We start from the raw sequence: 922,746 nt of genomic DNA, 5'->3' as shown, positions 1-922,746 counted from the left end.
CTATCTGCCAATTATGCCCGTACCTTGTCGGATAAACTTTTCTTTATGTCTTTCAAGACCATCCGGCAAAAGATAGCATCCTATCTGCTCCGGCTGCACAAACAACAGCAACAGCTGCAGATCACCCTCGACCGTTCGCAACAGGAGTTGAGCGATTACTTCGGTGTCTCCCGTCCCTCTCTGGCACGTGAGCTGTCACACATGCAGGATGACGGCCTGATCACAGCCGACCGCAAACAGATCACTATTTTACAGAAAGAACAGCTGATCCGGCTGATTCAATAACCAAGAATTTACTCCGGTTTCATTATAGCTAATCTAGTTTTCATTATAGCTAATCGGAATATGATTATAGCTAAAATAATTTAGCTCATAGCATCTGATTTTTTTTCGGCCAATGTAACATTGGTTACAAACTTACCTCAAACTTTCCCCCTACTTTTGCGTTCATATTCAAGAATACTAATTAAAAACGTAAAAGTTATGAGTATGTTCTGTTATCAATGTCAAGAGACCGCAATGGGTACAGGTTGTACCTTAAAAGGAGTATGCGGAAAAACATCCGAAGTGGCTAACCTGCAAGATCTTTTGCTCTTTGTAGTACGGGGAATTGCTGTGTACAACGAACATCTGCGTCAGGAAGGACAACCTTCCGAACAGGCAGACAAATTTATCTATGATGCCCTGTTTATCACTATCACCAACGCCAATTTTGATAAAACGGCTATCATCAGGAAAATAAAAGAAGGATTGCTGCTGAAAAAAGAACTTGGCAGCAAAGTAACCATTGCCAATGCTCCCGACGAATGCCTATGGGATGGAAGTGAAGATGAGTTCGAAGAAAAAGCCAAGACAGTAGGAGTACTTCGCACACCCAACGAAGATATCCGCTCTCTGAAAGAACTTGTACATTACGGACTGAAAGGAATGGCAGCTTACGTTGAGCATGCGCATAATCTGGGACACGAATCATCAGAAATCTTTGCCTTTATGCAGCACGCATTAGCCGAACTCACCCGCAATGATATTACGATGGAAGAACTGGTTCAACTTACACTGACCACAGGTAAACACGGAGTTTCCGCAATGGCTCTGCTGGATGCAGCCAACACAAGCAGCTACGGAAATCCGGAAATATCAGAAGTTAATCTCGGTGTGCGCAACAATCCGGGTATCCTTATCAGCGGCCATGACCTGAAGGATCTCGAAGAATTGCTGGAACAGACCGAAGGAACAGGGATAGACATCTATACCCACAGCGAAATGCTTCCGGCGCATTATTACCCTCAACTAAAAAAATACAAACATCTGGCAGGAAACTACGGAAACGCGTGGTGGAAACAGAAAGAAGAATTTGAAAGCTTCAACGGACCGATTTTGTTTACCAGCAACTGTATCGTTCCTCCACGTGCCAACGCTACTTACAAAGACCGTATCTATGTCACCGGAGCCTGCGGACTGGATGGTGCACACTATATCCCCGAACGTAAAGACGGAAAACCGAAAGATTTCTCCGCACTGATCGCACACGCCAAGCAATGTCAGCCGCCAACAGCGATTGAGAACGGAACACTGATCGGAGGATTTGCCCATGCACAAGTAGTAGCTCTGGCAGATAAGGTGGTAGAAGCCGTCAAAAGTGGAGCAATCCGCAAATTCTTCGTAATGGCAGGATGCGACGGACGCATGAAGAGCCGTGAATATTACACCGAATTTGCAGAGAAACTTCCGAAAGATACAGTGATCCTGACTGCCGGTTGCGCCAAATACAGATATAACAAACTGGCTTTAGGTGACATCAACGGCATCCCCCGTGTACTGGATGCAGGACAATGTAATGATAGCTATTCGTTGGCTGTCATCGCCTTGAAACTGAAAGAAATATTCGGATTGGACGACGTTAACAAACTTCCTATCGTATATAACATCGCTTGGTACGAGCAGAAAGCAGTAATCGTTTTGTTGGCATTGCTGGCACTGGGAGTGAAGAATATTCATCTGGGCCCTACTCTTCCAGCCTTCCTTTCACCGAACGTGAAAAATGTATTGGTCGAACAATTCGGAATCGGTGGTATCAGTACTGTGGACGAAGATATCATGAAGTTCTTGTCATAAATGCAAGATTTACCAGCTAAACCTTAACTATTAAATATAAAAAGGCGCGAATTGCATCATCTGTGTAATCCGCGCCTAATAATTATTAATTAAAAGGCAGCATCAATCATCTTTCGGCAATATCAAATTGAGAAGAACTCCGACCAAAGCAGCCAGTCCGATACCGGACAATGAAAAGTCTCCCCAAGTGAGGACAGCCCCACCGATACCGACGGTCAGCGTCAGAGAAACAATGATAATATTCCTTGTACGACTCAAATCAATGCAGTTATTGACCAGATTACCAATTCCGGCACAGGCGATTGTTCCGAAAAGCAAAAGCATTATTCCTCCCAATACTGCACTCGGAATTGATTTCAGCAACGCACTGATTTTGCCGATGACGGAGAACAAGATAGCGGATATGGCTGCAATCCGGATAACTTGCGGATTCGTAATTTTCGTTAATGACATGGCTCCCGTTACTTCCGAATAAGTCGTCACCGGAGGACCACCCACCAATCCGGCAAAAAGGCAAGCCAGCCCATCCCCCAATAAAGTACGATGCAGACCGGGGTCTTTCACAAAATCCTTTCCCGTAACCGTATTTACCACATATACATCTCCAATATGTTCTATCACCGGAGCAATGGCTACCGGAATCATAAACAAGATCGGCTCCCATGAGAACTTGGGAAATACAAACTGCGGTAACCCGATCCAGGCCGCATCTCTGACACCGGACAAATCCAGATCATAGAAAAGCCATGCCGCCAGATAGCCGACAATAATACCGCAAAAGATAGGAATCAACTTCAAAAGCCCTTTTGCCTTCATCGAAACGACAACCGCAGTAACCAGCGATAACAAAGCCAGCACCCAGTTTTCCTTCGCCATCTCCACTCCCGTACCGGCAAGCGACAAACCGATCAGAATAATAACCGGACCAATGACTACCGGAGGAAACAAACGTTCAACCACCCTCACCCCTTGCCATTTGACCAGCGCACTCATTGCGAAATAAACCAGTGCGACACCCAGCATTCCGGATAAAGTACCCGCCAGACCATAAAGTTCTGTCGCCTTTATTATCGGAGCAATAAATGCGAAACTACTTCCCAAAAAGATGGGGACTTTCCCCCGCGTGACCGCATGAAAGATAAGTGTACCAATACCGGCTGTAAACAAAGCGGTGGAAGGGTCTAGCCCCACTAATAACGGTACAAGCACCGTAGCTCCGAAAGCTACAAACAAGAATTGTACCCCTACCACCCCTTTCCGTAAAGGAGTAAGATTGTTTGAATCCATAAGTATGATGTAGATTAATTGAGTGCAAAATTAATCTTTTTAGACAATTTAACTACCTTTTTTCACCAAAAAACATCCAAAAAGACTCTTTATTTGTTTTAAATAATGTGTAACTTCGCACAGTGAGAGCTCATACGACATTTTTTATAACTTAACAATAGATTGCCTATGATATTTACAGCAGAAAACACCCTACTTATTGGTTCTATCTTACTTTTCGTTAGTATCGTTGTCGGAAAAACCGGATATCGCTTCGGAGTCCCCACTTTATTACTGTTCCTCGTCGTGGGAATGTTGTTCGGAAGTGACGGACTCGGACTCCAGTTTCATGACGCCAAAGATGCACAATTCATCGGTATGGTCGCCCTGAGCATCATTCTGTTTTCGGGAGGTATGGATACAAAATTCAGAGAAATCAAACCCATTTTAGGTCCAGGTATCGTGCTTTCTACCGTCGGAGTGCTACTAACCGCTCTTTTTACCGGATTATTTATCTGGTGGTTGTCCGGAATGAGCTGGACGAATATCTATCTGCCTATCACTACTTCATTGTTACTGGCAGCCACCATGTCATCTACGGACTCTGCTTCGGTATTTGCCATCCTGCGTTCACAGAAAATGAATCTGAAACATAACCTCCGCCCCATGCTGGAATTGGAAAGTGGAAGTAATGACCCGATGGCTTACATGCTTACCATTGTCCTGATACAGTTTATCCAATCGGCAGGTATGGGAGTCGGGGCTATCGCCGCTTCTTTCATTATTCAGTTTATAGTCGGCGCGGCTGCCGGATATGTGCTCGGAAAGTTGGCTATCCGCATGCTGAACAAGCTCAACATTGACAATCAGGCATTGTACCCTATCCTGTTGCTGGCTTTTGTTTTCTTCACCTTTTCCATCACTGATTTGCTAAAAGGTAACGGTTACCTTGCCGTATACATCGCAGGTATCATGGTGGGAAACAATAAGATCATGCACCGCAAAGACATTTATACGTTTATGGATGGACTTACCTGGTTGTTTCAGATCATCATGTTCCTTTGCCTCGGTCTTCTCGTCAACCCTCACGAAATGCTGGAAGTTGCAGCAGTAGCTTTGTTGATCGGTGTCTTTATGATTGTGATCGGTCGTCCGCTAAGTGTATTCCTTTGTTTGCTTCCCTTCCGGAAAATAACCATGAAATCACGGCTGTTCGTATCTTGGGTAGGATTGCGTGGAGCAGTTCCCATCATCTTCGCTACTTATCCGGTAGTTGCGGGAGTCGAAGGTTCGAATATAATCTTTAATATCGTATTCTTTATCACAATCGTCTCACTGGTTGTGCAGGGAACGACCGTTTCTTTCGTTGCCCGCCTGCTGAATTTATCCAAACCGCTGGAGAAAACGGGCAATGACTTCGGAGTGGAACTTCCGGAAGAGATTGATACAGACCTCAGGGATATGACTATCACACAGGAAATGCTGGAAGAAGCAGATACACTGAAAGATATGAATCTCCCCAAAGGCACATTGGTGATGATTGTGAAACGCGGAGATGAATTTCTGATTCCTAACGGAACACTGAAACTACATGTGAATGATAAATTGCTGCTTATTTCCGAAAAGTCTAAAGAAGAGGAAGAAAATAGCAGTGAATCCTGATATTTATTATGGTGACACTATCGTATCCGGATAGTATCACTATATGCAACAGATGGTGTCACTATACTGACGGTATAGTGACACCATAATTTTGTATATCAGCCCCTTCCGGAAAAGAGAACTCGCCTCCTCCATTGCCTCCAACCGGAATCTCCATCCATAACGGGAAAATAATTGAAAAAAGAAGTTCAACCCTCCCCCGTTAATTAACCGTAAAACTTGATTGTAAACTTCGGTTTTCGTTAATGAAGTGTTATTTTTGCGCAATTTTAAATCAAATGTGCAAAATTCGAATGGAACAAGAACATCAGTTCATTGATTATATTGAACAAAGCATCATCAAAAACTGGGATAAAGATGCATTGACAGACTACAAAGGAATCACGCTTCAATATAAGGATGTAGCGCGTAAGATAGCCAAGTTTCACATTGTTCTGGAAAGTGCCGGTATTCAGCCGGGTGATAAAATAGCTGTCTGTGGACGAAACAGTGCCCATTGGGCGGTTACCTTCTTAGCTACCATTACGTATGGAGCCGTCATTGTTCCTATTCTACATGAGTTCAAAGCGGATAATATTCATAATATCGTCAACCACTCCGAGGCTAAGCTACTCTTTGTCGGCGACCAGGCATGGGAAAATCTGAATGAAGATGCAATGCCGTTGCTGGAAGGGATCGCTTCCCTCACCGATTTCTCCGCATTGGTATCACGCAACGAAAAGCTGACTTATGCCTTCGAACACCGAAACGCTATTTACGGCCAGCGTTATCCAAAGAATTTCCGTCCCGAACATATCTGTTATCGGAAAGACCGTCCGGAGGAACTGGCTATCATCAATTATACTTCCGGCACTACCGGATATTCTAAAGGCGTCATGCTCCCCTATCGCAGCATCTGGTCGAACGTAGCGTACTGTTTCGAAATGCTCCCTGTGAAACCGGGAGATCACATCGTCTCCATGCTTCCGATGGGGCATGTTTTCGGCATGGTATACGACTTTTTATATGGTTTCTCTGCCGGTGCACACATCTATTTCCTGACGCGCATGCCGTCTCCGAAGATCATTGCGCAATCTTTTTCGGAAATAAGACCCAGAGTAATCTCCTGTGTACCCCTGATTGTAGAAAAGATTATCAAAAAGGATATTCTGCCAAAGGTAGACAGCAAAATCGGAAAACTATTGCTCAAAGTACCCATTGTAAACGATAAAATCAAATCGTTGGCCCGACAGGCTGCTATGGAAATTTTCGGTGGGAACTTCGATGAAATCATCATTGGCGGTGCTCCTTTTAATGCCGAGGTAGAAGCCTTCCTCAAAAAGATAGGTTTCCCCTACACCATCGCTTATGGTATGACTGAATGTGGTCCGATTATTTGTTCCAGCCGTTGGGAGACACTGAAACTGGCTTCCTGTGGAAAAGCGACTACCCGGATGGAAGTCCGCATCGACTCACCGGACCCTAAAACACACGCCGGAGAAATCGTATGCAGAGGAACGAATATGATGCTGGGATATTATAAAAATCCGGAAGCTACATCACAGATTATCGATGCAAACGGATGGCTTCACACAGGCGATTTAGGAACAATCGACGACGAAGGCTATGTGACTGTTCGGGGCCGCAGCAAAAATCTGCTCCTGACTTCCAGTGGACAGAACATTTATCCGGAAGAGATAGAAAGTAAACTGAACAATATGCCTTATGTAGCGGAGTCACTGATCGTTTTACAGCATGATAAACTGGTAGCGCTGATTTATCCGGACTTTGACGACGCTTTTGCTCATGGCCTGCAACAGACTGATATCGTAAAAGTAATGGAAGCCAACCGTATTGAACTGAATCAGCAGCTGCCCAATTACTCTCAGATAAGCAAAGTAAAAATCCACTTCGAAGAATTTGAAAAGACTGCGAAGAAATCAATCAAACGCTTTATGTATCAGGAAGCGAAAGGATAACATCTCCTTTGAACAAGACAAATTGCATTTGAACATACAACAAGAATCAAAAACGGTGAACAGGCCCAAAGCTCTGTCCACCGTTTTCTCTTTCTAACCTAACCAACTTTATTTTCAACCTGCTATCCTTCAACAATCTTCACCTCGTTTCCTCTAAAGCGGTATAAACGAAACAGCCTTTTCGCCATCGGCATAGATAATACAGTTCAGAAAGAAGAAACACTTAAATGTATGCCATTTTTCTTTCTTCAGATGCAAAGAAAAAGTATCTTTGCATCTAAACAATGTAGATTTATGGCAAAGATACTATTAGCAGAAGATGAAGTCAATATCGCCTCCTTTATCGAACGGGGACTAAAAGAATTCGGACATTCGGTAACTGTCTGTCACAATGGAAATACGGGATGGAAAGTCCTTCAGGAAGAACCTTTCGATCTCGTTATTCTGGATATTATCATGCCGAAAATAAACGGACTCGAACTTTGCCATCTTTACCGCCAGAGGTTCGGTTATCAGACACCGGTCATTATGCTGACAGCTTTGGGAACGACGGAAGATATTGTAAAGGGACTGGATGCAGGAGCAGATGATTATCTCGTCAAGCCTTTCAGCTTTCAAGAACTGGAGGCACGTATCAAGGCTTTGCTGCGACGAAATAAAGAGACGGTAGCCAACCAGCTGACTTGCGACAATCTGGTATTGGACTGTAACATTAGGCGGGCAAAAAGAGGAGACGTGGATATCGATCTCACTGTAAAAGAATACCGCCTGCTCGAATATTTCATGACGCATCAGGGAGTAGCGCTATCACGCATTACACTGCTCAAAGACGTATGGGACAAGAACTTTGATACGAATACCAACATTGTAGACGTATACGTCAATTATCTACGGGTGAAGATAGATCGCGACTTCGATAAAAAGCTGATTCATACAGTAGTAGGATTAGGATATATCATGAACGCCTGAACATTATCCACTCTATCAATCCGGACATGAAAATAGGTTCTAAAATAGCTCTCTTCTATACGTTGCTCAGTGTACTGACGACTATCATCATTATTGCCGTATTCTATCTTTTCAGTACGCAGTTTATCAATAAGCTCTACGCCTCCTATCTCCGCGAGAAAGCATATCTGACTGCACAAAAGCATTGGGAAAAAGATGAAGTAGACGAACAGAGCTATCAGATTATCCAACGCAAATATGACGAACTCCTGCCCGAAGCCCATGAGATTCTTTTAAACATGGACAGCCTCTCCGAAGTGCGGGACACGCTGAATAAATATCTTACTCAACATCAGCAGGCACTCCTCATAGCCGGTGAAGACAGCATACCTTTTTCTTTTAAATACAAAGATCAGTTGGGAGCTGCCCTTTATTATCCCGATAATGAGGGAAATTTCATCGTTCTCGTTATGTCTCGAAATGTATACGGAGCGGAAATTAAAGAACACTTGCTGCTCCTTTCCATCTTTCTGGTCTTATTCAGTTCCATCTTGATTTATCTAGTCGGAAAAATCTATTCCGGTCGTATCCTTGTTCCCTTGCAGCATATACTGAAAGAATTGAAGAGGATACGGGCTAACAGCCTGAACCGCCGGTTAAGAACAACCGGTAATAACGATGAACTGGAAGACATGATAAAAACCCTGAATAGCATGCTCGACCGTCTGGATAGCGCTTTCAAAGCCGAGAAGTCCTTTGTCAGCCATGCCTCCCATGAACTGAACAATCCGATAACCGCCATACAGGGAGAATGCGAAATCAGCCTGCTGAAAGAAAGAAGTACCGGAGAATATATGGAAGCTCTGCAACGAATTTCGTCAGAAAGCAAGCGGCTCTCCAACTTAATCCGCCATCTTCTTTTCCTTTCACGTCAGGACGAGGAACTTCTAAAAAGCAATATAGAAGAACTGTCTCTGCCGGATATGTTGAAAGGCCTGACAGGAACTAACGAAAGAATCCGGCTCCATGACGGAGAAATGAATAAAGCTGCCACTGTAAAAGCAAATCCCTATCTGCTAAAGATAGCTTTGAAAAATATCATTGATAACGCCTGCAAATATTCTGAAAAAGAAGTAGACATCACTCTCCGACAGGAAGACCGGCACCTCGTTCTTGAAGTAAAAGATCAGGGTATCGGCATTCCCCCGGAAGAAATAGAACATATATTCCAGTCTTTCTATCGGGGCAGCAATACCCATGACTACGCAGGTCAGGGCATCGGCCTTAGTCTGACTCAGAAAATAATATCAGCTTACAATGCCAGGCTGGAAATATCTTCGGAAATAGAAAAAGGAACAAAAGTACGGGTGATCTTCTGATTCAACCTACTTTTGTCCCTTCCTCACTTCTACCTACTGAAAACAAAATTAAAATTTAATTTATGACCGTTTTTCTCATAGAAAGAATAGAAAATGAATTAGATACGTCTTTGCAATAATTTTCCATTCTTATCATACAGCATTCGTTCGTATACCACTTCCACAATCAGCGGAAAGATAAACAAGGCGAAGAAGGTCGCCCCTATCAATCCTCCGATAATGACAATCGCCAGCGGACGCTGTGATTCCGAACCGATGCCATGGCTCATAGCCGCCGGCATCAGGCCGATAGCTGCCATAGCCGCCGTCATAATCACGGGACGGATGCGTGAACGGACTCCTTCTTTGGTAGCATCGGGCAAGGGGGAACCTAATTTCAGATTTGCCTTGATATCGGAAATCATGATAACTCCATTCTGTATACAGATACCGAACAGGGCAATAAAACCGATACCTGCCGATATAGAAAAATTGAACCCTGTTATCAGAAGGGCTACGATACCTCCCACAGCAGCAAACGGCACATTGAGCAATACCAGTCCCGCATCCCTCGCATTAGAGAAGAGAATAAACAGGATAATAAAAATAATGGCGATACTGATAGGGACTACTTGTGCCAAACGTTTCGTTGCACGCTGCTGATTCTCAAAGTCACCCGTCCATTTCAACGAATATCCTGCCGGCAAATGTACGGAAGCATTTACTTTTTTCTGCGCTTCGGCAACCGCCGTACCCATGTCACGTCCTCTCACCGAGAACTTGACGGCACAGAAACGGGCATGATTATCACGGAAAATCAACAATGGTCCTGTAATCGTCGTGATATCTGCCAACTCTTTGATAGGCACCATCGTTCCGTCCATCGCAGGAACCAGTATTTTACCGATTTCCTCTTCATTCTGACGAAACTCTTCGCTATATCTTACCACGATATTAAATTTCCGTTCATCCTCATACAACAGCGAAGCTGACTTTCCGCCAATAGCCATTTCAATGATGGACTGAACATCTTCCTTAGCAACTCCATAACGTGCCAACTGTCGTTCATTCAACTCAATACGAAGTTCCGGCTGACCGATATTCCGGATCACTCCGAGATCTTCTATTCCTTGAACCGTAGCCAGAATCTTATCAATCTGAACAGCGAACTTCTCCGATTCGTAAAGATCTTTACCAAACACTTTCACCGCAATAGAACCTTTCACACCGGAGGCCGCTTCTTCCACATTATCTGTAATCGGCTGTGAGAAGTTAAAGTCAATTCCCGGATAAATGGATAAGTCATCCTGCATTTTATCAATCAGTTCCAACTTGGTGAGTTTGCTCTCCCAGTCTTTTTCGGGATAAATATCGACGTGGAATTCTATATTATAGAATCCGGTTGCATCCGTACCATCATTCGGGCGTCCGGTTTGCGACAATACTTGTCTGACTTCGGGAAAAGTCAGTAATTTATGTCTCATCTTATTTGCAAGAGTGACAGATTCATCCAGTGATATGCTCTGCGGAAGAGTGGCACGGATATAAATAGAACCTTCGTTCAACTGCGGCAGGAACTCCGTTCCAAGAAAGGGAAAAAGCCACAGACCTCCCCCTGCTATGACAGTTGCCAGCCCGACTGTTAGTTTCCGATGGGCATAAAAAGTGTCGAAAAGGGCTGTACACCCGGTATTGATAAAATGGACAAAACGATTGTTTTTTTCCCGTACATTCTTCTTCAGCAACATGGAGGACATGACCGGTACCAATGTCAACGTGAAAATAAGCGCTCCCAGCAAAGCAAAACCCAACGTATATGCCAAAGGTGAAAACATTTTTCCTTCTACTTTCTGAAAAGAGAAAATAGGAATCAAGGCGGTAATAATAATCAGTTTGGAGAAGAACACCGCTTTCGCCTTATCTTTGGCGGTATGCCGGATCAATCCCATTTTGGACATTACGTTAAAAGCCGGCATTCCTACTTGTCGGGCTTTCTTGTCCAAGGCGACAAATACCCCTTCTACCATCACTACTGCCCCGTCAATGATTATACCAAAGTCAATGGCACCCATAGAAAGCAGATTGGCGGACATTCCCATTACACGCAAGCAGATAAACGCGAATAACAGGGATAATGGGATAATCACCGCAACAATCACGGTCGTCCGCCAATCTGCCATGAAAATTAAAACAATAAACGTAACCAGTAATATACCTTCAATCAAGTTATGTGTTACTGTTTTCACAGCCAGGTTTACCAAGTCCTCACGATCGTAAAACGGTACGATCTGTACATCTTTCGGCAGTACGTTCTGATTCAAATCAGCTATCTTATCTTTCAGATTCGCAATCACTTCTCCCGGATTCTCTCCCTTTCTCATCACCACAATGCCTTGAACAACATCATTCTCATCCATTCGCCCCACTTGTCCGAGACGGGGCAGGCAGGATTCATGAACTTCCGCCAGGTTCTTTACCAGAATCGGAGTTCCATTGATATTCTTAACCACGATATTTCTCAGCTCATCCAAGTCATTAATCAGACCGATGCCACGAACCACATAGGCTTGCGAGCTTTTCGTGATCACATCTCCGCCAACATTAATATTACTTTTGGCTATCGCATCATACAGTTCAAGGGAAGTAATTCCATAATTAATCAACTGGTGAGGATTTACACTTACCTCAAAGGTCTTCACCTCGCCACCGAAGCTCACAATATCGGCAACACCCGATACCGAACGGAGATTCCTTTCAATCACCCAGTCCTGAATCGTTTTTAATTCACGGACACTGCGTTTATCGCTGCGCAATGTATAACGGTAAATTTCTCCCGTAGGCCCGTACAAAGGTTGCACTTCCGGAGTTACTCCTTCGGGCAGATCAGCATCGTTCAGTAAGTTATAGACTTGCTGACGGGCAGTAAAGTCGTCCACACGGTCTTCGAACATCACATTGATTACAGAAAGCCCGAAAAGGGTGGTCGAACGAATATCCGTTTTCTTCTGTACGGGATTCATGGCGATCTCAATGGGAATTGTGATAAACTTCTCCACTTCTTCCGCGCTGCGTCCCGCCCATTGAGTAATGATTGTGACTTTCGTATTTGTCACGTCCGGAAAAGCGTCTATCGGAGTATGTTTGAAAGAGACAGCTCCGGCTATCACGGCTATTACTGTACAGAAGAAAATAAAAAACTTATTCTTCAGCGAGAAAGCTACTATATTATCGATGAATTTATGCATACTTTTCTCTTGTTTTAATCTACATTCAAGGCATTATATACCAACAATACATTCTTATTCAACACCTTGTCGCCTTCGGAAAGACCGGAGCGGATATAACATTCCTTACTTAGTTGCTTATAGACATCTACTTCTTTTATTTGCAGATGCTGGTCCGGTTCTACCACCACTACATAGTTCTTTCCTCCCTCAAACACCAGTGCATGAGAGTCAATGCGCGGCATGGAAGTATCTTCCGCTTTACATTTTACTGTTACATTTGTAAACATACCCGGCTTCAGCAAATAACCTTCATTTTTTAGTTTGATACGTACCCCCATCGTTTTGCTTTCACTGTCCAGCAGGTGATAAACTTTATCAATGCTACCCGTAAAGGTCTTTTCAGGATAAGCCAGTGTAGAGATACGCACTGAAGCTCCTTCGGACACTTTACTGATATCACTCTCATACACATCCGCCATAACCCATACATCCGACAGACCGGAAATCGTAAACAACGCGTCGCCTTGATCGGGGCGCAACTGCATATCCCTGCTGATCTGCTTCTCAACAATAAAGCCCGACACGGGAGACTTAAGCTGATAAAAAGCATCTCCGGAGAAGTGATAAATGGAGAATATTTCCTTGATTCGCCTCTCTTCCGCTTCGGCACTCGTCAGTTCCTGTTTTGCCTGAAGCACATCTTTATCTGATGCCATGCCGGACGTGTACATATCCTGTGTAGCATTCATATTTCTGCGGGCCAGCAAAAGCTGCTGTTCCGCTTCTTTCAACTGTTTCTCATAATCTGCCACTTCCCCGCTACGGATGACCGCTAATACTTCTCCTTTATGCACAAAGTCTCCTATTTCAGCATGCAGCTCCGTCACGGTTCCTCCGAACATCGGATACACATTTGCCACCTGATCCTGATTAAAAGTAACCCGTCCATTCAATGTCAGTTCATCAATCACATCCCGCACATGTACGGTGTCGACGGATACGATTCTCAGTAAACTATCCGTCAGGCAGAGTGTGATCGGTTCTACATTCGGTTGTTCTCCTTTTCCGGAGCATGCTCCCAGGAGACTGCTAAGCAATATGCAAGGAAGGAATTTATTCCAGTTCATAGTCTTTGATAATTTATGGATTATAATCTTTAATCGTCTATTAGTAGTTTAATATATTTTGTCCGACAACTGTATTCAGGTTTTCCATAGCAAGAAATACGTTTTTCCTGATCTCATACAGTTGGATACAAGTTTCTTTATAGCTGTCATAATAGTCTATAAATTCAAGCAGGCTGATATTCTTTTTAGTAAAATTCTCATTGACTCCTGTTATCAGCTTCTCGAAGTTACGTTCCAAGTCCATATTAGTGGACTGATAGAGCTGAATGGCTTTTTCCAGTGAGGTATAAGCAGTAAAAAGTTCCATATCGGCACGATTGGCAGCGTGTTCCTGCTCTACTCCCGCCTGCTGGATACTGAAACGTGCAGCTTTGATATTTCCCTGATTACGGTTGAAGATAGGTACGGACAGACTGACCCCTATTGCGAAATAGTCATTAATAAAGTTTCCGGCACGATCATAATTTCCTTTCACTGAGAACTCCGGAAAAGCCATTGACTTTTGCAGTTTCAGATTTGCCCGGGAGGCATTTACGGTGCTGCAGGCTATCTTCTGGTCAGGGCGTTCATTGATTATAGCTTTCAGATCTGCAAATGACAATTGAGACAGATCCAGCTGTTGCAGTACTTCTTCATCCAACAAGAGTTGAACCTGTGTATCCCCCGGAAGGTTCAGCAGCAAATTCAGTTCGCCCCTGGTAGTCAGTAAATCATTCTCCTGCTCATTCTTCTCCTTCTTTAAGGAGAAGAGCATGGATTCCAAACGGGAAATCTCCATCAAGGAGATGTTACCCTTTTCCTGCTGAATTTTCATTCCGGCCAGAAGGGTTTGCAGGGAGTTTACTTCCCTTTCATAAATGCCAATGGATTTGGAGAGAAAATAGACTTCTACAAACTTTTCATTGAGTTCCTGACGGAGCGTACGCATTACTTCCTCAAACTGGTATTCGGCTATTTCTTTATTGATTTTTTCCAGCCTGACCTGCTTGTTCCGTTGTCCGGCAAGATGAATCACTTGTTCTATTTCGACAACAGCTTCCCCTTCTTTTCCAAAGTCAAAATACTTTCCGTTCAATCGGTTATAGACATTCTGTTCCAACGAAATGACCGGATTATCAAATAATTTGGCTTGTAATACCTGCGCCTGTGCCATGTCGATATTATACCGCTCGGCTATCAGCGATAAATTGCGTTCTAAAAAACGTTGCTCTGCTTCTTTCAGTGTCAATGTGCCTGCCACTTGTTGCGCACACATCCTCCCTGACAAGAGAAGAAAGAGTAAAATAAAAAATGCTCTGTTCATCACAATCTCTTTGTTACCTTAATTTTGTTTCGCGACAAAAGTACAATTCTGCAACGGGAGAGCCGGATAAAAGCGATTATAAGGCTCTCATTTCAGATTAGAAATTGATTAGAAAATATCAGGAAAGGAAAAATTGTAAACACAACAGGAAGAATAGCTATCCCCCTTTCTCTACAATCCCCCTATCTTTGCAAAGTAGAAAGAATAAATGAATCATTAAAAACAGAAAATATGAAAATTATAAATTTAACCAAAGAAAGTTTTGTTGAAAAAGTTGCTGATTATCAATCTTATCCGGATAATTGGGAATTCAAAGGGGATAAACCTTGTTTAGTCGATTTTCATGCTCCGTGGTGTGGTTATTGCAAGTCATTATCGCCCATATTAGACCAATTAGCAGAAGAATATAAAGACAAACTGGATATTTATAAGGTAGACGTAGATCAGGAAGAAGAACTGGAAAGCGCATTCAAGATTCGAACAATTCCCAACCTTTTACTTTGTCCGGTGAATGGCAAACCGATAATGAAACTCGGCACAATGAATAAGGTTCAATTGAAAGAACTGATAGAAGCAACTCTATTTTCATGATAAAATAGAATATAGAGTACTCACATAACTACTTTTCTTACTGAAAAAGTCCGAATCCCAATTGCTTTTTGCAATTTAAAGATTCGGACTTTCTTTTTTTAAATAGGACATCAGGTACAATTAATACAAAATAAAGCCCTGGAACAGTTAGAAGGTATGATATTTCAATTCCATGCGATGTCCTATAATCAGAATATCATACAGATAACACTTGTCATTTATGCAGCAGCTTATCAGTCCCCGGAACAACTTTTCCCATCGACCAGACACACCGCACATTCAATTCCTTATCAAGTATCACAATATCAGCATCCTTACCTTTAGACAATGCCCCTTTCCGGTCATTTACCCCAATCAGACGAGCAGGAGTTTCGGAAGCCATACGCACGGAATCTTCCAAAGGAATACTCGCCTTCTTCACCATGGTGCGAACCAGCACATCCATAGTCGCCAAACTACCAGCTAATGCAGAATGATCCGCCATCTTGCATACTCCGTCCTCAATGATATAACGCGGATCAATCGGCTCATTCCCTTCATCAGCAGCATAGGCCAACGCATCAGTCACCAGACAGGTATTCTCTACTCCTTTCAGTTTATAAACCAGTTTCAGAATAGTAGCAGGCAGATGAATACCGTCTGCAATAACTTCTACCGTCATTCCATCTGTCAGATATACACTCTCTACCGTACCTTCATATTTGTATTCACGACGCTTGTGAAAACCGGGCATCGCATTATAGAAATGAGCAGCATGCGAGAATCCTACCGCATACGCCGCCTTAATCTCATCATATTCAGCTTCCGTATGAGTAACAGCTGTCATAATCCCTTTTGAACGAGTATATTTCGCAAAATCATGCGCACCATGCAGTTCGGGACTGATATCCCAACGCTTGATACAAGAAGTATGCTCCAACAACGGAATATATTCATTCTCATCAGGAGTTTTCAGAAAGCCGTCATACTGGCTTCCTGCCATCTTCGGATTCAGATAAGGGCCTTCGATATGCAGGCCGAGAATCGGTGACTCCGGTTCCTTCATCAGTTTTTCGCAAACGTCGACCGCCTGATATATCTTCTCAAACGAGGTAGATGACAAAGTAGGAAATATACCGGTAGCCCCATGTTTTAAATGAGCAGTTGCTGCAATACGAAAAGCTTCTTCCGTCGCTTCGGTAAAATCATGACCACCGCCACCGTGCGCATGCATACTGACAAATCCCGGTACAATCGTCATACCTCTGGCATCAATCACCGTTGCACCGATAACTGCCAGATCACTATTGGTTACTTCCAATATTTTTCCATCACAAATCAAAACAGAGCCGTCTTTCAGCCAGCCTTGCGGAGTAAGTATTCTTCCGTTGATTATTTGAGTTAACATCGTTTTCTTTTTTTAGTCGTTAAAACAGCTTGTTTGTACCTTCTACCAATTGTCCCATCGCCCAGACTGCCCTTACATTCAGATCTCTGTCCAGGGCAATAATATCTGCGTCTTTGCCACGCTCCAGCGTACCTTTGCGGTCGAGTACCCCCATGATACGAGCCGGAGTTTCTGAAGCCATCCTCACAGCATCCGCCAGAGGAATCTCAGCTTTCTGTACCATCGTACGAATCAGACGGTCCATTGTCGCTACACTTCCTGCCAAGGCAGAACGGTCGGCCAGTTTACACACACCGTCTTCGATAATTACACGCGGATCAAAAGCCGTCTGACTATCACTTGCCGCACAAGCCAGCGCATCAGTAATCAGACACGTACGCTCTACTCCTTTTATCTTATAGACCAGACGAAGAATGGTAGGAGGCACATGAATGCCATCAGCTACGACTTCCACTGTCATATCATCAATCAAATAAATACTTTCTACTGTACCTTCATACTTATATTCCTTCCGTTTGTGAAAGCCCGGCATCGCATTGTAGAAATGGGTAGCATGCGTATATCCTGCCTCATACGCAGTCTGGATATCTTCAAACTCAGCCTGCGTATGTCCCACAGATGCCAATACACCTTTTGCAGTGATATACTTTCCGAACTGCATGGCACCCGGAAGTTCCGGTGCCGCATCCCAACGCCTGATACAATGAGTTTCTTCCAGTAAAGGGATATATTCTTCCGGATCGGGATCTTTGATATTCTCCGGAATCTGTCCGCCGGCCATTTCCATATTGAAGTAATGCCCTTCCAGATGTAGTCCGAGTACGGGACTGTCCGGTTCTGCCATCATTTTCTCGGTAGTCTCTGCAGCTGCGCGGATCATAGGAATAGTAGAAGAAGAGAGAGTTGGAAAAATACTGGTAGTTCCGTGTTGCATGTGAGCTTTAATTGCTGTCCGGAAAGCCTCTTCGGTCCCTTCCATAAAGTCCCTTCCACCACCTCCATGAACATGAATTTCCACTCCTCCCGGAACGATATACATGCCCTTGGCATCAATCAGTTTTGCTCCGATAACTGCCAGATCGCAGTTGGTCACTTCCAGAATTTTATTATCACGAATAAGTACCGACCCATCCTTTAACCAACCTTGAGGGGTCAGGATGCGTGCATTAATGATTTGTGTTAACATATCACAAGTTCTTAAATTAATTATAGGTCTGTGTGAGTCGATGACACTCTTTTTGGGGGAAGTACGTCGACTTTTGTGATTGCAAAATTACGCTTTTCTATCCAAACTATTGATAAAATAGTCCGGTAAACTTCCAATAAAATTCAAAAGATACCTGTCGGACAACAACGGGAGTTTATCCTTGGAATTTCCTCAAGAACAGGGATCAGAAAGAAAGTGCAGAAACAAAAAAAAGGTTGCCAGTCTTATCGACCGACAACCTCTTTATCTTGAGCGGAAAACGAGACTCGAACTCGCGACCCTAACCTTGGCAAGGTTATGCTCTACCAACTGAGCTATTTCCGCAAACTAAATTTTCTCCATTCAGAAATCTGAAAGATTGGTGCCCAGAACAGGACTCGAACCTGCATGCCTCTCGACACACGCACCTGAAACGTGCGCGTCTACCAATTCCGCCACCTGGGCAAAACTTAGTTCCATTACTTCAAAGAAACAAGAGCGGAAAACGAGACTCGAACTCGCGACCCTAACCTTGGCAAGGTTATGCTCTACCAACTGAGCTATTTCCGCAAATAACTTTAATGACTGTGAAGAGAAGGAGACTCGAACTCCCACGACATAACTGTCACTACCCCCTCAAAGTAGCGCGTCTACCAATTCCGCCACCTCTCCAGAACTTTAAAGTTAATCTCTGTGCCCAGAACAGGACTCGAACCTGCATGCCTCTCGACACACGCACCTGAAACGTGCGCGTCTACCAATTCCGCCACCTGGGCAAAGATTATATTTCCAACATTTCAAAGAAACATGAGCGGAAAACGAGACTCGAACTCGCGACCCTAACCTTGGCAAGGTTATGCTCTACCAACTGAGCTATTTCCGCATTTTTTCGTTTGCGGTTGCAAAGGTAGGGATTTTCCGTAATTCTGCAAACATTCTGCATTTTTTTTTCACAAGAATCTGCACACTTTGTTTCCGCAAACAAACAATCGTTTTGATAATCAACTCATTCGGTCTCGATAGTCTTCGTAAGAAAATTGCCTGTATATTTCAGCTTTACCTTCTTTTGTCCACAAAGCGATGGCCGGATGGTGTATTCCGTTAAACATATTTGTCTTGACCATGGTATAATGAATCATATCTTCGAACACAATCCTTTCTCCGATTTGCAATTCATGATCGAAGCTCCACCATCCCATATAGTCACCACTCAAACAGGAATTTCCTCCCAAACGATAAATGAACTCCCCTTCGTTCCCCATTTCCGCACCACGAACGGCAGGCTGATAAGGCATTTCCAGACAGTCGGGCATGTGACAAGTGAAACTGACGTTCAGAATGGCTGTCTTGATGCCGCGGCTTTCAACGATATCGACTACTTCCGAAGTCAGGACGCCTGTCTGCCATGTAAATGCCGAACCGGGTTCAAGAATGATCTGCAAATGGGGATATCGCACTTTCAAGTCCTGCAACAGTTTAATCAGATGCTCCGTATCATAATCCTTTCGGGTCATCAGGTGTCCGCCTCCCAGGTTCAGCCATTTTATTTGTGGAAACCAGCGGGAGAATTTCTCTTCCAGATGCTGCAAAGTACGTTCCAATTCGTAAGAAGATGATTCGCAGTGGCAATGACAATGGAAACCTTCGATTCCCTGTGGCAATGTATCCGGCAATAAGTCTGCAGTAATACCGAAACGGGTACCGGGGGCACACGGATTATAAAGTTCTGTTTCTACTTCCGAATATTCGGGATTCACACGGATACCGCAGGAGATTCCGCTTCCTTCGGCTACTGTCATCGGATAGAAACGATGGAACTGTGCCATCGAATTAAAGGTGATATGGCTACTGCAACGCATGATCTCCGGAAAATCCTGCTCGGTATATGCAGGCGAATAAGTATGTGCCTTACTGCCGAATTCTTCCAATGCCAGACGTGCCTCATACACGGAACTTGCCGTAGAATGGTCTACATATTCGCGGAATATCGGGAAAGAGCGCCACATGGCGAATGACTTGAAAGCGAGAATAATCTCCACTCCTGCCCTGTCGGCCACACTTTTTATCAAACACAGGTTCTTTCGCAAGAGCTCTTCTTCCATGATATAGCAAGGAGAAGGAAATTGGGTAAAATCTATCATATACAAATTTATTATCTAAAGTCACGCCTTACGGACGCGACTGCAAAAATACAAATTCAAAAGCAAAGAGAGATTCTTTTATTTTTAATTAAGACATTGAATTTCGAGAACTTTTTCTTATTTTTAGACCTTTATTTCATATAAGTAGTTATTTCATCCTAAATACCCGATTGATTATGAATAAAGATTTAAGAAAAGTAGTGATTCTCCTGGCGCATCCCAACATGAAAGAATCACAAGCAAACAAAGCATTGATTGAGGCAGTGAGTGACATCGAAGGTGTAGCGGTATTCAATCTTTACGACCAGCAAGATGCTGCTTTTGATGTCGATGAGTGGAGCAAAATCATTTCCGACGCTTCCGCACTTATTTATCAATTTCCTTTTCATTGGATGGCTGCACCGTCACTACTCAAAAGATGGCAGGACGAAGTCTTTACTTTTCTCTCCAAAACCCCGGCAGTAGCAGGAAAGCCATTGACTATAGTGACCACCACAGGTTCCGAATACGAAGCATACCGCAGTGGAGGCAGGAACCGCTTCACAACAGACGAGCTTCTACGCCCTTATCAAGTGAGCGCCATTCATTCGGGGATGTCCTGGCAAACACCTATTGTTGTTTATGGAATGGGAACCGCAGATGCGGGAAAGAACATCGCCGAAGGAGCTAATCAGTATAAACAACGGATAGAAATGCTTATCGGCAGCAGTAATGCAGGAAATAACTGGTAAATGAGATCTCCCCTATAGCTTATTTCAATTAGCTATTAGCAAAAACAAATTAGCTAATAGCTAATTTGTTTTTGCTAATAGGATATATTATCCTCTATATGTTATTGCAATAACTTATCCAAACAGGCTTTTACCTCCTCGGCTGTTGGCTGGATAAGCAGAATTTTCCCTTCTTTATCAACCAGGAAAGTTCCTCCTCCGGCATTGCCGATTCCATATTTTTCCCATATCTTTCCTGCGTCATTCAATTCTATAAGATTCAGCCAGGGATATTTATCTTTGGCTACAGCTTTTTTCATATCGTCTGCCTGACGTTCACGGGCAACACCGACAACAGTAAAACCTTTATCTTTATAAGCTTCATAAACAGGAATCATGCTGATAGACGACCGCCGACAAGGGCCACACCAGGAAGCTCATAAATCAATCAACGCTACTTTTCCTTCTATTTCCTTGGATAATGTATGAGGAAGTCCTTCTGCATCAGGAGCTGTAAAGTCGATATACTTGCCACCCAGCTTTATTTCCCGGCTTGCAATCCAAAGTTTCATATAGTCCGTCATAGGATTATCAGCAAACTTGCCTGCATATCCTGTCTTATATATATGCATGATATCAGAGGCTTCTTCAGTGTCATGCATCCTTCTGATTTGTTGCTTCAACAGATACAATCCTACGATTGTAGGGTTCGACCGGATATATTCCTTTTCATAATTTTTGTATTTGCCATTAACTTCCTGACTCTTTTTTTCCAATACCTTATAATCTTCTGTATAAGCCTTACCGTCATCATCTAACTGGCGCATCTTTTGAAAGATTTCCTTCCTTTCCTCTTCATTCTGAGCTTTTTCTACCTCTGCCTGCAAAGCAAGCGCTGCAGGAGTCAATATTTTATTCTCTTTTTCTAATTTTTCCCTTTCTTCCCGAAGTGAGTCAAAGAATAGCTTATCAGTTTCCTGTTTGAAACGGAGCAATTCTTTGGTCAATGGTGCGTCCGAGTAAACTTCAGGTGCCTGGGACGAATGCAGGATAATTTCAATTTTCCCGTTCTCTGAAAAGAAAGAAGTCGGATACCAAGCCCCCTGCAGGTTATCACTCCAGGCATACAGTTCATAGGGTTCTTCCCTATCAGTATACAAGTCATACGAGAATTTCCCGTCACGTACCGGAATGGAAATCCATCCCTGCACACGTGGATCGGTTCCTTCCGGCATTAACATCAAGCGGCTGTATGCCGGACAGTTGGCTACCGTCCCTTCAATACGGCAATGAATTTTCTTATTTATCTGCTTATTTTCCAAGCAAATATCATTTACCCGAAAACCATTCCCTTCCGGAATCATTTCATCATAATCAACCATTCTGTCCCGTTTATCTACCGGCTCGAACTGCAACGAAAACGAGCGATTCCAAGACTCGGGCATATACTCTTCGTGATCCAGTTTGATCCCCGTAGCACGTATCAAACGGTAGACTTTTCCCGTTTCTTTCCCTTTCAATACAGAAGAAGAAGCTATCCGGACCCAATAGTTAGGGCGGCTATACATATCTCCTCTAAGGATAACTGCCGTATCCGAAACTTCCGCCTGATAAAACTCCAATGCATCAGTAGTACGTTGTCCCATTACCGGATAATCAATGACTCTCGTCTGTGCTGTGGCATACATGCCTATGAAGGCAAGCCCAACCGTTAATAATATGCTTTTCATCTTTCAATAGTTTTATCAGATCTTACAATTTTGTGAGTTTTTTTAAAGTCAGCACCGGCAAGAAAACAAACACTCCGATCACGGACATCACCAATCCTCCGATAGTACCTGCTGCCAAAGGAAACCAGAAGCCTTCTTTTTCTGCTCCCACCATGAAAGGGATAAAACCTAAAATAGTAGAAACGACTGTCAGGAAAATAGGAATCACTTTCGTATTCCATGCCTTCACATAAGCACGGAGAAGTGAAAGGCGGGTAAAACGTTTACGAATCGCATTATACTCGTTCAGAATATAAATACTGGCATTCACAGTAATACCGCAAAGCAAGATGAACGAAGCGAAACCGCCCTGGTCAAAATTCAGTTTGAACCAGTAGAACGTCAGAAATACGCCGATATAAGATATCGGAATGACGAAAATAATCGCTAACGGCTGCTTCAACGAATTGAACAGAATACTTGTAATAAAGAAAATGATAGCAATCACAATCAGGAGCAAACGATACTGTTTGTTGGCACCCCCGCCCCATGACCAGTTATCACTTTCCGCTTCCGCCTTATATCCCAGCGGGAGAAGTTTATTAAAACCTTCCAAGTCTTTTTTCAGCAACTTATGTCCCTGTTCCGACGCACCGATATACTCATATTGCAGGCACAGACGATATTGCTGATTCTCCTTTGCCACTTCCTGTGGCATCTGTCCCTTCTCCACTTTAGCCAGTTCTGCCAGTTTATACTCTTTTTCGCCTACACTGAAAGGATCATACTGCATAGCCCATATATCCCGTTGCCCCGATTGCCGGGAAGAGAGTTTGATTCTTTCCGTGCCGTCTTCAGTGACCACAGAACCAATCTCCTGATTCCGTCCATATATCGGTCGGATGGCTGCAAAGAGTTCTCCGGCTCCGACCCCTGCTCCAATCATCCGTCGCTTATCCAGATCAAAATAAAATTCCTGATAATCATCCTTCCACCACGAGAAATTGGAGCCGATCGTCACCTCCCTGATACGACGATGAGACAACAATACCTCTTTTAGTTTGGTAGCCCAGCTATAAAGTTCATCATAATTATATCCGTACATTTTCACCCGGAATGATCCCGCATTCTCGCGCACATTGTTACTGAATCCCTGATCCTGCAATCCATAAATACTCCAGTCTCCTCCTCCCAGTTGGAGTGCCTTGCTGATCATGTTAGCTTTCAGCGTATACGGAAACCCGCTTTTCTGATTTTCCTTGGTGAAATGGATGCTGATAGATGCCCGGCGGGCACTTTCCACCGATGTCTGAAACTGCTTGATCTCCTTGAACTCGCTCAGATAAGTTTCCATCCGCTTGATCAGCGTATTCATCTGTTCAAGCGTACTGCCATTCGGCAAATTGGCGTTGGCATAAAGTACTACCTCCTCATTCCGGGTAAAGTAGCTGCCCTCATATACTTTTTGCACAAACAATCTCAGGCTTCCTCCCAACGCTTTATCCACTATCGGTTTCACCTTTTCCTTATAGGTGGGAGTGCCCAGTGTCTTATTATAAATCTCTGCCCATTTGCCATCCCCATCCACCTTTTCCGGCAACAGAAAGACCGGTAATCCGAATGCCAGCAACAGTAGCAGGCAAACCGCCACTCTCCAGCGGCAAAGCCTCTGTATCAGCCACCTGTAGAAACGACTAAAGTAGACCGGTCCCCTTCGCATCTTCGAACGCAGCCATCTAAAGAAACGGGTATTCCCCATTTTCCATTTTCTCTTCACTCCGGTCAGAGAAGACTTCCTGCGTCGTTTCAACCCGATTTTGTCAATCAAAGAAGGTACAAAGAACAGAGCAACCAATAATGAAACTCCCAGATTAATCATCACCACTGCGGCAAAATCCTGCAGATTCAGACGAATCCTCTCGTCCAGAAAGAAGATGATGACCAACGCTCCCATTGTTGTCAGTGTAGCCGCCAATACAGACATGAACGCCTTCCGGTTTTTACATCGAAGATAATGATCACTCATCACAATCGTATTATCAATCACCAGGTTCAGTGAAACCGTGATACCCGCCAAAGAATATAACTGCATTTCCAGTCCGAAGACATAGTAAAAGATAACGGCTATTGCCATATTCACGGTCAGACTGGTGACAATCAAAAACAGATATTTGGGGCTGAAAGTAATCAGCAGTACAAACAAGAGCAGGATAGCCACCGTCACTCCCGTGCGCAAATAAATCTTGTTCAGCTCGTCATGTATAAACTCTGTAGTATCATAACTGGTATGAATCTCGTATCCTGCCGGAAGCGACAGTCTGATGTCATCCATGCACGCCTGTACCTTTTTGCTCAGTTCCAGCTGATTAGCTGCCTCTTCAGCGACAACAGACAGATAAATCGAATTCAACCCATTGATCCGGTAATAACTCTGAGGCTGCTCTTCCATACGGACGACCTTCACCAGTTCGTCCAAGCGGATGATTCTCCCATCCTTCACTTTCACCTGTATCTGCCCGGCGTCAAACTCCCGGTTATCATGTTCGGGCATCAGCACCAACCGAATCCACTCCTTGCCCGAAGCCGCCTGTTCCACATCATAAGTCCCCAGAAACTCTTTCTGATAATGCAGACCGACTGCCTGACTAATTTCATCCGTACTCACCCCCAACGCACGCAACTGCTCATAATCATACTCCAGACGCCATTCCATCGGTGTGGCTCCGCTGACGTTTATCTTATAGATTCCCGGAAGCTGCGCAAGGCGTGTCTTTATATGTTCCTCCGCATACTTCTGAATCAGACTGGGAGTGGCAGGCGCATTAATCGTGAATGCGATAAAAGGTCCCTGACTTTTCTGCTCCGGACTTGCCATCTGAATGTACGGGTAACTAACTCCCGCCGGCAATTCCGGCCAAGTCTGACGAATGATGGTCGAAGCCTCAAAACGTGCGACAGCCGCATCTGCATGCTTGTCCAGACTCACATTTATACTTCCCCAGCCATTGCCGGAAGTCGAAGATATGCTTTGTATTCCCTTGACACGGGCAAGCATCGCCTCCAGTTTGCTGGTAGCCGTCATCTCCACGACACGCGCCGAAGTCCCTCCCATGCCGAACCATACAGAAAATCCGGGTAAGGTCCGTGACGGATTCAGCTTCACCGGCAGCAACGGAACAAGTGCCAGCCCGACCAACGCCACGCTGATAAAAGCGACAATGAGCGTAAAAGCGGAAGCCTTTGATGACTTTTTAATTTCAGAACCTATATCTTGCATGATTCATTTGTCTATATCCCAAAAGAAATTACTATCTGATCAGTCTCCCTCCATTAAAGTCGAAACGATCCGAAAGAGAAAGCTTCGTAGCAAAATCGAATAAAGTCAGACGACGTATTTTATAATAATTCAGCCAGTAGTTCTGCAAGGCAGAAATGTAGTTGCGCTGCGCCTCCTGCTGCCTGTTGAGCGAAAGCGTCAGACTATTAATATCCGCTTTACCGATAATAAAACGTTGCCTTGTCTCATTATAAGCCAGTATCGCCAGGTCCAGCGCTTCTTCCGCACTGGCAATCAACTGCTGCTGGATATTAAAATCACTCACCGTCATGATGACTTCCTCCTCAATACTGATCTCATCCTGACGTGCCGAAATCTTCACTACATTCAGATTATTCCGTGCCATGTTGTATTTGCCCTTACGAACGCCCCAGTCCAGCAGCGGAATAGATACGCTGACCGCTACCAAGTCCTGCTGCATCGGTTTATGATACACATCTCCGAAGTTTTCCGCCACCTGGTTGAAACCGATACTGGCATTCACGCTGGCATTGAAACGGGATTCCTTCTTTGTTCTGTCCACATTCCGCTCCGCTTCCAGTACATTCTGCTTCAGTTCCAGCAACTGCGGATTATTGCTCCTTCCCCATCTCAAAGCCTCATCCACCGGAATCTCCATCATACTTGGGCGTGAAGGAAGCTCCAGTTCGATCTGGGTATTCTTATCCAGATTCAGAAAAGATGCCAGTGAGAACATTGCCCGTTTCAAGGCGCTTGCCCTATTCTGCAATGTATTCTGTGCATTCACTTTATCCAGCTTTAAAGTCAACAGGTCCGCCTGTGAAATAGCGGCGATCCGGTGCCGTTGCTGTCCGATGCGGTACAAAGTATCCGTAGATGCGAGGTTCTCCTTTGCCAGTTTGTATTCCGCCTGCGCCATCGCCAGCGAAAAGAAATAATTCGTCGCCGTTTCCGAAACCTTTTCCACATTATAAAGAAATTCCTTTTTCACACGCTCGTATTTCAGCGGTTCGATCTTCCGGTCCCATTTGAAAGGATTATACCCGACCAGGCTCTGCGAATAACCGAGCCGTATCGGGACGCTGGTAAACTGCGTCGCACTATTATCCCCGAAATTACGCATATAGGCAAGGTTCGACTCCAGATAGAACGTACCTCCGGTCAAGTCCAGATTTTGACGGACACTTAATCCTCCATAGGCATAATATGACTGTTGCGTACGGTAGACATCCAGGTCCTGTCCCGAATCATAACGTTTCGTGATATCCCGGTTATATTGTGCCGGGGTAAGGTCCATTGTCAGACTCGGCAAACGGTTTGCCCGGTACGTCCGGTATTCCCAATAACCGGACAGATACATATTTTGTGTGCGGAATGACTCCAGCGAACTGTCGTTAGCTAAAGCGATAGTCTGGTTCAAGTCCAGCACCAGACGTTTCTGGGCATATACTGAAGAGAAACATATCCCCGATGCTGCCATCAATACAAAAAGAACGGATGATTTCTTCATAATTCAACATGTTTTTCATTTGGTTTGTGATTCCCGCTTTTTCCCCGATAGATAAACCAGTAAAGCAGCGGTATGATAAAGAGGCTGACCGCCGTACCGATGGACATCGTGCCTATCATGGCGATAGACAACGGCTTTTGCAGTTCCGATCCCATATCCGAGGAGAACAGCAACGGCACCATGGCAAAGATGGTCGTCAGCGAAGTCATGATAATCGGACGCAGACGCCTGCGGCCTGCTTCATGAATAGCTTCCAGCAAAGGAACGCCTGCCTTGCGCAGTTCATTGATCGCATCCAGTTTCAGGATAGAGTCATTGATTACAATACCACAGGTCACAATCAGACCGATGGCAGACATCAGATTCAGCGTATGCCCGCATATCCAGAGCAAGAGTAAAGCAAATGCCACATCAATCGGGATTTCCGCCAGTACCAGCAACGGCTGCAGAAAACTCTCGAACTGTGCGGCAAGAATGAAATACATCAGCAGCAGTGAGATCAACAGGATCACGACCAGTTCATCCAGCATCTCCTTGTTGGAGAAGATACTGCCGGAGAAGCCCGTATCCCAGTCCCCTGTTTCCTCCGCCACCTGTTTCACTTCACGCATCAGCCGGTTCGCATCCTGCACGCCGTAAAAGTCGAACGGGACATACTCGCCATTACGTCCGGAAGTAATACTTTTCAAGTCTTCGGCGGGAGCTACGTTGATCAATTCCCGAAGCGGGATAAAATCGACATTCCCACGGTTGTCCGGTTGCGTCTGCACCAGTGTTTCCTGCAACACCTCGTTCACAGTCTTTTCATCCCCGGCAATGTTGATCGGCAAATATTGCTGATAAGAGTGCAGCATCGTCACACTGTTTTCCCGGAAAGCCGTTTTCAATACCCGATACAGTTCGTTGTAGGAAACACGGTAGAGCAAGAGTTTCTCTTTACTGATACTCAGATTCAACTGGTTTTCGAAGGCGATACCTGTCGGATTGATTCCGGTTTTTCGTCCCAGTTCCTGTTCCACGCTGCGGATTGCTTCCGCTTTGGGGGCTTCCGCTTTATTACGGGTGTAAAATTCCGCCACCACATCCGGTTCACCCGTCACAAAGAGTTTCTCAAAGACCGTTTCCGTCGGAGAGAAAGAGATGACAGACAGCGGATAACGCTCCTTCAGTTTCCTGTATACCGTCTGTTCCAAAGGAGCAATAGCGTCGGAAGTCTCCGTACGGAAATAAAGTTCCGCTTCGGAAGAAGACAGTTCCCTTTCCCGATTGAGGATGAAATCCTGTCTGCCAATAGAGGCTGTTTGCTCCAGTACTTCATCTTTCAGTTCCTTGAAAAGTTCATCCACCCGTCGTTTGTTTTCATCCACATGGATATTCTCATTCCATTCTATCCGGGCGATCAGTTCATTTTCCTCGATATCGGGCATCCGTTCTTTGTCTATAAAGAAAAAGAAGAATACACAAAGCGGAATGGAAATCACACAGAACAGTACACTGAACGTTTTATGGCGGAATACCCAGTCAACACCCGCATCATAGAAGCGGTCCAGCGTGTGATCCTTGATCGGGTTATTAAATTTGAAAGAAAGCCACTTCCATTTCCGGGTGCGGACACCTGTCCGGTAAACCAGCAGATAAAGCACGGGAAGCAGCATGATACCGGTGAGATAAGACACCATTAGTCCTACAGTGACAGAAAAAGCCTGATCAAAGAAAATAGCGCCTGCAATACCGCTCATAAAAATCAGTGGGGCAAAGACAGCAATAGTCGTCAGAGAAGAACTCAGCATGGGGGTGACCACTTCACTGGTTCCCGTCACACAGGCACGGCGCAAGGAGTATCCCCGTTCACGGTATTGCGATATATTCTCGGTCACAATAATCGAACTGTCAATCATCATTCCCAATGCCAGGATCAATCCGGCAAGTGAAATGATATTGAGAGACATATTGCAAAGGTAGAAAAAGACAAAGCTGATCACGATGGATACCACCATACTAAGTCCGATAACCAGCGGAGACTTTACATCTCCCAGAAACAGAACCGCTACCAGACAAATAAAGAGAAAACCAAGAGAGAGATTCTGCTGCAGATTAGAGATGGTATAGTCCAGCAGTTCCGTCTGATTACGGCTGATGCTGAAATCAATCTCCGGGTATACTAACTGAAAATAGGTCATCGTGCCTACCAGCGCCTGCTTCATCTTATCCATGTTCTCATCCGCCTGTTTGATGACGGCAAGGCTCACCGCTCGCTTTCCATTGGACAGGGATACTCCTTTTTCCTTTACGGGTACGACGCTTACTTTGCAGAAGTCTTTTAACTGTACGATGCGGTCGCCCTTACGCAGATAGATATTTTCCACATCCTCCGCCGTACGCAGCAATGTCGAGAATTTAATATTGTATTCATAATACCCGTCTCGCACTGTCATGCTGCCCGGTTCCACATTATTAGAGGATAAAGCCGATTCGATATCTCCAATGGAGAGTCCCATCATGGCGAGCTTGTCCTTGTCGGGCACAATCTGTACCTGCCGTTCCAAAATTCCGGTCACGTCCACCATGGCAACTTCTTCAAGCTGCTCTATCCGGCGCTTAATGACAGACTCGGCAAACTCACACAATTCAAGGAAGGAGTGCTGTTCCGTAGCTCCGTAAGCACTGTCATTCTTCAGTGTCAGATTCAGATAGAATACGGGAATATCCGTTGCACTCGCTTTGATTACCTTCGGACGTTCCGCCTCTTTCGGAAGATAGTTCATGGCGGCATCTATCTTCTCATTTACCTCGATAAAGGCAAGGTCGGTATTCGTTCCATATTCAAATGACAAGCGGATAATGCCCGCCCCATCTCTCGATTCACTATGAATATCCTTCAGGGTAGAAACTTGAATCAATTGCCCCCTCAAAGGTTTGACAATCGTATTTTCCAATTCCCGGGCAGAGGTATTGGCAGAAGATACCTGTACCGTAATTTCAGGAATAGCGATATCGGGAAGCAGCGATATAGGCAGCGTAGAGTACGTCACTACCCCGATAATGAAACAGGCGGTAAAGGCCATCAATACGGCAATAGGACGCTGTATTAAGAATTTTATCATAGATTCATTATTTAATTCTTAATTATTCATTTTACATCAACTTCCGCTTCATGCGCCAAATTCAAGTTTCCGGTGACGATAACCGTATCTCCTTCCAGCAGACCATCCTCAATACCTTTCTGCGACCTATCGGAGACCACACACTCCGTTGCATTCTCCAATCCTGTATTTACATAATTCCACATAGCCTTGCCCTCTTTCAGGGTAAATACCACTTGTTTGCCGGAACGCAATACGACGGCTGTTTTGGGAATAACCAATTGCTCTCCCAATGAACGGCGGACACTTACCTTTACATTCATACCGCTAAACAGCTTTCCTCCCGCATTTACCGCAGCCTTGACTTTCACCATACCATTGGCATCCACCAACGGATTAATCTCAGAGACACTTCCTTCAAATGCTCCCCCACCGGCATAAGGAGTAATTACCACTTTATCTCCTACCTTGATAAAAGCAAGTTCATTTTCCAGCACCGTGAAATCAGCTTCCATTCCTTTGGAATCAATAATAGTACAGAATGCTTCAGAAGTATTTGCCGGATTATAGGGCTTTGAAAATAAATTGGCTACCACGCCGTCAAAAGGAGCAATCAATGTAGCATGTTCCATCTCTCTTTTCGCCAGTTCATATTGGGATTTAGATTGCTCATAACCACTTTTTACTTTGGCTATTTTCATCGTTTCGACAGGAACTTTATTAAAATCGTCAGGAGAATACCCCTGTCCGATCAGTACGTCTTTCAATTCCAGTTCGGCTTTCAATAAAGCATCTTCAGACTGAGACAATTTCTGCTCCAGACGGAATTTATCCAAATCAGCCAGCTTCTGCCCTTTCTGTACACGATCGCCATTCTTCACATAGATATGGGCGATGACTTCACTGGTTTCAAAGCGTAGATCGGCTTTGCCACGGGCACTGATCTTGCCGTTACTCATTAGTTCGTGATTAAATGCCTTTCTTTTCAGTATTTCTACAGTCACCTCATTTTTAGACATAGGAAGAACGGTGGAAACACCCTTTTCCGATTCATCCTCCATATTTTTCTTGCCGCTACAAGCTGTCATCATAATCAATGCAGAAGACAGACAGATCCATGCTAACTTGTGTTTGTTCATTTTTTATTTTGTTAGTTACACACTCAAAAATACATATTTCTTTCTAAATAAAAAGAGATACAGGATGATTATTTAAATAATACTGCGAAAACAGTAAATCACTCCACAAAATCAAATTCTGATATTTAGAAAACATTATCATTATCAAATTATTTCTTTATAAGTTTCTTCACTTCTTCTCTCATCTCCTTTATTGCAGTAGATTGCACTTTCGGTTCCTTCGTCAATACAATCTGAACCGCCTGTTTTAATTTCTCCAGATGTCGATATTCCGGTTCCACATAAAGTTTCGCTAACAAGTAATACGGATAAATCCGTCCCGGAAGCCGATGAGTAGATCGTATGAAATATTCTTCGGCTTTCTCATATTCTCCTGTAGCCTGATAATTCTTTCCTATTATATTCAGAATCATAGGATCACAACTATGCATCATTGCTTCTTTCAGAACTTCCGTAGAATGATCATATTCTTTCAACTTATGTAAAGAATGACCATACTCAAACAAAAAATCTCCCCGGTCATTCAATTCCGGATAAATTTTCTCATACCCCTCTTTGGCTAAACGAAATGCACCTATATTATAATACATTTTACATCTAAGCCATTCTTCACAGGCATTATACTGATTATATTTCCAATAGTAACTTCCCAACAGAGCAATCATTACAGTAAAAAGATAAATATGTATTCGTGACTTTCCTACCACACAAGCAGCCAGCAAAAAATAAAATGCTATCGCAAATCCGGGTATTTGCATCGGATAAGACGAAAATGCAAAAACTAAAACAGAAATCAAACCTGCACACGCACTTATTTTTTTTTCAGTTATCCCTTTCCAAAGGCAAAAGCTAATAATCAACAACACAACCAATAGAAATAAAACTCCATATTCTACAGCTATTTGCAGATATTCATTAAAAGCATATTCAGGACTTCCGGCTACCTGTTCCTCTGTAGCTGTAAACTCTGTTCTAGCAAAATAATTTTCCTGAGCCATTCCATAAGCCGATGCAAAGTTTCCAATACCATGTCCTAAAAATGGCTTTTCCGCAACAGTCATAGCGCTCACTTTCCAAATTAACAGACGGCCATTAGCCGAACCTACTTTTAATTGAAAAAGAGCATAACTAATTATTATCAGCACTATTCCTGCTGTTATCATAGCCAGAAATACCCTTTTCTTATACCTCTTACCTATCTTTCTTAAACGAGTTCCCCATGAACAGTGTATACCATATACCCATATTCCAGAAACCGCAACGGCTATCCATGCCGAACGGCTCATACCTGCCGGTAAAACACAAAGAATTAACAACAATACTCCTAAGGCCATATAATATTTACCCCGCTCTACCCAAGTATGTTTCTCTACTTTTCTCAAATTCAACCATTCACTCAAACAAATCGGAAATACCATCGCTAAATATCCAGAATAAGGTCCCGGATTGTAAAAGGAGCCTGTAAGCGCATATAATGAATGATTGGAAACAGCTAAACCGTATATCTGCCATAATCCCCAAACAGCCTCAACTCCACCTAATAGAATAAGAGACCAAACGACTGATAAATAAAATGTATTTCCTCCTCTTTTGTCTAAACATAAAGAAATAAGACTACATATTACAAACACAATAGCCATACGCCCCCAATATAGCTTCTGATAAGCCATATCTCCGACCGCAATAGTATAAGACGAAACAGTTACCACGCTCAAAATCGCAATGACTCCGAACAGCATCAATAAATGAACGTTATATTTATTCTGTAATAACATTTTCTGTTATCTCCTATTTTATTTGATCTTCATTAAAATCCGCTCCCAACGTACCTGATCAGTATACTTTTCTTTTGAATTCCAAATACGGGTAGCTTTGCCTACAATATATTCTTCCGGCAACATTCCCCAATATCTGGAATCTTGCGAATTAGCCATATTGTCCCCCGATACAAAATAATAGTTCTTTTTAAAGCAATACTGATGAATAAGACTATCTCCCATAAATACCTGCTCTTCTTTTAAGTGTATTTTTTTCTTTTGCTCCCAAGCAATCAACTGCCTGTATAATAAATAATTAGTACGGTTCATTACTACTATCTGCTCTTTTTGCGGGATAGGTAATGGTCCGAACTCCCGAATATTCCACCCTAAGCTTCCATCATAAGGAAATGTTCCCACTACGATTCCTTGTTTTTCCGGTTGCTGTAGTTTGGCAAGATATTGCTGAGCTTTATAATTTCCCAACTGTTCGTGACATCCACGCACTTTATAAAATCCTCCTCTGATTTCCAATGTATCCCCAGGCAAAGCTATACAACGCTTCACATAATACTGCATTACGTTCATCCGGATGCTATCCCACCGATTCATCTGATAAGGGAAATTAAAAACCAGTACATCATTTCTCTTAAAACTACCTAACCCCGGTATCCGGAAAATAGTAACGTCTTTGTTATCCAAAGCAGCGAACACGTTAAATAATCTGGCCCCCTTTATCATTTTATTAACTAATATTCTATCTCCATCTTTTAATGCAGGTTCCATAGAATCCGATGGAATTTTAAACGAGGTAAAACAGAATAGCTGTATCAAAAATAGAATTACTATAATACAGAATAGTAAGAATAGTAAATTCTCTATTATCGCTAGAATTTTCTTCACCCTACTCATACGCATCTTTTAGTTGAATCAATTTACGATAAGCCATCAATCCCAGTACACACTTTACGTGTTCGTCATTTCCATCCAATAATTCAATAGAAGGAGAAGCATTTTCTGCCATCCTCTCTTTCAGATAATTTGCCCATAAACACAAGTGTTCCCAATGCAATTCAGCATAACTGAAATTTTGTTCTGCCTCTACAATGGCTAACATCATCATTAACATATTAGCAGCAGCTTCCTCTGCACAATTATCTGTTTTTACTTGTTTACTTGCAACCGGATATAAGCCTATATCATAAGGTGGATATTTCCTTTTCCAACGCTCATCTTCACAATATTCGAATATCGGATTTAATAAACTTTTCATCCAATCAACACGATTAAAAAATAACAAGACAGGAAAATTCTTATATATTTCTCTGACATTACCCAAAGTATCTCCAAAACAGAATGACTTATGATCCGAAGATAACACAAACCTATGGGAAGATATAAAATTACGGTAAGAAGGAAGAATCTGTTCAGCAAATGTCTTATCACTCACTTGAAATGCCTTATTATTCCACAGTTTATCCAATTTATCACATTCTTCCCTTAGTTTCTGATACTTGTTTCCAACAGCCATCATTAATTCTTTAACCTCTCCAGTTCTATTGCTATTCCAAAGAGGTTGTAAACGCTCACCAACATATTGTATCCTCTGTCCTTCTCCACATCCTATTAACAATATGCCTTTATTTCCATTTTCTGCACACAGTTTTTGAGACAAAACAACATGACTATCATCGCATGAAAACGTTGTTTCATCCGCCGTCATACCTAAATATAAACTATCAGACTTGACAAACCGCCACTCTTGTTCAACCCAACTGTCAATCTTCCTCTTGCCAAACATCCATTCCATATCCACATCGAACAAAATTTCTACCGTATGCTCCTTTTTATCTTCTGTACGAACTTGATAGGAAAGGAAACCGACAGGCCACCCTGTCATATTCCACATCTCCGACAAAGAAGGTGAAACAAAATCAATCTGAAGTTCTACATCCCCGCATTGAAATACATAGTGAGTTTGAGTAGCTTGTATATCTATTTGTTTCAATAGGACCGTATCTGCTTCACTGTAAGTTTTATTTTCAATATACAGACCAAAATCCAACAATGCGGGGCCTCCTGTGTTACGTCCATAAGCTGCCAAAACATTTGTTCCATTACAAATATGAGCAATAGCTTCATCTGTTAAACGTTCACATTGTGTTTGATATGTTATTCCTTTTTCAGAGAAAAAATCTCCATTCCAAAAAAGTTTTATCTGATCATCGCAAATATAACAGACATAAATTTTATGCCCTTCTAAAGTATCTTTATTGTCAATCTTAATATGCCTGCGGACATATATATTTTCCGCTCCCCATGCGGTACGAATATTTGAATTACCTTTTACAGGTCCAAAAGCACCATTTCCTTCTTTCCAAAAAGAATCATCATATTCCTTTTGCTCCCACCCTTTTCCAGGAAACAAATAAGAATATTTCCCCGACCATCCGACACTGTCATTTGCAAGAGGAGCTATAGGAGATATACGTAAAGAATCTCCTCCCATAAAACGATAAGTCCTACCATCTATCCGTAAAATTCCTATCACTGGAAATAGCTTTCCAGACTTCAATCGCAGATAATGTTTATTCAATGCATCTCCCGCCATTTTTATAGAGAAATCAGGAGTAATAGCCAGCAACATATGTTCATCAGGAACAATACCAATAGAAGGTACAGCCTCCTTCTCCGAATGGAAACAAGCAGATAGCAAGACAATTATTCCTAATAAAATGATTGTTTTCCACAATATAACAAGTTTAATTGTAAGTCTTATTTCCATAGTTGCTCTCCCTTTTCATAAACAAAAACTCTTTCATCTACGCCACGCGTATGATTACGTAAGAACAAAAGTGCATTTCGAGGAATTCCTCTATATACTAATGAATCAACTGTAGCCTTGATTCTTCCGGCGGATTTCCAGTATCGGTCACAATAATACAACTCGTAGATATCACCAGGACGAATATAATTATCCCTGTTGCGGGGAGTATAGACAATACGGTCTATCTGCACCTTCCTACCCAAATCAAGTCCTGCCCATCCTCCGGTAAATTTGAAATAATCAAAAGAAGTCCACGTTTTTCCATCAAACACATTTGTATATTCATGCGTTCCATCATGCTGATAGCATCCGGGAGTCCCTATTATTTTTCCAAACAAGGCTGCAGAATCATTTTTTTCATAAAATGCGACTTCAGCCACATTACATAATCCTCCGGGAGGACCTACATATCTGATATAACGATATTCTTTATTTGTCGAACTTCTTACTGTCGTATTCAAACGATCAGGCTTACTTTGTATGATAAATAAAGTATCCCTTATTGCAAAATTCGATTGATTACTGCCTTCAAAAACACCCCCTATCATTCGATCACGAAATATATTTTCTCCATCTATATTACATTTAGCATACAATACCACATCTTGTGTATCTCCTTCGACAGAGAAATAATGCTGTTCATTCTTCTGCTTATCCACATAAAAAGGATCAGTCAAAAAGTTCAAAGTACCATTCTCATAAGTAGCCACCCTCATTAGCGTACCTTTTCGTACATTTCGGAAAACCAGATGTCCCGCATCGTATTCAGTCCAATCAATCGGTATCCAGTTATTTCTATTAGTAACACATAGATAAGCTATTCTCCCACTACTCTTATTCCTATAAAGTTTTTCCAATGGAATGACTAATTCTTTTTCAAAAGAATAAGCATATTCATAAGTAACATCCCTAAATTTCGGTAAACTCCAAAATGGATATACCTTTTCATTATATTTCGCCATTTGCTCATATAATTCTTTGTTTATATCAAAAGTATATCGATACACTTTTGGACTATCATCCCAACGATACCACCAGTTTTTGCGAACCATTCCCAGATTCTCCGGGAAATTAGCCATATATGCTTCACCTGTTTTATCCCAGGCTACCAACCAAAAATGCCCGGCATTAACATAGCTACGTACAGGAACAAAATCAATTGTACAAGGAATTCCCAAGGCTCGAAATAAATATACAGTAAAATCAGTCACTTCCCGACAGGTTCCTGACAGGCATTGTACATATTCAGGTCCGATATGCCCGAAAGAGTAAGGAGTAGTTGAAGTATAATAATGCCACTTATCAGGTAATGTATTTATTAAGTAATTTGCAGCTACTACCGGATCTTCCATATCTAACGAATCAGACGTCTTTAATGAATCCAACAGCTGATTATATTTATCATAATACATTTCACGCCAATAGGCTAATACCTCATCATCAATACGATAAGGCAACAAATACTCACAAAACATTTCGAAAGATATATTCTTTCCCCACGGTTGTTCACGCCAAACTTTAAAAGCCCACTCAATATTATTGCACAAATAAGCTGAATCGACTTCCAGCAAATCATATTTTTTATCTAACTGTCCAATTGGACCAAATGTTTTTTTCACAGAGTCCGCTACTTCTTCAGGAGTTTTTCCATGACTATCCTTCAGCCACGCATAATACTTTTTGTATTTTTCCAATTGTTCTCCATGTGTATAGGAGTGATATGGCATATTTTCTATCAAAAAACATGCAGCCTTATATTTCAGGCTATCAGTAGCATCCTGCTGATAATAATAAAGTACTTTCTCAAGTTCTGTGCGATTACCTTTTGCTATACGCAAAGCAAGTTCCAAAGAAGATATAGACTCTTCCTTGGAAAACACTTTGCCTACAATAAAGCATCCTAGTTCTATAATCAATACTACTATAACAACATGTTGAATATATTTCCAAAATTTGGCCATATCTCTTCAATACTATTTATTCAGCATTTCCACTTATCTTCAATCGAAGCGGTGCATCCTTTATATTACAATATATAGTGATTGTCTTATCAAAATGTTCAGGATGTTCAGCTTTATATTTTATTTTCATACTTAAAACCTTATTAGACTGAATCGGTTCCTTAGAATATTCTACCGAAATACAACCACAAGAAGTTATCACATCATTCATCACTAATGTATTTTTCCCCACATTAGAAATCTGTATCTCGACTTCTTGTGCATCATTCCAAGAAAAAGTACCTAAGTCTATTTTTGTTTTTGATATGGATACATCAGTTAAAAGCTGCTTATCATAAGATGATAATACCGTTTTTCCCGAAATAATATCTAAATACATTTTCTTTACATTATAGTTAAGTATTGGATTTCCAATTGCTATAATTTTATCATTTTTATCGAGAAGAAATGTACATAAATGCTCTTCATGTAAGAAATTATTCATTCTGTTTAAAGAATCCATTTCATCTATAAACACAAAGCGATCAAAATGGTTATCTCTTAAATGTTTAATAAACTTTCTTTTCCCCTTTGGATAGAATACCATTAAACAGTTCACCTTATTGGGGTAAACAGAATCTATTTCTTCTAACATCTCTTTCCATCTTGGTAATTGCAACTTACAGCTCATACAACCAATTGTATCCACATAATTCAATATAGTATAAGGGAGTTTTTCTCTTTCATATTTCATTATAACTGTATCATTAGCATAAGACGTTAGGCACATATTATCAGGAAATCGAATCGCCTTTCCACTCCACTCATTAACTAAACGTGTTATTTTATCTACCCTCGACTCCTTGCATGAAGTTAGTAATATAGTTACAAACAACAAACTTATTAAACGTATCATTTTTTTAAATAATATTTTACTATTACAGGATTATCATCTTCTGTCAATTGCTCCATCTTTTGTATTTCGTCAGGTGCCATTAATTTACGAACTACAACTTCAGATATCCTATCAGGTTGACAAATAGAAAGTAATACATTATCAACTATCCCAAAACAAGGATACATTATGAAAGGCTTGCCATCTTTTACTAGAAAACCTTCTTTTATTTTTCTGTTATAAATAAAATGACTTCCATATCCTCTATCGGTCGTTGTTAAATAAACATACACATAATCATTATTGAAAAATTTAAGTACCGGCAAAAGCTTCTGTGAAGAATATTTCAAAAATAAATATCTCTCTGTAGCCTCTTTTGTAATTTCTCTTTTTTCTTCATCAGAACTATTCCTCTTTCCTACTGCCCGTCCAGGTAAACCATCAGCCTTGACTTCAGCATCTCCCATATCAAGATATATAATCGGGGTAAGTTTCTTTTCTTTCGCATCTATTTGATAAAAATAATAATTTACTCCAAATGGTACAAAATAAAAATGCTCACCTATACGATAAAAACAATCATTACTCATTGTGTTTCCAGAAATAGTTCCTTCATAATTAGCATTGACTGATTGCTGCGTTTTTAAGTCAATAAACGATACTTCTTGATTTGTCCATACAAAAGGATGATTGAAAATATAATTATCTGAATCTAGCGCCATCAGATAATCTACAGGAAACTCTGGTTTAAATTGTCTCTTAGATAAAAGTCCAAATGTCGGACTATAAGTATATACTGTTCCATATGGATTGAGCATATCAATCCCTTTTAAATAAGGATTAAAATTAATGTCTAATACCATATTGTATTCTTTAGGACCCTGACCATTCATTCTCTTCGAATTATCAATGTATTTTCCATTACCAGAAAAAGTAAAAACAAATTGATCACTAGTATAAAGAGCATACATATCCATACTTTTATTATAAATGATTTTATTACATTTATGAAAGATAGATGAGTCGTTGGTCTCTAGAGGAACAATCTCTATTTTTTCTAAAAAAGATGAAGCATCTTTAGAAACTTTATGCACATCTACGGGTACTATTTCAACTCCATCTGGTACGTTTTTATTACTTGCAGTACACGCAACAATAACAATTGCCAAGATTATTACACTTATTTTTTTCATTGTATCACATTTTTATATAGGAACTGACTAGAAAGTCCAATAATTCTGATTTACAGACAAAAGTAAAAAGTAGAATTATCAAAAGCTCTTCTTTCTAGTCAGTCTCACAAAATCTATACTTCTACTCGCAAGGAGTAAGACAAGTATCACTCATACTACCAGAAAATCGGCAATCTTCAGGATGATGAAACCACCCTAAATCACAATCATCATACTGATGCCAGCATCTACCAGGAGGAGTATTTTTTTTCCCATTACAAGTAATTTCAACATCAGGAGATTCATATTCAGCTAACGCTTCCACATTAGCTAAGACCAGATCAGACAACTTCACATTATTCTGTGAAGAGTAAACTGTATATCCTCCAATTAAAATAATAACAAACAATGAGATTACAGCTACTAATTTCTTTTTCATAATAAACATTTTACTTTATAAATTAAGACTCACATTTCTAAAACAATAGCAAAAACTTATTTGCTAAAAATCATATTATTCTTACCTTTGCCTCACCTCCTTTTTTTGTGGAGTTTAAGGAGCAGATGATGTTCGATAATCCGGCAAGATTTAGCAATTCATCATCTTGCTCCTTTTTAATCAAATTAATTATCTCATCCCTAACCATAATAGAACTTAACTATTGGCTGATCATTATTTACATCCGTATCTAAAGCCTCTACATACACAGCTATCTTTTTCATATTATTTTTGTTTAATAGATTAATTATGGAAGCAAAGGTAAAAAACAAGGTATGAGTTGCCAAAAAAAAGAGCTGACCATTTCGGACCAACTCTAAATTCCCCATTTCATCGACATTTTGGGGTATTCATTATTTACTCAAGACTCCTTCAGAGAAACGATTGATAAGTTTCGTTCCCTCTTATAATATCTATTGATTTGTTCATTTCCTGAAGTAAAAGACGTAAACGCCCTATCGTTTTATGAATTCGGTATGTTGTACCTGTTTTATCCGGTCACAAATTTACCATATTATAATTATCCTTTAAAATGTATCCGTTTTCCTTTTCTTTTAAAAAGAGCCATAATAAATGACTAGGCTGAGTTGGAATTTTCTTTCTTACACCATCTACTTCTATCATCTTTTGTTCCGCATGAAATACAATATTTTCATACAATATATAAGAATGAATGGGAGTGCCATTTATTTCTTATACAACTTTTATTATTGATATTTGTTTCACTATTAGTACCTCTATGAAATATAGATGAGTCGTTCGTTTCCAAAGACACAATCGTAACTATTCAGTCTAATATTCTGTAATTTTGCTCAAATTTTATATGTTTTAGCAGTAAAATGCAGCAAATTAAACGAATTACAAGCAATACAAAAGAAAGCATACGCATTGTTACACATTTGCCAGCAAGATATATTGCTCAAATTACTGATAATCAATTAATATTTTGGCTGAATAGTTTCTAATTCTTAAAAAATAGACTTCCATATAGCACATTAGCAGAGTAGCGCATTCACTCAATTAATTATATATACAAAAATAAGCAATGATAAGAACATTCCCAAAGACAAAATCTGACCATTTCGGACCAACTAGAAGCATACCAGTTTTTCCATATATATGCATAATAATCCATGCATATTTATATCAAGATTCACTACATTTGCAGCAATTATTTTACTATAAGTTATCATATTATGAAAAAACAAATTCTATCCTTGATACTATTTTTGCTAATATATATCTATATTGTTACATGTACCGCATGTTCCAACCGTTCTCCATCGACCGATCACATAGAAGCACTATTTAAAGAATATGGAATCAGAAAATACAACTATTTTATAACAGATGACAATAAAACTCTGACTAAAAATAATTTTAATGAAACAACTAATCTTGGAGAGAAATGGATAGAAACTTTATCTCTACCACTAATTCTAACAAAAGAAATAAGAAATGAACATATAAATGAAGATTCACTTTTACGTTGTTACATGTCTATACGAAGTATAAACAAAGAAAAACTCTTGGTAAAAGATATTATACATATTCCCGAGAACCAGCCTTCAATACTCCCTCTATATAATGAAAATATATCATTTTATATGAAACATTTGATTCATAGGCAATTCCCCGAAGCTTATAACGATTTCTACAAAAATACATTAAAGATAGAAGAGAAGCATTCATGGAATACAAAAAACATATTGACTACGACTAAATACATTTCTTCGTATTTTGACGAGCAGAATATTACAGAATACATGCCGATAGGTAAAGATATTCCCAATCTTTTTCCTACATGGTATGTAGAAAACATATACCAATTGGCAGGCTGGTATACATTTAGGCTAAACAAGCATGTAGTACTGTGGAGTTCTATGTCTGACGAAAGCCAGACACTTCTATGCATTAAATTCATCGATTTAAGAAAAACTATCGCTATCATATATCCTAATAAAGAAGGATTATCTCCTTTTGATTCTAACGGAAATCCAGATTTACTACTATCTCCTATTGCATTGGATATATTGAAGAACACCTTTGAACCAAATTATTGTAAAATAGACTTCAATCAGTCTAAAGAAAAACTTTGTTTACAGCTAAAAGAGAAAAGAAAATCACCATACATAGCATTATATATAAAAGAATTACAATCGCATATCAGACTAGCAAGCAGAATAAACAACCATAATGAATACCAAAAACTAAAAGAAGTTTATGATACATTGTTCCCTCATTCGCTTCCCTGTGATTATCTAAAAGCATCTCCATTAACAGCTATCAACTATGTATCCGACAGAATGAATGCTTCACGATATTTTATACTAAATGAAGAATCCAATATTACAATTTTTCATTCAAATCAGCGACGTAAATACATAGCCAAAGATAAAAGTACAAATGATTCTATTGTTTTTGCCGACAAATGCTGGATAATAAAGGAACAATCACAAGAGATAATTTGGAAACCTGCCATGACAAACAATATCCCTGTACAAATTATTGGAGTTGAAAAATATGACACAATATTAGCCCCTGGCAAATATATTGTACGCTATGAGTCGGATGGAAAGCACTCTTTTGAATCTTGGCTTAGTTTCCCTCCACTCATTGATGACTATGGTATACGTATTTATAAAAAATAAGAAAAAAAATCATGAGAAAATATATATTGAATATAATCTGCATACTGATCTACGGCATGAATACCACCTCCTGCACTGATTCATACCAACAGATGTTACAACAAACTCTGGAACAGGCCGAAGACCGTAAAAGAGAACTGGAAAAAGCTTTATCTTACTACAGTCAAGAGAAAGACAGCCTTAAACAAAAAGCAATGTTCTTCCTAATCAAAGATATGTATGCTCATTATGCATACCATAGCCCACAAATGGACACGATGAATCGTGCTTTTAATATAATAGATACTGTATTAACTCAACAGACCAATCCAGGAATGACAAGATATCCCGATTATGATCTATTTTCATCAATCATGGACTCCATCTGCGAAAAGACACAGCGACAAGAAAAAACTGAGATAAAGTGGGATAGTCGTACTGTTACGGCAAACTTCTTAATACAAAATGTAGAATTTGCCTATCGTGCATGGAAAACAAATCCATGGGCAAAAGGGATTGACTTTGATACTTTTTGTGAATATATTCTACCTTATCGTTTAGGGAATGAACAAATAGAGCACTGGCGACCGCAATTTTACAATGAATATTCAAAAAGGGCAGGTAAATATTTAAATATTACTGATATTAATAGGGTAAGTAGCAGACAAGCAATCTCACTGCGCACGCAAAGGGGGATAGAATCACTTTATCCATATTCTATGAACATGTCAGCTGTTAATCTCATGCAAATGGGACGGTGCTATGATATAGTACGTTACAGAGCCATGCTTCTTCGCTCTATAGGAATCCCTGCTACTATGGACTATGTACCCCATTGGGGAAACTACACCGGTAAGCACGGTATAGTAAAAGTTGTCACTATTAAACAAGAAGAATTATTGGAAAACGATAATAGTTCAAAAAACACAAGTGTTTTATTCGGTAGTGCTTCCTTTCTACAAGGCAAAACACTTGATATAAAAAAAGGAGATCTCCCCGAAGGTATAGAAGTTCAATACTCAAAAACGATTCCCAAAGTATATAGACATACTTGGTCCGTACAACCTGACAGAAAACACATACTGGAAATAGCTAATGTAGGAGAAATAGTCCCAGAATTCTCTCTCTGTATAAAAGATGTAACAGACGAATATATTATCTGTTCGGATGTCCGAATAGAAATGGATACCCAAGAACATAATGTCGGATACTTATGTGTATCTGAACAGGGCGAATGGATACCAATCGCATGCTCAGAAATCAAACAGAATAAAGAGGCACTCTTTCAAAATATGGGAAGAAATATCATGTATTTGCCTGCAATATATGAAAACAGACACATGATAGCAGCAGGAAAACCATTTTATTTGGATGAAAAAGGGGATGTACACTATATATATACAGATAAAACAGAAAAAAACAATATCTATTTATCAGCCAAATATACTTACTACTCTTATACTGCAACACATGCTGTTAAATTAAAAGGCGGATATTTTGAAGCTTCTAACCAAAAGGACTTTAAAAAAGCAGATAGTCTTACAGCAATAAATGGTATACCATATTATAGACAAAAAATCACTATTAACACCCAAAAAAAATATCGTTATATACGTTTTATTGCTCCTGAAGAAAAAGACTGTTGTCTTGCTGAATTATCTTTCATAGGATTGGATGAAAATAAGGATACAACATTATTAAAACCCATTCAATTGTATGACGGAATGGTAAACAACCCTAGTCTTGAAATGCTACAAGACGGAAAATATAATAAATATTACACAATGTCTACTAATCAGTTAACAGTCGACCTAGGAAGTCCACAACAACTAACTCATATAGAACTAATCCCACGTAGTAATACTAATGGCATTATTCCAGGTTATCAATATGAACTATTTTATTGGACAGAAAAAGAGGGATGGAAATCACTTGGCAAACAGACGGCGGCAAATTGGTATTTAGAATATAAACAAGTACCTGCTAACGCATTATTATGGTTGAAATGCCATAACAGTGGAAAAGAAGAAAGAATATTCACCTACGAAAACGGAAGACAGAGGTGGTGGTAATCTCCTTAAAGTGGATGGGTAGAGCTTATTTTAGCTAATAGCTGTCAAGAATAAACTCTACCTACCACAACCAATGAAATATATCCTCCTCATTTGAAATGATACTTAATAATAGGTTGGTCACTATTTACATCTGTTGCAATGATCATTTTAGTTGTTTCATTTACTGAAATACCACACACATAATGATCAAGTACATATTTACATCGTGGTTCACCATCCAAATCAAAGACATATATATACTTTCCTCCATCGGGCAAACGGCCACTTTGTTGAGCAATATCTTTGAATGAAGTACCGTGAAACACTGTATAAATAGCGCTATCCGTAACTTGCACATCACTAAATCCCATAATTCCTGTCGGTATCCCATAGCCATCAGCTACTTTAAATTCTGGTTCTCCATTTTCACCAATGCGAACAACATACGTACTATCTTTTAGATTATATACTTCAAGCACTTCACCTAATTGCGTTACCATTGCTAACACATTATTATGCGAATTGTAATCAAGAAAGCTTCGCCATGCTTGCGCTAAAGCTGGACGGGCATTTTGTAATGCTTTCTTTTTTACTGATGGAATAGTACCAATCTTGCTCATAGAGATTCCATTACGGTTTACCCAACATAAACGACTATCACCTGAATAATCTGGAATAATAAAGGAAGTATCATTATATATAGCAAAATCAAGCGGTCTTAAAATATCTTCACCCAATGTTACCACTTCGTCACGGAGTAGTAAATCATCGGATGAAGAAAAACCTAACCTTATTAATTCTCTTTTATTAGCATCTAATGTCCATATATTATGATTGTAAAAACGAATATTTTCTATTGACAGCATTTCTGCAGGTGAATCGCCACGCCTTCCAAAAGAAGATAAATATCGAAAACTAGGATATTGAAACAGATGCGCATAATAATCAATACCGTGCAAATCCATCACAATGACCTTATCTCCTTCTACACGTACGCGAAATGGATAGCGAAAAAAAATAGAATCCAACTCTATAATCTCTCCTTTTAACTCTTTTTCTTGTGGAAATTGAGAATAAAAGAACACATTATCTGGATATTCCACCTGCTTCGTACCACAAGAAATAAGGAGCAAAAGAGGCAAAAGCCTAATATAACCCCTCAAGACTATATCCTCCAAAAACATATTCAACCTTCCTATGAGATTTAGGACAATCCACCGAACCTTTTCCAAAACACTGAGTAATAGCAACATGCTCATCATCAGCTAAAGCTTCTATATTATAGAGAAGCAAAGCACTTTGCACATTTTTATCAGAACCTAAATGTTGAACAAGCAAAATCGCTACTATACAAAACAAAAAAACAACCAATTTTTTCATACTATTTATATACTAAATGATTAATTAAAAGTGCAAAAATAGTACTGAGACAAAAAATAAGCAAAAAATAGATATGACCATTTCGGACCTAACCATATTTTCTTTATAAACAATCAAACAAGAATTCAAATTATCTCCATTTCATCGACATTTTTATTATTTGCCTGTTCAAAAAGGTTTTCCCAAAAAATTAGTTGATATGCACTATTTTTCCTCTGTATGTTTATAGAAAGATCATTTTCTTTAAATAATGCACGTAAACGATCTACCGCTTTATGCATTCGTAAAGTATTACCTGATCCGTCAGGCCATAGTTTATCCATTATTACACTGTATTCCAACATATATTTATGATCTTTTTCTTCTAAAAATAATTCTAATATTCGACAAGTCTGAGGCTGAATCTTTTTCTCAACCCCATCAACTACTAGAATATTCCGTTCCGAATAAAATATAGAACGTTCATTCAATTTATATGAATGTATAGTGGCATCTATATTCTGCACTACCTTAATTACCGGTACTTCAACAGGAACTTCTTTTATAACCTCTATTTCTATTATTTCTTTATTAGGTAACGAATACAACTTACGACGAAGAACTATAAAAGATTTATAAAATCCATACACCAAAACTATATATAATAATAGATAGAGAAAGATTTCCTTATACATTATACTCCACACTGAATAACACAAATATCCTATTATCTCTATCTCACAAGCATAACCTATATAAGAAGTAAAAACCAAATTTGAAGAATTACACCATTCGTTCCAACATGTATTTTGTGATTTTATACTTCCATCTATATTTATTAATGAAACACACAAAGCTGATTCAAGAAAAATATTTGACTTTCGTAATTGCTCGTTCCATACGGCATTCAAAGAATCAGCAAGAAGCTCTTTTTTTCCAAAAGCAAAAGAGTGCAAAGCGCGTAATGTAGAATTATTCGTAATATTCATACGATTCTTCTTGGGATCTAACCGATACCAACGTTTCCCTGTTTCATCTTCAAAATATACAGAATCTGGAATTTCAGCACTCATAGCCGCTTTTGCATCCAAATTAAATGAACAATCTCCATCAACACTCCGGTTTCTTAGTTCTTGATCAACCGCCCCAATAAAAGCGTTTCGCGCTTTCTCCTTAAGCTTAACTACTTTAAAATCATAGGTATATTTGCATACAAAAAAGAATATAACTCCTCCGACACAAGCTATAACAAACAACAGTATTATTCTTTTAGGTCTCATTTTGCTTTATTTTAGTTCGTTTTGTACTACAAAGATAACATATTTCACAACTATCAATAGCTTTTCCTCTAAAAAGATATTATTTAGTCTACTAAAATTAGAGCAAAAGCCATTTTGTGAAAAGATTAATGTCCATAATATAAATGTCGTCACATCTTTATCATCACTTTCAGAGCCTATTTGACTGAATAATTTACTATTTTAGAAGAGTAAAATCTCATCTTCATAAACAATTGATTATCAACACCATAGAAAACGACAGTTTTCCTTTAAAACCAAAGTATCGTTCCTTTAAAACCAAGACCCCGTTTCTTTAAAACCAACACCTCTTTGGTTTTAAAGAAACACGCCATATATAAATGAACAAAAAGAATTTGTTTAAAATATTCACTTAACATAATTCCATTCAAATAACACTAATATATTTCACCTATCCGACCTACAATTCACCAATTTAGCTTCATCGTTTCAAATAACATTTCAATATAACAGGATTATCATCTTCTTTCAAAGCCTCCATTTTACGAATTTCCTCAGACGGCATCAACTTACGATCTACCACTCTATGAACAAAATCAGGTTTGCAAATTGAGAGCAAAGCATTATCAACTATGCCAAAACAGAGATACATAATAAAAGGCTCCCCTTCTTTGATCAAAAAAACTTTCTTCTGCTTTCTGTTATACGTAAAATGACTTCCATATCCTCTATCTGTCTTTACCAAATAAACATAACATAATCATCATTGAAAAATTTAAGTAATGGGAGCAGTATATTACTCGATTTCTTCAAATATTGATATCTTTTTGTAGCATCTTCTGTTATTTCTCTTCTTTCTTCACCGGAATCGGTTCTCTTCCCTCCGGCTGTCTAAGCAAACCTTCAACTTTCACCTCCGCATCTCCAAAATCCAGATACATGCTTTTCATCAATACAAACTGGATATCCAAATTGGTCACGTTCCCAAATAGCAATCATTTCTTTTGTATTTTTAGAATGTAAAAAGAAAAAACAGGCATTGACAATTTCGATCGTAATTCTATTAAAAGCATTTTTTTACAAGAGAATTCAACAAACAATGTTATAATCAAATTCCATATTTTTCAATTAATATATCTATAGCATTTTTCTTGAAGTAATATTGATACACGACAGGGTTATCATCTTCTAATAAATTTCCAACCAATTTAGCTAGAGATCTATCATTGCCTTTCAATATAAGCTCCTTGTTAGCACAAAGAAAATCTGCAGAATAAAAACCTAAATGTTCATCTGATACTCCACCAGATAAAAGTAAATCAGAATAAAGTTTCAAATCAGGATCATAAATATCAGATATTTGAATTGATCTTTTTTTATCCCATATCAACGTACTTTTATTGCTAATTGACATAAATAAATAATCAGAAGAAGACTCAATGGCAGTGATTCCCAAACCTATATTACTTTTTTTCAATGTTTCAACTAATTCAAAAAAATTCAAGTCTTTATGTTCTTCTATAAAATCCTCACTTGGCTCATTCTCTGGTATATTTACGTAATATCCAGGCATTATTTGACCTCCCTCATATACAAAAAGCTCATTCGACAATACCGATATAAAAAAATATTGATTATCTAATAATGCTATTTGATAATGTAGAAAAGGATAATGTATATTTTGAGTCCCTATTTCTTTTGCTTTTAACAGCGTTTCACCAATTAATGAGTCATTCTTGATTCTGCACACACTGTATTCACTTTGGTTTTGAGAATAATTATTTGGTAACGGATAATACGCAATAAGCTCTCCTTCACCACACATCATGGCATACTCAATGTTAGCATCTTCGGTATCTAATTGAATTGTATTAGAATAAGCTCCCAAATAAGTATATTGTAAAATTTTCTCTCAGAATTACAGATAAGACATACCAATTTATTATCACGATCTAAATAAAAATTGTCCGAATACACATATTCACCCAGCCCTATACCTCTATGACCTACTTCATTAATAAAATATCCTTCTTCATCAAATACAAATACCCCTCTTGAATCTTTGACAAAATAGAATTTCCCATCATTCTTTATGCATTCAATCTCACTTAATAAACATTCACCTGTTCCCAATGGAACGTATTTGACACTATCCACAATATCGTATAGATTGATTTCTATAGGATGATTTCTATTCAAGACATCAATAATTTCAATATCACCTTTATGACATGAAACCTGTCGTTGACAGGATGACATAGTTAGAAAAAGTATCATAATAATTTTTCCCACATACACTACTTCTATCAACGAGCTATTTTTTCTACTAGTCATTACTATTTAAATATAATTTTCAGCATCTAAAGCCATCAAATATTCCAATGGAAATTCCGGTTTAAACTTTCTCTTGGCTAGCAGTTCGAATGTCGGACTATAAGTATATATTGTCCCATAAGGATTTAGCAAGTCTATGCCTTTTAAATAAGGATTAAAATTAATATCCAATACCATTACATAGTCTTCCGGCCCCTGTCCTTTCATTTTCTTCGAATTTGCTATATATTGCCCATTTCCCGAAAACGTGAAAACAATTTGATCACTGGTATAAATTGCAAATAGATCCGAACTTTGATCGTAGATGACTTTATTACATCTATGAAAGATAGATGAGTCGTTCGTTTCCAAAGGCACAATCTCTATTTTCTCTAAAAATGATGAGGCATCCTGCGAGACTTCATCTATTTCTACGGGTATTACCTCAATTCCATCAGGAAGATTCTTGTTATTGACAGAGCATGCACAAATAAGGATAGACAGTGTTATCAGACTTACAGTTCTCATTATGTTTTTTTATTTATGGTTCCACGTCACGTGAATAAGGTGTATCTTTACTAAATATAGAAGGCAACAGAGAAGCAGCATAACGTAATTTTTCATCAGTATGACCATAAATTTCAAAGTAGTATTTATACTGATCACAAGTCAATTCATAAAATTCGCTTTCTTCTGGCACATAGCCTAGTTTAAAAATCATTCTAACAGCATCACCAGTTCCAAAAAAAAGATCAAGAGGATTCATTGTTATCTGTTTTATTTGTTATGTAACAAAGATACAGCATAATAATTTAAAATGCAAACATCATTTTGTTGTCACTGTCTCATTAACATTGTCTAAAGATTAGCGTCTGCCATTCATTATAAATGAGAAGTTCTATGTTTTTTTACGCATTTACAATGAGCAATTTTTCCTAATTTTACTCGTTTATAATGAGAAGTTTTATATCTTTGCAAATAAAAGCGCCCATTATTATGAAAGAACTATTAAAGCATATCATATTCGATCAACGCGAAAAAGATATATCACAAATGATAGAAAGGGATATTGATATAAGTTTAGTAAACAGTCCCGAAGTGTTAGTTATATCAGGTATACGAAGATGTGGGAAATCCGTACTTTTGCAGCAAATACGTTCGCAGCAAACAGAACAAGACTATTACATGAATTTTGATGACGAGCGGCTCATCAATTTCAAGGTCGATGATTTTCAAACATTGTATGAAGCCTTTATTGAGTTATTCGGAGAACAGAAGACTTTCTATTTTGATGAGATACAGAATATTCCCGGTTGGGAAAGGTTTGTACGGAGACTGCATGACAGTGGATGCAAAGTCTTTGTAACAGGCTCTAATGCCAATATGTTAAGCAGAGAATTGGGAACACATCTTACCGGACGTTATTGCCAAATAGAATTATATCCTTTCTCTTTTCCTGAGTTTCTAAAAATAAAAGAAGTATATCCGCAACAAAAAGACTTTTATACTACCACAGGAAAAAGTATACTGAAAAGATACTTTGATGAATATGTAAAAACAGGCGGTTTTCCCCGTTATATCAAAGACCCAAACACTAATTACCTATCCACACTCTATGAAAACATCATTTATAAGGATGTTGTCACCCGAAACAAATTAAATGGTGAAAGGGAGTTGCTGGAAATGGTTTATTACTTGGCTAGTAATGCAACCAAACGCTTTTCTTATACTTCATTAGCAAAAACGATAGGTATCAAGCATACGGAAACGGTTAAAAATTATCTGGAATATCTTGAAAATACTTATCTATTGTTTCAAGTGATGAAATTCGACTGGTCTGTAAAGAAGCAGATGAATAATCAAAAGAAAGTTTATTTCATTGATAATGCGATTATCGGCAAAGTGGGCTTCAATGCTACTGATAATATCGGGCAATTACTTGAAAATTTAGTGTTTATTGAGATAAAACGCCAGAGAAAAGATGTTTATTATCATGATGACGGAATAGAATGTGATTTCATCATGCGTGAAAACGGACATATTGTATCCGCCTGTCAAGTCACCCGTTCGATGAAAGATGAAAAAACAAGGCAGCGTGAAATAAATGGATTAGTTTCTGCACTCAATGCATATAATCTCACCGAAGGCATGGTTCTGACCGATGACGAAACCGAAGAAATAACTATCGACAACAAAAAAATACATATAATCCCTATATGGAGATGGCTATTAAAAGATAGTGTCACTATCCCATTAACATAGTGACACTATGTACCAAGGATGGTGTCACTATCCCGAGCACATAGTGTCACCATGTTAAATCAACTATTTCGAGCTATTCTTATCCTAGTCCGCGCGCTGTGTAGGCAGCGTAAACTCTTGAGAATCACAGATTACCCCATTCTCATCGGATACCGCTACACGGAAGGTCACTTCGCCATCCTTCAGTTTGCTTCCTGCATAAACAGTGGCTGTATAGCGAATGCCCTCACCCGGAAGAATCTCTTCTATCATCACGGTAGGAGAAATACCAATGTGTTTCACTTTTCCGACCGTCTCTACGACAGGAACCACATCATAGACAGGTTTCTTTCCTTCGTTCATGATTTCAAAGATGATCTTGCTGCTTTCTCCGCCATCTATCGCATGATTCCGGTTATCATCAATAAAGCGAATTTTGCGCAGCTTCAACTGGGCCATCTGCTGCTGAACCTGTGTACGAGGTTTGTATCTGGAATGAGATTGCCCTTGCCTGACTTCCGGAACATAGGCATACTCCTCTATCGGGTCCGGTTTAGGAGCAGTCAGCGCATTCCCTATCGCTGCACCGGCAATGGTTCCAACAATATTTCCAATGGCAGAGCCACGATATCCGCCTCTCCAGCCATGATTATTATCTCCGATAAGTCCGCCGATCGAACTTCCCAGACTTCCCCCAATTGCAGCACCACCTACAATTGCTCCGGGATTTCCCATACGTCCCGATGCACATCCGCCCAACATCAGAGCAGAAAGCAGAATGACAGTTAGTTGTTTTCTCATCATCTCTAAATTTACTATGATTACTCTATCACCTTAAAACGTGCAAAACGCAACAATAGTTGCTTGTCCCCTGCATTTTTAAAATGAATCGTTGCTTTTGCATTATCACCCGTTCCTTCTACTTTGATCACTTCACCCAAGCCGAAACGTTCGTGCTCTATCATCTGTCCTGCCTGCACCCCTGTAACAGATGCCGAACCGGCAGAAGCCGGCTTCGCATTACTGCCACTCACCGCACTAACCTTCTTCAGATTCTTCGGCACACTGGGAGCAATCACCTGAGCTCTCGGACGTTCACGGTCGGAGAAATTACTTCCATAAGGTGTACGTGAAGGGGATGCCGTACGTGCAAACCCGCCTTCGATCTCCCTGCGGAAACGTCCTGCACCTTCGTCCACCGCACGACTGACTCCGACTTCATGCGGCAACTGCAAATAATTCACATCAATGTCACGCAAAAAACGACTGGGACTTCCAAACTCCATCTTTCCATAACGGAAACGGGTCTTGGCAAAGGAAATATAGCAATGTTCTTCCGCACGGGTAATAGCCACGTAGAACAAACGGCGCTCTTCTTCCAACGCACGGGGAGAATCGCCCGCCATGCCACTGGGGAAAAGGTTTTCTTCCAGCCCCACTACAAATACGTTTTTAAATTCCAGCCCTTTGGCCGAATGAACGGTCATCAGCGTGATCTTTTCTCCATCATCAGCCTTGTCCGAATCCTGATCGGTAAGCAAAGCGATCTCCGAAAGAAAATCTGTCAGAGAAATATTCGGATTTCCTTCTTCCTGCCGCAAAGCGCAGAAGTCATTCATTCCATTCACCAGTTCCTCTATGTTTTCCTTACGGCTCAGATTCTCCGGTGAAGTATCCTGGCAAACATCATTGATGATGCCGGACTGACGGATGATGTCCGTTCCTATCTCATAGGCATTCTTGTCAGCCTGACCGGCCATAAAGCCTTCTATCAGTTCACGGAAACCTTGCAGCTTGCCATGCGTCCCTTTGTTGATATTCAGCCCGTAGCTCAATGGCTCACAGAGCGCTGCCCAAAGGCTGACACCATTTTCCGTGGCTGCCGATATTATTTTTCCAACCGTCGTATCACCGATACCACGGGCAGGATAATTAATGATCCGCTTGAATGCTTCTTCATCATTCGGATTCACTACCAAGCGGAAATAAGCTATAACATCCTTAATCTCCTTACGCTGGTAGAACGAAAGCCCGCCATAGATTTTATAAGGCATGCTCCGTTTCCGAAGAGCCTCTTCGAAAACACGGCTCTGCGCATTCGTACGATATAATATCGCAAAATCAGCATAACCATAACTATGTTCCCGACGCAGTTCAGCTATCTTATTGGCTACGATATCCCCTTCTTCCACATCACTGTAAGCCTGGAATACACCAATGGGTTCACCTCTTTCCTTTTCAGAAAATACTTCTTTTCGAATCTGGCGTTCATTCTTTTCGATCAGACTGTTGGCAGCGCAGACAATGGTTTGCGTAGAACGATAATTCTGCTCCAGTTTGAACACTTTTGTGTTAGGGTAAACCTTCGTGAAATAGAGAATATTATCGATATCCGCTCCACGGAAAGAGTAGATACTCTGCGCATCATCCCCTACCACACAAACACGCTGATTCTCTTTCGTCAGTTGGAGTACGATGCTGTGCTGCGCATAGTTCGTATCCTGATACTCATCCACCAATACATAACGGAACTGCTCCCGGTAACGGACCAGCACCTCCGGAAAGTCACGGAACAGAATATAAGTATACACCAGCAAATCGTCGAAATCCATCGCTCCCGCCTGCCGGCACCTTTCCCAGTAACGGGTATATATATCACGGAGAGCTGGCACTTTGGCTGCCATGTCCCCTTCATAAGCTTCTTTATTGGCGGCATATCCCGTAGGAGAAACCAGATGATTCTTGGCACTCGAAATGCGTGCCTGTACCATCCCCGGTTTATAAGTCTTTTCGTCCAGCCCCATCTCCTTGATGATGGAGCGGATCAGGCTTTTGCTATCCGCCGAGTCATAAATGGTGAATTGGGAGGTGAATCCGATGTGTTGTGCTTCGGCACGGAGAATGCGGGAAAAGACGGAATGGAAAGTGCCCATCCACAGATAGCGCGCCCGCTCCATACCTACCTGGCGGGCTATACGTTCCTTCATCTCACGCGCTGCCTTATTGGTAAAGGTCAGTGCCAGGATGTTCCACGGTTGATAGCCGTTCTCCAGCAGATAGGCAATTTTATAAGTCAAGACACGTGTCTTTCCCGAACCTGCACCGGCTATCACCAGCGAAGGACCGTCGTTATAAGTCACTGCTGCACACTGACTCTCATTTAATTCCTCTATATAGTTGGTATTCATAACAGCATTATAAAAACAATGAGGATTTTTAACAAACCCTTGGCATTCAAATTTGTTTCAATACGACAAAAGTATAACATTCATTTGACAATGAAGATATTTTTATGATTTTTCATCACTAACTATTTAACCTAACCACTCAAAGCAATGAAAAAGAGTATATTTTTATCATTTATTTTATGCTTGTGCCTCGTCGCCTGTATACCACAGCAGGCAATGGCGCAAAAGCAAAGCCGCATGGAAAAGCTGCTAAGGTATCTGAACGACAACGACGCCGACAAATGGCAGAAGAACCGGGAAAAACTGGATGACGAAACAAAGGCATATTATGCCGAAGAGTTATCATTAATGGATGTGCTCAACGATCTCTGGAACAAACAAAGCGAGCAGGCAGCCACCCTCTACTTCGGCTGCTACGAGAAAGCCGCCCAAAGCTATTTTCCGGGAATCTGTGAAGGGGAAAAGATACAGCTTTCCAACATACGGGAAAAGGCGGATCAGTCAATCATCAGCTTGCTGGAAGCCTCAAAAGACAAGATTCCTTTCAGCCGGGCACTGCTGGACAGCATTCACGCCACCGAATATCCGGCTGATTCCTCCATGTTGCAAAGGCTACAGAACCTCCGTGAGGTAGCACTGCTGGAAGGAATGCTCAAAACTCCTTCGCCTGCCATCTACCGGACTTATGTCAAGGAGTATCCCGACGGAAAATTCATCGCACAAGTCAACGCCTCCGAAAACGTACGGCTCTACCAACTGGTGAAAGCCGCACCGACTCCTGCCAACTTCAAAGCTTTCTTTGAGGACCCCGAAATGCAGAAATATTATCAAACGAGAGGTCCACGCCCCTACCTTGCCGAAGTCCGTACCTTATACGACGACTTCCTGTTTCAACGCATCGACAGCCTGAAAAAAGAAGGAAATGCCACCGCCATCCGGCAGATTATTGATGACTATAAAAATACACCTTATCTGGCCACCGGCACCCGGACTCACCTGAACGATCTTGAATATCTCAGTGAAAAGGCGGACTTTGAGCTCTTGAAGCCGGCAATAGTCAACTCTGAATCGCTCGGTTTACTGCAAGAGTTTCTCAAAACGCACAAATACAAGGAGTTTCGTGACCAAGCCAACGCACTGCGAGCACCATTCGTTCTGCAAGCAATTGTATCGACCCCTACTGCCGTGAAATATTACACGCAGGGAAGATTGACGAAATGCTGCGAAACCGACAGCACCGGCAACATTACAACGAGCTACATCTATAACGATAAGGGGCAGCTTACCACCGTATTATCCGTGACCGAAAAGAACGGGCAGCCTGCCAACGAAGTACAAACCAGCAGGCTATACGACCCGCAAGGCCACTGCATCTTCGAAGTGAAGACAAACCCCAAAACCAAAACGGATTTCTACCGCCGGACACGCCGCATCGGTATCGACGGAAGCATCGAAAGTGACTCCCTCAAATACATGGACGGCAGATATACCGTCAGTAGCTATAACAAACAGGGATTGCTGACGGAATGCAAAGAGTACAACAAGAACGGGGAACTGGAAGGATACACAGTCAACAAATATGATGATAACGGCAAAATGACCGAATCACAGCACCAGAATATACTCTTTGTCAATTCGCCCAACCAGCTCCTTTCGCAAAAAGAACTGTATGAATATGACAAATACGGTTATCTCACCCGAATCGTCTACCAACGTATCTTCGGCAACAGCCAGAAAACGTCCGGATGCCTGACTTGCCTCTATGATGAGTACGGCAACCGGATCGACGGGGACTCTTATTATGAATATGACAATACCGGGCAGTGGGTATGCCGGACGAACCATGACAACCCGCAACAAGTGGAGCGCATACAGTACATTTATAAATAAAAATAAAATACCGTGAACCTTTTACGGCTCACGGCTGTTACTATAGTATAACAAAACCAATTAAAGTTTTGACAATATGAATACTATATTAATGTCTTTAATAATTATGACCATGACTTACGAAATGCCAAAACTTCCTTACGCAAACAATGCGCTGGAACCTGTAATCAGTCAGCAAACTATAGATTTCCATTACGGAAAACATCTGCAAACATATGTAAATAATCTGAATAGCCTTGTTCCCGGAACAGAATATGAAGGTAAAACGGTAGAAGAAATCGTTGCCATTGCCCCGGACGGAGCTATCTTCAACAACGCCGGACAAGTGTTGAATCACAATTTATATTTCCTCCAATTCGCTCCGAAACCTTCGAAAAAGGAACCGGCAGGCAAACTGGGAGAAGCTATCAAACGTGATTTCGGCAGCTTTGAAAACTTCAAGAAAGAATTCAATGCAGCAGCAGTCGGATTATTCGGGTCAGGATGGGCTTGGCTCTCAGTAGACAAGAACGGTAAACTGCATATTACCAAAGAAGGAAACGGCAGTAATCCCGTACGCGCCGGACTGAAACCACTTCTGGGATTTGATGTGTGGGAACACTCCTACTATCTGGATTACCAGAACCGCCGTGCCGACCACGTGAACGCCCTGTGGAATATCATCGACTGGGACGTGGTAGAAAAAAGAATGTAACCGGACTCATTAAAATTAAACTAAGCTATACTATCGGAAAGGTCGTTGTGAATTTCACAGCGACCTTTTTTCCGGCACAAAACCTAAACATTCTATTGTATTTCAAAGGTATAAGTTGTATTTTTGCAACAGCCGAACCCAAAACAGACAATTATGACACTTCAGCAGAAAAATAAAAAATGGCGCATTGTCGATGTTATTTTCTTACTTTTGCTCCCCTTCTTCAGCAATGCGGCTACTCCGGAAGAATCGAAGGAGGAGATACTTTTTGTCACGTCCTACAATTCTGATACCAAATATACTTACGATAATATCAACACATTTGTAGAAACGTACCGTCTGCTGGGCGGAAAGTATTCCACCATCGTAGAAAACATGAATGCTACCGACCTCAATCAAGCCAGGGAGTGGAAAAAAACGCTCACCAATATTCTGGATAAACACCCGAATGCGAAACTGGTCATCCTGCTGGGAGGCGAAGCGTGGAGCAGCTTCCTGCATCTCGAAGATGAGAAGTACAAACAGCTTCCCGTATTTTGTGCTATGGCAACCCGCAACGGTATCCGCATACCGGAAGATTCCATCCATATACAGACTTATGATCCTCCAAGCATCGACTTAACGGAAAGGATGAAAGAGTACAATGTAATATATTGTAATACATATGAATATGACATTGACAGAGATATCGAAATGATGCGAAGTTTCTATCCGGACATGGAGCATCTGGTGTTCATCTCGGACAATACTTACAACGGACTTGCCGAGCAAGCTTGGGTGAAAAAGAACATGGTACGTTACCCTGAATTGTCGACTACCTACATTGATGGCCGTACGCACACCCTCGATGCAGCCGTCAACCAATTGCGCAAAGTACCGAAGAATTCTGTGATGCTGCTAGGTATCTGGAGAATTGACAGCCGGGGTATCACGTATATGAATAACTCCGTATATGCTTTCTCCAAAGCCAATCCTTCACTTCCCGTATTCAGTATGACTGCCACCGCAATCGGTTACTGGGCTATCGGCGGATATGTGCCTCAATATGCCGGAATAGGGCAAAACATGGCTGAACAGGCTTATCTATTTCTGGACAAGGGAGAAGAAAACATCAGTAATATCTATTTATTGCCCAACAAATATAAGTTTGATGCCAACAAACTGAAAGAATGGGGATTCCATGACAAGAAACTACCGTTCAATTCACTTGTCATCAACCAGCCGATACCTTTCTTCCAGGCGTATCGCACGGAAGTTCAGTTTATTCTGCTTACATTTCTTGTGCTGATAGGCGGACTGTTCATCTCATTGTATTATTATTACCGGACAAAGATTCTGAAGAACCACCTCGAAAAGACAACAGCACAATTGAGGGAAGATAAAAAGAAACTGGAATTATCAGAAAACGCGCTTCGTCACGCCAAAGAGCGTGCCGAAGAAGCCAATCAGCTGAAAAGTGCCTTCGTTTCGAACATGAGTCACGAAATACGGACACCTCTGAACGCTATTGTCGGCTTTTCCAGCCTGCTGATTGATACCGTAGAGACAACAGAGGAGCAAAAAGAGTATGCGGACATCATTCAGACCAATTCGGAGTTATTATTGCAACTGATCAGTGATGTACTGGACGTATCGCGTCTGGAATCCGGCAAACTGCTGTTCAAGTATGAATGGTGCGAACTGGTCAATCATTGTCAGAACATGATTACGCTGACCAGAAAGAACAGGACAAAGGATATAGATATCAGACTCCGGATGCCGAAAGAACCTTATATGCTCTACACCGATCCGTTACGCTTGCAGCAGGTCATTACCAACTTGCTGAACAACGCACTGAAGTTTACTCCTGACGGCGGAAGCATTACGCTGGATTATGAAATAGATGAGGAAGACCAGTGTATGCTGTTTTCCGTGACCGATACAGGCTCGGGAATTCCCGAGGACAAACAGGAACTGGTATTCCAGCGTTTTGAGAAGCTCAACGAATTTGTGCAGGGAACAGGCCTGGGACTGGCGATCTGCAAACTGACCATACAACGTATGGGAGGCGATATCTGGATCGATAAGAATTATAAGAACGGGGCACGGTTTGTCTTTTCCCATCCTATCAAAAAGCAGGAATCGGAAGAAAAATGAAAAAAAATCGGATGATTTGGTGTTTATCTGTTTCTTTTTCGCTTACTTTGCTCCCGTAAAGACAAAGGGGTGCCCCAAGAGGGGCTGAGATTATACCCTAGGAACCTGAGGCAGTTAGCACTGACGTAGGGATTGTGTTTCTTCTTATCGCCTTTCCATATAAGCACGCTCTTTGTATTTACTTTCAACTTATTAACTCTGATAGGACAATGAAAGTACAAGTAAACAACAAAGAGGTGGAAATGACTCCCGCTTCTACCCTTACACAATTGGCAGCCCAACTGGGACTTCCGGTACAAGGCATCGCGATTGCCGTAAACAACAAAATGATTCCGCGCACCGAATGGGAAAAGTTTTCGTTGCAGGAGAATGACAACCTGGTGATCATCAAAGCGGCTTGTGGAGGGTAAAAGCATGGTCAGTCTACAATTTATCACTCACCAGACCGATCGGTATACCTGTTTCGAATCGGCACTCATGGCACTCGAAGGGGGATGCAAGTGGATACAGCTACGCATGAAGGAAGCTCCGTGCGAAGAAGTGGAAGCGGTTGCCCTCCAGCTAAAACCGCTCTGCAAAGAGAAGGAAGCGATCTTAATTCTGGATGACCACGTCGAACTTGCCAGAAAGCTGGAAGTGGACGGTGTGCATCTGGGCAAAAAAGACATGCCTATCGATGAGGCACGGCAACTGCTTGGAGAATCATTTATCATCGGTGGTACGGCAAATACATTCGAAGACGTCGTACAACATTATCGTGCCGGAGCAGATTATCTCGGCATCGGTCCTTTCCGGTTCACTACTACAAAGAAAAACCTGAGCCCTGTTCTGGGGCTGGAAGGCTATACCGCTATTTTATCTCAGATGAAGGAGGCGAATATCGAACTCCCGGTAGTAGCTATCGGAGGAATCACCTATGAGGATATACCCGCCATACTCGAAACCGGAGTAAACGGAATCGCACTTTCCGGAACGATTCTCCGGGCGGAAGATCCGGCAGAGGAGACACGCAGAATTTTGGAGAGTTATTAATTACGTCAAATGTATAATCAAATAAAAGAAGAGAAAAGTGGAAAAGTTAGTAATTGCAGGCCGTGAGTTTGACTCCCGCCTTTTCCTGGGTACAGGAAAGTTCAATTCCAATGAAGTAATGGAACAAGCTATTCTGGCATCGGGCACAGAAATGGTAACTGTAGCTATGAAACGCATCGACATGGATGACAAAGAAGACGATATGCTGAAACATATTATTCATCCGAATATTCAGCTACTGCCCAATACATCGGGGGTACGCGATGCAGAAGAAGCTGTTTTTGCCGCACAGATGGCACGCGAAGCATTCGGAACCAACTGGCTGAAACTGGAAATTCATCCTGATCCCCGCTATCTGCTCCCCGACTCTATCGAGACATTAAAAGCTACCGAACAGCTTGTCAAACTGGGATTTATAGTACTGCCCTACTGTCAGGCCGACCCCGTACTCTGCAAACGGTTGGAAGAAGCCGGCGCAGCTACTGTAATGCCGCTTGGTGCCCCCATCGGTACCAACAAAGGATTGCAGACTAAAGAATTCCTGCAAATTATTATCGAACAGGCAGGCATCCCTGTTGTGGTAGATGCCGGCATCGGTGCGCCCAGTCATGCCGCCGAAGCAATGGAACTGGGAGCATCCGCCGTACTGGTGAACACAGCTATCGCCGTAGCAGGCAATCCGGTAGAAATGGCGCTGGCTTTCAAAGCGGCTACCGAGGCCGGAAGGCGGGCATACGAAGCAGGTCTGGGCATGCAGGCCGACAACTTTGTTGCAGAAGCGAGTTCGCCTTTAACCGCATTTCTGAATGAATAAGTAATAAGCAATGAGTAATGTCTAATTGACTACTTTTTTATCATACTAGAATAAAAAATTCATGGAACAAAAAATAAAATTCCCCCGCTCTCAGAAAGTATATCTGCCGGGCAAGCTCTATCCGAATATCCGTGTAGCCATGCGGAAAGTAGAACAAGTGCCCAGCACCAGCTTCGAAGGAGACGAAAAAATAGTGACTCCAAATCCGGAAGTATATGTATATGATACCAGCGGACCGTTCAGCGATTCATCAATGAGCATCGACCTTAAAAAAGGACTTCCACGCTTACGTGAAGAGTGGATTGTGTCACGTGGCGATGTGGAACAACTCCCCGAAATCACTTCGGAATACGGGCAAATGCGACGGGACGACAAGAGTCTGGACCATCTTCGTTTTGAGCACATCGCCCTTCCCTACCGTGCCCGAAAAGGAGAAGCCATCACCCAAATGGCATATGCCAAACGAGGCATTATCACTCCGGAAATGGAATATGTGGCTATCCGGGAAAATATGAACTGTGAAGAGCTCGGAATCGAGACTCATATCACTCCCGAATTTGTCCGTAAGGAAATAGCAGAAGGCCGTGCGGTACTCCCGGCCAATATCAATCATCCGGAAGCTGAACCAATGATTATCGGTCGTAACTTCCTGGTGAAAATCAATACGAACATCGGAAATTCGGCTACGACTTCCAGCATTGATGAGGAAGTGGAAAAGGCTTTGTGGAGCTGTAAATGGGGAGGTGACACGCTGATGGACCTTTCCACCGGAGAGAATATCCATGAGACGCGTGAGTGGATTATCCGTAACTGTCCGGTGCCGGTGGGTACTGTACCTATTTATCAGGCACTTGAAAAAGTGAACGGCGTAGTCGAGGATCTTAGTTGGGAAATCTATCGGGATACGTTGATAGAACAGTGCGAACAGGGAGTGGATTACTTCACGATTCATGCAGGTATTCGTCGCCACAATGTGCATCTTGCCGACGAGCGTCTGTGCGGTATCGTCAGCCGTGGAGGAAGTATCATGAGCAAATGGTGTCTGGTACACAATCAGGAAAGTTTCCTGTATGAGCACTTTGATGATATTTGTGATATTCTGGCTCAATATGACGTTGCCGTATCATTGGGAGACGGATTGCGTCCGGGGTCCATCCACGATGCCAACGACAAAGCACAATTTGCGGAACTGGATACCATGGGCGAGCTGGTGCTTCGTGCCTGGAAAAAGAATGTACAGGCGTTCATCGAAGGTCCTGGGCATGTACCGATGCATAAAATCAAAGAAAACATGGAGCGCCAGATCGAGAAATGTCATGATGCGCCGTTTTATACGCTCGGTCCTTTGGTCACCGACATTGCTCCGGGATACGATCATATTACCTCCGCTATCGGAGCGGCTCAGATTGGTTGGCTGGGCACGGCCATGCTTTGCTATGTCACTCCGAAAGAGCATCTTGCCTTGCCGGATAAAGAAGATGTGCGTGTAGGCGTCATCACATACAAGATTGCCGCCCATGCCGCCGATCTCGCCAAAGGCCATCCGGGAGCACAGGTTCGCGACAATGCATTGAGCAAAGCCCGCTACGAGTTCCGCTGGAAAGACCAGTTCGACTTGTCTCTCGATCCGGAACGGGCACAAGGATATTTCCGTGCGGGACATCACATCGACGGAGAATACTGTACGATGTGCGGACCTAATTTCTGTGCCATGAGATTGTCTCGTGACTTGAAGAAAAACGCCCATAATGACAAACAGTAAGTGGTGAAAAACTTAAAACCAATTTACAACTAACTTATAACTTAAAAAAAATGTTCTCAGACGAATTAGAAAAAATATCCTGGGAAGAGACGACAAAAGCCATCTATTCCAAGACAGATGCCGATGTGCGCCGTGCATTGGGTAAAAAAGAGCATCTGGACGTCAACGACTTTATGGCATTGATCTCACCTGCCGCCACTCCATATCTGGAAGTGATGGCTCGCCTCAGCCAGAAATATACGATGGAACGGTTCGGCAAAACAATCTCTATGTTCGTACCGCTCTACATCACCAATTCATGTACCAACTCCTGTGTTTACTGTGGTTTCCACATCAGCAATCCGATGAAAAGAACGATTCTGACCGAAGAGGAAATCATCAACGAATATAAAGCCATCAAACGGCTGGCTCCTTTCGAGAATCTGTTACTCGTGACCGGTGAAAATCCGGCAGCGGCAGGAGTGCCTTACATCGCCCGTGCACTGGACTTGGCCAAACCTTATTTCAGCAATCTTCAAATTGAAGTGATGCCCCTCAAAGCGGAAGAATATAAAGAGCTCACTCATCACGGACTGAACGGAGTCATCTGTTTTCAGGAAACCTACAACAAGGCGAACTATAAAAAGTATCACCCGAGAGGCATGAAGTCCAAATTCGAATGGCGTGTCAATGGTTTCGACCGTATGGGACAAGCCGGTGTCCACAAGATAGGAATGGGTGTTCTGATCGGTCTGGAAGAGTGGCGGACCGATGTGACAATGATGGCTTACCACCTCCGCTACTTGCAGAAACATTATTGGAAAACCAAGTACAGCGTCAACTTCCCCCGTATGCGTCCATCCGAAAACGATGGTTTCCAACCCAACGTCATCATGAACGACCGGGAACTTGCACAGCTTACATTCGCCATGCGTATCTTCGACCATGATGTAGATATCTCTTATTCTACCCGCGAAAGTGCCGAGATACGAAATCACATGGCAACTCTGGGGGTAACTACCATGAGTGCTGAAAGCAAGACTGAACCGGGTGGATATTACAGCTATCCGCAAACGCTGGAACAGTTTCATGTGAGCGACGAACGGAAAGCGATAGAAGTAGAACGTGATTTGAGAAAACTGGGACGTGAACCGGTCTGGAAAGACTGGGACCAGTCTTTTGACTTTAAAAGATAAAACGATGCGATACGACAGGCAAATGATCCTTCCCGAAATCGGAGAAGAGGGACAGCGGAAACTGAAGCAAGCAAAGGTTCTTATTGTAGGCGTAGGAGGGTTAGGCTCTCCCATCGCCCTCTATCTGGCCGGAGCAGGAGTAGGTTGTATAGGACTGGTAGACGACGATGTGGTCAGTATCAGCAATCTGCAAAGACAGGTGCTCTATTCAGAAAAAGAATTAGGTAAACCGAAAGCAATATGTGCCGCTGAACGGCTTTCCGCACTCAACAGCGAGACAACTTCCCAGCCTTATCCTACCCGTCTAACAGAAGAAAACGCACAAGAAATCATCAGTCAGTATGATATTGTAGTAGATGGCTGCGACAACTTCCCTACCCGTTATCTGATCAATGACATCTGTGCAAAAACGGGGAAAGTCTATGTCTATGGAGCCATCTGCGGCTTCGAAGGCCAGGTATCTGTTTTCCATTACGGAGAAGAGAAAAAAGACTATCGGGACCTATACCCCGACGAAGAGGAAATGAAACGAATGCCCCCGCCTCCCAAGGGTGTAATGGGCATCACTCCCGCTGTGACAGGGAGCATCGAGGCAACAGAAGTGCTGAAGATTATATGCGGCTTTGGAGAAGTATTGTCGGGCAAACTATGGACTATTGACTTGCGGACATTGCAATCTAACAAATTTTCACTATAAACGTTGGTTTCTGAAATAGTTAATTAGTAACTTTGCTAAAGTTTACAACTTAACAAAGGAAATGAAACTAATTGTAGTTACCACCCCTACTTTCTTCGTTGAAGAAGATAAGATTATTACCGCTCTTTTCGAAGAGGGACTGGATATTCTACATCTCAGAAAACCTGAGACACCAGCCATGTATTCCGAACGATTGCTGACACTGATTCCTGAAAAATATCATCGCCGCATCGTGACACACGAGCACTTCTATCTGAAAGAAGAATTCAACCTGATGGGTATTCACCTGAATGCACGCAATCCGAGCGAACCGCATGATTACGCCGGACATGTCAGTTGTTCCTGTCATTCCGTAGAGGAGGTAAAAAACAGAAAGCATTTCTATGATTATGTTTTCATGAGCCCTATTTACGATAGTATTTCGAAGGTCAATTATTATTCTACTTATACGGCAGAAGAGTTACGTGAAGCACAGAAAGCCAAAATCATTGACTCCAAAGTGATGGCACTCGGGGGGATTAATGAAGATAATCTACTGGAGATAAAGGATTTCGGATTCGGAGGAGCTGTTGTACTGGGAGATCTCTGGAATCGGTTTGATGCTTGCCTGGACCAGAATTATCTGGCAGTGATCGAGCATTTCAAGAAGTTGAAGAAATTAGCGGACTAAGAACATTGATTCGAGAAACAAATATAAAAAAAACGCTGTAAATAATACTCCACAGCGGTTTTCTTTTTTACAAGTATTTACTTATCAGAACTTATATCCTAATACTATAGAGAAGTTCATATTTTTAGGATTACCAACTTTTTGTACATCTACCAAACCAAATTGGCCATCTAATCCTACAATAATCTGACCTAATTCCAATGCAACACCAACACCTAATCCTGCATCAAAACGCTTCAAACCACCATCACCAAAAGTATTCTCCTTATACTCCACATTGCCCATATCCACTTTTGACTTACCTGCAATACCACATGCTAAATAGGGTCCCGCATTAATAACCACATTTGTATTATTAGCAACATCAAAACGCGCAGCAGCCATTACCGGCAATTCTAAATAATAAGCATTAATTGTGAGTTCATCTTGCTTTGCACCTTTGCTGCTTACAAACAATGATGGTTGCAATGACCAAGTATTATCAAAAGCATATTCAAAACCTCCTCCAAGCTTAAAGCCAATTTTTGCATTCATATCAGCATCACCTGTGTAATTACTAATATTCATTCCTACTTTGGCATTCCAACCTGTAATCTGCGAGAAACCGACTACTGAAACTAATGCGAATAAAATAAATAAAATACTCTTTTTCATAATTCTAAAGTTTTTAATTAATTACTATAGTTAAATCATCTGTTTAATCAATGACACAAATGTATAACCGAAATTTATATTTAACAACATTTTCTTCAATAAACGTGTAAAATATAGAGATAATACATAAAGAAAGGGAATTCCCTATTTTAAAGAATCCCCTTTCCTGTTTTTTTATTATCTACTACTCGATTAGAAATTGTAGTGGAAACCAATAGAAAGATCTTCGCTAGTCAACATCAGACCAAAAGAGTCTCCGGAAGTGTTCACATTTCTACGATATCCCAAGAAGCCATACTTAGCTACAAAAGAGAAATGATCGTTCAGTTTAACAGCAATACCCGGTCTCAAACCAATCTGGCCTGCTTTAGTAGTATCACCATCTTTAATTTTCACGAAACCAATAGCAGCAGTTCCATCCAGGAACAGACGCACAGCATCGTTTTGATAGTAAGACCAACGGATATACGGAGCAACAGTAACTGTATTTGCAGTCACCTGCTTCACATACTCGTGTGAATAGTTCAGTTCAGCACCCAATGCCCATGTTTCATTAAAATTGTAGCCGATTTCCGGAGCAACTTTAAAAGAGGTAGTGTTGCCTGTGCTATTACGCCATACATTCAAAGATCCGCCTACGTAAATGTCCTGTGCTTTTACAGCGATAGTTGCTAACATGACAACTACCAATAATAAACCCTTTTTCATCTTCTTTCTTTTTAAATTATAAAATAAAAATACGTTTTGTTTTCGAGGGCAAAATTAAGCTACTTCTTTATCTTAAACAAATATTTAGTTAGTTTTTTATAATAATCACCAAATGTATCCTTATTAAAAGCTGATTATCAGCACCTAACGAGCATAAATAAAAATAACATCATCTAACAAAACAGGCTGTAATCGTCTCGTAAGAGAATGATTACAGCCCAATTATCAGAAAGTTAACTTTCTAACCAGTTTATCTCTCTATCCTTCAATTGCTGCCTGCGCCGCTGCCAATCTGGCGATAGGCACCCGGAACGGAGAGCAACTAACGTAATTCAAACCTACTCTATGGCAGAACTTCACAGAAGACGGTTCACCACCATGTTCACCACAGATACCGCATTTCAAATCCGGACGGATAGCACGGCCTTTCTCTGTAGCCATACGTACCAACTGACCCACACCATTCTGATCGAGAACCTGGAACGGATCTACTTTCAGAATCTTCTTTTCCAGATAAACCGGAAGGAAAGAAGCGATATCGTCGCGAGAATAGCCGAAGGTCATCTGAGTCAAGTCATTCGTACCGAATGAGAAGAATTCAGCAGATGAAGCGATACGGTCAGCAGTCAAGGCTGCACGCGGAATTTCGATCATAGTACCTACTTTGAAGTCAATGCTGTCGCCAACTTCTTTAAATAACTTCGCAGCTTCTTCGCGGATCACTTTCTCTTGTTCCTTGAACTCGTACAAGATACCGGTCAGCGGAACCATGATTTCCGGATGTGTCTCTACACCTTCTTTCTTCAGTTCAAGAGCCGCACCCAAGATAGCACGTGTCTGCATCTGAGTGATTTCAGGATATGTATTTCCCAGACGGCAACCACGGTGGCCCAACATTGGATTGTGCTCACACAATGATTCTACACGCTGCTGGATATATTGCAGGCTTACCCCCATCGTGTCAGCCATTTCCTGCTGGCCCTTCGTATCGTGAGGAACGAATTCATGCAAAGGAGGATCGAGCAAACGAACAGTCACCGGACAACCAGCCATTGCTTTAAAGATACCCTTAAAGTCAGCTTGTTGATATGGAAGGATCTTAGCCAATGCCTTGCGACGGCCTTCAGCATCTTCCGACAGGATCATTTCGCGCATTGCTTTAATCTTTTCACCTTCGAAGAACATATGCTCTGTACGGCAAAGACCGATGCCTACCGCACCGAAGTTACGTGCTACTTCCGCATCATGAGGAGTATCCGCATTGGTACGTACCTGCAGACGGGTATATTTATCCGAGAGTTTCATCAAATCGGCAAAGTCACCGGAAAGTTCGGCAGCCTGTGTTTCTACTTTACCATTATACACTTCTCCTGTACTACCGTTCAATGAGATATAATCACCTTCTTTTAAGACAATACCGTCAATTTCCACCGTACGGTTTTTATAGTCGATATTCAATGCACCTGCACCGGACACACAGCATTTACCCATACCGCGAGCCACCACAGCTGCATGAGAAGTCATACCACCACGAGCTGTCAGAATACCTTCGGCAACCGCCATACCAGCCAGGTCTTCCGGAGAGGTTTCGATACGAACCATTACCACTTTCTTTCCACCGGCAGCCCATTCGGCAGCATCATCAGCGAAGAACACAATCTGCCCTGTTGCAGCACCCGGAGAAGCCGGAAGACCACGAGTCAGTACTTTAGCCTGTTTCAAAGCTGATTTATCGAATACCGGATGAAGAAGTTCGTCCAGTTTATTGGGTTCTACACGCATCAAAGCAGTCTTTTCATCAATCATGCCCTGACGGAGCAAGTCCATTGCAATTTTCACCATAGCCGCACCGGTACGTTTACCGTTACGAGTCTGCAGGAACCATAATTTACCTTCCTGCACAGTGAATTCCATGTCTTGCATATCTTTATAATGGTTCTCCAATTTTGTTTGCAAAGCATCCAGTTCCTTGTAGATTTCCGGCATTGCCTCTTCCATAGAAGGGAATTTCGATGCACGGATATCTTCAGTAACACCTGCCAATACAGCCCAGCGCTGAGAACCGACTTTAGTAATCTGTTGCGGAGTACGAATACCGGCTACCACATCTTCACCTTGTGCATTGATCAGGTATTCACCGTTGAAAAGGTCTTCACCTGTACCGGCATCACGGGAGAAGCAAACACCCGTTGCAGATGTATCACCCATATTACCGAATACCATAGCTTGTACGTTTACAGCAGTTCCCCATTCATCAGGTATACTTTCCATCTTACGATAAAGGATAGCACGCTCGTTCATCCATGAATCAAATACGGCGCAGATGGCCCCCCAAAGCTGTTCGTAAGCACAAGTCGGGAAATCTTTTCCGGTCTGCTCCTTCACAGCTGCCTTGAATTTCTTTACGAGTTCTTTCAGATCTTCCACTTCCAGCTCGTTGTCAAGTTTCACTCCTTTTGATTCTTTTACTTCTTCGATGATTGCTTCGAACGGGTCAATATCTTCTTTGTTTGTCGGCTTCATGCCCAGAACAACGTCACCGTACATCTGCACAAAACGACGATAGGAGTCCCATGCAAAACGAGCATTACCAGTCTTCCGGATGATACCTTCCACTACCTCATCATTCAGACCCAGGTTCAGAATAGTATCCATCATACCCGGCATAGACGCACGGGCACCCGAACGAACAGAAACCAACAATGGATTTTCGATATCACCGAATTTAGATTTCATTAATTCTTCTACACGGGCAATGGCTTTTACTACTTCATCTTTCAGCAACTCAACCACTTTATCACGTCCTAACGTATTATACTCCGTGCAAACTTCTGTAGTTATGGTGAATCCGGGAGGGACGGGAATTCCTATTAAATTCATTTCGGCAAGATTGGCACCTTTACCACCCAACAAATTCTTCATGTCAGCCTTTCCTTCTGCCTGACCATTTCCAAAGGTATAAACTCTTTTTTTATCCATAATATTGTGTTTAAAGTTACATTATGATTTTTTTCTGTTCGCAAATCTAAGTATATTTCGCAAACCAGAAAACTTTTTGAGAAAAAACTTTCTATTAAAATGCAATTTCGACATTACAATCTGGAATATTTTCATAGACACGAAAGTTTTCCAAAAAAAATACCTACTTTTGCATCATAATTATTAGATTGGTGTAAAAGTGGCAAGAAAGAGAAAAGAACTTCCCCTGCTGGAGAAGGTAACAATAACGGATGTGGCTGCCGAAGGAAAAGCCATCGCAAAAGTAAACGACCTGGTGATTTTTGTTCCTTATGTAGTGCCAGGCGATGTTGTAGACCTGCAAATCAAGCGCAAAAAGAACAAATACGCCGAAGCTGAGGCCGTGAAATTTCACGAGCTGTCGCCAGTACGTGCCGTCCCTTTCTGCCAACACTATGGCGTATGCGGTGGTTGCAAATGGCAGGTACTCCCCTATTCGGAGCAAATCAAGTATAAGCAGAAACAGGTGGAGGACAATCTGAAGCGTATCGGTAAGATTGAACTTCCGGAAATTTCACCGATTCTGGGTTCTGCCAAAACAGAGTTCTACCGGAATAAACTGGAGTTCACTTTTTCCAACAAACGCTGGCTCACTAACGATGAAGTTCGCCAGGATGTGAAATACGATCAGATGAATGCGGTAGGTTTCCATATTCCCGGAGCTTTCGACAAAGTGCTGGCTATTGAAAAATGCTGGTTGCAGGATGACATTTCCAATCGTATCCGCAATGCCGTACGCGACTATGCTTATGAGCATGATTATTCGTTTATCAACCTGCGTTCACAGGAAGGTATGTTGCGGAATATGATTATCCGTACTTCATCTACGGGAGAACTGATGGTGATTGTTATCTGTAAGATCACAGAAGATCATGAAATGGAGCTGTTCAAACAACTGCTGCAGTTTATTGCCGACTCATTCCCCGAAATCACTTCTCTCCTATACATTATTAATAATAAGTGTAACGATACGATTAATGATTTGGATGTGCATGTATTCAAGGGGAAAGACCACATCTTCGAAGAAATGGAAGGACTGCGCTTCAAGGTCGGCCCGAAATCATTCTATCAGACTAACTCCGAACAGGCCTACAATCTATATAAGATAGCCCGCGAATTTGCCGGCCTGACCGGAAATGAACTGGTATATGACTTATATACCGGAACCGGAACGATTGCCAACTTTGTATCACGCCAGGCACGCCAGGTGATTGGTATTGAGTATGTGCCGGAAGCTATCGAGGATGCAAAGGTAAACGCCGAAATTAATGAGATAAAGAATACCTTGTTCTATGCCGGAGACATGAAAGACATGCTGACTCAGGAATTTATCAACCAGCATGGACGTCCGGACGTGATTATTACCGATCCTCCACGTGCAGGTATGCATCAGGATGTTGTGGATGTTATTTTGTTTGCCGAACCGAAGCGGATTGTATATGTAAGTTGTAACCCGGCTACGCAGGCACGCGACTTACAACTGCTCGACGGCAAATACAAAGTGAAAGCCGTACAGCCTGTAGACATGTTCCCCCATACACATCATGTGGAAAATGTGGTATTGCTGGAACTTCGATAATACGTTAGTTGAACTGTTCGCAAAAGAAAAAAGAAATGGAAAAAAGACCGAGAAGAACTCCTGCTGAGAAAGCACGTGCACAATATACAAACTATGCCGTCAAGGAACCCATGGAACTGATGGAGTTTCTGGCTGCTAAAATGCCGGATGCAAGCCGCACAAAGTTGAAATCTTTATTAAGTAAACGAGTGGTATTAGTGGATAACGTTATCACAACTCAATTCAACTTTCCGCTGCAAGCCGGAATGAAAGTACAAATCAGCAAGGAAAAGGGAAAGAAGGAATTTCATAACAGATTGCTGAAAATTGTATATGAAGATGCATATATTATTGTGGTAGAAAAGATGCAAGGACTCTTGTCCGTTAACACGGAGCGGCAAAAAGAACGTACTGCTTATACTATTCTGAATGAATATGTACAGCGTTCGGGCAGACAGCACCGGATCTTCATCGTACACCGTCTGGATAGGGATACATCAGGATTGATGATGTTTGCGAAAGACGAAAAGACACAACGGACATTGCGTGACAACTGGCATGAAATAGTGACCGACCGCCGTTATGTGGCTGTCGTGGAAGGAACAATGGAGAAGGATTACGACACGGTAGTTTCTTGGCTGACAGACAAGACCCTCTACGTAAGCTCCAGCGAATATGATGATGGCGGTTCGAAGTCTATCACACACTATAGAACCATCAAACGTGCTAACGGATATTCATTGCTGGAACTTGATCTGGAAACAGGACGAAAGAATCAGATTCGTGTGCACATGCAGGATTTAGGACATCCGATCATAGGGGATGGAAGATATGGAGGCGAAGACTCGCCCAACCCGATCGGAAGACTGGCACTCCATGCCTTCAAACTTTGTTTTTATCATCCGGTGACGGGAGATTTGATGGAATTTGAAACACCTTATCCGGGAGAGTTTAAGAAGTTGTTCTTGAAAAAATAAAAAGGATATAAAAAAAGAAGAGATTGAATAATTCAACCTCTTCTTTTTTATATTATCTCCTCTTGCCAATTAATAGTCTTCTTCAAGAAAGCTCAATACATTAACCGTTATTGCATGTACAATTCCACATCGCCATAATAGAATCCATTAATATATAAAGTTCCCGTCATACGTCCATGACTAACATATACATTACGCAGTTCACGCGGAGGAGCAACATTACCATAATCAATATAAAGGGTACCATTTCCCACACTCCATTGCAGTCTTAGCGGTTTTCCATAATACTCACCATTATCATAATAGCATAGCTGGTCCTCTCCAAACCCATCCACACCTAAGTAGATACCACTTTCCAAAGGATCATGATGACGGTCAGATTCAAATCCTAAATCACCAATCCACGTACGTCCTACAATTCTATCGAATATTGTTTCATCGTCTTCGCACGAAGTAAAGCCGACCAATAAGGACAGCAGCATCAGAACACCTACGTATTTTTTCAAATTCTTCATAATTATCTAGTCTATTGCATTAATTATTGCAAAATTAACGTTTTTATTTTACTATACACCTTAAGACGCAAGTTTTTTGTACCTTTGCCCCAGTAACAGTAACATTTCCGTATGAAACTTCTTTGGCTTGATTTAAATAGCTCCTACGCGCACTCTTCGCTGGCATTGCCGGCATTACATGCACAAATAGCAGACGATACTACTATTGAATGGTGTACAGTATCAGCAACCATCAACGAGAACACCGGAATGGTTGTCAATCAAATCTACCGTCATCAACCCGACATTATCGCCGCTACCAACTGGCTATTTAATCATGAGCAACTGTTACATATCGTTTCACGCGCTAAAGCTTTGCTTCCCCATTGCTGTATTGTTCTCGGAGGTCCGGAGTTTCTGGGAGATAACGAAGCCTTCTTAAGAAAGAACAAATTTGTCAGCGGAGTGTTTCGTGGAGAAGGCGAAGAAGTGTTTCCTATCTGGTTAAAAGTATGGAATCATCCAGTAAGTGAGTGGAATCAGGTATCCGGTCTTTGTTACTTAGATGAATCTGACCGATATCAAGATAATGGTATCGCCCGTGTCATGAACTTCTCCCAACTCGTCTCACCGGAAAAAAGCAGCTTCTTCAACTGGAGCAAACCTTTCGTACAACTGGAAACCACCCGAGGCTGCTTCAATACCTGTGCATTTTGCGTCAGCGGAGGTGAGAAACCTGTCCGCACCATTTCTTTGGAGGCAATCCGCGAACGATTGAATGTTATTCATCAACATGGAATCAAAAATGTGCGCGTACTCGACCGTACTTTTAACTACAATAATAAGCGAGCCAAAGAACTTCTGCATCTTTTCCGTGAATATGCACCGGATATCTGTTTCCATCTGGAAATTCATCCGGCACTTCTCTCCGAAGAGTTGAAAGAGGAACTCGCTGTTTTACCTAGCGGTCTGCTACACCTTGAAGCCGGTATTCAAAGTCTTCGGGAACCGGTATTGGAGAAAAGCCGACGCATCGGAAAATTATCTGATGCCCTCCAAGGTCTGAAATATCTTTGCTCTCTTAAGAACATGGAGACTCATGCCGACTTAATAGCCGGACTTCCTCTCTATCATCTGTCCGAGATATTCGAAGACGTCCGTACACTTGCCGAATATGGCGCAGGAGAAATCCAACTGGAATCATTAAAACTACTTCCCGGCACAGAAATGCGAAGAAGAGCGGAAGAGTTAGGAATCCAATACTCCCCTCTGCCTCCATACGAAGTCCTGAGAACCAAAGAGATTTCTGTAGAAGAACTACAAACAGCCCACTACCTCTCCCGCCTTTTAGACGGATTTTATAATACTCCCACTTGGCGGAGTATCACCCGAACCCTTATTTTAGAGAATCCGCAATTCTTACATGAGTTACTCGACCATTTAGTACAAACAGATGTAATTGACACTCCTTTAAGCTTGGAGAAAAGGGGACTTATCATCTATGATTTCTGCAAGAATCATTATCCAGACTATGTGACACAGGTCAGTATTGCATGGATAGAAGCAGGTATGTCGTTAAAGAAAATCCCCGCTGAAAGAGTTAAAACAAAACGGCAGGTTCCTCCCGATAATTGGGAAATTATATACGGCGCATACCGTGAGAATCTACGATTATGTTTTCTCCCTGTTGACGAAGAAGGGCATGGTTATTGGTTCGGATTTGAATCGGAAATTCAGAAGATAAAACCTGTGTTCAAGGCAAAAAGATTACCTTAACAGGAGCACAAAAGTTGTGTTGGTTTTGTATCATCTATAGATGCGGCAACAAAAAAAGAAAAGTATTCTCATATTATGTGAAATAAATACTATTTATTCATTACACAAAGCAGCATTTCCCATTTTTCACCGTCCATACAATAAACTTTACTAGCACATTGTATGGACATTTGTAAATATCAGTTAGGTACTCTTTGTCTATTATTGCTTCCTTTATCTGTGGCAGGACAAGAGTGGAGCAAACAGGACTCATTGAGATTACAGCAGTTATTGAAATCCGATCAGGAAATTAATATAAACAGAAAGTTCGTTGAGAAAACAGAACAGAATATGTTGTATCATACAAAATCGTTTGTTGACTTTGATCCAACACTGCCGGCTTTAAAATCACCGATTATGTCTCCGAAATTGTCCCTATATACTCATCATGTTTTCCGACGCACTAATTCTGTCTTCTTGCCCACTTATTCTTGGTTTAAAATACACAAGAATATTACTTTGCACAGTAAAAGTAACTTTGGAGAAAATCCGGACCATTTTCATGTTGAAGTTCAGATGGATTATAGCATCTCTAAAAAATGGTCTCTCAGCATATATGGTGAACAAAATCTGGATGCCCGAAGATATCGGGGACTTTCATCTGAAGTGATACCAACTACTTTGGGCAGCAACATTATCCTTAAAATAAATAAAGGCTGGAAATTGAAGACCGATGTGCGGTATCAATACAACACCATACGAAAGAAATGGGAATGGGTACCTCAGGTAAGTATTTCTTATGAGTGGTAAAAATGGATCATCTTCATTATTACGCAAACTATAATAACAGAATAATAAAAAGCCAAAACTACTATTCATCTAGTAATTACACAAAACAATATTCCCACAATCAATAAAGGCCTACAACTGTATTAATATGTGTACCTTGCAGATTCAAAACGTAATTTGAACCATATATAAGAGAAAAGTCTTATATATTATTAACAATTGAAATATGTCTCAAATTTTGCTAGGTACAATTAATACCGGATTTGGGTGTATATTTCAGCGGGAAAAGCAGGTTTCAATTCCGCTAGGTACAATTAATACAGCGGTTGACAATTTACCTACTAGCGTTGCAGGAGTGTTTCAATTCCACTAGGTACAATTAATACAACAAAGGTTCATTGACGCCGGCTACTTCGAGATGAGTCTCAATTCCACTAGGTACAATTAATACTGTTATATGTGTGTCTCTCTTCTTAGCTGAAGGAAGTTTCAATTCCACTCAATTAATACTGAGTTTGAGAACATGGGCGAACGTGATGGTAACGACGTTTCAATTCCACTAGGTACAATTAATACGGAACATTATTCACTATTGCAAATTCTTTTTCAACGTTTCAATTCCACTAGGTACAATTAATACCGGTACATGGTTCGTGAGAATAGTGTACCTTTTTTAATGTTTCAATTCCACTAGGTACAATTAATACCATACGGAGGTCTGATACCTTACGGGAAAGAAGAAAGTTTCAATTCCACTAGGTACAATTAATACCTTCCGGAAGGACATATACTCTCTCGGATACTCTTGTTTCAATTCCACTAGGTACAATTAATACGACAGTGCTGGAGTCGAACCAGCCTCACGGATTATGTTTCAATTCCACTAGGTACAATTAATACTTTTTACTTGCTAAAAATTGCGAATCGTTTAGGCGTTTCAATTCCACTAGGTACAATTAATACTATCCATCAGTTCCTTTATAGATTAGACTTAACATGTTTCAATTCCACTAGGTACAATTAATACTGAGGATGATAGAGAAAAAACACATAAGCTATACAAGTGTTTCAATTCCACTAGGTACAATTAATACAGTGATCTTTTTGGATAATAATGCATTGAAATCATGTTTCAATTCCACTAGGTACAATTAATACCAGGAATGGCTGGCTCCTACGGGATGCATAGCCAGTTTCAATTCCACTAGGTACAATTAATACGATAATGAAAAAATGGACTGACTTTTCTTATATAGTTTCAATTCCACTAGGTACAATTAATACTTCGAGTCTGATTTATCTTTCTCTGCATTAGTCGAGTTTCAATTCCACTAGGTACAATTAATACTAATAATGGTACTGGCGCGGGAACTAATCCTTTTTATGTTTCAATTCCACTAGGTACAATTAATACACCAGAGCACATCTTCCCAGTATGCTTCATTGGTGTTTCAATTCCACTAGGTACAATTAATACGCTTCCTGTCCAGGCATGTTCGTTGTCCATGTGATGTTTCAATTCCACTAGGTACAATTAATACCATTCTCATATCTCGCTACTGCATTGCCTATCGTGTTTCAATTCCACTAGGTACAATTAATACCGGTACATGGTTCGTGAGAATAGTGTACCTTTTTTAATGTTTCAATTCCACTAGGTACAATTAATACCATACGGAGGTCTGATACCTTACGGGAAAGAAGAAGGTTTCAATTCCACTAGGTACAATTAATACCTTCCGGAAGGACATATACTCTCTCGGATACTCTTGTTTCAATTCCACTAGGTACAATTAATACGACAGTGCTGGAGTCGAACCAGCCTCACGGATTATGTTTCAATTCCACTAGGTACAATTAATACTTTTTACTTGCTAAAAATTGCGAATCGTTTAGGCGTTTCAATTCCACTAGGTACAATTAATACTATCCATCAGTTCCTTTATAGATTAGACTTAACATGTTTCAATTCCACTAGGTACAATTAATACTGAGGATGATAGAGAAAAAACACATAAGCTATACAAGTGTTTCAATTCCACTAGGTACAATTAATACAGTGATCTTTTTGGATAATAATGCATTGAAATCATGTTTCAATTCCACTAGGTACAATTAATACCAGGAATGGCTGGCTCCTACGGGATGCATAGCCAGTTTCAATTCCACTAGGTACAATTAATACGATAATGAAAAAATGGACTGACTTTTCTTATATAGTTTCAATTCCACTAGGTACAATTAATACTTCGAGTCTGATTTATCTTTCTCTGCATTAGTCGAGTTTCAATTCCACTAGGTACAATTAATACTAATAATGGTACTGGCGCGGGAACTAATCCTTTTTATGTTTCAATTCCACTAGGTACAATTAATACACCAGAGCACATCTTCCCAGTATGCTTCATTGGTGTTTCAATTCCACTAGGTACAATTAATACGCTTCCTGTCCAGGCATGTTCGTTGTCCATGTGATGTTTCAATTCCACTAGGTACAATTAATACCATTCTCATATCTCGCTACTGCATTGCCTATCGTGTTTCAATTCCACTAGGTACAATTAATACTTGTCAACCGCATAAAGCTCCATGGCATATTGGTTTCAATTCCACTAGGTACAATTAATACTTTGTAGGAGGTCACAACATTCAATTGAATAACATGTTTCAATTCCACTAGGTACAATTAATACTTTCACCGCGGTAGTAGTCTCAACTCTTAATCCCGTTTCAATTCCACTAGGTACAATTAATACGTATCGGTATGTATGAGGTCTGTCTTGAAACCATGTTTCAATTCCACTAGGTACAATTAATACTGATTTGATTTCACAGGCCGACGACCGGTATCACTGTTTCAATTCCACTAGGTACAATTAATACCACATACGCAGACAAAGGTGTTACTCCCTTTATTATGTTTCAATTCCACTAGGTACAATTAATACTTTTTGCTGTTATCACTGTATTTCGTAAGAAATTGTTTCAATTCCACTAGGTACAATTAATACCGTATCATCTAACGCCATCAGCGACATATCCATCTCGTTTCAATTCCACTAGGTACAATTAATACGCAAATGCCTGTCTCTTGCCTATCTGGGAGATGGTAGGTTTCAATTCCACTAGGTACAATTAATACACAGAAAAGACCATTGGGCTGTTGAGCTATAAATGAGTTTCAATTCCACTAGGTACAATTAATACAAATGGGCATAACATTCAGCTAAACAATATCGGCGTTTCAATTCCACTAGGTACAATTAATACTTTGTCTTAAAGAATAAAGTTGTATAAGTTCTGATGTTTCAATTCCACTAGGTACAATTAATACACCAGAGCACATCTTCCCAGTATGTTTCATTAGTGTTTCAATTCCACTAGGTACAATTAATACCGAAAAGTCGTGGGGAGTCATTGCGCAAGGGATAGAGTTTCAATTCCACTAGGTACAATTAATACTCTACCATCAATCCCCCAAAGACCACTTAAAATGAATGAGTTACAATCCCCCAAAAGATATTTAAAGGTCAAAAATAGTGTCGATCCCTAAAAGTACAAAAAGTGCTGGAGATCGACACCACACTTATATTGCTGTAAATCAACAAGTCAAAGAACTCTTAAGAAGAATTTTCCTTAAAAAGGAAACATTACTAAAGTCTCCGACAACTAAATTACAGAAAATTATCTATACTACACCGTTCTTTTCCCACTACTTCTTTTTCCAAAGAGCTATGATTAGGTCCTTTGAAAATAATAATACTATCTTCAGATTCATCCATAAATTCTTTAGCTGAATATAGAAGTTTTTTTAGGCGTACTTCAGATATTTCACCCTCAAAAACAGAATTCTGTATCCAATTTAAATATTTACGACACAGTTTCAACATTTTAGCCACCCTTCTTTCACCACAATCATATACTAAAATGACATACATACTCTACCAATACATCTTAAAAGGTTTATACTCTTCAATTTCCAATAAGTGTTTTGCCAACTTATAACACTCCAATTTTATCAAGTGCCGATAACTAACATTACGATTCAACGTCCGATGTTTTATCGTTTCTAATAATTTATCTTCTATAGCTTTCACAAATATCTTTTTTCCTGAGTGATTAAGCAGACATTTATTCAACTTTTTATCAAAATGTTTTTCCTGAATTTCTCTCTTATTCAGTACTTTAAAAATAACTCTGTCAATAATTACAGGTTTAAAAACTTCCGCAATATCCAATGCCAAGGAATAACGTCGCTCACCCGGAGTGTGCAAAAAACTAATGGTCGGATTCAACTGAGTTTGATGAATAGCCCTCAAGCACAAAGTATAACACATCATATTTCCAAAAGATATCAGTGCATTCACTTCATTTTGAGGAGGCTGTTTTGTGCGGTTACCCATTTCGAAATCATTTAAGATCAAGTTAAAAGCATCATAATAGGTCTGTCGAATCATACCTTCAGTCCCCATTAGCTCGTCTACAGAAACTGTTTCCCGAAGTTTTGCTGCATATCCTTTTATTATATCGATTATATCTTCCATATCCTTCCCCCGACGATTATAATATTGCAGATTTTTAATCATATTATAAGCGGCGGATTCTATGAATTTCTGAGCAATCAAAAGTCGTTTTTTCTTATTCTGAAAAGCAGATGTTTGTGCAAGAAGCATTCTACCACTCAACAAGGAATCTTTAGGCATAAAGGATCCGGTATAATTCTCATAATAATCGAAAAAATGTACAGCAATATCTTTCTGTCCTAAAAAATTAAATAGCGAACTATTAGCTCGCAAAGAACCGAAAACATAAAACTCATTAATATCCTCGACAGGTAAGTATCGCGGTGCCCCGACAGACTCTTCGCCATTACCATCTTCAACGACCGGAGTAAATTTCAGAGTATTATCTTTTCGTTCTAATTGTCCCGGATTAAATAAATAATATGTTTTCTTCATTCTTCTTCCTCTCCACTATAACAAAAATCTATGTAACTACAATTTTTACATACCCTCTTCTTTTCCAACGATGGACAAGAATCCGATTCTATTATCTGCAAAATATCATGTTCCATTTCGCAAATCATTTCACGGTCAATATCACTAAGATATATCAGATCTTTTTTGCGTAAAACCGGATATTCTAATATTCCGGTTACTCCTTCCATTCCATTCCGCTCAAATATGTATATATAATATTTCAACTGCCATTCATGAGCCCGTTCTATCTTGTCTGACTTTTTGATCTCATGAATTATCTTATTTCCGGTATCATAATAATCAACTTTAATGCCATCTATCTCAACTTCTTCATACTTGGCCGAACGTTGTGGATATGATTCTTCATGAATCAATTTCCCCTCATAGACTAAATCTGAAGTATGCTCCATTGTTATACCATTAGCAAACAACCAAAGTTTACGTTTACAAACTTGATAATAATTAAAATGAGTACCAGTTATTTTCATCTTCTACCTATATTTTGAAAAATCAGGCAGAGTAAAATGCTCTGCCTGAAAAATAAAGAGTATTATTTTTGATTCTCATAATCAAAAGCAGATAGTAATTCTATCAAGCGTTCTTCCGCCCTTTGTAATGCATCTGCAGATTCAGTTTCAGTCACCATATATCCGGAACACGGTAAAGTAACAAATAACTCAGCCCCAGCCGTTTCATCCACTATTGGCTTGGCTTTTGCTTTTTCCGAATCGTCAATTAATTTAGCACGTATAGCTCCAGCCAAAGAATTCGCATTATCACTAATTGCAATGGCTAATGTTTCCATCAGGCTAAACGTTCTTGATTGATTACTGGAAATCCGCCAATTGATTAAGGCCTTTGCTATAGCTAGTATTGCTTTATCACGATGCTCTTTAGGCATAATCAAACACTCTCCAAATACATTTCGGGAACTTATCCATCCTTTCTCTTTCAATTCTTCAACTTTCTCCTTTGTCAATTCCGGTTCCATTTGATTGACAGAAACGGCAAACAAGGTTCGTAAATCAATGGCTACATCATAAACAAACAATCCGGTAGCTCTTGCGTTATCAGGAATCCATTTACGATATAAGCTCCTGTCTGTACCTGCCAATAATTCTTCTATCGCCTCTTCAGACATCGGTTTACCGGATGCGTCTCTTACAACTACTTTATGAATCTCCGGTCTGTCACTCCGATCAAAAGTAGCATTCTCTGAAAATCGTCCGCCTAACAAAGGATGAAGCAGGCGCATTGCAGAAATAGAAAATGGACTTCTTCTTTTAAGAGTTCTCTCTTTCCCTCCCTTGGCAGCTTTCATCCAACCTCCAAGAAGTTGGTCATAGTATTGAGGATCACAAAGCGAAAGAACTTCTCCTTCTCCCAAAGCTCCCTTATTGTTCACATCAAAAACAAAAGTTACCGAAGAAGGATCTACCAGCAATTCACTGTTAATAGTATCCAAGATACTTCTTTTCACTTGTTGACCACTAGAGAAAGGCACCTGCACTTTGAATACAGGATCCCAATATGATTTTTGACCACTCTCTACACAAAATACGGATAGGTCTATATGACGCAATCCCCTCAAATAAATGTAAGGTTTCATAGTAATAATATTTTTATTTATTCAGTAATGCATATTGAAATCTAATGAGCGTATTAAAATACGGAAAATTATCCTTTGGCATCATATTTACCATTTTCCCCATATTTTCATATCCAGTTCTTTCTTCTTCATCTTTTACAATAGGTATAAGATTCAAAAGAAACTGTTTTGTCGAAACAGATTCAAGCAGTTGATTAACATTATTTGTTCTATCCTTTCTGCCCTTTCCGGCACCTGCTTCATATTTTAAAAGCATTTCTGCAAATTCACGGGACATATCCCATAGCTTTTCGTTGTTCAACATGGCTAATATCCAAATTAAGTAAGTATTAAACGTTATTTCTTGTTCCTCGTCACCTTTATATGAAATCTTTTTCATGCCTTTCTCTGTCGGGAAAAAAGCTCTAAGTCCTTTAGGTTCCATAGCAGGTATCCCGATACATCCGGCTTGGCACGCTGCCCTAAGCCCTATGGCAGTTCCATATAATGCCTCTACCTTCTTCCGGTTTTGAATCCAGACAGATTCACCAAATACCTTCGCATATAACTGACTGGGGCGTATTATATCTTGAAGTTTAAAAGGAATAAAACCAACGGTAGTATTTGTCTGTCCGATACTATACAGATACCCCACTATATTTGACGTCGGATTATTTCGGGCAATCCCTGCAATTACTTCAGCCCAGGGAACCGTCTGCAAATTGAACAATCCATCGCTCATCGGCACCAAAGGATTAAAGTTCATCAACGGATCATCCAAATCATATTCTCTATCATAACGATGTGAAATCCAACGTCCATTCCATGTATTTATCTGATTACCTTTCAGTAAAGGGTATCTCTCCAAATATTGTCGATAATAATGCCAACCTTCAAATATATCCAATAGCAATTGTTCATGATTAAAGAGAATGGTTAATCCACCTACAACCCCAATTCCTAGCCCTGCACCAATCCATGAGAGATAAATATCTTCCTTATTATCAGGAAATGCAATACTTGAAATTTGTCCGGTGGTAGCAGCAGTGGCATCAACAACTCCATATCCAATAGCAATGCTGGCATCAGCTTTCTCTGTTTCTATCTTATGAATCATTTTACTGATTCTCTCTTGTCTACGCTCTGGAGTCTCAAAAGGCTTTTTCCCCTTAATCATATCATCCCAACTTAACTTGGGATTCTCCAGTGGAGAATTACCGGCAGTCATCATATATTTATGATGGTCAAAAAATAACGGCACAAACATGTCTTCAAAAAAAGACCTTGCCGTATATTCTGTTTTAAACTTACAATTATAAGCTTTTAAAAATGTGCGTCCTATAGTTGTTGCATACATAAGCTACCATATTTGATAATTAGTATCGTAATTTTCTGCTCCGGTTTTAGCTAAATCCAATCCTCTCTCCGAAGAATATGCAATATCCGGAACGACAAATGGATGAGCACCAATATCCAATTGTTTCAATCTTTTCCATCGTAAAGAACTATATCTGACCGGAATTTCCATTAAAATTCGTTCTTCCTTATCAGCCTCTCTATACTTACCACTCTCATCATCTTCCTGTGTAATACATACTACAGAATCGATATCAAGTTTTTCAATCAGTGCAGACTTGGGAAGATGCCAAAGCTCTTTTAATCTCCATTTACCATCTACAAATACGGCATCCAAATCAATATTAAGCATCTCTACTTTAGGATATACCTGATTTATTAATGACTGTAGTTCTGTCTCTCTCAAAAGCTCACCACCATCTGGCAATACCTTAAAGCTATCCCTTAATATTTTAGGATTATAAGGCAAACAGTCAGGATCTTTTTGGGGTGGTGCTATTATGTAAATCGGTTTGTACTTTCCAATGGTTTCAGCAGTACGTTTCCTGTTTATTCTTCCAAAACGCTGAATTAATGCATCAATAGGAGCAGTTTCTGTTATCATCAAATCAAAACTTATATCCAGACTAACTTCAACGACCTGTGTAGCAACTACAATACAAGCATACGGACTCACATTGTATTCATTCTTCAATTCTTTTTCAAGACGATTTCTATCGCCCCGTTTGAAGCGGCTATGGATCAGCATCTTTTTTGTTTTAGGATAGAGTTCTTCTATTTGTTCAAAAATGACTTGTGCATTAGCAACCCGATTGCATACTATTAAAATTTTCTTCTCCTGTTCCACAGCTTGTTGAAGAACAGGAAGTAAATCAGTAAATGCTTCTGCCTTATATATTTCGTGTCGATTGAACAAAGTCAATACCTCATCTGATAATTGCACATATTGCACTTGCTCTTTTCCTAAAATCTCAAGAATTTCTTTCTCCAAAGCAGAAGGTATTGTGGCAGTTCCTACATGAATCCGGCAACCTACATGATTCAACACTTCAATCATCTTCAAAACAATAGCCTGCATTATATCCGAATAAGTATGAATCTCATCCAGTATAATATCACACCCTTGCAAATCAAATAAAACAGACTCATATCCCCTTATACCAAAAGCAATGGAAGCAAGTTGATGCGGAGTCAGCACTTTTATCGATGCACCAAATTTATCCTGTATCACTTTTTCTGTAATACGTTCCTCACCGATAAGAAGTTGTGATATAGAATGCAGCAAACGAATATCCTCCACATGATCTCCCAAATCATGAAGAATACGTTCATACATGGCATTGATAGAAGCCTGAAAAGGCAATGTATAAAAGATACGCCCTCGACAACGCTTGATAAGAAAGTCTGTTTTCCCTGCCCCTGTAGGTGCTTTCACAAAAGTATGCTTCTTAGTTCCATCCGAATCAATAAGCGATAACGGATACAACTCACCCTTTCTATTATAAAAACTGACATCAGGATCGGCAAACAATGCCGGCACCTTCTCTTTAAAGTCTCCGACAGCGGAAGCTATATGATCAGCCCCCATCAGCAAGCCTTTCCATTGAGACCATCCCTTTTGTCTTTTCCTGCAATGATCCAAAGCAAAATAATAAGCTTCACGTGCATCCTCTTCAGTAATCACTGTTTCATGAGTAACTCCGGGAAATTTTAATTCCGCCAAAATTCCTATAGCTTCAGAAGCCCATAACGAAAAGTCAGATAGATGAAACTGAAGAATATCCTCTTCATATTCATTTTCCAAATCTATAATTCCTGTCCCCGAAACATCTTTGTAGATCGATTTGTGGTGGGCTACGATCATATCTATCATAAAAGGTTGCAAATCAGGAGACACGAGTTTCAAAAAAAACAAGGAAGCTATTTCGTGCCGGAAAGGTAATTCTAATGGAGACGGTTTACTTCTCAATCTCTTTTGAAACACAACACTAGCTTTACCAATATCGTGCAACAATGCACCCTGAAGGGCAACCTCAGTATCCATTCCGGCATAACGGGCTGCTACAACTGCAAAATCAGCAACAGACTCCAAATGTGATTCCAAAGTAGTAGCTCCGTTTTCTACACTCTTGGCTAAAATATGATTATAATTGTTCATACCTTTCTTTTTGGACAGGATTGCCGACTATTTCAATATACCCCACCATTTCTTCATTTTCTTTGAATCGGTTATATCCGACAAGAAATGAATCTGAATTTGTCTCAAAACGAAGTTCATATCCGTCCAGCCGATCAAATTCCTCTTGAGTCATCTCCTTAATTGAAGCATCCGGTAAAAGCACATCTTCATTTCTACATAAACAAATATGTTGTAGTGCTGCTCTTTCAGCATCATCCGAGTACTCAAAAGCTAGATATAAACTAGGGTAAAGCATTACGCCACGCTTAAGAATAGAACGTTCTTTTATATATTGTTTTCCCTTTTTACTCCAAGCTTTAGCTTGAACTACTTCTTGTTGTACATCGATACCGGCATAGATTAACCTATGCCTTAATATACTTTTCACTTCAAGTTTTTGCCTGATCCCTTCTACTATGGAAGGAGTCAGAAATTGCTGAGAATAAGTTTCACCACCACTTGCATCCCTAACTGCGGTCCAAGGCTTGATAAAGCCAAAAGGACCTGTAAATTTAACTACATAGTATTTCATAACAGATAGTTTTATAACAAAGAACCGAATGAAGAACCTGTTGAATTTCCAAGACCTACTGTCCATGCAAATAGTTTACTTTGCGGACTTCCGTGAATAATGACAGGACACATACTGGCTTTACTTTTGATACCATGTATTGTCACCATTTTAACTTGCTTCTTAGGATAAGTTAAGTCAAATTCTACTTTCAGAGTTTCATCTTCAGGCAATCCAGCCTCTTGCATCTTATGCCTTAGCGTTTCCGTCATTAGCATATTACTGTCCACATCATCATACAAGTAGAATTTATAATTCTGAATCCCATCTTGAAATCGCTTAATAAAAACAGGAGAAGCGAGTCTGAAAGATTGTGCATCTTCTGAAAATAATGGTTGATTGACCACAGTTATATCTCGTACTTCAAGTCCACAAAACATTTCCGGATCAGACAGAATAGTTCTTATTAATATCTTAAGATATTCTTCTTCATAAAAACTAACAAAAAAATTTGCGCCTTCAGAAAAAGTAAACCCTTGATTTTTAATCATTTTTCCACCTAATAGCCAAGAAAAAGAATACAAAGAAATCTTATCATGTATCTCATTATTTCCTAACCATTTATGAATGGTTCCTATGAGCTTCTGTTGATAATCAAAAGGAAGTACAGAAGAATTTGGAGTGGTTCGTATGTATATTCTCATATTCGTTTTATTTTTACGTTGCAAGTAAAAGATTTTATTTTAAAATCCAGTATATTTATTCCTCTTTTTTTAGATATATGTTCAGAAACATAAAAGGAAAACCAATATCACAAAGTAAAAAATTACGTATCCTATTTATAAAGATAACAAAGTTTTAGAAAGCCGGAAAGAGTATCTTCCATTTATTCTCGTACCTTTGTAGTACGATTAAAAAACATCCTATAATAATGAAGAACTTTATCAAGGGATTCCGGTTTACTCCCTCCAATTATCCGGCTGAAGTAGAAGCGAAAATACAGAAATACAGAAAACAAGGTTACAAGCTCCCACCGCGTAAAGTGCTGCGTACACCCGAGCAACTGGAAGGAATCCGTGAGAGTGCGAAGATCAATACTGCCTTATTAAATTATATTTCGGAAAATATCCGCGAAGGAATGTCTACTGAAGAGATTGACGTTATGGTATATGACTTCACCACAAAGCATGGTGCTATCCCTGCCCCTCTCAACTACGAAGGATTTCCTAAAAGTGTCTGTACCAGCATTAACGATGTAGTGTGCCACGGCATTCCCAGCAAAACGGAAATACTACAAAGCGGAGATATAATCAATGTAGATGTTTCCACCATTTACAAAGGATATTTCTCCGACGCATCCCGCATGTTCATGATTGGTGACGTGAGTCCCGAAATGCGTAAACTGGTTCAGGTAACTAAAGAATGCATGGAAATAGGCATAGCTGCTGCACAGCCATGGAAACAACTAGGAGACGTAGGCGCTGTTATTCAGGAACATGCAGAAAAGAATGGATTCAGCGTAGTACGCGATCTTTGCGGGCATGGCGTAGGTATGCAATTTCACGAAGCACCGGATGTGGAACACTTCGGACGTCGTGGAACGGGAATGATGATTGTTCCGGGTATGACCTTTACCATTGAACCGATGATAAATATGGGCACTTACGAAGTGTTCGTTGACGAAGCTGACGGATGGACGGTATGTACAGATGACGGACTACCCTCTGCCCAATGGGAAAACATGATTCTGATTACTGAAACCGGAAACGAAATTCTGACTTATTGATGGAGCTGATTCTACTTATTGTTATTGCCGTATTAGCAGTAATCTCGATTGTACTATCACTGGTAAAAGGAAATAACCATGCCCAAGCAGAGCAATTGCAAACAGCCTTGCGCCAACAAATGCAAGAAAACCGTGAAGAACTAAACCGCAGCATACGGGAACTCCGCATGGAAATGACCCAAACACTGAATCAGAATATGCAACAACTGCAAGACGTGCTGCATAAGAATATGATGACGAGCGGAGAACTGCAACGCCAAAAGTTCGACACGATGGCACGCCAACAAGAGGTTCTGATAAAATCGACTGAAAAGCGTTTGGATGACATGCGGCTGATGGTGGAAGAGAAACTGCAGAAAACCTTGAATGAACGCATTGGCCAGTCCTTTGAAATCGTCCGCTCACAATTGGAAAATGTACAGAAGGGACTGGGAGAAATGAAGTCTCTCGCACAAGATGTCGGTGGACTGAAGAAAGTATTGAGCAACGTGAAAATGCGCGGTACATTCGGAGAGGTTCAGTTGGGAGCACTGCTGGAACAGATGATGAGTCCGGAACAATATGACGCTAATGTAAAAACCAAGAAAAGCGGAACCGAATTCGTGGAATTTGCCATTAAGCTTCCTGGCAAGGATGATACGAACAGCACTGTATACCTGCCTATCGATGCCAAATTTCCGAAAGACATATACGAGCAGTATTACGACGCTTTCGAAGCCGGAGATACCTCATTGATAGAGTCATCCGGCAAGCAGTTGGAAGTAACAATCAAAAAGATGGCGAAAGATATTCACGACAAATATGTAGACCCGCCTTTTACGACAGACTTTGCGATTATGTTCCTGCCTTTCGAAAGTATTTATGCGGAAGTGATCCGAAGAACAAGTTTGGTAGAGACGCTGCAAAAAGAATATAAGATTGTTGTGACGGGACCGACTACTCTTGGAGCTATTCTGAACAGTCTTCAAATGGGATTCCGCACACTGGCTATTCAAAAGCGTACCGGAGAAGTATGGACTGTATTAGGAGCAGTCAAAACAGAATTCAGCAAATTCGGAGGTCTGCTCGAAAAAGTACAGAAGAACCTGCAAAGTGCCGGTGACCAATTGGAAGAAGTAATGGGAAAAAGGACTCGCGCCATTGAACGGAAACTACGCCAAGTAGAACAATTACCGCATGAGGAGAGTCAAAAGATTCTACCGATAGCAGATGATGGGGATGACGAATAAAATAGCCATTATCAAACTTTTAAAATGGTGTCACTATCCGGTCGGGATAGTGTAACTATGCAGATTGGATGGGGCTGTGTCAAAACTAAGGCACATCCCCTTCTTTTTTTAATATAAAATAGTCGTTCCTCTTTTTTGTCTATGCGACTATTTTTTCAGTAATTAGGTAATAAGGCTTAATATTCGTCGTATTTTGAGTCACACGTGGTCTGATAAAGATAAATATAGTGTGTGTACTCCTTCTCTTTCCTGCTTTTAGTAGTTTTGTACACATCTTTTTGATATTAAAAGCTATAGCAAAGAAGGCAAAGTCCATTGTAACCTTGTCTTCTCCCACATGCCGGAACCTTTTGTATGCCATGTTGTGTTTCATTTGTCCAAAAACTGCTTCCGGTTCTATACATCGCCTTCCCCTATGCCTGATGCCTTCTTCCGAGAGTAACCTTTCCCGTGCCTGCCGTTTGTATTGGTTTAACCGGTGGTTGACTTCTATCATACGGTTCCCCCGAGCTTTAAAGCAACTGCCACACAAAGGACACCCTTCACATCTTTGTGCTTTATATAGGGCACTTTCGGTGATGTATCCGCTTGCTGTTTTGTCACGTCTAGTTCCTATACGGTTCATGTGCTGCCCCATAGGACAAACGTAATAATCCTCCCCCGCATTGTAATGGAGACTCTCCGCATGGAATGGATTGGGGGTATAACGGGGACGCTGTTCTTTATGGAAGTAGTTGTACTTGACAAAGGCTTCTATCCCATTATCTTGCATGAACCGATAATTTTCTTCCGAGCCGTAACCGGAGTCTGCCACACCGACAGTTGGTAAGCGGTTATAGCGTTGCTCAAAGGAGTGGAAGAAAGGTATGAGGGTCAGTGTGTCGGTTGGGTTGGGAAACAGTCGGAAGTCTATGAGGAATTGGTTCTCGGTACCTATTTGCAGATTATATCCGGGTTGGGTCTGTCCGTTTCTCATGGCGTCTTCTTTCATGCGCATGAAGGTGGCATCAGGATCGGTCTTGGAGTAGGAGTTGCGTTCTCCAAGAGTATCAAGATGGTTGTCGTATTCTATCAACTTGTCACGGTACTCCTCAAGTTCCCGGACCTGTTTCTTCTTTTCCCGGATGACCTTCTTTTGTTCCTTGTCCTTTGTTACAGGATGGTGTTCCAGCACCTCTTTAAGTTCATTCACTATATCTGAGAGCATGGCGGGAGTGAACTCTACGGGTGTATCTTTCATGGAGTTCTCTTGGGCTATGACTTCATCCACCTGCTCCAGGAGAATGCGGATCTTATCCATCAGCTTTGTACGGTTCTTTTCGACTGTCTTGCGCCAGACAAAAGTATATTTGTTGGCTTTGGACTCAATCTTGGTACCGTCGATATACTCTACGTCAAGGCTGATGAAACCTTTGTCGGCAAGGACAAGAACCAACTGCGTGAATACGGTATTTATTTCCTCTTTTACACGGTTTCGAAAACGGTTGATGGTAATAAAATCCGGATGTTCATTACCGGAAAGCCAGATATAATGAATATCACGTAGGAGAAGATTCTCTATTTTGCGGCACGAATAGATATTGTTCATGTAGGCGTAGATAATCACCTTAAGCATCATTTTAGGATGATAAGGACAACGACCGGTTGCTTTATAAAGCTTCTTGAAATTGTCAAGATTGAGATTATCAACAACAGTATTAACTATGCGAACCGGATCGTTCGCTGCTATGTTTTCATCAATTCTTCCGGGAAAAAGAACGGTTTGGTTGGGAAGGTAAGGACGAAAATGTAACTTTGCCATAACGAAAAACTTTATGCCTAAAGATACAAAAACTTTGGGTAATAACAAAGCCCGGGCTTGTGAAAGTCTGGGCTTTGTGCATAAAAAAAGGTTGTGCCAGCGTTTTGACACAACCTCATATCAAAATTTATCAGCCATCAGTTGAGCTATATGTTATCTTGAGAGCACTAGCTTCCCGCAGTACTTGCTTGACATCTGTCACGAATCCTATCTTGCACTCCTTCTCTATCTTGAGGCCAACAACCAAACTTTCCGGATCAGTTTGCTTCGCACGTGCAGCAGTGACTTTCTGTTTCAACTCTGTTAAAGTAAAATCCTTAACTACTTCCTGTCCTTCCGAAGTGTGAATCGTTACCACAATGCCACTGATTCTTTCCTCCACTGGAAGTTCCTTTAATCCATATTTTTTCGGAGCCCCTTCTATTAAAAGAATCGGAAACAAGCGGTCAAGATGCTCTTTACTCTTATCTGTTGATGTAACTGACAGATCAGCACGTATTTGCTCAAATGCCCCTTTCGCTTCTTTGAGGATAGTGGTAATTGCAGCAATTTCAGTTCCGCGATCATACTGAAAGAAAACAACCTGAGCATCTTGCCTGCTACTTTCCTCCCATGACTTCAACAAGTTCTTTATAATAGCAGACTTCAACTCATCCATCGAGGTAAATTTGCCATCGAACAACACCTTATTATCGGCATTAACCAAAAGCTGGTGAGCCTGCTTCTCCTTTACCCAGGAAGGTGGATTCGATCCATTGACCAGTTTACTATACTTCTCTTCTTCCTTTCTGAAGAAAATCATCAAAGACACATAATCATCCGCTTTATCCTGCTGAATTTCAGTCTGAATCTGCTGCGGTATTTCTTTCACTTCCGGCTGTGCGAACACATAAAGTGCGCCAGCCATTACAGGCACGGCAAGCAATAGCTTCAATCGTGCCCAACGATTGGTTCTTTCTTTTAACATCATAGTGATACGTTTTTTTAAGTTTAGAGTGATTAAAGCCATTAGCCATAGAGTAGAGCCTTGTGCCAACAGCTTTTTTCACCAGTAATAATTGATATTTAGTTGCATCGACGCCTGTATTAATTACGCCATTATCGGCTTCAAATTCATGTATTTCCTGCAACTCCCGTTTGAGTAGCCATATAACAGGATTAAACCAATGAACAAGCAGGAAAATCTGCATAAACAATAAATCCAATGTGTGATGATTTCGTAAATGCATCATTTCATGGAGGAGTACTTCTTCGGACTGCCGGGAATAATCAGATGCTGAAACAACAATGTATCTGCCCCAACTAAACGAAGCAATCGGCTGCCGGGGAATCACCAATATATAGTTTCCATACCGTTTTTTCTCTGACATGCGAATTAACTGAGCCAAACGGCAGGTAGATACAGACAACCAGACAAATGTCAACAAAGTTCCTGCTCCATATATAGTCCCCAAAGTTACAGGAATCCAATTCAAAGATGAGATTTCCGTATTCTTTTCAGACAGGAGAATCTCGTTTCCCGGCTCTTCCGGATTTGACATGACCTGCTCCGTACTTTGCAAAATCTCGTGAATGGCATACAGAGGGGTATGCAAAAATGTCTCTTCAGTAGTTGTCAGCTCTATAAGTGGAAGCAAAGTACATCCTGACAATCCGACTAACAAAGTAATACGATTGAAACGGAAAAAAGTACTCCGACTCATCATCAGCTTAAAGAAAATATAAAAGATCACCAAGCAACATCCGGATTTCAGCAGATAGAATAAAAAGGCTCCCATTGTGTTTTCAGATTAAAAGTTATTTGTCTATAGAATAAAATCCGTATCTGTCTGACAGACTACAGAGAGATTAATTCTTCTTTTTGCCTTGCTCTATATACTCTATCAATGCTTTAAGTTCATCAACCGACATGCCTTCTTCTTCAATAAAAGAAGACACTACATTGATATAGGAGTTATTATAATATTGGGAAACAACTTCTTTGAGTGCCGAACTTTTATACTCCTTTTCTGAAATAAGCGCATAATACTGGTAGGTATTTCCATAGGCTTTATATCCTACAAAGCCCTTCTCTTCCAGCCCCCGCACAAGGGTAGAAACAGTATTGTAATGCGGTTTCGGCTCATCATAGAATGATAGAAGCTCACGAACAAACATAGGTCCATGTTCCCAGAATATACGCATAATCTCTTCCTCTTTCGTGGTCAATCGTTTCATCTGTTTCATAGTTGAATATATTATTTAGTTCTTACAATGGCACAAATATAATACTATTATTCGAACAAACAACTAATCATATTAGTTAATCTACTAATTAATGTAGTTGTTTAACTAATATTATTAGTAGATATCTTTTTCACCTTATTATATATACAATAAAAAAGGCATATCATCTGATAAATATCCGATATGCCTAATTCTATTATTTTTGAATTATTATTTCCGCCTTCGGGCAGGTAATACTATCCATAGAACAATATACCCCAATAAGCCTGAGAGAATAGTTCCTGACAGCACTCCGAACTTAGCCTGATTCAATAGAATAGGAAAGTTTGCTCCAAAAGAAAGATTGGCAATAAAAAGTGACACCGTAAAACCAATCCCTCCCAAAAGAGCGATACCGGAAAGATTCGTCCAAGTCATACCCGGCGGCATCGGAGTCAGTTTTATCTTTATAGCCAACCAAGTAAAGAAGTAAATTCCTGCAAACTTTCCGAACAATAAGCCTGCTGCTACTGCAATACCTACATCTCCTACCAACTCGCCGCCACCACTAAAGACGACGCCGGCATTGACAAAGGCAAACAACGGAAGGATCAAATAATTGACAGCTCCATGCAAATTATCTTCAAAAGACTGAAGGGGGCTAATAACACGGTCGGAAGCTGATTCAACCTCTTTCAGTTTGGCAATCTGCTCATTAGTTAACACAATACTTCCCGATTCCATCACTGGGAAACCTGCGATTGTATGACGAATATGCTCAATGTATTTCCCTACATCCAGACGAGGCTTCGCCGGAATAACAAAAGCCAGAATAACTCCCGAAATAGTACTATGGATACCCGATTGCAAAAATAAATACCATATAACGACACCAATCACTAAAAAGAAAATCTTATTCGTCGCACCACGCTTACCTATAAAATAAAGTAGAATGTAAAGTAAGACAGCTACCAGAATGTATCCATACGACACATGCGAACTATAGAAAATAGCAATTACGAGAATACCTCCAATATCATCAACCACTGCAAAAGCCGTCAGAAATATCTTCAGACTCAACGGAACGCGACTTCCCAACAAACTCAAGACTCCTAACGAGAAAGCAATATCCGTCGCCATTGGAATAGCCAGCCCCTGCCCTCCCTCACTACCCGGAGGACAAATTGACATAAAAACGAGCACCGGCAGCAGCATCCCCCCACAAGCAGCAATAAAGGGAAGCGCTGCTTTGCGGAAAGAAGAAAGTTCACCCACTAATAACTCCCGCTTAATCTCCAACCCTACCAATAAGAAAAATATAGTCATCAGTCCATCATTGATGAACTCAATCATCCGCAGATTCTCTCCACCATGCGAAAGCAGATTAAAATCACCAATCTGCAAATGAAGCTCATGCAAGAGGAACTCCTGATAAACCGGAGCTACCGGAGAATTAGCGATAATAGCAGCTGCAATTGCCGCTACAAACAAGAGGATACTCGCCGCAATATTCATTGACGAGAAATTTCGCATAGTACGCAAAATTGTCATAATGAAAAGTGTTTATAGTATTAGATTCGCAATATACGGATTTTCTCAATCATTATAGCTCCTTAAAGCCAGGTTTTTCACCCAAAGAACAAATATGCCCGTCAAAATAAGGTTCAATACCAATGTAAGCACAGAGATTACCAATGCCGGACCTCCGAGATTATAACCTAATGCAATAAATATAATTCCGGCACCTACCTCTCCACGAGTGAACATACCAATAGAAAGAGCCAGTCGTTCGCTCAACTTCCGGTCACGATAGAAGAACATCGGACAAAGTTTTCCTATATTCGACAAGAAAGAGACTATGACAACATGGAACAAAATCATCCCCCATGACATCATTTCCTGCGAACCTGTCACCGAATGAGTACCTGCATGAGTTTCCGCAAAGTTGACTCCGATAAAATGAGGCATACTCATTCCTACCAGGAACATAAACAGGAAGGAAATTCCGGTAGAGACTTTCCGTTCCACAGGGGTGTCATGCTCTTCGTGCTTCATGATCATACCCAATACAAATGCCGGTAACAGTACTTCGATATGGATGCTTCCTTCCTCTCCGTACAGTTCTTTACTGCCAAGATAAAGTATCTGCGTAGCCAGAAATATGATAACGGAGTAGAAAAGAATAGCCTTCCAGTCCTGCCGCCAATTATATTTATTCAACTGCCGCCAACCGACAGACAGCAACATAAATACAATGACCACTACAATAATCAATTGCCAGCGCAAACCAATCATCATTATCTGAAGGGGGATCATCAGAATAATCGTATCCAAGTCGTCAAAAATAGCCAAAACCTGAATCTTCTTATATATCCAGCTCGACTTCAAACCGATAGCCGCCAACATCGTAAATAAAATGCCGGCTGACGTAGGCGCAGCAAAACGGCTTAACAACAGGTTTTCTTTCCAAGCCTCCCAACTGTTCCAGTAATCAGGCGGAAGAAGTACGAATACGTAATAGATAGCAATCATAAACCAAGGTAAGGCGGCTGTAGCCATCGCTATAAAGTAATCCTCGGCATAACTTTTCCAGCGGACTTTGTCGAGCACAAATTCCCGCCCCACATTAATCATTATAAAACTAAGACATACATAAAGTAGTATATTCGACAGGACCTTAACGGCTCCATATCCTTCTCCCGCTATCATCGGAAGGAATTGTGAAATGACGAGCCCCAACATCAGGAAGCCCGAAAAAGACAGAACTTTTCTCATATTTATAGTTGTTTGTTTCAAAAAAGACGATTGCCAAGGAAAGCTCTGCAGACAGAAGGCAATCACCTGGTGTATTAAAAAACTAACCGCAAGCCGATTTGTTCAGAATATCTCTCTGAAAAATCGCTTGCGGTTCGTCTTTTAATCCAGCTTCAGTACAGCGAGGAAGGCTTTCTGCGGCACTTCCACGTTACCGATTTGTTTCATTCGTTTTTTACCTTTTTTCTGCTTTTCAAGCAGTTTACGTTTACGGCTTACGTCACCGCCATAACATTTTGCAGTTACATCCTTACGAACTGCCTTAATGGTTTCACGAGCTATAATCTTAGCCCCGATAGCTGCCTGAATAGCGATTTCAAACTGCTGGCGAGGAATTAATTCTTTCAGTTTCTCACACATCCGGCGTCCCATATCGTATGCGTTATCAAAGTGAATCAGCGTAGAAAGCGCATCAACCGGTTCACCATTCAACATGATATCCAATTTTACCAACTTGGAAGGACGGAAACCATTGGGATGATAGTCGAACGACGCATATCCTTTTGAAATACTCTTCAAACGGTCATAGAAGTCAATCACAATTTCTCCCAAAGGCATGTTATAATATATTTCCACACGATTGCCTGAAATATACTCTTGTTTGAGGAGTTCCCCACGTTTACCCAGACAGAGGGTCATGATCGGACCAATATAATCGGTAGTCGTGATAATGGACGCTTTGATATAAGGTTCTTCAATATGATCGATCAAAGTCGGATCAGGCATACCACCGGGATTATGCACTTCTCTCATATTGCCTTGCTTATCATATATATTATAAGATACGTTAGGCACGGTAGTAATCACATTCATATCAAATTCACGGTCGAGACGTTCCTGCACAATTTCCATATGAAGCAATCCGAGGAATCCGCAACGGAAACCGAAGCCCAGCGCCAGTGAAGATTCCGGCTGGAAAGTCAGGGAAGCATCATTCAACTGCAATTTCTCCAAAGAAGCACGCAGATCTTCAAAATCTTCCGCCTCAATCGGATAGACTCCGGCAAATACCATCGGCTTTACTTCCTCAAAACCTGCGATAGCTTTATCACACGGACGGGCTACATGGGTAATGGTATCTCCCACTTTCACCTCTTTCGAAGTCTTGATACCCGATATAATGTAACCTACATCTCCCGTACGAAGTTCGTTACGTGGAACCAGCTCCATTTTCAGTACGCCTACTTCATCTGCATCATACTCTTTTCCGGTATTGAAGAACTTTACTTTATCACCTTTGCGGATCACTCCGTTTTCAATCTTGAAATAAGCGATGATACCACGGAAAGAATTAAATACAGAGTCGAAAATCAATGCCTGCAACGGAGCTTCCTCATCACCTTCGGGATGCGGGATACGTTCGATCACAGCAGAAAGGATTTCTTCTACCCCCATTCCTGTCTTGCCGGATGCACGGATAATCTCATCACGTTTGCAGCCCAGCAATTCTACGATTTCATCCTCTACTTCCTCGGGCATGGCACTTGCCATATCGCATTTATTGATAATAGGGATAATTTCGAGATCATGCTCGATAGCCATATACAGATTGGAGATAGTCTGTGCCTGTACTCCCTGCGATGCGTCTACAATAAGCAGCGCACCTTCGCAAGCGGCAATGGAACGGGATACCTCATACGAAAAGTCCACGTGTCCCGGAGTGTCAATCAGGTTAAGGATATATTTTTCACCCTTATAGTTGTATTCCATCTGGATAGCATGGCTCTTGATGGTAATACCTCTTTCCTTCTCCAAATCCATATCATCAAGCATCTGCCCGTTAGTCACCTGAATAGTGTTGGTAAACTCCAACAAGCGGTCTGCCAAGGTCGATTTACCATGGTCAATGTGGGCAATAATGCAGAAGTTGCGTATATTCTTCATTCTGAATTCTTATTATTTTTATCTTTTTGGTGTGCAAAGATACGTAAATGACGGAATATAAAAAAATGCGTTGATAACATTATAACAATGTACCAACGCATTTTTTTATTGCTTAAGTGAGTTACTCGCTTAGATCAATTTGATGAAGAGTTCACCTTCTACTTCTTCAGCAGAAACTTTATCTTCTCTCAATAACCAGCCAAGGCCGAGGAACAAATCTTTGTCAACCAATTTAGTTGCTTTTTTCAGTTGCTTGGCAGTCATTCCTTCTGTTTCATTCAGTGCATTCCAGATATTACCTGCAATTACACCTGCTTTTTCTTTCAACATTTGCTTTTGAAATTATAGTTAGACATGCTTTAAAAATCATCCGGCCCGAAAGCTTTCAGATTTTATTTCGGGGACAAAGATAGTTATTTTTATGTTATATAACACTTTATTGAGTATTTTTTTACTGATTTTGTAATAAAAAAGCATTTTCCCCCTTATTTAGGGTGTTTTTCGAGGTATTCTACCCAAATTCTTGCCGCTTCTTCTACCATTTTAGCACACGGGCGTTTGCTATAATATTGAGTATTACGTTCTTCGGGAATAGTAGAAATCGGATCTTTTTTCTTCAATCCCAACAATTCTCCACAAATCAGCGACCCGTTACGTTTTTTAAATTCGGCAGCCAGTTCCTGCACTACTGCATAATTGGCAGCTTTTCCCTCACGATCTGTCGCCTCGGTAGCCCCGGTTTCCAGCCCGGCTACCAGGAAGAGGCCGCAAGCAGCTCCACAAGTCTCGCGCATCCGCCCGATACCTCCGCCAAAAGAGGCAGACATGCGTACCGCCTGTTCTTGAGTGAAACCATACATATCGGCAAATGCAGCTACTACAGACTGCGAGCAGTTATATCCACTCTTAAAAAGCTCTACAGCTTTTTGTATTCTATCTTCCATGCTATTTTCTGTTTTTATTTTCATGCAAAAGTATAAAAAAGTATCTTTGCAGCCGTTTTATTAACCAAAGAAAGTTATGGCTACAACATTTGATATTCAACTACCGCATTACTCACGCGGATTTCATCTGATCACGCGTGACATCGTTTCCCAACTGCCGGCACTTCCCGAAAGTGGTCTGCTGGTGGTCTTTATCAAACATACTTCGGCGGGACTGACTATCAATGAGAACGCAGATCCAGATGTTCGCCACGATTTCCAGACTTTCTTCAATAAACTGGTTCCCGACGGTGCTCCCTACTTCATTCATACGCTTGAAGGGCCGGACGACATGAGCGCTCACATCAAGGCTTCTCTGGTGGGTAGTTCCGTCACGATCCCCATTAAAAATCACCGTCTGAACCTCGGAACATGGCAAGGTGTCTACCTCTGCGAGTTTCGCGATGGAGGAGACACCCGCAAATTGAGTATTACTATCCTGTAATATTTCCAATAAAAATTGCGTTACCGTCCCGTCTTTAAGGAAAATCAGCGTTCTATTTCCAAAGCCATCGGACAATGATCTGAATGAACAGCCCCATTCAGTATGCTTGCGCTTTTCAGCAACGGACGTACCGGCTCACTGGTCATGCAATAATCAATCCGCCAGCCTTTATTCTTGGCGCGCGAATTAAAACGATAGCTCCACCAGGTATATTCCTGCTTTTCCGGATAAAGCAGACGGAAAGAATCAATAAATCCTGCTGATAGGAAGCGGGTCATCCATTCCCGTTCTTCCGGTAAAAAGCCACTGTTTGTTGCGTTACGGACAGGATCATGGATATCAATCGGCTCATGACAAATATTATAGTCACCGCAGAGGATGAGGTTGGGACGAGTCTTGCGCAGTTCTGTCACATATTTCTGAAAGTCTTCCAGCCACACCATTTTAAATGCCTGCCGTTCGTCTCCACTCGTTCCCGAAGGGTGGTAAACACTGACTACAGACAAGTCACCAAAATCTGCACGGATGAAGCGCCCTTCATTATCATACGCTTCTATTCCCATACCATATTCCACATGGTCGGGCTCCTGCTTTGTGAGGATTGCCACACCGCTATATCCCTTCTTCTGCGCAGAATAGAGATAAGACTTATAGCCCAAAGCTTCAAACACTTCTGCCGGATATTGGTCCGGTTGCAGTTTTGTCTCTTGCAGACAAAGAACATCCGGATTCTCCTGTACCAGCCATTCCGGCAAACCTTTAGAAACAGCAGCACGAAGCCCATTCACATTATAAGTAATAATCTTCATCATCTTATATTTATAGATTCATGTTCGTTTTATGAAAATAGCAGCATGATATTCAATACCGAAACAATAACTGCAATAGCATACAACACAAAAGTGCTCCAACGACTATTGACATAATTTCCCATTACTTTTCGGGATGAAGTCAGCCCTACCTGCAGGAATACCGTAAAAGGCAACTGGATACTCAATATCATCTGCGAGATCAATAATCCCTTGAAAGGATCGCCAATAAAGAAAATCAGTAACAGCGCAATTCCCAGCGACAGGATTACCCCCACCTGCGAGTGGCTGTCTTTGATGTGATAGGATTCTCCGAAGATACCGGCAAAGATAGAACCTGCTGCCATTCCACTTGTTATGGTAGACGAAATACCTGCCATCAACAGAGCCAATGCAAATACGATTGCAGCATTACTGCCCAGCAAAGGTTCGAGCAATGATTTAGCCTGTTGCAATTCTTCCACCTGGATACCACTTTTAAAGAAGGTGGCAGCAGCCAGCAGAATCATAGCACTATTAATTGCCCAGCCGACAATCATAGAGAAAAGAGTATCGAACAACTCATATTTCAAAACTTTCTTGATGGACGCGTCATCTTTCTTATTATACTCATGACTCTGGATTACCTCCGAATGCAGGAACAGATTATGGGGCATCACAACCGCTCCCAGCACACTCATTATAATCAGCATACTTCCCTTTGGAAAAGAAGGTGTCACCCAACCCATCGTTGCAGCCGGCCAGTCTATTTCTACCAAAAACAACTCATAAATGAACGAGAGACCAATCACTGAAACAAAAGCAATGATAGAACGCTCTATTTTTTTATAGGAATTGGTAAAAAGCATGATGGAAACAAAAAGAGTGGTCAGCACCGCCCCCCACATTATAGGCATATCAAATAACATCTCCAATGCGATGGCCCCTCCCAGAATCTCAGCCAGCGAAGTAGAGATAGAAGCCAATACTGCTGTACCCAGAATAGGACGGGACACCCATTTAGGAGTATATTTAGTAGCAGCTTCCGAAAGGCAAAGCCCTGTGACAATGCCTAAGTGAGCCACATTATGTTGGAGGACAATCAGCATGATGGTGGATAATGTAACCACCCAAAGGAGTGAGTACCCGAATTCGGAACCCGCAGCAAAATTAGATGCCCAGTTTCCCGGATCAATAAATCCGACAGTTACCAAAAGTCCGGGACCAATATATTTAAAAACATCCAGTCCGCCTAAATAGCGTTTATGATCTTTCCGTTTTAAATCTTGAAAAATATTCTTCATCATTGCATAATAGTTTATTCAGCACAAATATACTTATAAATAACGACCGAGGATTGATTTTGGTTCAAAATACCGACAAATAGGGAAAGGCACGGCAAACAAAAAAAGCCTCCGACAAAATGAATTGCCGGAGGCCAGTGTATATCTTATAAAGGAAAACTTCCGTTAATACCCCATTTCATGCAGTGCATGACACAACTGATCGGGGCAAGACGTCGGTCTGCCACTGCAACGTACTCCTTCAAGCTTTTTGATCACATCTTCCACTTTCATACCTTTTACCAGACGTGAAAGCCCCTGAAGATTTCCGTTACATCCTCCCCAAAAGGCAACTTCCTTCACAACTCCATCTTCTACATTCAGTTCGATGTTTGTGCTGCAAGTACCTTGGGTCCTATAAACATATTCCATAATCCGCTTATTCTTCGCCTTCTTCCGGCTTCATGTTTGTATAAACAGTCTGCACGTCATCAAATTCTTCAAGACGTTCGATCATCTTGTCCAAAGTTTCGCGTTGTTCCGGAGTTACCTCTTTCAGATCGTTTGGGATATAAGTAAAGTCACCGCCGACATCCTCGAAACCACATTCTTCAAGATGTTTCTGAATAGCGGCATAGCTCTTAGGATCACCGTAGATAGTGATTGTTCCTTCTTCGTCATCCTGTTCGTACTCATCTTCTACGTCGTAATCGATCAGATCGAGAATCAGTTCTTCCATATCCATGCCATCCTTTATCTTGAAAGTAAACATGCATTTATGGTCGAAAAGGAAAGCCAATGATCCCATTGTTCCAAGATTGCCACCGAATTTATTGAATACAGAGCGTACATCGGCTACCGTACGAGTGGTATTATCAGTCAATGTATCCACAAAGACAGCAATCCCGTGAGGACCGTATCCTTCGTAAGTCATGCTCTTGTAGTCGCTCTGGTCTTTACCCATTGCGTTCTTAATTGCACGTTCGATATTGTCCTTCGGCATATTCTCACGCTTACAAGTAGCGATGACCGAACGCAATGTAGGGTTATTTTCCGGTTCCGGACCACCAGCCTTCACGGCAATAGCAATCTGCTTACCCAGTCTTGTAAATGTTTTAGCCATGTGCCCCCATCTTTTCAGCTTAGCGGCTTTTCTATATTCAAATGCTCTTCCCATTGGTTTGTATTAATTTTGAATTGTGAATTTTAAAGTTATCTCAATTTCGCACCCAGTTTGTCTTCCAGATTCTTCACCAACTTAGACATGATCTTATCGATCATCTTATCGTTCAGCGTCTGAGTTTCATCCTGAAGGAGGAAGCTGACTGCATACGATTTCTTGCCTGCTTCAAGGTTCTTGCCTTCATATACATCGAAGAGTTCTACTTCTTTCAGCAGTTTCTTCTCTGTCTCATAGGCGATCTTTTCAATTTCGGCAAACTGTATATTCTTGTCAAGCAACAATGCCAAGTCACGTTTCACAGCCGGGAATTTGGAAATTTCCTTGTAGCTGATCTTCACAGAACGGATAGCCTTCATCAGTTCTTTCCAGTTCAGGTCGGCATAATATACTTCATTGTCGATATCAAACGCTTTCAGCAGTTTCTTTGTCACAACACCAAAAGAAGCAAGACGTTTGCCGCCTTTAGTATGAACAGAAAGTGCAGCAGCGAAAATATCGTCAGTCAGATTGCCAACTACCAGATTGTGCAAATTCAGTCCCAGACGCTTCAGTATATTTTCTACATAAGCCTTCAATTCGTATACCGAGCTGTTCTCATCCGGATGTGCCCATGAATTAGCAACTTTCTTTCCGGTTACCCACAACCCGAGGTGATAATCTTCCGAATAGGTAGCCAGTACTTTTTCAGGGTTCTTCTTGTCCGCATCGAAGTAATAGCAGTTACCGAATTCGAAGAATTTCAAATCAGCATTCTTACGGTTGGCATTGTGAGCAATGCTTTCCAGTCCGCCAAACAGCAATGTCTGACGCATACAGTTCAAATCGGCACTCAACGGATTCAACAGCATCACCAGATGGTTGGACGGATAGTTCTCCAAGCCATCGTAATAAGCCGCACGAGTCAGAGAGTTGTTCAATATTTCGTTGAAACCACAGCCAACCAATTGTTCTGCAACCAAATTCTGTAATTTATTTGATTTGTCATGTTCACCTTTGGTAGTCAGACTAGAATTCAGTGTAGTCGGGATTTCTACATTATTGTATCCGTAGATACGGAGAATATCCTCGATGACGTCGCAGTCACGCTGTACATCCACCCGATAAGGAGGAACAGCCAATGTCAGTCCTTCAGCTGTCTCATTCGTGATTTTCATTTCCAGACTGGTAACAATACTCTTGATCGTTTCCACCGGAATAACTTTACCAATCAACGAATTTACCTTCTCATAAGACAAGTCTACCACGAAGTCCTGTGGAGCAGCAGCACATACATCCTTAATTTCGGATGAGATAGTACCACCAGCCAGTTCTTTCACCATCAAGGCAGCCAGTTTCAGACAATAAATCACACCATTCGGATCGATACCACGTTCGAAACGGAAAGAAGCATCCGTATTCAGACCATGACGGCGGGCAGTCTTGCGCACCCATGTAGGATGGAAATAAGCACTTTCGATGAATACATCTGTCGTAGCTTCCGTAGAACCGGAATCCAGTCCGCCGAACACACCGGCAATACACATCGCTTCTTCTTTGTTGCAGATCATCAGATCGCGTTCGTTCAGCTTACGTTCCACTTCATCCAATGTGACGAATGGAGTTCCTTCTGCCAATGTCTTTACAATGACTTCATTGCCTTTGATCTTTCCGGCATCGAAGCAATGTAACGGCTGGCCGAAAGCATGAACGATATAATTAGTAATATCAACTACATTATTGATAGGACGCACACCGATCAGGCGCAATTTATTCTGCAGCCATTCGGGACTTTCCTTCACCGTAACGTCTTTCACCGTAACACCGGCATAGTGAGGACAGGCTTCGCTGTTTTCCACTATTACTTCGATGTCCAGATCGTGGTTTTCTACTTTAAACCCGTCTACTGACGGACGCTGTAAAGTAGCCTGTTTACCATTCTGGATCAGGTAAGCATACAAGTCACGGGCTACACCATAGTGTGAACAAGCGTCTGCACGGTTAGGAGTAATATCTACTTCGAGCACGTAGTCACTCTTGATATTATAATAGTCTTTGGCGAGAGTACCCGGCACAGCTTCAGCCGGCAACACAATGATTCCTGCATGATCGGTACCGATACCGATTTCATCTTCTGCACAAATCATACCTGTAGATTCTACACCACGGATTTTTGACTTCTTGATAGTAAAGCATTCATCACCGTCATAAAGTTTGGTACCCAAGGTGGCAACCACTACTTTCTGTCCGGCAGCTACATTCGGAGCCCCACATACAATCTGCACAGGTTCTCCGTCTCCCAGATTGACGGTAGTGATATGCAAATGGTCGGAATTCGGGTGTTCTTCGCAAGTCAGTACTTCACCGATCACGAGTCCTTCCAAACCACCCTTAATGGTTTGCACTTCTTCTACACCACCTGTTTCCAAGCCGATTGAGGTCAGCGCTGCAGCCGTTTCATCGGGTGTCAAATCAAAGTTGACATACTCTTTCAGCCAGTTATAAGAGATATTCATATAATTAAATTTTTATTGTTTCTCAAAAAGTTTCGCAAAGTTAATAAGATTTTTCGGTTGACATAGAACGATTTGAGAGAAAAATGTAAAGAGAAGCTAAACTAACAGGGTACCAGACTGTATTATTCTTCAATAAATTCAGGATTAGTGACGGTAGTGACAAAAATAGAGGGAGATATTACAGTATATATAGGAAAATAATTAATTCGAATTTTTATTTTTCATTTTACTAATTATTTATTTTCCTTTATATACTCTCAAACCTGATATTTTCCGTCATTACCGTCACTAACCGGTATCAGAATACTCTCAATCCCTGATACATAAAAAAAGACCGACCGCTCGATTGGAATCAATCAAGCGGTCGGTTTTATCTGTTCAACCGTATCTTTCATTATAAAAGAGCGGTCGATCTTCCCCAATCAAACGGTCGTTTTCGTCCGATCAAGCAGTTGTTTCTATTCCATTATACGATCGTTTTAGAAAGGCAATGGTCCTTCCGTTGCACCGAACGGATTATTCCCCTGCGGAACAAAATCGGGTTCCGGCGGAGGCGGGGGCACAGAGCCTGCATTAAGTTTAGACCCCAGCATAGCACCTGTAGGTTCACCCGGCATCGGTATCACCATATCATCCTCCGGATTAGAGAATCGCGTAAACTCACCTTTAAATCGGAGTAAGACTTCGCCTACCGCACCATTACGATGCTTGGCTATCACAATTTCCGCCATACCGCGAAGGTCGTTACCGCGATCATCCTGATAAATCTTATAATATTCCGGACGGTGAATAAAGCACACCATATCGGCATCCTGCTCGATGGCACCGGATTCACGAAGGTCGCTCAACTGAGGACGTTTACCATCGATACCTTCACGACTTTCCACACCACGATTCAACTGTGACAAGGCTATAATCGGAATATTCAACTCTTTCGCCAATCCCTTCAACGAACGGGAGATCGTACTAACCTCTTCCTGGCGGCTGCCAAATGCCATACCACTCGCATTCATCAACTGAAGGTAGTCAATAATGATGATTCTCACCCCATGTTCACGTACCAGACGACGCGCCTTAGTTCGAAGTTCAAACACAGACAAAGACGGAGTATCGTCCACATAAAGCGGGGCATCCAGCAGGTCTTTCAGTTTGTAGTCCAACTGTTGCCATTCATAGCTTGCCAATTGTCCGCTCTTGATCTTCTCACTCGGAATCTCACAAACATTAGTGATAAGACGGTTGACCAACTGGACATTACTCATTTCGAGAGAGAACAACGCTACCGGATTCCGATAATCAACAGCAATATTCTTGGCCATGGAAAGTACGAAAGCCGTCTTACCCATAGCAGGACGGGCGGCGATTACGATAAGGTCGGAATTCTGCCAACCGGAAGTCATCTTATCCAGTTTCGTAAATCCACTCTCAAGACCACTTAAACCGTCCGTTCGGGCAGCTGCTTTCTGAATCAGTTTATACGCCTCGTCAATCACCGGATTAATCTGCGTATAGTCTTTCTTCATATTCTGCTGGGAAATCTCAAACAGCCTACCTTCTGCCTCCTGCATCAAGTCGTCCACATCCAGCGTCTCATCAAAAGCCTTGCTTTGAATATTACTTGTAAATGTGATCAATTCGCGCGCCAACGATTTTTGCGCAATAATACGGGCATGATATTCGATATGCGCGGAAGAAGCAACCTTGCTACTCAACTGAGTTATATAAAAGGGGCCTCCGACCTCTTCCAGATCACCTCTTTTGCTTAACTGTTCTTTTACCGTCAGGATATCCACCGGCTTCTGATTAACGGCAAGATCAGTAATGGCGGCATAAATCAATTGATGACGATGTTCATAAAATGACTCCGGGCGAAGAATCTCACTCACCAACGAATAAGCATCCTTCTCAATCATTAAAGCACCCAACACCGCCTCTTCCAACTCCGGCGCCTGAGGTTGAATACGACCATAATCATTCACCGGTTGTACTTTAGTTGATTTTGTGTTACGGGAATTTCTTCTTTGTTCAGCCATCTGCCTATATACGATTTTATGATTTACAATTTATAATCCCCGGCCTTCAGACATAGCCAAAGCCGAAAGGGATGACAAAGATAGAATATTATAATGAAGAAAGGATAAGGAAAAATGAAGATTTTAGTAACTTTGTCACCAATAGTATAAATTTGCGACCTATAATTTAAAATTCAAAAATAATAATTCAGAACTTATATGATCACTTTCCCCAACGCCAAAATAAACCTGGGACTCTCTATTACAGAGAAGCGCCCGGACGGATATCACAATCTTGAAACCGTATTCTACCCTGTAGCTCTCGAAGATGCGCTGGAAATCCGGACCTGCCCCCAAGCAGACAACAAGTTCTCTCTCCATCAGTACGGGATGGAGATATCCGGCAATCCGGAAGAGAATTTAGTGGTAAAGGCCTATCTGCTGTTGGATAAGGAATTTCACCTCTCTCCCATCGAAATTCACCTCTACAAGCATATTCCTTCAGGTGCCGGACTGGGAGGAGGATCATCGGATGCGGCCTTTATGCTGAAACTGCTCAACGAACACTTTCAACTGAATCTATCTGACGATCAGCTGGAAGTGTATGCCGCGACTTTGGGAGCCGACTGTGCCTTCTTCATCAGAAACGCCCCGACCTTTGCCGAAGGTATCGGTAATATATTCTCTCCCATTTCACTATCTTTAAAAGGATACCAGATTCTGATTATCAAACCGGATGTATTCGTATCAACCCGGGAGGCTTTCGCCAATATTCATCCTCACCATCCCGAATACTCCATCAAAGAGGCGATCAAACGCCCGATCAATGAATGGAAAGAGATATTGATCAATGATTTTGAGAACAGTGTATTCCCCCAACATCCGGTGATCGGAGAAATAAAAGCTGAATTATACAATCAGGGGGCTGTCTATGCTTCCATGAGTGGTTCCGGTTCTTCCGTATACGGCTTATTCGAACCGGGATGTACGTTGCCGGAGGCGGACTGGGGAAGTAACGCATTCAGTTATAAAGGCAAGCTGTAGGAGCAACAAAAAAACGGTACCACGACTCCCGTCGTAGTACCGTCACAACACAAACACAAAATAAAACACGACAAAACTACTATGCAATCATACCTGTCTATGCCGGAGAGGCATAAGTACCGTTTACTCATATTCACATACTCACAAACAGTTCAAGCTGATTAGCATCTAATAAACAAATCGCATGAACGATTTGTTTAAACTTTTATGTTAATTAAAACAAATATCTTTTCACTGAATACCTCTTTCACGGAGTTTCAGCTGCCAGTTCCATGCAGAGCGTAAAGTATCTTCCAAGGTTTCTACCGCTTTCCATCCCAGTTCCTGATTAGCAAAATCGGGATTAGCCCATACCTTTTCAATATCACCTGCACGACGGCCTACAATCTGATAATTCAATTTAACGCCGGTTGCTTTTTCAAATCCGTGGATCAGTTCCAATACAGAAACACCACGTCCCGTACCAATATTGAATACTTCTACTTTTTCTTTCTGTTTCTGCTCCAAAATGCGGCGGATTGCAATCACGTGTGCTTTAGCCAAGTCAACAACGTTGATAAAGTCACGGATACAAGAACCGTCAGGAGTATCATAATCGTCACCGAATACACTTAGTTTTTCACGGATACCCATCGCTGTCTGAGTCAGATAAGGAATCAAGTTTTGAGGAACGCCATTCGGAAGTTCGCCCAGCAATGCTGTAGGATGCGCGCCAATCGGATTGAAATAACGCAGCAGAATAGCATTGATCGGAGCACCGGAAGCTATTGTATCACGGATAATTTCTTCATTAATCTGTTTTGTATTTCCATAAGGAGATTCCGCTTTCTTAATCGGAGCCTTTTCCGTTACAGGCAACTCATCCGGCTGACCATATACTGTACAGGAAGAAGAGAACACGATGCCTTCTACTCCATGTTTAGGCATTAACTCCAAAAGGTTAATTAAAGAAACCAGGTTGTTACGATAATAAAGCAACGGTTTCTCTACCGACTCTCCTACTGCTTTGCTTGCTGCAAAATGAATAATCGCTTTAATTCCTTTATATTTAGCAAATACGGCATCAAGGCCTGCAAAATCAAGACAATCCAATTTTTCAAAAGCCGGACGGATACCGGATACCTTCTCTATATTGTCAACAACGTCAGCACTCGAGTTTGATAAATTATCGATAATGATTACTTCGTATCCATTGTTTTGCAGTTCTACGACGGTGTGAGACCCAATATAGCCCGTTCCTCCCGTTACTAAAATTCTTTCTTTCATATAATTTTAAAATATGGTTAGTTTTTCGGTTTTCAGTTTGTTTGAAGTACAAATGTATGGAAATAAAATGAAAATGCAATAAACTATTTCAATTTTCTTCGCAGGAAGATGCTTAAGGGATGATCTGCGGGCGATTTGGTATGATGGAAATCCAATCTGGTATAAACCCGGTATAAAGAAAAAAGCCGGAAACGAACTGTCTGCGTATTACCACATGACAGAGTTTCCGGCCCTTTATCTTAATTATCAACTCAGTCTTTTACACGACGCCTGAGAAACCCATGAATGCCATAGCCAGCAAACCTGCGGTAATCAAAGCAATCGGAGTGCCTTGCATCCCTTTCGGTACCTTCACAAGACTCATCTGCTCGCGTAATCCGGCAAACAGTACCAGCGCCAGACCGAAGCCGATAGCAGTGGAGAACGCATACACCACTCCTGTCAGCAAGTCAAAGTCTTTCTGGATAACCAGGATTGCCACACCCAGAATACAACAGTTGGTTGTAATCAGCGGCAGGAACACGCCCAATGCCTGATACAAAGAAGGAGAAACTTTCTTCAGAATGATTTCCACCATCTGCACCAGTCCAGCAATGACCAGGATAAAAGTGATTGTCTGCAAGTATCCCAATCCGAAAGCATCCAACACAAACTTCTGAATCAGGAATGTAACGATGGTAGCGATAGTCAGTACGAAAGCAACGGCTGCGCTCATACCCATCGCTGTTTCCACCTTCTTGGAAACACCCAGGAACGGACAGATTCCCAGGAACTGCGACAACACAATGTTGTTTACAAAGATTGCCGAAATAAAGATCAATATATATTCCATATTCTTTTCTTATTTAATTGAGTTAGGCTTTCTTCAGGCTATTAATGATTGCAATCAGGTAACCCAAAGCGATAAAAGCACCCGGAGCCAAAACAAAGATCAGCATTCCGTATTCTTCCGGCAGAATAGTCAGGTCGAAAATCTTACCTGTTCCGAGGAATTCACGAACAGCACCCAGCAGAGTCAGGGCAATGGTAAAACCAAGTCCCATACCGATACCGTCAAACATAGAAGCTAACGGGTTGTTTTTAGCGGCAAAAGCTTCCGCACGTCCCAATACGATACAGTTTACCACGATCAGCGGAATGAAAAGTCCCAGTGTAGCATACAGGTCAGGAACATAAGCCTGCATCACCATCTGAAGCAGTGTCACGAAAGATGCAATCACGACGATAAACGACGGGATACGTACCATATCCGGAATCAAATTTTTGATAGATGAAATGACCACATTCGAACAAATCAGTACGAACATCGTAGCCAGCCCCATACCCATACCATTGATAGCAGATGAAGTAGTACCCAACGTAGGACACATACCCAGCAGGAGCACGAAAGTAGGATTTTCTTTGATAATCCCGTTCATCATTACTTTAAAGTTATTCATATCTGTCTCCTCCTTTCTTAGTTGTTAGTGTCATCAGCAGCAGCTTCACTTGCCGGAGCGGTAGCCGGTTCATTTTTCCGGGAAGCACCGCTGGTTGTATCGGCAGTACCGCCTTTATATGCCTGATAAGCAGCATTCACCGCGTTCAGGAAAGCACGTGAGGTAATAGTGGAAGCAGTGATAGCATCTACCTGTCCATTCATATCTTTTGTCACGGCCAACGGAGCATCTCCCGGATTCATACCCAGGATAGACTTCGCACTTTGCTCGTGAGATACAGCCTGCTCGCCTTTAGCCGGATCATAAGCACCAAACCACTTATCCGCTTTGGAACCCAGTCCCGGAGTTTCGGCATGTGCCAATAAAGAGTAGTTATAGATCTTGCCTTCGGCATCAAAGCCTACCAGCACTTTCAGTTCACCACCGAATCCCATTGACGTAGCCTCTACAGCAGAACCGACCCATTGTTCACCGTTCTTAGCCGGATAGATAATGAAATCTACGATTTTCTTTCCGTCCTTCTCGCTGAACACCGTATCGCTTTCAGCTACCGGATTATTGGTAAATTCAGGAAGCACCTTTTTCAAAGCCTCGTTCAGCGTTTTCGCATTCGCTTCGGCAATCGGTCCTTTCGTCAATTCATTTACATATGCCAGCAACGCTACAGAGACAGCAGTGACTCCTGTAAGCACCAGCAACATATTCTTTAAAGATGATTGTAACTTTTTCATTTCTTCTTCGCTACCTCCCCAAAGCGTTTAGGTTTACAATAGGTGTTAATCAGCGGAGTAAACGCATTCATTATCAGGATGGCAAATGACATACCTTCGGGATATGCACCGAACAGACGGATAACGACCGTCAGCAGACCGATACAAACTCCGTAAATCAGCATACCTTTCTTACTCATCGGAGAAGTCACATAGTCGGTTGCCATAAATACGGCTCCCAGCATCAGACCTCCGGAGAGTAACTGCAATACCGGAGAAACATACTTTTCAGGATCTACCAGGTGCATAATGCCTGCAAATACAAACACAGTCACAATAATAGAAACCGGGATATGCCAGGTGATAATCTTTTTCCAAAGCATATAAGCCAGTCCGAGCAGCAGTGCCAGCGCACTTACTTCACCGATACATCCGCCGTTCTGTCCGATAAACAGATTCAGCGCATCGGGTATCTGGCTCAAAGCGCTTGTATCGCCATGAATAGCCTGTTTCATCAATGCCAGCGGAGTAGCACCGGTGGTAGCGTCCATATAAGAAGTCAGCTGCCCCACTACCGGCCATGTTGTCATCTGCACCGGGAAAGAAAGCAGCAGGAATACACGTCCCGCCAATGCCGGGTTGAAAGGGTTGCATCCCAGACCACCGAAAGACATCTTGCCTACACCGATTGCGAACAGTGCGCCCAGAATGATAATCCAGACAGGTAGGTTGGAAGGTAAGTTGAATGCCAGCAACACACCTGTAATAACAGCAGAGCCGTCGCAGATAGTTGTAGCAGGTTTCTTCATTAAGAATTTAACGATCGCCCATTCGAAGAATAAACAGGCTGCTACTGAAGTAGCCGTGACAATCAGAGCCCCCAGCCCGAAGAAATAAAGAGACACCAGAAAAGCCGGAATCAGTGCGATCAGCACGCCATACATATTCTTCTGTACGCTGTCTCCGCCATGAACGTGGGGGGATAGTGATACGATTAATTTATTTTCCATACTTCGTTATTTTTTAGCTTGACGTGCACGAATCATAGCTCCTACCTTGCCTTTACCCAGGCGGCAGTAATCAAGCAACGGACGGTTGGCAGGACAAGTGAACTGACAGGAACCGCACTCGATACAATCCATGATTCTTTCTTTTTCCATTGTTTCAAAGTCTCCGTTTTCGGACAAAGCTCCGAGCAAGTACGGCTCCAGTCCCATCGGACAAGCGCTCACGCACTTCGCGCAACGGATACAGGTTTGTGCTTCACCACGTTTAGCTTCCTTCTGATTCATGATCAGGATACCCGAACTGCCTTTGGCCGTAGGAACTTCGATATTCACCAAAGCCTTCCCCATCATCGGACCGCCGCCGATCACTTTTCCCGTATCCTCCGGCAGACCACCGCAAGCATCAATCAACTGCTTCATCGGTGTACCGATACGAGCCAGGAAGTTGGAAGGTTTAGCCACAGATTTACCAGTCACGGTAATCACCCGTTCAAACAATGGTTTATTCTTCTGAACAGCTTCGTAGACAGCGAATGCCGTACCCACATTCTGCACAACAGCTCCTGTAGAGATAGGCAGCGCACCACTCGCCACCTGACGTTTGGTTATCGCATCAATCAACTGCTTTTCACCGCCCTGAGGATATTTCACCTTCAAAGGAACGACTTCGATGCCTGCATAACTGGAAGCGACTTTCGTCATCAGTTCAATAGCATCCGGCTTGTTATTTTCGATTCCAATAAATGCTTTATTTACCTTCACGGCTTTCATCAGAATAGAAACACCTACCATGACTTCCTCCGCATGTTCCAGCATCAGCTGATGGTCGGCAGTCAAGTATGGTTCACACTCTACCGCATTGATAATCACACATTCTGCTTTGAATGAAGGCGGCGGACAGAGTTTCACCTGTGTAGGGAAACAAGCCCCACCCAGACCTACGATACCGGCATCAGCAATCTTCTTTACGATTTCTTCAGCCGAGTATTCACATTCTTTTACCAATGTCTTGCTACGGTCAATGGTTTCTTCCCATTCATCCCCTTCTACATCAATAAAAATAGCAGGTTTTGCATAACCGCTCGCATCGACCACTGTATCGATCTTCGCCACTTTTCCACTGACTGAAGAATGAATCGCTGCCGAAACGAAGCCGGCAGGTTCGGCAATCTTCGTGCCTACCTTCACCATATCACCCTTTGCCACTACCGGTTTGGCAGGTGCGCCAATGTGCTGGCCCAACAGAATAACTGCCTTCGCAGGAACTTCTGCCGTGATGATAGGTTGATGTGCCGACAATTTATTTTCGTGTGGATGAACTCCACCAATTGAAAATGTCTTTAACATACAATTCTGTATTTTATTCTGTTATTATTCTGTAACTTTAGGAGCTTCTGTCGCAACAGTTTTCGGAGTTTCTGCAGCAACCGGCTTTGAAGTTTCCTCTGTTTTCGGCTTGGGTGCTTCTTCTGCCTTCGGTTTGCGCGGAGGGAAGTTCAGCTCGATAATCGTGTTCTGCGGACAAACTTCTACGCACTTGCGGCATGATTTACACTTGTTCGGATCGATATAAGCCAGGTTGTTCTCCAGCGTGATAGCTTCGAACGGACAAGTCTTGACACACTTACCGCAGCCGATGCAGCTCACCGTACAAGCCTTGCGTGCTACAGCTCCCTTGTCCTTGTTCACACAAGAGATGTATACACGGCGTGACTTCTTACCTTGCGGGCGAATCTCAATAATCGCCTTCGGGCAAGCCTTCACACAAGCGCCACAAGCTGTACATTTTGCTTCGTCCACTTCCGGAAGTCCCGTTTCAGGATTCATGTGGATGGCGTCGAACTGGCAGGCAGCCACACAGTCGCCACATCCGAGGCATCCGTAGCTACAGCCTGTTTCTCCACCATACAATGAAGCGGCAATAGCACAACTCTTGGCACCGTCGTATTGATTGATACGCGGACGGTTGGCACAGCTTCCGTTACATCTCACCACTGCTACCATCGGCTCAGCTTCAGTAGCTGCCAGTCCGAGAATATCAGCAATTTGTGCCATGACAGGCTGACCGCCTACAGGGCAGAATTTACCATCCAGCGAACCGGCTTTGACGCAAGCATCGGCAAATCCGCTACAACCAGGATAGCCACATCCACCACAGTTTGCCTGGGGCAACACTTCCCCCACCTGGGCAATCCGCGGGTCTTCATACACGGCAAATTTCTTGGAAGCTACATAAAGAATAGCGGCCAGCACGAGCGCTATAGCTCCCAATGAAATCACTGCAATCAGAATCAAATTCATAATGTTCTAGTTATTTATTGGTTTTATAGTAAATGAAAAATGTTGTTTCATTCGCGTTTTATTGAGCCATAAAATGAAATAATAAGGTATAAGAACGGCCAGAGAAAGAAGAGCCGCATACAGTTCATTCCCTATCAACGCCATCAAGACGAATAGAGAAACAATCAGAAGTACAAAAGGAATTATGAATGCCAATGCTACAGCCATCATGCCCATCGACGTTTCGCCGATCACCATCACCCGCTCTCCTGTCTGATAGGAATCAGCCGCAGCATCTGTTATATCTATGATTTTGTCTTTACTATCCGCCGAAGAACAGTGACCTTTTGCGCTACAAGCCGCACAAGCCGACGTCTGAACGATCCTCACCGACAGATGAGAACCCTGTATGTTTTCCACAATACCCAGATGCTTTATAGTATTATTCGTCATTTTGCAAACTCAACATTACAAATCGCGGCAAATTTAATCATTATTTGTGAACTACGAAGCATTCCCTCACTTTTTTCTACATAATAAAATGTTATTTTTTGTGTTTTCGTTATCGCACACGAAAAAGTAACGCCAACTATTTGATATTTTAGCATACAACAAAGCAGGCGGAAAAGTTCTTCCCGCCTGCCTGTCTTATCTAACCAATTACTTTATTTACTGAATGCTGCTTACAATGATGCAGCCTGTACTCCCAGTACTCCGGCAATCGCACCGGCTACAGCAATGATTACTTTCAAAACTACACTCCAAGTTTTCTTCATAGATTTTTCCTCCTTTCTTTTTTAAGCTTTTCAGATTATACAGTCGGATCCGGGGCTTCCTCGTCTCCTCCTCCTTCATTTCCACCACCGCCATTTTCACCATCATCCGGATTATCCGGTGTCACAGAGGCATTCAACTTCTTCAGATATTCATCCAGACTGATCAGATCCAATTTTTCATCCGCACGGGTAGCTGTCTTCGTGATACGCAGTTCTTTATTTGCTTGAAAGAAGATGCGTACACTGTCCACACTTTTAGCCGTAACATCTTTCGCTGTGTCTGTACCTTTCGAACAGGCAGTCAGCATAAATACACCCAAGCCTTCGATATTCACTGACTTACCTTCCAGAAGTTGCTCCTTCATCTTCTCCACAAAATTCTGAATCACACTCTTGATATCACCAATGGACAAGGAAGAATAACCCTGCATTTTCTGCGCAATATATTTTAGATTGACAGACTGACCTAAGGTGATCAGTTGCGGATAATATTTCTTAGGAGAATTAGGAACACGCGGGTCAGATGGTCGCGTTACGACTTTGTAAATTACACTCATAATACGTTTTTTAAAAGATTCAAATTCAAGTTATTTATTCACGTTTCGTTGATCAACAATGCAAAGGTGAAGCTTTTATTTCATATAGCAAAAAGAAAAGCCCCTTGCGGGGCTCTTTTTCTCAGAAAAGTTATAATTCATAGATATTCAGACATTTATCTTTTAGCATCTTGACCATATCCATAGCCGTAACCATAGCGTTTGCCATAGCCGTAGTGCTTACCATACTTGCCGTAGCCGTAGTAATAACCGTATTTTCTCTTTTTCAAGTCCACACCGTTGATTACGGTACAAAGATTAGGAAGCTTCTTCTCAATAGACAACTCATTAATCAATGTATATTCGGCTTTATGAGTATAGTCGGCACGGCATACGTAGACGGACAAGTCAGCTACACGGCCTATCAATAAGGTATCGGTTACCATACCGATAGGGGCAGTATCCATTATTACATAGTCGAAGTGCTTCTTCAAGGTTTCTATGGCCTTGTCCAGTCCGTTACGAGCCAGCAGTTCGGTCGGATTAGGAGGAACAGTGCCACCCAAAAGGATATATAGGTTCTTATTGATATCCGAAGGCTGTACCAGTTCCATCAAATCCGTTTCAGGATTGGAAAGATATTGGGTAATACCTTTTTCCCTGTTCGAAAGCTGGAATACCTTATTCAGCCCGGGCTTACGAATATCAAGGCCGACAATCACCACTTTCTTTCCCAAAAGAGAAAGACTGATAGCCAGGTTTGCCGAAACAAACGATTTTCCTTCTCCACTGACGGTTGAGGTCACAAGGATTACCTTCTGGTCACTATTGAGCATAAACTGAAGATTAGTTCGAATATTACGGAAAACCTCACTCATCAGATTGTTCTTATTCTCAAATACCGCAATAGAGCCATTCTTATCATTTTTTTCGTCTGTCAATGGAATATCACCGACAACAGGGACAGTCGTTAGTTTCTCTACATCGGCACGACCTTCGATTTTGAATTTCGTCAGGTCAATCAGGTAGATGATGCCAACAGGGATTCCAATACCTAACACCAATGCAATCAAATAGATCATAGATCGCTTGGGAGACACTGGAATATCATCAGCTATCGCTTCATCAATAATCTTTGCATTATTCGCTGTAGCAGCTAGCGCGATCGCATTCTCTTCGCGTTTCTGTAACAACATCAGATACAATCCTGCTTTAATCTCTTGCTGGCGGGCAATACTTACATAAGCCCGTTCCTGCCCCGGAGCATTACTGATACGACGGGAATAACGACTTGCTTCACGGTCAAGGTTTGATTTAGTTATCATCAGTCCCTGCAAAGTCCCCTCAAGGGTAGCCTGTACATTGGCTTTCATAGCACGGATGCTCGTATCCAGATTCACAATAGCAGGGTTATTCTCTGTTGATGTACGTAACAGACGTTTACGTTCCACCAACATTTCATTATAACGTTCAATCGCACCAATCAAAGCGGCATCCTGTAAACCAACATTGCTCGGCAATACTTCGTATTCATTACCTCGCAGATACTTGCGCAAGTCATTCACTAGGCTGATTTGAGTACGGTTCTCCACACTCTTCTTTTCATATTCAGCATTACCGGCCAAGGCGATCTGAGCTTCACTCGACAAATCCGTGATACCGGCATCACGCTTGAAAGTTTCTAAATCCGCTTCCGTACTTCCCAATTCTTTTGAAATAATACTAATACGTTCATCAATAAACTCAGCTGTTTTCTGAGCAATTTCATTTTTATCATTATTCGTATTGCGGTTATACATTTCAAGCAACTGGTTGATAAAATCCTGCCCACGCTGCAAACTGGAATTTTTTAATGAAATCACAGCCACAGAAGTAGTTTTAGAAGTAGGTGCAATAGACAGACTGTTACAATATCCTTTTGCCACTCTCATCGGTTTGTTGATAGTAGCAGTTATATGACGTACATTCTTCTCCATCCGAGGAATCTTTGTTCCATCCTGCAGAGTTACTGAATCAACTTCCTGAAAGAAAGCCAATGTTCCCTCATCAGTCGGGAAGATAGCAGGCAGTTTCTCAAAATGCTTCTGATATTCCTTCTCACCTATAGTCACGTTCACATCCATACTACCTTTAGGCTGTAGTGTCATTTCCACTACCATCGGAGAGCTTAGTTTTTCAGCCTCCTGAGGTGTCAAACTTACTTGTACCGGAGATGTCTTATACAAACCTTTAGCCGGAAATTCATCTTCATCTGCATAAGTTATATACAGCCCCAATTGATTAACCACCTCTTTAACGAGCGTTTTCGAACGCAAAACTTCCAACTCATTATCAATATTTTTGGAGGAAGTCATCAGACCGCTTAATCCCATATCCTCCAACTCCGAAGAGAGTCCTGCACCTCCACCCTTCTTCTCATCTTTCATAAGCACGGTGGCTGAAATATTATAAATAGGCGTAGCCCAATGCAGATAAAACCACGCACCAACCAAACATAGCAACACCGCCCCTACAAACCAAGGCCAGTGAATAATATATTTAAAAAGCAGTGCCCGGAAATCGATCTGTTCCTCAGCTATTTCACGTTCCTTACTGTTTTGATTTGCTTCTTTCATAACTCTTTCTTTTATTTCAGGATATTAAACAACAAACTGGCAATAGAAACAAGGATCGAAGTAGCAGAGAACCATAAGCTTGTACTATTTCCCACGTCTGAATTTCGGGCTTTTGCCTTATTGGGAGTCACATAGATAATATCATTCTGCTGCAAATAGTAATAAGGAGAAAGAATAGTCTCCGCCTTATTCAGATCCAAAGGGATAATTTCCTGTTTACCATTAGCATTCTCCCGTATCAGCTTAACATCATCACGCAAACCATATACAGTCATGTCTCCTGCCATGGCCAAAGCTTCCAAAACATTCACCTTCTCATTGGAAATCGTGAATGTACCGGGACGGGCAACTTCACCAATCACGGAAATCTTATAATTCACCATACGTACCGTTACAATAGGCATCTCTGTTATATAAGGTTTCAGTTTTTCCACAATCATCTGTTCAGTCGCCTTCTTGGTCAATCCGCCCACATGAAGTTCGCCCAATACCGGAAAGTTTATATTACCTTCATTATCCACCAGATATTGCTGCAGAACCGGTTGGGTAGTTGTATAATTCAAAACAGCATTATTCTGCGTAGCTACCGTCAAATTGAAAGGCGCTGCCAATTCTGGACTAGTACACGAAACCACAATGGTTAACAAATCCTTCGGCATAATCTTTGCATCATACAGTTGTTCATTTTGGGTACTATACAGCACCACTTCCGCATCCTGCAAGTAAGGTACTTTTTTATAAGACTGGCAGGCTGTTAACATAAAAACGGCTAATACGCAATAGCCTAATTGTTTCATTCTCTTCATATATTTCTTTCTATTGTTTTTTTATTCTATCTTTATTGCAAATCAATCATTTTTATCGACCATCTCCCATATACGCCCCATCTTTTGCTTCAAATATGACAGAAGGTTCTATTATATTTATAGTATGCCATACCCCTGCAGGTATTTGAATACCGAATTTACCTTCTACAGGAGATAGTATTTGACGTGAAACTTCTTTAAAACTTTTTTGTCTTATCACATCATTACAACAGGAAGTTGTCTCATGAACGTATTCATTCACTTCTTCATAGATAATTTCTTCTAATTTACCTACAAGACATATTACAGTTTCTGATGTTTTTTCATGTCGATGAATAGGCACCTCTGTTTGTGGTTGCAAAGCATTGAGCATGCGTTGACTGGTGTCGGCAGATGAAGTGCGCAAGTCGAAATTCTGACGCAAACGTGGATTTTCTTTTGCCTTCACCAAGAGGTTTTCAAGGAATTCTTTATTTATTTCCATATTGTACATTCAATTATTGAACATTCACATCGCTCTTCTAGAAACAAAGATGTAGGTGCAAACGCTTATAAACCTTTCAAATATTTTATATACAGAATATTAATAGCGTCTTAGCACCACTTGGAACGCCTCTGCATAGCTGCATCCCCACTGACTGCCTCGCATTGCAGCCAAACCCAAAATATATTCATTGCTGCGAGGATGAGGATATGGACGCATGACACCACGGTACATAGCCAATGCCTTGCACTTGACTTCCACACCTTCTTTACCCACTTCAACATAGCAGTTGGGACGGAATAAATTCATGGCATCATTGATTGCCCACTCACTACATGAAGGCACTTCCATATACCAAAATTCCTTCACTGGCTTTACACTTGGCTGGCGCTGGAATAAGCGAATAGCCTCCTGGCAAGCCATTGATGTCTGAAGATGGTCATTGTTTGTGTCTGCAGGATGATGAGTGATAATAATATCAGGCTCGCTTTCTCTGATAGCACCCTCTATGAACTGCACTAATTTCAGATGTGGTACAGTATTCATCTCGATATTCGGGAACGTTCCCTCATACTTTTTCTTCACTCCAAGGAAAGACACGGCAGCATCCGTATCTCCCTCTAATTCTTTGTCAGAAGGACGGAATGCACGGGCCTTCGCCTCCGTACACATAATTGCCACGTCAATTGTATTGCCTTCATGTGACCATTTCCACATGGATGCACCAGCCCCGAGGACTTCGTCATCGGGATGTGCTACTACTAATAAATATTTCATTGCATTTGTCTTTATTTTATTTTCCTCTGCTTACACTAAACTCTAACACCATTGATCATAATTCATCTGACCGGTACTATATTCGTTCATTTGTTCATTGTCTTCTTTGCATCCTCGACAAACTCATTCAGTATCCAAGTGCATTCTTTACCATACACAGCATAGAGTATGCAAATGACAGTATATACTATCATCTTTAAATCGTAGAATATGCCAGCTTTTTGGACATACGTATATTCCAGTTCACGACGTGTAGGATATACCTTTACCATATACTCTTTCTCATCTGTAATTTGGTCACCATAGATAAAGTCATAAAGTGCTGCCGGTCCACTCAACCCTACCGGTACTTTTGCCGCCTCATTCCATTTTCCATAACGAAACATATCAAATTGGTCTTGTGCTACCGGACGTGGCCCAATTATCGACATAGTGCCATTCAAAATATTCAGCAACTGCGGTAACTCGTCAATCTTCACCTTGCGGATAAAATATCCGAACGGAAATATACGATCTTCGTCAGGTCTTAAAGAAGCCTCTGTAGCAGCCTTCGCCACTCGCATAGAGCGAAATTTATACATTCTGAATGGTTTGTTATTCTTACCTATACGATGAGCTGTATAGAATATCGGTCCCCAATCGGAAATCAAGATTCCGATAATGCCAACTATCCATAAAGGTGATGTACCAATGATCCCTATCAAGGCACAGATGAAATCAAAGATTCGCTTGATTACTTTATAAAACATTATTCCATTCAATTTATATATCTTTGTTATATTTAATAAGTTAAAGCACTCAGCTGCAAGCACTGTAAGTAGTCGCTTTAGGCCCGTACCAGCACCAAAGCACTTGTTCTTATAGTGATTTAATAGATTATTCATGCATTTGCTCACACAACAGTGTTTTGCGGTTGCCATTTATGGGGAAGGAGATATACAAACCATCCTCCACAGTATTCTTTATCCGGCGGAAAATATCACACAGATACTGTTGTAAATCGAGTTTATGATTGCATATATTGACAAACACCGATTACAGACGGGTAAAACGCCTGCCCGATTCCAGACTCCCGACAAAGAAGTGGAACACGATCTAAAGTGACTGCTTACCTTTGATTCAGAACAAAGGTAGAGCATATTTTGCATCCCAACCATACGGCCTAAAATGACTGCTTATAAAGTAATTGTCATTGCACTTCTCTATAAAGCGCGGCCCAATCCTCGTCAGTCACTCTGCGAGAGAAGCCATCTCTTTTCCCTAACGATATTAGTATGAGTTCGTGAAATCAATCCGTCAATGCATCGTCTTTCTTATTTCCAATCCTTTCAGCGACTCTTCAAACGATATTACCTGATAGTCAAAGTCCATCTTGCTCATTTCCTGTACATAATAAGAGTCGGAAAACATCTTGGGAATTGCAGGTAAGAACTTCGCTCCTAACCATACCAACGGATTAAACAGTCGGCTAATCCATACCTTATGCCCATGCTCCTTGGCAAACAAACGGACTATCTCCACCGTGTCAGCATATTCTGCATTCTGCGGGAAGAACGTACCCGACATTTCTCTTACAGTAATCTGCTTCACAAACTCTGCCAGATTTACAACGTGCAGCATCGAACGTTTGTTATGCCAAGCAGGGAAAACAGGAGTCTTCTGTGCCAACCATCCCAATCTTGGCAGATTGCCTTTATTGCCGGGACCATAAATCATCGGCGGACGGATTATTGCCACCTTAAATGTATTGCACTGCAGCCCTTTCAATCCCTTCTCTGCTTGCAGTTTCGAGTCACCATAAAAGTCGTTCGGATCAGGCTTGGTGTCCTTTCTCACCCAGTCACCCTTCAACGACTTACTGGCATGATACACAATCTTAGAACTCATGTAGATGAACTGCTTCACCCCATGCTCCTTCGCCCAATTCGCTATCTCAATAGTGAGGTCACGGTTCACTTTATAATATAAGGGCGCCATCTCTAGCTTCGGATTCACATGGGCAATGCCTGCCACATGAAACACCACGTCATACTTTGTGAAATCTGCCTTCTTCCAAGCCTCATTCATCGTGTCAACCGTGTCCACCTGAAATTGCTCAGGCTCACGTATCAACCACTTCTCTATGTTTGTGCCCACAAAACTGTTGGCACCAGTAATCAATATTCGTTTCATTATAGTATAATGTATTACCCTTTCAATTTTGCTTTTCTAAAATTCGGATCAAGATACTTAACTACTCCTTGCAGACTACCAGCAATCATCGGCATCGGGTCTCGCCAAGTGCCATCGTGATAACTCACGTTCTTGCCCCAAAACTTAAACCAACTTGGCCTGAACGAGAACCTCTGCGGGCTCATCAGAAACCACATCACATCTAGTCCAAACCAACGCACCTGCTGCCCAGTCTTGTACTTCCTCATGTCAAACACCTCAGCGCCATTGCCTAAGTACTCATCCACAAAAATCTTTGCGAAATTCACACCGGCAGCAAAGCTTGCCTGAAGACTCGAAGGCACACGAGGATTAATCTCGATAATCTTTAGTTCACCAGTTCGCTTATCCTCCAGCACATCGAAGTCCGCAAACCCATGCCAGTTCAACTTATCCAAACAACGCTCACATTGCTCTAACAGGAACGGATGCTCCACCGTCTCACTATAGCAACTTGTTCCACCTTTCAACGGGAAGTAGCGCATAATCTTTATGACAGTTGAAGCTGCAATCTCTCCATCTCGTTTGCGGAACAACATCACATTATAGTAATAGTCCGGTTGCTCCACATACTGCTGTAGCGTACAAGCCCCGAAAACCTCAGCAATAGGAGGATATTGTTCTTCCAGTTCCTCCATATTTTCCACTTTCGTAATCCCCTTTGCACCAGCCGACAGGTTCGGTTTGATCATAGCTGGAAATTCCACATATTCAGCCACAGATTTCAAGCTCTCTCGAAATTCTAAGCGGACTATATCTTGAGCATTATCGAAAGAAGCATTAACCTCAGGCAGTGCCCTCGTATACGGATGCACAATATCATACTTCTCGCACACCTCCATCAGTTTCTGCTTATCGTTAGCCAGTTCAAAAGTTGAATACGTCTCCACAGCACACTGCATTTTATACAGTTGTTCCACCGTTTCTTTCTCTCGACTCAAAAAATAAGCCGACTCATCACCCATAGGAATAATCAAGTCATACTGATGTGGCTTCAGATGCTTATAGAAATACGCTCTGAAAGCCTCAGTCTCCAGACGCACGTTGGGCGACTTGTATTTGTGATGTAGGTACTTAGTAGCATATCCGCTACTCACCTTTTGCGCACAGAGAGCAGTCAACTCATGCCCGAGTTTGCTCAACTCCCGGGCCATGCACACCACCTGTACCCCTTCGCCATCAAGCAACAATATTTTGCTCATTTATCTAATTCTTATTTTATAGAATTAACAACACTTACCACCTTTTTCAGTTCCTGATCAGTCATGTTATAATAAAATGGCAAGTTCAATACTTTTCCTGCAATATCATGCTCTCGCTCAAACTCCACTGGACAACCTATGCTACAATGGCTGAAATCCATATCAACTCCTTTCGCCACACATTTATTGTAGAAAGCCTTTCGTTCATTAACCAATACTTCTCTGCGCCTCCTAGTTTGATAGTAGGTATCAGAATTGCTATTTTCATTTTGCTCTGTCTTTAATATAACGTGTAGAATTACCAGCCCAAACCCGATAGGGGGAAATGTCTTTAGTAACCACACTTCCTGCTCCAATAATGGTTCCCTTGCCAATAGTAACCGAACTACAGATACACACATTCAGTCCTATAAAAACATCATCTCCCTTGCTCACTACTCCATAAAGAAGATTGAGGTTACCTTTGTTTCCAGGACCGTGAATCATACAAGGGCGTATAATGTACACCTTCTTCCCTTTTATAATAGAGTCGCCATCATCAAAATTGTGATAAGGACGTTCGAGAGCTTCAGGTGCGAAATGCCCGATTATATAATCTTCCGCTTTAATTTTACTCTCTCCATAAGGACCTACGGGAGTGGGAACACATTCTTCTGTGAGGCACTTTCCTTCCACTTTGTCGGAAGCACTCTTTACTGTAGAGAAAAATATAAATATTTTTTACAGATTCATTGAAAAGATACCAATCAAAAATACGTTGAGTAAGCCCTGTATTTACTTTGAAATACACATCCGCCGCACTCTTGTTGCGAGTATCATGGGCCTTACCCGCAAGATGAATAACAGCATCAATCTGTGGGAAATCAATATTACCCAGATCGTTCCATAAAAAAGTCTTTACTATACCTTCCTTCTCAGGCGCCACAATGTCCAGACCATATATTGTATTCTCAGGCGCGAGTGCCTTCACAAAATTAGAGCCGACGAAACCGTGGACTCCGGTGATAAGGATGTTCATAACTAAAACTCTTTAACTAATTCCAGATATCGGTCACATATCTGTGGCCATGTATAATTATCTTCGACGATTTGACGTGCAGTTTTACCTTGAACTTTCAGTGTGTTAAAATCCTTTTCAATCGCTATCATATTAGCGATAACTTCCTCCACATTATTCACAGTACTCCAAAGCCCAATCTTATATTTTTCAAGTACCTCTTGAATTGATGGAATACGTGTGACGACAGGAATTTTACCATATGACATTCCTTCCAACAATGCTATCGGAAGGCCCTCTGACGAAGACACAAGGCAATACGCCATACAATTCTTAAGCAATGCCATTTTAGCATCTCCATATACAATACCAGGAAAAATAATATTTTTACAACCCTCTGCACGTTCAACAATGGTACGACCGTAAGCACTGTTAACATCTCCACCGATAACCAACTGATAATCTGCATGATTATGCTGTTTAAATGCGTCAATCAGAACCTCATAGTTTTTAATCGGATCAATGCGACCAATAGTCAGAAAGAATTTACTAACTTGTATTCCATTCTTTTCAAGAATATCCGTATTCAATTCTCTATCTACAGGCAGGAATACCCCACAAGGAAGAACCTTACAACTTTTGTGATACCTGTTGTACACCTCTTTTGCTTTAGTACAGCTAACGGTAACCACATTTTTAGTGAAAGCCAAAGCCAACCTCATTGAAGCCATAAGAAGTTTCTTCATCATCTTTCCATGTTTCGGGCTATCTTCCGCAAGGCTATGAATAATAGCACTTGATTTCATACCAAACAAACGTACAATCAGTGAAGGAATTACTGAGAATGTAACCGTTTGATACATTACCATATCTATTTCCTTCCTATGCTTGATCAAATATGGTAATGATTTTAGATACAAAACAGGAATGCTGGTCATCGTATTTCCCCAAGTCCTATACTGCTTAATTTTCACCCCTTTGTAATCAGTTACCTTATTGCACGATCCAAAACTCATCACAAACGACTCAAAGCCTCTTTTCTTCAGTTCAAGAGCCAAATTATAAGTATATGAGTTCACTCCGTTCGGTTCCTCATGTGCACCTATGAATATTGTTCTCATCTATTATTTTCCCTCTATCAAATCCAAATATCGTTTCTCAAAAATCTCCATAGAATAGTTCTCGCGAAGATTCTGATTGCTCCTCACTCCCATTGTATTCCTGAGTTCTACTGAATCAAGCAACTTACATAAAGAAGTAGTTAGTCCCGTAACATCACCAATTGGATGCAAGTAACCATTCACACCATCAATTACTAAATGATCATTATCTCCAACGTTAGTAGCAACCACTGGCAAACTCCAATTCAAAGCTTCCATAATACTATTGCTTGTACCCTCAAATAGACTAGTAGATATATATATGTCGGCATTACGTTCAAGTTCTGATACATTATTCGGTTTGATATGGATATCAGTTCTATCCTTGATACCATACAGTTCAACCCATTCACGAATCTGCGCTTCAAGCACTCCATAGCCAACAATACAGAGACGATAATCTTTCCTATCAAGCAATGAAATACTTTTAATAAGAGTTTCGTAATCTTTTTGAGGATCGAAGCGACCAACTGTAATGATTGTCCTTTGAGAATGATTGTCTCTTATAATTGGTTCGGCAATATCCGGGAAGCAATTAGGAATGACAATATTCTTGTCTTTCCGAAAACCTAACTTCTCAAAATAATCAGCCCCAGAATAACAGTTGTAAATGGTCGCTGTAGCCCAATGATTATGAGCCCATTTCTCCATCAACATCTTACTCTTTGGAAGCCTTGAGTTACGTATACCATTATATACACTAATTCTTAATCTCTTGCCTAGAAATGAACCAAGAAAATCTGGCATTGTCAGATAGTTGAGAAGCACATCAGTATGAGATTCCTTCAAAAGTTCTCTAATCCGTATAGTCTTTAAAAGCATGCTGCCGTTCAGTCGATGAACCTTAACTGAGCTCTCGGCTAACAAATCCACATTTCCTTTATATTCAGTGTGACCGCCATTAAGCACAATCAGATTCACATCCGTATGTTTTGAAAGCTGAATCGCAAGCAATACAGCCTGCTTCTCTGCCCCTCCAGAATCTATTGTCGAAACTAATATGGAGACCTTCTTCATTATCATTTATTTTATTAATGTTCACGATCTTTAATGTACCTTGCAGGATTCCCAGCCCATACCTGATAAGGCGGAATGTCTTTTGTCACTATACTTCCTGCACCTATTATTGCTCCCTTGCCAATAGTTACAGAATTACAAATGATAACATTTACACCTATGAACACATCATCTTCAATATGAACTTCACCGATACGAAACATTCTTCCTAAACGCGATGGATCAAGATAGTGGGTTAAAGCAGTAATGGGAACATTGTTACCAATAAATATTTTATTTGGTGCAACAGTATCAATGCCTACACTACCATATATCAGTTCATCATTTCTCTTGCGAGAATAGTCTTACTGAAATTCTTAACATACTCCCCTTATCCACTTATTACTTTGGTAAACAGAAGCTGTGTTTGTTATAATTCTTCCACCATTAATGATATAACTCTTAGTAATTAAGCAATAATTACAATTACCCTATCTAATTTTTCTTCAAAGCCTTCTCACAAAATCTATTCACCCAATAAGCCAACGCTGTTCCAACAATGATAACCAAAGCATAGTGTAAATAGCAACCTTTATTCACTGGCGATTCATAAATCCAAGGTAAGTATACAATAATCCAAGAACCCACGATTCCATTAAACAAATAAGATTCTAAAGATATTTTACCAAAAAAACTAAGTATATTCATAAAAGTCTTTCCACTGTAGCAAAACAATCTGCAAAGTAAAGGGACAAATGAAAATACCAAAAAGCCAGGCCAATACCCAAAATGCAAATACTTCATCATAATAACAAGAAATAGTGGAACAACTATCATCCACAAAAACGAAATACACTTTTCCTCTTTAGCCATAGGAGCCAACATAAAACCAATGAAAAATGCAGGAAGATGAACAAGCACATGTCTTACATTTTCTATAAATTGTGCTAGGCCCACATTTGGGCATTCAAAGTGCAAACTCGAAATGCCCACTATTATAATAACAATAACCAGCGTGTAATATACCGGATTTTTTATCTTTTTACATATCGCATCGTGAACCGGGGTAATAGCATACAACGGTATAAGCATTGCAATATACCAAGCTCCTTTATGTTCAAGCCAATAACTGATTGTGGATATATTAAGTACAGCTTCCGCAATAGTTCTGCCTCTCATCACAGCAAGAATATTTCCGATGCCTGCAATGATAAAATACGGGACCAAAACACGCCTATATCTTCTTATATACCAGCACTTTACCCCCCCCCACGAATTTGCTTCATTATCAATACTTTTTAATGAATACCAAAGGCCCAAGCCACTCACAAGAAGGAAAATATCCACTCCTACGGAGGCAAGCCCGCAGAGCGACTCCATCCACCTTGGCATCACAACACCATTGCCAACAGAATGACCAAATATCACTAAAAGCGTGGCAATCCCCATTAGTTGGGTACGGTATCTACTAATATCGTTTACGTTAAATTGAGACATTGTTTACAAATACACTATATTTAAATTACTATGATATTTGAAGCTGGTCTACTACATGCTCCGCAAACAACTTCCTTGCATTTATACCAATGCGATATTTTTGATAATTTTGCTGACCATTTATTGCAACATAGTCATACTTACCTATTTGAACCTCTTTGATAATATTCTCGAAATCTGAAAAATCCCAATTTATCGGAATATAGGTTTCAAATGGTTTGTATAAGTCAGGATAGGTAACGCAATGCTCCATAGAAGGCTTCAACAGAATTGCCCTATTGTAAAACGCTTCAAAATCTCTCAGACAACACTCTCCCCATCCGAATGGAGATGCAATCGACTTAGAGTGTTTAAGTTCCTCCAAATACTCTTCTCTTGATATTTTCTTATATACATCAGGATGTGTGATGTCCCTAAGATTCATTATCAATTCAAGCATTTTTTTACGTTGGTAACCAACTACATCGCCATACACTTTTGGGTTTGACCCTCCGTAATGAACATCAATAGTCCGTTCTGAATCACTCTCAATAACATTAGGGTCTGCAAACTTAAAAGGATGCTTATATATCCAAGTCTTTCCACCCATTCTGTCATAAAAAGCAACATTCCATGAAACACGCAATTTGTGAAGATATTCTTTTAGAGCTGTATGATAATGAATCGAAGCAAGAGATTCATCTGTTAATCCCAACTTTTGGTGGTAATAATCAGAATAGAGACGGGCACAATAAAACTCATTTGTATAAAGATTGGTATCCTTCAGCAGTTGTTTTTTGAAATACAAATCCACATAAGGTAGAACATCAAAAAGACATGTTCCTGTACTATCTGCTGTATCTAGCCAACACAACAATTTGCATTTCTGTTTTAAGGATTTTACGAGAGCTATTCTTTTTTCAGAATTTTGGCCAATAATGGATTGAGAATGATGAAAAGCCAGAAAAACTATATCAAAACGCCCTATTGTATCCCACTTCAACTTTATTCCCTCATAAGGAACTTTTGTAGATTTAGGGTAAGGAACATAGTCAAAAATGCTGGCATATTTTATCTTATATCCTAAATCGTGAAATTCATTGCGAGCCCACATCATGGCTTTCAGCCAACGATAGGTATTGAACGTACCATCATAAATGAGCGTTATTGTTCTCATAAGTTTTACTTCGCTTTTTCTAGATACTCCTTCAAACTCATCAGATTCTTGTCCTTCTCAGAGATAATCAAGTTATCGATGCCACCGATCTTCTCGAAAGGCCATTCGATGGCCATATCAGGATCGTTGTACATGATGCCAGCATCTCCCTCGCTATAAAACACTTCTCCACACTTGTAGCTGACTACAGAGTCCTCAAGTACGAGATAGCCATGACCGAAGAACTGAGGAATGTAGAGAGTCTTCTGATTCTCACCGGTAAGGTCGAAACTTTGCCACTTACCAAAGGTAGGAGAGTCTAGTCGGAGATCGATGATTACATCATACACATGTCCGCTGATGCATCGGACAAGCTTTGCCTGCTGCTTCACAAACTGAAAGTGCATTGCGCGGATCACACACTTCTTAGAGATAGTGTAGAATACTTCCTTCAACTCATGCTCAATGCCGTTAGCCTTGAACATATCAATATTATAATCCTTGACAAAGCCACCACGTTCGTCGGTAACGTAGAAGGGAGTTATTTCGTAGGCTCCCTTCATTTCAAGCTCCTTGAATTCAAATTTCTGAATCATTCTTGTAAAAGTTTAATAGGGTAAAAGGTTAAAGAGTCTTCAACCAATCAATGGTCTTGTTGATACCATTATCAAAATCAGTAGAGACATACTCGCCAACAGTTGCCACAAGGTCACTATTGTCAAACATCTCCATCGAGTACTTGATGCCATCGTCTGGACGGATGCCCACACCTACCTTGTCTGCACAACCAGCAAGTTCACCAATGCGAAGGAGATATTCTTTTAGGATGCGAGGGCTACCAGAACCGATATAGTAGAATGCCTTATTGGTATCGTTGGCACTAAGACGATATACTGCCTCAATGAGATCATCCACATAAATGAAGTCATATGGCTGAAGAGCAGGTCCAAAAGTTGCTTCCTTACCTGCCATCAACTCACCCAAAGTATAGCTCACAAGGTTTCCGGTCTTGTTGCCTACGCCATAGATATTCGAGAACTGCATCCATACAAACTGCTGTCCGATGTTTTTGCAGTAGTCCTCAAGGATGAGTCGGCAAGCATGCTTTGCCACACCATACATCATACCGCCAGAGGTTTTCTCCAAATTAGAGAGGCTGAAGGTTGCATTCTCTGCTACGGTACCTGCACAAAGATATTTTTTCACATTGAGTTGCTTGCTGATGTTGACACAATCCACTGCCATCTGAATATTTGCAAGTTGAACGGTAGGATCTGCCTTATCGGCACCATTCACACCTCTCCAAGCCAGATGATAGAAAGCATCATACTCGCCAGCTGGTATCTTCTTAGCAAGTGAAACGTCTACTCCAGACTCAATCTTTGTAATGAACTCCAACTCAGGCAAACGGTCGCCTGCAAAAGTTATATCTACAGCAACCACATTAACGCCATTCGCCACCAACTTCTTGATGAGCGAACTGCCGATAAAGCCATTGCCGCCTGTCACTATTACGTTCTTCATGTTCATTTACGCATTTAGGAATTCTGCAATCTGCTTATCCATACAAGCACGTACATCGCCACCTGCAAGCCAGATTTTACTCCACTCAACAATTTTCTCCATTGCCTCATCAAGGTTCCAACGTGGAGTCCAACCGAAAGTAGCCTTCAGTTTTGAGCAGTCAAGTTTGAGGAAGTTTGCTTCATGAGGACCACCATCGTACTTGTTCACCCACTTCATACCTTCGCCCCACTTGCTGACAAAGAGATCAACGAGCGCTCCTGTTTGGAAACAATCGACATCATCAGGACCTACATTGTAGTAGTCAGCATACTTGCTATCGTCATACTGTTTCATAACAATCACAAGGTAAGCATAGAGAGGCTCCAATACATGCTGATAAGGACGAGTAGAATAAGGATTGCGAACAACAATATCCTCATGTTTTGCAGCCGCACGAATACTATCAGGAATGATGCGGTCTGTGGCGAAGTCGCCACCACCAATCACGTTGCCTGCACGAGCAGTAGAGATAGGGATAATTGGCAATCCGTCCTTATCGGTGAAGAATGAGCGCTTGTAGGAATGGGTAACAAGCTCTGAGCATGACTTAGAATTTGAGTAAGGATCATAGCCATCCAACTCCTCGTTTTCACGATAGCCCCAGCTCCACTCCTTGTTGAAATACACCTTATCGGTAGTCACATTGAGGAAAGACTTCACACAATTACTTTGTCGCACACATTCAAGGATGTTGACTGTACCCATCACGTTGGTTCCGTAAGTGTAAGCAGGATCTTTGTATGAATCACGTACGATAGGTTGAGCTGCAAGGTGAAGTACAATCTCAGGTTGTGCTTCATTGAAAGCCTTCTTGAGTGCTGCCATATCGCGAATGTCGCCAATCACAGAATGCACATCACCCTCGATATTGGCAATCTTGAAGAGCGAAGGCTCTGTAGGTGCTTCCAACGAATAGCCTGTTACGATAGCACCAGCATTAGCAAGCACCTTACACATCCAAGAGCCCTTGAAACCAGTGTGACCTGTCAGAAACACACGCTTGCCTTTATAGAATTCGTATATATTTTCCATTGTTAAATGTTAACTTATTAACTACTACCTTTGCTTTATTTTGCATAATCAGGGATGTCTGGAACAGAACGATCCCAACGCTTCCAAGGAGCCTTGTCTTCTGCAAGAAGTTTCTCAAGAAATGACTTCTCGCGAATGTTATCCATACATTGCCAGAAGCCAGTGTGAACGTATGACATCAGTTCGCCCATTTCTGCCAATTTCACAAGAACGGTCTTCTCAAAGACGCAAGTGTCCCCCCCCTCAAGCATATCGAACACCAAAGGTTCGAGAATCATATAACCAGCATTAATAGGAGCACCATCTGCAGCATTCTTCTCACGGAACGCACGTACAGCCTGATCCTTGGTGATATCCAGTATGCCCTTATCCTGCGCCATCTTGACTGCAGTAAGGGTAGCGAGCTTACCATGGCTCTTGTGGAACTCGATGAGCTTGTCAATCTCCACATCACACACACCATCGCCATAGGTCATGAAGAAAGGTTCATTGCCAACATACTTCTGGATGCGCTTAATACGCCCACCGGTCATGGTGTTGTATCCCGTATCGACCACAGTCACCTTCCATGGCTCCATATTGGTCTGGTGAACGGTCATCTCGTTCTTACCATTACGGTAATCGAAGGTGACATCGGAGTTGTGCAGGAAGTAGTTAGCGAACCACTCCTTGATATACTCCTGCTTATAGCCAGCGCAGATAATAAACTCAGTATGCCCATAGTAAGCATACTCTTTCATGATGTGCCAAAGGATAGGCATGCCACCTATCTCAATCATTGGCTTTGGTTTGAATTGAGATTCCTCAGAGATGCGGGAACCGAAGCCTCCGGCGAGAAGAACGACTTTCATAATATATTCATTATTTATACATCAAATTAATAATCTTCAATACTTCTGTTGAACTATTGAACTCCTTCATAGCTACCTCTTTTCCTGCAATGGCAACAGAATCGTTTTTTTCCAGATTTGCAGATACTTCCATCATCTTATCAGAAATACAATTAATATCTCCCGGTTTAGCAATGAAGGCGCTGACGCCATCTTTTAGGAAGTCTGTGATATTACCAACGTCAGTAAGTACAACAGGTCTGCCTGATAGTAAGTATTCACCCAATTTAGTGGGGAAACCGTACTTAGCTTGAATATTGTCTGGACGAGCAAGAACAAGCATTTCTGCATCCACGAAATACTGCGGAATAGTGGTAGGAGATACAGAATCTGTAAATACCACACTATCCAAAGCTTTGTATAGTCTCAGATACTCTTCATACTCCTGCTTTTGTTCCTGCGAAACGATTGGTCCAATGATATAGAGTTTTCTATCACTATACTTCTCATGATATCTGACAAAAGAAGCAATCAAGTCACCTACACCATCCTTGCTATCCTTGTTTACATTTCCACAATACGCTATGTACTTCTCTACATTAGGGTTACGTTGAACGCCTTCAAAGCGCTTTGGATCCACTATCATATTGATGACATGAACCTTATCCGGACTGACCCCATAACCAACAAAATACTGCTTCAAATTACTTGAGATAACGAAAACTCCATTCAATTGTTTCCACAGTCTCTTGTAGTATCTCCACGGATAAGTCCTCGGCTTAAACAAATCAGGACATTCTGTCACTTCAAAATAGGTCTGCTTACGTCTGAACCACACTAGGAAAGGCAGATATTCAACTGCACCATACAATAGCAATTTATCTTCTTTCTTCACATCTGCAAGCAAGAACCAGATCGTGGTGAAGAAAGATAAAAGTTTTGAGAGAACTTTACTCTCCACTTTACAAGGTCTGAGTCCTCTAATAGTTACACCATTTCTGGGTTGACAATTATTTAGGTCAAGCCTCAAGAACGCTACAATTTCGACTTCATATCCCTGTTCTGCAGCACTATTAGCGTATGCCAGTAATCTATTACTACTAGCAGAGCCATAACTGAAAATCCAGTTTAATATGTAGAATTTTCCTTTTCTATTCATTTATTCAATTCCCATTTTGATTTTGAGATTCTCTATCGCATTGACTCTTCGTTTGCTCTCACCTTTGAGCAATGAATAGTTATCTGATCGGTCTGCCTTCTTTACCGCAGGCATGCCGACTTACAAAACATTACCTTCTGGGAAAGACTTTGTGACAACCGAATTGGCAGCAACAACGATATGATCACCCAACACTTCACCACCAGTAATCTTTGCGCCCGTAGAAAGGAGCAGACCTTTACCAATTCTTCTACCTGTATCAGTAATGCAAGTAGATGTGTGTAATGTTGCGTATGACTCTATTCTATTGGTGTTTCCCACAACTATGGTTTCATAGTGTGGAATGACCAATCCGTAATCACAAGCATCATATCCGATACTGAATCCGAGTTTACGGGACAGCCTAAAAAATCATAACCTGTTTATTAGAGAGTAATATTGTACCTTTCTCATTGTCTTAAGGAACTCCATGATGTAATCTAGAGCCACAAGATGCAACAACTTCTTCTTGGGAGGTTCTTTGAAGTGCCCTCTATTCATCATCATGTCTGCCTGAAGATAGAAGTGGAGGTAGTTGCGAGATGTGATCATAATACTAAATTTGTTTTAATGCTTCATTAATACTGACATTGTTTGTTTGGCTATGTTATGCCAATCATACTCATCACCATTGCCATATTGTCTTGCTCCGTGTTTTAACAATGACATCAGGTTCTGGTCTGTAATAAGAGATTGCATTGCGTCGGCAAATGAAACCGCATCTTCTGCATTAACTAGAATACCATTCTTCCCATCTTGGATGGATTCTACCAAAGCTCCCACCTTTGTAGCAATAATTGGATTACCAAAAATAAACGAAGTAGGAATAATTCCACTTTGAGAGGCAGTCTTATATGGTAGAAGAACAACATCAGATATATCATTCAGGTACATCATTTCGTCATCATAAAGGATTCTATTAATAACGACACAATTCTTCTTTGTTGAATAGAATGGTAAGGTTGGATCATCACCACTTCCTGCTACGATTAAATTGAAATCAACTTTTCTGTCGTTTAGAATCTCACAAACCCGCTTTAAGAGATCTAGCCCTTTATATGGTTTGATAAATCCATAAAATAAGAATATTGGAGAATCATTATTGAATTGAATCTTAAGTTCTGTAGGTTTCCTATACAACATTAACGTTTCGAACTTACCAAATGGAATATATTCTGATAAACAATAACCATTCTTGTCCAATGTTCTAAACCTATCTAATGTTGATTTTGAAGGCAAGATAACCTTTGATTTATCGCGTATTACGGTTTCCATTAATGGTGTTGATAGTTCTCCTTTAAAATGACTACCAACTTCATGAAATGTGTGTGTTAAATTTTCATCTTTAAGTTCATTATGTATGATTTCAACCCATGGCCATTGTCCAACAATGTTAATGGCATCATATTTTGCAGATTTGATTTTATTTAAAACAATTTTGAATACAATTTTATTAAGAAGCGTTAATCGTCTTGAAAACGATACCAGACGGAACAAGAATAAATTCACGGGAAGTCCTTCATAGTAACCACAAATCTCAGGAGCATTGACAGAGGTCAATCTTATTAATCCTGGATATTTGGGGGCTTTATGATAATCTATGCCAGGAACAGTGCCTTTATCGTGAAACATATCGATTATTGCAAAGTAGTCAACTGTTACCCCTTGTTCTGCAATTGATTTTGCTAAACACAATGAAGACTCATAATGAAAATATGAGATGATTGCTATTTTTTGCATAATTCAAACTCTTTATCATTTAAACATATACCAAATGTGTAACATAGTATAAGAGAAATCCAAAACAAATCAAATCTTTGGTAAGCATACAATATTAAGAATACCAAATATAATAAAGCATACCTGCGATCCCTTGACTTTAATGTAATATAGAAATATGGCAGAAGATATAATATTATTCCTAATATACCAATATTCAATACTTGACTATAAAAACCAGCTCCTGCACCGAATTGCTCGTTTACAAAGGAAATTGTAGCCTTATCGTAGCCAAGCCACAAAATACTAGGATTTTCAAACATAAAGTAAAAGAATTCCAGTTTTTGTGTACTGATCCTACCATTCGTATTGTCTATAGCCAATTCATCATCTTGAAGTCTTGATAGAATTGAATGATTAATGTAATTGTCACCGCCATTATAGTATGTACCAAAAGCTATTACAGCAGAAAACACCAATACACCTAATAATAGCTTTTGGGAAGAGAACTTATTCTTTGTCATCATTATTGCAGAATATCCAAATAATGCCAAAAGATAACCTGCAAGAGAGAACGTTAGGATTAGCGAACCCAAAACAGCCCAAAGGTATTTGAATCGTTTAAAATCAAACTTAGTTGCATATAAAAGAAAAGCCGAAACACATCCTAAATCACCTGGTTCTATCAGAGGTCCGTTAAAACGAAACATTCCAGTTACTCCAGCTGTAATTGGTTTTAAATAGAACAAATAATTGTAACATGGTTCTCCATAAAAATCACCTCCATAGTGTGTCTGGATGATACCCAAGCTTGGAAGATTTATAAAGAATGAACATATGTATATAATCATTCCAGGAATCAATATCATCCCCAACCACTTTGTAATATAATACAGTAACAATTCTTTTTGGGAATCTTGTAAGCAAAGAAGAAGATAAGTCGTTACGGGAAGAACCGCTTGATTCGCCATCCCAATAATCTCAAATGTCCCTCTCGCACGATACATAGTGTATACATTAGCTATATATATGAGGAAGGCAAACATAGCATATTTAGACTGATTTCTTATCTCATATGCCCCTATAGAAATCAGCATAAACAGTACAATTGGAAGACAGTAGAAAAACAATGTATTCCTTCCTTCAAAACCGATCCAGCATCTAGATGACATTAGAAAAGCAATGAAAACTAGGAAATACGCAAAGTTTGATGAGGTTCTATTATATGGAGCGATCATAGGGAATATTACATTTTCATAAAAAGCCCAGCAAAGCAACCTTTGAAAGAATACAAAGAGCATACAAATGACTCTCTTCCTTTAAAATGATGTACACAAGACATTAATTCAATTAAGGATAATTTAAAACGACTCCCAAAAGCTCCCCAAATGACAGAAACTCCATAGTATTTGCGAGCTAAATAAATTGGATTTCTCGACATAAAATAACTTGCAGAACAGCTCCTTTGATTTCTACCTGATGGAAAAATATGTTGATGCCAAGATTTCACTAATTTAGTGGATAACAGTTTATATCCTTTGTTTGCACACTTTATACCCGTATCGACTTCATCAGAGTACATATTAATTCTTTCGTCTTGAAGACCAATGTTTTCATAGACTACACGCTTCGTAAGAAAACAGCCTCCTGGTAGTCCAGTTCTAAATGCGATGTCTGGTTTTACGTCTTTATAATGAACATTCCTGTCTATATGACGGAAGAGCATATTAGAGAAATCAATCTCTGCACCATAGTTTTCAACAATTTCAGAATCCTTCTTCAATAAAATCGGGCTAATCATTCCGTATTGCTGTTCTCTAAAGAGAATCTCATGAATTTGGGCAAGCCCACCCTTTTCAATTCGAAGATCATTTGTAATCTGAAGAATCGAGTCTGCATCAGTTTTTTCAAGAACGTATTTAATTGCCAAATTATAAGAAGCTATCATATTTGACGTTTTTGAAAATAAGACAACTGCATCTGGGAAAGCAGATTTTAAGGGTATTGTATCTTCAGGATTACCATTATTTACAATGATCTGAAGATAGATATCATCCTTGTATTCAGAAAAATACTGAACCCAATGATTTAGTCTAAAACCTTCATTACAGAATAATGTGACACTTGCAATTTTCATTAGCGTATTTGTTTTTTTATTTCTGCAAAAAAATCTCTCACAATAGGAAGCTTTAATACAAACAAACCTTCAACCCCAAAGTAAAATCCACATATTAACAATGCAATAAACAGGGTTGCAATATTGTTTAGGTTAAGACATTTTCCAGTAGTATAGCATATTGCGATATATGGGATTGATGAAATTATTCGCTTAACAATAAAACGCCAAGGAAGGGTGAACACCTTTTTTTTGATTGCATACCCAAAAGCAAATATATCAGAACATATTTCTGAACAGAGTAAAACTAAAGCAGAGCCTATCGCACCCAACTGCCCAACGAACATGATATTAAACAAAACTGCAGTTACTGCTCCAATAACAGAAGCTAACAATACTGCCTTATCTTTCTTTAACGGTATCAAAGCTTGCATAATGCAAACTTGTGCTGCTCCCGTTAAGACAACAACTGGCATAATAATCTGCATAGGAAGAATTGCCCCTTCATAACCAGGACCAGCCAAAACATCGATTATCTGAGGAGACAACAACATGCCTCCTATGCATATCGGAAGAGATACTGAGAAGATAAGTGAAAAAGATTTTGAAATATTGTCATTAATTTTTTCTACATTATTATTTGCAGCCAAAGAAGCCATTCTTGGTAATATCACACTTGTGAAGGCTGATATGACACCTAAAAGAATCGTAAATAATTTATTCGCTGTTGAATAAAAACCAACTTCAATATCATTGCATGCTAATCCCAAAAACATTACATTAAATGTTGTGTACATTGAGATAAGTATCTTATTTACACCATACATGCCCACAGGTTTCAGATATTTTTTGAATTCAACATTCTTAAACGAGAAATGAACATAAGTTCTAGAATATACAAGATTTATAAAGCCATTAACTACGACTATTCCAACCGTTAGGATATAATAAATAAGATAGTCTTCTTTATCATGAACAAATAGGAAGATACTGATGCAATATAAAATCCTAATAAGGATTGTACGTTTGGCAATGTAGTCAAATTTTTCAATTCCTTGATAGAGCCATTCTATCTGAAGACTTGTAAATACTAACGAAAAAGAACCAATAAGCAACAATATTCTATATTCTTGAAACTGAGATATCAAAAATATGGAAACCGACATAAGAATGAGACTTATCCCTGTCAGAACTCCAATAACAGCCATTACGCTACTAAATACTTTTGAACATTTCTCAAAATTCCCATTGCATATTGCTATTTCGCGAGTGCCTACAGTTGCTGCCCCCAACAATGCAAAGAGACTAAAATATGCAATCACATTTGTCGCAAAACTTGTTTTTCCCATTAGTTCTACACCTAAACAACGAGAGACATAGGGAAATACGATTAAAGCAGCTATATAGTTGGCTAAAGTAATAGATATATTATATAGAAAGTTTTTCTTTAATGATGCCATATACATAATCGATTATATTCTTCGCTGCTATAAATCTCAATGTTCAAAATTCAAAACGAAAGTATATCTTTCAAAATTGAACCCTAATTTGAATACTTACTTTAGAACTTACGCCACACCATTTTATTGACAATGCCCACATATGATTGCACAATTTTCACGACCTTGGTTGACACATTCTCATCAGAATAGTCAGGTACAGGGATACCATGCTGACCATTTTGGCAGAGTTCAACTGCTGTATCTACAGCTTGAAGCAGTGACTTTTCATCAATACCTGCAATAATAAAGTCACCTTTATCAATTGCTTCCGGACGCTCAGTAGAGGTACGGATGCAGATAGCAGGGAATGGATGACCAACACTTGTGAAGAAACTTGATTCTTCAGGTAACGTTCCGCTATCACTGACTACTGCAAAAGCATTCATTTGAAGACAGTTATAATCATGGAAACCAAGAGGTTCATGCTGGATAACTCGTGGATCGAGTTGGAAGCCGCTTGCAGCAAGTCGATTACGTGAGCGAGGATGGCAACTATAGAGAATTGGCATATCGTACTTTTCGGCCATCTTATTGATAGCCAAAAAGAGGGATATAAAATTTTTCTCTGTATCAATGTTTTCCTCACGGTGAGCAGAGAGGAGAATATAATTACCTTTCTCCAAGCCAAGTCTTTGGTGAACATCACTTGCCCCAATTTCAGTAAGATTATTGTGGAGTACCTCGGCCATTGGAGAACCAGTAACGTAAGTACGTTCTTTAGGGAATCCACAGTCAGCCAGATATCGGCGAGCATGCTCAGAGTAGGCCATGTTGACATCAGAGATAATATCTACGATGCGTCGGTTGGTCTCCTCTGGAAGACATTCATCTTTACAACGGTTTCCAGCTTCCATGTGAAAGATAGGAATGTGCAAACGCTTGGCTCCTATAACACTGAGACACGAATTAGTATCGCCTAGCACAAGCACACCATCAGGCTTTGTCTGTACAAAGAGTTTGTAAGAACAGTTAATAATGTTGCCACAAGTAGCTCCCAAATCATCGCCCACAGCATCCATATATACTTCAGGCTCTGCCAGTTTCAAATCTTTGAAAAAGATTCCATTTAAGTTATAGTCATAGTTCTGACCTGTATGGGCAAGAATCACATCAAAATACTGACGACATTTGGTGATGACGGCTGCCAAACGGATAATCTCGGGACGAGTACCCACTACGATGATAAGCTTCAACTTACCATTATCCTTGAACTTTATATCTGAATAATCGAATTTGGGTTGTTTTTCCATGATCATTTTTTCACTTTATCAAAGTATGTATCCGGTTTATCCGGGTTGAATATCTCATTGCAGTACATAACCGTTACCAGGTCTTCCGTATCGGAAAGATTGATGATGTTATGGGTATATCCGGGAAGCATGATAACGGATTGTATTTTGTCACCACTTACCTCGTAGTTCAGTACTTCGTCTGTACCTTCCTTGCGGAGTTGGATGAGCCCATGACCGCTGACAACAATAAACTGTTCCCATTTGGTATTGTGCCAATGTTCACCCTTAGTAACCCCCGGTTTGGAGATATTTATGCTTACCTGGCCACAGTTCAAGGTATGTACAAGTTCTGTAAATGAACCACGCTGATCTACATTCATCTTCAGATCAAAAATTGCTTTTTCTTTGGGCAAATAACTCAGATAAGTGCTATACAATCTTTTGGCAAACGAGTCTGCCGGGATTTCAGGGATCATCAGCGTCTTTGGCATTTCTGCAAACTGATGCAGCAAATCAACTATTTCACCTAATGTAACCTTATGGGTAACCGGACAATAACAGTATCTGCCATCCACCAATGGATGTACATCAAGACCTTCAAACTCGCAACGATGTTCCTCGCCTTTCAAGGCATGAATCATCTCGTCTACGAGATCGTCAATGTAAAGCAGCTCCAGTTCTACACGTGGGTCATTGACTTGTATCGGAAGGTCGTTAGCGATGTTGTTGCAGAATGTAGCGACAGCACTGTTGTAGTTGGGACGACACCATTTGCCGTAAAGGTTCGGAAAACGATAAACCAGCACTTTGGCTCCCGTATCTTTACCGTACTGTAGAAATAAATCTTCACCAGCCTTTTTGCTGCGACCGTATTCGCTGTTGCCAAAACGACCTGTCAGAGAAGCTTGTGCACTGGAAGAGAGCATGACAGGACAAGTATTATGATGTTTCTTCAGTGTATCAAGCAATGTGCCTGCAAAACCGAAATTACCTTTCATGAACTCCTCATTGTCTTTGGGACGGTTCACTCCGGCAAGGTTGAACACAAAGCCGGCTTTCTGACACCAGACATCTAATTGTTCGGAAGTGGAATCGAGATCGTACTCAAAGACTTCATCAATCTTCAGATCACCATAACAACGAGCCTTTCCGTTTTTGATATTATTAAGTTGGGCACAAAGATTTCTACCAACAAAACCTCTGGCACCGGTAACTAAAATATTCATAACTCTATTATTGTACGAAATTACCCTCGCCACTCAATTCCTTTTTGATATAATCAAGGGCGGCTATTTTAGCCTTGGTCTCTTCTACATTCAATATATAAGTATTATTAGAATTAAACTCCGTAAGTGTATTACGTTCCGTTTCACCTTCTTTGAAGAATTTATCATAGTTCAATCCACGATTATCTGCAGGAACGCGATAGAAATTGCCCATATCTTCAGCCTTGGCACATTCCTCATTGGTAAGCAATGTCTCATACATCTTCTCACCATGACGGATACCGATAACCTTGATATCTTCTTTCTTGCCTCCAAATAATTCACAAACAGCCTCCGCCTGAGTCTGAATTGTACAAGCCGGAGCTTTCTGTACGAGGATGTCACCGTTCTGCCCATGTTCGAATGCGAACAATACAAGGTCTACCGCCTCTTCCAACGACATGATAAAGCGAGTCATCGTAGGCTCAGTCAAAGTGACAGGATTGCCACTGCGAATTTGCTCTATCCACAGAGGGATTACAGAACCACGAGAACACATCACATTGCCATAACGCGTACAGCAAATCTTGGTGTTGCCTGAGTAGCGGCTCTTAGCTACAGCAATCTTCTCCTCAACAGCTTTCGTGATACCCATAGCATTGATAGGATAGGCAGCCTTATCCGTAGATAGACATATCACAGCACCGACGCCAGCCTCAATAGCAGCTGTCAAAACGTTATCAGTACCGATTACATTGGTTTTCACTGCCTCCATGGGGAAAAACTCACAACTTGGAACCTGCTTTAAAGCCGCAGCATGAAAGATATAGTCAACTCCAGGCATTGCGTTCTTACATGACTGCAAATTACGTACATCGCCAATAAAGAACTTGATTTTGTGCGCCACATCAGGATACTTTACCTGATATTCGTGACGCATATCATCCTGCTTCTTCTCATCCCGTGAAAAAATACGGATTTCGCCGATGTCGGTACGGAGGAAACGATTCAAAACTGCATTGCCGAAGGAACCTGTTCCACCAGTAATCATAAGGGTTTTACCTGCAAAAATGCTCATAATGATTTTATCTTTTTATTTTTATATAATCGATTTATGGATGTTATTTAAATGTGCCATAATACTTAGCATACCAACCCGCAAACTTTCGCAATCCCTCACGTAGTGATGTTGACGGTTTAAATCCAAAATCTTGTTCCAGAGGAATAGTATCAGCATATGTCACAGGTACATCTCCAGGTTGCATCGGTACTAGTTCTTTGTGGGATTCAAAGTCATAGTCGTTGGGAAGTACACCTGCACGGATAAGTTCATCCTGAAGGATGGTTACAAAGTCTAAAAGATTTTCCGGAGAGTTATTGCCGATATTATATACTTTATAAGCAGGAATGGGCAATCCATCATCGCCATTTTTCTTTTCAGGAGCATGCTGCATAATACGGACAACGCCCTCTACGATATCATCAATGTAGGTGAAGTCGCGTTTGCAATTACCATAATTAAAAATCTGAATGGTCTCACCCTTCAAAAGTTTGTTGGTAAAGCTAAAGTAAGCCATATCGGGACGACCACAGGGACCATAAACGGTAAAGAACCGCAAACCTGTACTTGGTATGTTATAGAGCTTACTGTAAGCATGAGCCATTAGTTCATTACTTTTTTTAGTAGCAGCATAGAGTGATACAGGATTATCCACCTTATCATCGGTACTATAAGGCACTTTCTTATTACTTCCATATACGCTACTGGAAGAAGCATATACCAAGTGCTCCACACCATAATGACGACAGGCTTCTAAAATATTATAAAATCCAATAAGGTTACTTTCAATATATGCATCGGGATTAGTGATGCTATAACGCACACCGGCTTGAGCAGCAAGATTCACGACTACCTGTGGGTGGTGGTCAGTGAAGATGGAGTCAACAACTCCCTTTTTAGCAATGCTGTCTTTAATGAAAACAAATCTGTCACCATAAGCAGACAATTCTTGCAAGCGTTCATATTTTAAACGTACATCATAATATTCGGTAATACTATCAATACTGACAACCTTCACGCTATCAAATTCATTCAGCAAGCGTTTTACCAAATTGGCTCCGATAAAACCGGCTGCACCCGTCACCAAAACCACTTTGTTCTCTAAACTAACATTGTATGTTACCATAAAGTTAATCTCTTTGGAAAATGTCACGAGTATATACCTTGTCTTTCACATCATCCAGACAAGAATCGTAGCGGTTGGCGATGATGGCCTGACTTATTTCCTTGAATTTGATCAAGTTATTGACCACTTGGCTACCAAAGAATGTTTCACCATCCTGCATAGCAGGCTCGTAAATTACAATAGTAGCGCCCTTCGCCTTGATACGTTTCATAATCCCCTGAATGGCACTTTGACGGAAGTTGTCAGAATTGGACTTCATGGTCAGACGATATACACCAATGGTTATTTTTTGCTCTTTCTGGGCATCCCATGAACAGGAGGCAGTATAATACCCCGCTTTACGCAGCACTTGATCTGCTATGAAGTCTTTTCTTGTACGGTTACTTTCGACAATAGCACTCATCATGTTCTGAGGTACATCCTGATAGTTAGCCAAGAGTTGTTTCGTGTCTTTAGGCAGACAATAACCGCCATAACCAAACGATGGATTATTATAATGTGTTCCAATACGAGGATCAAGACCAACACCCTGTATGATTGACTGAGAATCCAGACCTTTTATCTCTGCGTAAGTATCCAATTCATTAAAATAACTGACACGCAAAGCGAGATAGGTACTAGCAAACAGTTTGACAGCTTCCGCCTCCTTTATTCCCATAAAAAGTGTAGGAATATCTTCCTTGATTGCACCTTCCTGAAGCAATGCTGCGAAAGTATGCGCAGCTTTCCCTAGGGCGGGAACATCAGCAATGGACTTAATAGCTTCGTTTTCCTCGTCAAACTGCTCGCCATCAATCAGTTTTGGATAGCCAACAATGATACGACTTGGATATAAGTTATCATAAAGAGCCATACTCTCACGAAGAAACTCCGGAGAAAAAAGCAGGTTAAGCTTCCTGACTCCCTTACGGGCATACTTCAAATAAAGTCCCCGGCAATATCCAACAGGAATAGTAGACTTGATTACCATTACCGCATCAGGATTGACACTTAAAACCAGGTCAATGACATCCTCTATATGATGGGTATCGAAATAATTCTTCACAGGATCATAGTTAGTAGGAGCCGCAATGACCACAAAATCAGCGTCACTGTATGCCTTGGCACCGTCAAGCGTGGCGGTCAGGTTCAATGTCTTTTCAGACAAATACTTCTCTATATACTCATCCTGAATAGGTGATTGTTTACGATTGAGCATATCTACTTTCTCAGGAATCACATCGACTGCCGTCACCTGGTGATGTTGCGACAAAAGCGTTGCTATGCTAAGACCAACATAGCCGGTACCTGCAACAGCAATCTTCAAATCTTTTGTATCCATTGTTGATTTATGTTAGTGTTATAGATTATTCCGGTTGCTTATCCAGAACTTCAAATCGAGGTGAATTCTTGGATTTAAACTCAGGTACCACTTTCTTCATCAGCTTCACTGTATCCATGATCTTTACCGTACGGGATAGCTTCTCAAACTCTGTATAAGTATCAAGGATATCAGCATATTCATAGTGACGTACCTTCGCTATCATTATCTTCTTATTCTCGGTAGGAATCGTATTCTCCTTATCACTCAGGACTTCTTCATAAAGCTTCTCACCGGGACGCAAGCCCGTAAACTTGATCTCAATATCTTCACCGGGACGATAACCGGCAAGTTCAATCATACGGGTAGCCAGGTCGACAATCTTCACGGCCTTGCCCATCTCAAAAACAAAAATCTCATTGCCTTCACCCATCGTAGCAGCCTCCATCACCAGGCGACAAGCTTCGGGAATAGTCATAAAGAAACGGATGATATCAGGATGAGTCACTGTGACGGGACCACCATTCTCGATCTGCTCTTTAAAACGGGGAATGACAGAGCCGTTACTACCCAATACATTGCCAAAGCGGGTAGTGATAAATTTGGTATGGCCTTTCACTTTGCCCTCACGGATAGCGCAGCCCAGGCTCTGCACATAGATTTCAGCTAAACGTTTCGAGCATCCCATGACATTAGTCGGATTCACCGCCTTATCGGTAGAAACCATGATCATCTTCTCAGCTCCGTATTCCACTGCCATATCGGCAACCTGACGGGAACCGACAACATTGACCAATACAGCTTCACAGGGATTTTCCTCCATTAACGGAACATGCTTATATGCAGCGGCATGAAAGATTATCTGAGGCTGATAGATATCGAACACCATACGAAGACGTTCTTTCACACGGACATCTCCAATGACAGGAACAAAATCAAGACCGGGATAATTCTTCTCAAATTCCAGACGGACATTATGCAGAGGAGACTCAGCGGAGTCAAACATAATCAGTTTCCTGATGTTCATCTGAGCCAGTTGCCGGCAAAGCTCGCTACCAATACTACCGGCAGCTCCCGTTACCAACACGACCTTGCCACAGAACTCGGTCATCACTTCCTCCATATTGATATGAATCTCTGAACGGCCTAGTAAATCCTCAATTTTGATAGGACGTACCCATTGATGGAAACTTCCGTTCTCATCGGCCTCACTAATACTTGGAGATATTAGTGTCTTCAATCCGCTTCTTTTGCAATACTGGAGCAGACGGTCTTCCTCTTCACGGGTATTTTCATAGCGGGCAAACAGGATGCCTCCGATACATTTCTTATGAATCAGTTTGTTGAAACATTCTTCATCCTTAAAAGAATAAACGGGAAGGTCAGCCACACGCCGGATAGAATCTCCTGTTCCATAAATGCAAAAACCTACAACTTTATAGTGGGAGCTATTCATTAGACGGACTTTCAATGCCACACTCTTATCATCAATACCATAGATCAGAATATGCATATTCTTCTTATTCAGCAGATTCAGCAAGAACTCATAAACCAGAATCAACTGGATACGGAACCCTACCATGACAATAAAAGTAAGCATGCCATCGAACAGTACAAAGACTATTTTCTGACTATTGTGCAAGCCCGTTTGAGACAGGAGGAACCAGATGGCAATTGCTAAGCAGACGGCCTTTATCAGTGCACTCCCCGCCAGTCGCCACAATTCCTTCAACTGGGAAAAACGGATCGTATTGCGATAGGTATGAAATAAAACGGAACCTAAAATACTGGATACAACTGAAATTGCCAGAATATAAAATAACGCGGTAATTTCCTTGGGAGTTTCCGTAATATAATGAATGCCGATAAATGACACCCAGGTACAAACCAAAGCTATGAATGTATCAATTCCCAATACAATCCAATAGCTAAAGTAGTTTTTCTGCAAATATTGAACTAAACGGTCAAATGCGTGTTTCATAATTTAATACCCCAATAAATTATAAAGTCTTTTATAGAACATAATTCATAGACTTGCTATGACAATAGTTTATCGTAGATTGTGTGTAACTGAATTTTCAATGGTGAAGGCAACCGTTTTTTCATAATCTCTTGCGAACGCCTCAGAACAGCTCTTTTCTTTACCTCATCCTCCGAATTGGCATAGACAGACACGCTATATCCCATCAGAAGAGACAGACACAAAGCAGCTTCCTGCTCGGCTGTCGTACCGTGACAAGGATACAGATCATTGATCTGTTCATGAATTTCTTTGTTCAGTCGTGCAATATCATCAATATAGACACACTCCATACTATGACTTTTATGGAGCAGAGCATGAACAGTATTTTGAAGTTTATCGATTTTCTCTTGTAGACTGGAACCCGTCATCACTTACTTAGTTTTTTTCGCCAACAGGCTCAACATAACCAATCGGCATGTCTACACAGGCGCAACCAAGCATGTTCAGTCGAACAGCAATCTTACTTTTACCATCTACATTGACAAGCTCACCCACAAGCCCCTGCAGAGGTCCTTTAATTACTTGAACTTTCTCACCACGTGCCAAAGGAGAGCTATTCATACAGACTGTTTCATCCGAATAATCAAGCATGAAGCGGAAACGGGCCATCTGGTCGTCAGGAATAACAGCAGGACTGCTCTCACCGCGCATCACCATATAGCGGCTCACTGTTGTAAAATTCAGGACTTCCATACGTTCCCTCGGATCAGCGTGCACAAACACCATCATTGGAAGCAGTACGGATTCAACTAATTTACGGCGGTCACTCCATTGATGTATTTCTTTCTGAACAGGCACAAAATTTTCAATCCCAACCTTGTTCAAATACTCCGAAACCTTCTTTTCATGATGCATACGGACCAATGCTACATACCAGCGTTTTGAGTGTGCTACGCCTTCCCCTGTCCCATGAATAGGCCCAGCATTAATTGATTTTTCTTTTGTTAAAATCATCTTTTATTACCCCATGTTTGTCCGTTACTTCTTAGGTAACGGAAAAAATCATAACTATACTGTACCAAAAGAGAAAAGTTAAAAACAAAGACAAATAAATGAATGAGGGCGTGTACACCCTAAGAGAAGGGGTATATTCCAGTGGAAATTAGGTATATAAGTGGCTGGACATAAAAATAAGCATTTTTCATGTCACAATATATTTTTGCTTTATATTTCGGATAAAACTAAAAAAAATGTGGTTTTATTTGTTCTCTATTTATGTTTTTGTCTATCTTTGCGTCAAAATCAATTCCGTTACCTAAGAAGTAACATACATACTTTAGTGTTGATTATTAAAATTTTGAATATTTACACCCGAGAATTCGGAGCACTCCTCACGTAATATAAATTCATTCGATTTACTTCCGTGCGCTCCCGCAGTTCAAAACCCTTCAAGTAGATTTGTGTCGTCTTTATTGATTTATGCCCCAACAACTCGCTAATCATTTCAATGGAAACTCCCCGATATTTTGCCGTAGTAGCCCAAGAATGACGAAGCGTATAAGAAGTCACGGGAGAAGTAAGGCGCAAGGCCTTCGCAAGCCCTTTCAGCCGATTATTAAATCGACGGAGAGCAGACTGATATTCGCGGTAGCCACTCTCATCTTTACGCTTCTTATCTCCCGAGAGGATATTAAATAGGTAGTCGGGACAATTCGGATGAGGAGGCTGACGATTGCGAAGCTGATTAATCATATCTTTAGCTGTATCCAGGATTTCTACGCTTATAGGCGTTTTGGTCTTGACGCGATTGTATCGAATGACATTCTGTTCTAAAGATGATTTCTCCAGATGAGCCAGATCGGCAAAAGACATTCCGCAAAACTGAAACATCAAAGCAGCAATCATTTGCGTATTCCGCAGATAATCTGACTTGGGATCTTCATAGAGAAGTCTGCGAAGCTCACCTACAGGCAATGCCTTCTTCTGACGAACATCCACACCCGTATACACCTCATGAAACAAACGGTGCACATATGGAGCACTACCGGCTTCCACCCCCCGATTGTAAATGCTCCGAAGCATACGCATATAGGTAGAAACGGTGTTGGGCTTTAAACCGGCTTCATAAAGATACTCCCCATAACGCCGCAAACGCTCGCGGGTGATGTATCTGAAAGCTATACTTTTTGTGTCACAAAACTTGGTAAAAGAGAAAAGGGCATTCTTGTAAACATGGGCAGTAGAATAGCGCCCTTCTTTTCGTAAACGACCGATATACAACTCTGCACAACGGCTAAATCCATTTTTATTCATCTTATATAATCACTAGTAATTTTATACAAGTATAAGACGAAAAAAGCGATTTAACAACAGATTTTTAAACCTTTCCAAAAAATATCAAAAATAAAGTGGAGGTAAAATCCGGCTAATACCATAAAATAGCAAACTAAGGAAGTGCATAATGCTTTTCATTAATCTGTTTGATGGCTTCTTCAGCACACCTTTCTTTCTATAACGCAAAGCAGGCGAGAAAGTTTTTCTCGCCTGCCCGGTCTATACTTTTATCAATAATATTGTCTATTATTTATACGTATGTTTCCAGCAATTTTACGTTTCCAGCTTCCGGAGTAATTGTTACATCCTGTGTGGTAGCAGGAAGCAGAATAGATTCTCCGGCACCTACTTTCAGTTCATTACCTTCATTGTCTTTTATCCTGCATGCACCTTCCATACAAATGAAGATCACGAATGAATCGAGTTCTGAATAATCACAGCTGATTTCTTCGGTCATATCATACACGGAAGTAGTGAAGTACGGACAAGCCACAAGTTCCACCGGCTCATCTTTCACTGCCTCGTATTTGGTACGGTAATCATCCAGCACCTCGTAATTGATGGCCTCACGCGCCAGGTCGGTATGCAATTCACGAGTCTTTCCGTTTGCATCCTTACGGTTGAAGTCATAGATACGGTAAGTGATGTCCGAAGTCTGCTGAATTTCGGCAATAAACGCACCGGCACCAATACTGTGAACACGTCCGGCAGGAAGGAAGAATACATCTCCCGGCTTAATCTCATACTCCTGCAACACATCGGTGATCGTATTGTTCAACACACGCTCTTTATATTCTTTCGGGGTGATTTGCTCGGAAAAGCCAGAACGCAGCTTCGCTCCTTTATCAGCATCCACTACATACCACATTTCCGTTTTACCCATTGAGTTGTGTCTCTTCTTTGCCAGATCATCCGCCGGATGCACCTGGATAGACAGATCCTGCTTCGCATCGATGAATTTAATAAGCAACGGGAATTTGTTACCAAAACGAGCATAATTCGCTTCGCCAACCAGTTCCTCGCGATATTTTCTCACCATATCAGCCAAGGTTAAACCTTTGTCCGGGCCATTAGCCACAACAGATTCATTGTCCTCTACGCCGGAAATCTCCCAGCTTTCTCCTACTCCTTTCAAGTCTGAGTTCAAATGCTTGAACGGAATAATTTTGTCGCCCCCCCAAAGCGTCTGCTTCAGAATAGGTTCGAATTTTAATGGATACATTTTTGTTTTTCTTGTTAATAAACTTAGATTAAATTCTCCCGGATTATTATAATCCGGGAACAAACATACGAAAAAATGTTCACTTTAAAAGAAAAGAAGGATGAAAAATACAGAAACCTAAGTGAGAACGCTAAACTTTCCTAAACTACCCACTATATTTAGCCGGAATAATTTGTGAGTAACAAAGAATTTACCTTTATTTGCAAGAAAATTTTAAGAATACCAGACATGAATAACACATTCCCAACAGAAGGGAATCTATCAGGGCTCAGCCGGAAAGATTTCCAAAAGGAGATAAATGATAAAGAAACTGATTTATTTATCCTCAAAAACAAAAAGGGAATGGAAGTCGCCGTAACTAACTACGGATGCGCCATTCTCGCTATCATGGTACCGGATAAAAATGGAAAATATGCAAACGTTGTCCTCGGACACGACAGCATAGACCACGTTGTCAACAGCCCGGAACCATTCCTCAGCACTACTATCGGACGCTACGGCAACCGTATCGCCAAAGGAAAATTCACTTTGTATGGAGAAGAGCATGAGCTCACTATCAATAACGGACCCAACTCCCTGCACGGAGGACCCACCGGTTTTCACGCCCGCGTCTGGGATGCCGATCAACTGGCTGAAAATATAATCCAATTCAATTATATCTCAGCCGACGGCGAAGAAGGTTTCCCGGGCAACCTGGAGGTTGAAATGGTTTATCGCCTGGAAGAAGAAGAAAATGCATTGGTTATCGAATATCGTGCCACAACGGACAAAGCTACTGTAGTCAACCTGACTAATCACGGTTTCTTCAATTTGGCTGGTATCAGCAATCCTACTCCTACTATCGAAAACAACATTGTTACTATCAACGCTAATTTCTATACGCCTATTGATGAGGTTTCCATCCCGACTGGAGAAATTGCCAAAGTAGAAGGTACTCCGATGGACTTCACCACTCCGCATGCCGTAGGTGAACGCATCAACGATAAATTCCAACAACTGATTTACGGTGCCGGATATGACCACTGCTATGTACTGAACAAAATCGAAACAGGTTCACTGGATCTGGCTGCTACTTGTTTCGAGCCGAATAGCGGTCGTACCATGGAAGTATATACTACCGAAGCCGGCGTACAGCTTTACACCGGTAACTGGCTGAACGGATTCGAAGGTGCTCACGGAGCAACATTCCCTGCAAGAAGCGCTATCTGCTTCGAAGCACAATGTTTCCCCGACACTCCGAACAAACCGCATTTCCCCTCGGCTACTTTATTGCCGGGTGACGAATACCAGCAGGTGACTATCTACAAATTCGGTGTGGAAAAATAAAAGATGAAAAAATAACTAACCTAATTTTATAAACTAACATTTTTAATAGAACCATGACACAAGAAAAAAAGAATGGAAAAATCATTGCCATTATCACGATGATTTTCCTTTTCGGTATGATTTCATTCGTTACTAACCTCGCAGCTCCTATGGGTATTGTGCTGAAGAATCAATTCGACGTATCCAATGCCTTGGGTATGCTGGGAAACTTCGGTAACTTTATAGCTTACGCAGTAATGGGTATCCCGAGCGGTATCTTGTTGCAACGTGTAGGATATAAGAAAACAGCCCTCATTGCAGTAGCTATCGGTTTTATCGGCGTAGGTATCCAATTCCTGTCCGGTCATTCAAGCCCGGAAATGGCTTTTGCCGTTTATTTGATTGGTGCATTCGTAGCAGGTTTCTCTATGTGTTTGCTTAACACTGTAGTAAACCCGATGTTGAACAAACTGGGTGGCGAAGGTAACAAAGGTAACCAGCTTATCCAGGTGGGCGGCTCTTTCAACTCAGTAATGGCTACCATTACTCCGATGTTCGTTGGTATCTTGATCGCCGGATCTATCGAAAAAGCTACTATTTCTCAGATTTTCCCTGTAATGTACACTGCAATGGCTGTGTTCGCTTTCGCTTTCTTCGTACTTTTGTTTGTACGTATTCCGGAACCAAACGCTGCTACTACAACTGAACCGATCAGCACACTGATGAAAGGTGCTTTGAAGTTCCGTCACTTTGTATTAGGTGCTATCGCTATCTTTGTATATGTAGGTATTGAAGTAGGTGTACCGGGTACTCTGAACCTGTTCCTTACTGACCCTGTAGAAAAAGGCGGTGCCGGTATCGCTTCTACTATCTCCGGTTTCGTAGTAGGAACTTATTGGTTCCTGATGTTGATCGGTCGTCTGGCCGGTGCTTCACTCGGTGCAAAAGTTTCCAGTAAAGCGATGCTTACATTTACATCTGGACTGGGATTGATTTTAGTATTCCTTGCCATCTTCTCTTCTACAGGAACATTGGTTAATCTGCCTGTACTTCAACAAAGTGCAACCGGCGGTTTGTCATTCGGTTTTGCAGAAGTGCCCATCAACGCTATGTACTTAGTATTAGTCGGTTTCTGTACTTCTATCATGTGGGGTGGTATCTTCAACCTTGCTGTAGAAGGATTGGGTAAATATCTTGCTGCTGCTTCCGGTCTGTTTATGGTACTGGTATGTGGTGGAGGTATCCTGCCTGTTATCCAGGGATGGGTAGCTGACGTTGCCGGTTTCATGCCAAGTTACTGGGTAATCATCATTGCTCTGGCATACTTGCTGTACTACGGTCTGGTAGGTTGCAAAAATGTAAATAAAGATATTCCAGTAGAATAAAACTCTGAATTTAATTTATTCACCTTATAAAATTGATTTATCATGGATATAGAACACGTAAGAAGTCGCTTCATTAAGCATTTTGATGGAACTACAGGATTTATATATGCCTCTCCGGGTCGCATCAACCTGATTGGCGAACATACTGACTACAACGGTGGATTCGTATTCCCCGGAGCTGTGGACAAAGGTATGCTTGCTGAAATCAAACCGAACGGCACTGACAAAGTAAGAGCTTATTCTATCGACCTGAAAGATTATGTAGAATTTGGCCTGAACGAAGAGGATGCTCCCCGCGCAAGCTGGGCAAGATACATTTTCGGTGTATGCCGTGAAATGATCAAACGTGGCGTAGACGTGAAAGGATTCAATACTGCTTTCTCCGGCGATGTGCCTCTGGGTGCCGGTATGTCTTCTTCAGCTGCTTTGGAAAGTACATATGCTTTCGCTCTGAACGAACTGTTCGGTGAAGGTAAGATCGATAAATTTGAATTGGCTAAAGTGGGTCAGGCTACTGAACACAACTATTGCGGTGTAAACTGCGGTATCATGGACCAGTTCGCTTCTGTATTCGGTAAAGCAGGCAGCTTGATCCGTCTGGACTGCCGTTCACTGGAATACCAGTATTTCCCATTCCATCCGGAAGGTTATCGCCTGGTATTGATGGATTCAGTAGTGAAACACGAACTGGCTTCTTCTGCTTACAACAAGCGTCGTCAGAGCTGCGAAGCTGCTGTTGCTGCTATCCAGAAAAAACATCCGCACGTAGAATTCCTGCGTGACTGTACAATGGATATGCTGGAAGAAGCTAAGGCTGACATCAGTGCTGAAGATTATATGCGTGCCGAATATGTAATCGAAGAAATCCAACGCGTACTTGACGTTTGCGACGCGCTGGAAAAAGACGATTACGAAACAGTAGGTCAGAAGATGTACGAAACTCACCACGGTATGAGTAAATTGTACGAAGTGAGCTGCGAAGAACTTGACTTCCTGAACGATTGCGCTAAAGAATATGGTGTAACCGGTTCACGCGTAATGGGTGGCGGCTTCGGTGGTTGTACTATCAACCTTGTCAAGAACGAACTGTATGACAACTTCGTTGAAAAGACAAAAGAAGCTTTCAAAGCTAAATTCGGCAGAAGTCCGAAAGTATACGATGTGGTAATCGGTGACGGTTCTCGCAGAGTAGAATAAGCTATTATTCATCAGAATAAATAAGAAGGGCGTCTTTCCGGAATGGAAGGACGCCCTTACTTTTCAATTAACAAAAAAGCTAAAACCTATTATCTAACCTAACCCTATAATTTACTGTTTATTGTACGCCTTCCGTTGTCATCTGAATGCGTTTCATGGTACCATCCTCGTTATAATACAAGCGGTCGATGCAGACAGAACGACGGAAACTGCCTCCGGCTGTATTGATGCTTCCATTATGATAAATGAAATACCAGTCGCCCTTGAACTCGATAATAGCCTGATGATTGGTATTGGAATTGCCGGCTATCTCATTAAGGATGCCTTTGTATTCCCAAGGTCCGGTAATGCTACGGCTCATGGCGTAACATATCTTTTCCGGAAATTCAGAAGCATATGAAAGGTAGTACCACTCTCCACGCTTATGTATCCACGGAGCTTCCGTATATCGGGGCAGATGAACCGGTACGATAGGACCATCCAGCTCAATCATATTCTTTTTCAGTTTGACATAGTAGCATTGGGTATTCCCCCAATAAAGATATGCCTGTCCGTCGTCGTCAATAAAAACAGTCGGGTCGATATCTTCCCAGGAGATCTTGGTAAATTCGGTCGTCATATCATTGGTGATCAGTGCGGAACCACGGGCATCCACAAAAGGACCGACAGGCGAATCAGATACGGCTACGCCTATGGATTTTCCGTGAATAGTGCCATGTTCCACTGTCACATACCAATAGAACTTTCCGTCACGTTCTATCACCTGACTAGCCCATGCTTCCCCTTTTGCCCAACTGAAATCTTTGGCTTTCAAAGGAACTGGATGCTCCGTCCATGTCTTCATATCGGGAGACGAGAATACACACCATTCATTCAACTGGTAATGTTCTCTGGGAGGAGGACATTCGTCATGTCCGGCATAAATGTACACCTTACCGTCATGCACCATAGCACCCGGATCGGCTGTATATTTATATTTTATGATGGGATTGCCATTGGCTACAAAAGTAGTGTCATTCTGCGCAGACAGCCCGGAAAAGGCTGCCAATGCGCATGAAATCATAACTAGTTTAACGCTATTCATTTTATTTCTTCGTGAATTTATAAACTGCAAATGTGTTCGGTCCGAGTTCGGTGGTTAACGCATGACCATTGATCGTTACCGGTGTCTCCTGCGGAGTGATGGCAAACGGTTGTTCAAGCGTATTATCTTTGTCCTGATCGAGTGAGCTAAGAGTGATGCAACGTCCTTCGGACAATACATCCTGCTTTTTCAGACCTTCGAAAGTCAAGGATACAGGCTGTGTCTTATCGGAAGTATTAGCTACTTTGACAATCAGTTCGTTCTTATCCTTATCATAAACTGCACTGGCAAAAAGTCCGTTTTGTCCTTCCGCCCCCGTTACCGGTTTCTTGTTCATAGTGAGAGGCAGTACATTCGTTCCTTTGTTCTGTGCGTACAGCTGCTGCACATAGTAACTTACGGTACGCACCGAGTTGAGATTATCAAACCAGATCATGTCCGGACGCCATTGCCATCCCTCTACATGAGCGAAAAGCGGCGCATAAGTAGCCATATGTACGATATCGGCATTGCGTTCCAATCCGGTCATGAAGGCTGCTTCGAGCAAGGCAGCATGGAAGTGGTTCCATTTCTTTCCTTTTCCGTGGCAAGCATATTCGCCGGCAAATACTTTCGGTCCTTTGCGGTCATAGTTATCATAGCGTGCTCCCTGACTGAGGAACCAGCTTTCGGGACGGTAGAAATGTTCGTCTACCAGATCTGCTTTCAGACGCTTCATTTCAGGCCACAGGTAATCGAATTCTTTTCCTTCGGAGTTCGGACCGGAACTACCTACAATCATAATTTCCGGATGTGCCTTGCGAAGAGCCTTGATAAACGGTTCGAGACGTTCGGGATACTCTTTTCCCCACTGTTCGTTACCGATGCCCAGATATTTCAGATTGAAAGGTGCCGGATGTCCCATATCGGCACGTACTTTCCCCCAAGTCGTGTTCACGTCTCCGTTGGCAAATTCGATCAGATCAAGTGCATCCTGAATATAGCTGTCCAGATCGCAAACTGCTACGTGAGCTTTTTCTTCATTGTTCTGATACTGACAGGCAAGCCCGCAGTTCAGGATCGGAAGCGGTGCCGCTCCCATTTCTTCAGAAAGAAGGAAATACTCATAGAATCCCAGTCCGTAGCTTTGATAATAATCCGGATAGAAACGATGGGTAAAAGTATATTGCCAGCGATTTTCGTTCAATGGACGGTTTTCTACCGGGCCCACGGATTTCTTCCAGTCATAACGGGTTTCGAGATCCGTACCTTCAACGATGCAACCACCGGGAAAACGGAAAACTCCCGGATGAATATCCGCCAAAGCCTGCGCAAGGTCTTTGCGAAGACCGTTCTCATGCCCCTTCCAAGTATCGACAGGGAAAAGAGAAATATGCTCCAAGTCTACCGTACCCTGGGAAGCAAGGAAAATACGAAGCGTTGCTTTGGGATTGGTAACACCCGCTTTTAAGATTACCTGATATTTCTTCCAGTCTTTGGAATCAATGGTCAGTGTCTGAGAGGCAAAAGCCTGATGTTCGCCCATAGACTTGGTATCTACAAGTTCCACACGTATCTTTTCACCTGTACCTCCGTGCGGCAGACGTGCCCATACGGAGAAGCGGTATTCTTCACCTTGCTTAACCCCGATGCCGAAGAAGCCTTCATTATCCAGTCCGGTATGCTTGTGGGCATGTCCCGGATTATCAAGACGCACATAATGCGGATTGCGTTCAAAAGGACCGTCATCCTGCAAAGTCACCTTTCCATAAGTCTTCCATCCCATCAGACGCTGGGGAAATTCGAATGAACGGTTCTTTACCAGTTCGGCATAAAGTCCGCCATCGGCAGCATAATTGATGTCTTCAAAAAAGAGTCCGTACATTGTCGGCTGGATTTCAGCACCCAACTTCTTAGCCTGGATCACCATTTCATTGGTTTGTGCATGAAGTGCCATGCCGGTAGATAAGGCTAATGCAGCCAGTAATTCTGTGTATCTTCTCATGGTTTTCAATAAAATTATATATAGTTATTTGATTCTTTTTCCCCAGACAGAACGTCCCCGGCTATCGAGTCCGGTAAAGAGAATTGTTTCGGTTTCGTTCTCCCAATCGTGTCCTGCAAAGATAACCAGATTCTCAATCTTCTCCGAGTTCAAATCTACCATTAATAGATGTTTTTCGGTCAAAAAGGACCATTTTCCATTCATTTGAACTATATTCCATTCGTTATCGGTCATCTGCCCTTTGCACGTGCCGTCTTTTGCCAAAGTCATTCGGGTGGACAGGTTCCACTCCTTCTCTTTCAGTTCTCCTTCTCCCCATAAAATCTGTCCGGCTTCCAGCTGACGTTCGTATGCCGGTTCCTGCACTCGTATGATTTCCCATTCACCGACCAGATCTTCTTTGCTGAATTGACGCGAAGCAGTCCCTGCATATCTCTCGGGAGAAGCGACTGGCCAGCCTTCGGGAGTGAAGAACAACTGCCGTATATGCAACACCATTAACTGATTTTGCGGTGACAGACGTCCCTGATGCGCCATAAAATAGTTTCCCTCATTATCTGAAAAGACAGCACAATGTGCAGTACCCGCCCATCCGGTATGATTCTCAAAACGGTATGGTGCGGTCAGTATCGGAAAATTATTGGTTGTATCCTTCACTGCCTTACCGAAATAGTCCGTAAACGGACCTTCGGCGGCATCCGAACGGCTGACACGTACATTATAAGTCGTCATCAGCGGATCATAGGAAGTGAAAAGATAATATTGTTTCAGCTCCGGATGATAGATAATTTCCGGTGCTTCGAGATTATCCTTCCGATAGTTGGCACGTCGTGCTACAAGGTGGCCCCAATCGCCTTCGTTTAAAACCAATCCGGTTTCCGGATTCAGTTCGACGCAATACAGACCACCGAAGAAGGAGCCGTAGTGCATCCACCATTTACCGGTACTCTCGTCGGCTATAACACTTGGATCGATGGCATTCATCGCGGTAGAATCATCTGTTTTAACGATACAGCCCTTCTGCGTCCACGGCCCTTCGGGAGAAGTTGATTCGGCAAGTCCGATATAGGATGTCTTACGTCCGAATGCGGATACGCAATAGTAGAGGCGGTATTTATCTTTATAAGGAATGATATATGGTGCCCAGATATTAGTTGCTCCCTGCCCATTCGCATGAGATTGTACCCATTGGACAGCTTCTTCCGGTATTTCCGGAAATGCCCATCCCAGAAACTCCCAGTGTACCAGATCCTTGGAACGGCGCATCTGGATAAATCCCAACGGCACGCCTTTCTCTCTCGCCTCTTTCCGGTTTTCACCGAAAATTGCATCTGTAGAATACATATAGTAATAGTCGCCCAACTTCCGGCAGGACGGATCGTGTACATTGTATGTTCCCCATTGACGGTAATCTTCCATTTTGGCTACTGATAAATAATTATCATCCCAAGGATTAGCAGAAGGAGTCGGAGTAAACACGGCAGAAGTGCAACTTGCAAAGAAGCTGCCTGCTACTAAAAGAACTGGCAAAAACAAGTTTTTCATAATATCTGTGTATTCGTTCATCAATTATGCTACAAAAATACGTCCCGTTTCCCCTATGGAAGGTGGACATACGAACACGATTGGTGGACAATCCGATAATCTGCTGAAAAGAAGTTCTTCTCATTTTTGTGATTGAAGAGATTCTTCTAACTTTGCCCTTATTAATACGTACATATATGAAAAAACACCTACTTATATACCTAATAATATATAGTATCTGTTCACTGGCCGGGCAGGTTCGGGCACAGGAACGTTTTGCCGACCGCTATAATATTACGTATGTGACCATGAACGAGGGGCTTCCACATAATTTTATCGACGATCTGTACAAAGACAGCCGGGGATTTATGTGGATTTCGACTGCCGGAGGCGGGCTTTCCCGTTATGATGGCTATGAGTTTGTAAACTACACTCCCAATAATCACCAATGCAAACTAAAAAGCAACTTTATACGCAATGTCTGTGAAGACGCCTTCCAACGCCTTTGGATCGTCTCCGAAGGGGGAACGGATATTATTGACTTATCCACTTTAAAACCGATTATCCCCCGTGACCCGAAAGGGATACTTCCAAAGATACTGGAACTACCGGCTACCCGTATCATGAAAGATACGCAAGGCTGTATCTGGCTTCATTGCGACAATGCCCTTCACCGTATCGAATTCAATGACAAAGGAGAAGTGCAAATCCTGTCTACCCTCAGTCCCGTCTATCTGAATGGTCCGGACATTGCTCTGAAAGACATTGACGAGGATGGAAAAATATGGATGGGAAACAATGGAGAAATACGAAAAGTGGCATTAAGTCCGCAAAAGAGACTGATAACCATCCCCATAGCCGACTGCCTGAAGTTCGAAACGGGAACTTATATTTCGGATTTCCTCTGCAAAGAGAATGAAGTCTGGATCTCCAGTGACCGCGGACTATTCCGTTATAATAAAAGCGGCAATGTGATAAAACGATATGAGCATGATTCCGGCAATTCCTATTCGCTATCGCAAAATTACCTGACAAGTTTAGCTATCACCAGCGACAAACAGTTAATCGTCGCGACGCTACGTGGCATTAATATCTACAACCCGATGACGGATAATTTTGAACGTATAGCCTGTGACCTTCCGAATGGCGGTACCAATCTGCTGAACAGCAACTTTATTAATTGCATATTGACTGATGGAGAGCATATCTGGTTCGGTACGGAAACCGGAGGTATCAATCTGTTAAATCCACGACAACTATCGATACGGAGCTACCGACATGACAAGGAAAACCCGTCAAGTCTATCCTATAATCCTGTCAATGCAATTTATGAAGATGCATACGGAACCTTATGGGTAGGGACAGTGGAAGGCGGACTGAACAGAAAAGAACGGAACAGCGAAGATTTTACCCATTATACACGTGAACACGGAGGACTGAGTCACAATTCCGTCAGTGCCCTGACTTCCGATGCCGACAACCACCTATGGATTGGCACATGGGGAGGAGGTCTCAACCTGCTTGATCTGAAAGCTCCCCGACAAATACTGGAGGTAATTTCCTCACAGACCGGCGGAGGCTTTCCGATTAACTTTATCGGAGTATTGAATTATGACCCTATTAATGAAGGTATATGGATAGGCGCCAATCAAGGACTCTATTTTTATGATCCGGTAAAAAAGGAAATAACTGCTCCGTTACCGGATAAGGCTGCTGAAAATATTCATGGCTGTATCGGTTCCATTATTGATAAGGAGGGTAAACTTTGGGTCGGTTGTCTGGAAGGGGTTTATATCATCGATCTGCATTCCCGTTCCTCTAAAGGAGAATTCCAGTACAGGCACCTGAACTACAAACTGGACGATCCGTCCTCCCGCCTGATTGAGAAAATAACCTGCTTTTATCAAGGTAAGGACGGTACTTTATGGCTGGGCAGTAACGGATATGGCATTTATCAACGAAAAATCGATGCTCAAGGAAAAGAACAGTTTATCTCTTATAGCACAGCGCAAGGACTACCGAACAACAGTGTTCGGGGAATACTGGAAGATAACAACGGTAACTTATGGATCAGCACCAATAATGGACTCTCCTGTTATCATCAGGCAGAGAATCGCTTCATTAACTATACCATACAGGATGGTCTGATTGACACACAGTTTTATTGGAACGCCTCATGCGGTTCTTCTCATGACTTACTCTATTTCGGCAGTGTAGGCGGATTGGTTGCAATCGAAAGCAATCGTCCGGCGGCGTCTCTTCCGGCTGCCAAAGTCCGTTTCACCCGCCTGCGGATAGGTAATGAAGAAATATTGCCGGGCAGCGAATACCTGTCGGAAGACATTGCCATAACGACGGAACTGAGGCTGCATGAAAAAGAAAAATCTTTCTCACTCGAATTTGCAGCGCTCAACTTTGAGTCAAACAATACAGCCATATACAGTTATCGTCTGGTCGGCTTTGACGATAAATGGGTACAGATTCCGGGCAACCGTCGTTTCGCCAGTTATACGAATTTACCTCCCGGTTCATATACTCTACAGGTCAGATACACTCCTGATGGTGAGAACGAGGGAGAAAACATAACGGAACTGAAGATTACGATTGTACCTTATTTCTATAAGACTGTATGGTTCATTCTACTCACCATCGCATTGTTGTCTGTCAGTGTATGGCAATTCTATCAATGGCGCATCCGCAATCTGAAACGGCAGAAAGAATATCTGCACCGCACGGTAGAAGAGCGCACTCATGAACTGGAACAGCAGAAGCATCTGTTAGAGAATCAAACGGAAGAACTGTCGCGCCAAAATCAGATGCTGATTCAGCAGAATGAGAAAATCACGAGGCAGAAGGCACAACTGATTCGTATGTCCCGCAAAGTGCAGGAATTGACGCTTGACAAGATTTCATTCTTTACGAATATTACCCACGAATTCCGCACGCCGATTACTCTCATTATCGGTCCTATCGAACGTGCATTGAAATTAAGCTACAATCCGCAAGTCATTGAGCAATTAAACTTCGTAGAACGCAATTCCAAATATCTATTGTCTCTCGTCAATCAGTTGATGGATTTCCGGAAGGTAGAGTCCGGCAAACTGGAGATTGTGAAGACTCGGGGAAATTTTCTGAAATTTATCGATTCACTGATCACTCCGTTTGAAGTATTCGCCCAAGAGCGGAACATTGTGCTCAAACGCTATTACCGGATGGAGATGCCGGAGATTTTGTACGATGAGGAAGCAATGCGTAAGGTGGTCACCAATCTGTTGAGTAACGCTATCAAGTTTACTCCGAACGGGGGAACTGTGTCTCTCTACCTATCTGCTCTTTTCGCCAAAGACAGTAAAAAAGAGACTCTGTATATTTGTGTCAAAGACAGTGGTTCGGGCATCCCTGAAGAAGACCTCAACCGAATTTTCAACCGTTTCTACCAGTCGCAGAATCAAGTGAAATATCCGGTATACGGACAAGCAGGAACAGGCATCGGTTTATACCTCTGCAAACGGATTGTACAAATGCACGGCGGAGAGATCAAAGCATTCAATAACCGTCATGCAGGATGCTCTTTCCGCATCCTCCTCCCCTTGCAACGGGAAGAAGGAAAAGACGAAAAGACAATCATTATTGATCACAACGATTCGTCCTCAATCCCTGTTCAGGATTACGGCTCTCCCAAAGAGAAAGAAGCTTTAAATATGCTGGTTGTGGAGGATAATGCTGATATGCGGGGATATATCCGCTCTATTCTTCGTGAACAGTATCATGTGCTGGAAGCTGCAAATGGCGAAGAAGCGCTACATATACTTAACAGTAATCCAATAGACTTTATTATCAGTGACTTGATGATGCCTGTCATGGACGGAATCGAGCTGTCCCGAAAGGTAAAGGAAACATTTGCCATTTCGCATATTCCTTTCCTGATGCTGACCGCCAAGACCTCACAAGAAGCCCGACTGGAAAGCTATCGTATGGGAGTGGACGAATATCTGCTGAAACCTTTTGATGAAACATTATTATTGACCCGTATTCAGAATATTCTGGAGAACCGGAAACGATATCAGCGTAAATTTACACTTGATATGGATGTGGACATACTCAATATGGAAGAAGAATCCGGTGATAAGAAGTTCCTCAATCAGATAATGGAGGTTATCAAAGAGAACTACAAGAACTCGTATTTCGAAGTCAGTGATTTTTGTGAAGCCGTCGGGGTAAGCAAAAGCCTGCTGAACAAAAAACTGCAAAACTTAATCGGTCAGTCCGCCGGACAGTTCATCCGGAATTACAGACTGAACATCGCACGGGAATTGATTCTGAAGAATCGGGAAACAAAGAATATGAATATAGCGGAAGTTGCCTACGAAGTAGGATTCAATGATCCCAAATATTTTACAAGATGCTTCACGAAACATTTCAATGTGACACCAAGCGCACTGCTGAATAACGAAGAATAACTGATATAAGGGTTGCTATTATGAAACAATGATAGCAGCCCTTCGTCTTAAAATGAGCTCATTTTAAGAGACATCCGTCCAAGATTATACTCAAAGTGTAAAAAAGACACTTATATAACCGTTTATCCACCTCGAAAATTCATTTGTCCACCTTTAATATACTCATCGGTTGTATTTTTGCGACACTACAACGAGTAGAATTATTGTTGAACCATTAATATCAATATCTATGAAGACAAGGAAATGGCCGTTACTACTTATGGCAATTCTTACCGTTCTCAGCATGAGTTCTTGTCAGGATTGGGGAGAAGCCGATCCACCGGCAGGAAATCAAAAACTTCCGGCAAAGCCGGATACCTCCGCTAAATTAATAGCTGAATTTACATTTGACGAGGATTTCAACTCTACTGCCACCGAAGGCGAAACACCTATATCGGGGGAAGGTTTTGCATACAGTGCAGATCAAGAGATTCCGGAAATCGTACAGGATGATGAAAGAGAAAGTGGAGTTATGCACGCCAACGGCGGATACCTCCGCATTCCCAACCCTCTTATCGGTGCAGATATCCAGACAGGAGTCTCATTCAGTTTCTTCGTAAAACCGACTAAAACAGACCATACAGGTGCACTGATCTCTTTCAGTGATGGAACGAACAAACTGTATTTCACTGCAAATGCTTTTCTGAGCTATACCGGCACAGGAGGCTATCTGGACGTAAATGATCCGGAAGTCAGTGTAACGAACGCAATGCCTTACGGGACATGGCATTATGTTGCCTTGACTTTCACAGAGAAAGGATACGCCATTTATATCGATGGCACCAAGAAATACGACACCAACAACCATGCCAGCATCAGTTCCGGAAAGACAAGGGCTGTGAGCGTAGGTGACTTCGATTATTCCAATATGATCGATTTATTGTCATCTGCCACCTATATATATGTAGGCTATGGTTCGGATACGGAAACTGCTGAAGCCTATTATGATGATCTGAAGATCTGGACAAATACCTTCTCGGACAGCGACGCTCAGGGACCGAATATCGGTGGCGGAGTATACGTGCCGGATCCTGTTTATCAAGCTACTTTCGAAACGACTACCGGACTACAGATTATTGGCGGTGGCAGCTTTGTTACGGATGATAATAGCGCCTTCGGAACTGTATTCAAGAATATCCCCGGAGGAATGCGTCAGAATTACTTGTTGCTTCCGGAAGATGTTATGTCACATTCTGCCGAAACGAAGGAAATGTCTATCGGTATGTGGGTGAATGCGAAGGATGCCGGAATCTCATCCACTTATATGTGGTCACCATTATTCAGCGCTCACGGACAGGCACCGGGCATAGCAGGTACTGCCAATACAGACAACTGGCCTATGTTTGCATTGTATGTAAGAGGAACATTACAACTGAATAATGCCGGATGGTGCAACTTTGATGATGCACAGAATGTAAATGGTACCAATGCTCTATATCATGACGCCACTGACTGGTTAGCCGATCATGGGTGGCATTACTATACAGTAACTCTCACCGCTACTTCCGCCAAAGTATATATGGATGGCGAACTGAAGAACGAATGGCAGGTGGCAGGTACCGGAGATAACAATACAATTGAAGGTGCATTCATTTATGGTGCCAACTACAAATACATCACTTTAGGCGGAAATCAGGCGTTCGACTGGGGCGATCCCGATCCGGGATTCATGTTTGACGACTTCGCAGTCTATAACAAAGAATTGTCTCCGGAACAGATCAAGCAGATTATGGAAGACAAGACATTGGCTCTGCCGACTCCCGTCTACATCAATACCTTTGAAGAAGGAGCCGGAGATGCAAAAATCGTAGGTTCGGGCAAAATAGTTTCAGTGGAAGACAAAGGTTTCGGACAAATATTCCAGAACGTAGCCGGCTCTAAAGGCACTAATTATCTGATGTTGCCTCAGGATGCTCTTTCCCACTCCGTAGAATCTCAGGAAGTGAGTATCAGTGTATGGGTGAATGCCAAGAATGCCGGAGGGTCGGATGATTACCGTTATTCACCGCTGTTCACAGCGTACGGAAATGAGCCGTCAGCAGGATCAGAGAATATATGGCCATTGTTTGTCCTGCAATCCCGCGGACTCGCCCAAATAAACTGTAACGGATGGACAGACTTCACCGCCGCACAGAACGAGAAAGGTGTCAACACCGTTTATTGTTCGGAATATGCAGCAGATGGAATCGTTTGTGAGGAAGACTGGCTGAAGGATCATGAATGGCATCTTTACACGGCTGTTCTCACGACTACCACCTGCAAAATCTACCTCGACGGAGAAGTCGCTAATTCATGGACAGTATCAGGCAGCGGTGACGGCAATACCATCTCCGGAATATTCACCAACGGTGCAGACTTGAAATACATCTCATTGGGCGGAAATCAGGCATGGACATGGGGCGATCCGGATCCCGGATTTATGTTCGACGACATCGCTATCTACAACAAAGCACTGACAATCGATGAGATACAGGCTATTATGAAAAAGAAAAAGAATTAAACCTTAAAGTTTAGTATACATGAAGAATTTTATACTGATACTCTGCCTCGCCACATTCAGCCAATGGGTGTATGCGCAGAACAAGCAGATCACCGGACGGGTAGTTGATACCAAAGGCGAAGCCGCCATTGGTGCAAGCATACTTGAAAAAGGAACTACGAACGGAACCATTACCGACTTTGACGGTAACTTCAAACTGACGGTCGGACCGAAAGCCGTGTTACAAATCAGTTATATCGGCTATAAGACACAGGAAATTCCTGTAGCCAACAAGACGAAACTGAATATCACTATGGAGGAAGACACGGAAGTGCTGGATGAAGTCGTAGTAGTCGGCTACGGTGCACAGAAGAAAGAGAGTGTGGTAGGTGCCATCTCGCAGGTTTCTTCCAAAGAACTGTTGAAATCTCCGGCAGCCAATATTTCACAGGCGATTGCCGGTAAGATTTCGGGTGTAATCACTTCTCAGACTTCCGGTGCGCCGGGGGCTGACGATATGAAGATTTATATCCGTGGCCGTGCTTCTTTCGCAGGAGACAACCAACCGTTGATTCTGGTAGACGGCGTAGAACGCGAGTTCTCACAGATTGCTCCGGATGATATCGAATCGATCTCTACGTTGAAAGATGCTTCCGCTACTGCCGTATATGGTGTACGTGGTGCAAACGGTGTGATGCTGATTACAACGAAGCGTGGTAAGGAACAGAAACCAACTGTCAGCCTGACCGCCAACTGGCAAATACAGTCCCCTACCCGCCAGGATACTTACCTGGATTCTTACAATTCGGTTGTATTATTGGAAGAAGCGCTGGCTAATGACGGACTACCTTCTCAATATTCGGCATCCGATATCGAAATGTATAAAAGAGCCTCAGCCGGACAACTTAGCGGAATCGATGCCCTCCTCTACCCGAATGTAGACTGGTATGACACCGTTTTGCGCAACAGTGCACCGGCACAACGCTACAATGTCAACATACAGGGCGGTACCAAACGTATGCGTTACTTTACTTCTGCCGAATATTACAACCAACAGGGATTGTTCAAGGAATTCAGTCAGGACGAATACGGAAACAAGTCGAACTCAAGCTTCAAGCGTTTCGCTTTCCGTGCCAATCTCGACTTTCTGATGACCAAAGACCTGACTCTTTCAGTCAACTTCGGAACACGTTTCGAAGAACGCAGAGGCCCGAACTCGAATGAAGCGAGGGACGGATCCTACAGTCAGGCTTTTTACGAAATGAATCATACTCCGGGATGGTTGTTCCCGGTATCCTACACCGTGGGTGAAGGCGAAGACCAAAAGACATTATACAGCGGCAGCTCACAATATCAGAATAATATCGTAGCACGTTTAGCCAAAGCCGGTTTCTACCGCTCCACCAATACGATCAATGAAACAAATTTCATTGTGGATTATAAGATGGACTGGCTCACCAAAGGGCTGGCAGCAAAAGGAATGGTATCTTTCGACTACGACGCTTACTATATGCGTGCTTTCAATGCCGACTTTGCCACTTATGAGCTGAATGACCGTACTAATTATAATTCAATAGACGCTTATACCCAGTTCAATACAGATACGGAACTTGCTTATCTGGGCAATAACCAGACTACTACTTATAAACTTTATATGGAATTCCAGCTGAACTGGGCACGCAAATTCGGGAAACATGATATCACCGCCATGGCACTGTACAACCAGAATGACTACCGTTATCAGGCAGACCTTGCCGAACGCTACCAAGGACTGGTAGGGCGTGCCACATACGGCTACGACGACCGTTACCTGGCAGAAGTCAACTTCGGCTATAACGGTTCGGAAAACTTCATGCGAGGCAGACGCTTCGGTTTCTTCCCTTCTTTCTCCGTAGGATGGAGAATCAGCAACGAAGCTTTCATGAAAGGAACGGAAGACTGGCTGAACAATCTGAAAATCCGTGCATCCTATGGTGAAGTAGGTAACGATGTATACAAAGTGAATGGCGTAAAACAACGTTTCCTGTATCAGGCAGTGTGGACACAGATAGCCAACGACTATCACTTCGGAACAACCGGATATACCGGTATCTATGAAAGCCAGTACCCTAACTATGCAGTGACTTGGGAGCGTGCTCACAAATACAACCTGGGACTGGAATTTGGTTTATGGAACGGACTGTTGAACGGTAATATCGACGTATTCTACGAAAAGAGAAACGATATCCTGACTCCTTACCTCACCCGTCCGCAATGGGTAGGCGTCAATATGGCTGCCGGCAATCTGGGAGAGACCAACAACAAGGGCTTCGAAATCGAACTGAAACATGCGAACCATATCGGAAAGGACTTTACCTATAATGCAAGTCTGACTTTCTCACACGCCCGCAATGAAATCCGGAACATGGACGAACCCGCCACAAAGACAGCATATCGCAAACAGGAAGGTCATCCGATCAACCAATACTTCGGTCTGGTATGCGATGGTTTTGTGACCCAAGCCGACCTGAACAATCCCGATTTTCCGGTTTCTACTTTCGGCAACGTACAGGCAGGCGACCTGAAATACCGTGATATGAACGGAGACGGATTTATCGACAGCCGTGATGAAACATTTATCGGCTATAGCGATGTTCCCGAAAACACTTACGCCTTGTCTCTGGGATGCGAATACAAAGGCATCGGATTCAGCATCATGTTTCAGGGAGTAGATCATGTTTCCAGATATTATGATGCAGAGGCAATGTACGCTTTCGTGAATGGCGGTAAGGTAAAAGAACATCATCTGAACCGCTGGAATCCCAACCAGTCGGAAGCATACAACCTTGCCAATGCCAGCTATCCGCTGCTCCATTATGACAGCTACGGTGACCATAACCAGCGTAAAAACTCGTTCTTCCTGAAAAACGGTAACTTCCTCCGTCTGAAGAATATCGAACTAAGCTACTCGCTTCCGGCCCGATGGATCAGAAAAGTAGCCATGAACGAATGCCGCGTCTATATGAATGCAAACAATCTCATCACATGGGATAAACTGGATGGTCTTTGCGATCCGGAAAGTGAAGGTTCCAACCGTTACCCGATTATGAAGACGGTGAACTTTGGTGTAAACATTAAATTCTAACAGATATAAGACATGAAAAAGACAATCATATATACCGCCTTTTGGTTGGCAACCGCCGGAATCGCCCTGACTTCCTGTGAAGATATATTCGGTGGTTTTCTGGACAAACAGCCCAGCAACGAACTGACAGAAGAAGAGGTATTCAGCCAGTGGACTACTACCCGCGAGTTCCATTTCGATACTTACAACTTCCTGCGCCACGGTGCCTGCCGCATCAACAACTCATGGATGGATGCAGCCACCGACTTAGCCGAAACCAGCTACGCCAGCGGCGGCACGCGTACAAGTTTCAACATCGGTAACTATTATGCCAGCAGTGCCGCCACTGAACTCACCGACACATGGGAACACTATTACCGGGGTATCCGCAAATGCAATATGCTGTTAAAGAATATCGACAACGTACCCAAAGCTACGGACGACTCGGAAGAAGCACACGCTACCTATGTGAAACAATACAAGGCGGAAGCTCATTTCCTCCGCGCTTATTTCTACTGGGAAATGTTTCTCCGCTACGGCCCCGTCCCTCTGGTGACAGATGTACTCGATCCGGACGGGGACTTGCTGAGCAACTATACCACCCGCCCTTCCCTGAAAGAATATGTAGTTGACTTCATTCTGAAAGAACTGAAAGATTGCGAAGAAGGATTGATGGATAAAGCTACTTCTGCCGAATCGGGCAACCCCGGACGTATCAGCCAGCCAATGGCTCGTGCACTGTATTCCCGCATTATGCTTTACATGGCAAGCGACCGTTTCAGAAGCGAATCGGGTATCAGCTGGCAGCAAGCCGCCGATGCAGCGCAAAGCTTCATGACGGATTACGGAACGCTCTACGGACTTTACACGACCGACACCGATCCGAAGACCTGCTACACCAATGCTATTCTGAAGAACGCACATGACGAGAAAAATAACGAAACGATTTTCTGGCGTAATGATGTGGCTGTAGGATGGGGAGCGATCTATAACGATACGCCGGTAGGCGAAGGCGGCAACGGAGGTTTGTGCCCGTCACAGAATTTAGTGGATATGTACGATATGGCAAACGGGCAGTCTCCTTTCAGCAGTTATGATGAAACCGGTGCCCCTGTTTATAATGGAACAGCCACTCCCGCCATCAACAACACCAGCGGATACAAGAGCAATGATCCTTACAGCAACCGCGACCCGCGTCTGGCGGCTACCGTACTCTACAACGGTGTGAATTGGGGTAATGGTATAATTAATGTACTCAAAGGACAACGGGATAACCCGCAAGGAAATGCAAATGCAACGCCGACCGGATACTATACCCGCAAGTATATTCCGGAAGTGATCCTGAACAATAACCATACCGGCAGCAACTATCGTAACTGGATTATCATCCGCTATGCGGAAATCTTATTGAACTACGCAGAAGCCTTGAATGAAGCCGGCGGGTCACGTACGGACGTACTGAATGCCATCCAGCCTCTCCGTGACCGTGTAGGGATGACTGCCAAACTCACAGACCGCAGCGATCTTCAGACCATAGCCGACCGCCGTAACTTCATCCGCAAGGAACGTACCGTCGAACTCGCTTTTGAAGATCATCGTGCATGGGACGTACGTCGCTGGAATGTAGCGGAAAAAGCATTGGCACGTCCTATCTACGGAATGGAGATTACCAAGGAAAACGGAAAGTTTGTCTATACACGTAAAGTTGCCCAGAACCGGGTATTTACAGAGAAAATGTATCTCTACCCGATACCGGAAGGAGAAGTATGGAAAACGAATATCGAAAACAACCCGGGTTGGAACAATTAACTGAATGAATATGCAACCGATGAAATTAAATAACATACAGACAGGATTCAAAAGAATCCTGCTCACCGTAGCCACAGTTTTCATGCTGGGCAACGGATGGGCGCAAGATGCTAAAGTACTGAAAGGACGAATCGTAAATGCAGAGGGTGAACCTATCGCAGGTGCGGTGGTCAACGTAGCGGAAGCAAGCCGCATCGCACTCTCGGACAAGGACGGTTTCTTCACTTTGAAGAATGTAAAACCTGCCGACGAGCTTTATGTAAGCAGCGTAGGTTATCTGCCGACAACGGCCATTGCCGACTTCGAAGAGAATTTCAAGATTGTCATGGATGCCGACCTGGATGAATATGCTCATACAACTCCGCTTCCTTTCAACCGCAAACCCAAGAAGTTTGTGACAGAGTCCACCTCCATCGTCACCGGAGAAGAACTGGAAAAACATCCGGTAACCGTTTTGCAGAATGCGTTTACCTCCACTGTCACCGGTGTAGAGACGTATGAAGCGCAATCCGAACCGGGATGGAGTGAAACGGCTATGTATATCCGTGGCATCCGTACCATGAATGCCAGCGCACGCAGTCCGCTGATCATCGTCGACAATGTGGAACGTGACCTCTCATTCCTCGATGCCTACCCTATTGAATCGATTACGATATTGAAGGATGCTGCCGCCACCGCTATCTATGGAATGCGTGGAGCCAACGGCGCAGTACTCGTAACGACCAAACGTGGAGAAACCGGTAAGACTAAAATCAACTTCACACAAGAAGTCGGCTTCCAGACTATTGCCGGAATCCCCGAAAGCCAGAATTCTTATAACTATGCGCTGAGCCGTAATCAGGCACGATACCTGGACGGATTAAGTCCCGAATATTCCGATGAAGACTTGGAATACTACCGTCGTGTCTGCAACGGTGAGCAGTTGGAAGGAATGGCCAAATACAAATACTTCAATACGAATTGGCACGACACCATGCTGCGGGATGCAGCTCCGCAATACCGTACCAACCTGTCTGTCAGCGGCGGTAACGCACGTGCACGCTACTATGTCTCCTTCTCTTATCTCCGTCAGGAAGGTTTGTTCGACACCAAATGGACGGAATGGAACGAAGGCTACAGCACACAGGAAGTATTGAACCGCTATAACCTGCGTTCGAACATCGACATCGATGTAAACAAGTTCCTGAATGTATCGATGGACTTGGGCGGACGTATCGACAATATCTCCCAACCGGGCATTGACGTATGGAACCTCTTTACCTGGGGAGCCGGCGAAAACCTTCCGGTGTATCCCGTATTCTGCCCGAACGGTGAATTCTTTATGCCGACCAGCAGCGACAGTAAAAACGGTGCCGCACAAATCGCCGGACGTGGTGTGGAACAGAACCGCCGCCGTAACCTCTATACAACCGTAACGGCTACCGGAAACCTGGATGCCCTCGTTCCCGGACTGAAAGCCAAGATGACGTTCAGTTTCGACTCTTACGAAACATTCCAGAAGGTGCAGCAAGCCGATATCAATGTCTACTACTATAACTATATGGCTGATGTCAACGACCCGTCGGAATATACATACCAACGCATGAGAACGTACAAAGCATTGCCCAATGCCACCACTTCTCCACGTGACTATTACTATAATCTCAATATGAACGGCGGACTGGCATACGAACATACATTCGGCAAACATGCCGTCAATGCCCAGGCTTTTATCCGTACTTATCAGAATGTAGTACGCGGACAGGAATCATCCAACCGCTACCTCTCTTATAATGCACAGGCTACCTATGTATATAACAACCGGTATATCCTTTCCGGTAATATCTCCCGCATGGGCAGTGATAATTATGCCGACGGCGAACGCTTCGGAACATTCCCCGGCGGTTCCGTGGGATGGGTACTTTCCGAAGAATCATGGCTGAAGAACTCGTTCGTGAATCTCCTGAAACTCCGTGCTTCTTACGGACGGGCGGGACAAGCTGTGACAGGCGTCAGCCGCTACCCGTACCAAGGTACATTCACCGAAGGAGGCGGATATAATTTCGGTACTTCCCAATCTTACACGGAAGGTGTATATGAATCGACAGCCAGCAACAAGAATATCAAATGGGAAATCTCGGATATGGCAAACTTCGGCGTTGACTTCGACTTATGGAACAAGAAAATCTACGGTTCTGTGGACTTCTTCAAGGAATGGCGTTCCAATATTCTGGTATCCCGTTCCACCGTGCCCGGCTTATTCGGTGTAAACGCTCCGCAAGACTCTTACGGCAAGGCCGAAACGAAAGGTTTTGAGATCACTTTAGGACATAGCAACCGGATCGGTGATTTTGAATACTATATCGACGGTATGCTGACTTTCAACACCAACAAGATCACCGAAATGGATGAACTGACTCCCGATTACGCTTATCAGGCAAGAACCGGCAACCGTATCGACCAAAGCCAGCTCCTGATCTGGAAACAATGGGCCAGTAATCCCGACCTGATTCCGGAGTCGTATGAAGATGCCGTTGCCAATCCTCAGAAATATCCGTGGAACGCTGCCGGTAAATACAAGCTCGGCAATGCCGTATTCCAGGATACGAACGGCGACCGTAAAATAGACAGCTACGACAAAGTACCGACCGGATACACGAATATACCGGAATTAATCCCGACCATCCGTTTAGGTTTTAGCTGGAAAGGGTTTGATGCACGTGCCGTACTGACGGCTTATCTGAACCGCACCGTTCCCTGTCGCGAGAATATGGACTATGGTTTCGGCTGGGGAGGTACTTCCACTCACGAAATCACCAATACATGGGGATATTATACCGATGATCCGACAGACCCACGCAATATCAACGCCAAATATCCGCGTTTGTCTACTTCCTTCAGTGACCTCGACCGGAACTATCCATACAATGAGTCTACCATCTGGGTAGTCAACGGAGACTTCCTTTCATTGCGCAATGTGGAAGTCGGCTACTCGCTTCCTGCACGATTGATTTCTAAAGTCAATATGACGAAATGCCGTCTTTACTTCAGCGGCTACAACCTGTGCAACTGGAGCCATCTGCCTAAAGGCTTTGATCCGGAAAACCCGACCAACTATATCTGGGCATATCCCAAGACACGTTCATTTACGTTCGGTGTGAATATCGGATTCTAATCATTCAATAAAACAACAAAGAATTATGAAAAGAATATCAACTTATATAGTTACTCTGGTCCTCGCACTCGCAGGCAGTTCGTGCAGCGACTACCTCGACAAAGAGTACGATGCCTCCTTGTCTGAAAAGAAAGTGTTCAATAACCAGAACCTGACACGCGAGTTCCTCGCCAACATCTACACGAATCTGCCGGACGGACTGGCGCCACTGTCGGACGACCAGTTCACAGGTGCTTCACGTGACTGTATGACGGATAATGCAGTGACCTGCTGGGGACTTCATTATTATACAAAGATCGGCAGCGACGGATACACCGCCGGCGACCATCCCCTGCTGGGCTTCTGGAACACCGACTTATACGGGATTCGGAAATGTAATATGTTTCTGAAGAACGCCAAGGCATCCGTAGTAGGAAATACGGAGAAGGACGGCGACGACAACCGCCTTTACGACCGTTACTGCGCAGAAGCCAGACTGCTTCGCGCTATCTTCCATTTCGACTTAATCTGCTGGTTCGGCGCTGCCCCTGTCATTGCGGAAGATGAATCCGGCGAACCGATCATCTTCGACTTGTCCGATCCTTCGGCAATGAACATGTCCCGTACTCCCGCTGCCGAAGCACTTGAATGGGTAGCCGACCAATGCGACCAGATCAAAAACCAGCTTCCCTTCCGCTACAGCGATGAAGCATCCAACTGGGGACGTGTCAACGGAGCCGCCGCTTATGCTTTAAAGGCAAGAGCCCTGCTCTACCGTGCTTCCAAACTGAACAATCCGGACGGCAACACCGCATACTGGGCGAATGCGGCACAGGCAGCAGCCGACTTCATCACTCAGAATAACAAGCAAAGTTATCCTTACCGACTGTACAATACGGGAAATCCGGAGAATGACTATTACGAATGTTTCACGACCAATCCGGTATACAACAATGAAATTATCCTTGCACGCTCCGTATGGAATACCAATCAGGTAGAAAAAGTATTCCTGCCGGTAGGCTTTACCGGTTCTTTCTCCGGAAACGGACGTACCAACCCGACACAGAATCTGGTGGACGCTTACGAAATGAGCAACGGCAAACGGATCGATGAGAACGGCAGTACCTACGATGCCGCCAATCCGTATAAAGACCGTGACCCGCGTCTGGCACAAACCATCTTCTATCAAGGCATGATGTGGGGACGTGCCGACAAAGAAGAAAGACGCGCCATCGATGTACGCTACAACTCGGATGCGGACAAAGGAGTGGATTACACCTCAGCCATGGGAGGCACCTACACCGGATACTATCTGAAAAAGTTCGTGAATAACATTTCCTGCAAAGAACCGGCCACCTATCCTCACGCATGGATGATTTTCCGTTATGGCGAAATTCTGCTGAATGCCGCCGAAGCCTATAATGAAGCGGAAGGACCTGCCAAGGCATACAGTTATATCAATGAGGTACGCGCCCGTGCCGGTATGCCGGCCTATGCAGATATGTCGCAAAGTGAACTCCGCGAACGTATCCGCAACGAAAGACGCATCGAACTGGCTTTCGAAGATCATCGTTTCTTCGATGTACGCCGCTGGAAACTATATGACAATGTTACTTCTACGGGAGAAACCGGAAAGCCCCGTTACAACCAGTTGCTGAATCTTTATGGAGTGAAAGTCACCGGCAGCGCAGATACTCCCTCCTATACCTTCGGACTGGCAGAAACGGTCAATTCACGCACGTTTGTCAATCCCAAGAGTTACTACTTCCCGATACCTGCCAACGAAGTGAAACGGGCACCCAATCTGGGACAGAATCCGGGATGGGACACCGGAAGCGCTTCTAACGAATAAACATCAAAACAATCTAAAAAAAGAAAGACTGAGATATGAAATACTTAAAGACCATCTATCTTCTACTCTGTTGCACGCTCGCTCTGGCAGCGTGCAGTGACGATGATGAAAACTCCGCATCAGGAGCTTTAAGCATCACAACGCCGGCATATACGAATGTGGGGTACAACAAAGCAACCTTATCCGCCAATATCAGCGGAACGGAAGGAATGAATATCGTCAAACGGGGATTCTGTTATGGCACGGCATCCCATCCGGACATTTATGACACGACCTCCGAAGTCAGAGGATCGGAAATCAGTACGACCCTGACCGGCCTGACTCCACAGACGACGTATTACGTAAGAGCCTTTGTCACCCTTTACAACGAAGAGCCCAGATACTCGGAGGAAACTTCTTTCACGACTCCCGCCGAGACACTGAGCGATGAACTGGCAGCGTACGAAGCACCCACGTATGTAGACGACTACACAAGTTTCTCAGCCTGGAGCAACCGTTATGACTGGAACCTTGCCAACGTACACGACCCTACGGTAATGAAAGCCGATGACGGATATTACTATATGTATCAGACAGACGCTTCTTACGGAAACGCGCACAGCGGAAACGGACACTTCCACGCAAGGCGTTCCAAAGACCTCGTAAACTGGGAGTACCTGGGAGCAACCATGAGTGAAACACCCCCGACATGGATCAAAGAAAAGCTGAATGCCTACCGTCAAGAGATGGGACTGGAACCGATTGACAATCCGTCTTACGGATACTGGGCACCTGTTGCACGAAAAGTATCGAACGGAAAATACCGTATGTATTATTCCATCGTAATCACGAACTACATCCAAACCGGAAAACCGGAAATTGAGAACAACGGCAACTTTGACGGTTCATGGACCGAACGCGCGTTTATCGGACTGATGGAAACTTCCGATCCGGCAAGTAATATATGGGAAGACAAAGGATTCGTTGTCTGCTCTGCCAGCGATAAGGGAAAGACGGATTATGGGCGCAGCAGCATCAATGACTGGGAAGGGTATTTTAAAATCAATGCGATCGACCCTACTTATATAATAACGGAAAATGGCGAACACTGGCTGATCTATGGTTCATGGCACAGCGGTATCGCTGCCCTACAGGTAAATCCGGAAGACGGCAAACCGCTGAATGCTTTGGGAAATCCCTGGGACATCACAGGGGAAGACAATTCGGGTTATGGAAAGATAATCGCCACACGTGGCACCAGCCGCTGGCAGGCATCCGAAGGTCCCGAAGTGATCTATCGTGACGGTTATTACTATCTGTTCCTGGCTTACGGTTCACTGTCGGTAGAATATAATACACGTGTCTGCCGTTCCAGAAACATTGACGGCCCTTATGTAGACATACACGGAAATTCCGCTATGGGAAGCGCGCAACTATATCCGATACTGACTGCTCCTTACCGGTTCGACAACAGCTACGGCTGGGTAGGAATTTCCCATTGCGGCATCTTCGATGACGGAGCCGGCAACTGGTTCTATACTTCACAAGGACGTTTCCCCGTGAACGTAGGCGGCAATGAATACTCCAACGCCATCATGATGGGACATGTACGCAGCATCCGCTGGGATGCCAACGGATGGCCTCTCGTTATGCCCGAACGTTACGGAGCCGTTCCGCAAGCACCTATCACGGAAAATGAAATAGCGGGAGACTGGGAACATCTGGCATTGACCAACAATACAGGCACCCAACGGACTTCCGAAACGATGACCTATGATCTCGACACGCATAAGATAACTTCCGGCAGCTGGAAAAATGCTACATGGACATTTGATGCAGCGACTCAAACCATCACGACAAGCGCCGGAGTAGTACTCTATCTGCAACGCGAAGTCGACTGGGAAGCCAGTCCGCGGACACATACGATTGTGTATGCGGCCCAGGGTAATCAAAAGACATATTGGGGGAAGAAACTCCAATAACTCTCTATAGAAAAATAAATATGTGTTTTGCTGTCACCGTCACAAAACAGAGCATAACTCGCTTATAATGAAGAAGTAAAGCTGTGACAGCAACCAGTGACAGCACTGTGATGGCAATTTTTGCCGTCACAGTGCTGCTATATCTACCGGACTTTGCCGACAGGTCATGCGTAGGTCCATTCGTTTCCATATGCCGGAACCAACGGTTCCAAGCGGATGAAACTCTAGTTTCAAGCAGAGGAAACTTTAGTTTCAAGCTGAAGAAACTCTGGTTCCAAGCCCTAGAAACTATCCAGCTCTATATAGAAAGAGAAAATGCAATACAACGATCCCGCTCCGAAGATGGGAACATGCGATAGTTTTATACGTAACAGTAAAGTTCTTATCCTTTTATGTTGCACAACATATACAAGTGTATTTGATACACCAAACAAAAGTGTTACTTTTACACCCAAAATAAGATAAGCATCTCATTTACATTAAAAATAAAACCATGAAAAAACATTTTCTACTTGCAGGAATTGCCGCGCTGATGCTTGCCGCGTGCAATAACAAGCCGGCTTCCGAGCTGACTTTATCCGGTCTTGACCCGGCAAAATTTCAAACAGAAGTGAACAATGCCCAAACAGCTCTTTATACCTTAAAGAATAAGGCGGGTATGGAAGTATGCATCACTAACTTCGGCGGACGCATCGTGTCCATCATGGTGCCCGACAAGAACGGCAAGATGCAGGATGTAGTTTTAGGTTTTGACAGCATTGCTGATTATATTAATGTACCCAGTGATTTCGGTGCTTCTATCGGCCGTTACGCCAACCGCATCAACCAAGGGCGTTTTGTACTGGACGGAGATACCATCCAACTGCCGCAAAACAACTTTGGCCACTGTCTGCACGGAGGTCCGAAAGGATGGCAATACCAAGTATACGAAGCCAACCTTATCGATCCGGCAACATTGGAACTGACTCTTATCTCTCCGGACGGTGACGCGAATTTCCCCGGAAATGTGACTGCTAAAGTAACCTATCAACTGACAGATGACAATGCCATCGATATCAAATACAGCGCTACTACCGACAAAAAGACAATCATCAACATGACCAACCACTCTTACTTCAATCTGGCTGGTGATCCGTCAAAAACATCGACAGACAACATCATGTATGTAAATGCAGATTACTATACTCCGGTAGACAGCACCTTCATGACAACCGGCGAAATCGCTCCGGTCAAAGATACTCCGATGGACTTCACTACTCCGAAAGCGGTAGGCAAAGATATCAACAACTACGACTTCGTCCAACTGAAGAACGGCAACGGATACGACCACAACTGGGTGCTCAACACCAAGGGTGACATCTCTCAGGTAGCTGCCAGACTGACGTCTCCCGAAACCGGAATCACACTGGAAGTATATACCAACGAACCGGGTATTCAGGTATACACAGGTAACTTCCTCGACGGAACCGTAAGCGGAAAGAAAGGTATCGTTTACAACCAACGTGCTTCTGTCTGCCTCGAAACACAACACTACCCCGACAGCCCCAACAAAGCCGACTGGCCGTCCGTTGTGTTGGAACCGGGACAAACGTACAACAGCGAATGTATCTTTAAATTCTCGATAGAGAAATAATATTAACTTATAAATCAAATTTATTGTGGAAGCATTAGATTGGCTAGTAATTGGAGTCTTCTTTTTGGCTCTGATAGGTATTATTGTTTGGGTAGTCAGACAAAAACAAAATGACTCGGCAGATTATTTCTTAGGCGGACGTGACGCAACATGGCTTGCGATCGGTGCCTCTATCTTCGCATCAAACATCGGTTCGGAACACTTGATCGGCCTGGCGGGAGCAGGAGCTTCAAGCGGTATGGCGATGGCTCACTGGGAAATTCAGGGATGGATGATCCTGATTCTGGGATGGGTATTCGTACCTTTCTATTCACGAAGCATGGTATACACGATGCCGGAATTTCTGGAACGCCGTTACAATCCTCAGTCACGTACCATCTTATCGGTCATTTCTCTGGTAAGTTACGTATTGACCAAAGTAGCGGTTACAGTATATGCCGGAGGTCTGGTATTCCAGCAAGTATTCGGTATCAAAGAACTCTGGGGAATTGACTTCTTTTGGATTGCTGCCATCGGACTGGTAGTTCTCACTGCCCTATATACAATCTTCGGTGGTATGAAATCGGTACTTTATACTTCTGTACTTCAGACTCCGATTCTTCTGTTAGGTTCGTTGATTATCCTTGTGCTCGGTTTCAAAGAACTGGGAGGCTGGGACGAAATGATGAGAGTGTGCGGTGCTGTGACGGTAAACGATTATGGTGACACCATGACCAATCTGATCCGCAGCAACGATGATGCGAACTTCCCTTGGCTGGGTGCACTTATCGGTTCTGCCATTATCGGTTTCTGGTACTGGTGTACTGACCAGTTCATCGTACAACGTGTACTTTCCGGAAAGAATGAAAAAGAGGCTCGTCGTGGTACTATCTTCGGCGCTTACCTGAAGCTGTTGCCTGTATTCCTGTTCCTGATTCCGGGTATGATTGCTTTCGCATTACATCAGAAATATATCGGTGCCGGTGGCGAAGGTTTCCTCCCGATGCTTGCCAATGGTACTGCCAACGCTGACGCCGCCTTCCCTACTCTGGTAGCTAAATTGCTTCCTGCCGGTGTGAAAGGTCTGGTAGTATGCGGTATCCTCGCTGCCTTGATGAGTTCGCTGGCTTCACTGTTCAACTCATCTGCCATGTTGTTTACAATCGATTTCTACAAACGCTTCCGTCCGGAGACTCCGGAAAAGAAACTGGTAGGTATCGGTCAGATAGCAACTGTAGTGATCGTAATCCTCGGTATTCTCTGGATTCCTATCATGCGTAGCGTAGGTGACGTACTTTATACTTATTTGCAGGATGTTCAGTCTGTATTGGCTCCGGGTATTGCCGCTGCCTTCCTGCTGGGTATCTGCTGGAAACGTACTTCTGCCCAAGGTGGTATGTGGGGATTGATCGCCGGTATGGTCATCGGTCTGACTCGTCTGGGTGCCAAAGTATATTACAGTAACGCAGGTGAAGTGGCAGATTCTACCTTCAAATATTTATTCTACGATATGAACTGGCTGTTCTTCTGCGGATGGATGTTCCTGTTCTGTATCATCGTAGTTATTGTAGTCAGCCTTGCCACGGAAGCTCCGACAGCGGAAAAGATTCAGGGACTGGTATTCGGCACAGCTACTAAAGAACAAAAAGCAGCTACCCGTGCAAGCTGGGATCACTGGGATATTATTCATACAGCAATCATCCTTGCTATCACTGCTGCTTTCTACTGGTATTTCTGGTAATTAAATAAATTCATTCAAACGATGAAAAACTATTATAGTTCGAATCCTACCTTCTATCTCGGTATCGACTGCATCATCTTCGGTTTTAATGAAGGCGAAATAAGCCTGCTACTGCTGAAGAGAAACTTCGAACCGGCAATGGGCGAATGGTCACTGATGGGAGGATTCGTGCAAAAAGACGAAAGCGTGGACGATGCTGCCAAACGTGTACTAGCTGAACTTACAGGTTTGGAAAACGTATACATGGAACAGGTGGGAGCCTTCGGCGCCATCGACCGCGATCCGGGCGAAAGGGTAGTTTCGATTGCCTACTATGCGCTGATCAACATCAATGAGTACGACCGCGAACTGGTTCAGAAGCACAATGCTTACTGGGTAAACATCAACGAACTCCCCGCACTGATTTTCGACCATCCGGAGATGGTCGATAAAGCACGGGAGATGATGAAACAGAAAGCATCTGTCGAGCCTATCGGATTCAACCTGTTGCCGAAACTGTTCACACTGTCCCAACTGCAAAGTCTCTACGAAGCTATTTACGGCGAACCGATGGACAAACGGAATTTCCGCAAGCGTGTCGCAGAAATGGACTTTATCGAAAAGACGGATAAAATAGATAAACTGGGTTCCAAACGGGGTGCAGCCTTGTATAAATTCAACGGCAAAGCCTACCGCAAGGACCCGAAATTTAAATTATAATCAATATGCTGGAAGAACTGAAAGAAAAAGTATTTCATGCCAATCTCGAATTGGTGAAGCATGGATTAGTCATCTTCACATGGGGAAATGTTTCTGCCATCGACCGCGAGACGGGACTGGTAGTCATCAAACCCAGTGGAGTCAGTTATGATGATATGAAAGCGGAAGATATGGTAGTAGTGGACCTGGATGGCAAAGTCGTCGAAGGACGGCTGAAGCCATCCTCAGATACTCCTACTCACGTGGTACTCTACAAAGCATTCCCCGAAATCGGCGGAGTGGTACACACCCACTCTACTTATGCTACCGCATGGGCGCAAGCCGGTTGTGACATTCCTAATATCGGAACAACTCACGCTGATTATTTCCATGATGCCATCCCTTGCACAGCGGACATGACGGAAGCTGAAGTAAAAGGTGCCTATGAACTGGAAACCGGAAACGTGATCGTAAAACGTTTCGAAGGCCTGAACCCTGTACATACACCGGGAGTATTGGTCAAGAATCATGGGCCTTTCTCCTGGGGAAAAGACGCACATGATGCAGTACACAATGCAGTAGTGATGGAACAAGTTGCCAAAATGGCAAGTATTGCCTATGCTGTAAATCCGAATTTAACAATGAACCCGCTGCTGATAGAGAAACACTTCAGCCGCAAGCATGGTCCGAACGCTTACTACGGACAATAAAATAATTGACAATTGACAGTTGACAATTGACAATTAATGCGAGAGGACATGAAGGATAATGTAGTAAAAGATAAAAGTTTGGAGTTCGCTGTTCGGATTGTGAATTTATATAAGTTTTTAGTAAATGAACAAAAGGAGTTTGTGATGAGTAAGCAAATATTGCGATCCGGGACCAGTATTGGTGCCAATATTCGTGAGGCTGAGCAAGCACAAAGTCGGGCTGATTTTATTAATAAGTTGAATATAGCACTTAAGGAAGCGAACGAAACAGAGTATTGGCTGGAATTATTGATTAGAACAGAGTATATCACTCGGGAACAATATGAGAGCATCAATAATGACAGCACAGAAATAAACAAATTATTAATATCTATAATTAAAACAACAAAAAACTATTAATAATAACCCGCAATTGCCATTTGACTTTCGACATTCTCTCATTGTCAATTGTCAATTGTCAATTGTCAATTCAATAAATTATGAATAACGTATTTGATCAGTATGAAGTATGGTTCGTAACAGGAGCACAGCTCTTGTACGGAGGTGATGCAGTAATCGCAGTAGACGCACACTCTAACGAAATGGTTAACGGTCTGAATGAATCGGGCAAACTTCCTGTTAAAGTAGTATACAAAGGAACGGCCAACTCTTCTAAAGAGGTGGAAGCTGTATTCAAAGCAGCCAACAACGATGACAAATGTGTAGGCGTCATCACTTGGATGCATACTTTCTCTCCTGCTAAAATGTGGATTCATGGTCTGCAACAATTAAAGAAACCATTGCTGCACCTGCATACTCAGTTCAACAAGGAAATTCCTTGGGATACAATGGATATGGACTTTATGAATCTGAACCAGTCAGCTCACGGCGACCGCGAGTTCGGACATATCTGTACCCGTATGCGCATCCGTCGCAAAGTAGTGGTAGGCTACTGGAAAGAAGAAGAAACATTGCATAAGATTGCTGTCTGGATGCGTGTTTGCGCAGGTTGGGCTGACTCTCAGGATATGCTGATCATCCGTTTCGGCGATCAGATGAATAATGTAGCCGTAACCGATGGTGACAAGGTAGAAGCAGAACAACGCATGGGCTATCACGTGGATTACTGTCCGGCAAGCGAACTGATGGAATATCACAAAGAAATCAAAGATGCTGATGTAGATGCTTTGGTAGCTACTTACTTCAATGATTACGATCACGACGCTTCTCTGGAAGACAAATCAACCGAAGCTTATCAGAAAGTATGGAATGCTGCCAAAGCCGAACTGGCTCTCCGTGCTATCCTCAAAGCGAAAGGCGCCAAAGGATTCACTACCAACTTTGACGATCTGGGTCAGACTGACGGTAGCTATTTCGATCAGATTCCGGGACTGGCTTCTCAACGCCTGATGGCAGAAGGCTACGGATTCGGTGCTGAAGGCGACTGGAAATCGGCTGCTCTTTATCGTACTGTATGGGTAATGAATCAAGGACTTCCGAAAGGCTGTTCATTCCTCGAAGACTATACACTGAACTTTGATGGTGCCAACAGTTCTATCCTACAGTCACATATGTTGGAGATCTGTCCGCTTATCGCAGCTAACAAGCCTCGTCTGGAAGTACACTTCCTCGGCATAGGTATCCGTAAGAGCCAGACTGCCCGTCTTGTGTTCACTTCAAAGACAGGAACAGGCTGCACCGCAACTGTAGTGGATATGGGTAACCGTTTCCGTCTGATCGTAAACGATGTAGAATGTATCGAACCGAAACCACTTCCGAAATTGCCGGTTGCTTCCGCACTCTGGATTCCGATGCCTAACCTCGAAGTAGGTGCAGGCGCATGGATTCTGGCCGGTGGAACTCACCACTCTTGCTTCTCATACGACCTGACAGCAGAATACTGGGAAGATTATGCAGAAATCGCAGGCATCGAAATGGTACATATCAATAAAGATACGACTATCAGCTGCTTCAAGAAAGAACTTCGCATGAATGAAGTATATTACATGCTGAACAAAGCGCTTTGCTAAAAACCAATCACTGAGTCCACTTAAAAAAATCGGTACCATCTCCATTGGTACCGACTTTTTAGTCACACACAGTATGGATACTGGCGACTTTTAATTCAACCCGAGTTAAAGACACTTCCGCCTTTTGAAAGCAGACTCAGTTTTTGTTCTCCACACTTATTGTTATACCTTAAAATATCGGTTTCAACATGAAATTAGATGCAAAATCAACCATAGAGACAGGTAAAGCCATCCTTGGCATAGAACTCGGTTCTACACGAATAAAAGCTGTTCTGATTGACCAGGAAAACAAACCTATCGCTCAAGGCAGCCACACATGGGAAAATCAACTGGTCAACGGACTTTGGACTTACAGCATTGATGCCATCTGGTCCGGACTGCAAGATTGCTACGCCGACCTCCGCTCCAACGTGAAGAAATTATACGACACAGAGATCGAAACTCTGGCAGCCATCGGTGTCAGCGCCATGATGCATGGTTACATGCCTTTCAATGAAAAAGAAGAAATCCTCGTGCCTTTCCGCACTTGGAGAAATACCAATACAGGCCGTGCTGCGGCAGAATTATCCGAATTATTTGTCTATAACATCCCTTTGAGATGGAGCATTTCTCATTTGTACCAGGCTATTCTGGACAACGAAGCGCACGTCAAAGACATCAAGTTCCTGACAACTCTTGCAGGTTATGTACATTGGCAGATAACAGGCGAAAAGGTGTTGGGCATTGGTGACGCATCGGGTATGCTCCCCATAGATCCGACTACCAACAACTATTCCGCCGAAATGGTGGCCAAATTCGACAATCTGATTGCTTCGAAAGAATACAGTTGGAAACTGGAAGACATTCTGCCCAAAGTATTGTCGGCTGGTGAAAATGCCGGTGTCCTCACACCGGAAGGCTGTAAAAAGCTTGATGCATCCGGTCATCTGAAGGCAGGAATACCGGTCTGCCCGCCGGAAGGAGACGCAGGCACCGGCATGGTAGCAACCAACGCCGTCAAGCAACGCACCGGCAACGTATCGGCAGGTACTTCTTCTTTCTCTATGATCGTATTGGAAAAAGAATTGTCGAAGCCATACGAAATGATCGACATGGTCACCACTCCCGACGGAAGCCTCGTAGCCATGGTACATTGCAACAACTGTACTTCGGATCTTAACGCATGGGTCAACCTGTTCAAAGAATACCAGGAACTTCTGGGTATACCTGTAGATATGGATGAACTCTACGGCAAACTTTATAACATTGCCCTCACCGGTGATACCGATTGCGGTGGTCTCCTCTCCTACAACTACATTTCAGGTGAACCTGTAACGGGACTTGCCGAAGGAAGACCTTTGTTCGTACGTTCGGCCAATGACAAGTTCAACCTCGCAAACTTTATGCGGGCTCATTTGTACGCCTCAGTCGGAGTTCTCAAGATTGGCAACGACATCTTGTTCAACGAAGAAAAGATCAAAGTCGACAGAATCACAGGCCACGGAGGATTGTTCAGAACCAAAGGAGTCGGTCAAAGAGTACTTGCAGCAGCCATCAACTCGCCCATATCTGTTATGGAAACAGCCGGTGAAGGCGGTGCATGGGGAATTGCCCTGCTGGGTTCTTACCTGGTAAACAATAAAAAGGGTCAATCTCTTGCCGATTTCCTGGATGAAAGTGTATTTGTCAGCGATGCTGGTGTCGAGGTATCACCCACCCCCGAAGATGTAGCCGGCTTCAACACATACATCGAAAGCTACAAGGCAGGTTTGCCTATAGAAGAAGCAGCCGTCAAATTCAAATAAGCGGCTTCACGGAGACCTTTCTCCCCCTTTCCCTGAATTTAGTATTAACATAAATATCCTCATTCCCTCTCCTTTTTGGAGGGGGTCAGGGGGAAGCTATTATCATGAAAACCACCTCGTTCATACTTGCCCTTATTATATCCATCTCCATCGGAAAAGCCCAGACGAACCATCAGGTCTCTTACTTTTCCCTTCAAGATGTGAAGTTATTAAGCAGTCCTTTTCTGCAAGCTCAACAGACTGATTTACATTATATCTTAGCTCTCGATCCGGACAGATTATCGGCTCCTTTCCTTCGCGAAGCCGGACTGACACCCAAAGCCCCAAGCTATACCAACTGGGAGAATACAGGACTGGACGGCCACATCGGCGGACATTACCTTTCCGCACTTTCCATGATGTATGCCGCCACCGGAGATACGGCGATATACCACCGTCTCAACTATATGCTCAACGAACTACACCGTGCACAGCAAGCTGTCGGCACAGGATTTATCGGAGGAACACCCGGTAGCCTCCAACTTTGGAAAGAAATCAAAGCGGGTGACATTCGTGCCGGAGGCTTCAGCTTAAACGGCAAATGGGTACCCCTCTATAATATACACAAAACGTATGCCGGACTGCGGGACGCTTACCTGTATGCCCACAGCGATCTGGCACGTCAGATGCTGATTGATCTCACCGACTGGATGATTGATATTACTTCCGGTCTTAGCGACAGCCAAATGCAGGATATGCTCCGCAGTGAACACGGCGGCTTAAATGAAACGTTTGCGGATGTAGCGGAAATAACAGGCGATAAGAAATACCTGGAACTGGCACGCCGTTTCTCTCATAAAGTCATTCTCGACCCGCTTATCAAAGACGAAGACAGGTTAAACGGAATGCATGCTAACACACAAATTCCTAAAGTAATCGGATACAAACGGGTAGCCGAAGTTTCAAAGGATGACAAAGACTGGAATCATGCAGCAGAATGGGATCATGCAGCCCGTTTCTTTTGGAATACCGTAGTCAATCACCGTTCCGTGTGTATCGGCGGGAATAGCGTACGCGAACATTTTCATCCATCGGACAACTTTACGTCTATGCTGAATGACGTTCAGGGACCGGAGACTTGCAATACTTACAACATGCTCCGGCTGACCAAAATGCTTTATCAGAACTCCGGAGACGTTGACAACTCCAACAAACCGGACCCACGTTATGTAGATTATTATGAACGTGCACTCTACAATCATATCCTGTCATCACAAGAACCGGATAAAGGCGGATTCGTCTACTTTACTCCAATGCGTCCCGGGCATTACCGGGTCTATTCGCAACCGGAAACATCGATGTGGTGCTGTGTAGGATCAGGTCTGGAAAATCACACTAAGTATGGTGAGTTTATTTATGCACATCGGCAAGATACACTTTACGTCAATCTTTTTATTCCTTCACAACTGAACTGGAAAGAACAGGGTGTGACATTAACACAGGAAACCCTCTTTCCCGATGATGGAAAAGTAACCTTACGAATAGATAAAGCATCTAAAAAGAAACTGACATTAATGATTCGTATACCAGGATGGGCAGGAAGTTCTAAAGATTATGCAATCACGATCAACGGTCAGAAAAAGAAGTATGCCATACGTCCGGGAGTCAGTACTTACCTACCCATCCATCGTAAATGGAAAAAAGGAGATGTGATCACCTTCAATCTGCCGATGGAGGTCAGCCTGGAACAAATTCCGGACAAGAAAGATTACTATGCTTTCCTGTATGGCCCCATCGTTCTGGCAGCTTCTACAGGAACGGAACATCTTGACGGCATCTATGCAGACGACAGCCGTGGCGGCCATATTGCTCACGGCAAACAGATTCCTTTGCAAGAGGTTCCGATGTTGATTGGAAATCCCGTCTCTATCCGTACTTCTCTTCATAAACTGAACGGAAACAAATTAGCTTTCAGCTATGATGGTAATATTTACCCGGCACAGATGGGTAAACCATTAGAACTTGTTCCATTCTTCCGCCTGCATAATTCCCGTTATGCTGTTTATTTCCGCCAAACCAGTGAAGAGCAATTCAAGGCGATTCAGGAAGAAATGGCTACAGCCGAGCGAAAGGCGACAGAATTGGCTAACCAGACAGTCGACTTAATCTTCCCCGGTGAACAGCAACCGGAATCCGATCATGGGATTCAATATGAAGAATCTGAGACCGGAACCCATAAAGACCGCCATTTCCGTCGTGCTAAAAAGTGGTTCAGCTACAATCTGAAAGTAAAAAAAGAAGCAAGTCAATTAATGCTGACCATACGAAAAGAGGATCGGAATAAGACAATGATCTTACTGAATAACGAGAGACTAACCCTTACTCCGACTATCAGCAAAGCTGACAAAGACGGCTTTATCACGCTCAACTATCTTCTGCCTCAAAAATTAAAAGCAGGAAGTTGTGAGATTCTTTTGAAGCCGGATGGTACAGAGTGGACCTCTGCCATTTACGAAGTACGTCTGTTGAAATAAGCGTAAGAATGAGAAAATGACCATTATAAAAATCAAACATCTATATAACCATTTAAACAAATTCCATTTATGAAAGCAAAACTATTAGTCAGCACGGCCTTTCTGGCAGCCTCCGTATCTCTTTCTGCACAAAAGAATGCTACCATCACTGTACATGCCGACCAAGGCAAAGAAATCATCCCGAAGGAAATCTACGGTCAATTTGCCGAACACCTGGGCTCATGTATCTACGGTGGTCTTTGGGTAGGCGAAAATTCGGATATTCCTAATATCAAAGGATACCGGACAGACGTATTCAATGCATTAAAAGAGTTGTCCGTTCCTGTTCTTCGCTGGCCGGGCGGCTGCTTCGCCGATGAATATCACTGGATGGACGGAATCGGTCCCAAAGAAAATCGCCCGAAGATGGTGAACAACAACTGGGGAGGCACGATTGAAGATAACAGTTTCGGAACACACGAGTTCCTGAATCTTTGTGAAATGCTGGGCTGTGAACCATATATCAGTGGAAACGTAGGTAGCGGTACGGTAGAAGAGCTTGCTAAATGGGTGGAATACATGACTTCCGACGGTGACTCTCCGATGGCAAACCTGCGCCGTAAGAATGGTCGTGACAAGGCATGGAAAGTAAAATATCTCGGCGTAGGAAATGAAAGCTGGGGATGTGGCGGTAGTATGCGCCCTGAATATTATGCCGATCTGTATCGCCGTTATTCTACTTATTGCCGTAACTATGACGGTAATCATCTGTTTAAGATAGCCAGTGGTGCCAGTGATTACGACTATAACTGGACGGATGTACTGATGAATCGTGTCGGTCACCGGATGCAAGGTCTATCCTTACACTACTATACAGTTACAGGATGGAGCGGCAGCAAAGGCGCGGCAACCCAATTCAACAAAGACGATTATTACTGGACTATGGGCAAATGTCTTGAAGTGGAAGATGTACTCAAAAAACATTGTGCCATCATGGACAAATATGATAAAGACAAGAAGATTGCCCTTTTGCTTGACGAATGGGGCACATGGTGGGACGAAGAACCAGGAACGGTCAGAGGTCATCTGTATCAGCAAAACACATTGCGTGATGCTTTTGTTGCTTCTTTAAGTCTCGATGTATTCCACAAATATACCGACCGTCTGAAAATGGCGAACATCGCTCAGATAGTCAACGTTCTGCAATCTATGATCCTGACTAAAGACAAAGATATGGTACTTACTCCTACTTATTATGTATTTAAGATGTACAAAGTGCATCAGGATGCAACCTATCTTCCACTCGACCTGACTTGCGAGAAAATGAACGTACGCGATAACCGTACAGTTCCTATGGTCAGCGCAACAGCTTCTAAGGACAAGAACGGAGTGATCCATATTTCTCTCTCCAACGTGGATGCAGACAACGCACAGGAAATCACAGTCAATCTTCCGGACGTAAATGCCAAAAAGGCGATTGGAGAAATCCTGACTTCTGCTAATCTGACCGATTACAACTCTTTCGAAAAATCTAATATTGTAAAACCGGCTTCCTTCAAAGAGGTAAAAATCAATAAAGGAATTATGAAGGTAAAACTACCGGCTAAGTCAATTGTTACTTTAGAGTTACAGTAATCTAATAGTAAATACTTACTGTATTGTAAACAAGAAGTCTGTTAAAAAGCCTACAAAAAAGATAGCTCTTTTGGATGGTTAATTACACATAAAGAGCTATCTTTGCCAACATTATGAGAAATATGCCAAGTAATTGGCACATTGACAGACTAGCAAATCTATTAATTATTAAAGATATGAACGATAATAAACTTATGAATCGTGCAGCGGATAACATCCGTATTCTTGCTGCTTCAATGGTTGAGAAAGCCAATTCCGGTCACCCGGGTGGCGCCATGGGTGGTGCTGACTTTGTAAATGTACTCTTCTCTGAGTTTCTAGTATACGATCCTGAAAATCCGCGTTGGGAAGGTCGTGACCGTTTCTTCCTTGATCCGGGTCATATGTCTCCGATGCTCTATTCAACTTTGGCATTGACCGGTAAATTCACTCTGGACGAACTGAAAGAATTCCGCCAATGGGGAAGCCCTACTCCGGGACATCCGGAAGTAGACATCATGCGTGGCATTGAAAATACTTCCGGTCCGCTGGGACAGGGACATACTTTCGCTGTAGGTGCCGCTATCGCAGCTAAATTCCTGAAAGCTCGTTTCAACGAGGTAATGAATCAGACGATTTATGCATACATCTCCGACGGTGGTATTCAGGAAGAAATCTCTCAGGGTTCCGGACGTATTGCCGGTGCATTGGGACTCGACAACCTGATTATGTTCTACGACTCCAACGATATTCAGCTTTCTACAGAAACGAAAGATGTAACGGTTGAAGATACCGCCATGAAATATGAAGCATGGGGATGGAATGTACTCAGCATCAATGGTAATGATCCGGACGAAATCCGTGCAGCTATCAAAGAAGCGCAGGCTGAAAAAGAACGTCCGACACTGATTATCGGTAAAACGGTAATGGGCAAAGGCGCACGCAAGGCAGACGGCAGCAGCTATGAAGCTAACTGTGCTACTCACGGTGCTCCGCTCGGTGGCGACGCTTATGTAAATACAATCAAGAACTTGGGCGGTGATCCTACCAATCCGTTCGTAATTTTCCCGGAAGTTGCCGAACTGTATGCTAAACGCGCGGCAGAATTAAAAGAAATCGTAGCTGAAAGATATGCAGCAAAAGCCGAATGGGCTAAAGCCAATCCGGAACAGGCCGCTAAGCTGGAATTATTCTTCTCAGGCAAAGCTCCGAAAATAGACTGGACTGCTATCGAACAAAAAGCAGGTACTGCTACTCGTGCTGCTTCTGCAACCGTTCTGGGAGCTCTTGCCACACAAGTAGAAAATATGATCGTTGCTTCTGCCGACCTTTCCAACTCTGACAAGACTGACGGTTTCCTTAAGAAAACTCATTCTTTCAAGAAAGGTGATTTCAGCGGTGCATTCTTCCAAGCCGGTGTATCCGAATTATCGATGGCTTGTATCTGCATCGGTATGTCACTCCACGGTGGTGTGATCGCTGCTTGCGGTACTTTCTTCGTATTCTCCGATTATATGAAACCTGCTATACGTATGGCTGCCTTGATGGAACAACCTGTGAAATTTATCTGGACTCACGACGCATTCCGCGTAGGTGAAGATGGTCCTACTCATGAACCGGTAGAACAGGAAGCTCAAATCCGCCTGATGGAAAAGCTGAAAAATCATAAGGGACACAACTCTATGCTGGTACTTCGTCCGGCTGATGCAGAAGAAACAACTATTGCATGGAAACTTGCAATGGAAAATATGTCTACCCCTACAGGCTTGATCTTCTCTCGTCAGAATATCGCCAACCTGCCGGTTGGAACTGATTACGAACAAGCAGCTAAGGGCGCTTATATCGTAGCCGGTTCTGATGAAAATCCGGATGTGATCCTGGTAGCTTCAGGTTCCGAAGTATCTACTTTGGTTGCCGGCACGGAACTGCTCCGCAAAGATGGTGTGAAAGTTCGTATCGTATCTGCTCCATCAGAAGGTCTGTTCCGCAGCCAGTCTAAAGAATATCAGGAATCTATTCTTCCGGCTGACGCTAAGATTTTCGGTCTTACTGCCGGTCTGCCTGTTACTCTTCAAGGTTTGGTAGGTTGCCACGGTAAAATTTGGGGATTGGAGTCTTTCGGTTTCTCTGCTCCTTACACAGTATTGGATGAAAAACTTGGTTTTACTGCCGAGAACGTATATAACCAGGTAAAAGCAATGATTTAATGAAAACAATCGGATTAGCATGCGACCATGCCGGTTTTGAACTGAAGGAATATGTTCGCGGCTGGCTGGAAGTAAAAGGCTGGGCTTACAAAGATTTCGGAACTAATTCTACCGCAAGTGTAGATTATCCGGATTATGCTCATCCGCTGGCTATCGCAGTAGAATCGGGCGAATGTTATCCCGGTATTGCAATCTGCGGCAGTGGAAACGGAATCAACATGACTCTGAACAAGCATCAGGGAATACGTGCTGCTCTTTGCTGGAATGCAGAGATTGCACACTTGGCCCGTCAACATAATGACGCCAATATTCTTGTGATGCCGGGACGCTTTATCAGCACAGAAGAAGCGGACATGATACTGACTGAATTCTTCTCGACACAGTTTGAAGGAGGTCGTCATCAGAATCGTATTGATAAGATTCCTGTTAAATAAAGCCTAATAACAATTTAAATATAGATAAAGCTGTTCTTCTTTCTCGGAGAACAGCTTTATTTGTAGATACTGATTACAAAAGAGCGATTGCATCGTCTTATTATATGACGAAGTTAAAAACAGAAGTTATGGGCAAACTGAATATGAAAGACTGGATCGACCAAACGATCCAGAATAAAAAAACGATCGCAATTCCTATCATGACACATCCGGGCATTGAGCTTATCGGAAAGAGTGTCCATGATGCAGTAACAAACGGACAAGTCCATTATGAAGCGATTAAGGCACTCTGTGATAAATATCCTACCGCTGCTGCAACAGTTATCATGGATTTAACAGTGGAAGCAGAGGCATTCGGAGCGGAAATCGTATTTCCGGAGAATGAAGTTCCAAGTGTATCCGGTCGATTGCTGACAGACGAAACAGCTATTGAGGCATTGGAAATACCGGCACTGAATAAAGGACGCATCGCACAATACCTTAAAGCGAATATGCTGACTGCAAGAAATATAACAGATCGTCCGGTATTTGCAGGCTGCATCGGTCCTTATTCATTAGCGGGACGATTGTATGATATGTCCGAAATCATGATGCTGATTTATATCAATCCCGAAGCAGCCAATACTTTACTACGAAAATGTACCGATTTCATTATCCGTTATTGCATGGCTCTGAAAGCAACCGGAGTAAACGGAGTTGTGATGGCGGAACCTGCCGCCGGATTGTTATCCAACGAAGATTGCCTGCAATATTCTTCTGTATTCGTTAAAGAGATAGTAGAGAAAGTACAGGATGATCATTTCACCGTTGTACTTCATAATTGCGGAAATACCGGAAATTGTACGCAAGCTATGGTATATACCGATGCTGCAGCCTATCATTTCGGTAATAAAATCAAAATGGAGGAAGCATTAAAAGAAGTTCCTGTTCATGCTCTTGCAATGGGCAATCTTGACCCGGTCAGTCTCTTCAAGATGTCAAGTCCCGAGGAAATGAGACAAGCAACTCTTCAACTTCTGGAAGCTACCAGCGCACATCCAAACTTCGTCTTGTCGAGTGGTTGCGATGTGCCACCCTATACACCATTAGCCAATATAGACGCCTTTTATGCTGCATTGGAAGAATTCAATGCAATGCGGAATTAGCCTATAATCCGGCTAATGCTATTTAACGATGTTTGAACAAGAACTCACTTATCAAGACTTACATATCCCATCGTCCGAAATTTATGAAGCGATGGGATACAAAGATTCTATACCGGACCCAATGGTGATAGAAGAAACTCATACGTTGCTAAAACGCGTCATCCCCCGGCTTCGTCCACGATACACTTTCTTTCTTACGGAAGGTACGGTTGATACAGAGAAAGAATCCCTGCATACGCATGATACCGTTTTCTCTATCGGTAAAACCATCGCCCGTCAATTAAGAGGTTCAGAAGCTTTTGCTTTTTTTGCAGCTACTGCCGGAATAGAGTTTGAGGAATTCCAGCATACTTTGCAACAAGAAGGAGATATGGTCAAAATATACATCGCGGATTCATTAGGAAGCGTCATCGCAGAAAAGACAGCTGATTGTATGGAAGTCGCTTTAGCGGAATATATACAGAGCAAGAACTGGAAACACACCAACCGATATAGTCCGGGCTACTGTGGATGGCACGTTTCGGAACAACAAAAACTGTTTCCATTGTTTCCCGTCACTTCTCCTTGCGGCATTCGGTTAACAGATTCCAGCCTCATGATACCTATCAAATCTGTCAGCGGTGTAATCGGTGTAGGTACTGATGTCCGCAAGCTTGAGTATACTTGCGGACTGTGTACCTACGAAAACTGCTATCGCAAAAGAAAACACCAATAAAGCTATTATTCTTTACCGAATGATTCATCTTTTACCGGAGAATTCTTCTTTAATGACCATTAAAAAAGATATAAAGCCCTATCATAGTCACGATAAGCAATGCCCATAAGACAAGTACTATCCGGGCAGGCTTTGCTTCTATCTTCTCCATATTCAATATCTCAGCCTGAGGGGTTTTATCCAATAGACTGATAACCATCATTCCTATCCCGATAATAACAAACAGATAGAAAGACAATAACATAAAATGAGGCCACGCAGTATACTGGTCGGCAGGAAATACCCATAGATACAACACACCTACTCCGATACTGAATACCGTACCAACTGTGAGGGCTGCATTAGCAGCCAAAGTAGTCGTACGCTTCCAGAAAACACCAAAAAGGAAAACCGCTGCCATCGGAGGTGCAATGAACCCCAATACAGACTGGAAAACATTAAATAAATTCAATCCATGAATGCTGTCAATGGCTATCGTTATAATCACCGATATCAGCGCACCGGCTACCGTCACTATCTGGCCGACCCGAATGGTCTCCTTTTGCCCGGCCTGTGGTCTGATCTTCTTCACATAAATATCCATCGTAAACACAGTACTCAAAGCATTCAGTGCCGACCCGATAGTACTGACAAGGGCAGCTGTCAATACAGCCAATACCAACCCGACCATTCCAACAGGGAATAAATGAGTTACCATAGTCATATACGCCTCATCGGGATTCTCTAACTGCGGAAACAAAGCCAGACAGATGATACCCGGAAGAATATAAAGAGGAACATCCAATATTTTCAGCCAACCGGTAAAGTTCGTTCCCAACTGTCCTTCCTTCAAATTCTTAGCAGCCAATACCGGCTGTACCATTGACTGATCCGTGCACCAAAACCATACTCCCATCACAGGATATCCCAGAATAATCGGCAGCCACGGGAAAGCGGGATCATCATTCGGCCTGAAAAGATTCCAGAAGTCTGCCGGAACAGCATCTGTCAAGGCAGAGATACCTCCAACCTTACAGATTCCTACGATAGCCAGTGTAGCTGAAACAAGAATCAACAGAATCATCTGATAGACATTCGTGTAGGCAACAGCCTTCAATCCTCCGAGCATTGTGAAGAATGCCGAAATAATCAATAAGATCAAAGCGGACTGCCACATCGGTATATCGAATACCTGACGAATCAGAACACCACCTGCGAATAAAGTCAATGCTAACCAGGAAATCAATATCGTAACAATTGTATACCATGCCAGAATATTGCGGGTAGACTGCCCGAACCGCTTTCCCATAAACTCCGGCAGAGTCGAAACACGGGTTCCCAAATAACGGGGAGCAAAAACAAAGGCAAGCAGACATATAAAGACAAACGCATACCAAGCATAATTGCCCGAGACAATACCGGTAGTAAAACCGGCACTGGCAGATGCAATCAGCATGGAAGGTCCCACGTTCGTTCCCCACATAGAGAATCCGATGTGGTGCCATCGCAAAGAACGTTCCGCCAAAAAGAGACTGCTCCCTTTTTTTCGTTTGGAACTTGCCCAAACACCTATGGCGATAAGAATCAGAAAATAGGCAATCAGAATACCCCAATCCAATGTATCCAGAAATTTCACATGCATAATTCAAGTATTAAATAAGTAACGTAAGTTCAACTATAGTTCTCTTTCAGGCACAGATTACACTGATTTCACGGTTTTAATAAACTATATAGTTAAAAACCAGGTAATCCATGCCTGTTATTTTTTATTTCCCATCAACTCTTTAGCTACTGCCACGGCTGTATTAGCATTATCACTATATCCGTCCGCGCCAATCTCATCGGCAAATCCCTGACTGACGGGAGCCCCTCCGATCATCACTTTCACCTGACTGCGGATGCCTGCATCTTCCAATGCCTGAATCACATCTTTCATATAAGTCATGGTAGTAGTCAGCAGGGCACTCATACACAAAATATCAGCATTGTTTTCCTTGACTGCCTCAACGAACTTGTCACAGGTAACATCAATGCCGATATTGATCACTTCAAAGCCACAGCCTTCCAGCATGGAAGCTACGAGATTCTTTCCAATATCATGCAGATCCCCCTTTACAGTACCGATTACAATTTTTCCGATTGTGGTTGACGCATTACCAGCCAGCAAAGGTTTCAGAAGTTCCAAAGCCCCTTTCATGGCACGCCCTGCCATTAAAAGTTGCGGTACAAAGGCCTTGCCGTCCTGAAAACGTTGCCCGACTTCTCCCATAGCTGTTATCATATATCCATTGATGATATCCTGCGGTACTACTCCGTCAGCGATAGCTTTCCTGGTGACTTCAACTGCCGGTTCCAGTTTTCCGGCTACGATAGCATCATACAAAGGTTTCAGCTGGTCCTTTTCCCGATCCTTTTCTTCTCTGACCCGAATACTTTCCTGCACATTACTTTGTCCTGTCTCTTGTTGGATTCCATCCGTATCCGCCGGCACAGGTACAGAAGAACCGGTATATTCCTCTATAATCCTCATCGCCTGCTCCACTTCTCTTTCATTATGGAAGTCCATTTCCAGATGCACCCCGTCCGCTCCGATATTATCCAATAAAGGTTTCAACTCATCCAGAGTCACCCAGCAAGCCATGACGCTCTTACCTCCTGCCAGTATCTTCTTATACAAATCATACCATTTTGGAGAACCTCCCTGCGGCTCACCAACACCGGGCGTCCACTGGATCGCATTCAACTCTTCAATTTCAAGCAGGGCAGGAAGATGATGCATCGCTCCTACTCCATCCAGATGATAAAGTGTATAGTCTATCTTCCGGCACTGTTCGCGAATAAACGGCTGTACAAAACGACGATAATCATCCTGACTGATCATGGTAGAAATATCGCTCTGCAACTTACTCATTTTACCCGGAGCCCATGAGGAGAAATAGCAGAATGCCATTTCATCTCCTTCGCGGATAATGTCGTAGAGTTCATCAAATACTTTAAAATAGATATCATTGATTTGCTGCATCTGCTGCTCCAGTACTTCGGGCTGCATGACCGTATCCAGCAATACCATATCAGTCCCCTTCAAAGCAGCCAGCACATCCAGTCCTTCCATCAGGTCGGGCATACCGACAAAATAATTCCCGTTGGCTTTAGCCTTGCAGGCTTTCAGAAGTTCCTTATGCAAAATCCAGTTGGGATGCTCCGGGTTGAATACAATCTCATCATTAAAGTCCGGGTCGGGATGTATCCAGATCGTATCTTCACCTCCTTCAAAAACTCCGCCCAGGATTGCAGCCAAAGAGCCGGGTCCCAGCTGAGTATTTGCAACAGGGAGCATATCCGCCATCAGACTACTGTGAGCGACATACCAATCCAGATATTCCGCCCGCCACTGAGGATCAAACCACTTCTGCGCCAGGTCTTTTGCCGGGGCAGGCGGAGCAATGTCCGCATGCGGTTTCACACCTTCCTGAAAGTGTTCCCACATAGAGAGAATAATTCCTTTATGATTCCACCAGTTTATATAACGTTGTTGAGTCTCTTCTAAATTCGTTTTCCAAGTTTTCATACTCTGCCAGTCTTTTTTAATTGTTCAATTTCATATCTTCCAAAATCCCTTGTAATCCTGATCAATGTGCAAAACAACACTTTTGCTTAAATCCATTTCGTCCGTACAATCCACTTCTTCCGGATAAATCGGGATCACGGCATTCTCGCGCACATATACCGGCATTTCTTCCAATGGCACATATATATCTTTCAGCCAGCATCCACCTTGCAGACGTTCTCCGGTAAAGAAATTCACCCATTGCCCTTCGGGAAGATAAACGTCACGACGGTTCTCACTATTCATCACCGGAGCCACCAGAAACTCATTGCCGAAGTAATACTCATCGTCGATATGCCAGCAGATCTTATCCTCCGGATGATGCAGGATCAGTGCCTGCAACAACGGACTGCCGCTCTCTATTGCCAGTTTGCTTTGCTCTAAGATATAGGGAATCAGCGAATAACGCAGTTTCCACCATTGCTTCACCAGCGGGGCGATAGCCGGATAATGCCAAGGCTCCCGCTTGTTGGTTCCATGATAACGGATGTGTGATGTGAATACTCCAAACTGTGTCCAGCGCATATAGACATCATCCGATACGATTGAGTTCATGAAGTTGGGCAAGGTATGGAATCCGGGGACATCATGACTCCAGAAAGCAAACCCCGACAGACCAAAATGCAAACCTCCTTTGAGCGAACCCGCCATGCCGTCCCATGAACTGCAAGAGTCCCCTCCCCAATGCAAAGGATAACGCTGGCAACCTGCCCAGGCTGCACGTGCCCAGACAATGCCATCTCCAGTCACCTCTTTCGTTATTTCATAAGCCGCTTTCTGATAGAGCAAGGCATACAGATTGTTCAACAGTTCCGGTTTCATACCTTTGTAGACAGCATCCATGTGGATATTTTCTCCGAAATCAGTTTTAATACAAGTGACTCCCATATCCAGAAGTTGCTTCAACAGTCCTTTATACCATTCTGTTGCCTTCGGATAAGTAAAGTCGATAGTCCCCGCGTAGTCCAAAGCTGAAAAATTAGAGCCGTCCGTGTCCTGCTGCCTGGTCAGCGGAGCTATATAATCATTCGCTTTTGCTTCCCCGATCTGTTCTGCATTTTCGGCAACATAGGGCAACTGCCATAGAGATACACGGTAACCATTCTTTTTCAACCGCTGTATGAATCCTTTCGGATCGGGAAAACGTTCCTCGTTAAACTTCCATTCGCACAGCCAGTCGGTTCTGAACCAACCGGTATCCAGATGAATGACATCACAAGGATAATGTCCGGAGCGCATACGGTCGCAGATCTCATTTACTTCATCGGCACTGAAATAAGTCATCCGGCTCATCCACACTCCGAAGCTCCAGAGAGGAGGCATCGAAGGATATCCGGTCAGGTCACGATAGCCACGAAGTATCTCCTCCATCGTATCACCCGCTATGATGAATACATCCAGCATAGCCTGATCACTCAGGAACTGTACGGAACGGGTGGAATGTCCTGCCAGCGAAAGTTTGCTGTGGGCACACGTATGATAGAAAGTCCCGTACATCCGGCTGGAGAGATAGAAAGGTATATTCTTATAGGTACGCCGGTTGTTTACTCCCTGCCCATCCTGATTTTTCAGAAAAAGTGTCTGTCCGCTTAAGTCCATCTTGAAGAAACGTTCTCCGGTCCCTGCAAAACACTCATCCGGTTTGCTCTCAAAAGAGAGGGTGGCACGTTCCTTTTTCCCCATCCGTTTGCAGAAGGCAATGGGCAGTCCGTCGTAGCGGGGAGGTGAGAAATGGTCATAAGCTGCCAGACGGATTTCCCGCTTTCCGTCAGGATATAAAGTAATGTCCAGTGTTTCCTGAGGGTCGGGCAATAACTCACTCCACCGGTCCAGGACCGGTGGTTCCACATTGATAACGGCACGCTTCGTTCCGTCTTCGGTCGAAAGAACCCATTTACCTTCCTGCTTCTCCACAGACAAAGGAACTTTCCGGATTCGCTCACTGAATTGCAACATTTCCGACCGGTCCGTCAGTTCATATTCACCAAACCCAAGAAACAAACGGGTAATGCCTGTACTATACTGACGTATTATTAATGTATATTCCTCTTGGGGGGCAGTGGTATCCGCCGCCATATCATTGGCAAGTTGCTGTTTCTGAAAAGGGACTGTCACACAGACATCCCCGCCCTTTTCATAAACGGCTGTCGGTTTATATGCTTTCCAGAGCGACTCATCCCTTGATAACTCAGTATCAAAATCAAGGAAATCAAACAAATGGTAATTAGTAGGTTTCATCTGCAATCTATCTTATTAATTTATGATCTATCTCAGTTACTTGATCGATTCAAGTGCTATTTCATTCTTCCGGCACTATTTTTTATCTCATCCGCCACCTGCGGACCATTTTTTCTCCATACATTCCTGTTACCGGGGCGATTCGAGTCGAAGCGTTCAGCCGGACACCAGTTGTTTTCAATCGTATATCCATCAGTAGCTTCGTCCAGATAGATATAAAAAGCCCTGTCGTTGGTGGCATAAGGTGCTTCTTCCAAATGTTCGATCCGGTTATTCCGCATCACAGAGCCCGGTTGGCTGGAAAGTGTATAAAGTCCTCCGGCATCATACAGCCGACGGGCAAAATGATGTACATAGTTAGCTTCTATCCGGTTATTTTTCATTCCGCTTTGCAGCGAGGTCCATCCCCACCCTACACAAATGCCCGAATAGTTCAAGTGGCAGACTTCATTATGGGAAATATCGATACCGCTCACGTATCCCGCACCGATACCCACACACCCCCAATCTTCATTAGTCACATCCGTTATCAGGTTATTTTTAATAGTGATATCCGTGCATAAATCACGTTGGTCCAAAGGGATAAAAGGTACATGTGTCTCGAAACCTCCGTCTGGAAATGCACCCACCAGTATGCCTGTACCTCCGACATCCGAAAAAACACAATTCTCTACGCCGGAGGACGAAACCGCCCATTCATAATCCAGTCCGGTAGACGCCAGATGTTGAAACGTACAGCGATTGAACGTAAAATACTCGGCTCCCCTGACACGTATTGCTGTTTCGGGACGGGTAATCCATGCCTGATTTTCCAGTTCCGCTTTTTCCGGTAGTCCCGGTTCATGCAGTTTATAAGCATCCAATAGCGGAAATCCCCCTTGCAAAGTAACATGTCCCTGATACGAAGGACGCATCCACGAGGTATGGGCAAAGGTGATTCCTTCCAGGTGGATATGCCGTATCGGACGTTCCAACGTACCGTCCGCAATCATCAATGTTTCCAGAACCGGAATGATAACTTCAGCCGTTTCCATGTCTTCCCCCGAACGGGGATAATAATAGATTGTTCCCGACGGATATTCCTGAAACCACTCTCCCGGCTGGTCCAGCAGTTCCAAAGCATTTGTCAGGCAAAACGAGGAATTTCCTTTTTCTTCTCCGATGACAGGTTGGGGCCAGGGATGGGCAAATTCCAGATGACTCTCCGGCTGATGAAAACAAACAACGGACTGTTCCCCTCTGACGTCTATACTCTTCACACGCAGAATGGCAATTGCCCAACGCTGATGGACTATCATTTCCAGTTGCCCGGCATTTTGCAACTTCTCTATCTGATGGGTAGGAATCGTAATCGTCTGTTCTTCCGGATTAAAGTCAATCATTCGTTCCATCATTCCATCGGGGAACTGTGACGCCCGCCGGGCTTTATTGCCATTCACCCACATCTGGCGGGTTTCTACCATTCTATTTCCGACAAGAGGTGCCTTTGCCACCCAAACTTTTGATCTTAATTCCCTGGCAATCCGCAGATCTTCGCTTCCCCGCTTCCATCCCGTAACTGCAACTCCGCCACTGATTAACGGGTGCGCATTCTCCACTGCACTTATGAGTGTCGGCGAATCGGGCCGACCGCTATCTTCCGGCCTGATAAACAAAGGAGTGGACTGTACATAGATCCCGTCTTCCAACCGGATAGAAATTCCTCCGGCTACTTCGGGAGCATTCAGCCTTCTCCATTCACGAGCCTGCTTGAGGGCATGGTTCAAGGTAAGATAAGGAGCTTCTTTTGTACCTGCATTCTTGTCATTTCCACGAGGAGATACGTAAATCTCCCCAGCAAAAAGAATAGAAAACATACTCAAAGAAGCCATCAAAACAAAAACAGTAAAAGTCTTTTTCATGGTACTATCTCAATGTGCTATTATAGTTAGGACGGGCACACATCCATTTAGTACTCTGTCTGACTTACAAAAAACAGATCGATATCCAAAAATTATTCACCGTTACTCATGCAAAAAGTGACTGTTCTTATTGTCACTTATCACTTTTCGCCATTAACACATTGACCTGCAACACAATAAAGGTGATAATAGGAAGTGACAATAGAGTGACAATAAGAAAAATCCACCCGTTTATTGTCACTTTAAGTTTGCCCATTTAGCGGAGATATACACGCCCGATTTATAGTACCTATAGGAAAAGAACGAAACAAGTAGTTCCAAGATCAGTTTCATCGGTTGAAACAAAGTGTTCCAAGCTTTGAAACAATGTGTTTCAAGCAATGAAACAAAGTGTTTCACCGTACGAAACAAAGTGTTTCAAGCGCTTGAAACTTTTTGAAACTACTATCAAACTGTCTTGAAGTAGCTTTCAAATGACTTTTAATAAAAGGTAGATTGTTAGTGATCCAAAGGTAATCACCGAAGAAAGCCCATTATAAACTGGTAACAGAAATAACCGCAAACGACAAACTTCAATAAGGTTCCCAACATAAAGCCGATTAATGAACCGACTCCCGACTTAAGAGCCTGAGAAAATTCCTTGTTTCCAATCAGTTCACCTATCACTGCCCCCAGAAACGGACCGAAAATAACTCCCCATGGCAAGAAAAGAAGGCCAACAAGCGTCCCAATGATACAGCCCCAGTTACCCCATTTACTGCCGCCACTATATTTACTGCCGAGCATGGGGGTAAAATAATCCAATATTTGTATGACGACAACAATCAACAGCCAGACGATCAGCTGCGTTGTGGAATATTGCACCTTATCCGTGAAATGAAGGAAAATCAGTCCCAGATATGCGACAGGAGGACCGGGCAGAAATGGAAGAACACACCCCATCAATCCCGTCATAAGGCACAGCACACCTAGTATAATCAAAATAATATCTAACATAGTTACTCTATTAGAAGTAATACGTATCCTTGCTTCATCAGTTTACATCTCATACTATCGAACAGCAAGAACCTCTATTCCGGCAGCAATTTAAGCAAATAAACCGAATCCTCCAAAAACTGTCAATAACGGCGAGAAGGAGTATAATCGATCCTATATATACGATCGAAGAAAGGCATCCATTCATTCTCCGCAATTCCAAGCTGCAATCCGTAGAAATGTGTATCCACTTTTCTATATTCCAGCATTTGGTCAGTCAGTTCCGGCACAGACAACGGAATTTTAAAATCACTGATCCACAATACATCCGCATTCATATATTCCTTTTTTGACTGGAGCAACCGGAATGTAGCTTTCAGCATTCGGGTAGCATCCGTGTCACCACAGGAAGTGGTCGAGAAGAATTCAAGCAGCCGTGCCCTCTCTCTCCGGACATCAATCGGATTGATGGAAACAGAAAAAGCAATCAGAAAACAGTCCCGACGTTGCCTGTCGGCTATTTCCAATATTTTAATCAACAGTGAATATGCAATCTTTTCCGGTTTCCCTACCATACTGCCGGAAGTATCGAGACAGACAATCATCGGTCCTTTCTGCGTGGCAGGCTTTATTTCCAATCGCCGGGCAGGTTGCATAATCTCAGATTTATAACGGAAAGTCTGGAGTTTCCGGGTAATATACTTATAGACAAATAAATCTTCCAGTTCATCATCGGCACAATGCGCCAGTTCCGTAGGAAGCAATGCGTTCAGGTCATTCCCTGTCGTAATACCCAGAATATCGCTTTTAGATGAATGCTCCATCTTATACACATCTCCCTGCGCAACATGCAACTGATCTTTTCCTTCATCGTCTGCCATACGTCCCATCTTGTTGGCTACCTTGACTACTTCCGGATATTCTTTCTGAATACGGACTATTTTGCGTATCCGTTCAAAGTCTATGGTATTCCACATACCGCTCATCAATCCCCATGCCTGATAGAACTCGTCTTTCTCTATATTATTCTGCCGGATATATTCGGGAATATTCCTGAGATTAGCATGGAGCCTGCGTTCAAAATCATCCTTGCGCTGTTCTACTTCTTTCTCCTTTTGTTCCTGCAAATCCCGTTGGAAAGCCTCTTTCCAGTCGTCCACCATCCTTTCCCAGACTTCATCATCGGCATATTTCCCTTCATTACCGAATTGCCCCTGATAAAACGCACGGTCGAAGCCATTGCCTCCATATTTGTCGGAAACTTGCTGAAGCAAAGCCTGCCATCCGTCTTTCCGTTTGACCTCCGACCATTCCAGGGCAAGTTCCATTCCTTGCTGTTCCGACTGGCTTTTCTGCATATTGTATCTTTGTTTCTCCAGGTTCAGCCGGATAAACTGACTCATCGCATCGTAGAAAATTCGGGCACAGACCTCATCACTCAAAACCTGTATCCTTATCATCGGATCGTTCATGACGGAAAGCAGATAGGCATACAACGGTTCATTGTCCGCTTCCGCACACTCTCCGGTCGCTACATACCTATCCAACACCTGCACATAAAATGCAGCATCATATCTAAGACTCATCGCCGTATCTCAGTTTACGGACATCCACGCGTGCCCAGGCAATCTCTTTGCGGATGGTCGCCACATATTGTGCAACCCCTTTCTTGTCTTCTTCAGAAACGAAAATATTCTCAGACAAATCTTTTACTAATTTCTCTATCCTACCGTGGGCCGTCTCCAGTTCCGTTTCATAATCCCGGTCGGTGAGAGTCATATTGCCCAGCCACAACTGCTGTTGTTCTCCCCTTTTCAGTCTCCGCATCGCAAAACGGACACCATTGATATAAAGATTCTTTTCATCTCTGTAAAGAGTCACCCTTTCGGCACCTTGTTCCTTCATTTTGGAGGCATCGGAGAAAGTGCGTATAATCGTCCGCTTCGGATTCAGCGGATCAGCATACATGACTCCTGTCGCAGGAGCATCCTTCGGACTATATTCTTTCAGATTCTTATAGTCCACAATAAAGATATAGGTATTCCCCGTACCGTGATTTTCTATCTGATAATAAAAATGGTCGATGATCATCAAATCATCGTCCCTGCGATCCCCTTTCTGCCGGGCCTTCTCCAATGCTTCACGCACGCGGCTTACTTTCAGATCCGACTTTAACGATAAGTTGATAGCTGCAATCTCCTTTACGCAGGGTACAAATAGTGCACGGACAACAATCTGCCGGATATCTGCACACTCGTCCGGCTCATTCCACAAGCAATGATAAATGGGTAATAAATCTGTCAGACAAGCTTCCTTCCGTCCGTGAACAAAAGCAGAAGCCTTCAGCAGTTTCACGATATTCTTCCAGCGACGGTCGCTTACATAGACATTCCGATGTATTTCCGAACCTTGGATCCCGACTTTCTCCAGATTTCTGCGAATTTCCGTGATGCAGGACAGAACTTCGGCAGCTACCGTGATCTGTCTTATCTCTTTCTGCCACCCGGCATATTCCTCATCCGAAATCTGCCACTGGCACGTTTCCTGTTCTTCTTCATCACCATCGTCCAGCAACATCTGATAGAACGCCTCCTCCTGCTTCACACAAGTACTGATCATACGAATCAAAAAGCGGTCCCACAAGGCTTCCAGCCCTTCTCCCTGCGTAGGCAGCTCATTACTGGCGGCTACCAGCAGTTTCAACGGAAGCTTTAACTCCGTATCTCCGTTCCGAAACAACTTTTCATTGATCACCGTCAACAACGTATTCTGAATGGCCGGCCCCGCTTTCCATATTTCATCCAGAAAGACGACATCCGCTGTAGGCAGATACCCGTTCACAGCACGCTCATACTTATCCGACTCCTTCAAACGACTAATGCTCACCGGTCCAAATATTTCATCAGGTGTAGAAAAACGGGACATCAGATACTCAAATGCCCTCGCATCAACAAAAGCTCTCTTCAACCGCCGTGCCACCATCGACTTCGCCACTCCCGGAGGACCCAGCAATAAAATACTTTCGCCCGCCAAAGCAGCCAGCAAAGACAAGCCGATTTCAGCCTCCTTCTCATACACTCCCCTGTTCATTTCGGACAGCAGCAACTGTATACGTTCTTTTATTTCCATATTATTCTTTGATTCAGCACATAAAAAAGATGTAATTCATCTTGCCTGCTATACATTGTTTATCAACAAACGGCTTGCAAATATACGTTTTTACCGGTTATTAATATGATTACTTCCCTCTCAATTCTGTCATTCATCCTCAAGAATTATCTTAAGGCATATTTATTATTGACTATTTATTCACCCAATATGCAATAAAAACAAAAGGACGCAAATTTCCTTCCGCATTTACCCCCATTTACACAAATAAAAACTATCTTTGCGTCTCAGAATCCCGAAAGACGAAAGAAAATGGAGCAAATAGACAACCTAAAAGAGCTTATCAATCAAGGGGATGTGGACACAGCGATTAAGCAACTGGACCAACTTCTCCAAGACGATTCTGTCGAGAAAGATAAAGATATGCTCTACTATTTACGGGGAAATGCCTACCGAAAAAAAGGAGATTGGAAGCAAGCGCTGGATAACTACCAGTATGCTATTGATCTCAATCCCGACAGTCCCGCTGTTCAGGCAAGAACAATGGCAATAGATATCCTGAATTTCTACCACAAAGATATGTTCAATCAATAATCGAATTCAAAGATAACGTAATAAAATAGAGATTATGGCAAAAATTAAAGGAGCAATCGTAGTCGACACGGAGCGTTGCAAAGGGTGTAACCTGTGTGTAGTAGCGTGTCCGCTCGATGTAATCGCCCTCAATAAAGAGGTAAATATGAAAGGCTATAACTATGCCTGGCAAGTAAAAGAAGATACCTGTAACGGATGTAGCTCGTGCGCAACAGTTTGTCCCGACGGATGTATCTCAGTGTATAAAGTAAAAGTAGAATAAAAGAAAAAGAATATGGCAGAAGAAGTTGTATTAATGAAAGGGAACGAAGCCATCGCCCACGCAGCCATCCGTTGCGGTGCGGACGGATACTTCGGTTACCCTATTACTCCCCAATCGGAAGTGCTGGAAACGCTGGCCGAACTGAAACCGTGGGAAACAACCGGCATGGTAGTACTCCAGGCAGAAAGTGAAGTAGCAGCTATCAATATGGTATACGGAGGCGCAGGTAGCGGAAAGATGGTATTAACCTCTTCCTCAAGCCCGGGCGTGAGCTTGAAACAGGAAGGTATCTCCTATATCGCAGGTGCCGAACTTCCTTGTTTGATCGTAAACGTAATGCGTGGCGGTCCCGGACTGGGAACAATCCAGCCGAGCCAGGCAGACTACTTTCAGACTGTAAAAGGTGGTGGCCACGGTGACTACAGACTGATCGCACTTGCCCCGGCATCCGTACAGGAAATGGCGGACTTCGTTGCATTAGGTTTCGAGTTGGCATTCAAATATCGTAATCCTGCTATCATTCTTGCCGATGGTGTAATCGGACAGATGATGGAGAAAGTTGTTCTCCCAGCACAGAAACCACGTCGCACTGACGAGGAAATCATCAAACAATGCCCGTGGGCTACTACCGGAAGAACCCAAGGCCGTAAACCGAACATTATCACTTCTCTGGAACTGAAACCGGAAGCGATGGAAATAAACAATCTCCGCTTCCAGGCTAAATACCGCGAAATTGAAAAAAACGAAGTACGCTTTGAGGAAATCAACTGCGAAGATGCAGAATATCTGATCATTGCTTTCGGTTCAATGGCACGTATCGGCCAGAAAGCAATGGAAATGGCCCGTGAAAAAGGTATCAAAGTCGGTATTCTCCGTCCTATTACTCTGTGGCCGTTCCCGACCCAAGCAATTGCAGCCTATGCTGACAAAGTAAAAGGTATGCTCGTTACAGAATTAAATGCCGGACAGATGATTGAAGATGTCCGCCTGGCTGTTAATGGTAAAATAAAGGTAGAACACTTCGGACGCCTCGGTGGTATTGTTCCCGATCCCGACGAGATTGTTACTGCTTTGGAAGAAAAAATAATCAAATAACGAAAGACGATGAATCCCGATAAAATAAGGAACGTACTGAACATCCTTTTCATGATATTGGCACTTGCCGCCATCATCACTTACTTCGTAGCAGGAAAGGAAGATTTTAGAATGTTTATCTACATATGCGGCGCGGCAATCTTTGTCAAGCTGATGGAGTTTTTTATACGGTTCACCAACAGATAAGGAGAAGAAGTTATGACTAAAGAAGAAATAATCAAACCCGAGAATCTGGTTTACAAGAAACCGACTCTGATGAACGATAATGCCATGCACTACTGTCCGGGTTGCAGTCACGGTGTGGTACACAAGCTCATCGCCGAAGTGATAGAAGAGATGGGCATGGAAGATAAAACGGTGGGAATCTCTCCGGTAGGATGTGCAGTTTTCGCCTACAACTATTTGGATATTGACTGGCAAGAAGCAGCACACGGACGTGCTCCTGCTGTAGCAACTGCCGTCAAACGCCTATGGCCGGACCGTCTCGTGTTCACTTACCAAGGTGATGGCGACCTGGCTTGTATCGGTACTGCCGAAACAATTCACGCACTGAACCGCGGCGAAAATATTACCATTATCTTTATCAATAACGCTATCTACGGTATGACCGGCGGCCAGATGGCTCCGACTACACTGGTAGGCATGAAGAGTTCTACCTGTCCTTACGGACGTGATGTAGAACTGCACGGCTATCCATTGAAAATGACCGAGATTGCCGCCCAACTGGAAGGAACGGCTTACGTAACCCGTCAGTCGGTACAATCAGTACCTGCCATCCGCAAAGCCAAGAAAGCGATACGCAAGGCATTCGAGAATTCGATGAACGGCAAAGGTTCCAACCTCGTTGAAATCGTATCTACTTGCAGCTCCGGCTGGAAGATGACTCCGGAAAAATCAAATAAATGGATGGAGGAACATATGTTCCCATTCTATCCGCTGGGTGATTTAAAAGATAAAGAATAACGCAAAAGTCAACAGAACAATGAAAGAAGAAATAATTATTGCAGGATTCGGTGGACAAGGCGTATTGTCTATGGGTAAAATTCTGGCCTATTCCGGACTGATGGAAGGAAAAGAAGTAAGCTGGATGCCGGCATATGGTCCTGAACAACGAGGCGGAACAGCCAATGTGACAGTGATTGTAAGCGATGACAAGATATCTTCACCGATCCTGAGCAAATATGATACGGCGATCATACTGAACCAACCTTCACTGGAGAAATTTGAAAGCAAGGTAAAACCGGGCGGTATCCTGATCTACGACGGATATGGAATTATCAACCCGCCTACCCGCAAGGATATCAAAGTATATCGCATCGACGCAATGGATGCTGCCAACGAAATGAATAACGCGAAAGCCTTCAACATGATCGTACTCGGCGGACTGCTGCAACTCCGTCCTATCGTGACACTGGAAAATGTCATCAAAGGACTGAAGAAAACTCTTCCGGAACGCCATCACCACTTGATTCCCATGAACGAGGAAGCGATCAAAAAAGGGATGGAATTAATCCACGAAGTCTAAATAATTGACAATTGACAGTTGACAATTGATAATTAGAGATACTAATTGACAATTTACAATCGGCATAAATTGGCAAAATAACGCATATAGACGTTAATTGTCAATTGCCAATTGTCAATTGTCAATTTTTCATGTATCTTTGCCTCCAATTATGAGACGAATCTTACTATTATATATATTATTTTCCGTTGTAGGATTGAGTGCTATTCATGCGCAGCTCAACCCTGCCCGCCAACAAATCGACGAAAACGGACGCGACCAATATGGTAATCAGGTAGACCCTGCCATGATTCCGGATAAACTGGACAGTGCTAATGTTGAAGTACAGGGATTGCCGCCTACGCTATATATGTGGCGTATCAAGAACCAATTAGGCGACCGGACAATGATTCCGGCAGATACGACTTATCATCATTTCCAAAACACAAACCTTACAGACGGAATTACCGGACATTATAATTACCTGGCCAATTTAGGTTCTCCGCGTCTGTCGCGTATCTTCTTTGAACGCAATTATCCGGAACCGACCATCTTTATGGAGCCTTTCTCCAGCTTTTTCATTCGTCCGACGGAGTTCAACTTTACAAACAGTAATGTACCTTATACCAACCTGACCTATCACAAGGCGGGTAATAAGCAAAATGGAGAAGAACGTTTCAAATCCTATTTCTCAGTCAATGTAAACAAGAAGCTGGCTTTCGGCTTTAATATCGACTATCTGTATGGCCGGGGCTACTATAACAATCAAAATACTTCTTATTTTAATGCTGCACTTTTCGGTAGTTACATTGGCGACCGCTATCAGATTCAAGGAATATACAGCAACAATTATCTGAAAACAAACGAGAACGGTGGTATCACTGACGACCGCTACATTACCGCACCGGAAGAAATGGCAGAAGGAAGAAAGGAATATGAATCGGTCAATATTCCTACCGTACTCAACGCCAGTGCGAACCGTAACCACGACTTCTACGTATTTCTGACCCAACGCTATAATCTGGGATTTCAGCGGGATATTCCACAAGCGGAAAATGATACGATGCCTGCCAAACAAGAGTTCGTTCCGGTCACCAGCTTTATACACACCATTCAGGTAGAACGCTCACGCCATAATTTCCGTTCGGACGATAACGTAAAGGATTATTATAGTGATACCCATCTCGACAAAGAAAACACATTCGTCAGGGACAGTACCGTTTATGTCGGAATAAAGAATACAATAGGTATCGCCCTCCTCGAAGGCTTCAATAAATATGCAAAAGCAGGACTGACAGCCTTTGCCTCCCATAAGCTGAGCAAATATTCGCTGATGAGCCTGGACCCGCTAAGACAGGATAAATACAACGAGACGGAAATCTATATAGGCGGTGAACTGACTAAAAAGCAAGGAAACGTTCTTCATTATCACGCGATTGGTGAAGTGGGCATGGCAGGAAAAGCGATTGGTCAGTTTAATGTAAAAGGAGATATCGACTTAAATATCCCTTTATGGAAAGATACAGTGAGTGTAATTGCACGCGGAGAAATCAGTAATAAACTTGCGCCATTCTACATGCGCCATTATCATTCCAAACATTTTTGGTGGGACGATGATATGGATAAAGAATTCCGCACCCGCATCGAAGGTGAACTAAACATAGCCAATTGGGGGACACGCCTGAGAGCCGGAGTTGAAAATATAAAGAACTATACTTACTTCAACCAGCAGGCTTTGCCGACACAGAAAGGCGGTAGTTTGCAAGTTTTGTCGGCTTGCTTCAATCAGGATTTCAAGGTGGGAATCTTTCATCTGGACAATGAAGTAATCTGGCAGAAATCCAGTGACCAGGCTGTACTGCCATTGCCGGAACTCTCACTGTATCATAATTTCTATATGCAGTTTAAACTGGCGAAGAAAGTATTGAGCGTACAGTTAGGTGCCGATGTACGTTATTTCACCAAGTATGACGCTCCTGCCTATATGCCTGCTACACAGCAGTTCTACCTGCAACCGGAAGAAGGCAAAGTAGAGATAGGCGGCTATCCGATAGTGAATGTTTATGCTAACCTACACTTGAAACGTACCCGTTTTTATGTGATGATGTATCACGTCAACCAGGGAATGAGCAAACCCAATTATTTTCTGGCTCCTCATTACCCCATCAATCCACGTGTGCTGAAATTCGGACTTTCATGGAACTTCTATGATTAACAAAATCTCTATGGCTTATGAAAACGCGCCCGAAATTGAGACTATTCAGATATCTGTTGCCGGTAGTCATTGTATTGGCACTCATCTTCTCTGTCCGCTATTGCGGTAAGCAGGAAAAGCCTTCGGGACATCCGCGCGATTATGCAGCTATTGCCAAAGAAGGTATCTTACGTGTAGCTACCGAATATAATTCAATCAGTTTCTATGTAGACAGTGATACTGTGTCCGGATTCCACTATGAACTGATAGAAGCGTTCGCACGTGATAAGGGACTAAAAACTGAAATCACTCCTGTCATGAGTTTCGACGAACGGCTGGAAGGATTGAGCGACGGACGTTACGACGTGATAGCTTACGGAATACTGGCAACCAGTGAGCTGAAGGATTCACTGCTCCTCACCTCTCCCATTATACTCAACAAGCAGGTATTGGTACAGCGAAAAGCGAACGGAGAAAATGATTCACTTTATATCCGGAGCCAATTAGACCTTGCCAAGAAGACACTTCATGTGGTAAAAGGCTCACCTTCTATTCTGCGTATTCATAATCTGGGTAATGAAATCGGAGATACCATTTATATAAAGGAAATAGAAAAATACGGTTCAGAGCAACTGATTTCGTTAGTTGCTCACGGAGATATCGATTATGCGGTCTGCGACGAAAGCATAGCCCGCGCAGTGACTGATTCATTGCCACAGCTGGACATCAATACTGCAATCAGCTTTACCCAGTTCTATTCATGGGCAGTCAGCAAACAATCACCCGCATTGCTCGATAGCCTGAATACATGGCTGGACAAATTCCAGAAAGAAAAAGAGTATCAAAAAATTTACCGGAAATACTATACTAAATAAGTGAAGATCCCCCCCGAGGACTTGACTTTCGTATTTGAATGTAGTATGCTTTATTCTCTATAAACAGAAGCTCTGTCCCCCAAAGAGTTAACAATCAATAAAGTTACTCTTGACAAAAAATTGCTCTACTTTTGAAAAAAATCTCTTTTTGATGTCACGTTTTTAATCTGGCACCGTCTTATCAGTGTAAATGGAACTGAAACAATTTAAAATAACCGTTGTGCCCCTTCGAGATAAGCTACTGAACTATGCCCGGAGGATGACTGATGATCCTTCGGATGCGGAAGATGCCGTACAGGAAGTCATGCTGAAGCTATGGAATCTGCGTCAGAAACTGGACGAGTACAGAAGCATCGAAGCTGTAGCCATGACCATGACGCATCATCTTTGCATGGACTTGTGGCGTGCCAAGCGACCGGACACTTTATCACTCGACCGGGTACAGGCTCCCACCCCTTCGGCTACTCCGGAGCGATTGCTGGAAGAGAAAGATGAGTTCAGACTGATGCGGGAGATTATCGACTCCTTGCCTACGCTGCAACGAACAATCATCCGCATGAAAGACATCGAAGAGTACGAAACGGAAGAAATTGCCGAAATCACCGGATGCAATGCAGAAGCCATTCGCAGCAATCTGTCAAGAGCCCGCAAGAAAGTAAGAGAAGTCTATTTGCAAACAATACAAGAACGAAAAAGGAGGAACAAAGCATGAAAGATATAGAAACCTTGCTCAACAAATATTTCGAGGGAGAAACCACCTGCGAGGAAGAACGCAGACTACGACGTTTCTTTGCCGAAGGCCTTGTACCGGAACACCTGGAGGTATATCGCCCGATGTTTGCCTTCTTCGAAGCAGAGCAGGAGGAACTTACGGAAGTCTCCGGTCAATGTAATGCCGGCGAAATGCCTGAACTTGCCATATTCGAGAAAAAGACAAAAACGGTCAGAAAGTATCTGACTTACAGCCTCGGTGCTGCCGCTGCCGCCCTCCTGTTATTACTGGGCATATCGGGCATCTACCGCCATATATCCCCCGCACCGGCAAACTATGTGATCATTGACGGCAAGGAATATACGGACGTTCATTTGATCCGCGAACAGGCGATGGTCGCTTTCCGTGACGTCAGCCTCAGCGAGGAAGAAATATTCGCTACTTTATTTGATGAATAATATAAAAACAGCATATAATTATGATGAATAAAATCATTCGTACCACACTAATCGCCCTGTTACTTACATTCGCTGCCCATGCAGCCGCCCAACAGGGACTACAGATTGCCACCATCTTTCAGAAGTACGGAAAGCAAAAAGGGGTGACTATGGTAGAGCTATCCAATGAAATGCTGGAAACTTACCAGATGACTCTCTATAAAAGTCTGGTTTTCAAGGATGTCAACAATGCACTTCCCACTATTCTCCGTTGCCTGGAAGCCGATAAGAAGAAAGCGAAGAAAGTGAAAGAAGTTGTTTCCAACGGGCAAATCAAATCCGGTTATTACCAGCTTCCCCAACTTAAGGAGGATGTGAACCGGTTTATCCTCTTCAAAACCGGAAAGAAAGATTCGGCTACCCTGATCTATATCGAAGGGGAACTGGATGCCGACGACCTGATTACCATGCTATTCATGAAGAAAGAATAAAAACAGATTAAGAAATACAAATATGAAAAAACTATTATTACTATGGCTCATGATGGCTCCAATGAGCGGCATGGCACAAAATGAAAGCACTCCGCAGGATACAACACTTTACGTCAACGGACGAAAGATCGTTATCAAGGAACAAGGTGACAAGATCAAAGTGAAACTCTACGAACGCGCATCCGGCGGAGATACGATAACGAACGCGCAAATCTTCGAAGGAGTCTACCTGAACGGACAGAGTACGGAAAGCCGCACCGTACTGAGCGCCCTCCCCTTCTCCAAAAAGAACAACAAGAAAAACAGATTTGAACCTCATGCCGGCGGATTCTATATCGGCTACACCCGACTGTCCAATGACTTTCTCTCATTCAATCCGTCGAGTGGTGCCGATCTCAATTCCAGCCATTCGTGGGAAATAGGCGGTAATCTGTTTACCGGTTCGCACGCCTTTGCGCCTACCTATAACTGGGGAATTACCATCGGATTGGGATGGGGATACCGCAGTATGCGTCTGGATGGCAATTATGCATTCCGTGAAATAGACGGAGTGACCGAAATCTATTCCGGGGAAGAGGCAGAAGAACCTACAGAGTACAGTAAAAGTCGTCTGCGTTATTTCTACTTCCGTATTCCGCTCTCTATCGAGTGGCAAACCCGGCTCAATGGCAAAGGCCCTCTGTTCTTTGCTGTAGGTCCCGAAGCTGAAATCCGTCACGGATTCAGATCGAAAGCAAAAGTTAACGGGTCAAAGAAGACGATTGACAAGGGACTGAACGGACGTCCATTGGGTATCAATTTACTTGCGCAAGCCGGTTATGCAGATCTGGGTGTATATATGCGTTACTCTACATACGGGCTTTTTGAGAAGAACAAAGGTCCCGAACTTTATCCCTTCTCTTTCGGAGTATGCTGGTACTGGTAAAGTAAAACTCATCCCCTTACCTATTTCTGACAGTTAACAATCAATAAAGTTGTTCTTCATAAAAAATAGCTTTATCTTTGGGAGTTGTTAAAACAAGCACAATAGGTATATTATGAATGAAAAGATGATTAAATGGGGCTTCATCGGTTGCGGAGAAGTAACCAAAACCAAAAGTGGCCCCGCCTTTCAAAAGGTAGAACATTCTGAAGTAGTAGCTGTAATGAGCCGCGACGGCGCCAAAGCAAAGGCTTATGCGAAAGAAAGAGGAATCAAGAAATGGTATGATGACGCCCAGGAACTGATTGACGATCCGGAAGTAAACGCCATTTATATCGCTACTCCTCCTTCTTCACACGCTACCTACGCCATTATGGCAATGAAAGCAGGAAAACCTGCCTATATTGAAAAACCAATGGCTGTCACTTATGAGGAGTGTACACGCATCAACCGTATTTCTCAGGAAACAGGGGTTCCCTGCTTCGTAGCCTATTACCGCCGCTATCTTCCCTACTTCCAGAAAGTGAAAGAAATGGTGGAGAATGGCTCTATCGGTAATGTCATCAACGTACAAGTCCGTTTTGCCCAGCCGCCACGTGATTTGGATTACAACCGTGAAAACCTCCCCTGGCGCGTACAGGCTGATATTGCAGGAGGCGGTTACTTTTATGATCTTGCCCCGCACCAGATTGATTTGCTGCAAGACATGTTCGGCTGCATCCTCGAAGCCAGCGGATATAAAAGCAACCGCGGAGGGCTTTACCCCGCCGAAGATACACTGAGCGCTTGCTTTCAGTTTGATAACGGATTGGTTGGCAGCGGCTCCTGGTGCTTTGTTGCCCATGATTCTGCCCGTGAGGACCGTATCGAAATCATCGGAGATAAAGGAATGATCTGCTTCTCTGTGTTTACTTACGAACCGATCGGTCTGCACACCGAACGAGGACGTGAAGAAATTTGCATCGGCAATCCCGAACATGTACAACAGCCACTTATACAGGCAGTAGTAGATCATCTGCTGGGTAAGTCCGTTTGTTCCTGCAACGGAGAAAGTGCTACCTTGACTAACTGGGTAATGGACAAAATATTAGGGAAGCTTTAAGAAGAAGCCTGCCCTTGTTTGTTTCTTAAAATAATTTAATCACTATATTCTATCGTTAGTTTTCTTTATATTTGCGAAAGGTAGCAATAAAAGCAAAACTAACGATATTATTTTTTATAACTATGACCAAAGAAGAACTAATGAGGAAAGCAATCGAGCTTTCCAAAGAAAACGTTGCTAATGGTGGAGGCCCGTTCGGAGCCGTCATTGCAACCAAAGAAGGGGAAATTATAGCTACAGGAGTCAACAGAGTAACCTCTTCGTGTGACCCCACCGCTCATGCCGAGGTAAGTGCCATACGTGCCGCAGCCGCCAAATTGGGGACATTCAACCTCAGCGGATACGAAATCTATACTTCATGCGAACCTTGCCCCATGTGTCTGGGTGCCATTTACTGGGCAAGACTGGACAAAATGTATTATGGTAATAATAAGACGGATGCAAAGAACATCGGTTTCGACGATTCCTTTATTTATGATGAACTGGCTCTAAAGCCTGCCGACAGAAAACTTCCCTCCGAAGTGCTGCTGCATAACGAAGCCATTACTGCCTTCGAAGCCTGGATGTCTAAAGAAGACAAAGTAGAATATTAGCACCAAATCTCACTTAAACTCACTAATACTTAGTAAAATGAAAAGAAAAAACTTTTTAGTTCTTTTAGCCGCAGGATGTTTGTTCAGTTGCCAGCAACAGGATGAACTGCAAGAAACAAGTAAAGAAGCAACCAACTTCTCAATCTCTATCGACGACGCTCTTTCTGACCCGCTTACCCGCACCAGCAGTGATCTGTTTCCTGCCAAAAACAGCATCACCACAGGAGAAGTTATCTCTATGGCTGCTTCCGGTCAGAACTATACCCCATTCATTGTCGGCCAAGATAGCCGTACTTGGAGTGAAATAAGTGCTACAACAAGCACAGTTACATTCTACGCCCATTATCCTGCACTGACGGATGGAGCCGCTACCAGATCAAGTGGCAACAAACGCCTGTTAAAAGGAGGACAAGAACATTTGTTCGGAACAGCAGAAGCCGTTCCGGGTAGTCGGAATGTATCCCTAAAATTCAAACGAATGACCGTACCGGTTATTATACTGGATGAAAATGATAATCCGTATGAAGGGGAAGCTAAAGTCGAACTTAGCCTGAAGAACGAAGGTACACAGGATTTATTGAACGGTATTATTGAAGTCAACGAGAATGCTTTATCAGAGAATATCGAAGTAAAGAAAGTATCCGAAGGTGCTGTTACCAATGTGCTTCCGCAAAAGATCAATGCCGGAGAAGAAATCGGTACTATCACTATCGGAGGAGTAGTTCAGAAAATCAGTGCGGTAGAAGATTTGGATTTAAAAGCAGGAAGTACACTTTCTGTCAGACTGTCAAGAAGAATCGGGGGCGGTATTATCGATGGTAATGTTCCATTGTACAGATAACATTAATGAAATCTTTCTGATTATATTCATAAAAGAACGGGACTCATCACGAATCCCGTTTTCTTGTTTATACCTAAAAACTATACAATAAGCCAGCTAGTTCAAGGCGAACCGGCTGGCTTATATATTACATTTTATTGTTTATCCCACCATACGCGTGATGTCATCTTATCCCCTCCGCTAAGTCTCTTTACGGCATCGTTGTAATTAACAGGGTTAGCTGTTATTTCACTTGTCGGATAAATGAAACGACGAGGAATCTCTCCATTTGTCACATTATTAGGATAGCTGGCTGCATTTTGGGACGGAGTCAGCTTAGGATATCCGGTACGACGCCAGTTTGCAAAGGCTTCATACTCATTACAGAATGTGTGGATATAATATTCCGTATTAATCTGTTCCAAAGCCTTCTCCGTATCAGCGTTCAATGGATTAGCATCCAGATAGGCGGCTATCTCAGCATCCGTAATTGTAGTAGTGGCTTTTTCATAATAAGAGAATTGCTTCATGGCGGCAGTCACCCCCTCTTTATAAAGGTTTTCTGCATCTCCTGTATATAATCCACGTTTCACCGCATCTGCCAATAACAACAGATTGCCGGCATGAGTGACAAGCATAGATGGTGAATCCGGACGTGCATATACTGTGCGATTAGGAACAGAATAAGTTTTTCTCCAATCATCACCCGGATAGCCAGGAGCTTTACTGATATCCCAGTCTCCTCCTTTTGAATCATATCCAACCGGCATACCTTTCTGTTTATCAGAAGCATTATCTCCCAAATCAAAATCAGCATCACCCCATCCTGGCTTCGGGTCTTTAGTACAAACCGTAGCAATCAAAGGAAGGCGAGGATCGTCTTTCAATATTTCTATAAAAGTTTCACTGATAAAAAATGCCTGAGTATCCAGACTGGAAAATACTTTTCCATAAGGTTCTGCAGAGTCATCACTCGGCGAACCATTGGCATGTCTGACAATTGCATTATCATCGTTACTTACAAACAAACCATTCGCTACTGCTTTAGCCACCCATGTCTTCGCTTTATCAGGGGCAACTTTGGTCAAACGCATTGCTACCCGAAGCATCAGTGAGTTCGCAAACTTCTTCCACTTTGTAGCATCACCTCCGTAGATAACGTCCGCAGCTCCTATTGTATTACTGGCAGAGGTGCTCAATGCGGCTTGTGCCTCATCAAGTTCTTTCAGCAAATCATTATAGATTGATTCTTGCGTGTCATATTTAGGATACGGAATCGGATTTGTAGAATATCCCTGACCTGCTTCAGAATAAGGAACATCACCGTAAAGATCGGTCATATTCTGGAACATATATGCTTTCATAATACGGCACATCTGATACTCATTTTCATAAGCGGGATTTCCTTCCCAATTATTCATCACATCTATTATATTACGAATAGCCGCACGACCACCGGAATAGAATCCTGTCCAATAAGCACCACTATACTGATCACTCCATGTATAAAAAGATCCATACACCCAGTCCACCGTAGCTGTATGCTGTATCATATTGGCTGTGTAGATACAGCCATTACGCCACACATCCCAGTCGGAACCACATATCTGCGCCTGTACTTGAGTAAACTCCATCTTATAATCCACTACTCCGGGATTCAGGTTCATAGGGTCATTATTCACATCCCCAAAATCATTACAGCTCGTCGTCAATCCCATCAGACTGAAAGCTGTCAAAATATATAAGGTAAACTTTTTCATTGTTACAGTATTTAAGATGTTAGAACTTAACATTTACATTGAATCCCACATTTCTCGTAGCCGGATATCCGTTCAATTCCAAACCTTGAGCATTACCGTTATTATAAGCAGATTCCGGATCAATATTATCTGTATGCTTCAAAATAGTCCAAAGGTTACGACCTACTAAAGAAAGAGTCACACCTTTTATAAGTGTCTGCTTATTCAACCATGCCTGCGGCAAAGTATATCCGATTGAAAGTTCACGCAGTTTTATGAAACTTGCATTATAAACAAACTCTTCAGCAATATTCTGATTGGTAATAGCCTGCCAATAGTCTTGTGCAGAAACAGCTACAGTATTCTTCACATATCCGCCTTTACCGTCAGACATTACACCATCGCCTACCATTGTTCCCTTACCGTCAGCGCCACGTCCCTGCAAAGTATTCTTATGCAAACCATTGCTATAGAGAGACAAATTAGTTCCGGAGAATAATTTAGCACCTGCCTTGAAGTCAATCAAGAAAGCAAGAGTTATATTCTTGTAAGTAAATTCATTGCGCCATCCACCGGTTACTTTATAAACACCGTTTCCTAATACCTGAACTTCATCAGAATGTACGGGAAGACCGTTTTCAAAAATAACTTGACCGTCCGGAGTACGCTTGTACTCATAACCTACTAATTCACCATAAGGATGTCCCAATATATTCTGAACAGAAACATTTCCTAAACGTGAGGTAGCTCCATCAAGTGTCAGTCTCTTTATGTTTTCTCCCGTTCCGTCTTTTCCCAAGTATTTTACATCACTGCTGTTATAAGCTATATTGAATGTAGAATTCCAGTTGAAGTCTTTCGTATGAATAGGAACAGCATTCACCATCACTTCCACACCACTATTTCTGATTTCTCCAACGTTCTGAATCGCTGATTCAAATCCGGAAGCACCACTGGTGGTCACCTGTACGATATCATCTTTGGTTGTCTTCTTATAATAAGCAGCATCCAATGATAAACGGTTGTCCAGGAAAGAAAGATTCAAACCAATTTCCCATTCGGAGATTTGAACAGGTTTCAAGCCTTTATTGGGTACGGTAGAGTTATTGATCGTCACCACAGGCTGTCCGTTAGACTGGTAGTTATCTACTTTATAGGTAAGAAGGTTCTGATATGCTTTTGTTCCGTTAGATGCAGCAGCATAAGATGCCCGAATCTTTCCGAAAGTAAACCAGTCGGGAGTCTTGAATGTATCGCTAAATACCCATGACATACCAATAGAAGGATAGAAATAATGATTATTATCCGGGTCCAGAGTGGAGAACCAGTCATTACGTCCTGTTAAGTTCAAGAAAACCTGATTCTTGTAACCAAGATCTGCGGTACCATAAATTGAATTTACCCGGTATTCTGTATATTCCTTCTTGTACAGATGCTTCGCTGTGTTACTGCTTGAATAGAAATCTGGAACAAAGAAGGAAGATGCCTTATCGTCCAGACCATATTTCTTTGTAATGTTCCTCTGACGGTTTCCACCAAAAGTAGCACCGACACTCCAGTCGCCAAATGTCTTATTGAATCCGATCAAATAGTTCAGGTTCATTTCAGAGAAGTTCTGAGTATATTCCTTTATATAACCACGCGGGTCTTCCGGAGAAGCAGAACCGATTGGCTTCACTTCAGAATATTCCAGATTATAACCGTCACGTGTTACGGCACCCTGGATGTATAACCAATCAAAGATATCATACTTCAAAGTCATACCACCAGTCAGACGATTACGGTTTGTTTCATTGGTAACTCTATACTGCAACCAATACGGGTTATTGAAATAACCGTTTGTACCACCTAACAGTTCTTTACCGTCAGCACCGGTACCCCAGTCACAATCCGGATTTTCGCGTTCCAACCAACGGATATCAAAAGAATTAGCATGATAAAGAAGTGCGGCATTTGTATTACTGTTACCATCAGACAAATTTGAACGACCTTTATTCTTGTCAAATACATAATTAGCATTCACCATCAAATGAACTTTCGAGGAAATGTCATAAGTCGTATTCATATTGATACCTTGCTGACTGATACTGGAATTAGGAAGTATACCCTTTACCGCCATATTGGAAACACCAAAACGATAGGATATCTTATCGGAAGCACCGCTCACAGCCAAGGTTGTCGTATTGTTAATCCCTGTACGATAAAAGTTCTTCCAGTTATCAACAGGAGAATAAGCATATTCCTTGCCCAAGAAGTTTACAGCCTTTCCTCCATCCATTATTTCACCCCAGCTGGATGTTTCAGTTGATTTTGCCACATCCGCAGAAAGCGGGCGATTGCCCTGCGTTCCTTGCCCGTAGGTATCCTGGAAATCACGGTAATCATAAATCACATCAAAAGCCAGGTTATTATTGAATTCAACAGAAACCGGTTTCCCTTTCTGACCCGATTTAGTGGTAATCAAGATAGCACCGTTACCACCGCGATATCCATAAAGCGCAGATGCAGCAGCACCTTTCAGCACCTGAATATCAGCAATATCATCCGGATTGATGCTTGACAAACCGTCACCCATATCTTTACCGCCCCACTGACCGGCACTACCGATATTGGTATTATCAAACGGAACGCCATCAATAACATAGAGTGGCTGGTTGTTTCCTGTCAATGAAGCATTACCACGAATAACGACACGGCTACTACCACCCGGACCGGTTGCATTTCCGGAAACGGAAACACCGGCAATCTTACCGGAAAGGGCATTACCAATGTTAGTAGTACGGGCTTCGGTGAAGTCTTTTCCTCCTACTGTCGTAGTAGAATAACCGAGAGACCTTTTCTGACGTTTAATACCCAAAGCTGTTACTACAACTTCATCGAGTGTCTGCGTATCTTCCTGTAAGATAATGTCTAAAGGTTTGCCCGTATATTTAACTTCTTGGGGGCTATAACCTACATAAGAGATTTGAATAACTGCCCCATCAGGAACATTGGATAGAACAAAATTACCGTCAAGATCGGTAATTACACCATTTGTAGTACCTTTGACTACAACTGAAGCTCCGATAACCGCTTCACCTGTTTTGTCTTTTACTACACCTTTACACGTACCGTTTTGCTGTGTGACATTCACACTTGTTGCTCCATTGTCAGAGGCTGCATAGGAAATTGCTGCCGGCATGGCACACAAGAGCAACAGCACACTTACTGATCTGAGTGGTTTAAACATAATACTGCTCTTTTAAGGTTAATAAAAATAAGTTTGTGTGTAGAGAGGACGTCAATATTTCATAGTTTGGTTCTGACTACAAATACAAAAATATGAAATTATTTTAAATAACAAGAAAATAAGTAGTTTTTTTTCTTTAAACAAAAAGAATAATTATATCCACTGAGAATATTACGATATACGAAACATCGACAATCTGTTTTGTCAGCAAATAAAAAATAAAAAAAGAAATCCCTGGAACCGCTGTAGACACTCAGCATTCCAGGGACTCTAACACACAAAAGTTATTATTGAAATTGAAAACAGTTTCTAATTAAAAGCGGAAACCTAAAGTCATCAGTACTTGACTACGTGTATTGGTTACTTTGGTTGCCTGTGGCGTTACTAAAGCCCATTCGCCAGACTTAGCATCCTGAAATTCATTAAAGAAAGGATAGAAGTCTTCTTTATATGCAGAAAACTTATATGCTAAATCCGCATAAAATATACTTCCCCTATACCCTATACCCAATGTAAATACATTCTGTGACATTTTATTAGAGAAATCAGTATCAGTCATAATAGAATTGGAAGGAAGATATTTCACAGCCTCATCTTTAAAAGCTGATGACGTATAGTTATATCCTAAACGGAATGCAAATTGAGGAATTACTTTATATTCGGCTCCTAAACGGAATGTATGTGTACCTTTCAGACAGTTCTTAGCTTCAGCTGTCTCAAATTCCATATCTCCTCCTCCTTCATTACCGGGATACTTAAACTTCATTGTAGAATAATCTTCATATTCATATTCTGCACCCAAAGCTAAAGAATTTCCAACTGTATATCCCATATTTACATTAAATGTCCATGGAGTATTCAAGCGGTAATCCCGTTCCATATCGCCTACATAATCATAAGTATCTACGATTATACGATCCCAATCACCTGTTGACGCTTTGTAATCAGTAGTCATACGAGCACTTGTTGCATAAGTCAACTTATAAAAAGTCGGTGTATGTACGGCAAAACCAACTCGGAAAGAAGAATTCTCAAAGGGACGAATGATCGCTCCCAGCTTTATATCAAATCCCGATCCTTTGATCTTGCTATAGCTATCCAGTAAATAACCTTCATCATTATCATACGATTCATCATAGCCTGAGTACTTTTTATAATTAACGTCATAGGCTCCGACAGTCACACCTAAATAAACACGATCACTAATATTAAAAGCAATATTAAAATCATATTCTCCAACTCCGCCTTGTTCTCTAGAATTGAAAACTGAATAAGGTTCTCCATAATTTAACGGATGATATAAATTTTCATCTTTACTATCCTTCTCTATCATTCCACCTTGAAATCCTATTGCTCCTAGCCATCCCGCTTCATTATCACTATAGATATTTCTGTTACTATAGTCCAGAGGTTCTCTATATGAATCCCAAACATACTTTGCAGCGTCAGTAGCCTGTTGCGCCATGTAGTTAGCCTGTGATACAGGTCTATCACCATATACGCCCATAAATCCAGCCATTGACATATTCTTATACAATGACTTCGAACGTTTGTAATTGAAACCAAAATTCACATAACGCAATGGAGTTTCATTACCAACTTTGGTAGAGAAAACAAAGCCAATGTTATCAAACGACCACCGATTCTTATCATTATTAAAAGTTTCTCTGTCATATTTACTTTCTGCACCATAAGCAGAGAAACTAAATGAAGTCATCACATCGTTACTTCTATATATACCAATACCGGCAGGATTTGTCCCCATTGTAGTAATGTCACCTCCTAAGGCTCCCATTGCTCCGCCCATTCCTACGAAACGGGCAGTACCATTCAAATCCTTTTCAGCTAACTTTGCAGCATCATATATAGATTGCGCACTAGCACCTATTATACAAGATAGAGCACATGCTAATGTTATTATCTTTTTCATAATCTTAAATTATTCATTTGAATATTACTCAACTTTATCGTCTGCTACTTCTGCTGGAAGACCCGCCACCGCCACTACTTCCACTACTAGAACGAGATGAACTACCACCAGAAGAATAGCTACCGCCACTGGAACGGGAAGAAGAACTTCCTGATGAATAGCTACCACTTGAGCGAGAACTGCTACTACTGCTAGGAGTATAGCTACGAGTAGATGAAGAACTACTACGTGTACTGCTTCCTCCTGAATAAGTACGTGAAGGTGATGTAGAACTTCCTCTATTATAAGTAGAAGAACTAGTTCTTCTCGATGAAGAAGAAGGAGAATATGTAGACGAACTACGTGTACTGCTACTTCCTCGTGTACTATTATAGGTAGAACTACTCCGAGTACTACTTGGGCGTGTATAGGTACTCCTTCTTGAAGAAGATGCGTCTGAGCGAGTACTTACTCCTGAACGTACGGCAGACTCTCTTCTTGAAACTACCCGTCCTGTCGTACTGGTACGATTGCCCGAAGTTACACTTGTTGCTCTACGAGTCTGTGAACGGTTATAATCTGAACGACGAGAGGTAGAGATTGATCTGTTAGGAGCATAAGAACGACGATTTGTATATGAGTTGCCAGCCCAATGGCTGCCGCCTCCACCGCCCCAGCCCCAGCTAGGACCACCACCCCAGTGGTGATGATGTCCCCAATAGCCACCGCCGCCATAGAAGCCACCCCAGTAGCCACCCCAGTAGCCACCATACCAGCCGCCCCATGAACCCGGGTAATATCCCCAGCCATAGTAAGGACGATTCCATCCCCAACCATAGTTCCATCCCCAACCGTAAGAGTTGTAACGCCAATCCCACCAAAGAGGATTACTGAATGTCGGGAAAGCATAAGCATACATGCCATCAGTATATACATTCCAGTCCCATGAATTAGGTCCGTAAACTACATCCCAATATAGAGGACTGCTAATGCTGATAGCAAAACGCGGATTACGGAAACGGATTATGCGTTCGGCATATTCATAGTCATCCTGTGTACCATTGAATTCACCAGTTACCCATTCTCCATCCAAATCCGGCTGATCTTTCTCTTTTATGTATAAGGTATCGTTATCCAATACGAATTCATTATCCTTTGCATCATAACGACGGTTATATTCATCTACATCCCGTGTGTTTCCCTTACGGTCCTGAACAACAACAGTAGTGCCCGGTGATGTATAGATGTTGGTCGTGACTTGCTTTTTCGGTTCCTTCTTCACTGGAGTCGTTTCTTTCTTCTCCTGCTTGTCTTTAGAAGGTACGAAATAAAGGTCGTCATCAACGCTTTGTGCCATCAAGCCTATAGGGAGGCATAAAGCAATTAGCAAGAAATAAACAATCTTTTTCATATCATCTCGGTTTATGTAATTACTTAAACTTATTCACATTACAAAGATAAGGAAGAGATTTACCACTTAGGGGAGATTTTCCCCAAACGATTATAGGGAAATCCCTATTTTCACGACTTTTATGAAGGGGAAAGATTATTTTGTTATATCAAGACTGCCGCAATCAGTCTATCAAACAAATGGAATAGTAAACTGTACATATTCCTCATTTACAATCCAGGCTCCTCCGAAATGCTCCACAAGCATACGATTCATTTCACTTTGAATCACAATGTTCTGTACAGGAGAAGTGGTGATAAAAATAGAATTATATACAGTAACCATAATCTCATTCTTAACCATATTCGTTTCTATCAGAATTCTCAATGGCTCACGTGGTACCTCATCAACTGGAATAAACACTGTCTTCATAAGTCTGAACAACCAGTTTCCATCATAACGAATCAAGTAATTAACACCTTGTTCCAATTTATTATTTATCTGTAACTCTTTATTAACAGAAGCCGTCCCGATAGCTTCTTCCAGATAAGTATTAAAATACAACTCCGCTGTCTGAAACTTCATCATACCTGCTTCTAAACGGGATAGATCGAGTATATCATTTATTAATTGAGATAATTCTGTAGCCGTTTTAGATATAACACCTGCGGCGCGGTTCTTCTGCTCATCAGTGAATTCTTTATCAGAAGCCAATGCCAGAGAGCAGTCCACAACTTCCGTCAACGGTTCCCGTATCGCATTATTCATATTAGAAATAAATGATTCCTTTACCTTATTTACCTTTTCTACTTCCTGGGCTATTCGTCGCATTTTTCTTTCTGACTTGCGCAGTTCTCTGTTGATACGATATTTAAGAATGGAAAAAATTAATAAAACAATAATGATCACCGCCATCAAAATTAATACGGACATGCTTATATAATAACGGAAACGTAAAGTCTGCAACTGGATTTTCTCTGTAGCATGGGTATTCCGAATAAAATTGACCTGCTTGTTGTATATCGAAACAGAAATTGAATCATTAGCCTTTAATGCCTTTTCATACAGCGGCAAGGCACGTTCGTAATCTTCCATATCCAGAAAAATATCAGCTTTATCGAGTAATGCATTATTATAATAAGAATAGTCAACTTTTCGATAACCGATAATAAGAGAATCCACACAGGCTATCGCCTCATCCCATTGCTCCGTTGCCGCATAATAGGCTTTATTTATCTCGTAGTATCTCAATTTATTAACAAAATATCTGTCAGAATAATATTTATCGGTCAACTGAATATACTTCTTTGCATTTGGCAAATCTCCCATTGCAAAATAATATTCGGCATAAGATACATATAAATAAAAAAAATCAAGATGCAACATTTGCTCCATATCCGGTTGCCTGCGAATCTCATTCTGAATGATTCTCTCCCGTTCCTGTATGCATTTCAACAGACCGGGATAATCTTTAAGCAGTTTATATACCATTATCAGGCTATTATTTATATCAGCAGATATTGTATAATCATTAAATTCCAGAGATTGAGCATAAGCCTTTTCCAGCATATCACCAGCTTGTTTCACTCTACCGGTCACACGATAAGCTCATGCTATACTTTGGTATGCCAATACAATGCCTTTATTATTCTTCAATGCCTGAGCTTCGTGCAACATATCCGTAGCTCGGTCTTCAAGCTCTTCAAAACTCTCATTCAATACTAATAAATCAATGTCACATTGTTCTCCCAAAAAGACTAAATCGTAATACTTTTCTTTCTTAGCTAAAGGCACCAATAAATCAAGCCACTTTCGAAGTTCTTCCCGATTATTCTCATTGAAGCATATATAAATATGATATAGGTAGGCACGACATTTATAAAGATTATCCTTTTGAGACTCGGCTTCTTTCAATAGTTCGTCAACATATTGTTTTCTAACGATTGGTTCCGGTTTGCAAACATCAACCAGTTCGCATAACGTTTTCAATCGTAAAGTATCATGTCCCGTTGATTCCAACTTTTGCATCAATATTTCTTTCGCACTGCTATCACCTGCGTATACATACGCCACCCCCCCAAGGAACATCCAAGATAACAATAATATTATTTTATTCATTCTCATGGCTATCATTTTCTAACGGATGTGTAAATACAAATCTTGCACCGGAGGTATATTTCGGATCAATCCAGATTTTCCCTTTCAGGTGTTCCACAATAAACCGACAAAGAGAAAGTCCGATTCCACTACCCTGAATTCCCTCATGTAACTTCTCAAAACGAGAAAAGATAGCAGGCTGCTTATCCAAAGGAATACCACACCCCGTATCCTCCACAGTAAAGACAGCCTCTTGCTTTTCGGTATCGATATCAAGCAAAAGGGCAATGGTCCCTTCGGAGTAAATTTCGTAGCATTAATCAACAGATTAATCAGAACTTGCTGCAAACGGGTACTATCTGTTTTTAAAACCAATTCATTCAACGATGTATGAAATACAATTTCTGCTGAAGTCCGCTTTACTTTTTCAATCGTTTCTATGGTTCTTTGACATAAGGCTACAACTTCGTGCCGTTCTAAGTTAAATGACATATTGTTCTCCTCTTGTTCGGACAATTCCATCACATCATTGATTAGTTTATGCAATAATTGTGCATTTTGCCTGATACTATCTCCACACATTTGCCTTGTCTCATCATCAATTGCATCTCCCATAGACGAAAGAACTTCCGAAAACCCGACAATAGCATTCAACGGTGTCCGGATTTCATGCGTCATGTTTGAGAGGAACATACTTTTAGATAAAATAGACCGCTTAGCTCTCTCATTTGCTTCAGACAATCTTACGCGTGACTTGTCTAATTCCTTATTATTTCTTTTAATCACTACAATTAATATTCCGATGATAACAAGCACAATGAGAGTATAACATATGATCCGTGCCAACAGCCCGTCATATACCTCCGCATTCTCCAATTTCATACGATCGGCTATATACGTTGAACGTATGGAATCCAAAGCTTCTGCAAAACGTTCCGTTTCTAAAGAGCGATTCAACTCCTTCACCTCATGATAAAGCACAGCGGCCTGTTGCAAGTCTTCTAAAATATGCAACAAAGCTCCTTTCGACTGCAAAGCATTCTTATATTCATATAGATTCCCTCTTTCTTTTGTAGCTACAATCAGGGAATCATATAAAGTAACTGCCTTCGTATAGTTTTTCTGAAAAAGATAATAGCTGATATATAAATCCAGTGATAATTCGGACAAGTACTCATTTGTTCTTTGCAAGTTCGTCGCCTTTTCCCAATATTTCTCAACCAATTCTTTATTTCCAACCTGAATATATCCTAGTGTGCGATACGACTGGATATAGAATTCAAAGTCTTCTTTCCCTATTAAATTTTGAGGGAGAAGCCTCTCGGCTATATCCAGATACTCCATTGCCTTCTCCACCTCATTCATTTTCAAATAAGCATAAATCTGCTGAATAACTAAGCGAAGCTTTATAAAGGCATCATTATTATTTTGTAATTCTGCTTCGGCTGACAGAAACGTCTCAACTGCCAATGCATAAAGCCCTGTATGCATATAAGTATCCCCAATAGCCTGCAATGACAAGGCTCTTCCCCGTGATGAATTTAACAGTTTAGCCTTTTCATACATCTCCTGCGCCTGAACAATCGCCTCGCCTGTTCCTCCTTTCAGACAGGTAGCATTGACTTTTATCTGTGCCGCCAGGAATGCAGTATTCCAATCTTCTGACTCCCAAGCTTCCTGTTCTACCTCCGCACATAATGCCAAGATAGAATCTTTCCATACGGAAGTAGTGGAATAAATCAGATTACGATTTGAGAGAGATAATAAATGAGGTAGTTTATGAATGGATTGGGCATTGACAGCATTCCCTAAACCCGTAAATAAATACGTAGCCAAGCCCAATAATAATACGAATGTTCTTTTGTTCATGTTTCTTTATCAAACAGGTTCTGCCTATCGACCGTTCACACAAAGATACAAAAAAACAATAGCAGCATATACTTAACACAATTACTTAGCTAATAATTCGTTTTTTGAGTATCTTTGCACATTATTCAGAATAAAGAAAGATTATGAAATACTTTGAATTTGTATTCCGTACACATCCCTGCACCGAAACGGTGAACGATGTATTGGCAGCCGTCCTTGGTGAAGCCGGATTTGAGAGTTTTATGGAATGTGAAGGCGGACTTACCGCATATATTCAACAATCCTTGTGTGACGAAACAAGTATTAAAAATGCTATCGCAGACTTTCCACTGCCCGATACAGAAATCACCTATACTTACACTGAGGCAGAAGACAAGGACTGGAATGAAGAATGGGAAAAGAATTTCTTCCAACCGATTGTTATCGGAGACCGGTGTGTAATTCACAGTACATTCCACCATGATGTTCCGAAAGCAGAATATGATATTGTAATAAACCCGCAAATGGCTTTCGGCACAGGACATCATGAAACGACAAGCCTCATCATCGAAGAGTTGCTGGACAGCGAACTAAAAGACAAATCCCTGCTGGACATGGGTTGCGGAACTTCGATCCTTGCCATACTTGCACGCATGAGAGGTGCCCGTCCCTGTACTGCCATCGATATTGATGAATGGTGTGTACGCAACTCTATTGAAAACATCGAACTGAACGGTGTAAACGAAATTGCAGTTTCGCAAGGAGATGCTTCATCACTTGTCGGTAAAGGTCCTTTTGATGTGATTATCGCTAACATTAACCGGAACATTCTGCTGAACGACATGAGACACTACATTGCCTGTATGCATCCGGGGTCCGAACTCTATATGAGTGGGTTCTACATAGATGATATTCATGCTATCCGAGAAGAGGCAGAAAAAAATGGGCTGGTTTTCGTCCATTATAAGGAGAAAAATCGCTGGGCAGAGGTTAAGTTCGTCTGCAAAGGTTAGCTATTTGCAATTTATCTTTAAGACATTTTTATCAGTCTCAGACTATAAAATACAGGAGATGCTGATTTTGTACAGTACCACATACCCATCTTGTCACACAAGAGATGTTCATCTGATACTGCACGAGATCAGCATCTCTTGCAATATGTCCCTCAATACTAAAAAAGGAGTATAGCGATATCACCGCAGCTATCTTATTATTTTTTCAATCACATAGCACAGGCAACATCATTCAAATTCCTTCTTTACCTGTTCACACCATTCCCTGATTCTCTTTTCCGCCTGCTCAGACTGATTATCCAGATCTACCACCAAGCCACACCACCGATCTCCGCGCAGTGCCCGGGAACGTTCAAAAGTATATCCTTCGGAAGAAGTAAAACCGACCAATGTGGCCCCATCTCCTTCAAATACCTCGGCAAGCAGTCCGATGCCATCTGCAAAGTTTTCGGGATAACGTATCTGATCACCCAATCCGAAGATGGCAACTTTTTTCCCTTTTAGATTCAGCGTCCTAAGTTCCGGCAAGAGTTCATCCCAATAGGTTGGGAGTTCCCCATCAAACCAGGTAGAAGCGCCTACTATAAAACAATCATATGCTGTAAAATCATTCTGCCACGCCTGTTCTATAGCAACAACCTCTAGCTTATCTTTTCCAAATTCTTTCTGAATCTTCTCTGCCACCCAAGTAGTCTTATCAGCTTTGGTGGCATAAAACAAACCAATCTTTTTCATAAACTATACCTCCATTTTATTCGATTAATATTCCAGCACCTTTTTGGCAGCTTCATATATTTTCGCTTCATCCGGCAAAATTTCTTTCTCCAGAATAGGATTAAAGCCAACCGGAGTGAAAGTAGAACCGACACGTTGTACCGGACCATCCAAATACCGGAACATTTCCGAACCAATCATGGCTGCCAGCTCTGCCCCAAAGCCTGAAAACACTTTATCTTCGTGAACAACCAATGCCTTGCTAGTCTTCTTCACTGATTCAAAAATCGCCTCTTTATCTAATGGCATCAACGAACGGATATCGATGACTTCAACTTTCCATCCTCCTTCTTTTTCCAGCCGTTCAGCCGCATGTAGACAAAAATGAGTAGTATTACCATAAGTTATAATACTCAAATCTGTTCCTTCACGGCGAACACGTGCCTTTCCGAAAGGAACTTCAAAATCCTCGGGAACAACGGCAGCTGCTTCTACCGAATTATATAATGCCTTCGGTTCCAAAAACAGCGTAAATCCTTTAGAACGCATACTGGTACGCAACAGTCCGGCTGCATCATCAGCAAAAGAAGGACAAACGATACGTGCACCTGGCAAGGTAGTCAGTGCACCTTCTATATTTTGAGAATGATATAATCCACCACCGATATATCCTCCGGAAGCCAGTCGCAAAGTAATATTCGGTGCAAACTTACCATTGCTGCGCCAATATTCATGTGTACACTCTACATATTGTTCTACAGCAGGCCAGAAGTAGTCGGCAAATTCCGCCCCTTCTATCACCACGTGAATTTTAGGGTCGAAGCGACTCATTCCGTTGGCCGTACCTACAATATAATCTTCGGCAATAGGTGCACTGAACACACGTGCTTCACCGAACTCCTGCTGCATCCCTTTGGTCACATTAAAAACTCCCCCTTTTTCTCTGTTTGCTACGTCCTGTCCCCAAATAAAGGTATCCGGATTATGTCGGAACTCAGCTTTTAAAGTTTCATTAATAGCATTTACAAGGAAAGTTTTCTCCCCTTCTTCCTGATGAGTCCCCTCTTTATACTTCTGAGGTTGATAAGGTTCGGGCATCACAAAGTCATAAATACTCTTAGGATCGGGATCAGGAGCTGCCAACGCTTTACGATTGGCAGCAGACAGTTCTTTTTTAGCCTCGACTTCAATTTGTTGCAATTCCTCTTCCGTCAAACGTTTGTAACGTAATAACATCCGTCGGAATTTCATCAAAGGATCTGCCTCTTTCACATATTCCAGTTCATCTTCATCCCTGTATAAGGTATGTTTATCTGAATTGGAGTGAGAACCGATACGAACACAATTGGCTTGTACTATCACTGGATTACGGGTGTTGATCGCATATTCACGAGCTTCGCTCATAGCATTCATAGAATCAAAAACATCTTTTCCGTTGCAGTAGATGATTTTCAAATTCTTAAAGCCGGAAAAGTTTTCGGCAACTTTACGGTTGGCAGTTTGTTCCGATTTAGGTACGGAAATGCCATATCCGTTATCCTGAATAACAAAGATCACCGGAAGACGTTCCAGACTGGCTCCATTAATAGCTTCGTAAACAAATCCTTCGGAAGTGGCGGATTCGCCGTGTGAAGTTATTGCCACTCCTTTGTGACCATAATATACCATTGCTCTCGCTACACCAGCTGCATGCAGGTCATGTGTGCCGGTAGCAGAAGAAATGTTCTCAATATGCCACTCCGGTTTGGCAAAGTGATTGGACATATGGCGACCGCCACTACCCGGATCAGTCGCTTTTGAAATACCGTTCAATATGACCTCTTCGGCTGTCATTCCGGCAGAAAGTACAGTCAGCATATCACGGTAATAAGGAAACAGAAAGTCCTCTCCAAGTGTGAAAACCTGACCAATAGCCAGCTGGATTCCATCATGCCCGGCATAAGGAGCATGGTAAGACCAGCCTAGTGATTGTAACAGATAAGATGGTGCCTTTTCGTCCAAAGCACGCCCTAGTGTCATCAGATGATACCATTTTTTCAGGGTTTCTACATCTGTTGTCTTTATATCATATTTCTTTTTCATGGTTAATGCAATTCTTAATGAATAAAATAATCAAGTATCAACCTTCCCAGTTCTCCAGATAATCGGCGATAAAATGCAGGAAGTTGCCCCCCAGCATACCATCTACCACACGGTGATCGTAAGAAAGAGACAGGTACATTTTATGACGGATGGCAATTGTATCTCCTTCCGGTGTCTCTATGACAGCCGGTTTCTTCTCAATGTATCCCACTCCCAAGATAGCTACCTGAGGCTGATTTATGATCGGTGTGCCGAAAAGGCTCTTAAAAGTACCGAAATTGGTAATAGTAAATGTACCTCCATCAATATCTTCAGGCATTAATTTGTTGTCACGCGCTTTGATTGCCAATGAATCGATGGCAACAGCCAATCCGTTAAGATTCAAATGATCGGCATCATGTACCACAGGAACAATCAAGTTACCATCATTCAAAGAAACAGCAATGCCCACATTAATATGCTTCTTAAACAGGATATTGTAGCCGTCGACCGATACATTTACCTGAGGATAGGTGGACAGTGCTTTTGCTACAGCCTCTGTTATTACAGGCATATATGTCAACTTCACTCCTTCGCGGCGGAAGAAAGCATCTTTATTCTTTTCACGCCAGCGAACCAGTTTAGTAACATCGACCTCCACAACATTGGTTACGTGCGGAGATACTTTCTTTGACATAACCATATGATCTGCAATGATACGGCGAACCCGGTCCATTTCTTTCACCTCCACTCCCGGAATGTTGGACGCCGCGAATGATACAACAGCAGCGGGTGCTGTTGTTACAGGTGCAACACTTGCAGATACAGCAGGTGCACTGCCTACCGGTGATGCCGTTTTTGGAGACGATGCAGAGGGCACAGACGGTGCAGGCTCCGGCGTTCCGGAAAGTCCTCTTTTCTTTCTATCAATATAATCTTTGATATCTTTCTTACTCAACCGCCCTTCGTATCCTGTACCTTGTATGGAATCCAGTTCCTCTTTCGGAATTTTAGCTTCCCGTGCCAACTGAATGACAACAGGAGAATACCAGCGTTCCTCTTTTGTCTCAATAGATTCCTGATTTCCCTTCTGAATCTCAGACTCTGCAAATACTTTTTCATGAGAATCACTAACATTCTCCTGAGAAGAATCATCTTCCTCTCCTCCCATATCCACAACAGCAACCACAGTACCAACAGCAACCGTATCACCTTCTTTAAATAGAATTTCCACTACTTTCCCGGCTACCGGAGAAGGAATTTCCGCACTGACTTTTGCAGTATTTACTTCGAAGAGAACATCGTCTTCCTGAATGATATCCCCCACTTTTACAGACCAAGAAACAATAGTCCCTTCGGTTATACTCTCGCCCAACTTGGGCATTTTTATTTCGAATCTTGACATAGACAGTAAATTTATTATTCAACCTTGATATATTAAAACAACCCGCTGAAATAGAAAGTTTTAAGTTAAAGTATTTTTAACCGGACTTCAGCGGCTGAATATCCATTCGTCCCGGATATATTTTTCTTTCCGAAGTTTGTCAATAACCCCTAGCTCCCATTCATTGAAAGCAACAGCCGATTGCCCCTTACTAAAATATTGGAAAACAGTCTTTTTGAAATCCTCAATCGTCTCCATAGGCAAGTAGTTGGAAATATTAGTGACCGCACTTCGGACAGAAGGAACGGCATATACAGGCACTGATTCTTTTTCTTCTATTTTTCCTTCCGGATTTAAAACCTTATTCAATATGGTCATATCCGTATCATAGAGTAAAGTACAATGATACAGAACTCTATTTTTATATACACATTGAGCACTCCCCGATATCTTCAAGCCATGCAGATAGATGCCCAGTCGTTCATCTCCTTCGGCAGTTAAGCCAATTGAAACGAAAAATTCCAATACGCGATGAAGATATGTCTTGAAATCAGGCAGACGGGACACTGTCTCAATAAAAGTCAAATTGACATTGCCCAAATCATGATATACCGTTCCTCCTCCCGAAAATCGACGGGCAATATGAATCTGTTGCAGTTCCGCCCACTCCCGGTCCACTTCCGACTGTACACGTTGATGTTTGCCCATCACCACAGAAGGCGTATCCTGCCAAAGCATAAAAACATCATCAGCTCCCTGCTTCAACAGATATTCTTCTGCCGCCAAATGGAAGTAAATATCGGTGAAAGGACTATGAATACAACGAACCATAATGTATACTCCTTATTCTTTCAAAAGAATTACTTATGAGAAGAGTAGCTCATGGTAAATCTCCCCAACCGTAGGATGTGGAAATACACTCTTCTGGAATTCTTCGATTGTATATCCCTTCTGGATAGCAATACCGGCTATAACAATCAGTTCTGATGCAGGATTCCCGATTATATGACAACCTATGATATGCCCTTCCTCATCCTGAATCAACTTGCAGATACCATTCCCCTGTTCATTCTCCGCAACAAACCGGCCGGAATATGCCATCGGTAGTTTAGTAACCCGATAAGGTAGCCCCAATTGAATCAATTCCTCTTCCGTCTTACCCACTCCGGCTACTTCCGGATTTGTATAAACGACTCCCGGAACACAATGATAGTTCATCTGATCTTCCACTCCTAAAATGTGGTTGACAGCTACTTCCGCTTCACGAATTGCCGTATGTGCCAGCAAGGAATACCCCGTAATATCTCCACAAGCGTATACCCTCGGGTGAGAAGTCAATAAATGTTCATCAACTTTTACCCCATTCCGATAAAGTTCTATATTCAGTTTATCCAGTCCGACTTTGTCCAAATTTGCCTTACGCCCTACGCTAAGCAATATCTTTTCCGCTTCAATCGTTGAGGACTTTCCTTCTTTTTCAATCACAACTCCACCAAGCTTCACTTCCACCACTTTAGTATTCAAATAGAAAGTGACTCCGCGCTTTGCATATTCCGAGCGAAGCATACCGCTGGTTTCCTTATCCATTACACCCAAAATCTCCGGCATCATTTCAACGACATGTACCTTCACCCCCATACTGTTAAAGAATGAGGCAAACTCCATACCGATTACTCCGCCACCAATAATCACCAATGTTTTGGGAAGTTCTTTTATCTCCAGTGCCTCTCGGGAAGTCCAGTAACTAACCTCTGACAATCCGGGTATCGGAGGAATTACTGTATCAGAACCGGTGCAAACCAATAAATATTTGACCTCGTACTTTTCTCCATCGCAAGCAATCCGAATCAGTCCGCCGGATTCTCCTTCTATCACCGCTTCTTTTTCTACAATCGTCACACCATAAGAATTAACAGTCATCTTCACTCCACCTGTCAACATCTTCACTGTTTTATCTTTCCGGCTCATGATTTTGGATAAGTCAAAGGAAGGAGACTCCGCTGAGATTCCATATTTGGAAGCAGTCTTAATGCTATCCAGTATTTTAGCAGAATATAGCAATGTTTTAGTAGGAATACATCCTTCATTCAGACACACTCCTCCTATTGCCTTTTTTTCAAACAAAACGGCTTTTAGTCCGTTAGCTCCCGCCCTTTCGGCAGCTGTATAACCAGCAGGGCCACCACCAATAATAGCTATATCAAATTTCATAATCGTATCTTTTTAGTAATAATACGATTATAACAAATGAAAGAAGAGATTAGTTGTATGACAAGAAACGTACCCGCTACTTAATTGTCAACTTTTTGAGTTCCTCTAAGGTCCCGTTGAATACATTGAGGTCTACATCCTCTTTAATACCCGGTACGTTTCCAACGTCCGTATGTTGCCAGAAATGCCATTTACCCTGATATTTCACTGAATCGACATAATAGTGGGCAATCCAGTAAGGATAAGCATTAAAAATAGAATCGTCCAGATAACGGGTCTTGAATTTATAAGAAGTATAAAGAATGGGCTTCACTCCATAATGGGATTCTATACGATCCAGCCAACGCTTAATGCCTTGCTGCAATTCTTTTTTCTCTTTTCGTCCGGTCACTTCCACATCGAGTACCGGGGGCAGGTCACCGGAATCCAGTTTAACTGTGCGGATAAAGAAATCCGCTTGTTTCAAAGCATCTGTACCGGGAATATAGAAATGATAAGCGCCACGAATAAAACCATGATTACGTGCGTTTACAAAATTGGCTTCGAATGTAGTATCGTTATGATCTCCTCCTTCAGTCGCTTTCATAAAGATGAAATGCAAAGGAGTAGCCGTCTGCTTATTTTGTAAAAGTCTTCCCCAGTCTATTTTTCCTTGATAATGAGAAATGTCAATCCCATGAATGTCATATCCGGAAGGAATGCAGACTCCGTATTCCTTCATGCCATTGCAAGGTTTCCACCGATAGGCATAAGGACGAAGAAAGAAATAATAGAAAATGACGGAGAAACAACCGATAATCACCACAGCCAATAAATTGCGAAGCCAGCCGGACATCGAATAACCATGCTTCATCGGTGCCTTTTTCTGGGCACGGGAAGGTTTGGAAGAAGAAACGGTCCCCTTTTTTCTGGTAGTGGCAACTGTTCTTTTCTTTTGGACAGCAGAAATCGGATTATTACGTGACGACATTTGTTTTGATGAATAAATATATGAAAGATAGGCACGGATTACACGGATTACACAGTTTTAGCATACTATTTCTTAAAACCGTGTTAATCTGCGTAATCCGTGCCTGAATAACTCTTCATCACAACGTTGCTTGATACAACAACTCTGTGAAGTTTACTTATTTAGCTTGTTCCAGTTGCAAAGTTTTAGTTGCCTGGTCGCAAACTTCCGTAGGACCAAAGTACTGGATCGGACCCGGATATACATAATCCGTTTCAACAGCCCAACGGTCACGTTGTGCAGCGAATGCTTTAAAAGGAGCACCATCCAGTTTCACCAATGCCTTCTGGATAACCGGTTTCATTTCACCGTGACGGCGTTCCATATTCATCATCATCGTGATAGGCACACCACCGGCAATCCATTCAGCAGCAGGAGCAGTTGTGTTACGTACAGAAGACATATAGCCAGTCTTACCGTCGGCAATCAACATAGAAGCTGTGTAACCCAAAGAATAGCAGTAATCAGCATCGAAGTTTGACGGAGCGGCGCAACGTCCTTCGTAACCGAAGAAGTGGTGCTGAGCAGCAAACTTACCTACGTATTTGCCATCTTCTTTCCATGCAGCCAATTTGGTAGCTACCATTTCAGACAACAGTTTTTCTGTTTCGATCAGTGATACCTGAACGTTTCCGTGCGGGTCACGATCCAGTGTCAACTGGCGAGCTACACCTTCCGGCAGACTTGCATAGATAGCAGAGTTTTCCGGAGACAACTTACGGATGATATAATCACGCTGGTGAGACTTCTTAATCTGAGAGAACTCTTCTGCATTAGCAGCCAGGAAGTCGTTCAACTCAGCAATCAGACGCTTCATTGCCGGAATAAATTCAACCAATCCTTCCGGGATCAGCACTGTACCGAAGTTATTTCCCTGTGCAGCACGGTCGGCCACCACTTTAGCGATAGATGTCACTACATCATCCAGAGACATATCTTTTGCTTCTACTTCTTCAGAAACAATACATACGTTAGGCTGTACCTGCAAAGCACATTCCAATGCGATGTGAGAAGCCGAGCGACCCATCAACTTAATAAAGTGCCAGTATTTACGAGCTGAGTTACAGTCACGTTGAATGTTACCAATCACTTCCGCATAAGTCTTGCAAGCTGTATCAAAACCGAAGGAAGTTTCAATCATATCGTTCTTCAAGTCACCGTCGATCGTTTTCGGACAACCGATTACCTGCACACCGTACTTTTTAGCAGCGTAATACTCAGCCAATACGCAGGCATTTGTATTAGAGTCATCACCACCGATGATTACCAATGCTTTGATGCCCAGTTCCTTGATAATCTCCAATCCCTTTTCAAATTGAGCTTCAGTTTCCAGCTTTGTACGTCCCGAACCAATGATATCGAAACCACCTGTATTACGGTATTCGTCGATGATGTCGGCAGTCAGTTCCATATAGTTGTGGTCTACCAGACCGCCGGGTCCCAAAATAAAGCCGTACAGCTTATTTTCCGGATTCAGTTTTTTGATACCGTCGAACAAACCAGAGATTACATTGTGTCCGCCCGGAGCCTGTCCACCGGAAAGGATTACACCTACGTTCATGGCAGGAAGTTGAACAGCTTCACCTGCTTCGAATGTAATCAACGGCATTCCGTACGTGTTAGGGAATAATGCTTTGATAGCTTCCTGATCGGCTACAGATTGAGTAGCAGAACCTGCTACAGCTTTAACGGCTCCTGTTGCCAATGCTTTCGGAAGTTTGGGCTGATAAGCAGCCCTTGCGATTTGCAATGCACTTTTAGTCATTTTCTTTATTTTTATTTAAAGGTGTTAGTAAGTTTCTTGTCAAACTTGAAAAGCGTTGCAAATTTCGCATTTTTCCTCGAATTATGAAAGAGAAGCTCTCATTTTATTTCGTGACACCGGTACAGATGCTATTGCTTCCAGCCACCACCCAGTGCTTTATAAAGCTGCACTACGGTTATCAATTCATCACGAATAGCGTTACTCAGACCAATTTGTGCATCAAAATAACCACGCTGGGCATCCAGAACATCCAAATAATTGATTACTCCATTAATGTATTGCAACTGAGCCAAGTCCATATAACTCTTAGCCGAACGTTCCAGATTGGCACGAAGAGCATACACCTCTTTTATCTTATTAAAGTTGACAATCGCATTACGTGTTTCCTTGAAAGCAGTTAAAACTGATTTCTCATAACTATGTAGTTCCGCCTCATAAGCTGCCTTTTTGCCTTTCAATGCAGCACGGTTCTTTCCCCAGCCAAAAATAGGAGTCAATAAAGCCCCTTCCATAACAGCATAAGGAGATTTTAAAAGTTCGGACAAAGACGTACTCTCAGTACCGAAACCACCTGTCAGGGCGAGACGAGGAAACATATTCGTATAAGCTACCCCTACTTTGGCATTGGCAGCAATCAACTTCTGCTCTGCCTGACGTATGTCGGGACGGCGTTCCAACAAAGTAGATGGCATCCCTATCGGAAGTGTTTCCGGAAAATTGAATTCCTGAAGCAGTCGGGAACGGGCGATGCGATTAGGGTATTCTCCGGCCAGAAAAGCAATGTCATTCTCTTTCAGCGAGATTTTACGTTCTAAATCAGGAACCAAAGTGGCTGTACGTGCCAGCTCCACCTGAGCCTGACGATAAGAAGTCTCCGAAGTCAATCCTCCTTCAAAACGGATACGTGCCAGGCGCACCCCTTCTTCACGGGCTTTTAAAGTCTGCTTGACAATATCCAGTTCCGTATCCAGCGCAACCAGTTCATAATAAGCCTGTGCCACTTCCGCCACAATCGTCATCCGAAGTGCACGTTGCGCCTCTACCGACTGCAAATATTCGGCAATACTGGCCGAACGCGCCCATCGCAGATTTCCCCAAAGATCGAGTTCCCATGAAACAAGGAACTGAGCTTCAAAGGTTTCCGATTTCTTAAAAGCATCTCCCCCGTGATTCTCAAGTTCACGTTCAGCAGTCACTTTTCCTTTGATATCAGGAAGCAGTGCAGCGGTGGAGATACGTTTCTGAGCCGCCATTTCTTTGATTCGGGCAGCCGCTATCAACATGTCTTTATTGTGATCCAACGCACGGTCTATCAGACTGCGAAGTGTAGAATCCGTATAGATTTCTTCCCAATCCTTATCTCCAAAGCTGACCGTATCCTGATGTTGGGCCAGACTATCGGGCAAATGAAGGTCAGGACGTACGTAGCTCTTGCCTACTTTGCAGGAAGTCAGTATTCCTGCAAACAATAGTATAGCAATATATAGTTTATTCAGTTTCATTATTTCTTATGTTTTAAGATTTTCGACTTTGTTTTATATACCATCACAAAGAAGAACGGCACGAGAATAATACCAAACACGATAGCAAATATCATCCCGAAGAATACCCCCGTACCAATTGCCTGACGGCTTGCCGAGCCCGGACCACTTGCCAATACCATTGGAAGCATACCCAGTACAAATGCTAAAGAAGTCATCAGAATAGGACGGAAACGTAATTTTGCCGCATAAATGGCAGACTGTATCAAGTCCTCTCCTTTATCTACCTGTACTTTAGCAAACTCTACAATCAGAATAGCATTCTTAGCGGCAAGCCCGACAAGCATCACCAGTCCGATCTGGAAATAGACATCGTTCTCCAGTCCGCATACCCAGACTCCCAGGTAGGCTCCTAAAGCCGCTACAGGCAAAGACAGCAATACGGCAATCGGCACTGTCCAACTTTCATATTGTGCGGCAAGGAAGAGAAAGACAAACAAGAATACCAATGCCATGACCATACCGGTCTGACCGCCCGCCTGCTTTTCCTGATAAGAAAGTCCGCTCCATTCCAATCCGATATTATCTGGAAGATGATCACGGGCGATCTGTTCCATAATCTCCATTGCCTGACCGGAACTATATCCCTGTGCGGCAGTCCCCCGAATGACAGCAGTAGTAAACATATTGAAACGTTTGATACTTCCCGGACCTGTTGTATAAGAAGCATTACCTAAAGAAGTCAGCGGTACCATAGCTCCATTGGAGGCTTTTACAAAGAACAGGTTGATATTGTCTTTATGCTCACGATAAGGAGCTTCCGCCTGAATGTATACCTTATAAATACGGTTGAACATATTGAAGTCATTCACATACACCGAACCTGTATAAGCTTTCATCGTAGAAAACACATCTGCCAAAGGTACTCCCAGCATCTTTACTTTATCTCTGTCCACATCAAAGTAAAGTTGAGGAATCTCCGACTGCAAAGAAGAAGACAAACCTGTCAGTTCCTTGTGCTTGGAAGCATAATACATCAACGTATCTGCTGCATCCACCAAGTTGTCGAAAGTAGCCTCTCCACGAGCTTCCAGCTGCATTTCAAAACCACCGGAACTACCCAATCCCGGTATGACCGGAGGAGTAGACAGATAGACTTTACATTCCGGGTATTCCTTCAAATGTTTTTCTACCGTATCCATGATTTTCTCAATACTGGTACTCTTTCTCTCTTCCCAAGGTTTCAAGATGACAGTCAGTTCGGCACGCCCCTGATTACTGCCCACACGCGGACTGCTTCCCGTCACATTCTGTACATATTCTATGTAGGGGTTCTTATCCAGATAAGCAATCGCACGCTCTGTTACAGCACGGGTACGTTCCAATGTAGCTCCTTCCGGCAATTCTAGTTCAATCTTAAAATATCCCTGATCTTCTACCGGAAGAAAACTGGTCGGAATGATCCGGTGAATCAACAGAATAGCAATCAATACCATACCAAAAGCACTTAACACCCGACGCGGATGTTTGATAGTACGAGTGACAGCAGCTACATATTTATTGCTTCCAATTCCCAACCATTCATTGATCTTTCTGAATACTATATTTTTCTTCTTCCCACTATCCGGTTTTAAAATAAGCGAGCACATCACGGGACTCAGCGTCAGGGCAACGACGGTAGAAATAAGTACAGATACTACAATGGTCACCGTAAACTGACGGTACAACTGTCCCGTAATTCCACTCAAAAAACTTACCGGAACAAACACAGCCGCCAATACCAGTGAAGTAGCGATCAACGCGCTTGATAATCCGTTCATTGCTTTCTTAGTCGCTTCATAAGGACTTAGCTTCTCCGTTTCCATAATATGCTCTACTCCTTCCACCACCACTATCGCATCATCGACCACGATACCAATGGCAAGAATCAAGCCAAGCAAAGTCAATATATTGATAGAGAAGCCAAAAATCAACATGAATCCAAAAGTACCAATCAAAGAAATAGGCACCGCTACTACCGGGATCAATGTAGCACGCCAACTCTGCAAAGACAGATACACGACCAATACAACCAGTACCAATGCTTCAAACAGTGTTTTATATACCTCATGAATAGACTCGGAGATATACGTCGTCATATCAAACGGAATTTCATAGCTCAATCCTTCAGGAAAGTTCCCGCTGATCTCTTCCATCGCCTTTTTTACATTCTCGGCCACTTCCATCGCATTGGCACCCGGCAACATATAAATACCAAGTACAGCGGCATTCTCACCATTAATACCACTTTCAGTATTGTAAGAAGAAGCCTCCAAAGATACACGTGCCACATCCTTTAATCGAATGATAGAACCATTGGCATTCGCACGCACTACAATATCCTCAAACTGTCCTACCGTAGAAAGACGTCCCTGAGTAGTAATAGGGATCGTTATATCCAGTCCCTGTACCGGCTGCTGTCCTAACACACCGGCTGCCGACTCACGGTTCTGGTCTTTTAAGGCATTCTGCAAGTCTTGTACGGTTAATCCGAAGTTAGCCAGCTTATCCGGCTCTACCCATATCTGCATAGCATAGTAACGGCTACCGATATTTGAAACACGTCCCACACCCGGAATACGGCGGATTACATCAAGCACATTAATAGTAGCAAAGTTACTTAAGTAAATTTCATCAAACTTAGGATCGGTAGAAGTCAGACAGAGTGTCATTAACTGACTGGGTGCCTGTTTTTCCACGGAAATGCCATTTTGAATCACTTCCGCCGGAAGACGGGATTCAGCCAGTTTCACACGATTTTGAATTTCTACTGCAGCTAAATCCGGATCGGCAGATACATCAAAGGTAACCGTTGCCGAGAAACCACCGGAGTTAGAACTGTTTGATTCCATATAAAGCATACCGGGGGTACCATTGATTTCCTGCTCAATCGGAGTAGCTACCGCCTGCGACACAGTTAATGCGCTCGCGCCCGGATATGACGCACTGATCTTTACCACTGGAGGTGTAATCTGCGGGTATTGATCTACCGGAAGCATGGTCAGCCCGATAATCCCGACAATCACAATCACGATAGAGATAACAGCCGAAAATACCGGCCTATCTATAAAAAAACTAACTTTCATTGATTATTCTCCTTTTGCGTTATCCAGCCGACTTGCCCGTACTTTCATACCCGGTGTCAACTTATGGAAACCTTCCACAACAATTGTCTCTCCTACAGCGAGTCCTCTTTCCACTACCACGTTATTCCCTACTTCCGGTCCTAACTCAATAAAGCGTTTCTCTACTGTATCATCTTTACGCATCGTATAAATATAAGCGCCTCCTTTTTCAATGGTAACGGCTTTCATCGGAACAACGATGGCTCCTTCACGCACGTCCAATAGCAATTTTACTTTGGTAAACTGTCCCGGAAGCAATACCTGTTTCGGATTAGGCATTTCTGCACGTACGGAGAAAGTACCCGTTTGAGGATCGACTTGCGGCTCGGCAAAATCAACATATCCTTTATAGGGGTATACGGTATTATCTGCTAAAGTAATAGTAATATTTGGCTGCCAGGAACGAGTAGAATCCTGTTGTCCGAGGTTAATATTCCGTTCTTTACTTTTCAGATAATCGAGTGCCGTCATACTGAAATCGACCAATACGGTATCACTCTTTACAACTGTAGCCAGCAACGATTTTCCTCCGGGACCAACCAACGTTCCCAAATCCACATTTCTTTCACTGATATGACCGGCAAGAGGTGAACGAACGATAGTATAGCCTAACTCGAGTTCAGCCTGCGCCAAGTCCGCCTCACTCATCGCTACTGTCGCAACAGCGCTTTCATAAGCTGCTTCCGCATTATCCAGATCCAGCTGGCTAGCGGCATTTTGTTCGTACAACGGACGGATACGTTTCAAGTCACGTTCAGCTTTCAATGCCTGTGCTTCGTCCTTTTTCAACTGAGCCCGCGCTTTGTCGGCTTTCGCACGATATTGATCCTGATTGATCACAAACAGGACCTGATTCTTATTTACATAAGTGCCTTCGGCAAAAAGCATGTTTTCCAGATAGCCTTCTACCCTGGCACGTACTTCGACAAATTGCTGGGCACGGATACGCCCCACATATTCTCCGAATATTTCTACATCGTCTTTTATAACCGGTTCAACAATCACTGTCGGCATTTCCGGTGCAGCCTTCTGAGGTCGTGTCAGTATCCAATACACTCCCAACACAATTACCATACATACTACAGCAGCAATGGTTCTCTTTCTCCTCAGTTTCAACTCATGTTTCGAAAAGAATAATCTCATATCGAATCTTATTATTTAATTTAACTTATGTTTGTTCTACACTCTATTATGCAATACACATACCAAAATATCCTGTTTTATCTTATCTGTTTATTATCAACGTATTACGTTTTTCCCCTTGAAGACAGAAGTGTGGAAAACATCCTTAAAGTGTAGAAATTATCCACATTTCCGACTTTTAGAACATTTTTTATAGTTCTTGTTTCATCAACTAAACAATTTATCCCCTACATTTGTAGTTATATTGTACATCAACACAATAACATGTCCTAATGAAAAAACAAATCTTTTCAACATTAGTTTTTGCAATGTACCTGATATTACCTTTTTCTGTTTATTCTCAAGAACAACGGAAGAAGGTCGGCGTTGTCCTCAGTGGCGGTGGTGCCAAAGGAGTGGCACATATCAAAGCACTGAAAGTCATCGAGGAAGCAGGCATTCCGATCGATTATATAGTAGGCACCAGTATGGGATCTATAGTCGGTGGACTTTACGCCATCGGTTATACTCCGGAACAACTGGACAGTATGGTACGCAAGCAAGACTGGACTTTCCTTTTGAGCGATCGTATCAAACGCAGTGCCATGTCGCTCACCGAACGCGAACGCTCTGCAAAATACATTGTTTCGCTTCCTTTTACAAAGAACCCGAAAGCTGCCATGTCCGGAGGAATTATCAAAGGACAGAATCTTGCCAATCTGTTCTCTGATCTGACAATGGGCTACCATGACTCGATCAATTTTAATAAGTTACCGATCCCCTTCGCCTGTGTATCGGCCAATGTAGTCAATGGAGACCAGATCGTATTCCATGATGGCGTACTCTCTACTGCCATGCGTGCCAGTATGGCCATCCCCGGTGTATTCACACCGGTACGCAAAGACAGTATGATATTGGTAGACGGTGGAATTGTCAATAATTATCCGGCAGATGTGGCCAAAGCAATGGGAGCCGATATTATTATCGGAGTCGATGTTCAGAATGCGCTGAAAAGTGCCGACAAGCTCAACAGCGCTCCGGACATATTGGGGCAGATTGTTGATCTCACTTGCCAAACCAATCATGAAAAGAATGTAGAACTCACTGATACCTATATCAAGGTAAATGTAGACGGATTTTCTTCCGCCAGCTTCACTCCGGCAGCCATCGATTCTCTGATGCGTCGGGGCGAAGAAGCCGCACGTGCACAGTGGAATTCCCTGATTGCCTTAAAAAAAGAAATCGGTATACCGGACAATTATGTCCCCAAACAACATGGACCGTACTCTTCTCTTTCCAATTCACGGACAGTATATGTCACAGATATATCGTTCTCCGGCGTAGAGGCTGATGACAAAAAATGGCTGATGAAGAAGTGTAATCTCAAAGAGAACAGTAACATTACCACTCAGCAGATAGAACAAGCTGTGTATCAGTTGCGTGGCAGTCATTCTTACTCAAGCGCCAGCTACACACTTACCGACACTCCCGAAGGGTACCACCTTAATTTCTTGTTAGAAGAAAAATATGAGAAAAGAATCAATCTGGGCATCCGTTTCGACTCGGAAGAAATAGCATCCCTGCTGATTAATGCCACAGCGGATCTCAAAACTCATGTTCCTTCCCGATTATCCCTGACCGGCCGATTAGGAAAGCGATATGCCGCACGCATCGATTACACTCTCGAACCGATGCAGCAACGCAATTTCAATTTCTCATATATGTTTCAATATAATGACATCAACATCTATGATGAAGGTGAACGTGCCTATAACACTACTTACAAGTATCATTTAGCTGAATTTGGCTTTTCGGATGTCTGGTACAAAAACCTCCGCTTCGGACTCGGACTTCGTTTCGAATATTATAAATACAAAGATTTTCTTTTCAAGAAACCGGAACTCATTGGACTGGATGTAGAATCCGAACATTTCCTGAGTTATTTCGCTCAGGTACACTATAGTACATTCGACAAGGGATATTTCCCTTCCAAAGGAACTGAATTCAAAGCTGCCTATTCACTCTACACCGATAATATGGCTCAGTATAATGATCACGCCCCGTTCTCCGCACTGAGCGGTTCATGGGCCAGCGTAGTTCCCGTAACCCGACGTTTTTCTATCATTCCATCCATCTATGGTCGTGTTCTGATTGGAAAAGACATCGCCTATCCCTTGCAAAATGCCATTGGCGGCGAAGTATACGGACTCTACATTCCACAGCAACTGCCGTTTGCCGGTGTGACCAATATGGAACTGATGAACAATTCTATCATGATTGCATCCGTGAAACTCAGACAACGGATGGGAAGCATTCATTATCTCACTCTGACAGGTAATTATGGCTTGACGGACAGTCACTTCTTCGAAATACTGAAAGGGAAACAACTGTTTGGTATCAGTGCCGGATATGGTATGGACAGTATTTTCGGTCCATTGGAGATTACGTTCGGATATTCCAATCAGACTGATAAAGGAAGCTGTTATGTGAATCTGGGATACTACTTCTGATTCCCTATTTCCGTTCCCGCATATATAGGACTATACTTACCATGATGAGAAAAAATTCTCACTGCGATGAGACTTTTTTCTCATCATAGTGAGAATTTTTTCTCATCGCAGCAAGAACACTTGAGAATATTCAGCATCCTAATCTGCTGTTATACAAACCTTTCCCTTTTCTGCAGATAAAGTAATCCGACCATCATCCAGACTAAACTGGCGGATAAAAGGAAAATGCGGTTTTTGATAAGGATTCCCTCCCAAATGATCGGATGAACATTATCGGGAACACGAAAAGGATTCAGCAGAACGTTCCAGAAAGAATCCGGCTTACCTAAGAACATCAATGCAATGCCTATAATAATCATAAATACGGCAGTTCCGTTTCCACTCCGCGTAATGGTAGACAGCATAAAAGCCATATTTCCAAAAAAGAGTATCGGGAACATCAACTGTAATGCCATCTCAAACGGATTGACCGGATACAGCAATAAAATGGCTATGTATGAAAAGATAATCAGAATAACAAAAATTGCCACATAAATCATCAATAACCGCACGCCCCAAACCTTATACTTATAGTCGGGGATTCCAAAAAGAATCTCCAATATCCGGCTATCTTCATCATTCTGAATGCCAAATACAGCCGGGTAGAAAATAAGCAACATAGACGGAAACATCAGGATGCTATAGATGAGTCCCTCGTTAATCTCCTCCCGTTTCCAGGCATTCTGAAACATGAAAAGAGCAAAAAAGCCAAATGCAGCCAACAGAAACCAGAAAAACTTCCCGGCAAATATAATCTTCAGGTTATACCTGACTACTTTAGGCAACAGTTGTATCAATTGTTTGAATGTCATATCCTTCTTTTCTTTTTAATTCATATTCTTCAGCAGACAGAGATAAGCGTCTTCCAAATTAGCTTCTACCTCTACAGCCCCTTCATAAGGCTGTCCGACAGAAAGATAGCGCACCCGAATCGTATCGCCTTCCTGAATATGATGTATTACCAACGATTTGTCCAGTACTTTTTCAAATTCTGTCTTATCTATATTAAACTGCCATACTTTCCCGTTAGCCATTTCCACCATGTCCGAAGGATCACCGAAATATTTCAGTTCACCCTTATTGATCACCACTACCTGATTACAGGAACTGGATATATCCTCAATGATATGAGTGGAGAAAATAACGATACGGTCCTTACTCAACTCTACCAGCAGATTACGGAAACGGATACGTTCGCGAGGGTCGAGTCCCGCTGTAGGCTCATCCACAACCAGGATACGCGGTAAATGAAGCAGAATAAGCGCAATACCAATACGCTGTTTCATACCTCCCGAGAAAGAACCTATCTTTTCGTCTTTCCGCTCGTACATATGTACCGCTTTCAGTACATAATCCAGACGCTCCTTTCGTAACTCACCGTCTACAATCCCTTTCAGTATAGCCTGATAATCCAGAAACTCCCACGAAGTCATATTCTCATAAGTTCCGAATTCCTGTGGAAGGAAACCTATCAGACTCTGTAGCTCTTCTCTGTAGATACGTGTATCCAGACCATTGATCCAGATACTACCATAGCTCTGCTCAAAGATACCACAGATGACACGCATCAAGGTCGATTTACCTGCCCCATTGGGTCCCAGTAGTCCGAACATACCTGTCTGAATCTCGAATGACACCCCACGCAATGCTTTGAAAGGTTTGCGTCGTTTTCCAATCATAGGAACACTCTTCGCCATGCGGAAATAGGAACGGCGAAGCCCTGCAAATCGTCCGGTGACACGCTCAATATTTACATCATGATCATACAGATACTGGGAAGTGACATAGATGGCAATACCCACAAGCCATAACAATCCGATCATGATGACCAGCCCCTTATTATCCAGTTTCCGGAATAACTGAAACAGGATAAGGGGAGGAAGACTCCAGAATATCACCCGGTTTACGATCTTTGTTACCCGATTATCTCCGTATCGATAATATAAATAGGAACGTACCTTTCTCCACAAATACAGTATCGCTGCATAAATAGCGAACGAGAACAGGAATATCCAAAGCCTGTTATGAATGAAGAAATAGGTGAAATAAATGGCAAACAGTAAGATACCAAACTGCCATAGCACATTGATAAAGTCCTTCAGAGAATGGTATTCATTGCTCAATCCCAGACGTTTGCGTAATTGCAAACCACTGTTCCACTGACGGCTGATGTGTCCAGGCCAATCGTAGATCTTAACCAGATTGCGGACAGAAATACGAATTTCTTCATCCGGATTGATAACCTCCGCCTTAGCTCTCCGAAGACTGGTTTGCGCAAAGTATGTCATCCCCGGTATGCCTGCAATCAGTACTACCAGATAGATTGACTGCCAAAGGATTCCGTCAGTGTATAGCCAGATACAGATTACACCGGACACAAAAAGAATCAGGTGAATGGTCCATAGTTTACGGGATAACGAACGATACCACTGAAGCACATTTTCCAGTCCCATACAAACTGTCGGAATTAAAATCAGCGTCAGCATGGCGGAAAAGAAAAGTCCGCCTATCACTGTAATGGCAAAAGGTGCACCGATAGCCCCTGCATACTCCGTATCTCCCATAGCCAACGGAAGCATGGCAGCAATTGTGGTGATGGAAGTAATCAGAATGGGACGAATACGTGACATACCGGCAGTCATCAACGCCCTGTTCCGGCGGTATCCCCGTTTACGCAAAATGTTGGCGTAATCTATCAGAATGATTCCGTTATTGACAACTACTCCCAACAGAATAAGGAACCCTGTCAGTGTATTCGCATTCATCAGACTGTTGCTCGAAAGCAATAATGCCAGCAAAGAACCGATAGCAGCCAACGGAATGGTAAAAAGCAACACAAAAGGCGTCACTACAGATTCGAAGACTGAAGCAAGGATCATAAATATCAAAAGAAAAGCTGCCAGAATAAGGAATTTGAAATCCCCGAATTCATCCTCCTCATGGAATACCTGCACAGCGACTCCGGACGGAAGATTATAACTGGCAATCAACTGGTCGATATCGGAACGATATCCTCCCAATAAATCTTTCGAAGACTGAACATCTCTCGGAAAAGCATAGTATACCTCAATCTGCTTATCTTGATTGACACGGATGATGCGCGAACGCCCACGTCCATAATTCAGAGACGATATATCTTCTAGATTGTGCATACCGCCATTGGCATTTTCTATCCGGATAGCACGCAAGTCATCCACAGTTTTCTCTTTCTGAGCTTTTTCCTGTGCCTCTTCTTCAATTTCCTTTTCCGGTATTTCGTCACGGATAATAATATCATAAATATCCTCTCCCACCTTGAAAGTAGCTTCGGAAGAGTATTCATTATTAAGCGCAGTTAATCCGGTGGTAATATTGCCACGGTTAATATCATAGGCAGTCAGCAGAATAGGGTCAAAGTTCAGACTTATTTCCGCCTGACGGGGAGTATACGAAACATGAGTATGCTGTACAAAATCCTGTTCGTCCAACAAATAACGCACTTCCTCTGCCACCATCTGCATCATTTCGAAATCAGATCCCCTGATCACCACCCGTTCACTGTTGTCACCTATGCCCAACAAACGCATGAATCCGCCCAGACTGCTCAGAGCCGAGTTATCTCCTCCGCCTCCCATAGCATCAGAAACATAGATTTCCGCACCATTGATATTGGCAACTTTAGTCTGCACATCCGCTTTTATATCAGCTATTTTCCGTTTGGCGATCTTTGTGTAATCTTCCTGCAAAACGAGTGTCAGAGTCGCCTCTTTTTCCCGAATACGGCAAATCAGATCTTTCTTTTCCGGAAAATCCTCCAGACGTTCTTCCAGTACCTTTACAATCTTATCCGTATTTTCAAGCGTACTTCCGGTAGGCATCACGACACTGATGTTGAACCGGTCTGAAGCAACTTCTTTCATCTGTTGCACATTCAAGGTCAATGACAAAATCAACGTTGCAAAAAGCAAGATCACAGCTCCAAAGACTGTCACTCCCGGATTACGCATACAAGTCTTCAATAAGACCAGATAGACCTGCATCGGACGCTGAACGATCGATACTTTTTCATAAACGACACTGTTCCCACTCTTACTCTTCAAAAGAAGGTAAGTAATCATCGGTATAAAAAGTAAAGCTACAAACAGCGAGATCGTCAAAGTTGATATAATGGATACTCCGATATGGTGCCCGATCAGTTTTATCAGGAAATTATCAGAAAAAACGAACGGCAGGAATACAGTAATGGTAGTCAGGGTAGCCGCCACAATGGAGCGCCACACTTCTTTTGTTCCCTGCGTTACCGAACGTTCGGGCGTATAGCCGTTTCCCGACAAACGATAAATATTCTCAAGCACCACGACACTATTATCCAGCAGCATTCCGATGGCCAACGCCATTCCTACCAAGGTAAGACTATTGATAGTAATACCAAAAGCGTAGAAGAAGTTGAAAGCCGTATAGACAGAAATCGGTATGGAAAGTGCGATAAAAAACACCAGCCGCATATTCTTCAGGAAAAGCCAAAGAACAAACACAGCCAATAATCCCCCTACCAATGCCAGATTAATAATCTGGTTGATATTATTTTCCATGGTTTCAGCCTTGTTCTCCTGAATGACAATTTCCAGTTCGAGCGGAGCCAGTTTCTCATTCAGCTTTTCAATCACATCGGATACACGGTGTGAAAGTTCAATCAGATTAGCCTGTGAATCATTGATCAAAGCAACCGAGACGGCTTCTTTTCCATTCACACGACTATAAGTGGTTTCATCTTTCAAGTCAAAAAAGACGGTTGCCACGTCTTTCAGCAGAATAGGACCGGGAGCGACAACTATATTCTCCAAATCAGAGACTTTGGTATACATCGCATTGACATGGACAAAATTCTTGCTGTCGGGTTCATCTGCGAAGCCTACAAATGTCTTTTCCTGGGTATTCTGCGAAAGCAAACCGCTTATTTTGGAAGCTGTGAGGTTCAGAGCTTTGCAAGCCTCCGGATTCAGACGCACTTCAATGGCTTTCTGCCGTCCTCCGTAGATATTGACGGAAGCTACTCCATCTATGTTCTCCAGATCAGAACGAACATCCTCGTCTACCAGACTCCGGACACGGTCAGTTCCTCCCGTACCACGCACTTGAAGCACCATGAAGTTATTATTCATCTGAGCAATATCCACTTTCTGTACCTGTACAGTAAAACCGGTCGGCAGGGAGGCTGCGATTTCATTCACTTTCTCCTGCAGTTTAAGACTGGTCATCTTGAAGTTGATATTCTTTTTAAAGTCAATCTGTATGCTGGACTGCCTCCTGTCAATGTAGGATTGCAGTTTGTCTACTCCACCTATCGCACTGACCGCTCCTTCGAGTGGAATAATCACTTCCGACTCTACATACGAAGGGTCCATATCCTGCTGTGACGACACCTGGACAAACAGAACCGGAAGTTCTGCGTTGGGCAGCAACTCCACCGGAAGTTGTTTATACGACACATAGCCCAGCAGGCTGAGTGCAATAAACAGCATACAAATCGTTATTCTCCTATTTAGTAAAAAGTTCATCTTCAGCTGTTTTTAGTTCGGCGATTTATACGTCTTTTGATATTCTCCAAGACATAATAGACACAAGGAATAACCATCAAACTCATCAGAGTAGAAGTTATCAATCCTCCGATCACAGCTATAGCCATTGGTGAACGTAAAGAAGCACCTTCACCAAAACTGAATGTCATCGGAAGCATGGCCAGAATCGTAGTCAAAGTAGTCATGATGATCGGACGGATACGCTGTTGCCCTGCTTCTACAATGGCATCAGTCAACTCCATTCCCGCCTGACTAAGCTGATTGATACGGTCTACCAGAATGATAGAGTTATTGACGGCAATACCTCCCAGCATGACAATACCGATGACTCCCATCATATTGATAGTGGTTCCAGTAATGAAGAAAAGTAAGATAGCACCTACTACAGCCAGAGGAATAGTCAGCAAGATCGTAAACGGATGCAGCAAGGATTCAAACTGGGAAGCCATCACCATATAGACAAGTACAACAGAAAGCATCAGAGCAAACAACAGACTGTTCATTGATTCTTGTCGTTTTTCTTCTTCTCCTGTCACTGTGATACTGTAGTTAGCAGGCAATTCAATACCTTTCACCGTTTCACGCACTTCGGCTGCTACTTTATCCAGTGATTTACTCGCATCCATATTAGCCATCACCTTACCGATACGGCTTTGATTGCGGCGCAGAATCTCCTTGGGCGCTTGTCCGTGAGTAATGGTAGCAATCTCTTGTAATACAAATTCCTGTGTTCCACTTTTGATGACAAGAGCACCAAGAGAACTCAACGGGATATCCGGCACCTTTATGACGATATCACGCATCTCACCGCGATATTCCATTTTACCGACTTCCTTACCGCTTAATTGCTGCTTCAATTGTTCGATTACCATAGCCACACTCAGATTATTGATACCGGCTATCGTACGGTCAATCGAGATCACAACTTCCGGAGCACCGTCTTCCACGGAAGTAATAACATCATAGATTCCATTTACGCCAATCATCCGTTCCTTCACCTCTTCAGTCAACTGAGCAATCTCATCCAACTCCTCTCCTTTGACCTCCACAACAATAGGAGCCCCTTCGCTTCCTAACAGTGAACTCAGAGAATTCTCATCCTGCTGAATCGTCAGTTCCAGTCCGTCAGGATTCTTGGCCGATTCCACGAAAGACGCAATCACCTTTTCCGGTGAAAGTGTACATTCCGGTGAAAGGATCACTTTCATCATTGCTGTATTTTCTCCTTCAAATATCGCATTTTCCGAACCACTTCCCTCTCCGATATGGCTGTATACCGTACATAAAGAATCACTGCCAACAATGGTATATAACAATTCTTCCAAATTGCCTACAGCAGCGGAAGTACGTTCCATCTGTGTACCTTCGGGCATTTTGACTACAGCCGTAAACGTCTTGCTTTCCGCACGGGGCATAAACTCAGTTCCGATAAACGGAGTCAGTAACCCAGTCACGATAAGAAGCAACACTGCCATACCGACCACCAGCCAACGTCGCTGAATCAGCCTGCGAAGCACTCTGCTATATCCCGCAATACGAATGGACTTCACTTCTTCCAGCTTAATCTTCTTGCCGGAAAGCTGGATATATAACATCGGAATCACCAGGATAGCCACAAACAAAGAAGAGACCAGTGAGAAAGTTACCGTCCATGCCTGATCTTTAAACAGTTCGCCCGAAGCTCCGTGAAGATAAACAATCGGCAGGAAGACGACAATAGTAGTCAGAGTAGAAGCAATTACCGCATTGGCAACTTCTGCTGTCCCGTTAATAGCAGCCTCTTTGATACTCAATCCTTTTTCCTGATTTCGGAAGATACTTTCTATGACGACAATCGCATTATCCACCAGCATACCCGCCCCGAGCGCCAGTCCTCCTAATGTCATAATATTCAGCGTCAGCCCATTAAAGAACATCAGATTGAAAGTAGCTACAATGGAGATTGGAATAGCAAGGCTGACAATCAGTGTTGTCCCCATCCGGCGAAGGAATACAAACAAGACTACAATAGCGAGGATAACACCCAAAACAGCACTGCTCTTTACTTCTCCGATCGCACTTTTTATAAAAGTACCCTGATTCGAAATCACCTGAAAATGATAACCGGGCAATGCATTCTCTATCACTGCCAATTGGCGGGTTACCTCATCCACCACTTTTACAGTATTAAAACGCATCTCCTTATAAATAGACAGTCCGATACTACGCTTCCCGTTAATCCGTACAATGTTCTCCGGACGAGCGTTCAAAAACTGCACAGTAGCCACTTCCTTCAAAAAAACAGGAGCTTTATTACTGTTGGCGGTTGCTGTACCCGTAGCATTGTTTCCAGATGCTTCCTCTTGTTGTATCGCTTTGTATCCGACAATCAGATTCTCAAAATCATCTTCTGAAGCAAACAAGCTCGAACTTTTCACCAGATATTGTAATCCCAGTTCACTGACCCGTCCCCCAGATATGCTTTGATTGTTCGATTCGATGCGCGAAGCGATATCTTCTATTTTCAGTTGAAAAGCATCCAGTTTATAAGGATCAGTCTGAATGGTAAGAGTGCTGACTTCTTCTCCCGAAAGCGTAACTTCAGCCACACCTTCCAGACGAATCAACTCATTACGGATATAGCTTTCAGCAATTTTCCTCAATTCCGCCATATCTGTAATACTCTGATGAGACATTCCCACCAAAACTACCGGAGACAAGTTCGCATCATGCTGCGTAATCTTCAGTTCAGTGATATCCTTGTTCTGGGCAAACGGATTCATGGCTTTCTGCAAATCAAGAAAAGCCTCATCCATGTCCTTTGTCCAGGTATACTCTACAGTAATTCGTGCCGTCCCGGCTTTAATCACAGAAGAGACCTGAGTAACATCACTCTGCCGGATCGCCATAGACTCCATATTTTTAACGAATTGCTTTTCGATCTCCTCGGGAGGGCGTTCACCCGCCTTTAATTCAATAAACAGGCGGGGATTATTCAGATCGGGCAATAAATCCACACTCAACTGATCGTATGATACTTTTCCCAGCAATAAGAGGGCAAATACTACCATACAAATCGTAACCGGATTGCCTACTGCAAATTTGATTATATTCTTCATAAGTATTTCCTATTTTCAAAAGATGCGGTCATATATCGCATCCATGATTTACTTTTGGATTTTGACTTTGGCGTCTTCTTTCAGTGTTTCAAAACCCTTCACTACCAAATTGTCATTTACATTAAGTCCGGATAGAATTTCGATATTATATTCATCCTCCAGACCTGTTTGCAGATTGCGTATCTTTGCCGTATTCTTTTCGACGATATATACGTATTTCCGGCGACGATTGGACAAGATTACGTCTTTAGGTATAATGATAGAACTATCAGCTCTGTCAACGATAATATCTGCTTTGGCGAACATACCCGGACGCAACTTCAGTTGGTCATTATCAATCAGAATCTTTCCTTTAAAAGTACGTGTCTCCGTACTGATTGCAGGAGACAACTCACCGACTCTCGCTTTTAAAGTATCCCCGGGGATGGTATAATGAGTAATATATACTGGTTGCGCTTCCTTGACATAACGAATGCTGCTTTCCGGCAGATTGATATCCATATACATTTTATCATAAGCCATCAGACTCACCATAGCCTTTCCCTGTTCCACTCTTGTATCGGCCGTATAGTGAGGCAAATCAACAATCACACCATCAAACGGAGCTTTCACTTTCATCTTCTCCAGATTGAGTTTTGCGTTTTCATAATCGTAACGGGCATTCGTTACTTTTACTTCCGTATTCCGCATTTCACTCATCGTCACCCCTCCTTTTTCATAGAGAGCTTTCTGCTTTGACTGTTCCTGTTCGGCAATTTCAAGACTTAGTTTTTTAGCGTCAATAGCGATTCCGTTTTCATACTCCTTGTCTTCCAGACGGATTATCAGTTCCCCCTTACTTACCCTGTCTCCCATTTTGAAAGGTTTTCCGGTTCTCGGATTAGTCTGAAGTTTATAAAATCCGCTCATTTCCGCATTCTGAGATGCACCGTAAGTCGGCTGCACTGTTCCTGTTGTATTTATTAATTTACTGATAGAACCTTTCTTCAGCTCCACGACAGATACCGGAGTTGCAATATTATTGGGTGCGTTTTGTGGTTTGTTGCCACAGCCGGTTAACAATAAGGTTGTTAACAAAGAAGATGCAATAAAAATTTGATACTGTTTCATGGTCTGCTTATTTTTTATCAATAATGTCTTTCATAGGAACAAGAGGGATATTCTTGTCGAAATCATACAATGAAAGGATTTTAAGATTAAGTAATTCTATTCTGTAATTAATCAACGCCTGCGTATAAGTAATCTTCTTATTCGAAAGCTGAGTCTGGAACTGGCTCATTTCCATACCGGTTATGTCACCTTCCCGATAACGAGTCTGATTCAGATCATAGGTCAACTGTGCATTCTGTACATTTTGCTCGGCGATTTTAATCTGAGTCCGGAGGTTTTCGAGGTTACGCCATACCTGACGAATATTCAGCTCGATATCCACTTTATCCTCTTGAAACTCGAGTTCATTAATCCGTTGGGCCATCTTTTGTGCTTTAATCCTTGCTTTCTTTTCACCCCAGTCGAAAATAGGAACAGCAAAGCTGATAGAAACCCTCGGATTCTGTGTCGGATTATTATAAACTTTATTCAGGTGGCTATTATCTCCTATCAATCCGAAAGAGATAGATACATCTCCTTTAAACTCGTTCAGCGCTTTTGTCTTAATCATATCGAACTCAAGTTCCTTGCTCTCTATTTCACGTTGACGAAGTTCCAGACGCGAACCCAATCCATGCGATATGGCCTGGTCCAGATTTACCTGAATCGGTTTAATCTCCACTTCCGCAAATACGAGAATATCTTCATCCAGCCTCATTCCGAGAGTCTGTTTGAGTTTGTCTTTCGCATTCTCCAGATTCACCTGACTTTCGTCTACAGACGAACGAGCCGTAGCAAGATTCAGTTCGGCCTGAAAGAGTTCGTCTTTAGCTGCCAAATCCGCTTCTACTTTATTTTTTATAATATCATAACTCTGCTGGGCATTGACCAATTCTTCGCGACTGATTTCCAGGTTACTTTGTGCCATATAAACCGAATAAAACTGATCGGTTATACTTTTTTCCGTATTCAGCTGTTGTAAAGCATAACTAATATTGGCATTTTCATAATCATACTCTATCTGCTTCAATTCCATTTTACGCTTGTTGTAAGTGAAAATAGGCTGAGTCAACTGCAGATAAAGGTCATTGCTGAATGCACGGTTACTGGTCTTATCGCCTTCTATGATGGAACTATTGTCCTGCCATCCGAAACGATTTATTAAAGAAATAGTACCGTCTGTCCATAAAATAGGCTGATCAACCTGAAAAGTTCCACTGGTGTTGAATGTTTCGTTCGTGTACCATTGTGACAAACGATTATCAAAACGCCTGTTCTTGTTATAGTCCACCGGATTCAAATTTAATGAAAATCGAGATTTTAAAGAAGCCTTCTGCGCCAGCAGATTCTGCTTATATCTCTCCAGATTCATATAGGAACGGCGAAGAGAAGGACTATTCTCCTGCGCAATCTCCATTGCCTTGTCAATCGTCAAGGGAATTTGCCCCTGCGATGTCAGGGCAATCCCGGTAAAAGTTACGATTGTCAGCAGCACTCTTTTAAATAGTAGTAAGTCACTTTGCATATAGTTTGCTGTTTTAATAATTATCGTTTCACTATTTTCACTGCATCAGCCGTCACAGACCGCAGTTTACATTCATCTGTCAATACGACACGAACCGTATCGGCACTAAAATAATAAGTACCAAGCTGTTCCCAACCTTCATTGGCTTTTCTCAGGTTGATATAGGCATCTTCTACCTCACTGTCATACGCCACCCTGAAATGATATTCACCTTGAAGGCGGTCATTCCATCTCAGCTCATCGTTCTTGAATACATAATAATAGAGTTCGTACTGACCGGCTTCCGGCACAGGTATTTTCCATGTAGCCGTCTGACTACCGTCTCCACTCTTTATCACATAAGCCGAACGGATATATTTACCATAATATTTAGCATTGGTAGTAGCCGTCCATTGTAAAGGCGCACGCCACCAGGATATACCCGAATATTTAAAAGGAGTTTCCTCTACTTCATCCAGCCATTTAGGAAGAAGCCCTACAACAGGAGGAGTAGAAAGTACAAAGAGAGTAGAATCTTCATTATCCACAATAATCTCTCCCGGCATTTCTAATGACGACTCCGGTAGTGTATAGATACTGTCCTTGACTATTTTATTTCGTTCTTGTTTTACGTTGCCTATGGATTGCCGGATCATATAAGGAAGATTTCCGGAAATCATCGTGTTGACCTCTACCTCACGGATTTGTTCTTCCCAGACAGATACAAACTCTTTAGTTGTATGGGCAGCTATCTCAACCTTTTTTCTGGCTCTGGGATCTTCCAGAGGTTGGTACCACCAGCCATTCTGAAGAACATTCATCTGTATTATTCCGTCGTAATCAGAGTTATTGCTCACCAGCACTTTCAATACAAAGAATTCTTCTCCCCCCTTATTGACAACTTTGGTCAACTCGGGCTCTCCGATCGAATAAAAAGGAAGAGGAGTCAGTTGTTCCCATTCTTTCAAAGAGGAATAGATATCCGTGCGACTCATTTGTCCTAGCGTATCCAGCATATTTTCGAACTTAATATTCAGAAAAGTATTACGCTTCAGCATCGCATACAATGAATCTCTGAAAGCATCGACCCCCATATTGATTTCTGATCGGGCGAAAATACGGCTCGCCTCCAGTCCTACGATATTATTTTGCAGATTACGCTGTTCCACATCAGCCAGCAACTCCTTGAATGTATGTTTTTCCAGCAGAAGATTGGCCTTCTCGTTATTACTAAGTCCATTTATCTGGCGCTCCCATCCTTCATTTTCTGACTTCTTTTGCAGATACAACTCAATGGCACGATTGGCTACAGGCCATTCCGAGGAATAAATATTGTACCGGAAATTATAAATCTGCGGGAAAAGGAAATAAGGATTTGCCACAGACGAAAGATTTCCCCGTCCCCTACTACCTGTTGAAAAGTTATAATCACCTTCTGTCCGCATAAACATCCAGGCAAAATTACTAAATGTACGCATCTGGGCTTCCTGTACAGTGATCTCATTCTCTCCCGACCACCGGATCTGATTCTTAACCTGCCTTTTTACATCCAGTTCCCAGAATATGGCTCCTTTTTCAGGGAACAATACCATTTCCGGCTGAACCGTTTCCTGGGCCTGAGACCAGGCACGTTCATAGCTGGCAAACTGTACCGGAACTTCTATGATAGAGAATCGCTTAAAAGGATAATCCAGTTTATATTGCCGTGCCAACTGATCTTTAACATTACGTATAAGCCAGGGAATAGTATCGTGAATGGAATCGAACGACGCTGTAAAATAGTCGTGATCCTTCAGGTGCCACACACTATAAAGAATACTGTCCGCATAGACACTTTTTTGCTGATAATCACCTATTAATAAAGATAATGTCTGAGACGGAAAATCTCCTTTAAACGAATAAACTCCTTCCTCATCACATTTTCCTTCACCTTGGGAAATAGGCACTAATCCCGGAAGAGGCTTGACTTTCAACCGATAATTACTGAAATAAGTTTGTTGCCAATCAGGATTTTTGTCACTATAGCTTGTTCCTGCACGGGGATACCAATAAGTCTCAGGAGTAAGCATCAGATAATCTTTTGTCTGAAAACTATACTGTTTGTCTATGTTAAACAGAAACTTCTTATTGGAGGCTTGCAATACTTCGGGGGGAATATCCAGATAGCAGAATGAATTATCTATTTGCCCGTCATACCTGAAGGTTACAGAAACCGTATCTCCTTTGGCAAGGTTTGTTCCGAAATCCACTAACACAATTTGCTTGTCACGTTTAAAATTGAGCGGTTGTTCTCCCGACCGGACGGAATGCACGGTTAATCCCGGATTCAAACAGAAAGTGAATACGGCAGATGAATCCAATGCCACGCCTTTTACTGTTACTTCCGACAGAAAATCATCTGAATGCTGTTCTACTGAAAGATCATATTCATGAATGAACATCTTCGGAGTAGAAACATATTGATTGTTGATCTTCGTATATGTAGCCCGTATATCACTCTGATACAAAATTGAATGTATATGCCAGTAACCACATACGAAGGCTAACATAAGAGTACAGAAAGAGAGAACTAACCACGGATAATTACTACGCGATGAGTTCGGAAGGCGCCGAAACAGAGAAATAGTGAAAAAGACAAACGCTAATCCGGCAAGTAAGTAAATGCCACGATGATTCAAGATCACTTCCCAGTTGGAAAAGCCGACAATACTGGACTTTACCAAAGGAAGACTATAGGCCATATAATCGAAAAGATAATAAAACTTATCTTCAATATAGAAAACCGTCAAGCCGATATATCCCAGCAGCAATACAAATGTCAATGCCTGATTTTTAAGCACCAGCATCAAAAAGATAGCCAATCCGATGATAAAAATCAACGTAGGTACACTGATCAGGAAAAAATAAAGCAGATAAGCCACCCAGTCTACTTCTCCCAATGTCAGGTTGAATGCTGCCGTAATAGCCATAATAATAAGATTCAGCAGCAAAAAGACACGCAGGTTTCCCCATATTTTACCTATGACATATTCAGCATTGCTCAACGGACGGACATAAAAGACTTCCGATGTATCCAGTTTTTTATCTCTTTTCAGAAAGTCGGAGGCCAGAAAAATAGCTATAACTGCCTGTCCTGTATTAAGCAATAACAAGATTAGATAAGGAATATTGGATGGAATGGCTGTTGCAATCCAAATACCTCCGCTATCCTCCGATACGAATAACATGAAATTAAAAAAAGTAATGATAGCTACGGCGAGCACCGTGAATACTCTGAAGAACCAGCTTCTTATTAATAATTTGCTTTCATATTTTGCTACCGATTGTATATTAGATATAAAGGTCATATCAGCATATCGTGTTTAGTCGTTTGTCCAAAGGTTTAATTGATTCTCCATGTAATATACATAGGCGTGTTCCAGATTAGGAGGAAATGGTTCCGCTTCGTATCCCTCCACTTTATCGGCAACCACTTGTACCTCCCAGATTGTCCCCGATGGAATAGTAGAGATTACCGGATATTTTTTATCGATTTCATGTAACTGGTCACCGGCAGCCCTGATTCTCCACACCTTACCTTCGGCTAATTTCAACATATCCTGGGGAGAACCGTTGAAGGAAACTTGTCCCCTATTCATTAACGCCATATTGTTACAGGTACTGGAAATATCACCGACAATGTGAGTAGACAAAATAATAGTCACATCATTCTCGCTGACCTCCGAAAGAAGGTTGCGGAAACGGATACGTTCCTCGGGGTCAAGTCCGGTAGTAGGTTCATCAACAATGATTACTTTAGGATGATGTATCAGCGCTTGTGCGATTCCTAACCGCCGCTTCATACCTCCCGATAATTTATTGGCATATCGTTCACGAACATCAAACAAGCCAACGTTTTCGAGCATTTCATCTACCGCCTGTTTCCTCTGCCTGCTATGAGTCATTCCGGATAAGCGTGCCGCATAATCAAGAAACTCATACGTTTTGTATTTGGCAAAGAAACGAAAGTCCTGAGGGAGATACCCCAGAATACCGCGTATTTCTTTCCGCTGTTTCATCAAATCATAACCGCAAATTTCTACTTGCCCGGAAGTTGGTTCCATGAGGGCTACTAGAATACGCATCAAAGTAGATTTGCCGGCGCCATTGGGTCCTAATAAGCCAAACATCCCTGCAGGAATCTCCAGATTGATATCTTTCAAAGCATGATTTCCGTTGGGATAAATCTTATTAAGGTTCTTAATAATTATGCTCATGACATTTTATTTGTCCTATGTTGTATTGGGTGATAAAGATAGGCTTTATTTACATGAAACAAATCATAATTATAAACATTAACTTATATTAGTAGAATTCTGTCTAAAAAGAACGCTCTTCAAACATCCATAGACATGAAAACGAAAAGGAGAAAACCACTTCACAGTGACTTCCTCCTCCTCATATCCCATATGATTATCACCCAACAGGGTTTATAAAAAAGGGTTTTATTAAAAAAGGGTTATTTTTATGATCTGAATTATTTATTAGTTACTTCCACCCTTACCACCACTATGAGTAGGATTAGTAGTAACTGTCTTATACTGATGATCAGTTCCGGTATAGCGTGTTGCTGTTACTGAGATTTTCACATCTTTACCATTATACTTCACTGTAGTTGACAATGTAGTAGTACGAGTCTTGGCATAGCAAGTATAATTCATTGTTGTATAACCGTTTACGTTTACGGTATTATAAGTACGGGTTGTTTCTGTAATACCAGATGCAGATCCCATCAACGAGTACAAACGAGTTTTGAAAAAAGCTACCATAGCATTCACTGTCTCATTTTTTGCACCCGACAAGGCTTTAGTTACAGCTGCTTTAATATCAGCATCTTTACATTCCCAACCAGCCTTTTCTTTATAAGTCAGCGCAATACCGGTCACAGCTTTAGGGTTTTCGCTATTGTCACGACTAGCCTGTCCCAGAATCTCACTCTTCACCACAGTTTCAGAGCTAACTTTGCTAGTCACTTTATTTTCCATTGCATAAGAAGAGAAGTGTTTAACCTTAGTCGTGTAGCTACCTGATTTTTCATCGTAAACAACTTTGTTTATGTCCTCTGTTTGTGGAACCCACTTTCCATCTTTCAGATAAGTAAGTTCTATATCCTGAGCAAAAGTTACACCCGGAATAGGATTAGGAATAGAAATAGTCACAGGTTCTGTAAATTGCAAACCACTAGGTTCAAAATGGGCAGCTGCCAAAGGAATCGTTTTTTCAACTTCCTTATTTTCTTCTTCTTTCTTCACTTCCGTAGTTACCTCTTCAGGAGCAGGAACATAGGTCGTTACACTGACTTCAGCATTACCGTCTTTTAAAACATCTTCATTGCCTTCTGTCTGAATCGCTCCAGCCGGAATATCCAATTCAGGTGTTACAAGAGGAAGATCTTCCTTCACATCCTCCGGTTCAACTGTACCCGGGTCCTTAACGTCCTGATTTGAAGTACTCTTATCCTCTACTTTTACATCTTCCTTATTACCCTCTTCGCCAACTTCCACTTTTTTCGGTTCACTTTGCTTTGTCAGAGCCACAGCCACTGTTACCACACTACGGTTCTCCGCATTAGCAGCAATTTCCACAGATGTATTCTGAGCAAGATAACCTTTAGGGGCAACTTCAACTGAGTACTTGCCTGTATTCTTCTCAGTTACAGAAAACTTACCATCTTTGTCTGTTTTAATTGTTTCAGAACCAATTTTCACATCCACATTAGACAGTCCTTTACCAGCATCTGTCACAGTACCCATAATATAGTACTCAACAACCGGATCGGGAGTTACGATTTCTTCACCCGGTTCCTGTTTGGGTTCATCGTCATCATCATGACATGAAACTGCAGTGAAAGACAGCACACCGAAGGCTATCGCCAAAGAGCATGCATACAACCATTTTAAATTTCTCATAATTGTTCATTTTTTGTTTAAATTACTAATATCAACTCTTATTTAAATTTTGTCTTATCATTGGTACGAATCAAATAATAACGAATATAATCCGGTTGCCAGAAACGGCTATTCTCGGCTGATTTCGGTTCTGTTCTATAGCTGACTCCCAAAGCACGGCGGGCAAACTCATTCCCGCTACGCATATCATACTGAAAAGCAAAATGATCCGGAAGCATTACACGTACTGCATGACGGTTGCGCTTCTTGCCCGGCAAAGGAATCGAGAAATGAAATCCGGCATTTGTTTCCCCATCTGTGTACATACCATAAAGCCCTACAATATATTCACCGAAATAGCGGGAAAGAGTTCCGCATACTCCATAATCTCCATATATAAACCGGCCTCCACTGACCTTTAACTGTGTATTCATTTGTGGAATATAATACCCCACACTAAACTGTCCATTGACTCTCTTCCATTTACTCATTCTCCAGTCTCTGCCATATAAATGAGAGGAACCGGTTATACCGCCTTCTCCTTCCACTGTCCAACGACCGTCAGATGAGAAATAACCGATACCGGCAGCAAGCCCCTGGCGATCATCCGAGAAATTCCCACCAGTCAAGTATCCTTTCCAATGATTATCCAAGCGAAATTCCTGTCGCAATGTCAAATACCCCGGTCGGATACAATCCCATTTACCCGGCTCATTGTTAATGACAGGCAAGCAAACTTGTAACCTTAATGAAGCACCCTTCCAAAGTTGCATTTCTACCGCCGGTTGCAATTCAAAAGCAGCCTTATATAGTTTGTAAGTAACATTATTAACCAACATCACCCCCGGATAAACGACTAAATCCACCTTACCAAAAGTAGTAGACTCACGTTTTATCCCTTTCAAGTCATCCATTGCAGTTTGGGTAGAAGTAGTCATCTGCATAGTACGATACACCTCATTCAAATCACACTTTCCCGATTGATAATCCTCGATCAGTTTTGCAGGTAAGGTGATACAAAGTTGGGGCAGCGCATTATCCAATATAACTAACTGCAATGTAGAATTCTCCGAAACAGCTATCAAATGACGTATTGCGATACCTATACCATTATAAGATCCCCTATATACGGAAGTTTCAAATGCCGCCGTAATCGTATCCTGCTTCTGTATTACAGAGATATTTTCCATTTGCAAATCTTTCAAGACTCCAGATACCCGTACAGCCTGTGCATTTACACTTTCCAATGTGCAGCAACAGATAATATATAATATACTAAATACTCTTTTCATCTTCTTAATGTATTAAAGTACATTCATAACGCAAGCCCGCAGAAACACAAGTAAATTCGCGGGTAAACACATGGATAGACAAATGTTTCCAAAGGCGTATTGCTCCTCCAAGATTCCAGCCATGAGTATCATATTCTGCCATAAGCTTTAACTCACGGCAAAAAGCGGGAGTATAACGGATACCACCAAAAGGTCCTTTATTGAATGCAGGCTGATTGCCTTGATGAAAATACCAGCCTGCCGTAACAGCCAACTGATGTCCTTTACAGAAACCGAATGTCTTAGTTAATACACCATAATAATCTCCCCAATACTGAGTCGCCTTTTCTGTAAAAAGGTCATCGGCACCAATAACCACAGCAGGGAAATAACGGCTTTCTTTCAATGGACGGATACGGATAGTATTAGAGCGATCTTGATTATGATAACCAACTCTGCCATTATACGTTCGCATCTTGAGTAATGTCATACGGTAAGTCAGTTCTACAAAAGAGAATAATGACATATCAACAGAATAGTTCATGGTAGGATAATTAAATTTATGGGGTGTAACCTCTTCAGGAAGGAAGTTTGCACTTCCCATAAAGGTTCCTGTTTCCTGCATCTCGGCTGTAGGTATCATCATCTGCCCAGTTGCCCCAAGAGCATATTGTGCATGAATCTGGCTTGTTGTCAAGATTAGAATCAGAATTAATACAACACCCTTTAACGGAATAAATAGCATATCCCCCAAAATTGCTTCAATTTGTTTCATTTTTTATCTATGTGTATTCCTAAATAGAGATCTTACCCCAATTTAATTCATAAATCCTCTATTTTTACCATTCTTTTTTCTGTTACTTCTTAGGTAACGGAAAAAGCAGGGAAAGGGGAAAAATCTCTAAAAACACGAAAAAAAGGACATATCTGACTACCAAAGAAGGCTCAGCCTAGGTGTAGGGTGAAATTTCTTTGATTATAGGACGTAAATATCTTAGAATATGAAAAAAGAGTTCTTTCATATTCCGGACTATTTTTATCTTATTTTTTAATCAAAAAAGAAAAAAAGGATAGTTTACTTGCTTGTTATTTATTTTTTTGTCTATCTTTGCGTCATTATTATTTCCGTTACCTAAGAAGTAACTCCTACTTACACACACTGGTTATCAGTACTTTGTATCATTACTCCGTTTTGCAAAGCAATTCTTTACGTAAGATAAATTCATTTTATTAACTTCAGTACGTTCTTTCAAAGCAAAGCCTTTAAGGTAGATTTGTGTTGTTTTGATTGATTTGTGCCCTAACGATTCGCTGATCATTTCAATAGGAACTCCGCGATATTTCGCAGTAGTAGCCCATGAATGGCGAATCGTATACGAAGTGACAGGAGAGGTCAGGTGCAAAGCTTTTGCAAGTCCTCTCAACTGGTTATTGAATTTTCGGAGAGCAGACTGATATTCGCGATAAGCATCTTCATCCTTCCGTTTTTTATCACCACTCAAGATACCAAACAGATAATCAGGACAGTCCCGCAGCGAAGGTTGCCTGTTCCGGAGCTGATAAATCATATCTTTAGCGGTATCCAATACTTCTACGCTCATTGGAGTCTTCGTCTTGATACGATTATAATAAATAACATTCCGGTCTAAGGATGACTTCTCCAAATGTGCCAAATCAGCGAACGACATACCGCAGAATTGAAACATCAAAGCAGCAATAGCCTGCGTACGCCGCAAATGATCCGATTTCGGATCTTCGTATAGAAGCCTGTGCAACTCTGTTACCGGCAAAGCTTTCTTTTGGCGGACATCCACTCCCGTATACACCTCATGGAACAATCGGTGAACATAAGGTGCCCTTCCCGACTCCACTCCCCGATTATAAATACTACGTAGCATACGCATATACGTAGACACCGTATTAGGCTTTAAACCACGTTCATAAAGATACTGCCCATAACACCGTAAGTGTTCGCGAGTTATTTGTCCGAATGACACAGTAGAGGTACCACAAAACCCTCTGAAAGAAAAAAGTGCATTTTCATACACATGCGCTGTTGAATAGCGCCCCTCTTTTCGTAAACGACCGATGTACATTTCAGCACACCGGCTAAACCCATTTTTTTTCATCATTTGCACACTAGTTAATTATATAAATCACCTTCTCAGATGAGAGAACAAATATAACCACTATCAGGGTTTTAGTTACTATAAAATAATTTAATTGCGAACAAAACTAAAAGAGTGACCTTCACTCACGTGAAAGCCACTCTCTATTTCATAATTTAATGAACAATATAATTAACCTTTTACCCTATAAATTATAAATACACACTATATCTGTTATTCTACATTCATTTCCTTTTAAAGCTTAAAGGGATTCTTCTTTATATATACCCGATAATCTTTGATCATTCCGGTCTTACCCGCCTCGGCACGTGGGAGATAGGAGAATCCGGTCACCACCTTATCTTCACCCAGATTAATCACAATCTGATGGGGGAACTTCTGTTTGGCAGTCGAATAATTTGTATGCCAGAAAGTAGATTCCTGCAAATCAAATACATTAGTTGCTATATTGTTAGCTTCTTCCGTTTCTTCACTATCGGCATAAACCACTTTCCAATGCTGACGTGACAATGGCTTACCGTCCGTTCCCAATAGTTCCAGTTCGGCAATAGCCGCATAATCTTTGCCATCATAAGCATTCAAAGCCTCCATACAGAAATAACGGGTAGGCACCTCCTTATCAAACTTCACATGTTGCCAACCATTTCCCGGCTTGAAGGTTCCTTCATAAACAGGAGTTTCTTCTGTCAAATCCAGATTTTCCCCAACTTTACGATGAGCATATGCAGCACCATGTACTCGTAAATTATCCAGTATCGGTTGTTCCAATCCTTCCGTTTCAGCTTTTACAGGACCAGCCATATCCAATATAACAGCCTCATTATCACCTTCTTTCAACCAACATCCCGGAACATACAATGTCTGCTGAGGTCCGATTTCCCAATAACGGCCCACTGCATGGCCATTGATCCAGACCATCCCCTTACTCCAGTTCATCATATTCAGGAAGGTATCGCCCACTTTATCCAAAGTAAATGTTCCGCGATAATATGCAGGATATTTTTCTGTATTATCCCGTTTCTCATATTTTTTATTTTGTGCAAATGAATAATCAACCGGGATGTTATATACCTGCCAGTCTTTCAAAGATGTAATATTCCCATCATTCGATTGCAATTCTACCTTTTCGGTAATACCTTTCCAGTCATAAATTCCTTTACCGAAGTTCATACGTCCCATTGCTTCTACCAGAATATCCAGTCGGGCCTCTTCTTTCATCGGAGGAAGTATCACTGTACCTTCACCCTTCAAGCGACTTAACGTAGCCAGCTTCTTTCCATTCAGGAAAACCTGTGCCCAGTCATGGGCTTCAGTTATAATTAAAGTTTGTTCTTCTTTAGAGGCCGGAAGAGTGGTACGATATAAAATACTACCCCATCCCTGGTCAAACGCTTCCATCGACTTGATATCTTTGCTAATCTTCGGTTCCGGCAAATTATCAAATAAGACGGCTACTTCATCCAACTTAAATTCAGGAACAGCTATTGTCGGAATAGAATCCGGTATAGGCGCCAGTTCTTCACCTTCCGGCAAATACTGTTTCAGCAAATCACGGACTTCTAAGAATTTAGGAGTAACTTTCCCCGATTCATTAATCGGTGCATCATAATCATAAGAAGTACAAGTCGGTGAGAAATTTGGAAAATTCGCTCCGCCCCAATGTCCGAAGCTAGTACCTCCGTGGGTCATATATAAACTGAACGAAATATTACGGTCGAGCATCTCTTTCATCCCCTTCACCAATTCTTCCGCACTGCGTGTCTCGTGCTTGGCTCCCCAATGGTCGAACCATCCGGACCAGAACTCACTGCACATTAACGGAGTATTGGGGCGAAGTTCCTTCAAACGTTCAAACTGCTGATCGATATTAGCCCCTGTACCGAAATTAACTGTCCAAAGTAAATCATCCAATGCATTATTTTCAAAATTAGAATTCCAGTCACATTGGAATAAAGGAACTCCCGTGAAACCGGCCTGTTTCACCATATCCCTTATGGCAGCAATATATGGTTTGTCTATACCAAACGAACCATATTCATTCTCCACTTGTACCATAATAATATTACCACCTTTACTAATCTGGAGGTCAGCCAGTTGTTTGCCTACTTCGTTCATAAACAATTTTACACGTTCCATATAATAAGGGTCCTGTTCACGAAGTTTGATATCTTCTTTTTTCAGCAACCACCAAGGTAGTCCGCCCATTTCCCATTCTGCGCAAACGTAAGGTCCGGGACGTACAATGACGTACATTCCGTTTTCTTGTGCCATGCGGCAAAATGCAGCGATATCCTTCTGACCGGTAAAGTCGTATTTTCCTTCTTCCGGTTCATGAAAGTTCCAGAACACATAAAGACAAATGGTATTCATGCCTAAAGCTTTAGACATTTTGATACGATGCTCCCAATATTCTTTAGGAATACGAGGATAATGAATTTCCGCAGCTTTCACTACAAACGGCTCTCCATTGAGCAGGAAAGTCTTATCTCCTACCTCAAAAGTCCCTTTGGAAGATTGGGTACAGGAAGTGCTAAAAACAGCAACCAATAAAACAAGTAAATACAATAAAGGCTTTTTCATTTTCAATCTATTGTTTTCATGATACATTAAAATTCTCAAGAAATTCTCTGCCGGTCAATGTTTCCATTAAGACCGACAGAGAATTTAAAAACTAATCCTGGTTGTTACCCTAAAATCAAAACTATTACCTATTGAAAACTTCATCCGTTGCAAAGATGAGACATTATTATTATACAAAGGTCCTCAAATCAGTCAAAACAGAACAATTATCATTCAATTTGCAAGAATCCGGCATTTTGAACTATTTTTAAACCATTGTGGTCAAAATTCAAACTTTATTTATCTCTTAAAAAACTTACTTTACAAAAAAAATTAAGACCTTTGTGACCGATACCATAAACACTAAAACGCCTCATAATGGGTAACCTTATGAACGAAAAGACTTACATACTACTATTCATACTATTTATATCATGTATAGATGTTGCTTTTGTTCAAGCGCAAACTAAACATGTCACTATTCAGGGGACTATTCTGGAAGAAGATACTCAGCTCCCTATCGGACAAGCTACCATACAGTTATTATCTCTGCCCGACAGTAATTATGTAAAAGGAGTTTCCAGCCTGGAACAAGGTAATTTTACACTTACAGCTCCTCCCGGACATTTTCTGATTAAGTTGTCGTTTATCGGATTCACTACTGAATTTAAAACCCTGCAAATAAACAATACAACTAAGCCAATCATCCAACTTGGCAAAATTGAACTGAAACCCGATGCTATACTTCTAAAAGAAACTGTTATCGTAGCACAAGCTCCCCCGGTAGTGGTTGCAGGTGACACAACCGCCTATAATGCCTCTGCATACCGTGTCAATGAAGGAGCAGCACTGGAAGAATTAGTCAAGAAATTATCCGGAGCAGAAATTAACGAAGACGGCAAGCTAACCATCAACGGAGAAGAAATAAAAAATTATCGGCAGGAATCAGATATCAAAAATCTGAACATTCTATCAAAAAGGATAACCAACGGGAAACATTTGATTATACATTCGGAGCGGAAGCTAATTTAAACTTACCTTGGGATATCAAAATTTCATCTAATATTGATTGCAGGTTAAAAAGAGGATATGGAGGTAAAAATGACACTAACCGTACCCTATGGAATGCCCAAATTTCAAAAAGCTTCCTCAAAAAGAAAAAAGCAACCATCCGATTTCACCTATATGATATCCTCCGTGAGAACGAAAGTTCGGAACGTTCCATTTCCGAAAATTCAATCACCGATAGAGAATCCAGTACTTATAACGTATACTTTATGGCATATATTGCCTATCGGTTCAACACCTTCGGCAACAAAGGAAAGCGTCAGTCAACACGGAGCAAGGATTATTAATGACAGAGAGTTTAGTTACTTTTGACCCCTCCTTTCAAACATTCTGAATAGCACTGAAAGAAATCACACTGTAAGATACTAGAAATTCGCAAAAGAAGTTCGGTATCAACACTTGATTTCTCAAAGATTTTGTATACGTTGGTTCGCGAACAACAAAGCTGTTCAGCAAACCAACTCACGGATAATCCCCGCTTATGCAATTCATCTTCTATACGCCGACCAATATGTACCATGACATCATTCTTGTGGAATAATTAAGAAACTGAAACCACACGCTCCTCCTCCACCATTTTCCAATCGAACAAGAATACGGTTCCATCCCTGTCGAAACTGGAAAGGAGCAATATGTTCATCAATGTTGTACCAACTGGTCCCATAATCACGCCATACATCCTTACCGTTTATCCATACCCGGCCACTATCGTCCGTGCCAATGGCAACCAGCATTGTAGTAGCCTCATCAAAGTAGAGTTCAGTATAAGCGTAATAAGTAGAATGTCCGGTAGTGACAGGAACCGTATTATGCATTGATTCACTTTGCATAAACTTCCATCGCAGCGTACCATCCAAATACACTTCTTCCCCTATGACCTTTATCGGATGAGAATCCGTTTCCATCACCCCTGTACCTACTTGTCCGTCAGTATATACCGCATCAAAGTCCACAGATATCTCAGGCGGATGGACAATCGAAAAGTCCTCTCGCCCAAAGCTTTCCCATGGTCCTATCATATACCATGTGTTAATATATAACCACCCTTTACGATCCGCGCTTTTTGAGAAACGCCGTCCGGGCAATGCTTGAGCTTTTACCATTTCCTGATTAAGCCGGGGACCTGCATAAGCATTCATCGGACGTCTGTTTCCACTGCCCTGAGCTGCCTCCCCCATGCCACCGAAACCGTTCCCATTGCCACTGCCTTCACCTCCGCCCGGCTGACCATTGCCAATTCCAAAGCCGCCACCGGGCTTTCCGACCTGCTTCACTACTCCAAAGAGATTTTCCAACCGAGATTGAGCAAGTCCGGCTTGTCGGGTCGCTTGTCCCAACAGACCACGGTAATTGTTCAAGTCTGCCGTACTTTTTATTTCCAGACCTGCGCTGGCATTACTTCCCGCTGAAGTAGCCCATTCCCCTCCTTTAGTCTGCATTCGAATCAGTTCATCAAAACTTGGCATACGGGAAGAACCTGTCTTCAGAGAACTATAAACCTCGGGAAACGAAAGTCCCTTGGAAAGCGCCTGTTTAGCTGCATTGGCAGCCAAATGGTTCTGCTGTATTTCAGCCTCATATTCTCTTAAAAGAGCATACATATCATCTACCGACGGATTCGCAGATAACTTGCCCGCCTGCGGAATATTCCTTGCTTTCGAAGTATCATTAGCATCATCCGGTGCCGTACGTGGTAACTTTCTTTGCTCTACTTTAGTCAACAATTCATTTTTCCGCTGCCTCATCTTCTTAGCCATTTCCTGAAATTTGCGAAGCTGATCTTCCAAATTTTTCTTGACCAATACTTCCGACTGCTTCACTAATTGCTCAGAATAATTAGCGGGAAGCTCCCGCTGAGCCTGCTCCTGCTTTATTTTATCACTGATACTTTTCGGAGATTTCTGTTTTTTCGCTTGCAAGTCAATAGCTCCCTGTCCTGGTGATGGCATCAGCCAGATAAACAACGCTCCTCCTACCAGACAGACCAGCGCAATAACCCATGATAGGATAACCGTCAGACGGCTACTCCCTGTTGTAGTTTTCGTCATATGTTCGTATTCCTATATTCGTTAAATTATAAAACTGACAAGCATCCATTACTTCCACAAAACGTCCGAATGGAGTGTTTTTATCCATATCAATGCGGATACGCTGACCCGGATCAGAGATACAGGTCTCCCGCAATTGTTCCATCATAAAATTAGTCGAACAAGGTTGTCCGTCCCAATAGAAGTTACCTTCAGCATCCAGTCCTACAATAGCCTGTTTATCATCCGGTTTCAGTTTTATAGCTGATTCCGAAGTCGGCAGATCCACTGAAATATCCCTGTTTTTCACCTTCGTCATTGTAGAGACAAGAAAGAAGATCAATAGCAGAAACACACAGTCGATCAAGGGCGACATAGACACTTCCGGTTCATCTTCATTATTAAATAGTGATAGTCTCATAAGCTTAATAAGGTTTACTACCCAAACGGACACGCGTACGCGTGAATCCTTGTATTTGACATTGATCGAATATCTCTATTACCGTATTTACGGGTACAGTCCGGTAAGCCGCCACATCAATAGCAATTTCCGTACCTTCACTGTTGCGGAGTTCTGTAAGGAAAGTATTCAGATCAGAAATCGGCACATAGTGGTTCTCACCAGTATACGCATCATGTCCTACTACCTGATACATATTTTTCTCCTCATCCACTGCTATGATAACAGCTTCCTCTCCGGCGCGGGTGGTAGACAAGCTGGAAGTCATTGAAGGAAGTGATAAAGGTATTTGCATTTCCCACTTCTTCATCATAGTAGTCACAAGGAAGAAGATCAGTAGCAGAAAGACGCAGTCTATCAAGGGCGACATCTGCACCTCTACTTTGTCTTCTTCATCATAGTTTAGTCTCATGCTTCTCCTCCTTACTCCCCGGTGTGTTCATATCCGTCGAATCTCCTTCCAGATAGAGAGTAGTAATTACATTTTCAACTTCTACTTCCACCAAAGAAGCCAATTTCATAATACGATTTTTAATAATGAAATACAAAGCAATGGCAGGAGCTGCGATGATCAAACCGGCAGCAGTCGTAATCAAAGCTTTTGAAATAGAATCGGACAATATAGAAGCGCCGCCTTCGTCACCATACAATGCTACCAGACCAAATGCTTCGATCATACCGACAACTGTTCCCAGCAAACCGATAAGGGGCGACAGGGAAGCTATGACTGACAAAGGATATATGCGTGACAAATGTGTACGGATATCACGTGCGGCCATATCACCAGCTGTCTGGCTGACAGCTTCTCTTCCGGCTTTCACATGCTCGAAAATAAAACGCAGCGAATTTCCTAATGTGGAAGGGTATTTATCACAGGCTGCAATCGCACCTTTCAAATCTCCTTGTGCAAGGCATTCGCTGACTGTTTTACGCAGTCCTTTGGGTGCCAATCTTCCTTCTCTTGAAGTTAGCAAGCGTTGCAAAGCTATTACTAAGGCAAGCAATCCAAGCAAATACAACGGATACATCATGAATCCTCCCGCTTTAATCTGTGCAGCCCAGTCAATCTGTACTCCTTGCGGTTGTTCATCCTCATTAGTTGTTCCCTCTTCATATACCAGCCCTTCCTCTTCTCCATCAACGGGTACCGGAGTTGCAATTTCGCTCGGAAGTACTTTCGGAGCATTCTTTATATCATCCTGTGTCTTAGCGAGAAAGATTTCATCAAATCCCGCATCACGCCTCTCCGGGCAGATAAAAGAAATACCGGTCAACGTAATATTACCAAAATCTTTCCATAAGTCCCTGGTCATCACCATCCAGTGTCCCGGTAGCTCACCGAGATTAAGACCTTCCATCGGATTTATCAAATCCTTGGATTTGCCGGCTATATAAGTAAAATCATATTTCTTGCCTTTTTGATTTGCAGACTTTTCGGAAACATGAAATTTCATTCCAATTTGATCACCTCCCCATTTTACCCAGGCAAAAGTGATATAGCGAAACTCACCCGGTCCCGGATTCTCGCGAATAGGAATGGATAGCCCGGTCAACTCTGCCGGACTTTTAGAGGCTCCTACATATATATAATTTTCTGATTTTTTAGAGTATCCCCCATCACGGACAAATTTATTATCCTGAGCTTTCCACTGCGCCCCGTCCGGTATTTTAGTACTAAAGATTTCATATAATCCTTTACCGGATCTACTATTTGTTTGGGCTGAAAGCGGATAAACAGAAAGTGTTATTATCCCCCCAAGGAGTATACCTAACATACCTTTCCCAAAAAGATTCTTCATTTTTGTGCCATTCATGTCTATTCTATTTTTATAAAATTTAAAATCATCGTAGAAATTGATGGTGGCAAAGTTGATAAAAATAGAAAAGAAATGAGTACTCAAATCATTCAAAATACTCCAATTCCTTAAAATGAGACAGAATAAAGAGTTCAAAAATCGCTCAATAGGTTTAAAAATAATCCATTACCAGAAATTTCCAACTATTTTTTATCTGCTATATCAGGTTTTGTATCTATTTTCCTGACACTACCATCCTGACATATTGTGGAGGTAAATAATTATATATAGAGCCATTTTTAAAAGAGGCAGTTTCTAAGGTGGGGGTTCTAAAGTTTATAGTTTCAGCATGGTATCCTTTAGGAACAATCAATTTTAAATACAAAGCAGATATGTATCCATTTTTCACACCCCTCTCTCTTCTATCATAGAAATCACACATAATTAGCTTCACTTTTGTCTGAGACAAGTCCAGTACTTGCAATGGACAATTTAAAATATTCAACGAATACAAGTTGACATTTGAATGTAAATCAAGCTGAGATATAGCATTACTACTACAATCCAAAACCTCCAAATATATATTTGCACTAAGATCAATTGTTTTTAGTCTGTTATCAGCACAATTTAATTCTTTTAAATAAGGGTAGTCACTAAAAACCGGAATTGCTTCTTCTGATATTTCTTTAATAGAAAGTTTACGCAGCGAAACTCCTTCCACATTCTCTTTTTGCTCAGGGAGTATCAATTTCTTCAATAAACGATAATCATTCCCTTCTTGGCGTATCCACTCATATCCCTGCAATCCGCAAGTTAAAAATTCCATCTTTAGGTTAGCACTAAAATCCAACTCTCCAATATAATTTGCTTCACAATTTAGTTCCCGCAATTCTTGATTATGTGATGTTTCAAGTGCTTTTAGCTTATTCCAACTACAATTTATTTTTCTAAGATGCGGTGATCGACTAATATCCAATTTCTCCAGATTATTATCCGAACATTCAAGTATACTTATTCCTTCTGTATTCGATCGGTTATCCGGAAGAATCAACTTAGATAATATCCCGGCACGACCTCCTTCCGAAAGTAATCCTTTATTTCTTTGAGATTTAACAATAACCGTTCGAAGTTGTTTATTATGACTAAGATCCAATTCTGTCAGTCGGTTATAAGTACAATCTAAAGTTCTTAATTGAATATTCTTTTTCAAGTCTATCGTATTCAAATCACAACTTCTACAACTTAAAGTCGTGAGATTTTTACAACCACTTATATCCAGTTTCGGAAGGTAGATTTGTATAATTTCCAACTCACGAAGTTCTTTAAATCTAGAAAAATCAGGAATACACTCCAATGTATCAGTCCGATTTCCCACCAATTTTAACCGACGTAGAGAAGAAAAATACTCAAGGCCTTTTAATGAGGTAATTTCATGCCTCGTAGTTTTCGCTCTATTCACTTCATTATCAATCCATAAACTGGTTTTCAGCTCCAAATCCTCCACGTAATCAATATCCGATAATAAAATAGAGCTGGTATCAGCTATAATCTTCATTTGGAACAACGCTGCTTTAAGCATCGGATCAAATTTATCTGCCACATTCTTATTATCAGAAGAGTTCAATATGTCTGCCCGACTACTCACACCCATCAATAATAAACTTACTATTAAAATAATGTTTTTCATTTTCTATTAAATTTTATGTTGTCCATAATCAAACATCTCTCTACTTCACCTTTTTACATGAGATGAATTATCATTCGCAAGATAAGAAGAAAAAACGAAAAAGAAAAGGAAAGAGTGTCCCCAAAAAGGATACAATTTTTCATCCCAAATAAGCAAATCCCCTTTCCTCCCTTCACCCTTCACAACTCCCTCTGGCACGACGATTGCGGGTGAAGGTCTCTTGTTCACCATCCGCTTCACCTCCCATCAGACGGAGACTACCCGATACACATTCCCAAACTTGGTATGCTTACGTTCTATCCCCACTGCTATCAGTATTTGTGCCAAACTCGCCGGATTTGCCCCACGCATAGCTGCCGGATTTTTCTTCTTCAACCGCTGAAAGATATCAGCAGACGAAAGCAGTTCACACTCTTCCCCTTTTTCTGCCGCCCGATAACAGGAACGCAAAACGTCTTCCACAGGTCCCTGACGATAGAACATCATGTTACTTTGCTGCAATTCCGTCTCTTCCTCTTTGGTAAACCAATAATGTTCACCGGCCAAAATCTCCGCTTTCAATTGAGCATAAAGTTGCGCATAGTCAATCCCCTCACAATCGATAGGATATTCTACCAGCACACAAATAAACCTGCGGCTACCGGTCGGGTCAGTCAACAAATCTTTTCGATTCGATGTCCCGATGAAAGATGCTATACGAGGTAGCGAGCGATAATTTTTCTGATAAGCTTTGCACAGGCTTAATGAAGCCATCTGCATCAGATTCTTCAATAACGGCATTTTCGTCGGAGCATATTTATCAAACTCATCCAGATTGAGAAGTCCCATCTCCGCCAATCTCCGTTCTATATGCCCTTGACTGGTTAAATCCACCTTATCCATATAATAACGCTGAAGCGCAGGAGGAAGTAGCGATTTGCAAAAAGTAGACTTGAAATATCCTTGCTCCGTACTGATAAGCAAAGGCGCCACACTATTGGCATGACTTCCCGTAACCCCCATCCATTGTGCTGTCATACCCCGCATCCATATATGGAATTCTTTCACCCACAATTGGTCTCTCGAAACTCTGCGTGCCAAAGCCGCCAAGCGATCCACTCCATCCCATACCGGCAATTCTTCCAAATAAAGTTTGAAAGGATGATACTCTGCAATACGGGTGGAGAAAATACAGCGTGAAAGATCACGATCCCAACAAGAAATACCTGATTCGTGAGCTTCCAGGCAGAATGTATTTAAGACACGCTGACTCACAGGTGCAAATCCTTCCTCCATTCGTTCCAACAAACGATATTCCGTTTCTTCTGTCAGCACATTGTAGCGGAAATCATAGCGGGATTTTAAAAAAGTATCTACGCTCTCAGTTAGTGACTTCACTTTCGATGAGTCTTTTTCTTTAGACGATGATACCTCCTTAATCGACTGAATAATAGTATTGACAGGTGCTACACTTTTTGTATCCCCTACTCCCGTTTCATCTTGTTTTGAAAGACACTTCATCAATTTTTGCCAAAAGGCAAACCAACCATTTTTTTGTTCCATTTTCTTCTTTTTTATAATTAATGGATGCGAATATAATATCAAAAAAAAGCCATTTGCAACTTTCTTTCCTATTCATTTTTTGAAAACCAGACTTATCATTATTATCCTGTCATTTCTTGTTTATCATACTATTAAACCTTATCTTTGTTACCGACAAATTATACTTATCACAGATGTGATGAGATATTATCACTTTTATGATAAAATAGCGTCATTATTATGATAAGATCTTATCATAGCAATGATAAGTATAAGATATCAGCACTAAAAACAAGAAATCATTTAAAGATAAAGCAGAAATGGCAGTACAATTTGAATTATACAAGACTCCGATGCCAAAGGAGAAAAAGAACAAGACGCGTTATCATGCCCGTCCGGTAAGTTTTGAAACTGTCAATACCGAGAAACTGGCTTATCGCATCCATGATCGCTCCACATTAAGAGTATCGGACATTATTTCAACCTTGGAAGAACTGAAAAATGAAGTAGCCCAGTGCCTTCTGGAAGGTAAAAAGGTGCATGTCGACGGATTAGGATTCTTTCAGGTCACTCTTTCCTGCGAAGAAGAAATACGTAACCCGAAAGACAAACGTGTGCACCGGGTAAAATTGAAAGCTATAAAGTTTAAAGCTGATAAAGAATTGAAAGGGGAATTGTGTCACATGAAATTCCAGCGTTCTAAAATAAGACCACACTCCGCCAATTTATCAGAAGTAGAAATTGACATGAAACTGACTGAATATTTTGCTGAAAACCAGATTATCACCCGGAAAGACTTTCAATACCTCTGCGGAATGACGCAAATCACTGCATATCGCCATATCAAGAGGTTAATGGCAGAAAAGAAATTGCAAAATAAAGGGACGATCTATCAACCGATTTATACTCCGGTTCCGGGTAATTACAGGGTATCGGTAGATTTAAAATACAAAGAACGATGAAAGAGCGATGAAACAGGAAGCCCTTCACCCGTTCTCTCCCATTTGATAAGAGATGTAGAGAGAAGGTGAAGGGCTGATTAATTATGCACAATTAGTTCGTATTAACTATGGTTTCAAATAATTTTCCAATGGCTCCATAGATAATTCATCTTGATTTGCTCCCCAACAATAATAAGGCTTTTTATCCTTAAAGAAACATATATGAGGATAAGTATTTTCGCGAGTCAAAATAAAAAATGTCCCATCATCAGAATGTTCTCTAGCATATTCAAACTTCTTTGTTCCATTTTTTTGCGGTGTAAACGGCATAATTTCCCATCTTTCCGCTTCTGTCCTCTTTATGCTACTTTCTACCATCTTGTCCGCAGCTTCCTTCCCAAACACTTCAACATATCCTTGGTAATAACTTTTCGGATTAGCATCTTTCATAAAGTTTTCAGCATGATATATAGCATAAAAATAGATTGTTTCCCCATTATCATTCTGCCCATAAAAACAAGCAAACTTTTCTGGAATTCTAAATACCTTTTCGGAATCGTCCACTAAATATAATCTTGAAGGCGAATCAATAACCGGTACAAACTTTATAGTGGACTTCATCAAAGTTAAGGACAAGGATGAATCATGCCATCTCCCTGCAATATTCATGTTTAGCCGTTCAAGTATGGTATCCTGAACATTTTTATTAATTTCCCTTGCAAGCAGTTTGTTTTTGGGTGTCAGTTGACTGATAGCCTGAGTAATCATCTTATCTCTTTTTATAACTTGCTTGGAAGTACCATCGACATACACTTGTTCGCTACATGAAAGAAATAGGATCTGGACAAGAAACAGGATTGATAATTTAATTGCTTTCATAAAAGATTCTTTTACATCCAACAAAATCAACAAGTAACTAAATATCTGTGGATTAAAGTCTTATCCAAGGAGAAGGAGTACCGACACAAATATTTGATATTTAATCGGTCCTCCTCCATTCATTCCACCATCGGACAAGAGTTTTCTTATTTTCGTCAGATTATTCCGTATCCACCTCTTCGCGCCATTCTTCTGAAAGCGCGTAGTTATTGATAAACACGTATCCATCTAATGTGGATGGCGCCGAGATGCCTAACCAATAGAGAATTTGCGGTACTATCAGCGTATTCTCAACACAGATTCTTTCAGCATTGACATTGGTAGGCAAGGTATTTGCAAACATGGCAGAGGCTTTCTGTTCGATATCCGGAGAACTGCTGGTTTTATCTTTAATATAATACATATTCAGTCCACCCTGTATCTGATTTTTAATTACTAATGTATCCTCCTCTAATTTCTCAAGTTGCTCTGTTGGCTTAAATTTCCAATAGCCGAGCATATCACCTGAAGGTTCAATATCAATTTCTCCCGATAGTTGCAAAAATTCTCTTTCAGCAAGATCCTTTTTCCATAGACGTACTTCCGATATATAATAGGAAGTTGGTACAGAATAACCACCTATCGCAAAAAGACTTGAATCCGGAGCCAATCCCTGGGTATCCGTGGTTCCCGATCCCTGTAACTTACCATCTAAAGTGATGAGCCACTTTCTCCTTCCGGAGGCAGCAGAACTTATGCTAACACCATAGTGATGCCATTTAGAATCATTGTATCCGGTAATAGCTTGCTCAAGAGCAGGACCTTCCTTAGGATTTGTTCTCATGGATACAGTTCCTCTCTGCCTATATAGTCCCCAGCCGGCTTTTCCAAGTATGCGATCCCAATTGTTACCATTATATGTGCCGTCCTGCCTAGGAACCATACGCATTATGATCTCCATTGAAAATGCATCCATACCTAAAGAATAATATTTACCTATACTATCAAAAACGACAGCCTTGTATTCATTCTGAGAATCAAAATATGCGCCGTATAGTCTATTACCATTCAAATGTTTTTCCGTATAATGATTGTAGTAAAACAGACCAAACGTATTACGCTCCACTTCCGAAGCGCCACCATAACGACCGTCAGCCGATCCACCGTGATTGGAAGTTACAACAATAAGCCAGTCTTCGTAAAATGCATTCTCACGGGCATCAATCGCCGACAAAAATTCACCAATGTATCCGTCTATAGTTTTAAGTGCACTGACATAAGAGGCGTTGTCCGCTTTGAATCCCCCACTCTTCCCGGCCTCCAACATTCCTGAGAAATCGGCCAAAATGAATGTGTAATCTTCATTCACAATATGATTAAGAACCACATCCCGGGTTTGAACGTCATTTTCTGAAGTAATGGTAGTCTTAGCATTATTAAGCATATTTTTGTTCAGTTTCGCCCAAGGTGTCACACATAATGAAAGCATATTCACGTCATTATTCGAAATATAACTAATTACATTTTGATAATGAATGACCTTTTCATTCGGATTGTTCGGATTGTACTCCACATTAGCAGTATAAGAATCATCTGTTATACTGTGTTTTTCGGGTATGACCCCAGTGAGCATGGTTGCCCACGTTACAGGGTCTTCGTTCCTTTCGACAGACAGGGTACGATTGTCACTCACTCCCGCCCACGAATATTTACTATTTTTCAGCATCTTAGCGATGGCACCGTCGGCAGGAAGGGAGTTCTTCACCACTTCACCAACCGCACCATCTATATTTATCCACAATACTTTACGATGGATTTTGGTAGATATGCCGGTATCTATAGTTCCATCGTCTGCTATTTCAGCAGGTGTATCGTATTCCGTGCAAGCGTAGTTAAATGCCAGGACACAAACAACAAGCAAGCTGTATGTGAAAATATGTGATAGTTTATTCATCTGATATAAATTTACGGTTTATAATAAAATGTCCCAAACTCGGTAAACGAATGCTGTCTGAACTTGAAGCGAGACATGTCCGTTTCATTCCAGTTATCATTGCGATTAGGATCAGGAAGTTTAATACGCAGGTACCTCACTTGTTCTTTCGATGGAAAATCATAGAAACCTTCATTTTTAGTATATGGCAGTTCGGGATATGCAATGGAGTCTACCTGCATAATCTCCCTCCAAGCTATGTTATCATCAAGTGGGTTCTCAATTATTTCTCCCTGATTTACCGGAGTCTCAATAATCAGCTTAGTTGCTGCCAAGTCAGAATTGTTGCCTGTCAGAAATACACCATTCACATCTGTCGTCTCTTTCATATCAATAAACAAATAATACGGAAGTGGCGGAGTACTTGTATCATTGTTGTAATATGAAGTCCATCCTGTTGATTTGTCGCTGTCCAGCAATCGGTCCGGCGACTGCCCGGAATTAAAGTTATCGCTTCCGTTTGCATCCAGTGCATAAATCTCCCAGTCAGTCCGATTATGACGGTAGTGATATCCGTTACTTGGGAAATCAACCACACCACTTGATGGATTTTCTGCCAGAGGCGAGTATTTCCATATTGCTTTATCCATCAGCGGATATTTCGATGCATAACCACGGGCTTCGTCTGTCAGCGAATAGCCCCAATGCTCAAAGAATGGTGAAAAATCTTCCTTAAAATAGTCACATAAAGCCTTAAAGAAATAGGTAGAAGTAGAATGATCTACGGAAATTTTATCTTTAATCATACGGTTCAACTCTATATAAAAGGCCCAATCATCATTTTTGTAGTTAGCTAATTGGACAAGGCTTGCCAATGCGTATGTCGGCCGTACTTCCGACTTTATATCAGATACAAACCAGCGGCTACTATCGGTATCTGCATATGCCAATGCTTTAGGGAATTGCTCCGCAATGCTGCTGCCTTCTTCCGGGAAAATCGGCCCCATCGGATACCCATCCTCTCTTAACCCTTTCTCAGCCATGCGATATAGGGGAATTGCTTTTACTGCATCAGATACTTCGCTCCACCATGGTGATTTTATATCTCTGAAAGAATAATTTCTATATAACGCATTAAAAATAGCAATAGAATTACCGGATTTCAACGTTTGATAGCTAGCCAGCTCATTCAACAGATAATTTGTATTCAATGCCACTACACCATAATCGGCATTACGAATATACAGATTGTCCAACAACTCCACATCCAGCACCACACGCTCAGGAAAATCGGGAGCACGCATTGAAAAATCCTGTGCCCCAACCTGCAAACTGTAATAGTTATAATAATAGGTCTCGACAGCATTGTCCCATGCTTCCAGTGTGTTCGGCATCTTTTCAGCTATAGAAGGATCATCATTTATCATATCCAATAATCGTTCACGCTGAACGGAAAAAGCGACATGCCGGCCACGCAACTCGAGCCACGGTACAGTCGTTGTACGCAGCTGCTCAACCCACGCTGTTACATCAGTAGAACCGACAATAAAATCAGGCGAACGATAAGCCCCGTTAATCTCCATTACAAAATCCGCACTGCCATTCACATCCTTGCTTTTTTCGATCCATATCATACCTCCCAAAGGATTACGAATCGTGTTTTTTCCCGGGAACAGTTGCTTCGAAGTAGTAACTACCGGCAAACGCAAGTAGGGAGAAATATCCGTCAAATCGTCTAAATGAGAACCGATGATAACCGTCAACCCCATAGTGTTGTCATTAATGGTTATGGTAATCAGTTCACCTGCTCCGGCATAAAGCCCGGTACTGTATATCGGACGAGGAACTTGTTGCACGTCAAGATCGTATGCAGGAATGTATCTCTTGCTTAAATCAAGCGCAAGCAGTGTATTGACAGTATTATCGACTAAAGTATCTACCAAACCCGGAAAAACACGGGCACTTTCATACATACTGACATCGATTCCTTCACCTGTTACTATGGTTACATTGGTAGAATCGGCGGTATCATCTTCTGTCCCGCTTTCGATATCATATTGATAAGCAATGTTGCAGCTTCCCATAAAAAACATACAGGAAATGAATGACAGCAAAACTGCATAATCGGCTTTTAGTTTATTAAAGCATTTCATATTGCATTCTAATTTAATTATTTAAAGAAACGTAATCTAATGCCCAGCCTTCACCATCGAAATTCCAGGAAGAATCAACCGGCTCTCCAAACCATTGAAAAATCTGATAGGATAAATCGACTGTATTAAGAACCGTTTTATAGTAGGAATCGTCTATAAGTGGGCATACCTTATCCGTTACAATACTCTCCTGCCTGCGCGTTACATAATCATCGGTAGGCGTAAACGTACCAACCGGTTTATTGAAGTATAATCTTTTATCTTTTGATGTATATTTCGAATAATCTTCCAAATAAGATAATCCGATATCATCTTCGCGATCGTTGGGGTAATAACCCACCAGATTATTCCAATACGGATATAATTCACCCAAAAGGTCCAGTTTTGTAGTACAATGATACTCCGCAATAATATCAGCAGGTAGAGCAACATTGTAAAACTGGAGATCGTTTATATATAGATTTGCCTGACTAGGTCTGTCCGGAGAAAACGTATGTCCGATGGCAAGAGGCGCATCTGTCCACATATCTTTACTGCCGTCTATCTTACATCCCATCTGATACTTACCGTCAAGATAAAATAAGATGGAGTCACCTTTCTGGGTATCATCAACCTCTTTTATAACTAGCGTATAAGAATGCCATGATCCGTCACGTCTCGTAGATGGTAAGCGGAAAACCGAAGAACCCTCTTTAAAATTTGCTGCAAATTCGACTTGAGTATTATTAGAAAACATTAGCTGCCAGCCTGTACCTGCTTTTTGATATCTTTTCGATATTATATTTCTATTACCCCAGGGGTCGCCGTGCTTATCAAACATTTTAAACTGAATGGTATATCCACTTTTATCCACCTCTTCATCTGGATTGGAACTCCATCGTTTACCCATATTAAAAAACTCGGTATTTCCAGTCATAACGGCATTTGTTGTCGCTTTTTGTCCGGGACCGACGAAATAAGGACTATAGAATTTGTATTGTAGTTCATCCGAGCCCGGCCTTTGCAACAATTTGGATGCAAACCGACTGTTATAGAGCATCATGAAAGAATTGAGACGCGGATCATCATACAATGATGCCGGAGTTACATTACCTTCATAAACACCACCATAGGAAGATGTAATAACTACAAGCCAGTTTTCCTGAACGTAACGCGGACGCGCTTCAAGTGCTTTCATTATTTTACCGATGAAAGCATCTACATCATAGATTGCATCAATAACCTCATTAGTAGGGGTTGTCTCATTGCTCCAGAATCCATATTGCTCACCAATCTGTTGAACACCGCCGAACTGTGCAACTACGATATCCGAGATTGTTTCACCATTGATTTCAGTAATAAGAGCATCAGCGGTTTCACTGTCGGCCGAAGTCTTTCTTTTAGTATCGGCAACACTCCCGAAAGCTCCGAAAAACTCCGTATCAGAAGAATAAAAGCTGACTTTCAGATTTTCATCCGCCTCTTTCAATCGTTGAAGAAAAGAAGGCGTTTCGAGTTCGTCAATTCCTTGATTGACATCAAGCCCGTTTTTTGTTGTTCCGGTCAGCAAATTTGCCCATCCACGTTCTTTACTTACCCCTTCTTCATTGTCGGCAAGTCCGTAAAAAGTAAACAAAGATCTATCCGTCATGGAGCGGATAACTGGAGCCTTTCGTGTATTGTACGCCTCATTAACGGCTATTCCGGATGCACCGTCGATAACCACCATCAATACGTGTCCCGTAGTATATTCAGTACCCGACTCCGGATAATCATCAGTCAAAAGCCGTTCCATCTCCTCATTGCACGAGAATGCAAATACAGCAAACAGGCAAAGCATTATATTTTTTATCAACTTTTCCATTGTATTTCATAATAAGTTATTCATAATCAACTTCTATCATCATCGCATTGCGAACCATATTACCATCAAAACGGCTGAAATCACCAAGCAGCAGCAATCCGTTTGAATTGGTCGAAGTACGAGTTTCAATTACTTTGTAGAGTTCACCCTGGAAGATGCCCGGTACATTAAATTGTTGCAGCGCCTTTCCATCACGACCCAATATAAGGAAACCACGGCGAGTCACACCATCGTATTTCGTAAACGCACCTGAAACAACAATATTATCATTATCAAGCAGACAGGCAAAATTGGCCAATCCTCCTTCCATTTTTCCGATTTTGAAAATTTCATCACGTGTGCCATCATCATTCAACATAACTACACTCTGTGCAGGAATACCGTTGAACTCAGAAAACTCCCCAGTTATAAGGATTTTCTTTTTGTTTTTATTGTACCGGATTTTAGTAATACTTCCATTTGCGCCCGTACCGATGTTTCTCATAAAAGTTTCATCAAGGGTACCTTCGGCATTCAACTTCACGATGTTCTTCACAGGCTGTCCATCGAAACTGCTGAATGTCCCTACTATGACAATACCGTCATTCTCGACCATACAAGCATCCAAAATCTGTCCGACAACTCCTTCTGCATCCCTGCGATAGTTATCATCAAGTTCTCCAGTCCTTGACATACGCAACACACTTGCAACCTTCGAATAATCCAAAACCATACTTTCAGCATAGGATTTTTCGGTATTAATACGACAGTAGTTAGTAATATTTCCTACTGCTACTACCTTCTCATTGGAAGTTATAAATGTACGTACAGGCGCTTCAAGGGTTCCCCCGTTGAAGACCGGTATCTTACAATTTATGCTTGTATTATTCTTTTTCGAAGGCAGCGCCACAGTTTTATAATACGAGGCTACTTCATTAGTAGCTATCGTGATGTTATTGACCGGCAACTTATCCCAGCCGTATTCTGAAAATTTACCCGACAGAAGAACCCTGTGGTCACTAGGAAAATAAGTAAATGAATTAAGGTAACATTCAATATCTGTCACTCCCGGATTGGCCAGATCAATGCCGGCTCCCTGACCAGGATCAAGTTTGAAGTCAGTTACCCATTTTCCCGATACAGAGCCGTCTGTCAAAACCATAGATATACAAGAAAAACTCTGCGAACGATTTTCATTGTAGTAGGCCTGCATATAGTCACCAACAGGATAATATACCCGTGCTTTTGAATAGTGCTCCGCACAATCGTAAATAGGCCCCGAAGTGCCTTTAAAGCCATATGAGTGATCTATTTTAATATTTCCTAATACAGTGAGACGAGGTCCATAGAAAACCTGTTCTTTCAATACAATATAAGCCGTACCCGAACTAAGATTTCCAGGTACTTTCACGGTGATTGTCGTGTCGGTAGCAGTTACAATTTTGGTTTCTTCATCAGAAATATAGAACTTGAAATCGTAACGTCCTGATTGCGGATCACACCAGTTCAACATCCCTTTTGCTTTGAATACAACCGTATCATTGGGATAAGCACTTTCCGGAGAAGGAGATTCAGCCAGCAAACCGATTCCGAGCGGAGCTTTTCCTCCACTGTACGGATCATCTTTAATATTGCTGTTCAGATCACTGTTACAGGATGTTGCCAATAACGAAGTGAATACGGAGCAAACAATCATTAACGAATAAATGGTAATATGTTTCATTGTACTATCTTTATTTATAGTTAATTATCCGGTTCTGTTTCTATTGTTGCATTTATAGCTTTGGTAGCGAAAAGATATGGTTCAAAACCAAATGCATGATCGGTTAACCTGAGTACATGTACCACTCCGTTGGTCGGTTGTATATCAGATGTTGCTACATAAGCGTTTTTCATATCTCCTATAGTGAAATCATAGACATAAGAGTATATGATTTGTCTTGCACCGGCATATTTCACATTGTTTGCATCATAATAAACAACGCCCATATTCATAGGCTGCTGACCATAAGATAGAAATGCCTGTCCCGGATAAGCTGCTATGGCAGTCGTATCAATTTGAGGAATATCTTTCAGCAAATATTTATCTTTTACGATGTACATAGACAGCATTTCACGCCAGACTTCCGGTTTTATCTGATTAAAACTCTTAATGCTGTCATGGCCCATACGATACCAAACACGGTTCAGATAATTAAAACTACCACGGATTGACCAATCAGTAGGTGCAAAAAAGGTAATTTCTTCGTTTTCAAAAACATCTTCCATACCGGACAGCCGGATGACTTCCACCAAATCTTTAAAATAATCAGGTCTTGATTCCAAATATTGCATCATATTCCCATTATAATAAGGGTTCGCTTTTCCACCATCAATTAAATAACTATCATCGGCACAATTGTACATGAGTACTGCCAACAGGCAGCATCCGACAATTTTCTTCCATAATTTGATATTATTTTTCATATCTATACATTTTAAGTTTATCAGAGTTACTCCCAAAATAAATTCAATCCAATCAGTGTATTGTTCTTCAACGCATTACGATGAATAGGCCATGTCCATGCCCCCACATTGAAATTAGTACGCGTCATCGGATTCATGCAATAGTTTCTGTTATACACCTTTCCTGTACGAACCAAATCATAATAGTAATGTCCTTCACCGATAAGCTCTCTGCAGCGTTCCCAGAAAATAGCATCCATCAGTTCACTACCCGAGGTATTAATTTCGGAAGCATGTGCCCTATTGCGGACCCGGTTGAGTAATTCGCAGGCTTTTGTATCGTTAGTCCCCAAAGCGGCAAGAGCTTCAGCATACAACAAAAGTGCACCTGCATAACGGAATACTATTTGATTGCCGGAGTTGGACGTAATTGTTCCGTTTCCATAAGTATCAATATTCCAAAACTTCTTGATTTCCTTAGGAGCAGAACTTGAAACCGAAGTAGAATATATCTTTTCGTCAAACCATAGTTCCTTCCTCGCATCGTCTTCATACATAGGGAACAGCGTCATAAGATAATCTCCTGAATAACAGAATAGCGGCATTGACTTATTCAAACAAGAATAGGAAACATTATCAGAAAACTTTGCATTCATCATAAATATCTCATTGAAATTTATATTTTGTGCAATCTCAAACAAACCTTCGTCTGACCCTCCAGCAAAGATGACGGAACTTCTATTTATATCAAGCAGTGAATAAGCTCCATTGTTACGTTCCAGTTCCTCGCCTAACGAAACAACATTCCTATAATATTGCTCTTTATTTTGTGCATCAAACTGTACAAGCCACAAGTTTATATGCATCATTAGCGCAATAACAGAACCTCTGGAGGCTCTAATCCCTTTGCTCGAATAAGATGAATATGACCATGGTAGTACTTCCGCTCCCGGATCATCGTCAAGCAAAGGTTGTAAGTCGGCAAGGCAATTTTGCAAAACTATAACCATATTGGTTCTTGGCAAGGGAGCTTCATTATAGGCATTTGTATAATAAGGCACATCTCCAAAGGCCCTTACGATGAAAAAATAAGACAAGCTACGCATGAAAATAGCTTCTGCCTTAAAACGACTCCGTTTCAATTCATCCATGCCGGGCACTTTGTCTATTTCAGCAAGCAGAATATTGGCATCCTGTATGGCAGTATAAAACACATCCCATTGCATAATTAAACCGCCATTAGCATCATCGGGATACGTATTACGCAATTCACCCATATCGTTGTTAGCTAAATAAGCTACATATTTATCCCAAGTGCTGTAGGCTGTTATTGGAGCGCACCGCATATCTCCGCTATACGTGAGGAAAGGACGTTGTGACATTGTTGCATTCCGAAACGAATTGTATATGCTCAACAAAAATGCTTCCGCATTCGTCTCATTTCCCTGCGCCCAAAAATCATCACCCGATAGTTTGTCTTCACTCTTATTTGCAAGCGAATCACAACCGGCAAACAGGCAAGATACTATCAAAGTCATTATTAAAACTATATTTTTCATATTCTTCTATATTTAATCGTTCATCTAAAAATCCATTGAGACACCAAATGTCACAGTACGACCGTTGGGATAACCACCGGATGTGTCATATCCCAAATTGTTTACATTTTCGGGATTGATGCCTGAATATTTGGAGAAAGTATAAATATTGTTCATACTAAAATTAAGCTGACATCGGCTGATCCTAAAAAAATCCAGCATTTTCTTTGGAATAGTATAAGCCACAGATATACCGTTAATTTTAAAATAAGAGCCATCTTCCATAAACAGTGTCTGGTCGTACCTGAAAGGCTGAATAATACTTGAACGGGTATAATCAAACGGATTAGGATATTGGGCATAGATATTATCTTCTGTCCAGAAATTATAGGCTTCAATAGGTGTTAAAGCTCCCCTACCCGTAAGGTCCACCTTACCTGCTACAGGTGTTCCATAAGCCCTAAAACGGTCTGCCAAAGCCTTGTTGATAATATCACGTCTCAACGTAAACGAGCAGTTAGTGTTGATAGAAAACGCTTTATAGCGAAGATTGATACTGATACCACCGGTCATCCTCGGCTGTGAATTACCTACAATCACCTTGTCTTTTTCATCGATGATATAATCACCATTTACATCCACCCAAATAGGGTCTCCCGCCTTAAAGTATGCTTGAGTAGAAGTATTCCCTCCCATCCGCAAGCGTTCTCCGGTCAGCGGATTAACAGGGACGTCTTCGTCAGTCGCATATACACCTTTATACACATAAAGATAATTACCCATCGCGTTAGAACCTAATTTATTCACCACTTCCGCATCACTGTTAATAATCTGCCGCACCTCGTTAGGCAGCTTTGCGATCACGTCTTTATTAATTGCCAGTGAAGTTGCCACATTCAAATCCCAATTGCTTTGCCTTGATAACGGACGGACGTTCAACGAAAACTCCAATCCATAGTTAACCAGACTCGTTTTCGTACTTCTTACGGAATTAAAAGCATTGTGGTTAGCCAACTCTATCGAACTTAGCTGATTGTCTATTTGTTTATAATACGCCTCGGCAACGAACATAATTTTATTATTAAGGAATGATAAGTCTGTCCCAAAATTCCATGATGTTGACGTTATCGGCTTCAAATCCGGATTCGGCATAGCGTTTTTATCAATTGGAATAATAGAAACTCCGTTGTAAGTATCTTTACTCAGATTGTAACTTCCCCATATATCATAAATACTAGCTTTATAAGTAGTACTACGTCCCCAAGTTACACGAAGAGCTCCGGCATCCAGAAACTTCCATTTTTTAGCAAAAGATTCACGGCTGAAGTTCCAGCGAAATCCCAATGAAGGATTTATTGCCCATTTCGCCTGCGACCCATAAGATGAATTTATTTCAGGACGAATATTGGGAGTGAATACGTACTTCCCACCAGGTAGCGAGAGTCGAGGATCTATAATAAGTGCAAACGTATTCTTTTTATCTGAAAGATTCGACCTTCCCCCAGCCATGGACGGCATACCGGATGACCATATATGGTCACTTGCCAATCCATTCAGCGTAATAAAGTTACCGCTATATTTTTCGGATGAAAGTTCAAAACCTCCCTGTAAATCAAAATTCACAATTCCCAAATTTACTGCTCTTGACAACAATGAACGAACATACATATTATAACTATATTCACTACCGTTATTCCAAACAGCCCTATTGGCATTCAAAATACCCGGTGTAAATTTCTCATTCTCGACAGTTCCGTATTTATATCCTAAAGTACTTCTCCATCTTATATCAAATGGCAACAGATACATGATATTCATACTTGCGTCATATACTACATTCTGATTATCTGCCTGGACGGAAAAAACAGACAATGCAGAATTGGAAGCTGTATACATAGACGGTGGAGGCAACAAGGAAGAAGCTGCCGAACCTGCGGCTACACCGGATTGTGAGAAGGCATTTCCGCTACCATTACTATTTCGGGTTAATGTAGTGGCAAGGTTTAGATCCAAATGAAATCTATCATTAGGCTTATATCCTACTGCTGCCCTGATACCGTATCGGTTAAAGTCCGTGTTTTTCACAATTCCTTTTTCCGTATAATAGTTTGCATTGATCTTATAGTCAAATTTCTCATTGGGTTTACCAGAGAAACTAAGATTATGAGTTTGATTGTAAGTCGTCTGATAAAAGACACCTTGCCAATCCGTATTATTATTGTAATAAGGATTCAAGCTGTCTGACAGTGCCTGCAATTTATGGATTTCATTATATCCGTGATAGGCGGATGTATCATTTCCCAAAATTTGCATAATTCTGAGCGCTCTCTCCGCCCCGCCTGCAAGTACATCTCTCAACCTCGGTGGTGTTTTCACTACAAAGTTAGCCGAATAAGAAACTTTCGGTTTGGCTGTTTCTCCTCTTTTAGTCTCTATAAGAATTACTCCGTAAGCACCTTTTGAACCATACAGGGAAGTTGCAGCTGCATCTTTCAATACTTGGATATTCGCAATATCTTCAAGTGGAATCATAGCCAACGGACTAACTGTTGCACCTGACAGCAAACCAGCTGCATCATAGCCCGTTACGTCTTCCTGCGGTATACCGTCAACAACAAACAAAGGAGGAGTCAGCCCCATCATAAACTCACCATCACCGGAAGATTGAACGGAAATATCCGAAACACCTCGAATTGAAAAACTTGGAAGACCTCCGGGAGTACCATTATTCATCTGAATATTTAATCCGGGAACACGTCCTTGTAGCAACTCCATCGGATTGGCAACAGGAGTATTGACCAAGTCTTCTGCTTTAATTACCGTAACCGATGCTGTTACCGCAGCTTTGCTAACTCTTTTAAATCCGACTACAACTGTTTCATCAAGCATATTCTCTGTCGGACTCAGATATATTTGCATGCGTTCTGAAGGTTTAGTAACTTTGACCGAAAGACTGTCGAACGCCAGGAAAGAGAATACAAGTCGGTAACCACTCTTAACTTTTGTAGAGAATCGTCCGTTATCGTCAGTTGTGGTTGAAAGCTGAGGCACAGTTTTCCCACTTTCATTTTTAACAATAACAGAAGCATAAGGCAATGTAGAATTATTGCTTTTATCTTTGACTACACCACTGACAGGAATATCCTGAGCCCGAACACCAACCGAGGTGACGGCAATCGCCATAGCCAACAAGCCATATTTAAATATATTTCTCATATTAGAATCATGGTATTAATTAGTTATTTTCCATCTTCAAACAAGGGGGCTCCTGCTGTAAATACAACTATTATCTCCCAATGAGCTTCCCTGTATATCGCAAATTCAAATGACATAGTGGATGTCATACGATAACCACTTGCTGTAATACGGTCGTATAAAAAATTGACATTTATTCTATTACCATCTTTATTGGTATATTTTGACTTCATTTCAACCAATGGCATCGGATAAACTACATCGTACTTTACATATTCATCTGTTTTCTCCATATTGAAACCATGAATCAGATTAGCCCAGTCTGTCTGATTAAAAGATGAAGGAGAGATCGGTGTATAATCCGGCCCATAAAAACGAAAAGTCAAACTTTTTACATCATCGTCATTATCCTGATTCTCACGAAAATAAATATGTACATCTTCAGGAAACATATAGTCTCCACTTTCTGTTTGAAAAAGGGTTAACGAATTTGGTGTAACATAGTCCTGTCCCTGCACCAATCCTGTTTCCGGATCGTATATACTCGGTTCGTAATCACTTTCTCTGACAGGTATAAGCTGCATGTCAGTAAAAGTTTTATATCCTCCCGAGTTTTTCACCAGCACATCAAAAATATAACCGTCACTTGGAGCACACTGCACAAAAGAAGATTCGGCATTAGACCACATCATAAATTCTCCGGAATGCTTTTTAACCTGAAAAAGAGTACGATATTCTATTTCTCTTTTAGCTTCTATTTCTTCTATAGACTTTTCGGTACCCATATATGGAGTTTTCCAAACTTTTACCGGAAAATATTCCGTCAATTCAGGTGCAGGGCTTCCATCGGCCCTCACGATTCGTGATATCTCGAAAGTAAGAGGAAGCGTTGAATTACCCGATGAAAAGTTGTCGGACATCAAAGTGTTTTTTCCTAGCTGAGGACGATATAGTTTTGTAGTAAAATTGACGTCTCTGTCGAAAGCATCCAAACTATCCGGCAAATATTTATCGACACACGACATGCTTAATAATACGCAGGAAAACAGCAGCGCAATATTTTTACTTCTTATATTCATTGCCATAATTATTAAATACGTAAATAAATTCATCAAAACCGAAACTGTGTTGTGGAGAAAGGATGTGAATGATACCATTATTTGTATAAACATCATTCCATACTGTAGAAACTCTGTTCCAGTTATCTTTTACCTGAGAGTTTTTCATATCACTGAAAATAAGCTGTTTGACTCCTCCACCCACAAATCCGGATGCCGGTTTGCGAAAACATTCTATATTCATTTGATAATTGTACTTCAAAGAATTTAAGGAGGCATTTCCTTCATTGGCAAGAATATTATCGGTATCGTAACTACCTTTAATAATGTACTTGCATAACATTCGCTCAAGGTCAGCTCTATAATCGTAATGATATTCGTTAATGATCGTATCATTTAAAGTCGGTGTTATAACATTCACGACCGTATCTTTAACAACAAACGGTTCAATTAATAAATCACTCAAATAAATCGCTTCACCCAACTCCTTTTGTTTACGGTACTCGTTAAGTTGCGCCAACGAGGAACGGATACATGCATCCGGTATGGCAAAAACTGTATATTGCACATCCGTCTGTTTCATCTGTTGTATGAAACCGGGAATATTGTTGACAAGAACCATCATAGAATCAAATTTCAAATTCAGCCTTTCATTCCCTGTGGACAAATAATCCAAAACAGTTCCATTAAATACTTCGGTTTCATTTTCCTCAGGATATGAAGCCACTTCGTAATCTGTACAAGACAGCATCCAAAGGGAAGCCGAAGTCAGACATAAAATAAATAGTATCTTATTCATTGTCGTTTTCTTTTTATTTCCAAAACTCATTTTGTTCAATCTGTGAATTAGCAGTAATGATATCTTCCGATACCGGCCAGTAGATTCCACCGCTGTTGATCAGTTGCAAGAATGTCTCATTATCTTTCATCAGCTTTTGCCGACGGACAAGATCATACCACCTCCAGCCTTCTCCCATAAGCTCTCTGCGACGCTCTTCAAATATCTCGGCAATTAAGTTTTCGCGATTATTCCCAAAATCCTTTTTAAAAGATACTTCTCTCAATCCACGATTTGTTCGGATCATATTCAGGTAGGATACAGCTTCTGTGCTTCTGTTTAGTGCGCATAATGCTTCAGCCCGTAGCAAGGTGATATCTTCAAGACGAGTGAAAACAATTGACGAGCCAAAGACTCCAAAATCATTGTCTTTTGCCGATCCATCCTGAATAATCTTTATTTTACTGAACACCGGAATTTCTTCATTCAAATTCTGAACATAATAGGATGAATATTTGATGGTGTCCATGATTCCAAACCGCAAGTCATCGAAATTGGCAAAAATCGAAAATAAGCTGTCCTTTGAAATGTATATTTCAGGATACGATTTTTGTACCAACGGATAAGCTAAAGTCAGCTGTTCAAGATGTCCGCTTTGAGTTGCTTCATTATCATTGTGAGCAAAATTAAATCCCAAAATTCTTGAACCTTTTACACTTGTATTCGAGTAAAACAGCCCTGTTTCTGAAGTCAAATCGGCAATGGAAGTATATTTTGCATTGATCTCAGATGCATGATCTATTATAAATGCAGAATATGTCTCTGCTTCTGCATAATTTCCCTGCCAAGCACAAATGTGAGCTAATACGGAGTATGCAGATAACTTATTGAACAATTTTCCCTGCCATTGAGCCCCATATGAACCATAATATAAATTCGTTTGAGTACCATATTGATAGGGTAAATCCTTTATAGCTGTCAACAGTTCTGCCTTAGCATAACTCAGCACCGTTTGAGCGTCTGTACGGGGCATAGACGGAAAAGTTCCGTTATCATAAGAATAGGTGACTAACGGCACATCTCCCCAAATTCTTACCATATAAAAATAAGCAAATGCCCTCAAAGCGCGTACTTGAGCAATGTCATATTTCAAATTTTGTTCAGAATACGACCGGTCAAGTTCGACAGTTCGTGGAGCTTTTTCCATAAAAACAGATGCCGCATTGATAACAGCATAAAATCTTCTCCAGTTAGATACTTTCTTCAACAAGTCGTATGGCTTGTTCAATTCATTATCAGACACAGCTTGTAAGTCACTACGCTTATAAACCGTAAAATCCCCCTTCCGCAAATCACCACATATCCAATGAGTATTGTTATCGGCTAAGGCTGCGCGTGTCAAGCCATATACTCCCATCAATGCTGATCGAGTATCTTCAAGGGTCTTCCATTGTTGGGTTTCCGAAGCTGCATGTTTGGGATCTACATCCAAAAAATCATTGCAGGACTGCAGAAATAGACAGGCAAGTGCGAAGAAAAGAGCTAATCGCAATTTTTTCATATTGTTTTTCATATTGTTTTTCATTTTTTATCATCTCCGATATTTTTAGAACTTAAATCTCAGTCCCAAAGAAATGGAACGAGGAATGGGAAGCGAATATCCATCATAGGTACCATTGAAGTTTACTAATTCCGGATCACCTGCTGAAAAATTACTGAAAGATAACAGATTAGATCCTGTCAGATAGAAATACAAACTTTTAGGTATATTACTACCAACTTTCTTTATAGGAAGTGTGTAACCAACAGTTATATTTCTCAGTTTCAGGTAAGACAGCTTTTCAAGGAACAAGTCCTGTTCGGCACGGTAAGGATGAACACTGCTTTGCGGATTGTATATAGGATAATCGTCACGCTGATTAGTATTTTGCCAAAAGAAAATCTCTTTAACAGACTGCAAGGACTGAATATTATCCAAAGTCGCAAAATCGTAACGTTGCTGATCGCGCAGATTTAAAGCACTATGTCCCAAAGCAAAGAAAAGATTGAAGCTGAAATCGAATCCTTTATAAGCAAACTGATTAGTCAATCCTCCTGTATAGGGTGGAATGGCATGTCCGGTCAGCACACGGTCATTGTCGTTAATCTGATTGTTTCCGTCAACGTCTGTCCAAACAGGATCTCCTGCTTTAAAAGGAACTCCATTTATGTTCAGTGGTTTCCCATTCATAACAGGAACTTCTGAGTCGTTTGTATAAATGCCTTTATTTTGATACACCCAAAAGGCATCAACTGACTGACCTACTTGTAGTTTATGGTCGCCTATCACAGTTGCCTCCCGGTTTTCGGGAAGTTTCTCTAGTTTGTTCTTATTATAACTTGCATTGAAAGACAAATCCCACTTCAACGGAGTGTTCTTCAGAATGGATGCTGAAAGATTTAATTCCAATCCCTGATTACTGATATCCATTCCACTGGCCAGTTTATACTCATATCCCATTTCTTGAGTGACAGGCAAATATGTTAATAAATTCTTTTCATAATTCTTATACAGAATTATTTCCGCGATAATGCGATTGTCGAAAAAAGAACCTTTCAAAGCAAGCTCCATTTTATCAGAATAGGGAAGCTTTAAATCATAACCTACCCAGCCCGATGCATACGGACGAGTGATTGTTGCAAATCCATTAGCTGAGGAGAGTAACGGTTCTCCACTCCATGTGATACTTGTTGCCAAGTACTGAGGACCTAATTCATACCTGTCGGACTGAACCGATTTGGCAATTCGTGCATAAGACGCACGCAATGATAATCCAGACAATGCTGTACTACCTGCAAAGAATTGATTCTTCAAATTCCATTCAGCAGAGGCAGCGGGTGTAAACATCCATCTGTGATCCGACTGGATAGCAGAATTTCCGTCGTACCTTGCCAATAATCCCACATTAAGCAAATTCTTATACTTATAATCTAAAGCTATTGAAGTCGATACCCACCTATTCTCCAAACGATCAACATAACGATACTGCTTAAAGTTCCCGGTACTTGTTGTCGGCTTCATATCATCATCACCATCATAGGCACGAGTATAATTATAGTGGTACAAATCGCTGATTATAGAGCCATTCCACTGAATATTCAACTTATGAATATCAGCTAAAGGTAACCAATAACTCGCTGAAGTTTCACCTATAATCCGTTGATTGTATCCAGAATAGTTAGAGACAAAGTTGACGGACTCCAACAAAGCCATAGGCCAAAAAGCGCGACGAACATTTGTTGTATAATCAAGTTTGATGCTGGCTGTAGCATTGAATCTTTGCTTAGTATAGCTCAAAGCCAACAAACCATTCAGTAAATTGTTATAATTATCGTCTTTGGTCAAATCATTGGATATTAAAAAGTCATTATACAAATTGCCGGCAGGTGCAAGCGGAGTTGAAAAATCAACCATGTACTCCATCTCAGCAAACCTGTCTCTGAAATTCCGATTCCTGACACGGTCTATCTTAGCAGCATTAATAATTGTACTAACATTCAAACCATCCAAAGGAACCATATTCAAGGCAAAGCCAATATTATATTTCGTATAAGAAGTATTGTCTGCTACTCCCGCATCTTTTGTCGTTGCGAGCGTAAATACATAATTCGCATTTTTTGAACCACCACCGATGGAAGCATTTACATTATATAAGAGTGATGACTGATAATAATCGTCTGCCCAGTCCGGTTTACCAAAATAACGTACATCTCTTGTATCCATAAGATAGTCGGGTTGTTTACCCGGTGTAAGAGAATACGCATCATAGAAACGTTGACGAAATGCCTTTTCGTATGATCCATTTGTCATACGAACCGAAGACGGAGCAAAGGCCATTCCTGCCGAAACACCGATTGAGACATTCTCCCCACCATAATAACCGTCTTTGGTCGTTATCCAGATGGCACCATTGGCAGCTAAAGGGCCTAATTTGGCAAGTTGAAGCGGGTCTTTGATGATTTCAACAGACTCTATAGAAGATATATCCAATCCAGCCAACATATTCGCAGCAGCTCCTATCGGATTAATATCAAATTGTTTGATATCATATATATAGCTATTCTCCTGCATCAAAGGAATCCCATTCAAATAGACCGTTGGCTGAACACCTGATACATCCTTATTGGAAAAAACAGGCGAAGACAAACCACGAACCAGCATACTTTGGATAGTACCAGGCTCTCCATTATTTTCCTGTACATATACACCTGTTACATTTCCTTTCAGTAATTGCTGAACAGATAAAAATTGAGAGCGTTGAAGCTTCTTGATATCAACGGTATCATTCCCTCCAGCAGAGCCTATACTCCTATTAACAGCCCAACGAGATCCTTCGTTAAAAGAAAACTTCTTTTTAATGGAAGTTCCCACAGAATCGATATTCTCGGACATAGTTGATTGGGACGCTATCGTCCCGCTGAATCCTAAAAAGCCTATGACAGTAAGTAAACGACAAACAGGCTTTTGCAAAGAGAAATTAGGTAAATTTATCACCATACGATTAGATTTATGAGTTATTTAGATCATAAGTATTAGTTATGCATTAAATGCGTTACAAAAGTGCGAGTTATCCAGTAGAAAGAAGTTCTCTAATCATTCAAAAACTTCCAAAATTGGACCATAATTACTATTAACCATAATAGGTTTAAAAATCATTCAATATAGGTTCAGAAATCATTCAGAGGGGATAGATTATTGATATATAGAAAAGTACGCATCTTAATGGAAGATGCGTACCTGGCTACTTTAGATTCATTTTTATTTTTTATCCTAGCAATTTTTTTGATACTCTTTAGGGGTTACACCAAATTCTTCTTTAAAACAGGTCGCAAAATACTTAGGATTAGAAAATCCACACTCATAAGCCACCTCTGCTACTGAGATCGATCTATCTTTCAATAATTGACTACCATGTTTTAACCTTATATTTCGAATAAACTCAATTGGTGACAGGCCTGTTGCTATTTTCATTTTCCTATAAAGAGAAGACTTAGACACGGCTAAAGCATCTGCTAACTGAACAACATCAAAGTCCCCTTCTGACATATTAGATTTTATAACAGAAATTACTTTATCCAAAAATTCTTTATCGATAGAAGAAGTCTCCAGAGAATCTATATTAACTTCTACGTTGGTACGAAATTCTTCTTGCTTGTTTTTCTTATGCATTATAAAATTATTAATACGGGCCTCCAATATTTTTAATTCAAATGGTTTGGATATATATCCGTCTGCTCCCGCATTGTAGCACTCGATGCGATCTTCTGCCGTATTTTTAGCTGTCAGTAGAATTATAGGAATATGACTAGTCTCCAAATTAGATTTCAAAGTTCGACATAATTCCAAACCGTCCATCTCAGGCATCATCACATCGCTTATAATAATATCTATTTCATTATCTTTTATAATATCTAAAGCTTCCAATCCATCTTTTGCAATGAGCACATGATAATGTCTGGATAAAATTCTTTCCATCAAATACAACAGTTCCTCATTATCTTCCACCAACAGCAAATGATTATCCGCTGTTCGCAAATTTTCTACAGTCTCCGAATCTGTTAATTCTTCATTCTCCAAAATGACATCCGCCTTTACATTATTTGCCGAAAGTTCTCCTTCCATCAGTTCATACTCTTCATAACTATCTTTATCAATAGGTAAATCAACAGTAAAAGTACTCCCTTTACCCAATTCACTTTCAACTCCAATAGTACCATGATGCAACTCCACTAAATCTTTTGTTAATGATAATCCAATCCCATTAGATTCACTTTCATCCCTGTTATTCGCCGTATAAAACCTTTTGAAAATATTCTCTAAATCAGCAGGAGCAATACCTTCTCCGGTATCAATTACCTGTATCCGTAACTGACGATGCCCAAATTCGAAAAGGAGTTCCATAAGCAATTTTATATCTCCGCCATCTTTCGTATATTTACAGGCGTTGGATAATAGATTAGACACTATCTTATCTAACTTGTCTCTATCAAAATAGCCTGTCAGATGCTTATCTTTAGCCATAAATGTAAAAGTCTGATTTTTCTTCCTCATTAACGGAGCAAAATTAACTCTACATACATCATCCACAAATGATATAACATCACCTTTTGATACAGCTAATTTCATATTTCCACTTTCCACTTTACGGAAATCAAGAATCTGCTGTAATAAGCGCCGCAACTTATTTACGTTAGAACGAATCATACTTAATTGTGAGATCCGGTTATTACTCGTCATTTCCGCATCATCAATCAAGCAAGTTATAATCGTAAGTGGGGTCAATAAATCGTGTGAGATATTTGTGAAATAACGCAATTTGGTTTGAACCAGCTCTTCAGATTTCTCTTTATCAATCTGTGCTATTCTTAGTTCATGACGTAATTGCATACGTCTCTTCATTCTTCGATAAAAGAGATACAGACATAAAAGTACAAATATAACATAAGATACATAAGCCCACAAGGTCTCATAAAATGCCGGTTGCTTAAAAACCTGTACCTCTGCCACATAATTACTCCACAGCCCATTTACATCGGTCGTCTTTAAATAAAAGGTACGTTTACCCTTAGGCAATTGATTATAAAAAGCAAATTGACGATCTCCCCTGACGTATACCCAATCGTCATCAACTCCATCCATTTTATATGCATATTTAATCTTATCTGGAAATGCATAATTCAAAGAGGAAAAGTCTATCTCAATATTCTTATCTCCTGCCTCTAATGATATCGTTTGACTTCTCAAGTTGAAACGCTGATTATTTTTCTCCAAAAGACTAGAAGTACCATCTATTTTCACATCAGCCACCATCGTTTTTATTCTGCGTGGTTCGTCAGATAAATGCTCATATGGAGTAAATACCGAAATGCCTCTATTACCTCCATATAGTATTTTCCCAGAACTACTTTTAAAATAAGAATTAGGCATAAAAGAATTTACCGTTACATCACCCATGGTTGAATAGTCCATAATGCCACCATTTTTAGGATCGTATTCAACTACCCGTTTATTGGTAGAAATCCAAATATGTCCTAATTGGTCCATTATAATATTATAAATGCCTTCTTCAAGCATATCAAACATATTGGATAAATTTTCCACCTTTTTCGTTTGAGGATCATAAGTAAAAACATCTCCCTCTTGACTTCCCATCCATACCAAACCACTATCATCTACACAAATAGCTCCTATATTATCATTGATTAATCCATCTGTCTGAGCTGTCAAGTTTCTTATTTTCTTCTCTTCAAAGGTTAAACCTGGAGAAACAATAACATTATATACCCCTTGTTTTCTTGTACTAATCCATAAGGTGCCATCTTTACCTTCCTTAATGCCCGTTATATCCATAAGTGGGAAATTAGTATCCTGAAGTTGTTTTTCATCTGCCGGTTTAACCAGTATTTTTTTAGTGGTTACTACCCAAAGATTATGCTTACTATCCTCATAAAAGAAACGTGGAAATCCGGGATTTTCTACAAAATCACTTAACTTCAAGGTTCCTAAGAATTCTATCCTATCTTTATTTTTCTTCAATCTACATATTTCCGAATAATATTCAGAACCTAACCATATTTCATCAATCGATGAAACAGAAGTGATGCAACTTATATTTTTCAAGTTGTTTATATTCTTCAGAGAAGGAATATCTGTACAGAATAAAAGCTTGTTTGATTTCGGAATAAAGATTCCTACGCCCCATCGATTCTGATCGATCCATAAATCACCATCTTTATCTTCATAGATATTTTTTATATTCGTCACAAAACCTGTTTTCTCACGAATAGAAGGAAAGGAATAATTTTGTATTAAAGGTCTATTTAAATCAATCATAGATAGCCCTTCGTTAAAAGCTGCAATCCATAAATTGCCAGACTTATCCTTCACTATCTCACTAAAAATATTATTCAATTTAGAAGATATATGAGATATATCGACACTATTTATCACACTACCCGGACGCTTTTGAAGTGCATAAAGACCTTGAGTCGATACAATCCATATATAACCATACTTATCATCCTGAGCGATACTAAAACAGCCACTTTCATCCCAATGCTCATCACTCTCTATGTTCACATGGCTATACATCAATTCTTGCTTTTCTTCCGGATAAAATAAAAAAATCCCACTGTCCCAAGTTAATATCCAATGCTGTTTTTTATCATCTTGAAAAACCTTGAAGGGGTTATTCAAAGTTCCTATCTGAGGCATTGCCATAAATATATCTTTCTTCGAATCATATCGATGCAATCCCCTTTCCCATAAAGTCACCCAAATATTCTTATCAGCATCTTCATATAGAATTCACACTAGTCACAGGCAGAGAAGAATCATACCTTTTACAAGAAGAAAAGTCTGCAGAACAACGAAATACAGATGTTAAGGTTCCGACCCAAACCCATCCCTCACTGTCTACAATCATCGTTCTAATTTCTTGATCCTTTAAATCGCTGTGTTCAACCGGAGTTATCTGGTAAGTCCTCTTATTCAGAATATTGATTCCCTTTTTAGTACCTATAAATAGATAACCATTCCGGTTCTCTGTGATACAGGTTATTTCATTATTTGTTAAAAGGTCCGGAGTCTTTAATCCTGAACGAAAAACAAGTATCCGATAGCCATCATAACGACACAACCCGTCTTTTGTTCCTAACCACAAAAAACCTTCACGATCGCAATGTACCCGCAAAATAGTACTAGAAGGCAGATAATTATTTAAAGGAAGAGTGGTTACCGACATTTGTTGTGCAAAAGCACAGGAAAGTGTCTGAATAAAAAAAAGTATTATATAAAGTTTTATTTTATGTTTCATAGCAGCTTTGAATATATAGATGTATTTTATATGCAATATTAGAATAAACTAACAATTGCATAGGCATAAAACTCTTAAAATATACTAAATACAACTTAGAAAAAATACATATGGTCGATTTTTGAACCTTTCTGAATGATTTTTATTCTTCCACGAATAGATAATTCAATTTTAAACGCATTTGAATCATTATAGTACTCCTATTTAAATATGTTTCCGCAAATTTGCAATCAAATGATAATCGACATATATTTTGAACAAGATTTAGTCATTAAAATATTTAAAAATAGAAGTTGATTATTAACTCGACTATTAAACAATTAATTTATATAACATTTCTGTAGTATGAAAAAGAAATATGTAAAAATCATGTTCATGTCAGCAGTATTGCTAGCCGGCAATGTAGCAGATGCTAATGCAACTCTTCCCAAAGATGACCCAAAAGAGGCCGTACAAGCACCAACAGACGATCATCTTCCATTACTAATGATTAATGGAACTAATAAATCTGTATCGTTCATTGTCAGTTCTGAAGCTCTACCTGGAAAAGATATTAAAATCACTGCTCCGCATGGATTTACGGTATCACCAGTTATGATACCGGCCAATACAGGAAAACATAAAGTTACAGTGACTTTAAATAGTACCAAGACACTAACAGAAGGGAAAATCGTATTAAGAAGTGGAGATATCCGTTCTTATGTAAAAGTAAAAGGGTATGGAACAGCGCTTCCGGTGAAAGATATTGCATCTTCTCCTGTATACAAAGGAGGAAATGACATGGAATACACAAAGGCTTTTACTCCCGGAACTAAAGGATTCACGATTGAGTTCAGAGTAAAGACAGACGATTCAGAAAAATGTTTTTATCCTTATTTCGTAACAGAAAAAGGCCACGGTTTCAAAGCATATATCACTGCCAACGCTATTGGATTATATAATACCTATCAAAAAGAAATTTCTAATCCAGCCACTAGTAGTAAAGAAGGAGGAAAAGGTAAATTCTACAACAATGATGGACAAGCACATACATATCGCTTTGCTATAACGCCTGATAACCGGGCCTTTATATATAGAGATGGGATTCCCGTAGATTCCGTACGTATCATCGATTATGCACCTCAAACAAATTTCGCAAAGGGAGTGGGCGAACCAGTAGAGAATCTTTTAAAGAATCCTGATTTCGAAGGAGAATTTGATGTAAATCCTGATACAAAATTGGCGACTCGTATCGAAGGATGGGATATCGTTATCAGCGATCGATGGAACTCGGAGCAACAAATTATCCCGGAAGAAATAGATAATAATCAAGATATAAACAACCATGTTTTTGAAATCAGACCTTACAAATGGGCCACAGGCTGGAGCGACGGAATTCTAAGCCAGGTTATAGACGTTGCTCCCAACGAAACTTATACACTATCAGCCCTTCTGAAAGGTGGTATTGCAGAAAAAGAAGGCAAACTTACCGGAAAAATGATAATTGAAGAAATCCAAGATCCGGAGAAGAAAGCCATTACTGAAATAGCCAGTAAGGATTGGGAAACCTATTCAATGGATTATACCACCTCTGCCAACTGTAAGCAAATACGCGTATCTTTCACTGTAGGACGTGGAGGATGGGGAAACGATATAGGTGCCATCCGTGTAGATAATGCCAAACTAACAGGTGTATCATGTACTTATTCACCTAAATTCGGTTTTGTAGAAAATACCGCTGATGTAGAATACTTCACAATTGACGAATCTGGTGCTTATGCCCCTGCACAACCCGAAATCTTTATTAACATAAAGGACTAATAATGAAAAATATGAAGATTATTCTATATATCTGCCTTATATTCTCATTCACTCCAGCTTTTTCACAAAACACTCAAATTAATCCGGGTGTTTTGTGGAATGACATAGATGGAAATCCCATTAATGCACATGGAGGATGCGTTATTTTTGAAAATGGGACTTATTATTGGTTTGGAGAAGATCGTACCGGATTCGTTTCAAACGGAGTCAGTTGTTATCAATCCACAGACTTATATAACTGGAAACGGCTCGGCCTTTCTCTAAAAACCAGTGGAGAACCCCAAGAAGACTTGAATGACATTTCACACGGACGTCTATTCGAACGCCCCAAAGTAATCTATAACCCCAAAACCAAGAAATGGATAATGTGGAGTCACTGGGAAATTAATAATGGTGACTATAGCGCAGCACGAGTTTGTGTAGCAACCAGCGACAAGATAGAAGGTCCTTACAGATTATACAAAACTTTCCGTCCTAATAAAAACGAATCACGAGATCAAACCTTGTTCGTTGATACGGATGGCAAAGCATATCATTTCTGCTCAACGGATATGAATACTAATATGAACATATCTTTGCTCAGAGAGGATTTTCTGGAACCGACTTCTACTGAAACTAAAATACTAAAAGAGTTAAAATATGAAGCACCAGCCATTTTTAAAACAGGAGACATTTACTATGGATTATTTTCCGGCTGTACAGGATGGGACCCGAACCCAGGAAGAACAGCCTATACTACTAATATACTAGGCGAATGGACCACAGGAGCGAATTTTGCAGTTGACAAACTAAAACAGGTAACTTATAATTCACAAAGTTGCTATGTTTTTCAGGTAGAAGGCAAAGAAAAAGCATACATCTACATGGGAGATCGCTGGAACAAGAACGATCCCGGAAGTTCACACCACATTTGGTTACCTATAAGTATGCGTTCCGGCTATCCTGTTGTGAAATGGTACGATAGCTGGGATTTGAGTGTCTTTGACAATATGTACCGCTATAAAAGAGCTGAGAAGATCACTGCCGGTAACATTTATTCGTTACTGGAAAAAGTATCTGACCGTATCGTGTCTAAACCTATCAATGGTTTCAGCATAGCTGACGATAATGACGAGATTAATCTGAGCATAGAGTTTATCAGCACCGACACTCCCAATGTATACAGACTGAAAGATATTAAAACCGGAAAGTTTATAGAATCAATGTTCGGCACATTACGCCTGAACCCTGAAAAAAAGGAGGACACACAATGTTGGACATTTAATTTGCAGGAAGACGGCTATTACCAGATTCAAAATGTGAAAGACAAAAAATATATATCCGTTTCAGGATCAAATACCTTCAATGGAACAAACTTATACCTCGCAGAGAAATCAAAGAAATTAATGCAGGATTTCGCTGTATATTTTGATTCCAGTAAATATAAATATAAAGAAGCCGATATTTTTTCTGCTACTTACAGAAAGAACAACATAAAACTCATTGAGAACAAATAACTTTTCGTGATAACAAGTTCAAATGTTTGTTGTATTTGCAAAGGGAGATGTCAAAGTCTCCCTTTATTTTTTTCCCGTATTATTCGCTAGAATCAAAGAAAGTATCTATCTTTACCCAAATATTTTTTATTATTCACCATCAAATGTAAATATTATGGCAAGTAGAAGAGAACTCAAAAAGAATGTAAACTATATCGCAGGAGAATTGTTCACCGAGTGTTTAATCAACAGTATGTTTATCCCCGGCACTGACAAAGCCAAAGCCGACGAGCTGATGGCAGAAGTGCTGAAGATGCAGGATGAATTTCTAAGTCGCATCAGCCATACAGAACCGGGAAATGTGAAAGGTTTTTATAAGAAATTCCGAGCTGATTTTAATGCAAAGATTAACGAGATAATTGACGGTATCGGAAAATTGAACTAAAAGACAGAATGAAGAAAGCAATTTATGGCTTTATCTATTACCGCCTGTTAGGGTGGAAGACAAACGTTACGGTACCCAATTATGATAAATGCGTGATATGTGCCGCGCCACACACAACGAACTTTGACTTATTTATTGGAAAACTGTTTTATGGAGCATTAGGTCGTAAAACAAGTTTCATGATGAAAAAAGACTGGTTCTTTTTTCCACTTGGAATTCTCTTTAAAGCAGTAGGCGGAATTCCGGTAGACCGCAGTCGGAAAACTTCATTAGTCGACCAGATGGTCCAGCATTTTGCTAAATGCAAAAAGTTTCATCTGGCAATTACACCCGAAGGAACCCGTAAAGCGAATCCGAACTGGAAAAAAGGATTTTATTATATCGCCCTTAAAGCTCAGGTCCCTATTGTTCTGATCGGCATCGATTACAGCAAGAAGACCATAACGTCAACAAAAGCAGTTATGCCATCGGGAGATATAAAAGAAGATATGCGCGAGATCAAACTGTATTTTAAAGATTTCAAGGGAAAACATCCTGAGAATTTTGCTCTTGGAGAACTTTAACAATAGGAATTAAGTGTTAAGTATTAAGTATTAACCGTAGTTACCGATATGGTACTTCGCATGGTATAATATTTAATATCTAACACTTAAGACCTAATACTTAATACCTCTTTTTTATGGATTCGATTCGGATTTCTATTATACAAACCGATATCGTTTGGGAAAATAAACAAGAAAATCTCCGTCTGCTCCACGAAAAGCTGCAAAGCCTCCGTGGAACAACGGAGATTGTTGTTTTACCGGAGATGTTTTCTACAGGGTTCAGCATGCAAAGCCAACTACTGGCAGAACCAAATTCCGGTGAAACCATAACCATTTTGAAACAATGGGCTTCTCGATACGGAATAGCCATCTGCGGAAGCTATATTGCAATAGATAACGGACAGTTTTACAATCGTGCCTTCTTTCTCGCACCGGAAGGGACGGAATTTTATTATGATAAACGCCATCTATTTCGCATGGGACGCGAAGCCGAGCATTTTTCTGCCGGTGACAAACGCCTCGTTGTCTCCTATCATGGATGGAATATCTGCTTACTAGTCTGCTATGACCTTCGTTTTCCGGTATGGAGCCGTAATGTAAACAACGAATATGACCTATTAATATATGTAGCAAACTGGCCCATCCCCCGCCGTCTGGTTTGGGACACTCTGCTTCGTGCACGCGCGTTAGAAAATCAGTGCTATGTATGTGGTGTCAACAGAGTAGGTATTGACGGATATCAGCAGAAATACAATGGAGGCAGTGTCATCTATTCGGCTTTCGGAGAAGAAAAGGCCTCCTTACCCGATGATACAGAAGGAATAACGACTGCTACACTTACTCTGAGCAGCCTTCGGCAATTCAGAGAGAAGTTCCCGGTATGGAAAGATGCAGACGAATTTCATCTATAGCATTTGCTATCAAACAAATGTTAAAAACGATTTGAAGCTGCAACAATACCTAGAAGTTAGTAGTTAATTATATAGACTTCTTTTGTATCTTTGTCGTGAAAATACAGTCGTAAGGACTCTAATCTTACATAACTTAATTAACAACTTTATGAAAACAAATCTTAGTTCTCAAATCACTCTCCACAGGGTCTCCCCCAGATACTACAGACCGGAGAATGCATTTGAAAAGTCGGTCTTGACAAGACTCGAAAAAATTCCTACAGACATCTACGAGTCTGTAGAAGAAGGGGCTAACTACATTGCTTGCGAAATAGCACAAACCATCCGCGAAAAACAAAAAGCAGGACGTTTCTGCGTATTGGCACTACCCGGAGGAAACTCACCCAGTCATGTATATTCGGAGTTGATCCGTATGCACAAGGAAGAAGGACTCAGCTTCCGCAACGTGATCGTATTTAATATGTATGAATACTATCCGTTGTCTTCTGATGCTATCAACAGCAACTTCAACGCTTTGAAGGAAATGTTGCTGGATCATGTCGATATTGACAAACAGAATATCTTCACACCGGACGGTTCCATCGCCAAAGATACAATCTTTGAGTACTGCCGTCTGTATGAGCAACGTATCGAAAGTTTCGGGGGCATTGATATTGCGTTGCTGGGGATTGGTCGTGTAGGTAATATCGCATTCAACGAACCGGGTTCTCGTCTGAACTCTACCACTCGTCTGATTTTGCTGGATAATGCATCACGTAACGAAGCATCCAAGATTTTCGGAACGATAGAAAATACTCCGATCAGTTCTATTACAATGGGAGTATCTACTATTCTTAGCGCTAAGAAAGTATATCTGTTGGCATGGGGTGAAAACAAGGCAGCAATGATTAAAGAATGTGTGGAAGGTCCGATAACTGACACGATTCCTGCATCTTACCTGCAGACTCACAACAATGCTCATGTAGCAATCGACCTTTCGGCTTCGATGAACTTAACACGTATCCAGCGTCCATGGTTGGTAACTTCCTGCGAATGGAATGACAAACTGATCCGTAGCGCTATCGTATGGCTGTGTCAGTTGACAGGCAAACCAATTCTGAAGTTGACTAACAAGGATTATAACGAAAACGGTTTGAGCGAACTTTTGGCATTATTCGGTTCTGCATATAATGTAAATATTAAGATTTTCAATGATTTGCAGCATACGATCACCGGATGGCCGGGTGGCAAGCCAAACGCTGACGACACTTATCGTCCGGAGCGTGCCAAACCATATCCGAAGCGTGTCGTAATCTTCTCCCCACACCCGGATGATGACGTAATCTCTATGGGTGGAACTCTCCGCCGTCTGGTAGAGCAGAAACATGAGGTACACGTAGCTTACGAAACTTCCGGAAATATCGCCGTGGGTGACGAAGAAGTAGTTCGTTTCATGCACTTTATCAACGGATTCAACCAAATTTTCAATAACAGTGAAGATTTGGTAATCAGCGAAAAGTATGCAGAAATACGCAAATTCCTGAAAGAAAAGAAGGACGGTGACATGGACAGCCGCGACATCCTGACCATCAAAGGGCTGATTCGTCGTGGTGAGGCTCGTACAGCTTCTTCTTACAACAATATTCCATTAGATCGGGTACACTTCCTTGACTTGCCATTCTACGAAACCGGTAAGATTCAGAAAAACCCAATCAGCGAGGCAGATGTAGAAATCGTGCGCAACTTACTCCGTGAGGTGAAACCTCATCAGATTTTCGTAGCCGGAGACTTAGCTGACCCGCACGGTACACACCGTGTATGTACGGATGCTGTATTTGCCGCTGTCGATCTTGAAAAAGAAGAAGGTGCTAAATGGTTGAAAGACTGTCGTATCTGGATGTACCGTGGTGCATGGGCAGAATGGGAAATTGAAAACATCGAAATGGCCGTTCCTATCAGCCCGGAAGAGCTTCGCGCAAAACGTAACTCTATCCTGAAACACCAGTCACAGATGGAAAGTGCTCCGTTCCTGGGCAATGACGAACGTTTGTTCTGGCAACGTAGTGAAGACCGCAACCGTGGCACTGCAACGCTGTACGACCAGTTAGGACTGGCTTCGTATGAAGCAATGGAGGCCTTTGTAGAATACATACCTCTATAAGAAAGAAGATTCTTAATTAATAGAATATAAAACAATCAAAGAAGAGTGGGCAGTTCGATACTTCCCACTCTTTTTTTGTTTATTTTTGCAGGAGATTTTGCCACAATATATCATGAACTTAGAAGTATTATCAAAGGGGGAAAGTGGCAGATAAATAAAAAGCACCTTATTCATAGGATAAAAACCTAAAGAGTGGAACGATGAAAAAAATAATAGTCTTTCTTCTGTGCCTGACAATGGGCATCAACCTTCTCTTCGCTCAGGATATTGAGAGAAATATAAAAGAGCGTTTAACGGATTACTTTGCCAAATATACAGCAACAGCCAAAATCAGTACACCTAAACTGAACAGTTTCGATATTGATTATGACCGCAGGACAATTCAGATTTACGCTTCAGAAAGTTTCGCTTACCAGCCATTTCTGCCAGAAACAGTAGAAACGATCTACAATCAGATGAAGGAACTCCTCCCCGGTCCGGTGAATTATTTTCAGATCACCATTTATGCAGATGGAAAGCCTATCGAAGACTTAGTTCCCAACTTGTACAGGAGCAAGAAAAAAGATAAGGAACGTATGTCTTTGAACATAGAATACAAAGGTGCTCCATGGGTGAAAAAGATTTCCCGTCCTAACGAAATATCCCGTGGATTGCAAGACCGACACATCGCTCTTTGGCAAAGTCATGGGATTTATTACAAGAATGATAAAGGCAAATGGGGATGGCAACGCCCCCGATTGTTCTGTACAACAGAAGACATGTTCACTCAATCTTTTATTCTTCCATACGTCATTCCAATGTTGGAAAATGCAGGCGCCATTGTTTATACTCCTCGCGAACGGGATACACAAAAAAATGAAATCATCGTTGACAACGATACTCCGAATGCCTCCCTCTATCTGGAAGTAAACAGTAAAAAGGCACGTTGGGCAACTACTTCCGTGAAGGGATTCGCTCAGAAAAAAGCAATTTACAAGGATGGGGAAAATCCTTTCATAGACGGTACCAGCCGATATATTCAGACAGAAAAGAAAAAAAAGAAAAACAAAGATCAGGCATTTGCCGAATGGGTACCTACCCTGCCGGCAACCGGAAAATATGCGGTTTATGTATCTTACCAGACATTACCCAATAGTGTGAGTGATGCCAAATACCTTGTTTTTCATAATGGAGGCGTCACTGAGTTTAAAGTCAACCAGCAAATAGGCGGAGGCACTTGGGTATATCTCGGAACTTTTGAGTTTGACAAAGGAAATAATGACTACGGCATGGTCGTACTCAGCAATGAAAGTAGCGAACATGGCGTAGTATGTGCAGACGCTGTACGTTTCGGAGGCGGAATGGGCAATATTTCACGCGGAGGAAAAATAAGCGGACTACCTCGTTATCTGGAAGGAGCACGGTATTCATCCCAATGGAACGGAATGCCTTATGATGTATATGCCGGACGTAAAGGAGAAAATGACTATACAGACGATATCAATACACGCTCCAATACAATCAACTATTTGTCCGGAAGCTCTGTCTATAACCCCAATCAACCGGGGCTGGGTGTACCTTTGGAAATGACTATGGCACTTCACAGTGACGCAGGATGCAGTAAGAATGATGAAATCATCGGTTCGCTCGGCATTTATACTACCGATTTTAATAATGGCAAACTAAATTCGGGAATAGACAGATATGCTTCACGCGACCTTGCAGATATCCTGCTGACCCAAATTCAGAAAGACATTCGTTTAAACTACCAATCACCATGGACACGCCGTAGTATGTGGAACCGGAACTACAGTGAAACACGACTTCCCGCTATCCCTTCCACTATTATCGAATTGCTCTCTCATCAGAACTTTGCGGATATGCAGCTCGGACATGATCCGAATTTCAAATTTACCGTAGGACGTGCCATCTACAAAGGTATCCTACAGTTTATGAATAGCCAGCATGGTAAAGATTATATAGTACAGCCCCTGCCGGTCAGCAACTTCGCTATCCATTTCGGGAAAAAGAAAAATACACTGGAGCTTACCTGGAAAGGAGAAGATGATCCTTTGGAACCGACAGCCCGTCCACGGGAATATATTGTATATACACGTATCGGTTACGGAGGCTTTGACAACGGGACTCTGGTCAGTAAGCCCTATTATAGTGTAAAAGTAGAACCAGGATTAGTCTATTCATTCAAAGTAACAGCCGTAAACCGGGGAGGAGAAAGCTTCCCTTCTGAAATTCTTTCGGCTTATAAGGCAAAACGTGAGCGTGAAAGAATATTGATTGTCAATGGATTCGACAGAATCAGTGGCCCGGCTGTCATTAATACCCCGGACAGAGCCGGATTTGATCTGGAACAAGATCCGGGAGTACCGTATTTATCAAACATCTCTTTTTGTGGGGCACAAAGCGGATTCAACCGTACACAAGCCGGCAAAGAAGGAGAAGGCAGTCTGGGACACAGTGGCAATGAACTGGAAGGAATGGAGATAGCAGGGAATACGTTTGACTATTCTTTCATTCATGGAAAAGCGATTCAGGCTGCAGGAAAATACAGTTTTGTTTCGTGCAGTGACGAAGCGGTGGAGAATGGAATCGTCACTTTGGAAGACTACCCGATTGTAGACTATATACTGGGACTTGAGAAGGAAGATCCTGCAACCAAAGCTTATTACAAAACCTTCTCTTCACCGATGCAAAGACTGATTACAAGTTACTGCCAATCAGGCGGTAATCTGTTTGTCAGCGGTGCATATGTGGGAAGTGACATGAGCGGAACACAAGGGAACCGGGAGTTTACAGAGAAAGTTCTGAAATACGGTTATCAGAATAGCCTGACAGACAAGACTTCCGGTCAGATCAACGGATTAGGCCGCAGTATTACGATTCCCCGCCTGCCCAATGAGAACAGTTATGCTGTAACAGCACCGGATTGTATTGTTCCGGTAGCTCCTGCATTTCCTGTATTCACTTATGCACGCGGTAATCAGCCGGCAGGTATTGCATACAAAGGAGCGGACTATCGTACTTTCGTACTTGGCTTTCCTTTCGAAAGCATCCAATCGGAAACAGACCGTGCCAGCATTATGGCAGGCATACTAGGTTTCTTTACTCAGAAATAATATCCATTTCGCAAGACTGAATATATGAAATTATAATTAAAGCGAATCAGTAGTTGATTTTTGTTCATTTCCGAAAGGAAATAGAATTGGCTCCATAGTAATTGGATAGCTGTTTTGCTCTCATGCTCTAACTATTCTTCTGCATCTCTTTATTCATCGCTGTTTAAGGTGTGGTAGCAAGTGTGATGGCAAGTATGAGAGCAAGCGGTTGCTCTCACTTTATCACATAGAACAATCGATTATTTTAGAATATCATTATCTGATTTACAGGATGTTAACATCTGATGCGACAATTATTAAGGGCTGACACTTCAGCTATTAATAATTGAAAAATCAGGTAGTAATGCCTAATAATTCATGCATTATTGATTCATAAATGATTCAATGCTTTTCAAAGGACAGGTTGATTGAAACAACTGATACGGTCAAGCCAATCAAATCGTATAGTCAAGTCAATCAAACCTACCGTATCCTCAAGGAGTTTCAACCGCTTGAAACTTTTAGTTTCATACTTTGGAACAAATGGTTTCAAGCAATGAAACTTCTAGTTTCAAGGCATGAAACAAATGGTTTCAACGGTTGAAACAGCTATTGGAGCTAGGGTTTATTGTATAAAATATTAAATATGAGATTTGGTTTACAAACAAGCAGTTCCTCTTCAGTCTTTTATCAAAAATAAAAATAATTTCTAAAAAACATTGTTTCTGCTTAGTCGATATCGCTCTTAAACTGTATTATTATAAAATAAGATACAGTTCTTATTAAATTAACATCATTGTGCATGAACAATATTTAACGCACAATTAAGCTATGAAACACGCTATTCCTTATTTGATATTCCTGTTCATTTTTTTGCAATCCAGCTGCAAAGAAGACAATACTTCTTCAATAGAAGAAATATATGTGGAAACCACTTTCCAATTAAAGGGAGAACTACCCGATATTCTTTTATCTTCATCAGCACCAAATAGCGAAAAACGAGATTTATATGGCATAGATGTTCTTTATGCAGATATGGATGAAACACCATATGCTTATGGACTATTTGATGACTTAAGTCTGGCTAAAGTCAAATTACAAAAAGGTAAGAAATATCTCTTTCGAGTAATGGTAGTACCTAATGGAAAAGAATTATGCTATGACCATTTGTATGGAGATTATATAGATATATTCCGCCGATTAGTTGAAAATTTAGGAATTAGTGCTGGTGAAGCTTGTCCTTTAAACAATGAATTCTATTATCACAAGGAGGTTCATTTCTGGAAATTCAACAATCCTATAATATCGTATTATTACAAAATATATACAGGTTACTTATCTGACTATTTAGCAGAAACAGACAATACCGTTGACATTGACATGAAGGGTATGTTTGGGAATATAAAATTGGAAGCTAAGAATTTGCTCCATGGGCAACTAGAGTTTCAGTTTCTAACTGATTTCGAAATTCCAATCAGTCGATCAGAAACAGACTATAATGAACCCTTGATTTATACTCTTACACCTAATAAAATGGATACAAACTTTATTTATTCACTAAGGTTTTGGGGAAATGGTAATAGAGAAATGCCTGACGACTATTCTTTCACTTCTAATTATATGGTCAGATGGATCGATGATAATGGTAAATCTACAGACTTAGGCGTCTATCCTGTCAAAGTACAAAGAGGACAAGAAACTATTATAAAATTAGATTTGTCTGAACTACTTAAGAAATAATACATTGTTAAACCATATATCTATTAAATTATGAAAATAGCTAGTATAACCGGAGAATTAAAACCAAAATCCGGATATGAATATGATTATCAGATAAAATTTGATGTTACTACAACCAAGTCAAAGTCTTTTCATCTGACTACATTACCGTCAGCTGCTTTTTTTAAAACTTACTGATGGAAGTTGAAGTAACATGATTAATAAGACATGCCCTGCGAAAACTAATTCATTTACAGTTAGACTTCAATGGACAGAAGAGAAATCCGATGTTTTATTAATGGTAAGTGATAATTCAGGTGAAGAGAGTTCTGTTTCACAGCATGTTTAATGGAGAAATAAATTTGCTACCGGGAAAATATTATTTGGTATTCAACGGAGTTAAAATGACAAACGGAGGATTGAGAAATGGACTAATCAACGTAAATATAATTGGGACGGTTCTTTAAAGACATTGTCCATTGATATTAAATAAAGATTCAAAGCCCGGATGAAAATATCCGGGCTTTTTTAATTCGTTTTTCATTTTAAATTCTATCTTTGCTCCTAGTAATAACCCTTAAAACTAAAAAACAATGTATACTATACAAGCAAACCCTAGCGGTACACGCAGCATAGAGGTGTCCAGCGAAAATCTGAAAACAATCGAAAAATATGCCTTGTTCCGTCATCTTATCGATAGTACCGGAATTGTAGACGAACCCGTATTGGATAAACTGAAACTAAATATCCGTTCCCTGATTGCCAGTCAGGAGGAAGACAGCAAAGAACTGCTGGATCTTTGCATCGATGTTATTTATCACAATAACATGAAGGCATTCGGTCTGCAGCAGCTCATCAAACTCTATCTCACCTGGCTTTCTACTCAGGATGCGGAAGAGGAGGAAGAATAATGATTACGGTAGATACCTGTGGAACAACCGCTTATAATCCTTTGATTCCTGCAATCAAAGCTATATGTGAGGCTCCTTTCGGTGAAACGCTCGAAATTATCATGAATCATGCAGATGCTTTCCAAGATTTAAAGGAATATCTTTCTGAGCAAAGCATCGGTTTTCGTGAGATTTATGACGGAGAGCAAATGACATTGCAATTTACAATCAATGAGAAGTTTTGAAAAAAGATGTAGCGTCTTTTGAAAAAACATCTAAATGATTACGGTTAAACATCCCAATGAATAAAAAAATCATTGGGATGTTTTTTATTATCCGTATCTTTGCGGCATGAAAGAATATCGATTGACCGACTGGTTACCTACCACCAAGAAAGAAGTGGAACTCCGCGGATGGAATGAGCTGGATGTCATTCTCTTCAGTGGAGATGCATACGTGGACCACCCCTCCTTCGGACCTGCCGTTATCGGGAGAATCCTCGAGGCGGAAGGCTTGAAAGTTGCTATCATCCCCCAACCCAACTGGCGTGATGACCTACGCGACTTCAAGAAACTCGGACGTCCCCGGTTATTCTTCGGAATCTCTGCCGGATGCATGGATTCGATGGTAAACAAATACACAGCCAATAAACGTCTGCGCAGCGAGGATGCATATACACCGGACGGTCGCCCGGATATGCGCCCCGAATATCCTTCTATCGTATATAGTCAGATACTGAAGAAGCTTTATCCGGATGTACCCGTTGTGCTGGGAAGTATAGAAGCCAGCATGAGACGCCTGAGTCATTATGATTATTGGCAAGACAAAGTACAAAAGAGCATATTGTGTGATAGCGGTGCCGATATGCTGATATACGGTATGGGAGAAAAACCGATTGTGGAATTGGTTCAGCAAATGAAAAATCAACTTTCCACAAAAGAATCACCATTGACCGGTAATGAGCTTAAAAAAATAGCTGCAGGCATACCACAAATAGCATATCTCAGTCGCGCATCCGAGTGGACACCCGCTGAGGATGACATCCAGCTCTATTCACATGAAGAGTGTCTGGCAGATAAAAAAAAGCAAGCCAGCAATTTTCGTCACATTGAAGAAGAATCGAATAAATATGCTGCTTCCCGTATCACTCAGGCAGTAGATAATAAAATCGTAGTGGTAAACCCGCCTTATCCTCCGATGAGTCAGGAAGAACTCGACCATGCATTTGATTTGCCTTACACCCGTCTGCCTCATCCCAAATACAAAGGCAAACGGATTCCCGCATATGATATGATTAAGTTTTCCATCAATCTTCATCGGGGATGTTTCGGAGGATGTGCATTCTGTACAATCTCTGCGCATCAGGGAAAGTTTATCGTCAGCCGCAGCAAGAAATCGATTCTGAATGAGGTGAAAGAAGTAATACAGCTACCCGATTTTAAGGGATACTTGAGCGATTTGGGCGGTCCGTCCGCTAACATGTATCAGATGAAGGGAAAAGACGAATCGATCTGTAAAAAGTGCAAGCGTCCATCCTGTATCCATCCTAAAATATGTCCGAACCTAAACTCGGACCATCGTCCCTTGCTGGATATATACAAGGCCGTAGATGCCTTGCCCGGCATAAAAAAATCATTTATCGGTAGTGGGGTGCGTTACGATTTATTGCTGCACCAAAGCAAAGATGCTGCCATCAACCGCAGTACCAACGAATATACCCGTGAATTGATCGTCAATCATGTAAGTGGCCGATTGAAAGTCGCGCCTGAACACACCAGCGACCGAGTTTTATCCATTATGCGTAAACCATCTTTCGATCTGTTTGAAACTTTCAAAAAAATATTCGACCGTATCAACCGGGAAGAGAATCTACGTCAACAGCTCATACCGTACTTTATCTCTTCACACCCCGGCTGCAAAGAAGAAGATATGGCGGAACTGGCTGTCATCACCAAACGACTGGACTTTCATCTGGAGCAAGTACAGGACTTTACCCCTACTCCGATGACCGTAGCCACCGAAGCATGGTATACCGGATTCCATCCATATACATTAGAACCTATATTCAGCGCCAAAACTCAACGGGAAAAACTGGCTCAACGACAGTTCTTCTTCTGGTATAAACCGGAAGAACGGAAGAATATTCTGAACGAGTTGAGGCGTATCGGACGGCAGGATCTGATAGATAAGTTGTACGGGAAGAAGAAGTAAACGAGAACTTTAAAACAGCCTCCCTATTGACTTTCCCTTTTAAATTTCGTATATTTGTAGAAATGAATAAGGAATTAAAAGTATGGAGCGTACAAAAGTAAAGACATAAAGATATAGTTTACATGCGCATGAGTGCATGAGAAGAAATAGGAATGGGGTGAATTCTGCAAAGATTTCGCCCCTTTTTGTTTAATTTATTCCTCTATTTTTAAAGAAAATCATCCAATAGAGTTTATAATAAACTTGGGACCCGTTTATTATAAACGTCATCACTATTTATTATAAACTCAATCCTGATTTATGAAGTGAGTTGTACAAGAAAGAGAAATAGAAAATCCTGTATTACAGAGGTATGGTATCAAACACCAATATATTCATACAAATTATTAATATGACATACTTTTACTAATGCCTTCTATTCTTTCACCGGCAACGCCACAATCTCTTGCAACACACTAACCGCAGTTTCCACATTGGTCACATCCTTAATCAACATACTCCGCCTTCCGTTCTGTTCACGCAAGTCACAGCGACGAGTATATTTCATCATGTAGTCTATCATTTTACCAAACGCCTGACTTTGATAGAATGGACTATCTGCATTCGAAACAAAGAATAGCGTCATACGCCCGCCCTTCAAAAAAACTTTTTCCACTCCCAGACGTGTTGCCAACCGACGAAGGGGAACGATGCGAAGCAATTCCTGTGTTTCCGGCGGAACAGGTCCGAAACGGTCTTCCAACCGGAAACGGAAATCATCCACGTCTTTATCCAGCGTCAGCCCGTCCAGTTCGCGATAAAGCAACATACGCTCGCTGCTACCCGTCACATAAGTTGCCGGCAACAGAAGTTCAAGATCACTTTCTATCTGACATTCGTCAACGAATCCTTCTCCACTAATCTGACCTTCTCCCTTTATCTCATCCGCATACAGTTCAGCAAACTCATCGTTCCTCAGCTCATGGACTGCCTCAGCAAGTATTTTCTGGTACGTTTCATACCCCAAATCGGCGATAAAGCCACTTTGCTCCGCTCCGAGCAGGTTTCCGGCTCCACGTATATCCAAATCCTGCATAGCGATATGGATGCCACTGCCCAAATCACTAAAATTCTCGATCGCCTGCAAACGCCGTTTTCCTTCTGCTGTCAGACTGCTCAACGGAGGAGCCAGCAGATAACAGAAAGCCTTTTTATTACTACGCCCTACCCGACCACGCATCTGATGAAGGTCACTCAACCCAAAGTTCTGTGCCTGATTGATAATGATCGTATTCGCATTCGGGATATCAATGCCACTCTCTATAATTGTAGTCGCCAAAAGCACGTCATAGTCATAATTGACAAAATCAAAGATGATCTGTTCCAACTGTGCGGGCTCCATCTGTCCATGACCGATGGCAACACGGCAGTCGGGAATATGACGTTCGATCATTGCTTTAAGTTCCGGTAGGTTCGCAATCCGGTTATTGACAAAGAAAACCTGCCCGTTACGGCTCATCTCAAAATTAATCGCATCTGTAATCACTTCCTCATTGAAGGTATGTACCTCCGTTTGAATCGGATAGCGATTAGGCGGAGGCGTAGAAATGACACTCAAGTCACGGGCTCCCATCAATGAGAACTGAAGTGTACGGGGAATTGGAGTAGCCGTCATAGTCAATGTATCAACATTCACCTTTAATTGCCGTAGTTTCTCCTTAACGGAAACGCCGAATTTCTGCTCTTCATCAATAATCAGTAAGCCTAAATCCTTAAACTGAACATCTTTCCCCAGAATACGATGAGTTCCGATAAGAATATTGACTTCTCCTTCCCTCAGTCCTTTCAATACGGCTTTGGATTGAGCTGCCGTACGGGCACGACTCAAATATTCCACCCTACAGGGCAAATTCTTCAAACGTTCGCGGAATGTCTGGAAATGCTGATAGGCAAGAACGGTTGTCGGCACTAAAACAGCTACCTGCTTATTATCGGCTACGGCTTTGAAAGCTGCACGAATAGCTACTTCCGTCTTCCCAAAGCCAACATCTCCGCATACCAGACGATCCATCGGACGTTCACTTTCCATATCTGCCTTTACATCCATAGTTGCCTTGCTTTGATCGGGAGTGTCTTCATAAATGAAAGAGGCTTCCAGCTCACGCTGCAAAAAACTGTCGGGACTATAAGAAAAGCCTTTTTCCTGACGGCGCTGCGAATACAATTTAATAAGGTCACGGGCAATATCCTTAATTTTAGCCTTTGTACGGTCTTTCAGTTTCTCCCATGCACCCGTACCCAGTTTGTTCAATCGCGGAGCTTCCCCGTCCTTTCCTTTATATTTCGAAACTTTGTGCAAAGAATGAATGGAAACGAATACGACATCCTCATTCTGAAAGACAAGCTTCAACACTTCTTGCGTAGTATCTCCATTCGGAATGCGTACCAAACCGGAAAACCGACCGATACCATGATCTGTATGAACCACATAGTCACCCGGAGTAAACTGATTCAACTCTTTGAGAGACAGAGCTACTTTGCCCGAACGAGCCTTATCACTTTTCAAGTTATACTTATGAAAACGGTCGAACAGCTGATGGTCCGTAAAAACACAAAGATGCAGCGTATGATCCACAAAACCTTCATGTATCGTACGTTCTACCGGAGTAAACTGAATCTTATCTCCCCTATCTTCAAAGATTGCCTTGATACGGTCGGTCTGTTTAGTGCTGTCACTACAGATATAAAGCGAATATCCCTGCTCCAGATAGTCTTTGAAAGAACCGGCTACCAAATCAAAGTTTTTATGAAAAATAGGCTGTACGGCGGTGCTGAAAGTAATGCTGGCATCCGGTGTACCGGTTGGCTTATTTCCAAACTCCATCCGACGAAAATCAAGGGCGCGCACTGTAAATTCACTGCCGTCTATCAGTTTACCTTCCAACGTGATACCACCATTTTCCTCAGCTTCCTGCACGGCAATAGCCTGTGGAGTCAAAGCCTCATCATGTACTACTTGAATACGCTCGCGCAACCAAAGGAAATCACGCATAGCCAAAATAGTTTCCTTTGGAATAAAATCAAGAAAAGAGGTTGTTACCTCTCCGGTCACAGCCAGATCAGGAACAATAGCTACTCCCTCCTTTTTCTCACGGGACAACTGCGACTCTACTTCAAATGTACGGATACTTTCTACTTCATCTCCGAAAAAGTCAATACGGTAAGGATATTCCGAGGCAAAAGAAAAGACATCAATAATACTGCCCCGAACAGCATATTGTCCGGGCTCGTACACATAATCTACATATTCAAAACCGTAACTATGCAATACGTCTGTGATAAAAGTCGTATCCAGCTTCTCGCCAACATTCAGTTTCAATGTTTTGTCACTCAACTCTTTGCGTGATACCACTTTTTCTGCCAACGCATCCGGATAGGTAACAATACACAAACCTTCTTCTCCTTTCTGCAAACGGCTCAGCACCTCTGTACGCAATATTTCGTTAGCTGCATCCTTTTGGCCGTATTTAATGGAACGGCGGAATGAAGAAGGAAAGAAAAGCACTTTCTCGGTTCCCAGTATTTGCGTCAGGTCATGATAGAAATATCCCGCTTCCTCCAGATCGCCAAGCACAAAGACAAATGGACACACATCCTGTTTCACCAATACGGAAGAAAATAAGGAAGCGGAAGAAGCACACAGCCCCCCGCAAAAAATAGTTTGAACAGACACATCCTTCAACAGTCGCTCCATGACTGCAGTATTAGGATGAGCGGCATATCGTTGTTGTAGCTCGGTTATCGTCATAAATATCCACATTAATTCACCACCAATTGCACGGATTCACACAAAACAGAAACTGCTTGTGTCAACCAGTGTAATAATGGTGTAAATTCCGCCACAAAAGTACTAAATAATCCTTAGTTTTATTCATAACTAAAGGAAAAGCGCTACATTTGTCTTAAAAATAGGACTTCTATGCAATTATCAGATAGCATCGTTATTATCCCGACCTATAATGAACGGGAGAATATAGAAAATATTATCCGTGCCGTTTTCGGATTAGACAAGGTATTCCATATTCTGGTAATAGAAGATGGATCTCCGGACGGCACCGCAAGCATCGTGAAAACGTTGCAACAGGAATTTCCCGAACGTCTCTTTATGATCGAACGTAAAGGAAAATTAGGACTGGGCACTGCCTACATTGCAGGATTCAAATGGGCATTGGAGCACGCCTACGAATATATCTTCGAGATGGATGCCGATTTCAGCCACAATCCGAATGATTTGCCCCGTTTGTATGCAGCTTGCGCAGAAGAAGGAGGGGATGTATCCGTCGGCTCCCGTTATGTAAGTGGTGTGAATGTGGTCAACTGGCCGATGGGCCGGGTGTTGATGTCCTATTTTGCATCCAAGTATGTCCGCTTCATTACCGGCATTCCGGTACATGATACGACTGCCGGATTTGTATGTTATCGCCGTCAGGTACTGGAAACGATAGATTTGGATCATGTCCGTTTCAAAGGATATGCTTTTCAGATCGAAATGAAATTCACAGCATATAAATGCGGATTCAAGATCATAGAAGTTCCCGTCATCTTTATTAATCGCGAACTGGGGACCTCCAAGATGAATAGCAGCATCTTCGGGGAAGCCATATTCGGAGTGATCAAGTTAAAAATAAATAGTTGGTTCCATAAATTCCCGCAAAAGAAATGAAACGTATACTGATAGAAAACGCCGTAATTGTCAACGAAGGAAGAAAAGTTCCCGGAAGTGTTGTTATTGAAGGTGAAAAGATTGCCGAAATCTTAGTTAACGGCCAAACAGTTGCTATGCCTTGTGACGAAACGATTGACGCGTCCGGCTGCTATCTTCTGCCGGGAGCTATTGACGAACACGTGCATTTCCGTGATCCGGGATTGACCCATAAAGCAGATATCACTACGGAAAGTCATGCTGCGGCAGCCGGAGGAGTTACTTCGATAATGGACATGCCGAACACGAATCCACAGACCACAACTCTGGAAGCACTGGACGAAAAGCTGGCTTTATTGGCAGAAAAATCATCAGTCAATTTCTCCTGCTACTTCGGAGCGACCAACAATAACTATCCATTATTCAGCCAATTGAATAAAAGCCGGGTATGTGGTGTGAAGTTATTTATGGGTTCCAGCACAGGAAATATGCTGGTAGACCGGATGGCAAGTCTGCGAAATATCTTCGGAGGTACAGACTTACTGATTGCAGCGCATTGCGAGGATCAGGGAATCATTAAAGAAAATACGGATAAATATAAAAAAGAATATGGTGATGATGTCCCTCTGGCACTTCATCCGATCATCCGTTCGGAAGAAGCATGTTATCGTTCTTCTGCACTAGCAGTGCAACTGGCACGCGAGACCAACGCACGTCTGCATATCATGCACATCTCTACTGCCAAAGAACTGAGTTTATTTTCTAAGGCTCCTTTGGCAGAAAAGCGTATTACCGCTGAAGCCTGTGTTTCTCATTTAATCTTTACCGAAGAGGACTATCAGACTCTGGGCGCACGAATCAAATGTAATCCCGCCATCAAAACAGCAGAAGACCGGAAGGCTTTGCAGGAAGCAGTCAATAGCGGTCTGATTGACGCTATTGCAACCGACCACGCCCCACATTTACTAAGCGAGAAAGAAGGAGGAGCATTAAAGGCCATGTCCGGAATGCCAACTATACAATTCTCCTTAGTCAGCATGCTCGAATTGGTAGATAAGGGTGCTTTTAGTATCGAAAAGGTAGTAGAAAAAATGTCGCATGCCCCCGCACAAATGTATGAGATACAAAATCGTGGATTTATCCGGAAAGGGTATCAGGCAGATTTAGTTCTAGTCCGTCCCGACAGTGAGTGGACTGTTACTACAGACTGCATCCTGAGCAAATGTAAATGGAGCCCGCTGGAAGGCCATACATTCAACTGGAAAGTAGAAAAAACATTTGCGAACGGTCACCTGTTATATGATAACGAAACCATTGACGAGAATTACCGTGGACAAGAATTGTTTTTCAAACGGTAAATAACAAGTCAACGTTATATATGTAATTTCAGGCACGGATGACACGGATCAACGCGTTTTTTAATAGCCTAATTTCTTCAAACCGTGAAATCCGTGTCATCCGTGCCTAGTTTTTATTCATCACATACTTATGATATGATTTTATCTTATAAGATACATAATGTTGCTCCCTATATTAATTGGATTTACTTTTTCCATGCATGGGGATTCCAACCTCGTTTTGCAGCCATCGCCAATATTCACGGATGTGACGTTTGCCGCGCCTCATGGCTGACCACTTCCCCGGAAGAAGACCGCAGCAAAGCTTCTGAGGCTATGCAACTGTTTAAAGAGGCCAACCGGATGCTGGATTCGCTTGACAAGGATTATGAAGTAAAAACGATCTTCAAGCTCTGCAAGGCAAATTCGGACGGAGATAATCTGGTGATTGAGAAAGGGACCAATCAATCCATTATTTTCCCTTTGCTCCGCCAGCAGACACCCAAACGGGACGGTAGTCCGTTCCTTTGCCTGAGCGACTTTATCCGCCCACTCTCTTCCGGTATTCCGGACACAATAGGCGCCTTTGCCTCTTCCATTGATGCAGATATGGAAGGTCTGTATCAGCAGGACCCTTACAAGCATTTACTTGTCCAAACCCTTTCCGACCGTTTGGCAGAAGCCGCTACGGAGAAAATGCATGAGTATGTACGCAAAGAAGCATGGGGATATGCCAAAGATGAAAGCCTGTCCATGTCCGATTTATTGGTTGAAAAATACCAAGGAATTCGCCCTGCAGTAGGCTACCCATCCCTCCCCGACCAATCCATCAATTTCTTGTTGGATGAACTGCTGGATATGAAACAGATAGGAATCACGCTGACTGAAAACGGCGCCATGTACCCACATGCTTCCGTTTGCGGGCTTATGTTCGCCCATCCGGCTTCCGAATACTTTTCTGTCGGAAAGATAGGTGAAGATCAACTGGAAGATTATGCCCGTCGCCGGGGAAAAAGTATGGAGGAAATGCGAAAATTCCTGGCTGCCAATCTGCAATAAATTTCGTTTACTTGTGATTTTTCTCCTTTTCACACGACTAACTAACCAGAAAAGTAACCCATTTAATTCATGAGAGAACGAACAACAGAGGCAACTAATCCCATTGAGCAGGAGTTCTTATCGGTCATCCGCGAATATGAGCGGGTGATTTACAAGGTATGCTACTTATACACTAACCCTAACGCCCCGCTCAATGATCTTTACCAGGATGTGATACTTAACCTCTGGAAAGCCTACCCCAAGTTCAGGAAAGAATGCAAAATATCCACATGGATTTACCGTATTGCCCTGAATACGTGTATCAGCTTTTTCCGCAAAGAAAAGAATGTACCGGAAATCGTTACTCTCACCTACGAAACTGACTGGGTAATAGAAGAACATGATCCGATCCACGAAATGCTGAGGCAACTTTATCAAATGATTAATCAGCTGGGACAACTCGACAAATCAATCATTCTGCTTTATCTTGAAGACAAAAGTTATGAAGACATTGCAGAAATCACCGGACTAACGGTAACAAATGTAGCTACCAAACTGAGCCGTATCAAAGACAAACTAAAAAAAATGAAAAAGGAGTAATCATATATGGAATTGGAAGAACTGAAAAAATCATGGAATGCCTTGGATGAGCACTTAAAAGACAAAGAGCTGATCAAAGAGGAAGAACTTGGCAAACTGATAGGACATGCAGACAAAAGTATCCATGCCATTGCCCGGCTGAATATCAAACTGATTTTGATTTCTTTACCGGTTTTGGTCTTATTCCTGCTGGAAGTCCTGTTGCATGGCAGACTGAACCCAATCTATATTATCATCATTCTGTCGTGGATTCCCGCACTCTACTGGGACATCATTACTACACGTTTTCTACAACAAACGAAAGTAGATGAGATGCCGCTGATAGAAGTGATCAGCCGTGTCAACCGCATTCACCGATGGATGATCCGGGAACGTTTAATCGCAACAGCTTTCCTCCTTATATTGGCAGTACTTTCATTTATCTATTGGCAGATATGGCAATATGGAATAGGAATAATACTGTTTTTTATTTTGCTATGGGGAGCTGGTCTTGGTCTGATCTTATGGATTTATCGCAAGAAATTCCTAAATCGTATTCAGGAAATCAAGAAGAATCTGGACGAACTTAAAATCATTGACAATTAAATGACTCATCAAAGCTCTTCGCCTGCTTTAATTAAGAATTTTTGATCCGTGCTGTTATGTTACAACGCTTATTTATATTTTTACTGATTTTCCTTATTTTACCGGACATTTATCTGTATCTCAGATTTATCGTCCATCTTACAGCGAGACGATGGTTGAAAATCCTCTACTGGCTGCCTACTTTCCTGCTATCCACAGGATTGCTTTACCTGGTTTATTTCTCCAACAATGCCTTTGCCGAACGCCATACACAGGATATCGGATGGTTTTCCATCTTTTTCTTCCTGTTCACAGCTCCCAAATTACTGCTTTTTCTCTGTACGGTCATCGGAATCCCTTTTCATAAATGGTTGCGCTGGCCGCGAACTCCTTTTATATGTACCGGACTGACACTGGCCGTAGTTTCTATCGTAATGATTATCTACGGGTCTTTTATCGGGCGTACGCAGTTTGACGTCAAAGAAGTAACCTACTCCTCGTCTAAACTCCCATCATCTTTCGATGGTTACCGCATCGTTCAATTGTCAGACATCCATATCGGAAGCTGGCAGGGAAATGCCTCGGCTATCCAGAATTTAGTAAATCTGGTCAACGAACAACACCCTGATCTTATTGTCTTTACCGGAGATCTGGTTAATCATCGTGCAATCGAACTCAATGATTTTCAACATATACTGGCTGGTCTGAAAGCAAAAGACGGGGTATACTCCATTTTGGGGAATCATGATTACGGTCCTTATTTCCGCTGGAAAAATAAACAAGAGCAAGATGATAACTTGAGCGACCTTCAACAAAGACAAGCCGCTATGGGCTGGAAATTATTGAATAATTCTCATACCATTCTGATTCAAGGTAACGACAGTATCGCCCTTATCGGGGTTGAAAACGAAGGAGAGCCTCCTTTCTCACAATATGCTGACCTGCCCAAAGCGATGCAAGGTACTGAAGGAATGTTTCAGATACTTTTAAGTCATAATCCTACCCACTGGAGACGGGAGGTACTTCCGGAATCAGACATAGACTTAATGCTGGCAGGGCATACCCACGCCATGCAGTTAAAGCTAGGGAATTATTCTCCTTCTTCCTATATCTATCCCGAATGGAGCGGGATGTACCTGGAAGGAACACGTGGATTATACGTAAATGTAGGCATCGGTTATGTCGGATTACCATTCCGCTTCGGTGCATGGCCGGAAATAACAGTGCTTACCCTACGACGGTAAGCACGCTTTTTCCATTGATTTTCTTATGTACCTGTACCTGAACAGAAATACGTTCACTCATCTCCTGTACATGAGAGATAACTCCGATTTTTCGCCCTTGCATCTGTAATTGTTCCAAAGCTTCCATAGCTGTTCGCAGACTATCAGCATCCAACGATCCAAATCCTTCGTCAATAAACAAAGATTCTACTTTCAGGTTATTGCTGGAAAGTGATGATAACCCCAGTGCAAGCGCCAGTGAAATCAGAAAAGATTCGCCGCCCGAAAGCGAGTATACCGTACGTATCTCATCGCACATATCACAATCAATCACCTGAAGCGCCAGCGTATCGGGAACTTGCTGCAATTTATATCGCTTGGACAAATAAGACAAATGTTTGTTGGCATGAAGCAATAGCAGATTCAAAGTGTAACTTTGAGCTATTACTTTAAATTTTGTACCGTCGGCACTCCCTATCAATTTATTCAATTTAGCCCAACGTCCGGCAACCTCCTGCTTTTCAGTTAGTTCCTTAGTTATCTGATCAACGATGGTTTTATTCTTTGTCTGCTGTAACAAACGAGCCTCTACAGTCGACAGAGCACGTTCCGTATTCAAATTATCTTCCTGCTGTTTGGCTATGGTCTGAGGAAGCAGATCCGGATATTCGATATTTTTCTGTTGTTCTCGTAGTTCTTCTATAGTAACAGCCAACTGCTTCATCTCTCCCTGCAAGCCGGAAAGACGGTTTTTCACTCCTTCCACTTGTTTGCGGGCTGTTTCCAAAGCGTCATTCAACTCTTTTTCTTTTCGGGCTACAGCAACCTCAGCTTCATCCGCACTCTTTCCTTTTAATAATAAAGAACGTTCCTGACGAAGTGTATCCAACGCTTTAGCAATCACATCAAATCTTTGTTGTTCACCAGCAACCGCTTTCTGTAAAATAGTTAATTGCTCCTTAACAGCTGCTACCTTTTGCGCAGCCAAACGGCACTGAGCGACATTCTCACGCAAGGCATCACAATGTGCACGTAACTTTTTTATTTTCTCATCACTTTGCTGCCATTCCGCATACAGGTTCCGATAGGCTAAAATACGCTCTGCCAACTCATTCAACCGGCTCCGTATCTGCTCTTCATTTCCTACAGAATCTTCCTCTTGCTGCAAAGCAGACAATTGTTCTTTTATCTGTGCCTCCGTTGCCTTTTGATGAGTCAAATCGCGTTGCAGGGTGATATTGCGATTATTTATCTGCTGATAAGCGGACAATGCTGTATTATATTCCTGTTCCATCCTCCGATAAAGAGTATCTACTATTTCTTGTTCCCGATGATAAGGATGCATCGTACTCCCACAAACCGGACAAGCCTCACCTTCCTGCAACTGCTGACGCAATGCTTTCACATCCTTCCCTACTGCCATACGAGCACTCTCATAAAGTCGATGGAGAGCTTTAACGACAGAATCCTGTTCTGCCAATTGCCGCGTACAAACAACCACCTCCTTTTCCAGTTTCTCTATCTCCTGCTTCGCCTTCAATTGTCCTTCTGTCAATTGCTTCATATTTTGTAGCCGCACCAGTTCCTTTTGGATTTTACTTTGCTCATCTACCAAAGAAGGATAACTAAAAGAATTCAACTGGATAAGACGTTCTTCATTCGCCTTTGTCCATGTTTCCAATCTCTCTTTTTCCTCGTTGAGGATTAATTCAATCTGTTCCGGTTGAAGTGCCTCCACATCTGTACGATTCAGCAAATGGTTCAGAGAGTGATAGGATATCTGCAACTGCCCCATAGCAGATATCAATTTCTTCTCCTGATCTGCCACCTGCTGACGGGCAGCCTGCAAAATCTGCTGAGACTGCATATATCCTGCCTGTTGCGATTGTATTTGCACGTCCAACTGACGTGCCTTTTTCAAATCCGGCTGTATCGCTTCCCATTGTGCTCTAAAATGAAGCAATCCCTCTTCCTGAACAACCAAAGCAGTCTGCAAATTCTTTTGATTAACCAGTTCTCCCTGCTCTTCCTGCTGTTTTTTCATCCAGAGAGTTTCCTGTATCTTTAATGAACGGACAACATTCAATTGTGCATTCAGCTCTGCCAGTAACTTAATTCCTGCAGCACGTTTCTCAGTCAGCAGTTCTTTCTCTTTCTGCAAACTAAGAAATTCGTCCTCCGGCAACAATTCAATCACGCTCATTTTATTGTGTATCATCGCTACCTCTTCTTGTACAGCCTTATTTCGGGCAAAAATTTCCTGAGAAATACGAGAATAAACACCTGTTCCTGTCAGCTTTTCCAATAATTCCGCTTTCGCCGCTCCCCTGGACTTCAAGAAAGTAGCAAAATCATTTTGCGCCAACAATACGGTACGAGTAAATTGTTCGTATGTCAAACCGACCAAATCCACCAACTGCGCCAACAGTTCTTTCTTCGTCCCCTGAAATTCTTTTTCCGTATCTAAATCTTTCACCTCTAACACTTGAGGTTGTAAAGAACCACTCGCCTTATTTCTTGTCCTTCTGACCGACCATCGGGAACGATATCTATGTCCGTCAACTCCTTGAAAATCTACTTCCGCATACCCATCACTTGTTCCACGGCGAAGCAGATTCCTTACATCCGACTGATTTATCTGATTATCTCCCACATCTGCCAGATTGATACTCTCTACCGAGGTCGCAAAACGGGGAGCTTTATCATATAATGCAAGACACAGAGCATCCAGCAGAGTCGACTTGCCAGCTCCTGTAGCCCCGGAAATTGCGAATATACCAGCCGAACATAACGGTTCCACTGTAAAATCAATTTCAACACTGCCTTCTATCGAAGTCAGATTCTTTAATCTTATAGCGATAATTTTCATTCTCCTTCCTCCTCTTCTTTACGAGTTGCAGAAATATATGCTTCCTGAAACAAGTCTGTCAACTCAGCAGACATCTCCGTCTGGTAAACCTTCTCAAAAGCAGATTGCGCGATCTGTAACGGAGACATTTCCTGCAATCCCCTTTTCCAGTCATCAACTTCTTTTTCTACCCTTCCTTCCTGACGATAGGCAGAAATAATTCGTGCCAAACGATATTTTTTACCTACCAATGCATCTTCTATCTCCTGACGAAGCATCGGTTCCGGTTCTTCAAGCAACACCTTGATTTCCAAATACGGTGCTTCTCCCTCCACCTCGGGTAAATCTCTTAACATTTCTATTATTTTTTCCGGTGAGGCAGGGTCTCCGACCGGTACACTGACAAGAGAAATCAGTTGTGGACACTCTATTCTTCTGATATCAACAGCACAACCTTCATCTAAAGTCACCATTACCACACCATGATGATAATGCTTTTCAGCAAAAGACATAGGAATCGGGCTTCCGGCATATCTTACGTTCTCCCTGCCGGATACTCGTTGCGCTTTATGAATATGCCCCAAAGCCGTATACGCAATCTTCTCTGAAAAAGTATCAGGTGATACACACTCCAGACCACCAATTACAGTCCGCTCACTATAATCTTTTTCTGCAATTTCTGATCCGGTAGCCTGCAAATGTCCAATAGCAAGAATAGCCTGATTCGTTTTCCGGCGTGCCCATAATCTTTGCAGAAGTTGCGTATAAAGTTCGCGAACCCCTTCCATATAGGGATTGCCTTCTGTCTCAACTACCGGATAATCTCCCTGACGTAAAAAAGGAACAGCCATACAAAGTACTTCTACTTCCCCTTCCCGGTTTTTCAGCTCTACCGCCAAATGATCATAATCAATCTCTCCCTCGTTCAATTTACGCACTACCCCTCTGACTTCCGTCCGCATAGCTTGCAGCAAAGGCAGGGGAGCCTCCAAACGTGCAGCAGAATCATGATTACCGGCAACAATCACAATTTGCAGTCCCGGGTTTTCTGCAGTCACCCGATAAATAAATTCATAGTACATGCGCTGGGACGCGGCTGAAGGATTGGAGACATCGAACACATCTCCAGCTATAATCAATGCGTCAATCTCATTTTTCCGGATTTCTCTCAATAGCCAATCAAGAAAGGCTTCATGTTCTTTGGTACGGTCATAACCAAAAAATGTCTGTCCTAAATGCCAATCAGCGGTATGTAGTATACGTATCATATCATTATCTCTATATAACAGCAGACAAAAATAGCACAAACGCAAAGATTATGTTGTATCTTACTGCTTTTTTTACCAATAATCATGTATCTTTGCATATATATAAAAAATAAATTCCTAATGAAGATACTATATTATATTTATCAAATTTGCATTGCTTTACCTATCCTATTGGTATTGACTATTCTAACAGCAATTGTGACCATTATAGGCTCTTTACTTGGAGGAGCTCATTTTTGGGGATATTATCCAGGCAAAATATGGTCGCAGCTAATCTGTCTGTTCCTGTTGATTCCTGTCAAGATTCACGGTCGTGAGAAATTACACGGAAAAACCTCTTATATCTTTGTGCCGAATCATCAAGGTTCATTCGATATTTTCCTTATTTACGGATTCATCGGAAGAAACTTCAAATGGATGATGAAGAAAAGCCTGCGTAAGCTACCATTTGTGGGTAAGGCATGTGAAAGCGCAGGACATATTTTTGTAGACCGTTCTGGTCCGAAAAAAGTACTGGAGACCATTCGGCAAGCAAAAGATTCTCTGAAAGACGGAGTGTCTTTGGTGGTCTTTCCCGAAGGGGCACGTACCTTCACTGGACATATGGGATATTTTAAAAAAGGAGCGTTTCAATTGGCAGATGACCTACAGTTAGCAGTTGTTCCCGTAACGATTGATGGTTCTTTTGAAATCCTTCCACGTACAGGCAAATGGATACATCGCCATCGTATGATTCTGACTATTCATGATCCTATTCCTCCTAAAGGGAAAGGTATGGAAAATATAAAAGCTACTATGGCAGAAGCTTATGCTGCTGTCGAGAGTGCACTTCCTGAAAAGTATAAAGGAATGATCAAAAATGAAGATCAGGATCGATAAGAACGAAATACGGGGATACTCACGTACCCCCGTATACCTAACCAGTCTTTATGCATTAATCTATTAAATCAAAAAGTCTATATATTATGTAGAAATCTTATTGTCTGGTTAGACATCATCTGCAATTCTTGGAATGTCAAAGTAAATCCTCTCTTTATTTCCTCTTCTAATCGTTCTAGAGAGAAGTACTCTTCTTTTATCCCATTGATTTTGCCTTTAAAATAATTACTGCATTGTTCGTGCAATGTATCCGGAGTAACCAAGCCTCCAAATCCATATTCCCCCACTACAATAACCGGTTTTCGTTGCAATATCCCTTCATGGGCCATCCCCCTTGCTCCGATGATAAGACCAGCTTTATTAACAGCTTCACTTATCTCTTCATCAGAAGAGATATATCTCACCTGATACTCTTGTATCGTATCTAATAGAATACTCACTCTCAATTTTGCACGGGGACAATCTATCCCTACTGCAATACAAGAATTATATTCTATAAGTTGCTGTTTGTCACCTCCCCAAGTGCCAATAGCAACTATATGATGACTTTTCATGATTATATAATAGCTAAGGTTTAGTTCCTTGTTATTCTATCACCAGTTCTCCGTATACGTATCCGCCTCCGGCTACTTTAAATTCTAGTTTATAAATGCCCGGAGCCCATCCTTCTATAGAGAAGGAAGTTGTCTGTCCAGGAGTTGTTACCTGACATACTTCCTGTACTTGTTCATCCACTAATATTTTCACTTCACCAAGAGAAGCAGTGAAAACAATTTCTACAAGATTATTATCTGTAGAAATAGATGCATCAATAGGAATCACAGGAAGAGAACGACTAGTTGTAGTTGGAACTTCACCTTTTAACACGATAGGTAATTTTCTCTCTACCCGATCTGTACTCTCAATAGCGATCATATTCCCTGCAATAAATAATGCAGCCAGAAAAGATAAAATAAAACGTACTTTCATAACTATATTGCTTTTTTGTTTCGCCAAAAGTACAGCATGTATTCGAAAAAACAAAAAAAACGACCCAGACAAATTACGAGGGATAAGTAATGGATATTCCACTATATATCAACATGTTATCAATTTCAGAATTAACATTTACCCGGACAATTCATTTTTTATTTCTTAGAATTCTTTTAAAAAAGCATCTAAATCATCCTGTGTAGAAATACCTAATCGACCTTTCAACCTACTTTTTGCTCGAGTTACAGAATCAGGAGTCGTGTGAAAAATACAACTCAGCTCTTCATGAGTCAAACCAAATTTAAGAAAACAACAAATCTCAAGATCATGTTTAGTAAGAGTTGGGGCTCTATCCAACAGACGACTAACATAATTCCAGTAAATTAGATCAAATAAGCTAAATAATTTCTGTCGCTCTTCATTTGAGAGTTTTCCTCTTAACGTTCCCTCTTTTATAGCCAATAAAAGCCGAAATGCATGAATAAATGGACCTGAAGATATACCAACATTCAATTCACCTCCCCGTTCTTTAAGGTGTTCTGACAAAATTTTATTCTGCATAGTCAAGAGAACAATCTTTCCATTAAGCTCTCCTACTTTAGTACGATTTTCTTCTAACATCAGATTCTCCTTTACCACCTGATCTTTTGAAATTTGAATATCCTCAATCTCCTGTCGATATCGTTCTATTTCTTCCTCATTATCTCTAATCTGCAACTCTATTTCAGCTATTTTCTTCTTATTATTTCTATTTTTATAATAATAATAGCACATACAGGCAACGACAGATAAAAAGGCAATCGTACCCCATAAAATAAAATTCGTATATCGTACTTTCATTTGCAAGTTATCATTCTGAAGTTTTTCATTCTCATATTTCTTCTGTAAACTTGCTATTAACTCGCGGGAATTAAGCTCCTCCATAGAATTAGTTATGGAATCAGCTAATTCATGATAAACTATTGCTTCTTCAAAATTATCAATATCTTTCTCCAAGAAATACAAACAGTCATATGCACTAATCTGTGTATATGCCTTGGAAGAATTAGCACTCATTTTTAAATATTTTCTAGCATTTTCAGTCTGCCCCATTTGCATATATAAATATCCTAAAGATAAACATTCCATATATTTCTTTTCTTCATCTGTTTCTTTTTCATAAGCAGCTAAAAAATAGCGCTCCGCTTCGGGCAAGTTCTGCATGGAACGATATAAAATTCCTAATTCATGCAATATTGTAATTTCAGATAAATAATTCTTCTGTACTGCTATTTCTAAGGCATTATTATAATATAGGGAACAGCTATCCCATTCAGACTTAAACAAATAAACTCTAGCAATATTTAGACTAGCACTGATAACCGAAAGAGAATCCTTCAACTGTTTATATGTAGTAAGTGCCTCTCTAAAATTCGTCAAAGCATCATCATACAAGTCTTGCTTCCGATTAATCATACCTATCTCTTCCGCAATGAGAGCCAACATTTTAAGATTCTGATTTCTCTCATAAATATCTTTTGCAGCAAGAAAAGACTTTAAAGCTTCCTCCTCCTTATCCAATTCCAGCATGACTCTTCCATGATAAAATAGAGTCTTTGCATACATTATAGGTTTATTCTGAGTTATGGCATAATAATTCAAAGCTATAGTAATCAAGGAATCCGAACTGAATTTCATATAATTCTTATCCATTGTCTGCGTCATCAAAAGAGCATAAGTGGCTTGCGACTCACCCCGCAGTTTTTCAGGATCAGGAATACCTTTCAAGATGTTTAGAGCACTGTCCGGACAGAGATCCATGCACTTTTCCACTTTTGAGAAAGTCATTTGAAGTACATCCGAATCTCTATGACAGGAAACTGCCAGAATAGATATAAAAAAGAAAAAAGCAATACGAATAGAAAGGGGCGTTTTCATCTTATCTTGAGTTTTATGCAAAAATACGCAAAAAACTCAAGAATTATTTCTTTGAACCTACATTTTGTTGCATTCGTTGATGTTCCTCTATCAACTGCATGTTTTCTTTAGCCTTCGTCAGAAACTCTCTCACCATCTTATTACTCTTAAAAGAATAGGGAGCATCCTTTATGATATCGTCTATTTGCGGAGTCATTATAGGATATGGCAAAGAACTACAAAGCATTATAAACACATTGGGACCTAATACGTTTTCATAATTATCTGAAATGAAAGTCTTAACATACTGATTCATAGCTTTCATCAGCGAATCTCCTTCTGCAAGCAACTGCTCGTGAACTTCTTCCAAATCAGCACCATCCATCACCATACGTGTTTCTTTTCTTTCCAGTTCACCGATACTTTCCTCCATTGCATTCTTCTTTGCAATAAAATCATACAACGCTGTATTCAAAGGGGTTCCGACTGCTTTAAGATCGGTATTGCTAATAGTAATAACAATCTTACCGCTTTCCAACACAATCGGCATAACACTCTCGTCATCCATATAAAGTGTTGTCATCTGTACAGAGTCTATCTTTCCCTTCATTGAAAATGATCCATGTACTACTTCAGCCGAATCCAGTTTCGCCCATTCTCCATCCTTCATAGTCTTCAGGTATAACATTTTTCCATCAAGACCATTCACAGAAGATGTTCCTTCTATCTTATACTTATTAGTACACGAAGCCAAGAAGGGTAGCAAAAGCACAAAAGGCAAAATCTTATTCACGTTCATTGTTTCATTAAATTCTGGATGCAAAGGTACAACTGATTCGGACTTAAAAGAAACATTTTATCAATATTTAAAACTTGTAAGACTCTTTTCTTTAATAATCCTTATAAACAGAGGTAGGAGATCATTTTTTTCATTTAGTTTATCTAAATTTGCAGTCATGAAAGCAACAACTTATGCACCTTTTGCCAAACCGCTTTATGTCATGGTAAAGCCCGTAGGAGCCGTATGTAATCTCGCATGCGAATACTGCTATTATTTGGAAAAGGCGAATCTATACAAAGAAAATCCAAAACATGTAATGAGCGATGAACTGCTGGAAAAGTTCATCGACGAGTATATCAACTCACAAACCATGCCACAAGTGCTTTTCACCTGGCACGGTGGAGAAACACTGATGCGTCCCCTTTCCTTTTATAAAAAGGCAATAGAACTGCAAAAGAAATATGCCCGTGGACGTACTATTGACAACTGTATTCAAACTAACGGAACCATGCTCACAGATGAGTGGTGTGAGTTCTTTCATGAAAACAACTGGTTGGTAGGGGTTTCCATTGACGGGCCACAGGAGTTTCATGATGAGTATCGTAAAAATAAGATGGGAAAGCCTTCTTTCGTCAAAGTAATGCAAGGCATCAATCTTTTGAAAAAACATGGAGTAGAATGGAATGCAATGGCGGTTGTGAACGACTTTAACGCCGACTATCCATTAGACTTTTATAATTTCTTCAAGGAAATAGATTGCCATTATATTCAATTCGCTCCTATCGTCGAACGTATCGTTTCACACCAGGACGGACGTCATCTAGCCTCTCTGGCAGAAGATAAAGAAGGAGCATTAGCCGATTTTTCGGTAAGCCCGGAGCAATGGGGTAACTTTCTCTGTACCATTTTTGATGAATGGGTAAAAGAGGATGTGGGCAATTACTTCATACAGATATTCGACTCTACACTGGCAAACTGGATGGGAGAACAACCGGGTGTATGTACGATGGCGAAACATTGCGGACATGCCGGAGTCATGGAGTTCAACGGGGATGTGTACTCTTGTGACCATTTTGTATTCCCGGAATATAAATTAGGAAATATCTACAGCCAGACTCTGGTGGAGATGATGCACAGCGAACGACAGCATAATTTCGGAACGATGAAATATCAATCGCTCCCGACTCAATGCAAGGAATGCGATTTTCTATTTGCATGCAATGGAGAATGCCCGAAAAACCGTTTCAGCCGAACAGCAGATGGAGAAACCGGTCTGAACTATCTATGCAAAGGATATTATCAATACTTTCAGCACGTAGCTCCATATATGGACTTCATGAAAAATGAATTGATGAACCAGCGGCCTCCTGCCAATATTATGAAAGCCTTAAAAGATGGAAGTTTAAAAATATAATATTAACATCATAATTTATAATTGTTATCATAAAGTAATGAACAGACTAAGACTTTATTTATTAGCGCTGACAGCGCTGCTTGTATGTTCCGCAAAAGCGGATGAAGGTATGTGGTTATTGCAACTAATGCAACAGCAACATTCCATCGATATGATGAAAAAACAAGGATTGAAACTGGAAGCTCAGGATTTATATAATCCCAATGGGGTCTCTTTAAAAGATGCAGTCGGTATATTTGGAGGAGGATGTACCGGAGAAATCATCTCACCGGAAGGCTTGATTCTGACCAATCACCATTGCGGCTATGCTTCTATCCAACAGCACAGTAGCGTGGAACACGATTATCTGACAGACGGGTTCTGGGCAACCTCCAGAGATCAGGAACTTCCTACTCCGGGACTAAAATTCACATTTATCGAACGTATCGAAGATATAACAGATATTGTGAATGCTAAAATCGCTGCAAAAGAGATTACAGAATCTCAGTCATTCACCGGTGGTTTTCTCGAAAGTCTGGCAAAAGAATTATATGAAAAAAGTGACCTGAAAGACAAAAAAGGCATTGTACCACAAGCCCTTCCTTTCTACGCAGGAAATAAATTCTACTTGTTCTACAAGAAGATATATCCGGATGTACGTATGGTTGCCGCCCCTCCTTCTTCTGTTGGTAAGTTTGGTGGTGAAACCGATAACTGGATGTGGCCCCGCCATACAGGGGACTTCTCAATGTTCCGTATCTATGCAGATGCCAATGGGGAACCGGCTGAATACAATGCAAGCAACACTCCTCTGAAAACTAAAAAGCATCTGGCAATCTCCATCAAAGGTTTGAAAGAAGGAGACTACGCAATGATTATGGGATTCCCCGGAAGAACCAGCCGTTATCTGACCGTATCTGAAGTAAAAGAACGTATGGAATCAACAAATGAGCCACGTATTCGTATTCGTGGTGCACGTCTGGCTGTATTGAAAGAAGTAATGAACGCCAGCGACAAAATCCGTATTCAATATGCAAACAAATACGCAGGTTCCAGCAACTACTGGAAAAATTCCATCGGAATGAACAAAGCAATCATCGACAACAATGTCTTAGGTACCAAAGCTGAACAGGAAGCCAAATTTGCAGAATTTGCGAAAGCACAAAACAATGCCGAATATGCTGGTGTTGTGAAAAAGATCGATGATCTGGTTGCCCAGACAGCTCCTCTTAATTATCAACTGACTTGTCTGACTGAAGTCTTTTTCGGTGCAATCGAATATGGAAGCACAATGTTGACCAAAACACGGGAAGCATTGGAAGAAAAGAATGATTCTCTGATCAAAGTTCGTCTGGAGGCTCTGAAAGAAAGCTATAAAAATATTCATAATAAAGACTATGATCACGAAGTAGACCGTAAAGTTGCCAAAGTATTATTGCCTCTCTATGCCGAAATGATTCCGGTTGACCAACGACCTGCTATCTACAAAGTGATTGAACAGAAGTATAAAGGAGACTATGACAAGTTTGTAGACGACATGTACGATAAATCGATTTTTGCTAATCAGACTAACTTTGAGAAGTTCCTTAAAAAGCCAACAGTAAAAGCGATTGATGAAGATCTTGCATTACAATACGCCCAATCGAAGTATGATCAATACAGCAATCTTCTCGGTCAATTAAAAGAGCTCGACAAAGAACTTACTTTGCTGCACAAAACCTACATTCGCGGTTTAGGGGAAATGAAACTGCCTGTCCCTTCTTATCCGGACGCTAATTTCACCATTCGTCTGACTTATGGTAATGTAAAACCATACGATCCAAAAGATGGGGTACACTATAACTATTACACAACGACAAAGGGTATTCTTGAAAAAGAGAATCCTGAAGACCGTGAATTTGTCGTACCGGCCAAATTGAAAGAATTAATCGAAAAGAAAGATTACGGTCGTTATGCATTACCCAACGGCGATATGCCTGTTTGTTTCCTGTCAACCAATGATATTACCGGTGGTAACTCCGGTAGCCCCGTACTGAACGAGAATGGAGAACTGATCGGCTGCGCATTCGACGGAAACTGGGAATCATTGAGTGGCGACATCAATTTCGACAATAACTTACAACGCTGTATCAATCTTGATATCCGCTACGTTCTATTCATCCTTGAAAAACTAGGAAACTGTGGCCATCTGATTAATGAAATGACTATCGTAGAATAAATGAGAAAACAAATCATATTTGCTATTTTTTCACTGGCAACTCTTAGCATCCACGCCGACGAAGGCATGTGGGTGCTAACTGACCTGAAAGCGCAAAATGCAGTTGCCATGCGGGAACTCGGACTTGAGATTCCTATTGAGGAAGTATATAATGCCAATAGCATTTCTCTGAAAGATGCCGTCGTACACTTCGGTGGTGGATGCACCGGAGAAGTCATTTCTTCCGAAGGTCTGGTACTCACTAACCATCATTGCGGTTATGGAGCCATTCAGCAGCATAGTAACGTAGAGCATGATTATCTGACAGAAGGATTCTGGGCGATGAACCGTGACGCGGAACTTCCCACACCGGGCCTAACCGTTACTTTCATAGATCGTATCCTCGACGTGACCAGCTATGTAAATGATCAACTGAAAAAGGATGAAGATCCGAACGGAACAAATTATCTGTCGCCTGCCTACCTGAATAAAGTAGCAGAACGATTTGCCAAAGACGAAAACATAGAAGTCACCCCTGCTACAAAACTGGAACTCAAAGCCTTTTACGGAGGAAATAAATATTATATGTTTATAAAAACCGTATATAGCGATATTCGCATGGTAGGTGCTCCTCCCTCTTCTATCGGTAAATTTGGAGCTGACACCGATAACTGGATGTGGCCCCGGCATACTGGAGACTTCTCGCTCTTCCGTATCTACGCAGATAAAAATGGAAAACCTGCAGCATATTCAAAAGACAATGTTCCTTTGCAGGTAAAGAAACATTTGAAAATCAGTATTGCCGGAGTACAAGAAGGTGATTTCACCTTTGTCATGGGATTCCCGGGACGTAACTGGAGATACATGATTTCCGATGAAGTCGAAGAAAGAATGCAGACCACTAACTTCATGCGCCAACATGTACGTGGAGCCCGCCAAAAAGTCTTAATGGAACAGATGCTTAAAGATCCCGCCATACGGATTCATTACGCAAGTAAGTATGCATCTTCAGCCAACTACTGGAAAAATGCGATTGGCATGAACGAAGGATTGGTACGTCTCAAAGTGTTGGATACCAAACGTAAACAACAAGAAGAACTTTTGGCTCGTGGCCGTGAAAAAGGCGATGATTCTTATCAGAAAGCCTTTGACGAGATACGTTCTATCGTAGCTCATCGCCGTGATGCACTGTATCATCAGCAAGCCTTAAATGAAGCACTTGTCACAGCACTTGATTTTATGCGTCTTCCCTCTACTACAGAGATGGTCACTGCTCTCAAGTCAAAAGACAAAGAACAAATAAAAGTTGCTACTCAAAATCTGAAACAAGCCGGTGAAAAATACTTCGCATCAGTCCCTTTTCCGGAAGTAGAACGAATGGTTGCCAAAGCTATGCTACAAACGTATGCCAACTATATTCCGGCGGAACAACGAATCAATATCTTCGAGATTATAAATTCACGTTTCAAAGGAAACATTGATGCTTTTGTAGATGCTTGTTTCGAGTATTCAATCTTTGGTAATCCCAAAAACTTTGATAAGTTTATCAAAAAGCCAAGCTTGTATAAGATCGGACATGATTGGATGATATTATTCAAATATTCCATAACGGACGGAATTTTGAAAACAGCAATTGCCATGAAAGAAGCCAATCAAAATTATGACGCAGCTCATAAAGTATGGGTAAAAGGAATGATGGATATGAGACAGGAAAAAGGAACACCGATCTATCCGGATGCGAATTCAACCTTACGGCTCACTTACGGGCAGGTACTATCATACGAACCTGCTGATGGAGTAATTTATGACGCACATACTACCCTCAAAGGAGTGATGGAGAAAGAAGATCCGGGAAATTGGGAATTTGTAGTCCCCCAGAAGTTGAAGGAACTCTATAAAGCCAAAGATTATGGACGCTATGGTAAAGATGGTGAAATGCCCGTATGCTTTATCGTCAATACCGATAACACAGGAGGAAATTCCGGTAGCCCTGTATTCAATGGCAAAGGACAACTGGTAGGAACTGCTTTCGACCGCAATTATGAAGGTCTGACCGGTGACATAGCTTTCCGCCCTTCATCGCAGCGCGCAGCCTGTGTAGATATCCGCTATATCTTATTTATCATCGATAAATATGCAGGAGCTTCTCACATTATTGATGAACTGAGCATTGAATAAATGAAGAACTAAAAATGAAGAATGAAGAAATTTCAAGCAGCATAGCGCAGCTGATTCTTCATTCTTCATTTTTAGTTCTTCATTAAATAAACTCTTCCACCATATACATCTCATCAATCATTTCATTCATTGTTTCCTGCAAATTCAGTACAGCCTCTTCAGGAGATTCTCCATAAGCATTGCATTGCATGTTTACAGTCAACCAGGCATAGTAACCGCCGTCTGACGCACGTTCAAGCACATAATCTGTCTTATTCAATTTCATATCGGTAAATAATTAGTAAATGTTGGTATTGAATTTACTGCTGATTGTGATGCAGCAAGTTTTTCCAGTTCGATAATAATGCGACGTTCACTACTACGTACCCAACGAACAAAATTACGATTCGGAGAGTACGAACCGGCAAAACGAAGCAGGGATTTCAAATTGAAAGAATCACTGACTATACCTGCTCCTGCTTTCATTGCGTCATATGCGTTGCAATCCTGTTCGATATGTGCTGGAACCATTAGTACAGGTTTACCCAGATACATCGCTTCACAAATTGATTCAAATCCGGCAGTAGTGGCATAAGCACGGCACCCGGCCATCCCATTTAGAAATTTCAGATCATCTATCTGATGATAACTCAGCGTTTCATCAATCCGGGTCACCTCCTCCGCATCCGCCTTATCCCAGAAAAACTTCAAAGGTACTTCCGGATACATTGCATGAAACTGCTCCACACTATCGGAAAAACCAGCATTCACCATATATCCATGGATGTAGTTTCCTTCTTCTGCCTGGATTGCCGTCACTTCCTGACGAATCAAGGGAGGAACCGCTACAATATGTTGTTCATCATCCTGGTCCATTTCTTTGAAAGAGAGAGCCAGTTTCTTCGAGGATCTCAAAGCTGTCATCCTGGTAAAGAAACGCAGCATCCATAATTGAATGGAACTTTTATCCGGGAAGTCAAAATCCTGATGTAAAAACAAGTATTGATGTCCAATGCAAACATACGGAATGGAGGGACGAAAGAGTGCATAGGTAAGTCCCGTCAGAAGCTCGTAGAAGTTGATCACTACTTCCGCCCCCGTCTCCTTAATCCGCTGATTAATATAGCACATACTACGAAAATATTCCGGAAAACGTAGTAAATTATAAGCAAAACTTTTCTTTAGATCAGCCCGTTTGTTATCTGCTGTAGGCTGAAAATTCGGACTGATAAAGCGTTTGACCGGTGCATGAATGTTCCGGTTGAAGAATCCGGGCAGCGTACGTGATGAACTCTTGCCAACTAATACCTCCACCACTTCATGTCCATTGCGCAACAACATTTCTTCAAGAGTGATAGCTTGCGTCAAATGTCCCCTACCTTCACCTTGTACAATAAATAAAAATTTCATGAGGCTATTGTTATTAGTTTATTTCTTATTCATTTGTTTTTTGTTACGCAAAGTTCCTTTTTCCAGATTACATTAAGATGACTCTGCAATTACTATTTTATGAACAAAAACCGCATTTTCACGTTATATTATTAAAATAGAAATTATATTTGCAGTCTTCAAAGACTGATATTTAAATTTAAGAAAGGAAAGATTATGGAAAAGTTTGAAGATTTAATACAGTCACCGGTACCAGTTTTAGTTGATTTTTTTGCAGAATGGTGTGGCCCCTGTAAAGCGATGAAACCAGTTTTAGAAGAACTGAAAACAATGGTAGGTGATAAAGCCCGTATAGTAAAGATAGACGTTGACCAACATGAGGATTTGGCCACTAAATATCGTATACAGGCAGTTCCGACTTTTATTTTGTTCAAAAATGGAGAACCCGTGTGGAGACATTCCGGAGTTATTCACAGCAGCGAATTAAAAGGAGTCATCGAACAAAATTATGCATAAAAAAGAAAACAGCGAATGAAGAAAGTATTAGCAATGGTAGCTTTTGTCATGTTGAGCGTTATCGTATACGCTTTCAATGACAAACCAGATACCAATCAAGGCAAACAAGAAGTAACAGGTAACGGTGAAGTTGTCGTCATGAACAAGGAAATGTTTCTGAAAGACGTCTTCGATTATGAGAAATCCAAAGAATGGAAATACAAAGGTGATAAACCCGCCATTATAGATTTATATGCTGATTGGTGTGGTCCCTGTCGTCAAACAGCCCCGATCATGAAAGAATTGGCAAAGGAATATGCAGGGAAGATCACAATCTACAAAGTAAATGTAGATAAACAGAAAGAATTAGCTGCCCTGTTTAACGCAACAAGTATTCCTTTGTTTGTATTCATTCCTATGAAAGGAGATCCACAGCTTTTCCGAGGAGCCGCAGACAAAGCGACTTATAAGAAAGCGATCGATGAATTTCTACTGAAATAAAGAAAAAAGATGGTGACGCTATCCGGTCAGGATAGTGACACCATCATAAGCACATAGTGACGCTATCCGGTCGGGATAGCGTCACTATTTTTAGATACCAGATAAGTGTCATTTATAGTATCCTACGGGATGATTCATCAAAGGAATCTGACTCTCTTTCAGTTTCAAAACTTTCTTCAATTGAGCAGCATCCATTGATGCACGCGGAACGGTAGCCAATTTAGCAGCTGAACAAAATATAGAAATATTCTGCGAAACAATGCCTGCATCTACAGCTCCCATCAATTGAGTCTGTGCTTTCCGGGCATCACCCAAACGAGAAACATCACTAATTAATACCAAAGATACCGGAGCCACTTTCACAAAAGCCTGCCCTCCTGCCACTGCTCCACGATGATCACCTTCAGCAACCAAATTCAGCTGATGATTCTTTGCGTCATACAGATAGCTACCTTCCTGCAAGATCACATATACATCCACATCCTGCTTATTCATAGCTGACGGGGCAGTCCGCTTTCCTGAGTCCGGACGATTGATGCCGTTAGCAGCCCATAACAAATCCGACAAGTCAGCAAGACTCAATGCCTTCGAAGCATATTCCCGAGCGGAGTGACGTTCGGACAATGCCTTCATGACAGTACCTGCACGATTCAAATTCGGCTTTGGCAATTTAATTACTTTATCAGCAGCAAAAGCAGTAGCCGACAATACTAGACAAATTAAAAATAGTTGTACTTTTCTCATAACTGTGGTATTTAAATGTTAATAGGCAAATATAAACAAAAAAGGTCTGCATTCACTTTAGAATACAGACCTTTTAAAAGTTATTTATAAGGCTTTATTATTTCTTATCTCCGAAATAACGGTTGTAAAGTCCTTCAAAACCTTTACCGTGACGAGCTTCGTCCTTGCACATTTCGTGTACAGTATCGTGGATAGCATCCAGATTCAAAGCCTTAGCACGAGTTGCGATACGTTTCTTATCTTCACATGCACCTTGCTCAGCATCTTTACGTTTTTGTAGGTTAGTTTTTGTATCCCAAACACAGTCACCCAGCAATTCTGCAAATTTAGCTGCGTGTTCTGCTTCTTCCCAAGCATAACGTTTAAAAGCTTCAGCAACTTCAGGATAACCTTCGCGGTCTGCCTGACGGCTCATAGCCAAATACATACCTACTTCAGTACATTCACCCATGAAGTGATTGTTCAGATCCTTGATCATTTCTTCGTCACAACCTTTTGCAACACCGATAACGTGTTCGTCAGCAAAAGACAATGCACCACCTTCTACTTCAACAACTTCTACGAACTTGCTTGCAGGAGCTTTACACAATGGACACTTCTCAGGAGCTGCGTCACCTTCATAAACGTAACCGCATACAGTACATCTAAATTTTTTCATTTTCTTCTCAATTTTAAATTAATTAGTCAATACGTGTTTCTTTATCTTTTCTTAAGCAATTCTTACATATACCTTTATAATAATAATGAACTTCCGTTACTTGATGACCATCCATTTCCAAACTTTCAACTTTCTTCACCGCCTCCGGACATTTTAAGTCGTAAATATGTCCGCAACGTCTGCATAGAAAATGAGAATGAACAGAAGTATCTGCATCAAAATTTGTATTTTTCTCGTCAATCGTAAGCATCAGAGCAGCCCCCTGTTCCGAAAACAACTTCAGAGTATTGTAAACCGTTGTCTTCGAAAGCGTCGGCATGGAAGGAGATAACGCTGTATAGATATCATCAGCCGATGGATGAATCGGATGATTCATTAAATATTCCATAATCGCTATGCGCTGCATAGAAGGCTTTATATTATGCTCTAACAATCGTTCATATGGTTTCATAAGTTCTCCTTCTTTTTCAAAGTTGTATTCATTACAATTATAAATCTGATGCAAATATAGAAAGTCCCAATATCATTTCCAAATAAATTCAATACTTTTTTGCAGATATATATTACAAAATTCATTCAAACAATAAAGGCCATCTTTCGAAAGATGACCTTTATACATTAATATATTCCTGCTTCCACCTTAATCTTTATCTGCCTTAGCTTCTTCTATTATTGATTCAGGAACTTTCTCACAACGAGCATATTTACTCACATCGTTGTCATCGTCTTTTGCAGTCCAAATCATAGAACCGGATTCCAACAAATCGGTGACAATATAATCGTGATTCCAGTCCCCATTACCAAAATCATATTCTCCACTGATAACATATCCCAAATAAGGATCATTTTCAAGACTGAAACTACCAGTAATATAGCGTGCATACATGCTATCGAACTTTTGGTACATCTCAAAGGTTAGCTCCCTACGATTAAACGTTATATAGCAATATGTACCTTCTGTCATAGGCTGTCCATTCCATTCAGCAAGTTGCCAAGTTCCATTCAAGTTGGCAGCAGTGACCGGTAATGTAGGAATCTCTGCCTTCTCATCGTCATCACAAGATACACAACAAAGCACGAATGCGAATAGAGCCATTAAATTAAGAATATTCTTCATGTCTTCTTTTTATTTTTATCATTACTTAATATAGTTTACTTTAATATTCAATGTTCGGTCAGTCTGTTGACCATCCACTCCTTCTATTATAATAGGAAAGGTAAACGAACCAACCTTTTCTGCAGGAATCAAAGAGGTATCTATCGTGACCACTATGTCAGCTTCACTACCCGGGCTGATAACTTCCGGTTCCGTGCGAAAAGCAGCAAATGCAGGAAGGCCGAGGGCCGTCAAATGCAATGATTGATCTCCGCTGTTACCACACAGGACTCGTTCCGAAGCATGTTTTCCAAACGCTATCTCCCTAAATTCAATCCGGTTCTGCTTCAGCCTCAGTTTCCCCATCACGTAGGGATAACGTCCCCATTCATCCGCTCCGGGCAACACATTACCTGTCAAAGTGAGGCGTGCCACAGGCATTTTGTCCGAAAGAGACAAATAAACGAAAGCATTCGTATCTATCGTCCCGGGATGGTTTTTCGGATTGTAAGTCAGTGCAATAACGCCCGATTCACCAGGAAGTATTTCTCCGGTGTGAACATCTGCCACTGTACATCCACAGGTTGTTCTTACATGAATCAGATTGATCGTTTTATCACTTACGTTAGTATATGTGAAATGATAAATCTTTGGAGCATCATCCTCAGTCATTGTCCCAATATTCAGCACAGTCTTATCAAAACGCAGGATTTGTTCCCCCTGCTTCATCAACGGCGGATTTATCAGCGTATCAGTTTTCTCCTGTAGCATGGAACGGACATCCCGGGCTTCAACCACCCGGAATGATCCGACGACCACACAGAATAAAAACAACCGTATCCAAGTAATTGGTTTCATCGAATATCAAAGTTACATCCAACCGTTATCATTGGCCTTCTTACGAACAGTGACGGTTATGGTCTGTTCGCTTCCGTTGCTTACCTTCACTACAATACGAGCCGCACCAGTTTTTACACCGGACACCTTCATCAGCGTACCGCTTACAGTTACTGTAGCAATAGCAGGATCACTTGATGTACAAGTATAGGTTAATGTTTCACCATTTACAAAGTAGTAGGCAAGATCGAGAGTCGATGTTGCACTTTCTGCCACATATATATTCGGCACTACCATGTCTGATCCACTGCCTTCTATATTATTCAGTAACATTCCGGCATCAACCAGTCCGGCCCCCATTTTACCTATGTATTTCGACAACTCCACTCTTGTGGGAGACGCTCCGGCAGACAGATGATTACGATAATACGTTTTCACTTTACCATTACCATACCAGCTATCCAGCGATTTTGTAGATGCCTTCAACAGTTCAATAAATTCACTTGCTTTAAAGTGACGGCGTTGTTTAACAGCATACGACAATCCCAATGCCGCAACTCCTGACACATGTGGACAAGCCATGGACGTACCATCCATAAATCCATAAGCAGCAGTACCGTTTTGTATCCACGTAGAAAGAATTGAACCGGAATATATACCATCTATCCAGCTTTCCGGATCATCTTTTCCTACCGGATTATAATATTCCGTATCGCCACCGGGAGCAGAAATAGTCACTTCTTTCCCATAATCGGTATAAGAAGCCGGAGTAAAATCGGCTGCTACCGCACTTACCGATACACATTTGGAATAAGCACCTGGAAAGGCAGGCATTCCTGCATATTCGTTGCCAGAAGCAAAAATAACCAGCCCTCCGTCAATTACCCCATTGGGAGAACCGGCATTATTAATAAAATAGTCCAATGCTTCTTTTTCCAACGGATAAAGACTCTCCCACTCTTCTTCTGACCCCGGGCCAGGAGTATATCCTTCAATTATACTAGCCAGGGAAGAATTGTACCCCCAGCTACATTGTAGAATTACAGCACCATTATCAGCCGCATACTTGATGGCTCTAGCCTCAGCATCCAACGTAACCCCTGCATCACCTGAAAACACCTGACATGACATCAGCTTCACACCAGAGTTTTCAGAACCATCACCACCGGCTATTCCACAAACACCTATACCGTTACCATTCATAGCGGCAATAGTTCCGGCAACGTGTGTTCCATGTCCCGTATCACTTGCTTCCGTCCATGAAATAATTCCTGTATTACTTACGAAATTATAGCCGTACTTATCATCCTTATATCCGTTACCATCAGCATCAGTATCGGCATAAAGTTCTTCTCCTTCATTCACCCAAATATTACCTGCCAAGTCTGGATGAGTATTCATGACACCTTCATCCAGCACAGCAACAATAATAGACGGATCGCCTGTACACTTTTTCCAAGCCTCCATACAACCGACATCACATCCTATTTCCGAACCGTTTCCTAATTCATTTTGATAATCAAAAAGATTACTTCCACTATTGGCATAATGCCATTGAGTAGCAAGCCCCGGATCTGAAAAAGAATTTCCTGCCATTACAACACGCGAAGCTACTTTCTGTTGTAAAGCACTCTCGCTAATATAGCTCCGGTAATTTTGTTTTTTATAAGCACGTTGAATGTGCCCATTCCCCTGTACTTTTGATATTTCACCCAGTTTACCAAGACGATTAGCAGCCTCCCGTAAATCTGTGTTTTCATCAAACTTTACACGATACCACAAATGCAGACCGGCAGCACGAGTGCGCTCCTCATTCTTTGCATCTACCGGAAATATACGTTCAAAATGATATGTTCCCAGAATATCCAGTACCTCATCAGTAGATGGAATCCCGGAACGAGTCATAGCTCCACCACTTCTGGTTGCAACTTTGAGAGTCCGGTCGAGGATTTCGCTCATTGCAGGATCGAATTTAATCAGCAATTCACCGGAAGTGACATCAGTCGGAAGCTGAACCTCCGTCCCCCCTATAGGGGTAGACGGTTGTTCAGTAAGTTCTTGTTCCGAACACGCAGCCAGCATCAAGGCAAACAGTGCTGTATATAAGAATTTTTTCTTCATTGTTCCTTTTTAAAATTATTCTTGTTAATGATATTCGTTTCACGCTATCTTAATTTGTAGTCTCCGATAATACAAATTTTCTGTAATACAATGGATAGGCCACACCGTCGACTTTTTGATCTGTACCCGGATCTTTCTTTCCATAATAATAAGAATAATCATAGTTCACGAGGTCTACATTATTAAATCCAACTGTCTTTCCTGCTGTATTTTTACCCCCTTCTTGCTGATTAAAAACCAAACTTATCGGATTCCAATATGCAAAATAAGGATGGAATAAAATCCAGTTCGGTATTTCACCAGTCAGGAAGTTCAGATTAAGACGAACTTCACGGGCAAATGGTAATACACGTGGAATATCCTGTCCTCTCACTGGAGATTGCTCCAGATATGTAACCGGATTGTCAGTCGTTAACAACCATTGGCAAGTATCACTTGATATCTTATCAAGGAAAACAGACGGAGTAGCAGCTAATTCTTCTTCACTAAAGAAATCATCATTCTGATAAGATACAGGTTTTCCTGCAGCCATCAATGCAGCTGTAACCTCTGCATCCGTTGGAAGTTCTCCTTCAATGAAATTATAAGCCAATTCCAACGAAATCAATTTATCCCATGTCAGCAATTTCAAGAATGCTGTCCTTTGTTCTTGACCTTGAGAAATGTCCACATGCAAGCCAATATTTCTACCGTTATATTGATTGTTTCCATCAACCAAACTCAAATCTCTCAATGTTTCCGTAGCACGACATCCGGTTAATGATAAGTATCTCAGATTCGGGAAATTATCTTCGTTCACAATATTTGTAACCACCGATAACGTCGGGAAGTTGTTACTTGTCAGATCCAGATTTTCCAACTTCTTGCCTAATTTAATAAAGCTCTCCGGAAGGGTATTTATACCAACAGAGAATATCGTTAGATTTTTCAAGTATTCTAATCCACAGATTTCCTCTCCCAAAGAAATAGTACGTAGCTGCCTATTACCATTACTCTGAACCGAGAATGACTCCAGATATTTCAAATGACGAATTTCTCTTGGCAATGATTCACCATCCTGCAAATCAATCATAGCGTAACTAACAGAACGTACACGTCCAATAGCTTCAGCAGGAAGCTCACCACTCTTTATTTCTTTATCTGTTGATTCCCAAAGCGTCACAAAATCCCAGTTCAGCATGCTTTCACTAGTATCAAAAGACATCATAGACTGAAGTTTGCTATTGATAGTGATAATTGCCAATGAGTCCCCCGCACGATTATCTTCAATTTTCATAGCCTTTTCTTGCGTTACAGTCAACACTACCGCATCTATTTTATTGCCATTATCATCTACCAGTTTGTCTTCAGAATTAACTGGAACCAAATTTATTTTTGCCACACGGGTATAAGGAGCTACGTTCATCCCCCAACGAAAATCCACTTTTATAGTACGTGGGCGTGCTCCCCTATCGAAGTCCATCTCCAAATCTTTATCTTTCGGCAATGTCAACCAATCACTACGCTCACCCTTTACCTCCTCTTTTTCCTCATCACTCATGTTCGCTTCTTCAGCAAAAAAATAATCCACACTGCCGATTTTGAATGCAATATTAGTAGAGATAATGGCCTCGAAATGACGCTTATTATAAGTATCTGAACTAAGGATTTTCACCTCCGGTTCCCTCACCAAGATTTGCTTGCCAAAACCGAACTGTGTAACCGTGACCAATTTGGATTCCCGTCCATCTGCAGAAAAACGTATCTGCGCAGTACGTGCTGTATTCATCAGGGTAGAATCTATAGCAAGATCACATACCGCTGAACCGATACCATTTGCCGGAGAAATGGCAATCCAAGGCTCCGATGCACGTGTCACCCATTGAGTATTGGACGAAACAGCAATCTTCTCCGTTCCTCCTTCGGCACCAATAGTAATTTCTTCTTTATCTACCGTAATACCATCGATTCCCGGTTCATCGTCATCTTTGCACGAGGTTACAAACCCCGCACAAAGCACCAGTCCTAATGTTATTTTTATAATATATTTCATTAATAGAATCTTTTATAATTATCGTTCAATACCCAAAGCATCACAACCACGAATATCCTGCGTAGTGTCATAGATCAGCACATACATGCCTGCCTCAATATAAGGACATACGCTAGTCACGTCAATAGATATATTCGGATTATCTCCGATATCCAATATATAAAGTTGCGGTGTCAACTTTTCATCTACTTTACGGATGTCATTCGAGCCTATTTGTAACTGGATCAAACTCGGACAAGTAGTAATGCCTGTCGGCCATTCACGCAAAATACGATTTCCTTCCGCATCACGTTGGTGACGAATCCCAAAAGCTTTCAATTGACTACTATTCAACGGTTGTGTCGGGAACTTGGAGAAGCAATTGTAACTAACGTCCATATTACTTAAATAAGGCAAAGTCGTTGCCCGGAAATCATCGGACAGACTTGTCAATTTATTGAACCGTAAGTCGATAATAGTCAGCAGATACGTATTCTTATAGTTTCCATTTTTCGGTTTAAGCGAGTTTTCCGGAATCGATGTCATTAGGTTGTTACTCAAGTCAATAGTTGAAATAGGAGAACCAGACGCAAACAATTCTGTAGGGAACTTCTTTATTTTATTGTATGACAAAGTTACCGTACTGGCATTAATTCCTTTATATTGGTCCATCGAGCATTTTATGTTACTACCTTCCGAACCTATTTCATTATATGAGAAATCTACAGATCCCATAACATATACCGAATTCGCATTGAAAATATTCGGAATATATTTCAACTTATTATGAGAAAAGCCTAAGCCTTCAACCTGATCTGTAAATGCACAAAACTCATCCGGAATCTCCTCAATCTGATTATAACTCAACATTAAGTCAGACAATTTAACATCTGTGCCGAAAGCTTCCAGGTGATTTACATTATTATGCACACAATCAAGCAAACCAAGTTTTACCATCTTTCGTAAAGACTCAGATTCCGGGAATTTTTCCAGATTATTATAGCCTAAATAAAGAATCTGAACCTTAGGGCCTGTATCCTCATCATCAGCTAATCTCTTCCAGTCAGCAGTCAATTGATCAGCACTAATCCCCTTATTACAAGCAACATTCAATAATTGCAGCTCCGGCAAATCATATACAAATTCAGGAATCTGTGTCAACTTCGGACAATTATACAACTCTACATCTGTCAGATCTTTCAGATTGCTCCAACTCAACTCTTCATCTGCATACTGTTTAGCATATTCTGAAGTAGCATCTTCCCAATCGGTCGCAATATTATCGTAAGTAATAGGCGAATTAGCCAAATAAAGGTTCTGTAACTTAGTCAATCGTTGAACAGCCTTTGAAATAAATGTGATACGATTAGTAAGGCCACCAATTTGTGTATCCTTCAATGTTATACGGTTATCTTTCTTTATCGGTTGCAATTTCGGATGGCGATTTATGCCATCTTGAAGTAGCTCTGACATGTTCAGACGAGGATCGTAATCAAGGAACATTCTTTTGTAATGCATACGTATTCTCTGCTTCTGTTCTTCAGTCATATCCGGAGCCAACTTATCTTCACCGAATAGTCTTCCACTCAACGTCTCACCATGAGTACCGAAGGCAAGTGTTTTCAATTCTGTCAGTTGCCCAATCGCATCAGGCACTCTACCTTTGGCACCAAATCCTGCAAGTGAAAGTCCTGTAACACGTCCATTAGCATCCAAGTCAACACCTGGCTGGTCTCCCCACATGTCTAATTCTTTGTTAAAGTTCCAGTTCGAAGGGTGAACAGTGTTATCCACTATACCACTATTGTATTTCCAATTCTTGCCATCTAATGCTTCCCAGATAGCTTTCAAAGCCTTATAGTCTTTTATATACTCTGCGGTTTCTTTCAATTGAATAGGAACATTGGCATCTTCGGTCAATTTATTATCTTCTACGATAAAGGGTTCTCCTCTTACAGACTGCGTTTCCAATTCCGGTTTTGTGCTACCACTCTGTGAATAAGTAGTATATGCCACTACCTGATAAGTACCGGCAGGAAGCCATACAGCAGAGTCACATGTTGCTACACCTATATCCATATACTTATCATTGACATTATCAGGATTCTGATTTTCTTTAGAATCTTCTTCGTAAGTGACTTTCATGCCCTTGAGTCCCGTAGTTACACGAGTGAAAGTATTCATCACTGTAACGTCAATAAAACGAATATTGCTGAACAGATATTCACCGGCAGCACGTGTACTTAGTCCTTCTTTGGTCAATTTAAAAGTAACAGTTCCACGTGATACGGCATCTACAGTCAGCGTTTGTTCTTGAAGCCCGCCACTGACAACAGTAAATTCATTATCTTCTCCAGCAGGTCCGGCTAGTAAAACTTTGTCGAGTTTGTCATACAGATAATAACCGATAATCTTATAAGTACCGGCCAGTAACTGCAATTTATCACTACGCAGACCATATTCCGCATTGTTCGCATTGTATGCGTTCAAAGGCAAAGTCTGTGAAACGGTTGTACCGTTATGCGTCATCACAACCATTATCTTCTGTGCACTGGACAATGATTCCAGTTTATCTGTCACACTACGGGTAACTGTCCCTTTATCAAAAGAGGTACTCTTGTAGAGTTTAAACTGCACATAGCCATATTGACTTTGCAGTGCCTCATCATCATCGGAACATCCTGTCGCTACCACTATTGTCAGTAAACTGATAATAAGAGGTAGGAAGAATATTGAATATAATTTATGTAAATTCATTTACTTGACTATCTAAATTAATTAATAGGCAGGAGTAATCACCAAAGCTTTCTTAAAGAGCATATCAGTGCCTTTAAAAACAACAATTAAATCTTCCTCAAAAGAATTAGGCAATGTGATTCCAAAATACATTCCGTCCCCATCCATTGACACTTCTGTATTTACAGTTACATTTTCATCTCTAGTATTAATGACATAGGCTGTACCACTCCATTCGCTTTCTGATAATAGTGGATAAATCGAGAAATATTCCCCTGCATTAGCAGATATTGAATAAACATCATCAATGTAATAGTTTCCTTTGAGTAATTCCAGAATAGACTGGTCGGTCGTTTTACTAGGTGTAACATCTTCCCATCCGCCTTTTTTTATTTTAAAACTTTTATCTTCAGTCTCTTCTTTCACTTCTTTCTGTATAAAAGCAATTAAAAGATTTCTCTGTTCATATTTGTAGGCTATTTCTCCATTTTCAACGATAGTTTCTTCCAAATTATCTTTGATATCTTCATATTCAGCACGTGAGAATGCAAGAACATAGCCAGTTCTAGACTCAGGTTCTCCCCAAGATGTATTAGGACTATATTCATCAATCATAAGATTTATCTTACCTTTCTCACCATCACATTGCATCCATAACATAGAGGCATCTATTTCCGAAATATTTTTATTACCTCCCATATCTTCCCATCCTTCCATATAAACAAGCACATAATCGTCATTCAAAGTTTTGATGGTAAACGGCATTCTTTTTTGAATAGTTGCATCACCTGTACTACCTCCTGTACTTTTTTGAGTAAACGTCTTTCCGTCCATTGATACAATCCAATTAGTCGCATAACTTGTTGGAGTTTGGATATCAATTTTTTCAGGAGTCATACCATTATAAAAAACAGGAAAAGAATAGAACGCTTTTCCACTTTCATCTGAAAATGTAATTACATTTTGCTCACTAGCCTTAACTGGATACTTTTCTCGGTTCTCATCTTCTATAATTTTTAGACCGCCCTTTATTTCTTGATCAACTGCCCCCACAAGTGCATTTCCTTCCAGATCGACCCATCCCGGTAAATTAGTGGCAGCAAAACGGAAGTTAGCTTTTACTTTAAATGAAGCATAAGTTTGATATCCCACATTAAGTTCTTGAATCTCATTACCTTCCTCATCATATATTTTCAGTTCATATCCCACAGCCGAACGAGTCACTTCTCCAATTACAATTGTCTGAGCCCCCATTGTTAACTCCAATTTGGCCACGCTTATGTTATCCACTTTCTGATTGTCATCAGTAGCTATAATTGTTACCGTTTGTGTTCCGGCAGTTCCAGATACAATATATTCTTCTGTATCATTGGTTTGAAACTTACACCAAATAGCAGAAGATGCCAAACTCCAGTTAGTATTAGCTGTAAAAGTGAATTCTTTTTTCTCACCGGCATTACAGACGATATTCTGCTTTTCAGGGAATACCGGAGCTACCGTATCATCATCGTCATCCGAACATGCCGTCAGGCTAAAAGTCATGAGCAAGCCAATAAAGAAGCAACTCTTGCATAATACCTTCATGCCGGAATCTCCCAGTGGTTTTAAACTAAACTTTTTCATATCTATTTATATTACTTATTTTTTTAATATCCTTGTTCTTTTAATTTTTCTGCTTCCGCTTTGCTTATCCATTCAATAATATTAATGAATGTGCCCACTACACCATATAATGAACCGTCCTTATTGTTCACACTTAGCGTAGCATATTGGAAGACAAAATTCTCGTTAGTACTATAGAAAGAAGTATAAGCAGTAGGCTGACTAATCCGTAGCTTACCATCACCATGAATCGTATTGAAAGCCTCTCCCGTTGTAGCGCAAACTTGATCTTTCTCCATTTCAACCAATGGTTCCAAAACATCATCCCGATTAAAACTGATTTCCGTATCATAACCGTCAAAGTACAGGCCATGTATAGCAATCGTATTTTCTTTGCCTTCTACAATATCAGAAGTAATCAAACGCAAGTCCACTTTCTTCGGATAGTAGTCCGAAGACAAATAAGTAGAGGTGACTTTGCAAAATCCGGTAAAGTTTTTGATATCAAATGGACAAACTTTCTGCATCACCACTTTTGTCTCACTTCCATACATACTCCACTGTTCGGTTTCGGGAATCACAAGCTGCAAAGCAAAACCCAGCGAATCAGTAATGCCTATATTCTTATAAATACCTTGTACTTCTACATTAGTACTCATTTCACCAGCTTTGATGGTAACGGTATTCGATAAAATCTTGTAATGTTTACCTTCAACAGCGTTACTTTCCCGGTCTATTACCTCAACAGCAAAAGTACGGTCGTAGTCAACGGATTTAGTAGCAGAGACAGGAACTTTAAATATCTCATTCGTTTCTTGCACGGCATAAGTATAAAGCGTGTCAGAAAACATAAGATAACTGGACCCGTTGTATAACACCTTGTCCTGATCGCATCCGGAAAGAGCTATCAGAGCAGCAATGGCTGCCATACATCCTATTAATAATTTCTTCATTATCGTATGCTTTTAATCTTATTTATTACTTTCATTGGGTTGGATTTGCGAACCCGGAGCGTCCAATTCGTGCTGCGGTATAGGCCATACAAACAAAGGATCGTCAGCCTCTACTTTCAAGCTACTACCGTTTGCCAATGACTGGTCTTGTGGCTTACGCTCGAATCCCTTATGCCAACGTTTTAAATCGTGAAGACGAAAACCCTCCATATAGAGTTCTTTTACGCGTTCAGCCTCGATGACATCCATCGCATTGGAAGCCGTCAGAGATGTGGAGCCACCATAAGTTGAATACCGTGCCGTACGTAAAGCAGTAATATCTTTTCCGGCACGACCATAATCAGGTTGCGCCTGTTGTACATAAGCTTCAGCACGTATTAAATACTGTTCTGATAGACGAAGCACTTTCGGCATAGAAACATGAAGAATTTTAGTGTCATAGAATGTTTCATTACCAAAATACTTTATCAGCAAAGCCCAGGAAAGACCATGACTATAACCGGTAGTGTATGTCTGAAAGAAAGTGGACACACGTAAGTCATTATTATCATACGAATTAATAACCCAAGCTGCTGGTACATAATCGGGACGGAAAGTGCTGTAGTCATAATTAAAGAAGATCTGCCCTAAAGCACCACCATAAGAATTGACAGTGAAACCAACTTTAAAAATGACTTCAGTAGCAAGATCGTTAGTCCACATATACTTATAATAGCTGACACCACTAGAAATATTTTTTGTACAACTGGACAAAAGAAAATAATCACTGTCTATTACTTTACTAGAGTACTTAATAGCTTCATCCCACTTTCTCATATAGAGAGCTACACGTGCACGCAGAGCGTAAACAGTGTATTCATTGAAATAGATAGCACTATTAAACAATGCACCATCAGTAGACGGATTGTAGTTCTTGTCCAACGCCAACAACTCAGCAGCACGATCAAGATCTTCAAGAATAAACTGATAAGAATCTTTCAATGAAGCACGCCTCATTTCTTCATCTCCCAAATAATGTTTGGTCAAGATAACTCCCAACTGATTGGCTGCGTCCTCATCACTCTCATATGCCTTACAAAAGAGTTTTACCAATTCCGAGTAAGCAAGTGCACGGGCAAAATAAGTTTCACCACAACATTGGTCAATCTGATCCAAGTCGTCATCATCAGTAGTATTTCTTCTGACTCTGTCTACACGATCGAGCAGAAAATTACAACGATTGATAACATTATATAATGCGGCATAAACCGCCTCAATACTTGTATTGGTAGCAAGGATATCTTTCCACCGCCAGATATCTCCGTAAGTATTCGTATTTCCATTTACCCCATACACAAAATCAGTCTGTAGATCAGGCAACAACGTAAGATTTCCAGAGTATAAGGCACTACTTTTGAATGTATCATAGATACCTATCACTGCCAGATTCACATCATCTACCGTCCGGATAGACTCATCAAAAGGAATTGAGTCATCAGGCATTTTATCCAAACAAGAAACGGTGGAAAATGCCACGGCAACCAACAGGATATATAATTTAAATTTCTTAATCATCTTTCTTTAGTATACTATTTAGAATGAAACTTCAACACCTAAAGTAAATTGACGTGAAGCCGGATATTGAGCTCTATAAACATTAGTTGCAACTTCCGGGTCAAGTCCTGTAAAACCAGTCCAAGTCAGCAAATTCTGTCCTTGTAAGTAGACACGTGCTGCTGCGAAAAAATTACTTTTCTTCAGCAACGACTGCGGAAGTGAATAAGCCACTGTCAAATTTTTCAAACGAAGAAATGAAGTGTTTTCAAGAAAACGATCATCAAGTTGTGCTGGTACATCATAGCGAGGAATATCCGTAATATCACCAGGCTTTTTCCAACGATTATACAATAGTCGCTTAGACTGATTGTAAGTACTATATATTCCATTGCTTTCTTCGAAAAAGCGATCATTATTCATCACATAACGCTTAGCCATCCAACTGAACTGTGCCGACAAGGAAATACCCTTCCAAATGAAAGTAGTTCCAAAACCACCAGCCCACGGAGATTCATAAGTCTTGCCAGTCATCACTTTATCATCTTCGCGAAATTCCGTTGTCAGCTCTCCGTCAGCAGTGTACCATAGAGCATCGCCATTAGCCGGATTCACACCAGCATAACGATTCAAGAAATACTCAGTCACAGAATGCCCGACCATATACTTCAAACCTGTCGTTGAGTTTACATACTCTTCTACCCCATTGTAGAGTTCCAGCAATTTATTCTTATTATATGAGAAATTAGCGCTAAGATTCCAAGTAAAATCATTCATACGGATTATATCACCATCTATCGCTACTTCAATACCCCTATTCATCATAGCACCAATATTTTCCCAACGATTGCCTTCACCTGTTACAGCGTATGATTGGGGAACAGACATTAATATATTGGTAGTTTTCTTATGATAAAAATCGATATTTACATTAGCACGATTAAAGAGTCCTAAACTCAGGCCCACATTATTTGCCCAAGTCTGCTCCCAGCCTAAGTCTTCGTTTCCACTCTGCATAGGGTAAATACCAGCTTGATCGTAATAATTGGCATTTCCCGAAACAAGCGCAAGATGATCGTAATCAGGGATAGTTGAGTTACCAGAAGTACCGGTGCTCAATTTTATCTGTGCATTGGTCAACCATTCCACATCTTTCAGAAAAACTTCATTTTTGATATTCCACATAAACCCTAACGACCAAAAAGCACCCCAACGATGGTCTTTACCAAAACGGGAAGAAGCATCCGTACGTGCTGCAACTTCCGCATAATACAAATCCTTATAATTGTATTCTCCACGGAAGAAAAGTGATAAATAAGAATAGGCAGTACTGGCATCTTGCCACGAAGATGCCCGAGTACCAGAAGCTATATTGGTTAATCGGTCAATGGTCTGTCCTCTCGTAACCACCTGAAATCCGGCAGAACGATAATCTACACCTTCTTGTCCCAATAAAAAATTAAAAGAATGATCATCATTCAATGCCCAACGATAATTTGCCGTAAGAGTTTCAGTCAAATTAAGCATATCAGACGTGCTTCGTCCTGCACGACCTGACTTATTATTTATAAGATAGCTTGGATAAGATTGCATGAAAGATGTAGAATGCGCATAATCAACACCAAACTGCGCGTGAATCGTCAAATTTTTCAGAGGAGTAACATCTGCAAAAACAGTTGACAATAACTTGTATTTTTCATGTTTTACAGGATTATTCGCCATCCATTCAATAGGATTCTGCCCTATTCCTTTCCAAGTTCCATTATTTTCAGAAGCTAAAGAACCATCCGCATTATAAGGATTCCAGTAAGGCAACATAAAGCGTGAACCGGAAATAGGAGAAAAAAGCGCCATATCTCCTTCTTCAGCCTGCGACACTTCTTCATAAGCCATCATTGTATTAGTTCCTATCTTCAACCAGTTACTAGCTTTCACCTCCGCATTGGTGCGCATGTTATAACGGCGAAAAGTTGAACTTTGAGCAATACCATCCTGATCGTAAAATCCCCCTGAAACGTAGTAGTTCAGACGATCAGTTGCACGATTTACAGATAATTCATAGCTCTGCAACGGAGCACGATCATTGAATACTTTATCCAACCAATTGACATCAGTACGAGAAAGTAAGTTATAGTCTTTTCCTGCGTCCAAACCTATTTCTTTCTCAAATTGAATACGTTCCGGAGTATTCATCATCATCCAGTTATCATCCGACGCCAATTGTGAAAATCCCCATTGCCCACGCAAGGTCACTTTCGCCTTATCCATTGCCAATCCACGTTTAGAAGTGATAACAACTACACCATTTGCAGCACGGGCACCATAAATAGAAGTTGAAGAAGCATCCTTCAACACCGAAATAGACTCTATATCTCCCGGACTAATTGTATTAAAATCAGCACTGGAAATTGGTACGCCATCCAAAATAAATAACGGAGCCGTACCCGAATTGATAGAGTTAGTGCCTCGAATCTGGAAAACAGCCGCTTTGCTAGGTTCTCCCGAGTTGGAAATTACAGATAAGCCCGGTGTCTGTCCCTGTAATGACTGATCGAAGCCTGCTGCCGGTACATTTTCCATTTTTTCCGCTTTCACGGTAGCTACGGCACCGGCAATCGTTCCTTTTTTGCGAGTTCCATACGCCACTACCACTACTTCATCTATTAATGCGGCGTCCGAAACTAAACGAACATTCAGTGTGCCTGTTCGGGCATTGACTTCATGTTGCTGAGATTGCATACCGATGTAAGAAAACGACAAGGTAGTACTTGCTGTCCCCTTAATCTCAAGAGTGTAATTACCATTAATATCGGTAATCACACCATTTGTAGTACCCTTCTGCAATATAGACACACCAATCATCGGCTCGTTATCTTCCGCCGAAACGACATGTCCTGTTACCTTATATCCACCTTGTGCAAATAGCATAAGAGGAATATTCAGTAGAGCAAAGAGTACAAACAAGAGAATTGATTTTCTCATCTTTGATACTTGAATTTAAATTAATGAAATTGATTTATTTTTATAGAATGATCTACAAACAAGAATTCGGTACATTATCTTCACGCATGAAGTAATAATACACCCGTCCCTCGAGATGATTTGAAGGCATACCTTTTCCACCACCTCAGAATAGGCTATTTTATTAATCTCTAATAAATTAGGATAGGATAAGTTAACTCGGCTGGTTCTTAATATTACGCCAAATGTCTAAATAGATTTTTTGTGTTGTTGCTGCGTCAATGCTAAATAAGTGTCTATCCATCTCTCTTATGTTATAAAATATTAGTGCTTATCGTTTGTTTAGGTGTTATTAACCTATAAAATTGCTTTATATCGGTTACAAATATAATTATAAAAGTTAAATGAAAGAAACTAAAAGTCGCATTTTTTATACTAAATTTCCTCTATATATCCTTTTATCGTTTATTTAACCAAATATTATCGAAAATTCACGTGTAACAAAGAATATATATCAAAATAGGCATAAAATAGATTTCAAATTGTCAGATCAATTAATTGTCTAAACAACAGTTAGCAAAACTATCTATAAGAGTGATTTTTAAGGATTCACTACTGAAAAGACAAAATTCCAATTATATTTCCTATTTTTGCACCCACTATATATAAATAAGGTACAAGATGAATTACGGATTCGTAAAAGTAGCTGCGGCTGTGCCACACGTTAAAGTGGCTGACTGCAAATTCAATGTAGAGAAAATAGAGAGTCTGATTGCAATAGCCGAAGGCAAAGGAGTGCAAGTCATTGTATTTCCGGAAATGAGCATTACCGGATATACCTGTGGAGACCTGTTCGGACAGCAAATTTTGCTTGAAGAAGCAGAAATGGGATTAATGCAGATTTTAAACAACACCCGTCAATTAGATATTATTTCTATCGTCGGTATGCCTGTTATCGCAAACTCAACAGTGATAAATGCTGCTGTCGTAATTCAAAGAGGAAAAGTGTTAGGTGTTGCAGCTAAAACTTATCTGCCTAATTACAAAGAGTTTTACGAACAACGATGGTTTACTTCCGCACTTCAGTTGACAGAAAATACCGTACGTCTATGCGGACAAATAATTCCAATAGGAGCCAATTTAATTTTCGAGACTTCAGATACAACTTTTGGAGTTGAAATCTGTGAAGACCTGTGGGCGACCATTCCCCCCAGTTCCTCACTAGCCCTGCAAGGAGCTGAAATTATCTTTAACATGTCTGCTGACAATGAAGGTATTGGAAAGAATCATTATCTCTGTTCACTGATCAGCCAGCAATCTGCCCGCTGCATAGCAGGTTATGTTTTTTCATCCTGTGGATTCGGGGAGTCTACTACAGACGTCGTTTTTGCAGGAAACGGATTAATCTATGAGAATGGTACACTCTTGGCACGTAGCGAACGTTTCAGCATGCAGGAGCAGTTGATTATCAGTGAGATCGATGTGGAACGTATACGAGCTGAGCGTAGAATTAATACGACCTTTGCTGCTAATCAGGGAAATCTTGGAGATAAAAAGAAAATTTCTATTGCAACAGAATTTGTTAATAGCAAAGAGCTGGTTTTAACGCGTAAATTCAATCCACATCCTTTTGTACCACAAGGGAAAGAGCTAAATGAACGTTGTGAAGAGGTATTCTCTATTCAGATAGCCGGTCTGGCACAACGCCTGGTACACACCGGAGCAAAAACAGCTGTAGTCGGAATTTCCGGAGGACTAGACTCTACGCTGGCATTATTAGTTTGCGTCAAGACCTTTGATAAACTAGGATTATCCCGAAAAGATATTTTAGGAATTACCATGCCTGGCTTCGGCACTACCGACCGTACCTATAATAATGCATTGGACTTAATGAAATCTTTAGGTATCTCCATTCGTGAAATCAGTATTAAAGAAGCATGTATCCAGCATTTCAAGGACATTAACCATGATATAAATGTACACGATGTCACCTACGAAAATTCTCAGGCACGCGAACGTACACAAATACTGATGGATATTGCCAACCAGACATGGGGTATGGTCGTAGGCACCGGCGATTTATCGGAACTGGCATTGGGATGGGCTACATACAATGGTGACCATATGTCAATGTATGGCGTCAATGCAAGCATTCCTAAAACATTAGTGAAATACCTCGTACAATGGGTGGCAGAAAATGGAGTGGATGATACTTCCAAAGCGACTTTACTGGACATTGTGGATACGCCAATCAGTCCGGAACTGATTCCTGCGGATGAAAACGGCGAGATCAAGCAAAAGACTGAAGACTTGGTAGGCCCCTATGAATTGCATGATTTTTTCCTTTATTATTTTATGCGGTTTGGATTCCGTCCTTCGAAAATTTTCTATTTAGCTAATGTTGCTTTCAAAGGAGTATATGATGAAGAAACGATCAAGAAATGGTTGTCCACTTTCTTCCGACGCTTCTTCAATCAGCAGTTCAAGCGTTCTTGTCTGCCCGACGGTCCCAAAGTGGGTAGTATTTCTATAAGTCCGAGAGGCGACTGGCGGATGCCAAGTGACGCAAGTTCAGCGATTTGGCTCAAAGAAATTGAGAATTTATAATCACTCATATTCTTTCTTCTGTGACATTTTTGTATTTATTCTAAGTATTATACGGGGAAAATCAAAAATGTCACAAGATTATAATACTTCTCTTTTGATACGTTCTATATCAGCCTTCTCAATGGTACGAATGATATTCTTATAAATGCGATGAAAACCGAAGCCTCCTTCGGTCATTTCCTGAATAGCCTTTTGCTTGGATACTCCTTGAAATACGATACGATACATAGCGCACACCGCCCCTGTCCTATCGGAACCGTGATGACAATGAAAAACGATCGGGCCTTTGCGGTTCCTGATAATGCGCAACGCTTTTATCAGTTGTTCTTCATTGACTGAATGCGCTTTCATTTTTAGCCGATGAAGTTTTATCTTTGTTTCTGCCGCCTCATCATCGTCACTATGCCGGTTGCGGAGATTCAGCACTTCACGAATACCATATTTCTCCAAAGCCTTAAAGTCTGTATCCGACGGTTGTTCCGAACGATATACGCCCGAGTCTATCTTATATAAATTATCCAGTTTACTACCGGGAACAGCTATCTTTTCAGCAGTCATATTCTGACCAAAAGCCGAAAAAGAAACCACTATCCCGATAAATAAACTAAGCCAGATTCGTTTATTATTGACTATCATACAGCAATCTCATAAGATAGTTATAATACTCCTTTACTCGACGGGAGCTCAAAATGATAAATATCTCTTTTCAATGCCATTTTCAAGGCACGTGCAAGCGCTTTAAAGATTCCTTCTATCTTATGATGCTCATTCTGTCCTTCTGCTTTGATATTCAGATTCATTTTTGCAGCATCACTAAGCGATTTAAAGAAATGAAGAAACATCTCCGTGGGCATCTCCCCTATTTTCTCACGTTTAAATTCCGCATCCCATACCAGCCAAGGGCGACCTCCAAAGTCCAGACATACCTGACACAGACAATCATCCATAGGTAATGCGTAACCATAGCGTTCTATTCCACGCTTACTTCCCAAAGCCTGATAGATACAATCCCCCAAAGCAATAGCAGTATCTTCAATGGTATGATGTTCGTCTACTTCCAAATCTCCTTTTACCTGAATAGTCAGATCCATACCAGAATGCTTGCCTATCTGTTCAAGCATATGATCAAAGAAACCAAGTCCGGTAGCAATGTTGCAATTTCCATTTCCGTCCAGATTCAGAGCCACGTAAATATCTGTTTCTTTAGTAGTACGACGAACTTCCGCTTTCCGTTCTCCCGCAAAGAGGAATTCAGCAATCCGATCCCAGTCCGTAGTAGCAAGTGTGCATACCTCTTCCAATCCTTTTTCTTGCAAACCAGCCACTGAATCTTGCAAATAGATAGCACGACAACCTAAATTTTTCGCTAATTCGACATCGGTAGGGCGGTCACCAATTACAAAACTTCCTGCCAAATCATATTCCGGATTATCGATGTACTTCGTCAACATTCCGGTACGCGGTTTACGAGTCGGTGCATGATCTTCCGGAAAACTGCGGTCGATCAGAATATCATCAAAGGTAATCCCTTCTCCTGCTAATGTTTTCAACATTAAATTGTGAGCAGACCAGAAGGTCTCTTCCGGAAAAGAAGAGGTTCCCAATCCATCCTGATTAGTCACCATCACAAACTCAAAATCCAATTTGCTACGGACAAATCCCAGATTACGAAAAACCTTCGGATAAAACTCTAATTTCTCCAACGAATCGAGTTGATAGTCTACAGGCGGTTCTATGACTAAGGTACCATCTCTATCTATAAATAAGACTTTCTTCTTCATAAGTTATACTTGGTATTTCTTGAGAGTAGCGATAAGATTATAATTCTCGACGCGTGTACCTACCGTTACACGCAGGCAATTACAGCAAAGGGAAATAGAATGGCGATTTCTCACAATAATTCCTTCCCCAACCAAATAATTGTAGATTTTCACAGCATCTGTCACTTTCACCAAAAAGAAATTTGCATCGGAAGGGAACATTTTGACAGTGCAAGGCAACTTTGAAAATTCTTCTTCCAAATAATCACGCTCTTCTTTCAATGTTTTTACCCAACGTTCTATCTCATAATATTTATGCAGCATGGCTATTGCTTGCTGTTGCGTGAGCTGATTGACATTATAAGGATATTTGATCTTACTCAGAATACCGATAATATCTACAGACGCAAATGCCATTCCCAGACGGATAGCAGCACATCCCCAAGCTTTAGAGAAGGTTTGAAATACAATCAGGTTCGGATATTTATCCAACTCTTCCAAGAAAGACGGTGCTTCCGAAAAATCATTATAAGCCTCATCCAAAATAACCAGCCCCTCAAATTCTTTCAGAAGCTTTTCTATTTCAGACCGGAGCAAATCATTGCCTGTCGGATTATTAGGCGAACAAAGGAAAATCATTTTAGTATGATCATCTGCAGCTGCCAATAACTGATCTGCCGAAAACTGAAAGTTATCATCCAATAAGACTTTCCTATATTCCACATTATTCACATCCGCACAAACCTGATACATACCATAAGTAGGATCAATAGCAACGACATTATCTATTCCCGGCTCACAAAAAGCACGAAAAACCAGATCAATGGCTTCATCACTTCCATTGCCTAGAAAGATATGTTCGGGTGCCACTTTCTTTATTTTTGCCAACAGTTTTTTCAGATCCCATTGCATAGGATCAGGGTAACGATTGTGAGGCATATTATATGGATTTTCGTTTGCATCCAGAAAAATAGAGGCTGTCACTCCTTTATATTCATCGCGTGCCGAAGAGTAAGGCTTTAACTTCCAGATATTCGGACGAGTCAGTTCTTGTAATGTTTTCATATATGATTTCTTTTATTACGGTCACTACTTGATCATTTTATTTCAAGGAACTCAGACGAACAGTAACGGCATTCTTATGTGCATCCAACAACTCGTTTGCCGCCATCTCTTCAATAGCCGGTCCAATCGCCTTCATTCCTTCCGGAAGAATCTCCTGGAAAGTGATTTTTCGAATGAAGCTATCCAGACTTACTCCGCTATATGCTTTTGCATAGCCATTTGTCGGCAGAGTATGGTTGGTTCCGGACGCATAATCACCGGCACTTTCAGGAGTCAAGGAACCTAAGAAAACAGAACCGGCATTCGTTACTCTCTCAGCAACTTCCATATAATTTTCGGTCTCTACAATCAAATGTTCGGGAGCATATGCATTTGTCAGCTCCAATGCCTCGTCCATGTCTTTTACAAGAATCAGCTTACTATTTTCCAAAGACTTCGCTGCAATTTCCCGACGGGGCAATTTTGCCAGTTGCCGCTCTACTTCTTCCATCACTTCCATCTGAAGTTTCTCAGAAGTAGTTATCAGCATAGCCTGGCTGTCAATTCCGTGCTCAGCCTGCGAAAGCAAATCTGCAGCGACAAAAACAGGACTGGCAGATGCATCGGCCAGTACTTCAACTTCAGAAGGACCGGCAGGCATATCGATCGCTACATCACGCAAACTTACCAACTGCTTGGCAGCCGTCACATATTGATTTCCCGGACCAAAGATTTTATAGACTTTGGGAACACTTTCCGTTCCATATGCCATTGCAGCAATGGCTTGCACACCTCCTGCTTTGAAGATTTTACTAACTCCCGCCAACTGTGCAGCGAAAAGAATAGCCGGATGGATATTTCCATTCTTATCCGGAGGAGTGCAAAGTACAATTTCCTTGCATCCTGCAATTTTAGCGGGAACAGCTAACATCAGTACTGTTGAAAAGAGCGGTGCTGTTCCTCCCGGAATGTAAAGACCTACCTTTTCAATACCCACTGCTTTTTGCCAGCAGGTCACTCCATTCATTGTTTCTACCTTTTTACCTACAAAACGCTGGGAAGAGTGAAAAGTTTCAATATTTCTTTTAGCCAGAGATATAGCAGCCTTCAGTTCGTCACTCACCAGTTCGTCAGCTTTCTTTATTTCTTCGGTAGTCACTGCGAGAGAAGATAAAGTCACTTTATCAAAAGCAGCTTCATATTCCAGAACAGCCTTATCCCCTTCTGCCCTCACCTTATTTATAATGGCACGAACCGTATCAAACAGATTCTCGGTATTCAATGCCGGACGTTTCAGGAGTTCTGCCCACTGTTCTTTGGATGGATATTTAATTAATTTCATCGGTCAAATTAGAATTCAGAGTTCATAATAATTAAACGATCATTTTTTCAATGGGCAATACCAAAATACCTTCTGCTCCAAGCCCTTTCAATTTTCCTATAATTTCCCAGAAACGTTTCTCGTCCAATACCGTATGAACAGAGCACCAGCCTTCCTGTGCCAACGGCATAACGGTAGGACTCTTCATACCCGGTAATACAGCGATAATCTCTTCCAGTTTGTCTTTCGGTGCATTCATCAATACATATTTCTTATCTTCAGCAGTCTTCACAGCATCCATACGGAACAGAAGTTCTTCTAACACCGCTTTCTTCTCATCAGTCATGTTCTTGTTACCAATCAACAGCGCCTCAGATTTCATCACGACTTCCACCTCTTTCAGACGATTGCTGACCAATGTAGAACCGGAACTTACAATATCAAAAATAGCATCAGCCAGTCCGATGCCCGGAGATACTTCTACCGAACCTGTTATAACATGTATTTCCGCATTTACACCGTTCTTTTTCAGAAAGTTTTTCAGAATAACCGGATAAGACGTTGCTATTTTCTTACCATTGAACCAAGACAATCCCGGATACTCAATGTCTTTGGGCATAGCCAGTGACAAACGACACTTACTGAATCCCAATCGCTTTATGATTGCTGCATCCTCTTCTTTCTCCATAAACTCATTCTCACCGACAATTCCCAAATCAGCTACACCGGTAGCTACTGTTTGCGGGATATCATCGTCACGAAGAAATAAAACTTCGATAGGAAAATTAGAAGACTGCACCAACAAGGTGCGCTTCGTTGTACTGATTTTAATATCCGACTCTCCTAAAAGTGCCATAGTCTCTTCGAAGAGACGTCCTTTGGCTTGTACTGCGATTCTTAACATGATTTTATTTATTATTTTATGATTTACAATTCGAACAATTCAGAAATAAAAAAAGGCTTACCGTATTCGGTAAGCCTTCGTTATCTTTATAGAGTTATACACACTATCAATCACGCCCACCGAGTTATTCGTTAGGAAAATGATGATGATGATGTGCAACTGTATATTTCATATTTCTTTTATTTAATGCGACAAAAGTAAAGCATTCGTTTGATACTTCCAAACATTTATCACAAAAAGTTCAGTTTTTATTTCAAATTAAAGATAATATCTCTTCCGGCTCTACATCACACTTATCAAAGTGCATTTCATCTTTCGACTTTTCGTGCGAAAACGTAAAGTACGTACAAACCGCTTCGGTACATACTTCGCCATCCTTATTATATAACTTAGCTTCAATAATCACAATATTCCGCTTGACTTCCTTAATAGAAGCACGCAACACAATATGGGAATCAGTAGTACTGACCGACTTGCGGTAACGAGTCTCCATTTTTGAAGTTACTCCCGTTGTCTGCAATTTACGAAGTATCACCCAAGCGCAGATTTCATCCATGAGAACAGCCTGAATACCACCATGCAAGGTATTGATCCATCCCTGATACTCAGGACGGGGTTTCCAGATACTTACCACTTCGTCGCCATCTTCATAAAACTCCATCTTTATTCCGGCTTCATTATTAGGGGCGCAACCAAAGCAATTGTACCCTTCCAGCCCTTTCCAGGGATTTATTATTTTCTTCATAATCTATGACTTCTATTTAAGTTTCACTTCCCAAATATAAGCAAAATATAAAAAAGAAGAACAATTTTCCACGATTTACTTTCGGATACAACGGATGGCGTAAGCTTTATCCAACCCGGTGTTTCCCTCTGCTATTTCGTTTTTATCACTTCTCAACAAGAATATTTTCTCATCCGCATCTGTCCCTGCTTCATTCAAAGTCCAATAAGAAAGATATTTTCCTTCATAGGCAGACTGAAACTTGCCGGCATACATTCCTACCGGATATCCATCAAAACCCGTGAGATTGGTAGCAGTTCCTACTATTGCACCGGCACCGGTGCTTATTGCTTTCCATGTCCCGGTTTTCAACAAAGAGGCATCATTGCTCAAATAAGTTTTCAGCATATTCCAATCATTCCAATCAGGCATATTCCACCCCACAGGAAGCAGCTTATTACTGACAATTGTTCCAAAACTATAAAAATAATAACTCTTATCTGTTTGAGACAATAGATAACCTGTCGCTCCGGCATTCATAATCTCCAGTTTCGGAATTTCTTCTCCATCTATATATAATGATGTTTTCAGATTACTTCCCATCCAATACTGCGTACCAATTTTCACTATCGGGTAATTGTGAATACTACTCCCACGCACATCACGCATTATATCTTTCATGGCCAATACGGGCAACATTTCTTCAGGCATAGACAATGCAATTTGTCCGTCAGGCAAAATATACATCTTACTTCGAGCAGCCTGATTTCCAGGAGTATATTTCAATGAATGTTCTTTCAAATCCCACGCTACAGTTCCGCCGTGCACTTTATCTGCATGTCCGACCAATTGTACTACCGTTCCCTTGGATAAGTCAACCGCATGGTTATCTTTCATCGGATAAACGACAATTGCCTGTGAAGAAAAATCAGGGGTCACCAGATATTCTTTACATATTTCTGCTACCTGCTGCCCAGCACTCAACACTTTATACACCTTCGAATCATCAAATACCAATTTTGACACATCCACATAATTATGGAAGACTTCGGACCCGGACTGCCCTGTATTTCCATCTTCCCAACTATTGATTTCTCCTTCGACTTTACTTATCAAAACATCTTCGGTCGGGATGAAGGAAATCGCCAGCTCACTCTGCTTACCACTCTGCAACTGCAATGAAGAGGGCAATGGGCTGGTATATATCTTACCTCCAACATCCAATACGATATATTGATAGCCCAAAGTGGTTTCCTGCGGAATAAGGATTACTTCTTTTCCGCTCAACCGATCTCCCTGTATCTCCCATTTTCCGGCAGGAGTAATGCTTTTCTCATTAGAAAAAGCGGAATAAGTTTCTTTTTGGAAATCATAAATCGCCTTAGTATAAAAACCACAAACAGAAAGTTTTGGGTCAGCATCCAGTATACCCTGCAATTCTTCACCTTCCTTTCCTACCAAAGCGATTTTTAATTTGAAAAATTTGTGATCATAGTGCAGGGCGATGGCTCCTTTAGGAGCTGATTGCAGATTTTGAGAAGCAACCAGAAAATCAGAGCAGAAATAGCCGGCAGAAAGATTTTGATCTGTTTCTACCGCCACCGACATCGTACTTTCTCCCATATTCACTCCCTCTTCCTGATAAGGATAATAACTGATCAAACGTAATGTTACCTCATCATCAGGATAATAAATCGGCTCACTGGACTCAAAAACTTTTTCGGAAGTACGAAAGAAACGCAAATTATCCGCATAACGTTCTTCCTTCATGGTGGAGGACCCTACAAGGGCAAATACTCCCACTTCATCATTCTCTTCAAAGCCATTGCCAGCAACACGTGTATATGTCGCTTCATGAATATCAGCAGTAAATTTCAATGGAATATCTCCATTGCTGACTGCAGCTTTCTCTCCCGGAATATGATTTACACATGCTAATACAAAAAAAGAAGAAAAAAGACATACAGCGATTCCTTTTTCCATTCTAAACAAAATATTCATGTCCTCTTTATTTAAATATAAATAATAAGAAATCTTTGATTGGGCAGAAAGAAGGACATAAGAGGAAGTATTCACTTTCAGTTATGAGATTCCACACAACACGTCTGTTGCGACTGGAGAATCATCAACTCCAACATTTCATTCTGAAATGTCAAAAGCAAAAGTATAAATCATAAATCAACCAATACTTCATTTTCTTAAATAATATTTATATTCATTCATAAGTATCAAATTAGTAGCACTTTATGAATCAGGGATATTTCAAAACCAAATAGGCTTACACATTATTATATTAGTAATCTAACATTTTCAAAAAGAATAGCCTATTTCTACCCCGGCAATATGTTTACCTTTTGGAGACTCATACTGATAACAATAAAAAACATCTAACACCCATCGTTTAGCCAAAGCTATCTCTACTCCAGGCCGATAACGCATACGATCTGCTCTCCAAAAAGGAGCATCATCCAAACTTTGATAAATTTCAATTGAGAAGTAGGGGGAAACGATTCCTTTTTCAGGTGCATAAGCTAATTTTAAGCGGGAACGAAGGCGAGCTTTTGAATCACCACGGTCAAAAGTTTGCTGAAACCTTTCTCTCAAAGCAATTTTCAACCACTGATATTGAAAACTTGCAGTTGCTCCAAAGTTATAACGGTGTCTGAATTTCCATTCCGAATCTCCCAAATTCCGGAAATGAGTTTCATATCCGGCTTCCAGCTTCAAAAATGAATAAGCCCGATACTCGCCTCCAATGGTCAATCCCAAACGGTCCATTCTACCTACGTCATCCTTTGTCCGAAACTCCAGATTGCTTAAAAGTGAAAATCGGGGATCGATCTTATAGTTCACTTTGAATTTAGTCCATGTAGTGAAATCATCGCTTTGTGCAAATGCAGTGGAAGTCATTCCAGCCAATAGCGCAAACAGCAGTATTTTATTAATTGCAAATATTCTACTCATCGATTACCGGGTTAAAAGTACAAAGATAATAAATCTCCCGCAAAGAAAAATTATGATACTGAAATAATTCTGAAATATCAAGGCTCATTCCTTTAAAAGAAACACCCCGTTAGTTTTAAAGGAACAGGTCGTTGGTTTTAAACCAAGAGCCCGTTCCTTTAAAAGAAAAAGTACCTATTTTATACTCCACTGATAATCAATGCTTTATTTTTGCTTCGCATTCCACACCCATAAAGCGAAAAATACCGACAATATAGCCGATCCGATCCAAAACCAATTGATATAAGTAAAGTCGTAAACCTCTACCCCATTCCGGATCGTTTTATGTCCTTCAATCAAAACTCCGCTCATGACATCTTGCAGCCCGGCTCCGATATAACTGGCAATCCCAACAACTCCCAAAGCAGCTCCCGAAGCATTGCGAGGAGCAATATCAACAGCCATCAGCCCACCTAAGAAACAAATCAGTACTCCGATGCCCAGTCCAAAGAGGATCATTGCCACAGCATCGAGCCAAAAGTGTACCCCTGGCACTAATAAGAACAAACATAATGCTAAAACATTCGTCAGTCCGAAAATCAAAGCCGGAACATTACGCCGGCCACCAAACAGTTTATCAGAAATTACACCGGAAAACATGGTGCCGATAATCCCACAAACAGAACTAATGGAAATAATAAAACTGGCATCCAAAGTGGAATATCCTTTCTGTGCTTCCAAATAAAAAACTCCCCAACTGTTTACCGCATATCGGCTGATATACATAAATGCGCTTGATAAAGCAAGTATCCAGATAGCAGGCATTGTCAGAACCTGCCGTTGAGCTTTATTAAAATCTGCCGTTTCAGAAGCACTCATCGTTTTCTTTTCTTTCGAAACATTGACCGGAGGAAAGCCCTTACTTTCGGGACTATCATGAAAAAAACGCCATACGATTAATGCCCCCAGCAATCCTACCATACCTGCCTCAAAGAAACCATAACGCCAGCCACAAACACTAACAATAGATGCTACAATTATAAATGTCAGTGCTTCACCAATATTATGACTGGCGGACCAAAAGCCATAATAAGAGCCACGTTCTTTATCCGTGAACCAACGGGAAAGTCCGACTACACACGAAGCAGCCCCCATAGACTGAAACCAGCCGCTGACTCCCCAAAGAACAGCAAACAAAATAAATGAATGGGTGAAACCGAGACAAAGATTAATCAATGCGGTAACAAGCAGGCCGGTAGTCATAAAACGATTTATATTACTTCGATCTGCCAGAAATCCATTCGTAAATTTACCCACCGCATACGTAAAGAACAGCACCGAACCGATTATTCCGAGTTCCGTTTCAGAAAAGATTCCCTCGTCTACAATCGGTTTCTTTACTACATTCAAGCTCAACCGGCAAACATAATACATACCGTATCCGAAAGTTGCCGAAAGAAAGGTAGACCATTGCAGATATTTCAACCGACGCTTGCCGGATGAAGACATAACGTCTTCGTTACAAGGTCCCAGTGAAGAGACCTTGTAAAAATTTATAAGATGTTTCAACATGAAGGAATATCTTTAGTCGTGCAGTTTCTTTTTACGCAAATATTCGAGTAATAATGCCGGGCGGTCTGTTTGAATCAGCTTAGCCCCCTGATTCAAAATCCATCCCCAGCTATCATCCGGTTGGTGTAGTTCTACCGCGCGATCGTCATCGTGACCTCCACAAAGTTCAGGCCACAAAGAATTAATGAAAAGCTTGGCACCACTATCACGTACTTTCCTGATCAAGCGAAGCATTTCTTCATTATCATCATTAAATACCAGTTCATAAGCAGTTGGTTTCATGTGCAACTGATAATCATTGATTATCTTTTCCGCTCCTTCTTTGTGCAGATTCACAATAGGCATAAAAATAACCTTATCAAGTACATCACCATTTTCTGCTTTCACTCGTTCATAGGGGAGTCCTGCTTTAATTACACAATGGTCAATTGTTCCTGTTTTTTCAAGTACAGCATAAGCTTCCTGAAAATAATCGTAACCTTTATCGATATTCACCATTATCTTCCCTTTGCAAAGTAACATAACTTCTTCGAGAGTAGGAATCTGATGTCTGGTTTTACAGCCTGCTCCATTTTTAAGTCGCATTGCTTTCAGTTCTGCCAGTGTATAATCCTCAGCGTTTCCTTTTCCCGTCATTGTACGGTTAATTGTCTTATCATGCATGACGACCAAGTGACCATCTTTGGTCTTCTTCAAATCTATTTCTACCATATCCACTCCCATATCAATGCAATTCTGTATTCCTTGCAATGAATTTTCGGGAGCATTTCGCCAGTCGGCACGATGAGAAACGACCAACACTCTATCGGAATAATTTCCTAACAGGTTTTCTCTGATTTCCGCAATCCTATTTTGGGCAACAGCCAGTTGCACCAGGCATAAAAGCAATATAAAGTTATAAATTCGTTTCATAAATTCAAATATTAAAATTATTAGTTCAGCTTACCGTTCTTCCAGACCATCTTTTCTCCCCACATAGGCACATAGGTCTGGTCACAGTTAATCTTGGACGCCCGTTCTAATGCCATGTCCAATGACCATCTGGATGCATCAACACCTGCATGAGCCATTTCCAGAATATGAGATAACAGAACATAATCCGGCTGTACCTGTCCCGCTCCGGTACCTAAAATATTATTCTCAGTCAGCGCATTAGGAGCATAGCGGGGAATCAAGACATTGACATGTGGCGCAATGTTTGTATATTGTTCCGGTTTAAAATTGGAATCACCGACATGCATAAAGACGAAATTTCCAGCATCATCTCCACAGTCTATCTGGAAGATAGTTACGAAATTGGATAATCCGGAATTATTATGATCGGTAATACAAGTACGGATTTTAAATTTACCTATTTCATAATCTTTATCTCCCTTTGCCGTGTAGGGATAAGTGGTGTCTTTCAAATAATTGGATAATACCGGCTTACCCAAATCAAACATCGCCTGAATCAAATCTGTACTATAATGATCAGAATGCTTATGCGTCACACAAAGGAAGTCGATATAGGGTGCAAGTTCCTTCGCCCAGCGATGAGAAATATCAATAGCAAAACATCCGGAAGGAGTCTTAACTATATATCCCATGTTATAAAGCAACCAGATTTCTGCTGTGCCATTCTCTACTTTGGAGTTTTTAATTCCGTCCATCACCCGGTCAAAAGCACTCCGGTAATAGTATAAGATCGGTTCACTCTTCTCCATACTCATACTTGCCTGATCAAAACCATTCAGAAAACTGATAAAATAGTCATCCAGACATTTATCGGCATATCCCTGAATAGTGCTCAAAGCATCGGCACGTTCAGTATTTACAATTAATGGAGAAGTTCCCCATAACTGTTGGGTAGTGGCATCTACCTTTGCTGCCAGTTCCGTAAGAATTCCTTCGTACCCGGTCTTCTTATCATTATTATCATCGTCACTACAACTTGCAAGTCCTATTGCCAGCAGGCAAAACAGGAAATATTGTATTCTTCTTATATTATTCATATTATTTCAGTGTTTTATAGTCATCAATTATTTTATCGAAGGTCTCTGCAATCCGTTCAAGAGCAGGTCTCACATTATTATTTTCGTGATCCTTCGTCGCTTCATACATGAAAACGCCTTTATATCCGGTCTTCTCCAAATCGTGCATCAACTTTCCCCATTTTATATTTCCCTGTGTAGGAAGCCAGTGGCATTCGTTCACCAAATCAAAATCTGAAGCATGTATAGTGCCGATACGGCTACCTACTATTGCCACAAAGTGCTCTGTCGTGCCTTTGGTATAGTGATTTGTATCAAAGCACACTTTTACGTCCGGGATATCTCCGACAATCCTCATAAGTTCCTCCGGAGTATTTCCCAAACAGGTTCTGGGCAGATTCTCTATACAAAGTTGAGCGCCAATCCTATCAGCATATTTCTTCAGATAAGCAATAGACTCCGAAGCATTGGCAATCCGTTGCGCCCGAATACTATCGGCTATCGGTTCCGAACTTGGATGCAAAACCAGGCAAGTCGGTTGAAACATGGCACACAATTCTATCATCTCTGCCATAAAATCTACATTTTCCTTCCTTAACCGATCATCCAGAACTGAGATATCCAACGTTCGGGAGAAAGGAAGATGAATAGACCAGACTTCGATATCCGCACTGTCTATCTTCGCTTTCATTTCCTTTATACGTGGAATCACTTCATCGACAGGAACTCCCCTATAACATTGATTAAAGGCCACCTCGACATACTTCACACCAGTCGCTTTTGCATGAAGGAAATCGGCAGCAGCAGGTGCTTTCCACACTGCTGTCGTAGTACCTACTTCATATTTCTGTGCATATCCACAAACAGACATCACCATAAATGCGATAAAAATCAATTTTCTCATCACCGTTTATTTTTGTCGGTTTGTACCTTGAATATCTCCACCCCGTATACTCCAGGAATCTGTTTCCAACGTTTTATTAATGTCAAACGCTTTTATAGAACCTATATTGCTCGCTCCAATAGTACCACAATAAAGACGCTTGTCCGGACCAATCGAAACGGACGCCATTACCTGTTGACCCACAGATTCTTCATAAACAGTACTTCCATCTGCCGTATTAAGTCCGAAAATCTTATTATTTGACTGCGTTCCGATATAAAGAACACCATCTGTACTCAACGCAGCACCACTGTAGTTCAGGTTATTATTTACCTTCTTCACCCATACTTTTGAACCGTCAGCGTCTACGGCGTAAACTGTTTGCGAGCCTTTTTCAGTAAAGTAAACAACACCTTTCTTATCTACGACAGGGAAATAAGCATCACCGCCTGTTGTCGGATAGGTCCATTTTTTGGTTCCGTTCGTGATATCAACAGCAACAAGTCCAGCCTTTGACTTCAAAGTTGCGTAAAGCGTGTTGCCATTCAAAGCAAAAGTTCCCTGCTCCGTCACATTGACACCACTGAGTTTCCAAAGTTCTTCCTTATTTGCGCTGAAAGCATAAATAGCTTCACTGGTACCTGCATAGATATTTCCGTTTCTATCAATAGCCACTGCACTGCCTGTTGTCCCATCAAGAGATTGTTGCCATTTAATCGCACCATTCGCAACATCGAGTGCATATAACGTACTTTTATTAGTCAAACAATAGAGTACACCATCAGCAGACAAAGCAGGGAACGCACCTATCGGTCCGTCTAATTGCAATGACCATTTCTGAGTACCATTCGGATTTATGGCATACACATTCTTGATAGAAGCATCTCTCACGCACTGATAGATAGTACCGTCAGACCCCACTAATGCACCGCCGCCATAAGTTATTTTATCAATGGCAAATACCCATTTGAATTCGCCGCTGACTACATCTAAGGCAAACAAATGCCCGGCAGGCGTTGAAGTCGGAATATACATCGTCTTTCCATCTGGGGAGAATACAGGATTGGACGTCTTGACATATCCTGTTAATCCGTTAAAATTCAGATTCAGACTATCCCATTTATATCCGACAACATTAATTTCCACACTTCCTGACTCCGTCGTATTATTCGTATATGTTACTGTAATAGTAACTGTATAAGTTCCAGTAGCAGCAAAAGCATGCGATGGAGTCGCTTCAGCAGAAGCAGTACCATCACCAAAATCCCAGCTGACGGATTTAACATTGCCACCAGTAAAATACATATCGTTATAAGCAAAGACAGCAGACTCCCAGACAACCAATTCCGTATTGACTGCTACCGGATAAATAATTCCCGGAGTAGCCACCGCTTCCGCCGAAACAGAATTCCCCATCGGATAAATACAAACAACATCAAACTTATACTCCTGATCATTAGTCAACCCTTCAACCATATATTCTTCCAATGTTGTGTCATCCAATTTGATAACCTGATTGCCGGGACTTACGGTAATCTGATAATTCGTAAACCGTTCGCTGGCAGGCTTCTTCCATCTCAGCCGGACTTTCTTGTCTCCCGCTGACGCAGTCAGACCAGTCACCGGATATCTTGCATTCTTTGGCGTACAAGAAGCAGATCGCTTACTCGCCAGTCCTCCGGTATAGCGAGGTTGTACGGAGAATGTATAAGCAACATCATTGACAAGATCACTGACAGTTGCACCGGAAGCCTCAGCCTCCACAGTCATTTGCCCTCCTTCCGCTTCCGAAGAGCCCGAAGTCCAGCTAATAAGATATTCATCAGGACGGGCGTCCGGATATGCTTCCCAGGAAAGTGCCACATTCATATCTCCGGCCGTTGCCGTAAGCGTCTTTAATTCATATAAATCAAAACTTGCTTTTGGCAGTTCTTCGTCACAAGCTGCACAAACTGCCGTAATGACAAACAACAAGCTATATATTATTTTTTTCATCGTCTGAATTCTTTAAGTTTAACCATATTAATACCCCGGATTCTGCCACAACAACTCAGTATTGTTGATTCTTTCCAATTCCGTTTTAGGAATAGGATACAGAAACTGGAAATCCTGAATTGTATGTCCCTCCGCTTTCATAGCTTCCTTGGCACCTCCCATGCGAACAAGGTCAAACCAACGGTGTCCCTCATAAGGAAATTCCTGTTGGCGTTCCAGCATAATGGCTTTACGGAAACTATCCTGATCTGCCAGTTCCGTAATCTGAACCGGAGATAAGCCGGCACGGGTATGTACCGCATTCAAAGCAACCATTGCATCAGAAGTCTGAGAGTTGCTATAGCTGATTTCGTTCAGTGCTTCGGCATACATTAACAGTACATCGGCATAACGAAGAATAATCTGATCGTTACCGACGGTATTGTATGTCGCACTTTTCAAATCCTTGAATTTATTCATTACGCAGACTTTATCTTCTACTTTCACATAAGTGATCAGGTCTTTGCGTTTATCACCGTCTTTATAGCACTCCTTCAAAGCCTTTGTCTGGTTAGTATCATCTGTCAGGTTGATAATTGAAAACCAATAGCCATGTCCTTCACCCTCAACGTCCTTATTAAAGCGCACTGCGAAAATGATTTCATCGTTCATTTTATTATCGACATCAAATACTTTATCCGGTGTGGGCATCAAAGAATATCTGCCTATCAGTTGCGAAAGAACATTGCGTGCCTCTGTCCACTTATGGAAAGTCAGATAAATCTTTCCCAGCAATGCCATTGCAGCACCGGAGGTCGCACGTCCCGTATCAGTACCCGTATAAGAAGAAGGCAGCATATTCTCATTGATAACCTGATTCAAATCGCCGGTAAGAAAATCAAAGACCTGCTGCTCTGAGCTTCTTCCGATTTTAAGAGCTTCAGCCACCGTCACCACTTTATCAGTCATCGGAATTCCACCCCACAAGCGATACATATTAAAATAAGTAAGAGCACGCACGAAAAGCGCTTCCCCTTTATATTGTTTCTTCAACGTAGCATCAAAGTCAGCTGCGTCTATTTTGTCCAATACCAAATTACAGCGATATACTCCGTTATTAAAATTCGCCCAGGCGGATTCCAATATTCCATTAGAGGCTTTATCCGCAAACTGATCTATATCATAACGGTCTTGTGTTCCGGCAGTAGGAGCACTCAACGACAGGTTGTCACTCCGATATTCGCAGCATTCCGTGAAGTAGGAAACCTGTCCCTGCAATTTAGAATAACAGCCGATCACTGCTACATTAAAATCGTCTGCTGTCTTGTATACTTTATCTGTAGGCACACTGCTACTTGGCTCCAAGTCGAAAAAGCTATCTGTACAGGCCACTGATACAAAAGCAGTTGCCAAGAATAGGATTTGTCTATATATTTTCATATACCGTATATTTTTTAAGGATGACTAAAGTGTTATATTTAATCCAAACAAGAAAGTTTTCGCCAGCGGATATGTTCCGTAATCCTCACCCGGCGAAAGTGAATTGCTCGGACGTGCATTTACTTCCGGATTGTATCCACCGTAGTTGGTAGATGTCCAAAGGTTCTGTCCGGAGACATAGACTCTCAACTTCTCCACAAAGAAACGACGTGTCAGATTCTGAGGCAAAGTATATCCTAACGTTACATTCTGCAATCTCAAATAAGAACCATCTTCCAGATGCCAGGTTGAAGTACGGCCATTATAACCTTTCGATTTGCGGTTGGCACGGTTCACCTGACCATTTCCGGGGTTATCCGCACTTTTCCAGCGATTCAGGGCAATCGTGGTACCATTGGTGTTTCCTTCCAGATTATCAATATAGCGACGATTCAGATTCAGAATCTCATTACCGTAAACTCCCTGGAAGTTAAAGTCAAGATCAATGCCTTTATACCATACTTTACCACCAAATCCATAGGTGAAGTCGGGCATATAGTTACCTACTATTGTACGGTCTTTGTCCAAGTCCATCACACCGTCTCCATCCACATCTACAAAACGGAAGTCTCCCGGCTGAGTATTGCTGAAATGAGGATATTTCTTCAATTCTTCTTCGTTGGAAAAGATACCGTCCTGCACCAGCAAATAGTAACATCCGATCGGTTCGCCTACTTTTGTGATATAATAAGCATGATCTACGCTTCCGGTAGAGATAATGGGAGCATTTCCCGGACCAAGAGCTTTTACTTCATTGGTATTCGTAGCATAGTTGGCATTAAAAGAATACCCAAAGTCTTTGGTGAAATTTTTCTGAGATGTCAAGGCTATTTCCCAACCACGGTTATTTACTTTTCCAATATTCATCAGGGCAGTGCTGTATCCGGTCAGATGAGGAACAGGAACATTCAGCAACATATTGGAGGTATTGGTATTATAGTAATCAACTGTTATCCCCAATAATCCTTTGAACATTTGCAGGTCCACACCGACATTGACCATTGCATTCTTTTCTCAGCTTAAATCATCATTCTTAATAGTATTGGGTTTATAGCCTTGTACCAGTTGCCCGTTACCCGTACCCAGTATATAATTATCAAGAGCCATCAATGATAGATGATCGTAGTTGCCTATCTGAAAGTTACCTGTAACACCATAACTGGTTCTGATTTTCAAGTCATCTACAAAGGAGAGAAATTTCGCCTTCGTGAAGAAATCCTCCCCGCTAACTCTCCATGCCAATGATGCGGACGGGAAATATCCCCAGCGGTTATTTTTTCCGAAACGGGAAGAACCATCCGCACGAATAGCTCCGGAAGCCATATATTTACCTTTATAACTATATTGCACACGAGCCAGATAGGAAGCAATCGACCATTGGGTCTTATCAGACGCCCCCTTTATAACTGTTCCACCGGAGATCGTCTGTATATAATCATTCGGAAAATCGGTAGCCGTCACATTATCTCCTTTATAAGTTTCTTTTTGTGCAGATTGCACCAGAACCGCATTAATCGAATGATCTTCATTAATCACTGTATTATAATTAATCTTATTCTCAATCAGCCAATTGAAATAAAAACCGGAGGAGCTGTATGCAGTAGGGTTCGACTTGATATCATAATATTTCTGGCCCAGTAAGGGTAGTTCTGACGAACGATACTGATCATTATGAGAACCATAATAATCACCACCGAAAGAAATATTATAAGTAAGTCCCTTGAAAAGTTCCAGTTCGGCAAAGACTTTCCCTACAATTGCCATACGGTCTACTACGTCCGATTGCAGATTGGCCATTGCCACAGGGTTTAATACCGCATTGTGCTGATAGTCATTGCCAATTCTCCAATAGCCATTTCCCTGATAGTTATAACTACCGTCGGAATTATATACCGGCCACACAGGAGGCATCATCAAGGCCGACTGAACAATACCATTCGATCCGGAAGCATCCACCCGATTGGAAGTCGAATAAGAAGGAGAGAAATTAAGACCGAATTTCAGTCTTTTATATTTTCCGTCCAGATTCATACGCATGCTATATTTCTTGAAATCAGAATTGATGATAATACCTTCTTTATCATAATAATTAGCAGAAATAAAATAACCAACGGTCTTTCCTCTGCCGGAGATAGAAATATTATGGCTGGTTGTAGCCGCACTACGGAAAATTGCATCCTGCCAGTCTGTGTCCGTTAATCCCTGATCGCCGTTCAGATAAGGAAAAAGTTCTGTAGGAATCCGTTCCCATGAATTCGGACGCATACCATTAGGGTCATTGGGCGAACCATCGGGATTAGCATCCAGATAAGAATTATCATGCCCGTCTTTGGCAAACTCCGCAAACTGATAAGCATTCAACATCGGAAGTTTTTTCGAAACACTCTGGATACCATAATATCCATCATATTGTACTTTCATTTTTTCCGACTGCCCTTGTTTGGTAGTGATAATAATTACACCATTTGATCCGCGGCTACCATAAATCGCAGCAGACGAAGCATCTTTAAGTACCTCTACCGACTCGACATCATTATTATTCAGATTGGCAAAGCCACGCTCCACAGGTACACCGTCAATGATATAGAGAGGATCACTCCCCGCATTGACTGTACTGATACCACGAACACGGATACTGACACTTCCTTCCGGGTCACCGCTCGGCTGAGTCACCTGCACTCCCGGCATCTTTCCAGCTAATGCCTGACGAAAGTCGGAAGCAGAAACCTCCGCAATCTGCTCGGCTTTCACGGAAGAGATGGAAGTAGACACATCCCGTTTCCGCTGTACACCATATCCTACCACTACTACTTCATCGATCATCTTGCTGTCTTCGGTCAACGTAATCTTAGCCGTATTCTTATCTTTTGCAGAAAGGCTGACGGTCTTATAGCCAATATAGGAAATTGTCAATGTAGCCGATTCCGGTACATTCATCAACGAATATCGTCCGTCCATATCGGTAATCGTACCACTGCCCTCTCCTTTGATCTGGACACTGGCACCAATAACTGGCTCTCCCTTATCATCTACGACTACTCCCTGAACGGTACGTGTACGTTGAGCGCTTTCTTCTTTAAGCGGCTGTTTACTGACAGCAATTGTATTATCGGTCCTATTGAAATAAAGTTTTGACTGAGTAGTTATCACTCCCAGAATTTGTTTAAGCGTAGCGTTTTTTACATCAAAAGAAACATGCGGAGCGTTATTTACCGTTTCCTGATCGTAGATAAATTTAAAGTTGGTCTGTTCACTGATTTTATTGAAAACATTTTCTACCGGCTCGTTTTGTACACGGAGCGTAATGTTGTGCTCTTTCAATGTCTGAGCAGCAGTCGGAGCAACTAAAAGGAAGGTGAATAGTAAAAAAGCTAAAAACGAGCAGCTATTTCTACTTTTTCCTTTACAAATAAGAAGATTATTCATAAATTTGTGCGTTTTAGTAATTGACTAAAGTTATTAAAAACAAGCAACGTGCGATACGTTATTCATTTGGGTCGAAGCGAATGAATATCCGTCCGGGTTGCGGATAGAGGCATTCCTTAGGAGTGCTTCTATCTTTTTAGGGAGTTTCTATGAGGGTGATGCTTTCATTCTGTCCTTATTAACGGGTTAAACATTGATCTATTTTTTAATTCTCATTTTTTATAAAGAAGTATATTCCTGCCTTCTTTCTTATAATTGATATCACTGATAAATTCGATGGATTTAAGTACGGACTCCAGACTCTTATTGTCATGTTCACCGGTAATCAGATTATCAAATTCCTGTCCGGAAGCAAAGGTTATCTGACAATTATAAACACGTTCCAGTTCTTTTGCCACATCCCGGATCGGAGTACTGTTAAAACGCAGGCTTCCCTTGATCCAGACTGCTACCCCACGTTCTTCCTTCTTCTTACTATATTCACCGGAAACGGTATTTATCAGAACTTGTTCTTTTGCAGTCAATCGCATCATTGCTTCCGGCAGATCAACCTGTACTTTGCCACTCTCTACACTTACCGATACGATTTCATCCGTAGAGTAAGATTTTACATCAAACCGGGTTCCCAAAACACGAACATCCAGTCGCTTCGTCTGTACAATAAACGGCATATCTTCATTATGGGCAACCCTGAAATATCCTTCTCCTTCCAGTTCCACTTTCCGGATATCCCCTTGAAAAGAATCAGGATAACGTACTTGTGAACAAGAGTTCAACACTAATATAGTCCCGTCCGGTAATTCCACCCGTTTCTTCTCTCCAAAAGAGGTTGAGATTTCAGCGAAAGTTATCTGCTGCTCACTCATATACCGGAAATAACTGATACTTCCTGTCACGATGGCTATTACAGCCGCCACACTGGCTGCAATCGTCATTACCCGACGGAACCAGGTACGTTTCTTATGTTCAATATGTTTCAGCAACTGGCGAGCCTCCTTTTTATACTTCTCACGCTCCAAGTCAGTAACAGGCTGCTGGCTGACGGATTCCTCCCAGACTTCGGCAGACAACTCATCCAATATATCTTTATGGTCAGCATCTCTCATACTTTCCAGTAACTGCGATGCTTCCTCCCGGATGTACATATCATCCAGATAGCGACGTAATTTATTTTTTTCTGTCTTCGTATCTTTCATCATATATTCAAATAAGGGTGCTGATTTCTCCCCTTCGTATTAGTAATACACAAAGGCAGGAAACAGCTAGGGTGTGATTAACATTTATTATAAATTCAGACAAAGTAGAATCAGCAGTATGTCAGCAGAAGTACCCGAATATTTAGTCAAGTAGGCACGAATCACTTTCAACGAAACAGAAATATGCTCCTGTACGGTATTGACAGAGACTCCCAGCGCTTCCGCAATTTCTTTATGGGACATCTGCAAATCGCGGCTCATATTAAAGACTTCACGCTGACGGGGAGTCAATTGTTCCAGTGCGCGGCTAACGACATCCTTCAAATCATCGAACAATATTTTATTATTCGTTTCATTGGCCGAATCAACCGCATGAGAAAGGATATACTCTTTCAGCTTATCTTCATTCGCCATATCCCGTATCTGATTAAGAATACGATTGCGTACAATCGTATATAAGTAGGAGGGGAAAGACGCATCCGGATTGATAAAACGCCTGCTTTGCCATACAACCGTAAACGCGTCCTGAAAAATATCTTCGGCAAACTCACGAGATTTGACGAACTTCATCGCAAAATACAGCAAGCGATTCTTATAGGCGGCATAGAGTTCGCAAAAGGCATCCTCATCGCCGTCTATCAGACGGAGAACTAACTCCCGTTCGTCCATAAGCGTGTCTGTTGCGTACATATTTTCTTTACTTTTGGGCACAAAGGTATTGTTATGATGTTACAAACGTATGTATTTTTTCTGAAATAAAAAAATAACCTTCTTTCTTATTGAGTTTCCGGCCGAGAACTTTGTGTACTCTTTAATTGTTATCCTATTATAAAAGTGCGAACAAAGCACACAACAAAGTTCTATAAAAAAGAAAGGAAGATTATGAAAAAAGTAATCGACAGAGCTTCATCAAGAGGCTATTTTAATCATGGCTGGCTCAAAACCCACCACACATTCAGTTTTGCCAACTATTACAATCCGGAAAGAATCCATTTCGGAGCCTTGCGAGTGCTGAATGATGACAGTGTAGACCCGTCGATGGGATTTGATACTCATCCACATAAAAATATGGAAGTAATTTCCATTCCGTTGAAAGGGTATCTGAGACATGGCGACAGTGTACAAAATACGAAAACGATTACTCCCGGTGATATCCAAGTGATGAGTACGGGCAGTGGTATCTATCATAGTGAGTATAACGACAGCGATGAGGAACAATTGGAATTCCTGCAAATATGGGTATTCCCCCGAATCGAGAATACGAAACCCGAATATAACAATTTCGATATACGTCCGCTGCTGAAACCGAACGAGTTATCTCTGATCATTTCACCGAACGGCAAGACACCGGCCTCCATCAAACAGGATGCCTGGTTCTCTATGGGAGACTTCGATACGGAAAGAAGCATCGAATATTGTATGCATCAGGAAGGTAACGGAGCTTATCTGTTTGTGATAGAAGGAGAGATCAGCGTGGCCGATGAACATCTGGCCAAACGTGACGGCATCGGAATATGGGATACCAAAAGTTTCTCTATCCGCGCTACCAAAGGAACCAAACTTCTGGTAATGGAAGTACCCATGTAAAAAATATTATTTCTAGTTTTATTCTATTCTATTTAAATGAAGCGGTCCCACTCTACAGAGTGAGACCGTTTCTCATTGATAGTTATATCTTCGGATTATTTTTCCTTCCGATAATTCTCCAGTCCAGTTTGCAGGAATTCAATATATTTGGGAATGTCTTTATCGTAAGCATAAGACTTATTCAAAGGACTTCCCTGATTATCCAGCAATACATAGAAAGGCTGGGCATTAGCTCCGAATTTCACACGTTGCAGATAACTCCATTTGTCACCGACAGTACGCAAGGTACGTTCTGTTCCGTTCTCGACAATCTTCACAGGTTCGGTCAGCGGAGTTTTATTATCTACATACAGAGTAATCAGCACATAATCATTATTAATCAGATCACTCACTTTCGGGTCCGTCCATACATCGGCTTCCATCTTACGACAGTTCACGCATCCATAGCCTGTAAAGTCAAGCATCACTGGTTTGCCATTCAGACGTGCATACTCCATACCCAGATCGTAGTCATCGAATTTCGCATGTACTTCATTCTTATACAGATTAAAGTCTTGCGTATGCATAGGAGGAGCAAAAGCACTCACGGCTTTTAACGGAGCTCCCCACAAACCGGGAACCATATATACGGCAAACGCCAGAGAGATAAGCGCCATAAAGAAACGAGTCACTCCCACCTTATTGTCATCATCGTCATGCGGAAACTTGATTTTACCAAGCAAATAGAAACCCAGCAATGCAAAAATGACAATCCACAGAGCGAGGAAGGTTTCACGGTCGAGTAACCTCCAGCCATAAGCCAGATCGGCAACCGACAGGAATTTAAGCGCAAATGCCAGTTCCAGAAATCCTAACGTCACTTTGATCACATTCATCCATCCGCCCGACTTCGGCATAGACTTCAGCCATGACGGGAACAGAGCAAAGAGTGTGAACGGCAATGCCAATGCAATGGCAAAACCCAACATACCGATAGCCGGAGCCACCACGCTTCCTGTAGTAGAAACCTGTACAAGCAGGAATCCGATAATCGGACCTGTACAAGAGAAAGATACCAGTGAAAGTGTAAATGCCATCAGGAAGATACTCAGCAGACCGGTAGTCGATTCCGCTTTACTATCTACCGCATTGCCCCACTTTGACGGTAATCTAATCTCAAACGCTCCAAAAAATGAAGCGGAAAAGATTACCAGCATCAGGAAGAAAAGGATATTAAAGACAGCATTCGTCGATAAAGCATTGAGCGCACTGGCACCAAATATCAGTGTGATAGCCAATCCTAATGCCACATAAATAACGACAATGGAAGCACCATAAGTCCACGCATCACGAATACCTTTCTTCTTATCTTTGCTACGTTTCAGAAAGAAACTGACTGTCATCGGGATAATAGGCCATACACAAGGAGTGAACAGAGCCAGCAATCCACCCAGGAAACCTGTCACGAAAATATAAATCCAGGACATATCTCCCTGAGTATGTTCCTCGCCCAGTGCCTGCAATTCACTGATTACCGGACGCCAAAGGTCACCGGAAGCTACAGCTGGTTGAATATCGGCATTTGCATCCGTAGCAGAAGCAGGAACCAGTTCCATCATCGCAGCAGAGTCTTTGGACGCAGCAGGAGCAGTTACTTCTTCCGCCTCTTTTGTCTCCGGCTTATCAGCTTTGGCTACAGGAGCAGCCGTAGTTCCGGCCTTTGCTTCACCCGAAAACTTAAAAGGAACTTCTGTCGGAGGCAGACAACTCTCATCGTCGCAGGCTCCATATTCCAAATAACCTTCTATCGCATAAGCTCCACCAGTCAGCTTCACTTTCTGCACGAATTTGGCAGTATTCTCGAAATAGCGCACTTTCATTTCGAACAGTTTGTCGAAAGTAGCTATTTCCTCGCCGACAGGCTTCAATTTACCTACCAGTTCTACACCAGACTTCTTCTCCACATTAAATGTGGCAGAAATAGGTCCTCCGTCTCCAAGATCGGTAGAATAAACATGCCACCCTTTGTCAATGGCAGCCGTAAACACGATCTCCGCTTCTGTATCAGAAAGAGAGTTCAGTTCTGTTTTAAACTTTACCGGATCTTTAATCTGCGCCTGCAATGTATAGGCTACAAAGCTTAAAAGCAGAAAAGAAATTAATTTTCTCATTTTCATTATTGGGGGTTATAATTCATAATCCACGCATGCACGACTGTCCTTTGCTTCAGCTATAATCTTTCCGGCTGCCACATGATCAGGGTGTGTTGCATAGAACTTCACATCCTCCAGCGTGTCAAATTCGCTATAGAGAGCTATATGCCAAGCCTCTCCCGGATTCATATTCAGTCCGACTTCAATCTTACGGATCACTGAAATCTTAGCGGGGAGCGCTTCGATAGCTTCCTTAAATTTATTCATCACTACGAGTTTCTCCGCTTCGGGAACTTCGTCTTTTAACTTAAATAATACAATGTGTTTCACCATTACGTTGTTATTTTAATGAATTGTTTCTATATTTGTCTTGTCAATGCATTACATTACTAATGCAAAATTACTCTATTTGGTTCAAATAACACTATAAAGAGATGTTAATAATAGGAATAGCAGGTGGAACGGGCTCCGGAAAAACCACCGTCGTACGAAAAATAATAGAAAGCCTCCCCGTTGGAGAAGTAGTACTATTACCTCAGGATTCATACTACAAAGACAGTAGTCACGTGCCGGTTGAAGAACGTCAGAATATCAACTTTGACCATCCGGATGCTTTTGAATGGAGCTTGCTTTCCAAACATGTGATGATGCTGAAAGAAGGAAAAAGCATCGAGCAGCCGACCTATTCTTATCTGACTTGTACCCGCCAACCGGAAACCATCCACATCGAGCCTCGTGAAGTCGTCATTATTGAAGGTATCCTTGCCTTGTGCGACAAGAAGCTACGCAATATGATGGATCTAAAGATATTTGTAGATGCCGATCCCGATGAACGCCTGATACGTGTCATCCAAAGGGATGTCATCGAAAGAGGACGGACAGCGGAAGCTGTCATGGAACGCTATACCCGTGTTCTGAAACCGATGCACCTGCAATTCATAGAACCCTGCAAACGCTATGCGGACCTTATCGTTCCAGAAGGCGGCAGCAATGCAGTAGCTATCGATATATTAACAATGTATATCAAGAAACATTTGAAAAATGAAGAATGAAAGATAAAGAGTTCAGAATGAGTGCCAAGACACTGATCCTCCCCTTGTTTCTTATACTTTTGTGCTGTGTATTCGGATGCCGGAACAAACATCATACCGAAAAGAATGAAACAGCACACGATCTTCCACAGATTAAAGACAGTGGAGAACTGGTTGTGCTGACACTCTATAGCTCTACTTCATATTTCATTTATCGCGGACAGGAAATGGGATTCCAATACGAACTCAGTGAACAGTTCGCTAAAAGTCTGGGACTGAAACTCAGAATCGAGGTAGCCAGAAATGTCCGTGAATTGATTCAGAAATTACAGTCAGGCGAAGGAGATATGATCGCCTACAACCTGCCGATTACCAAAGAATGGAAAGACAGCCTTTTGTATTGCGGAGAAGACATAATCACCCATCAGGTTATCGTCCAGCAAGGAAATGGAAAGCGTAAACCACTGAAAGATGTAACGGAACTTATCGGCAAAGATATATATGTCAAACCAGGCAAATATTACGATCGCCTCGTGAATCTGAACAACGAACTGGGAGGTGGTATCCATATTCATAAGATAACGGGAGATAGCGTTACCGCGGAAGACTTAATCACCCAGGTAGCACAAGGTAAGATTCCCTATACCGTAGCCGATAATGATTTAGCCAAACTGAATAAAACTTACTATCCCAATCTGAATATCGATCTTTCTATCAGTTTTGACCAGCGTTCTTCATGGGCTGTACGAAAAGACAGTCCCGAACTGGCAGCCGCCGCCACAAACTGGCATAAAGAAAATATGACCTCTCCTGCCTATACGGCAAGTATGAAGCGTTACTTCGAGAATAGTAAAATGATGCCACACTCCCCCATCCTTTCACTTAAAGAAGGAAAAATATCACATTACGACGATTTATTCAAGAAATACGCCCAAGAGATCGGATGGGACTGGCGAATGCTGGCATCCCTCGCCTATACAGAATCAAACTTTGACACAACAGCCGTATCTTGGGCAGGAGCCAAAGGATTGATGCAATTGATGCCTGCCACTGCACGCGCAATGGGCGTACCCGCAGGTAAAGAACAAAACCCGGAAGAAAGTATAAAAGCAGCCGTTAAATACATTGCCGCCACAGACCGAAGTTTCAATATGATCCCTGACAAACAGGAACGGCTCAACTTCATACTGGCTTCTTACAATGCCGGCCTAGGACATATTTACGATGCCATGGCACTAGCGAAAAAATACGGAAAAAATAACCTCGTATGGAAAGATAATGTCGAAAACTTCATTCTGCTCAAAAGTAATGAGGAATACTTCACCGACCCTGTTTGTAAAAATGGATATTTCCGTGGCATAGAAACGTTCAACTTCGTACGTGATATTCAGTCCCGGTTCGAATCGTACAAAAAAAAGATAAAATAGGTAATAAGTATTAAGTATTAAGCCATGCGGATCAACAGTTGTGCTGCTACGACTAATACTTAATACCTATTACTTGTTTCTGCCCGTCAAAAGGCTAATCACAACAATAGCCAGTATAGACAATGGTAATGCAAAGAGAATAGGGTCAATTACCGGAAACGGATATGTCTCAATCAATACATCCTTGCCAAACAGGAATTTACATATTCCCATTGCGGCAGCTTCTTTCTGATGAAGGAATATTAATGCAAAAGCACTGCCTAAAGTTCCTACCCAGAGACTTGCCATAACTCCCTGTTTCGTCGCTTTCTTCCAGTACAATGCACAAAAGTAGGCAGGAAGAAATGCAGCAGCACAGATACCCATGAAAATAGAAGTTCCGCGAGCGATAATATCGTGAGGCAGCATATAACAAATAATATAGCTGACCAAAATAGAGAAAAGTACTCCCAAACGAATCACATTTGTCAATTTGCCACGAGAACGGGGCTTATAAGTACCATAAATGTCAGAACCAACCGATGCTCCCATTGTGTGGAACTGAGAACTAAGCGTAGACATACTTGCAGAAAGGATACAGAGCATAAACAAAGCGGCAAACCAGTCCGGCATAGCTTTATTGATGAAATAAGGAATGATTTTATCAATATCCTGTATCACTTCCGTAGCAACGGCTCCTTCTGTCTTCAAGAAGAAAAGATTGCTTAATGCACCGGCATGATAGATAGCTCCTACCGTTATAATCAGGAAAAAACAACCGATAAATACGCCACGATTCAACTGTTTGCTACTTTCTACCGTCATAAAACGTACCACCAACTGAGGCTGTGCAAGGCAACCGATTCCTACTCCCAAAATAAGAGAGGTAACCAATGAGTACCACTGCGGAGAACCTGTCACAGGCATTGCGGTCCATCCCTGATGCCCCAATGCCTTGAACTTTTCCGGAACCAGAGGGGCTATATTTGTCAATTCCTTGTTTGCTTCCGTAAAACCCATGCCAAGCACCTGATACAAAGAGAACAACAGGAACAACATACAGCCAAACATGATAACTGCCTGTAAAGCATCCGTATACATCACCCCCTTCATTCCTCCCGCAATCACATACGCAGCAATGACTAACGTAAATATCAGCAGAGATATATTAAAATCAATCTGAAAAATCTGTTCAATAAATACAGCGCCCCCTTTCATTACCACAGCAGCGTACAGCGGCATACCTATAAATATGACGGCTGCAATGAACACCTGTATATTACGGGAACGAAAATGACGGCCTAATAACTGCGGAAAAGTGCTGACATTCAGTTTTGCTCCCATGCGCCGCGTACGCAAACCGAAGAATATGAAGGCGATAACTACCCCGACAAACATATTGAGGAAACACAGCCACTGAATACCCATACCGAAAGCAGCCGCTACTCCGCCAAAACCAACTATAGCAGACGCAGAGATAAACGTAGCACCATAAGAAAGCGCCATCACTATCGGATTCATCTGACGTCCGCCAACCAGATAATCACTGGTATTCGTAGTCTTCTTATATCCTAAAAAACCGAGGTAGGCCAATGACAGCAGATAAGCTATCACAATCAAGCCAAGAGTAAATGTATTCATCGCGTTTCGTCTTTATCGTCGTCCTTATTCCAATATTTCAGCCCAAACCAGGCAGCAAAAATCACACATATCACTGAGAGGATATATGGCAAGACTATAAAAGGGTCATCTATTCCAAACATTTGCGTATCAGATTTTAATCAATTAAGCCGCAAATGTAAGGAATTTATTGAAAAGACAAAACTTTTGTTTACTAATACTGATTATAATGTATCTTTTTCTCGTCATATTTCTGTTTCGGCTGCTCTTTTGTTGCAGGATAGCCGAAAGGAATGACACAAAGAGGAAGAATATTCTCGGGCAGGTGGGTATATTTGCGAACGACTTCCATACGATCTTCATACGGATAAGCAGCTGTCCATACAGCACCCAGCCCCATACTTTCAGCAGCCAGCAAAATATTCTGTGCTGCAGCAGAACAGTCTAAATACCAATAAAAAGAACGGGCAGAATCACCACAGACAATAATCGCATTACGGGCTTGTGTCAACATTTTGGCATAAGGAAGATCCGCCGCCATCGAATCCAGTTTCGCACGGTCGGAAACAACCACAAACTCCCAGGGACGAACATCCTTTCCCGATGGAGCAGACATCCCTGCACGAAGCATTAAATCAATTTTCTCTTTCTCTACCCCTTTATTCAAGTAAGTACGCACGCTCTTACGCTCAAAGATATTATCCAAAGCGACATTTCCGGTGCCGGTTGTTCCTTTTTCCTCTTTTGAGGAAGAACACGAGATCATAGCAGTCATTGCCATGAGCATACACAAGAAAGAAAAAATCTTTTTCATTGTGACAAGTCTTTAAAATAGGTTTAACTTATTTTTCTGGGCTTCTTCCAACGATACTGTTTCACGGCGTAATAGTCCGCTCTTCTCACGAAGTGCCTGATATTCTGCATCTAACTCATTAATCAGTTCGGCTTTCATCTGCGAATTCAACAGCCGGGAAGCAACACTGGCATTCTGAGAAGCATCTTTCAGATGTACAACCGGCGCATGATATACAGGTGCGATTTTCAGTGCCGTATGCATCTTTGAAGTAGTGGCTCCGCCAATCAACAGAGGAATATCCAGTCCGGCTTTCTCCAGTTCGGCAGCCACATGAGTCATTTCTTCCAGAGAAGGTGTGATCAAGCCACTCAAACCGATCATATCGACTTTTTCTTCGATGGCACGCTGAACAATGGTTTCTGCCGGAACCATCACTCCCAAGTCAACTATATCATAACCGTTGCACGCCATTACGACGGCAACTATATTTTTTCCGATGTCGTGCACATCCCCTTTTACGGTGGCAAGCAGAACTTTTCCGGCAGAAGATGATCCTTCCACTTTTTCTGATTCAATGATCGGTTGCAGTATAGCTACGGCTTTCTTCATAGTACGGGCAGTCTTCACGACCTGAGGCAGGAACATTTTTCCTGCGCCAAAAAGCTCGCCGACATAATTCATTCCATCCATCAACGGACCTTCAATTACATCTACAGCTTTATCATATAAAGGTAAAGCTTCCGCTAAATCCTGTTCCAGATAATCACCGATTCCCTTCATCAAAGCATATTTCAAACGCTCTTGTACGGATTCTTCTCTCCATGCATCCTGCCTCACAGCTGCCTGACCGGAAGTACCGCCCATCGTTTCTTTCAATGCTTCCGCCAGTTCTATCAGACGCTCGGCAGCATCGGGACGACGATTCAATACAACGTCCTCTATCTTTTCCAGCGTATCTGCAGGAATATCACTGTAGAGTACGGAAGTTCCCGGATTGACGATTCCCATATCCATCCCTTGCTGGATGGCATGATAAAGGAATACCGCATGCATTGCTTCACGAATATAATTATTGCCACGGAAAGAGAAAGAAAGATTACTCACTCCGCCGCTGACGTGTGCACCGGGAAGATTCTTCCTGATCCATCCGGTAGCTTCTATAAAGTCTACGGCGTAATTGTTATGCTCTTCGATTCCTGTAGCCACCGCAAGCACATTCGGGTCGAAAATAATATCATGAGGATTGAATCCAACTTTATCAACCAGCAGATGATATGCACGTTCGCACACTTCTATCTTGCGGGCAGCAGTATCCGCCTGTCCTTTTTCATCAAAAGCCATCACGACAGTTGCCGCTCCATATTGCTTGATGATCCGGGCATGCTCCAGAAATACTACCTCCCCTTCCTTCAGAGAGATCGAGTTTACGATTGATTTGCCTTGCAGGCATTTCAATCCGGCTTCGATCACTTCCCATTTGGAAGAGTCGATCATAACAGGTACACGGGCTATTTCCGGTTCGGACATGATGAGATTCAGAAAAGTAGTCATCTCAGTCCGGGCATCCAGCAGACCATCATCCATATTAACGTCAATAACCAAAGCTCCGTCTTCTACTTGCTGACGAGCTATGGAAAGGGCTTCATCATATTTCTTTTCATTAACCAGACGAAGAAACTTGCGTGAGCCTGCTACGTTGCAACGCTCACCTATATTCACAAAGTTGATTTCCGGTTTCACTTCCAGCAGTTCGAGTCCGGAAAGCCACATACAATCCGGTTTGGGTGCCGGAACATGAGGTTTGGCACCTGCTATCAGTGTCTGATATTCTGCAATGTAGGCATCTGTCGTACCACAACAACCACCGATAATATTAACCAATCCTTCCTGAATATACTCCTTCACTTCATGAGCCATATCTGCGGGAGTCTGATCATATTTCCCCAGACTATTCGGAAGGCCCGCATTAGGATAAGCACTGATATAATAAGGTGCACGCGAAGCCAACTGTTCAAGAAAAGGCTTCAACTGACGGGCACCAAAGGAGCAATTCAATCCGACTGAAAATATATTGGCATGCTGCACAGAAGCAAGGAAAGCTTCCAAAGTCTGTCCGGACAATGTACGTCCGCCGATATCGGATACCGTCACAGACAACATAACAGGAACTTCTATTCCTGTCACCTTCATAGCCTGTCCGGCTGCAAAAATGGCAGCTTTCGCATTCAGCGTATCAAATATGGTTTCGATAAGAATGGCATCCACCCCACCTTCCAGCATGGCTTCCATTTGCTGCTGGTAAGAGGCAGCCAGTTCGTCATAAGACAAGGCACGAAACGCCGGATTGTTCACATCCGGGCTCATAGAACAGGTTTTATTAGTAGGTCCAACGGAGCCTGCAACAAAACGCGGTTTATCCGGACTCTTTGCCGTATATTCGTCCGCCAGTTCACGTGCCAGTCTGGTAGCGGCAAGATTGATTTCGCGCACATATTCTTCTACATGATAATCCGCCATTGAGACAGTTGTAGAACTGAATGTATTGGTCTCGATAATATCCGCACCTGCTTCCAGGTATTTACGATGGATATCTTGAATGACATCGGGGCGAGTCAGACACAACAAATCATTATTCCCCTTCAACTGACCGGGAATATGCGCAAAACGTTCACCACGAAAATCTTCTTCTTTAAGATTATATTGTTGGATCATTGTGCCCATTGCGCCATCCAGAATCAGAATACGCTCGGATACAATCTGAGAAATTGTCTTTTTCATTCTTACCTTATTACATTAACACCTAATTGTCACTCTGCCTATCTTAGACCTATCACGATCTTATCTTACTATTACGCTATAAAGCCATCTTATCGCTTAAACATTCGGGCCATGTCTCTGCGGTCATCTTTTTCTTTAATTGATTCCCGTTTATCGTACTGTTTTTTACCTTTCGCCAAAGCAACGACCAGTTTCGCCAAACCTTTTTCGTTGATAAACAAACGCACAGGAACGGTAGTAAAACCGGGGTCTTTCATTCCCCGTTGAATTTTCTCCAATTCTTTCTTATTAAGCAACAACTTTCTGTCTCTACGAGCTGTATGATTATTGTACGAACCATAGAAGTACTCGGCGATATGCATATTCTTTACCCATAATTCGCCTTTCGCAAAATAACAAAACGTATCCACCAGACTTGCTTTTCCTAAACGAATGGATTTAATTTCCGTGCCTGTCAATACGATACCTGCCGTGTAGGTATCCATCAACTCATAGTCAAATGTAGCACGTTTATTCTTGATATTTACAGAAGGTTGTTTCATCTTTACACATTAATTAAGTATGGCTATCAACTTACTAAATACAATTTGAATCACCGTCGGACATAGTATTAACAAAACTGATGAGAAAAGGGTGTATTTCAATCGTACTTTTTCCTCCACTTGCATCAATATGGGAGCTCCTTCCCATACTACATAGACAATGTAGAACTGAAATAGCCAGGCAATAATTCTAAAATCAGGTAAAAGTCCGGTCACAATCTGAAGCAAGAAGGGAACAACAAGTGCGTATCCGGCAAACTGTTGTGTCAACGGAGCATTGGCAGGCATCCCAAACATTCTTACTCCCATTTCGTTAATTGCATAGGCCGCCAGAAAGTAACCACCAAACAATGCCACAGCTACGGCACAACAATTGGTCATCGCTATTTGAAAACTTTGCGGTCCTCCCCATCCATTCGTCAGCAAAGAGCCGATAAAGACGGACAAACCGCATAAACCAATCATAGGATAGACAAAAGCCATAAAAACTTTTCGCCTATCCTCTTCCATAGAAATTTCCTCCCAGGCCTTGGCCGGAGAGGAAATCAATTTCATTGCTATATTAAATAATTCTTTGTAGTTCAATTTGTTTTAAGTGTTTCACTCCACGTTGAATTTGCGGCACCATCCAAAGAATTCTTTGAGGAGTTGGTCTTTGCATTTACTTTTATTTTAGTTGGTTCTACTCCAGTAGCTTGTTTGAATGCATAAATAACACTAGACAGATTATATGCCTTATAAGTAGAAGTATACTTATCACGAGTCACAGTTTCCTCTGAACCATCTTTAATCACATGATTAAGATTCAAGACAAGTTCAGTTGACCCTGATGCCAATTCATCAAAATCATATGTGAGTATAAAAGAATGCTTATTAAGTTCTTCTTTCTGCTTTTCGTCTGTACTCTCTACTTTTACCCAATACATAATAGGAATTACAAGATATTGATCAAAAAGTATTCCCGGCTGAGTTGATGTATCGCTATTAAAAGTATATAAAGGTGCAGTAGCTTCGTTATAATCTGCCGCTTTCTCTGGTCCTTCAGTAGATTTTGCACTAATAGAAGTCGGAGTACTTCCTGCATAAAGTGTTACATCAAGAGTCTGAGAATTCCCTGGCTGTTGCGCTGTGTCAAACTGATAGTAAAAGAAATAGATTTCTCCTATATTCAAGTTAGGCATTGACAATTCATTCACAACTAATTTCTGCCCATTAGCCAATTCAAATGTAGCAGGAAAATAGTTTGTACATTTAGCGAACGCAGGTCCGGTATATATCGTATTATCATCCCCATTCATACAAGAAGTAACAGACATCCCCATTAAAACCGTCATTAAAGCTACTAATAAAAATTTCATTTGTTTCATAAACATATTTTTTAGAGTTTGCAAAGATATAAATTCTAATTCACAATTAATAAATGCAGATACTTAAAAAATACTGCATCGTTTACTTTATTATTTTTGCAAAAAGTTCCAGATGATTATCTACATAGCTGGCAACCAGTGTTGTCACTTGTTCCTCCATATCTAAATATGCCTCTTCCAAATCATCAAAAGCCTCATATTGCTCATACATCGCCATGAATTCATCATCCGTCCGTTCTTTTTCAAGATCCTTCCGGTTGGCATCATATATCTTCTTGGCTTTATATACCAATTTAGAGAACTCTTCCACCCCCCACAGGCGCATCACTTTTGCAAAAGGATTATCAAAGATATATCCGCCATAACCGTTCTGAATCAACTGACAGAATCCGCCGAACATTATTTCATCACGAAAAATCTGATAAGCCAGCAATGAATGCTGTTCACCTGTCAACAACGGCATCGTGTCAGCAGTCAATTCACCACCGATTACTTCCTTATATTTATCAGTAAATACCTGGATAAATTCATCCATTCCTTCGCCCGCAGCTTTCTGTAAAGCGGACTCCATAACTTCTATCATAGCTTTGTTCAATAAATTATTCAGCAAAGCTACTAATTTTATTCTATATCTATCTAGTAATACCGCTACATTCTCACTAAAACATACCTGTTGGCGGAATTAATTTAATTCAAACCCATGAAAACAGGATATCTCATTCTGCTTTCCGATATCCGCCAGATAATTGCATGCCGATATACTTTCCCTTTCCCGGAAAAGCCTTTAAGCACATTTCTTTTACCGTTCAATAGTATGCAAACAACCCTATAATAACCTGCTTTACAACTATTATTGTCGCATTTTCAAAGGGAGTTCTTCATCGTTCCACCCAGGTGAACAAGCATGTCCACCTAGGTGCGCAGACCTGTTTACAAGGGTACAACGATCGGTTCACCCGGGTGGAACGATGAAGATGTCGGTAAAATAACACACGAATAAAGGCATCAAATGCCATAGAGATAAGTAACATAATATATAAACAACAAGTAAACAGCAACCAAGATGCTAGATGCATTCGGCAACTACTTACGCAAAGGGCAAAGAAATGAAATGAGAGATACCCCCAAAAAGAGTGAGAGATAGACTGAAATGAAGCGATTCTAGGGAGAAAATGATGAGAGATACCTATTTGAAAAATATCTCTCATTCTGTAATATACTAATTATATGCAGATTACACAAAAACAGTGAGACCGTGAGACTAAAATATTTTTTTTCTTTGCATAGGATAGCTGAAAGAAGGAACTCTTTTAAGTCTATCTAATGCAAAAACATATAATTATTTATGCATGTAAATGCATTCCTATAGCCATACCTATTAAATAAGGTATTAACCAAATGCACCAAACGACGATACTAAAACGATTAAAATGCCTTTTCGCCTCGGCAGATCCCTTCACATAAGTCCATATCGCCCATGAAGCATGTACAAACATCAGAAGAATGGCAATCGTCCCCGTTACCGTGTGGATTTCATCATGCAAATGCGTTAATTCGGCAATATGCTCCATCAGGCTGGTCCCGACTGCATCGGACACCAATCCTAAAAGAAAGAAAATAATATGCCATAACTTCAGTTTCTTTTGCAGCCTTTCTCCCCATACACCGATAGTATAAAATACCAATGCAGATGAAATAACGCAGATTGCCGCTATCAAATAATGTATATCAACCTGATTGAGTTCCATAAAATTTATATTTCAGATAACAACAAAGCAACGAATAGATAGTTCGACGCATAGTAATCTTTCACAAATGCAATCCCGACTTAGCAAACGAAGAAAAAACGTAAATGGATTTGTCACTTTTCACAAAAAAGTAAGATATGGCGATTTGCAGAAACAAATAAATCGACTACCTTTGTGGGCGATTTAGAGAATCGTGACTACGTATTTTTAATTATATCACTAAAAAAAGAGCTAATTATGACTTATTCACACGAAGTGGAACACATGTGTGTTGTAAAGAAGGGTCCTAACCACGGACCGGCTCCCATACCCGAAGAAGGCAAATGGGTAAAATCTAAAGAAATCGTTGATATTTCAGGTTTGACACACGGTATCGGTTGGTGTGCTCCTCAGCAGGGTGCTTGTAAACTGACACTGAATGTTAAAGAAGGCGTTATCCAGGAAGCTTTAGTTGAGACTATCGGATGTTCCGGTATGACTCACTCAGCTGCTATGGCGGCTGAAATCCTTCCGGGTAAAACAATCCTCGAAGCACTGAACACTGACCTTGTTTGCGACGCAATCAACACAGCTATGCGCGAACTCTTCCTGCAAATCGTTTACGGACGCACTCAGTCTGCTTTCTCTGAAGGTGGTTTGATTATCGGTGCAGGTCTGGAAGACTTAGGTAAAGGTCTGCGCAGCCAGGTAGGTACCCTTTATGGTACTTTGGCTAAAGGTCCTCGTTACCTTGAAATGGCTGAAGGTTACATCAAAAATATCTTCTTGGATAAGAATGATGAAATCTGTGGATACGAATTCGTTCACATGGGTAAATTCATGGATGAAATCAAGAAGGGAACTGATGCTAACGAAGCATTGAAGAAAGTTACAGGTACTTATGGTCGTGTAACAGCAGAACAGGGAGCAGTTAAACACATTGATCCACGTCACGAATAATATAAGGAGGAAAGAAACTATGATTAGAGAAGTAAAATTCGAAAGCCAAGACCGTCGTATCAAAGGTATCATTGAAGCCTTGAACGCTAACGGCATCAAAGACATCGAAGAAGCTAACGCAATCTGCGAAGCTGCCGGACTTGATCCTTATAAAACGTGTGAAGAAACTCAGCCTATCTGTTTTGAAAACGCAAAATGGGCTTATGTGGTAGGTACTGCAATTGCTCTTAAGAAGAACTGCACAAACGCTGCTGAAGCTGCTGAAGCTATCGGTATCGGTTTGCAGGCATTCTGTATCCCGGGTTCTGTAGCTGACGACCGTAAGGTTGGTATCGGTCATGGTAACCTGGCTGCTATGTTGCTTCGCGAAGAAACTAAATGTTTCGCATTCCTTGCAGGTCACGAATCTTTCGCTGCTGCTGAAGGTGCTATCAAAATCGCTGCAAAAGCAGACAAAGTACGTAAAGAGCCATTGCGTTGCATCCTGAACGGTCTTGGAAAAGACGCTGCTCAGATCATCTCTCGTATCAATGGTTTTACTTATGTTCAGACTCAGTTTGATTATTTCACTGGTGAGCTGAAAGTAGTTCGCGAAATCGCTTACTCTGACGGTCCTCGTGCAAAAGTAAAATGCTACGGTGCTGACGATGTTCGCGAAGGTGTAGCTATCATGTGGAAAGAAGGCGTAGACGTATCTATCACAGGTAACTCTACTAACCCGACTCGTTTCCAACACCCGGTTGCCGGTACTTATAAGAAAGAACGTGTATTGGCTGGTAAGCCATACTTCTCAGTTGCTTCCGGTGGTGGTACAGGCCGTACTCTTCACCCCGATAACATGGCAGCTGGTCCGGCTTCTTATGGTATGACCGACACAATGGGACGTATGCACTCAGACGCTCAATTCGCTGGTTCTTCATCAGTTCCTGCTCACGTAGAAATGATGGGATTCTTGGGAATTGGTAACAACCCTATGGTAGGTTGTACAGTGGCTTGTGCGGTTGACGTAGCTCAGGCTTTGAGCAAGTAATTATAACAATTACAACATATTAAATCCCTGTAACTGATAAGGTTATGGGGATTTTTATTTTCAGTATGTTCGTAGGTTGAACAGCTGATTTACCTCTTCTTCGACCTTTCTAAATCAATCAAGAATATTGCAAATAATTGGCTGAAATTACTGTAAGAAATTGACTCTTTAGGTCGTAAATGGGTTGCACAATTAAGAGTTGATTTAGGGTAAATTTGAGCTAAAATGGCAATTATCTTGCGACTTATTCGCGACCATTTTTCTATTTTCTTACAAGTGGTCGCAAAACATAGGATAACTACCTACATTACAAATAGATATAGCATATTTAAAGAACTTCCAAATATCTAATTTTAATTGATTAAACCATGGAAAGAAGTTCATTTTCAATTCTCTTCTCAATAAGAGAAAGTAAAGCAAGAAAAAATGGTAATACTCCTATTGAGGTTACAATCACAGTCAATGGAGAAAGATGTTCATTCTCAACAGGAAAACAAATTAAAGTTACCAGTTGGGATAAGAACAGACAATTAGTAAAGGGGAAAGATGAGGAAGCTACAAGCCTCAACAACTACCTTAAATCAGTCAGAGCTAAGTTATATGAGAAAGAAGCTGAATTATTAGACAGAGGGTTCATTATTACAGCCCAACTTTTATATGATGCTTACTTTGACAAAGTAGAGTGTTTAAAAGAAAGAAGCCTATTAAGTGTACTGGAAGAGCATAACACAGAGCGTAAAGCAATGGTAGGTAAAACTGTTGCACCTGCTACTTATTGGATATTTGAATATACAGGCAGATTACTCAGAGAGTTCATTCTAAAGAAATATAACAGAGAGGATTTGTATCTAAGAGAATTGAACATTGGTTTTATTCAAGGTTTTCACTCATTCCTATTAAGTGAAAAGAAGATGGGGCAAAACTCCTGCACTAAGCATTTAAAGTTCTTAAAGAAGTTGCTAAATTTAGCTGTCGCCAACTCTTATATATCCTACAATCCTGTAAACGCTTATAAAGTAGAACGCGAACCCGTAGAAGTGGATTTCTTGGATGAAGAAGAATTGAGGAAAATTATCAACTTTGATACTCCTATCCCACGTTTTGAAAAAGCTAGAGATTTCTTTCTCTTTGGGTGTTTCACCGGATTAAGCTACATTGATATTAAAACATTAGCACCAGAACACTTTGAGAAAGACAGTGCAGGCAGAATATGGATTAAGAAGCGTAGAATCAAAACAGGTATACTTTCAAGAATCCCCCTACTTCCTATCGCCAAATTGATATTGGATAAGTACAAGGGTGGAGAGAAACTACTCCCTATTCAAGACCCTGCGGACATCAACAAATATCTAAAGGATATAGCTATACTTTGTGGAATTAATAAGCGAATCTGCTTCCACACAAGTAGGCACACGTTTGCAAGTACCGTTACTTTAGCCAATAACATATCTTTAGAAGTCGTTTCTAAAATGTTGGGGCATACTAACACAAGAATGACTGCCCACTATGCAAAGCTAATAGACAAATGCATAGGCGAGCAGATGGATAAACTCATGGATACGTTTACAGGAGATTCTGATTACTAAAGCATATCCTATCCACAAATTCCTCACTTGCAGCAAATGCAGGTGAGGATTATTTTTAAAGTAACTCGTATGGGGAAAATTAATCTATCATTATTAACAGAGAATACCTAGTTGATAATAAATATATCGATTATCAAGAACACGCAGAGTACTTCTTTCCTATCCTTCATTGTAAACGAGTCATTACACCATAAAGTTACCATTTTAATAATAGTGCTATAATAATAGCATTCCCCTATTCTCTTATCAAAAAAGTCTGTTTCGCTGTTGAAATCCCCCGAAAGCTTGATATATGTATGAAAACAAATATAATATTGTCAAGTAAGAACGATAGCTCAATACTAGACCGTCAGGTACGGGATTGTCCTGATGTCATCGAAAAAACAGTTCCGCAGAGAATACCCAGAAGATACAGGGAGGATATCAAAAGGTTACAGGAGAAATACGATCTACATGAAGGCTTGGTCATTAATGTGTCTCTCAAAGAGTTCAGGGGCATATGTGAAAGGGATTATCCAAAGATTGAAGCTTACTTGGGATTAAAGAAATACCTGTTGCGTACTTTCGGAGTAACCCTAAATATCCACTCACAAAAGACTAAGGGTGGTTCGGATAAAACGATAGATGAACCATAAATTTTGTATAACCGGGGTTAGCCGGAGGCAAAGAGTAAGTGAACGGAGTGAGTGATGATTACATAACTCCTGGAAGGAGATAAAAGTGTTATAAAAAAGTGTGCAAATCGTGTACATTTTATAATAGAAGTACATTTTTTGTAGTATATTTTATAACATCTACATTATCCTACCGGTTATGTATTACATACTCTCTACTATCGTATGCCCTCTGTCTCCGACTTACCCCATTCATCTTAAAACAAAAACATGCATAAAATTACATTAAATGTCCCCGATGGGATCAGATACCTTTCAGACTGGCACAATTTATGGAATACCCTGCTACCGGAAGGACAACATTACATTCTAAACAAACGTATATGCGGATGCGGAGCTACTGAAGCTTATCTAAGATCAGGCAGGAAAGTCATATTAGCCAGCCCCAGAAAACATCTGCTCTATAACAAGTATTCCCAGCATCTCTCCGACAACCTGCACCTGTACCGTTACCTGGGGGATAAGAAGAGGTATTTTGAGAATACGGGCAATACAGAAAAGGATATTCTTGCCTTTAATAACGAACTGGGCAGATACATAACACAAAAACAATAGATACACAGATGAATGCAATAGTAATTAAGAAATCGGAACTCATAGAACAGATCAGAGAGGATTTTAAACTTTGGGAAGAAATGTCACCGGATATCGACAAAGGCTATTTTGACGAAGAGGACGTACAGTCTTATCTGAATTTCCTGATAGAAAGATATCATGACGAATGGATTGTCATAGATGACACACAGGAAGGAGGTGATGCATGAAAGAGCTTTTCAATATAATTCCCAATTCGACAGGTGAGGGATTCAGGATGCAACTCAGTACGGGAGTTATCGATATTCCGGATGATAACGGAGGTTATATCATTTCCTCCGGCTGTGGTAGCGGTAAGACTGAAAGCATAAAGAGCCTGATCCGGCAGAAATACAACTCGGGGATTCTGTACTGTGTCGATACCCGTGACGAACTGGGCAAGATGTATGACTGGATTCTGGCTAACTTGGTGAACAGGGAATTGGGGTATGGTGATATATTGAGAGAAAGTGATGTTATGATCATATCCAGTGACAAGGAGCGTTCATCCTTTCTGAATCAATACAGGGACAATCCCGAGATTCTTATGGAGAAAAAGATTATCCTGATCACACATGTACGTTTCTGGACTGACCTGATCAATTATTTCCTCATTTACCGTCCCCAAGTACCCGTAGATTCATTTGACGGGGATTTCAGGAAACTAATGGTACGACCGGATCTTAGACGGTATATCCTGTTTGACGAGACTCCCACCTTTATCAGACCTTTCGTGGAATTCGACCGGACGATACTGGGAGTATTCAGTAAAACCGATGATACGGGCAATATAGTCTGTATGTCACCGGAAGAAATCGGGATTTATTACGACCATTTCATCAGGAATACCAGGAATGACCTTTTCAACCAGTCTTACCGGATTAACCGTATCAAGCGTGATGTGGCATTAAACCTGATTCCGCAGTATTATGACTCATGGATGCTCTCGGAGAGTGACAAGGCAGGCATCACATTCTATCCCGTTGACCTGTGTCCTTTGGGAGTCTACATAAATACGCATGTACTGATCTTCGAAGGTGCAGGGGATCTTTTGTTCAAGGACTCCAGGAACTTCAGGCTTCTTGATGTGGACCGGAAATATAACTGTGTGACTGAATTCCGGAAAATAGACTTCGGACTGTTCAGAAGAAATCTCAATCCCCGACGTTTTGACGAGTTTACCACACGTATCGCCATGCTTATAAACAAACCTACCCTGGTCGTATGCTGGAAGGATATCAACGGGGGTGACGACGGTCCGGGTAAATCAGAATATGCAGAACAACTCAGTGAGGCTTTACTACTAAAGGGTGTCCCCAAGGAACTGTTCACTGTTACCTATTATGGGTCTTCAGATAACAAGAGTACCAATAACTACCGGGATATAGATCAGATTGTAATGTGCGGTGACTGGACCTTACCGAATATAGAATCAGCCAGAATACGTCGGGCTTATGGAACCACTACCGATACACAGAATCAGAAAGACTGGTTCTTTAGTCAGTTAATTACAAGAATAGGCATAAGAAAACACGACGGTGGTACTTATACGGTATATTATACGGATGACTTCAAGTATGATTTCATAGGCAGGATGTATGCGTACTTCAATGAGAACAGGGTAATCAGTTCGTCACATAGCCGGGAATCATCTGACTGGAAAAACAGGTTGGATAGAATGAATATCCGGAGTAACCTAAAGAATGAGATTGTACAACTGGCTATAGCTGATGAGGATATGAGGAATGCTATCGGTATGGATCGGGAATACACCAAAGAGGTCAGCTTTGATTATCTGGAGAATTTGGGGATAAAGAGGAGTGCAAGGGAAAGACGTAGGTACAATAAACTGATAAGGGTATTAGAGAAAATCAAAATAACCTTACTTATCGAGTAGGTAAAAAAGGATTGGGTATGATGTTCTAGTCTGCCCTTCCTTCTCTAAAACCATACTATACCTTACCCGCTTTTTTTCGATGGGCTAGTTAAATTATATAAGAAGTAAAAAAAAGCGGGTAGATAGAAATAATAAATAAAATTGAAAATAGAAATAGTAGATAGAAATGAATAACAATTGTAAGTTACCCGCTCTTTTTCAATAAACCAGTTAAATTATATAAGGATCAAAAAAAGTAAGTAGATAGTTGGTAAATATAATTGGTAGATAGAAATTAATAACATTATAAGTTACCCGCTTTTTTTCGATAAACTAGTTAAATTATATAAGAAGTAAAAAAAAGGGGGTAGATAAATAATAATAGAATTGATAGATAGAAACAATAAATATGATAAATCATAGATATACAAGTTTTATAGATTAAATAAGAAAGACCGCTACGCTGTCTCTCAAAGTGATACAGAGAAAAACTTAAAACATTTTATCTCCCTTCTCTTATCACTAAAGGAAGAGCACGAAGTGGTCTCTCTCTTGTTTATTCAATTATTTATTTACATTACTTTTATTCCAGTCTATTACCATAAATACTGAACATAGCACCTCCAATGAAAAAGAGTGGTTATGTGTAGAGAGAGTGACAATAATAAAAATCCTAAATATGATGATTAACAAAACAGTCAGTTACTACAACAATGCGGATGATTCCAAGAGTAAAAGATTCTATAACCTTGATTATGTCCTGGGTATGATCAGGGATAATCAAGAACTGTTCCAGCAAACGGTAAGACTCAGATCTATGCCGACAGAAGAAGAATACAAGCAGGCGAAGAAGTTGTTACCAATGATTGCTCCCTCGGGCGTATTTGATTACCGGAATGATGATCCGGAAAATCTCAGGGAGTATTCCAATGTGTTGGTTCTGGATTTTGACCATTTTCAAAGCCACCTTGATGCCGGAGAATTCAAAAGAAACCTAATTGATAATGCAGACCATCTCCATATCTATGCACTTTGGTTTTCACCGAGTGGATTAGGAGTAAAAGTGGCAATGATTCATGATAACACAAACCCTATGTATCATAATGAACTTTTCAGATGTATTAGAGAGCAACTCTACCCAGGAATACCAGAGTTTGATGATAAATGCGGTAATCTTAGTCGGACATTTTTCTTAAGTTCGGATCCGGAGATTTATATTAATCCGCAACGAGATTCTCTTACCCCTTATCATTTTGAGCATTCCCCGTCAGTGAGGGCAACTCCTACGAAAAGCTATAATCAGGGCTACATAAGCAATTGTTTCACTCATACCTCGACAGAAATAATCCAGAATAATTGTTTTCAGATACAATGGAAAGACAAAACACTGATCAATTACATAGATAAGAAGTGGCGCCTGGAATATCCTGAATCCTACGAGGACGGTCACAGGCATCAGTCTATCCTGTCAAGAGCTAAATGGTTATGCAGGTATGGTGTGCTCTATGAAAATGCATTAGCGTATCTCACCGGGACATTTGGGTTACATGGGATTGATAAAGCTGATATAGAAGCTATGGTTATCAATAACTATAATGCCAACAGGGGAGACTTCGGAAAGGACAGAATGAGGTTGTACCTGAAAAAAGAATCCGGCAGGAAGTATAGGAACCAGAAGCTGAAAGGGGAATAAAATATTCGGTCGTAGTTTCTCCTCCGTCCCCAATCACCCCATACCTTATTAGGGAAGAAATAATACTCACATATGAAGAGTATCTGAAACCAAAAGTATCCTGCTACAACTTGAACGAACACAGATCAAGAAGCAAAGGAAATACAACGGTGGAAGGTACTCTTTATTTTTTCTTCTCAATTAAAGTCGTACCCAATATCAGGCAGAAAGAGAATGTATAAAAAATAAGAAATCGTTTTCTCTGTTTTAATGCCATTTTCCATGTATCTTTACGCCTAGAAAGCTCCTATTCTCTTATGTATGAAGAAAGAATACTCATATAAGAGCGTTACATTGAACAAAAATACGTATATTTGCAAAGGCTGACCGGAGAAATGGTCAGAGATATAGAAAGCGTTTTTTGCTTTATCCTAAGATCAAAGTCTGGACAATTTTGGTACTTAGAAGGATGAGGACAATGTAACGCTCATTCTGTTTTGTATATGTACCTGATACAGCCAATGTTGTATCTATACATAACATCATGGCGTGAGTATTGTTTCTTCATATTCATTTCTAAGTAGGTATTCCAGACACCAGATCTTGATGAATAACAGAACAAGTCCTCACGCTTTTCTTGTATAGTCAAATTAATGCTGACTTCGAAGGACTTATAGGCAATAAAGTTTAAGGAGGGTATTTTATGCCACTATTCAGAGTAACAGTAAAGAGAATGAAAAACACCAATGGTATTCGTCTTGAACCAGGAATGACTGTAGACATTCCTTCCAACTCTTTCAGCAATCCTGTCACAACTAACGGTGGACAAGTAGTTATCGATGCTTTTTATCGTATTTATGGAGTAGATATAAAAAAAGCAGGAGCATTGAATATGTCTGACCTAGACGTACAACAAATCCGCTAAAAATGTCTTTTTTATCAAAAACATGGAACTGGCTCTCACTATGTTTGCTTAGTTCCATGTTCAGTTTAATGTTTTAATGGAAACTCATCATGAAGAATCGATTTATAGCAGCACTATTAGCCATCTTTTTGGGAGGATTTGGAGTACATAAATTCTATTTAGGCAAATGGAACGGAATATTCTATCTTCTTCTATGCTGGACTTATATTCCGGTTATCATTGCATTTATAGAAGGAGTTTTATACCTCGTTAACGGAGAAGAGGCCTTTGATAAGAAGTACAACAAGGTACAAATCTCACAAGAAAACACCTACAACAACTGTAGTGTCCACATTCCAAAGGAAGGAAATCTCTCGGACACCGGAACGTCTCTGTTCAAAGTATGTCCTAAATGTGGACAGAGAAACGAACCAGACAGTAATTTTTGTGAGTTTTGTGGTAAAAAGCTGTAATTTTAACACGAAGAAATATGTATTGTAAGAACTGTGGTAAAAAATTAAATAATAGTGCGAATGTTTGTCCAAACTGTGGTACAAACGTAAATACTTCCAAAAATATACAGTCCATTTTCAAAGCAAGCATCTGGTCAAAAGAAGGAGAAATAAACGATACAGATTGCTGCTGCAATTGGATACAGGAAAACATCAAGAGCGAAATTCGACAGAATTTCGGCATAGGTTATAATGAGAGAATCCTGTTTGTTCGTGATACATCTTTTTGGAATTCCCGCAATCAAGGTTTAGCATTGACCGATGCAGGAGTCTATTGCATTCCGGACAATGATAAGATGGATGAAAAAATCAGCTTCTCATGGAGTGCAGTGCAACGTGTGGAATACAAGGATTTGGTGTTGTACTTTTGGGGGTATAGTGACAACGATGATGACTACTGTCCCATCCACATTTCTTACTTCATGAAGTCGGACGATAACGGTAAAGCACGTCGCATGGGAATTGCCATTGCCCAAAACTTGACAGAAATGGCACAAACTATAGAACCTGAAAAAGATGCGTTTGACGTAGCAATAAAACATTACGATGAACTGAATGCGGCAGGAAAAACGGAAGAAGCATTTCAGTTTGCTTTATCTTGCAAAGATCAAGAAGGCTTAGAAGTCTTTTATATGCCGGCTGTCAGAGGGTATCTTATTAAAGAAGAGTATGCCAAAGCAATTTCGTTATGTGATGAAGGATTGAGACATTGTGAATCGACCAGTCCGATGGAGTACCAATTATTGTATGCTAAATATTCAGCCTATCATGGCTTAAAAAATGACTTTGAGGCGAGAAAGTATGCTTTACCTGTTGCTCTCAATGCTCCGGATGATCTAAAATATCTTACAGGAAATGATACACTGATTAAAGAGGATGCAAAAAAAGATTTTGATTTTTGTGAAAATGAATATGTTACCCATTATTTGGAACAACCCTATAATAAACGGAAAACACTATTAGCAGTCAATGAATATTCAGACTTATGCCAGGAACGTTTGTCGGTAATTAATATAAATACACTACCTAACACAAACATTGAATTTCCCATAGGCCATCCAGTAGCCTATCAACTTTATATTGGTCATCCTTACATAGCTCAAAAATACATTCCTTTCGAGAGCTATGAATTGGAATTAATAGAAGACAAAATCCGCGAATTTTGTCAGATTATGCAGAGTCTGGGGGCAATGGAGATTACAATAGAATGTCTCAACAGTTCGACAAATGATACAGAAAAACATTCTGACAGGAATTTATCCGGAGATGTTTCTTATCGGGTTGTTTCCGGTTCTGGATATAGCCAGGAACAAGGCAGTCGGCATTTGATTGATGAAATCAGCCAATCTGTTAATTTGCATCAGAAATTTGTACCCAAAGGTGTTCCAAAATTACCTGAAGTTTTAGTTTGGTATCCTAATGAGCCTTCATGGCAAAGATTGTATGAGCAACGAATGAAAGGTACTTTGTTACAACATGAAGAACGGATCGAAACACGTAAAAACAGAGTACTTGAAAGTGATGAACTATATTCTATAGAGGGGGAGTTCAAAAGTCTGTTCATAGAAGCTAAAGGACATTGGGATAAAAAGAATGAAGAAAAGTTCGCTTTGCAAGAAAACGCAATCTTATCTATTCAAGTCTGTTTTGCTTCCTTGGAAGAATTACAAGATACAAATATCACTCAACAATCTAATAATCATGTTCTCACAGACAATGAGAATGAATATGTGGAAGAACTAAAAATATGCATGAAAGAGAGTGGTGGAATTTCACCCGGTGAACGCCGTTTGCTTGAAAAAATTCGTATTAAATTAGGTATCAGTGAGATCCGCGCTAAAGAATTGGAAGAAGAGATCTTTCCTCAACTAACAGAAGCAGAATTAGAATACCTAGAAGAATATAAAGCTTGCTTGAAAGAGGATGAGGGAATAAGCCCTAAAGAGCGAAGATTACTTGATAAATTAAGGGCTTCTTTGAGTATAACAGAAGAAAGAGGCAAAGAATTAGAACAATCACTTTGATTCAAAAAATTATGATGCAGAAATGTTTCTATGTTCAGAGGAAAAAGTATTTTCAGATGTACCGAATGTGGCAAAATTTTCATTGGAAAGAACATTGAGTATCATGCTACCATCTATTCTTGTCCTCAGCCTTGTAAACGTTGTGGTGGAATAAGAACTTTGCCGGTTTTGCATACCATATTCATTTCTGTTTATGAAAAGCTCTGGGAAGACATGAAAAAAAAGAATTAGATACACATTCTTAAGATATTCATAAGCCATAAACAAAAAAAGCAATAATACTCACACAAAAAGAGTACCTGAAACCAAAAGTATCCTGCTACTTGAATTACCATATATCAAGAAGTAAAGGGAATACAATGGCGGAAGGTACTTTTTATTTTTTCTTCTCACCTTAAAAAATGACAAAACGCTCTTAGGATCCCGCCAATTTCTAACTAATGATGAAAAAACAGCATATCTGCTATGTGGAGTATTATGAATTTATTCTTTGGTGGTCCTCCTGAGGAATCACTGAAGCGTCAGGTTGGAGAAAAGGCTTCTGGTCCTGATGTTAGCGAAAAAACAGGAAGCAGGCACAATGAGAAGTACGAACAGGATATTACAGCACTCAAGGAGAGGTTCGGAAACTCTTTTATAACCGGACTCTGTATCAAGATTACACTAAAGGAAGCACTGGGGATGATGCCACGTAACCGAAAAAGGGTTGACGCATATTATGGGCTGACCAGGTATCTACAAGAAGAGTTCGGAATTACACTAACCATTTATTCACAAAAAACTAAACCAAACGACCATGAAAAAGATAATTTATAAAGGTACGATAGAAGAGAATGACTATAACCGTGTGAAAGACATAGACAGTGAGAACTATATAACCCCGAACGGAAAAACGATCCTGCCGAAATTAACACAGATGCCGTTACGGGATCTCGCTATCCTAAATTTCACCAGTGAGAACGAACTGAAGAAATACTATACGGGCAATGAGGAGTACTTTTCATATTCCGTTGTAGAACTGATGCTTGATACAAGGATACAGGCCAGAAACTTGAGCAGACACAAAGTCAGCAGTTTTGAGGATGCATTGTATCTGCTTTATACCTATTCAGAGGAGATACCACAAGCAGACGATCCCAAATATCTGTCCATTCTTATTGCAGCCGACATATTGAATGTAGAGGAGGAGGATATCATAGAAGAGGCAAGAAGGGATAATAAGTTGTATTCGGACGAAGACAAGAACCTGTTTGTACCGGTCCGGTGGATTGGGGACTGGTATAATGATGCTCTGGCTACTTTGGGGGTATCGAGTGTCATCTATATACAAACTGGGGAAACGGGGAAAGTTAAAATATTAATTGAAAGAGACCTGGAGTAATATGAAGAAGAAAGTATTTATAACGGGCAAGGTGTATGATTTGGGTACACTGGGAGTCAATGAGGTTGAAAATGCTGTTCAGGCGGATCTGGATAAGTTTTTTAATGCTGGTGGAGTTAAATTTAAACTTAGAGAAGTATCGGAGAAAACATTGGAACTGACATTTCTCCGTAAGTACAGGAAGGGGGAAATAGACTGGCTGAATTATGATCCAAAGTTGATCTATAATATTGATGCCAACATAATCACCAGGCATAGTTTTAATGGTTTCAAAGTACCGGATTACTGGGGAGGCGTTCCTTTCGGGTACACGTTTTCCATGCCGAAGAGAGAATTTATAAAGTGCTATAGAAATTCGGCTATACTACTTGGGGCGGATCAGGTAAAGAAAGTTAAGATCACAGCACAACCGGAGAAGGTGATTATAAAGTTGATGTTTTAAGAGAAAGAGAGAAGATAGTTAGGGATAGCTGTCTTCTCTCTTTATTTTTTGTTTTTATAAAGGTACTAAGAAATGTAAAATTATCAACAAATATACCGTGGCAAATAGCAAACCCTTAAAAGTCATAGTGGCAGCTTTCATAACAGTTTATGACTAGAAATAAATTAAATCAACCTTAAATTCTCTTTATTGCAAATGAAATATTTCAAAATAGAAATTTAAATAATAAACTAGCAGAAATGAGTATTACAACTTTTTCTTAACTTCAATATATTTACTAATTTTGTATAGACTGTAAATATTATGTATACTGGTATATAGTGTTATGGAAAAATGCACAATAACAGGATACATCGTTTTTATGAACTTTATCCATGTAGGTATAACTTTGCAACATAATAAGGAACGTAAATATGACAGAAAAAAGAACTATTGGAAAACTTATCGAAAAAGAGGTTCGCAAGCAACAACTTTCAATTGTTGAATTTGCAGATAGAATTTGCTGTAAAAGGAATAACGTGTATAATTTGTTCACTCGTAATAATATGGATATTCAACAACTTGCATTAATATCCAAAGTATTAGGACGTAATTTTTTCAAAGAATTATCTGAAGACTTAGAGTTTGCCAATGAGACGGATGAGTCAGAAGAAGATATTCAAAACAGAAAAGCCGTCTCTCAGTTTATGGAAGTAGCCCCAAGAGTATTACGAAAATTGAATGCCTCCCCCATCATTGTATTTAGTGTCAGTGAGAATGGAAAATACGAAGGATGTCCCGTCCCAGACTTTATGCTTCCCGATTATGCTATCTCTTTTACAATTGGAGAGACCTTTCAAGAACGTGCAAAAGATTTCTATCATCCAAGACTTATCTCTATTGAAAGTTTCCAAAACAAAGAAGGCATTGCAATTGAGATCTCGACAAATCATCTGCATGACTCCCGTATCATAAATATAAAGTTAGACTATAAATCAGAAGATGAATGGTATGATACTTTAAAATTCGCTCTTGAAGTCTATAATTCATTTAGAAAATAAAGTTAGAACCGTTATGAAAGTAGATATTGATATATACACAGAGGTCAAAGATTGTACCTATAAAGATGAACTCTATTCTGTTCGTGATAATGGAGCAGTCTTTCGTCACGCCAAAGATGGACACAAGCCAAGGAAACTGGATGAACAATGGCTCTTTGGTACTAAGAATGAAAAAACAGGATATATGACTATAGGAGGGCATCGAGTCCACATAATTGTTGCAACAGCGTTCCATGGTAGTCATGATTCAAAAAGAGACATAGTAGACCATATTGATACTAACAGATGTAACAACCGACCAGAAAATTTGAGATGGCTCACAAGGTTAGAGAATGCATTGAACAACCCCGCTACACGAAAAAAAATAGAATACCTATGTGGCGGTGATATTCAAAAATTCATCGATAATCCAAGTTGCTTGAGAGATCTTACAGGTACAAATCAAGATGTAATGTGGATGAGAACGGTTACACAGGAAGAGGCCAAAGCAGCTTATGAACGGGTTATGAAATGGGCTGAAAAACCGAGCAAGCCGTATTCCAGTGCAGGTAATATGGGAGAATGGATATTTGCCCAACCTGATTCTCCGATAATTCAAGATACATATAGGCAAGTTCTGTTCCCCGCTCTTTCACCTGATACAGCCTTGCAACGTGAATGGAAAACACCCACTGAATTCCCACTTTGCCCTATCCAAATCAGTGAGACTCCACTTACTTCATATATTGATAACCTTTGTGTTGGGAAAGTTATAACGAGAAATCAATATACTACTCAAATTATAGATGATTTTGCTCTATGTAATGAAAATCTAATAATGGTAATATGTCATAGCCTGTCAGAGGATATAAAGAAATACACCTCTGTTTCTATAACTTTTGAGGATGGTAAATATATCCATGAAGGGCGTACATATTTTGAAGAACGTGGAGCACAAAAGGCTCTCACAATAGCCAAAGGCTTGGAGTGGGATGGACCGGACGGAATTGACGATTATTGCTAATATTTATTGTATACATTATGATTGTACCATCAATGACGGAGCAAGAAATCCGTGAAGAACTATTGAAAGATTTAGCAGACTTAGATAAACCAATGGAACGATTTCGTAAGAATTTCAGATCTAAAGTTTTGAAGTCTTATAAGTTTCCAGTAAAAACTTCGTATGACTGTAAGAGTGTCAAAAGAAAAAATCTTTTTGTCGTAACTTTTACCGCTGATAAAAGAGGACAGCATGATAATCCCAACATAAGTATGTACTGTATATATGAACGTAAGGAAGGGAAATACGCAGCTGTTTATCAACCTATGACACATAAAATAACAATATATGCCCCCCATTTCTTCAAAAGCTACCAAGAGCGTATCCTTAAAGATTATAATTTACCAATGCTTGAAATTATCAAAGAATACTTCAGAAACTGTTGGGGATTAACCAGTGTTGAGATTGATGAGAATTTGGAAACAACCTACCAATGTTTTGAAGGACATTACAATGATGAAGTGATTGATTTTGTATCAGTAACGGCAGGAGGTTACTGTTTTGGAGAGAAGCATGGAAATGTCTCTATTATAAAGACTATTATTTCGGAAGAGATGCTATCTGAAAAACAAAAGACATTTTTCTATGACTTAAAAAAACTATGTGATAATATTCAGATAGATTACAGTAGCAAAGGAATAAAGTATACAATATCTCCAATTGATAAATGAAATCACTATGGTTGGAAGGAGATAGTTGCAGTAGGTAATTCTATAAGTAACTGGATTTTAATAGAATACGTGCATAAAATTCCTCTGCTTAGTGGTAGAGGATTATTTATTGATACTAACATCATAACTGGGCATGGATTCGATGGTTTTAAAGTTCCCGTCTATTGGGGAGGAGTCTCATACGGTTATCCATTCTTTATGCCAAAGGAGGAATTTATTGATTGCTATAAGAAGTCAGCGATTAAACTTGGAGGAAGCAGGTTGAAGTTTGCAGAAGTTGGAATAATGCCAGATAAAATCATATTGGGGTTGGCATTTTAAGTGAATGAAGAAAGGAGGATAGTTTAAAAGCTATCTTTCTTTTTTTATCTTTGTAGGCAGTACTATATGTAGTTTTCAATAATGAGAATAATAACAGTACTATTCAACAGACAATACAATATAACAATATGAATACCGATAGATTGATACCGATGGATTATATTGAGTTGCAGTTTAATCAGTATCTAAAATTATCCAATAACAAAAGAATTATATTTTCAGGTAGAAATCCTCATATTTATTGTAGAAAAACTATTATCGAATAAAAAGTTGCATAAAGAAAAAATCACATATTTAATGGTTTACACGAATAATTAGTCACTCCACACAGGACGAATAGGGTTTAATGAATAAGCACCTCCATGACAATGGGCAAATGAACAATAATCATTAGCAAAACTAAACCATATAGCCATGTTGCTACCTTTGTCAGAAATATCTCCAGTCCAATAAAATCCTATCGGTTCTTCAATATATATTACCTTATTATTTAGCGCACAATAATGACTGGATTCTGTATAAGGCAAAAAGATACTGTTACCATTAGCCCCGGTAAACAGCATACCATAAACACCATTTTTTATAATTTCCTTTCGGGTACATTTATGCTCCAATTCACTTACTTCAGCATCTGTTGGCATACGCCAATGCCCTCCTTTTCTCACAGTAGCAGCATCATAAGACGTTCCACTTATATGTTGAAGTGGAAGATTATTGTCATATATATAATCAAATATATCATAATGTTCGGGATTACGTGGAGCTGTTTCTGCCCATGCAAAAAAGTCACCTATTTCTTCCGGAACTGATGCTCCTAAATTCTGTGGTGCCCACTTCACACTTAATCCTAAATCCACAGCATCATTACCGCCCCAAACAGCCTCTTTGATAACTTTACCTGCCTCATTATATAAAACAGCTTTCAACATATCATTATCCATCGACGGTGTCCATGTTACTGTTACTATTCCGTTCTCTGCTATCCCGTATTTTGATGATAACCTACCTTCTGACTCAAAAGTCACAAACTGCGGCAATATCGTTGGAGAAGACTTACCTAACAAATAATCAGTATCATATACTTCAAACGAAACAGTAATGGGACAGTCTTTCACAATTTCATTAGAACTGGCTTTATATATATGAATATCAGTAGGAGAACAAAACAGGTCTTTCTCAAAAACATTAAGAGAACCGGTCGTTAAATGTTCCACTTCATAATTCATAAACATTAAACTAAGCCCGGATTCAATATCCATTCCCGTAAAATTTCTCAATGCCCATGCACAATAATCGTTTGAAGGATCAAGCAGTGTCTTTCTGAAACCTCCTTTCAATTGGCTTCCAATGTAAGGTTTTATGTCGAATGAAGGACCAAGCAAATCATATAAGGTAACGTGAATTCTCGGATAAAGCCATGCCTTTGCCGTAATACTTCCTTTTCCTTCAATAGTTGGATAAATGGCTTTTTCATCGGATGTTATCTCTTTAACAGGTGAAATCCCATCGTTCTGTGACCATTTAATGCCTACATTTGCAGTGGCTGTATTTTGTACTCCCATATAAGCTGATATTTCCCCATTGGCTTCAATAGAAGCCCCTCTATATAAATCCGCACTAAGAGTTACGCAAATCGGTACACCATTGACATTGAACCATACAAGAATCGGGCGAAACACATTATGCTTACATAATTCATCTTCGTTTTCTTGATATTGGATCTTACCAGCAATATCTGCGCGAAGTATAAAATTAGAATAAACATTTCCTTCTACCATTGCACTGACTTCAAGAGCTTTACTTTTATATTGTTTACAAGCATTATTTACTACTTCATTGACAGTCCGTCCACCAAAACTCAAATACATTGTCAAATCTATATTAACACCATAATTTGCTTTCTGCATATATACTTTTGAATTTTCGTCTTTATAAAATGTCATTCCGTCAAAATCTTTTTCCCAATCCCATAAATCGCCAGTTATATGACTTCCCTCACGTGAGACTGTGCGTGTTTGTGCCTTTCCATTTTCGTCACGATATACTATTTTAACCGGAGTATATACATTGTTTGAGGGGTATGCCCTGCTCTTTCCATGGTCAGATGTGGTCAATACAAAATCTGTATTAGCAAATATATCACACATGCTTCCAGGAGTAGCTGTTATAGAAATGTTTTCTCCCTTTTTTTCTACACTTTGAACTATAACTATGTATCCGATAGTATCCGCATCAACAGTCAGAATACTTCCCGGGCGTATTTTTTCTGTAGACATATTTGAGGTGAATGTATACCTTCCCTTATCGGGATCACACTCTACAAGTCGGGTTGTTTCCTGATCAATATTAACATAATCAGGATTTACCAATTCTGTTTCATACTCTTCTTCTGAAGGTAGTGACATATTATCAGGCAAATTATCCTCTTCACTACACGCTATAAACAATATAATTAATAATGTATAGTATACTTTTTTCATATAAATATCGATTAAAATCAAATAAACTACATCTGAATAATCAACATGACAAAATTGAAAACCGTGCCAAGTTATCAAAATAATTTTTATTTTGCAAGAAATTATTTAAGATATTCCACGACTTCATTTAAGAAATCTTGTTCATTGCTTGTTATTGCATTAAAAATTCTTATATTCTTGTCAGCTCCCCAATACTTCAAATGCAGCTTTACTAATTAATTAGCTGTTTCTTGCCATGCTTCCTTAGAACTATCTGAGCTCAATTCATTTCCACACAGATATTGTTCAAATAAGAGGATTTTGAGAGGTTCAACATTATTAGCAAGGTATAAAATAGGATTAGGAACAGGAAAACCGTCCTTTTTTAATAGTTCTAAAATTGAGTATTCTGTTCTATTAGTAATCTTTGCAACCATAATATCTTTATCTCGCTCTACTTTAAAGCACTGATAATCGCTTACAAAAATCATTCCTTGAAATTGAGATATACGAAAACTATTTTTTTCAACTGAACTTTCATCATCCCATTCTGTTCCAATTATAATTATAGCCTATGTAAGTTAATGTATTCATAATCATCCTCCTTTATTTAATAAATCCAGTTTCTTTCAAATCATTATACACTTGTTTCATTGCGTAACCTTTGATGATATTTCCCGGATGTGGTTTATGTATCATAATAGGACGACCCAATTGATTTTTGAATATGACCCTTGATCCGGAAGTTTTACTCTAATTGGATCTTTCATAACCGAAATAACCAAGCAACTTTTCCATGAGGTATAGTAAAATATGATACATTTATTACATACATTAATTATCACTAGTTATTAATAAACCATTTTGAATTGCATTTTCCAAAATGTCACTTTCTCTTCTACTTTTGTCTCCTAAAATATTTTCAATATATTTCCCACGTGTTATTGCTACATACATCTTATTATGCCAAGTATAATTGGAGAAAAGAAAAGAATCTATACTTTCTGAAGATGCGGGAACTCTTCCTTTATCAACTCCTATTATTATTACTGCATCAAATTCTAATCCCCTACGAAATCAATTAAACTTAGAACAAAACGCCCATTTCTAGTTGCTTGTTTTACAATTGAAGTATCTCCTCTACTTTTTAAAATTTCAATTGGCTTATTTGATTCATTCGCAGAACGTTGTATACTAGTTAATAAACGCTCATTACTAGCTATTAATAATATTTTGGATCGCTGTATATTATGTTTTGATAAATACTTTCAGCTTTATAGAAAGCGTAGGAGCTCATCTCAGAGTCATTCTCTTTTAAAATATAATGTGGGACGACACATTTCTTTTCTTCTTGTTCAGTAAAATTAAATTTAGCATCAATTAATGGATTATCGAATGTAGTAAATAATGTCGCACCAGAAGATAGGATGTTAAATGCCAAATTTACAATATCAGGCGAACTTCTGAAAACAGTATTTAATTTATGTGAGTCTTTTATAGAATCAGCGTCTAATTCAAATGCAATACTTAAAGCTGTGTCATTTAATCCCCTATCACCTAATGCCTGTGACTTATCAATAGCAAAAATTATATTTTGCTTACATTTTTCTTTATTTAAAAAATGGAAAATCGATAATTCATTTAAGTTAACCATATGAGTTTCATCTATAAATAAAGCATTGTAGCCTTCTTTATTTCTTCGTCTTCGCCAAATAGGAGTATTAAGTTGCCCTAGAGCCGTTAAAATGATATCATCAGAATCAAATTGTCCTGTTTCTTGTAGACTCTTTTGATAATATTGAAAAATTAAAAACAAAAAAGCCAAATCTCCTTCCTTACTACACGGAATAGAATATTGCAATCTTGGTAATTGTTTATAGCAGTCTAAATTTTCATTAGCACGTCCTTTAATCGTCACTGCTATTTCATGTTGAAGCATTTCAAATAAATTATTTATAGACGTTTTTTCTATGAATGAAATGAACTTGTCAGAACAAATAGATTTATATGATTTAAAATCTGTACTAATTGCGTGTGAATAAGCTTGCTCAATATATAAAAGTTGAAGCTCTTTTGATTCCATTGCATCACGATCTAGGTATTCATTTGAAGATAAAGAACCACCCAAGTATTGTATACACCATTCCTGTAAAGTAATAATGGATAAAGAGATATTAGAATAGTCTTTATCTAAATATTTATCAATATCACTACAATTAGCTTTAAAAATATTAAGAATCTGTTCTTTAGTTGATATTGTATGAGTAATGAATGCAATATGAAATTCTTCATTTTGTTTATCTTTTAACTTTAATGTATTGATACATCTAAGTATCATAGTTAAAGTTTTACCAGTACCTGCAGCTCCCTCTAAACGTTCAGCTCCATTTATATTTGAATTTATAAATTCTTTTTGCTTTTTAGTTAAAAAATAATTCCATTTTTCTATACCAATAGTCGAATCTATTGACAAGTCTATATCTGTCAATTCCGTAATTGATATAGTTTCTATCGAAGTTACATTAGTGTTAACCGGAGAATGAAATACAGTACTGGAAAGCCAGACTACTGCCCGCCGTAGCATATAACGGTATATTTTCAGAAATTGACAGTACGCATCTGATATCGTATTCAAATGTGACGACAATGGATTTTGACCATATAGGGACACAGATTAAGATAGCGAAAGAAAAAAAGAGAATCAAGCCTAACAAAGTCAATGAATCTATCAAGCTAAAATAAACTTTCTTCATCACAAGCGGCAAGGAGGTAGACCAATATATTGGTATCCTTTTACACTGCTGTTAGAAGACCAAGATATAGGTGTTCATTAGGTGGAAAACACATATACATAATAGGGAAACGGCACACAATTTTATATAGCCTCTCTTTAGTTAAATCTAAAAACAAAAAAATGTAATGAGAATGTTTTGAGTAAAATATATTATCTCTATATAAAGAAAAACTCAAATTAAAACCACCGCTAAATATATTTTTTGATAACAACAAAATATCTTGATTAACATTTATATATTTTTGGACAGGACAAACCGTTTTCGTCTCCGAAGAAGGCTTCAATCTGCACCATTTTTTATACCTTTGCATTCGTAAATTCCTCTTTTACGTGAAGATGACCCAATGATGAAAATAGACAGTTATACAGACCAAGAAATTGTAAGGGCGATTTTGAACAGGAACACTTACATTACAAAAGAGTTTCTGTACAAGAAGTGCTATCCTATGTTTAAAGCCATTCATTGCAGGTACTATACTGACTGTGAGACCACAATTGATTTTATATCGGAAATATACATACACATCCTATCTATTCATCCGAAAACCGGCACTTGTAAGTTAGCCGGATTTAAATTCATGTCGTCACTATACTCTTGGCTGAAAGTCGTATCGCTTAATTACTGTCACTGCCTTTACGCCAAAAGAGTGGATATAAACGAAAACTTCAATATGAACGATGATAGAATTTCGTTGGAAAATCTATCTATTGATTTGGATGTTACAAGGTTGAATAAATCCGATGTTCGAACATTGCTCATGCAGATGCCGAATGCCCGGTATCGCAAACTCATCGAATTACGCTATGTGCAAGAGAAAACAAATGAAGAGGTTGCGGTAGCTTTGGATATGACTATGCAAAATTACTATAATAAACATAAATTGGCAAAGACTCAGTTCTATGCCATATTAAAGAAGGAGGGCTTGCTATGATTGATTTTGATGATATAAAAGAACTCCCTGTTTCCGAGGAATGGATAGCCGCCTATATGGATGGCAAGCTGGATGCTGCAACATCAGCTTTTGTGGAATCTAATCTGATTGACTCCCCCGGACACGCGGACTTTGTCGAATCATTGAAAGAAACATGGAATATGCCGGGGATTTCCATGGTTGATTTCGGTTCTTCTGAAATAAGTTCGTCTGAAGCATCGGCAATTGACAACATGAATTTACCGTCAATAAATACAAATGATTTATTCAACGGCTTTGATGTCTTCAATGATCTTGTTTTCTCTGATACCACCAATCTTTTCCCTTCCATTTCTCCCTATGGAGATGATTTTACACAAGATAATATTGCCGAATGGGAAGTTCTTGAAGAAAATAACGATATTTTCTCTCATGGCACTGATATTTTTTCAGACGATAATCAATCTATAAATATAGACACCCCAGACGAGATGGATGGTTTGCCTGATGATTTATAGTTTGTAGAAAGTAATGAAGCACATAAGATGACAGAATTTGAATATGAACATACTGGTGATGTTCAACTAGATTCTCTTTTGCATGAAACGCAAGAGATGATACAGGGGAATAACGACTTCATTTTACCTGATGAGATGGTTTCATGTGCCATTCATCGGGCTTGTGATTTCTTTAACCTGCCTAATGTCCCTTTTGTTGGAGATACATCTGTATGTGTGTGGCCCAAGGATACCGATACAATATATGATGATGTCTTTGGATTCAGTCGACAACAAATGATGGAAATGGGTATCAGTGGAAAAGATTCGCTGACTCTTGTGTACACACATGAATGTGCGCACCGTGTATTACAAGACAACAGTGTTCTAACGGGAAAAGAACAAGAACTGGCTTGCGATTTCTTTGCCGGAATCCATGCAGGCATCGAGGACATTGATGCACAACCTTTGATGGATGCCCTCGGCGATACTGTGGAAAACGATTCTCATCCATCCGGTGAAATAAGAGCTGCCGTAATCGACTTTGGAAAAGAGACGGCAGAAGAGATGCTGGAACAAGGCGTTCCTCTGACGTTTGATAACTGTATGGAACGTTTCGAGAATTTTTTGAAGGAACATGACTTATCCGACTCTTGGGTAGTTTCCGCTTCTTCACACAACTTGACGCATGGGGAAAAAATTTCCTTCGGTTCCGGGTGGAGTGCAGATGAATATGTGGAGAAAGCCAACAACTGTTATAAGGAAGCCGACTACTACGAGAAAAAGGCGGCTCGTTGCGAAGATCCCGATGACATCCGACACAATTTGAATGAGGCAAAAAAATGGAGACAACGGGGCGATGAGTATATGCAAAAAGCAAAATATGCGGATAGATAATTATAAAAAATAGAATTAAGATGGATTTATTATCAATATTAGGTTTAGGTAGTATAGGAGGTGGCATTGTTGCTTCCAAGTTGATAGATTATGTTGTACCTTTCAAACATACCCCACAAGGCAAGTTGTTCCAGGAACAAAAGAAATGGCAACAGGAGATGGAAGAACAACGCATGGATTTTCAGGAACGTTTGGAAATGAAGCGAATGCATTTCCAAGAGAATTTAGAGAATCAAAGGGAAGAATTGCAGAAATACCTTACAGAGAAGAATATTAAAAACACTCGTGAGATTGCACTTTTTCAGGCTCAGGCGGCAAGGCAGACACAAATATTGGTGGCACAGGAGAACGCACGGAATATGTTGGAAGACCATTTGGTGCAAGATGCCTTGAAGAACTATCCTCTGAATGTGTCTCCTTTAGTATTGTTAAGGAATCGTTCTGCCAATATGATATCTTTACTCCGCTTTACAGAAAAAGATGGAGGACAAAAAACTTCCATTGAGAAGGTTTTTGAGGATGTGAAAGGGGCAATGGCACATCCCGAAGCTTTAAATATATTTGTGGCACCCGTACATGTTGATTCAAAAATCCGTAACCGAAAAGTGCTGAGTGACCAGATATGGGACACTGTTTATCAACGAATTGAAAGTTTCTTTACCCAGCATTATAACCGTAGCAGTAACCATCCGGTCGTGTTCTTCCCCACGGCTTGGAGTGACAAGTCCAATCCCGGTATGCACGCCAGCGAAACCTTGCATTTCTTTTTGAAAGACATACCTTGTGTCGTGATAGAGCCTCGTTTCGACGGAACGACTTTTCGCTTGATGTTCTCTTCCTGGGGCATCGGCTATAACTCTACGGAACATCATCGGACGGAACTTAGTTTCCCCATCAACATTGACGTGGCTTTGGCTTGTTCCGTGTACGACCGTTCACTGAAGGCACTGGATGCCATTGCGGAGATTGACAACCTGATGGATTCGGACGCATTGGGATTCAGAGAGAAAAAGAAGATACTGAAGAGGAACATAGACCTCTATCAGGCACTTCACATCGAGCAACGCATTCAGGAGAACCGTTTGGACGAGATAGAGGCGTTAGGCATTTACAACATATTTGCCATTGAACCATTGCAGGATTTATCACCGCTGGCAGATTGTTTTTCCGCACAAATAGGTCTGAACCTAGCAGCATTGGCGGACATTCATCATCTCCGTTCTGTAGATGCGGAACCTTTGCTTCCCAATCTGTTTAAGACTTATTTCCCCACGCTCTACAAGAATAAGGAGTTGCGGCAACAACTTGCAGACGAATACGAGCGTTCCTATCGTTTCTTGCGGCAAGAAGAAATAGAGCTGAAAGCCATTGAAGGCATTCGGGATGCACAGCTTGAAGCGGTCAAAAAGCAATTGGAGTTATCGGAGGCTTCTTCTACGGAAGTCGTAGAGAAATTGTGGCGTGAATATGCGCAGAAGCATTATCAAATAGTAGCGGATGATTTCAACGACATTGTAGAGGAGTGTCTGTATGGCGACTGTATGACAGCAGAAGATATTCCGTTCTTTGAAAGCTTACTTAAAAATATGGATGCCACTAATACACAACTGTATGCTAAGTTAAGCCAGAAACTATTTGAACTGCAACAATCAAGATAAAACTGTATGGGAAAGATTTTATATATACGTCTGGATTCATCGCCACTTCCTGAAGCATGTGATGAGATTATAGTGAAAGACTTCAACTTGGAAAGTTATTTCTGTACTTTGCTGGGGAAGAGATTGCTGGAAGAAGCAGGGCTAGCAGGAACTATGCTTTATCCTGGCAAGTTGATTGCTGATTTTGAGGAATTAGATAAAGAGGCATATAGAGAGATTATACAACAATGGGAAGGAATATTAGCGTCTTTAATCCTTTCTCAACAAGACGAAAACAGGGAATATGAGATTAAGTTTCCCGTTTTATATTGTCAATGGTTAGACAGCAATGAATTCCCTGAATACTTTAAAATAAGCGCTTTCCTAAAAGTTTCACGAAAAGCTATTCTAAGTTCCCAAGTAATATATGAGATTATCTACTCTGTTCTGTTAAAGAAACTATCATACTTCTTACAAAAGAATGTAGCGATTGTAAAATGTATTGTTTTTAGTATTGATGGTATAGGAGAACAATCATACATACGACATTTAATTGACATTTATAATATCGAGGTCAAAACTTTGCAACAATCTTGTGTTTTTCTTCCCTATGACAAGGTTGAGACCAATAATATTTCTGCCATTCTAAAAAGAGAAGGAACAAATAAAGTATTTATTTATGGAAAGAAGATGCTTGAATGTGTCTATAATGAATGTTCGTCTTTGGTTCACGGATATGCTAATGTTCGAAAACTAAATAAATGGGGAACTATCAACGAGGATGGTGTTGAAATCATACCATGTGTATATGATTGTATTTCTACATTCTACAAAGAATCATCTTCAAAAAAGTTAACAGCTTACGCACGTATAGGAAATAAAATGGGATGTATTGGTATTGATAATGAGGTCATTATTCCTTTCGGAAATTATGAAGATATCTGTTATTTTCAAGGAGAATACGCATGGGCAAAATTAAATGGGAAATGGGGAACAATTGATATAAATAACAAAATAAGAATACCTTTTGTATATGAAAACCCTGGGTTTAGTGGCTATGGATTTGATGATTATTATTTCATAACGTTAAACTCTAAAAAAGGTATTATAAAAAACGATGGCAGCGTATATTTACCTTGTATCTTTGATAGGATTGATAGTGATTCCGAATTCCACATTATAGTATATAAAGATGGACGTCAAGATGTTGCAACCTTCTATAAACGATATGGTTATTTGAGATATAAAAAAGTCTATAATTTTTGTAACGAAATGGCTATAGTTAGATCTGCTCATAATGGTAAATATGGTTTTATTAATGAATCTGGAGATGAAGTCATAAATACCCAATACGACTCTAAACCAGATAATTTTAATAAGGCAGGAATTGCATGTGTTCGTAAGAATGGGAGATATGGAATGATAAATAAACTAGGGAAAGAAATGGTTCCTTTTATTTATGAATACATATCGGGTATTGGTGATTTGATGCTTGCAAAAAAACAAGGAAAATATGGCTATCTCAATAATAAGAGTGAAGAAGTCATACCTTTTATATACGATGATGCTGGTCTCTTTGATAGGGAGGGAGTGGCAAGAGTTACATATAATGGAAAAAAGATGCATATAGATGAAAAAGGGAATATTCTGTTCTATAATCTTTCCTATGATAGCATTGGTGATTTCTGTAATGGGGTTGCAGTGGCACATAAAGATGGAAAAATCGGGCTTATAGATAGGCAAGGTAAAGAAATTTGGCCATGTAGTTACAATTGTGACAGCTATGTAAATAGGATATATTCAAAAGATTTATTGATTGTATCAAGAGGAAAGAAATATGGCATTCTTAATTTGGATGGGAAAGAATTAATTCCTTGTATCTTAGATGATGTTTCTCCTTTTAGCGGCGAAGGCAATAACTACCGAAGATATGGAGTTATCAAGCGAAATAACAAGTATGCACTAATAGAAATAACAACAGACAGAAAAGGAATTACCATATTATAACGATGAAAAAAATATTATGTATTCGCATAGATTCTTCTCCCATTCCTAAAGAAGCAAATGAAGTAGTCTGTTTAGATTGTAATTTGGAATATTACTTTTGTAGCTTCTTGGGAAGGGTTTTATTGAAAACAACAAGTTCTGTTGGAGACTTCAAATATCCGGGAGAATTGTTGACAGATTTTGCCAAGTACAATAAAGAGGATTACCGTAGTATTATTAAACAATGGGAAAAGGTTATATCACACTTAATAAACAAAGTATATAATGAAGATGATAATTTGACAATCCTATTACCTTCATCGTTTTGTAATTGGCTCTATCAGCATGAGAACGTTTGTTTTCAAGAAATTGGTAGGAATTTGAATGCGTATCTTTCTATCCTATGCGATATGGAATCCCTATACAATGAAATCATAGTCAATTTCTTGATAAAAAAGGTGACGTTCTTTCTGAAAAAGAACAGAGAAGAGATAGAATATATCTCATTACCATTTCCACTTTATTCTGGTAATTGCATAGAAGATATTTGTTTGCAGTTCGAAACACCGTACATCGGAATTAGAAATGGTTGGAACAAAAATGTTTTTAATGGATTAGGTAATGCAAAATATGATTTCCATGATGGTTTTACCCGATACGACAGTGGTGGTTGGTTAACCTTTATAGATAATCAAGGTAAATTCTGCCAACATAGTCTTTCTGAACTTTTTTTTGATGCACATGACTATTCTGAGGGATTAGCTGCTGTCCAACACGGGAATAAATGGGGATTTATTGATGATAAGGGAAGAAATATCATCCCATGTAAATATGAGGAGGTCGGTGACTTTTTGAATGGAATGGCTCGTGTGAAGTCCAATGGAAAATGGGGATTTGTGAACAAACAAGGAAGAGAAAAGATAGAGTGCAAATATGACTTTGCTGCTGATTTTTCAGGGTATCCTGCCCCATTAGAATTGGCACTTGTAGAAGAAGATTCCGACTTATATTTTATTGATAAAGACGATAATATCCATGTCTTATGCGATTCTCATGAAAGTTATTTTTCTTTTCATGAAGGACTTGCTGGAGTTGAAAAGAATAACAAGTACGGATTTATCAATATGTTTGGAGAAGAACAAATACCCTGTAAATATGAGGAAACAAGCTATTTCTCGGAAGGAATAGTCTGTGTAAAATATATGAATAAGTGGGGTTATATTGATAAAGATGGTCAAGTGGTTACGCCATGTATTTATGATGAAGCATATCCACTAACTGAAGCTATTGCTCTGGTTTGTAGACAAGGTAAATATGGATATATTAATAGAAAAGGAGAGATAACGATACCTTTTATTTATGAAGATGCCTGTTCCTATTCTGACGGATTGGCTTGTGTGAAAAAAGGAGACAAGTGGGGATATATTGATAAATACAATAATGAAATAATTCCTTTTATCTATAACGATGCATTTCCCTTCTCTGACGGTATGGCTCGTGTGCAACTACATTCAGAAGCTGAGTATGACTATATAAATAAACATTGGTTTGTAAAATGAGTGAAAAGAAGATTTTATATATACGCTTGGATTCATCTCCACTGCCTGAAGCATGTGATGAGATTATCGTGAAAGACTTCAACTTAGAGAGTTATTTTTGTACTCTCCTGGGAAAAAGGCTATTGGGAGAATGTTCAATAACCCAATCTGTTCCTTTTCCGGGGAAGATAGTATCCGATTTTAAAGGTTCTTCTCCTGAAATCTATAGCGCAATTACAACCCAGAGGGAAAATATCCTTACAGATCTACTGGCTATAGATGATATGCAAGGCCAACGCTTTGAAATCAATATCCCTTTTGCTTATTTTGATTGGTTGTCTCATCATGAGAATCCTATTTATAGGGAGCTGGGGAAGATTTCATCTCAACATCTGTTTTTTATGGAGAAACTTCTTTATGAAGACATGATAGCTTGTGTTCTAATGAAACGTTTGCGTTTTACGTTGAGTAAAATAACTGACAGCATAGATCATATAGTAGTTAGTCTTCCTATAGTAAAAAGTGGGACACCGTTCATCAGTTATATCATGCAGTTAAATGACAAGTTTAACGGTTCAGATATTATTGACCGTCAAATGTTCATAGATACTTATGTTACGCCAAAAAGAATTGCAGAAAAGAAAAAGGCTCTCGAAATTATATATGAGTTATCTTCACTCCGTGAAGGGAGAATCAGAGTACGTGATAAGAAAACGAAAAAATACGGGTTCGTTAACGAACAAATGGAATTGGTTGTACCTTGCGAGTATGATTTTTGTGGTCATTTTGTAGAAGGTTTGGCTTTTGCTTATGATAAAAATAAAAAAGCGTATCAAATTGATAAATCAGGCAATATCCAAGATTTGCCAAGCTATGATTATCACGAAATATCATCATCTGGATTTTCAGATGGACTAACTTGTGTCTTGAAAGATAGTCAAAAGAGAAGCATTGCATACATAAATACAGACGGAAAAGAAACAATCAATGTTCTATATTCAGGAGGAGTCCGCAACTTTAAAGAAGGTTTTGCAGCTGTATTGAACTCTGACTACAAGTATGGTTTTATTGATAAAACAGGAAATGAAGTTATACCTTGTCAATTTGATTATGCAGGGCATTTCTCAGAAGGATTAGCTAATATACAGATTGGCGGTAAATATGGATTTATCAATCAATTGGGAGAAATAGTAATCTCTTGTAAATATAGTTTGGCGGGGAGTTTTTCTGAAGGATTAGCATCTGTAGAAATCAATGATAAAATAGGGTTCATTGATAAAACAGGGGAAATAGTAATTCCTTGTAAATATAGCTTTCGCTTTCATTCTGAGAGTTTCTCAGATGGTTTAGTTCTGGTTTCAAAAGAGTTTTTAGGTTCTCAGTATTTTATCAATAAAAAAGGAGAAGTCATTGTTCCACCTAATAAATATCGAGACATAAAACCTTTTCATGATGGTTTGGCATGTGTAGATGGCGGATATATAGATAATAAAGGGAACGAAATAATACCACCTGGTATTTTATATAGTCAAGACTGTGATTTCTCGGAGAGAATGGTTTGGATTAAAACTTTTATTAATGGGACAATGCGATACGCATTAATCAAAAAAGAATGGATTATGTAACGCTTTGTTTGTATTATGAAGCTTATCAATAATGACCGCAAAAAGAAGTTCCTTAAATACCTTATAATCCTTAGAAAAGGTGTTTTTCACATAAGGTGTATTTATAAAATATGCTTATCAAAAGCTTATGCAGTAGTTATGAAGCTATTTGGCAAATTGCATATAGATAGGACTTTATTAGTTTGTATCATAAAATTAGCAATCTGTATTTCTCTTATATGCCATCTCACTACATGGTTCTTTAAAGCGACCCATAATATAGAATATACCATTGATAGTGAAGTGGCAGTCTTAGATGGATACTATCGTATTGATACCATAGGAATTGATATTTCAATGTTGAAGGATACAAAGCAATTCGTATGGAAATCAGTACAACAGATTACAACCAATACCTATGCCAACATTATTGCCGAACGACCTATTCATTGTTCGGATGGTTTAAAAGAAGTTCACATAAACAAAGGAAAGCGTATGGACTCCATTAGTGCCGTGATTCAGATTCGTAGTTTAATGGAAACAAAGTATTCGAAGAATATAAATTATGAGAAAATTACGAATAATTATGACTATGATGGAAATAAGCATGTCTTTCACGAACATGGTAATGTTACGGAGCAACAAAAAATAGATACGTATAAGGTCTTTATTCCTATTAAAAATCAAAAAAGTCGTGATGAAATTGAAGTAATGAATAATCTTGCAGTTAAAAATTCAACAAGATGGTTTGATCCTAACAATATTTACAGATTATGTATAAACTTCAATTTGCGGTGGAAAAGCAAACACTTGCAGGATGTTCCGAAATCAACATTAATCATTCGTATGAATGAACCTACAGACTTTGTAACCATCTACCCTGAACCTGATGTGCGTACATTGTCAACCATAGAATACTATGATGTAAGTAAGTTGAAAAACATTCAGTCACATGGAATACATATTCTTGCAGATAGTTTGGAGAATAAAAGTAAACACGATCTGTTAATGCTATTCCTTGCTGCGATTCTATCTATTTTGCTATCAACTACTTTTTCTATATTATGGGATATAATAAAAATTATAACTTGGAAAATAAAGAACAAACAAAAAAAAATAGAAATTGTAAAACACCTTTAAGAATTGATTAGATAAATAGTAAAAATATGAAGACTATATTCTTAAAACATAGGCATAAAGTCCTGATAGCGCTTTGCTGCCTGACAATCTGCTTGTGGTCATGCAAACGTCCGTTGGACTTACGAGAAGCATTCGACAAGGTTTCCGAGATAGACCGCTTTGAAATAGAAAAATACGAGAGTGACAGATACGGCTTTCCCGAAAGCTTCGAAGAAGCGACAGTGTGCGCACATCCCAACTCTTCCTGTCGTGAGAAGGTAATAAACGTACTTTCCAAACTCCCAAAGGAATTGCTTGCGTTTGAGGCAACCGTAGATGGACAAGTTGACCGTTTCTATATTGCATCCACTTCCTTGACAAACAATCTGCTGTTTGTACACATCGGTCAAGGAAGTGGGGATGTGGTGCTGATTCTTTTTTCAAGTGCAGATTTAGTGGAAGCAAGAAGATTCTTATCCCAATTAAACGGGTATCATCGAAGTAAGCAACATACATAGGTAATATTTCACTATTGCCAATGTTTTCTGTGTACTATATGTTCATTTTATGAATTAAGCAACTCGTCTGTATAATAAATAAAATATAGTTATACTGGAACAGGAAACGTAAAGCATTTAGGTATTATTCGTTGAGATTCGAAATGTGGATAAAGAGAATATTACTATGTACTAAGCCAAACTCAGGGTTATCTTTTCTACTGTCAGATAAAATATAGTTCAGGTGACACAAAAGTTTTTCCAGAAAGATAAAAAATAGAATAAGCATCTAAACTTTTACTCTTTATTAACATATCCGAACTCATAAAACTACCACACCCCATAATAACATCAGCTATAGCGAAGAATGATATTGAATGGACAGATATTAATGATCACAACCAGAGCTATAAAAAGCCTACAATTATAAAAAAACATTAAAATACAGTTCATTGCTGAGAAAGATTTTATCCGTACAATAATATTTGCAGAAAAATTTCTTTTCTACATGTCGATTTCTTATGCTTATTGCAAAAATTGAGCCCCTCTTTATTTTAACTTAGAGTATTTATCTTCAAACAGGAACAAACTATACTTCCCTGATAATATAAAATGCCGAAGTAGAACCTGTCGAGAAATAAACCTGAGTACTTATCTTTTATATAATGGCTCTAGCTATAACATAAGCTGTAATTTACAAGACATTTTCCTTTGATTATTAAAGTATTACATGCAACTGTGACCTATTATTTATTCCCAAATAGTATAGATTATAGTCTATTAGAGTATGCCTTCCATATGCTTCACATAACAGGTTACACGACGATAATTCCAAAGAATATAAAGAGAAGCAAGCTTTGATATCTTGCATAATATAGTATTTGCCTTTAGCCATTTCAAACACGAAATCTGCACAGATCAGCTTCATCACATGATACAATAACAATACGCATCCCGGAAATTCTGTGACAATTCAGCATAGCCGATCCAGAATGAACATTGAAGGAAAAGATAATACTGGTACCTTATCCTTGTCAATATTGTAACCTATTTACAAAAACATAAATAGGTTACAAGAGAGGAAAGGACGCTTCCTGTAGGAATGGGTATCAGCAGAGCAATGGTGACAGGTTACACTGAGGCTCTTCCTGGTTGATACATTGCAGGTACTTATTGACAGTTTTTCTGCACAAACCCAAGGCTTTGGCTATTTCCCCCTGTTTCAGCCCTTCTTTGTACATTTGCTTCATACGCTGTAATATCCCAGATGTTACCTTTCTGCGTTTGTTCGGTTTCACAGCAGAACCGGTTACCTCCTCCACCGTTTCAGGCTTCTCATCCTGGAGAACCGACTCACTTGAAGCAATAGAGGGTCCGGTGACTTCAAAGATATCTTGCTTGAGATCGGGAGAAGTAACGGGAGTTTTCCGGGATTTCACAGGTAAGGGTAACGCATCCTTTTCATTCATTCTGCCGACAAAGTGAAGAAACAGCCCACCCTCTTTGCTGATCTTAAGAACAGGCACCTCTTCATTTTTCTCCCCGCTCCTCGATTTGACAACCTTAAGGAAACGGTATTCTCCTCCCTTCCGACACGGGCACAAGGCGACGATCGTATGGGCTATATTCTTGAGTTCCTTCGTACCTATAATATCCTCCGAGTATACAGGTTTCCATGGCTTGTCTGTCTTAACGAAGCTCAGAACAAAGACAGTCAGACAATGACCTCCCTGCCGATAGTTTACTATAATGCTTTTCAGGGATTTATAAAACTTCTGCATACGATGGGGATTGTCGCTTCCATCATAACATCCGGGATGGTCAATGATGATCGTGCGGTCTTCCCTGTATTTGCTTTCTTCCGCACGCTGACGGATGTACTTTTCCAAGTCATCAATGGATGATATCTCTCCGGAAGGAACCACGGTAAAAGTGTCGGGATAATTGACATCTCCTCTCCCATAACGTTCATACAGTTCGTCCTCACCGTTTTCTCCGTCAAGGTACTCCACCCTCTGCTTCGTGACGTCCCACTTATCACCCAATATGCTCTTAACTATCGCATAGGGCTCGGATTCTTTACCCCCAGCCATCGCCAGACCCATTTCTACTGCAAAAATAGATTTTCCCATACCTGTCTGCGCACAGATTACATGGAGTTCTCCCGGAGCGAAAAGGCCTCGTTGGTGGGACGCTGCGCTTTGTCCCTTGTTACGCTCTATGATTTCTTTCATCGAAACGGGGGTAATAGTTTTATCCGACTTTTCAGTAGTATGATCAGCCGGGCTTGTTTCATCAGCCGGTATTGCTTCTTTTTTCTTCTCTCTTTCATCCCACCATATTATGCCTTTATCTATAAGACGTTTTCCAGCATATAACAATATGCCAATTGCGCTTTTCTCTATTATGTGTTTTAATAATGAATTCATATTTTCTTAATTCTTTATTGATAATAAAAAAAGGACATAAACAACTATTGTTCTAGTCATTTATGTCCCAATTAATTTCTCTCTATATATAATTTTTATATAAACTCTATTTCATTTTTATTATAGCCAATATTAAACATTTGATTAATTATCTTTTCTATTTTTTTATTTCTTTCTCAAATGATATGATATAAACAAAAACATTTTTGAAAGAAACCCAAGGAACTAATAGGACATTCATGACTGAATGCAAAATTGTTCTTTTTGAAATCTCTCAAAAAAACTTATAACTATTTTCACCTTTTTTCTTAGAATTTTCTTAAGGTAAACTAGGATTATATGTAATTTTGTTTTATTCATGTCGCAAAAATAGGAATTTTTGTTTATTGTTCCAAATAAAATACCCGTTATTTGATTTATACATACACAACTTTGCCATAAAAAACGGCTTCATCCCTTATTTTCTGTTACAGATGCTCTCTTCCTCTTGATTTACATCCGATTATTTCTACATTTATATTGTCAGGTTCCGCTTTATAATTTCACAACAGAAGCACACTTTTGTAAACAAATATTCCACCTCATCGGTTATATACCTGCCACGTATTCTCTGCCCTCACCTGACCCGGTCAAGGATAACCTTCCAGAACTCCATTTATCTTGTAATTGTTTGCTTCACTTAAATACAATTCTGAATATTTGAATATAATTTTGAGAAATAGAATCAAGCCATTATCTTTATGAATCCAAACCGAGTTCCATGAGAATATTTACTGAACAGGTATTGAAAGAATCTGCCGAAAAGCATCAAGTTGCCTTACAAGATACTATTATTAAACGAAGTGAGTGGACTTGTTTTGCCGATATCAAAGGCTATATTTCCAGCAAATATGGACCTACATTTAAAGTGCCCCGTGAGATCAGTCGGAAATTAAACATTGATGCCAGTATTGTATTTAGAAGTATAATCCTGACAGTTCAGAGATTTTCAATATTTACATATAATAAGATTGACGGTATCTCTATTTCTTGGGGTTAGCCGGAGGCAAAGAGTAAGTGAACGGAGTGAGTGATGATTACATAACTCCTGGAAGGAGATAAAAGTGTTATAAAAGAGTGTGCAAATCGTGTACATTTTATAATAGAAGTACATTTTTGTATATATTTTATAACATCTACACTGTCCCTACTGGCTATGTATTTACTATCGTATACTCTCTGTCTCCGACTTACCCGATGAAGAAAGAAAAAAAAGAAGCCGGGGCATCCCTCAGCTTCTCTTCTTATAAAGATTTTCTATTACCCCAAACTCATGTTACCATTGATTATCATATAACAGATTATAAACTTTCTTATTTCAGATTATACCTTCTGATTAATTTGTAAACCGTTGATTTGTAAAACCTGTATCCTTTAGACGTTACAAATCCTTCTTTATTAAGAATATCCGCTATCTCCTGCAGGGTATGTTCCTCTTTTACTAATGTACGCAACATGGCGACAGCTCTCCTGTTATTGGGATTGTTATCCGCTTTCTCCCTGCAGGTTCTGATACTGTTCTGAATTGCCTGTTCATGTTTGTCCATTAAGTGTTCCGGATTACCCAGCCTGAATCCCCTTGTTTTCTTTGCCTGCAGGGCGGATTTTGTTCTTGCCGCTATAAGTTCCGCTTCGTATTGTGAGATTGCCGACAGGATATGCAACACCATTTTATTGGCTTGCGGGAAATCACAAAACACGATCTCCACATCATTCTCCAGAAGATTTGACAGGAAGGAAACATTTCTTGCCAACCGGTCCAATTTGGCAACGATCAGTGTCGCTTCTGTTTTTCTGCAAAGGCTTAATGCCTCTTTAAGTTTGGGCCTGTCCTTTTTTCGACCTGATTCAATTTCAACAAATTCAGCAACCGGAGTTTTGTCACGAAGATATTTCTGTATAATTTCCCTTTGTGCTTCAAGTCCCAGTCCTGAATATCCTTGTTTCTGTGTGCTTACCCGAAGATAAGCTATATATTGATTGTTCATTGAATTTAAATTTTAATAGTTTTAACAGTAGTTCCGCTGACTAGATGGTCGTCTAATCTATGGAACCGGTCATATTATTACATAAAAAAGACTTTCCGTGAGATTTTGAGTTCCTATAAGCTCTACTTTTTCACAGAAAGCCATCTTTCTAAATTCTGAATTCCTCAAAGATTCCCTAATAACTTATAATATTATATGTATCAGAAATCCTCTTCTCATAGTCGTCCGTTTTCTCCACATTCTCGTCTATCACAGAAACGAGCATATCAAAATAAACGTCTTCTATTATTTTTCTTTCTCCTTCAGAGTCAGGGATAAGATGTACTTTAAAGAGATCCTTTCCTTCATCGAGAATGATTCGTACCATTCCCGTATGCTTGAATCCCTGTACATGAAATTCCAGTCCTCCTTCGACCGGTTTTATCGTGTCCATATCTACTCCCCACGACATAACTATAATGGGTTGTGTCTTTAAGATTGACCATATATATCCGGCCAGTTTCAAATCATAATTTTTGTTCTCCATATTCGATTGTATTTAAGTTGTAATATTCAGTGTAAATTCTCTGATAGTCTTCCATGTCCAGTTGTGGGAAAACGGAGTGGTAGATATAATAGAGGTCTTCTGCGCTCCATAACTCCCCCTGGTCGAGCAGGGCAAATATTTCATCCGTCGCTTCATCGAATTCATCATAACTCCTCCATCGCCTTTCTGGTATCTCAGGTTGGTGTGGATAAGTGTCAGTACAATTCTCAATAATATGTTCTACCAGTGACAGGCAGTTCATGAGGTCTTTCTTTATCGTAAACTCATGGTCCGTATGTGGTTCGTAATATCCACAGCTAAGATTGATGCAACTGACCTGAAGCCCCCGTTCCTTTAGTTCCTGCACATCCGTCATCATTCCATGTGTTTCCTTGTAACCGAACTTTTTATATCCGGCAGCTTTTAGGAACCCGGGAGAACATAGTGATGTCCAACCTATTTCATTAATAATATCCTGATAACCCCGTCTGTCTGGCTGTATAACAAATCGGCAGTCATTGAAAAAATCCATCACCGCTTTTCCTGAACCGACACATCCTATCTCTTCACTGACAAAGAACACCAGTTTTAAGGTGTCATACTTTTTCAGACATTTGAGTGCTATCCAGATTCCGTTCTTGTCATCGGCTCCGAGTCCTTCCTGTCTTTTATTCCGGGAACTGTAACCGAATATGATTTCTTCCGTTTCAATAGGCAGGAAATCCTTTGAATGCAATCTCTGCACCTGGTCAAGGTGTGCTACGATACAAGGGTATGATTCGGCTTCTCCCTTTGTTATATACAAGTTCCCGGCTGCGTCTATTTCAACTTTAGTACCGGTAATTCTCTTGGTATAATTCCATATAAACTTGACCATCGCCCGTTCTTTTCCGCTCGGGCTATAAACCTTATATAATTTCTTAAGCAATTCCATAATTTTTATTTTTTTGTGGGTTAAACATTTATTTCATTCATTTTGTATGCATAAGGCAGTCCTGTTTCCTTATCTATCCCGTCATAAAGCATGTCATTCAATTTATGAAGTTCTCCCGCTTCCAGCAGTCTTTGTGCCGACTCTACGGATATTGTCTTTCTTTCATATTCACAGAGGATATTGTTCCATACCCGGTATATGGTTATGTCTTCTACATGCTCATAGTATTCCTCATCATAGTCGGAATAATGCCAGTTTTCCTTTTTGTATTTCTGTTCCGCTTTCTTCCGGCATTTTTCACAACAATAATCCTCTTCCGTTATTTCTGAATAGTATTTATCCTCCTTCAGAAAATTCTCTTCACATTCGGAGCATGATAGTATGTCGGAGTCATGGTGGTATTCGTCATACTTTTCTATCCATGTAAATTCATCCAGATTCTCCACGTCACAGTAATACTCGCGTCCGTGATAATATACGAGTCTGGTTTCATTGCAATGGTATTCGTGGAAATCATCGTATTCCTCCTCACCATTCAAAGAACCGTCAGTAATATCAAGTGCGATGTCGCCACTTCCGTAATTGTCCGCCGTTCCTTTAGATTCATTGTACCATTTGAATGAATCCTGATAGCTTAAGGTATCGTCATAGTCCAGGTCACATTCTATCCTGAATTTCCTGTCTGACAATGAATTCTCCTCCAGGTCAACAAAAGCCCTTGAATCACCACATCCGGCACCGACTTTCTTGTAACCGTCAATGTGTCCTCCCTTAATCAGGGCATCTATTAAAGCACGTTTGAGGGTATTACTTTCATCCGTAGCGTATTGTCTTTCCGCCAGTCTCCATATTTTTCCATCCTGGTCTGTAACCTTGTTGTAGATGACACACCTTGCTGTCACCTTTCCTTCTTCATTGGTCAGGTATGCCGCGCTTGCATCGACAGAGTCCGTATAGAAATAATGATTATTCCGATCTACCATGCAGGAATGAAAATCTCCCGCACAACAGGAGGATGAGTATATCTTCTCGAAATTCTTGTCCACGCATAACTTGTTTTTAGGGAGCTGCCCCGTTGTATAAGTCTGCCAGTCCGCCGAGAATTCCTCACACAGGTAAGTCACTACCTGTTCCGGAAGGGTTTTACCAAATTCTGTTTCCAGTATGAGGGAGCGGTATAACTTTCCCGCTTTCATTTTAAATGCTTTCCCTCCGTTTTCATGATTAATGTAGCGGATTGACCTGGTATCCCCGTCCTCACACAACCCTTTCAGATCGTCCGTTTCAAAGTTCCTGGAGTAAAAAAAGTCTCCATCCAGCTCCAGGACATAATGTAATGACATATCTGAGTGCCCGCTTATAATTATTGTCCGGGTAATGGTCTTCTTCAATTCCGCCATTGAGGAAATATGAAGCAGCGTATAGTTGTTTGTCTCTATTGCTTCATGCAGTAATCTCTTGTTCCTGATATATGCCAGCAGTATCTTGTTTTTTCTGCTGCATACCCCGTTTCCATGCTTGATAATTCCAAACATGTCCTTGAATTCTTCATAATTTTTAAATTTGTAATATAACATAATCTTTCTTGTTTTAAAATGTTGGTAAATAAAAAAGGAGGACACCACGTTGATTGTGATATCCTCCTCAGATATAATTCCGGTATGTTTCAACCGTCTCTCAAATGAATGGAATATGTAGTTCTTCCAGCACTTCCATTAACTTTTTTGCACCTTTTTTTGATGCTTCATTTCTTAGGTCCGTCCTTCTTTGAGGATCTGCATACACTTTCAATATCTCTACAATAGTCCTGAATAATGTCTGTTGTAGGGTTTGGTGAAATGTTGTCGTTGCAAGTGCGAATCGTTTTTCATTCCACCCGTAATCATTCAAGGCCCTTGCCAATTCCTGTGCCGCCTTGAACTCTCTGCTGTTTTCAATTTCAAATCTTTCCATTTTTCTTTCTGATTCGTTTTTAGTTAAAATATAGCTGCATTGAACGGCCATTTTTCTGCGTCAGTATCAATGAGCTGGTGTACATATTTATCTGACGGATATGCCTTTTCGGCTTTTAAAGTGGCTGCAATATAATTTGTTGCTTGTACCGTCAGCGAGGGCATCATTTCTATGAAGTCCTTGTACGTTTCCCCCTCTTCGGTAATTAAGGTATATTTGATTATATCGAAGGTGTAATGTGCCATACTTTATTCCTTTCCATTTTATTCAGAACCATTCCCGTTTTACTCACCGATGTGCTCTGTCCGTTCATTTTCTTTTCTTAGCAACTGAAGTTCCACCTTCTCCGCATCAAATTCATAATTCATGCACTTTTTAAAGTTTCCCATTAAAAGAAGCAGGGGAAATAACATCCCGTACCTGCAATTCCTTCCGTGCTCGTCTAGTGCTGATTTACAGGTGTCACAATGGTATATGTCCTGTATACATGCTGTTTTCATACGATTTTCTCCTTTCTGATTTTAATTTAACAAAAGAAGGGAGAAAGACCTTGTTTGTTATTTTTAGATCTTTCTCCCTTCATAGGATTTTTAGATGTTCCGGCCTATCCTAGGAACCATCCGTAGTTTTCTGTGTCTTCCCCAGTTAGGGCTTTCTGAATGCCTACCGCAAAATCTGTGGCATTCTGATTCCTTTCGAGGAATTTGTCGATATAGGACTGTTTGGCCGCCTCGTTAAGAAGCTGCATCAGGTCCCAGCATGAAATTTTTGCTCTTCCGCGTAAGCCGAAGTTGGGGTTGTCAATATAGCCTTTGGTAGCTGCATTGATGTTTGAATCACCCAGGATAACTTTCGGCAATTCTTTCATCCGTGATGTCGGTAAAACCTGGTAAAGCCGTAAACGTCCGATTATCTGGCAGAACTGTTCCTGTGAAATCATCGTTCTTCCCAGGTCTTCAAGAAGTCTCAAATTTTGTTCGGGATTGAATGTCTGAAACAGTTTTAGTGCGGCTATATAAATATCCGTGTCGCTCATAACTTCCAGACGTCCTGTCAAGCCGTCACATGTCAGCATAAGATTACTGCATACCCTGACTCTCCATCCGATAAAGATTTTAAATTTTTCAGGGGATTTTTTCCCGTACAGGTTCTCTTCGTTCAGGCTTCTTACGCCGCCGATACAAAGATGCACTTCCTCACCGTTCATTTCTCGACATATGGTTCGGATATGAAAACAGAATGCCATTCTCTGATAATAGATGGTTTCGTCTTCAGGTTTGAGTTCTTCCTTCCTCTTTGTCAGTGCGGAAGGATGTCTGCCTAAAATCTTGTGTGAGACTCTGATTTCCGTATTACCGAAAGTTTCTCCTGCAAAAAACATGCTTGCCGCCTCCTCAATACGGTGTATAAAAGTCTGGTGGCTGATTGTAAGCTGATTGTCTCCAAAGCTGGGTACAATACAGTTCGTTTCCAGTTCTTCAAGTGTAATGCCTGAAGTGTTTGATTCAATAAAATTGGAATGTTCCTTCTCCTGTTCCTTTTCCGATACGATTACTGCATCTTCGATAAAGGTTGGGTTGATCATACCCATTCTTGTCATCATTGTGGATGGTAATAATAAATTGGTTGTTTCCATATTTTTATAGTTTTTAATTAGTTAATAAAATCCGATAAAAGAAAAAGCCAAGAGGTTCATTTCTTTGCTTTTACAAATATTCCTCTTAGCTTCTTGATTCCCTTGAGTATGGATGTGGTTACCTCAAGGATTGTTATAATTACGTCCTGTGCCTTATCATAATCCATTCACTAGACGTTCTATGGGTTTTCAGTTGCTACATTGCCTGTATCAACTTTACTTGCGGCGGATTTACGTTTGCTCCTGCCACTATACTTCTCTACAAGTTCCACAATAGTTGAACCTGCCACAATGATCTCAGCAATGTATGCTGCGATTCTGATTCCTTTCATTAAATGTTTCATTTTTTTTCTTGTTTTTTGTTGTTGGTTAATAATATGTTCTTGTTCTCTTGTCTTTTATTCTTATTTCTTATTCTTGTCATATATAAGGGTTTAAGGTGAAGAGGGAAGGAGAAGAAAAAATAAAGAGCCGTTATCAAGACTCTTCGTCCTGACTTGGCTCTTTGATAGGCTGTCATACTTTCATTACCCAGACTGTAGCTGTGATAATTACCGATACCGCTGCTATCCTTCGAATTGAATCTCCCAATGATCTTCTAAGTATTGGGATCAACCCGGAAATTGTTTAATCTTGTTTGAAGCTTATGTGCACCATTTAGTACTGGTGCAATCTCCGTGCTTCAATTTATTCTCATCTATAAGAGTTTGAGGGGGTGAGAGAGGGAGAAAATTGTAGCTACACCGCTTCCTTCTGAAGATAAAATGAACTTAATATGCTCATATTAGAAATATAATAGATGTAATTAATTTGAAATCCATGAGTAAACTCTGCTGAAGGTTAAAGATGATTTCTTTTATTTAGTAACCGTTTCATTTACACCTCGTCAGAATAAACAAAGCCAAGGAATGAATGTTGTTAGCAATATTATCATTAACAAAATGTAGCATATTGCTCTTGATATATGGTTGGGACATATTTTCTTTAAGAACGAATTTATCATTTTCATATGTAACAAAATATGAATAGCCAGTAAGATGATCAGGATTATTCCAGCCCATAGATGTATATTTCCCCATTCATGTCTTCCCAGTCCCCATAATTGTGAAGCGCATGAATATGCTCCTTCATGTTTGACGGCGTAACGGGAGGGGATAACAATTTCCAATATGAATCCACTTATGCTAACTATACCTATTGTTACCAACATCATGATATCAACAAGAAGATTTATCGTAATTTTGTTTTTCATGTTTTTCCATTTTATCTTTAACAAAAAGGAGTGGTTGTCCGAAAATAAAAGTTTGTACTCTTCACCAGTTTCATTGATTATGTACCAATCAAATTTTACTTATCATTATAAACATAGGCAATATTATAAAAACATTTTGGAGGATCCAAAAAGTCATAGCTATTTTTTTATGTCAAAATAATATATCACTTTATGGAAAAGGTCACAAGCAAAATCGTTTAGAGATAAAAATATTTGGAAGAATAGTGCATTGTATATTAGATACAGGGTTGTTGAATGAATTAAGGCTAAAAATTGTTTTAAACTATGATGATCATTGAAGTCGTATGAATAGCAAATAACTGAGTCTGGTTACTTTTTATTTCTCTGTTAAAATAGTCTCTTTCTGCTTGATTTTTACCTGATTATTGCTACTTTTGTACATAAGTGTCGGGAAGGTTTATTGAGGCATTTTAAACAGTCTCTCATGTTGTTGGTTATACAATGGAACATTTCCGCGATTTGATTTTGAAATTATAAAAATAGAAAGCATATGGGAACAGAAGGAATACAGGATAAATATGTAAATCCATATACCGATTTTGGATTTAAACTGCTTTTTGGAACAGCTATGAATAAGGAGCTGTTAATTAGCTTTTTAAATGCACTCTTATTCAAGGAGGAAGTAATCAAGGATGTAACTTACCTTAATGCAGAATATCTTGGAACACAGGAATATGACCGTCGGGCTGTATTTGATGTTTATTGTGAGAATGAGAAGGGAGAGAAGTTTCTGGTTGAGATGCAGCGTGGCGAGCAGCAGTTCTTCAAAGACCGTAGCGTCTTTTATTCTACTTTTCCTATTCGTGAGCAGGCCAAACGTGGGGAATGGGATTATGAGTTGAAGGCTGTCTATGTAGTGGGTATTCTGAATTTCTCTTTTGACAATTCTGATGAGGAGTATTTTCATCATGAGGTGAAACTTGTGGATCTTTACACGCACAAAGTGTTCTATGATAAACTTACCTTTGTTTATCTTGAAATGCCTAAATTCAATAAGACCGAAGATGAGTTGGAGAGTATGTTTGACAAGTGGCTTTTTGTTCTGCGTAACCTTGCCTCTCTGCTTGAACGTCCCAGAGCATTACAGAACAGAGTTTTTGATCGTCTCTTTGAAACTGCGGAAATTGCAAAGTTTACTAAGACTGAACTGAGTGAGTATTGGGACAGTCTGAAAAATTTCCGTGACTGGTATAGTGTTATATCTACGGCGGAAAAAAAAGGATTGGAGAAAGGTATGGAAAAGGGCTTGGAGAAAGGAAGAGAAGAAGGAAGAGAAGAAGGTGAGAAAAAAAAGGCTATGGAAGTCGCTCGTTATCTTAAATCATCGGGGACCTCAATGGAACTGATAATTGGAGCGTCTGGATTAACCCAAAAAGAAATTGAAGAATTATAAATGGTGAAAAAAGAAAAAATAATTGCAATCAATGCACTTCAATTGTGTATTTAGCTCTTAAAGAGCAGAAAGTTTGTTATAGAGTGAGCATTCAAAAGTTGCACAAGTTATTTTTTAAGCATTAATTATCTTTGCGTTGAAAGGAGACAGCCACATGAAACTAATAGAGAACAATATCCAGAAGATTATAGACTTATGCAAGAAACATAAGGTACATAAGCTATTTGTGTTTGGTTCTATCCTTACAAATCGCTTTAACGACAACAGTGATATTGATTTAGTAGTAGATTTTAATAAGGCAGAAGTAAGCGATTACTTTGATAATTTTTTTGATTTCAAATATGCTTTAGAAAATTTGTTTGGTAGAAAAGTAGACTTACTGGAAGAACAGACTATTAAGAATCCATATTTGAAGAAGAATGTAGATGCAACTAAAACTTTAATCTATGGATGAATTAATAAAGAAACATTTACAAGATATTCTAACTGCTATTGAAGAAGTAGAAAGTTTCTTTGGCAATACTCCTAAAATTTATGATGACTTCTATAGTAACCTATGCCTTAGGCGAACTGTTGAAAAGAAACATAGAAATTATTGGCGAAGCTATGAATAGAATACTAAAAGTTGATAAAGAGATAGCCATAACTAATTCGCGCAAAATTGTTGATGCTAGAAACTATATCATACATGGTTATGACAGCCTATCAGTAGATATACTTTGGAGTATGGTTATTAATCATTTACCAAAACTAAGAAATGAAGTAATAGCATTACTAAATATATAAGGTTTGTGACTTATTCACGACCATTTATTCAAAACAGAGAGATTTATAATCTGGAGCGTTCTTTAAAATATTTCAATATTTATCTGTAAAACAATTATTTACGATTGATTTGATTAAATTACAGGGATGCTGTGTCGCTGCTTCTTATGGTATGACCGATACTATGGGTCGTATGCATTCAGACGCTCAGTTCGCTGGTTCTTCATCAGTTCCTGCTCACGTAGAAATGATGGGCTTCCTGGGTATCGGTAACAACCCGATGGTAGGATGTACAGTGGCTTGTGCTGTAGACGTTGCTACTGCTTTGAGCAAGTAATTTAAGTTACTATATATAGATAAACTCCTGTAATCCTTGTGGTTGCAGGAGTTTTTTATTTGTGGTAACTTGGCTTAGATAACAGATTGAAGCACCTTGCATCACCCATTATTGAGAGCTAATGAATAGTGAATCGGTAAGGGGGTAACAAGCTAAATTCTGTCTTATTTAAGTCAGAACACCCCATGTAAAGAATAGCCAATTACCTCTCAAATCAAGCCATAAACAGGTTACTTTTGCAGCCGATTTGCAGCCGAATTTGCCATTCTTTAAAAACGGCTGCAAGAATTGGCATAATCAACTATAATACAATGCGATACACTCCATATAACATTTAATTTAAAATGGAGAAACATTGTACAATGGTGTACTTCTCATTAAGAGAAAGTAAGCAAAACAAGAAAGGTCTATCACCTATTGAAGTTTCAATCACCACTAACGGCAAGAGAATCTACTTTAGTACAGGTAAGCACGTACCTGCTGCCGATTGGAACAAAGAGAAGCAAGCTGTAAAAGGTAAGAGTGAAGAAGCACAGCTAATCAACGGTTATCTGATTCAACTACGGAATAAGATATATCAGAAAGAGATTGAGCTACTCCAAAAGGGTTACCTTATCACTGCTGAACTATTAAAAGAAGCTATCACAGATAAAGTAGAAGCTCTGAATGAGAAAACTTTATTGGAACTTCTGGAAGAACATAACACAGAACGCAAAGCAATGGTAGGTAAAACTGTTGCCCCTGCCACTTATTGGGTGTTTGAATATACAGGCAGACTGTTCAAAGAGTTTATTCAGAAGAAATATGAACGTAAGGATTTATATTTAAGAGAGATAAACTTAGGCTTCATTCAAGGATTCCATGCTTACCTTTTAGGAGAGAAGAAGATGGGACAAAACTCCTGCACCAAACATTTAAAGTTTTTAAAGAAGCTGCTGAATTTAGCTGTTGCCAACTCCTATATATCCTACAATCCTGTAAATGTTTATAAGGTGGAACGCGAACCCGTAGATATAGATTTCTTGGATGAAGAAGAATTGAGGAAGATTATCAACTTTGATACTCCCCTACCAAGATTGGAACGAGCTAAAGATATGTTCCTCTTTGGGTGTTTCACTGGGCTTAGTTACATTGACATTAAGACCTTGACACCAGAACACTTTGAAAAAGACAATGCAGGCAGAATATGGATTAAGAAACGTAGAGTTAAGACAGGTGTTCTATCACGCATCCCCCTACTCCCAATCGCCAAACTAATATTGGATAAGTACAAAGGTGGAGATAAGCTACTCCCTATTCAAGACCCTGCGGACATCAACAAATATCTAAAGGATATAGCTATACTCTGTGGAATCAATAAACGCATTTGCTTCCACACAAGTAGGCACACATTTGCAAGTACAGTTACTTTAGCCAATAACATATCTCTGGAAGTTGTTTCTAAGATGTTAGGACATACCAATACACGAATGACTGCCCATTATGCAAAGCTAATAGACAAGTGCATTGGTGAGCAGATGGATAAACTTATGGATACGTTTACAGGAGATTCTGATTACTAAAGCATATCCTACCCACAAATTCCCCACTTGTAGCAATGCAGGTGGGGATTATTTTTTAACTTTGCCTTAAACTAATAATCATGGAGAAGCTAAAGGAAGATTACATAAGCATTGATACCCGTTTGGAATACATGGAAGCCATAGCCGTTGAATACGTTCCAGATGTAGATATAGACCCAGCCACAGGAGAAAGATACGTCTGTGGCACTACCGCCTCACCTCTATTCATAAGGAGATACAATCAGAATAAACTATATGGCAACTTCACATACGAAGATTATATAGCTAATGAGGACATACAGAATACATTGAAAGGTTTGGGAGTTGATATAGATAAGTTCTGGTTTCTACTTCTGTTCATCTTTGACTATACTTGTGGCACGTGCTTGGATGGAATGAAAGCAACAGGCATTGGAATAGAACAGCTCATCAAATTCGCCAAAGCCATAGCTGACAACCATAAGGAGATTAACCAATTTGGAGTAAGTTTTAAAAAGCCTATCACTATCTCTGTAAAAGTGGAAGGTAAGCATCAGATAGTAATTGATAATGCCAATGCAATAGGATATTTGGCTACTACCATCATCAATAACCTAAAGGAGATAGAGGAACACCCTTGGATGCAGAGCCAACAAGTCAGCATAACTACTAATGCAGAAGAAAAGGAATCCGTTCAGATATGGCTGTTCTATAAGATGTTCAATGACTTCTTCAATCTATCCCCTTATAACAAGCTGTTTAATGTCAGACAGAAGAAAGGAAGCACCATATCACTTAGTAAGACATTACTCATATCAAGGCTTATCTACTTCACTAAGCTATCTATGAATAAGAATTTCTCAGAGGATGAATTTACTTTAAAAGGCTACATCAAGCAATATAAAGACAAGAGAATTGATACTGTGAATAGCATATACTTCTAACAACACACTGATAACCAACCAAGTCCTACTCCGTACCATTAAGAGGGTACATAAGAGTAGGACTTTTTTTCTCTCTTTTAATCCTACCATTATATACCACCTTTGTACCGTCAAAACGATAGCGGACGAGCTACCAATTAAGAGGGGAAGTAAAACCACTCATTAATTTCTCTCTTTTAATCAGCCCAGAAGCCAGTAGTTTTGCAACGTAATCAGATAACCAAGTGTACATAGGTTTGACGATTACACAGAACATTTTAATAACAATTAAAAATAAACGAATATGACAACATTAAATGTAAATGCAACAGAGATGGTAAACAACAGTGTAGAATCAAACAACGCAACTATGGGTAACGTAGAGGAACTGACTAAGGTTTTGAAACAAGAAGAAAAGGAATTACAGCGTCTCATTAAGAGAAATGCTGATGAAGCAGTGATAGCAGCACAACAGAATGTAGTTGATAAGACTAAAGCCAAGTTGGAACAGGCACAGGAATTTGAGAAAGAATCCAATGAGAATATAGGCAATGACTTCCTTACATTCTCAATAGTCAATGAAGAAACAGGTGCAAGAGTAGAACAGCAGAAGAAGATAGCATTCGTAAAGAACAATAGACCAGTAAACTCCAAGAAGGTAGATAGCTTTATTGCTCTAATAGCTGCAAACAAATATGAGAAGGCATTTCCTATCATTGTAGTGGAAGCAGCAAAGCTGATTGAAGCAGGTTACACTGTTACTGACATCAAAGGCAGGGAATTGACTAAGGAAGAAGCTGCGGACTATCTCGTTATTCTTGACGGACAGCACAGATGCACAGCATTCGCCAAGCTGGTAGCAACAGGCAAGTACACTGAAACCATTCCCAATGTTTATGTAAGGGATATTGAGAATGTAGGTGAATACTTGGTAGATATTAATAATGTAGGCAGCAGTTGGGATAAAAAAGACAGATTAGTTGTAGCTTCTTTGACTACTAAAGATGAACTATTCCAAAATGTAGCAGAACTGTTGAATGAAGGTTTCAACCCATCTACCGCCATGCTGATTTACACAGGTAAGAGCTTATCTGACAAACAAGTGAACAAGGCTTTAAAAGGTGAAGAAATAACCTTCCCCAAAGGTACAGAGATTAACATTGAAAGAGGAAACAAGTTCATCAACTTATGCAAGGCAGCCAAGATGGATGTTTCTTTCATCACTAAACGCTACTTCATCAAAGACTTCAACAGTTATGCCAAATCCACAAGCGAAGAACAAGCATTTGAAGCATTAAACAAATTGAAAGAGCTGAACTATACAGAAGCAAATTGGAAAGAAGTTAAAGAAGAAGATGACTTCATAGAAATACTGAAAGAAGCTCTGGAAGCATAAGTAACCAATAACCAAGCCCATGTGACAGGTGGGTTTGTTCTCCCCAAGTTCTTAGACATTCTGAATAGTCTAAAGTTTGATTACTAAATGTGTGGTCTTATCATTAGTTCCCCACTTGTGGAATTACTATCTTTATAGTAGTACAGACAGATAATCCCACCACACAGATTGACGGACTTACAAACTATTCAGAATATCTAAAATGGAAGAATTTACTTATGAGCAGATAAGGGCTAAGGCTCTTAAACAGGGAGTAAAAGATAACAAGGTTCACATTGGATTGTGGGCTAATCTTAATAACTATCTAAAGACAAGGAGAAAGAAGAATGGAAAGGTTGCTACCTATTATATCTCATTGCAGAAGTTGGCTTATTAATTCACTGATATTTAATCTGATATGATAATTCATCTGCCAACAGGAAAGAAGTTTCACAACAGAAAGGAAGCCAAGATATACTTTGGAACTGCCTACTATTACAGGATGGAACGAGAGAAGAAAGATTTAATGTTTACCAATAATATTCAATCAGCTACTAATGAATATGAAGATACAATTAAAGCACCTGCAAAACAGGACAAGTAACATCAAACAAGAATATGCTACCATTAACAAGTCTATTGTAGATAAACTCAATCCACCCAATTTGTACAGGTTCTTCTGTCTGTCCTTATATAGAAACGACTATTATAAGGTCAGATGGAGAATCAAAGACTTAGCCAAACGAACTGGAGAGAAAGAGGACGCATTAAAGAACTTCAATAAGGATATAGAGGCAGTGCTGATTAGAAAGAGATATAGGGAAGCTATCAACCATCCTCTTATAGAATTTGTAATGAGGAGCATTTACTGCATTCCACCCATTGAACATCCCAACTTCATAACACTGTCCTACCTCTTTATGACAGTGGATTTGAATATTAAAGTGAAAGGATATTATATCAAGCTCCTATTAATAGCAGAGAACAACAAGATACTGCTTACTCCTAATAAGTTGGCTGACAAATTGGGAATGGGTAAGAAGAATGTAGAGAGTTACAATCTGGAATTATATAGTGCAGGTTTGTTAAGATATATACCCAAAGGGATAGAGCTTACTCCCAATGAACTATTATTAGACAACAACATAGCCAAACAGCGCAAGGAGTGGAATCCAACCAACTCAAAAAACGTGGTTAAGATAGCTTTCAAGTCCAAATAACAGGCAAGTAGGATTTTTCGTACTGTTTATTAATATATTAAGAGATAGTACGAATAATCCCCACTCCGTCTTATTCTGACTTTAGAAGCATCTAAAGTTGAATTTCTACGATAAGGGTAAGCAGCCCTTATGAATGCTACTTCGTAATGACAATTTTAAACCATCAGAGTAATGCACAAGACACCCCTACCCACATACCCCCCCCCTCATAGCTCTTAAATAAAAAGAATGCTTTAGAAATGCAGTCTGATAGTTGGCAGGAATAAGCATTCTTATTAATCCAAGAGCAGGCACGATGCACTATTGCCATAGCTAACCAATAATTTACTAATGCTCCTTATTTCCTTTAAAAGAATATTTAGGGAAAGACATAGAACAGCCTAAGATGCAAGCGAAGTAATTCACTTGTGTTTTAGGTCTGTTCCTATTAAATCCATTCAATCAATAACCATTTAATTCAATTTCATTATGAGAGATTTAGTAATTATGCCAGCTATGGCACAGCGTAGAGAATCATTAAACATGGGTGAGTTTGCAGAAGAAGCAATCATTGTAGAAGAAGTTGCAGCACCCAAGAGAGTAAACCATTTCATTGAAGCCAACACGCAGGAAGTAACCTTGCAGCACTTACAACAAGACTGCATCATTCCAAGTTTTGCATCAATGGAGGAAACCATAAGCCACCAATCCTTTATAGGTGCAGTAGTGGATGCAGCTAAGGACTATTTTCATGGAGAGCAGTTTGATACACCAGAGATTAGAATCTCACACCCTATCAATGGCAGAATCCCAAGTGCATTAGGTAAGAAAGCATCTGAACTGACAGATGAAGAGAAGACTTTGTTCTATCAGAGAATGTGCTTCTGTTTTGAAATCCCATCCATTGTACATGATGAATACGGTAATCGTTTAGCGTTATCCATTGGTGGAGTGAGAGCATATAACGAGATTAACCTATACAGTAAGAAGTCTGTTGAGAGATTTAAAATCTTCATAGGCTTTCGTAATCGTGTGTGCTCAAATTTAATGCTTACTACTGACGGCTTGCAGGATAAGATAGAAGTCCTAAACGTACAGGAACTATATGCAGCAGCATTGAATCTGTTCCATGCTTACAACCCATCCAAAGACCTGCATCTGTTAAGGACACTTGGGCAGATGTCAATCTCAACGAGTGAGTTCTGCCAAATAATAGGCAGGATGAGATTATATCAAACTCTTACACCCAACCAACAGAAACGCTTACCTCGTCTATTGTTGGGAGACAGTCAAATTAATGCAGCTTGTAGAGCATTCGTTTCTGATGCAAACTTCAAGAGCACAGGGGACAGCATTACAGGTTGGCAGCTCTTAAACCTGCTCAATGGTTCTGTAAAGTCAAGTTACATTGATAACTTCTTGGAGAGGAATCTTAACTGTACAGAGTTTGTACAAGGCATTCAACGTGCCAAATTAGGAGATAGTGAATACGCTTGGTTCTTGGGCTGAGTGGATTGTTGATTGAGAGAGGAAGGGACATCATTAAGTTGGTGTCCTTTCTTTATTTCTACCAACTTATTAAACATTGTACATTATGGATATAGATTATACTGTGGGTGAAGTGGAACTATCCTACAAACCCAAATTCAAGAATATATATAAGGTAATCAGTTCAGAGGATGCTTATAAATATTTGCTCCCTACATATAGAGAGGGAACTATCTGTTACAAGGAATATTTTAAGGTCTTATTCCTAAACCAAGCCAACCAAGTTTTAGGCTACACACTCATATCAGAGGGAGGAATTACTGAAACATCTGTTGATGTCAGAGTAATTCTGCAAGCTGCGTTACTTACCAATTCAGTAGCTCTTGTTCTTGCACATAATCATCCAAGCGGTAATCTGAAACCAAGTAGGCAGGATATGGAGATTACTAAGCAGGTCAAGAATGCAGCCCAACTTATGAGGATTACAGTTTTAGACCACCTCATATTAACAGATGCAGGATATTACAGCTTCTCTGACGAGGGAGAATTATAATAAGGTAAATGGCACTCAATTTTTAAGTTGGGTGTCCTTATCATATTCACTTTGATAATTAGTGAATGTTCCCTTAGTAATCAATGAGTTAGTAAATCCAACTCAGAATTAATATTCACTTCTATTCGTTTCATTATAAAACAGAACATTATGTCACTTAAATATTCAAGCACAACCGCAGACTATCTTGTTTGGTCTGATGCAATGAACCTCATAAGAAAATTGGCAAAGGATGAGAATTATAAAATCTCACTCCTTATAGCTTTGGGATGCTTCACAGGATTAAGAATATCTGATATTCTATCTCTAAGGTGGAAGCAGATATTAGGTGTTGACGAGTTTACAGTAATTGAGCAAAAGACAGGCAAGGTAAGGACTATCAGACTGAATCCACAATTACAGGAACACATTAAAGAGTGTTACGAGCATATAAATCCAGTTGGAATCAATGCACCAATTCTTATAAGTCAGAAAGGCACTATCTTCACAGTTCAGAGAATCAATATCATTCTTAAAGAGGTGAAGAAGAAGTACAGATTAAAGATTAAGAACTTTAGCTGCCATTCACTTAGAAAGACATTCGGCAGGCAGGTTTATAATATGAACAGTGATAACGCAGAGTTAGCATTAGTAAAGCTGATGGAACTATTCAACCATAGTTCAGTTGCCATTACTAAGAGATACTTGGGACTAAGACAGGAAGAAATCTTACAAACTTATGACTGTTTGAGTTTCTGATAATTGGAATATGGGACAGAATTATTAAGATTCACCTTATATAGTGGTCTGAATGGTTCTGTCCCAATTTCATAATATATTGAGCTTAGACACATCTAAAGTCCAATTTTAATAGTTTGGCATTTCAGCCTTATAGAAGTAAGTCAATTCCATAAGTTTACAGAGTTTAGAACTGTCTCAATCCTTATTAATCATGTTGCTGGTAGCACTTCTTGAATATCCAACAATATACTGACCTAAAGTTAGTCATTCAAGGTTGGTAAGAATGTTCTGAATTTAGTTCTTATATGGGGAGAAGTGAATTTGATACCCACATGGATTTAGAGAGTTCAGATGCAATTCTGCTTAAATATTTTATTCAGACTATGTTTGAGGGCATAGAATTTACTATTAATCCACACTTCATGCCTATTAATTTAGAACCTTTCATTATCTTTGCATCAATTCCAATGAACTAATGCGTTAGGGAGTTGGAAGGACATAGTTAACGAAAGGTGTTATTGAAATTATCTTCTACTGACAAATTCTCGCAAAATTTGAAATGGAGTGAAGATGATAGCAGTAGCACCCACACTTGGATATATACCTACCTCATAGTTGCGAGGTTTCTATATGCCCTTTGGTGTGGGTCGCTATTGTTTTATCTACTCCAAAGGCAATGCGAGAAGCCCGTCAGTAAGATAAAGCAAATAGTGTTCCCACATCTTTTTTATTTATGCTCATCTTTGGGAACAGATGAGCGCAAATATCCTAATTATGACTAAAATGCAATATAATGGGGAAGACCCCAAATTATCAGAATTCTTTGTTATCCTTATAGTTCTGGTAGTAATTGGAATAGCAGCATGGCTGTTCTCTTAATAATTGAAAGGCATACTATGAATAATATATTTGCCAGACTATTCTGTTCTAAGAATCATTCAACAAGTGATGAAGCATACAATATTGTTGAGAGCATGGCTAAAGCAAAACCGCTATACAAAGAGCTTATCAAACAAGCTCACCCAGACAAACACCCCAACAATAAAGATGTAGCAGAGGAACTAACAGCAATGATTAATAACAACAGATTCAATTACAGAGAACTCTTAAAGATTAAGGATTTAGTAAATGATAAATTAGTGTAATATGAATATTGTCGATTTCTTTAAAAACTTACTCAATTCTTTAGTAGGTACTTCATTGGAGCGAATGAAGTTGATAAATACGATGAATCAAACTTTCAAAGACAGCTATTGTTCTGGTGCGTTAGATAGATTCTGCAAAGTCTCTATAACAGTTGGAGATACAAACTATGCGCATGAAATGAGTGCATTCTTTTTAAGAAGTGGGTTTAAAATCTCCATAGAGAACGATAATAATATAAAGGATTCTGAATTTAGAGATATATCTCAATACATATTATCAAACAAACCTTTCATAAGACAACTGATGACTTTAGGATTTGATACTCTTATCGTAATAGGTAAAACTTCAAGAAAGGGAATGCAATATTGTTTAAAAAGTTATACGCAATTAGGAGGTTTCTCATTAGAATAAATCATCATGTGGCATTCAGTTATAGACATTTACTCAATACATATCAGCAGACTATATGGCAGTTTGCATAATAAAGAACTTATTCAAGGATTAATAGCACAAACATTTACTATTGAGAGAAAAGATATTAGTAAATGGTACTCACCTCATAACAATATGCAGGAAACTCAAAGATTACACCTTGAACATAAGTTGCTTTTTACTAATGGAAAGATTGCGAGTTGTGACACAATAAGCTATCTAAATGGATTTCAATCAAGACTTTACACAAGAACATTTGAAGGCAGCAAAGTACATATTAAAGAATATATGCTTAAAGGATATATGAATCCACAGCCAGCTCCAACTCATGAAGGTTCTACTATTGAGAATATAACTCGTTATATTAAAGACACAGAAAAGGAAGGACAGTTAGCAGGCAGAACAATAGTATCTGATTGGGATGATAACGGTGTAAAGAAACAAGCTATCGTTAAATATAATCATTTAGGACATATAATCTTATATGACTCTTGGTGGAATGGCAAGAGAATAAAGAAAGAGTTTGAATATCAATACGACAATCATAATAATTGGGTAGAATGTAAAGAATATCATGATGGCAACTACGTGAACTTACATTTATGTCAATATAAGTACAAATGAGAGCGATTGAGAGAAAAGTTTACATATTACTAACTAAAGAACAATTTAATAATGAAAACTTTAAGATTAATTGGAATGACCTTGTTAATGGTCATGTTGGCTGTAAACTTTACAGCTTGTAGCGATGATGAAGAAGAACAGACAATCATTGACCAAGCCAACCTTATAGGTAAATGGCAGTCCACTTGGGAGAAGGTTCACAAAGTGGAGAATGGCAAGGAAGTTGTCACCTCTGATGAAGCCTACACCAATGGCTTATGGGAGTTCAAAGCTGACGGTACTTGCACAGAAGGCTATGCGGACGGTGGATATACAGAAACAAGTCGCTGGTCTTTGAAAGGCAATAAGCTGACTATCTCTTACGATGACGGTTATTCGGATGTCCTTACTATCAATGAGCTTACAGCTAATAAATTGGTTCTCGCCTTTGAGGATTGGGATAATACGGATGACGGTGGTTTAGAGTTAGACGATATTACTACGACCACCTACAAGAAGATTAACTAATTGCCAAACTAATTTAAGGCAGGGCAGCACTTGAGGGAACTCTTATGCTGCTTCTCTTTTATAGAATGTTCCACAACACCCCATTCGCAAGAATATAACAACCAAAGCATTGCTATTAAAAGAGGAATGATTACCTTTGTCTTAAACTCATAATCAAACAAATTATGGAATACATCAACGAATTTCACAAAGAATGGATAGAACGCACTCGTCAATCAATAGCCTCTTGGAGCAAGCGACCTGCATCGCCAGAAGAAGTAAGGAAGCAGCAGGAGAAACTGAATCAACAGAGGGCTATAAGAGAAGACAAACAGAAGAACTGATAAAGTTTGCCAATGACAATGGTCTATGGATTGACTTATCACACCTCAATATTACTTATATGGATAGAGGTGGTGAGAATGAAGTGTTCCATGATGGTAATGTGTCTGTTGTAAAATTAAATAACTTTGAGTACGCAGGGGATGATTTAGAGAACTTCTTCATCCGCATTGCTGCACATAACAAGTTCTTTGGCAATGTGCCTTATCAAATGATAGGCTTCGCTTATAACAGTCAGCAAGAATTTTGCGCAGTTCTCGTACAACCTTATATATTAGCTGAGCGAGAAGCTACAGAAGATGAGATAGCCGCCTATATGCAAGCATTAGGTTTTGAAATGGACTATTACGACGAATACCACAATTCAGATTATGAAGTGTTTGATGCAGTTCCCAATAATGTACTTTATGGCATAGACGGAGATTTATACTTCATTGACACGCAAATTAGATTACGGTCTTAACTCCATTAGGAGTACTCTCATCTAAAGGGTAACGCATAGGCATTTGCCCATGATGCAGCCCTTTTTGATAATTCGTTCTTTTATTTACTAACAAGGAGTTTACCCATTGCTATTATAGCATTGATTAATAACAGCTTGCAAAGACTTACAGGGATGCTGTGTCGCTGCTTCTTACGGTATGACTGACACGATGGGCCGTATGCACTCAGACGCTCAGTTCGCTGGTTCTTCATCAGTTCCTGCTCACGTAGAAATGATGGGATTCCTGGGAATTGGTAACAACCCGATGGTAGGATGTACAGTGGCTTGTGCTGTAGACGTAGCTCAGGCTTTGGCTAAGTAATTAAAGTTACATTATATAAATAAACTCCTGTAGTCCATGTGATTACAGGAGTTTTTTATTTGTGGTAATTTGAAGTAGATGGTAGTTTTAGATACCTTATCTCACCTATCATTTAGAATTGTTGAATGATAGATTTATATACAATGAAAGCTACATTTACATAAAATCATAATCAAAAGAAGCAGCAGGAACGCTTGAACCAGCAGAAAGCTATGAGAGAGGGCAAATCGAAGAGTTAATATCTTTTGCCAACTCAAATCATTTATGAATAACTATTATAGTATTGATTAATAACAGATTGCTATAGTTTACAAGAAGCCGAAATGATAGGATTCTTGGGAATTGGTAACCCCCAATGGTAAGTTGCACTGTGGCTTGCGCTGTAGACGTAGCTCAGGCCTTAGCTAAGTAATAAAAGTTACTTATTATTATACAGGAGAGTATTTTTTATAAGGCACTCTCCTATTTTTATAAAAAAGATGATGATTGTTACAAATAATCTACACTATCGTTGTTTAGTTCTCTACAACAAATTCTTACCATGAACCAGCTTATAACATATCTTTGCAATGAGATAATAATATCCATAAATTATTAAAAAGAGAAGAGGATATAAAGAGAGAATTTTAGAAAATAAAGAATTACATAAAATAAACTCTCGAAAATAATCCAGTATGACACACATCGGACAAATTATTGAAAAAGAGCTCCATCGCCAAGAACGCTCGGTCACATGGTTCGCAAGACGACTCTATTGCGATCGAACTAATGTATATAATATATTTAGAAGACAGAGCTTAGATACAGAACTGTTGTTACGTATATCCATTATATTAGAATACAATTTCTTCCAAATATATTCTGATATATATAACAACAGAACATAGAAATATCTTCTACAACCTTGTATATAAAACAGCAACAATTAAAAGGATATTTATGTTTAAAGAGCATGTATCTTTGCAAAGTTTTTTAAGACAACCAAAGTATATGACTAAAAAGATTACACATTAAAAACAAAAAAGATGAAACAATTTAGAATTTTAAGTATGTTGATGATTGTGCTTATATCAAGCCTGTCATTTGTATCATGTGGAGATGATGATGATGAAACGTCTGGTGATTTCAGTGCCAGCATAGCAGGAGTTTATACAGGTAAACTCAAAGTTGGAACTAATGTTACAGCTGATGCATATGTAGTCACTGTTACCAAAGTATCTTCTTCTGTAGTAAAAGTTACCGCTGACTTCTACACAGATAACGGTAGTGAAAATTACAATGTTACTAAAGAAGGCAATCAATACATTCTTTCAAGCGAAAGCTCATCTGGTATCAACATAACTGTTACAGGTAAAGCAATGACTATAAGTTTCCTTAATAATGCAGGAAGTATGACCACTTTTACCGGAACTCGTGATTAAAGCCCACCAATCTTTACAGTAAAAGTAGAAATTCAGTAAAGGTTACAAATATCCCAAAGCCGTAATTTCCCTTTTCTTGAAAATGAGAAATTACGGCTTTTATAAATAAAAGCTATGAAAATTGTATATAACACTATTCTCTTTACATTACTATTTCTAGCCACAAGCTGTGATCATTCGGAGAAAATCGATGATATAAAACTTGAAATTTCACAAAACATCTTCCGCAACATCGACAATAACGGAGGGAAAATAACTGTTGCTATCACATCTAATTCTGAATGGATCATCGCAAATTCAGCTGATTGGTGCATACCAGACAAATATCAAGGAGAAGGAAACGATATACTTACTATAAAAATTCTAGCTAACACCAAACATGCAAACAGACAAACTAATCTAATCATATCCGCCCAAGGGATAAACCAAACAATCAAGATTTCACAACAAAAAGGAGAAGTTAATCCAGATTTAGATAAAATACACTATCAATTACCCGTTATTTTCCATGTTCTTTATCAAAACGAAAATGACATAAATCAATATATAAAAGAAGACCATTTAAAAGATGTATTAGTGCGAACTAACCATTTCTATCAATCTGAAAAGTGTGGAATTGATATAAATCTCGAATTTGTATTAGCAACCAAAGATAAGAATGGAACCACATTACCAGAACCTGGAGTAGAAAGAGTGCCATTTAATGAGCTTCCTATTGATTGCGAAAAGTTTATGAGAGATAATACAGGAAAATATACATCTTTACTATGGGAACCCAATGAATACATTAACATAATGGTATATCCTTTTACGGATTCGCAGATTTTAGGCATATCTACATTTCCATATAGTTTAAAGGACTTTTTTTTAGAAGGGACTCAACAGGTATCAGCTTCGTGGATCACTTTAGAGAATTTGAGTTTCCCATATTGTATATCGATCAATAGTTCATATATTTATGAGCAAAGTACAGATGAAAGAATTAATCAAAACGATGCTGCAATAACATTAGCACACGAACTCGGACACTATTTAGGATTACGTCATGTATTCTCAGAAGGAGGGACCACTTCAATGTGTACCGATACGGATTATTGCAAAGATACTCCCAGTTATAACCGTAGTGAGTATGAACAATGGCTTAACAATTTGGATAAGCAGAATAAATATCAATTAAAAGATTTAGCTAAACGATATAGCTGTGAAAAAGGAGAATATGAAGCACACAACATTATGGACTATGCATATTGCTTTTATAATGAAATAACTTTAGAACAACGAAAAAGAATACGCCATATCTTAAACTATAGCCCACTGATTCCAGGTCCCAAAGAAAGCAGAATAGATACCAGAGGCGTACAAGGCAGATTGAATTTGCCAATATGTATAATGAAATAACATAATCAGGTAAAACGGGGCAGCAAGTATTTCATCGACTGTTCCTCCATAGTAGTCAAATGTCAGAACAAGTCTTGACTATTACAACTAATTATCCGTTTTCTACATCACAATACAAAACTTTTATACAGGATAACTTGTTATTACAATATAACCAAACATCATGAAACGATGCTACTGACATTTTTAAACATACTGGCCACCATCATTGGCGTAATCAGTTTATTGATTGTAACCTATGGAGTATTCGTAGGATTCATCGCTTTTCTCCGTAACGAATTCAAACGGATCAACGGAACCTATACCATCAATAATGTCCGGCAGCTGAGAGCTGATTTCGGCAGTTACCTCTTATTGGGATTAGAATTTCTAATTGCATCAGACATACTAAAGACCGTAGTAGACCCGACTTTAGACGAACTGGCTATTTTAGGAGGTGTAGTTATAGTAAGAACTGTATTATCAGTCTTTCTGAATAAAGAAATAAAAGAACTAGCCGAAGAAGAAAATTCAAAAAGCACATAAATAGATTGGAATAAATAAAAAATGTATTACTTTTGCATGAATTCTTAATGACCTATGGTATGGAATATATCAATGAATTTCACAATGACTGAAATTCCAAAGAATATAAAGGACACGATATGAAAAAGAACTTACTATTATTACTTTGCTTGTTTTGTCTGGTCAATGTTTGCCATGCAAAAGCGAAAGACACTTTTACCGTTTTCCAATTAAACCTGTGGCATGGATGTACTAAAGTACCCAACGGAGATCAAGGCATTATTGATGTACTGGATCAGATGGATGCGGATGTCGTTTTTCTGTGCGAAATCAGAGACGGAAAACAGTTTATCCCTCATGTGATCGAAGAGCTGGAGAAGAGAGGAAAACATTACTATGGTGAAACGTTTGATCTTGCAATCGGTGTTTTGAGTAAATTCAAGCCGGACAGTTGGACCAAATGCTGCATCGTACCTGGTGACGAAGGTCGTGCTATGGTGAAAATGGTTGCAACAATCGAAGGCCAACCCGTATCTTTCTATTCTTGTCATTTGGACTACCGGCATTATCAATGCTATATGCCACGTGGATATAATGGTACTACCTGGAAGAAAATGGATAAGCCGATAACGGATGAAGAAGAAGTCTTGAAAGCAAACAGACAGTCTTTCCGGGATGAAACCATCCGTGCTTTTATTCAGGAAGTACAATCTGACATTCAACAAGGCCGCCCGATAATCATGGGAGGAGATTTTAATGAGCCCTCTCATTTAGACTGGCAGGCAGATACAAAGGATTTGTGGGATCATAATGGGGCTGTCATTCATTGGGACTGCTCAATGATGTTGAGCAAAGCAGGATTCAAAGATACATATCGCGAAAAATATCCCAATACAGTTCGATATCCCGGTTTTACATTCCCAGCCGGAAACAAACTCGCAGAAGAGGCTAAACTGGAAAAGTTGGCTTGGGCGCCTGAGGCAGACGAACGTGACCGGATTGATTTCATTTATTATTATCCATTGGAGTCGATGCTTTCCATGAAGAATAGCAAGTTGGTAGGTCCCTCCGAAACAGTTGTCCGGGGAAAAATAACAGAAAATGATTCTAAAGATAAGATTCTGACGCCTTCTTGTATTTGGCCCAGCGACCATAAAGGTAATCTTGCTACATTTAAGATTCGGAAGAAACGGTAATAGTATATTGAGTAGGGTGACTTTCATCGTGCGTCACCCTAAAATTCCAAAGCTTCAAATCAGAGAATTCTCTTCCTTCTCTATCATCTTATCATAATACGCAATGCGTGCGGCACACTCCCGAATAGTCACCTCGCGCAATGCTTCCGTTCGTGCCAGCATATATTCGTATTGTTCTTCACTGACAGTGAATAGTCGGTTGTACCGAGCTTCGATATACGCCCGACATAATTTATCGAACGCTTCTCTATCTTCGGGAGTATTAACTGGAAAGACATTAGCGAAACCTCGTGAACGGCTTTTAGCCATCGGGCCCAACACTTCCAATTTATGAGACTTAGGGCGAGTGCCGCCATAGACAAGCATATAGGCTTTGTAGTAACGTTCGCAAGCTTGATGCAATTCGAACGAACCGTATTTTAAATCATTGCTTTTGTTGGCAGTCTGTCCAGATCTTAAAAAACTTTCTGCCATGTCGAAGCATCCTGCATATTCTTCCTCCGCATATTGCTTAATTTCCCGATACGGCAACTTCTCAGGTTTGCCAATCTGAAACGTGCCGTCGTCATATAATAGAATGCCATCTTTTATGATCTCATAAAAAAAATAATGTTTTCTTCTTATAGCCCGATTAACGGTCGTCGTGCTTTCAACAATGATTTGCGGTGGTGCCGGGTGCCGCTTCCCTTCCATTCGTTTATCATACTTAGGAACGACAAAGGCGTTCGCATGATTCTCTGCTTTAACAGCATCGCCCGTATCACATATCACCAGAATATCAAGGTCACTTTGGTAGTAAGTAAGTCCACCTCGTTCGTCGTATGTTTCATCCCAAATGACATATTCTCCACGTGCATAACTCCCATAAAGGATAATCATACGTACATTCACAAGGTACTGCAATATCAGTTCTTGCAACACTGCCAACTCTTCCTGTGTGCGTTTGGGTAAACGTTTTATTGATCTTTTCATAATGACAATCTATCTATTTGTTGCATAACGCTCTTCCTTCTCTATCATCTTATCATAATACGCAATGCGTGCGGCACACTCCCGAATAGTCACCTCGCGCAATGCTTCCGTTCGTGCCAGCATGTATTCGTATTGTTCTTCACTGACAGTGAATAGTCGGTTGTACCGAGCTTCGATATACGCCCGACATAATTTATCAAACGCTTCTCTATCTTCGGGAGTATTAACTGGAAATACATTCGCGAAACCTCGTGAACGGCTTTTAGCCATCGGGCCCAACACTTCCAATTTATGGGATTTAGGGCGAGTGCCACTATGGACAAGCATATACGTCTTGTAGTAACGTTCGCAAGCTTGATGTAAAAAGAATGAACCTAATTTATATTCTTTTTCCACTTGAGCCAATTTTCCATGTCTTAATAATCCCTCTGCCATGTCGAAACATCCTGCATATTCTTCCTCCGCATATTGCTTTATTTCCCGATACGGCAACTTCTCCGGTTTGCCAATCTGAAACGTGCCGTCATCATATAACAGAATGCCGTCTCTTAAGGCCTCATAAAAGAAATAATGTTTCCTTCGGATAGCCCGATTAAAAGTTGTCGTGCTTTCAACAATGATCTGAGGTGGTGCAGGATGTCTCCTTCCTTCCATTCGTTTATCATACCTAGGAACAACAAAGGCGTTCGCATGATTCTCCGCTTTAATAGCATCGCCCGTATCACATATCACCAGAATATCAAGGTCGCTTTGGTAGTAAGTAAGTCCACCTCGTTCGTCGTATGTTTCATCCCAAATGACATATTCTCCACGTGCATAACTCCCATAGAGGATAATCATACGTACATTCACAAGGTACTGCAATATCAGTTCTTGCAGCACTGCCAACTCTTCCTGTGTGCGTTTGGGCAAACGCTTTATTGATCTTTTCATAATGACAATCATCTATTCTTAACCGCAAAGATAACTTAAATCAGTGTATTAATGATTGTATTGAAACGCTTTTTTCAAGACTTTGATAGTGTGTTATACTAAGAAATGGCATGTCTGCTATTTTTCATTCCATTGATTCTAGTACTTACTCCCATCAACTCTTGTACTTCATCTTGCAGTTTCTCGTACTTCATACTTCCAACTCAAGTACTTCAAACTCTCAACTCCAGTACTTTACTTCTTACATTCTTGTACATCATTTTCCCTCTTCAAGTACTTCAATCGTTACACTCCTCTGCCTCATTTCCTTTCACTTTTCGTTCTTTTCTCTTTGTATTTCTGTTCTTTCGCACTCACATATGTATACTATTTGCACCATTAAAAAGTCCTTTATTCCCTACTGACACTGACAACTGCCACTTTAGCGTTTCTTTAATAATAACATTTCTTTTTCCGTTTGCATACATTACTAATTATCAACACATTATAAACATATAAAATATTAATTCCATGCACACTCTGTCAGTATGGAGCATTTAGTGGCAGTACTTTTCCATTCATTCATTTGTAAATATATACACTACAACAAATATGAATAACCGGACGAAGGTAGGAATACAATTTCAACAGCGTTGAATAGGCTTCTTTCTTCCAGTGATGACAAAGTTATTAGTAAACTATGATTAATTCAAGTTTCGCAAGTTACTTTTGCGTTATCCAAACTATCTTAATGGGGCTGTGTCAAAACTAAGGCACATCCCCTTCTTTTTTTAATATAAAATAGTCGTTCCTCTTTTTTGTCTATGCGACTATTTTTTCAGTAATTAGGTAATAAGGCTTAATATTCGTCGTATTTTGAGTCACACGTGGTCTGATAAAGATAAATATAGTGTGTGCACTCCTTCTCTTTCCTGCTTTTAGTAGTTTTGTACACATTTTTTTGATATTAAAAGCTATAGCAAAGAAGGCAAAGTCCATTGTAACCTTGTCTTCTCCCACATGCCGGAACCTTTTGTATGCCATGTTGTGTTTCATTTGTCCAAAAACTGCTTCCGGTTCTATACATCGCCTTCCCCTATGCCTGATGCCTTCTTCCGAGAGTAACCTTTCCCGTGCCTGCCGTTTGTATTGGTTTAACCGGTGGTTGACTTCTATCATACGGTTCCCCCGAGCTTTAAAGCAACTGCCACACAAAGGACACCCTTCACATCTTTGTGCTTTATATCGGGCACTTTCGGTGATGTATCCGCTTGCTGTTTTGTCACGTCTAGTTCCTATACGGTTCATGTGCTGCCCCATAGGACAAATGTAATAATCCTCCCCCGCATTGTAATGGAGACTCTCCGCATGGAATGGATTGGGGGTATAACGGGGACGCTGTTCTTTATGGAAGTAGTTGTACTTGACAAAGGCTTCTATCCCATTATCTTGCATGAACCGATAATTTTCTTCCGAGCCGTAACCGGAGTCTGCCACACCGACAGTTGGTAAGCGGTTATAGCGTTGCTCAAAGGAGTGGAAGAAAGGTATGAGGGTCAGTGTGTCGGTTGGGTTGGGAAACAGTCGGAAGTCTATGAGGAATTGGTTCTCGGTACCTATTTGCAGATTATATCCGGGTTGGGTCTGTCCGTTTCTCATGGCGTCTTCTTTCATGCGCATGAAGGTGGCATCAGGATCGGTCTTGGAGTAGGAGCTGCGTTCTCCAAGAGTATCAAGATGGTTGTCGTATTCTATCAACTTGTCACGGTACTCCTCAAGTTCCCGGACCTGTTTCTTCTTTTCCCGGATGACCTTCTTTTGTTCCTTGTCCTTTGTTACAGGCTGGTGTTCCAGCACCTCTTTAAGTTCATTCACTATATCTGAGAGCATGGCGGGAGTGAACTCTACGGGTGTATCTTTCATGGAGTTCTCTTGGGCTATGACTTCATCCACCTGCTCCAGGAGAATGCGGATCTTATCCATCAGCTTTGTACGGTTCTTTTCGACTGTCTTGCGCCAGACAAAAGTATATTTGTTGGCTTTGGACTCAATCTTGGTACCGTCGATATACTCTACGTCAAGGCTGATAAAACCTTTGTCGGCAAGGACAAGAACCAACTGCGTGAATACGGTATTTATTTCCTCTTTTACACGGTTTCGAAAACGGTTGATGGTAATAAAATCCGGATGTTCATTACCGGAAAGCCAGATATAATGAATATCACGTAGGAGAAGCTTCTCTATTTTGCGGCACGAATAGATATTGTTCATGTAGGCGTAGATAATCACCTTAAGCATCATTTTAGGATGATAAGGACAACGACCGGTTGCTTTATAAAGCTTCTTGAAATTGTCAAGATTGAGATTATCAACAACAGTATTAACTATGCGAACCGGATCGTTCGCTGCTATGTTTTCATCAATTCTTCCGGGAAAAAGAACTGTTTGGTTGGGAAGGTAAGGACGAAAATGTAACTTTGCCATAACGAAAAACTTTATGCCTAAAGATACAAAAACTTTGGGTAATAACAAAGCCCGGGCTTGTGAAAGTCTGGGCTTTGTGCATAAAAAAAGGTTGTGCCAGCGTTTTGACACAACCTCCTTAAGATACTACCGACTTTTTAGTCACTCCCAATTGAGATACTACTGTTTGTCAATAATATAAAGAATTTGCGGAACTTCAGTGATTAAGAGTTATTTAAAGGCATTTTAATTTACATACTCATCCATTCCTCTTGGATGTATTCTCTGTAAAGAGGCCTTAAGGTGTCAGTTGTCAGTAGTGTCAGTAGATTTACTTTTCTGTAGGGATAGCACAACAATTAAAATCCTGATAATCAATCAAGAGATCATCTTTTTTTATTTTTTCAGTCTTCTGCCGTTCCACCCTGCATTTACTGACATAAAAATTGTTAATCTCCCGGGGAATATCGTAAATATATGATACAAACAAGTTTTTCACCAGTCTATAAGAATGAAAACAAATAATAGAAAAAGCCAGATTAAACCACCTGTTGATTTGCAACAAATGAGCTATCGTTCATTCCCGGACAACTTATCGATTAAGACAGCATCGATATCTTTTGCCAATTCTTGATAGGTCGCCAAAGGATCATCTGTATATACAGCACGAATAATCCCCTCCTTGTCTGTTATCAATATACGGGGAATGGTATGGGAAGCAAAAAGCGAAAAGACAGCATCATCATTCTGAGCGGAAAAAGGCAAGGTAAACGAATGTTTTTCCCAATAGGCTTGTACTTCAGAGCCCGATTCCGAACGGCTGATACAAGACAATAATACATCCGGATTCTCTTTATATGTATCATAAACTTTCTGAATAACCGGAAGTTCTTTCTGACAATCCGGACAATCCGTATGAAAAAAGACAATCACTCCAACCTTCCCGCTAAATGACTGCGTATTCAACACTCCCCCATCACTCATCTCTACCGAAAACTGAGGAAGGGCGTCACCGGCAACAAGAGCAAAGTCTCCCCTGTCATCATCATCATCCGTGATACAGGAAGAAAAAACTGCCAGAACGATACATAGCAATATCACCACTTTGCTTCTTATTTCCACTTTCATATCTTTCTTCGTTAGTTATGCAACTCCCAAAAGCTCTACCTCAAATACCAATGTCGAAAAAGCCGGAATCGGACCGGATGCACGGGTTCCGTATCCCATCGTGTAAGGTATATAGATGATCCATTTATCTCCCGCACGCATCCGTTGGAGCGCCAGTTGCCAACCATCTATTACATCGCAGAGGCGGAAAGCTTCCGGACAATTACGTTCATAAGAATTATCAAACACCCGACCGTTAATCAGGCTCCCTTTATAATGAACGGTAACAATACTCCGCACATTAGGAAAAACAGTCCCCGTACCGGTCTCCAAAACCTTATAATAGATGCCGCAAGGCAAGGCATAAACACCTTCCTGCGATGACAATTCTTTTAAGAACTCCAAATTCGTCTCTTTATATTCTTGCTTTCTTCCCATAAATACATGATTTGAATGTACAAAAGTAAGCAGATTTAAGAGAAATCTTCCATAAAAACTGTATATTTGTTTGTTGAATCATAAAACCTCATCGCTATGGGACAAATTAAAACCAGATGCAGCACTGCTGCCGGACTATTCTTGATTCTTTTGACAGTAATTGCGGGATTTTCGTCCTGTAAAAGTAATCAGAAAGACATTATTCCTTCTGCCGAATACGCTCCATACGTCAATGCTTATACGGGAGGAGTGATTTCGCAAAACTCAACGATACGCATAGAACTGACACAAGACCAACCGATGGTGGACCTGAATCAGGAACTGAAAGACAATCCGTTCAGTTTCTCTCCTTCATTGAAAGGAAAAACGTATTGGGTCAGCAACAATATCATTGAATTTGTCCCCGAAGAAGGGGCACTGAAACCAGGCGCCTTTTACGAAGGAACCTTCCACCTGGGAGATTTCGTCGATGTAGACAAAAAGCTGGAAGAATTCAACTTCTCCTTCCGCGTGCAGGAACGAAACTTTAGTATTCATACCGATCCGATAACCGTCACAGCCACCCAGCCCGACCAAGTGACCGTAACGGGTGAAATACGTTTCAGCGATGTAGTGAAAAAAGAGGAAGTAGAGAAAATGCTCACAGCCGGAAGCGAAAAGAACAAAAGCTATCCGATTGAAATCACCCAGACAGATCACCCGACCCGATACGCATTCAGCATCAGTCAGATAACCAAAGAAGCGGAAGATTACCAACTGGAAATTACCGCCAAAGGCAATCCGGCAGGCATCGACCGTACCCAAAACGAAAGTATTCTGATCCCGGCAAAGAACAGTTTCCGCTTCCTGTCCGCCGTACGCATCGACCAACCGGAAAACGGAATTGAAATCATATTCTCCGACCCTGTATCCAACACACAGGACTTGAAAGGGCTCATCGACGTTCCGGAAGTTTCTTCCTCTATTTTCCAGATCAAAGAAAATAAAGTATTCGTTTACTTCGAAGCCGGCAAACTGAACAAACTGACGCTGAATATCCATGAAGGAATAAGAAACAGCCAGGACAAACCGCTGGGCACTTCCCACTCCATCTCATTCAGTGAACTGAACCTGAAACCGCAGGTAGAAATGGCTACTTCCGCCGCTATCCTGCCCGATTCGAAAAGTCTGATCATCCCCTTCCGTGCCGTCAATCTATATGCGGTGGATTTGAGCGTGATCCGTATTTTCGAAAGCAACGTATTGATGTTCATGCAGAACAACTCGCTCTCCTCAGCCAATGAATTGCGACGTTCGGGACGACTGGTTTATAAGAAGACATTGTGGCTGGCGAAAGATTCTTCCAAAGATGTGCACCGCTGGGAAGACTATTCGATAGACCTTGCCGGATTGATTCATCAGGAGCCGGGAGCCATTTACCGTGTCATCCTCTCGTTCCGCCAGGAATACTCCGCTTATCCTTGCGGGGGAAGTGAAAACAAGGAAATGCAGTTCGCGGACAACAAGTCTTCCGACAACCTGACCAAAGTCAGCGGAGAGACATTGTCGGAAGACGATGAAGCGGTATGGGACACTCCGGAAACATACTATTATTATAACGGCAGCGTGCCGATGGACTGGAGCCAGTACCGATGGACAGAACGGGATAATCCCTGCCATCCGTCCTACTATATGAATTCCGACCGGATAGCTGCCTGCAATATCTTTGCCTCCAATCTGGGAATGATTGTGAAACGTAATTCACTGAATAAGTTGTGGATTGCGGTAAATAACATTCTGGATACGAAGCCGGTAGCGAAAGCACAGGTAACAATTTACAACTTCCAGCTCCAGCCGATTGGAAAGGGAGAGACGAACGGTGAAGGGCTGGTAGAAATCACTCCGAAGGGAGTTCCTTTCATAGCGGTAGCCGAAGCGGACAAGCAAAAGGCATATGTACGCGTGGTCGATGGCGAAGAGCAGTCGGTCAGCCGGTTCGATGTGGGAGGAAAAGACATTCAGAAAGGTCTGAAAGGATTTATCTATGGCGAGAGAGGCGTATGGCGTCCGGGAGATACACTGCATATTTCCTTCATGCTGGAAGACCGTGAGAAACGCATTCCGGACAAACATCCGGTAGCATTGGAGATTTACAATCCAAGAGGACAGTTCTATACCAAAATGATCTCTACGCAGGGTACAAACGGATTTTATACATTTGCCGTGCCCACACAAGCCGACGATCCCACCGGATTATGGAATGCCTACGTGAAAGTAGGAGGAACTGCCTTCCACAAGAGTCTGCGCATCGAAACCATCAAGCCGAACCGTCTGAAGATTACACTAGCTTTACCAACCATCCTTCAGGCTTCGAGCAAAGACGTATATGCCCCGCTTACTTCTTCATGGCTGACGGGAGCCACCGCATCGCGACTGAAAGCCAAGGTCGAAATGTCCTTATCAAAGGTCAATACGCAGTTCAAGAACTACGGGCAATACCTGTTCAACAATCCGGCAACGGACTTTACGACCGTCCGGGCGGATGTGTTCAACGGGGTGCTGGATGCGGAAGGAAGAGCAGGCGTCAATATACAGCTTCCGGTAGCAACGGGTGCTCCGGGCATGCTGAATGCAACGCTCACCACCCGTGTTTTCGAACCGGGAGGAGATGCAAGCATTTACTCGCAAACTGTTCCCTTCTCTCCGTTCACATCGTATGTGGGCATCAATCTGAACCAGCCGAAAGGAAAGTATATCGAAACAGACAAAGATCATGTGTTTGACATCGTGACGGTCAACGATCAGGGACAGCCGGTGAACCGTTCCAATCTGGAATATAAAATCTACCGGATCAGCTGGAGCTGGTGGTGGGAAAACGGTGAAGAGTCTTTCGGAACCTACATCAACAACAGTTCCATCACTCCCGTTGCCAGTGGTAACCTGCAGACCACAGGAGGAAAAGCCTCCTTCAAGTTCCGCATCAATTATCCGGATTGGGGACGCTATCTGGTGTACGTGAAAGACCGTGAAAGCGGACACGCCACCGGAGGAACCGTCTACATCGACTGGCCCGACTGGCGCGGACGTTCGAACAAGACAGACCCGAGCGGCATCAAGATGCTTGCTTTCTCACTGGACAAAGATTCTTATGAGATAGGAGAAACAGCCACGGCAATCATTCCCGCAGCCGCCGGAGGACGTGCGCTGGTATCCCTCGAAAACGGTTCGACCGTCTTGCAGCAGCAATGGCTCGAAGTGTCCGATCAGGGAGATACGAAACTCACCTTCAAGATTACACCGGAAATGGCTCCGAATGTTTATCTGCATATCAGCCTGTTGCAGCCTCATGCGCAGACAGTCAATGATCTGCCGATCCGTATGTACGGCATTGCTCCGGTATTTGTGACCAACCGTCAGACGATTCTGCAACCGCAGATCAAGATGCCGGAAGTGCTGCGTCCGGAAACTGACTTTAACGTGACTGTCAGCGAGAAAAGCGGAAAACCGATGACTTATACACTGGCGATTGTGGATGACGGTCTGCTCGATCTGACTAACTTCAAGACGCCCGACCCGTGGAACGAGTTTTATGCACGCGAGGCTCTCGGCATCCGTACATGGGATATGTACGACGATGTGCTGGGTGCTTCCGGCGGACGTTACAGTTCATTGTTCAGCACAGGTGGAGATGCCTCGCTGAAACCGGCAGATGCCAAAGCCAACCGTTTCAAACCGGTGGTCAAATTCATCGGTCCTTTCTATCTTGCGAAAGGCAAGCAACAGACACATACGTTGAAGCTTCCGATGTATGTGGGTTCTGTACGTGCGATGGTAGTTGCCGGACAGGACAGCGCTTACGGAAATGCGGAAAAGACTGCATTTGTGCGGACACCGCTCATGCTGTTGTCTACTCTGCCCCGTGTATTGAGTACGCAGGAAGAAATTACCGTTCCGGTAAATGTATTCGCTATGGAGAACCAAGTGAAGAACGTGACCGTATCGCTGGAAGCATCCGGCGCAGGCGTACAGATCACGGGCAATCGCCAGCAGTCACTCACTTTTGACCAGCCGGGTGACCAACTGGCATACTTCACTCTGAAAACAGGCAGCAAAACCGGAAAGGCAACCATCCACCTGACGGCAAGCGGCAACGGACAGCAGACCAAAGAAACGATCGAAATAGAAGTCCGGAATCCGAATCCGGTGGTTACCTTACGCAACAGCCAATGGATAGAAGCCGGTCAGGAGGCCGAACTGTCATACACACTGGCAGGTTCTTCTTCGGCTAACAATCAGGTGCAACTGGAAGTCTCCCGCATTCCGTCGGTAGACATCAGCCGTAGATTCGACTTCTTATACAACTATCAGCATCATTGCACAGAGCAACTGACTTCCAAAGCATTACCTCTCTTATTCGTCTCCCAGTTCAAGGCAGTGGACGAACAGGAGGTCGAGAAAATAAAGACGAATGTACAGGAAGCTATCCGGCAGATATATGCCCGCCAGCTTCCCAACGGCGGATTTGTATACTGGCCGGGCAACGCCGTCGCCGATGAATGGATCACTTCTTACACGGGTATGTTCCTGACACTGGCACAAGAAAAAGGGTATGCCGTTCATCCGAACGTACTGAACAAATGGAAACGCTTCCAGCGTGCCGCCGCCCAAAACTGGCGTATGCCGCAGGAAGCAAGCAACTGGCAGATATGGCAATCGGAATTGCAGCAGGCCTTCCGCCTCTATACCCTTGCACTGGCCGGTGCACCGGAATACGGAGCCATGAACCGCATGAAGGAACAGCCGGGACTCTCCATCCAAGCCAAATGGAGACTGGCAGCCGCCTACGCGCTGACCGGTAAGATGAAACCTGCCGGAGAATTAGTATACAACGCAGAAACGACCGTCATTCCTTACTCTTCCATGAATCTGATTTACGGTTCGTCCGACCGGGATGAAGCAATGATTCTGGAAACGCTCATTCTGATGAAACGGGATCGGGATGCGTTGCAACAGGCAAAGAAGGTATCACAGAATCTGGCACAGGAAAACTGGTTCAGCACGCAGTCTACCGCCTTTGCCCTGATGGCAATGGGACGACTTGCGGAGCAATTATCCGGTACACTGGATTTCACATGGAGCTGGAACGGCAAGCAACAGCCCGCCGTGAAATCTGCTAAAGCCGTATTTGAGAAGGAGATAGCTACTTCTCCGAAATCGGGAACAGTCTCTGTGAAGAATCAAGGCAAAGGAGCATTGAGCGTAGACCTGATTACACGTACCCAATTGCTGAATGATACGCTGCCAGCCATTGCCGATAATATCCGGCTGGATGTGAAATACACAGATATGGCAGGTTCACCGATTTCCGTGGAAGACATCAGACAGGGAACAGACTTTATGTCTGCGGTCACCCTATCCAATATCAGCGGTACTTCCGATTACAGCAATCTGGCACTGACCCATATTATACCGTCCGGATGGGAAATATATAATGAACGGATGATTGTTCCGGAAGCGTCCTCTTCCAATTCTAATGAAGCGAATACTCCGGAAAGTTCAGCCGATAAGTACACCTATAAAGATATTCGTGACGACCGGGTATTGACTTATTTCGATCTGCGACGGGGTGAATCGAAAACATTTACCGTAAGGTTGCAGGCAACTTATGCAGGTAACTTCATTCTTCCGGCCATTCAGTGCGAAGCTATGTATGATGCAGTGGTACAGGCACGCACCAAAGCGGGAAGAACGACTGTCAGCCGCTGACAAGACTCTGAACAATAAAACAGCATTGACAGATAGCATAAGTGCATGGGAAGCAAAATCTTGAATTTCTTCAAACGATTGTCCGTCACCCAAAAAGTAATACTTTGTATTCTTGCTTTTTTGGTGACAGGATATATCTTTTGTCTTCCCCGCCACCTGTTTCATGTCCCCTACTCCACAGTAGTGACGGACCGGAACGAGGAACTGCTGGGTGCACGCATCGCCTCCGACGGCCAATGGAGATTCCCTCCCCGAAACACGACTCCGGAAAAGATCAAGGAATGCCTCATCACTTTCGAAGACAAACATTTCTACCACCATTGGGGAGTCAATCCGTTCGCTATCGGAAGAGCTTTCTATCAGAATGTGAAGAATAAACGCATCGTAAGCGGAGGCAGCACGCTGACCATGCAGACCATCCGCCTGGCACGAAACGAATCGCGCACCTTCCGTGAGAAACTGATTGAAATGATCTGGGCCACCCGCCTGGAATTTCGCGCTTCCAAAGAGGAGATTCTTTCCATGTATATCTCCCATGCCCCTTTCGGGGGAAATGTAGTGGGACTGGATGCCGCCGCATGGCGCTACTTCGGACATTCTGCCGATGACTTATCGTGGGCGGAGTCTGCCATGCTTGCCGTTCTTCCCAACGCGCCCGCCATGATTCATCTGTCCAAAGGACGGAAAACGTTGCTTGACAAACGAAACCGCCTGCTGAAACAGCTTCTCGAAAAGAAAACCATCGATTCGTCTACCTACGAACTGGCTATCAGCGAGCCACTTCCCGATGAACCTCATGCGCTCCCACAAATCGCACCGTACCTGGTCAGCCGGTTCTATCAGGAACGAAACGGCGAATACTCCCGTTCGACCATCAACAAGGGCATTCAAACCCAAGTAGAAGATCTGGCGGAACGATGGAGCAACGAGTTCGGACGAAGCGATATCCGCAATCTGGCTATTCTGGTGATTGACATTCCGAGCAATCAAGTGGTGGCATACTGCGGCAACGTCCATTTCGACCGGAAACAAGGAGGAAATCAAGTGGACGTCATTCAGGCTCCGAGAAGTACGGGCAGTATTCTCAAACCTTTCTTATATTACGCAATGTTACAAGAAGGAAGTTTACTGCCGGATATGTTGCTGCCGGACGTACCCGTCAATATCAACGGATTTACGCCACAGAATTTCAGTATGCAGTTCGAAGGAGCTGTTCCCGCTTCGGAAGCTCTCGCGCGTTCATTAAATATTCCCGCAGTCACGATGCTGCAAAGATACGGAGTCCCGAAGTTTCATAGCTTCCTGCAACAGATCGGGCTAAAAACCATCAACCGTTCTTCTTCCCACTATGGTTTATCACTTATTCTGGGAGGAGCGGAAGCCACTTTATGGGATGTAACAAACGCATATGCAATGATGGGACGCAGTTTGTTGCAACTGCCGCAAAGGTCTTGCAGCCTGTTGCTCCCGACAAGCCGAATCACAGAATCAACCGATCCTTTTCAGCCAGGCGCCGTATGGCAGACATTCGATGCCTTGAAAGAAGTCAACCGTCCCGAAGAGATTGACTGGAAATCCATTCCTTCCATGCAGACCATTGCATGGAAAACCGGAACGAGCTACGGATTCCGGGATGCTTGGGCGGTGGGTGTTACGCCCCGCTATGCAGTCGGCGTATGGGTAGGAAATGCCACCGGAGAAGGAAAGCTCGGACTGGTGGGTGCACAGACAGCCGGCCCCGTACTATTCGATATTTTTAATCTGCTCCCCTCCTCTTCGTGGTTTACACGTCCTGCGGGCATCTTTGTCGAAGCAGAGGTCTGCCGGAAATCGGGACATCTGAAAGGACGGTTCTGTGATGAAATGGACACACTTCTTGTTTTACCGGCAGGACTGCGGACAGAGGCATGCCCCTATCACCATCTTGTCACTTTATCAGCCGATGAAAGCCAGCGTATTTATGAAAATTGCGCCAACACGGAGCCTACGCTTCGAAAAAGCTGGTTCACACTGCCACCCGTATGGGAATGGTATTACAAACAACATCATCCGGAGTATAAACCGCTGCCTCCTTTTAAAGCCGGATGCGGAGAAGATACTTTCCAGCCGATGCAATTTATCTATCCTCCGATGAACGCACGCATCAAACTGCCCAAGCAACTGGATGGCAGCAAAGGTTTCCTGACTGTAGAACTGGCGCACAACAATCCTAACGCTACCGTTTTCTGGCATCTTGACGAGACCTACCAAGCACAGACACAGGACTTTCACAAAATCTCCCTGCAACCCGCCGCCGGCAAACATTCGCTGACGGCAGTAGACGGTGAAGGAAATACCATCTCCACCACTTTCTTTGTTGAGTGATATTCATTATCTTTGCGGCATGAAACAGTCATTGAAAGAAAACGGAGGTCTGCCGGCATCCATCCTGTGGACGCTCGCCATTGTGGCAGGAGTCTCGGTAGCCAACATCTATTATATCCAACCGCTGCTAAATATGATACGCCATGAACTTGGCATATCAGAATTCCGTACCAACCTGATTGCCATGGTCACACAGATAGGCTATGCAGCGGGACTCTTGTTTATCACTCCCTTAGGTGATTTGTATCAGCGGAAAAAGATTATCCTTGTCAATTTCTTTGTCCTGATATTCTCCCTGCTGACGATTGCTTTGGCAGATAATATCCATCTGATACTCCTTGCTTCGTTCTTCACCGGAGCCTGCTCCATGATTCCGCAGATATTCATTCCCATAGCCGCCCAGTTCTCCCGTCCGGAAAACAAAGGCAGGAATGTCGGGATCGTCCTATCGGGCTTGCTGACCGGAATCCTTGCTTCACGGGTGGTCAGCGGATTCGTCGGCGAACTGTTCGGATGGCGCGAAATGTATTACATCGCCGCAGCCATGATGTTCGTCTGCGCGATTGTCGTGCTCAAAGTCCTTCCCGATATTCAGACCAACTTCCGGGGCAAGTACGGCGACCTGATGAAATCCCTGCTGGCTTTGGTGAAAGAGTTTCCGCAGCTACGCATTTATTCCATCCGTGCGGCGTTAAACTTCGGTTCCCTTCTTGCCATGTGGTCCTGCCTTGCCTTCAAGATGGGGCAAGCCCCCTTTCATGCCAACAGCGACATCATCGGTTTGCTGGGATTATGCGGTGTGGCGGGAGCATTAACCGCCTCCTTTGTGGGGAAATACGTAAAGAGAGTGGGTGTCCGCCGCTTCAACTTCATCGGTTGCGGACTGATCCTCTTTTCATGGCTACTCTTCTTCGTCGGAGAAAACACCTACCTTGGTATCATTCTGGGAATTATCATCATCGACATAGGTATGCAGTGCATCCAGCTCAGTAATCAGACCAGTATCTTCGAACTGTCACCCCGAGCCTCCAACCGCATCAATACAATTTTCATGACGACCTACTTCGTCGGCGGTTCCCTGGGAACCTTCCTTGCGGGTACATTCTGGCAATTGTACGGATGGCATGGTGTTATTGGAATTGGAGCTACACTGACCTGCATTTCTTTACTAATTACAACTTTGTCGAAGAAGTGAGTCAACAAAACGGAGCAGTAAACCGTTTAATACAAAAAAGGGAAACATGAAATACGGAGTTAACAAAGAAATCTTACTTATCACAGCAGGCACCGTCTGGATTATCGCCGGTGCCAATATCTTGCGAATAGGCATCGTTACATGGCTTAATAACTCCGAAGGCTGGATGTTCAAGATAGGAGAAGCAACCATCGTCTTTCTACTGTTCTTCGTATTAATCTTCAAAAGACTCTATTACAAGCATACTCAAAGGATCGAACGGAAAAAGGAACAGAAGAACTGCCCTTTCTCCTTCTTCGATGTCAAAAGCTGGATCGTCATGATCTTTATGATCTGCCTTGGCATCACCATCCGCAGCTTCCACCTGTTGCCCGAAAGTTTTATATCTGTCTTCTACACAGGACTGTCCATCGCACTGATCCTGACCGGTGTACTCTTTATCCGTTACTGGTGGCTGAGGCGCAAGACGAATCCGGTGTAACAGGAAAGCATCTATATTCCAATAAAATATAAACTTATAATAAATTTTATTGTGCTGTCCGGCAAGGTAAAAAGAATTCTGTCTTTTTATTGTATCTTTGCGCGACCAAAAAAATAAAGAAATGATTCCAACCCAACAGGATATTGCCGAATTCACCCGCTTTCAACGAAACGAGATAACAGAAAGCATCTTATATGAACGGCTCGCATCTATCGAAAAAGACGAGAATAACCGCAAAACGCTCCGACTGATAGCAGCAGAAGAAAAGTCGCATTACGCTATCCTCAAGAAATATACAGGAAAAGAAATCGGTCCGGACTATAAGCGTATCGCCCGTTTCTACTTTCTGGCACGCATACTAGGTATCACATTCGCCATCAAATTAATGGAGTCCAGTGAGGAAAATGCCCATAATAATTATGATAAATATGCCCATATACCAGACCTGCAACGTCTGGCACATGAAGAAGAAGTGCACGAGCAGAAGTTGATTTCACTTATCAATGAAGAACGGCTGGAATATATGGGATCGGTCGTACTAGGACTTAATGATGCGCTGGTTGAGTTTACAGGTGCACTGGCAGGTTTCACACTTGCCTTGAGTGACAGTAAACTGATAGCACTGACCGGCAGTATCACAGGGATAGCCGCTGCACTGTCAATGGCATCTTCCGAATATCTTTCTACCAAATCGGAAGGGGATGATAAGAAACATCCGGTAAAAGCTGCTGTATATACAGGAATCGCCTATCTGATCACGGTAGTGTCACTGGTTACTCCGTTTATACTGATCAGCAATGTAATCGTAGCTTTGGGAGTGATGCTGACCATGGCACTTATCATCATTGCCCTTTTCAACTACTATTATTCCGTAGCCCGTGGAGAAAGCTTCCGAAAGCGGTTTACGGAAATGGCTGTACTCAGTTTCAGTGTGGCAGGTATCAGTTTCCTGATAGGATACGCTCTAAAGACATTTACCGGAATCGATGCCTGAAATCAATAAAGCATCCGACATCATTGAAGGTCCGGTAGTTACATAATAAAGAAACCTAAACCACCAGATTAAATAATAAAGCGTTATATTTAGAATGAAGAAAGCTCCATCTCCCCTCGTATCACTATTGCCCATTGTCGTATTAGTGATATTACTATTCGCCACCATTCGTGTATTTGGCAGTGATGCCCTCAATGGTGGAAGTCAGGTATCGCTGCTTACTACCACCTCCATTTGTATCCTTATCGGCATGGCTTTCTACAAAATCCCCTGGAAAGACTACGAACTGGCAATCACGAACAACGTGGCAGGAGTGACAACAGCCATCATCATCTTACTGATTATCGGCGCATTAAGCGGTATCTGGATGATTAGCGGAGTAGTGCCCACTTTGATTTATTACGGAATGCAGATTATCCATCCCAGTTTCTTCCTGACATCCACCTGTATTATTTGCGTATTGATCTCCGTTATGACCGGAAGTTCATGGACAACGATCGCTACCATCGGTATTGCCCTCATGGGCATCGGAAAGGCACAGGGATTTGAAGAAGGCTGGATTGCGGGAGCTATCATCTCCGGTGCCTATTTCGGCGATAAGGTTTCTCCCTTGTCCGAGACGACCATATTGGCGGCATCCGTCACGGACACGCCCCTCTTCCGTCATATCCGCTATATGATGATTACTACGGTGCCCTCACTGATCATTACACTGATTATATTTACGGTAGCAGGTCTGTCTCATGACGCCAGCAACACCCAGCACATCGCGGAAGTGGCAGCTGCCCTGAACGAAAAGTTCCATATCACCCCGTGGCTGCTGATTATACCGATAGCAACAGGCATATTGATTGCACGGAAAGTGCCTTCCATCATTACCCTGTTTCTGTCCACTCTATTGGCGGGCATTTTCGCTCTGATCTTCCAACCGGATTTGTTGCGGGAAATTTCGGGGGCTGCCGTTTCCAACTTCGACTCCCTGTTTAAAGGACTGATGATGACCATCTACGGCAAGACAAGCCTGCAGACCGACAATGCCGTTTTGACAGATTTAATTGCCACCCGTGGTATGTCGGGAATGATGAATACAATCTGGCTGATTTTATGTGCGATGTGTTTCGGCGGAGCTATGACTGCCAGCGGTATGCTGGGAAGCATCACATCGCTCTTCGTACGCTTCATGAAGAAAACGGTCAGCGTCGTATCGGCTACGGTTTGTTCCGGGCTTTTCCTCAACCTGGCAACTGCCGATCAATATATCAGCATTATCCTGACCGGGAATATGTTTCGCGACATTTATGCTAAAAAAGGTTACGAAAGCTGCCTGCTCAGCCGGACTACGGAAGATTCAGTAACCGTTACATCCGTACTGATTCCGTGGAATACCTGCGGGATGACGCAAGCCACTATTCTGAGCGTGCCTACGCTGGTGTACCTCCCCTATTGCTTTTTCAACATTATCAGTCCTTTAATGAGTATTGCCGTGGCAGCCATCGGATATAAAATTGTAAAACGCTCGTGAACAATCTGGCATACACTTTGTTTTTGCAATAAACGAACAACGTATTAAACCTAAACAAAAAAAAGTTATGAAAAAGTTTATTGCATTATTAGCATTAGTTTTAGTAAGTGCGAGCACAATGATGTATGCACAGGAAAGTAACGCAGCCATCCGCCGCGCAGACAGAAAAGCAGAAAGAGACGCAGAAAGAGCAAAACTTCGCGCAGAAGAACAAGTACAGGACATGGCAGCTTACCAGCAGGCTGTTCAGGCTTTGAAAAACAAACAGTTTGTTCTGGAAGCCAATCAGGTAATCTTCCGTAACGGTATGAGTGCTTTCGTGACTTCCAACACTAACTTCGTCCTGATGAACGGAAACAGAGCCACTGTACAGACAGCTTTCAACACTCCTTATCCCGGCCCTAACGGTATCGGCGGTGTGACTGTAGACGGTAACTCTTCGGACATGAAGATGAACATCGATAAGAAAGGAAATGTAAACTGCTCATTCAGTGTACAGGGTATCGGTATCTCAGCTCAGGTATTTATCAACATGAGCAGCGGTAACAACAATGCTTCGGTATCAATCAGCCCGAACTTCAATAACAACAACCTGACATTGAACGGTAACATCGTCCCACTGGATCAATCCAACATCTTCAAAGGACGCGCCTGGTAATCCGAACAGAAGAATATGATAGCAACTCCGCTACAAATCGCGCAAAATGCGTACATTTGTAGCGGAGTTTTTAATTTATCAATTCTTATGAGGGAATATATCATCGCAGACAACCAGGATATCAGTAAAGCAGGAATGATGTTTCTGCTAAGCCGCCAAAAGGATGTATCTGTTCTTTTAGAAGCCGACAACAAGGCTGAGCTGATTCAGCAACTGCGTCTGTATCCGCAAGCGGTGGTTATTCTGGATTATACTTTATTTGATTTCGCCGGAGCAGACGAACTGATTGTCTTGCAGGAGCGATTCAAAGAAGCCGACTGGATTCTGTTTTCCGATGAGTTGAGCATTCATTTTCTCCGGCAGGTATTGTTCAGCAGTATGGCTTTCGGAGTAGTCATGAAGGACAATTCGAAAGAAGAGATCATGACCGCCCTGCAATGCACTTCACGCAAACAGCGGTATATCTGCAATCATGTCAGCAATCTGCTGCTTTCGGGATCGGTCCCTTCTGCCCCATCCCCTGCCACCACAGAAGATCATCTGCTGACACAAACAGAGAAAAACATCCTCAAAGAGATCGCGTTGGGAAAGACAACCAAAGAAATAGCCGCAGAAAAGAATCTCAGTTTCCATACGATAAACAGCCACCGAAAGAATATCTTCCGGAAGCTGGGAGTCAACAATGTACACGAGGCTACCAAGTATGCGATGCGTGCAGGGATTGTCGACTTGGCGGAATATTATATTTGAGACAGCCGGCTAAAGATCGATCCCGGCTGAAAGCTGCTAACGGACAATCTCACCACTTCCCACACAAACTCCCGCTTCCTGATCATAAACGACCCCGAACTGACCGGGCGCAATGCCCTGCAACTTCTCGGAAGACAAGATACGGAACCGATTGCCCTCTTCCTGAATCAGCCTTCCCCTTGTAAATTCGGGAGTGTGACGAATCTTGAACGTAATATCAACCTCCTTTCCCGCATCTTTCCACGGATTATCCGTAATAAAGTGGAAATCATTGATCCGGAATTCATGCCCAAACTGCGTCTCTACTCCATATCCATGAGAGACATAGATGATATTTTCCTGCACATCCTTCTTTATCACAAACCAGGGACCGCCACTCAGTCCAAGACCTTTCCGCTGCCCGATCGTATGAAACCAGTAGCCGCGATGTGTGCCCACTCTCTTTCCGGTCTCCAGTTCTATAATCGCCCCTTCCTGTTCTCCCAAAAAGCGACGCACGAAATCATTATAGTTAATCTTCCCCAAAAAGCAAATCCCCTGACTATCCTTTCTCCGGGCACTGGGCAGTCCTGCATTGCGTGCAATCTCGCGTACTTCCTGCTTCATCAGCCCGCCAACAGGAAACATCAGTTTGGAAACTTGCAGATAGTCTATCTGTGCAAGGAAATCTGTCTGGTCTTTAACAGGGTCTTTGGCTGTCCCCAGCCAAGTCTTACCGTCCCGCTGGACGGTAGTGGCATAATGCCCTGTCGCTGTAAAATCGAAATTCTTTCCGACACGCTGCTCAAAACAACCGAACTTGATGAGTTTGTTGCACATCACGTCCGGGTTCGGCGTCAGTCCTTTTCTGATTTTATCAATCGCATAAGCAGCCACGTTCTCCCAGTACTCTTTATGCAAATCAACCACTTCCAGCGACAAGCCATACTTACGGGCAATGGCGGCAGACATTTCAATATCTTCTTCAGCCGAGCAATCCATATACTCCGCTCCATCCATACCTATCTTGATATAGAAAAGAGTCGGACGGTATCCTTGCTCACAAAGAAGGTGAACGACGACAGAGCTATCGACACCTCCGGATAATAATGCAGCTATATTCATCATAATTATTCATTTAACACCAAAGAAGTGCTAATATGCCAATGTATTATGATCATAATCATCGACAAATTAGCACACAGGCAAATCTGTTTCATCAAATCTTTGTCAAAGTCAGGTTGTGGTCCATCCAAAAATCATTAACTCTATATCACTCTCTTCGGATTCTAATTATTCTCTTTATTCTCTCTCTATTATATTAATACCTGTCATTCATTTCCGATGTTGCAAAGATAAGGCGGGATTTGCTAACAGCCTATCACATATTGAAGGCATTTTTATACCATAAATGTGGTAGATAAGCAAAGTATTTCCTACATTTGCACACTGAAAAGCTTTTTATGATGACGAATTTACGCAAAATACTACTCATACCTGCTCTGATCGTCGTATCTGTCAGCAGTTTCTTTTCTTGTGGTGTAGACCGCTGGCCGGAATATGCCCACCTGACCGAACTGGATAGCTGGATGTATGACATTATGCAAGAGAACTATCTGTGGTATCAGAATATGCCTTCCTACAATGACGTTAATCTATTTCTGGACCCCGCTTCCTTTCTATCCAAAGCGAAATGGGACCAAGACAGCTATTCTTTTGTAGACTCTGTGATGGAAGCTCCATTGCCAACCTATGGATTCGACTATTCACTTGTAAAAAGCCAGGATAACGATACGGCATACAATGCCCTGATTACCTATGTTATCCCCGAATCGCCCGCAGCAAAGGCCGGTCTTCAACGTGGCGACTGGATTATGAAAGTAGATACTTCCTACATCAGTAAGAAGTATGAAACACAACTGCTGCAAGGCACGATAGCGAGAGAGCTTTCTATGGGGATATGGAAGGAAGTTGAAGTAGAGCCCGAAGAAGGAGAAGAAGTTCCGGAAGAGCCGGTAATGGTATACAAAGTAGTACCGAACGGCATTACGCTGGATTTGGGAGCAGCCCAGTCTATCGAAGACCAGCCGGTACATAAATACGAAATTCTGACCTTAAATGATGGTACCAAAGTAGGCTATCTGATGTACAACAGTTTCACTGCCGGCACTAGCGCCGATCCGGAAAAGTACAACAACAAACTACGCGAAGTCTCTACCAAATTTAAAGAAGCCAATGTAAAGGCCACCATACTCGACCTTCGCTACAATGCGGGAGGATCTCTGGATTGTGTTCAGTTATTAGCTACCATCCTCGTTCCGAGTGCAAGAATGGGTACCCCTATGGCTTACCTGGAGTACAATGACAAAAACATAGACAAGAGCACTACCATCGATTTTGATCAGGAAGTATTGAAAACCGGTACCAACCTGAACCAGAACGTATTGATAGTGATTACCAGCGGCACAACAGCCGGAGCAGCGGAAATGCTGCTGACCAGTCTATACAAAAAGGACCAGTACCCTAACATCATTGTGATGGGCAGCGCAAGTAAAGGACAAACTGTAGCCACCGAACAGTTCATCAATGAGACTTACCGCTGGTCTGTCAATCCTGTGGTATGTACCGTTTACAATTCAGATCACGTCGCAGGCGAAGAACCATTCATTCTTACTCCGAGCGATCAATTCAAGATAAGTGAAACGTCCATTGACGGAACGACCAACTACAGCCAGTTTCTTCCTTTCGGTGATCCCAAAGAGAGAATGCTAAGCATAGCCATTCAGACGCTGGAAGGAACTTATCCGCCGAAAGACGAAGATAAAGAAGAAACTCCAAGCACGAAGAGCTTCAAGATAGAAAAGAATGTCAGTAGTCCTGCCAGCAGACGGTTTGCCGGAGGATTACGGATTAAATAAGCGGTAATGAGAAAGATACTCCTCTTAGTCTGCATGATGACAGTCATATTCGGTTGCTCGGATGATGAAGAAAAGGCATGGACAGAAATTGAAATCCCGACTCCTGCAATGAGCAGAATGCTGTTAACTGAATTCTGCAAGTCTGACGGAATAGGAGTATCTGACGTTACGAAAAGAGAAGAGTTCTCTTATCAAGAGAATTGGCTGACGGATTATATCTATTCACAGGAGGTTTCTATTGCCGACCTGACGGAAACCATCACTAACCCGATAGCAGTTCGATACGAGAATAACAGAGGCAGTGTCACCCTTACCGACGAAACGGGCATCCAACGCAAATATACTTTAAACGAACAAGGATACGCTACACAGTGTGAATACACTTCGTTCGGTCAGAAGAGAGAATATACCTTTTCCTATACAGACGGTTATCTGACACTGGTAAAGGAAACCCTGCCCAAAGAAGGAAGCAGCGAAGCAGCCACTACACAAACCCTTTCACTGAAATACGAGCAAGGAGACCTGGTCTCTGCAACTTGTCCTTCGCTGACCAACGAATCATTCACCGGGTACGGAGAGCTGCAAACCCATTATGAACCCGGAAAGGATATTAATTATTATCGCCTGCCCTGTCCGGTACTGGCAGATACTTATCCTCTCTCCTTTCATCGTGAAGCGATGTTTGCAGGGATACTGGGCAAACCGACACAGCATCTCACCGTTGCCTCCTATCCTGACCAGACGGATGATACCTACACCGAAAGAACCGAATATTCATATAGCTTTGACAAGAAAAACAAACCTACCGGCTTACATATCCAGACTAAATATGGTAACGGTAAAAGCATGAATTATATAAACCGTACCATCAATATTTCCATCGAATAACCCCGTTTTTGTCAAGAGCAGAATTACAGATTCTTAACTCACGGTTCCCCTTTTCGTGAACGAAAGGCACATTTGCCGTAACAAAGCATCGGTTTTCACTTAACAAAGCATCTGTTTTCACCTGACAAAGCATCTAATCTTGCTTGACAAAGCATCTAATTTTCATCAGAAAGCAGGTAAAAGTCAACCCAAAGCCGAGGTAAAGTCATTTTTCCCCCCGACTAAACACAAAAAAAGGAGAAAGTTCTCACTTCCTCCTTCTATCGTAGTTTAATTTCAATCTACTATATGATTATGCATCCAAAGATACGACATTCGGATGCTAAAGTCAAGCTTTTCCGGTTTTATTTCTTGAAGAACTTATCAAAGAACAAAATCTGATAATCGATAGAGTTATTCCAATACTCTCCGGTATGCCCTCCGGGACGAGTGATAAAGTCATGGTCGATTTTCTTTTCCAACAAGCGGTTGTGCAAATCCTTATTCACCTGAATGAAAAAGTCTGCTTCGCCACAATCAAAGATAATCGCCAGATCTCCATTCTGTATTTTATCAATCTGGTTGATAACAGTATGTGTATCCCATATTTCCTTGTTAGATTCATAGTCTCCCAAGCGTTTTGCCATATCCCAGTTCTTCGGGAACGGGCGAATATCCACACCGCCACTTGTGCTTCCACAAGCGCCAAAAGTATCTTTATGACGGATAGCCGTCCACAAGCCGCCATGTCCACCCATACTCAACCCTGTAATGGCACGTCCTTTACGGTCGGCGATTGTCTTGTAATGTCCGTCTATGTACTTCACCAGCTCCGATGAAACAAACGTTTCATACCGGAAAGACGGATCTTTCGGACTATCCCAGTACCAGCTGGTACTTCCGTCCGGACAAACAAAAATGATGCCTTTCTCATCCGCTATCTGAGGCAGATTGGGCTTGATTTCAATCCATGTCTTGGCATGACCGCCAAAGCCATGCAACAGATACACAGCAGGGCATGATACAGCTTTCTTTCCCAGGGCTGCATCAGGAGTTACTACCACCACCTTTATTTCCTTATTCATGGAAGGGCTTTTCACTAATAAAGTATCTACCTTGGCTGCAAAAGAAGGTGCCAGCCAAACTAACAAAAGAGCAATTAATAGAAGTTTTTTCTTTTTCATTGTGTTTATAAATATGTTTAGTCAGATCATTCTTCGTCGTCTTCCGAAGGCTGAAATTCAGAAACAGGCTTATCAAAAGTCTTATGACACTGTTTGCAGGTATATTCCCAGTGGTTGCTTCCCGGAGGCGCCGCAGCCAGCATAGAAAGCACAGCCGCACCTATCGCACGCAGTTTCTTTCCTTTTCTCAACACCAGTTTAATGTCAGATGATCCACAACACGGGCAGAGAGTCAGTTCTTCGGGCCAGCTCTGATTCTGTTTCAGCACCCGGACAGCTTTGTCATAATCTTCATCTACCACCAAGATATCCACTCCTGCGATACTGCTCACATAACTTCTATACAGAAACGAGAAGTTCTCATTGTGCAGAACAGATTCAATACCTTCATTCTCTAACGCTCCCTGCAGGATGTGTGCCTCCATTGCGTCATTACAGGTTATCAGTTTTACGGTTTTCATATTCAACCTAATTTGATTGTTCCCGCAAAAATAGAATATAAAAATGAAATGTGAAACTATTTTCCATTAACTTTGCAGTTACTAAACTGCAATAACATGAAAAGACTCCTGTCAGTTCTGCTACTTTGCCATATAACAATCTCCTTCCTATGGGCACAGCCTGTCCATCAAGTGAAAGGTACAGTCATTGACAAATCCAGCCGCCAGCCTCTGGAATTTATCAATGTAATGATTGTCGGACTAAACAAAGGAGGAGTGACGGATGCGGAAGGAAAGTTTTCGATAGAACAAGTTCCTCCCGGCATCTACCGCCTGCAAGCATCAGCCATCGGATACAAAACCGTCATTACCCCCGAATATATTCTATCGACCAGAGATCTGCACATACAGATAGAAATGGAAGAGAACCAGACGGAGCTTGAAGGAGTAACCATTACCGCCTCCCCCTTTCGCCGCGACATTGAAAGTCCGGTCAGCCTGCGTATCATCGGATTGCAGGAGATAGAAAAGAGTCCGGGGGCCAATCGGGATATTTCACGTATCGTACAGTCTTATCCGGGAGTCGCCTTTTCGCCGATAGGATACCGCAACGACCTGATTGTACGCGGCGGATCACCTTCCGAAAACCGCTTTTACCTGGACGGAGTAGAGATTCCCAATATCAACCATTTCAGTACACAAGGAGCATCGGGCGGTCCGGTAGGTATTCTCAATGCCGATCTGATACGTGAAGTGAACTTCTATACCGGAGCTTTTCCGACGGATAAAGGAAATGCGCTCAGCTCTGTGCTCGACTTCAAATTGCGTGACGGAGACATGGAACGCAATTCCGTGAAAGCCACTCTCGGAGCTTCCGAAGTATCTTTGGCTTCCAACGGACATCTGGGTAAAAAGACTTCCTATCTGGTTTCCGTCCGTCAGTCCTATCTGCAATTTCTGTTTGACATGCTCGGTCTGCCCTTCCTGCCCACCTTTACGGATGCACAGTTTAAACTGAAAACAAGGTTCGACGCACAAAACGAATTGACCGTACTGGGACTGGGCGGCATTGACAAAATGAAGTTAAACACCAAAGCCGACGATGAAGATAATGAATATATACTCAGTTACCTGCCCAAGATTCAGCAGGAGACATTCACACTTGGCACTGTATACCGGCATTATGCAGGCGCACACGTACAGTCGGTCATCGCCAGCCACAGTTATCTGAACAACCGGAACACCAAATACCGGCAGAACGACGAAAGTAATCCGGATAACCTCACGCTCCGTCTCCGTTCTACGGAGCAGAACACTCAGTTCCGTCTGGAAAACAGTTCTTCTTTCCGCAACTGGAAAGTGACTGTCGGAGCCAATCTGGACTATAGCCAATATAGCAATACCACTTTCCAAAAGGTGTACACCGACCATGCGCAGACATTTGACTATCAAACCTATCTGGACATCATGCGCTGGGGACTTTTCGGAACAATCAACTATACTTCGATAGACGAACGCTTTACGGCTTCGCTCGGTCTGCGTGCCGATGCCAATAATTACTCGGCAGCCATGAAGGATATGACCGATCAGCTCTCTCCCCGCCTGTCGCTTTCCTATCAACTGACGGAACACTGGTCGCTAAGCGGAAATGCGGGACTTTACTACCAGTTGCCTCCCTACACCGCTCTCGGCTTTAAAAACAATAACGGACTCTATGCCAACAAATATGCGCTCCGCTATATGCAAGTCAGTCAGGGAAGCATAGACATCAACTGGCGAAAAGGTGATACCTTCGAAGTATCTCTCGAAGGGTTCTACAAAGACTACGACAAAATCCCCCTTTCCGTAGCCGACGGCATTCCGCTGACCTGCAAAGGAAACGATTACGGAGTGATAGGCAACGAACTGCTGACTTCCACCGCACAGGGACGCTCATACGGCGCAGAACTTCTCCTCAAATGGCTGATTGCCAAGAAGCTGAATCTGGCCTCCTCCTTCACGCTCTTTAAAAGCGAATACCGTAACAATAAAGAAAGCGAATATATCGCCTCCGCATGGGACAACCGCTTCATCTTCAACTTACGGGGTACTTATAACCTCCCCCGACATTGGAGCGTCGGGATGAAAGTCAGCTGCATAGGCGGTGCTCCCTACACTCCTTATGATGCCGACAAGTCCTCTCTGGTAACAGCCTGGAACGCTCAGGGAAAACCGTATTACGACTATACCCGATATAACGAAGAACGGCTTCCGGCCTTTACTCAGGTAGATATACGCATAGATAAAACATTTTACCTGAAACGCTGTATGCTGGGCTTCTACATCGATTTGCAGAATATTGCAGGCAGCAAACTGAAACAGGCGGATGTATTGATGAGCACAGGGGTAATTAAGAATCCGGACGCCCCCATAGCCGGGCAGCGGTATGTCATGAAGTCCGTCAAACAGGAAAGCGGTACACTGCTGCCGACTTTAGGAATCACATTCGAATACTAACACTATTATAATAATAACGAACTAAAATTCACTATGATGAAAAAACAAATTGCATTAGTGACCCTGTTATTTCTGGGCATGAGCTGTTTCAACGCTTCGGCACAATTCGGAAAAAAATTCAATGTAGGAAAAGCTCTTCAAGCAGGCAAGGATGCCGTGCAGGCAATCACCTTATCGGATGCCGACATCGCTGCCATGAGCAAAGAATACATGGAATGGATGGACAAGCATAATCCACTGGCCAAACCGGACAGCGAATACGGAAAACGTCTGGAAAGACTGACCGGCAACATCAAAGAAGTGGATGGCATGAAAGTAAACTTTGGCGTGTATGAAGTAGTGGACGTAAACGCTTTCGCCTGCGGCGACGGCAGTGTGCGTATCTGTGCCGGACTGATGGACGTCATGAACGACGAGGAAGTAATGGCAGTCATCGGTCATGAAATCGGACACGTTATCCATACCGATTCTAAAGATGCCATGAAGAATGCCTATCTCCGCTCGGCAGTAAAGAATGCGGCAGGAGCAGCCAGCAGCCAAATCGCCAAACTGACCGACTCTGAACTGGGAGCAATGGCAGAAGCACTTGCCGGTGCGCAATACTCACAAAAACAAGAGTACGAAGCCGATGCCTATGGGGTAGAGTTCTGCGTAAAAAACAACATCGACCCTTATGGCATGTACAAATCACTGAATAAACTTCTCGAATTGTCCAACGGAGCTCCCGCATCTTCCTACATGCAGAGAATGTTTTCTTCACACCCCGACACAGCCAAACGTGTAGCCCGTGCTAAAGAACTGGCTGATAAATACAAACAATAAGAAAGACTCAAAATCAGAAATAACTAAAGAACATATTCCGGGAGCATTTACTTTGCAATCCCGGAATATGTTCTTTGCTTATTAAACACCCTTCATTTCAAAGCATACATTACTATTCCGCACCAATTGTTTATTAAAAAATCATTAATATACAGTACATATTTGCATGACGTCGTGATTTCATGTAATTTCGAAGCAATAATCATTTTAATCCATTTATGGAATTTCTTATTATACTTTTCTTACTTGTACTGAATGGCATCTTTGCCATGTACGAAATTGCGCTGGTATCTTCCAGCAAAGCACGTCTTGAAACTCTCGCCGGAAAAGGCAATAAATCTGCACGTGGAGTACTGAAACAATTGGAAGAACCGGAAAAGTTCTTGTCCACTATCCAAATCGGTATCACCCTTATCGGTATCGTATCCGGTGCCTATGGTGGGGTTGCCATCGCAGACGATCTTGTTCCGTTCTTCTCTCTCATACCGGGAGCAGAAGCCTATGCCCGCAATCTGGCAATGATTACCACAGTAGTAATCATCACCTACCTCTCTCTTATCATCGGCGAGCTGGTACCCAAATCCATTGCCCTCAGCAATCCGGAACGGTACGCAACTCTGTTCAGTCCGATTATGATTTTATTGACGAAAGTTTCCTACCCGTTCGTCTGGCTGCTTAGTATCTCCACTCGTCTGCTGAACAGAATCATCGGCGTGAAGAATGAAGAACGCCCGATGACACAGGAAGAAATCAAGATGATTCTCCACCAAAGTTCGGAACAGGGAGTGATCGACAAAGAAGAAACGGAAATGCTGCGTGACGTATTCCGCTTCTCGGACAAACGCGCCAACGAACTGATGACGCATCGCAGAGATCTTGTCATCTTCCATCCCGACGATACGAAAGACAAGGTGATGAAGACCATCGAAGAGGAACACTACAGCAAATATCTGTTGGTAGACGAGCGAAAAGATGAGATTATCGGTGTGGTATCCGTAAAAGATATTATTCTGATGGTAGGCAACAAAAAGGAGTTCAACCTGCGTGAAATAGCCCGTCCGCCACTGTTTATTCCGGAAAGTTTATATGCAAATAAAATATTAGAGCTATTCAAGAAGAACAAAAACAAGTTCGGAGTTGTTGTTAACGAGTATGGTAGTACAGAGGGTATCATCACCCTGCACGACTTGACCGAAAGTATCTTCGGAGACATCCTTGAAGAGGATGAAATGGAAGAAGAAGATATCGTCAGAAGGCAGGATGGTTCGATGCTCGTAGAAGCCTCGATGAACATCAAGGACTTTATGGAAGAGATGGGAATCTTATCTTATGAAGATCTGGAAGACGAAGACTTCACTACCCTCGGAGGATTGGCAATGTTCCTGTTGGGCGGTATCCCGAAAGCCGGAGATATCTTCACCTACAAGAACCTGCAGTTCGAAGTGGTGGACATGGACCGTGGACGAGTAGACAAACTGCTGGTCATCAAACGGGACGAAGAAGCATAAAGAAAATAATAACCCGAGCAATATTAGCTCACTATATTTATATTAACTTAAAGCACTTAACGATGAAAAAAGTAATTATGTTAGCAGCAGTCGTAGCTGCTTTGGCATCTTGCCAATCAAAAGCCAACAAAGCCGCAGAGGCAGAAGCAGACAGTCTTTCCATAGAAATGGCTCCGATCACAGAAGTGACCGAAGTTTATGAAGGAACACTTCCTGCAGCCGACGGCCCGGGTATCGACTACGTATTAACACTGAATGCTGCAACTGATGGTGTAGATACCACGTATACTCTGGATATGACTTACCTCGATGCAGAAGGTCAGGGTAAGAACAAAACCTTCTCTTCGAAAGGAAAACAACAGACTGTCCAAAAAGTAGTGAACAAAAAACCTACCAAGGCTGTTAAGCTGACTCCGAATGACGGCGAAGCTCCAATGTACTTCGTAATCGTCAATGACACTACTCTGCGTCTGGTAAACGATAGTTTGCAGGAAGCTGTCAGCGATCTGAATTATGATATCATCAAGGTAAAGAAATAAATAACCTAAACCCTAACCAGTAAATAAAATGCTCTGCGAATGACCGGTCTTCGCAGAGCATCTTTATTTCTATCCCAGCACTCCTTTCCCTTCCAGGCGTTTCAGACGAAGCAACGCTTCGATATAATAATAATCCGCATAAATAATAGAAGCATCTATTTCCGAATGCGCCGGCCAGTGTCCCGTGCTATGAAGCAGGAAAGCGGGATTGCTCTTACCACTCTGATAACGGTCAGAGCTTAAGCTTGCCAGCATTTCTATGGCGGCATCTTTATATCTTTTTCCTTTACCGTTCGGAAGATAGGTGGATAGTTCGAGCAATGCGGAAGCAACTACCGAAGCTGCCGAAGCGTCGCGGGGAGCATCCGGAATCCCCGGTGCGCTGAAGTCCCAATAGGGTATCTTATCCTCCGGCAGGCGTTCCAGATAGACATCCGTCACTTTCTGTGCAAAGTCCAGATATTTAGGATCTTTGGTTTCACGGTAGACTACCGTATAGCCATAAACAGCCCATGCCTGTCCGCGTGCCCACATGGTGCTGTCTGCATATCCCTGATGGGTGACTCCCTTGATCAGATTTCCTGTAATGGTATCGTATACCGCTACGTGATAGGAGGTATAATCCGGTCGGAACTGGCATTTCATAGTCTTATCGGCGTGGGATACCGCAATATCATACAGGTAAGGATTGCCCCCGTTCTTGGATGCCCAGAAAAGCATTTCAAGGTTGATCATATTGTCCATGATAGTATTGTGGGGCCAGTTGCGCGGTTCCACTTCGCGAGGCCATGACAGCATGGTGCCGACTACCGGATTAAATAAAGTAGCCAATGAGTCAGCCGTATCCAGAATTACCTGTTTATAAGCGGGATTCTTGGTCAGACGATATCCGTTGCCATAGCTGCAGAAAACGAGAAATCCCAAATCATGGTCATAAGCCGGAATACGGGAAAGGAATTCCAGTGAAGCGGTGAATTTCTCGGCTTCTTCCAGAATGTGCTTATCTTGTGTGTACTCGTAGTCATACCACAAGACACCGGGCCAGAAACCGGCACACCATTCTTCCTTCGTTGCTTTCCGACAGTTCCAATGATGCTCATCCGCCATGATGTTACGCGGCATCATCGTATAGTCTATCCCTGAATCTCCTTTCAGTTCGACCAATGTACGTTGGGTCTGTTCTGCGCAATAGCCTAAAGCCTTATTCACATCCAAAGTACCGGAAGTCCGATGGGCACAAGCATAAAAGCCTAGCACTACAACCAACCCTGCTACAATCTTCTTCATTTTTCGTTCTATATCTTCGTGTTAGTTCTTATTTTCTATTCTCATTTATTCGTTCGTCATCCGGAACCAGTCGACATCTGCCCAGCCTCTGTTTCCGTCATTAGGAGTGACACAGAACAATCCGACCTTGGCTCCAATCCATTTTCCCTGCCGGGCTGTGAAAGCATCGCCTACTGTGGTATATTTCTTTCCGTTCAGGCTATAAGCAAAGGTACAAACGGCCCCTTTGGTTACTTTCACCCTCAGATAAACGGTCTTCCATTCATTATCGGCAACACCCGGCATCTTCAGATATTCTACCGGAAAGCTCGCCAGTTCTTTTACTTGTTCGGGATTCTGTTGTTCCGCATCTTTGCATACGGCTTGCTGCAGGATAAATTTATCGCTGGCCTTACGGACAGACAAATAACTATAATCCCATCCCATCACGATAATACCTGCCTGTTCCCCATCCTGCTTAGCTGTAAACGTCAGCTTGGCAGTAGCTGTAAACTCCTCCGCCGGAAACTTCTGCATCAACAGATTGGGGACTTCCCAGAAGTTTACGAATTCTTTGGAAAGGCTGCCTGCGTATAGCCGGATATACCCCAAGTCGGTGGTAAAGCCATAAGTATCTTTCTTATTGGCATGCCATTGCCATTGCAACCCCAGATGGCGGGTATTGAATTCATCGCTCTCCGGAGGGGTCGCTACCGGATATGTTCTTCCTACATTCGGTTTCTTATAAGTAGTTACAGGTTCTCCACAGCCATCCATGTCCTTATCGGCTCCGATGACAGGCCAGTCATTGATCCACTTCATCGGATTCAGGTGAATAACACGTCCATAAGCACCCTGATCCTGGAAATGTACAAACCAGGATTCCCCTGTATTCGTATCTACCCAACCTCCCTGATGAGGACCGTTGACCGTCGTCTTTCCCTGTGCCATTACAATCTTTGACTCGTAAGGACCATAGATATTTCTGGAACGAAGCACCAACTGCCAGCCGGTAGCAACTCCGCCGGCAGGAGCAAATATATAATAGTATCCGTTCCGCTTATAAAGTTTCGGACCTTCTACCGTATGATTCTTACCGTCGTTTCCATCGAACACCATCACCGGGTCAGAAATCACTTCTGTTCCTTCGGCATTCAGTTCGCAGATGACCAGAATACTGTTCACTCCACTACGGCTTCCCGCGTAGGCATGTATCAGATATACTTTCCCGTCTTCATCCCAAAGAGGAGTCGGATCAATCATTCCTTTCCCCGCCTTTACCAATACCGGTTTAGTCCATTCCCCTTCCGGATCTTTTGCTTTTATCAGATAGATGCCGTAATCCGGATCACCCCAATAAATATAGAATTCTCCGTTATGAAAACGGATTGCCGGTGCCCATACTCCTTTGCCATGCTGCGCTTTATCAAAGAACTCTTGCGGTTCCTGAACCGGCAGGGCGTAATTCACAAGCGACCAGTTTACCAAATCATTGGAGTGAAGTATAGGAAGTCCCGGGATGCAGTTAAAACTGGAAGCTGTCATATAGAAGTCATCTCCCGCCGCGCACACATCCGGATCGGAATAATCGGCATAAAGAACCGGGTTCTGATAAGTGCCGTCGCCCTTGTCAGCCACCCAGGTCCTAGAGATTTCCTGTGCACTTGCCACAAAACAGCAAGCCATCATTCCTGCTATAAACAGAGTCTTTTTACGCATATTACCTAACTAATCAATTCATTCAAAAAAACTAAATGTTATTCCTAAAAACAGGCTCTTTTCACCTTTATAAAAAGCTAACCGCTCCGAAAACTGAATTCATTATCTTATTTCAACAATCTATTTACTGACCTATTTGCTTATATATACGAAGAGAGTTAGGTAATTACCTAACTCTCCCATGAATATTTTCCTATTTATCGATGATTCATCCATCACACATTTACTCTTTTTAAAGAAAATAGTTTTCTATAGAGAACGATTCTTTTCAAAAATCGTCTTCTATAGAAAACTATTAATTATCTTTGTACAGTTATAATTCCATCAAAACAGCAATTATATATGGAAAGAGAAATCATCCGCAAGATCATTATTGAGGGACAGGAATTCGTAAATGAAATACCTTTGATAAAACGTCCTTTCTTTTTTGAGAAGAATGGAAATTATGTATTTGTCGGTATCAGACAAGCAGGAAAGTCCTATCTACTATATCAACGTATCCAGCAGTTAATAGAAGAAGGGCATAGTATTGAAGAAATGGTATACATTAACTTCGATGACGAACGTTTGCGCCAGTTCACCACTCATGATTTCGACCTCATTCTACAAGCCTATGCCAGCATGTTTAATCTTCGTCCTATACTCTTTTTCGACGAAATACAGAACATAGAAGGATGGGAGAATTTCGCCCGGCGATTAGCCAATCAAAAATATAATGTCTATATCACCGGAAGCAATGCCAAAATGTTAAGTCGTGAAATCGCAACAACCTTGGGAGGACGTTATTGGAACGCTGATGTATACCCCTATTCTTTCTTCGAATATTTAAAAGCTAAAAATATCACTTTGGCTACCAACTGGATGTACGGAAAACAAAGTGCGGAGGTAAGTAAGCTATTCAATGATTATTTTTCATTCGGCGGATTTCCTGAATTGGTGGATATTATTGCAAAAAGAGCTTGGCTAAATGACATATACAGCAAAATATTTTTCAGTGATTTAATCGTACGCAATAAAATAAGAAACGAAGAAGCTATGGGATTGCTGGTCAAACGATTGGCAGAAGGTGTCAAACAGCCCGTATCACATACAAGATTAGCCAATTTGATTAGCACTGCGGGAATAAAGATTAGTAAAGCGACAATTATCGATTTCATAAAATATTTAAAGGAATCATGCCTACTTTTTCCGTTAGAGAACTATGCAGCGAAGTTTGCTGAACGTAATTCGAATATGAAATATTATTTCATTGATAACGGATTGCTTCACATATTCCTGACCGATGCTAATACCAGTCTACTGGAAAATATAGTGGCTATACAACTCTATAAAAAATACGGAAATGAGGTCTATTTCTATAACCAGAATATTGAAGTAGACTTCATTATTCCGGAGCAAAAGACTGCATATCAGGTCAGTTACTCTTTAATGGACGAAAATACCTATCAGCGGGAAACTGAAGCATTAATCAAACTCAATACAGTTTTTCCAATGGAACAAATGTATATCATTACCAAAGATGAAGAGCGTACTATTGCTCATGAAAAGGGCATAAACATAGAAGTTATCCCTGTTTGGAAGTGGCTGTTAAATGAAACAATTATAAAATGATCGAGTTACTTAGAAAAAGGTGCCCTCCTGAGAGTGGAGACCACCTTTTTCTAAGTAACTCGTAAATCCTAAGATTATTCTCTATATAGCATCAGTGTTCCCCAACCTAGCTGGTCAAAAGCTCCACTGTTAGTTCCATAACGGCTACTTCCATCTGCACCTGCCTCGGGACGCATTTTGTCAGCGGCTTGTTTGGCATACTTATACCCACTACTTACTTTCTTAATCTTCGCATAGTGATTGTAATAAATTTCCCATCCCGGACGAAGACTTCCACGTCCCGTATCATCCGCTACTGACGTATGAGTAGTACCATGATTCTTATCGGAACATGCACAATCAATGCAATACTTATATGGATTAAAAGGCATTTGTTGTTTTGTCAACAGCCATGCCCCATTTGCATTTTTCTGATCAGCTCCATCACGCAGATTGAAGAGTGCCGTATATTCACCCATCTTCATCATGGCATTATTATCGGCAGCAAAAAAATCAAGTTGCGGAGTGGTAGGATTACATTGATAAAAGGTATAAGCCATCTGACAAAGATTTGCAGTAACGGCTACAGACATCATAGCATGTCCCTGGTCACGACCACTTTCCTGATTCTGAGCAATCTCTTCACCGCTACCCAAAGGATCTGTAAATGTTCCCTGAATCAACTTACCTATATAACCATTACCTACACCATTATAGAAATAATTCACCACATAGTTCACCATGTCATCATTTTCAGTCAAGATGCCAATAGCCATATAAGAACACATATTTACCAAATCCCAGTTTGACCAATAGTGGTCACTACACTGGCCTCCATGTCCTTTCATAAATTCAATGTTCTTTGCGGCAAACACATCTACTATCCATTTCTTGAAATCAGTTTTATCCTTATCCGCCCAACCGTCATAAGTCTGCATAATCTCGGCAGCATTAGCAAAAGTATATCCCTGTGCACCAGCAGCCAGCATCTGATTGGCATCATTTGATTTGATTCCCTTACATTTATCAGCCCAGTCATTCATTACTTTAACAGAGGTCGCTGCATACTCTTTGTTGCCTGTTAGTTTCCACAATAAAGCTAATTGATAGGCAGCTGCTGCATCACGCATGGCATTCGCATAGTTCTCACTGCTTTCGCCGGTACCGGTAGGGTCACCCCTCACAATCCATTCTGTAGGACTAGCACTATAAGAAAGAGAAGTATATGCACTATTTTTCAATATCTCAAATTCCTCTTTCACAGCCTGCGGTGCCGTACCATCGTCCAGCATCGTCTTGACACGAGTAAAATCCGCATCATTAAACATCGCACAAGGGTGTTGATATGTATATTCTCCTTTCACCTCTTCATAAGGCATAGGCCAGCTATCTATATCTGTCGTTCCGTCTTCTATTTCACTGGAACAGGCAGTAAAGCCCATTACCAGTAAAAGTCCAAGTACAAATATTAAATTCTTTTTCATCGTTATTTTCATTTTTGGTTATTATTCAACTACTTACCTGCTGCAACTTCCGCCTCAGCAAAGTTTTCCATTTCTGCTACACTCTTGAAGGTACGGACCCAATACACATTATAAGTATCCGAAGTTACATTGGCTTCAGGAATATCTGCAACTTTTATCTGAAAAGTCTTGAATCCTATCACACCTAAATCATACTTATTCAACGCCGCTATGTCATAATAAATCAATCGGGTCCCATCAGCCAGTGTAATACCATCATTACATTTAGGTCCACCAATATTTACTCCTGACAAAGCAACCGCATCCAAAGTATTTGCCCCCCCCTTAGGTATATCACAACGCATTGCAAATACCGGATAAGTAGCTATATCCAGATACAATGGATTCTTATCATTCACCGGAAGTCTCAAGTCAGCACGTCTCTTTGATCCGCTCCCTAATGTTACGACCAACTTGCCATCTTTACGTTCAATCTTAGGACCATTAGTAGCTTGTCCCTGTACGGTCCACTCACCAAACTCATTCCGTGTATCCCAAATCCACCAACCGCTTTCTACAGAAATTGTGGTAGAGGCTGTTTCACCCGTAGCCCTGCAAGTGGCCGTAATCACTGTTGTACCGAAGCCTTTCGGTGTAACAATACCCAAATCCACCGTTGCTACATTTTCATCACTTGACACCCAGTCAACAGAACCCAATGTCGCATCAGCCGGTGTATAAGTAACATCCAGAGCTATATCTCCCATAGAAACACAAATCATATCAGTATAGGGTTCAATAGCAACATGTTCCACCGGAATATATTCAACAACTTTCAAGACATAGGAGCCATATACACCACTATGGTCATGTGTCAAAGCAGAAATTGTCACTTCTCCGGCCTTCAGACAGTTCACCAACCCTTGCGAAGAAACAGTAGCTATGTTTTCGTCACTGCTCTTCCATGTCAGATAAGAGTATGTGTGGTCAGCCGGTAATACTTGCGCTTCAAACTGGATTTTGTCCGTTTCGTAAATCACTTCTCCTTCCCGTGGATTTGTGAGTGTCAGACTGGTAGCTTTTATAATCTCGGGAACAATTTCCACTTTTACCGAAGCGGTTGCCCCAAAGCCAATCGGAGGAGTGGCACTGATAACAGCCGTACCTTCTGCCACACCGGTTATAGTCCCATCCTGTGACACACGTGCAATACTCTCATCCGTTGATTTCCATACAATTGTACGGTCTTCCAAATCATCCGGAGCTTCTACGGAATAGACAATGGTAGAATCCATGCCAATAGCCAACGGCAATGTCGCACTCACATCAAAAGTAATGGAGTTTATCAATTTCGCTTCAGACATGGCAGGAGTAAACTCTTTCTCCTTGTCACATGCAGTCAATACCATGCAAGCAGTAAGCAGGCAAGCAGACGCACCATACAAGTTTTTATATATTGAATATCTATTTTTCATACCTGTTATTTTTAATGAATAAAACGATCTGTTATTCTCCCCAACCAGGATTCTGTTTCAAATTCGGATTAAGCTGTAATTGGTCTGTAGGCAATGGATACAAATAATGTTTATCCTCCCATTTACGCCCGCTTTCTATGATCAGGAATCCATCACTATTCTTAGAATAAGAAGCATTCGGCCATCTGGTCTGATACTCCGTACCTGTCCACTTGATACCCAAAATATTCTGCGGCATTTCTGTTTCAGCTGTCTTCCAACGCTTCAAATCGTCAATGCGGAATCCCTCGTTAAAGAGTTCGACTGTACGTTCCCGACGGATTTCAGTACGCATATCTAATCCGTAGGTTTGAGCAAAACTATTTGTTAACTTTGGCATCTGAGTGTTGATACGATTGCGAACCAAATTCAAAGAAATATTCAAATCTTCATCAGAGATGGTCTCATCACGCTCAAACACCGCCTCGGCATAGTTCAGCAGCACTTCCGCATAGCGGATGATAGGATAATCATAGCCTTCATAATTTGTATTCACAGCACGTTCAGTAGCCCACTTCTGATTGTTATAACCACTACCACTGGTCGGAATCAATCCTTTAATGGAAGCCGATGCTCTATCTGCTGCATCACCTGTCCAATTGACACGAGAGTTTTCATTGCTCCAAAAATAGCCATAAGGCTTACATAATGTATAAATCATACGATTGTCGCGATTCAGATATTCGCTTTCTATTTTATCGTATCCCATAAACATATTAGGAGACTTGTCAATAGGAAGTCCGTCCTGGCAAAGATACAATGCTGCAAACTTGTGAGAAATCATTTGTGCATTTGCCAAACATTCTTTCGTGATATTCTTATTAATCGGATTCAGTGTTTCATCATGACGACGGGAGAAAATATATTCCGTGTTAGAGCTTTTTTGAAGTCCGGCAGGATTAGATTTTACATCCTCTAAAATAAACATATACTTCTGTGCGCTATCACCCAAAATAACAGGTGCATACAAACTGAATTTCTTACTATTAATCACTTCTTTAGCTGCATTGGCAGCAATATCCAGCAACTCTTTTCCACGTACCGTATTCCCACGGAATTTCTGCCAGGTACCTTCATATAAAGCTACTCTTGACAAAAATGCCCAAGCTCCTTCACTACCTACCCGACCACTCTCTACAGCGGAAGTAGCAGAAAGCAAACCGGCAGCATCCTTCAGATCTTGAATAATTAAGTCCGCCACTTCACTACGGTCATTACGAGAAGCTTTCAATTCCGGGTCAGTTACATCCAACGGTGTTTTAGTGATGATAGCATCACCATAGAGTTGCAATAACTCAAAATAGCAGTAAGCACGGAAAAATTTCGCTTCACCCACATACTGTGCGATATCAGTCGGATTATCGTAAGTTTCGGCTTTCTGTAAAAGTATATTCGCACGACGGATACGGTTGTAATTATCTGTATAATTATTGTCTGAAGCCGGAATACTATTTGTACCATTACTATACACATTCGTCCCTCCTTTGTCTACAATAAGATCAGAACGTTTATCAGAATGAGGCGCATCATATACGCTGTTTGAAAAGTCACGAGTCCAACTATAAAACTGATTAGCGAACAACTTATAATCTGTGACTGAGTTCCAGTAGTTACCATCAGCAATTTGGTCTTTCGGGTCCAAATCAAGGCATGAATGTGTCAGACATCCCAATATCAGTATCAATATTGCTTTTAATGTATATTTCATATTTGTTTTCAATTAAAAGGTTAAGTTTAATCCAAAAGTTACGGTACGCAAGAAAGGATAGCGCTTTGCATTGTCCACTTCACGGTTTGCTTCAGGGTCCCAACCATCATTGATGTTACTATGTTCCCAAAGGTCTGATCCAGTCACATAAATACGTGCCTTCGACAGTACTTTAGTCTTCGCCAATAATGAAGAAGGCAAAGAATAACCTAATGTCACATTCTTCAGACGGAGGTAGGCGCCATCTTCTACCGACCAAGATGAGCACTGATAATTATAGTCATTTATTTCAGACTTATTAGTCAGTGAAGGATAATAAGCTCCTGTATTATCCGGATTCCAAGTATTGCCTATAAATTGATTGCTACCATTCTGATAAACTGCGCGCATCGGAATTCTCCAAGTACTCTTTTCACGCCAGACAGTACGTTTTCCAGCACCCTGAAAAACAATAGACAAGTCTAATCCTTTCCATTCGAGTCCTGCATTCACTGAAAACTGTACCTTCGGATCATCTGTCCCTAAATAAACAAAGTCCTCCTCCGTCAATTTTCCATCTTTATTCACATCTTCAAACATGTTATCACCCAAACGTAAATTATCCAATGTACCAATTGTACTATTGTTTTTATATTGGTTTACATACTTTTTCAACTGCTCTTCCGTCTGTATCTTTCCACAATAACGAAGTCCAAATACAGAATTTAATGGATAACCTTCACGGTCGGAACGTACACCACTCTTTATTGCACCACTCCCCCCATTGTCAGTGAGTTCATTAGTTGTGTAAGTGAAAGTACCACCAAGGTGATAATTTACCTGACCTATTCTATCAGACCAGTTAATCATTCCTTCCCATCCATGAGCCTTAAAAGCTCCATAATTTGCTGTAGGTGCCTTATCACCCAGAATCCCCGGATAAATAACATCAATCAACATGTTGTTACTCTTCTTCCAAAACATCTCAGCAGTACCTGTCAACCGATGGTTAAGGAATCCAAAGTCAAGTCCGATATTATAATTATGAATACGTTCCCAAGTACGGTCAAGGCTTGGTAGTTTTCCACTGGTATCTACATAAGAAACTTTTCCATTACCAATCAAAGCACCTTGGCTTGGTTTAAAATTATAAAGTTGTGTTCCGTCGTAACGATCTATACCTGCTTGATTACCCACACTACCGTAAGAAGCTCTCAACTTGAATTCATCAATAAATTCAAGTTCTTTTATAAAATCCTCTTCAGAAAGCCGCCATCCCCCAGAGGTTCCCCAATAGAATGCCCAACGGTTCTCGGGTTGGAATTTTGAAGAACCATCATAGCGGAATTGAGCTTCCAGCATATATTTAGAGCGATAGTTATAGTTAGCACGCCCAAAGTAAGACATTACAGCCTCCTGCCATTTTGAGGATTGTGTATTCTTATCCTCACTAACCAAATAAATCAGGCCATTATTGCTATTAGGAACTTCCAAAGATGGTAAGATACCAGTTGTACGAAGATACGTATATTCATACTCTTTCATATTATATTGCAAACCAGCCATCAACTTCACATCATGAACATCGGCAAATATATGCGACCAGTCTACTCGCCCTGAAATAGAATAGAAATCTGTCCGTGAATTACTCTTCGTATACGAGCTTGCATCTTCCGTCGGGTCTGTACGTACTACCCGATCACCTGCATAATTATACCATTCGATCGATTTCTTCTGAGTATCCCTAGTTGCAGTGGAAGTGTTGTAGCCGGCTATTACGGAAGTACTCAAATCTTTCGTGATAGAATAATTGAATGTCTCACTGATATTAATAGCCGAGACTTTAAGTTTGTTATCTCCTCCCAATTCACAATACCAGTTAGGAGCACCCCACGTACCCCAGGCATACGGCTTGCCATCAACTGTTGCCGAAGGAAATCCCGGTTGCTGTGCACTGGTAGTCAGAGCAGAACCGACCTGTGTCGGAGCAACCTGATCCTGGCGGTTGTATGCTATTACTGATTCGATAGACATCTTATCCGAGAGTTTGAAAGTATTCGTCAATCGTAGGTTATAGCGGCTATTATTGTTATTTCCCCATTTCAAGTTGCTGTCATCAAACATATAGCCTAATGATAAACGGTATTTCGAATTATCGGAACCTCCCGAAATTGCCAATTCGTGTTGGGTAGAGGCTGCTGTCCCCCACATAATATCCTGCCAATTAGTATCAAAGAATACAAAATCAGCAACATCAGTAAAAGCACCCGTCCCGAATGGATTAGCTGTATGATCTAGGTTAATGTACTGATTTTTATAAGCCAACGCCAGCTTGGCATATCGTAGCCAAGTATCATCTTCTGTATACCCGTCATTAGTACGAGCATCTATTACAGCCGATGCCCATTCACCAATGTTCATTAAATCGGGAGACAGCCCGATAAACTTAGCCGTCACCGAACCACTATAATCCACTTGCACCTTACCCTCTTTGGCTTTCTTAGTAGTAACCAACACTACTCCACCTGCGGCCTTACTACCGTAAATAGAAGCGGAAGCATCTTTCAGAAAATTAATAGATTCAATATCTGAAGGATTTAACAGACGTAGTTCGTTTACACTTTCATATTCCACCCCATCAATAATAACAAGTGGACTGGTCGTATTCTTGGAAACAGCACCACGCAAACTCATTCCCCAGCTTTCGTCGCCCGGAGCCGAAGAGTTTCGTGTGATGATGACACCCGGCACCTGACCTTGCAGCGCCTGTACCGGACTTGACATGGTTCCTTTATTCTCTAGCATCTTATCACTGACCACCGTCACAGAACCTGTCATAGTCGCTTTTTTCTGTGTTCCATAGCCGACCACGACCACTTCGTCAAGCACTTCACTGTCTTCTTGCATCTTCACGTTGATCACCGTCTGACTGCCTACTTCTATCATCTGCTCTTTATAGCCGATATAAGAAAACTTCAGTTTAGCACCTTGCGGAACGTTCAGAGAATAGTTTCCATTAATATCCGTTATGGTACCTCCAGTCTGGCTCACCACACTCACATTCACACCGATCAGCGGCTCACCTGTAGCATCTACCACTTGCCCTTTCACCTGTTTCTGCACTTGTGACACTACCAGGTTATCATTTACATTCGCATAGCCCCATGCGCTTGAAACAGGACATAGGCCCAGCATCAATCCCAGAGCGACCACTATTGTCTTGCCCGGCTGCGAATTAAAAGTTAATCCTCTTTGTTTCATAATATTAAATTTGAGGTTTAAAAATAGTATTAAATTCTTGTTCTCTAAAATAAGATGAGGCATCTACACACCTTTGGTTTGATTTTAATTCCTTTTCCATAAGCACAAAAGGTTATTTATTAATGAATAAATTATATACGGTTGGATATTTTAGATACAACTTCTAAAGAAGTTACGCATATCACGACGTCCGAGAAACAGATGGTTTTCCACAGTCCGGCAGCTTAAATTCAGTTCGGTAGCAATTTCGGGTGAACTCTTGTCTTCAAAACGGTTCAGTGCATAAACCAGGCGACGTTGTTCGGGCATTGCCTCCAAACGCATCTGTTCCATCTCCATCAGATTACTGACAATGATGTTTTCTTCTGTTTCGTTGGTAGAAGTAGCCGTGAAATCGTACAAATAGCTGTCTATTTCCTGTTTCTTATAATAACGGCGTATATAATCGGTCACGATATTACGCGCAATAGTAAAAAGGAAATATTTCACTGTGTCCGGACGAAGCATCTGCTTATAATCCAGTAAACGTACGAATACATCCTGCGTCAAATCCTCCGCTTCATAGCGGTGAGTTATACGATAGGTAATATAGTTTAAGATTACCTGATGATATTCCTCGTAAGAACGAGTGATAATGTTGTCGGAAGAGTTAATTGTTGTCTCCATAATACTATCTTTTTCGGTTTCGATCACGATGCAAATATAGAGGTGATTTAAAAAGAATCCATAAGAAAAACGGGCAGATGGATTGCAACGTATCCAAATAGACTAATTAAAACATAAAACACTAATAATCAAAAGAATACTCATTCTTCATATAGAGTCTCATTTCATAATATGAGACTCTATTTATAGTTTTTCGCCTATATTTTCCTGCTCCTTCATGCGTACAAGACTAAAAGATTGTCTTTGTTTGATAGCCAAAATTCTTTCTTTTAATATGAGAGATTAACTATCATAAAAGAAAGCAATCAGCTGTAAACATTAAAGACCACACCACTTTTTCCTATTAACATTTATTATGTCAGTGGAAATTTGTATAAAGTATCAGTCGTCCTCTACACCTTATATTATAACAGATTAATTACTAACCGATTATGATTTCATATTTTCCAATTACAAAAAATCTACTGACAGCACTGACAACTGACACCTTAATGCCTATTTTAATAGTAAAACAGTATTATCCCCATTAGGTAAATGTAAATATAAGACACTAAACAATTATTATATTGTTCTCAATTATCAGTAAAACTCTATTTTAAGCCCTAAAAAAGGAGCATAGTATTATATTACTACAAGTAAACAAGTAGAAATCTACTGACAATAAAATTAATAAGTAGAAGGGGAATAGATGATTCATTTTTAATAAATTCGCATATAACACTATAAACCAAATACTTACAAATATGCCGTTATTTAAATTCACTGACAAAGAGGCACTAAGGTGTCAGTGGCAGTAGCAGTAGCAAAAACGAGAAGCGGATTAGGTACATATAATTTACATTTAACATACGAAGTTTAGAGTACTGCTCTATCTATATGAACACTGAACGACAGAAGTACGACAGATAAGGAAATGAAGTATAACAAACATGTGGATGAAGTACAACAGATACGCAAATGAAGTACTACATACAAGTAAATGAAGTACTACATGCTAGTGAATGAAGTACTACATGCTAGTGAATGAAGTACTACTATCAAGCGGATGAAGTACTTGTTTCTACTCTTCTTTCGCCGTTCCTCCAATACTACGAATATATTCGTTGGGAGTAACTCCCGTACTCTTCTTGAAAGAACGGAAGAAGGAAGCGCGGGAACTAAAACCGCAGAGTTCGGCTAATGCGGCGAGCGTATAGCGGGAATATTTGCTATCCACTACCAATCTTTTGAATTCAGCTACACGATAGTCATTAATAAAATCATAATAAGACTGATTCAAATACTGATTCAGCAGATAAGACAAAGAATGAGAGGAAGTACCTAACGCTACTGCCAGATCCCCCATTTTCAAATCAGGATTAATATAAGGCCGTTCCTTTTCGACATAAGCTACAAGCTTTTCATAAAGCTCTTTGCATTCCGTTTCACTCAGACGATTTGTTTTATATTTCTCTTCGACAGGTTGCTCCTGATTGTTATCTCCACACACTTGCTTTTCGGAAAAGCCATGTTCGTTCTCTTCCTGCCCTTCTGCGGGCGACAAAGCCGGTGACTTCACCAAAGTACTTAATCGTTTCCACAAGTAATATCTTACCAGCAGCACAATCAATACTAACGCAACGACAATCAATCCCCATCCCCACCAGGGAACCATAGGGCGCACTGTCACCTCGCAACTGGCTTCCGACTGGTCATTGCCCGGCAAACGGACACGGAAAGTATAGTCTCCGGAAGCAAGTCCGTAGTATGATACCTCACTCTGTGCAGTCAACAGTTTCCAGTCATTATCCACTCCATCCAGCCGATACTCATATAGCAAAGCAGAAGGAAGTCCATAGGCAAAATCCGTAAAATTGAAAGTCAGATTATTCTGGTCATATTTTAAAGAAGTTTCGGTTATAGAAACACCGTTTGCCTGTATATCCGTAAACACGATAGGACGAACCTTGCCGCGCAATTCATCTACCTCTTTAGGGTCCACACAAATCAATCCCTTAGTATTACCGAACCATAATAGTCCGTTTTCATCCTTATAAGCGGCTCCATTGGTGAAAGTGGGTCCGGGCACTCCATCATTAAAAGTAAACGCGTCATAATCCTCCTCGCCATCCTTCATCCGCAATAAACCATCATTGCAACCAATCCACAACCACCCCAGGTTATCTTCTACAATGGACATCAGCGAATTATCCGGGAGAGTGGAAAGAACGGATTTCTGCCGGAAGCGATCCATTGTCAACGATGAAATGAACAGGCTCCCTTTCTCACGGATGAAGAAAAGATTATGTTTTGAGTCTTCATAGATGGTCCTTACCTTATCACGATGCACAAACCCTTCCGGGAAGACATTGGAACGGAGACTTTGAGATGCAGGATCGTAAATGCACATTCCGGTTTCGGTTGCAATCCATCCTTTTCCGGTAGAGTCGAAACTAATCTCATAAACATTTCCTTCTGGCAGCTGGGAGTTGGAACTTGTATAATTTTTAATTTGCTTTGCCGATTTATTATAGCAGAATACGCCTTGAGACGTTCCCACCCACAGATTACCTTTTTCATCAGGCTTTATGCAGAAAATATGTCCTTTATGGAATAACTCGGAATCTCCTTCTTCAAAATAAGTAAGAGCAAGTGTCTGGGGATTCAGCACCATCATTCCTCCTCCATACGTACCGATATAATATTCTCCTTCGTAGAAACTGATCGTAAGTATCAGGTCGGAAGTCAGTACAGGTCTTACAAAGCTCTTTACGGTTCCTGTAGATTCGTTGATATAAAACAGCCCGTCACGCGAACCGATCACTTTTTCCTTTCCACGATTCAGGAACGAACGAACCGACAAATTGGTGGAATTAAATAGAGGAGGAAAAGAATAAGTAGAAAACAGTCCGTTCTGATAGAGTGAATAATCAAGTCCGGCCTGAAAATGCCCTACCCAAAGTGCTCCACGGTTGTCTACCAACAACGAATAGATTGAGTTACTGCGGATTCCTTCCTTATCGCGTATATCATGGCAAAAGCTACGGGTGACACACTGATCTTTATGAGAAAGAAAATGAACTCCATTACCGTCAGTAGCTATATACACATTCTCTTTTCCGTCTCCGGAGATATCGGAGATCACATCACATCCCAAAGAGGGAGCATGAGAGAAAGTGGACGTTTGGATGTCGAAACGAAGTACTCCCTGGCTCATAGTACCTATATAGAGCGTTTCCCCTATTCGGGTAAGACACCGGAAATAATCTGTTTCGGGTACATTTTCGCGGAAATGCCAGGAAGAAACTTTTCCATCTTTTAATGAGTAAGAAAACAATCCTTGCACGGTAGCCATCCAGAGCACACTTTTATCTTCGTTCAGACAAAGGTTCATGACACGGTTACAGGCGGCCAGCACATTCGGGTCTGTTTGTATCTGGATGAGTTGCCCATCTTTCTGAATAAAAAGTCCTTTTTCGGTTCCCAGATATAGCACGTCGTTGTCTGCCAAAAGGGTGTTTACGGCAAAGTCTATTTTCTCCGGCACGATTCGTTGTAATTCACCGTTGCTGCGGTTCAAACGCCAAAGTCCCACGCCGTTTCCTACCCAGAGTTGTCTGTTAGAAGTCTCTGCTATGCAGTTCACACGTTTCTTTCTTCCCGACTCAATGCCACGGAATTCAAAATGTTTCACTTTGACACCGTCAAAACGGTCGAGACAGTTATCCGTCCCTAACCAAACGAAGCCCTCCGAGTCTTTATAAATAGCGTTCACCAAGACTCCGGAAAGCCCGTCGGACATAACTATATTACGAAATACGTAGTCCCGGGCTTGCAAGGTATCGCTACAAGCCAGATATATGATTAGAAGAATCAAATATTTAATCGTGCTTTTCACTTGTCAATCATCATTAATTGCATGAAACATAAGACAAAGATAGCATTTCTTCCACAAAAATAAGAATCGCCTCTCCATATTTGCTAAACGTTTATAGACAAATACGAAAGGAAGAAAACATTTACTCAATACAATATAATAAATTATCAGTATCTTTCTTTATCCGCTATTTCATTCGTTTCTGCTTTCCAAAATAAGATACGGATTATCCTCGCCTGATACTTAACAGCGCAAAATTATTTAATTAAGCTACAAATCATTAATTAAAAGAACATTTTCTAAGAAAAATCCCTCAAAACCATTTATCTTTATTCCCGAATTTAAGAAAGGAGCTACATGGATTTACGTACGGCAAATGTAACAAGATATATTCTTCCGCTGAGAGAGGGAGGATCATTGCCCGCTTTGGCCGAAGCTGACGATGAATTTAAATATGTAGTCAAGTTCAGGGGAGCAGGACACGGAACGAAAGCACTGATCGCCGAACTGATAGGAGGAGAAATAGCCCGTGCACTAGGTTTCAGGGTGCCCGAGATCGTCTTTCTCCACCTGGACGAAGCCTTCGGACGCACAGAAGCAGATGAAGAAATACAGGACCTGCTTCAGTGGAGCCGCGGACTGAATATCGGATTGCATTTTCTTTCCGGCGCACTGACTTTCGACCCCATAGCACATTCCGTAGACGGGAAAACGGCCTCACAGGTGGTATGGCTGGATGCACTGCTGACCAATGTAGACCGTACCATCAAAAATACGAATATGCTGATGTGGCATAAAGAATTATGGTTGATCGACCACGGCGCGTCACTCTATTTCCACCATACATGGACCAACTGGCAGAAGCAGTCGCTTAGTCCGTTTACACAGGTCAAAGACCATGTATTATTGCCGTTTGCCGACCAGCTGGAAGAGACAGACGCAGCATTCAAACGTATTCTTACGCCCGAAAAAATCCGTGAAATAGTCAATGCTGTCCCCAACGACTGGTTGAACTGGACCGAAGGCAGCGAGACTCCGCAGGATTTGAGAGATATTTATATTCAATTTTTAGAAGAAAGGATCAAGCACTCCGAACTTTTTGTAAATGAAGCACAAAATGCAAGAAAGGTACTTATATGAATATGCGGTGATTCGATTCGTTCCGAAGGTAGAACGTGAGGAATTTATCAATGTAGGTATTGTTTTGTTCTCCAAACAACGTAAGTACCTGAAATCTCTATATACGATAGATGATAACAAACTCAGTCTGTTTTCTTCGGAAGTGGATACGAATTGCCTGAAAGAAGGACTGAAAGTGTTCGACAAAATTTGCCAGGGCAATAAAAACGGAGGGACTATAGCTCAGATGGATATCCCGGACAGATTCCGTTGGCTGACTGCCGTTAAGAGTTCGTGCATTCAGGTTTCACGCCCGCACCCCGGATTCTCTGAGAATCTGGACGCCACACTGGAACGGCTGTTTAAGGAACTGGTGCTATAACTAACCGAGTATTCCGGAAACAATAATTGAATGGTTATGGAATTTATTAAGATAACAGAACAACCGTCACTCTATAATGACCTTGAAAAGAAACCGATAGGGGAAATTCTTCAGGAAATCAATGCTGAAGACCATAAAGTAGCAGATGCAGTGGAAAGAAGCATTCCGCAAATAGAGAAACTGGTCAGTCAGATCATTCCCCGGGTAAAGAAAGGCGGACGCATCTTCTATATGGGAGCAGGAACAAGCGGGCGGCTGGGAGTACTGGATGCTTCTGAAATTCCTCCTACATTCGGCATGCCCCCTACGGTAGTGATCGGACTGATTGCAGGAGGTGATACCGCCTTACGCAATCCTGTAGAGAATGCGGAAGATGACACAAAACGCGGCTGGGAAGAATTGCAGCAATATAACATCAACACCAAAGATACAGTCATCGGAATTGCAGCTTCCGGTACCACCCCTTATGTGATCGGTGCCATGCATGAAGCGCGCAAAAACGGCATACTGACAGGATGCATCACCAGCAACCCCAACTCACCTATGGCAACCGAAGCCGATATCCCTATCGAAATGATTGTCGGTCCGGAATATGTAACAGGCAGTTCACGAATGAAATCGGGCACCGGTCAGAAGATGATTCTGAACATGATCAGTACTGCTGTCATGATCGGGCTAGGACGTGTCAAAGGAAACAAGATGGTCAATATGCAACTCACCAATCAGAAACTGATTGACAGAGGAACACGGATGCTTATCGACGAATTACACCTGAATTACGGAGAAGCCCAATCATTATTGTTATTACACGGCTCTGTAGAAAAAGCAATAGAAGCCTTTCACAATGAGGATGAATTGACGTAAAACGAATAAAGGGCTGTTAACGGGCAGTAAGACAAAAGCTCTGTTCTACAGCTTCAGCTGTCTGTACCTTCGGTTCCGTACTACGTCCATATTGCCAGGCTACGACTGTTATCTTTACCGGAAACTTTGTACGAGGAGGAATCCGGGTGAACACCAGTTTATTGCCCTTTATCTCAGCCGGTTCTTGCTTTACATAATAATAACCCCCTTTATTTCTACAGACCATTGCCAAGGAGCCGCGGCTATTACGGAACTCATCGCCAATACAGCCAACAAAGCGAAAAGAAAATATCTATTCATAATGCTTCTTTTTATTGATTTAACTCCATATATTACGAACATGTAGAACAAAATACTCAAAAAACAACTATATATAATGAGATATGGATGCAAAGATAGAGTTATCACACTAAAAAGGAGAATAACCTTGGGCTGAATAAACAAAGCTATCCGTAAAAATGGTAGCAAAACCCGTAATCTATATAAGAATAGATTACTTTACAGAAACTAACTTTGCATACAGGAAAATATGGATTATGAGGAATTAGATACGAACTGATTTTAATTTAAGATACTCGATTATGGAAAAAGTAAAATTGAACAATGGCATTGAAATGCCTATTTTAGGTTATGGTGTGTATCAGGTTACTCCTGAAGAATGTGAACGTTGCGTGTCTGATGCAATCAGTGTAGGATACCGCTCTATCGATACGGCACAAGCCTATCATAATGAGGAAGGGGTCGGAAATGCAATCAGCAAATGTGGTGTTCCACGCGAGGAGCTGTTTATCACCACCAAAGTATGGATATCAAATGCCGGTTATGACAAAGCAAAGGCTTCCATCGATGAGTCCTTACGTAAGTTGCAGAGCGATTATGTCGACCTCTTGTTGATTCATCAGCCATTCGGTGATTACTATGGCACTTACCGCGCAATGGAAGAAGCGTACAAGGCAGGAAAAATTCGCGCTATCGGCGTCAGCAACTTCTATCCGGACCGCTTCGTGGACCTTGCAGAGTTTTGTGAGATTACTCCTGCTGTCAATCAGGTGGAAACACATGTCTTCAACCAGCAAGCGAAGTTACAGGAAGTAATGAAAGAATATGGTACGAGAATTATGTCATGGGGACCTTTTGCCGAAGGACGGAATGACTTCTTCACGAACAGCACTCTCCAAGAAATCGGAAAAGAATACGGAAAATCAGTGGCACAGGTTGCATTACGCTATCTGATTCAACGGGACATCATAGTCATTCCTAAATCGACTCACAAGGAACGAATGGCTGAGAACTTCAATGTTTTCGATTTTACTTTGTCACCGGAAGATATGTCTGCCATTGCTTCACTCGATAACGCTGAAACCCTCTTCTTCTCTCATTATGACCCGGAAATGGTAAAATGGCTGATTAATTACGGAAAATAAAGAATTCCCCCCTTTCATCGCTTTTGTTTTTACGAAGCAGAATGAAGGGGGGGATTTTTATATGATAACTGAATACTATTTATAAGATCATTTCTCTATCGGAGTAAAGTGCAACGCAGCCCCGCCACTCGCCTTTAACTTCAATATAAGTTTGTCTCCGGCTTTCACCTTCTTATGTGCCGTACGCACTTTGGTACCTGTATTCAGTTTATCGTCATCCTCATACAAATGAGCGGTATACTTTTTACCCGGTTCCAGAAAATCCGTCATCACTGTAACGGTACGAGCTTCCGTATTTGTCATCGCTCCGACAAACCAGTCATTACCTGAACGGTGTGCCTGAATAATATATTCACCTATTTCTCCATCCAGCGCACGACTGTCATCCCATACACTCGGAATAGCTTTCCAGAACTCCAATTCTTCCTCTCCTTTATAGAACTCCGGTCTGTCATACCAAAACATGAACTGCAACGGACTATAGTACACTGCTGCCATAGCTAACTGATGAGCTTTCGTATTTTTCACCCGTCCGTTGAAATAGCACAGAGTATAATCGGCTGCACCAGCCAGAAAACGGGTAAAAGGCAGGATGGTGTTATGTGTGGCATCTGGCATTTCTTCGTTTCCACGGATACCTTCCTGTGTCATCAAGTTCGGATAAGTACGGCTAAACCCGGTCGGACGATATTCATCGTGAATATCTACCATCATTTCATACTCGCCACACTTGCGTACAGCATCGTGTAGCCAGGTACTCCAATGCTGATTGCCGATTTGTACGAAACCGAATTTTATACCTTTCAGTCCCCATCGCTTATACAACGGCAATAAAGAATCTAACTGCTGCACCAGCGCGCGTTGATTGACATATACCATCAAGCCGATTCCTTTCGATTCGGCATACTTGCACAGAGCCGATATATCAAGGTCTTTATCGGGAGAAACCGTAGAAGCATCCGAACTCATCTTCATCTCCGGTCCGTACCAGCCTGCATCCATATGTACATACCGAATGCCACGTTCTGCCGCAAAATCAACAGCAACCTTTACTTTATCCTGCTTCAGATCGCCTGCACGAAAAACTTTTCCCGGTTTAATCCAGGATGTATCTGCCAGTTTACAAGCAGGATTCAGATTCAGGACGAGATCATTATGGTTAATCAGGTCGACAGAACGTTCACCAACCATAATAACACGCCACGGAGTACTGTATGGAGATATAACATCGACACTACTATACAGACTTGTCACCAAAGTTGAAGGTTTTTCTGCGGACAAACGGAATTTACCACGCGCATAGTCCACCATTTCCGCTTCCAGCAACGCTACGGATAATCCGTCAGGCAGTTTTAAGGTCAACGGACGTTCGCTCTCTTCTTCTCCCCATCCTTCCAGCGGACGAAGCTCATAAGGTCCCTGTGCCCAACGTTCATAATAAGCTTTTGTACCCTGGGGCATTGTGAAACTGGTCTGTTCATCTGTGATATGGAGGAAAAGTCCATTGGTTGTTTCCGGAAAATGATAACGGAAAGCGACTCCTTCGTTGTAAGCGCGAACGATAATGTTCATCAAGTAGTTTTTACGTTTATCATAACCATCTTCCTTTTTACCTTCCCCTTCGCCTTTACTGAACTTCAAAGTCATTTCATTGTAATGATCGCGAATCACAGAGCGTTCTCCATACACAGGTTTCCATGACTCATCGATTTCCCGGCGTTCAGCACCCGTCATTTTCAGATTTTCACACCAGAAATGGCAAGTATCATTCGGAACGGCCAATGCAGACTCAAACAACTGATTCTTAATCTGTATTCCCAGTTCGCTCTCTTCCACCACAGGACGGTCTTTATAGGTCAGTGTGTAATACATTCGTGTATTATCCTTCCCCAACGCACGTTGATAAAATGTAAAACGATAGGCTCCGTCAGGCGATATTAATACCTGACGAGTCTCCGTCATCACATTTTGTGCCTCTATCAGCACCGGTATAGCCAGCAATAAGATCAAGATAATTTTCTTCATTCTATGTAAGTTCATGTTTATTCATTTTCTAATATATACGAACAAGATGATTATTCTACTCAATTCACTTTCTTTTCTTTCACACAAATCTGCAAATATAAGCAAATATCTTGCAAAAATAAGCATAACATCACATCCAAAAAGCAGCTACTTTTGCAACAATTCAAATAAATGATAAATAAAACTATGAACGAATTATTTAGTATTGCCGGTAAGGTAGCTGTCATTACCGGAGCAGGAGGTGTATTGGGCGGTAACATTGCCCAACACTTTGTACAGCAGGGAGCTAAAGTCGTAGCTATCGATATCCGACAGGAACAACTTGACAATCGCGTAACCGAATTAAAGCAATATGGTGATGACGTAATCGGTATTATCGGCAACGTACTGGATACTGCCAATCTGGAAAAAGTAGCCGAAGAGATTGTTGCCAAGTGGGGACGGATTGACATTCTTTTGAATATCGCAGGTGGAAACATGCCGGGAGCGACTCTCGAACCGGACCAGCACTTCTATGATATGGATATTTCTTGTTGGGAAAAAGTGACTAGTCTGAATATGAACGGTACAGTCTATCCATCCATGATTTTCGGCAAAGTGATGGCTAAACAGAAACAAGGATGCATTATCAACGTATCTTCGATGGCGGCTTACAGTGCTATCACTCGTGTGCCTGGCTATTCGGCAGCGAAAACAGCCGTAGCCAACTTTACACAATGGCTGGCAAGCGAAATGGCCCTGAAGTATGGTGACGGTATTCGTGTGAATGCCATTGCGCCGGGATTCTTCATAGGCGATCAGAACCGTCATGTACTCATTAATCCCGATGGTTCGCTGACCGACAGGAGCAAAAAGGTTTTAGCTAAAACACCCATGAACCGCTTTGGCGATATTAAAGAATTAAATGGTGCCGTACAATTCTTGTGCAGTGAAGCTGCCAGTTTTGTAACCGGAGCAATGTTACCTATCGACGGTGGTTTCAGCGCATTCAGCGGCGTATAAATTGATAGTTCTGAATTTATTATTCTAGTTCCTCAAAAGAAAAGAAACTATGATGGAAAAAACATGGAGATGGTTCGGGAAAAAAGACAAGATTACCTTGCCAATGCTCCGTCAAATAGGTGTAGAAGGGATTGTCACAGCTTTGCATGACGTACCCAATGGAGAAATATGGACAACAGAGGCTATCAGTGATTTAAAGTCATATATCGAGTCATATGGACTTCGCTGGTCTGTAGTGGAAAGTTTACCTGTATGCGAAGCGATCAAATACGGGGGAACAGAACGTGAACAGCTGATAGAAAACTACAAAGTCAGTCTTGCCAATTTGGGTAAATGCGGAGTAAAAACTGTTTGTTATAACTTTATGCCGGTTATCGACTGGATACGCACAGACTTGCAGCATCCTTGGGCGGATGGTACCAGTTCGTTGTACTATGACCGTATTCGTTTTGCTTACTTCGATATCAGAATATTGGGACGTGAGGGAGCAGAGAAAGATTACACCGAAGAGGAGCTTCATAAAGTAAATGAACTCGACAAAGTGATCACTGAAACAGAAAAAGAAGCTCTAATCGATACCATCATTGTTAAGACTCAGGGCTTTGTCAACGGTAACATCAAGGAAGGGGACAAAAATCCGGTCGCTATCTTCAAACGATTGCTTGCTCTGTACAAAGATATCGACCGGGAAACTTTGCGTGAGAACATGCACTATTTCCTGACCGCAATCATGCCTGTATGTGAAGAATATGATATCAACATGTGTGTACATCCTGATGATCCCCCATTTCAGGTATTAGGATTACCACGTATCGTTACCAATGAAAAAGATATAGAATGGTTTCTGAATGCCGTGGACAATCCACACAACGGTCTGACATTCTGTGCCGGCTCTCTGAGTGCCGGTGAGCATAATGACACACGTGAATTAGCAAAGAAGTTTGCTAAACGCACTCATTTCGTCCACCTTCGCAGCACTGCCTCCATAGCGGGAGGAAACTTCATAGAAAGTTCGCATCTTGCAGGAAGAGGACATATCATTGACCTTATCCGAATCTTTGAGAAAGAAAATCCGGGATTACCTATGCGCGTCGATCATGGCAGAATGATGCTGGGAGATGAAGACAAGGGGTACAATCCAGGCTATTCTTTCCACGGACGTATGTTGGCTCTGGCGCAAGTGGAAGGGATGATGGCCGTGGTAGATGATGAAATGCAGCGTCAGATGGAGTTATGATTCTTTTTCACCAGACATCCTATACAGATAAAAAAGAAGGGAGAATGTCGTATTTAACATCTCCCTTCTTTTTTATTTATATAGAAACGGTCATATTCTTCTAAAATGATTTATTTCTTTTGTGCTTCCTGGAAATCCGGTATGCGTTTTACATCCGCACCTTTCATTACACCTTTTTTAATCGCTTCATTGGTTTCTGAAATTTCTTTCTTAACACGCTTATAATATTCTTTGGTCAGTCCCTTCTCTACTGCTTCAGACTCTGTAGCTGCCCAGAAATACTGATAATCCATCAGCATCAAATCAGGAGCAACAACTTTAAAGAATATGCTGTCTCCTTCAAATTTTTCACGTAAATCACCTAAATAAATAGTATCTGCCGGATTTACTTCTTGTGTACTTGCATTTTTTTGTGAACTACTGCCACCGCAAGAGGCTAACAATAAACCTCCAAATAACGAAATAAAAACTAATAATTTCATATATCTATCATTTATAATATAAAACATGCTCAACGGTTCAACTATCAGGATAAGAATATCATCCTGTTACAGAGTGCACAAAAATAGTAATTTATAATATCATAATGATCATTCTCCTGCTCTTTTTCTATATTTTTCTACAAATTACTAGGGTAATACCCTTATTTCTCCTTAAAAAATGCTTCGCACATACTTATATCAGAGTCTATGATACTAAAAGAATGCGGCAAACCTACCGTTTCCCAATCTTTATCATTGAAAGAGCTATATTCGGCACCCGGAGAATCAAGGAGTAACAAAGAGTTTCCTACAAAATTAACTGTTTTTCTTCTACTATTTCCCAAAACATCTATTTTTTCTCTTAGGAGAGTATCGTATGGCTCAAACATCACATCCTGTATTGCCTTGGTTCTGATTGACCGGACTTTCTCTCTGGAATATAGGCAGATAAGTTCTGCTTGACTGGAGACAAACTTCCTTTTGATTAATAGCAAAGCTATCTTTATCGGCAATCAATCTATAAACGCAAGCTTTGTTTTTACAAATGCAACCTTTGTTTTTATAAACGCAAGTTGCGTTTATAAAAACAAAGGTTGCATTTTAAGTTTGGAATAAGCGCAAAAAGAGTTTGGTATTAGAGAAGAAGAAGTTTATCTCCAATACAACCGAACTTATCTGCCTATATTCAAGAAAAGAGATATTAATGAAAGATGAAGAGCTGTTTCACCTTTATACCTTTGATATACCCATTCGTAATAAAGCCGTCTTTTCAACAATCTTTTTACTATATTCATTTCAAACTTTGTATCTATTATACAATTTGAAATATGCGCAAAACTATGTTTTATTCCGTATTACGAATAATAAAAGAGATTTGCCTACCCGACCCCTAAACCATTCGATAACAACGCATGTATTCACGAACTTCGGTTTTAACTTTACTCAAAGGAGTCACTCGTGAATACAATATTTTCCACATGAGGTCCTACATAAATACGTGCCATGTCAGAAGTCTTGTACCACTGAGGTTTGTCCAGCATATGATCATCAATCAGTTTTCCATTTATTCTCAAGTTTTCGAAACGTATGTTCTTTACTTTACGTTTCTCATCATATCCTTCAATAATAGAAAGTTCCGCATTCTCTCCGGTATAGGATATATTCTTAAACAAGACGTCTTCAATACCTCGTCCAGGGGCTGTACAGTATTTCTCATTATAAAAGATACGTAAATTGACAAGTTGCCCCTGACGGAAATTCTCAACACGGATGTTTTCGAAACGAACATTGCGTATTAGATTATTATCACCGGCATTAATAGCCATACATCCTTGATAATCTATCTGTTTCTCACGATGGTCCAAAATATCAATATTGATATAATTCAGATCTTCCAGAACTTCGGGTGCTTTTGAATTACCATGGATTCCAATAAAAATAGGATGGGCCACATCTGCCCAAAGGGTGGAATTCTGCATGGTTATGTTCCGACAACCTCCTTCAAATCCCAGACGGGTTCCATACACAGTAGTACAATCATCTGAGTTGCGGCAGAAAACACCATCAAATAATACATTATTGCTCGCAAAAACATTCATGCCATCTCCCCATCCATAATAACTAATACTTTTGACATTACGGATCGTGACATTTTCCGATCCTCCTGTTGCACACTGTGTAGCTACAATTCCTTCTACATAGACATTACGGGAATTTGCTATACGAATGCCTCCTTTTATGGAATAATCGATAATTCCTCTTCCCAGCAATTTTACATCATGCACATTTTCAATCAGAATACGCCCCATTAAGACAGCTCCTCCCGCCAGATAGACAGTCTTACCGGAAGGAACTTTCAATTCTCCATTTTCTACTGTATGTATTCCAGGACCATAGTAAAGTATTTCCGGATCATCTTTGTCAGGGATCATTCTTTCCGGATGTCCTGCAAATAAGTGAAGATTATGAAAAATATCTCCGTTCACTTCCACTGACAGATTTCGCGGACGTTCTAATGTAAAAGTAACGGTATTACCATTGATCTGAAACGGGATATCATACGAAAGAGGACGGACTTTTGCTGTCTGCACTTCTCCCCAATTATAGGTTACAGCCACTTCTACCTTCCCTGTAAAATCAAAGGTTGCCATCGAAGCACGTTCTACATAATGTTTCGTATCTCTTACCTCATCTACCTTGATAAGGTAGGTAGACAATGTGTTCCATTCTTCATCCAGCTGACGGACTTTAACTGTAAAATCACTATTTAAGGCAACTCCTGCCGGAGCATTCCAAGTTACAAGCGTGTCTTTGGCAAAAACACAAGTCACACTACCCAATAATGCTGCAAATAATAAGAATACATATTTTTTCATGATAGTATCGAATAAAAATCTTTTTATAATACTACGAACAATAAAGAAAATCTACCTATTCTCTATCCGATTTATTCATGAAAACTTAGAAGATGAATTGAAATCGTCCCTGCAAAACACTAAAGTCGTTTTTATCAATTACCTTCACATTCGCTCCGGGAAGGAAATAGCTATAGTTCAGTTTGATTGCGATATGTTTATTCAGATAGTAATTAAGTCCTACGGAGAAATCTTTCTGCCTGCCTCCTTCAATTCCCGCAGAGGAATCATTCAAAGTGAGATAATTAAATCGCGCGCACAGTTCAAGGCTTTTTCCTTCCGGTCTTCCCGGACACGCCACTTCTTCATCATACAGATAATGATGCCCCAGCAATAACCAGGAACATTGTATATACGCTCCCTGTGCCACATAATCTCTAAAATTATGTTGTCTATTGACATGAGTACGGATGTATTCACTCTGCAGAAAGAATTTATGATAATAAATGAGCAACTCCGTTCCTATTTTAAACTGTGATACTGCATTATCTACATTTGCCACGACCAATGTACGATTATCAATGGTACTCACTCCCACAGATTTATAAGTGAATGTATCCTTATTTCCATCTTCCGGAAGTACACCATCCGGTGTACGACGGGTGGCAGCCACTCCCAGATGAATTAGTTTTCCTTTTTCATAAACAGGACGATACACCAAACGGGTATCAATGGCATATCCCTGCGACACATTTTTCAAGTTACTTAAATCATTATCGGTAAACAATCCGCCACACAGATAGTAATGTTTTGCATTATAAGAATAAGCCACTCCCATACGCCGACTATCCGTTAATGCCAGAACAACACCCGGTGATTGATTAAAGCGAAGATCAAACGTACTGCAAAGCATATCCAGACTAAACGGTTCATAGAACTGACCGACCTGAATGGAATGCTTCTTATAAGAATAGGTGGCAAAGGCATCCTTAATCGCAGCTTTATTCCCTGCATATCCCATCTCCAGTTTCATCTTCCAATTCCGGTAAGTAGCCTTCATACCTATACGAAGATCGTTAAACTCCGTTCCGTTTCCAAAATCCACCGGATTCTTTAAATAGATACCGCCGTCCATCAACATGCGTCCGGTTATCTTATACTGTATCTCATCCGTAGCATTTTGAGCTGTGATCGTCGGAACGACCAGCATAGACAACAAAAAAAGAAAGAATATCAAGCTATATTTCATTCGTTTCATCAGTCCTCTTTTTCAGATTTGTGACAGGGTAGATTCCATTCCTTCACCCACAAACTTTATCCCCCCGGATAATCCTGCTTCCCGTTCTTTCTTCAGTAGCTTCTCTTTTTTATAGCGCTGTATCAAATAAATCATGGAGCAAGTAAAAGCAACCGTGCAGATCAGCCCCACATAACCGGACAACAGATTGTAAAACTCCAGCCAGTTAATTTCTGTATGGGCAAACTCTTTAAACATCAGTACCAATACAGTGCCTGTATAACCGATGAAGTCAATTGTCACAATGAAAAAGCCTACATTGCCTTTTATCTTGAAACAAGCAATAAAACGGTCGAAGAAGATACTCTGAAAACAAAGATAAGCAACGTAAAGACACAGACTCTGCACAAACAGCCAAGTGATGGCATCCAATTGCAGAGAATCATAGTTGAACGAAACAAAACTCATCGTAGCTGTCCCCATCACTACCAGTCCAAGCAAAACGACCAATACTTTTATATTGCTTCTGACAAAAACCATTGCTCCGAATAAAGCGAGAATGATTAATGTGACCACCGTATCCACTTGTGCAAACATCCACGAAGAATGCCCGCTCATATCAATAATCTTCACAAGAAAATCTTCTTTTATGTCTCTAAGCACTACTAACATCAAATTGGCGACAAACAGTAAGATGAGGAAAGGCATGAAATCAATGAACAGTTCTTTCCGCTGTCTCCCATTCAAGGTGACCCGATGACTTTTTTGCTCGATATCCTGCTCAGTCGGTTGCGGTAAGCGGGTTAAGCTATAGCCTAGCAATGCCAACAAAGGAAGTGCAAAAGCACCGATCAACGCCGGCATCCAGAACTCACTGACATTCAAAGTATTCATCACAAAAAGTCCGATCGACTTCGCTGTCCCCGAACTGATCACAATACTGATTCCTAACAGACTCGCCAGAATATCCGTCGTCCTGCGCCCTTCAATAAAGCTGAAAATTACTCCCCACATACATCCCAATGAAAGTCCATTAAAAAACATTGCAAACATATTATAAGGAGCAGGAAGTAATCCAAATGCAACCAGCGACAGTTCTGCCACAGCAATAGAGACAAGAATAAACTTCAAACGATTCTCCCTTTTCAATTCGGATATCAATTTGATACCGATAAACTTAGCTATCAGATAGCCCAAAATCTGAATAATGGTAACCAAAACTTTATAGTCAAGACCGAAAGCTTCCAATCCGTCAAAAGTAGCAGCTGTAAATGGTTTGCGGAGCGCGTATACCAGAGAGTAAGAAAGAAGAGCTGCTCCGCCAGCCCATAAGATAAAGAGTAAATCAGACAGTTTCTTGTTAGCACTTAGTTTCAACTTTGCCTCAGTAATCGTTTTCATACTTTTCGTTTTTGATTTCTGAGGCAAAAGTAGCGTGGAACAGCGAGGAGATAAATGAATTATAGAGATTCATTTTCTTCATTATCAAGCAGAATCCGAGGTAATATTAATGTAATGTTTATGTAACTGCTTTTTCTTATAAATGGAATAAAAAAGAGATTTAACAGTCCTTTTTTATTCCATTATTTCATCTTATGAAATGATCCTTATTGCACAGCCAATAAAGTCGATTTAGACGTTACTCCGGATTGTACGTTTTTTCCGTCAATCATTATTGTGCAGGGAGCAGAAGAAAGAATATACCATTTTCCCTGCTTCTGTTCAAGCAACACATTAGCAGCTGCTGAAGTCCGGATACTAACATCCGGTGTAATCAACTGCGTCCCATTTCCCAAAAAGAATGTCCGGTTTCCCGCATATTCGTTACTGATTACAGCGTAGTCCGCTTTCACTTTCATCCCCCGATAGGTAGCGGTTTGCGACGAATCGGACAAAGAGAAAATATGATCTGTACGTCCGTTTTTACTTTCGACACAGATACCTGCAAAGTCTTTCAAACCGGCTTCTTCCGCATCAAAAAAGGAAACTGCCTCAATAGCCGAAGGTTCTTTCCGCGTACTAGGTTCATAAACAGCGACAAAAGGACGGTTCCATGCCTCTCCATGCTGGCGGGCGACAAAAGTCAAAGTAGGTTGCTCCTTTATATTATAAGGCATACCGGGAATACGGCTCAACCCTTCAGTCATCGGTGCCAATGCTGTGAATACTTCCCGTTCCGGCTCCCCCTTCATCCAAAGGTTCATAGAAATATCATCTCCGTCTTTATCCTTCATGTCAATTGTAAAAGTCACTTTCACATCTTTATCGGTAGCAGCCACCTTCTTATCATATAAGTAGGAATAAGCATAAAGATGAGCCCCTGCGAAAGCTAATTCTTCGGTAGGCTGTAAATTCAAGTCTGTACCATCAGCAGCCGTAAGCGTCATTGTCTGCCCTAAATTATGGTAGAAATAATCGTGCATTTTATCGCCTCCCTGTTCTTTCCGGCTTCGGAATACATCGATATAATACCCTGTCTCCGGCCCGGTAGTAACAATACTCATCATGCGAGTCTGATCTGCCCGGCTTTCCGGCTCCCGGAAAGCCACATTGCTATATGTGACGGAAGTAAATCCGCTTCCCGATTCAGCCGTGGCCGGAAAACAAGAAAGTAAGTCGAAAGAATGATTACTTTTCATCACCGGATAACTCGAAATACCATCTACACAAACTGTATTATGACTAGGAAACTGAGAGTAATATTCAGCATAATCCAGACCACTATATAAGAAAAGTCCGATACCCGCATCCGGTCCCAACACATATCCTTTCCCGTAAAGTTCCATCGAAATCCCGTTCGCATGCATATGATTACCTTCACTTGCATTCAACGAAATCATCAGACTGTTGCGTGAATCCATTCCATTCCGCTGTACCAGCCATGATACATTGGGAGCATAGAATAAAGGAGATACATAGTCTTCTATTTTCCCCGCCTGTACTTTCGGGTCCAGTACTAACGGTTTGTCTTCAAAGAACGAATTGACAGATACCCGGACATTCTTCTTACCCTCTTTTTCGTTGTCGGCTACCGGATTCAGACATTTCAACAAAGCTGTAAAGTAACGTTCTTGTTCCTTTTTTCCGTTCGCCTGCGCATTCTGTATCATCCGGATAAAGAAGTTCGTATTCAAATAACCCGGATGCGTATCTCCAAAACCACAGATCATCCTATTAGGAAAAAGATACTGAGGAGTAGCCGCTACAGCTTTTGCCAATACAGGCATTGCTGCTACCAAGTCATATTGCAGATTATGGTCAAACTGATTAGCGAAGTTCGCATAGTCATTGATTACTACGCTACTGTATCCCGGGCATTCCGCCCATATTCCTGTTTCGGAGTCAAAGCCATAATCAGCCAGCTTAGTCAGACTCCACTGGCGGATGCTCGAACGATTCATCACGTAGTCAATATAGTATTCGCGTCCTTTTCCATCCGTATACTCTTTATTATCTTCCAACACCAGTCCCACATTCATGACATATCGTGCCTGCAACAAATCCCAATTATTATGAGGTACTCCATTAGCTATAATATTATCTGCCCATTTCTTCAATGCTCCGGCATAAATTATCATCTTGTCCGGATAGTTGGATTTCAGATAATTATACAGGAAGTCATACAAAGGAACGACAATATGCAGGGCATCTTCATGAATCACTTCAAACGACGTCAACCCTACCAATGTCTGCTGATGCCCGTGATTCAGGTCAACAGGTACCTTTCTATAATAAATCCCCGTCATATAAGTATCGAAGACACCGGCAGCCAGTTTTGCATACTTTTCCTCCCCCGTCATCCAGTAGAGGAAAGCGGCATCACGGGCAATTCCCAGTATCTCACAATTCAGATTCTCAATATTACGTCCGGTCTTGGACGGATGTACACTCTCCAGCGGACGACCTTCCAAGGCATTGTTGCAGAAAGCCACATTTCCGTCTTCATTATCATCATAAGGTACTATATCCTCGAGTTTAGGGCGACCGTGTGTGGCAGCCGTTCCCCGTGTTCCGGTATAACGTACGGTCGGAGCAGGCGCCTTTTCACCTCCGGCATGGTCGAACACTTCTCCCTTCACGTACACTTCCGTCGCATGCGACTTCCAATACATTGCCAAACGGGATAATAACCAGTCCGGCTGACTTTCCGTACGACGTGTATATACATCTGTCCGTTCTTTCAGCTTATTAAAGACATCTTGTGCCCATGCCTCTTTCTTTATTAACTTCCATGTCTCTTTCTTTCCTTCCGGAGTAGTCAGTACTCTCGGATGCTCCTGCGGCATTTTTTCCGGCAATGGAATTTCTTGCCCGTGTATATTCAGGAAAAACAGCATACACAATCCTAACAAAATTCGCCTCATACTTCCATTTCTTAATTTACGTTTGCTATGTATTTAATACGAAAATAAGGAATTATTTACCTAACCGGTATCGGATGAGTTGTTTTTATTTTCACAGATGCCGATCCCCTGTTCCCCCGGATTCTTATATATGTTCAAAAAGATAGCCTGCAAGCATTCTACTTACAGGCTATCACAATCCCCTTTTTTCCCTTTATATCAGGGAGACAACTTACGTTTCCCCGTCCTGTCGAAACCCTTGCTGTACATTCTTACCATCGAAACTACAAAAAGTTCGGGCAAGAACCATTTCCCCATTCAGACTCAGCTCCGGCAGGACTCTATAAGTTACTCTACAATATTCTTGCGAATCTCCCCAACTATTGTCGGATTCATATGGGTATTCGCCCTTTTCCGATGCGAAGATAATTTTTTTGTATCATTATTATAGTTAATACAGTCAACGAAAAGTGTTAAAAATAAAGATTTCATACCATACTTCCGCAGGTTTACACCAAACAGGAATATTTATTTTCGCCAAACAAAGCTCCAATTCCAAACAAAGAATTATATTTGCAGAAATCTAACAATTCTGATACTTATGAAAATACTATCTATCCATGATTTACAAATAATCAGGAAGAGAGCGGAGCACAATCTTTCATTGCGCGAAGAAAGTAATGAAAAAGTTTCCGAAAAATGTTGCGGCCTGGCGTCCGGAACAAAACATCTCCAGATTCTTATATGCGGAGGTACCGGTTGTAAAGCTTCTTCCAGTCAAGGCATCATGGAAAATCTTCAAAAAGCCATTGAAAGAAACGGGATTACTGACAAAGTAGATGTCATCACAGTAGGTTGCTTCGGCTTCTGCGAAAAAGGTCCCATCGTAAAAATCATTCCGGACAATACATTTTACACCCAAGTCACTCCCGAAGATGCGGAGGAAATCATCAGTGAACACATCATCGGAGGACGAAGAATCGAACGGCTGCTCTACACAGACCCGAAAACCGAACAGACCGTCAGTGACTCCAAACACATGGACTTCTATCGGAAGCAACTTCGTGTCGCATTGCGCAACTGCGGATTTATCGACTCCGAAAATATAGAAGAATACATCGCCCGGGAAGGATACTTCGCATTAGCCGACTGCCTGCTCTGCAAACAGCCTGCCGACGTCATCGACGTTATCAAACGTTCCGGACTACGGGGACGTGGTGGTGGTGGATTCCCTACAGGATTGAAATGGGAATTTGCCGGGAAACAAGTATCAAATGTAAAATACGTTGTCTGTAACGCCGACGAAGGTGACCCCGGCGCATTCATGGACCGCTCCATCATGGAAGGCGACCCTCACTCTATTGTAGAAGCAATGTGTATTTGTGGTTATTCTATCGGCTCCTCCAAAGGATTGGTCTATATCCGCGCCGAATATCCGCTTGCCATCAACCGTCTTAAAAAAGCGATTGAGCAAGCTCGTGAGTATGGATTATTGGGAGATCACATTCTGGGGACAGATTTCTGTTTCGATATAGAGATACGTTATGGAGCAGGGGCTTTCGTCTGCGGTGAAGAAACCGCCCTCATACACTCGATGGAAGGAAAACGGGGTGAACCGACCTTAAAACCTCCTTTCCCCGCAGAATCCGGTTATCTGGGCAAACCAACCAACGTGAATAATGTAGAGACTCTTGCCAATATTCCTATTATACTGACGAAAGGAGCCGAATGGTTCGCCTCTATCGGAACGGAACGTTCTAAAGGAACGAAAGTATTCGCTCTTGCAGGGAAGATCAACAATGTCGGACTCATCGAAGTGCCAATGGGAACCACTTTGCGGGAAGTTATTTACGAAATAGGCGGAGGCATCAAAGGTGGAAAGAAATTCAAAGCCGTACAAACAGGTGGTCCGTCGGGTGGCTGCCTGACAGAGAAACATCTGGATACTCCTATCGATTTCGACAACCTACTGGCAGCCGGCTCCATGATGGGATCGGGAGGGATGATCGTCATGGACGAAGATGACTGCATGGTATCCGTTGCCCGTTTCTATCTCGACTTTACGGTCGAAGAATCCTGTGGCAAATGTACGCCCTGCCGTATCGGTAATAAACGTCTGCTGGAACTGCTGAATAAGATAACGGAAGGGCGAGGTACAGAAAAAGACCTGGACACGCTTTCCACTCTCGGAAAGGTGATAAAGGATACGGCACTTTGCGGATTGGGACAGACTTCCCCGAATCCGGTTTTATCCACATTGGACAACTTTTACGACGAATATCTGGAACATGTCAGAGACAAGACCTGCCGCGCCAAACAATGCAAGTCGTTGCTGACCTACACCATTAATCCGGAACTTTGTATCGGATGCCATCTGTGTGCCAAGAACTGTCCGGCAGATGCCATCAGTGGTTTAGTACGCAAGCCTCACGTTATCAATCCTGAGAAATGTATTAAGTGCGGCATGTGCATGGCACGCTGTAAATTCAAAGCTATTCTTGTCTGCTAAAATCTATTGCTATGGAAGAAAAACAAATCACCCTCCAGATAGACGGTCACTTTATTACCGTACCCGAAGGAAGCACGATCCTCGAAGCCGCTTGTAAAATCGGCATCAACATCCCCACACTGTGTCACATCGACTTGAAAGGCACTTGTATCAAAAACAATCCCGCTTCCTGCCGTATCTGCGTAGTCGAAGTGATAGGGCGTCGCAATCTGGCTCCCGCCTGCGCTACCCGTTGCACGGAAGGGATGGTAGTAAAAACCAGTACGCTGCGTGTGATGAACGCCCGGAAAGTAGTAGCCGAACTTATCCTGTCCGATCATCCCAACGACTGTCTCACCTGTCCCAAATGCGGAAACTGTGAACTCCAGACACTGGCACTGCGCTTCAACATCCGTGAGATGCCATTCAACGGTGGCGAACTTTCTCCCCGCAAACGGGAAGTGACCTCCTCCATTGTACGCAATATGGACAAATGCATCTTCTGCCGCCGATGCGAAAGCGTCTGCAATGATGTACAGACAGTCGGAGCACTGGGAGCTATCCGTCGTGGATTCAACACAACGATAGCACCGGCATTCGACAGAATGATGAAAGACAGTGAATGTACCTACTGCGGACAGTGTGTAGCCGTATGCCCTGTAGGAGCATTGACCGAACGCGACTACACCAACCGCCTATTGGATGACCTGGCCAATCCCGATAAAGTCGTAATTGTTCAGACAGCTCCCGCCGTACGTGCCGCCTTGGGAGAGGAATTCGGGTTACCTCCCGGCACGTTGGTAACCGGAAAAATGGTTTACGCCTTGCGCGAACTGGGCTTCGACTACGTATTTGATACAGACTTTGCCGCTGACCTGACCATCATGGAAGAAGGTTCTGAGATTCTGAACCGACTGACACGCTACTTGGATGGCGACAAATCCGTTCGGCTTCCAATCTTGACTTCCTGCTGTCCGGCATGGGTGAATTTCTTCGAACATCATTTCCCGGATATGCTGGATATCCCTTCTACCGCACGTTCTCCCCAACAGATGTTCGGCTCCATCGCCAAGTCTTACTGGGCAGAGAAAATGGGAATCCCCCGCGAGAAACTGGTAGTCGTCTCCATCATGCCCTGTCTGGCCAAGAAATATGAATGTGACCGTGACGAATTTAAAGTGAACGGCATCCCCGACGTTGATTATTCCATCTCCACCCGCGAACTGGCACGACTGATAAAGCGTGCCAACATCGGTTTTACCCTCGTACTGGACAGCCCGTTCGACAATCCTATGGGAGAATCTACCGGTGCCGGTGTCATCTTCGGTACGACAGGTGGTGTAATGGAAGCCGCCCTGCGCTCCGTTTACGAAATCTATACCGGAGAACCGCTGAAAAATGTAAATTTTGAACAGGTACGCGGACTGAGCGGTGTGCGGCGTGCTACCATCCATCTAAACGGATTTGAACTGAAAGTAGGCATCGCCCACGGACTAGGCAACGCACGGCATTTGCTGGAAGATATACGAAACGGACAGAATGAATATCATGTAATCGAAATCATGGCATGCCCCGGCGGCTGTATCGGAGGTGGCGGACAACCGTTGCATCACGGCAATTCAGACGTTCTTTATGCACGTGCCAACGCCCTTTACCGTGAAGACGCCAACAAACCTTTACGCAAATCTCACGAAAATCCGTATATTCAAAAACTGTATGAAGAATATCTCGGCAAACCACTGGGCGAGAAATCGGAAATGCTGTTACATACGCATTATTTCAACAAATCGATCGATTAACTTTAAACAAGTAGTATTATGTCAGATATAAAGCTAGCCTGTGATGTGGTGGAACAAGTCAAAACGATTTGCGACAAGCATGGAAACAATCCGGGCGAATTAATAAATATTTTGCATGAAGCGCAACATCTGCACGGCTATTTGCCTGAAGAGATGCAGCGTATCATAGCCTCGAAACTCAGAATTCCCGTATCCAAAGTCTACGGGGTAGTGACATTCTATACCTTCTTCACTATGACTCCGAAAGGAAAGCATCCTATTTCCGTCTGTATGGGCACGGCATGCTACGTACGGGGGTCAGAGAAATTATTGGAAGAATTCAAACGGGTACTTGGCATCGAAGTCGGAGAAACCACTCCTGACGGGAAATATTCATTAGACTGCCTGCGCTGCGTAGGCGCCTGCGGATTAGCTCCGGTAGTGATGATCGGTGAAAAGGTGTACGGACGGTTACAACCGGTAGACGTAAAGAAAATCATTGAGAAACTGGAATAAAACAAAAAGAAGGTCATCTCAAGATAAAGCTCTCACTTTGAAAATTTTATCTTGAGATGACCCTTTGCTTTTTATCTATATCATCTATCCAATACCGGACTTTTTTAGCTCAGCTTTTTTCCGTCATATCCCCACTTCACGTAAACGGCTCCCCAGGCAAATCCTGCTCCGAACGCAGTGAAAATCAGCTTATCGCCTTTTTTCAGTTTATTTTCAAAATCCCAGATACAAAGCGGAAGCGTGCCGGCACTCGTATTGCCATAACGCTCAATGTTGACCATAACCTTTTCCGATGGCACTTCCAGACGCTGTGTTACAGCAGTGATTATACGTTGGTTGGCCTGATGAGGAATCACCCAGTCAATATCTTCCTTCGTCAAATGATTTCTTGCAATAATGGCCTCGCATGCATCCGACATATTGGCTACAGCATACTTAAATACAGTACGGCCTTCCTGATAAATATACTGCATATGATTATCCAAAGTATAATACGAATGCGGACATACAGACCCTCCGGCTTTTATATGCAGGAAAGGTAGCCCTTTACCATCCGTCCGCAAAACGGAATCAATGATTCCTACATCTTCTGTCGTTGGTTCCAGCATGAAAGCAGCCGCACCGTCACCGAAGATAGGACAAGTTGCGCGGTCTGTATAATCAATGATAGAAGACATCTTATCAGCCCCCACTATGATTACCTTTTTATACTTCCCCGAACGGACAAAATTCGCTCCTGTCTCCATTGCATACAAGAAACCACTGCAAACAGCCTGCATATCAAAGGCAAAAGCATGTTTTAATCCCAGTCTTTCGCAGAGGATAGATGCTGTAGAAGGAAAACGATAATCAGAAGTAGTAGTGGCAACAATAATCAGGTCAATATCATCCGGATTGGTATTCGTGCGTTGTATCAACTGCTTTACAGCCTTACGAGCCATGTAAGAAGTCCCGAGTCCTTCCTCATTCAAAATGTGTCGTTCTTTGATACCAATACGCCCCATAATCCATTCGTCAGTGGTATCGACCATTTTAGAAATTTCATCATTAGTCAGCACATAATCGGGCACATATCCTCCGACTCCAGTAATTACCGCATTTATTTTATCCATCAAGTCTATTTTCAGAATTACAAAAATGTGATATCTCAAAAATATCGGGCGCAAATATACAGAAAAGAGAATGATATACAAGAAAGGATTACTAAAAATACCAGTCTCTTTTACCTATGAAAAGAACTTTTGGCTAAAGACCGAGAAGTTTTGACTAAAATTCAGATAAGTACATAATTGAAAAACAAACGAAAAGAACCCCGCATAGCATAAAATGGTTTCATATTCTGCGGAGAGAGCGGGATTCGAACCCGCGATACACTTTTGGCGTATACACGCTTTCCAGGCGTGCCTCTTCAACCACTCGAGCATCTCTCCTTTCAAAACTCAATAAAAACATTGGAAACACCCCGTTTCCGTTTCAGAATATCGGAGTCATCACCCTCCATAAAAACAAAAAAGCAGCCGAACAGCTGCTTTCCAGCGGAGAGACAGGGAACGATTAACTTTTAATTTCCCTATTCATTATCAGTATCTTACCAAAAGCCTCTGCTCCTATGACACCGAATAATTCACCGCGTATATGCTGCAACTTTCTTCCTGTTACACTCTTACTTACTTTTACAAAAGTAGCAAAAAAATAGCATAAATACAAATTATCCACTTGATTTAACGAATATAATTTCTATAATTTTCTTCCAATAACAATTGCAATTTAGAAAGAGGATAAAGGAACTTACCCCCTATGACAGTATAAGCTATCCCCCGTTCATCACGTAACTTTTGCAAAGTTCTGTTTGAGATATGCAACATGCCACATATCTGTTCACCGGTCATATAGACCTCACCAGCTATAGGAACAGGCAAATCCTGAAATTCAAGTATCTCTTTTGAGCATTTCTTAAGCATCCTCATCATCATTATGTACTCTTCTGACTGCCTTGTGATTACTCCGTCCATATGTTATCTTTCTTTTTGAATTAATATTTTGGCCAAATCACTCTCTTTATACATATATTTGCCGCCTATACAAGAATATGGAATAATCCCGTACTCCCTATAGCCTTGCAAACTTCGTTTGGAGATATTCAAAGCCAGACAGACCTCCTGGGCATCCAGTCACTTTTCCATTTCAACCGGACCAATTTTCTTTTTAACGGATTCAATCTGGGCGGATAAACTCTCTATTTGCAGTTTTAACTGTAAATACGCATGTTTCTCTATAACAACTAATTCCATAACAATTTGATTTATAATTTCACTATTTACAAAGCAAATAAAAGCATATTTCCACACTTGACAAAACATTCAAAATTAAAGTCATCCGTTGGCGTGCATTGTCACTCCAAATATACCAAATATCCTCATCCGGACAGATAACATATCTAACCATTTCCGTAACCCAGCCATCGGTTTCTACTCCTTCCATATTTTCATTCCATAATTATACCTATTATGACTGCTTATTTCCGCCAAAATGTCATTTACAAAACTGAAAAAATTCAAACTAAGGTTACTGCTACCACAAAATAAAAAGAAAAGCCCCGTTATCTGCATCCAAACAGTAACGGGGTTTCCCCTGCCATTTTTTATCACCCTATATCTTTATACCCTTATTTTTTTTCACATGCTCTTTTTCCTTTACGTCTGTTTTCCGCCGTATTTCCGAAAAGTGCTCTTTCAACAATTTCCCTGCCAGTTTCTTCGCCTTCTCCTGCATCACATCATACACATCCCATCTGTTGCGGCCCAGCAGTTTGTTTTCTATCTTCTCGAATTTATCGTAAAAACTGAAGTTGTCCGGGTATTCATCTATCAGTCCGTCTCTCGGATAGCCTTTATCCATGATATACAGCAGTGTCATCCAGTCATAATTATACGGACTCCGAGTAAGGCCCAGCCCCTTTCCGGAATCAGTCAGCCTATAATAGTTCTCCCATGTAGGAGCAAGATCATAACGCTCACTGTCCGTTATACTTTTCAATGCCGATTTGTCCACAAAAGCATCTGCCGGAATCTTCTCCAACGGCAACAAACAGCCGTAATCATCGCAACAGCGGTTTACTTTCCCTTCCATCAATGAAGGCCATCCCCGTAACTCATACACATTCAGATACTTTTCCTCAAAGTCCGGTTCAAAGAAACGCTTCTCTATATTCGTTGCCATAAAATCCCCGTATTGACGGTTTCCTACGTAATCCCTACCGAACAGCAGCACCCCTTTACCCGTCTCAACACCTGTATAATACGTGTTCCCATGCTTCAAATCATCCTGCATCTCCGCTATCACTTCGGGTGGTGCGGACTTTATCTCCCGCCACATCTCCGGTGTAAGTTGTCGGGGATAGTTCTCGTCCCTTGAAAGCGGGTCCATGTACTTTCACAGGCAATACACCACTTCCGACAGAGCCAGGTATCTATGCGGCTTAATCCCATGTCCGTCCATCGCCTTTTCCAGTCTTCGCAGATAATCATCATTATTCCCTTCCCGCAAACGCGGAATAATCCTCATATCAGGCACATTATAGTACATCATGCCCATGGTAGGCATTTCCGTTTCCTTGAGCGCCTTCTCCACATCTCCCAGCATAAACTCCAGAAAACCTTCCTCACCCGTACCTTTCATACTGACATGCACCGGGTTGAGATGTCCGTCCACTGTGACATACACACTGCCACTGTTCGTATTCTCTTTTTCCATTCATCAAAAAATTAAATGTTCATTCCTTGTTCTTTTCTCTTTGCCGGAATCCGCACCCTCATTTCCACGTTCGGGAACCGTACATTATCCGGTCGTGCCACCAGTGACGAGACTATCCGTTCCTGTTCTCCGGTCAGCGGCATAGGCTGCCGTTGCAATTTTCTCAGCCTGTTAAAGTTCCTCAGCGTAGGTGCCATGTCGCAACATGCCACACAAATCCCATATCTCACCATATCCGAAGAAACCGTCTGCCCGTCACCTATTTTTGCCCGGCATGCGGCATTCAGCGGAGCCACCTCATAAAACCTCAAACTCTCAGGTTTCCGCTTGCCGTCAAAAAAACGTTCGGCCAGCCCACTCAGAAACTCATCCAGCATCCTGTCCCCACCGTCTGTCTTGTCAAACAGCAATACCTTCCGCCCGTGTTCCACCGACATGTAGGTGGGAAAAGCAGCCAGCCCGCTGCGTATCACATCCCCGTTCATTCCGAAACGATGTCGCAGCCGCCTGTAATCCTCATTTTCCAGCAAATCCGTATGTTCCGCTGATAATGACAGATGTACAATCCCCCGTTCCTCACAGAATGCCGCATCCCGGAGTCTCACCACCCCCAACGGATATATATTCTCCCGTTCCAGTACAGGACAGAGCTGTTCCAGATAATCCGCATTGTCCGTACCGAATATGGGAGGAATCAGACTTTTGTCTTTAAAGTCGAAACGGAACATTCAGTGGTCGGGAATAAATTCCCGACCGGTCGTATGAGACCGCACGTTGTTACTGATATAACGGGAAAATCCCTCTTCCCCCTGTCCGCGCATACTCAGATACACGGGTCTGTAAAAGGCGTCCAATGTCATATACAGACTGCCGCTTTCCACCGCTTGCTTTTTCTTTTCTTCCATAGATTCTATAGGATTAATTGTTTCTTCTCCTTCTTCTGTGGGGTAATGGAAGCTGCATGCTTCACCTGCCGTTGGCTGTCAGACATCCGCTGTTCAGGAGCTTCCTGCCTGTAGTGTGTTTCCGGTAACCCGCCGGTCTGTTCCTCTTCCGAATGCGGATACGACACCGGATGTGACATTTCCATCCTTTCTATTCGGCTTATCCGTGCGCCCAACCTGAACTCTCCATCCGTAATATGGAACTCCGATTGTAACAAATCCGCCGCCATCTCCTTTGCCTCTTTCTGTAAGGCCGCATAGCCGAAGTCGTGTGCCGACAAAGGCGCGTTCATCCGTGCCCTCATGCTGTCTCCCAGCTTCTCCGCCAGTTCCCTGAACTCATACTCATAGCTGAACGGATGCACCTTGTCTGCCGCAACAATCCCGGCGTACCCGTTTTCCGAAATATACAGCAATGACGCTACATCATAGTTCCGGGGCGAGATACCCAAACCGAATTCTTTTGTCAGCCGGTCGAAGTTATGGAAATCGGGCCGCAGGTCGAACTTTGCCCTGCACACCCCACCGTCCAGCACACTTCTATCCGCAAACTTGTCGGAGGTGAAGTTCACCACCGACCTGCGCAATTGTGCGTCTGTGCTTCGCAAATCCGCTTTGGACAGCTTTTCGATGCAGTTGTCCGCCAGCCCGGCCACCCGTTTGGTAGGCAGGTCAATCTCATATATCCGCAAAGTTTCGGGTACTTTGGTCACGTTGAAGAAGCCGTCGGCCAGATGTTGCAGATAGCTGTTCCGTGCCTTCATACCCTTGGGGGTGTCGGAAAACAGTATCACGCCCTCTTCCGTAACCACCGCATATACCCGGTTTTTCGTCCCGGAAGTTTCCGTTACCGCCGCTTTCCGCCTGTCCGGTTTCCGGGCAATGCGGTTCCAAATATCATTCAGGATTGACATAGCTTGTATTTTTAGACATGATAACCGGCGACAAAGAAAAACATTCAGCCGCCAATCTGCAATACCTCATACATACGAGTCATCCGTTGGCGGCTGTTGGCGTACAACCTTTACGCCAGCCGTGCGTCCAGCATCCGGTTATAACTTTTGCGCAGGGAGTCGATGAACGGAGTGGTGTCCGTACAACGGTCGAACACCTTGCCACGCTTGGTGTACAGCGCATTGATTTTCAGACGGAACACTTCCTCGAAAACGCGGATAACATCCACAATTTTCAAATTCCGGCCTTCAGCCGTACCTATCGCACCGGCTGCCATCAGTGCGGCCACCAGTTCAATCAGGTCGCTGTCCGTACCGTTCCATGTCAGTGTGACGGAACTTTTGCTTCCGCTTCCCCGCACTGCTTCCGCATGGAATCCGGCAGACACAGTACCATGACGAAGCATCTCCTTCAGTATTTCCGCTTCCGCATCCAGCAACGCCAACGTCTTGTCGATAAACACGTCATACAGGATATTGCGGCAATCTTCAGCCATTCCGTTGCAGGCCTGCCGCATAAAGGCCAGCTCTATTTTTGTGTAGTTCAGACAACGTAGCTGTCCCGTCAGGTCCCCTGCCGGTGAAAGCGTAGCAAGGCAGTTCACGAAATCGTCATAGGCAGCCGGCAACTCACCTAGCGCAGGTCCGGCACCGTTTGTATAAGAGGCGAACAGATTAAAAAGAGAGGTTTCCACCAATGTCTTCATCGTATCATGTTTTTAGGTTCCACAATTCAACTCTCCACTCATCCTGCCGGAATAAAGACAAGTGCCATGCCTGAAACAGTACACAGATAAAACATTGGAAATAAACCATATAGAAAGCAGTAAAAATGATGTGTACATAAAAGCATTGTGGATTGGACATGATGTGTCCGAATTTCGGACATATTCTAATCCAGACGATACTTCCTCAGTTTCAGATAAAGCGTGCTCCGGCTGATGCCCAGCAGCCGTGCGGCAGCCTTCCTGTCATTGCCCGTTGCCTCCAATGCTTTCAGAATGGTTGCCCGTTCCATCCGCTCGTCATTAAGTGAATACTCTCCCGGTTGCCTGCCTTTATCGGGAATGTCTATCTCCCCGGTGGTTATCCAGTCATCTTTAGCCAATAAGGTGGCCCGTCTGACAACCATCCTCAGTTCCCGTATGTTTCCCGGCCACGAATAAGATTTCAACCGTTTCTGTACTTCGCGGTCAAAGCCTTTCACTTTCCTTGAGAACTCTTGATTGGCGGCATCCAGCATGAATTCCGCCAACGGGATAATATCCTCAATGCACTCTGCCAGCAATGGTACATGCAACGGAAATTCATTCAGACGATGGAACAGGTCTTCCCGGAAACGTCCTTCGGCTATCGCCTTCTCCAGGTCCTCATTGGTAGCAGCTACCAGACGGATGTCCGTCTGAATCTCCTCTTTACCGCCTACGGGACGGTAGCGTTTTTCCTGCAAGGCACGCAACAGTGCCCTTTGTACTTCGGCATTCAGATTACCCACCTCGTCCAGAAACAGTGTCCCATGGTTGGCGGCGGCAAACATGCCCGTCTTGTTTTCCGTCGCTCCGGTAAAGGCACCCTTCACATGACCGAACAGTTCCGATGCCGCCAGTTCCTTCGGAAGTACCCCGCAATCCACTGCGATGAAAGAAGCATCCGACCGACCGCTCAACACATGTATCTGCCGGGCCACATACTCCTTGCCTGTCCCTGATGCGCCACGTATCAGCACGGCTAACGTATCCACCGGAGCCACCAGCCGGATATGCTCCTGCAATCTCAATGCCAAAGGGCTTTTGCTTGTATAGAATCTTTGTTTTGTATTGCCGTCCCTTCTCTTACGTTCCAATGCTTTCCGGATAATACCGAGTACCTTTTCTGTCTGCACAGGTTTGGGCAGATAGTCCACGGCACCTTTTTTAACCGCTTCCACGGCACCGGGTATATCCCCGTAGCCTGTCATGATGAGGAAAGGAATACGATAGCCATGTGTATTCATCCATTCCAGCAGTTCCATGCCATTGCCGTTGTCGAGACGAAAATCCGATAATACCAGATCCACATCATGGTTGTCCAAAAACTCCTTTGCATTGTCCACGGATAATACATAACGAGCATTGATACCATTTTTCACCAGCCAGTTTGTGGTAGCACGTGCATACACACGGTCATCCTCTACTATCAATACAGTTTCCATATACTCTTTTCTTTATTCTTTTTGCTTTCTCTACAGCATGTTCCACAGCTTTAATCAGTTCCTCTATTCTTTCGTCCGATAAGCCACCCCATTTTTCGGAAGGCATGGAAGCCATTTCCCTCAGTTCACTTTGGGGAATGTTTATACGGATCATTTCCCAAAGCGGCGCGGCTTTGTGTATGATACTTCCCAACTTCTTATAATCTCCCGTGGAAAAAGCGTCCCTTATTCCGGCAAGTTCACCCATGGTATCCTTTATGAACAGGTCCAGCATCTCTTCCACGTTTTCCTCTCCTTCCATGATGGCAGCAAAAGCAGGTCGATCCATCTGTGAAACTGCCGCCAGCAACTCTTCCTCAGAGAAAGGCTTATACAGACAGTCGGCAAAACCTGCGGTAAGATACTCTCCCTTTTTATCGGAACGTGCCGTGATGGCTATGACGGGAATCTCCCATGCCCGGGGAATGTTCGAGGTCCTCAACAGCTCAAGGACCGAGAAGCCATTCGTACCGGGCATCTGTATGTCGGTCAGCAGAAGGTCGTATTTCTGTTTGTTCAGACAATCCATCAACTCCCGGACATCCGAGCAGCAGTCACAGTGAATCTGATTACGGGAAAGCATTTTACTGATGACTCCCAGCTGGATACGGTTGTCATCAATGACCAGCACACGGATATCAACGGGCAATTCACAAACAGGAGAAAACTTCTCTTCCGGACAGACGGGGTGTCCGGCCGGTAGCATAGGCAGGAAAACAGAAAAACGGCTGCCCTCACCGGGTACACTCTCCACTTCCACATGCCCCTGCATCAAGGATACGAGTCGGGCCGTGATTGCCAACCCCAACCCGAAGCCGGGGATATTACGCGCATTGTCGAGCCTTTCGAAAGCTCCGAATATCCGTTTTTTCTCCTCAAGGCCTATTCCCATACCCGTATCCAGGACAGAAATATGAAGATTTCCCGGCCGGTATTCCACCTCAAGAAACACCTTCCCGTGAAATGTGAACTTCAAGGCATTGGACAGCAGGTTGCCGACTATCTGCCGGATATGCGAGCTGTCACAGTTGACCATAACATCCAGACCGGAGAAAGATGCAGTGAACGCAAGTTTTTTCTGCCGGGCGGCAAGACGGTGGCTGTCCGCTATTTCTTCAAACAGAGTTTTCAAGCTGAAGAGTGTGTTTTTGGAGTGCGTCCCACCTTCATCCATCCGGTGATATTCCATCAGCGTGTCTACCAGAGCGAGCATATAATCGGACGAATGCAGGATATTGTCCAGATAACCGACCCTGCAACTACCATCGCTTTCCGAAGACAACTGTTCCGCACAGCCTCTGATAGCTGCCAGCGGAGCACGCAGGTCATGGGCCACTGAGGCCATCAGCTCCTTACGTGAACGGAGCAATTCTCTATTCCGATTGTCGGACTGTTCAAATTCCCTCTCATACCGAAGACGACGGTTCAAATCCCGGTGAATGAGGATATACAATACAATTGCCAGTAAAGAGATAGACAAAGCCAAGCCGGCTACCACATAGTAGGAATTATTCCGTTCAAGGACAAAGGTTCTGTAGCGTGCAGCAAAACGTTCGTTATTCTCCCGTTCAAATTCAGAGACTATGCTGTTCATCCTTTCGTTCAGTTCCATGCCGCCAACGTATAAGCTGTCCATCTGTGCCTGTATTTGCACTAATCTTTCAGCCTGTTCCAAGGACAGAGAGTGGAGCATACATGTTGCCATTCCGATTGAAGGGACAATGAACAAAGAGCAATGCCTACATTCGCCATCTTCCTTCTGTCGCTGACAGGCAAATTTATTCTCTTTTAATGGAAAAATATCCCAAATTCCCTTCTTAGAACTATCTCTCGTACCGGATTTAAACAAGACCATATTCCTCTTTTGCTGCACAGCTTGTCTCCCAGCAGTCAAAATAATGGAAGGGATACTTTCCTGTACAATATCGCCAATACTCTGCAATTCATTGAAAGTATGCATTGTCTTGGAAAGAAGAATTTCTTTATTCCAAAGAAGAAGACACAATGAGTCAATACGGTTTTTTTGTAAGGGAGTATGGACATACTCCTTTAGGAGTTGCAGACTGTCACAAACCCCATATCGTTTATAACTGTAGTTCTTCAAATCGTTGTCATCCCATGTTATGGCAATTTCCGCATGAGTAGAAAGATCCAATAGGCCTATGTAACTTTTTTCTGCTAGACTATGTATCGCTGCCAACTCCTTCTCTTCTTTGCGCAGCATGTGTCTTAGTACCTGTTCCTTGCGGAACTGATAGACAATGAAAGCTAACAGTAAAACTAAAATAGCATAACCGAAGCATATTTTTAACTTTAACCACATAATGATACCGACTGTAAATTTATATAATGTTCACATCAATAAGTGCAATATCTGAAAAGGCAAAATAAAAAACTTATTAGTATATAGTGACACTAATACTAAATCATCTTGTATTGATAAATTGCACTGATAATGTAGTGCTTTTAGCTGATTGACAATCAAATTTTACTATACATTAAAGCTCTTTTTGTTTTTATAATTACACGAACTTTTCAATTTTAACAATATTAAGAAGAGAAATAGAACATATAATTTGTATATAGTGTATCTAAAAGGAAATAAGAACAAATATTCACATTATAAAACGGAATAAAATAAGGTGTTTTTTTTTAAAATCCTAACAGTTTCATCACCGGACTTATAAAATGACCTATTCTGCCGATATAGGAATTTTCCTGTTGTTTCAAGTTTCGGAAGGCAGTCAATTCCTTTATCTTCTGTTCTTTTGTTGAAAAGTCTTTTTCTGTCTGTTCTATCCGGCTGATTTCTTTGTCGAGGGCATCAAGCTTTTCAGAATGATGGGGATAATATCCAAGAAACCATACGATGACAGAAGCTACAAGAATGACACTTCCCCTTTTATGCAGATACTGTTTGGCTTTTTCCCACATATGTATACAGATGGCGCGTGTAGTAGGCATCCGGTAAGGAGGCAGTTTCATTACAAAAGGAACATCCTCGTTCTTGAATAAAAACTTTCTGAACAATCTGGCCATGCATACCGCAGCTGTAATACCTGTAAGGCATAAGACTAAAAGCATGGTTCCCGCATATTCCGCAAAAAAAGTTCCGCATATTAATACATAGAGAGGCAGACGGGCACTGCAACTCATCAGAGGGACAGCCAGCATGGTTATCATGCGGCTACTCCGGCTTTCTATGGTACGGGTAGCCATTACAGCCAATACGTTGCATCCGAATCCCATAATCAGCAGAATGAACGACTTGCCATGCAAGCCCATTTTGTGCATCAATTTGTCCATAATAAATGCTGTCCGTACCATATATCCGAAATCCTCCATCAGTAATATGAAAAAGTACAGAATCAGAATTTGCGGCAGGAACACAATGATACCGCCCACACTGTTTATAATTCCGTTAGTCAGCAAATCCGCCAACGGACCGGGAGCAAAATTCTCCTGTACCAGTTGTTCCATCCAGCTCATCCAGGAGTCGATCCATCCTTTAGGATATTCTCCGATGACAAAAGTGGCTTCGAACATGAGCCATAGGAAGAAAATGAACAGAGAAAAACCAAGCAACTTGCTGGTGGCAATATGGTCAATCAACTTTGTTTTGTCTTTTTTATGCATGGGATTTTCATGATAAGTCTCCCGGAGTGCTCCTGATATAAAGCCATAACGGACATCTGTGAAAGCGGTTTCCGAATCAGTCTGCAACAAATCTTGAATGGTGTTTATAGCCTTTTCCCTCACTGCCATCAGCCGGGAATAATTCCCCCATCTCTTGACCATTCTTTCTATCTCCACATCCTTTTCCAATAGTTTGATGGCAAGGAAACGTTTGGAAAAACGCTCGGCTACGTTCCCGTAGATTTTCAATTCCTTATGCATTCTATCAATTTCCGTTTCCAGCGTATTGCCATAGTTTATGTGTATATGGCGCGTCAGCGGTTCTTTGCCTCATACACTTCTATGATTTTTTTCAGCAAGCTGTCTATGCCGAAACCGGTTTTACCGATAGTGGGTATAATCGGTACACCTATCATCCGTGCCAGAGATACATAGTCGAACCTGTCGCCTTTCTTCTCAAGTTCATCATACATGTTCACGGCAATGACCATGTGGGTATCCATGTCAATCAACTTGCTGGTAAGATATAGATTCCGTTCAAGATTCGATGTGTCAATCACATTGACAACAATGTCTGGCTAGTCCTCTTTCAAGTATTTACGGACATATAGTTCTTCCAGAATATAGGTGGACAAGGAATAAGTTCCCGGAAGATCTATGATTTTAAATGTATATTCGTCCTGGGTGAACACCTCTTCTTTGGCATCTACCGTGACTCCACTGTAATTGCCTACATGCTCATACGCTCCAGATGCAAAATTGAACATAGATGTTTTTCCACAATTCGGATTACCGACCAGTGCGATATTGATAGTTTTCCCTCTGTCTTTAGCAAATCGAATAAAATCTTCGTGTGACAGAGTAGTAAGTGTATTAACCTGTGACTCCGTGTCTGTTATTGTACCATATTCGTGTTGATATTCATTCATGCTTACAACTTCCACCAGCTCTGCATCACTTTTGCTAAGAGAAACATTATAGCCCATCACCTTGTAATAGACAGGATCGCCCAAAGGCGCACTCCGGACAGCCTCCACTTCTTGTCCCTGTACAAATCCCATCTCGATAATGCGCTTTCTGAAAGGCCCTCTACCGAGTACTTTCGTAATGATTCCTTTGTCATCCCTTTTTAAATCAGAAAGTTTCATATCAATATTTTAATGTTTGATTTTTATCTTTTATCGGCAAAGTTAGAGCGGATTATTTGCAATCTTGTTGCATGTTTTTTTGTTGTTTCGATAAAAAACTGTAATTCAATAATTAATGTTATTTCTAAACATATTTGCAACAAGATTGCAAATAAAAAAATGTATTTTTGCAGTGCTAAAACAGATAAAGAATACTGCATGGAAAAGGCGGTATAAAATACCGCCTTTTCCACTTGATAGCTTTACTGATTGTTGAACTTTAAAAATTCATATCCATGTCAATAAAGCAATGTGAAGACAGACTGCTGGACAGGGGACTACGTCCGACCCCGGCAAGAATCCTAACTCTACGTAAATTATCCGAACTGGAATATCCTGTTTCTCTGCTTGAACTTGAGACTATGCTTGACACATTGGACAAGTCTACCATTTCCCGTTCATTGGCTGTACTCCTGAAACGTCATGCCATTCATTCATTTGAAGATGGAAGCGGATCAACCAAATATGAGATTTGCAGAAGTACGGTGGAACATTGTCCTATAGAAGAGCAACATGTACATTTCCATTGTGAAGCTTGCAACAGAACATTCTGTATGAAAGAGCATAAAATCCCAATAATCAGCCTTCCCAATGGCTATGCAATCGAAAACATCAATTATACCATAAAAGGGGTATGTCCTGAATGCCAATGTCAACAACGAAAGGTATTGACAAATTAGGAGAAAGACAATACCACATAGGTGTAAATATTGAGTTTAATATAGAAAGAGACTCCTTATAGTAATTCTTATGGAGTTACTCTTTCTTTATCATCATTGTTGTCAGTGGGCTAAAATTTCGGGCTCTGACTCTGTGATTAAAATGGTATACTCCCATTGTGCAGACGGCAGGCGGTCTTCTGTATAAACAGTCCATCCGTCTGATTGATCCATCACGACTTTCCAAGTACCCATATTAAGCATCGGCTCTATGGTTAATGTCATACCAGGAACCAATAGCATACCTGAGCTCTTTCTACCATAATGCAACACTTCCGGCTCCTCGTGGAACTGTATTCCTACACCATGACCGCAAAAATCACGAACTACAGAAAAGCCATTGCGCTTGGCATGGCACTCTATTACATGACCTACATCACCCAAAAAAGTAAACGCCTGAGCGGCTTGCACTCCCTTTTTCAGACACTCTTCAGTAACACGTACCAGCTTTTCTTTTTCTGAAGAGGTTTTCCCAATAATAAACATCCGTGAAGCGTCTGCATAAAAACCGTTAACTATCGTTGTACAGTCTACGTTTACAATATCACCTTCATGGAGCACCTGATTCTCATTAGGAATGCCGTGGCACACCACTTCATTAACCGAAATACAACAGCTATTCGGAAAACCGTGATACCCCAATGTTGCAGGAATACCCTGGTGATCCATGGTATATTCATACACCAAACGGTCTATTTCTGCGGTACTGATACCTTCCCGAATATTTTCCTCCACACAATCCAATACAGCTGTATTCAACAGTCCACTTTTCCTTATTCCTTCAATTTGTTCCGGCAATTTAATGAGTTTTCGTGAGGGAACCAGTCTGCCTTTTTTTCCCAATACATCACTTTTTTATCAACTTCTGTCAAAGGCATGCCCGGAATGGGATGCCATTGATACTTTGCTTTCTTCATCTTATTTAAATTTTTTAGCCAAAATACGGATTGAATTCAACACAGCTAATAAAGCCACTCCTACATCAGCAAAAACAGCTCCCCATAATGAAGCGTATCCCAAGACCCCTGCCAACAAAATGATAACTTTCATGCTGATAGCCCCAATGATATTCTGCCATACTATACATTGTGTGGCACGTCCTATTTCAATGGCTGTAGCCACCTTCGATGGTTGGTCTGTTTGAATTACCACATCAGCACTTTCAATGGCTGCATCCGACCCTAGACCACCCATGGCAATACCTACATTGCTAAGAGCCAATACAGGTGCATCGTTCATGCCATCGCCTACAAAAGCTACAGTACGAGTAGCATGAAATGACAACTTCTGAATATAGGTAGCTTTGTCTTCAGGTAGCAAGTCACCATGTGCCTGCGGAATTTCCAGTTCGCGAGCCACTTTTTCCACTAATGATTGCTTGTCGCCTGATAGCAGATGGATATCTTTTACGCCTAATTCCTTTAGATGCCGGATAGCTTGTACCGCATCCTCTTTCAATTTGTCAGCCAACCATACAGCTCCGGCATATACTCCGTCTATAGCACATACGACAACCGTCATTTCAGATTCAAGTACCTTAGATGGTACTACCGTCTTCCGCATCAAAAGTAGTCGTGGATTCCCTACCAGTACATTTTTTCCATCAATAATGGTTTCCACACCATATCCAGCTATTTCCTGCATGGATAAGGCCGAATGTAAGGAAATATGCTGCCCCCGCACATACTGCTGAATGGCTTGTGCAATAGGGTGAGTACTCTTCTGTTCAGCCGTTCCGATGATTGCAAGCAATTCCTCTTTCTTCAAGGTAGCAGCTTGGACAGATGCTACTTCAAACTGCCCGGTAGTCAATGTTCCGGTTTTATCAAAAGCAATGCTGTCTAATTTTGTGATAGCATTCAGATAATTACCTCCTTTAAAAAGGATACCCGCACGGGAAGCAGCACCGATTCCACCATAATATCCCAAAGGAATACTGATGATCAAGGCACAAGGACAGGAAATCACCAAGAAAACCAGTGCACGATAAAGCCAGTCGGCAAATACATAATCGAAAGAAGGAGCTAACCATTCCACCACTGCAGGTATTATAACTACCAGTGCCGAAAGGAATAGCACCAAAGGCGTATAAATCCGGGCAAAACGCCGTATGAACAGTTCTGTCGGAGCTTTCCGTGCGGATGCTTCCTGAACCAAAGAGAGAATACGAGCTAATGCACTCTGCTCGTAAGGACGTTTCACTTCTAAATCAACCTTCTGGTTAAAGGCAATCATGCCTGCCAGCACCTCACCGTTTACCTCAATAGAACGAGGCATACTTTCACCTGTCAAAGCCGAAGTATCAAACAGTGCCGATTCGTTTATCAATGTACCGTCCAACGGTATTCTTTCTCCCGGTTTCACCTCGATGCGCTCACCTACCTGCACCTCCTTGGGTGCCACTTCGATAAAAGCTCCATTCCGGAATACCTGGGCACGTTCCGGACGGACATCCAGCAGTTCTCCAATATTCTTAGTAGCACGTTCCACAGCTCCATGCTGCAACATCTCCCCTACTGTATAGAGTAACATTACAGCTACAGCTTCGGGGTATTCACCGATACAGAAAGCTCCGATTGAAGCAATGAGCATCAAAGTGAACTCATTGAAAAAATCCTTGTCACGCATGCTGTGCCAAGCAGCATGCAACACCGGCAAACCTACAGGCATAAAGGCAAGCAGATACCACACAGACTGGATTGTACCCTGAAACCAACTTAGCTGGATATAGCTCATCACGATACCTGCCAACAACAACATCCCCGAAACAAGAGAGCTCCATTTACCGGACACTCCATCGGCATGATGATGGGCACAGCAAGAGTCGGCATGAGGTGAAGATACAGATGGGGATACATACTGGGCTTGGCAGCAGGATTCTGCTGCATGTAGTTGTTGAAACGGATTAGAATGTATTGTTTTCATACTGAGATATATTTTTCTTTCACACTGCAAAGGTAGAACATATCTCATACAACTTGGTTGCAAAGCACATATCAGCACCTGAAAGAATAAAGACGGATGCCCTATAAATTAAGAGCATCTGCCTTCTTCTTTAATTACACGGTCACACTACATGCTTACGACTCTGATCCGGTCAGTAAAAGCGGACTAAGCAGCTTTTGCCCCTTCTCCCCATGGATATGACAATCTGCTTATACGCCATATCAGAAACGTCACAGGCAGCATATACTTCCGGAACAGAGAGCCAGTTTGTCCGTGATGATTTCATCCGCATTGTTTACTTGAACAACATCCCGGAAGAAAAAACTTCTATAGAGATCATATTTTTTCTGTTCTTTAATTATATACATTATCTGTAACAAAACACAGAGACATTAAAAAGAAAGAAGAGAAATACACATTAATAAGGTATTTCTCTTCTTGGCACAATCATCTGTGGTTTATTTATGTACGGAAAAAATGACTATTTTCTTTTAGTTACCTTGAGAATGTCCGTCATGGAGAGGGATTTCATAAAAATCTTCTGCCCCGATTTCTTCGATAATATGTGTACCATCTGATGAAATATATCCTACAGATGTAGCATAACGTTCCCAATCGGAAACTAACTCCTTCAGTTTGTCGGTATATTGATGAGACAAATCTTTTTTCTCGGAATAATCACGACTTATATCATACAGCTTCCAGTGCATACCGTCCCCATAAGGAGGAAGTAGAAGGGTCGCTTTCCACTGTCCCTTTATGACTGCCTTGCTTTCTGCCATTTCAAAACAGATGGCCTCGTTATCCGTGCGTGACGGTGTTTCTGATGAGAAAGTAGCACGGAGAGATTTTCCATAAAGTGGTGCAAGCTTCTTGCCCCTGTACACATCCGGTCTGGAAATCCCGACATAATCCAGTACTGTAGGAAACAAATCAGTGACATGCATCAAGTTGCTGGTATCTATCTTGCCTCGCTGTACATCCAGACCAGAAACAATCAATGGTACACAAATACCTCCTTCCGCTGTAGTCATTTTATAATACGCATAGGGCGTGTTGCAAGCCTCCGCCCATGCCTTTCCTAAAGATACATCAGTACATTTGCGATCATGACAGTTTTGTTACGGCCAAGAAAGTATATAACCGCTATGCAGGTTTCTCAAAGGAATGCCATACTCTTATGGTACTCTTCAGAGAACAGATTGAATCGTATAAAGAAAAGATAGGCAAAGGAAAGGCGGAAAGCACTTACCGTGGACTGGTTGCCGACTACAAGAGTCTTTTGCTTTTCATGAAAACCAAAAAGAACATCGAGGATATAGCTATTGACGAGCTTGAAAAGTCGTTCATTGAGGACTATTACACATGGATGCTCGGCACGGCAGGCAATGCGAATGCCACCGCTTTCAACCGTGTCAATACCCTGAAATGGCCGATGTACATCGCGCAGGAAAAGGGTTGGTTGCGAGTCCATCCTTTCACATCCTTCGAGTGCAAGCCGGAATACAAGAAAAGGTCTTTTCTTACTGAAGAGGAATTACAGAGAATCATCCACGTGGAGCTGAAATACAAACGCCAGCGTGCCATGCGAGACATGTTTCTCTTCATGTGCTTCACCGGTCTTTCCTATGTGGACCTGAAAGCCATAACATACGATAATATCCATACCGACTCCACGGCGGCACATGGCTGATGGGCAACCGTATAAAAACGGGAGTGGCGTATGTCGTAAAATTATTGCCTATTGCTATCGAACTGATTGAAAAATATAGGGGTACGGATGAAAAGAAAGACTCTCCTGAATGTGCCTTTCCGGTAGGTGAATACAATGCCATGCGGCTCAGCCTTGGAATCATAGGCAGGAAATGCAACTGCCGGGTCGAGGTCATCCCGTATCTTGCACGCCACGCATTTGCCGTTCTGGCCATACTCAAGAGGATGCTGCTGTAAACCCTTCAGAAAGTGTTTGGGCATAAGTCCATCACATACGTCCTGCGCATCCATTCACTTGTCCGGCGCAGACGGGGCAATCTTTTTCTGGAAGTCGCCCATCTGTACGACCAGCGTGCTGACCAGCTTTCTCAACTCCTAATACGCGCTTGTTTCAATAATTGTCAGTTCCATACTAAAATTCTTTTTAAGATTCTGAATATGCGACAAAGTAACGCACATCCTATATCCTTTCCAAACAGATAATATCAGAGTCTTCCGTTGGCGTGCATTGGCGTATCTAACGTTAAAAGAGAAGGCCCTTCACCTGCATCCATGCGGCAACGGAACTTCCATTCCCTTACTTGTTTTCCATAAATTTATAGGATTAATTTCTGGTGCATAATATTAATAGTCATTATTCTGTCTGTTTTTTTTGCTTGCATAATTGCAGCTAACAGTTATCTATTCCAAAACGCATTGTTATGGAAAATGGCAAGCTGTTTTGGTGGTTTATGGATATTGTGTATGATAATTGCCGTCTTCGTTTGTCGTAAACTTGAATGCTCTAATTAAAACAGTACGGTTGTCATGCTTTGTGTGTTTTATTATAAATATTATGAATTATTTGGAATTGATATGTAATATAGATAATTTTGCAGTCAAGAAATGGTTTCGGGAGGTTTACGTCTTCCGAATGAAAAGGGAACCCGGTGAAAATCCGGGACAGTACCCGCTGCTGTGAGTCCACAAAAACGGACATCGAACTTTTGCCACTGGTGTAATACCGGGAAGGCACGATGACCGGGACGAGTCAGAAGACCTGCCATGACTGGAATGAGATTTACACCTGCGGGATATACGGGTCGTAATCAAATAAGGAATAGCTCATTGGCCATTCAATATTTGAAGACAGACATATTCCCGTTCGTGTAAGTTCGCACGAACGTTTTTTTTGTGTTTGTTAATAATATGTTTACATTAAAATGAGTGACCTATGAAAAGAAAATTACGCTTTCTGGCAGGTGCCTGTCTATTTACCGCAACCGCCTTGTTCTCCGGCTGTAGCTCGGACGATGACTTTTTGATGGAACCGGTTGATTCCGGAACTTCGCAAACCCGTGCTGTGACAAATCCGGACGGTACTTTAACTGTCACTTTCGATGATTTCAATCCCGGCATGTTGGCAGGACCTACCTCGGCCGGAGAAAATCTTTATTCGTACCAAGGGTATCCTCAAGTAACCACCATTTATGACAATACTCCGGAAGAATATCTCTTTCTTTCAATGTTTAATACAGTAGGTGGAAGCACAGAGTATTCCAGCGGCGGCATCGCACTTTCCAACTGGAACATCCGCTCCAATCAATCGGGGAATACCGGAGACTGGTGGTATTCCTATCTGAACCAGTGTTCTGTCTATAACACTGCGGTGGAAGCGGAAGGACAGGATAAGGAAGCCGGGCATAGCGGCTCCAATTTCGGTGTCGTTTACGGATATGTGGATGCTTACAATCAGGCATGGATGGCTAAACCAGAATTTTATTTCAATGTTCCCCGGAAATTGGTCGGCCTGTGGATCTGCAACACCTCATACACTTATGGTGTCATCACTTATGGTAATCAGTTCGGTCCTACGGGGGTAGCGACTCCTCTGAAAGAGATGAAAGGGTATTTCCAAGTGAATCTGGAGTGTTATGATGCGGATGGCGGTCTGATCCGCACTTACAAACGCCTTTTAGCCGATTATCGTGACGGCCAACAACAGGTTGATCCTATCACGACATGGGATTATTGGGAAATCAATGCCGAAGAGGTGCAAAGTGTGAAATTCAACTTCGAGGGTTCGGATTCGGGAGCATACGGTTTGAATACTCCGGCTTATATCTGTATCGATGATATCACCATACAATAAAAAGAATACAGGGATATCCCTTCTGTCGGGGTATCCCTGTTATTTTTCTAAAATCCACACATTATGCATCGTTTTTACTATTTTATTATTTTTGCCTGTATGCTGTTTACCTCCTGCAACAAGGATGAAGTCATTACCGAAGAAGTAGGAGGACAACCTATAATAGAACTTGACAGCGAGACCGGCATTTACACGGTCAAGGTCGGTCATGAATTGACTATCGCCCCGACATACCAGAATGTTGAAGATGCTCTTTTTGCTTGGACGATAGACGGTACGCTGGTTTCTTCGGGTCCGTCTCTTCAACGTACATGGAATGAATGCGGGGATTTTTACGTCAAACTAAGAGTAGACAATGCGGTAAGCTATGCCGAAGAGGAACTGAAAGTAGAAGTGAAAGAACTCACCCCTCCGGTTATCTCACTGGCACTTCCTTCGCAGGGATTAAAAGTCGTCCGGAATACCGATTACACATTTACTCCCGATATTCAGCATTCGGATGTAGAAGGGTTCAAAATCGAATGGGTACGGGAAGGAAAAATCGTTTCCACCGAGAATACTTATACCTTCAATGAAAAAGAACTCGGTGTTTATACGGTGACAATCAACGCTTCCAATATAGATGGGACAACAACAAAGGACGTAAGCGTAGAGGTCGTGGAAACGATGCCCTACGTTGTCAAATTCCCGACCCCGTCTTACCAGCAAACATCCACGGACAGGTACACTTTTGCCGACCGTCCTGTTTTCCTGCGCCCATTGTTGGAGTATTTCGATAATCCCCGTTTTGAGTGGAGTGTGGACGGTCAGGTCATGGAAGGAGAAGTGGAACGCATGTTCAAGTTCACGCCGTCCGCACCCGGAGAATACACCGTCTCCTGTACTGTTTTGGAAGACACACCGACGGAAAAAATAAGTAGGAATATCGACAAAGGAAAGACGGCTGTCACTGCCACTGTAAAAGTCGTCTGTGTGGACAAAAAAGAGCAGGACGGATTCTTGGCTTCGGGAAGTTCCAAGCTCTGGAATAAAGTCTATGAATATACCCCGGCTCCCGGCCAATTTATCAACGAAACGAGCACGATAGGCGGTATGACCGGCAATGAGACATCCCCTGAAGCGGCTGTCGCATGGGCAACACAGCGTCTAAAAGACAAACTGCACGTCTCTTTAGGTTCTTTCGGCGGTTATATCATCGTCGGTTTCGACCACAGTATTCCCAATTCGGGTAACCAATATGATTTCTGTGTTCAGGGGAACGCCTTTGACGGAAGTTCCGAACCGGGTATCGTATGGGTCATGCAGGATATAAACGGAAACGGATTGCCGGATGACGAGTGGTACGAACTGAAAGGATCTGAAGCAGGCAAGGAAGAAACAATACAGAATTTTGAAGTGACCTATTACCGTCCGGAAGGCAAAAAAATGGATGTCCAATGGATCAGTTCCGACGGTAGAAACGGCTGGGTAGACTATCTGTCCGCTTATCATACACAGGACTATTATTATCCGGCTTGGATTTCGGAAAACAGTTATACCCTGACAGGCACTTGTTTGGCCGCCCGCAACACCCAAGATTCACAAACCGGTTATTGGGATAATCAGAGTTATGACTGGGGGTATGTGGATAATTTTGGAAACGACCAGATAGAAGGCGGCAGTACGGTAGATGGAAGCGGGCAAAGGAACGGTTTCAAAATTTCCAATGCCATCCATGCCGATGGAACGGAAGCCAATCTGCAATATATTGATTTTATCAAAGTGCAATGCGGTGTCTTGGCCAAAAGCGGCTGGTTGGGCGAAGTTTCAACGGAAGTATTTTCTTTTGAGGATTTAACAAAATAACAATAAATACAAGTATGAAAAATTATTTTCTTCCCATGCTCCTATCCTTGTTCTTTTTGGGAGCATGTGACAAAAACGATGAAATTATACCTGAAGATGCAGATGAGAATTTCATCACGTCAGTTGTGATGACTGTGGACGGAAAATCGTACACGGCCGATATTACGGACAATACAGTAACGATAACCGTTCCTTATACGGTATCGTTGAACAATGCCGAAGTGGAATTCAAGTACACCACTTCTGCAACAATCATACCTAATCCAAAAACGGTAACGGACTGGGATAACGAACGGACCTTCCGGGTGACATCCTATAACGGAGATGCCCGCGAATATGCCTATAAGGTGGTGAAAAGCGAAATAGAATCTGATGGAGATGTAGAGTTGAAGACCACCGAGGAGGTAGCTTCTTTTGCCGCAACCAAAACAACCGTTGTCAAAGGGAACCTGATTATCGGTTCTGATGCGGAAGAGGCAGAAAAAATCACTGACATATCTGCATTGGCATCTTTGAAAGAGGTTACAGGCAACATTGTCATTCGTAACAGTTACAACGGTGCAGACTTGACAGGGTTGGATAATATCGTTTCAGCCGGAGGTTTGCAGTTAGGTTCGGTCGATGTCGCCTCGAAAGCTACGGAGCTTCACATGATTTCCATGAAAGCTCTGGAAATGCTCTCCGGAGACATATCGGTATATAACGACCAAGTGACTTATGTCCTATTCGAGAAACTGGCAACTATTGAAGGAAGCGTGATGTTCAATGCGCCGTCGTTACAGAGTTTTGAGTTTCCGGTTCTGACCACTGTAGGTCAGGATCTGAATATCCAGGGACTCAATGAAGAAAACAAGGCAGCCGGAACAATCGCTTCTTTAGAATTATCGGAACTGACAAGTGTCGGAGGTGTCTTGTCCGTGAACAATCTTGCCAAACTGACTTCCATGAGCTTCCTTAAGCTGAAAGAGACCGGTGGCTTTGATTTCCACACCGTCCCCGTGATGTTGGAAACCATTAATCTACCGGAAGTCGAGACAGTAAACGGAAGTATTATTATGGAAGCCAACATGGAAACTCCTCCTACCGGTAGTTTTGTTCCCCAACGAAATGACGTGCTTCAGGCTTTCGGTGGAATGGACAAACTGACAACGGTGAAGGGGCAGATAAAGATAAAAAATTTCACGGCGCTCAAGCAGCTTCCTGACTGGAGTAAAATCACCACACTTGGAAGCATTACGTTGGATTATCTTGAAGACGTGAGCGGAACACTGATGTTGCCGAACGCCCGATTTGAAACCTTCGGAGAAACAGCTCCCCAGATTGAAATTATAAACAAGGTGCAGCTCTCCAAAATTGAAACAGCCGAAGATTTGTCAAATGTAAATTTTGTCATCACCAGTCTTACGAATAACAAGTTCCCTGAAATCATGTTCAAGAATATCAAAGACTTCACTTGTAAGCCAACCACTAACAATCCCGATTATACCATATCGACAATTCAACATGTACATGGAAATCTGTATGTGACAGGCCAAATGCGAAGCAAGGCAAAATTCCCTGACTTGGAAATCGTAGACGGATATGGATACATCCAAATGCCTATGATGGGGACTGTTTCAATGCCTGTATTGAAAGAGGTGGGTGGACAATTTTATTTGTCCGGCAATCTAACCAGTTGTGAGTTGCCTTTGTTATCCAAAATCTGTTGCTCAGCCTCTCCTGTATATTATAAAGAGGGAAAAGGTTCTTTAGCAATGACTTTACAAAGTAAATCACTGAATCTTCCGGAATTGCTTCACGTAGGAGGTGAAGGGTTGTTCGTTAATCAAGCAACAGGTATTACTTGTGCTAAGTTACAGACAATAGATGGTACGTTACAGATAAAACAAGCGAAATCTCTTTCTCAGGAAACATTTTCCATGGAGAAGTTGAAGACCTTGCATGGGGTTGTTTTTGACGGTTTGACAAAATTCACCGACTACACTTTCTTCGGTAAGTTCATAGAAAACGGAATGATTACGGAGGAAAGCTGGAGTGTGACGAAATGTGGGTATAACCCAACCTTCCAAAAAATGAGGGACAAACAATATACGCAGCAGGATTAAACCTTATACCTTAACCAGAGTACCCGTAATGATTCGGGTACTCTTTTTTATCTGAATGACAATGAGCAGAACAATACAACGGATTTGCCTTTTTCTTTTCTGCCTGCCAGTTTTCGGCAGTTGCATGAAATGGGATTATGGGGAGATGGAGAATTTCTCGGCATCGGCTTCCGGTCTTTTCATCACCAACGAGGGAAATTTCCAGTACGGCAATGCCTCGCTTTCCTACTATGATCCTGCCACGTGCGAAGTGGAGAATGAAGTGTTTTACCGTGCCAACGGGTTCAAGTTGGGCGATGTGGCCCAATCTATGGTTATCCGGGACGGTATAGGCTGGGTCGTGGTGAACAACTCGCATGTGATTTTCGCCATCGACATCAATACTTTCAAGGAAGTGGGCCGTATCACAGGTTTCACCTCACCCCGGTATATCCATTTCCTGTCGGATGAGAAAGCCTATGTGACGCAAATATGGGACTACCGCATCTTCATCATCAACCCCAAGACATACGAGATTACCGGCTATATCGAATGTCCAGACATGGACATGGAATCGGGTTCCACCGAACAAATGGTGCAATACGGCAAGTACGTCTATGTGAACTGCTGGTCGTACCAGAACCGCATCCTGAAAATCGACACGGAGACGGACAAGGTCGTGGACGAACTGACCATCGGCATACAGCCTACTTCGCTGGTCATGGACAAATACAACAAGATGTGGACCATCACGGATGGCGGTTACGAGGGCAGCCCATACGGCTACGAGGCACCGTCTCTCTACCGTATAGACACCGAGACTTTCACCGTAGAGAAACAGTTCAAGTTCAAGCTGGGCGACTGGCCTTCGGAAGTCCAGCTCAACGGTACACGGGATACGCTTTACTGGATCAATAACGATATTTGGCGAATGCCGGTGGAAGCCGACCGTGTTCCCGTCCGACCTTTTCTGGAGTTTCGGGACACCAAATACTACGGCCTTACGGTCAATCCCAACAACGGGGAAGTATATGTGGCCGACGCTATTGATTACCAGCAGCAAGGTATCGTGTATCGCTATTCGCCGCAAGGTAAGCTGATCGATGAATTTTACGTGGGAATCATTCCGGGAGCTTTCTGCTGGAAATAACGAGGAAGGAGGACAAAAATGAAAAGACATCTTATTCTATTGTTCGTGGGGGTAAGCCTGCCCTTTCTGCTTGCCGCCCAGCAAAAAAATTCCGTCAGCATTACCAAAAGGGTGCTGCGTATTCCGGAGGTTACGGTGGTAGGCAAACGACCGATGAAGGATATAGGCGTGCAACGAACCCGTTTCGATTCCATCGCCATGAAAGAGAACATCGCCTTATCTATGGCCGATGTGCTGACATTCAACTCATCCGTTTTTGTCAAGAACTACGGACGCGCCACGTTATCTACTGTAGCTTTCCGGGGTACCTCTCCCTCGCATACTCAAGTGACGTGGAATGGTATGCGCATCAACAACCCGATGCTGGGCATGACAGATTTTTCCACCATCCCTTCTTACTTTATCGATGATGCCTCGCTGCTGCACGGAACTTCGTCGGTAAACGAAACGGGCGGCGGCTTGGGTGGTCTGGTCAGGCTCTCCACTTCTCCGGCCAACCATGAAGGATTCGGGTTGCAGTACGTGCAGGGAGTGGGGTCGTTCAGCACGTTCGACGAGTTTCTCCGCCTGACCTACGGTAACAAACACTGGCAGTCCTCCACCCGTGTGGTATATTCCTCTTCTCCCAACGACTACAAATACCGAAACCGGGACAAGAAGGAAAACATCTATGACGAGGACAAGAACATCATCGGTTCCTATTATCCGACGGAGCGCAACCGCAGCGGGGCTTATAAGGATCTGCACATTTTGCAGGAAATTTATTATAACACGGGCGAAGGTGACAAGTTCGGGCTAAACGCCTGGTATATCAATTCCAACCGGGAACTGGCGATGCTCACCACGGATTACGGGAACGGCATGGACTTCGAGAACCGCCAAAGGGAGCAGACGTTTCGCAGCGTCCTCTCGTGGGAACGCGTGCGGGAGAAATGGAAGGTCGGTGTAAAAGGTGGCTATATACACACATGGATGGCCTATGATTACAGGCGGGACAAGGGAAACGGCGAAATGGCTTCGATGACCCGCTCGCGCAGTAAGATTAACACGTTCTACGGAAGTGCGGACGGGGATTATGCACCTTCAGAGAAATGGCTGTTCACGGCCGGTGTTTCCGTACACCAACATTTGGTGGAAAGCGCGGACAAAAATATCATCTCGCAGGAAGGTAACAAGGCTGTTGTCGGGTATGACAAGGGACGTGTCGAGTTTTCCGGTTCCGTTTCTGCGAAATGGCGGCCTGTCGATCGTTTTGCCGCCTCGCTTGTTCTTCGCGAGGATATGTTCGGTACGGAATGGGCCCCGGTTATCCCGGCTTTCTTCATCGACGGGGTACTGTCGAAGAAAGGCAATATCGTGGCGAAAGCATCCATCTCCCGAAACTACCGTTTCCCCACGCTGAACGATCTCTATTTTCTGCCGGGCGGTAATCCCGACCTAAAAAGCGAGCACGGCTTCACATACGACGTGGGGTTGTCATTCTCGGTGGGGAAAGAAAATGTATATGCTTTGAGCGGTGGTATCAACTGGTTCGATTCGCACATCGACGACTGGATCATCTGGCTACCCACAACCAAGGGATTCTTCTCTCCCAGAAACCTCAAGAAGGTACATGCTTACGGGGCAGAGACCAACGCCCACCTTGATGTAATGCTCGGAAGGGAATGGAAACTGGATATGAACGGAACTTTCTCGTGGACTCCCTCGATCAACGAGAGCGAACCTATGAGTCCGGCAGACCAATCCGTCGGCAAACAGTTGCCATACGTACCGGAGTTTTCCGCAGCGGTGACCGGATGTCTGTCATGGCGGACATGGAGCCTGCTCTACAAGTGGTGTTATTACAGCCAGCGTTATACCATGTCGAGTAATGATTATACCCTGACGGGCTATCTGCCTCCTTACTTCATGAATAACGTGACACTGGAAAAACAGCTCTCTTTTCGATGGGCCGACCTGTCGCTAAAGGGCAGCATCAACAACCTGTTCGATGAAGAATACCTTTCCGTATTGTCCCGTCCCATGCCGGGCATCAATTTCGAGATATTCATCGGCATAACGCCCAAGTTCGGAAAAAACAAAAATAGTAAACGATAATCTGCATCAATATGAACGCATTAAAGAATTTAAGCCTGATTCTGTTGCTTTCTCTGGCATTTACAGGCTGCCACAACAAAAGTTCAAAACTCAATGATTTCAACCTGCTGCTTTATGCTCCCGAATATGCCTCCGGCTTCGACATCAAAGGGGCGGACGGGAAGGAAAGCGTACTGATAACCGTCAGGAATCCCTGGCAGGGAGCAGACAGCGTAACCACATGGCTGTTTATCGTCCGCAACGGCGAAGAGGTTCCCGAAGGGTTTGCCGGACAGGTACTCGAAGGAGACGCCAAACGCATCGTGGCGATGTCTTCCACTCATATCGCCATGCTTGACGCGATCGGTGAAGTCCAGCGCATAACCGGCGTTTCGGGAATCGACTACATTTCCAACCCCGACATCCAAGCTCGCCGCGACAGTATTGGTGACATCGGCTATGAAGGAAACATCAACTACGAGTTGCTGCTCTCGCTCGATCCCGACCTCGTTCTGCTCTATGGGGTGAACGGCGCAAGCGCAATGGAAAGCAAACTCGAAGAACTCGACATACCGTTCATGTATGTCGGCGATTATCTCGAAGAGTCGCCTCTCGGTAAGGCTGAATGGATGGTAGTGCTTTCTGAAGTCACAGGGAAACGTGAGAAGGGTGAAAAAGCCTTTGCCGCAATCCCGGTCAGATACAACACTTTGAAAAAGAAAGTGGCCGACAGTATCCTTGGCACTCCTTCGGTTATGCTTAATGTCCCTTATGGAGACTCGTGGTTCATGCCTTCAACCCAAAGTTATGTCGCCCGCTTGATTGCCGATGCAGGCGGTCGCTATATCTACCAGAAGAACACGGGAAACGCTTCTATCCCCGTTGACTTGGAAGAAGCATACCTACTCGCGTCGGATGCGGACATGTGGCTGAACGTGGGAATGGCGAACTCCCTTGACGAATTGAAGGCATCATGTCCGAAATTCACCGATACCCGATGTTTCAAAAATGGAGAGGTGTATAATAACAACGCCCGTATCAACACAGCCGGGGGTAACGACTATTACGAGTCTGCTGTCGTGAATCCTGACATCGTGCTCCGCGACCTTGTGAAGATATTCCATCCCGAACTGGCGCAGGAAGAGTGTGTGTATTACAAGCAACTGAAATAGATGCGTTCCCGTTCGACTATATTGTCCTCCATATTGATTACGCTCACGGTCGGTCTTTTTTTACTGGACTTGGCCGTGGGAGCTGTCAATATTCCAATCCGCGATGTATGGGCAGCGCTGACTGGGGGAGATTGTCCCCGTGCCACGGAAAAGATCGTACTCAACATACGCCTCATAAAAGCTATAGTGGCACTGTTGGCCGGGGCTGCCTTATCAGTCAGCGGTCTTCAGATGCAGACCCTCTTCCGTAATCCTCTTGCCGGTCCCTATGTCCTCGGTATCAGTTCCGGTGCAAGTCTCGGTGTGGCACTCGTGGTACTTGCTGGGCTCGGTTCATCAATAGGCATTGCCGGAGCTGCATGGGTGGGTGCGGCTGTCGTATTGCTCGTGATAACTGCCGTTGGACAGCGAATAAAAGACATCATGGTAATCCTGATTCTGGGTATGATGTTCTCATCGGGCGTAGGCGCTGTCGTGCAGATTTTGCAGTATATAGCCAATGACGAGTCTCTAAAAATGTTTGTGATATGGACGATGGGAGCATTAGGGGATGTGACAGCGCAACAACTTGCCATCTTTGTTCCATCAGTATTAGTCGGGTTGTTATTGGCTGTAATAACAATCAAGTCGCTTAATCTTTTGTTGTTTGGAGAAGAGTATGCCATAACGATGGGACTGAATATTCAGCGTTCACGCGGCCTATTGTTTCTCTCGACAACGCTGCTCGCCGGAACGATAACCGCTTTTTGCGGTCCGATAGGTTTCATAGGTCTCGCTATGCCTCATGTCACAAGAATGCTTTTCCAAAATAGCGATCATCGTGTCCTTCTACCCGGAACAATTCTTTCAGGAGCATCGATATTGCTTCTTTGCGACGTCATTTCCAAAATATTCACCTTGCCGATCAACGCCATTACAGCTCTATTGGGAATCCCAATCGTCGTATGGGTGGTTTTACGCAACAAATCCATCACCGCATGATAGAATTACAGCATTTTTCCATAGGTTACAAAGAGAACTCGTTGCTCCACGAGGTAAATGCCACGATAAAAAAAGGTCAATTGACAGCCCTTATCGGAAGAAACGGGACAGGGAAATCGACGCTACTCCGCGCCATAGCCGGTCTGAACCGGTGTTATTCCGGAAAAATCATTCTCGACGGGCACGACATCGCCTGCATGAGAACCGAAGATATGGCAAAAACGCTGGCCGTCGTCACGACCGAGCGCACGCGCATCGCCAACCTGCGGTGCAAAGATGTCGTAGCCATAGGCCGTGCTCCTTATACCAACTGGATAGGCAGGATGCAAGAGGCGGATAAGGAGATAGTCATGCAATCGCTCATCTCGGTGGGAATGGAGGCTTATGCAAACCGCACGATGGATAAAATGTCGGATGGCGAATGCCAGCGTGTGATGATTGCTCGTGCATTGGCACAGGATACTCCTATCATTCTCCTTGATGAACCGACTTCCTTTCTTGACATGCCTAATCGCTACGAACTTGTGGCGTTGCTTCGTAGGCTTGTCCACGACGAGAAAAAATGTATCATGTTCTCGACACATGAACTTGACATCGCGTTGTCCATGTGCGATTCGATAGCATTGTTAGATACCCTGAATTTAAACTGCTTGACCGCGTCTGAAATGCGGAAAAGCGGATACATTGACAGACTTTTCCAAAATGAGAACATTCGTTTTGACTCCTTATGCGGTACAATGATTTTGAAACAATGAGTACATACACTGTAGAAAATTTTACTTCAGACATCACTGTTGAAGGATATATCGCCGAATTCCGTGACGAACCACATTTTCTTGAACTTTGCAAACAATGTACCAATTATGGCAAAAGTTGGGGGTGTCCTCCATTTGATTTTGATACGGAATCGTTTCTCCGGCAATACAAGTATGCACATCTTATGGCAACGAAGATAATCCCTGAAGACAAAGATATTCCGATTGAATATACACAAAAACTCATTTTACCGGAACGAATACGAATCGAGAGCGAATTATTGGATATGGAACGGAAATATGGAGGGCGTTCATTTGCCTATATAGGTAAATGTCTTCACTGCCCCAATAACGAGTGTACGCGTAACTGCGGCACACCATGCCGACACCCGGAAAAAGTGCGTCCGTCACTCGAAGCCTTCGGATTTGACATAGCCAAAACGCTTGCTGAACTTTTTAACATCGAACTTCTTTGGGGAAAGGATGGCAAATTACCTGAATACCTTGTTCTCGTAAGCGGATTTTTTCATAATGAATACGAACTTTGCAACATAGCATACTAATGATTCGGACATGAAACAAACAGACAAACTAACCACATTCGGTTCAATCTGTTTTGTGATTTCAAATGAATTATAGTTAGATATGTAAAAAGCGACGCCGGAGCTTGAAATAAGTAACGATTTATCGGTGTATCCTCCGTTAAACCGTTCATTTTCGGTTAAACGAAAACACAACATGCTGTCCGCTGGAGCGGAGCACGTTTCTTCAATAATTATTGTGTATCATACCGTTGTGTGGCTATTTTCCTGTGGTTTGTGGGGCTTTTCCATCAGATATTTGCCGGCTGTTCTCCTCATTAAAGGATAGATATATCTCCATGACCATGCGACTTACGCCCATAATTCGGGGATAAGGAGGCGAATATACGGAAAATCTGCCCTTTACATGCCCTATTGTCCATTAATGGATTAATACTTCTACACATCTGCAAATGGAGAATGACAGGTCTCGTTTTTTAATTTAATATCTTACTTGAAAAGAAATATAAGATATACCATTCCCCTGATTAAATTCAGTTTTTTTTCTGTGTTATATTACTTGTAAAATTCTATTATACCATTCAAGCAACAGCCCTTGAATCCCGCCGTATTTCAATTCTCTTTTTCCCATATAACGATTTTCCCATTTTTATTTATCCCGTCAGTAGCTCCACCTTGCCGGGTTCAGGGTGCGAAGCTACGGACGGGACCCCTAAAAATCTGCAAGGCCGCTTCGCGCCCTGCGGGTTTTGGCGAAAATTTTTCAATCCGTCCAGCCGGGCGGTTGAAAATTTTTCACCAAAAGCCTTGCATATTTTCTCCCCGTCCGTATCTGCCCCCTGAAACGAGCAAGGTGAAGCCACCGACAAGGCATAAAAAAAAAGTCAATGTTATGAAAAAGAGAATTGAAATACGGCAGGATTGGAAACGAGGCTTCGGCTCCGCTCCAACCGGCATTAAAAATTGGGTGAAGTGGTCGCTGGTCGGTTTCGTGGTCTATGTGGCGGTGCGTTTCGTGTGTGCCTTTTGGGGTGGTATTCTGCCCATGTTGGCAGTTTTGGCGGTGGTGGTTTTCCTCATCCGTGCCGTGTGGTGCATCCTTTGCGTGCTCGCTCTTTTCATCCTTGCGCTTTGCGTGATACTCTGACAGAATATGAATCATTTTAAAATCAAATCATTATGAACAAAGTACATTTATTGGGAGCCAACAGAAGTTACGACAGAGACGTTCAGACCGTTTCAGTCAACCAAGTGGTAGTATTGGATAGCTATGACAGCTATGTTGTGTATGAAGTAACCCGTGACAAGTGGGGAATAACCTATCATCTTGTCAATTTGCGGACATACGAGTTTCATACATCCGACCTTATCCGGCCGTTATCGGAAAAATTCGGAATAGGAATCTATTACGATGATGCGAACCCCAAGTTTTTAGATCCGTTGGAAACAGCCGCTTTACTCACCAAGGCAAAAGAGAAGAAAGCCGAAGAAGAAAAGAAAGCGAAGGAAACAAGAGAGGAATACGGACGTATCGCCAAAATCGGTGCGGAGCGTTTGCGCCCCCTTGTCCCGACGGATGCAAAGGCGGTCATTATCGGCACGTTACGGGTAAACGAGTGCGACAGCTATACGGACTATTATGACTACAGTATAGCAAGAACCGTCATTTTAGGCTTTTCCAAACATACACGCAACCTCTTTTCAGAAATGCGCAAGCATGCCGCCAATTTTGAGGGAACAGCCTATTTGGCGGAATATAACGCAGATTACGAACACCGGGAAAATTACAGCATGGGAGACGGTATGTATCTGGGCAGGAACAAGTACAGCGGTTGGACGGTTGAGAAAGAGCCTATCCACGACCTTGAAAAATTCATAGAACGGTATGCGCACACCGCAGGGGATGAAGCCAACCTTTGTATGAAAGCACCGCAGACGGACAGCGATACGGCAGAACAATCCACAGCAACCGCAGACTTTTCAACCCTCAGTCATGAAATCGTGGAATACAGCGAGAAGGCGATTGCCGTATTCGGTGACACCAGGCCGATAAAGGACATTCTGAAAGACCTGAACGGTCTGTTCCGTGCGAACCTCACCTATAAGGGCGAAAGGCGTGCAGGGTGGATATATTCCAAGAAGCAGGAAACGAAAGTAAGGGAAGCACTCGCCACGTGCATCCGTGTATGACAGCATGAACGGCAGGGCGGAACAATCCGCCCGCCTATCAACGAACCCATAAAAAAGTAACGACATGAGAACGGAAACAAGAACATACACCCTCTATCGGATAACCGAGTTATCCGAGGAAGCCAAAGAGAAAGCACACACCGAATGGTTGTACAACCGATATTTTTACGGTTGGACACACGAGAACCGTCAGACCCTTAATACCTTTTGCGAACGCTTCGGCATTGTGTGCCGTAATTGGAGATATGACGCATGCAATTACAGCTATGACTACCGCAGCAGGCAGGAAGACTGCATAGACAGGCTAAACGGTTGGCGGTTGGCGGCCTATCTGATGAACAACCATTGGAACGACCTATACACGCCAAAATATTTTTGGAAAGGGACGAAAGGACGAAAAAGCAGGATATTTGTAGATGCCTGTTGTCCCCTTACGGGCTATTATATAGATAACTGTATTCTTGATCCGATTTATCAGTTCTTGAAATCCCCCACCGAAAATATCACGTTTGACTGCCTTATGAACGAATGTCTCGACAGTTTTTTCCGTGCTTGTCGGGATGATATGGAAAGCACCCGGACTTTGGAACACTTCACGGAAGAAAGCAACGCCAACGGTTGGGAATACCTTTCAGACGGAAAACCATTCAATTAATTATCAACATTTAAAACTTATCATTATGAAGACGAACAAGAAAGTACAGACGAACAGCGTACAGAAATCAGAGAAAGAAAATGCAGTAAAGGTGACCGCTTTGGCAATCATCCCGAAACCGATGACACTACTCACACCGCAGGACGTGCCCACGGCTACCGAAGTGACAGAAGCACCCGAAACGGCAACCATTCCCACCGTTACGGAAGAAGCATCGCAGCAGGCCACTTTCAAGACACCGCTTGCAACGGCCACAGCCGAAACAGACCTTGACATCACTACCATACACCCAAGCACGGACAACCACCGCAAGACGTTCAATGACGCATCATTGCAGGAACTTGCGGAAAGCATTCGGGAAGTAGGAATCCTGCAGGCCATTGCAGTACGCCCACGCACGGAAGGCGGTTATGAAATTATATACGGTGAACGCCGTTACCGTGCCTCATTGCTTGCAGGAGCAAAGACCATAAAGGCAACCATATATAACAATGTGACGGACGATGAAGCGGAAGACATGTCGTTAAGCGAGAACTTGCAGCGTGAGCAGGTACGCCCCACTGAAGAAGCAAAAGCGTTCAAGCGGTTGCTTGAAAAGGGCAGATATGACATGTATTCACTGACCGCCCGTTTCGGACGGAGCGAGAAATATATCTATACCCGATTGAAACTGAACGAACTCTATGCGCCTGTCGGTGAACTGTTGGACAATGAAACAATCACTGTCAGCGTAGCCGAGGAGATAAGCACCTATGAGCCCGATATACAAAAGGACGTGTACGAGAAGCACCTCAAAGAGGGGAACGGTGAGGATTGGACGGGATATACATTGAACCTCTTCAAAAGGTACTTTGAAAAATACTATACCACCGACCTTGGGCAATACAAGTTCGACAAGACGGAATGCAATACATGCGTACACAACGCAGCCAATTACAACCTTTTTGCCGAGCATAACGGGTGCGGACACTGCACCAACCGCAAATGTCTGGAGGCCAAGAACGCAGCCCATGTGGCAAAAGAGACGGAGAAACTTTTGAAATCCGATCCGAAGCTGGTTGTCGCACGCCCCTACTACGGAAGCCGTAACGATATGGCACTACAGAAATTGGACAAGAAAGGGCATGAAATCAAGGAACTTGACTACAACGTATCGGCAAGGGAATTCCCCAAAGCACCCGAAGCACCGAAGAAAGAGCAGTTCACCCAAACGAAAGAGTACGAACAGGCGGTGCAGACATTTGAGCGCAGAAACGAGGAATATGCCCGAAAGGTGGAGGAACTTGACCGCATGAAGGAGGAAGGCAGGATAAAGACCTATGTAAAGGTGGGACAGACAGAACCCGAACTCTGCTACGTGGAGATAAACAGAAAGGAAACCGCCCCCGTCACTATCGGGACATTGCAGGAAAGGGACAAGCGTTTCAAACAGCTTTCCATCGAAAAGACCGTTGCCGATACGAAAAAGATTGTCCGTGAGAACGACTATCCCGAAAGCTCGTTCACGCAGTACGAAGACGGTATGGTTTATTTTGCCATGCTTGCCCAACTTCAAAGGAGACATTTCCCGCTTTTCGGCATCAAGGACCAGCCTTTCGCATTGGACGAGAAACAGCGGATGAAAATCGTTGCCAAACTGACGGACACACAAAAAACGGTAATCAAACGGGACTTCATCAGCCACTTCCTTTGTGAGAACGGCCACGGAGACAACAACGCATCCAAGCTGCTGAGGGACTTCGCAAACATGCACTTCCCCGACCAATACGGACTTGTCAAAGCCACCCACGAGGAAGAATATCAGAAACGGCATGAACGTTTGGAGGAAAGGATAAAGGAAATGAAGAAAGCGGAAAAGAAAGCTGCCAGGGAAGCCGAAAAACAGCAGACGACAGAAAAGACGGAAAAGAAGACCACCGCCCCGAAAACAGAGAAGCCCGAAAGCGGAAAAGCCGCCTGACACCAAGCGGAAAGCATGTGCCGGAAACAATATCCGGCACATCTTTTTCACCGCCCCAAGAGAACAGAGGGCAGGGCCGGACGACCCCACCCACACCGCCACCGTAAAACCTTTTAAAATATTTGCGAATGAAATATATAAGAATGTTCCCGGACGTGGAGTATTCCACCGACAGGGATTTTTTCCTTGAAAATCAGATTGTCTGCATTGTAAGCAGGGAGGGCACGAAGTTTTGCAGCCTGATAGAAAACCGTCTGTTCATGCGTTCCCAAAGCCGCCATATCAGCAAGCGGATGCAGCTGCATATCATGTGTGAAATCCACAAGGAAATCTGCCGCCTTCGCTATGGCGGCGAGCCGGTGGAATGACCTGCCACACCCCACACCTGAATACTTCCTCTCAAAAAAGTCGGGCAATCCCTATGCGGTTGCCCGGCTTTTTTCTATTTTTGCAGGGTTGAATCAAAAAAAGAAGGTTATAAGATTAAAGAATTTGAATGATAACATATTAGAATAGCTTTTAGCTGTTTATTCCCGAACACGAAACGACCAATTTTAATGCAGGAGAATAAACGAGCGGAGTCCTTGTCATATCCATTGGCACGGACTTAACTCGTCTCCTGCGAGGCGCTTGGTCGTGCCTGTGTTCGGACTTGTTAAGTTCCGTGCTTTTTTCGGTACTTAACAGTAATTACGGACAAGGCATTAACAAAAAAACTCATGGAAATATGTATGACAGGAATGTTGCCGTTACAGGCTGTACCATTGAAAAGACAAGCCGATACGACCGGTTCAGGGAAAACAATATCCGTATGGAACTCTACCGTATTATTCTTGCACTTTATGATGAAGGATACCGCATGTTTTCCTGCAATCTGAATACCTATATCGGATTATTGGCGGCAGATACGGCCATCATACTCCGTGAAGCGGACAAATGCCCGGAGATACATCTTTCAGCCGTCATCACCGGTACATGCTATCCGGCAGATACCGACAAAGTGTATTGCGCCTTATATGATGACCTGATAAAGAAGGCGGACAGCAAGGAGACGCTTTCAGAGAAAGACAGCCTCACCGGTGCGCTTGCCGCAAGCCATATCATCTGTTATTACGAGGACTTTTCTTTGGAAATGCAGCGGATACGCATGTCCGCCACTCCTTGTACCAATATCCGCAAAATGATATAGGCATCTATTCTTTATCGCAGGTTACAACAACTTTTCCAGCCGGACAATCCGTTTTTCGGTTGATGGATGCGTGCTCATGATATATTCGGTGAACGAAGGCCGCTCCCCACCCGTTTCCGCCACCTCCAGCCGACGCAGGAACGAGAGCAGGCCCTCCCCACAACCGTAACGTACCGCATACGTGTCGCAACGGTATTCGGCATATTTGTTGATATTCACGTCTGCTATCCGACTGATACCGTAAATCGTATGATGCAACAGTTTATAAAGGCTCCACCAGAGTCTGGCCATCCCCACCACGGCGAAACGGACAGCCGGGACCACGGCGATTATCAGATTGCCTGCCAATCCGAAAAACAGGGCCGGAATCAGGAACAGCCCGTACAGGCAGCGGTAGCCCAGCAACTGCATAGAGAAAAGAAGCACCTGATAGACAAAATCATAATGCGAGATGTGTCCCACCTCATGGCTGATTACCCCTTTGAGTTCCTCGTCCGATGCCGTCTGAAGAATACCACCTGTCAGCCCGATTGTATGGAACCCGAAAGTCACGGCATTCGTACGTGCGTCCCTGTTGCAGTAGATATTCAGCTTCCTCTCCATCCCCATTTCCGAGAGCAGACGTTCCATCCGCATCCGTTCCTCACCGTCCAACGGTTTGTAACCCTCTTTCATCCACATCATTCATACGTTCAATGGTGAAAGGTTTTATAATATGTAAACAAAACAATAATGAAATACAGCTGTTCGTATGAACTGTTTTTTCTTAGGGTATGTTCCATCTTGATTTATAAAAACAGGAAAAGATGAAGAACTGATTGGCTAGATATACGGTCAATTCTTCATCATTAGCTCCGGATGCAATTATGCAGTATCCTTTATTGTCTTTTCAAAATATAATGTTCAGCCAATTCACTGCCGTTGAGCGTTCCCAGACTGTCGGACAACGCGACTGAACCATCGAGAATTTTATAGAATGTCTTCTCCCCGGAAGAAGGAGTTACCAGTTCTATGATGTTTTCACCCACAATGTTATAAATGCCACTTTCTTCAAAGACGCCATCCTTCCTTCCCAAATATTCACTCCGCAGTTCGTAGGTTGTATCACTGTTGATTTTCAGTGTTGTCCTGATACCACTGCAATCGGCGCAGGGTAATGTGCCCTCATAAGTCCCATAAAAATTCTTATTTTTGGTATTGACTGTAGTGGTGGCCATAGTAGCGCTTTCTTTTTCCTGTTGTGTAGTTCTCTTCTGTGATCCGGTACAGCCTGACATTGACGTTATTATGGCTGTTGCTACCAATAAAAGATTGAATCTGTTAAATCTCATAATTCCGAATGTTTAATAAATTAAATATTATAAATCTTTAAATCAATCTGTTGTGGTTATACTCCTTACAAGAGACCTATAGCCAGATAGCCCCTCCTTCAGTATCTCCCGCCTTATAGGTATAAGTTATGAATTCCTCAAGCGCTTCTTTCCATGTAAGGTTGAAGGTTTTCATAATGGAATGCACGGTACGGTTGCTTTCTTCATCAAGACTATCTTCTTCGATTTGGTTAACATCTGCATCCGGTTCTATGTCAAGATATTCATCACGACTCCAGAATACCACTATAGGAATACTTAAGTTGATATCCCATGTGCCACGCTGGATCAATATTCCGGAAGGCTTGTAGAACGGATCAAAAGTACCAGTTTCCGGATTGGTCTTGGATTTGTAACCGTGATAAAGACGAATTTTCAAGTCAAATTCCTTACGATCTTTCAAAAAACGGATGACACCTTTCAACCCGACAGGATTGCTTCCTCCTGTTATTTCAGCCTCCTTGTCATGTCTGGTCTTGTCCCAAGGGGTAGTATCTACATAAAGATAGTCCACTAATTTTTGCGGATCATTGTCATCAGCTTCCGGCTGCCCGTCAAAGGTGGGTTTTACATTTTCTGGTGTAAAGAAATGTTGATGTATTTTATCCTGTCCATTTTCTATAAACTGGTTATTCATCAACTCTCCCTTACTATTGTAGTAATAAATAAACATCAGATAAATAGGGGCTGGAGTAAAGTTGTCTCCATTTTTATATTCTCCGTTTTTCTGTACGTAGAACTTGTTTTGACTGCCTTCGGCAAGTGTCCAGCCCTGGCCGGTCTTCAGTTCGTAGGTTATTTCTTGAATACGTTTCATGTGTCTGGCTGGAGATTCCGGATTCTGATGAGGACCACCGACTTTCTGTATTTCATTCCAATCTGCATGCAAGTGGCATTCCACAAGACGGATTGTCATTTTGGAAGGATCTTCATGCAATTTGTTTTTTGTCTCATTTTCAGGAATCACAGGATCTTTGCTGCATGAATTAAATAATAAGGTAAAAGATGCCCCCATCAGGAGCATTAATGCGATTTTACATACATTTGTTTTCATTTTACTTGTAATTAAATAGGTTTGTTGATTATGTCTCGTTATAAGTCAAAAGCTCCAACTCACTCCGCAACGCACATCGCGCCCCATGTCGTGCGCATAGTAACGCGAACGGTTGGTGTATTCTTTATATTCTTTGTTCAGAATGTTGTCTGCCGATATCATGAACCGTAATATGTGTCCACATCTTACGGGACATTCCAGATCCACATCGGCTCCAAAAAGATGGTATGCCGGAGGAGTGTACGGGATAAGATCCGTATCCGGGTCAAACCGGGTCTGTTTTGCCACGAAACGGTGCCGGACACCCAGACGCAACCGGAAATGCGACCGGGTTCTGTGGTTCCATGAAAGCTCATGGTTGAGACGGAAAGGGGGGATATAGGGAAGATAATTTCCTGTTGTCCGTTCGTTTGCCCGTATAAAGGAGGCGGTCAGATGGTAATCCCATGAATCTGCAGGCATGAAGTGAAAGTCAAAATCCATTCCGCGGAAGAAAGCCGGGGTCTGCCTGTATTGGAATATAGGATATGCCCCTGAAATGACAGTAATGTTCTCTTTTTGGGGCTCATCATAGATATAACCGCTTATCCATTGCAGATAACCGTCCGCATGGACGCTGAACACCTTGCCACTGTAACTGATAGAGGATATCCATTTATAGCTTCTTTCGGAATTCATGACCGAATCCCCTCTGACAAACATTCCTGATCCGAGTTCATTCCCATTGCTGTACAGCTCATACACGTGGGGGGCCCTCCAGGCCATCCCGAAATTGGTGGTAAGTTTCCAGTGTCCGGAAAAAAGGTGATGGGCTCCCAGACTGTATGATATGTTATTGAACTTTCTTGTTCCCCCATAGGGATTTCCAGTCCAGTCATAGCCGCTGGCACGGGTTTCCTGCCCGTCAAAGCGAACACCCGCTTCAACTCCTCCCTTGCTGTAATTATACTTTCCAATGCCATATATTCCTGCCTGTGTCTCCGTGTAATTGGGAATAACAGGAACAACACCTGTCCCTGCCCGGCTGTGATTGTCTATGAACATGATTTGTCCCCCAATCTCCGTTTGCCATGAATTATAATTCCACTTCCACCGGAGGGAGTTTTGAAATGAATACAAGTGCAGGGAAACAGCCGGGATGTCGGATCCCAGGCGGCGGATACGTTTTTCCTGCCGGTCATCCTTCTGCCAGGAACCCTGCCAGTAAAGATTTCCAACATCACACATGCTGAATCTTATTTTGCCAACGGCTGTCTGATGGGTGACCTCCTGATATGGATATGTGATACTTCGGGCGAAAGGGTCCGTATGCAGGGGACGTCCCAGCCGGATACGTTCCGCCAGCAGATCCTCACTTCCCATCTGGGCACTGAGCATTACCCCCATGCGGTTGTAAAAGCGGCTGTAGAACCCTTCTATTCTTAAACGGCCATGATCATAGCCGAGTGAAGCGGAGGTATGCAATTCCCTGGTTCCGGTATTGTTAAGAAGATAGTTCGCGGTAGAACGGTCTCCTGAATTCGAGCAGGTTCCCTGTACACGCCAGGCAATGTCACGGAGAAAAGGGAAGGTTCCCTCCATCTGTCCGGTAAGGACAAAACGGCGTCCGTTACTGCCATAAAGCATGGATCCCTTTCCTTTTAAGGACTTTGTCCGGAAAGGCAGGGCGGCCTGTTCCATGATAATAATCCCCCCCAAAGCCTCTGAACCGTACCGTACCGCATCGGATCCTTTCACCACCTGGATGGAATTGCTACCGTTCATGTCCACTTCCGGAGCATGATCGGCCCCCCATTGCTGCCCTGTCTGGCGGGTGCCATTGTTGATGATCAATATCCGGTTGCCATACATCCCCTGGATGACGGGTTTGGCTATTGCCGTCCCCGTACTGATGGAGCTTACACCACTGACCTGTTCGAGCAGGGCACCCAGGGAGGTCCCCAACGCATGATTGATTGCAGGGGATGGGATTTGCCCGCTCACTGCATTCCGGGTTATTCCGGAACGTTCACCGATAATGATGACTTCCCCCAATGTCGTCATTTCCGGAGAAAGACGTATCGTATAGGTGTTCTTTCTTTTAAACACATCCTTCAAGGATATATATTGAGATTTATACCCCAGACTCTGTACAAGGACTGTATCTGCGGAATTCCTTGAAGGAATAGTTACCGTTCCTTCGGATAAGCTGACAAGCACCTGCCCGCCGGCTAATACACCGGCTCCTTCAATAGGGTTTCCGTTTTCCCCGTCTATAATCAGCAGGGTCCTGGTTGTGTCTGATCGTTGCCGGTATTCCTGTGCATGCATATGTGCAGAAAATGCCATATACAGACAGGTAAGGAACAGACACACATATCGGAAATATGCATGAAATGTCATATTTTATAAAAGCGTTATAAATTGTTCAGGATAGTCAATAGGCATAAGAGCCCTTTACATGTCATCACATAGTGCATGTAATCCATAGAGAATTATGACATTCGGACAGGAGGAGCGCGAAGAGACAAAAGGAGAATTGTAGCAGTGACGCCCTGCTCCTCCAAAATAAGATATTTAACAGGCTTTACAGTCAAGGTATGGGTGTACTCCAAACTTTCCGCTTCGGTAAATAAGGATAAAGTGAAAAGACAGATAGCACATTTATCTGCTGAATCGTGATGAGGGAACTGTTGCCCGTCATGAATACATGCACGCTCCTTATGAACATGAAAGGCTTTCACAAAAAAGAAAGGCATCATGCTCAGTAACAGCAGGTATGCTACGGCTGTTCTATTTTTCATTATTCCATCCATATTACAAAGATAGTGGATTATATAGCTTCACACAATACCTACAAATAGGTATTTTTCGTTTTTTTTATATGGTCGGCAACGGCATGGAATATAACCACAGCCGTCATAAGCCTACCATACATTTTATATCCGTTCATCCGGGGGAGACGGTTGCCTCAGTAAAATAATGCCGTTTATTTGATGAATGTTCCATTTCTTAATTCTCTAAAAGCTTCCTCCAGTTCCTCCCGGCTATTCATCACTATGGGACCTCCCCAGACAATAGGTTCTTTCAGGGGAGGAGCCGACAACAAAAGGAAACGTGCGCCTTCCGGTCCGGCTTTCACCTCTACCGGTTCGTCCGTATCTTCTCCAGGAACGGGAACAGAATATAATATGGCACAACCCTTACTTTCCGCAGATTGCTGTCTCACTTCGGGGAAAAGCGAGCCTTCCAGCAAATAGAGAAATAGGTTTTCATCATCGCGTGCTTCGTTGTACTTCCATGAGGCGTCAGCGGGCAAAGTTACATCCAAATATGTTATCTGAACATACGAATTGTCCAGAGTCCCCCGTATCCCCCGGTGGCTGCCTGATAAGATCCGGACGGTTGCCTTGTCGGACATCACCACCGGGATGTCATCCGGAGCAATGTCCCTATATGCTGGTGGAACCATTTTTTTTGCAGCAGGTAAATTGACCCACAGTTGGCATCCGAGCATCCTTTCTGATGGCTGCGGCATCTCCTTGTGGAGTATTCCTGAACCGGCTGTCATCCATTGGCATCCCATGGACTGGATCACCCCTTTGTTTCCCAGGCTGTCCTCATGCTCCATTGTTCCGCTGACAAGATAGGTTATGGTCTCTATTCCGCGATGTGGATGCCAGGGAAATCCCTTTATATAATCCTGCGGATTGGTGGAGTCAAAACCGTCAAGCATCAGAAACGGGTCAAAGTCCACCACCGTCTGCTCTCCCAATATCCGGCGCAGATGTACACCTGCCCCGTCAACAGTCTTTCTTCCTCTCACAATCCGTGTCACTTTTCTTTTTTTCATATTGTTGTCATTTTAATATTAATTGTTTTTCAATCCATGCAAGAATGGTTTGTAGAATATAATTATCCCGAAGCGGATTTTCTCCGGAATATATAATTAAGTTGGTATCGCCAAATATTTCTGATACAGATGCCGTCTGCTTTTGACTATATATCCAATTCACCCTGCCTTGGTGAGAATTCACAGTCGACGACAACATGTACGTTATCCGAGATCATAGTCGGAATATATTTGGAACCTAGTTGGAAGTCCGAGCATCTGATCACACCCTGGAGCCGAAAACCTGCCGTCTCTTTACCGGACACCGGACTTTCCTTTCTGCCAATTAACATCACGTCAAACCGCACCTTTTTAGTAATTCCGTGGAGAGTGAGCTCTCCATATATCTCCCCTTTATCTGTACCGAGCATCTTCATTTCCGTACTTTTAAACACCATCATGGGGAATCTCTCCACATCAAAGAAATCGGATGAGCGCAGATGTTTATTTCTGGCTTCCACTCCTGTGCTCACACTTGCCGTCCGGACTTCCACCCGGATATCCGTATTCGTGCAATCACCATTCTTCTGCCTTACGGTAATGTCAAAGTCTGAGAAATATCCGCTGACAAAGGAGAGCCCCGCATGCTTCACTTCAAAACCGATACGGGTATGTTCGGGATCGTCAGTCCACATGACTGTCTGCGCATTGATACTAGCGGCTGTCATAAACAATAGGAACAATAAAATATTTTTCATAAACTGGATATTTCAGGAAGGCGGATGTTATTCTTTTATACAAAGGATAACATCCGTTTTCATTCTTTTATAACTGGATGCTTTTTTTGTCTGTTATACTATTTTTCTTTGAGTGTTTCCACAAGAAAAGATCCGTTATCCAACAGCCCTTGGAAGAAAACAGGAACGGTTTCTTTGCGGTTCCAGTCCCTTTGCAGTTCACAGATATACTGGGTTACGGAAGTCAGCCGAACTCCGGCCTGCTCCATCCGTCTGAGGGCCGTTTCATGAGCCAGCCTGGATGTTCCGCCGACAGCGTCAACAATAGTATATACTTCATAGCCCTCCTTCAAAAGATCCAAGGCTGGAAAACAGAGACAGACCTCTGTCCATAGCGCACAAACCACAAGTTTCTTTCTGCCCAGTGCCTTGACTGCTTCCTGGAACTCCTTGTCTTCCCATGAATTGACAGAAGTCCTGTCAATCTCAGGCTGCCCCGGAAGGGCCTTCTTTATCTGGGGGATAGTAGGCTGGTTAAGACCGGTGGCAACATTCACAGTAGTCAAAATAACAGGGACATTGAACCCTTTGGCCACACGGCAGACATTGGATATATTTTCCACCAGTTCCCGTCTGTCCATGGAAGCTATGGAATGAACCTGTATGGGCTGATAATCGATGACTAACAATGCGGAGTTTTCCGGTGTTAGCAAATGATCCGTTTTGGGATCTCTGATAGGTTTGATACTACTCATTACTTTATATTTTTATAGTTAAACAAATTGAGATAGCGGTATGTAGACCTCCATCTCGTTTATTGGTTGCAAAGTTAGTAAGCTTATGTCTGATTTATCTGTTCTTAAAAGAACGAAACTTAGTCAATTACAACACTTTTTATGCCCCGACATCTCTCTGATGATACCGATGCTATTATTTCCCAACATTGACACGTATATTATATTGTTTCGTATATAGTTTGGCTTTTTTGTATATTTGATCTTTTCTTTGTATCTTGCTGACCTTTCTCATATCCGTCATTGGATGTCAGACTTTTATCCGAGCTTACAGATGAAATGGTCATTTTAGGAAAATATATAGAAATAGTTTGTGCTTATGGAGCATACCAAAGAAACATTGTCGGCCTTGGTGCGGGAAATGCAGTCAGTCACCGCATACAATAGAGGAGTTTATATCCTGAATATTGAGATTTTTTTAGACAAGTACAGTAATAAGATATTGCGTGCCGGGGCTTTCTTTTATATACTGGTGGAAGCCGGAACAGCAGAATTTGTAGTTGACTGTCATTCTTATAATGTAGGAAAGGGGGACATGCTTCTTGTCGCTCCAAGAATGTCTGTAGAGTTAATGAAAAAAAGTTCCGACTTCGGTACATGTGGTCTATGTATGGAGCCTTTCTTTTTTGACTCCCTTTCCATAGGAAACTATGTATACAAACGGCTTTATAACAACAGTCATACGACATATGTCTTACGGCTGGAGGACAGCGATACCGTACATATACGCAAAACGTTAGACCTGATGTCCCACTACCTTACTTCTGACCATCCTGAGGAAATGGCTGGTTCGCTGGTCAATTTCCTGTTGCTGCAAATAACAGAAATCTTTCACAGCCAAAATGTACATCCTGCTGGAAGAGTCAGGCATTCCGATGCTTTGTTCCGCCTTTTCAGAAAATTACTGGCTGAGAATTACAGGAAAGTACATGATCTTCAGTTCTATGCAGACTCCCTTAACGTGTCTCAGACCTACCTGTCAAGAGTGGTACGCCAGATTTCTGGAAAAACAGTGAACAACTATATAACGGAAGCACTTTATAGGGATGCCAGACGTCTGCTGGTTTTTACAGATCTGACTGTAAAGGAGATTGCTGAACAATTAGGCTTTTCAGACCAGTCATCCTTCGGGAAATTCTTCAAGAAGAAATCAGGAACATCCCCTGCAAACTTTCGTGCCGGATATAAGAAACTCCACAATTTGTAAAAATGGATGCTGTATAGTATACGCAAAAGTTGGGGAAGGAAACCAGAAGACCCTGCCACGCAAAGAAATCTCTTTTGGGATATTCTATGGATACGGACCGGAACATGTTGACAAGGGAGAGTACATTCATAATTACCGATATTTTTTTTTGGGGGGGATATAATCAGACTTTCCATTCTAAGTGATAGTTTATGTATTCTCAAGTCTATTAAAGCAGACAATATCTACTATATTTGAGACATATTTTGAAAAGATCTGACTTCATCCGTATTTGCCTTTCATTATTTTACTATTTTCACACCGCTTTAATGTGAATATGTTAAAGTCAGTTTCCTTTCATTTACATTCGGCAAACTGTATGGAAGTATAAATAATATTCTTCCGGGCCTTATATATTGAACTGGTGTGGATTGAAAAGCCCATTGTCATACAGATTGGTATGGATAGAAGTCCGTTCCAAGGAGCCGGGATATCGGCTGGATATATATCAATTTGACTGTAAGCAAAAAAGCATGTACATCAGAATTAAAAATATTTTAATTGTAATGAAACATATATTTTATCATCTGACCGCTGTTATGGTCGTTGTGGTATGGGGAATGACTTTTATTTCCACCAAGGTTCTAATAGTTCATGGTCTGTCTGCTCAGGAGATTTTCCTTTTCCGTTTTTTGCTGGCTTATGCTGCAGTGTGTCCTATCTCTTTCCATCGTTTTTTTGCCCGTAATCTGAAAGATGAGCTATATCTGGTGGGTGGCGGAGTATTGGGTGGCTCCCTGTTCTTCTTTTTACAGAACATAGCTCTGGGGCTGACACAGGCTTCAAATGTATCTTTCATCATATGTATGGCCCCGTTATTGACAGCTGTTCTGACCGTATTGTCCGTTCGGACGGAAAAGGTCTCAAGAGGCTTCATATACGGATCTATTATTGCTCTGTTGGGTGTAGGCTTGCTGATATTCAACGGAAGTTTCATTCTTCGGATATCACCTTTGGGAGATTTACTGACTCTTCTAGCTTCCCTGTCATGGGCGTTTTACAGTCTTGTCATTCGGAGTCTCACCCGAAAATATTCTCCGGCTTTCATCACCAGAAAAATATTTTTCTATGGCATAATAACAATTCTTCCCACTTTCCTTTTTCTGCCCTCATTGACAAATCCTGCTGTATTACTGGACAATGAAGTGTGGAGCAATCTCCTTTTTTTAGGTGTCATAGCCTCGTCTGCCTGTTATCTATTGTGGAACATTGTTGTAAAACAGCTGGGAACGATACAGGCATCCAATTATCTTTATCTGAATCCTCTCGCCACAACGGTCGGAGCGACTATATTCCTACATGAGGAAGTGACTCCTGTTGCGGTAGTCGGGATCGTCTTGATTCTCTCGGGCGTATATCTGGCTACTAAAAACTCCCACCCACTCCCCCAAAGTACTACTTTAAAAAAGTAACCAAATACTCCTTTTTAAGTATTTTTAAATGCCTAACGTGCATTTTCCAGTTTACCTCTTGCAATATTGTACTTTTCTTCCATAGATACATGAATTTTCAATAAATCATCCAATAATGTTTGTTTATCCGTCACTTCCTACCTAATCACAGTCTCACGGTCGACAAAAGCGAGGAGCATACTAATATCCATTGCTTCAAACTTCTTTCTCACCTGAGCTATTCCTTTAAATTTCTCTTTCTGCCACCGAGTCTCTAATTGTTATTTTTTTCTTGTTATATTCTTTTTTCATTATTATGCTCTATTGCTATACTTACAATGAGTTTTGCTGTTTTTCCTTTATTGAAAACATCTGAGAATAGGAAAACAGATCTTTTAAAAGCAATAGAAGATGCTTGATTTGAGGGACATCAATAAATTACAAATAGACTCATATATAACAATAGCAGCTATCAATAGTCCTAATATTTATAATTGCTATTGTTTTACTAGGAATTTATGAAAATACTTTCCTTTGGTGTGCTAATCAGTGCAATGTTAAAGTTTAATAGGAATATACAGAATATCGGTTTCATGCCCTTATAAATTAAAAACAGTTGACAAATATAAAAAGTTAATTTGAATTACCTAGTGGATAAATCAAATTACTGCCATACAATCAAATTTATGGAACAAAGAACGGCAGGATGCCCCACCATTCTTATTTATAATCCACCATACCGTTTTCCGTATCAAATGTCATTGTCAGTTCCCTTTCCTGTCCGAAATTGTCCCGGACAAAGAATTTCAGTTCCGAGCGTCTGGCACTTGTCGAACGGTAAAAGAGGGTGAATATCTGCCTGACCGGATTTTCCCTATCCAGTTCCGGCACTTCCGCCAACGGCCTCACTTCCCGGTTGACGAGTCTTACGCCTTCACTGTCCGTCACCTCTCCCTTGCCTTCCATCTGGATGTAACCGATTTCATACTCCGCCTTTTCATAGTCCCCTTCACGGTCAAGATAAAAGCGTATCTCCACCGTTTCACCCGTTTCAATCTGTTCTTGCAGATACCATGACGAGAGGCTGAAATCATAATCCTGCCGGATGTCTATAGCATCGTTGCAGGAACCGAAGGCCAGCACCGCAAAGAGTGCGCCTATACATATATATAGTACATTTTTCATTTTTAAGTTTCTCCTTTCTCTTTTCATTAGTTAATGATAAGGCGGACTCCCAGTCCTACCTGCGTATGGAAATTACCCGCATCGGTTCCGAACAGGGCCCTTTCCTTGACTTGCAGCAGGAGCATCACCCGGTCGGTCAGATAAGTCTCAAAGGCCGCAGTCAGCCCACCGCCATAGATAAAGCAGTCACCGTTTGTCACCGTCGCCCCGTCAGGAAGCAGGGAGGTTCCCCGGTTGACCGTCTCGAAACCGCCCAATGCCGAGAGTCCGATACGTAGACATACATTCCGGCCCTTGTCCCACAATACGGGAATAAAGTAACCGAGTTCCCCTGCGAACTGCGCTTTGGGTATCGCCTTATTTTCATAGGTGTACTCCTTTATCTGATAATCCAGGCCATACAGCCAATAGGTACGGTTACGGTTGGTATGTGTAAAGGCCAGCGAGGTGAAGTAGTGGCGTTCACCGCCACTCTTCCATGAAAGGAAATGATTCACCCCGCCCGTCGTAAACTGTATGCCCGTCTGCCCCGGCAAGTCACGCTGCGCGTATGCTTCACCCGCAAGGAGCGACAGTACAGCAGCTGTCAATATGAATAATATTCTTTGCATATACATTATATATAAATTATTATTTCAGGTGCAGCTCACTGATTGGTTTTGCCGCCACAAGGTCTGTATTCTCTATGCGGAACGACTGGTGACGGGCACCACCCTTTTCGTAAATCTCCACTACCAGCAGCTTGTCATCCGGCAGTGTCAGCTTGGGCAACACGAAGATGTTGCGTACCGTGGCCTTACCGTCCACCGTTGTCAGACGGTTGTAAGTCCTTACCGGCTCTATAATATTCTCCTGCATGGCCGTGCGCCTGGTCACCTTCTTGTCGACCACCTTGAAACGGATATGGTCTATGTCGAACGATATGTCCGAAGTGTTGCGCAGGGAAGTATGCAGGTACAGCAGGTCATTGTTGATATAGATTCCTTTGAGCAGGGTCTGTATACCGTACTTCTTGCAGCCGATATGCCTGATGTCCCTTTTGTTCTTCTTATACAGCGTGTACATGATGCGGTTCACCACCAGCGGTGTCTCCCCGCCGAGTTCCTTCAGTTTCACGAACATGCGATCGTCAGCCGCCCCGCCCATCGGGTTCTTCCGCAGCCAGTCTTCCATCTCAATGGAAAGTTGTGCCGGTTCATTCTTATATACCACATTAAAGGAATAGAAGCAGCCGTCAGCCGTAATGACCGAGAAGTTCGTCTCGCCCTCAAAGCCCTTTACGGCAGACTTGATACGTACCACATTCTCCGCCCCCGTAGCTTTGTCGGCAATGATGTCGTAGGAGCCCAAATCCACATATTTCACTTCCGAAGGGAACAGGATATGTACGGTCTTCGAGAAAGTCACCTCGATGAGGTGCGGTGCGATAATCTGATTGGTGGGGAAAATCCTTGTTTCCACGGATTCCTGCGCCTTTACCGACAATACGGTCAAAAGCATTACTAATGATAAAATAATTCTTGTCTTCATCTGATTACTGTTTTTTTGAGATTAATAGAAGTTGATAATTTGCTTTCACGACCACCTTCACCTCACGCATCTTTGTGGCCAGGTATTGCGACCCGCCGCCAAGCACGCCCCTTGTCACGTCCATGACCAGTTGCTGCGAGGCACTGCGTGCGAATGAGATGCTTGTCCCGAAACTGCCCCCGATATTGGCGGCGGCTTCCTTCATGGCGGTACGTTCCGCTGTGTTCGGGACGAAAAGCCCTTCCTGCCCGTCCATATCGTAAGCCACCAGTTCCACCGGCAAGATATTGCCGCCGCTCTCTATGGAGTTTACCGTGACCGCCATCCGTTGCCCCTCGATACGCACCGTGCCATATAGCGGAGTATTGGCAGGCACAGGCACGCCGCCCACTTGCAGCGGTTCCAGCAGCCGGAACTTCAGTCATGCCCCGGTGGTCACCGTCTGGTCTTCAGCCACGCAGGCACGTATCGTATTGGTTCCGGCAGGCTGTCCGGCACCTACCGCCGTGGCAAAACCGTAATTGCGGGGTATCGTGTCGGGAGCCGATGGCGCAGCCAGCGACGAGACCACGCTTTCCGTGGCACGTCCGGCGGCTATGGCGGCAGGGTTGCCGGACGGACCGCCCGACTGTATGCTTTTCACCTGCCCGCCCGCCTGACCGGGAAAATAGCGTGCCGCCATCTCATACGACTTTTCCATCAGTTCCAGCGGATCTTGTCCCTTCCGTTCCCGTTCCAGCTTTTCATTAAGCTCCTTCACCTGCCGTTCCAGATCGCTTACCCTGGGATTGTCTTTCGGTTCCTGATAGAACGAGGCTATCTGTCTTGATATTTGTTGTTGCTGTTGCCGTGACTCCCGGATAGCGTCCTGTTCCGGTGCCGCCTTTTCCGGCTTCAGCCCGTCCGACGTGTCCGGTATCAGGTAATCGCCCGCTATGTCCTGCAAGGTTCTTACCTTTTCCTGCCTGCGCTTCTTCATCCGCTCCAGTTCGTAAGCCTTCTGTTTGTCGGTCATCGTTTCCGGTGCGATAGCGTCGGGTATCGTTGTATTGATGCCAGCCGTCCCTTCCACCGTTTCCGTTGTGTCCGGCTTGAAGATAAACCAGATGAACCCGGCGCAAAGCAGGGACAGAACAGCCGCCACGCCATAGAATTTCAGCTTGTCGGCAGCCTTGCGGCTTAACTGTTTCCCCTTTTCGGGTACGGACTCCGCTTTCCGCATTTCCTTATCCTTTTCTTTCTTATCGGATTGTGTCATTGGATATATTGTTTTTTAATGGTTGGATACTGTCCGTCTGGGGAAACGCAATCCTTTGGAGATGCCGTACCTCAATCGGAAATTTGTCTGTTCCGCAGAAACCGCCCACGATGCAGGCAAGGTCGATGGCGGCGAAGAGTCCGAGCAGGTAAAGGATGATAACCTTTTGCTGCCGGCAGCTCAACCGCAGCCAGCGTCTGCGGAGTCCGGCCATATGGCGGTCTATCCCCGTTCTGAACGGGTGGAAGACCTTTTTTATCCCCTTATCTTTCATACTGTCCGATGTCCCTGTTTTCGATGATGGTAAAACTCTCTATCAGAAAGCCCTGCGGGTTGTTGTCACTCCGGGTGACGTTCCTCAGACGGCAGGTGGTGACAAGCGACCTTTCGGTAACGCTGCTCGAACGGATGATGTGCTGCCGGCAATAAGCCTTCATCCGGTAGGGATAACTGTCGAAGTTTCCCCTTATGCTGTCCACCGTCAGTGTCTGCGAGATGTTTCCCGCTATCATCCGGTTGAAATAGCCTTTTTCCTGCAAGTTCCGGTAGTAGCCGATGGCGCTTTCATCCGAAAGGTAAAGGGCACGCTGCACATTGCTTTCAATGGCGCTCTTGTCCGGTGACAGGGAGAAGAACAGCTCGTGGAAACGCCTGATATGTTCCCTCGCTTCCACCGGACGGTTCTGCTGCACGTCCTGCGAAAGGGCCAGCATCAGTGATTTTCCGCCGTCCAACACATAGATTTTCTGTCGCTGCGCCTCGGCGAAATCATAAGCCTTTCATACGGCAAATACCGTTACCAGCGTACACGCCCCCAGGAATATCATCCCGAACAGCCGTAGCTGCCGGAACGATGTCTCGATGTTTTTTAATGATTTGAATTCCATTTTCTTCTTCTGTTTTTAATGTTGTCGTTATACAATTATTGATGTAAGGTTAGAACATTTTCCTGATACGTCCGGCTATCGCTCCGCCTGCTGCACCACCTACCGCCGCAGCACCGTTACCGGCCATCTTTCCGGCACCGTTTGCCTTCTGCCCGTAAGCTCCGGCACCGCCCGCCTGGATAATCCACGATGAAACGGTGGGGACACAGAAGTAACCGATGATACCTATAATCATGAAAATACAATATACTTTCCCCGACGAGTCCGGTATGAATGCCGGGTCCTGCATATTCTCTATGTCCTGCTGTAACATCAGTATCTGTATGCGTGAGAGGACCGCTCCGAACAGGTCACTCACCGGCAGCCACAGATAGATGCAGATATACCGGGACAGCCAGGTGGTCAGCGTGCTATGGAATCCGTCATAGACGGCCAGCGCGAAGGAGACAGGTCCCAGGATGGACAGTACGATCAGGAAGAAGGTCCTCAGCGTGTCTATCAGCAGCGAGGCCGCCTGGAAGAAGAGTTCCAGCAGTTCGCGGAACCATCCCCGGATTTTCTCGCCGAGTTCGTATATCTTCTTCTGTCCGTACATGTTTATCATCGTGTCCATGTCCCCCAGCGACCAGCCCAGTTCGTCCAGCCTCTTGTCATACGCCTCGTCGCTCACCAGGAAGGCCTTCGCCGGGTCACGCAGCATCGCCTCGCGTTTCAGCCTGTCTTTCTCTTCCTGGTATTTCCTCATGTCGAAGGTCTGCTGTTCGACCAGTGAGGAAGTCGCTTTGCATACGGGAGAAAGAATCCCGTTGATTGTACCCAGTACCATAGTCGGAAAAAACATGATGCAAAGGCCCAGCACGAAGGGCCGGAACAGGGGGAACACGTCTATCGGCTCGGCCCGGGCAAGGGACTGCCATACCCGGTAGGCCACATAGAACAAGGCACCGAGGCCCGCCACTCCCTTCGCTACCGAAGCCATGTCTTCACACAGCGGCATCATTTCATCATACAGCGAGCGCAGAAGCTCGTGAAGGTTTGTCCAGTCTATTGATAATAATAACATAGTCTTCTTGATTTAACGGATGAATGATTACCAGTAACGCTGCTCGTGTGTCCCGTACAGGGAGAGCACCCGTGCGGCATCCCCCTTTTCCTTGCTCCGCAGGTACGACACGCCGATGTTCTTGCGGGTATAGTACCATGTCAGGTTCTTGTATTCCAGCACCTCGCCGTATATCCGGTTGATGATGTCCAGCCGTTCCTTGTCCGTCATCGAGAGTCCGGTTGCCGTGGTCACTTCCTTCAAGTCCAGCAGCAGGTCGCTGCTTTCCTTGAGCAGTCTGTTGTACCCGAAAGCGATGGCCGATAGCTCTTCCACCGTAAAGTTGGGGTCGCCCGTCATCGTGTTGAAGTTCGTCACGTAGATGTCGCTGATGTCACCCACCAGAAGGATGGTCTGCTGCACCTTGCGAGCGCCCTTTACCAGGTCATGCACCGACTTCAAGGGTAGGCTAAGCATCCAACGCCCTGCCGTATTACTACGGTGGGTTTTCGGAAGCTCGCCCCCAAACCGGACGTACACGTCTCCGCGTATCCGGCTTTCTACTAATAATATCAATCTATTCATTGTTACTGAGTTTTTTGTAACACTTACCACATATGGCAATAGTCTTTCGTTTGCGAGCCATCATTTGTTTTTCGCAGGTAGTTTTCCCTTGAAGATTTTTTAATTTTCTCACATGGTGCATCACTAACTTATCGACTACTCCACATAATTCACATTTTTCCGCTTTCAGCCTATCTATAAGACTTGTGTTTGTAGGATGATATGTGAATTTGGGCAAGTTGTCTAAATCCTTAATGTTCATTGGATTTTTCTTTTTGAACCCACCATGATAAAAGGTCAAGTCTTTGGCAGTACCGTTCTTTAAATAGTATCTAACTGAAAAAAGTCCATTCTTGGTGTACTTTTTTCGGATTTGCGACATCGTTGTCCGATATTTCTGCGCAAATGTTTTGTACATACTATATTTCATGATATACCCAAGTTTTGACAGACTACTACAATTATTAGCCAAACAATAGTAATTGTAAATGCCCTTTATTTCCTTGTTGTACCTGTCAAGTATCTCAAAGTCATTGTTGTTTGAAAGTTTGGGACGGGATTTTGCTTTCCAATACTCCTTGCCGTTGTGTATCTTTATTTCTAAAACACGATATTCGAGCAACTTTTTCTTAAACGTATCCTTTCCAAGTGCCAATTGTATCCTCTTATTGAAGACACGTCTTAGTACTCCGTATTTGCTTCTTTTGGTGTCATTGGATTTCCTTACAAAAATCTCATATCCGAGAAATTTTGCAGCGTTTTCAGCATGGGTGATAAGTGTTTTCTCATCGGACAGTGTAAGAGCCAACTTTTCATAGAGGAAGTTCTTTATGTCCTCTTTGATGATGATAGCATCTTGTTTACTGCCAATGATTCCAATTAGAAAATCATCCGCATATCTCACGTATTTGAGTTTTCTGTAGTTCATATCCATTTCGTCACCATCAGAATACTGCAAACCTTCTTTTTGATAAGCCTTATATTGTCTTATCAATTCTGACCTTTCATTTTTGTCTTTTACCACTTTCAACTTTTTCAGAATACGGTGTCGTTTGCCTTCAAGTGATACTGCCTGTTTGGTTCTTTTCCGTTCTTTCCCCTTATCAAATTTTTCAGTGTATTCCTTCATGAATTTATCCAACTTATCAAGGTATATGTTTGCCAAGATAGGGCTGACAATTCCGCCTTGCGGTGTTCCGCTGTAGGAGTTATGAAAGTTCCAGTCTTCGATATATCCTGCATTCAGAAATTTTCTAATCAAGCGAATAAATCTTTCGTCAGCGATACGTTCTTTCAGAATACCTATCAGTATCTCATGATTGATATTGTCGAAAAATCCCTTAATATCACCTTCTACGAACCATTTCACGCCCGAAAATGTCTTCTGAATATCAGACAAGGCAGTGTGGCAGCTTCTTAGGGGTCGGAAGCCATGCGACGTTTTTTCAAACTGTCTTTCATAGATGGCTTCCAATATCATTCTGACCACTTCCTGCAATAATTTATCGTTAAAAGCTGGTACACCTAATGGACGCATTTTCCCATTTTTCTTTGGGATATACACCCGTTTTGAGGGTTGGGGCTGATAACTCTCATCTTTCAACGATGTTATCAGTTGTTCAATTCGGTTCAGGCTCATTTGGTCAATGGTTTTCCCATCTGCACCTGCTGTCATATTGCCCGGTTTCGCATATATGCGTTGGTAGGCAACGTAATACATTTCCTCATTGAAAAAGATACGGTACAAGCGTTCGAACTTGTAATTCAAATTTTCACTGTGTTCCGTTAGACTGTTTAATACATACTCTGGACTTCTCATAATGTCTCTCACATTTTCCGTTATTTGCATTAAAATTATTAGCTGCTTCCCTTCGCCATGTACAGGGCTTTCCCCTGCTCAGACTACTACGGAAGCTCCGTTGCCTTGTCGGATTTTCATAGGTCTGTACCTAATAGCCTTGCGGCGTTCCGATTTAGGCAATCCCCGTTTACGATATAATAACATGGCTATGATAGATTATCGGATATGACTTCCGCCCGTTACCGCTTACTGCGGTTGTGCCGTAATTTGTTCCTGCCTCTACTACACGACGCTCGCAACAGAGGTATTACGGTATAGCGAGTTAAGTTATCTTTCACTATAAAACATACTGGGTTCACTTGGACTATCATTCAATCAGTTTGGATTTTATCCTCGTATCTATCTGTTTCATCTCACCATTCAGTTGCAATTTGATAACTAATTGACTTATGGCTTTCCAGCGTGCTATACTCCCTGCCGTCCTTTCGTGGGCAGATAAGCTGGTGATGATAGGTAAATATTGGAACACTTACCTAATAGCTTGCCAATGCTATATTTATTATATCGCCTATACGGGCGCACCATCGTAATAAGCCTTCCCTTGCTTATAAATCTTTACAGTCTCCTGAAAATTACTCCACATGTTCTGTGCAGTTGTGGAAGTCTGTACGATTTCATTGGCCGAGTTCACGATACTCTGTGCGAGATTCGTGGGGTCTATCACCGTCCATTGCGCCTTGCTTGTCACTGAAAGGGATGACAATGCCATAAACAAAATTATCGTTCTCTTCTTCATGCCCTATCTCCTTTCTTTAGTCAGTAAATACCGGCTGTCGTCATCACGGGCAAACAGACCGTAACTGCCGAACAGCAACACCTCGCTGCCTGAAAAATACCCGATGCATCCGGCATCCCTGTTCCCGTGCAGGAAAAGATCGTCACCACCGCGCAGCGGGATATTGATTTCAACGTAGGCCCTTTCTCCGGCGAACAGCGTGGCCTTGTATCCCTTGAAGCCGTCCGTCACCCAGTTGGATTTACGGATGGTCAGCGTCGAGCTGCCTTCCCTGTTCATTCAGTGCCCGCAGATGCGGTCATGTTCCAGTTCCTTTCTCATCTCCCCAATCAGGTTCAGCAGGTCCAGATTGGTCAGGGTGGCGTCTCCGAGCGCTTCCCTGCATTGGCTTAATAAATCTTTCTTACTCATTGTGTTTTATGGATTAAAGGATTGTTTGTTTTCCTGCCGCTTGTTTTCGGCAAGCTGTCTGATAGCCAGCTCGATGTTTCCATCCAGCTTTTCCGTAAGCCTGGTAAGTTCCAGTTTTTCAGTCTCTTCTGTGGTGTAGCAGTAGGCTAAGCACCCAGCGCCTTGTCATATTTCTATGATAGGTTTCCGAGTACTCGCCTCCGAACCGGACTTACAAGTCTCCCTGTATCCGGCTCTCCACTAATTAATTCAGTCTGATTCTTCGGTCGGGGTCTATCTTTGCATGACACTTTGAGCAGACAGCCAAAGTTTTTCGTCTTCGGGCTATCATTCTCTTTTCCCAGTCGGATTTACCTTTCAGGTCTTTAAGTTTGCGAACGTGATGCATTTCGAGTTTATCGGTAGCACCGCATAATTCGCAGACTTGGAGTTTCAGCCTTTCCATAAGGCTGTTACGTCCACCTGTTATGGAAACTGTCCGTGGAATAGTGTCACAGTAAATATTACCTGCAACCTTTTTGCGTTTGAAACCATCATGATAAAATGATTGGTAAAGTGTCTTACCCTTGCTATTTTCATATGCCACTTGGAAAACCTTATTCTTTTTATATTTCAGAAGGATTTTCTTTACAGATGATTTGTATTTGTTCGCAAATACCTTATACATACTGTATGACATAATGTGATAGAAAGAATTGATGACATAGCTATTATTGGCTATTGAGTAGTAATTATAGAACCCTCGGATTTCGGCATTGAACTGACTGACTATTTCCAAGTCATCCAAGTTCAGCATGTACGTTCTGACGATAGATTTCCAAACCTCTTTACCATTGACAACCGCTATTCTTGCGACCTTGTAATCAAAGAGTTTCTTCCGCATCGTTTCAAAATTCAGATACAAGACAGGCTTGTGTCCGAATGCCCTAACCGTTCTACCGAACTTATCCTTGCGTAAATCATTACACCTGCGGATAAATACGTCATATCCGAGAAATTTTGCTGGCTTTTGCGCATTGGTTATCAGTGTCTTTTCGTCTGACAGTTCCAGTTTAAGAGCTTCATTCAAATAGTTCTTAATATCCTCTTTTACTGTTTTACAGTCTTCCAGACTACCGGTAATTCCAATCAGAAAATCATCTGCGTATCTCACATATTTTAACCGTTTGATACTGCTGTCCATTTCATTACGTGCCGGATAGTTGTTCCGTTCTTCTCGTAGCCGCTTAATTTCAGCGGTCATCTGTTCCCTTACCTTTACATCTTTCTCATTCTTTTGCTTCTTTGCCAGTCGGTATCTCCGCTGTTCGTAGAGCTTGTATCGAGCATCGCCTTTTCTCGTTACCCCTTTATTAAACCGATTGGTGTATTCCTTGATGTACTTGTCGAGCTTGTCAAGGTAGATATTAGCCAGTATTGGGCTGATAATCCCGCCTTGTGGAGTTCCACTGTACGTTCTATGAAATACCCAGTCTTCCACATATCCGGCATTCAGGAACTTTCGGATAAGCCGCAAAAATCTTTCGTCAGCGATACGTTCCCGAAGAATATTAATCAATACGTCATGATTGATATTGTCGAAGAATCCTTTAATATCGCCTTCAATAAACCATTTCACGGCAGTGAATGTCTTTTGTATATCTATAAGAGCAGTATGACAACTTCGTTTGGGACGAAACCCATGTGAAGTATGTTCAAAACTGCCTTCATAGATTGCTTCAAGTATCATTCTAACTACTTCCTGTACCAGCTTATCATCAAAAGAGGGTATGCCAAGCGGACGTTTTTTCCCGTTTTTCTTAGGTATGTACGTCCTTTTGGACGGATTAGGCTGATAAGTCTCATTTTTGAGACTATCAATCAATTGTTCAACTCGGTCAATGCTCATTCCGTCAATGGTTTTACCATCGGCTCCTGCCGTCATGTTGCCTGTCTTGCTGTAAATATTCTGATAGGCTACATAAAACATTTCCTCATTAAACAGCACTCTATACAGCCGCTCAAACTTATAGTTCAAGTTACCGCTGTGTTTACTCAGACTGTTCAACACATTTTCTGGATTTCTCATGTCTCTCACATCTTCCTTTAAATTGTTAAACTTAATTAGCTGCTCCCCTTCGCCATGTACAGGACCTTACCCTGCTCAGACTACTATGGAAGCTCCGTTGCCATGCCGGATATTCAGGGGCAGACCCCATAGCCCTACAACTGGCTTTCCGGTTTAGGCAATCCCCGTTTAGAAATTTGACGACTATTTGGCTCGATAGATTGTCGGATACGACTTTCGTCCTTTACTACTTATGGTAGTTGCCTTGCGGTAAGTTTATGCTACTCCTGCTACCTGTCATCAGTGTAGTACCGCAACATAACGGTATAATTCCGAAGAATTATTCAACTGTCTTCCGTCATTGCCCAAGGATACGACTGCTCGGACTATCGTTCAACCAATACAGGCTTTATCCTCATATCTATCATTTTAACTTGCCATTCGGTCGCAGCCTGACAGTTGGCTGACTTATGGCTTTACCAACGTGCTATGTTCCCTTGTGGGGTTTTCCCCTCCGGTTAGCGGTTGTTAATAGGCATTCTAAACACTTGCCCAGTCGCTTGCCAAAGCGACATTCGTCAAATTCCCTTTTACGGGCGCACAAGGTATTCTTCAGCCGAAACTTCTGTCGCATATACCGCACTTTGTGTACCGCCAAGCCCTATCCAGACCTCTTTATAAAGCCGGTTGGCCGCATTGGCAAGATTGATGGAAAGTATCTGTGAGCGTTCCTTGTCCGTCAGGCCGAGCAGGTTCTGTATCTGGTCGAACTTGTTCTGGTACTTTCGTTGGTCAAGCAGTATCTTGCAGTCCGAATTGTTGATGATTGTCTCCTTTACAACCGGACTCGATATGATGTCGTCCACTTCCTGCGTCACCACAACCGCTTCGCCGAAAAATTTTCTGACCGTCTTAAACAAATATTTAATATAAGAGGCCATACCTTCCTTGGCGATTGCCTTTCATGCTTCCTCAATCAGTATCATCTTGCGGATGCCCTGCAAGCGTCTCATTTTATTAATGAAAGTCTCCATGATAATGATAGTCACCACCGGAAAAAGGACGGGATTATCCTTCACGACATCCAGTTCGAATACGATGAACCGCTTGTTCAGTAAATCCAGTTCCTTGTCCGAGTTCAGCAGATACCCGTATTCGCCGTTCTTGTAATAGGGTTCCAGCACGTTCAGAAAACCGTCCACGTCAAAGTCCTTCTCGCGCACGTTCTTGTCCGCCAGCACCTTGCGGTAGTCTTTCCTTACAAAGTCATAGAACGAGTTGAAGTTCGGCTTTATCTTCCGGTTCTTCTTTATCTTCTCGATATACAGGCTGACTGCGTTCGAGAGCGCCACCTCTTCCGAGCGCCGGGGCGGTTCGTCCTCCCTTTTCCATAAGGTCAGAATCAGCGTCTTGATGCTGTCCCGCTTCTCGATGTCATACCGGTAATCCTCGGTGAAGAACGGATTGAAGGAAATCGGGTCATTTTCCTGGTAAGTGAAATAAACTCCGTCATCCCCGTTCGTCTTCCGGCGGATCAGGTCGCACAGCCCCTTGTATGAATTTCCGGTATCCACCAGCAGGATGTGCGTGCCCTGTTCCCAATACTGCCTCACCATATGGTTGGTGAAAAAGCTCTTTCCGCTGCCCGACGGGCCGAGGATGAACTTGTTCCGGTTGGTCACCACCCCTTTTTTCATGGGCAGGTCGGATATGTCGAGGAAGACGGGCTTTCCCGTCAGCCGGTCCACCATGCGCAGCCCGAAGGGGGAGAGCGAGTTCCGGTAGCAGGTTTCTGCCGTAAAGAAGCATAGTGCCTGTTCGGTGAACGTGTAGAAGCTCTCTTCCGAAGGGAAGTCCGCCTCGTTTCCCGGTATGCCCGCCCAGTAAAGGACCGGCAGGTCGGTGGTATTATGGCGGGGTGTGCATTCCATCAGCGCCAGTGCGCTGCCCACGTCGTTCTTCACCCGCCGCAGCTCATCCCCGTTTTCGGCCCATGCAATCACGTTGCAATGGCAGCGGACGGATTGCAGCCCGTTGGTGTGCGCCACGTTCAGGTATTCGTCCAGCCATTCCTTGTTTATCTGGTTGCTCCGGCTGTAGCGTGAAAGCGACTGCATGTTCTTCGCCGTCTTCTCAAAACGGGCGAGGTTCTCGCTGCTGTCGTCTATGAATATCCACTGGTTGTAGATATGGTCGCAGGGAAGCATGATACCCACGGGCGAGGCATAGCTCAGGCGGCAGTCCGAGCGGTCCGTGGAAAGACGCTCATAGCGTCCGTCGGTCCGTACCCTGCCCGGCAGGTCGTCGAGGTCGGAAAGGGTATGCAGGCAGAGCCGTTTGTCGCCGATACGCATCCCGTCCGGGTTCAGCTGCATGTCCTGCAACATGACGCTTCCGTCCGAAGACAGGGTCAGGTACCTCTCGATGATGCCCGGGCCGTCTTCCGTTCCCGTTATCTCTTCCGTGGACAGCCGCTCCAGCCTGGCAAGGCCGCTGTCATTCACGATACTCTCGAACTGTCCCACCGACTCCATGAAACGCTCCATCGTCTCCCTGTCCTGTATCTCCTTCGGCACCAGAAATTTCCGGCACAGCGTGTTCCAGTTGCTCTGCTGCCGGGAGCGTTCCCTGGTGGTCTTGGTGAGAAACAGGTAGCAGGTGTGGTTGAGGTAGGGCCGTTCGTTGAAGTGGCGTTCAAAACTGCGGGAGAGGAAGCCCGGGCCGTCTTTTCCGATGTCGGGCCTGTATTTCTCCGTGATGAAAATATCCTGCTTGTGGATGATTGAATAGTTCGGCAATACCTTGATTGCCTTGGCTCATGTGGCGTGCATCGCCTCATATTCCGCGGATGATACCGAAAACACTTCCGGCAGTGTCACCCGGAAAGCCACCGTGATGTCGGCGTCCTTGCTGACGATGCAGCCGTGCTCCACCGCCATGACGGGGAATTTGCTTTCCAGTGTGGATGTTGTCAATGTACTTCTCATGATTTACGATTGTTGTTTTTTAATCAGACGTGTGATACGTTTGCGTGAGAGGATTCTCCTGGGATGCTGCCGGGCGGCAAGGAGCTTCATCAGTCCGTGGCTGCCGAAACGCCGGTTCAGCGAAAAGGTCAGCCAGACCACTGCCGTGGCAGCCGATACCCCGAAGCCGATACACGTCCATTGCCCGATGCCCGCCGTGTACATGATGACGAACACCACGAACACGGCAAGCAGCCCGAAAGCAAAAATAAAAAGGTACTGGGCACGGAGCCCTTTGAACTCCACCTCACGGCCCACGCCTTTGTTTATCTCAAAGTCAGACATAAGCTATTGTCTTTTATCTGTTCTTAGAGGAAGAATGACCTCAGGATAGTGGCGGCCACTATCAGGAAAATGCAGGCTCCGAACCATGAGCTGGCGGTTTTCGAGGTGTCGGGGTCGCCCGAACTGAATTTCTGGTAGACCTTGACGCCGCCTATCAGGCCGATAATGGCACCCACCGCGTACACCAGTTTCGTGCCCGGGTCAAAATATCCCGTCACCAACTGCGTGGCTTCCGTGATGCCCGCCTGTCCGTTTCCTTGTGCCATTGCCGCACCCGCTGCCGCCAGTACGGCCAGCATCATAATCAATCTTTTCTGTTTCATTGAATTCCGTGATTTTTAAGTGATTTAAAAAGCCACGGGCTACCCCTTGCACTATCCCCATAAGGCAGCCCGCAGCCGCTTATGGTTTAATGGTTCAGGGGGTAAGTTCCGGCAGGCAATCAGCCGGAGTCAAAATACATCTTTCGCATGGTTACATGATTGAATGGTGAAACTTCATTGTTAATTCTCTCCCGGGATGAGGGTCTGAATCATCCCGAATCGTAATAGCCTTTTGCTCTCATTGTCTTTACTGTCCTTATCGGTTTATTTCAAATATTCCCCACACTTGAATCCCTTGCGGGGCATATAGTTCTCAAAGGAGGAGGATTTGAACAGCCACATCCGGTTCGCCCACCGGGCAAGGTCACGCTCGTACCGCGTAGGCGTCCGTTCATTTCCATAATCCCGGAAAGGGATGACAAAGGGGGTAATTCCCAGTTCCCTGAGTACATTTAACCGGAACAGGTCCTGCTCAATGGTCGAATTGAATCCTATCAGTACGTAACAGGTTATCTTGTAGGGCTTCACGTGCTTTACCATCTCTTTCAGGCGGTCCCTCAGGTCAAGCTGCGGCAGGTCCCATGCGATATGGATGTTCTGCTTCATCCTGAGCCTGTTCAGGTGCCAGGCCTGTTCCTCGTCCATAATCCTTACGTCCACGCCGTGCAGCTTCACGGGCTGGCCCGCTTTCATCAGATAGCTTACCGCACTCCTTCACTGCGGGTTCGCAAAGAAATTGTTGTCCAGCACCTCAATCCATTTCCCTTTCGGGTTCAGTTCCACCGGTTCCACGGTCTGAATGTATCCTTCTTTCTCACGGACGAGGCAGAAAGGACACTTGCGGATGCAGCCTCTTGAAAAGAACTGGAGCGAAAAAGGGTATTCGGGGTAAATGGAATAGTCCATCATCCGGCTGTTCTCCACTGCTTCGGGAAGCCTGCCGGCTATGTCATACCCGGTGCCGCCCCTTACCACTTCCCCCACATCCAGCAGGTCATAATCATAATCAGGCGTGAAGGTGAATACCTTGCTTGCCAATACCTTGTCATACCGCTGTCGCAGTGCCGCCCATTCCACCCGGTGCCCTTTTGCCTTGTAACAGGCCGAAAGGCGCATCAGTGCGAAATTGGGGAAGTTATGCCCGTCCACATCTACCAGTCCTATGTTCATACAAATAAAATTTAATGGTGAATAGTTCCTGTTGTCTTACCGGGTGAATGCCGCAAGCGGTCTGTCATCCCGAATCGTAATGGCCTTTTGTCATTACCGCTGTCGTTTTATGGATAAGTTAATGGAATGACTGTCTCTCCGGGAGTCGGTACGTTTCCCCCATAAGGGGAAGCCGCCGTTTGTCAACTTGAATCGAAATACGTCATAAACATGGATGATACGTTTTGTTGTTGGTATTCCTGCCGGTTCTCTCTTTTTACAGTGATACGGGCATCAACCCGTATCGAAATAGCCTCTTGCCATTGTTACCTCCTTTTTTAATCGGTTAGTCACTGTCCGGAGCAGCCCCGCCCATTTGCTCGACTTCATCCAGAAATTTGCTGATACGGCTGTCGCTGCCATTGATACTTTCCAGTATCGAGCGTTCAATCTGCGTATCCCTGATATGGTGGATCGCCCTTAAAAGGGACAATCGTCTGTCTGTCGGAATCTCCCTGCCGTTGCAGAGGTCGATGATTAAATCAAGCTCTTCCGGCCCTATGCCGGTTGCCCCGTCCGAATAATCTTCGCGGACACAGTTCAGATCTTCCAGTTCTTCGTTCAACTCGTCGGTATCCACTCCGTCACCGTTTCCTCTCTGTCCGTCATCGCCTTCATGTCCGCCGGAACTCCCGTCCGGGGAAGCCCGCCACTCTTCCACACGCTTGTCCCGGAACAGATCCGGGATGCGCTCCGGCGGCACTTGTGCAGCCTTTGGCGGTGTCGTGTCCCCGTTTCTGCCAGCAAAAGTAGAGGCATTTTCCTTACCTGCAATAGCCCCGGAACCGGTGGCGTTCATTGGCGGCTGCTGGCGTGTCCCATAGCTTTTCGTGACGACAAGGCTGTCCGTTTCCGACTGTTTTTCCACCGTTTTTTCACTGCTTCTCTCCGCAGTCTTTTCTGTGGGCTTCATCGCCGCCTTGACAGGTGGAAGCTCTTTCTCCTGCCTTTTCACGACTGTCGGAATCTCTTTCCTGCCCGTTTTCCCTTTCGCCTGTCCACGTCCCTTCTTCCGTTCCTCCTTCACCGGATCGAACCAGCCTGCCGCACCCCGCAGGGCTTTCGCCATGCGGCGGCGTGCCTTCCCGAAACATATCTCGCCAAGCTGCCCCCTGAACAGGAACTTGTCCATGAACAGATAGGCGAACAGCAGCCAGAACAGAACCGCTCCGGCTTCATAACATAATCGCATATCCATAGCTTAAAAGATTTTGTTGTAACTCTTCTGGCAGTATGCCTTCACCTCATCCGAATGTTTCTCGAAATGTTCCCGCAATACATTGTCAATGTAATTGCCCACCGTCAACTGCCGTTTACCGGCAATGCCGACGATGACCGATATTTTCCGGTGTAGTTCCTTGTCTATATAGACACCCTGCCTGCCTTCGCATTTGTAAGGGGTGAGGAATCTCCTCATAAATTCGGTCTGTGCGGCTTTCAACGTTTTGGATGCGGCCTTTTCCGGCGTCTCTTCCGCTTCAGATTCCGTCTTTGCCTTTTCAGCCGTTTCCCTGTCCGTTTCCTCTTTGGGGGGAATGGACGGTGTTACCTTTTCCGGCGGACTACCCGCCATCAGGCTGCGCAGGTAGGCTTCATCCACCGGATTCTGTCCACTCGTTTTCTTTGCCATGACTATACAATTTTGATTGTCCGCATGATTTCATCCATAAGCGCATCAAAGCCGCACTCCTTCGTAAAGCCCGCATCCGGTGCAAACAGGGTGCTCCGGTAAACCGGGCCGCCCGTAGTGGAGAGGTCTTTGGTGAAGTTACTGCGCACGGGGACACGGGTTTGGAGACAGTCCAGTCCCAGGAGGGAGAAACCTTGCTGGTAAATGTCATATAAGACGGTACGTTCCCTCCGGTCCACCATATTCCAGAACATGCACAAGGCTTTCAGATTGGAGATGCCGGTCCTTATCAAGCGGTCATTGACAGTCGTGGCAAAGTTCAGCGTGCTTTCCAGCACAAGGCGGTCTGCCTTTATCGGTACGAACAGATAATCGAGTGCACTGATTGTGGCAATCACCCCGTCACTGCCCATTGTTCCGGGCAGGTCGAACAGCACCACATCATAATGCACGTCTGCCTTTTCCTCAAACGCCTTTCAGTCCGTCATGCAATCCGCCGGGGTACTGCCGATAACAGGGTAAGCCTTCTTCTTCAACCGCCCGGCCTGTTCCACCAGAAGATTCTGATAGACGGGTGTGGTCTTTACCACTTCCATATCCCGTTTTTTCTGTTTGATGATTGAATGCTGCGGATAGTCACAATCCACTATCGCCACATTCAGACCTTTCACATAATGCAGTCACGACGCCGCATAAATCGCAAAGGTTGATTTACCCACGCCGCCCTTCTGGGAGGCGAACGAAACGAATACGGTTTTCTTTCTCTTTTCCATTGTTACTGATTTAAATGAATTAATTGATTTATAGACAGCCAGATGAACAGCCGTCTGTCTTTGGGGCCATCTGTCCGGTTACTCATTCTGTTATCTGTTTGTCCAATTAGCTATATAGTAATTTAATTATGCGGCTACTTGGCTATCCGGCTATCTACTTATATAGCTACTCTATTACATGGCTATTTAATTATGTAGCTATTCAGCTATCTGTCTATTCGGCTATGTAGCTATATAGCTATGTACATATTCGGATAGCTATTCACATATCCGATTGCATAGCCATTTATCCGAATAGCTGTTTATCCGTCTATACATTTATATATATGTATAGCTATATATCCGGATAAATGCCTGTTTGAATATCTACCTGATTGCATATCTGTTTATCCGTTCAAATAGCTATCCGGCTACAAATAAACCTCAAAAAGAGCATCCATGAAGTACCCCCGGCTCCAAAGTCATTCATTGGCGGGTGTTGGCGTGATACGCCATGATGCACGGACAGAAAAAACTATCTACCTTTGTCGCAGGGAGAGCGCAGCCCGTTCTCGGTAAGAGAACGTAAGACAAATCCTTCAGACCTTTAATCCGGCACAGCCGGATTTTAATATGCGTCAGCATATAGCGAGGTGTACTTTCAGCGGTTGAAAATATTTCCAACCGCTGAAAGTCCCGCCCCGAAAGGCCTTTCGGGGATGTCAGTTCTCCCAAGTCGAACCTTTTAAAATTTTCATGTTATGAAAGATGAAACAAGAATCCGTGGCGCCGCAGGGCGCAAGGTGCTGGCCGACCCGCGCACGCATCGCTATTACCTCTGTCTCAATAACGAGGAAGACGAAAAGTTTATCTCCATGTTCGAGCAATCCGGCATGAAGAACAAGGCCGAATTTATCTTCGCCCGTATCTTCGGTTGAGAGTTTAAAGTAGTAAAGATTGATAAGGAAGCGCAGGAATATTATGCACAGCTAACAGCTTTCTATCAGCAGTTCCGAAGAATAGGAAACAACTACAATCAGTGTGTAAAGACCATCCATACCATTTATGGGGAGAAGAAATCGCTTGCGTTTCTCTACAAACTTGCCGAAGAAACCCGTAAACTGGAAGAAGTATGCAAGCAGGTTATCGAACTTACAAAGCGGTACGAAAAGGAGTATCTCACTAAAAAAGAATAACGTCATGGTGCCGAATATTACATCGGGCAGTTCATTCTATGGAGTGATTGCCTACAATAAGATAAAGGTGGACGACGGTACGGCAAAGGTATTGTGACATCCGAAAATTGCGGCGGACACATCCGGCAATGTGCCGATTGAAAACTGCGTGCAAGCATTCGAGCCTTATATCGCACTGAACTCGCACGTCAGGAAACCGGTTATCCATATTTCATTGAATCCTTCCCCGAAAGATATTCTTTCGGAAGAACAAATGACCGTACTGGCGCAGGAGTTTATGGAAAAGTTCGGTTACGGGAACCAGCCTTATATCGTATGGCTGCATGAAGACATCAACCGCAAGCACATGCACATTGTTTCGGTACGTATCAACGAGAAAGGAGAAAAGATAGACCACAATCGTGAGGCTATCCGGGCACAGAATATCTGTCGGGATATGGAAGTGAAGTATGGGCTTCATCCCACACTCGGAGAACACGGTGAGCGGGAACTGTTGGCCTTGCAAAAAGTGGATTATCCGAAAGGTGACGTGAAAACGCAGGTAAAGCATACCGCCCGAACCTTGCTGGAATGTTACAACTGCCATTCACTTGCCGAATACAATACCCTTCTGAACTTGTATAACGTGACCGCTTATGAAGTTAGGGGAAGTTTCGACGGAAAAGAATACCACGGCATCATGTACGGAGCTTTGGATGATAACGGACAGCAGATAGGCACACCTTTCAAATCCAGCAAATTCGGAAAGGCATTCGGCTATGAAGCACTGCAAAAGAAGTTTACCGCTTCTACTGAAAAGGTGAAAAAGAATAACCTTACCGAAAGGGCGCGGCAGGAAATCATCAAAGCCATGCAGAATATCGGTACGAAAGAAGATTTCGCCCGAAGGCTGAAAGAGGCCGATATAGAAGTCGTTTACCGTACCAATCCCGAAGGACGTCTGTATGGCATCACCTTCATAGACCATACCACCCGGACGGTGTTCAACGGCTCTCGTCTGGGCAAAGCCTTTTCAGCCAATGTGTTCAACGAATTGTTCAACAACCCGGATGCAGACCGTGAAAGACTGATACCGCAACCGGAGCAGGAACCGTCCCGGCAGGAAAGGGAAGCGAAAGCGGAAGAAAGGCAGGAAGGGGCAGAATACCGGCAACAGGAAAATCAAAGCCAGCATCAAAGTGAATCTTCCGACAGTCTGATTGATACATCCGCACTCGGTGCCGTTGATATTTTCTCCATACTTATGGAAGATGACCATACACACGAGTACATTGATCCGGCTTTCCGTTATGGGCGCAGGAAAAAGAAGAAGCGCAGGCGCAGGTTATAATATAATAATGTATAGAACAAGAAGTTTAATTTTAATAGTTACAATTATGCAGAATGAAGATGATTTAAGAGGTCTTGCCAAAGTCACAGACTTTATGCGGGCCATTAGTTTTTTATTTTTGGCGATACACATTTATTGGTTTTGTTACGGCTGGCTCCACGAAATGGGCTGAACGCTCGATATAGTAAATAAGATACTATCCAATTTCCAACGTACCACCGGGCTGTTTTCATCCTTGCTTTACACAAAGTTGTTTTGTGTCCTCTTCCTCGGTCTGTCCTGCATGGGCAACAAGGGAGTGAAAAAGCATGAAATCACATGAAGGCAGATTATCATTGCGGCGATTGCGGGTACCATACTCTTTTTCCTGAATTGGTGGTTGTTATCCATTAGTGCATCATCCGGTGTGTGTGCGGTACTTTATACCACAACACTGACCGGTGGTTTCTTCTGTCTGCTGGCATCCGGTTTATGGATAAGTCGTTTGTTGAAGAACAACTTGTTGGAGGATGTTTTCAACCGGGAAAATGAATCCTTCATGCAGGAAATAGAACTCATGGAAAACGAGTATTCCGTCAATCTGCCGACCAAGTTCTGGTATAAAGGCAAAGAATGGAAAGGTTGGATTAATGTAGTGAATCCGTTCCGTGCAAGCATGATTTTAGGCACGCCGGGTAGCGGCAAGTCGTATGCCGTAGTCAACAATTATATAAAGCAGGCAATCGAGAAGTCCTATGCGCTCTATATATATGATTTCAAGTTTGATGACCTGTCAGTCATCGCTTATAACCATCTGATTAAGTATAGACACCGTTATGAGATACCACCTAAATTTTATGTAATCAACTTCGACAATCCAAGGAAAAGCCACCGCTGTAATCCGCTGGCTCCCGAACTGATGACGGATATTTCGGATGCGTATGAATCCAGTTATACCATCATGTTGAACCTCAATAAAAGTTGGGTACAGAAGCAGGGAGACTTCTTTGTGGAATCTCCGATAGTATTGTTTACGGCCATAATTTGGTTTTTGAAAATCTATGAAGGTGGCAAGTTCTGTACGTTCCCACATGCTATTGAATTACTTAATAAAAGGTATGAAGATGTCTTTACTATTCTGACAAGTTACCCCGATTTGGAGAACTATCTAAGTCCGTTTATTGACGCATGGAAAGGGGGAGCGAGTGAACAGCTTCAGGTGCGCCCATAAGGGCATATAATAAATATAGCTTTGGCAAGCTATTAGGTTCGTGTTCTTTGAAATAATAACCTATCACCAGCCGACTTATCCATTCAACGAAAGACGATGGGGAGTGTAGCATGTCGGTAAAGCCACAAGTGGACTAACTGTCAAGTCTTGACCGAGTGGCGAGATGAAACGATAGATATGAGGATAAAACCTATACTGGTTGAACGATAGTCCAAGCGGCTCGATGGTTAAGCCTTAACGGAAGACAGTTACAAACGTTATGCTGTGATACCCAACTTCTCCTTGTAGGTCGATTGGGCAAAAGAACTTATCACAGAGCAACTACATAAATAGTAAAGGACGAAAGTCGTATCCGACAATCTATCAAGCCAAAAAGTTATTATATGTCTAAATGGGGATTGCCTAAGTGGGGTAACCCATATGGCAACAGAGCTTCCGTAGTAGTCCGAGCAAGGGAAAGCCTTGTACATGGCGAAGGGAAGCAGCCATTATCGTTTAATGTTAATTTTGGAAAATGTGAGAGACATGAAAAGAAATCCAGAAAAGATATTAAACAGTCTAACACAACATAGTTCCGACTTGGAGTACAAGTTCGAACGTTTGTATCGGATACTGTTTAATGAACAGATGTACTACATAGCCTACCAGCGCATATATGCCAAACAAGGCAATATGACCAAAGGAGTTGACGGAAAAACCGTTGACGGCTTCAGTATATCCCATATTGAACAGTTGATTGATACGCTCAAAAACGAGACGTATCAGCCTAAACCCTCACAGCGAGTTTACATTCCGAAGAAAAACGGAAAGATGAGACCGCTGGGTATTCCGTCATTTATGGATAAACTTCTGCAAGAGGTTATCAGAATGATTTTGGAAGCTATATATGAGGGCAGTTTTGAAAACACCTCACATGGTTTCAGACCACAACGAAGTCCTCAAACTGCACTCTCAAGTATTCAAAAGTCGTTCAATGGCACTAAGTGGTTTATCGAGGGAGACATTAAAGGCTTCTTCGACAACATAGACCATGAAGTATTGATAGCCATTCTCTCAGAAAGGATTTCCGATAACAGGTTTATCCGACTTATCAGAAAATTCCTGAATGCGGGATATGTTGAAGACTGGGTATTCCACAAATCATACAGTGGAACTCCGCAAGGTGGTATTATAAGCCCTATATTGGCGAACATATACCTTGACAAATTCGATAAGTATATCAAGGAGTACATCACAAAATTCGACAAGGGAAAAAGACGCAAGGATAATCCGATTGCAAAACAACTCGGACATCGTAAAGCCAAGTTAGTTGAAAAACTACGAAACACTGTTGATGAAACGAAACGTAAACAATTGTTTGCAAAAATTAGAGAAATAGTCAAAGAACGACTGAAATATCCTGCCGGTGATGAAATGGATGACAGTATCAAACGACTGAAATACATAAGATATGCAGATGATTTTCTAATTGGAGTAATCGGTAGCAAGCAAGATTGTATCCAAATCAAAGAGGACATAAAGCAATTTATGGCTGATAAATTGAAGTTGGAACTATCTGACGAAAAAACTCTGATTACCAATACAAGAAAACACGCTAAATTTCTTGGTTATGATGTCTTTGTGCGAAAATCCAATGATACACGCAGAGATAAGAACGGTCATTTGACAAGGTCGTTAGACCACAAGATAGTATTATATGTGACTACCGAAACAATGCGAAAGAAACTTCTTGAATATGATGCTGTTAAAATTACCAAGCAGAACGGGAAAGAAGTTTGGAAGCCAAAAGGTCGTCCATATATGAGATGTCTTGATGATTTGGAGATTATAAGTCAATATAACTCTGAAATCATGGGGTTCTACAACTATTACTCGATAGCAAACAACAGCCCCGTTATTGACTCTTTCTACAACATTATGGAGTATAGTATGTACAAGACATACGCCGCAAAATACACTACTTCCAAAAAGAAGATTATTGCGAAGTACAAGAAAAACGGTGTATTCTCCATACCATACACAAACAAGAAAGGGTATGAGGTCAGACGTGAGTTTTATGACAAAGGTTTCAAACGCAAGGAACTACCGAACCGTAATTTAGATGACAGATTACCTAACACAGTCGCTATAACGGGTGGCAGAAATGGATTGATTACAAGACTAAATGCACGTGTATGTGAAAACTGCGGTGCAACCGACAATCTTGAAATGCATCATGTTCGCAAACTCAAAGACTTGAAAGGTAAAAGTGATTGGGAAATAAAAATGATTTCCCGTAACCGTAAAACATTAGCAGTATGTTCAGTATGTCATCACAAAATACATTCGGGAAAGTTAGACTGAATGATAAGGTGGAGAGCCGTGTACGGGGAGACCTGTATGCACGGTTCGGAGGCGAGTGCTTGGAAACCTACCATTGTAACAAATGGAAAGGCGCCGGGTGCTTAGCCTATGGCCAAATTGCAAGTGCTAAAATCCCGTTATCCAGACTGATAAGTCCGCAACTCTATTGGGTAATGTCCGGCAGTGACTTTACGCTGGATATTAATAATCCCAAAGAACCGAAAGTATTATGTGTGGGCAACAATCCCGACAGAATTTCAATCTATGGAGCAGCATTGGGACTCTATAATTCGAGAATCGTTAAACTCATAAATAAGAAGAAGCAACTCAAAAGTTGTGTGATTATTGACGAGTTACCCACCATTTTCTTTAAAGGTTTGGATAATCTGATTGCCACGGCACGAAGCAACAAGGTGGCAGTTGTATTAGGTTTTCAAGATTTTAGCCAGTTAAAGCGCGATTACGGTGACAAGGAGGCCGCTGTAATCATGTCAACTGTGGGCAATGTTTTCAGTGGTCAGGTAGTGGGTGAAACGGCAAAAAACTTGTCAGAACGGTTCGGGAAAATCCTGCAAAAACGAGAATCTATGAGCATCAACCGCAACGATACATCAACATCAATCAACACCCAGTTAGACAGTCTGATACCTGCATCCAAAATCAGTACATTGAGCCAGGGAATGTTTGTCGGTGCGGTAGCCGACAATTTCGATGAAACGATAGAACAGAAGATTTTTCATGCGCAGATAGTAGTGGATAATGATGCAGTCCAAAAGGAAACCGCAGCCTATCAGCCCATTCCGGAAATCAGCAGCTTTCTGGATGAGAATGGCAATGATACAATGGAGGAACAGATACAGAACAACTATCGGCAAATCAAACAAGATATTGTCGAACTTATTGAGAACGAGCTATTCCGTATAGAGAATGATCCGGCACTTAAGCACTTGTTGGGCGGTGATGAAGGTTCCAAGCCACAAGCATAGCCGTTTGTCGTAACAGTACGTTTCCCACGGCACATTACGGTAATCCCGGAAGTTACGCAGGCTTCACTTCCGCAGATTGCCGTAAAGAGCCGTTTTCAGGAAAGGATAAAAGCATGGCAGACACCCGGACAAGTCCGACCGGCCTGCCATGCTCCTATCTCTAATTGGGCGTTTTTACCATAATTATGGAAGTATAATACCATATCTCTTTCTTAATGCCTCATTATCTATAAAATTTAGATCATATTCAGAGGCGAAATATTTAAACGACAGATAAATAGAATTATAACAATATTGGAATGATTCATCTATTTTATTCATATTTTCAGGAGTATCCTGTTGCTCCATTTTAAAGGAGAAAGTTGAATAATGGACGAATTCAGAAAACTCTTTCCATAAATAATATGCTCTATCCCTATAAATCTTTATTTCACGAGAATGGTTGATTCGACCAACCAATGTATTGAAAGTCATAAATGACTTAAATTTAAACCTTGTAATCTCTTTAAAATATTTCTTATTTTTATCTTTATTGATAAATTGATTTTTTACTTTTTCCACTTCTTCTTGTTTTAAATAAAAAGGGTATTTACCATCAAAATGTTCATAATTAGAATCCGTTAAGTTTTGCAAAGAAACAAAACAATGTTTATATGCTTCGGCATTAATTTTAATAATCTCTTCTTCCTTATTGTTAGAAAGTTCCAAATACATAAGATGCATGAAATCATCCAATAAACTCCTAAGAATAATATATGGCGTTGATATATATTTGCTTTGCCTATTTTTCAGAATTGTAGATAAGTCTAACAATAAGAGGGCTTGTTTTTGTAAAATACCTAAATAATAATCCTGCATATCTTTTTCATCTTGACATTTACCTTGTAGCTGTTCAAGATTACTATTGGCTAAGTCTGAAATTATTTTAGCTAAGTGGGATAAGTTATTTGTATCCATTTGATATATTTTATAAAAATGTTCATGTACAAATATAGTAAAAAAACAATAACTTTTTGACTTTTATACTATTAGTTTCTGAATTGCAATCTCTAAATCTTATTTGTATAACTCGCCAAGAAATGCCAAATGCCGCCATTCATTCCCACTGCGTCCTAAACCATAATAACCTATCAATTAAACCTCTACATTCGCACCGACGGGCTAAAGTTTACCCGGTATTGATTAATTATTGTATCACTTAAATTATTGATTTTATGGCTAAGAAAAAGCAAGAACAACAAGAACAGAGCCAGGACGAGCATGTAATGGCCATCCTTGACAAGCGAACGAACAAGACCGCAGTCGTTTCCAAAATGAACGAGCAGGACGGCAGTCTCGAAATCGTGCCACCCGACAAAAAGAACAGCAGCAGTTTCCTTAAACTGGACCGTACCTCACCGCTGGAACTATTCTTCACTAATTTCAAGAACCAGTACGAAAATCCCACAAGTTTTAGTTTCTTCCTGATACCTCTCGCCGTATTGGACAAGACGCTGAATGCCGTAGTTCAGATCCGAAAAGGGGAAGACCCCGGAGTGGAAGGCAAAAAACTGGTGGAGAACAGCGAACTCAACGATGAAGGGCGTATCGCCAAACTTGCCCGCCGGTATAAGTTCGATGAACACCAGCTCCCGTGGAAAGAGCTCTCCGCACTGGGAATTGACAAGCAACTGCTGTTTGACAACCATTGCATGGGCGAAATGCTGAAAGGAAGAATTACCTCAAAGGCTTTTCCCATCAGTAAGGAAGTGAACGGTGAAAAGAAGGATATGGGAGAAGCCTGTTTCCTCTGTGTCAAAGGGGAGGACGGCAAGGTGCAACTGAAAACTCTAAGCAGGCTCGACAAACCGCAGTATGACCTGCCTGCCTATAAAGGAGTATTCACCGACGAGGAAAAGCAGTCGCTTAAAGACACCGGAACTTTGGGAACAGTCAAGGAGATGAAGGATACCCATACGGGAACGGTCTGCAACTGTTATGTGTCCTTTCATGAACCGAGCAACCGTATCATTACCATGCCGGTGGATGCCATCAAGATACCCGATTATATCTACGGAAAAAGGCTGGATGACAAACAGAAGCAAATTCTCGCGTCAGGCGGACAGCTTCCCATCAACGACATACAGCGCAAAAACGACACATTGCTTTCAGGTGTCGCTTTCGTTGATCCGAGAATTATGGACATCGCATTCAAGCAGTCCGGCGAACAACTGAAGGTCAACGACACTATCATGGGTGCCAAAATCACACCTGAACAGAAGAAGATGCTCCAGAACCATGAAATGGTGTTCGTTGAGAATATGCGCTACAAAGGCAGGGTGTTTTCCGATGATGTACGTTTCAGCAACAAGAGCAACCAACTGTTGATAGGGCGCAACGCCCGTGAATACAAACCGAAGTTGGATGAACCGAAAAAGGGCAAACAACAAGAAACCAAGCAGACACCCCGGCATGTTGATTCCATTAAGTCTAAAGGCAAGAAAAATAGTTTTTCTGTCGCATAGCCGACAGGAAAACGGCTTACTCTATTATATACCCGATTGTCGTTATGGATGTCGGGTATATATTTAATGTATCATCTAATAACCCAATAATTATGGAATTGAAAAGACAAAAGAATATCCAGTCCTCTCCAGGGCATTCCGAATATAAATCCTTTTATAAATCAGTCGGAGGAAATGAAGGAGAAAAATGTAATTATCCGACACGTTTAGACCTTTACGGAAAAGGCTGTTATCATGATTGTTCCTATTGTTACGCAAAATCCTTGTTGAACTTCCGCAAACTATGAGATGCGGAACATCCGGCAGTAGCGGATATTAATAAGGTATTAAAGGTTATCCGTAAAATTCCATCCGGTTCCATCGTCAGGCTTGGAGGTATGACTGACTGTTTCCAGCCCATTGAAAGCCGCTGCCACGTAACCTATGAAGCTATAAAGGAACTGAACAAACAAGGTGTCGGTTATCTGATAGTCACCAAGTCATCAATGGTGGCTAATGATAAATATATCAGATTAATGGACAAAAAACTTGCACATATCCAAATATCCATAACAACGATGGACGATGATCTGTCACGGACATATGAAAGGGCCTGCGTGCCGTCACAAAGGATAAATGCGCTTGAGAAATTACAGCAACATAATTTTGACGTATCTTTAAGATTATCACCTTTTATTCCGCAATACATAGATTTCAAAAAATTAAATACAATCAAATGTGACAAAATATTAGTGGAATTTCTAAGAGTGAATACCTGAATAAAACAATGGTTCAATATTGACTATTCGGAATATACTTTCAAACAAAGTGGTTATCAGCACCTGCCGCTTGAACTGAAGATTAAATACCTCGAACAAATCAGCGGATTTAAGCAGTTGACTGTTTGTGAAGATGTGACGGAGCATTACGAATACTGGAAAAACAAAATAAATCCGAATCCCCTTGATTGTTGCAATCTCAGCAAAAAATAACCTTAATATAGGTACTTTTCCCACGGCACATTGCTGTACCCCCCCGGAAGCTACGCAGGCTTCACTTCCGCAAGTTACAGCAAAGAGCCGCTTTTCAGGAAAAGACAAAGGCACGGCTGGCACCCGGATAAATCCGACCTTGCCAGCCGTGCCCTTGTCTATGGGGAATGGAACACATCATTCTTCTTCCTCAAAGGAAAGCTCTTCAACCTGCCTGTTTATTGCCTTGCAATCAATCGTATCCTTCAAATTGATTATATCCACAATCGAATAATGCCTTGTCCCGTTCTCTTCTTCCGCAAAACGTAACCGTCCGCTCAAACGCTGTTTCTCAATCTCTGCCGGATTGAGATTTATCAGTTCGCAGACTTCATCGGGCAGCATGGAAAGCGCCACATCATTTTCCTGACAGATATGTTGCAGGACGGCCAGCATGTTCAACGACTTCTTATAACTTCTCACGAGTGCAGCGAAAGAACCGCTTTCAATTTTAATCATCTTTTTCATAACGCTTATTTTTTAGAGTGTTCTTCTTTTTCCAGTAACATGGCACGGAGTACGTCCGAACGGCGGTAATATATCTTCCCCTTGTCTCTGTGAAAGGGAAGTGTCCTATCATTGCGCCGTCTTAAAAGTGTCCTGTCCGACATCTTGGTGAGCAGGCGCACGCCTTTTGAATCCAGTATCTCACTGTCCGGCAAATTATGTACGGCCGGAGCCAATAACTTTTCAATGTTGGTAACTTTAGCGAGTATGGCACTAAGCATGTGGGCTGTTTGTCCACCCGGTGCAGTTCTTCTGTTATTCATATTGACCTTATTTTTATTGTTTATGGTGCAATATTACGGAGATCTTATAAGGCCATTGGTTACTCAACCGTTGAGCAACCAATGCCAATATGGAAAATTGATGTAAAAAGCATCTATATAATGGATTTCCATGACGCTTCTATTGAGATAGAACAAGAGACTATAAAAAATGAGCTTTAATTTCGTCGTTACCAAACAAATATTTATATTTGTCCGTTGAACATTTGAGTTAAGTCTTTTATATACTCTTGAAAGGGAGTACAAATTGAGAAATGTAAAAATCAAATGGATACAATATTAGTAATCTGATGTCTTTGACAGTAGATTATAATTGAAGAATATATAATATGATAGTAACAAATTGTAATTATAAAATTATAGATTTAGATCATATACCAATACAGACGGATTGGAATATGGGAGATGAACGTGAGAACCGAATGCACAGTATTCATGCTTATCCCGCTAAATTTCCAGCATTTATAACAACCAAAGCCATTCAATATGCTACCAATTTGCAAATTCCTGTAAACATTGTTGCTGATATTTTTTGTGGTTGCGGTACTGTTGCATATGAAACAGTACGTAATAATAAACAATTTTGGGGCTGTGATATCAATCCTGTTGCTACTCTAATTGCAGAAGTTAAAAGTCAAGCGTATGATAATACATTGATTGAAGAATATTATAGTTGTATTGTAAAACACTTTACGTGCTATCAAGGGGAAATATGTGATGCAATATCAAACAATGAACGGATTTTATATTGGTTTAGTAATAAACAAATAGATGATTTGGTAAAACTAAAACATTCCATACATTTTGTAGTAACGGAAGGTAAATATAGAAAATTTTTCTTGTGTGCATTTTCTAATATACTCAAATCCTGTTCACGCTGGTTGACTAAATCTATAAAACCTCAAATTGATCCTCACAAGAAAGAGAAAGATGTCATATTAGCATTTCATGAACAAGTACTCATGATGCAAAAAGCTAATGTACAAAACTTAATTAAAAAAGAAAATCTTGCAATAATAGAAACGGTGAATTTTTTACAACGTGTTATTGATAAACCTTTTGTTGATTTAGTCGTAACAAGTCCTCCCTATGTGACTTCATATGAGTATGCCGATTTGCACCAATTATCAACATTGTGGTTGGACTTTACAAATGATTATAAAACCTTTAGAGAAGGTACTATCGGAAGTCTATATCACTCGCAAAACTTCGAAAATAACATAAAAGAACTTAACGGTATTGGTAGTAATATTGTATTCAAATTATATACTTTAGATAAAGCTAAAGCACGTGCTGTTGCTCAATATTATATTGATATGCAAAAAGTAGTTCGAAAGGTATTTAAAATGTTGAATGCAGGTGGAGCTTGTCTATTTGTAATAGGAAATACCGAATATAAAGGAGTGAAGATAGACAATGCTCGACATTTAATAGAGTCTCTTTTATCGAATGAATTTTATGACATAGATGTAAACAGAAGAAAAATATCTAACAAAATTCTGACTCCATATAGAGATAAATATGGTAAATTCACAACTAATAAAAATAGTCGTAAAATTTATTCTGAAGAATTTATAATATTTGCCCGAAAAAAATGAATGAAAGTTTAAAAATACGTCCATATGCTAGGTTACTCACTATGCTAGGAGATCAACTTATTAAGAATGAGCAGATTGCAGTAATAGAATTGATTAAAAATTCTTATGATGCAGATGCTGATTGGGTAAAGGTTTCTTTTGAGAACTTTTCTAAAGATTATAAGGTTACTCCTAGTTCACGAATAGTGATAGAAGATAATGGTACCGGAATGACAAAAACTATTATTGAGAAATCTTGGATGAACCCTGCAACACCTAATAAATTTTCGAGGGATGGAAAGGTGCGTAAAACAGCTTTAAAAAAAAGAATAATACAGGGCGAGAAGGGTATTGGCCGTTATGCAATGCTTAAACTTGGAAAAACAATAGATTTAACGACAAGGGCTCAAGGTACAAATAATGAATATTCGCTTTGTTTTGATTTAAAAGATTATGATGATAACTTTTTAAGTCAATCAGAACAAACGGATGATTTATATCTGGATTCTTTAGAGTTCAATTTAATTACAACTTCTCCCTCTGTTTTTACAAAAAGAAGAATAGACATAAATAACCAAATTTATGACGATAATGAACATGGAACACGTATTGTCATTAGCAATTTGAGAGGAACATGGAATAAGAAAAAAATTGAAGGTATAACTGATAGCTTTTTTCGTTTTGAGAATCTTTTTGATGAAATCATAGGAGAGCATAAAGAGAATGCTTCTAAATATAATTTTAATATTGGACTATATTTTGATGGTGAATTTGTAACAAGAGGGAAAGATAATACTAATATTACTTTAAAAAATCTATTTGAAACTCAGAGTGTTATTAAAATAACAAATGGTTTATATGATTCCTCTCAAGGATTATTTATATATAATCAGAATGATATACATAAGGAACTTAGTATAGAAGATAGTGCTATCAAAGGAAATAGAGTTTTTAGAGATCATTTCAGTACACTTGAGGATAGAAAAAGAATTTATAGACCAATCTCTGACTTTGGTGATTTCAAATTTGATTTTTACATATTTGACTTTAATGCAAAAGAACCGTCTAAATATGCTTTAGTAGAAGAAGCAAAAAAAATAGTAAAAAGACATCGTGTTTATCTTTTAAGAGATGAGATAAGAGTATTACCATATGGAGATCCTGAGGATGATTGGCTGCAAGTTGATATAAGTCGTGGAACCATCAGTGCCGGAAGTTTTTTCAGTAATGATCAAATCATTGGGCGTATTAAAATTACAAAGTTTGGTAACTCTCATTTAAAAGACAAAACGAATCGTGAAGGTCTCATTGACGATGAAAATTACACATCAGATTTTATTTGTATTATACGTACTTTTTTATCATATCTTAGGATTGTAGTGTACAAGAAATATCTAGATGATAATAAAGAAAAAGACAAAATAGAAAATACACGTCAAGAAAAAGTAGAAAAAGAAATTAAAGACTTAAAGGAGCATTTCAAAGAAAATAAGGAAGCATTAGGTTTAATTGGGCAATTGGAAAAATCTTACAAGATAGAACGAAAATATCTTGAAACAAGAGCAAAACAAACAGAATCTCTTGCTGCTGTAGGTCTATCTGTAGAAACATCAAGTCACGATATTATGCTAATGCTTAATCAAGGTGTTGATGAATTAATGGCTCTGATGAGTGCTAGCACTCTGCCTAATTTCAATCATAACAACTTGACAAGTGAATTACAGAAATTAATTGGAATATTTTCATATGTCAAGAATCAAATGAAAGATATGCAATTGCTATTTACATCTTCTAAGCAAAGAAGAAAGCAAATACGCATTAAGGATATTTTAGATAAAGTTGTTAGAATATATAAACGAACATTAGATAACCATCAAATTTCTGTAGAAATTATCCTGTTAGGTTCTCCACTAGTAGCTACATGTACAGACGCAGATTTACTTCAATTATTTATAAATTTATTTGATAATTCCATTTATTGGATGGATGTCAAGGGGCATTTCGATAAAAAGATTCATATTACTTTAGATGGTGATTCTTGTCAAATGATCTTCTCAGACAACGGGCCTGGCATAAGAGAAGATGATATTCCATATATTTTTGAACCATTTTATTCAACAAAAGGAATAGAAGGGCGTGGACTAGGACTTTATATTTCTAGAAAATTAATGGAAAGAAATGATTATTTCATCGATTTAGCAAATATAAAAAGTGAGAAAGTTCTTGAAGGAGCTAATTTCGTTGTAACATTTATTAAACAGGACAATAATGAATATTGAGGAATTATTTTCTGGCGTTGGATTAGTTATCGATGATAAAGTTAATGTAACTAATGGAGAAGATCGTATTACGAAAATTGTGGATCTTCTTGAAAATAAAAATATCCCTTTAATAAAAAGGAATTCTATCCCCAACCAAGAGATATTAGAGCATTGTAAGAATTTAAATTTTATTCTTCTTGATTGGGAACTTTATAGCTTGACCAGTGAAGATGGGATGCCTCTTCCAAATAGTCAAGTTATAGAAAAGGAAAATGAAAATTGTATTGTCGATTTTTTAAAGAAAATATTAGATAAATGTTTCCTTCCTATATTCATATTTAGTAATAAAGCAGAAGAAAGTATTATTAATATATTAAAAGAGAAGCGTGTTATAAAAGATAACATTAGTAGACCTATATTTGTAAAGTCTAAAAGTGACATTGTTATAGATAACAATGTTTTAGTTTTCCAAAAGATTGAAGAATGGATAAATGCTATGCCATCAATTTATGTTTTAAAAGAATGGGATAGAGCATTTTTAAATGCAAAAACTAATTTATTCAAGGATTTACTTGCAGGTGATGTTCATTGGCCTCAAGTGTTATGGGAAACTTCGGCTCTTGATGGTGTAAATGCGAATGAAGAACTTGCACAGGTTTTAACACAAAATATACTTGCAAGAATGCAACCTGTACAGTTTGAGAAGGATAAAATTATAAAAGATAACATTCAATGTGAAACTCTAAAAGTACAAACAATATTAAAGGCGCAACGTTTTACTGAAAATATTGATATTGAAAGTTCAAACACAGGTGATTTTTTTGATATAAATGGACAATGCAAAATAAATATTAGACCAGCATGTGATTGTGTAGGTCGTAACGGAATGAAAAAAGTATATTTAATAAATTGTCAACCTTTTAATCCTAAAATTGATTTTCAAGCGCAGTATGGCAATTTTTCAGAACGAAACAATGAGGCGAAAATAGGTCCTTTATACAAGAATAAATTCTATACATTTTCATTTAAAGAGATGGAAATAGCTGAATATAATGATATAAAACAATACAAAAAGGGACGTATTCTTATGCCTTTTATAACTTATATAACAGAAAAATACAGTTTGTATATACAAAGACAAGGATTGCCTCGAATTCCTAAAATTGCAATACCAAATTATGAAGAACAAAAAGAAGACGATAATGATAAGGAATTAGAAGTTTTAAAAGCTGAAAATTTAAAACTTCAGGAACAAAATAAAGATCTTCTAAAACAAGAGGTAATAACAAAGTCTTGTCGTACAACTATCCGATATGTACAACGTGGAAGGAAAAGAAAGAAAAAATGATATTCAATAATTTTATTTCATCAATAAGTAAGTTGTATATTACAGCTTGCTTATTATAAAAATTATAGTTATATTTGTATATGAGTTGTTTGAAACTATGCAAAGCTGTGCAACCTGAAGTAGGACTTCCATCACCAAATCGTTACCTACATCTTTTGTAAGCCCCCGATAAAGTACCCGTTGTCTTTGTATCTTTAAGTCTCGATCTTTGCCAGAAAAAAGACTATGCAAAAAATGAGTAAAGAAGAATTCATTGAAATCCTGTCTCGTCAACAGCGTAGCGGTTTGACGATAAAAGACTTCTGTATAAATGAAGCCTATACCGAATCAAGCTTTTACTATTGGAAAGGAAAGTTTGGCCTATCGAGGCGTTATCATATGGATAGGCATTCTTCCTCTTTAGAGGAGTTTGCACCGGTTAGCCTCACCTCTTCACCTGCTTCCCACTCTGCCTGTGATAGTGGCGCTATACAAACGGGTGAGATCCGGATAGAGTTCCCCGGTGGTATTATCGCCCACTTCAGTGGTATGGCTGAATCCCAGGCGGCCATGCAATTGCTCACTCAACTCTGCAATCGCCATGTTTTGCCTGAATGACACGATGCGCTACTTTCTCTGTCCGGGTAAGACAGATATGCGTAAAGGTATGAACTCATTATGCGGGGTTGTTCATGATAAAATGGGATATGATGTCCGTTTAGGTGATGTGTTTATCTTTATCAACCGCCAGCGCACTACAATGAAACTGCTACACGCGGAAGATGGCGGACTGGTTTTGTACATAAAACGACTTGAAGAAGGCACTTTCCGCCTTCCCTCTTATGACAAAGAAAGCAAGTCGTACCCTATGCAGTGGCGTGACCTGGTTCTGATGGTAGAGGGAATCAACGACGAACCTTCCAAAAGGCTCAAACGTCTGAAAGCGTTACGAAAAAGTGACATGCAGTACTGAAAAACAGCAGGTGAAACCTTGATTATACGGTTGCTTTTCTGTATTTTTGTATTGTTCAAAACAGGTATGACGAATGACTCAGACAGAAACATTAGAACTTTTGGTGGCCACACTCCAGCAGGCTAATAGCTCCCAGTCTGAGTCAATCGAGCGTCTGACCCGGCAGAACGAACAGCTGCAAAATAAGCTTCAGGAACTGCTGGCTCAGGTAGCCTGGTTAAATCGTCAGTTATTCGGCCGTAAGAGCGAGAAATTAGCCCATCTGGATCCGAACCAGCTATCACTGTTCGATCCACCTGTTCAGCCGTTGGAACACGAAATACCGGAAGAAGCCGCAGCCCAAGAACCTGTCTGCTCGACGACTCCCAAAAAGAAAGTGCGTCAGAACCGCAACATGTTGGATGGCCTTCCTGTAGTGGAGATTGTCATAGAACCCGAAGGAGTCGATCCGGATAAATACAAGCGCATAGGCGAGGAACGCACACGTACACTTGAATTTGAACCGGGCAAATTATACGTAAAAGAGATCATACGTCCCAAGTATGGCCTGAAAGACAATATAAGTTTGCCTCAGGGGCATCAGGGCAGTGTTATTATAGCCCCTCTTCCGCTATTGCCTATCTACAAGGGACTTCCCGGTGCCAGCCTGCTCACTGAAATCCTCTTGCAAAAATATGAATATCATGTACCATTCTATCGTCAGGTGCGTGAGTTTCACCATTTAGGCCTGAAGATCTCGGAAAACACGCTTCAGGGGTGGTTCAAACCTGCCTGTGAATTACTTAAACCTCTCTATGAAGAGTTGAAGAAACAGGTATTGAAGGCCGACTATATCCAGGTGGACGAAACGACATTACCGGTTATCAACAAACAGAATCATAAAGCGGTTAAGGAATACTTGTGGATAGTCAGGGCGGTTATGGATGGATTGGTCTTCTTTCATTATGATGACGGTTCCCGCTCACAGGAAACAGCCTGGAAATTATTACAAACCTTCAAAGGATATCTTCAAAGTGACGGCTATGCGGCCTACAACATCTTTGAGGGTAAGAAAGAGGTGTGCCTTGTCGGATGCCTTGCCCACATAAGGCGACATTACGAGGTTGCCAAAGAAGAGAATGAATCCCTGGCCGGATATGTTCTGGCTCAAATACAGCAACTCTATCGGATCGAACAGATTGCCGACCAGGAGGAACTCACTTATGAGCAACGCATGCTTAGAAGACAGGAACAGGCACTTCCCATACTTGAGCAACTGGAAAAATGGATGGAAACAGCCTATCCGAAAGTGCTTCCTAAAAGCCGGATGGGGCAAGCTATCGCTTACGCGTATCAACTTTGGCCACGTATGAGGAATTATCTGAAAGACGGCAGGCTTAAAATAGATAATAATCTGGCCGAAAATGCGATTCGTCCGGGCACTATAAAATATTTTGTGTAAATGTAAAATACGGGATTCAGTATGGGTTCCGTATTTTTTATTTAATAGCTTTGCAAAATGAAGAAAATTATGAAAGAGAAGAATCATGTAGTGCCTGATGAGGTATTAAGTAAGGAGTTCCTTAGCCAGTTCAAGACAGAAGCTGATGTCAGCAAGTTTCTGAAGCAGTTACACGCGCAGGTATTGGAGAAAATGCTTGAAGGTGAGATGGATGCGCATCTGGGTTATGAGAAGAATTCGGTTTCCGGTCATAACAGCGGTAATTCCCGTAACGGCAGCTACCCCAAGAAAATCCAAACTGAACACGGTGAAGCGGTCATACCTATTCCCCGTGACCGTAACGGTGAATTCAATCCCATAGTTGTTCCCAAACACGAGAGTCGTGGGCTTTCCATAGAAAAACTTGTTATCTCCCTATATTCCAAAGGAATGAGCGTGTCCGACATTGAAGAGGAGATGCGTGAAATCTATGAAATAGAACTGTCCACATCAGCCATTTCCATCATTACGAACAAAGTCAACCAGGCTGCTCAGGAATGGCAGAACCGCCCTTTGGATCCTGTCTATCTCATCGTTTGGATGGACGGTATTGTATTCAAGGTTCGTGACAACGGAAAAATCATCAACAAGACTGTCTATCTCTGTGTCGGTCTGAAACAGAACGGCTTGAAAGAAGTCCTTGGCATGTGGGTGGGAAAATCAGAAAGTTCTTCATTCTGGATGGGTGTCCTGACAGATTTGAAGGCCCGCGGAGTACAGGACATACTGATTACCTGCACTGACAACCTGAACGGGTTTACCGACACCATACGTGCCGTATTTCCTCAGTCTTCCACGCAAATATGTGTTGTACATCAAATCAGGAACTCCTGTAAATATGTCGTTTACAAGGACAAGAAAGAGTTTACAGCCGATATGAAGAACATCTATAACGCGCCCAACAAGGAGGCTGCTGCCGTGGAACTGGATAATCTGGAAAAGAAATGGGGAGGGAAGTACCCTTATGCCATCCTCTCATGGAGGAATAACTGGGATGACCTGACTGTTTTCTTCCAGTTTCCATTGGAAATCAGGAAAATAATCTACACAACAAATCTCATTGAAAATCTGAATGGAAAAATCAGAAAGTACACTAAATCAAAGCTTTCATTCCCGTCGGATGATGCTGTGAAGAAAATGGTATACCTCGCTTTGATGGAGATTGAGAAGAAATGGACAATGCCGATTACTAACTGGGGATTGATTATGAACCAATTTATGCTTATTTTTGAAAACAGAATCCAGATATAAGAGAACTTATAACTGAATCCCGTTTCTATTTACACAAAATTATGGATACTGCCTTCGTCCGATAGCCTTATCAAGAAAAAACTTCTTATTTTGTGGAAACCATGAAGCCGCGCAGAACACTGCCATAATCTGTTCGCTCTTGGCATCATGCAAAGCCTCCAACATTAACCCCCGGGAATGGCTCACGGAGGTGATTGCACTATTGCCGTATTATGCAGCCAACAAGGAGAAAGACCTAAAAGAGCTGCTACCCCATTGCTGGGAATCGGGAAACTCCAAAGAACTCTAATAATACTCTAACGAAAAACAAGAATATAAATACAGAATCACTATAGCTTTGTTCGATTTGCTATAGCGATTCTTTTTTATACGGGTACTTTATCGGGGGCTTACCATCTTTTAAACTCTCTGTATTTTCCTCATCTTTAGAGAGTTACATCGAAATACATTGTTTCCATGAGCTAAACTTTAGTTTCTGCAGTTTGGAACTAAAGTTTCTTCAGCTTACAAATTATTAGATAATTCAGTTTCTTTCGAAGACGTGTCTTTTTCTATAAGGCATAAAATTGTTCCTACTGTTTGATAATTCTCGTATTGACCTTCAATCCGTTTTTATCTTTGGAGAAAGACGATATATAGTTACACTCCTTTAATAATGATAAAAGGCTTCGGTTCAGTTCTGTGTCGGGTATAATTGGGTGTTTTCCGTTCTCCTTCATCTTGCTGTAGGGTAATGGCAACAATGCCAATAGCTCATCAATCACATCATGGTTATCCTGGTTTTGTCTGATAGTATGATAAATGACTGTTATTGCTTTCTCTAATACGGATGCCTTGACAAGAACCTTTTTCAGCAGGTCATAATCTATTTCTGTTTCATAATCTGTTAATATTTCACAGATAATATTGGCGAGTTTCTGACTGACATCTATGGAAGTTGCTTTCAGTTGTTGGAGCACAACTGATTTTTCTTTGCCGGATAACTTGTAGCTACCAAGCAAACAGAGAGCCAGGTCTTTGTTATAAGCTATTTTATCTTTGTCCTTTAAAAACTCATTTTTATGATGCAACAGAAAATTGCCATAGAGTATATCACTATGACGGCTGAGGTATCGGATATTATCCTCCGTATACTCAATGCTATTCTGATCTATTAAATAGCTGATTCGCTCATCTTCCAAATTTAAAAGTTCCTCATTCAGATCCATTTTACACAGGAAGGCTGAGAATATCTGCTTGTAGGAATTAATACTAATCCGGTTACTACCCATAATATTATTAAATAGCGAATGCTTATGTGGCTCACTTCCTGCAAATCTTCTTGTTCCCAGTATTTCCGCATGTTTATCTAAATATGCCCATAAGACATCGTCTATATTACAGTCGTTTTGTACATAGTAATTGGTTATATTATCCCAGTTAGGTACTAGTAAATCCAGTCCAAATGCTAAACCTTTCATGTCATCTTTCACCTTAGATACATCATTGATAGGATTAATATGGGTCTTGAGATATTTCTGTTTAACCTCCATTTTAACCTCCTTGTTATTTAAAATCTCCAGCATGGATTCTTCATCTTCATCGCATATATTCTGGAAGACATTTTGAATGCATTCTTCCATATTTTCTTGTATCCTTTCAATGACGTCTTTCCGTCCGACTCTTTTGATGCGCGTTAGGGTGATATTGTTTTCATTTGCACCTGCTCTATCGCTGATATGATTCAGTAATAAGCTTATGTTGTGTCTCGTCAAAGTATAGCTGTCACCTTTAATAATAAGTTCCAACAAGGGTTTGGAAGTATTTGTCAATTCCTCATAACAGCATACACTGGCAATAAAGTTGATTTTCTTATCGTCAAAGCAATCGTATCTGTTTGCTAAGTAATCATAATTATCTTTCAACCATGTTTTTTGAAACTCACCTATATGGCTGTTCTCACAAAACTTTAACCATGCTTCGATCAGAATGTCTCTGTACTCACAGTTCAATACCGAAGTCCAGCTATCATTGACGTTCCAATTGATATAGTGATTAAACACATTATAATTTTGTTTTCCCTCTTTGTAATATTGGGCCAGAAAATCCATTTTAGCTACGGGTTGTTCCAATCGTGCCATGAATAGAAGGAACCGTTCTCGTTCGATGTTCGTATGTTTGCCCAAATAATCCAACAGATTAATATTAAGCACGCTATCACTGAGATAAGCATAGGTTGGTAATTGTGCAACAAAACTTTGTATCTTGTCTATCTTGGCATTATATTCGGGACTTTTGTCCAGCTTCATGGCTATAAGCAGAAGACGGTCATTCTGAGAAATCGTGTTCGGATAGAAATAAGAAATGTAGTCATAATAGTCTTCATCAATATAACCACGCCGGATAAAGAGATCCATCATTGGAGCCAATTTGATTTTCTGGAAAGCTTCACATTCATTCATCTTAAACTGCATAAACAGTTGCTTCAAAGAAAAACTGTTGATACGATATTCTTCCTTTTTCAGTTCCTCCTCTTCCCTGGCTAAATCTTTGTCTTTTGTTGTAATAGCGGCTAACCGTTGGGCATAAGATGTTTTTGGATCAATCTTTTTCTCTATTTCGCTAAAGCGGATGTTTGTATGGGATGTATAAATACTATATGAATTAAAATATTTGTATTCTATTCTCTCTTTTTGGATGAGCTCATTAAATAAATCCTCATCCTTCCATATAGCACTCGTTTCATAATAGTTATCATTAATCTTTATAGAAATTAGATTGCCGTTGATATGGGTAACATATCCGTTTACATAAATCATTCGCAATTCACCTGCCTTCAGGTGTCGGTTCCTTTCCTTTGTTTCGCGACGTTTGGCCATCTCCTCCTTCCGTTTGTTCAATATCTGGAGCGCAAACTTGGTGAGTTCCTGTTTGGTTTCATGACATACGCATTGATAAACCTTTCCACGTCTGTTGTGTAGTGCTGAGAAATCATCAGGATAATAGTTCTTATACACAATCATGGCCAGTAGTTTTGAGTGGCTTAATTCCGTACCGTTGACAAAAAGCCGCTTGTGGTATTGGTGATACTCGTTTGCAATATTCTTCAACAAGCGCATATCATCTATGAAAAAGGCTATATCTTCCAAATCATCAGCTTTGATCTCCTCCTTATGCCCTCTCTTTTCCAATTCTTCTTTCAGTTTGTCTTTCGAGTTGGAAGGGTTGATAACCGGAATGACAGTGGTTATATAATCAAAGAACTTTGTCCGGGAGGAATCCTTGAACATATCATCTTTCACTGCATAGATGAATTTTATCTTTCGTCCTACGACAGCCGAATTGTTTAGTAAGAAGTTGAGTTCCCTCAATTTCAGAAAGATATCGGGGGTATCAAAGCGATCTAGGTCCTCAATGACCACTACGTCATAATCAGTTGCCTGGAAGAAATACAGAATCTCGTCTAGATGGCGGTTGAAAATGGAGTTTTCGTCTTTAATCTCAATCTCGCCGTCTTTAAAGTTGAGCTTATTCAGTTTGGTACTGCCATATATCCGGATAACATATTGTGCTATTGTATATAAGACAAATAACAGATATAGCAGAGCCACAATATCCCCTATTAGGTTAAAAACAAATCCTTGACTGAAAACACGATAAAACGAGTCAATTCTCATCCAACTAGGTTCGAAAAGGATTGCAAATGCAAGAATCGTTCCGATAAAACCACATGCTAATTTCGATATATGTTTTGGGGTAATGTGTGTGATCCGTTTGAAGCGTGAATTGGGTAGAGTATCAATCGTTTCTCGGTAAATTAATTGCTGGAGAATGCTGTATTCTATTCTTCGGTTCAGTATTTCTTTATAGTTTTCATTATCCCGGTCATCGAAGTTATCTTTACCTGTAGATTTTTCACTGGTTTGGTTATCCAGAAGTTCTTGTTGGTCTTCCGTTTCTTCATCCTTTGTTTTTTGATGTTTGTCGTCATCCAATGTTGCTAAGGATATGGGCAGATAGTTCCATTTTTCATCTTTCAAATACATCAGAGTGTGTAATACAGAACTTTTTCCTGACCCATAAGGACCGGTCAGGGCAATATTCAAAACATCCTCAGCCTTGAGTGCTTCCCGTAAATCACGGACAGACTCATAAGCGGACTCATTCTCCTTCAGCAAGGTCGGAGTTAAGGATTCTTGAAATTGTGATACCTGCTCAATTTGCGCCGAAGGCACTTGAGTGGATTCTTGTGTATTCTCCATAATGTTTTCTCAATAAAAATTATATAATTCTATATAATTCAATACTTCGCCCATTTTGTTTTTATAAGTAAAGGCTGTCCATTTATTCTGTGTTAAAATCAGTTCTTTAATATAGATATTAATTCTTTATGCAAATATAAAGTTTAAAATAGTGACAAACAAATGAATCTGCTGAATATATCATCTGGATAACCACTTATTTAATAAAAGAATATTCTAATTTTCAATCATTTTAGTAACTTCATATAGTGATAATCATTATTGGTTCGTATTTTATTCGTTTGTTCAACTATTTGCGGACATGAAGATTTTGGATGTCTTAAGATTGATTTTGAGCAAACATAATCCTCATTTTTATCGTTATAGCCTATGAATTAAGTAGGTATAATATGAAAAGATTATTATTTGTTTTGACTTTTATGTCTCTCACTTTTCCTGTTATATGGGGACAAACTAAGATACAGAAGTATGCAGGGACGGCCATGCCCTATCCTAATAGGACAGACTCGTCCATTACTTTTCGGGATGGTATGACCCCATTTTATATAAATCATCTGGGAAGACATGGAGCCCGCTTCCCAACTTCAAGAAAAGCCCTAGACAAAGTGGAGAAGGTATTGGTATCAGCCCAACAAGAGAATGGACTGACCTCAGAAGGCATGGCTTTACTCTCTATGATACGACGTTTATCCAGATTATTTGACGGTCAATGGGGAAAATTGTCAAAGTTGGGCGAGACGGAACAAGAAGGAATTGCCGGACGTATGATAAGGAACTATCCTCAACTATTCAGCAATTCTGCCAAGATTGAAGCAATAGCAACCTATGTTCCCCGCAGCATAAATAGTATGGACGCTTTTCTTTCTTGCATGATAAGGCATAATCCAGCTTTACAGGTACAGCGAAGTGAAGGAAAACAATATAATCATATCCTTCGTTTTTTTGATCTGAATAAATCTTATGTCAATTATAAAGAGAAAGGTGACTGGCTTCCTATATACAAAGCTTTTGTACACAAGAAAATATCTCCAGTTCCTATAATGAAGAAGTTTCTTCTTAATCCGGAACAATATCTGGATAAAGAGGCAGAGGAATTTGTCATGGCTTTATTTTCTGTTGCGGCTATTCTTCCTGATACAAGCATCCCATTAAATTTGGAAGACCTTTTTACACTTGATGAATGGCATCGTTATTGGCAAACCCAGAATTTGCGACAATATATGAGTAAGAGCTCTGCACCTGTCGGTAAGATGTTACCGGTTGCAATCGCTTGGCCTTTGCTTTCTGAATTCATTCGTTCTGCTCAAGAGGTGATAAGTGGGAAATCCGATTATCAGGCTAACTTTCGTTTTGCTCATGCAGAAACAGTTATACCTTTTGTGTCGTTGATGGGCATAGAAAAAACTGATGTACAGGTTTGCCGGCCCGATTCCGTTTCAGTCTATTGGAAGGATTATGAAATATCTCCAATGGCCGCTAATGTACAGTGGCTTTTCTATCGTGACAGAGACCAAAGAATTTGGGTTAAGATTCTGTTAAATGAAGAAGCAGCAGCGCTTCCTATATCAACCTCTTGTTTCCCATATTACTCTTGGGAAAAAACTCGTATATTCTTTAATCAGCGAATCGAAATGGCTAAAAAAACACTTTCAGTTTTCAATGAATAGAATAAGCCATTTTTTAGTTTTGATTATATTTGAAAAAAACATTTTTTCTATTTACCAATGAATGACAGATACATAGATAGTGGTGGTTACAGTTAAATAAGGTTGCCTAGGTGAGGTATAAATTGATGTAAGAATGAGGTTAAAGCTAAAAATAAGTATTATACTTACCCTAATATGTACCATGAGCCAATTTTATAACGCCTATCTTTAAATACAATAATCGAATCACATAAAATTCTCTTAAGGTTTCAACGGTAAGCGGTGAGGCAGACGGATGTGTTATCTTATGTTTGTGTAGTAAGTCAATCTGTTCCCATCACTTCTTCCCAAACTGAAAATGTAGTAAATGACCATTTTAATATAACTTGTGGATGAAATAGTGTATTCTTCTAAAACACAAGGACAATAATAATTTCATGATTGTAGAATATCTTCCAACTTGTAAAAGTAATAACAGTACATTGTTGAGTTGTCATAGGGGTGAGTGTTTCACTTTTGTATATCACTCTGATGACAATTTGGAATACCTGAGCTATCACTCCGAACAGCACCACCAACTCCATTTCTGACATCCATACATTACCCTTCGGGATATTCACTCTGCCGTTTTCTCTGATTGTTATAATTGTTCGTTCCATGAGTAATATAGCCACTGAGATTTCAGTAGATGACTGGTTAAGTCTGTTGCCAAACGTTATCAAATCCAGGTCTATTTTTCAGATGGTTATCATAACATACTTCTATGCAGTGATAATTTCGTATGCCGCAATACTCGGCTTATACTCTCAACGAGAATACGCCTACTGGGAGTAAGGGTCGCAAATCCATGACGTGCGCAATAAGACATTACTGCCCATGCGTGACCGGGCAATGTCCTTAAGTTTCGACAGAAAATTATGGATGCGGTGTTACAGGTACAGACAGATCTTGTCACGAAAGAGCACCTGGAGCTTACCATGACGAGAGCAACCTCATCCGTCAGCTTCGCCCTGCGCAATGACGCTGAAAACAAAGAGAGGATTTTCCGTACCTTGAAACAGGCAAACAGAAAATGAAAGGTTACCACCGAACTGCTCGGAATCGAACGTACAACACTGTATAGCAAACTGGAAGAAGTATGGATTGAAGTATAAATTCCAGCAATAATAGTCGGTAATTCACTAAGAATTGATATTACGCTTAAACCGGATTTATTTGGTGATGGCAAAAAGACCTCCACGTAAAAAACACAGGACGGGGTGATGTGCTTCTGATTTTTATTCGTAATTTTGTACTAAAGAGAGTGATATTGATAGCAATGCACAACAAAGCCCAGAAACGATTGCCAATCTGTTACTCTATTTAACCCTTCTTTCAAACTTCCTAAGACAAAGAAGATTAAAAAAAATCTTCCAGAAATACAACGAAAAGGTTTAGTATTGAAGAAGGTAAAAACAACAAACAAATCGTTATTATTTTACAATTTATGGTTACAATATATTTGGATAAACAAGTTTTCAGTCATCTATTTAATGCAAAAGAAGAAAAGTATTCTCTTTTGCGTGAAAAGATATTATCTCACAAAGATGAGTTTATTTTCTTCTACTCAAATGCTCATTTATTTGATTTGCAAGATGATAAAACGGATATTAAATATACTGAAATGGAATATATGCAATCGATAGTAAGTGGATATCATTTAATATACGAAAACCATAAACAGGAAGTTATAAAGCAATCCCCACGCAATGCTTTCGAAACTATAGGCAAAATAGAGGATTTCTCTTGGCTTGAAAATTTTGATTTTTCACAAATAACAGAAGAACAGCGGAATGTTATCAATAACATTGTTGATATTAGCATTAAGGATTTAAAAGGTGAATTAGATTTTGATTGGCTAAAAAAAAGAGCCCCAATTTCAGTCGATGAACTCCAAATGGACATATCAACTTTTACATCATTAATGAAATTCGTCTCCCACTATTTTTATGAGAATAAGGAGTCATACAAAATTATGAGAGACAATACTATTGCTAGATATAATCCGACATCAATTAAAGCGGAAGGTGAAAATATTTTTAACGAGCAGTTAGCCTCATCTCCATTAGGATTATCCTTTCTAGATATTATTCAAGCCTCTTTAACTCAAACAGGATTATCATACACTGATTTTGCAACGGTATATTATATGTCATATATACTTCTTGATCTATTTGGAGTTAATAAAGAAACCCGGAAGAAGGTTAAGTTTAGAAATATGCAAGTCGACTGTTACCACAGTTTCTTCGGCTCATACTGCGATTGCATGGTTAGTGATGACGAAGGTATGCGCCTCAAGAGCAAAACATTATACAAACTTTTCAATTTCAACACTAAAGTATATTCAATAGATGAGTTTATAGAAAAATTTGATGAAGCAATAAATAACAATAAAAAATCTGCGCGTGAATATTTTGATGAAGTTCTTAGCGATTATATTACAAGGCAAGTAACTAGAGTCGAAACAAAATCTGGGCAATTTTTAACTTACCTGAGTACTTCTTATAAATACTTCGGATATTTTAACTGCATGATAGAAAGAAAATCAAAAGATGAGACGGTTATTATACTCCATAAGAACAACGACTTGAAGCAACCTATTCTGGCGAAAGAATTAGAGATTATAACTAATAGGATTGTTAGAGTGTTTAATGATATGGGAGCTACCTTTACTTTATTCGATGAAGCAGTAGAAATCCCTCTATTAAAAGCTGACAATTGGAATAGATTTCTAACGTTAAATGATGCTGATGTGTGTTTAACTAAATTCAAAGATACACCTATGTTGTGTTTATGGATTAAGTTAAAGCAGCCAATATTACAAAATAAAAATTGAAGAAATTAAAGATTCCTGCAACAAGCCACTGACGAGGATATAGTGGTTTCCGATTTGTGTCTGCTCGCTAGTATGTATCAACTTGTTGCGTTGAATACGCAAGGAGAGCAAAAGTTTATTTTTCATCAGATTAGGATATATGACATCCAAAAATAGCGAGCCATCAGCTACGGATCCTATCAAAATAGTTTTTTATGCATTATTCTACAGTAAAAGCCAGTATTTACTTTTTTCACTGCTAGAAAGAACAAGAACTATAGAATAAGAAAACACAAACATCATATACTAAAAATATCATACATCCTCTCGAAAAAACAACAATCTTTGATTATAATTTTTTCCAGTGCTCGCATCTTACAGACCTATAGAACTCACTAAAAGAGTTTTCCAACAAAACACATATTAACAGCGATGTAGTCATATAGCTCAAAGAGCGAAGGCTATTGTATTTCCTCCATTCTAAAGAGAGGTTGTGCCAGAGTTTTGACACAACCTCCTACTAGATAATTCTAAATAGAGATATGAAAATCCATCTTTATCTGTGACATCTCACGTATCACTGTACGATCCAGCACACGTGCATAATGACGGGTCATCTGGACATTGGTATGCCCTAACATCTTAGCAACGCTCTCTATCGAGACACCATTGGCCAGAGCAAATGTGGCAAAAGTATGACGCCCAACATGGGTGGTCAATGTTTTTTTAATACCACAAATATCAGCCAGTTCCTTGAGGTATGCATTCATTTTTTGATTACAAAGCACCGGAAAAAGCACACCATGTTTCTTACAATATTCATTGGTGGAATACTTTTCCAAAATCTTCAATGGTATTTCCATTAATGGAATATTACACATGATTTTGGTCTTCTGTCTCCCCTTTCGTATCCACCTGACACCGTTCGAGTCCTCCACGATATGTTCCTTTCTCAAACCATGAATATCCGAGAAAGCCAAACCGGTGAAACAACAGAACACAAAAATATCCCGTACCTGACTTAACCGTGGAATATCAATTTCCTTCGATATCAGCTTCTGGATTTCTGAATCTTCCAAAAAGTCCGGTTCCACCTTATCCAATGAGAATCTAATTTCTAAAAACGGATCGTTCTTCATCCATCCCTTAGCCAAAGCAATACGGATAATCTTCTTAAAATTCTTCAAATATTTGGTGGCTGTGTTATGACAACACTTTTTCTCTGTCTTAAGCCAAAACTCGTAATCCTCAATAAACTGGCGGGAAACTTCATCCAAAAGAACATCTTTCTTATGATATGTCTCCCAGACAAAATCCCGGGTATGCTTCAAGGATGTCTCATAACGCTGCACGGTTGCAGGCGCCATGTCCGTACCGGACAATTGGACACATTTATCATTATGCTCACGGAAAACCTCAAACAGAGTACGTTGTACGGGGGCATCCTTACCCTGGAAACGATCCAGAACACTGTTGGCAGAAACGGATACCTCCTCTATTTCCAGTTCACGTTGAATCTTCATTATCCTCAAACGGATAGAGTCAAGATACAGATTCAGTTCCTTGTACTCACGCTTCTTTTCCAGGGCCTTTCCTTTTGCCGCACTCCAGAACTCCGGAAGAATTGTTTTCTTCACTGAAGCATCAACCCGGACTCCATTCACTGTAATTCTCATCATTATCGGAGCCTCACCGTTCCGATTCAATTTCGTCCTACGAATGTAGAACAATAGACAAAATGTTGTTCTTTCCATCTTACTTGTTTTTTAATCACAAAACTAAATTTCCAAGAGCAACAAGTCAAGATGCAAAGCACTGATAAACAATGAATTATTTACTTAATAGGTGTACCTGGCATTGAAGGCAATCAGGTACACCGAATAGTACACCGAAAGAATGCTTTGATATGCTTATTTTTGCTATGTACCAAAAACAAAAAATCCCCGTAAAGTATTAATTTACAGGGATTTTCTTTGTTTTGCAATTCTTTCCAGCGGAGAGACAGGGTTTTGAACCTATAACTCTAACCGCTTATATGTCAGCTACTTTGCTTTCAAAATTTCAAATAGGTAACGAAACAGTAACGATTTTTAATCGTTAAGCCTGTCCAACTTTGACCGTGTTTGTCTGCCTAACTTTCGGGTTCAAAGATACTGCATTCTTTTGAAACTCGCAAATATCTGATAATAAATATTTTTGGGTTAGTGCAAGGTGCAAGCTATATATATAAATATATACTTGCACCTTGCACTAAAAAAAAGCACTGGGGTACAAATGGTTAAAACAAAATCCGTATCTTCGTAACCGATTAAAAACAAACGTGTATGATAATAACTAACCGTGAAGAAGTAATAGATAAAGCGTTCGGCGTATTTGTCAGGATGAACTACGAGAAAGCAAGCATCATCACGCTTGCCAAAGCCTGCGGGGTGACAAAAACGGGTATCGTTTATTATTTTCCGCACAAGTTGGATTTATTCATGGCTGTGGCGGACAAATACGTGCTAAAAATGCACGAACCGGAAAACAAGTTTGCCGCTCCTGCCGATACGTTGACGGAGTTCATCGGGCAATACGTGGCGGGAGTAGCCGCTTCCATGAAAAGGATTGTTGAACTGATTGGCGATAATAGCAGCCCGCATGATTGTAGTCCTAACTTCTACTACTTTCATTTCCTGTCACAAGTGCGCATGTACTATCCGGGTATCAGGCAGAAAATTGAGAAAATCTACCGACAAGACTATGACCTATGGGAGAAAGTCATACAGAAGGCAAAAGAAAGCGGGGAAATCAGGAGCAACACGGACGTGAAGAAAACGGCTATCTTGTTCCGGCAAATGTTTTTAGGACTGTCATACGAACAAGCATTTCTGAACGGTCTGAACGTGGACGAACTGGCAGAAAATTTTCGCCATATCTATTCGCTGCTTAAAGCCTGATACTCTTTTGTTTTTTTAACCTCTATTATTTTTGAACAGATGTTCAAAAAGTGATATTTTTATCTTATCTTTGGAGCGAAGCAAAATTCAGCGACATGGATAAGGTTCAGAAACAGAGAGGAAGCATCGTTCTGTACAAGGAAGAAAGAAACGGTGCGGACTACATACGGATAGAGTATGTAAACAGTCAGGCTGTCGCCCTGCTGCTCGCCCAAGATACGGACGTGGAAAAGACAGGCAATAGTTCTGCCTACATACCTGCCACCGCTTTTAAACTGCCGGATTTCTATGACCGCTATTCGCCCCACGCCTATATTGATTACAGCCGGGTTTACGTGCGGCATCCCAAACCTAAAAGGGAATACATACTGCCGAGAGGCTACCTCGAACTGCTGGAACAGAAGCGGTACAGCCTTTCCACCATAAAAGCCTATAAAATCTATTTCAGCGACTTCATGGAATACCACAAGGGGCAAGACCTTGACCTGCTGACGGTCGAGGACATAAACAGCTATATGCTCCACATGGTAAAGGAAAAGCACATATCCGCCACCCAGCAGAACATGCGCATCAACGCTATCAAGTTCTATTACGAGAAAGTCCGGAAAGGCAAGCGGCAATATTATGGCGGGATAGCCCGTGCAAAAGAGTACAAGGCATTGCCCGAAGTATTAAGCCGGGAAGAAATGAAAAGCATCTTTGCACAGTTATCCAATCGGAAACACAGGTGCATGATTTCTCTTATTTACTCTGCCGGACTACGCCGAAGCGAACTTCTGAACCTGACACCCCAAGACATCATCAGCGAACGGATGCTAATCAGGATTGCCGGAAAAGGCAAGAAGTGCAGGTATTCCCTACTGTCGGAAAAGCTGCTCAACGAACTAAGGGCTTACTACCGGGAATACAGACCGCAAAAATGGCTTTTTGAGGGCGAACAGGCAGGCGAACAATACTCGCCCAGCGCATTGGTTAAGATATTGAAAGAAGCGGCAAGGAAAGCCGGAATAAAGCATCGGGTACACCTGCACATGCTCCGGCACACGTTCGCCACCCACCTGCTGGAACAAGGGACAGACCTAAGAACCATACAGGAACTTATGGGACATACCGATATAAAAACAACGGCAATTTATCTGCACGTATCGAACGCCTATAAAGCAAAAATCCCCAATCCGCTGGATTGTTTGGATGATGATTAGACAATGATTTAATAGTGAATAGGAACTACACCATAAGGTGCGTTTATCGAAAAATTAGCAACAATCAAATCATTATCGTTATTATGGATATAGAAAGAATACTTAAAACAAGAGAAAATGCAATATACTACGGCATTGGTGAATACCAAAAAGACTGCTTTGGTTGGGTTGGTGGAAATGCTCCAGCTTGTTTTGATGATAAGTATTTATCGGACAAAGATAATCTCTATTTTTATCTAACATTTCAAAACCCTCTAAATCCGAACAAGCAAATATCTATTTTCACTCCGGATTTTGATATTGCATTGGAATATAACACATATCCCGATTGTAAATTGTTGTTGGTTGAACATGAATTAAGTAGCCAAAGTAAAAGTGATAGATATAAACACCCCGAAATAGATGAAATTTATTCAATATACGAAATGAGTACGGAAAAAGATATGCCTGAAAAAAATTGTGCAATCAAGTTTGGGGGTAACGTAATGCCTATTCAATGGGGATTAGATAATGATGGTAAAGTGGTTAAAGATGGAAATAGCTTCATTTTTCAAATCAACGAAATTTGCATGAAAGATATTTCCGTTTTCATGGCTGGCTGTATATATGTTTATGGAAAAATTGAAGGTAATAAAGTCACAAATCCATTTGTGGCATACTGGGAATATTCCTAATAACGATAAATTGATTAATTATTTCAAATAGGTTGCTAACAACGAAAGATAGCATCTGACGATGCTCCTTTCTAACCATTAGCAACAATCAAATCATTATCGTTATTATGGATATAGAAAGAATACTTAAAACAAGAGAAAATGCAATATACTACGGCATTGGTGAATACCAAAAAGACTGCTTTGGTTGGGTTGGTGGAAATGCTCCAGCTTGTTTTGATGATAAGTATTTATCGGACAAAGATAATCTCTATTTTTATCTAACATTTCAAAACCCTCTAAATCCGAACAAGCAAATATCTATTTTCACTCCGGATTTTGATATTGCATTGGAATATAACACATATCCCGATTGTAAATTGTTGTTGGTTGAACATGAATTAAGTAGCCAAAGTAAAAGTGATAGATATAAACACCCCGAAATAGATGAAATTTATTCAATATACGAAATGAGTACGGAAAAAGATATGCCTGAAAAAAATTGTGCAATCAAGTTTGGGGGTAACGTAATGCCTATTCAATGGGGATTAGATAATGATGGTAAAGTGGTTAAAGATGGAAATAGCTTCATTTTTCAAATCAACGAAATTTGCATGAAAGATATTTCCGTTTTCATGGCTGGCTGTATATATGTTTATGGAAAAATTGAAGGTAATAAAGTCACAAATCCATTTGTGGCATACTGGGAATATTCCTAATAACGATAAATTGATTAATTATTTCAAATAGGTTGCTAACAACGAAAGATAGCATCTGACGATGCTCCTTTCTAACCATTAGCAACAATCAAAAATAGAAACAACATGAAAAGAGCCTTTGTATATAAAGATGAGAAATCCCACAAATTTTGGTGGATAGATTATAGTGATTGTAGTTTTGCTGTAAATTACGGCAAATACGGTAGCATAGGAAAATTTGAAGTAAAGGAATTTGATACACAAGAAGACTGTCAAAAGGAAGCCGAAAAGTTAATCCGCTCAAAAATGAAAAAAGGCTATATAGAAGACGGGAACTTTGATTTTATGAAGCGATTATATATTGACAGCGATGAATTTGGGCTTAATCCCAAAACATCACATCCAAGGTTTTCCGAACATTTCAGTGATGAAATATATTATTCAGAAGGTGATGAAGAAACTCCATTCGGAAGTGATGAAGGACATGATACGTTGATTTGCATATTTGAAGCCATTAGGAAAAATCCAAATCTTGACTTTTCCAACTTTCCACAGAAGTTGATAGAACAAGACTGGGATATGGAGTATGTTCCTATCACTACTCTCGATGCCGACGAAGTTAAAAAAATGGCAGCAGATAAGGAAATGGATATGATTCAAAGTGATATGGTTACCTATGCTACCGCTTTTGCGCAAATAAAAATAACCGGCTCTATTTCATTTGAGTTAAAAGAACGTGGAATTAAAGCTATTAAAAGATTAGCTTTGATTGAGGGTATGCCTTGGAATGAAAATGAAATCCAAAGCAAGATGATAGAAGATCTCCAATCATTTAGCTTTATTTTTTGAACGTATGTTGCTAACAAGCACCTGTGCCACCTAACGGCGGCAAGCTGCAAACCATTATGAACAATTAGAGTACACGATATGAGAAATGAAATTTTACAGTTGAAAGATTTAGGTCGTATGCCTAATGAAAGTATCAATGATTCTGATAGCATTGATGAGTTGATAAATGCTTATGATACTTTATTAGAACAAATACAATTCCCCATATCATTTGATGAAGCTATGGTGTTGGTACAAATCTTCCCTGAAAATGCTTTTTATGATTTGCAGTGGAGCTTACTAAGACTTGTAGAGTCCGTTTGTGTTGATGATGATAGGTATATTCAATTAATAAACTCTTGCCCAAGTCAAGAATGGCGGGACACTCTAAATGCTCGCTATGCAAATTATAAAAAGGCACAAGAGGTAAAGTAAGTTCATAACAAGCCGGGATAACGGACTAACGCCGTTCCCCGTCCAGCCATTATCAACCATAAAACGTAGAAATATGTACGAAGAATTTTTAGAAAAAAGCCTCAATAGCAAGAGGCAAGCAGTAGATGATACTTTTATTGCTAAATATGCTGATTTGTCTTATCCCGAACTGAATACTTTATGGCAGGAGGTCGGGTTAGGAAGTTTTTGTAATGGGCTGTTTAAGCTCATCAATCCATCCGATTATCAGGATGTGATAAACTCCTGTTTTGAAAAGGAGGATGACCAATCATTTCTACCATTCATGTGTACGGCTTTCGGCGATCTCTTTGCCTATGTAAAGAATCCGAGACTGAATAATTACGTCGTTTATCTGAATGTCAGATACGGAACATATTTAATACTTCCTGCCAATCTTCGTGCGATTTTTAATAAGGTAATGGTAAATGAAAGTTTCTTGAAAGGCTGGTTTGATTTAGAAAATTATCCTATAATACAAGAAAAACTCGGAACTCCAGATTATGACGAGTGTTTTGGATATTCTCTACTTTTGGCTTTGGGAGGAAGTGAAGATATTGAAAACATCAAGATAGTCAAGACTATTCCGTACATTGACATTTGTACCCAAACAATCGGCGAATTTGAAATTGCAGATAAATGGTGAATATAGAATAGGTTGATAACAACGCAGGATAACGGCAAGCCGTTCCCTGCTGAACCATTAGTAGCAATCAGAAACAAATAGTAGTATGGAACATTTCAAAGAAGTACCAGATGTAAATCGGTTAATAATATCTCCTCTCTATTTAAGAGAAGGATTAGAGTTTGCAAAAAATCAAGGCTATAATGATATTTTAATATCAACGGACGACATCGGCATCAGTGGTGTTTCCTGTAAACACACATTAAATGTAAGTCTAATATGTGAATATGATTTTATTGAAACCTTGATTATTTCAGGGTACGACTTTACAATAGAACCATGCAATTTAAATCAACTAAGTGTTTTACCGCACTTAAAAAAATTGGGACTTTGGATTGACAAGGTCTTTACTATTGATTTCAGTTTGTTTCCCAAACTTGAAGAATTGAAGTATTATCATACAAAACAAACAGAAAATGTAGATACTTTAATAAACTTGAAACGACTGCATATTTATAATCTCAAATCAGAAGATTTGAAAGAACTGAAAAGCATGAATTTGTTAGAAGAACTGACACTATGGGATGCCAAAAATATAAATTTGAATGGTTTATGTCAATTAACTAACATAAGAACGTTGGAGATTGTTCGTTCTCGAAAAATGATAGATATTAGAGGTTTATGTAATTCAAATAGACTTAAAGAATTATCATTATATTATTGCAATAACATAACGGACATTAGTGTTTTGAACCGTTTATCAAGAGTTAAAATACTTAGATTACGTAACTGTAAACGACTTCAAGATTTAACCCAATTAGTACCCAACAATACGATTAAGCAGATTAGTATTTCAAGTCTAAAAGACTTGAAATTTTTGGCAGGAATGAAGAAACTCAAATTCTTGCATTTTGATGATGTAATTGATGGAGATATATCCCCATTATTGGACTCTTCTTTAGAGTTTGTAGGTATGGTTTCAAAAAAGAAATATTCCCATACAGAAAAGGAAGTGAACCTAATACTGGAAAGAAACCGATTGAATAATAAATAGCTACTAACAAACCGGGCTAACGCTTACAGCGTTCCCCGCTTAGCCATTATAAACAGTAATGCAAAATATGAAACAGAAAATATACCATATCATTATCTTTTTACTCTTTTGGTTTTGTGGAGTAGCCTATTCACAAAATCCCAAAGCAGATATTTTGCAGCAAGACCTTTCGGGCTTGTTTGACAATTTAAGCATGATTGGCATATTAGGAGAAGATTGTAGCCGAATTGATATTCATATTACCGAAGTTCGGAAAATGGATAGTAGAGAATATGAGATAAAGGGTATCAGTCGTACCCGATTATCCGTAATCTGTCCGTTTAAGGGAAAGGTTTGTGTAGATAGCATTTCTTCCTGTTCCCAAATGATAAAAAGTGAATATACGGAATTGGACGGTTTCATATACGGGTATTACTCGTTTGCGGAATACGGAGATAAACGATATAGCGGTACATTCTCCGGTTCTTTCAAGCAGGGGTATCGGATGAGCGGACAGCAAATAGAGAAAGGACGGAATGAAATAGCAGAACTGAAATTGAACTTATCTGAATATCGGGGTAAGTGGAAATCCGCAAAGGGACTGACAAAAGTCTGTTCTTGGGCAGATGAGATTATACCCGATACTCCTGCAAACTTCTGCCTGTTTAATGATGCAGGCGAATGGATTGTATCACCGAAATATCGTAAGAATGGTTGGGAAAATCTATATAATGCCTATCACAATGAAAATCTGACAACGGACGAGATACAAAAGGCTCGTGAGGTGGAAGAACAGGAATGGTGGGTAAATAAAAGCCAATCATGCAAAGTAATTTGAGTTTATAACAAAGCGTGATAACGCCTAACAGCGTTCCCCGCTTAGCCATTACTAACAATACGAATAACTCTTTATGATAAAATTCATTTTAGATGCGATGTATTATCAGATATTCATATTTAATAGGGATAAATTTATATTGGAAAATCCACATGAGCGGACGATACAGATAATATGTGGAATATTATTTCTTCCTGTTATAGTATTGACGTATCTACTGATAAAGGAGAATTTCAATTATAAAACCCCTTTTGTGTTTTTTATCATAATCTATGTTTTACTATACAAGACATTCTGTTCGTATTATATCAAAAGGAAAAAAGGTATGGAAATTATAAGGAGTAAACCTCTAATATTTAATAGCCAAAAGATTTCTTCCTTCATATCATGGATGATTTATCCCATTTTGGTTGTATTACTTTATTTTATAATAACACATCGTCATTGGCTAAAAATTATACAATAAAGATTTAATAAGTTAGTAACAACGAAAGATAGCATCTGACGATGCTCCTTTCTAACCAATAGCGTACATATATGAATAATGTAACAAGAGTAAGAATTGTATATGAATGTAGCATAATAGGTGTTGTTTTGCTGACATTCTTAAAAGGTATGTTCCCATACATGGGAGCATGGTGGCGAGTAGCCCTTATTACTTCACTTGTAGGATTGTGGTTTTCACTATCTTATCTGAAACGGTATAATTATAAATGGGGGTTCAATTACATAGGAAATCATTTATACATTAACCTCTTATTGAAAGTACAGAAGTGGTTTCAGAACGCTACAATCATAGCCTTATTGATACCTGTATTCTTAAAAGACCTCTTGTATAATCAATATTGCTTAGTAGCATATATATTGCTTGTAGGTATGTTCTTGGGCGTGAAGCTGGCTACTTACACAGTAGAGTACGCTATATATAAAAGTAAATTCATTGGTAACAAGGAAAGATAACCCCTGAACGCTTTCCCTCACCAAACCATTATGAATAAAGGAATAAAAAAGACAGATAACTATTTTGAACGAGTGAAGCAGCGTGCAAACCGGACGAATTACAGATACTATTTTTTTGACTACCTATATTTCAAGGGAGAGGTTTGGGGCAAGAAGATAGGGCGGATGTCAGGTTTTATACTGCTGTTTTGGTATTGGTGGTGGGTAGTAGTTCTGCCCGGCAACTTTCTCCTGATTAACAATGTACCGCAATGGTCGTCCTTACATCTTGGCTATTTAGGTGCAATGTTTTTGCTTATTTGTGTATTTATTCTTGCACGATACAGGAAAGCCCGTGTACAGGCATTGTTGAACCGCTACCGCCGCTCTAAGCATATCAGCGCAGTACAGGCATATTTTCTGTTCCTGCTGCCCTTTGTACTTTTCTTCTTAGAAACATGGCTGTTCGATGAATGGGGTTGGACGGATTGCGTGAAGTGGAACAAATGATATGTCATTCATATATAAAACATCAGATATGGAACAACGGATTACATCATTATTGCTTCCCGCTCCCGAAGCGGAGTTGGAAGCGTCCTGCAAGGAACTGGACGAAAAGGTAACATGGCTGCTGCACAACAGCCGGAAAATGGACAACTACTTGGAACTTGAACCGTTCAGCAAGGACGGGCGGCTGTGCGCCCACGTGTGCGACACGCTCAAAAGCCTGCCGGAAACGCCGACACTGGCGGCATACAAGGACTACAAGGCAATCATTATCCTGCTGGGTATGTCCACCACCCATTACGCCATACTTGACGAACTGGCGGAACAGCACCGCAAGCGGGACGAGATACCCGAACTGACCGCCTACTGCGATGCGCTCCACTGGATGCGACCGGGACGGCAGTACCTCTGCAACGTGTACAACACGGTATGCCACGCTTTCCACCTGCTGCGGAGAAACCCGGTAAGGGGCAACCGACTGCTGGTGACGGAAAAGGAACTGCGCCACGCCGAACGGATGCTGCCGGAACTGGGCAGGCAGACGTTCACCGAAATGGTACGTCTGAAAGGCTACATGGTCTATGATGCCGAGAAACTGGCGGACAAATGCGGCATGGAATACGGCTCGTTCCGGCGAAAGGTAAAGAAAATGACCGGGTACACGGCTAAGGAATGGGTGATAAAGGAACGGGTAAAGGACGTGGAACACTACCTGTTGAACACAAACCTCACGCTTACCGAAGTGGCGTTCACCACCGGGTTCGCATCGACATCGAACCTGAACGACTTCTGCAAGGCGTATCTTTTAGATACCCCCGGAGAAATACGCAGAAAAGCGCAGGAAACAAGAAAATGCACAGTTACAAGAACGTAATGTGAAAAATCAAGAATAAAACTGATTTTTTATGCCCGTAACTTTGTGCTTCATAAAAGATAAGCACAAGGTTATGGAACATAAGATACCGTTGGAAACATACTTCGCCGGACTGCTTCAAAAAGTGGAATGGCAGATACAGGAATACGAGGACACCGCAGCGGACACGCTGACGCTCTGCCGCCTATGCGTGGACTACCTGCAAGAGATACTGGGCGAACTCAAAACCTTTATAATCTCCTACCCGTTCGCCAGCACGGAAGAAGAAATACACTTCTTCAAGGAACTGAAACCGCTTTTAGCGAGCAAAATCATCTATTACAATACCGTTTACAAGATAGAGGTGCGCTTCCCCAGCGGCAGCGAGGACGTGCAGCGGGACTACCTGCTGTCGGAAACCGACCGGATTTCAAGGTCGTTCCAGCGGAACTTGGCGTTCTACCAGTACCACCGAACGAAAGCCACCTACTTGGACAGGCAGTATTTCATACGTGGGAAGCCTGACATACAAATCATCGTGGACAGTTTCTATTACGAAACAGACCCACAGTTCAGCACCAGTCACGATTTCAAGGTAGCCAAGATTTTAGCCAACGAACTGCTGGAAATATACCTCACCAACCGTCTGCACGAGCTGGAACGCCGGGAACAGCGCAAGCGGGTGAAGAACGGCTTCATGGGCAGGCTGTTGCGCTGGACGGGGACGAAAAGGGCGTTGGTGGAACTTATCTACGCACTGGACGCCTGCGGCTGTCTGAACAAGGGAACGGTTGATATTAAGGAGATTGTAGCCTACTTTGAATACGTGTTCGACATAGACCTCGGCGACTTCTACCACACCTACATGGAACTAAAAGCCAAGACCAAAGACCGAACGGGCTTCCTCTCCACCCTGAAAGACAGGTTGCTGATGCGCATGAGGGAGCAGGATTAGGCAACCGTGCTTTAACAAAATTTATTTCGCCACAGGTGGGTACATCTGTGGCGTTTTATTTTTCAGGACACCCGAACTTTGCGGCAAATCAATCAGTTACCGTTATGGAAATAATAACATTCGAGTCCAAAGCCTACAAGGAACTGGACAACAAGATTACCGCCATTGCCGACTACATCTTCAACCACATGGAAACGGCAAGGCAAAGCGAGGAAGACATGTGGGTGGACAGCTACGAGGTCTGCACGTTCCTGAAAATAAGCGAAAAGACCCTGCAACGCCTGCGGGTGTCGGGGACTATCGCCTATTCCAACATCAGGGGACGCTACTTCTACAAGGTCAGCGAGATACGCCGGATGCTGGAAGAACGCCTGATAAGGAGCAACAAGGAGAACATCGACAACCTGATAACCAACCACCAGTTGTATGCTAAGGAAAGAGGAAATCTTAGAAAGGACAAGTAACGGGCTGGCGGTGTTCAAACACTACCTGCCCGGAAACTGGCGCATAGGTCGCAACTTCCTTAACCCGCTGTACGAGGACAGCAAGGCTTCCTGCAACATCTACTTCGACCGCCGGGGCGGTATCTACAAGATGAAAGACTTCGGCAACGACAGTTATAGCGGCGACTGTTTCTTCCTCGTGGGGCAGTTAAAGGGGCTGGACTGCAACCGGGCGGCTGACTTCGTGGAGATACTGGAAATCATCGACCGGGACTTGGGTTTGGGGCTGGCTTCCGGCACTCCGGTTTCCGTTCCCCCGGCAACCGTCCGCCGGGCAGTGCCGGACAAACCCGAAGAAACGTCCGAAAAGCCCGTCAAGCCCTACCAGTTCCGGGAACAGAAGTTCCCGCTTGCCGAACTGGTGTACTGGCAACAGTACGGCATCACGCCCGAACTGCTGGAACGTTACAAGGTCTGCTCGCTCCGGGAGTATCACAGCGAAACGGCAGAGGGCAAACCGTACACCTACACTTCATCGGTGGCAGAACCCATGTACGGCTACAAGGGCAAACAGCACATCAAGCTGTACCGCCCGTTCTCCACGCCCCGCTTCCTCTACGGCGGCAGCTTCGGCGAGAACTACAGTTTCGGGCTGGAACAACTGCCAGCCAAAGGCGACACGCTATTCATCACGGGCGGCGAGAAAGACGTGCTTTCGCTGGCGGCGCACGGTTTTCACGCTATCTGCTTCAACAGCGAAACGGTGACTATCCCTCCCACGCTGGTCTATCGGCTGACGTTCCGCTTCAAGCACATCGTCCTGCTCTTTGACATGGACAAGACGGGCAGGGAAAGTTCATGCAAGCAGGAAAAACTATTGGAAGAATTTGGCGTGAAACGCCTGCTGCTCCCGCTTCCGGGAACGAAAGAGGAAAAGGACATATCCGACTACTTCAAAGCCGGGAACACCCGTGAAGATTTCCTGAAGCTGTTTATCGAATTTTTAGACAACCTGTATAGCGACACATTGATTATGCTAAAATCATGCGAGATAGATTTCAACAACCCGCCCGCCAAAGCACAAGAGATTATTTCGGCGGGTGACGTTCCGCTGGGGACACAAGGCAACCTGTTCGGCATCACCGGGGGCGAGGGAACGGGAAAGAGCAATTATGTAGCCGCAATCGTGGCGGGCTGCATCTGCCCGGCTGGTGCGGAAGTAGATACGCTGGGCATACAGATAACCGCCAACGGCAGGCACAAGGCGGTCTTGCTTTACGATACCGAGCAATCGGAAGTGCAACTGTTCAAGAATGTAAGCAACCTGCTGGCACGTGCCAAACAGCCGGACAAACCCGATGAACTCAAAGCGTTCTGCCTGACGGGTATGTCACGCAAAGAACGCTTGAACGCCATTGTGCAGAGCATGGATAAGTTTTACTACCAGTACGGCGGCATCCAGTTGGTCGTCATTGACGGCATCGCCGACCTTGTTAAGAGTGCCAACGATGAAGCGGAAAGCGTGGCGGTGATAGATGAACTTTATCGGCTGGCTGGCATCTACAACACGTGTATTCTGTGCGTGCTGCATTTCGTCCCCAACGGTTTGAAGCTGCGGGGACATTTGGGCAGCGAGTTGCAGCGCAAGGCGGCTACAATCCTTTCGATAGAGAAAGACGATGAACCCGCCCAGTCGGTGGTGAAAGCCCTGAAAGTAAGGGACGGAAGCCCGCTGGACGTGCCGCTGATGCTCTTTGCATGGGACAAGGAAGCCGGGATGCACGTGTACAAGGGCGAGAAGCCCCGTGAGGAAAAGGAGAAACGCAAGGAAAGGGAACTGGTGAATGTCGCACATGACATCTTCGGGCGGCAGACACGCATCACCTACATAGACCTTTGCGAGCAGTTGCAGCAGGTATTGGACATCAAGGAGCGCACCGCAAAGAGCTATATCCGCTTCATGCGGGAAAGGGACATCATCACCAAAGACACGGCGAACCAAAGCTGTTTTGTCATCGGTTCATATCATCTTCAAAGGAACGCAAGCTGCCCGTAGGCGTATGGGCTGAACTTGTGTATTTTTAGGTGCTTGTGTCCTGCCCTGTTGTGATAACACGGCAGGATTTTTTCTGTTTGCACGTGATTTTTCAGGGTATTTGCTTAACTTTGCAGAAGTTACACGGAAAAGTAACGGCAGTTGGACGGCGGTTGCCGGAATATTGCCTTTATATATAACATATACGTTCGCCGAACGTCCCAAAGTAGAAAACTGGCACTTTTCAAAATGTGGGGATATTCAGCGCAGGATATGCTATGCGTTTGTCATAGCGTGGCTGCACTGTTTCCACATTTGGGTATGCCAGTACCTCTACTTTGAAACAGCGTCATGCCACGCTTTCTTTTTGGGGGTGGCGGCTAACGTGCCAAGACAGTAGGGATTTATATCACTTTAATACCTGACAATATGGAACAAATCAAAGCGCACATCGCCGTATCGCTGGACGGGCATACCGCCACGCCGGACTATGAACTGGACTGGATGCCCCGTGAGGTCAAGGAACTGGCGGCAAGGGAACACGCCGCCGCAAGCTGCCTGCTTATGGGGGCTAACACCTACAACTACATCTTTGAACACTGGGGCGGGTGGCCGCACAAAAGCAAACGGTCTTTTGTGGTGTCACACTACGATACCAACGTGACGCCGGACTGCGGGGTGGAGTTCCTGACCGAAGAACCGCTGCAAAGGGTCTATGAACTGAAACAGGAAACCGACATGCTGGTGGTGGGTGGCGGCAAGCTGCTTACTTCATTGATTAAAGCCGGACTGCTGGACAGCCTGACAATCTACACCGTCCCGGTCATGGCGGGCAAAGGCATCGGTTTTGTCGGGGAAACATCCGGCTCGCTGTGGAAGCTCTCGGAAAGCAGGGTGCTGGATAACGGGGTGGTCTGTTCGACCTACCTGTTTGGCGGGAACATATAAAAAAATGCGCCCGGTTTCCCTCCGGGCGCAACCACTAAAATTTCAATTATTATAAGCTGTAAAACCTATCACAATGAAATTTCAGCGGCAAAGATAAGCTATTTCTTCGGTTTCGCTTTCTTTTCGGGGAATGAAAAACCGACATTGAACTGCTCGTCCAGTACCAGCGAAGCATCGAAAGCCTTGCCGTTCTTGCCCTTGAAGCCCTTGATTAGCCCGGTCTTGCGTTTCGTCACCAGCTCGACAATCTGCTTGTCGGAAAGCTGCTTGTCGCACTTGTTGCGGAATATGGTAAGCGTGCAGTCCACGTTGGAACACTTCGCCACTTTCGGGTAGAACAGGATGCGCCCGCTGCCGCATTTCGGGCAGGGGCAGGTTTCACCAGCAGCGACAGATAGCTGCACCGATAGCAGTTCTGCGGTGATTTGCGTTGCGTACACCTCGATGCCCTTCCGGAACGTGTCCGCATCCATGCTGCCCGCTTCTATCTTGGCAAGGGCGGTTTCCCACATGCCCGTCATTTCGACATCGGCGATCTTCTTGTCCTTGACTATCTTGTAAACGGCAAGCCCCTTGTCGGTAGGCACAAGGTTCTTCTTCTCACGCACGATGTACTGGCGGGCGAACAGCGTTTCGATAATCGCCGCACGGGTGGCGGGCGTGCCTATCCCGGCATCTTTCAGGCTGGCTTTCAGTTCGGCATCTTCCAGTTCCCTGCCTGCGTTCTCCATTGCCGCCAACAGGCTGCTTTCCGTGTGCAGCGGTTTCGGCTTGGTCTGCTTTTCGAGCAGATCCACGCCGGAGAGTGGCAAATATTCTCCCTCTTGGAGTGGCGGCAGGCTGGCGGCTTCTTCATCCCCGCCCGTTTCCTGCTCGCCGAACACGGCACGCCACCCGGCTTCTTTCATCACAGACCCTTTCACCGTGAAGTCGGTATCTCCCCCTGACAGCAAGGCGGTGGTAACGTCTTTCACGCACTTGCCCGAAAAGGCTTCCAGCATACGCCCGGCTACCAGCTCGTAAACCGCCCGCTCGTCTTTGGAAAGTTCGCCGGGCAGGTTCTCGGTAATGATTAAGGCGTGGTGGTCGGTCACTTTGCCGTCATTCACGCTGCGGCGGTTCAGGGGTGTGCCGTCCAGCCCGGCGGCATACCCGGCAAAGCGGGGGTATTGCCCCAGCAGGGCGACACGTTCCGGCATTTCATCGAAAACGTCCTCCGGAATATAGCGGCTTCCGGTTCTTGGGTAGGACATCACTTTCTTTTCATACAGGCTTTGCGCTATGGAAAGCGTCTTGTCAGCCGAGAAGTTCAGCTTCGTGTTCGCTTCCTTTTGCAGCGTGGTAAGGTCGTACAAAAGCGGCGGTTCTTGGCAGGCTTCTTTCCTCTCAACGGATTTAACCACAAGTTGCCCGGCATCCTTTACCCGTTGCAGGGCGGCTATGGCTTCGGGCTGCTGTTCCCACTTGGCGGTCGATTGGGCGGTAAAATTTATTCCCCCGCTGGCAGTCGCCGCTTTGAGTTGCCAAAACTTGGCGGGTACGAAATTCTTGTTCTCCAAATAGCGGCTGCATATCATCACGAGCGTGGGTGTCTGCACCCTGCCCAGCGAGAACACCCCCTGCCCGGCGGCAACGCTCAACGCTTGGGTGGCGTTTATCCCTATCAGCCAGTCCGCTTCGCTGCGGGACTTGGCAGAGAGGTAGAGGTTATCGTAACGCTCTCCCGGCTGCAAGTTATCCAGCCCCTCACGGATTGCCTTGTCGGTAAGGCTGCTTATCCACAGGCGCACAAATGGTTTCCGGCAGTTCAGGTAATGGAAGATATAGCGGAAGATTAACTCACCCTCACGCCCGGCATCGGTGGCGACAATAATCCGGTCGCACTGGTCGAACACTTCCTTTATCACTTTCAACTGTTTCAGAACGCCGGGGTCTGCCTTGTAACCTTTCTCCGCTTTCACCTGACGGGGGATTAATTGAAAATCGGGCGGCAGTATGGGCAGGCTCTCCCTGCGGAAGTTCGCCACGCCGTAGGCTTCCGGCATGGCAAGCTGGATTAAGTGGCCGAACGCCCATGTCACCATATACCCGTTGCCGGAAAGATAACCGTCATTACGCCCGGTCGCACCGATGATGCGGGCGATGTCCTTTGCCACGCTGGGCTTTTCTGCTATCAATGCAATCATAATTCTTTACTTTTTAATGGTGGATATTACATTTTCATTCCTCTGGACTTCTTGGGCTTGTCAGCTTTCAGGCTCTTGTCCTGCGCTTTCTCCTGCTTCTCTTTCTGCTTGGGGGTGGGCTTGTCCTGACCCTGTTTCAACGGCTCTTTGCCCTGCTTGGTGGCTTCGTTGGTCTTGCCCCCGGAATTGACCGCTACCTGCGTCCGGTTCTCGGCGGCGGGGGTAACGTCTTTCGGCTGCACCTTGTCGTGGGATTTGCCCTGTGCGCCGGGCTGTACATGACCGTTGAACTCAACGCCCTTGCCGTCCTTTAGCCCGGCTACCTGCTGTTCTGCGGGCTGCTGCCCCTGCTGCAAGAACTGGACGGCGGCACGGGGCAGGAACTCCAAGCCACGCTCCACCGCACTGACCTGCAAATAGGCACTGCGCTTCGTGCCGTCCCTGAATTGCAGGTTTTCCATTTTCACCGCTTGCCCGGCTTCAAAGGCGGCTTTCTGTTCCGGGCTGACTTGCACGTTACAGATTGTATCGGGGCATTTCCATTTGTCAGCCCGCATGTATTCCAGTTCGTGCGTGTACCTGTCCCGGCTGACAAACACGGGGATTTGCTCGCCGCTTTTCGGGTCTTTGATTTCAGCGATGCCGCCCAAGTTGCCAGTGCCTTGCAAGTTGCCCTGTTCCTGCTTGGTGAACCCGTGTTCATGGAACGGGCGTTGCAACAGTTTCTCGTCCTGCTGCACGCCGTGCAGCTTGGGTACTACCGTGCCGTCCTTTGCCTGATAGAAAGAGAGCTTGACATCGGTAGGTTTGAGGTAGAAGCCGCCCACCGTCCCCGAAACGGTGTAGGTATTTCGGGACTTGTAGCCACGCATCACCCGGTCGAAGTCCTTCGTGTTTTTCAGGGTGTCGGCGGTGATGCCGACTTTTTTCAGGTTCTCCCAGTCGATTTTTGCCGGGTCGAAGCGGTAACCCTGCTTGAACTCGTGGAAGTCGGGCTTCGGAACTCGAAGCATTTCAGCCCGCTTGTCGCCCTCCGGTGTAGGGTTGCGGTGGTTTTCCTCGATTGCCTTTGCGTCCCGCTCCGCTTCGGAAGCCTTGACGCTGAACAGTTCCAGCCCGGAAGTGTCCTGATACTTGCGGTAGAAGTTGGAAATGAAGTTGCTGAACACATCGCTGTTCTTGTCCACCTGCATGAACTCGCCACCGTGTGTCGGCGGCACGGTCTGCAAATTGCCCTCCTTGTCAATACCCTTAACGGCACTCACCTTTCCCTGCTGTTTATCCAAGACCAGCAGCACGTCTTTTTCCTGCCCCTCTGCGGGCGGGGTCATTCTGTTTGCCATAAATAATTGAAATTTTAGCGGTTACGGGAATAGTCCCGCCCAAAGGTAGCGACTAAATATGCTATATTTGGACGGGCGGCAAGGGCTGTCCGAATTTGTCCTGCGGTGTCCCGATTTGTCCGGGTGGGATGAAATTCCGCAACCATTGGTTGCAGAATTGAAAAGGGCATAAAAAAAGAGAGTGAATGATTTCACTCTCTTTCGATGAACCCTTTGTGAACCCTTTGGTCGTTTTTTGAAATAGCTAAAACTCAAGTAATTTGCATATTTTGCAAAAGAAAATCATTCGAGTATGAACCATATGTGAACCCTTTAATGGATTAGCGGGGAACACTGTTTAAGCGTCATCGCGCTTCGTTAGTAATCTGTTATTGCACTCGTTTCAAATCCCCGATAGATTGGAGTGACATTTCTATGTAGGGAATAGTTTTTAGAATATGGATGTTATCTATTGCTTCTTTACCACCCAATGCCAATGCCGATACAAGACATGGAGATTATAGAATAAAAATAATTCATCTTTCTTATTATCAGTCATTTGAATATTTTCTGTTTTTCTCTATTTTTGCCATTTTCTGTTATTCAGTACACTTTGAAATATCATTTTCTTTTGTACCTTTGCATCCGCAAAAAACAAAAGAAAATCAACTATTTAGTGTAATTACCCGGTTACGGCACCTAAATCGAGATAAAACCTCTAAACAATGGCAATGTTAGAAAATAAAACGAAAGAAAACCCCAAGCTGGAGCAAAATAAGCTCTCGGACGGTAGAATAAGCCTTTACTTAGAGTATTATTTCCTCCTCAAATTATTAAAAGTAATACTGTCAAAAAGAAATACCTTTTATTCTTACTCTTTTCGCCAGTACTTATATCTTGCAGTCAACAGAAAAAAGTTTAGTACGGTTTGGATATATAGACAAAAAACAGACTAAACTCCAAACATGGAAATTCAGATATTTTTTATACATTTCTCTTATATACAAATGATAGCCGAATTCAATTCATATATGAGTAACATAGACATAGACTTCTTCAAGGAGTTGTGTCTGAAACATGGAGAGTTACGACATTATAAAAAGAATGAGTTTATTCTCCATGAAGGTGATGCCTGTTCTTTCTTCGGGTTTATCTTATCAGGCGTAGTCAAATACAGTTGCACCAACCGGACAGAAAACAAGCCGTATAATGTCGGTTTTTCCTTTCCAAATGAATTTATAGCCGATTATCCCACTTGCTTATATGGCATGAAATCAGAATTGAATATACAGGCGATAATCCCGTGCGAGATTTACATCTGTTCTTCTACATTCTTACAGCAAAAATTCAAGGAAAATAATGAAAACCAACGGATAGCCCGTATCGCAGCCGAACAGATGTTTTTCCAATCATATTCACGTTATTTGGATTTATTCAGATTCACACCGGAAGAGCGTTACCTCCAACTTTTAAAAAAATGCCCTGCAATCCTTCAAATGGTATCACTAAAAGAAATAGCATCCTACCTTAAAATTACACCCATACACATGAGCCGAATCAGACGCAAGCAAAGTTTTGACAACAAAAAATAAACATAGGTTTAGAAATTTACATTATAACAATATTCCAAGAGTATCTTAATCTGCCAAAGAATTCTTCTTTTTATCTTTGTCTTATCTTTGGTTGGTTCAACGAAGAGACAAAATAAAGATTGAATGAGTTAAACAAGAGATTAAAAAAAAGAATATGAAAACAAAAGAAATTCTTGGAATACTTATGCTATTCCTCTGTACATTCAGCTTTATAAGCTGCGACGATGATAATGAACAGACAAATGAATTAACCCCCGAAGCACTTTATCAGACTTCATGGCGTGGAACAGGGCATTGTGAGGCTTGGACAGTACAAAATATGGGGGTCGGTATGCAATTTGTAGATACTCGGAAAGGGAAAGTAAATTGGGAAGGTTACGATGAAATTGATATTACTTATACAATAGAAGGGAAATATATCACATTTAATAGCAATGCTTTATATTTGGGTGGAGCCCCTTGGATTATCAAAAGCTATACCCAAAAACATATAACCATTATACAGAATGAAATTAGTCCAGATAAAGAGAAAGTAGCTACAATTGAATTAGAGAAAATAGATTAAACTGAATCATGGGAACATTAAGTTGCATAAATGTATGCTACAACAGAACAATGAGAACCGTGAGATTTGCAAATTGAGCAAAGAAAGTCATAAATACCTTGTAAATAAAGGAAAAAATGCAGATTCATCTAATATTCCTTTATGTGCTATTATCGGGCTGGTCTATGGGCTGAAACACAAGGAAAAGAGATTCACCTTGTTCTTTTGTATAGGATTGGTTATTGGGTTAGGATGAGCAATTTATATGCTACTGCTAATAAGGTCAATGTAAATCAAAGGAATATGAAACTGAAATATATATTGAATGCTATACTATTTGTTTTGGCATTATCTTTTTTGTCTATGTGTATATTTAAGACTACAGAGTTAAGTTTAAAATGTATGCAATTTGCTGTATCTATCTCTTGTATAGGAGCAATGTTTTCTACAAAAAGATATAGATACATATTTGCATCTATTGCTTTAATCATTATAGGAATATCTTTTTCACTTTAAATGTCCATAATAACGATAATGATTTGATTATTGAATGGTATAATAATAGTCCAGTCTACAGATAGCGACTAAAAACGGGGGCAAGGGATGCCCGAATTTGTCCTGCGGAGCTTGAAATTATCCGGGTGCGGTAAATCTCCAACTGTTGGTTGGAGATTTAAAACGGGTACAGACCGAAGTTAATCGCTTGCTTTAAACGAGCCATTTGTGAGCCATTTGTATATATTGTTTTCGGCTTATAATCAACAGTTTTACAAAAATCGCATTATACTTGTGAGCCATTTGTGAAGCGTTTATGAAGCGTATGGCAAGCCTTTGATTGAGTTTCCGTTATTCTCCTATTATCAGGTGACACGACAAAAAGAAAACATCTTCGGCAAAATCTTTGTTATGTTTTTGCAGGTGATTACATAATATACTATCTTTGCATATAGAAACAAAGGACATAAATATGGCTTCATTCAGAAAAGAGATACTTGGGCAGATTGAACGGATAGATACCGGGCGTATATTCACGTTCCGGGATTTATCGTTTGAAACGGAAAAGACCGCCAATGTTGCGGTGCTACTTTCCGAACAGAGCCGCAAAGGGGTACTGGTACGGGTTGAAAAGGGGGCGTACTACCGTCCCAAGAAATCAGTGCTGGGGCTGGGAAAGCTGCCTGTCTATCAGGATGAACAGTTCCGCTACCTGACTGAAAAACTGAACGGCTATATCACGGGGGCTTACATCTATAACAAAATGGGGCTGACCGAACAGGTAGCCACAACCATAACGATAGCCACTCCTAACCCGGTTCGCCGTTTCCGTTTCAAGAACTTGGATATAGAGTGCGTGAAAGCCTACTGCATGGTCTATCCGGATGAAAGCCTTGTCCCGTACTTGCGGCTGCTCGATGCGATAAAGGACATGAAGCGCATACCCGGAACAACCGGGCAGGACATCTACAACCGGGTCAAAAGCCAATATTTCAACGGGTACAGCCTGCCGGAACTGGAAAAAATCGTATCTTTGGCGAAAAGTTACCCGCCACGTGTCAGAAAGGTGGTGGCGGATATACTGGGCGACATCAGACAAACCGTATTGCAAACGGAAATGGCAAAGACCATTCTTCCCACGACACGGTTCAACTTGGATTATAAAACAGCATAGGACAGAAATATGAATTTACATTCGGACAAGGAAGCGTTCAAGGAAATCATCGCACTGGCGGCTGACCATTTCGGCTACGAGCAGTCGCACGTGGAAAAGGATTACTGGGTATCGAAGATACTGCGGGATATTTCCATGTCCGAATATGCGGATAAGACCTACTTCAAAGGCGGAACTTCACTTTCCAAAGCCTACGGGCTGATAGAACGTTTCTCGGAAGATTTGGACTTGTTCGTGTTCACGGGTGATAAAGGTGCGTCCAAGCAGGCAGAAAAGACATTGAACAAGAAACTTTCCAAATACATAGCCGAACTCAATAGTGACATATACAAGGAAGATTTGTCGGAAACGGGCGGTAATTACCGTAAACTGTATTTCTCGTATGACAATGTATTTCAAGGCGTGGGACTGAAAGAACATTTGGAAGTAGAGATAAAATCCTGTGACCTGCCGGACAAAAAACTGATGTTCTACCCGGCGGACAAGCGGGTTATCAAACCGATTGTGACCGCCTTTCTTGAAAGCATCGGGCAAGAGGAACTGATAAGCACCTACGGGCTGGAAAGTTTTGAAACGCAGTGTATCAACCCCCGAAAGACTATCTGCGACAAGGTTTCAAGGCTGGTAAAGCTGTCTTACAATGAGGATGCAGCCGCACTGTTGGCAAAGCATATCCGTGACGTTTACGACTTGTCGGCACTCTACCACAATCAGGAATATAACGATTACCTACATTCGGAAGATTTCTTGGATGCCATGTACCGGGTGACGATAGAGGACGGACTAAATAAAAACTCCCGTTCGCACTTGTCGCTGGCTGATGCACCGATATTCAAGGATGCCGAAGCGGTCATGGCGTTACCCGAAGTGGCTACGGCGTACACTACCGATTTGAAGAAACTGACTTTCGACAAAAGCAAGATGCCGCCGATAGGCAAGGCTGTGGAAGCATTGAAGAACCTGCACGAAATATTAGTGCGTTTTGAAGCCTACCGCACCAAAAAGCAAAATGAAGAACAACCGTAAAGCTACATCGGCTGTTCTTCACTCCATACATTATTATATATAGCTATTCTTCCTCCTTAATCAAGTGGCATAACTCCGGGTCGTTCTTAATCCGGGTTATCTCGTCCTCGACTATCTGCCTGACTTCCTGACGGATGCGGTCATAGTTGGCTTGTATCTCCTCCTGCATCCGGTCGTTGCCGTCCTTGTCGGTGAAGTCGATAATCTGCGGCAACTTCACGTAATGGGCGGTTTCCCGCTTCACCTTTTCGTTGTCCACCACGATTTCGCAGTGGAAAATCTTCTGCTCTATCCGTTCATCGAAGTTGTCCGCCACAGCACCCACGAACATACCTTGCGTGAGGTTGGATATTTTGCTGGCGGGTATCAGGCTGTCCATTTGGGTGCTTATCGAGGTGGATTTTTCCCGTTGGTTTATCGTCATGCTCTGCCGTTTCTGCAACACCTTTCCGAAACGCTCGGAAAGGATTTTCGCCGTTTCACCGACTACTTGACCGCTGAACACGTTACCCACAGTATTTTGGATAACCCGGCTTTCCTTGTCCCCGTAATCACGGGTAAGCTGGCTGTAATCCTGAAAGCCTAACAGAACCGCAACCTTGTTGCTTCGGGCGGTGGCAATCAAATTATCCAACCCCCGAAAATATATAGTTGGTAATTCATCTATTATCACCGAACTTTTAAGCTGACCTTTCTTGTTTATCAGCTTCACGATACGGGAATTATATAATCCCAGTGCTGCCGAGTAGATATTTTGGCGGTCAGGATTGTTGCCGACAACCAGTATTTTAGGCTCTTTCGGGTTGTTGATGTCAAGTGAAAAATCATCGCCCGTCATTACCCAGTAAAGGGCGGGTGAAATCATCCTTGAAAGCGGGATTTTTGCACTGGCAATCTGCCCCTGCAACTGTTCAACTGCCGAACTTTCCCAAGCGTCCACGAACGGGGAAAGGTAATTTTCCAGTTCGGGATAACTGCGCAAAATCGTGAATACATCAGCGTATTTCTTGTTCAACAGTTCTATGGCATGGGGAAACGTGCAATACCTGCCGCCTTGATAGATGCGCAAATACCAAATAATGGCTGCAAGCAGGATAATCGGGCTTTCCACGAAGAAGTCGCCCTGCTTGCTTATCCAGCTTCGATTGAGGTTAAGCATAATCGTGTAGCTGGCTTCATAAGCATCCGCAATGTCCGACATGAAGCTGGCGTTTATAGGGTTACATCGGTGGCTCTTGCGTGGGTCGTCAAAGTTGATAACGTAAAATTTCGGCTTGACCTTGTAGCCGTCCAAGTGGTTAAGCAAATGATTGTAAGCGATTTCCGAAAGGTCAGGAAACTTATAATCATACAGGTAGAGCGCAAAACCTTTCTCGATTTGCTGTTTTATGTAATTATTTACTACTGCGTATGACTTCCCGCTGCCCGGCGTTCCTAACACGATGCTCGCACGAAAAACGTTTACAACGTTAATATAGCCATTGTTCCACTTCTTCTTATAGTAGAACCGGGTAGGCAGATTTACAGAATACTCGTTCTCGATAAGCCTTGTTTCCTGCTGGAAACTTTCGTTCTCGGTATTAAAGACATCATCCATGAGGTTGTTTTTCAATAACCGGGACATCCACGTACCCGCCATGAGCATACAGATATAGCCCGCCGACAGCGTGGCGATATAAAACACAGTGTCCGCCGTATGTGGCAGCGGAAGTTCCAGCAGCCACCAGTTCAGGAAAAACAACACGACACCCGCCGCAAGGCTGCAATGTATCTTCGCCCACGTTATCTTTTCCTCTTTCACGCCCTTAGTGCCGATACACGACAGGGCGAGGAACACCACCGAAAATAGTTTTGTCCATAAGATAGACGAGAACAGCCCGGTGGTGCGCTGGAAGTTCCACAGTATCTTGTCTATCACCTCAAACGTCACTCCCCATTCTTTCAGGGTGGAGTAACAGAACCAGTACACGTTTATTCCCACGAATAGAATACTGACAGCCCGCATAAAGTCCATGACCCTTGCAAGCCCTCTCAAATCATCTTCCTGTTGCATGATTGTAATGTTTTTAAGTTAGTTGATGCGCCTTGTGCGCTTCTTTTTCTTCTTTCTCTTTTGGCGGTCGGTGTCCTGCGGCTCGTCACCGCCTGATGCACCGCCGCCCAGCAAACCGCCGAAAGCACCCAGCACGGAAGCCATGCCCGAAACGATGTCGGCTTTCGGCGTGAAGCCCGGCTGTTCCTGATGCGTGGGCTGGTCTTGCTGCGGTGCTGCCACTTCGGACTGGTGTATCTTTCCGGTTTCGCCCGAAAAACGTTCGTTGAACACGTTCGCCGAATACTCCTTACCCAAGCGTGAACCGTTCAGCACCACCCGGCTGTCGTGGTCGATGAACGTAACGCCATAGATGCGCCCGTTGTCGTTCTGACGGAATACCACATCAATGCCCTGCTTCTTTAGCTGTCGTTCCAGTTCCTTGCGGCTGCGGGCGGTCTGCATGGCAGTGGCTACAATCTTCCGGGTGCGCTCTTTCAGTTTCCCGTTCTTAATTGCTTCGCCCGATTTCTCCATTCTGCGCTGCACCGCTTCATAACCTACCGACTTGCCGATGCGGGAAGCCTTTACCGGGTTGCCCACCTTTTCGCCCTTGTCGTTCATGGCGGAATAGACAATGCCCTGATAGGGCTTGCCGTTTATCTCGCCTTTGACTTCCTCGGCGCACACGTTGTAAGCGGCAAGCAAAGCCTTGTACTCCCCGAACGACTGGAAGCGGTAGCCATAGCAAGCCGCTTTCACGGTGTTGCCGATTTGGTGCTTCACGTCCCCGGCGGCATAGTCCACCTTTTTAAGTTCGGGGCGTTCGGCACGTTCCTTTCGTTCTGCCGGGTGCAGGTTGTATTTCTGCTCCAGTTCACGGGTGATTTGCTTGCTGCGCCGATGCTCGAACTTGTCATTCAGCGGCTTGCCGTTCTCGTCCACCCGCAACCCCACGATGTGGATATGGTGGCGGTCGATGTCGGTATGCTTGTACACCAGATAAGGCTGGTCGCCATAGCCCAACTTCCGCATATACTCTTTGGCGATGTCGGAAAGCTGCCGGTCGGTCAGCACGTCTTCCGGGTGCGGGTTTATGGAAATATGAAGTATCGGCTTCTTGGTGGATAGCTGGACGGGCATCTGCATTTCAAAGCTGCGCATACACTCGCCGATAGAGAAATTCCCGTCCTCGCCCAACAGCATCCGGTTGGAGAAAAGCACCTTTGCTTCCCCGCTGTCCACCTTGTTTTGGTTGTATGCCAGTGCGCCGAACATATTGCCGCCCGTGCTTATTTTGGCAACCATAGTTCCCTGCACTCGTTTGTCAGGTCGATAACCTGACGGTTCAACACAGCCAGTTCGGTGGTCGCTTTCTCCAGTTTATAGAGAAAAGCCAGTGCCTTTTTCTCCGAAAAGTTACTATTCAGAGCCTTTACCACTTGGTTGTAATTGACCGCAACCGCCCGGAACTGGGCATAAAATTCGGTCAGCCGGGCGCAATATTCTACTGCCGATTTGTCCACTTTCACCACCCGGAACGGCTCGCCGAACAGCCGGGCGGCGATGAAACGGGACTTGCTCGTGACGCCCGACTGCTCCCATTGCGAGAGGAAGCGGGCATTCTCCCGGTCGTTCAGGTAAAGGACATGGCGATGCTTCGCCGGGTCTGCGAGGGCGGGGCGACCGCCCTTGTTGGTTCTTCTTGTTTCCATGCTTCTTTGGATTAAAAAATTACGACTTCGGAGTGATTTTTACCCCCGACAGGGGCAAGGCGTTTTCAGGCACGGAAAACGGTTCTATGTGCCATAGAACACACCTTGCTATTTTCTGACGAAAATCGAAATCCGTCACGGACGGATTGGGGTTAGCGTGGAACGGTAAGCCCAGCCATTCACCAGCCCTGTTTTACACCTGCGCCCCCTGCGGTTCGTTACTCCGCTGCAAAGTAACGGTGATTTATAATGCTGTAAAATAGGCGGTTGGTGGACAAAACGGGACAGCGCAGGACAAATCGGGACAAGGTTTTCAGGGGACGTTTTTTCTCCCTTTTTTTGCATCGGATTTCAAGATTGAAAGCAAGATTGAAAGAAATATTCCAATCAGGAAAGAATGATTGAAAGCAGGATTTCAATAAAACGTGATTGCAGGATTTCAATATTTCAAGAAAGAATGAAAGCTGGAAAACAAGATTGAAATAAAACAGTCTTTCAATATTTCAAGATTGCAATATGGAAACAAAGAAAGCTATATGGCTGGATTGATTGAAAGCAATAAATAAATCTATCAACCAATAATGAACGGAAGCAATATGGAAAACGAGAAAACACCCCTTTATGTCGCCTTTTCCACCCAAAAGGGCGGGGTCGGCAAAACCACCTTTACCGTGCTGGCGGCGAGTTACCTCTACTACCTCAAAGGCTACGATGTGGCGGTGGTCGATTGCGACTACCCGCAACACTCCATTGCCGGGATGCGAAAGCGGGATGCCGAGCAGGTCGGGGCGGATGAAGATTACAAGCGAATGGCGTATGAACAGTTCACCCGGCTGGGGAAGAAAGCCTACCCGGTATTGTGCAGTTCACCTGAAAAGGCGATTGCAACGGCTGACGAACATATAGCCGCCGGACACGTGCCGGATATAGTGTTTTTCGACCTGCCCGGCACGGTGAACAGCGAGGGCGTGATAAACTCCCTTGCGGGCATGGACTACATTTTCACCCCCATTTCCGCCGACAAGGTGGTGCTGGAAAGCAGCCTGTCGTTCGCAATGGCTATCCAAAAGCTATTAGTGAAGAATGAAGCCTGCCGACTTGCCGGGCTGTACCTCTTTTGGAACATGGTGGACGGTAGGGAGAAAACAGACCTTTACACCGCCTACGACAAGACCATTAAGGAACTGGAACTGCCGCTGATGAAAACCTTTATCCCCGATACCAAACGCTACAAAAAGGAACTGGTGGCGGATAAAAAGGCGGTGTTCCGCTCCACGCTCTTTCCCGCCAGCCGCCCGCTGGTAAGGGGAAGCAACTTGGAAGAACTGATAACCGAAATAGTGTACTACATCAAATTAAAATGATATGGCAAAGCAAAGCGGCGGGATGCCGAAGATAGACGAGGATTTCATGAAAGAGCTTATCTCGCAGGGTGTTCCCAGTAAAGAAGATAATAAACCGAATGATGCACCACATACCAATCTTGCATCACAAGTTACCCAAGAGGAACAGCAGACGGAAACGGTGCGGGTGGAGAAAACGACAAACCGCAAGCGCAAGGGCGGTTCGGGCGACTACCGGGAAACCTACTTTCAGAAAGTAGAACTGGCAGACCGACAGCCCTTGTACGTGAGCCGTACCACGCACGAAAAGCTGATGCGTATCGTGACAGTGATAGGCGGGCGCAAGGTGACGGTAAGCAGCTACGTGGAAAACATTCTGCTGCGACACTTCGAGCAGTACCAAGACGAGATAAACACCCTGTACGAAAGCAACTTCCAAAAGCCTGTCTGACTATGGTAATCTATTGCATACTTACCGGGCTTTTGGTGTACTATATCGCCCTATGGCTGTGGTATCGCTACACGGACAGCCGGACATCACCGGGCAGAACGGATGATGCGCCACTCCCACGAAACGGGGTTTCGGGCTACACGCTGATAGGTGAAAGCCGATACAAGGGCGGACTAATCGGGACAGCGCAGGACAAATCGGGACACATCCCGCAAGCGGCTGAAAATGATACTATTTTTGCGCCGCAGGCTGACGGACAGCCGGAAGAAAACATTCCGGAAGCAGCAGCCGAAGCGGAAGAAACGCCCGGTTACGAGAATGACGAACCCGACTACGAGGACGAGGAAATAGCCGGGTACATGGACGGTGACGATGATACCGGACGGGCTACGGGCGTGAGCTTCGATGAACTGGGCGAAGCGGTACGCACGGCGAACGCCGACAACCCAACCGAAGCGGAGAAACGGCAAACCGCCGGGACACTGGCAAGCATTGAGGGGACGAACCTCTACGATGCGGTGGTGGAGAACATCAACGGCGGGCTGGCAAAGGTGGCGGAACTGCTGGGACGCAACGAAGCGGAACTAGCTACGGCTGCTGTCCCTGCCGGAACTGGCGATACAAGCGAGGAACACGAAGCGTTCGACATGAACGATTTCCTATAATATAATAATGTATAAGCCTGACAGCATGAAACAACGGGATTACGGTTGATTGGCAACCTGAAAACCAAACAGACAAACGGGACTATCCCCGACCACTAAAATTTCAAATTATTCACCAGCCGGGAAAGGCGGACTATCCACCCGCCGCCCGGCATTAAAAACAAATCACAATGAGAAAGAAAATCTTCTTGTCGGCGGCTATACTTGCCGCCGTGGTAAGTGCCTACGCACAAGGAAACGGGCAGGCGGGCATCACCGAAGCCACGAACCTAATCACCGGGTATTTTGACCCCGGAACAAAACTGGTGTACGCAATCGGGGCGGTCTGCGGCTTGATTGGCGGGGTAAAAGTATATAACAAGTTTTCAAGCGGCGACCCCGACACCTCAAAGACCGCCGCCAGTTGGTTCGGGGCGTGCATCTTCCTGATTGTCGCCGCCACTATCCTACGTTCGTTCTTCCTCTAAAAAGGCGGCAATGTCTGAATATCCGGTAAACAGGGGTATCGGGAAGCCGGTGGAGTTCAAGGGGCTGAAAAGCCAGTACCTCTTTATCTTTTGCGGCGGCTTGCTCGCTGTCTTCGTGGTGTTCATCGTCCTGTTCATGGCAGGCGTGAACCAGTGGCTATGTATCGGTTTCATCGTGTCGGCTTCGCTGCTGCTCGTGTGGCAGACGTTCCGGCTCAACGCCAAGTACGGCACGCACGGGCTGATGAAAGCTGCCGCACGCAAAAGACACCCACGCTTCATTATCAGCCGAAAGGCGATACCCCGGCTGTTCAACTACAAAAGAAGAAAGGAAGAAAGAACATGAGGAATATGTTAAAGGCTACCACGCTGGAAAGGAAATTTCCCCTTTTGGCGGTGGAGAACGGCTGCATCATTTCAAAGGATGCGGACATAACGGTGGCTTTCAGGGTGGAACTGCCCGAACTGTTCACCGTCACCAGTGCCGAGTACGAAACCATACATTCGGCGTGGTACAAGGCGGTCAAGGTGCTGCCCGACTACTCCATAGTACACAAGCAGGACTTCTTCATCAAGGAGAACTACCAGCCCGACACCGAAAGGGACGAGCTTAGTTTTTTAAGCCGCTCCTTTGAACGGCACTTCAATGAACGCCCGTTCCTGAACCATTACTGCTACCTGTTCCTGACGAAAACGACAAGGGAGAGAAGCCGCCGACAGAGCGACTTCTCCACCCTCTGCCGGGGCAGGATTGTACCGCAGGAGATAGCCGACAAGGAAGCGGCGGCAAAGTTCATCGAAGCGGTCGGGCAGTTTGAAAGGATTATGAACGACAGCGGGTTTGTCACCCTTACCCGGCTGGCGGCATCGGAAATCACCGGGCAGGACGGAAAGGCGGGCATCATCGAGAAATACTTCTCGCTCTCGCAAACCGACACTACTTGCCTGAAAGACATCGGGCTGTACCCGGAAGAAATGCGGGTCGGGGACGATATACTGTGCCTGCACACGCTTTCGGACGTGGAAGATTTGCCCGGAAAGGTCGGGACGGACTGCCGATTTGAGAAGCTGTCCACAGACAGAAGCGATTGCAGGTTAAGTTTTGCCGCCCCGGTGGGCGTACTGTTGTCGTGTAACCACGTCTATAACCAGTTCATCTTCATAGACGACCACGCCGAAAACCTGAAGAACTTCGAGCAGACCGCCCGGAATATGCAATCGCTCTCCCGCTACTCCCGTGCCAACCAAGTGAACAAGGAGTGGATAGACGAGTACCTGAACGAAGCGCATAGCAAGGGGCTTATCTCGGTGCGCTGCCACTGCAACGTCATGGCATGGAGCAATGACCGGGAAGAACTCAAACGCATACGCAACGATGTGGGAAGCCAGCTTGCACTAATGGAGTGCAAGCCACGCCACAACACCACCGACACGCCCACGCTCTTTTGGGCGGGCATACCCGGCAACGAAGCCGACTTCCCCGCAGAGGAAAGTTTCTACACGTTCTTGGGGCAGGCTCTCTGCCTGTTCGTGGAAGAAACGAACTACAAGAGTTCGCTTTCGCCGTTCGGCATCAAAATGGTGGACAGGGTAAGCGGTCGCCCGCTGCACATCGACATATCGGATTTGCCCATGAAGAAAGGCATCACGACCAACAGAAACAAGTTCATACTTGGGCCGAGCGGGTCGGGTAAGTCCTTCTTCACCAACCACATGGTGCGCCAGTGTTACGAGCAGGGTGCGCACGTGCTGCTGGTCGATACGGGTAACAGTTACTTGGGGCTGTCCCAGCTTATCCACAACCGCACGCACGGCGAGGACGGGATTTATTTCACCTACACCAACGAGAACCCGATAGCGTTCAACCCGTTCTATGTCGAGGACGGGGTATTTGACATCGAGAAAAAAGAGAGCATCAAGACCCTGATACTCACCCTGTGGAAGCGGGATGATGAAGCCCCCAAACGGTCGGAAGAAGTGGCGTTGTCAAACGCCGTGAGTGCCTATATCGAACTGATAGGCAAAGACCGTTCGGTAACGCCCTGCTTCAACACGTTCTACGAGTTTGTCCGGGATGATTACCGCCGACAGCTTGAACAGAAGAACGTCAGGGAAAAGGATTTTGACATTGACAATTTCCTGAACGTGCTTGAACCGTACTATCGTGGCGGTGAGTACGACTACCTGCTGAACTCCGACAAGGAGCTGGATTTGCTGCATAAACGCTTCATTGTCTTTGAATTGGACAATATCAAAGACCACAAGATTTTATTCCCGGTAACGACTATCATCATCATGGAAGCCTTTATAAACAAAATGCGCAAGTTAAAGGGGATAAGGAAGTTAATACTAATTGAAGAAGCGTGGAAAGCGATTGCATCGGCGAACATGGCGGACTACATAAAATATTTGTACAAGACTGTCCGAAAGTATTTCGGGGAAGCGATTGTAGTCACGCAAGAGGTAGAGGATATTATTTCTTCCCCTATCGTGAAAGAAAGTATCATCAATAACTCGGACTGCAAAATATTGTTAGACCAGCGAAAATACCTGAACAAGTTCGACAGCATACAGAACCTCTTGGGACTGACCGACAAGGAGCGTTCGCAGATATTGTCTATCAACATGGCGAACCACCCCGGACGGAAGTACAAGGAAGTTTTCTTCTCGCTGGGCGGCACACAATCGGCGGTGTACGCCACGGAAGTTTCATTGGAAGAATATTACACGTACACGACTGAGGAAAGCGAAAAAATGGAACTGTTCGCTCTTGCCGAGAAGCTGGACGGCAACCTTGAACTGGCTATCAAGCGGCTTGCAGAAAGCAAAAGAAATCCCCAATCATCAACAACTTAAAAATTAGGAACATGAAATGGATTGACAATCTGATATACACGCTATTGTCCGCCTGCCTGCTGGCGGGCTGCGAGGACAGCGGAAGCAAGGAGCTGGAAAGGATGCAGGGCTATTGGGTACACGTCAGGGGACACCCGGCTTTCACACTCTCGGAAACGGGCGGCAGATACACCGTCACCCGGAAAGCGAATGTCAGGGGCAGAATACTGGAAACGGCTTACCCGGTAACAGAACGGAACGGCTGCCTGTTCATCGAAACGGGCTTCCGCATACAGTTCACCTATGACAAAAAGACCGACCGGATAACGCTCATGCCCGGCGGCGAATACAAACGAGTTACAAACCCTGAAAACAAAAGATAATGAAAAGAACAATTCTCCTTATGGCGGTGTGCCTTTGCTTCATCGGCAAGGCATCCGCACAGTGGGTGGTGTCAGACCCCGGCAACTTGGCGCAGGGCATCATCAACACCACCAAGCAGATAGTGCAGACTTCCACCACTGCCAAGAACACGCTGGACGGCTTCATGGAAGCGCAGAAGATTTTCCAGCAGGGTAAAAAATATTACGATGCGCTCAAAGCGGTACACGATGTTGTCAAGGGCGGCATCAAGGTGAAGAAGTCCATTGAGTTGGTGGCGGAAATATCCGAAATCTACGTGCGAAACTATCAGAACATGCTGGCAGACCCGAACTACACGCCGGATGAACTCACCGCCATTTCAGCCGGGTACGCAAAGCTGCTCTCCGAAAGTGCGGACGTGTTGCAGGACTTGAAGAATGTAGTGAACGTGACGGGCATGTCGCTGACGGATGCCGAAAGACTGGCGGTAATCAACAACGCCTATAAAAGCCTGCTCAACTACCGCAACCTCGTGAACTACTACACCCGAAAGAACATATCCGTGTCCTACCTGCGGGCGAAGAAGAAGAACGACACCGACCGGGTGCTGGCTCTCTACGGCTCGGCGGATGAACGCTACTGGTAACATATAAATCGGTATGCCTATGTTATTAGCAGCGGTGGATTTTGACAACCTGCACCAAGTGTTGCGGGTGCTGTACGATGAAATGATGCCCTTGTGCAGCAACATGACGGGGGTAGCCAAAGGGATAGCCGGGCTGGGAGCTTTGTTCTATGTAGCCGCCAAAGTGTGGCAGTCGCTCGCACGTGCCGAACCCATAGACGTGTACCCGCTCCTGCGTCCCTTTGCGCTGGGGCTGTGCATCATGTTTTTTCCAACTTTCGTACTGGGGACTATCAACACGGTATTGTCGCCAGTGGTGAAAGGGTGCAACCAGCTTATGGAAACGCAGACTTTCGACATGAACGAGTACCGGGCGCAGAAAGACCGACTGGAATATGAAGCCCTGATGCGAAGCCCCGAAACGGCTTACCTCGCATCGGACGAGGAATTTGACCGACAACTGGAAGAACTGGGCTGGTCGCCCTCCGACATGGTGACCATGACGGGCATGTACATGGACAGGACGGCTTATAATATAAAGAAGTCCGTCCGGGACTGGTTCAGGGAGTTATTGGAAATGCTCTTTCAGGCGGCGGGGCTGATTATAGACACGCTGCGCACGTTCTTCCTAATCGTGTTAAGCATACTGGGTCCGCTGGCGTTTGCGATTTCCGTCTATGACGGTTTCCAAAGCACGCTGACCCGGTGGATTTCACGCTATATCTCCATTTACCTGTGGCTGCCCGTGTCGGACTTGTTCAGCAGCGTGCTGGCACGCATACAAACCCTGATGCTCCAAAAAGACATCGAGCAGCTTTCAGACCCGGATTTCATCCCGGACGGGAGCAGCACCGTGTATATAATCTTTATGATTATCGGCATCGTGGGCTACTTCACCATTCCAACGGTGGCAAGCTGGATAGTGTCGGCTGGCGGTACGTCTGCCTATAACCGCAACGTGGCACGGGCTGGGTCAATCGCCGGGGCTGCGGTCGGTGCGGCAAGCGGGAAAGTAACCGGGAAACTACTCAAATAACCAACATCAATATTTAGTATATGGAATTTAAGTCATTAACGAACATCGAAACGAGTTTCCGGCAAATCCGGCTCTTTGCGCTGGTATTCATCTGCCTGTGCGCACTGGTGACGGGCTTTGCCGTGTGGAACTCGTACAGCTTCGCCGAGAAGCAGCGGCAGAAGATATACGTCCTCGACAACGGCAAAAGCCTGATGCTGGCACTCTCGCAGGACATGGCACAGAACAGACCCGTGGAAGCGAAGTCGCACGTGCGGCGTTTCCACGAACTTTTCTTCACCTTATCACCCGAAAAGGGGGCTATCGAAAGCAACATCAAACGCTCGTTGTTTCTCGCCGACAAGACCGCTTTCAACTATTACAAGGACTTGGCGGAAAAGGGCTACTACAACCGGGTGATTTCCGGAAACGTCACGCAGACGGTGGAGATTGACAGCGTGAAGTGCGACTTCGACCAGTACCCCTACAAGGTGAACACGTATGCCCGCCAGTTGATTGTCCGGGAAAGCAGCCTGACGGTGCGAAGCCTTGTCACCTCGTGCCGGTTGCTTAACGCAACACGGAGCGACAACAACCCGCACGGCTTCATCATCGAAGCGTTCACCATTACCGAGAACAAGGATTTGCAGACCATTAAAAGATAGCCTTATGGAAAGAAAACGAAATTACATCGAAAAGGTGCAGGACTGGGCAGACGACCGCCTGCGCCGAATGTGCGGACGGATTACGCCGGGCAAAAGGCTGGCGGTTATCCTCCTGATGTTCTTCTTTTTCGGCGGCTTGTCTATCTACATCACCGTTTCATCAATCTACAATATCGGGAAACGGGACGGGCAAAGGCTGCAAATAGAACACATCAGACAACTGCCGTTGCACGGCAATGACACAACCAAAAGTATCAACCCGTTAAACAGACCGCAATATGGAAGACGTACAGAAGAATGAGAACGGCACGACCGCACAGCAGGCGGACGGGAAGCCGAAAAAGGAAAATAAGCCCAAACGGGAACTTACCCCGCAGCAGGTGCAGCAGCGCAGGAAAATGATAGTCTTCCCGCTGATGTTCCTTGCCTTTGCAGGGTGCATGTACCTGATATTCGCACCCTCCGGCAAAGAGGACGTGAATGTGGAAAGCGTGGGCGGCTTCAATGCCGACATACCCCTGCCCGCAGAGGACGGGATTATAGCCGACAAGCAAAAGGCTTACGAGCAGGCGGTGACAAGCCGCAAACAGCAGGACAAGATACAATCCTTGCAGGACTTCGGTTTCACGCTGGATGATGATACGGAAGAACCACAAGAGGAAATCAACCTGCTGCCGGAAGAAGATCCGAAGCCACAAAGGGGCGGCGGTGCTTCTTCAAGGGCGGCTTACCGGGACATCAACCGCCAGTTAAGCACGTTCTACGAAACGCCCCCTGTGGACGAGGAAAAAGAGGAATTGAAACGGCAGGTGGCGGAACTGACCGACCGACTGAAACAGCAGCAGAACGCCACGCCTACGGCTGACGACCAAATGGCACTCTTGGAAAAGTCCTACGAGCTGGCGGCAAAGTATATGAACGGGCAGGACGGACAAAGGGGACAGATTGCCCAAATACCGACAGCCGGGCAGAACGGCGGCGGTATCGGCACTCCGGCTATTCCGGTGCAGGCTATCCGGGAAACGACCGTTTCGGGATTGCAGCAGCCCATGAGCGATGCCGACTTCATCCGGGCTTACAGCCAGCCACGAAACTACGGCTTCAACACGGCGGTAGGCACGGGGTACGCTATGGGAAAGAACACGGTAGCCGCCTGCATACACCAAGACCAAACGCTGGTGGACGGGCAGGCGGTGAAACTCCGGTTGCTCGAACCCATGCAGGCGGGAAATATCGTTGTGCCGAAGAATACCCTTGTGGCGGGAACGGCAAAGGTGCAGGGCGAACGGCTCGACATACTGGTGTCCTCGATTGAGTACGCTGGCAACATCATCCCGGTGGAACTCGCCGTGTTCGACACGGACGGGCAAAAGGGGCTTTCCGTCCCGTCCTCTATGGAGCAGGAAGCGTTCAACGAAGCTATGGCGAATATCGGAAGCGGGCTGGGTACAAGCATTTCCTTTGCCCAAAGTGCCGGGCAGCAGGTGGCTATGGACGTGACAAGGGGATTGCTGCAAGGAACGTCCGGCTACCTCGCCAAGAAGTTCCGAACCGTGAAAGTGAAGCTGAAAGCAGGCTATAAAGTCATGCTGTATGCCAAACAACAATAACCATTTTATCAACCGTTAAAATTTCAATTAGCAATGAAACAGATTTTTGGATTGTTCGCCCTCTTGCTGGGCGTGTGTGCGGCAAACGCACAAACCGCTGACACCGTGAAGTATGCGGCTGGCAACGACTTGTACCGGGGGATTACCCGGAAACTCCCGTACCGCCAAATGGTTACGCCCTACGGCGTGGAAGTGACCTTTGCCAAGACGGTGCATATCATCTTCCCCGCCGCCGTCCGCTATGTCGATTTGGGAAGCAACCACATCATAGCGGGCAAGGCGGACGGTGCGGAGAACGTAATCAGGGTGAAAGCCACGACAGAGGGCTTTCCGGGAGAAACGAACTTCTCCGTTATCTGCGAGGACGGCAGTTTCTTTTCGTTCAACGCCAAGTACGCCCGTGAACCGGAAATGCTCAACATCGAAATGAAGGACTTCTTGGAGAATGAAGATACGTCCGACTTCTCACATACCCGGATGAACATCCATTTCCGGGAACTGGCGGGTGAAAGCCCGCTATTAGTGAAGCTGATAATGCAGAGCATCTACAAGAACAATGACCGGAAAGTGCGCCACTTGGGTAGCAAGCGTTTCGGCATACAGTTCTTAATCAAGGGGATTTACACCTATAACGGGATGCTCTACGTGCACACGCAGACAAAGAACAGTTCCAACGTGCCTTTCGACACGGACTTCATCAGGTTTAAGATAACCGATAAGAAAGTGCCCAAACGCACGGCTATTCAGGAAACGGTACTGGATGCGGTACGCAGCTACAACGAGGTGATAGAGATTGCCGGGAAATCGACCGTGCGCACGGTGTACGCCCTGCCGAAGTTTACCATTCCTGACGACAAGCTGCTGGTCGTGGAACTCTACGAGAAGAACGGCGGGCGGCATCAGACCATACGGGTGGAAAACGCCGACATCGTGAACGCAGAAGTGATTGACGAACTAAAAATCAAATAGGGAATGAAAAGACACATCTTTATAATGATGCTCTTTGCGCTGTGCCTGACCTCGTTTCAGGCACACGCACAAAGATACCTGCCGGGCATGAAAGGCTTGCAGGTCACGGCGGGCATGACGGACGGGGTGCATTGGAACGCTGGCAGTGATTTCGCCTACCACATCGGGGCGGCGTACAGCGTTTACACCAAGAACGCCAACCGCTGGGTGATTGGCGGCGAATACCTGCACAAGAAGTATGACTACAAGGATATGCAGATACCCGTAGAACAGTTCACCGCAGAGGGCGGCTATTACCTGAAATTCCTATCGGACAGACGAAAGACCTTTTTCCTTTCATTGGGCTTGTCGGCTCTCGCCGGGTACGAAACAAGCAACCGAAGCGAAAAGCTGCTGCCGGACGGCTCTACCTTGCTGGATAAGGACTGCTTCATTTACGGCGGTGCGCTGACGCTGGAACTGGAAACCTACCTGACCGACCGGGTGGCTCTGCTGTTGAACGCAAGGGAACGGGCGTTGTTCGGCTCGGACATAGGCAAGTTCCACACGCAGGTATCTTTGGGACTGAAATTCATTATCAACTGACCGCTATATAATAATGTATATGAAGAATGTAATGTATAAAATCATCATGGGCTGCTACATCGTGGCCGCCCTCGTGCTTGTCACCGCCTGTAATGACAACTTGGATATTCAGCAGGCGTACCCGTTCAGCATCGAAACACTGCCAGTACCCAAAAGGCTGAAAGTCGGGGAAACCGCCGAAATACGCTGCCGACTGGTGCGTGGCGGCTATTACCAGCCGACTACCTATCAGATACGGTATTTCCAGCCGGACGGCAAAGGAAAGCTGGAAATGGATAACGGCACGGTGTTCCTGCCCAACGACCTTTACCCGCTGGAGAAAGAAACGTTCAGGCTCTACTACACCTCGGCATCGACCGACCAGCAGACGATTGACATTTATATCATCGACAGCTTCGGGCAGATGCAGCAACTTACACTATCATTCAATAATGACAACAGCGAAGAAGGAACGGAAACAATAACCCCCTAATAACAAAACGACATGGTAAAAATAGAATTGGATATAGAAGGCATCTCGTGGTACATAGAAACCACGTTGGAAACAGATACAGTTCCGGCAGTAGGTGACATCATCATTGTGGACAAGGACTGTATTTCCGAACGTGACAGTGCTGAATTATGGAAAACGCCGTCCAATCAGGTTTTCAAATGGGCGGACGAAGAAGATGATGCGCCCGTAATGGTATGGTTCGATTGCGAAACGGAAATGCTTGTCAATAAACGGACATGGAAATATGACATCGAGGAAGAAGAAACCGTGTGCATACTTGGTGTAAAATTTATTCACTATGAGGATTTATAGTTGCGACATCCGTTTTTATCATCCTCTTGGGAAACCGGGTATGGAATGATACGCAAAGCGTAAATATCGGGCAGACAGCCCGCCGGGAAGCATCGGCGGGCTGTTTCCATGATAGGGAAAACGAAAGGCTTCTTTGTTACTTTCTTCACCCGCTGGCAGGCTCACGGAAGAAAGTAACGGCGGCAAGCAGCCGCCGTCCTCTATCAACTGGTTTTAAGGCTCTTTATGGACGTGTATTTCTCTAACCACACCTTTACCTGCTCCATGTTATATTCGCCCGTGATGGTTGCCGTATGGTCGTCTATGGCTACAAACCGGACACTTTCATAGCTGTTTACCCAGCCTTGCAGGGAACAGACGCCCCACGTGTCTACATCTTCAAAAACACTGCGGTCTATCCGGCTGATTGGCTCGCCGAAAACTACCGTCATTATCTGAAAGTCCGGTTTGTCCTCCAACAGTTGCAAATGGTGCAGCGTGCCGAACTCGTCAATTTTGCGCCCCCACGCCCACACATCATTATACAAATCATCGCCCCACTGGTGCGGGTGGTCGAAACGGACTTTTACCTCTATGGTGTGTTCGTTTTCTTCTGTGTCCTCGATAACGCCCGTTACCATTAAGCCCGTAAAAATACACTCGCAACGCCTGCCGATAAGCTCCTTGTTTACTTCTGTCGTTTTCATGTCCCTGAAATTTACTTGTTTATTACTCCGTTCTTCTTCGCTACCCATTCGTCACGCCTGCGGCGGCACTCGTCCAGCGTTTTGGCTACCGTGCTGAAAAGTTCGCCGTCCGTGTGGCGGTAGTCATATTGATAATAAATTTGTCCCCTGAAAGCCCCTAAACGGCATTTCACGAACTTTTCTTCTCCCGGTGTCTGGGTGATGCTTACCCCGTTTTTGTTAAGTGACTGCATGATGTCTTATTTTTTATGGTTATAAACTTGGTTGTTTTAAGCGGGCAGGGCTTTGACACCCCGCCCGGATTGGTTGTTATGCCGCACGGAACACAAAGCCGTCATCAAACCAGTAATCGCACATGAACAGGTCACGGGCAAACTGTTTGTAATCGAAATAGGTCTTTGCGAACTCCGGCAGGTCGTAACATTCCTCTACAATTTCATAGGCGAAATCTTCTTCATCGTCATATTCCCCTTGATATTCATCCCGGAAATCACGTACAAGGTCGTCCGCATCTTCCTCGCCCAAATCATGGCTTTTATAGTTGCACCACACGAAAAAGGCTTCCTGCTCGGTGTCGCTCAAATCCTCCACCGCATCACGCAGGGCGAAGAAGTTTTCAGAAATCCAGCTTTCGTCGATTAAGCCCTCCGGCACGTTCTCCCAGTCCTGAAACATGTATTCCGCATCTTCCTCGTCCTTGTGAAGTTCCCGGCAGGCTTCATAAAATTCTTCCTTGTCCGAATAGTCCGAAAGGTCGAGCCATGCGCCGGACAATGAACCGTTGTTGTACTTGGCATAAGTGCCTACATAAACTTTTGCTTCCGATAATACCTTTGCTTCCATATTGCTGCAATTTTTTAAGTTTTTAATTTTATGCGGATTTGAGAGGTGAGGGAGTTGAAGTTTCACTGAACTTTTTTCCTGTTTCCCGTAAATCCGACTTTTTTTTTATGCGTCTTCCGGTCGGGTCGGTCGTTTTCGTTTCACATAGGCGTAAAAGGGTAGTGTTTAGAGTTTGCAAGGTTTTGGGCAAAAAATACCTCGCAAGGCAGGGAAGATTTTTTCGCCAAACCGAAACGGCTCGACCTTGCAAAATCGTGAAGAACACGTAACTACCTTTGCCTATTGAAATGATTAAAACGACTGTCCCGGCTGGGGGACTGCGTAAGAGGAAGATTTACAGATAGGGAAACAGGGGAAAAGTGCCTGTTCTCTTTCATCTTTTAGGGAACACTCCATGCGGGCGGGAAAGGCAAGGGTGTTGTGAGCTTGCTTGCAATACGCTTGTGCGGGTTTCCAACGGCTCTTTTCACGGAATACAGTCAGCCATGCCACGCACGGCTGGCGTTTCGGGGAATGTGCCAGTTGGAAAAGGATATAAAAAATGCGGGTAGTCGGTGGACTGCCCGCAAGGTGGAAGAATGTACTTCATTGGGATATAGTTTGTTAGGCGGAATTTCGTTACCGAAATCGTTACCTATTCGTTTTTGTCACGGTTATAGGTAACGAAACCTACCGGACGGCGTTCTTTCTGTTGTTTCGACTGGCTCAAAAGCTGGGTAAGGGCTTGGTACAGTTCGTTGAACTGCGCATCGGTGCTTACCTCCAGTTCCTCGATGCGCCTTGACAGTTCCTCGTAACCGATTGCCATTTGGCGCATGAGGACGAAAGCCCGCATGATTGAAATGTTTACTTCTATGGCTACCTTGGAGCGGAGAACCGAAGAAAGCATGGCTACGCCCTGCTCGGTGAAAGCCATAGGCATAGCAACGCCGAAGTTGTAATCAGGGGGTATCACATTTTGTGATACCCCTATGGATAACAGCAAGTTAGCTTCCTCTTGGGTGAGTACAAACATAAAATCACCCGGAAAACGCTCGATATTGCGCTTGACCGCCTGCTTCAAGGCTCGTGTTTCCACTTGGTAGAGTTCTGCCAAATGATAATCGAGCATCACCCGGCAACCTCTGACCTCAAAAATCTTGTTTTGGATAATCTGCAAATCCATAATCGTATATTTTAGGAGATTTAGCAATGTTGGAATAATAGCAAGGACTGGTCACAATTTGTGACCAGTTCCCAATAATCAAGATTACATGGCGACTTCCTTGTAAATTTTCTCGATGCCGACAAACTTCTTGTCAAGCCCCTGCATATCGCTGCCTATCTTGCTGTTGGTGATGCGGGCGTAGATTTGTGTCGTTTCTATGTTTGTGTGTCCCAGCATCTTGGACACCGTTTCAATGGGTACGCCCTTTGACAGCGTGGTGGTCGTGGCGAACGTGTGCCGGGCAAGGTGGAATGTCAGGTTCTTTTTAATACCGCATATATCGGCAATCTCTTTCAGGTAGGCGTTTAGCTTCTGATTGCTGATTACGGGAAGTATCTTCCCGTCCGGCAACTTGCCCTTGTACTTCTTCAAAATCATCTTGGGAATATCCAGCAGGGGAACATTCACGTCCGTATTCGTCTTTTGCCGCTTGGTGATTATCCAAAGGTTGCCGTCAAAGGACTTTTGGATATTCTCCTGCCGCAAGTTGGCGACATCGCTGTAAGCCAAACCGCAGAAACAGGAAAAGACGAACAAGTCCCTGACGTGTTCCAGCCGCTCGGAAACCATTTTCTTTTTAAGGATGAGTTTTATCTCGTCCTCTGTCAGATAACCCCTGTCCACTTTTTCCAGCCGGATTTTATAGCTGGCGAACGGGTCGCCCACCAGTATGCCGTTGTTACGGGCAATGATGATGATACGCTTGAAGAACTGCATGAACTTGGCGGTGGTGTTGTAGCCGCACTTACAGGCGGTACGCAAATACAACTCAAAATCGGTAATGAACATCGGGCTTATCTCCTTTATGGATATGTCCGATACATTGTACTTGCTTTGGATAAATTCAGCGAGGTGGCGGCGGGTCACTTCATACTTGCGGTAGGTCGCTATCGTCTTGGATATGCCCACAAGCTGCTTCACATCGTCATTGTGCTTTTGGAACAATGAAAGGATTGTTTCGTGGCTCTCACTGTGTCCCAAGAACTCGTTTTTCACTTTCTCGGCGGTCACGTAGTTGTCACGCCGCTGCATTTCGTGGTAAATGGTATTCAGGGAAGAACGTATGTCGTCCAAAAGGGCGTTTATCCTCCCGGCATCCCTGCCTTTGGCTTTGCCCGCAGCAATGCTCCAGTTGTCGGGCTGGATGCTCTGTTTCGTACTGAACTGGCAAAGTTTGCCGTCTATGGTGATGCGTGCCATAATCATAACCTCGCCGTTTTTCTTTTCAGAACCTTTCTTCAAATAAAAAAGAACCTTGAATGTCGATTTCATAACTCAAAATTTTTAGTTGCAAAATTAGTTTTTACCTCTCGTTTTCGAGTTATGCAGACTATGGACTAATATAGTCATTATCAGGTCATTTATGGACAAATCGTTACCGTTTTTGTCCGGCAGGGAATAGGTAACGATTTAGTAACGAAACTTTGTCTTTTACCGTACTTTTGAAGTCTTGGAAGCAGGACTTTCGGGCAATAAAAAAAGCCACAAATCATTGATTTGTAGCTTTTTGTCCGTTTGCTGACCATTTCTGTCCAGCACGTTCAGCGGAGAGACAGGGATTCGAACCCCGGGTACCTCGCAGTACAACGGTTTTCAAGACCGCCGCAATCGACCACTCTGCCACCTCTCCAGAACTTCCTTATCAGAAGTGCTTTTCGTTAAAAGCGGTGCAAAGGTACAAAGATATTTTAAACTTGCAAGAGTTTTCTCTCAAAAAATAATCGAATCTTTTCCTAAGGATAGCAATTAATAGGTATTTTATGTTGAAAAGCATAAAAGAGAGCATATTTATGCTGATTATATGAAAAATGATTGTAACTTTGTGCGCTCTAAAGAAAAGGATAACTACAACCTCTAATTTTATCATTTTATGGAATTAAACAAGATCTTTAAAGACGGTCTTTGGAGCAGCGAAATCAACGTTAGAGATTTCGTAAGTCACAATATCACTCCGTATTACGGAGATGCTTCTTTCCTCGAAGGACCTACTGAACGTACAAAAGCCGTATGGAACCGCTGCCTCGAAGCATTGGCAGAAGAAAGAGCAAACAACGGTGTCCGCTCGCTAGATAATGTTACCGTATCTACTATCACATCTCACAAAGCCGGATATATCGACAAGGAAAACGAACTGATCGTTGGTCTGCAGACAGACGAACTTTTGAAACGTGCCATCAAACCTTTCGGAGGTATCAACGTAGTAAGCAAGGCTTGCCACGAGAATGGCGTAGAAGTAGACGATCGTGTAAAAGATATCTTCACTCATTATCGTAAAACCCATAATGACGGAGTATTCGACGTATATACCGAAGAAATCCGCTCGTTCCGTTCACTGGGATTCCTCACGGGACTTCCCGACAACTACGCTCGCGGACGTATCATCGGTGACTACCGCCGTATGGCTCTTTATGGTATCGACCGACTGATTGAAGCTAAAAAAGAAGACCTCCGCAACCTGACTGGTCCGATGACTGATGCCCGTATCCGCCTGCGCGAGGAAGTAGCAGAGCAAATCAAGGCACTGAAAGACATGAAGGTAATGGGCGAATACTACGGACTCGACCTGAGCCGTCCTGCCTACACTGCGCAGGAAGCTGTGCAATGGGTATACATGGCTTACCTCGCTGCCGTAAAAGAACAAGACGGTGCTGCCATGTCACTGGGCAACGTTTCTTCTTTCCTCGATATCTATATGGAATATGAATTGAGCAAGGGAACCATTACAGAATCTTACGCACAAGAACTGATCGACCAGTTTGTCATCAAACTGCGTATGGTACGCCACCTGCGTATGCAATCATACAACGACATCTTTGCCGGCGACCCGACTTGGGTGACCGAATCTCTGGGCGGACGTCTCAACGACGGACGTACCAAAGTGACAAAGACTTCTTTCCGCTTCCTGCAAACACTGTACAACCTCGGTCCTTCACCAGAACCGAACCTGACTGTACTGTGGAGCCCGGAACTGCCGGAAGGATTCAAGGAATTCTGTGCCAAGGTTTCTATCGACACTTCATCTATCCAATATGAAAATGACGACTTGATGCGCGAAGTACGCCAGTCTGACGACTACGGAATCGCTTGCTGCGTATCTTATCAGGAAATCGGAAAACAGATCCAGTTCTTCGGCGCACGTTGCAACCTCGCAAAAGCCTTGTTGCTTGCCATCAACGGCGGACGTTGCGAGAATACAGGCACCGTGATGGTGAAAAACATTCCTGTGCTGACAAGCGACACGCTGAAGTTTGAAGAAGTAATGGACAACTATAAGAAAGTGCTGACAGAAATTGCCCGCGTATATAACGAAGCAATGAACATCATCCACTACATGCACGATAAGTATTACTACGAGAAAGCCCAGATGGCTCTTGTAGATACCAACCCGCGCATCAACCTGGCTTACGGTGTAGCCGGACTTTCCATTGCACTCGACTCATTATCGGCTATCAAGTATGCAAAAGTTACTGCCCGCCGCAACGACATCGGCCTGACAGAAGGTTTCGATATCGAAGGCGAATTCCCATGCTTCGGTAATGACAATGATAAGGTAGACCACTTGGGTGTTGACCTGGTATACTTCTTCAGCGAAGAATTGAAGAAACTGCCGGTTTACAAGAATGCGCGTCCTACCCTTTCATTGCTGACCATCACCTCGAACGTCATGTACGGAAAGAAGACCGGCGCTACTCCTGACGGACGTGCCAAAGGTGTCGCCTTTGCTCCGGGTGCCAACCCGATGCACGGACGTGACAAGAATGGTGCCATCGCCTCTTTGAGCTCTGTAGCGAAACTTCGTTACCGTGACTCACAAGACGGTATCAGCAACACCTTCTCTATCGTTCCGAAATCACTGGGAGCTACCGACGAAGACCGTATCGAAAACCTCATAACGATGATGGACGGCTACTTCACCAAAGGTGCACACCACCTGAACGTGAACGTTCTGAACCGTGACATGCTATACGATGCAATGGAGCATCCTGAAAAATATCCGCAGCTGACAATCCGTGTTTCCGGTTACGCCGTAAACTTCGTGAAACTGAGCCGCGAACACCAACTGGAGGTTATCAGCCGTAGCTTCCACGAACGTATGTAATCTTATATACTCTTATGATGATAAACGTACATTCATACGAAAGTATGGGAACATTCGACGGGCCGGGCTTACGGCTCGTCGTTTTTCTTCAAGGATGCAACTTCCGTTGCCTGTATTGTGCCAACCCGGATACGATAGCAGGAAAGGGAGGTACGCCTACCCCACCGGAAGAAATTGTCCGCATGGCAATGAGCCAGCGTCCCTTCTTTGGCAAACGCGGGGGAATCACTTTTTCGGGAGGAGAACCGACCTTTCAGGCAAAGGCACTGGTACCATTGGTTCGCGAACTGAAAGAAAAAGGAATCCATGTTTGTCTGGACAGTAATGGAGGAATCTGGAACGAAGAAGTGGAAGAACTGTTCAAACTGACCGATCTCGTACTGCTGGACATAAAGGAGTTCAATCCCAACCGGCATCAAGCGCTGACCGGAAGAAGCAACGAACAGACACTACGCACCGCTGCCTGGCTGGAAGAACATGGGAAACCTTTCTGGCTACGCTATGTACTAGTGCCCGGATACAGTAGTTTTGAAGAAGATATCCGCGCATTGGGAAAAGCATTGGGAACGTATAAAATGATTCAGCGTGTAGAGCTTCTGCCCTATCACACCTTAGGAGTACACAAGTACGAAGCCATGGAGCAGGATTACAAACTGAAAGATGTAAAAGAAAATACCCCCGAGCAAGTAGAACAAGCTGCGGAGGTATTCAAGGAGTATTTCACTACTGTAGTAGTCAATTAGAACGGAAATTCGTCACTTACTTCAAAACAGGGACATTCCTTGATCCGTTCCCAAGGATCTACAATCCCGTTGTAGTTAGTATCCGGACTCAAATCGCGGTGCCCTACCACCTTTGCTTCCGGATAACGCTGCAACAATTCCTTTACCAGATGATGTAACGCCTCTTTCTGACGGGGTGTACGTGTATCCGCAGCCTTACCGTTCTCATCCAGTCCGCCTTCGTAGCACACTCCCAGACTAATCGCATTATAGCCTCTCGCATGCGCTCCCGTTGTATCCTCATCCCGCATCGGTTCCACTTCTCCCGACTTGCGTATATAATAATGATACCCCCAGCACGAGAATCCACGATACCGATGCGCAGTATCCACATCTTTCGCCGTAAAGTCACGGTCAACACGAGTAGCCGAACAATGAATCACAATCAAACTAATCTTTCTCATCGTCTTTCTCCCTTTCAGTAGTTTTCACTTTACATACCTCCTTACAGGAAGCATTATAACGTACCTCTCTCACCACCCTATTCCGTTTCCTCTTACCGAAGAAAGGTATAAGATACATGATCACATCCAAAATCTTGCTTACTAATTCTTTCATTTCACATCTTCATTTAATTGCTTACCACTAAAAAAATCACACTGTAGGGTCCGGAGCCTCATCGTCATCCGATCCGCTGCCACCGGAACCTTTGTCCGGATCATCCCCGCTGTCGCCTCCTGCACCGGACTGTGCCACAGCGCGGGTCAAAACCTGCTGATAACTCAAAATCTTCATCAGCTCCGCCAAAGTTTTCCCCGGACGGAAAATGATATGCGCCCCCTTGATCAATGAACCGGTAAATTCCTTCACCGATGTAGCCCCCTCACTATTCAACCCGATCTGCAAACTGCCCAAATCGCCCAAGCGAACAATGCGTCCGGCTTTCAACGCACGTTTTACCTCATAAAGAATACCTGAAATAGCAGCACGCACATCTGTCTCCGTACAAGTGGAACGACTCGTAATCGCCTCACATAACTCTTCAAAATCCAATTCACCCGATGCTTGCGCTTGCGCATAGTACTTTGCCGGTTCACTCTTCTTTGCCGGGTTCTTACGCGGCACTACTGAATAAGAAACTGTCATTGCCATAATAAAATAATTTTAAAGTTATAAACATTAAGAATGCATTCCTCTCTTGTTAACAATACAAAGATACACAACTATCAACAGTCCACATTCTCCAACGAAGTTCACTGATTTTCAGCGAATAAAAGTGAAGTCATTTCTTTGTCAAGTCCTCTTTTTTCAGTAACTTTATAGCATAAAACAAGAAAAAAGAATCATGAACCACAACGAAAATTATTTTATTATCCGCACGTATACCAAAGCGGAATTGGCCCATCTCTACAACCCCAATGTTTGCCTCAAAGTCGCCTTACAAATTCTGCGCCGCTGGATTGTCTGTAACCTCCCGCTGCTGAATGAACTCGAACATGAAGGCTATCGTGCACGAAACCGCCTGCTCTCTCCGAAACAAGTGGCGACCATCGTACACTATTTAGGCGAACCATAGTAACTTATTGCCATTACAGACAAAGTTCCTTTACAACTTTTCAAAAACAAGTTCTTTTGCACCGACAAATAACAACTACAATCAATATGAAACATTTCACCATATTCCAAAACTTCTATTATGTAATAGCAGAAATGACTGAAGAAGAAATAGTATCGGCCATCGCCAGTTCCACCTACCGGAAAAGAGTCGAAGAGATACGTCACATCTTTGCAGAGCAAGGAGAAAAGGCTGCCAATGAAAAGAAAAAAGAGTTGCCGGCCATCGCCTTTTCTGCCTGTTACAGAGGCAGGCGTACCAAAGACAATCTCGTCAAATATCTGGGACATATTGTGATAGATATCGACCATCTCAGTGAAGAAGAATTAGCGCGGATTCTCCCTATAATCAGAGGATGCAGGTACACCCGAATCGTTTTCATCAGTCCCAAAGGGATGGGAGTGAAAATTGTAGTGCGTGCATGCCATCCGGATGAAACCTTGCCCGAAACCCTTCAGGAAATAGCAAACTTCCACCATGCAGTTTACACCAAGCTTGCCTCTCTGTATGCCCAGCTCTGCCAGATAGAAATCGATACCTCCGGTCAGGATGTGGCGCGTACCTGTTTGTTCTCCTACGACCCGGACATTTATTTCAATCCGGATGCCGAGGCTTTCCTCATGGCACAACCTCCTATGTCCTACAAGCCTTCAAAGAATAAAAGTGCCTCCGGCCCCAAACAACAGAATCATCCGAAGGACAACCCGATGAATGAGGAAACAGCGCTCAACTCCCATTCCGACAACGCTTCTCTGGTATTGACTTTAACCTACTATCACAACAAGTCCGAAAAATACACAGCAGGAAACCGGAACAATTACCTGCATCATCTCTCATGCATATTCAACCGTTACGGCATTCCGCAGGAAGAAGCGTCCGCTTTCATCAAAAGCCAGTTTACAGACTTTCCGGCGGACGAAACAGACTCTTTGATAAATAGTGCCTACTCTCACACCGATGAATTTAAGACCTATAAGTTGAATAGTACACAGAAACGGATATTACGGATAGAGCAGCATATCAGCGAAAACTACGAGACACGCTACAACGAAGTGCTGCATATTATGGAATATCGCAGAAGGCATCCCGCCTCAGAGCAACCGGAACCTTTCCGCATTCTGGATGAAATGATGGAAAACAGTATCTGGATAGAAATTAATGAGCTGGGATATTCCTGTACTGTCAAAACGATCGAGAATCTGATCTACTCCGATTTCAGCCAGACGTACCACCCTATTCGCGAATATTTTGAATTATTGCCCGAATGGGACGGAACCGACTATATCCGTATCCTTGCAGATAGTGTCCAGACGAATCATCAGGAGTTCTGGGCAGAATGTCTGGAGCGTTATCTGGTAGCAATGTGCGCAGCCGCTACTCAGGAGAACATTGTCAATCACACGGTACTTTTGCTATGCAGCGAGATACAGAACATAGGGAAAACGACTTTTATCAACAACCTCCTGCCTCCCGAACTGCGTGCTTATCTTTCTACCGGACTAATCAATTCGAACAATAAAGATGATTTGGCAAAAATAACACAGGCTATGCTGATCAATCTCGACGAGTTTGAAGGCATGAGTGGTCGCGAACTGAATGCATTCAAAGATTTGGTAACACGCAAAGTCATCAGTTTCCGTCTGCCTTATGCACGCCGTTCGCAAAATTTTCCTCATACGGCTTCTTTTGCAGGAACATGTAATTATCAGGAAGTGCTTCACGACACGACAGGTAATCGTCGTTTCCTTTGTTTTCATCCCAATTCCATCCAATTTATTACCATCAATTATCCGCAGCTCTATGCTCAGATCAAATATCTGCTGAACAAACCGGGATATCAGTACTGGTTCACGCAGGCGGAAAATGAACGTCTTGAAGAGAATAACGAGGCTTTCGTCTTCCATTCACCGGAAGAAGAATTGGTACTTACGCATATCCGCAAGCCGGACCGTTTCGAGAAGATTCATTATCTGACTGTCAGTGAGATTGCGGAACTGATACGTGAGCGTACCGGTTACCAGTATTCCATCGGGTCAAAAATACAGTTGGGAAAGGTGATGACCAAACACCACTTTGAGTCAAAAAAAGGAAATAACGGGCGCCGCTATGCTGTGTTTATTATAGATATCGAACAGGTAAAATCAAACAGACTGTATGAGTAGAAGCGGGAAAGACCTATGAATTATGAATATAGCAAAATGCAGAGTCATCTTGACGGATACTCTGCATTTATTGTTTTTACAAAATCATTGAAAATTCTATTTTACAGCCTAACGCATTCATTATGCGATAGAAAGTAGATACTTTAGGTTCCGTCTGACCACTTTCTACTCTTGAAATATAAGAACGGTCAGAACCGATACGCCGGGCTAATTCAGCCTGAGTGATTTTAGCCTTTTTCCTCGCGTCTCCGATAATCTGCCCTGTGTAAAAGGCGTATGCCTTTTCTTCTGCCTCTGCACGTTCGGAAGTACCTTCTGCACCAAATTTGGCATCAAGGACAGCATCATAATCTACTATTTGATGATTGTTTATCTGCATAATATTCCTCCTTTATTTTTACTGCTTTATCAATTTCATGACTGGGTGTTTTTTGTGACTTCTTTTGAAAGCCATTGAACAACACGACAATATTACCATCATCAAAGATGAAAAAGACCCGGTATATATTGTTATTATACTCTGTACGAAGTTCGAAAACTCCATCCCGAATAAACTTCACAAATTTAGCGGAGAGTCTTTCTTGTGTTTTCAACAAGAGTAATCCATATTGAATTTTATCTTGTTCCTTTTCGGTTAAAGTCTCCATGAAAGCCTCAAAGTAACCTCCGTATGTACGGATCTTACGTTTCTTTTCCATAACGCAAATATACGAAACGTTGTTCAACTATACAACACATTTTCTCGTTTTATATTATTTTTCATCATCTTCACCTACAAAAGTGAGAGGAGTGAGAGAGGAATTGAAACTTTTTCTATTTTATTTCTTTATTTCTACTTTCTATATTTCTCTAAAAAAAATACGAATGTTAGAAATCCTCTCTCACTCCTCTCACTTTTTGCCTTTTCTTCCTCCAAAAAGACGGCGGGAAATCAGAAAAACACAACTGTCTTTTTTCGATTTCTCACCGCATTTTCAAATCAGCCTGTCAATTGAAGCAGACTTCAGGAAATATTTGTTATCTTTGATGTGCAAAAGATCAAAAGAATCAGATATGGACAACTTGATGCGTAAACTTCCTATTGGAATACAAACCTTTGAAGATATACGAAGGAAGAATTATCTTTATGTAGATAAGACTGCATTGGTATGGCGGATGGCTAATTTAGGGAAACCATACTTCCTGAGCAGACCGCGCCGATTTGGCAAAAGCCTGCTGTTATCTACCTTCGAATCCTATTTTCTAGGTAAAAAAGAACTATTCGAAGGTCTTGCTATCGAACAAATGGAAACAGAATGGACAGAATATCCGGTACTCCATCTTGACCTAAATGCAGAAAAGTATGATAAGCCGGAGAAACTAAATGATATTCTCAGCAATCATCTCACCCAATGGGAACTTCAATATGGAAAAGGTCTTGACGAAAAGACTCCTTCCGCACGCTTCGGAGGTGTCATTCGCAGGGCATGTGAACAGACCGGACATCAAGTAGTCGTACTGGTTGATGAATACGATAAGCCACTACTGCAAGCCATCACCAACCTCGAACTGCTTGAAGAATATCGTCAATCGCTGAAAGCTTTTTACGGAGTACTAAAAAGTACGGACCGTTATCTGAGATTTGTATTCCTGACCGGAGTTACAAAATTCTCACAAGTCAGCGTATTCAGCGATCTGAATCAACTGAATGATATTAGCCTGGACTACTCTTATGCAACACTTTGCGGCATCACCCGTGAGGAACTGACTGCAACATTTAAACCCGAAATAGAAACTTTCGGGCGGAAAAATCATCAGACTCCGGAAGAAGTAGTAACTGCGATGGAACGCAATTATGACGGTTACCATTTTCACCCGGACGGCGATGGGGTATTCAATCCATTTAGTGTATTGAATGCTTTCAGCAAACTGGAATTGGGAAATTACTGGTTTCAAACAGGTACACCTACTTTCTTGATCGAACTTTTGCAAAAAAGTGACTATGATCTGCGTACTTTGCTTAATGGCATCGAAGCTCCTGTTTCTTCTTTTGCAGAATATAGGGTAGACGCGAATAACCCTATTCCATTGATTTACCAAAGCGGATATTTAACAATAAAGGACTACGACAGAGAATTCCAAAATTATCTGCTTGCCTTTCCTAATGATGAAGTGCGCTATGGATTCATCAATTTTCTTGTGCCGTTCTATACACCAATGAAGAACAATGACCAAGGATTTTACATAGGCAAATTTGTTCAGGATTTACGGACAGGCGACTACGACTCTTTCCTTACCCGCCTTGAAGCTTTCTTTGGAGACATTCCATACGAATTAAATGACCAGACCGAACGGCATTATCAAGTGATCTTCTACTTGGTATTCAAATTAATGGGACAATTTACCGAAGCCGAAGTACGCAGTGCCCGTGGACGTGCCGACGCTGTAGTAAAAACACCGAAATATATCTATGTATTTGAGTTTAAGCTGAATGGAACAGTCGAAGAAGCACTAAAACAAATTGATGAAAAAGGATATTTGATTCCTTATCAGGCAGATCATAGAGAGATTATAAAGATCGGAGTGGAATTTAGTGCAGAAAGCCGGAACTTAAATCGTTGGTTAATAGAGACCATTGAGTAATGAAACCTAAGTGGCGGCAATCTGCACAAGTATTCATTCAGATTTCCGCCACATTTTTTATCAGCCCATCAATAAAAGCAGGCTATTCGGAATTTCCTTTCGAATAGTCCGAAAACTCTCCGGCACGTTCTTTCTTCTCATACGAGACCAACGTTTCCACACTTAGTGCTTTCCCGTTCTTAGGACTTATAACATCTATTACACCCGACAAAGAGCGGAATGTCTGCTCGCAGTTTGCATCTCCATTATAAGTCAACCGCCCCCTGTCAATAGCGCCCAAGACTACAGAAATGTACCGTTTCGGATCTCCCCGATATTCGATAATGGGGGGCGTCATATGTTCTCCTTCCCGAATCAGTTGGATGACAATTCTTTTTTTTGGTCAAGCAGATCCATCAGTTTTTCACTATGCACATCGATTTGCGCGTTTACTTCACGAAGTTCATTTTTCAATGAACAAAACAATTCATCATTCAATGAATTTTCCATAAAACTATTTTTATTGATTATAAAAAAGCCATTCCGGAAAGCACAGCTACTGCCTGCTTCCCGAAATGGTGACTAATACCTCCAAAACACTACGCTGTATTGCTCTCCACGGAACAATACGATATTTAAAATCTAAGGTTAGTTATCTTTCTGTTCCTTCAACCATCTTTCCACTTTTTCTACCATCGGCATTTCATACAGAAATATCCAGTCACTGTTGTTACTTAAAGCAGACAAGTGATGATGGTGGTTCTGGTCGGCAATATACCCCTCCGGACTCTCCATAAAACGAGTTTGCGAATAAGTCTTTTCAAATTCAGCACGCATACTTTTGAAGGAGTTACACACGTCACCTATCCTTACTAATGCTTGAAGACGTTCTTCATCGCTTTTTGTACTGTCATAAACCTCTAAAACTTCCAACAATTTCACCGGATAGTGAAACAGTTCGTTCGTCTGCTTATAAATATCCAACGTATAGCGATTGCGTAAAGCTGCCTGTTCAGCTACTTTCAAGCCTTTACAAATCTTCTCATAACGCGCCGATTCAATGCGGACGGTATCCAGTCTTCCCTGATATTTCCGCTTCCATTCTCCCGGTTTCTCCGAATCCGGCAAATCCAGCAACCGGAATGCTTCCGATACTCCCCATGCCGGATTTCGCGTGCCGGAAACGACTAATGCCTGATCAAAGAAGAAAGCAGCTTTCTCCATTTCCGTCAGAAACTCCATTTGCTGACCGGACAATCCGAACTCCCTTCGGGCGTGCGCCCGGATAAACTCGTCCACAGTCCGCCCGTCCGGATGCCAACTATATTCGCCCTGTGCTATAAGTCCGCGCATCACCGTTTCCCAATGGGCAGAGGCATCATCCCAAGCCGTGGCAAGGATGCCCTTCAACTGATTCTGAGAAACAAGTTTGCAGAAATCTTTAATATATTGTGCCCTGGAGTTGTTTCTGGGCATGAACGGGGTCTCGCCGGTCGCTGCTGCGGTAGCTCCCATTACATTCAGTCCATTCTTATGATACCATTTCAGGAGCATCTGATGGGACAAGACGGTAGGGTCTTCGTAATGCCAACGCATATAGATGCAATTCTTCGGGAACATCTTGATAGCTTCGTCCAGCCGGGAGGTATTCCAGTTCTTACGAATTTCATCATCGGTGAGCGGGCGATGCAACAACCACCAAAGGTCGGCATACTTCAAAGGCATATCATCCCAGAAGATGGGAGTTCTGCCATGTTCCACAGCAAAGTCGCAAACCTTTTTGAGCCAGATCATCTGCAATTCAAAAGCTGTTTTTCCGGTCGCTTTACAACGTTCGTCTATGCCGATAGCCGTTATTTCATCTCCACCAATATGGAGATACTTGCCGTCCGGCATGGCTTCCATCGCATCCCGGTAAAGATCAAACTGTAACTCATAGGTACGCGGGTCGGAAGGACAGAACTCCCAGTCACTATACGGATTTTCCCGCAGTTCCCAATGGCGTTTCAGGATAAAGCCGGCGTGTCCCAATCCTTGTACTAAGGGACTGATTTCAATATTACGCTCCTTGGCATAGCGACTGATAGCCTGCATCTCTTGTTTGCTGATGGCATTGGGGGCGCCCACTTCGGGACGGCGGGTATAGCGCAGCTTGTCTTCCACTTCCCAAATGATGGCATTTACCTTATAGCGGGCCAGTTTATCAATGGTCCGATAGTAGTATTCCGCCCGGTCCAGATGATGCTTCGTATCAAAGTGAACGGCACGGTAAGAGATTTCGGGATAATCCGTCATTCGGAGACATGGAATAGGGATACGAAGGTCACGACTATCCTCCATTAGTTGTTCCAAGGTCTGACAACCGTAGAACAATCCTGCTTGTCCACGCGATTGGATCGTTACTCCCCGGGATGTGATTTCCAGCGTATATCCTTCCGGAGATTCGGGTGTGTTCTGTTCCGACAGGGAAAGTGTAATACCTGCTCCTTGTTTTTCAATGCGGGGTAAAGCGTCCAGCAATGTTCCTAAAACGGGGATTTTACTTTCGCCTTTCGATACGATATATCCCAGTTCACTACCTGCTATCCCCTGCCCTTTCAATATCTCTATGTTCTGGGGTAAAGGGAGTATCTGAAAACGTGGGTCCAATCCCTTTGCCTGCGACATGGCGGAGACAAGTATAAACAGCAGTACGAAAGCTATTTTATTCTTTAATTTCTTCATTATCTATTTCTGTTTAATCATTTGCAGATAGTTCTTTCAATGTTCCTTCGGCTATTCCTACCCACTTGGCGGCTTCACGCCCCGAAGCAGAGGTGAAATTGCGGATAGCTGCGTCCAGTTGTCCGTTGTTCAGTATACGTGCCTTCTCAAAATCCTGAATGCCTTCCCGCAGCAGTTCCAGACGGATGCTGGAGATGGGAACAGCGGCGGCGGTATTTTCGCTGCGATAAATCATATTGAAGTCGCCGGACGCATTACTTCCATCCTGTGCACTGGTAGGGTCAGACTGTGTCCAGTAATCGTATGCCCAGCGCAGATATCCGTCAAATCCTTTTGCCAGCGCATACCACGCCATCCACGACATTTCTGCCGGATTGGTTTGCGCCGTAACGTAGTTGTTCGGGTATTGCTGCGAGCAACTGGTGTAGAAGGTAGAAACGGCATTGTCCGACTGGCGCTCGTAGCCTAAAATGGTCGAATAATCATACAGGCTGTTCTCTATCCCGCTGTCGACATTTCCTCCCGACAGTCCTATTTTCCAGTTCGCATCGTTCTCTTTGATTAAAGCTATGATTGACTTCATACCGTCTTCTTTAATCTCATCCATATAAAGCACGGTTTTGTCAAACCAGCCTTTTTCTTGCAGATGCGTCTTGAAAGAAGTCAGGAAAGCAGACCACACTGTGTTGTATTCTTCCGTACCGATGGTGAGTTCCAATGTCCGGTCCGTGCCCGACGCATCTTTATATCCGACAGACGTCTTCCATCCGGCCAAAGAAAAACAGCTGATCTGTTTATTGATTCCCCATTCCATCATTTTCCCGACATATTTATCAAAATCGGTATAGTCGAATATCCACTCGTCGGAACTGTTTTTCGACCACTTCACCATCGTTTGTCCGCTATTGAAAGCACCGTCCTTGATATACGTGGTGATTACCTTCTGCCCGGCATCTGCCAACAGTTGATAAAACGGCTTCATCATCGCAAAATATTCGTCGGAGAAAGGAACGACATTTTCTCCGTTGTCCCGACACAGAGTTGTCAATTGGAAAGGGAACTGCCATAAATCAAGATGGAAACTCCAATCGGCTACCGCAGGCAACTGATGATCTACGACAAGCAATTCCAGATTAAACTTCTGCTTCACTTCATTGGCTGATTTCACCTGAATGGTTCCGGTATATATGCCCGGTACGGCATCTGCCGGCGTGTTTATGGTCACCCATATCTTAACGGGATCTTGAGTGGTGAGCGTTGTGACGGGTACTTCGGAAAGAGCATCGGCAATCAAGGTAGTGGTGCGACTCTCATAATTTCCACAATCGAGTGCCTGATCGTCTCCCTTTATATAAGAAGGGAAACGAAGTCGGATATTGGAGGCAGAGATGCTGTTCGCGTCGCTCACCAGATCCGAAACTTCATAAGTGAGGTCGTCATATTTTTTATCTCCTGACCATAACACTATCTGTTTGTGTGTACGGTCGTTCTGCCAAAGGGTGTCTTTCCAAAGGGTGACGATCTTCGCTTCTTCCATCTGAGCTTCGTGTTGCTGACCTTTGGAGTATCTCACAAACTTACTTTCGAACGAACCCCGCAGGGTAGTAACGGCAGGATCTACGGGAACGACAGGTTCTTCCCAGTTGTCGGTTGGCAACCCCTCGGTACAGGCTATTACTCCATAAGCCAGTGAAAACAAAAATATACTGCTTAATAAGAATTTCTTCATAATTGTTGATTTATCTCGTTATAGTATAATCATAAAAAGGTGTACTCAAGTCTAATTCTATCCGGTACGTACCAGCTTCGTCGATAGTAATATCCGTCCCTGTCTCCGACAGTCTGACAATACCATCGGACGCCCCATACGTTACAGTCGGATCACCGGCAGAGACCGGAATAGTGGTAAATTTCAATTTTCCGGCTGCAAGTTCTGTCGTCAAAGACCACTTGCGGGTGTCAGAATTGTAGACCATTGCTTTCACCGTTCCTGCGGCTGTCCCCGTAACAGCCCATTGTGTCTCCAGTAAAACGATCTGACGGGTAGTGAGGTCAAAATTAACTTTCCAAATGCCGGGAGAAACAATCGAGGCATTACCTCCATCAGTTGTCCAATCTCCCCAGGGACCGTCACACGGATAATAGCCGGTTCCCGGAGAGGGTTTCTCCACCATCGCTAAAGTACCATAAGATTGTCCGCCGCCCAATCCGGCGCTAACATCAAAATAGGCGGACTGGTCGGATTGCACCAAGCCGATGTTGTTCCAGCTCGTATTTGTCAAGTCTATATATCCTTCAAACAGATTATTATAGGTAATGGAAGCAATGGTCTGTGCCGTTTCTGTATTCAGGCCATAGTAATCTCCTTTCTCACCCGACATTACCAAATACATTACCGGAGGAGGATTATAACTCATCTCCAGTAGAAAAGTCTCGGTTTGTACACCCTTCGTCCATTCCAACACAAATTGGTTATTCCTGAAAGTAATCACATCTCCCACACTTATATTGACCGTAGCCGAAGGGTCGGAAATGTCTATCTGTTTCACTATGGCAGTAGTGGAAGGCTGATTGACTGCCACCAACAATGTTTCACTCAACAAGCCATCTTCCTGCAACAGAGGGGTAGCCACATAGTCCGTTCCGTTCACTTCCAAGACTAATCCCGAAATAGGCGAAACAAGGGTAGGATTCTCCGGATAAGAATCTTCACTGCAAGAAGCGACTCCTATCGCCAGACACAAAGTGGTTAAAATCAAAGTTATATTTCTTTTCATATCATTCGTTCTTTTCGATTATGTTATTGACATTTAATTGTATCCGGGATTCTGAACAATACCGGTCATGATGGTCATCTGGTCGCTCGGTTTCGGTAGAAGATAATTGTGGTCGTCAATCTTTGCCTCCGGATAATAAGCCTCTAAAGTCTCCTTCAGAATATGACGACGGCACAAATCGAACCAACGATTACATTCAAAAGCCAATTCCCAGTTACGTTCGTCCAATACCGCCTTGTCAAACTGTGCCGGAGTCAGTCCCGATAGTTTAGTCAGTCCTGCCCGTTCGCGGACTTCATTGATAGCATCGTATGCAGCCTTTGAAGGGCTGCCTTCTGCCTGATTAGCGGCTTCCGCGTATATCAGCAACACATCGGCATAGCGTAACATACAGAAAAATCCGTCCGCTTTATTAGCTGTAGCTATCCCTGAATATCCTCCGCTCTTTGGACCCGCATCCCGGTACTTTCCCACATAAGGCTGTGCCACATTGGTATCTTCCCACGAAGCACCGTCTCTCATCCGAGTATAAAAAGTCCCGTTCAAACGGCTGCCATCTCCTACAGGAAAAGTTTCCAGAAAGCGTTTGTCACTGGTCCAATCTGCCCAACCGTTTTCTCCGTGATCCGTAGGACGCACGGCCTGATGGATATAACTGCCTGTTGCATTGTCCGAACTGGCATAAAGCGCAAAGATAAATTCGGAGTTTATTTTACGGTTGCTCCATAACCACAATTGGGAATATACTTTTTCTAAGGTATAGACCTTTTCACTAATTACTTCATTTGCCTTATCACGTGCCAGCGCATAACAGGAAGTCTCATTCAACGGAAATCCCGCCATTGTCAAATAGACTTTTGCCAGCAACGCTTTTGCCGCCCAACGGCTGGGACGGCTCGGATCATCCTGTGAAAGAGGCAATGTCAACTCTGCATTCTTCAGATCAGAAACTATCTGCTCGTAAATCCGGGCAACACTCGCCTGAGGCTCTTTTGCCGCATTATCCTGATTATCCTCCGTCAACAATGGCACTTCGCCAAACCAACGCACCAACTGGAAGTAATTAAAAGCACGCAAGAAATGGGCTTCCCCTCCAATCGGGGACAATTCGTCGGGAGATAATTTCGTGTTCTCACCGATAATCTTTATCAATGTATTGCACGCGCTAATACTTGTGTAATATGAGTTCCATAACTCATCCGTCACTTCGTCCGGATTTCCTACTGTGTTAATGTTAACCTGTTCGAATCCTTTCCATCTGATGACGGGGGTATTTACATCTTCGGCACCTGCACTGGCCGCATAGGGCATATCGGTACCATATAAAAGGATTAAGGGGGTATAGGCTCCTGTGATATAGCTATTGAAGTCGGTCAGTGTCTGGAAGAACTTATCGACAGTTGGCTGTCCGGTAAGATTCTCTGTCAAATCGGCACAACTCGTACTTAATATTATCGCCAATAATCCGACGCAGCTCTTTTTTATAAGTGTACAATTCATAGTCTGTTATTATTAAATGATCATTAAAACGAAATATCCAACCCTACAAGGAAACTCTTTGACGAAGGATACACACCACGGTCCACGCCTGCCGCATCCGAGTCTGCTCCCATACTTGCTTCCGGATCAAATCCCGAATAATTGGTTATTGTCCATAGATTATTGGCACTGACATAGATACGGGCGGAAGAACATCCTATTTTTGACAATATCTTACGCGGAATGCGGTAGCCTAATGTGATATTTTTCAGGCGCAAATAGTCTCCCTTCTCCACCCAACGGGAAGAATTAACATACTCTGCTCCCGAAAAAGCAGGAATATTTGTCGGATTTTCCGGTGTCCAATGGTCTTTCATAACCGTACTGGTCGGGAATGCATCCGACGAATAAGTCTCACGCCGGACACGATTCTGATTATAAATGTCATTACCGGCCACTCCCTGCCAGAAAATATTCAGGTCGAAATCAAAAATCGTAAATGTATTGTTGAATCCGAAACTCAATTTCGGTTGGGCATTACCGATAATACCTATATCATCCTTATCTATTTTTCCGTCGCGGTTGATATCTACATACTTAGCGTCTCCGGGCTTTGCTCCGTAAAGCGCAGCCGTCGAAACTTCTGATTTCTGCCAGACACCGGCAAAGGTATATCCGAGGAATGTGCCCATCGGTTGTCCCACCATCTGGACATAAGAACCCACCAATCCCGGATAATCGGCACCGGTTGTAATAAGCGTATTGGAGAGCCCGTCCAGTTCGAGAATCTTATTTTTATTGATATTCAATGTATAATTTATGTCCCATTTAAAATGTTTGGTAGAGACAGGAATGCCACCCAACATGATATCAAATCCTTTATTGGACACGGAACCGACATTGGTAAGGATGGAACTGACACCCAATACCGAAGGTACTTTCTGCCACATCAACAGGTCTGTGGTTTTCTTGTTATAATATTCGGCTGAGAAACTCAAACGCCCTCCCCACCATCGACTGTCTATACCGATGTTCAACTCACGGGTACGTTCCCATTTCAGATTTTCATTGCCTAAATCTGATATTGCCAAAGTCGGGTTTCCGCTATCGTCCATGCCCGGATAAAACTTTAAATGAGAAGAGTAAGCGGGCACTGCCGCATTGCCTACCGTACCGTAACTCCCGCGAATTTTAAACTCCGGTACTATATCTTTCAGCCTTTTCATAAACTTCTCTTCCATAAGATTCCATCCTAATGAAAATGCTGTAAAATTGTCGTATTTGTTTCCTTCTGCCAACTGGCTGGCTCCATCATAACGAACCGATCCGGAAAACATGTATTTATTCTTATAACTATAATTCACACGACCCATAAAAGACTGCATCACTGTAGTAGAATATTCCACCCAAGGGGCCTGCAAAATAGAGCCGAATTGCACTCCATTATATCCCATTCCCACCGGAATTCCTCTGGAAGATGCAGATGTGCTCTGATAATTATCCTTCAATACTTCGTATACTCCGGTAGCCTGAACGGTATGATCGCCAAAAGCCTTGTCAAAAGTCAGAATACTGGTACTTTGCAAAGCGATATAGCGTGATTGGGCCTTACTTCCGTTAATATCTCTAATATCGCCATTATTGACACGCTGATTATCAAAATACCCTTTGGCATCGCTGTGAGTCTTATATGAAAACAAAGAAGATAATTTGAGGAAATCCCAGAATTTATATTCTCCCATCAAAGAAGCATTAAAAGAAGCGACGGATTTATCGTCCACTATCTCCAAAGCATACCCCACCGGATTGTACAATGAAACCGGTCCTATTCCTCCACCCGGCTGTGTATATCCTCCTTCGCTATCGGGGTCATAGATGCGTTTCGTAGGCGACCATTGAAGTGCCGCATTAATAGCCTGTTCATAATCTCCATTATGCGTCTCGTCATAAGAGGCAAACGTATTCAGCGATAAATTCAAACGGGATGTAGCCTGAACTTTAAAGTTTGCACGAAAAGTATATTGTTTAAAATTGGTATTCTGCACAATGCCATCTTTATTGGTATATCCTCCAGCTATGAAATAAGAAATGCTTTCTTTCGCTCCACTGATACTGATGTTATGTGATTGGGAAACCGCATTCCGAAAAATCTTATCCTGCCAGTCCGTACTGTTTCCTTCCAACGGAATCTCATCCGGACCAAAAGCAGGATTGAGTCCATTCTCCTCCTGAGCCTCATTCATCAGCAGGGCATATTCTTTCGCATTCAATGCAGGCAAGGTTTTCCGCACTTCATCAAATGAAACAAAACCGTTGTAAGACACCTGCGGCTTTCCGGTTTTCCCATTTTTAGTTGTCACCAGAATAACACCGTTCGCACCTTTCGAACCATAGACAGAAAGGGCTGCAGCATCTTTCAATACCTCTATGGATTCTATCTGGTTAGGATTCAAGCTCCCGATATTCCCATCTTGAACACCATCGATTATGATCAAAGGATCATTTCCATAAGTCAGCGAGTTGGCTCCACGGATACGGATCGTTGCCGATCCCGAAGGAGCACCATTGGAATTCTGCACAACAACACCTGCCACACGTCCTTGCAAGGCCTGCGCAGTACTGGCATTAGGAGCTGACAATAGCTCTGCTGACTTTACGGAAGAAACGGAACCGGTGATATCACTTTTCTTTTGTACACCATACCCCACGACAACTACTTCATCCAATACTTTAGTGTCTTCCTTCAGGACAATCCGAAGCAGATTCTTACTATCGGCAGCTCGAAGTTCCACACTTTGATAACCGATATAGGAGACTGAAATCCAGGCATCTTCCGATACTTCATTTATAGTGTAGTTTCCGTCAAGGTCCGTAATTATTCCGGTTGAAGTTCCTTTCACTACCACACTGGCCCCAATGATCGGTTCGCCCTTATCATCCACGACTGTTCCTTTGATGTTCTTCTTTGTACTGCCGTCATGAGGTTTCTGCGTCTTTTTCAAGATGACTATCATCTTGTTTTGCAACTTATAAGTCAAATCCTTATCCAAGACTTTATTCAGCACCTCATCCAATGATGCATTTTTGAAAGTTGCCGTAATTCTTTTATTCTCGTTCACTTCATCTGTCTTATAGATGACAGATAAACCTGTTTGCTGCTCAACTTCTTTCAAGACTGTCTTCAGTGTTTCATTCTTGAATGTCTTGTTGATGACTTGGGCGTGTAAAGTCACTGTCGCCAGACAAAATGAAACTAAAAGAAGCAGCCGTAATAAGCTCTTTCGGTTGTTCATAGTTTTTCTCGATTTAATTTAATAATAGTTGTTACAAAATGGAAATTATTCTCTGATATATATATCCTTGCCTTTACGTTCGACGGTTATCGGGATAATCTCTTGCAAAGCCGTCATCACCTCTCCGATTGTTTCTCTGTTGCGCAGAGAAATACGGAATGTCTTGTCTCCTACAGCTTCCGATTCCAGCCGAATATTCACATCATATTGTCGGGATAGTTTTGCAACCAGTTCCTTCAATGTAATGTGATCAAATTCTATACGGTTCTCCGCCCACGCTTTTGATTGTGAAGCGTTTACTTGGGTACGGATGAATTTTCCTGTTTCTACGTCCAATCTCATGGACTCTCCAGGAGACATCATTATCGGACTGCCTTTATAATTCAGTTCGACCGACCCTTCGAGTAAAGTGGTGGAAATGAAAGGATCATCATCATAGGCGGATACGTCGAACTTCGTTCCTTTCACAACGATGTCATATCCATGTGTCTGCACGATGAAAGTAGCTCCCGCTTTCTTGGTGACTTCAAAATATCCCTCACCGTTCAGTTCGACTCTGCGATTGGCGGTATTGAACTTGTTCGAATACTTCAGTGTGGAGCCTGCATTAAGCCAAACGACTGTACCATCAGACAGAACGACTTTACTCTTCTCACCATAAGGAGTTTCGCATACAAAGTACGTTTCCGGTTGCAATGAGGAAGAGAGTTGCCGGACACCAAGGGTTCCTCCTACAGTCAGAAGTACGATGGCTGCAACAGCAGCCACTTTCCGCCAGACGGAAAATCTCGTTTTCGAAATACCCAGCATCGGGATAATGGCTTCCTGCGTGCGGATTTTGCGTTGTAATGTCTCCCACTCCTTCGTGGTATTGGAATCGGTAATGCCCGAGGCAATCCACTCCTTTTCCCACTGTCTGAATGCCGTGCGATTTGCTTCACTTTGTCCGACATACTCAAACAATAGTTTTTCGTCTTTTCGCCGGATTCTTCCTTCGAAATACTGAACGGCCAACTCACGAATGTTTTTCTTTTCTTCCATAATTTCACTTTCTATAAGATGTAACAACTATTATTTCTTTTACCCAACCACCCATACAAAGAAAAAAGCAGGAATTTTTCAGTTCCTGCTCTTCCAATCTAATTATCAATGGTTTATATTTTCCTCTTTTATTTATTATTCATAATCACCCAAGCAACAATCATAATATAAATGTCTACCGGATACTTGTCTTTGAAGTGTTTGGAGAAGCTTTTCAATGCTTTCGCAATGTGCTTCTCGACTGCCGTAGTCGATATCTGAAGTTTGTCTGCAATTTCACGATTCTTCAGTCCTTTGAAACGGCTCATCAGGAAGATTTCCCGCGAACGCTCGGGCAGCTGCCCGATGACAAGGTTGATTTGTTCCTGTAATTCGTCATATAGTAGTTTGTGCTCTGCATCTAGTGTGAAGTCGGCATAATAGAGCCTTTCTTCACCATCAATGGATGCAAGATATTCTATCTGATGTTTCTCGACAATGGAAAGATGCTTCAAATAATTCAGGCATCCATTGCGTACCATTGCAAAAAGTAAGGAGGTGACCGATACAGCCGACAACAACTCCCGCTTCTCCCAAAAACGCAGAAAACACTCCTGAATAATATCACGAGCCGTCTCTTCATCTTCCACGAAACGAATAGCATAGCCGCACAAACGGGGATAATAAGCCTTAAAAAGATATTCAAATGCCTGATTATTACCTTTTCTGATCTCGTCTAATAAGAACTTTTCATCTGAAAAATCAACCATAGTGTCGTATTTTGAAACAAAGGTATAAAGTTACAGATGACAATGATATTAATATTTTCTCAGATTTCCGATTTTTCAGCAGAGTTTCTGCATATAAAACTTTAAAAGCGATATTTTAACCGTTATTGGTAAAATATCGCTTTTAAAATATATAGCTCAACTATATTGACTAATAAGTAAGTCGGATACCCGCCTGAATATTGAAGTTGAACGGATTTTCCTTACGGATGGTCTGTACATCAGAACCGTCATCAAAGAAATAAGCAACACCGGGTTCTACGTATATACCTACCCGTTTGGTGGCATTAAACTGTGCGCCGACTGCACCGGAGACGGAGAATTGCAAAGGTTTCACAGTTTCCTTCTCTGTGCCCAGCTTACCATAAACACATTTCTCAATCATACCTCCACCGGATACATAAAAAGTAAACAGTTTCTTATCAAGGAAGTTCCAGTTTGCTTTTAACGGAATACCCAGATAATGCAGTTTCTGTTCTGTCTTCTGGTCGCTGTCCGCAAACTTTGCATCCGAAGAAAGCAAAGTGTAAGTCAACCCTGTCTCAACAGAAAAACCTTTCGCCAGACTCTTACGGACGGATAATCCAAAAGAGATAGGCTGATGGTGTTTCATATCAACCACCTGATTGGCCTGACGCAAATAAGGCACTCCATCTTCAAAGACCAACGTCTGGTCACTTGGTATGCTCAGCAAACCATTCGAAACCGATACCATGCTCACGCGAGACATATAGGAAGGAATCCCCGATCCTAACTCTGTAGAAGCACCTCCGGAATTACCTACCGAAAGTCCCATCGACCACGTACCTTTCTGTGAGGATGCCTTCTCAGTCGGAATATGCAGCTTATCTCTGCTGGAAGGACGGCGTGGTTTATTTCCCGGTTGTTCTGTATCCGTCTGCTTCTGCTGAGCAACCTTCGTTTCTTCCACCTGTTCCACTTCTGCTTTCCGGTCACCCGCCTTAGCTCCCACTTCCAAAGGAGCCTGTTTTTCTTTCTGAACAGGTGCATCTGCATTTGCTGTCGGTTGTGGAATATTCCGTTCCGCCTTCGCTATGCGATCCTTCACTACCGGACGTACTACCGGCTCTACCGTTGTTCCGGTCGCATCCGGTTGCTGTGCATCCGGCAAAATATCCGGAACAGAGGCTAACGCCGGAGTCTTGGCATGACGAATATCATCGGCAGCAGGAGTTCCCAAGAAATACAAACTGAGTGATGACACTAAAGCCAATAAAATGACAGCCGCAGCAGCTACTGTCCATTTACGATAAGGATATATCTTCCTCTCCACAGGAGGCATAAGTTCTTTTTCCAGTTGTTCCCAACCGGAAGCAGGCAGCGGCTCCGAGTAATCTCCGAGCTTCTCCTTCAACTTATTCATCCATAATTCTTTCTCTTCCATATCTCTACCTATCCGTTATTCATTATCCATTCTTTTACTCTCTTAGCCAACACGCTCTTCGCCCGAAATAATTGCGAAGCCGAGGACTTTTCATTAATACCTAATAACTGTGCTATTTCCTTATGCGACTTTTCCTCGAAGGTATAAAGGTTGAACACGGTACGGTATCCAGCCGGCAACTCTTCGATAAATCGCATCAATACTGCTTGCGGAATCATCTCAACAGCCGAAGCGTCGGGTTCCTCGTAGTCTTCGGGAACTTCCTCCAAAGGTGTCGACTGACTGATTACATCACTTTTGCGAAGATACTGTAAAGCAGTATTGACCATCACCCGTTCCATCCAAGCCCGTAATGAGCCTTCACCCCGCCAGGTGAACTTGTCGAAAGAACTGAATATTTTTATAAAACCATCGTGAAGCAGGTCCTGAGCTGTATCACGGTCGCCTGTATAGCGCAGACAGACGCCAAGCAAACGCCCTCCATAGTGCTCATACAATTCTTTGCGGGCTCGATTATTTCCCAGCCTGCATTGTTCCGACAACTCAAATTCTTCCATTTGCTTATACACGTGTTTACCTTATAAATGCAGCAAAGATAGAAATACTGCACAGAGAGAACAACTCTTTTGCAACTTTTGTTTCTTTAACAGATCCAAATGCAATATTTTCTCCCCTTCTGCATTTTCAAAATACAAAGCAACTAAATAGTATCAATTAAAAATCATTTTTATAGTATATGAAGAAATTTAAATTCATTGCATTTATAATTGCTGTTATGACCACCATGCCGATATTTCAGTCTTGTCTGGATGATGACTCTCCATCCGATTCGCTGGTCATCAGCACTATTAATCTGATCAGCCCGGATAGCAAGGATTTCTATTTCACCCTGGACGATGGAAAAACAATGTTCCCGAGTAATGGAAATGGATGGATCAGTGACAAGAGTAAAGACGGGCAACGCGCCTTTGTCATATTCAAAGAACTGGAAGAACCGGTGAAGGGATATGACTATAATATTCAGGTAAGAGAAATAAAAGAGATCCTGACCAAAGAAATCGTAACTATGGGAGAAGGAGAAAATACGGAAGAGAAGATCGGAGACGATAAAATCAATTCCACTTATATGTGGATTACCCAAGACAAGAAATATCTGACAATCGAATTCCAATATTACGGTACGCATAGCGAGGATAAGAAACATTTCCTGAATCTGGTCATCAACAACAAGGAAGCTGAACCTGCTGCCGATGATGCCAACGATGAGTATATCAATCTTGAATTCCGGCATAACGACGAAGGCGATACCGCCGACCGTCTGGGCGAAGGGTATATATCTTTCAAACTGGACAAGATTCAAGATCAGATGAAAGGTAAGAAAGGACTCAGAATACGTGTCAAAACCTTATATAACGGGGAAAAATTCTATGAAGTGGAATTCCCCTCATCCAATTAAATCTAGTAATTATAGAAACACTCTTTTTATTATAATATATAATTACGCAAAAGAGGGCGACAGTTGTGAAACTCTCGCCCTTAATTTTATCATGAAGTGATCCGTTTATTTCTTCTTATTATTTCTTTTCATTTTTGTCACCGAAATAATTCCAGACGAGTGCACTGACAGCCGCTCCTACAAACGGTGCTACAATAAACAGCCACAACTGCGACAACGCTTCTCCACCCTGGAACAATGCCGGACCGATACTACGTGCCGGATTGACGGAAGTACCCGTAATAGGGATACATACGATATGTACCAATACCAGCGAAAGCCCGATAGCAAGCCCTGCGAAAGCGCCCGCCCCTTTCTTCGGATCGGTAGATCCCAGCACCACTAATACGAAAATGAAAGTAAACACGACTTCTGCAATGAATGCCTGTAACATTTCGCCATCACCGAAACCATTGGAACCGGTAGCTGTCGGTCCGTCGTGCCCACCGGTAGTCACTAATGCGTAAAGAATAGCCGAACCGATAATCGCTCCTATCACCTGGAAAAGCATATACATGCCTGCATCTTTTCCATTCATACGTCCCGAAAGGAATACCCCTAACGTAATAGCAGGATTGATGTGACATCCCGAGATACCTCCGATAGCATACGCCATCGCCACTACTGAAAGTCCAAATGCCAAAGCAACACCGACTGTTCCTACTCCGGCTCCTACAGTACCGGCCATACTACCGGCAAAAACAGCACTTCCACATCCCATCAGAACGAGCACCATCGTCCCAATCATTTCTGCAATGTATTTTTTCATATTACTAAATAAAAATGGTTGATTCCTCAAATATAAAGAATTAAGACCAGAATTCAAAACGTATATGCCTAATTATTACTATCTTTGCGACATTTTTGAATAAAACCATCCAAACGATCCAATGAAAAAAGGACTATTTTATGCTATATTGGCCTCTGTACTATGGGCTATCGTCAATCCGTTCATCAAACAAGGGTTGAGCTATGACTTTTCTCCTATGAACTTTGCAGGTATCCGATTTACTACCGTAGGTATCATTCTTTTCGCTTATACCTGGCACAAGGGTATGTGGAAGGAGATTCGGCAACACAGTAAATTGTTTCTGAATTTGATTCTGATTAATATGTTTATGGGGTACACAGCTTTCTATTTTGGTGTCGATTTCGTAAGCGGAGCTATTTCTTCCATTATTATGGGAATGACGCCACTGATCAATGTACTGTTAGCTCATCTGCTGGCAAGCAATGACCGGCTGAATATTCACAAAATCATTAGTCTTATTATCAGCCTCATCGGCCTGTTACTTATCGTAGGTATGGGCAGCAATGGCGCACCACTGGACTGGAAAGGGATCACGGGTATTGTACTTTTACTGCTTAGTATCATTTTTCAGGGGTATTCCGCGATTTCCGTATCAGAAGACAAAGGTAAGGTAAACCCTATTTTCCTGAATGCTGTACAGATGTTCTTCGGGGGACTGCTTATCTACATGGTAGGACTAGGTACGGAAGGATATCACTCCTTTATCGGGAAACCTGCCGGATTCTATATCAGCCTTTCCATTCTGGTATTTATCTCGGTTTTTGCGTTCAGTTTCTGGTTTATCGCTTTGCAAAGTAAAGGAGCTAAAGTTAGTGATATCAATATGTGCAGGTTAATCAACCCGATATTGGGTGCCGTACTGAGCTGGATAATGCTTCCGGGAGAATATCCGACATTCAGTACCGTTGCCGGAATGATTATTATAGTCAGCTCCCTCATTATTTATTTTAAGGGAGCCGAAATAGCTCAATGGCTGAAGCACAATAGAGCCAAAAGCGACATACAGGGATAAGGAATCTTACAATAAATATTGAATGGATTGCAAAGACTGCATTTCTTTGGGTATAGCTGCCAGAATCTCTTCTTTCAGAACATTCAGCAAGCTATGCCTGATAAAATCCCTGCTGGTTGCCAGTACAATCTGCCGTGTAGGACGGGGAATAGCAAATGGGCGTACTAATTTCTTTTGTTCTTCTGTCAGTTGTGAAACAGCCAACTCGGGAATAAAAGTAATCCCTTTTCCACTTTCCACCATACGCATAAACGTTTCCATGCTTCCCAAATGGTAGGCCATCTGATTGACTTTTACCGTTTCCATCTGACAGAAACGTACCAGCTGGTCACGGAAACAATGCCCCTCGTCCAACAGCCAAAGGCGTTCGCCTGTTATATCGGAAGTACGGATCATCTCATGCTTGAACAGAGGTTCCTTGCAAGATACATACCCGAAGAATGTTTCATAGAAAAGAGTTTCTTCTTTCAGGAAGGTATCCTCCAGTTTGCTTGCTATGATTGCGGCATCAAGTTCTCCGGCATGCAACGCCTGCTGAATATCCTGTGTTTTCATTTCCGTGACACGGATGTCCAGTTCCGGATGCTTTTCCATCAGTTGAGGAAAGAAACGAGGTAGTAAATAAGGAGCTATGGTTGGCAATACTCCCAAACGGAATACACCTGCCAGCGACTGCTTTTCTTCACTGATTATTTCTTTCACCTGTGCAGTCTGCGCCAAAATAACACGTGCCTGATCAATTATCTTTTCTCCAATCGCTGTGGGACAGACAGGCTGTACGGTACGGTCGAATAACTTTACTCCTAATTCCTCTTCCAATTTCTGAATCATTGCACTCAACGTAGGCTGTGTCACCCGGCAATATTCGGCTGCCCGGGCAAAATGACGAAACTGGTCCACTGCTAAAATATACTCCAATTGTTGTATTGTCATCTATCAAATCAGATTAAGTTATAGATTTCTTCTATGCAAAGATAGAAATTTTCAGTTTGACAACAAGCATTTTCCGCCTTATCTTTGCAGTACAGAAAAAAAGAAAACGAATATAAATCATTAAAAACAAATAGAATATGAAAACTTTAGAATTTATCAAATTGAATGAATCGGGAGCAAACAACGTAGTAGCATCTTTGCAGCAATTACTGGCAGACTTCCAAGTGTATTACACCAACCTCCGCGGTTTCCACTGGAATATCAAAGGACATGACTTCTTCGTACTTCACAGCCAATTCGAAAAGATGTATGACGACACCGCTGAAAAGGTGGACGAAATCGCAGAACGTATCTTAATGCTGGGAGGAACTCCGGCTAACAAGTTCAGCGACTATCTGAAAGTGGCAAACATCAATGAAGTGGATAAGGTAAGCAACGGCGAACAAGCATTGAATAACATTCTGCAGTCTATCAGCTATCTGATTGGTGAAGAACGTAAGATTTTGTCTATCGCTTCGCAAGCCGGAGACGAAGTGACAGTTTCGATGATGAGTGATTATCTGAAAGAACAGGAAAAGATGGTTTGGATGCTGACGGCTTATAACAGCAAGTAAATATAAGGTTTAGATTTTAAGTGAAAAAGCGGGTGCCTCAGAGTTATATCTGATACACTCGCTTTTAATTTATAACCTTATCTCAGGTTCTTACTTCCGGACACAGACTTCACCGAAATATGAGTTGTTAGTCTTATGTCATCAGAAGAAGCACCAATCATTATCCGGAAATCTCCAGTTTCCACCACACGCTTCATACTCCGGTCGATAATGGACAAATCTTTTTCGGTTAGGGTGAAAAGAATTTCTTTCTCCTCTCCTTTTCTCAGAAAGAAACGTTCAAAATGCTTTAATTGCTTCAGGGGCTGGACTACCGAAGCGTACTCATCTTTCAGATAAAGTTGCGCAACTTCTTCACCGTCATAGTCCCCGGTATTTTTTACCTTAAATGAGACTTCGAAATGACAAGGGGATTTCTGTGTTATTTGCAAATCCGAATATTCGAAAGTGGTATAACTCAAACCATAGCCAAAACCATAGAGCGGAGAAGCGGCCATTTCGACATAATCATGATTGCGAGGAGCTTTTTTATTATAATAAACAGGTATCTGTCCAACAGAACGGGGAACAGAAACCGGTAATCGCCCGGCAGGATTATAGTCACCAAACAAGACATCGGCTATTGCATCCCCTCCTGCCTGCCCCGGATAAGAAGCGGTCAGCAATGCATCGGCACACTCGGATGCCCAGACTTTGTCTAACGGGCGCCCTTCTATATAGACAACAATCAATGGTTTTCCGGTGGTTTTCAGTGCATTCAGCAAGTCCTGCTGTTTTCCCAGTAAGGTCAGAGTAGCCCTGTCAAAGCCCTCACCACATTCCATATCGCTGATGCTCTTTTCGTCTGCGATTGCCGCGCCCGTTTCTTGATAGCTCGTCTTGAAATCACGTGCGCTGGAGCCTCCTACTACCGCTATTATGACTTCCGAACGGTGTGCTGCTTCAACTGCCTCCGCTATCTCATTCACAGTAGTATCACGGATAGCACATCCACGCACGTACTCCACTCTGGAGGGAGAGAGTTTAGAGATAACTCCATCCAATACGGTTCTTATGTCCTTATCTTCTTGTGGTGCTGTATAGTCTCCCAGCATGTTATAACGATTGTCTGCATTCGGTCCGACGACCGCCACTCTTTTTATTTTCTTACTTAAAGGAAGAATAGAATTCTTATTCTCCAACAATACTACAGACGATTGCGCTACTTTGCGTGCCAGTTTGACGTGCTCCTTATTACGCACCATTTTCGTAGTCGTTTTCGGATTTACATAAGGATGTTCAAACAATCCCATTTCAAACTTCATCCGTAATATCCGGTCTACAGCTGCATTAATCTGCGTTTCATCCTGTTTTCCAGACCTGACAGCTTGCAACAGATTCATAAACGCATCACCACCCAAATCTATATCGACTCCGGCAGATAGTGCCTGTACAGCCGCTTCTTCCATAGTGGAAGCAACGAAATGACTTTCGTGAATACCTTCGATACTATATAAGTCGGAAACAACAAATCCACGAAATTTCCACTCATTACGTAATAATTGTGTCAGCAAATAATGATTTGCCGTACAGGGAATACCATCTATTGAATTGTAAGAAGTCATCACAGAGAGTGCTCCTGCCTCTATCGCTTCCCGAAAAGGAGGAAGGAAGTTCTCATGCAGGTCCCGGGCCCCTACTGATGCATAGTTTCCGTTTTGTCCGCCTTCCGGCACCGCATAAGCCAGAAAATGCTTCAAAGTAGCTATGGTAGCATGCTCCCGGGATAAATCTCCGCTTCCTAATCCCGTGACCATCGCAGCTCCCAAGCGTCCACTCAATACGGGATCTTCGCCGAAGGTTTCCTCTACACGCGACCAGCGAGGGTCACGAGACAAATCCAGTACAGGCCCATAACTTATATGCGCACCCTGTGAACGAATCTCTTTAGCAATCGCCTTTCCCACTTCTTCTATCAATGTCGGCGACCAAGTTGCCGACATCCCTATGCCGGTAGGAAAGACTGTTGTCCCAATCGCCATATGTCCATGAGGTGCTTCTTCAGCCAAAAATACGGGAATACCCAAACGGGTATTTTCTATTGCATATTTCTGCAATGCATTACCGGCTTTGGCTGCCAGTTCGGGGCGAAGTCCGTTCTCCAGGGTCTTCCTAGTCCAGGGATCAGCACGATAAGTCGCCCACAGCATACCTGCGTTCTTTTCTTTTATTAGTTTTTTAAACTTTTCAGAAGGGTACACTTCATCGTCCTTTATTTCGTACATTTCCCAGCCAAGAGGAGATAATAGTTGTCCGACCTTTTCCTCTAAAGTCATGCGTGAAAGCAAATCTTTCACCCGTTCGTCAACAGACAGGAGCGGATTTTTATAAAGTGGCAGAGAGGATTGGGCAAAAGCCCCGATATTCATTATCAATCCTATGATTAAAATAGATAATCGCTGTGTCATAATGCTATATGATATAATATAAAAATAACTTCCTGCAGGTTCCATTGTTGTTTCATGCGATGGAACTTTAGTTTCCAAGCAGGAGAAACTTTAGTTTCATTGGGAAGAAACATTTAGTTTCATTACTTGAAACTTTTGGTTTCAACGCTTGAAACTATTAGTTTCAAGGCATGAAACTAAATGTTCCTCCGGTTGAAACAAAACAAAGGTACTATTCATTCAAAAAGAATGCACCAAGAGACCGCACTGAGATATAACAATCCCTTATGTTGCAGATAATTTATCTGCAACACATCTGCAACAAGTATCTGCAACACTATACACCACATTAAATCAAACCAATAAAAAGGCTGGTGACAGATGGTGCAGATAAAACAAAAAGTATTCTAGAGAGAGATTATTGACATCCTATCTCCGCTATTCCCAAAGAATCGCTTTCATCCACCATTCGAGTCGCTTTTAACCTAAGATAGCGAGCCTCAACCGGACTAAAGTACACATTCTGAAGAATCGGATTATTACGGATATTCGAAAATTCTCCCTGAGCTACGACTTGCATCGTCTCTTCGGTAGTACCGGCAGACAGTTCGTACGATGAAATCAGCCCTTTACTGTATTCACTTTGGTCGGGCAAATAGTAAAATGAATGAATGGTACGATTTTCGCCAAGGTCAATCACGATTTCTTTCCCTGAGATAAGAGCGGTAGTCTGATCGTTTTTGTCACTGCATTTCTTTGCTTCTTCTGCATCCACCCCTAAAATCGCAAAGGGGAAAGTCCTCAATTCTGAAGTTGCCGATGTATAATTCTCCGTTGCATCGGGTGCATAATAAGCTCCTGCCTCACTGATACACAAGCATCCGCGGGCATCGGTAAACCTTATGCGCAGTTCTTCCGTTTCGACCGTTTCAAAGCGTAACAGACGTTTGTAGCCTACGGTGGTAGTTTCCTCGTTACATTTAACCGGCAGCCATTGGTCTCCCTCCTTGTATTCTACAACAAAAGACTTCACCCGTTGCCCCAAAGGTATGTACTCTTGAATCATCACCCGGTTCATCTTCGTCGGCTGAGTGAAAGTAAAAGTCAGATCAGCGGAAGTCACTCCGTCGTTGGTCGCCCAATAAGTTTCATACTGTCCATCCGTTGCGGCACGAACCTTGAATTTTCCTCCACGCTCATCGGAAGCTACGACTTTTGCACTGCTCAACAAATTATCTGCCAACTCTTTCTGAACTCTTTGATGGAAAGAAACTGCATTCAATGAATCGGTCGGATGAATCAAACCGTTACGATCTACCGGGAAGTTCAATAATAAAGTCGCATTATGCCCCACACTACGATAGTACAAGTCCGTCAGTTGATCGACTGTTTTTACTTTATCATCTTCTTCAGGATGATAGAACCATCCCGGACGGATGGAAACATCACATTCCGCTGCTACCCATTGATTACCGTCGGCATGGCCATACTGCAATTCTCTATATTTGGGATATCCCGGATATACCTCGCCTGCCCGAAGGAAAGACCAGTTGGTAGCTCCGGCAAATCCACTCTCATTTCCTACCCAACGGCACCCCGGTCCGCCATCCGAGAAGATCACCGCCTGCGGTTGCAGTTCATCAATCATCTTGTAAGCACGCGGATAATCATAGTACGTTTTACGGTCGATGGTACGTACATCTTTTGCTCCTCCGTACCAACCGTCGCCTCCATTGGCTCCATCGAACCAGATTTCAAAGACGTCTCCATAATTAGTGAGCAATTCATTCAACTGCTTATAGAAATAATCCACATACTCCGGCGTACCATAATTTGCCTGATGCCTGTCCCATGGAGAAAGATAAACGGCAAACTTGATACCGTACTTCTTGCAGGCATCAGAAAGTTCGCGTACAATATCACCTTTACCGTCTTTGTAAGGAGTATTCCGGATGCAATATTCTGTCAGTTGTGTAGGCCACAGGCAGAAGCCGTCATGATGTTTGGCTGTCAGGATCACTCCTTTCATACCGGAGTTGACAAAGGTCTGCACCCATTGCTCACAGTCCAGACGAGCCGGATTAAACGTTTTCGGATCGGAGTCGCCATAGCCCCATTCCCGGTCATTGAAAGTATTGAGACCGAAATGCACAAAGGCATAAGTTTCCATCTTCTGCCAATTTACTTGCTTTTCCTGAGGAACAGGTAAAATAGCTTCCGGTGCGGGAACACTCTGACATCCTGCCAAAAATAGACTAAAGACTGCTGTAGAAATGCTGGTTACGATTGGGGGTTTCTTCATGGTATTTGATTCATTTATAGTTTTATCTTTTCAGATGATTTTATTTGTCGGTGCTAAGATAGGAAATATTATATTACTAATCAACCGGATCGGCACATGTTATCACCAACGGTTTCACGAGTGCCCGTCCGTTGATCACGGGATAGACACGTGTTACAGCCGGAAACCTGCCGGAATATTGATATTCAACAGGCATCACACCTTCTTCACGGGCTTTCACCATGCGGGGACTGGTAAACTTAATATCCGTATTTCCACCTATCACCACAAACATCAGTTGCATATCATGATCGGTATCATTTACATATTTCAATTTCATCGTTTTCGTACCACCTTTGCCTATCGTGCCGAATGCCATTACTTCAAAGTTCATCCAAAGTCCGCTACCATACTCATACGGATAGTTCTCCGATACCGGATGTTGGCAGGGAATGACAGTACCCTTTACCCAGATGCGGTTGTAGTTCGCATTGTTATTGCTCAAAACAACGACTTCCTTACTGAAGAATCCCGGTCGGTAAGCCGGATTGTAAGTCACTTTCACTTTCCCTGTGGCATTGGGGCGAAGCGGTTCTTTAGGATATTCAAACTGTACACAACCACAACCACTCGTTACCCCATTGATAGAAAGAACTTTCTGACTGACATTCCTAAACTCAAATTCATGTGAAACCAATCCGTCTTCTTCCTTTATTTCTCCAAAATCAAAGACGCGCTCTTCAAACACCAGTTCGTCAGAAAGCCGGGGCTCTTGCGCCATCGAAGGAAAGAGCACAAGGAATAAAAAGGTAATGGATAGAATCAATATTTTCATAATCTACAAGTATGGTACAAACATAATATTTTCCAAAGATAAGAGGGGACAAATAATTCTCTTTTCTCCATTTGACTTTGTCCCCTCCTCTATCAGATACGAAAATTCCGTTTATTCAGCATAAACGTCCAGCTCGTTGAAGGTACGGTAATATCCCCCCCATGAACCGCTACCATTGCTCCATTGCAAAGATAACCTCACATACCGTGCCGGAACCGCACCATAAAGTATGATATACTGATCTGTATTGTTCTCCACTACGGGAGCAGCAGCTCCCGCATCTGTCCAGTTGTTTCCATCAGTACTCAACTCTACTCCAATTCTGCTAAAGTTATAGTAAGAACCCCAACTCGAGGATGAATTTTTAAAATAAAGAGCAGTTACATTATTTGTAGCGTTCATATCAAGCGTAAAAGTAGGATTCTCTTCATTGGAGAATGACGCGCCAGAACCGGTATTTCCATCGAAAATGCGGGCTATCGAATTCGCATCTACCGAAGAATCGGTAGTTGTAGCCGTCCATGCAGAGCGGTCACTCACTTTTGCGCCTTTTATATCATCGGAGCCGGCATCTTCCTTAATCAGCCTTTCCTCCAGATTTACTACCACATAAGCCAGGTTTTTAGTAACGGTCACCTTTCCCTTTGTTGTCGACTCAAGACGTACAGGTATCAAGTAAGCTCCCTTTTCTGCCATACCGGAATACTTTTCTTCCGGTATGACGACTTCTATAGAGTCAGATGATAAATAAGAACCATTACCGACACTGACAGATGCCCTCTGCAAAACAGCTACAGAGGTCGTTTTATACTCCGTACCATTTTCCGTATTGAAAGCTTCCACCAAACCATTATCAATAACAGCAGTCACCGTTGCACTCCCATCCATGGGACGAGTAGCAGATACTCCAAACTTGGCGTAAACTTCATCACCAAAATATCCGACAGGCGTAGAAACCACCGTAAAGGTTTCGACAGCTGCTGAAGTATTATTAAACTGGCCTTTCGGAGGGAAATAAATTAGATTATCAGGATTACCCACAACATCATAACTCTCATCATCGCATGATTGAAAGCTAAATAGTCCGGCTACCGCCAGCAATCCTAAGATATATGTATTTATTTTCATAGCTATTCCATATTTTATTACTCGTTACACCTATTATTATCGTCACTATCCCATGCAATGGCACTGCTATAATTTAAGTTATAAGTCAGTCCGGCCCCTTCATTTATTTCACGGGCTGTATTGGTCCAGTCCATATCATAGCCATGTCCTGTTGCATCTTTAAAGATGTGTCCTTCGCCTTCATTCATCTTCCAGTATGCAACCAGACCTTCCGATTGTGAATCAACGCCACAAAGATTCATCTGTAGTTCGCCTGTACTCAAAGCACGGTTCCAGACACGAACTTCGGCAATACGGCCACGGAAATACTGAGATCCGCGATATCCTGTCCACGACATTCCCAGTTCAAAACGCTGGAAATCGACCGGTTTACCGTCACCATCACCTTGCGCATCTTTCACTCCGTCTACATACATAGTCAGTTTACTGCCATCATAAGTCAAAGAAATCATATACCAGCGGTCGGTACTAAAACGGGTGCTGGACACAATACTGCCACTGGGGCTTACCCACTGCAAAGCATTGATATCTAATCCATTCTCTCCAAATCGCAGCATGCTTGAACGCTGTTCGTCCGCAGAAGTGAAACTACACAGACGAGCTATACGATGCCACTCCTGAGAATAACATTTGATCTCATAGGTGAAGTTGGATAATTCCTGCTTCTTATCATCCGAGAAAATAAAGTTACTATAAAGATTCGTGTTACTGATATTCAATGAGGTGAAATGAATCACACGGGATATCTGCAGGAAAATAGTTTTCGATGGTTTCAATATGTCAAGCCCCTCCACTTGCGTCATAGTGACAGGAATGACATATACACGCCCTTCGGCAAAATCTTCCGTAGAAGTAACCTTGACTGTAACCGGTGTAGAGAAGGCTTTGCCTGCCTGAATCACGGCATCGGCATTTTCGAGAACCGCGGCACCATCCGGTATTGCATAATACTTAGTATTATGTTCTTGATTATAGGACTCTACCAACGATCTGTCAATAGCAAATTTCACATTCACATCCTTATCTACTTTGTCTGTGGTAGAGGCAGTAATTGCATACGAAGAAGGGGTATCCTCCACTACAAACTTTGTTACGGGTGTAGTTTCCGTTCCTGTGATAAAAGCTACATTTTTATTATAATCAAATTTATCACCCTCCGTACAACCCAGAATGGATAAACCTACTATTACTCCCAATAAGGAATGTTTAAATATATATGTTTTCATCATGATTCTTATTTATTCATTATTTATTCACTTATTGCAGGATTCATTATCTGAATGGCTTCCCTGAACTCATTGTAAGGTATACCTGACGATGAGTAATAGTTTCTTCCCAAGAAGAAAACTCCACAGCCGCCTTTACGACCTTTCGATGGCTCCCAACGTGCATAGTTCATCAGTTGGCCTCCGTCTGCATAGAACACTCCGAATGATTCACAATAAATCATCTTCTCGGGTGGAAAGTTGCTGGGTTGAGTCAAGAACCCGACCTGATTACTATAAGCTTGTTGAACGATATAATCACAATAAGGTATGATGTCTGTCGGTGGTGTTCCACTGAAATAGTCAACGATAAGCAACTTGTCCGGTTGTTCGCCTTCGGGACCAAAATACTTGCCAAGTTCCTTTATCAACCTTACCAGATCGGAGCTGCTCCATCCTTCCCAGTCGACGTCTACTCCATCAAGTCCCGGCTCCAACACTTGATTTACAATCCATTTGGCGTATGCAGCCATCGCTTCATCATCCTTATTTTGACTCAGATCATAATCAACACCATCAATGGTAAACTGGTGTCTGTAATGAGAAGCATCGGCATGCATGACAAAACGTGTACCCAGTTTCTGCTGACAGTATTGCATATCCGCATATGCTACCGGATGTGTCTCTGCTGTCGGTATTCCCATCCATAGGTTTACGATGTCTATACTGTCTGGCAGTCCTACCATACGTTCACCCCACGATGCGGGATCTTTATAGCCTGTCACACCTTCAATTGGTGACCACGCTTCGTAATAAGCATAACTTATCTCATGATCGCTTTTCTTGAAGGCACGCAGATTCTCAAAATACTGCTCGTCGTATGTCTTCAGCTTCTGAATTTCTAACGCTTCCACATCGGTATCACAACTATAGAAAAAGAATGTTCCGATAAGGAAAGTCAGTAAACCTGTTATTTTTGTTTTCATTGTAATTAGTGTTTTTAAAATTAAACAATGTCCATTTTCCTGTTATCGGGATCTTTTGTCCCACCAGAGTTTAGTTCCACCCGTATCCTGACCACCCAAAGCCGATATACCACTGGCAACGCCGCTGGCATTGTTGATCTTCTCGTCACGTGTATAAGGCAGACGGCGGACTTGCAATTCGGTATCAATCGTTCCATTACTGCTATTTCTCACTACAGGAATAACTTCCGGATAGCCTGTACGACGATATTCACTCCATCCTTCAGGACCGTCGGGATAAATGGCAATCCACTTCTGTGTGATGATACGTTCCAACTGTCCCTCAAAATCGGCATTATCATCCCATGCAGGAGTAACCTTGCTGCTGAAAGTATAATTATCACTACCTACATTATCTGCAAAAGCACCCGGAGTCGAGGTGTTGTCGGCCAGATAATCGTCTACACCGGCAGCATTGTTCTCTTCGAACGACATACGTACACCTTGTTCATAGAATGATTTGGCTGTACCACCCATCGTCCAGCCACGTAATGCACCTTCGGCACGCAGGAAGAACGATTCGGCAGCAGTCATCCATACTACCGGAGTGGAAGCACGGTTGATATTCAGGTTAGAGATCTTATTACCCTGATAGTTGCTCATGTTGCTTGTGGTGATACCGATACGTACGCCATGATATTCACCGTCGCCGGCTGTTGTAAAATAAGAGCTGATTCGTGAATCATTCAGTCCGTTCAAGTAGGCTACGATGGTAGCACCCGGACGACAGTCGCCCGAATTGAAGTTATAGGCGATCTCGTGCAACGGATGATGATATTCCAATGAGTTATGCGAAAGCTCGGCACGTTCCGCTTTACTTTCGATAAAGCCAAACATATTTTCCATCGATTTCTTTGCCTGTGCTTCTGCCAAAGTAGGATTCGCATAAGAGACACGTATAGCAAGACGCAAACGCAGTGTATTGGCAAACTTCACCCACTTCTCTACATCACCCCCATATACACAGTCATAATCGCTCATCAGCTTGGCATCCACATTTCCGTTCACATAATTGCTCAATACTTCGATAGCATTATCCAGTTCCTCAAAGAACTTATTATAAACCAAGTCCAATGCGTCGTATAAGCTGGAAGAGCCATAGTTTACATACGGAATAGGGCCGAAAGTATCAGCAATACGATGCATCCCTTCCACTTTTACGATAGTAGCCAATGCGTCAACTTCCGGCAACTCTTGCTCGGTAGCTATCTTGTGAATACTTTGCCACGGCGCCATAATGCCAGTATAGGCATAATCAAAAGTGGCATTTACCCATTGTTCCTGAAAGTTATACTGTCCGTTATGGTTGGTAGACCCTAAAGTAGCGGCTATGTAGCCCGAATAGAGATCGTGCGATAAGTTCTGGGCAATCTGATAGTCAGAATCGAGCTTGTCGCCATCATTTACGATAACAACCCGGCGCAGCATTTGCGAAAAGAAAGCACCTGTCTTCAGGTTGTCTGCTTCCATCATTTCCTCGGTGACTTCATTCGGATTTACATTATCCTCATAGTCGATACACGAAATGTTATTCAATAGCATCAAAGATATCCCGAGAATGGAAAGTTTGTTCCATGACCGTATTTTATTTAATATCATATCTTCTACAATTTATAAGTTTGATTAGAAATTAACTTTCACAGAGAATCCCAAATTACGCAGACTTGGTGACATAAACATGTCAATACCTTGAAAGTAAGTACCTGTACTTGCTGTCAGTTCCGGATCGAACGGAGCTTTTCTATAAAGGAAGAAGAGATTCTTACCGATGAAGGATACGTTCAACCCCTTAATCCAGTCCACATACTTGTTGATAGGAATATCATAGCCTAATGATAACTCAGCCAGACGGACATTAGTCGCACTATACGTATACATAGAGCCAATTCCCCCCTGAGCACCGGAGCCTCCAATCTTCGTATAGTAATCTTCCGCGCCGATAGGACGACCGTTGACAATAGCTCCGCCATTATCACGGGCATCGGCTGTAGCCTTTGAAGAGCCGTATGCATCCATTGTTGCCTGTGTCTGCGATACCACTACGCCACCGACACGTGCCGTAAACAGGAATCCTAATGAAAGACCTTTATAACTGAATGTATTGCCCCAGCCGAGGTTGTATTTAGGAGCACTGTTACCGGCTTTTACAAACTCGTCGGGCTGAGTGACTACGACCTGGTCCGAAGGATGGACATAGATAGCTCCATGTTCGTCCGTGCGAAGCGTATTCACATAAATATCACCGATAGATCCGCCTTCTGTCAGTATCATCTTATACATACTGGTTCCTCCCATATCGATTCTGTCCAGAGAAGTGAGTTCATGTGTATAAGGATCTTCATAGTTGCGCAGCAATTCCACTACCTTATTCTTGTTTAATGAATATGTCAGATAAGAACTCCAGCCAAAATCTCCCCATTTATCTTCAAAGCGCAAAGACAATTCAATACCTTTATTATCTACACGACCACCGTTGACAACTTCCGACTTATAACCGGTAGTGGAAGAAAGGGTACGCTCGAAGAACTGATTATAAGTGCGTGACTGATAAATAGATCCGTCCAGCCTCAAACGGTTCTTGAAGAACACAAAGTTAAATCCGGCTTCCCATGATTTGGTACGTTCCGGCTTCAGATTGGGGTTAGGACGGCGGGACTGGGTAACAGGAACTCCATCGACCAACGCATAAGTCGGAATGGCCAGAAATACGTCCGGAGAATTACCGACTTCCGAATAGGATACACGTACTTTCATGTACGGCATGATATCCGTACTGCAACGGAATATGTCTGTGATAATCCCCGAAAGACCGATAGACGGATAGAAGAAAGAACCGGTATTCGTGCCTTTGAAGGTAGACGACCAGTCATTACGAGCCGTCACATCCAGATAAGCCATAGATTTATAGCCGATTTGCGCGCTGCCGAATATAGCACGTTTCTTCAAATGATAGCCATATTGATTAGCCAGGTTCTTCTCCGAAGTGTCCACGTTTCCAAAAGTAAAGAGGTTGGCCACTGACTTCAGCTTACCTCCGAAATAATCGGACTGATAATCATTGTTTTCGAAGTTTGCTCCCACATTGGCCGTTAAATTAAGGGTATTGTCAACAAAGTACTTATTGATATTCAGTAACAGTTCGCCGTATATCTGCTGATTTTCAATATTACTCTTGGAGTAGTAACCATATTTTGAAGCAAACAAGGTGTTCGTTCCTGCATCATACATACGTTCACGGCGCTCGTTGTTGCGGTCCATCTTGGCACGGGCTGTCACATTAATCCAGTCAGCAAAATCATATTTTGCCGATGCAGTAGCCATATAACGGTTCTTATGATTAGGTATTTTGATATGCTCGGTAATCCAATACGGGTTCTGCAAAGCCAGACTGGTACTGTAAGGCCAATACTGGGTCAGTAAGTTTCGCTCTGAATCGTAACGCTGATATGCCTGAACCTTCGAGAAATCATCTCCCGCGGGAAACAGATAAAGAGGAACCAGCGGGTTATAATAAAGTCCCTGAGAGGTCATGTTCTGCTCTTTTACAGAGCTAAGCATAAAACTCAGGTCGAGAGTCAGCTTATCTTTCAACATCTTGGCAACATTACGGACGGTAACATTATAACGCTCGTAGTCATTATTATGAATAATACCGTTGGCATTCGTAGTACCTAAAGATAAGTAAGTCTGATTCTTGTCAGTACCTGTAGAAAGACTGGCCGCATTGGTTACATTTACGCCCGTCTGAAAGAAATCTTTAGGATCATAGCTGCTCGGTGTATTCAATTTGCTGCCCCAACTGTAGTAACTACCTACTTCGGTCTGCCCATAAGTATTCTGGAACTCAGGCAAAACAAGAGGAGCTGAGAAAGTCGTATTATTGGATATGCTGACCGAAGTACGCCCTTCTCTTCCTTTTTTAGTAGTAATCATTACTACACCATTGGCAGCGGCACTACCGTAAAGAGCAGCAGCTGACGGTCCGCTCAAAACGGATATGCTCTCGATATCCTCGGGATTCAGACCGGAAATAGGATCACCGGACTGACCGGCACCTTCGTATGAATCCGTAGGCTGCGTAGAAGCTGCACTCATATCACTCATCGGAATACCATCGACTACATAAAGAGCATTGTTATTACCATTCAAGGATTTGGTACCACGCATCACAACACGTGAAGAACCGCCTACACCGGCTGAAGATGAGTTGATCGTAACACCGGCAACCTTACCATTCAGGTTGTTGACGAAGTTGGCATCGGCAATGCGTGTAATCTCATCATTACTCACTTGCTGTACATTGTAAGACAATGATTTGGCTTCCTTCTTGATGCCCAGTGCAGTAACAACGACTTCATTCAGTACTTCCGTATCCTCAGTCAGCACAATATTCAAAACCTGCGCATTCTGAACCCTTACAGTTTTCGTGGCATATCCCACATAGGATACTTCCAGAACATCTCCCTTTTTAGCTTGCAACGAGAAATTTCCGTTTATGTCAGTAATAGTACCGACCGTAGAATCTTTCACTTTAACATTCACACCAATCAACGGATCTCCGCCAGCATCCTTCACAACTCCTTTTACCTGGATTTGTCCTTCCTGCTGAACAAGTTGCATCTTATTGGTCGACAAAATAATCTGTTTGTCAACTACGGTATACGTGATATCGGTTCCCTTAAAAATATCATCCAGAATATCCAGAATCTTACCGGATTTATTTCTCACAGAAACAATGCGGTTCTTCTGAATAGTTTTGTCATTGTAAAGGAAAACATAATCGGAAGTTTCTTCTATTTTATTCAGTATCTGTTCTACAGATACATTGTTCATAGAAATGGCAACATGCGTTCGTTGAGCATAGCCATTCTCTGCAGGAAGTTGTAAAACGACTGCAAAAAGTAGTGCCAGACTAATCCTCATAACTAAAGGTAGTTTTAGATTTAAAGCATATTTAGGACATAATGCAATAAATGAATGATTTTTTTTCATACATTTGCGGTTAACTAAAGTTTATTACTATAATGAACTATGGTTTGATTCCGGTTAGCGTTTGCAAGACTCCTTACCGCGAATCTGAAAATTTGGAGGGAAGACAGCTGTTGGTAGCAGCTTTCTTCCTTTTTTTACGATCTTTGTGTTATCTCATAGGCTATTCTCATTTTTATGGTTACTAATATAAATCTACAATTATTTTTTTCTTTGTAAATGTATCATCTGCCTGTTGTACCGCTTCCTCGGTTCTCCATTTCAAGGCAGCAGACTTAGCCAGATAATCCAATATTTGCGGCAGTGTTTCATTACGGAAAGTGGCGCGGTATTTATACTCCTTCCCTGATATATTATTAAACTGAATATCTACATTAAAATGCCGTGCCAGCCGTTTGAATATCTCATCCAACTCAGCATTTCGGAATATCAGTTTACCGTCTTTCCACGCCACCTTTTCATACACATCCACTTTTCCTTTCATCAACTTCTGATCCGCCTTGTTATAAAGTAATCGTTCTCCCGGAGCCAACTGAACAGTCGTCTTTCCGTCAGGTGAAATAACGTTTACTTTACCTTTCTCCAATACCGTCTCTATACTATTATCATCTTCGTAAGCATTTACATTAAATTTTGTTCCGTAAACATACACGCTTAAACCGGCAGGAGTATTTACGTAAAAGGGCCGTTCCCGGTCTGCCTCTACCTCAAAATAGGCTTCACCCTTCAATTCTACATTACGGTTATCTTTCTTAAAAACGGTAGGATAACGGAGAGTACTACCGGAGTTTAACCAGACCACCGAATGGTCAGGAAGTTCGTAGCGAATAATCGAGCCTGTAGCTGCCACAACTTCCGCATATTTTTCTTCGGCATCTGTCGCTCCCCAATATAAATATCCCAAAACCAAAGAAGAAAGCAACAAAGGTATAGTCAAGAATGCAGCATAACGCATCAACTGATTATACATACTCCTTCTTCTGTTGATCTTTATTTTGGTTTGTGCCTGTTGATAGGCGCCCAGCACATCAATGGACTCCATTTCTTTAATGTCTTCTCCTAATGCCTGTGCTTTACGAAGCAATGATTCCGGATTCATATTTTCCATATTCTCTTTCAAAATCTTATCTTTTAATTGCAATTACACTAATAGTACAACTGAAGCAATCGAAAAGGGACAGGCAAAACAAAGTTTTTTTTTATTTTATTTTTCAAGCTAACTTATTTTCTACAGCTTCATACCAAAAACAAAAAAAGAAAGGATATTTTAGGTAATGATGATTATCTTATTATATATTTGCAGCAAAATGAAAAACTACAGAATCTCAATATAATGAAAATATCTTTTTCCAAACAGACGAAAGAAAGGGCCTTCAAGCAGCTTTATGAGGAGTATTACGCCCCTTTCTGTCTGTATGCAAAAAGATTTGTAGATGATAAGGAAACCCGCGAAGACATCGTTTCGGATGTATTTACCTCTTTATGGGACAAGCTGGATACAGACTCTTTCGATTTGCAATCAGAGACAGCCTTGGGATATATAAAGATGTGTGTAAAAAACAGTTGCCTGAACTTTCTGAAACATCAGGAGTATGAATGGAGTTATGCCGAAACAATCCAGAAGAAAGCTCCTCTCTATGAAACAGAATCAGATAGTGTATATACACTCGATGAGTTATACAGAATGCTATACGATACTTTGAACAAACTCCCGGAAAACTATCGCACAGTTTTTCACAAAAGTTTCTTCGAAGGTAAAACACATGCAGAGATTGCAGAAGAAATGAACCTCAGTGTAAAATCCATCAACCGGTACAAACAAAAGACTATGGAACTTTTACGAAATGAATTGAAAGATTATCTACCTTTACTCTTATTCTTCCTTTCCCCCGAGATGTAAGTTCTGTGCCAAAATGCGGCACTCTGCACGATTAATCTTACCATTTTCCGTCCGAGGGATATGATTAACCATTCGGATATATTTGGGGCGATAATACGGTTCCAACACAGCCTGTATCCTGCCTTCTATCGCTGTCAAATGCAACCGTCCTTCTATTAATAAAGTTACAGCCTGTCCCAAACGCCGGTCCGGAACCGAAGTGATGACAAAGGGTACATCAATCAATGACTGGAGTCGTTTCTCCATTTCTTCTGCCTGAATTTTAATTCCTCCACTGTTGATCACATTATCTTTCCGTCCTAAAATCATAAAACTTCCATCGGAATAGATGCGTGCCATATCATTTGTCTGCAAAACCTCATCACAAACAAGAGGTGCTTCAATGACCAACGTGTTTTCAGAAGACAGAGATAACCTGACGGAAGAAAAAGGATAATAGTGTTCTGAAGCTGATGCTCCGTTCAACCGGCGAAGGGCTATATGAGATAATGTCTCAGTCATGCCATAAGTAGAATAAACTGCTCCCGGAAGTCTTTTGATTTCTGCTTCTAAAGCACTGTCAACTGCTCCGCCACCAATAATCAGAATATCCGTTTGCTGTAACCGTTCTTTTTCTACAGAAACTTGAAGCGTATTATAAACTTGTAAAGGGACCATGGCTGCAAACTTCAATGATTCGTTGATATCCGCCAATGGATGACCGGTAGCAGGACGGACAAATAAATTCAGACCTGCAATCAAAGACCGCACCACTACCATCATTGCTCCTATATAACGAAGATTCATACACAGCAGCGCTTTATCTCCCGGTTGCAAATTTAAAAATTCGCAGGTAAGACGTGCACTCTGCATCATCTGCTCCTTACGAACGGTTAATTCTTTAGGCGTACCAGTGGAACCGGAGGTATGAACCTTCATAAAGGGTGAATCATTAAACCACTCACGAAGAAAAAGGAACAAATCTCGTATGGCAGAAGGATATGCATTTTCGCCCTCTGCCAGAAGTCTGCTTATATCATCGGGAGTATATTCTCTTCCCTCTAACAGTAAACGTTGTTTTTGCCGGTCAAATATCATTGTCGGGAGTCGTCATTTACAAAACCACAAACAGTCTTTTCTTATTTCAAGGGGCATGTCTACATTGTCAGTAAAAAGCATTCCTGTTCCCAATCCTTGTGGAAGCGGATTGTTAAAAGTTGCGCACCATTGTGCGATGGCATTCAGACCTATATTCGACTCTAAAGCAGAGGTTATCCACCAGCCTATATTTCGCTTTTCTGCCTCTGCAATCCATTCTTCTCCCCCTGTAAACCCACCATGAAGGGAAGGTTTGAGAATAATGTACTGCGGACGGATGGCTGAAAGAAGTCTTTGTTTTCCTTCCAAGGTATTACAGCCTATCAACTCCTCGTCCAATGCGATCGGTAACGGGGATTCTGAAGTCAGACGTGCCATTTCTTCCCATTGACCGGCGCGGATCGGTTGTTCAATAGAATGTATGTCAAGTTCGGAAAGACGTTTCAGCTTTTCCATTGCATCAACCGGAGAAAAAGCACCATTGGCATCTACACGTAACTCAACTTCTCCAGCTGAAAAATGGGCACGTATATGACGGAGCAAAGCTAACTCTTCTTCAAAGTTAATAGCTCCTATTTTTAGCTTGATACAGCGAAATCCCTCTTTCATTTTTGCTTCAATCTGGACAAGCATTTTATCAAAATCTCCCATCCAAATAAGTCCGTTTATAGGAATACCTGCCTCTCCACGTGAGAAAGCTGTATTCCATAAGGCCCAAGTACCTTCAAAAAAGTGCCGGATAGCAGTCTCCAGTCCAAAAAGAATAGAAGGGTAATCACGTAAAGCCTCTCCATCCAACTTTCCTCCTTGTTCTTCTACCCATCGGCATACGTCAGCCAGTCTTTTCCCGTAGTCCGGGAGATCGTCACAACTCAATTTGGGTAACGGAGCACATTCCCCCACTCCCACACGTCCGGGAAATTCTGGCGAAGTAAAATGAACATACCAGACTTTCCGCGTAGTATATACGCCTCGCGAGGTTCCTGCAGGTTGCTTGAAATGAAGCAACCGAGGAACAATTTCTATCTTACAATTCATTTTCAATAAAAAAGAATGCTATAAAAAATATGATTACTATCTCAGCAGAATAACTCCAAACAATAAAAACATGTTTTCCCTTTTACAATTTATAAAGGGAAATTATTAAAACATAAAGAGAAATTCTCAAAAGATAGCCATGTTTTTATTTAGCCCGGAAGCTGACCTCATACATCTTTTATAGCATAAATTGTTTTTTTTAATTAAGGGAACTTCGGATATTTCTTAAAGTTGGGTTTGCGTTTCTCCAAGAATGCATTCTTTCCTTCCTGAGCCTCATCTGTCAGATAGTAAAGCAATGTCGCATCTCCTGCCAGTTCCTGAATACCTGCCTGACCATCCAGTTCCGCATTCAGTCCGGCCTTAATCATACGCAAAGCCAACGGACTGAGCAGCATCATTTCTTCCGCCCATTGCACATATTCATCTTCCAGTTGCTCCAATGGGACGACTTTATTCACCAATCCCATATCCAAAGCTTCCTGTGCATTGTACTTGCGGCAGAGGAACCATATCTCGCGTGCCTTTTTCTGTCCTACCACACGCGCCAGATAAGACGCTCCAAATCCGGCATCAAAGCTACCCACGCGAGGGCCGGTCTGTCCGAAGATTGCATTTTCCGAGGCAATGGACAAGTCGCATACCACATGAAGTACATGTCCGCCTCCGATAGCAAAGCCGTTGACAGCAGCAATTACCGGTTTAGGAATACTGCGGATTTGCTTCTGTACATCCAAAACACTCAGACGAGGAACACCGTCCTTGCCTATGTATCCGCCACGCCCTTTCACATTCTGGTCACCACCCGAACAGAAAGCTTTGTCACCGGCACCTGTGATCACTATCACATCAATATCCGCTTCTTCCCGGCAAATACGCAGTGCATCACTCATCTCTGCCGTTGTAGTCGGAGTAAATGCATTTCGATAACGTTCACGGTTAATAGTAATACGGGCAATTCCATTATAGTAATCAAAGAGAATATCTTCGTATTCTCTGATGGTTGTCCATTCTCTTTGTGTTGGCATAATCTATTTTTGTTTTAGTTGATGATAATAATCTTTCAAAATACGCGCATCTTTGTTCTTATTGGTGAATACTTCCATCAGAACCGGTTGTTCCAAGGCCTCCGGTTGTGCGAAGGTCTTCATCGCTTCGGCGAGTTGTTCATCGTTCTCTACCCGTTGGTAAAGGAATCCGCGTTCTTCTGCCCATCCTTTGGCTGATGTTTTATGAACAGCTGTGATGTACTTATGCGAAGTACCCGACATATCCAGTCCGGGTAATGTATGGAATATCTCCCCCCCTCCGTTATTCAACAGAAGAATACGTAAATTGGGACGGACATTGATGTTCCACAAAGCATTCATATCATAGAAGAAGCTAAGATCGCCTATAGCTATAAAATTCAGTTTATCCGAACCTGCGGCATATCCTATTGCCGTAGACAATGATCCTTCGATACCGCTGGTACCCCGATTGCAGCACACTTCAATCGTAGAAGGCAGCGAATACAACTGGGCATAACGGATCACAGAACTGTTTGCCAGATGTAATGCACAGGATTCCGGCAATGCTTTTATCAATGCACCGATAGCCGACATCTCGGAATATCCGAATTCCGGTTCGGGAATGGTCTTACAATAATTTTCCCATACACGAGGATATTCCGGCACACGGTTATCGAGCAAAGGAGCTATTTTCTCCAGAAACTCAAATGGGTCCATTTCGATAACGGTAGTCAGAGAACCATAAAGATCAATCACTTCTCCATCAGCAGATACATGCCAGTGTTCTTTAGGCGGATGTCGGCGAAGATATTTTTTCAATCGCTTGGAAACGACATGTCCACCATAGGTAATCAGCAACTCGGGAGTCATCTGATCGATCTTCTCTTCGGGCATTGCATAAAGCGCCGCATCGAAATTCTTTACCGGAATACCGGGCACTGTCTGATTACCAATGTGCTCCGTCAGCCAGGCGAAGTGTTTATACAATAATTTGGTATGCCGCTTCTCAAACAAGTAAATCAGATTCATCTGACCGACAATCATCATCCGCTTCTGATACCTGTTCAGCCGTTCGATCAGATCATTATAATCCCGGTCGTATACATTCAACCCCTGATAGCGCGTGATAACTCGTACTTCGGGCAGCGATTCCACCGTAAACTGGAATAAGGGTTCGGAAATAGGAATATTAATATGTACCGGACCTTTTCCATGATGGTTCGTCTCCAGCAGAGCTTCATTTACCAGGCGGTTGCAGTACCATTCATCTTCTTCTGTCTGAATCTCCGGCAGGTTTACCGACTTCTTGACCAATGTCTGAAAAACACCGGGTTGTGGCAAAGTCTGTCCGGCCATCTGTCCGATCCAGGCAGCAGGACGATCGGCAGAGATAACGACTAGAGGAATATTCTGATAGTACGCTTCTGCCACAGCAGGATGAAGATTGAGCAACGCCGTACCGGAAGTACAACAAATGGCAGCAGGATGCCCGCCATGCAGTGCAAGACCCATTGCAAAATAACCGGCACTCCGTTCATCCGTCATAGCATAACAAGTAAAACCCGGATGAGTAGACAATGTATGCACAAGAGGTGCATTACGGCTACCGGGGCACAACACTACTTTCGTAATTCCATGCGCCTCAAGCAGTGCAACTAGCTGAAGTATATTTTTCTTATCCGAATACATATTGATAGTGATTAGCTTGTTAGTGATTAATCATTATGGGGGGCAGACACAAGAATACGCCTCATCGTCTGCAATTTTTTTTCCGTTTCCTGCCATTCATCATTCAACTCCGAAGAGGATAACAATCCGCCACCCGCATAAAGTGTCAGCTGTTCGTCTTCAATGTGCATGCAGCGCAGATTCACATATAAATCAGTCCATCCTTCCGGATCGAGCCAGCCTATAAAACCGGAATAGTACTTGCGGTCATATCCTTCATTTTCCAGAATAAACCGATAAGCCTCCTCTTTAGGCAGTCCGCATACGGCAGGAGTCGGATGAAGAACTTTCAGAAGATCGCCCAGATTTCTATTATCTTTCAATGAGAAATGAAAATCGGTTTTCAGATGCGACAAAGCACCGGCATAAGCCGGATAAGGTCCCTTCTCTGTAGAATGAATACCCAACGAGAGAAGCTGGCGACGAATATAAGATGCTACATAATCTTGCTCCTGACGGTTTTTATCATCCCACTCTTGCGGCAGTTTACCATCCAGCAAAGGTTGGGTTCCTGCCAAGGCGACTGTGTTCCATTCATTTTTTTCGCCCGACAATATGATTTCAGGAGTACTTCCCAGCCAAATGCCAGTCTGAGGAGTGTAACACAGATAAATATAAGAATGAATATAGCGTTGACAGGCAGCACGAAAAACGGCTGAAGGGGAAAACTCCGGATGCTTTCCAATAGTAAGACTTCGGGAAAGCACCAGTTTATCAAAAGTAGCATCACGCAAGGCTTCGATAAATGTATGAAAACAGGTCGCATACTTCTCTGAACAAAGGGTTAAAAAAGATTCCTTCGGATAGGTTTGCAAGTTTAGTTCTTCCTCTTCATCCGTATCGGTTTCCACAGGCAGTGGCTGCCCTGTCTTATCCGACTGTATCAATACAATCGGACATGACTTCTCTACACAGAACGGAGCAATCACAAATCCCCTTTGTCCGTTCAGTTCTTTCAAATCGTAAATCAAGCGGACGGCTCCGGTGTCTTCTGTCAACAGACGAGGAAATCTCTCCCCCGGAACACGATAAACAGCAAATGGCTGTTTCCGCTGAATGAGTGCATCAATAGTTGTCAAGTTCTTTTTTTCGTCGGTCATCTTTTTTTCATCACACTGTTGACTACTCGTATGGAGGACACCAGTTTATTGGTTGAAGTAAAAACGTCCACATTCCACACATGGGAAGAACGTCCTTTGTGTACGATCGTCGCTACCGCCCGTACCGTATCACCCTCGTGTGCAGAAGAAATATGATTTCCGCTGACCTGCATTCCTACCACGATTTCATCCGGCTGGCAGAGAATCATCGAGCCAAGTCCGGCAACTGTTTCTCCCAACGCAAGTGTAGCTCCTCCATGCAAAATGCCGAAAGGCTGACGGGTCCGGTGATCTACAGGCATCGTTGCCTCTACGCGGTCTTCATCGGCATATGTATATTGAATACCTAAATTACCCATCAACGCATGGCGTGCCTGCGCATTCAACTGATCCAACGGAATCTCCGCTGCACGAACTTCCGCTATAATTGCCTTCTCGACAGCTACAGCCACTCCGTCTTCCTCATTGGAAGCAGTCACATAGTCCGCACATACCTTTACAGAATCCTGAGAATGCCCCATGGCTACTCCCAATCCGGCCAGTTGAATCATGGTTACATCGCATACCCCATCACCGATAGCTATGACTTCTTCACGCTTCACATCCAGTTGCTCCAATAAAGCACCCAGTGTATTGGCTTTATCAATCGCACATGGTACTACTTCCAGAAAATAAGGTTCGGAACGGAAAACATCCAAAGCACCGTTCAACCGTCTCTTCCAATGTCCTTCCAGACTGACCAACGATTCTTCATCATCGCTGACCAGCATACACTTACAAGGAGCAAAGTCGATTGCCGCAGAAAACTCTTCTTCCTTTATCACTTTCAGGTTATTCAGCCGGGCCTCATTCCGGATATGTTCATTCTCCGGAGTATCTGTAATAATCGTATCATCATGATAAGTGAACAGTGCGAAATTATTCTTTCTTGCCTTCTTTTCCAGATAAGGCAACATTTCCGGATTAATCCGCCGTTCAAACAAAATTTCTCCGTTTTGCGCATTAATTATCTGACAACCATTATAAGAGAGAATAAAACCACCATAATTTCCAAGTTCAAGGGATTTGGCCAAAGGCATCAGACCGTAAGTAGGTCTGCCGGATGCCAGCACGATACGTACTCCCATCTGCTGAACCTTCAGCAAGGCAGCTAACGTACGTTTACTAATTTCTTTTGCATCATTGAGAAGCGTTCCGTCTACATCAAGAACTAATAATTTATACTTCATGGATACACGATTTTGATTTAGATTACAAAGGTAGGAAATTGAGTGAACGACTGAAAGCGGAAAGAGATAAAAATTACTTTAATTTCACTCTTTCAGATGTATTTCCAGATAATCACGAAGGATTCGGGCATGATTGTACACCGGTTCCTTGGACGCATAAAGCAAAGTCACCACCGGATGAGGTTTGATAAGAGTCAGAAAATCGGCAACAGCCTGAGAGGCTTCCAGTTCTTTTTGATACATCACAACAAAGTCATTCCAGTGTCCCGGAATATCCTCATGAAACCAATTGCGCAATGCAGCGGAAGGCGTTATATCTTTTGCCCAGTAGTCGTACTTCAACCATTCTTTTTTAATTCCGCGCGGCCATAGCTTATCTACCAGCACCCGATATCCATCTGTCTCTGAAAAGTCTTCGTACACTCGCTTTATCCTAACTTGCACCATTTCCGTTTATATTTAAGTTTATTGTTAGAATAAACCGGGAAAACGGAAATTTGTTTAACGAAAAAGCCAAAATCAACCTAAGGACTCCTGCGCTTTCTTAAATTCATAGGGAGTCATACCCATTTTTTTCTTAAACATACTATACAAAATAGGCGTACTATTAAACCCGGCTTCATCGGCTATCGCACGAATGGTATAATTGGGATGCCGTTTCAATAATTTAATTGCATAGTTAATACGAAGTTCGTTAACATATCCATTGAAATTGGTTCCGGTATTTTCCTTTATCATCCGGGCAAAGCGCGCATTGTTCAAGTGTACAATCTGAGCCAGATCCTCTCTTGACAGTTCCGGAGAAAGATACAATTGATCCTGAACCACGATACGATTCAAGTCTTTGAAAATTTTCTTATTCTCAGCCTCTTCTTCATCATGGTTTTCGGAAACTTCATCTAAAGACAAATCAATTTTCTCTGATGATTCCTCGTCTGGTTCCAAGTCCAACGGAACAACTACCGGATCTTCAGTTTCCTCCTCTATCAATAATTCATCAGCGTCTTCTTTCCGAGCCAGTTTTTCATTAATAAACTTCGCCAGCATTTTGTTCTTATACTTGACTATCGTGCTATGCCGCCATATCCGCCATAACATAAATAATGTCAGAAAAGTAATGCATCCCAAAAACGCAAGTGATATGTTTCTGACTCTTAGCTGAAAAGTCTGTTCGGCGATATATTCCTCCTGCTCAGTAGCCTTATAAATAGCGTCTAATTCCAAAGCTGCATTTTGTTTATCCTTACTATTTACACTATCAGTAATAGATATAATAGACTCACGCAAAGCGGCTACTTTTTCAAAATCCTTCAGTCCTAAATAAGCTTTTACTTCTTTTTGAAGAATACTAATATACTGTAAGTTAACAGTATCCTGCTGCTGCTGCATAAGCTTCTTAAAATCCTGGCATCGATCTACTACTTTCCGATATTGTTTCGATTTCAACAGATAAGGGATTCCATAGGTTTGACCATCAGGGGTATATGCATTCTTTGTAGACAAATACTGCTGGTAATATTTTTCAGCCTGTTCATACTCTCCTTCCAGATAGCAAATATATGACATTTTAGCATACAAATAAGTATATTGCAAATCCAGAAAGGCTTCATTTTTTTCAGGTAATCGAGCTATACTTTTCAGCAGTTTTTCACGTTTCAGCCCCACCTCCAATGCTTCTTCAGTCCGGGAATCATTTAGCAGATAATCCATTTTCATCCCATAGAAGTATGAAAGCATAGCCATTTCCAATTTGGTTTCCGCACCTTGAAGCTGTTTGATAGCTTTGTCAAAATAATCATACGCCTCTTCCTTGAAAGATAATTGCCATTTATTTTCACCAATACAAAACAGCAACTTACCCTCCGCTCCTTTATCTTTCTCTTTTTGTGCCAATTTAAGACCACCAAGAGCGTATCTCATACTCTCTTTATGATCACTCATCAACAGAGCCAGTTCTGCCAAATCAACTGTCATCTTCAGCAAATGCTTAGGATCTTTCTGAGATATGGAATCTAATAAATATGACTTCCTTGCATACACAAAAGCTAATTTAGTCATATACATATTACGATAAGCCTTACTGCGTAATTCATTTATAATACGCAGAGGCAGAGTCTTTTTACTTTCAGCACCTTCCAACAAATTTAAAGCACGTTCAGGCTCTGACATATAGATCCCATTTATATACTTATAGGTATATAGTGAATCACTTTCCATAGTTTTGTCGGCAAAAAGGAACTGGTTAAACACAAATAAAAACAAACAAACACAAACAACCAAGTGAATACCTTTCATTATAATCCCAATAATTTTATTCCCCAAAAATAAAACATAGTTTTATAAAATGCAAGAATTGAATATATTGGAATGAAGTGAAATAAGAAACATTAGTGATTGTAAAACTATAATTTACTGACTCATCACCATTTGCGCAACCCCATAAAAGTTTAATTTTCAGCCGAATCCGCACATCCTATGGAGACACCACGAAAGTACTGAATAAAAACAACATATACTAAAATATAAGAGATTAGAGTCCTAACGCTTTATCAAACCGCTTGTCAATGCATGCACTTAAGTCAGTCGTGACGAATTTCCCATTATAGAAAAGACTGAATATAGTGGCTGGTGTAGGAGCATCCTGTGCCTGTTCCATCGTCTCTAATCTAATTATTTTCAATGGAATACCTTTACTTTCAGCGACATTCACCAACGAATTACGAACATGAAATTCTGCAAACGGACAACGATGTGTATAGTAAACCACTACTCCTTCTTTATCCGCACATACTCCACTTAATATACAATCTTTAAAAGCTGGATCGGGAGCCGCCGGATTTATCTTCAGAGCCAGAAGGCTGAACCCATAAGGAAGTTTTTCGACTGTTTCGAATCCTTGCCGTAACAGCCATTTCGCATCGCTCATAAAATGAAACTTTGATGTACCAACTACCGTAACCAACCCCTCTTTCCCCTGCGCCCTGGCGTCATCAATGGCGGATTGTAGTAGTGCTTTAGCATGTCCGTGTCCTTTATATTGTCCCGATACCCAAAAGCAGTTTATCATCAAGTAATTAGGAGCAGTCACAGGAATCCACGCCTTTTCGGCAGGGACGTACTCTATAAACACTTTTGCCCGCTCATCAAGCCGTCTGAAAATATAACCATTATCAAACTCTTTTTTCAGCCATGCTTTTTTCAGCTCATAGCTGTCCTTGCATTTCTTATCGGAGAAAGCACAGCAAATGTGTTCTTTTTCTATATTTTCTTTAGTCAGGGTGATATACTTCGCTTCCATCATATTCTATTTATCGGTATATAAATCAAGGACATCTGCTCTTGCAACGGCAAAGATACATAATCAAAAGTAATTAAGCACTGCCCTGTCTCGTCAAAATGACACAGTACTACGGATTAAAGTTTTGGAAACAGATTAGCGGATAAACTTAAATGGGTATATTTGTCTTTTGAAAATACATTAGAGATAATATCATGAATATCGAAGAGTTGAGAGAATATTGCCTGTCTGTAAAAGGGGCGACAGAGTGTATGCCGTTTGACGAAGATACCTTAGTATTTAAAGTGATGGGAAAGATGTTTACCTATACAGGATTGCGACCTAAGAATGGGGAGTTTTGGGCTAATATGAAATGTGACCCTGAAAAATCTACAGAGCTAATGGAGAAGTATAACGGTATCTTTTTCGGGCATCACTCCGATAAAAAATATTGGATAAGTATCTATCTGGAAAGCGATCTGGATGATAAACTTATCAAAGAACTGATTGACCATTCAGTGGAAGAAGTGATCAAAAAGCTTCCTAAAAAAAAGCAAGAGGAATATCACACAATGATTTAGCACAAAAAACGAAGCTGCTGACTGGCAAGTGTATATATCTGACTTTGCTGCTTCTTCCAGCAGCAAAGTCAGATTATTCAACGCTCAAAAACGTATATCCCATATACCGCATGCTTTTTCCAGTGCCACTAACGAAGCAGCATACCCTTTCATTGTTTCCAGATACTCCTGTTGCACCTCGTTGTAAGTACGCTGGGCAACCAGTACATCGAGAATACTTGTTTCTCCCCGTTTGTATTTATATACCATGCCATTGAGTACCTTCTGCGAATCTTCAAGTACCCCGGCTCTATATTGAGCCACCTTTTTCTTCTCAGCCTCATAATAAAACCAAGCCTGAGCTATCTCTGCCTGTATCTGCAATTCCATGTCTCTTTCCATTATTTCCGACTGGGCAATTCGGAATTTTGCAGCTTTTACAGCTCCTTTATTAATATTCGAGAATGTCAGAGGAATGGAGACACCTGCAGTAGTAGAGCGAGCCGGAGGAAGAAAACCTTTCCAGTCTCTTTCATAAGAAACCGAAACTCCGATATTAGGTTTTCGTTCCGCTTTCGTCAGTTTATATTCCCCGGTAGTAAGTTCCGTGCTCTTTTGAGCGACAAGCAGGTCGATACGATTATTTAGTCCTGCTTCGACCAGATCAGACAGGGCAAAGTCTCTGCTCAACTTCTCCCAATTTCCCAAAGGAACATGAAGTGTATCAGCAGCCATTCCCATGTGTTTATTCAACTGAATCAGAGCAGAATGATAGACTGCTTCCTGACTGTAAACAGCATTAAGCAAAGTAAGAGCCTCCAGTTTTGACTGTCGGACATCATTCTCGGTAATCTCTCCCGAAACATAACGCAAACTATCTGACTGACTCAGCTGATACATATACTCATAAGAACTTTTTTGTACTTCAAGCAAGTTGCGCTGAAGAATTGCATCTAGAAAAAGATCGGCAGCTTCCGCCCTCAAATCCTGAAAGCCTTGTTGCAAAACAAGTCTTTCCAACTCCGCCTGGGTCCGTGCCAACTTAATACGTGCCCCTCTTTTATTTCCCAGTTCTAATGAATAAGAAACTCCCAAAGAAAAAGTCTCATTACCCGCTTCAAACTCCAATTCAGGGTCCGGGAATATTTTCCGGGCAACCACTTCTGCATCAGCTATACTTACATTGAGTTTTTCAGCTAAATAACTCAGATTATTTTTTCCTACCCTATTCAGATATTCTTCGAAAGAAATAGACTGAGCCGGCTTTACTTCTGCCATTTGAGCAAAAGCCGGAATAAGCGCAACTTCCACAACTAACAACAGAAGCAGCACATTATAACGTATATTCTTTTTCATCGTTCTTCTTTTTATTTAAAACATTGTTCTCAACCAAATAATAGAAAGCCGGAAGCAGAAACATGGAAACAAGTGTTGAAAACATCAATCCATATACAATCACTGTTGCCAGCGGACGCTGTACGTCACTACCGATTCCTGTTGCCAACGAAGCCGGAAAAAGCCCGAGTATCGTAGTAACCGAAGTCATCAGAATAGGGCGGAAACGTTGACGCGCTCCTTCTATGACCGATTTCCGGAGTTCCATACCTTTTATACGTAATCCATTGATCTGCGATACCATGATAATTCCATTTTGTATGGAAAGTCCGAACATCGCTATAAATCCTACAGCAGAAGATACATTCAGCGTCATACCACGCACATTAAGAGCAAGCATACCTCCGAAAAGTGCTAAAGGGACAATAGATAATACCAGTCCCGCCTGCCGGAATTTTCCGAACGTGGCATAAAGCAGTATAAACATCCCCACCAGTGTCAGTGGTATAATGACGGAGAGACGTGTATAAGCCCGCTTCTGATTTTCGAAAGCACCACCCCATTTGACAGTATATTTATTCTTGTCATAATGTACATTCTCATTGATCGTCGCTTGGGCTTCGTTCAGAAAAGACGCCAGATCACGACCACGCAGATTCAGCTTTACCGTCAGATGCCGTCTGTTCATTTCCCGGGTTATCGTACTCTCCCCAAGACTCAATCTGACATCAGCTACCTGGGAAAGAGGAATTTTAGCACCGGTGGAAGAAGTCAACATAAGTCCGGCTATTTTCTCCGGAGTATTCCGCGCCTCTTCTTTATACTTACAAGTGATGTCATACTGGCGGTCATCCTGATAAAGTTGTGCAATCGCCTTACCTCCGATAGCCACTTCAATCAGATCCGCCACATCAGATACATTTAAGCCATAACGGGCTATGGCATCACGATTCATACTAATCTGTAACTGCGGCAAAGGCGGTTCCTGATCAATATCCAGATCGACAGCACCTTTCACAGTCCCCAACACCCGGGTTATTTCTTCAGCAATACGGCGTGTTTCACGAAAATCTTCGCCATATACTTTCACTACCAGTTCACTATGGGCCCCGGCTATTTTATCCATCACCCCATCTATCATAGGCTGGCTGAAACCGACTTTAAAACCTGAAAGTGACTTGTATTCTTCCTCCAGTTCGTTAATCAAATCTTTTTTAGTTTTTCCCTTCGGCCATTCCCCATAAGGCTTAATGCCGATAGATACCTCAAAGTGAGAAGGAGTGAACGGGTCGGTTCCGTCATCATTTCTTCCTGCTTGTACCATCATATAGGTAACTTCGGAGTACTTCATTGTACGGGCACGCAAGGTATCGGACAACTCCCGTGACTTTTCTACTGAAATTCCGGGTGGCAAATTAACTTGCAGCCAAATTGAACCTTCATCCAACTCCGGAAGAAAGTCTTTTCCTACAACGGCACTCAATACTATGCCTCCTACCAAGACCAGGCTTGATGACATAATGACCTTTGAGGGTGTTTCCAAAATTCCAGTAACGATACAAGTATATTCATCTTTTAGTTTATCCAGCCATTTATTCTTATATATCTTACGTGGTTTACGATATATGGCATAGGCAAGTCCCGGAATCAATAAGAGTGCAACCAAAAGTGCTCCAACCATCGCATAACTCATCGTAAATGCCATTGGGGTGAAAAGCTTGCGTTCTACACGTTCAAAGGCAAATAGCGGAAGATATGCCGTAATAATAACGATGGTCGAGAAAAGAATAGGACGTCCCACTTCTTTGGCACGCTGTGCGATGCTTTTTTCTTCAAGGTATTGTTCTGGATTATCTTCACGTTTCTTGAGGATCGTTTCCAGCATAACAATAGCGCCGTCTACGATAATACCGAAATCAATAGCGCCAAGCGACAGAAGATTAGCCGGAATATCCGTCAGATGCATAAGAATAAAAGCGATAAGTAACGATACAGGAATCGTTATAGAAACCAATAATGCGCCACGCCAGTTACCCAGAAACAATATAAGCACCAGAACTACCAAACCCATCCCCATCAACAAGGTATGAGACACAGTGCTCAAAGTAGTGTCCACCAAATCGGTACGATCCAGAAAAGTGTGTATCTTTGCTCCTTCCGGCAATGTTTCATTATTTAATTCATCAACCGCCGTATGAACAGCTTCCAATACTTTAGACGGATTCTCATGTTTCAGAAGAAGTACGATTCCTTCCAGACTTTCAGAATAGTCGCGGGTACGGTCTGTATACCCCAAAACTCCCTTTCTTTCAAGATTTCCATATTTCAAGGAACCGATGTCATTCAGAAAGACAGGAACTCCGGAAGTGGTACTCACTACAATATGCCCCAAGTCATCCAAGTTCCCGATCAATCCGATTCCCCGGACCACATAACCCAGATCGCCACGATTCAACACACTCCCCCCTACATTGGCATTGTTATTTTCAATAGCTTCAATAACCTGTTTGAGAGATAAATTATATTGTTCCAATTTGGAAGGGTCTATTTCAACCTGAAACTGAGTTGTGATACCGCCGAAATTAGTCACATCGGCTACTCCCGACACTTCTTTGATACGCGGAATAATTACCCAGTTCTGAAGATCGGTTAATTCACGTAATGAATGTTGGTCACTTTCCACGATATAACGGTACACTTCTCCCACAGGGGATGTCAGCGGATCAAGTCCCGAAGTAGCTCCATAGGGTAGTTCTACTTCATTCAACCTTTCCTGTACACGCTGGCGACTCCAATAATCTTCTGTCCCGTCTTTAAAGACAATGGTAATCATCGACAGTCCGAACGTGCTTTTACTTCGCATGACGTGCATACCAGGCAGACCATTAATGGCCCGTTCCAACGGAATAGTAATCTGTTGCTCCACCTCTTCCGCAGCAAGCCCGGGCACCTGAGTGACAACTTGAGAAGTGACATCTGCAATATCCGGATAAGCCTCTATCGAAAGCTGTTTCCATGAGTAATATCCAAAGATACACATCACCACAAACAAGCAAAGCATTACCCATCTTTTCTGTATAATTGAAAGCATTAATTCCTTCTTCATAATTTCTTATTTTAAATAATATCCTCCCTCACTGATTATCTTATCTCCGGGACACAGTCCTTGGCTAATTACAGCTATTCCGTTTTCTGTTGTCTCCACCATCACCGACGTCCGTACAAAAATTGCCGGAGCAATCTGCACAAATACATAACTATCCTTTTCGCCCTGTAATAATGCTTTTTCCGGAATTTGAATTTGTTCGACCGGAGCACTCAGGAAATGCATAGTAGTATACATGCCCAATTTCAAATGTCCGCCCGAATTATCGCAGACCGAAAGCACCTGAATGGAACGGGTTTCTTCATCTACCGCCTCCTCTACGTGATATACATTACCTTTAATAACCGTACCGGGTAATGCTGAAATTTCTATATCCAAACTGCTGCCTTCATTTATAAACCGGATATCTTTTTCCTTTACCTGAGCTGTAATCCAGACCTCCGACAAATCAGCAACGATAGCTATCGGCTCCGTATCATCCTTCAGATACTGGCCCGTAACGATATTATCCTTGATCACGACACCGGAAATAGGAGAACGAACAATCAACGGCTGCCCTAATATCATTTCCCCAAGATTGTCCACTTGATATACCCGTAATGCGGCTGAAGCATTCTCAAACTCCTTATCCGCTATCAATAAAGCATTCTGGGCTTCTTCCAGTTCCTTCTGTGAACTGACGCCATTCTTTATCAGGTCTTCTTTACGTTTCAAGTCTTTTTTCGCTAGTTCCCTCGATGAAACTGCCTGAAAATATTCTTTCTGTGCGGAAGTAAAGTCAGGAGAACTGATTTCAAATAAAGGTGTCCCCTGATGTACCGGTTGTCCGATTCGTACATAAGATTTTGTGACCCTCCCTGCAAATGGAGGAGCAACGTAAGCATAACGGGTAGGAATGGGACGTACCATACCGGATGTTATCACTTTCTTGGAATAGGGTTCCGATTCTGTCTCTGATACTTTGATTTTTTCAAGTAAGAAATGGTCTGTTACATAGACTGTATCACCTTCTATACGACAACCACTTTTTTGCTCTGATTCCTGCTTATTCCCACATGCGGTAAAAAACAATAAACTGCAAACAAAGAACATGTGTAACTCTCTCTTCATCATCATAATCAAACATAAGTTAAGTTAGTAACCGAATTTTCGGACGCAAAGATAGACGGCTTCTTTCGGAGGGCCTGTTAGAGAATAGTTAGAATCCTATTAGAATCTTATTAGAGACCATATTTTTCTTTTTAAAAACAACCTATCTGATTCCAGGAGTGTACACACAAATAAGGGATTGACTAAAAGCCAATCCCTCAACGGATAATATTCCAGAAAAAGTTTTCTATTTCCCAAATCGCCAAGCTAATATTCTGCTACTTTTCGTACCCTGATACATTCGAATAATCTTATATTCCGATGCGTGTACAACTTTCAGTTTAGCATATAGTTTATCCAGATTCTTCTCTTTAGAAACCAAACTCGTAAACCATCCACAATTTACCCGGTATTTCTGACTCTCGGAAATCATATTCAGCAGAAAACGTAATTCTCCACCCTCACACCAAAGTTCATTCGCATTTCCACCGAAATTCAGTTTGGCTTTCTTTACTGTTTCCCCTTTCAGACTACTTAATTTACGTAATGTCCCATCTTCCGCTTCTTCTCTCGAACTATGGAATGGAGGATTGCAAATCGTCACATCAAAATATTCATCGGGAGCGATGATTCCATCAAAAATCTTCCGGTTGTCTTTCTGAAGTCGCAAATCAATCTTATGCGCTAGTACAGGATTACAAGTCACTATCTTTCGTGCATTTTCTATAGATAGCGGATCAATATCAGACCCCACAAATGTCCATCCATACTCAACATGCCCGATAATAGGATAAATACAGTTTGCACCCACACCGATATCCAGACATCTACACTGTCTCCTTGGCTGGTCGTCACATTCTTCTTTTACCATCATATTTACTCCTTCGGGATCAATCAAATCAGCAATATAATGAATATAGTCTGCACGTCCAGGGATAGGTGGACACAAATAGTTCTTGGGAATATCCCAATAGCGGATACCATAATGAGTCACTAGCAACGCTTTGTTTAAAGCTTTCACCGCCTGTGGATTGAAAAAATTTATTGTTTGTTTTCCATAAGGATTAAGCTGCACAAACTTCTTTAATGATGGACAATTTTCCGTCAATAGAGAAAAATCATACTGCCCATTGTGCTTGTTTCTTGGATGTAATTCACTTCTTTCTGCCATGACGGCAAAGATACAGAGAATCTTTCTGTCTGCAAATGACTTTTTAATTCAAATAATGAGGATACAACACACCTTCCTTTTACTTCTTACATAACTTTCCGTCATTCGAGAGACACTATTCAACTTCAAGCATGGTATATACTACTAAACAATAATGTTCTATTTTTAAGATAACATCCAAAATACAGTTGCACTAAAAGTAACAAAACAGAGAATAAAAATGCATAAATAAGTGCAACAATATGCAAATTGTTTTCGTACTGGTTAATCATAAATACCGAAAAGACTAAGTTAAGCACAATGTCTATCTACCAGAGATTTCATTATTCAAATGACAGCTAAAAGAAGTAAAAGCATAGCAATATATTCAGCTTATTCTTTAAATAAAAGAAAGGATGATTTTCATTTTAGCAAATGCAGGCGATTTTCTATTCTTTATTTATCTGCGATACAATCACAGCATTCTCTGATTAATTAAATATTCTTTTTTGAAGAAAGTTCTTTTTTTCTGCGTCTGCGGCCGGAAAAATAAGTTCAACAGTCAACGAACTATCGACATAATACAAACAATTATAGTAGTTAGTAAATCTGCAAGATCTTTACGAAGCAATTTTGTTGCCTGTTGTATACGGTAAGCAATTGTTTTTATTGAAACCCCGGAATCCTCAGCTATTTCTTTATAGCTTTTTTTTGTAAAACGATGCATAACAAAAGCCTCCCGATAGGAAGCAAGCAATGCCTCTATGGCCTCTTTCACTCTTTTCGAAAGTTCCTGAAACTGGTATGCCTCCACGTCATGTATCAGTTTTTCCATCTCTTCATAAAACATAGTATCAGCATGGTTCTTCAGTTGCCTTTGCTTTATACAATTAAGAGATCTATGGTAAACTGATTTGAGTAAATATCTGCCCAAAGAAGTCTTGACCTGAAGCGTCTCGCGATGTTCCCACAGCCATAAAATAGCGTCTCCAGCTATCTCTTTCGACTCTTCATAGTCCACAAACCTATTTCCATACGCACAAAGAATCGGGTAGTATTTTTTTAATATACTATCGAAAGTTACCGAAGGGGCTGAGCGTACCAATTATTTCAATGCAAACATATACAGTGAATACAGCAGATCATTCGCCGATGCACACCATCTGAAAGGAATGGTCGGTTTCCAAGCCGAAGTGAATAAATGGCGGCAGTTACAGGCGTCCAAATTGGACTTGATTTCAGAATCTGTTCCTAATATTAATGCGGCTACGGGTGAATCGACAATCGATAAATCCAAACTGACACATTGGGCTACAGCCGGGTTCTTCGGTCGACTCAATTATGATTATAAAGAACGGTATCTGTTGGAGGTTAATCTCCGGTATGACGGAACTTCACGTTTTGCAAAAGATAAACGCTGGAACTTGTTCCCTTCCTTCTCTGCCGGATGGAATGTGGCACGTGAGGCATTCATGGAATCTACCGGCAATATCATCAATACTCTAAAAATCCGTGGTTCTTGGGGAGAGCTGGGCAACCAGAATACGGAAAATCTATATCCGTATATCCAGTTAATGAAGTTTGTTGCTCAAGATCCTAATTCCCATTGGCTAATCAGCAACAGTCGCCCCAACACAGCGAATGCACCGGATTTGATTTCAGCGTTATTAGGCTGGGAAACCATGCGGTCATGGAATATAGGCTTTGACTTAGGTATGTTGAATAACCGCCTGACCGTAAGCTTCGACTGGTTCAACCGAAAGACGATTAATATGGTAGGACCGGCTCCCGAACTTCCCGTAACTTTAGGGGCGAATGTACCTAAAATGAACAATGCAGATATGCAGTCTACCGGTTTTGAATTAGATTTGGGATGGAGAGATCGTATTAAAGATTTTGATTACGGAGTACACCTGTTACTTTCCGATGACCGTCAGAAAATCTTGAAATATCCTAATACTACAGGCAAAATAGCTACTTGGTATGTCAGTAAATATAACGGTGATATATGGGGATTTGAAACAATTGGCATAACCAAGAGTCAGGAGGAAATGGATGCTCATCTTGCTTCACTTCCGAAAGGTGGACAGGATGCATTGGGAACTAACTGGGGCGCTGGTGATATCATGTATCGGGACCTGAATGGCGACGGTAAGATTTCCGATGGAGCTACCCTTAACGATCCGGGTGACAAAAAGGTCATCGGTAATACTTCTCCACGGTTCCGGTTTGGACTGGATCTAAATGCATCCTGGAAAGGTTTTGATGTACGTTTATTCTTTCAGGGAGTGGCGAAACGTGATGCCTGGCTGAACGACAATATGTTTTGGGGAGCCACAGGGGGTATCTGGCAGTCGGCTTGCTTTACTTCTCATCTTGATTTCTTCCGCGAGGAAGGTGATGATTTCTGGAGCGCTAACAAGAATGCCTATTTCCCGCGTATATTGGTTGACAATTTTGCTAAAAATCAAAAGACGCAAACCCGCTATCTTCAGAATGCTGCCTATATACGGTTGAAGAATCTGCAGATAGGATATACCATACCTGCCCAGATTACTCGTAAAATTGGTATTTCCAACTTACGGGTCTTCTTCTCTGGAGAAAATTTGTTCACCCTTACGGGACTGCCCGAAGGATTTGACCCGGAAACGATTAATACCGGTTATGGAGCGAAGGACGGATCGAACAGTTCGGGAAAGACTTATCCGCTGTCTCATACTTTCTCCACAGGATTTAGTGTTAACTTTTAATTGATGACATATGAAAAAGATAATTAAATACTTATTTTTGCTGACAGGGGGAAGCTTTATACTCACTTCTTGCAACGATTTTCTGGATAGAGAACCTTTGGACAGTGTAACCCCGGACAACTTTTTCTTTACCGAAAATGACTTGGCTGCCTATGCTGTAAAGCATTACAACTTCACGACTCATGAGGGATTTAATGCCGGTATCTGGAAAAATGATAATGCAACTGATAATCAGGCCGCCACTAACTACGATAAGAAATGGATTCCCGGTCAATGGAAAGTTCCGGAAGCTTATGATAACCCTGCAAGCAACGATCCGTGGCATTTTGCAGCCATTCGTGAAGCTAATTATTTTATCGAAACAGTCGTTCCCCGTTTTGAAAAAGGAGAGATAGAAGGTTCGGAAGTAAACATCAAACACTATATTGGTGAAATGTATTTTCTTCGTGCCAAGAATTACTTGTCAAAACTGGAGACTTTCGGTGACTTCCCGATTATAAAAAACACATTACCGGATGAAAATGAACCTCTGACTCAGGCCAGCAAACGGGAACCCCGGCATAAAGTAGCACGCTTTATTTTAGAAGACTTGGATCAGACAATCGGTTTACTGACCAATAATATATCCGGTGGCAAGAACCGAATCACAAAAAATGCTGCCTTGTTATTGAAATCCAGAGCAGCCCTGTTCGAAGCCTCCTGGCTGACTTATCACAGAGGTACCGCCTTAGTACCGGGTGGTAGCGGATGGCCGGGAAAAGCAGAGGACATTGCAGACTTCAATATCGACACGGAAATTGCATTCTTCCTGAAAGAAGCCAAAGAGGCAGCTAAAGAGGTAATCGGCAACGCAGCTTTGATGCAGAATACAGCGAAAGATTGCATGGATGAAACAGTTAAAACGGACGAAGATAAATATAAAATGAGTAACCCCTATTTTGCTCAGTTCTCAGCGAATAGCCTGGAAGGATATTCAGAAATATTATTGTGGCGTGCATATAATCTGCTCGATTATAAAATTGTACATTCAGCTCCTTTCTATATCCGTGTCGGCGGAAATACCGGATTTACCCGGCAATATGTAGAAAGTTTCCTTTGTCGTGATGGCAAACCGATCTATACAACCGACCAGTACAAAGGAGACAAGTCATTATTGGATGTACGTAAAAACAGGGACTTACGTTTACAACTGTTTCTGATGACACCAGGTGAAACTCTTAGTCCGAATATGTGATGAATGGTACTCCTGATTTGCTTCCGGAGGTTCCAGGACTTTTGGATATAACGGAAAAGAGATGTGTAACAGGCTATCAGGTCCGTAAAGGACTCTCAGGAAACTGGTATCGTGATGGTAATACAGCGATTGAAGGTTGTCCGGTATATCGTGTAGCCGAGGCCTATCTCAACTACATCGAAGCTGACTGTATGGAACATAACGGCACTTCCATAGGTTCGGAGGCAGCAGGATATTGGGGAGATCTTCGTGAAAGAGCCGGATTGCCGAGAGACTACACAGTAACAGTGAACAATACCGATCTCTCCAAAGAACTTGACTGGGCAGCATATTCGGCAGGTAAGCAAGTCTCTCCTCTATTATACAATATCCGTCGTGAACGGCGTTGTGAATTGCTGGCGGAAGGTCTGCGCATGCTGGATTTGAAACGCTGGAGAGCACTGGACCAAGTTAAGCATTTTGTAATTCAAGGAGTTAACATATGGGAATCCGATTTAAAGGATCAGTACATGCAGGATGGAAAAAATCTTCTGGTACAAGAAGGGACGGAAGGACAAACTTCCAATGTCTCAAGCTATGTGAATAGTGGTAAATATCTATGCCCTTACCGCACTGTGAAGACAAATAATCTCATGTACGATGCAGGATACTCATGGTGTGAAGCGCATTATCTGAATCCTATCGCTATCACGCACTTCAGAATTACTACCTCCAATCCTAATGATCTGAATACTTCTATTATTTATCAGAATCCGGGATGGCCCCTCCAGGCCGATGAAGGATCTGACAATATAGAGTAGAAAATTAAAAAACGAAGAAGAAGAAGTTATTGCAAAAGACTGGATAACAACAATATATATTATCCTAAAAAGGGAAATAAGGATAATTACAACTTCTGCAATACTTCTTCTTTAACTACCGTGCAAAGCCACCCGCATATAATAAAAGACTGTCAAACGAACCAGGCAAATATTTAAGAAAGAATAAAGCTTAGCGTCCAATGTTTAGAAGTACGGGAAAATTTGTACCTTGCCCAGACAAAGTTCTATAGCAAAACAAAATAACCTAATTATTAATACGAGAAAAAACTCAATCAAGTAAACTCTAAGAATTATGAAACACCCCCTCATCTTCTGGAAAACGGTGCTCATCTGCCTGATGCTAGCCGGAAAAACAGGAACTTATGCAGACAACTACCAACCATCTTACTCTACAGCCGGCTTTTATTCACTATCCAACACAGGACGTACAATATATAGTATGAATCCCGCCTGGCGCTTTCATAAAGGAAACATCAAAGGAGCGGAGCAATCTGGATTTAATGACAAAAGCTGGGATGTCGTATCCTTGCCCGACGGCATAGAATACCTGCCTACAGAAGCAAGCGGATGCATCAATTATCAAGGCGAAGTCTGGTATCGCAAGCACTTTACTCCGGAACAAAGCTGGAAGGGAAAACAACAGTTCCTCCATTTCGAAGCCATTATGGGAAAGTCGAAAATATGGGTGAACGGAAAATTACTAAAAGAACACTTCGGCGGTTTTCTGCCTGTTATCGTAGATGTTACTCCGTATCTGAACTATGGCGAGGATAATGTGATTGCCGTATGCGCGGATAACAGCGATGATCCCTCCTATCCTCCCGGAAAACCGCAAGATGCACTCGACTTTGCTTACTTTGGAGGTATTTACCGGGATTGCTGGATGATAGTCCACAATCATGTATTCATCACCGATCCCAATTATGAAAATGAAACTGCCGGAGGGGGATTGTTTGTCTCCTTTGACAAAGTATCCGAGCAATCAGCATTATTAAAACTGGATGCCCATATACGCAATAATTCAGAAAAGTCATTCAGCGGAAAAATCGTCTATGAACTTTATGACCGCAACGACAATCGTGTCCTTTCGAAAGAAACTAATTTGTCGGTAAATAATGGGAAAGCCAAACAATCTTCATGCAAGGCAACCATAGAAACACCACATCTTTGGTCGCCCGACAGCCCTTACCTTTATAAGCTCCATGTTTATGTGAAAGATAGAGCCGAAAACATTATTGACGGATATTACCGACGTATTGGCATTCGCAGCGTTGAATTCAAAGGTAAAGACGGTTTCTGGCTGAACGGAAAGCCTTATCCTTATCCTCTCATTGGGGCAAACCGCCATCAGGACTACGCTGTAATAGGCAATGCTTTACCTAACAGCCTTCACTGGCGCGATGCAAAAAAACTACGTGATGCCGGTTTGCGTGTCATCCGTAATGCCCATTATCCACAAGACCCTGCATTTATGGATGCCTGTGATGAACTGGGACTGTTTGTTATAGTCAACACACCGGGGTGGCAGTTCTGGAATGACGAACCGATTTTTGCTCAACGGGTATTTAGTGATATCCGTAATATGGTACGCCGAGACCGGAATCATCCGTGTGTATGGATGTGGGAACCTATATTGAACGAAACCTGGTATCCTGCGGATTTTGCCAAGAATGTAGTGGATATTCTCAACGAAGAATATCCGTATCCCTATTGTTATGCAGGATGTGATGTTACTGCAAGAGGACATGAATACTTCCCAATCCACTTTACCCATCCTATAAATGGAGGCGGGGGAGCCTTTAATACCGAATCTCTGGACCCGAAAATCAGCTATTATACCCGGGAATGGGGAGATAATGTAGACGACTGGAATTCTCATAACTCACCCAGTCGGGCCAACCGTGGCTGGGGAGAAGTACCCATGTTGATACAGGCACAAGGATATGCCAAAAATGACTATCAACTCACCAGTTATGATGCACTATACAGAACTCCCAGACAGCATATGGGCGGTTGCCTCTGGCATTCATTCGACCACCAGAGGGGGTATCACCCCGATCCATTCTACGGAGGAATCATGGATGCTTTCCGACAGCCTAAGCTATCTTATTATATGTTCTATTCCCAGCGTCCTGCCGAACCCAACAAAGGACTGATAGCGGATAGCGGACCGATGGTTTACATAGCCAACGCCATGACTCCTTTCTCTCCGAAAGAGGTGACAATATATAGTAACTGCGACGAAGTGCGTCTTACATATTGTAAAGGAGGCAAACAATATACTTATCATAAGCCGGTAAATGAAGCCGGCATGCCTTCGCCAATCATCACATTCAAAGATGTCTTTGATGTCATGTATGACAAAAAGCTGGCGCGAAAAGGGAAACAGGCAGATTCCTATCTCTTGGCAGAAGGAATAATGGATGGAAAGGTGGTTGCAACACACAAAGTAACTCCTGCGCGTCGTCCTGCAAAATTATTACTTTGGGCAGACGATGAAAAAGTACAAATGAAAGCGGACGGTTCGGACATCGTGACTGTAATAGCAGCTATCGCAGATGAAAACGGAAATATCAAACGTTTAAACAATTACGAAGTAAAGTTTGAAATTGAAGGGCAGGGGCAACTTGTTGCCGACGAAGCAACCTTTACCAATCCCCGTCCGGTTCTCTGGGGAACTGCTCCGGTACTTGTAAGATCTACCACCACACCGGGAGAAATTAAGATTCGTACATCAGTGGTATGGCAAGGCAAACATACACCGGTTTCAAGCGAACTGGTTATCCACACTTTCCCCTCAGAATATACTCTGATCACGAATAAAGAAGAAATGATACAAGCTCAATCAACAGACAGACGTACCAATGAAAAAGCCAGTACCGTTTCATCCGATTGCGAGAAGCGTGTCCGTGAATTGCAACAGGAATTAAACCGTCTGAAACTGAGAGAAGTAGAGAAACAGCAGAGTGATTTTGAATAATCACCACATTATAAATAGGATAAACACAAACTTATTAAAATTGCAATAATATGAATAGAATATTATATACTTCATTTTTATTAGGAGCAGGCTTCACCTGCATAAAAGCCCAGTCAAGTACTCCTCCTAACATTGTATTGATTTTATGCGACGATATGGGCTTTTCCGACCTAGGTTGTTACGGAAGTGAAATCCAGACTCCCAACATAAATAATCTCGCCGAAAATGGTATCCGCTTCAGCCTGTTCAAGAACACAGGCAGAGATCTGTTTTTTGAGCATCAGAGCTACTGCGCCATTATTTCCGACCACTGGAAACTAGTACGTGGCAGCCGGAATGAGCCATGGGAATTAATAGAGTTATCGACCGATCCGTTTGAAACGAAAGACCTGTCTGCCCAGTATCCAAAACTAGTAAAAAAGCTGGAAATCAAGTGGAATAAATGGGCGGAACGGTCTAATGTGTTTCCACTCGAAAACAAGCCCTGGTCCGAAAGAATCAGATACTATATAGAACGAAACCCAGAGCAAAATGGAAAAGAATAATATTTTTTTTAGGAGATAGTCGTTTTTTTACTATTTTTGCGGTGAGTCACAAGACCGACATCTAATATATTTTCCATTATACACCTAATATTAATAAAAACACAACGACGATGAGAAAAAAATGCTCGTTTCTATTTTGTATTTTATTTACATTCCTTACGGGACATGCAGAAAGTATAGAATACACTAAAGGACTTTCTATTTGGTTTGATACCCCTAACACTTTGGAAGGACAAGCAATCTGGCACGGTAGAAAATCAGACACCAGTTGGGAATCACAATCATTGCCTATCGGCAACGGAAGTATTGGTGCCAATATTCTGGGTTCAGTAGAAGCGGAGCGTATTACTTTTAATGAGAAAACACTCTGGCGTGGCGGTCCTAACACAGCGAAGGGAGCGGATTATTATTGGAATGTGAACAAACAGTCGGCTCATATATTGGATGAAATACGGAAAGCGTTTATAGAGGGAGACCAGCAGAAAGCAGAAAAGCTGACACGGGAGAATTTCAACAGTGAAGTTCCTTATGAATATTCCGGAGAAAAGCCTTTCCGCTTCGGTAATTTCACCACCATGGGGGAGTTCTATATAGAAACCGGATTGAACACAGTAAAGATGAGCGAATACAAACGCATCTTGTCGCTGGACTCGGCAATGGCAGTAGTCCAATTCAAAAAAGACAATGTGGCTTATCAACGCAACTATTTTATTTCTTATCCTGCCAATGTAATGGTCATGCGTTTCAGTGCCGACCAACCAGGTAAGCAGAATCTAATTTTCAGTTATGCACCCAATCCGATGTCTACCGGACAAATCGCTATTGATGGCAGTAACGGTCTTGTTTATTCTGCTTTTCTGGAGAACAACGGAATGAAATATGCAGTGCGTATCCAAGCTACAGTGAAAGGCGGAACTTTGAATAATTCAGATGGAAAACTTACAATAAAGGACGCAGATGAAGCGGTGTTCTATGTCACTGCTGATACCGATTATAAAATGAATTTCGCACCGGACTTCACCGATCCTAAAACATATGTCGGTGTTAATCCACTTGAAACAACGCAGCAATGGATGGAGGATGCAGTAGCCAAAGGATATACCAACTTACTGGACGAGCATTATAAAGACTACGCCGCTTTGTTCAACCGGGTGAAACTGGAGTTGAATCCTACAGTGAAAACTGCAAATCTGCCGACAGAACAACGACTAAAAAACTATCGGAAAGGACAGCCGGACTACTACTTGGAAAAACTCTATTATCAGTTCGGACGCTATCTGCTGATAGCCAGTTCACGACCGGGCAATATGCCCGCCAACCTGCAAGGTATCTGGCATAACAACATAGACGGGCCTTGGCGTGTGGATTATCATAACAACATTAATATCCAAATGAACTACTGGCCGGCCTGCTCTACAAACCTGGATGAGTGTATGCTTCCGTTAATCGATTTTATCCGCACCTTAGTGAAACCGGGGGAAAAGACCGCTCAGTCTTATTTTGGTGCAAGAGGATGGACAGCATCTATCTCCGCCAACATCTTCGGCTTTACTACCCCATTGGAAAGTCAGGATATGTCATGGAATTTTAATCCGATGGCAGGTCCCTGGCTGGCAACCCATGTCTGGGAATATTATGATTACACCCAAAATCTGAAATTTCTGAAAGAAACCGGATATGAACTGATTAAGAGCAGTGCGAATTTTGCAGTTGATTATCTATGGCATAAGCCCGACGGCACATATACAGCTGCGCCATCTACTTCACCGGAGCACGGTCCGATTGATCAGGGAGCTACATTTGTGCACGCAGTAATCCGTGAAATCCTATTGGATGCCATCAAAGCAAGTAAAGAACTGGGAATAGACAAAAAAGAGCGTAAGCAATGGGAACATGTACTTGCCAATCTCACCCCTTATAAAATAGGACGCTATGGTCAGTTAATGGAATGGTCGGTTGATATTGATGACCCGAAAGATGAACACCGCCATGTAAACCATCTGTTCGGCTTACATCCGGGGCATACCGTTTCTCCTGTCACTACTCCCGAACTGGCAGAAGCTGCTAAAGTAGTATTGGTACATCGTGGTGACGGAGCTACCGGTTGGAGTATGGGATGGAAGCTGAACCAATGGGCACGCTTGCAAGATGGAAACCACGCTTATACCCTTTTTGGCAATCTGTTGAAGAACGGAACAATGGATAATTTATGGGATACACATCCTCCTTTCCAGATTGACGGAAACTTTGGTGGCACAGCCGGTATTACAGAAATGCTATTGCAGAGCCATATGGGATTCATCCAATTACTGCCTGCCCTGCCGGATGCGTGGAAAGACGGTTCAATTCAAGGTGTATGCGCCAAAGGAAATTTCGAGATAGGTATTATATGGAAAGACGGACTCTTGAAAGAAGCTACCCTCCTATCTAAGGCAGGACAGAATTGTACCGTGAAGTATGCTGATAAAACAATCTCGTTCAAGACTGTAAAAGGACATAGCTATCAGCTAAAATATGACAAAGAGAATGGATTAATAAAAATCAAATAACAACACTTAGACTTATGCCATTTTAAATGAATACAAAAACATTTACCCCCAAATCGACCATGAAAATTTATACTTGTCTTTGCCTGCTTTTTTTAGCCGGTTATCTGGTTGCCCAGAATAACACTTCGGCATTGTTGCCTATGCCCAATCAGATTACCTCAGTAAAAGGGAAACCCTTCACTGTCCGTTCCGGAAAAACGGCCATCTATATGGGTCAGCCGGAGTTGCAGTTTACTGCCAATACACTGCAAAATATATTATATGACAGAATGCAAGTAGAAATCCCACTTGCCTCCGAATCCGGCCATGCTGATATCCGCTTGTTAATTGATCCTGCAATGGATGGAAAAGAACACTATCGTATCGAAATAACTTCCAAAGGAATAACTATCAGCGGAGCTACCGCAGGAGCAGTCTATTATGGAATCATGACGATGGATCAGCTTCTTTTAGGTGACGCGTGCGCCACTGCACAAAAAGAGATTGCTCCTGTCCACATTGATGATGCGCCCCGCTTTTCTCATCGGGCACTGATGCTCGACCCTGCCCGTCATTTTCTTCCGGTAAATGATGTGAAGTTCTTCATTGACCAGATGGCACGTTACAAATACAACATACTCCAACTGCATTTGACAGACGACCAGGGATGGAGAGTCGAAATAAAAAAACATCCTAAATTGGTCGGCAAAGATTATTATACGCAAGAGCAGCTTGCCGAAATCATCCAATATGCTGCCCAACGGAATATCGAGGTCATTCCCGAACTGGATATCCCCGGACATACAGTAGCTATATTAGCTGCCTATCCCGAATTGGGATGTACTCATACCGATACGCTGCCTAAGATAGTAGGTAAAACTACAGATTTAATGTTGTGTGCGAATAATGAGAAAGTGTATTCCGTCTATCAGGATATCATCAAAGAAATATCTTCATTGTTCCCATCCGATTATATACATTTAGGAGGCGACGAAGCTGTAATAGAAAAGAACTGGACCAAGTGTACCCGTTGTCAGGCTATGATGAAAGAACTAGGTTATCAGAAAGCATCACAGCTCATGATTCCTTTTTTCAGCCGCATGCTTTCATTCGTCCAAGAAAACGATAAGACTCCTATACTTTGGTGCGAACTGAATAACATTTATCCACCTGCCAACGACTATCTCTTTCCTTATCCCAAAAACGTGACTTTAGTAAGTTGGCGCGGAGGATTGACGCCTACATGCCTTGAACTCACCCGAAAACATGGTAATCCGCTTATCATGGCACCAGGTGAGTACGCTTATCTGGATTATCCGCAACTGAAAGGAGATTTTCCCGAGTTTAATAATTGGGGCATGCCCGTTACTACTTTAGAAAAGTCGTATCAATTCGACCCGGGATATGGCGTGTCCGCTGAAGATCAGGCTCATATCACCGGAGTTATGGGAACTTTATGGGGAGAAGCCATACGGGACATAAACCGGGCAACTTATATGGCATATCCCCGCGCTTTCGCATTGGCAGAAGCCGGATGGACACAAATGAAATCCCGTAATTGGGAATCATTCAAACAACGTCTTTACCCCAATCTGACTAACCTGATGAAGAAAGGAGTTTCGGTACGTGTGCCTTTTGAGATAGTTGACAGGAAGTAAAATCTCAATTATAAGCCATTTAAGTGCTATTCCAACTAGACAAGCCAAAAACTATCTATTTTTAGGGATAGGACATTTATGTAGCTATTCAAATAGCATATAAAGTTGGAAGCATACTACTATTCTTTATTATACTAGTACACAGTCAGATATATATTATTATATTCTCAAAGTATTCTCATGCCTTTGAGAAAAAAGTCTCACCTTAATGAGAAAAAATACTCATCTCTATGAGAAAATTTTCTCATAGGGGTGAGAAGTTATTCTCATTGAAGTGAGAATAAAAGGTCTTTGTAGGAATCTGATAATGACTCAGTATTTCTCGTTTTATAGATGCTTTAATTCATTACGGAATAAAGGAATGGACACTTTTTTGATGCGGCAACTTTGATATTTCAAATAAGTTCTTGTGGAACTTGGTTGATTCTGTCTTTAAATAGATCCAATACTGTTTGTATTCACCAATAATCTCATTTTTACGTGTGCAAATATAAAACTATTTTTTAAAGAATAATATAATAACCTCATTTTTTCTTTATTTTCCTCCTAATAAAATGTTTTTTCCAACATATCCTCATCAAAATACTACAATTTGAGTATCTAATTTAGTACTCAAAACATAATAAAAGTCATTCTTATTCATAATACACTCATTGACTATTATTTATCTTTTCTCCCTCTAATACTATTAAGTTCCACAAGAACTAAGATACAATTTGTATTTTTATAGAAACAAAACAGCATAGTTCAGCATTGAAGAAAAAAAAGATATGACACGTCAACCTTCTAGTATAAATAAATCAACAAATCTGCTTATGAATTCATAAAAATAAGTCCATTTAATGTACGCATAACAGTACAAAAGCATACATGATTAAAGATCAATCAAGTATAAAGTAAGATAAAGTCCTATATCTAGGAAAACACAATGAAATATTGCCCATAAAAAAACAGGCAACCATATAAGATAACCTTAATCATTCACCTAAAATCAGATTCATGGAAAATACATCTTAGCAATCCGTTCAGAAACTTCATCAAGCGAAGTTCCCTACTTCTCCTTGGTGTAAATAAAGTTACTTAAATCGCTCCTTGACAAGGAGTATTAATACTTAAATACTATTTATGAAAAAGAAAATCACACAAACTTTACTGCCAATCATTATGGGATTATCCGTAATAACGCAGTTTGCCTGTTCGGATGACAATAAATCAGGCAGTAATTATAATGGCCCTCTAAAACTAACTACTTTTTATCCGGATTCAGGATATCTTTCCTCCAAAATTATAATAGAAGGTGAAAATCTGGGAACAGATGCTTCTAAATTATCAGTATACTTTAATAAAAAGAAAGGTTACATCTCACAAGCAGCCGGAAATATTCTGATGGTCTATGCTCCCAAATTGCCGGGAGATACCTGCATCATTTCTGTAGTTAAAGGAAATGATTCTCTTACCTTTGATAATAAATTCCGTTACATCTCCCGTTTTACAGTGGAAAATGTATGCGGTAAAACAGGAAGTAGATACAATATTGGCGGAGATCTCGCCAGTACAACTATTGAAGGCTGGAGATTGAAAGTAGGATGTTGTGATCCGGAAGGTAATTACTATTCATGTTATTCTTGGTTTGGACACAATGGGGGTCTTGCATTAATCAGTGAGAAAAAGAACCTGTCAAAGAAAATCATATCAGAACTGGTTAATGATGTAATGTATCATAAAGTAACAGAGAAACTGTATGCTGTAAGCACACAAAAAAACGTCATTTATGAAATTGATCCTTCCAACGACTGGAAAGTCAAGCGACGTTACTTGAAGCCACAGGACCCTCCCGACAAACAAGTTGACTACAACTCCACATCCTGTATAGCTTATTGTACTGTAGATGGTTACTTTTATGGCCGTACGGCAACCAAACAATTATTCCGCTTCAAACTTGAAGATATGGTGGAAAATATAAAGTCACTTGACCCACTATTATACTCCCACTTGACCCATCAAAAATATATTAGAATTAAGTAGAGAAAAATGCATTTTAACCCGGGTCAGTTTTAATTATAATTCTTTACAGTAGATACTACTTCTTTTTAGCATTAATCTTTCTTACAGAATCTCCCGTAAGTTCAATTTTGTGTGCAGTATGTACAATTCTGTCCAGGATTGCATCAGCTACCGTAGGATCACCAATTGCATCATACCAACTTTCAACAGGAAGTTGTGATGTTATTATGATTGATTTTAATCCGTGTCTGTCTTCTATTATTTCCATAAGGATTGACCTTTCCTTGGCATCCAGTCCTATAAGAAACAGATCGTCAAGAATAAGAAGTGAACACTTTTCAATTTTTTTCATCTCTGCGTCAATAGTCCCCTTGTTTTTGGCAAGTTTAAGCTGTCCCATAAGCTTTGACGCATTAGAGTATAAGGTCCTGACTCCATTTTTGCATGCTTCATATCCTATTGCTGAAGCTATATAGCTTTTGCCTGTTCCAGAGCTTCCTGTGATAAAAATATTCTGTCCGTCTCTTATAAAATCAAGAGAAGCAAGTCTCTCGAGCTGGTTTCTGTCAAGGTTCCGTTTTATTGTATAGTCTATTTTCTCCATATATGCCTTATATCTGAAGTTTGCAGACCTTATCAGTCGTTCAATGCTTACATTACGTCTGTAATCATACTCGCTTTCAAGAAGCCATTTCAGGAACTCATCGTTTGTCATACCATCAGAGGATGTTGTCCTGCAGTCATTTCTGTATGTTTCAAGCATACCGTAAAAACGTAATTTAGAGAGTAACTCCATTATTCTGTCCATATTTTTTTCGACAGTTCTGTTTGTTTTATTATTACTTGTCATTTTTTTCTATGTTTTTAGAGTTAAAATAATCCTTACCTCTGAGATTTCTGTGTTTAGTGGTAAGTTCGGGAGCCAGCCCTTCCATTTGTACATGAAACTTTTCATCTTCCCTGTTTACCAGAAGACTTTCAAGTTCGTTGAATCCGAACATGCATGATTCCATTGCTATCTGGCATGCAAGAACCACTCTGTCGTGTCCGAAACGTTCGACAAGACATAATATACCATCAGCTGAACGTACGGCCTGAACGGGATATTTTTTGGCAACAGCCACTAGCTTTATATACTCTTCCATTACCGGATCGATTTCACGTGCCTTTCGGTATACATCATCCATTCTGATTCTGTATTCATGTAGTACTCCGGGAAGTTTATGGGAAGGTTTTTCTGAATATGTGAAAGGAGTATCATCTCTGCGGTGTGTCGTTATATGTCTGAATTTATGATATATCTCCACTGTGTCCTCATCATACAGTAATTCTACAGTATCGCCGATATACTCTTTAGGGACACTGTAATAGTGATTGTTAAGCGATACATAACTGTTTCTCATGACAGTTGCCATTTTTCGGCTTTTTGATATAAATCTTGTAGTCGGTAATGTATGCAGCCTGTCTTTCTCTACCTCCAGGAAACGCTCCTTACGGCTGTAGCTGCGGTTGTACATTTTTCGACTGTTCAATGCATCCGTATGTTTCATTATTTCTATGTTCAAGGCTTCAAGATCATTGAATTTCAATCCTGTCATCTTTGAGTAGACCTCCCTGTAAAGCAGTCTTACGGCATTTTCAACCAAAGCCTTGTCTTTGGGTTTGCGAACTCTTGCCGGAAAGACAACACATCCGTAATGGTCTGCAAATGCAGCAAAGTCATCATTTATTACAGGCTCTATTCCACCGGGCTTTGTTACTGCAGATTTGAGGTTGTCGGGAACTATGGCATTGGGAACACCTCCAAAATAATGGAAAGCATTTTCACATGCCTGGATAAGATATTCTTTCTTTTGCGATGGTACAGCCTCGTAATAAGTAATCTGGCTGCAAGGAAGTATCGCAGCAAAGACTTCTACGGGAATCTTATTCCCTGTATTACTGTCTGAAATATAGAGTTTGTCACCGGCAAAATCCACATACATCTGATCACCCGCTATATGATCTATGCGTCCAACAGGTATTTTTACTTCCTTCTCACGTCTGATATATAAGCAAAATGAACAGTAACTGTAACCTTGAGGACGGTTTTTCAGATATTCCTCATACAAGGACCTTCTTGTTGTTCCACGGGATTTAAGTCGTTTAATGTACTCTGGTATATGTTCTTGAAGATACATATACTCTGCAGATCCTGCTGATTCGTTGTCTGTCTCAGCACTGAAAAGTTCATACAAATGATGCTCGTCCATTTTCAATAGGCGTTCCAGCTCTATACCCATATCTTCGTATATACGGACATACCGTTTTACTGTATTACGTGAAATCAGAAGGGAAGAACTGATACTACGGATACTCATTCCTGACTGGAAACACCGCAGTATGTGCTTGATTCTTATTTTCATTCTTTAAAATTTTTATTCGGTTAATAATACCGGGTTAAAATGCTTTTTAAAGTACAAAAACAAGACTGAAATATGGTAATTCTGTAGGGTCAGTTTTGGTTATAATCCAAGTGGATCAGTTTCGGTTATAAAGGTGGGTCAGGTGACTTTTATAATAATGGGTCAAGTGACTTTATATTTTCCATCTTATGCTAAACGTGTATTTCTAACAACAAGCCTCTGGCGATAGCTCGCTGGGGGCTTTCTAACCTTTGCACATATAAAACTATATCGGAATATTACACTACAAAAACAAGCTGCCGGTTATTACAAAATAATATTGTGTGTCTGGTTGATTGGTATGGTTCTTCCATAATGCGGACAAATCCTAGCAACAAAATGTTAAAATTAAATATATTATAAATATTAATATAATATATTTACAATAAGTGCATTACGAAATTTGAAACCTCAATTATTTATATTTAAAAACATACAATTTGCATATAAATGAGGCGGGATTAAGAAAACAGAAGTGTCAAAATACCAATTCAGAAATAAAAAATAATGTAACTTCTTTAGTCTTATTTTCATCTATTCACCACATAGCAAAAGTAGCAAAATATGCTGGCAAAAAGCTATTTTATTTTCTTTTTGCCAGCACCACCCTTCTTGTTGGTAATATAAAATCTTGACAATATAGAGATTGTACGTGTTTTCGTAAACTTAGGTTCGGTTTTGACTATTACATATCATAATTTTAGTTTTCGGCAAAAGAGATGCTTTTCCACGCATGGCCTTTCCATTCTTCCCTTTGCCAGAATTCATTCCAAGTCTCCCCCTTTTTGTTAGCATTCAGCGTAAGGTCTACGTTCTTGGCTATTGAGTCGGCAGAACCGAAAGTCGTGTTTTGGACACTAATCCCTCCCTCTGCCAGCAGATAGAGTTGGGAGAGAGCTTCACAACTTGTAAATACGTCGCGACCGAAATAAGTAGCTTTCGGAAGCCGGACACTAACCAGCGAACTACAATTCATCAGAGCCGACAAGCCGATTTCAGTAGCTTCCGGAAGTTCTATCTCCTTCAATGCTTTACAACCACTAAAAGCCATATCGCCCAGCGTTGTCACTTCAGGCAAATACACTTTCTCCAGCTTCGAGCAGTAGTTAAAGGTGCCGCCTATCCGTGAGGTGGCATCTTCGTCTGCAATCTCCCCTATCGTTGTTACTTTCGGAAGGTTTACTTCCGTCAACTGTTTGCACGTTGAGAAAGCAGAGCCTCCCACCGTTGTCACATTGGGTAAATCGACTTTTGTCAAGGAAGTGTACGAAAAACCACTATTGCCTATTTCTGTAAGTTCAGGCATATTTACCTTTGTGAGTTGGGAACAAGACGAAAAAGCAACGACACCAACTTTCTGCACGCCCGGCATTTCTACTTCCGTTAAACTACTACAGCCGGAGAATGCGCCTTGGTCTACTACCTGCACGCCCGGTGCTATTACCGACTTCAGGCCGGTACACTTGTAGAAAGCATACCCCCCTATGGCTTGCACCTCTTTCGGAAGCACGACCTTTTGGATGCCCGTGAAGTCGGGGCCTTCGTAAGTATAGAATGCATTCGCATCAACGCTGGCTAACCCGTCCTCATTCACTGGCCAGTCCGTCACGCCGGAAAAATCAATCACTTCCGCCTTGATGCCATTGAATATATTGGTCGTCCATCGTCCCACTCCCGAATAGTCGCCGACAAGCACGAAACGGGTGACACCTTCCTGGGCGGCTTTGCTGACAGCCTCGGCCAATTCTTCCTGCGAACCTCCCCCCAGTTGCACGGTGGCTTGTCCATCCTCCACTTCGACTATCGAAATCTCTACGGTCACTTCGCAGGTGGCAGTCTTTTCGCCCGCTGTGGCTGTAATGATAGCGTTGCCTTGGCCGACAGCAGTCACCAGACCTTCCGATGAGACAGTGGCAACAGCCTCGTCCGATGAACTCCAAACCGCTTCACCGGCACCTTCGGGAGCAACCGTAGCCGTGAGTTGGACCGTTTCGCCGACTTTGGTCATTGTCAAGGTAGCGGGCGATACCGTTACGGACTGTACCTCCCATGTTACCGTCACTTGGCACGTGGCACTCTTGCCGCCTGCCGTGGCTGTGACGGTAGCGGTGCCCCTATTCACTCCTGTCACCAATCCATTTTCTGATACAGTTGCCACTTGTGTGTCCGAGGAACTCCATGATACCTTTTTCTCCGTAGCTTCTTTGGGAGTTACTTCTGCTTGCAGTTGATAGGTCTTGTCACGTTCCAAACTGATACTTAAAGGTGAAATACTGATACTTTCCACCGTTACTATAGACGGTTCACTCTCATTGTCCGAGCATGCAGTCAGTGTAAAGGCTGCCAGTAGTCCGAACATGTACATCATTTTTGCTTTCATATTGATACTACTTAATACTACATGATTTCGCAATCCCTTGAAATCAACAATTTAAATATAAGAATACGTGGGATGCCTATGCTACATTCTAAATTGGAGGTCGTAGGAATAACCTTTACACACGAATGCAGTAATAGCAGCCCACGCTATATGCGTGAGAACCACTATGCCATCCTTGTGTGTAATTGTGAAATTTCCTATGTTTCCAATTCACAAGATAAGCATAACGCTTCTTCAAATTCTAATATGTCTTGGAGGGAGTTGCTCTCTCCAAATGCAAAAATATGAAAGACAAAGCAACATTATCATATTTTCACGTTTTTTTGTTGACATATTTAATCAATATTTCATAAAACAGAAAAAACATCTTATTACAGTAAAAATATTAATGACCAAGTTTACTGAAAAGTGATTAAATTTGTTATTATAAAGCATTAATTGAAGAACACAACAGAGAAGAAATATCAACTCTATATTTCTATCAGTCACACAAATTACTAGTTCTGCAAAATTTACATATTGATTCGTGAGAATATGATCGGCTTTCTCACCAAACAAAATCTGAGGAGTATTATTTAATATAATTTATACTTCTATTTTTGGCAAACTTGAAACTTTGCAATATTAGAAGCTGTTTAAAATTAGTAGAAAAATAATGTTATATGAATATATAATAAATTGAATATCAGTTGGTTAATCGAAATATATTTCATAACTTTATGAGTATCAATCAATTAAGGTCATGGAACAATACTCAACCAACCTTACTGATAAACAGTGGCAAGTTATTGAAAAAATCATCAATCCGCAAGAAAGAAAGCGAAAATATTCTCTCAGAAACATCATGAATGCGATTCTATATCTTCTCAAGACAGGCTGTCAGTGGCGCATGATTCCAAAGGACTTTGCACCTTGGGAGAGTGTATACTACTACTTCAGCAAATGGAAGAACGAAGGTGTTATTGAAGACCTTTTGGATAACATCCGTTCACAAGTTCGCACAAAGTCCGGTCGTGAGAAGAGCCCCAGTCTTGGCATCATTGATTCCCGTAGTGTCAAGACATCTCACCATGTGGATTCTGACAGAGGGCTTGATGGAAACAAGAAGATTAAGGGCAGAAAACAGCATATTATAGTTGATACTCAGGGCAATCTGATGGCTATAGCCGTACATGAAGCCAATGTCCATGACAGCAAGGGAGCACCGGAGGTTATTGAAAAACTGTCTTACAAATTCCCTCGTCTCGCCAAAATCCTTGCGGATGGTGGCTATAGAGGAAACCTCGCTGATTGGGTACTTGATAAGTTCGGATGGGAGCTGGTAGTTGTCCTCAGTTCAGATGAATGCCCGTCCAAATTCAAGGTAATCCCCAAGCGGTGGATAGTTGAAAGGTCATTCGCGTGGCTGGAAAACTTCAGAAGACTCACTATTGACTATGAGTATCATGCCGACACTGCCGAAACAATGGTTCAACTTGCTTTCTGTAAAATCATGTTTAACAAAATTATTGGATAATTTTTAAACAGTTTCTTATTATAATTACATTTTATTTATATTTAACAATCATTTTATAACCATAATTTTTTTTAACAAAATCACCCCTATCATTGTCAGCATGAGTTTATGTCTGGGCTTTATAGCTTGTGATGATAATGATGAAAATGATGACAGTGTAAATACTTCTATTGTAGTAAACCCAGCGAAAGTTTTTACAGGCGGACTCCCAAAATCTGTTTCAGGCATGTTTATTTCTCAGAATAAAGATGGACTGGTAACAAGCATTACAACTGATGAGGGCAAAAAGGCCGTCTTCGAATATTTTCCTGGTACACGAGCGGAGGCTTCAATAAATTCAGCCAGAATAACAGTGACGGACGAAAACGGTGATATGACTGAACTGAACTTGCAGCTCAACAGTGATGGCTATGTAAAATACTGCAAATCAATAGACCACGCTGGTATTCCCGACACCGATGAGTTTACTTGGGAGATGGAATACGATACCGAGGGACATTTAATTGAAATGAGATGTTCCGAAAGCGATGGTGAGTTAACGAAGATTACTTATAAGGATGGTAATGTCGTGGCTACTTCCACCCAATCTTTTTTGGATTATGATGGCGAGGATATAAATGGCGATGGGAAAATTGATAATAACTACATATGGCCTGACACTGAAATCTACTATACAACAGATGAGATTACAACTCCTATAGAAAACAAGGGATGTCTGATGCTGTTTGACGAACTACTGGATGTGGATATGGACGAGATGATATATGCTTACTATGGAGGTATGCTGCTCGGTACGGCTACAAAGCATCTGCCGCTTAGGATGCATGCTCCCTATGCACATGACTCACAGGGATTTTATTTTAGTGACTATGATTTTAAATGGACGTTAAATTCCAATGGTTACCCAACGGAGTTGATAGTGAAAAGACCTGGAGAAGGAACGTGGGAAGACAGATATTCATTTGCCTGGTAAAACTTGACCAACCTGCTAATTTTTGCTCTTGGTAAATATTTATAAGGAGAGAGGCTAAAGCATGTACAACCGTCTACAATAGCAGGTACCCCCTTTTTGAGCGTACAAGATTTTATGTGCTATAAAAAGATACAATTTACACATACATCATTGATATACAGTAGCATACAAAATCAAGCAAAAGCAATTGTGGCCAAAGCTATAGTCCGATTAGGACCAAATGGGCCAAGTTTATTTTATTTTTAATTCGTCCCAGTTTTAATGGGACACTAGTGATCTGATATGTTACATTAAAGACGGAAGGGTGTACATCGTAATTCACATTGTCTCATTGAATATTGTTTATTTTTTGGAAAAGAAAAACTTTCTTCATTGTTCCAAAGACAGTGCTCTCATTTCTAAAAAAGGGCTATATCTTCACAGACATGCCCTCTAAATGTTGTTAAACTTTAATTACTCCTCTCTTAAAATAGAAGAGGTTATAGAATTTATTTTGAGAATTTTATATTGTCAAATGAGGTGCCAAAACATCTTGAATATGGAAACTACTCTTTTCACATAGCTGTAGTAGGGATAATTTTTCAAGAAAAGAGTTTTTGACTCCCTCTACGGATAACGTTCGTTATTACTAAAGAACTTTGAGACCTTCCTAAAAGTCTCGAACTTCATTTTCTATTTCTTCGGGAACCTTATCGCAGCGTTCAAATTTTTGTACATCTGATGAAATATCTTTTATAGTCCAAATCATGGAAGTGGGCAAAAGATCGGTTATGATATAGGAATTGGCCCATTCACCATTGCCGAAATCATAGTCCCCACTAATGATATAGCCTAAATTCTTTTCTTTTTCAATCTCAAAACTACCCGTTTTGAGACTGGGGTACATACTGTCAAACTTATCATACATTTTATAAGTCTTATTCTTACGGTTGAATGTAATGTAGCAGTAACTGCCTGCTTGCAGGGGAGCGCCGTTCCATTCCACCAATTTCCAAGTCCCGTCCAGATTAGCAGCTGTAACGTTCAATGTAGACAGTACTTCCTCATCATCGTCACAGCCTGCGAAACAGAAAAGCGTCAAGAAAAGTGTCATTATTCTGAATAAGGGTTTCATATTTCTTGTTTTTATTTTTTAGTTTTTAATAATTACTTCAATTGTTTTTTCCGAAGGTTTGCCTATCACACCATCTATAATGAGAGAAAGATGTTTCTCCTCAGTATGGAAACTGGGCAATTTTTCCTTATCAAGTGTAATCACAAGATCACCTTCCTGCCCGGGAGCAAGTACTGCAGGTTCGGTATGGAATTTTAGGCATGAAGGCAGCAGTAACGCATTCAGTTTGAGTGGGTGATCTCCACTATTGGCACATGCTATGCGTTCAATGGTCGTCTTTCCTGCTTTACTGAATGACACCTGCTTGCGGGCAAGTCGTAGATGTCCCATATTTTGAGGCAGGTGATTCCATTCATCAGACGCACTGACATAGCCACATAGTGACAATCGTGCCACAGGTGAAAAATCAGACAGATTGGTATATACCAATGCTTCTGCATCAACTGTGCCTGGTCTGTTCCTGGGATGAAAAGTCAGGCTAATAATACTTTCCTCATTGGGTGCCAATGGCTTTTTGCAGAATCCGGCAACAGTACAACCGCACGTAGTGGTAACTTTGTTCAACGTAATGGTTTGCTGACTTACATTCTGAAAATGGAAGTATACGGTTTTGGGTTGACTTTGTTCATTTATGGTACCTACTGACAGGCGGCACGTATCAAAATGAAGAAATTCCCCGGCTTGCTCCAACAAAACAGGATGTACCTTGGCTTCTATCTCTTCACGGGACATTAACCGCCATTCCTGCGCTTTTATTACAGGAATGGAACCGGTTAATCCGCCCACAAAGACTGTCAGTATCATCAATTGTCGCTTCTTCATGTCCATTTAATCTCTCAATTATAACCAGCCACTACCACCAGCATTTTTACGAACAGTAACCGTTATTGTCTGTGATTTACTGCCAGCCTGGATAGTCACAGTCGTACTACCGTCTGCAATGCCATTTATAGACAGTATCGTCTTGTCTACACTTATAGTTGCAATATTTTCATTGGCAACGGTACAACTGTAACTCAGGCTTTCTCCATCTATAAAATAACGAGCCAGATCAATAGATGTACTTTTCCCCGTTGCCAGATATACATTTGGTACAATCATGTCTGAACCGTGATTACCAATAGCCTTGAGCAATGCACCGGCATCTACCAGCCTACCCATTTTCCCTTTACGTTCTATCAGATTCATCAAAGTTGGAGGGGCGCCAAAAGTCGTGTGATTGTAATAATACAGTTTTTCTACTTTTTCATCATATGTCTGATAGAAATCGTCTCTGGCTGTAATTTTCATCAGTTCTATGAATTCTTCGGCCTTGAAGTGGCGACGTTGCTTCACAGCATAGGACAGTCCCAAGGCCGCTACCCCTGATACATGCGGACAAGCCATAGACGTACCTTCCATATAGGCATAAGCATACTGACCGTTTTTAATAGCAGTGGAGAGTATCAGACCTTGTGTTTTCCCTTCCCAGGCAAACTCGTCATCTGCTACTCCAGGCGTTCCGTAATAATCGCCGTCACCGCCCGGTGCGCAAAGTGTAATTTCTGCACCATAGTTGGTATAGCTAGACGGAGTATAGTCGGCAGCGATGGCACTGACAGAAATACATTTGGAATAGCCTGCAGGAAATGAAGAAGAAGGCGCATATTCGTTACCTGATGCAAAGATAGCCAAACCACCGTCTATCACACCGTTGGGCGAGCCAGCATTGTGGATGAAGTAATCCAGTGCTTCTTTTTCCAGGGGATATTGGTTTTCCCAATCCTGTTCATTTTTCGGTCCCGGTACATATCCCAGTGCTTCGTTGGCATCCGGAGAGTTGTACCCCCAGCTACATTGCAGAACCACCGCACCGTTGTCGGCAGCATATTTAATGGCTTTCGCTTCAGCAGCCAAGGTGGCACCATACTGACCATCAAACAGCTGACAAGTCATGATTTTCACACCGCTTCCGGTATTACCGTCACCACCGGCAATACCGCTCACTCCTATACTATTGCCATTTTCAGCAGCAATAGTTCCGGCTACGTGAGTTCCGTGACCGGTGTCATCAGCTGATGTCCAGCTGATGACACCCGTATTCTTCACAAAGTTGTAACCGTAACGGTCACCTTTGTAGCCGTTTCCGTCTTTGTCTTCAGTAGAACCGATTTCTTCGGCTTCATTGGTCCACATATTGGCAATCAAATCCGGGTGACTCCACATCACACCTTCATCGAGTACTGCTACAATGATAGATGGGTCTCCTTTACACAGTTCCCAGGCTTCGCCGCAATTTACGTCTGCACCGGCAATAGCTTCGGCACGGTCTTTTTTCACGAAGTCGTAGTTACCCGCGTTCCGGTAATGCCATTGGTGTTTCAATCCCGGGTCGTTGAAGGTCAGTCCTTCGCTGGTACGAGTCACATGTTGCAAGTCACTGGCCGAGAGATACAACGTTTTTTTCTTCGGGTCGTAAGCACGTTGGAGGGTAGGATTACTTTGAATTTTGGAAATTTCCCCCAACTTTCTGAGCTGTCGGGCAGCTTCTTTCAAGTCAGCGTCTTTGTCAAAGCGAACGATATACCACAGGTGCATACCTGCTTCGCGGGTACGTTTTTCTGTTTTGGGATCTACCGGAAATACTCTTTCAAAGTGATAGGCACCCAGGATGTTGAGCACCTCATCGGTAGAAGGAATACCCGAGCGGGTGGCTACCCCGCCAACACGCGTCAGCGTTTGGTCCAGGATATCACTCATTTCAGGGACGAACTTGATGAGCAGTTCGCCGTCTGCTGCTCCCATCGGAATTTCAATTTCAGGAGCCTGCGGAGTTGCGCTATCGGCCCCCCATTCGTTGTCCTGGCAAGAAACAGCCGTCAGGGCATATGCAAGTGCATAGATATATACTTTCTTCATAGGTTACTTCTTTTGTTCTTCTGGTTTTATTGTTTCGTCTTCACCTTCCACTTCATATTTCTCTCTGTATTTAGGATAAGCATCGAAGTAATATTCAAAGTTGGTCGGTTCATCGCTGAATTTCACCGGTGTTCCCTTAGAGTCGATTCCCATTTCCTGCTGGTTGAAAATCAGTACTTCGGGGAACCAATCTAACAGGTGCGGATGGTAGCGCAACCAATTGGGTATTTTGCCGGTAAAGAAGTTCAGGTTCAGTGTCAGTCTCTTCATGTTCGGCAGAATCTTTGGAATGTTTTTGCCGTCATTCAACAGATAGTTCAACGTATCTCCGTATTGTTTCAGATCATCTGCCTGCCAGCCTGGTCTGCCTTCGTAAGTAGGCAGAGTACCTTCCAAATAATTATAAGAAAGTACCAGTTCTTCCAGATTATCCCACAAGAATAGTTGGTCTATTTCTGTTGGATCCTCGTTCATGTTAATATGGAAGCCCAGTTCTGTATCTTTGTTATATTGAGAATCTTTCAGATTGCTTACTGTCCAACGGCGGTTACCGCTCAATATCAGACTTTTCAGCTTGGGAAAGTTTTCTTGAGTCAATACAGCGGGTACACCGGTGAAGTTGTTGGCACTCAAGTCCAGACTTTCCAGTGAATTTCCCAGTCTATAAAAATCTTCAGGCAATGACACCAGACCATAACCGCCAATCTGCAGGTTCTTCAAGTATTCGAGTTCGCAAATATGATTTTCCAGATCGATGTTCAGCAGCATGGTGTTGGCATTACCGTATACTTGGAATGTTTCCAGATACTTCAGGTATCTCACTTCTTGCGGAAGAGATTCTTTGATGGTAACGGTACCGAAGTTCACTGAACGAACGCGGTCTACAGCTTCCGGCCCCGGCAGTCCCTTGTCTGTCCGTTTCCATAAGGTCACGTTATCCCAATACATCATATTTTCGCTGGAATTGATAGTGATATCCGAAGCCAGACGTTCGTGGATGGTTAGGACAGCCAGTGAGTCTCCGGCACGGTCGTCAGTAATTACCGGCGAAGCAGCCTGAGTTACCAGAATCGGAGTAATCGCTACCTCATCGGCTGATTTTCCGTCCTGCTCCATAGGAATGAAGTTAATTTTAGCCTGACGCTCTATCCATTCCGGGTTCATCTTCCAGTCAAAGCGTACCTTGTAGGTTTGAGGGCGGGCGCTTTCCAAATTAAATACCGGTTCATTCTTCTTTTCCAGAGAAATCCAGTTTTCCAGTTTCACACCTCCTTCTGTTGTAGTGAGCCATTCGTAGTCAATCTTAAAAGAAACATTGGCAGTGATGATAGCTTCAAAATATCGCTTGGCATACACGTCTGAAGCTTTAAGGCTAACTTCCGTCTCTTTAACGTGAATCATTTTGCCATAACCCAACTGGGTTACTGTGATTACCTTGGGAGCTTGTCCTTTCGGTATGAAGCGGATTTCTGCTTCACGCACTTCGTTCTTCAGAGCCTCGTCAATGGTGATGACACACTCTGTGTTGCCGAAACCGTTGGCCGGCGAAATGTTCAGCCACGGTTCGGATGATTTGGCCACCCATTCGCCTTCCGAGCTTACGGAGACCGTCTCCTTGCCTCCTTCTGCATTGGCAGCCACTTCAGTCTTGCTCAGGCTGAAGCCGCTGACAGCAGCGTTGTCGTCGTCATCGCAAGCGGTGAACACACACAGACAGAGGACTAATCCTAATGCTATTTTAAGTAAATGTTTCATTTTCCTTTTTTATTTAATCCAATAAATAATCGCATCCCTGAATGTTCTGCGTCTTGTCATAAATCAGTTGGTATTGACCTGCTTGGATATACGGACATACCTGAGTCAAATCAATAGAAATGTTCGGATTGTCCTTGATTTCAAAGATACGGATATACGGTGAAATGGTATCTTCAATCTTGCGCAAGTCGTTAGAACCGATAAAGAAGGCCATCAGGCTGGGGCAAGTATACAAGCCGGTAGGCCATTGGCTTAAGCAGCGATTACCGTTTTCATCACGTTGATGGCGGATACCAAATACGGTCAGGCCTTTACAGTTCAGCGGAGCAACCGGGAATTCAGCGAACCGGTTGTAGCTGAATTCTATACCATAGATATAAGGCATGTTTTCCGGTACGAAATCTTCAAAAGGAATCTCTTTCAGTTTGTTGAACTGGAAGTCGAGACTGGTCAGCAGGTGAGAGTTCGGCCCTACCAGGTCACCTTCCTTAATAGTATTCATACCGTTGGCCTGCAGAATCAAGATGCCCAGCGGAGAACCTTTTTTGATGATCACTCCAGGGAATTTTTCCAGGTGGTTGTACGACAAATCCAGATTGTTGGTGTTCACACCACGGTGGTTGTCACCGTTTTGCATACCGGTTATTTCATTGTGTGCAAAGCTGACAGAGCCGATGACATACTTGGATTTTGCGTTGAAAATATCAGGCATTTCGGTCAGCTTGTTGTAAGTACAAGTGAATGATTCCATGTCATAATATCCGCAGAAGTAACCATCTACCGCCTCGATTTCAGTGATTTGGTTGTAGTCCAGATAAACCTTGGTCAGATTAATTTCCTTACCGAAAGCGTTTGCCTTTGTGATGAAATTGTTGGTTAAGTCAATCAAGCCCAATTTCACCATCTTCTTCAACTGTTCATGTTCGGGCATTTCAGTCAGTTTGTTGTACCCCAAATAGAGCACCTGAATTTTCTCGCCGCTCTTTCCGTCGATGAAGTTATTCCAGTTTTCCAGCAAATTGTCACCTTCAATACTTTGGTTGCAAGCCACGTTCAACATCTGCAATTCCGGCAACTCTGTTAGCATGTTCATCGGCAGCGAGGTCAGCTGTGAGCAGTTGTAGATTTCCATATCGGTCAGCATGGTAAAGTTATTCCAGCTCCACGCAGTTTCTTCTTCTTCAAAAGCTTTGCGGTAAACAGAAGTTTCCTCATCCAGCAATTTTTCGCAGAAGTTATCTACCACAATCGGTGAGTTGGCAATGAAAAAATTCTCCAGCTTGGTGCAGCGCATCAGGGCTTTAGAGATACCTCTGATGTTGTTGGTCAGGTTACCGAACTGTACGTCCTTCTTGTCAATGCGGTTGCTCTTCTTGATAGGTTTGAAGTTAGGGTTGGCATTAATACCGTCAATCAGAATTTGTGAAAGATTCTCGCGGATGTCGCGATACAGGAATTTCTGTTCATAATCCATGCGGATTCTTTGACGCTGTTCCGGGGTCATTGAAGTTCCTACGCCTTCAAACAGGTGTCCACCGATGAGTTCATCGTGAGCACCGAGGTTCAGAATACGCAGTTCAGTCAGCTGTCCGATAGCATCGGGCACTACACCTTCGGCACCGAATCCGGAAATTACGAGTGATGCCACACGACCGTTGTCCAGTAACTGTACGCCCGGCTGGTCACCCCACATATCGATTTCCTTATCGAAGTTCCAGTTACAACCCATAGGAGCTGCTTCACCGTAGTATTTCCAGTTGGGTCCGTTCAGTTTTTCCCAGATCTCTTTCAGTGCCATGTAGTCCTTCAAATATTCAGCTGTTGCACTCAACTGGATGGGTACAGTGGCTTCTGACTCTTCGTTATCTTTCACGAAGAAAGTTTCTGAAGTAGGCACGGTAGCTATTTCCAGCAATTTGCCGGAATCGCACTTCTTATCAGAGTAAGTAGAATAAGAGCTAATCTGGTAGCTGCCTGTTTTCAACCACACGGTTGTGTCACAGAGAGCATAACCGTCTTTCAAATTTTCCACATACTTCACTTCCACTTTTTCAATGGTAGTCAGTTCTTGTGTAAAGAGGTTCTTTACCGTGATGTTGATACCCTTGATATTAGAGAACGGATAATCTTCATAACCGTTGGCGCGAGATGCTGCTTCAGTTTCCGGCAAGCCGTGTTTAATAAGTTTAAAGTTGACCAATCCGCGAGCTACAGCATCGGCAAACAGTTCCTGTACTTTCAGTCCGCCAGCCACTACGTTAAACTTATAATTGCTGGGTGTACCGGCATAAATCTCGTTATCCAGTTTGTCGTACAGATAATAACCAATCAGTTTATAGTTACCTGCCAGCAGTTCCAGTTTGTCACTGCGCAGGCCAAACTCCGCATTTTCAGCACTATAGCTGTTGAGCATCAAGGTTTGTTCAATGGTGTTTCCGTCATACAGCATCACCACCTTGATTTTCTTGGCATCATCCAGCTTATCCAGCATGTCGGTGCCTCTCGTCTCTATTCCCTTGGTAGCAGCCGATGCGCTCTTGTAAATTTTGAACTGCACATAGCCGAAGGCGGTTTGCTGCAATTCGTCATCGTCATCAGAGCAACCGGTGAATACCGTTGTCATTGCTATCAGGCAAATAAACAACGGAGCAAAGAACGTTTTAAAGAATGAAATATATTTGTTCATTTATTTTTTTATTTTTTCATTTTACGGACGAACTAGCAGTACGGTAACTTTTTGCCACATAGCATCTCTAATTACTACGGTAAGTTCACTTTCGATGTCTTGACAATTCCAAAGATCAATAGCTGTTGTAGTACCATCTTCTGTAGCAGCGCAATATGTATCTGTAACATCTTGTTTATTTAATTCTGCTGCAAATGAATCAACGTCAAAAGGAACGTTTATTCTTACAGATCGACATGTACTGGCTTTTACAGTGAATACTTTCGCTGCTTGCCATTCACTTTTGTAGGGCTCAGCTTCATCACCTGTTATTTCTGTACATTCTACTGTTTGACCATAGCTTTCCCAGTGCTGACTGATGATTTCTATAGCCTTTTCTTCTTCCCCACCGCCTGATTCCTTCTGCTTTTTCTGGATGAAATTCATCAGTAAGTTGCTTTCTGTATATTCATACCTCAACTCTTTCTGAGCCGGTATACCTTCTTCACTAGAAGCATTGCTTACAAACAATCCGAAATCTTCGTTTTCAGGATCCTCTGCAATTTTATCATATAACGCTTTGGGGAACACAAATACATAGCCTGTGCGTTCTTCAATATCACTTTCCTCCGGATCTAAAGGATGAACAGTAACTCTAGCTTTACCTGTTTTAGGATCTTTAACCTCAAGGTTCATCCAAGCATCTTCATCGTCAGCTAAAAAATATTCATAACCGGCATTGCCTTGCCAATCCGCATATTCTTCAACATAAATAGGATAGAACTCGTCATTGAAAGCTATAATAGTGAATTCAACAAATTTATTATAGCTATTAGATTCGCTGTTGCCAGAGATGCCTTGGTTAGTTTGAATGAAGGTTTTACCATCAAGTGAAACTTCCCAATTCCAAGGCTTCGGACCTTCATAGTTCATCGCTTCCGGATTCATACCCTTGTAATTTACAGAATAGGTAAATACGCACTTACCTTCTTCATCCTGAAAGTTGATATTGCCTACCTGTGCATATTTACTGAAGTCCGGGCGATTTTCTACTACCTTGATACCGAATTCTACCTCCTGATTGGCAGAGCCTACTATGGAACCTCCTTCGATAGATAGCCATTCAGGACGGTTAGTAGCTGAAAAACGGAAGTTTGCTATTGCTTTATATGTATTGAAGTCACTGTAACCGGCTTCGATACCTTCTTCTGCAGATACTTCTACCCATTCATCGCCTTCACCTTTTTTATAGAGTTTGAACGTGCGTCCGGCTGCATTACGGGTTACTTCAGCCAACACAGCTTCCTGTCCGTTCATGTTGATGATGATGGAAGCAACGGTTGCATTATCATAGTCCTGACCTTCGTCAGAGATGCCGATGGTTACGGTTTGTTTACCCGCCCTGCCCGAAATGGAATATTCCTTCACACCCTCTGCAGCTTTGGTAGCTGGGATTTCTTCCGTAATAAAATAGCACCATGTACTGGAAGATGTTAGTGTCCAGTCGGCTACAGCATCAAATGTCAAATTCTTCGTTTCACTTACAACACCGCCAATCGTTTGCTTTTCAGGAAAACTAACGTTTGCCACGTTGTCATCATCGTCATCGCAAGCTGTTACGGCAAAAGCCATCAGCAGACTGATGAAGAACCATCCCAACGTAAATTTGTTCTTTTTCATCTTATTCTATGTTTTTTGTTTCTAGTATATTATTTCTTCTCAAAATCTGTTTTCACCGTTTCAGATACCAGTATGCTGCCTTCCAGATAAAGTCTCTTGGCTTCGTCTGCGCTTACCCATTCGATAGCGCTGGCAAAGGTGCCTACTACATTGTTACCAGCCATGCCCGGTACATACAGCGTGAAGTACTGGAAGATGAACTGTTCGCAGGTGCTGTAGTAAGATACACCGCTGCTAGGCTGATAGAGGTGAAGATAGCCGTCGCCATAATTGGTACCGAAAGCTTCGGCTGTAGAGGCAAAGGTCTGTTCATCCATTTCAATCAGCGGATTCAGAATGTCGTTTGTAGTGAATCGGATTTTCACATCGTAGCCGTCGTAGAAGAAGTCCTTCATAATAACGGTGTTTTCTTCTTCGGGATCGATGACTGCCTTAATCAAACGGTTGTCTACGTTAGGCATAAATTCCTGCATATATGTAGAAGTAAGCACGGCATATCCGTTGAAGAGGTTGATATCGAACGGACAGCATTTCTGCAGGATTACCTTGGCTTCATAGCTCTTGTCATACAAATCCCATTGGTCAGCTTTCTGTGTGAGCAAGCGCAGGGTAAGCCCCAGCGAGTCAGTAGCTGCGATGGCATCGTAATTACCGCGGATGCGTACGTTGGCAGCCCGTTCACCGGCCTTGATAGTGATGGTGTTTGATTCAATGGTGTAGTGTTTTCCCTCAATGGCATTGCTCTTTTTGTCTATAACCTCCACGGCTACCGTGCGGTCATAGCTGCAGGCTTCTGTAGCGGCCACAGGAATGTCGAAGACTTCTTCATTGTTCTGTACGGCCAGTACAGTGAGCGTATCCGAGAACAGGATATAGTTTGGACCGTCGTAGCTGGGGCGCTCTGCATCGCCGCAACTGGTGATGGCGCACATCAGCAGTGCCAGCATGCTCATCAGTCCGTAGTTTATCTTTCTCATTGTTATACTTATACTTTATAAATGATGAATCTATTCTTATTTATTGCTCTCGTTAGGCTGAATCTGGCTACCCGGTGATTCCAGCTCGTGTTTCGGAATGGGCCATACAAAGCGTACATCATCTGCTTCAATCTTCAACGAGCTACCGTTGGCCAGTGATTGTTCCTGCGGTTTGCGTTCGAAGCCTTTGTGCCAGCGTTTCAGGTCTTGCAGGCGGAAGCCTTCCATATACAATTCGCGTACACGTTCTTCTTCGATAATTTCCAGCCAATTCTGTTCGCTTACAGAGATGTTTCCGTTACCGCCTTGGAAACGAGCACGACGTAAATCGCTAAGATCTTTGCCGGCACCGCTGTAATTCTTCTGATTGGCGCGGGCCTCTGCACGGATCAGGTATTGCTCTGACAGACGGAACACTTTCGGCATACAGACATGCAACATGTTCTGAGCCATAAAGGATTCATTTCCGAAGTATTTGGCTACCAACGGCCACTGCAATCCATGCGGATAACCGGTAGGCTGTGTCACGAAGTTGGCTGCAAAGCGCAGGTCTTGTTCTGAATAGAGGTTCAGTACCCAAGTTGCCGGTACATAGTCGGGCTTAAAGCTTTGAAAGTCGTAGTTGAAGAAGACCTGCCCCAAGGCGCCTCCGTAGTTGCTGACTGTCATTCCCACTTTCCAGATAATCTCGGTACTCTCGTCGTTCGACCACATATACTGATAAGCGTTCTGTGAGCTGGTTATCATATCGTTCACACTAGACAGTTTGTAGTATTTGCTGTCGATCACCTTGGAAGCGTATTTCTCAGCGTCCTTCCAGTTCTGCATGTAGAGAGCCACACGTGCACGGAGTGCATAGATGGTGTATTCGCAGAAGTAAGGTGTACTGTAGAGAACCCCATCGAAATCATCTTCCAGCTTCAGGTACCCAGCTGCTCTTTCCAGATCATCCAGGACAAACTGATAAGAGGCTTCCAGTGATGAACGGAGGGTAGGTTCGTCACCATCGTAGTGTGACTTCAGTACCACACCCAGTTCGTTGGCTGCTGTAGCCGGGTCGTAAGCCTTACAGAAGAGTTTAATCAATTCTGAATAAGCCAGTGCGCGGGCAAAGTATGCTTCTCCGCAGTATTGGTCCAGACGGTCCAGGTCATCATCGTTGGTGGTATTCTGGCGTACGCGGTCCACATTGTCCAGCATAAAATTACAGCGGGTAATGACGGTGTAGAGTCCGGCATAGACCGATTCATATTCCGGTTCGGTAGAAAGGATATTCCAGCGCCAAGTGTTACCGAACTGGTTGGAGTAGCCGTTCACCGCGTAAGCCAGGTCTACCTGGATATCGGGCAGCAAGGTGAGGTAACCACTGTATAACGCTCCGTTCAGCCAGGAAGAGTAGATGCCAATCACGGCCTGGTCTACTTCATCCACAGTGGTGATAGCCTTGTCAGTCGGTACCATATCATCCGGATACTTGTCCAGGCAGGCAGTGGTGCTGAATGCCATAGCGGCCATGAGCAGATATGTTTTTATATTTTTCATTTTTCGTTGTTTCATTAATTAAAAGATTAGAAAGAGAGTTCCAGACCGAACGAGTATTGGCGAGACATGGGATATTGTGCCTGATACATGTTGGTGAACGCTTCCGGGTCAAGTCCGCTGAACTTGGTGAAAGTCAGCAGGTTCTGCCCCTGCGCATAGATACGTGCGTTGGTAAAGAAGTTCGTCTTTTTCATCCAGCTTTGCGGAAAGGTATAGCTGATCATCAGGTTCTTCAGACGCAGGAAAGAAGCATCTTCCAGGAAGCGGGAGTCCATCTGCGGCGTTACACCCCAGCGGGGGATGTCGGTCACGTCGCCCGGTTTCTTCCAGCGGTCGTAGAGCAGACGCTTGGACTGGTTATAACCGGTATAGAGTCCGTTACTTTCTTCAAAGAAGCGGTCGTTGTTGAACATCCAGCGGTCGGCCACCCAACTGAACTGTGCGTTTACCGAGATGCCTTTCCAGGTCAGGGTGCTGCCGAAGCCGCCTTGCCAGGGAGCCAGGTAGTTCTTACCCACCATCACTTTGTCCGATTCGCGGAATTCGGTGGTGATGTTGCCGTCTTTGTCATACCACAGCGGGTCGCCGTTGGCAGGGTTCACGCCGACATAACGGTTGATGAAGAATTCTCCGTACGGATGGCCCACTACCCATTTGGTAGAGGTGTTGGGCAATTCATACTCCTGCACACCGTTATAGAGTTCCTTGATTTCATTCTTGTTGTACGACACGTTGGCATTGACGTTCCACACAAAGTCTCTCAGACGCAGCACGTCGGCATTCACGGACAGCTCCACACCCTGGTTGGTCATCACACCGATGTTGTCCCAGCGGTAGCCGTTGTTGCCTTCAGAATAGGACTGAGGTACTTCCATTAGAATGTCGCTGGTGCGTTTGTGATAGAGCTCCAAGTCCACGTTTACACGGTCGAAGAATCCTAGGTGGAATCCCAGGTTGGTGGTCCAGGTAGTTTCCCAGCTCAGTTTTTCGTTCCCTTTCTGCTGCGGTGCGATACCGGCTGTGTCCATATAGGTCCGTCCGCCACTCACAAGTGCCAGATGGTCGAAATTCGGGATTTCAGAGTTACCGGAAGTTCCTGTACTGAACGACACCTGTGCATTATGCAGCCACTTCACATCTTTCAGGAAGAGCTCTTTCTTGGCGTTCCACATTAAACCTACTGACCAGAACTGTCCCCAGCGGTGATCCTTGCCGAAACGGGAAGAAGCATCGGCACGGAGACTCAGGTCGGCATAGTAACGGTCGGCATAATTATATTCGGCACGGCCGAAGACAGATACATACGAATAAGCTGAACTGCTATCCTGCCAACTCGATGCCCGTGTACCGGAACTGATGTTGGTCAGGTAGTCGTTGTTCTGGTTGCGGGTGGTCAGGGTGAATCCTTCTGCCCGGTAGTCGATACCTTCCTGACCCAGCATCACGTTGAAGTGGTGGTCGCAGTTGATATCGAACTTGTAGTTCAGCGTATTGGTGATGGTCAAGTTCAGAATGTCGTTCGACTGACGTCCGGCTGCACCCAGACCGTTGTTCAGCTGATAGCTGGGGAATGACTGCATGAATCCGGTGGAGTGCGTAAAGTCTGCACCGAACTGTATGCGGTAGGTCAGATTTTCTATCGGAGTCACTTCGGCAAAGAGCACACTCAATACCTTATATTTCTTATTAGTAACCGGGTTATTGTCCATCCATTCGATAGGGTTCACAGTAGTACCGGTCCATCCACCGTTGGCATTGGTAGCCAATGAGCCATCCGAATTATAAGGATTCCAGTAGGGAAGCATGAAGCGGCAGGCAGAAATCGGTGATGACAGGCTGTAAGAACCAGCATCGGCCTGCTCCACTTCTTCATAAGCAACCATGGAGTTGGTACCCACTTTCAGCCAGTTACTGGCCTTAACCTCGGCATTAGCACGGATAGAGTAGCGACTGAAGATAGAACCTTGGGCAATACCGTCCTGGTCGTAGAAGCTTCCTGAAACGAAGTAGTTCAATTTCTCGGTAGCGCGGCTGATAGAAAGGTCGTAGTTCTGCAGCATGGCATTGTCGTTGAACACCATGTCTCTCCAGTTAACATCGGTCTTGCTCAGCAGGTCGTAATCCTGTCCGGAGTCCAAACCCACTTCTTTTTCAAACTGAATGCGTTCAGCAGTGTTCATCAAATTCCATTCGCCTTTGGCCAGCTGGGAGATACCCCACTGGGTGCGCAACGTGACGTGTGCCTTATCCATGGCTCTACCGCGTTTAGTGGTTATCACCACCACACCGTTGGCAGCACGGGCACCGTAGATTGACGTTGAAGACGCATCTTTCAGCACCGAGATGCTTTCAATGTCGCTCGGGCTGATGGTGTTAAAGTCGTTGCTGGAGATAGGTACACCGTCCAGAATGAACAAGGGCGAAGTTCCTGAGTTGATGGAGTTGGTACCACGGAGTTGGAAAGTGGCAGCTTTGCTGGGCTCACCCGAGTTGGACATAACCATCAAGCCTGGAGTCTGTCCCTGCAATGCTTGGTCAAAACCGGCAGTCGGTACGCTTTCTATTTTCTCTGATTTCACTGTAGAAACAGAACCGGTTACCGTTCCTTTTTTACGAACTCCGTAGGCCACTACCACTACTTCGTCCACCAGCTGTGCATCGCTTTTCAGCGTGATGTCCAGCTTGTGTGTCTGTGGAGTCACTACGTGCTGTTGCTGCTGCATACCAATGTACGAATATACCAAAGTAGCCTGCGCAACACCTTTGATCTCAATGGAGTAATTACCGTCTATGTCGGTAATCACACCATTATTAGTACCCTCTTGCATGATGGCCACTCCAATCAACGGTTCATTGCCTTCCTCGGCAATGACTTTACCTTTAACCGTAAAACTTTGGGCGAAAAGCAATTGGAATGCCATCACAACAAGAGAAACGAACAAAAGAATTACTCTTTTCATCTCTGATTTTTAAGTTAATGATATAAATGGATTGTTTTTAAATGTATATAATTCTTTTCATGTTATATTACTATAGTATGCGAAAAATGGATGAACACACTTGTTACATCTTGTCTCTTCGTTTAACGTTTCTCCAAACAGTCAACGTAACATCAAATATATTATTAGAATATTCAATAAAATGACTCATTATTTCATTTTAGTTTATATTAAAAAAGATGTGCAAATTTATAGTATTATTTTGATTATTAACCGTACAAAATAAAAACATAAAAAATGTTTTAAACTTTACGCACTGCAAAAATTTCTTTTTGTCAATTAGAAAGAAGTATTTTGTAGGTTGGGATACACTATTGCTTACTCTTAATCATATTTTATATTAAAAACCTGTATCTTGGTACAAATAGTTAATAATTATTAAACAACAAATATAACATAAATATAGGCTGATGAGAACTACTCTTTCTGCTTACTACAAGAAGAATTCCAATCCGGTATTGTGGATGTTTCCAGATTTACAGTCAATCTCAGATAAAAAAAGACGTATAGGGCGAATGTGGCTAGTATTCCAAGGTAAAAGACTAAAGAAATGTGCAATATCTTTTTGTTTGGTTCAGCTTAAGAAATTCTGTCAAGTATGAAAAGCGTTGCTGCTAATGAAAGTTATTTTTTATTTATGATGCTAAGTCATTGCTGTCCCATTAAAATCTAAAATAGTTCTTTGAAATATTTGAAATTTAGTTAGTTACAGATGACTTTCGAGCGAACGAACTTGAATTTGTAGCTTTGCATCTGATAAATTTGATAGTATATGTTCCAAGACAAATACGTTTTTGCTCAATTGGCTTCGTTTCTGAATTGAAGTAAGTTTAACCGCATTGTAGCCAAGTATGATAGTAACAAATATGTGAAGCATTTTACCTGCTGGAATCAACTACTTGCTCTGATGTTCAGTCAACTTTCTAATCGTGAAAGTCTGCGAGATTTAATAGTTGCGCTTGAAGCACATCATTCCAAATGTTATCATTTAGGAATGGGTAAAAACGTATCAAAATCATCGCTGGCACGAGCAAATCAAGATAGAGACTATCATATCTTTGAAGAATACGTTTACTACCTTGTTAGTGAAGCACGACAAAAGCGTGTTAATCACATTTTCAAACTTGGCGGTAACGCTTATGTTTTCGACTCGACAACTATTGACCTGTGTCTTTCTGTTTTTTGATAGGTTAAATTCCGCAAGAAGAAAGGGGGTATCAAGGTGCATACATTATATAATGTAGAAACACAAATCCCTGTCTTCTTTCGTATCACGGAAGCATCCGTACACGATTCTAAAGCTATGATTGAAATTCCTTATGAACCGGGTTCTTATTACATCTTTGACCGAGGTTATAACAACTTCAAGATGCTGTATAAGATTCATCAGATTGAAGCCTATTTCATTGTCAGAGCAAAAATTCATCAAATGGAAACGTAGGTTGCCTACGAACGTACTTTCAGACGCAAGCATACTTCCGACCGGATTCCATCATAAACAATATTATCTGGAGCCGCTTAGACTGGTTAAATATAGGGATGAAGAACAAGAGCGAGAATTTACATTCATAACCAATGCCACGCATATATCTGCACTGCAAGTTGCTGAACTTTATAAAAATCGCTGGCAGGTAGAGCTGTTTTTCAAATGGCTAAAGCAGCATCTTAAAATCAAAAAATTTTAGGGGACTACAGAGAATGCTGTTCGAATACAGATATATGCTGCAATATGCACTTACTGTTTTTTGGTGGCAATCATTCAACACGATATGAAACTGGATAGAAGTACATACGAAGTGCTACAAATATTTAGTATCTCATTGACAGATAAAACTCATCTGAAAGATCTCTTTAATAAAACTAAATTTCAACATGAAAAAGAACGATTTGGACCAAATGGACCAAGTTTATTTAATGTTTAATTTGTCCCAATCTTAATGAGGCACTAATGATATGTTACAAATAATGAGATAATCATAGATATCCACATTGAATAAATTCATTTCCAATAAACCAAATAGAAATCAGGAGCAAGAAACCAATAATATAATATAAAATAAAACGACTTTTTATGTAAGCATTAACTTGCTTGTTTTTTAAAACAATCTATGCCTATTGGAAATAATGAGAAAATAATAATTCTTGCCAATCCCAAATCAAATGAAAAATTATCATTCATAATACAAACGCTTTACTTAACTAACATTTGTTGATATGAAATAAATATAATATATTGTTAATTAGGAATATAACATCAAAAAAAATAATTTTGTAGTAATTGATTATAGCATTTAAGCGATTGCCACTATATTCTCAGAACCTAAAGTTGCAAAACTTATTGTATAATAGATAATTTTTACAAAGAATTTATATTGTAACAGGAAATTGGGGAATACAGGACTGTTTTTACAGTTACTTCCAAACAACTAAAACGAGATGACGCACAATTAATTATTAAGGCTTTAACACGTATGCCGAGTTACCTTAACGAAACATTATTGCTGAAAGCCGATAATATGTTTGTTAGCTATACGTTCAAGGCCTTAAAGTCACTATTAAACTGTATAACAAAGAGTTACAAAAACAATAAATGATAGATTTACTCGACATATCGGAACAATCGGAAGGCTGCGGCACTGAAAAGAAGTACCGTTTGGCGGACTATTTCAACCGTTGGTGGGACGAGTACGCCCAGCATCCGGCAGAGTATATCACCCCCGAACAATACAAGGCGGCAAACGCCATCCGTGTATGCCATACCGCCGCTTTGGGGATAGATACTTATGCCTGTCCCGAAGGTGGCGAAATCCGGGAAGTCTATCATAGCTGCAAGAACCGTTTCTGCCCCACATGCGGCTGACGTGACACGCTCAAATGGGCGGTACGCATGAAAGACAAGCTGTTGCGTGTCCCTCACCGCCACGTGGTGATGACCCTGCCCCATGTGTTGCTTGACTTGGTGAAGCGCAACAAGAAAGAAATACTCAACATCATGATGCGCACGTCGGCGGAAGCGTTGAAAATCTGGATGATGAAGGCTTTCGGGTTGAAAATGGGCGTGATAGCCGTACTGCATACCTATGGAGAAACCAAGCAGTACCATGTCCACACGCACATGATCCTGTCATGGGGCGGCATTGACGGGAACGGGAGGATTGTCGTTCCGGAAAGGTCAAAGGTGAATGACGCTTTCATCAGAAGCATATTCAAACACACGTTCGATAAGGCTCTGATAGAGTTGTTCGACAACGGAAAGCTCAAACATGACTTCCGCAACCGCATGGAGTTCATGAGCTTTATCAAACATGTGGTAAACAAGAAGCAGTGGATTGTCCATCTGGAGCCACCTCTGGAAATGCCCGAACAAGTGATACAATATATCGGGCGGTATTCCAAAAGGGCGTGCCTGAGCTAATATAAAATCACGGCGATAGAGGACGAGAACATCACGTTCCGTTACCGTGACTATCAAAACTCCCCTGACAGGAGGAACCCGGCGGAAAAGGTTGCATGTTTGGCGTCTTTCCATAATTCCTCTGGAATTAGAGGTGTCCTCACTCGTTTGTCCAGATACCTCAAGAAATACCTCATCTCCGCCATATTCCAGAAAAGAAAACCATCCATAGACTGTACCAACTTGCTGTTTATGCCATATTTCCGCAAAAGAGCTACCAAGATTACAGCTTCTTCATTCGTTTGGGTGAGCACACACGAGGTACCGCTCCCCCGATAATGAATCAATTCCTCAACGAGCGGCTGAAATATATACTTTGATTGATGGCGTGTCACACCAACCCAACCATCCTCTTCCCTCATTGAGATAATTGGTGTGCTTTTCATCCTTTTACTGATACCTCGCACAAATTCGTTGGCGAAATTAACTGGTTGGTGCGCACTGCGATAATTCTCAGTCATCTCGACCAACTTGCTGCCGGGCTCCTGTGACAGCTGGTACATATATCCGGAATCGGCCCCACGGAATTCATAAATGCTTTGGTCATCATCGCCTACTGCTATCACACGCATCTCTTCGTTTTTATTCATAAGGGCCTTTACAAGTGCATATTCTTCAACGCCCATGTCCTGAGCTTCGTCTATGACCAGTACCGTTTTGCCTATTTTGTTTGGTTCCACTTCTCCTTGATTAATCATCTCGGTAGCTTTTGCTACGACATTTTTGGCATCTTCAAGGTTTCCTATCCGCCCCAAGAGGTCAAAACAATAGGAGTGGAATGTCTTTATTTCAACAAAGTGAGCAGCGTTGCCTATCAGTTCCATAAGTCTTTGTTTGAATTCTGTAGCGGCTGCTCTTGAAAACGTTAGCATCAGAAGTTGCTCGTGTTTTACATCTTCAAGCAGAAGAAGTGATGCGAGTTTGTGGACTAGTACACGTGTCTTTCCGCTGCCAGGACCTGCCGCGACAACGATGCAACGTGAATCCTTGTCGGCAACAATCTCCATTTGACGTTTGGACAGCTGACCAAACAATTGTTTGTATTTCTGTGGTGTCAAGTTGTGCTGTATTTCACTAATTCTTTCTCCTTTAAAATATTTGGTGACAAATTTCTTGTAGTCCATTTGGAAATAGTCCTGAACATATTGCAAAGCTGAATTATAATCCTTTACCATCAGATTAGCATATTCACCCACAATATGAACTTGCTGAATCTTCTGCTTGTAGAATTCATTAAGCATCCGGTAGTCATCCTGTCTATATCTCGATTTGTTATCCTTTATTCTTTGTATATTCATGGTGTTATAAAGGACCAAGAAGCCGCCTTCGAGTTTGAGCGCACCGATTTTTGACAGATATAAAAGTGCTTCCTCCACGTCTTCCAACTGTAGATTGTCAAACCCACTAAAAAAAGATTGGGGAGTTGACTTTATTTGATTTAAAAGTTCTACTACAGAAAATTGAACGGCCTTATTCCCCTTTCCTGTATCAGCGGTTAGCCTGTATAGCCATTCTATGGCAAAACGGCTCACCTCCAATCGCCTTTCAAAACGTTTGATAGTTAATTCCATATCTGCCAGACGACTGATTTCCATATTGTGGACCTCATCCTCTTTCTTGCGAGTATATCCCTTAACGGTAAGAAAATAGAGTAGTGTACGGATATCTTTTTCTTTGGATGTATTGATTCCGTCATTCACAGCATTGTCATTCAGTTGCTTGCATGATATCCGCAAAGACCCGTCAGGAATGTGGGTAAGGATATATTGTTCGAGTTTTGCAAAACGTTCAAGGAGTATTTGTGATTTTCTTTCCGAGTCACCTGTATCCAACAAATAAGCAGATATATCCTTACTATCGGCTAATATGCCTTCCTGTCGCATTCGTTCCACCACGGATATGACTTCTCTTTTGCTTATTCCCAAAATGTCTGCCAGATAATCAATCCGCGACTCCGCTTCTGAATCTTGAGCTTTGGCAATATATTTCTGGGATATTAATGATTTAATGATTCGGACTGCCTTTTCTATTTCGTCACTGCCAAAGAGCAGCGATGCTGATATACGTTTTCTTGCTTCATCCATGTTCCTTACCGTAATGCCTGTGGCATATACATGAGGCATATTACTCCCTCTTACCAAGTATCCACTTTGTTCCAAAGCCGCTAAAGCTGTCCGAACACGTGTCTCAATATCGGATACCGAATCGTCCCAACCTGCCTGACGTGCAATTTCCAATGCAGAACGTGTCAGGATAATGCCGCAATACCTGTTCCTATCAGATTGGCATTATTTACAAAGTACTTCGGTCATAATTTGGGGTAATAAATGCCCTGAATTTATAAGAAAGAGGGACATTTACTGAATATCCCTACTTATATTGCTATTATAATAAGTTGTATTGCCCTCTATCTTTTTCTGATAGTATAATACCTGTCACCGTATCACCAGTTGTGAAAGCCGAGCAATCAATAAACTAATCTATTGACCACGGCAATCAATGACATGACGCTTTATAGTCAGTTACAGTTTCACAAGTTGCACCCACTCCAGTAGAAATTAAAGTTATGAACAGAAAAAATCACTACCCTAATACAAGTTGTATTTAGCCAACTCGTATTAGGGCAAGACAACAAGTCTATATCAACTTTTAACATATAGTCTCCTAAATATTAACCAAACATTTTTCTTAATAATGTCTTTATAATATCATAAATAAGCAGAATAATGAGCAATCCATGAGGGATAATTTCTACCATAACAACACCTCTTTCAGGCAAAGAAACAAGAAAAAGAGACCAAATTATGATATTAGTTAATAGGAACCAAAGCCATTCTTTCTTTGAGGCGGCTTGTTCAAAATTGAAACAGACTTTTTTTAATCGCAAATAAACAAATGCGATATTATAAGTATAGTATATCATACCAATAATAAACATTGTACTTTGTAATGCGATATCAAAACCATCAAAGATTAACATCACTACAAAGAAAGCAACAGACCAAAATATAAATTCACTACCTATTCTTATCATCTTTATTTAATTGTTTTATAGCTTCCGATACTCCACTAGAAATTGATGTATTTGCAGCTTCTGCAGTTCCAAAACCATAGCCTGCAGCCTTTTTCGCAGACTGTTCTGCTCTTTTCGCTCTGGATTCTCTTGGATTATTTCCTGCAACACGTCTATCGTGGTCAGCCAATCTTCGTAAAGTTTTTCCTTTTGCAGAGTTTTGATAAGAGGATTTTATATAATTACCAACTACTCCACTCGCTTGTCCAGCCATGACATCTGTTAGTACAGATTTTCCACCAACATGTCTTTTTTCAACTAATTGAGATGTTACACTTACCGTAGCATCTGCCGCCATATCACCTGCAACTGTTAATGTCTTAGCTACCTTGCCACCTGCCTGAACTAGTTTTGAAACTGTTACTGCCTTACTAACAACATTAGCTAATCCAACACCTGCCATACTTGTAACAGCTGAGGTCAAAATTGATTTCCCATCTACATTAGTAAGGGATTCCGACCAAGACTTTCCTTCCAACCTATTAACTGTAACCTGGGTAATATAATCAATTCCACACCTATCAAACCTGCAATCCAAGGAAATTCACCATCTGGATCTCTATGCTTTATTGGGTCATTAATACAATATGTATAGGGTGATACAGTATAAAGTTTCTCACTTTGTGGATCTATAGTCGTCCATCCTCCCAATGTAGCATCATACATCCTCGCTCCATAATCATACCAATCAATCCCGTTCTTTCTATCCAGTTCCTTACCATTATACTTATAAGGGTGAATAGCATTACTTACCGAACTTGGTAGCAGATCTACAAAGGCATAATAATGATTCACCTCTTTGAATGTCAAATTCTAATCGACATTCCGATTGTTTATTTGATAATTCTGAGAAAATAACAACATTTGTGATTGCTCAATATTTATAAAACATAAAATAGAGTCACCATCCACGAAAACGATACCCTCTCAGATCTTTATCGTGCACTTTATTATTGTAAAATATCTTAGACTTGTCGCCAGGAATATACTTTTGCGTTTCTGAGTCTACCGTTATGTAACTAAAGATGGTTGCATCATTGTGCAATATTCTGAAGTTTGTCGGTATTCCATTCATCTTCAAGAAACAAAAAGTAGAATCACTGAATAACCTATACATTGACATCCAGACATCTTGTTCTGGTAAATTTTGAAGAAATCTTTGAGGAGATTCACTGTCATACCTCAGGTAGGCATATTCGTGAGATCCAAGAATTATAGGTAGTGAGTCTCTCAAAACCAATTTTAGAGTATCCGTCTTGTTCACCAAAGCAAAACTTAAATTGCTCAAATTGTTATTTGATAATACTATAGTTGAATCCGTTTGATTTTTTAATTGAATAACTCCATAAAATCGGTTTATATAACGTTTCAGAGTATCTACTCCAAGATCCCCAAGTCTGGAAAGCAATGAATCCGCAACAACAATATAATGTTTGTCCATTGACATAAAAACAGGCTGACTTTGAGGAGAGCCTCCGGAAAGATACGGCCAAAGTTCCGGCATCTCTACTATATTATCATATTCCTCTCTATATTTCACCAAAACATGTTCTTTTCCATATTTTTGAAGAGCTAACAACCAAAAACCGTCATCAAAATCAAGAGAATTTGACTGAAAATTAGAATCAGCGACGATACCTTTCTCAAATAGTTCATTCCGCGACATTTCCTGTTCATCCAATTCTATAAAACAGAGATATTTATCTTTGTAACTCAACACTCTAGAAGGTAACTCGTCAGTACAAGACGCAGCAGAATCTGAGGGTCTGACACGATAAATAACATTAGAATCATTTGATACTATCTCTAATACTTCCAAATATGAATGGTGAATATAGTTACTGTCAATCAACATCGCAACTAGGATAGCTGCCCGTTGATGAATATCCTCAGGAGAGGTGGAGGGGGACATACATCCCCCTATTAAAATTAACGAAAGAATTAATCTACTTTTCATCTTTTCAGTTTTATTAAATCCTTTATATAATTATATATACCTGTTTTTTTCTACAACCGGTGTCTCCTTTATATTGCTCTTCGTATTATTATACTCATATAATATTCGATTTGCCTGAAAGTATACTAGATTCTTACTCTTTGGATTAGCGTTTCTTAAATCATTACCGTAGCCACCTTTAGTTCCTCCCGAATCTGGATGAGAATGTATTTGCACCTTACTTTCTCCTACAACTCCAAGATTATTCTTAGCAGAAATTCCATTTTGCACAGTATTTGGTTGTTGATCAGTTGCAATAATAGCTGTATGCACTCCACCAGATTCAAATACACTCAATGACCATTCTACTTTAGTATTTTCAGCTACAAATTGAAATAAATTGGACGCATCAGCAATGTTTGTACTGGCTCCGAATGATTTATAGCCATTATGAGATTGCTGAACCTTTACCATTTCTTCAAGCAACCCTTTTTCAGTCATTTCTATTTTATTTCCACCTTTGGGATTCTTGCTATCACCTGAATAGGTATATAATATATCGGTTTCGGTTGGTACATTCAAGCGAGTTAACCGTCCTGTTTCAGATACTATATAATCATCCTTTCCATCTAAATCTATCCTCAACACCGGATTGTTCTTACAATAAGTATACGGACTCCAACTATAATACTTCTTACTCATCGGATCCACCACATGCCATCTCCCTATCGCCGGATCATAATGTCTTGCTCCATAATCATACCAATCAATCCCGTTCTTTCTATCCAGTTCCTTACCATTATACTTATAAGGCTGAACACCCCTCGAAGCAGTAAACAATCCGCCGAATGGGTAATAATCATTAGTTTCTTCCACATAACCGTCCTTATCTGCTACCACACGGATATTTCCCTGATGATCTTTCAGATAAAAATGAAACTTCTTATCAGGGAAACTTATATAACCAGCCTCATTCAGCAACATCTTCAAAGAGCCGTTCTCATAGATCGCATTGCCACAGTAATCTGTTATAGAAGTAACACCGTTTATTACATGAGCTGTACGAAGTTTTCTACCATCCGACCCGTACTCATATTCAATCACGTTACCGTCGACAAAAATTACCTGACTTGGCAAATTTAAAAGATTATATTGAATAACAGCTATTTTTTTGTTTAAATCTTTAGTCAGATTACCGTTTTTATCGTAAGCGTATTCAATTGTTTGATTTGCACCGTCCTTAAATTCCATACCGTTGCCGAATACAGAATGGGTAGCGTTATCTTTTACCGCTTGCAGTTGGTTGCCATCATACGTAAGGTTCAGGTTATCAATCAAACCGTATTCCGAGGATGAAGTCTGACCATAACGGAGCAAACCAAGTATGTTCCCCTTTTTATCGTAGGCGGTTATTTGTTCATTGAATCGGTTAGGATTTACCGACAAGCTGTTCGTTTCTCCATAAATAGCATTCTTCATACGGTTAAGACCGTCGTATGTAAAACGGTAACCGCTTTCATTATTGGACGGACCCGCTTTCCAAAGCACACTGCTGATATTCCCATTGTAACAAGGTGTATTACCTTCCAATTGATCCTGATAATATAAAGTCTGATTAAAAAGACTTCCGCTGATGCTGCGCGTCCAAGAACGGATATTATAGCCGTAATCTGTTTTCAGCTTTGGGTTCCCGTTTCGGCGTTCCGATTTTAATCGACCGACTTCGTCGTAAACGTTATCAACCAAAGTGATTAAAGGGTCATTGTTCAATTGATAAGTGGTACGAAGCAAGCGGTCGGCGTGATCATACGTATGCTTACGGATTTCAGTGATCGTTTCTTCTCCGGGAATCGCGTATACTTGTTTCACTTCCGTTGGTTGACCGGTAAAGCTGTAAGCGATATATGTCTGTTTGGTACCGTTAAGTTCGTTGTTACCTTTCTGCTGGATCATTCGGTAGCGGTCATCATAATACATCACTGAGTAAAGATATCCTGTTACCGATCCTGTTTTAGAAAGCCGTGCTGTCAATGATCCGGTCTGTTGACCTCTACAGCCGCCGTCATAACGTTTACCGTAGGGGTCTGCCGATTCGTATGCGGTAGCTGTTCCGGAAGGGAAATCGTTCTGCCCGATGAAGTCATAGCTATCGAAGTATCTTGCTGTCAATATAACGGGAGTATTTAATGTTATCCCCGAGACTACATATCCTTTTGTAGCATTCGTCGTTTTATCCAGAGTAGCTTTTACGATTATCGTACTGCCTAAAGGGGTCATGCTATAATTCAGCACGTTTTTACAAGTACCTGTCAAAACGATTCTGCCAAATGCATCCGGAATACTGAACAGCCATTCTCCCTTATCACGCTGCATATCGTCTTGAGTGAAGATGGCCCTGTCGGCAGCATCATACACAGTATACACCGGTCCGCATCCGGGTAGTTTTTTATAAATACAGCGATTCTTGCTATCGTACTTATATATATAAGCATACTTCTTAAGAGCAACATTGTCTTCATTCCATGAGCCGCTACTGCCCGTCAGTACATCTGCAGCCAAAGGAGGAAGAACAAAACGCAAGTTTCCGGCATTGTCATACACATAGTAAGTATCCAGCCATTCTGCCCCATTCATCTGACGGGAAAGAATCAATCTCTCTACTTTGTCCTTAAACTCATAGCTGACGTTGCCGTCTTCATCCGTCGTTTTTACTACCCGAAGAGAACCGTTTCTATAATTACCGGAACATGTCAGCGTAGTTTCACTACACCTGTACAAGCGTGCATTCAATGCTACTTCAGTATTTGAATTGGTCAGATAATCAGCGCATACAGCTTTCTCCCCAGTATGCCAATCTTTTCCCGGTCCAAACTGTTGTTTGATTCTGCCTTCTGCAGAACCTTCATATATAGTCTGGCTGTAAGGGTAAGTATCATACCCATAAAGTTCACTACTTCTTGCAGACTGCTGAACTTGAGAAGGATCAACATAGGATCCGCCTGGATTTTCCATGGCTGTAGGCAACCATTGTCTTATCTCACGGTTCATACCGTCATACTCCTGCAAGGTAATCAGGTCATTCAGAGCGGGGGTGAAACCTTTCCTGATTTTCTCTGTCGGCAATCCCAAATGATTGAAATACTGTATTTCCTGCAGTTGCCCACTTTCAGGTAAAGTTTCCAGTGAATCAGTTTTCACCATGGGTCTCAGGGTGATAATATACGGTTGGTCATTGGAACCGCCGGCATACATAACAGGATCAATCGCTATTCCTGAAGTATCATCCTGATTAGATGGAGAGGTTCCGGTCATGCCACTCACCCGATGCTCATGACCTTTCTGCCCGAAACTGACAATGGAGAACAGGCTGAACAATATAAAGCATATATATTTTTTCATATCTTCTTTAGTCTTTAGTTCGTTTTTTGAATCGTGTTTCTATCTCTCATTTCCCCAAATGGTAAATATTTCTCTGTAGCATGACTTTCTTCAAGTCCGGATCCATATAATAACTGTCGGTAAGACGACTGTAACCGTCGTACTCGAAACGGGTCACTACATTGTTCGGATCGGTAATGGCAGTCACTCCCTTCATCGGTTCATACTCATAGGTAGTCACCCGTGCATTGGGAAGACTTACTCGCAGAGAGCTTATTTTATTCTTCATCTCATCCGTTGGTTCCACCCCTCCCGACCATGAATCAAGCACATTAGTGGCTGTAGCGGGGAATCCCATTTTCAGCAAGACCTGCTCACGAGTTGCATTCTCGATCCTTGCAATGGGAAAACGGTTCTGATATCCCCACAGGAAAGTAATCGGTGTGCCGTCTTTGCCTCTTATTTCGGCTACATTATTGTGACCGTCGTAAGCGGTATACACCACTTCATCGCAATAATCGCTCAAACGGTCTGTTTTACTCTGTATCCGTTGCGGGAAGCAAGTACCTTCTTTAAACAGAATACGTCTCTCTTCCGAACTCCCCCCTTCGCAACGCTTATGACAAGACATGACAGCGGGAAATTCATACAGATAATCGTATTCGTCAGATACGGAATTTCCGTCACTGTTCAGTATTTCTATCTTCTTGGGCTCCATCGTATAACTGTAACCGTATGAATAGGTGTCATAAGTATATCGTCTGGTTGTCACCAGACTGTCTTTTCGGTTACCTATCTTCATATACTCCGTGTTTGTTTCCTGGTCCAAGACGTAAAAGAGGTTATTATCCAGAAAGAAGGTCGTCTGCAACTGGCTGTTACCACTGGTCGGTTCATAATAATTGCTAGGAGCATACACTTCTTTACTTGATAAATCGCTGGGATGTTTCATATATTCGTTAATATCAACCTGCAGCTTCCGAACAGGGAGATAAACAAGTACATCCGAGCTGGTACCGATTCTTTTGTAAGAGTAGTCCGTGCGTGATGCAAGTTCGCTCCCTTTAAAACAATTCTTACGTGCAAGAAGACCATTGTATTGACCGCTATTGGTAAAATGCCTCAATAAATCGTCCGAAGGTTCCTGAGGATGATAAGGAGAGTGCCGGAATATTTTCCAAATCTTCTCCTCCGGTTGTGTATAAAGGAAATTTTTAACGATATTGTCATAGCTATTCCACCACAACACTCCTTCAAAGGGATGTGCATTAACGTAGTAGTAATAATCCGTTTTTATGCAGTCCATTTCTTTTCCGCAGACTTCTTCGCTTACAATATTATACATAACAGCACTGCCGTTACTGAAAGTAATGTTCGATTGAGGCATTGAGACATAGGTAGTCATATATTCAAACCATGATGATGTTCCGTAAGCATTCACGTTGTATGCCGACATAGATGAGCAATAATCACGCTGACTCACAATATGTTTAATGGCTCCACCACCCCATATCGGTTCATAATCGGGATCAAAAAGTTTCGTCAATCCGTATCTATAGGTCTTTATAGTCCGCTCATTCGCATGAGGATCATAGGTTTCGATGCTTTTTACACGTACTCCTCCTACGGGATGAAGATAGTCATCATTGCCTTTCGGACGATTATTGTCACGAAATGCCCCACAATTTCCTTCGTACACGAAATTGGTTTGTACCCCTTGCGGATCGATAATGCGGGTTAGTATCCCCGCCTGCGTCCATTCGGCATTGGGTTCACGGTTTACACCTTCATACTCAATAAGAGCCTTTCCTTTATTGAGATTACCCAAAGGCATGTATAGTATCTGTCTGAAACTGGGAACTGTAACTTCATTACCTACCCAATGGTCAGAACCATTACAAAATCCCCAATGATCTACGGCAGTAGTATAAATGGAAGGAACCTGATAAGTGTCCTTATAATGGAAAGCATACACTTTCGTCTCAACATCCGGTGCAGCAATACGGACGGAGTCCAGCTTGGTCAGCGATGTTTTATTATTATAGGGATTGATGAAGAACTCGATAGTACGAATTATATTCCCTTTCAAATCAGTCACTTCCATCTTTTTATACACATCCGAATGAGTAACATTTGTTCCGGTCTCTCTGTATGTGACGGACAAGGTATTATTAAAGAAGTGAACTTTCTCCAGACGCGCCTCACTGGCAATCTCATTGACATAACTGCTTGCGGGAGGATAGTGAACTCCCGCCACCCCTTCTGATACGCTTGTCAGTTTAGTAGACCATGTATCCGAATTAAACACATCCGGCTCTACCCGAAAATGATCACAATGGGAGTTTTGTTGCTTGGTCATGATGACGTAGGGACTCGAACTTTCAATATCGTTGATGATTACCCTGCCATCAAGATTGAAATAGTCACCCGGATGCATCCGGCTACGAGTAGTAGTGTACTCGAAAGTGACTAGCGGATTTGTTTGCCGTGGCGAACGGATGGATGTACACAGCCAGCGTGTAATAAATTTTCCGGCTTTCTCATGTACACCGTCAAATAAGTATTGAATGCCGTTAGCATCTGTGGCATTCATACTGCCGTAGTTAAAATAAACCCTGTCATTGGTTCTCGGAATAGTAGTCAGCGAAACGGTCGGTTCCAAAAAATACCCGCTTCCAGCGCTATGTGGAAGTTTGTAGACAAATTTGTCGGGCTGCGTATCGTGCTTGTTATCTACCCGGTCGGCATAGTATTGCAGGCGTTCCCGTTCGTCATTCGGAGGAGATTGATGGCGGTTCTTGAACCATCCATATTCATCATCATCAGCTGTATCTTTTATTTCACGCATAATAGAGGGTTCAAGATTTAGTGTCCATCCCGTTCCCGCAAATCCGCTTCGTTCTTTTGGCTTTAGTCCCGAAGCGTGATAAGACAAAGTAATAGGAATGGTAACTTCTCCCGCTACGATTTCATACAACGGAATGGTAATGCTGGGAACTCCCGTACAATAATCTACAGGATATGACTGATTTCTCTCCATAGAAGATGCTTCCGGAGAAATAGGCACAATGCGCGTCCAAACTGATTTCGTGCGCTTGCTGTCCATGTATATCCAATAGTGGAAAACAAATTAATAATAGAATAAATAATAAAATTCTAATTTCTTTTCTTTTGCTATGTGTGTATAAACTGTTCATAATCAATGATATTAAGAAAACCCTTTTTGCTACAAATAAATTTCCAATTAACTTATCCCCCCCTTGGAGATATAACTATCTTCTACAGGGGGGGCGTTCTACAAGTTCATCGAACTACCGCCCAACGCTCCCAACACTGCGGAAGCAACCGCGATAATCACTTTCAAAATTGTGTCCCATACTTTTCCTTTCATAACTTTAGTCTCCTTTTAATTAATAGTTAGTAGTTTAAATCTCTAAAAAAATACACGCGTGCTTGTCTAAGTCAAATAATCTTTGTTTCTTTGTACCAGTTAACTGTATGACGATGCAAATATACTAACTTGTTTGTGAAAAGCAATTAGTACAGCGTATTATTATTAGTATATCAAGATCGTTTAACTAACTAAATATATAACCGTTAGCACTAAAATAAGTATGGAAGGTTGGGAAAGAGTACAATACATTATGGAAGCGGAAGGGTATAATAAAAACTCTTTCAGTGTTGCAATTGGAATTAGTAATAATGTGACTATCACTAGAATAATCAACGAAAAGAGAAATCCGTCACGAGCTACGTGTCAGAAAATCATAGATCGTTTTCCACAATATAGTTTCGACTGGTTATTTTCTGGAATAGGGAACATATTGAATGAAGGACAAATAGTTAGTATTAAATCAGGAGAAGAGAGAGTAGAAACAGAAAATAATACTAACATACCATTCATATCTAATGCCAACCGATTAGAAACTACCGGTTTCATGAATGTCCCCTTAGTACATATCCGTGCCCAATGTGGATATCTGAACGGTTATGGGGACGAAGGATATTTAGAGAGTCTGCCAAGTCTACCCGTTATCGTCGACCGCACTTATCATGGGAAATACATGTTATTCGAAGCTGAAGGAGATAGTATGGACGATGGTTCCAAAGATTCTATTTGCGATGGAGATATTGTATTGGCAAGAGAAGTTAACAGAGATTTATGGAGATACAAACTTCATATTAGAGATTGGTATTTTATTATTGTACATCGCACGGAAGGAATAGCAATAAAAAAAATTGTTGACCATGATGTAGAACGTGGAATAATCACCTGTCATTCCCTTAATGATATGTTTCGGGACTATAAAGTACATTTAGGCGAGGTAGCCGAACTGTATAATCTTATTAAAATAGTGGATAGAAGTGCCCGATTGTAAACAAATTACCACTATCACACATTTCTTATTAACATATCATATTTTTACTATACCAAGAAAGGAAGAGAACTATATTCAAAAGAAGTTTTCTTCCTTTATCCCTGTGTAGATACATTGTTTCACTCTATAAATAGTTCGAACTATGAAAGCGATAAATTTATGCCTATTTTGTTTGTTACTGATAGGATGTGCAAACAAGCCTAAACAAGAAAAAGTTCCGCAAACTCTCATAAACAATACGGTTGGAATAAATGATACGCTGGGACTTTCTTTACACCCTGAATTCCCAATTTATTCCACAAAACAAAAACAAGTCACTTTCATATTGCACAACAATAGTGGTACTGATATTGGCTTTGGAGGATATTACAGCTACACTTATGAGGATGAAAAAGGAATATGGAGGGATGTTCCTATGCAGCTTGTTGTATTTGATGAAGAAATTATACTTTGGCAAGGTAATAAATATTATTACAATGCAGAATTATTCAGGCATACTCCCGGTCGTTATCGTTTTTTTCTTACAGTAAGAAGATATAGTAAAGAATATACTTTAATGACTGAATTTCAATTACAAGATAATATGATTGAACTTTTCAAAAGACATCCCTATAGCCAATTAAATGACACTTTATTACCATCAGAAGAAGAAGCCGTTTACCCACCAATCTATAATGTAATCGACCAAATGCCCGAATTTCCCGGTGGTATAGATAAATTGTTACAATTTATCAATGATAATATGAAATATCCAACCAAAGCACAAACGGAAGGAATACAAGGAAGGGTTGCAGTTCAGTTTATTGTAGATGAAAACGGTTACATAATAGAACCTAACATTGTGAGAAGTGTTGAGCCTTCTTTAGATAACGAGGCACTACGTCTCATAAAAATGCTTCCTCAATGGAAACCCGGTACACTAAAAGGGAAAGCGGTAAAGGTGAAATACACAGTTCCTGTAGCTTTTAAACTCAAATAATAGCAATCATGAAACATTTATTACTCGTATCATTAACACTTCTTTGTTCTTGTTATTCCGGCTCTTCCAAGAAAGGGCAAAAAGACAAAAGGGATAGTATTTGTTTGCAAAAAGAACTATATGCTTTACATAAGTATGTGGATAGCATTATTAAAATTGACACCATTTTGCAACAACGCTTTCATTGTTTTGGAGCTGGGCTAACCAAAGATAAAATATCTATTGACTTCCAAGATATACCGGAAGATTCTTTTGAGTTTTTTAAATCTGCATTCAAGAAAGAAATTGTTGACTCTCCATTATTGGAGTTCAATATAATGACAGATATCACAATGGATATTGAAATTATTCCGACAACAGAAGCTAAGCAACCGTCGCAATCAACATCTTTTGTCCTGCGACCTGTTTCGCGTAACATTCCAACTGGGAAAAACCTAAATCCCGATTCGCTTTCCATGCACGCAGAATACGCTCGCTATCCGCTATCAACTACGGAAGTAAAAATAGCAGTCTTCAATCACTCACAACAAAAATATACATGTGGAAACGATTATAGCCTTGCTTTTTATAACAATAGTAACCAACAATGGGAAGCATTACCCACCAGTCCAGCCTTTGAAGATATTGGTTGGGTATTACTTCCTAAATATCCCCCTCATCAGCAAACAATCAAACTATACACTTCCGAAGTCCCTAACCGTCCGGGTAAATATCGTATTTATAAAACATTCTATAGAGATACGAAAGAAGTGACTTATGCAGAATTTGAAATATTTTCAAATCTTAAATAAAACAAAAACACCCAATTTTACATTATCGGGTGTAAAATCGGGTGTATTCTTTATAAACCACTGATAATCAGTATTTATTGCGGAGAGACAGGGAACGATTAATTTTTAATTTCCCTATTCATTATCAGTATCTTACCAAAAGCCTCTGCTCCTATGACACCGAATAATTCACCGCGTATATGCTGCAACTTTCTTCCTGTTACACTCTTACTTACTTTTACAAAAGTAGCAAAAAAATGGCATAAATACAAATTATCCACTTGATTTAACGAATATAACTTCTATAATTTTCGTCCAATAACAATTGCAATTTAGAAAGAGGATAAAGAAACTTACCCCCTATGACAGTATAAGCTATCCCCCGTTCATCACGTAACTTTTGCAAAGTTCTGCTTGAGATATGCAACATGCCACATATCTGTTCACCGGTCATATAGACCTCACCGGCTATAGGAACAGGCAAATCCTGAAATTCAAGTATCTCTTTTGAGCATTTCTTAAGCATCCTCATCATCATTATGTACTCTTCTGACTGCCTTGTGATTACTCCGTCCATATGTTATCTTTCTTTTTGAATTAATATTTTGGCCAAATCACTCTCTTTATACATATATTTGCCGCCTATACAAGAACATGGAATAATCCCGTATTCCCTATAGCCTTGCAAACTTCGTTTGGAGATATTCAAAGCCAGACAGACCTCCTGGGCATCCAGTCACTTTTCCATTTCAACCGGACCAATTTTCTTTTTAACGGATTCAATCTGGGCGGATAAACTCTCTATTTGCAGTTTTAACTGTAAATACGCATGTTTCTCTATAACAACTAATTCCATAACAATTTGATTTATAATTTCACTATTTACAAAGCAAATAAAAGCATATTTCCACACTTGACAAAACATTCAAAATTAAAGTCATCCGTTGGCGTGCATTGTCACTCCAAATATACCAAATATCCTCATCCGGACAGATAACATATCTAACCATTTCCGTAACCCAGCCATCGGTTTCCACTCCTTCCATATTTTCATTCCATACTATATATATTACGACTGCTTATTTCCGCCAAAATGTCATTTACAAAACTGAAAAAATTCAAACTAAGGTTACTGCTACCACAAAATAAAAAGAAAAGCCCCGTTATCTGCATCCAAACAGTAACGGGGTTTCCCCTGCCATTTTTTTATCATCCTATATCTTTATACCCTTATTTTTTTTCACATGCTCTTTTTCCTTTACGTCTGTTTTCCGCCGTATTTCCGAAAAGTGCTCTTTCAACAATTTCCCTGCCAGTTTCTTCGCCTTCTCCTGCATCACATCATACACATCCCATCTGTTGCGGCCCAGCAGTTTGTTTTCTATCTTCTCGAATTTATCGTAAAAACTGAAGTTGTCCGGGTATTCATCTATCAGTCCGTCTCTCGGATAGCCTTTATCCATGATATACAGCAGTGTCATCCGGTCATAATTATACGGACTCCGAGTAAGGCCCAACCCCTTTCCGGAATCAGTCAGCCTATAATAGTTCTCCCATGTAGGAGCAAGATCATAACGCTCACTGTCCGTTATACTTTTCAATGCCGATTTGTCCACAAAAGCATCTGCCGGAATCTTCTCCAACGGCAACAAACAGCCGTAATCATCGCAACAGCGGTTTACTTTCCCTTCCATCAATGAAGGCCATCCCCGTAACTCATACACATTCAGATACTTTTCATCAAAGTCCGGTTCAAAGAAACGCTTCTCTATATTCGTTGCCATAAAATCCCCGTATTGACGGTTTCCTATGTAATCCCTACTGAACAGCAGCACCCCTTTACCCGTCTCAACACCCGTATAATACGTGTTCCCATACTTCAAATCATCCTGCATCTCCGCTATCACTTCGGGTGGTGCGGACTTTATCTCCCGCCACATCTCCGGTGTAAGTTGCCGGGTATAGTCCTCGTCCCTTGAAAGCGGGTCCATGTACTTTCACAGGCAATACACCACTTCCGACAGAGCCAGGTATCTATGCAGCTTAATCCCATGTACGTCCATCGCCTTTTCCAGTCTTCGCAGATAATCATCATTATTCCCTTCCCTCAAACGCGGTACAATCCCCATATCAGGCACATTATAGTACATCATGCCCATGGTAGGCATTTCTGTTTCCTTGAGCGCCTTCTCCACATCTTCCAGCATAAACTCCAGAAAACCTTCCTCACCCGTACCTTTCATACTGACATGCACCGGGTTGAGATGTCCGTCCACTGTGACATACACACTGCCACTGTTCGTATTCTCTTTTTCCATTCATCAAAAAATTAAATGTTCATTCCTTGTCCTTTTCTCTTTGCCGGAATCCGCACCCTCATTTCCACGTTCGGAAACCGTACATTATCCGGTCGTGCCACCAGTGACGAAACTATCCGTTCCTGTTCTCCGGTCAGCGGCATAGGCTGCCGTTGCAAATTTCTCAGCCTGTTAAAGTTCCTCAGCGTAGGTGCCATGTCGCAACATGCCACACAAATCCCATATCTCACCATATCCGAAGAAACCGTCTGTCCGTCACCTATTTTTGCCCGGTATGTGGCATTCAGCGGAGCCACCTCATAAAACCTCAAGCTCTCAGGTTTCCGCTTGCCGTCAAAAAAACGTTCGGCCAGCCCACTCAGAAACTCATCCAGCATCCTGTCCCCACCGTCTGTCTTGTCAAACAGCAATACCTTCCGCCCGTGTTCCACCGCCATGTAGGTGGGAAAAGCAGCCAGCCCGCTGCGTATCACATCCCCGTCCATTCCGAAACGATGTCGCAGCCGCCTGTAATCCTCATTTTCCAGCAAAGCCGTATGTTCCGCTGATAATGACAGATGTACAATCCCCCGTTCCTCACAGAATGCCGCATCCCGGAGTCTCACCACCCCCGACGGATATATATTCTCCCGTTCCAGTACAGGACAGAGCCGTTCCAGGTAATCCGCATTGTCCGTACCGAATATGGGAGGAATCAGACTTTTGTCTTTAAAGTCGAAACGGAACATTCAGTGGTCGGGAATAAATTCCCGACCGGTCGTATGAGACCGCACGTTGTTACTGATATAACGGGAAAATCCCTCTTCCCCTTGTCCGCGCATACTCAGATACACAGGTCTGTAAAAGGCGTCCAATGTCATATACAGACTGCCGCTTTCCACCGCTTGCTTTTTCTTTTCTTCCATAGATTCTATAGGATTAATTGTTTCTTCTCCTTCTTCTGTGGGGTAATGGAAGCCGCATACTTCACCTGCCGTTGGCTGTCAAACATCCGCTGTTCAGGAGCTTCCTGCCTGTAGTGTGTTTCCGGTAACCCGCCGGTCTGTTCCTCTTCCGAATACGGATACGACACCGGATGTGACATTTCCATCCTTTCTGTCCGGCTTATCCGTGCGCCCAACCTGAACTCCCCATCCGTAATATGGAACTCCGATTGCAACAAATCCGCCGCCATCTCCTTTGCCTCTTTCTGTAAGGCCGCATAGCCGAAGTCGTGTGCCGACAAAGGCGCGTTCATCCGTGCCCTCATGCTGTCTCCCAGCTTCTCCGCCAGTTCCCTGAACTCATACTCATAGCTGAACGGATGCACCTTGTCTGCCGCAACAATCCCGGCGTACCCGTTTTCCGAAATATACAGTAATGCCGCCACATCATAGTTCCGGGGTGAGATACCCAAACCGAATTCTTTTGTCAGCCGGTCGAAGTTATGGAAATCGGGCCGCAGGTCGAACTTTGCCCTGCACACCCCGCCGTCCAGCACACTTCTATCCGCAAACTTGTCGGAAGTGAAGTTCACCACCGACCTGCGCAATTGTCCATCTGTACTTCGCAAATCCGCTTTGGACAGCTTTTCTATGCAGTTGTCCGCCAGCCCGGCCACCCGTTTGGTAGGCAGGTCAATCTCATATATCCGCAAAGTTTCGGGTACTTTGGTCACGTTGAAGAAGCCGTCGGCCAAATGTTGCAGATAGCTGTTCCGTGCCTTCATACCCTTGGGGGTGTCGGAAAACAGCATCACGCCCTCTTCCGTAACCACCGCATATACCCGGTTTTCCGTCCCGGAGGTTTCCGTTACCGCCGCTTTCCGCCTGTCCGGTTTCCGGGCAATGCGGTTCCAAATATCGTTCAGGATTGACATAGCTTGTATTTTTAGACATGATAACCGGCGACAAAGAAAAGCATTCAGCCGCCAATCTGCAATACCTCATACATACGAGTCATCCGTTGGCGGCTGTTGGCGTACAACCTTTACGCCAGTCGTGCGTCCAGCATCCGGTTATAACTTTTGCGCAGGGAGTCGATGAACGGAGTGGTGTCCGTACAACGGTCGAACACCTTGCCACGCTTGGTGTACAGCGCATTGATTTTCAGATGGAACACTTCCTCGAAAACGCGGATAACATCCACAATTTTCAAATTCCGGCCTTCAGCCGTACCTATCGCACCGGCTGCCATCAGTGCGGCCACCAGTTCAATCAGGTCGCTGTCCGTACCGTTCCATGTCAGTGTGACGGAACTTTTGCTTCCGCTTCCCCGCACCGCTTCCGCATGGAATCCGGCAGACACGGTACCATGACGAAGCATCTCCTTCAGTATTTCCGCTTCCGTATCCAGCAACGCCAACGTCTTGTCGATAAACACGTCATACAGGATATTGCGGCAATCTTCAGCCATTCCGTTGCGGGCCTGCCGCATAAAGGCCAGCTCTATTTTTGTGTAGTTCAGACAACGTAGCTGTCCCGTCAGGTCCCCTGCCGGTGAAAGCGTGGCAAGGCAGTTCACGAAATCGTCATAGGCGGCCGGCAACTCACCTGCCGCAGGTCCGGCACCGTTTGTATAAGAGGCGAACAGATTAAAAAGAGAGGTTTCCACCAATGTCTTCATCGTATCATGTTTTTAGGTTCCACAATTCAACTCTCCACTCATCCTGCCGGAATAAAGACAAGTGCCATGCCTGAAACAGTACACAGATAAAACATTGGAAATAAACCATATAGAAAGCAGTAAAAATGATGTGTACATAAAAGCATTGTGGATTGGACATGATGTGTCCGAATTTCGGACATATTCTAATCCAGACGATACTTCCTCAGTTTCAGATAAAGCGTGCTCCGGCTGATGCCCAGCAGCCGTGCGGCAGCCTTCCTGTCATTGCCCGTTGCCTCCAATGCTTTCAGAATGGTTGCCCGTTCCATCCGCTCGTCATTAAGTGAATACTCTCCCGGTTGCCTGCCTTTATCGGGAATGTCTATCTCCCCGGTGGTTATCCAGTCATCTTTAGCCAATAAGGTGGCCCGTCTGACAACCATCCTCAGTTCCCGTATGTTTCCCGGCCACGAATAAGCTTTCAATCGTTTCTGTACTTCGCAGTCAAAGCCTTTCACTTTCCTTGAGAACTCTTGATTGGCGGCATCCAGCATGAATTCTGCCAACGGAATTATATCCTCAATGCACTCTGCCAGCAATGGTACATGCAACGGAAATTCATTCAGACGATGGAACAGGTCTTCCCGAAAACGTCCTTCGGCTATCGCCTTTTCCAGGTCCTCATTGGTAGCGGCTACCAGACGGATGTCCGTCTGAATCTCCTCTTTACCGCCTACGGGGCGGTAGCGTTTTTCCTGCAAGGCACGCAACAGTGCCCTTTGTACTTCGGCATTCAGATTTCCCACTTCGTCCAGAAACAGTGTCCCATGGTTGGCGGCGGCAAACATGCCCGTCTTGTTTTCCGTCGCTCCGGTAAAGGCACCCTTCACATGACCGAACAGTTCCGATGCCGCCAGTTCCTTCGGAAGCACCCCGCAATCCACTGCGATGAAAGATGCATCCGACCGACCGCTCAACACATGTATCTGCCGGGCCACATACTCCTTGCCTGTCCCTGACGCGCCACGTATCAGCACGGCTAACGTATCCACCGGAGCCACCAGCCGGATATGCTCCTGCAATCTCAATGCCAAAGGGCTTTTGCTTGTATAGAATCTTTGTTTTGTATTGCCGTCCCTTCTCTTACGTTCCAATGCTTTCCGGATAATACCGAGTACCTTTTCTGTCTGCACAGGTTTGGGCAGATAGTCCACGACACCTTTTTTAACCGCTTCCACTGCACCGGGTATGTCCCCGTAGCCTGTCATGATAAGGAAAGGAATACGATAGCCATGTGTATTCATCCATTCCAGCAGTTCCATGCCATTGCCGTTGTCGAGACGAAAATCCGACAATACCAGATCCACATCATGATTGTCCAAAAACTCCTTTGCATTGTTCACGGATAATACATAACGGGCATTGATACCGTTTTTCACCAGCCAGTTTGTGGTAGCACGTGCATACACACGGTCATCCTCTACTATCAATACAGTTTCCATATACTCTTTTCTTTATTCTTTTTGCTTTCTTTACAGCATATTCCACAGCTTTAATCAGTTCCTCTATTCTTTCATCCGATAAGCCACCCCATTTTTCGGAAGGCATGGAAGCCATTTCCCTCAGTTCACTTTGGGGAATGTTTATGCGGATCATTTCCCAAAGCGGTGCGGCTTTGTGTATGATACTTCCCAACTTCTTATAATCTCCCGTGGAAAAAGCGTCCCTCATTCCGGCAAGTTCATCCATGGTATCCTTTATGAACAGGTCCAACATCTCTTCCACGTTTTCCTCTCCTTCCATGATGACAGCAAAATCAGGTCGATCCATTTGTGAAACTGCCGCCAGCAACTCTTCCTCAGAGAAAGGCTTATACAGACAATCGGCAAAACCTGCGGTAAGATACTCTCCCTTTTTATCGGAACGTGCCGTGATGGCTATGACGGGAATCTCCCATGCCCGGGGAATGTTCGAGGTCCTCAACAGCTCAAGGACCGAGAAACCATTCGCACCGGGCATCTGTATGTCGGTCAGCAGAAGGTCGTATTCCTGTTTGTTCAGACAATCCATCAACTCCCGGACATCCGAGCAGCAGTCACAGTGAATCTGACTGCGGGAAAGCATTCTACTGATGACTCCCAGCTGGATACGGTTGTCATCAATGACCAGCACACGAATATCAACGGGCAATTCACAAACAGGAGAAAACTTCTCTTCCGGACAGACGGGGTGTCCGGCCGGTAGCATAGGCAGGAAAACAGAAAAACGGCTGCCCTCACCGGGTACACTCTCCACTTCCACATGCCCCTGCATCAAGGATACGAGCCGGGCCGTGATTGCCAACCCCAACCCGAAGCCTGGGATATTACGCGCATTGTCGAGCCTTTCGAAAGCTCCGAATATCCGTTTTTTCTCCTCAAGAGCTATTCCCATACCCGTATCCAGAACAGAAATGTGGAGATTTCCCGGCCGGTATTCCACCTCAAGAAGCACCTTCCCGTGAAATGTGAACTTCAAGGCATTGGACAACAGGTTGCCGACTATCTGCCGGATATGCGAGCTGTCACAGTTGACCATAACATCCAGACCGGAGAAAGATGCGGTGAACGCTAGTTTTTTCTGCCGGGCGGCAAGACGGTGGCTGTCCGCTATTTCTTCAAACAGAGTTTTCAAGCTAAAGAGTGTGTTTTTGGAGTACACCTCACCTTCATCCATCCGGTGATATTCCATCAGCGTGTCTACCAGAGCGAGCATATAATCGGACGAATGCAGGATATTGTCCAGATAACCGGCCCTGCAACTACCATCGCTTTCCGAAAACAACTGTTCCGCACAGCCTCTGATAGCTGCCAGCGGAGCACGCAGGTCATGGACCACCGAGGCCATCAGCTCCTTACGTGAACGGAGCAATTCTCTATTCCGATTGTCGGACTGTTCAAATTCCCTCTCATACCGGAGACGGCGGTTCAAATCCCGGTGAATGAGGATATACAATACAATTGCCAGTAAAGAGACAGACAAAGCCAAGCCGGCTACCACATAGTAGGAATTATTCCGTTCAAGGACAAAGGTTCTGTAGCGTGCAGTAAAACGTTCGTTATTCTCCCGTTCAAATTCAGAGACTATGCTGTTCATCCTTTCGTTCAGTTCCATGCCGCCAACGTATAAGCTGTCCATCTGTGCCTGTATTTGCACTAATCTTTCAGCCTGTTCCAAGGAGATCCTTTTATTCAGAGAGTGGAGCATATATGTTGCCATTCCGATTGAAGGGACAATGAACAAAGAGCAATGCCTACATTCGCCATCTTCCTTCTGTCGCTGACAGGCAAGTTTATTCTCTTTTAATGGAAAAATATCCCAAATTTCCTTCTTAGAACTATCTCTCGTACCGGATTTAAACAAGACCATATTCCTCTTTTGCTGCACAGCTTGTCTCCTAGCAGTCAAAATAATGGAAGGGATACTTTCCTGTACAATATCGCCAATACTCTGCAATTCATTGAAAGTATGCATTGTCTTGGAAAGAAGAATTTCTTTATTCCAAAGAAGAAGACACAATGAGTCAATACGGCTTTTTTGTAAGGGAGTATGGACATACTCCTTTAGGAGTTGCAGACTGTCACAAACTCCATGACACCTACGGCTATATTCCCTTATATCATTATCATCCCATGTAATGACAATCTCCGCATGAGTAGAGAGAACCAACAAGCTAATACAACTCTTTTTTACCAAACGGTATGTTGTTATTAACTCCTTTTCCTTCTTGCGCAATGTGTGTCTCAGCATCTGTTCCTGGCGAAACAGCCAGACAATGAAAGCCAATAGCAAAACTAAAATCGCATAACCCAAAAATATTTTTAATTTTAACCACATAATGGTACTGATTATAATTCCTATTCACCTCAAGAATGCTGTTTTTTATATTCGTATAACACCTGTACAAAAACGCGTAACAAAATTGCTGTGGGTGATCAATACCAATGTTTTCTTTCCTGCTAATTCAACAAGGCGTTCCAATAACAGGTTTTCCGTTTCATTATCCAAAGCAGAGGTAGGTTCATCCAAAAGCAGAATATTTCCTGAGCGTAACAGTGCCCGAGCAATAGCAATACGTTGCACCTGCCCCTCACTTAATCCGGAATTTCGTTCACCGCACAGCGTATCAATGCCTTGAGGCAGTGTATAAACAAAATCTGCCACAGCCGTATGAAGCGCTTCACGAAGTTCTTCATCTGTAGCTGCCGGATTGCCCATCAATAGGTTCTCTTTAATAGTTCCGCTGACAAGCATATTATTTTGTGGGACGTAAGAAAGATTGCATCGGGTTGCTGCTGAAGCAGCTATTCCCTGTTCGTTTGAGCTATCATAAAAAAGAACTTTACCACTATCAGGAGAAAAAAGTCCTAACAGTAACTTGAACAAAGTGCTCTTTCCGATTCCGGTCTCACCGACAATCGCTGTAAAGCTTCCTGGTGTGAAATCACAGCTGAAGTTTTCCAATATATACTGTTCCCTATCCGGATAAGAAAAAAACACATGCTCCATCCGAATTCCCACGGAACCGTCCATCAGCCTGTTAGGCAATTCTATGCTTTCTTCAGGAAAGGAACCTATTTCCGCCAGTCGTTCCACTGAAGTCAATGTCTTTGCAAAAGTAGAGAGCTGACGGCTTAATTCATACATGGGATGCTGTATCTGAGCAACCAGTTGCAAAAAGGTAGTCATCATCCCGAACGATACCGTACCAGCCAACAAGCCATAAACTCCCCATACAAAAGCTGTAAGATAACCCACCGAGAATCCTCCCTGCATAACGGTGCGTGAAAACATCGTAAAATCTGTGCGACGTATCACCTGTTGCTGTAACTTCATTTGCAAAGCATACAGCTTTCTTTCCATAGGAAGTATATATTCTAGAATACTTATTAACAGATGGTGCCGCAAACTTTCTTGCAGATGAATTTGTAACTCACTGTCTGTTCGGCGGATATCTGAGGAAAGTTTCCTCATTTTTTTTAAAAAAATCCGGCTTACCACCATTGCTACGGGAGTCAGCCCCACCATAATAAAAGCCAGATATGGCTCCATGGAATACAAGAAAAAGAATGCTCCCAGCAACTGACATATTCCGGATGCTACATACGGCATTTCCCGGCAAAGCATGCCTGTTACCACCGGCACATCCTGTTCCAATCGGTTAATCAAGTCGGCACTGTGCATCGAGTTGCGTTCATCCAGCTTGCTTCTCATCAGTTTGCCGAACAGATTCGATTCCAACCGATTCCTCATGCCGATTTCCATCCTGCTTTCCAGCCGCCCGTATGCCACCGCCAGCACCAACTGCGCCACCAGACATATGACCAGCGCCACTAGATATTCCCCCAGTAACTCTTCCTTTCCGTGGGTGGCCGCATCCACCAACTGTTTGCATACCCATACCATGCTCAACGAAACACTTGCTCTGACTATCCCTACCACACTATTTGCCACAATATCCAAGCGATGACATCTCGTCTGATTCCACAGCCACCTCAAACTACTCATCTGTTTCATAATCATCATCATTTTTTATCATCCAAACCATTCAGAAAAAAGCGACAGACCACCAGCAACCCTCTGCGAAAAGGCCGCAATCTCATCCATGTCAGTGAGAGGAAACGTTCCATTCGAGAGGAACAGTCCACTTCATGCCCTTTACGGATAATCTTCACTGCCTTGCCCAATACTACATCCCGGCTGCATACTTCCATCTGCGACAGATTTCCATCCCCCATAAGCAGCAAGGTATCCGTACCCATTTCGTAAATTCTGTGCAGCACAAACTCTTTCGTCGCGGTACCTACCAAGACAATATCCCCGATCCGGAAACTGAGGGCGGGACACAGTAACACCTTGTCGCGTGTCGGCATCAGAAACGGACACATGCTTTTTCCTGTTACTCTCAATGTCACAGAGCAGCCCTGCTTCAACAGCCGTACCACTTCATCCATCAGCATTTCACTTTCCATGCTTTCTATCTCCTTTTAAAACACGGAAAGGCCATCGGCTCCGCAAGGGCCGACAGCCTTTTCCTTTTAAATCATGCCTTATTGCATTCAATTTTCCTTTTCCAGATAGAAACGTCCGGAACCGGATGCTACGCTTTTCAGAGTGACCGTCTCATCAAGACCATAAGCCTGACCTGTCTGACTGTCCACCAGTCTCCAACCCTTCCAAGCAGCATTTCGGCTCTCAAAAGAAAGCTGTATATCCCCTACCTGCTTCATATAGAAGCCCAGTGGAATCCGTTCATCCGTTTGCTGATAGTGAATAGAAAGAGCCTTTCCATCTGCTACGGTATATACAGCTACTTCGGGATTGGCTTCCTCATCCAGCAACAGACTTGCATTTTTAGAATGGTTTCCCATCCTTGTATTTGAAGATAGCACAACGCACGAAGCAGTCTGCCGATTTACACGAGCAGACAAATACAGCGGTGAGAAACCTGATTTACGGATCGATGACCCAGCTACTGATGTTCTTTGTTCCAGCATATCATAGGAAAGACGTACTACGGTCGATTTTCCACTTACCTTAGTCTTGACAAACATCGCTTGCATAGGTGCCAGCTTCGTTGTTGCATCTGCCCGGGTACTTACTCCATTGGCTTGAATAGCCTGATAATCATTGTTAACATACACATAAGCAGCCTCTATCGATTCTTTGTTGGCATCCAGAAATTTCTGGATGTTGATATGCGCCATAAAGGGATTACCAAACAAAAACATGTCACTATTATCCAATTGCGTTAAGGTAATGGTAGAAGGCATCGAATTCTCAACCATCAATCTTCCGACTGATTTACGTGTAAACGTTTCTTCTTTTAAAGTACTACCTCCCAAATCATAGTAATGGTAAGTGGTATGTGACTTAGGAAAATGGAATGAACAAGTGGAAGAATTTGCTCCATCCGCTTCACCTGCCCTCATCGCAAATCCCTGACCTAATTCATAGACCGTAGATACGGCATTGAACGTTCTGGACCAGTTCGGTTGATTGATGATAGCCGGGTCGTTCGTTGAGACAGCACGGGTCAATGCTGTATTCTCAACCATTTTGCTGTAAAAACGCTGATAAATGACAGGGTTAATCCGCTGTTCACCGTATGTAAGAGCTAAATCTCCATCCGTATCCTTCAGTTCCTTAAAGTAATTTGTATGGAAGCCCGATTCATCAGTCTCCTTACGCATCTCGTTCCATGCAGCAAGATCTCCTTGATAGACAAACATATCACCTGTCTGCATATCCTTCAATGGAGCCGAGAACAGCTGATAAGCACCACTCTGAATATTCACATCCACAAAGGCTTTTCCCACATAATTCAGATATGCCTGACCTATAAGTTCAGCACCTGGTTCAAAATGTATATTCAAACAAGTAGCCTTATCATTACTATCCAATACGGGATACGTTGTAGCGCCGGTTGGTATGATTACATTGGTACATTCCCAAGGTATACCACGATCCCAGTTGCTCCATTGATTCCAGTCCGCTGATCTTGCACTCCCCTCCCAAGTAGTTTCCGTAGGATGCACCATAACATGAATAGCTCCGGCAGCCTCTTCTCCCTGTATACGAATATAATAATCTCCTACAGGCATATCTTTTATGGTAAAATGTCCATTATTTAATGAGAGTGTATATTCCGTCTCTTTATTATTTTGGTTTACATCATAGCATATTAACGTATAATCATTACCAGGCTTTCCACCCGCCACTTGAATAACAACCTCTTCCGGATAGCAGACATGCTCTGATTCGGCAGTAGCATACGTAATCTTATCGCCTATATCTTCTTCCGAACAATCAGGAACGCCGTTCTCATTACTGTCTCGACGGGTATAGGCACCAAATAGATTAACAGTCTTTAAAGCTCCCGCTACAGCCGGAAGTTCTATTCTCACTTCATCAAAAGCTATTCCTTTGGGAATGGTTGTTTCATAGTAATACTTATCGCTATATCCAATCAACTGAATATCCAATAGCTGTTGATGTCCATTGCTGGATGCGACTTCATTTCCATGATAATAAACAGACATTTTAGCCCCATCCAAAAGATCTACATCTGCCAAATGTTCCGGATATGAAACGATAAATCCAATTTGACGCTGGATACCAAACATTTCGTTGAAACGTACAGCTACACTCGTTTTTCCTATCACTTCTGTATAGGTTACGGTAGCACAGGATTCTTTGTCTGAATCCAAAAGTTTGCTTAAATGATTGAAACTTGTTCCAATGTTGGCCACTCCTATGGCTTTAGTTTCCGCATAATTAATTTCAGCACCGTAAGAAGCAGGAGTCAGCAGTTCGATACAAGCTTCAGCCGGATCTGAACTCACACAGTTATCACTGACTTTTTCCCAATAGGCATAATAGAGTTTATAAGACTTCAGATTGAGATCCAGCACACCGGCATGCCAAAGTTCTATTTGATCAAAAGACACATTCGTTTTAAAACCAATCCGCATTTTCTTGCTTTCACTGCCAATCAACCCGACATCAGCCACTTCGGAACCGGCAGTAAGACTGGTAGCCACTTCCTTTCCGCCCTTGTATAGCTTAACTACAAAAAACTTCAATACGTCAGCTCCTAAGATAGTCGTATTGGTTTCCATCACAAACCCGGTCTTGATTGCTTCAGAATTTTCATTGATTGACTTTTCTGTTTTAATAGATACCAGGCATTTACCTCCTATGAGTGTTAACACATTGGAATAATTCGCATAATTATCTCGATTATTGTCAACCAAATTTTCGGCACCCTCTATCTTTTCCAATATCTCCAACACATGTCCACCAGCCGTATTAGTACTAACGCTTGCTCCATAATTCTCATAATCTATAATCTGGTCGCAAGTTTCACCCATTTTCACATTTTCACGTTTTACGGTTACTTCTTGACTGATGGTTTGCGTTTGGCCTTCATCGTCCTTATAAGTATAAGTAGCCACTACCACATAGTCACCATCCACCGTCATCCCAATCAATTTGCCATTAGAAGTGATGCTGGCCTTGGCACCTTCAGGAGCACTTTTCAAGCTCCAAGATACCTTACCTGACTCAGGTACGAGAAACTGATAGGAATTTCCTGTAATTTTATCATTGGCTAACGTAAAATAACTGGAGGGATCCACCACTATCGGATCCTTGACAAATGCATAATGAATAGTGGTAGCACTGAGTGAAATATTCACCCCATTGTATTTGATTCGAATCTGTGAACAGGGTTTGGTAATGACCATACTGATCATACTATTTCCACCCCCAACTGCCGAAATACCCAAAAGCGAATTGATGGTAACCTCTTCAACCTCCTTATCATTCTTATCATAGGTAGTCAACTGAACACCACCTCCGAGATCAATAGAGAGTACATCAATGGCTGTAGTATAGAATCCTATTTCAGAACCTGCCGGAATTTCTTTTCCCAAATCCACTGTAATATACGGATCGGAAAGCAATCCAGCCAGTGTTCCAAACGTAACACCATTTGTTTTATCTGAATCAACCAGTTTACCAGCCTGCAGACTCAAAATTGCATCAGTCCACCCCCAATCAAATAATCCATTATAATGTATTTTAGACTTGGGGAAATAAGTACTTCCCTCCGTACAAGGCTTGACCTCGTTGTCGCCAACAAACGCATAGTAAAGACTTAAGCCAGACAACACCTCGGCATCCACACCTGCAATACCGATTTTAATTTCATCAAAAGGTTTGTCAAAACTGGTAGAGATAGAGAGGCTCTGCTTTCCGTCATTGTTGGCTGCCCCTAACAAATTTAACTCCAGGACTTTTCCTTCCGTGTTACCCCCTTTCGTTTCTTGTACCTCACCATTTAAGAAGGTTTTCAGCCAGAATCCCTTCAATACGGTAGCAGATAACAATTTTTTATTCGCCGCTTTATACACAAACCCAGCCGTTTGACCTCCGGCATAAACCCGATTCAAATCAATCACCGAAGCAATCTGATTACCTAACAGGTCAGCTCGGATTCCTCCGAAGTAAGTAGCATTATCCAAATCGGTATCCAGCATGTTATCAAAACCGTTAGTAGTTCCCAGAGCAGTAATCAAGGCATCGGAATAATCATTAACCATGCGACCCTCACCTACCAAAGGTACTCTTCGAGAAGCTACCCAATAACCTTCTGCATTTTTTGTTAGTCCGGCAACAGCGTCAGTTGTACTTCGTGTTACACTCTGTGGTGCTTCCGATACAGATATCAGCTCATCATCCTGGCATGACTGTAAGCATGCAGAGAATAAAACAAGCCCTCCTAAAAGAATGTCTTTTATCTTCATATCCTTATCAATACTATTTTCATTCGTTACTCATTATACTTTGAAATAATCACCGAACGGCTCAGCTGCGGGTCATCATAATACATATTATCCACACCGCCTTTGTCATCCAATACCAACTGGTCGGCCGATACGCCGAATTCTTCGGTCAATACCTTATAGACGTTCTTGGCACGATTTTCTGCCAACCAGAGATTTCGCTTCACACTTCCGGTATGTTTATCGGCATAGCCACAAATTAGGTATTTCTGTTCGGGAGTAGCTTTAATCATAGCTGCCACCGCTTTCAAGTTCACCTTTTCACGGTTTACCACTTTCACCTTGTCAATGACAAAGTTTACCAGGTAAGGAAAGGTTACAATATTTTGCAATACCTCAGCGGTTCCTTTCTCTATTACTACTGTATCTGTTTTCAAACTTCTCAAGCGGTTGATTTCATCATTCAGATAGGAAATCTGCCGATCATCCTGTTTGTAAATGGTGGTGTTGGTCATCGTTCTACCCCATCCACGCTCCTTGAAGTAGTAGGTCATACCCACATTGAGTGAGATATTCTCGTCGAACAGCTGATGATTGAACACACCATCGTATTTGGTTTCATAGAATAACCCCCGGAGTTTCACATCCAGTGAAAGATTCTTCTTGGTCGAGAAGAAACGACTGTACTGCAATTCCAAATGTCCGGACCATTCGTTGGCAGAACCATACGGCAAGTCATAGTGATGAGTGGCACCGACACCAATCGAAGCAATGAATTGGTTCAAATGTTTGGATGAACTGATTCCTTCATAACCGCCAATCAGCCGGGTGAGGTTAAACATGGCATTGAAACTTAAATCCCACCATTTGATTTTTTCCTTCCAGTATTTGTTACCATCCGCATCGGTATAAGTTTGGCTGCCACGTGTGTACAGACCTTGTACACCTTTATCACCTTTCGAACGGAAGCCTGTAAACTGCAGGTTCAGACCGAAACCGGGAATCACCCATTTACCCACACCCACATTGAATTGCGGAGTCAGGCGATCTTTGAATTTGCCTACCGGACAGTCGCCCCAAAAGGCATTGACGCCGGCATCTGCCATCACGAACCAGTTGTTCCAGAACGGATTGGTAATGACCCGTTCTTTATGATTCGTCACTTGTATGGTATCTACTTGAGTCATGGTGATGCTTTCTCCTTCCTTTACTTGCGCAAAAGCAGAAGAAGCTATTCCGCAGTACAGCATCATGCCGGCTAACACTCTTTTTGTCTTCATTGTATGTGGATTAAATATCATTTTCATTTTGATTTATTGTTGATTTTTGGAATTACGTCTTAACTTGAAATTACAGTCTATCACCGCTTGCAGCAGCAAGTCACCGTAACTACTACCAAAAGATTTATCTGCATCAGGTATGGTCACGATACCGGTACAGCCTGTCTGCTCTTTATATGTCACGATTTGATTATAAATGGCCATAGGATTACCTTCTTGACCTGTTTCAATGAACTGGGCCTTCCAATCATCATTACCATAAAAATTCAATGTTTCTGAAACTGTAACATAGTCACACAGTTTTGCTTTTTTCAGGTTAGAGAAATAATACTCATCTGTACCTATGTGAGATTTATGGGTTTTATTCATGAGTACAGCACCATTTTGCAAACTACTAACTGAAGATGAAGAAGTTGCTGAGGTTATAGGTTTAGTAAGATAACTATTGTTATTATCCGAACCTGTAGTCAAATCCTGATTTTCGCCCGCCCAAATAATAACAAACTCTTTATTATCTTTATTTTTGTCTACTTCCGACGACAAAAAATCATTAAATACTTCACAATATTCCTTTTTAATGTAATAATGATTTTCTTTTACAATTATTCCCGTCTCATAATAATCCAATATTTTACCTGATAGTTCAAACGCCCTCACACCTTTCTTTAAAAGCTTTTTAATATCATCCGATGTTTCTGTACCCTTGCATACATACGCCGGAATGGACATTTCCTTCAATAATGTACTACCGTCCAGTTTACTAATCCAATTATTCGGCTTGATGGTTTCCGGTTCAATATCCGGTTTAATATCCGGCAACTGGATTTTGATTTTGCTTTGAGCCTGTAATGGATTATTTATCGTTTTCACAAAGTCTGTAGCCCCCAAGGTATGTACCCGGATTTTCGCACCGGTTAAGTTAGGAATCGGTGGAAGAAAAGCCATCAGATTGATGCTTTCACCTTCGTATAAATCCACATATCTCTTTCCGTCATTATCTATTTGGACAAATACACTTTCCCATTCCTCACCTGTTGTATAGTCCTGCAATTCACCACGAGGATTTTCAATAGCTCCATTCGTCACCTTAGTAATCTTATAATTCAAAGTTTTCCCGTTCAGAGCTTTCGGCATCAGAATGCTGACCCCAGTCACCGTAACCGGCTGGATGATACCCGTTCCTACTTCATAACTACCCGCTGTAATGGTGATATCGGGCGTAGTCATAATCGGGTCGAAAGACAATAACACATGGTCACCTATTGGTTGGAGTTCGTTCTTGGCTATCATATAAGCATTCTTCATATCCGGTTTGGTCAGATATTTCCCATTCTCAGAAGAAATGACCGTACACACCTGATTGGTGATGTACTTCATTTTGAAAAGACCATCCTCACTGGTCGGATAAGAGTCTATGCGGTCTGCCGGATAAGCTCCATAAAAGGTAGCTGAAGTTTCCAGATTACTCCCCCATATCAAATAATTATTGCTATATGCCGGAACAATCTTAGCATGATGTGGATGTCCATCCGCATTCACCACCTCTACTTTATATGTAGCAGAATCCACATTCACTGCACCGGTTATATGTTCCACATTGGCAGAAGGCGAACAGATACCAATCAAATCACCCTCCACCCAATTGATTTGCAGGTTACTTTCATAGATTGTCCGTGTATCAGAGCCTCCACTCGCCACACTAAACAAGACGGGACTGCCCGGTTCTGCCGACGAGCCCCCATACTGATTATCATCGCTGCAACCGCTTGTCAGCACCCCTGCAAGGAGGAAGGCAGTTGCCCATAAACCATTTTTCTGTTTCATATACTTTATCTATTAAATGGATGTATCACTCTGTCTATCATTAATCCCAACCAGTATTATCACCCGGCTGAAGACCACCCCCTGTATTAAAATTCCAATCACCTCCATCTATCTGCTGATTGATGTCCACATGACGGTCTGTAGCCACATCTTGTCCTTTCTCTGGAGTCACTGAAGCAGCACAAATCGAGTTTTCCACTTCTACCTGTACATGCGTCGTTACAGGTGTCTCATACTTCTTTTTTCTCTGTTCGTTCATTTCTTATAACTTTACTTTAAACCTTGATCATTTCTTTTTCTTGTTTGCACCATAGTTATAGTTTCCGTAATAACCGTAATACCGATAGCCATAGCGATGACGGAAATCCGCCCCATTCAGTACGATAGCCATATTCTTCAATTTCTTTTCCTGATACAATTGTTCGATGTCCGGCAACTGTCGACGGTCCAGTTTACCCGCACGTGCCACAAAAACAGTCAGGTCAGCTATACGGTTAGTAATAGTAGCATCGGCTATGATACCTACCGGCACACTATCAGCTATGATATAATCATACCGCGAGCGCAGTTCATTGACCAGCTCATCCAGCCGTTCATCCATCAGCAGTTCCGCCGGATTCGGAGCCACGGTACCCGAAGCGATGATATCAAACTGCTCACCGCGCTGAATCACATCATCTACCCGGATGGAATTATCGGCTAGGAAATTCGTCATACCGGTTTTCTTCAATTTGAACAACCGGCTCAGTGTTCCTTTCCGTATATCCAAATCTAACAGAATCACCCGTTTCTTGGCACGAACCAGACTCATGGCCAAGTTACGGGAGATAAAAGTTTTTCCGGCCCCCTCATTCAATGAAGTAAACGTAATGACCTGAGTAGGATGATCCTTCCTGCTCATAAAATCCATATTGGTGCGCAAGATGCGGAACGCTTCAGACACCACATCATCATCAAGTTCGCTCACCGTCATCGGCAGCTTCTCCTGAACCACCTTCCGCTTCGTCTGCTCCTTGTCTTCCGGAATCTCACCGAGAAACGGTATGCTAATACAACCTTCCATGTCCTTTCGACTATGCACCCGCGTATCCAAAAAGAGAATCAGCAGACACGCCACTCCAGGCACCGCCAGACCCAGCAACACCCCCAGCAACAGAATACGGTTACGCTTGGGAGAAATAGGGGCATCACTGCCGTCAGCACTGTCAATGACCCGTGCATTGTTGTCCACCATGGCCTGCGACAAAGCATTTTCCTCACGACGATTAAGCAGAAACATATAAAGCGATTCCTTAATTTTCTGCTGCCGTTCAATAGAGAGCATCTGCCTTTCTTTCGTAGGAATGGATGCGACTCGGCTCTGCGCCAGCTTCTCCCGGCTCTGTGCATCGTTCCGTTTCATGTTGATGCCCACAATCATGTTGTCCACAGTCCGGATAATACTCTGCTTCATGGCATGAAGCGCATTGTTCAGTTCCTCCACCACCGGATTGCTGTCACTGCTTTCGTTTATCAGCTTGTCCCGTTTGAGCTTGATGGCATTATATTGGCTGATCTGGCTTTCGATATTCATATCACTGATACCTGTATTGGCAGGAATCAGGTCTGTCTCTTTTCTGGCATCCGTCAGATAATCCTTGATATACCGTGCAAGCTGCAATTGTGTTTCCAGTTCCAAGGCATCAGTATTGTACTTCTGAGATTCAGAGATAAACATGTTGGCAGAGGTTGCAATATCCACCATCTTGTTATCCCGTTTGAACGATTCCAAGTCTGTCTCTACATCACCCAGTTCCTGTCCGATGATGATCAGACGTTCATTGATGAACTCAGCGGTATTCACGGCTACCTGATTTTTGTCCCGAATGGCTTCCTCATTATATACGGTTATCAGCATGTTCAACACGTCTTCGGCACGAACCGGTGAATTGTCTTTCAAGGAAAGGGTGAGAATGGATGCTTCAGATTCTTCCTGCCGGATGCCCAACGCTGCCTGATAATAAGCAGTAACTGCATCCAAAGGTCTTTTCTGAACCAGAATCGACTTCCCCAGCCAAGCCCCCTTATAAAAATGAGTGGGAGTGACAACAATATGTAAATCACCAATAGCCACCGTATCATTCATTGCCACGGTAAGTACCTTATCCGTATCATTACCCGTCAATGGAGAAAGAAGCACTTCTTTTTCATTTTTGGGAATAATGGTAAAAGCGACACTCCGTTCAGGAGTAGCATCGATAAACCGGACTGCAATGGGGGAACGTGTGAAAAGTTCATTCCGTCTGAGTCCGTCCTGTATCTGATAACTGATGTCCGCATGCACCCGGCTTACCACCTCACGCATCAATTTTTTAGATCGGAACTGCAACAGTTCGTTAGCAACGTTCACCTTATTGACAAAATTATCATAACGGTTCAGTCCGCCCGCCGTATAAGGCTTGCTACTCGGATCCTTGATGATGACCGTAGCCTGCCGGAAATACACCAGCGACGAGCGGGCATACTTCAACCAGGCCAAGCTTCCGAATAACAGGACAGACAGCAGGAACCATTTCCATTTGGAAAGGAAAAAGACCAGCATGTCTACTAAATTAAGACCCTGTTCTTTTCCTGAAGCTGTAGATGTGTTCGTTTGATTCATATATGTTACAGATAATAAAAAAATCGGGTTATTTGGTAGCCCATAGGATAGAACAAATCGTGGTAACCAGCGAAAGCAGCAGAGTTCCATATTGGAAACCGCGGTCTTCATTACTCTTTTTCCGGAACTTGGGCTCTACGTATACAATATCGTTCTGTTGCAGATAGAATGCCGGAGAATAAAACAGAGATTCATCCCCAAAGTCGTGCATAAAAACTTTTCTTTCACCGTTCACAGTCCGGATTACCTGAATACGGTCCACGCGGGCATTCGAAGCCAGATCGCCCGCATTGGCTATGGCATCTACCAAAGTGACGCGGTCGCCGTCCACCCGGAATGTGCCGGTATTTCCGACTGCCCCCAACACGGTATACTTGAAATTCAGTATTTCTATGGATACCAAAGGCGATTTGATATAGTTGCCTTCTTTGATTTTCTGTTGAATCATTTCCGTAGCTTCATTCAAAGTCAATCCTCCTACATGGAGTTTGCCAAGAATAGGAAATTCAATATTGCCATCCACATCCACACGGTAGCCTTTTTCTCTAACCGTTGCCGTTCCTTCCGAAGAAGCGGAAACTGTTCCATCCTCTGTCAGATAAAAAGTTCCTCCCTGTCTGTTGAAAGGAATGGCCAACTCAGGATTCTTGCTGCTTACCTGAATGGAGAGCCTGTCATCCTTTTGAATGATGGCCTCATAACGTTCATTTTCCAGGCATTTGGCTTCACTCTGTATGTTTTTCCAATACACGAAATTTTGTGGGGAACAAGAGGATAGCAAGATAAGAAAGGCCATCCCAAAAATTAAATTATTTCTCTTCTTCATTATCAATTAATTTTATTTACACTAAGCTAAGGTGGCTTTGAATGCTACTTCACATGTTAAGGCAGCCTCCTGTTCCGGCTTGCATAGCAGAACACCAACCGGAATGACAGCTATCAGTTCAATTAACGTATTGCAAAGATGATTGTACAATACAATGTCTTTGTGTATGACTGAACATCCCGGCAGCAAGGTTATGAAAGCATTTTCACTCTCTTGCAGCATGAAACGGTTTTCTTTGGCCTGAACCAATCTGACAGCACCACCGAGCCGGGTTCGTTTATTCTTATAACAAGGTGTTTTGCCGCTCCATGGACTTCCATACACATAAGCAGTTTGTTTCTGAATACGAATAATGGGATTGTCATCGTTCAGCAATTCGCTGTCCGGAAAACAGTTGAGCCAAAGGGAGGCATGTGTGCTTTTTCCTGTCCCGCTTTTGCCCATAAACAGATAAGTACTGTCCATACGTGTCACAGCCGATGCATGAACCGAAATTCCTCCGTAGCTGAGTATCGCCTGCGAAAAGGCAATTCGCAGCATCGAACTGAGTGCCTCACCAAGATACCTGTCCTGCCTACAAAGCTGTACCTGGATAGAAGTGAAGGATTTATCTGCCTGCATTCTATGAACCATTCCGTCTTCATATTTCAGTTCGATGCAGTAGCTATCCGGGTTACCCAACAACCGAACCTGTCCCATGTCATTGTCAGAAACATCCATTTCCACCATATCATCCATAGATTCAGGAATCCGGGGTAACACATCCATGACAAACAGTCTTTCTTCTTTACAGCAAGACTTGGTACGGAATGTGGAAAAGGAAGGCAACAGATTGTCTAAATCCAAAATACAGGAAACGGAAAAACGAAAATCCGCTATACAATAATGATACGTTTCGTTCATCTTGCCTGCCCTTTCAATAATGTGGATACCATGCCTACACCTTCCCAAGGCGCATACCGAAAAACAAAACGGACATTCCGGAAGAAGGACTGTGCCGTAAACAGTTTCCGCTGCCACTCAGTTCTTGATATCGAACGGCAGACAGAAGAGTGACCGAAATTTCCACCCTGCTGTATGATATGAAACAAAGGCAAAGGAGATTCATGCTTGTCTATATCATCCGGCAGACAAAAGACCGGTACTCCAAGGTATTCCATCAAAACACTATGCAGCAGATTGCTCCACCTGACCAAGCCGGTTTTCCTGTATATTTCACATAGTTCATGCTTTTCCATGGTTCCGTGCCACTTATAATAAGCGCGTGCCATATCGCATAGTTGTCGCAGTCCGACCCCCAATCCCATGGCATGCTTTAAGATATGGACGTTCAGCATCAGCAGATTCAGCACAGATGAAGCTACTGTCACTTCTCTGTCATCCTCCTTCAAAAGTCTGATCGTGGAAAATCCAATCTTTTTTTCCAATTGATTCAGATAATCTTGCCGAAAAGGGCTATACAAATCCAACAGCCGGCTGTGATGTTCCACAATCACACCTTTCCAATCATAATGAATGCTTCCGTCTGCCCCTTTACCGGTCTGTATTCCTTGCTGCCGAACAAACAAGTCAGCCTTATTCCTCTCTTTCCTGCTCGGAAAATACAGGTCTATATCACCACATTCCCGCATCAGAGGATATTCATAGAGTGAGGCTACCCCCTGGCCTTTCTGTAAGACGGTCCGTATTTCCTCGTTCTTAAAGAGGGAACAAAGTTCATTTACCACCTCATTCATGTGTCGGTTCCTCTGTTCAATGGCATCCACCCGAACTACCCAACGCAACAGAATATCCTCAGGAGGAATCAGATGATCAGGCAAGCGGATAATTCCTCGGTAGACTATGCCGCTCACAGTCTGGCAAAGAGCCTGCTGATACACTTCATGCCATTCTTCAGAGGTCAAGGGAAAACAGGAAAGGCTTTCCAAATCCTTCTCCCATAAACCCGCTTTTAATAAAACGAGAAAGGCATCTGTGATGTGATTGCTATATTGAAGTTCGCTCATTTATCTTGTACCAACAAGTTATACTTTTTCCACTCATTCAGCTGTCTGTTGATGTCTCCCAGAGCCGTATCAATATTGACCTCAAATCGCTCACATACCCATTCTGCCAGTTCTTGATCAGTGAAATCTCCTTCACACATCCGTTGCCACAGACACGCCGCCGTGGCATTCAAGGTGAATACATCGGTCAGGTTGGCATGGCTGTCACGTACTTCCACCAAAACGTACTTATTTCCGATTTTTCTAAGCTTCAAATCATTCCGTACTCTCATCTCTTAAAACTTTTTACCCGAAGCAATTGCCCATACGGTTTGAAATATTATTTTAATATCTGTCCACAAAGAACGGTTATTCAGGTATTCCAAGTCCATGCGTAACCGTTCCAACATTTTCTCCATGGTATCTGTATACCCATTATAGAGTGTTGCCGTTGAAAACAATCCCGGACGTAATTGATATAGAAGCCTATAGTTAGGATTGATCGAAATAATCCTGTCAATAAAAAAACGGCGTTCCGGCCGAGGTCCTACAAAACTCATATCTCCTTTAAGCACATTCCAAAGCTGTGGCAACTCATCCAAGTGGTGCTCCCGCAGAAACCTGCCGATGCGGGTCAGCCGCTTGTCATGTTTTTGACAGAGCATCGGACGTCCGTCAGACTCGGCAGTTGCCGTCATAGAGCGGAATTTATAAAGAGTAAACGGCTTTCCCTGATAGCCGATACGTTCTTGCCTGAACAGGACAGGGCCTTTATCCTCCCGTTTGACCAATACTCCTATGACAATAAATGCCGGAGACAAGACGGTTAATCCGACTATACTTCCTACTATATCAAAACTTCTTTTTACCCAACAGGATGCCAAAGACATCCGCTGTTCCTTCTTAAAAGCAACAGTCATACTTTCTTCCGCATCCAAAACTACTTCTTTTATCCTTCCCATAAATTATTATAGATTCTTTTGCATTTGTCTATCATGTGTTCATTGGTAAAGATATCCCAATACCTGTTTTTTGCAGCCATGGAATATTTGTCATAAACGGACTCGTTGTCTGCTATATCCTGTATTGCACGAGCCAGTTCACCGGCGTTACCCGGCATTACATTCAGTCCGGACACACCGTGTTTATTCACCCACGACACACCCGACTGTGGAATCCGAGTGGCTACCACCGGTTTTCCGCACGACATGGCTTCTATCTGTACAATGCCAAAAGCCTCTGTCTTCTGTACGCTGGGCAAACAGAACACCTTGCACGCTCCGAAATAGGCCGGCAGGTCTTTATCCGGAATCCTGCCCAACAGTACAACCTTGTTTTCAAGCCCCAGCCTTTTAATTTGCTGGCTTAATGCCTGCTCCAATACTCCTGTACCGCCAATCAGAACAACATAATCATCCTTCAGAAACCGGGCAGCTTCCACCAGATGAGTAAACCCCTTGTAAGCCACCAGCCGTCCTAAAGAGAAGACTATTTTTTTTCCGCCATACTGCTGGCGTATCTTATCGACAGCTTCCGGTTCAGAAAGAATGGGAGGAACTCCTATCGGCAGACAGACGGTCTTTTGCTGTACGTTCTTCAAAAAAGGCGATTCATCCAAATATACGGGTGAAGTACCTACAATGAGGTCAGCCCTCCGCAACAGCCAATCCTGTAGCGGACGGTACAGCCTTAGCAGATATTTCTGCTTCTGAATGTCACTGTGCCAATGCAGCACCACCTTTCCTTTATATCCGGAAAGAGCCAATGCCAAAGCCGCCATCGGGTCGGGATGATGCACATGTACAATGTCGTAAGACGGACAGACTTTCCGAAGCACCGTAATCATGGAAGGAGCTATCATGGTAGCAGCAGCCTTTCCCCACGAATGGCATTCCATCAGTCGGGCATAGGAATTCAAACGGATCGTTTTTCCTTTGCCTGCAACAGTAGCACATAACATATCACAGTGAATTTTATTGGTGGAGAGTCCTGTCATCAAATCATAGGCTACTTTCTCCACACCTCCTTTAATCGGATAGAATTTGCCGAGTTGAAGAATACTTGGATTCTCTTTTTTCATTCTTAAATTTATTGTAATAACAGATCGAATAATTCTTTCCATGTGTTTGTGGCAGGTTCTGCAGGAACCTGATGGGGAATCTCCTTCAAAAAAGAAAAATCTCTCTCTATAAGACGCTTCATCTGCATCTTTAATGTATCCGAGCTTTGCGGATTAAAGAACGCCGTCTGTCGGCTTCCGGCAGCGGTTTCATGCGCATAAGGCAAATCAGCCAGCAACATCGGCTTGCCGAATGCCGCAAATTCGCTGATAGGCAGACCCCAGGTTTCTACCCTCGAAGGAAACACCAGACAATGAGCGCTGGCGTAATTCAGGTAAAGCTGCTCCCTGCTCATAAATCCGGCAAACTCGATTGATTTCAGATGCCCCCAATGACGATACAGCCACCTGGCATATCGGTTCTCATTACCGGATATGGTTAAAATCACTTTAAACTTTCCTACACCCAGTTCCCTTTCAAGCAAAGCCGTTGCACGGCAAAGCGTTTCAAAGTTCTTATGACAATCCGGGGTAGCAGCGAATAAAAAGTTATAAATGTGGCTCTGTTGATTATCTTTTATAATCGTTTCTTTTTCCATCCGTTCGGGTGTAGCCACGATAAACAACTCTTTCGGCAAACCAAACATTTTGGAAAACCCCTTCCTCAACCATTCAGCTTGCACTATCAAATAACGGTTTCTATGTATATTGATGCGATAAGCAAACCTTGTGAATAAAGTGAACAACACAATTTTATAGTCAAAAATCAAATCCTGCCACTTTCCTTTTAAGAAAGGAAAAGATGTCTGGCAATACACAGCCTGACGCTCTGCTTGTACATTAGGAGTCGTATCATGCATAGACAACCAAAGATATACCGGTGCAAGTTGCCGGGATATTCTACGCATAGTTACATACTCACACCATAATCTTTTTCCCCACCCTTGAATCATATCCGGCATTTCCATATACTCAACATTCGGATAAAACACCAATTCTTTCCGGTGGACCAATGCTACTATACGATAATCTCCATGAACAGCCAGTTCAGACAAGTAATTCAGGCATTGCCTAAGAATGGTTAGAGTACCTCCTTTTCGCAAAGTCACGGCAGATACGACTATCGTTTTCATGCTTTCATTACAGTCTGAAAAATATCCATCCATAATTGCATCACAGCTTCCTCTTCATAGCGGCGCGAAGCTTCTTTGGCCTGTTTTCCCATGGATAATCGCAGAACATTATCTTTTATAACTGTTATCAATTTTTCGGCAAGCCCTTCCACATCTCCCTCTGGTACAAGAAATCCCGTTTCTCCATCCGAGATAATGTCTTTTGGTCCGCACTGACATGCAAAAGCTACGATTGGAAGGCCAAGGGATTGTGCTTCCAAGAGCACCATAGGCAAACCTTCATAGTGTGAAGACATAGCAACCACAGATGCCCCTAAATACACATTTATAATATCCGATGTAGCCGGCATTAATCTCACACTGCCATCTAGATTCTCATGGTAAATCAAAGACTGCAACTTACTTTTTTCCTCTCCTTCACCGATAATATCCAATGTCCACTCTGGACATACACGGTTAACCGTCTTCCAGGCTTTGATTAAGCGATCAAATCCTTTCTGATAACTGTAACGGCCTATGGAAATTACTTTTCGGGTATTTAATAAAGAAGTCTGTTTAGTAGAAAAAGTATTCGCATTGGGAATCACACAGATATTATCCATATCCCCCCAGTTCGCTTTATCCTCTTCTGTCAACACGACAAAGCGGTCAAAGCGTCGGGCAATCCTCTCGTCTTGTTTGGTACGCCATACATCTACCCACCTCCACCAGCCTTTACGATTATATTGCAGGCGTTTGAACTTGGAGAAATGAATTTCCAGTATTTTTTTACTGTCGTCCTTAATATCCGTAATAAAGCCGGCATCGTTGTTAAACATCGAAATGGTGATGTCGGGGCGTTCCTGCATCAGTATTTTTGTCAGCCTTTTCTTATGCTTCCATTGTTTCAGCGGATAATGCAACAGCTTATTAAAAAGAGATTTTCCGTTGTTTTCCTCATAGTTTATACACAAATCCACGCAACGTATCCGTTGGTCCAGAGAGAAAAACGGAGGAAGTCCCTGCTGGTCTGTGGTCACAATAACGACCTCCATCCCCTGATTGACCAGGTAATTGGCTTTATTGGCCAAGACACGTTCCATGCCACCGGAATGGCAGGTACCGGCTATGTTATAGAGTATTTTCATTTGCCAAAGATATTTTCCGGTTGTAAGTATCATTTTCATCCTGATTCACCATCATGAATAAGGCAAAAATCAGGAAAATATCGGTAGACACTTTAAACCAGACCAGTAAATTGACTAACAGAAAGAGTCCGAACAGTTCTTTCTGTGCCTCAAACCGGCTTCTACAGATAAGGCAAGCCTTCCAGACCACTGCCGTTATTGCTGCCAATCCCACTAAGCCGGAATAGAATATGAAGCGCAGATACCCCACATCTGTACTCATATAATAACCTCCTACAAAGCGGCCGGTAAAATAGGGATCTATATTATAAGGATTGCTAAAATAACCGTCACCTATCAGCCAGGTTTTCAGATTGTCTGGAAATACATACATGTTCTGCAGTCTTTCATTAGAAGCTACCTGCCACTCCCCTTTTTCTATCAGACTGAAGAACCCTTCGAACGCAAAGCGTAAATTACTTCTGAAGATTGCATCCTGCTGATACAGATAAACACATAGAGGAATTGTAAGCAAGAGTACTCCCCCTAAATACAACCATAACTTACGGCTTTCAGCCGACAGCTGCAAGCACCAGATATCCGACTTATAGAGTAGATAACCAATAGCCAGTAACAAACCTACTGTAGTAGTACGCGCTATCATGTTTCCTACTACCGCAATGAAGACAAAGACCAGTATATAGAAAAACATCCAACTTCGAAAACGAGTCTGTTCCATGGATAACAGGAAAAAAGCTAGCAAGACCAAGGCGGCAGCAAAACGGCTGCCTGCCACATCGAGGCTGGCACCGATACCGTATAACCGTTCTACGTTGTGGGAATTCAGAAAGTCCTGTCCCTGCTCTATCACTGAATCAACGGCTTGCTTCAATTCCATAGAAGAGTCTATCCATAAGGCCATGATACACTGAATCAAGCAAACTGCAATAAAATAATTGCCTGCAAGCCAAATTGAGGCACTGCCATGCACTAATCGGATGCTATGTACCACTACATAGGCAGCTCCCATCCACACCCACATGGAGGTAATATAAGTGGCATAGGCATAATCGGGCGTTTCATTATAAGTCACCGCTATCAATCCGGCCAATGAAACGGAAACAGCTAGCAAAGAGAGAATCACCATATCTTTGCTGAAACGTCCGGTTCTGTATTTTCCCAAATTGATGAAAAACCACACGAGCCCCACAGCCGCCAAAAACTTCTTGGAATTCATCCCCGGGAAAGCCTTCAGTTCAATAGGAAACAGAAACAAACTCGTAAGTACAGTTACGCAAATTGTAGAAATATATTTTACCATGCTTCTACTCTTTATTTATAAAGAACACCATATACTAACTTCATCAGGATTTGGTAATAAAGCCGCACTATCCAAAACTGCTTTTTTGATGCCCAATATTGCAACATGCGGCTTCGGAAAGAAATATAATGATTTTGCAAGATATATGGATTAGCTTCGGGAAACCAAGACTGCCACAAAGCATAGCGTTCAGTATCTTCCGAAATCAGAAAGGGAAATTTGGCTTCGAGTTTAAAGAAGGCCAATTCTTTTTCCACTTGACTGCCCCATTTCTGAGCCACAAAGTTCGTAGTTCGTTCTATATTCCATTTCAAATCCTCCAAGTGCCGATAATTGATGCCAGCCGGTTGTCGAACCTGGGTAAACCCATGCTCATTTTGCCGTACATAATGGTAAAAAGCCTGTGGAAGATAACAGACTCTTTTGGCACAAGCCGCTAGGCGAATCATCGTCATATCTTCTCCCATTCCATGCCCGTCAGAAAAAGTAATCTGATTATCTGTATACAAACGACGGCTAACTAACTTATTCCAAACATTGTATTTCATGGATCCGCCTAACATTCCCTTTAACACTTCGATAGGCGAATCATACTTGGGCTGCTTCATATACCGTTCGTTGTGAGCAAACGATAAATACCAATCGCACCACACCATATCAGCCTGGCTCTGTTCTGCAGCCGCATACATCAGTTCCAACGCACCACCGTCTAAATAATCATCACTGTCACAATGAAAAACGTATTTGCCACTAGCTACTTGTAATCCCGTGTTTCGTGCAGAAGGCAAACCTTGATTTTGAGAGTGAACTAAAATCTTCGTCTGTTGTTTCCGTTCTGGATAATCATCCAGACACTGATGTATGTTCGAAATGCTATAATCAGGAGAAGCATCATCCACAAAAATGAATTCCACATCCTCCTTTAAAGTCTGTTCAAACAAAGACCGGGCGCAGCGTTCAATAAAGGCTTCTACCTTATAGACAGGAATGATTACTGACACTTTCAGCATAATATTTACTACTTTTTACCAAGCCACCGTTTTATACGTTCAAAAGAACGATTTCCTAATATTTTACGTCCCCAATATTTTATTCTCAGCACTATATATTCTTTTATATTTCTTGCCCTAATGCGGGAGGCAAACACAGCTACATTCTCTCCACAAGTTTCCGACAATTCAGGCAGCACAAGACATTTATTTTTATATTTATAAGCCAAGGCAACTAGAATAACTTGATCGTGTTTATGAAGAGCAAAATAAGGATATTGATTTTTCATTTCATCCTGATCGGGGTCAATAATAATTTCCGGGTGCGCTAGTGTTACATCAAGCCATTCATTGATGATTGGATTGCTTTTCCCTTTGACAAATAATAATCCTCCCCAAATTTTGTTGCATTCCCTCCATTGCTTTCCTTTCAACAAATCATCTAAAAATAAAAGCGTATTCTTTTTCCCCCAATGCTTAATCTTTGTTGAAGTGCTTCCGAACTTTGCCCATTGAGGATACTCATCTCTATATTTAAAGCATATCATGTCGTAGTCTTTCATTAATTCAAAATATAACGTCCATTCAATACCTTTATTTAAAGTACAACCTGCGTCAGCATAGCACACCACAGTGTTATCATCATACTTTAAGAGAATTTCTTTGATGATACATGGTTTCCATGCCCAATATCCTCCACCATAAGAATGACGCATCAAAATGGACTTTTTAATGTAACTAGGCAAATCTTGAGGAGCCATGGAAATTACTTCATCAAAAACTCCTATTCTTTTGGCTTGCTTTGTAATACGCCGAAGCGAATAAGCACAGTTTTCATCTCCGTAAGCAATAAATACTCTTTTCATCATTTTCATGCTACTTATACCGGATTCTAGTGTTTATGGATTTTAATCCAGCTACTATAAAAAATATCTGCTATAAACCATAGCCTAAGACTACAACAAATGCAGAAAAATATATCCACGAAACTTCCATTCCGTTTTCTTACTATTCGGTAAAACTCTTTACAGGAAAATAGCTGCTTTAAAAACTTAATTCTCGAAGAACTATTCTTTCTATATGGGCTATAGTATAAACTCCTACACACTCTAATAATATATTGTTCTGCACATCTCGTTAAATTATTAATATTAACATTGGTTAGTTTGTGTATAGTTTGAACTTCATTAACCTTCTGCAATAACATATAATAAGTATGGTATTCTTTTTCTGCTGGATAGTGTTTATATGATAATGAATCGGAATTACATACAACATATTTATATCCTGTAGCTGTAGATACTGAAAAACTATCTATATATTTGATATACTCCAAATAAAATAATAAATCTTCTAAAAAGGAAACTTGTTCATCAAAATATACCTGATATTTCTCTATAATTTCTTTAGAGACTAATTTTCCAACAGTAAAATTAAACCGAGTTAAATCCAACTTGCCAACACTTAATAAATCTTTTTCTTCAGAAAGGCTGTGTAATCCCTTAATAGTAGGACAAATAGTTTCAATGTTACCATCAGTTGTTTGTAATACCCTTGAGTATCCTTGAACAACCAATCCTTTCCACTTATCGATATTAGGTATTGACTCATATAATTTTTCTATATAATCTAAGTCAAGCCAATCATCACTATCTACAAAAGTAATCCATTTTCCAACGGCATTTCGCAAGCCTAGATTTCTCGCACTGCTAACCCCGAAATTCTTTGTATGAAATACATGTATTCTATTATCCTTTTTGCAGTAACTATCAATAATAAATCCTGTAGAATCAGTACTTCCGTCATCAATTAATAACAATTCAAAATCAGAAAATCGTTGCAGTAAGATACTATCAATACATCTGTTGATTGTTTTCTCGCTGTTATATGCTGGAATTATAATAGATATAATAGGAGCTTGAATCCTTAATTTCTGCATTGGCTATATATTTTAAAATACATTTTAGGAAAAAAAGCCTTTAAATATCCCATCAGCCATACAAAAGGATACCGATAAGGAAAACATCTCTTTTGCAACAGAAGCGTATTGTGTAAATTAAAGCCTAGCGGAGAATAGAGATATTTAATTCTCTGCTTAAGTGACATGGAAAGAAAATCGGCATATCCACCTTGTTGATGATCATTCTCACAAATTCCCACATAATCTTTTAAAACGATAAGTGGAAAGCCAGCTTTATACGCCAAATAAGTATAATCATGGTCACCTCCACCATGCAGATACTGTTCACATAGTATCCCCATCTTTTCTACTACATCATGAGAAATATAAGTCACATTTCCATGAGCACATTGACAGAACTGAAAACTTCCGTTAGGATATAAAAACTTATCCTTTAAAGTCCATTTACTGGTAAAATCAAATCCCCCATAGGTAAATTGTCCAGTTAACGAATCTTTAGTAGACCCCACATAAATACCACCTTTACCAAACTTTTCTTTAGAATATTCATCAGCTTCCTGCAACTCACTCCACAAGTCAGGTAATATTATTGTATCATTATTCAGCCATAAATATCCATCATAACCTCCATGCTCTATGGCAGCCTTCCAAGAATGAATCATACCACCATTCCAGAACATATTTCCGCTACCTGATAAAATAGATAATGGTTCTTTAGAAAAACGGGGTTGCAGTATTTTCAAAGTATCATCAGTACTTCCATCGTCAGTTAGGTAAACATCTACATTAAAGAAATGATATTTTTCTCTTTGACTAAAAACAGCATCCAAACATGCTATAGTTTTATCAATCCGATTATAAACGGTTATAATAACAGCAATATTTCTCATCATTAGTAGCAAATTGTAAATTTATTATTAGTAATCAATTTAGAACATTCCTCCTTTGAACGGATACATTGTAGAACCCTAAATGAACTTTATTAACTAATTTTGTATTTAACATTGATTGGATGAAAAGATAGAACTTTCAATCAATAGCCATATTTTGACTGCTTTTGTATCAAATAAATATCAGCGTACTTTAGTTGTCTATATTAAAACCATTTATTATTCTTATACGGTTCTTATACTTAATACTCAAAAAACTGTGCTCAGAAACTTTATTAGGGTTATCCTTAAATTCAACCCCCATTATATCCATAATAACATAAATCAAGTCGTCAGTCATAAAAGGTTTATTCCTGCTGTTGTTTATTCTTTCAACCATTTGAGGATTATTCTTCTTAAATTTAGGTGATACATAAATCCAAAATGGTATCTCAACCCCAACTTTTGTTGATTCCTTATTTGCTTTTGCATGCCCGGCATAGTCACAATCTGTTTGAAATAAATCTAATGCGTGGTCTGATAAATATATGACTAAAGAATTACTATCCTGATAACAAGATATAATACTGTTAACAACAAAATCATTATAATATATTGAATTATCATATTCTGCCAAAACCTGACTATTGTAACAATCATTATTACAAACGTAATCATCACAATCAAACAGTTTAAAGTTTTGAGGACTCCTCAGTCTAAAATCAGGGTGAGAACCCATCAAATGATAAACAATAAATTTAGGAATTCTATCTTTTATTTCAAATTTCTCCCTTAATGCCAATACTTCTTCATCATATTTTATCTCATTATTTTCGGTATACAATTCATCACAAAAGAATGATTCATCAAATAATTTTGCATATTTTACTATTACATTATTCCAAAATCCGTATTTTCCTTGATTAGAAAACCAATATGATGTATAACCTGATTCTTTAATTATCTGTGCCAATGTCTGCTCTTTATACCACTGCATCTTAGATTGATAATTATAAGTACTCATCATATATTTAAAGGAAGGTATGGTAGTAGTTGCTGGTGATACAACATTATCAAATACATACAGTTCTCCATTCTGGTTTCTTTTACCTAATAAGGGATTAGTATTTTTTTTATAACCATATAAAGAGCTATGATTCTTATTATGTGACTCACCGATAATTAATATAATATTATCTGGTCTACTATCTCTTTTCCTTTCCAAATGTGCATCTTTTATGTACTCTGATAAGTTTATTCTTGTATTTAAAACAGCTTTAATTTGTAGAGGTACAATATTTACATATAATTCCGGATGATAAGGTACTAATAAAAGCAGAAAGAGATAAGTACATGCTATCCATTTTAACAAGATTCCTATTTTACTTCTAATATACAGACCAACTACAAATGTTGCTGCATGAACAATAAAAACTAGAGAAACTGAACCTAAAATTATATGTAATACATTTACATGACGAAGATAACCTGTCAAAAATTCTACAGCCTCATTTAAATTTGTTTCCAAAAATAACACGCAAACCTCACTGACCATTACTTTACCATAAAAGCCATAACTTATAAGCGCTATAATTAGACTTAATTCATATATAATTAATAATAGTGAAGTATATATTATATTTAGTCTTTTAGACAAGAGCAGACAAGGTATAAATAAAGATACTGACTCAAATAATCCACAAGATATTGAGGTTACTATTGTTAATAATGAAATTTTTCCAGATAAGAGTATTTCAGTAGCACTCACAAAAAACATCAATAGAAAAATCAACAAATGCTCATTCAGAGTAATGATACTTCTCTCTTTGCATGCTTCCAAGATTCTTTTTACCATAATTTATAAAATTACACAAACAGACAGGCATTATATTCTCCATCAAATTAATAGAACATTAATGCTACTACTATTTTTTACAAAAATATTATTTTTACAAAACTATATAAAACAAGATTACTTACTATAGAATCAATTACATTAGAGCGCTCAACTTAGAAGTTAATTCACTTAAGCACTTCAACAGCCCTATATCTATCTGTAGATTATGTAGAACGATGATCAGTTAATATCATCACACTGTATCTGATATGCCTTATCAGTCGTTTAATCAGCAAATAGATATTATATCCAATAAAAACATTATGATTCAAGCCATAAGCTATCATTCTGATATAAAATGGAATATTCTGATTCCTACAAAACAAAAGGTTGACTTCTTTAAAAATCATATTCCATTTCTGTACTGCTACATTTTGAACTATCATTAAGTTCTTACAATACATTTTGCGACTTTCCAAATAAGTTTTCATCTCTATATTGTAAGATGTTAAAAAGGATTCTATTAAACGTACATTCTCAACCATGGCATATAAACGCTTAGGGCTACATGAATGTACAATTGAATTTAAATTTTCTTGGTTATAATAATAAAAAGCAGCGTTTACTGACCCTACAGCTTCAGCATAACAAAACAATTGGATGCTAATATATAAATCCTCCCACATGTCACAGCCCATACTGAAAGCCACACGCTCGTACAATTCTCTCTTAACTAGTTTATTCCAAAGATATCCTCCCAACTCGCCTGCAATAATAGCTTGAATATACGCTATTTTTGAGGAATAAACCGTTTGTACGCAGATTCTATTTTCACCATGACTAACTACCAAATAATTACAATAAACTATGTCATATTGCCCACCCTCAGCTTCCATTAATAGACGCAAAAGCATTTCCGGAGACACCCAGTCATCACTATCACAGAATAATATATATTTTCCACTTGATGACTGTAACCCTGTATGTCTAGATACGACACTTCCTCTATTTGTTGAGTGAGATATAATCTTTGTTTGATTTTTTCGATTTGGATATAAATCAAGTATTTTTTCCAAAATTAAAACTGTAGAATCAGTGCTCGCATCATTCACAAAAATATACTCAATATTGGACAATGATTGCTCAAACAGTGAAGAAGCACATTTCTTTATATAATTCTCAACATTATACATTGGAATAACAACTGATACTAACGGGGATTCTCTTTTCATAAAATTATAGAAAGGTACACTATTTATAAATTGCATCCAACTGCCTTTCAATTTTCATAACGTAAACAATACACTAATTCGACTCACGACCACGCTCAAAAGTTTTTAATACTCTTTTTAAATCTTTCAAAGAGCACTCGCGGAATTCTTCTAATCTATTATTAATACTATTCCAATCTATAAAAGAAACTCCACAAAATGAGTTTAAGTTTATTAAGCAATGTTGTAATCCAAACAAGTCCAACAATGAATGAAAACGTTCCATACCACGCTCACTATTGCCTATACATATAAAAGGCTTATTGAAAATAATAGCAAACACACAAGCATGGAAAGAATCTGTAATAATGAGTTTAGCATCTACAAATCCACGAAGCCAATTTTCCACTGGCAGCTGCGGAATTCCTAAACGATTTCCTAATGAATAATTTGTATTAAACGGAATCAACTTTTCCGATGCTGCTATCTGACTTATAAAAAGCCGGGTATCTGGTGTTTCATCTAAAATATAAACCATCAGATTCCCTTTGCTTGGGCTCTGGTCCTGTATCAGTTTTAAGTAATCATCCTTAGATAACAACAAGGTGGGATCTAATACATGACTGGCATTTACACCAAATATCCGTTTACAGATTTCCGTTCCAGACTGTTCTCTCACAGAAACAAATGAAAATTTCTGCAAAAGCTTTCTGCAATCAAGTATTTGATTAGTTGAAAACTCACAATTTTCAGTACCGAAAGAAGCTGCATAGGCTATTCGTGGATTAGAGCCTGTGTCATCCAAAAAAGATAAAAAATACCTTTCTAAGGGCAAAGCATAACAAGGTCGCCAAACCTGATCGCTGCCCACCATAAAAACATCATAGTCTTTCGCTAAAGATGCATTCCATTCTTCATCTGACAAAGGGCGCATTTCTATATGCTTGTAAATAAACACATCCGTGTATCTACGTATCCAACGATGAGGATGTTCAAATACGGGTAATCTCCACTCTCCCCCAAAACATTTCCTCAGTAACCGTTTTGACCAGACAAAGGGCATCTTCCAAACCGGATGAAGCGGATGAAACTCAACCTTCGGCTGCAAATGCTGCACATCATGCCCCATACGCTGCAATACAGTCTGTAGCGCATAAGCCTGCAAAATACCTCCGTAATTGGTATTCAATGGCAATGTAATGATAGCTATTTTCATAAAAGCTGATAAATCTTTCTTAGTATGCGGTCCTGTAATTTAGTAGACATCGTTTTTTTCCATGCCTTACAGAAGCCATTCTTTCCGAACTGACTGAAAAAGAAAGCCCGATTAACAGGTTGATAAGGGGATATATAATAGCTCGGATTGCCTTTAAAAGGGTCTTGCCTCAAAGAAATTTCCGATAAAATTGAATTATTGCTCAACCTGTTCACCTTTTTATCCGTATGAACTATTACTAAACTGCATCCTTTATCATCATCTATCTCGGGAGCTATCTTCTCAATCCCCCAAAAATCACCGATGGTCAGGTCACTTCCCGACTTGCCTCCTTTTGCCGGACAAGCGTAGCAGCTGGGACGCAATGAAAAATCGGCAAGGAATGCCTGCATATACTCGTTCTCCGGGAATATAGTCGAGAGCAAAACTGTATTTTTCTCTCCGTCGGTTGTCACCTCGGAGAGAGTGAGAGCAAAACTGTATTTTTTCCATCCTAAGTTCTTATTTCTGAAAGAAATAGCGTCTATCTTCCGCTTACGAATACCTGCCATGCTACCTCTTTCAGAAATCAAGGGATTAGAGTGAAGCAAAACTGTATTTTTTTCGCACTGACGTGCGATGGTTTCCTCTAAATATTTCTTCCAAACCAATGGGCTGGGCACACCATGACACACAAAATCAACAGTCAACAGATTCTCGTAATCTTTGTGCAAATACCGTTTAAGACCGGCTATCTGACAGGGAGTACCCGAAAACAGTACTTTTCTACCCGCCTTCAAGAATTTTTCGGCTTGCCGGTATGTATTTCCTATTCTACTCTGAAGGTACTTTGAACCCCGGAATGCCTGTAATCCTTCATGGGTTTCCGTAAAATCATGTACCACGCTCCAATCACTGTCAAAACGGGCACCAAAAACTACTCCACCATCATTTATGACGGCCTCAGCCAACAGTGTAAAAATACCTCCGGAAGAACTTGCTGCCCGTACCGATTCATCAAAATGTTGAGCTGCAAAAACCTTCAAAGGTTCGCGTACTTCAAAAGAATGAAGTTCTATACATACCGCTTCGCATTTACCGCACTCAATACATAGGTTACGATTGACTGTAGGATACAGAAAGCCCTCTTTGTCCTCATCCAATGAGATACACTGTTTGGGACAGATTTGCACACAGGCAGCGCAACCACAACAAGCGGATTTATCTTTTACCTTTATCATCCGATAATTCGTTTCTTCATCACTCTTACCCTATCTGTAATAAACTTACGCTCAGAAATCGAACATCCTACAAAATAAATAGAAAGAGAACTGCATACCACACAACAAAATATGATACTCAAGAAACGTACCCACCCCTCTTCCATTTGAAAGTAAACCAGTGTAGGTATAAGCGCAGCCATCAATGACACATACAGCACATTCAAACATACATTATATAAATACTGCTTTACTGAAAGCTGTACCATCCGTTGCAAAAACAAGAGTCGAAGTATCAGACACAACACCGATACAATCAAGGCCACTATAAACACACTCTCCGGTACACAACCTATCTTTAGACAAAGATATGAAACCGGAAAATTCAGCATCAATGCACCACCTACGGTAATCTGATAATCTCTAATCTTTCCTGTAGCATTCTGCAGAGTTATCAATGTATTAGATAATACATCAGACAATGACAATAACAATATCAGTCGCACAAAATTTACGGTATGTGGCGGAAAGTCGTTCAGCCATAAAGTCAGAATAAATTCCGTTTCAAATAGTATGGGCAATGCCAATAAAAACAGAATGTAAAAAGAAAAACGGGCCCCCCGCTCTACTAACGACATCATGTAGAAGTATTCTCCGGCAGCATACGATTTAGTAATTTGCGGACTTAAAGCGGCCATAAAATTACCAACAAAACTACCCACAGCCGTATTGACCGATAAGGCAACACCACGGGCAGCATTAAGCACCGGCCCCATGAAAAGATTTAAAAGCAAATTAACGCCTTGATCTTTCAGCAATCCAGCTGTACAGCCTATAAAATTCCACCCGGCAAAAGAACTCATTTCTTTCCAATTGTCTGAATGGAAAGCGAACTGCAATTTACACTCTTGAAAATGCCTACTGCAATATACCATGTTGGCTAATTGCCAAATCACGCTCACACCAACCAACAACATGGCATATATGATTAACCGATCAAACTGCCAAGGTGAATAAGCAATGAAGAGCACGACACCCAACCTCATAAGTACGTCAAAAATCCCCAAATAAGCAAAAAAACTCATCTTTTCATGTGAAACTATTGATGCACTGTAAGGCACGGAAAAGAGCCCCATCATAAAAGCAAAAACAGAAGCTTGAAAAACCCAATTGGCTGCATGCAAACGAACTGTAGGTATCGTCATCCTTTCATTTAAAAACCAAATGCCAATAGTTTCTGCAAGTAGGAGAACGGCAACTGCTAATATTGCATGAATAGTCAGTGAAGTAGAAAAAACTTGTTTTAATCGCTGCATGTCTCCTTTTCCCAATTCAAAAGTCAGAAAACGACCGGTTGAAGCAGATAGCGAATTGGAGATTAATGAAAACATAGCTACAAATCCACCAACCACATTGTAGATTCCATAATCTTCTACCCCCAACATGTTCAGCACCACGCGTGAGGTATAAAGCGACACCAACATACTGAACATCATGCGCATGTAGAGCATGAGTGTATTTTTTGCAATCCGCTTGTTGTTTGTTTTGGGGATATTGTATTCTGTACTCATCGCTTTGCTTTAGAAAAATAAGAATCCAAAAACGCTCGTAACCTTGATCGCTTCTCTGACTCTCCTGGTGAATACCGGCTACTAAAATAATCTCGACTGCTCCATCCATTACTCACCATTTCATATATCTCACCCCAATCGGGTAAGCCACCTACATTACGGTCATCGATAAACAAATCGGCTTTCAACTTTCTACAGGGAGCAGAATACGTCTTTGTCTCTTCATCAGGATGATTGGCATTCACTGCGTAAAACTCCAGTCCACGATCAGAACAAAAATTCACAGCTTCTTCCAATAGTTTACCTTCTCGTGCTGTCCATAATATCAGTTGATGTTGCTCCTTCTGTAAACGCTTCAAAGTAAGGATGGCAAACGGAATCTCTTTACCGAGATACGGATATTTATGCTCCACAATGGTTCCGTCAAAATCTACTGCTATGACCATAATCATTCAGGGGAATATATTTTTAATCTGAAATAGGCAAAAACGGAAACCGTATAACTAACGACTGTTTCTCCATTACTATGCGTTCTTTCTGTTCTGTAGGAACCTTCGCAGACTCTTCCATAGTGGCTAAAACAAGAATTATCTCATTACAAATATTCTCAATAATGTCTTGTACTTTATCCATATTTGAACTTTTTCCCTTATGGAGTATTCTACACCCTATCTCTTCAAGAATAAACATAGTAATATCTATGGCTTCACTGTATTTTCCATCCTTCACCAAAAATTTTGCCTGCGTAATCCATTTATCCAAACTTCGGGAAATGGCCAAGATATCTATTCGGTTTTCAGGTTGAAAAAAACAACTATCTATCTCCATCTGCCTTGAGGTCAGATGAATGAAGTTTGATGAAGAGGCATCATTTTGTTGCAGCTTGCGCAATTTGATATACTCTTCCGCATTTTCAAAAGTCTCCTTGCTGACTCCTGATATAGCTACGGTCATATTTCCTACAGATATGACAAGACGCTTTTCACGTGCAATACGCACAATATAACCTTCAAGACCGGCCAAAACACCTGACGTGACAGTGACCAAAGTATGCCCGGAAGAATAATATCCAAAACTATTAGGCATGAAACGAATCCTATCCGCACTCAATTGCGAGATTTTCATAAAAGGAAGCATCATTCTATGTGGAATGGATACTGTTCTTTTTGTATAATAATCCCTGACTAGATACATTCCGGGGAAGTTAGTATCAAGGAATTTCTGGATTGCATCACAACAATCCCCACGCACAAATATCAGTCCGGGTACGGAAGGTTTCTCTTCCTTAATTATATTTTTACCATGACGATTATACACTACCGTTTTATGGATAAAAGTTTGGAATCTCTCTTGCAGCTTCTTACTTACTTTATCAGCTTTGGAGCGATAAGTAAAAAGATAGAACCAAGGAGAGTTATCCTCAAATTCAGGAAACACTTCTTTTCCCGGAACAGCTTCACAAACTGTACCGGCCTGATCATTTTTTCCTAAATCAGATAAATCGTCTGTACTATACAGTGGCATTGACATTTTATCTGAATATGTATAGATAAGTAGTTCCAAATAGCAATGACTCATCTCGCTTTTGAAAACTTATTGAATCAAAAATACTATCCATCTAGCCTGTTAAAAAATCAAATTAGTAAACAAATCTCTATATAAATAATAGTCTATCCTCTTCTCAAGAGGGAGAACAGTCTTTTTTAATGAGGATTTTTTTGTTGATATATAACATATTACGTACAGAGACACAATAATCTAAGTAGTATCTGTATGGGATATTTAATGTATAGTAATTAAAATAGTAGCAAAATGAGGCAAAAACAAATTTTAAAGAATGGTCTGGTATGTGCTGGTGAACATCTGGAATGTGAAAATTATGCAGCTGACAAACAGGCCCTCATAAAAGTTGTAAGTTTAAAAGCCGGAGATTATTATTTCAGGGACAAAACAGAACACTCTGCATTAGTCTTTCTCCTTTCCGGAGAATTGGAACTGTCCATGGGCTATACCATCAATCAAAAGGTGGTCGGTGGACAAATGTATTTAATACCTGCCGGTGAAAGTTATTGTTCAAAGACTAAAACAGATACGACAGTATTTTATTCTCTTTTTGATTGGGAAATGCCTTTGTGCAACAAGTTTGCCATTAGACAACTGGTAAAGTACAAGCAGAATGACTGTACCGATACGGACAAGACTCGGTTATGCCTACTCCGACTACACAAAGTGTTGAAACAGGAAATTGAATCGGCCATTGAAACGCTAAACACAGGTTTAGGGTGCATTCACTATCAGAAACTCAAGCGAGATATCATCTTCATGGAATTACGCGGACTTTATGAAAAAGAACAATTGGCTGCTTTGTTCTCGCCCATACTCGGAATAGACAATGACTTTAAAGTCAAAGTACTGAGCGCTTATACCCAAACTGAAACAGTCAAGGAATTGATGGATATACTTCACATGTCTCCAACCACATTTAAACGCAAGTTTTACCAAGCGTTTGGAACCTCTGCCAAGCATTGGCTGATACAGAAGAAAAAAGAAAGAATATTTCATGATCTTATCTTCACTAAAACTTCCGTTGCAGAACTTGCAGACAAATACAAGTTCTCGGAAAACTATATGACGGCCTTTTGCTGCGAACATTTCGGAAAATCACCCAGAAAAATACGATTTGAATGGAGATCTTTCATCAAAGGGTAACTTTTAAATGTCAAGATCACTCGGTATAATTAGGGGCTTTCTCTTCCTAATTCTAGTAAACATTTGGTCCATTTTCGTAGATAAATGGACTGTTTTTGTGTGTTGTGGATAGTAAATTCTCGTTAATTTTGCACTTGAAAAGAGAATGAAGCATAATATTCTCCCTCTTGAGAAGAGGAGGAAACAAAAAGTATATAAATATAGATACTTTACATAAAATCAGCAAGCATAATCTTTGAAAATTAGAGTTTTTTTAATAAAATTCTGCAACAAGTCATGTTTGTTTCCTTGCAAAGGAAGCGATTACCTGAAAATTAGCGGAAGCTATCAAACCTGTATCCAGTGAAGTAAGATATATTGTCGTTGTTTCAAGATTATTGTGTCCCATTGCTTCGCTGATAACAGTATCATGCACTCCACATTGTCTTGCCTGAGAAGCCCAGGTATGGCGTGCAACATATGATGTCAACAGCTCATCAAACCCCATAAGTTCCGATATTTGTCTTAATCGATTGTTATGAGTCCGCAGGGCACTGGAATATTCCACAGAAACTTTTCTCTGTGGATTATAGAGAATGGGAAATAGATACGGACAGTCCGGATCGTTCACCTTGTATTTATGAATAATTGCCTTTGCTTTTTCATGCAGTTTGACAGTCAAATGCCGGTTAGTTTTTTTCCGTTTATAAGAAATAAAATCATTCTTCACTTGTTCTTTCTTCAAATAGGCAATATCTACAAACGGCATTCCCTGCATATAGATACTAAAAAGGAAGAGGTCACGTGCAAATTCCAACTTGTTCTTTCCTACCAAAGAAAAATGGGTAAGTTTTCTGATTTTTTCATGAGAAACAGCCCTTTTACGTGTTTTCTCCTGGCCTGTAAAAGACTTACGAAAAGGACGTCTGTCTATCAGAACAATCTCTTCATCCAGTGCATAATTATAGATAGCACGAAGTTGTCGATTATACAAGGAGATTGTATTCATCCCCAATCCAACGTTAATAAGATGTGCCTGAAAGTCCTTCATCAACCCTACGCTCAAATCTTCAACAGCAATATCTTCTTCCTCTCTAAACTGTTTAAAATGCCTGAGAGCGCAAGTATAATTGCTTGCAGTCTTCTTTTTACCTAGTTTTTTGAAGTGTAGAATTCGCTCTTCTGCTAGTTGAAAAAAATTCTTCCCTGGCTTTTTCTCTTTAAACTTTTTTTGTTTCATTTCCACTTTTACTTAATTAAATATTATTAATTATAAAAACATGCAATCCAAATTCTTATCCTCATACAACAATTCTAATCCAATTTGAGACAAATGATATTGATATTAAAATAAGAAATTATCTAAGCTCTTAATATTCATACATTATTTCTAGTCTAACTCCCCTTCTACTTAACGTAAGAGGGGGCAAAAAGGGCATAGCCGTCAGCCTAAACTTACTAAATTCAAAATAATATTAAAAATATTTCGCTTGGAGCTTTTTTACCCCATTCCTTTCAGGAGCAGGGTTCTATTTCGTATTTTTCAACATAACAAAGAAGTATTAAGTTTTTTTTAATTAATGGTAAATAAAAATTAACTACACTTTGGCATTTCCTCTTTTAACCGAATAGTTAACCAATCCTACAAATCCGTGAAACGGATAAACAAAGTAACATAGGATAACTTTTTGTTTTTTCCTTTCAAAGCAATGGTTTGCCGACACCTTATCAATAAGTTCTTTAAAATTCTTATAAGCCTCTTTTTCTTCTAATTAAATATATTACCAACATTCAGATAAACAAAGCGGGTATTCCTTAGACATTTTTAATCAATATAAATCACAAACTTGTTTGATTTGTATCAATTCAAAATCATCACCAACTTTGAAACGAACTTCAGGACAGTTAGTTATACAGTTTATATACAACAGACAGTCTTTTAAATACTATCAAGCAACAGCTCTTGAATCCTGCCGCATTTCAATTCTCTTTTTCCCATATAACGATTTTCCCATTTTTATTTATCCCGTCAGTAGCTCCACCTTGCCGGTTTCAGGGTGCGAAGCTACGGACGGGGCCCCTAAAAATCTGCAAGGCCGCTTCGCGCCCTGCGGGTTTTGGCGAAAATTTTTCAATCCGTCCAGCCGGGCGGTTGAAAATTTTTCACCAAAAGCCTTGCATATTTTCTCCCCGTCCGTATCCGCCCCCTGAAACGAGCAAGGTGAAGCCACCGACAAGGCATAAAAAAAAAAGTCAATGTTATGAAAAAGAGAATTGAAATACAGCAGGATTTGAAACGAGGCTTCGGCTCCGCTCCAACCGGCATTAAAAATTTGGTGAAGTGGTCGCCGGTCGGTTTCGTGGTCTATGTGGCGGTGCGTTTCGTGTGTGCCTTTTTGGGTGGTGTGCTGCCCATGTCGGCAGTTTTGGCGGTGGTGGTTTTCCTCATCCGTGCCGTGTGGCGTATCCTTTGCGTGTTCGCTCTTTTCATCCTTGTTCTTTGCGTGATACTCTGACAGAATATGAATCATTTTAAAATCAAATCATTATGACTAAAGTACATTTATTGGGAGCTAACAGAAGTTACGACAGAAGCGTTCAGACCGTTTCAGTCAATCAAGTGGTAGTATTGGAAGGCTACAGCTATGACAGCTATGTTGTGTATGAAGTAAGCCGCAACGGGTGGGGAATAACCTATCATCTTGTCAATTTGCGAACACACGAGTTTCACACTTCCGACCTTATCCGCCCGTTGTCGGAGAAATTCGGGATAGGCATCTATTACGATGATGCGAATCCCACGTTTTTAGATCCGTTGGAAACAGCCGCTTTACTCACCAAGGCAAAAGAGAAGAAAGCCGAAGAAGAAAAGAAAGCGAAGGAAACAAGAGAGGAATACGGACGTATAGCCAAAATCGGTGCGGAGCGTTTGCGCCCCCTTGTCCCGACGGATGCAAAGGCGGTCATTATCGGCACACTACGGGTAAACGAGTGCGACAGCTATACGGACTATTATGACTACAGTATAGCAAGAACCGTCATTTTAGGCTTTTCCAAACATACACGCAACCTCTTTTCAGAAATGCGCAAGCATGCCGCCAATTTTGAGGGAACAGCCTATTTGGCGGAATATAACGCAGATTACGAACACCGTGAAAATTACAGCATGGGAGACGGTATGTATTTGGGCAGGAACAAGTACAGCGGTTGGACGGTTGAGAAAGAGCCTATCCACGACCTTGAAAAATTCATAGAACGGTATGCGCACACCGCAGGGGATGAAGCCAACCTTTGTATGAAAGCACCGCAGAGAAACAGCGATACGGCAGAACAATCCACAGCAACCGCAGACCTTTCAACCCTCAGTCTTGAAATCGTGGAATACAGCGAGAAGGCGATTGCCGTATTCGGTGACACCAGGCCGATAAAGGACATTCTGAAAGACTTGAACGGTCTGTTCCGTGCAAACCTCACCTATAAGGGCGAAAGGCGTGCAGGGTGGATATATTCCAAGAAGCAGGAAACGAAAGTAAGGGAAGCACTCGCCACGTGCATCCGTGTATGACAGCATGAACGGCAGGGCGGAACAATCCGCCCGCCTATCAACGAACCCATAAAAAAAGTAACGACATGAGAACGGAAACAAGAACATACACCCTCTATCGGATAACCGAGTTATCCGAGGAAGCCAAAGAGAAAGCACACACCGAATGGTTGTGCAACCGATATTTTTACGGTTGGACACACGAGAACCGTCAGACCCTTGATACCTTTTGCGAACGCTTCGGCATTGTGTGCCGTAATTGGAGATATGACGCATGTAATTACAGCTATGACTACCGCAGCAGGCAGGAAGACTGCATAGACGGGCTAAACGGTTGGCGGTTGGCGGCCTATCTGATGAACAACCATTGGAACGACCTGTACACGCCAAAATATTTTTGGAAAGGGAGGAAAGGACGAAAAAGCAGGATATTTGTAGATGCCTGTTGTCCCCTTACGGGCTATTATATAGATAACTGTATTCTTGATCCGATTTATCAGTTCTTGAAATCCCCCACCGAAAATATCACGTTTGACTGCCTTATGAACGAATGTCTCGACAGTTTTTTCCGTGCTTGTCGGGATGATATGGAAAGCACCCGGACTTTGGAATACTTCACGGAAGAAAGCAACGCCAACGGTTGGGAATACCTTTCAGACGGAAAACTATTCAATTAATTATCAACATTTAAAACTTATCATTATGAAAACGAACAAGAAAGTACAGACGAACAGCGTACAGAAAGCAGAGAAAGAAAATGCAGTAAAGGTAACCGCTTTGGCAATCATCCCGAAACCGATGACACTACTCACACCGCAGGACGTGCCCACGGCTACCGAAGTGACAGAAGCACCCGAAACGGCAACCGTTCCCACCGTTACGGAAGAAGCACCGCAGCAGGCCACGTTCAAGACACCGCTTGCAACGGCCACAGCCGAAACAGACCTTGACATCACCACCATACACCCAAGCACGGACAACCACCGCAAGACGTTCAATGACGCATCCTTGCAGGAACTTGCGGAAAGCATTCGGGAAGTGGGAATCCTGCAGGCCATTGCAGTACGCCCACGCACGGAAGGCGGTTATGAAATCATATACGGTGAACGCCGTTACCGTGCCTCATTGCTTGCAGGAGCAAAGACCATAAAGGCAACCATATATAACAATGTGACGGACGATGAAGCGGAAGACATGTCGTTAAGCGAGAACTTGCAGCGTGAGCAGGTACGCCCCACTGAAGAAGCAAAAGCGTTCAAGCGGTTGCTTGAAAAGGGCAGATATGACATGTATTCACTGACCGCCCGTTTCGGACGGAGCGAGAAATATATCTATACCCGATTGAAACTGAACGAACTCTATGCGCCTGTCGGTGAACTGTTGGACAATGAAACAATCACTGTCAGCGTAGCCGAGGAGATAAGCACCTATGAGCCCGATATACAAAAAGACGTGTACGAGAAGCACCTCAAAGAGGGGAACGGTGAGGATTGGACGGGATATACATTGAACCTCTTCAAAAGGTACTTTGAAAAATACTATACCACCGACCTTGGGCAATACAAGTTCGACAAGACGGAATGCAAGACATGCGTACACAACGCAGCCAATTACAACCTCTTTGCCGAGCATAACGGGTGCGGACACTGCACCAACCGCAAATGTCTGGAAGCCAAGAACGCAGCCCATGTGGCAAAAGAGACGGAGAAACTTTTGAAATCCGATCCGAAGCTGGTTGTCGCACGCCCCTACTACGGAAGCCGTAACGATATGGCACTACAGAAATTGGACAAGAAAGGGCATGAAATCAAGGAACTTGACTACAACGTATCGGCAAGGGAATTCCCCAAAGCACCCGAAGCACCGAAGAAAGAGCAGTTCACCCAAACGAAAGAGTACGAACAGGCGGTGCAGACATTTGAGCGCAGAAACGAGGAATATGCCCGAAAGGTGGAGGAACTTGACCGCATGAAGGAGGAAGGCAGGATAAAGACCTATGTAAAGGTAGGACAGACAGAACCCGAACTCTGCTACGTGGAGATAAACAGGAAGGAAACCGCCCCCGTCACTATCGGGACATTGCAGGAAAGGGACAAGCGTTTCAAACAGCTTTCCATCGAAAAGACCGTTGCCGATACGAAAAAGATTGTCCGGGAGAACGACTATCCCGAAAGCCCGTTCACGCAGTACGAAGACGGTATGGTTTATTTTGCCATGCTTGCCCAACTTCAAAGGAGACATTTCCCGCTTTTCGGCATCAAGGACCAGCCTTTCGCATTGGACGAGAAACAGCGGATGAAAATCGTTGCCAAACTGACGGACGCACAAAAGACGGTAATCAAACGGGACTTCATCAGCCACTTCCTTTGTGAGAACGGCCACGGAGACAACAACGCATCCAAGCTGCTGAGGGACTTCGCAAACATGCACTTCCCCGACCAATACGGACTTGTCAAAGCCACCCACGAGGAAGAATATCAGAAACGGCATGAACGTTTGGAGGAAAGGATAAAGGAAATGAAGAAAGCGGAAAAGAAAGCTGCCAGGGAAGCCGAAAAACAGCAGACGACAGAAAAGACGGAAAAGAAGACCACCGCCCCGAAAACAGAGAAGCCCGAAAGCGGAAAAGCCGCCTGACACCAAGCGGAAAGCATGTGCCGGAAACAACATCCGGCACATCTTTTTCACCGCCCCAAGAGAACAGAGGGCAGGGCCGGACGACCCCACCCACACCGCCACCGTAAAACCTTTTAAAATATTAGCGAATGAAATATATAAGAATGTTCCCGGACGTGGAGTATTCCACCGACAGGGATTTTTTCCTTGAAAATCAGATTGTCTGCATTGTAAGCAGGGAGGGCACGAAGTTTTGCAGCCTGATAGAAAACCGTCTGTTCATGCGTTCCCAAAGCCGCCATATCAGCAAGCGGATGCAGCTGCATATCATGTGTGAAATCCACAAGGAAATCTGCCGCCTTCGCTATGGCGGCGAGCCGGTGGAATGACCTGCCACACCCCACACCTGAATACTTCCTCTCAAAAAAGTCGGGCAATCCCTATGCGGTTGCCCGGCTTTTTTCTATTTTTGCAGGGTTGAATCAAAAAAAGAAGGTTATAAGATTAAAGAATTTGAATGATAACATATTAGAATAGCTTTTAGCTGTTTATTCCCGAACACGAAACGACCAATTTTAATGCAGGAGAATAAACGAGCGGAGTCCTTGTCATATCCATTGGCACGGACTTAACTCGTCTCCTGCGAGGCGCTTGGTCGTGCCTGTGTTCGGACTTGTTAAGTTCCGTGCTTTTTTCGGTACTTAACAGTAATTACGGACAAGGCATTAACAAAAAAACTCATGGAAATATGTATGACAGGAATGTTGCCGTTACAGGCTGTACCATTGAAAAGACAAGCCGATACGACCGGTTCAGGGAAAACAATATCCGTATGGAACTCTACCGTATTATTCTTGCACTTTATGATGAAGGATACCGCATGTTCTCCTGCAATCTGAATACCTATATCGGATTATTGGCGGCAGATACGGCCATCATGCTCCGTGAAGCGGACAAATGCCCGGAGATACATCTTTCAGCCGTCATCACCGGCACACGCTATCCGGCAGATACCGACAAAGTGTATTGCGCCTTATATGATGACCTGATAAAGAAGGCGGACAGCAAGGAGACGCTTTCAGAGAAAGACAGCCTCACCGGTGCGCTTGCCGCAGGCCATATCATCTGTTATTACGAGGACTTTTCTTTGGAAATGCAGCGGATACGCATGTCCGCCACTCCTTGTACCAATATCCGCAAAATGATATAGGCATCTATTCTTTATCGCAGGTTACAACAACTTTTCCAGCCGGACAATCCGTTTTTCGGTTGATGGATGCGTGCTCATGATATATTCGGTGAACGAAGGCCGCTCCCCACCCGTTTCCGCCACCTCCAGCCGACGCAGGAACGAGAGCAGGCCCTCCCCGCAACCGTAACGTACCGCATACGTGTCGCAACGGTATTCGGCATATTTGTTGATATTCACGTCTGCTATCCGGCTGATGCCGTAAATCGTATGATGCAGCAGTTTATAAAGGCTCCACCAGAGCTTTGCCATCCCCGCTACGGCGAAACGGACAGCCGGGACCACGGCGATTACCAGATTGCCTATCAATCCGAAAAACAGTGCAGGAAGAAGGAACAGCCCGTACAGACAACGGTAGCCCAGCGACTGCATCGAGAAAAGAAGAACCTGATAGACGAAATCATAATGCGAGATATGCCCCACCTCGTGACTGATTATCCCTTTGAGTTCCTCATCCGTAGCCACCCGGAGTATGCCGTCCGTCAGACCGATGGTATTGAAACCGAAGGTCACGGCGTTCGTGCGTGCATCCCTGTTGCGGTAGATATTCAGTTTCCTCTCCATCCCCATTTCCGAAAGCAGGCGTTCCAGCCGTACCCGTTCCTCACCGCCCAGCGGTCTGTAACCCTCTTTCATCCGCATCAGCCATACGTTCAGCGGTGAAAGGCTGTACAGAATATAAAGCAAGACCATATAGAAAGGCAATGAACAGACCAGATGATGCGCAAAGCCGTATCGGGCAAACAATCCCGGCAGGAAGGAAGGGGACACCCATTCCACGACAGCCAGTAGCAGGACATAAAAGGCCGATATAAGAATAATGTTTACCACCGCCACATAAGAGAGCAGAAGCAATTTGAATAAAATGCGGAATATCCTGAGTGCTGTTTTCATACGTATCTGATTGATTAATTAACTTCCGGCTAAATATAGAAACAAATTCCGTGCAATAGGAAACAATTACTCATTCCTTTGTTTTCATTAAGCAAATTTCATAAAATCAAGAACGGCGGGATACCCCACCGTTTTTCCTGACCGGCCTGACAACGGCTATTCTCCAGCCGTATCATTCGCAGTGTCAAATGTTACTGTCAGTTCCCTTTCCTGTCCGAAATTGTCCCGGACAAAGAATTTCAGTTCCGAGCGTCTGGCACTTGTCGAACGGTAAAAGAGGGTGAATACCTGCCTGACCGGATTTTCCCTATCCAGTTCCGGCACTTCCGCCAACGGCCTCACTTCCCGGTTGACGAGTCTTACGCCTTCACTGTCCGTCACCTCTCCCTTGCCTTCCATCTGGATGTAACCGATTTCATACTCCGCCTTTTCATAGTCCCCTTCACGGTCAAGATAAAAGCGTATCTCCACCGTTTCACCCGTTTCAATCTGTTCTTGCAGATACCATGACGAGAGGCTGAAATCATAATCCTGCCGGATGTCTATAGCATCGTTGCAGGAACCGAAGGCCAGCACCGCAAAGAGTGCGCCTATACATATATATAGTACATTTTTCATTTTTAAGTTTCTCCTTTCTCTTTTCATTAGTTAATGATAAGGCGGACTCCCAGTCCTACCTGCGTATGGAAATTACCCGCATCCGTTCCGAACAGGGCCCTTTCCTTGACTTGCAGCAGGAGCATCACCCGGTCGGTCAGATAAGTCTCAAAGGCCGCAGTCAGCCCACCGCCATAGATAAAGCAGTCACCGTTTGTCACCGTCGCCCCGTCAGGAAGCAGGGAGGTTCCCCGGTTGACCGTCTCGAAACCGCCCAATGCCGAGAGTCCGATACGTAGACATACATTCCGGCCCTTGTCCCACAATACGGGAATAAAGTAACCGAGTTCCCCTGTGAACTGCGCTTTGGGTATCGCCTTATTTTCATAGGTGTACTCCTTTATCTGATAATCCAGGCCATACAGCCAATAGGTACGGTTACGGTTGGTATGTGTAAAGGCCAGCGAGGTGAAGTAGTGGCGTTCACCGCCACTCTTCCATGAAAGGAAATGATTCACCCCGCCCGTCGTAAACTGTATGCCCGTCTGCCCCGGCAAGTCACGCTGCGCGTATGCTTCACCCGCAAGGAGCGACAATACAGCAGCTGTCAATATGAATAATATTCTTTGCATATACATTATATTATATATAGGTTATTATTTCAGGTGCAGCTCACTGATTGGTTTTGCCGCCACAAGGTCTGTATTCTCTATGCGGAACGACTGGTGACGGGCACCACCCTTTTCGTAAATCTCCACTACCAGCATCTTGTCATCCGGCAGTGTCAGCTTGGGCAACACGAAGATGTTGCGTACCGTGGCCTTGCCGTCCACCGTTGTCAGACGGTTGTAAGTCCTTACCGGCTCTATAATATTCTCCTGCATGGCCGTGCGCCTGGCCACCTTCTTGTCGACCACCTTGAAACGGATATGGTCAATGTCGAACGATATGTCCGAGGTGTTGCGCAGGGAAGTATGCAGGTACAGCAGGTCATTGTTGATATAGATTCCTTTGAGCAGGGTCTGTATGCCGTACTTCTTGCAGCCGATATGCCTGATGTCCCTTTTGTTCTTCTTATACAGCGTGTACATGACGCGGTTCACCACCAGCGGTGTCTCCCCGCCGAGTTCCTTCAGTTTCACGAACATGCGGTCGTCAGCCGCCCCGCCCATCGGGTTCTTCCGCAGCCAGTCTTCCATCTCAATGGAAAGTTGTGCCGGTTCATTCTTATATACCACATTAAAGGAATAGAAGCAGCCGTCAGCCGTAATGACCGAGAAGTTCGTCTCACCCTCAAAGTCCTTTACGGCAGACTTGATACGTACCACATTCTCCGCACCCGTAGCTTTGTCGGCAATGATGTCATAGGAGCCCAAATCCACATATTTCACTTCCGAAGGGAACAGGATATGTACGGTCTTCGAGAAAGTCACCTCGATGAGATGCGGTGCGATAATCTGATTGGTGGGGAAAATCCTTGTTTCCACGGATTCCTGCGCCTTTACCGACAATACGGTCAAAAGCATTACTAATGATAAAATAATTCTTGTCTTCATCTGATTACTGTTTTTTTGAGATTAATAGAAGTTGATAATTTGCTTTCACGGCCACCTTCACCTCACGCATCTTTGTGGCCAGGTATTGCGACCCGCCGCCAAGCACGCCCCTTGTCACGTCCATGACCAGTTGCTGCGAGGCACTGCGTGCGAATGAGATGCTTGTCCCGAAACTGCCCCCGATATTGGCGGCGGCTTCTTTCATGGCGGTACGTTCCGCTGTGTTCGGGACGAAAAGTCCTTCCTGCCCGTCCATATCGTAAGCCACCAGTTCCACCGGCAGAATACTGCCGCCGCTCTCTATGGAGTTTACCGTGACCGCCATCCGTTGCCCCTCGATACGCACCGTGCCATATAGCGGAGTATTGGTAGGCACAGGCACGCCGCCCACTTGCAGCGGTTCCAGCAGCCGGAACTTCAGTCATGCCCCGGTGGTCACCGTCTGGTCTTCAGCCACGCAGGCACGTATCGTATTGGTTCCGGCAGGCTGTCCGGCACCTACTGCCGTGGCAAAACCGTAATTGCGGGGTATCGTGTCGGGAGCCGGTGGTGCAGCCAGCGACGAGACCACGCTTTCCGTGGCACGTCCGGCGGCTATGGCGGCAGGGTTGCCGGACGGACCGCCCGATTGTATACTTTTCACCTGCCCGCCTGCCTGACCGGGAAAATAGCGTGCCGCCATCTCATACGACTTTTCCATCAGTTCCAGCGGATCTTGTCCCTTCCGTTCCAGCTTTTCATTAAGCTCCTTCACCTGCCGTTCCAGATCGCTTACCCTGGGATTGTCTTTCGGTTTCTGATAGAACGAGGCTATCTGTCTTGATATTTGTTGTTGCTGTTGCCGTGACTCCCGGATAGCGTCCTGTTCCGGTTCCGCCTTTTCCGGCTTCAGCCCGTCCGACGTGTCCGGTATCAGGTAATCGTCCGCCATGTCCTGCAAGGTTCTTACCTTTTCCTGCCTGCGCTTCTTCATCCGCTCCAGTTCGTAAGCCTTCTGTTTGTCGGTCATCGTTTCCGGTGCGATAGCGTCGGGTATCGTTGTATTGATGCCTGCCGTCCCTTCCACCGTTTCCGTTGTGTCCGGCTTGAAGATAAACCAGATGAACCCGGCGCAAAGCAGGGACAGAACAGCCGCCACGCCATAGAATTTCAGCTTGTCGGCAGCCTTGCGGCTTAACTGTTTCCCCTTTTCGGGTACGGACTCCGCTTTCCGCATTTCCTTCTCCTTTTCTTTCTTATCGGATTGTGTCATTGGATATATTGTTTTTTAATGGTTGGATACTGTCCGTCTGGGGAAACGCAATCCTTTGGAGATGCCGTACCTCAATCGGAAATTTGTCTGTTCCGCAGAAACCGCCCACGATGCAGGCAAGGTCGATGGCGGCGAAGAGTCCGAGCAGGTAAAGGATGATAACCTTTTGCTGCCGGCAGCTCAACCGCAGCCAGCGTCTGCGGAGTCCGGCCATATGGCGGTCTATCCCCGTTCTGAACGGGTGGAAGACCTTTTTTATCCCCTTATCTTTCATACTGTCCGATGTCCCTGTTTTCGATGATAGTAAAACTCTCTATCAGAAAGCCCTGCGGGTTGTTGTCACTCCGGGTGACGTTCCTCAGATGGCAGGTGGTGACAAGCGACCTTTCGGTAACGCTGCTCGAACGGATGATGTGCTGCCGGCAATAGGCCTTCATCCGATAGGGATAACTGTCGAAGTTCCCCCTTATGCTGTCCACCGTCAGCGTCTGCGAAATGTTTCCCGCTATCATACGGTTGAAATAGCCTTTTTCCTGCAAGTTCCGGTAGTAGCCGATGGCGCTTTCATCCGAAAGGTAAAGGGCACGCTGCACATTGCTTTCAATGGCGCTCTTGTCCGGTGACAGGGAGAAGAACAGCTCATGGAAACGCCTGATATGTTCCCTCGCTTCCACCGGACGGTTCTGCTGCACGTCCTGCGAAAGGGCCAGCATCAGTGATTTTCCGCTGTCCAACACATAGATTTTCTGTCGCTGCGCCTCGGCGAAATCATAAGCCTTTCATACGGAAAATACCGTTACCAGCGTACACGCCCCCAGGAATATCATCCCGAACAGCCGTAGCTGCCGGAACGATGTCTCGATGTTCTTTAATGATTTGAATTCCATTTTCTTGTTCTGTTTTTAATGTTATACAATTATTGATGTAAGGTTAGAACATTTTCTTGATACGTCCGGCTATCGCTCCGCCTGCTGCACCGCCTACCGCCGCGGCACCGTTACCGGCCATCTTTCCGGCACCGTTTGCCTTCTGTCCGTAAGCTCCGGCACCGCCCGCCTGGATAATCCACGATGAAACGGTGGGGACACAGAAGTAACCGATGATACCTATAATCATGAAAATGCAGTACACTTTCCCCGACGAGTCCGGTATGAATGCCGGGTCCTGCATCTTCTCTATGTCCTGCTGCAACATCAGTATCTGTATGCGCGAGAGGACCGCTCCGAACAGGTCGCTCACCGGCAGCCACAGATAGATGCAGATATACCGGGACAGCCAGGTGGTCAGCGTGCTATGGAATCCGTCATAGACGGCCAGCGCGAAGGAGACAGGTCCCAGGATGGACAGTACGATCAGGAAGAAGGTCCTCAGCGTGTCTATCAGCAGCGAGGCCGCCTGGAAGAAGAGTTCCAGCAGTTCGCGGAACCATCCCCGGATTTTCTCGCCGAGTTCGTATATCTTCTTCTGTCCGTACATGTTTATCATCGTGTCCATGTCCCCCAGCGACCAGCCCAGTTCGTCCAGCCTCTTGTCATACGCCTCGTCGCTCACAAGGAAGGCCTTCGCCGGGTCACGCAGCATCGCCTCGCGTTTCAGCCTGTCTTTCTCTTCCTGGTATTTCCTCATGTCGAAGGTCTGCTGTTCGACCAGGGAGGAAGTCGCTTTGCATACGGGAGAAAGAATCCCGTTGATTGTGCCCAGTACCATAGTCGGAAAAAACATGATGCAAAGCCCCAGCACGAAGGGCCGGAACAGGGGGAACACGTCTATCGGCTCGGCCCGGGCAAGGGACTGCCATACCCGGTAGGCCACATAGAACAAGGCACCGAGGCCCGCCACTCCCTTCGCTACCGAAGCCATGTCTTCACACAGCGGCATCATTTCATCATACAGCGAGCGCAGAAGCTCGTGAAGGTTTGTCCAGTCTATTGATAATAATAACATAGTCTTCTTGATTTAACGGATGAATGATTACCAGTAACGCTGCTCGTGTGTCCCGTACAGGGAGAGCACCCGTGCGGCATCCCCCTTTTCCTTGCTCCGCAGGTACGACACGCCGATGTTCTTGCGGGTATAGTACCATGTCAGGTTCTTGTATTCCAGCACCTCGCCGTATATCCGGTTGATGATGTCCAGCCGTTCCTTGTCCGTCATCGAGAGTCCGGTTGCCGTGGTCACTTCCTTCAAGTCCAGCAGCAGGTCGCTGCTTTCCTTGAGCAGTCTGTTGTACCCGAAAGCGATGGCCGATAGCTCTTCCACCGTAAAGTTGGGGTCGCCCGTCATCGTGTTGAAGTTCGTCACGTAGATGTCGCTGATGTCACCCACCAGAAGGATGGTCTGCTGCACCTTGCGGGCGCCCTTTACCAGGTCATGCACCGACTTCAAGGCATCGTAATAGGCCTTCCCTTGCTCGTAAATCTTTACAGTCTCCTGAAAGTTGCTCCACATGTTCTGTGCCGTCGAGGAGGTCTGTACGATTTCGTTGGCCGAGTTCACGATACTCTGTGCGAGGTTCGTGGGGTCTATCACCGCCCATTGCGCCTTGCTTGTCACTGAAAGGGATGACAATGCCATAAACAAAATTATCGTTCTCTTCTTCATGCCCTATCTCCTTTCTTTAGTCAGTAAATACCGGCTGTCGTCGTCACGGGCAAACAGACCGTAACTGCCGAACAGCAACACCTCGCTGCCTGAAAAATACCCGATGCATCCGGCATCCCTGTTCCCGTGCAGGAAAAGGTCGTCACCGCCGCGCAGCGGGATATTGATTTCAACGTAGGCCCTTTCTCCGGCGAACAGCGTAGCCTTGTATCCCTTGAAGCCGTCCGTCAGCCGGTTGGATTTACGGATGGTCAGCGTTGAGCCGTCTTCCCTGTTCATTCAGTGCCCGCAGATGCGGTCATGTTCCAGTTCCTTTCTCATCTCCCCAATCAGGTTCAGCAGGTCCAGATTGGTCAGGGTGGCGTCTCCGAGCGCTTCCCTGCATTGGCTTAATAAATCTTTCTTACTCATTGTGTTTTATGGATTAAAGGATTGTTTGTTTTCCTGCCGCTTGTTTTCGGCAAGCTGTCTGATAGCCAGCTCGATGTTTCCATCCAGCTTTTCCGTAAGCCTGGTAAGTTCCAGTTTTTCAGTTTCTTCAGTGGTGTAGCAGTAGGCTAAGCACCCAGCGCCTTGTCATATTTCTATGATAGGTTTCCGAGTACTCGCCTCCGAACCGGACTTACAAGTCTCCCTGTATCCGGCTCTCCACTAATTAATTCAGTCTGATTCTTCGGTCGGGGTCTATCTTTGCATGACACTTTGAGCAGACAGCCAAAGTTTTTCGTCTTCGGGCTATCATTCTCTTTTCCCAGTCGGATTTACCTTTCAGGTCTTTAAGTTTGCGAACGTGATGCATTTCGAGTTTATCGGTAGCACCGCATAATTCGCAGACTTGGAGTTTCAGCCTTTCCATAAGGCTGTTACGTCCACCTGTTATGGAAACTGTCCGTGGAATAGTGTCACAGTAAATATTACCTGCAACCTTTTTGCGTTTGAAACCATCATGATAAAATGATTGGTAAAGTGTCTTACCCTTGCTATTTTCATATGCCACTTGGAAAACCTTATTCTTTTTATATTTCAGAAGGATTTTCTTTACAGATGATTTGTATTTGTTCGCAAATACCTTATACATACTGTATGACATAATGTGATAGAAAGAATTGATGACATAGCTATTATTGGCTATTGAGTAGTAATTATAGAACCCTCGGATTTCGGCATTGAACTGACTGACTATTTCCAAGTCATCCAAGTTCAGCATGTACGTTCTGACGATAGATTTCCAAACCTCTTTACCATTGACAACCGCTATTCTTGCGACCTTGTAATCAAAGAGTTTCTTCCGCATCGTTTCAAAATTCAGATACAAGACAGGCTTGTGTCCGAATGCCCTAACCGTTCTACCGAACTTATCCTTGCGTAAATCATTACACCTGCGGATAAATACGTCATATCCGAGAAATTTTGCTGGCTTTTGCGCATTGGTTATCAGTGTCTTTTCGTCTGACAGTTCCAGTTTAAGAGCTTCATTCAAATAGTTCTTAATATCCTCTTTTACTGTTTTACAGTCTTCCAGACTACCGGTAATTCCAATCAGAAAATCATCTGCGTATCTCACATATTTTAACCGTTTGATACTGCTGTCCATTTCATTACGTGCCGGATAGTTGTTCCGTTCTTCTCGTAGCCGCTTAATTTCAGCGGTCATCTGTTCCCTTACCTTTACATCTTTCTCATTCTTTTGCTTCTTTGCCAGTCGGTATCTCCGCTGTTCGTAGAGCTTGTATCGAGCATCGCCTTTTCTCGTTACCCCTTTATTAAACCGATTGGTGTATTCCTTGATGTACTTGTCGAGCTTGTCAAGGTAGATATTAGCCAGTATTGGGCTGATAATCCCGCCTTGTGGAGTTCCACTGTACGTTCTATGAAATACCCAGTCTTCCACATATCCGGCATTCAGGAACTTTCGGATAAGCCGCAAAAATCTTTCGTCAGCGATACGTTCCCGAAGAATATTAATCAATACGTCATGATTGATATTGTCGAAGAATCCTTTAATATCGCCTTCAATAAACCATTTCACGGCAGTGAATGTCTTTTGTATATCTATAAGAGCAGTATGACAACTTCGTTTGGGACGAAACCCATGTGAAGTATGTTCAAAACTGCCTTCATAGATTGCTTCAAGTATCATTCTAACTACTTCCTGTACCAGCTTATCATCAAAAGAGGGTATGCCAAGCGGACGTTTTTTCCCGTTTTTCTTAGGTATGTACGTCCTTTTGGACGGATTAGGCTGATAAGTCTCATTTTTGAGACTATCAATCAATTGTTCAACTCGGTCAATGCTCATTCCGTCAATGGTTTTACCATCGGCTCCTGCCGTCATGTTGCCTGTCTTGCTGTAAATATTCTGATAGGCTACATAAAACATTTCCTCATTAAACAGCACTCTATACAGCCGCTCAAACTTATAGTTCAAGTTACCGCTGTGTTTACTCAGACTGTTCAACACATTTTCTGGATTTCTCATGTCTCTCACATCTTCCTTTAAATTGTTAAACTTAATTAGCTGCTCCCCTTCGCCATGTACAGGACCTTACCCTGCTCAGACTACTATGGAAGCTCCGTTGCCATGCCGGATATTCAGGGGCAGACCCCATAGCCCTACAACTGGCTTTCCGGTTTAGGCAATCCCCGTTTAGAAATTTGACGACTATTTGGCTCGATAGATTGTCGGATACGACTTTCGTCCTTTACTACTTATGGTAGTTGCCTTGCGGTAAGTTTATGCTACTCCTGCTACCTGTCATCAGTGTAGTACCGCAACATAACGGTATAATTCCGAAGAATTATTCAACTGTCTTCCGTCATTGCCCAAGGATACGACTGCTCGGACTATCGTTCAACCAATACAGGCTTTATCCTCATATCTATCATTTTAACTTGCCATTCGGTCGCAGCCTGACAGTTGGCTGACTTATGGCTTTACCAACGTGCTATGTTCCCTTGTGGGGTTTTCCCCTCCGGTTAGCGGTTGTTAATAGGCATTCTAAACACTTGCCCAGTCGCTTGCCAAAGCGACATTCGTCAAATTCCCTTTTACGGGCGCACAAGGTACTCTTCAGCCGAAACTTCTGTCGCATATACCGCACTTTGTGTACCGCCAAGCCCTATCCAGACCTCTTTATAAAGCCGGTTGGCCGCATTGGCAAGATTGATGGAAAGTATCTGTGAGCGTTCCTTGTCCGTCAGGCCGAGCAGGTTCTGTATCTGGTCGAACTTGTTCTGGTATTTTCGTTGGTCAAGCAGTATCTTGCAGTCCGAATTGTTGATAATCGTCTCTTTCACAATGGGGGAAGAGATAATATCGTCCACTTCCTGCGTCACCACAACGGCTTCGCCGAAAAATTTTCTGACCGTCTTGAAGAGATAACGGATGTAGTTTGCCATACCTTCCTTGGCGATTGCCTTTCATGCTTCCTCAATCAGTATCATCTTGCGGATACCCTGCAAGCGTCTCATTTTATTAATGAAAGTCTCCATGATAATGATAGTCACCACCGGAAAAAGTATGGGATTATCCTTCACGACATCCAGTTCGAATACGATGAACCGCTTGTTCAGTAAATCCAGTTCCTTGTCCGAGTTCAGCAGATACCCGTATTCACCGTTCTTGTAATAGGGCTCCAGCACGTTCAGAAAACCGTCCACGTCAAAGTCCTTCTCGCGCACGTTCTTGTCCGCCAGCACCTTGCGGTAGTCTTTCCTTACAAAGTCATAGAACGAGTTGAAGTTCGGCTTTATCTTCCGGTTCTTCTTTATCTTCTCGATATACAGGCTGACTGCGTTCGAGAGCGCCACCTCTTCCGAGCGCCGGGGCGGTTCGTCCTCTCTTTTCCATAAAGTCAGAATCAGCGTCTTGATGCTGTCCCGCTTCTCGATGTCATACCGGTAATCCTCGGTGAAGAACGGATTGAAGGAAATCGGGTCATTTTCCTGGTAAGTGAAATACACTCCGTCATCCCCGTTCGTCTTCCGGCGGATCAGGTCGCACAGCCCCTTGTATGAATTTCCGGTATCCACCAGCAGGATATGGGTACCTTGTTCCCAATACTGCCTCACCATATGGTTAGTGAAAAAGCTCTTTCCGCTGCCCGACGGGCCGAGGATGAACTTGTTCCTGTTGGTCACTATACCCTTCTTCATGGGCAAATCCGAAATATCGAGGAAGACGGGCTTTCCCGTCAGCCGGTCCACCATGCGCAGCCCGAAGGGGGAGAGCGAGTTCCGGTAGCAGGTTTCTGCCGTAAAGAAGCATAGTGCCTGTTCGGTGAACGTGTAGAAGCTCTCTTCCGAAGGGAAGTCCGCCTCGTTTCCCGGTATGCCCGCCCAGTAAAGGACCGGCAGGTCGGTGGTATTATGGCGGGGTGTGCATTCCATCAGCGCCAGTGCGCTGCCCACGTCGTTCTTCACCCGCCGCAGCTCATCCCCGTTTTCGGCCCATGCAATCACGTTGCAATGGCAGCGGACGGATTGCAGCCCGTTGGTGTGCGCCACGTTCAGGTATTCGTCCAGCCATTCCTTGTTTATCTGGTTGCTCCGGCTGTAGCGTGAAAGCGACTGCATGTTCTTCGCCGTCTTCTCAAAACGGGCGAGGTTCTCGCTGCTGTCGTCTATGAATATCCACTGGTTGTAGATATGGTCGCAGGGAAGCATGATACCCACGGGCGAGGCATAGCTCAGGCGGCAGTCCGAGCGGTCCGTGGAAAGACGCTCATAGCGTCCGTCGGTCCGTACCCTGCCCGGCAGGTCGTCGAGGTCGGAAAGGGTATGCAGGCAGAGCCGTTTGTCGCCGATACGCATCCCGTCCGGGTTCAGCTGCATGTCCTGCAACATGACGCTTCCGTCCGAAGACAGGGTCAGGTACCTCTCGATGATGCCCGGGCAGTCTTCCGTTCCCGTTATCTCTTCCGTGGACAGCCGCTCCAGCCTGGCAAGGCCGCTGTCATTCACGATACTCTCGAACTGTCCCACCGACTCCATGAAACGCTCCATCGTCTCCCTGTCCTGTATCTCCTTCGGCACCAGAAATTTCCGGCACAGCGTGTTCCAGTTGCTCTGCTGCCGGGAGCGTTCCCTGGTGGTCTTGGTGAGAAACAGGTAGCAGGTGTGGTTGAGGTAGGGCCGTTCGTTGAAGTGGCGTTCAAAACTGCGGGAGAGGAAGCCCGGGCCGTCTTTTCCGATGTCGGGCCTGTATTTCTCCGTGATGAAAATATCCTGCTTGTGGATGATTGAATAGTTCGGCAATACCTTGATTGCCTTGGCTCATGTGGCGTGCATCGCCTCATATTCCGCGGATGATACCGAAAACACTTCCGGCAGTGTCACCCGGAAAGCCACCGTGATGTCGGCGTCCTTGCTGACGATGCAGCCGTGCTCCACCGCCATGACGGGGAATTTGCTTTCCAGTGTGGATGTTGTCAATGTACTTCTCATGATTTACGATTGTTGTTTTTTAATCAGACGTGTGATACGTTTGCGTGAGAGGATTCTCCTGGGATGCTGCCGGGCGGCAAGGAGCTTCATCAGTCCGTGGCTGCCGAAACGCCGGTTCAGCGAAAAGGTCAGCCAGACCACTGCCGTGGCAGCCGATACCCCGAAGCCGATACACGTCCATTGCCCGATGCCCGCCGTGTACATGATGACGAACACCACGAACACGGCAAGCAGCCCGAAAGCAAAAATAAAAAGGTACTGGGCACGGAGCCCTTTGAACTCCACCTCACGGCCCACGCCTTTGTTTATCTCAAAGTCAGACATAAGCTATTGTCTTTTATCTGTTCTTAGAGGAAGAATGACCTCAGGATAGTGGCGGCCACTATCAGGAAAATGCAGGCTCCGAACCATGAGCTGGCGGTTTTCGAGGTGTCGGGGTCGCCCGAACTGAATTTCTGGTAGACCTTGACGCCGCCTATCAGGCCGATAATGGCACCCACCGCGTACACCAGTTTCGTGCCCGGGTCAAAATATCCCGTCACCAACTGCGTGGCTTCCGTGATGCCCGCCTGTCCGTTTCCTTGTGCCATTGCCGCACCCGCTGCCGCCAGTACGGCCAGCATCATAATCAATCTTTTCTGTTTCATTGAATTCCGTGATTTTTAAGTGATTTAAAAAGCCACGGGCTACCCCTTGCACTATCCCCATAAGGCAGCCCGCAGCCGCTTATGGTTTAATGGTTCAGGGGGTAAGTTCCGGCAGGCAATCAGCCGGAGTCAAAATACATCTTTCGCATGGTTACATGATTGAATGGTGAAACTTCATTGTTAATTCTCTCCCGGGATGAGGGTCTGAATCATCCCGAATCGTAATAGCCTTTTGCTCTCATTGTCTTTACTGTCCTTATCGGTTTATTTCAAATATTCCCCACACTTGAATCCCTTGCGGGGCATATAGTTCTCAAAGGAGGAGGATTTGAACAGCCACATCCGGTTCGCCCACCGGGCAAGGTCACGCTCGTACCGCGTAGGCGTCCGTTCATTTCCATAATCCCGGAAAGGGATGACAAAGGGGGTAATTCCCAGTTCCCTGAGTACATTTAACCGGAACAGGTCCTGCTCAATGGTCGAATTGAATCCTATCAGTACGTAACAGGTTATCTTGTAGGGCTTCACGTGCTTTACCATCTCTTTCAGGCGGTCCCTCAGGTCAAGCTGCGGCAGGTCCCATGCGATATGGATGTTCTGCTTCATCCTGAGCCTGTTCAGGTGCCAGGCCTGTTCCTCGTCCATAATCCTTACGTCCACGCCGTGCAGCTTCACGGGCTGGCCCGCTTTCATCAGATAGCTTACCGCACTCCTTCACTGCGGGTTCGCAAAGAAATTGTTGTCCAGCACCTCAATCCATTTCCCTTTCGGGTTCAGTTCCACCGGTTCCACGGTCTGAATGTATCCTTCTTTCTCACGGACGAGGCAGAAAGGACACTTGCGGATGCAGCCTCTTGAAAAGAACTGGAGCGAAAAAGGGTATTCGGGGTAAATGGAATAGTCCATCATCCGGCTGTTCTCCACTGCTTCGGGAAGCCTGCCGGCTATGTCATACCCGGTGCCGCCCCTTACCACTTCCCCCACATCCAGCAGGTCATAGTCATAATCAGGCGTGAAGGTGAATACCTTGCTTGCCAATACCTTGTCATACCGCTGTCGCGGTGCCGCCCATTCCACCCGGTGCCCTTTTGCCTTGTAACAGGCCGAAAGGCGCATCAGTGCGAAATTGGGGAAGTTATGCCCGTCCACATCTACCAGTCCTATGTTCATACAAATAAAATTTAATGGTGAATAGTTCCTGTTGTCTTACCGGGTGAATGCCGCAAGCGGTCTGTCATCCCGAATCGTAATGGCCTTTTGTCATTGCCGCTGTCGTTTTATGGATAAGTTAATGGAATGATTGTCTCTCCGGGAGTCGGCACGTTTCCCCCATAAGGGGAAGCCGCCGTTTGTCAACTTGAATCGAAATACGTCATAAACATGGATGATACGTTTTGTTGTTGGTATTCCTGCCGGTTCTCTCTTTTTACAGTGATACGGGCATCAACCCGTATCGAAATAGCCTCTTGCCATTGTTACCTCCTTTTTTAATCGGTTAGTCACTGTCCGGAGCAGCCCCGCCCATTTGCTCGGCTTCATCCAGAAATTTGCTGATACGGCTGTCGCTGCCATTGATACTTTCCAGTATCGAGCGTTCAATCTGCGTATCCCTGATATGGTGGATCGCCCTTAAAAGGGACAATCGTCTGTCTGTCGGAATCTCCCTGCCGTTGCAGAGGTCGATGATTAAATCAAGCTCTTCCGGCCCTATGCCGGTTGCCCCGTCCGAATAATCTTCGCGGACACAGTTCAGATCTTCCAGTTCCTCGTTCAACTCGTCGGTATCCACTCCGTCACCGTTTCCTCTCTGTCCGTCATCGCCTTCATGTCCGCCGGAACTCCCGTCCGGGGAAGCCCGCCACTCTTCCACACGCTTGTCCCGGAACAGATCCGGGATGCGCTCCGGCGGCACTTGTGCAGCCTTTGGCGGTGTCGTGTCCCCGTTTCTGCCAGCAAAAGTAGAGGCATTTTCCTTACCTGCAATAGCCCCGGAACCGGTGGCGTTCATTGGCGGCTGCTGGCGTGTCCCATAGCTTTTCGTGACGACAAGGCTGTCCGTTTCCGACTGTTTTTCCACCGTTTTTTCACTGTTTCTCTCCGCAGTCTTTTCTGTGGGCTTCATCGCCGCCTTGACAGGTGGAAGCTCTTTCTCCTGCCTTTTCACGACTGCCGGAATCTCTTTCCTGCCCGTTTTCCCTTTCGCCTGTCCACGTCCCTTCTTCCGTTCCTCCTTCACCGGATCGAACCAGCCTGCCGCACCCCGCAGGGCTTTCGCCATGCGGCGGCGTGCCTTCCCGAAACATATCTCGCCAAGCTGCCCCCTGAACAGGAACTTGTCCATGAACAGATAGGCGAACAGCAGCCAGAACAGAACCGCTCCGGCTTCATAACATAATCGCATATCCATAGCTTAAAAGATTTTGTTGTAACTCTTCTGGCAGTATGCCTTCACCTCATCCGAATGTTTCTCGAAATGTTCCCGCAATACATTGTCAATGTAATTGCCCACCGTCAACTGCCGTTTACCGGCAATGCCGACGATGACCGATATTTTCCGGTGCAGTTCCTTGTCTATATAGACACCCTGCCTGCCTTCGCATTTGTAAGGGGTGAGGAATCTCCTCATAAATTCGGTCTGTGCGGCTTTCAACGTTTTGGATGCGGCCTTTTCCGGCGTCTCTTCCGCTTCAGATTCCGTCTTTGCCTTTTCAGCCGTTTCCCTGTCCGTTTCCTCTTTGGGGAGAATGGACGGTGTTACCTTTTCCGGCGGACTACCCGCCATCAGGCTGCGCAGGTAGGCTTCATCCACCGGATTCTGTCCACTCGTTTTCTTTGCCATGACTATACAATTTTGATTGTCCGCATGATTTCATCCATAAGCGCATCAAAGCCGCACTCCTTCGTAAAGCCCGCATCCGGTGCAAACAGGGTGCTCCGGTAAACCGGGCCGCCCGTAGTGGAGAGGTCTTTGGTGAAGTTACTGCGCACGGGGACACGGGTTTGGAGACAGTCCAGTCCCAGGAGGGAGAAACCTTGCTGGTAAATGTCATATAAGACGGTACGTTCCCTCCGGTCCACCATATTCCAGAACATGCACAAGGCTTTCAGATTGGAGATGCCGGTCCTTATCAGGCGGTCATTGACAGTCGTGGCAAAGTTCAGCGTACTTTCCAGCACAAGGCGGTCTGCCTTTATCGGTACGAACAGATAATCGAGCGCACTGATTGTGGCAATCACCCCGTCACTGCCCATTGTTCCGGGCAGGTCGAACAGCACCACATCATAATGCACGTCCGCCTTTTCCTCAAACGCCCTTCAGTCCGTCATGCAATCCGCCGGGGTACTGCCGATAACAGGGTAAGCCTTCTTCTTCAACCGCCCGGCCTGTTCCACCAGAAGATTCTGATAGACGGGTGTGGTCTTTACCACTTCCATATCCCGTTTTTTCTGTTTGATGATTGAATGCTGCGGATAGTCACAATCCACTATCGCCACATTCAGACCTTTCACATAATGCAGTCACGACGCCGCATAAATCGCAAAGGTTGATTTACCCACGCCGCCCTTCTGGGAGGCGAACGAAACGAACACGGTTTTCTTTCTCTTTTCCATTGTTACTAATTTAAGTGAATAAATTGATTTATAGACAGCCGGATGAACAGCCGTCTGTCTTTGGGGCTATCTGTCCGGTTACTCATTCTGTTATCTGTTCATCCGGTTAGCTATATAGTTATTTAATTATGCGGCTACTTGGCTATCCGGCTATCTACTTATATGGCTACTCTATTACATGGCTATTTAATTATGTAGCTATTCAGCTATCTGTCTATTCGGTTATGTAGCTATATGGCTATGTACATATTCGGATAACTATTCACATATCCGATTGCATAGCCATTTATCCGAATAGCTGTTTATCCGTCTATACATTTATATATATGTATAGTTATATATCCGGATAAATGCCTGTTTGAATATCTGCCTGATTGCATATCTGTTTATCCGTTCAAATAGCTATCCGGCTACAAATAAACCTCAAAAAGAGCATCCATGAAGTACCCCCGGCTCCAAAGTCATTCATTGGCGGGTGTTGGCGTGATACGCCATGATGCACGGACAGAAAAAACTATCTACCTTTGTCGCCGAGAGAGCGGAGCCCGTTCTCGGTAAGAGAACGTAAAACAAATCCTTCAGACCTTTAATCCGGCCCAGCCGGATTTTAATATGCGTCAGCATATAGCGAGGTGTACTTTCAGCGGTTGAAAATATTTCCAACCGCTGAAAGTCCCGCCCCGAAAGGCCTTTCGGGGATGTCAGTTCTCCCAAGTCGAACTTCCTAAATTATTCATGTTATGAAAGATGAAACAAGAATCCGTAGCGCCGCAGGGCGCAAGGTGCTGGCGGACCCGCGCACGCACCGCTATTATCTCTGTCTCAATGACAGTGAGAACGAGAAGTTTCTCACGATGTTTGAACAGTCCGGCATGAAGAACAAGGCCGAATTTATCTTTGCCCGCATCTTCGGCTGAGAGTTCAAGGTAGTGAGGATTGATAAGGAAGCGCAGGAATATTATGCCCGGCTGACCGCTTTCTATCAACAGTTCCGCCGTATCGGAAACAACTACAACCAATGTGTAAAGACCATCCATACCATTTATGGGGAAAAGAAATCGCTTGCCTTCCTTTATAAACTGGCCGAAGAAACCCGCAAGTTGGAGGAACTCTGCAAACAGATTATCGAGCTGACAAAACGGTACGAAAAAGAGTATCTCACTAAAAAGGAATAACATCATGGTGCCGAATATCACATCCGGCAGTTCATTCTATGGAGTGATTGCCTATAATAAGATAAAGGTGGACGAAGGTATGGCAAAGGTATTGTGACATCCCAAAATTGCGGCTGACACTTCGGGCAATGTGCCGATTGAACACTGCCTGCAGGCTTTCGAGCCTTACATCGCACTCAACTCACACGTCCGGAAACCGGTTATCCACATCTCCCTGAACCCGTCCCCGAAAGACATTCTTTCGGAAGAGCAGATGACCGTACTGGCTCAGGAGTTCATGGAAAACTTCGGTTACGGGAACCAGCCCTATATTGCATGGCTGCATGAAGACATAGACCGCAAGCACATGCACATCGTATCGGTACGTATTGATGAAACCGGAGAAAAAATAGACCATAACCGGGAAGCTATCCGGGCACAGAACATCTGCCGTGAAATGGAAGTGAAGTACGGGCTTCATCCCACACTCGGAGAACACGGTGAGAGGGAACTGTCATCCCTACAAAAAGTGGACTATGCGAAAGGAGACGTGAAAGCACAGGTAAAACATACCGCCCGAACCTTGCTGGAATGTTACAACTGTCACTCGCTTGCCGAATATGGCACTCTTCTGAACCTGTATAACGTAACCGTTTATGAAGTCAGGGGAAATGTGGACGGGAAGGAATACCACGGTATTATGTACGGAGCTTTGGATGATAACGGACAGCAGGTGGGAACACCTTTCAAGTCCAGCAAGTTCGGCAAGGCATTCGGTTATGAAGCACTGCAAAAGAAGTTTGCCACTTCTACTGAAAAGGTGAAAAGGAACAGCCTTGCCGAAAGGACAAGACAGGAAGTCATTAAAGCCATGCAGGACATCGGCACGAAAGAGGATTTCGCCCGAAAGCTGAAAGAGGCAGATATAGAGACGGTTTACCGTATCAATCCCGAAGGACGTCTGTACGGCATCACTTTCATAGACCATACCAGCCGGACAGTGCTTAACGGCTCGCGTCTGGGCAAGGCCTTTTCAGCCAATGTGTTCAACGAATTGTTCAACAATCCGGATGCGGACCGTACAAGGCTGATACCACCGCCGAAGCAGGATACACCCCGGCAGGAACAAGATACGGAAGAAAGACTGGAAAGGAAGGAATACCGGCAGCAGGAAAATCAAGGCTATCAGAGTGAACCGTCCGGCAGTCTGATTGATACGTCCGCACTCGGTGCCATTGACATTTTCTCCGTACTCATGGAAGATGACCATACGCACGAGTACATCGATCCGGCCTTCCGCTTCGGACGCAGGAAAAAGAAGAAGCGCAGGCGCAAATTATAATATAATTAAGGTATAGAACAAAAAGTCGAATTCTAACAGTTACAATTATGCAGAATGAAGATGATTTAAGAGGTCTTGCCAAAGTCACAGACTTTATGCGGGCCATCAGTTTTCTATTTTTGACGATACACATCTATTGGTTTTGTTACGGCTGGCTACACGAAATGGGCTGGACGCTTGATATTGTGGACAGGATACTGTCCAATTTCCAGCGTACCACAGGACTGTTCTCGTCCCTTCTTTACACCAAACTGTTTTGTGTCCTTTTCCTCGGTCTGTCCTGCATGGGCAACCAGGGGGTAAAGAAGCATGAAATCACATGAAGGAAAATAATTATTGCGGCCATAGCGGGTGCCATACTCTTTTTCCTGAACTGGTGGTTACTGTCCATTGACGCATCATCCGGTGTATGCGCCATACTTTATACTGCGACATTGGTCGGCGGTTTCTTCTGCCTGTTGGCATCCGGTTTATGGATTAGCCGTCTGTTGAAGAACAATTTGCTGGAGGACGTTTTCAATACCGAGAATGAATCGTTCATGCAGGAAACCCGCCTTATGGAAAACGAGTATTCCATTAACCTGCCGACCAAATTCTGGTACGGGAGAAAGGAATGGAAAGGCTGGATAAACGTGGTGAATCCTTTCCGGGCCAGCATGATTTTAGGTACACCGGGTAGCGGAAAATCGTATGCCGTGGTCAATAATTACATAAAGCAGGCAATAGAGAAGTCCTATGCTCTTTATATATACGACTTTAAATTTGATGACCTGTCGGTTATTGCCTATAACCACCTGATTAAGTACAGACACCGCTATAAGATACCGCCCAAGTTCTACGTGATAAATTTCGATAACCCACGCAAGAGCCATCGCTGTAACCCGCTGGCACCGGAACTGATGACGGATATTTCAGACGCTTACGAGTCGTCGTACACCATAATGCTTAACCTCAATAAGTCGTGGGTGCAAAAACAAGGGGACTTCTTCGTAGAATCCCCGATTGTCCTGTTTACGGCGATAATATGGTTTTTGAAAATCTATGAAGGCGGCAGGTTCTGTACATTCCCCCATGCGATAGAACTACTAAACAAAAGGTACGAGGATGTATTCACCATTCTGACAAGCTATCCCGAACTTGAGAACTATCTGAGTCCGTTCATTGACGCATGGAAAGGCGGGGCGAGCGAGCAGCTCCAGGGCCAGATTGCAAGTGCTAAAATCCCGTTATCCAGACTGATAAGTCCGCAACTCTACTGGGTAATGTCCGGCAGTGACTTTACGCTGGATATTAATAATCCCAAAGAACCGAAAGTGTTATGTGTGGGCAACAATCCCGACAGAATTTCAATCTATGGGGCAGCATTGGGGCTTTATAATTCGAGAATCGTTAAACTGATAAATAAGAAGAAGCAACTCAAAAGTTGTGTGATTATTGACGAGTTACCCACGATTTTCTTTAAAGGTTTGGATAATCTGATTGCCACGGCACGAAGCAACAAGGTGGCGGTTGTATTGGGCTTTCAGGACTTCAGCCAGTTGAAACGTGACTACGGTGACAAGGAGGCCGCCGTTATCATGTCAACTGTGGGCAATGTATTCAGTGGTCAGGTAGTAGGTGAAACGGCCAAAACATTGTCGGAAAGGTTCGGGAAAATCCTGCAAAAGCGGGAGTCTATGAGTATCAACCGTAACGATACGTCCACTTCCTTCAGCACCCAACTGGACAGCCTGATACCTGCCAGTAAAATCAGTACACTCTCACAAGGTATGTTTGTAGGTGCCGTAACGGACAATTTCGGAGAAACGATAGACCAAAAAATTTTCCATGCGCAGATAGTGGTGGATAATGATGCGGTACAGAAGGAAACAGCCACCTATCAGCCCATCCCTGAAATCAGCAGTTTTCTGGACGAGAACGGCAACGATATAATGGAACAGCAGATACAAGCCAACTACCGGCAAATCAAACAGGATATTGTGGAACTTGTGGAGAACGAACTAATCCGCATAGAGAATGATCCGGAACTCAAACACCTGTTAGGTGGTGATGGAGGCGCACAGGCACAAACATAGCCGTTTACAGTATTTATCATAACATATTGTGGCAAATTGGAGAGTGAACAGCCTCCAATTGCCACATGGATTATGTTACCTACATAGCAAATTATATGTATTATAGTTTATGTTCTACAATAGAATATTTACAATCTCTATTATTGAATGCAGGATATGTGCCTTCGAGTATAGTCACGATCCTATCATTTATTATTGAATTTTCAATAGCTCCAGATTGAAATGAAACTTTATTTCGATACGATTTATCTATCTTCATTTCGACTATTTGATCAGCATCACATACAACTGCTAAATTAGGATTATGAGTTACAATAATTATCTGACGCTTTTGCTTTGCTTCTTTTATAAAATGAACTAAATAATTGTATACACTTTCATTATCTAAATTTTCTTCTGGCTGATCTATTATTAATGGTTTATCATCCATATCTATAAACAAATAAAACAACAACAGTAAAGCTCCACGTTCACCTGGAGAAAGTGCAGGTAACTGCTTATCCCCCATCATTAATTGAAAAGATGGCTGTATATAATCTAATTGATAAATATAATCATATAATTCCTGTTTTGTATGTCCTTTCTTTAACTGAGACTCAATATCTCGTTCTTGGTTGTTCATATTATCCCTTACATCTGAAAGTAAAAGAGTATTTATATTATTCGTAAAATGCAAAATAGCCGAGCTATCATTGAAATCCACATGATCAATTTCATCATTTAAGCGATTAAATCCTTGCTCTTTTCCATTGAAAGAACCTGCACTTGATTGAGATACAATATCGAAAAAGCGAGATGAAAAATCCCGAACAATAAACGATGCACTAAATTGAATAGGATAGTCTCTCATTTTATCCTTAAATCTTTCAACAAAGTCTAAAACAGGTGCATACAATTTATTATAAGTCGACAGTGTAATTTTCTTTAAATCGACTAATTCTTGGACTAAATTATTGCGCATTTCTTGTGCGTTTTTCAATTCTTGTTCAAGATTATTGTTGATATAATGCTGTATTTTTTTGTAGTAATTTATAGTATCTTCAGTCTGGTCATCACCGAGAATATCGTTACACCTTTTATTCCATTTTTCAATTTCAGATAAATATTTTTGATACATCCGTTCAGGACCATTCAATTCATTCTCTTTAGCTTTTTTCTCTTCTTCCTTTTTCTTTTTTTTGTCATACAAATTATCATCACCATCTAAAGATTCCACTATTTCACTTCTTTGTTTAGTAAGACTTTTAATTTTATCCTCAATAAGATTTAGTCTAAAATCAACTTTAACTACTTCATTTATATCTAAGTTATATTTCAATAAGAAAGACTTATGTTCTTCCATTTTTTGAGAAATATTACTTTGCATAAGTACTAAACTCTGTTTTATCTGAGAAAGATTCTGTATATCTGTATTTAGTTCTGTTCTTTTTGCAATATATTCATCTATTCTCTGCTGTATACTTGTAACTTCTCTTGATATATTCTCAATACTCTTGATGACAGATTGCTTTTGTTCATTGACATTTTCATCATCTATAGGCTTTTTAACTTCTTCTGGCTTCTGAGATTGAACAACAACCAACTCTTCCTCTTTATTCTTTAATAAATTTTCAATTGTATTCTTAAATTCTGCGGTTTTCTTTTTTTCAAGATCTATTATTTCTAAATTTTGTTTTTCTATTTTGTTTTTAATTACACGTTCTGCATTTGAATTTTCAGAAGATAAATACTGTATAATTTCATCAAGGGTATTTTTCCCATATCTATCTGTCAATGGAGTATGCTGAAATATAATTTTCTTTATTTCATCTTCAAATTGTTTATCATCTTCTGTAACACATAAAGATTCTAAAAAACTCTGAGGGATATATTTTACTCTTTCAACATTTGTTTTATCACAAGAGCTATCTAATGTTATCCAATCAGAACAACTATTATCAGCCCATACTATTTGTGCCTGAATTTGCTTAGAACGATCATAAGGCTTAGGGGAACGAAATTTATATTTATTTAAAAATGAAAATTCATCATTATGGGTATTTGCACAAAGACTTATAATATCAGTAATTGCACTTTTACCACTACCTTTATTCCCAATAATAGCGACAAGTCCAGGATTCAATTCTATTTCAATATTATCATACCAGATTTCATTCATTGTCGCATTTGCTGTTCTTTTTATCTTTATTTGTTTTATAAATTTAAGGGGATTACTTTCTACTCGTTCTAATATTTCCGGATTATTAAAATTAACTCTCTCTGGTTCATTTAATATCTGCTTTAATCCATTGAAGTTTTTTTCAGCCTTTACCCAACATGAGCCTAAACCTATAACTGATTTTTCATGAGCATCTGAAGCGGTTATTGAAGGTTTACAAAACTCTGATTTATAAAACTCTTTTCCATCTTTTTCATTTCTTATTTCACAAATATCAATATATCCACCTTTGAATAATTCATCTTTAACTGGACCTAATGAATCATAAATAGAAACATTCTTTTTACTTGTTCCATCATGTTTCATTTCTTCATCAATACTATTAGATTTAGAACCTGCATGTACAGTTACAATACCTCCATATTGATGAATCAAATTTGCAGCAGTTTTAAAATCAACCTGTACTAAGAAAATACCTTTCTTAAAATAATACTCATCAGATTTATCTTTAGTACCATCAGCCTCTTTTCCTTTTTGAATAATCATTGATTCAGAGAGTCCTAAAGGATTGAGAATGTTTTCTGTCAAAAATTTGCCATCTAAATCAATATCGTTATAGTTGTCAGGAAAAAGCCCTATCATATGGACAGATTTTTGCCCATATTCTGTCCGGAATTCAATTCCTGACAAAACTATTATATCATTTAATTTTGCAAGTTCTTTTATTTTATCTATATTTTTAACAGTATGATGATCCGTCAAAGCGATAACAGAGAGTTTTTCTTCTTTAGCTTTATCTATAATTTCCTGACAATTCATTTTTCCATCAGATGCATCGGAATGTATATGCAAATCCCATTTATTCCAAATTGAGCCTATGTCTTTCATCGTTTTATATATTTAAGTTACACAAACTTATAAAATACTGAGAGTTAAACATTATCTTTGGCAAAGATAAGATTAAAGAAGTAATAAAATCAGTATTTCTCTTGTTTTATTTATAGAACTCATTTGCTGTATATACTTTATATCTCAATGAATGAAATTGGCTATATCAATTAGGAGATATACGTGTCAACCTATTCAGCCATTTCCCGTCAAACACCGCCATCCATACCCCACATCGGTAAAAATGTAATAACCTATCAATTAAACCTCTACATTCGCATCGACGGGCTAAGGTTTACCCGATATTGATTAATTATTGTATCACTTAAATTATTAATTTTATGGCTAAGAAAAAACAAGAGCAACAAGAGCAGAGTCAGGACGAGCATGTAATGGCAGTCCTTGACAAGAGAACGAACAAGACCGCAGTCATCTCCAAGATGAACGAACAGGACGGCAGCATCGAAGTCGTACCGCCGGACAAAAAGAACAACAACAGTTTTCTCAAACTGGACCGTACCACACCTCTGGAACTGTTCTTCACGAATTTCAAGAACCAGTACCAAAATCCTACAAGCTTCAGTTTCTTCCTTGTACCACTTGCCGTTTTGGACAAGACACTGAACGCGGTCATCCAGATTCGGAAAGGGGAAGACCCCGGACCGGACGGCAAGAAACTGGTAGAAAACAGCGAACTCAACGACGAGGGACGTATCGCCAAACTGGCCCGGCGGTATAAGTTTGATGAGCACCAGCTGCCGTGGAAAGATCTGAACGCACTCGGTCTTGACAAGGAGACTCTGTTCAACAACCATTGCATGGGAGAACTTCTCAAAGGAAGAATCACTTCCACCGCACTGCCCATCAGCAAGGAGATAAACGGAGAAAAGAAAGATTTGGGCGAGGCCTGTTTCATGTGTGTGAAAGGTGCGGACGGCAAAGTGGAACTCAAGACACTCACCCGTCTGGACAAGCCCCAATATGATTTGCCGGTCTATAAAGGCGTATTCACGGATGACAAACTGGCCGAAACGGGTACGTTGGGAGGAATCAAGGAAATGAAGGACACGCTTACAGGAAATGTATGCAAATGCTATGTCAGTTTCCACGAGTCCACCAACCGCATCATCACCATGCCCGTGGATGCCATCAAAATCCCGGACTACATTTATGGGAAGAGACTGGACGACAAGCAGAAGCAGATACTCGCTTCAGGTGGCGAAGTCCCCATCAATGACATACAGCGCAAGAACGACACCATGCTTTCCGGTGTGGCCTATGTTGATCCGACCATAAGGGACATCGCATTCAAACAGTCCGACAAGCAGCTGAAGGTCAACGATACGATTTTAGGAGCCAAGATAACCCCCGAACAGAAAAAGATACTGGAGAATCACGGCATGGTATTCATTGAGAACATGCGCAATCCCAAGACCAGACAGCTGTTCTCGGATGATGTGCGTTTCAGCAACAAGAGCAACAACCTGCTCATAGGACGCAATGCCCGTGAATACAAGCCGGCGGTTGAAACCCCAAAAAACAACAGGAAACAAGAAACAAAGCAGACGGCCCGCCATGTCGTATCTCCCAGACCGCAGGCCAGAAAGAACAGCCTCTCGTTCTCGTAATCCGGCAGCAGGCGGAACGTTTACCGAATCCATATACCCGGTTTCCTCTCAGGTTACCGGGTATGTCACAAATTATTTCCCCATTCAAAATCCAATGACAACAGATGATGATTACACAACATGACAACAACGGAGAACTGTCCTGCTTCAAGTCAGCTCTCCTTTTTTATTTGAGAGAAAGCCATCCGCACATGGCCGATGACAAGGGATTCATCCGGGAGCGGGCGGACAGTGCCGCAGAGGCTTACGAACATGCCATACGTGACGGCCTATCCGTCAGGCAGGCTTTGGAACAGGCTGACGCCGTTCTCTATCAGGACTTGCGCTTTTCTCGGTTCGATACGGTTTTCGAAGTTGTATCGGAGTGGTTTCCCGAAGTACGGCCCGAAAGACGGACGGATTTCTGCCTGAAGGTATTGTCACCCGCAAAGGCGGTATTCGGCAAATATTCCATAGACGACAGGTTTGAATCATCTCCGGCCTGTCATACACTTACCGTTGAACTTACAGGTTTCATACAATCTTATATAGAACAATATGGCGTATAACAGACGACAACATCTGGCGGACAACATAGCCGCACTTGAACTGATATTCATGCGTCCGGAGTTCTGTCTTACGGAACAGGGACGCAAGGTCTTGAACGGTTATTCGGGTTTCGGAGGACTGAAGTGCATCCTGAATCCGGCGGAGAAAGATACGGACATAGAAAAATGAAGGTCGGACAAAGAACTGTTTCCCCAGGTCCGGCTGCTGCATGAACTTCTGCGTGAGTATTCCAAAGACGAGAAAGAATACAAGTCATACGTCCAAAGTCTTAAGAATTCCGTTCTTACAGCCTTTTACACACCCGAGCCGGTGGTAACGGCCATGCAGGAAGCCCTGCTAATACCGGAAATCCGCCCGGAACGTTTTCTTGACCCTTCCGCCGGAACGGGCATGTTCATCAGCACTCTGAAAGATGTCCCCGAAATCCATTGTTTCGAGAAGGACAGGCTGACGGGAAGGATACTCTCATCCCTCTATCCGAAAAGCAAGGTGAACATAGAGGGTTTCCAGTCCATACAGCCTTATTATAACGGCTACTTCGATGTTGTTTCTTCCAATATCCCGTTTGGGAATACCAGGATTTATGACCGGGACTTTGACCGGAGTGACGACCCGGTGCGCAAATCCTCACTCGCTGCCGTACACAACTATTTCTTTCTCAAAGGCATGGATACGCTGCGTGAAGGCGGGATACTGGCCTATATCACGACTTCGGGCATCATGGACTCGCCACAGAACCGTCCCGTCAGGGAGTGGCTGGTAAATCATGCCAATCTCGTTTCTACCATCCGTCTGCCGGACAATCTGTTTACCGATGCGGGTACGGAAGTAGGCAGCGACCTGATCGTGTTGCAGAAGAATACCCGAAAGTCGGAACTGACCGAAAAAGAGCGGAACTTTATCGAGACCCGCATCATATCCGACAGTATCCATATAAACAACAGCTATGCCGGTTTGGACCACATCGTCCATACTTCCGTATCCATGGGTAAAAACATGTACGGACAACCGGCCATGAATTTTACCCATGAAGGGAGTATCGGAGCCATTGCCGAACATCTCAGGCAGTTATTGGCACAAGATGTGGGGAACCATCTTGACCGGAAACTTTATGAAGAAAACCTGTCCCGTTCTACCGTTTCCACTGCCCTGAAAACCGGACCGGAAGTCCCACCGGAAACAACAGCAGTGGAGCACCGGCAGGAGATGCAGGAAGAAAGTCTCTTGTCAACCAAGCCTTATGAACCCATACTTAATCTGTTTGCCGCCTATGCGGACGAAGAGAAAGCGGAGGGCAGATGATGGAAAGCCGACCATCACCGGGCCGGACAGCATCGGCATCCCGCAAAAGAAAAAGAAACGAACCGGAAATGTTCAATCTGTTCTCGCAAGAGAACATGTATGATGAAGCCGTCTCACAAGAAGAAATGACCGGGGAACAGGCGGCAGCGGAAGCGAAATGGCAGGAACGCAGACTACGGTTCGAGGAAGAACGGAAAAAAGAAACGGAACCACGTCCGTTTACCGGAGAAATACGCCCCGAATACAAGAACGGCTCTCTCGTGAAAGCCGGTGAGCAATACGGATATTTGCAGGGATTGGGTACTCCCGAAGTACAGTTCCATCCGCTCAGGCTGACTGTCACACAACAATACCGGGCCGCCTACTATATCCCGCTCCGTGAAGCCTACCACAATCTCTACAATGCGGAAGCCGAAACGGAAACCGAACAGCCGGAACTAAGGGAGGAACTGAACCGGCAGTATGACCGTTTCCACCGCATGTTCAGGGAGCTGAACGGAAAGGACAACGCCAAGTTCCTGCTGTTGGATGCAGGAGGACGGGAAATGCTCTCATTGGAGCGTTCCGTCAACGGGAAGATACAGAAAGCGGACATATTCACCGTGCCCGTATCGTTCAACGCCAACGAGGTGACACATGTGGATACACCGCAGGAAGCCCTTGCGGCATCCCTGAACAAGTTCGGCGAGGTCAATCTGGAATATATGGAGAATCTCAGCGACATCGGCAGGCAGGAACTGCTCGAACAGCTGGAAGAGCGCATCTTCTACAATCCCATGATGAAGAGCCATGAAATCAAGGACCGTTTCATAGCGGGCAATGTGATCGCCAAAGCAGAATGGATAGAGAACCACCTGAGAGACTATCCCGATGACGGCGCGAGCAGAAAATCATTGGAGGCCCTTCGGAAAGCCATACCGGAGCCTATAAGTTTCGAACAGCTTGACTTCAACCTGGGAGAACGGTGGATACCCATGTCCGTATATGAGGAATTCGCCGGATACCTCTTTGAGACAAAGGCCCATATCCACTATACGGAATCCATCGACGAATTCAGCGTAAGCTTCGAGAGCACCAACGCGAACATCACCGACAGATATTATGTGAAAGGGGAAAAGAGAGGCTATTACGGAAACGACCTGCTGAAACATGCGCTGCACAACACCGTACCCGACATAACCAAGACCGTACAGGACAAGGAGGGCAATGACATTAAGGTACGTGATGCGGAGGCCATCCAGCTTGCCGACACCAAAATCAACGAGATACGTTCCGCCTTCACCGGCTGGCTGAATGAACAGCTGCCCGAGTTCAAGCAGAACCTTGCGGACATGTACAACCGCAAGTTCAACTGCTATGTACGTCCCGATTACGACGGTTCCCTGCAAAGCTTCCCGTTCCTTGACCTGAAAGGGCTGGGCATACCGTCCCTGTACGATAGCCAGAAAAATGCCGTATGGATGCTGAAGATGAACGGAGGCGGGATAATCGACCATCAGGTAGGTACGGGCAAAACCCTTATCATGTGCATAGCCGCCTTTGAGATGAAACGTCTCGGACTGGCGAACAAGCCGATGATTATCGGACTCAAAAGCAATGTGCATGACATAGCCGACACGTTCAAGAGGGCCTATCCGAATGCCAGAGTGCTGTATCCGGGCAAGGAGGACTTTACGCCGGAGAAGCGTGTCGGAATATTCCATGACATCAAAAATAATAACTGGGACTGTATCATCCTGACACACGACCAGTTCGGGAAAATACCCCAGTCCCCCGAAATACAGCAGAAAATATATACGCAGGAAATAGACAGCATCGAAGAGAATCTCGCCGTATTCGAGCAGCAGGGCAATGAAGTAACCGGCTGGATAAAGAAGGGGCTGGAAAGAAGAAAGGAAAACCTTGAGGCCAAACTTGAAAAGCTGGAACAGGATATAAAGGACCGGACGGATGATGTTACAGATTTCAGACAGATGGGCATCGACCACCTCTTCGTTGACGAATCGCACAATTTCAAGAACCTGATGTTCAATACACGCCATGCAAGAGTTTCCGGTCTGGGCAACCCCGAAGGAAGCATGAAGGCCATGAACATGCTTTTCGCCATCCGTACCATACAGGAGCGTACGGGCAGGGATTTGGGGGCCACTTTCTTGTCCGGTACGACCATCTCCAACAGCCTGACAGAACTCTATCTCCTTTTCAAATATCTCCGTCCGAAGGAAATGGAGCGACAGGGGATTACCTGTTTTGACGGTTGGGCGGCCGTCTATGCGAAGAAAAGCACGGACTTTGAATTTTCAGTGACCAACCAGGTGGTGCAAAAAGAGCGTTTCCGCTATTTTATCAAAGTGCCGGAACTCGCCAATTTTTATGCGGAGATAACCGATTACAAAACGGCCGAGGACGTAGGAGTTGACAGGCCGGAACTCAACGAGCAACTGTATCACATACCGCCCACTCCCCAGCAGGAGATTTTCATTCAAAAACTGATAAAGTTCGCTGAAACCGGGGATGCGACCTACATAGACAGGGAGCCTCTGTCCGAAGCGGAGGAGAAAGCACAGATGCTGATCGCCACCAACTACTCGAACAAGATGTCGCTTGACATGCGGCTGATAGACCAGCAGTACGGCGACAGTCCGGGAAACAAGGCGTCTCATTGCGCGGCCAAGATTGCGGAGTATTACTACAAATATCTTGACCAGAAAGGCACACAGTTCATTTTTTCAGACTTGAGTACCTATAAACCCGACCAGTGGAACATCTACTGTGAGATAAGGCGCAAACTCGTGGAAGACCATAATATCCCGGAAAAGCAGATAAAATTCATTCAGGAAGCAAACAGCGACAACGCACGCAAGGAACTGTTCAAGGATATGAACTCCGGGCGCATCCGTTTCCTTTTCGGGTCCACACAGAAACTGGGAACGGGTGTCAACGCGCAGGAACGGGCCGTGGCCATCCATCATCTGGACATACCCTGAAGGCCGTCCGACCTGGAACAACGCAACGGACGGGCGGTAAGAAAAGGCAATATCATCGCCAAGCAGTACGCCGGCAACAAGGTGGACTGCTATATCTATGCGGTGGAGAAGTCACTGGACAGCTACAAGTTCAACCTGCTGCAAAACAAGCAGGTGTTCATCAACCAGCTCAAAAGCCGCAATCTGGCCGCCCGTACCATTGACGAGGGGGCGATTGACGAAAACGGAGGCGGCAGTTTCAGCGAATACGTGGCCATCCTTTCGGGCAACGACGACCTGCTGGAAAAGGCCAAGCTGGACAAGAAACTGGCGGTCCTTGAAAGCGAGAGGCAGGCATTCTACCGTAACAAGGGAAACGCGAAAGGCAAGCTGAATGAAAGGACTTCGGGAATAGAAAAAAACAACACCTTTATCGGGCGTTTCACCAGGGACTGGGAATATTTCAACAAGGTGATGCCCGCAGATACGGAAACCGGACTCCGTCCCAATCCCCTGAAACTGGACGGTGTGGATTCGGACAATGTGGAGATACTCGACAACCGGCTTGCCGCAATCAACCGGAATGTCCGGACGGAGGATGACTATATGAAAATCGGAACCCTGTCCGATTTCCGCATCCTTGTCCGTACCGAGAGGATTTGTGATGGGGACACACAGACCTTGCAGAACAAGTTCATGGTTGAGGGACTGGACGGTATCAAATATACCTACAACAACGGTTATATAGCCAAAGACCCGAAACTGGCCGTCATGAACTTCATCAATGCGCTGGAACGCATTCCCGCCATGATAGAGAAACGGGAAAAGGAGAACGCGGAGCTGTCGAAGGACATCCCGGTCCTTCAGGAGATTGTGGCGGCTTCATGGCCCAAGGATGCGGAAATCAAGCGGCTGAATGAGGAACTTGCCACGCTGAACCGGAAAATACAGCTTACCATAAAACCGGCAGGCGGGCATGAAAGCGGAACGGATGACGGAACGGAAATGAAAGGACAGAAAGCGACAGGCGAAAGTGACGATACACCGGACCTGCCACGGAAGGCAAGGCATGTACCCCCAATGGAAATTGCCGCCCCGTCAAACGGACTGAAAAAAATATCTTAAGTTTGCCGTAAAGAACCGCTTTTCAGAAAATGACAAAGGTATGGCCGGCACCCGGATAAATCCGCTCTGCCGGCCATACTCTTGTCTGTAACGGGAAGAAAGACACTCCGTCATTCCTCTTCCTCAAAGGAAAGGCTTTCCACCTGTCTGTTAATAACCTTCCAGTCAATGGAATCCTTCAGATTGATTATATCCACAATCGAATAATGCCTGGTCCCGTTCTCCTCTTCCGCAAAACGCAGCCGTCCGCTCAAACGCTGCTTCTCAATCTCTGCCGGATCGAGGTTTATCAGCTCACAAACCTCATCGGGCAGCATGGAGAGTTCTACACAGTTATCCTCGCAGATATGTTGCAGCACGGCCAACATGTTGAGGGACTTCTTGTAACTTCTCACGAGTGCGGCGAACGAGCCGCTTTCAACCTTAATCATCTTTCTCATAACCTTTTATTTTTAGAGTGTTCTTCTTTTTCAAGCAGCATGGCACGCAGCACGTCCGAACGGCGGTAGTAAATCTTCCCCTTGTCACGGTGGAAAGGCAACGAACCGTCATTGCGGCGTCTTAGAAGTGTCCTGTCGGACATTTTGGTAAGCAGGCGCACGCCTTTTGAATCCAGTATCTCGCTGTCGGGCAAGTTATGTATGGCAGGAGCCAGTAACTTTTCAATGTTGGTTACTTTGGCGAGTATGGTACTGAGCATGTGGGTCATCTGCCCACCAGGTGCAGTTCTTCTGTTATTCATAATGACCTTGTTTTTATTGTTTACGGTGCAATATTACGGTGATATTACAAGGTCATTGGTTACTCAACCGTTGAGCAACCGCCCAAAAAAGACAGAAAACGACAGAATGAAATAAAAAAGGCCGGAAGCAATCTCCGGCCATTCCTGAAAGAGCAGACATCCGAACCTCATGTCTGCCTTTGCTCATTCCAAACACCCTCTCCTTACATGGAAAAATGAAAATCCATCTTTATCTGTGACATCTCACGTATCACTGTACGGTCCAGCACACGCGCATAATGACGGGTCATCTGAACATTGGTATGCCCCAGCATTTTAGCAACGCTCTCTATCGAAACACCATTGGCCAGGGCAAAAGTGGCAAAAGTATGACGCGCAACATGGGTGGTCAATGTTTTTTTTATGCCACAAATATCAGCCAGTTCCTTGAGATAGGCGTTCATTTTTTGATTACAAAGCACCGGAAAAAGTACACCATGTTTCCTGCAATATTCATTGGTGGAATACTTCTCCAATATTTTTAACGGAACTTCCATCAATGGGATGTTACACATGATTTTGGTCTTCTGCCTTCCCTTGCGTATCCATCTGACACCGTTCGAGTCCTCCACGATATGCTCCTTTCCCAATCCGTGAATATCCGAGAAGGCCAGACCGGTGAAGCAACAGAACACAAAAATGTCCCGTACCTGACCCAGCCGCGGAATATCAATCTCCTTTGAAATCAGTCTTCGGATTTCCGAATCTTCCAAGAAGTCTGGCTCCACCTTATCCAACGAGAACCTGATTTCCAAAAACGGATCATTCTTCATCCATCCCTTGGCCAAAGCGATACGGATAATCTTCTTGAAGTTCTTCAGATACTTGGTGGCTGTATTATGACAACACTTTTTCGAGGTCTTAAGCCAGAACTCGTAATCCTCAACAAACTGGCGGGAAACTTCATCCAAAAGAATATCTTTCTTATGATATGTCTCCCAGACAAAATCCTGAGTATGCTTCAAGGATGTCTCATAACGCTGCACGGTTGCAGGCGCCATGTCCGTACCGGACAATCGGGCGCATTTATCATTATGTTCACGGAAAACCTCAAACAGGGTACGCTGTACGGGAGCATCCTTTCCCAAAAAACGGTCCAGGACACTGCCGGCAGAAACCGCTACACCTTCTATTTCCAGTTCACGCTGAATTTTCATTATCCTCAAACGGATAGAATCAAGATACAGATTCAGTTCCTTGTACTCACGCTTCTTTTCCAGAGCCTTTCCTTTTGCCGCACTCCAGAACTCCGGAAGAATTGTTTTCTTCACTGAAGCATCAACCCGGACTCCATTCACTGTAATTCTCATCATTATCGGAGCCTCACCGTTCCGATTCAATTTCGTCCTACGAATGTAGAACAATAGACAAAATGTTGTTCTTTCCATCTTACTTGTTTTTTAATCACAAAACTAAAATTCCAAGAGCAACAAGTCAAGATGCAAAACACTGATAAACAATGAATTATTTACTTAATAGGTGTACCTGACATTGAAGGAGATCAGGTACACCGAATAGTACACCGAAAGAATGCTTTGATATGCTTATTTTTGCCATGCACCAAGAACAAAAAATCCCTGTAAAGTATTAATTTACAGGGATTTTCTTTGTTTTGCAATTCTTTCCAGCGGAGAGACAGGGATTCGAACCCCGGGTACCTCGCAGTACAACGGTTTTCAAGACCGCCGCAATCGACCACTCTGCCACCTCTCCAGAACTTCCTTATCAGAAGTGCTTTCCGTTGAAAGCGGTGCAAAGGTACGAATCATTTTTAAATCTGCAAACAATCTGACATTTTTTTCGCGAAATAATCGTATTTTTGCAGCATATAATAAGTATAAAGATATGATATATCCTCAAAATTTTGAGCAAAAGATAGGATTCGACCAAATAAGACAGTTACTGAAAGATAAGTGTCTCAGCACTTTAGGCGAAGAGCGGGTTTCAGACATGAGCTTTTCCGAACAATACGAAGAAGTGGAAGAGAGATTGAATCAGGTAACCGAGTTTGTGCGTATCATTCAGGAAGAAGACGGGTTTCCGGATCAGTTTTTCTTCGATGTCCGTCCGTCATTGAAACGAGTGCGGATAGAAGGTATGTATTTGGACGAACAAGAACTATTTGACCTACGCCGTTCATTAGAAACCATTCGTGATATTGTACGCTTCCTTCACCGGAATGAAGAAGAGGAAGAAAACAATGTCCCCTATCCCAGCCTGAAACGACTGGCGGGAGACATTGCCGTATTCCCCCAATTGATCGGTAAGATAGACAGTATTCTCAATAAATACGGAAAAATTAAAGATAATGCTTCCAGCGAGTTGGCACGTATCCGTCGGGAGCTGTCCAGTACAATGGGAAGTATCTCACGTTCACTAAACAGTATCCTGCGCAATGCACAATCTGAAGGGTACGTAGACAAAGATGTAGCCCCGACAATGCGTGACGGACGTCTGGTAATTCCTGTCGCTCCGGGACTTAAACGGAAAATAAAAGGAATCGTACACGATGAATCGGCAAGTGGAAAGACCGTATTCATCGAACCGGCAGAGGTCGTAGAGGCCAACAACCGTATTCGCGAACTCGAAGGTGACGAACGTCGGGAAATCATTCGCATCCTTACAGAGTTTTCCAATATCCTGCGCCCATCTATTCCGGATATCCTCCAGTCGTATGAGTTTCTGGCAGAGATCGACTTTATCCGCGCAAAAAGTTATTTTGCCATACAGACCAACAGCCTGAAACCGGCAGTAGAAAAAGAACAACTATTGGATTGGACAATGGCCGTACATCCATTGCTGCAACTCTCATTAGCCAAACATGGAAAGAAGGTAGTCCCCTTGGATATAGAACTTAACCAGAAGCAACGCATCCTTATTATCTCCGGTCCGAATGCCGGAGGTAAATCAGTCTGCCTGAAAACTGTCGGATTGCTACAATATATGCTGCAATGCGGTATGCTGATACCTTTGCACGAACGTAGCCATGCCGGTATGTTCAGCAGCATCTTTATCGACATCGGTGACGAGCAGTCCATTGAAGACGACCTGAGTACTTATTCTTCCCATCTGACCAACATGAAAATCATGATGAAAAACTGCAACGAAGGCAGCCTCATCCTGATTGACGAGTTCGGAGGAGGTACAGAACCGCAAATTGGAGGTGCTATCGCTGAAGCCGTATTGAAACGCTTCAATCAGAAAGGAACGTTCGGAGTGATAACGACTCACTATCAAAATCTGAAACATTTCGCAGAAGATCATGAAGGAGTAGTCAACGGCGCTATGCTTTACGACCGTCATTTGATGCAGGCACTTTTCCAACTACAGATCGGAAATCCGGGCAGTTCATTTGCCGTAGAGATTGCCCGAAAAATAGGATTGCCGGAAGATGTTATCGCAGATGCTTCGGATATTGTAGGAAGCGAGTACATCAATGCCGACAAATACCTTCAGGATATTGTACGTGACAAACGCTACTGGGAAGGAAAACGACAAACCATCCGCCAGAGGGAAAAACACATGGAAGATACCATTGCACGTTACCAGGCAGAAATGGATGAACTACAGAAGTCACGGAAAGAGATTATCAAGCAGGCAAAAGAAGAAGCAGAACGAATGTTACAGGAATCGAATGCCCGTATTGAAAATACAATTCGTACCATTAAAGAAGCTCAGGCAGAAAAAGAAAAGACCCGTCAGGTACGTCAGGAACTAAACGATTTCCGCACTTCACTGGAAACGATGACTTCCAAAGAACAGGAAGAGAAGATTGCCCGCAAAATGGAGAAGCTGAAAGAGAAACAAGAGCGGAAGAAGAACAGGAAAAACGAACCGAAAGCTACTGCATCACAGACACCCGCCGTTCCTAAAGTCATGCCTCTCACTGTCGGTGAGAATGTAAAAATCAAGGGACAGACAAGTGTCGGACAAATAATGGAAATCAGTGGTAAAAATGCAACCGTTGCTTTCGGAAGCATTAAAACCACAGTGAAACTGGAACGTCTGGAACGAAGTAATGCTGCCCCGAAAACGGAAAGTATTGCCAAAAGCACGTTTGTCAGCAACCAGACACACGATCAGATGTACGAAAAGAAACTCAACTTTAAACAAGACATCGATGTGCGGGGAATGCGTGGTGACGAAGCGCTTCAAGCCATCACTTATTTCGTAGACGATGCTATCCTGGTCGGCATGGACCGTGTACGCATCCTTCACGGAACAGGAACCGGAATACTCCGTACACTCATCCGCCAATACCTGTCCACCGTACCAGGTGTCAGGCATTATGCAGATGAACATGTCCAGTTCGGAGGTGCCGGAATTACGGTAGTCGATTTTGACTAATCTGTAAACAAAACGATCGAAGAACTTGTTCTCTTTTAGAAAACCACTACCTTTGTTACAGTGGTTTTCTAAAACGAGAATAAAGCATGAAAAATAATCTGTTAAGCGAAAAGCTTATTTATACCGGGGACAGTCTGACCCCTACCCACCTACATCTCTGTACATACAATGCAACCGAGATACAGGAAAACTCCGGTGTCAGTTTTCAAAGCGTCAAAGAAACGCTGGATAACGAACGAATCAACTGGTTGCAGGTACATGGACTGAAAGACACGGAAACCATCCGCGAAATTTGCAGCCATTTTGAGATAGACTTCCTCGTTTTACAAGATATATTAAATGCCGACCATCCCACCAAAATAGAAGAACATGACAAATATATTGTCCTGATCCTGAAAATATTCCATCCCAATGAGCATAAAGAGGATGATGACCTCGACGGATTGCTCCAACAGCAAGTCTGTATCATCCTGGGAAACAATTACGTACTCACTTTTCTCGAAAAGGAAACCGATTTCTTTGATGAAATCAACTCCGCCCTGAGAAATGATGTGCTGAAAATCCGTAGCCGCCAGACGGATTATCTGCTCAGTGTACTGCTGAACAGTATAATGGCAAACTACATCTCAACCATATCTTCCATCGATGACGCACTCGAAGACCTGGAAGAAGAACTACTTATGATCACAAACGAAAACGACATAGGCATCCAGATTCAGGGCTTGCGCCGCCAATATATGCTGATGAAAAAAGCCATTCTTCCGCTTAAAGAACAATATGTAAAATTGCTGCGGGCAGAAAATCTCCTTATACATAAAGTGAACCGTGCATTCTACAATGACGTAAACGACCATTTACAGTTTGTATTACAAACGATCGAGATCTGCCGGGAAACATTATCTTCATTAGTCGATCTGTATATCTCAAACAATGACTTACGAATGAACGATATCATGAAACGGCTAACCATTGTATCCACCATTTTTATCCCGCTTACGTTTCTGGTCGGTGTATGGGGAATGAACTACAAATGGATGCCTGAACTGGACTGGCGATACGGATATTTATTTGCCTGGATTATCATGGCGATTATCGGTATTATTGTATATTTGTACTTCAGAAAAAAGAAATGGTATTAATTAAAGCACACCCAACCATGAAATCTATTAAAGAGTTATACAGAATTGGCACAGGTCCTTCCAGCAGTCATACAATGGGGCCCCGTAAAGCAGCGGAAATGTTTGTTGAACGTCATCCGGATGCCGCTTCTTTCAAAGTAACCCTCTACGGAAGTTTGGCAGCCACAGGCAAAGGACACATGACGGATGTGGCCATCATAGATACCTTACAACCTGCCGCTCCGGTAGAAATTGTATGGCAACCCAAAGTTTTCCTTCCTTTCCATCCGAACGGAATGACATTTGCCGCTTTAGATGCAAACAACAAGATATTGGAAAACTGGACAGTTTACAGTATCGGCGGCGGAGCTTTGGCAGAGAACAATGACAACCCGACCATAGAAAGCCCGGAAGTATATGGCATGAACAATATGACCGAAATTCTGCAATGGTGTGAACGTACCGGAAAAAGCTATTGGGAATATGTCAAGGAATGCGAGAATGAAGATATATGGGACTATCTGGCGGAGGTATGGGATACGATGAAAGATGCCATCCACCGCGGACTGGAAGCGGAAGGTGTATTACCCGGACCGCTGAACTTGCGCAGAAAAGCTTCTACCTATTATATACGTGCTACCGGATACAAACAATCCTTACAATCCAGGGGACTCGTCTTCTCGTACGCATTGGCAGTCAGTGAGGAAAATGCTTCCGGTGGCAAGATAGTAACCGCTCCTACCTGCGGCTCCTGCGGTGTAATGCCGGCAGTGCTTTATCATCTGCAAAAAAGCCGTGACTTCAGTGATATGCGCATTCTGCGTGCCTTGGCTACAGCGGGGTTAATTGGGAACATTGTCAAATTCAATGCATCCATCTCCGGTGCGGAAGTAGGTTGCCAGGGAGAAGTAGGCGTAGCCTGCGCAATGGCATCGGCAGCAGCCAATCAATTATTCGGAGGGAGTCCGGCACAAATTGAATATGCCGCGGAAATGGGACTGGAACATCATTTGGGAATGACTTGTGACCCTGTATGCGGTCTCGTTCAAATCCCTTGTATCGAACGGAATGCTTATGCAGCCGCCCGTGCACTGGATGCCAATCTTTATTCAGCTTTTACAGACGGCATGCACCGTGTTTCCTTTGACAAAGTGGTACAGGTAATGAAACAAACCGGACACGATCTGCCATCACTTTATAAAGAAACGAGCGAAGGAGGACTGGCCAAAGATTATCAGCAAATGTAAACGTATTATAGTGACGCTATCCTCATGGGATGGCGTCACTATCCTCTTGTCATAGTGACGCTATCCCGAGATGATACCGTCACTATAATTTCATACTGATAATCAATACGATACAGATTCATTTCATCCCATAGGCGGCCAATTCGTATCGTCACCGTCAGTGATATCCCTTTCATGCAACAATCCACCTTCCTGTGAGAAGTACAATGCAAATTTCAAATTTCCCTGTTTCACCTGAATCACAGACTCAGTCGAATGCTGCGGATACGTCAGTACAAACACATCTGTCACTACCCACGAACTGTAATTGGAATTACGAAAGCCGGTATATACAGCAGGTACTAACTGATCGATACTATCCAGTTCGTTTTCCGTCATTACCCAGTTGGCATTCGCATCGAACCAAACATCCAGCTCGTCACCAGTCACCCAGCAGTCAGCTACATAATAATTCCCTTTCATCTCCCACTCCACATTCTGGGCATTCGGATATAGTTGCTTCAATGCCTCAATAATGTTGGCAGGCGGATTGTACGTTTCATCATCATTGTCATCGCATGCGCTGAAAGAAAGGACAGCCAACATAAAAACGACTGCCCATGCGCCAAACTTAAACTTTAACATAATTAATTCTTAGGATTTAGGTTATATCATACATTCACTTAATCATCCGCTTTCAGGAATTTTCCTTTCTTATCAAATTTGAAAGAAACACCGGTACTTAGTTCCACCTCATACCCTTTCCGGTCGCGCTCCACTTTCGTCACAGGTTCTGTGAAGTTATGCTCCTTCAGATAGCTGGCAGCGAATGAAGGAACGACGCTTGCCGGAACAGCCTGTCCTTTCTTTGCGCTTACTTCCTCCCAGTTACCTTTACTATCAAAATCTATTTCCGTACCGTCCATCAATAACACTTCATATTTTGTAGACTCCATCATATCTTTATCAATCTTGATATGAGCCACCTGAGGTTTGGTAAAATGACGGTTGATAAAGTTGCGTGCCGGAAGCGGCAGTTGATTCATGTCTTTTGTAATCACATCGCCGGCAAATGAGAACTGTATAGCTACAATAGCCATCACAAGCAAAGATAAAATTTTCTTCATAATCGTTATTCTTTATCGTTAATACTATATCTAATAAGTTTTATACTGCAAATAACGATACAGATTTAGGAAAGATTTGGGAATAATCAAAGATCACATTCTTTTTTGTGTTCTTTAACTTTCAGCCCGGAATCTGCTCCACAAAAAAATCCGGATGCCCACATGGAAACATCCGGATTGCTCTCTTCACCTTAACTTATAACCTTAACTATTTACCTATTTATCTTTCTGAATATCCTGCCAGATTATAACATACGGGAACGGTACTATCACCTACACGGTAAATTCCGAACTTAAAGTAATAGCCATCTTCATCGTTACGTCCAATCAAAATCTTCTCATTATCCACAATGTGTTTGCTCACTTTCATCCCCTTCTCCTGATAATCCATCTGTACATCCAGCATGCCCGGCTTCACAATCGTTTCAGCTTCTTTACCATATACCGTCCAGTCGATATGAACACGGAAAGTAATCCAGCAATCTTTCGGAAAATCGGCAAAAGGCAATTTATAGGCAATGGTTGATGCCTTATACTCAGAAGTTACAGGTTTCATAACGGGGGTCTTCCCCGGGTTTGCATTGCAACGGTCATCTTTGTCTGTCAGCCATTTACGGTCGGAATTCGCCTTGATATAAAACATACCTCCTGAAAATCCAAATGCCAATGGCGGATATCCTCCTTGTTCTACCAACCATCCGTTGGGCTTTCCTGCTTTATATACAGGATTTCCATTTTTATCTTTTACCGGATTACCCTGTTTATCCAGTTTGGCTACTTTTTCGTGTCCTGCATTCTTCTTGAAGAAAGTCGTTTTTTCCAATTCTACAAATTCATCAATAGTCAGTTTCTTCACTTCCCCCTGGGGAGTTTGAACCAAGGTACGGTCAGGCATTCCATGCCATTGGGCAAAGATGGTAGATACATTACTGTCCAGAGAAGAAGGAATATAAACCGAAAACTCATAGTCACGGGAACTTCCTTGCGGACAAGCCCCCTTTCCGTGGTGATAAACTGTTTTTGTAATCTGCGCTTTCTGATAAACATCAGCCGGCAATCCCTTGAAATCGTCAGAAGTTGCATAGCAGTATGAAAATTCGGCACGTCCCTTCGTTTCGCCTTTCGCATACCCTTCCAGTGTGTTGTCTTCGGTCTTCAACTCAAAACGGCAGGAAGGTTTTCCATCAAACAAGTGAGTATAATCACGTTGAATGGCATGAGGTTTATTCGTTCCGACAGCTACCCAACAACCATCAATAATCTGATTGGCACGTGCAGAATCAGCCTGTACGTTGACCCGTTCGGTGAGTGGCACCAGTGTTTGCGTATTTTTAGTTTGAGCAGTCAACATTACGCAGCCTGCCGCCATCATATAAATAACCAAAATGTTTTTCTTCATTCTATCCGGTATTAAGTTTATCGACGGTGCAAAAATACAAAAGGCAACCCTTACGGCTGCCTTTCGTTTGTCTCAAATGCTTTCACATTTGTGCAATTCTTCTGTCAGAAATGTCTTATACTCCTATCTACAGGCTTAATCAGCCGTTTCTTCCGGATAATCCTCTTCAAGCATATCCACTTTCTTGATGCTCATTTTTCCATCGGCTGAAACTGTAATGGAGAGCGGGACATACAAGTCTGTCTGCGGATAGCAGACACTGGCCGCGTAAACGATTCCTTCCGGCGTGGTCTTATCATATACAATTCCTTCGAGTACGGACTTTGAAAGGAAGTTCGCATCGACTACGGATGAAAAATCATTCTTAGTAAATGTTTTATTAAGTACGTTCTCGCCTCCACGGGTGATACGCAACACTATCTTATTGTCTACATAGGTATCCCCCATTTCATTGGAGACGTGAGGCAGACTCTCGTCGGGAGTACGCGAAACCAGCGAGTGATAATCTTTCCCCTTAAATTTAATATCAGTTTCAGCTTTCGAACTTTGCATACGCTGCAATCCATGAGCGTCTACACTGTCTTGCGTTGCCAACACTGATTCTTTATTTGAACTTCCGTTCTTACCGCCACAGGCAACTACTGTCAGAGCCAATGGTAACAAAAGCAGATAAATTAGCTTTTTCATTCCGAACTATTCTGTTTAATAAATATAGAGCAAAGGAACAAAAAGACGGGGAGATTTACAAGTGTAACCGACATTTTTCCTACATTTGCAATCAAGAGTGCTAATATTAACACAACAATTAGAGATTTAATGCCTTGCAAACCTGACATCATGTATCAACGAATCATAGTCATTCTTTTTCTCCTTTGTGCATGTTGCATTCAAAGCAGCACCGCCTATGGACAAAAAGTAAATTACCAGCAATTCGACAATATTTATCTCGGTGCTGAAGCATCGGTGGTCAGTTGTTTCCTTCAAGACAGCGAAGGACTGATATGGATAGGTTCCAACAAGGGATTATTCAGTTATGACGGTTATTCCACACAGCAGCATTTCACTTACGGAGAAATCAATAACACCCGTATCTATTGCGGTGTCATTATAGATAACACCTATTTATATATGGGTACGGACAACGGAATCCTAATCTACAATTACCGGACTGACCGCTACGAACAACCGGCAACAGACTTTCCGACAGATGTACGCACAATGGCACTTCAAGGAGACACCCTGTGGATAGGCGCATTAAATGGCTTATACACCTATCAGCTGCAAAACCGGAAGCTAAGTCCTCTCGACACAAAGCGCAACGGACTACCCCATAATACCATCTACTCCATTATCCGCACCGGAGACAATCAGATTTATGTGGGAACCTACAACGGGCTGTGCCGCTATATTGCCTCAAACGGGAAATTCGAAAAGATTCCCCTTCCCGTCAATAGCAGCCAAAGCAACCTGTTCGTCAATTCCTTGCTGGAAGATACGGGCCGCCAATGTATCTGGATAGGTACGGAAGGTTACCTTTTCCAGTATTTTCCATCAACCGGACAGATGAAGCAGACAGAAGCCTTCCATAACAACTCGATCAAATCACTGGCTCTGGATGGAAATGGAGATCTGCTGGCAGGTACGGACAACGGCCTGTACGTCTATCACAATGATGTCACTCCTCTACAGCACATCATTCACGATTCCCGCAATATCCAGTCGTTGACGAATAACATCATCTGGAATATCTTTGCCGATCAGGAACATAACATCTGGCTGGGTACCGACTACGGCATTTCCCTTTCACGCTACAACAGCGCCCTGCAATTTATTCCGATCTCACAGATTACAGGTACGGGAGACGGAAATCAGTTCTACTCCCTGTTCCGCGACTCAAAAGGTTTCTACTGGTTTGGAGGTACCAACGGATTAATCCGCTTCACCGATCCTGCCGGAGACAAGCATAACGCTATCTGGTACAGAATGGGTGACAAGACTTATCCGTTATCACACAACCGTATCCGGCATATTTATGAAGATAAGGAACAGCAGCTATGGATAGCTACCGACGGAAGCATCAACCGCTACGATTATGCAACCCGCCAATTCGTGCACTATAACATTGTAGACAGTACAGGAACATATAACACCAACTGGACTTATTATATGTTCGAAGACAATGCCGGACATCTGTGGATTTCAACCTGTCTGGGAGGAATCTTTGTAGTAGACAAGCACAGGCTGATGCAGTCTGCCTCCGGACAATATGTAGCCGAACAGAATTACTCCGTCCACAACGGACTGTCCGGCATGTTTATCAACCAGATTATTCCCGATAATGAAGGCAATGTATGGGTGTTGCTCTACAATAATAAAGGGATAGACAAAATTAATCCCCGCACACGGGAAGTGACAAAATTATTTGCTGACGAATTAAACGGAGAGAAAAGCCCCAACTACCTGTTATGTGATGAGGACGGTATGCTCTGGGTAGGGTTTCATGGCGGTGTCATGCGTATCAATCCCAAAGACGAGAGCCAGCAAAGTATCTCTTTCGGAAGTTTCAGCAACAACGAGATTCTGTCCATGACTTCCGTAAAGAATCACATCTGGGTGTCCACTACCAACGGACTTTGGATAATCGACCGGAAAACAATGGATGCCCGGCTGCAGAATATGACAGACAAGCGCTTCACAAGCCTGCTATTCGATCCGAAAGAGAATTGCATTTATCTGGGAGGAGCTGACGGCTTCGGTATCTCACACCCCGATATACAAACCATACACCAACCGGAACGCCCGATCCTGTTGACTGCCTTATACATTAACAATCAACTGGTATCACCACGCACCAGAGATGACGTGCCCAATATCCGATATACCAACTCGATCGAATTAAAATATAATCAGAATAACCTGTCATTCGAATTATCCGATCTTCCTTATTCACTGGATGAGAAAAACAAGTTCGTTTATCGTCTGGAAGGAATGGACAAAGAATGGAACTTCCTGAAATCCAATATCAACCGCATTACATACAGTAATCTGAGCTACGGAAATTATCAGCTTATTATCAGCAAACTGGGAAAAGACGGTCAGCCGTCCGACCAGCCTTATATTCTGAATATCCGGATTCTTCCGCCGTGGTACTATACAATATGGGCAAAAGCCATCTATGTTTTACTGCTGCTTAGTCTGATTGCATGGACAATCAACTTCTTCCGGGTAAAAAACCGCCTGAAAGCAGAACGCAGGGAAAAAGAGAAGATTCTGGAGCAGTCCCGCCAGAAAATGGCCTTCTTCACCAACCTGTCCAATGAATTAAAGACGCCTCTCAGCCGGATTATTGCTCCCATCAGCCAATTACTTCCGGCTACAGAAGAAGCACATGAGAAGCAAACACTGGAAGAGGTTCAGCGCAACGCCATGAAAATAAACTCACTGATTCATCAGGTACTCAACTTCAACCGGATTGAAGACAATAAAGATTCATTGCTTATCCTGTCGCGCATCGAACTGGTATCGTTCAGCCGCAGTCTATTCTCTGTATATGAAGAAGACGAACGGTTCACTTTCCATTTCGAAGCAAACAAAGCAAAGATTTATGCCGATATGGATGCGATCAAACTAGGAGTGATACTGGATAATCTATTGTCGAATGCCGTCAAGTTTACCTCCGAGGGTGGAAATATCCGTTTATCCCTTTTCTATCGGCAAGAAAGCGGTCTGCTGGAAATTTGCGTATCCGACACAGGAGCAGGTATCCCGCAACAGGATATTCCTTATATCTTCCAACGTTTCTTCCAGTCACCTCATAGCGGTAGCAAAGAAGGTACCGGTATCGGGCTTTACCTGGTAAAGACTTACACAGAACTGCATGGTGGCTCTATCAACGGAGTCACTTCCGAAAAAGGAAAGGGAACTTCCATCGGACTGAGTATTCCGGTCGCCGCAGTAGAAGAGGATGAAATACCGGCTGCACAGTCTAAAAAGCAGTTAGAGTCTCTTCCCGTACTTAAACCGATCGAAGCTGAGTCACAGGATGAGAAATTCCTTTCGAACATCATCCGTCTGATCGAAGATCACCTCTCCGATGCAGACCTGAATGTAAATGCACTTTGCGAACTGTCGGGAATCAGCAACAAGCAGATTTACCGGAAGATCAAACAACTGACCGGAATGTCTCCGGTGGAATATATCAAATCTATCCGAATGAAGAAGGCTGCCATGTTACTGCAACAAAAGAAATTCACCGTTGCCGAAGTGATGTATATGGTAGGCTTTTCCAATCACTCTTATTTCTCCAAATGTTTTCAGGCTGAGTTCGGAAAAACGCCGCGCCAATACCTAAATGATGAGTTGTAGGGGCATTTCAGGGCATTTCGTCCTATTTTTATCCTTATATGTCCAATCTGTGCTTTTATTAAAATGACAGATAATCTATCTTTGCCGCTATCAACAAACCAGTAAATTTGATAGCATGAAAAGACAGTTTATTCTTACCTGCATTTGCCTGTTATTCACCTTTGTCGGCACACAAGGGAAAACGACTTCCATACCTACTATATATATAGATGGAAACGGAGTGATGCGTTGGAACGACACTCATCGGGAAGCTTCCTTCTTCGGTGCAAATTATACTACCCCTTTCGCTCATGCTTACCGTGCTCTCGGATACTTGGGAGTAGACCGTAAGGCAGCTATAGATAAAGATGTGTACCATCTTTCCCGACTGGGATTCAATGCCTATCGTATTCACTTATGGGATGTGGAACTGACAGACGGAGAAGGAAATCTTTCAGAAAACGATCATCTGGACCTGATGGACTACCTGATTGCCAAGCTGAAAGAACGGAATATCCATATCGTGATTACCGCACAAACAAACTTCGGGAACGGATATCCCGAACGGAACGAGCCGACAGGCGGCTTTTCTTATAAGTACGACAAATGCAGCATGCACTCCGAACCGGAAGCTATTGCCGCACAAGAAAGATATCTCTATAGTTTGGTGAGACACACCAATCCCTACACCGGACTGGCTTACAAGGACGATCCGTCTATTGTAGGATTTGAAATAAATAACGAACCTTGCCATTCCGGCACAAAGGAAGAAGTAAAATCCTACATCAACCGAATGCTGAAAGCCATACGCAAAGCCGGCAACCGGAAGCCTGTATTCTACAATGTAAGCCATAACGAATGGACAGTAGAGGCATACTATGACACCGATATCAAAGGAACGACTTACCAATGGTATCCCATCGGTCTAGTATCCGGACAAACACAACAAGGGAACTTCCTTCCCTATGTAGACCGCTACGATATTTCATTTGCCGATAAAGTAAAAGGCTTCGATAAGAAAGCCCGAATGATTTACGAATTTGATCCGGCGGATATCATGTATTCTTATATGTATCCGGCTATGGTCCGCACTTTCCGCACAGCCGGCTTTCAATGGATTACCCAGTTCGCGTATGACCCGATGGACATTGCCTACGCGAATACCGAATATCAGACACATTTTCTGAATCTCGCCTATACCCCGCACAAGGCAATCAGCATGAAAATAGCTTCCGAGGCAGCACAAAGCCTGAAGAGAGGCGCATCTTACGGAAGTTATCCACAAGATACGTTGTTCGGTGAAGGTTTCCGGGTAAGCTATACAGAAGACCTCAGCGAACTGAACAACGGAAACAAATTCTATTACTCCAATACCACCCGTACGCAACCCAAAGATGCCTCACAACTGGTATCCATCGCAGGGTGTGGAAGTTCTCCTGTTGTGCGCTACGAAGGTACAGGCGCTTATTTCATAGACCGTCTGGAAGACGGAGTATGGAGACTGGAAGTGATGCCTGATGCAATCATCGTCAATGATCCGTTCGCCAAACCTTCGCTGGAGAAAGAAGTAGTGACCATCGCTTACGGTGCCTGGGACATGGCCTTGCAACTTCCGAACCTGGGAAATGCATTCACCCTTTCCGCCATTCAATCGCCGGCCAATTCAACACTTGCTTCCTCCGCCCACAGAGAGAACAGCAGAAAAGAGGAAGTGAAAGACGGAGTGATTCACTCCCTCCGTCCGGGCGTTTACCTGCTGCAACGCAAGCATTGTGCGCCGAAGCAAAACTGGACAGCCGATTCGCAATGGAATACGATCAGACTGGGCGAATACGCGGCTCCCGCACCACGGGCAACGAGTTACCGGGTTATGCATACACCTGCCACCACTGTGGAAGCCAACAAACCATTGAAGATCACAGCACAGATAACAGGTCCGGAATTTCCCGACTCCGTCATCATTTACACCGACAAGATCTCTTTCTGGAACGATCACAATCCGTCCGTCAAGATGCAGCGCACAAACGGCTATACATATCAGGCAACGATACCCGCCGAAGAGATAAAAGAAGGTTATTTCAGGTATAACATCATCGTCTGCCGGGGCGACAGTACCCGTACTTATCCTGCAGGGAGTTCCGCTACAGGAAGTTCTTCCGGTACAAACGGAAATCCGCTGGACTGGGACTACACCCTCAGCCAATACTGGACTACCCGTGTAGTCGCCCCAGGTAGTGCGATACAGTTACTGACTGTAACAGATACCCATAGCCGGATAGAAGCCTATACACTCCCCGAATGGAACGAGCTTCACCGGAGTTTAACCGATTCATCTCCGACAGAAAAGCCATTGCTCCGGTTCACCTTTACATCGAAAGGAGAGAATCCGCAATACTTCCTTCGCACATTTGTCAAAGATAAGATAGACGGAAGAAAAGGCAAAATAAAAGATTGTACCGTCCTCTGCATCCGGGTTAACCGGGCGAAGGCTCTTCCGGAAGGAATCAGTGCCGGTTTCGTTACATCGGACGGATACACGTACAAAAGCCCTTGTCCTTCTCCCTCACCGGAAGGAATCATACGAATCCCTCTGAACCGGTTGCGTCAGACAGACACGGCATTGCTTCCGGTAGCTTATCCCGTCTTCCTGAAACAGTACTTCCAACCGGAAACGGAAATACCCTTCCAGGCGGAGAAAATAGAAAAGCTGGAAATATCAATGCCGGGCAATGCCAGACCGGTAACAGAGATCGAGCTTGGAGAGATCTGGCTGGAATGATACTATTAACCGATATTTCAATAAAATAAATCTATTATCAATTACACAATAATTATGAACAGTAACATCTTAAATCTACGCCATCTGACTGTACTATTCATCTTATGTACAGCCTTTCTTGGAGGCGCAATTCCTGCCTTTGCCCAACAGGGAGGCAAGAAAATGACCGGACAAGTGATCGATGAGAACAAAGAACCGATGATCGGAGTGAGCATTCTCATTGTAGGAACATCAACGGGTACAGTGACCGACTTTGACGGAAACTACACTCTGAATGTACCGAAAGACAGTAAGGAACTACAATTCTCTTACGTAGGATACGAAACTAAAGTGATAGCTATCCCCGCAAACGGCAACGTACTGAATGTACAAATGAAAAGCGACTCACAAGTACTGAGTGATGTAGTAGTCATCGGATACGGAACGCAACGCAAAAGTGACCTGACCGGTTCGGTGACGAATGTCAGCAGCAAAGACTTCAACATGGGACTGGTAAGTTCTCCCGAACAACTGATTAACGGAAAAATCTCCGGTGTACAAATCATGTCCAACAGTGGTTCGCCTACTTCCGGAAGTACGATCCGTGTACGTGGAGGAGCTTCACTGAATGCAAGTAACGATCCGCTGATCGTATTGGACGGTGTTCCTCTGGAACAAGGAGGTATCAGCGGTAATGACGGCAATTTCCTGAGCCTCATCAACCCGAATGATATTGAAAGCATGACGATTCTGAAAGATGCCTCTTCAACCGCGATCTACGGTTCGCGTGCATCCAACGGTGTCATCCTTATCACTACCAAGAAAGGAAGTTCGGACAAAATGAAAATCACATTCAGCACTACCAACTCTATTCAGACCCGTACAAAGTTAGCGGACATGTTGAGTTACGACCAGTTCGTGAATACCATCCGGACACAAGGAACGGCTGCCCAACAAGCCTTGTTGGGGACAGCCCGCACCGACTGGAACGATGAAATATACCAGAATGCCTTCGGAACGGACAACAACCTGAGCATTACCGGAAAGATTGCTCCGAACTGGCCCATCCGCGTATCGGTAGGTTACTACAACCAAAGCGGTCTGCTCCGTACGGACAATGCCGAACGATACACCGGAAGTGTTACGCTCAACCCTTCTTTCTTTAAAGACCATCTGAAGTTGAATATCAATGCGAAAGGTTCCATCAATAACAACACGTTCGGTAATACGGAAGCCATCTGGGCAGCTTCTACCATCAATCCGACCATTCCGGTTTATTCCGGCCTGGACACTTTCGGAGGATATACAGAGGCGGTAGACAATACCGGTGCACCGGTAAACGGAGCAGTAATGAACCCGGTAGGTCTCATCCAAATGAACGACTCGCATAGTAATGTCAGACGCTTCATCGGAAATATCGATGCGGATTACCGTGTCCACTTCTTCCCCGATCTGAAACTGCATGCTACGATAGGTTATGATTACGCACAAGGTAAAGGGAGTGTATATGTTCCGGCAGAAGCTGCACAAAACTACACCACTTCCGGCCTGGATTACAGCTACGGTCCGCAAAAGAAAGAAAACCGTCTGCTGACTTTATACGCCAACTACAATAAACTGGTGGAACCGATCAAAAGTAGTTTTGACGTGACAGCCGGTTATGACTATCAGTACTGGAAAGCAACCAACCCTCTTTACAGTGAAATGAATACGCTCGGAGAAGTGCTGAAAACTTCGAAAGCAACCGATGAACGCCATGTACTACTCTCCTACTACGGTCGTCTGAACTACTCGTTCGACTCACGCTATATGCTGACTACCACCGTACGCCGGGACGCTACTTCCCGTTTTGCCAAGAATGTGCGCTGGGGTACTTTCCCTTCGGTAGCACTGGGATGGAGAGTGACGGAAGAGTCTTTCCTTAAAAACAACAAAGTACTCAGCAACCTGAAAGTTCGTGCCAGCTACGGTGTGACCGGTCAGCAAGACGGTATCGGCAACTATAACTATCTGCCCATCTATACTATCAGCCAGAATGGTGCCGAATCTATCATGGGTAATGATTACATTTATACTTACCGTCCCAAATCGTATGTTTCCGACTTGAAATGGGAAACGACTACTTCATGGAATGTCGGTTTCGACTTCGGTTTCCTGAAAGACCGTATTACCGGTAGTTTCGACTACTACACCCGCAAAACGGAAGATCTGATTGCAACCGTCCCCGCTGCAGCCGGAACGACTTTCGACCGTAACATCACGACTAACGTAGGAAATGTAGACAGTCAGGGTATTGAGTTCAGCCTGAACGCAACACCGATACAAACCAACGACTGGAACTGGGATCTCAGTTTCAATATGACCTGGCAGAAGATGAAGGTGAAAAACCTGTCGCTGGCTGCCGGAGCTGCTGCTACCAACACTTCCGTAGGTCCGTATATCGACAGCTATCAGGTACAGACATTAAGTGAAGGATATGCTCCTTACATGTTCTACGTTTACCACCAACTGTATGATGAGAAAACCGGTAAACCGGTAGAAGGTGCCTATGTAGACCTGAACGGCGACGGAGAAATCAATACCGAAGACCTGTATCGCTACCACTCTCCTGCTCCTGACTATATTCTTGGCTTCAGCACCTCACTACGCTGGAAGAAATGGACATTGAGCACCAGCCTGCGTGCCAACATCGGCAACTATGTATACAATGCAATGGCGATGAACACCGGAGCCTGGGAAACGGTAAGCTACAACTCTTATCAGTTGAACAACCTGTCGACGAGCTATCTGAAGACCGGTTTCCAGTCCCGCCAATACTTGTCGGACTACTATGTAGAGAATGCTTCGTTCCTGAAAATGGACAACCTCTCACTGAACTATAATTTCGGTGAAATCTGCAAAGGATGCAGCCTGAATGTCAGTGCTATGGTACAAAATGTATTCTGCATCACCAAATACAGCGGTGTAGACCCGGAAGTACCCAACGGCGTAGACAACTCTTTCTACCCGCGTCCACGTACCTTCTCACTCAACGTAGGTTTCAACTTCTAATTACTTAAAAAAGCGCATTATGAAAAAGATATTTTATACAGCCTTCTATTTTTGCAGCGCACTGCTGCTAAGTTCCTGCATAGGCGATTTGGACCAGTATCCGCATGAAGACGAAACAGCCGCCAGCATCTACACCAGCGCCGCAAACTATAAAGCCGTGTTAGGGAAAATCTATACGGCAATGGTAACTACCGGACAAGAAAAAAGCGGTGATCCGGATTTGAGCAGCAACAGCGGACAGGACTACATGCGTTGCTTCTTCAACCTGCAGGAATGCGGTACGGACGAAGTAGCCTCTACCTGGTTGTCCGGTGACAACGTGACCGGCCTCACCTACCTCAGCTGGGATGCCAACGACCCGTGGGTATCGGATATGTACTACCGTATTTATTACAACATTGCATTGTGCAATGAGTTTATCCGCAACGCTACCGACGAAAAGCTGGCACAGTTTACGGAACAGGAACAAAGTGAAATCCGTCATTACCGTGCCGAAGCCCGGTTTATGCGTGCGCTGTTCTACTATCATGCACTCGACCTGTACCGTAACATTCCGTTTGTGACGGAGAATGACCCGACAAGCGGTTATCTCCCTCCACGCTATACAGCCGCACAGATTTTCAGTTATATCGAAAGCGAACTGAACAGCACCGTGAATGATATGCTCGACAAAGCGGATTGTCCTTACGGCCGTGCTTCACAGGGAGCTGCGTATACCTTACTGGCTAAACTCTATCTGAATGCGGAAGTGTACACCAATACTTCCAAATATACCGAATGTATCAGTGCCTGCCAACAGGCAATCGCTCAGGGATATTCTCTGGAAGACGATTACAGCAGCCTGTTCAATGCGGATAATGACAAGCGCACTGCCAATGAAATAATCTTCACCCTGCCGGTAGATGCTACGCATACCGTATCATGGGGTTCTTCCACCTATATCATTTGCGGTGCGGTAAGTAATACTTCCGACAAGCAAGTACCCGAAGACTATGGAGTGAAAAGCGGCTGGGGTATGTTCCGCGTACGCGGTGAAATACCAGCTCTGTTTACAGGAGAAGCTGACCAACGCTACTTATTCTTTACCGACGGCCAGACTCAATACCTGGATAAAATAGATGATCAGTCAAACGGCTTTTTTGTAACGAAATGGACCAACCTTACAGATAATGGTCAAACGGCTTCCAATACAGCCGACGGCGGTGTGAACACCGATTATCCCCTGTTCCGTCTGGCAGACGTATATCTGATGATGGCGGAAGCCGTTGTACGTGGCGGCACAGGAAGTGACAGAGGAACGGTATTGGGCTATATCAACGAACTTCAGAGACGGGCATACGGTGACGATGAGCACAAAATAGCAGATTCCGACCTGACTCTTGACTTCTTGTTAAAAGAACGCGCCCGCGAACTTTACTGGGAAGGACACAGACGTACGGACCTGATCCGCTACGGCATGTTCACAACCGACAAATATCTGTGGCAGTGGAAAGGCGGCGAGAAAGGCGGTACAGCCGTAAACAGCAAGTACAATATCTACCCGATACCGAATACGGAACTTACAGCCAATCCGAACCTGTATAATGAAAATTATTAATTATCCTCTAATACGAACGATATATGAAAACAATAAATAGTCTGATCCTCTCTCTGGCAGCCCTCTTCGTACTGGGTGCCTGCGAAGAAGACGGAGATAAATATTACTTGTCGAGCCTGACAAGCAATGAACTCATTGCTTCGACAGACAACATCGTACTGACCGAAGCGACCGCACAGAAGAATGTGTTATCGCTGGCATGGACAGACCGTACACTGGCTATCAGCAATCCGAACTTTAAACCGACTAATTTGCTGAAAACCGCCATGCAAGTCTCTTTGAGCGAAGACTTCTCGGGTACTATCGTAGAGTCTGCCGAAACCTCCCTTTCGAAGACTTACAACGGTGCCGAACTGAACATTGTCGCTAATAATCTGGGAGTGGAAGCCAACGTGGCCGCAAAATTCTACTTCCGCCTGAAAGGAACGACGGGTAACAACATCGATCCGGCTTATAGCAACGTAGAAGCAGTAACCATCACCCCGTATGAGCTGGATATGCGCTTTGCCAACGTACTCGACCAGAATGCGACTGCCACAGGAATGACCCTGTTCTCCGCCAATACCGACGGTATATACAAGGGCTTCGTCGGTGTAGAGGGCTGGTTCAACTTCCTGGTACAGGAAGCCGACGGTACCATCTGGAGAAATGACAACGAGACCGGAATGCCGTTCCTGCTCACTACAGCCGGCGACTGGAAGTGCTGGTTCCCCGGAACTGCCGGTTGCTACTATATCACATTTGATACCAACAGCAAGCAATGGAACGGACTGCTGATTCCTTCTTTAAATGTCAGCGGAGACATCAATGCCACCATGACATTCGACCGTACCAGCCGGAAATGGACCGCTACATTCAATGCGGATGCAACCGGAACAATCACCGTCCGGATTGACGGAACGGGTAAACTGTATGACCATACCTGCGCCAACCTCAACGACAATGGCGGTTATGACATCGACGATACAAAAGCCAAGGACACCCCTGTCGCATTCAGTGGCAGCAACGCTGCATTGAGCTTTGGAGAAACTGCCGGAGATATCACTGTCAATGTTCCGCAAACAGGAGAATGTACACTGAGCATCGACCTGAGTAATCCGCAGCAATGGACAGCTACCGTAGAGAAAGGCGGCTCCGTAGAACCGGAACCCGAACCGGAAGAAGGACAATATCTGTATCTGCCGGGAATCGGTCCGGACACTGAATGGGCATACGACCACAAAATAGAAGTCTATTACAAAGAAGAACAGAAGTATGCCGGCATCGTAGACGTTAACTCCAAATATGGAAACTATGCGATGACCTTATTCTCATCGGGCAATGAGTGGGATACCAGCAGAATGTACACCATCGCCAAGGATGATGCTGCCAGCACAGCCGAAAGCGGTACGCTGATTAACGGACAAGGCACTAACATTCCTGCTCCCGATGCCGGACTGTATCTGTTCGATGTATCTCTGAAAGAGCTTACTTATAAGACGTATGCTCTTGGCGACAATATCTATTGTTACTACGGAATAGAGAATGACAACAGCTTCAACCCGATTGCAAGCACCGGAACTGCCGGCGAATACTCCGGTACCATCACACTGGCGACAGATTCCAAATGGGGAGCCAAATTCTATGTAGAAAATGCATGGACTGCTTTCTACGGAGGAAGCGACGGCAAGCTATATTACAATGGCGATGGTATCATGCTGAAGGCTGGTACTTATACAATTACAGTGAACCTGATTGACGGAACTTATTCCGCCGTTCAGCAATAACCTTTAGATAACGAAGAACAATGATGAAACAATTCAAAAACATATTGATGGCTTCCGCACTGTTGTGCGGAGCCTTCTTCACCGCTTGCGACGACAACGATGAAAAGCCGGTATTTCCGGAAAATCAAGAGAATGTGTATGATATGTCCGGCTTCGCCAAAGGAGCGGACGTCAGCTGGCTGACAGAAATGGAGAAATCAGGCTACAAGTTCTATGATGCCGAAGGCAACGACCACGAATGCATGTCCCTGCTCCGCGATCTGGGAATGAACTCGATCCGCCTGCGTGTATGGGTAAACCCCGACCAGGGATGGTCTGAAAACGAAGGCTATTTCAATCCCGAAGGCTGGTGCGACAAAGACGATGTTGTGACCAAAGCATGGCGCGCCCACAATCTGGGTTATCGTATCATGATCGATTTCCACTATAGCGACATCTGGGCCGATCCGGGACGACAGGAAAAACCTGCTGCCTGGGCAGACTTGTCTTTCGAGGAATTGCAGAAAGCTGTAGCCGACCACACGACTGATGTTCTGAGTGCCATCAAAGCAAGAGGCATCGATGTGGAATGGGTACAGGTAGGCAACGAAACACGTTCGGGCATGCTGAAACCCGACGGAGCGGCCAGCAGCGGAAACACTGCCAACTTTGCCAAACTGGTAACTTCCGGTTACGATGCCGTCAAAGCAATCTATCCGCAGGCAAAAGTGATTGTACATATCGACGAAGGCAACAATCCCAACCGCTATATCTGGCTGTTCGACGGACTGAAAGCAGACGGTGGCAAATGGGATGTAATCGGCATGTCACTCTACCCTGATCCAGAGACACAGGACTGGCGCAAGCTGAACAACGACTGCATAAGCAACATAAAAAATCTGATCGAACGCTATAATACTCCGGTCATGATGTGCGAACTCGGCATTAACTGGAATTACGAAGAAGCAGAAGCATTTTTTACCGACTTCGTGACAAAAGCGAAAGAAATAGACCAATGTCTGGGCGTATTCACCTGGGAGCCTCAGTGCTACGGTGGTTGGAAAGGGTATCACAAAGGTTTATTTGACGACAGCGGCAAGCCGACTTCTGCATTTAATGCCTTCAAACGATAAATTTATTGAATCCTTTTCATAACTTTACCCCGAATCCCTAATTTATATACCTGAAAAAGAAAAAATGAACATGAAACACCAAAAACAGTTGCTAACTGTACTTTTGATGAGCGCAGCCAGTATGCTGCAAGCACAGCGCAGCGAAACGCTGCTCGAAAAGAACTGGAAATTCAGTAAAGGAGATTTTCCGGAAGCTGCGCAGACTGACTACAACGATACTAAATGGGAATCGGTCGTTATCCCACATGACTGGGCCATCTTCGGACCTTTCGATGTGAAGAACGACCTGCAAAATGTAGCAGTCACACAGAACTTTGAGAAAAAGGCATCACTGAAAACCGGACGTACCGGAGGTCTTCCATATGTCGGAACCGGATGGTATCGCACCAGTTTCGATGTTCCCGCCGACAAGGAAGTCACTCTCTTGTTCGACGGAGCAATGAGCGAAGCGCGTATATACGTCAACGGACAGGAGGCTTGCTTCTGGCCTTTCGGCTACAATTCTTTTCATTGCAACGTTACCCCTTTCCTGAATAAAGACGGAAAGAACAATACACTGGCGGTACGCCTGGAAAACCGTCCGCAGTCTTCACGCTGGTATCCGGGAGCAGGTTTGTACCGCAATGTACATCTGATTGTGACGGACAAAGTCCACGTCCCCGTATGGGGTACGCAGATCACCACTCCCCATGTCAGTGATGAATTTGCCGCCATACGCCTGCAGACAAAGATAGAGAATGCCGGCGAAAAGACGGAAATCCGTATAGAGACAGAAATCCTGTCACCGGATGGAAAGGTAGTGACACGTAAAGAAAACAAAGGACGCATCAATCACGGGCAGCCGTTTGAACAAAACTTCATCGTCAATGCGCCTCAACTCTGGTCGCCGGAAAGCCCCGCTCTCTACAAAGCCGTATCCAAAGTGTATGCAGACAATCAGCTGGTAGATACCTACTCTACCCGTTTCGGTATCCGCAGCATTGAATATATTGCCGACAAAGGTTTCTATCTGAACGGAAAACACCGCAAATTTCAGGGGGTATGCAATCACCATGACTTAGGTCCGTTGGGTGCAGCCATCAACGTAGCGGCACTTCGCCACCAGCTCACACTCTTGAAAGACATGGGATGCGATGCCATTCGTACTTCCCACAATATGCCGGCTCCCGAACTCGTGGAATTGTGTGATGAAATGGGATTCATGATGATGATCGAACCGTTCGACGAATGGGACATCGCCAAATGTGAAAACGGATATCACCGTTACTTCAACGAATGGGCAGAACGCGATATGGTGAATATGCTGCACAACTATCGCAACAATCCTTGTGTGGTAATGTGGAGCATCGGCAATGAGGTTCCCACCCAATGCAGCCCTGTCGGATACAAAGTTGCGAAGTTCCTGCAAGACATCTGTCATCGTGAAGATCCTACCCGCCCCGTCACCTGCGGCATGGACCAGGTATCTTGTGTGCTTGCCAACGGATTTGCCGCCATGATCGATATTCCCGGTCTGAACTACCGCGCCAACCGCTATCAGGAAGCATACTCCAAACTTCCGCAGAATCTCATTCTGGGTAGTGAGACCGCTTCTACCGTAAGTTCACGCGGAGTCTACAAATTTCCGGTTGAGGATAAGAAAAGTGCGATATACGACGACCATCAATGTTCTTCTTATGATGTAGAGGCTTGTTCGTGGTCAAATATCCCTGACGAGGACTTTGCATTGGCAGACGATTACCACTGGACCATAGGACAGTTTGTATGGACCGGCTTCGATTACTTGGGTGAGCCTTCTCCTTACGATACCAATGCCTGGCCCAATCACAGTTCCATGTTTGGCATTATCGACCTCGCCAGTTTGCCCAAAGACCGCTATTACTTATACCGCAGCATATGGAATAAGGAAGCGGAAACACTGCATATCCTGCCGCATTGGACATGGCCGGGACGCGAAGGTGAAGTAACTCCAGTATTTGTTTACACCAACTACCCTGCTGCCGAACTGTTTATCAACGGCAAAAGCTATGGCAAACAAAGCAAGAACAACAGTTCATTGAAGAGCCGTTATCGCCTGATGTGGATGGATGCTGTATATGAACCGGGTGAAGTGAAAGTAGTAGCCTATGATAAAGACGGAAAAGCAGTAGCAGAAAAAGTGGTCCGTACAGCCGGCAAGCCTCATCACATCGAACTGGTCAGCAACCGGAATGAACTGACGGCAGACGGAAAAGACCTTGCTTATGTAACCGTGAAAGTAGTAGACAAAGACGGAAACCTCTGCCCTGCCGACAACCGCCTGATTAACTTCTCCGTCAAAGGAGCCGGAACATACCGTGCCGGAGCCAATGGTGACCCAACGAGTCTCGACCTGTTCCATCTTCCGAAGATGCACGCTTTCAACGGAATGCTTACAGCTATCGTACAAACGAATGAAACAGCCGGAGAAATTATTCTGACTGCCAAAGCCGGCGGAGTGAAAGCAGGAAGTATCCGTCTTCTGACGAAATAATCGGTCTACATAAAGAAATATATTTGAAAAATTGCTGTCACCTGTCACCAAACGAGTGATAATAGTCTGATAATTAAACCATAAGACCGTGACAGCAACGTGTGACAGCAGTGTGATGGCAAGTATTGCCGTCACACTGCTGTTTCACGTTGCTATTTCATCTTAGCTCCCTCCTGCACTTCTACTGATATCAAGTCAAGTTCGTTTCCCTATTTGAAACTATAGTTCCCATTGCTTGAAACTCTAGTTTCATACGCTCGAAACTTTTGGTTTCAAGCCTTTGGAACTATGGTTTCTTACTGATGAAACTACAGTTTCTCACCGATGGAACCCTAGTTTCAAGCAGTGGAAACTAATTAAGCTACAACGAGTGGCAGTAGCGTGACGGCAAATTCTGCCATCACACTGCTGTCACTCGTTGCCGTCACCATATTTATACCTAAAAATCAACCTGTTACCTCTAAAACAGTGACAGGTGACAGATAATATTTGTTTTTATTTATATAGGATGAAGAAAATATAGATGCTACTGATATTATTTACAGATAAACGTAACCAACAATCCTTTGTGATCGGTTGGCCATACATCAAGCGGCAATAAGAACTTATCTTTGGATGTCTCCTGCACGCGCTGTGCGCGGACAATAGAACCTTTCGGTCCGAAGATGACCGCCTTCCTTGCATCCAGTCCTTCGCCTTTATAGAAAATAAAGTCGATCCGGTCCCGCTCGTCTGCTTTGGGAGCCCATGTGATTTTCTCCGGAGTTTTTGCCGGATTGTCCGAAGGATAAGTAAAGCCGGGATGTGTCAAGGGATTGGGATATATCTTGCGGTAACTATCTACAAATCCGGCTTCTTCGAGCAAAGTCGTTACCGTCCAGGGCACAACGAAGCCATTGTGATCGTACATATCTTTATTCTTTTCTATCCAGTCACGGTGGGACGGTTCGTTAAAGTCACCGCCGATAATCACTTTATACCCTGCTGCCAGGTCTTTCTCAGCCTGAGTGATAAACAAACGGATAGCATCGTCACGCTGGGAAGCAACGTTTACTTTCAGTATCTCTTCTACCGATGCCGGCAACGGTATTTCCTTCCAGGTAGAACCGTCATAGCCGCGGGCATTGTAGTATGCACAATCCAGATAATCCAGATGTGACGTGTAAACCGCTACCTTATGCCCGTTTACCGAACTGGTCAGGCGGTAGATACTTCCGTGATCGTCTTTCTCGGGAAAAACAGTCAGGGAATCGGTGATAGGATGTTTGCTCAGCAACCCCGTGTCATAACTATAAAAAGAATAATACGAAAGCCCCTTCTCTTTCAGCGAAGCACAGACGCGGGCTGTGAAATTCGTCTTATTGTAATTCCTGACTTCACTGAAAGTTACAAAGTCCGGTTTCAGGCGAACAATCTCATTGACAATAGCGTCATATCCTCCCGGTACCATCGTACCTTCCTGCCATACATTCCATTGCAGTACTGTAAATTCATTACTCTTCTGACTTCGTGCAAAGACGGAAACAAATAGTAAAAGTGTCGTAAATAGTAAGTTGGTTAATCGCATTTCATTTATTATTTAGCGTGATGTATCTTTAAATAGCTTTCCAGAAAGACTGAAAATCACGGTATTTACCGTAGCAGACCAGTTCGTCTCCTTCTTCCACCTTTTCATCTCCGGGCAACTCATTCTTGACATGAAGCTCTGTCAGAGAAATGCCCAGACAATTAGTGACACTGTTCGCCCGCTTCAATGCGATAACTTTCAGATGAAACTCTTCATCCATATTCAGTTCATTCACAAAGTATCCTACAAACTTCTTCGGAACGGTAAACTTCACCACATAATAATCCTGGTCGATACGGAACGCTTCCATCGTCGCTCCAAAATCGAGCAACTGCACCAGGCTGCGGGCGGCATCCTCTTCCGGTGTCAGAATTTTCTCCAGACTGAAAGCCTCCAGCACCGCTTTGTGTACCGCATCAATGGCACGGGCAAAGATACGCGATACCTTTTTCTGCTTCAGCAATGCAACAACACGTATGGAGGCACCGAAATTCTCACCAATGGCAACAATGACGATATCTACACTATTCAAAGGCAGCACCGACAATGACTGCTCGTCCGTAGCATCAATGACAAAAGCGGTAGCAACCTTGTCTTTGATTGAATCTACACGGCTTTCACTGATATCCGCTCCAATAATCTCATGTCCCAATGCCGACAATTCCTCGGCAAGCACATGTCCGTAATTTCCTAAACCAATAATAATATACTTCATGATGTTAGTTTATGATGATGTTATCACTCGGATAACGGTATTTTGTATTCTTTTTCTGTTTGACGATTCCCAGCATCAGAGTGATCAGCCCCACACGACCGATAAACATCAGCAAAGATACCAGCAACTTACTCGCATCACACAGCTGAGGAGTCAGATTCAAGCTCGATCCTACCGTACTGAGGGCAGAAACACATTCGAAAGTCAGCGCCAGTAAAGAAGCCTCCGGCTCGAGTATGCTCAATATAAAGATAAAGAGAAACAGTACTCCCAGCGACATGACTACCGTCGCATTGGAACGCCGGATAGAATCGTGAGACAGTTCCCTGCCAAATACTTCCACCCGTTCACTCCCCCGCAATACAGCGACAAGATTCAGCACGACTACTGCAAAAGCATTCACTTTGACACCTCCTGCCGTAGACTGCGAACCACCGCCGACCCACATTAAGAAAAGATAAACCAACAGAGTCTGCACACTCAAGGATGCCAGATCGACACTGCTGAAACCGGCTGTTCGCGGACAAGTAGCATTAAAGAAAGCTTGCGTCCACTTATCGGCGACAGGCATACCGGCAAAAGAGGCATTCCACTCAAAAGCAGCAACAGCCAATGTACCGATCAGCAAAAGCAGGAAAGTCATGATTAATACGATTTTCGTATTCAGGTTATAGAGGTGCTGTACCTTATGCCTTTCCAGTTTACGGGTACGTACAAATTTCCAGAAACGGCGCAAATGGTATAATACGATATCTTTGAAATTAACCAGAATCGGGAAACCGATACCTCCAAATATGATAAGTAAGGAAACGGAAATGAACAACCAGTTGTGGTTAGTCATCACCATCGGATTTCCCAAGTTACCGGAAAGGGTGGAAAAACCCGCATTACAGAAAGCAGAGATGGAGTGGAACGCGGCAAAAGCCAGCTCTTCTTCCAGATTCATCCCCAGTGTACCGTGAATGCTGAACCAGATCGATATCATACCTATCCCTTCGATCACCAGCGTAAATCCCAATATATACAGCAAAGTGGACAGCAATGACCCCAGCGAATTGGAACTGACCATATCACGTACGACAAGCTGATTGTAAATGGAAGTATTTCCCATAAAGAACATGGCGAAGAAACTGGTCAATGTCATCACACCCAGTCCGCCAATCTGAATCAGCAGGATAATGACAACCAATCCGCTGGTGGTGAAAGTGGTGGATACATCTACCGGGACCAACCCCGTCACACATACGGCACTGGTCGCTGTAAACAGAGAATCGACCCAGGTGATGCCATTGACCGTACATCGCGGAAGCATCAGCAATCCCGTCCCGATCAGAATAATAGCCAGAAAGCTGACAGCCAGTATCAGAGACGGATTCGTGCGGCGTCCTAAAAGACGCACCAGCCCATTGGATAAGTTCAGCAGAGAAAAGATCAGCAACAATACCAAATGATAGAACTTCCCGTGAAGGAATTCCCAAACCTGCAAAATCGCTCCTTCTTCCTCCGGACGATGGAAGATGACAGGTACCAGAGTGAGATAGAGCAATCCGCTCAATATCCATGCCAGCCTTCGATATTGCTTTTTCGTATTCCGGTATTCCAGCGAAATATGCAATGTGACATCAATCAGGAAGATGATCCATACAGCTTTATACAAGACCTGTATCTGCTCTACTTCCCCCGGGGACAAGGGAAAACCATGTTCGTAAACTACTCCGACAATCAACAACAGAGATGCCAGATACGTGAGTGCTTCTACCAGCCCCAGTATGATGCGTATATAGGGTTTCAGAAGTTTATTCTGATATAACAGAAATTTATGATAAATCTTCATATCACATTTTTTATTGTCGTCTTTGCTATGTCGTGCAAACTTAATTAAAATAACAATCGGATTCCATTCTTTGTTGACAAAATTACACGAATATTAAAAATTTTGCCTACTTTTGGCAGCAGAAAACTAATAAACCACAATATCATGAGTGACAAAAGAAAACGGTATATCCTGCCGGAAGAAGAAATTCCACATTACTGGTACAACATTCAGGCTGACATGGTGAACAAGCCAATGCCTCCGTTGCATCCGGGAACCAAACAACCGCTGAAAGCGGAAGATCTGTATCCAATCTTTGCCAAAGAACTGTGCCATCAGGAACTTAACCAGACGGACGCATGGATTGAAATACCGGAAGATGTACGCGAAATGTATAAATATTATCGCAGTACGCCGCTTGTACGCGCTTACGGACTGGAGAAAGCGCTCGGAACTCCGGCACATATCTATTTCAAGAACGAAAGCGTCAGCCCGATCGGTTCTCATAAGTTGAACTCTGCGCTGGCTCAGGCATACTATTGCAAAGAAGAAGGCGTCACGAACGTTACCACCGAGACCGGTGCAGGACAATGGGGAGCCGCTCTTTCTTATGCAGCCAAAGTATTCGGACTCGAAGCTGCCGTTTATCAGGTAAAGATCAGCTACGAGCAAAAACCTTACCGCCGCAGCATCATGCAGACTTTCGGTGCACAGGTGACTCCTTCTCCGTCAATGTCTACCCGTGCGGGAAAAGATATCCTGACTGCTCACCCTACGTATCAGGGTTCTCTGGGTACAGCCATTTCGGAAGCTATCGAACTGGCACAAATGACTCCCAACTGTAAATATACACTCGGTTCGGTACTCAGCCACGTAACTCTCCATCAGACAATCATCGGTCTGGAAGCTGAAAAGCAAATGGAAATGGCAGGCGAATATCCGGATGTGGTAATCGGTTGTTTCGGAGGTGGTTCCAACTTCGGAGGTATCTCTTTCCCATTTATGCGTCACAACATTCTGGAAGGAAAGAAGACCCGTTTTGTTGCTGCCGAACCTGCTTCCTGCCCCAAACTGACTCGCGGTAAATTCCAATACGACTTCGGTGACGAGGCCGGATACACTCCGCTGCTCCCGATGTTTACATTAGGACATAACTTCGCCCCTGCCCATATCCATGCGGGCGGTCTTCGCTATCACGGCGCAGGTGTCATCGTTTCACAGTTACTGAAGGACAACCTGATGGAAGCAGTAGATATCCAGCAGCTGGAATCTTTCGAAGCGGGCTGCCTGTTCGCACAGATGGAAGGTATTATTCCGGCACCGGAATCTTGTCACGCGATTGCCGCCGCCGTACGCGAAGCAAACCAGTGCAAGGAAACCGGAGAAGAGAAAGTGATTCTGTTCAACCTGTCCGGACATGGATTGATTGACATGGCATCTTATGATAAGTATCTGGCAGGCGATTTAGTGAACTACGCATTGACTGACGAAGATATCCAGAAGAACCTGGATGAAATAGGAGACTTATCCAAATAAACTTCGGTATCAGAACCGAACATTATCATTATAAAGCCCGGTACACTGTGCCGGGCTTATTTATTTTCTGCATGCAGCATATCCATATACTCACCGGGGGACATCTTTTCAACATTCGCAAAATAGCGGTAGAAACTGGAACGGGAAGTAAAGCCGCTCATGAACATCAGTTCCTTCACAGAAAGGTCTTTCTGCAGTCTGGCCTGTTCTTTAAAATACTGCAAACGATGGAAATTGATAAAGTCTCTAAAGCCGGAAAAGCCATCGTAATGAAGAGCTTTATCGAGCCTGTTCTCATTCGTATTCAAGTCATTCAACAAGTCCTGCAATGCATATTGAGGATTGGTAAGACAATCACCCGGACAATATGCCACAACGAAAGATGATTCATCGGTACTTCTGTTAAGCGGGGTAACGCATTCGATCCCCCCTGGCTGAAAAGCCATATCCATTCGAGATTATCGCATAACAAAAGAAGAGACAGGGTAATGGCAAGCATTCCCCAGGCTTTCTGGAGTCTGTTATCAGAAGAACGGAAAAAAACAATAATTCCCAATACCAGACCCACAACATCCAGCAATAATTCAATGCATAATACTATGACATTTACCATCCTTTTTTTTAAAGGGGCAAAAGTATACTTTTTCAGAAAAGAAAGAGGAGTTCCTTTCTTTAAAAAACGTCCCATTTTAAGAAAATCAACTAAAATGGGAATCTTTTGGAAGGTACAAATTTCCTCCTTCTAATCGGAACAAATACCTTTGTCCGAGTATTCAATTCAAACAATACCAATTTAAATATGACACGCTACTTAAAGAATATGGAAAAAGAAATTATCATCAACAATCAACCTGATGAAATCACAAGAATTGCCCAATTCATCGACGAATTAGGGATGTCATTACAACTTCCGCCGAGTATTACAATGAGTGTTAACCTCGCTATCGAAGAAGCCATCTCCAATATTATCCATCACGGTTACCCGACAAACAAAGAAGGTGAGATCACACTCCTAACTTCTGTTGCCCCCGGAATACTCACCGCCCGAATCATAGACAATGGTATTTCATTCGATCCCACTGAAAGAAACACCGATGCTGACAACATTATATCGCTCGACCAACAGCTGACACAGGGATTAGGACTCTTTCTAATCCGGCGGACGATGGACAAAGTGGAATATCACTCTACGGAATCTCAAAATGAACTGACCCTTATCAAAAAGATCGATATGGACTTCAAACCGGAAGCTTCGCTCAAAACCAATATTTGCAAAATAGAAGAAGTGACCATACTAACTATTGAAGGACGCCTGGATACAGCAAACAGTAACGATTTCAATGTAGTCATCAGTCCGCTGCTAAGCATGCCGACTCCGAATATCATAATCAATGTCGAAGGTTTGCTCTATATCAGCAGTTCCGGTTTGCGCAGTCTGATTACCCTTCAGAAATGCGTCCGGCAACATCAGGGAGTGCTTGTCATAGAAGCAATGAGACCTGAAATCCTGAAGATATTCGACATGACCGGTTGTTCTTCCCTGTTTACCATTCGCTAAAACGCCCTGTCTTATGAAGAAATCAGGTATTATATCCTGTATTCTGCTGTTAACCGCTTTCTTTTCAGCAGGCACAACGAATGCGCAGTCTATCGTCCTCACTCCCAAGTGGACCGCACAGGCACAATTCGCCGGTTACTATGTAGCCGAGAAGATGGGATTTTATAAAGAAGAAGGGCTCGACGTGCGCATACAGCATCCTTCTCTCTCCGAAAGTTCCTTTTCTTTTCTGAAGAAGGGTAAAGCTCAGGCAGTTGTCATGAACTTGTCGTATGCGCTGACTGAGTTCTTTGCAGGCGCACGCGTAGTCAACATCCTGCAGACCTCACAGGAAAACAGTCTGATGCTGGTCAGCCATTCACCATTGAAAGGTCTTACTGCCCTGCAACATCAGAAAATAGCCGTATGGAATCATCTCAGTCAGGAATTACTCGGACAAGTTGCCAATAAATACCAGCTTCAGGTGGAATGGATACGCTTTAACGGCGGAGTGAATATCTTTCTCTCAAAGGCCGCGGATATCTGTCTGGTAGGAAGTTACAACGAATTCCTCCAATTGGCGGAATGCGGTATGAAAACAGATTCTACCCACGTCATGCATTTTGCCGATTACGGATACAACCTGCCCGAAGATGGCCTTTACGTTACCGAGGAATTTTACGAGAAGTATCCGGAAGCCGCACGAAAATTGGCAAAAGCCAGTATGCGTGGCTGGGAATGGGCCAATGAACACCGGGAAGAGACCCTCGACATCATTATGGAAGAGGTGCATCTACACAACATAGGAACCAATCGATATCACCAGCGTAAGATGCTGGATGAGGTATTGCGATTGCAAACAAACAGAGAGAGCGGCAAACGAACCTTCCGGCTAAGCCATGAAGGTTTTGACCGGGCAACAAGCATTTTGCTGCCTGCACAGAAGAAAACAGCCCATATCCGTTATGAGAATTTCGTAAAATAACCAGATCATTCCATGAAACATACTTTTTCACGTTCCTTCGCCACACGTCTGAGCATCTACGTGCTTTCATTCACGTTGATTGTCTTCACCACCATCATGGTGCTGGCATATAACTACAGCCAGGAGAAGGTCACCAATTATGCTATCGAACGAACCCACGGATTGTTGAATAACATGGTCACGGAAATCTCCAGCCAGTTGAGTTCTGTAAAAACAACCGTCAACCAATCGCTCTGGATGCTGGAAGGAGGACTGAATCATCCCGATTCACTGCGCCATATCATTACGGAAGTGGTGAAGAACAACCCGTTCATCGTTGGGAGCGGCATTGCCTTCCGACCGGATTATTACAAAGACAAAGGAAAATATTTCATGCCTTACGCCGCGTTCCGCAACGGGAAGGATGGAGAGATTGACTATCATGTATTAGGCAGCCAGAATTATGATTATCCCTGCATGGACTGGTACCTGATTCCCCAGTTACTGAAACAAGAATACTGGAGCGAACCGTATTACGATGAGGGAGGGGGAAATATAATCATGAGTACGTATGCCAAACCGCTATACAACAGTGACGGAGAAGTTTTTGCCATCTTTACCGCCAACATATCCTTATCGCAGTTTACCGATACAATCAGTCACCTGAAACCCTACGAATCAAGTTATACCTATCTGCTCAGCCGCAACGGAAGTTTTCTGACTCATGCGGACCGAAGTAAAATCATGAATGAAACAATATTCTCCGAAGCCTTTGACGGCAACAATCAGGCACAGGAGCAGATAGGACATGAAATGCTGGCAGGGCATACCGGAACGAAGCATTTCAATTATAAAGGAAAAGATTCATATGCCTTCTACACCCCTATCCAACATATAGGATGGTCGGTATGTACGGTCTGCCCGAGCAAAATTATTCTTCATGACCTGGACTCTATTTCCAGAGAGATTATCTATACCTTCCTTGCAGGTATGCTGGCACTGTTCCTGATGGTATACAGCATCATCCGCCGGCTTGCCCGCCCATTGGAGAAGTTCTCCGAATCGGCACGCCAAATCGCTCTCGGAAGGTTTGATGTCAAGCTTCCGAATGTACATTCGAACGACGAGATAAAGGATCTGCACGACTCGCTCTCCTATATGCAACATTCCTTGTCTGCTTATGTAACTGAGTTACAGGCAACCACCGCAAGCAAAGAACGGATTGAAAGCGAATTGTCCATTGCCCGGGAGATACAGATGGGAATGATTCCCAAAATATTCCCTCCCTACCCCGACCGTAATGATGTGGATTTACATGCAATCCTGCATCCTGCCAAAGAAGTAGGCGGCGACTTATATGATTTCTACATAAACGACAACCGCCTCTATTTCGTGATTGGAGATGTGTCGGGCAAAGGAATTCCGGCTTCATTGTTTATGGCGATTACCCGCAGCCTGTTCCGTACCTTGTCTCAGCAGGCTGTTTCACCGGCCAGAATTGTCACCGAAATGAATAACTCGATCTCCGACAATAACGAATCGAATATGTTCGTTACACTGATTGTCGGGATACTCGACTTGCAGACCGGAATACTTAAACTGAGCAACGCAGGACACAATCCCCCTTTCATTATTTATCCGGACGGAGAGGTCTCTCTTCTGGAATTCAAGACGTATCTTTTCGCAGGAGTAATGGAAGACGTGGTCTACTCCGATGAAGAAATAACGCTGAAAGAAGGAAGCAAACTATTCCTTTACACAGATGGAGTAACAGAAGCCGAAGATATAGACAAGCAGCTATACGGAGAAGAAAAGCTGCTGGAAGTTCTGTCTCAAAACACTTCATCGGATGTGCGCAGCACGGTCGACGCCGTAGTCAGTTCCGTAGCCGGACACGTCAAGGAAGCCGAAGCCAGTGATGATTTAACAATTTTACTAATACATTATAAGCCTTAAAAAGACAAACAATAAAGCACAATGATTATGGAAAAAGAAATAAGAATCTCCAACAATCTAAATGAGATTGCCACTTTAGCAAACTTCATTGAAGAGCTAGGTGAGGAACTGTCTTTACCTATGGAAGCAATCATGAACATCAATCTGGCATTGGAAGAAGCTGTTGCCAATATTATTATGTATGCCTACCCTTCCCAGGAGGAGCATATCATTCTACTAAAAGTGACGTCTACTCCCAAACAACTCGTTTTCCTGCTGACAGACAAAGGAGCTTCCTTTGACCCGACACAAGTGGAAGACACGGACATCACCCTTTCTCTTGAAGAACGTCCGATCGGGGGATTAGGAATTTTCCTTATACGAAGCATCATGAACGAAATATCGTATCAGCGTCTTGACAATGAAAATCGATTGACAATGAAAAAAGACATCTGACAACAGACGGAAAAAAGATCATGTAGTTTTCTATCCACAGACATGAGGTATTTAAAGGAAATTACTATCTTTGGTGCCATTATTAATCTCGTGAACTAATAATGAGCAAGCTTAAGAAGATAGTAATCTACTTGTTTTTCCTGTGCATAGGAATGCATTCCGCCTTTCCCGAAACTCCGGAACAAATCACATTTTCCTATATTTCCATCAATGAGGGACTGTCACAAAGTACTGTGTTCTCTATTGATCAGGACAAAAGGGGAAATATGTGGTTTGCCACTTATGACGGTATTAATAAATATGATGGATACGCATTTACGGTTTATCAACACAATGAAGATGATCCGAACAGCATCGCCAATGACATCTCCCGTATTGTAAAAACCGACAGTCAGGGACGGGTGTGGATTGGTACGCGGGATGGATTGTCCCGTTATGATGAAGAAAAAGACATCTTCCAGAACTTTTTCTACGAGAAGAAAGGAAAACACCTGCAAGTCAACGGCATCGAAGAGATTTCACCGGAGCAGTTGCTGATCAGCACTCCGGAAGGGCTGATCATGTTTGATATCAAAGGGTCGAAATTTATAGATGACTCTTTCAGCACTGCGATGCACAAGACCATAGCCTCTACTCTTTACAGACAAGACGATCAAATCTATATTGGCACTCCGACCGACGGACTGTACAATTATTCCATTACCCAGAAGAGTTTTGAGAAAGTGATCCCTGTTTTAGGAACCAAACAGATTCAGGCTATCCTCCAGCAATCCCCTACCCGCATCTGGGTGGCAACCGAAGGAGCCGGACTATTCCTCATTAATCCGAAAACGAAGGAAATAAAGAATTACCTTCATTCCCCCTCCAATCCGAAGAGTATCAGTTCTAATTATATCCGCTCACTGGCACTGGATTCACAGAACCGTTTGTGGATCGGTACTTTCAATGATTTGAATATTTATCATGAGGGCACTGATTCTTTTGCATCCTACAGCAGTAATCCCGTAGAAAACGGCAGCCTGTCCCAGCGCTCGGTCCGCAGTATCTTTATGGATTCGCAAGGTGGTATGTGGCTGGGTACTTATTTCGGCGGACTGAACTATTACCACCCTATCCGAAACCGATTTAAGAATATCCGTAACATTCCTTATAAAAACTCATTAAGCGACAATGTAGTAAGTTGTATTGTCGAAGATAAAGACAAGAATCTGTGGATAGGCACGAATGACGGAGGATTGAATCTTTATAATCCGGCTACGCAACGATTTACATCTTATACGTTGCAGGAAGATGAAAATACGAGAGGTATCGGCTCCAATAATATCAAGGCGGTATATGTAGACGAAAAGAAATCTTTAGTATATATAGGTACCCATGCCGGCGGACTAAGCATTCTTCACCGTAATGGCGGTCAGGTAGAAAGCTTCAATCAGCGGAACAGTCAGCTGGTGAATGAGAACGTCTATGCCATACTTCCCGACGGAGAAGGGAATCTTTGGCTGGGAACTCTTAGTGCACTGGTTCATTTTAATCCGGAAAAGCGGAGTTTTACTACGATTGAAAAAGAGAAAGATGGCACTCCGGTCGTTCTCAAACAAATCACGACTCTATTCCGGGACTCCCATAAACGTTTGTGGATTGGTGGAGAAGAAGGTATATCGGTTTATCAGCAAGAAGGTCTGGAGATACAAAAAGCCGCTATACTTCCGGCTTCCAATGTCACAAAGCTCTTCACAAACTGTATTTACGAAGCTTCCAACGGGGTTATCTGGATAGGTACACGTGAAGGATTTTATTGTTTGAATGAAAAAGATAAGCAGATCAAACGGTATAATACAACCAACGGCCTGCCTAATAACGTAGTATACGGCATTTTGGAAGACTCTTTCGGAAGACTTTGGTTAAGTACCAACCGGGGCATTTCCTGCTTTAATCCGGAAACGGAGAAATTCCGCAACTTTACGGAGTCGGACGGGTTGCAAAGCAATCAGTTCAACACATCTTCGTATTGTCGTACTTCCGCAGGACAGATGTATTTTGGCGGTATCAACGGAATCACAACTTTCCGTCCGGAGTTATTGCTTGACAATCCTTACACCCCTCCGGTAGTTATCACCAAACTGCAACTATTCAACAAAGTAGTCCGTCCGGATGATGAAACAGGTATTTTGACCAAGAATATCAGTGAAACGGAAAGTATCACACTGAAATCCTGGCAAACGGCATTCTCCATTGAATTTGTAGTCTCCAACTATATCTCGGGACAGCATAATACGTTCGCCTATAAACTGGAAGGGTATGACAAAGAATGGTATTATCTGACGGACAGCCGTACTGTCTCCTACTCCAATCTGCCACAAGGAACATACCAGTTCCTCGTAAAAGCCGCCAACAGTGATGGCAAATGGAATCCTATTCCTACAGCATTGGAAATTATCGTTCTGCCGGTCTGGTATAAAACCTGGTGGGCATTACTCATCTTCTTCGCAACCTTCGTCGGTTTCATCACTTTCGTATTCCGCTTCTTCTGGATGCGTAAAAGCATGGAAGCCCAACTCGAAATAGAACGCAGAGACAAAGAACATCAGGAAGAAATCAATCAGATGAAGATGCGTTTCTTCATCAATATCTCACATGAACTCCGTACACCTTTGACATTAATTCTGACCCCGCTGCAAGAGATCATTAATAAAATCAGTGACCGGTGGACGCGCAACCAACTGGAATATATCCAGCGAAATGCAAACCGGCTGCTTCATCTGGTCAACCAATTGATGGATTACCGCCGGGCCGAACTCGGAGTATTCGAACTAAAAGCGAAAAAGGGAAATGCCCATCAACTGATACAGGACAACTTCCTGTTCTACGACAAACTGGCACGCCACAAAAAAATCACTTATACTCTACATTCGGAACTGGAAGACAAAGAAGTTCTTTTTGATGCCAACTATCTGGAACTGATCGTGAACAATCTTCTTTCCAATGCTTTCAAATACACGGAAAGCGGACAAAGCATCACTGTAACGCTGAAAGAGGAAAATGGCTGGTTATTATTGCAAGTCAGTGATACCGGTATAGGTATCCCCATCAACAAACAGGGGAAGATATTCGAACGTTTCTATCAGATAGAAAGTGAACATGTAGGAAGTGGTATCGGACTTTCGTTAGTACAACGTCTGATAGAACTTCATCATGGACGTATCGAACTGGACAGTGAGGAAAACAAGGGCAGTACATTCTCTGTCTATCTGCCCCAGGATTTATCTGTTTACAAACCTTCCGAACTGGCTTCGAACGACGAACTGAATGAAGAGGAACAAGTATACTCTACCAACTCCAAAGCTATGTATTTCATCGACACGGAGAAAGTGGAAAACGAATCGGTGGAATCCGGTGATAAGAAACGCGGGACAATTCTGATCGTAGAAGACAATAATGAGATCCGCCGCTATCTCAGTAACGGACTGGCTGATTTATTCAATACGCTGGAAGCCGGAAATGGTGAAGAAGCACTGGAAAAACTGAAAGATAACGAGGTGGATGTGATTGTCACCGACGTGATGATGCCGGTTATGAACGGTATCAAGTTATGCAAAAATGTAAAACAGAATATCCGGACTTGTCATATTCCGGTCATCATTCTCTCTGCAAAGACCGATATCAAAGATCAGATGGAAGGTTTGCAAATGGGTGCGGACGACTATATCCCCAAACCTTTCTCGCTTGCCATTCTGACGACCAAAATACAGAACATGATGCGTACACGCAGACGAATGCTCGAGAAATATGCTAAGTCGCTGGAGGTAGAACCGGAAAAGATCACGTTCAACGCAATGGATGAAGCCTTGTTGAAACGCGCTATGGCAATTGTGGAAAAGAACATGGATAACATCGAATTCTCTACCGACGAGTTCGCCAGAGAAATGAACATGAGCCGTTCCAACCTGCATCTGAAATTAAAAGCAATTACCGGAGAATCAACCATCGATTTCATCCGTAAAATACGTTTTAATGAAGCAGCCAAGCTACTGAAAGACGGACGATATACCGTAGCGGAAGTCAGCACCATGGTAGGATTCAATACGCCGTCATACTTTGCGACCAGCTTCAAGAAGTATTTTGGATGTTTGCCTACCGAGTATATTAAAAAGTCTAAAGGATAGTTCGGCATAGACTATAAAGTTACCATTGACAACCTGTGACATTTTTGTGTTATATTAAAGTATTATATGGGGAAAAACAAAAATGTCACAGAGTTATGGATCAGCTATTTAAGTTCAGTCAGAGGTTATTTTTAAGAGAAGTTTACAGAAAACAAGCGGATGTTTTTGCTTTTTTCGGAGGAAAAATTGCACTTTTCTTATAATACAGTCTGTATCATGCCTTTACACCACATTTCTAAACACGATTTATTATTAGTGAATTACTGTGCTGCAACTGCCAAGAAGGACAAGAACAACCAAGCGGTTGCTGAACAGTATTACATCGGTTGCACAAGTGCGACAGAATAATTCTCTCAGAAGAAATGAGCAATAGGCCCAAGCTTTCAGTTAATGCATATGAAGCAAACAGCTAATTCTTCCGCATCATTTGGATGAAAGATACGGTAGTTCTCATTGAAGAAAGTATATTGTTATACAAATTTGATATATAATTCAATAAAACTAATAGTAGCCAAGTTGTTTTTGAATAAAGTATGAACGTTACAAACAAGCATTGGCTGCATTACTCTCTATTTTTGTATAGAGATATTAGAACCCTAAAAAATAAACCAAATGAAAGTAAAAGTTTATACTATGAACTCCAAAAAACGTTTTTTTTTCTATGCCGTTTTATCTTTCTTCTGCACGCTCATGGTCGATGCACGTTCAATAACCATACAGCAGAAGATTGACTGGCCTCAATTCATGAGTAACCAAGACATGATATGGGAAGTGCTACCCGAATATTGGCACGAATCAGCCTATCTGGGAAACGGCAGGCTCGGACTAATGATCTATAAAGAGCCGGAGAAAAACTACATACGACTCGAAACGAGCAATTGTGATGTACACGACCACAGGGAGAAAAGAGATGTATTCGGAATCCCCCGATTGCTTACCGGTCACTTTGCATTGCATCCCAAAGGAAAAATCATCAGTGGTAAAATGCGCCTTGATCTTTGGAATGCAGAGGCTACAACAGATATCATTACTACGAAAGGGAGTATTCATCTAAAAGCATTTGTCCATGCCAACGATATGATTATAGTTATAAAAGCAACGACAGAAGGAGAAGAGAAAGACTTTCAATGGGAATGGATAGCCGCTGAAGGTAACAGCCCCCGCTACCTTTTTTTCAAGAATCAAGGTAAAATGGACAAAATTCCGCAAGACTATCCGCTCAACCCCGTCGCTGAGATCAGTCAAGAAAATGGCATTCACTTATCTACCCAAAAGTTACTTGCCGGCGGCGAAACAGTAGTAGGATGGCAGGAAAATAAAGCAGAAAAAGGAGAACGCATTCTATGGGTAAACCTTACACATACATATCCGCAAACAAATGCCGGAGAAACATGTATGAAAGAAATAAAGAAAGCCAAACGACAGGGATTCAAAAAACTGCAAAGTACCCATCGCCAATGGTGGAATGCCTACTATCCGGCTAGTTTCATCACATTACCCGAAATCCAGAAAGAAAATTTTTATTGGATACAGATGTATAAACTGGCCTCTGCCACTCGTGGTGACCGTGCCTTAATAGATAATACAGGACCTTGGCTGACAGAAACTCCCTGGCCAAATGCCTGGTGGAACCTCAACGTACAACTGACTTATTGGGCATTGAATGCGTCTGATCATCTGGATCTGGCTGCTTCACTCGAAAACGCACTTTACAACCACACAGACGAGTTACGCTTAAATGTTCCTGCTGCTTACCGTTCCAACTCATTAGGGATAGGTGTTGCTTCCAATCTGGAATGTATGTCAACGGAGATAGGTATTCCCGGCAAAGGAAAAGCACAAGTAGGCTTATTGCCATGGGCATGCCATAATCTCTGGCTCATTTATCGTCACAAGATGGATGATAATGTATTACGCGACCAGTTATTCCCACTTTTAAAAGGTGCCATCAACTATTACCTGCACTTTCTGGAAAAAGGAGAAGATGGCAAACTGCATCTTCCTGCCACTTACTCACCTGAATATGACATTGTAGAAGACTGTAATTTCGACCTTGCCCTACTCCGTTGGGGATGCCAGACCTTACTGGAATCGACAAAACGTCTGAACCTTCAGGAACCATTGATCGAAACCTGGCAAAATGTACTCGATAATCTGGTTTCGTACCCTATGGACGAGAATGGGTTGTTGATAGGAAAAGATATGCCTTATGCTTTTTCCCACAGGCATTACTCCCATTTACTTGCTATTTATCCTTTATATTTGCTCAACACAGAACAACCCGGTGCTGTTGATACGATCGAGAAATCATTAGCCTTTTGGCAAAGTAAGCCCAAAGCGCTCCAAGGTTACTCCTGTACCGGCGCCTCTTCCATCTCATCTGCCATCGGCAAGGGAAATGACGCACTTTCTTACTTGAACAAGTTATTCGGGAAATTCCTCAGCCCTACCACTATGTATAAAGAAGCAGGTCCTGTGATCGAAACTCCATTATCAGGCGCTCAGTGCATCCATGACATGCTGATACAGAGCTGGGGAGGAAAGATCCGGATTTTCCCGGCTGTTCCGGATGCCTGGAAAGATGTCGCCTATTCCGGTTTGCGCACAGAAGGAGCATTCAAAGTTTCTGCCAGCAGGAAACAGGGAAAGACTGAGTTTATACATATAAAAAGCCTCGCCGGCGAGCCTTGCGTAGTAATGACTGACATTTCTGATCCTGTTTTTACCGGAAAAAGAGACTTCGCCATCAAATCATCCGATAATGGTACTTATCAGATCGACTTGAAAAAAGGGGAAGAAATCATCATTTATCCTAAAGATGCATCTCCGGATTTTAGCATCTCACCTATATCACATATGTCTCAAAACTATTTCGGTAAGAAGGCAAGATGACTCATTGAAATCAGCATGTAAAAGAGCTGCTCGAATGAACCTTAAAATCATCCATTTGAGCAGCTTAAATTGTACAAAAGGTAGCTTATAAGAGCATGTAGAGATATTACATTCTGACATCTAAAAAACTAGAATTCAGAGAAGAAACCAGCTTTTTACACAAAAATAGTATATGACTCAACAAAATTAATATCAAAAAAATCATTTTTGAACAAAGTGTGGACAACATAAATTAAGAATCATATTCAATGAGATTACATTTGCAACAGTAAAATAACACTTTTAATAATTATAAAACCTAATAAAGTATGAAGAACATCTTCTTTATTTGCATTTGTGCCCTATTCGCATTTACCGGATGCACAGATGACGATGATGAACTATTGGCAAATGGAGACTCTAATATTAATTTGCTTCCGAATCCCCAGCCGAATGACGTAATTAATGAAAAGTTATTCGATGTAATCAACCTGGATTATCCGGGACTGGAGAAAGTGAAAGAGTATTATGAAGCTAATGAGTATTATTACGCTGCTCATGAGTTATTAAAATACTATAGAAACAGAGCGGATATCAATAATCCGAATATTAATCTGATTAACCCTACTATCACTGCTTTTGATCAGAATATAGCCGATCAGGCACTGGAACATAGATTCTATGTACGTAATTTCAAGGAAAAAGAAGAAAATGGCAAAGAAGTCTATTATTCATTTGATAAAGACAAGAAAATAGACTGGACTTATGTGCCTACTGAAATTACCGACCAGGAATTTAAATCTCAGACTCACCGCCACCAATGGATGCTTCCACAGGCTAAGGCTTACCGTGTGAACCAAAATGAGAAATATATCCAATCATGGATAGAGGTTTATAGCGACTGGCTGAATACTTTCCCTTGCCCGGAAGGAACGGTAAGCAAAGATGCAGTTCAGTGGTATGGTCTGCAACCTGCAGAAAGGGTGCTTGACCAAATCGATATCATGCCTCATTTTATTCAATCCACCAATTTTACTCCTCAATGGCTTTCAACATTCCTCGTTGCCTTTGCCGGTGAAGTAGAATGTATTCGCAACAATTATTATACTGATGGCAGCAATATCTATGTAACTCAGGTACAAGCCATTACCACAGCTGGTATTTTAATGCCCGAGTTCAAAAATGCGGAAGCATGGTTGAGTGAAGGTTCGCAAAAGATCACAGAACAGATTACCGCACAATTTCTGGAGGATGGAGTTCAAAATGAGCTGGACCCAAGTTACCATATCGGAGTAGTTGCCGGCTTCTATAATATATATAAAATCGCTCAACTTAATAACAAGCTAAGCTTATTTCCTTCTACTTACATAGAACAGTTGAGAAAAGCAGCCCGCTTTGTTATGGATATCATCTATCCGGATTATACAATTGATAACTTCAACGATACACGTTCTGCTTCCTATACTAAAAACGTATTATTGAGAAACCTGAGACAGTACTCTGAAATGTTCCCGGATGATGCAGAAATGAAATGGATGTCAACAGAAGGCAAGCAAGGAACAACACCTGCCGGCCTGGTACAGATATACGACGCTTCCGGCTATTATATGTTGCGCAGCGGATGGGGAAAAAGCTCAACCATGATGATTCTGAAGAATAATAACAATCCGGATAACAAATGGCATTGCCAACCCGATAACGGAACATTCGGTATCTATCGCAACGGACGTAATTTCTTCCCGGATGCCGGTGTATACTCTTACGGAGGAACAAGTGCAAGTAATGAAGACCGCAAAACATTCCTCGCAACTAAGAACCACAATACAATGACAGCTCTAAGTGCAACAATTGCCGATGGATATATGAAAGGTGAATTCCTTAAGCATGAAACTAAAGGGAACACACAAATTCTGGTCACTCAGAATCAGATCAAAGCCGGTCTCACTCACCGTCGTGCCGTATTCTTTGTAGATAAAGAATTCTTCGTACTGGTAGATGAAGGATACGGAGATGGCAACAAAGACAAAATCAACCTGAATTTCCATCTTTGTTCAAGCGAAGCCAATGAAACTGTATATGATGATTTGTCCGCTTCTTACCAATATGGCGCACATACCACATTTGCAAACAATAATATGCTGGTTCGCACTTTTGCTGAGACTAACCAAGATTTCGACAAATCAAATGTCAGTTCTGACGTTTCCAATAAATTAGGAGAGAAGAATGCGTCACGCAAAGGGTATCAATACACGATACGGAAACCACAGAATGGAGCAGCCCGCTTTATTACTGTAATCTATCCATTCGAAGCTGTTTCTACACTTGACAAACTGACTATGGATGCTCAGTTTACCGATAATTCCAGCGAAGATGCAGGTACATTCCATACAAACGGTGCTGCTGTAGAAGTGACTATCAATGGCAAGAAATACGAACTGTCTTATACTTTATAATTTAATATACCTAAGAAAAAATGAGATCTAAATTACAAAACATTACTTCAAGATTCCTGGCAATCTTAATGGTAGTTGGGTTGTGTGTCACGAACTCCTCCTGTACGGACCCGGAGACAACTGACTCTACCAAGTTTGCGCTTTTCTATGCCGGTATCACTGACATAGGCCCCTCTATGAGTTTTAATTTGGACGCTCCTACTTATATTGGAGGTGCTCCTTCTGATTTTGCAATAACACGCGTAACTCTGAATGGCGAAACTTATGATACAAATAGTTTTGCAATAGACACAAATACAGGATCAATTTCACTTTCCAATACAAGCGAATTGCCTGTAGGACTATATA

At 42.4% G+C, this 922,746-nt stretch carries 716 protein-coding genes, 9 tRNA genes, 34 pseudogenes, 1 CRISPR repeat array and 2 riboswitches (2 of these 762 running past the window's edge); of the genes and pseudogenes, 306 read left to right on the top strand and 453 right to left on the bottom strand.

Translation table 11 applies throughout. From position 1 onward, the window contains the following. Together K6V30_RS15475 and hcp are read left to right on the top strand one after the other, a co-directional pair. Nucleotides 1–285, top strand: the final stretch of a protein-coding gene (locus tag K6V30_RS15475) for a Crp/Fnr family transcriptional regulator (protein WP_022300969.1). Its footprint begins 384 nt before the window's first position; 285 of the gene's 669 nt are visible here — the last part of the coding sequence; its start codon lies beyond the left edge, outside the window; it ends in the stop codon at nt 283–285. Between the two features lie 198 nt (nt 286–483). Continuing rightward, nucleotides 484–2,115: a hydroxylamine reductase gene (hcp, locus tag K6V30_RS15470; protein WP_022300968.1), complete on the top strand. Its 1,632-nt coding sequence runs from the start codon at nt 484–486 to the stop codon at nt 2,113–2,115. Between the two features lie 102 nt (nt 2,116–2,217). On the opposite strand, the gene K6V30_RS15465 is transcribed toward hcp, so the two are convergent. Then, nucleotides 2,218–3,402 carry a uracil-xanthine permease family protein gene (locus K6V30_RS15465; RefSeq protein ID WP_010538213.1) on the bottom strand — a complete coding sequence of 395 codons (1,185 nt, stop codon included), beginning with the start codon at nt 3,400–3,402 and terminating at the stop codon, nt 2,218–2,220. 168 nt (nt 3,403–3,570) lie between these two features. On the opposite strand from K6V30_RS15465, the gene K6V30_RS15460 reads away from it, so the two are divergent. From K6V30_RS15460 to K6V30_RS15445, 4 genes are all read left to right on the top strand, one after another. Further along, complete coding sequence (locus K6V30_RS15460) at nt 3,571–5,043, top strand: potassium/proton antiporter (RefSeq protein ID WP_010538214.1); 1,473 nt, start codon at nt 3,571–3,573, stop codon at nt 5,041–5,043. A gap of 293 nt (nt 5,044–5,336) precedes the next feature. After that, the gene (locus tag K6V30_RS15455) at nt 5,337–7,001 is read left to right on the top strand and encodes a long-chain fatty acid--CoA ligase (RefSeq protein WP_010538215.1); all 1,665 of its coding nucleotides are present in this window, start codon (nt 5,337–5,339) and stop codon (nt 6,999–7,001) included. A gap of 294 nt (nt 7,002–7,295) precedes the next feature. Then, entirely contained in the window at nt 7,296–7,970 is a 675-nt protein-coding gene (locus tag K6V30_RS15450) for a response regulator transcription factor (RefSeq protein WP_055269409.1), read from the top strand. A gap of 26 nt (nt 7,971–7,996) precedes the next feature. Further along, nucleotides 7,997–9,328: a sensor histidine kinase gene (locus K6V30_RS15445; protein WP_022300965.1), complete on the top strand. Its 1,332-nt coding sequence runs from the start codon at nt 7,997–7,999 to the stop codon at nt 9,326–9,328. 98 nt (nt 9,329–9,426) lie between these two features. Here K6V30_RS15445 and K6V30_RS15440 read toward each other — a convergent pair whose 3' ends face one another. Genes K6V30_RS15440 through K6V30_RS15430 form a run of 3 tightly spaced genes read right to left on the bottom strand, consistent with a single transcriptional unit; the run spans nt 9,427 to nt 14,964 of the window. Continuing rightward, nucleotides 9,427–12,552, bottom strand: a complete 3,126-nt coding sequence (locus K6V30_RS15440; RefSeq protein WP_055269408.1) for an efflux RND transporter permease subunit — start codon at nt 12,550–12,552, stop codon at nt 9,427–9,429. A gap of 14 nt (nt 12,553–12,566) precedes the next feature. Beyond that, complete coding sequence (locus tag K6V30_RS15435) at nt 12,567–13,661, bottom strand: efflux RND transporter periplasmic adaptor subunit (protein ID WP_010538219.1); 1,095 nt, start codon at nt 13,659–13,661, stop codon at nt 12,567–12,569. A gap of 40 nt (nt 13,662–13,701) precedes the next feature. Continuing rightward, a complete protein-coding gene (locus K6V30_RS15430; protein WP_055269407.1) occupies nt 13,702–14,964 on the bottom strand; it encodes a TolC family protein in 1,263 nt (420 codons plus the stop codon). A gap of 231 nt (nt 14,965–15,195) precedes the next feature. On the opposite strand from K6V30_RS15430, the gene K6V30_RS15425 reads away from it, so the two are divergent. Further along, nucleotides 15,196–15,555: a thioredoxin family protein gene (locus K6V30_RS15425; protein ID WP_010538221.1), complete on the top strand. Its 360-nt coding sequence runs from the start codon at nt 15,196–15,198 to the stop codon at nt 15,553–15,555. A gap of 214 nt (nt 15,556–15,769) precedes the next feature. On the opposite strand, the gene nagA (K6V30_RS15420) is transcribed toward K6V30_RS15425, so the two are convergent. From nagA (K6V30_RS15420) to nspC, 9 genes are all read right to left on the bottom strand, one after another. Further along, nucleotides 15,770–16,942 carry an N-acetylglucosamine-6-phosphate deacetylase gene (nagA, locus tag K6V30_RS15420; RefSeq protein WP_055269406.1) on the bottom strand — a complete coding sequence of 391 codons (1,173 nt, stop codon included), beginning with the start codon at nt 16,940–16,942 and terminating at the stop codon, nt 15,770–15,772. 19 nt (nt 16,943–16,961) lie between these two features. After that, complete coding sequence (gene nagA, locus K6V30_RS15415; RefSeq protein WP_022300960.1) at nt 16,962–18,128, bottom strand: N-acetylglucosamine-6-phosphate deacetylase; 1,167 nt, start codon at nt 18,126–18,128, stop codon at nt 16,962–16,964. Between the two features lie 272 nt (nt 18,129–18,400). Continuing rightward, nucleotides 18,401–18,473: transfer RNA gene (locus tag K6V30_RS15410), tRNA-Gly, on the bottom strand. A gap of 35 nt (nt 18,474–18,508) precedes the next feature. Next, nucleotides 18,509–18,593 (bottom strand) — tRNA-Leu (locus tag K6V30_RS15405). A gap of 32 nt (nt 18,594–18,625) precedes the next feature. Further along, nucleotides 18,626–18,698 (bottom strand) — tRNA-Gly (locus tag K6V30_RS15400). A gap of 18 nt (nt 18,699–18,716) precedes the next feature. Then, nucleotides 18,717–18,800, bottom strand: a tRNA-Leu gene (locus K6V30_RS15395). Between the two features lie 22 nt (nt 18,801–18,822). After that, a tRNA-Leu gene (locus tag K6V30_RS15390) sits at nt 18,823–18,904 on the bottom strand. 34 nt (nt 18,905–18,938) lie between these two features. Next, nucleotides 18,939–19,011 (bottom strand) — tRNA-Gly (locus K6V30_RS15385). Between the two features lie 118 nt (nt 19,012–19,129). Next, complete coding sequence (gene nspC / locus K6V30_RS15380; RefSeq protein WP_055269405.1) at nt 19,130–20,269, bottom strand: carboxynorspermidine decarboxylase; 1,140 nt, start codon at nt 20,267–20,269, stop codon at nt 19,130–19,132. A 176-nt stretch (nt 20,270–20,445) separates the two neighbouring features. On the opposite strand from nspC, the gene K6V30_RS15375 reads away from it, so the two are divergent. Further along, nucleotides 20,446–21,000 carry an NAD(P)H-dependent oxidoreductase gene (locus tag K6V30_RS15375; protein WP_010538225.1) on the top strand — a complete coding sequence of 185 codons (555 nt, stop codon included), beginning with the start codon at nt 20,446–20,448 and terminating at the stop codon, nt 20,998–21,000. A 101-nt stretch (nt 21,001–21,101) separates the two neighbouring features. On the opposite strand, the pseudogene K6V30_RS15370 reads toward K6V30_RS15375, so the two are convergent. From K6V30_RS15370 to K6V30_RS15310, 13 genes and pseudogenes are all read right to left on the bottom strand, one after another. Then, nucleotides 21,102–21,401 (bottom strand): annotated as a pseudogene (locus K6V30_RS15370) (peroxiredoxin family protein); the annotation flags it as partial. A 15-nt stretch (nt 21,402–21,416) separates the two neighbouring features. Further along, nucleotides 21,417–22,709, bottom strand: coding sequence for an AhpC/TSA family protein (locus tag K6V30_RS15365; RefSeq protein WP_224207166.1), 1,293 nt, complete (start codon nt 22,707–22,709; stop codon nt 21,417–21,419). Nucleotides 22,710–22,731: 22 nt separating this feature from the next. Further along, nucleotides 22,732–25,965, bottom strand: a complete 3,234-nt coding sequence (locus tag K6V30_RS15360) for an efflux RND transporter permease subunit (protein ID WP_070612898.1) — start codon at nt 25,963–25,965, stop codon at nt 22,732–22,734. A 31-nt stretch (nt 25,966–25,996) separates the two neighbouring features. After that, nucleotides 25,997–27,496, bottom strand: a complete 1,500-nt coding sequence (locus K6V30_RS15355; protein WP_008761349.1) for a TolC family protein — start codon at nt 27,494–27,496, stop codon at nt 25,997–25,999. Next, complete coding sequence (locus K6V30_RS15350; RefSeq protein ID WP_055269404.1) at nt 27,493–30,600, bottom strand: efflux RND transporter permease subunit; 3,108 nt, start codon at nt 30,598–30,600, stop codon at nt 27,493–27,495. The genes K6V30_RS15355 and K6V30_RS15350 overlap by 4 nt, the downstream gene beginning before the upstream one ends. A 26-nt stretch (nt 30,601–30,626) precedes the next feature. Next, entirely contained in the window at nt 30,627–31,718 is a 1,092-nt protein-coding gene (locus K6V30_RS15345) for an efflux RND transporter periplasmic adaptor subunit (RefSeq protein ID WP_010538230.1), read from the bottom strand. A gap of 149 nt (nt 31,719–31,867) precedes the next feature. Next, nucleotides 31,868–33,493 (bottom strand): O-antigen ligase family protein, encoded by a 1,626-nt coding sequence (locus K6V30_RS15340; RefSeq protein WP_055269403.1) that lies wholly within the window; start codon nt 33,491–33,493, stop codon nt 31,868–31,870. Nucleotides 33,494–33,511: 18 nt separating this feature from the next. After that, complete coding sequence (gene lepB / locus K6V30_RS15335; RefSeq protein WP_010538232.1) at nt 33,512–34,387, bottom strand: signal peptidase I; 876 nt, start codon at nt 34,385–34,387, stop codon at nt 33,512–33,514. Then, nucleotides 34,380–36,260, bottom strand: coding sequence for a glutaminase domain-containing protein (locus K6V30_RS15330; RefSeq protein WP_055269402.1), 1,881 nt, complete (start codon nt 36,258–36,260; stop codon nt 34,380–34,382). Before K6V30_RS15330 ends, lepB begins: the two co-directional genes overlap by 8 nt. Beyond that, nucleotides 36,251–38,263, bottom strand: a complete 2,013-nt coding sequence (locus K6V30_RS15325; RefSeq protein ID WP_010538234.1) for a hypothetical protein — start codon at nt 38,261–38,263, stop codon at nt 36,251–36,253. The genes K6V30_RS15330 and K6V30_RS15325 overlap by 10 nt, the downstream gene beginning before the upstream one ends. Before the next feature lie 16 nt (nt 38,264–38,279). Further along, entirely contained in the window at nt 38,280–39,158 is an 879-nt protein-coding gene (locus tag K6V30_RS15320; protein ID WP_055269401.1) for a DUF1573 domain-containing protein, read from the bottom strand. Further along, nucleotides 39,155–40,330, bottom strand: a complete 1,176-nt coding sequence (locus tag K6V30_RS15315) for a 6-bladed beta-propeller (RefSeq protein ID WP_055269400.1) — start codon at nt 40,328–40,330, stop codon at nt 39,155–39,157. Before K6V30_RS15315 ends, K6V30_RS15320 begins: the two co-directional genes overlap by 4 nt. 121 nt (nt 40,331–40,451) lie before the next feature. Further along, a complete protein-coding gene (locus K6V30_RS15310) occupies nt 40,452–40,748 on the bottom strand; it encodes an NVEALA domain-containing protein (protein ID WP_055269399.1) in 297 nt (98 codons plus the stop codon). 1,256 nt (nt 40,749–42,004) lie between these two features. Here K6V30_RS15310 and K6V30_RS15305 point away from each other — a divergent pair. Continuing rightward, a complete protein-coding gene (locus K6V30_RS15305; RefSeq protein WP_130061589.1) occupies nt 42,005–43,459 on the top strand; it encodes a hypothetical protein in 1,455 nt (484 codons plus the stop codon). An 11-nt stretch (nt 43,460–43,470) separates the two neighbouring features. Further along, the gene (locus K6V30_RS15300; RefSeq protein ID WP_055269396.1) at nt 43,471–45,510 is read left to right on the top strand and encodes a hypothetical protein; all 2,040 of its coding nucleotides are present in this window, start codon (nt 43,471–43,473) and stop codon (nt 45,508–45,510) included. Between the two features lie 89 nt (nt 45,511–45,599). On the opposite strand, the gene K6V30_RS15295 is transcribed toward K6V30_RS15300, so the two are convergent. The 7 genes and pseudogenes from K6V30_RS15295 to K6V30_RS15265 form a co-directional block, all read right to left on the bottom strand. Continuing rightward, nucleotides 45,600–46,676 carry a BF3164 family lipoprotein gene (locus K6V30_RS15295; protein ID WP_022301000.1) on the bottom strand — a complete coding sequence of 359 codons (1,077 nt, stop codon included), beginning with the start codon at nt 46,674–46,676 and terminating at the stop codon, nt 45,600–45,602. After that, nucleotides 46,639–46,872, bottom strand: coding sequence for an NVEALA domain-containing protein (locus K6V30_RS15290; RefSeq protein ID WP_010538284.1), 234 nt, complete (start codon nt 46,870–46,872; stop codon nt 46,639–46,641). The genes K6V30_RS15295 and K6V30_RS15290 overlap by 38 nt, the downstream gene beginning before the upstream one ends. A gap of 125 nt (nt 46,873–46,997) precedes the next feature. After that, nucleotides 46,998–48,131, bottom strand: a complete 1,134-nt coding sequence (locus K6V30_RS15285; protein ID WP_055269395.1) for a hypothetical protein — start codon at nt 48,129–48,131, stop codon at nt 46,998–47,000. A 1,087-nt stretch (nt 48,132–49,218) separates the two neighbouring features. Further along, a complete protein-coding gene (locus tag K6V30_RS15280; protein ID WP_224207165.1) occupies nt 49,219–49,998 on the bottom strand; it encodes a hypothetical protein in 780 nt (259 codons plus the stop codon). After that, nucleotides 49,968–50,402 carry a 6-bladed beta-propeller gene (locus K6V30_RS15275; protein ID WP_224207164.1) on the bottom strand — a complete coding sequence of 145 codons (435 nt, stop codon included), beginning with the start codon at nt 50,400–50,402 and terminating at the stop codon, nt 49,968–49,970. Before K6V30_RS15275 ends, K6V30_RS15280 begins: the two co-directional genes overlap by 31 nt. 51 nt (nt 50,403–50,453) lie before the next feature. Then, nucleotides 50,454–50,951: pseudogene (locus K6V30_RS15270) on the bottom strand (6-bladed beta-propeller); the annotation flags it as partial. A gap of 13 nt (nt 50,952–50,964) precedes the next feature. Next, entirely contained in the window at nt 50,965–51,189 is a 225-nt protein-coding gene (locus K6V30_RS15265) for a hypothetical protein (protein WP_010538291.1), read from the bottom strand. A 230-nt stretch (nt 51,190–51,419) separates the two neighbouring features. On the opposite strand from K6V30_RS15265, the gene K6V30_RS15260 reads away from it, so the two are divergent. Further along, nucleotides 51,420–52,685, top strand: coding sequence for an ATP-binding protein (locus K6V30_RS15260; RefSeq protein WP_010538292.1), 1,266 nt, complete (start codon nt 51,420–51,422; stop codon nt 52,683–52,685). Between the two features lie 84 nt (nt 52,686–52,769). Here the strand turns inward: K6V30_RS15260 and K6V30_RS15255 are convergent, their stop codons facing one another. Together K6V30_RS15255 and K6V30_RS15250 are read right to left on the bottom strand one after the other, a co-directional pair. After that, the gene (locus tag K6V30_RS15255) at nt 52,770–53,465 is read right to left on the bottom strand and encodes a hypothetical protein (RefSeq protein WP_022300994.1); all 696 of its coding nucleotides are present in this window, start codon (nt 53,463–53,465) and stop codon (nt 52,770–52,772) included. A 20-nt stretch (nt 53,466–53,485) separates the two neighbouring features. Beyond that, complete coding sequence (locus K6V30_RS15250) at nt 53,486–55,852, bottom strand: ATP-dependent helicase (protein WP_055269393.1); 2,367 nt, start codon at nt 55,850–55,852, stop codon at nt 53,486–53,488. A 147-nt stretch (nt 55,853–55,999) separates the two neighbouring features. Between K6V30_RS15250 and K6V30_RS15245 the strand changes: the two genes are divergently transcribed. From K6V30_RS15245 to K6V30_RS15200, 10 genes are all read left to right on the top strand, one after another. Continuing rightward, the gene (locus K6V30_RS15245; RefSeq protein ID WP_055269392.1) at nt 56,000–57,742 is read left to right on the top strand and encodes a hypothetical protein; all 1,743 of its coding nucleotides are present in this window, start codon (nt 56,000–56,002) and stop codon (nt 57,740–57,742) included. 76 nt (nt 57,743–57,818) lie between these two features. Then, nucleotides 57,819–58,436, top strand: coding sequence for a superoxide dismutase (locus K6V30_RS15240; protein WP_029425584.1), 618 nt, complete (start codon nt 57,819–57,821; stop codon nt 58,434–58,436). 153 nt (nt 58,437–58,589) lie between these two features. Then, nucleotides 58,590–60,572 (top strand): sensor histidine kinase, encoded by a 1,983-nt coding sequence (locus K6V30_RS15235; RefSeq protein ID WP_010538297.1) that lies wholly within the window; start codon nt 58,590–58,592, stop codon nt 60,570–60,572. Between the two features lie 55 nt (nt 60,573–60,627). After that, a riboswitch (TPP riboswitch) is annotated at nt 60,628–60,721 on the top strand. 60 nt (nt 60,722–60,781) lie between these two features. Then, complete coding sequence (thiS, locus tag K6V30_RS15230) at nt 60,782–60,982, top strand: sulfur carrier protein ThiS (protein WP_010538298.1); 201 nt, start codon at nt 60,782–60,784, stop codon at nt 60,980–60,982. A gap of 4 nt (nt 60,983–60,986) precedes the next feature. After that, nucleotides 60,987–61,604 carry a thiamine phosphate synthase gene (locus K6V30_RS15225; protein WP_055269391.1) on the top strand — a complete coding sequence of 206 codons (618 nt, stop codon included), beginning with the start codon at nt 60,987–60,989 and terminating at the stop codon, nt 61,602–61,604. 37 nt (nt 61,605–61,641) lie between these two features. Next, the gene (locus K6V30_RS15220; protein ID WP_055269390.1) at nt 61,642–62,418 is read left to right on the top strand and encodes a thiazole synthase; all 777 of its coding nucleotides are present in this window, start codon (nt 61,642–61,644) and stop codon (nt 62,416–62,418) included. A gap of 61 nt (nt 62,419–62,479) precedes the next feature. Continuing rightward, a complete protein-coding gene (gene thiC, locus K6V30_RS15215; protein WP_010538301.1) occupies nt 62,480–64,180 on the top strand; it encodes a phosphomethylpyrimidine synthase ThiC in 1,701 nt (566 codons plus the stop codon). Between the two features lie 50 nt (nt 64,181–64,230). Next, nucleotides 64,231–65,355: a 2-iminoacetate synthase ThiH gene (gene thiH, locus K6V30_RS15210; protein ID WP_010538302.1), complete on the top strand. Its 1,125-nt coding sequence runs from the start codon at nt 64,231–64,233 to the stop codon at nt 65,353–65,355. Nucleotides 65,356–65,359: 4 nt separating this feature from the next. Continuing rightward, a complete protein-coding gene (locus K6V30_RS15205; RefSeq protein WP_022300815.1) occupies nt 65,360–66,052 on the top strand; it encodes a HesA/MoeB/ThiF family protein in 693 nt (230 codons plus the stop codon). 61 nt (nt 66,053–66,113) lie between these two features. Further along, on the top strand, nt 66,114–66,722 hold the full coding sequence (locus tag K6V30_RS15200; RefSeq protein ID WP_010538304.1) for a thiamine phosphate synthase: 609 nt from the start codon (nt 66,114–66,116) through the stop codon (nt 66,720–66,722). 84 nt (nt 66,723–66,806) lie between these two features. On the opposite strand, the gene K6V30_RS15195 is transcribed toward K6V30_RS15200, so the two are convergent. From K6V30_RS15195 to ppdK, 3 genes are all read right to left on the bottom strand, one after another. Next, complete coding sequence (locus K6V30_RS15195) at nt 66,807–67,376, bottom strand: porin family protein (RefSeq protein ID WP_010538305.1); 570 nt, start codon at nt 67,374–67,376, stop codon at nt 66,807–66,809. Between the two features lie 192 nt (nt 67,377–67,568). Beyond that, nucleotides 67,569–68,084: an outer membrane beta-barrel protein gene (locus K6V30_RS15190; protein ID WP_010538306.1), complete on the bottom strand. Its 516-nt coding sequence runs from the start codon at nt 68,082–68,084 to the stop codon at nt 67,569–67,571. Nucleotides 68,085–68,342: 258 nt separating this feature from the next. Then, complete coding sequence (gene ppdK, locus K6V30_RS15185) at nt 68,343–71,063, bottom strand: pyruvate, phosphate dikinase (RefSeq protein WP_010538307.1); 2,721 nt, start codon at nt 71,061–71,063, stop codon at nt 68,343–68,345. Between the two features lie 199 nt (nt 71,064–71,262). Between ppdK and rlmD the strand changes: the two genes are divergently transcribed. Both rlmD and K6V30_RS15175 read left to right on the top strand, forming a co-directional pair. After that, nucleotides 71,263–72,681 carry a 23S rRNA (uracil(1939)-C(5))-methyltransferase RlmD gene (rlmD, locus tag K6V30_RS15180; protein WP_010538308.1) on the top strand — a complete coding sequence of 473 codons (1,419 nt, stop codon included), beginning with the start codon at nt 71,263–71,265 and terminating at the stop codon, nt 72,679–72,681. A gap of 35 nt (nt 72,682–72,716) precedes the next feature. Beyond that, nucleotides 72,717–73,637, top strand: coding sequence for an RluA family pseudouridine synthase (locus tag K6V30_RS15175; protein WP_010538309.1), 921 nt, complete (start codon nt 72,717–72,719; stop codon nt 73,635–73,637). 107 nt (nt 73,638–73,744) lie between these two features. On the opposite strand, the gene K6V30_RS15170 is transcribed toward K6V30_RS15175, so the two are convergent. After that, nucleotides 73,745–74,152, bottom strand: a complete 408-nt coding sequence (locus K6V30_RS15170) for a hypothetical protein (RefSeq protein ID WP_055269389.1) — start codon at nt 74,150–74,152, stop codon at nt 73,745–73,747. A 111-nt stretch (nt 74,153–74,263) separates the two neighbouring features. On the opposite strand from K6V30_RS15170, the gene K6V30_RS15165 reads away from it, so the two are divergent. Both K6V30_RS15165 and K6V30_RS15160 read left to right on the top strand, forming a co-directional pair. Further along, entirely contained in the window at nt 74,264–75,907 is a 1,644-nt protein-coding gene (locus K6V30_RS15165) for a B12-binding domain-containing radical SAM protein (RefSeq protein WP_022301950.1), read from the top strand. Nucleotides 75,908–76,069: 162 nt separating this feature from the next. Beyond that, the gene (locus tag K6V30_RS15160) at nt 76,070–76,696 is read left to right on the top strand and encodes a DUF4858 domain-containing protein (RefSeq protein ID WP_055269388.1); all 627 of its coding nucleotides are present in this window, start codon (nt 76,070–76,072) and stop codon (nt 76,694–76,696) included. 524 nt (nt 76,697–77,220) lie between these two features. Further along, a CRISPR array of direct repeats spans nt 77,221–80,137; the repeat unit is 30 nt; unit sequence TGTTTCAATTCCACTAGGTACAATTAATAC. A 212-nt stretch (nt 80,138–80,349) separates the two neighbouring features. Here the strand turns inward: K6V30_RS15160 and cas2 are convergent. The 8 genes from cas2 to cas6 all read right to left on the bottom strand — a co-directional run bounded on the left by cas2 (nt 80,350) and on the right by cas6 (nt 87,992). Beyond that, a complete protein-coding gene (gene cas2, locus K6V30_RS15155) occupies nt 80,350–80,613 on the bottom strand; it encodes a CRISPR-associated endonuclease Cas2 (protein ID WP_055269387.1) in 264 nt (87 codons plus the stop codon). A gap of 3 nt (nt 80,614–80,616) precedes the next feature. Beyond that, nucleotides 80,617–81,633, bottom strand: coding sequence for a type I-B CRISPR-associated endonuclease Cas1b (gene cas1b / locus K6V30_RS15150; RefSeq protein ID WP_055269386.1), 1,017 nt, complete (start codon nt 81,631–81,633; stop codon nt 80,617–80,619). Next, nucleotides 81,630–82,142, bottom strand: a complete 513-nt coding sequence (cas4, locus tag K6V30_RS15145; protein WP_055269385.1) for a CRISPR-associated protein Cas4 — start codon at nt 82,140–82,142, stop codon at nt 81,630–81,632. Before cas4 ends, cas1b begins: the two co-directional genes overlap by 4 nt. 62 nt (nt 82,143–82,204) lie before the next feature. Next, the gene (locus K6V30_RS15140) at nt 82,205–83,263 is read right to left on the bottom strand and encodes a hypothetical protein (RefSeq protein ID WP_055269384.1); all 1,059 of its coding nucleotides are present in this window, start codon (nt 83,261–83,263) and stop codon (nt 82,205–82,207) included. A gap of 13 nt (nt 83,264–83,276) precedes the next feature. Then, nucleotides 83,277–84,599 carry a hypothetical protein gene (locus tag K6V30_RS15135; RefSeq protein ID WP_055269383.1) on the bottom strand — a complete coding sequence of 441 codons (1,323 nt, stop codon included), beginning with the start codon at nt 84,597–84,599 and terminating at the stop codon, nt 83,277–83,279. A 3-nt stretch (nt 84,600–84,602) separates the two neighbouring features. Then, nucleotides 84,603–86,756 (bottom strand): CRISPR-associated helicase/endonuclease Cas3, encoded by a 2,154-nt coding sequence (locus tag K6V30_RS15130; protein ID WP_055269382.1) that lies wholly within the window; start codon nt 86,754–86,756, stop codon nt 84,603–84,605. Beyond that, nucleotides 86,743–87,309 carry a hypothetical protein gene (locus K6V30_RS15125; protein WP_055269381.1) on the bottom strand — a complete coding sequence of 189 codons (567 nt, stop codon included), beginning with the start codon at nt 87,307–87,309 and terminating at the stop codon, nt 86,743–86,745. The genes K6V30_RS15130 and K6V30_RS15125 overlap by 14 nt, the downstream gene beginning before the upstream one ends. Nucleotides 87,310–87,320: 11 nt before the next feature. Continuing rightward, nucleotides 87,321–87,992 (bottom strand): CRISPR-associated endoribonuclease Cas6, encoded by a 672-nt coding sequence (gene cas6 / locus K6V30_RS15120; RefSeq protein WP_055269380.1) that lies wholly within the window; start codon nt 87,990–87,992, stop codon nt 87,321–87,323. 227 nt (nt 87,993–88,219) lie between these two features. On the opposite strand from cas6, the gene map (K6V30_RS15115) reads away from it, so the two are divergent. Continuing rightward, nucleotides 88,220–89,074 (top strand): type I methionyl aminopeptidase, encoded by an 855-nt coding sequence (gene map, locus K6V30_RS15115; protein ID WP_055269379.1) that lies wholly within the window; start codon nt 88,220–88,222, stop codon nt 89,072–89,074. Next, on the top strand, nt 89,074–90,303 hold the full coding sequence (locus K6V30_RS15110; RefSeq protein ID WP_055269378.1) for a DNA recombination protein RmuC: 1,230 nt from the start codon (nt 89,074–89,076) through the stop codon (nt 90,301–90,303). Before map (K6V30_RS15115) ends, K6V30_RS15110 begins: the two co-directional genes overlap by 1 nt. A 139-nt stretch (nt 90,304–90,442) precedes the next feature. Here the strand turns inward: K6V30_RS15110 and K6V30_RS15105 are convergent, their stop codons facing one another. The 9 genes from K6V30_RS15105 to K6V30_RS15065 all read right to left on the bottom strand — a co-directional run bounded on the left by K6V30_RS15105 (nt 90,443) and on the right by K6V30_RS15065 (nt 99,951). Beyond that, a complete protein-coding gene (locus K6V30_RS15105) occupies nt 90,443–92,104 on the bottom strand; it encodes an IS1182-like element ISBthe2 family transposase (protein WP_224207163.1) in 1,662 nt (553 codons plus the stop codon). Nucleotides 92,105–92,234: 130 nt separating this feature from the next. Next, complete coding sequence (locus K6V30_RS15100; protein ID WP_224207162.1) at nt 92,235–93,011, bottom strand: hypothetical protein; 777 nt, start codon at nt 93,009–93,011, stop codon at nt 92,235–92,237. After that, a complete protein-coding gene (locus K6V30_RS15095) occupies nt 92,944–93,882 on the bottom strand; it encodes a M56 family metallopeptidase (RefSeq protein ID WP_224207161.1) in 939 nt (312 codons plus the stop codon). The genes K6V30_RS15100 and K6V30_RS15095 overlap by 68 nt, the downstream gene beginning before the upstream one ends. Before the next feature lie 70 nt (nt 93,883–93,952). After that, on the bottom strand, nt 93,953–94,321 hold the full coding sequence (locus K6V30_RS15090) for a BlaI/MecI/CopY family transcriptional regulator (RefSeq protein WP_055271729.1): 369 nt from the start codon (nt 94,319–94,321) through the stop codon (nt 93,953–93,955). Nucleotides 94,322–94,540: 219 nt separating this feature from the next. Next, a complete protein-coding gene (gene nhaA, locus K6V30_RS15085; protein ID WP_022301529.1) occupies nt 94,541–95,860 on the bottom strand; it encodes a Na+/H+ antiporter NhaA in 1,320 nt (439 codons plus the stop codon). Between the two features lie 45 nt (nt 95,861–95,905). Further along, nucleotides 95,906–97,084 carry a cation:proton antiporter family protein gene (locus K6V30_RS15080; RefSeq protein WP_010538318.1) on the bottom strand — a complete coding sequence of 393 codons (1,179 nt, stop codon included), beginning with the start codon at nt 97,082–97,084 and terminating at the stop codon, nt 95,906–95,908. Nucleotides 97,085–97,225: 141 nt separating this feature from the next. Then, the gene (lepA, locus tag K6V30_RS15075) at nt 97,226–99,007 is read right to left on the bottom strand and encodes a translation elongation factor 4 (RefSeq protein WP_055271718.1); all 1,782 of its coding nucleotides are present in this window, start codon (nt 99,005–99,007) and stop codon (nt 97,226–97,228) included. A gap of 129 nt (nt 99,008–99,136) precedes the next feature. Next, nucleotides 99,137–99,337, bottom strand: coding sequence for a winged helix-turn-helix domain-containing protein (locus tag K6V30_RS15070; RefSeq protein ID WP_008761257.1), 201 nt, complete (start codon nt 99,335–99,337; stop codon nt 99,137–99,139). Between the two features lie 155 nt (nt 99,338–99,492). Further along, nucleotides 99,493–99,951 carry a C-GCAxxG-C-C family protein gene (locus tag K6V30_RS15065; protein WP_029425585.1) on the bottom strand — a complete coding sequence of 153 codons (459 nt, stop codon included), beginning with the start codon at nt 99,949–99,951 and terminating at the stop codon, nt 99,493–99,495. Between the two features lie 76 nt (nt 99,952–100,027). Between K6V30_RS15065 and K6V30_RS15060 the strand changes: the two genes are divergently transcribed. Continuing rightward, nucleotides 100,028–100,435 (top strand): secondary thiamine-phosphate synthase enzyme YjbQ, encoded by a 408-nt coding sequence (locus tag K6V30_RS15060; RefSeq protein WP_010538321.1) that lies wholly within the window; start codon nt 100,028–100,030, stop codon nt 100,433–100,435. A 44-nt stretch (nt 100,436–100,479) separates the two neighbouring features. Here K6V30_RS15060 and K6V30_RS15055 read toward each other — a convergent pair whose 3' ends face one another. From K6V30_RS15055 to dnaB, 6 genes are all read right to left on the bottom strand, one after another. Then, nucleotides 100,480–101,244 (bottom strand): exodeoxyribonuclease III, encoded by a 765-nt coding sequence (locus K6V30_RS15055; RefSeq protein ID WP_010538322.1) that lies wholly within the window; start codon nt 101,242–101,244, stop codon nt 100,480–100,482. A gap of 29 nt (nt 101,245–101,273) precedes the next feature. Further along, a complete protein-coding gene (locus tag K6V30_RS15050) occupies nt 101,274–102,527 on the bottom strand; it encodes an Nramp family divalent metal transporter (RefSeq protein ID WP_010538323.1) in 1,254 nt (417 codons plus the stop codon). Between the two features lie 165 nt (nt 102,528–102,692). Next, nucleotides 102,693–102,938 carry a TIGR03905 family TSCPD domain-containing protein gene (locus K6V30_RS15045; protein WP_055271720.1) on the bottom strand — a complete coding sequence of 82 codons (246 nt, stop codon included), beginning with the start codon at nt 102,936–102,938 and terminating at the stop codon, nt 102,693–102,695. A 7-nt stretch (nt 102,939–102,945) separates the two neighbouring features. Beyond that, entirely contained in the window at nt 102,946–103,683 is a 738-nt protein-coding gene (locus tag K6V30_RS15040; RefSeq protein ID WP_010538325.1) for a YebC/PmpR family DNA-binding transcriptional regulator, read from the bottom strand. Between the two features lie 35 nt (nt 103,684–103,718). Continuing rightward, complete coding sequence (gene pheT, locus K6V30_RS15035; protein WP_055271722.1) at nt 103,719–106,181, bottom strand: phenylalanine--tRNA ligase subunit beta; 2,463 nt, start codon at nt 106,179–106,181, stop codon at nt 103,719–103,721. Nucleotides 106,182–106,660: 479 nt separating this feature from the next. After that, nucleotides 106,661–108,214, bottom strand: coding sequence for a replicative DNA helicase (gene dnaB, locus K6V30_RS15030; protein ID WP_055271724.1), 1,554 nt, complete (start codon nt 108,212–108,214; stop codon nt 106,661–106,663). A gap of 198 nt (nt 108,215–108,412) precedes the next feature. Here dnaB and ispE point away from each other — a divergent pair, with 198 nt between their 5' ends. Continuing rightward, a complete protein-coding gene (gene ispE, locus K6V30_RS15025) occupies nt 108,413–109,237 on the top strand; it encodes a 4-(cytidine 5'-diphospho)-2-C-methyl-D-erythritol kinase (RefSeq protein WP_010538328.1) in 825 nt (274 codons plus the stop codon). Between the two features lie 231 nt (nt 109,238–109,468). Here ispE and galE read toward each other — a convergent pair whose 3' ends face one another. The 44 genes and pseudogenes from galE to K6V30_RS14815 all read right to left on the bottom strand — a co-directional run bounded on the left by galE (nt 109,469) and on the right by K6V30_RS14815 (nt 152,536). After that, nucleotides 109,469–110,503 carry a UDP-glucose 4-epimerase GalE gene (galE, locus tag K6V30_RS15020; RefSeq protein WP_010538329.1) on the bottom strand — a complete coding sequence of 345 codons (1,035 nt, stop codon included), beginning with the start codon at nt 110,501–110,503 and terminating at the stop codon, nt 109,469–109,471. Between the two features lie 259 nt (nt 110,504–110,762). Beyond that, nucleotides 110,763–111,335, bottom strand: coding sequence for an electron transport complex subunit RsxA (rsxA, locus tag K6V30_RS15015; RefSeq protein WP_010538330.1), 573 nt, complete (start codon nt 111,333–111,335; stop codon nt 110,763–110,765). Between the two features lie 22 nt (nt 111,336–111,357). After that, nucleotides 111,358–111,942 (bottom strand): electron transport complex subunit RsxE, encoded by a 585-nt coding sequence (gene rsxE / locus K6V30_RS15010; RefSeq protein WP_010538331.1) that lies wholly within the window; start codon nt 111,940–111,942, stop codon nt 111,358–111,360. A 17-nt stretch (nt 111,943–111,959) separates the two neighbouring features. Further along, nucleotides 111,960–112,673 (bottom strand): RnfABCDGE type electron transport complex subunit G, encoded by a 714-nt coding sequence (locus K6V30_RS15005; protein ID WP_010538332.1) that lies wholly within the window; start codon nt 112,671–112,673, stop codon nt 111,960–111,962. Beyond that, the gene (locus K6V30_RS15000; RefSeq protein ID WP_010538333.1) at nt 112,670–113,662 is read right to left on the bottom strand and encodes an RnfABCDGE type electron transport complex subunit D; all 993 of its coding nucleotides are present in this window, start codon (nt 113,660–113,662) and stop codon (nt 112,670–112,672) included. The genes K6V30_RS15005 and K6V30_RS15000 overlap by 4 nt, the downstream gene beginning before the upstream one ends. 6 nt (nt 113,663–113,668) lie before the next feature. Further along, the gene (rsxC, locus tag K6V30_RS14995) at nt 113,669–115,006 is read right to left on the bottom strand and encodes an electron transport complex subunit RsxC (RefSeq protein ID WP_010538334.1); all 1,338 of its coding nucleotides are present in this window, start codon (nt 115,004–115,006) and stop codon (nt 113,669–113,671) included. A gap of 24 nt (nt 115,007–115,030) precedes the next feature. Next, nucleotides 115,031–115,960, bottom strand: a complete 930-nt coding sequence (locus tag K6V30_RS14990; protein ID WP_055271726.1) for a Fe-S cluster domain-containing protein — start codon at nt 115,958–115,960, stop codon at nt 115,031–115,033. A gap of 6 nt (nt 115,961–115,966) precedes the next feature. Further along, nucleotides 115,967–116,392, bottom strand: coding sequence for a SoxR reducing system RseC family protein (locus K6V30_RS14985; protein ID WP_010538336.1), 426 nt, complete (start codon nt 116,390–116,392; stop codon nt 115,967–115,969). Nucleotides 116,393–116,622: 230 nt separating this feature from the next. After that, nucleotides 116,623–116,715, bottom strand: coding sequence for a smalltalk protein (locus K6V30_RS14980; protein ID WP_008765124.1), 93 nt, complete (start codon nt 116,713–116,715; stop codon nt 116,623–116,625). A gap of 35 nt (nt 116,716–116,750) precedes the next feature. Further along, the gene (locus K6V30_RS14975; RefSeq protein ID WP_010538337.1) at nt 116,751–117,272 is read right to left on the bottom strand and encodes an HU family DNA-binding protein; all 522 of its coding nucleotides are present in this window, start codon (nt 117,270–117,272) and stop codon (nt 116,751–116,753) included. Between the two features lie 155 nt (nt 117,273–117,427). After that, the gene (locus tag K6V30_RS14970; RefSeq protein ID WP_224207160.1) at nt 117,428–119,866 is read right to left on the bottom strand and encodes a GumC family protein; all 2,439 of its coding nucleotides are present in this window, start codon (nt 119,864–119,866) and stop codon (nt 117,428–117,430) included. Nucleotides 119,867–119,877: 11 nt separating this feature from the next. After that, nucleotides 119,878–120,672 (bottom strand): polysaccharide biosynthesis/export family protein, encoded by a 795-nt coding sequence (locus K6V30_RS14965; protein ID WP_055271750.1) that lies wholly within the window; start codon nt 120,670–120,672, stop codon nt 119,878–119,880. A gap of 52 nt (nt 120,673–120,724) precedes the next feature. After that, complete coding sequence (locus K6V30_RS14960; protein WP_055271752.1) at nt 120,725–121,156, bottom strand: WbuC family cupin fold metalloprotein; 432 nt, start codon at nt 121,154–121,156, stop codon at nt 120,725–120,727. Between the two features lie 99 nt (nt 121,157–121,255). Then, the gene (locus K6V30_RS14955; RefSeq protein ID WP_055271754.1) at nt 121,256–121,933 is read right to left on the bottom strand and encodes a PIG-L deacetylase family protein; all 678 of its coding nucleotides are present in this window, start codon (nt 121,931–121,933) and stop codon (nt 121,256–121,258) included. 86 nt (nt 121,934–122,019) lie between these two features. Further along, a complete protein-coding gene (locus tag K6V30_RS14950) occupies nt 122,020–122,682 on the bottom strand; it encodes a sugar transferase (RefSeq protein ID WP_055271756.1) in 663 nt (220 codons plus the stop codon). Between the two features lie 547 nt (nt 122,683–123,229). Further along, nucleotides 123,230–124,105 carry an NAD-dependent epimerase/dehydratase family protein gene (locus K6V30_RS14945; protein ID WP_055271758.1) on the bottom strand — a complete coding sequence of 292 codons (876 nt, stop codon included), beginning with the start codon at nt 124,103–124,105 and terminating at the stop codon, nt 123,230–123,232. Between the two features lie 14 nt (nt 124,106–124,119). Further along, nucleotides 124,120–125,346 carry a carboxylate--amine ligase gene (locus K6V30_RS14940; RefSeq protein ID WP_055271760.1) on the bottom strand — a complete coding sequence of 409 codons (1,227 nt, stop codon included), beginning with the start codon at nt 125,344–125,346 and terminating at the stop codon, nt 124,120–124,122. 136 nt (nt 125,347–125,482) lie between these two features. Next, a complete protein-coding gene (locus K6V30_RS25235; RefSeq protein WP_256375755.1) occupies nt 125,483–125,614 on the bottom strand; it encodes a hypothetical protein in 132 nt (43 codons plus the stop codon). Continuing rightward, nucleotides 125,611–125,745, bottom strand: coding sequence for an LbetaH domain-containing protein (locus K6V30_RS25230; RefSeq protein WP_231947111.1), 135 nt, complete (start codon nt 125,743–125,745; stop codon nt 125,611–125,613). Before K6V30_RS25230 ends, K6V30_RS25235 begins: the two co-directional genes overlap by 4 nt. 24 nt (nt 125,746–125,769) lie before the next feature. Continuing rightward, a pseudogene (locus K6V30_RS14935) lies at nt 125,770–126,364 on the bottom strand (NAD-dependent epimerase/dehydratase family protein); the annotation flags it as partial. 2 nt (nt 126,365–126,366) lie between these two features. Then, complete coding sequence (locus tag K6V30_RS14930; protein WP_055271762.1) at nt 126,367–127,464, bottom strand: glycosyltransferase family 4 protein; 1,098 nt, start codon at nt 127,462–127,464, stop codon at nt 126,367–126,369. Between the two features lie 3 nt (nt 127,465–127,467). After that, nucleotides 127,468–128,520 carry a glycosyltransferase gene (locus tag K6V30_RS14925; RefSeq protein ID WP_055271789.1) on the bottom strand — a complete coding sequence of 351 codons (1,053 nt, stop codon included), beginning with the start codon at nt 128,518–128,520 and terminating at the stop codon, nt 127,468–127,470. 14 nt (nt 128,521–128,534) lie between these two features. Then, entirely contained in the window at nt 128,535–128,723 is a 189-nt protein-coding gene (locus K6V30_RS14920) for an acyltransferase (RefSeq protein ID WP_224207159.1), read from the bottom strand. A gap of 271 nt (nt 128,724–128,994) precedes the next feature. Next, nucleotides 128,995–129,996, bottom strand: coding sequence for an acyltransferase family protein (locus K6V30_RS14915; RefSeq protein ID WP_117615624.1), 1,002 nt, complete (start codon nt 129,994–129,996; stop codon nt 128,995–128,997). A 28-nt stretch (nt 129,997–130,024) separates the two neighbouring features. Further along, nucleotides 130,025–131,152 carry a hypothetical protein gene (locus tag K6V30_RS14910; protein ID WP_055271769.1) on the bottom strand — a complete coding sequence of 376 codons (1,128 nt, stop codon included), beginning with the start codon at nt 131,150–131,152 and terminating at the stop codon, nt 130,025–130,027. 5 nt (nt 131,153–131,157) lie between these two features. Beyond that, nucleotides 131,158–131,727, bottom strand: coding sequence for a dTDP-4-dehydrorhamnose 3,5-epimerase (rfbC, locus tag K6V30_RS14905; protein ID WP_055271771.1), 570 nt, complete (start codon nt 131,725–131,727; stop codon nt 131,158–131,160). A gap of 28 nt (nt 131,728–131,755) precedes the next feature. Continuing rightward, on the bottom strand, nt 131,756–132,655 hold the full coding sequence (locus tag K6V30_RS14900; RefSeq protein ID WP_055271791.1) for an NAD-dependent epimerase/dehydratase family protein: 900 nt from the start codon (nt 132,653–132,655) through the stop codon (nt 131,756–131,758). Between the two features lie 6 nt (nt 132,656–132,661). Next, the gene (rfbG, locus tag K6V30_RS14895; protein WP_055271773.1) at nt 132,662–133,729 is read right to left on the bottom strand and encodes a CDP-glucose 4,6-dehydratase; all 1,068 of its coding nucleotides are present in this window, start codon (nt 133,727–133,729) and stop codon (nt 132,662–132,664) included. Nucleotides 133,730–133,764: 35 nt separating this feature from the next. Continuing rightward, nucleotides 133,765–134,580, bottom strand: a complete 816-nt coding sequence (gene rfbF, locus K6V30_RS14890; protein ID WP_055271775.1) for a glucose-1-phosphate cytidylyltransferase — start codon at nt 134,578–134,580, stop codon at nt 133,765–133,767. A 10-nt stretch (nt 134,581–134,590) separates the two neighbouring features. Next, nucleotides 134,591–135,718, bottom strand: a complete 1,128-nt coding sequence (locus K6V30_RS14885) for a glycosyltransferase (RefSeq protein WP_055271777.1) — start codon at nt 135,716–135,718, stop codon at nt 134,591–134,593. Nucleotides 135,719–136,324: 606 nt separating this feature from the next. Next, entirely contained in the window at nt 136,325–137,497 is a 1,173-nt protein-coding gene (locus tag K6V30_RS14880) for a glycosyltransferase family 4 protein (protein WP_055271781.1), read from the bottom strand. Then, a complete protein-coding gene (locus K6V30_RS14875; RefSeq protein ID WP_055271782.1) occupies nt 137,485–138,573 on the bottom strand; it encodes a hypothetical protein in 1,089 nt (362 codons plus the stop codon). Before K6V30_RS14875 ends, K6V30_RS14880 begins: the two co-directional genes overlap by 13 nt. A 149-nt stretch (nt 138,574–138,722) precedes the next feature. Continuing rightward, on the bottom strand, nt 138,723–139,613 hold the full coding sequence (locus tag K6V30_RS14870) for a glycosyltransferase family 2 protein (RefSeq protein WP_055271784.1): 891 nt from the start codon (nt 139,611–139,613) through the stop codon (nt 138,723–138,725). Continuing rightward, nucleotides 139,613–141,052, bottom strand: coding sequence for a flippase (locus K6V30_RS14865; RefSeq protein WP_168166725.1), 1,440 nt, complete (start codon nt 141,050–141,052; stop codon nt 139,613–139,615). The genes K6V30_RS14870 and K6V30_RS14865 overlap by 1 nt, the downstream gene beginning before the upstream one ends. Nucleotides 141,053–141,153: 101 nt before the next feature. Then, complete coding sequence (locus K6V30_RS14860) at nt 141,154–142,344, bottom strand: UDP-N-acetyl glucosamine 2-epimerase (RefSeq protein ID WP_055271793.1); 1,191 nt, start codon at nt 142,342–142,344, stop codon at nt 141,154–141,156. A gap of 2 nt (nt 142,345–142,346) precedes the next feature. After that, nucleotides 142,347–143,552: a polysaccharide biosynthesis C-terminal domain-containing protein gene (locus tag K6V30_RS14855; RefSeq protein ID WP_070612383.1), complete on the bottom strand. Its 1,206-nt coding sequence runs from the start codon at nt 143,550–143,552 to the stop codon at nt 142,347–142,349. A gap of 7 nt (nt 143,553–143,559) precedes the next feature. Beyond that, nucleotides 143,560–144,609 carry a polysaccharide biosynthesis protein gene (locus tag K6V30_RS14850; RefSeq protein ID WP_055271864.1) on the bottom strand — a complete coding sequence of 350 codons (1,050 nt, stop codon included), beginning with the start codon at nt 144,607–144,609 and terminating at the stop codon, nt 143,560–143,562. A 43-nt stretch (nt 144,610–144,652) separates the two neighbouring features. After that, the gene (locus K6V30_RS14845) at nt 144,653–145,717 is read right to left on the bottom strand and encodes an NAD-dependent epimerase/dehydratase family protein (protein WP_055271866.1); all 1,065 of its coding nucleotides are present in this window, start codon (nt 145,715–145,717) and stop codon (nt 144,653–144,655) included. 4 nt (nt 145,718–145,721) lie between these two features. Further along, a complete protein-coding gene (locus tag K6V30_RS14840; protein WP_224207158.1) occupies nt 145,722–147,038 on the bottom strand; it encodes a nucleotide sugar dehydrogenase in 1,317 nt (438 codons plus the stop codon). Nucleotides 147,039–147,063: 25 nt separating this feature from the next. Beyond that, complete coding sequence (locus tag K6V30_RS14835) at nt 147,064–148,998, bottom strand: polysaccharide biosynthesis protein (protein ID WP_224207157.1); 1,935 nt, start codon at nt 148,996–148,998, stop codon at nt 147,064–147,066. Nucleotides 148,999–149,054: 56 nt separating this feature from the next. Beyond that, nucleotides 149,055–149,408, bottom strand: a complete 354-nt coding sequence (locus tag K6V30_RS14830; protein ID WP_055270280.1) for a UpxZ family transcription anti-terminator antagonist — start codon at nt 149,406–149,408, stop codon at nt 149,055–149,057. Between the two features lie 7 nt (nt 149,409–149,415). Continuing rightward, nucleotides 149,416–149,994: a UpxY family transcription antiterminator gene (locus K6V30_RS14825; RefSeq protein ID WP_055270278.1), complete on the bottom strand. Its 579-nt coding sequence runs from the start codon at nt 149,992–149,994 to the stop codon at nt 149,416–149,418. A 351-nt stretch (nt 149,995–150,345) separates the two neighbouring features. After that, on the bottom strand, nt 150,346–151,293 hold the full coding sequence (locus tag K6V30_RS14820) for a tyrosine-type DNA invertase cluster 3b (protein WP_055270276.1): 948 nt from the start codon (nt 151,291–151,293) through the stop codon (nt 150,346–150,348). 271 nt (nt 151,294–151,564) lie between these two features. Continuing rightward, nucleotides 151,565–152,536, bottom strand: coding sequence for a type I phosphomannose isomerase catalytic subunit (locus K6V30_RS14815; protein WP_010537664.1), 972 nt, complete (start codon nt 152,534–152,536; stop codon nt 151,565–151,567). 228 nt (nt 152,537–152,764) lie between these two features. Here K6V30_RS14815 and K6V30_RS14810 point away from each other — a divergent pair, with 228 nt between their 5' ends. Genes K6V30_RS14810 through galK form a run of 3 tightly spaced genes read left to right on the top strand, consistent with a single transcriptional unit; the run spans nt 152,765 to nt 156,423 of the window. Further along, nucleotides 152,765–153,862, top strand: a complete 1,098-nt coding sequence (locus tag K6V30_RS14810; RefSeq protein WP_010537663.1) for an aldose epimerase family protein — start codon at nt 152,765–152,767, stop codon at nt 153,860–153,862. A gap of 53 nt (nt 153,863–153,915) precedes the next feature. Further along, a complete protein-coding gene (locus tag K6V30_RS14805) occupies nt 153,916–155,226 on the top strand; it encodes a sugar MFS transporter (protein WP_010537662.1) in 1,311 nt (436 codons plus the stop codon). A gap of 42 nt (nt 155,227–155,268) precedes the next feature. Then, on the top strand, nt 155,269–156,423 hold the full coding sequence (gene galK / locus K6V30_RS14800) for a galactokinase (protein WP_008760656.1): 1,155 nt from the start codon (nt 155,269–155,271) through the stop codon (nt 156,421–156,423). A gap of 118 nt (nt 156,424–156,541) precedes the next feature. Here the strand turns inward: galK and K6V30_RS14795 are convergent, their stop codons facing one another. From K6V30_RS14795 to K6V30_RS14785, 3 genes are read right to left on the bottom strand one after another with little or no spacing between them, the layout of a single operon-like run. Continuing rightward, a complete protein-coding gene (locus K6V30_RS14795; RefSeq protein WP_010537661.1) occupies nt 156,542–157,486 on the bottom strand; it encodes a glycoside hydrolase family 43 protein in 945 nt (314 codons plus the stop codon). 22 nt (nt 157,487–157,508) lie between these two features. Then, nucleotides 157,509–159,491 carry an alpha-L-arabinofuranosidase C-terminal domain-containing protein gene (locus K6V30_RS14790; protein ID WP_055270274.1) on the bottom strand — a complete coding sequence of 661 codons (1,983 nt, stop codon included), beginning with the start codon at nt 159,489–159,491 and terminating at the stop codon, nt 157,509–157,511. A gap of 24 nt (nt 159,492–159,515) precedes the next feature. Next, nucleotides 159,516–161,057: an arabinan endo-1,5-alpha-L-arabinosidase gene (locus K6V30_RS14785; protein ID WP_010537659.1), complete on the bottom strand. Its 1,542-nt coding sequence runs from the start codon at nt 161,055–161,057 to the stop codon at nt 159,516–159,518. A 155-nt stretch (nt 161,058–161,212) separates the two neighbouring features. On the opposite strand from K6V30_RS14785, the gene K6V30_RS14780 reads away from it, so the two are divergent. The 20 genes from K6V30_RS14780 to K6V30_RS14685 all read left to right on the top strand — a co-directional run bounded on the left by K6V30_RS14780 (nt 161,213) and on the right by K6V30_RS14685 (nt 196,992). Next, nucleotides 161,213–165,475, top strand: coding sequence for a hybrid sensor histidine kinase/response regulator transcription factor (locus tag K6V30_RS14780; RefSeq protein ID WP_055270272.1), 4,263 nt, complete (start codon nt 161,213–161,215; stop codon nt 165,473–165,475). A 229-nt stretch (nt 165,476–165,704) separates the two neighbouring features. Continuing rightward, the gene (locus tag K6V30_RS14775) at nt 165,705–168,014 is read left to right on the top strand and encodes a LamG-like jellyroll fold domain-containing protein (protein WP_224207156.1); all 2,310 of its coding nucleotides are present in this window, start codon (nt 165,705–165,707) and stop codon (nt 168,012–168,014) included. A 19-nt stretch (nt 168,015–168,033) separates the two neighbouring features. Next, entirely contained in the window at nt 168,034–171,117 is a 3,084-nt protein-coding gene (locus K6V30_RS14770; RefSeq protein ID WP_070612415.1) for a SusC/RagA family TonB-linked outer membrane protein, read from the top strand. A gap of 12 nt (nt 171,118–171,129) precedes the next feature. After that, nucleotides 171,130–172,905, top strand: coding sequence for a RagB/SusD family nutrient uptake outer membrane protein (locus tag K6V30_RS14765; protein ID WP_055270269.1), 1,776 nt, complete (start codon nt 171,130–171,132; stop codon nt 172,903–172,905). 4 nt (nt 172,906–172,909) lie between these two features. After that, a complete protein-coding gene (locus tag K6V30_RS14760) occupies nt 172,910–176,059 on the top strand; it encodes a SusC/RagA family TonB-linked outer membrane protein (protein ID WP_055270267.1) in 3,150 nt (1,049 codons plus the stop codon). A 25-nt stretch (nt 176,060–176,084) separates the two neighbouring features. Beyond that, a complete protein-coding gene (locus K6V30_RS14755; RefSeq protein ID WP_055270265.1) occupies nt 176,085–177,890 on the top strand; it encodes a RagB/SusD family nutrient uptake outer membrane protein in 1,806 nt (601 codons plus the stop codon). Between the two features lie 35 nt (nt 177,891–177,925). Further along, a complete protein-coding gene (locus K6V30_RS14750) occupies nt 177,926–179,851 on the top strand; it encodes an arabinan endo-1,5-alpha-L-arabinosidase (RefSeq protein WP_055270263.1) in 1,926 nt (641 codons plus the stop codon). A gap of 493 nt (nt 179,852–180,344) precedes the next feature. After that, a complete protein-coding gene (locus K6V30_RS14745) occupies nt 180,345–181,484 on the top strand; it encodes an aldose epimerase family protein (RefSeq protein WP_010537650.1) in 1,140 nt (379 codons plus the stop codon). 25 nt (nt 181,485–181,509) lie between these two features. After that, complete coding sequence (locus K6V30_RS14740; RefSeq protein ID WP_055270259.1) at nt 181,510–183,204, top strand: sodium:solute symporter; 1,695 nt, start codon at nt 181,510–181,512, stop codon at nt 183,202–183,204. Between the two features lie 21 nt (nt 183,205–183,225). Next, nucleotides 183,226–183,903: an NUDIX hydrolase gene (locus K6V30_RS14735; RefSeq protein ID WP_008760645.1), complete on the top strand. Its 678-nt coding sequence runs from the start codon at nt 183,226–183,228 to the stop codon at nt 183,901–183,903. A gap of 5 nt (nt 183,904–183,908) precedes the next feature. Beyond that, nucleotides 183,909–184,592 (top strand): L-ribulose-5-phosphate 4-epimerase, encoded by a 684-nt coding sequence (locus tag K6V30_RS14730; protein WP_055270257.1) that lies wholly within the window; start codon nt 183,909–183,911, stop codon nt 184,590–184,592. A 48-nt stretch (nt 184,593–184,640) separates the two neighbouring features. Further along, nucleotides 184,641–184,991 carry a four helix bundle protein gene (locus K6V30_RS14725; protein ID WP_010537647.1) on the top strand — a complete coding sequence of 117 codons (351 nt, stop codon included), beginning with the start codon at nt 184,641–184,643 and terminating at the stop codon, nt 184,989–184,991. An 80-nt stretch (nt 184,992–185,071) separates the two neighbouring features. After that, entirely contained in the window at nt 185,072–186,601 is a 1,530-nt protein-coding gene (gene araA / locus K6V30_RS14720; RefSeq protein ID WP_010537646.1) for an L-arabinose isomerase, read from the top strand. Nucleotides 186,602–186,789: 188 nt separating this feature from the next. Then, a complete protein-coding gene (locus K6V30_RS14715; RefSeq protein ID WP_055270255.1) occupies nt 186,790–188,385 on the top strand; it encodes a xylulokinase in 1,596 nt (531 codons plus the stop codon). Between the two features lie 104 nt (nt 188,386–188,489). Then, entirely contained in the window at nt 188,490–190,898 is a 2,409-nt protein-coding gene (locus tag K6V30_RS14710) for a beta-L-arabinofuranosidase (protein WP_010537644.1), read from the top strand. Between the two features lie 69 nt (nt 190,899–190,967). Then, the gene (locus tag K6V30_RS14705; RefSeq protein ID WP_055270253.1) at nt 190,968–192,512 is read left to right on the top strand and encodes an alpha-N-arabinofuranosidase; all 1,545 of its coding nucleotides are present in this window, start codon (nt 190,968–190,970) and stop codon (nt 192,510–192,512) included. A gap of 176 nt (nt 192,513–192,688) precedes the next feature. Next, nucleotides 192,689–194,698, top strand: coding sequence for a transketolase family protein (locus tag K6V30_RS14700; RefSeq protein WP_055270251.1), 2,010 nt, complete (start codon nt 192,689–192,691; stop codon nt 194,696–194,698). Beyond that, complete coding sequence (gene rpiB, locus K6V30_RS14695) at nt 194,698–195,132, top strand: ribose 5-phosphate isomerase B (protein WP_010537641.1); 435 nt, start codon at nt 194,698–194,700, stop codon at nt 195,130–195,132. Before K6V30_RS14700 ends, rpiB begins: the two co-directional genes overlap by 1 nt. A gap of 128 nt (nt 195,133–195,260) precedes the next feature. After that, nucleotides 195,261–196,277 carry a uroporphyrinogen decarboxylase family protein gene (locus K6V30_RS14690; RefSeq protein WP_055270249.1) on the top strand — a complete coding sequence of 339 codons (1,017 nt, stop codon included), beginning with the start codon at nt 195,261–195,263 and terminating at the stop codon, nt 196,275–196,277. A gap of 28 nt (nt 196,278–196,305) precedes the next feature. Beyond that, a complete protein-coding gene (locus tag K6V30_RS14685) occupies nt 196,306–196,992 on the top strand; it encodes a vitamin B12 dependent-methionine synthase activation domain-containing protein (protein WP_055270247.1) in 687 nt (228 codons plus the stop codon). 49 nt (nt 196,993–197,041) lie between these two features. On the opposite strand, the gene K6V30_RS14680 is transcribed toward K6V30_RS14685, so the two are convergent. From K6V30_RS14680 to K6V30_RS14650, 7 genes are all read right to left on the bottom strand, one after another. Further along, nucleotides 197,042–198,613 carry a sodium:solute symporter gene (locus K6V30_RS14680; RefSeq protein WP_055270245.1) on the bottom strand — a complete coding sequence of 524 codons (1,572 nt, stop codon included), beginning with the start codon at nt 198,611–198,613 and terminating at the stop codon, nt 197,042–197,044. Between the two features lie 117 nt (nt 198,614–198,730). After that, nucleotides 198,731–200,539 carry a corrinoid protein gene (locus K6V30_RS14675; RefSeq protein WP_055270243.1) on the bottom strand — a complete coding sequence of 603 codons (1,809 nt, stop codon included), beginning with the start codon at nt 200,537–200,539 and terminating at the stop codon, nt 198,731–198,733. A 30-nt stretch (nt 200,540–200,569) separates the two neighbouring features. Beyond that, nucleotides 200,570–202,816, bottom strand: a complete 2,247-nt coding sequence (locus K6V30_RS14670) for a glycoside hydrolase family 31 protein (protein ID WP_055270241.1) — start codon at nt 202,814–202,816, stop codon at nt 200,570–200,572. Nucleotides 202,817–202,872: 56 nt separating this feature from the next. Next, on the bottom strand, nt 202,873–204,717 hold the full coding sequence (locus tag K6V30_RS14665; RefSeq protein WP_055270239.1) for a right-handed parallel beta-helix repeat-containing protein: 1,845 nt from the start codon (nt 204,715–204,717) through the stop codon (nt 202,873–202,875). A 516-nt stretch (nt 204,718–205,233) separates the two neighbouring features. Then, complete coding sequence (locus K6V30_RS14660; RefSeq protein ID WP_010537608.1) at nt 205,234–205,713, bottom strand: DUF456 domain-containing protein; 480 nt, start codon at nt 205,711–205,713, stop codon at nt 205,234–205,236. Nucleotides 205,714–205,835: 122 nt separating this feature from the next. Continuing rightward, nucleotides 205,836–207,278, bottom strand: coding sequence for a vWA domain-containing protein (locus K6V30_RS14655; RefSeq protein WP_010537607.1), 1,443 nt, complete (start codon nt 207,276–207,278; stop codon nt 205,836–205,838). Next, nucleotides 207,268–208,821 (bottom strand): AAA family ATPase, encoded by a 1,554-nt coding sequence (locus K6V30_RS14650; RefSeq protein WP_055269179.1) that lies wholly within the window; start codon nt 208,819–208,821, stop codon nt 207,268–207,270. The genes K6V30_RS14655 and K6V30_RS14650 overlap by 11 nt, the downstream gene beginning before the upstream one ends. Nucleotides 208,822–209,112: 291 nt before the next feature. On the opposite strand from K6V30_RS14650, the gene K6V30_RS14645 reads away from it, so the two are divergent. The 15 genes from K6V30_RS14645 to K6V30_RS14575 all read left to right on the top strand — a co-directional run bounded on the left by K6V30_RS14645 (nt 209,113) and on the right by K6V30_RS14575 (nt 220,422). Next, entirely contained in the window at nt 209,113–209,394 is a 282-nt protein-coding gene (locus K6V30_RS14645) for a tetratricopeptide repeat protein (protein ID WP_010537605.1), read from the top strand. A gap of 34 nt (nt 209,395–209,428) precedes the next feature. Then, complete coding sequence (locus K6V30_RS14640) at nt 209,429–209,656, top strand: 4Fe-4S dicluster domain-containing protein (RefSeq protein ID WP_004297419.1); 228 nt, start codon at nt 209,429–209,431, stop codon at nt 209,654–209,656. Nucleotides 209,657–209,668: 12 nt separating this feature from the next. Continuing rightward, nucleotides 209,669–210,751, top strand: a complete 1,083-nt coding sequence (locus K6V30_RS14635; RefSeq protein ID WP_055269181.1) for a 3-methyl-2-oxobutanoate dehydrogenase subunit VorB — start codon at nt 209,669–209,671, stop codon at nt 210,749–210,751. A 9-nt stretch (nt 210,752–210,760) separates the two neighbouring features. Further along, nucleotides 210,761–210,937 (top strand): hypothetical protein, encoded by a 177-nt coding sequence (locus tag K6V30_RS14630; protein WP_010537603.1) that lies wholly within the window; start codon nt 210,761–210,763, stop codon nt 210,935–210,937. Between the two features lie 12 nt (nt 210,938–210,949). Continuing rightward, on the top strand, nt 210,950–211,714 hold the full coding sequence (locus K6V30_RS14625) for a thiamine pyrophosphate-dependent enzyme (RefSeq protein WP_010537602.1): 765 nt from the start codon (nt 210,950–210,952) through the stop codon (nt 211,712–211,714). 19 nt (nt 211,715–211,733) lie between these two features. Continuing rightward, the gene (locus K6V30_RS14620; protein WP_010537601.1) at nt 211,734–212,276 is read left to right on the top strand and encodes a 2-oxoacid:acceptor oxidoreductase family protein; all 543 of its coding nucleotides are present in this window, start codon (nt 211,734–211,736) and stop codon (nt 212,274–212,276) included. A gap of 151 nt (nt 212,277–212,427) precedes the next feature. Beyond that, nucleotides 212,428–214,470 carry a putative porin gene (locus tag K6V30_RS14615; RefSeq protein WP_022302264.1) on the top strand — a complete coding sequence of 681 codons (2,043 nt, stop codon included), beginning with the start codon at nt 212,428–212,430 and terminating at the stop codon, nt 214,468–214,470. A 17-nt stretch (nt 214,471–214,487) separates the two neighbouring features. Then, nucleotides 214,488–215,324 carry a transporter substrate-binding domain-containing protein gene (locus K6V30_RS14610; protein WP_010537599.1) on the top strand — a complete coding sequence of 279 codons (837 nt, stop codon included), beginning with the start codon at nt 214,488–214,490 and terminating at the stop codon, nt 215,322–215,324. Nucleotides 215,325–215,514: 190 nt separating this feature from the next. Next, on the top strand, nt 215,515–216,036 hold the full coding sequence (locus tag K6V30_RS14605) for an RNA polymerase sigma factor (protein WP_029425487.1): 522 nt from the start codon (nt 215,515–215,517) through the stop codon (nt 216,034–216,036). Then, nucleotides 216,033–216,494, top strand: coding sequence for a hypothetical protein (locus K6V30_RS14600; RefSeq protein WP_010537597.1), 462 nt, complete (start codon nt 216,033–216,035; stop codon nt 216,492–216,494). Before K6V30_RS14605 ends, K6V30_RS14600 begins: the two co-directional genes overlap by 4 nt. 23 nt (nt 216,495–216,517) lie before the next feature. Continuing rightward, nucleotides 216,518–216,964, top strand: a complete 447-nt coding sequence (locus K6V30_RS14595; RefSeq protein ID WP_055269234.1) for a DUF6108 family protein — start codon at nt 216,518–216,520, stop codon at nt 216,962–216,964. A 22-nt stretch (nt 216,965–216,986) separates the two neighbouring features. Next, nucleotides 216,987–217,889 carry a hypothetical protein gene (locus K6V30_RS14590; RefSeq protein WP_022302265.1) on the top strand — a complete coding sequence of 301 codons (903 nt, stop codon included), beginning with the start codon at nt 216,987–216,989 and terminating at the stop codon, nt 217,887–217,889. A 112-nt stretch (nt 217,890–218,001) separates the two neighbouring features. Beyond that, nucleotides 218,002–218,988, top strand: coding sequence for a Gfo/Idh/MocA family protein (locus tag K6V30_RS14585; RefSeq protein ID WP_010537594.1), 987 nt, complete (start codon nt 218,002–218,004; stop codon nt 218,986–218,988). Between the two features lie 122 nt (nt 218,989–219,110). Next, a complete protein-coding gene (locus tag K6V30_RS14580) occupies nt 219,111–219,581 on the top strand; it encodes a nucleoside deaminase (RefSeq protein ID WP_008760614.1) in 471 nt (156 codons plus the stop codon). 37 nt (nt 219,582–219,618) lie between these two features. Further along, nucleotides 219,619–220,422 carry a fimbrillin family protein gene (locus K6V30_RS14575; protein ID WP_055269182.1) on the top strand — a complete coding sequence of 268 codons (804 nt, stop codon included), beginning with the start codon at nt 219,619–219,621 and terminating at the stop codon, nt 220,420–220,422. Nucleotides 220,423–220,556: 134 nt separating this feature from the next. Here the strand turns inward: K6V30_RS14575 and K6V30_RS14570 are convergent, their stop codons facing one another. From K6V30_RS14570 to K6V30_RS25385, 8 genes and pseudogenes are all read right to left on the bottom strand, one after another. Further along, complete coding sequence (locus K6V30_RS14570) at nt 220,557–222,161, bottom strand: SusD/RagB family nutrient-binding outer membrane lipoprotein (protein ID WP_055269235.1); 1,605 nt, start codon at nt 222,159–222,161, stop codon at nt 220,557–220,559. Nucleotides 222,162–222,180: 19 nt separating this feature from the next. Further along, a complete protein-coding gene (locus K6V30_RS14565) occupies nt 222,181–225,369 on the bottom strand; it encodes a SusC/RagA family TonB-linked outer membrane protein (RefSeq protein ID WP_055269183.1) in 3,189 nt (1,062 codons plus the stop codon). 313 nt (nt 225,370–225,682) lie between these two features. Beyond that, nucleotides 225,683–227,299, bottom strand: a complete 1,617-nt coding sequence (locus tag K6V30_RS14560) for an OmpP1/FadL family transporter (protein ID WP_010537589.1) — start codon at nt 227,297–227,299, stop codon at nt 225,683–225,685. 34 nt (nt 227,300–227,333) lie between these two features. After that, entirely contained in the window at nt 227,334–228,689 is a 1,356-nt protein-coding gene (locus K6V30_RS14555; RefSeq protein WP_070612419.1) for a hypothetical protein, read from the bottom strand. 171 nt (nt 228,690–228,860) lie between these two features. Further along, a complete protein-coding gene (locus K6V30_RS14550; RefSeq protein WP_147336939.1) occupies nt 228,861–230,255 on the bottom strand; it encodes a histidine kinase dimerization/phospho-acceptor domain-containing protein in 1,395 nt (464 codons plus the stop codon). A gap of 21 nt (nt 230,256–230,276) precedes the next feature. Continuing rightward, the gene (locus K6V30_RS14545; protein ID WP_139147216.1) at nt 230,277–230,792 is read right to left on the bottom strand and encodes a hypothetical protein; all 516 of its coding nucleotides are present in this window, start codon (nt 230,790–230,792) and stop codon (nt 230,277–230,279) included. Continuing rightward, the gene (locus tag K6V30_RS25390; protein ID WP_157998588.1) at nt 230,779–231,003 is read right to left on the bottom strand and encodes a sensor histidine kinase; all 225 of its coding nucleotides are present in this window, start codon (nt 231,001–231,003) and stop codon (nt 230,779–230,781) included. Before K6V30_RS25390 ends, K6V30_RS14545 begins: the two co-directional genes overlap by 14 nt. A gap of 272 nt (nt 231,004–231,275) precedes the next feature. Next, nucleotides 231,276–231,458 (bottom strand): annotated as a pseudogene (locus K6V30_RS25385) (histidine kinase dimerization/phospho-acceptor domain-containing protein); the annotation flags it as partial. A gap of 1,319 nt (nt 231,459–232,777) precedes the next feature. Between K6V30_RS25385 and prmA the strand changes: the two are divergent. Then, nucleotides 232,778–233,626, top strand: a complete 849-nt coding sequence (gene prmA / locus K6V30_RS14530) for a 50S ribosomal protein L11 methyltransferase (protein ID WP_010537584.1) — start codon at nt 232,778–232,780, stop codon at nt 233,624–233,626. Between the two features lie 228 nt (nt 233,627–233,854). Here prmA and K6V30_RS14525 read toward each other — a convergent pair whose 3' ends face one another. The 10 genes from K6V30_RS14525 to K6V30_RS14480 form a co-directional block, all read right to left on the bottom strand. Continuing rightward, nucleotides 233,855–234,361 (bottom strand): flavodoxin, encoded by a 507-nt coding sequence (locus K6V30_RS14525; protein WP_010537583.1) that lies wholly within the window; start codon nt 234,359–234,361, stop codon nt 233,855–233,857. Between the two features lie 24 nt (nt 234,362–234,385). Next, the gene (locus tag K6V30_RS14520; RefSeq protein WP_010537582.1) at nt 234,386–236,422 is read right to left on the bottom strand and encodes an alpha-ketoacid dehydrogenase subunit alpha/beta; all 2,037 of its coding nucleotides are present in this window, start codon (nt 236,420–236,422) and stop codon (nt 234,386–234,388) included. A 37-nt stretch (nt 236,423–236,459) separates the two neighbouring features. Then, complete coding sequence (locus K6V30_RS14515; RefSeq protein WP_022302271.1) at nt 236,460–237,806, bottom strand: dihydrolipoamide acetyltransferase family protein; 1,347 nt, start codon at nt 237,804–237,806, stop codon at nt 236,460–236,462. Between the two features lie 87 nt (nt 237,807–237,893). After that, entirely contained in the window at nt 237,894–238,616 is a 723-nt protein-coding gene (locus K6V30_RS14510; protein WP_022302272.1) for a lipoate--protein ligase family protein, read from the bottom strand. A 33-nt stretch (nt 238,617–238,649) separates the two neighbouring features. Next, complete coding sequence (gene lpdA / locus K6V30_RS14505; RefSeq protein WP_010537579.1) at nt 238,650–239,996, bottom strand: dihydrolipoyl dehydrogenase; 1,347 nt, start codon at nt 239,994–239,996, stop codon at nt 238,650–238,652. A gap of 76 nt (nt 239,997–240,072) precedes the next feature. Further along, nucleotides 240,073–240,966 (bottom strand): glycoside hydrolase family 25 protein, encoded by an 894-nt coding sequence (locus K6V30_RS14500; protein WP_055269187.1) that lies wholly within the window; start codon nt 240,964–240,966, stop codon nt 240,073–240,075. A gap of 157 nt (nt 240,967–241,123) precedes the next feature. Continuing rightward, nucleotides 241,124–242,770, bottom strand: coding sequence for a diphosphate--fructose-6-phosphate 1-phosphotransferase (locus K6V30_RS14495; protein WP_010537577.1), 1,647 nt, complete (start codon nt 242,768–242,770; stop codon nt 241,124–241,126). 128 nt (nt 242,771–242,898) lie between these two features. Beyond that, nucleotides 242,899–244,272 (bottom strand): efflux transporter outer membrane subunit, encoded by a 1,374-nt coding sequence (locus tag K6V30_RS14490; RefSeq protein ID WP_010537576.1) that lies wholly within the window; start codon nt 244,270–244,272, stop codon nt 242,899–242,901. Next, nucleotides 244,272–247,376, bottom strand: a complete 3,105-nt coding sequence (locus K6V30_RS14485) for an efflux RND transporter permease subunit (protein ID WP_055269188.1) — start codon at nt 247,374–247,376, stop codon at nt 244,272–244,274. Before K6V30_RS14485 ends, K6V30_RS14490 begins: the two co-directional genes overlap by 1 nt. A gap of 3 nt (nt 247,377–247,379) precedes the next feature. Beyond that, entirely contained in the window at nt 247,380–248,558 is a 1,179-nt protein-coding gene (locus K6V30_RS14480; RefSeq protein ID WP_010537574.1) for an efflux RND transporter periplasmic adaptor subunit, read from the bottom strand. A gap of 272 nt (nt 248,559–248,830) precedes the next feature. On the opposite strand from K6V30_RS14480, the gene K6V30_RS14475 reads away from it, so the two are divergent. Then, nucleotides 248,831–251,047, top strand: a complete 2,217-nt coding sequence (locus K6V30_RS14475) for a patatin-like phospholipase family protein (protein WP_055269189.1) — start codon at nt 248,831–248,833, stop codon at nt 251,045–251,047. Nucleotides 251,048–251,196: 149 nt separating this feature from the next. Here the strand turns inward: K6V30_RS14475 and K6V30_RS14470 are convergent, their stop codons facing one another. From K6V30_RS14470 to K6V30_RS14415, 12 genes are all read right to left on the bottom strand, one after another. Continuing rightward, the gene (locus K6V30_RS14470) at nt 251,197–251,898 is read right to left on the bottom strand and encodes a hypothetical protein (RefSeq protein ID WP_022302277.1); all 702 of its coding nucleotides are present in this window, start codon (nt 251,896–251,898) and stop codon (nt 251,197–251,199) included. A gap of 15 nt (nt 251,899–251,913) precedes the next feature. After that, on the bottom strand, nt 251,914–256,623 hold the full coding sequence (locus K6V30_RS14465) for an efflux RND transporter permease subunit (RefSeq protein WP_055269190.1): 4,710 nt from the start codon (nt 256,621–256,623) through the stop codon (nt 251,914–251,916). A 2-nt stretch (nt 256,624–256,625) separates the two neighbouring features. Beyond that, complete coding sequence (locus tag K6V30_RS14460) at nt 256,626–259,742, bottom strand: efflux RND transporter permease subunit (RefSeq protein WP_010537570.1); 3,117 nt, start codon at nt 259,740–259,742, stop codon at nt 256,626–256,628. 48 nt (nt 259,743–259,790) lie between these two features. Continuing rightward, nucleotides 259,791–260,852 (bottom strand): efflux RND transporter periplasmic adaptor subunit, encoded by a 1,062-nt coding sequence (locus K6V30_RS14455; protein ID WP_008760595.1) that lies wholly within the window; start codon nt 260,850–260,852, stop codon nt 259,791–259,793. 7 nt (nt 260,853–260,859) lie between these two features. After that, nucleotides 260,860–262,356: a TolC family protein gene (locus K6V30_RS14450; protein WP_010537568.1), complete on the bottom strand. Its 1,497-nt coding sequence runs from the start codon at nt 262,354–262,356 to the stop codon at nt 260,860–260,862. Nucleotides 262,357–262,376: 20 nt separating this feature from the next. Further along, nucleotides 262,377–265,682 (bottom strand): golvesin C-terminal-like domain-containing protein, encoded by a 3,306-nt coding sequence (locus tag K6V30_RS14445; protein WP_010537567.1) that lies wholly within the window; start codon nt 265,680–265,682, stop codon nt 262,377–262,379. 15 nt (nt 265,683–265,697) lie between these two features. Beyond that, complete coding sequence (locus K6V30_RS14440) at nt 265,698–266,591, bottom strand: ABC transporter ATP-binding protein (protein WP_010537566.1); 894 nt, start codon at nt 266,589–266,591, stop codon at nt 265,698–265,700. A gap of 267 nt (nt 266,592–266,858) precedes the next feature. Continuing rightward, a complete protein-coding gene (locus K6V30_RS14435) occupies nt 266,859–268,283 on the bottom strand; it encodes a carboxypeptidase-like regulatory domain-containing protein (protein ID WP_055269191.1) in 1,425 nt (474 codons plus the stop codon). Between the two features lie 38 nt (nt 268,284–268,321). Further along, entirely contained in the window at nt 268,322–269,554 is a 1,233-nt protein-coding gene (locus K6V30_RS14430) for a YjbH domain-containing protein (RefSeq protein ID WP_055269192.1), read from the bottom strand. A gap of 4 nt (nt 269,555–269,558) precedes the next feature. Beyond that, nucleotides 269,559–270,308, bottom strand: coding sequence for a YjbH domain-containing protein (locus K6V30_RS14425; protein WP_010537563.1), 750 nt, complete (start codon nt 270,306–270,308; stop codon nt 269,559–269,561). Between the two features lie 391 nt (nt 270,309–270,699). Continuing rightward, complete coding sequence (locus K6V30_RS14420) at nt 270,700–271,665, bottom strand: tyrosine-type DNA invertase cluster 3b (protein ID WP_055269193.1); 966 nt, start codon at nt 271,663–271,665, stop codon at nt 270,700–270,702. Between the two features lie 231 nt (nt 271,666–271,896). After that, nucleotides 271,897–274,242 (bottom strand): beta-galactosidase, encoded by a 2,346-nt coding sequence (locus K6V30_RS14415; protein WP_055269236.1) that lies wholly within the window; start codon nt 274,240–274,242, stop codon nt 271,897–271,899. A gap of 369 nt (nt 274,243–274,611) precedes the next feature. On the opposite strand from K6V30_RS14415, the gene K6V30_RS14410 reads away from it, so the two are divergent. Both K6V30_RS14410 and K6V30_RS14405 read left to right on the top strand, forming a co-directional pair. Next, the gene (locus K6V30_RS14410) at nt 274,612–275,253 is read left to right on the top strand and encodes a carboxypeptidase-like regulatory domain-containing protein (RefSeq protein ID WP_224207155.1); all 642 of its coding nucleotides are present in this window, start codon (nt 274,612–274,614) and stop codon (nt 275,251–275,253) included. Then, entirely contained in the window at nt 275,166–275,576 is a 411-nt protein-coding gene (locus tag K6V30_RS14405; protein ID WP_224207319.1) for an outer membrane beta-barrel protein, read from the top strand. Before K6V30_RS14410 ends, K6V30_RS14405 begins: the two co-directional genes overlap by 88 nt. A gap of 237 nt (nt 275,577–275,813) precedes the next feature. Here K6V30_RS14405 and K6V30_RS14395 read toward each other — a convergent pair whose 3' ends face one another. The 6 genes from K6V30_RS14395 to K6V30_RS14370 form a co-directional block, all read right to left on the bottom strand. After that, a complete protein-coding gene (locus tag K6V30_RS14395; RefSeq protein WP_010537557.1) occupies nt 275,814–277,337 on the bottom strand; it encodes a hypothetical protein in 1,524 nt (507 codons plus the stop codon). Then, complete coding sequence (locus K6V30_RS14390) at nt 277,312–277,737, bottom strand: ExbD/TolR family protein (RefSeq protein ID WP_055269196.1); 426 nt, start codon at nt 277,735–277,737, stop codon at nt 277,312–277,314. The genes K6V30_RS14395 and K6V30_RS14390 overlap by 26 nt, the downstream gene beginning before the upstream one ends. Nucleotides 277,738–277,741: 4 nt before the next feature. Beyond that, nucleotides 277,742–278,188 (bottom strand): ExbD/TolR family protein, encoded by a 447-nt coding sequence (locus K6V30_RS14385; RefSeq protein ID WP_055269197.1) that lies wholly within the window; start codon nt 278,186–278,188, stop codon nt 277,742–277,744. After that, complete coding sequence (locus tag K6V30_RS14380; protein WP_055269198.1) at nt 278,172–279,590, bottom strand: MotA/TolQ/ExbB proton channel family protein; 1,419 nt, start codon at nt 279,588–279,590, stop codon at nt 278,172–278,174. Before K6V30_RS14380 ends, K6V30_RS14385 begins: the two co-directional genes overlap by 17 nt. Before the next feature lie 217 nt (nt 279,591–279,807). Next, complete coding sequence (locus tag K6V30_RS14375; RefSeq protein ID WP_055269199.1) at nt 279,808–281,259, bottom strand: leucine-rich repeat domain-containing protein; 1,452 nt, start codon at nt 281,257–281,259, stop codon at nt 279,808–279,810. 246 nt (nt 281,260–281,505) lie between these two features. Further along, entirely contained in the window at nt 281,506–282,801 is a 1,296-nt protein-coding gene (locus K6V30_RS14370; protein WP_010537551.1) for a DUF3874 domain-containing protein, read from the bottom strand. A gap of 299 nt (nt 282,802–283,100) precedes the next feature. Here K6V30_RS14370 and K6V30_RS14365 point away from each other — a divergent pair, with 299 nt between their 5' ends. Next, complete coding sequence (locus tag K6V30_RS14365) at nt 283,101–283,742, top strand: HU family DNA-binding protein (RefSeq protein ID WP_008760576.1); 642 nt, start codon at nt 283,101–283,103, stop codon at nt 283,740–283,742. Between the two features lie 105 nt (nt 283,743–283,847). Here K6V30_RS14365 and K6V30_RS14360 read toward each other — a convergent pair whose 3' ends face one another. The 13 genes and pseudogenes from K6V30_RS14360 to K6V30_RS14300 form a co-directional block, all read right to left on the bottom strand. Then, the gene (locus tag K6V30_RS14360) at nt 283,848–284,600 is read right to left on the bottom strand and encodes a hypothetical protein (protein WP_010537550.1); all 753 of its coding nucleotides are present in this window, start codon (nt 284,598–284,600) and stop codon (nt 283,848–283,850) included. A gap of 160 nt (nt 284,601–284,760) precedes the next feature. Then, complete coding sequence (locus tag K6V30_RS14355; protein WP_055269200.1) at nt 284,761–286,533, bottom strand: alkaline phosphatase family protein; 1,773 nt, start codon at nt 286,531–286,533, stop codon at nt 284,761–284,763. Between the two features lie 11 nt (nt 286,534–286,544). Next, nucleotides 286,545–288,665 (bottom strand): M60 family peptidase N-terminal accessory domain-containing protein, encoded by a 2,121-nt coding sequence (locus K6V30_RS14350; protein WP_055269201.1) that lies wholly within the window; start codon nt 288,663–288,665, stop codon nt 286,545–286,547. A 13-nt stretch (nt 288,666–288,678) separates the two neighbouring features. Continuing rightward, on the bottom strand, nt 288,679–290,508 hold the full coding sequence (locus K6V30_RS14345; RefSeq protein ID WP_224207154.1) for a LamG-like jellyroll fold domain-containing protein: 1,830 nt from the start codon (nt 290,506–290,508) through the stop codon (nt 288,679–288,681). Nucleotides 290,509–290,524: 16 nt separating this feature from the next. After that, nucleotides 290,525–292,210 (bottom strand): DUF5124 domain-containing protein, encoded by a 1,686-nt coding sequence (locus K6V30_RS14340; RefSeq protein ID WP_010537546.1) that lies wholly within the window; start codon nt 292,208–292,210, stop codon nt 290,525–290,527. Between the two features lie 20 nt (nt 292,211–292,230). Next, on the bottom strand, nt 292,231–292,953 hold the full coding sequence (locus tag K6V30_RS14335) for a fasciclin domain-containing protein (protein WP_010537545.1): 723 nt from the start codon (nt 292,951–292,953) through the stop codon (nt 292,231–292,233). Nucleotides 292,954–292,979: 26 nt separating this feature from the next. Beyond that, a complete protein-coding gene (locus K6V30_RS14330; protein ID WP_029425482.1) occupies nt 292,980–294,491 on the bottom strand; it encodes a RagB/SusD family nutrient uptake outer membrane protein in 1,512 nt (503 codons plus the stop codon). A gap of 24 nt (nt 294,492–294,515) precedes the next feature. After that, on the bottom strand, nt 294,516–297,686 hold the full coding sequence (locus K6V30_RS14325) for a SusC/RagA family TonB-linked outer membrane protein (protein ID WP_010537543.1): 3,171 nt from the start codon (nt 297,684–297,686) through the stop codon (nt 294,516–294,518). Between the two features lie 23 nt (nt 297,687–297,709). Then, nucleotides 297,710–298,744 carry a DUF5007 domain-containing protein gene (locus K6V30_RS14320; RefSeq protein WP_029425481.1) on the bottom strand — a complete coding sequence of 345 codons (1,035 nt, stop codon included), beginning with the start codon at nt 298,742–298,744 and terminating at the stop codon, nt 297,710–297,712. Continuing rightward, the gene (locus K6V30_RS14315; RefSeq protein ID WP_029425480.1) at nt 298,728–299,522 is read right to left on the bottom strand and encodes a hypothetical protein; all 795 of its coding nucleotides are present in this window, start codon (nt 299,520–299,522) and stop codon (nt 298,728–298,730) included. Before K6V30_RS14315 ends, K6V30_RS14320 begins: the two co-directional genes overlap by 17 nt. Nucleotides 299,523–299,535: 13 nt before the next feature. Beyond that, the gene (locus K6V30_RS14310) at nt 299,536–301,074 is read right to left on the bottom strand and encodes a RagB/SusD family nutrient uptake outer membrane protein (RefSeq protein ID WP_055269238.1); all 1,539 of its coding nucleotides are present in this window, start codon (nt 301,072–301,074) and stop codon (nt 299,536–299,538) included. A 33-nt stretch (nt 301,075–301,107) separates the two neighbouring features. Continuing rightward, nucleotides 301,108–304,038, bottom strand: a complete 2,931-nt coding sequence (locus K6V30_RS14305; RefSeq protein WP_022301466.1) for a SusC/RagA family TonB-linked outer membrane protein — start codon at nt 304,036–304,038, stop codon at nt 301,108–301,110. A gap of 273 nt (nt 304,039–304,311) precedes the next feature. After that, nucleotides 304,312–308,356: pseudogene (locus tag K6V30_RS14300) on the bottom strand (hybrid sensor histidine kinase/response regulator transcription factor). A 345-nt stretch (nt 308,357–308,701) separates the two neighbouring features. On the opposite strand from K6V30_RS14300, the gene K6V30_RS14295 reads away from it, so the two are divergent. From K6V30_RS14295 to K6V30_RS14245, 11 genes are all read left to right on the top strand, one after another. Beyond that, nucleotides 308,702–310,156, top strand: coding sequence for a carbohydrate binding domain-containing protein (locus tag K6V30_RS14295; protein WP_010537537.1), 1,455 nt, complete (start codon nt 308,702–308,704; stop codon nt 310,154–310,156). 11 nt (nt 310,157–310,167) lie between these two features. Next, nucleotides 310,168–311,652: a family 43 glycosylhydrolase gene (locus K6V30_RS14290; RefSeq protein ID WP_022301735.1), complete on the top strand. Its 1,485-nt coding sequence runs from the start codon at nt 310,168–310,170 to the stop codon at nt 311,650–311,652. Nucleotides 311,653–311,806: 154 nt separating this feature from the next. Then, on the top strand, nt 311,807–312,076 hold the full coding sequence (locus K6V30_RS14285) for a hypothetical protein (RefSeq protein ID WP_029425478.1): 270 nt from the start codon (nt 311,807–311,809) through the stop codon (nt 312,074–312,076). Nucleotides 312,077–312,084: 8 nt separating this feature from the next. After that, on the top strand, nt 312,085–312,639 hold the full coding sequence (locus K6V30_RS14280) for a 1-acyl-sn-glycerol-3-phosphate acyltransferase (protein WP_010537534.1): 555 nt from the start codon (nt 312,085–312,087) through the stop codon (nt 312,637–312,639). A gap of 116 nt (nt 312,640–312,755) precedes the next feature. Next, nucleotides 312,756–313,532 carry an amidohydrolase gene (locus K6V30_RS14275; RefSeq protein WP_055269203.1) on the top strand — a complete coding sequence of 259 codons (777 nt, stop codon included), beginning with the start codon at nt 312,756–312,758 and terminating at the stop codon, nt 313,530–313,532. Between the two features lie 148 nt (nt 313,533–313,680). Next, nucleotides 313,681–315,672, top strand: coding sequence for a glucosamine-6-phosphate deaminase (locus tag K6V30_RS14270; protein ID WP_010537532.1), 1,992 nt, complete (start codon nt 313,681–313,683; stop codon nt 315,670–315,672). A gap of 200 nt (nt 315,673–315,872) precedes the next feature. Continuing rightward, entirely contained in the window at nt 315,873–318,785 is a 2,913-nt protein-coding gene (locus K6V30_RS14265; RefSeq protein ID WP_055269204.1) for a golvesin C-terminal-like domain-containing protein, read from the top strand. Nucleotides 318,786–319,595: 810 nt separating this feature from the next. After that, a complete protein-coding gene (locus K6V30_RS14260) occupies nt 319,596–320,504 on the top strand; it encodes a hypothetical protein (protein ID WP_055269205.1) in 909 nt (302 codons plus the stop codon). A 572-nt stretch (nt 320,505–321,076) separates the two neighbouring features. Beyond that, nucleotides 321,077–321,394, top strand: coding sequence for a hypothetical protein (locus K6V30_RS14255; RefSeq protein ID WP_008760554.1), 318 nt, complete (start codon nt 321,077–321,079; stop codon nt 321,392–321,394). Further along, the gene (locus K6V30_RS14250) at nt 321,394–321,618 is read left to right on the top strand and encodes a sulfurtransferase TusA family protein (RefSeq protein ID WP_010537528.1); all 225 of its coding nucleotides are present in this window, start codon (nt 321,394–321,396) and stop codon (nt 321,616–321,618) included. The genes K6V30_RS14255 and K6V30_RS14250 overlap by 1 nt, the downstream gene beginning before the upstream one ends. Nucleotides 321,619–321,724: 106 nt before the next feature. Beyond that, the gene (locus tag K6V30_RS14245) at nt 321,725–323,584 is read left to right on the top strand and encodes a YgiQ family radical SAM protein (protein WP_055269206.1); all 1,860 of its coding nucleotides are present in this window, start codon (nt 321,725–321,727) and stop codon (nt 323,582–323,584) included. Nucleotides 323,585–323,999: 415 nt separating this feature from the next. Here K6V30_RS14245 and mfd read toward each other — a convergent pair whose 3' ends face one another. Continuing rightward, the gene (gene mfd, locus K6V30_RS14240) at nt 324,000–327,371 is read right to left on the bottom strand and encodes a transcription-repair coupling factor (RefSeq protein ID WP_055269239.1); all 3,372 of its coding nucleotides are present in this window, start codon (nt 327,369–327,371) and stop codon (nt 324,000–324,002) included. 171 nt (nt 327,372–327,542) lie between these two features. On the opposite strand from mfd, the gene K6V30_RS14235 reads away from it, so the two are divergent. The 6 genes from K6V30_RS14235 to K6V30_RS14210 all read left to right on the top strand — a co-directional run bounded on the left by K6V30_RS14235 (nt 327,543) and on the right by K6V30_RS14210 (nt 333,048). Next, nucleotides 327,543–328,286, top strand: a complete 744-nt coding sequence (locus tag K6V30_RS14235) for a polyprenol monophosphomannose synthase (RefSeq protein WP_010537524.1) — start codon at nt 327,543–327,545, stop codon at nt 328,284–328,286. Next, nucleotides 328,283–329,623: a dihydroorotase gene (locus tag K6V30_RS14230; RefSeq protein WP_055269207.1), complete on the top strand. Its 1,341-nt coding sequence runs from the start codon at nt 328,283–328,285 to the stop codon at nt 329,621–329,623. The genes K6V30_RS14235 and K6V30_RS14230 overlap by 4 nt, the downstream gene beginning before the upstream one ends. Before the next feature lie 135 nt (nt 329,624–329,758). Further along, entirely contained in the window at nt 329,759–330,661 is a 903-nt protein-coding gene (locus tag K6V30_RS14225; protein ID WP_055269208.1) for a vitamin B12 dependent-methionine synthase activation domain-containing protein, read from the top strand. 69 nt (nt 330,662–330,730) lie between these two features. Continuing rightward, nucleotides 330,731–331,240: an RNA polymerase sigma factor gene (locus tag K6V30_RS14220; RefSeq protein ID WP_010537521.1), complete on the top strand. Its 510-nt coding sequence runs from the start codon at nt 330,731–330,733 to the stop codon at nt 331,238–331,240. Between the two features lie 6 nt (nt 331,241–331,246). Then, nucleotides 331,247–331,825, top strand: a complete 579-nt coding sequence (locus tag K6V30_RS14215; RefSeq protein ID WP_010537520.1) for a membrane protein — start codon at nt 331,247–331,249, stop codon at nt 331,823–331,825. A gap of 56 nt (nt 331,826–331,881) precedes the next feature. Beyond that, nucleotides 331,882–333,048, top strand: coding sequence for a metallophosphoesterase (locus K6V30_RS14210; protein WP_010537519.1), 1,167 nt, complete (start codon nt 331,882–331,884; stop codon nt 333,046–333,048). Here K6V30_RS14210 and K6V30_RS14205 read toward each other — a convergent pair. Both K6V30_RS14205 and K6V30_RS14200 read right to left on the bottom strand, forming a co-directional pair. Next, the gene (locus tag K6V30_RS14205; protein WP_055269209.1) at nt 333,032–335,896 is read right to left on the bottom strand and encodes an AAA family ATPase; all 2,865 of its coding nucleotides are present in this window, start codon (nt 335,894–335,896) and stop codon (nt 333,032–333,034) included. The genes K6V30_RS14210 and K6V30_RS14205 overlap by 17 nt on opposite strands. Further along, nucleotides 335,893–337,143: an exonuclease SbcCD subunit D gene (locus K6V30_RS14200; RefSeq protein ID WP_010537517.1), complete on the bottom strand. Its 1,251-nt coding sequence runs from the start codon at nt 337,141–337,143 to the stop codon at nt 335,893–335,895. The genes K6V30_RS14205 and K6V30_RS14200 overlap by 4 nt, the downstream gene beginning before the upstream one ends. Nucleotides 337,144–337,263: 120 nt before the next feature. Here K6V30_RS14200 and K6V30_RS14195 point away from each other — a divergent pair, with 120 nt between their 5' ends. Continuing rightward, nucleotides 337,264–338,022: a lysophospholipid acyltransferase family protein gene (locus K6V30_RS14195; protein ID WP_022301746.1), complete on the top strand. Its 759-nt coding sequence runs from the start codon at nt 337,264–337,266 to the stop codon at nt 338,020–338,022. A 77-nt stretch (nt 338,023–338,099) separates the two neighbouring features. Here K6V30_RS14195 and K6V30_RS14190 read toward each other — a convergent pair whose 3' ends face one another. From K6V30_RS14190 to K6V30_RS14175, 4 genes are all read right to left on the bottom strand, one after another. Further along, the gene (locus K6V30_RS14190; RefSeq protein ID WP_010537515.1) at nt 338,100–338,576 is read right to left on the bottom strand and encodes a hypothetical protein; all 477 of its coding nucleotides are present in this window, start codon (nt 338,574–338,576) and stop codon (nt 338,100–338,102) included. A 31-nt stretch (nt 338,577–338,607) separates the two neighbouring features. Continuing rightward, nucleotides 338,608–338,991 carry a DUF3244 domain-containing protein gene (locus K6V30_RS14185; RefSeq protein ID WP_010537514.1) on the bottom strand — a complete coding sequence of 128 codons (384 nt, stop codon included), beginning with the start codon at nt 338,989–338,991 and terminating at the stop codon, nt 338,608–338,610. Between the two features lie 165 nt (nt 338,992–339,156). Beyond that, nucleotides 339,157–340,911 (bottom strand): tetratricopeptide repeat protein, encoded by a 1,755-nt coding sequence (locus tag K6V30_RS14180; RefSeq protein WP_022301747.1) that lies wholly within the window; start codon nt 340,909–340,911, stop codon nt 339,157–339,159. Between the two features lie 43 nt (nt 340,912–340,954). Further along, nucleotides 340,955–341,689, bottom strand: coding sequence for a DUF4369 domain-containing protein (locus tag K6V30_RS14175; protein WP_010537512.1), 735 nt, complete (start codon nt 341,687–341,689; stop codon nt 340,955–340,957). 157 nt (nt 341,690–341,846) lie between these two features. Here K6V30_RS14175 and K6V30_RS14170 point away from each other — a divergent pair, with 157 nt between their 5' ends. From K6V30_RS14170 to K6V30_RS14160, 3 genes are read left to right on the top strand one after another with little or no spacing between them, the layout of a single operon-like run. After that, nucleotides 341,847–343,085 (top strand): anaerobic sulfatase-maturation protein, encoded by a 1,239-nt coding sequence (locus K6V30_RS14170; RefSeq protein WP_022301748.1) that lies wholly within the window; start codon nt 341,847–341,849, stop codon nt 343,083–343,085. A gap of 37 nt (nt 343,086–343,122) precedes the next feature. Then, complete coding sequence (locus K6V30_RS14165; RefSeq protein ID WP_055269210.1) at nt 343,123–345,282, top strand: S46 family peptidase; 2,160 nt, start codon at nt 343,123–343,125, stop codon at nt 345,280–345,282. Further along, nucleotides 345,283–347,439 (top strand): S46 family peptidase, encoded by a 2,157-nt coding sequence (locus K6V30_RS14160; RefSeq protein ID WP_010537509.1) that lies wholly within the window; start codon nt 345,283–345,285, stop codon nt 347,437–347,439. Between the two features lie 82 nt (nt 347,440–347,521). Here K6V30_RS14160 and K6V30_RS14155 read toward each other — a convergent pair whose 3' ends face one another. Then, entirely contained in the window at nt 347,522–347,704 is a 183-nt protein-coding gene (locus tag K6V30_RS14155; RefSeq protein ID WP_008760535.1) for a type II toxin-antitoxin system HicB family antitoxin, read from the bottom strand. Beyond that, complete coding sequence (locus K6V30_RS14150; protein WP_010537508.1) at nt 347,701–348,828, bottom strand: glycosyltransferase family protein; 1,128 nt, start codon at nt 348,826–348,828, stop codon at nt 347,701–347,703. The genes K6V30_RS14155 and K6V30_RS14150 overlap by 4 nt, the downstream gene beginning before the upstream one ends. 195 nt (nt 348,829–349,023) lie before the next feature. Between K6V30_RS14150 and trxA the strand changes: the two genes are divergently transcribed. Both trxA and K6V30_RS14140 read left to right on the top strand, forming a co-directional pair. After that, on the top strand, nt 349,024–349,323 hold the full coding sequence (gene trxA / locus K6V30_RS14145; protein ID WP_010537507.1) for a thioredoxin: 300 nt from the start codon (nt 349,024–349,026) through the stop codon (nt 349,321–349,323). Between the two features lie 15 nt (nt 349,324–349,338). Then, nucleotides 349,339–349,803 (top strand): thioredoxin family protein, encoded by a 465-nt coding sequence (locus K6V30_RS14140; RefSeq protein WP_010537506.1) that lies wholly within the window; start codon nt 349,339–349,341, stop codon nt 349,801–349,803. A gap of 108 nt (nt 349,804–349,911) precedes the next feature. Here the strand turns inward: K6V30_RS14140 and K6V30_RS14135 are convergent, their stop codons facing one another. The 12 genes from K6V30_RS14135 to K6V30_RS14080 all read right to left on the bottom strand — a co-directional run bounded on the left by K6V30_RS14135 (nt 349,912) and on the right by K6V30_RS14080 (nt 367,076). Further along, a complete protein-coding gene (locus tag K6V30_RS14135) occupies nt 349,912–350,547 on the bottom strand; it encodes a SagB/ThcOx family dehydrogenase (protein ID WP_022301751.1) in 636 nt (211 codons plus the stop codon). A gap of 97 nt (nt 350,548–350,644) precedes the next feature. Continuing rightward, nucleotides 350,645–351,205: an NADH peroxidase gene (locus tag K6V30_RS14130; RefSeq protein ID WP_010537504.1), complete on the bottom strand. Its 561-nt coding sequence runs from the start codon at nt 351,203–351,205 to the stop codon at nt 350,645–350,647. Nucleotides 351,206–351,227: 22 nt separating this feature from the next. Continuing rightward, a complete protein-coding gene (locus tag K6V30_RS14125; protein ID WP_010537503.1) occupies nt 351,228–351,656 on the bottom strand; it encodes a Fur family transcriptional regulator in 429 nt (142 codons plus the stop codon). Nucleotides 351,657–351,845: 189 nt separating this feature from the next. Then, complete coding sequence (locus K6V30_RS14120) at nt 351,846–352,322, bottom strand: lipocalin-like domain-containing protein (RefSeq protein ID WP_010537502.1); 477 nt, start codon at nt 352,320–352,322, stop codon at nt 351,846–351,848. Between the two features lie 21 nt (nt 352,323–352,343). Continuing rightward, nucleotides 352,344–353,159: a DUF1573 domain-containing protein gene (locus tag K6V30_RS14115; protein WP_055269211.1), complete on the bottom strand. Its 816-nt coding sequence runs from the start codon at nt 353,157–353,159 to the stop codon at nt 352,344–352,346. Between the two features lie 12 nt (nt 353,160–353,171). After that, on the bottom strand, nt 353,172–355,259 hold the full coding sequence (locus tag K6V30_RS14110; RefSeq protein WP_055269212.1) for a S8 family serine peptidase: 2,088 nt from the start codon (nt 355,257–355,259) through the stop codon (nt 353,172–353,174). Nucleotides 355,260–355,308: 49 nt separating this feature from the next. Then, nucleotides 355,309–357,291, bottom strand: coding sequence for a BACON domain-containing protein (locus K6V30_RS14105; RefSeq protein WP_010537499.1), 1,983 nt, complete (start codon nt 357,289–357,291; stop codon nt 355,309–355,311). 18 nt (nt 357,292–357,309) lie between these two features. Further along, nucleotides 357,310–360,027, bottom strand: a complete 2,718-nt coding sequence (locus tag K6V30_RS14100) for a DUF4458 domain-containing protein (RefSeq protein ID WP_010537498.1) — start codon at nt 360,025–360,027, stop codon at nt 357,310–357,312. A gap of 21 nt (nt 360,028–360,048) precedes the next feature. Continuing rightward, complete coding sequence (locus tag K6V30_RS14095) at nt 360,049–361,629, bottom strand: DUF5003 domain-containing protein (RefSeq protein WP_010537497.1); 1,581 nt, start codon at nt 361,627–361,629, stop codon at nt 360,049–360,051. A 23-nt stretch (nt 361,630–361,652) separates the two neighbouring features. Further along, nucleotides 361,653–362,561: a DUF4984 domain-containing protein gene (locus K6V30_RS14090; protein WP_022301755.1), complete on the bottom strand. Its 909-nt coding sequence runs from the start codon at nt 362,559–362,561 to the stop codon at nt 361,653–361,655. A gap of 18 nt (nt 362,562–362,579) precedes the next feature. Further along, on the bottom strand, nt 362,580–364,115 hold the full coding sequence (locus tag K6V30_RS14085; RefSeq protein WP_055269213.1) for a RagB/SusD family nutrient uptake outer membrane protein: 1,536 nt from the start codon (nt 364,113–364,115) through the stop codon (nt 362,580–362,582). An 18-nt stretch (nt 364,116–364,133) separates the two neighbouring features. Then, a complete protein-coding gene (locus K6V30_RS14080) occupies nt 364,134–367,076 on the bottom strand; it encodes a SusC/RagA family TonB-linked outer membrane protein (protein ID WP_055269214.1) in 2,943 nt (980 codons plus the stop codon). 660 nt (nt 367,077–367,736) lie between these two features. Here K6V30_RS14080 and K6V30_RS14075 point away from each other — a divergent pair. Then, nucleotides 367,737–369,662, top strand: a complete 1,926-nt coding sequence (locus K6V30_RS14075) for an NAD(+) synthase (RefSeq protein WP_010537493.1) — start codon at nt 367,737–367,739, stop codon at nt 369,660–369,662. Nucleotides 369,663–369,740: 78 nt separating this feature from the next. Here the strand turns inward: K6V30_RS14075 and K6V30_RS14070 are convergent, their stop codons facing one another. From K6V30_RS14070 to K6V30_RS13990, 17 genes and pseudogenes are all read right to left on the bottom strand, one after another. Beyond that, nucleotides 369,741–370,298 (bottom strand): dual specificity protein phosphatase family protein, encoded by a 558-nt coding sequence (locus tag K6V30_RS14070; RefSeq protein ID WP_010537492.1) that lies wholly within the window; start codon nt 370,296–370,298, stop codon nt 369,741–369,743. A 20-nt stretch (nt 370,299–370,318) separates the two neighbouring features. Beyond that, the gene (gene hisB / locus K6V30_RS14065; protein ID WP_010537491.1) at nt 370,319–371,443 is read right to left on the bottom strand and encodes a bifunctional histidinol-phosphatase/imidazoleglycerol-phosphate dehydratase HisB; all 1,125 of its coding nucleotides are present in this window, start codon (nt 371,441–371,443) and stop codon (nt 370,319–370,321) included. 3 nt (nt 371,444–371,446) lie between these two features. Further along, the gene (hisC, locus tag K6V30_RS14060) at nt 371,447–372,487 is read right to left on the bottom strand and encodes a histidinol-phosphate transaminase (RefSeq protein WP_010537490.1); all 1,041 of its coding nucleotides are present in this window, start codon (nt 372,485–372,487) and stop codon (nt 371,447–371,449) included. A gap of 37 nt (nt 372,488–372,524) precedes the next feature. Further along, a complete protein-coding gene (gene hisD / locus K6V30_RS14055; protein ID WP_010537489.1) occupies nt 372,525–373,808 on the bottom strand; it encodes a histidinol dehydrogenase in 1,284 nt (427 codons plus the stop codon). A 31-nt stretch (nt 373,809–373,839) separates the two neighbouring features. After that, the gene (hisG, locus tag K6V30_RS14050; protein ID WP_010537488.1) at nt 373,840–374,691 is read right to left on the bottom strand and encodes an ATP phosphoribosyltransferase; all 852 of its coding nucleotides are present in this window, start codon (nt 374,689–374,691) and stop codon (nt 373,840–373,842) included. A 253-nt stretch (nt 374,692–374,944) separates the two neighbouring features. Further along, complete coding sequence (locus K6V30_RS14045; protein WP_010537487.1) at nt 374,945–375,436, bottom strand: PaaI family thioesterase; 492 nt, start codon at nt 375,434–375,436, stop codon at nt 374,945–374,947. 75 nt (nt 375,437–375,511) lie between these two features. Continuing rightward, nucleotides 375,512–377,416: a fimbrillin family protein gene (locus K6V30_RS14040; protein ID WP_055269240.1), complete on the bottom strand. Its 1,905-nt coding sequence runs from the start codon at nt 377,414–377,416 to the stop codon at nt 375,512–375,514. Nucleotides 377,417–377,725: 309 nt separating this feature from the next. Beyond that, nucleotides 377,726–378,379 carry a DUF2490 domain-containing protein gene (locus K6V30_RS14035; protein WP_055269215.1) on the bottom strand — a complete coding sequence of 218 codons (654 nt, stop codon included), beginning with the start codon at nt 378,377–378,379 and terminating at the stop codon, nt 377,726–377,728. Nucleotides 378,380–378,583: 204 nt separating this feature from the next. Continuing rightward, nucleotides 378,584–379,930 carry an MFS transporter gene (locus K6V30_RS14030; RefSeq protein WP_055269216.1) on the bottom strand — a complete coding sequence of 449 codons (1,347 nt, stop codon included), beginning with the start codon at nt 379,928–379,930 and terminating at the stop codon, nt 378,584–378,586. A 12-nt stretch (nt 379,931–379,942) separates the two neighbouring features. Next, nucleotides 379,943–380,842, bottom strand: a complete 900-nt coding sequence (locus K6V30_RS14025; RefSeq protein ID WP_010537483.1) for a glycerophosphodiester phosphodiesterase family protein — start codon at nt 380,840–380,842, stop codon at nt 379,943–379,945. A 20-nt stretch (nt 380,843–380,862) separates the two neighbouring features. Continuing rightward, nucleotides 380,863–381,921, bottom strand: coding sequence for an MBL fold metallo-hydrolase (locus K6V30_RS14020; RefSeq protein ID WP_055269217.1), 1,059 nt, complete (start codon nt 381,919–381,921; stop codon nt 380,863–380,865). A gap of 1 nt (nt 381,922) precedes the next feature. Next, nucleotides 381,923–382,804, bottom strand: coding sequence for a sugar phosphate isomerase/epimerase family protein (locus K6V30_RS14015; RefSeq protein ID WP_055269218.1), 882 nt, complete (start codon nt 382,802–382,804; stop codon nt 381,923–381,925). 6 nt (nt 382,805–382,810) lie between these two features. After that, nucleotides 382,811–384,778, bottom strand: a complete 1,968-nt coding sequence (locus K6V30_RS14010; protein ID WP_055269219.1) for an outer membrane protein assembly factor BamB family protein — start codon at nt 384,776–384,778, stop codon at nt 382,811–382,813. A gap of 27 nt (nt 384,779–384,805) precedes the next feature. Next, complete coding sequence (locus K6V30_RS14005; protein ID WP_008760507.1) at nt 384,806–386,197, bottom strand: RagB/SusD family nutrient uptake outer membrane protein; 1,392 nt, start codon at nt 386,195–386,197, stop codon at nt 384,806–384,808. Nucleotides 386,198–386,221: 24 nt separating this feature from the next. Beyond that, nucleotides 386,222–389,662, bottom strand: a pseudogene (locus K6V30_RS14000) (TonB-dependent receptor). Between the two features lie 212 nt (nt 389,663–389,874). Continuing rightward, entirely contained in the window at nt 389,875–390,861 is a 987-nt protein-coding gene (locus tag K6V30_RS13995; protein ID WP_008760505.1) for a FecR family protein, read from the bottom strand. 84 nt (nt 390,862–390,945) lie between these two features. Further along, entirely contained in the window at nt 390,946–391,548 is a 603-nt protein-coding gene (locus K6V30_RS13990) for an RNA polymerase sigma-70 factor (RefSeq protein ID WP_055269241.1), read from the bottom strand. Between the two features lie 192 nt (nt 391,549–391,740). Between K6V30_RS13990 and K6V30_RS13985 the strand changes: the two genes are divergently transcribed. Further along, nucleotides 391,741–392,445 carry a pirin family protein gene (locus tag K6V30_RS13985; RefSeq protein WP_010537476.1) on the top strand — a complete coding sequence of 235 codons (705 nt, stop codon included), beginning with the start codon at nt 391,741–391,743 and terminating at the stop codon, nt 392,443–392,445. A gap of 95 nt (nt 392,446–392,540) precedes the next feature. On the opposite strand, the gene K6V30_RS13980 is transcribed toward K6V30_RS13985, so the two are convergent. Together K6V30_RS13980 and K6V30_RS13975 are read right to left on the bottom strand one after the other, a co-directional pair. Further along, a complete protein-coding gene (locus K6V30_RS13980; protein ID WP_055269221.1) occupies nt 392,541–394,595 on the bottom strand; it encodes a protein-disulfide reductase DsbD family protein in 2,055 nt (684 codons plus the stop codon). A gap of 15 nt (nt 394,596–394,610) precedes the next feature. Then, nucleotides 394,611–394,910: a Dabb family protein gene (locus tag K6V30_RS13975; RefSeq protein ID WP_008760502.1), complete on the bottom strand. Its 300-nt coding sequence runs from the start codon at nt 394,908–394,910 to the stop codon at nt 394,611–394,613. A 101-nt stretch (nt 394,911–395,011) separates the two neighbouring features. Between K6V30_RS13975 and udk the strand changes: the two genes are divergently transcribed. Both udk and K6V30_RS13965 read left to right on the top strand, forming a co-directional pair. Further along, nucleotides 395,012–395,629, top strand: coding sequence for a uridine kinase (udk, locus tag K6V30_RS13970; protein ID WP_008760501.1), 618 nt, complete (start codon nt 395,012–395,014; stop codon nt 395,627–395,629). 17 nt (nt 395,630–395,646) lie between these two features. After that, nucleotides 395,647–397,035 (top strand): MltF family protein, encoded by a 1,389-nt coding sequence (locus tag K6V30_RS13965; RefSeq protein WP_055269242.1) that lies wholly within the window; start codon nt 395,647–395,649, stop codon nt 397,033–397,035. A gap of 69 nt (nt 397,036–397,104) precedes the next feature. Here the strand turns inward: K6V30_RS13965 and K6V30_RS13960 are convergent, their stop codons facing one another. The 9 genes from K6V30_RS13960 to K6V30_RS13925 all read right to left on the bottom strand — a co-directional run bounded on the left by K6V30_RS13960 (nt 397,105) and on the right by K6V30_RS13925 (nt 405,865). Continuing rightward, nucleotides 397,105–398,655, bottom strand: a complete 1,551-nt coding sequence (locus K6V30_RS13960) for a sodium:solute symporter family protein (protein ID WP_055269222.1) — start codon at nt 398,653–398,655, stop codon at nt 397,105–397,107. Then, a complete protein-coding gene (locus K6V30_RS25315; RefSeq protein WP_008766705.1) occupies nt 398,652–398,777 on the bottom strand; it encodes a symporter small accessory protein in 126 nt (41 codons plus the stop codon). Before K6V30_RS25315 ends, K6V30_RS13960 begins: the two co-directional genes overlap by 4 nt. Nucleotides 398,778–398,848: 71 nt before the next feature. Continuing rightward, nucleotides 398,849–399,448, bottom strand: coding sequence for a nitroreductase family protein (locus tag K6V30_RS13955; protein WP_055269223.1), 600 nt, complete (start codon nt 399,446–399,448; stop codon nt 398,849–398,851). Between the two features lie 12 nt (nt 399,449–399,460). Further along, a complete protein-coding gene (gene metH, locus K6V30_RS13950; protein ID WP_055269224.1) occupies nt 399,461–402,208 on the bottom strand; it encodes a methionine synthase in 2,748 nt (915 codons plus the stop codon). An 89-nt stretch (nt 402,209–402,297) separates the two neighbouring features. Beyond that, nucleotides 402,298–402,750, bottom strand: coding sequence for an SsrA-binding protein (gene smpB / locus K6V30_RS13945; protein WP_008760495.1), 453 nt, complete (start codon nt 402,748–402,750; stop codon nt 402,298–402,300). Between the two features lie 9 nt (nt 402,751–402,759). Then, on the bottom strand, nt 402,760–403,305 hold the full coding sequence (locus K6V30_RS13940) for a Yip1 family protein (RefSeq protein ID WP_008760494.1): 546 nt from the start codon (nt 403,303–403,305) through the stop codon (nt 402,760–402,762). A gap of 26 nt (nt 403,306–403,331) precedes the next feature. Next, a complete protein-coding gene (locus K6V30_RS13935; protein ID WP_008760493.1) occupies nt 403,332–404,117 on the bottom strand; it encodes a hypothetical protein in 786 nt (261 codons plus the stop codon). An 82-nt stretch (nt 404,118–404,199) separates the two neighbouring features. Further along, on the bottom strand, nt 404,200–404,700 hold the full coding sequence (locus K6V30_RS13930) for a DMP19 family protein (RefSeq protein ID WP_055269243.1): 501 nt from the start codon (nt 404,698–404,700) through the stop codon (nt 404,200–404,202). Between the two features lie 760 nt (nt 404,701–405,460). Next, complete coding sequence (locus K6V30_RS13925) at nt 405,461–405,865, bottom strand: HsmA family protein (protein ID WP_008760491.1); 405 nt, start codon at nt 405,863–405,865, stop codon at nt 405,461–405,463. Nucleotides 405,866–406,102: 237 nt separating this feature from the next. Between K6V30_RS13925 and K6V30_RS13920 the strand changes: the two genes are divergently transcribed. The 17 genes from K6V30_RS13920 (at nt 406,103) to K6V30_RS13840 (ending at nt 422,231) form a co-directional block, all read left to right on the top strand. Next, nucleotides 406,103–406,804 (top strand): iron-sulfur cluster assembly scaffold protein, encoded by a 702-nt coding sequence (locus tag K6V30_RS13920; protein WP_005677723.1) that lies wholly within the window; start codon nt 406,103–406,105, stop codon nt 406,802–406,804. A 19-nt stretch (nt 406,805–406,823) separates the two neighbouring features. Beyond that, on the top strand, nt 406,824–407,834 hold the full coding sequence (locus K6V30_RS13915) for a GGGtGRT protein (protein WP_005677721.1): 1,011 nt from the start codon (nt 406,824–406,826) through the stop codon (nt 407,832–407,834). Between the two features lie 368 nt (nt 407,835–408,202). Continuing rightward, nucleotides 408,203–409,420 carry a site-specific integrase gene (locus K6V30_RS13910; RefSeq protein ID WP_195570747.1) on the top strand — a complete coding sequence of 406 codons (1,218 nt, stop codon included), beginning with the start codon at nt 408,203–408,205 and terminating at the stop codon, nt 409,418–409,420. 314 nt (nt 409,421–409,734) lie between these two features. Beyond that, the gene (locus tag K6V30_RS13905; protein ID WP_224207153.1) at nt 409,735–410,055 is read left to right on the top strand and encodes a hypothetical protein; all 321 of its coding nucleotides are present in this window, start codon (nt 409,735–409,737) and stop codon (nt 410,053–410,055) included. A 249-nt stretch (nt 410,056–410,304) separates the two neighbouring features. Continuing rightward, nucleotides 410,305–410,649, top strand: a complete 345-nt coding sequence (locus K6V30_RS13900) for a hypothetical protein (RefSeq protein ID WP_224207152.1) — start codon at nt 410,305–410,307, stop codon at nt 410,647–410,649. Between the two features lie 8 nt (nt 410,650–410,657). After that, nucleotides 410,658–410,858 (top strand): hypothetical protein, encoded by a 201-nt coding sequence (locus K6V30_RS13895; RefSeq protein ID WP_224207151.1) that lies wholly within the window; start codon nt 410,658–410,660, stop codon nt 410,856–410,858. After that, the gene (locus K6V30_RS13890) at nt 410,855–412,564 is read left to right on the top strand and encodes a hypothetical protein (RefSeq protein WP_224207150.1); all 1,710 of its coding nucleotides are present in this window, start codon (nt 410,855–410,857) and stop codon (nt 412,562–412,564) included. The genes K6V30_RS13895 and K6V30_RS13890 overlap by 4 nt, the downstream gene beginning before the upstream one ends. Before the next feature lie 658 nt (nt 412,565–413,222). Further along, nucleotides 413,223–414,236, top strand: coding sequence for a BT4734/BF3469 family protein (locus K6V30_RS13885; RefSeq protein ID WP_224207149.1), 1,014 nt, complete (start codon nt 413,223–413,225; stop codon nt 414,234–414,236). Between the two features lie 682 nt (nt 414,237–414,918). Continuing rightward, nucleotides 414,919–415,140: a DUF6140 family protein gene (locus tag K6V30_RS13880; protein WP_054960711.1), complete on the top strand. Its 222-nt coding sequence runs from the start codon at nt 414,919–414,921 to the stop codon at nt 415,138–415,140. An 89-nt stretch (nt 415,141–415,229) separates the two neighbouring features. After that, a complete protein-coding gene (locus K6V30_RS13875) occupies nt 415,230–415,592 on the top strand; it encodes an NINE protein (protein WP_081018493.1) in 363 nt (120 codons plus the stop codon). Between the two features lie 17 nt (nt 415,593–415,609). Then, nucleotides 415,610–417,655, top strand: a complete 2,046-nt coding sequence (locus tag K6V30_RS13870; protein ID WP_224207148.1) for a zinc ribbon domain-containing protein — start codon at nt 415,610–415,612, stop codon at nt 417,653–417,655. A 465-nt stretch (nt 417,656–418,120) separates the two neighbouring features. Further along, nucleotides 418,121–418,471, top strand: coding sequence for a hypothetical protein (locus tag K6V30_RS13865; RefSeq protein ID WP_055171805.1), 351 nt, complete (start codon nt 418,121–418,123; stop codon nt 418,469–418,471). Further along, nucleotides 418,452–419,036: a hypothetical protein gene (locus K6V30_RS13860; RefSeq protein WP_224207147.1), complete on the top strand. Its 585-nt coding sequence runs from the start codon at nt 418,452–418,454 to the stop codon at nt 419,034–419,036. The genes K6V30_RS13865 and K6V30_RS13860 overlap by 20 nt, the downstream gene beginning before the upstream one ends. Before the next feature lies 1 nt (nt 419,037). Then, entirely contained in the window at nt 419,038–419,478 is a 441-nt protein-coding gene (locus K6V30_RS13855) for a hypothetical protein (protein ID WP_224207146.1), read from the top strand. Nucleotides 419,479–419,891: 413 nt separating this feature from the next. Next, complete coding sequence (locus tag K6V30_RS13850) at nt 419,892–420,518, top strand: hypothetical protein (protein ID WP_070613030.1); 627 nt, start codon at nt 419,892–419,894, stop codon at nt 420,516–420,518. Between the two features lie 13 nt (nt 420,519–420,531). Next, complete coding sequence (locus tag K6V30_RS13845; RefSeq protein ID WP_215714756.1) at nt 420,532–421,521, top strand: HNH endonuclease signature motif containing protein; 990 nt, start codon at nt 420,532–420,534, stop codon at nt 421,519–421,521. Nucleotides 421,522–421,538: 17 nt separating this feature from the next. After that, on the top strand, nt 421,539–422,231 hold the full coding sequence (locus K6V30_RS13840) for a hypothetical protein (RefSeq protein WP_224207145.1): 693 nt from the start codon (nt 421,539–421,541) through the stop codon (nt 422,229–422,231). A 635-nt stretch (nt 422,232–422,866) separates the two neighbouring features. Here K6V30_RS13840 and K6V30_RS13835 read toward each other — a convergent pair. The 4 genes and pseudogenes from K6V30_RS13835 to K6V30_RS13820 all read right to left on the bottom strand — a co-directional run bounded on the left by K6V30_RS13835 (nt 422,867) and on the right by K6V30_RS13820 (nt 427,595). After that, on the bottom strand, nt 422,867–425,032 hold the full coding sequence (locus K6V30_RS13835; protein WP_224207144.1) for a hypothetical protein: 2,166 nt from the start codon (nt 425,030–425,032) through the stop codon (nt 422,867–422,869). Between the two features lie 215 nt (nt 425,033–425,247). Continuing rightward, nucleotides 425,248–425,502, bottom strand: a complete 255-nt coding sequence (locus tag K6V30_RS13830; RefSeq protein WP_224207143.1) for a hypothetical protein — start codon at nt 425,500–425,502, stop codon at nt 425,248–425,250. A 115-nt stretch (nt 425,503–425,617) separates the two neighbouring features. Next, nucleotides 425,618–425,746, bottom strand: a pseudogene (locus tag K6V30_RS13825) (type II toxin-antitoxin system HicA family toxin); the annotation flags it as partial. Nucleotides 425,747–426,233: 487 nt separating this feature from the next. Beyond that, the gene (locus tag K6V30_RS13820) at nt 426,234–427,595 is read right to left on the bottom strand and encodes a UvrD-helicase domain-containing protein (RefSeq protein ID WP_224207142.1); all 1,362 of its coding nucleotides are present in this window, start codon (nt 427,593–427,595) and stop codon (nt 426,234–426,236) included. 881 nt (nt 427,596–428,476) lie between these two features. Between K6V30_RS13820 and K6V30_RS13815 the strand changes: the two genes are divergently transcribed. The 9 genes from K6V30_RS13815 to K6V30_RS13775 all read left to right on the top strand — a co-directional run bounded on the left by K6V30_RS13815 (nt 428,477) and on the right by K6V30_RS13775 (nt 438,512). Then, nucleotides 428,477–428,737, top strand: coding sequence for a sigma-70 region 4 domain-containing protein (locus K6V30_RS13815; protein ID WP_224207141.1), 261 nt, complete (start codon nt 428,477–428,479; stop codon nt 428,735–428,737). Continuing rightward, nucleotides 428,734–429,234, top strand: a complete 501-nt coding sequence (locus K6V30_RS13810; protein WP_224207140.1) for a hypothetical protein — start codon at nt 428,734–428,736, stop codon at nt 429,232–429,234. Before K6V30_RS13815 ends, K6V30_RS13810 begins: the two co-directional genes overlap by 4 nt. 27 nt (nt 429,235–429,261) lie before the next feature. Continuing rightward, nucleotides 429,262–430,110, top strand: a complete 849-nt coding sequence (locus tag K6V30_RS13805; protein ID WP_224207139.1) for a hypothetical protein — start codon at nt 429,262–429,264, stop codon at nt 430,108–430,110. 20 nt (nt 430,111–430,130) lie between these two features. Further along, nucleotides 430,131–431,768: a hypothetical protein gene (locus K6V30_RS13800; RefSeq protein ID WP_224207138.1), complete on the top strand. Its 1,638-nt coding sequence runs from the start codon at nt 430,131–430,133 to the stop codon at nt 431,766–431,768. Between the two features lie 6 nt (nt 431,769–431,774). Next, entirely contained in the window at nt 431,775–433,754 is a 1,980-nt protein-coding gene (locus tag K6V30_RS13795; RefSeq protein ID WP_224207137.1) for a WG repeat-containing protein, read from the top strand. 2 nt (nt 433,755–433,756) lie between these two features. Further along, entirely contained in the window at nt 433,757–435,292 is a 1,536-nt protein-coding gene (locus tag K6V30_RS13790) for a WG repeat-containing protein (RefSeq protein ID WP_224207136.1), read from the top strand. Then, nucleotides 435,289–436,896 (top strand): WG repeat-containing protein, encoded by a 1,608-nt coding sequence (locus K6V30_RS13785; RefSeq protein WP_224207135.1) that lies wholly within the window; start codon nt 435,289–435,291, stop codon nt 436,894–436,896. The genes K6V30_RS13790 and K6V30_RS13785 overlap by 4 nt, the downstream gene beginning before the upstream one ends. Before the next feature lie 138 nt (nt 436,897–437,034). Beyond that, nucleotides 437,035–438,015, top strand: a complete 981-nt coding sequence (locus K6V30_RS13780) for a hypothetical protein (RefSeq protein WP_224207134.1) — start codon at nt 437,035–437,037, stop codon at nt 438,013–438,015. A 26-nt stretch (nt 438,016–438,041) separates the two neighbouring features. Then, nucleotides 438,042–438,512, top strand: a complete 471-nt coding sequence (locus K6V30_RS13775) for a hypothetical protein (protein WP_224207133.1) — start codon at nt 438,042–438,044, stop codon at nt 438,510–438,512. A gap of 1,088 nt (nt 438,513–439,600) precedes the next feature. On the opposite strand, the gene K6V30_RS13770 is transcribed toward K6V30_RS13775, so the two are convergent. Continuing rightward, nucleotides 439,601–440,920 (bottom strand): AAA family ATPase, encoded by a 1,320-nt coding sequence (locus tag K6V30_RS13770; protein WP_224207132.1) that lies wholly within the window; start codon nt 440,918–440,920, stop codon nt 439,601–439,603. A 760-nt stretch (nt 440,921–441,680) separates the two neighbouring features. On the opposite strand from K6V30_RS13770, the gene K6V30_RS13765 reads away from it, so the two are divergent. Further along, nucleotides 441,681–441,959: a type II toxin-antitoxin system HigB family toxin gene (locus K6V30_RS13765; protein WP_224207131.1), complete on the top strand. Its 279-nt coding sequence runs from the start codon at nt 441,681–441,683 to the stop codon at nt 441,957–441,959. A gap of 313 nt (nt 441,960–442,272) precedes the next feature. On the opposite strand, the gene K6V30_RS13760 is transcribed toward K6V30_RS13765, so the two are convergent. From K6V30_RS13760 to K6V30_RS13720, 9 genes are all read right to left on the bottom strand, one after another. Next, a complete protein-coding gene (locus K6V30_RS13760; RefSeq protein ID WP_128131425.1) occupies nt 442,273–442,947 on the bottom strand; it encodes a recombinase family protein in 675 nt (224 codons plus the stop codon). A gap of 175 nt (nt 442,948–443,122) precedes the next feature. Further along, nucleotides 443,123–443,473 carry a hypothetical protein gene (locus K6V30_RS13755; RefSeq protein WP_224207130.1) on the bottom strand — a complete coding sequence of 117 codons (351 nt, stop codon included), beginning with the start codon at nt 443,471–443,473 and terminating at the stop codon, nt 443,123–443,125. Further along, the gene (locus tag K6V30_RS13750; RefSeq protein WP_224207129.1) at nt 443,454–444,407 is read right to left on the bottom strand and encodes a zinc-binding metallopeptidase family protein; all 954 of its coding nucleotides are present in this window, start codon (nt 444,405–444,407) and stop codon (nt 443,454–443,456) included. The genes K6V30_RS13755 and K6V30_RS13750 overlap by 20 nt, the downstream gene beginning before the upstream one ends. A gap of 20 nt (nt 444,408–444,427) precedes the next feature. Beyond that, nucleotides 444,428–445,984, bottom strand: coding sequence for a hypothetical protein (locus tag K6V30_RS13745; protein ID WP_224207128.1), 1,557 nt, complete (start codon nt 445,982–445,984; stop codon nt 444,428–444,430). A 100-nt stretch (nt 445,985–446,084) separates the two neighbouring features. Beyond that, nucleotides 446,085–446,360 carry a hypothetical protein gene (locus tag K6V30_RS13740; RefSeq protein WP_070613051.1) on the bottom strand — a complete coding sequence of 92 codons (276 nt, stop codon included), beginning with the start codon at nt 446,358–446,360 and terminating at the stop codon, nt 446,085–446,087. Nucleotides 446,361–446,383: 23 nt separating this feature from the next. Continuing rightward, nucleotides 446,384–446,605 carry a sulfate transporter gene (locus K6V30_RS13735; protein WP_224207127.1) on the bottom strand — a complete coding sequence of 74 codons (222 nt, stop codon included), beginning with the start codon at nt 446,603–446,605 and terminating at the stop codon, nt 446,384–446,386. 359 nt (nt 446,606–446,964) lie between these two features. After that, nucleotides 446,965–447,996, bottom strand: a complete 1,032-nt coding sequence (locus tag K6V30_RS13730; RefSeq protein ID WP_224207126.1) for a DUF3871 family protein — start codon at nt 447,994–447,996, stop codon at nt 446,965–446,967. 179 nt (nt 447,997–448,175) lie between these two features. Then, nucleotides 448,176–448,328 carry a hypothetical protein gene (locus K6V30_RS13725; protein WP_164674623.1) on the bottom strand — a complete coding sequence of 51 codons (153 nt, stop codon included), beginning with the start codon at nt 448,326–448,328 and terminating at the stop codon, nt 448,176–448,178. A gap of 554 nt (nt 448,329–448,882) precedes the next feature. Beyond that, nucleotides 448,883–449,209, bottom strand: coding sequence for a DUF4405 domain-containing protein (locus tag K6V30_RS13720; protein ID WP_259021378.1), 327 nt, complete (start codon nt 449,207–449,209; stop codon nt 448,883–448,885). A 571-nt stretch (nt 449,210–449,780) separates the two neighbouring features. Between K6V30_RS13720 and K6V30_RS13715 the strand changes: the two genes are divergently transcribed. The 24 genes and pseudogenes from K6V30_RS13715 to K6V30_RS13605 all read left to right on the top strand — a co-directional run bounded on the left by K6V30_RS13715 (nt 449,781) and on the right by K6V30_RS13605 (nt 467,939). Then, nucleotides 449,781–450,683, top strand: a complete 903-nt coding sequence (locus tag K6V30_RS13715) for an Rpn family recombination-promoting nuclease/putative transposase (protein ID WP_224207125.1) — start codon at nt 449,781–449,783, stop codon at nt 450,681–450,683. A gap of 154 nt (nt 450,684–450,837) precedes the next feature. Then, nucleotides 450,838–451,137: a nucleotidyltransferase family protein gene (locus K6V30_RS13710; protein ID WP_195570666.1), complete on the top strand. Its 300-nt coding sequence runs from the start codon at nt 450,838–450,840 to the stop codon at nt 451,135–451,137. Continuing rightward, nucleotides 451,130–451,469 (top strand): annotated as a pseudogene (locus K6V30_RS13705) (HepT-like ribonuclease domain-containing protein). The gene K6V30_RS13710 and the pseudogene K6V30_RS13705 overlap by 8 nt, the downstream one beginning before the upstream one ends. Nucleotides 451,470–451,608: 139 nt before the next feature. Then, nucleotides 451,609–451,785: pseudogene (locus tag K6V30_RS13700) on the top strand (GGGtGRT protein); the annotation flags it as partial. 344 nt (nt 451,786–452,129) lie between these two features. Then, a complete protein-coding gene (locus K6V30_RS13695) occupies nt 452,130–453,347 on the top strand; it encodes a site-specific integrase (protein ID WP_055269225.1) in 1,218 nt (405 codons plus the stop codon). Nucleotides 453,348–453,427: 80 nt separating this feature from the next. Further along, nucleotides 453,428–454,270 carry a hypothetical protein gene (locus tag K6V30_RS13690; RefSeq protein ID WP_055269226.1) on the top strand — a complete coding sequence of 281 codons (843 nt, stop codon included), beginning with the start codon at nt 453,428–453,430 and terminating at the stop codon, nt 454,268–454,270. Nucleotides 454,271–454,553: 283 nt separating this feature from the next. Then, complete coding sequence (locus K6V30_RS13685) at nt 454,554–455,645, top strand: hypothetical protein (RefSeq protein WP_081030796.1); 1,092 nt, start codon at nt 454,554–454,556, stop codon at nt 455,643–455,645. A 397-nt stretch (nt 455,646–456,042) separates the two neighbouring features. Then, nucleotides 456,043–456,228, top strand: coding sequence for a hypothetical protein (locus tag K6V30_RS13680; protein ID WP_055269227.1), 186 nt, complete (start codon nt 456,043–456,045; stop codon nt 456,226–456,228). Then, nucleotides 456,188–456,844 carry a hypothetical protein gene (locus K6V30_RS13675; protein ID WP_055269228.1) on the top strand — a complete coding sequence of 219 codons (657 nt, stop codon included), beginning with the start codon at nt 456,188–456,190 and terminating at the stop codon, nt 456,842–456,844. The genes K6V30_RS13680 and K6V30_RS13675 overlap by 41 nt, the downstream gene beginning before the upstream one ends. A 468-nt stretch (nt 456,845–457,312) precedes the next feature. Further along, nucleotides 457,313–458,332, top strand: a complete 1,020-nt coding sequence (locus K6V30_RS13670) for a DUF3871 family protein (protein ID WP_055269229.1) — start codon at nt 457,313–457,315, stop codon at nt 458,330–458,332. Nucleotides 458,333–458,417: 85 nt separating this feature from the next. After that, on the top strand, nt 458,418–458,864 hold the full coding sequence (locus tag K6V30_RS13665) for a JAB domain-containing protein (RefSeq protein WP_055269230.1): 447 nt from the start codon (nt 458,418–458,420) through the stop codon (nt 458,862–458,864). 150 nt (nt 458,865–459,014) lie between these two features. Then, nucleotides 459,015–459,602, top strand: a complete 588-nt coding sequence (locus tag K6V30_RS13660; protein ID WP_055269231.1) for a tyrosine-type recombinase/integrase — start codon at nt 459,015–459,017, stop codon at nt 459,600–459,602. Between the two features lie 878 nt (nt 459,603–460,480). After that, entirely contained in the window at nt 460,481–460,729 is a 249-nt protein-coding gene (locus K6V30_RS13655; RefSeq protein WP_004310784.1) for a hypothetical protein, read from the top strand. A 1-nt stretch (nt 460,730) separates the two neighbouring features. Continuing rightward, complete coding sequence (locus K6V30_RS13650; RefSeq protein WP_055269232.1) at nt 460,731–461,141, top strand: hypothetical protein; 411 nt, start codon at nt 460,731–460,733, stop codon at nt 461,139–461,141. A 6-nt stretch (nt 461,142–461,147) separates the two neighbouring features. Then, nucleotides 461,148–461,786, top strand: coding sequence for a hypothetical protein (locus K6V30_RS13645; protein ID WP_004310782.1), 639 nt, complete (start codon nt 461,148–461,150; stop codon nt 461,784–461,786). A 51-nt stretch (nt 461,787–461,837) separates the two neighbouring features. Then, nucleotides 461,838–462,293 (top strand): lipocalin-like domain-containing protein, encoded by a 456-nt coding sequence (locus tag K6V30_RS13640; protein WP_005923901.1) that lies wholly within the window; start codon nt 461,838–461,840, stop codon nt 462,291–462,293. Between the two features lie 193 nt (nt 462,294–462,486). Beyond that, nucleotides 462,487–463,077, top strand: a complete 591-nt coding sequence (locus K6V30_RS13635) for a putative polyvalent protein kinase domain-containing protein (protein ID WP_005832800.1) — start codon at nt 462,487–462,489, stop codon at nt 463,075–463,077. A 166-nt stretch (nt 463,078–463,243) separates the two neighbouring features. Beyond that, nucleotides 463,244–463,420: pseudogene (locus K6V30_RS13630) on the top strand (GGGtGRT protein); the annotation flags it as partial. Nucleotides 463,421–463,740: 320 nt separating this feature from the next. Next, nucleotides 463,741–463,832 (top strand): annotated as a pseudogene (locus K6V30_RS25380) (GGGtGRT protein); the annotation flags it as partial. 262 nt (nt 463,833–464,094) lie between these two features. After that, nucleotides 464,095–464,307 (top strand): hypothetical protein, encoded by a 213-nt coding sequence (locus K6V30_RS13625; protein ID WP_008760489.1) that lies wholly within the window; start codon nt 464,095–464,097, stop codon nt 464,305–464,307. A gap of 138 nt (nt 464,308–464,445) precedes the next feature. Further along, complete coding sequence (locus tag K6V30_RS13620; protein WP_008760488.1) at nt 464,446–464,841, top strand: hypothetical protein; 396 nt, start codon at nt 464,446–464,448, stop codon at nt 464,839–464,841. 114 nt (nt 464,842–464,955) lie between these two features. Continuing rightward, nucleotides 464,956–466,239 carry a zinc-dependent metalloproteinase lipoprotein gene (locus K6V30_RS13615; RefSeq protein ID WP_008760487.1) on the top strand — a complete coding sequence of 428 codons (1,284 nt, stop codon included), beginning with the start codon at nt 464,956–464,958 and terminating at the stop codon, nt 466,237–466,239. A 171-nt stretch (nt 466,240–466,410) separates the two neighbouring features. Then, complete coding sequence (locus K6V30_RS13610) at nt 466,411–466,764, top strand: DUF1622 domain-containing protein (protein WP_008766711.1); 354 nt, start codon at nt 466,411–466,413, stop codon at nt 466,762–466,764. 119 nt (nt 466,765–466,883) lie between these two features. Further along, nucleotides 466,884–467,939, top strand: a complete 1,056-nt coding sequence (locus K6V30_RS13605) for an endonuclease/exonuclease/phosphatase family protein (RefSeq protein WP_008760485.1) — start codon at nt 466,884–466,886, stop codon at nt 467,937–467,939. A 54-nt stretch (nt 467,940–467,993) separates the two neighbouring features. Here the strand turns inward: K6V30_RS13605 and K6V30_RS13600 are convergent, their stop codons facing one another. From K6V30_RS13600 to K6V30_RS13580, 5 genes are all read right to left on the bottom strand, one after another. Then, complete coding sequence (locus tag K6V30_RS13600) at nt 467,994–468,911, bottom strand: HEPN domain-containing protein (RefSeq protein ID WP_010537466.1); 918 nt, start codon at nt 468,909–468,911, stop codon at nt 467,994–467,996. A gap of 9 nt (nt 468,912–468,920) precedes the next feature. Then, nucleotides 468,921–469,844 carry a HEPN domain-containing protein gene (locus K6V30_RS13595; protein ID WP_117615601.1) on the bottom strand — a complete coding sequence of 308 codons (924 nt, stop codon included), beginning with the start codon at nt 469,842–469,844 and terminating at the stop codon, nt 468,921–468,923. A gap of 801 nt (nt 469,845–470,645) precedes the next feature. Then, a complete protein-coding gene (locus tag K6V30_RS13590) occupies nt 470,646–472,307 on the bottom strand; it encodes an IS1182-like element ISBthe2 family transposase (protein ID WP_224207123.1) in 1,662 nt (553 codons plus the stop codon). 549 nt (nt 472,308–472,856) lie between these two features. Further along, entirely contained in the window at nt 472,857–473,414 is a 558-nt protein-coding gene (locus K6V30_RS13585; protein ID WP_022471235.1) for a TlpA family protein disulfide reductase, read from the bottom strand. Between the two features lie 15 nt (nt 473,415–473,429). Further along, nucleotides 473,430–473,831 carry a BamJ family beta-barrel-assembly machinery protein gene (locus K6V30_RS13580; protein ID WP_008766716.1) on the bottom strand — a complete coding sequence of 134 codons (402 nt, stop codon included), beginning with the start codon at nt 473,829–473,831 and terminating at the stop codon, nt 473,430–473,432. A gap of 96 nt (nt 473,832–473,927) precedes the next feature. On the opposite strand from K6V30_RS13580, the gene K6V30_RS13575 reads away from it, so the two are divergent. From K6V30_RS13575 to K6V30_RS13540, 8 genes are all read left to right on the top strand, one after another. After that, nucleotides 473,928–479,576 (top strand): alpha-2-macroglobulin family protein, encoded by a 5,649-nt coding sequence (locus tag K6V30_RS13575; RefSeq protein ID WP_055269964.1) that lies wholly within the window; start codon nt 473,928–473,930, stop codon nt 479,574–479,576. Nucleotides 479,577–479,621: 45 nt separating this feature from the next. Further along, complete coding sequence (pbpC, locus tag K6V30_RS13570; protein WP_055269962.1) at nt 479,622–481,940, top strand: penicillin-binding protein 1C; 2,319 nt, start codon at nt 479,622–479,624, stop codon at nt 481,938–481,940. 19 nt (nt 481,941–481,959) lie between these two features. Next, a complete protein-coding gene (locus K6V30_RS13565; RefSeq protein ID WP_008766719.1) occupies nt 481,960–483,135 on the top strand; it encodes an MFS transporter in 1,176 nt (391 codons plus the stop codon). Between the two features lie 46 nt (nt 483,136–483,181). Continuing rightward, nucleotides 483,182–483,616, top strand: a complete 435-nt coding sequence (locus K6V30_RS13560; protein WP_055269960.1) for a hypothetical protein — start codon at nt 483,182–483,184, stop codon at nt 483,614–483,616. 121 nt (nt 483,617–483,737) lie between these two features. Then, nucleotides 483,738–484,610, top strand: a complete 873-nt coding sequence (locus tag K6V30_RS13555) for a VIT1/CCC1 transporter family protein (protein WP_008760477.1) — start codon at nt 483,738–483,740, stop codon at nt 484,608–484,610. 94 nt (nt 484,611–484,704) lie between these two features. Further along, nucleotides 484,705–486,132 (top strand): Na+/H+ antiporter NhaC family protein, encoded by a 1,428-nt coding sequence (locus K6V30_RS13550; RefSeq protein ID WP_055269958.1) that lies wholly within the window; start codon nt 484,705–484,707, stop codon nt 486,130–486,132. A gap of 67 nt (nt 486,133–486,199) precedes the next feature. After that, a complete protein-coding gene (locus K6V30_RS13545) occupies nt 486,200–486,790 on the top strand; it encodes a DUF4251 domain-containing protein (protein ID WP_010537460.1) in 591 nt (196 codons plus the stop codon). A gap of 87 nt (nt 486,791–486,877) precedes the next feature. Continuing rightward, nucleotides 486,878–487,540, top strand: a complete 663-nt coding sequence (locus tag K6V30_RS13540; protein WP_010537459.1) for a response regulator transcription factor — start codon at nt 486,878–486,880, stop codon at nt 487,538–487,540. A gap of 36 nt (nt 487,541–487,576) precedes the next feature. Here the strand turns inward: K6V30_RS13540 and mnmA are convergent, their stop codons facing one another. Continuing rightward, entirely contained in the window at nt 487,577–488,644 is a 1,068-nt protein-coding gene (gene mnmA / locus K6V30_RS13535) for a tRNA 2-thiouridine(34) synthase MnmA (protein WP_022302107.1), read from the bottom strand. 338 nt (nt 488,645–488,982) lie between these two features. Here mnmA and K6V30_RS13530 point away from each other — a divergent pair, with 338 nt between their 5' ends. Next, on the top strand, nt 488,983–490,437 hold the full coding sequence (locus K6V30_RS13530; RefSeq protein WP_055269954.1) for a S41 family peptidase: 1,455 nt from the start codon (nt 488,983–488,985) through the stop codon (nt 490,435–490,437). A gap of 6 nt (nt 490,438–490,443) precedes the next feature. Beyond that, nucleotides 490,444–491,325 carry a DUF4595 domain-containing protein gene (locus tag K6V30_RS13525; protein ID WP_029425465.1) on the top strand — a complete coding sequence of 294 codons (882 nt, stop codon included), beginning with the start codon at nt 490,444–490,446 and terminating at the stop codon, nt 491,323–491,325. A 344-nt stretch (nt 491,326–491,669) separates the two neighbouring features. Here K6V30_RS13525 and K6V30_RS13520 read toward each other — a convergent pair whose 3' ends face one another. After that, nucleotides 491,670–492,488, bottom strand: coding sequence for an alpha/beta hydrolase (locus K6V30_RS13520; protein WP_055269952.1), 819 nt, complete (start codon nt 492,486–492,488; stop codon nt 491,670–491,672). A gap of 26 nt (nt 492,489–492,514) precedes the next feature. After that, complete coding sequence (locus K6V30_RS13515; protein WP_010537454.1) at nt 492,515–492,949, bottom strand: putative signal transducing protein; 435 nt, start codon at nt 492,947–492,949, stop codon at nt 492,515–492,517. A gap of 96 nt (nt 492,950–493,045) precedes the next feature. Between K6V30_RS13515 and K6V30_RS13510 the strand changes: the two genes are divergently transcribed. The 4 genes from K6V30_RS13510 (at nt 493,046) to K6V30_RS13495 (ending at nt 498,293) form a co-directional block, all read left to right on the top strand. After that, complete coding sequence (locus K6V30_RS13510; protein WP_055269951.1) at nt 493,046–495,424, top strand: TonB-dependent receptor; 2,379 nt, start codon at nt 493,046–493,048, stop codon at nt 495,422–495,424. Between the two features lie 36 nt (nt 495,425–495,460). Then, nucleotides 495,461–496,246 (top strand): M48 family metallopeptidase, encoded by a 786-nt coding sequence (locus K6V30_RS13505; protein WP_055269975.1) that lies wholly within the window; start codon nt 495,461–495,463, stop codon nt 496,244–496,246. 218 nt (nt 496,247–496,464) lie between these two features. Beyond that, a complete protein-coding gene (locus tag K6V30_RS13500) occupies nt 496,465–497,754 on the top strand; it encodes a hemolysin family protein (RefSeq protein WP_010537451.1) in 1,290 nt (429 codons plus the stop codon). 62 nt (nt 497,755–497,816) lie between these two features. After that, on the top strand, nt 497,817–498,293 hold the full coding sequence (locus K6V30_RS13495; protein ID WP_010537450.1) for a copper resistance protein NlpE: 477 nt from the start codon (nt 497,817–497,819) through the stop codon (nt 498,291–498,293). 69 nt (nt 498,294–498,362) lie between these two features. On the opposite strand, the gene K6V30_RS13490 is transcribed toward K6V30_RS13495, so the two are convergent. Next, entirely contained in the window at nt 498,363–499,580 is a 1,218-nt protein-coding gene (locus K6V30_RS13490) for a glycoside hydrolase family 88 protein (RefSeq protein ID WP_055269950.1), read from the bottom strand. Nucleotides 499,581–499,625: 45 nt separating this feature from the next. Further along, nucleotides 499,626–501,278: a glycoside hydrolase family 43 protein gene (locus K6V30_RS13485; protein ID WP_055269948.1), complete on the bottom strand. Its 1,653-nt coding sequence runs from the start codon at nt 501,276–501,278 to the stop codon at nt 499,626–499,628. A 342-nt stretch (nt 501,279–501,620) separates the two neighbouring features. Here K6V30_RS13485 and K6V30_RS13480 point away from each other — a divergent pair, with 342 nt between their 5' ends. Then, entirely contained in the window at nt 501,621–502,889 is a 1,269-nt protein-coding gene (locus K6V30_RS13480; protein ID WP_022302114.1) for an ATP-binding protein, read from the top strand. A 74-nt stretch (nt 502,890–502,963) separates the two neighbouring features. Here the strand turns inward: K6V30_RS13480 and K6V30_RS13475 are convergent, their stop codons facing one another. From K6V30_RS13475 to K6V30_RS13450, 6 genes are all read right to left on the bottom strand, one after another. Continuing rightward, nucleotides 502,964–504,352 carry an alginate lyase family protein gene (locus tag K6V30_RS13475; RefSeq protein ID WP_010537446.1) on the bottom strand — a complete coding sequence of 463 codons (1,389 nt, stop codon included), beginning with the start codon at nt 504,350–504,352 and terminating at the stop codon, nt 502,964–502,966. Between the two features lie 29 nt (nt 504,353–504,381). Then, complete coding sequence (locus tag K6V30_RS13470) at nt 504,382–505,806, bottom strand: Ig-like domain-containing protein (RefSeq protein ID WP_010537445.1); 1,425 nt, start codon at nt 505,804–505,806, stop codon at nt 504,382–504,384. A 31-nt stretch (nt 505,807–505,837) separates the two neighbouring features. Then, nucleotides 505,838–507,553, bottom strand: coding sequence for a RagB/SusD family nutrient uptake outer membrane protein (locus tag K6V30_RS13465; protein WP_022302116.1), 1,716 nt, complete (start codon nt 507,551–507,553; stop codon nt 505,838–505,840). A 12-nt stretch (nt 507,554–507,565) separates the two neighbouring features. Continuing rightward, nucleotides 507,566–510,793, bottom strand: a complete 3,228-nt coding sequence (locus tag K6V30_RS13460) for a SusC/RagA family TonB-linked outer membrane protein (protein ID WP_010537443.1) — start codon at nt 510,791–510,793, stop codon at nt 507,566–507,568. 150 nt (nt 510,794–510,943) lie between these two features. Next, a complete protein-coding gene (locus K6V30_RS13455) occupies nt 510,944–511,459 on the bottom strand; it encodes a sigma-70 family RNA polymerase sigma factor (protein WP_010537442.1) in 516 nt (171 codons plus the stop codon). A gap of 1,060 nt (nt 511,460–512,519) precedes the next feature. After that, entirely contained in the window at nt 512,520–515,336 is a 2,817-nt protein-coding gene (locus tag K6V30_RS13450; protein WP_055269946.1) for a two-component regulator propeller domain-containing protein, read from the bottom strand. A gap of 336 nt (nt 515,337–515,672) precedes the next feature. On the opposite strand from K6V30_RS13450, the gene K6V30_RS13445 reads away from it, so the two are divergent. From K6V30_RS13445 to murQ, 3 genes are read left to right on the top strand one after another with little or no spacing between them, the layout of a single operon-like run. Then, nucleotides 515,673–516,455, top strand: a complete 783-nt coding sequence (locus tag K6V30_RS13445; protein WP_022302121.1) for a HipA family kinase — start codon at nt 515,673–515,675, stop codon at nt 516,453–516,455. Next, nucleotides 516,433–516,816, top strand: a complete 384-nt coding sequence (locus K6V30_RS13440; RefSeq protein WP_010537439.1) for a DUF3037 domain-containing protein — start codon at nt 516,433–516,435, stop codon at nt 516,814–516,816. The genes K6V30_RS13445 and K6V30_RS13440 overlap by 23 nt, the downstream gene beginning before the upstream one ends. Nucleotides 516,817–516,852: 36 nt before the next feature. Continuing rightward, entirely contained in the window at nt 516,853–517,680 is an 828-nt protein-coding gene (murQ, locus tag K6V30_RS13435; RefSeq protein WP_022302122.1) for an N-acetylmuramic acid 6-phosphate etherase, read from the top strand. A gap of 16 nt (nt 517,681–517,696) precedes the next feature. Here the strand turns inward: murQ and K6V30_RS13430 are convergent. Then, nucleotides 517,697–517,882: pseudogene (locus tag K6V30_RS13430) on the bottom strand (hypothetical protein); the annotation flags it as partial. Between the two features lie 379 nt (nt 517,883–518,261). Here K6V30_RS13430 and K6V30_RS13425 point away from each other — a divergent pair. Next, complete coding sequence (locus tag K6V30_RS13425) at nt 518,262–519,104, top strand: aldo/keto reductase (RefSeq protein WP_022302124.1); 843 nt, start codon at nt 518,262–518,264, stop codon at nt 519,102–519,104. Between the two features lie 87 nt (nt 519,105–519,191). On the opposite strand, the gene K6V30_RS13420 is transcribed toward K6V30_RS13425, so the two are convergent. Next, entirely contained in the window at nt 519,192–521,144 is a 1,953-nt protein-coding gene (locus K6V30_RS13420; protein WP_055269944.1) for a glycoside hydrolase family 97 protein, read from the bottom strand. 171 nt (nt 521,145–521,315) lie between these two features. Here K6V30_RS13420 and K6V30_RS13415 point away from each other — a divergent pair, with 171 nt between their 5' ends. Together K6V30_RS13415 and uxuA are read left to right on the top strand one after the other, a co-directional pair. Further along, nucleotides 521,316–522,131: an SDR family oxidoreductase gene (locus K6V30_RS13415; protein WP_010537434.1), complete on the top strand. Its 816-nt coding sequence runs from the start codon at nt 521,316–521,318 to the stop codon at nt 522,129–522,131. Between the two features lie 49 nt (nt 522,132–522,180). Continuing rightward, nucleotides 522,181–523,368, top strand: a complete 1,188-nt coding sequence (uxuA, locus tag K6V30_RS13410) for a mannonate dehydratase (RefSeq protein WP_010537433.1) — start codon at nt 522,181–522,183, stop codon at nt 523,366–523,368. 110 nt (nt 523,369–523,478) lie between these two features. Here the strand turns inward: uxuA and K6V30_RS13405 are convergent, their stop codons facing one another. The 5 genes from K6V30_RS13405 to K6V30_RS13385 form a co-directional block, all read right to left on the bottom strand. Then, nucleotides 523,479–523,850: a hypothetical protein gene (locus K6V30_RS13405; protein WP_010537432.1), complete on the bottom strand. Its 372-nt coding sequence runs from the start codon at nt 523,848–523,850 to the stop codon at nt 523,479–523,481. Nucleotides 523,851–524,788: 938 nt separating this feature from the next. After that, nucleotides 524,789–526,225, bottom strand: a complete 1,437-nt coding sequence (locus tag K6V30_RS13400; RefSeq protein ID WP_055269942.1) for a glycosyl hydrolase family 28 protein — start codon at nt 526,223–526,225, stop codon at nt 524,789–524,791. Nucleotides 526,226–526,310: 85 nt separating this feature from the next. Next, entirely contained in the window at nt 526,311–527,414 is a 1,104-nt protein-coding gene (locus K6V30_RS13395) for an OprO/OprP family phosphate-selective porin (RefSeq protein WP_374692871.1), read from the bottom strand. A gap of 60 nt (nt 527,415–527,474) precedes the next feature. Then, nucleotides 527,475–528,842 (bottom strand): DUF5690 family protein, encoded by a 1,368-nt coding sequence (locus tag K6V30_RS13390; RefSeq protein ID WP_010537428.1) that lies wholly within the window; start codon nt 528,840–528,842, stop codon nt 527,475–527,477. 206 nt (nt 528,843–529,048) lie between these two features. Next, nucleotides 529,049–531,805, bottom strand: a complete 2,757-nt coding sequence (locus K6V30_RS13385; RefSeq protein WP_055269940.1) for an endo-acting ulvan lysase-like protein — start codon at nt 531,803–531,805, stop codon at nt 529,049–529,051. A gap of 580 nt (nt 531,806–532,385) precedes the next feature. Between K6V30_RS13385 and K6V30_RS13380 the strand changes: the two genes are divergently transcribed. Genes K6V30_RS13380 through nuoE form a run of 3 tightly spaced genes read left to right on the top strand, consistent with a single transcriptional unit; the run spans nt 532,386 to nt 536,566 of the window. Beyond that, nucleotides 532,386–534,293, top strand: a complete 1,908-nt coding sequence (locus K6V30_RS13380) for an NADH-quinone oxidoreductase subunit NuoF (protein ID WP_070613082.1) — start codon at nt 532,386–532,388, stop codon at nt 534,291–534,293. Between the two features lie 11 nt (nt 534,294–534,304). Beyond that, on the top strand, nt 534,305–536,071 hold the full coding sequence (locus tag K6V30_RS13375; RefSeq protein WP_010537425.1) for an NADH-dependent [FeFe] hydrogenase, group A6: 1,767 nt from the start codon (nt 534,305–534,307) through the stop codon (nt 536,069–536,071). Nucleotides 536,072–536,089: 18 nt separating this feature from the next. Continuing rightward, nucleotides 536,090–536,566: an NADH-quinone oxidoreductase subunit NuoE gene (nuoE, locus tag K6V30_RS13370; RefSeq protein ID WP_010537424.1), complete on the top strand. Its 477-nt coding sequence runs from the start codon at nt 536,090–536,092 to the stop codon at nt 536,564–536,566. 104 nt (nt 536,567–536,670) lie between these two features. Here nuoE and K6V30_RS13365 read toward each other — a convergent pair whose 3' ends face one another. The 14 genes and pseudogenes from K6V30_RS13365 to K6V30_RS13300 form a co-directional block, all read right to left on the bottom strand. After that, nucleotides 536,671–537,678 carry a beta-ketoacyl-ACP synthase III gene (locus K6V30_RS13365; RefSeq protein ID WP_010537423.1) on the bottom strand — a complete coding sequence of 336 codons (1,008 nt, stop codon included), beginning with the start codon at nt 537,676–537,678 and terminating at the stop codon, nt 536,671–536,673. A gap of 230 nt (nt 537,679–537,908) precedes the next feature. Next, a tRNA-Ser gene (locus K6V30_RS13360) sits at nt 537,909–537,996 on the bottom strand. A gap of 291 nt (nt 537,997–538,287) precedes the next feature. Further along, nucleotides 538,288–538,578: a helix-turn-helix domain-containing protein gene (locus K6V30_RS13355; protein ID WP_060386410.1), complete on the bottom strand. Its 291-nt coding sequence runs from the start codon at nt 538,576–538,578 to the stop codon at nt 538,288–538,290. A 3-nt stretch (nt 538,579–538,581) separates the two neighbouring features. Next, a complete protein-coding gene (locus K6V30_RS13350) occupies nt 538,582–538,737 on the bottom strand; it encodes a helix-turn-helix domain-containing protein (protein WP_082709332.1) in 156 nt (51 codons plus the stop codon). Nucleotides 538,738–539,215: 478 nt separating this feature from the next. After that, the gene (locus K6V30_RS13345) at nt 539,216–539,992 is read right to left on the bottom strand and encodes a DUF6047 family protein (RefSeq protein ID WP_224207122.1); all 777 of its coding nucleotides are present in this window, start codon (nt 539,990–539,992) and stop codon (nt 539,216–539,218) included. 6 nt (nt 539,993–539,998) lie between these two features. Continuing rightward, entirely contained in the window at nt 539,999–540,319 is a 321-nt protein-coding gene (locus K6V30_RS13340; RefSeq protein ID WP_060386407.1) for a hypothetical protein, read from the bottom strand. An 11-nt stretch (nt 540,320–540,330) separates the two neighbouring features. After that, complete coding sequence (locus K6V30_RS13335) at nt 540,331–541,047, bottom strand: DUF6047 family protein (protein WP_224207121.1); 717 nt, start codon at nt 541,045–541,047, stop codon at nt 540,331–540,333. After that, nucleotides 541,048–541,224 (bottom strand): hypothetical protein, encoded by a 177-nt coding sequence (locus K6V30_RS13330; RefSeq protein ID WP_002562197.1) that lies wholly within the window; start codon nt 541,222–541,224, stop codon nt 541,048–541,050. A 5-nt stretch (nt 541,225–541,229) separates the two neighbouring features. After that, entirely contained in the window at nt 541,230–542,177 is a 948-nt protein-coding gene (locus K6V30_RS13325; protein ID WP_117742427.1) for a DUF6047 family protein, read from the bottom strand. A 110-nt stretch (nt 542,178–542,287) separates the two neighbouring features. Further along, nucleotides 542,288–542,923, bottom strand: a complete 636-nt coding sequence (locus tag K6V30_RS13320; RefSeq protein WP_060386404.1) for an RteC domain-containing protein — start codon at nt 542,921–542,923, stop codon at nt 542,288–542,290. Nucleotides 542,924–543,108: 185 nt separating this feature from the next. Continuing rightward, entirely contained in the window at nt 543,109–544,407 is a 1,299-nt protein-coding gene (locus K6V30_RS13315; protein WP_060386403.1) for a sigma-54-dependent transcriptional regulator, read from the bottom strand. Further along, nucleotides 544,379–546,769, bottom strand: a complete 2,391-nt coding sequence (locus K6V30_RS13310; RefSeq protein ID WP_060386402.1) for an ATP-binding response regulator — start codon at nt 546,767–546,769, stop codon at nt 544,379–544,381. The genes K6V30_RS13315 and K6V30_RS13310 overlap by 29 nt, the downstream gene beginning before the upstream one ends. A gap of 329 nt (nt 546,770–547,098) precedes the next feature. Continuing rightward, nucleotides 547,099–548,343: a ferrous iron transporter B gene (locus tag K6V30_RS13305; RefSeq protein ID WP_229092809.1), complete on the bottom strand. Its 1,245-nt coding sequence runs from the start codon at nt 548,341–548,343 to the stop codon at nt 547,099–547,101. A gap of 53 nt (nt 548,344–548,396) precedes the next feature. Next, nucleotides 548,397–549,230, bottom strand: a pseudogene (locus K6V30_RS13300) (FeoA family protein). Between the two features lie 275 nt (nt 549,231–549,505). Here K6V30_RS13300 and K6V30_RS13295 point away from each other — a divergent pair. Further along, nucleotides 549,506–549,949, top strand: coding sequence for a Fur family transcriptional regulator (locus tag K6V30_RS13295; protein ID WP_060386398.1), 444 nt, complete (start codon nt 549,506–549,508; stop codon nt 549,947–549,949). A 102-nt stretch (nt 549,950–550,051) separates the two neighbouring features. On the opposite strand, the pseudogene map (K6V30_RS13290) reads toward K6V30_RS13295, so the two are convergent. The 3 genes and pseudogenes from map (K6V30_RS13290) to K6V30_RS13280 form a co-directional block, all read right to left on the bottom strand. Then, a pseudogene (gene map, locus K6V30_RS13290) lies at nt 550,052–550,905 on the bottom strand (type I methionyl aminopeptidase). 1 nt (nt 550,906) lies between these two features. Then, entirely contained in the window at nt 550,907–552,913 is a 2,007-nt protein-coding gene (locus tag K6V30_RS13285) for a heavy metal translocating P-type ATPase (RefSeq protein ID WP_082709331.1), read from the bottom strand. Between the two features lie 512 nt (nt 552,914–553,425). After that, nucleotides 553,426–553,968, bottom strand: a complete 543-nt coding sequence (locus K6V30_RS13280) for an alkaline phosphatase family protein (protein ID WP_060386396.1) — start codon at nt 553,966–553,968, stop codon at nt 553,426–553,428. A gap of 50 nt (nt 553,969–554,018) precedes the next feature. On the opposite strand from K6V30_RS13280, the pseudogene K6V30_RS13275 reads away from it, so the two are divergent. From K6V30_RS13275 to K6V30_RS13200, 16 genes and pseudogenes are all read left to right on the top strand, one after another. Then, nucleotides 554,019–554,881 (top strand): annotated as a pseudogene (locus K6V30_RS13275) (phage integrase SAM-like domain-containing protein); the annotation flags it as partial. A 635-nt stretch (nt 554,882–555,516) separates the two neighbouring features. Beyond that, nucleotides 555,517–555,708: riboswitch (cobalamin riboswitch) on the top strand. 152 nt (nt 555,709–555,860) lie between these two features. Continuing rightward, the gene (locus tag K6V30_RS13270) at nt 555,861–556,778 is read left to right on the top strand and encodes a DUF4465 domain-containing protein (RefSeq protein WP_060386395.1); all 918 of its coding nucleotides are present in this window, start codon (nt 555,861–555,863) and stop codon (nt 556,776–556,778) included. Nucleotides 556,779–556,841: 63 nt separating this feature from the next. After that, nucleotides 556,842–558,623 carry a PKD-like domain-containing protein gene (locus K6V30_RS13265; protein ID WP_060386394.1) on the top strand — a complete coding sequence of 594 codons (1,782 nt, stop codon included), beginning with the start codon at nt 556,842–556,844 and terminating at the stop codon, nt 558,621–558,623. Between the two features lie 14 nt (nt 558,624–558,637). Further along, complete coding sequence (locus K6V30_RS13260) at nt 558,638–560,728, top strand: receptor L domain-containing protein (RefSeq protein WP_060386393.1); 2,091 nt, start codon at nt 558,638–558,640, stop codon at nt 560,726–560,728. A 61-nt stretch (nt 560,729–560,789) separates the two neighbouring features. Next, nucleotides 560,790–561,857 carry a YncE family protein gene (locus tag K6V30_RS13255; protein ID WP_117667440.1) on the top strand — a complete coding sequence of 356 codons (1,068 nt, stop codon included), beginning with the start codon at nt 560,790–560,792 and terminating at the stop codon, nt 561,855–561,857. 18 nt (nt 561,858–561,875) lie between these two features. Then, on the top strand, nt 561,876–563,954 hold the full coding sequence (locus K6V30_RS13250) for a TonB-dependent receptor plug domain-containing protein (protein ID WP_060386392.1): 2,079 nt from the start codon (nt 561,876–561,878) through the stop codon (nt 563,952–563,954). Between the two features lie 11 nt (nt 563,955–563,965). Further along, nucleotides 563,966–565,105, top strand: coding sequence for an ABC transporter substrate-binding protein (locus tag K6V30_RS13245; RefSeq protein WP_060386391.1), 1,140 nt, complete (start codon nt 563,966–563,968; stop codon nt 565,103–565,105). Then, entirely contained in the window at nt 565,106–566,086 is a 981-nt protein-coding gene (locus K6V30_RS13240; protein ID WP_060386390.1) for a FecCD family ABC transporter permease, read from the top strand. Further along, complete coding sequence (locus tag K6V30_RS13235) at nt 566,083–566,841, top strand: ABC transporter ATP-binding protein (protein ID WP_060386389.1); 759 nt, start codon at nt 566,083–566,085, stop codon at nt 566,839–566,841. Before K6V30_RS13240 ends, K6V30_RS13235 begins: the two co-directional genes overlap by 4 nt. Then, entirely contained in the window at nt 566,838–567,404 is a 567-nt protein-coding gene (locus K6V30_RS13230) for a DUF2284 domain-containing protein (protein ID WP_060386388.1), read from the top strand. Before K6V30_RS13235 ends, K6V30_RS13230 begins: the two co-directional genes overlap by 4 nt. 871 nt (nt 567,405–568,275) lie before the next feature. After that, a complete protein-coding gene (locus tag K6V30_RS13225) occupies nt 568,276–568,530 on the top strand; it encodes a hypothetical protein (RefSeq protein ID WP_060386387.1) in 255 nt (84 codons plus the stop codon). A gap of 32 nt (nt 568,531–568,562) precedes the next feature. After that, a complete protein-coding gene (locus tag K6V30_RS13220) occupies nt 568,563–569,573 on the top strand; it encodes a fusion protein (protein ID WP_224207120.1) in 1,011 nt (336 codons plus the stop codon). A gap of 64 nt (nt 569,574–569,637) precedes the next feature. Then, entirely contained in the window at nt 569,638–570,228 is a 591-nt protein-coding gene (locus K6V30_RS13215) for a hypothetical protein (protein WP_117742428.1), read from the top strand. 25 nt (nt 570,229–570,253) lie between these two features. Next, the gene (locus tag K6V30_RS13210) at nt 570,254–572,188 is read left to right on the top strand and encodes a ParB/RepB/Spo0J family partition protein (protein ID WP_060386385.1); all 1,935 of its coding nucleotides are present in this window, start codon (nt 570,254–570,256) and stop codon (nt 572,186–572,188) included. A gap of 128 nt (nt 572,189–572,316) precedes the next feature. Continuing rightward, the gene (locus K6V30_RS13205; RefSeq protein ID WP_060386384.1) at nt 572,317–572,556 is read left to right on the top strand and encodes a hypothetical protein; all 240 of its coding nucleotides are present in this window, start codon (nt 572,317–572,319) and stop codon (nt 572,554–572,556) included. Between the two features lie 359 nt (nt 572,557–572,915). Next, a complete protein-coding gene (locus K6V30_RS13200) occupies nt 572,916–573,377 on the top strand; it encodes a hypothetical protein (RefSeq protein WP_060386383.1) in 462 nt (153 codons plus the stop codon). A 21-nt stretch (nt 573,378–573,398) separates the two neighbouring features. Here the strand turns inward: K6V30_RS13200 and K6V30_RS13195 are convergent. The 8 genes and pseudogenes from K6V30_RS13195 to K6V30_RS13160 form a co-directional block, all read right to left on the bottom strand. Continuing rightward, nucleotides 573,399–574,102 (bottom strand): annotated as a pseudogene (locus tag K6V30_RS13195) (M48 family metalloprotease); the annotation flags it as partial. 153 nt (nt 574,103–574,255) lie between these two features. Further along, nucleotides 574,256–574,708 carry a copper resistance protein NlpE gene (locus K6V30_RS13190; protein ID WP_060386382.1) on the bottom strand — a complete coding sequence of 151 codons (453 nt, stop codon included), beginning with the start codon at nt 574,706–574,708 and terminating at the stop codon, nt 574,256–574,258. Between the two features lie 76 nt (nt 574,709–574,784). Next, nucleotides 574,785–575,801 carry a hypothetical protein gene (locus K6V30_RS13185; protein WP_008781907.1) on the bottom strand — a complete coding sequence of 339 codons (1,017 nt, stop codon included), beginning with the start codon at nt 575,799–575,801 and terminating at the stop codon, nt 574,785–574,787. A gap of 45 nt (nt 575,802–575,846) precedes the next feature. Then, a complete protein-coding gene (locus K6V30_RS13180; RefSeq protein ID WP_060386381.1) occupies nt 575,847–578,183 on the bottom strand; it encodes a TonB-dependent receptor in 2,337 nt (778 codons plus the stop codon). 92 nt (nt 578,184–578,275) lie between these two features. Next, nucleotides 578,276–578,584 carry a hypothetical protein gene (locus K6V30_RS13175; RefSeq protein WP_195399624.1) on the bottom strand — a complete coding sequence of 103 codons (309 nt, stop codon included), beginning with the start codon at nt 578,582–578,584 and terminating at the stop codon, nt 578,276–578,278. Nucleotides 578,585–578,769: 185 nt separating this feature from the next. Then, the gene (locus K6V30_RS13170; protein WP_060386379.1) at nt 578,770–579,633 is read right to left on the bottom strand and encodes a pirin family protein; all 864 of its coding nucleotides are present in this window, start codon (nt 579,631–579,633) and stop codon (nt 578,770–578,772) included. 146 nt (nt 579,634–579,779) lie between these two features. Beyond that, a complete protein-coding gene (locus K6V30_RS13165; RefSeq protein WP_060386378.1) occupies nt 579,780–580,370 on the bottom strand; it encodes a YceI family protein in 591 nt (196 codons plus the stop codon). Nucleotides 580,371–580,468: 98 nt separating this feature from the next. Continuing rightward, on the bottom strand, nt 580,469–581,104 hold the full coding sequence (locus K6V30_RS13160) for a hydrolase (protein ID WP_224207118.1): 636 nt from the start codon (nt 581,102–581,104) through the stop codon (nt 580,469–580,471). Nucleotides 581,105–581,462: 358 nt separating this feature from the next. Between K6V30_RS13160 and K6V30_RS13155 the strand changes: the two genes are divergently transcribed. Together K6V30_RS13155 and K6V30_RS13150 are read left to right on the top strand one after the other, a co-directional pair. Further along, nucleotides 581,463–582,350 carry a helix-turn-helix domain-containing protein gene (locus K6V30_RS13155; RefSeq protein WP_060386376.1) on the top strand — a complete coding sequence of 296 codons (888 nt, stop codon included), beginning with the start codon at nt 581,463–581,465 and terminating at the stop codon, nt 582,348–582,350. A gap of 539 nt (nt 582,351–582,889) precedes the next feature. Beyond that, nucleotides 582,890–583,801: a DMT family transporter gene (locus tag K6V30_RS13150; protein WP_060386414.1), complete on the top strand. Its 912-nt coding sequence runs from the start codon at nt 582,890–582,892 to the stop codon at nt 583,799–583,801. 699 nt (nt 583,802–584,500) lie between these two features. Here K6V30_RS13150 and K6V30_RS13145 read toward each other — a convergent pair. The 24 genes and pseudogenes from K6V30_RS13145 to K6V30_RS25215 all read right to left on the bottom strand — a co-directional run bounded on the left by K6V30_RS13145 (nt 584,501) and on the right by K6V30_RS25215 (nt 602,547). Further along, on the bottom strand, nt 584,501–584,965 hold the full coding sequence (locus K6V30_RS13145) for a TraQ conjugal transfer family protein (RefSeq protein WP_060386375.1): 465 nt from the start codon (nt 584,963–584,965) through the stop codon (nt 584,501–584,503). A 26-nt stretch (nt 584,966–584,991) separates the two neighbouring features. Beyond that, entirely contained in the window at nt 584,992–585,582 is a 591-nt protein-coding gene (locus K6V30_RS13140; protein ID WP_118399671.1) for a conjugal transfer protein TraO, read from the bottom strand. A 13-nt stretch (nt 585,583–585,595) separates the two neighbouring features. Then, nucleotides 585,596–586,495, bottom strand: a complete 900-nt coding sequence (gene traN / locus K6V30_RS13135) for a conjugative transposon protein TraN (protein WP_060386374.1) — start codon at nt 586,493–586,495, stop codon at nt 585,596–585,598. Between the two features lie 4 nt (nt 586,496–586,499). Beyond that, a complete protein-coding gene (traM, locus tag K6V30_RS25310; RefSeq protein WP_060386373.1) occupies nt 586,500–586,886 on the bottom strand; it encodes a conjugative transposon protein TraM in 387 nt (128 codons plus the stop codon). A gap of 30 nt (nt 586,887–586,916) precedes the next feature. After that, the gene (locus tag K6V30_RS13130; RefSeq protein WP_060386372.1) at nt 586,917–587,753 is read right to left on the bottom strand and encodes a conjugative transposon protein TraM; all 837 of its coding nucleotides are present in this window, start codon (nt 587,751–587,753) and stop codon (nt 586,917–586,919) included. Beyond that, complete coding sequence (locus K6V30_RS13125; RefSeq protein WP_060386371.1) at nt 587,737–588,027, bottom strand: hypothetical protein; 291 nt, start codon at nt 588,025–588,027, stop codon at nt 587,737–587,739. The genes K6V30_RS13130 and K6V30_RS13125 overlap by 17 nt, the downstream gene beginning before the upstream one ends. Then, a pseudogene (gene traK, locus K6V30_RS13120) lies at nt 588,017–588,640 on the bottom strand (conjugative transposon protein TraK). The gene K6V30_RS13125 and the pseudogene traK (K6V30_RS13120) overlap by 11 nt, the downstream one beginning before the upstream one ends. 49 nt (nt 588,641–588,689) lie before the next feature. Further along, nucleotides 588,690–589,703 carry a conjugative transposon protein TraJ gene (traJ, locus tag K6V30_RS13115; protein WP_224207117.1) on the bottom strand — a complete coding sequence of 338 codons (1,014 nt, stop codon included), beginning with the start codon at nt 589,701–589,703 and terminating at the stop codon, nt 588,690–588,692. Between the two features lie 27 nt (nt 589,704–589,730). After that, a pseudogene (locus tag K6V30_RS13110) lies at nt 589,731–590,144 on the bottom strand (DUF4141 domain-containing protein); the annotation flags it as partial. A gap of 115 nt (nt 590,145–590,259) precedes the next feature. Then, nucleotides 590,260–592,065, bottom strand: coding sequence for a reverse transcriptase/maturase family protein (locus K6V30_RS13105; protein WP_025066979.1), 1,806 nt, complete (start codon nt 592,063–592,065; stop codon nt 590,260–590,262). 562 nt (nt 592,066–592,627) lie between these two features. Next, a pseudogene (locus K6V30_RS13100) lies at nt 592,628–592,843 on the bottom strand (DUF4141 domain-containing protein); the annotation flags it as partial. 3 nt (nt 592,844–592,846) lie between these two features. Then, nucleotides 592,847–593,122, bottom strand: a complete 276-nt coding sequence (locus K6V30_RS13095) for a hypothetical protein (protein WP_060386368.1) — start codon at nt 593,120–593,122, stop codon at nt 592,847–592,849. Beyond that, nucleotides 593,123–593,254 (bottom strand): hypothetical protein, encoded by a 132-nt coding sequence (locus tag K6V30_RS25220; RefSeq protein WP_005655090.1) that lies wholly within the window; start codon nt 593,252–593,254, stop codon nt 593,123–593,125. It lies immediately after the preceding gene. A 244-nt stretch (nt 593,255–593,498) separates the two neighbouring features. Continuing rightward, a complete protein-coding gene (locus K6V30_RS13090; protein ID WP_055270625.1) occupies nt 593,499–595,322 on the bottom strand; it encodes a reverse transcriptase domain-containing protein in 1,824 nt (607 codons plus the stop codon). A gap of 569 nt (nt 595,323–595,891) precedes the next feature. Continuing rightward, nucleotides 595,892–598,288: pseudogene (locus K6V30_RS13085) on the bottom strand (TraG family conjugative transposon ATPase). A 3-nt stretch (nt 598,289–598,291) separates the two neighbouring features. After that, nucleotides 598,292–598,612 (bottom strand): DUF4133 domain-containing protein, encoded by a 321-nt coding sequence (locus K6V30_RS13080; protein ID WP_008781886.1) that lies wholly within the window; start codon nt 598,610–598,612, stop codon nt 598,292–598,294. 23 nt (nt 598,613–598,635) lie between these two features. Next, nucleotides 598,636–598,935, bottom strand: a complete 300-nt coding sequence (locus K6V30_RS13075) for a DUF4134 domain-containing protein (RefSeq protein ID WP_005682322.1) — start codon at nt 598,933–598,935, stop codon at nt 598,636–598,638. A gap of 264 nt (nt 598,936–599,199) precedes the next feature. Further along, nucleotides 599,200–599,628: a hypothetical protein gene (locus K6V30_RS13070; protein ID WP_025867503.1), complete on the bottom strand. Its 429-nt coding sequence runs from the start codon at nt 599,626–599,628 to the stop codon at nt 599,200–599,202. Nucleotides 599,629–599,649: 21 nt separating this feature from the next. Continuing rightward, on the bottom strand, nt 599,650–600,105 hold the full coding sequence (locus K6V30_RS13065) for a hypothetical protein (protein WP_060385854.1): 456 nt from the start codon (nt 600,103–600,105) through the stop codon (nt 599,650–599,652). A 325-nt stretch (nt 600,106–600,430) separates the two neighbouring features. After that, on the bottom strand, nt 600,431–601,342 hold the full coding sequence (locus K6V30_RS13060) for a hypothetical protein (RefSeq protein ID WP_060385853.1): 912 nt from the start codon (nt 601,340–601,342) through the stop codon (nt 600,431–600,433). A gap of 3 nt (nt 601,343–601,345) precedes the next feature. Then, on the bottom strand, nt 601,346–601,774 hold the full coding sequence (locus K6V30_RS13055; protein ID WP_025867502.1) for a DUF3408 domain-containing protein: 429 nt from the start codon (nt 601,772–601,774) through the stop codon (nt 601,346–601,348). Nucleotides 601,775–601,776: 2 nt separating this feature from the next. After that, nucleotides 601,777–602,187 carry a ParA family protein gene (locus tag K6V30_RS13050; RefSeq protein WP_025867501.1) on the bottom strand — a complete coding sequence of 137 codons (411 nt, stop codon included), beginning with the start codon at nt 602,185–602,187 and terminating at the stop codon, nt 601,777–601,779. Between the two features lie 63 nt (nt 602,188–602,250). After that, the gene (locus K6V30_RS13045; protein WP_025867500.1) at nt 602,251–602,445 is read right to left on the bottom strand and encodes a hypothetical protein; all 195 of its coding nucleotides are present in this window, start codon (nt 602,443–602,445) and stop codon (nt 602,251–602,253) included. Between the two features lie 9 nt (nt 602,446–602,454). Continuing rightward, complete coding sequence (locus K6V30_RS25215; RefSeq protein ID WP_138342084.1) at nt 602,455–602,547, bottom strand: ParA family protein; 93 nt, start codon at nt 602,545–602,547, stop codon at nt 602,455–602,457. Between the two features lie 740 nt (nt 602,548–603,287). Here K6V30_RS25215 and mobA (K6V30_RS13040) point away from each other — a divergent pair. From mobA (K6V30_RS13040) to K6V30_RS13020, 5 genes and pseudogenes are all read left to right on the top strand, one after another. Then, nucleotides 603,288–603,722, top strand: a pseudogene (gene mobA, locus K6V30_RS13040) (conjugal transfer protein MobA). A gap of 148 nt (nt 603,723–603,870) precedes the next feature. Beyond that, on the top strand, nt 603,871–605,052 hold the full coding sequence (gene mobB / locus K6V30_RS13035) for a conjugal transfer protein MobB (protein ID WP_151927125.1): 1,182 nt from the start codon (nt 603,871–603,873) through the stop codon (nt 605,050–605,052). Between the two features lie 46 nt (nt 605,053–605,098). After that, a pseudogene (locus tag K6V30_RS13030) lies at nt 605,099–606,250 on the top strand (YWFCY domain-containing protein); the annotation flags it as partial. A gap of 537 nt (nt 606,251–606,787) precedes the next feature. After that, the gene (locus K6V30_RS13025; RefSeq protein WP_070612349.1) at nt 606,788–608,605 is read left to right on the top strand and encodes a reverse transcriptase domain-containing protein; all 1,818 of its coding nucleotides are present in this window, start codon (nt 606,788–606,790) and stop codon (nt 608,603–608,605) included. A gap of 107 nt (nt 608,606–608,712) precedes the next feature. Further along, a pseudogene (locus K6V30_RS13020) lies at nt 608,713–609,591 on the top strand (TraM recognition domain-containing protein); the annotation flags it as partial. Nucleotides 609,592–609,774: 183 nt separating this feature from the next. On the opposite strand, the gene K6V30_RS13015 reads toward K6V30_RS13020, so the two are convergent. Next, on the bottom strand, nt 609,775–610,548 hold the full coding sequence (locus K6V30_RS13015) for a hypothetical protein (RefSeq protein WP_151927128.1): 774 nt from the start codon (nt 610,546–610,548) through the stop codon (nt 609,775–609,777). A gap of 257 nt (nt 610,549–610,805) precedes the next feature. On the opposite strand from K6V30_RS13015, the gene K6V30_RS13010 reads away from it, so the two are divergent. After that, nucleotides 610,806–612,095: a DUF3945 domain-containing protein gene (locus K6V30_RS13010; RefSeq protein WP_151927129.1), complete on the top strand. Its 1,290-nt coding sequence runs from the start codon at nt 610,806–610,808 to the stop codon at nt 612,093–612,095. Between the two features lie 1,148 nt (nt 612,096–613,243). Here the strand turns inward: K6V30_RS13010 and K6V30_RS13005 are convergent. Both K6V30_RS13005 and K6V30_RS13000 read right to left on the bottom strand, forming a co-directional pair. Beyond that, nucleotides 613,244–613,573, bottom strand: coding sequence for a hypothetical protein (locus tag K6V30_RS13005; protein WP_025867488.1), 330 nt, complete (start codon nt 613,571–613,573; stop codon nt 613,244–613,246). A 5-nt stretch (nt 613,574–613,578) separates the two neighbouring features. Continuing rightward, nucleotides 613,579–613,875 (bottom strand): MerR family transcriptional regulator, encoded by a 297-nt coding sequence (locus K6V30_RS13000; RefSeq protein WP_165450687.1) that lies wholly within the window; start codon nt 613,873–613,875, stop codon nt 613,579–613,581. A 347-nt stretch (nt 613,876–614,222) separates the two neighbouring features. On the opposite strand from K6V30_RS13000, the gene K6V30_RS12995 reads away from it, so the two are divergent. The 8 genes and pseudogenes from K6V30_RS12995 to K6V30_RS12960 all read left to right on the top strand — a co-directional run. After that, on the top strand, nt 614,223–615,491 hold the full coding sequence (locus K6V30_RS12995; protein ID WP_151927131.1) for a DNA methyltransferase: 1,269 nt from the start codon (nt 614,223–614,225) through the stop codon (nt 615,489–615,491). Next, nucleotides 615,488–617,749 (top strand): sensor histidine kinase, encoded by a 2,262-nt coding sequence (locus tag K6V30_RS12990; protein WP_151927132.1) that lies wholly within the window; start codon nt 615,488–615,490, stop codon nt 617,747–617,749. Before K6V30_RS12995 ends, K6V30_RS12990 begins: the two co-directional genes overlap by 4 nt. Continuing rightward, on the top strand, nt 617,739–619,079 hold the full coding sequence (locus tag K6V30_RS12985) for a hypothetical protein (RefSeq protein WP_151939876.1): 1,341 nt from the start codon (nt 617,739–617,741) through the stop codon (nt 619,077–619,079). The genes K6V30_RS12990 and K6V30_RS12985 overlap by 11 nt, the downstream gene beginning before the upstream one ends. A gap of 225 nt (nt 619,080–619,304) precedes the next feature. After that, the gene (tnpA, locus tag K6V30_RS12980; protein WP_005805145.1) at nt 619,305–619,676 is read left to right on the top strand and encodes an IS66 family insertion sequence element accessory protein TnpA; all 372 of its coding nucleotides are present in this window, start codon (nt 619,305–619,307) and stop codon (nt 619,674–619,676) included. Beyond that, nucleotides 619,660–620,031, top strand: coding sequence for an IS66 family insertion sequence element accessory protein TnpB (gene tnpB, locus K6V30_RS12975; protein ID WP_015531149.1), 372 nt, complete (start codon nt 619,660–619,662; stop codon nt 620,029–620,031). Before tnpA ends, tnpB begins: the two co-directional genes overlap by 17 nt. Nucleotides 620,032–620,104: 73 nt before the next feature. Beyond that, nucleotides 620,105–621,448, top strand: a pseudogene (locus K6V30_RS12970) (IS66-like element ISBthe6 family transposase); the annotation flags it as partial. Nucleotides 621,449–621,541: 93 nt separating this feature from the next. Continuing rightward, entirely contained in the window at nt 621,542–622,762 is a 1,221-nt protein-coding gene (locus K6V30_RS12965; RefSeq protein ID WP_233550293.1) for an IS256 family transposase, read from the top strand. A 52-nt stretch (nt 622,763–622,814) separates the two neighbouring features. After that, nucleotides 622,815–623,051 (top strand): annotated as a pseudogene (locus K6V30_RS12960) (transposase domain-containing protein); the annotation flags it as partial. Between the two features lie 283 nt (nt 623,052–623,334). Here K6V30_RS12960 and K6V30_RS12955 read toward each other — a convergent pair. Continuing rightward, on the bottom strand, nt 623,335–627,003 hold the full coding sequence (locus K6V30_RS12955; RefSeq protein WP_149921751.1) for a YobI family P-loop NTPase: 3,669 nt from the start codon (nt 627,001–627,003) through the stop codon (nt 623,335–623,337). A gap of 389 nt (nt 627,004–627,392) precedes the next feature. Here K6V30_RS12955 and K6V30_RS12950 point away from each other — a divergent pair, with 389 nt between their 5' ends. Further along, nucleotides 627,393–628,670, top strand: coding sequence for a histidine-type phosphatase (locus K6V30_RS12950; protein ID WP_057099050.1), 1,278 nt, complete (start codon nt 627,393–627,395; stop codon nt 628,668–628,670). A gap of 389 nt (nt 628,671–629,059) precedes the next feature. On the opposite strand, the gene K6V30_RS12945 is transcribed toward K6V30_RS12950, so the two are convergent. Then, nucleotides 629,060–629,308 carry a hypothetical protein gene (locus tag K6V30_RS12945; protein WP_009040028.1) on the bottom strand — a complete coding sequence of 83 codons (249 nt, stop codon included), beginning with the start codon at nt 629,306–629,308 and terminating at the stop codon, nt 629,060–629,062. 225 nt (nt 629,309–629,533) lie between these two features. On the opposite strand from K6V30_RS12945, the pseudogene K6V30_RS12940 reads away from it, so the two are divergent. Both K6V30_RS12940 and K6V30_RS12935 read left to right on the top strand, forming a co-directional pair. Beyond that, nucleotides 629,534–629,816, top strand: a pseudogene (locus tag K6V30_RS12940) (sigma-54-dependent Fis family transcriptional regulator); the annotation flags it as partial. Between the two features lie 319 nt (nt 629,817–630,135). After that, nucleotides 630,136–631,524 (top strand): hypothetical protein, encoded by a 1,389-nt coding sequence (locus tag K6V30_RS12935; protein WP_015532704.1) that lies wholly within the window; start codon nt 630,136–630,138, stop codon nt 631,522–631,524. A gap of 509 nt (nt 631,525–632,033) precedes the next feature. Here the strand turns inward: K6V30_RS12935 and K6V30_RS12930 are convergent. Beyond that, nucleotides 632,034–633,257 (bottom strand): site-specific integrase, encoded by a 1,224-nt coding sequence (locus K6V30_RS12930; protein WP_055235395.1) that lies wholly within the window; start codon nt 633,255–633,257, stop codon nt 632,034–632,036. Nucleotides 633,258–633,827: 570 nt separating this feature from the next. On the opposite strand from K6V30_RS12930, the gene K6V30_RS12925 reads away from it, so the two are divergent. From K6V30_RS12925 to K6V30_RS12850, 17 genes are all read left to right on the top strand, one after another. After that, nucleotides 633,828–634,442, top strand: a complete 615-nt coding sequence (locus K6V30_RS12925) for a TetR/AcrR family transcriptional regulator (RefSeq protein ID WP_070782466.1) — start codon at nt 633,828–633,830, stop codon at nt 634,440–634,442. 95 nt (nt 634,443–634,537) lie between these two features. Next, complete coding sequence (locus K6V30_RS12920; RefSeq protein ID WP_007480249.1) at nt 634,538–635,644, top strand: tyrosine-type recombinase/integrase; 1,107 nt, start codon at nt 634,538–634,540, stop codon at nt 635,642–635,644. An 83-nt stretch (nt 635,645–635,727) separates the two neighbouring features. Then, nucleotides 635,728–636,318 (top strand): hypothetical protein, encoded by a 591-nt coding sequence (locus tag K6V30_RS12915; RefSeq protein ID WP_004320634.1) that lies wholly within the window; start codon nt 635,728–635,730, stop codon nt 636,316–636,318. A 107-nt stretch (nt 636,319–636,425) separates the two neighbouring features. Then, nucleotides 636,426–637,016, top strand: coding sequence for a hypothetical protein (locus tag K6V30_RS12910; protein ID WP_004320634.1), 591 nt, complete (start codon nt 636,426–636,428; stop codon nt 637,014–637,016). A gap of 105 nt (nt 637,017–637,121) precedes the next feature. Further along, the gene (locus tag K6V30_RS12905; RefSeq protein WP_013619123.1) at nt 637,122–637,844 is read left to right on the top strand and encodes a WGR domain-containing protein; all 723 of its coding nucleotides are present in this window, start codon (nt 637,122–637,124) and stop codon (nt 637,842–637,844) included. A 78-nt stretch (nt 637,845–637,922) separates the two neighbouring features. Beyond that, entirely contained in the window at nt 637,923–638,258 is a 336-nt protein-coding gene (locus K6V30_RS12900; RefSeq protein ID WP_007570681.1) for a hypothetical protein, read from the top strand. Nucleotides 638,259–638,331: 73 nt separating this feature from the next. Continuing rightward, nucleotides 638,332–638,922 carry a T6SS immunity protein Tdi1 domain-containing protein gene (locus K6V30_RS12895; protein ID WP_004309992.1) on the top strand — a complete coding sequence of 197 codons (591 nt, stop codon included), beginning with the start codon at nt 638,332–638,334 and terminating at the stop codon, nt 638,920–638,922. A gap of 85 nt (nt 638,923–639,007) precedes the next feature. Beyond that, nucleotides 639,008–639,955, top strand: coding sequence for a leucine-rich repeat domain-containing protein (locus K6V30_RS12890; protein WP_007482667.1), 948 nt, complete (start codon nt 639,008–639,010; stop codon nt 639,953–639,955). 67 nt (nt 639,956–640,022) lie between these two features. After that, entirely contained in the window at nt 640,023–640,772 is a 750-nt protein-coding gene (locus K6V30_RS12885) for a hypothetical protein (RefSeq protein ID WP_007482664.1), read from the top strand. 73 nt (nt 640,773–640,845) lie between these two features. Then, nucleotides 640,846–641,238, top strand: a complete 393-nt coding sequence (locus K6V30_RS25370; RefSeq protein ID WP_009291865.1) for a hypothetical protein — start codon at nt 640,846–640,848, stop codon at nt 641,236–641,238. 71 nt (nt 641,239–641,309) lie between these two features. Next, nucleotides 641,310–641,732, top strand: a complete 423-nt coding sequence (locus K6V30_RS12880) for a hypothetical protein (protein ID WP_004309990.1) — start codon at nt 641,310–641,312, stop codon at nt 641,730–641,732. Nucleotides 641,733–641,762: 30 nt separating this feature from the next. After that, nucleotides 641,763–642,221, top strand: a complete 459-nt coding sequence (locus tag K6V30_RS12875; protein ID WP_032581314.1) for a hypothetical protein — start codon at nt 641,763–641,765, stop codon at nt 642,219–642,221. A 28-nt stretch (nt 642,222–642,249) separates the two neighbouring features. Beyond that, nucleotides 642,250–643,092, top strand: coding sequence for a helix-turn-helix domain-containing protein (locus K6V30_RS12870; protein ID WP_032535963.1), 843 nt, complete (start codon nt 642,250–642,252; stop codon nt 643,090–643,092). A 31-nt stretch (nt 643,093–643,123) separates the two neighbouring features. After that, nucleotides 643,124–644,026, top strand: coding sequence for an RteC domain-containing protein (locus K6V30_RS12865; protein ID WP_007482647.1), 903 nt, complete (start codon nt 643,124–643,126; stop codon nt 644,024–644,026). Nucleotides 644,027–644,061: 35 nt separating this feature from the next. Then, nucleotides 644,062–644,490, top strand: a complete 429-nt coding sequence (locus tag K6V30_RS12860) for a helix-turn-helix domain-containing protein (protein WP_007482646.1) — start codon at nt 644,062–644,064, stop codon at nt 644,488–644,490. Further along, entirely contained in the window at nt 644,453–646,525 is a 2,073-nt protein-coding gene (locus K6V30_RS12855; RefSeq protein WP_007565634.1) for a bifunctional DNA primase/helicase, read from the top strand. Before K6V30_RS12860 ends, K6V30_RS12855 begins: the two co-directional genes overlap by 38 nt. Nucleotides 646,526–646,933: 408 nt before the next feature. Next, entirely contained in the window at nt 646,934–647,452 is a 519-nt protein-coding gene (locus K6V30_RS12850) for a dihydrofolate reductase family protein (RefSeq protein WP_004326099.1), read from the top strand. A 98-nt stretch (nt 647,453–647,550) separates the two neighbouring features. Here the strand turns inward: K6V30_RS12850 and K6V30_RS12845 are convergent, their stop codons facing one another. After that, complete coding sequence (locus K6V30_RS12845; RefSeq protein WP_032581312.1) at nt 647,551–649,638, bottom strand: type IA DNA topoisomerase; 2,088 nt, start codon at nt 649,636–649,638, stop codon at nt 647,551–647,553. Nucleotides 649,639–649,664: 26 nt separating this feature from the next. After that, the gene (locus K6V30_RS12840) at nt 649,665–650,981 is read right to left on the bottom strand and encodes a DUF3945 domain-containing protein (RefSeq protein WP_007482643.1); all 1,317 of its coding nucleotides are present in this window, start codon (nt 650,979–650,981) and stop codon (nt 649,665–649,667) included. A gap of 944 nt (nt 650,982–651,925) precedes the next feature. Here K6V30_RS12840 and K6V30_RS12835 point away from each other — a divergent pair. The 4 genes from K6V30_RS12835 to K6V30_RS12820 all read left to right on the top strand — a co-directional run bounded on the left by K6V30_RS12835 (nt 651,926) and on the right by K6V30_RS12820 (nt 655,791). After that, on the top strand, nt 651,926–652,552 hold the full coding sequence (locus tag K6V30_RS12835) for a Crp/Fnr family transcriptional regulator (protein ID WP_004309980.1): 627 nt from the start codon (nt 651,926–651,928) through the stop codon (nt 652,550–652,552). A gap of 154 nt (nt 652,553–652,706) precedes the next feature. Beyond that, nucleotides 652,707–653,117, top strand: a complete 411-nt coding sequence (locus K6V30_RS12830; RefSeq protein ID WP_004309979.1) for a hypothetical protein — start codon at nt 652,707–652,709, stop codon at nt 653,115–653,117. Between the two features lie 946 nt (nt 653,118–654,063). Then, nucleotides 654,064–654,765, top strand: a complete 702-nt coding sequence (locus K6V30_RS12825) for a DUF6088 family protein (protein ID WP_004309978.1) — start codon at nt 654,064–654,066, stop codon at nt 654,763–654,765. 9 nt (nt 654,766–654,774) lie between these two features. Continuing rightward, the gene (locus tag K6V30_RS12820) at nt 654,775–655,791 is read left to right on the top strand and encodes a nucleotidyl transferase AbiEii/AbiGii toxin family protein (RefSeq protein WP_004309977.1); all 1,017 of its coding nucleotides are present in this window, start codon (nt 654,775–654,777) and stop codon (nt 655,789–655,791) included. Between the two features lie 43 nt (nt 655,792–655,834). Here the strand turns inward: K6V30_RS12820 and mobC (K6V30_RS12815) are convergent, their stop codons facing one another. The 3 genes from mobC (K6V30_RS12815) to mobA (K6V30_RS12805) are packed head-to-tail and all read right to left on the bottom strand — an operon-like array spanning nt 655,835 to nt 659,538. Further along, entirely contained in the window at nt 655,835–657,844 is a 2,010-nt protein-coding gene (gene mobC / locus K6V30_RS12815; RefSeq protein ID WP_007478174.1) for a conjugal transfer protein MobC, read from the bottom strand. 18 nt (nt 657,845–657,862) lie between these two features. After that, nucleotides 657,863–659,131 carry a conjugal transfer protein MobB gene (gene mobB, locus K6V30_RS12810; RefSeq protein ID WP_007566686.1) on the bottom strand — a complete coding sequence of 423 codons (1,269 nt, stop codon included), beginning with the start codon at nt 659,129–659,131 and terminating at the stop codon, nt 657,863–657,865. Then, the gene (mobA, locus tag K6V30_RS12805; RefSeq protein ID WP_004309974.1) at nt 659,116–659,538 is read right to left on the bottom strand and encodes a conjugal transfer protein MobA; all 423 of its coding nucleotides are present in this window, start codon (nt 659,536–659,538) and stop codon (nt 659,116–659,118) included. The genes mobB (K6V30_RS12810) and mobA (K6V30_RS12805) overlap by 16 nt, the downstream gene beginning before the upstream one ends. A gap of 581 nt (nt 659,539–660,119) precedes the next feature. On the opposite strand from mobA (K6V30_RS12805), the gene K6V30_RS12800 reads away from it, so the two are divergent. From K6V30_RS12800 to K6V30_RS12725, 16 genes are all read left to right on the top strand, one after another. Then, nucleotides 660,120–660,902, top strand: coding sequence for a ParA family protein (locus K6V30_RS12800; RefSeq protein WP_007845733.1), 783 nt, complete (start codon nt 660,120–660,122; stop codon nt 660,900–660,902). Nucleotide 660,903: 1 nt separating this feature from the next. Next, complete coding sequence (locus tag K6V30_RS12795) at nt 660,904–661,332, top strand: DUF3408 domain-containing protein (RefSeq protein WP_007845734.1); 429 nt, start codon at nt 660,904–660,906, stop codon at nt 661,330–661,332. A 2-nt stretch (nt 661,333–661,334) separates the two neighbouring features. Beyond that, nucleotides 661,335–661,997, top strand: a complete 663-nt coding sequence (locus K6V30_RS12790) for a hypothetical protein (RefSeq protein ID WP_007845735.1) — start codon at nt 661,335–661,337, stop codon at nt 661,995–661,997. A 170-nt stretch (nt 661,998–662,167) separates the two neighbouring features. Beyond that, a complete protein-coding gene (locus K6V30_RS12785) occupies nt 662,168–662,464 on the top strand; it encodes a DUF4134 domain-containing protein (protein ID WP_004308755.1) in 297 nt (98 codons plus the stop codon). A 10-nt stretch (nt 662,465–662,474) separates the two neighbouring features. Next, nucleotides 662,475–662,810 carry a DUF4133 domain-containing protein gene (locus K6V30_RS12780; protein ID WP_007845738.1) on the top strand — a complete coding sequence of 112 codons (336 nt, stop codon included), beginning with the start codon at nt 662,475–662,477 and terminating at the stop codon, nt 662,808–662,810. Next, nucleotides 662,807–665,320: a TraG family conjugative transposon ATPase gene (locus tag K6V30_RS12775; RefSeq protein WP_070782464.1), complete on the top strand. Its 2,514-nt coding sequence runs from the start codon at nt 662,807–662,809 to the stop codon at nt 665,318–665,320. Before K6V30_RS12780 ends, K6V30_RS12775 begins: the two co-directional genes overlap by 4 nt. Nucleotides 665,321–665,331: 11 nt before the next feature. After that, nucleotides 665,332–665,682 carry a DUF3876 domain-containing protein gene (locus tag K6V30_RS12770; RefSeq protein WP_004326111.1) on the top strand — a complete coding sequence of 117 codons (351 nt, stop codon included), beginning with the start codon at nt 665,332–665,334 and terminating at the stop codon, nt 665,680–665,682. Next, a complete protein-coding gene (locus K6V30_RS12765; protein WP_008648479.1) occupies nt 665,682–666,308 on the top strand; it encodes a DUF4141 domain-containing protein in 627 nt (208 codons plus the stop codon). Before K6V30_RS12770 ends, K6V30_RS12765 begins: the two co-directional genes overlap by 1 nt. Before the next feature lie 19 nt (nt 666,309–666,327). Beyond that, on the top strand, nt 666,328–667,323 hold the full coding sequence (traJ, locus tag K6V30_RS12760; RefSeq protein WP_007845741.1) for a conjugative transposon protein TraJ: 996 nt from the start codon (nt 666,328–666,330) through the stop codon (nt 667,321–667,323). 20 nt (nt 667,324–667,343) lie between these two features. Continuing rightward, complete coding sequence (gene traK, locus K6V30_RS12755; RefSeq protein WP_004308760.1) at nt 667,344–667,967, top strand: conjugative transposon protein TraK; 624 nt, start codon at nt 667,344–667,346, stop codon at nt 667,965–667,967. A gap of 4 nt (nt 667,968–667,971) precedes the next feature. Further along, nucleotides 667,972–668,268 carry a TraL conjugative transposon family protein gene (locus K6V30_RS12750; RefSeq protein WP_055295787.1) on the top strand — a complete coding sequence of 99 codons (297 nt, stop codon included), beginning with the start codon at nt 667,972–667,974 and terminating at the stop codon, nt 668,266–668,268. Next, on the top strand, nt 668,246–669,577 hold the full coding sequence (gene traM, locus K6V30_RS12745; protein ID WP_055295785.1) for a conjugative transposon protein TraM: 1,332 nt from the start codon (nt 668,246–668,248) through the stop codon (nt 669,575–669,577). Before K6V30_RS12750 ends, traM (K6V30_RS12745) begins: the two co-directional genes overlap by 23 nt. A 33-nt stretch (nt 669,578–669,610) precedes the next feature. Next, nucleotides 669,611–670,546, top strand: coding sequence for a conjugative transposon protein TraN (gene traN / locus K6V30_RS12740; protein ID WP_007845745.1), 936 nt, complete (start codon nt 669,611–669,613; stop codon nt 670,544–670,546). 3 nt (nt 670,547–670,549) lie between these two features. Next, the gene (locus K6V30_RS12735) at nt 670,550–671,131 is read left to right on the top strand and encodes a conjugal transfer protein TraO (RefSeq protein ID WP_007845747.1); all 582 of its coding nucleotides are present in this window, start codon (nt 670,550–670,552) and stop codon (nt 671,129–671,131) included. Between the two features lie 13 nt (nt 671,132–671,144). Further along, nucleotides 671,145–671,603, top strand: coding sequence for a DUF3872 domain-containing protein (locus K6V30_RS12730; RefSeq protein ID WP_004329653.1), 459 nt, complete (start codon nt 671,145–671,147; stop codon nt 671,601–671,603). Between the two features lie 12 nt (nt 671,604–671,615). Then, the gene (locus K6V30_RS12725) at nt 671,616–671,936 is read left to right on the top strand and encodes a hypothetical protein (protein ID WP_004308767.1); all 321 of its coding nucleotides are present in this window, start codon (nt 671,616–671,618) and stop codon (nt 671,934–671,936) included. A 203-nt stretch (nt 671,937–672,139) separates the two neighbouring features. On the opposite strand, the gene K6V30_RS12720 is transcribed toward K6V30_RS12725, so the two are convergent. The 7 genes from K6V30_RS12720 to K6V30_RS12690 form a co-directional block, all read right to left on the bottom strand. Next, nucleotides 672,140–672,622, bottom strand: coding sequence for a DUF7258 domain-containing protein (locus K6V30_RS12720; protein ID WP_070782463.1), 483 nt, complete (start codon nt 672,620–672,622; stop codon nt 672,140–672,142). Between the two features lie 11 nt (nt 672,623–672,633). Continuing rightward, nucleotides 672,634–672,855 carry a DUF3873 domain-containing protein gene (locus tag K6V30_RS12715; RefSeq protein WP_005924228.1) on the bottom strand — a complete coding sequence of 74 codons (222 nt, stop codon included), beginning with the start codon at nt 672,853–672,855 and terminating at the stop codon, nt 672,634–672,636. A 76-nt stretch (nt 672,856–672,931) separates the two neighbouring features. Further along, on the bottom strand, nt 672,932–673,465 hold the full coding sequence (locus K6V30_RS12710) for an antirestriction protein ArdA (RefSeq protein ID WP_004329650.1): 534 nt from the start codon (nt 673,463–673,465) through the stop codon (nt 672,932–672,934). Nucleotides 673,466–673,756: 291 nt separating this feature from the next. After that, nucleotides 673,757–673,957, bottom strand: coding sequence for a hypothetical protein (locus tag K6V30_RS12705; RefSeq protein WP_080597449.1), 201 nt, complete (start codon nt 673,955–673,957; stop codon nt 673,757–673,759). A gap of 142 nt (nt 673,958–674,099) precedes the next feature. Beyond that, nucleotides 674,100–674,630 (bottom strand): ORF6N domain-containing protein, encoded by a 531-nt coding sequence (locus tag K6V30_RS12700; RefSeq protein ID WP_005924231.1) that lies wholly within the window; start codon nt 674,628–674,630, stop codon nt 674,100–674,102. A gap of 84 nt (nt 674,631–674,714) precedes the next feature. After that, the gene (locus K6V30_RS12695; RefSeq protein ID WP_007845754.1) at nt 674,715–675,944 is read right to left on the bottom strand and encodes a site-specific integrase; all 1,230 of its coding nucleotides are present in this window, start codon (nt 675,942–675,944) and stop codon (nt 674,715–674,717) included. 273 nt (nt 675,945–676,217) lie between these two features. Beyond that, nucleotides 676,218–676,302: transfer RNA gene (locus K6V30_RS12690), tRNA-Ser, on the bottom strand. Nucleotides 676,303–676,542: 240 nt separating this feature from the next. On the opposite strand from K6V30_RS12690, the gene pflB reads away from it, so the two are divergent. Beyond that, complete coding sequence (gene pflB / locus K6V30_RS12685; protein ID WP_055269936.1) at nt 676,543–678,771, top strand: formate C-acetyltransferase; 2,229 nt, start codon at nt 676,543–676,545, stop codon at nt 678,769–678,771. Nucleotides 678,772–678,785: 14 nt separating this feature from the next. Next, nucleotides 678,786–679,514 (top strand): pyruvate formate-lyase-activating protein, encoded by a 729-nt coding sequence (pflA, locus tag K6V30_RS12680; protein ID WP_029425459.1) that lies wholly within the window; start codon nt 678,786–678,788, stop codon nt 679,512–679,514. Here the strand turns inward: pflA and K6V30_RS12675 are convergent. The 3 genes from K6V30_RS12675 to K6V30_RS12665 are packed head-to-tail and all read right to left on the bottom strand — an operon-like array spanning nt 679,511 to nt 680,645. Next, nucleotides 679,511–679,957: an N-acetylmuramoyl-L-alanine amidase gene (locus K6V30_RS12675; protein WP_022301697.1), complete on the bottom strand. Its 447-nt coding sequence runs from the start codon at nt 679,955–679,957 to the stop codon at nt 679,511–679,513. The two genes, pflA and K6V30_RS12675, sit on opposite strands and share 4 nt — an antisense overlap. After that, nucleotides 679,944–680,111: a hypothetical protein gene (locus K6V30_RS12670; RefSeq protein ID WP_168166731.1), complete on the bottom strand. Its 168-nt coding sequence runs from the start codon at nt 680,109–680,111 to the stop codon at nt 679,944–679,946. The genes K6V30_RS12675 and K6V30_RS12670 overlap by 14 nt, the downstream gene beginning before the upstream one ends. Nucleotides 680,112–680,147: 36 nt before the next feature. Next, nucleotides 680,148–680,645 carry an HU family DNA-binding protein gene (locus K6V30_RS12665; protein WP_010537418.1) on the bottom strand — a complete coding sequence of 166 codons (498 nt, stop codon included), beginning with the start codon at nt 680,643–680,645 and terminating at the stop codon, nt 680,148–680,150. Nucleotides 680,646–680,838: 193 nt separating this feature from the next. On the opposite strand from K6V30_RS12665, the gene K6V30_RS12660 reads away from it, so the two are divergent. Together K6V30_RS12660 and K6V30_RS12655 are read left to right on the top strand one after the other, a co-directional pair. Beyond that, a complete protein-coding gene (locus tag K6V30_RS12660) occupies nt 680,839–681,069 on the top strand; it encodes a DUF4248 domain-containing protein (RefSeq protein WP_055269934.1) in 231 nt (76 codons plus the stop codon). Between the two features lie 86 nt (nt 681,070–681,155). Further along, a complete protein-coding gene (locus K6V30_RS12655) occupies nt 681,156–683,270 on the top strand; it encodes a virulence-associated E family protein (RefSeq protein WP_055269932.1) in 2,115 nt (704 codons plus the stop codon). 76 nt (nt 683,271–683,346) lie between these two features. Here K6V30_RS12655 and K6V30_RS12650 read toward each other — a convergent pair whose 3' ends face one another. Together K6V30_RS12650 and K6V30_RS12645 are read right to left on the bottom strand one after the other, a co-directional pair. Then, entirely contained in the window at nt 683,347–683,649 is a 303-nt protein-coding gene (locus K6V30_RS12650; protein WP_055269930.1) for a helix-turn-helix domain-containing protein, read from the bottom strand. After that, the gene (locus K6V30_RS12645; protein ID WP_029425458.1) at nt 683,615–683,968 is read right to left on the bottom strand and encodes a type II toxin-antitoxin system RelE/ParE family toxin; all 354 of its coding nucleotides are present in this window, start codon (nt 683,966–683,968) and stop codon (nt 683,615–683,617) included. The genes K6V30_RS12650 and K6V30_RS12645 overlap by 35 nt, the downstream gene beginning before the upstream one ends. A 355-nt stretch (nt 683,969–684,323) precedes the next feature. On the opposite strand from K6V30_RS12645, the gene K6V30_RS12640 reads away from it, so the two are divergent. Then, on the top strand, nt 684,324–685,892 hold the full coding sequence (locus tag K6V30_RS12640) for an ATP-binding protein (RefSeq protein ID WP_055269973.1): 1,569 nt from the start codon (nt 684,324–684,326) through the stop codon (nt 685,890–685,892). A gap of 82 nt (nt 685,893–685,974) precedes the next feature. Here the strand turns inward: K6V30_RS12640 and K6V30_RS12635 are convergent, their stop codons facing one another. The 11 genes from K6V30_RS12635 to K6V30_RS12590 all read right to left on the bottom strand — a co-directional run bounded on the left by K6V30_RS12635 (nt 685,975) and on the right by K6V30_RS12590 (nt 699,914). Further along, nucleotides 685,975–686,229 (bottom strand): hypothetical protein, encoded by a 255-nt coding sequence (locus K6V30_RS12635; RefSeq protein WP_010537412.1) that lies wholly within the window; start codon nt 686,227–686,229, stop codon nt 685,975–685,977. A gap of 17 nt (nt 686,230–686,246) precedes the next feature. Beyond that, complete coding sequence (locus K6V30_RS25210; RefSeq protein WP_022301701.1) at nt 686,247–686,381, bottom strand: hypothetical protein; 135 nt, start codon at nt 686,379–686,381, stop codon at nt 686,247–686,249. 138 nt (nt 686,382–686,519) lie between these two features. Then, on the bottom strand, nt 686,520–688,595 hold the full coding sequence (locus K6V30_RS12630; protein WP_081030857.1) for a family 20 glycosylhydrolase: 2,076 nt from the start codon (nt 688,593–688,595) through the stop codon (nt 686,520–686,522). 13 nt (nt 688,596–688,608) lie between these two features. Further along, entirely contained in the window at nt 688,609–690,324 is a 1,716-nt protein-coding gene (locus tag K6V30_RS12625; RefSeq protein WP_008760428.1) for a DUF4091 domain-containing protein, read from the bottom strand. Between the two features lie 10 nt (nt 690,325–690,334). Beyond that, nucleotides 690,335–691,372, bottom strand: coding sequence for a cadherin repeat domain-containing protein (locus tag K6V30_RS12620; protein WP_055269928.1), 1,038 nt, complete (start codon nt 691,370–691,372; stop codon nt 690,335–690,337). A 33-nt stretch (nt 691,373–691,405) separates the two neighbouring features. After that, on the bottom strand, nt 691,406–692,872 hold the full coding sequence (locus K6V30_RS12615) for a RagB/SusD family nutrient uptake outer membrane protein (protein ID WP_055269926.1): 1,467 nt from the start codon (nt 692,870–692,872) through the stop codon (nt 691,406–691,408). A gap of 23 nt (nt 692,873–692,895) precedes the next feature. After that, the gene (locus K6V30_RS12610) at nt 692,896–696,144 is read right to left on the bottom strand and encodes a TonB-dependent receptor (RefSeq protein WP_055269924.1); all 3,249 of its coding nucleotides are present in this window, start codon (nt 696,142–696,144) and stop codon (nt 692,896–692,898) included. 45 nt (nt 696,145–696,189) lie between these two features. Next, nucleotides 696,190–697,185, bottom strand: a complete 996-nt coding sequence (locus K6V30_RS12605) for a FecR family protein (RefSeq protein ID WP_055269922.1) — start codon at nt 697,183–697,185, stop codon at nt 696,190–696,192. A 128-nt stretch (nt 697,186–697,313) separates the two neighbouring features. After that, nucleotides 697,314–697,934, bottom strand: a complete 621-nt coding sequence (locus tag K6V30_RS12600; protein ID WP_055269920.1) for an RNA polymerase sigma-70 factor — start codon at nt 697,932–697,934, stop codon at nt 697,314–697,316. A 169-nt stretch (nt 697,935–698,103) separates the two neighbouring features. Continuing rightward, nucleotides 698,104–699,357, bottom strand: a complete 1,254-nt coding sequence (locus K6V30_RS12595; RefSeq protein ID WP_055269918.1) for an outer membrane beta-barrel protein — start codon at nt 699,355–699,357, stop codon at nt 698,104–698,106. Between the two features lie 8 nt (nt 699,358–699,365). Beyond that, on the bottom strand, nt 699,366–699,914 hold the full coding sequence (locus K6V30_RS12590; RefSeq protein ID WP_008760422.1) for an RNA polymerase sigma factor: 549 nt from the start codon (nt 699,912–699,914) through the stop codon (nt 699,366–699,368). A 179-nt stretch (nt 699,915–700,093) separates the two neighbouring features. Here K6V30_RS12590 and K6V30_RS12585 point away from each other — a divergent pair, with 179 nt between their 5' ends. Beyond that, nucleotides 700,094–700,813 (top strand): NigD1/NigD2 family lipoprotein, encoded by a 720-nt coding sequence (locus tag K6V30_RS12585; RefSeq protein ID WP_055269916.1) that lies wholly within the window; start codon nt 700,094–700,096, stop codon nt 700,811–700,813. Nucleotides 700,814–700,931: 118 nt separating this feature from the next. On the opposite strand, the gene K6V30_RS12580 is transcribed toward K6V30_RS12585, so the two are convergent. Next, nucleotides 700,932–701,621, bottom strand: a complete 690-nt coding sequence (locus K6V30_RS12580) for an MIP family channel protein (RefSeq protein WP_032841205.1) — start codon at nt 701,619–701,621, stop codon at nt 700,932–700,934. A gap of 121 nt (nt 701,622–701,742) precedes the next feature. Here K6V30_RS12580 and K6V30_RS12575 point away from each other — a divergent pair, with 121 nt between their 5' ends. Next, on the top strand, nt 701,743–702,675 hold the full coding sequence (locus K6V30_RS12575) for a DMT family transporter (RefSeq protein ID WP_010537401.1): 933 nt from the start codon (nt 701,743–701,745) through the stop codon (nt 702,673–702,675). Between the two features lie 6 nt (nt 702,676–702,681). Here the strand turns inward: K6V30_RS12575 and K6V30_RS12570 are convergent, their stop codons facing one another. Then, the gene (locus K6V30_RS12570) at nt 702,682–703,608 is read right to left on the bottom strand and encodes a hydrogen peroxide-inducible genes activator (protein WP_010537400.1); all 927 of its coding nucleotides are present in this window, start codon (nt 703,606–703,608) and stop codon (nt 702,682–702,684) included. Nucleotides 703,609–703,745: 137 nt separating this feature from the next. Here K6V30_RS12570 and K6V30_RS12565 point away from each other — a divergent pair, with 137 nt between their 5' ends. Then, nucleotides 703,746–704,222, top strand: a complete 477-nt coding sequence (locus tag K6V30_RS12565) for a Dps family protein (RefSeq protein WP_008760417.1) — start codon at nt 703,746–703,748, stop codon at nt 704,220–704,222. 77 nt (nt 704,223–704,299) lie between these two features. Here K6V30_RS12565 and K6V30_RS12560 read toward each other — a convergent pair whose 3' ends face one another. From K6V30_RS12560 to K6V30_RS12520, 9 genes are all read right to left on the bottom strand, one after another. After that, nucleotides 704,300–706,669, bottom strand: a complete 2,370-nt coding sequence (locus K6V30_RS12560; protein ID WP_055269968.1) for a glycoside hydrolase family 3 N-terminal domain-containing protein — start codon at nt 706,667–706,669, stop codon at nt 704,300–704,302. A gap of 397 nt (nt 706,670–707,066) precedes the next feature. Next, nucleotides 707,067–708,950, bottom strand: a complete 1,884-nt coding sequence (locus K6V30_RS12555) for an alpha-L-fucosidase (protein WP_055269914.1) — start codon at nt 708,948–708,950, stop codon at nt 707,067–707,069. A gap of 76 nt (nt 708,951–709,026) precedes the next feature. Next, entirely contained in the window at nt 709,027–709,764 is a 738-nt protein-coding gene (locus tag K6V30_RS12550; RefSeq protein WP_010537397.1) for a DUF1573 domain-containing protein, read from the bottom strand. A gap of 111 nt (nt 709,765–709,875) precedes the next feature. Further along, nucleotides 709,876–710,892, bottom strand: coding sequence for a discoidin domain-containing protein (locus K6V30_RS12545; RefSeq protein ID WP_022300782.1), 1,017 nt, complete (start codon nt 710,890–710,892; stop codon nt 709,876–709,878). Nucleotides 710,893–710,909: 17 nt separating this feature from the next. Continuing rightward, the gene (locus tag K6V30_RS12540) at nt 710,910–712,121 is read right to left on the bottom strand and encodes a DUF1735 and LamG domain-containing protein (RefSeq protein ID WP_010537395.1); all 1,212 of its coding nucleotides are present in this window, start codon (nt 712,119–712,121) and stop codon (nt 710,910–710,912) included. Between the two features lie 20 nt (nt 712,122–712,141). Next, complete coding sequence (locus tag K6V30_RS12535; RefSeq protein WP_022300784.1) at nt 712,142–713,083, bottom strand: endo-beta-N-acetylglucosaminidase family protein; 942 nt, start codon at nt 713,081–713,083, stop codon at nt 712,142–712,144. A gap of 42 nt (nt 713,084–713,125) precedes the next feature. Next, complete coding sequence (locus tag K6V30_RS12530) at nt 713,126–714,721, bottom strand: RagB/SusD family nutrient uptake outer membrane protein (protein ID WP_010537393.1); 1,596 nt, start codon at nt 714,719–714,721, stop codon at nt 713,126–713,128. 24 nt (nt 714,722–714,745) lie between these two features. Further along, entirely contained in the window at nt 714,746–718,045 is a 3,300-nt protein-coding gene (locus K6V30_RS12525) for a TonB-dependent receptor (protein ID WP_055269912.1), read from the bottom strand. A 250-nt stretch (nt 718,046–718,295) separates the two neighbouring features. Continuing rightward, nucleotides 718,296–719,219, bottom strand: a complete 924-nt coding sequence (locus tag K6V30_RS12520; protein WP_010537391.1) for a FecR family protein — start codon at nt 719,217–719,219, stop codon at nt 718,296–718,298. A gap of 225 nt (nt 719,220–719,444) precedes the next feature. Between K6V30_RS12520 and K6V30_RS12515 the strand changes: the two genes are divergently transcribed. Next, nucleotides 719,445–720,011, top strand: a complete 567-nt coding sequence (locus K6V30_RS12515; RefSeq protein ID WP_010537390.1) for an RNA polymerase sigma-70 factor — start codon at nt 719,445–719,447, stop codon at nt 720,009–720,011. Here K6V30_RS12515 and K6V30_RS12510 read toward each other — a convergent pair. From K6V30_RS12510 to K6V30_RS12470, 9 genes are all read right to left on the bottom strand, one after another. Beyond that, the gene (locus tag K6V30_RS12510; RefSeq protein WP_010537389.1) at nt 719,985–721,088 is read right to left on the bottom strand and encodes an AMP-binding protein; all 1,104 of its coding nucleotides are present in this window, start codon (nt 721,086–721,088) and stop codon (nt 719,985–719,987) included. The two genes, K6V30_RS12515 and K6V30_RS12510, sit on opposite strands and share 27 nt — an antisense overlap. A gap of 12 nt (nt 721,089–721,100) precedes the next feature. Continuing rightward, the gene (locus tag K6V30_RS12505) at nt 721,101–722,126 is read right to left on the bottom strand and encodes an o-succinylbenzoate synthase (RefSeq protein WP_055269910.1); all 1,026 of its coding nucleotides are present in this window, start codon (nt 722,124–722,126) and stop codon (nt 721,101–721,103) included. 203 nt (nt 722,127–722,329) lie between these two features. Further along, nucleotides 722,330–723,154 carry a 1,4-dihydroxy-2-naphthoyl-CoA synthase gene (menB, locus tag K6V30_RS12500; protein WP_010537387.1) on the bottom strand — a complete coding sequence of 275 codons (825 nt, stop codon included), beginning with the start codon at nt 723,152–723,154 and terminating at the stop codon, nt 722,330–722,332. Nucleotides 723,155–723,157: 3 nt separating this feature from the next. Next, nucleotides 723,158–724,825, bottom strand: coding sequence for a 2-succinyl-5-enolpyruvyl-6-hydroxy-3-cyclohexene-1-carboxylic-acid synthase (gene menD / locus K6V30_RS12495; protein WP_010537386.1), 1,668 nt, complete (start codon nt 724,823–724,825; stop codon nt 723,158–723,160). Between the two features lie 26 nt (nt 724,826–724,851). Further along, the gene (locus K6V30_RS12490; protein WP_055269908.1) at nt 724,852–725,964 is read right to left on the bottom strand and encodes an isochorismate synthase; all 1,113 of its coding nucleotides are present in this window, start codon (nt 725,962–725,964) and stop codon (nt 724,852–724,854) included. Then, entirely contained in the window at nt 725,961–727,193 is a 1,233-nt protein-coding gene (locus tag K6V30_RS12485) for a Cof-type HAD-IIB family hydrolase (RefSeq protein WP_022300791.1), read from the bottom strand. Before K6V30_RS12485 ends, K6V30_RS12490 begins: the two co-directional genes overlap by 4 nt. An 84-nt stretch (nt 727,194–727,277) precedes the next feature. Next, a complete protein-coding gene (locus K6V30_RS12480) occupies nt 727,278–727,640 on the bottom strand; it encodes a DUF488 domain-containing protein (protein ID WP_029425452.1) in 363 nt (120 codons plus the stop codon). 72 nt (nt 727,641–727,712) lie between these two features. Next, nucleotides 727,713–729,488, bottom strand: a complete 1,776-nt coding sequence (locus K6V30_RS12475) for a helix-turn-helix domain-containing protein (RefSeq protein WP_055269906.1) — start codon at nt 729,486–729,488, stop codon at nt 727,713–727,715. A gap of 235 nt (nt 729,489–729,723) precedes the next feature. Beyond that, complete coding sequence (locus K6V30_RS12470; protein WP_029425451.1) at nt 729,724–730,491, bottom strand: GNAT family N-acetyltransferase; 768 nt, start codon at nt 730,489–730,491, stop codon at nt 729,724–729,726. 194 nt (nt 730,492–730,685) lie between these two features. Here K6V30_RS12470 and K6V30_RS12465 point away from each other — a divergent pair, with 194 nt between their 5' ends. Next, entirely contained in the window at nt 730,686–731,051 is a 366-nt protein-coding gene (locus K6V30_RS12465; protein WP_010537380.1) for an MmcQ/YjbR family DNA-binding protein, read from the top strand. A gap of 84 nt (nt 731,052–731,135) precedes the next feature. Here the strand turns inward: K6V30_RS12465 and K6V30_RS12460 are convergent, their stop codons facing one another. The 5 genes from K6V30_RS12460 to K6V30_RS12440 all read right to left on the bottom strand — a co-directional run bounded on the left by K6V30_RS12460 (nt 731,136) and on the right by K6V30_RS12440 (nt 738,815). Further along, nucleotides 731,136–732,386, bottom strand: coding sequence for a TolC family protein (locus K6V30_RS12460; RefSeq protein ID WP_010537379.1), 1,251 nt, complete (start codon nt 732,384–732,386; stop codon nt 731,136–731,138). Then, nucleotides 732,364–735,471 carry an efflux RND transporter permease subunit gene (locus K6V30_RS12455; RefSeq protein ID WP_055269904.1) on the bottom strand — a complete coding sequence of 1,036 codons (3,108 nt, stop codon included), beginning with the start codon at nt 735,469–735,471 and terminating at the stop codon, nt 732,364–732,366. The genes K6V30_RS12460 and K6V30_RS12455 overlap by 23 nt, the downstream gene beginning before the upstream one ends. Nucleotides 735,472–735,477: 6 nt before the next feature. Next, a complete protein-coding gene (locus K6V30_RS12450; protein WP_055269902.1) occupies nt 735,478–736,587 on the bottom strand; it encodes an efflux RND transporter periplasmic adaptor subunit in 1,110 nt (369 codons plus the stop codon). Between the two features lie 220 nt (nt 736,588–736,807). Continuing rightward, complete coding sequence (gene rlmF / locus K6V30_RS12445; protein WP_055269901.1) at nt 736,808–737,731, bottom strand: 23S rRNA (adenine(1618)-N(6))-methyltransferase RlmF; 924 nt, start codon at nt 737,729–737,731, stop codon at nt 736,808–736,810. Between the two features lie 541 nt (nt 737,732–738,272). Beyond that, on the bottom strand, nt 738,273–738,815 hold the full coding sequence (locus K6V30_RS12440; RefSeq protein ID WP_055269899.1) for an RNA polymerase sigma-70 factor: 543 nt from the start codon (nt 738,813–738,815) through the stop codon (nt 738,273–738,275). Between K6V30_RS12440 and K6V30_RS12435 the strand changes: the two genes are divergently transcribed. From K6V30_RS12435 to K6V30_RS12400, 8 genes are all read left to right on the top strand, one after another. Next, entirely contained in the window at nt 738,778–740,460 is a 1,683-nt protein-coding gene (locus K6V30_RS12435; RefSeq protein WP_081030856.1) for a SusC/RagA family TonB-linked outer membrane protein, read from the top strand. The genes K6V30_RS12440 and K6V30_RS12435 overlap by 38 nt on opposite strands. A 10-nt stretch (nt 740,461–740,470) precedes the next feature. Further along, nucleotides 740,471–741,694 carry a RagB/SusD family nutrient uptake outer membrane protein gene (locus K6V30_RS25490; RefSeq protein WP_022300796.1) on the top strand — a complete coding sequence of 408 codons (1,224 nt, stop codon included), beginning with the start codon at nt 740,471–740,473 and terminating at the stop codon, nt 741,692–741,694. After that, nucleotides 741,694–742,494, top strand: coding sequence for a RagB/SusD family nutrient uptake outer membrane protein (locus K6V30_RS25485; protein WP_022300797.1), 801 nt, complete (start codon nt 741,694–741,696; stop codon nt 742,492–742,494). Before K6V30_RS25490 ends, K6V30_RS25485 begins: the two co-directional genes overlap by 1 nt. A gap of 313 nt (nt 742,495–742,807) precedes the next feature. Next, nucleotides 742,808–745,495 (top strand): glycoside hydrolase family 2 protein, encoded by a 2,688-nt coding sequence (locus K6V30_RS12420; RefSeq protein WP_081030855.1) that lies wholly within the window; start codon nt 742,808–742,810, stop codon nt 745,493–745,495. A gap of 50 nt (nt 745,496–745,545) precedes the next feature. After that, on the top strand, nt 745,546–746,040 hold the full coding sequence (locus tag K6V30_RS12415) for a sulfatase-like hydrolase/transferase (RefSeq protein ID WP_010537372.1): 495 nt from the start codon (nt 745,546–745,548) through the stop codon (nt 746,038–746,040). 110 nt (nt 746,041–746,150) lie between these two features. Then, nucleotides 746,151–748,589 carry a glycosyl hydrolase family 95 catalytic domain-containing protein gene (locus K6V30_RS12410; protein WP_010537371.1) on the top strand — a complete coding sequence of 813 codons (2,439 nt, stop codon included), beginning with the start codon at nt 746,151–746,153 and terminating at the stop codon, nt 748,587–748,589. Nucleotides 748,590–748,648: 59 nt separating this feature from the next. Further along, on the top strand, nt 748,649–750,226 hold the full coding sequence (locus K6V30_RS12405) for a beta-N-acetylhexosaminidase (protein WP_010537370.1): 1,578 nt from the start codon (nt 748,649–748,651) through the stop codon (nt 750,224–750,226). Between the two features lie 1,125 nt (nt 750,227–751,351). Next, nucleotides 751,352–752,251, top strand: a complete 900-nt coding sequence (locus K6V30_RS12400; RefSeq protein WP_010537369.1) for an IPT/TIG domain-containing protein — start codon at nt 751,352–751,354, stop codon at nt 752,249–752,251. A gap of 55 nt (nt 752,252–752,306) precedes the next feature. On the opposite strand, the gene istB is transcribed toward K6V30_RS12400, so the two are convergent. The 3 genes from istB to K6V30_RS12385 all read right to left on the bottom strand — a co-directional run bounded on the left by istB (nt 752,307) and on the right by K6V30_RS12385 (nt 757,054). Next, a complete protein-coding gene (istB, locus tag K6V30_RS12395; protein WP_010535747.1) occupies nt 752,307–753,080 on the bottom strand; it encodes an IS21-like element helper ATPase IstB in 774 nt (257 codons plus the stop codon). Then, entirely contained in the window at nt 753,070–754,635 is a 1,566-nt protein-coding gene (gene istA, locus K6V30_RS12390; RefSeq protein WP_055269897.1) for an IS21 family transposase, read from the bottom strand. Before istA ends, istB begins: the two co-directional genes overlap by 11 nt. Nucleotides 754,636–755,374: 739 nt before the next feature. Continuing rightward, nucleotides 755,375–757,054 carry a leucine-rich repeat protein gene (locus K6V30_RS12385; protein ID WP_029425446.1) on the bottom strand — a complete coding sequence of 560 codons (1,680 nt, stop codon included), beginning with the start codon at nt 757,052–757,054 and terminating at the stop codon, nt 755,375–755,377. A 742-nt stretch (nt 757,055–757,796) separates the two neighbouring features. On the opposite strand from K6V30_RS12385, the gene K6V30_RS12380 reads away from it, so the two are divergent. Continuing rightward, nucleotides 757,797–758,570 carry an IS5 family transposase gene (locus K6V30_RS12380; protein ID WP_010537365.1) on the top strand — a complete coding sequence of 258 codons (774 nt, stop codon included), beginning with the start codon at nt 757,797–757,799 and terminating at the stop codon, nt 758,568–758,570. Nucleotides 758,571–758,670: 100 nt separating this feature from the next. Next, on the top strand, nt 758,671–759,543 hold the full coding sequence (locus K6V30_RS12375) for a DUF4595 domain-containing protein (RefSeq protein ID WP_055269892.1): 873 nt from the start codon (nt 758,671–758,673) through the stop codon (nt 759,541–759,543). Nucleotides 759,544–760,192: 649 nt separating this feature from the next. Here the strand turns inward: K6V30_RS12375 and K6V30_RS12370 are convergent. Genes K6V30_RS12370 through K6V30_RS12330 form a run of 9 tightly spaced genes read right to left on the bottom strand, consistent with a single transcriptional unit; the run spans nt 760,193 to nt 775,134 of the window. After that, nucleotides 760,193–760,657, bottom strand: a complete 465-nt coding sequence (locus tag K6V30_RS12370; protein WP_010537362.1) for a lipocalin-like domain-containing protein — start codon at nt 760,655–760,657, stop codon at nt 760,193–760,195. 18 nt (nt 760,658–760,675) lie between these two features. After that, nucleotides 760,676–761,479: a DUF1573 domain-containing protein gene (locus K6V30_RS12365; protein ID WP_029425443.1), complete on the bottom strand. Its 804-nt coding sequence runs from the start codon at nt 761,477–761,479 to the stop codon at nt 760,676–760,678. Nucleotides 761,480–761,497: 18 nt separating this feature from the next. Next, nucleotides 761,498–763,555: a S8 family peptidase gene (locus tag K6V30_RS12360; RefSeq protein ID WP_055269889.1), complete on the bottom strand. Its 2,058-nt coding sequence runs from the start codon at nt 763,553–763,555 to the stop codon at nt 761,498–761,500. A gap of 3 nt (nt 763,556–763,558) precedes the next feature. Beyond that, nucleotides 763,559–765,310: a BACON domain-containing protein gene (locus K6V30_RS12355; RefSeq protein ID WP_055269887.1), complete on the bottom strand. Its 1,752-nt coding sequence runs from the start codon at nt 765,308–765,310 to the stop codon at nt 763,559–763,561. 13 nt (nt 765,311–765,323) lie between these two features. Then, nucleotides 765,324–767,996 (bottom strand): DUF4458 domain-containing protein, encoded by a 2,673-nt coding sequence (locus K6V30_RS12350; RefSeq protein ID WP_010537358.1) that lies wholly within the window; start codon nt 767,994–767,996, stop codon nt 765,324–765,326. A 21-nt stretch (nt 767,997–768,017) separates the two neighbouring features. Next, the gene (locus K6V30_RS12345) at nt 768,018–769,655 is read right to left on the bottom strand and encodes a DUF5003 domain-containing protein (protein WP_010537357.1); all 1,638 of its coding nucleotides are present in this window, start codon (nt 769,653–769,655) and stop codon (nt 768,018–768,020) included. 29 nt (nt 769,656–769,684) lie between these two features. Then, nucleotides 769,685–770,632 carry a DUF4984 domain-containing protein gene (locus K6V30_RS12340; protein ID WP_010537356.1) on the bottom strand — a complete coding sequence of 316 codons (948 nt, stop codon included), beginning with the start codon at nt 770,630–770,632 and terminating at the stop codon, nt 769,685–769,687. A gap of 36 nt (nt 770,633–770,668) precedes the next feature. Beyond that, nucleotides 770,669–772,174 (bottom strand): RagB/SusD family nutrient uptake outer membrane protein, encoded by a 1,506-nt coding sequence (locus K6V30_RS12335; RefSeq protein WP_055269885.1) that lies wholly within the window; start codon nt 772,172–772,174, stop codon nt 770,669–770,671. 26 nt (nt 772,175–772,200) lie between these two features. Continuing rightward, the gene (locus K6V30_RS12330; protein WP_010537354.1) at nt 772,201–775,134 is read right to left on the bottom strand and encodes a SusC/RagA family TonB-linked outer membrane protein; all 2,934 of its coding nucleotides are present in this window, start codon (nt 775,132–775,134) and stop codon (nt 772,201–772,203) included. 811 nt (nt 775,135–775,945) lie between these two features. On the opposite strand from K6V30_RS12330, the pseudogene K6V30_RS12325 reads away from it, so the two are divergent. Then, a pseudogene (locus tag K6V30_RS12325) lies at nt 775,946–777,095 on the top strand (IS4 family transposase). A gap of 668 nt (nt 777,096–777,763) precedes the next feature. Then, nucleotides 777,764–778,678, top strand: a pseudogene (locus K6V30_RS25300) (IS91 family transposase); the annotation flags it as partial. Here K6V30_RS25300 and K6V30_RS12310 read toward each other — a convergent pair. The 8 genes and pseudogenes from K6V30_RS12310 to K6V30_RS12275 all read right to left on the bottom strand — a co-directional run. Then, nucleotides 778,672–780,870: pseudogene (locus tag K6V30_RS12310) on the bottom strand (UvrD-helicase domain-containing protein); the annotation flags it as partial. The pseudogenes K6V30_RS25300 and K6V30_RS12310 sit on opposite strands and share 7 nt — an antisense overlap. Nucleotides 780,871–781,298: 428 nt before the next feature. Then, nucleotides 781,299–781,661, bottom strand: coding sequence for a hypothetical protein (locus K6V30_RS12305; RefSeq protein WP_010537352.1), 363 nt, complete (start codon nt 781,659–781,661; stop codon nt 781,299–781,301). After that, nucleotides 781,645–782,103: a hypothetical protein gene (locus K6V30_RS12300; protein WP_022301834.1), complete on the bottom strand. Its 459-nt coding sequence runs from the start codon at nt 782,101–782,103 to the stop codon at nt 781,645–781,647. The genes K6V30_RS12305 and K6V30_RS12300 overlap by 17 nt, the downstream gene beginning before the upstream one ends. 35 nt (nt 782,104–782,138) lie before the next feature. Next, nucleotides 782,139–782,495, bottom strand: coding sequence for an RHS repeat domain-containing protein (locus K6V30_RS12295; RefSeq protein WP_224207113.1), 357 nt, complete (start codon nt 782,493–782,495; stop codon nt 782,139–782,141). Nucleotides 782,496–782,601: 106 nt separating this feature from the next. Then, complete coding sequence (locus K6V30_RS12290; RefSeq protein WP_010537349.1) at nt 782,602–783,657, bottom strand: Imm65 family immunity protein; 1,056 nt, start codon at nt 783,655–783,657, stop codon at nt 782,602–782,604. A 30-nt stretch (nt 783,658–783,687) separates the two neighbouring features. Further along, nucleotides 783,688–787,035, bottom strand: coding sequence for a DUF6443 domain-containing protein (locus tag K6V30_RS12285; protein WP_055271161.1), 3,348 nt, complete (start codon nt 787,033–787,035; stop codon nt 783,688–783,690). 46 nt (nt 787,036–787,081) lie between these two features. After that, nucleotides 787,082–790,120 (bottom strand): hypothetical protein, encoded by a 3,039-nt coding sequence (locus tag K6V30_RS12280; RefSeq protein ID WP_010537344.1) that lies wholly within the window; start codon nt 790,118–790,120, stop codon nt 787,082–787,084. A 189-nt stretch (nt 790,121–790,309) separates the two neighbouring features. Continuing rightward, entirely contained in the window at nt 790,310–790,405 is a 96-nt protein-coding gene (locus tag K6V30_RS12275; RefSeq protein WP_010537343.1) for a smalltalk protein, read from the bottom strand. Between the two features lie 223 nt (nt 790,406–790,628). On the opposite strand from K6V30_RS12275, the gene K6V30_RS12270 reads away from it, so the two are divergent. The 3 genes from K6V30_RS12270 (at nt 790,629) to K6V30_RS12260 (ending at nt 793,163) form a co-directional block, all read left to right on the top strand. After that, nucleotides 790,629–791,393 (top strand): LexA family transcriptional regulator, encoded by a 765-nt coding sequence (locus K6V30_RS12270; RefSeq protein ID WP_010537342.1) that lies wholly within the window; start codon nt 790,629–790,631, stop codon nt 791,391–791,393. Nucleotides 791,394–791,535: 142 nt separating this feature from the next. Then, the gene (locus tag K6V30_RS12265; RefSeq protein WP_010537341.1) at nt 791,536–792,372 is read left to right on the top strand and encodes an energy transducer TonB; all 837 of its coding nucleotides are present in this window, start codon (nt 791,536–791,538) and stop codon (nt 792,370–792,372) included. An 8-nt stretch (nt 792,373–792,380) separates the two neighbouring features. After that, nucleotides 792,381–793,163, top strand: a complete 783-nt coding sequence (locus K6V30_RS12260) for an immunoglobulin-like domain-containing protein (RefSeq protein ID WP_181950781.1) — start codon at nt 792,381–792,383, stop codon at nt 793,161–793,163. Between the two features lie 265 nt (nt 793,164–793,428). Here the strand turns inward: K6V30_RS12260 and K6V30_RS12255 are convergent, their stop codons facing one another. From K6V30_RS12255 to K6V30_RS12075, 37 genes are all read right to left on the bottom strand, one after another. Then, on the bottom strand, nt 793,429–793,719 hold the full coding sequence (locus K6V30_RS12255; protein ID WP_224207112.1) for a helix-turn-helix domain-containing protein: 291 nt from the start codon (nt 793,717–793,719) through the stop codon (nt 793,429–793,431). Nucleotides 793,720–793,722: 3 nt separating this feature from the next. Continuing rightward, nucleotides 793,723–793,878, bottom strand: a complete 156-nt coding sequence (locus K6V30_RS12250) for a helix-turn-helix domain-containing protein (RefSeq protein WP_117985631.1) — start codon at nt 793,876–793,878, stop codon at nt 793,723–793,725. Between the two features lie 478 nt (nt 793,879–794,356). Beyond that, complete coding sequence (locus K6V30_RS12245) at nt 794,357–795,133, bottom strand: DUF6047 family protein (RefSeq protein WP_224207111.1); 777 nt, start codon at nt 795,131–795,133, stop codon at nt 794,357–794,359. Nucleotides 795,134–795,139: 6 nt separating this feature from the next. Then, nucleotides 795,140–795,460, bottom strand: a complete 321-nt coding sequence (locus tag K6V30_RS12240) for a hypothetical protein (protein ID WP_221645988.1) — start codon at nt 795,458–795,460, stop codon at nt 795,140–795,142. 11 nt (nt 795,461–795,471) lie between these two features. Further along, nucleotides 795,472–796,188, bottom strand: coding sequence for a DUF6047 family protein (locus K6V30_RS12235; protein ID WP_224207110.1), 717 nt, complete (start codon nt 796,186–796,188; stop codon nt 795,472–795,474). Continuing rightward, nucleotides 796,189–796,365, bottom strand: a complete 177-nt coding sequence (locus K6V30_RS12230) for a hypothetical protein (protein ID WP_002562197.1) — start codon at nt 796,363–796,365, stop codon at nt 796,189–796,191. A gap of 5 nt (nt 796,366–796,370) precedes the next feature. Beyond that, nucleotides 796,371–797,318, bottom strand: coding sequence for a DUF6047 family protein (locus K6V30_RS12225; protein WP_224207109.1), 948 nt, complete (start codon nt 797,316–797,318; stop codon nt 796,371–796,373). Between the two features lie 110 nt (nt 797,319–797,428). After that, nucleotides 797,429–798,064, bottom strand: coding sequence for an RteC domain-containing protein (locus K6V30_RS12220; RefSeq protein WP_224207108.1), 636 nt, complete (start codon nt 798,062–798,064; stop codon nt 797,429–797,431). A 185-nt stretch (nt 798,065–798,249) separates the two neighbouring features. Then, on the bottom strand, nt 798,250–799,548 hold the full coding sequence (locus K6V30_RS12215) for a sigma-54-dependent transcriptional regulator (RefSeq protein ID WP_224207107.1): 1,299 nt from the start codon (nt 799,546–799,548) through the stop codon (nt 798,250–798,252). Next, nucleotides 799,520–801,922, bottom strand: coding sequence for an ATP-binding response regulator (locus tag K6V30_RS12210; protein ID WP_224207106.1), 2,403 nt, complete (start codon nt 801,920–801,922; stop codon nt 799,520–799,522). The genes K6V30_RS12215 and K6V30_RS12210 overlap by 29 nt, the downstream gene beginning before the upstream one ends. Before the next feature lie 45 nt (nt 801,923–801,967). Beyond that, nucleotides 801,968–803,602, bottom strand: a complete 1,635-nt coding sequence (locus K6V30_RS12205) for an ABC transporter ATP-binding protein (protein ID WP_224207105.1) — start codon at nt 803,600–803,602, stop codon at nt 801,968–801,970. A gap of 8 nt (nt 803,603–803,610) precedes the next feature. Further along, the gene (locus K6V30_RS12200) at nt 803,611–804,057 is read right to left on the bottom strand and encodes a S24/S26 family peptidase (protein WP_224207104.1); all 447 of its coding nucleotides are present in this window, start codon (nt 804,055–804,057) and stop codon (nt 803,611–803,613) included. An 87-nt stretch (nt 804,058–804,144) separates the two neighbouring features. Continuing rightward, nucleotides 804,145–808,395 (bottom strand): hypothetical protein, encoded by a 4,251-nt coding sequence (locus tag K6V30_RS12195; protein WP_224207103.1) that lies wholly within the window; start codon nt 808,393–808,395, stop codon nt 804,145–804,147. Between the two features lie 26 nt (nt 808,396–808,421). Continuing rightward, nucleotides 808,422–809,654 carry an OmpA family protein gene (locus K6V30_RS12190; protein WP_224207102.1) on the bottom strand — a complete coding sequence of 411 codons (1,233 nt, stop codon included), beginning with the start codon at nt 809,652–809,654 and terminating at the stop codon, nt 808,422–808,424. Nucleotides 809,655–809,687: 33 nt separating this feature from the next. Further along, complete coding sequence (locus tag K6V30_RS12185; protein WP_224207101.1) at nt 809,688–811,478, bottom strand: hypothetical protein; 1,791 nt, start codon at nt 811,476–811,478, stop codon at nt 809,688–809,690. 40 nt (nt 811,479–811,518) lie between these two features. Further along, nucleotides 811,519–811,737: a hypothetical protein gene (locus tag K6V30_RS12180; RefSeq protein WP_224207100.1), complete on the bottom strand. Its 219-nt coding sequence runs from the start codon at nt 811,735–811,737 to the stop codon at nt 811,519–811,521. Between the two features lie 27 nt (nt 811,738–811,764). Further along, nucleotides 811,765–814,119, bottom strand: a complete 2,355-nt coding sequence (locus K6V30_RS12175) for a GumC family protein (protein WP_224207099.1) — start codon at nt 814,117–814,119, stop codon at nt 811,765–811,767. 28 nt (nt 814,120–814,147) lie between these two features. Then, entirely contained in the window at nt 814,148–814,945 is a 798-nt protein-coding gene (locus tag K6V30_RS12170; RefSeq protein WP_224207098.1) for a polysaccharide biosynthesis/export family protein, read from the bottom strand. A gap of 21 nt (nt 814,946–814,966) precedes the next feature. After that, a complete protein-coding gene (locus K6V30_RS12165) occupies nt 814,967–815,848 on the bottom strand; it encodes a phosphoenolpyruvate carboxykinase (protein ID WP_224207097.1) in 882 nt (293 codons plus the stop codon). Beyond that, nucleotides 815,845–816,951, bottom strand: a complete 1,107-nt coding sequence (locus tag K6V30_RS12160; protein ID WP_224207096.1) for a nucleotidyltransferase domain-containing protein — start codon at nt 816,949–816,951, stop codon at nt 815,845–815,847. The genes K6V30_RS12165 and K6V30_RS12160 overlap by 4 nt, the downstream gene beginning before the upstream one ends. Then, nucleotides 816,948–817,223, bottom strand: coding sequence for a PqqD family protein (locus tag K6V30_RS12155; protein WP_117899559.1), 276 nt, complete (start codon nt 817,221–817,223; stop codon nt 816,948–816,950). The genes K6V30_RS12160 and K6V30_RS12155 overlap by 4 nt, the downstream gene beginning before the upstream one ends. 3 nt (nt 817,224–817,226) lie before the next feature. Next, entirely contained in the window at nt 817,227–817,850 is a 624-nt protein-coding gene (locus K6V30_RS12150) for a sugar transferase (RefSeq protein ID WP_374214788.1), read from the bottom strand. 29 nt (nt 817,851–817,879) lie between these two features. Beyond that, entirely contained in the window at nt 817,880–819,010 is a 1,131-nt protein-coding gene (locus K6V30_RS12145; protein ID WP_224207095.1) for a glycosyltransferase, read from the bottom strand. 8 nt (nt 819,011–819,018) lie between these two features. Further along, nucleotides 819,019–820,122, bottom strand: coding sequence for a glycosyltransferase family 4 protein (locus tag K6V30_RS12140; RefSeq protein ID WP_224207094.1), 1,104 nt, complete (start codon nt 820,120–820,122; stop codon nt 819,019–819,021). Next, complete coding sequence (locus tag K6V30_RS12135) at nt 820,119–821,249, bottom strand: glycosyltransferase family 4 protein (RefSeq protein ID WP_224207093.1); 1,131 nt, start codon at nt 821,247–821,249, stop codon at nt 820,119–820,121. Before K6V30_RS12135 ends, K6V30_RS12140 begins: the two co-directional genes overlap by 4 nt. After that, complete coding sequence (locus tag K6V30_RS12130; protein ID WP_224207092.1) at nt 821,233–822,549, bottom strand: hypothetical protein; 1,317 nt, start codon at nt 822,547–822,549, stop codon at nt 821,233–821,235. Before K6V30_RS12130 ends, K6V30_RS12135 begins: the two co-directional genes overlap by 17 nt. Before the next feature lie 11 nt (nt 822,550–822,560). Next, the gene (locus K6V30_RS12125) at nt 822,561–823,559 is read right to left on the bottom strand and encodes a glycosyltransferase family 2 protein (protein ID WP_224207091.1); all 999 of its coding nucleotides are present in this window, start codon (nt 823,557–823,559) and stop codon (nt 822,561–822,563) included. Nucleotides 823,560–823,567: 8 nt separating this feature from the next. Continuing rightward, on the bottom strand, nt 823,568–824,407 hold the full coding sequence (locus K6V30_RS12120) for a hypothetical protein (protein WP_224207090.1): 840 nt from the start codon (nt 824,405–824,407) through the stop codon (nt 823,568–823,570). 23 nt (nt 824,408–824,430) lie between these two features. Next, nucleotides 824,431–825,477 (bottom strand): glycosyltransferase family 2 protein, encoded by a 1,047-nt coding sequence (locus tag K6V30_RS12115; RefSeq protein WP_224207089.1) that lies wholly within the window; start codon nt 825,475–825,477, stop codon nt 824,431–824,433. Then, nucleotides 825,465–826,352, bottom strand: coding sequence for a glycosyltransferase family 2 protein (locus K6V30_RS12110; RefSeq protein WP_224207088.1), 888 nt, complete (start codon nt 826,350–826,352; stop codon nt 825,465–825,467). The genes K6V30_RS12115 and K6V30_RS12110 overlap by 13 nt, the downstream gene beginning before the upstream one ends. A gap of 190 nt (nt 826,353–826,542) precedes the next feature. Further along, nucleotides 826,543–828,183 (bottom strand): phosphoethanolamine transferase, encoded by a 1,641-nt coding sequence (locus K6V30_RS12105; RefSeq protein WP_224207087.1) that lies wholly within the window; start codon nt 828,181–828,183, stop codon nt 826,543–826,545. Between the two features lie 206 nt (nt 828,184–828,389). Then, nucleotides 828,390–829,397, bottom strand: a complete 1,008-nt coding sequence (locus K6V30_RS12100; protein WP_224207086.1) for a glycosyltransferase family 2 protein — start codon at nt 829,395–829,397, stop codon at nt 828,390–828,392. Nucleotides 829,398–829,470: 73 nt separating this feature from the next. Beyond that, entirely contained in the window at nt 829,471–830,592 is a 1,122-nt protein-coding gene (locus K6V30_RS12095) for a polysaccharide pyruvyl transferase family protein (RefSeq protein ID WP_224207085.1), read from the bottom strand. Continuing rightward, nucleotides 830,589–831,812: a Coenzyme F420 hydrogenase/dehydrogenase, beta subunit C-terminal domain gene (locus K6V30_RS12090; protein WP_224207084.1), complete on the bottom strand. Its 1,224-nt coding sequence runs from the start codon at nt 831,810–831,812 to the stop codon at nt 830,589–830,591. Before K6V30_RS12090 ends, K6V30_RS12095 begins: the two co-directional genes overlap by 4 nt. Further along, nucleotides 831,809–833,362 (bottom strand): MATE family efflux transporter, encoded by a 1,554-nt coding sequence (locus tag K6V30_RS12085; protein WP_224207083.1) that lies wholly within the window; start codon nt 833,360–833,362, stop codon nt 831,809–831,811. The genes K6V30_RS12090 and K6V30_RS12085 overlap by 4 nt, the downstream gene beginning before the upstream one ends. After that, nucleotides 833,359–833,808 (bottom strand): BT0820 family HAD-type phosphatase, encoded by a 450-nt coding sequence (locus K6V30_RS12080; RefSeq protein ID WP_224207314.1) that lies wholly within the window; start codon nt 833,806–833,808, stop codon nt 833,359–833,361. Before K6V30_RS12080 ends, K6V30_RS12085 begins: the two co-directional genes overlap by 4 nt. A 22-nt stretch (nt 833,809–833,830) precedes the next feature. Further along, nucleotides 833,831–834,925: a transcriptional regulator gene (locus K6V30_RS12075; protein WP_224207082.1), complete on the bottom strand. Its 1,095-nt coding sequence runs from the start codon at nt 834,923–834,925 to the stop codon at nt 833,831–833,833. A gap of 249 nt (nt 834,926–835,174) precedes the next feature. Between K6V30_RS12075 and K6V30_RS12070 the strand changes: the two genes are divergently transcribed. Further along, on the top strand, nt 835,175–836,071 hold the full coding sequence (locus K6V30_RS12070; RefSeq protein ID WP_224207081.1) for a helix-turn-helix domain-containing protein: 897 nt from the start codon (nt 835,175–835,177) through the stop codon (nt 836,069–836,071). A 274-nt stretch (nt 836,072–836,345) separates the two neighbouring features. Here K6V30_RS12070 and K6V30_RS12065 read toward each other — a convergent pair whose 3' ends face one another. Beyond that, the gene (locus K6V30_RS12065) at nt 836,346–837,290 is read right to left on the bottom strand and encodes a site-specific integrase (protein ID WP_224207080.1); all 945 of its coding nucleotides are present in this window, start codon (nt 837,288–837,290) and stop codon (nt 836,346–836,348) included. Nucleotides 837,291–838,311: 1,021 nt separating this feature from the next. Between K6V30_RS12065 and K6V30_RS12060 the strand changes: the two genes are divergently transcribed. The 6 genes from K6V30_RS12060 (at nt 838,312) to K6V30_RS12035 (ending at nt 843,420) form a co-directional block, all read left to right on the top strand. Continuing rightward, nucleotides 838,312–838,566, top strand: a complete 255-nt coding sequence (locus tag K6V30_RS12060; protein ID WP_224207307.1) for a hypothetical protein — start codon at nt 838,312–838,314, stop codon at nt 838,564–838,566. A 32-nt stretch (nt 838,567–838,598) separates the two neighbouring features. Then, nucleotides 838,599–839,615: a fusion protein gene (locus K6V30_RS12055; RefSeq protein WP_224207306.1), complete on the top strand. Its 1,017-nt coding sequence runs from the start codon at nt 838,599–838,601 to the stop codon at nt 839,613–839,615. Nucleotides 839,616–839,680: 65 nt separating this feature from the next. After that, nucleotides 839,681–840,271 (top strand): hypothetical protein, encoded by a 591-nt coding sequence (locus tag K6V30_RS12050; RefSeq protein ID WP_224207305.1) that lies wholly within the window; start codon nt 839,681–839,683, stop codon nt 840,269–840,271. Nucleotides 840,272–840,296: 25 nt separating this feature from the next. Continuing rightward, entirely contained in the window at nt 840,297–842,231 is a 1,935-nt protein-coding gene (locus tag K6V30_RS12045; protein ID WP_224207304.1) for a ParB/RepB/Spo0J family partition protein, read from the top strand. 128 nt (nt 842,232–842,359) lie between these two features. After that, nucleotides 842,360–842,599, top strand: a complete 240-nt coding sequence (locus K6V30_RS12040) for a hypothetical protein (protein ID WP_060386384.1) — start codon at nt 842,360–842,362, stop codon at nt 842,597–842,599. A 359-nt stretch (nt 842,600–842,958) separates the two neighbouring features. Further along, nucleotides 842,959–843,420 (top strand): hypothetical protein, encoded by a 462-nt coding sequence (locus K6V30_RS12035; RefSeq protein WP_135187231.1) that lies wholly within the window; start codon nt 842,959–842,961, stop codon nt 843,418–843,420. Nucleotides 843,421–843,441: 21 nt separating this feature from the next. Here the strand turns inward: K6V30_RS12035 and K6V30_RS12030 are convergent, their stop codons facing one another. From K6V30_RS12030 to K6V30_RS25200, 23 genes and pseudogenes are all read right to left on the bottom strand, one after another. Next, nucleotides 843,442–844,353, bottom strand: a complete 912-nt coding sequence (locus K6V30_RS12030) for a M48 family metalloprotease (RefSeq protein ID WP_224207303.1) — start codon at nt 844,351–844,353, stop codon at nt 843,442–843,444. A 156-nt stretch (nt 844,354–844,509) separates the two neighbouring features. After that, complete coding sequence (locus K6V30_RS12025) at nt 844,510–844,971, bottom strand: TraQ conjugal transfer family protein (RefSeq protein WP_120139982.1); 462 nt, start codon at nt 844,969–844,971, stop codon at nt 844,510–844,512. Between the two features lie 26 nt (nt 844,972–844,997). Then, complete coding sequence (locus K6V30_RS12020; protein WP_008781898.1) at nt 844,998–845,588, bottom strand: conjugal transfer protein TraO; 591 nt, start codon at nt 845,586–845,588, stop codon at nt 844,998–845,000. 18 nt (nt 845,589–845,606) lie between these two features. Next, nucleotides 845,607–846,506, bottom strand: coding sequence for a conjugative transposon protein TraN (traN, locus tag K6V30_RS12015; protein ID WP_224207302.1), 900 nt, complete (start codon nt 846,504–846,506; stop codon nt 845,607–845,609). 4 nt (nt 846,507–846,510) lie between these two features. Continuing rightward, complete coding sequence (gene traM, locus K6V30_RS25295) at nt 846,511–846,897, bottom strand: conjugative transposon protein TraM (protein ID WP_309559888.1); 387 nt, start codon at nt 846,895–846,897, stop codon at nt 846,511–846,513. Nucleotides 846,898–846,927: 30 nt separating this feature from the next. Continuing rightward, nucleotides 846,928–847,758, bottom strand: coding sequence for a conjugative transposon protein TraM (locus tag K6V30_RS12010; protein WP_309559887.1), 831 nt, complete (start codon nt 847,756–847,758; stop codon nt 846,928–846,930). Then, nucleotides 847,742–848,032, bottom strand: a complete 291-nt coding sequence (locus tag K6V30_RS12005; RefSeq protein WP_060386371.1) for a hypothetical protein — start codon at nt 848,030–848,032, stop codon at nt 847,742–847,744. The genes K6V30_RS12010 and K6V30_RS12005 overlap by 17 nt, the downstream gene beginning before the upstream one ends. Continuing rightward, nucleotides 848,022–848,645: pseudogene (gene traK, locus K6V30_RS12000) on the bottom strand (conjugative transposon protein TraK). The gene K6V30_RS12005 and the pseudogene traK (K6V30_RS12000) overlap by 11 nt, the downstream one beginning before the upstream one ends. 43 nt (nt 848,646–848,688) lie before the next feature. Beyond that, a complete protein-coding gene (traJ, locus tag K6V30_RS11995; protein ID WP_224207301.1) occupies nt 848,689–849,702 on the bottom strand; it encodes a conjugative transposon protein TraJ in 1,014 nt (337 codons plus the stop codon). A 27-nt stretch (nt 849,703–849,729) separates the two neighbouring features. Beyond that, entirely contained in the window at nt 849,730–850,359 is a 630-nt protein-coding gene (locus K6V30_RS11990) for a DUF4141 domain-containing protein (RefSeq protein WP_224207300.1), read from the bottom strand. Nucleotides 850,360–850,362: 3 nt separating this feature from the next. After that, entirely contained in the window at nt 850,363–850,638 is a 276-nt protein-coding gene (locus K6V30_RS11985; protein WP_175354021.1) for a hypothetical protein, read from the bottom strand. Continuing rightward, on the bottom strand, nt 850,639–850,770 hold the full coding sequence (locus K6V30_RS25205) for a hypothetical protein (protein WP_005655090.1): 132 nt from the start codon (nt 850,768–850,770) through the stop codon (nt 850,639–850,641). Nucleotides 850,771–851,014: 244 nt separating this feature from the next. Continuing rightward, nucleotides 851,015–852,838, bottom strand: coding sequence for a reverse transcriptase domain-containing protein (locus K6V30_RS11980; RefSeq protein ID WP_055270625.1), 1,824 nt, complete (start codon nt 852,836–852,838; stop codon nt 851,015–851,017). 569 nt (nt 852,839–853,407) lie between these two features. After that, nucleotides 853,408–855,804: pseudogene (locus K6V30_RS11975) on the bottom strand (TraG family conjugative transposon ATPase). A 3-nt stretch (nt 855,805–855,807) separates the two neighbouring features. Then, nucleotides 855,808–856,128, bottom strand: a complete 321-nt coding sequence (locus K6V30_RS11970) for a DUF4133 domain-containing protein (RefSeq protein WP_008781886.1) — start codon at nt 856,126–856,128, stop codon at nt 855,808–855,810. A 23-nt stretch (nt 856,129–856,151) separates the two neighbouring features. Continuing rightward, the gene (locus tag K6V30_RS11965; RefSeq protein ID WP_005682322.1) at nt 856,152–856,451 is read right to left on the bottom strand and encodes a DUF4134 domain-containing protein; all 300 of its coding nucleotides are present in this window, start codon (nt 856,449–856,451) and stop codon (nt 856,152–856,154) included. A gap of 264 nt (nt 856,452–856,715) precedes the next feature. After that, nucleotides 856,716–857,144, bottom strand: a complete 429-nt coding sequence (locus K6V30_RS11960) for a hypothetical protein (RefSeq protein ID WP_025867503.1) — start codon at nt 857,142–857,144, stop codon at nt 856,716–856,718. A 21-nt stretch (nt 857,145–857,165) separates the two neighbouring features. Beyond that, the gene (locus K6V30_RS11955) at nt 857,166–857,621 is read right to left on the bottom strand and encodes a hypothetical protein (protein ID WP_008781884.1); all 456 of its coding nucleotides are present in this window, start codon (nt 857,619–857,621) and stop codon (nt 857,166–857,168) included. A 325-nt stretch (nt 857,622–857,946) separates the two neighbouring features. Further along, nucleotides 857,947–858,858, bottom strand: a complete 912-nt coding sequence (locus tag K6V30_RS11950; protein WP_217768060.1) for a hypothetical protein — start codon at nt 858,856–858,858, stop codon at nt 857,947–857,949. A 3-nt stretch (nt 858,859–858,861) separates the two neighbouring features. Continuing rightward, nucleotides 858,862–859,290, bottom strand: a complete 429-nt coding sequence (locus K6V30_RS11945; RefSeq protein ID WP_224207299.1) for a DUF3408 domain-containing protein — start codon at nt 859,288–859,290, stop codon at nt 858,862–858,864. A gap of 2 nt (nt 859,291–859,292) precedes the next feature. After that, a complete protein-coding gene (locus tag K6V30_RS11940; RefSeq protein WP_025867501.1) occupies nt 859,293–859,703 on the bottom strand; it encodes a ParA family protein in 411 nt (136 codons plus the stop codon). A 63-nt stretch (nt 859,704–859,766) separates the two neighbouring features. Further along, nucleotides 859,767–859,961 carry a hypothetical protein gene (locus tag K6V30_RS11935; protein WP_025867500.1) on the bottom strand — a complete coding sequence of 65 codons (195 nt, stop codon included), beginning with the start codon at nt 859,959–859,961 and terminating at the stop codon, nt 859,767–859,769. Nucleotides 859,962–859,970: 9 nt separating this feature from the next. Continuing rightward, complete coding sequence (locus K6V30_RS25200; RefSeq protein ID WP_138342084.1) at nt 859,971–860,063, bottom strand: ParA family protein; 93 nt, start codon at nt 860,061–860,063, stop codon at nt 859,971–859,973. Nucleotides 860,064–860,803: 740 nt separating this feature from the next. Here K6V30_RS25200 and mobA (K6V30_RS11930) point away from each other — a divergent pair. The 3 genes and pseudogenes from mobA (K6V30_RS11930) (at nt 860,804) to mobC (K6V30_RS11920) (ending at nt 864,634) form a co-directional block, all read left to right on the top strand. After that, nucleotides 860,804–861,238: pseudogene (gene mobA / locus K6V30_RS11930) on the top strand (conjugal transfer protein MobA). 106 nt (nt 861,239–861,344) lie between these two features. After that, nucleotides 861,345–862,559, top strand: a complete 1,215-nt coding sequence (gene mobB / locus K6V30_RS11925; protein ID WP_276530655.1) for a conjugal transfer protein MobB — start codon at nt 861,345–861,347, stop codon at nt 862,557–862,559. A gap of 47 nt (nt 862,560–862,606) precedes the next feature. Next, nucleotides 862,607–864,634: pseudogene (gene mobC, locus K6V30_RS11920) on the top strand (conjugal transfer protein MobC). 100 nt (nt 864,635–864,734) lie between these two features. On the opposite strand, the gene K6V30_RS11915 reads toward mobC (K6V30_RS11920), so the two are convergent. Continuing rightward, nucleotides 864,735–867,680 carry a TrlF family AAA-like ATPase gene (locus K6V30_RS11915; protein WP_224207298.1) on the bottom strand — a complete coding sequence of 982 codons (2,946 nt, stop codon included), beginning with the start codon at nt 867,678–867,680 and terminating at the stop codon, nt 864,735–864,737. Nucleotides 867,681–868,021: 341 nt separating this feature from the next. Here K6V30_RS11915 and K6V30_RS11910 point away from each other — a divergent pair, with 341 nt between their 5' ends. The 5 genes and pseudogenes from K6V30_RS11910 to K6V30_RS11890 all read left to right on the top strand — a co-directional run bounded on the left by K6V30_RS11910 (nt 868,022) and on the right by K6V30_RS11890 (nt 875,250). Then, complete coding sequence (locus tag K6V30_RS11910; protein ID WP_224207297.1) at nt 868,022–869,308, top strand: DUF3945 domain-containing protein; 1,287 nt, start codon at nt 868,022–868,024, stop codon at nt 869,306–869,308. Nucleotides 869,309–869,412: 104 nt separating this feature from the next. Next, the gene (locus K6V30_RS11905; protein ID WP_115648821.1) at nt 869,413–869,856 is read left to right on the top strand and encodes a DUF1896 domain-containing protein; all 444 of its coding nucleotides are present in this window, start codon (nt 869,413–869,415) and stop codon (nt 869,854–869,856) included. Continuing rightward, entirely contained in the window at nt 869,846–870,025 is a 180-nt protein-coding gene (locus K6V30_RS11900; RefSeq protein ID WP_008647065.1) for a hypothetical protein, read from the top strand. The genes K6V30_RS11905 and K6V30_RS11900 overlap by 11 nt, the downstream gene beginning before the upstream one ends. Nucleotides 870,026–870,178: 153 nt before the next feature. Further along, a pseudogene (locus K6V30_RS11895) lies at nt 870,179–874,146 on the top strand (N-6 DNA methylase). Between the two features lie 81 nt (nt 874,147–874,227). Next, the gene (locus K6V30_RS11890; protein ID WP_224207296.1) at nt 874,228–875,250 is read left to right on the top strand and encodes a hypothetical protein; all 1,023 of its coding nucleotides are present in this window, start codon (nt 874,228–874,230) and stop codon (nt 875,248–875,250) included. Nucleotides 875,251–875,360: 110 nt separating this feature from the next. Here the strand turns inward: K6V30_RS11890 and K6V30_RS11885 are convergent, their stop codons facing one another. From K6V30_RS11885 to K6V30_RS11870, 4 genes are all read right to left on the bottom strand, one after another. Beyond that, nucleotides 875,361–875,690, bottom strand: coding sequence for a hypothetical protein (locus K6V30_RS11885; protein ID WP_005655143.1), 330 nt, complete (start codon nt 875,688–875,690; stop codon nt 875,361–875,363). Further along, nucleotides 875,687–875,992: a MerR family transcriptional regulator gene (locus tag K6V30_RS11880; protein WP_005651667.1), complete on the bottom strand. Its 306-nt coding sequence runs from the start codon at nt 875,990–875,992 to the stop codon at nt 875,687–875,689. The genes K6V30_RS11885 and K6V30_RS11880 overlap by 4 nt, the downstream gene beginning before the upstream one ends. Before the next feature lie 203 nt (nt 875,993–876,195). Then, on the bottom strand, nt 876,196–877,419 hold the full coding sequence (locus K6V30_RS11875; protein WP_070751189.1) for a site-specific integrase: 1,224 nt from the start codon (nt 877,417–877,419) through the stop codon (nt 876,196–876,198). 240 nt (nt 877,420–877,659) lie between these two features. Next, nucleotides 877,660–877,744 (bottom strand) — tRNA-Ser (locus tag K6V30_RS11870). A gap of 132 nt (nt 877,745–877,876) precedes the next feature. On the opposite strand from K6V30_RS11870, the gene K6V30_RS11865 reads away from it, so the two are divergent. The 3 genes from K6V30_RS11865 to K6V30_RS11855 all read left to right on the top strand — a co-directional run bounded on the left by K6V30_RS11865 (nt 877,877) and on the right by K6V30_RS11855 (nt 882,743). Next, nucleotides 877,877–880,378 (top strand): endonuclease MutS2, encoded by a 2,502-nt coding sequence (locus tag K6V30_RS11865; RefSeq protein ID WP_055271207.1) that lies wholly within the window; start codon nt 877,877–877,879, stop codon nt 880,376–880,378. 86 nt (nt 880,379–880,464) lie between these two features. After that, nucleotides 880,465–881,517 (top strand): magnesium/cobalt transporter CorA, encoded by a 1,053-nt coding sequence (gene corA, locus K6V30_RS11860; RefSeq protein WP_010537331.1) that lies wholly within the window; start codon nt 880,465–880,467, stop codon nt 881,515–881,517. A gap of 17 nt (nt 881,518–881,534) precedes the next feature. Next, on the top strand, nt 881,535–882,743 hold the full coding sequence (locus K6V30_RS11855; RefSeq protein ID WP_008760393.1) for an L-serine ammonia-lyase: 1,209 nt from the start codon (nt 881,535–881,537) through the stop codon (nt 882,741–882,743). Between the two features lie 123 nt (nt 882,744–882,866). On the opposite strand, the gene K6V30_RS11850 is transcribed toward K6V30_RS11855, so the two are convergent. From K6V30_RS11850 to K6V30_RS11835, 4 genes are all read right to left on the bottom strand, one after another. Beyond that, the gene (locus tag K6V30_RS11850; protein WP_010537330.1) at nt 882,867–883,367 is read right to left on the bottom strand and encodes a PepSY-like domain-containing protein; all 501 of its coding nucleotides are present in this window, start codon (nt 883,365–883,367) and stop codon (nt 882,867–882,869) included. A gap of 38 nt (nt 883,368–883,405) precedes the next feature. Further along, nucleotides 883,406–883,849: a PepSY-like domain-containing protein gene (locus tag K6V30_RS11845; RefSeq protein WP_055271165.1), complete on the bottom strand. Its 444-nt coding sequence runs from the start codon at nt 883,847–883,849 to the stop codon at nt 883,406–883,408. A gap of 220 nt (nt 883,850–884,069) precedes the next feature. Beyond that, the gene (locus K6V30_RS11840) at nt 884,070–885,248 is read right to left on the bottom strand and encodes a heparin lyase I family protein (RefSeq protein ID WP_055271169.1); all 1,179 of its coding nucleotides are present in this window, start codon (nt 885,246–885,248) and stop codon (nt 884,070–884,072) included. A 135-nt stretch (nt 885,249–885,383) separates the two neighbouring features. Beyond that, nucleotides 885,384–885,935 (bottom strand): DUF4738 domain-containing protein, encoded by a 552-nt coding sequence (locus K6V30_RS11835; RefSeq protein ID WP_010537327.1) that lies wholly within the window; start codon nt 885,933–885,935, stop codon nt 885,384–885,386. A gap of 150 nt (nt 885,936–886,085) precedes the next feature. Between K6V30_RS11835 and K6V30_RS11830 the strand changes: the two genes are divergently transcribed. The 7 genes from K6V30_RS11830 to galB all read left to right on the top strand — a co-directional run bounded on the left by K6V30_RS11830 (nt 886,086) and on the right by galB (nt 902,388). Then, nucleotides 886,086–889,613, top strand: coding sequence for a two-component regulator propeller domain-containing protein (locus K6V30_RS11830; protein ID WP_055271171.1), 3,528 nt, complete (start codon nt 886,086–886,088; stop codon nt 889,611–889,613). A gap of 115 nt (nt 889,614–889,728) precedes the next feature. Continuing rightward, on the top strand, nt 889,729–892,371 hold the full coding sequence (locus K6V30_RS11825; RefSeq protein ID WP_055271173.1) for a cellulase family glycosylhydrolase: 2,643 nt from the start codon (nt 889,729–889,731) through the stop codon (nt 892,369–892,371). A 54-nt stretch (nt 892,372–892,425) separates the two neighbouring features. Next, nucleotides 892,426–895,401, top strand: coding sequence for a SusC/RagA family TonB-linked outer membrane protein (locus K6V30_RS11820; protein WP_070612442.1), 2,976 nt, complete (start codon nt 892,426–892,428; stop codon nt 895,399–895,401). A 19-nt stretch (nt 895,402–895,420) separates the two neighbouring features. Then, on the top strand, nt 895,421–896,998 hold the full coding sequence (locus tag K6V30_RS11815) for a RagB/SusD family nutrient uptake outer membrane protein (RefSeq protein ID WP_055271177.1): 1,578 nt from the start codon (nt 895,421–895,423) through the stop codon (nt 896,996–896,998). Nucleotides 896,999–897,021: 23 nt separating this feature from the next. After that, on the top strand, nt 897,022–898,764 hold the full coding sequence (locus K6V30_RS11810; RefSeq protein WP_010537322.1) for a DUF5114 domain-containing protein: 1,743 nt from the start codon (nt 897,022–897,024) through the stop codon (nt 898,762–898,764). A gap of 23 nt (nt 898,765–898,787) precedes the next feature. Continuing rightward, nucleotides 898,788–899,876, top strand: coding sequence for a glycoside hydrolase family 53 protein (locus K6V30_RS11805; protein ID WP_029425438.1), 1,089 nt, complete (start codon nt 898,788–898,790; stop codon nt 899,874–899,876). 64 nt (nt 899,877–899,940) lie between these two features. Next, the gene (gene galB, locus K6V30_RS11800) at nt 899,941–902,388 is read left to right on the top strand and encodes a beta-galactosidase GalB (protein WP_010537320.1); all 2,448 of its coding nucleotides are present in this window, start codon (nt 899,941–899,943) and stop codon (nt 902,386–902,388) included. 535 nt (nt 902,389–902,923) lie between these two features. On the opposite strand, the gene K6V30_RS11795 is transcribed toward galB, so the two are convergent. The 3 genes from K6V30_RS11795 to K6V30_RS11785 are packed head-to-tail and all read right to left on the bottom strand — an operon-like array spanning nt 902,924 to nt 906,504. Further along, nucleotides 902,924–903,955 (bottom strand): endonuclease/exonuclease/phosphatase family protein, encoded by a 1,032-nt coding sequence (locus K6V30_RS11795; RefSeq protein WP_055271179.1) that lies wholly within the window; start codon nt 903,953–903,955, stop codon nt 902,924–902,926. A 28-nt stretch (nt 903,956–903,983) separates the two neighbouring features. Beyond that, complete coding sequence (locus tag K6V30_RS11790) at nt 903,984–904,670, bottom strand: potassium channel family protein (RefSeq protein ID WP_010537318.1); 687 nt, start codon at nt 904,668–904,670, stop codon at nt 903,984–903,986. A 4-nt stretch (nt 904,671–904,674) separates the two neighbouring features. Continuing rightward, nucleotides 904,675–906,504 carry a TrkH family potassium uptake protein gene (locus K6V30_RS11785; protein WP_055271181.1) on the bottom strand — a complete coding sequence of 610 codons (1,830 nt, stop codon included), beginning with the start codon at nt 906,502–906,504 and terminating at the stop codon, nt 904,675–904,677. A 144-nt stretch (nt 906,505–906,648) separates the two neighbouring features. Between K6V30_RS11785 and K6V30_RS11780 the strand changes: the two genes are divergently transcribed. After that, on the top strand, nt 906,649–908,019 hold the full coding sequence (locus tag K6V30_RS11780) for a TrpB-like pyridoxal phosphate-dependent enzyme (RefSeq protein ID WP_010537316.1): 1,371 nt from the start codon (nt 906,649–906,651) through the stop codon (nt 908,017–908,019). Nucleotides 908,020–908,075: 56 nt separating this feature from the next. On the opposite strand, the gene K6V30_RS11775 is transcribed toward K6V30_RS11780, so the two are convergent. Beyond that, nucleotides 908,076–908,465, bottom strand: coding sequence for a helix-turn-helix domain-containing protein (locus tag K6V30_RS11775; RefSeq protein ID WP_022301711.1), 390 nt, complete (start codon nt 908,463–908,465; stop codon nt 908,076–908,078). Between the two features lie 374 nt (nt 908,466–908,839). Here K6V30_RS11775 and K6V30_RS11770 point away from each other — a divergent pair, with 374 nt between their 5' ends. The 8 genes from K6V30_RS11770 to K6V30_RS11735 form a co-directional block, all read left to right on the top strand. After that, complete coding sequence (locus K6V30_RS11770; protein ID WP_010537313.1) at nt 908,840–909,577, top strand: anti-sigma factor antagonist; 738 nt, start codon at nt 908,840–908,842, stop codon at nt 909,575–909,577. A gap of 13 nt (nt 909,578–909,590) precedes the next feature. After that, nucleotides 909,591–910,541: an ABC transporter substrate-binding protein gene (locus K6V30_RS11765; RefSeq protein WP_022301713.1), complete on the top strand. Its 951-nt coding sequence runs from the start codon at nt 909,591–909,593 to the stop codon at nt 910,539–910,541. A 12-nt stretch (nt 910,542–910,553) separates the two neighbouring features. Then, nucleotides 910,554–912,476 carry a SpoIIE family protein phosphatase gene (locus K6V30_RS11760; protein WP_010537311.1) on the top strand — a complete coding sequence of 641 codons (1,923 nt, stop codon included), beginning with the start codon at nt 910,554–910,556 and terminating at the stop codon, nt 912,474–912,476. Between the two features lie 27 nt (nt 912,477–912,503). Beyond that, a complete protein-coding gene (locus tag K6V30_RS11755) occupies nt 912,504–912,911 on the top strand; it encodes an ATP-binding protein (RefSeq protein ID WP_022301715.1) in 408 nt (135 codons plus the stop codon). 101 nt (nt 912,912–913,012) lie between these two features. Beyond that, nucleotides 913,013–917,074 (top strand): hybrid sensor histidine kinase/response regulator transcription factor, encoded by a 4,062-nt coding sequence (locus K6V30_RS11750; RefSeq protein ID WP_022301716.1) that lies wholly within the window; start codon nt 913,013–913,015, stop codon nt 917,072–917,074. A 633-nt stretch (nt 917,075–917,707) separates the two neighbouring features. Then, nucleotides 917,708–919,966, top strand: a complete 2,259-nt coding sequence (locus K6V30_RS11745) for a glycosyl hydrolase family 95 catalytic domain-containing protein (protein WP_055271209.1) — start codon at nt 917,708–917,710, stop codon at nt 919,964–919,966. A 308-nt stretch (nt 919,967–920,274) separates the two neighbouring features. Continuing rightward, nucleotides 920,275–922,398 carry a heparin-sulfate lyase HepC gene (gene hepC / locus K6V30_RS11740; RefSeq protein WP_055271183.1) on the top strand — a complete coding sequence of 708 codons (2,124 nt, stop codon included), beginning with the start codon at nt 920,275–920,277 and terminating at the stop codon, nt 922,396–922,398. Between the two features lie 20 nt (nt 922,399–922,418). Then, nucleotides 922,419–922,746, top strand: the 5' portion of a protein-coding gene (locus K6V30_RS11735; protein WP_224207295.1) for a surface glycan-binding family protein. It continues 1,838 nt past the right edge of the window; 328 of the gene's 2,166 nt are visible here — the first part of the coding sequence; it begins with the start codon at nt 922,419–922,421; the stop codon falls past the right edge of the window.

The organism is Bacteroides faecis (assembly GCF_020091505.1).
Classification (GTDB): domain Bacteria; phylum Bacteroidota; class Bacteroidia; order Bacteroidales; family Bacteroidaceae; genus Bacteroides; species Bacteroides faecis.
Note: the sequence above shows the minus strand (reverse complement) of the source record. Positions and strands in the feature narration are given on the sequence as shown.

Bases quoted from the DNA above. Each gene is read 5' to 3' on its own strand.
- hcp (WP_022300968.1), top strand. From the start codon at position 484: ATGAGTATGTTCTGTTATCAATGTCAAGAGACCGCAATGGGTACAGGT.
- K6V30_RS15465 (WP_010538213.1), bottom strand. From the start codon at position 3,402: ATGGATTCAAACAATCTTACTCCTTTACGGAAAGGGGTGGTAGGGGTA.
- K6V30_RS15460 (WP_010538214.1), top strand. From the start codon at position 3,571: ATGATATTTACAGCAGAAAACACCCTACTTATTGGTTCTATCTTACTT.
- K6V30_RS15455 (WP_010538215.1), top strand. From the start codon at position 5,337: ATGGAACAAGAACATCAGTTCATTGATTATATTGAACAAAGCATCATC.
- K6V30_RS15450 (WP_055269409.1), top strand. From the start codon at position 7,296: ATGGCAAAGATACTATTAGCAGAAGATGAAGTCAATATCGCCTCCTTT.
- K6V30_RS15445 (WP_022300965.1), top strand. From the start codon at position 7,997: ATGAAAATAGGTTCTAAAATAGCTCTCTTCTATACGTTGCTCAGTGTA.
- K6V30_RS15440 (WP_055269408.1), bottom strand. From the start codon at position 12,552: ATGCATAAATTCATCGATAATATAGTAGCTTTCTCGCTGAAGAATAAG.
- K6V30_RS15435 (WP_010538219.1), bottom strand. From the start codon at position 13,661: ATGAACTGGAATAAATTCCTTCCTTGCATATTGCTTAGCAGTCTCCTG.
- K6V30_RS15430 (WP_055269407.1), bottom strand. From the start codon at position 14,964: ATGAACAGAGCATTTTTTATTTTACTCTTTCTTCTCTTGTCAGGGAGG.
- K6V30_RS15425 (WP_010538221.1), top strand. From the start codon at position 15,196: ATGAAAATTATAAATTTAACCAAAGAAAGTTTTGTTGAAAAAGTTGCT.
- nagA (WP_055269406.1), bottom strand. From the start codon at position 16,942: ATGTTAACTCAAATAATCAACGGAAGAATACTTACTCCGCAAGGCTGG.
- nagA (WP_022300960.1), bottom strand. From the start codon at position 18,128: ATGTTAACACAAATCATTAATGCACGCATCCTGACCCCTCAAGGTTGG.
- nspC (WP_055269405.1), bottom strand. From the start codon at position 20,269: ATGATAGATTTTACCCAATTTCCTTCTCCTTGCTATATCATGGAAGAA.
- K6V30_RS15375 (WP_010538225.1), top strand. From the start codon at position 20,446: ATGAATAAAGATTTAAGAAAAGTAGTGATTCTCCTGGCGCATCCCAAC.
- K6V30_RS15365 (WP_224207166.1), bottom strand. From the start codon at position 22,709: ATGAAAAGCATATTATTAACGGTTGGGCTTGCCTTCATAGGCATGTAT.
- K6V30_RS15360 (WP_070612898.1), bottom strand. From the start codon at position 25,965: ATGCAAGATATAGGTTCTGAAATTAAAAAGTCATCAAAGGCTTCCGCT.
- K6V30_RS15355 (WP_008761349.1), bottom strand. From the start codon at position 27,496: ATGAAGAAATCATCCGTTCTTTTTGTATTGATGGCAGCATCGGGGATA.
- K6V30_RS15350 (WP_055269404.1), bottom strand. From the start codon at position 30,600: ATGATAAAATTCTTAATACAGCGTCCTATTGCCGTATTGATGGCCTTT.
- K6V30_RS15345 (WP_010538230.1), bottom strand. From the start codon at position 31,718: ATGAACAAACACAAGTTAGCATGGATCTGTCTGTCTTCTGCATTGATT.
- K6V30_RS15340 (WP_055269403.1), bottom strand. From the start codon at position 33,493: ATGTTATTACAGAATAAATATAACGTTCATTTATTGATGCTGTTCGGA.
- lepB (WP_010538232.1), bottom strand. From the start codon at position 34,387: ATGAGTAGGGTGAAGAAAATTCTAGCGATAATAGAGAATTTACTATTC.
- K6V30_RS15330 (WP_055269402.1), bottom strand. From the start codon at position 36,260: ATGGAAATAAGACTTACAATTAAACTTGTTATATTGTGGAAAACAATC.
- K6V30_RS15325 (WP_010538234.1), bottom strand. From the start codon at position 38,263: ATGGCCAAATTTTGGAAATATATTCAACATGTTGTTATAGTAGTATTG.
- K6V30_RS15320 (WP_055269401.1), bottom strand. From the start codon at position 39,158: ATGATACGTTTAATAAGTTTGTTGTTTGTAACTATATTACTAACTTCA.
- K6V30_RS15315 (WP_055269400.1), bottom strand. From the start codon at position 40,330: ATGAAAAAAATAAGTGTAATAATCTTGGCAATTGTTATTGTTGCGTGT.
- K6V30_RS15310 (WP_055269399.1), bottom strand. From the start codon at position 40,748: ATGAAAAAGAAATTAGTAGCTGTAATCTCATTGTTTGTTATTATTTTA.
- K6V30_RS15305 (WP_130061589.1), top strand. From the start codon at position 42,005: ATGAAAAAACAAATTCTATCCTTGATACTATTTTTGCTAATATATATC.
- K6V30_RS15300 (WP_055269396.1), top strand. From the start codon at position 43,471: ATGAGAAAATATATATTGAATATAATCTGCATACTGATCTACGGCATG.
- K6V30_RS15295 (WP_022301000.1), bottom strand. From the start codon at position 46,676: ATGTTTTTGGAGGATATAGTCTTGAGGGGTTATATTAGGCTTTTGCCT.
- K6V30_RS15290 (WP_010538284.1), bottom strand. From the start codon at position 46,872: ATGAAAAAATTGGTTGTTTTTTTGTTTTGTATAGTAGCGATTTTGCTT.
- K6V30_RS15285 (WP_055269395.1), bottom strand. From the start codon at position 48,131: ATGAGACCTAAAAGAATAATACTGTTGTTTGTTATAGCTTGTGTCGGA.
- K6V30_RS15265 (WP_010538291.1), bottom strand. From the start codon at position 51,189: ATGAATCCTCTTGATCTTTTTTTTGGAACTGGTGATGCTGTTAGAATG.
- K6V30_RS15260 (WP_010538292.1), top strand. From the start codon at position 51,420: ATGAAAGAACTATTAAAGCATATCATATTCGATCAACGCGAAAAAGAT.
- K6V30_RS15255 (WP_022300994.1), bottom strand. From the start codon at position 53,465: ATGAGAAAACAACTAACTGTCATTCTGCTTTCTGCTCTGATGTTGGGC.
- K6V30_RS15250 (WP_055269393.1), bottom strand. From the start codon at position 55,852: ATGAATACCAACTATATAGAGGAATTAAATGAGAGTCAGTGTGCAGCA.
- K6V30_RS15245 (WP_055269392.1), top strand. From the start codon at position 56,000: ATGAAAAAGAGTATATTTTTATCATTTATTTTATGCTTGTGCCTCGTC.
- K6V30_RS15240 (WP_029425584.1), top strand. From the start codon at position 57,819: ATGAATACTATATTAATGTCTTTAATAATTATGACCATGACTTACGAA.
- K6V30_RS15235 (WP_010538297.1), top strand. From the start codon at position 58,590: ATGACACTTCAGCAGAAAAATAAAAAATGGCGCATTGTCGATGTTATT.
- thiS (WP_010538298.1), top strand. From the start codon at position 60,782: ATGAAAGTACAAGTAAACAACAAAGAGGTGGAAATGACTCCCGCTTCT.
- K6V30_RS15225 (WP_055269391.1), top strand. From the start codon at position 60,987: ATGGTCAGTCTACAATTTATCACTCACCAGACCGATCGGTATACCTGT.
- thiC (WP_010538301.1), top strand. From the start codon at position 62,480: ATGGAACAAAAAATAAAATTCCCCCGCTCTCAGAAAGTATATCTGCCG.
- thiH (WP_010538302.1), top strand. From the start codon at position 64,231: ATGTTCTCAGACGAATTAGAAAAAATATCCTGGGAAGAGACGACAAAA.
- K6V30_RS15205 (WP_022300815.1), top strand. From the start codon at position 65,360: ATGCGATACGACAGGCAAATGATCCTTCCCGAAATCGGAGAAGAGGGA.
- K6V30_RS15200 (WP_010538304.1), top strand. From the start codon at position 66,114: ATGAAACTAATTGTAGTTACCACCCCTACTTTCTTCGTTGAAGAAGAT.
- K6V30_RS15195 (WP_010538305.1), bottom strand. From the start codon at position 67,376: ATGAAAAAGAGTATTTTATTTATTTTATTCGCATTAGTTTCAGTAGTC.
- K6V30_RS15190 (WP_010538306.1), bottom strand. From the start codon at position 68,084: ATGAAAAAGGGTTTATTATTGGTAGTTGTCATGTTAGCAACTATCGCT.
- ppdK (WP_010538307.1), bottom strand. From the start codon at position 71,063: ATGGATAAAAAAAGAGTTTATACCTTTGGAAATGGTCAGGCAGAAGGA.
- K6V30_RS15175 (WP_010538309.1), top strand. From the start codon at position 72,717: ATGGAAAAAAGACCGAGAAGAACTCCTGCTGAGAAAGCACGTGCACAA.
- K6V30_RS15170 (WP_055269389.1), bottom strand. From the start codon at position 74,152: ATGAAGAATTTGAAAAAATACGTAGGTGTTCTGATGCTGCTGTCCTTA.
- K6V30_RS15165 (WP_022301950.1), top strand. From the start codon at position 74,264: ATGAAACTTCTTTGGCTTGATTTAAATAGCTCCTACGCGCACTCTTCG.
- K6V30_RS15160 (WP_055269388.1), top strand. From the start codon at position 76,070: ATGGACATTTGTAAATATCAGTTAGGTACTCTTTGTCTATTATTGCTT.
- cas2 (WP_055269387.1), bottom strand. From the start codon at position 80,613: ATGTATGTCATTTTAGTATATGATTGTGGTGAAAGAAGGGTGGCTAAA.
- cas1b (WP_055269386.1), bottom strand. From the start codon at position 81,633: ATGAAGAAAACATATTATTTATTTAATCCGGGACAATTAGAACGAAAA.
- cas4 (WP_055269385.1), bottom strand. From the start codon at position 82,142: ATGAAAATAACTGGTACTCATTTTAATTATTATCAAGTTTGTAAACGT.
- K6V30_RS15140 (WP_055269384.1), bottom strand. From the start codon at position 83,263: ATGAAACCTTACATTTATTTGAGGGGATTGCGTCATATAGACCTATCC.
- K6V30_RS15135 (WP_055269383.1), bottom strand. From the start codon at position 84,599: ATGTATGCAACAACTATAGGACGCACATTTTTAAAAGCTTATAATTGT.
- K6V30_RS15130 (WP_055269382.1), bottom strand. From the start codon at position 86,756: ATGAACAATTATAATCATATTTTAGCCAAGAGTGTAGAAAACGGAGCT.
- K6V30_RS15125 (WP_055269381.1), bottom strand. From the start codon at position 87,309: ATGAAATACTATGTAGTTAAATTTACAGGTCCTTTTGGCTTTATCAAG.
- cas6 (WP_055269380.1), bottom strand. From the start codon at position 87,992: ATGAGAATATACATACGAACCACTCCAAATTCTTCTGTACTTCCTTTT.
- map (WP_055269379.1), top strand. From the start codon at position 88,220: ATGAAGAACTTTATCAAGGGATTCCGGTTTACTCCCTCCAATTATCCG.
- K6V30_RS15110 (WP_055269378.1), top strand. From the start codon at position 89,074: ATGGAGCTGATTCTACTTATTGTTATTGCCGTATTAGCAGTAATCTCG.
- K6V30_RS15105 (WP_224207163.1), bottom strand. From the start codon at position 92,104: ATGGCAAAGTTACATTTTCGTCCTTACCTTCCCAACCAAACCGTTCTT.
- K6V30_RS15100 (WP_224207162.1), bottom strand. From the start codon at position 93,011: ATGGCTGGCGCACTTTATGTGTTCGCACAGCCGGAAGTGAAAGAAATA.
- K6V30_RS15095 (WP_224207161.1), bottom strand. From the start codon at position 93,882: ATGGGAGCCTTTTTATTCTATCTGCTGAAATCCGGATGTTGCTTGGTG.
- K6V30_RS15090 (WP_055271729.1), bottom strand. From the start codon at position 94,321: ATGAAACGATTGACCACGAAAGAGGAAGAGATTATGCGTATATTCTGG.
- nhaA (WP_022301529.1), bottom strand. From the start codon at position 95,860: ATGACAATTTTGCGTACTATGCGAAATTTCTCGTCAATGAATATTGCG.
- K6V30_RS15080 (WP_010538318.1), bottom strand. From the start codon at position 97,084: ATGAGAAAAGTTCTGTCTTTTTCGGGCTTCCTGATGTTGGGGCTCGTC.
- lepA (WP_055271718.1), bottom strand. From the start codon at position 99,007: ATGAAGAATATACGCAACTTCTGCATTATTGCCCACATTGACCATGGT.
- K6V30_RS15070 (WP_008761257.1), bottom strand. From the start codon at position 99,337: ATGTTGAAAGAAAAAGCAGGTGTAATTGCAGGTAATATCTGGAATGCA.
- K6V30_RS15065 (WP_029425585.1), bottom strand. From the start codon at position 99,951: ATGGAAGATAGAATACAAAAAGCTGTAGAGCTTTTTAAGAGTGGATAT.
- K6V30_RS15060 (WP_010538321.1), top strand. From the start codon at position 100,028: ATGGCTACAACATTTGATATTCAACTACCGCATTACTCACGCGGATTT.
- K6V30_RS15055 (WP_010538322.1), bottom strand. From the start codon at position 101,244: ATGAAGATTATTACTTATAATGTGAATGGGCTTCGTGCTGCTGTTTCT.
- K6V30_RS15050 (WP_010538323.1), bottom strand. From the start codon at position 102,527: ATGAAGAATATTTTTCAAGATTTAAAACGGAAAGATCATAAACGCTAT.
- K6V30_RS15045 (WP_055271720.1), bottom strand. From the start codon at position 102,938: ATGGAATATGTTTATAGGACCCAAGGTACTTGCAGCACAAACATCGAA.
- K6V30_RS15040 (WP_010538325.1), bottom strand. From the start codon at position 103,683: ATGGGAAGAGCATTTGAATATAGAAAAGCCGCTAAGCTGAAAAGATGG.
- pheT (WP_055271722.1), bottom strand. From the start codon at position 106,181: ATGAATATCTCTTATAACTGGCTGAAAGAGTATGTCAACTTTGATTTG.
- dnaB (WP_055271724.1), bottom strand. From the start codon at position 108,214: ATGGCTGAACAAAGAAGAAATTCCCGTAACACAAAATCAACTAAAGTA.
- ispE (WP_010538328.1), top strand. From the start codon at position 108,413: ATGATCACTTTCCCCAACGCCAAAATAAACCTGGGACTCTCTATTACA.
- galE (WP_010538329.1), bottom strand. From the start codon at position 110,503: ATGAAAGAAAGAATTTTAGTAACGGGAGGAACGGGCTATATTGGGTCT.
- rsxA (WP_010538330.1), bottom strand. From the start codon at position 111,335: ATGGAATATATATTGATCTTTATTTCGGCAATCTTTGTAAACAACATT.
- rsxE (WP_010538331.1), bottom strand. From the start codon at position 111,942: ATGAATAACTTTAAAGTAATGATGAACGGGATTATCAAAGAAAATCCT.
- K6V30_RS15005 (WP_010538332.1), bottom strand. From the start codon at position 112,673: ATGAAAAAGTTACAATCATCTTTAAAGAATATGTTGCTGGTGCTTACA.
- K6V30_RS15000 (WP_010538333.1), bottom strand. From the start codon at position 113,662: ATGGAAAATAAATTAATCGTATCACTATCCCCCCACGTTCATGGCGGA.
- rsxC (WP_010538334.1), bottom strand. From the start codon at position 115,006: ATGTTAAAGACATTTTCAATTGGTGGAGTTCATCCACACGAAAATAAA.
- K6V30_RS14990 (WP_055271726.1), bottom strand. From the start codon at position 115,960: ATGAATTTGATTCTGATTGCAGTGATTTCATTGGGAGCTATAGCGCTC.
- K6V30_RS14985 (WP_010538336.1), bottom strand. From the start codon at position 116,392: ATGACGAATAATACTATAAAGCATCTGGGTATTGTGGAAAACATACAG.
- K6V30_RS14980 (WP_008765124.1), bottom strand. From the start codon at position 116,715: ATGAAGAAAACTTGGAGTGTAGTTTTGAAAGTAATCATTGCTGTAGCC.
- K6V30_RS14975 (WP_010538337.1), bottom strand. From the start codon at position 117,272: ATGAGTGTAATTTACAAAGTCGTAACGCGACCATCTGACCCGCGTGTT.
- K6V30_RS14970 (WP_224207160.1), bottom strand. From the start codon at position 119,866: ATGAAAGAAGCAAATCAAAACAGTAAGGAACGTGAAATAGCTGAGGAA.
- K6V30_RS14965 (WP_055271750.1), bottom strand. From the start codon at position 120,672: ATGAAGAGAATGAAACAATTAGGCTATTGCGTATTAGCCGTTTTTATG.
- K6V30_RS14960 (WP_055271752.1), bottom strand. From the start codon at position 121,156: ATGGAAATAAATAAAGAATTCCTTGAAAACCTCTTGGTGAAGGCAAAA.
- K6V30_RS14955 (WP_055271754.1), bottom strand. From the start codon at position 121,933: ATGAAATATTTATTAGTAGTAGCACATCCCGATGACGAAGTCCTCGGG.
- K6V30_RS14950 (WP_055271756.1), bottom strand. From the start codon at position 122,682: ATGTTTTATAAAGTAATCAAGCGAATCTTTGATTTCATCTGTGCCTTG.
- K6V30_RS14945 (WP_055271758.1), bottom strand. From the start codon at position 124,105: ATGAAACGAATATTGATTACTGGTGCCAACAGTTTTGTGGGCACAAAC.
- K6V30_RS14940 (WP_055271760.1), bottom strand. From the start codon at position 125,346: ATGAGCAAAATATTGTTGCTTGATGGCGAAGGGGTACAGGTGGTGTGC.
- K6V30_RS25235 (WP_256375755.1), bottom strand. From the start codon at position 125,614: ATGAAAATAGCAATTCTGATACCTACTATCAAACTAGGAGGCGCAGAG.
- K6V30_RS14930 (WP_055271762.1), bottom strand. From the start codon at position 127,464: ATGAGAACAATATTCATAGGTGCACATGAGGAACCGAACGGAGTGAAC.
- K6V30_RS14925 (WP_055271789.1), bottom strand. From the start codon at position 128,520: ATGAAGAAGGTCTCCATATTAGTTTCGACAATAGATTCTGGAGGGGCA.
- K6V30_RS14920 (WP_224207159.1), bottom strand. From the start codon at position 128,723: ATGTTTCGTATCGGTGAAGTTCATATTGAAGATGATGTGTTCATAGGT.
- K6V30_RS14915 (WP_117615624.1), bottom strand. From the start codon at position 129,996: ATGTCTCAATTTAACGTAAACGATATTAGTAGATACCGTACCCAACTA.
- K6V30_RS14910 (WP_055271769.1), bottom strand. From the start codon at position 131,152: ATGAGAACAATAACGCTCATTTATGATGGTACGTTCAATACCTATCGT.
- rfbC (WP_055271771.1), bottom strand. From the start codon at position 131,727: ATGATTCAGAAATTTGAATTCAAGGAGCTTGAAATGAAGGGAGCCTAC.
- K6V30_RS14900 (WP_055271791.1), bottom strand. From the start codon at position 132,655: ATGAAGAACGTAATAGTGACAGGCGGCAATGGCTTTATCGGCAGTTCG.
- rfbG (WP_055271773.1), bottom strand. From the start codon at position 133,729: ATGGAAAATATATACGAATTCTATAAAGGCAAGCGTGTGTTTCTGACA.
- rfbF (WP_055271775.1), bottom strand. From the start codon at position 134,580: ATGAAAGTCGTTCTTCTCGCCGGAGGCTTCGGTTCCCGCATCTCTGAG.
- K6V30_RS14885 (WP_055271777.1), bottom strand. From the start codon at position 135,718: ATGAATAGAAAAGGAAAATTCTACATATTAAACTGGATTTTCAGTTAT.
- K6V30_RS14880 (WP_055271781.1), bottom strand. From the start codon at position 137,497: ATGCAAAAAATAGCAATCATCTCATATTTTCATTATGAGTCTTCATTG.
- K6V30_RS14875 (WP_055271782.1), bottom strand. From the start codon at position 138,573: ATGCTGATTTCTATAGGGGCATATGAGATAAGAAATCAGTCTAAATAT.
- K6V30_RS14870 (WP_055271784.1), bottom strand. From the start codon at position 139,613: ATGAAAATTGCAAGTGTCACATTATTCTGTAATGAAGGTTTTAGACTA.
- K6V30_RS14865 (WP_168166725.1), bottom strand. From the start codon at position 141,052: ATGGCATCATTAAAGAAAAACTTTCTATATAATATATCTATTACTTTA.
- K6V30_RS14860 (WP_055271793.1), bottom strand. From the start codon at position 142,344: ATGGAAAAACAACCCAAATTCGATTATTCAGATATAAAGTTCAAGGAT.
- K6V30_RS14855 (WP_070612383.1), bottom strand. From the start codon at position 143,552: ATGAATATTTTAGTTACCGGTGCCAGAGGTTTTGTTGGTAGAAATCTT.
- K6V30_RS14850 (WP_055271864.1), bottom strand. From the start codon at position 144,609: ATGAGCATTTTTGCAGGTAAAACCCTTATGATTACTGGTGGAACAGGT.
- K6V30_RS14845 (WP_055271866.1), bottom strand. From the start codon at position 145,717: ATGGTAACATACAATGTTAGTTTAGAGAACAAAGTGGTTTTGGTGACG.
- K6V30_RS14840 (WP_224207158.1), bottom strand. From the start codon at position 147,038: ATGGATACAAAAGATTTGAAGATTGCTGTTGCAGGTACCGGCTATGTT.
- K6V30_RS14835 (WP_224207157.1), bottom strand. From the start codon at position 148,998: ATGAAACACGCATTTGACCGTTTAGTTCAATATTTGCAGAAAAACTAC.
- K6V30_RS14830 (WP_055270280.1), bottom strand. From the start codon at position 149,408: ATGACGGGTTCCAGTCTACAAGAGAAAATCGATAAACTTCAAAATACT.
- K6V30_RS14825 (WP_055270278.1), bottom strand. From the start codon at position 149,994: ATGATTTTAACAAAAGAAAAATCAATTAATGCTGGGCCTATTCATGGG.
- K6V30_RS14820 (WP_055270276.1), bottom strand. From the start codon at position 151,293: ATGAATAAAAATGGATTTAGCCGTTGTGCAGAGTTGTATATCGGTCGT.
- K6V30_RS14815 (WP_010537664.1), bottom strand. From the start codon at position 152,536: ATGTATCCATTAAAATTCGAACCTATTCTGAAGCAGACGCTTTGGGGG.
- K6V30_RS14810 (WP_010537663.1), top strand. From the start codon at position 152,765: ATGAATAACACATTCCCAACAGAAGGGAATCTATCAGGGCTCAGCCGG.
- K6V30_RS14805 (WP_010537662.1), top strand. From the start codon at position 153,916: ATGACACAAGAAAAAAAGAATGGAAAAATCATTGCCATTATCACGATG.
- galK (WP_008760656.1), top strand. From the start codon at position 155,269: ATGGATATAGAACACGTAAGAAGTCGCTTCATTAAGCATTTTGATGGA.
- K6V30_RS14795 (WP_010537661.1), bottom strand. From the start codon at position 157,486: ATGATTTCATGCGCATTGGCAGCCTTTTCCGGGCTGTCTGCGCAGAAT.
- K6V30_RS14790 (WP_055270274.1), bottom strand. From the start codon at position 159,491: ATGAGAAGATACACAGAATTACTGGCTGCATTAGCCTTATCTACCGGC.
- K6V30_RS14785 (WP_010537659.1), bottom strand. From the start codon at position 161,057: ATGAACGAATACACAGATATTATGAAAAACTTGTTTTTGCCAGTTCTT.
- K6V30_RS14780 (WP_055270272.1), top strand. From the start codon at position 161,213: ATGAAAAAACACCTACTTATATACCTAATAATATATAGTATCTGTTCA.
- K6V30_RS14775 (WP_224207156.1), top strand. From the start codon at position 165,705: ATGAAGACAAGGAAATGGCCGTTACTACTTATGGCAATTCTTACCGTT.
- K6V30_RS14770 (WP_070612415.1), top strand. From the start codon at position 168,034: ATGAAGAATTTTATACTGATACTCTGCCTCGCCACATTCAGCCAATGG.
- K6V30_RS14765 (WP_055270269.1), top strand. From the start codon at position 171,130: ATGAAAAAGACAATCATATATACCGCCTTTTGGTTGGCAACCGCCGGA.
- K6V30_RS14760 (WP_055270267.1), top strand. From the start codon at position 172,910: ATGAATATGCAACCGATGAAATTAAATAACATACAGACAGGATTCAAA.
- K6V30_RS14755 (WP_055270265.1), top strand. From the start codon at position 176,085: ATGAAAAGAATATCAACTTATATAGTTACTCTGGTCCTCGCACTCGCA.
- K6V30_RS14750 (WP_055270263.1), top strand. From the start codon at position 177,926: ATGAAATACTTAAAGACCATCTATCTTCTACTCTGTTGCACGCTCGCT.
- K6V30_RS14745 (WP_010537650.1), top strand. From the start codon at position 180,345: ATGAAAAAACATTTTCTACTTGCAGGAATTGCCGCGCTGATGCTTGCC.
- K6V30_RS14735 (WP_008760645.1), top strand. From the start codon at position 183,226: ATGAAAAACTATTATAGTTCGAATCCTACCTTCTATCTCGGTATCGAC.
- K6V30_RS14730 (WP_055270257.1), top strand. From the start codon at position 183,909: ATGCTGGAAGAACTGAAAGAAAAAGTATTTCATGCCAATCTCGAATTG.
- K6V30_RS14725 (WP_010537647.1), top strand. From the start codon at position 184,641: ATGAAGGATAATGTAGTAAAAGATAAAAGTTTGGAGTTCGCTGTTCGG.
- araA (WP_010537646.1), top strand. From the start codon at position 185,072: ATGAATAACGTATTTGATCAGTATGAAGTATGGTTCGTAACAGGAGCA.
- K6V30_RS14715 (WP_055270255.1), top strand. From the start codon at position 186,790: ATGAAATTAGATGCAAAATCAACCATAGAGACAGGTAAAGCCATCCTT.
- K6V30_RS14710 (WP_010537644.1), top strand. From the start codon at position 188,490: ATGAAAACCACCTCGTTCATACTTGCCCTTATTATATCCATCTCCATC.
- K6V30_RS14705 (WP_055270253.1), top strand. From the start codon at position 190,968: ATGAAAGCAAAACTATTAGTCAGCACGGCCTTTCTGGCAGCCTCCGTA.
- K6V30_RS14700 (WP_055270251.1), top strand. From the start codon at position 192,689: ATGAACGATAATAAACTTATGAATCGTGCAGCGGATAACATCCGTATT.
- rpiB (WP_010537641.1), top strand. From the start codon at position 194,698: ATGAAAACAATCGGATTAGCATGCGACCATGCCGGTTTTGAACTGAAG.
- K6V30_RS14690 (WP_055270249.1), top strand. From the start codon at position 195,261: ATGGGCAAACTGAATATGAAAGACTGGATCGACCAAACGATCCAGAAT.
- K6V30_RS14685 (WP_055270247.1), top strand. From the start codon at position 196,306: ATGTTTGAACAAGAACTCACTTATCAAGACTTACATATCCCATCGTCC.
- K6V30_RS14680 (WP_055270245.1), bottom strand. From the start codon at position 198,613: ATGCATGTGAAATTTCTGGATACATTGGATTGGGGTATTCTGATTGCC.
- K6V30_RS14675 (WP_055270243.1), bottom strand. From the start codon at position 200,539: ATGAAAACTTGGAAAACGAATTTAGAAGAGACTCAACAACGTTATATA.
- K6V30_RS14670 (WP_055270241.1), bottom strand. From the start codon at position 202,816: ATGAAACCTACTAATTACCATTTGTTTGATTTCCTTGATTTTGATACT.
- K6V30_RS14665 (WP_055270239.1), bottom strand. From the start codon at position 204,717: ATGAAAAAGACTTTTACTGTTTTTGTTTTGATGGCTTCTTTGAGTATG.
- K6V30_RS14660 (WP_010537608.1), bottom strand. From the start codon at position 205,713: ATGTTAGATATTATTTTGATTATACTAGGTGTGCTGTGCCTTATGACG.
- K6V30_RS14655 (WP_010537607.1), bottom strand. From the start codon at position 207,278: ATGAGTCTTAGATATGATGCTGCATTTTATGTGCAGGTGTTGGATAGG.
- K6V30_RS14650 (WP_055269179.1), bottom strand. From the start codon at position 208,821: ATGGAAATAAAAGAACGTATACAGTTGCTGCTGTCCGAAATGAACAGG.
- K6V30_RS14645 (WP_010537605.1), top strand. From the start codon at position 209,113: ATGGAGCAAATAGACAACCTAAAAGAGCTTATCAATCAAGGGGATGTG.
- K6V30_RS14640 (WP_004297419.1), top strand. From the start codon at position 209,429: ATGGCAAAAATTAAAGGAGCAATCGTAGTCGACACGGAGCGTTGCAAA.
- K6V30_RS14635 (WP_055269181.1), top strand. From the start codon at position 209,669: ATGGCAGAAGAAGTTGTATTAATGAAAGGGAACGAAGCCATCGCCCAC.
- K6V30_RS14630 (WP_010537603.1), top strand. From the start codon at position 210,761: ATGAATCCCGATAAAATAAGGAACGTACTGAACATCCTTTTCATGATA.
- K6V30_RS14625 (WP_010537602.1), top strand. From the start codon at position 210,950: ATGACTAAAGAAGAAATAATCAAACCCGAGAATCTGGTTTACAAGAAA.
- K6V30_RS14620 (WP_010537601.1), top strand. From the start codon at position 211,734: ATGAAAGAAGAAATAATTATTGCAGGATTCGGTGGACAAGGCGTATTG.
- K6V30_RS14615 (WP_022302264.1), top strand. From the start codon at position 212,428: ATGAGACGAATCTTACTATTATATATATTATTTTCCGTTGTAGGATTG.
- K6V30_RS14610 (WP_010537599.1), top strand. From the start codon at position 214,488: ATGAAAACGCGCCCGAAATTGAGACTATTCAGATATCTGTTGCCGGTA.
- K6V30_RS14605 (WP_029425487.1), top strand. From the start codon at position 215,515: ATGGAACTGAAACAATTTAAAATAACCGTTGTGCCCCTTCGAGATAAG.
- K6V30_RS14600 (WP_010537597.1), top strand. From the start codon at position 216,033: ATGAAAGATATAGAAACCTTGCTCAACAAATATTTCGAGGGAGAAACC.
- K6V30_RS14595 (WP_055269234.1), top strand. From the start codon at position 216,518: ATGAATAAAATCATTCGTACCACACTAATCGCCCTGTTACTTACATTC.
- K6V30_RS14590 (WP_022302265.1), top strand. From the start codon at position 216,987: ATGAAAAAACTATTATTACTATGGCTCATGATGGCTCCAATGAGCGGC.
- K6V30_RS14585 (WP_010537594.1), top strand. From the start codon at position 218,002: ATGAATGAAAAGATGATTAAATGGGGCTTCATCGGTTGCGGAGAAGTA.
- K6V30_RS14580 (WP_008760614.1), top strand. From the start codon at position 219,111: ATGACCAAAGAAGAACTAATGAGGAAAGCAATCGAGCTTTCCAAAGAA.
- K6V30_RS14575 (WP_055269182.1), top strand. From the start codon at position 219,619: ATGAAAAGAAAAAACTTTTTAGTTCTTTTAGCCGCAGGATGTTTGTTC.
- K6V30_RS14570 (WP_055269235.1), bottom strand. From the start codon at position 222,161: ATGAAAAAGTTTACCTTATATATTTTGACAGCTTTCAGTCTGATGGGA.
- K6V30_RS14565 (WP_055269183.1), bottom strand. From the start codon at position 225,369: ATGTTTAAACCACTCAGATCAGTAAGTGTGCTGTTGCTCTTGTGTGCC.
- K6V30_RS14560 (WP_010537589.1), bottom strand. From the start codon at position 227,299: ATGAAAAAGATAATAACATTAGCATGTGCTCTATCTTGTATAATAGGT.
- K6V30_RS14555 (WP_070612419.1), bottom strand. From the start codon at position 228,689: ATGAAAAAGATTGTTTATTTCTTGCTAATTGCTTTATGCCTCCCTATA.
- K6V30_RS14545 (WP_139147216.1), bottom strand. From the start codon at position 230,792: ATGAGAATGAATAAAATAATATTATTGTTATCTTGGATGTTCCTTGGG.
- prmA (WP_010537584.1), top strand. From the start codon at position 232,778: ATGAAATACTTTGAATTTGTATTCCGTACACATCCCTGCACCGAAACG.
- K6V30_RS14525 (WP_010537583.1), bottom strand. From the start codon at position 234,361: ATGAAAAAGATTGGTTTGTTTTATGCCACCAAAGCTGATAAGACTACT.
- K6V30_RS14520 (WP_010537582.1), bottom strand. From the start codon at position 236,422: ATGAAAAAGAAATATGATATAAAGACAACAGATGTAGAAACCCTGAAA.
- K6V30_RS14515 (WP_022302271.1), bottom strand. From the start codon at position 237,806: ATGTCAAGATTCGAAATAAAAATGCCCAAGTTGGGCGAGAGTATAACC.
- K6V30_RS14510 (WP_022302272.1), bottom strand. From the start codon at position 238,616: ATGGTTCGTTGTATTCATAGTCCTTTCACCGATATTTACTTCCATTTG.
- lpdA (WP_010537579.1), bottom strand. From the start codon at position 239,996: ATGAAATTTGATATAGCTATTATTGGTGGTGGCCCTGCTGGTTATACA.
- K6V30_RS14500 (WP_055269187.1), bottom strand. From the start codon at position 240,966: ATGTCGTCACGTAATAATCCGATTTCTGCTGTCCAAAAGAAAAGAACA.
- K6V30_RS14495 (WP_010537577.1), bottom strand. From the start codon at position 242,770: ATGACTAAAAGTGCATTGCAAATCGCAAGGGCTGCTTATCAGCCCAAA.
- K6V30_RS14490 (WP_010537576.1), bottom strand. From the start codon at position 244,272: ATGAAACTGAATAAACTATATATTGCTATACTATTGTTTGCAGGAATA.
- K6V30_RS14485 (WP_055269188.1), bottom strand. From the start codon at position 247,376: ATGAAAGTTAGTTTTTTTATAGATAGGCCGGTATTTTCGGCTGTTATC.
- K6V30_RS14480 (WP_010537574.1), bottom strand. From the start codon at position 248,558: ATGAGATTATTCTTTTCGAAACATGAGTTGAAACTGAGGAGAAAGAGA.
- K6V30_RS14475 (WP_055269189.1), top strand. From the start codon at position 248,831: ATGAAAAAACAAATCTTTTCAACATTAGTTTTTGCAATGTACCTGATA.
- K6V30_RS14470 (WP_022302277.1), bottom strand. From the start codon at position 251,898: ATGACATTCAAACAATTGATACAACTGTTGCCTAAAGTAGTCAGGTAT.
- K6V30_RS14465 (WP_055269190.1), bottom strand. From the start codon at position 256,623: ATGAACTTTTTACTAAATAGGAGAATAACGATTTGTATGCTGTTTATT.
- K6V30_RS14460 (WP_010537570.1), bottom strand. From the start codon at position 259,742: ATGAAGAATATAATCAAATTTGCAGTAGGCAATCCGGTTACGATTTGT.
- K6V30_RS14455 (WP_008760595.1), bottom strand. From the start codon at position 260,852: ATGAAACAGTATCAAATTTTTATTGCATCTTCTTTGTTAACAACCTTA.
- K6V30_RS14450 (WP_010537568.1), bottom strand. From the start codon at position 262,356: ATGCAAAGTGACTTACTACTATTTAAAAGAGTGCTGCTGACAATCGTA.
- K6V30_RS14445 (WP_010537567.1), bottom strand. From the start codon at position 265,682: ATGACCTTTATATCTAATATACAATCGGTAGCAAAATATGAAAGCAAA.
- K6V30_RS14440 (WP_010537566.1), bottom strand. From the start codon at position 266,591: ATGAGCATAATTATTAAGAACCTTAATAAGATTTATCCCAACGGAAAT.
- K6V30_RS14435 (WP_055269191.1), bottom strand. From the start codon at position 268,283: ATGAGAAATTTAAAATGGTTGTATGCATGCTCTTTGGCGATAGCCTTC.
- K6V30_RS14430 (WP_055269192.1), bottom strand. From the start codon at position 269,554: ATGAAAAGAGTATTTAGTATATTATATATTATCTGTTGCTGCACATTG.
- K6V30_RS14425 (WP_010537563.1), bottom strand. From the start codon at position 270,308: ATGAAACAAATTGAAGCAATTTTGGGGGATATGCTATTTATTCCGTTA.
- K6V30_RS14420 (WP_055269193.1), bottom strand. From the start codon at position 271,665: ATGATGAAAAAAAATGGGTTTAGCCGGTGTGCTGAAATGTACATCGGT.
- K6V30_RS14415 (WP_055269236.1), bottom strand. From the start codon at position 274,242: ATGAAAAAGCCTTTATTGTATTTACTTGTTTTATTGGTTGCTGTTTTT.
- K6V30_RS14410 (WP_224207155.1), top strand. From the start codon at position 274,612: ATGAACGAAAAGACTTACATACTACTATTCATACTATTTATATCATGT.
- K6V30_RS14395 (WP_010537557.1), bottom strand. From the start codon at position 277,337: ATGACGAAAACTACAACAGGGAGTAGCCGTCTGACGGTTATCCTATCA.
- K6V30_RS14390 (WP_055269196.1), bottom strand. From the start codon at position 277,737: ATGAGACTATCACTATTTAATAATGAAGATGAACCGGAAGTGTCTATG.
- K6V30_RS14385 (WP_055269197.1), bottom strand. From the start codon at position 278,188: ATGAGACTAAACTATGATGAAGAAGACAAAGTAGAGGTGCAGATGTCG.
- K6V30_RS14380 (WP_055269198.1), bottom strand. From the start codon at position 279,590: ATGAATGGCACAAAAATGAAGAATCTTTTTGGGAAAGGTATGTTAGGT.
- K6V30_RS14375 (WP_055269199.1), bottom strand. From the start codon at position 281,259: ATGAAAAACATTATTTTAATAGTAAGTTTATTATTGATGGGTGTGAGT.
- K6V30_RS14370 (WP_010537551.1), bottom strand. From the start codon at position 282,801: ATGGAACAAAAAAATGGTTGGTTTGCCTTTTGGCAAAAATTGATGAAG.
- K6V30_RS14365 (WP_008760576.1), top strand. From the start codon at position 283,101: ATGGCAGTACAATTTGAATTATACAAGACTCCGATGCCAAAGGAGAAA.
- K6V30_RS14360 (WP_010537550.1), bottom strand. From the start codon at position 284,600: ATGAAAGCAATTAAATTATCAATCCTGTTTCTTGTCCAGATCCTATTT.
- K6V30_RS14355 (WP_055269200.1), bottom strand. From the start codon at position 286,533: ATGAATAAACTATCACATATTTTCACATACAGCTTGCTTGTTGTTTGT.
- K6V30_RS14350 (WP_055269201.1), bottom strand. From the start codon at position 288,665: ATGAAATGCTTTAATAAACTAAAAGCCGATTATGCAGTTTTGCTGTCA.
- K6V30_RS14345 (WP_224207154.1), bottom strand. From the start codon at position 290,508: ATGGAAAAGTTGATAAAAAATATAATGCTTTGCCTGTTTGCTGTATTT.
- K6V30_RS14340 (WP_010537546.1), bottom strand. From the start codon at position 292,210: ATGAAACATATTACCATTTATTCGTTAATGATTGTTTGCTCCGTATTC.
- K6V30_RS14335 (WP_010537545.1), bottom strand. From the start codon at position 292,953: ATGAAAAATAATATCAAATTATGGAAGAAAATTGTCGGATGCTGCCTG.
- K6V30_RS14330 (WP_029425482.1), bottom strand. From the start codon at position 294,491: ATGAAAAATATAGTTTTAATAATGACTTTGATAGTATCTTGCCTGTTT.
- K6V30_RS14325 (WP_010537543.1), bottom strand. From the start codon at position 297,686: ATGAGAAATATATTTAAATATGGCTTGTTGGCTATGGCGATTGCCGTC.
- K6V30_RS14320 (WP_029425481.1), bottom strand. From the start codon at position 298,744: ATGAATATAAGAAGTAAAAATATTGCGCTGCTGTTTTCCTGCGTATTA.
- K6V30_RS14315 (WP_029425480.1), bottom strand. From the start codon at position 299,522: ATGAATAAGATACTATTTATTTTATGTCTGACTTCGGCTTCCCTTTGG.
- K6V30_RS14310 (WP_055269238.1), bottom strand. From the start codon at position 301,074: ATGAAAAACAATATGAAAAAATTGCGATTAGCTCTTTTCTTCGCACTT.
- K6V30_RS14305 (WP_022301466.1), bottom strand. From the start codon at position 304,038: ATGGTGATAAATTTACCTAATTTCTCTTTGCAAAAGCCTGTTTGTCGT.
- K6V30_RS14295 (WP_010537537.1), top strand. From the start codon at position 308,702: ATGAAAAAGAAATATGTAAAAATCATGTTCATGTCAGCAGTATTGCTA.
- K6V30_RS14290 (WP_022301735.1), top strand. From the start codon at position 310,168: ATGAAGATTATTCTATATATCTGCCTTATATTCTCATTCACTCCAGCT.
- K6V30_RS14285 (WP_029425478.1), top strand. From the start codon at position 311,807: ATGGCAAGTAGAAGAGAACTCAAAAAGAATGTAAACTATATCGCAGGA.
- K6V30_RS14280 (WP_010537534.1), top strand. From the start codon at position 312,085: ATGAAGAAAGCAATTTATGGCTTTATCTATTACCGCCTGTTAGGGTGG.
- K6V30_RS14275 (WP_055269203.1), top strand. From the start codon at position 312,756: ATGGATTCGATTCGGATTTCTATTATACAAACCGATATCGTTTGGGAA.
- K6V30_RS14270 (WP_010537532.1), top strand. From the start codon at position 313,681: ATGAAAACAAATCTTAGTTCTCAAATCACTCTCCACAGGGTCTCCCCC.
- K6V30_RS14265 (WP_055269204.1), top strand. From the start codon at position 315,873: ATGAAAAAAATAATAGTCTTTCTTCTGTGCCTGACAATGGGCATCAAC.
- K6V30_RS14260 (WP_055269205.1), top strand. From the start codon at position 319,596: ATGAAACACGCTATTCCTTATTTGATATTCCTGTTCATTTTTTTGCAA.
- K6V30_RS14255 (WP_008760554.1), top strand. From the start codon at position 321,077: ATGTATACTATACAAGCAAACCCTAGCGGTACACGCAGCATAGAGGTG.
- K6V30_RS14250 (WP_010537528.1), top strand. From the start codon at position 321,394: ATGATTACGGTAGATACCTGTGGAACAACCGCTTATAATCCTTTGATT.
- K6V30_RS14245 (WP_055269206.1), top strand. From the start codon at position 321,725: ATGAAAGAATATCGATTGACCGACTGGTTACCTACCACCAAGAAAGAA.
- mfd (WP_055269239.1), bottom strand. From the start codon at position 327,371: ATGACGATAACCGAGCTACAACAACGATATGCCGCTCATCCTAATACT.
- K6V30_RS14235 (WP_010537524.1), top strand. From the start codon at position 327,543: ATGCAATTATCAGATAGCATCGTTATTATCCCGACCTATAATGAACGG.
- K6V30_RS14230 (WP_055269207.1), top strand. From the start codon at position 328,283: ATGAAACGTATACTGATAGAAAACGCCGTAATTGTCAACGAAGGAAGA.
- K6V30_RS14225 (WP_055269208.1), top strand. From the start codon at position 329,759: ATGATTTTATCTTATAAGATACATAATGTTGCTCCCTATATTAATTGG.
- K6V30_RS14220 (WP_010537521.1), top strand. From the start codon at position 330,731: ATGAGAGAACGAACAACAGAGGCAACTAATCCCATTGAGCAGGAGTTC.
- K6V30_RS14215 (WP_010537520.1), top strand. From the start codon at position 331,247: ATGGAATTGGAAGAACTGAAAAAATCATGGAATGCCTTGGATGAGCAC.
- K6V30_RS14210 (WP_010537519.1), top strand. From the start codon at position 331,882: ATGTTACAACGCTTATTTATATTTTTACTGATTTTCCTTATTTTACCG.
- K6V30_RS14205 (WP_055269209.1), bottom strand. From the start codon at position 335,896: ATGAAAATTATCGCTATAAGATTAAAGAATCTGACTTCGATAGAAGGC.
- K6V30_RS14200 (WP_010537517.1), bottom strand. From the start codon at position 337,143: ATGATACGTATACTACATACCGCTGATTGGCATTTAGGACAGACATTT.
- K6V30_RS14195 (WP_022301746.1), top strand. From the start codon at position 337,264: ATGAAGATACTATATTATATTTATCAAATTTGCATTGCTTTACCTATC.
- K6V30_RS14190 (WP_010537515.1), bottom strand. From the start codon at position 338,576: ATGAAAAGTCATCATATAGTTGCTATTGGCACTTGGGGAGGTGACAAA.
- K6V30_RS14185 (WP_010537514.1), bottom strand. From the start codon at position 338,991: ATGAAAGTACGTTTTATTTTATCTTTTCTGGCTGCATTATTTATTGCA.
- K6V30_RS14180 (WP_022301747.1), bottom strand. From the start codon at position 340,911: ATGAAAACGCCCCTTTCTATTCGTATTGCTTTTTTCTTTTTTATATCT.
- K6V30_RS14175 (WP_010537512.1), bottom strand. From the start codon at position 341,689: ATGAACGTGAATAAGATTTTGCCTTTTGTGCTTTTGCTACCCTTCTTG.
- K6V30_RS14170 (WP_022301748.1), top strand. From the start codon at position 341,847: ATGAAAGCAACAACTTATGCACCTTTTGCCAAACCGCTTTATGTCATG.
- K6V30_RS14165 (WP_055269210.1), top strand. From the start codon at position 343,123: ATGAACAGACTAAGACTTTATTTATTAGCGCTGACAGCGCTGCTTGTA.
- K6V30_RS14160 (WP_010537509.1), top strand. From the start codon at position 345,283: ATGAGAAAACAAATCATATTTGCTATTTTTTCACTGGCAACTCTTAGC.
- K6V30_RS14155 (WP_008760535.1), bottom strand. From the start codon at position 347,704: ATGAAATTGAATAAGACAGATTATGTGCTTGAACGTGCGTCAGACGGC.
- K6V30_RS14150 (WP_010537508.1), bottom strand. From the start codon at position 348,828: ATGAAATTTTTATTTATTGTACAAGGTGAAGGTAGGGGACATTTGACG.
- trxA (WP_010537507.1), top strand. From the start codon at position 349,024: ATGGAAAAGTTTGAAGATTTAATACAGTCACCGGTACCAGTTTTAGTT.
- K6V30_RS14140 (WP_010537506.1), top strand. From the start codon at position 349,339: ATGAAGAAAGTATTAGCAATGGTAGCTTTTGTCATGTTGAGCGTTATC.
- K6V30_RS14135 (WP_022301751.1), bottom strand. From the start codon at position 350,547: ATGAGAAAAGTACAACTATTTTTAATTTGTCTAGTATTGTCGGCTACT.
- K6V30_RS14130 (WP_010537504.1), bottom strand. From the start codon at position 351,205: ATGAAAAAATTTAGATGTACTGTATGCGGTTACGTTTATGAAGGTGAC.
- K6V30_RS14125 (WP_010537503.1), bottom strand. From the start codon at position 351,656: ATGAAACCATATGAACGATTGTTAGAGCATAATATAAAGCCTTCTATG.
- K6V30_RS14120 (WP_010537502.1), bottom strand. From the start codon at position 352,322: ATGAAGAATATTCTTAATTTAATGGCTCTATTCGCATTCGTGCTTTGT.
- K6V30_RS14115 (WP_055269211.1), bottom strand. From the start codon at position 353,159: ATGAAACCAATTACTTGGATACGGTTGTTTTTATTCTGTGTGGTCGTC.
- K6V30_RS14110 (WP_055269212.1), bottom strand. From the start codon at position 355,259: ATGAAGAAAAAATTCTTATATACAGCACTGTTTGCCTTGATGCTGGCT.
- K6V30_RS14105 (WP_010537499.1), bottom strand. From the start codon at position 357,291: ATGAAATATATTATAAAAATAACATTAGGACTGGTGCTTTGTGCGGGG.
- K6V30_RS14100 (WP_010537498.1), bottom strand. From the start codon at position 360,027: ATGAATTTACATAAATTATATTCAATATTCTTCCTACCTCTTATTATC.
- K6V30_RS14095 (WP_010537497.1), bottom strand. From the start codon at position 361,629: ATGAAAAAGTTTAGTTTAAAACCACTGGGAGATTCCGGCATGAAGGTA.
- K6V30_RS14090 (WP_022301755.1), bottom strand. From the start codon at position 362,561: ATGAAGAAATTATTAATAGGATGTATGGCAGCCATTGCTGCTCTGATA.
- K6V30_RS14085 (WP_055269213.1), bottom strand. From the start codon at position 364,115: ATGATTAAGAAATTTAAATTATATATCCTGTTGGTTGCCGTGGCATTT.
- K6V30_RS14080 (WP_055269214.1), bottom strand. From the start codon at position 367,076: ATGAGAAAATCAATTCTCTTGTTTGTACTCTTTGCTCTACTGAATATT.
- K6V30_RS14075 (WP_010537493.1), top strand. From the start codon at position 367,737: ATGAATTACGGATTCGTAAAAGTAGCTGCGGCTGTGCCACACGTTAAA.
- K6V30_RS14070 (WP_010537492.1), bottom strand. From the start codon at position 370,298: ATGATAGTCAATAATAAACGAATCTGGCTTAGTTTATTTATCGGGATA.
- hisB (WP_010537491.1), bottom strand. From the start codon at position 371,443: ATGAAGAAGAAAGTCTTATTTATAGATAGAGATGGTACCTTAGTCATA.
- hisC (WP_010537490.1), bottom strand. From the start codon at position 372,487: ATGAAAACATTACAAGAACTGACTCGTCCGAATATCTGGAAGTTAAAG.
- hisD (WP_010537489.1), bottom strand. From the start codon at position 373,808: ATGAAATTAATTAAATATCCATCCAAAGAACAGTGGGCAGAACTCCTG.
- hisG (WP_010537488.1), bottom strand. From the start codon at position 374,691: ATGTTAAGAATCGCAGTACAAGCCAAAGGACGTCTCTTCGAAGAGACT.
- K6V30_RS14045 (WP_010537487.1), bottom strand. From the start codon at position 375,436: ATGAAGAAAATAATAAATCCCTGGAAAGGGCTGGAAGGGTACAATTGC.
- K6V30_RS14040 (WP_055269240.1), bottom strand. From the start codon at position 377,416: ATGAATATTTTGTTTAGAATGGAAAAAGGAATCGCTGTATGTCTTTTT.
- K6V30_RS14035 (WP_055269215.1), bottom strand. From the start codon at position 378,379: ATGAGTAGAATATTTGCAATTAATAAAATACTGCTGTTTGCGCTATTG.
- K6V30_RS14030 (WP_055269216.1), bottom strand. From the start codon at position 379,930: ATGTTGAAACATCTTATAAATTTTTACAAGGTCTCTTCACTGGGACCT.
- K6V30_RS14025 (WP_010537483.1), bottom strand. From the start codon at position 380,842: ATGAAACGAATTTATAACTTTATATTGCTTTTATGCCTGGTGCAACTG.
- K6V30_RS14020 (WP_055269217.1), bottom strand. From the start codon at position 381,921: ATGAATAATATAAGAAGAATACAATATTTCCTGTTTTGCCTGCTGGCA.
- K6V30_RS14015 (WP_055269218.1), bottom strand. From the start codon at position 382,804: ATGAGAAAATTGATTTTTATCGCATTTATGGTGATGTCTGTTTGTGGA.
- K6V30_RS14010 (WP_055269219.1), bottom strand. From the start codon at position 384,778: ATGAAAAAAATAATATATAGCTTGTTGTTTGTCATTACGGCAGTTTGT.
- K6V30_RS14005 (WP_008760507.1), bottom strand. From the start codon at position 386,197: ATGAAAATATATAGACAAATCCTATTCTTGGCAACTGCTTTTGTATCA.
- K6V30_RS13995 (WP_008760505.1), bottom strand. From the start codon at position 390,861: ATGATGAAAGATACGAAGACAGAAAAAAATAAATTACGTCGCTATCTG.
- K6V30_RS13990 (WP_055269241.1), bottom strand. From the start codon at position 391,548: ATGTACGCAACAGACACGCTTATGGACGAACGGGAGTTAGTTCTCCGT.
- K6V30_RS13985 (WP_010537476.1), top strand. From the start codon at position 391,741: ATGAAAAAAGTAATCGACAGAGCTTCATCAAGAGGCTATTTTAATCAT.
- K6V30_RS13980 (WP_055269221.1), bottom strand. From the start codon at position 394,595: ATGAGAAAATTAATTTCTTTTCTGCTTTTAAGCTTTGTAGCCTATACA.
- K6V30_RS13975 (WP_008760502.1), bottom strand. From the start codon at position 394,910: ATGGTGAAACACATTGTATTATTTAAGTTAAAAGACGAAGTTCCCGAA.
- udk (WP_008760501.1), top strand. From the start codon at position 395,012: ATGTTAATAATAGGAATAGCAGGTGGAACGGGCTCCGGAAAAACCACC.
- K6V30_RS13965 (WP_055269242.1), top strand. From the start codon at position 395,647: ATGAGTGCCAAGACACTGATCCTCCCCTTGTTTCTTATACTTTTGTGC.
- K6V30_RS13960 (WP_055269222.1), bottom strand. From the start codon at position 398,655: ATGAATACATTTACTCTTGGCTTGATTGTGATAGCTTATCTGCTGTCA.
- K6V30_RS25315 (WP_008766705.1), bottom strand. From the start codon at position 398,777: ATGTTTGGAATAGATGACCCTTTTATAGTCTTGCCATATATCCTCTCA.
- K6V30_RS13955 (WP_055269223.1), bottom strand. From the start codon at position 399,448: ATGAAAAAGATTTTTTCTTTCTTGTGTATGCTCATGGCAATGACTGCT.
- metH (WP_055269224.1), bottom strand. From the start codon at position 402,208: ATGAAAAAGACAATTTCTCAGATTGTATCCGAGCGTATTCTGATTCTG.
- smpB (WP_008760495.1), bottom strand. From the start codon at position 402,750: ATGAAACAACCTTCTGTAAATATCAAGAATAAACGTGCTACATTTGAC.
- K6V30_RS13940 (WP_008760494.1), bottom strand. From the start codon at position 403,305: ATGAAATTGATTTCCTCTCCGGCCAAGGCCTGGGAGGAAATTTCTATG.
- K6V30_RS13935 (WP_008760493.1), bottom strand. From the start codon at position 404,117: ATGAAACAAATGAAATTTTTATTAGTAGCTTTAATGACGGTTTTAATG.
- K6V30_RS13930 (WP_055269243.1), bottom strand. From the start codon at position 404,700: ATGATAGAAGTTATGGAGTCCGCTTTACAGAAAGCTGCGGGCGAAGGA.
- K6V30_RS13925 (WP_008760491.1), bottom strand. From the start codon at position 405,865: ATGGAACTCAATCAGGTTGATATACATTATTTGATAGCGGCAATCTGC.
- K6V30_RS13920 (WP_005677723.1), top strand. From the start codon at position 406,103: ATGACTTATTCACACGAAGTGGAACACATGTGTGTTGTAAAGAAGGGT.
- K6V30_RS13915 (WP_005677721.1), top strand. From the start codon at position 406,824: ATGATTAGAGAAGTAAAATTCGAAAGCCAAGACCGTCGTATCAAAGGT.
- K6V30_RS13910 (WP_195570747.1), top strand. From the start codon at position 408,203: ATGGAAAGAAGTTCATTTTCAATTCTCTTCTCAATAAGAGAAAGTAAA.
- K6V30_RS13900 (WP_224207152.1), top strand. From the start codon at position 410,305: ATGCATAAAATTACATTAAATGTCCCCGATGGGATCAGATACCTTTCA.
- K6V30_RS13895 (WP_224207151.1), top strand. From the start codon at position 410,658: ATGAATGCAATAGTAATTAAGAAATCGGAACTCATAGAACAGATCAGA.
- K6V30_RS13890 (WP_224207150.1), top strand. From the start codon at position 410,855: ATGAAAGAGCTTTTCAATATAATTCCCAATTCGACAGGTGAGGGATTC.
- K6V30_RS13885 (WP_224207149.1), top strand. From the start codon at position 413,223: ATGATGATTAACAAAACAGTCAGTTACTACAACAATGCGGATGATTCC.
- K6V30_RS13880 (WP_054960711.1), top strand. From the start codon at position 414,919: ATGCCACTATTCAGAGTAACAGTAAAGAGAATGAAAAACACCAATGGT.
- K6V30_RS13875 (WP_081018493.1), top strand. From the start codon at position 415,230: ATGAAGAATCGATTTATAGCAGCACTATTAGCCATCTTTTTGGGAGGA.
- K6V30_RS13870 (WP_224207148.1), top strand. From the start codon at position 415,610: ATGTATTGTAAGAACTGTGGTAAAAAATTAAATAATAGTGCGAATGTT.
- K6V30_RS13865 (WP_055171805.1), top strand. From the start codon at position 418,121: ATGTGGAGTATTATGAATTTATTCTTTGGTGGTCCTCCTGAGGAATCA.
- K6V30_RS13860 (WP_224207147.1), top strand. From the start codon at position 418,452: ATGAAAAAGATAATTTATAAAGGTACGATAGAAGAGAATGACTATAAC.
- K6V30_RS13855 (WP_224207146.1), top strand. From the start codon at position 419,038: ATGAAGAAGAAAGTATTTATAACGGGCAAGGTGTATGATTTGGGTACA.
- K6V30_RS13850 (WP_070613030.1), top strand. From the start codon at position 419,892: ATGACAGAAAAAAGAACTATTGGAAAACTTATCGAAAAAGAGGTTCGC.
- K6V30_RS13845 (WP_215714756.1), top strand. From the start codon at position 420,532: ATGAAAGTAGATATTGATATATACACAGAGGTCAAAGATTGTACCTAT.
- K6V30_RS13840 (WP_224207145.1), top strand. From the start codon at position 421,539: ATGATTGTACCATCAATGACGGAGCAAGAAATCCGTGAAGAACTATTG.
- K6V30_RS13835 (WP_224207144.1), bottom strand. From the start codon at position 425,032: ATGAAAAAAGTATACTATACATTATTAATTATATTGTTTATAGCGTGT.
- K6V30_RS13830 (WP_224207143.1), bottom strand. From the start codon at position 425,502: ATGATTTTTGTAAGCGATTATCAGTGCTTTAAAGTAGAGCGAGATAAA.
- K6V30_RS13820 (WP_224207142.1), bottom strand. From the start codon at position 427,595: ATGCTACGGCGGGCAGTAGTCTGGCTTTCCAGTACTGTATTTCATTCT.
- K6V30_RS13815 (WP_224207141.1), top strand. From the start codon at position 428,477: ATGAACGATGATAGAATTTCGTTGGAAAATCTATCTATTGATTTGGAT.
- K6V30_RS13810 (WP_224207140.1), top strand. From the start codon at position 428,734: ATGATTGATTTTGATGATATAAAAGAACTCCCTGTTTCCGAGGAATGG.
- K6V30_RS13805 (WP_224207139.1), top strand. From the start codon at position 429,262: ATGACAGAATTTGAATATGAACATACTGGTGATGTTCAACTAGATTCT.
- K6V30_RS13800 (WP_224207138.1), top strand. From the start codon at position 430,131: ATGGATTTATTATCAATATTAGGTTTAGGTAGTATAGGAGGTGGCATT.
- K6V30_RS13795 (WP_224207137.1), top strand. From the start codon at position 431,775: ATGGGAAAGATTTTATATATACGTCTGGATTCATCGCCACTTCCTGAA.
- K6V30_RS13790 (WP_224207136.1), top strand. From the start codon at position 433,757: ATGAAAAAAATATTATGTATTCGCATAGATTCTTCTCCCATTCCTAAA.
- K6V30_RS13785 (WP_224207135.1), top strand. From the start codon at position 435,289: ATGAGTGAAAAGAAGATTTTATATATACGCTTGGATTCATCTCCACTG.
- K6V30_RS13780 (WP_224207134.1), top strand. From the start codon at position 437,035: ATGAAGCTATTTGGCAAATTGCATATAGATAGGACTTTATTAGTTTGT.
- K6V30_RS13775 (WP_224207133.1), top strand. From the start codon at position 438,042: ATGAAGACTATATTCTTAAAACATAGGCATAAAGTCCTGATAGCGCTT.
- K6V30_RS13770 (WP_224207132.1), bottom strand. From the start codon at position 440,920: ATGAATTCATTATTAAAACACATAATAGAGAAAAGCGCAATTGGCATA.
- K6V30_RS13765 (WP_224207131.1), top strand. From the start codon at position 441,681: ATGAGAATATTTACTGAACAGGTATTGAAAGAATCTGCCGAAAAGCAT.
- K6V30_RS13760 (WP_128131425.1), bottom strand. From the start codon at position 442,947: ATGAACAATCAATATATAGCTTATCTTCGGGTAAGCACACAGAAACAA.
- K6V30_RS13755 (WP_224207130.1), bottom strand. From the start codon at position 443,473: ATGGAGAACAAAAATTATGATTTGAAACTGGCCGGATATATATGGTCA.
- K6V30_RS13750 (WP_224207129.1), bottom strand. From the start codon at position 444,407: ATGGAATTGCTTAAGAAATTATATAAGGTTTATAGCCCGAGCGGAAAA.
- K6V30_RS13745 (WP_224207128.1), bottom strand. From the start codon at position 445,984: ATGTTATATTACAAATTTAAAAATTATGAAGAATTCAAGGACATGTTT.
- K6V30_RS13740 (WP_070613051.1), bottom strand. From the start codon at position 446,360: ATGGAAAGATTTGAAATTGAAAACAGCAGAGAGTTCAAGGCGGCACAG.
- K6V30_RS13735 (WP_224207127.1), bottom strand. From the start codon at position 446,605: ATGGCACATTACACCTTCGATATAATCAAATATACCTTAATTACCGAA.
- K6V30_RS13730 (WP_224207126.1), bottom strand. From the start codon at position 447,996: ATGGAAACAACCAATTTATTATTACCATCCACAATGATGACAAGAATG.
- K6V30_RS13725 (WP_164674623.1), bottom strand. From the start codon at position 448,328: ATGAAAGGAATCAGAATCGCAGCATACATTGCTGAGATCATTGTGGCA.
- K6V30_RS13720 (WP_259021378.1), bottom strand. From the start codon at position 449,209: ATGATGTTGGTAACAATAGGTATAGTTAGCATAAGTGGATTCATATTG.
- K6V30_RS13715 (WP_224207125.1), top strand. From the start codon at position 449,781: ATGGGAACAGAAGGAATACAGGATAAATATGTAAATCCATATACCGAT.
- K6V30_RS13710 (WP_195570666.1), top strand. From the start codon at position 450,838: ATGAAACTAATAGAGAACAATATCCAGAAGATTATAGACTTATGCAAG.
- K6V30_RS13695 (WP_055269225.1), top strand. From the start codon at position 452,130: ATGGAGAAACATTGTACAATGGTGTACTTCTCATTAAGAGAAAGTAAG.
- K6V30_RS13690 (WP_055269226.1), top strand. From the start codon at position 453,428: ATGGAGAAGCTAAAGGAAGATTACATAAGCATTGATACCCGTTTGGAA.
- K6V30_RS13685 (WP_081030796.1), top strand. From the start codon at position 454,554: ATGACAACATTAAATGTAAATGCAACAGAGATGGTAAACAACAGTGTA.
- K6V30_RS13680 (WP_055269227.1), top strand. From the start codon at position 456,043: ATGATAATTCATCTGCCAACAGGAAAGAAGTTTCACAACAGAAAGGAA.
- K6V30_RS13675 (WP_055269228.1), top strand. From the start codon at position 456,188: ATGAAGATACAATTAAAGCACCTGCAAAACAGGACAAGTAACATCAAA.
- K6V30_RS13670 (WP_055269229.1), top strand. From the start codon at position 457,313: ATGAGAGATTTAGTAATTATGCCAGCTATGGCACAGCGTAGAGAATCA.
- K6V30_RS13665 (WP_055269230.1), top strand. From the start codon at position 458,418: ATGGATATAGATTATACTGTGGGTGAAGTGGAACTATCCTACAAACCC.
- K6V30_RS13660 (WP_055269231.1), top strand. From the start codon at position 459,015: ATGTCACTTAAATATTCAAGCACAACCGCAGACTATCTTGTTTGGTCT.
- K6V30_RS13655 (WP_004310784.1), top strand. From the start codon at position 460,481: ATGAATAATATATTTGCCAGACTATTCTGTTCTAAGAATCATTCAACA.
- K6V30_RS13650 (WP_055269232.1), top strand. From the start codon at position 460,731: ATGAATATTGTCGATTTCTTTAAAAACTTACTCAATTCTTTAGTAGGT.
- K6V30_RS13645 (WP_004310782.1), top strand. From the start codon at position 461,148: ATGTGGCATTCAGTTATAGACATTTACTCAATACATATCAGCAGACTA.
- K6V30_RS13640 (WP_005923901.1), top strand. From the start codon at position 461,838: ATGAAAACTTTAAGATTAATTGGAATGACCTTGTTAATGGTCATGTTG.
- K6V30_RS13635 (WP_005832800.1), top strand. From the start codon at position 462,487: ATGGATAGAACGCACTCGTCAATCAATAGCCTCTTGGAGCAAGCGACC.
- K6V30_RS13625 (WP_008760489.1), top strand. From the start codon at position 464,095: ATGACACACATCGGACAAATTATTGAAAAAGAGCTCCATCGCCAAGAA.
- K6V30_RS13620 (WP_008760488.1), top strand. From the start codon at position 464,446: ATGAAACAATTTAGAATTTTAAGTATGTTGATGATTGTGCTTATATCA.
- K6V30_RS13615 (WP_008760487.1), top strand. From the start codon at position 464,956: ATGAAAATTGTATATAACACTATTCTCTTTACATTACTATTTCTAGCC.
- K6V30_RS13610 (WP_008766711.1), top strand. From the start codon at position 466,411: ATGCTACTGACATTTTTAAACATACTGGCCACCATCATTGGCGTAATC.
- K6V30_RS13605 (WP_008760485.1), top strand. From the start codon at position 466,884: ATGAAAAAGAACTTACTATTATTACTTTGCTTGTTTTGTCTGGTCAAT.
- K6V30_RS13600 (WP_010537466.1), bottom strand. From the start codon at position 468,911: ATGAAAAGATCAATAAAACGTTTACCCAAACGCACACAGGAAGAGTTG.
- K6V30_RS13595 (WP_117615601.1), bottom strand. From the start codon at position 469,844: ATGAAAAGATCAATAAAGCGTTTGCCCAAACGCACACAGGAAGAGTTG.
- K6V30_RS13590 (WP_224207123.1), bottom strand. From the start codon at position 472,307: ATGGCAAAGTTACATTTTCGTCCTTACCTTCCCAACCAAACAGTTCTT.
- K6V30_RS13585 (WP_022471235.1), bottom strand. From the start codon at position 473,414: ATGAAAGTGGAAATAAGAAGCAAAGTGGTGATATTGCTATGTATCGTT.
- K6V30_RS13580 (WP_008766716.1), bottom strand. From the start codon at position 473,831: ATGGGAAGAAAGCAAGAATATAAAGAGACGAATTTGGAGTTCTTAAAA.
- K6V30_RS13575 (WP_055269964.1), top strand. From the start codon at position 473,928: ATGGGACAAATTAAAACCAGATGCAGCACTGCTGCCGGACTATTCTTG.
- pbpC (WP_055269962.1), top strand. From the start codon at position 479,622: ATGGGAAGCAAAATCTTGAATTTCTTCAAACGATTGTCCGTCACCCAA.
- K6V30_RS13565 (WP_008766719.1), top strand. From the start codon at position 481,960: ATGAAACAGTCATTGAAAGAAAACGGAGGTCTGCCGGCATCCATCCTG.
- K6V30_RS13560 (WP_055269960.1), top strand. From the start codon at position 483,182: ATGAAATACGGAGTTAACAAAGAAATCTTACTTATCACAGCAGGCACC.
- K6V30_RS13555 (WP_008760477.1), top strand. From the start codon at position 483,738: ATGATTCCAACCCAACAGGATATTGCCGAATTCACCCGCTTTCAACGA.
- K6V30_RS13550 (WP_055269958.1), top strand. From the start codon at position 484,705: ATGAAGAAAGCTCCATCTCCCCTCGTATCACTATTGCCCATTGTCGTA.
- K6V30_RS13545 (WP_010537460.1), top strand. From the start codon at position 486,200: ATGAAAAAGTTTATTGCATTATTAGCATTAGTTTTAGTAAGTGCGAGC.
- K6V30_RS13540 (WP_010537459.1), top strand. From the start codon at position 486,878: ATGAGGGAATATATCATCGCAGACAACCAGGATATCAGTAAAGCAGGA.
- mnmA (WP_022302107.1), bottom strand. From the start codon at position 488,644: ATGAATATAGCTGCATTATTATCCGGAGGTGTCGATAGCTCTGTCGTC.
- K6V30_RS13530 (WP_055269954.1), top strand. From the start codon at position 488,983: ATGATGACGAATTTACGCAAAATACTACTCATACCTGCTCTGATCGTC.
- K6V30_RS13525 (WP_029425465.1), top strand. From the start codon at position 490,444: ATGAGAAAGATACTCCTCTTAGTCTGCATGATGACAGTCATATTCGGT.
- K6V30_RS13520 (WP_055269952.1), bottom strand. From the start codon at position 492,488: ATGAAAAAGAAAAAACTTCTATTAATTGCTCTTTTGTTAGTTTGGCTG.
- K6V30_RS13515 (WP_010537454.1), bottom strand. From the start codon at position 492,949: ATGAAAACCGTAAAACTGATAACCTGTAATGACGCAATGGAGGCACAC.
- K6V30_RS13510 (WP_055269951.1), top strand. From the start codon at position 493,046: ATGAAAAGACTCCTGTCAGTTCTGCTACTTTGCCATATAACAATCTCC.
- K6V30_RS13505 (WP_055269975.1), top strand. From the start codon at position 495,461: ATGAAAAAACAAATTGCATTAGTGACCCTGTTATTTCTGGGCATGAGC.
- K6V30_RS13500 (WP_010537451.1), top strand. From the start codon at position 496,465: ATGGAATTTCTTATTATACTTTTCTTACTTGTACTGAATGGCATCTTT.
- K6V30_RS13495 (WP_010537450.1), top strand. From the start codon at position 497,817: ATGAAAAAAGTAATTATGTTAGCAGCAGTCGTAGCTGCTTTGGCATCT.
- K6V30_RS13490 (WP_055269950.1), bottom strand. From the start codon at position 499,580: ATGAAGAAGATTGTAGCAGGGTTGGTTGTAGTGCTAGGCTTTTATGCT.
- K6V30_RS13485 (WP_055269948.1), bottom strand. From the start codon at position 501,278: ATGCGTAAAAAGACTCTGTTTATAGCAGGAATGATGGCTTGCTGTTTT.
- K6V30_RS13480 (WP_022302114.1), top strand. From the start codon at position 501,621: ATGGAAAGAGAAATCATCCGCAAGATCATTATTGAGGGACAGGAATTC.
- K6V30_RS13475 (WP_010537446.1), bottom strand. From the start codon at position 504,352: ATGAAAAAGAATTTAATATTTGTACTTGGACTTTTACTGGTAATGGGC.
- K6V30_RS13470 (WP_010537445.1), bottom strand. From the start codon at position 505,806: ATGAAAAATAGATATTCAATATATAAAAACTTGTATGGTGCGTCTGCT.
- K6V30_RS13465 (WP_022302116.1), bottom strand. From the start codon at position 507,553: ATGAAATATACATTAAAAGCAATATTGATACTGATATTGGGATGTCTG.
- K6V30_RS13460 (WP_010537443.1), bottom strand. From the start codon at position 510,793: ATGAAACAAAGAGGATTAACTTTTAATTCGCAGCCGGGCAAGACAATA.
- K6V30_RS13455 (WP_010537442.1), bottom strand. From the start codon at position 511,459: ATGGAGACAACAATTAACTCTTCCGACAACATTATCACTCGTTCTTAC.
- K6V30_RS13445 (WP_022302121.1), top strand. From the start codon at position 515,673: ATGGATTTACGTACGGCAAATGTAACAAGATATATTCTTCCGCTGAGA.
- K6V30_RS13440 (WP_010537439.1), top strand. From the start codon at position 516,433: ATGCAAGAAAGGTACTTATATGAATATGCGGTGATTCGATTCGTTCCG.
- murQ (WP_022302122.1), top strand. From the start codon at position 516,853: ATGGAATTTATTAAGATAACAGAACAACCGTCACTCTATAATGACCTT.
- K6V30_RS13425 (WP_022302124.1), top strand. From the start codon at position 518,262: ATGGAAAAAGTAAAATTGAACAATGGCATTGAAATGCCTATTTTAGGT.
- K6V30_RS13420 (WP_055269944.1), bottom strand. From the start codon at position 521,144: ATGAACTTACATAGAATGAAGAAAATTATCTTGATCTTATTGCTGGCT.
- K6V30_RS13415 (WP_010537434.1), top strand. From the start codon at position 521,316: ATGAACGAATTATTTAGTATTGCCGGTAAGGTAGCTGTCATTACCGGA.
- uxuA (WP_010537433.1), top strand. From the start codon at position 522,181: ATGATGGAAAAAACATGGAGATGGTTCGGGAAAAAAGACAAGATTACC.
- K6V30_RS13405 (WP_010537432.1), bottom strand. From the start codon at position 523,850: ATGAAATTATTAGTTTTTATTTCGTTATTTGGAGGTTTATTGTTAGCC.
- K6V30_RS13400 (WP_055269942.1), bottom strand. From the start codon at position 526,225: ATGAAAAAATATGTATTCTTATTATTTGCAGCATTATTGGGTAGTGTG.
- K6V30_RS13395 (WP_374692871.1), bottom strand. From the start codon at position 527,414: ATGCTGGTCGTTCCGACGATCACAGCTCAAAATGCTACGGATGAGATA.
- K6V30_RS13390 (WP_010537428.1), bottom strand. From the start codon at position 528,842: ATGAAAACGATTACTGAGGCAAAGTTGAAACTAAGTGCTAACAAGAAA.
- K6V30_RS13385 (WP_055269940.1), bottom strand. From the start codon at position 531,805: ATGAGGCGAATTTTGTTAGGATTGTGTATGCTGTTTTTCCTGAATATA.
- K6V30_RS13380 (WP_070613082.1), top strand. From the start codon at position 532,386: ATGAAAATACTATCTATCCATGATTTACAAATAATCAGGAAGAGAGCG.
- K6V30_RS13375 (WP_010537425.1), top strand. From the start codon at position 534,305: ATGGAAGAAAAACAAATCACCCTCCAGATAGACGGTCACTTTATTACC.
- nuoE (WP_010537424.1), top strand. From the start codon at position 536,090: ATGTCAGATATAAAGCTAGCCTGTGATGTGGTGGAACAAGTCAAAACG.
- K6V30_RS13365 (WP_010537423.1), bottom strand. From the start codon at position 537,678: ATGGATAAAATAAATGCGGTAATTACTGGAGTCGGAGGATATGTGCCC.
- K6V30_RS13355 (WP_060386410.1), bottom strand. From the start codon at position 538,578: ATGGACGGAGTAATCACAAGGCAGTCAGAAGAGTACATAATGATGATG.
- K6V30_RS13345 (WP_224207122.1), bottom strand. From the start codon at position 539,992: ATGGACCCGCTTTCAAGGGACGAGAACTATCCCCGACAACTTACACCG.
- K6V30_RS13340 (WP_060386407.1), bottom strand. From the start codon at position 540,319: ATGGAAAAAGAGAATACGAACAGTGGCAGTGTGTATGTCACAGTGGAC.
- K6V30_RS13335 (WP_224207121.1), bottom strand. From the start codon at position 541,047: ATGTTCCGTTTCGACTTTAAAGACAAAAGTCTGATTCCTCCCATATTC.
- K6V30_RS13330 (WP_002562197.1), bottom strand. From the start codon at position 541,224: ATGGAAGAAAAGAAAAAGCAAGCGGTGGAAAGCGGCAGTCTGTATATG.
- K6V30_RS13325 (WP_117742427.1), bottom strand. From the start codon at position 542,177: ATGTCAATCCTGAATGATATTTGGAACCGCATTGCCCGGAAACCGGAC.
- K6V30_RS13320 (WP_060386404.1), bottom strand. From the start codon at position 542,923: ATGAAGACATTGGTGGAAACCTCTCTTTTTAATCTGTTCGCCTCTTAT.
- K6V30_RS13315 (WP_060386403.1), bottom strand. From the start codon at position 544,407: ATGGAAACTGTATTGATAGTAGAGGATGACCGTGTGTATGCACGTGCT.
- K6V30_RS13310 (WP_060386402.1), bottom strand. From the start codon at position 546,769: ATGTGGTTAAAGTTAAAAATATGCTTCGGTTATGCTATTTTAGTTTTA.
- K6V30_RS13305 (WP_229092809.1), bottom strand. From the start codon at position 548,343: ATGCATAAGGAATTGAAAATCTACGGGAACGTAGCCGAGCGTTTTTCC.
- K6V30_RS13295 (WP_060386398.1), top strand. From the start codon at position 549,506: ATGTCAATAAAGCAATGTGAAGACAGACTGCTGGACAGGGGACTACGT.
- K6V30_RS13285 (WP_082709331.1), bottom strand. From the start codon at position 552,913: ATGAAAACAATACATTCTAATCCGTTTCAACAACTACATGCAGCAGAA.
- K6V30_RS13280 (WP_060386396.1), bottom strand. From the start codon at position 553,968: ATGACTACAGCGGAAGGAGGTATTTGTGTACCATTGATTGTTTCTGGT.
- K6V30_RS13270 (WP_060386395.1), top strand. From the start codon at position 555,861: ATGAAAAGAAAATTACGCTTTCTGGCAGGTGCCTGTCTATTTACCGCA.
- K6V30_RS13265 (WP_060386394.1), top strand. From the start codon at position 556,842: ATGCATCGTTTTTACTATTTTATTATTTTTGCCTGTATGCTGTTTACC.
- K6V30_RS13260 (WP_060386393.1), top strand. From the start codon at position 558,638: ATGAAAAATTATTTTCTTCCCATGCTCCTATCCTTGTTCTTTTTGGGA.
- K6V30_RS13255 (WP_117667440.1), top strand. From the start codon at position 560,790: ATGAGCAGAACAATACAACGGATTTGCCTTTTTCTTTTCTGCCTGCCA.
- K6V30_RS13250 (WP_060386392.1), top strand. From the start codon at position 561,876: ATGAAAAGACATCTTATTCTATTGTTCGTGGGGGTAAGCCTGCCCTTT.
- K6V30_RS13245 (WP_060386391.1), top strand. From the start codon at position 563,966: ATGAACGCATTAAAGAATTTAAGCCTGATTCTGTTGCTTTCTCTGGCA.
- K6V30_RS13240 (WP_060386390.1), top strand. From the start codon at position 565,106: ATGCGTTCCCGTTCGACTATATTGTCCTCCATATTGATTACGCTCACG.
- K6V30_RS13235 (WP_060386389.1), top strand. From the start codon at position 566,083: ATGATAGAATTACAGCATTTTTCCATAGGTTACAAAGAGAACTCGTTG.
- K6V30_RS13230 (WP_060386388.1), top strand. From the start codon at position 566,838: ATGAGTACATACACTGTAGAAAATTTTACTTCAGACATCACTGTTGAA.
- K6V30_RS13225 (WP_060386387.1), top strand. From the start codon at position 568,276: ATGAAAAAGAGAATTGAAATACGGCAGGATTGGAAACGAGGCTTCGGC.
- K6V30_RS13220 (WP_224207120.1), top strand. From the start codon at position 568,563: ATGAACAAAGTACATTTATTGGGAGCCAACAGAAGTTACGACAGAGAC.
- K6V30_RS13215 (WP_117742428.1), top strand. From the start codon at position 569,638: ATGAGAACGGAAACAAGAACATACACCCTCTATCGGATAACCGAGTTA.
- K6V30_RS13210 (WP_060386385.1), top strand. From the start codon at position 570,254: ATGAAGACGAACAAGAAAGTACAGACGAACAGCGTACAGAAATCAGAG.
- K6V30_RS13205 (WP_060386384.1), top strand. From the start codon at position 572,317: ATGAAATATATAAGAATGTTCCCGGACGTGGAGTATTCCACCGACAGG.
- K6V30_RS13200 (WP_060386383.1), top strand. From the start codon at position 572,916: ATGTATGACAGGAATGTTGCCGTTACAGGCTGTACCATTGAAAAGACA.
- K6V30_RS13190 (WP_060386382.1), bottom strand. From the start codon at position 574,708: ATGAGATTTAACAGATTCAATCTTTTATTGGTAGCAACAGCCATAATA.
- K6V30_RS13185 (WP_008781907.1), bottom strand. From the start codon at position 575,801: ATGAAAACAAATGTATGTAAAATCGCATTAATGCTCCTGATGGGGGCA.
- K6V30_RS13180 (WP_060386381.1), bottom strand. From the start codon at position 578,183: ATGACATTTCATGCATATTTCCGATATGTGTGTCTGTTCCTTACCTGT.
- K6V30_RS13175 (WP_195399624.1), bottom strand. From the start codon at position 578,584: ATGAAAAATAGAACAGCCGTAGCATACCTGCTGTTACTGAGCATGATG.
- K6V30_RS13170 (WP_060386379.1), bottom strand. From the start codon at position 579,633: ATGAAAAAAAGAAAAGTGACACGGATTGTGAGAGGAAGAAAGACTGTT.
- K6V30_RS13165 (WP_060386378.1), bottom strand. From the start codon at position 580,370: ATGAAAAATATTTTATTGTTCCTATTGTTTATGACAGCCGCTAGTATC.
- K6V30_RS13160 (WP_224207118.1), bottom strand. From the start codon at position 581,104: ATGAGTAGTATCAAACCTATCAGAGATCCCAAAACGGATCATTTGCTA.
- K6V30_RS13155 (WP_060386376.1), top strand. From the start codon at position 581,463: ATGGAGCATACCAAAGAAACATTGTCGGCCTTGGTGCGGGAAATGCAG.
- K6V30_RS13145 (WP_060386375.1), bottom strand. From the start codon at position 584,965: ATGAAAAATGTACTATATATATGTATAGGCGCACTCTTTGCGGTGCTG.
- K6V30_RS13140 (WP_118399671.1), bottom strand. From the start codon at position 585,582: ATGTATATGCAAAGAATATTATTCATATTGACAGCTGCTGTACTGTCG.
- traN (WP_060386374.1), bottom strand. From the start codon at position 586,495: ATGAAGACAAGAATTATTTTATCATTAGTAATGCTTTTGACCGTATTG.
- K6V30_RS13130 (WP_060386372.1), bottom strand. From the start codon at position 587,753: ATGACACAATCCGATAAGAAAGAAAAGGATAAGGAAATGCGGAAAGCG.
- K6V30_RS13125 (WP_060386371.1), bottom strand. From the start codon at position 588,027: ATGAAAGATAAGGGGATAAAAAAGGTCTTCCACCCGTTCAGAACGGGG.
- traJ (WP_224207117.1), bottom strand. From the start codon at position 589,703: ATGTTATTATTATCAATAGACTGGACAAACCTTCACGAGCTTCTGCGC.
- K6V30_RS13105 (WP_025066979.1), bottom strand. From the start codon at position 592,065: ATGAGAAGTCCAGAGTATGTATTAAACAGTCTAACGGAACACAGTGAA.
- K6V30_RS13095 (WP_060386368.1), bottom strand. From the start codon at position 593,122: ATGAACAGGGAAGGCAGCTCGACGCTGACCATCCGTAAATCCAACTGG.
- K6V30_RS25220 (WP_005655090.1), bottom strand. From the start codon at position 593,254: ATGAGTAAGAAAGATTTATTAAGCCAATGCAGGGAAGCGCTCGGAGAC.
- K6V30_RS13090 (WP_055270625.1), bottom strand. From the start codon at position 595,322: ATGAGAAATCCAGAAAATGTGTTGAACAGTCTGAGTAAACACAGCGGT.
- K6V30_RS13080 (WP_008781886.1), bottom strand. From the start codon at position 598,612: ATGTCTGACTTTGAGATAAACAAAGGCGTGGGCCGTGAGGTGGAGTTC.
- K6V30_RS13075 (WP_005682322.1), bottom strand. From the start codon at position 598,935: ATGAAACAGAAAAGATTGATTATGATGCTGGCCGTACTGGCGGCAGCG.
- K6V30_RS13070 (WP_025867503.1), bottom strand. From the start codon at position 599,628: ATGAAAGCGGGCCAGCCCGTGAAGCTGCACGGCGTGGACGTAAGGATT.
- K6V30_RS13065 (WP_060385854.1), bottom strand. From the start codon at position 600,105: ATGAACATAGGACTGGTAGATGTGGACGGGCATAACTTCCCCAATTTC.
- K6V30_RS13060 (WP_060385853.1), bottom strand. From the start codon at position 601,342: ATGGATATGCGATTATGTTATGAAGCCGGAGCGGTTCTGTTCTGGCTG.
- K6V30_RS13055 (WP_025867502.1), bottom strand. From the start codon at position 601,774: ATGGCAAAGAAAACGAGTGGACAGAATCCGGTGGATGAAGCCTACCTG.
- K6V30_RS13050 (WP_025867501.1), bottom strand. From the start codon at position 602,187: ATGGGCAGTGACGGGGTGATTGCCACAATCAGTGCACTCGATTATCTG.
- K6V30_RS25215 (WP_138342084.1), bottom strand. From the start codon at position 602,547: ATGGAAAAGAGAAAGAAAACCGTATTCGTTTCGTTCGCCTCCCAGAAG.
- K6V30_RS13025 (WP_070612349.1), top strand. From the start codon at position 606,788: ATGAAAAGAAATCCAGAAAAGATATTAAACAGTCTAACACAACATAGT.
- K6V30_RS13015 (WP_151927128.1), bottom strand. From the start codon at position 610,548: ATGGATACAAATAACTTATCCCACTTAGCTAAAATAATTTCAGACTTA.
- K6V30_RS13010 (WP_151927129.1), top strand. From the start codon at position 610,806: ATGGCTAAGAAAAAGCAAGAACAACAAGAACAGAGCCAGGACGAGCAT.
- K6V30_RS13005 (WP_025867488.1), bottom strand. From the start codon at position 613,573: ATGAAAAAGATGATTAAAATTGAAAGCGGTTCTTTCGCTGCACTCGTG.
- K6V30_RS13000 (WP_165450687.1), bottom strand. From the start codon at position 613,875: ATGAATAACAGAAGAACTGCACCGGGTGGACAAACAGCCCACATGCTT.
- K6V30_RS12995 (WP_151927131.1), top strand. From the start codon at position 614,223: ATGATAGTAACAAATTGTAATTATAAAATTATAGATTTAGATCATATA.
- K6V30_RS12990 (WP_151927132.1), top strand. From the start codon at position 615,488: ATGAATGAAAGTTTAAAAATACGTCCATATGCTAGGTTACTCACTATG.
- K6V30_RS12985 (WP_151939876.1), top strand. From the start codon at position 617,739: ATGAATATTGAGGAATTATTTTCTGGCGTTGGATTAGTTATCGATGAT.
- tnpA (WP_005805145.1), top strand. From the start codon at position 619,305: ATGCAAAAAATGAGTAAAGAAGAATTCATTGAAATCCTGTCTCGTCAA.
- tnpB (WP_015531149.1), top strand. From the start codon at position 619,660: ATGTTTTGCCTGAATGACACGATGCGCTACTTTCTCTGTCCGGGTAAG.
- K6V30_RS12965 (WP_233550293.1), top strand. From the start codon at position 621,542: ATGAAAGAGAAGAATCATGTAGTGCCTGATGAGGTATTAAGTAAGGAG.
- K6V30_RS12955 (WP_149921751.1), bottom strand. From the start codon at position 627,003: ATGGAGAATACACAAGAATCCACTCAAGTGCCTTCGGCGCAAATTGAG.
- K6V30_RS12950 (WP_057099050.1), top strand. From the start codon at position 627,393: ATGAAAAGATTATTATTTGTTTTGACTTTTATGTCTCTCACTTTTCCT.
- K6V30_RS12945 (WP_009040028.1), bottom strand. From the start codon at position 629,308: ATGGAACGAACAATTATAACAATCAGAGAAAACGGCAGAGTGAATATC.
- K6V30_RS12935 (WP_015532704.1), top strand. From the start codon at position 630,136: ATGGTTACAATATATTTGGATAAACAAGTTTTCAGTCATCTATTTAAT.
- K6V30_RS12930 (WP_055235395.1), bottom strand. From the start codon at position 633,257: ATGGAAAGAACAACATTTTGTCTATTGTTCTACATTCGTAGGACGAAA.
- K6V30_RS12925 (WP_070782466.1), top strand. From the start codon at position 633,828: ATGATAATAACTAACCGTGAAGAAGTAATAGATAAAGCGTTCGGCGTA.
- K6V30_RS12920 (WP_007480249.1), top strand. From the start codon at position 634,538: ATGGATAAGGTTCAGAAACAGAGAGGAAGCATCGTTCTGTACAAGGAA.
- K6V30_RS12915 (WP_004320634.1), top strand. From the start codon at position 635,728: ATGGATATAGAAAGAATACTTAAAACAAGAGAAAATGCAATATACTAC.
- K6V30_RS12910 (WP_004320634.1), top strand. From the start codon at position 636,426: ATGGATATAGAAAGAATACTTAAAACAAGAGAAAATGCAATATACTAC.
- K6V30_RS12905 (WP_013619123.1), top strand. From the start codon at position 637,122: ATGAAAAGAGCCTTTGTATATAAAGATGAGAAATCCCACAAATTTTGG.
- K6V30_RS12900 (WP_007570681.1), top strand. From the start codon at position 637,923: ATGAGAAATGAAATTTTACAGTTGAAAGATTTAGGTCGTATGCCTAAT.
- K6V30_RS12895 (WP_004309992.1), top strand. From the start codon at position 638,332: ATGTACGAAGAATTTTTAGAAAAAAGCCTCAATAGCAAGAGGCAAGCA.
- K6V30_RS12890 (WP_007482667.1), top strand. From the start codon at position 639,008: ATGGAACATTTCAAAGAAGTACCAGATGTAAATCGGTTAATAATATCT.
- K6V30_RS12885 (WP_007482664.1), top strand. From the start codon at position 640,023: ATGAAACAGAAAATATACCATATCATTATCTTTTTACTCTTTTGGTTT.
- K6V30_RS25370 (WP_009291865.1), top strand. From the start codon at position 640,846: ATGATAAAATTCATTTTAGATGCGATGTATTATCAGATATTCATATTT.
- K6V30_RS12880 (WP_004309990.1), top strand. From the start codon at position 641,310: ATGAATAATGTAACAAGAGTAAGAATTGTATATGAATGTAGCATAATA.
- K6V30_RS12875 (WP_032581314.1), top strand. From the start codon at position 641,763: ATGAATAAAGGAATAAAAAAGACAGATAACTATTTTGAACGAGTGAAG.
- K6V30_RS12870 (WP_032535963.1), top strand. From the start codon at position 642,250: ATGGAACAACGGATTACATCATTATTGCTTCCCGCTCCCGAAGCGGAG.
- K6V30_RS12865 (WP_007482647.1), top strand. From the start codon at position 643,124: ATGCCCGTAACTTTGTGCTTCATAAAAGATAAGCACAAGGTTATGGAA.
- K6V30_RS12855 (WP_007565634.1), top strand. From the start codon at position 644,453: ATGCTAAGGAAAGAGGAAATCTTAGAAAGGACAAGTAACGGGCTGGCG.
- K6V30_RS12850 (WP_004326099.1), top strand. From the start codon at position 646,934: ATGGAACAAATCAAAGCGCACATCGCCGTATCGCTGGACGGGCATACC.
- K6V30_RS12845 (WP_032581312.1), bottom strand. From the start codon at position 649,638: ATGATTGCATTGATAGCAGAAAAGCCCAGCGTGGCAAAGGACATCGCC.
- K6V30_RS12840 (WP_007482643.1), bottom strand. From the start codon at position 650,981: ATGGCAAACAGAATGACCCCGCCCGCAGAGGGGCAGGAAAAAGACGTG.
- K6V30_RS12835 (WP_004309980.1), top strand. From the start codon at position 651,926: ATGGAAATTCAGATATTTTTTATACATTTCTCTTATATACAAATGATA.
- K6V30_RS12830 (WP_004309979.1), top strand. From the start codon at position 652,707: ATGAAAACAAAAGAAATTCTTGGAATACTTATGCTATTCCTCTGTACA.
- K6V30_RS12825 (WP_004309978.1), top strand. From the start codon at position 654,064: ATGGCTTCATTCAGAAAAGAGATACTTGGGCAGATTGAACGGATAGAT.
- K6V30_RS12820 (WP_004309977.1), top strand. From the start codon at position 654,775: ATGAATTTACATTCGGACAAGGAAGCGTTCAAGGAAATCATCGCACTG.
- mobC (WP_007478174.1), bottom strand. From the start codon at position 657,844: ATGCAACAGGAAGATGATTTGAGAGGGCTTGCAAGGGTCATGGACTTT.
- mobB (WP_007566686.1), bottom strand. From the start codon at position 659,131: ATGGTTGCCAAAATAAGCACGGGCGGCAATATGTTCGGCGCACTGGCA.
- mobA (WP_004309974.1), bottom strand. From the start codon at position 659,538: ATGGAAACAAGAAGAACCAACAAGGGCGGTCGCCCCGCCCTCGCAGAC.
- K6V30_RS12800 (WP_007845733.1), top strand. From the start codon at position 660,120: ATGAACGGAAGCAATATGGAAAACGAGAAAACACCCCTTTATGTCGCC.
- K6V30_RS12795 (WP_007845734.1), top strand. From the start codon at position 660,904: ATGGCAAAGCAAAGCGGCGGGATGCCGAAGATAGACGAGGATTTCATG.
- K6V30_RS12790 (WP_007845735.1), top strand. From the start codon at position 661,335: ATGGTAATCTATTGCATACTTACCGGGCTTTTGGTGTACTATATCGCC.
- K6V30_RS12785 (WP_004308755.1), top strand. From the start codon at position 662,168: ATGAGAAAGAAAATCTTCTTGTCGGCGGCTATACTTGCCGCCGTGGTA.
- K6V30_RS12780 (WP_007845738.1), top strand. From the start codon at position 662,475: ATGTCTGAATATCCGGTAAACAGGGGTATCGGGAAGCCGGTGGAGTTC.
- K6V30_RS12775 (WP_070782464.1), top strand. From the start codon at position 662,807: ATGAGGAATATGTTAAAGGCTACCACGCTGGAAAGGAAATTTCCCCTT.
- K6V30_RS12770 (WP_004326111.1), top strand. From the start codon at position 665,332: ATGAAATGGATTGACAATCTGATATACACGCTATTGTCCGCCTGCCTG.
- K6V30_RS12765 (WP_008648479.1), top strand. From the start codon at position 665,682: ATGAAAAGAACAATTCTCCTTATGGCGGTGTGCCTTTGCTTCATCGGC.
- traJ (WP_007845741.1), top strand. From the start codon at position 666,328: ATGTTATTAGCAGCGGTGGATTTTGACAACCTGCACCAAGTGTTGCGG.
- traK (WP_004308760.1), top strand. From the start codon at position 667,344: ATGGAATTTAAGTCATTAACGAACATCGAAACGAGTTTCCGGCAAATC.
- K6V30_RS12750 (WP_055295787.1), top strand. From the start codon at position 667,972: ATGGAAAGAAAACGAAATTACATCGAAAAGGTGCAGGACTGGGCAGAC.
- traM (WP_055295785.1), top strand. From the start codon at position 668,246: ATGGAAGACGTACAGAAGAATGAGAACGGCACGACCGCACAGCAGGCG.
- traN (WP_007845745.1), top strand. From the start codon at position 669,611: ATGAAACAGATTTTTGGATTGTTCGCCCTCTTGCTGGGCGTGTGTGCG.
- K6V30_RS12735 (WP_007845747.1), top strand. From the start codon at position 670,550: ATGAAAAGACACATCTTTATAATGATGCTCTTTGCGCTGTGCCTGACC.
- K6V30_RS12730 (WP_004329653.1), top strand. From the start codon at position 671,145: ATGTATATGAAGAATGTAATGTATAAAATCATCATGGGCTGCTACATC.
- K6V30_RS12725 (WP_004308767.1), top strand. From the start codon at position 671,616: ATGGTAAAAATAGAATTGGATATAGAAGGCATCTCGTGGTACATAGAA.
- K6V30_RS12720 (WP_070782463.1), bottom strand. From the start codon at position 672,622: ATGAAAACGACAGAAGTAAACAAGGAGCTTATCGGCAGGCGTTGCGAG.
- K6V30_RS12715 (WP_005924228.1), bottom strand. From the start codon at position 672,855: ATGCAGTCACTTAACAAAAACGGGGTAAGCATCACCCAGACACCGGGA.
- K6V30_RS12710 (WP_004329650.1), bottom strand. From the start codon at position 673,465: ATGGAAGCAAAGGTATTATCGGAAGCAAAAGTTTATGTAGGCACTTAT.
- K6V30_RS12700 (WP_005924231.1), bottom strand. From the start codon at position 674,630: ATGGATTTGCAGATTATCCAAAACAAGATTTTTGAGGTCAGAGGTTGC.
- K6V30_RS12695 (WP_007845754.1), bottom strand. From the start codon at position 675,944: ATGAAATCGACATTCAAGGTTCTTTTTTATTTGAAGAAAGGTTCTGAA.
- pflB (WP_055269936.1), top strand. From the start codon at position 676,543: ATGGAATTAAACAAGATCTTTAAAGACGGTCTTTGGAGCAGCGAAATC.
- pflA (WP_029425459.1), top strand. From the start codon at position 678,786: ATGATGATAAACGTACATTCATACGAAAGTATGGGAACATTCGACGGG.
- K6V30_RS12675 (WP_022301697.1), bottom strand. From the start codon at position 679,957: ATGAGAAAGATTAGTTTGATTGTGATTCATTGTTCGGCTACTCGTGTT.
- K6V30_RS12670 (WP_168166731.1), bottom strand. From the start codon at position 680,111: ATGAAAGAATTAGTAAGCAAGATTTTGGATGTGATCATGTATCTTATA.
- K6V30_RS12665 (WP_010537418.1), bottom strand. From the start codon at position 680,645: ATGGCAATGACAGTTTCTTATTCAGTAGTGCCGCGTAAGAACCCGGCA.
- K6V30_RS12660 (WP_055269934.1), top strand. From the start codon at position 680,839: ATGAACCACAACGAAAATTATTTTATTATCCGCACGTATACCAAAGCG.
- K6V30_RS12655 (WP_055269932.1), top strand. From the start codon at position 681,156: ATGAAACATTTCACCATATTCCAAAACTTCTATTATGTAATAGCAGAA.
- K6V30_RS12650 (WP_055269930.1), bottom strand. From the start codon at position 683,649: ATGCAGATAAACAATCATCAAATAGTAGATTATGATGCTGTCCTTGAT.
- K6V30_RS12645 (WP_029425458.1), bottom strand. From the start codon at position 683,968: ATGGAAAAGAAACGTAAGATCCGTACATACGGAGGTTACTTTGAGGCT.
- K6V30_RS12640 (WP_055269973.1), top strand. From the start codon at position 684,324: ATGGACAACTTGATGCGTAAACTTCCTATTGGAATACAAACCTTTGAA.
- K6V30_RS12635 (WP_010537412.1), bottom strand. From the start codon at position 686,229: ATGACGCCCCCCATTATCGAATATCGGGGAGATCCGAAACGGTACATT.
- K6V30_RS25210 (WP_022301701.1), bottom strand. From the start codon at position 686,381: ATGGAAAATTCATTGAATGATGAATTGTTTTGTTCATTGAAAAATGAA.
- K6V30_RS12630 (WP_081030857.1), bottom strand. From the start codon at position 688,595: ATGAAGAAATTAAAGAATAAAATAGCTTTCGTACTGCTGTTTATACTT.
- K6V30_RS12625 (WP_008760428.1), bottom strand. From the start codon at position 690,324: ATGAAGAAATTCTTATTAAGCAGTATATTTTTGTTTTCACTGGCTTAT.
- K6V30_RS12620 (WP_055269928.1), bottom strand. From the start codon at position 691,372: ATGAAAAGAAATATAACTTTGATTTTAACCACTTTGTGTCTGGCGATA.
- K6V30_RS12615 (WP_055269926.1), bottom strand. From the start codon at position 692,872: ATGAATTGTACACTTATAAAAAAGAGCTGCGTCGGATTATTGGCGATA.
- K6V30_RS12610 (WP_055269924.1), bottom strand. From the start codon at position 696,144: ATGAACAACCGAAAGAGCTTATTACGGCTGCTTCTTTTAGTTTCATTT.
- K6V30_RS12605 (WP_055269922.1), bottom strand. From the start codon at position 697,185: ATGGAAGAAAAGAAAAACATTCGTGAGTTGGCCGTTCAGTATTTCGAA.
- K6V30_RS12600 (WP_055269920.1), bottom strand. From the start codon at position 697,934: ATGGTTGATTTTTCAGATGAAAAGTTCTTATTAGACGAGATCAGAAAA.
- K6V30_RS12595 (WP_055269918.1), bottom strand. From the start codon at position 699,357: ATGGAAGAGAAAGAATTATGGATGAATAAGTTGAAGGAGAAGCTCGGA.
- K6V30_RS12590 (WP_008760422.1), bottom strand. From the start codon at position 699,914: ATGGAAGAATTTGAGTTGTCGGAACAATGCAGGCTGGGAAATAATCGA.
- K6V30_RS12585 (WP_055269916.1), top strand. From the start codon at position 700,094: ATGAAGAAATTTAAATTCATTGCATTTATAATTGCTGTTATGACCACC.
- K6V30_RS12580 (WP_032841205.1), bottom strand. From the start codon at position 701,621: ATGAAAAAATACATTGCAGAAATGATTGGGACGATGGTGCTCGTTCTG.
- K6V30_RS12575 (WP_010537401.1), top strand. From the start codon at position 701,743: ATGAAAAAAGGACTATTTTATGCTATATTGGCCTCTGTACTATGGGCT.
- K6V30_RS12570 (WP_010537400.1), bottom strand. From the start codon at position 703,608: ATGACAATACAACAATTGGAGTATATTTTAGCAGTGGACCAGTTTCGT.
- K6V30_RS12565 (WP_008760417.1), top strand. From the start codon at position 703,746: ATGAAAACTTTAGAATTTATCAAATTGAATGAATCGGGAGCAAACAAC.
- K6V30_RS12560 (WP_055269968.1), bottom strand. From the start codon at position 706,669: ATGACACAGCGATTATCTATTTTAATCATAGGATTGATAATGAATATC.
- K6V30_RS12555 (WP_055269914.1), bottom strand. From the start codon at position 708,950: ATGAAGAAACCCCCAATCGTAACCAGCATTTCTACAGCAGTCTTTAGT.
- K6V30_RS12550 (WP_010537397.1), bottom strand. From the start codon at position 709,764: ATGAAAATATTGATTCTATCCATTACCTTTTTATTCCTTGTGCTCTTT.
- K6V30_RS12545 (WP_022300782.1), bottom strand. From the start codon at position 710,892: ATGAAAATAAATACATATATCTTAGGATTGCTGGCGGTAGCCGGACTA.
- K6V30_RS12540 (WP_010537395.1), bottom strand. From the start codon at position 712,121: ATGATGAAAACATATATATTTAAACATTCCTTATTGGGAGTAATAGTA.
- K6V30_RS12535 (WP_022300784.1), bottom strand. From the start codon at position 713,083: ATGAAAACAAAAATAACAGGTTTACTGACTTTCCTTATCGGAACATTC.
- K6V30_RS12530 (WP_010537393.1), bottom strand. From the start codon at position 714,721: ATGATATTAAATAAAATACGGTCATGGAACAAACTTTCCATTCTCGGG.
- K6V30_RS12525 (WP_055269912.1), bottom strand. From the start codon at position 718,045: ATGAGGATTAGTCTGGCACTACTTTTTGCAGTCGTTTTACAACTTCCT.
- K6V30_RS12520 (WP_010537391.1), bottom strand. From the start codon at position 719,219: ATGGAAAATATGAATCCGGAATCATTGCTTCGTAAAGCACAGGCATTA.
- K6V30_RS12515 (WP_010537390.1), top strand. From the start codon at position 719,445: ATGAAAATATCTTTTTCCAAACAGACGAAAGAAAGGGCCTTCAAGCAG.
- K6V30_RS12510 (WP_010537389.1), bottom strand. From the start codon at position 721,088: ATGATATTTGACCGGCAAAAACAACGTTTACTGTTAGAGGGAAGAGAA.
- K6V30_RS12505 (WP_055269910.1), bottom strand. From the start codon at position 722,126: ATGAATTGTAAGATAGAAATTGTTCCTCGGTTGCTTCATTTCAAGCAA.
- menB (WP_010537387.1), bottom strand. From the start codon at position 723,154: ATGCCAACACAAAGAGAATGGACAACCATCAGAGAATACGAAGATATT.
- menD (WP_010537386.1), bottom strand. From the start codon at position 724,825: ATGTATTCGGATAAGAAAAATATACTTCAGCTAGTTGCACTGCTTGAG.
- K6V30_RS12490 (WP_055269908.1), bottom strand. From the start codon at position 725,964: ATGACCGACGAAAAAAAGAACTTGACAACTATTGATGCACTCATTCAG.
- K6V30_RS12485 (WP_022300791.1), bottom strand. From the start codon at position 727,193: ATGAAGTATAAATTATTAGTTCTTGATGTAGACGGAACGCTTCTCAAT.
- K6V30_RS12480 (WP_029425452.1), bottom strand. From the start codon at position 727,640: ATGGTGCAAGTTAGGATAAAGCGAGTGTACGAAGACTTTTCAGAGACA.
- K6V30_RS12475 (WP_055269906.1), bottom strand. From the start codon at position 729,488: ATGAAAGGTATTCACTTGGTTGTTTGTGTTTGTTTGTTTTTATTTGTG.
- K6V30_RS12470 (WP_029425451.1), bottom strand. From the start codon at position 730,491: ATGGAAGCGAAGTATATCACCCTGACTAAAGAAAATATAGAAAAAGAA.
- K6V30_RS12465 (WP_010537380.1), top strand. From the start codon at position 730,686: ATGAATATCGAAGAGTTGAGAGAATATTGCCTGTCTGTAAAAGGGGCG.
- K6V30_RS12460 (WP_010537379.1), bottom strand. From the start codon at position 732,386: ATGAAAAAGAATATACGTTATAATGTGCTGCTTCTGTTGTTAGTTGTG.
- K6V30_RS12455 (WP_055269904.1), bottom strand. From the start codon at position 735,471: ATGAAGAAGGAATTAATGCTTTCAATTATACAGAAAAGATGGGTAATG.
- K6V30_RS12450 (WP_055269902.1), bottom strand. From the start codon at position 736,587: ATGATGATGAAGAGAGAGTTACACATGTTCTTTGTTTGCAGTTTATTG.
- rlmF (WP_055269901.1), bottom strand. From the start codon at position 737,731: ATGGCAGAAAGAAGTGAATTACATCCAAGAAACAAGCACAATGGGCAG.
- K6V30_RS25490 (WP_022300796.1), top strand. From the start codon at position 740,471: ATGAAAAAGATAATTAAATACTTATTTTTGCTGACAGGGGGAAGCTTT.
- K6V30_RS25485 (WP_022300797.1), top strand. From the start codon at position 741,694: ATGAATGGTACTCCTGATTTGCTTCCGGAGGTTCCAGGACTTTTGGAT.
- K6V30_RS12420 (WP_081030855.1), top strand. From the start codon at position 742,808: ATGAAACACCCCCTCATCTTCTGGAAAACGGTGCTCATCTGCCTGATG.
- K6V30_RS12415 (WP_010537372.1), top strand. From the start codon at position 745,546: ATGAATAGAATATTATATACTTCATTTTTATTAGGAGCAGGCTTCACC.
- K6V30_RS12410 (WP_010537371.1), top strand. From the start codon at position 746,151: ATGAGAAAAAAATGCTCGTTTCTATTTTGTATTTTATTTACATTCCTT.
- K6V30_RS12405 (WP_010537370.1), top strand. From the start codon at position 748,649: ATGAAAATTTATACTTGTCTTTGCCTGCTTTTTTTAGCCGGTTATCTG.
- K6V30_RS12400 (WP_010537369.1), top strand. From the start codon at position 751,352: ATGAAAAAGAAAATCACACAAACTTTACTGCCAATCATTATGGGATTA.
- istB (WP_010535747.1), bottom strand. From the start codon at position 753,080: ATGACAAGTAATAATAAAACAAACAGAACTGTCGAAAAAAATATGGAC.
- istA (WP_055269897.1), bottom strand. From the start codon at position 754,635: ATGAAAATAAGAATCAAGCACATACTGCGGTGTTTCCAGTCAGGAATG.
- K6V30_RS12385 (WP_029425446.1), bottom strand. From the start codon at position 757,054: ATGAAAGCAAAAATGATGTACATGTTCGGACTACTGGCAGCCTTTACA.
- K6V30_RS12380 (WP_010537365.1), top strand. From the start codon at position 757,797: ATGGAACAATACTCAACCAACCTTACTGATAAACAGTGGCAAGTTATT.
- K6V30_RS12375 (WP_055269892.1), top strand. From the start codon at position 758,671: ATGAGTTTATGTCTGGGCTTTATAGCTTGTGATGATAATGATGAAAAT.
- K6V30_RS12370 (WP_010537362.1), bottom strand. From the start codon at position 760,657: ATGAAACCCTTATTCAGAATAATGACACTTTTCTTGACGCTTTTCTGT.
- K6V30_RS12365 (WP_029425443.1), bottom strand. From the start codon at position 761,479: ATGAAGAAGCGACAATTGATGATACTGACAGTCTTTGTGGGCGGATTA.
- K6V30_RS12360 (WP_055269889.1), bottom strand. From the start codon at position 763,555: ATGAAGAAAGTATATATCTATGCACTTGCATATGCCCTGACGGCTGTT.
- K6V30_RS12355 (WP_055269887.1), bottom strand. From the start codon at position 765,310: ATGAAACATTTACTTAAAATAGCATTAGGATTAGTCCTCTGTCTGTGT.
- K6V30_RS12350 (WP_010537358.1), bottom strand. From the start codon at position 767,996: ATGAACAAATATATTTCATTCTTTAAAACGTTCTTTGCTCCGTTGTTT.
- K6V30_RS12345 (WP_010537357.1), bottom strand. From the start codon at position 769,655: ATGAAAAAGAACAAATTTACGTTGGGATGGTTCTTCATCAGTCTGCTG.
- K6V30_RS12340 (WP_010537356.1), bottom strand. From the start codon at position 770,632: ATGAGAAAGATAAACTACGGACTGATGAGCATGCTGGCACTGCTGATG.
- K6V30_RS12335 (WP_055269885.1), bottom strand. From the start codon at position 772,174: ATGAAAAATATAAAAACATATCTGCTCATGGCCGCTATGGCATTCAGC.
- K6V30_RS12330 (WP_010537354.1), bottom strand. From the start codon at position 775,134: ATGAAAAGAGTAATTCTTTTGTTCGTTTCTCTTGTTGTGATGGCATTC.
- K6V30_RS12305 (WP_010537352.1), bottom strand. From the start codon at position 781,661: ATGATAAGAATAGGTAGTGAATTTATATTTTGGTCTGTTGCTTTCTTT.
- K6V30_RS12300 (WP_022301834.1), bottom strand. From the start codon at position 782,103: ATGGCAGGTGTTGGATTAGCTAATGTTGTTAGTAAGGCAGTAACAGTT.
- K6V30_RS12290 (WP_010537349.1), bottom strand. From the start codon at position 783,657: ATGAAAAGTAGATTAATTCTTTCGTTAATTTTAATAGGGGGATGTATG.
- K6V30_RS12285 (WP_055271161.1), bottom strand. From the start codon at position 787,035: ATGAAAAAATATATATGCTTTATATTGTTCAGCCTGTTCTCCATTGTC.
- K6V30_RS12280 (WP_010537344.1), bottom strand. From the start codon at position 790,120: ATGGACAGCAAGCGCACGAAATCAGTTTGGACGCGCATTGTGCCTATT.
- K6V30_RS12275 (WP_010537343.1), bottom strand. From the start codon at position 790,405: ATGAAAGGAAAAGTATGGGACACAATTTTGAAAGTGATTATCGCGGTT.
- K6V30_RS12270 (WP_010537342.1), top strand. From the start codon at position 790,629: ATGGAAGGTTGGGAAAGAGTACAATACATTATGGAAGCGGAAGGGTAT.
- K6V30_RS12265 (WP_010537341.1), top strand. From the start codon at position 791,536: ATGAAAGCGATAAATTTATGCCTATTTTGTTTGTTACTGATAGGATGT.
- K6V30_RS12260 (WP_181950781.1), top strand. From the start codon at position 792,381: ATGAAACATTTATTACTCGTATCATTAACACTTCTTTGTTCTTGTTAT.
- K6V30_RS12255 (WP_224207112.1), bottom strand. From the start codon at position 793,719: ATGGACGGAGTAATCACAAGGCAGTCAGAAGAGTACATAATGATGATG.
- K6V30_RS12245 (WP_224207111.1), bottom strand. From the start codon at position 795,133: ATGGACCCGCTTTCAAGGGACGAGGACTATACCCGGCAACTTACACCG.
- K6V30_RS12240 (WP_221645988.1), bottom strand. From the start codon at position 795,460: ATGGAAAAAGAGAATACGAACAGTGGCAGTGTGTATGTCACAGTGGAC.
- K6V30_RS12235 (WP_224207110.1), bottom strand. From the start codon at position 796,188: ATGTTCCGTTTCGACTTTAAAGACAAAAGTCTGATTCCTCCCATATTC.
- K6V30_RS12230 (WP_002562197.1), bottom strand. From the start codon at position 796,365: ATGGAAGAAAAGAAAAAGCAAGCGGTGGAAAGCGGCAGTCTGTATATG.
- K6V30_RS12225 (WP_224207109.1), bottom strand. From the start codon at position 797,318: ATGTCAATCCTGAACGATATTTGGAACCGCATTGCCCGGAAACCGGAC.
- K6V30_RS12220 (WP_224207108.1), bottom strand. From the start codon at position 798,064: ATGAAGACATTGGTGGAAACCTCTCTTTTTAATCTGTTCGCCTCTTAT.
- K6V30_RS12215 (WP_224207107.1), bottom strand. From the start codon at position 799,548: ATGGAAACTGTATTGATAGTAGAGGATGACCGTGTGTATGCACGTGCT.
- K6V30_RS12210 (WP_224207106.1), bottom strand. From the start codon at position 801,922: ATGTGGTTAAAATTAAAAATATTTTTGGGTTATGCGATTTTAGTTTTG.
- K6V30_RS12205 (WP_224207105.1), bottom strand. From the start codon at position 803,602: ATGAAACAGATGAGTAGTTTGAGGTGGCTGTGGAATCAGACGAGATGT.
- K6V30_RS12200 (WP_224207104.1), bottom strand. From the start codon at position 804,057: ATGGAAAGTGAAATGCTGATGGATGAAGTGGTACGGCTGTTGAAGCAG.
- K6V30_RS12195 (WP_224207103.1), bottom strand. From the start codon at position 808,395: ATGAAGATAAAAGACATTCTTTTAGGAGGGCTTGTTTTATTCTCTGCA.
- K6V30_RS12190 (WP_224207102.1), bottom strand. From the start codon at position 809,654: ATGAAGACAAAAAGAGTGTTAGCCGGCATGATGCTGTACTGCGGAATA.
- K6V30_RS12185 (WP_224207101.1), bottom strand. From the start codon at position 811,478: ATGAAACAGAAAAATGGTTTATGGGCAACTGCCTTCCTCCTTGCAGGG.
- K6V30_RS12180 (WP_224207100.1), bottom strand. From the start codon at position 811,737: ATGAACGAACAGAGAAAAAAGAAGTATGAGACACCTGTAACGACGCAT.
- K6V30_RS12175 (WP_224207099.1), bottom strand. From the start codon at position 814,119: ATGAATCAAACGAACACATCTACAGCTTCAGGAAAAGAACAGGGTCTT.
- K6V30_RS12170 (WP_224207098.1), bottom strand. From the start codon at position 814,945: ATGAAGAAGAGAAATAATTTAATTTTTGGGATGGCCTTTCTTATCTTG.
- K6V30_RS12165 (WP_224207097.1), bottom strand. From the start codon at position 815,848: ATGAACGAAACGTATCATTATTGTATAGCGGATTTTCGTTTTTCCGTT.
- K6V30_RS12160 (WP_224207096.1), bottom strand. From the start codon at position 816,951: ATGAGCGAACTTCAATATAGCAATCACATCACAGATGCCTTTCTCGTT.
- K6V30_RS12155 (WP_117899559.1), bottom strand. From the start codon at position 817,223: ATGAGAGTACGGAATGATTTGAAGCTTAGAAAAATCGGAAATAAGTAC.
- K6V30_RS12150 (WP_374214788.1), bottom strand. From the start codon at position 817,850: ATGACTGTTGCTTTTAAGAAGGAACAGCGGATGTCTTTGGCATCCTGT.
- K6V30_RS12145 (WP_224207095.1), bottom strand. From the start codon at position 819,010: ATGAAAAAAGAGAATCCAAGTATTCTTCAACTCGGCAAATTCTATCCG.
- K6V30_RS12140 (WP_224207094.1), bottom strand. From the start codon at position 820,122: ATGAAAACGATAGTCGTATCTGCCGTGACTTTGCGAAAAGGAGGTACT.
- K6V30_RS12135 (WP_224207093.1), bottom strand. From the start codon at position 821,249: ATGAAAATACTCTATAACATAGCCGGTACCTGCCATTCCGGTGGCATG.
- K6V30_RS12130 (WP_224207092.1), bottom strand. From the start codon at position 822,549: ATGGTAAAATATATTTCTACAATTTGCGTAACTGTACTTACGAGTTTG.
- K6V30_RS12125 (WP_224207091.1), bottom strand. From the start codon at position 823,559: ATGCTGAAAGTGTCAGTAATCATTCCTGTCTATAAGGTAGAAGCCTTT.
- K6V30_RS12120 (WP_224207090.1), bottom strand. From the start codon at position 824,407: ATGATGAAAAGAGTATTTATTGCTTACGGAGATGAAAACTGTGCTTAT.
- K6V30_RS12115 (WP_224207089.1), bottom strand. From the start codon at position 825,477: ATGCAGAAATTAAGGATTCAAGCTCCTATTATATCTATTATAATTCCA.
- K6V30_RS12110 (WP_224207088.1), bottom strand. From the start codon at position 826,352: ATGATGAGAAATATTGCTGTTATTATAACCGTTTATAATCGGATTGAT.
- K6V30_RS12105 (WP_224207087.1), bottom strand. From the start codon at position 828,183: ATGGTAAAAAGAATCTTGGAAGCATGCAAAGAGAGAAGTATCATTACT.
- K6V30_RS12100 (WP_224207086.1), bottom strand. From the start codon at position 829,397: ATGAAAAGAGAATCCCCGTTAGTATCAGTTGTTATTCCAATGTATAAT.
- K6V30_RS12095 (WP_224207085.1), bottom strand. From the start codon at position 830,592: ATGAAAATAGCTATCATTACATTGCCATTGAATACCAATTACGGAGGT.
- K6V30_RS12090 (WP_224207084.1), bottom strand. From the start codon at position 831,812: ATGATAAAGGTAAAAGATAAATCCGCTTGTTGTGGTTGCGCTGCCTGT.
- K6V30_RS12085 (WP_224207083.1), bottom strand. From the start codon at position 833,362: ATGAGTACAGAATACAATATCCCCAAAACAAACAACAAGCGGATTGCA.
- K6V30_RS12080 (WP_224207314.1), bottom strand. From the start codon at position 833,808: ATGGTCATAGCAGTAGATTTTGACGGAACCATTGTGGAGCATAAATAT.
- K6V30_RS12070 (WP_224207081.1), top strand. From the start codon at position 835,175: ATGAGGCAAAAACAAATTTTAAAGAATGGTCTGGTATGTGCTGGTGAA.
- K6V30_RS12065 (WP_224207080.1), bottom strand. From the start codon at position 837,290: ATGAAACAAAAAAAGTTTAAAGAGAAAAAGCCAGGGAAGAATTTTTTT.
- K6V30_RS12060 (WP_224207307.1), top strand. From the start codon at position 838,312: ATGAAAAAGAGAATTGAAATACAGCAGGATTTGAAACGAGGCTTCGGC.
- K6V30_RS12055 (WP_224207306.1), top strand. From the start codon at position 838,599: ATGACTAAAGTACATTTATTGGGAGCTAACAGAAGTTACGACAGAAGC.
- K6V30_RS12050 (WP_224207305.1), top strand. From the start codon at position 839,681: ATGAGAACGGAAACAAGAACATACACCCTCTATCGGATAACCGAGTTA.
- K6V30_RS12045 (WP_224207304.1), top strand. From the start codon at position 840,297: ATGAAAACGAACAAGAAAGTACAGACGAACAGCGTACAGAAAGCAGAG.
- K6V30_RS12040 (WP_060386384.1), top strand. From the start codon at position 842,360: ATGAAATATATAAGAATGTTCCCGGACGTGGAGTATTCCACCGACAGG.
- K6V30_RS12035 (WP_135187231.1), top strand. From the start codon at position 842,959: ATGTATGACAGGAATGTTGCCGTTACAGGCTGTACCATTGAAAAGACA.
- K6V30_RS12030 (WP_224207303.1), bottom strand. From the start codon at position 844,353: ATGAAAACAGCACTCAGGATATTCCGCATTTTATTCAAATTGCTTCTG.
- K6V30_RS12025 (WP_120139982.1), bottom strand. From the start codon at position 844,971: ATGAAAAATGTACTATATATATGTATAGGCGCACTCTTTGCGGTGCTG.
- K6V30_RS12020 (WP_008781898.1), bottom strand. From the start codon at position 845,588: ATGTATATGCAAAGAATATTATTCATATTGACAGCTGCTGTATTGTCG.
- traN (WP_224207302.1), bottom strand. From the start codon at position 846,506: ATGAAGACAAGAATTATTTTATCATTAGTAATGCTTTTGACCGTATTG.
- K6V30_RS12010 (WP_309559887.1), bottom strand. From the start codon at position 847,758: ATGACACAATCCGATAAGAAAGAAAAGGAGAAGGAAATGCGGAAAGCG.
- K6V30_RS12005 (WP_060386371.1), bottom strand. From the start codon at position 848,032: ATGAAAGATAAGGGGATAAAAAAGGTCTTCCACCCGTTCAGAACGGGG.
- traJ (WP_224207301.1), bottom strand. From the start codon at position 849,702: ATGTTATTATTATCAATAGACTGGACAAACCTTCACGAGCTTCTGCGC.
- K6V30_RS11990 (WP_224207300.1), bottom strand. From the start codon at position 850,359: ATGAAGAAGAGAACGATAATTTTGTTTATGGCATTGTCATCCCTTTCA.
- K6V30_RS11985 (WP_175354021.1), bottom strand. From the start codon at position 850,638: ATGAACAGGGAAGACGGCTCAACGCTGACCATCCGTAAATCCAACCGG.
- K6V30_RS25205 (WP_005655090.1), bottom strand. From the start codon at position 850,770: ATGAGTAAGAAAGATTTATTAAGCCAATGCAGGGAAGCGCTCGGAGAC.
- K6V30_RS11980 (WP_055270625.1), bottom strand. From the start codon at position 852,838: ATGAGAAATCCAGAAAATGTGTTGAACAGTCTGAGTAAACACAGCGGT.
- K6V30_RS11970 (WP_008781886.1), bottom strand. From the start codon at position 856,128: ATGTCTGACTTTGAGATAAACAAAGGCGTGGGCCGTGAGGTGGAGTTC.
- K6V30_RS11965 (WP_005682322.1), bottom strand. From the start codon at position 856,451: ATGAAACAGAAAAGATTGATTATGATGCTGGCCGTACTGGCGGCAGCG.
- K6V30_RS11960 (WP_025867503.1), bottom strand. From the start codon at position 857,144: ATGAAAGCGGGCCAGCCCGTGAAGCTGCACGGCGTGGACGTAAGGATT.
- K6V30_RS11955 (WP_008781884.1), bottom strand. From the start codon at position 857,621: ATGAACATAGGACTGGTAGATGTGGACGGGCATAACTTCCCCAATTTC.
- K6V30_RS11950 (WP_217768060.1), bottom strand. From the start codon at position 858,858: ATGGATATGCGATTATGTTATGAAGCCGGAGCGGTTCTGTTCTGGCTG.
- K6V30_RS11945 (WP_224207299.1), bottom strand. From the start codon at position 859,290: ATGGCAAAGAAAACGAGTGGACAGAATCCGGTGGATGAAGCCTACCTG.
- K6V30_RS11940 (WP_025867501.1), bottom strand. From the start codon at position 859,703: ATGGGCAGTGACGGGGTGATTGCCACAATCAGTGCGCTCGATTATCTG.
- K6V30_RS25200 (WP_138342084.1), bottom strand. From the start codon at position 860,063: ATGGAAAAGAGAAAGAAAACCGTGTTCGTTTCGTTCGCCTCCCAGAAG.
- K6V30_RS11915 (WP_224207298.1), bottom strand. From the start codon at position 867,680: ATGAAAGACATAGGCTCAATTTGGAATAAATGGGATTTGCATATACAT.
- K6V30_RS11910 (WP_224207297.1), top strand. From the start codon at position 868,022: ATGGCTAAGAAAAAACAAGAGCAACAAGAGCAGAGTCAGGACGAGCAT.
- K6V30_RS11905 (WP_115648821.1), top strand. From the start codon at position 869,413: ATGATGATTACACAACATGACAACAACGGAGAACTGTCCTGCTTCAAG.
- K6V30_RS11900 (WP_008647065.1), top strand. From the start codon at position 869,846: ATGGCGTATAACAGACGACAACATCTGGCGGACAACATAGCCGCACTT.
- K6V30_RS11885 (WP_005655143.1), bottom strand. From the start codon at position 875,690: ATGAGAAAGATGATTAAGGTTGAAAGCGGCTCGTTCGCCGCACTCGTG.
- K6V30_RS11880 (WP_005651667.1), bottom strand. From the start codon at position 875,992: ATGAATAACAGAAGAACTGCACCTGGTGGGCAGATGACCCACATGCTC.
- K6V30_RS11875 (WP_070751189.1), bottom strand. From the start codon at position 877,419: ATGGAAAGAACAACATTTTGTCTATTGTTCTACATTCGTAGGACGAAA.
- K6V30_RS11865 (WP_055271207.1), top strand. From the start codon at position 877,877: ATGATATATCCTCAAAATTTTGAGCAAAAGATAGGATTCGACCAAATA.
- corA (WP_010537331.1), top strand. From the start codon at position 880,465: ATGAAAAATAATCTGTTAAGCGAAAAGCTTATTTATACCGGGGACAGT.
- K6V30_RS11855 (WP_008760393.1), top strand. From the start codon at position 881,535: ATGAAATCTATTAAAGAGTTATACAGAATTGGCACAGGTCCTTCCAGC.
- K6V30_RS11850 (WP_010537330.1), bottom strand. From the start codon at position 883,367: ATGTTAAAGTTTAAGTTTGGCGCATGGGCAGTCGTTTTTATGTTGGCT.
- K6V30_RS11845 (WP_055271165.1), bottom strand. From the start codon at position 883,849: ATGAAGAAAATTTTATCTTTGCTTGTGATGGCTATTGTAGCTATACAG.
- K6V30_RS11840 (WP_055271169.1), bottom strand. From the start codon at position 885,248: ATGAAGAAAAACATTTTGGTTATTTATATGATGGCGGCAGGCTGCGTA.
- K6V30_RS11835 (WP_010537327.1), bottom strand. From the start codon at position 885,935: ATGAAAAAGCTAATTTATCTGCTTTTGTTACCATTGGCTCTGACAGTA.
- K6V30_RS11830 (WP_055271171.1), top strand. From the start codon at position 886,086: ATGTATCAACGAATCATAGTCATTCTTTTTCTCCTTTGTGCATGTTGC.
- K6V30_RS11825 (WP_055271173.1), top strand. From the start codon at position 889,729: ATGAAAAGACAGTTTATTCTTACCTGCATTTGCCTGTTATTCACCTTT.
- K6V30_RS11820 (WP_070612442.1), top strand. From the start codon at position 892,426: ATGAACAGTAACATCTTAAATCTACGCCATCTGACTGTACTATTCATC.
- K6V30_RS11815 (WP_055271177.1), top strand. From the start codon at position 895,421: ATGAAAAAGATATTTTATACAGCCTTCTATTTTTGCAGCGCACTGCTG.
- K6V30_RS11810 (WP_010537322.1), top strand. From the start codon at position 897,022: ATGAAAACAATAAATAGTCTGATCCTCTCTCTGGCAGCCCTCTTCGTA.
- K6V30_RS11805 (WP_029425438.1), top strand. From the start codon at position 898,788: ATGAAACAATTCAAAAACATATTGATGGCTTCCGCACTGTTGTGCGGA.
- galB (WP_010537320.1), top strand. From the start codon at position 899,941: ATGAACATGAAACACCAAAAACAGTTGCTAACTGTACTTTTGATGAGC.
- K6V30_RS11795 (WP_055271179.1), bottom strand. From the start codon at position 903,955: ATGCGATTAACCAACTTACTATTTACGACACTTTTACTATTTGTTTCC.
- K6V30_RS11790 (WP_010537318.1), bottom strand. From the start codon at position 904,670: ATGAAGTATATTATTATTGGTTTAGGAAATTACGGACATGTGCTTGCC.
- K6V30_RS11785 (WP_055271181.1), bottom strand. From the start codon at position 906,504: ATGAAGATTTATCATAAATTTCTGTTATATCAGAATAAACTTCTGAAA.
- K6V30_RS11780 (WP_010537316.1), top strand. From the start codon at position 906,649: ATGAGTGACAAAAGAAAACGGTATATCCTGCCGGAAGAAGAAATTCCA.
- K6V30_RS11775 (WP_022301711.1), bottom strand. From the start codon at position 908,465: ATGGCTTTTCAGCCAGGGGGGATCGAATGCGTTACCCCGCTTAACAGA.
- K6V30_RS11770 (WP_010537313.1), top strand. From the start codon at position 908,840: ATGGAAAAAGAAATTATCATCAACAATCAACCTGATGAAATCACAAGA.
- K6V30_RS11765 (WP_022301713.1), top strand. From the start codon at position 909,591: ATGAAGAAATCAGGTATTATATCCTGTATTCTGCTGTTAACCGCTTTC.
- K6V30_RS11760 (WP_010537311.1), top strand. From the start codon at position 910,554: ATGAAACATACTTTTTCACGTTCCTTCGCCACACGTCTGAGCATCTAC.
- K6V30_RS11755 (WP_022301715.1), top strand. From the start codon at position 912,504: ATGGAAAAAGAAATAAGAATCTCCAACAATCTAAATGAGATTGCCACT.
- K6V30_RS11750 (WP_022301716.1), top strand. From the start codon at position 913,013: ATGAGCAAGCTTAAGAAGATAGTAATCTACTTGTTTTTCCTGTGCATA.
- K6V30_RS11745 (WP_055271209.1), top strand. From the start codon at position 917,708: ATGAACTCCAAAAAACGTTTTTTTTTCTATGCCGTTTTATCTTTCTTC.
- hepC (WP_055271183.1), top strand. From the start codon at position 920,275: ATGAAGAACATCTTCTTTATTTGCATTTGTGCCCTATTCGCATTTACC.